Annotated in this window: 763 protein-coding genes, 4 tRNA genes, 2 other RNA genes, 2 pseudogenes and 5 riboswitches (1 of these 776 cut by a window edge); of the genes and pseudogenes, 426 read left to right on the forward strand and 345 right to left on the reverse strand. The window is 59.4% G+C overall.

The genetic code is table 11. The features are described from left to right. Positions 1–69, reverse strand: the beginning of a protein-coding gene (iolG, locus tag GDN47_RS02735; RefSeq protein ID WP_113389302.1) for an inositol 2-dehydrogenase. 924 nt of this gene lie to the left of the window's left edge; the window shows 69 of its 993 coding nt (coding positions 1–69); the start codon lies at positions 67–69; the stop codon falls past the left edge of the window. Between the two features lie 231 nt (positions 70–300). Here iolG and GDN47_RS02740 point away from each other — a divergent pair, with 231 nt between their 5' ends. After that, positions 301–561, forward strand: coding sequence for a hypothetical protein (locus GDN47_RS02740; RefSeq protein WP_113332145.1), 261 nt, complete (start codon positions 301–303; stop codon positions 559–561). Here the strand turns inward: GDN47_RS02740 and GDN47_RS02745 are convergent, their stop codons facing one another. After that, entirely contained in the window at positions 562–1,035 is a 474-nt protein-coding gene (locus GDN47_RS02745) for a hypothetical protein (RefSeq protein ID WP_113351777.1), read from the reverse strand. Between the two features lie 61 nt (positions 1,036–1,096). Then, complete coding sequence (locus tag GDN47_RS02750; protein ID WP_113332147.1) at positions 1,097–2,104, reverse strand: LysR family transcriptional regulator; 1,008 nt, start codon at positions 2,102–2,104, stop codon at positions 1,097–1,099. A 274-nt stretch (positions 2,105–2,378) separates the two neighbouring features. Between GDN47_RS02750 and chvE the strand changes: the two genes are divergently transcribed. From chvE to GDN47_RS02790, 8 genes are all read left to right on the forward strand, one after another. Next, on the forward strand, positions 2,379–3,443 hold the full coding sequence (chvE, locus tag GDN47_RS02755; RefSeq protein ID WP_069612777.1) for a multiple monosaccharide ABC transporter substrate-binding protein: 1,065 nt from the start codon (positions 2,379–2,381) through the stop codon (positions 3,441–3,443). Between the two features lie 105 nt (positions 3,444–3,548). Continuing rightward, positions 3,549–5,087, forward strand: a complete 1,539-nt coding sequence (gene mmsA, locus GDN47_RS02760) for a multiple monosaccharide ABC transporter ATP-binding protein (protein WP_113332148.1) — start codon at positions 3,549–3,551, stop codon at positions 5,085–5,087. Next, complete coding sequence (gene mmsB, locus GDN47_RS02765) at positions 5,084–6,292, forward strand: multiple monosaccharide ABC transporter permease (RefSeq protein ID WP_113332149.1); 1,209 nt, start codon at positions 5,084–5,086, stop codon at positions 6,290–6,292. The genes mmsA and mmsB overlap by 4 nt, the downstream gene beginning before the upstream one ends. Positions 6,293–6,408: 116 nt before the next feature. Then, a complete protein-coding gene (gene araD1, locus GDN47_RS02770) occupies positions 6,409–7,407 on the forward strand; it encodes an AraD1 family protein (RefSeq protein ID WP_145632806.1) in 999 nt (332 codons plus the stop codon). Positions 7,408–7,473: 66 nt separating this feature from the next. After that, a complete protein-coding gene (locus tag GDN47_RS02775; RefSeq protein ID WP_145632261.1) occupies positions 7,474–8,907 on the forward strand; it encodes an aldehyde dehydrogenase family protein in 1,434 nt (477 codons plus the stop codon). Positions 8,908–8,969: 62 nt separating this feature from the next. Further along, a complete protein-coding gene (araD, locus tag GDN47_RS02780; RefSeq protein WP_112340591.1) occupies positions 8,970–10,715 on the forward strand; it encodes an L-arabinonate dehydratase in 1,746 nt (581 codons plus the stop codon). Between the two features lie 137 nt (positions 10,716–10,852). After that, positions 10,853–11,098: a type II toxin-antitoxin system Phd/YefM family antitoxin gene (locus GDN47_RS02785; protein ID WP_113332151.1), complete on the forward strand. Its 246-nt coding sequence runs from the start codon at positions 10,853–10,855 to the stop codon at positions 11,096–11,098. Then, positions 11,095–11,505, forward strand: a complete 411-nt coding sequence (locus tag GDN47_RS02790; protein ID WP_145632264.1) for a type II toxin-antitoxin system VapC family toxin — start codon at positions 11,095–11,097, stop codon at positions 11,503–11,505. The genes GDN47_RS02785 and GDN47_RS02790 overlap by 4 nt, the downstream gene beginning before the upstream one ends. A gap of 9 nt (positions 11,506–11,514) precedes the next feature. Here GDN47_RS02790 and GDN47_RS02795 read toward each other — a convergent pair whose 3' ends face one another. Genes GDN47_RS02795 through GDN47_RS02805 form a run of 3 tightly spaced genes read right to left on the reverse strand, consistent with a single transcriptional unit; the run spans position 11,515 to position 14,709 of the window. After that, positions 11,515–12,339, reverse strand: a complete 825-nt coding sequence (locus GDN47_RS02795) for a transglutaminase family protein (RefSeq protein ID WP_145632267.1) — start codon at positions 12,337–12,339, stop codon at positions 11,515–11,517. Between the two features lie 12 nt (positions 12,340–12,351). Further along, positions 12,352–13,293 carry an alpha-E domain-containing protein gene (locus GDN47_RS02800; protein WP_113389007.1) on the reverse strand — a complete coding sequence of 314 codons (942 nt, stop codon included), beginning with the start codon at positions 13,291–13,293 and terminating at the stop codon, positions 12,352–12,354. A gap of 6 nt (positions 13,294–13,299) precedes the next feature. After that, positions 13,300–14,709, reverse strand: coding sequence for a circularly permuted type 2 ATP-grasp protein (locus tag GDN47_RS02805; RefSeq protein WP_113332154.1), 1,410 nt, complete (start codon positions 14,707–14,709; stop codon positions 13,300–13,302). A 397-nt stretch (positions 14,710–15,106) separates the two neighbouring features. On the opposite strand from GDN47_RS02805, the gene GDN47_RS02810 reads away from it, so the two are divergent. Beyond that, positions 15,107–16,000: a DMT family transporter gene (locus GDN47_RS02810; protein ID WP_113351784.1), complete on the forward strand. Its 894-nt coding sequence runs from the start codon at positions 15,107–15,109 to the stop codon at positions 15,998–16,000. Between the two features lie 3 nt (positions 16,001–16,003). On the opposite strand, the gene GDN47_RS02815 is transcribed toward GDN47_RS02810, so the two are convergent. Then, on the reverse strand, positions 16,004–16,912 hold the full coding sequence (locus GDN47_RS02815; protein WP_113351785.1) for a DMT family transporter: 909 nt from the start codon (positions 16,910–16,912) through the stop codon (positions 16,004–16,006). A 209-nt stretch (positions 16,913–17,121) separates the two neighbouring features. On the opposite strand from GDN47_RS02815, the gene GDN47_RS02820 reads away from it, so the two are divergent. After that, positions 17,122–17,664, forward strand: coding sequence for a GNAT family N-acetyltransferase (locus tag GDN47_RS02820; protein WP_113351786.1), 543 nt, complete (start codon positions 17,122–17,124; stop codon positions 17,662–17,664). Positions 17,665–17,701: 37 nt separating this feature from the next. Here the strand turns inward: GDN47_RS02820 and GDN47_RS02825 are convergent, their stop codons facing one another. The 3 genes from GDN47_RS02825 to GDN47_RS02835 form a co-directional block, all read right to left on the reverse strand. After that, on the reverse strand, positions 17,702–19,366 hold the full coding sequence (locus tag GDN47_RS02825) for a DEAD/DEAH box helicase (RefSeq protein ID WP_113351787.1): 1,665 nt from the start codon (positions 19,364–19,366) through the stop codon (positions 17,702–17,704). 375 nt (positions 19,367–19,741) lie between these two features. Next, on the reverse strand, positions 19,742–20,056 hold the full coding sequence (locus tag GDN47_RS02830; protein ID WP_113351788.1) for a hypothetical protein: 315 nt from the start codon (positions 20,054–20,056) through the stop codon (positions 19,742–19,744). A 145-nt stretch (positions 20,057–20,201) separates the two neighbouring features. Continuing rightward, positions 20,202–21,788 carry a trimethylamine methyltransferase family protein gene (locus GDN47_RS02835; protein WP_113351789.1) on the reverse strand — a complete coding sequence of 529 codons (1,587 nt, stop codon included), beginning with the start codon at positions 21,786–21,788 and terminating at the stop codon, positions 20,202–20,204. A 216-nt stretch (positions 21,789–22,004) separates the two neighbouring features. Here GDN47_RS02835 and GDN47_RS02840 point away from each other — a divergent pair, with 216 nt between their 5' ends. Continuing rightward, entirely contained in the window at positions 22,005–24,818 is a 2,814-nt protein-coding gene (locus tag GDN47_RS02840; protein WP_113351790.1) for a response regulator, read from the forward strand. A 66-nt stretch (positions 24,819–24,884) separates the two neighbouring features. Here GDN47_RS02840 and GDN47_RS02845 read toward each other — a convergent pair whose 3' ends face one another. Continuing rightward, on the reverse strand, positions 24,885–25,712 hold the full coding sequence (locus tag GDN47_RS02845; RefSeq protein ID WP_113351791.1) for an oxidoreductase: 828 nt from the start codon (positions 25,710–25,712) through the stop codon (positions 24,885–24,887). Positions 25,713–25,795: 83 nt separating this feature from the next. Here GDN47_RS02845 and GDN47_RS02850 point away from each other — a divergent pair, with 83 nt between their 5' ends. Continuing rightward, the gene (locus tag GDN47_RS02850) at positions 25,796–26,725 is read left to right on the forward strand and encodes an AraC family transcriptional regulator (RefSeq protein ID WP_113352028.1); all 930 of its coding nucleotides are present in this window, start codon (positions 25,796–25,798) and stop codon (positions 26,723–26,725) included. 43 nt (positions 26,726–26,768) lie between these two features. Here GDN47_RS02850 and mnmC2 read toward each other — a convergent pair whose 3' ends face one another. Continuing rightward, positions 26,769–27,503, reverse strand: coding sequence for a tRNA (5-methylaminomethyl-2-thiouridine)(34)-methyltransferase MnmC2 (gene mnmC2 / locus GDN47_RS02855; protein ID WP_113351792.1), 735 nt, complete (start codon positions 27,501–27,503; stop codon positions 26,769–26,771). Here mnmC2 and GDN47_RS02860 point away from each other — a divergent pair. From GDN47_RS02860 to GDN47_RS02895, 8 genes are all read left to right on the forward strand, one after another. Then, positions 27,502–28,686, forward strand: coding sequence for an NAD(P)/FAD-dependent oxidoreductase (locus tag GDN47_RS02860; RefSeq protein WP_113351793.1), 1,185 nt, complete (start codon positions 27,502–27,504; stop codon positions 28,684–28,686). The genes mnmC2 and GDN47_RS02860 overlap by 2 nt on opposite strands. Positions 28,687–28,789: 103 nt before the next feature. After that, positions 28,790–29,497, forward strand: coding sequence for a DUF1045 domain-containing protein (locus GDN47_RS02865; RefSeq protein ID WP_113351794.1), 708 nt, complete (start codon positions 28,790–28,792; stop codon positions 29,495–29,497). A 115-nt stretch (positions 29,498–29,612) separates the two neighbouring features. After that, complete coding sequence (gene puuE, locus GDN47_RS02870; RefSeq protein WP_113351795.1) at positions 29,613–30,536, forward strand: allantoinase PuuE; 924 nt, start codon at positions 29,613–29,615, stop codon at positions 30,534–30,536. Position 30,537: 1 nt separating this feature from the next. After that, complete coding sequence (gene uraD, locus GDN47_RS02875) at positions 30,538–31,035, forward strand: 2-oxo-4-hydroxy-4-carboxy-5-ureidoimidazoline decarboxylase (protein WP_113351796.1); 498 nt, start codon at positions 30,538–30,540, stop codon at positions 31,033–31,035. A 264-nt stretch (positions 31,036–31,299) separates the two neighbouring features. Next, positions 31,300–31,626 (forward strand): HepT-like ribonuclease domain-containing protein, encoded by a 327-nt coding sequence (locus GDN47_RS02880; protein ID WP_233789746.1) that lies wholly within the window; start codon positions 31,300–31,302, stop codon positions 31,624–31,626. Positions 31,627–31,633: 7 nt separating this feature from the next. Continuing rightward, complete coding sequence (locus GDN47_RS02885) at positions 31,634–32,134, forward strand: ureidoglycolate lyase (RefSeq protein ID WP_113332168.1); 501 nt, start codon at positions 31,634–31,636, stop codon at positions 32,132–32,134. Continuing rightward, positions 32,131–32,487, forward strand: a complete 357-nt coding sequence (gene uraH / locus GDN47_RS02890) for a hydroxyisourate hydrolase (protein WP_113351798.1) — start codon at positions 32,131–32,133, stop codon at positions 32,485–32,487. Before GDN47_RS02885 ends, uraH begins: the two co-directional genes overlap by 4 nt. A 2-nt stretch (positions 32,488–32,489) precedes the next feature. Then, positions 32,490–33,230 carry a metallophosphoesterase family protein gene (locus GDN47_RS02895; RefSeq protein WP_113351799.1) on the forward strand — a complete coding sequence of 247 codons (741 nt, stop codon included), beginning with the start codon at positions 32,490–32,492 and terminating at the stop codon, positions 33,228–33,230. 50 nt (positions 33,231–33,280) lie between these two features. On the opposite strand, the gene GDN47_RS02900 is transcribed toward GDN47_RS02895, so the two are convergent. Genes GDN47_RS02900 through GDN47_RS02910 form a run of 3 tightly spaced genes read right to left on the reverse strand, consistent with a single transcriptional unit; the run spans position 33,281 to position 37,010 of the window. Then, on the reverse strand, positions 33,281–34,420 hold the full coding sequence (locus tag GDN47_RS02900) for an alpha-hydroxy acid oxidase (protein WP_152092600.1): 1,140 nt from the start codon (positions 34,418–34,420) through the stop codon (positions 33,281–33,283). 47 nt (positions 34,421–34,467) lie between these two features. Further along, positions 34,468–35,775 (reverse strand): guanine deaminase, encoded by a 1,308-nt coding sequence (gene guaD, locus GDN47_RS02905; RefSeq protein WP_113351801.1) that lies wholly within the window; start codon positions 35,773–35,775, stop codon positions 34,468–34,470. Further along, the gene (locus GDN47_RS02910) at positions 35,772–37,010 is read right to left on the reverse strand and encodes a urate hydroxylase PuuD (protein WP_113332173.1); all 1,239 of its coding nucleotides are present in this window, start codon (positions 37,008–37,010) and stop codon (positions 35,772–35,774) included. Before GDN47_RS02910 ends, guaD begins: the two co-directional genes overlap by 4 nt. Positions 37,011–37,226: 216 nt before the next feature. On the opposite strand from GDN47_RS02910, the gene GDN47_RS02915 reads away from it, so the two are divergent. Continuing rightward, complete coding sequence (locus tag GDN47_RS02915) at positions 37,227–37,562, forward strand: hypothetical protein (RefSeq protein ID WP_113352029.1); 336 nt, start codon at positions 37,227–37,229, stop codon at positions 37,560–37,562. Positions 37,563–37,565: 3 nt separating this feature from the next. Here the strand turns inward: GDN47_RS02915 and GDN47_RS02920 are convergent, their stop codons facing one another. Beyond that, a complete protein-coding gene (locus GDN47_RS02920) occupies positions 37,566–38,462 on the reverse strand; it encodes a LysR substrate-binding domain-containing protein (protein ID WP_113332174.1) in 897 nt (298 codons plus the stop codon). Positions 38,463–38,564: 102 nt separating this feature from the next. Here GDN47_RS02920 and GDN47_RS02925 point away from each other — a divergent pair, with 102 nt between their 5' ends. After that, positions 38,565–38,768 carry a hypothetical protein gene (locus GDN47_RS02925; protein WP_069612746.1) on the forward strand — a complete coding sequence of 68 codons (204 nt, stop codon included), beginning with the start codon at positions 38,565–38,567 and terminating at the stop codon, positions 38,766–38,768. 286 nt (positions 38,769–39,054) lie between these two features. Here GDN47_RS02925 and xdhB read toward each other — a convergent pair whose 3' ends face one another. The 3 genes from xdhB to GDN47_RS02940 form a co-directional block, all read right to left on the reverse strand. Beyond that, entirely contained in the window at positions 39,055–41,394 is a 2,340-nt protein-coding gene (xdhB, locus tag GDN47_RS02930; protein ID WP_152092601.1) for a xanthine dehydrogenase molybdopterin binding subunit, read from the reverse strand. A 3-nt stretch (positions 41,395–41,397) separates the two neighbouring features. Next, on the reverse strand, positions 41,398–42,867 hold the full coding sequence (xdhA, locus tag GDN47_RS02935; protein ID WP_113351803.1) for a xanthine dehydrogenase small subunit: 1,470 nt from the start codon (positions 42,865–42,867) through the stop codon (positions 41,398–41,400). A 69-nt stretch (positions 42,868–42,936) separates the two neighbouring features. Next, positions 42,937–43,713, reverse strand: coding sequence for a 3-hydroxybutyrate dehydrogenase (locus tag GDN47_RS02940; protein ID WP_113351804.1), 777 nt, complete (start codon positions 43,711–43,713; stop codon positions 42,937–42,939). A 222-nt stretch (positions 43,714–43,935) separates the two neighbouring features. On the opposite strand from GDN47_RS02940, the gene glpK reads away from it, so the two are divergent. The 10 genes from glpK to map all read left to right on the forward strand — a co-directional run bounded on the left by glpK (position 43,936) and on the right by map (position 51,625). Further along, positions 43,936–45,438, forward strand: coding sequence for a glycerol kinase GlpK (gene glpK, locus GDN47_RS02945; RefSeq protein ID WP_113395406.1), 1,503 nt, complete (start codon positions 43,936–43,938; stop codon positions 45,436–45,438). Positions 45,439–45,616: 178 nt separating this feature from the next. Beyond that, on the forward strand, positions 45,617–46,420 hold the full coding sequence (locus GDN47_RS02950; RefSeq protein ID WP_113395405.1) for a membrane-anchored protein: 804 nt from the start codon (positions 45,617–45,619) through the stop codon (positions 46,418–46,420). Positions 46,421–46,486: 66 nt separating this feature from the next. Next, entirely contained in the window at positions 46,487–47,434 is a 948-nt protein-coding gene (locus GDN47_RS02955) for a S66 peptidase family protein (protein WP_233789747.1), read from the forward strand. Positions 47,435–47,513: 79 nt separating this feature from the next. Beyond that, positions 47,514–47,888, forward strand: coding sequence for a YciI family protein (locus tag GDN47_RS02960; protein ID WP_015340707.1), 375 nt, complete (start codon positions 47,514–47,516; stop codon positions 47,886–47,888). Continuing rightward, the gene (locus GDN47_RS02965; protein ID WP_113395404.1) at positions 47,885–49,141 is read left to right on the forward strand and encodes an RNA polymerase sigma factor; all 1,257 of its coding nucleotides are present in this window, start codon (positions 47,885–47,887) and stop codon (positions 49,139–49,141) included. The genes GDN47_RS02960 and GDN47_RS02965 overlap by 4 nt, the downstream gene beginning before the upstream one ends. A 99-nt stretch (positions 49,142–49,240) precedes the next feature. Continuing rightward, complete coding sequence (locus GDN47_RS02970; protein ID WP_113389297.1) at positions 49,241–49,711, forward strand: SRPBCC family protein; 471 nt, start codon at positions 49,241–49,243, stop codon at positions 49,709–49,711. A 30-nt stretch (positions 49,712–49,741) separates the two neighbouring features. Next, on the forward strand, positions 49,742–50,170 hold the full coding sequence (locus GDN47_RS02975; protein ID WP_113332180.1) for a DoxX family protein: 429 nt from the start codon (positions 49,742–49,744) through the stop codon (positions 50,168–50,170). Between the two features lie 51 nt (positions 50,171–50,221). Continuing rightward, positions 50,222–50,518 (forward strand): hypothetical protein, encoded by a 297-nt coding sequence (locus GDN47_RS32260; RefSeq protein WP_233789748.1) that lies wholly within the window; start codon positions 50,222–50,224, stop codon positions 50,516–50,518. After that, positions 50,515–50,733 carry a GNAT family N-acetyltransferase gene (locus tag GDN47_RS32265; RefSeq protein WP_233789749.1) on the forward strand — a complete coding sequence of 73 codons (219 nt, stop codon included), beginning with the start codon at positions 50,515–50,517 and terminating at the stop codon, positions 50,731–50,733. Before GDN47_RS32260 ends, GDN47_RS32265 begins: the two co-directional genes overlap by 4 nt. A 139-nt stretch (positions 50,734–50,872) precedes the next feature. After that, the gene (map, locus tag GDN47_RS02985) at positions 50,873–51,625 is read left to right on the forward strand and encodes a type I methionyl aminopeptidase (protein WP_112720880.1); all 753 of its coding nucleotides are present in this window, start codon (positions 50,873–50,875) and stop codon (positions 51,623–51,625) included. A 52-nt stretch (positions 51,626–51,677) separates the two neighbouring features. On the opposite strand, the gene GDN47_RS02990 is transcribed toward map, so the two are convergent. Beyond that, positions 51,678–52,262 (reverse strand): PadR family transcriptional regulator, encoded by a 585-nt coding sequence (locus GDN47_RS02990; protein WP_113388982.1) that lies wholly within the window; start codon positions 52,260–52,262, stop codon positions 51,678–51,680. A 432-nt stretch (positions 52,263–52,694) separates the two neighbouring features. Between GDN47_RS02990 and sbmA the strand changes: the two genes are divergently transcribed. Continuing rightward, positions 52,695–53,960, forward strand: coding sequence for a peptide antibiotic transporter SbmA (gene sbmA, locus GDN47_RS02995; protein WP_113388981.1), 1,266 nt, complete (start codon positions 52,695–52,697; stop codon positions 53,958–53,960). Between the two features lie 190 nt (positions 53,961–54,150). Here sbmA and GDN47_RS03000 read toward each other — a convergent pair whose 3' ends face one another. Continuing rightward, complete coding sequence (locus GDN47_RS03000) at positions 54,151–55,131, reverse strand: polysaccharide deacetylase family protein (protein WP_152092602.1); 981 nt, start codon at positions 55,129–55,131, stop codon at positions 54,151–54,153. Positions 55,132–55,310: 179 nt separating this feature from the next. On the opposite strand from GDN47_RS03000, the gene GDN47_RS03005 reads away from it, so the two are divergent. The 3 genes from GDN47_RS03005 to der all read left to right on the forward strand — a co-directional run bounded on the left by GDN47_RS03005 (position 55,311) and on the right by der (position 58,112). Continuing rightward, positions 55,311–55,892: an NnrU family protein gene (locus GDN47_RS03005; protein ID WP_152092603.1), complete on the forward strand. Its 582-nt coding sequence runs from the start codon at positions 55,311–55,313 to the stop codon at positions 55,890–55,892. Positions 55,893–55,989: 97 nt separating this feature from the next. Further along, the gene (locus tag GDN47_RS03010) at positions 55,990–56,673 is read left to right on the forward strand and encodes a tetratricopeptide repeat protein (protein ID WP_095435471.1); all 684 of its coding nucleotides are present in this window, start codon (positions 55,990–55,992) and stop codon (positions 56,671–56,673) included. Between the two features lie 11 nt (positions 56,674–56,684). Further along, positions 56,685–58,112: a ribosome biogenesis GTPase Der gene (gene der, locus GDN47_RS03015; RefSeq protein WP_113332185.1), complete on the forward strand. Its 1,428-nt coding sequence runs from the start codon at positions 56,685–56,687 to the stop codon at positions 58,110–58,112. A 39-nt stretch (positions 58,113–58,151) separates the two neighbouring features. Here the strand turns inward: der and GDN47_RS03020 are convergent, their stop codons facing one another. From GDN47_RS03020 to GDN47_RS03060, 8 genes are all read right to left on the reverse strand, one after another. Continuing rightward, positions 58,152–58,592, reverse strand: a complete 441-nt coding sequence (locus GDN47_RS03020) for a MarR family winged helix-turn-helix transcriptional regulator (RefSeq protein ID WP_152092604.1) — start codon at positions 58,590–58,592, stop codon at positions 58,152–58,154. Positions 58,593–58,955: 363 nt separating this feature from the next. Next, the gene (locus GDN47_RS03030; protein ID WP_152092605.1) at positions 58,956–60,065 is read right to left on the reverse strand and encodes a glycosyltransferase family 4 protein; all 1,110 of its coding nucleotides are present in this window, start codon (positions 60,063–60,065) and stop codon (positions 58,956–58,958) included. Between the two features lie 123 nt (positions 60,066–60,188). After that, positions 60,189–61,106 carry a sugar kinase gene (locus tag GDN47_RS03035; protein WP_152092606.1) on the reverse strand — a complete coding sequence of 306 codons (918 nt, stop codon included), beginning with the start codon at positions 61,104–61,106 and terminating at the stop codon, positions 60,189–60,191. A gap of 99 nt (positions 61,107–61,205) precedes the next feature. Beyond that, entirely contained in the window at positions 61,206–62,192 is a 987-nt protein-coding gene (locus GDN47_RS03040) for an ABC transporter ATP-binding protein (RefSeq protein ID WP_113332187.1), read from the reverse strand. Continuing rightward, entirely contained in the window at positions 62,185–63,180 is a 996-nt protein-coding gene (locus GDN47_RS03045; RefSeq protein WP_113351813.1) for an ABC transporter ATP-binding protein, read from the reverse strand. Before GDN47_RS03045 ends, GDN47_RS03040 begins: the two co-directional genes overlap by 8 nt. A 1-nt stretch (position 63,181) precedes the next feature. Next, on the reverse strand, positions 63,182–64,099 hold the full coding sequence (locus tag GDN47_RS03050) for an ABC transporter permease subunit (protein ID WP_069612725.1): 918 nt from the start codon (positions 64,097–64,099) through the stop codon (positions 63,182–63,184). After that, positions 64,096–65,019, reverse strand: coding sequence for an ABC transporter permease subunit (locus GDN47_RS03055; RefSeq protein WP_113332189.1), 924 nt, complete (start codon positions 65,017–65,019; stop codon positions 64,096–64,098). The genes GDN47_RS03050 and GDN47_RS03055 overlap by 4 nt, the downstream gene beginning before the upstream one ends. A 51-nt stretch (positions 65,020–65,070) precedes the next feature. Next, on the reverse strand, positions 65,071–66,651 hold the full coding sequence (locus GDN47_RS03060) for a peptide ABC transporter substrate-binding protein (protein ID WP_113395400.1): 1,581 nt from the start codon (positions 66,649–66,651) through the stop codon (positions 65,071–65,073). Between the two features lie 293 nt (positions 66,652–66,944). Between GDN47_RS03060 and bglA the strand changes: the two genes are divergently transcribed. Further along, positions 66,945–68,591 (forward strand): beta-galactosidase BglA, encoded by a 1,647-nt coding sequence (gene bglA / locus GDN47_RS03065; RefSeq protein WP_113395399.1) that lies wholly within the window; start codon positions 66,945–66,947, stop codon positions 68,589–68,591. Here bglA and ade read toward each other — a convergent pair whose 3' ends face one another. From ade to GDN47_RS03105, 8 genes are all read right to left on the reverse strand, one after another. Next, positions 68,592–70,289, reverse strand: coding sequence for an adenine deaminase (gene ade / locus GDN47_RS03070; RefSeq protein ID WP_152092607.1), 1,698 nt, complete (start codon positions 70,287–70,289; stop codon positions 68,592–68,594). A gap of 165 nt (positions 70,290–70,454) precedes the next feature. Beyond that, positions 70,455–70,859 carry an endonuclease domain-containing protein gene (locus GDN47_RS03075; RefSeq protein WP_113395398.1) on the reverse strand — a complete coding sequence of 135 codons (405 nt, stop codon included), beginning with the start codon at positions 70,857–70,859 and terminating at the stop codon, positions 70,455–70,457. Between the two features lie 104 nt (positions 70,860–70,963). Continuing rightward, entirely contained in the window at positions 70,964–72,292 is a 1,329-nt protein-coding gene (aptA, locus tag GDN47_RS03080; protein WP_113332192.1) for an omega-aminotransferase AptA, read from the reverse strand. A 354-nt stretch (positions 72,293–72,646) separates the two neighbouring features. Then, positions 72,647–72,964 (reverse strand): ArsR/SmtB family transcription factor, encoded by a 318-nt coding sequence (locus tag GDN47_RS03085; RefSeq protein WP_015340680.1) that lies wholly within the window; start codon positions 72,962–72,964, stop codon positions 72,647–72,649. Between the two features lie 367 nt (positions 72,965–73,331). Continuing rightward, positions 73,332–73,823, reverse strand: a complete 492-nt coding sequence (locus GDN47_RS03090; RefSeq protein WP_113395397.1) for a HugZ family pyridoxamine 5'-phosphate oxidase — start codon at positions 73,821–73,823, stop codon at positions 73,332–73,334. A gap of 36 nt (positions 73,824–73,859) precedes the next feature. Next, positions 73,860–74,909 (reverse strand): choline ABC transporter ATP-binding protein, encoded by a 1,050-nt coding sequence (gene choV / locus GDN47_RS03095; protein ID WP_113395396.1) that lies wholly within the window; start codon positions 74,907–74,909, stop codon positions 73,860–73,862. Next, positions 74,906–75,763: a choline ABC transporter permease subunit gene (gene choW, locus GDN47_RS03100; RefSeq protein ID WP_069612714.1), complete on the reverse strand. Its 858-nt coding sequence runs from the start codon at positions 75,761–75,763 to the stop codon at positions 74,906–74,908. The genes choV and choW overlap by 4 nt, the downstream gene beginning before the upstream one ends. A gap of 170 nt (positions 75,764–75,933) precedes the next feature. Then, the gene (locus GDN47_RS03105) at positions 75,934–76,890 is read right to left on the reverse strand and encodes a choline ABC transporter substrate-binding protein (RefSeq protein WP_095435457.1); all 957 of its coding nucleotides are present in this window, start codon (positions 76,888–76,890) and stop codon (positions 75,934–75,936) included. A gap of 234 nt (positions 76,891–77,124) precedes the next feature. On the opposite strand from GDN47_RS03105, the gene GDN47_RS03110 reads away from it, so the two are divergent. The 4 genes from GDN47_RS03110 (at position 77,125) to GDN47_RS03125 (ending at position 80,608) form a co-directional block, all read left to right on the forward strand. Then, on the forward strand, positions 77,125–77,706 hold the full coding sequence (locus GDN47_RS03110) for a thymidine kinase (RefSeq protein ID WP_075851140.1): 582 nt from the start codon (positions 77,125–77,127) through the stop codon (positions 77,704–77,706). 85 nt (positions 77,707–77,791) lie between these two features. Next, positions 77,792–78,178: a c-type cytochrome gene (locus tag GDN47_RS03115; RefSeq protein WP_113395395.1), complete on the forward strand. Its 387-nt coding sequence runs from the start codon at positions 77,792–77,794 to the stop codon at positions 78,176–78,178. A gap of 69 nt (positions 78,179–78,247) precedes the next feature. Next, on the forward strand, positions 78,248–79,270 hold the full coding sequence (locus tag GDN47_RS03120; RefSeq protein ID WP_113395394.1) for a hypothetical protein: 1,023 nt from the start codon (positions 78,248–78,250) through the stop codon (positions 79,268–79,270). 198 nt (positions 79,271–79,468) lie between these two features. Further along, entirely contained in the window at positions 79,469–80,608 is a 1,140-nt protein-coding gene (locus tag GDN47_RS03125) for a DUF2333 family protein (RefSeq protein ID WP_152092608.1), read from the forward strand. 97 nt (positions 80,609–80,705) lie between these two features. Here GDN47_RS03125 and GDN47_RS03130 read toward each other — a convergent pair whose 3' ends face one another. Further along, complete coding sequence (locus GDN47_RS03130; RefSeq protein WP_152092609.1) at positions 80,706–81,437, reverse strand: helix-turn-helix transcriptional regulator; 732 nt, start codon at positions 81,435–81,437, stop codon at positions 80,706–80,708. Positions 81,438–82,003: 566 nt separating this feature from the next. Here GDN47_RS03130 and GDN47_RS03135 point away from each other — a divergent pair. Further along, positions 82,004–82,969, forward strand: a complete 966-nt coding sequence (locus GDN47_RS03135) for a COG3904 family protein (RefSeq protein WP_152092610.1) — start codon at positions 82,004–82,006, stop codon at positions 82,967–82,969. A 12-nt stretch (positions 82,970–82,981) separates the two neighbouring features. Here GDN47_RS03135 and GDN47_RS03140 read toward each other — a convergent pair whose 3' ends face one another. After that, complete coding sequence (locus tag GDN47_RS03140; protein ID WP_113332201.1) at positions 82,982–83,491, reverse strand: TIGR00645 family protein; 510 nt, start codon at positions 83,489–83,491, stop codon at positions 82,982–82,984. A 166-nt stretch (positions 83,492–83,657) separates the two neighbouring features. Here GDN47_RS03140 and GDN47_RS03145 point away from each other — a divergent pair, with 166 nt between their 5' ends. Together GDN47_RS03145 and GDN47_RS03150 are read left to right on the forward strand one after the other, a co-directional pair. Next, positions 83,658–85,340: a formate--tetrahydrofolate ligase gene (locus tag GDN47_RS03145; RefSeq protein WP_113332202.1), complete on the forward strand. Its 1,683-nt coding sequence runs from the start codon at positions 83,658–83,660 to the stop codon at positions 85,338–85,340. Between the two features lie 177 nt (positions 85,341–85,517). Next, positions 85,518–86,363: a protein-L-isoaspartate O-methyltransferase family protein gene (locus GDN47_RS03150; RefSeq protein ID WP_113395540.1), complete on the forward strand. Its 846-nt coding sequence runs from the start codon at positions 85,518–85,520 to the stop codon at positions 86,361–86,363. A gap of 43 nt (positions 86,364–86,406) precedes the next feature. Here the strand turns inward: GDN47_RS03150 and GDN47_RS03155 are convergent, their stop codons facing one another. Next, positions 86,407–87,207: an extensin-like domain-containing protein gene (locus GDN47_RS03155; RefSeq protein WP_152092611.1), complete on the reverse strand. Its 801-nt coding sequence runs from the start codon at positions 87,205–87,207 to the stop codon at positions 86,407–86,409. A gap of 319 nt (positions 87,208–87,526) precedes the next feature. Between GDN47_RS03155 and GDN47_RS03160 the strand changes: the two genes are divergently transcribed. Both GDN47_RS03160 and GDN47_RS03165 read left to right on the forward strand, forming a co-directional pair. Further along, a complete protein-coding gene (locus tag GDN47_RS03160; RefSeq protein ID WP_152092612.1) occupies positions 87,527–89,758 on the forward strand; it encodes a TonB-dependent hemoglobin/transferrin/lactoferrin family receptor in 2,232 nt (743 codons plus the stop codon). Between the two features lie 421 nt (positions 89,759–90,179). Next, positions 90,180–91,703: an ABC-F family ATP-binding cassette domain-containing protein gene (locus GDN47_RS03165; protein ID WP_152092613.1), complete on the forward strand. Its 1,524-nt coding sequence runs from the start codon at positions 90,180–90,182 to the stop codon at positions 91,701–91,703. Positions 91,704–91,717: 14 nt separating this feature from the next. Here GDN47_RS03165 and GDN47_RS03170 read toward each other — a convergent pair whose 3' ends face one another. Continuing rightward, positions 91,718–92,617: a LysR family transcriptional regulator gene (locus tag GDN47_RS03170; protein WP_152092614.1), complete on the reverse strand. Its 900-nt coding sequence runs from the start codon at positions 92,615–92,617 to the stop codon at positions 91,718–91,720. A 125-nt stretch (positions 92,618–92,742) separates the two neighbouring features. Between GDN47_RS03170 and GDN47_RS03175 the strand changes: the two genes are divergently transcribed. The 4 genes from GDN47_RS03175 (at position 92,743) to GDN47_RS03190 (ending at position 97,158) form a co-directional block, all read left to right on the forward strand. Beyond that, entirely contained in the window at positions 92,743–93,108 is a 366-nt protein-coding gene (locus GDN47_RS03175; protein WP_113351826.1) for an antibiotic biosynthesis monooxygenase, read from the forward strand. A gap of 267 nt (positions 93,109–93,375) precedes the next feature. After that, complete coding sequence (locus GDN47_RS03180; protein ID WP_152092615.1) at positions 93,376–95,565, forward strand: anthranilate synthase; 2,190 nt, start codon at positions 93,376–93,378, stop codon at positions 95,563–95,565. Between the two features lie 129 nt (positions 95,566–95,694). Further along, entirely contained in the window at positions 95,695–96,405 is a 711-nt protein-coding gene (locus tag GDN47_RS03185; protein WP_308936542.1) for a TIGR02117 family protein, read from the forward strand. 117 nt (positions 96,406–96,522) lie between these two features. Further along, entirely contained in the window at positions 96,523–97,158 is a 636-nt protein-coding gene (locus tag GDN47_RS03190; protein WP_152092616.1) for a glyoxalase superfamily protein, read from the forward strand. 39 nt (positions 97,159–97,197) lie between these two features. Here the strand turns inward: GDN47_RS03190 and bluB are convergent, their stop codons facing one another. Continuing rightward, positions 97,198–97,938 carry a 5,6-dimethylbenzimidazole synthase gene (gene bluB / locus GDN47_RS03195; protein ID WP_233788716.1) on the reverse strand — a complete coding sequence of 247 codons (741 nt, stop codon included), beginning with the start codon at positions 97,936–97,938 and terminating at the stop codon, positions 97,198–97,200. 194 nt (positions 97,939–98,132) lie between these two features. Continuing rightward, positions 98,133–98,450: a hypothetical protein gene (locus GDN47_RS03205; protein ID WP_095435442.1), complete on the reverse strand. Its 318-nt coding sequence runs from the start codon at positions 98,448–98,450 to the stop codon at positions 98,133–98,135. Positions 98,451–98,794: 344 nt separating this feature from the next. Here GDN47_RS03205 and GDN47_RS03210 point away from each other — a divergent pair, with 344 nt between their 5' ends. Beyond that, positions 98,795–99,709 carry a cation diffusion facilitator family transporter gene (locus GDN47_RS03210; RefSeq protein ID WP_095435441.1) on the forward strand — a complete coding sequence of 305 codons (915 nt, stop codon included), beginning with the start codon at positions 98,795–98,797 and terminating at the stop codon, positions 99,707–99,709. A gap of 1 nt (position 99,710) precedes the next feature. Next, positions 99,711–100,175 (forward strand): preQ(1) synthase, encoded by a 465-nt coding sequence (gene queF, locus GDN47_RS03215; protein WP_015340658.1) that lies wholly within the window; start codon positions 99,711–99,713, stop codon positions 100,173–100,175. Positions 100,176–100,235: 60 nt separating this feature from the next. On the opposite strand, the gene GDN47_RS03220 is transcribed toward queF, so the two are convergent. Then, positions 100,236–101,042, reverse strand: a complete 807-nt coding sequence (locus GDN47_RS03220; protein WP_152092617.1) for a DUF2076 domain-containing protein — start codon at positions 101,040–101,042, stop codon at positions 100,236–100,238. Between the two features lie 231 nt (positions 101,043–101,273). On the opposite strand from GDN47_RS03220, the gene GDN47_RS03225 reads away from it, so the two are divergent. Then, a complete protein-coding gene (locus GDN47_RS03225) occupies positions 101,274–101,861 on the forward strand; it encodes an ATP-dependent Clp protease proteolytic subunit (RefSeq protein ID WP_152092618.1) in 588 nt (195 codons plus the stop codon). A gap of 196 nt (positions 101,862–102,057) precedes the next feature. Here the strand turns inward: GDN47_RS03225 and GDN47_RS03230 are convergent, their stop codons facing one another. From GDN47_RS03230 to GDN47_RS03240, 3 genes are read right to left on the reverse strand one after another with little or no spacing between them, the layout of a single operon-like run. After that, the gene (locus GDN47_RS03230; protein ID WP_113395382.1) at positions 102,058–102,441 is read right to left on the reverse strand and encodes a VOC family protein; all 384 of its coding nucleotides are present in this window, start codon (positions 102,439–102,441) and stop codon (positions 102,058–102,060) included. Continuing rightward, positions 102,407–103,597, reverse strand: coding sequence for an MFS transporter (locus GDN47_RS03235; protein WP_113395535.1), 1,191 nt, complete (start codon positions 103,595–103,597; stop codon positions 102,407–102,409). The genes GDN47_RS03230 and GDN47_RS03235 overlap by 35 nt, the downstream gene beginning before the upstream one ends. Before the next feature lie 22 nt (positions 103,598–103,619). Further along, positions 103,620–104,405, reverse strand: coding sequence for a DeoR/GlpR family DNA-binding transcription regulator (locus GDN47_RS03240; protein WP_113351831.1), 786 nt, complete (start codon positions 104,403–104,405; stop codon positions 103,620–103,622). Between the two features lie 197 nt (positions 104,406–104,602). Here GDN47_RS03240 and GDN47_RS03245 point away from each other — a divergent pair, with 197 nt between their 5' ends. Both GDN47_RS03245 and leuA read left to right on the forward strand, forming a co-directional pair. Next, a complete protein-coding gene (locus GDN47_RS03245) occupies positions 104,603–105,787 on the forward strand; it encodes a benzoate/H(+) symporter BenE family transporter (protein WP_113395381.1) in 1,185 nt (394 codons plus the stop codon). Positions 105,788–106,115: 328 nt separating this feature from the next. Then, on the forward strand, positions 106,116–107,822 hold the full coding sequence (gene leuA / locus GDN47_RS03250) for a 2-isopropylmalate synthase (protein WP_113420494.1): 1,707 nt from the start codon (positions 106,116–106,118) through the stop codon (positions 107,820–107,822). A gap of 70 nt (positions 107,823–107,892) precedes the next feature. Here leuA and GDN47_RS03255 read toward each other — a convergent pair whose 3' ends face one another. The 5 genes from GDN47_RS03255 to GDN47_RS03275 form a co-directional block, all read right to left on the reverse strand. Continuing rightward, a complete protein-coding gene (locus GDN47_RS03255; RefSeq protein WP_113420495.1) occupies positions 107,893–109,737 on the reverse strand; it encodes an ABC transporter ATP-binding protein in 1,845 nt (614 codons plus the stop codon). Between the two features lie 270 nt (positions 109,738–110,007). Further along, positions 110,008–110,211: a hypothetical protein gene (locus GDN47_RS03260; RefSeq protein ID WP_113332216.1), complete on the reverse strand. Its 204-nt coding sequence runs from the start codon at positions 110,209–110,211 to the stop codon at positions 110,008–110,010. A gap of 100 nt (positions 110,212–110,311) precedes the next feature. Then, positions 110,312–111,151: an anti-sigma factor gene (locus GDN47_RS03265; protein WP_173002435.1), complete on the reverse strand. Its 840-nt coding sequence runs from the start codon at positions 111,149–111,151 to the stop codon at positions 110,312–110,314. Between the two features lie 3 nt (positions 111,152–111,154). Further along, the gene (locus tag GDN47_RS03270) at positions 111,155–111,667 is read right to left on the reverse strand and encodes an RNA polymerase sigma factor (protein ID WP_112720912.1); all 513 of its coding nucleotides are present in this window, start codon (positions 111,665–111,667) and stop codon (positions 111,155–111,157) included. A gap of 395 nt (positions 111,668–112,062) precedes the next feature. Beyond that, positions 112,063–113,004 carry a metallophosphoesterase family protein gene (locus GDN47_RS03275; protein ID WP_113395378.1) on the reverse strand — a complete coding sequence of 314 codons (942 nt, stop codon included), beginning with the start codon at positions 113,002–113,004 and terminating at the stop codon, positions 112,063–112,065. 50 nt (positions 113,005–113,054) lie between these two features. Between GDN47_RS03275 and GDN47_RS03280 the strand changes: the two genes are divergently transcribed. Continuing rightward, a complete protein-coding gene (locus GDN47_RS03280; protein ID WP_113395377.1) occupies positions 113,055–113,546 on the forward strand; it encodes an NUDIX domain-containing protein in 492 nt (163 codons plus the stop codon). 15 nt (positions 113,547–113,561) lie between these two features. Here the strand turns inward: GDN47_RS03280 and GDN47_RS03285 are convergent, their stop codons facing one another. Continuing rightward, positions 113,562–114,551, reverse strand: a complete 990-nt coding sequence (locus tag GDN47_RS03285; protein ID WP_152092619.1) for a glutathione S-transferase family protein — start codon at positions 114,549–114,551, stop codon at positions 113,562–113,564. Positions 114,552–114,900: 349 nt separating this feature from the next. Between GDN47_RS03285 and GDN47_RS03290 the strand changes: the two genes are divergently transcribed. After that, positions 114,901–115,476, forward strand: coding sequence for a GNAT family N-acetyltransferase (locus GDN47_RS03290; protein WP_152092620.1), 576 nt, complete (start codon positions 114,901–114,903; stop codon positions 115,474–115,476). Between the two features lie 33 nt (positions 115,477–115,509). Here the strand turns inward: GDN47_RS03290 and GDN47_RS03295 are convergent, their stop codons facing one another. Genes GDN47_RS03295 through GDN47_RS03315 form a run of 5 tightly spaced genes read right to left on the reverse strand, consistent with a single transcriptional unit; the run spans position 115,510 to position 122,791 of the window. Continuing rightward, positions 115,510–115,932, reverse strand: a complete 423-nt coding sequence (locus tag GDN47_RS03295) for a GNAT family N-acetyltransferase (protein ID WP_371864924.1) — start codon at positions 115,930–115,932, stop codon at positions 115,510–115,512. Positions 115,933–115,937: 5 nt separating this feature from the next. Next, on the reverse strand, positions 115,938–118,010 hold the full coding sequence (locus GDN47_RS03300; protein WP_152092621.1) for a hypothetical protein: 2,073 nt from the start codon (positions 118,008–118,010) through the stop codon (positions 115,938–115,940). A 1-nt stretch (position 118,011) separates the two neighbouring features. Then, positions 118,012–120,834: a DUF4159 domain-containing protein gene (locus tag GDN47_RS03305; protein WP_152092622.1), complete on the reverse strand. Its 2,823-nt coding sequence runs from the start codon at positions 120,832–120,834 to the stop codon at positions 118,012–118,014. Then, entirely contained in the window at positions 120,831–121,751 is a 921-nt protein-coding gene (locus tag GDN47_RS03310) for a DUF58 domain-containing protein (RefSeq protein WP_152092623.1), read from the reverse strand. The genes GDN47_RS03305 and GDN47_RS03310 overlap by 4 nt, the downstream gene beginning before the upstream one ends. A 26-nt stretch (positions 121,752–121,777) precedes the next feature. Continuing rightward, entirely contained in the window at positions 121,778–122,791 is a 1,014-nt protein-coding gene (locus tag GDN47_RS03315) for an AAA family ATPase (RefSeq protein ID WP_113420497.1), read from the reverse strand. A 167-nt stretch (positions 122,792–122,958) separates the two neighbouring features. Between GDN47_RS03315 and GDN47_RS03320 the strand changes: the two genes are divergently transcribed. Genes GDN47_RS03320 through GDN47_RS03330 form a run of 3 tightly spaced genes read left to right on the forward strand, consistent with a single transcriptional unit; the run spans position 122,959 to position 125,467 of the window. Continuing rightward, complete coding sequence (locus GDN47_RS03320) at positions 122,959–123,582, forward strand: DUF1285 domain-containing protein (RefSeq protein WP_069612680.1); 624 nt, start codon at positions 122,959–122,961, stop codon at positions 123,580–123,582. Beyond that, entirely contained in the window at positions 123,579–124,214 is a 636-nt protein-coding gene (locus GDN47_RS03325) for a CoA pyrophosphatase (protein ID WP_113332228.1), read from the forward strand. Before GDN47_RS03320 ends, GDN47_RS03325 begins: the two co-directional genes overlap by 4 nt. Beyond that, entirely contained in the window at positions 124,211–125,467 is a 1,257-nt protein-coding gene (locus tag GDN47_RS03330; protein WP_152092624.1) for a CCA tRNA nucleotidyltransferase, read from the forward strand. Before GDN47_RS03325 ends, GDN47_RS03330 begins: the two co-directional genes overlap by 4 nt. A gap of 42 nt (positions 125,468–125,509) precedes the next feature. On the opposite strand, the gene GDN47_RS03335 is transcribed toward GDN47_RS03330, so the two are convergent. From GDN47_RS03335 to hemF, 3 genes are all read right to left on the reverse strand, one after another. Further along, on the reverse strand, positions 125,510–125,695 hold the full coding sequence (locus GDN47_RS03335) for a DUF1059 domain-containing protein (RefSeq protein WP_075851104.1): 186 nt from the start codon (positions 125,693–125,695) through the stop codon (positions 125,510–125,512). Positions 125,696–125,818: 123 nt separating this feature from the next. Beyond that, positions 125,819–126,097 (reverse strand): hypothetical protein, encoded by a 279-nt coding sequence (locus GDN47_RS03340; RefSeq protein ID WP_113332230.1) that lies wholly within the window; start codon positions 126,095–126,097, stop codon positions 125,819–125,821. Positions 126,098–126,291: 194 nt separating this feature from the next. Continuing rightward, on the reverse strand, positions 126,292–127,203 hold the full coding sequence (gene hemF / locus GDN47_RS03345) for an oxygen-dependent coproporphyrinogen oxidase (protein ID WP_113351843.1): 912 nt from the start codon (positions 127,201–127,203) through the stop codon (positions 126,292–126,294). Between the two features lie 171 nt (positions 127,204–127,374). Here hemF and GDN47_RS03350 point away from each other — a divergent pair, with 171 nt between their 5' ends. Next, positions 127,375–127,635 (forward strand): hypothetical protein, encoded by a 261-nt coding sequence (locus tag GDN47_RS03350; protein ID WP_041677939.1) that lies wholly within the window; start codon positions 127,375–127,377, stop codon positions 127,633–127,635. An 89-nt stretch (positions 127,636–127,724) separates the two neighbouring features. On the opposite strand, the gene GDN47_RS03355 is transcribed toward GDN47_RS03350, so the two are convergent. Together GDN47_RS03355 and GDN47_RS03360 are read right to left on the reverse strand one after the other, a co-directional pair. Then, positions 127,725–128,876: a hypothetical protein gene (locus tag GDN47_RS03355; protein ID WP_113395371.1), complete on the reverse strand. Its 1,152-nt coding sequence runs from the start codon at positions 128,874–128,876 to the stop codon at positions 127,725–127,727. 94 nt (positions 128,877–128,970) lie between these two features. Further along, positions 128,971–129,462 carry a tRNA (cytidine(34)-2'-O)-methyltransferase gene (locus GDN47_RS03360; RefSeq protein ID WP_113395370.1) on the reverse strand — a complete coding sequence of 164 codons (492 nt, stop codon included), beginning with the start codon at positions 129,460–129,462 and terminating at the stop codon, positions 128,971–128,973. A 393-nt stretch (positions 129,463–129,855) separates the two neighbouring features. Here GDN47_RS03360 and GDN47_RS03365 point away from each other — a divergent pair, with 393 nt between their 5' ends. Further along, complete coding sequence (locus GDN47_RS03365) at positions 129,856–131,709, forward strand: ABC transporter ATP-binding protein (RefSeq protein ID WP_113395369.1); 1,854 nt, start codon at positions 129,856–129,858, stop codon at positions 131,707–131,709. 40 nt (positions 131,710–131,749) lie between these two features. Here the strand turns inward: GDN47_RS03365 and GDN47_RS03370 are convergent, their stop codons facing one another. Then, positions 131,750–132,025 carry a type II toxin-antitoxin system RelE/ParE family toxin gene (locus GDN47_RS03370; RefSeq protein ID WP_112721478.1) on the reverse strand — a complete coding sequence of 92 codons (276 nt, stop codon included), beginning with the start codon at positions 132,023–132,025 and terminating at the stop codon, positions 131,750–131,752. Beyond that, positions 132,025–132,300 (reverse strand): CopG family ribbon-helix-helix protein, encoded by a 276-nt coding sequence (locus GDN47_RS03375; RefSeq protein WP_113332235.1) that lies wholly within the window; start codon positions 132,298–132,300, stop codon positions 132,025–132,027. The genes GDN47_RS03370 and GDN47_RS03375 overlap by 1 nt, the downstream gene beginning before the upstream one ends. Before the next feature lie 206 nt (positions 132,301–132,506). Between GDN47_RS03375 and GDN47_RS03380 the strand changes: the two genes are divergently transcribed. Next, complete coding sequence (locus tag GDN47_RS03380) at positions 132,507–134,369, forward strand: ABC transporter ATP-binding protein (RefSeq protein WP_113332236.1); 1,863 nt, start codon at positions 132,507–132,509, stop codon at positions 134,367–134,369. Between the two features lie 21 nt (positions 134,370–134,390). On the opposite strand, the gene GDN47_RS03385 is transcribed toward GDN47_RS03380, so the two are convergent. Beyond that, positions 134,391–135,338 carry an endonuclease/exonuclease/phosphatase family protein gene (locus tag GDN47_RS03385; RefSeq protein ID WP_113332237.1) on the reverse strand — a complete coding sequence of 316 codons (948 nt, stop codon included), beginning with the start codon at positions 135,336–135,338 and terminating at the stop codon, positions 134,391–134,393. A 468-nt stretch (positions 135,339–135,806) separates the two neighbouring features. Between GDN47_RS03385 and petA the strand changes: the two genes are divergently transcribed. The 4 genes from petA to GDN47_RS03405 all read left to right on the forward strand — a co-directional run bounded on the left by petA (position 135,807) and on the right by GDN47_RS03405 (position 139,223). After that, a complete protein-coding gene (gene petA, locus GDN47_RS03390) occupies positions 135,807–136,385 on the forward strand; it encodes a ubiquinol-cytochrome c reductase iron-sulfur subunit (RefSeq protein ID WP_113351847.1) in 579 nt (192 codons plus the stop codon). 14 nt (positions 136,386–136,399) lie between these two features. Continuing rightward, a complete protein-coding gene (locus GDN47_RS03395) occupies positions 136,400–137,674 on the forward strand; it encodes a cytochrome b (RefSeq protein WP_112413580.1) in 1,275 nt (424 codons plus the stop codon). A gap of 22 nt (positions 137,675–137,696) precedes the next feature. Beyond that, positions 137,697–138,563 (forward strand): cytochrome c1, encoded by an 867-nt coding sequence (locus GDN47_RS03400; RefSeq protein WP_069612669.1) that lies wholly within the window; start codon positions 137,697–137,699, stop codon positions 138,561–138,563. 117 nt (positions 138,564–138,680) lie between these two features. Beyond that, positions 138,681–139,223, forward strand: a complete 543-nt coding sequence (locus tag GDN47_RS03405; protein ID WP_152092625.1) for an adenine phosphoribosyltransferase — start codon at positions 138,681–138,683, stop codon at positions 139,221–139,223. A 49-nt stretch (positions 139,224–139,272) separates the two neighbouring features. Here the strand turns inward: GDN47_RS03405 and GDN47_RS03410 are convergent, their stop codons facing one another. Together GDN47_RS03410 and GDN47_RS03415 are read right to left on the reverse strand one after the other, a co-directional pair. Further along, positions 139,273–139,740, reverse strand: a complete 468-nt coding sequence (locus GDN47_RS03410; protein ID WP_113351849.1) for a MaoC family dehydratase — start codon at positions 139,738–139,740, stop codon at positions 139,273–139,275. Next, a complete protein-coding gene (locus GDN47_RS03415) occupies positions 139,737–140,201 on the reverse strand; it encodes a MaoC family dehydratase (protein WP_113332239.1) in 465 nt (154 codons plus the stop codon). The genes GDN47_RS03410 and GDN47_RS03415 overlap by 4 nt, the downstream gene beginning before the upstream one ends. 184 nt (positions 140,202–140,385) lie before the next feature. Here GDN47_RS03415 and GDN47_RS03420 point away from each other — a divergent pair, with 184 nt between their 5' ends. After that, on the forward strand, positions 140,386–141,510 hold the full coding sequence (locus tag GDN47_RS03420; protein ID WP_113351850.1) for a hypothetical protein: 1,125 nt from the start codon (positions 140,386–140,388) through the stop codon (positions 141,508–141,510). A 236-nt stretch (positions 141,511–141,746) separates the two neighbouring features. On the opposite strand, the gene ychF is transcribed toward GDN47_RS03420, so the two are convergent. After that, entirely contained in the window at positions 141,747–142,850 is a 1,104-nt protein-coding gene (ychF, locus tag GDN47_RS03425; protein WP_069612665.1) for a redox-regulated ATPase YchF, read from the reverse strand. A gap of 233 nt (positions 142,851–143,083) precedes the next feature. On the opposite strand from ychF, the gene clpS reads away from it, so the two are divergent. After that, positions 143,084–143,395, forward strand: a complete 312-nt coding sequence (gene clpS / locus GDN47_RS03430) for an ATP-dependent Clp protease adapter ClpS (protein ID WP_069612856.1) — start codon at positions 143,084–143,086, stop codon at positions 143,393–143,395. A gap of 16 nt (positions 143,396–143,411) precedes the next feature. On the opposite strand, the gene GDN47_RS03435 is transcribed toward clpS, so the two are convergent. From GDN47_RS03435 to GDN47_RS03455, 5 genes are all read right to left on the reverse strand, one after another. Continuing rightward, a complete protein-coding gene (locus tag GDN47_RS03435) occupies positions 143,412–143,891 on the reverse strand; it encodes a GNAT family N-acetyltransferase (protein ID WP_113388934.1) in 480 nt (159 codons plus the stop codon). 1 nt (position 143,892) lies between these two features. After that, positions 143,893–144,609 (reverse strand): aminoacyl-tRNA hydrolase, encoded by a 717-nt coding sequence (pth, locus tag GDN47_RS03440; protein WP_152092626.1) that lies wholly within the window; start codon positions 144,607–144,609, stop codon positions 143,893–143,895. Between the two features lie 73 nt (positions 144,610–144,682). Beyond that, positions 144,683–145,414 carry a substrate-binding periplasmic protein gene (locus tag GDN47_RS03445; protein ID WP_152092627.1) on the reverse strand — a complete coding sequence of 244 codons (732 nt, stop codon included), beginning with the start codon at positions 145,412–145,414 and terminating at the stop codon, positions 144,683–144,685. Between the two features lie 14 nt (positions 145,415–145,428). Next, positions 145,429–147,795 (reverse strand): EAL domain-containing protein, encoded by a 2,367-nt coding sequence (locus GDN47_RS03450; protein ID WP_113351853.1) that lies wholly within the window; start codon positions 147,793–147,795, stop codon positions 145,429–145,431. A 245-nt stretch (positions 147,796–148,040) separates the two neighbouring features. Continuing rightward, a complete protein-coding gene (locus GDN47_RS03455) occupies positions 148,041–148,658 on the reverse strand; it encodes a 50S ribosomal protein L25/general stress protein Ctc (protein WP_113332245.1) in 618 nt (205 codons plus the stop codon). A gap of 301 nt (positions 148,659–148,959) precedes the next feature. On the opposite strand from GDN47_RS03455, the gene GDN47_RS03460 reads away from it, so the two are divergent. The 3 genes from GDN47_RS03460 (at position 148,960) to GDN47_RS03470 (ending at position 153,234) form a co-directional block, all read left to right on the forward strand. Next, a complete protein-coding gene (locus tag GDN47_RS03460) occupies positions 148,960–150,402 on the forward strand; it encodes a hypothetical protein (RefSeq protein ID WP_152092628.1) in 1,443 nt (480 codons plus the stop codon). 110 nt (positions 150,403–150,512) lie between these two features. Next, positions 150,513–151,973: a hypothetical protein gene (locus tag GDN47_RS03465; RefSeq protein WP_152092629.1), complete on the forward strand. Its 1,461-nt coding sequence runs from the start codon at positions 150,513–150,515 to the stop codon at positions 151,971–151,973. A gap of 25 nt (positions 151,974–151,998) precedes the next feature. After that, the gene (locus GDN47_RS03470; RefSeq protein WP_152092630.1) at positions 151,999–153,234 is read left to right on the forward strand and encodes an MFS transporter; all 1,236 of its coding nucleotides are present in this window, start codon (positions 151,999–152,001) and stop codon (positions 153,232–153,234) included. A 14-nt stretch (positions 153,235–153,248) separates the two neighbouring features. On the opposite strand, the gene GDN47_RS03475 is transcribed toward GDN47_RS03470, so the two are convergent. The 6 genes from GDN47_RS03475 to lgt all read right to left on the reverse strand — a co-directional run bounded on the left by GDN47_RS03475 (position 153,249) and on the right by lgt (position 159,354). Next, the gene (locus GDN47_RS03475; protein ID WP_069612657.1) at positions 153,249–154,181 is read right to left on the reverse strand and encodes a ribose-phosphate pyrophosphokinase; all 933 of its coding nucleotides are present in this window, start codon (positions 154,179–154,181) and stop codon (positions 153,249–153,251) included. Between the two features lie 104 nt (positions 154,182–154,285). Further along, entirely contained in the window at positions 154,286–155,164 is an 879-nt protein-coding gene (locus tag GDN47_RS03480; protein WP_113351857.1) for a hypothetical protein, read from the reverse strand. A gap of 55 nt (positions 155,165–155,219) precedes the next feature. After that, positions 155,220–156,371 carry a M24 family metallopeptidase gene (locus GDN47_RS03485; protein ID WP_113351858.1) on the reverse strand — a complete coding sequence of 384 codons (1,152 nt, stop codon included), beginning with the start codon at positions 156,369–156,371 and terminating at the stop codon, positions 155,220–155,222. Position 156,372: 1 nt separating this feature from the next. Further along, positions 156,373–157,155, reverse strand: coding sequence for a peptidoglycan editing factor PgeF (pgeF, locus tag GDN47_RS03490; protein ID WP_113351859.1), 783 nt, complete (start codon positions 157,153–157,155; stop codon positions 156,373–156,375). Between the two features lie 136 nt (positions 157,156–157,291). Continuing rightward, entirely contained in the window at positions 157,292–158,389 is a 1,098-nt protein-coding gene (locus tag GDN47_RS03495; protein ID WP_113332252.1) for a class I SAM-dependent methyltransferase, read from the reverse strand. 77 nt (positions 158,390–158,466) lie between these two features. Then, a complete protein-coding gene (gene lgt, locus GDN47_RS03500) occupies positions 158,467–159,354 on the reverse strand; it encodes a prolipoprotein diacylglyceryl transferase (protein ID WP_113352040.1) in 888 nt (295 codons plus the stop codon). A gap of 264 nt (positions 159,355–159,618) precedes the next feature. Between lgt and GDN47_RS03505 the strand changes: the two genes are divergently transcribed. From GDN47_RS03505 to GDN47_RS03520, 4 genes are all read left to right on the forward strand, one after another. Continuing rightward, positions 159,619–159,879: an accessory factor UbiK family protein gene (locus GDN47_RS03505; protein WP_069612652.1), complete on the forward strand. Its 261-nt coding sequence runs from the start codon at positions 159,619–159,621 to the stop codon at positions 159,877–159,879. 390 nt (positions 159,880–160,269) lie between these two features. Further along, positions 160,270–160,770 (forward strand): type III secretion system chaperone family protein, encoded by a 501-nt coding sequence (locus GDN47_RS03510; protein ID WP_069612651.1) that lies wholly within the window; start codon positions 160,270–160,272, stop codon positions 160,768–160,770. Position 160,771: 1 nt separating this feature from the next. Next, entirely contained in the window at positions 160,772–161,611 is an 840-nt protein-coding gene (gene proC / locus GDN47_RS03515) for a pyrroline-5-carboxylate reductase (protein WP_113351860.1), read from the forward strand. A gap of 15 nt (positions 161,612–161,626) precedes the next feature. After that, positions 161,627–161,968 carry a tRNA-binding protein gene (locus GDN47_RS03520; protein WP_069612649.1) on the forward strand — a complete coding sequence of 114 codons (342 nt, stop codon included), beginning with the start codon at positions 161,627–161,629 and terminating at the stop codon, positions 161,966–161,968. A gap of 34 nt (positions 161,969–162,002) precedes the next feature. Here GDN47_RS03520 and GDN47_RS03525 read toward each other — a convergent pair whose 3' ends face one another. The 6 genes from GDN47_RS03525 to GDN47_RS03550 all read right to left on the reverse strand — a co-directional run bounded on the left by GDN47_RS03525 (position 162,003) and on the right by GDN47_RS03550 (position 166,859). Continuing rightward, positions 162,003–162,584: a DUF1349 domain-containing protein gene (locus GDN47_RS03525; RefSeq protein ID WP_113351861.1), complete on the reverse strand. Its 582-nt coding sequence runs from the start codon at positions 162,582–162,584 to the stop codon at positions 162,003–162,005. Between the two features lie 11 nt (positions 162,585–162,595). Next, a complete protein-coding gene (locus GDN47_RS03530) occupies positions 162,596–163,978 on the reverse strand; it encodes an ATP-binding protein (RefSeq protein ID WP_069612647.1) in 1,383 nt (460 codons plus the stop codon). Positions 163,979–164,001: 23 nt separating this feature from the next. Beyond that, positions 164,002–164,703: a response regulator gene (locus GDN47_RS03535; RefSeq protein ID WP_069612646.1), complete on the reverse strand. Its 702-nt coding sequence runs from the start codon at positions 164,701–164,703 to the stop codon at positions 164,002–164,004. Between the two features lie 76 nt (positions 164,704–164,779). Continuing rightward, positions 164,780–165,250, reverse strand: coding sequence for a MarR family winged helix-turn-helix transcriptional regulator (locus GDN47_RS03540; protein WP_173002452.1), 471 nt, complete (start codon positions 165,248–165,250; stop codon positions 164,780–164,782). Positions 165,251–165,709: 459 nt separating this feature from the next. Then, a complete protein-coding gene (locus GDN47_RS03545; protein WP_092711633.1) occupies positions 165,710–165,973 on the reverse strand; it encodes a hypothetical protein in 264 nt (87 codons plus the stop codon). Positions 165,974–166,220: 247 nt separating this feature from the next. Then, on the reverse strand, positions 166,221–166,859 hold the full coding sequence (locus GDN47_RS03550) for a DUF1236 domain-containing protein (protein WP_113332255.1): 639 nt from the start codon (positions 166,857–166,859) through the stop codon (positions 166,221–166,223). 244 nt (positions 166,860–167,103) lie between these two features. On the opposite strand from GDN47_RS03550, the gene GDN47_RS03555 reads away from it, so the two are divergent. Then, positions 167,104–167,748 carry an MBL fold metallo-hydrolase gene (locus tag GDN47_RS03555; RefSeq protein WP_113332256.1) on the forward strand — a complete coding sequence of 215 codons (645 nt, stop codon included), beginning with the start codon at positions 167,104–167,106 and terminating at the stop codon, positions 167,746–167,748. Positions 167,749–167,759: 11 nt separating this feature from the next. Here the strand turns inward: GDN47_RS03555 and GDN47_RS03560 are convergent, their stop codons facing one another. The 5 genes from GDN47_RS03560 to GDN47_RS03580 all read right to left on the reverse strand — a co-directional run bounded on the left by GDN47_RS03560 (position 167,760) and on the right by GDN47_RS03580 (position 172,076). Continuing rightward, entirely contained in the window at positions 167,760–168,305 is a 546-nt protein-coding gene (locus GDN47_RS03560) for a DEAD/DEAH box helicase family protein (RefSeq protein ID WP_152092632.1), read from the reverse strand. Between the two features lie 321 nt (positions 168,306–168,626). Continuing rightward, positions 168,627–169,064 (reverse strand): BA14K family protein, encoded by a 438-nt coding sequence (locus tag GDN47_RS03565; protein WP_152092633.1) that lies wholly within the window; start codon positions 169,062–169,064, stop codon positions 168,627–168,629. 148 nt (positions 169,065–169,212) lie between these two features. Then, entirely contained in the window at positions 169,213–169,428 is a 216-nt protein-coding gene (locus GDN47_RS03570) for a cold-shock protein (RefSeq protein WP_004116423.1), read from the reverse strand. A 498-nt stretch (positions 169,429–169,926) separates the two neighbouring features. Then, a complete protein-coding gene (locus tag GDN47_RS03575) occupies positions 169,927–170,817 on the reverse strand; it encodes a DMT family transporter (RefSeq protein ID WP_152092634.1) in 891 nt (296 codons plus the stop codon). A 98-nt stretch (positions 170,818–170,915) separates the two neighbouring features. Next, positions 170,916–172,076 carry a PQQ-dependent sugar dehydrogenase gene (locus tag GDN47_RS03580; RefSeq protein WP_152092635.1) on the reverse strand — a complete coding sequence of 387 codons (1,161 nt, stop codon included), beginning with the start codon at positions 172,074–172,076 and terminating at the stop codon, positions 170,916–170,918. A 517-nt stretch (positions 172,077–172,593) separates the two neighbouring features. Here GDN47_RS03580 and GDN47_RS03585 point away from each other — a divergent pair. Further along, a complete protein-coding gene (locus tag GDN47_RS03585; protein ID WP_152092636.1) occupies positions 172,594–173,796 on the forward strand; it encodes a pyridoxal phosphate-dependent aminotransferase in 1,203 nt (400 codons plus the stop codon). A 141-nt stretch (positions 173,797–173,937) separates the two neighbouring features. Here GDN47_RS03585 and GDN47_RS03590 read toward each other — a convergent pair whose 3' ends face one another. Continuing rightward, on the reverse strand, positions 173,938–175,041 hold the full coding sequence (locus GDN47_RS03590) for a calcium:cation antiporter (protein WP_113351866.1): 1,104 nt from the start codon (positions 175,039–175,041) through the stop codon (positions 173,938–173,940). A 229-nt stretch (positions 175,042–175,270) separates the two neighbouring features. On the opposite strand from GDN47_RS03590, the gene GDN47_RS03595 reads away from it, so the two are divergent. Then, positions 175,271–175,552, forward strand: a complete 282-nt coding sequence (locus tag GDN47_RS03595) for a DUF2188 domain-containing protein (RefSeq protein WP_092711617.1) — start codon at positions 175,271–175,273, stop codon at positions 175,550–175,552. Here GDN47_RS03595 and GDN47_RS03600 read toward each other — a convergent pair. Continuing rightward, on the reverse strand, positions 175,549–176,064 hold the full coding sequence (locus tag GDN47_RS03600) for a GrpB family protein (RefSeq protein WP_113351867.1): 516 nt from the start codon (positions 176,062–176,064) through the stop codon (positions 175,549–175,551). The genes GDN47_RS03595 and GDN47_RS03600 overlap by 4 nt on opposite strands. Before the next feature lie 2 nt (positions 176,065–176,066). Next, entirely contained in the window at positions 176,067–176,981 is a 915-nt protein-coding gene (locus tag GDN47_RS03605; RefSeq protein WP_113351868.1) for a LysR family transcriptional regulator, read from the reverse strand. A 92-nt stretch (positions 176,982–177,073) separates the two neighbouring features. Here GDN47_RS03605 and GDN47_RS03610 point away from each other — a divergent pair, with 92 nt between their 5' ends. Next, the gene (locus GDN47_RS03610) at positions 177,074–178,051 is read left to right on the forward strand and encodes an SDR family oxidoreductase (RefSeq protein ID WP_233789750.1); all 978 of its coding nucleotides are present in this window, start codon (positions 177,074–177,076) and stop codon (positions 178,049–178,051) included. A gap of 137 nt (positions 178,052–178,188) precedes the next feature. Here the strand turns inward: GDN47_RS03610 and GDN47_RS03615 are convergent, their stop codons facing one another. From GDN47_RS03615 to trxB, 4 genes are all read right to left on the reverse strand, one after another. Continuing rightward, positions 178,189–179,301 carry an alkene reductase gene (locus GDN47_RS03615; protein ID WP_152092637.1) on the reverse strand — a complete coding sequence of 371 codons (1,113 nt, stop codon included), beginning with the start codon at positions 179,299–179,301 and terminating at the stop codon, positions 178,189–178,191. Positions 179,302–179,451: 150 nt separating this feature from the next. Next, complete coding sequence (locus GDN47_RS03620) at positions 179,452–179,745, reverse strand: ArsR/SmtB family transcription factor (protein WP_069612851.1); 294 nt, start codon at positions 179,743–179,745, stop codon at positions 179,452–179,454. 564 nt (positions 179,746–180,309) lie between these two features. Then, on the reverse strand, positions 180,310–181,206 hold the full coding sequence (locus GDN47_RS03625) for a LysR family transcriptional regulator VtlR (RefSeq protein ID WP_092711607.1): 897 nt from the start codon (positions 181,204–181,206) through the stop codon (positions 180,310–180,312). A gap of 23 nt (positions 181,207–181,229) precedes the next feature. Beyond that, entirely contained in the window at positions 181,230–182,204 is a 975-nt protein-coding gene (gene trxB / locus GDN47_RS03630; RefSeq protein WP_095435379.1) for a thioredoxin-disulfide reductase, read from the reverse strand. A 238-nt stretch (positions 182,205–182,442) separates the two neighbouring features. Here trxB and GDN47_RS03635 point away from each other — a divergent pair, with 238 nt between their 5' ends. From GDN47_RS03635 to GDN47_RS03645, 3 genes are read left to right on the forward strand one after another with little or no spacing between them, the layout of a single operon-like run. After that, positions 182,443–182,910 carry an Lrp/AsnC family transcriptional regulator gene (locus GDN47_RS03635; protein ID WP_015340578.1) on the forward strand — a complete coding sequence of 156 codons (468 nt, stop codon included), beginning with the start codon at positions 182,443–182,445 and terminating at the stop codon, positions 182,908–182,910. A 4-nt stretch (positions 182,911–182,914) separates the two neighbouring features. Continuing rightward, on the forward strand, positions 182,915–183,823 hold the full coding sequence (locus GDN47_RS03640; RefSeq protein WP_113351870.1) for a glycosyl transferase: 909 nt from the start codon (positions 182,915–182,917) through the stop codon (positions 183,821–183,823). A 55-nt stretch (positions 183,824–183,878) separates the two neighbouring features. Beyond that, positions 183,879–184,793 carry a glycosyltransferase family 92 protein gene (locus GDN47_RS03645; protein ID WP_113352041.1) on the forward strand — a complete coding sequence of 305 codons (915 nt, stop codon included), beginning with the start codon at positions 183,879–183,881 and terminating at the stop codon, positions 184,791–184,793. A 9-nt stretch (positions 184,794–184,802) separates the two neighbouring features. On the opposite strand, the gene GDN47_RS03650 is transcribed toward GDN47_RS03645, so the two are convergent. The 6 genes from GDN47_RS03650 to GDN47_RS03675 form a co-directional block, all read right to left on the reverse strand. Next, entirely contained in the window at positions 184,803–185,882 is a 1,080-nt protein-coding gene (locus tag GDN47_RS03650; RefSeq protein WP_113351871.1) for a glycosyltransferase family 4 protein, read from the reverse strand. Between the two features lie 6 nt (positions 185,883–185,888). Next, positions 185,889–186,365: a transcription elongation factor GreA gene (gene greA / locus GDN47_RS03655; RefSeq protein ID WP_069612629.1), complete on the reverse strand. Its 477-nt coding sequence runs from the start codon at positions 186,363–186,365 to the stop codon at positions 185,889–185,891. 254 nt (positions 186,366–186,619) lie between these two features. Then, positions 186,620–190,105: a carbamoyl-phosphate synthase large subunit gene (carB, locus tag GDN47_RS03660; protein ID WP_113351872.1), complete on the reverse strand. Its 3,486-nt coding sequence runs from the start codon at positions 190,103–190,105 to the stop codon at positions 186,620–186,622. Positions 190,106–190,327: 222 nt separating this feature from the next. Next, entirely contained in the window at positions 190,328–191,497 is a 1,170-nt protein-coding gene (locus GDN47_RS03665) for a glutathionylspermidine synthase family protein (RefSeq protein ID WP_113351873.1), read from the reverse strand. An 11-nt stretch (positions 191,498–191,508) separates the two neighbouring features. After that, a complete protein-coding gene (locus GDN47_RS03670; protein WP_162748790.1) occupies positions 191,509–192,096 on the reverse strand; it encodes a DUF1190 domain-containing protein in 588 nt (195 codons plus the stop codon). A gap of 356 nt (positions 192,097–192,452) precedes the next feature. Beyond that, positions 192,453–193,271 carry a LytTR family DNA-binding domain-containing protein gene (locus tag GDN47_RS03675; RefSeq protein ID WP_113351875.1) on the reverse strand — a complete coding sequence of 273 codons (819 nt, stop codon included), beginning with the start codon at positions 193,269–193,271 and terminating at the stop codon, positions 192,453–192,455. An 86-nt stretch (positions 193,272–193,357) separates the two neighbouring features. On the opposite strand from GDN47_RS03675, the gene GDN47_RS03680 reads away from it, so the two are divergent. Together GDN47_RS03680 and ypfJ are read left to right on the forward strand one after the other, a co-directional pair. After that, the gene (locus GDN47_RS03680; protein ID WP_113352042.1) at positions 193,358–193,849 is read left to right on the forward strand and encodes a DUF2306 domain-containing protein; all 492 of its coding nucleotides are present in this window, start codon (positions 193,358–193,360) and stop codon (positions 193,847–193,849) included. 94 nt (positions 193,850–193,943) lie between these two features. Next, a complete protein-coding gene (ypfJ, locus tag GDN47_RS03685; RefSeq protein WP_113332271.1) occupies positions 193,944–194,867 on the forward strand; it encodes a KPN_02809 family neutral zinc metallopeptidase in 924 nt (307 codons plus the stop codon). Between the two features lie 51 nt (positions 194,868–194,918). On the opposite strand, the gene GDN47_RS03690 is transcribed toward ypfJ, so the two are convergent. Further along, positions 194,919–195,911, reverse strand: a complete 993-nt coding sequence (locus GDN47_RS03690; protein ID WP_113351876.1) for an aldo/keto reductase — start codon at positions 195,909–195,911, stop codon at positions 194,919–194,921. 121 nt (positions 195,912–196,032) lie between these two features. On the opposite strand from GDN47_RS03690, the gene GDN47_RS03695 reads away from it, so the two are divergent. The 4 genes from GDN47_RS03695 (at position 196,033) to GDN47_RS03710 (ending at position 200,570) form a co-directional block, all read left to right on the forward strand. Then, a complete protein-coding gene (locus GDN47_RS03695) occupies positions 196,033–196,944 on the forward strand; it encodes a LysR family transcriptional regulator (protein ID WP_113332273.1) in 912 nt (303 codons plus the stop codon). Positions 196,945–197,102: 158 nt separating this feature from the next. Continuing rightward, entirely contained in the window at positions 197,103–198,359 is a 1,257-nt protein-coding gene (locus GDN47_RS03700; RefSeq protein WP_113351877.1) for a TCR/Tet family MFS transporter, read from the forward strand. A gap of 148 nt (positions 198,360–198,507) precedes the next feature. Then, positions 198,508–199,905 (forward strand): MATE family efflux transporter, encoded by a 1,398-nt coding sequence (locus GDN47_RS03705; RefSeq protein WP_113332274.1) that lies wholly within the window; start codon positions 198,508–198,510, stop codon positions 199,903–199,905. A gap of 92 nt (positions 199,906–199,997) precedes the next feature. After that, entirely contained in the window at positions 199,998–200,570 is a 573-nt protein-coding gene (locus tag GDN47_RS03710; RefSeq protein WP_113351878.1) for an EVE domain-containing protein, read from the forward strand. A 115-nt stretch (positions 200,571–200,685) separates the two neighbouring features. On the opposite strand, the gene carA is transcribed toward GDN47_RS03710, so the two are convergent. Next, positions 200,686–201,894 (reverse strand): glutamine-hydrolyzing carbamoyl-phosphate synthase small subunit, encoded by a 1,209-nt coding sequence (gene carA, locus GDN47_RS03715; RefSeq protein ID WP_113351879.1) that lies wholly within the window; start codon positions 201,892–201,894, stop codon positions 200,686–200,688. 299 nt (positions 201,895–202,193) lie between these two features. Here carA and GDN47_RS03720 point away from each other — a divergent pair, with 299 nt between their 5' ends. After that, positions 202,194–202,646 (forward strand): GatB/YqeY domain-containing protein, encoded by a 453-nt coding sequence (locus GDN47_RS03720; protein ID WP_095435367.1) that lies wholly within the window; start codon positions 202,194–202,196, stop codon positions 202,644–202,646. Here the strand turns inward: GDN47_RS03720 and GDN47_RS32270 are convergent. Further along, positions 202,627–203,169 carry a hypothetical protein gene (locus GDN47_RS32270; RefSeq protein ID WP_233788718.1) on the reverse strand — a complete coding sequence of 181 codons (543 nt, stop codon included), beginning with the start codon at positions 203,167–203,169 and terminating at the stop codon, positions 202,627–202,629. The genes GDN47_RS03720 and GDN47_RS32270 overlap by 20 nt on opposite strands. Between GDN47_RS32270 and GDN47_RS32275 the strand changes: the two genes are divergently transcribed. Beyond that, on the forward strand, positions 203,140–203,523 hold the full coding sequence (locus tag GDN47_RS32275) for a hypothetical protein (RefSeq protein WP_233789751.1): 384 nt from the start codon (positions 203,140–203,142) through the stop codon (positions 203,521–203,523). The genes GDN47_RS32270 and GDN47_RS32275 overlap by 30 nt on opposite strands. A 355-nt stretch (positions 203,524–203,878) precedes the next feature. Here the strand turns inward: GDN47_RS32275 and GDN47_RS03730 are convergent, their stop codons facing one another. After that, positions 203,879–204,112 (reverse strand): hypothetical protein, encoded by a 234-nt coding sequence (locus GDN47_RS03730; RefSeq protein WP_092711581.1) that lies wholly within the window; start codon positions 204,110–204,112, stop codon positions 203,879–203,881. 569 nt (positions 204,113–204,681) lie between these two features. On the opposite strand from GDN47_RS03730, the gene dnaG reads away from it, so the two are divergent. Further along, entirely contained in the window at positions 204,682–206,667 is a 1,986-nt protein-coding gene (gene dnaG / locus GDN47_RS03735) for a DNA primase (RefSeq protein ID WP_113351880.1), read from the forward strand. Positions 206,668–206,674: 7 nt separating this feature from the next. Further along, on the forward strand, positions 206,675–208,555 hold the full coding sequence (gene recQ / locus GDN47_RS03740; RefSeq protein WP_113351881.1) for a DNA helicase RecQ: 1,881 nt from the start codon (positions 206,675–206,677) through the stop codon (positions 208,553–208,555). A 39-nt stretch (positions 208,556–208,594) separates the two neighbouring features. Here recQ and GDN47_RS03745 read toward each other — a convergent pair whose 3' ends face one another. Then, positions 208,595–209,365: an SDR family oxidoreductase gene (locus GDN47_RS03745; protein WP_113332280.1), complete on the reverse strand. Its 771-nt coding sequence runs from the start codon at positions 209,363–209,365 to the stop codon at positions 208,595–208,597. Between the two features lie 262 nt (positions 209,366–209,627). Between GDN47_RS03745 and GDN47_RS03750 the strand changes: the two genes are divergently transcribed. The 10 genes from GDN47_RS03750 to GDN47_RS03795 all read left to right on the forward strand — a co-directional run bounded on the left by GDN47_RS03750 (position 209,628) and on the right by GDN47_RS03795 (position 222,338). Further along, positions 209,628–210,815 carry a glycine C-acetyltransferase gene (locus tag GDN47_RS03750; protein WP_113332281.1) on the forward strand — a complete coding sequence of 396 codons (1,188 nt, stop codon included), beginning with the start codon at positions 209,628–209,630 and terminating at the stop codon, positions 210,813–210,815. Positions 210,816–210,836: 21 nt separating this feature from the next. Beyond that, entirely contained in the window at positions 210,837–211,874 is a 1,038-nt protein-coding gene (gene tdh, locus GDN47_RS03755; RefSeq protein WP_113395366.1) for an L-threonine 3-dehydrogenase, read from the forward strand. Between the two features lie 450 nt (positions 211,875–212,324). Then, a complete protein-coding gene (gene rpoD / locus GDN47_RS03760; protein WP_113332283.1) occupies positions 212,325–214,385 on the forward strand; it encodes an RNA polymerase sigma factor RpoD in 2,061 nt (686 codons plus the stop codon). Positions 214,386–214,486: 101 nt separating this feature from the next. Beyond that, positions 214,487–215,287 carry an APH(3')-II family aminoglycoside O-phosphotransferase gene (locus tag GDN47_RS03765; protein ID WP_173002436.1) on the forward strand — a complete coding sequence of 267 codons (801 nt, stop codon included), beginning with the start codon at positions 214,487–214,489 and terminating at the stop codon, positions 215,285–215,287. A 235-nt stretch (positions 215,288–215,522) separates the two neighbouring features. Further along, the gene (locus GDN47_RS03770; RefSeq protein WP_152092638.1) at positions 215,523–216,971 is read left to right on the forward strand and encodes a DUF930 domain-containing protein; all 1,449 of its coding nucleotides are present in this window, start codon (positions 215,523–215,525) and stop codon (positions 216,969–216,971) included. Between the two features lie 138 nt (positions 216,972–217,109). Further along, positions 217,110–218,087 (forward strand): DMT family transporter, encoded by a 978-nt coding sequence (locus GDN47_RS03775; protein ID WP_113352044.1) that lies wholly within the window; start codon positions 217,110–217,112, stop codon positions 218,085–218,087. A gap of 92 nt (positions 218,088–218,179) precedes the next feature. Then, entirely contained in the window at positions 218,180–218,986 is an 807-nt protein-coding gene (locus GDN47_RS03780) for an AraC family transcriptional regulator (protein WP_113351885.1), read from the forward strand. Positions 218,987–219,067: 81 nt separating this feature from the next. Then, on the forward strand, positions 219,068–219,799 hold the full coding sequence (locus GDN47_RS03785) for a B3/B4 domain-containing protein (protein WP_113351886.1): 732 nt from the start codon (positions 219,068–219,070) through the stop codon (positions 219,797–219,799). 94 nt (positions 219,800–219,893) lie between these two features. Further along, complete coding sequence (locus GDN47_RS03790) at positions 219,894–221,123, forward strand: MFS transporter (protein WP_113351887.1); 1,230 nt, start codon at positions 219,894–219,896, stop codon at positions 221,121–221,123. Positions 221,124–221,411: 288 nt separating this feature from the next. After that, on the forward strand, positions 221,412–222,338 hold the full coding sequence (locus GDN47_RS03795) for a LysR substrate-binding domain-containing protein (protein ID WP_113351888.1): 927 nt from the start codon (positions 221,412–221,414) through the stop codon (positions 222,336–222,338). 14 nt (positions 222,339–222,352) lie between these two features. Here the strand turns inward: GDN47_RS03795 and GDN47_RS03800 are convergent, their stop codons facing one another. Then, positions 222,353–222,745: a GNAT family N-acetyltransferase gene (locus GDN47_RS03800; RefSeq protein ID WP_113352045.1), complete on the reverse strand. Its 393-nt coding sequence runs from the start codon at positions 222,743–222,745 to the stop codon at positions 222,353–222,355. Positions 222,746–222,889: 144 nt separating this feature from the next. Between GDN47_RS03800 and GDN47_RS03805 the strand changes: the two genes are divergently transcribed. The 4 genes from GDN47_RS03805 (at position 222,890) to GDN47_RS03820 (ending at position 224,824) form a co-directional block, all read left to right on the forward strand. After that, complete coding sequence (locus GDN47_RS03805; protein ID WP_113351889.1) at positions 222,890–223,243, forward strand: DUF1428 domain-containing protein; 354 nt, start codon at positions 222,890–222,892, stop codon at positions 223,241–223,243. An 82-nt stretch (positions 223,244–223,325) separates the two neighbouring features. Further along, positions 223,326–223,751, forward strand: a complete 426-nt coding sequence (locus GDN47_RS03810) for a secondary thiamine-phosphate synthase enzyme YjbQ (RefSeq protein ID WP_113351890.1) — start codon at positions 223,326–223,328, stop codon at positions 223,749–223,751. Between the two features lie 178 nt (positions 223,752–223,929). After that, entirely contained in the window at positions 223,930–224,235 is a 306-nt protein-coding gene (locus GDN47_RS03815; protein ID WP_069612602.1) for a hypothetical protein, read from the forward strand. 247 nt (positions 224,236–224,482) lie between these two features. Beyond that, positions 224,483–224,824, forward strand: coding sequence for a hypothetical protein (locus GDN47_RS03820; protein ID WP_095435347.1), 342 nt, complete (start codon positions 224,483–224,485; stop codon positions 224,822–224,824). A gap of 125 nt (positions 224,825–224,949) precedes the next feature. On the opposite strand, the gene GDN47_RS03825 is transcribed toward GDN47_RS03820, so the two are convergent. Continuing rightward, on the reverse strand, positions 224,950–225,693 hold the full coding sequence (locus GDN47_RS03825; RefSeq protein ID WP_113351891.1) for an SIMPL domain-containing protein: 744 nt from the start codon (positions 225,691–225,693) through the stop codon (positions 224,950–224,952). Between the two features lie 163 nt (positions 225,694–225,856). Between GDN47_RS03825 and GDN47_RS03830 the strand changes: the two genes are divergently transcribed. Next, positions 225,857–225,932 (forward strand) — tRNA-Ile (locus tag GDN47_RS03830). A 194-nt stretch (positions 225,933–226,126) separates the two neighbouring features. Here GDN47_RS03830 and GDN47_RS03835 read toward each other — a convergent pair. Next, on the reverse strand, positions 226,127–226,639 hold the full coding sequence (locus GDN47_RS03835) for a GNAT family N-acetyltransferase (RefSeq protein ID WP_113351910.1): 513 nt from the start codon (positions 226,637–226,639) through the stop codon (positions 226,127–226,129). Further along, entirely contained in the window at positions 226,640–227,602 is a 963-nt protein-coding gene (locus GDN47_RS03840) for a hypothetical protein (protein WP_152092639.1), read from the reverse strand. It abuts the gene before it with no gap. A gap of 135 nt (positions 227,603–227,737) precedes the next feature. Between GDN47_RS03840 and GDN47_RS03845 the strand changes: the two genes are divergently transcribed. The 7 genes from GDN47_RS03845 to GDN47_RS03875 all read left to right on the forward strand — a co-directional run bounded on the left by GDN47_RS03845 (position 227,738) and on the right by GDN47_RS03875 (position 234,692). Then, positions 227,738–228,073, forward strand: coding sequence for a hypothetical protein (locus GDN47_RS03845; RefSeq protein ID WP_145316615.1), 336 nt, complete (start codon positions 227,738–227,740; stop codon positions 228,071–228,073). A gap of 709 nt (positions 228,074–228,782) precedes the next feature. After that, positions 228,783–229,013 carry a hypothetical protein gene (locus GDN47_RS03850; RefSeq protein ID WP_113332296.1) on the forward strand — a complete coding sequence of 77 codons (231 nt, stop codon included), beginning with the start codon at positions 228,783–228,785 and terminating at the stop codon, positions 229,011–229,013. Between the two features lie 97 nt (positions 229,014–229,110). Then, positions 229,111–230,871, forward strand: a complete 1,761-nt coding sequence (locus GDN47_RS03855; protein ID WP_152092640.1) for an ABC transporter permease — start codon at positions 229,111–229,113, stop codon at positions 230,869–230,871. Between the two features lie 21 nt (positions 230,872–230,892). After that, complete coding sequence (locus tag GDN47_RS03860; protein ID WP_113351913.1) at positions 230,893–232,224, forward strand: ABC transporter ATP-binding protein; 1,332 nt, start codon at positions 230,893–230,895, stop codon at positions 232,222–232,224. Positions 232,225–232,399: 175 nt separating this feature from the next. Continuing rightward, positions 232,400–232,765, forward strand: coding sequence for a hypothetical protein (locus GDN47_RS03865; RefSeq protein WP_113351914.1), 366 nt, complete (start codon positions 232,400–232,402; stop codon positions 232,763–232,765). 208 nt (positions 232,766–232,973) lie between these two features. Then, the gene (locus GDN47_RS03870; RefSeq protein ID WP_113351915.1) at positions 232,974–234,038 is read left to right on the forward strand and encodes a sensor histidine kinase; all 1,065 of its coding nucleotides are present in this window, start codon (positions 232,974–232,976) and stop codon (positions 234,036–234,038) included. A gap of 3 nt (positions 234,039–234,041) precedes the next feature. After that, positions 234,042–234,692: a response regulator transcription factor gene (locus tag GDN47_RS03875; protein ID WP_113351916.1), complete on the forward strand. Its 651-nt coding sequence runs from the start codon at positions 234,042–234,044 to the stop codon at positions 234,690–234,692. 68 nt (positions 234,693–234,760) lie between these two features. Here the strand turns inward: GDN47_RS03875 and GDN47_RS03880 are convergent, their stop codons facing one another. The 3 genes from GDN47_RS03880 to GDN47_RS03890 form a co-directional block, all read right to left on the reverse strand. Then, the gene (locus GDN47_RS03880; protein WP_162748793.1) at positions 234,761–235,156 is read right to left on the reverse strand and encodes a nuclear transport factor 2 family protein; all 396 of its coding nucleotides are present in this window, start codon (positions 235,154–235,156) and stop codon (positions 234,761–234,763) included. Between the two features lie 47 nt (positions 235,157–235,203). Further along, on the reverse strand, positions 235,204–235,797 hold the full coding sequence (locus GDN47_RS03885) for a hypothetical protein (protein WP_233788720.1): 594 nt from the start codon (positions 235,795–235,797) through the stop codon (positions 235,204–235,206). Between the two features lie 115 nt (positions 235,798–235,912). Beyond that, complete coding sequence (locus GDN47_RS03890) at positions 235,913–236,701, reverse strand: LexA family transcriptional regulator (protein ID WP_113351919.1); 789 nt, start codon at positions 236,699–236,701, stop codon at positions 235,913–235,915. 361 nt (positions 236,702–237,062) lie between these two features. Between GDN47_RS03890 and GDN47_RS03900 the strand changes: the two genes are divergently transcribed. The 4 genes from GDN47_RS03900 (at position 237,063) to GDN47_RS03915 (ending at position 238,759) form a co-directional block, all read left to right on the forward strand. Further along, the gene (locus GDN47_RS03900) at positions 237,063–237,287 is read left to right on the forward strand and encodes a hypothetical protein (protein ID WP_113351920.1); all 225 of its coding nucleotides are present in this window, start codon (positions 237,063–237,065) and stop codon (positions 237,285–237,287) included. 75 nt (positions 237,288–237,362) lie between these two features. Then, positions 237,363–237,647: a hypothetical protein gene (locus GDN47_RS03905; RefSeq protein WP_152092641.1), complete on the forward strand. Its 285-nt coding sequence runs from the start codon at positions 237,363–237,365 to the stop codon at positions 237,645–237,647. 55 nt (positions 237,648–237,702) lie between these two features. Further along, entirely contained in the window at positions 237,703–238,119 is a 417-nt protein-coding gene (locus tag GDN47_RS03910) for a hypothetical protein (RefSeq protein WP_069612591.1), read from the forward strand. Beyond that, positions 238,094–238,759 carry a DUF6362 family protein gene (locus GDN47_RS03915; RefSeq protein WP_113351922.1) on the forward strand — a complete coding sequence of 222 codons (666 nt, stop codon included), beginning with the start codon at positions 238,094–238,096 and terminating at the stop codon, positions 238,757–238,759. The genes GDN47_RS03910 and GDN47_RS03915 overlap by 26 nt, the downstream gene beginning before the upstream one ends. Before the next feature lie 31 nt (positions 238,760–238,790). On the opposite strand, the gene GDN47_RS03920 is transcribed toward GDN47_RS03915, so the two are convergent. Continuing rightward, entirely contained in the window at positions 238,791–239,468 is a 678-nt protein-coding gene (locus tag GDN47_RS03920) for a class I SAM-dependent methyltransferase (protein WP_233789752.1), read from the reverse strand. Positions 239,469–239,606: 138 nt separating this feature from the next. Further along, the gene (locus GDN47_RS03925; protein WP_113351923.1) at positions 239,607–239,822 is read right to left on the reverse strand and encodes a hypothetical protein; all 216 of its coding nucleotides are present in this window, start codon (positions 239,820–239,822) and stop codon (positions 239,607–239,609) included. On the opposite strand from GDN47_RS03925, the gene GDN47_RS03930 reads away from it, so the two are divergent. The 4 genes from GDN47_RS03930 to GDN47_RS32720 are packed head-to-tail and all read left to right on the forward strand — an operon-like array spanning position 239,821 to position 242,981. Then, complete coding sequence (locus GDN47_RS03930; protein WP_113351924.1) at positions 239,821–240,168, forward strand: hypothetical protein; 348 nt, start codon at positions 239,821–239,823, stop codon at positions 240,166–240,168. The genes GDN47_RS03925 and GDN47_RS03930 overlap by 2 nt on opposite strands. Continuing rightward, positions 240,125–241,609 carry a phage terminase large subunit gene (terL, locus tag GDN47_RS03935; protein WP_173002437.1) on the forward strand — a complete coding sequence of 495 codons (1,485 nt, stop codon included), beginning with the start codon at positions 240,125–240,127 and terminating at the stop codon, positions 241,607–241,609. Before GDN47_RS03930 ends, terL begins: the two co-directional genes overlap by 44 nt. Positions 241,610–241,656: 47 nt before the next feature. Continuing rightward, positions 241,657–242,769 carry a DUF1073 domain-containing protein gene (locus GDN47_RS03940; protein WP_371865484.1) on the forward strand — a complete coding sequence of 371 codons (1,113 nt, stop codon included), beginning with the start codon at positions 241,657–241,659 and terminating at the stop codon, positions 242,767–242,769. Then, the gene (locus GDN47_RS32720; RefSeq protein WP_371865485.1) at positions 242,766–242,981 is read left to right on the forward strand and encodes a hypothetical protein; all 216 of its coding nucleotides are present in this window, start codon (positions 242,766–242,768) and stop codon (positions 242,979–242,981) included. The genes GDN47_RS03940 and GDN47_RS32720 overlap by 4 nt, the downstream gene beginning before the upstream one ends. 92 nt (positions 242,982–243,073) lie before the next feature. Here GDN47_RS32720 and GDN47_RS03950 read toward each other — a convergent pair whose 3' ends face one another. The 3 genes from GDN47_RS03950 to GDN47_RS03960 form a co-directional block, all read right to left on the reverse strand. Beyond that, positions 243,074–243,280 (reverse strand): hypothetical protein, encoded by a 207-nt coding sequence (locus tag GDN47_RS03950; RefSeq protein ID WP_069612588.1) that lies wholly within the window; start codon positions 243,278–243,280, stop codon positions 243,074–243,076. Positions 243,281–243,588: 308 nt separating this feature from the next. After that, a complete protein-coding gene (locus GDN47_RS03955) occupies positions 243,589–243,885 on the reverse strand; it encodes a hypothetical protein (RefSeq protein ID WP_069612587.1) in 297 nt (98 codons plus the stop codon). Between the two features lie 131 nt (positions 243,886–244,016). Then, positions 244,017–244,985, reverse strand: coding sequence for a polysaccharide lyase family 20 protein (locus tag GDN47_RS03960; protein WP_113351925.1), 969 nt, complete (start codon positions 244,983–244,985; stop codon positions 244,017–244,019). A gap of 334 nt (positions 244,986–245,319) precedes the next feature. On the opposite strand from GDN47_RS03960, the gene GDN47_RS03965 reads away from it, so the two are divergent. Next, complete coding sequence (locus tag GDN47_RS03965; protein ID WP_186450296.1) at positions 245,320–246,480, forward strand: GumK N-terminal domain-containing glycosyltransferase; 1,161 nt, start codon at positions 245,320–245,322, stop codon at positions 246,478–246,480. Positions 246,481–246,484: 4 nt separating this feature from the next. Here the strand turns inward: GDN47_RS03965 and GDN47_RS03970 are convergent, their stop codons facing one another. Beyond that, positions 246,485–247,993 (reverse strand): oligosaccharide flippase family protein, encoded by a 1,509-nt coding sequence (locus GDN47_RS03970; protein WP_113332858.1) that lies wholly within the window; start codon positions 247,991–247,993, stop codon positions 246,485–246,487. Positions 247,994–248,065: 72 nt separating this feature from the next. Here GDN47_RS03970 and GDN47_RS03975 point away from each other — a divergent pair, with 72 nt between their 5' ends. Together GDN47_RS03975 and GDN47_RS03980 are read left to right on the forward strand one after the other, a co-directional pair. Then, positions 248,066–249,025 carry an ATP-grasp fold amidoligase family protein gene (locus GDN47_RS03975; RefSeq protein ID WP_233789753.1) on the forward strand — a complete coding sequence of 320 codons (960 nt, stop codon included), beginning with the start codon at positions 248,066–248,068 and terminating at the stop codon, positions 249,023–249,025. Between the two features lie 59 nt (positions 249,026–249,084). Beyond that, positions 249,085–249,573 (forward strand): heme-degrading domain-containing protein, encoded by a 489-nt coding sequence (locus GDN47_RS03980; RefSeq protein ID WP_113332860.1) that lies wholly within the window; start codon positions 249,085–249,087, stop codon positions 249,571–249,573. Positions 249,574–249,615: 42 nt separating this feature from the next. On the opposite strand, the gene GDN47_RS03985 is transcribed toward GDN47_RS03980, so the two are convergent. Then, complete coding sequence (locus GDN47_RS03985; protein ID WP_113352051.1) at positions 249,616–250,872, reverse strand: AGE family epimerase/isomerase; 1,257 nt, start codon at positions 250,870–250,872, stop codon at positions 249,616–249,618. Between the two features lie 268 nt (positions 250,873–251,140). Here GDN47_RS03985 and metH point away from each other — a divergent pair, with 268 nt between their 5' ends. Beyond that, positions 251,141–254,917 carry a methionine synthase gene (metH, locus tag GDN47_RS03990; RefSeq protein ID WP_113351927.1) on the forward strand — a complete coding sequence of 1,259 codons (3,777 nt, stop codon included), beginning with the start codon at positions 251,141–251,143 and terminating at the stop codon, positions 254,915–254,917. Positions 254,918–255,047: 130 nt separating this feature from the next. On the opposite strand, the gene GDN47_RS03995 is transcribed toward metH, so the two are convergent. Further along, on the reverse strand, positions 255,048–255,812 hold the full coding sequence (locus GDN47_RS03995; protein ID WP_145632591.1) for a GntR family transcriptional regulator: 765 nt from the start codon (positions 255,810–255,812) through the stop codon (positions 255,048–255,050). After that, on the reverse strand, positions 255,809–256,693 hold the full coding sequence (locus GDN47_RS04000; RefSeq protein WP_113351929.1) for a glucosamine kinase nucleotide-binding domain-containing protein: 885 nt from the start codon (positions 256,691–256,693) through the stop codon (positions 255,809–255,811). The genes GDN47_RS03995 and GDN47_RS04000 overlap by 4 nt, the downstream gene beginning before the upstream one ends. A gap of 545 nt (positions 256,694–257,238) precedes the next feature. Here GDN47_RS04000 and GDN47_RS04005 point away from each other — a divergent pair. The 5 genes from GDN47_RS04005 (at position 257,239) to GDN47_RS04025 (ending at position 262,578) form a co-directional block, all read left to right on the forward strand. Next, the gene (locus GDN47_RS04005; protein ID WP_152092642.1) at positions 257,239–258,498 is read left to right on the forward strand and encodes an ABC transporter substrate-binding protein; all 1,260 of its coding nucleotides are present in this window, start codon (positions 257,239–257,241) and stop codon (positions 258,496–258,498) included. Positions 258,499–258,694: 196 nt separating this feature from the next. After that, positions 258,695–259,648, forward strand: a complete 954-nt coding sequence (locus GDN47_RS04010; protein ID WP_113351931.1) for a carbohydrate ABC transporter permease — start codon at positions 258,695–258,697, stop codon at positions 259,646–259,648. 12 nt (positions 259,649–259,660) lie between these two features. Next, positions 259,661–260,500 (forward strand): carbohydrate ABC transporter permease, encoded by an 840-nt coding sequence (locus GDN47_RS04015; protein WP_113332865.1) that lies wholly within the window; start codon positions 259,661–259,663, stop codon positions 260,498–260,500. Then, on the forward strand, positions 260,497–261,561 hold the full coding sequence (locus GDN47_RS04020; RefSeq protein ID WP_113351932.1) for a Gfo/Idh/MocA family protein: 1,065 nt from the start codon (positions 260,497–260,499) through the stop codon (positions 261,559–261,561). The genes GDN47_RS04015 and GDN47_RS04020 overlap by 4 nt, the downstream gene beginning before the upstream one ends. A 12-nt stretch (positions 261,562–261,573) precedes the next feature. Continuing rightward, positions 261,574–262,578, forward strand: a complete 1,005-nt coding sequence (locus GDN47_RS04025; protein ID WP_113351933.1) for an ABC transporter ATP-binding protein — start codon at positions 261,574–261,576, stop codon at positions 262,576–262,578. Between the two features lie 66 nt (positions 262,579–262,644). Here the strand turns inward: GDN47_RS04025 and GDN47_RS04030 are convergent, their stop codons facing one another. Then, on the reverse strand, positions 262,645–263,250 hold the full coding sequence (locus tag GDN47_RS04030) for a TetR/AcrR family transcriptional regulator (RefSeq protein WP_113351934.1): 606 nt from the start codon (positions 263,248–263,250) through the stop codon (positions 262,645–262,647). Positions 263,251–263,370: 120 nt separating this feature from the next. On the opposite strand from GDN47_RS04030, the gene GDN47_RS04035 reads away from it, so the two are divergent. The 4 genes from GDN47_RS04035 to phnF all read left to right on the forward strand — a co-directional run bounded on the left by GDN47_RS04035 (position 263,371) and on the right by phnF (position 265,818). Beyond that, the gene (locus tag GDN47_RS04035) at positions 263,371–263,817 is read left to right on the forward strand and encodes a tautomerase family protein (protein WP_113332869.1); all 447 of its coding nucleotides are present in this window, start codon (positions 263,371–263,373) and stop codon (positions 263,815–263,817) included. 69 nt (positions 263,818–263,886) lie between these two features. Continuing rightward, entirely contained in the window at positions 263,887–264,282 is a 396-nt protein-coding gene (locus GDN47_RS04040; RefSeq protein WP_113351935.1) for a VOC family protein, read from the forward strand. Positions 264,283–264,401: 119 nt separating this feature from the next. Then, the gene (locus GDN47_RS04045) at positions 264,402–265,088 is read left to right on the forward strand and encodes a class I SAM-dependent methyltransferase (protein WP_113351936.1); all 687 of its coding nucleotides are present in this window, start codon (positions 264,402–264,404) and stop codon (positions 265,086–265,088) included. A gap of 1 nt (position 265,089) precedes the next feature. After that, entirely contained in the window at positions 265,090–265,818 is a 729-nt protein-coding gene (gene phnF / locus GDN47_RS04050) for a phosphonate metabolism transcriptional regulator PhnF (protein WP_113351937.1), read from the forward strand. A 39-nt stretch (positions 265,819–265,857) separates the two neighbouring features. Here phnF and GDN47_RS04055 read toward each other — a convergent pair whose 3' ends face one another. The 7 genes from GDN47_RS04055 to GDN47_RS04085 all read right to left on the reverse strand — a co-directional run bounded on the left by GDN47_RS04055 (position 265,858) and on the right by GDN47_RS04085 (position 272,074). After that, the gene (locus GDN47_RS04055; RefSeq protein ID WP_152092643.1) at positions 265,858–266,208 is read right to left on the reverse strand and encodes a VOC family protein; all 351 of its coding nucleotides are present in this window, start codon (positions 266,206–266,208) and stop codon (positions 265,858–265,860) included. Between the two features lie 58 nt (positions 266,209–266,266). Continuing rightward, positions 266,267–266,743, reverse strand: coding sequence for a 6,7-dimethyl-8-ribityllumazine synthase (locus tag GDN47_RS04060; protein WP_113332874.1), 477 nt, complete (start codon positions 266,741–266,743; stop codon positions 266,267–266,269). Between the two features lie 89 nt (positions 266,744–266,832). Beyond that, a riboswitch (FMN riboswitch) is annotated at positions 266,833–266,979 on the reverse strand. A 106-nt stretch (positions 266,980–267,085) separates the two neighbouring features. After that, positions 267,086–268,147 (reverse strand): ABC transporter ATP-binding protein, encoded by a 1,062-nt coding sequence (locus tag GDN47_RS04065; RefSeq protein ID WP_069612572.1) that lies wholly within the window; start codon positions 268,145–268,147, stop codon positions 267,086–267,088. Between the two features lie 11 nt (positions 268,148–268,158). Further along, on the reverse strand, positions 268,159–268,947 hold the full coding sequence (locus GDN47_RS04070) for an ABC transporter permease (RefSeq protein WP_152092644.1): 789 nt from the start codon (positions 268,945–268,947) through the stop codon (positions 268,159–268,161). Beyond that, positions 268,944–269,837: an ABC transporter permease gene (locus GDN47_RS04075; RefSeq protein WP_113351939.1), complete on the reverse strand. Its 894-nt coding sequence runs from the start codon at positions 269,835–269,837 to the stop codon at positions 268,944–268,946. The genes GDN47_RS04070 and GDN47_RS04075 overlap by 4 nt, the downstream gene beginning before the upstream one ends. 72 nt (positions 269,838–269,909) lie before the next feature. Continuing rightward, positions 269,910–271,013, reverse strand: a complete 1,104-nt coding sequence (locus GDN47_RS04080) for an ABC transporter substrate-binding protein (RefSeq protein ID WP_113332877.1) — start codon at positions 271,011–271,013, stop codon at positions 269,910–269,912. Between the two features lie 188 nt (positions 271,014–271,201). Further along, the gene (locus GDN47_RS04085) at positions 271,202–272,074 is read right to left on the reverse strand and encodes a MurR/RpiR family transcriptional regulator (RefSeq protein WP_095435308.1); all 873 of its coding nucleotides are present in this window, start codon (positions 272,072–272,074) and stop codon (positions 271,202–271,204) included. A 180-nt stretch (positions 272,075–272,254) separates the two neighbouring features. Between GDN47_RS04085 and GDN47_RS04090 the strand changes: the two genes are divergently transcribed. The 5 genes from GDN47_RS04090 to GDN47_RS04110 all read left to right on the forward strand — a co-directional run bounded on the left by GDN47_RS04090 (position 272,255) and on the right by GDN47_RS04110 (position 278,923). Continuing rightward, positions 272,255–273,022: an N-formylglutamate amidohydrolase gene (locus GDN47_RS04090; RefSeq protein WP_095435307.1), complete on the forward strand. Its 768-nt coding sequence runs from the start codon at positions 272,255–272,257 to the stop codon at positions 273,020–273,022. A 126-nt stretch (positions 273,023–273,148) separates the two neighbouring features. Then, complete coding sequence (locus tag GDN47_RS04095) at positions 273,149–274,720, forward strand: amino acid permease (RefSeq protein WP_113351940.1); 1,572 nt, start codon at positions 273,149–273,151, stop codon at positions 274,718–274,720. Between the two features lie 148 nt (positions 274,721–274,868). After that, on the forward strand, positions 274,869–276,239 hold the full coding sequence (locus tag GDN47_RS04100; RefSeq protein WP_113332879.1) for a glutamine synthetase family protein: 1,371 nt from the start codon (positions 274,869–274,871) through the stop codon (positions 276,237–276,239). Between the two features lie 153 nt (positions 276,240–276,392). After that, positions 276,393–277,778 (forward strand): aldehyde dehydrogenase family protein, encoded by a 1,386-nt coding sequence (locus GDN47_RS04105; RefSeq protein WP_113351941.1) that lies wholly within the window; start codon positions 276,393–276,395, stop codon positions 277,776–277,778. Beyond that, positions 277,775–278,923: an iron-containing alcohol dehydrogenase gene (locus GDN47_RS04110; protein ID WP_152092645.1), complete on the forward strand. Its 1,149-nt coding sequence runs from the start codon at positions 277,775–277,777 to the stop codon at positions 278,921–278,923. Before GDN47_RS04105 ends, GDN47_RS04110 begins: the two co-directional genes overlap by 4 nt. Positions 278,924–279,041: 118 nt before the next feature. On the opposite strand, the gene GDN47_RS04115 is transcribed toward GDN47_RS04110, so the two are convergent. Beyond that, on the reverse strand, positions 279,042–280,502 hold the full coding sequence (locus tag GDN47_RS04115) for a L,D-transpeptidase (protein ID WP_113351942.1): 1,461 nt from the start codon (positions 280,500–280,502) through the stop codon (positions 279,042–279,044). A gap of 216 nt (positions 280,503–280,718) precedes the next feature. Between GDN47_RS04115 and GDN47_RS04120 the strand changes: the two genes are divergently transcribed. The 3 genes from GDN47_RS04120 to GDN47_RS04130 all read left to right on the forward strand — a co-directional run bounded on the left by GDN47_RS04120 (position 280,719) and on the right by GDN47_RS04130 (position 282,398). After that, entirely contained in the window at positions 280,719–281,558 is an 840-nt protein-coding gene (locus GDN47_RS04120; RefSeq protein WP_113351943.1) for a DUF4432 family protein, read from the forward strand. A gap of 72 nt (positions 281,559–281,630) precedes the next feature. Beyond that, a complete protein-coding gene (locus GDN47_RS04125) occupies positions 281,631–281,969 on the forward strand; it encodes a protein tyrosine phosphatase family protein (RefSeq protein WP_113351944.1) in 339 nt (112 codons plus the stop codon). Positions 281,970–282,053: 84 nt separating this feature from the next. Beyond that, positions 282,054–282,398 (forward strand): RidA family protein, encoded by a 345-nt coding sequence (locus GDN47_RS04130; protein ID WP_113332882.1) that lies wholly within the window; start codon positions 282,054–282,056, stop codon positions 282,396–282,398. A gap of 40 nt (positions 282,399–282,438) precedes the next feature. On the opposite strand, the gene GDN47_RS04135 is transcribed toward GDN47_RS04130, so the two are convergent. The 4 genes from GDN47_RS04135 to GDN47_RS04150 are packed head-to-tail and all read right to left on the reverse strand — an operon-like array spanning position 282,439 to position 287,226. Then, positions 282,439–284,097, reverse strand: a complete 1,659-nt coding sequence (locus tag GDN47_RS04135; RefSeq protein WP_113351945.1) for a thiamine pyrophosphate-binding protein — start codon at positions 284,095–284,097, stop codon at positions 282,439–282,441. After that, positions 284,094–285,296 (reverse strand): succinate--glutarate CoA-transferase, encoded by a 1,203-nt coding sequence (gene caiB / locus GDN47_RS04140; protein ID WP_113351946.1) that lies wholly within the window; start codon positions 285,294–285,296, stop codon positions 284,094–284,096. The genes GDN47_RS04135 and caiB overlap by 4 nt, the downstream gene beginning before the upstream one ends. 18 nt (positions 285,297–285,314) lie before the next feature. After that, a complete protein-coding gene (locus tag GDN47_RS04145) occupies positions 285,315–286,274 on the reverse strand; it encodes a DMT family transporter (protein WP_113351947.1) in 960 nt (319 codons plus the stop codon). A 19-nt stretch (positions 286,275–286,293) separates the two neighbouring features. Then, a complete protein-coding gene (locus GDN47_RS04150) occupies positions 286,294–287,226 on the reverse strand; it encodes an alpha/beta hydrolase (protein ID WP_113351948.1) in 933 nt (310 codons plus the stop codon). 165 nt (positions 287,227–287,391) lie between these two features. On the opposite strand from GDN47_RS04150, the gene GDN47_RS04155 reads away from it, so the two are divergent. The 4 genes from GDN47_RS04155 to metF all read left to right on the forward strand — a co-directional run bounded on the left by GDN47_RS04155 (position 287,392) and on the right by metF (position 292,036). Continuing rightward, entirely contained in the window at positions 287,392–288,138 is a 747-nt protein-coding gene (locus GDN47_RS04155; RefSeq protein ID WP_113351949.1) for a ribonuclease T2 family protein, read from the forward strand. 125 nt (positions 288,139–288,263) lie between these two features. Beyond that, complete coding sequence (gene ettA, locus GDN47_RS04160; RefSeq protein WP_069612556.1) at positions 288,264–289,913, forward strand: energy-dependent translational throttle protein EttA; 1,650 nt, start codon at positions 288,264–288,266, stop codon at positions 289,911–289,913. A 193-nt stretch (positions 289,914–290,106) separates the two neighbouring features. Beyond that, a complete protein-coding gene (locus tag GDN47_RS04165; RefSeq protein WP_113351950.1) occupies positions 290,107–291,132 on the forward strand; it encodes an ArsR/SmtB family transcription factor in 1,026 nt (341 codons plus the stop codon). A gap of 1 nt (position 291,133) precedes the next feature. Next, positions 291,134–292,036, forward strand: a complete 903-nt coding sequence (gene metF, locus GDN47_RS04170) for a methylenetetrahydrofolate reductase [NAD(P)H] (protein WP_113351951.1) — start codon at positions 291,134–291,136, stop codon at positions 292,034–292,036. A 413-nt stretch (positions 292,037–292,449) separates the two neighbouring features. Here metF and GDN47_RS04175 read toward each other — a convergent pair whose 3' ends face one another. The 5 genes from GDN47_RS04175 to GDN47_RS04195 form a co-directional block, all read right to left on the reverse strand. Next, a complete protein-coding gene (locus GDN47_RS04175; RefSeq protein ID WP_113351952.1) occupies positions 292,450–293,376 on the reverse strand; it encodes a DMT family transporter in 927 nt (308 codons plus the stop codon). 143 nt (positions 293,377–293,519) lie between these two features. Then, positions 293,520–294,764, reverse strand: a complete 1,245-nt coding sequence (locus GDN47_RS04180) for a lytic murein transglycosylase (protein ID WP_069612552.1) — start codon at positions 294,762–294,764, stop codon at positions 293,520–293,522. Between the two features lie 79 nt (positions 294,765–294,843). Continuing rightward, the gene (locus GDN47_RS04185; RefSeq protein WP_113230490.1) at positions 294,844–295,635 is read right to left on the reverse strand and encodes a glycoside hydrolase family 25 protein; all 792 of its coding nucleotides are present in this window, start codon (positions 295,633–295,635) and stop codon (positions 294,844–294,846) included. 214 nt (positions 295,636–295,849) lie between these two features. Beyond that, positions 295,850–296,524, reverse strand: coding sequence for a class I SAM-dependent methyltransferase (locus GDN47_RS04190; protein WP_113351953.1), 675 nt, complete (start codon positions 296,522–296,524; stop codon positions 295,850–295,852). Then, entirely contained in the window at positions 296,521–297,768 is a 1,248-nt protein-coding gene (locus GDN47_RS04195) for a BtaA family protein (RefSeq protein ID WP_113351954.1), read from the reverse strand. The genes GDN47_RS04190 and GDN47_RS04195 overlap by 4 nt, the downstream gene beginning before the upstream one ends. A gap of 194 nt (positions 297,769–297,962) precedes the next feature. Between GDN47_RS04195 and GDN47_RS04200 the strand changes: the two genes are divergently transcribed. Further along, entirely contained in the window at positions 297,963–299,351 is a 1,389-nt protein-coding gene (locus GDN47_RS04200) for a serine hydrolase domain-containing protein (protein WP_113351955.1), read from the forward strand. A 28-nt stretch (positions 299,352–299,379) separates the two neighbouring features. On the opposite strand, the gene GDN47_RS04205 is transcribed toward GDN47_RS04200, so the two are convergent. From GDN47_RS04205 to GDN47_RS04215, 3 genes are all read right to left on the reverse strand, one after another. Next, positions 299,380–300,543 (reverse strand): lytic transglycosylase domain-containing protein, encoded by a 1,164-nt coding sequence (locus GDN47_RS04205; RefSeq protein WP_113351956.1) that lies wholly within the window; start codon positions 300,541–300,543, stop codon positions 299,380–299,382. 134 nt (positions 300,544–300,677) lie between these two features. Then, positions 300,678–301,313: a LysE family translocator gene (locus GDN47_RS04210; RefSeq protein ID WP_069612548.1), complete on the reverse strand. Its 636-nt coding sequence runs from the start codon at positions 301,311–301,313 to the stop codon at positions 300,678–300,680. A gap of 120 nt (positions 301,314–301,433) precedes the next feature. Beyond that, positions 301,434–302,645, reverse strand: coding sequence for a pyrophosphate--fructose-6-phosphate 1-phosphotransferase (locus GDN47_RS04215; protein ID WP_152092646.1), 1,212 nt, complete (start codon positions 302,643–302,645; stop codon positions 301,434–301,436). Between the two features lie 273 nt (positions 302,646–302,918). On the opposite strand from GDN47_RS04215, the gene GDN47_RS04220 reads away from it, so the two are divergent. From GDN47_RS04220 to murB, 17 genes are all read left to right on the forward strand, one after another. After that, entirely contained in the window at positions 302,919–303,629 is a 711-nt protein-coding gene (locus tag GDN47_RS04220; RefSeq protein ID WP_113332898.1) for a J domain-containing protein, read from the forward strand. After that, a complete protein-coding gene (locus tag GDN47_RS04225) occupies positions 303,626–304,387 on the forward strand; it encodes an N-acetylmuramoyl-L-alanine amidase (RefSeq protein WP_113351957.1) in 762 nt (253 codons plus the stop codon). The genes GDN47_RS04220 and GDN47_RS04225 overlap by 4 nt, the downstream gene beginning before the upstream one ends. A 267-nt stretch (positions 304,388–304,654) precedes the next feature. Further along, positions 304,655–305,212: a lytic transglycosylase domain-containing protein gene (locus tag GDN47_RS04230; RefSeq protein WP_069612544.1), complete on the forward strand. Its 558-nt coding sequence runs from the start codon at positions 304,655–304,657 to the stop codon at positions 305,210–305,212. Positions 305,213–305,290: 78 nt separating this feature from the next. Next, entirely contained in the window at positions 305,291–306,484 is a 1,194-nt protein-coding gene (locus GDN47_RS04235) for an NAD(P)/FAD-dependent oxidoreductase (RefSeq protein WP_113352052.1), read from the forward strand. Positions 306,485–306,551: 67 nt separating this feature from the next. Continuing rightward, positions 306,552–306,951: RNase P RNA component class A (rnpB, locus tag GDN47_RS04240), an RNA gene on the forward strand. Positions 306,952–307,381: 430 nt separating this feature from the next. After that, complete coding sequence (mraZ, locus tag GDN47_RS04245; protein ID WP_233789754.1) at positions 307,382–307,822, forward strand: division/cell wall cluster transcriptional repressor MraZ; 441 nt, start codon at positions 307,382–307,384, stop codon at positions 307,820–307,822. Positions 307,823–307,836: 14 nt separating this feature from the next. Further along, on the forward strand, positions 307,837–308,862 hold the full coding sequence (rsmH, locus tag GDN47_RS04250; RefSeq protein WP_113351959.1) for a 16S rRNA (cytosine(1402)-N(4))-methyltransferase RsmH: 1,026 nt from the start codon (positions 307,837–307,839) through the stop codon (positions 308,860–308,862). Position 308,863: 1 nt separating this feature from the next. Beyond that, the gene (gene ftsL / locus GDN47_RS04255) at positions 308,864–309,385 is read left to right on the forward strand and encodes a cell division protein FtsL (protein ID WP_113332903.1); all 522 of its coding nucleotides are present in this window, start codon (positions 308,864–308,866) and stop codon (positions 309,383–309,385) included. Beyond that, positions 309,385–311,139: a peptidoglycan D,D-transpeptidase FtsI family protein gene (locus GDN47_RS04260; RefSeq protein WP_113351960.1), complete on the forward strand. Its 1,755-nt coding sequence runs from the start codon at positions 309,385–309,387 to the stop codon at positions 311,137–311,139. The genes ftsL and GDN47_RS04260 overlap by 1 nt, the downstream gene beginning before the upstream one ends. Before the next feature lie 66 nt (positions 311,140–311,205). Continuing rightward, complete coding sequence (locus GDN47_RS04265) at positions 311,206–312,669, forward strand: UDP-N-acetylmuramoyl-L-alanyl-D-glutamate--2,6-diaminopimelate ligase (RefSeq protein WP_113351961.1); 1,464 nt, start codon at positions 311,206–311,208, stop codon at positions 312,667–312,669. Next, entirely contained in the window at positions 312,666–314,126 is a 1,461-nt protein-coding gene (locus tag GDN47_RS04270; RefSeq protein WP_113351962.1) for a UDP-N-acetylmuramoylalanyl-D-glutamyl-2,6-diaminopimelate--D-alanyl-D-alanine ligase, read from the forward strand. The genes GDN47_RS04265 and GDN47_RS04270 overlap by 4 nt, the downstream gene beginning before the upstream one ends. An 11-nt stretch (positions 314,127–314,137) precedes the next feature. Next, on the forward strand, positions 314,138–315,259 hold the full coding sequence (gene mraY / locus GDN47_RS04275) for a phospho-N-acetylmuramoyl-pentapeptide-transferase (protein ID WP_113351963.1): 1,122 nt from the start codon (positions 314,138–314,140) through the stop codon (positions 315,257–315,259). Between the two features lie 7 nt (positions 315,260–315,266). After that, complete coding sequence (gene murD / locus GDN47_RS04280) at positions 315,267–316,679, forward strand: UDP-N-acetylmuramoyl-L-alanine--D-glutamate ligase (protein ID WP_113351964.1); 1,413 nt, start codon at positions 315,267–315,269, stop codon at positions 316,677–316,679. Between the two features lies 1 nt (position 316,680). Next, a complete protein-coding gene (gene ftsW, locus GDN47_RS04285) occupies positions 316,681–317,835 on the forward strand; it encodes a putative lipid II flippase FtsW (RefSeq protein ID WP_069612536.1) in 1,155 nt (384 codons plus the stop codon). Positions 317,836–318,016: 181 nt separating this feature from the next. After that, positions 318,017–319,138 (forward strand): undecaprenyldiphospho-muramoylpentapeptide beta-N-acetylglucosaminyltransferase, encoded by a 1,122-nt coding sequence (gene murG / locus GDN47_RS04290; RefSeq protein ID WP_113351965.1) that lies wholly within the window; start codon positions 318,017–318,019, stop codon positions 319,136–319,138. After that, positions 319,135–320,550 carry a UDP-N-acetylmuramate--L-alanine ligase gene (murC, locus tag GDN47_RS04295; protein WP_113351966.1) on the forward strand — a complete coding sequence of 472 codons (1,416 nt, stop codon included), beginning with the start codon at positions 319,135–319,137 and terminating at the stop codon, positions 320,548–320,550. The genes murG and murC overlap by 4 nt, the downstream gene beginning before the upstream one ends. Then, on the forward strand, positions 320,547–321,521 hold the full coding sequence (gene murB, locus GDN47_RS04300) for a UDP-N-acetylmuramate dehydrogenase (protein ID WP_113332909.1): 975 nt from the start codon (positions 320,547–320,549) through the stop codon (positions 321,519–321,521). The genes murC and murB overlap by 4 nt, the downstream gene beginning before the upstream one ends. Before the next feature lie 92 nt (positions 321,522–321,613). Here murB and GDN47_RS04305 read toward each other — a convergent pair whose 3' ends face one another. After that, the gene (locus tag GDN47_RS04305) at positions 321,614–322,945 is read right to left on the reverse strand and encodes an MFS transporter (RefSeq protein ID WP_106998269.1); all 1,332 of its coding nucleotides are present in this window, start codon (positions 322,943–322,945) and stop codon (positions 321,614–321,616) included. Positions 322,946–323,200: 255 nt separating this feature from the next. Between GDN47_RS04305 and aqpZ the strand changes: the two genes are divergently transcribed. The 9 genes from aqpZ (at position 323,201) to GDN47_RS04350 (ending at position 334,162) form a co-directional block, all read left to right on the forward strand. Beyond that, positions 323,201–323,887 (forward strand): aquaporin Z, encoded by a 687-nt coding sequence (gene aqpZ, locus GDN47_RS04310; RefSeq protein WP_113332911.1) that lies wholly within the window; start codon positions 323,201–323,203, stop codon positions 323,885–323,887. A 300-nt stretch (positions 323,888–324,187) separates the two neighbouring features. Then, positions 324,188–325,114 carry a D-alanine--D-alanine ligase gene (locus GDN47_RS04315; RefSeq protein ID WP_113332912.1) on the forward strand — a complete coding sequence of 309 codons (927 nt, stop codon included), beginning with the start codon at positions 324,188–324,190 and terminating at the stop codon, positions 325,112–325,114. Beyond that, on the forward strand, positions 325,102–326,034 hold the full coding sequence (locus GDN47_RS04320; protein WP_152092648.1) for a cell division protein FtsQ/DivIB: 933 nt from the start codon (positions 325,102–325,104) through the stop codon (positions 326,032–326,034). Before GDN47_RS04315 ends, GDN47_RS04320 begins: the two co-directional genes overlap by 13 nt. Further along, positions 326,031–327,362 carry a cell division protein FtsA gene (gene ftsA / locus GDN47_RS04325; protein WP_152092649.1) on the forward strand — a complete coding sequence of 444 codons (1,332 nt, stop codon included), beginning with the start codon at positions 326,031–326,033 and terminating at the stop codon, positions 327,360–327,362. Before GDN47_RS04320 ends, ftsA begins: the two co-directional genes overlap by 4 nt. A 102-nt stretch (positions 327,363–327,464) precedes the next feature. After that, entirely contained in the window at positions 327,465–329,201 is a 1,737-nt protein-coding gene (ftsZ, locus tag GDN47_RS04330; protein WP_152092650.1) for a cell division protein FtsZ, read from the forward strand. Between the two features lie 329 nt (positions 329,202–329,530). Further along, positions 329,531–330,487, forward strand: coding sequence for a UDP-3-O-acyl-N-acetylglucosamine deacetylase (lpxC, locus tag GDN47_RS04335; protein WP_152092651.1), 957 nt, complete (start codon positions 329,531–329,533; stop codon positions 330,485–330,487). 285 nt (positions 330,488–330,772) lie between these two features. After that, positions 330,773–331,642: an outer membrane protein assembly factor BamD gene (locus GDN47_RS04340; protein ID WP_173002438.1), complete on the forward strand. Its 870-nt coding sequence runs from the start codon at positions 330,773–330,775 to the stop codon at positions 331,640–331,642. A 12-nt stretch (positions 331,643–331,654) separates the two neighbouring features. Beyond that, positions 331,655–333,328 carry a DNA repair protein RecN gene (recN, locus tag GDN47_RS04345; protein ID WP_113332916.1) on the forward strand — a complete coding sequence of 558 codons (1,674 nt, stop codon included), beginning with the start codon at positions 331,655–331,657 and terminating at the stop codon, positions 333,326–333,328. Between the two features lie 201 nt (positions 333,329–333,529). After that, the gene (locus GDN47_RS04350; RefSeq protein ID WP_152092847.1) at positions 333,530–334,162 is read left to right on the forward strand and encodes an LbetaH domain-containing protein; all 633 of its coding nucleotides are present in this window, start codon (positions 333,530–333,532) and stop codon (positions 334,160–334,162) included. 21 nt (positions 334,163–334,183) lie between these two features. Here GDN47_RS04350 and GDN47_RS04355 read toward each other — a convergent pair whose 3' ends face one another. After that, entirely contained in the window at positions 334,184–334,843 is a 660-nt protein-coding gene (locus tag GDN47_RS04355; RefSeq protein ID WP_233789755.1) for a CDP-diacylglycerol diphosphatase, read from the reverse strand. A gap of 427 nt (positions 334,844–335,270) precedes the next feature. On the opposite strand from GDN47_RS04355, the gene ligA reads away from it, so the two are divergent. Further along, positions 335,271–337,421 carry an NAD-dependent DNA ligase LigA gene (ligA, locus tag GDN47_RS04360; RefSeq protein ID WP_152092653.1) on the forward strand — a complete coding sequence of 717 codons (2,151 nt, stop codon included), beginning with the start codon at positions 335,271–335,273 and terminating at the stop codon, positions 337,419–337,421. Positions 337,422–337,463: 42 nt separating this feature from the next. Here the strand turns inward: ligA and GDN47_RS04365 are convergent, their stop codons facing one another. Further along, positions 337,464–338,000 (reverse strand): GNAT family N-acetyltransferase, encoded by a 537-nt coding sequence (locus tag GDN47_RS04365; RefSeq protein WP_113332920.1) that lies wholly within the window; start codon positions 337,998–338,000, stop codon positions 337,464–337,466. Between the two features lie 331 nt (positions 338,001–338,331). On the opposite strand from GDN47_RS04365, the gene GDN47_RS04370 reads away from it, so the two are divergent. Then, entirely contained in the window at positions 338,332–338,661 is a 330-nt protein-coding gene (locus GDN47_RS04370) for an ArsR/SmtB family transcription factor (RefSeq protein ID WP_210296560.1), read from the forward strand. 38 nt (positions 338,662–338,699) lie between these two features. Next, the gene (locus GDN47_RS04375; protein WP_113332921.1) at positions 338,700–339,143 is read left to right on the forward strand and encodes an SRPBCC family protein; all 444 of its coding nucleotides are present in this window, start codon (positions 338,700–338,702) and stop codon (positions 339,141–339,143) included. On the opposite strand, the gene GDN47_RS31895 is transcribed toward GDN47_RS04375, so the two are convergent. After that, positions 339,130–339,270, reverse strand: a complete 141-nt coding sequence (locus GDN47_RS31895) for a hypothetical protein (RefSeq protein ID WP_173002439.1) — start codon at positions 339,268–339,270, stop codon at positions 339,130–339,132. The genes GDN47_RS04375 and GDN47_RS31895 overlap by 14 nt on opposite strands. A gap of 61 nt (positions 339,271–339,331) precedes the next feature. Here GDN47_RS31895 and GDN47_RS04380 point away from each other — a divergent pair, with 61 nt between their 5' ends. Further along, a complete protein-coding gene (locus GDN47_RS04380; RefSeq protein ID WP_113332922.1) occupies positions 339,332–339,826 on the forward strand; it encodes a CreA family protein in 495 nt (164 codons plus the stop codon). A 269-nt stretch (positions 339,827–340,095) separates the two neighbouring features. Here the strand turns inward: GDN47_RS04380 and GDN47_RS04385 are convergent, their stop codons facing one another. Continuing rightward, positions 340,096–340,560: a chemotaxis protein CheW gene (locus GDN47_RS04385; protein ID WP_069612836.1), complete on the reverse strand. Its 465-nt coding sequence runs from the start codon at positions 340,558–340,560 to the stop codon at positions 340,096–340,098. 454 nt (positions 340,561–341,014) lie between these two features. Between GDN47_RS04385 and GDN47_RS04390 the strand changes: the two genes are divergently transcribed. The 3 genes from GDN47_RS04390 to GDN47_RS04400 are packed head-to-tail and all read left to right on the forward strand — an operon-like array spanning position 341,015 to position 343,672. Next, entirely contained in the window at positions 341,015–341,617 is a 603-nt protein-coding gene (locus GDN47_RS04390) for an SCO family protein (RefSeq protein ID WP_113332923.1), read from the forward strand. A gap of 7 nt (positions 341,618–341,624) precedes the next feature. Beyond that, complete coding sequence (locus GDN47_RS04395) at positions 341,625–342,773, forward strand: FAD-dependent oxidoreductase (protein ID WP_152092654.1); 1,149 nt, start codon at positions 341,625–341,627, stop codon at positions 342,771–342,773. 20 nt (positions 342,774–342,793) lie between these two features. Next, positions 342,794–343,672 carry a 50S ribosomal protein L11 methyltransferase gene (locus GDN47_RS04400; RefSeq protein ID WP_152092655.1) on the forward strand — a complete coding sequence of 293 codons (879 nt, stop codon included), beginning with the start codon at positions 342,794–342,796 and terminating at the stop codon, positions 343,670–343,672. Positions 343,673–343,872: 200 nt separating this feature from the next. On the opposite strand, the gene GDN47_RS31900 is transcribed toward GDN47_RS04400, so the two are convergent. Next, a complete protein-coding gene (locus tag GDN47_RS31900) occupies positions 343,873–344,013 on the reverse strand; it encodes a hypothetical protein (protein ID WP_162711788.1) in 141 nt (46 codons plus the stop codon). Positions 344,014–344,356: 343 nt separating this feature from the next. Here GDN47_RS31900 and GDN47_RS04405 point away from each other — a divergent pair, with 343 nt between their 5' ends. Beyond that, positions 344,357–346,192, forward strand: a complete 1,836-nt coding sequence (locus GDN47_RS04405) for an aminopeptidase P family protein (protein WP_152092656.1) — start codon at positions 344,357–344,359, stop codon at positions 346,190–346,192. 60 nt (positions 346,193–346,252) lie between these two features. On the opposite strand, the gene GDN47_RS04410 is transcribed toward GDN47_RS04405, so the two are convergent. Beyond that, positions 346,253–346,564 (reverse strand): AzlD family protein, encoded by a 312-nt coding sequence (locus tag GDN47_RS04410; RefSeq protein ID WP_113390616.1) that lies wholly within the window; start codon positions 346,562–346,564, stop codon positions 346,253–346,255. 2 nt (positions 346,565–346,566) lie between these two features. Continuing rightward, positions 346,567–347,289: an AzlC family ABC transporter permease gene (locus GDN47_RS04415; RefSeq protein WP_152092657.1), complete on the reverse strand. Its 723-nt coding sequence runs from the start codon at positions 347,287–347,289 to the stop codon at positions 346,567–346,569. A 234-nt stretch (positions 347,290–347,523) separates the two neighbouring features. Here GDN47_RS04415 and GDN47_RS04420 point away from each other — a divergent pair, with 234 nt between their 5' ends. Further along, positions 347,524–347,775, forward strand: a complete 252-nt coding sequence (locus GDN47_RS04420; RefSeq protein ID WP_145316753.1) for a DUF2164 domain-containing protein — start codon at positions 347,524–347,526, stop codon at positions 347,773–347,775. 7 nt (positions 347,776–347,782) lie between these two features. Here GDN47_RS04420 and panB read toward each other — a convergent pair whose 3' ends face one another. The 3 genes from panB to GDN47_RS04435 form a co-directional block, all read right to left on the reverse strand. Further along, on the reverse strand, positions 347,783–348,604 hold the full coding sequence (gene panB, locus GDN47_RS04425) for a 3-methyl-2-oxobutanoate hydroxymethyltransferase (protein ID WP_152092658.1): 822 nt from the start codon (positions 348,602–348,604) through the stop codon (positions 347,783–347,785). A 1-nt stretch (position 348,605) separates the two neighbouring features. Then, positions 348,606–349,481 carry a pantoate--beta-alanine ligase gene (panC, locus tag GDN47_RS04430; protein WP_113332930.1) on the reverse strand — a complete coding sequence of 292 codons (876 nt, stop codon included), beginning with the start codon at positions 349,479–349,481 and terminating at the stop codon, positions 348,606–348,608. A 211-nt stretch (positions 349,482–349,692) separates the two neighbouring features. Continuing rightward, positions 349,693–350,397 carry an SDR family oxidoreductase gene (locus tag GDN47_RS04435; RefSeq protein WP_152092659.1) on the reverse strand — a complete coding sequence of 235 codons (705 nt, stop codon included), beginning with the start codon at positions 350,395–350,397 and terminating at the stop codon, positions 349,693–349,695. Between the two features lie 124 nt (positions 350,398–350,521). Between GDN47_RS04435 and gcvA the strand changes: the two genes are divergently transcribed. Both gcvA and GDN47_RS04445 read left to right on the forward strand, forming a co-directional pair. Beyond that, positions 350,522–351,409 (forward strand): transcriptional regulator GcvA, encoded by an 888-nt coding sequence (gene gcvA / locus GDN47_RS04440; RefSeq protein ID WP_145632619.1) that lies wholly within the window; start codon positions 350,522–350,524, stop codon positions 351,407–351,409. 156 nt (positions 351,410–351,565) lie between these two features. Beyond that, positions 351,566–352,963 (forward strand): hypothetical protein, encoded by a 1,398-nt coding sequence (locus GDN47_RS04445; protein ID WP_152092660.1) that lies wholly within the window; start codon positions 351,566–351,568, stop codon positions 352,961–352,963. Positions 352,964–352,969: 6 nt separating this feature from the next. On the opposite strand, the gene GDN47_RS04450 is transcribed toward GDN47_RS04445, so the two are convergent. The 4 genes from GDN47_RS04450 to GDN47_RS04465 form a co-directional block, all read right to left on the reverse strand. Next, positions 352,970–354,055 (reverse strand): glycosyltransferase family 4 protein, encoded by a 1,086-nt coding sequence (locus GDN47_RS04450; RefSeq protein WP_145632625.1) that lies wholly within the window; start codon positions 354,053–354,055, stop codon positions 352,970–352,972. 81 nt (positions 354,056–354,136) lie between these two features. Continuing rightward, positions 354,137–354,760: a bifunctional nicotinamidase/pyrazinamidase gene (pncA, locus tag GDN47_RS04455; RefSeq protein ID WP_152092661.1), complete on the reverse strand. Its 624-nt coding sequence runs from the start codon at positions 354,758–354,760 to the stop codon at positions 354,137–354,139. Positions 354,761–354,871: 111 nt separating this feature from the next. After that, positions 354,872–356,155 (reverse strand): sugar MFS transporter, encoded by a 1,284-nt coding sequence (locus tag GDN47_RS04460; protein WP_152092662.1) that lies wholly within the window; start codon positions 356,153–356,155, stop codon positions 354,872–354,874. Positions 356,156–356,388: 233 nt separating this feature from the next. Beyond that, positions 356,389–356,919: a TetR/AcrR family transcriptional regulator gene (locus GDN47_RS04465; protein WP_233789756.1), complete on the reverse strand. Its 531-nt coding sequence runs from the start codon at positions 356,917–356,919 to the stop codon at positions 356,389–356,391. Between the two features lie 229 nt (positions 356,920–357,148). On the opposite strand from GDN47_RS04465, the gene GDN47_RS04470 reads away from it, so the two are divergent. Further along, the gene (locus GDN47_RS04470) at positions 357,149–357,886 is read left to right on the forward strand and encodes an SDR family oxidoreductase (protein ID WP_113332937.1); all 738 of its coding nucleotides are present in this window, start codon (positions 357,149–357,151) and stop codon (positions 357,884–357,886) included. Between the two features lie 132 nt (positions 357,887–358,018). On the opposite strand, the gene GDN47_RS04475 is transcribed toward GDN47_RS04470, so the two are convergent. After that, positions 358,019–358,654, reverse strand: a complete 636-nt coding sequence (locus GDN47_RS04475) for a glutathione binding-like protein (RefSeq protein ID WP_113333134.1) — start codon at positions 358,652–358,654, stop codon at positions 358,019–358,021. Between the two features lie 148 nt (positions 358,655–358,802). Between GDN47_RS04475 and GDN47_RS04480 the strand changes: the two genes are divergently transcribed. After that, positions 358,803–359,165: a winged helix-turn-helix transcriptional regulator gene (locus GDN47_RS04480; RefSeq protein WP_113332938.1), complete on the forward strand. Its 363-nt coding sequence runs from the start codon at positions 358,803–358,805 to the stop codon at positions 359,163–359,165. On the opposite strand, the gene GDN47_RS04485 is transcribed toward GDN47_RS04480, so the two are convergent. Together GDN47_RS04485 and GDN47_RS04490 are read right to left on the reverse strand one after the other, a co-directional pair. Then, positions 359,145–359,429: a GIY-YIG nuclease family protein gene (locus GDN47_RS04485; protein WP_113332939.1), complete on the reverse strand. Its 285-nt coding sequence runs from the start codon at positions 359,427–359,429 to the stop codon at positions 359,145–359,147. The two genes, GDN47_RS04480 and GDN47_RS04485, sit on opposite strands and share 21 nt — an antisense overlap. A 360-nt stretch (positions 359,430–359,789) precedes the next feature. After that, positions 359,790–362,255, reverse strand: coding sequence for an ATP-dependent helicase (locus GDN47_RS04490; protein ID WP_152092663.1), 2,466 nt, complete (start codon positions 362,253–362,255; stop codon positions 359,790–359,792). A gap of 363 nt (positions 362,256–362,618) precedes the next feature. Between GDN47_RS04490 and GDN47_RS04495 the strand changes: the two genes are divergently transcribed. From GDN47_RS04495 to GDN47_RS04510, 4 genes are all read left to right on the forward strand, one after another. Then, complete coding sequence (locus GDN47_RS04495; RefSeq protein ID WP_113332940.1) at positions 362,619–363,785, forward strand: efflux RND transporter periplasmic adaptor subunit; 1,167 nt, start codon at positions 362,619–362,621, stop codon at positions 363,783–363,785. Beyond that, complete coding sequence (locus tag GDN47_RS04500) at positions 363,782–366,937, forward strand: efflux RND transporter permease subunit (protein WP_371865486.1); 3,156 nt, start codon at positions 363,782–363,784, stop codon at positions 366,935–366,937. Before GDN47_RS04495 ends, GDN47_RS04500 begins: the two co-directional genes overlap by 4 nt. A 245-nt stretch (positions 366,938–367,182) precedes the next feature. Beyond that, positions 367,183–368,196, forward strand: coding sequence for a flagellin N-terminal helical domain-containing protein (locus tag GDN47_RS04505; protein WP_113351992.1), 1,014 nt, complete (start codon positions 367,183–367,185; stop codon positions 368,194–368,196). Positions 368,197–368,386: 190 nt separating this feature from the next. After that, entirely contained in the window at positions 368,387–369,055 is a 669-nt protein-coding gene (locus GDN47_RS04510; RefSeq protein WP_152092664.1) for a YiaD family glycine zipper/OmpA-like lipoprotein, read from the forward strand. Between the two features lie 58 nt (positions 369,056–369,113). On the opposite strand, the gene GDN47_RS04515 is transcribed toward GDN47_RS04510, so the two are convergent. Continuing rightward, positions 369,114–369,521, reverse strand: coding sequence for a DUF2000 family protein (locus GDN47_RS04515; protein ID WP_113390625.1), 408 nt, complete (start codon positions 369,519–369,521; stop codon positions 369,114–369,116). 14 nt (positions 369,522–369,535) lie between these two features. Here GDN47_RS04515 and GDN47_RS04520 point away from each other — a divergent pair, with 14 nt between their 5' ends. After that, the gene (locus GDN47_RS04520; RefSeq protein WP_371865487.1) at positions 369,536–370,423 is read left to right on the forward strand and encodes an AraC family transcriptional regulator; all 888 of its coding nucleotides are present in this window, start codon (positions 369,536–369,538) and stop codon (positions 370,421–370,423) included. Positions 370,424–370,439: 16 nt separating this feature from the next. On the opposite strand, the gene GDN47_RS04525 is transcribed toward GDN47_RS04520, so the two are convergent. From GDN47_RS04525 to GDN47_RS04540, 4 genes are all read right to left on the reverse strand, one after another. Next, positions 370,440–371,165: an amino acid ABC transporter ATP-binding protein gene (locus tag GDN47_RS04525; RefSeq protein WP_113230542.1), complete on the reverse strand. Its 726-nt coding sequence runs from the start codon at positions 371,163–371,165 to the stop codon at positions 370,440–370,442. Continuing rightward, positions 371,143–371,802 (reverse strand): amino acid ABC transporter permease, encoded by a 660-nt coding sequence (locus GDN47_RS04530; RefSeq protein ID WP_152092666.1) that lies wholly within the window; start codon positions 371,800–371,802, stop codon positions 371,143–371,145. Before GDN47_RS04530 ends, GDN47_RS04525 begins: the two co-directional genes overlap by 23 nt. Continuing rightward, entirely contained in the window at positions 371,799–372,470 is a 672-nt protein-coding gene (locus GDN47_RS04535; protein ID WP_152092667.1) for an amino acid ABC transporter permease, read from the reverse strand. The genes GDN47_RS04530 and GDN47_RS04535 overlap by 4 nt, the downstream gene beginning before the upstream one ends. Before the next feature lie 63 nt (positions 372,471–372,533). Beyond that, positions 372,534–373,313 (reverse strand): transporter substrate-binding domain-containing protein, encoded by a 780-nt coding sequence (locus GDN47_RS04540; protein ID WP_233789766.1) that lies wholly within the window; start codon positions 373,311–373,313, stop codon positions 372,534–372,536. Positions 373,314–373,658: 345 nt separating this feature from the next. Between GDN47_RS04540 and GDN47_RS04545 the strand changes: the two genes are divergently transcribed. Then, positions 373,659–375,071, forward strand: coding sequence for an FAD-binding oxidoreductase (locus GDN47_RS04545; RefSeq protein ID WP_113332948.1), 1,413 nt, complete (start codon positions 373,659–373,661; stop codon positions 375,069–375,071). A gap of 226 nt (positions 375,072–375,297) precedes the next feature. Then, on the forward strand, positions 375,298–379,008 hold the full coding sequence (locus GDN47_RS04550; RefSeq protein ID WP_152092669.1) for an AsmA family protein: 3,711 nt from the start codon (positions 375,298–375,300) through the stop codon (positions 379,006–379,008). Between the two features lie 81 nt (positions 379,009–379,089). Here the strand turns inward: GDN47_RS04550 and GDN47_RS04555 are convergent, their stop codons facing one another. The 4 genes from GDN47_RS04555 to ssrA all read right to left on the reverse strand — a co-directional run bounded on the left by GDN47_RS04555 (position 379,090) and on the right by ssrA (position 380,658). Beyond that, entirely contained in the window at positions 379,090–379,302 is a 213-nt protein-coding gene (locus GDN47_RS04555; protein ID WP_069612828.1) for a ribbon-helix-helix domain-containing protein, read from the reverse strand. A gap of 104 nt (positions 379,303–379,406) precedes the next feature. Then, the gene (locus tag GDN47_RS04560) at positions 379,407–379,601 is read right to left on the reverse strand and encodes a DUF4169 family protein (protein WP_113332950.1); all 195 of its coding nucleotides are present in this window, start codon (positions 379,599–379,601) and stop codon (positions 379,407–379,409) included. Between the two features lie 55 nt (positions 379,602–379,656). Next, complete coding sequence (locus GDN47_RS04565) at positions 379,657–380,169, reverse strand: SspB family protein (protein ID WP_113333137.1); 513 nt, start codon at positions 380,167–380,169, stop codon at positions 379,657–379,659. 118 nt (positions 380,170–380,287) lie between these two features. After that, positions 380,288–380,658, reverse strand: a transfer-messenger RNA (tmRNA) gene (gene ssrA, locus GDN47_RS04570). Positions 380,659–380,841: 183 nt separating this feature from the next. On the opposite strand from ssrA, the gene GDN47_RS04575 reads away from it, so the two are divergent. Continuing rightward, positions 380,842–381,762, forward strand: a complete 921-nt coding sequence (locus GDN47_RS04575; protein ID WP_069612493.1) for a thymidylate synthase — start codon at positions 380,842–380,844, stop codon at positions 381,760–381,762. 71 nt (positions 381,763–381,833) lie between these two features. On the opposite strand, the gene GDN47_RS04580 is transcribed toward GDN47_RS04575, so the two are convergent. Further along, a complete protein-coding gene (locus GDN47_RS04580; protein ID WP_152092670.1) occupies positions 381,834–382,355 on the reverse strand; it encodes a GNAT family N-acetyltransferase in 522 nt (173 codons plus the stop codon). Positions 382,356–382,632: 277 nt separating this feature from the next. Between GDN47_RS04580 and GDN47_RS04585 the strand changes: the two genes are divergently transcribed. From GDN47_RS04585 to GDN47_RS04610, 6 genes are all read left to right on the forward strand, one after another. Beyond that, entirely contained in the window at positions 382,633–383,199 is a 567-nt protein-coding gene (locus GDN47_RS04585) for a helix-turn-helix domain-containing protein (protein WP_152092671.1), read from the forward strand. A gap of 101 nt (positions 383,200–383,300) precedes the next feature. Then, positions 383,301–384,137 (forward strand): NAD(P)-dependent oxidoreductase, encoded by an 837-nt coding sequence (locus GDN47_RS04590; RefSeq protein ID WP_152092672.1) that lies wholly within the window; start codon positions 383,301–383,303, stop codon positions 384,135–384,137. A 105-nt stretch (positions 384,138–384,242) separates the two neighbouring features. Then, entirely contained in the window at positions 384,243–384,761 is a 519-nt protein-coding gene (locus GDN47_RS04595) for a dihydrofolate reductase (RefSeq protein WP_152092673.1), read from the forward strand. A gap of 163 nt (positions 384,762–384,924) precedes the next feature. Next, positions 384,925–386,049, forward strand: coding sequence for an FtsH protease activity modulator HflK (gene hflK, locus GDN47_RS04600; protein ID WP_113332954.1), 1,125 nt, complete (start codon positions 384,925–384,927; stop codon positions 386,047–386,049). Then, positions 386,049–386,987: a protease modulator HflC gene (gene hflC / locus GDN47_RS04605; RefSeq protein WP_069612488.1), complete on the forward strand. Its 939-nt coding sequence runs from the start codon at positions 386,049–386,051 to the stop codon at positions 386,985–386,987. Before hflK ends, hflC begins: the two co-directional genes overlap by 1 nt. 193 nt (positions 386,988–387,180) lie before the next feature. Beyond that, the gene (locus GDN47_RS04610) at positions 387,181–388,893 is read left to right on the forward strand and encodes a DegQ family serine endoprotease (RefSeq protein ID WP_152092674.1); all 1,713 of its coding nucleotides are present in this window, start codon (positions 387,181–387,183) and stop codon (positions 388,891–388,893) included. A gap of 3 nt (positions 388,894–388,896) precedes the next feature. Here GDN47_RS04610 and GDN47_RS04615 read toward each other — a convergent pair whose 3' ends face one another. From GDN47_RS04615 to serB, 3 genes are read right to left on the reverse strand one after another with little or no spacing between them, the layout of a single operon-like run. Further along, complete coding sequence (locus GDN47_RS04615; protein ID WP_152092675.1) at positions 388,897–389,475, reverse strand: GNAT family N-acetyltransferase; 579 nt, start codon at positions 389,473–389,475, stop codon at positions 388,897–388,899. Further along, on the reverse strand, positions 389,472–390,035 hold the full coding sequence (locus GDN47_RS04620; protein WP_113352006.1) for a GNAT family N-acetyltransferase: 564 nt from the start codon (positions 390,033–390,035) through the stop codon (positions 389,472–389,474). The genes GDN47_RS04615 and GDN47_RS04620 overlap by 4 nt, the downstream gene beginning before the upstream one ends. Positions 390,036–390,068: 33 nt before the next feature. Continuing rightward, positions 390,069–390,959, reverse strand: coding sequence for a phosphoserine phosphatase SerB (gene serB, locus GDN47_RS04625; RefSeq protein ID WP_113352007.1), 891 nt, complete (start codon positions 390,957–390,959; stop codon positions 390,069–390,071). Here serB and miaA point away from each other — a divergent pair. After that, the gene (miaA, locus tag GDN47_RS04630; RefSeq protein WP_152092676.1) at positions 390,958–391,854 is read left to right on the forward strand and encodes a tRNA (adenosine(37)-N6)-dimethylallyltransferase MiaA; all 897 of its coding nucleotides are present in this window, start codon (positions 390,958–390,960) and stop codon (positions 391,852–391,854) included. The genes serB and miaA overlap by 2 nt on opposite strands. An 8-nt stretch (positions 391,855–391,862) precedes the next feature. Here miaA and GDN47_RS04635 read toward each other — a convergent pair whose 3' ends face one another. Further along, on the reverse strand, positions 391,863–393,884 hold the full coding sequence (locus GDN47_RS04635) for an ATP-binding protein (RefSeq protein WP_152092677.1): 2,022 nt from the start codon (positions 393,882–393,884) through the stop codon (positions 391,863–391,865). A 328-nt stretch (positions 393,885–394,212) separates the two neighbouring features. Here GDN47_RS04635 and GDN47_RS04640 point away from each other — a divergent pair, with 328 nt between their 5' ends. From GDN47_RS04640 to GDN47_RS04650, 3 genes are all read left to right on the forward strand, one after another. Continuing rightward, complete coding sequence (locus GDN47_RS04640; protein WP_113332961.1) at positions 394,213–396,006, forward strand: acetolactate synthase 3 large subunit; 1,794 nt, start codon at positions 394,213–394,215, stop codon at positions 396,004–396,006. A gap of 85 nt (positions 396,007–396,091) precedes the next feature. Continuing rightward, complete coding sequence (ilvN, locus tag GDN47_RS04645; protein WP_113332962.1) at positions 396,092–396,664, forward strand: acetolactate synthase small subunit; 573 nt, start codon at positions 396,092–396,094, stop codon at positions 396,662–396,664. 205 nt (positions 396,665–396,869) lie between these two features. Continuing rightward, positions 396,870–397,877 carry a capsular polysaccharide export protein, LipB/KpsS family gene (locus GDN47_RS04650; protein ID WP_233789757.1) on the forward strand — a complete coding sequence of 336 codons (1,008 nt, stop codon included), beginning with the start codon at positions 396,870–396,872 and terminating at the stop codon, positions 397,875–397,877. Positions 397,878–397,879: 2 nt separating this feature from the next. Here GDN47_RS04650 and GDN47_RS04655 read toward each other — a convergent pair whose 3' ends face one another. Then, positions 397,880–398,725: an aldo/keto reductase gene (locus GDN47_RS04655; RefSeq protein ID WP_113352011.1), complete on the reverse strand. Its 846-nt coding sequence runs from the start codon at positions 398,723–398,725 to the stop codon at positions 397,880–397,882. A gap of 205 nt (positions 398,726–398,930) precedes the next feature. On the opposite strand from GDN47_RS04655, the gene GDN47_RS04660 reads away from it, so the two are divergent. The 6 genes from GDN47_RS04660 (at position 398,931) to GDN47_RS04685 (ending at position 403,324) form a co-directional block, all read left to right on the forward strand. Continuing rightward, positions 398,931–399,524, forward strand: coding sequence for a LysE family translocator (locus tag GDN47_RS04660; protein WP_152092678.1), 594 nt, complete (start codon positions 398,931–398,933; stop codon positions 399,522–399,524). Positions 399,525–399,547: 23 nt separating this feature from the next. Further along, positions 399,548–400,192, forward strand: coding sequence for a nitrile hydratase subunit alpha (gene nthA, locus GDN47_RS04665; protein WP_152092679.1), 645 nt, complete (start codon positions 399,548–399,550; stop codon positions 400,190–400,192). Further along, positions 400,189–400,848, forward strand: coding sequence for a nitrile hydratase subunit beta (gene nthB / locus GDN47_RS04670; protein ID WP_152092680.1), 660 nt, complete (start codon positions 400,189–400,191; stop codon positions 400,846–400,848). The genes nthA and nthB overlap by 4 nt, the downstream gene beginning before the upstream one ends. Next, positions 400,835–401,212: a nitrile hydratase accessory protein gene (locus GDN47_RS04675; protein WP_152092681.1), complete on the forward strand. Its 378-nt coding sequence runs from the start codon at positions 400,835–400,837 to the stop codon at positions 401,210–401,212. The genes nthB and GDN47_RS04675 overlap by 14 nt, the downstream gene beginning before the upstream one ends. 66 nt (positions 401,213–401,278) lie before the next feature. Further along, positions 401,279–402,406, forward strand: coding sequence for an ATP-dependent DNA helicase (locus GDN47_RS04680; RefSeq protein WP_095435208.1), 1,128 nt, complete (start codon positions 401,279–401,281; stop codon positions 402,404–402,406). Positions 402,407–402,571: 165 nt separating this feature from the next. Beyond that, the gene (locus GDN47_RS04685) at positions 402,572–403,324 is read left to right on the forward strand and encodes a pyridoxine 5'-phosphate synthase (RefSeq protein ID WP_113332969.1); all 753 of its coding nucleotides are present in this window, start codon (positions 402,572–402,574) and stop codon (positions 403,322–403,324) included. 62 nt (positions 403,325–403,386) lie between these two features. Here the strand turns inward: GDN47_RS04685 and GDN47_RS04690 are convergent, their stop codons facing one another. Beyond that, a complete protein-coding gene (locus GDN47_RS04690; RefSeq protein ID WP_152092682.1) occupies positions 403,387–403,899 on the reverse strand; it encodes a hypothetical protein in 513 nt (170 codons plus the stop codon). 141 nt (positions 403,900–404,040) lie between these two features. Between GDN47_RS04690 and GDN47_RS04695 the strand changes: the two genes are divergently transcribed. Beyond that, positions 404,041–404,493 (forward strand): hypothetical protein, encoded by a 453-nt coding sequence (locus GDN47_RS04695; protein ID WP_113332971.1) that lies wholly within the window; start codon positions 404,041–404,043, stop codon positions 404,491–404,493. 88 nt (positions 404,494–404,581) lie between these two features. Here the strand turns inward: GDN47_RS04695 and GDN47_RS04700 are convergent, their stop codons facing one another. Next, positions 404,582–405,469, reverse strand: coding sequence for an SDR family oxidoreductase (locus GDN47_RS04700; RefSeq protein ID WP_152092683.1), 888 nt, complete (start codon positions 405,467–405,469; stop codon positions 404,582–404,584). A 137-nt stretch (positions 405,470–405,606) separates the two neighbouring features. Here GDN47_RS04700 and GDN47_RS04705 point away from each other — a divergent pair, with 137 nt between their 5' ends. Together GDN47_RS04705 and GDN47_RS04710 are read left to right on the forward strand one after the other, a co-directional pair. Next, entirely contained in the window at positions 405,607–406,023 is a 417-nt protein-coding gene (locus tag GDN47_RS04705; protein WP_113354506.1) for a winged helix-turn-helix transcriptional regulator, read from the forward strand. Positions 406,024–406,033: 10 nt separating this feature from the next. Continuing rightward, a complete protein-coding gene (locus GDN47_RS04710) occupies positions 406,034–407,281 on the forward strand; it encodes an FAD-dependent oxidoreductase (protein WP_152092684.1) in 1,248 nt (415 codons plus the stop codon). Between the two features lie 90 nt (positions 407,282–407,371). Here GDN47_RS04710 and GDN47_RS04715 read toward each other — a convergent pair whose 3' ends face one another. The 5 genes and pseudogenes from GDN47_RS04715 to GDN47_RS04735 form a co-directional block, all read right to left on the reverse strand. Next, positions 407,372–408,598 (reverse strand): MFS transporter, encoded by a 1,227-nt coding sequence (locus tag GDN47_RS04715; RefSeq protein ID WP_113354509.1) that lies wholly within the window; start codon positions 408,596–408,598, stop codon positions 407,372–407,374. Between the two features lie 53 nt (positions 408,599–408,651). After that, entirely contained in the window at positions 408,652–409,269 is a 618-nt protein-coding gene (locus GDN47_RS04720) for a TetR/AcrR family transcriptional regulator (RefSeq protein WP_113354510.1), read from the reverse strand. Between the two features lie 88 nt (positions 409,270–409,357). Next, positions 409,358–409,863: pseudogene (locus tag GDN47_RS04725) on the reverse strand (GNAT family N-acetyltransferase). Positions 409,864–409,950: 87 nt separating this feature from the next. Further along, positions 409,951–410,880 carry a bifunctional helix-turn-helix transcriptional regulator/GNAT family N-acetyltransferase gene (locus GDN47_RS04730; protein WP_113332978.1) on the reverse strand — a complete coding sequence of 310 codons (930 nt, stop codon included), beginning with the start codon at positions 410,878–410,880 and terminating at the stop codon, positions 409,951–409,953. A gap of 71 nt (positions 410,881–410,951) precedes the next feature. Continuing rightward, the gene (locus GDN47_RS04735) at positions 410,952–411,671 is read right to left on the reverse strand and encodes an aspartate/glutamate racemase family protein (protein WP_113332979.1); all 720 of its coding nucleotides are present in this window, start codon (positions 411,669–411,671) and stop codon (positions 410,952–410,954) included. Between the two features lie 162 nt (positions 411,672–411,833). Here GDN47_RS04735 and GDN47_RS04740 point away from each other — a divergent pair, with 162 nt between their 5' ends. Both GDN47_RS04740 and GDN47_RS04745 read left to right on the forward strand, forming a co-directional pair. After that, on the forward strand, positions 411,834–412,298 hold the full coding sequence (locus GDN47_RS04740; RefSeq protein ID WP_112721097.1) for an Lrp/AsnC family transcriptional regulator: 465 nt from the start codon (positions 411,834–411,836) through the stop codon (positions 412,296–412,298). Between the two features lie 110 nt (positions 412,299–412,408). Further along, positions 412,409–413,671: an NAD(P)/FAD-dependent oxidoreductase gene (locus GDN47_RS04745; RefSeq protein WP_152092685.1), complete on the forward strand. Its 1,263-nt coding sequence runs from the start codon at positions 412,409–412,411 to the stop codon at positions 413,669–413,671. A 39-nt stretch (positions 413,672–413,710) separates the two neighbouring features. On the opposite strand, the gene GDN47_RS04750 is transcribed toward GDN47_RS04745, so the two are convergent. Beyond that, positions 413,711–414,754 (reverse strand): NAD(P)-dependent alcohol dehydrogenase, encoded by a 1,044-nt coding sequence (locus GDN47_RS04750; protein WP_152092686.1) that lies wholly within the window; start codon positions 414,752–414,754, stop codon positions 413,711–413,713. Between the two features lie 198 nt (positions 414,755–414,952). On the opposite strand from GDN47_RS04750, the gene GDN47_RS04755 reads away from it, so the two are divergent. The 3 genes from GDN47_RS04755 to ilvC all read left to right on the forward strand — a co-directional run bounded on the left by GDN47_RS04755 (position 414,953) and on the right by ilvC (position 417,776). Beyond that, positions 414,953–415,864: an AraC family transcriptional regulator gene (locus GDN47_RS04755; protein WP_145632666.1), complete on the forward strand. Its 912-nt coding sequence runs from the start codon at positions 414,953–414,955 to the stop codon at positions 415,862–415,864. 199 nt (positions 415,865–416,063) lie between these two features. Beyond that, the gene (locus tag GDN47_RS04760; RefSeq protein WP_069612824.1) at positions 416,064–416,714 is read left to right on the forward strand and encodes a TetR/AcrR family transcriptional regulator C-terminal domain-containing protein; all 651 of its coding nucleotides are present in this window, start codon (positions 416,064–416,066) and stop codon (positions 416,712–416,714) included. 42 nt (positions 416,715–416,756) lie between these two features. Further along, complete coding sequence (gene ilvC, locus GDN47_RS04765; RefSeq protein WP_069612460.1) at positions 416,757–417,776, forward strand: ketol-acid reductoisomerase; 1,020 nt, start codon at positions 416,757–416,759, stop codon at positions 417,774–417,776. A 49-nt stretch (positions 417,777–417,825) separates the two neighbouring features. On the opposite strand, the gene GDN47_RS04770 is transcribed toward ilvC, so the two are convergent. The 3 genes from GDN47_RS04770 to GDN47_RS04780 are packed head-to-tail and all read right to left on the reverse strand — an operon-like array spanning position 417,826 to position 419,056. Continuing rightward, a complete protein-coding gene (locus tag GDN47_RS04770; protein ID WP_152092687.1) occupies positions 417,826–418,413 on the reverse strand; it encodes a class I SAM-dependent methyltransferase in 588 nt (195 codons plus the stop codon). A gap of 56 nt (positions 418,414–418,469) precedes the next feature. Further along, positions 418,470–418,847, reverse strand: coding sequence for a type II toxin-antitoxin system VapC family toxin (locus GDN47_RS04775; RefSeq protein ID WP_113332984.1), 378 nt, complete (start codon positions 418,845–418,847; stop codon positions 418,470–418,472). After that, positions 418,847–419,056, reverse strand: coding sequence for an AbrB/MazE/SpoVT family DNA-binding domain-containing protein (locus tag GDN47_RS04780; RefSeq protein ID WP_112721102.1), 210 nt, complete (start codon positions 419,054–419,056; stop codon positions 418,847–418,849). Before GDN47_RS04780 ends, GDN47_RS04775 begins: the two co-directional genes overlap by 1 nt. 219 nt (positions 419,057–419,275) lie before the next feature. On the opposite strand from GDN47_RS04780, the gene GDN47_RS04785 reads away from it, so the two are divergent. Continuing rightward, positions 419,276–420,505: an aminotransferase-like domain-containing protein gene (locus tag GDN47_RS04785; protein ID WP_113332985.1), complete on the forward strand. Its 1,230-nt coding sequence runs from the start codon at positions 419,276–419,278 to the stop codon at positions 420,503–420,505. Between the two features lie 142 nt (positions 420,506–420,647). Here GDN47_RS04785 and GDN47_RS04790 read toward each other — a convergent pair whose 3' ends face one another. After that, the gene (locus GDN47_RS04790; RefSeq protein WP_152092688.1) at positions 420,648–421,706 is read right to left on the reverse strand and encodes an aldo/keto reductase; all 1,059 of its coding nucleotides are present in this window, start codon (positions 421,704–421,706) and stop codon (positions 420,648–420,650) included. Between the two features lie 172 nt (positions 421,707–421,878). Here GDN47_RS04790 and GDN47_RS04795 point away from each other — a divergent pair, with 172 nt between their 5' ends. The 8 genes from GDN47_RS04795 (at position 421,879) to GDN47_RS04830 (ending at position 429,746) form a co-directional block, all read left to right on the forward strand. Next, positions 421,879–422,859 (forward strand): ABC transporter substrate-binding protein, encoded by a 981-nt coding sequence (locus GDN47_RS04795; RefSeq protein WP_152092689.1) that lies wholly within the window; start codon positions 421,879–421,881, stop codon positions 422,857–422,859. Between the two features lie 17 nt (positions 422,860–422,876). Next, on the forward strand, positions 422,877–424,571 hold the full coding sequence (locus tag GDN47_RS04800) for an ABC transporter permease (RefSeq protein WP_152092690.1): 1,695 nt from the start codon (positions 422,877–422,879) through the stop codon (positions 424,569–424,571). Then, a complete protein-coding gene (locus GDN47_RS04805) occupies positions 424,559–425,590 on the forward strand; it encodes an ABC transporter ATP-binding protein (RefSeq protein ID WP_152092691.1) in 1,032 nt (343 codons plus the stop codon). The genes GDN47_RS04800 and GDN47_RS04805 overlap by 13 nt, the downstream gene beginning before the upstream one ends. A 77-nt stretch (positions 425,591–425,667) precedes the next feature. Next, positions 425,668–426,663, forward strand: coding sequence for an isopenicillin N synthase family dioxygenase (locus GDN47_RS04810; RefSeq protein WP_152092692.1), 996 nt, complete (start codon positions 425,668–425,670; stop codon positions 426,661–426,663). Positions 426,664–426,711: 48 nt separating this feature from the next. Beyond that, a complete protein-coding gene (locus tag GDN47_RS04815; protein WP_152092693.1) occupies positions 426,712–427,827 on the forward strand; it encodes an endonuclease/exonuclease/phosphatase family protein in 1,116 nt (371 codons plus the stop codon). After that, positions 427,824–428,561, forward strand: a complete 738-nt coding sequence (locus GDN47_RS04820; RefSeq protein ID WP_145632699.1) for an NUDIX hydrolase — start codon at positions 427,824–427,826, stop codon at positions 428,559–428,561. Before GDN47_RS04815 ends, GDN47_RS04820 begins: the two co-directional genes overlap by 4 nt. A 67-nt stretch (positions 428,562–428,628) precedes the next feature. After that, entirely contained in the window at positions 428,629–429,546 is a 918-nt protein-coding gene (locus GDN47_RS04825; RefSeq protein WP_173002440.1) for a PhzF family phenazine biosynthesis protein, read from the forward strand. A 124-nt stretch (positions 429,547–429,670) separates the two neighbouring features. After that, a tRNA-Lys gene (locus GDN47_RS04830) sits at positions 429,671–429,746 on the forward strand. Positions 429,747–429,811: 65 nt separating this feature from the next. Here the strand turns inward: GDN47_RS04830 and GDN47_RS04835 are convergent. Together GDN47_RS04835 and GDN47_RS32565 are read right to left on the reverse strand one after the other, a co-directional pair. Continuing rightward, entirely contained in the window at positions 429,812–430,108 is a 297-nt protein-coding gene (locus tag GDN47_RS04835; protein WP_069613187.1) for a hypothetical protein, read from the reverse strand. Between the two features lie 146 nt (positions 430,109–430,254). Next, complete coding sequence (locus tag GDN47_RS32565; protein ID WP_267904811.1) at positions 430,255–430,377, reverse strand: hypothetical protein; 123 nt, start codon at positions 430,375–430,377, stop codon at positions 430,255–430,257. 324 nt (positions 430,378–430,701) lie between these two features. Between GDN47_RS32565 and GDN47_RS04840 the strand changes: the two genes are divergently transcribed. The 3 genes from GDN47_RS04840 to GDN47_RS04850 all read left to right on the forward strand — a co-directional run bounded on the left by GDN47_RS04840 (position 430,702) and on the right by GDN47_RS04850 (position 434,151). Then, positions 430,702–431,484, forward strand: a complete 783-nt coding sequence (locus tag GDN47_RS04840; RefSeq protein WP_152092850.1) for an aminoglycoside adenylyltransferase family protein — start codon at positions 430,702–430,704, stop codon at positions 431,482–431,484. 532 nt (positions 431,485–432,016) lie between these two features. Next, entirely contained in the window at positions 432,017–433,477 is a 1,461-nt protein-coding gene (locus GDN47_RS04845; RefSeq protein ID WP_152092695.1) for an FAD/NAD(P)-binding protein, read from the forward strand. Positions 433,478–433,683: 206 nt separating this feature from the next. Further along, positions 433,684–434,151, forward strand: coding sequence for an RrF2 family transcriptional regulator (locus GDN47_RS04850; RefSeq protein WP_113390310.1), 468 nt, complete (start codon positions 433,684–433,686; stop codon positions 434,149–434,151). A 23-nt stretch (positions 434,152–434,174) separates the two neighbouring features. On the opposite strand, the gene GDN47_RS04855 is transcribed toward GDN47_RS04850, so the two are convergent. Together GDN47_RS04855 and GDN47_RS04860 are read right to left on the reverse strand one after the other, a co-directional pair. Then, positions 434,175–435,386 (reverse strand): SfnB family sulfur acquisition oxidoreductase, encoded by a 1,212-nt coding sequence (locus GDN47_RS04855; protein WP_152092696.1) that lies wholly within the window; start codon positions 435,384–435,386, stop codon positions 434,175–434,177. Between the two features lie 375 nt (positions 435,387–435,761). Next, positions 435,762–436,079 (reverse strand): hypothetical protein, encoded by a 318-nt coding sequence (locus GDN47_RS04860; RefSeq protein WP_152092697.1) that lies wholly within the window; start codon positions 436,077–436,079, stop codon positions 435,762–435,764. 20 nt (positions 436,080–436,099) lie between these two features. Between GDN47_RS04860 and GDN47_RS04865 the strand changes: the two genes are divergently transcribed. The 8 genes from GDN47_RS04865 to GDN47_RS04900 all read left to right on the forward strand — a co-directional run bounded on the left by GDN47_RS04865 (position 436,100) and on the right by GDN47_RS04900 (position 446,843). Continuing rightward, positions 436,100–437,515 carry an FAD/NAD(P)-binding protein gene (locus tag GDN47_RS04865; protein WP_113332998.1) on the forward strand — a complete coding sequence of 472 codons (1,416 nt, stop codon included), beginning with the start codon at positions 436,100–436,102 and terminating at the stop codon, positions 437,513–437,515. A 192-nt stretch (positions 437,516–437,707) separates the two neighbouring features. Beyond that, positions 437,708–437,924: riboswitch (cobalamin riboswitch) on the forward strand. Positions 437,925–438,032: 108 nt separating this feature from the next. After that, positions 438,033–438,446 carry a DUF1636 family protein gene (locus GDN47_RS04870; RefSeq protein WP_113332999.1) on the forward strand — a complete coding sequence of 138 codons (414 nt, stop codon included), beginning with the start codon at positions 438,033–438,035 and terminating at the stop codon, positions 438,444–438,446. Positions 438,447–438,456: 10 nt separating this feature from the next. Next, positions 438,457–439,236, forward strand: a complete 780-nt coding sequence (locus GDN47_RS04875) for an ABC transporter ATP-binding protein (protein ID WP_152092698.1) — start codon at positions 438,457–438,459, stop codon at positions 439,234–439,236. Between the two features lie 20 nt (positions 439,237–439,256). Next, positions 439,257–440,216 (forward strand): ABC transporter substrate-binding protein, encoded by a 960-nt coding sequence (locus tag GDN47_RS04880; RefSeq protein WP_152092699.1) that lies wholly within the window; start codon positions 439,257–439,259, stop codon positions 440,214–440,216. 62 nt (positions 440,217–440,278) lie between these two features. After that, positions 440,279–441,295: a FecCD family ABC transporter permease gene (locus GDN47_RS04885; RefSeq protein WP_152092700.1), complete on the forward strand. Its 1,017-nt coding sequence runs from the start codon at positions 440,279–440,281 to the stop codon at positions 441,293–441,295. Positions 441,296–441,578: 283 nt separating this feature from the next. Then, the gene (locus GDN47_RS04890; RefSeq protein ID WP_152092701.1) at positions 441,579–444,170 is read left to right on the forward strand and encodes a mechanosensitive ion channel family protein; all 2,592 of its coding nucleotides are present in this window, start codon (positions 441,579–441,581) and stop codon (positions 444,168–444,170) included. A 326-nt stretch (positions 444,171–444,496) separates the two neighbouring features. Next, entirely contained in the window at positions 444,497–445,336 is an 840-nt protein-coding gene (locus GDN47_RS04895; protein WP_152092702.1) for a response regulator, read from the forward strand. A 175-nt stretch (positions 445,337–445,511) separates the two neighbouring features. After that, positions 445,512–446,843, forward strand: a complete 1,332-nt coding sequence (locus GDN47_RS04900) for a diguanylate cyclase (RefSeq protein WP_113333004.1) — start codon at positions 445,512–445,514, stop codon at positions 446,841–446,843. Positions 446,844–446,881: 38 nt separating this feature from the next. Here the strand turns inward: GDN47_RS04900 and GDN47_RS04905 are convergent, their stop codons facing one another. From GDN47_RS04905 to GDN47_RS04915, 3 genes are all read right to left on the reverse strand, one after another. Continuing rightward, a complete protein-coding gene (locus tag GDN47_RS04905; protein WP_348627044.1) occupies positions 446,882–447,901 on the reverse strand; it encodes a GlxA family transcriptional regulator in 1,020 nt (339 codons plus the stop codon). Positions 447,902–448,202: 301 nt separating this feature from the next. Then, positions 448,203–448,406 (reverse strand): YjiS-like domain-containing protein, encoded by a 204-nt coding sequence (locus GDN47_RS32280; RefSeq protein WP_152092703.1) that lies wholly within the window; start codon positions 448,404–448,406, stop codon positions 448,203–448,205. Positions 448,407–448,472: 66 nt separating this feature from the next. Next, on the reverse strand, positions 448,473–448,649 hold the full coding sequence (locus GDN47_RS04915; protein ID WP_233788700.1) for a hypothetical protein: 177 nt from the start codon (positions 448,647–448,649) through the stop codon (positions 448,473–448,475). A gap of 192 nt (positions 448,650–448,841) precedes the next feature. Between GDN47_RS04915 and GDN47_RS04920 the strand changes: the two genes are divergently transcribed. Continuing rightward, positions 448,842–449,741: a LysR family transcriptional regulator gene (locus GDN47_RS04920; protein ID WP_113333007.1), complete on the forward strand. Its 900-nt coding sequence runs from the start codon at positions 448,842–448,844 to the stop codon at positions 449,739–449,741. 35 nt (positions 449,742–449,776) lie between these two features. On the opposite strand, the gene GDN47_RS04925 is transcribed toward GDN47_RS04920, so the two are convergent. The 7 genes from GDN47_RS04925 to GDN47_RS04955 all read right to left on the reverse strand — a co-directional run bounded on the left by GDN47_RS04925 (position 449,777) and on the right by GDN47_RS04955 (position 456,094). Then, a complete protein-coding gene (locus GDN47_RS04925) occupies positions 449,777–451,777 on the reverse strand; it encodes an ASKHA domain-containing protein (RefSeq protein ID WP_152092851.1) in 2,001 nt (666 codons plus the stop codon). Between the two features lie 54 nt (positions 451,778–451,831). Next, positions 451,832–452,161: a hypothetical protein gene (locus GDN47_RS04930; protein WP_113333009.1), complete on the reverse strand. Its 330-nt coding sequence runs from the start codon at positions 452,159–452,161 to the stop codon at positions 451,832–451,834. 1 nt (position 452,162) lies between these two features. After that, the gene (locus GDN47_RS04935; protein ID WP_113333010.1) at positions 452,163–453,131 is read right to left on the reverse strand and encodes a methyltetrahydrofolate cobalamin methyltransferase; all 969 of its coding nucleotides are present in this window, start codon (positions 453,129–453,131) and stop codon (positions 452,163–452,165) included. Positions 453,132–453,234: 103 nt separating this feature from the next. Further along, positions 453,235–454,341 carry a methylenetetrahydrofolate reductase gene (locus GDN47_RS04940; protein ID WP_152092704.1) on the reverse strand — a complete coding sequence of 369 codons (1,107 nt, stop codon included), beginning with the start codon at positions 454,339–454,341 and terminating at the stop codon, positions 453,235–453,237. Between the two features lie 3 nt (positions 454,342–454,344). Then, positions 454,345–454,923 (reverse strand): methylenetetrahydrofolate reductase C-terminal domain-containing protein, encoded by a 579-nt coding sequence (locus GDN47_RS04945; protein ID WP_113354542.1) that lies wholly within the window; start codon positions 454,921–454,923, stop codon positions 454,345–454,347. Then, positions 454,916–455,218: a virulence factor gene (locus tag GDN47_RS04950; protein ID WP_069613169.1), complete on the reverse strand. Its 303-nt coding sequence runs from the start codon at positions 455,216–455,218 to the stop codon at positions 454,916–454,918. Before GDN47_RS04950 ends, GDN47_RS04945 begins: the two co-directional genes overlap by 8 nt. A 237-nt stretch (positions 455,219–455,455) precedes the next feature. Further along, complete coding sequence (locus GDN47_RS04955) at positions 455,456–456,094, reverse strand: DUF1638 domain-containing protein (protein WP_162746399.1); 639 nt, start codon at positions 456,092–456,094, stop codon at positions 455,456–455,458. Positions 456,095–456,113: 19 nt separating this feature from the next. Here GDN47_RS04955 and GDN47_RS04960 point away from each other — a divergent pair, with 19 nt between their 5' ends. Then, a complete protein-coding gene (locus GDN47_RS04960; RefSeq protein ID WP_047632875.1) occupies positions 456,114–456,272 on the forward strand; it encodes an entericidin domain-containing protein in 159 nt (52 codons plus the stop codon). A 66-nt stretch (positions 456,273–456,338) separates the two neighbouring features. On the opposite strand, the gene GDN47_RS04965 is transcribed toward GDN47_RS04960, so the two are convergent. Beyond that, entirely contained in the window at positions 456,339–457,040 is a 702-nt protein-coding gene (locus tag GDN47_RS04965) for a cobalamin B12-binding domain-containing protein (protein ID WP_069613213.1), read from the reverse strand. A 257-nt stretch (positions 457,041–457,297) separates the two neighbouring features. On the opposite strand from GDN47_RS04965, the gene GDN47_RS04970 reads away from it, so the two are divergent. The 3 genes from GDN47_RS04970 to GDN47_RS04980 all read left to right on the forward strand — a co-directional run bounded on the left by GDN47_RS04970 (position 457,298) and on the right by GDN47_RS04980 (position 460,485). Next, entirely contained in the window at positions 457,298–458,878 is a 1,581-nt protein-coding gene (locus GDN47_RS04970) for a trimethylamine methyltransferase family protein (RefSeq protein WP_152092705.1), read from the forward strand. A 101-nt stretch (positions 458,879–458,979) separates the two neighbouring features. Beyond that, the gene (locus tag GDN47_RS04975) at positions 458,980–459,672 is read left to right on the forward strand and encodes a 4Fe-4S dicluster domain-containing protein (RefSeq protein WP_152092706.1); all 693 of its coding nucleotides are present in this window, start codon (positions 458,980–458,982) and stop codon (positions 459,670–459,672) included. Between the two features lie 66 nt (positions 459,673–459,738). Continuing rightward, complete coding sequence (locus tag GDN47_RS04980) at positions 459,739–460,485, forward strand: phosphodiester glycosidase family protein (RefSeq protein ID WP_371864912.1); 747 nt, start codon at positions 459,739–459,741, stop codon at positions 460,483–460,485. A 65-nt stretch (positions 460,486–460,550) separates the two neighbouring features. Here the strand turns inward: GDN47_RS04980 and GDN47_RS04985 are convergent, their stop codons facing one another. After that, on the reverse strand, positions 460,551–461,765 hold the full coding sequence (locus GDN47_RS04985; protein WP_113333015.1) for a glycosyltransferase family 2 protein: 1,215 nt from the start codon (positions 461,763–461,765) through the stop codon (positions 460,551–460,553). Between the two features lie 296 nt (positions 461,766–462,061). On the opposite strand from GDN47_RS04985, the gene GDN47_RS04990 reads away from it, so the two are divergent. Then, positions 462,062–463,051: a glycosyltransferase family 2 protein gene (locus GDN47_RS04990; protein WP_173002441.1), complete on the forward strand. Its 990-nt coding sequence runs from the start codon at positions 462,062–462,064 to the stop codon at positions 463,049–463,051. A 96-nt stretch (positions 463,052–463,147) separates the two neighbouring features. Here GDN47_RS04990 and GDN47_RS04995 read toward each other — a convergent pair whose 3' ends face one another. Further along, a complete protein-coding gene (locus GDN47_RS04995; protein WP_113390292.1) occupies positions 463,148–465,034 on the reverse strand; it encodes a glycosyltransferase in 1,887 nt (628 codons plus the stop codon). Positions 465,035–465,409: 375 nt separating this feature from the next. Here GDN47_RS04995 and GDN47_RS05000 point away from each other — a divergent pair, with 375 nt between their 5' ends. Together GDN47_RS05000 and glf are read left to right on the forward strand one after the other, a co-directional pair. Beyond that, positions 465,410–466,549, forward strand: coding sequence for a DUF707 domain-containing protein (locus tag GDN47_RS05000; protein WP_113390291.1), 1,140 nt, complete (start codon positions 465,410–465,412; stop codon positions 466,547–466,549). A gap of 126 nt (positions 466,550–466,675) precedes the next feature. After that, positions 466,676–467,851, forward strand: coding sequence for a UDP-galactopyranose mutase (glf, locus tag GDN47_RS05005; RefSeq protein WP_113333019.1), 1,176 nt, complete (start codon positions 466,676–466,678; stop codon positions 467,849–467,851). 115 nt (positions 467,852–467,966) lie between these two features. Here glf and bmt read toward each other — a convergent pair whose 3' ends face one another. From bmt to GDN47_RS31905, 5 genes are all read right to left on the reverse strand, one after another. After that, positions 467,967–468,980 carry a betaine--homocysteine S-methyltransferase gene (gene bmt, locus GDN47_RS05010; RefSeq protein WP_145632745.1) on the reverse strand — a complete coding sequence of 338 codons (1,014 nt, stop codon included), beginning with the start codon at positions 468,978–468,980 and terminating at the stop codon, positions 467,967–467,969. A gap of 165 nt (positions 468,981–469,145) precedes the next feature. Continuing rightward, positions 469,146–470,198: a quaternary amine ABC transporter ATP-binding protein gene (locus GDN47_RS05015; RefSeq protein ID WP_145632748.1), complete on the reverse strand. Its 1,053-nt coding sequence runs from the start codon at positions 470,196–470,198 to the stop codon at positions 469,146–469,148. Beyond that, on the reverse strand, positions 470,191–471,102 hold the full coding sequence (locus tag GDN47_RS05020; RefSeq protein ID WP_113390289.1) for an ABC transporter permease: 912 nt from the start codon (positions 471,100–471,102) through the stop codon (positions 470,191–470,193). Before GDN47_RS05020 ends, GDN47_RS05015 begins: the two co-directional genes overlap by 8 nt. A gap of 247 nt (positions 471,103–471,349) precedes the next feature. After that, entirely contained in the window at positions 471,350–472,348 is a 999-nt protein-coding gene (locus GDN47_RS05025) for an ABC transporter substrate-binding protein (protein ID WP_069613157.1), read from the reverse strand. Between the two features lie 811 nt (positions 472,349–473,159). Next, positions 473,160–473,303 carry a hypothetical protein gene (locus tag GDN47_RS31905; protein WP_173002442.1) on the reverse strand — a complete coding sequence of 48 codons (144 nt, stop codon included), beginning with the start codon at positions 473,301–473,303 and terminating at the stop codon, positions 473,160–473,162. 235 nt (positions 473,304–473,538) lie between these two features. Between GDN47_RS31905 and GDN47_RS05030 the strand changes: the two genes are divergently transcribed. Next, entirely contained in the window at positions 473,539–474,993 is a 1,455-nt protein-coding gene (locus tag GDN47_RS05030) for a cobyric acid synthase (RefSeq protein ID WP_152092708.1), read from the forward strand. Here GDN47_RS05030 and GDN47_RS05035 read toward each other — a convergent pair. Continuing rightward, on the reverse strand, positions 474,990–476,786 hold the full coding sequence (locus GDN47_RS05035) for a chloride channel protein (protein WP_113354551.1): 1,797 nt from the start codon (positions 476,784–476,786) through the stop codon (positions 474,990–474,992). The genes GDN47_RS05030 and GDN47_RS05035 overlap by 4 nt on opposite strands. Positions 476,787–476,965: 179 nt before the next feature. After that, a riboswitch (cobalamin riboswitch) is annotated at positions 476,966–477,365 on the forward strand. 141 nt (positions 477,366–477,506) lie between these two features. Here GDN47_RS05035 and cobU point away from each other — a divergent pair. Genes cobU through cobO form a run of 5 tightly spaced genes read left to right on the forward strand, consistent with a single transcriptional unit; the run spans position 477,507 to position 484,322 of the window. Continuing rightward, complete coding sequence (gene cobU, locus GDN47_RS05040; protein WP_113354552.1) at positions 477,507–478,031, forward strand: bifunctional adenosylcobinamide kinase/adenosylcobinamide-phosphate guanylyltransferase; 525 nt, start codon at positions 477,507–477,509, stop codon at positions 478,029–478,031. A 5-nt stretch (positions 478,032–478,036) separates the two neighbouring features. Beyond that, complete coding sequence (cobW, locus tag GDN47_RS05045) at positions 478,037–479,086, forward strand: cobalamin biosynthesis protein CobW (RefSeq protein WP_113354627.1); 1,050 nt, start codon at positions 478,037–478,039, stop codon at positions 479,084–479,086. Positions 479,087–479,095: 9 nt separating this feature from the next. Next, positions 479,096–483,085: a cobaltochelatase subunit CobN gene (gene cobN, locus GDN47_RS05050; protein WP_152092709.1), complete on the forward strand. Its 3,990-nt coding sequence runs from the start codon at positions 479,096–479,098 to the stop codon at positions 483,083–483,085. Next, positions 483,082–483,681 (forward strand): dimethylsulfonioproprionate lyase family protein, encoded by a 600-nt coding sequence (locus GDN47_RS05055; protein ID WP_152092710.1) that lies wholly within the window; start codon positions 483,082–483,084, stop codon positions 483,679–483,681. Before cobN ends, GDN47_RS05055 begins: the two co-directional genes overlap by 4 nt. Further along, positions 483,678–484,322 carry a cob(I)yrinic acid a,c-diamide adenosyltransferase gene (gene cobO, locus GDN47_RS05060; RefSeq protein ID WP_113333029.1) on the forward strand — a complete coding sequence of 215 codons (645 nt, stop codon included), beginning with the start codon at positions 483,678–483,680 and terminating at the stop codon, positions 484,320–484,322. The genes GDN47_RS05055 and cobO overlap by 4 nt, the downstream gene beginning before the upstream one ends. Positions 484,323–484,335: 13 nt before the next feature. Here cobO and GDN47_RS05065 read toward each other — a convergent pair whose 3' ends face one another. The 3 genes from GDN47_RS05065 to GDN47_RS05075 form a co-directional block, all read right to left on the reverse strand. Continuing rightward, positions 484,336–485,139 carry a helix-turn-helix domain-containing protein gene (locus GDN47_RS05065; RefSeq protein WP_152092711.1) on the reverse strand — a complete coding sequence of 268 codons (804 nt, stop codon included), beginning with the start codon at positions 485,137–485,139 and terminating at the stop codon, positions 484,336–484,338. Next, entirely contained in the window at positions 485,136–485,501 is a 366-nt protein-coding gene (locus tag GDN47_RS05070; RefSeq protein WP_152092712.1) for a nuclear transport factor 2 family protein, read from the reverse strand. The genes GDN47_RS05065 and GDN47_RS05070 overlap by 4 nt, the downstream gene beginning before the upstream one ends. Before the next feature lie 101 nt (positions 485,502–485,602). Beyond that, positions 485,603–486,388 (reverse strand): TSUP family transporter, encoded by a 786-nt coding sequence (locus GDN47_RS05075; RefSeq protein ID WP_145317059.1) that lies wholly within the window; start codon positions 486,386–486,388, stop codon positions 485,603–485,605. Between the two features lie 148 nt (positions 486,389–486,536). Between GDN47_RS05075 and GDN47_RS05080 the strand changes: the two genes are divergently transcribed. The 14 genes from GDN47_RS05080 (at position 486,537) to GDN47_RS05145 (ending at position 499,670) form a co-directional block, all read left to right on the forward strand. Beyond that, positions 486,537–486,941 carry a cobalamin biosynthesis protein gene (locus GDN47_RS05080; RefSeq protein WP_152092713.1) on the forward strand — a complete coding sequence of 135 codons (405 nt, stop codon included), beginning with the start codon at positions 486,537–486,539 and terminating at the stop codon, positions 486,939–486,941. A 163-nt stretch (positions 486,942–487,104) separates the two neighbouring features. Continuing rightward, positions 487,105–488,064 (forward strand): nucleoside hydrolase, encoded by a 960-nt coding sequence (locus tag GDN47_RS05085; RefSeq protein ID WP_113333034.1) that lies wholly within the window; start codon positions 487,105–487,107, stop codon positions 488,062–488,064. A gap of 285 nt (positions 488,065–488,349) precedes the next feature. Then, entirely contained in the window at positions 488,350–489,198 is an 849-nt protein-coding gene (gene cobA / locus GDN47_RS05090; RefSeq protein ID WP_152092714.1) for a uroporphyrinogen-III C-methyltransferase, read from the forward strand. Continuing rightward, on the forward strand, positions 489,195–490,502 hold the full coding sequence (locus GDN47_RS05095) for a cobyrinic acid a,c-diamide synthase CobB (protein ID WP_152092715.1): 1,308 nt from the start codon (positions 489,195–489,197) through the stop codon (positions 490,500–490,502). The genes cobA and GDN47_RS05095 overlap by 4 nt, the downstream gene beginning before the upstream one ends. Further along, positions 490,499–491,497, forward strand: coding sequence for a threonine-phosphate decarboxylase CobD (cobD, locus tag GDN47_RS05100; RefSeq protein ID WP_152092716.1), 999 nt, complete (start codon positions 490,499–490,501; stop codon positions 491,495–491,497). The genes GDN47_RS05095 and cobD overlap by 4 nt, the downstream gene beginning before the upstream one ends. Beyond that, positions 491,494–492,474 (forward strand): adenosylcobinamide-phosphate synthase CbiB, encoded by a 981-nt coding sequence (cbiB, locus tag GDN47_RS05105; RefSeq protein WP_113333038.1) that lies wholly within the window; start codon positions 491,494–491,496, stop codon positions 492,472–492,474. Before cobD ends, cbiB begins: the two co-directional genes overlap by 4 nt. A 118-nt stretch (positions 492,475–492,592) precedes the next feature. Beyond that, complete coding sequence (locus GDN47_RS05110) at positions 492,593–493,021, forward strand: L,D-transpeptidase (RefSeq protein ID WP_152092717.1); 429 nt, start codon at positions 492,593–492,595, stop codon at positions 493,019–493,021. A gap of 218 nt (positions 493,022–493,239) precedes the next feature. After that, positions 493,240–493,518, forward strand: coding sequence for an acyl carrier protein (locus tag GDN47_RS05115; protein ID WP_069613139.1), 279 nt, complete (start codon positions 493,240–493,242; stop codon positions 493,516–493,518). Positions 493,519–493,640: 122 nt separating this feature from the next. Then, positions 493,641–494,114, forward strand: a complete 474-nt coding sequence (locus tag GDN47_RS05120; protein ID WP_095435134.1) for a 3-hydroxyacyl-ACP dehydratase FabZ family protein — start codon at positions 493,641–493,643, stop codon at positions 494,112–494,114. 43 nt (positions 494,115–494,157) lie between these two features. Then, a complete protein-coding gene (locus tag GDN47_RS05125; RefSeq protein ID WP_152092718.1) occupies positions 494,158–495,363 on the forward strand; it encodes a beta-ketoacyl-ACP synthase in 1,206 nt (401 codons plus the stop codon). Between the two features lie 10 nt (positions 495,364–495,373). Then, a complete protein-coding gene (locus GDN47_RS05130; protein WP_113333042.1) occupies positions 495,374–496,654 on the forward strand; it encodes a beta-ketoacyl-ACP synthase in 1,281 nt (426 codons plus the stop codon). Between the two features lie 54 nt (positions 496,655–496,708). Continuing rightward, positions 496,709–497,737 carry a zinc-binding dehydrogenase gene (locus GDN47_RS05135; RefSeq protein WP_112721150.1) on the forward strand — a complete coding sequence of 343 codons (1,029 nt, stop codon included), beginning with the start codon at positions 496,709–496,711 and terminating at the stop codon, positions 497,735–497,737. 5 nt (positions 497,738–497,742) lie between these two features. Continuing rightward, the gene (locus tag GDN47_RS05140; protein WP_152092719.1) at positions 497,743–498,675 is read left to right on the forward strand and encodes a lipid A biosynthesis lauroyl acyltransferase; all 933 of its coding nucleotides are present in this window, start codon (positions 497,743–497,745) and stop codon (positions 498,673–498,675) included. A gap of 272 nt (positions 498,676–498,947) precedes the next feature. Beyond that, complete coding sequence (locus GDN47_RS05145; RefSeq protein WP_113333045.1) at positions 498,948–499,670, forward strand: PAS domain-containing protein; 723 nt, start codon at positions 498,948–498,950, stop codon at positions 499,668–499,670. Between the two features lie 8 nt (positions 499,671–499,678). Here GDN47_RS05145 and GDN47_RS05150 read toward each other — a convergent pair whose 3' ends face one another. From GDN47_RS05150 to GDN47_RS05160, 3 genes are all read right to left on the reverse strand, one after another. Continuing rightward, positions 499,679–499,861 (reverse strand): hypothetical protein, encoded by a 183-nt coding sequence (locus tag GDN47_RS05150; RefSeq protein ID WP_152092720.1) that lies wholly within the window; start codon positions 499,859–499,861, stop codon positions 499,679–499,681. Further along, positions 499,858–501,063, reverse strand: a complete 1,206-nt coding sequence (zigA, locus tag GDN47_RS05155; RefSeq protein ID WP_152092721.1) for a zinc metallochaperone GTPase ZigA — start codon at positions 501,061–501,063, stop codon at positions 499,858–499,860. The genes GDN47_RS05150 and zigA overlap by 4 nt, the downstream gene beginning before the upstream one ends. 82 nt (positions 501,064–501,145) lie before the next feature. After that, the gene (locus GDN47_RS05160) at positions 501,146–502,108 is read right to left on the reverse strand and encodes a zinc ABC transporter substrate-binding protein (protein ID WP_152092722.1); all 963 of its coding nucleotides are present in this window, start codon (positions 502,106–502,108) and stop codon (positions 501,146–501,148) included. Positions 502,109–502,208: 100 nt separating this feature from the next. Here GDN47_RS05160 and GDN47_RS05165 point away from each other — a divergent pair, with 100 nt between their 5' ends. Genes GDN47_RS05165 through GDN47_RS05175 form a run of 3 tightly spaced genes read left to right on the forward strand, consistent with a single transcriptional unit; the run spans position 502,209 to position 504,293 of the window. Further along, positions 502,209–503,078, forward strand: a complete 870-nt coding sequence (locus GDN47_RS05165) for an ATP-binding cassette domain-containing protein (protein WP_152092723.1) — start codon at positions 502,209–502,211, stop codon at positions 503,076–503,078. Then, the gene (gene znuB / locus GDN47_RS05170; RefSeq protein ID WP_112721157.1) at positions 503,071–503,898 is read left to right on the forward strand and encodes a zinc ABC transporter permease subunit ZnuB; all 828 of its coding nucleotides are present in this window, start codon (positions 503,071–503,073) and stop codon (positions 503,896–503,898) included. The genes GDN47_RS05165 and znuB overlap by 8 nt, the downstream gene beginning before the upstream one ends. Beyond that, a complete protein-coding gene (locus GDN47_RS05175; RefSeq protein WP_112334637.1) occupies positions 503,895–504,293 on the forward strand; it encodes a Fur family transcriptional regulator in 399 nt (132 codons plus the stop codon). Before znuB ends, GDN47_RS05175 begins: the two co-directional genes overlap by 4 nt. A gap of 51 nt (positions 504,294–504,344) precedes the next feature. Here GDN47_RS05175 and GDN47_RS05180 read toward each other — a convergent pair whose 3' ends face one another. After that, positions 504,345–504,875, reverse strand: a complete 531-nt coding sequence (locus GDN47_RS05180; protein WP_113333050.1) for a gamma carbonic anhydrase family protein — start codon at positions 504,873–504,875, stop codon at positions 504,345–504,347. Positions 504,876–504,891: 16 nt separating this feature from the next. Next, positions 504,892–505,587 (reverse strand): fumarylacetoacetate hydrolase family protein, encoded by a 696-nt coding sequence (locus tag GDN47_RS05185; RefSeq protein ID WP_113333051.1) that lies wholly within the window; start codon positions 505,585–505,587, stop codon positions 504,892–504,894. Between the two features lie 139 nt (positions 505,588–505,726). Here GDN47_RS05185 and dusA point away from each other — a divergent pair, with 139 nt between their 5' ends. Then, on the forward strand, positions 505,727–506,740 hold the full coding sequence (dusA, locus tag GDN47_RS05190) for a tRNA dihydrouridine(20/20a) synthase DusA (RefSeq protein WP_152092724.1): 1,014 nt from the start codon (positions 505,727–505,729) through the stop codon (positions 506,738–506,740). A 365-nt stretch (positions 506,741–507,105) separates the two neighbouring features. On the opposite strand, the gene GDN47_RS05195 is transcribed toward dusA, so the two are convergent. After that, the gene (locus GDN47_RS05195) at positions 507,106–507,318 is read right to left on the reverse strand and encodes a cold-shock protein (RefSeq protein ID WP_069613123.1); all 213 of its coding nucleotides are present in this window, start codon (positions 507,316–507,318) and stop codon (positions 507,106–507,108) included. Positions 507,319–507,773: 455 nt separating this feature from the next. Here GDN47_RS05195 and GDN47_RS05200 point away from each other — a divergent pair, with 455 nt between their 5' ends. After that, positions 507,774–508,952, forward strand: coding sequence for an AAA family ATPase (locus GDN47_RS05200; protein ID WP_152092725.1), 1,179 nt, complete (start codon positions 507,774–507,776; stop codon positions 508,950–508,952). 3 nt (positions 508,953–508,955) lie between these two features. Then, positions 508,956–509,567: a DUF4276 family protein gene (locus GDN47_RS05205; protein ID WP_152092726.1), complete on the forward strand. Its 612-nt coding sequence runs from the start codon at positions 508,956–508,958 to the stop codon at positions 509,565–509,567. A 61-nt stretch (positions 509,568–509,628) separates the two neighbouring features. Here GDN47_RS05205 and GDN47_RS05210 read toward each other — a convergent pair whose 3' ends face one another. The 3 genes from GDN47_RS05210 to uvrB all read right to left on the reverse strand — a co-directional run bounded on the left by GDN47_RS05210 (position 509,629) and on the right by uvrB (position 514,281). Beyond that, positions 509,629–510,681 (reverse strand): adenylate/guanylate cyclase domain-containing protein, encoded by a 1,053-nt coding sequence (locus GDN47_RS05210; RefSeq protein ID WP_152092727.1) that lies wholly within the window; start codon positions 510,679–510,681, stop codon positions 509,629–509,631. A 157-nt stretch (positions 510,682–510,838) separates the two neighbouring features. Then, positions 510,839–511,294, reverse strand: coding sequence for an SRPBCC family protein (locus tag GDN47_RS05215; protein ID WP_152092728.1), 456 nt, complete (start codon positions 511,292–511,294; stop codon positions 510,839–510,841). A gap of 200 nt (positions 511,295–511,494) precedes the next feature. Continuing rightward, on the reverse strand, positions 511,495–514,281 hold the full coding sequence (gene uvrB, locus GDN47_RS05220; protein WP_152092729.1) for an excinuclease ABC subunit UvrB: 2,787 nt from the start codon (positions 514,279–514,281) through the stop codon (positions 511,495–511,497). Between the two features lie 283 nt (positions 514,282–514,564). Between uvrB and GDN47_RS05225 the strand changes: the two genes are divergently transcribed. Continuing rightward, entirely contained in the window at positions 514,565–515,815 is a 1,251-nt protein-coding gene (locus tag GDN47_RS05225; RefSeq protein ID WP_152092730.1) for an MFS transporter, read from the forward strand. A gap of 53 nt (positions 515,816–515,868) precedes the next feature. Here GDN47_RS05225 and GDN47_RS05230 read toward each other — a convergent pair whose 3' ends face one another. The 6 genes from GDN47_RS05230 to GDN47_RS05255 all read right to left on the reverse strand — a co-directional run bounded on the left by GDN47_RS05230 (position 515,869) and on the right by GDN47_RS05255 (position 521,286). Next, entirely contained in the window at positions 515,869–516,384 is a 516-nt protein-coding gene (locus GDN47_RS05230) for a hypothetical protein (RefSeq protein ID WP_113333058.1), read from the reverse strand. A gap of 100 nt (positions 516,385–516,484) precedes the next feature. After that, entirely contained in the window at positions 516,485–517,321 is an 837-nt protein-coding gene (locus GDN47_RS05235) for an RDD family protein (protein WP_113333059.1), read from the reverse strand. Between the two features lie 151 nt (positions 517,322–517,472). Beyond that, on the reverse strand, positions 517,473–518,543 hold the full coding sequence (locus GDN47_RS05240; RefSeq protein WP_152092731.1) for an SEL1-like repeat protein: 1,071 nt from the start codon (positions 518,541–518,543) through the stop codon (positions 517,473–517,475). A 43-nt stretch (positions 518,544–518,586) separates the two neighbouring features. Beyond that, positions 518,587–520,179: an SEL1-like repeat protein gene (locus GDN47_RS05245; RefSeq protein ID WP_113395354.1), complete on the reverse strand. Its 1,593-nt coding sequence runs from the start codon at positions 520,177–520,179 to the stop codon at positions 518,587–518,589. Between the two features lie 122 nt (positions 520,180–520,301). Next, positions 520,302–520,892 carry a hypothetical protein gene (locus tag GDN47_RS05250; protein ID WP_113249267.1) on the reverse strand — a complete coding sequence of 197 codons (591 nt, stop codon included), beginning with the start codon at positions 520,890–520,892 and terminating at the stop codon, positions 520,302–520,304. 4 nt (positions 520,893–520,896) lie between these two features. Beyond that, positions 520,897–521,286: an acyl-CoA thioesterase gene (locus tag GDN47_RS05255; protein ID WP_069613114.1), complete on the reverse strand. Its 390-nt coding sequence runs from the start codon at positions 521,284–521,286 to the stop codon at positions 520,897–520,899. A 241-nt stretch (positions 521,287–521,527) separates the two neighbouring features. Between GDN47_RS05255 and GDN47_RS05260 the strand changes: the two genes are divergently transcribed. The 6 genes from GDN47_RS05260 (at position 521,528) to GDN47_RS05285 (ending at position 527,089) form a co-directional block, all read left to right on the forward strand. Further along, positions 521,528–522,721 (forward strand): extensin-like domain-containing protein, encoded by a 1,194-nt coding sequence (locus tag GDN47_RS05260; protein ID WP_113354581.1) that lies wholly within the window; start codon positions 521,528–521,530, stop codon positions 522,719–522,721. A gap of 106 nt (positions 522,722–522,827) precedes the next feature. Next, a complete protein-coding gene (locus tag GDN47_RS05265) occupies positions 522,828–523,082 on the forward strand; it encodes a hypothetical protein (protein ID WP_113333064.1) in 255 nt (84 codons plus the stop codon). Positions 523,083–523,468: 386 nt separating this feature from the next. Then, positions 523,469–524,395, forward strand: a complete 927-nt coding sequence (locus tag GDN47_RS05270) for an ABC transporter ATP-binding protein (protein WP_152092732.1) — start codon at positions 523,469–523,471, stop codon at positions 524,393–524,395. Further along, positions 524,392–525,153: an ABC transporter permease gene (locus tag GDN47_RS05275; protein WP_113333066.1), complete on the forward strand. Its 762-nt coding sequence runs from the start codon at positions 524,392–524,394 to the stop codon at positions 525,151–525,153. Before GDN47_RS05270 ends, GDN47_RS05275 begins: the two co-directional genes overlap by 4 nt. Positions 525,154–525,230: 77 nt before the next feature. Continuing rightward, complete coding sequence (locus GDN47_RS05280) at positions 525,231–526,562, forward strand: bifunctional folylpolyglutamate synthase/dihydrofolate synthase (RefSeq protein WP_173002443.1); 1,332 nt, start codon at positions 525,231–525,233, stop codon at positions 526,560–526,562. A gap of 2 nt (positions 526,563–526,564) precedes the next feature. Beyond that, a complete protein-coding gene (locus GDN47_RS05285; protein ID WP_113333068.1) occupies positions 526,565–527,089 on the forward strand; it encodes a GNAT family N-acetyltransferase in 525 nt (174 codons plus the stop codon). 30 nt (positions 527,090–527,119) lie between these two features. Here the strand turns inward: GDN47_RS05285 and GDN47_RS05290 are convergent, their stop codons facing one another. The 4 genes from GDN47_RS05290 to GDN47_RS05305 form a co-directional block, all read right to left on the reverse strand. Then, entirely contained in the window at positions 527,120–528,025 is a 906-nt protein-coding gene (locus tag GDN47_RS05290; RefSeq protein WP_152092733.1) for a DMT family transporter, read from the reverse strand. 94 nt (positions 528,026–528,119) lie between these two features. Then, the gene (locus GDN47_RS05295; protein ID WP_113333070.1) at positions 528,120–528,821 is read right to left on the reverse strand and encodes a retropepsin-like aspartic protease family protein; all 702 of its coding nucleotides are present in this window, start codon (positions 528,819–528,821) and stop codon (positions 528,120–528,122) included. Further along, on the reverse strand, positions 528,818–529,039 hold the full coding sequence (locus GDN47_RS05300) for a DUF1289 domain-containing protein (protein ID WP_113354587.1): 222 nt from the start codon (positions 529,037–529,039) through the stop codon (positions 528,818–528,820). The genes GDN47_RS05295 and GDN47_RS05300 overlap by 4 nt, the downstream gene beginning before the upstream one ends. A gap of 19 nt (positions 529,040–529,058) precedes the next feature. Next, complete coding sequence (locus GDN47_RS05305) at positions 529,059–529,835, reverse strand: adenosylcobinamide-GDP ribazoletransferase (protein ID WP_152092734.1); 777 nt, start codon at positions 529,833–529,835, stop codon at positions 529,059–529,061. 127 nt (positions 529,836–529,962) lie between these two features. Here GDN47_RS05305 and cobT point away from each other — a divergent pair, with 127 nt between their 5' ends. Both cobT and GDN47_RS05315 read left to right on the forward strand, forming a co-directional pair. Further along, on the forward strand, positions 529,963–530,979 hold the full coding sequence (gene cobT, locus GDN47_RS05310; RefSeq protein ID WP_152092735.1) for a nicotinate-nucleotide--dimethylbenzimidazole phosphoribosyltransferase: 1,017 nt from the start codon (positions 529,963–529,965) through the stop codon (positions 530,977–530,979). Positions 530,980–531,165: 186 nt separating this feature from the next. Beyond that, positions 531,166–531,558 carry a diacylglycerol kinase gene (locus tag GDN47_RS05315; protein WP_152092736.1) on the forward strand — a complete coding sequence of 131 codons (393 nt, stop codon included), beginning with the start codon at positions 531,166–531,168 and terminating at the stop codon, positions 531,556–531,558. A gap of 122 nt (positions 531,559–531,680) precedes the next feature. Here the strand turns inward: GDN47_RS05315 and GDN47_RS05320 are convergent, their stop codons facing one another. Beyond that, positions 531,681–533,210 carry a sensor histidine kinase gene (locus GDN47_RS05320; protein WP_152092737.1) on the reverse strand — a complete coding sequence of 510 codons (1,530 nt, stop codon included), beginning with the start codon at positions 533,208–533,210 and terminating at the stop codon, positions 531,681–531,683. A 123-nt stretch (positions 533,211–533,333) separates the two neighbouring features. On the opposite strand from GDN47_RS05320, the gene GDN47_RS05325 reads away from it, so the two are divergent. The 3 genes from GDN47_RS05325 to GDN47_RS05335 all read left to right on the forward strand — a co-directional run bounded on the left by GDN47_RS05325 (position 533,334) and on the right by GDN47_RS05335 (position 535,088). After that, positions 533,334–533,903 (forward strand): thermonuclease family protein, encoded by a 570-nt coding sequence (locus GDN47_RS05325; protein ID WP_152092738.1) that lies wholly within the window; start codon positions 533,334–533,336, stop codon positions 533,901–533,903. Continuing rightward, positions 533,900–534,532, forward strand: a complete 633-nt coding sequence (locus GDN47_RS05330) for a uracil-DNA glycosylase family protein (RefSeq protein ID WP_113354591.1) — start codon at positions 533,900–533,902, stop codon at positions 534,530–534,532. The genes GDN47_RS05325 and GDN47_RS05330 overlap by 4 nt, the downstream gene beginning before the upstream one ends. 67 nt (positions 534,533–534,599) lie before the next feature. Further along, the gene (locus GDN47_RS05335; protein WP_069613098.1) at positions 534,600–535,088 is read left to right on the forward strand and encodes an Lrp/AsnC family transcriptional regulator; all 489 of its coding nucleotides are present in this window, start codon (positions 534,600–534,602) and stop codon (positions 535,086–535,088) included. A gap of 62 nt (positions 535,089–535,150) precedes the next feature. On the opposite strand, the gene GDN47_RS05340 is transcribed toward GDN47_RS05335, so the two are convergent. Next, positions 535,151–536,149, reverse strand: a complete 999-nt coding sequence (locus tag GDN47_RS05340; RefSeq protein WP_308936543.1) for an NAD(P)-dependent oxidoreductase — start codon at positions 536,147–536,149, stop codon at positions 535,151–535,153. A 140-nt stretch (positions 536,150–536,289) separates the two neighbouring features. Here GDN47_RS05340 and GDN47_RS05345 point away from each other — a divergent pair, with 140 nt between their 5' ends. The 4 genes from GDN47_RS05345 (at position 536,290) to GDN47_RS05360 (ending at position 540,300) form a co-directional block, all read left to right on the forward strand. After that, a complete protein-coding gene (locus tag GDN47_RS05345; protein WP_113354593.1) occupies positions 536,290–537,258 on the forward strand; it encodes an aliphatic sulfonate ABC transporter substrate-binding protein in 969 nt (322 codons plus the stop codon). Positions 537,259–537,452: 194 nt separating this feature from the next. Then, positions 537,453–538,628: an FMNH2-dependent alkanesulfonate monooxygenase gene (gene ssuD / locus GDN47_RS05350; RefSeq protein WP_145630966.1), complete on the forward strand. Its 1,176-nt coding sequence runs from the start codon at positions 537,453–537,455 to the stop codon at positions 538,626–538,628. A 24-nt stretch (positions 538,629–538,652) separates the two neighbouring features. Beyond that, complete coding sequence (gene ssuC, locus GDN47_RS05355; protein WP_145317114.1) at positions 538,653–539,489, forward strand: aliphatic sulfonate ABC transporter permease SsuC; 837 nt, start codon at positions 538,653–538,655, stop codon at positions 539,487–539,489. Between the two features lie 10 nt (positions 539,490–539,499). After that, positions 539,500–540,300 (forward strand): ABC transporter ATP-binding protein, encoded by an 801-nt coding sequence (locus GDN47_RS05360; RefSeq protein WP_113354595.1) that lies wholly within the window; start codon positions 539,500–539,502, stop codon positions 540,298–540,300. Here the strand turns inward: GDN47_RS05360 and GDN47_RS05365 are convergent. The 4 genes from GDN47_RS05365 to GDN47_RS05380 all read right to left on the reverse strand — a co-directional run bounded on the left by GDN47_RS05365 (position 540,297) and on the right by GDN47_RS05380 (position 542,739). Next, complete coding sequence (locus GDN47_RS05365) at positions 540,297–540,773, reverse strand: SRPBCC family protein (RefSeq protein WP_113333081.1); 477 nt, start codon at positions 540,771–540,773, stop codon at positions 540,297–540,299. The genes GDN47_RS05360 and GDN47_RS05365 overlap by 4 nt on opposite strands. Then, positions 540,770–541,114, reverse strand: a complete 345-nt coding sequence (locus GDN47_RS05370) for an ArsR/SmtB family transcription factor (RefSeq protein ID WP_069613092.1) — start codon at positions 541,112–541,114, stop codon at positions 540,770–540,772. The genes GDN47_RS05365 and GDN47_RS05370 overlap by 4 nt, the downstream gene beginning before the upstream one ends. Further along, positions 541,107–541,799 (reverse strand): glutathione S-transferase family protein, encoded by a 693-nt coding sequence (locus GDN47_RS05375; RefSeq protein WP_113333082.1) that lies wholly within the window; start codon positions 541,797–541,799, stop codon positions 541,107–541,109. Before GDN47_RS05375 ends, GDN47_RS05370 begins: the two co-directional genes overlap by 8 nt. Positions 541,800–541,914: 115 nt before the next feature. Further along, the gene (locus GDN47_RS05380) at positions 541,915–542,739 is read right to left on the reverse strand and encodes a methyltransferase domain-containing protein (RefSeq protein ID WP_152092739.1); all 825 of its coding nucleotides are present in this window, start codon (positions 542,737–542,739) and stop codon (positions 541,915–541,917) included. A gap of 146 nt (positions 542,740–542,885) precedes the next feature. Between GDN47_RS05380 and GDN47_RS05385 the strand changes: the two genes are divergently transcribed. Continuing rightward, positions 542,886–543,611 carry a DUF2270 domain-containing protein gene (locus GDN47_RS05385; protein WP_113333084.1) on the forward strand — a complete coding sequence of 242 codons (726 nt, stop codon included), beginning with the start codon at positions 542,886–542,888 and terminating at the stop codon, positions 543,609–543,611. 44 nt (positions 543,612–543,655) lie between these two features. Here GDN47_RS05385 and GDN47_RS05390 read toward each other — a convergent pair whose 3' ends face one another. The 4 genes from GDN47_RS05390 to GDN47_RS05405 all read right to left on the reverse strand — a co-directional run bounded on the left by GDN47_RS05390 (position 543,656) and on the right by GDN47_RS05405 (position 546,646). Then, complete coding sequence (locus GDN47_RS05390; RefSeq protein WP_015340141.1) at positions 543,656–543,922, reverse strand: usg protein; 267 nt, start codon at positions 543,920–543,922, stop codon at positions 543,656–543,658. A 183-nt stretch (positions 543,923–544,105) separates the two neighbouring features. Then, the gene (locus tag GDN47_RS05395) at positions 544,106–544,936 is read right to left on the reverse strand and encodes an ABC transporter permease (RefSeq protein WP_113333085.1); all 831 of its coding nucleotides are present in this window, start codon (positions 544,934–544,936) and stop codon (positions 544,106–544,108) included. Continuing rightward, positions 544,933–545,745 (reverse strand): ABC transporter permease, encoded by an 813-nt coding sequence (locus GDN47_RS05400; protein ID WP_113333086.1) that lies wholly within the window; start codon positions 545,743–545,745, stop codon positions 544,933–544,935. The genes GDN47_RS05395 and GDN47_RS05400 overlap by 4 nt, the downstream gene beginning before the upstream one ends. Before the next feature lie 118 nt (positions 545,746–545,863). Continuing rightward, on the reverse strand, positions 545,864–546,646 hold the full coding sequence (locus GDN47_RS05405; RefSeq protein ID WP_113333087.1) for a lysine/arginine/ornithine ABC transporter substrate-binding protein: 783 nt from the start codon (positions 546,644–546,646) through the stop codon (positions 545,864–545,866). A gap of 368 nt (positions 546,647–547,014) precedes the next feature. Between GDN47_RS05405 and GDN47_RS05410 the strand changes: the two genes are divergently transcribed. After that, positions 547,015–549,546 carry an OmpA family protein gene (locus GDN47_RS05410; RefSeq protein ID WP_152092740.1) on the forward strand — a complete coding sequence of 844 codons (2,532 nt, stop codon included), beginning with the start codon at positions 547,015–547,017 and terminating at the stop codon, positions 549,544–549,546. A gap of 56 nt (positions 549,547–549,602) precedes the next feature. Here GDN47_RS05410 and mobB read toward each other — a convergent pair whose 3' ends face one another. From mobB to GDN47_RS05425, 3 genes are read right to left on the reverse strand one after another with little or no spacing between them, the layout of a single operon-like run. Next, complete coding sequence (gene mobB / locus GDN47_RS05415; RefSeq protein WP_145317130.1) at positions 549,603–550,133, reverse strand: molybdopterin-guanine dinucleotide biosynthesis protein B; 531 nt, start codon at positions 550,131–550,133, stop codon at positions 549,603–549,605. Further along, complete coding sequence (gene mobA, locus GDN47_RS05420; protein WP_113333090.1) at positions 550,130–550,780, reverse strand: molybdenum cofactor guanylyltransferase MobA; 651 nt, start codon at positions 550,778–550,780, stop codon at positions 550,130–550,132. Before mobA ends, mobB begins: the two co-directional genes overlap by 4 nt. Positions 550,781–550,790: 10 nt before the next feature. Further along, positions 550,791–551,702, reverse strand: coding sequence for a DMT family transporter (locus tag GDN47_RS05425; RefSeq protein WP_152092741.1), 912 nt, complete (start codon positions 551,700–551,702; stop codon positions 550,791–550,793). A 333-nt stretch (positions 551,703–552,035) separates the two neighbouring features. On the opposite strand from GDN47_RS05425, the gene GDN47_RS05430 reads away from it, so the two are divergent. Continuing rightward, positions 552,036–554,585, forward strand: coding sequence for a methyl-accepting chemotaxis protein (locus GDN47_RS05430; protein WP_152092742.1), 2,550 nt, complete (start codon positions 552,036–552,038; stop codon positions 554,583–554,585). Positions 554,586–554,688: 103 nt separating this feature from the next. On the opposite strand, the gene GDN47_RS05435 is transcribed toward GDN47_RS05430, so the two are convergent. Beyond that, positions 554,689–555,441, reverse strand: a complete 753-nt coding sequence (locus GDN47_RS05435; protein ID WP_152092743.1) for an MBL fold metallo-hydrolase — start codon at positions 555,439–555,441, stop codon at positions 554,689–554,691. Positions 555,442–555,461: 20 nt separating this feature from the next. Beyond that, complete coding sequence (moaA, locus tag GDN47_RS05440) at positions 555,462–556,511, reverse strand: GTP 3',8-cyclase MoaA (RefSeq protein WP_152092744.1); 1,050 nt, start codon at positions 556,509–556,511, stop codon at positions 555,462–555,464. A 133-nt stretch (positions 556,512–556,644) separates the two neighbouring features. Here moaA and GDN47_RS05445 point away from each other — a divergent pair, with 133 nt between their 5' ends. After that, positions 556,645–557,019, forward strand: coding sequence for a gamma-butyrobetaine hydroxylase family protein (locus GDN47_RS05445; protein WP_113354607.1), 375 nt, complete (start codon positions 556,645–556,647; stop codon positions 557,017–557,019). Positions 557,020–557,050: 31 nt separating this feature from the next. Further along, positions 557,051–558,250 carry a low temperature requirement protein A gene (locus GDN47_RS05450; RefSeq protein ID WP_152092745.1) on the forward strand — a complete coding sequence of 400 codons (1,200 nt, stop codon included), beginning with the start codon at positions 557,051–557,053 and terminating at the stop codon, positions 558,248–558,250. Here the strand turns inward: GDN47_RS05450 and GDN47_RS05455 are convergent. Further along, positions 558,244–558,729 (reverse strand): MarR family winged helix-turn-helix transcriptional regulator, encoded by a 486-nt coding sequence (locus GDN47_RS05455; RefSeq protein ID WP_113354609.1) that lies wholly within the window; start codon positions 558,727–558,729, stop codon positions 558,244–558,246. The two genes, GDN47_RS05450 and GDN47_RS05455, sit on opposite strands and share 7 nt — an antisense overlap. Before the next feature lie 45 nt (positions 558,730–558,774). Here GDN47_RS05455 and GDN47_RS05460 point away from each other — a divergent pair, with 45 nt between their 5' ends. Beyond that, positions 558,775–559,740: an alpha/beta hydrolase gene (locus tag GDN47_RS05460; RefSeq protein WP_145317144.1), complete on the forward strand. Its 966-nt coding sequence runs from the start codon at positions 558,775–558,777 to the stop codon at positions 559,738–559,740. A 56-nt stretch (positions 559,741–559,796) separates the two neighbouring features. Next, the gene (locus GDN47_RS05465; protein ID WP_113333098.1) at positions 559,797–560,405 is read left to right on the forward strand and encodes a pyridoxamine 5'-phosphate oxidase family protein; all 609 of its coding nucleotides are present in this window, start codon (positions 559,797–559,799) and stop codon (positions 560,403–560,405) included. A gap of 54 nt (positions 560,406–560,459) precedes the next feature. Here GDN47_RS05465 and GDN47_RS05470 read toward each other — a convergent pair whose 3' ends face one another. The 3 genes from GDN47_RS05470 to fumC form a co-directional block, all read right to left on the reverse strand. Then, positions 560,460–561,527, reverse strand: a complete 1,068-nt coding sequence (locus GDN47_RS05470; RefSeq protein ID WP_113333099.1) for a GGDEF domain-containing protein — start codon at positions 561,525–561,527, stop codon at positions 560,460–560,462. A gap of 197 nt (positions 561,528–561,724) precedes the next feature. Further along, positions 561,725–563,332: a fumarate hydratase gene (locus GDN47_RS05475; RefSeq protein WP_152092746.1), complete on the reverse strand. Its 1,608-nt coding sequence runs from the start codon at positions 563,330–563,332 to the stop codon at positions 561,725–561,727. A 349-nt stretch (positions 563,333–563,681) separates the two neighbouring features. Next, positions 563,682–565,073: a class II fumarate hydratase gene (fumC, locus tag GDN47_RS05480; RefSeq protein ID WP_152092747.1), complete on the reverse strand. Its 1,392-nt coding sequence runs from the start codon at positions 565,071–565,073 to the stop codon at positions 563,682–563,684. A gap of 406 nt (positions 565,074–565,479) precedes the next feature. Between fumC and GDN47_RS05485 the strand changes: the two genes are divergently transcribed. Beyond that, complete coding sequence (locus GDN47_RS05485; RefSeq protein WP_113333102.1) at positions 565,480–567,378, forward strand: L,D-transpeptidase family protein; 1,899 nt, start codon at positions 565,480–565,482, stop codon at positions 567,376–567,378. A 99-nt stretch (positions 567,379–567,477) separates the two neighbouring features. Here GDN47_RS05485 and GDN47_RS05490 read toward each other — a convergent pair whose 3' ends face one another. Together GDN47_RS05490 and GDN47_RS05495 are read right to left on the reverse strand one after the other, a co-directional pair. Further along, entirely contained in the window at positions 567,478–568,653 is a 1,176-nt protein-coding gene (locus GDN47_RS05490; RefSeq protein WP_162746402.1) for a TIGR02281 family clan AA aspartic protease, read from the reverse strand. Between the two features lie 177 nt (positions 568,654–568,830). Continuing rightward, positions 568,831–569,505, reverse strand: a complete 675-nt coding sequence (locus tag GDN47_RS05495) for an HAD family hydrolase (protein WP_113333104.1) — start codon at positions 569,503–569,505, stop codon at positions 568,831–568,833. Between the two features lie 195 nt (positions 569,506–569,700). Here GDN47_RS05495 and rpiA point away from each other — a divergent pair, with 195 nt between their 5' ends. From rpiA to GDN47_RS05520, 5 genes are all read left to right on the forward strand, one after another. Then, the gene (gene rpiA, locus GDN47_RS05500; RefSeq protein WP_152092748.1) at positions 569,701–570,402 is read left to right on the forward strand and encodes a ribose-5-phosphate isomerase RpiA; all 702 of its coding nucleotides are present in this window, start codon (positions 569,701–569,703) and stop codon (positions 570,400–570,402) included. A 13-nt stretch (positions 570,403–570,415) separates the two neighbouring features. After that, positions 570,416–570,970 (forward strand): DUF2059 domain-containing protein, encoded by a 555-nt coding sequence (locus tag GDN47_RS05505; RefSeq protein WP_069613069.1) that lies wholly within the window; start codon positions 570,416–570,418, stop codon positions 570,968–570,970. A 184-nt stretch (positions 570,971–571,154) separates the two neighbouring features. Next, complete coding sequence (gene gor / locus GDN47_RS05510) at positions 571,155–572,540, forward strand: glutathione-disulfide reductase (protein WP_152092749.1); 1,386 nt, start codon at positions 571,155–571,157, stop codon at positions 572,538–572,540. A 154-nt stretch (positions 572,541–572,694) separates the two neighbouring features. Beyond that, positions 572,695–574,068, forward strand: coding sequence for a class II 3-deoxy-7-phosphoheptulonate synthase (locus GDN47_RS05515; RefSeq protein ID WP_113355255.1), 1,374 nt, complete (start codon positions 572,695–572,697; stop codon positions 574,066–574,068). A 158-nt stretch (positions 574,069–574,226) separates the two neighbouring features. Beyond that, positions 574,227–574,652 carry a GFA family protein gene (locus tag GDN47_RS05520; protein WP_113333144.1) on the forward strand — a complete coding sequence of 142 codons (426 nt, stop codon included), beginning with the start codon at positions 574,227–574,229 and terminating at the stop codon, positions 574,650–574,652. Between the two features lie 3 nt (positions 574,653–574,655). Here GDN47_RS05520 and GDN47_RS05525 read toward each other — a convergent pair whose 3' ends face one another. Both GDN47_RS05525 and GDN47_RS05530 read right to left on the reverse strand, forming a co-directional pair. Continuing rightward, entirely contained in the window at positions 574,656–575,192 is a 537-nt protein-coding gene (locus GDN47_RS05525) for a DUF1003 domain-containing protein (protein WP_113355259.1), read from the reverse strand. Positions 575,193–575,349: 157 nt separating this feature from the next. Next, on the reverse strand, positions 575,350–577,224 hold the full coding sequence (locus GDN47_RS05530) for an LTA synthase family protein (RefSeq protein ID WP_233789768.1): 1,875 nt from the start codon (positions 577,222–577,224) through the stop codon (positions 575,350–575,352). A 246-nt stretch (positions 577,225–577,470) separates the two neighbouring features. Between GDN47_RS05530 and GDN47_RS05535 the strand changes: the two genes are divergently transcribed. From GDN47_RS05535 to GDN47_RS05545, 3 genes are all read left to right on the forward strand, one after another. Continuing rightward, positions 577,471–579,150, forward strand: a complete 1,680-nt coding sequence (locus GDN47_RS05535; protein WP_113355301.1) for an NAD+ synthase — start codon at positions 577,471–577,473, stop codon at positions 579,148–579,150. Positions 579,151–579,181: 31 nt separating this feature from the next. Further along, complete coding sequence (locus GDN47_RS05540; protein ID WP_152092751.1) at positions 579,182–580,006, forward strand: TolB family protein; 825 nt, start codon at positions 579,182–579,184, stop codon at positions 580,004–580,006. Between the two features lie 164 nt (positions 580,007–580,170). Then, positions 580,171–581,913, forward strand: a complete 1,743-nt coding sequence (locus tag GDN47_RS05545) for an ankyrin repeat domain-containing protein (protein ID WP_152092752.1) — start codon at positions 580,171–580,173, stop codon at positions 581,911–581,913. Between the two features lie 52 nt (positions 581,914–581,965). On the opposite strand, the gene GDN47_RS05550 is transcribed toward GDN47_RS05545, so the two are convergent. Further along, on the reverse strand, positions 581,966–582,721 hold the full coding sequence (locus tag GDN47_RS05550) for a hypothetical protein (protein WP_152092753.1): 756 nt from the start codon (positions 582,719–582,721) through the stop codon (positions 581,966–581,968). A 195-nt stretch (positions 582,722–582,916) separates the two neighbouring features. After that, entirely contained in the window at positions 582,917–585,193 is a 2,277-nt protein-coding gene (locus GDN47_RS05555; protein ID WP_113333146.1) for an NADP-dependent malic enzyme, read from the reverse strand. Positions 585,194–585,657: 464 nt separating this feature from the next. Here GDN47_RS05555 and GDN47_RS05560 point away from each other — a divergent pair, with 464 nt between their 5' ends. From GDN47_RS05560 to GDN47_RS05585, 6 genes are all read left to right on the forward strand, one after another. Then, positions 585,658–586,464, forward strand: a complete 807-nt coding sequence (locus GDN47_RS05560) for a UDP-2,3-diacylglucosamine diphosphatase (RefSeq protein WP_069613061.1) — start codon at positions 585,658–585,660, stop codon at positions 586,462–586,464. A 166-nt stretch (positions 586,465–586,630) separates the two neighbouring features. After that, a complete protein-coding gene (locus GDN47_RS05565) occupies positions 586,631–587,848 on the forward strand; it encodes an MFS transporter (protein ID WP_113355277.1) in 1,218 nt (405 codons plus the stop codon). 150 nt (positions 587,849–587,998) lie between these two features. Then, complete coding sequence (locus tag GDN47_RS05570; RefSeq protein WP_152092754.1) at positions 587,999–589,159, forward strand: ABC transporter permease; 1,161 nt, start codon at positions 587,999–588,001, stop codon at positions 589,157–589,159. Positions 589,160–589,171: 12 nt separating this feature from the next. Further along, positions 589,172–590,035: an ABC transporter ATP-binding protein gene (locus GDN47_RS05575; protein WP_113333113.1), complete on the forward strand. Its 864-nt coding sequence runs from the start codon at positions 589,172–589,174 to the stop codon at positions 590,033–590,035. A gap of 9 nt (positions 590,036–590,044) precedes the next feature. Further along, positions 590,045–591,415 (forward strand): MlaD family protein, encoded by a 1,371-nt coding sequence (locus GDN47_RS05580; protein WP_152092755.1) that lies wholly within the window; start codon positions 590,045–590,047, stop codon positions 591,413–591,415. A 38-nt stretch (positions 591,416–591,453) separates the two neighbouring features. Further along, entirely contained in the window at positions 591,454–592,068 is a 615-nt protein-coding gene (locus GDN47_RS05585) for an ABC-type transport auxiliary lipoprotein family protein (RefSeq protein ID WP_112721200.1), read from the forward strand. Between the two features lie 6 nt (positions 592,069–592,074). Here GDN47_RS05585 and GDN47_RS05590 read toward each other — a convergent pair whose 3' ends face one another. Continuing rightward, the gene (locus tag GDN47_RS05590) at positions 592,075–592,473 is read right to left on the reverse strand and encodes an SRPBCC family protein (RefSeq protein ID WP_152092756.1); all 399 of its coding nucleotides are present in this window, start codon (positions 592,471–592,473) and stop codon (positions 592,075–592,077) included. 294 nt (positions 592,474–592,767) lie between these two features. On the opposite strand from GDN47_RS05590, the gene gnd (GDN47_RS05595) reads away from it, so the two are divergent. Continuing rightward, entirely contained in the window at positions 592,768–594,195 is a 1,428-nt protein-coding gene (gnd, locus tag GDN47_RS05595) for an NADP-dependent phosphogluconate dehydrogenase (protein ID WP_152092757.1), read from the forward strand. Between the two features lie 61 nt (positions 594,196–594,256). On the opposite strand, the gene GDN47_RS05600 is transcribed toward gnd (GDN47_RS05595), so the two are convergent. Then, positions 594,257–595,288 carry a LacI family transcriptional regulator gene (locus GDN47_RS05600; protein WP_152092758.1) on the reverse strand — a complete coding sequence of 344 codons (1,032 nt, stop codon included), beginning with the start codon at positions 595,286–595,288 and terminating at the stop codon, positions 594,257–594,259. A gap of 460 nt (positions 595,289–595,748) precedes the next feature. Between GDN47_RS05600 and GDN47_RS05605 the strand changes: the two genes are divergently transcribed. The 10 genes from GDN47_RS05605 to GDN47_RS05650 all read left to right on the forward strand — a co-directional run bounded on the left by GDN47_RS05605 (position 595,749) and on the right by GDN47_RS05650 (position 607,753). Next, positions 595,749–596,987 carry an ABC transporter substrate-binding protein gene (locus tag GDN47_RS05605; protein WP_152092759.1) on the forward strand — a complete coding sequence of 413 codons (1,239 nt, stop codon included), beginning with the start codon at positions 595,749–595,751 and terminating at the stop codon, positions 596,985–596,987. A 91-nt stretch (positions 596,988–597,078) separates the two neighbouring features. Next, entirely contained in the window at positions 597,079–597,969 is an 891-nt protein-coding gene (locus GDN47_RS05610) for a carbohydrate ABC transporter permease (protein ID WP_113333117.1), read from the forward strand. Positions 597,970–597,980: 11 nt separating this feature from the next. After that, the gene (locus tag GDN47_RS05615; protein ID WP_069613050.1) at positions 597,981–598,877 is read left to right on the forward strand and encodes a carbohydrate ABC transporter permease; all 897 of its coding nucleotides are present in this window, start codon (positions 597,981–597,983) and stop codon (positions 598,875–598,877) included. A 3-nt stretch (positions 598,878–598,880) separates the two neighbouring features. Beyond that, entirely contained in the window at positions 598,881–599,972 is a 1,092-nt protein-coding gene (locus GDN47_RS05620) for an ABC transporter ATP-binding protein (RefSeq protein ID WP_113333118.1), read from the forward strand. 58 nt (positions 599,973–600,030) lie between these two features. Then, positions 600,031–602,496, forward strand: a complete 2,466-nt coding sequence (locus GDN47_RS05625) for a beta-mannosidase (RefSeq protein WP_152092760.1) — start codon at positions 600,031–600,033, stop codon at positions 602,494–602,496. Positions 602,497–602,600: 104 nt separating this feature from the next. After that, entirely contained in the window at positions 602,601–603,362 is a 762-nt protein-coding gene (locus GDN47_RS05630; RefSeq protein WP_152092761.1) for a sugar phosphate isomerase/epimerase family protein, read from the forward strand. Between the two features lie 11 nt (positions 603,363–603,373). After that, positions 603,374–604,507 carry a Gfo/Idh/MocA family protein gene (locus tag GDN47_RS05635; RefSeq protein WP_113390928.1) on the forward strand — a complete coding sequence of 378 codons (1,134 nt, stop codon included), beginning with the start codon at positions 603,374–603,376 and terminating at the stop codon, positions 604,505–604,507. 68 nt (positions 604,508–604,575) lie between these two features. Next, complete coding sequence (gene mgrA / locus GDN47_RS05640) at positions 604,576–605,607, forward strand: L-glyceraldehyde 3-phosphate reductase (protein ID WP_152092762.1); 1,032 nt, start codon at positions 604,576–604,578, stop codon at positions 605,605–605,607. 79 nt (positions 605,608–605,686) lie between these two features. Continuing rightward, on the forward strand, positions 605,687–607,297 hold the full coding sequence (locus GDN47_RS05645; protein WP_152092763.1) for a glycoside hydrolase family 43 protein: 1,611 nt from the start codon (positions 605,687–605,689) through the stop codon (positions 607,295–607,297). Between the two features lie 129 nt (positions 607,298–607,426). Beyond that, positions 607,427–607,753, forward strand: coding sequence for an RcnB family protein (locus tag GDN47_RS05650; protein ID WP_152092764.1), 327 nt, complete (start codon positions 607,427–607,429; stop codon positions 607,751–607,753). 137 nt (positions 607,754–607,890) lie between these two features. On the opposite strand, the gene GDN47_RS05655 is transcribed toward GDN47_RS05650, so the two are convergent. Continuing rightward, positions 607,891–614,772, reverse strand: coding sequence for an apolipoprotein A-IV repeat region-like domain-containing protein (locus tag GDN47_RS05655; protein ID WP_152092765.1), 6,882 nt, complete (start codon positions 614,770–614,772; stop codon positions 607,891–607,893). A 491-nt stretch (positions 614,773–615,263) separates the two neighbouring features. On the opposite strand from GDN47_RS05655, the gene GDN47_RS05660 reads away from it, so the two are divergent. Further along, positions 615,264–615,632 carry an Hpt domain-containing protein gene (locus GDN47_RS05660; RefSeq protein ID WP_113332610.1) on the forward strand — a complete coding sequence of 123 codons (369 nt, stop codon included), beginning with the start codon at positions 615,264–615,266 and terminating at the stop codon, positions 615,630–615,632. A 149-nt stretch (positions 615,633–615,781) separates the two neighbouring features. Next, the gene (locus GDN47_RS05665; RefSeq protein WP_015340086.1) at positions 615,782–616,102 is read left to right on the forward strand and encodes a 2Fe-2S iron-sulfur cluster-binding protein; all 321 of its coding nucleotides are present in this window, start codon (positions 615,782–615,784) and stop codon (positions 616,100–616,102) included. Positions 616,103–616,543: 441 nt separating this feature from the next. Here GDN47_RS05665 and GDN47_RS05670 read toward each other — a convergent pair whose 3' ends face one another. Continuing rightward, a complete protein-coding gene (locus GDN47_RS05670) occupies positions 616,544–617,167 on the reverse strand; it encodes a DUF922 domain-containing Zn-dependent protease (RefSeq protein ID WP_113332619.1) in 624 nt (207 codons plus the stop codon). Positions 617,168–617,270: 103 nt separating this feature from the next. Between GDN47_RS05670 and folP the strand changes: the two genes are divergently transcribed. From folP to folK, 3 genes are all read left to right on the forward strand, one after another. After that, positions 617,271–618,128: a dihydropteroate synthase gene (gene folP / locus GDN47_RS05675; RefSeq protein ID WP_152092766.1), complete on the forward strand. Its 858-nt coding sequence runs from the start codon at positions 617,271–617,273 to the stop codon at positions 618,126–618,128. Between the two features lie 61 nt (positions 618,129–618,189). Beyond that, positions 618,190–618,561 carry a dihydroneopterin aldolase gene (gene folB, locus GDN47_RS05680; RefSeq protein WP_069613040.1) on the forward strand — a complete coding sequence of 124 codons (372 nt, stop codon included), beginning with the start codon at positions 618,190–618,192 and terminating at the stop codon, positions 618,559–618,561. Next, positions 618,545–619,072 (forward strand): 2-amino-4-hydroxy-6-hydroxymethyldihydropteridine diphosphokinase, encoded by a 528-nt coding sequence (folK, locus tag GDN47_RS05685; RefSeq protein ID WP_371865489.1) that lies wholly within the window; start codon positions 618,545–618,547, stop codon positions 619,070–619,072. Before folB ends, folK begins: the two co-directional genes overlap by 17 nt. 75 nt (positions 619,073–619,147) lie before the next feature. Here folK and GDN47_RS05690 read toward each other — a convergent pair whose 3' ends face one another. From GDN47_RS05690 to GDN47_RS05705, 4 genes are all read right to left on the reverse strand, one after another. Continuing rightward, positions 619,148–619,699 carry a hypothetical protein gene (locus GDN47_RS05690; RefSeq protein ID WP_113332607.1) on the reverse strand — a complete coding sequence of 184 codons (552 nt, stop codon included), beginning with the start codon at positions 619,697–619,699 and terminating at the stop codon, positions 619,148–619,150. Positions 619,700–619,804: 105 nt separating this feature from the next. Next, a complete protein-coding gene (locus GDN47_RS05695; RefSeq protein WP_152092767.1) occupies positions 619,805–620,884 on the reverse strand; it encodes a YcjF family protein in 1,080 nt (359 codons plus the stop codon). Continuing rightward, a complete protein-coding gene (locus GDN47_RS05700) occupies positions 620,881–622,356 on the reverse strand; it encodes a YcjX family GTP-binding protein (protein WP_152092768.1) in 1,476 nt (491 codons plus the stop codon). The genes GDN47_RS05695 and GDN47_RS05700 overlap by 4 nt, the downstream gene beginning before the upstream one ends. Before the next feature lie 122 nt (positions 622,357–622,478). Further along, positions 622,479–622,970, reverse strand: coding sequence for a SixA phosphatase family protein (locus GDN47_RS05705; protein ID WP_069613203.1), 492 nt, complete (start codon positions 622,968–622,970; stop codon positions 622,479–622,481). A gap of 281 nt (positions 622,971–623,251) precedes the next feature. Between GDN47_RS05705 and dksA the strand changes: the two genes are divergently transcribed. Next, on the forward strand, positions 623,252–623,671 hold the full coding sequence (gene dksA / locus GDN47_RS05710; RefSeq protein WP_004109001.1) for an RNA polymerase-binding protein DksA: 420 nt from the start codon (positions 623,252–623,254) through the stop codon (positions 623,669–623,671). A gap of 93 nt (positions 623,672–623,764) precedes the next feature. Here the strand turns inward: dksA and GDN47_RS05715 are convergent, their stop codons facing one another. After that, on the reverse strand, positions 623,765–624,700 hold the full coding sequence (locus GDN47_RS05715) for a flagellar biosynthetic protein FliO (protein WP_113332605.1): 936 nt from the start codon (positions 624,698–624,700) through the stop codon (positions 623,765–623,767). A 391-nt stretch (positions 624,701–625,091) separates the two neighbouring features. Here GDN47_RS05715 and cckA point away from each other — a divergent pair, with 391 nt between their 5' ends. Beyond that, entirely contained in the window at positions 625,092–627,710 is a 2,619-nt protein-coding gene (gene cckA, locus GDN47_RS05720; RefSeq protein ID WP_113332604.1) for a cell cycle histidine kinase CckA, read from the forward strand. Between the two features lie 224 nt (positions 627,711–627,934). Further along, entirely contained in the window at positions 627,935–628,954 is a 1,020-nt protein-coding gene (trpS, locus tag GDN47_RS05725; protein WP_152092769.1) for a tryptophan--tRNA ligase, read from the forward strand. 57 nt (positions 628,955–629,011) lie between these two features. Here trpS and GDN47_RS05730 read toward each other — a convergent pair whose 3' ends face one another. Both GDN47_RS05730 and GDN47_RS05735 read right to left on the reverse strand, forming a co-directional pair. Then, a complete protein-coding gene (locus GDN47_RS05730) occupies positions 629,012–629,938 on the reverse strand; it encodes a pseudouridine-5'-phosphate glycosidase (protein WP_095435030.1) in 927 nt (308 codons plus the stop codon). 46 nt (positions 629,939–629,984) lie between these two features. Continuing rightward, entirely contained in the window at positions 629,985–630,929 is a 945-nt protein-coding gene (locus tag GDN47_RS05735) for a carbohydrate kinase family protein (RefSeq protein ID WP_152092770.1), read from the reverse strand. Between the two features lie 239 nt (positions 630,930–631,168). Here GDN47_RS05735 and recA point away from each other — a divergent pair, with 239 nt between their 5' ends. From recA to GDN47_RS05750, 3 genes are all read left to right on the forward strand, one after another. Then, a complete protein-coding gene (gene recA / locus GDN47_RS05740; RefSeq protein ID WP_069613031.1) occupies positions 631,169–632,254 on the forward strand; it encodes a recombinase RecA in 1,086 nt (361 codons plus the stop codon). Between the two features lie 173 nt (positions 632,255–632,427). Beyond that, entirely contained in the window at positions 632,428–635,088 is a 2,661-nt protein-coding gene (gene alaS, locus GDN47_RS05745; RefSeq protein WP_152092771.1) for an alanine--tRNA ligase, read from the forward strand. 138 nt (positions 635,089–635,226) lie between these two features. Beyond that, complete coding sequence (locus GDN47_RS05750; protein ID WP_152092772.1) at positions 635,227–636,078, forward strand: AraC family transcriptional regulator; 852 nt, start codon at positions 635,227–635,229, stop codon at positions 636,076–636,078. A gap of 46 nt (positions 636,079–636,124) precedes the next feature. On the opposite strand, the gene GDN47_RS05755 is transcribed toward GDN47_RS05750, so the two are convergent. Next, positions 636,125–636,751 carry a glutathione S-transferase family protein gene (locus tag GDN47_RS05755; RefSeq protein ID WP_113332599.1) on the reverse strand — a complete coding sequence of 209 codons (627 nt, stop codon included), beginning with the start codon at positions 636,749–636,751 and terminating at the stop codon, positions 636,125–636,127. A gap of 119 nt (positions 636,752–636,870) precedes the next feature. Beyond that, positions 636,871–638,085, reverse strand: coding sequence for an NADP-dependent isocitrate dehydrogenase (locus GDN47_RS05760; protein WP_113332598.1), 1,215 nt, complete (start codon positions 638,083–638,085; stop codon positions 636,871–636,873). 222 nt (positions 638,086–638,307) lie between these two features. Here GDN47_RS05760 and GDN47_RS05765 point away from each other — a divergent pair, with 222 nt between their 5' ends. The 7 genes from GDN47_RS05765 to GDN47_RS05795 all read left to right on the forward strand — a co-directional run bounded on the left by GDN47_RS05765 (position 638,308) and on the right by GDN47_RS05795 (position 644,576). Continuing rightward, the gene (locus tag GDN47_RS05765; RefSeq protein WP_173002444.1) at positions 638,308–638,913 is read left to right on the forward strand and encodes a hypothetical protein; all 606 of its coding nucleotides are present in this window, start codon (positions 638,308–638,310) and stop codon (positions 638,911–638,913) included. Between the two features lie 176 nt (positions 638,914–639,089). Beyond that, on the forward strand, positions 639,090–639,932 hold the full coding sequence (locus GDN47_RS05770; RefSeq protein WP_113332597.1) for an RNA methyltransferase: 843 nt from the start codon (positions 639,090–639,092) through the stop codon (positions 639,930–639,932). After that, positions 639,913–640,713, forward strand: a complete 801-nt coding sequence (murI, locus tag GDN47_RS05775) for a glutamate racemase (RefSeq protein WP_152092773.1) — start codon at positions 639,913–639,915, stop codon at positions 640,711–640,713. The genes GDN47_RS05770 and murI overlap by 20 nt, the downstream gene beginning before the upstream one ends. Positions 640,714–640,715: 2 nt before the next feature. Then, a complete protein-coding gene (locus GDN47_RS05780) occupies positions 640,716–641,183 on the forward strand; it encodes a GNAT family N-acetyltransferase (RefSeq protein ID WP_152092854.1) in 468 nt (155 codons plus the stop codon). Between the two features lie 85 nt (positions 641,184–641,268). Continuing rightward, complete coding sequence (locus tag GDN47_RS05785) at positions 641,269–642,414, forward strand: alpha-hydroxy acid oxidase (RefSeq protein ID WP_113332595.1); 1,146 nt, start codon at positions 641,269–641,271, stop codon at positions 642,412–642,414. A gap of 31 nt (positions 642,415–642,445) precedes the next feature. Continuing rightward, positions 642,446–642,913: a hypothetical protein gene (locus GDN47_RS05790; RefSeq protein WP_152092774.1), complete on the forward strand. Its 468-nt coding sequence runs from the start codon at positions 642,446–642,448 to the stop codon at positions 642,911–642,913. 145 nt (positions 642,914–643,058) lie between these two features. Continuing rightward, entirely contained in the window at positions 643,059–644,576 is a 1,518-nt protein-coding gene (locus tag GDN47_RS05795; protein WP_152092855.1) for a helicase HerA domain-containing protein, read from the forward strand. A gap of 8 nt (positions 644,577–644,584) precedes the next feature. Here the strand turns inward: GDN47_RS05795 and GDN47_RS05800 are convergent, their stop codons facing one another. Further along, positions 644,585–645,025, reverse strand: coding sequence for a TA system VapC family ribonuclease toxin (locus GDN47_RS05800; RefSeq protein ID WP_113355510.1), 441 nt, complete (start codon positions 645,023–645,025; stop codon positions 644,585–644,587). Further along, positions 645,022–645,249 carry a CopG family transcriptional regulator gene (locus tag GDN47_RS05805; protein WP_152092856.1) on the reverse strand — a complete coding sequence of 76 codons (228 nt, stop codon included), beginning with the start codon at positions 645,247–645,249 and terminating at the stop codon, positions 645,022–645,024. Before GDN47_RS05805 ends, GDN47_RS05800 begins: the two co-directional genes overlap by 4 nt. 282 nt (positions 645,250–645,531) lie before the next feature. Between GDN47_RS05805 and rpsD the strand changes: the two genes are divergently transcribed. The 6 genes from rpsD (at position 645,532) to GDN47_RS05835 (ending at position 650,884) form a co-directional block, all read left to right on the forward strand. After that, positions 645,532–646,149 carry a 30S ribosomal protein S4 gene (gene rpsD / locus GDN47_RS05810; protein ID WP_069613020.1) on the forward strand — a complete coding sequence of 206 codons (618 nt, stop codon included), beginning with the start codon at positions 645,532–645,534 and terminating at the stop codon, positions 646,147–646,149. A 71-nt stretch (positions 646,150–646,220) separates the two neighbouring features. Continuing rightward, entirely contained in the window at positions 646,221–647,150 is a 930-nt protein-coding gene (locus GDN47_RS05815) for a glutaminase (RefSeq protein ID WP_152092775.1), read from the forward strand. Between the two features lie 60 nt (positions 647,151–647,210). Then, the gene (gene ttcA / locus GDN47_RS05820) at positions 647,211–648,098 is read left to right on the forward strand and encodes a tRNA 2-thiocytidine(32) synthetase TtcA (protein WP_152092776.1); all 888 of its coding nucleotides are present in this window, start codon (positions 647,211–647,213) and stop codon (positions 648,096–648,098) included. Between the two features lie 73 nt (positions 648,099–648,171). Next, positions 648,172–648,999 (forward strand): inositol monophosphatase family protein, encoded by an 828-nt coding sequence (locus GDN47_RS05825; RefSeq protein WP_152092777.1) that lies wholly within the window; start codon positions 648,172–648,174, stop codon positions 648,997–648,999. 16 nt (positions 649,000–649,015) lie between these two features. Further along, the gene (locus tag GDN47_RS05830) at positions 649,016–649,840 is read left to right on the forward strand and encodes an inositol monophosphatase family protein (RefSeq protein ID WP_113332590.1); all 825 of its coding nucleotides are present in this window, start codon (positions 649,016–649,018) and stop codon (positions 649,838–649,840) included. A gap of 114 nt (positions 649,841–649,954) precedes the next feature. Next, the gene (locus GDN47_RS05835) at positions 649,955–650,884 is read left to right on the forward strand and encodes an adenylate/guanylate cyclase domain-containing protein (protein ID WP_152092778.1); all 930 of its coding nucleotides are present in this window, start codon (positions 649,955–649,957) and stop codon (positions 650,882–650,884) included. A gap of 18 nt (positions 650,885–650,902) precedes the next feature. Here GDN47_RS05835 and GDN47_RS05840 read toward each other — a convergent pair whose 3' ends face one another. From GDN47_RS05840 to grxD, 3 genes are all read right to left on the reverse strand, one after another. Further along, positions 650,903–652,186 (reverse strand): multidrug effflux MFS transporter, encoded by a 1,284-nt coding sequence (locus tag GDN47_RS05840; protein ID WP_152092779.1) that lies wholly within the window; start codon positions 652,184–652,186, stop codon positions 650,903–650,905. Between the two features lie 13 nt (positions 652,187–652,199). After that, positions 652,200–653,432 (reverse strand): multidrug effflux MFS transporter, encoded by a 1,233-nt coding sequence (locus tag GDN47_RS05845; protein ID WP_113332587.1) that lies wholly within the window; start codon positions 653,430–653,432, stop codon positions 652,200–652,202. Positions 653,433–653,572: 140 nt separating this feature from the next. Beyond that, positions 653,573–653,908, reverse strand: coding sequence for a Grx4 family monothiol glutaredoxin (gene grxD / locus GDN47_RS05850; protein ID WP_113332586.1), 336 nt, complete (start codon positions 653,906–653,908; stop codon positions 653,573–653,575). 386 nt (positions 653,909–654,294) lie between these two features. Between grxD and GDN47_RS05855 the strand changes: the two genes are divergently transcribed. Both GDN47_RS05855 and GDN47_RS05860 read left to right on the forward strand, forming a co-directional pair. Further along, positions 654,295–654,597 carry a hypothetical protein gene (locus GDN47_RS05855; protein WP_113332585.1) on the forward strand — a complete coding sequence of 101 codons (303 nt, stop codon included), beginning with the start codon at positions 654,295–654,297 and terminating at the stop codon, positions 654,595–654,597. A 219-nt stretch (positions 654,598–654,816) separates the two neighbouring features. Next, complete coding sequence (locus GDN47_RS05860; protein WP_152092780.1) at positions 654,817–656,016, forward strand: hypothetical protein; 1,200 nt, start codon at positions 654,817–654,819, stop codon at positions 656,014–656,016. Here GDN47_RS05860 and GDN47_RS05865 read toward each other — a convergent pair. The 4 genes from GDN47_RS05865 to GDN47_RS05880 all read right to left on the reverse strand — a co-directional run bounded on the left by GDN47_RS05865 (position 656,002) and on the right by GDN47_RS05880 (position 660,803). Next, complete coding sequence (locus tag GDN47_RS05865; RefSeq protein WP_004108912.1) at positions 656,002–656,235, reverse strand: BolA family protein; 234 nt, start codon at positions 656,233–656,235, stop codon at positions 656,002–656,004. The genes GDN47_RS05860 and GDN47_RS05865 overlap by 15 nt on opposite strands. A 15-nt stretch (positions 656,236–656,250) precedes the next feature. Further along, complete coding sequence (gene purL / locus GDN47_RS05870; protein ID WP_113332583.1) at positions 656,251–658,482, reverse strand: phosphoribosylformylglycinamidine synthase subunit PurL; 2,232 nt, start codon at positions 658,480–658,482, stop codon at positions 656,251–656,253. A gap of 170 nt (positions 658,483–658,652) precedes the next feature. Continuing rightward, positions 658,653–659,159: an acyloxyacyl hydrolase gene (locus GDN47_RS05875; RefSeq protein WP_233789759.1), complete on the reverse strand. Its 507-nt coding sequence runs from the start codon at positions 659,157–659,159 to the stop codon at positions 658,653–658,655. Between the two features lie 225 nt (positions 659,160–659,384). Beyond that, a complete protein-coding gene (locus tag GDN47_RS05880; RefSeq protein ID WP_113332582.1) occupies positions 659,385–660,803 on the reverse strand; it encodes an aminotransferase-like domain-containing protein in 1,419 nt (472 codons plus the stop codon). A gap of 105 nt (positions 660,804–660,908) precedes the next feature. Here GDN47_RS05880 and GDN47_RS05885 point away from each other — a divergent pair, with 105 nt between their 5' ends. Then, positions 660,909–661,154 (forward strand): DUF1127 domain-containing protein, encoded by a 246-nt coding sequence (locus GDN47_RS05885; RefSeq protein WP_152092781.1) that lies wholly within the window; start codon positions 660,909–660,911, stop codon positions 661,152–661,154. An 86-nt stretch (positions 661,155–661,240) separates the two neighbouring features. Further along, a riboswitch (ZMP/ZTP riboswitch) is annotated at positions 661,241–661,321 on the forward strand. 21 nt (positions 661,322–661,342) lie between these two features. Then, positions 661,343–662,302, forward strand: coding sequence for a threonine ammonia-lyase (locus tag GDN47_RS05890; protein ID WP_145631023.1), 960 nt, complete (start codon positions 661,343–661,345; stop codon positions 662,300–662,302). 66 nt (positions 662,303–662,368) lie between these two features. Here the strand turns inward: GDN47_RS05890 and GDN47_RS05895 are convergent, their stop codons facing one another. From GDN47_RS05895 to GDN47_RS05915, 5 genes are all read right to left on the reverse strand, one after another. After that, positions 662,369–662,776: a hypothetical protein gene (locus GDN47_RS05895; RefSeq protein ID WP_145631024.1), complete on the reverse strand. Its 408-nt coding sequence runs from the start codon at positions 662,774–662,776 to the stop codon at positions 662,369–662,371. Between the two features lie 122 nt (positions 662,777–662,898). Next, positions 662,899–663,570 carry a phosphoribosylformylglycinamidine synthase subunit PurQ gene (gene purQ, locus GDN47_RS05900; protein WP_145317230.1) on the reverse strand — a complete coding sequence of 224 codons (672 nt, stop codon included), beginning with the start codon at positions 663,568–663,570 and terminating at the stop codon, positions 662,899–662,901. Positions 663,571–663,673: 103 nt separating this feature from the next. After that, on the reverse strand, positions 663,674–663,916 hold the full coding sequence (gene purS / locus GDN47_RS05905; RefSeq protein WP_069613006.1) for a phosphoribosylformylglycinamidine synthase subunit PurS: 243 nt from the start codon (positions 663,914–663,916) through the stop codon (positions 663,674–663,676). 17 nt (positions 663,917–663,933) lie between these two features. Then, entirely contained in the window at positions 663,934–664,698 is a 765-nt protein-coding gene (gene purC, locus GDN47_RS05910) for a phosphoribosylaminoimidazolesuccinocarboxamide synthase (RefSeq protein ID WP_069613005.1), read from the reverse strand. Between the two features lie 266 nt (positions 664,699–664,964). Further along, complete coding sequence (locus GDN47_RS05915; RefSeq protein ID WP_069613004.1) at positions 664,965–665,519, reverse strand: RBBP9/YdeN family alpha/beta hydrolase; 555 nt, start codon at positions 665,517–665,519, stop codon at positions 664,965–664,967. Between the two features lie 168 nt (positions 665,520–665,687). Here GDN47_RS05915 and GDN47_RS05920 point away from each other — a divergent pair, with 168 nt between their 5' ends. After that, a complete protein-coding gene (locus GDN47_RS05920; protein WP_152092782.1) occupies positions 665,688–666,488 on the forward strand; it encodes a DUF2189 domain-containing protein in 801 nt (266 codons plus the stop codon). 86 nt (positions 666,489–666,574) lie between these two features. Next, the gene (locus GDN47_RS05925) at positions 666,575–667,090 is read left to right on the forward strand and encodes a low affinity iron permease family protein (protein ID WP_145631027.1); all 516 of its coding nucleotides are present in this window, start codon (positions 666,575–666,577) and stop codon (positions 667,088–667,090) included. Here GDN47_RS05925 and purB read toward each other — a convergent pair. The 4 genes from purB to GDN47_RS05945 all read right to left on the reverse strand — a co-directional run bounded on the left by purB (position 667,071) and on the right by GDN47_RS05945 (position 670,833). After that, positions 667,071–668,372 (reverse strand): adenylosuccinate lyase, encoded by a 1,302-nt coding sequence (purB, locus tag GDN47_RS05930; RefSeq protein ID WP_113332576.1) that lies wholly within the window; start codon positions 668,370–668,372, stop codon positions 667,071–667,073. The genes GDN47_RS05925 and purB overlap by 20 nt on opposite strands. A 105-nt stretch (positions 668,373–668,477) precedes the next feature. Beyond that, positions 668,478–668,969 (reverse strand): hypothetical protein, encoded by a 492-nt coding sequence (locus GDN47_RS05935; protein ID WP_152092857.1) that lies wholly within the window; start codon positions 668,967–668,969, stop codon positions 668,478–668,480. A gap of 16 nt (positions 668,970–668,985) precedes the next feature. Continuing rightward, positions 668,986–669,672, reverse strand: coding sequence for a ribulose-phosphate 3-epimerase (rpe, locus tag GDN47_RS05940; RefSeq protein ID WP_113355534.1), 687 nt, complete (start codon positions 669,670–669,672; stop codon positions 668,986–668,988). Positions 669,673–669,753: 81 nt separating this feature from the next. Continuing rightward, entirely contained in the window at positions 669,754–670,833 is a 1,080-nt protein-coding gene (locus tag GDN47_RS05945; protein ID WP_152092783.1) for an ABC transporter substrate-binding protein, read from the reverse strand. A gap of 168 nt (positions 670,834–671,001) precedes the next feature. On the opposite strand from GDN47_RS05945, the gene GDN47_RS05950 reads away from it, so the two are divergent. From GDN47_RS05950 to GDN47_RS05980, 7 genes are read left to right on the forward strand one after another with little or no spacing between them, the layout of a single operon-like run. Then, on the forward strand, positions 671,002–671,496 hold the full coding sequence (locus GDN47_RS05950; protein WP_152092784.1) for a flavin reductase: 495 nt from the start codon (positions 671,002–671,004) through the stop codon (positions 671,494–671,496). 19 nt (positions 671,497–671,515) lie between these two features. Continuing rightward, positions 671,516–672,445 (forward strand): AAA family ATPase, encoded by a 930-nt coding sequence (locus GDN47_RS05955; protein ID WP_152092785.1) that lies wholly within the window; start codon positions 671,516–671,518, stop codon positions 672,443–672,445. Between the two features lie 3 nt (positions 672,446–672,448). Continuing rightward, positions 672,449–673,696 carry a vWA domain-containing protein gene (locus GDN47_RS05960; RefSeq protein WP_152092786.1) on the forward strand — a complete coding sequence of 416 codons (1,248 nt, stop codon included), beginning with the start codon at positions 672,449–672,451 and terminating at the stop codon, positions 673,694–673,696. A gap of 7 nt (positions 673,697–673,703) precedes the next feature. Then, positions 673,704–674,033, forward strand: a complete 330-nt coding sequence (locus tag GDN47_RS05965) for an XdhC family protein (protein WP_069613195.1) — start codon at positions 673,704–673,706, stop codon at positions 674,031–674,033. Continuing rightward, positions 674,033–674,740, forward strand: a complete 708-nt coding sequence (locus GDN47_RS05970) for an XdhC family protein (RefSeq protein ID WP_152092787.1) — start codon at positions 674,033–674,035, stop codon at positions 674,738–674,740. Before GDN47_RS05965 ends, GDN47_RS05970 begins: the two co-directional genes overlap by 1 nt. Continuing rightward, positions 674,737–676,371, forward strand: coding sequence for an NTP transferase domain-containing protein (locus GDN47_RS05975; RefSeq protein ID WP_152092788.1), 1,635 nt, complete (start codon positions 674,737–674,739; stop codon positions 676,369–676,371). The genes GDN47_RS05970 and GDN47_RS05975 overlap by 4 nt, the downstream gene beginning before the upstream one ends. An 8-nt stretch (positions 676,372–676,379) precedes the next feature. After that, entirely contained in the window at positions 676,380–676,700 is a 321-nt protein-coding gene (locus GDN47_RS05980; RefSeq protein ID WP_069612994.1) for a TfoX/Sxy family protein, read from the forward strand. A 3-nt stretch (positions 676,701–676,703) separates the two neighbouring features. Here GDN47_RS05980 and GDN47_RS05985 read toward each other — a convergent pair whose 3' ends face one another. The 5 genes from GDN47_RS05985 to GDN47_RS06005 all read right to left on the reverse strand — a co-directional run bounded on the left by GDN47_RS05985 (position 676,704) and on the right by GDN47_RS06005 (position 681,662). Continuing rightward, positions 676,704–677,126, reverse strand: a complete 423-nt coding sequence (locus tag GDN47_RS05985) for an NUDIX domain-containing protein (RefSeq protein WP_152092789.1) — start codon at positions 677,124–677,126, stop codon at positions 676,704–676,706. A gap of 67 nt (positions 677,127–677,193) precedes the next feature. Further along, positions 677,194–678,714, reverse strand: a complete 1,521-nt coding sequence (locus GDN47_RS05990; protein WP_152092790.1) for a DEAD/DEAH box helicase — start codon at positions 678,712–678,714, stop codon at positions 677,194–677,196. Positions 678,715–678,911: 197 nt separating this feature from the next. Further along, positions 678,912–680,228, reverse strand: a complete 1,317-nt coding sequence (locus GDN47_RS05995; protein ID WP_152092791.1) for a M23 family metallopeptidase — start codon at positions 680,226–680,228, stop codon at positions 678,912–678,914. Positions 680,229–680,344: 116 nt separating this feature from the next. Next, complete coding sequence (locus GDN47_RS06000; protein ID WP_152092792.1) at positions 680,345–681,175, reverse strand: ferritin-like domain-containing protein; 831 nt, start codon at positions 681,173–681,175, stop codon at positions 680,345–680,347. A 4-nt stretch (positions 681,176–681,179) separates the two neighbouring features. Beyond that, on the reverse strand, positions 681,180–681,662 hold the full coding sequence (locus GDN47_RS06005; protein WP_145317266.1) for a peroxiredoxin: 483 nt from the start codon (positions 681,660–681,662) through the stop codon (positions 681,180–681,182). A 128-nt stretch (positions 681,663–681,790) separates the two neighbouring features. On the opposite strand from GDN47_RS06005, the gene GDN47_RS06010 reads away from it, so the two are divergent. Continuing rightward, positions 681,791–685,210, forward strand: a complete 3,420-nt coding sequence (locus GDN47_RS06010; protein ID WP_113355564.1) for a YhdP family protein — start codon at positions 681,791–681,793, stop codon at positions 685,208–685,210. A 49-nt stretch (positions 685,211–685,259) separates the two neighbouring features. On the opposite strand, the gene GDN47_RS06015 is transcribed toward GDN47_RS06010, so the two are convergent. Both GDN47_RS06015 and tyrS read right to left on the reverse strand, forming a co-directional pair. Next, the gene (locus tag GDN47_RS06015; RefSeq protein ID WP_113332561.1) at positions 685,260–685,586 is read right to left on the reverse strand and encodes a hypothetical protein; all 327 of its coding nucleotides are present in this window, start codon (positions 685,584–685,586) and stop codon (positions 685,260–685,262) included. Positions 685,587–685,760: 174 nt separating this feature from the next. Continuing rightward, positions 685,761–687,017: a tyrosine--tRNA ligase gene (gene tyrS, locus GDN47_RS06020; RefSeq protein ID WP_152092793.1), complete on the reverse strand. Its 1,257-nt coding sequence runs from the start codon at positions 687,015–687,017 to the stop codon at positions 685,761–685,763. A 284-nt stretch (positions 687,018–687,301) separates the two neighbouring features. Between tyrS and GDN47_RS06025 the strand changes: the two genes are divergently transcribed. Continuing rightward, entirely contained in the window at positions 687,302–689,776 is a 2,475-nt protein-coding gene (locus GDN47_RS06025) for a caspase family protein (protein WP_152092794.1), read from the forward strand. Positions 689,777–689,955: 179 nt separating this feature from the next. Next, positions 689,956–690,475: pseudogene (locus tag GDN47_RS06030) on the forward strand (GNAT family N-acetyltransferase). Positions 690,476–690,586: 111 nt separating this feature from the next. Here GDN47_RS06030 and GDN47_RS06035 read toward each other — a convergent pair. Next, a complete protein-coding gene (locus tag GDN47_RS06035; RefSeq protein WP_004108794.1) occupies positions 690,587–691,264 on the reverse strand; it encodes an alpha/beta hydrolase in 678 nt (225 codons plus the stop codon). 233 nt (positions 691,265–691,497) lie between these two features. On the opposite strand from GDN47_RS06035, the gene GDN47_RS06040 reads away from it, so the two are divergent. The 8 genes from GDN47_RS06040 (at position 691,498) to GDN47_RS06075 (ending at position 699,339) form a co-directional block, all read left to right on the forward strand. Then, the gene (locus GDN47_RS06040; RefSeq protein ID WP_152092795.1) at positions 691,498–692,664 is read left to right on the forward strand and encodes a cysteine desulfurase family protein; all 1,167 of its coding nucleotides are present in this window, start codon (positions 691,498–691,500) and stop codon (positions 692,662–692,664) included. A 146-nt stretch (positions 692,665–692,810) separates the two neighbouring features. Further along, positions 692,811–694,280, forward strand: coding sequence for a Fe-S cluster assembly protein SufB (sufB, locus tag GDN47_RS06045; RefSeq protein WP_152092796.1), 1,470 nt, complete (start codon positions 692,811–692,813; stop codon positions 694,278–694,280). 69 nt (positions 694,281–694,349) lie between these two features. Continuing rightward, the gene (sufC, locus tag GDN47_RS06050) at positions 694,350–695,105 is read left to right on the forward strand and encodes a Fe-S cluster assembly ATPase SufC (RefSeq protein ID WP_092716448.1); all 756 of its coding nucleotides are present in this window, start codon (positions 694,350–694,352) and stop codon (positions 695,103–695,105) included. Between the two features lie 22 nt (positions 695,106–695,127). Further along, a complete protein-coding gene (sufD, locus tag GDN47_RS06055; protein WP_152092797.1) occupies positions 695,128–696,402 on the forward strand; it encodes a Fe-S cluster assembly protein SufD in 1,275 nt (424 codons plus the stop codon). Positions 696,403–696,417: 15 nt separating this feature from the next. After that, on the forward strand, positions 696,418–697,659 hold the full coding sequence (locus GDN47_RS06060; RefSeq protein ID WP_113332611.1) for a cysteine desulfurase: 1,242 nt from the start codon (positions 696,418–696,420) through the stop codon (positions 697,657–697,659). Positions 697,660–697,670: 11 nt separating this feature from the next. Further along, entirely contained in the window at positions 697,671–698,051 is a 381-nt protein-coding gene (locus GDN47_RS06065) for an SUF system Fe-S cluster assembly protein (protein ID WP_069612273.1), read from the forward strand. 76 nt (positions 698,052–698,127) lie between these two features. Continuing rightward, a complete protein-coding gene (gene sufA, locus GDN47_RS06070; RefSeq protein WP_113332554.1) occupies positions 698,128–698,517 on the forward strand; it encodes a Fe-S cluster assembly scaffold SufA in 390 nt (129 codons plus the stop codon). Positions 698,518–698,646: 129 nt separating this feature from the next. Beyond that, positions 698,647–699,339: a ZIP family metal transporter gene (locus tag GDN47_RS06075; RefSeq protein WP_152092798.1), complete on the forward strand. Its 693-nt coding sequence runs from the start codon at positions 698,647–698,649 to the stop codon at positions 699,337–699,339. Positions 699,340–699,350: 11 nt separating this feature from the next. Here the strand turns inward: GDN47_RS06075 and GDN47_RS06080 are convergent, their stop codons facing one another. The 4 genes from GDN47_RS06080 to gcvT form a co-directional block, all read right to left on the reverse strand. Continuing rightward, on the reverse strand, positions 699,351–699,626 hold the full coding sequence (locus GDN47_RS06080) for an addiction module antidote protein (RefSeq protein ID WP_145317296.1): 276 nt from the start codon (positions 699,624–699,626) through the stop codon (positions 699,351–699,353). Positions 699,627–699,776: 150 nt separating this feature from the next. After that, positions 699,777–702,641, reverse strand: coding sequence for an aminomethyl-transferring glycine dehydrogenase (gene gcvP, locus GDN47_RS06085; protein ID WP_152092799.1), 2,865 nt, complete (start codon positions 702,639–702,641; stop codon positions 699,777–699,779). Next, positions 702,641–703,003 carry a glycine cleavage system protein GcvH gene (gene gcvH, locus GDN47_RS06090; protein WP_112334775.1) on the reverse strand — a complete coding sequence of 121 codons (363 nt, stop codon included), beginning with the start codon at positions 703,001–703,003 and terminating at the stop codon, positions 702,641–702,643. The genes gcvP and gcvH overlap by 1 nt, the downstream gene beginning before the upstream one ends. A gap of 25 nt (positions 703,004–703,028) precedes the next feature. Continuing rightward, positions 703,029–704,165: a glycine cleavage system aminomethyltransferase GcvT gene (gene gcvT, locus GDN47_RS06095; protein ID WP_152092800.1), complete on the reverse strand. Its 1,137-nt coding sequence runs from the start codon at positions 704,163–704,165 to the stop codon at positions 703,029–703,031. 148 nt (positions 704,166–704,313) lie between these two features. Next, positions 704,314–704,401: riboswitch (glycine riboswitch) on the reverse strand. A 167-nt stretch (positions 704,402–704,568) separates the two neighbouring features. On the opposite strand from gcvT, the gene GDN47_RS06100 reads away from it, so the two are divergent. The 8 genes from GDN47_RS06100 to GDN47_RS06135 all read left to right on the forward strand — a co-directional run bounded on the left by GDN47_RS06100 (position 704,569) and on the right by GDN47_RS06135 (position 710,904). Continuing rightward, positions 704,569–705,102: a copper chaperone PCu(A)C gene (locus GDN47_RS06100; RefSeq protein ID WP_152092801.1), complete on the forward strand. Its 534-nt coding sequence runs from the start codon at positions 704,569–704,571 to the stop codon at positions 705,100–705,102. 182 nt (positions 705,103–705,284) lie between these two features. Then, positions 705,285–706,283 (forward strand): RluA family pseudouridine synthase, encoded by a 999-nt coding sequence (locus GDN47_RS06105; protein WP_113332548.1) that lies wholly within the window; start codon positions 705,285–705,287, stop codon positions 706,281–706,283. Continuing rightward, positions 706,280–706,933: an HAD-IA family hydrolase gene (locus tag GDN47_RS06110; protein ID WP_095434971.1), complete on the forward strand. Its 654-nt coding sequence runs from the start codon at positions 706,280–706,282 to the stop codon at positions 706,931–706,933. Before GDN47_RS06105 ends, GDN47_RS06110 begins: the two co-directional genes overlap by 4 nt. 9 nt (positions 706,934–706,942) lie before the next feature. Continuing rightward, the gene (locus GDN47_RS06115; RefSeq protein ID WP_152092802.1) at positions 706,943–707,728 is read left to right on the forward strand and encodes an ATP12 family chaperone protein; all 786 of its coding nucleotides are present in this window, start codon (positions 706,943–706,945) and stop codon (positions 707,726–707,728) included. Between the two features lie 69 nt (positions 707,729–707,797). Then, positions 707,798–708,268, forward strand: coding sequence for a hypothetical protein (locus GDN47_RS06120; RefSeq protein ID WP_152092803.1), 471 nt, complete (start codon positions 707,798–707,800; stop codon positions 708,266–708,268). A 64-nt stretch (positions 708,269–708,332) separates the two neighbouring features. Continuing rightward, positions 708,333–709,865 (forward strand): acyl-CoA carboxylase subunit beta, encoded by a 1,533-nt coding sequence (locus GDN47_RS06125; protein WP_152092804.1) that lies wholly within the window; start codon positions 708,333–708,335, stop codon positions 709,863–709,865. Between the two features lie 122 nt (positions 709,866–709,987). Beyond that, positions 709,988–710,380 (forward strand): DoxX family protein, encoded by a 393-nt coding sequence (locus GDN47_RS06130; RefSeq protein ID WP_069612260.1) that lies wholly within the window; start codon positions 709,988–709,990, stop codon positions 710,378–710,380. A gap of 155 nt (positions 710,381–710,535) precedes the next feature. Further along, a complete protein-coding gene (locus GDN47_RS06135) occupies positions 710,536–710,904 on the forward strand; it encodes a DoxX family protein (RefSeq protein WP_233789761.1) in 369 nt (122 codons plus the stop codon). 11 nt (positions 710,905–710,915) lie between these two features. On the opposite strand, the gene sugE is transcribed toward GDN47_RS06135, so the two are convergent. From sugE to GDN47_RS06165, 6 genes are all read right to left on the reverse strand, one after another. Next, positions 710,916–711,230, reverse strand: a complete 315-nt coding sequence (sugE, locus tag GDN47_RS06140) for a quaternary ammonium compound efflux SMR transporter SugE (RefSeq protein ID WP_113355592.1) — start codon at positions 711,228–711,230, stop codon at positions 710,916–710,918. A 133-nt stretch (positions 711,231–711,363) separates the two neighbouring features. Next, complete coding sequence (fghA, locus tag GDN47_RS06145) at positions 711,364–712,200, reverse strand: S-formylglutathione hydrolase (RefSeq protein WP_113396156.1); 837 nt, start codon at positions 712,198–712,200, stop codon at positions 711,364–711,366. Beyond that, positions 712,197–712,664, reverse strand: coding sequence for a YaiI/YqxD family protein (locus GDN47_RS06150; protein WP_113332540.1), 468 nt, complete (start codon positions 712,662–712,664; stop codon positions 712,197–712,199). The genes fghA and GDN47_RS06150 overlap by 4 nt, the downstream gene beginning before the upstream one ends. Positions 712,665–712,738: 74 nt before the next feature. Further along, positions 712,739–713,866 (reverse strand): S-(hydroxymethyl)glutathione dehydrogenase/class III alcohol dehydrogenase, encoded by a 1,128-nt coding sequence (locus GDN47_RS06155; protein ID WP_145317324.1) that lies wholly within the window; start codon positions 713,864–713,866, stop codon positions 712,739–712,741. Positions 713,867–714,028: 162 nt separating this feature from the next. Continuing rightward, positions 714,029–716,038, reverse strand: coding sequence for an acetyl-CoA carboxylase biotin carboxylase subunit (locus GDN47_RS06160; RefSeq protein WP_152092805.1), 2,010 nt, complete (start codon positions 716,036–716,038; stop codon positions 714,029–714,031). Positions 716,039–716,119: 81 nt separating this feature from the next. Beyond that, positions 716,120–717,055: a DMT family transporter gene (locus tag GDN47_RS06165; RefSeq protein WP_152092806.1), complete on the reverse strand. Its 936-nt coding sequence runs from the start codon at positions 717,053–717,055 to the stop codon at positions 716,120–716,122. A gap of 218 nt (positions 717,056–717,273) precedes the next feature. Between GDN47_RS06165 and GDN47_RS06170 the strand changes: the two genes are divergently transcribed. Further along, positions 717,274–717,696, forward strand: a complete 423-nt coding sequence (locus GDN47_RS06170) for a helix-turn-helix domain-containing protein (RefSeq protein ID WP_113333832.1) — start codon at positions 717,274–717,276, stop codon at positions 717,694–717,696. 144 nt (positions 717,697–717,840) lie between these two features. Here GDN47_RS06170 and GDN47_RS06175 read toward each other — a convergent pair whose 3' ends face one another. From GDN47_RS06175 to GDN47_RS06185, 3 genes are all read right to left on the reverse strand, one after another. Continuing rightward, a complete protein-coding gene (locus GDN47_RS06175) occupies positions 717,841–718,035 on the reverse strand; it encodes a hypothetical protein (protein WP_113333833.1) in 195 nt (64 codons plus the stop codon). Between the two features lie 76 nt (positions 718,036–718,111). Then, on the reverse strand, positions 718,112–718,327 hold the full coding sequence (locus GDN47_RS06180; protein WP_015339986.1) for a hypothetical protein: 216 nt from the start codon (positions 718,325–718,327) through the stop codon (positions 718,112–718,114). A 292-nt stretch (positions 718,328–718,619) separates the two neighbouring features. Further along, positions 718,620–718,704 (reverse strand) — tRNA-Leu (locus tag GDN47_RS06185). A 239-nt stretch (positions 718,705–718,943) separates the two neighbouring features. Here GDN47_RS06185 and lipB point away from each other — a divergent pair. After that, positions 718,944–719,660, forward strand: a complete 717-nt coding sequence (gene lipB / locus GDN47_RS06190) for a lipoyl(octanoyl) transferase LipB (protein WP_113333849.1) — start codon at positions 718,944–718,946, stop codon at positions 719,658–719,660. Positions 719,661–719,770: 110 nt separating this feature from the next. On the opposite strand, the gene GDN47_RS31910 is transcribed toward lipB, so the two are convergent. Next, positions 719,771–719,932, reverse strand: a complete 162-nt coding sequence (locus GDN47_RS31910) for a hypothetical protein (protein WP_162746423.1) — start codon at positions 719,930–719,932, stop codon at positions 719,771–719,773. 583 nt (positions 719,933–720,515) lie between these two features. Here GDN47_RS31910 and GDN47_RS06195 point away from each other — a divergent pair. The 3 genes from GDN47_RS06195 (at position 720,516) to GDN47_RS06205 (ending at position 721,956) form a co-directional block, all read left to right on the forward strand. Further along, entirely contained in the window at positions 720,516–720,833 is a 318-nt protein-coding gene (locus GDN47_RS06195) for a hypothetical protein (RefSeq protein ID WP_113333835.1), read from the forward strand. 18 nt (positions 720,834–720,851) lie between these two features. Beyond that, positions 720,852–721,157, forward strand: coding sequence for a hypothetical protein (locus GDN47_RS06200; RefSeq protein WP_113333836.1), 306 nt, complete (start codon positions 720,852–720,854; stop codon positions 721,155–721,157). A gap of 262 nt (positions 721,158–721,419) precedes the next feature. Further along, positions 721,420–721,956: a hypothetical protein gene (locus tag GDN47_RS06205; RefSeq protein WP_083258154.1), complete on the forward strand. Its 537-nt coding sequence runs from the start codon at positions 721,420–721,422 to the stop codon at positions 721,954–721,956. Between the two features lie 61 nt (positions 721,957–722,017). Here the strand turns inward: GDN47_RS06205 and GDN47_RS06210 are convergent, their stop codons facing one another. After that, a complete protein-coding gene (locus GDN47_RS06210; protein ID WP_152092807.1) occupies positions 722,018–722,512 on the reverse strand; it encodes a peptide deformylase in 495 nt (164 codons plus the stop codon). Positions 722,513–722,956: 444 nt separating this feature from the next. On the opposite strand from GDN47_RS06210, the gene GDN47_RS06215 reads away from it, so the two are divergent. Further along, entirely contained in the window at positions 722,957–723,346 is a 390-nt protein-coding gene (locus tag GDN47_RS06215; protein ID WP_069612249.1) for a MerR family transcriptional regulator, read from the forward strand. Between the two features lie 22 nt (positions 723,347–723,368). Here the strand turns inward: GDN47_RS06215 and GDN47_RS06220 are convergent, their stop codons facing one another. From GDN47_RS06220 to GDN47_RS06230, 3 genes are all read right to left on the reverse strand, one after another. After that, positions 723,369–723,842: a methyltransferase family protein gene (locus GDN47_RS06220; protein ID WP_113333838.1), complete on the reverse strand. Its 474-nt coding sequence runs from the start codon at positions 723,840–723,842 to the stop codon at positions 723,369–723,371. 12 nt (positions 723,843–723,854) lie between these two features. Further along, on the reverse strand, positions 723,855–724,844 hold the full coding sequence (locus GDN47_RS06225; protein ID WP_113333839.1) for an acetyltransferase domain-containing protein: 990 nt from the start codon (positions 724,842–724,844) through the stop codon (positions 723,855–723,857). 61 nt (positions 724,845–724,905) lie between these two features. Continuing rightward, the gene (locus GDN47_RS06230; protein WP_113333840.1) at positions 724,906–725,598 is read right to left on the reverse strand and encodes a DUF599 domain-containing protein; all 693 of its coding nucleotides are present in this window, start codon (positions 725,596–725,598) and stop codon (positions 724,906–724,908) included. Between the two features lie 198 nt (positions 725,599–725,796). Between GDN47_RS06230 and GDN47_RS06235 the strand changes: the two genes are divergently transcribed. Beyond that, on the forward strand, positions 725,797–727,206 hold the full coding sequence (locus GDN47_RS06235; protein ID WP_069612245.1) for an L-serine ammonia-lyase: 1,410 nt from the start codon (positions 725,797–725,799) through the stop codon (positions 727,204–727,206). A gap of 36 nt (positions 727,207–727,242) precedes the next feature. On the opposite strand, the gene GDN47_RS06240 is transcribed toward GDN47_RS06235, so the two are convergent. Beyond that, positions 727,243–728,262, reverse strand: coding sequence for a serine hydrolase domain-containing protein (locus GDN47_RS06240; protein WP_145317347.1), 1,020 nt, complete (start codon positions 728,260–728,262; stop codon positions 727,243–727,245). Between the two features lie 108 nt (positions 728,263–728,370). On the opposite strand from GDN47_RS06240, the gene GDN47_RS06245 reads away from it, so the two are divergent. Further along, positions 728,371–728,805, forward strand: a complete 435-nt coding sequence (locus GDN47_RS06245; RefSeq protein ID WP_092715857.1) for a DUF1489 family protein — start codon at positions 728,371–728,373, stop codon at positions 728,803–728,805. Here GDN47_RS06245 and GDN47_RS06250 read toward each other — a convergent pair. The 7 genes from GDN47_RS06250 to GDN47_RS06280 all read right to left on the reverse strand — a co-directional run bounded on the left by GDN47_RS06250 (position 728,802) and on the right by GDN47_RS06280 (position 735,339). Next, a complete protein-coding gene (locus tag GDN47_RS06250) occupies positions 728,802–729,077 on the reverse strand; it encodes a hypothetical protein (protein ID WP_152092808.1) in 276 nt (91 codons plus the stop codon). The genes GDN47_RS06245 and GDN47_RS06250 overlap by 4 nt on opposite strands. Before the next feature lie 126 nt (positions 729,078–729,203). Continuing rightward, positions 729,204–730,709 carry a serine hydrolase gene (locus GDN47_RS06255; protein ID WP_152092809.1) on the reverse strand — a complete coding sequence of 502 codons (1,506 nt, stop codon included), beginning with the start codon at positions 730,707–730,709 and terminating at the stop codon, positions 729,204–729,206. A gap of 117 nt (positions 730,710–730,826) precedes the next feature. Beyond that, positions 730,827–731,597, reverse strand: a complete 771-nt coding sequence (locus GDN47_RS06260; RefSeq protein WP_152092810.1) for a hypothetical protein — start codon at positions 731,595–731,597, stop codon at positions 730,827–730,829. A 336-nt stretch (positions 731,598–731,933) separates the two neighbouring features. Beyond that, on the reverse strand, positions 731,934–732,539 hold the full coding sequence (locus tag GDN47_RS06265) for a transglutaminase-like cysteine peptidase (protein ID WP_113333845.1): 606 nt from the start codon (positions 732,537–732,539) through the stop codon (positions 731,934–731,936). A gap of 391 nt (positions 732,540–732,930) precedes the next feature. Then, a complete protein-coding gene (pip, locus tag GDN47_RS06270) occupies positions 732,931–733,893 on the reverse strand; it encodes a prolyl aminopeptidase (protein WP_152092811.1) in 963 nt (320 codons plus the stop codon). 71 nt (positions 733,894–733,964) lie between these two features. Beyond that, positions 733,965–734,594, reverse strand: coding sequence for a PilZ domain-containing protein (locus GDN47_RS06275; RefSeq protein WP_095434944.1), 630 nt, complete (start codon positions 734,592–734,594; stop codon positions 733,965–733,967). An 82-nt stretch (positions 734,595–734,676) separates the two neighbouring features. Next, a complete protein-coding gene (locus GDN47_RS06280) occupies positions 734,677–735,339 on the reverse strand; it encodes a PAS domain-containing protein (protein WP_233788708.1) in 663 nt (220 codons plus the stop codon). A gap of 317 nt (positions 735,340–735,656) precedes the next feature. Here GDN47_RS06280 and GDN47_RS06285 point away from each other — a divergent pair, with 317 nt between their 5' ends. Next, complete coding sequence (locus tag GDN47_RS06285; protein WP_152092812.1) at positions 735,657–736,427, forward strand: rhomboid family intramembrane serine protease; 771 nt, start codon at positions 735,657–735,659, stop codon at positions 736,425–736,427. 165 nt (positions 736,428–736,592) lie between these two features. Beyond that, positions 736,593–737,027, forward strand: a complete 435-nt coding sequence (locus GDN47_RS06290) for a CBS domain-containing protein (protein WP_015339966.1) — start codon at positions 736,593–736,595, stop codon at positions 737,025–737,027. 99 nt (positions 737,028–737,126) lie between these two features. On the opposite strand, the gene GDN47_RS06295 is transcribed toward GDN47_RS06290, so the two are convergent. From GDN47_RS06295 to folE, 3 genes are all read right to left on the reverse strand, one after another. Then, positions 737,127–738,086: a patatin-like phospholipase family protein gene (locus GDN47_RS06295; RefSeq protein ID WP_145317366.1), complete on the reverse strand. Its 960-nt coding sequence runs from the start codon at positions 738,084–738,086 to the stop codon at positions 737,127–737,129. A gap of 109 nt (positions 738,087–738,195) precedes the next feature. Further along, positions 738,196–738,645, reverse strand: a complete 450-nt coding sequence (hisI, locus tag GDN47_RS06300; protein ID WP_112721279.1) for a phosphoribosyl-AMP cyclohydrolase — start codon at positions 738,643–738,645, stop codon at positions 738,196–738,198. 25 nt (positions 738,646–738,670) lie between these two features. Continuing rightward, positions 738,671–739,282, reverse strand: coding sequence for a GTP cyclohydrolase I FolE (gene folE, locus GDN47_RS06305; protein WP_113330650.1), 612 nt, complete (start codon positions 739,280–739,282; stop codon positions 738,671–738,673). A 292-nt stretch (positions 739,283–739,574) separates the two neighbouring features. Here folE and GDN47_RS06310 point away from each other — a divergent pair, with 292 nt between their 5' ends. The 5 genes from GDN47_RS06310 to GDN47_RS06330 all read left to right on the forward strand — a co-directional run bounded on the left by GDN47_RS06310 (position 739,575) and on the right by GDN47_RS06330 (position 744,107). Then, entirely contained in the window at positions 739,575–740,036 is a 462-nt protein-coding gene (locus GDN47_RS06310; protein ID WP_173002446.1) for an iron-sulfur cluster assembly scaffold protein, read from the forward strand. 13 nt (positions 740,037–740,049) lie between these two features. Then, a complete protein-coding gene (gene yidD, locus GDN47_RS06315; protein WP_145631088.1) occupies positions 740,050–740,472 on the forward strand; it encodes a membrane protein insertion efficiency factor YidD in 423 nt (140 codons plus the stop codon). Positions 740,473–740,475: 3 nt separating this feature from the next. After that, a complete protein-coding gene (locus tag GDN47_RS06320) occupies positions 740,476–741,003 on the forward strand; it encodes a DUF1697 domain-containing protein (protein WP_113330653.1) in 528 nt (175 codons plus the stop codon). Between the two features lie 129 nt (positions 741,004–741,132). Further along, entirely contained in the window at positions 741,133–743,121 is a 1,989-nt protein-coding gene (gene thrS / locus GDN47_RS06325) for a threonine--tRNA ligase (RefSeq protein ID WP_145631092.1), read from the forward strand. Between the two features lie 146 nt (positions 743,122–743,267). After that, positions 743,268–744,107 carry a lysophospholipid acyltransferase family protein gene (locus GDN47_RS06330; protein ID WP_069612228.1) on the forward strand — a complete coding sequence of 280 codons (840 nt, stop codon included), beginning with the start codon at positions 743,268–743,270 and terminating at the stop codon, positions 744,105–744,107. A gap of 83 nt (positions 744,108–744,190) precedes the next feature. On the opposite strand, the gene GDN47_RS06335 is transcribed toward GDN47_RS06330, so the two are convergent. Next, positions 744,191–745,261 (reverse strand): RgsD C-terminal domain-containing protein, encoded by a 1,071-nt coding sequence (locus GDN47_RS06335; protein ID WP_233789763.1) that lies wholly within the window; start codon positions 745,259–745,261, stop codon positions 744,191–744,193. Positions 745,262–745,414: 153 nt separating this feature from the next. On the opposite strand from GDN47_RS06335, the gene GDN47_RS06340 reads away from it, so the two are divergent. The 4 genes from GDN47_RS06340 (at position 745,415) to GDN47_RS06355 (ending at position 748,378) form a co-directional block, all read left to right on the forward strand. Then, a complete protein-coding gene (locus tag GDN47_RS06340; RefSeq protein ID WP_152092815.1) occupies positions 745,415–746,002 on the forward strand; it encodes a nitroreductase family protein in 588 nt (195 codons plus the stop codon). Then, positions 746,002–746,607: a flavin reductase family protein gene (locus GDN47_RS06345; protein WP_152092816.1), complete on the forward strand. Its 606-nt coding sequence runs from the start codon at positions 746,002–746,004 to the stop codon at positions 746,605–746,607. Before GDN47_RS06340 ends, GDN47_RS06345 begins: the two co-directional genes overlap by 1 nt. 113 nt (positions 746,608–746,720) lie before the next feature. Continuing rightward, positions 746,721–747,875, forward strand: coding sequence for a DUF2336 domain-containing protein (locus tag GDN47_RS06350; RefSeq protein WP_152092858.1), 1,155 nt, complete (start codon positions 746,721–746,723; stop codon positions 747,873–747,875). Between the two features lie 35 nt (positions 747,876–747,910). After that, positions 747,911–748,378, forward strand: coding sequence for a GNAT family N-acetyltransferase (locus GDN47_RS06355; protein ID WP_173002447.1), 468 nt, complete (start codon positions 747,911–747,913; stop codon positions 748,376–748,378). Between the two features lie 4 nt (positions 748,379–748,382). On the opposite strand, the gene GDN47_RS06360 is transcribed toward GDN47_RS06355, so the two are convergent. Then, the gene (locus GDN47_RS06360; RefSeq protein ID WP_113330659.1) at positions 748,383–749,561 is read right to left on the reverse strand and encodes an AI-2E family transporter; all 1,179 of its coding nucleotides are present in this window, start codon (positions 749,559–749,561) and stop codon (positions 748,383–748,385) included. Between the two features lie 248 nt (positions 749,562–749,809). After that, positions 749,810–751,873 (reverse strand): DNA topoisomerase IV subunit B, encoded by a 2,064-nt coding sequence (parE, locus tag GDN47_RS06365; RefSeq protein WP_113352505.1) that lies wholly within the window; start codon positions 751,871–751,873, stop codon positions 749,810–749,812. A gap of 205 nt (positions 751,874–752,078) precedes the next feature. Here parE and GDN47_RS06370 point away from each other — a divergent pair, with 205 nt between their 5' ends. From GDN47_RS06370 to pyrG, 4 genes are all read left to right on the forward strand, one after another. Then, the gene (locus tag GDN47_RS06370) at positions 752,079–752,975 is read left to right on the forward strand and encodes an alpha/beta fold hydrolase (protein WP_113352506.1); all 897 of its coding nucleotides are present in this window, start codon (positions 752,079–752,081) and stop codon (positions 752,973–752,975) included. Positions 752,976–753,111: 136 nt separating this feature from the next. Then, complete coding sequence (gene tpiA / locus GDN47_RS06375) at positions 753,112–753,882, forward strand: triose-phosphate isomerase (protein ID WP_113330662.1); 771 nt, start codon at positions 753,112–753,114, stop codon at positions 753,880–753,882. A gap of 113 nt (positions 753,883–753,995) precedes the next feature. After that, positions 753,996–754,514 carry a preprotein translocase subunit SecG gene (gene secG, locus GDN47_RS06380; protein WP_113330663.1) on the forward strand — a complete coding sequence of 173 codons (519 nt, stop codon included), beginning with the start codon at positions 753,996–753,998 and terminating at the stop codon, positions 754,512–754,514. 143 nt (positions 754,515–754,657) lie between these two features. Continuing rightward, positions 754,658–756,286, forward strand: coding sequence for a CTP synthase (gene pyrG / locus GDN47_RS06385; RefSeq protein WP_162746325.1), 1,629 nt, complete (start codon positions 754,658–754,660; stop codon positions 756,284–756,286). On the opposite strand, the gene ftrA is transcribed toward pyrG, so the two are convergent. Continuing rightward, positions 756,249–757,286 (reverse strand): transcriptional regulator FtrA, encoded by a 1,038-nt coding sequence (gene ftrA / locus GDN47_RS06390; protein ID WP_152092817.1) that lies wholly within the window; start codon positions 757,284–757,286, stop codon positions 756,249–756,251. The genes pyrG and ftrA overlap by 38 nt on opposite strands. A gap of 65 nt (positions 757,287–757,351) precedes the next feature. Between ftrA and GDN47_RS06395 the strand changes: the two genes are divergently transcribed. The 4 genes from GDN47_RS06395 to GDN47_RS06410 all read left to right on the forward strand — a co-directional run bounded on the left by GDN47_RS06395 (position 757,352) and on the right by GDN47_RS06410 (position 761,424). After that, a complete protein-coding gene (locus GDN47_RS06395) occupies positions 757,352–757,744 on the forward strand; it encodes a rhodanese-like domain-containing protein (protein ID WP_152092818.1) in 393 nt (130 codons plus the stop codon). 139 nt (positions 757,745–757,883) lie between these two features. Further along, positions 757,884–758,933 (forward strand): HoxN/HupN/NixA family nickel/cobalt transporter, encoded by a 1,050-nt coding sequence (locus GDN47_RS06400; RefSeq protein WP_152092819.1) that lies wholly within the window; start codon positions 757,884–757,886, stop codon positions 758,931–758,933. Positions 758,934–759,018: 85 nt separating this feature from the next. Beyond that, on the forward strand, positions 759,019–759,552 hold the full coding sequence (locus tag GDN47_RS06405) for a FecR domain-containing protein (protein WP_145317411.1): 534 nt from the start codon (positions 759,019–759,021) through the stop codon (positions 759,550–759,552). Between the two features lie 12 nt (positions 759,553–759,564). Then, positions 759,565–761,424 (forward strand): CHASE2 domain-containing protein, encoded by a 1,860-nt coding sequence (locus tag GDN47_RS06410; protein WP_152092820.1) that lies wholly within the window; start codon positions 759,565–759,567, stop codon positions 761,422–761,424. Between the two features lie 26 nt (positions 761,425–761,450). Here the strand turns inward: GDN47_RS06410 and GDN47_RS06415 are convergent, their stop codons facing one another. Further along, the gene (locus GDN47_RS06415; RefSeq protein ID WP_152092821.1) at positions 761,451–762,050 is read right to left on the reverse strand and encodes a LysE family translocator; all 600 of its coding nucleotides are present in this window, start codon (positions 762,048–762,050) and stop codon (positions 761,451–761,453) included. Between the two features lie 97 nt (positions 762,051–762,147). Between GDN47_RS06415 and GDN47_RS06420 the strand changes: the two genes are divergently transcribed. Continuing rightward, on the forward strand, positions 762,148–763,023 hold the full coding sequence (locus GDN47_RS06420; protein ID WP_173002448.1) for a LysR family transcriptional regulator: 876 nt from the start codon (positions 762,148–762,150) through the stop codon (positions 763,021–763,023). A gap of 22 nt (positions 763,024–763,045) precedes the next feature. Here the strand turns inward: GDN47_RS06420 and GDN47_RS06425 are convergent, their stop codons facing one another. Both GDN47_RS06425 and GDN47_RS06430 read right to left on the reverse strand, forming a co-directional pair. Further along, positions 763,046–764,134 (reverse strand): citrate synthase/methylcitrate synthase, encoded by a 1,089-nt coding sequence (locus GDN47_RS06425; protein ID WP_152092823.1) that lies wholly within the window; start codon positions 764,132–764,134, stop codon positions 763,046–763,048. A gap of 269 nt (positions 764,135–764,403) precedes the next feature. Next, a complete protein-coding gene (locus GDN47_RS06430; RefSeq protein WP_152092824.1) occupies positions 764,404–765,471 on the reverse strand; it encodes an IS110 family RNA-guided transposase in 1,068 nt (355 codons plus the stop codon). Positions 765,472–765,683: 212 nt separating this feature from the next. On the opposite strand from GDN47_RS06430, the gene GDN47_RS06435 reads away from it, so the two are divergent. Further along, positions 765,684–766,817, forward strand: coding sequence for a citrate synthase (locus GDN47_RS06435; RefSeq protein ID WP_113330672.1), 1,134 nt, complete (start codon positions 765,684–765,686; stop codon positions 766,815–766,817). A gap of 33 nt (positions 766,818–766,850) precedes the next feature. Here GDN47_RS06435 and GDN47_RS06440 read toward each other — a convergent pair whose 3' ends face one another. Then, positions 766,851–767,222 carry a VOC family protein gene (locus GDN47_RS06440; RefSeq protein WP_113330673.1) on the reverse strand — a complete coding sequence of 124 codons (372 nt, stop codon included), beginning with the start codon at positions 767,220–767,222 and terminating at the stop codon, positions 766,851–766,853. A gap of 30 nt (positions 767,223–767,252) precedes the next feature. Next, positions 767,253–768,254, reverse strand: a complete 1,002-nt coding sequence (tehA, locus tag GDN47_RS06445; protein ID WP_152092825.1) for a dicarboxylate transporter/tellurite-resistance protein TehA — start codon at positions 768,252–768,254, stop codon at positions 767,253–767,255. A 304-nt stretch (positions 768,255–768,558) separates the two neighbouring features. Between tehA and gnd (GDN47_RS06450) the strand changes: the two genes are divergently transcribed. Further along, complete coding sequence (gene gnd, locus GDN47_RS06450; RefSeq protein ID WP_069612206.1) at positions 768,559–769,584, forward strand: phosphogluconate dehydrogenase (NAD(+)-dependent, decarboxylating); 1,026 nt, start codon at positions 768,559–768,561, stop codon at positions 769,582–769,584. 125 nt (positions 769,585–769,709) lie between these two features. On the opposite strand, the gene GDN47_RS06455 is transcribed toward gnd (GDN47_RS06450), so the two are convergent. Genes GDN47_RS06455 through GDN47_RS06475 form a run of 5 tightly spaced genes read right to left on the reverse strand, consistent with a single transcriptional unit; the run spans position 769,710 to position 775,198 of the window. Continuing rightward, positions 769,710–770,936 (reverse strand): molybdopterin molybdotransferase MoeA, encoded by a 1,227-nt coding sequence (locus GDN47_RS06455; RefSeq protein WP_152092826.1) that lies wholly within the window; start codon positions 770,934–770,936, stop codon positions 769,710–769,712. 3 nt (positions 770,937–770,939) lie between these two features. Next, positions 770,940–771,434, reverse strand: coding sequence for a cyclic pyranopterin monophosphate synthase MoaC (moaC, locus tag GDN47_RS06460; protein ID WP_152092827.1), 495 nt, complete (start codon positions 771,432–771,434; stop codon positions 770,940–770,942). A 1-nt stretch (position 771,435) separates the two neighbouring features. After that, complete coding sequence (gene trpC / locus GDN47_RS06465) at positions 771,436–772,251, reverse strand: indole-3-glycerol phosphate synthase TrpC (protein ID WP_145317437.1); 816 nt, start codon at positions 772,249–772,251, stop codon at positions 771,436–771,438. 6 nt (positions 772,252–772,257) lie between these two features. After that, positions 772,258–773,280 (reverse strand): anthranilate phosphoribosyltransferase, encoded by a 1,023-nt coding sequence (gene trpD / locus GDN47_RS06470; RefSeq protein WP_145317440.1) that lies wholly within the window; start codon positions 773,278–773,280, stop codon positions 772,258–772,260. Positions 773,281–773,305: 25 nt separating this feature from the next. After that, positions 773,306–775,198, reverse strand: a complete 1,893-nt coding sequence (locus tag GDN47_RS06475) for a peptidylprolyl isomerase (protein WP_152092828.1) — start codon at positions 775,196–775,198, stop codon at positions 773,306–773,308. 180 nt (positions 775,199–775,378) lie between these two features. Here GDN47_RS06475 and GDN47_RS06480 point away from each other — a divergent pair, with 180 nt between their 5' ends. The 4 genes from GDN47_RS06480 (at position 775,379) to GDN47_RS06495 (ending at position 779,185) form a co-directional block, all read left to right on the forward strand. Further along, a complete protein-coding gene (locus GDN47_RS06480; RefSeq protein ID WP_069612302.1) occupies positions 775,379–775,660 on the forward strand; it encodes a hypothetical protein in 282 nt (93 codons plus the stop codon). Between the two features lie 304 nt (positions 775,661–775,964). Beyond that, a complete protein-coding gene (locus GDN47_RS06485; RefSeq protein WP_069612200.1) occupies positions 775,965–776,429 on the forward strand; it encodes a MarR family winged helix-turn-helix transcriptional regulator in 465 nt (154 codons plus the stop codon). Further along, entirely contained in the window at positions 776,422–777,648 is a 1,227-nt protein-coding gene (locus GDN47_RS06490) for an HlyD family secretion protein (RefSeq protein ID WP_113330681.1), read from the forward strand. The genes GDN47_RS06485 and GDN47_RS06490 overlap by 8 nt, the downstream gene beginning before the upstream one ends. Further along, complete coding sequence (locus GDN47_RS06495) at positions 777,641–779,185, forward strand: DHA2 family efflux MFS transporter permease subunit (protein ID WP_113330682.1); 1,545 nt, start codon at positions 777,641–777,643, stop codon at positions 779,183–779,185. Before GDN47_RS06490 ends, GDN47_RS06495 begins: the two co-directional genes overlap by 8 nt. Positions 779,186–779,259: 74 nt before the next feature. Here the strand turns inward: GDN47_RS06495 and GDN47_RS06500 are convergent, their stop codons facing one another. After that, positions 779,260–779,856 carry a DNA-3-methyladenine glycosylase gene (locus tag GDN47_RS06500; protein WP_152092829.1) on the reverse strand — a complete coding sequence of 199 codons (597 nt, stop codon included), beginning with the start codon at positions 779,854–779,856 and terminating at the stop codon, positions 779,260–779,262. A gap of 414 nt (positions 779,857–780,270) precedes the next feature. Here GDN47_RS06500 and GDN47_RS06505 point away from each other — a divergent pair. The 7 genes from GDN47_RS06505 (at position 780,271) to GDN47_RS06535 (ending at position 786,724) form a co-directional block, all read left to right on the forward strand. Continuing rightward, positions 780,271–780,360: transfer RNA gene (locus GDN47_RS06505), tRNA-Ser, on the forward strand. Positions 780,361–780,540: 180 nt separating this feature from the next. After that, positions 780,541–781,164: a flavodoxin family protein gene (locus tag GDN47_RS06510; RefSeq protein WP_152092830.1), complete on the forward strand. Its 624-nt coding sequence runs from the start codon at positions 780,541–780,543 to the stop codon at positions 781,162–781,164. Then, on the forward strand, positions 781,157–782,053 hold the full coding sequence (locus GDN47_RS06515; RefSeq protein WP_113352521.1) for a sigma-70 family RNA polymerase sigma factor: 897 nt from the start codon (positions 781,157–781,159) through the stop codon (positions 782,051–782,053). Before GDN47_RS06510 ends, GDN47_RS06515 begins: the two co-directional genes overlap by 8 nt. A gap of 354 nt (positions 782,054–782,407) precedes the next feature. Next, positions 782,408–783,583, forward strand: coding sequence for a septal ring lytic transglycosylase RlpA family protein (locus GDN47_RS06520; RefSeq protein ID WP_233789764.1), 1,176 nt, complete (start codon positions 782,408–782,410; stop codon positions 783,581–783,583). Between the two features lie 70 nt (positions 783,584–783,653). Then, positions 783,654–784,865 (forward strand): D-alanyl-D-alanine carboxypeptidase family protein, encoded by a 1,212-nt coding sequence (locus GDN47_RS06525; protein ID WP_152092832.1) that lies wholly within the window; start codon positions 783,654–783,656, stop codon positions 784,863–784,865. A gap of 153 nt (positions 784,866–785,018) precedes the next feature. Beyond that, positions 785,019–785,696 (forward strand): dTMP kinase, encoded by a 678-nt coding sequence (gene tmk / locus GDN47_RS06530; protein WP_152092833.1) that lies wholly within the window; start codon positions 785,019–785,021, stop codon positions 785,694–785,696. Further along, positions 785,693–786,724: a DNA polymerase III subunit delta' gene (locus GDN47_RS06535; protein WP_152092834.1), complete on the forward strand. Its 1,032-nt coding sequence runs from the start codon at positions 785,693–785,695 to the stop codon at positions 786,722–786,724. Before tmk ends, GDN47_RS06535 begins: the two co-directional genes overlap by 4 nt. Positions 786,725–786,775: 51 nt before the next feature. On the opposite strand, the gene GDN47_RS06540 is transcribed toward GDN47_RS06535, so the two are convergent. Beyond that, the gene (locus GDN47_RS06540; RefSeq protein WP_371865491.1) at positions 786,776–787,519 is read right to left on the reverse strand and encodes a sulfite exporter TauE/SafE family protein; all 744 of its coding nucleotides are present in this window, start codon (positions 787,517–787,519) and stop codon (positions 786,776–786,778) included. A gap of 306 nt (positions 787,520–787,825) precedes the next feature. Between GDN47_RS06540 and metG the strand changes: the two genes are divergently transcribed. The 5 genes from metG to GDN47_RS06565 all read left to right on the forward strand — a co-directional run bounded on the left by metG (position 787,826) and on the right by GDN47_RS06565 (position 792,038). Continuing rightward, a complete protein-coding gene (gene metG / locus GDN47_RS06545; RefSeq protein WP_152092836.1) occupies positions 787,826–789,379 on the forward strand; it encodes a methionine--tRNA ligase in 1,554 nt (517 codons plus the stop codon). Positions 789,380–789,387: 8 nt separating this feature from the next. Continuing rightward, positions 789,388–790,170, forward strand: coding sequence for a TatD family hydrolase (locus GDN47_RS06550; protein ID WP_112340749.1), 783 nt, complete (start codon positions 789,388–789,390; stop codon positions 790,168–790,170). 4 nt (positions 790,171–790,174) lie between these two features. Further along, positions 790,175–791,002: an MBL fold metallo-hydrolase gene (locus GDN47_RS06555; RefSeq protein WP_113330691.1), complete on the forward strand. Its 828-nt coding sequence runs from the start codon at positions 790,175–790,177 to the stop codon at positions 791,000–791,002. Further along, entirely contained in the window at positions 790,999–791,490 is a 492-nt protein-coding gene (locus GDN47_RS06560) for a YbaK/EbsC family protein (protein WP_113330692.1), read from the forward strand. The genes GDN47_RS06555 and GDN47_RS06560 overlap by 4 nt, the downstream gene beginning before the upstream one ends. Before the next feature lie 68 nt (positions 791,491–791,558). Further along, the gene (locus GDN47_RS06565) at positions 791,559–792,038 is read left to right on the forward strand and encodes an SRPBCC family protein (RefSeq protein WP_152092837.1); all 480 of its coding nucleotides are present in this window, start codon (positions 791,559–791,561) and stop codon (positions 792,036–792,038) included. Positions 792,039–792,113 lie beyond the last annotated feature (75 nt).

A 792,113-nucleotide genomic window follows, 5' to 3' on the forward strand; every position in this document is an offset into this window, starting at 1 on the left:
GCCGCTGACGGCCTTCGCATGCACTTTGCCAATGCGTCCTGCACCGAGCAGACCAAATCTGACAGTCATTTCTACCTCCCTGAATTCGGAATAAATGGACCGAATATAAATCTCTATGGAATTTTCATTCCATTTTCCGATGGCGGCGTCAAGCCGCTTGAACTTCACAATTCTCAAAATCACCGTTCGATGCCGGCTTAGCCGAAATCCGCTCAAGGAGTCTTATTTTATCCGGACGGCTTCACAATTTTCCCGATGATGCGCTAAAGACATGTCTTCTTGAATAGGCAAAAGAGACCCATGCAACTGATCGATCCCAGCCATCCGCTCTACAAGCCGCTTTGGGTGCGCATCCTCATCGTGGCCGTCTGCTTTGGCTGGGCAGCCGTCGAAACGCTCGGCTCGCAGCCGTTTTGGGCGATGCTGTCGGGTGCGCTCGGCGCCTATTCGGCCTGGATGTTGCTTCTGAATTTCAAACCACAACCACCCGAAGCGACCAGTGCTGCGCCCACGCAAGACGAGCCCGCCGAGGATGACGAACCGGCAGACGACAAGAAATAATCACCGCCTGAGGCGGCGTATGGCTTCGTCGATCAGCTGATTGGCGAGTGTCATGCGGGTCGTCGCCTGTTCGCGGAAGAGGGTGGCGACGCTGTCTGGATGATTGGCCTTGGCGAAGTTACGGCGCTTTTCCTGCAGAGTTTCGCGTGTGAGGTCGGAGGTGATTGCGAGTTCGGCTGCAACCTCTTCCCGTGACGTTCGGCTGAGATGCTCGGGCATGACCGGCGGCTCCGGTTCTTGCGGCGCGGGTTCGGGCTTTGGTTCCAATTCAGGCAGGATGACGGGATCGCCAAGATTGTCGCGATAGGCTTCATCGGGCCGTTGCGCCCCGGGGGTCTCGCCGCCCAGAACCGTTGCTGCAAAGCTGACGTTCAGGCCGCGGACGCGATGCGCGGCCTCTTCCTTTTCTGAGCCGTCCTCTTCGCTATCGAGACGGTCGAGCACGGATTGAAACAATGATTGCTTGAACAGCATGTGTGATCTCCACGCCAAGCTTCATAGGAGTGGAAGTTGGCGCGGAGCTTATGGCTTGCACTTATGTCAGCGAGAGATGCCGGCTCTCTTCCAGGATCATGTCATGCAGCAGACGTGCGCTCGGTGGCATGGCGCGTTCGCGCGCGGTGATAAGGCTATAGGGCCTGACGTCGATATCGAAATCGATCGGCAGGATAGAGGATTCGCCGGCCTGAGATGTCTGCCCGCAGATGAATTGCGCCATGTCGAGCGCGATCGGCGCAATCGCATCCGTCTTGCAGACGACCGCAAGCGTCAGAAGCAGAGACGAAGTGTTGACGACGTTTTCCGGCAAGGGCACGCCTGCGGCAAGGAAGATGTCCTCCACCTTGCGGCGAAGCAACGTGCCCGGAGGCTGGAATACCCAATCGTAACCGGCCAGATCATGCAGGCCGGCAACGCCCTTCTCAAGCAGCGGATGCCCATTGCGGACCACCAGGCAGGCTTTCTCGACGCCGATCTCATGGGCGGTGAACAGACGCGGATCGAGATCATCCGGGATGCGGCTGATAATGAAGTCGTGGCGGGCGGCGAGCAGCTCGCGCGCGAGCACATTACTGTTCTCGACCTCGATATTGATCTCTATGCCAGGATAGGTGCGTGTCACGCGCTGGATCGCCGGGACGACAAGGCTGATCGCCGGCGCGGTCACAGCCCCCAGAAAGACCGAGCCGCCCTTGCCGGTCCGTAAGGCACCAAGCTCCCGGCCTGCCTCGCGCAGCTCCAGCAGGATCTTGCGCGCCCGCTTGGCGAGAGCGAGGCCGAAAGGGGTCAACACGACGCCTCTGGCGACACGCTCGTAAAGCGGGCTTTTGACAATCGACTCCATTTCTGAGAGCATGCGTGAAGCTGCAGGTTGTGACATATTCATGGACTCAGCGGCCGCAGAAATTTGCCCGTGATCCTCGATCGTGACGATCATGCGCAGGTGATTGAGCTTCAAACCGGCTTTCAACAACGCATCGTCGCGAAAATTGTCGGAATGAATCTCAATGCCATCGCTCACATAATCGTTATATATTTTCTCCATAACGGCCAATTTTCCCCTTCATCGGCAAAAAAGTACTATTTTTTAACATTATACCAAACTTGGTATATGTTTAGCCAGTTATTCTATTTGACAGTTATACGAAATCGTACGAGTTTGCCGATTGTGCGCTGGGTACAGCTCATAAACCGTGAGAGCGTGGAGGAGACCTACTTCGTTTCTCACAATTAGAAGTAAATCATTCCTTCTACGGAACCTGCCGCAGTTTCGGGCGGGCATTTTTTGTCCGCCGCATTTATCAACAAGGGAGAGAGTAATGAAATCCATTATCTCATTGATGGCCGGCGCTGCGTTCGGCGTCGCTACGCTGGTGGTACCTGCCTTCGCGGCGGACAAGGGCACGGTAGGCATCGCCATGCCGACCAAGGCTTCGGCTCGCTGGATCGATGACGGCAACAACATCGTCAAGCAGCTCCAGGCTGCCGGTTACGGCACCGACCTGCAGTATGGCGACGACGACATTCCGAACCAGCTCTCGCAGATCGAGAACATGGTCACCAAGGGCGACAAGGTCCTCGTCATCGCTTCGATCGACGGCACCACGCTGTCCGACGTTCTGCAGAAGGCTCACGATGCCGGCATCAAGGTCATCGCCTATGACCGTCTGATCCGCAACAGCCCGAATGTCGACTATTATGCGACCTTCGACAACTTCAAGGTCGGCGTCCTGCAGGCAAACTCGATCGTCGACGCTCTCGGCCTCAAGGATGGCAAGGGTCCGTTCAACATCGAGCTGTTCGGCGGTTCTCCGGACGACAACAACGCCTTCTTCTTCTATGACGGCGCTATGTCGGTCCTGAAGCCGTACATCGACAGCGGCAAGCTGGTCGTAAAGTCCGGCCAGATGGGTATGGACAAGGTCGGTACGCTGCGTTGGGACCCGGCAACGGCCCAGGCCCGTATGGACAACCTGCTGTCGGCTTACTACACCGACGCTCATGTCGATGCCGTCCTGTCTCCGTATGACGGTCTCTCGATCGGTATCCTCTCCGCGCTCAAGGGCGTCGGCTACGGTTCCGGCGGCGTGAAGCTGCCGATCGTTACCGGTCAGGACTCCGAAATCCCGTCGGTCAAGTCGATCATTGCCGGCGAACAGCATTCGACGATCTTCAAGGATACCCGTGACCTTGCCAAGGTTACCGTCAACATGGTCAACGCCCTGATGGAAGGCAAGACGCCTGAAGTCAACGACACCAAGACCTACGACAATGGTGTCAAGGTTGTTCCGTCCTACCTGCTGACCCCGGTCGCAGTCGACAAGACCAACTACGAGAAGGTCCTCGTTGAGGGCGGCTACTACAAGGCTGACCAGCTGAAGTAATTTTTCAATAGACCGGTCAGGGCTCGCTGAAAGGCGGGCCCTGGCTTTCATATTTAAGACGATCGCGCGGTCTGCTATGTTCAGTCGCGGCGTTGGATTTGGACAATGGACAATACCATTCTCGAAATGCGGAACATCACCAAGTCGTTCCCCGGTGTGAACGCCTTGGAAAATGTCAATCTGAAAGTCCGTCAGGGCGAGATCCATGCCTTAGTTGGCGAAAACGGAGCCGGCAAATCCACCCTGATGAAGGTGCTTTCAGGCGTTTATCCGGCCGGCACCTATGAAGGCGACATCTACTACGATGGCGGGGTCCGCCAATTCAAGACGATCAGGGATTCCGAAGACATCGGCATCATCATCATCCATCAGGAGCTGGCGCTCGTTCCGCTTCTGTCGATCGCCGAGAACATTTTCCTGGGCAATGAGGTCGTCGCCAATGGCATGATCAATTGGCAGGAGACTTTCAGCCGGACCAAACAGCTTCTTTCCAAAGTGGGCCTCAAGGAATCTCCGAACACGCTCGTGACCGACATCGGCGTCGGCAAGCAGCAGCTCGTCGAGATCGCCAAGGCCCTGTCGAAGAGCGTCAAGCTGCTCATTCTCGACGAGCCGACGGCATCGCTGAACGAAAACGATTCCGATGCGCTCCTCAATCTCCTCATGGAGTTCCGCAAGCAAGGCATCACCTCGATCATCATCACGCACAAGCTCAACGAAGTGCGCAAGGTGGCCGACCAGATCACTGTGTTGCGCGACGGCATGACGGTGAAGGCGCTGGACTGTCACGAAGAAGAGATCAGCGAAGACATCATCATTCGCAACATGGTGGGGCGCGAGCTTGCCGACCGCTATCCGCCGCGTTCGGTGCCGATCGGCGAAACGATCTTCGAAGTGAAGAACTGGAATGCCTTCCACCAGCAGCATCGCGATCGCCAGGTTCTGCACAATATCAACATCAATGTGCGCAAGGGCGAAGTGGTCGGCATTGCCGGCCTGATGGGCGCGGGCCGTACCGAATTCGCCATGAGCGTCTTCGGCAAGTCCTATGGCCACAAGATCAGCGGCGAAGTCTTCCTGGACGGCAAGCTGGTCGACACCAGCACGGTGCGCAAGGCGATCGATGCCGGTCTTGCCTATGTGACCGAAGACCGCAAGCAGCTCGGCCTGGTTCTGACCAACAGCATCCTGCACAACACGACGCTTGCCAATCTGCTTGGCGTTTCCAAGGCGACCGTCATTGACGACGTGCGCGAGCTGCAGGTGGCGACGAACTATCGCTCCAAGCTGCGTATCCGTTCGGCCGGCGTCTTCCAGGAAGCGGGCAACCTCTCCGGCGGCAACCAGCAGAAAGTGGTGCTGTCGAAATGGCTGTTCTCGGACCCGGACGTCCTGATCCTCGATGAGCCCACACGCGGCATCGACGTCGGCGCCAAATACGAAATCTATTCCATCATCAACCAGCTTGCCGCCGACGGAAAGGGTGTTCTGATGATTTCATCGGAAATGCCCGAGCTTCTCGGTACCTGCGACCGCATCTACGTCATGAACGAGGGTCGAATTGTTGCCGAACTGCCGAAGGCAGAGGCAAGCCAGGAGAGTATCATGCGCGCTATTATGCGCTCAGGGGAGAAGCATCAATGAGTTCGGCCAACCCAGCCACGGAAAGCAGCCACGTCGTTTCAATCGGCGACCATATCCGCAACAACATCCGCGAATACGGCATGTTGATCGCGCTCGTCGTCATCATGCTGCTGTTTCAGTACTTGACGAACGGCGTTCTCTTCAGGCCGCAGAACCTGACCAACATCGTCCTGCAGAATTCGTTCATCGTCATCATGGCGCTCGGCATGCTGTTGGTTATCGTGGCCGGCCATATCGACCTTTCGGTCGGTTCCGTCGTCGGCTTCGTCGGGGCGGTTGCGGGCGTTCTGGTCGTGCAGATGCATATGAATCTTGCGCTCGCGACGGTCATTTGTCTGCTGATGGGGGCTGCGGTCGGCGCCTGGCATGGGTATTTCATTGCCTACCACCGCATTCCATCATTCATCGTGACGCTGTCAGGCATGCTGGTTTTCCGTGGCCTGACCTACACGATCATCAACACAACCGGTAACGGCAGCAGCATCGGTCCGTTCCCGCCGGCATTCCAGATCGTTGCGACGGGCTTCATTCCGGATTTCGCCGATATGGGCGGTATCCACTCGACATCGATCTTACTGACCGTCGCCATCCCGATCGTCATGTTCCTGCTGTCATGGCGGCGCCGTACCGTTAACGAGAAGCACGGTATCGATGTCGAGCCGTTCAGCTTCTTCCTTGCCCAGAATCTGGTGGTTGCCGCTGCGACCATCTTCATCGGCTATCAGATCTCTTCCTACAGAGGCTTGCCGAACGTTCTGGTTCTCATGCTGCTTTTGATCGCGCTCTACAGCTTCGCAACACAGCGCACGACGATCGGCCGCCGCATCTATGCCATGGGCGGCAATGAAAAGGCGACGAAGCTCTCGGGTATCGATACCCGCCGCCTGACCTTCTACACCTTCATCAACATGGGCATCCTGGCGAGCATCGCCGGCATCATCATCGCGACACGTCTGAATTCGGCAACCGCAAAGGGCGGTGACGGTCTCGAGCTTGACGTCATCGCGGCCTGCTTCATCGGCGGCGCTTCGGCCTCCGGCGGCGTCGGCAAGGTAACGGGTGCGGTCATCGGTGCCTTGATCATGGGTGTCTTGAACCAGGGCATGTCGATCCTCGGCTACCAGACGGACTCGCAGAAGATGATCAAGGGTGCGGTCCTGCTCGCTGCCGTGTTCATCGACGTCTACAACAAGAACAAGGGTTGATCGTTTAGCGATCAACCCAGCTTTTAAAACCAAATCCATGACAGAGTCCGGCTCTCGCTGAGAGCCGGAACGGTAGAACGCATCCGATCTCTGTCTGTTAGGAAAGGATGAAAGACATGCTCATCTCGCAGATCAATGGTTCGAACGGCGAGATCGTCGTTGCGGTCCGCAATGGGCCGGGCGAAGCTGCCAAGGCCGTCGTCAATGGCGGCAGCGTCTACAAGCTTGCAATGGAGGCCGCCGATAGCGGCAAGTCGTTGGCATCGGTGATCGAGGCACATGGTCTCGGTGAGGCGATCGATCTCGAAAAAGCCTATGCAGAGGGCCGTTTCCTGCCGCCGATCACGCATCCGGATGCTGCTCATCTGCACCTGACCGGCACCGGTCTGACGCATCTCGGTTCTGCCGCGACACGTGATTCCATGCACAAGAAGACGACGGAAGCCGCTGAGGAGACGCTGACCGACTCCATGAAGATGTTCAAGATGGGCATCGAGGGCGGCAAGCCGAAGGCAGGCGAGAAGGGCGTGCAGCCCGAGTGGTTCTACAAGGGCAATGGCTATGGCGCTGCGGCCCCGGGTGCGGCACTTGTATCTCCATCCTTCGCGCTCGATGGTGGCGAGGAGCCGGAAATGGCCGGCGTCTATGTCATCTCCAAGGACGGCACGCCGTTCCGCATCGGATTTGCCCTGTCGAACGAATTTTCCGATCACGTCACCGAGCGGATCAACTATCTCTATCTCGCCCATTCCAAGCTGCGTCCGGCAAGTTTCGGCCCGGAAATCCGCATCGGAGTGGCGCCGGAAGATATTCGCGGCACGTCCCGCATCAAGCGCGGCGACAAGGTGATTTTCGAGAAGCCTTTCCTCTCCGGCGAGGCGAACATGTCGCATACCTTCGCGAACCTTGAATATCACCACTTCAAATACGGCATTTTCCGCGTTCCGGGCGACGTGCATGTGCACATGTTCGGCACGGCTACGCTTTCCTTTGCGGAAGGCATCAAGCCGGAAGTCGGCGATGTCTTCGAAATCGAAGTTGGCGAGTTCGGCCTGCCGCTGCGCAATCCGCTGGCGATCGATGCCGAGGAGAATGTGGCTGTTCGCCAGTTGTAATGCATCGAGCCCGGCTGCAAGGGATCGGCCGGGCGTCTTCAATACGATCCAGGAAGGCATGACGCCATGACCATTCATCAGAACTTGATCGCCGGGGAGTGGACGGGGACGAACGGCACCGAGAACATCAACCCGTCGGATACGAACGAGATCGTCGGCCTCTATGCGAGCGCAAGCGCGCAGGACGTCACGGATGCGATCGCTGCTGCGAAGGCTGCTTTTCCGGCCTGGTCGCGCTCCGGCATTCTAGAGCGCCACACGATCCTGAAGAAGGCCGGCGAGGAGATCCTGGCGCGCAAGGACGAACTCGGCGCGCTGCTTGCTCGCGAAGAAGGCAAGACGTTGCCCGAGGCGATCGGCGAAACGATCCGCGCCGCCCAGATCTTCGAATTCTTTGCCGGCGAGGCGTTGCGCCTGGCAGGCGAGGTGCTTCCTTCGGTGCGTCCGAACATCGGCGTCGAGATCACGCGCGAGCCGCTCGGCGTCATCGGCGTCATCACGCCCTGGAACTTCCCGATCGCTATTCCCGCCTGGAAGATCGCGCCGGCGCTCTGCTACGGCAACACCATCGTCTTCAAGCCAGCCGATCTGGTGCCCGGCTGCTCCTGGGCGATCGTTGATATCCTGAACCGCGCCGGTCTGCCGAAGGGTGTGCTGAACCTCGTTATGGGCAAGGGTTCGGTCGTCGGCCAGGCGATGCTCGACAGCCCGCTTCTTTCGGGCATCACCTTCACCGGCTCGGTCGGCACCGGCAAGCGCGTGGCATTGTCTTCTGTCGAGCATGGCCGCAAGTATCAGCTCGAAATGGGCGGCAAGAACCCGATGGTGGTGCTTGACGATGCCGATCTGACGGTTGCCGTCGAGGCGGCCGCCAATTCTGCCTTCTTCTCGACCGGCCAGCGCTGCACGGCTTCGTCGCGTCTCATCGTCACCGAAGGCATTCACGACAGGTTCGTGGCGGCGCTGACGGAGAAGCTGAAGACGCTCAACGTCGACAATGCCATGAAGTCGGGCACGCATATCGGCCCGGTCGTCGATGCCAAGCAGCTGAAGACGGATACGGACTATATTGAGATCGGTAAACAGGAAGGCGCCAAGCTTGCCTTCGGCGGCGAGCTCGTCAGCCGCGACACGCCCGGCTTCTATCTGCAGCCGACGCTCTTCACGGAAGCGACGAACCAGATGCGCATCAGCCGCGAAGAGATTTTCGGGCCGGTCGCTTCCGTCATCCGGGTGAAGGATTACGAAGAGGCGCTGGCCACGGCCAACGACACGCCGTTCGGCCTGTCCTCGGGCATTGCCACGACAAGCCTGAAGCATGCGACGCATTTCAAGCGCAATGCGGAAGCGGGCATGGTGATGGTCAACCTGCCGACGGCGGGCGTCGATTTCCACGTGCCGTTCGGAGGCCGCAAGGGCTCGTCCTTCGGCCCGCGCGAGCAGGGAAAATATGCCGCCGAATTCTTCACCACCGTCAAGACGGCTTACACGCTCGCCTGATCATCGATTTTAAAGCCCAGGCGCGAACGAGGCTGTCTGGGCGACGCAAAGGGTACTGAGACATGAAAAAGAAAGCTGAATGGCCGCGCAAGCTGCGCTCTTACGACTGGTTTGGCGGCACCGGCAAAAATGCGATCATGCATCGCTCCTGGATGAAGAACCAGGGCCTGCCGGCCGATACATTCGACGGTCGTCCGATCATCGGCATCTGTAACACCTGGTCGGAGCTGACGCCCTGCAACGCACATCTGCGCGATCTCGCAGAGCGCGTGAAGCGTGGCGTCTACGAAGCGGGCGGCTTCCCCGTCGAATTCCCGGTTTTCTCCGTTGGCGAAAGCACGCTGCGCCCGACGGCGATGATGTTCCGCAACCTGGCGGCCATGGACGTGGAAGAAGCGATCCGTGGTAATCCGGTCGATGGTGTGGTGCTGCTCGGCGGCTGCGACAAGACCACGCCGAGCCTGTTGATGGGGGCTGCCTCCGTCGACATCCCGGTGATCCTCGTTTCCGGTGGCCCGATGCTGAACGGCAAGTGGCGCGGCAAGGATGTCGGTTCCGGCACGGCGATCTGGCAATTCTCCGAAATGGTGAAATCCGGCGAGATGTCGCTGGATGAATTCATGGATGCGGAGCAGGGCATGGCCCGTTCGGCCGGTAGCTGCATGACCATGGGTACGGCCTCGACCATGGCATCGATGGCCGAAGCGCTCGGCATGACGCTGCCCGGCAATGCCGCCATCCCTGCGGTCGATGCGCGTCGCCGCGTCATCTCGCAGCTTTCTGGTCGTCGTATCGTCGACATGGTCAAGGAAGACCTGAAACCATCAGACATTCTGACCAAGGAAGCTTTCGAAAACGCCATCCGTGTCAATGGCGCCGTCGGCGGTTCGACCAATGCCGTTCTGCATCTTTTGGCGCTTGCCGGCCGCGTTGGCGTCGATCTGTCGCTGGATGATTGGGATCGTCTCGGCCGCGAAGTGCCGACGATCGTCAACCTGCAGCCGTCGGGCAAGCACCTGATGGAAGAGTTCTACTATGCCGGCGGTCTGCCCGTCGTCATCAAGGCGGTTGGCGAGATGGGCCTGCTTCACAAGGATGCCATCACGGTCACGGGCGATACGATCTGGGCCGGCGTCAAGGATGTGGTCAACTACAATGACGACGTCATCGTCCCGAAGGAAAAGGCGCTGACGCAGTCGGGCGGTATCGCCGTTCTGCGCGGCAATCTTGCGCCGAAGGGTGCTGTCCTGAAGCCGTCGGCTGCATCGCCGCATCTGATGCAGCACAAGGGTCGCGCTGTCGTCTTCGAAAGCATCGAGGACTATCACGCCCGTATCAACCGCGATGATCTCGATATCGACGAGAACTGTATCATGGTGCTGAAGTATTGCGGCCCGAAGGGTTATCCGGGCATGGCCGAAGTCGGTAACATGGGCCTGCCGCCGAAAGTGCTGAAGAAGGGCATCACCGACATGATCCGCATTTCCGATGCGCGCATGTCCGGTACGGCCTACGGCACCGTCATCCTGCACACCGCGCCGGAAGCTGCCGACGGCGGCCCGCTGGCGCTGGTGCAGAACGGCGACATCATCGCCGTTGACGTTCCCGCCCGCACCATCCAGCTCGAAGTATCGGATGAGGAGCTGGCCAAGCGCCGCGCTGCATGGGTTTCTCCGGTCAAGCCGCTCACCGGCGGTTACGGCGGTCTCTATGTCAAGTCGGTCATGCAGGCAGACACCGGCGCCGACCTCGACTTCCTCGTAGGCCCGCGCGGCTCGGAAATCCCGAACAATCGCGATAGCCATTAAAGGCTTATCTTCTGGAATTGGAAAAAGGGGCGGGACGAGGGTTCGGCCCCTTTTTCGTTACTGGGACTTCGAGGCGGCATTGACTATTTTGCAAGAAATGACCATGTTTTATGTACATCTGTACGGGAATAGTGTCCATGTCTGTCAAATCTGTCGGTGCAGCCGAATTCAAGGCAAAATGTCTTCATCTGATCGATCAAATGGGCGATGATGGAGAGCCTATTATCATTACGAAGCGTGGAAAGCCGGTCGCTCTGCTGACTCCTGCGTCGGAGAAAACAGATCGCCCCAGCATTATCGGCGCGATGAAGGGTACTGTTCTCCACTATGACGATCCGTTCCTGCCCGCTATCGATGCTGAAGAATGGGACGCGACGCGTTGATCGTCATCGATACGCATATTCTGATCTGGGCTATGCACGACGATTCTAGGCTGAGTGCTCGGGCTCGTAAGCTTATCGATGAAACGACGGCGCGCAGTCGCATTTTGGTCTCCGCGATCACTCCTTGGGAAGTCGCCATGCTTGCAGAGAAAGGGCGCATCGCACTTGGTGATGACGTTGGCCGTTGGCTCGCCACGGCACTGGCTTTGCCTGGTTTGGAGCTAGCTCCCATAGAGCCACAGATCGCGGTGGACAGCGTTCGGCTGCCGGGTGAATTCCATGCCGATCCGGCAGACCGAATTATCGTGGCGACAGCACGCTTTCACCGTATTCCGCTGCTGACAGCCGATGATGCAATCCTTCGCTATGGCGGCAAAGGCCATGTCGAGGTTTTTTCGGCAGGATGAATTTGCCTATCAGTTCTGGCTTTGGCTCTGACTTTGCCCCTGGCTCGCGACCGTCACCTTGACCATAAGGGTTTCGCCCGGCGTGCCGATGCGCATGCCCGAGACAGGTGCCGCATCCCGATAGCATAGGCCGGTCGCGATGCGGACATAACGGGCATCGGGGCAGACGTTGTTGGCCGGGTCGAAGCCGACCCAGCCGAGGCCGGGAACGTGTGCTTCGGCCCAGGCATGCGTCGCAGCCTGCTCGTTCTTGCCTTCCATCATCAGATAGCCGGAGACGTAACGGGCAGGGATCTGCAACGCACGGGCGCCAGCCAGGAAGATATGGGCGTGGTCCTGGCAGACGCCGCTCTTTGCCTCCAGTGCCTGCTCCGCCGTTGTCTCCGTATTGCTGGTGCCCGGCTTGTATTCCACGGTCTCGTGGATCGCTTTCATCAGCGCATGCATCTTACCGAGCTCGTTGTCGCCTGAAACGCTACGCAACAGCTCCCTCGTCAGCTTGCCTGCCTTGGTGCGTGGTGATTCCCGCAGAAAGAGCCAGAGGGGGCTGAAGCCCACATGTGGGCCAATCACGCCGTTCAGATCCTGTGTCTCGACTTCGCCTGAGGCAATGATCTTCGTTGCGTCCTGCTGCCCATCGAGCGACACCAGCGTGGCGCGATTGCCGAACTGGTCGTCGTATTCCACCTCGGGCTTGGCGCCCTCAACCGAGAGCTTCCAGTCGATGACCGTCTGTCCCACGCCGGTCAGTGGCGTCAAGTGCAGCCGCTGCAGCGAGAATTGCGCCGGCTCGTCGTAGCGATATTCCGTGATATGGCTGATCGTCAGTCTCATGATACCGCCCGCCTATTCGTAGAACCGGTAGCCGTCGGAGATTTCGGCGCCCAACTGATTGTTGCGTGCGACGAAATCCTCGAGGAACTCATGCAGGCCCTGATCCATGATGCGCTTGATCGTCAGCTTTTGCAGCGACTTGCGGATGGCTTCCGCGGTATCGTGCGCCGGCAGCTTTTTTTCATATTCGGCGCTGAGATAGCCGATATTGCTGACGATCTTCTCATAGCAATAGGCGAGCGAACGCGGCATCTGCCCATTGAGGATCAGGAAGTCGGCAATGTTCGCCGGCTTGTATTCCGGATCATAGGCCCATTTATAGGCCCGGTGCGCGGAGACTGATCTCAGGATCGATTCCCATTGCGCGTTGTCGAGCGAGGAGCCGACATGCGAGACCGACGGCAGCAGGACGTAATATTTAACGTCGAGAATACGAGCCGTATTGTCCGCCCGCTCGATGAAAGTGCCAATGCGGGCGAAGTTATAAAGCTCGTTGCGCAGCATCGAGCCGTGGAAGGCGCCGCGGATGAGGCCCGCTCGCTGCTTGATGACGTCGATCGTCTCAGGCAGCTCGGCCGTCTTCAGCTTCTTGCCGAGCAGCGACTTCAGCTCGATCCAGCATTCGTTGGTCGCCTCCCACGTGTCGCGGGTCAGCGCCGTGCGCACCATGCGGGCATTGTTGCGGCCATATTCGATGCAGGACATGACGCTCGACGGATTGGAGCGGTCGCGCATCAGATAATCGATCGCGTCGGCGCCGGTCAGTTTGTTATGCACCTCATCGTAGGCTTCGCGCACGCCGGCGCTTTGCAGGACTCCGTCCCAGTCGTCATCGACGGCGTCGCTGCGGGTCAGCGACATGCGCTGGCCGGCGTCGACAAGGCGGGCTATGTTTTCGGCGCGCTCGATGTAACGGAACATCCAGTAGAGGCCATTCGCGGTTCTTCCCAGCATGTCCGATCAGTCCTCCAGAACCCAGGTATCTTTGGTGCCGCCGCCCTGGCTGGAATTGACCACCAGCGAGCCTTCCTTCAGCGCCACGCGGGTCAGCCCGCCGGGGATGATCCGCACCTTGTCGGAGACGAGGACGTAGGGCCGCAGATCGACGTGCCGCGGCGCAATACCCTTGTTGACGAGGATAGGCACGGTCGAGAGCGAAAGGGTTGGCTGCGCGATGTAGTTGTTCGGCTTGCTCTTGAGCTTTTCGGCAAAGGCCGCCCGCTCCTTTTTCGTGGCCGTCGGCCCCACAAGCATGCCGTAGCCGCCAGAACCGTGGACTTCCTTGACTACGAGATCGGCGAGGTTATCGAGCACATATTGCAAGCTGCTGGGTTCCGAACAGCGCCAGGTCGGCACGTTTTCGAGGATCGGCTTGCGGCCGGTATAGAATTCGACGATCTCAGGCATGTAGGAATAGATCGCCTTGTCGTCGGATATGCCGGTGCCGGGTGCGTTGGCGATGGTGATGTTGCCGGCGCGGTAGACATCCATGATGCCGGGAATGCCGAGTGCGGAATCCGGGCGGAAGGTGAGGGGATCGAGGAAATCGTCGTCGACGCGGCGGTAGAGCACGTCGATCGCCTCATAGCCGCGCGTCGTACGCATCTTCACCTTGCCGTCGATGACGCGCAGATCCGAGCCTTCCACCAGTTCCACGCCCATCATGTCGGCCAGGAAAGAATGTTCGTAATAGGCCGAGTTGTAGATGCCGGGCGTGAGCACTGCGACGCGCGGCTTGCCAGTGCAGCCGGGAGGCGCGAGCGATGCCAGGCTCTGGCGCAGCAGCAGTGGATAGTCCTCGACGCGCTGCACCTTGTTCTGGTGAAACAGCTCGGGGAACATCTGCATCATCGTTTCGCGGTTTTCCAGCATGTAGCTGACGCCGGAAGGGGTGCGGGCATTATCCTCGAGCACATAGAACTGGTCTTCGCCGGTGCGCACGATATCGGTGCCGACGATATGGGTGTAGACGCCGCCCGGCGGGCGGAAGCCGATCATTTCAGGCAGGAAGGCGTCGTTCTTCTCGATCAGTTCGCGCGGGATGCGGCCGGCGCGGATGATTTCCTGCTTGTGGTAGATGTCGTCGAGGAAGGCGTTGAGGGCGACGACCCGTTGTTCGATGCCCTGGGCGAGCTTGCGCCATTCGCGGCCTGATATGATGCGGGGGATGATGTCGAACGGGATGAGCTTTTCGGAGGAGTCTGCGTGTCCGTAGACCGCGAAGGTAATGCCCGTCTTTCGGAAGATGGTTTCCGCATCGCGGGATTTGGCAATGAGGTGGCCTCTGTCCTGGCCTGAGTACCACTCGAAGTATTTCTCGTAAGGCGCGCGCGGACTTTCATCCGCAGTAATCATTTCATCAAATGCCAAAGGTGCGGTCCCCGTGTTTTTACCCATTTGAATACAACGGTTTTTACAATGCAAGAACTATGCGCAGTTGCCATCGCGAATTTCTGAATGTCGGAAAATGCCGGATTTACAGGCATTTAAGAGTAACAGGGTTGTTACCTGCCAGCTCTTGTCGCAATCTGCGGATCAAAATTTGAGCATCTGCTTCTTTTGCGGACTGAGTGCCTGGGTGATGGCTGAGATTTCTGAAACCATGGCGGTGGTTGGCCGGACGTGAAGAAAAATTGATCGCTGTTTTCAGCAGATCGATTTTGACCGCACAGCCGCTATCGGCTATCAGCCTTCAACCCCTCCGCGCGACACCCCGAGTCGACCAGGATTCCGGATCCCAAGCGCCACATATATCGGTCCGATTCCCATGTCCCTCGATAGGCTTGCGCCCGCGATTTTTGTCCTTCTCTGGTCCACCGGCTGGATCGTCGCCAAATATGCTTCGCTGCATGCGGGTCCCTTTACCTTCCTGATGATTCGCTACAGCCTTTCGGCGCTTGCTTTCGTGCTGCTCTGTTCGATCGTCCGCGCCCGATGGCCACGCGACTGGACGAGCGTGTTTCGGGCTGTCTATTCAGGGATTTTCCTGCACGGCATCTATCTCGCGGGCCTTTGGTGGGCGATTGCCGAGGGCGTGCCGGCCGGCATTTCCGGCATCATTGCGGCACTGCAGCCGCTGATGACCGCCATGGCCGCACCGCTTCTTGTCGGCGAGCGGCTGCGGCCGATCCAGAAGGTCGGTCTGCTTCTCGGTTTCCTCGGCATTGCAATCGCGATCTCGCCCAAACTCCTGGCGACGGATACGGCCAACCTCTGGCAATCGGCGGTGCCGCTTGTTGTCAATCTGCTGGCTATGGTCTCGGTGACTTATGGCACGCTCTATCAGAAGCGGCACCTTCAGACAGGCGACCTCAGAACCATTGCGACCTTGCAATATGTCGGCGCGCTGATCGTGACCGTTCCCTTGACCTTCATCTTCGAAGATTTGCACTTTGACGGCACGCAGACAGCGATTTTGTCGCTGCTCTGGTCGGTCTTCGGCCTGTCCATGGGCGCCGTCGGCCTGCTGCTCTATCTCATCCGCCGCGGGCAGGTGTCGCGCGCCGCATCGCTGATCTACCTGATGCCGCCGGCCGTCGCCATCGAGGCCGCTATCGCATTCGGCGAGCCGCTGACGCTGCCGATTATCGTCGGCACGGTGATTGTGGTGATCGGTGTCTACCTCACCAATCGGCGTCAGGCGGAAGTCGTGCCGGAATAGGCTCTACGACTTCTTCAGGGCATCGCTCCGTTGCCGCCATCGTAAGAGCCTGCCATCGACAACTACCAGGCTGGAGACGATCAGAGCCAATCCGAGGAATTCGTAAGGTTCCAGACGTTCTCCAAGGAATGCGGCGCTCAAGATGATCGCGCTCGCCGGCACGAGCAGCGTCACCAGCGACGCATTTGTCGCCCCGGCGGAGGCGATGAGATTGAAATAGAGAATGAAGGCGAAGGCAGTCGTTACGATTGCAAGAGTCCCAATGGCCAGCCAGATCGAGATATTCGTACTTATGATTTCGCCCGGATCGTAGAGAAGAAGGACGATCGGTATCATAACGATGGTGGAGGCGGTCAACTGGCCGGCGGCAACAACGACCGGCTTGATATCCCGAAATCGCTTCGCGAAAACGGCCGCGAATGCATAGGAAATTGCCGCTCCGATGACCGCAAGCTTTGCCCATGTCGGTCCGCCCAAATTGGCGAAGAGCCCTGGACCGATCATAATGGCAGCGCCGCCAATCCCCAGAGCCACGCCGGCGAGCTTGCTGGCGGAGAGCTTTTCGTCAGCCGTCAGCAGATTTGCGACCAGGACTGTCCAGAGGGGCGTTGTCGCGTAGAGCACCGAGGCAAGGCCTGCTCCGATCTCCGTTTGGCCGCTGAATATCAGAGAAAACGGGATGACGTTGTTGAGCAGTGCGAGACCCAGGAACGAAGCTGATCTGGCAATAGCGGGAGCAAAGGAAATGTTACGCAGGCGCAACCAGACATGCAGAACAAGCGCGGCAATCGAAACCCGATAGAGCACCAGCGCCAGCGGCGGGATTTCTGCCACCGCTATACGGGCAAAGAAAAATGATCCGCCCCACAACGCGCCGAGAAGCAGGAGCTGCCCCCAGTCGTTTGCCGACATCGGCCGCGTTGCCGTCTTTCGCAATGCACCGCCTCCCAATCCTCCAAACATGCTCTAGACTATGCCGGGAAGCGTCTGCAGGCAGGAAACAGTCATCCAAACATTGTTCGCCAAGAGAAATGAGAAAGCCGGGTTGCTTCGAAGTTTCGAATTTACTCTCATGACTGCGTCCGAAGTCTTCATGCAGGCCGTCAACGGAGGAACTATTGATGGCGATTGAGATTCGGCCTGCTGTCGACGGCGATTTGTCGGGCATTGCCCGTGTCGTGGTCGATGTCTGGAGGGCGACTTTTGCCGGGCTGTTGCCGGAGGATTTCCTAAAGGGCATGTCCTATAGACATCAGGAGCAGCGCCATCGCCGCTATCTTGGTCATGCCGGCATTGCTTATTACGTGGCGGAAGACGAGAAAGGCGAGGTTGTCGGATTTGCGAGCGGAGGGTCAAGCCGGCATTCGGGCTTCCCGCAGGAAGCTGAAGTTTACGCGCTTTATCTTCTGCCTCGCTATCAGCGCCGCAAGATCGGTTCGGCTCTCTTTACTAAAGTGGCGCGAGCTCTCAAAGATATGGAACATAAAGGATTGCTGGCGTTGGCATTGGAGAACAATCCAAACAGGGGTTTCTACGAGCGCCTGCGCGGTCGATCAGTGGCGACGGGGTCGCTTACATTCGGCGAAACTGCAATCGGTCAGATCGCATATGTTTGGGATGATCTCCCGGCTTTAATCGAAAGCCTGCAAAGCCAGGCGGAATAACCAAAGAAAAAGGGGCCAATCGGCCCCCTTAACTCCATCAGGCACGCTCGCGGCGCTGGCCGCTATTGCCGCGGCGGCGCATGCGGCCGTTGCCGCCATTGCGTTGTTCGCCCTGGGCGCCACGCTCTTCGTTGTGGCGACCTGCGGGGCGGCCGTGGGAATGGCGCTGGCCGCGATGGGCGCCGCCCTCATGCGCGGCACCGTTGCCATTGGACTGGCCATTGTGCTGCTGCTTGCGAGCGGGACGGAAATCCGAGGTGGAGGCGAGGTCGTTGTCGGGTTCCGGGCGTGGCGTCGGTTCGTTGCGGCGCTGGCCACGGAAATCGGCGTTGCGATTGTTTTCGCGATGCGGGCGATCGTCGCGCGGGCGGCGTTCCTGGCGCTCGCCAGCCTCACCACGAGCCTCGCCGTTTTCCTTGTCGAAGAACGGACGGCGGGCCGGACGTTGCGGGCGGCCTTCGCCGCGCTCGCGTCCCTGGCCATTCTGGCCTCTGCCCTGGCCGCCATTGCCGTGATTACCATTACCCTGGCCGCCACGGCCCTTGCCGCGAACGGGACGGCCGCGATCGGCCGGAGCTTCGCCGCTCGCAACGGCGATCTCGATACCCATCAGGCGCTCGATGTCACGCAACAGGCGGATTTCGTCGGGCGAGCAGAAGGCGATAGCGATGCCATCGCGGCCGGCGCGCGCGGTGCGGCCGATGCGGTGGACGTAAGCATCCGGCACTTCCGGCAGGTCGTAATTATAGACATGCGAAACGCCGGGAATGTCGATACCGCGTGCGGCGACGTCAGTTGCGACGAGAACGCGGACGTCGCCATCACGGAAGCCCTTCAGAGCGCGCTCGCGCTGGCCCTGGCTCTTGTTGCCATGAATGGAGGCGGCGGCATAGCCGACATGGTCGAGATGCTTCGTCAGTTTCTCGGCACCGTGCTTGGTACGCAGGAAGACGATCGAACGGCCATCCGGGTTGGCGTTCAGCGTTTCCTTGAGGATTTCGGTCTTGTGGTTCTGGCCGGCGACGAAATGCACATACTGTTCCACCTTGTCGGCAGCCTTACCGGGCGGGGTGACTTCCACCTTGACCGGATTGGTCAGGTAATCGGAAGCGAGGTCGGCAATCGCCTTCGGCATGGTCGCCGAGAAGAGCAGGGTCTGGCGCTTGGCCGGGACGAGCTTGGCGATCTTGCGGAGATCGTGGATGAAGCCGAGATCGAGCATCTGGTCGGCTTCGTCGAGGACGAGGTGCGTGACGTGGCCGAGCGAGATGGCACGGCGGTTGATGAGGTCGAGCAGGCGGCCTGGCGTCGCGACGAGAATGTCGGTGCCGCGCTCCAGCTGAAGCTGCTGCTTGTTGATCGAAACACCGCCGACGACGATGTTGATGCGCAGCGGCGTCTTGCGCACGAAGAGCTTCAGATTGTCGGCGATCTGGTTCACCAGCTCGCGGGTGGGGGCAAGGATCAGGGTGCGCGTCGTGCGGTTATCCGGGCGCTTGCCTTCCTTGGTCAGCATTTCGATGATCGGCAGGCCGAATGCGGCCGTCTTGCCGGTGCCGGTCTGGGCGAGGCCGATAAGATCGCGGCCCTGGAGAACGAGTGGGATCGCCTGTGCCTGGATCGGCGTCGGCGTAGCGAAGTTGTTCTGCGACAGCGTATCTACGATCTGCTTGGAGAGACCAAGCGAGTGAAAATCGGTCAATTCAATACCTTTCGGGGCGCCACAGAAAATAGGCCGGGTCGCACCATGCGGTCCGGTCTGTCTCTGGCGTCAAGAACCCCGCGTGAAGTGGGAACTTGTAAGTTGGAAATAGCTTTCCCAGCGCATTGGCCGCAGCGCTTGGCGCGGCCTCATTCATAAAAGCGCTTTTATCCTTCTCTTGCGTACAGATTGTCCCGCAGGGCACGCTCACGCGGCGGCCGGAAGGTGAAAGCTGAGGCGCATTTGGTCTTAAACGCGCGGAATGTCAAGAGGTGTAGGCGAAAGCTTTTCATCGCGCATACAAAAATGCCGCCGAAATCCGGCGGCATCCCAAATCTGACAAGGGCGCATGCGCTCAATCAGCGATTGCTGATCCTAGCGGCAGACCTCGACACGATAGGGCCGACCCCACCCGTCGTGGCGCCACGCCCAATAGCAGCTGGGATAGGGGCGCACATAGACGCGCTCGTAGACCGGGCCGTCATAGTAGGCCGGATAGGCCGGATAATAAGTCGGATAGGCGGGTCGCGCAGCCCCGGCTACCAAGGCGCCGCCGACGACACCCGCGGCAAGACCGCCGAAGAAGGCGCCGCGGTCGGAGGCGCTGGCTGTGGTGGTGGTTACGGCGGCGGCGCTACCAAGCGTCAGCGCGATCAAACCGGCCGTCGTTAATGTGCGAAGCACAGACATTGACATCCCTTTCCAAAAACAAAGGCCTCCCAGCCGAAGCCGAGCTTGAAGTTGCTTGGAAAAGGGGGCGAAGTCGCGGCCAAAAAGGGGGTCGCGGCATTAAATTTCGTTCATGATTTGAGGCGTAAAAGCCCTTTGTTTTCAGCTAGAAATCGGTGGGAACACCACCTTCTTGCTTGCGTCTCGCAACAAAGGCGTCGAGCTCTTCCTCGATTGCCGGATCGAGTGGCGGCCGTTCGTAGCGTGCGAGGGTTTCCTTATAGATACGGTTGGCGTGATCGTAAGTCGTGGGCCTCCCGGCTTCCGTCCAGGTTTCATTGTTTCGCCAGTCGGACAGGATCGGCGAATAGAAGGCGGTTTCGTAGCGGGCGAGCGTGTGCGCCGTGCCGAAATAATGGCCGCCAGGGCCAACGTCGCGTACGGCATCCAGCGCCAGGGCATCGGCGCTGACATCAAGCGGCTTGAGGAATTCCGCGACCATCTGCAGCATGTCGACATCCAGGATGAATTTCTCGAAGGAGGCGGTTAGCCCGCCTTCGCTCCAGCCGGCTGCATGCAGGACGAAATTGCCGCCGCCCTGGGTCAGCGCCCAGAGCGACAGCGCTGATTCGTAGGCTGCCTGCGCATCGAGCGTATTGGAAGCGTTCGTGTTGGAGGTGCGGTAGGGGATGCCGTATCGGCGAGCGAGTTGGCCGCCCGCGATGACCGCCTTCATATATTCCGGCGTGCCGAAGGCGGGGGCACCCGTCTTCATGTCGACATTCGAGGTGAAACCGCCATACATGACCGGCGCGCCCTTGCGCACCATCTGGGTAAAGGCGAGGCCGCAGAGCGCTTCCGCATTTTGCTGCACCAGCGCGCCGGCGATCGTCACCGGCGCCATGGCACCTGCCAGCGTGAACGGTGTGACCACGACTACCTGGCCGCGCGAGGACATTTCGATGATCCCCTGCAGCATCGGTCCGTCGAGGCGCAGCGGCGAGGAGGAGTTGATGATGGTGAAGAGTGAGGGCTCGCGCTCCATCTGCTCCATGCTGATGCCGCGGCCGATACGGGCGATTTCGATCGCGTCGAGATTGCGCTGCTTGCCGAGCGAATAGCAATGGAAGGCTTTGTCGGTGAGCTTCACGATGTCGGAAAGGCAATCGAGATGGCGCACCGAGGCATGGATGTCGATGGGTTCGACCGGATAGCCGCCGGTCATATGGATGACGTCGAATGACTGCGCAAGCTTGATAAGCTTGCGGAAGTCCTCCTGGTTGCCGGCTCTCCTGCCGCCATCGCGGTCGGCGACGAAGGGGGCGGAGGCAACCTGTGCGAAGACAAGATTGCGGCCGCCGATCTCGACGTTTCTAAGGGGATTGCGGGCATGCAGCGTGAAGTTCGAGGGGATCGAAGCGATCAGCTCCATGATCATGTTGCGATCGAAGCGGACGCGTTCCTTGCCCGGCGTGACGTCCGCGCCGGCAGCCTTCATGCGCTCGCGCGCTTCCGGCAGGATGATATCCATGCCGATCTCTTCGAGGATGGTCAGCGATGCCTCATGAATATCGTCAAGCGCTTCAGGCGACAGGAGTTCCGTGTGCGCGAGATTGTTGACGAGGTTGAGATATTTCGTGCCGCTCGGCTTGCGGCTGCGTTCGGCGCCACGCCCTCCGGCCCGCCGCCGCCGTTCGCCCGTCGCCGTTGCGATCTGCGCTTCGTTCAAGGTCAGGCTTTCTTCATCGCTCATGGCGCTCGCTCCCAATGATCCGTTGACGGATTCTTGGCAGAGTTTCCCTCGATGTGCCGCCGTCGTTTGCGACCAAGGCATGACCGTTATAGAACAGTGCATGGTCTGAACGCGACGTCGGCGCGATGGTTAAACATGGTTAACGCCTTGTTAAAGGCATTCATGTTAGAGCGTCGTTTCATGAACTATCATGCGCGGTGAAAAGAGAGGCTCCGTTTGACCTTGGACGGTGAACTGCTCGACATAGCGTGCCGTCGGATCGCCAGTCTGGACCGGCCCGCCTACATCAAGAACAGCGAGCTTCGTTACGTCGCCGTCAATGATGCCTATGCGCGGTTTTTCGGGCGCGATATTTCCGATTTCATAAGCAATCGCAGTCACGATCTTCTCGATGCGAGCGAGAGCGCCGACAGAGAAGACAGGGAGCGCCGTGCGCTGGTCTTCGGCTCCGAAGAAGTGGCGCTGTGCTTCGATGGATCGGGTCGTGAGCGCTCGCGCATCCAGATCGAAAGTTTTTCCCCTGCGGAAGACCGCCTCTATATTTTCGGTGTATTTCTGGAAGCGCCTGCCAGGGGACTGCATCAGGATCTCGACAATATTCTTCGCTCGATGCCGATCGGTGTCTTGATCCACGACAGCGACTACGTCGTCGAATACGTGAATGATGCCTTCTACGACATTTTCGAATTCTCGAAGGATGAGCGCTTCGAAGGCCGCCCCTATCGGGATCTCATCGCCAAACATTACGAACTCGCGCGCTTCGACACCGACGGCCGCAGTATCGACGACATTTATCAGGCGCGCCTGGCAGCACTGCGCAAGGCAGGCGAGCATCTGCAGACGGAAGTGAATTTTGCCGACGGCAAATCCGTTATCATCGATGCGCGCCGCATTGCCAACGGGCGGACGCTGATGTCCTACACGGATATTTCCGCCGTCAAGCAGCAATTCCGCGAGATCACCGAGGCCCGGCTGGCGCTGGAACGCCTCGGCGAGCTGATGGCCGATGCTATGCAAGCCATGTCCCAAGGCCTGCTGATCGTTCAAGACGGTACGATCATGCTGGCCAACGACCGGCTGAAGGATATGCTGAAGCTGCCGCCCGAACTCCTCGAGGTCGGTAAAAACTGGTCTGCGGCGTTCGATTATTGTGCGCAACGCGGAGACTTCGGCGAGGACGCCGAGGCTATGCGGGCATCTTGGGGAGAAAACGTCGCTGCCGGCAAGCCGATCTCTTGTGTGTTCCAGATTGAAGGCGATCGCTGGATGCAGCTCGAAGCCGCGCTCGGCGAGCATCGCCGCTGGACGGTGGTGCTGACCGACGTTACCGAGATGAAGGAGCGCGAGGCGGATTTGCAGCTGCTCCTGGCGCGCAGCAATGCCGCGGATCGGGCGAAATCCGAATTTCTCACTCATATGAGCCATGAAATCCGCACGCCGATGAATGGCGTTCTAGGTATGGCGGAACTGCTTGGCAAGACCGATCTCGATGCGCGCCAGAAGACCTTCGTCGACATCATCGTCAAATCGGGCAACGCGCTGCTGACCATCATCAACGACATCCTCGATTTTTCCCGCATCGATACCGGCGAGATGCATCTGCGCAAGATGGCATTCGATCCCGCCGAGGCCGTCGAGGATATCGCGACCCTGTTGGCTGCCGCCGCATCGGAAAAGAATATCGAGCTGATGGTGCGTATCGCTCCCGGCGTGCCGGCGGCGATCCTCGGCGATGCCGGTCGTTTTCGGCAGATCGTGACCAATCTCGTCGGCAATGCGATCAAGTTCACCGAGCGTGGTCATGTGCTGGTCGAACTGGATAGCCAGCCGGCACCGGGCGACGCCATATTGCTTGTCCTCCGTATCGAAGATACAGGCATCGGCATTCCCGAAGAAAAGCTCGATACGATCTTCGACAAATTCTCGCTGGCGGATTCGTCCTTTGCGCGGCGGCTCGAGGGATCGGGCCTTGGTCTTACGATTACTGCCGGTCTTGTCGATCTTTTCGGCGGTTCGCTGTCGGTGGAGAGCGAATGGGGCAAGGGATCGGTCTTCACGGTCCATCTGCCGATGCCGCTGGTTGCCGCTCGGGGCAAAATCGCGGAGCTGCCGGCCAATGTCAGGGATGCCCGCGTCCTGATCGTGGAAGACGACGCGATCCATCGGCGCATCTTGACCGAACAGCTGGCGCAATGGGGTTTTGACGGGCATGTCGCCGAGGATGGCAGGACCGCGCTCACTATTCTGGATGCTGCCTTCGATATGGGCGTATCGGTCGATGCTGTTATCGTCGATTACAGCATGCCCGGCATGAATGGCTATCAGGTTGCGACCGCCGTGCGCGCCGATCCGCGTTTCGACACGCTGCCGATCGTGTTCCTGACGTCGATGGGTGTCGCCGGTTGCGACAGGGAATTCGCCGCCGTCAACGGCCAGGCGCATCTGATGAAGCCTGTGCGCGCCAATGTGCTGCGCAGTACGATCATCGATGTCGTGCGTGCATCGCGGCGGAAAAAGCTGGGTGAGCGATTGGCCTCCGTTGAACGTCGGCTGCCGATAGAGATGGAAGCCGCAGCCGCGATCGAGGCCACGGACGGGATGACGTCGGCCAAATCAGGCAATGCCATCGACGTCCTCGTGGCGGAGGACAACGAGGTGAACCAGATCGTCTTCACGCAGATCCTGCAGGCGACCGGCCTGCGGTTTCTCGTCGTGGAGAACGGCCAGGCTGCCGTGGACGCATGGCGCCAGCTGCGGCCGTCGTTGATTCTCATGGATGTGTCCATGCCGGTCATGAATGGTCATCAGGCGACCCGCATGATCCGGCAGTTCGAGACACAGGCCGGGCATGGATGGCATGTGCCCATCGTCGGGGTGACGGCGCAGGCACTGGATGTCGATCGCATCATGTGCATGCAGTCTGGCATGGATGATTGCATGTCCAAGCCGATCAGCCCCGAACTTCTCGAGACGAAGATCCGGCGCTATCTTGGCGATACCGCTCTCATGGCCGATCGCTCGAACAACTAGGGTTCGGATCCAGACTTGCTCGCAGGGCTGGATGGCGGCTTCCCGCCATCGCAACCGTCGCGGCCATCAGCCATCGGTGGAAACGGTAACGGCTTTCCAGGCTTCGATCTCCTGTTTGAGGCGCTCAATCCTATCCGACACAAGTGCAAGGGCATCGCTGCCGAGCAGGAGCTGCGGCGGAGGGGCGTCGGATTCGATCAGGTCCAGGACGGCTGTGGCGAGCTTGTCGGGATCGCCGAGCTGCTTGCCGCTTTTGGATTGCCGCGCCTGCCGGATCGGATCGAACAGCGTGTCATAATCCGCGATTGATCGTTCGGTCCGGACCATCGAGCGTCCGGCCCAGTCTGTCCGGAAGGAGCCGGGGCAGAGGGCAGTGACCCGAACGCCGAAAGGCGCCATCTCTGCTCGCATAACTTCCGAGATGCCCTGAAGCGCAAATTTGCTTCCGCAATAATAGGCGATGCCGGGCATGGTGATCATGCCGCCCATGGAGGTGACGTTGACGATGAAGCCGCGGCGCCTTTCGCGGAAGCGCGGCAGGAAGGCCTTGGCGACCGCAACTGCGCCGAAGACATTCACGTCGAACTGGCGGCGCATTTCTTCAAGAGGCGACTCTTCAAGAATTCCCTCGTGACCGTAGCCGGCATTGTTGATCAGCACGTCGATTGGTCCATGGTCTTCTTCCGCCTGTCGAACAACGTCGCCTATGCGGTCAAATTCCGTCACGTCGCATAGGATGGGCTGCACTGCCGGCAAGCGTTCTGTCAGGGCCGTCCGCGATTGTTCCGAGCGGATGGTGCCGATAACCTTGTGGCCGTTCCGGATCGCGGCGGCTGCGATTGCGAAACCGAAGCCGGAATTCGCTCCGGTGATAAAGAAGGTCTTCTGTGACATGATGGATGTTCTCTTCTTGATTGGTCGATGCTCATGACTGATAATCTTCCAAACTGTTGTCTGCGATCGCGAAAACTATGAACATCTTGCCAAATCCTATGAATACGAAGAGCCAATGGTCGAAGCGTCGGGAATTGGTGGAGCTGGCAGGTCTTCTTGCTCCCAGCCCGGGATACAATCCAACCGCACTTGCCGGTGTTCGGATTCTCAGGACTGAGGCGGTCCTTCACGATGTCCCGGTGCTCTACAAGCCGGGTGCGGTATTCGTCCTGCAAGGCCGAAAGCAGGGTGTGCTGGAAGGCGAGGTCTACCTCTACGATGAGGAGCATTATCTGGCTGTGTCGGTGCCCGTTCCGTTTCGGATGGAGTCGTCAGCCAGCGCAGAACGCCCCTTGCTTGCTGTCTATGTCGAGTTCGACATGCTTCTGGCTGCTGAGATCGCCTCGGACCTAGGGACGAGGCGATCCGTAACAACGATGGGCAAAGTGAGAAGCCTGATATCGAGCAGGATGGAGCCGATGATCGAGGATGTCGTGCTGCGCCTGCTGCGGGCATTGCGTGATCCCATCGAGCTTGCGGTTCTGGGAGCAGGCATACTGCGCGAGCTGCACTACCGAGTTCTCGTCGGCCCGCAGGGCGGAGCGATGATCTCGGCGCTTCAGCAGCAGGGTATTTCCGGTAAGATCGTGCGAAGCCTGGCCCGATTGCGTGAAACCTACAATTCCGAGATTTCGGTTGCCGCGCTGGCGCGTGAGGTGGGGATGAGCGTTCCCTCCTATCACGTCCATTTCAAAGCCCTGACGGGAAGCAGTCCGATACAATATGTGAAGGCAATGCGGCTCCACGAGGCGCGGTTGATGATCGCGCGTCAAAGTGGGACGATTGCGGAGGTGGCGGCATCGGTCGGCTATGCCAGTGCTGCGCAGTTCAGCCGGGATTTCAAACGGCACTTCCGGCGGACGGCCTCCGAAGAGGCCAAGTGGGTTCGCCAGCATCTTGGCGAACTCATCTGAGCCCTCGATATGGTTGCTGCCTGACTCGGCATCGGCCCCGGCCTCAGGCGGGCTTGATGCCGCAGAGCATTTCGCGCTTGCCGGCGAAGCCCTTGCGCCGTTCCACGATAAATCCGGCCGCCTGTAGGTTTCGCCTCACGAAGCCGGCAGCCGCATAGGTGGCGAAGGTGCCGTTCGGAACCGTCTTGTCATGAAGCGCCTGCATCAATTCCGGCGACCACATGTCGGCATTGCGCGAGGGTGCGAAACCGTCGAGATACCAGGCATCAAAACCCGGTTCGGCACGGCTGACGCCTTCGAGAGCTGGGGCGCAGACGACGCTGAGGCGCGTATTTGCATCTAGCCGCAGCGACACGACCTCCTGTGGGTGGTCCGGCCACGCTGCGGCAAGCGCCTGGCGCTCCCCATCGATTTCCGGCCAGTGCGAAAGCGCGCGGTCGATCTCCTCCGCTCTCATGGGATAGAGTTCGAAGGATATGAAGTGCAGGTTCGAACCGGGGATGGCCTGCTGCCGCCATTGGCGCCAGGTCTCACAGAAGTTCAAGCCAGTGCCGAAGCCGAGTTCGCCGACGCGGAAGTCCTGTCGTCCCTGCCAGCGGTCGGGAAGGCCATTGCCGGCCAGGAAGACATGGCCACATTCCAATCTGCCGTCGGTCTGGCAATAAAAATGGTCGCCAAATGCGGTCGAATAGGGCATATCGCCGTCGCGCCATTCGAGCTCCGGGCTTGCCGCATTGGTTTCGGACGCCTTGGTCCGATCGGAAACGGGATCTGTCATGGAAAAAGCCGATAATCCTCCAAGACCTGCCGGTCAATCGTCCGTCGATCTGCTGATCGTCGGTGGCGGGATCATGGGGTTATGGGCCGCCGTTCATGCCGAGCGTCTTGGTATCCGGACATTGCTTGTCGAAGCTGGCCGTTTAGGGCAGGGGGCAAGCGGCGGTCTGCTTGGCGCGCTGATGCCGCACATGCCGGACAAATGGTCCGAGAAGAAACAGTTTCAGTTCGATGCGCTTGTCGTGCTGGAAGAGGAAATTGCAACCCTGGAAGCGGAGACCGGCCTTTCAGCCGGTTATCGCCGCGCCGGTCGCTTGATCCCGCTGCCGAAGCCGCATTTGAGGCAGATCGCGCTGGGTCATTCCCAGGATGCGGAGGTGCATTGGCACCATGGGGAGCGCCGGTTTCACTGGAATGTGCTGGATGACGCACCCGTCGAAGACTGGATCGAACCTTCAGCCGGCGAAAGCGGCTTTGTCCACGATACACTGGCGGCCCGCGTCGCGCCGCGCGCGTTTCTGGAGGTCCTGCGGAGGTTCCTTACAGCTGCACGACATGTTCGGCTTTGCGAGGGCGTTACCGTCGAGAGTATCGATCCAGGGCGGGGCCTTGCGCGTTCAAGCGATGGCGACATTCGCTTCGGTCGCTGTATCCTTTCTGCCGGTTACTGCTCGTTTCCGATCCTTGATGAATTGACGGAAGGACGCAAAGCCTCACTCGGTCAACCGGTCAAGGGACAGGCGGCCATGCTGAAAGCCGATGTTGACGGCGGCTTGCCCGTCATCTTCCGCGACGGGCTCTATATCGTTCCGCATGAGAATGGATTGGTCGCGGTCGGCAGCACGAGCGAGAACCGATTTGACGATCCTTTATCGACGGATGGGCAGCTCGACGATCTGCTTGCAGCGGCGCGTGCCATGGCGCCGGTGCTCGCCGCCGCGCAAGTCGTCGAGCGTTGGGCGGGCTTGCGCCCGAAGGCCGTGGATCGTGATCCGATGGTGGGTGCCCATCCAGATCACCCTGCGTTGATTGCGCTCACAGGCGGCTTTAAGGTGAGCTTCGGGCTGGCGCATAGGCTGGCGGAGGCGGCGGTACGTGAGGCGGTGGGCGCGCCCGGTCGCTTCAACTTGCCGCAGAGTTTCACTTTAGCGAGTCATATTTCAGTCATATCACATAAAACGTGAATTCACGCCTCTTTCGGGTCGTCAATCTGTCACGCAAATCACCTATCTCCTTGGCCATCGGTGCCGGTTCGGTCTGCCTGACGTTACGCCCTGGAGGAATTTTATGCGGTATGCCATTTGCTTCACACCGTCTGCGAGCGATCCGCTGACGCTTGTGGCGGCGAATTGGCTCGGCCGCAATGTCTACTCCGGCGAGATGGTTGATCCGCCCGCAGTCCGTGGCCTGGGCATTCATGAGATCGCTTTCTACACCGCAGTCCCGCGCCGCTATGGTTTCATGGGAATTTTGAAGGCGCCGTTCCGGTTGGCCGAAGACATGTCCGAAGCCGGGCTGCTGCGTGATCTGATGCGGTTCTCCGGCACCGTGGCACCCTTCGAAATCCCGAGGCTCGAGGTCGCGCGGCTCGGCGGCGCGCTGGGCCTCGTTCCCTCCGCACCAAGCCAGCAGATGCATTTCCTCGCAGCATCGCTGGTGCAGACCTTCGATCAATATCGGGCTCCTTTGAGCGAAGCCGAGATCGAGCGGATCGATCCGGATGGGCTTTCTGCGACCCAGTTTGCCAACCTGCATCGCTGGGGGCATCCGCACGTCATGGACGAGTTTCGCTTCCAGATGATGCTGACGGGCACCGTGAGCCCTGCCGATATGGCGCGCATCGAGCGTGCGCTGCGCGATTTCTTTGAGCCTGCCTTGGCTGCGCCTATCCCCGTTTCCAATGTTGCGCTCATGATGGAAGAAGGCGCTGGCGGCCCCTTCCGGGTGCACTCGTTGCATCCGATGGGAAAGGTCAGCGCCCGCAAGATCGCCTAGATTAGCGACTGGCGCGCGCCAATACCTCGCTTTGAAGCGAAAGTGATTTTCCCACTTTCCGTCTCGACTTTCCCGGCGTGGATGCTACCGTTCCGCGATCAGAGAAGGTGCTTCAATGTCGGAAATCTATCCCCGTAATCTCATCGGCTACGGCCGCAACACACCGGATCCGAAATGGCCCGGCGATGCCCGCATCGCGGTGCAGTTCGTGATCAACTACGAAGAGGGCGGAGAAAGCTGCATTCTCGACGGTGATCCGGGGTCGGAAAACCTGCTTTCGGAGATCGTTGGCGCAGCTTCCTGGCCGAATCAGCGCAACCTCAACATGGAATCGATCTACGAATATGGTTCACGCGCCGGCTTCTGGCGGCTGTGGCGCATGTTCACCGAACTCAAGGTTCAAGCGACGGTCTATGGGGTGACGCTTGCCATGGCGCGCAACCCGGAAGCGGTTGCCGCCATGAAGGAAGCGGGCTGGGAAATCGCCAGCCACGGCTACCGCTGGCTGGAATACAAGGATTTCTCCGAGGATCTGGAGCGCAAGCACATTCTCGAAGCCGTTCGGCTGCATACCGAACTCACCGGCGAGCGGCCCTACGGCATGTATCAGGGCAAGCCGTCGGACAATACGCTGCGGCTCGTCATGGAGGAGGGCGGTTTCCTCTATTCCTCCGACTCCTATGCCGACGATCTGCCCTTCTGGGTCGATGGTCTGAACGGCAAGCCGTTCCTGATCATTCCCTACACGCTCGAAACCAACGACATGCGCTTTGCGACACCACAGGGCTTCAATTCCGGCGACCAGTTCTTCACCTACCTCAAGGATGCTTTCGACACGCTCTATGAAGAGGGCAAGGACGGCAGTCCGAAGATGATGTCTGTCGGTCTGCATTGCCGCCTCGTCGGCCGCCCGGGCCGCGCCGCCGCGCTGCGGCGGTTCATCGAATATGTGCAGAAGCACGACAAGGTCTGGATCCCAAAGCGCATCGAGATTGCCAACCACTGGTATGAAAATCACCTTCCCGGGGGCGCGCGCTGATATGATCTCGCGGGATGATTTTGTCGGCCGCTTCGGCGGTGTTTTCGAACATTCGCCCTTCGTTGCCGAGCGCGCCTACGATCAGGGCGCCATTGCCGAGCCATTGACCTCCGGCGGCGTGCATGCCGCGCTGGTGCGGGTCTTCCGCGCTGCCAGCGAGGCGGAGCGACTTGGCGTGCTGCGGGCACACCCCGATCTCGCCGGCCGGCTGGCGATTGCCGGCCAGCTGACCGAGGATAGCCGTAAGGAGCAGGCCGGTGCAGGGCTCGATCGGTTAAGCCCCGAGGAGCATGCTCGGTTTACCGAGCTCAATGCCGCCTATGTGACGAAATTTGGCTTTCCTTTTATTATCGCGGTGAAGGGGCTCGGCAAGGACGATATCCTTGCCGCCTTCGAAACCCGGATTGGCAACGGCCGGGACACGGAATTTGCGACGGCTGCCGCTCAGGTCGAGAAGATCGCGCTACTGCGTCTGCAATCCATGCTGCCTGAAGCCTGAGGTTTGGCCTCAGGGCCGCGATCCTCCAACCCATGTCCCTGGGCGGATTTCTCGTTGAGGTACGCGCTATTTTTCGGTCTACTCATGACTTAGTATCCGCTTGGCAGGATACTGAGTCATGGGACCACGGAAAGCATTGGGCAGAGATAGAAGCGGACGGATGATTGGTGACGCCAAGAGGCGCGTCATCGCACCGGAATCGGGCGTTGCCGGCGGAGGAAAGCCGGCATGAGCCTGGATCGACTGATTACCTACCTCGAACGCATGCAGCAGGCTGCATCCGAAATCGGTCAATTCCTCCGGGACGTCGATCAAGCCGCCTTTTTCAAGAGTGTCGAGAAACAGCGCGCCGTCGGCATGAACCTTCTGCTGATCGGCGAGGCTACCATACGCATTGCCGAGGAATATCCGGAGTTTGTCGTTGACCATCCGGAGCTGCCTTGGCATGTGATGCAGGACTTTCGGAATCGTATTGCGCAAGGATATGTCAACATCGAGTTGGCGGCCCTGTGGGACATCGCGCGCAAATCTCTTCCGGAGTTGCTCCTGCAACTGGACTCCATTCGCCATTGGCGAGCGGAAGGCGAATAATCAGTCAATGACACAGCATCTAGACATCAATCCTTTGACAAAGGCCGCGTTTGAGCCATTCGGCGATGTGATCGAGGCCGATCCTGCGACTATGCGGTACATCAACGGTGGCACAACCGAACGTTTCCACGCGTTGTCGAATGCCGAAGCTCTCGGTGACGGGGCGCGGGTTATCCTGAACCTCTTTCGCGGCCAGCCGCGTGCCTTTCCCTTCTCGATCGACATGATGGAGCGCCACCCCTTCGGCAGCCAGTGTTTCGTGCCGCTGAATGGTCGGCCGTTCCTCGTCGTCGTTGCAGAAGATGAGGGCGGCAAGCCGGGCCGGCCGCAAGTCTTCCTTGCGCGCGGCGACCAGGGCGTGAACTATCGGATCAATGTCTGGCATTATCCCCTGATGGCCCTCGACGAACAGAGTGATTTCCTTATCGTGGATCGTGACGGGTCGGAGAACAACCTCGAGGAATATTTCTTCGACACGCCCTTCATCATCGGAGCACCGACGCTATGACCGGATTGACGACCCATGTGCTCGATACCGCCCTCGGCAAGCCAGCCGAAGGGCTGGTGATCGATCTCTTCAGAATCGAGGGCGATGCCCGCAGGCATGTGAAGACGGTAACGACCAATGCCGACGGACGCGTGGATGGCGGTCCCATCCTGATCGGCGACAGCTTCGTTGCCGGCACCTATGAATTGCTGTTTCGCGCCGGAGACTATCTGCGTGCCAGCGGTATCAAGCTGCCGGAGCCGGCTTTCCTCGATCTGGTGCCGATCCGTTTCGGCATTGCCGATAGCACGGCGCATTATCATGTGCCGCTGCTGATCTCACCCTACGGCTATTCCACCTATCGCGGGAGCTGAGATTGCGTTTTGCAGCCATAGCGGACATCCACGGCAATCATCTGGCGCTTGAAGCCGTGCTTGCGGATATCCGCAGGCAGGGCATTAGCGACATCATCAATCTCGGCGATTGCTTCAGCGGGCCACTGACGGCGGGAAAGACAGCCGACCTGCTGCTGGAACTGAATGCGCCGACGGTGCGCGGTAATCACGACCGCTATCTGATCGAACAGGCGCCCGAGACGATGCATGTTTCAGATCGGGCCGCGCATTCTGAACTGACGGAACGCCATCTCGAATGGCTGCACACCTTGCCGGTCAGTGCGGTCCATCTGGATGAGGCCTATCTCTGCCACGCGACGCCAGCCGATGATAATGTCTATTGGCTCGAATCCGTCTCGCCCGAGGGTCATGTCTATCTAAAGCCGCTGGAAGAGATCGAGGCGCTGGCTGCCGGCATCGATTTTCCGCTGATCCTGTGCGGGCATAGCCATATTCCGCGCGCCGTTCGCCTTTCCGACGGGCGCCTGATCGTCAATCCCGGGAGCGTCGGCTGCCCCGCCTACGACGATGACCTGCCCTACTATCACAAGGTGGAGGCGGGCCATCCCTTTGCTTCTTACGCCATTCTGGAAAAGATCGGCGATACCTGGCTGCCAGTCTTCCGGCAGGTGGCCTATGACCACATGGCGATGGCGACGCTCGCGGCGCAGAACGGCCGCGAGGAGTGGGCGAGCGGTCTGGCGACAGGCTGGCTGCGCTAGAGCATGCCGCGCAAATGTGTGCAGCGGTTTTGCGGTAACGACATGCGCTATTAAAGGTCAGCGAGTATCGACCGATCCACCGCCTTGATATCGCGCTTGCCGCAGAGTGCCATGGAAATATCCAGCTCCTTGCGGATGATTTCGAGTGCCAGCGTGACGCCTTCCTTACCCATGGCGCCGAGACCATAGAGGAAGGGGCGGCCGATGAAGGTGCCCTTGGCGCCGAGGGCTATGGCTTTCAGTACGTCCTGGCCGGAGCGGATGCCTCCGTCCATATGCACCTCGATCCTGTCGCCGACGGCATCGACGATTCTCGGTAGCATGCTGATGGAAGAATGGGCGCCGTCGAGCTGCCGGCCGCCGTGATTGGAGACGATGATGGCGTCGGCGCCGACATCGACGGCCGCTTTTGCATCCTCGACGTCGAGAATGCCTTTGATGATCAACGGGCCGCCCCATTGCTCCTTGATCCAGGCGACATCGCGCCAGGAGAGTTTGGGGTCGAACTGTGAATGCGTCCAGTGTGACAGCGTCGTCATGTCGGAAATATCCTTGGCATGACCGATGATATTGCCGAAGGAGCGGCGCTTGGTCTTCAGCATACCCATGCACCAGCCTGGCCGCGTCGCCATCTGCCAGAGATTTTTCGCCGTCATTTTCGGCGGTGCCGACAATCCGTTGCGGATATCGTTGTGGCGCTGCCCGAGGATCTGCAGGTCAGCTGTCAGCACCAGCGCCGAGCATTTTGCTGCCTTGGCGCGCTGGATCAGATTCAGGACGAAATCGCGGTCCTTCATCACATAGAGCTGAAACCAGAAGGGCTGCTTCGTCACCGAGGCGATGTCCTCGATCGAGCAGATGCTCATGGTCGAGAGTGTGAAGGGGATACCGAATTCTTCCGCCGCCCGCGCCGCCAGCATCTCGCCATCGGCGTGCTGCATGCCGGTGAGGCCCGTGGGTGCCAGCGCCACCGGCATCGAGGCTTTCTGACCGACCATGGTGGTTGCCAGCGACCGGTCGGACATGTCGACGAGCACGCGCTGACGCAGCTTGATCTTGGCGAAATCAGCCTCGTTTGCGCGGTAGGTCGACTCCGTCCACGATCCGGAATCGGCATATTGGAAGAACATTTTCGGCACGCGCCGCTGCGCAAGCGTTTTCAGTTCGGCGATGGTCAGCGGCGCGGTCATGGCTCTTTGCCTTCTGGATGGTTACATGGAGGTGGGCTGGGATTGCCTCATTGCAGGATCGATTTCATCGGCTTTCCAGCAACATAGGTTTCGACGACCGCCCGGTCGTCGCCCATGGTCTGAAGCAGGAACAGCTCTTCGGTAAGGCTCTTCGTCACTTCCATCTTCAGTGCCATGGCTGGCGTTGCCGCTGCATTCAGCACGATGAGGTCGGCTTCCGTGCCAGCATCGAGCGTGCCGATCTTATCGACGAGGGAGAGCGCCTCGGCATTGCCGCGTGTCATGTAGTAATAGCTTTCCAGCGGGTTCAGGCGTTCGCCGAGCAGCTGCTGGATCTTGTAAGCCTCGTCCATCGTGCGCAGCATGGAATAGCTGGAGCCGCCGCCGATATCGGTGGCGACACCGATGCGAACGGGTTTCTCGCGGCGGGCCAGCGCCTTCAGCGGGAAGAGGCCGGAGCCGAGGAACAGGTTGGAAGTCGGGCAATGCACCGCAACCGCGCCGGCCTCGCTCATGGCGTCGGCTTCGCGGTCGGAAAGATGGATCGCATGGCCGAACAGGCTCTTGGGGCCGAGCAGTCCGTAGTGAGCATAGATATCGGTATAATCGATCGCTTCCGGATAAAGTGCGCAGGTGAACTTGATCTCGTCGTGGTTCTCGGACAGATGCGTCTGAATATGCAGATCCGGGAATTCGCGGGCAAGCGCGGCCGTTGCCTCCATCTGCGCCGGTGTGGAGGTGATGGCGAAGCGTGGGGTGATCGCGACATGGTTGCGGCCCTTGCCGTGCCAGTCTGCGATCACCTGGCGCGTCTCGTCATAGCCCATTTCGGGCGTATCGAGCAGACCCTGTGGGGCGTGGCGATCCATCATCACCTTGCCGCCGACCATGCGCATGTTGCGACGCATGGCTTCGGCAAAATAGGCGTCGGCGGAGGTCTTGTGCACAGAACAGTAGGCGACGGCCGTCGTTGTGCCGTGGCGGATCATCTCGTCGTAGAAATGCGTGGCGATGCGCTCGGCATGCGTGCTTTCGACGAAGCGGCATTCCTCGGGAAAGGTATAGGTGTTCAGCCATTCCAAGAGGTTGGCGGCATAGGAGGCGATCACCTGCATCTGCGGAAAATGCAGGTGCATGTCGATGAAACCCGGCAGGATCAGATGCGGGCGGTGGTCGACTTCGGCGACACCTTCCGGCGCCTGCGCCTTGATATCGGCATAAGGCCCGGTCGCGACGATCATGCCGTTCTCGACCAGCAGGCCGCCGTCGCTTTCGTAAGCGTAGCTGCCCGTATCATCGAGGCTTTGCGGCAGGTGCTTGAAGGAAAGCAGTCGGCCGCGCAGAAGGGTGGTCATTGGCTTTTTTCTCCGATGGAGCTTTCGAACCAGGCGACCAGCAATTTGCGTTCCTCTGGCGTCACTTCGGTAACATTGCCCGGAGGCATGGCATGGCTGCGGCCGGCCTGAATATAGATCTCCCGGGCATGCATAGCGATTTGCTCGTCATTTTCCAGCATTACGCCCTTTGGCGGTCGAACAATCCCCTCATAGACGGGTTCGGCCGAATGGCACATGGTGCAGCGCGTCGAAACTATCTCTTTGACGGACGAGAAATGTATATCCGAGGCATATTGCTGGAAGGCGGGAGGAATCGCATTGGCCTCCTTCTCCTCGGTCAGCACCTTCGGAACGGTCGAAAGCCACATGATGATAATGAAGAGGACGACGGTAACGATCCAGGTCCAGGTTGGATGACCTTTGCGGGCATGTGTCGTGTTGAACCAGTGACGGATGGTGACCCCCATGAGGAAAACCAGCGCCGCGATCACCCAATTATAGGCCGTGCCGAAAGCCAGCGGATAGTGGTTGGACAGCATGAAGAAGATGACAGGCAGCGTCAGGTAGTTGTTGTGCAGCGAGCGCTGCTTGGCGATACGGCCATATTTAGGGTCGGGCGTGCGGCCGGCAATGAGGTCTGCGACAACGATCTTTTGATTGGGAATGATGATCATGAAGACGTTCGCCGACATGATCGTCGCGGTGAAGGCGCCGAGATGCAGGAAGGCGGCGCGGCCGGTGAAGAGATGCGTGTAGCCCCAGGCCATGAAAACCAGGACGGCATAAAGCACGATCATCAGGCCCCAGGTGTTGTTGCCGAGCGGGGACTTGCAAAGCAGGTCGTAGACGATCCAGCCGCCGGCAAGCGAAGCGAGTGAAATCAGGATCGCGACCGGGACGCTGACATCGAGCACATGCCGGTCGATGAGGAAGAGGTTGGCGCCGCCGTAATAGACGATGCACAGCATCAGGAAGCCGGAAATCCAGGTGAAATAGCTTTCGTATTTGAACCAGGTCAGATGCTCCGGCATCTGCGCGGGAGCCACGAGATATTTCTGGATATGATAAAAGCCGCCACCATGGACTTGCCATTCTTCGCCATAGGCGCCGGGCGGAAGATGCGGGCGCTTCACCAGCCCGAGATCGAGCGCGATGAAGTAGAAAGACGAACCGATCCAGGCAATGGCGGTTATGACGTGGAACCAGCGGGCGGCAAAGGCCAGCCATTCCCACGCTATGGCGTATTCATACATTCAGTTCCCCTTTTTCTTCCTCCGACTCCGCACCTTGCAAAATGTTGGCGACGGAGGGAAGGGGAGAGTTTGCCGCGTCAGCAAAAAGCCACGCTCTTGTCTGGCGCCCAGGGCGCATTAGATCAGATTATGGCAGTTTTTTAATAAAATGCCCTTGGCTGCTTGGAGCGGGTCGTGTCCGCGGCAGCCGTCTATTTTTTCGACGGAGAATTGCCCATGCGAGGTATTCTGGCGTTCGTATTTTTTCTTCTCTCCACAGCCTTCGCCTTGGGGCATGAGGCGCCCTCCGGTTGGTCCTACGACCCCTATTGCTGCAATGGTGACAGCAAGACGGGCGATTGCGAGATGATCCCCTCGCGTACCGTCACCATTGTACCCGGTGGCTATCGGGTGACGCTCAATCCGGGCGATCATCGCTATATAACCCACGCGCATATCTTCAATCTGCCGCAGCAGAAAACGATGCGTTCTCCCGACGGAGCCTATCATCTCTGTCTGTTTCCGGACGAGAATACGCCGCGCTGTTTTTATGCGCCCGACATGGATTATTGAAGGCTATTCCAGCGGCATGCCGAATTCGCGGAGGAGCCAATCCCTGAAGGCGCGGATGCGCGGCGTATGACGTCTGTTTTCGGGATAAGCGATCCAGTAGTCCGTATTGTCGGACGAAAGAATATCAAAGGGCTGGATCAGCCGGCCGGAAGCCAGATCGTCCGCATAGAACTCCGGGGTCAGGATGGCGACGCCCTGGCCGGCCAATGCTGCGCTCGCCTCGAAGGACTGGGCACCGAGCCTGCTTCGCGGCCGGCCCTGAAGGCCGGGATCGGGAACGCCGGCCTCTTTGAACCATTGCGCCCACCACGGGTCGCCTGCGTCGATGATACGGAGCTTCAGGAGATCGGCCGGTTCATGTATGCCGCCGATAGATTCGGCAAGCGCCGGGCTCAGCATCGGCGTGAAATAGACCTTCATCAAAAGATGGGCGCGCAGTCCCGGCCATTGGCCACGCCCGGCGCGGATGGCGATATCGGAGGGCTCCCGGGCGAAGTCGATGATCGAGCCGGAGGTATCCAGCCGGACCGCGATATTGGGATGCTTGAGCTGAAACGACCCGACATGACGAGCCAGCCATTGCGAGGCGAAGGTGGGCGTCGAATGAATGCGCAGCGTCGTTTCGGCATCGCCACTGATCGAGGCCATGGCCTCCTGCAGCAGGGCAAAGGCTTCAGCCACTTTCGGCGCGAGCTGTTCTCCGGCTTCCGTCAATAGGATCTGCCGCGGACGACGCAGGAATAGCGGCTCCCCCACCGTCTCCTCCAGTAGCTTGATCTGATAGCTGACCGCCGTCTGCGTCATGCCAAGCTCTTCGCCGGCGCGGGTGAAACTGCCGAGCCGGGCGGCGGCTTCGAAAACGCGCAAGGCATTCAGCGGGAAGCGCTTGGACTGCTTCATGGATAAGTTCTCTTTATGTATGCAGACGATAGTTCGATTGGAATTCCAGCATTTTTCGCGCCAGACTGCAATTCATATCGTTGATTGAATTGAGGTGTTGTCATGGACTGTTATGTGATCGAGCCGGTGGAGGCAGCCAAGCCCGCGCTTGTGGCGCGTCTTCTGGAGCCGCTGATGCAGGTCTTCCTGAAGCACGGCGAACCGTCACCGCATCTAGACCTCGATGAGATGCCGGACCGGCTGAAGCGCGACCTTGGATTTCTGGATGGGCGTGAGCCGCGTTATGACGATAGGTCGCTGCTGTAGGTGGTGAGGACCGTCGAGGGGTTGGGTCATGAATTGAGACCCTTCATGTATGTGGAGCGTGAGTGCCCCCTCTGTCCTTGTCGGGACATCTCCCTCACAAGGGAGAGATGGGTAACCCGCAGCTTTCTTCGGATATCAAACGAAGATAGTATCTGTGGAAACGACAGTGGCATGTTCTGTTAGGTGGAGCGACACCCCCAACAATCTCCCCCCTTGTGGGAGAGATGTCAGCGAAGCTGACAGGGGGCTGCGTCAAATGCAGTCCTCTCGTTTGGCAGGACGACAATCACATCCCCTTCAGCCGCTCCACCGCCATCAGCACGCGCTCCGGTGTCGCCGGGGCGTCGAGGCGGGGGCAGACGCGGTAATCCGCGACGCTGGCGACCGCCATCGATAGGGCCTCGAGCACGGATATGCTCAGCATGAAGGGCGGCTCGCCCACGGCCTTCGAGCGGCCGATGGTCGCCTCCGTGTTTTCCGACCATTCCGCAAGGCGGACGTTGAAGATTTTCGGGCGGTCGGAGGCGAGGGGGATCTTGTAGGTGGAGGGCGCATGGGTGCGCAGTCGGCCCTTGGCATCCCACCAGAGCTCCTCGGTCGTCAGCCAGCCCATGCCCTGCACGAAGGCACCTTCGACCTGGCCGATGTCGATCGCCGGATTAAGCGAGCGACCGACGTCGTGAAGGATGTCGGTGCGGTCGATCAGATATTCGCCCGTCAGCGTATCGATCGACACTTCCGAGCAGGCGGCGCCATAGGAAAAGTAGTAGAATGGCGTGCCGCGGCCGGCCTTGCGGTCCCAATGGATCTTTGGCGTCTTGTAGAAGCCGGCGGCCGAGAGCTGGACGCGGGCGAAATAGGCCTGCTTGACGAAATCGGGGAAGGGGATTTCCACCTCGCCGACGCGTACGCGGTTGGGAAGGAACTGCACTTCTTCCGCGCCCACGCTCCATTTCTCGGCTGCGAAGGTGATGAGCCTTTCCTTGATTTGGCGAGCAGCGTCATAGGCTGCCATGCCGTTCAGGTCGGAGCCGGATGAGGCCGCCGTCGCCGATGTATTCGGCACCTTGCCTGTTGTTGTCGCTGTGATCTTCACCCGATCGATATCGACCTGGAAGCTATCGGCCAGAACCTGCGCCACCTTCGTATAGAGGCCCTGGCCCATCTCGGTACCGCCATGGTTCAGGTGAATGGAGCCATCCTGATAGATGTGCACCAGCGCGCCGGCCTGATTGAAGGCGGTCATGGTAAAGGAGATGCCGAATTTCACCGGCGTCAGCGCGATGCCCTTGCGGATGAACCGGCTGGAGCGGTTGAATTCGATGATGGCCTTGCGCCGCGCCTGGTAGTCGGAACTCTGTTCGAGCTCGTCGACGACGCGGTTGATGATGTTGTCTGTGACCTCCTGATGATAAGGGGTCAGTGTCCGGCCGGAGCCCGGCTGGCCGTAGAAATTGGCACGGCGGATTTCGAGTGGATCCTTGCCGAGCGCATAGGCGATCTCTTCGATCATGCGCTCGCCACCAACCATGCCCTGCGGGCCTCCAAAGCCACGGAAGGCGGTGTTGGAGACTGTATGCGTCTTCAGCGGCTTCGAGACCAGATGCACATGCGCGTAGAAATAGCTGGAATCCGCATGGAACAACGCGCGGTCGGTCACCGGGCCGGAAAGATCGGAGGAGAAGCCGCAGCGTGCGGCATAGGTGGCGTCGACGGCGTGGATGCGGCCTTCGTCGTCGAAGCCGACCTCGTAATCCACGAGGAAGTCGTGCCGCTTGCCCGTGGCGCTCATGTCTTCGTCGCGGTCGGGACGGAATTTAACGGCGCGGCCGAGCTTCTTGGCGGCGACGGCGGCAAGCGCCGCAAACTGGTTGCCCTGCGTTTCCTTGCCGCCGAAGCCGCCGCCCATGCGGCGTACGTTGACCGTCACGGCGTTGGATGGAATGCCGAGGACGTGGCCGACGATATGCTGGATTTCGCTCGGATGCTGCGTCGAAGACCAGACAGCGACTTCGTCGTCCTCGCCGGGGATCGCCATAGCGATGTGGCTTTCGAGATAGAAGTGCTCCTGTCCGCCGATGCCCATCTGCGCCTTGATGCGGTGCTTGGCGTTGGCCATTTCGGTTTCCGGCTCGCCGCGCTTCAGCGTCATCGGTTCGTAGACGAGCGGTGCGCCATTGGCGAGCGCGCCGTCGATATCGCTCCAATGCGGCAGGTCGCGATAGTCGATCTTGGCAAGGCGGGCAGCACGGCGGGCGGCATCGCGGGTTTCGGCGATGACGGCGAAGATCGGCTGCCCGTGGAATTCGACTTTCGTCTCGGCAAGCAGCGGTTCGTCATGCATGCCGTTGGAGCTGGTGTCGTTGACGCCGGGGATATCCGAGCCAGTGAAGACCCAGACGACACCTGGATATGCTTTGACGGCCGAGAGATCGATGCCGGTGATCTCGGCATGCGCGCGATCGGAAAGGCCCAGCGCGCCATGCAGCAGCCCGGCCGGTTCGGGAATGTCATCAATATAATCGGCGGCTCCGGTGACGTGCTTATGTGCGGAATCATGGCGTAACGAGCCGTGCATCGAGCCGTTGATGAGGACCTTGGCTTCTTCGAACGTAGACTTGTCCATAGCTCAGACCTCCGCCGTCGCGAAACGCTTCAATTCCTGCGGTGCGCCTGATGTCTCAAGATAGAAGCGGATGAGAAGATTCTTGGCGGTCAGCTGGCGGTATTCGGCGGAGGCACGCCAATCGGTGAGCGGCGTGTAGTCGCTGTCGAAGGCATCGCGTGCGGCCATGACGGTTGCCTCCGTCCACGGCTTGCCGATCAATTCTGCCTCGACAGTGCGGGCGCGCTTTGGTGTGCCGGCCATGCCGCCGAAGGCGATGCGGATATCTTCGACATTGCCGGTGGCGTCCAGTGACAGATGGAAGGCGCCGCACGCGGCGGAAATATCCTCGTCGCGGCGCTTGGAGATCTTGTAGACGGCGAAATGCGTACCCTTGGCGGGATAGGGTACGAAGATGCTCTCGACGAACTCACCGGGATGCCGGTCCTGCTTGCCGTAGTCTATGAAGAAATCTTCGAGCGGCAAGCTGCGCGTGCCCGCCGTCGAGCGGAGTTTCAGCGTTGCGCCGAGCGCGATCAGCGGCGGCGGCGTGTCGCCGATCGGCGAGCCGTTGGCGATATTGCCGCCGATGGTGCCCATGTTGCGCACCTGCTCGCCGCCGATGCGGTTGATGAGGTTGGCAAAGGCCGGGATCTTTTCGCCGATCACAGCAAAAGCGCGGCTGTAGGTGACGCCGGCGCCGATACCAAGCCCATCGTCTTCGACGACGATTTTCTGCAGATCGGTCAGATGATTGATAAAAACGACCGGGTTCAGCCGGCGCATCTGCTTGGTGACCCAGAGGCCGACATCGGTCGAGCCGGCAACGACGGTCGCCGTCGGCTCGTCGGCAAGCACCTGTGCCAGCGCCGAGACAGAGCCGGGCACGATGAGGCGATCCTCACCCTCGGCAATCTCGATGGTATCGCCACCCTGCATCGCCCAGAGGCGGGCGATGATATCGGCCCTGGTCTTTTCGAGTGGATCGAAGAGAGCGCTCGGCCGCTTCTGGCTGACCTGTTCGGCCGCCTTGACGATCGGCTCGTAGCCCGTGCACCGACAGAGGTTGCCCTGCAGCGATTTTTCGATCTGCTCCCGGCTCGGTTTTTCCGTCGTCAGCCAGAGACCATAGAGCGACATGACGAAACCCGGCGTGCAGAAGCCGCATTGCGAGCCGTGGCAATCGACCATGGCCTGCTGGACCGGGTGAAGCGTGCCGTTCTGGGCGGCGAGATGTTCGACGGTGACGACGTGGGTCGCATGCAGCGAGCCGACGAAGCGGATGCAGGCGTTGACGGATTCATAGTGCAGCCCACCATCGATCAAACGTCCCACAAGCACCGTGCAGGCGCCGCAGTCGCCTTCCGCACATCCTTCCTTCGTGCCCGTCAGTCTCCGGTTGAGACGCAGGAAGTCGAGCAGCGTCTCGGTAGGGCGCAGGCTGGATAGAATGATATCCTCGCCGTTGAGGATAAAGCGGATGCTGTCGCTCATGTCGTTCCCGTTTATGATGTCTTGGCCGGGGCCGGATGCGCGAACGAATCCGGCCCTAACCGCAAATGGTTATTCCGCGGTCCAGCCACCGTCAATCGAGACGTGTGTGCCGGTGACCTGACGTGCCTCGTCGCTGGCAAGGTAGAGCGACAGGGCGCCGATCTCCTCGGCCTTGACGAATTCGTGCGTCGGCTGGGCCTTGAGGATGACTTCGTTCTTGACCTGCTCCTCGGTCATGCCGCGGGCCTTGGCGGTGTCCGGGATCTGCTTCTCGACAAGCGGGGTCAGGACGTAGCCGGGGCAAATGGCGTTCACCGTCACGCCGAACTCGGCAAGCTCGAGCGCTGCCGTCTTGGTCAAGCCCAATATACCATGTTTTGCCGCGACATAGGCGGATTTGAAGGGTGAGGCGACAAGGCCGTGCGCCGAGGCGATGTTGATGATGCGCCCGTATTTCCTAGCCTTCATCAGCGGAATGGCGGCGCGGATGGTGTGGAAAGAGCTGGAGAGATTGATCGCGATGATCTGATCCCATTTCTCGATCGGGAAATCCTCGATCTTCTCGACATGCTGGATGCCGGCATTATTGACGAGAACATCGACGCTGCCGAAGGTGGAGTTGGCAGTCGCGATCAAATCGGCGATCTCGGCAGGCTTCGTCATATCGGCCGGATGATAGATCACCTTGCCGCCGCCGGAGGCTTCGAGCTTCGTCTTGATCGCATCGATTTCCTCGGGCTTTCCGAAGCCGTTGATGACGACGTTATCGCCCTTGGCGGCGAAGGCGGCCGCGATGGCGAGGCCGATACCGCTTGTGGAACCGGTGACGACAACTGTTCTTGCCATGATCATCTCCTTGGACAGCGCAGCTTCCTGCTGCAGTGCAAAACGATCTCAGCCTAGTCCCAAACCTCCGGATATGGCAATCGCAATGCTGGTGGCCCTTCGGCCATGATGCTGTGAATCGAAAAGTATATCCTTTAGCGAAAAAATTTCGTTTTGCTTTCTTTTCACATTCGTTTTGCTCGCGTATCTGTTGTTTCGGGACGCAACAGGCGGGAGGAGTGCATGAGCGGTTATGTCTTGGCGATCGATCAGGGAACGACGTCGACACGGGCTATCGTTTTCGACGGCAAGATGAAGGTTGCCGGTGTCGGGCAGAAGGAATTCACTCAGCATTATCCGAAGCCGGGCTGGGTAGAGCACGATCCGGAGGAAATCTGGTCCTCTGTCCTCGTCACCGTCCGCAAGGCGATCGAGGCTGCCGGCATCACCGCCAAGGATATTGCAGCCCTCGGCATCACAAATCAGCGCGAGACGGTCGTCGTGTGGGATCGCGAGACCGGCAAGCCGATCCACAATGCCATCGTTTGGCAGGACCGCCGCACGGCGAGCTATTGCGAGAAACTGAAGCGTCAGGACCTGGAAAAGCTCTTCACGCGCCGCACCGGCCTGCTGCTCGATCCCTATTTTTCAGGCACCAAACTGTCCTGGCTGCTCGCCAACGTAAAAGGTGCGCGCGCTCGCGCAGCCAAGGGCAAGCTGTGCTTCGGCACCATCGATACCTTCCTGATCTGGCGTCTGACAGGGGGCAAGAGCTTCGTCACCGATGCCACCAATGCCTCGCGGACGCTGATGTACAATATCGGTGCGAATAAATGGGATGAGGAACTGCTGGAAATCCTGCGCGTTCCCGCTGCCATGCTGCCCGAGGTGAAGGATTGTGCGGCGGATTTCGGCGTCACCGATCCCACGCATTTCGGCGCGGAGATCCCGATCCTCGGCGTTGCCGGCGACCAGCAGGCGGCGACGATCGGCCAGGCCTGCTTCGAACGCGGCATGATGAAATCCACCTATGGCACCGGCTGCTTCGCACTGCTCAACACCGGCGCTGATATGGTGCGGTCGAAAAACCGCCTGCTGACCACCATCGCCTATCGGCTGAATGGCGAGACGACCTATGCGCTCGAAGGCTCGATCTTCATCGCGGGCGCTGCGGTACAATGGCTGCGCGATGGTCTGAAGGCCATCCAGCGCGCTTCGGATTCCGGCGAGCTGGCGGCCAAGGCCGATCCCCTGCAGGAGGTTTATCTGGTGCCGGCCTTCACCGGCCTCGGGGCACCGCATTGGGATCCGGATGCACGTGGCGCGATTTTCGGGCTGACGCGCAATACCGGACCTGAGGAGATCGTCCGGGCGGCACTGGAGGCGGTCTGCTACCAGTCTCGCGATCTCCTGGATGCCATGCATAGAGATTGGCGCAACGGCAACGGGCAGGGGACAGTGCTGCGCGTCGACGGCGGCATGGTCGCTTCCGACTGGACGATGCAGCGGCTTGCCGATCTCCTGAATGCACCGGTCGACCGCCCGACGATCCTTGAAACGACCGCGCTGGGTGCCGCCTGGCTTGCTGGCAGCCGCGCCGGCGTCTGGCCGGATCGCGCCGGTTTTGCCAAAGCCTGGGCGCGAGACAAGCGGTTCGAGCCCGGCATGGATGACAAGACCCGAAACGCGAAGCTCAAAGGCTGGAAGAACGCGGTCTCGCGCACCTTGAGTACACGGCAGGGGTGATCGGCCGTCATCGGCTGCTCACCCCAGGTTATGTCGTGTAAGATTTCTTTATTTTGCTTATATAAGTGCGCGCAGCGATACTCGCCTTGTTCGTGGCGCGGGGAGGATTCCGGGCCGCATTTCGCCGGACCGCGCCTTTTGAGGGCGGACGCCTTCTCAAGAGACGATAAAGCGAATAATGGCTGCTCAATTTTCTGAACTGAAAAAACATTACTACCGGCAGATCAAATATCATCTGACCCGGCCGAAGCCACCGATGCTGGCCGAGCGGTTCGATGGGCCTGTTCTCGTCGTCGGCTCGGCGCCGATTTCGAACAGGCCGGTGGATTTCGATGAGAGCTTCAAGGTCATCACCATCAACGGTTCGCAGACTGTGACGAAGGGCTGGGGGATCGAGGCGCCCGATGTGACGCTCGTCCAGTTCAACCAGATCGAAGGCACCAACACCAATGCCGTCGAGGTGCGACGGGTTCTGAACGGCGAACGGACCAAGATGCTCTACGTTCTGCTCTGGCGGAAAGAGCGCGAGCGGCTGGAAGAGGGTCTGCGGAGGTTCAACTATAGCTACGACAAGCTGGAGATCGTCGATCGCTACAAGCGCATGGCACTGCTCGACCGGGTCGGCGGGGTGAAGTGCAGCGAACTCGGCGCCGACGACAAATGCTCGAACGGCATCAATGCCGTGCTCTTCGCGATCTATAACGGCGCCACCGAAGTGATCATCACCGGCATCAATCCCGATTCCGGCGGGCACGTCTACAATCAGGAAAATCTCGCCCGGCTGCATGTGCGCAAGGATCGCGAGGTTCTCGAACGGCTTTTGGAACGCGGCTATCCGGTGTTCACAAGCGATCCGGCCGTGTCGCAATCCATCGGCCTGCCGTTATGGGCAGGCAAGGCGAAGGCCGGCTGGACAGTTGAAGCCGATGCCAAGGGCAAGCGACCGGCACCGATAACGGCTGAGGCCGTCATCAATTCTTGAGCTAAGGATCCGCCAACGGTCAATCTGCGGCTGACGCTGGTCGTGATTCCGTGCCAAGATCGCTCCATGGAATCACGCAGCCATTCAGACGCCGATCTGATATCGATGCCGCCGCCCTTGCGGCCGGGCGACAAGGTGCGCTTTGTATCCCCAGCAAGCCCGCCCGACAGGGATATGGTTCTGAGGCATGCTGAAATATTGAAAAACTGGGGATTGAACGTCGATTTCGGTGAACACGCTTTTTGCAAACGAGACTATCTTGCCGGGACTGACGAGGAGCGGCTGGCCGATCTCAATACTGCTCTTCGCGATCCAGAGGTACGGGCGATCTTTACGACCCGCGGCGGCAAGGGATCATATCGGATTGCCGACAAACTGGATTTTGCCGCTGTGCGGCGCGACCCGAAATTCGTCATCGGCTTCAGCGACATCACCGCATTGCATCTCAGCCTCCTGAGGAATGGCCATCAGATCGGCATTCATGGAGCCTTCTTTCGCGGGCCGAATGACGATGATGTCAGTCCTTACACGCGCGCAGCATTATGTCGCGCGATGATGACGACCGAAGATATCGTCATCGAAGCTCGTCCCGATGAACCGACCTTCCGTCTGACGACAGGCGGGACGGCCAGAGGGCCGCTGATCGGTGGCAATCTGGATATGGTTGCGACCTCGGCTGGTTGGGCGCTGCCGGATCTGAATGGCGCGGTTCTTTTGCTCGAAGCCGTTAATATGTATCGCGGTCAGGTGGACCGCCAGATGACCATGCTGCGCAAGGCCGGGCATTTGGATGGTTTGGCAGGGGTCGCTGTTGGCCAGTTTACTGACTTCGAGTTCGACCGCCCTTATTCGGTGATCGACATCCTGCGTGAACATCTGACCGAACTGAAAGTGCCGATCCTCGGCGGCCTGCCGCTCGGGCATGGCGATAGCCCGGCAAGCGTTTTTATCGGCGCTATGGCGGAGCTTGATGCGAAGGCCGGTATGCTGGCGATCCGGCGTGGTAACATCTGAGATCCTCTTCGATATTTTTTGACGCAGCCTGTCGGTACGGGTGATATTCCTTCGTCTTTAAAGGGTGAAGGGAATCTCAATGCTTTACGCGATCCTATGCTACAACGACGAAGACACCGTGTTTGCCTGGTCCAAGGAGCAGGAAGACGCGACGATGGCACGGTTGATTGCCGTGCAGGAGCCGCTGGCAAAGGCTGGCAAGCTAGGGCCCGTGGCACGGCTGATGCCGACGACGGCGGCAACGACCCTGCGCAAGGGCAAAAACGAACCGATCGTGATCGACGGTCCCTTCGCGGAAACGAAGGAGCAGTTGCTCGGTTTCTACGTCGTCGATTTCGAAACTTTAGACGAAGCCATCGGTTTTTCGAAGGAGCTTGCCGCGGCCAATCCCGGCGTCGGCTCCTATGAAATCCGGCCGCTTTATGTCTTCCGGCCAGGAGCCGTTGCAACATGACCGACATTGCCTGGATCGACATTGCGCTTACCAACGCCCGACCCCAGGTGATGGGCGCGCTTTTGCGCTATTTCCGCAATCTCGACACCGCCGAGGAGGCCTTTCAGGAGGCCTGCCTCAGGGCCTTGAAGACCTGGCCCGACAAAGGGCCACCGCGCGACCCTGTCGCCTGGCTGATCTTCGTCGGCCGCAACAGCGGCATCGATACGGTGCGCAAGCAGGCCAAATTGCAGAGCCTGCCGGATGAAGAGGCGATCTCCGATACGAGTGATGTGGAGAGTGATCTGGCCGAACGGCTTGATGGCTCCGGATATCGCGACGATATTCTCCGGCTGCTGTTCATCTGCTGCCATCCGGATCTGCCGGCGACGCAGCAGATTGCACTCGCATTGCGCATCGTTTCCGGCCTCTCGGTGCAGCAGATCGCTCGTGCCTTCCTCGTCAGCGAAAGCGCGATGGAGCAGCGCATTACAAGAGCCAAGGCGCGTGTCGCTGCGGCTGGCGTTCCCTTCGAAACACCGGGTGCGGTCGAGCGGAGCGAAAGGCTGGCGCTTGTCAGCGCCATGATCTACCTGATCTACAACGAAGGCTATTCGGCCGGCGGAACCCATCGTGAGGCGGCCGCTTTCGCCGACGAGGCGATCCGGCTTGGCCGGTTGCTGTTGCGAATCTTTCCCTCCGAGCCGGAAACCATGGCGCTGCTGGCACTGATGCTTCTGCAGCAATCGCGCAAAGACGCCAGGTTCGATGCCAATCGACAGATCATCCTTCTGGAAGATCAGGATCGTTCGCTCTGGGATCGGACATTGATCGACGAGGCACTGGCGCTGCTCGACAAGGCGATCCGTCACCGCAAGCCTGGTCCCTATCAGGTGCAGGCGGCGATTGCGGCGCTGCATTCAAGGGCGAAGCGCGCCGCCGATACGGATTGGGAAGAGATCGATCTTCTCTACCAGATGCTGGAGCGGCTGACGCCGTCACCGGTCGTCACACTCAACCGCTCGGTCGCGCTCTCGAAGCTCAAGGGGCCGGAGGCGGCTCTGGCGTTGATTGCGCCGCTGGAAGCGCAGCTCGACAGCTATTTCTATTTTCATGGGGTGAGGGGCGGCCTGCTTGCACAGCTCGGCCGCGCTCAGGAAGCGCGCGTCGCCTTCGACAGAGCGATCGCGCTCGCCCGTTCGCCTGCCGAGGCAGCCCATATCCGTTATCAGCTCGATCGTCTGAGCGCGGATGCTGTTGCCGCGGCAAAATAATCGAAAAATCTGCGTCTTCGCTGTCGGGAAATGACCGTCTCGAACGTCATTCGTGTATGGACCGAGCAGGCCGCGTCAAACAATAAAGAGGAGCAAGATATGACTGAACAGAGCCAACGCCACGAGCTTTCCCTGACCCGCGTCATCGACGCACCACGAGACAAGATCTTCCGTTGCTGGACCGAAGTGGAGCTCTTGAAACAATGGTTCGCACCGCTGCCATGGACGATATCGGCAGCCAGCGTCGACGCTCGATCCGGAGGCTCAAGCTCGATCACCATGCGCAGCCCAGAAGGCGAGGATTATCCGGGCAACGGCGTCTATCTGGAAGTAGTGCCGAATGAGCGGATCGTCTTCACCGATGCCTTCACCAGCGCCTGGGTGCCGTCGGCCAAGCCCTTCATGGTGGTGACGATCCAGCTCGACGAGCTCGACAGTGGCAAGACCCGTTATACCGCCACGGTGCTGCATTGGTCCGCGGAGGATCGCGAGGCGCATGAGAAGATGGGCTTTCATCAGGGATGGGGTCAGTGCGCCGAGCAGCTCGCAGCACTGGCAGCCAAGATCTGAATTTCTGATTCAATTCCGGGGGATGTGACAATGTCTTATGCTGCTGATTCATCTTTGCCTTCGGTCACGCGCGCGCAGCGCGTGACCGGTATGATCCTGAGCGGACTGGTCATCGCCTTCCTGCTGTTCGATGGCGCGATCAAGCTTGTTCCACTTTCGGTCGTCACCGAGACGATGGCGGGGCTTGGTTATTCTGCCGATCCGGCACTTGCGCGGCTGCTCGGCATCATCACGCTCGGCTGCGCCATTCTCTATGCGATCCCGAGAACGTCGGTTCTCGGCGCCATCCTGCTGACGGGCCTGCTCGGTGGGGCGATTGCGACACACTTACGGGTCGGCAGCCCGATCTTCTCGCATCTGCTGTTCGGCGTTTATCTCGGGGTGATCGCCTGGGGCGGACTTTATCTTCGTTATGAAGCGGTTCGGAAAATGATTCCGTTCTTTCAGCGAAGCTTTTGATTTTGGATTCGATTTGGTAAGGCTCGCTCCTTAATAAGGACGGAGCGAGCCATGCCGCAAGTGATCATCGCGCCGGTCAGGCAATCGGATGCGGACGAGCTGATCGCCGCCAATATTGCCAGTCGCGCCTATCATGTGCCCTGGGCCTATCCTTTTCTCGATCGTGACGGTTTCGACGCGTGGTTCGGTCAGACGGTGACGGGGCCGAACATCGGGCTGGTGGCGCGCGACCCCGGTTCGGGCGGCATTGTCGGCGTCGTCAATATCAGTCAGATGGTCTGGGGAGGCTTTCGCAGCGCCTTTCTCGGCTATCACGGCATGGTGGGTTTCGCCGGTCAGGGTTCATGACTGAAGCGGTTCGTCTGGCCGTCGCGCACGCCTTCGATGCGGTGGGCCTGCATCGCGTGGAGGCCAATATCCAGCCGGGCAACCATGCGTCCATTGCGCTGGTCAAACGGCTCGGCTTCCGCAAGGAAGGGTTCTCGCCCAAATATTTGAAAATCGGCGGCGTCTGGTGCGATCATGAACGCTGGGCATTGCTCGCGGACGATCCTCGTTCCTGACCCCTTTCGGATTTCGAAAGCTGCGCTATCTGGCGGAAAACCTCACAAAGACATTGACTGTGCGGAGGGAAGGGGCGAAAGCGACCTTGAGCCTCTCGCCGCACGTTGCCGAGAGTGCGAGGGGTGCCGGAAGCCGTAGATGATCGTTTCGACCGAAGAAGAACTGACCAAACTAAAAGATATCGGCCGCATCTGCGCCAACGCGCTGCAGGCCATGGCCGCGGCACTGGAGCCGGGTATTACGACGCTGGAACTCGACGCGATCGGCCGCAAGGTGCTGGAAGATGCCGGCGCGCAATCGGCGCCGGAACTGGTCTACAAGTTCCCCGGCGCGACCTGCATCAGCGTCAACGAGGAAGTGGCTCATGGCATTCCAGGCCCACGTGTTATCAAGGCGGGCGATCTGGTCAATCTCGATGTATCGGCCGAGAAGGATGGCTTCTTCTCCGATACCGGCGCGTCCTTTACCGTGCCGCCGGTCAAGCCGAAGATCGAGCGCCTTTGCCGCGACGGTAAGAGGGCGCTCTGGGTCGGCCTCAATCAGGTGAAGAGCGGTGCGCCGCTTGCGAAGATCGGGCAGGCGGTCGGCGCCTTCGCGCAGAAGAACCGCTATACTTTGATTGCCAATCTCGCCAGTCATGGCATCGGTCGCTCGCTGCACGAAGAGCCCGCCGAGGTTTCCACCTGGGCGGACCCTTCCGAGACCCGGATCATGGAGGATGGCCTGGTTTTTACGGTCGAGCCATTTCTGTCGCTCGGTGCAACCTGGGCAGAGGGCGGCGACGACGCCTGGACGCTCTATGCCGATCCCCAGGCTCCCACCGTCCAGTACGAACACACGATCATCGCTACCCGCAACGGGCCGGTCATCCTGACATTGCCGGACGCATGAAGCATGTCGTTATCGCAAAACCGCTACGCAGTTTTGCGCGACATGCCGTAGCTCAATCGCCAGCCTTTGGGCTGTCCTCGTCCTTCGTTTCGCCGCGGATGATATCGGCGGCGGCGCGCTCGAGGATTGCCGCGATGCGTGCGCCTTCGGCCTTGCTCCATGGGAACTTCGAGCGAAGCGCGGAACGCAGTAGGTGGCGGGCGCGATGCACATCGCCGCTGCCATGGCGGTCGAACGGATTGTCACGGCCATCCTCGTCTTCACCGCCGAAAACCTCGCGGACGCGGGCCATTTTCTCGCCGATGGACGTGAGCTTGGCGAGCGTCACTTCGACCAGATCACGGTTGTCGTCGACGCGCTTCTGGCCGCTTTCGGTGATGCGGTAGAGCTTTTTCGTGCCGCTCACCTCGACTTCGGCCTGGCCGGTCTCTTCGAGATAAGTCAGCGCCGGGTAGATGACGCCCGGGCTCGGTACATAAAAGCCTCCGGAGCGCTCCTCGAAGGTCTTGATCAGCTCATAGCCGTGACGCGGCTGCTCGGAGAGCAAAGCGAGGATGATGAGCTGCAGGTCGGCCGCATCGAACTTGCGGCCGGTGCGAAACCCGCCGCCGAACATGCCGCCCTTGAAGCCTCTCATGAAGTCTCTCCTGTGCTCGCCGCGCGATTCACGGCCTCGACCGTGTCGTAGGATATATGCCTCGACGATGTCAAAGCCATCTCCGAACATGTGACGATCTCTAAAACCTCTCATATCGTTTCTCCTTGAAGGGTGAGAGTTTATATCGTTAGTCATGTCGTAAGATATATATCGTAAGATAGTTTTCTGCAAGAGGCGAGCTGCGAGATGGGACGATCGCTTGCTGGTTATCATTCAAAAGCGGGAGAGAGTTCATCCAATGGGTGAAAATCCGTTGCTGAACAACTGCATCACGATCGTGGGATAAGCGATTACATCTATGTAAGAATATGTCTTGGCCGGTTGCCGCTCTTGGCGAACTGTCCTAGGCTCGCCACAAATTAACGTCATTTGCGGTTCCAGTCTGAACCCGATCAAGGAAGCCTATCCACCGTGTTCCACTCCTTCTTTCCGCAGCCGAAACCTTTCTTCACGTCAATGGTGGTCTGGACGCTTGCCTGCATTGCGGCCTGGTATCTGTTCTTTTCGGACCTGGGGACACGGCTAGGTTTCGTGTTGCCTGGTGAAGGAAAGGAGCCATACGATCTCAGCTATTTTCTGCTGTGGGGAAATCTCTGGTTTTACGGATTCTTTCTTGCCTGCATCGTTATCTTCTGTGGTGCTTGGCACATTCGCGCCTGGAGCCACCCCTGGAAGATTTGGTCGCTTTGGGGTTCTGCGCTCATCATCCTGGTTACCTATTTCGGTGTTCAGGTCACCGTAGTTATCAACAATTTTCGCCGCCCCTTCGGCGATCTGCTACAGGCTGCACTCACGAAGCAGCCGGGTGTGACGACTGACAGTTTCTATTCGTTGATGATCATCTTTGCGCAGATCGCGTTCCTCAGCATGTTCGTCTCGATTCTGACGGATTTCTTTACGAGCCACTACATCTTCCGCTGGCGGACGGCGATGAACGACTTCTACATGTCGAAGTGGGAGAAGCTTCGCCATATCGAGGGTGCCTCGCAGCGTGTGCAGGAAGACACAATGCGCTTTTCCAGTGTGCTGGAAGGCCTCGGCATCAGTCTCATCAATTCCGTTATGACGCTGATTGTGTTCCTGCCAATTCTGCTTGCGCTTTCGACCTACGTAACGGAGCTGCCGATTATTGGCAAAATTCCGCATTCACTTTTCTGGCTGGCGCTTTTCTGGTCGATCTTTGGCACCGTTCTACTGGCGGTCGCTGGCATCAAGCTTCCTGGGCTGAATTTCAAGAACCAGCGCGTAGAGGCGGCTTATCGCAAGGAGCTTGTCTATGGTGAGGATCACGAAGAGCGGGCACAGCCCACGACGGTGAAGGAGCTTTTCGCCAACGTTCGGCGCAATTATTTCCGCATCTACTTCCACTACGTTTATTTCAACGTCGCGCGCTATTTCTATCTGCAGGCCGATACGATGTTCGTATTGTTCATGCTGGTGCCGACCTTCGTTGCCGGTGCGATCACATACGGTATATATCAGCAGATCGCGACTGCCTTCGGTCAGGTCAGCAATTCCTTCCAATACCTCGTCAATTCTTGGACGACGATCATCGAGCTTCTGTCGATTCACAAGCGTCTGAAGGCTTTCGAGGCAGCGATCGACGATGAGCCGTTACCGAAGATCGATCAAACCTATCTGGAACGCGAAGCGGGCGTCATCCACGCCGACGGCTGATGAGAAGGCTCCGTAGACTTTTCGTTGGTTAGAATATTCGGGCCATCCTCGCCTTCGACAAGCTCAGGGTGAGGATGGAGCGCGTTATTGCGTGAAGCCAATTCAATATTCAGCCTTCTGCAGGAGGCGTCCTCATGGTGAGGCCGCCTGAAAGGCCGTCTCGAACCACGAGGGCTTCGTCCGATTGCCCTCACCCCTGCTGCGGCTTGCCTCTTGCCGCAATCAATGGAATCGCTTCAGAATAGCTGACGCAGGCGACATCCTGCTTGTGGCAGACATCGCTGACGAAGCGGTCGAGGGCGCGCCAATAGGCGCCGTCATTCATTTCGACGAAATGGAAACCGAGCTGCAGCGGAATGCGCTCGCCGTCATACTGCTTGTTGAAGGCGGCTTCGAAGGCATCGAAGGTGCGGTCTTCATAGGTCTTGGCATTGGCCTTGTCTTCTACGCCCCTGGAGTGGCGGACATAGAGATTGTAGTCCATGCCGATGACCTGGCGATGTTCGGGACCTTCGGGGATCAGTGGCAGACCGAAGCGATAGATGCCGTCGACGACCTGCGGCAGTGCAGGGCCTTTGGTGACCAGGCTTGCATCATACTGGAAACCCATCTCCTTTTCCGCTGGCACGAGGCCATCGCTGGTGGAGAGATAGGGCGCGCGAAATCCCTTGACGTCGTTCGTCGCGAAATCTTCCCAACCCTGGGGCTCCTTGTCGGCAAGGCCAACATTCTTCCAGGCGTCGCGAAGCGCGATCCGCGCATTCATGAATTCCTGTTTCCAGTCAGCAGCACTCCAGCCCTTGCCGTCAAAATGGCCGCAGGCATGGCTTGAGATGTCGTGGCCTTCCTGATGCGCGCCCCAGATATTGGCGATGCGCGTGCGCACATCATCCTCGCTCTTGGCGAAGCCGACATTCGATTTGCCCGGCCGCTGCTTCGGCCCCTGGTAGGCCTTGGCCTGCGTCTTGTTCATCAGGAAAGTGCAGGACAGAAAGTAAGTGAAATGCGCGCCATTGCGCGAAGCGATCTCGCGGCTCTTGGTCCAGAGCGCATTGTCATGAGCACCATCGAAGGAGATCATGACGAGTTGCTTGGGCTTGTCATCGGCCTGGGCGGCGACGGGAAGCCCTAAGGAAATGGCGACGGAGAGACAGGTAGCAAAGCGAAACATGGGTACCGAATATTGATTGCGTCGAGCAAGGCTTGCCAGGAATCGTCCAGCGATATCGGATAGCGCGCTCAGGATCGCTTCCTTCCTTTCGCGCAATTGCGGCGAAGCTGCGGTGATGCTGGCATTTTTTTGCGGCAGCCGATAAGGATGTGACTACAAGACCATAAAGGATTTCATCCATGGCATTGCTCGTTCTCGGCATTGTTCTCTTTCTCGGCCTCCATCTGGTCCGTGTTGTTGCCCCCGGCCTCAGACGCTCGATGATCGCGCGTTTGGGTGAGGGCGGTTGGAAGGGTGCCTATTCGATTGCCAGCATCGTGGCGCTGGTCATTCTGATCTACGGTTTCGGTCAGGCGCGCGACATGACCCCGATCTGGACGCCGCCGTTCTGGATGAGCCACATCACCATCCTGCTGATGCTCTTCGCCCTGATCTGTCTTGTCGCCTCGCTGCTGCCGGCGGGGCATATCGCGGTCAGGACCAAGCATCCGATGGTGCTGTCGGTGAAGATCTGGGCGTTGGCGCATCTCCTGTCGAATGGTGATGGAGCGGCGATATTGCTCTTTGCCGCCTTCCTCTGCTGGGGCGTAATTCTGCGCATTTCGCTGAAACGGCGCGAGCGGGCCGGCGAAATTACCCCGCGTCCGTTCGTTTCGGCGAAATATGATCTTTATGCGATCGTCATCGGCGTTATTGTCTGGGCCTTGATCATTTGGAAGCTTCATGCGTGGATTATCGGGGTTTCGCCGCTCGTTATGTGACGATTTCTGCCATTCCCCCTTACATCAGCCGCAAAATGGAGTAGAAGGCCCCACTAAACCTAAGCTTTGAACTATTTGGCCTGGGCCGGAGACAAGAATGGCATTCAATGACGATAGCTTCATCCGCGAGGTGAACGAGGAACTGCGCTCGGACCAGCTGCGGTTCATATGGCGTCGTTTCGGCAAGCTCATCATCGGTGCTGCCGTGCTCGTCGTCCTTGGCACCGCAGCCTATAGCGGCTATCGCTATTGGGCCGGCAATCAGGCCGGCAGCGGTGGCGATCAGTTCATTGCCGCGCTGACGCTGGCCGATCAGAACAAGACGGATGAAGCGCTGGCCGCATTCGCCGCCATCGAAAAGAGCGGCCCCGGCTCCTATCCGGTGCTGGCCCGCCTGCGCGCCGCGACGCTGCAGGCACAGAAGGGGGACAAGGCCGCTGCCATCGCCACCTTCTCGGCGGTCGGCAAGCAGACGGACCTTCCGGTCGTTATCCGTAATGCGGCCCGCCTGCGTGCTGCCTACCTTCTCGTCGATACCGGCACCTACGATCAGGTCGCCGCCGAAGCCCAGGAACTGGCCGTCCCCGCCGACGCCTTCCGCCATTCGGCGCGCGACGTTCTCGGCCTTGCCGCTTACAAGGCCGGCGATTTCGCCAAGGCCCGGCAGTGGTTCCAGGCGATCGTCGACGATCCGCAGAGCCCGCGCAATGTTGCCAACCGTGCCCAGATGCTGCTCGATCTCATCACTGCATCCGGCAAGGCTCCGGTCGCAAAAGGCTGAAGGATCGCTCAATGAGTTTTACGGTCGCGATCGTCGGTCGCCCGAATGTCGGCAAGTCCACGCTGTTCAACCGGCTGGTTGGCAAGAAGCTGGCGCTCGTCGACGATACGCCGGGCGTCACGCGTGACCGTCGTCCCGGCGATGCCAAGCTGATCGATCTCCGTTTTCGCATCGTCGACACCGCCGGTCTTGAAGAGGCTCAGGATGAATCGCTTCAGGGCCGTATGCGCGCCCAGACGGAGGCGGCGATCGACGAAGCCGACCTGACGCTGTTCGTCGTCGATGCCAAGATGGGCCTGACGCATGTCGACAAGACGCTTGCCGAAATGCTGCGCAAGCGCGGCCGGCCCGTGGTGCTGGTTGCCAACAAATCCGAAGCGCGTGGTTCCGACAGCGGATTCTACGATGCCTATACGCTCGGTCTCGGCGAACCTTGCCCGATCTCGGCCGAACACGGCCAGGGCATGATGGATCTGCGCGACGCGATCGTCGAGGCGATCGGGCCTGAGCGCGCCTTCGGGGAAGAGGAAGATGAGGCGGAGACGAATGTCAGCATTCCACGTCCTGCCGTCGGCGAAGATGGCGAAGAGATCGACGAAGAGCCCGCCTATGACGAGACGCGCCCGTTGCGCGTGGCGATTGTTGGCCGTCCGAATGCCGGTAAGTCGACGCTCATCAACCGCTTCCTTGGCGAAGACAGGCTGCTGACCGGCCCGGAAGCTGGCATCACCCGCGATTCCATCTCCGTCGACTGGAGCTGGCGGGGCCGTACCGTCAAAATGTTCGATACCGCCGGAATGCGCCGCAAGGCGAAGGTCACGGAGAAGCTGGAGAAGCTCTCGGTTGCCGACACGCTGCGCGCCATCCGTTTCGCCGAAACCGTCGTTATCGTCTTTGATGCGACCATTCCCTTCGAGAAGCAGGATCTGCAGATCGTCGATCTCGTGATCCGCGAGGGGCGTGCCGCCGTGCTTGCCTTCAACAAGTGGGACATGATCGAGGATCGCCAAGCCGTGCTCGCCGATCTGCGCGAAAAGACCGACCGGTTATTGCCGCAGGCGCGGGGCATTCGCGCCATACCGATTGCCGGCCAGACGGGCGAGGGGCTTGATCGCCTGATGCAGGCGATCGTCGATACGGACAAGGTCTGGAACAAGCGCGTCTCGACCGCGCGCCTCAACCGCTGGCTCGAGACGCAGCAGGTTCAGCATCCGCCACCGGCCGTTTCCGGCCGCCGCATCAAGCTGAAATACATGACGCAGGTAAAGGCGCGGCCGCCGGCCTTCATGATTTCCTGCACCCGTTCGGATGCGCTGCCGGAATCCTATGTGCGCTATCTGATCAATGGCCTTCGTCAGGACTTCTCCATGCCGGGCGTGCCCATCCGCATTCATTTCCGCTCGTCGGAAAATCCCTACGAAAACAAAAAGAAGCGGTAACTCGCCGAAGCGCCCCATCGAGAGATGGGCGCGCTTCAATCAGGCGGCATTCCTGCTGAGCGCCTCGCGCAACGTCGTGATTTCCGCCTTCAGCCGTGCGAGTTCGTCCACTGTTTGCTCGGTGGCGTCGAGAATGCAAGGGGGAACGGTTGCGGCCTTCTTCTTCAGGGCCTTGCCTTCACTGGTCAGTTGAATCAGCACTTGGCGCTCATCTTCCTTGCTGCGGATGCGCTTGATGAAGCCGGCTGCTTCCAGGCGCTTCAAGAGCGGTGTCAGCGTGCTTGATTCCAGAAACAGCTTTTCACCGATGCCGCCAACGGTCTGGCTGTCTTCCTCCCATAGTGTCACCATGACGAGATATTGCGGATAGGTAAGATTGAGCGCGTCCAGCATCGGCTTATAGAGACGATTCATCGCATGGTTCGCCGAATAGAGCGCGAAGCAGATGAAGTTATCCAGCTTTAACGGGTCGTCGGTCATCTCAAGTACTCCCTGAGAGGTCTAATGTAGATCGTGCGATAAATAATTGTACACCCAAATTTATGCCTGAGCTACGGGTTTCTTCCGTTTTTGGAAAGGCAGCTGCTGAGGCTCTGGCGAGGCACGGTCTTTTCGGGTCGATCAATGCCGTGGTGATCGAGTGCCATAAATGGTGGTCCAAAGATAAGAATCAAATGACATTCTTCGCGCCATTGCTCGATGTGGGCTTCATCGTGCTGGATAAGACGCAGCTATCCGATTCTCATGCAGGGCTATGCTATGCCGTCAGGGCAGCGCGGTGATCGTTGACGGCATGTAAGGCCGGAGCTGCAACTTCACTGATGGTGCCGATCGTTTGGGGACTCAATGCCTGTTGTGGACGTGCAGCCGGCCTCGGTGATTGGCAATTCTGACATTGCCGATAAATTGCGCCGTCGCCGCCTCCCAGGAATAGTTGAGTGCCAGCGTGTGTGCGGCATCGCGGGAGCAAGAGAGTGCGGCGAGGCAGGCCGTTGCTAGATCGGCATCTACAACGCCGGCAGCCCTGTTTCCTCCCAGAATATCCGCGGGGCCGGTGACGGGGTAGGCGGCGACCGGAACGCCGCTTGCGAGCGCTTCCAGAATGGCGTTGCCAAAGGTGTCGGTCTTGGACGGGAAGACGAAGACGTCGGCCTGCGAATAGGCATGCGCCAGTTCCTCGCCGAATTTCGCACCAAGAAAATGGACATCAGGGTAGAGCTTCTGCAGTTCGGCCCGGGCGGGGCCATCGCCCACCACCACTTTCGATCCGGGCAGGTCGAGATCGAGGAAGGCGGGCAGGTTCTTCTCCAGCGCGACGCGGCCGACAGTCATGAAGATGGGACGGGGCAGGCCGAAGGGGGCGTCGTCCTGAGGCTGCGGTCGAAACAGCGAGGAGTCGATGCCGCGGCTCCAGGGCAGCAGGTTGCGGATGCCACGCTGCTTGAGTTCGGTTGCCAGACTTGGCGTTGCTACCATGCAGCCATAGCCCGCATTGTGAAACCATTTGACGAAGGCATAGAGCCAACTCTCCGGTATCGGCAAGCGAGCAGCGACATATTCAGGAAAGCGGGTGTGGTAGCTGGTCGAAAACGGCATGCCGTTTCTCAGGCACCAGCGCCTGGCCGTAAGCCCGAGGGGACCCTCCGTAGCGATGTGGACATAAGTTGGCCGGAGTGCTTCTATTCTTGCGGCGATCTTGCGGTAGCTGGCGATCGAAAGCCGGATTTCCGGGTAGGTCGGGCAGGGGATATTACGAAAGCCGTCCGGCGTGATCATCGAGACCTCGACGCCCATGCGCGTCAGTTCCCGATTGGTGTTCTCGATGGAGCGGACGACGCCGTTGACCTGTGGATGCCAGGCATCGCTGACGATGAGCAGCCGTTCGGGTACTGCGACAGGTGTCGCCGCCTGCGTCCAGGTGGTTTGATCGATGTCTGACAAGCGTTGCAACATGCCCAAAACAGTCCATCCGCACCGCATCCTCATGATGACGGTGCCAGCGATTGCGGTGTTTCAAACATGATTCCCGCGCCCACTCTATTGTGGGGGGTGTCCATGATGGAAATATTACAGCGTTTAGCGGATGGACTTCAGCTTCTCGGGCGAGACGAGCGCACCGTATTCCTGAATGACCTTTGCCGCGATCTTGGCTGCGAAGCCGGCGGCAGCGACCGCATCCTGATGCTGCAGATAGTGAGCCAGAAATGCGCCATTGAAGCTGTCGCCGGCGCTGGTGGTGTCGACGACCTTGGCGACCTTGACCGCCGGGACGAGGGTCTCATCGGTACCATCGCCGATGGTCGCGCCCTCGGCGCCGTTCTTGACGACGATCATCTGGGCTCCGTACTGCCGGTAACGGCGGATGGTGGCGGGAATCGAATCGTCGCCGAAATGCACGGCTTCATCATCGAAGCTCGGCATGACGAGCGTTGCGGCGCGCGCGCCTTCCGAAATCATGGTGTGCATGGCGTCGAGGCTGGACCACAGGCGAGGGCGCAGGTTCGGATCGAAGGCAACCAGCTTGCCGGCAGCCTTGGCGCGACGCAGTTCTGCGAGCAGCGTGAAGGCATCTTCGCGCGGCAGGATCGCCAGCGTGATGCCTGAGAAATAAAGGACGTCGGAGGCTTCGATTGCAGCGCGCAGGGCATCGCCATCGGCCGCAAGCTGGCGGGCGGCTGAGCTATCGCGCCAGTAACTGAAGGAGCGTTCGCCATCCTTCAAATTGATCATGTAGAGGCCGGGAGTCTTGCCGCGCAGGCGGCGGATGCTCGCCGTGCCGATGCCGGCGCCGCCCATGAAGGCGATCATTTCGTCGGACATGGCATCGTCGCCGAGGGCGGTGAAATAATCGATCGACCAGTCGGCCGGCAAGCAGGCGCGGGCATACCAGGCGGTGTTGAAGGTGTCGCCGGCAAAGCCCTTGCGCAGGTGCCCGTCATCGGCTTGCGACAATTCCACCATGCATTCGCCGATCGATAGAAAACGCCCGCCCAAGACTGCCTCCTGCATTTTGTCTTGGTGCTGCATACGCGCAAGCGGCGGCTGGGGCAAGGTGGACGGCGGCTGCCGCCGTCCACTTTCGCTGGATCTGCTTTACGGCCGATCCATGTGATAGCAGGCCGCCGTCTGACCCGGACGGACGTGCTCGGTTGGCGGCATTTTCGTGCGGCAGATATCTGTCGCCTTCCAGCAGCGGGGCGAGAAGACGCAGCCCGGCGGCGGATTAAGCGGCGAGGGCGGATCGCCCTGCAGGCGGATACGCTCGCGGCCACGAGCGAGCTTCGGATCGGGGATTGGCGCGGCGGAGAACAGCGCCTGCGTGTACGGATGAGCCGGATGATCGAAGACTGTCGCGGCTTCGCCTGCTTCCACCACCTTGCCGAGGTAGAGCACCAGCACGTCGTCCGAGATCAGGCGCACGACAGAAAGATCGTGGCTGATGAAGATCAAGGTGAGGCCGAACTCCTTGCGCAGGCGACGCAGAAGCGTGATGACCTGTCCCTGGATCGAAACGTCGAGCGCCGAGACCGGCTCGTCGCAGATGATGAGCTTCGGCCGGGTGATAACGGCGCGGGCGATGCCGATGCGCTGCGCTTGGCCGCCCGAGAATTCGTGCGGGTAACGGTTGATCATCTCCGGAACGAGGCCGACGGCAGCCATGATCTCGCGAACGCGATCTTGCCGCTGCGCCCGAGTCAGTTTCGGTTCGAAGACCGTGAGCGGCTCGGCGATGATGTCGCCGACGGTCATGCGCGGATCGAGCGAGGCGATCGGATCCTGGAAGATGATCTGCATGTCGCGGCGGGCGGCACGCATTTCCTCTTCGGTGAGATCGAGCAGATTGCCGCCTTGCCAGAGAATGCGGCCTTTCTGCGCCTTGATCAGCCGCAGGATGGAGCGGCCAAGCGTGGACTTGCCGCAGCCGGATTCGCCGACGATGCCCAGGGTGCGGCCGGTTTTCAGTTCGAAGCTGACATCGTTAACAGCCGTGAGGATCATCGGCGGCTTGAAAAAGGATTTCGACGGCAGTTCAAATTCGGTCGTCAGATGCTCGACCTTCAGAAGCGTTTGCTCAGCCATGGACGAGGCTCCGTTCCTGATTAGCCGAAAGGGGATGGAAGCAGGCCGCACAGCGTCGCGATGAAAGCTGGTCGAGCGGAGGCGCGGCGTCGAGGCAGTCGTCCTGCACATGGGCGCAGCGCGGCGAGAAGGCACAGCCGCGCGGCAGGTGCATCAGGTTCGGCGGCCGTCCAGGGATGACGGTGAGGTCGTCGACATCCTGGTCCGGCCTCGGGATCGCCGAGTGAAGCGCCGCCGTATAGGGATGGGCCGGGCTTTCGAACAGCTCCTCGACCGGCGCTTCCTCGACGATGCGGCCGGCATACATGACGGCAACGCGGTCGGCGAGACCGGCAACGACGCCGAGGTCATGGGTGATCATGATGAGCGCCGTTTGCATTTCCGCGGTCAACTCATTGAAAAGATCAAGAATCTGCGCCTGGATCGTTACGTCGAGCGCCGTCGTCGGCTCGTCGGCGATCAAGAGCTTCGGCTTGGTCAGCAGCGCCATGGCGATGACGATGCGCTGGCGCATGCCGCCCGAAAGCTCGTGCGGGTAGAGGTTGAAGCGGCGGGTCGGGTCAGGGATGCCGACACGCTTCAGCATATCGAGCGCCGCTGCCGAGGCGGCACGCGCCGAAAGCCCGCCATGAACTTCGAGCTGTTCCGTCAACTGCCGCGAGATGCGAAGCGACGGATTGAGGGCGGTCATCGGGTCCTGGAAGACCATGGCCATGTCCTTGCCGCGCACATGGTCGAGTTCGCGCGGTTTCAGCGTCAGTAGATCCTTGCCGTCGAGCAGCGCCTGGCCGCTGGTGCGGCCGTTCTTGGCGAGCAGGCCCATCAAGCCGAGAAAAGTCTGGCTCTTGCCGGAGCCGGACTCACCGACGATAGCGATGCGTTCGCCGCGGCCGATTTTGAGGTTCATCTTGGAGACTGCCGCCACTTCGCCCTCGGGCGTGCGGAAGGTGATCGAGTAGTCTTTGAGTTCGAGAAGTGTGTCTGTCATGTCAGCGATCCTTCGGATCGAATGCGTCGCGCAGACCGTCGCCGATGAAGAGCAGGCTCATCAGCAGCGCGACCAGGAAACCGGCAGGGAAGAACAGCAGCCAGGGCGTCGTCTCCATGCCCGCCGAGCCTTCGGCTATCAGCGTGCCGAGAGACGTCAGCGGCTCCTGGACACCGAAGCCCAGATAGGAGAGGAAGCTCTCCGTCGCGATGATTTCCGGGATGGTCAGCGTCGCGTAGATGACGACCGGGCCGACGAGGTTCGGCACGATATGTTTCAGGATGATCTTGAACGATCGCTGCCCCGAGGCGCGGGCGGCCTCGATGAATTCCCGCTGCTTGATCGACAAGGTCTGGCCACGCACGATACGCGCCATGGTGAGCCATTCCAGCGCACCGATCGCCGCAAACAGCAGGTAGACGTTACGGCCGAAGATCACCATCAGCAGGATGACGAAGAGGACGTAGGGCAGGGCGTACATGATATCGACGAAGCGCATCATGATCGCATCGACGCGACCGCCGAAATAACCGGCAACGGCGCCATAGAGCACGCCGATGACGACCGAGACGAGGGTCGCAACAAGTGCGACCGTCAGCGAGACGCGGGTGCCGTAGAGCGTGCGCGCCAGCAGGTCGCGGCCATTGCCGTCGGTACCGAAATAGTGGCCGGCGGCGAAGTCTGGAGCGCCGCGGAACGACGTCCAGTCCGGATCCTCATAGTTGAAGGGCAGGAAATACGGGCCGAATATGGCGACCAGAACCAGCACGGCCAGTATGACCAGCGAAAGTGCCGCCGCCTTGTTGCGCAGGAGACGACGCATCGCGTCGCCTGTGAGGGAACGCCCCTTGGGTGCGAGCCCTTCTGCCGAAAGCAATTCCGCTTCCAGCAATTCTCTTTTGGCGGAATTGAGGATCATCGCATTCTCACTTTCGGGTCGAGCCAGGCATAGGCGATGTCGACCAGCAGGTTGAGGACCACGATCAGGACCATGTAGAAAATGACCGTGCCGAGGACCATGCCGTAATCGCGGTTCAGCGCCGCGCCGACGAAGTAGCGGCCGACGCCGGGGAGGCCGAAAATGCTTTCGACGACCAGCGAGCCGGTGAGCAGATAGCTTGCCGCCGGTCCAAGATAGGAAACGACAGGCATCATGGCCGGCTTCAGCGCGTGGCGCATGATCGTCAGTCGCGGACCGATGCCTTTGGCCTTGGCGGTCCGGATGAAGTTCTGGCCCATCACCTCGATCATCGAGCCGCGCATCAGGCGTGAGATGCGTGCCGCGTGCGGCAGCGTCAGGACGATGATGGGCAGGATGAGGAATTTGACGGAGCCGTCACCCCAGCCACCGACCGGCAGCCAGCCGAGCGTGTTGCCGAAGATGAGCTGCAGGATCGGCGCGATGAGGAAGCTCGGCATGACCAGGCCGATGAGGAGACCGCCGCCCAGCCAGTAATCGGCCGCGCGGTTTTGATAAAGCGCCCCGAGACAGCCTATGAAGATGCCGACGACAGTTGCAAGCACGAAAGCGGCGCCACCAATGGTCAGCGTGTAGGGGAAGCCGGACATGATCTGCTGGGTGACGGTGAAGTCCTGATTGGCGAAGGAGGGGCCTAGGTCGCCCTTCATGACGTCGCCGACATAGATCAGGTATTGCTCAACCAGGGGCTTGTCGAGGTTGTAGTGAGCCGCGAGGTTGGCTTTGACTTCCGGCGGCAATGGCCTTTCGCCATCGAAGGGGCCGCCGGGAGCGAGGCGCAGAATGAAAAAACACACTGTCACGGCAATCCACAGAACCGGGATTGTCGACAGCAAACGACGGAGAGCGTAGCCAAACATGGTCTTAGACGGCTCCCTCCCGATCGTGTCCGGGAGGGAGCCTGTTCCCAATTATTCTTTGATCGACAGCCAGCGCGTGCGGTGGATGTCCTGGATGTTGTCAACGTAACCCTGCACCTTCGGGGCGACGATGCTTCTGGAAACGTAGTAGTAGATCGGGATCGCGGCGCTGTCGTCGAGGGCGAGCTGCTCGGCCTTCTTGTAGATCTCGGCGCGCTTCTTGAGATCGGTTTCTTCATTGCCCTGCTTGATCAGAGCATCGTAGTCCTTGTTGCTCCAGCGGCCGTAGTTCATGTCGACGCCGGTGGAGAGCAGGTTCAGGAAGTTGATCGGGTCGTTATAGTCGGCGAGCCAGCCGGCGCGGCCGATCTGCACCTCACCGCGCTGCATTTCATCGTAATGCACCTTGGTTTCGGTGTTGTAGAGCTCGATATCGACGCCAAGCGGCTTCCACATGGCCGCGATCGCAACGGCAATGCGCTTGTGGTTGTCGTTGGTGTTGTAGCGCAGCTGTGCCTTCAGCGGGTGGTCAGGGCCGAAGCCGGCGTCCTTCAGCAGCTTCTTGGCCTCTTCGACCTTCTGCTTGTAAGGCTCGTCCTTCCAGCTGACATAGGCCGGCTCGCCGTAATTGGCCGTGCCCGGCGGCACCCAGGAATACATCGGCAATTCGCCGGTGCCTAGGATCTTCGGGCCGATGACTTCGCGATTCACGGCCATGGAGAGGGCCTGGCGAACGCGCTTGTCGTTAAATGGCGGCTTGGTGGCGTTCAGGACGTAGTAGTAGGTGCCAAGGAAGGGCACCACATGTGCCTGGCCGGGCAGGTTCTTCTGGATCCAGTCATATTGATCGGCCGGGAATTCCGTTAGAATATCAAATTCGCCGGCGCGATAGCGCTTCAGAGCAGCGGCCTGATCTTCCAGCGTGTAGAAGTTGACCTTGTCAATTTTGATATCGTTGGCGCCATAATATTGATCGTTCTTGACCGCGGTGACGTGCGAGCCAGGCACCCACTCCACTGGCTTGTAGGGACCGTTGGTGACGATGTTGCCAATCTTGACCCACTCATCACCCTTGGCTTCCACAACGTGCTTCGGCAGCGGATAGGCCGTATAGTGCATCAGAGCATTGAGGAAGTAAGGGGTGGGGTTCTCAAGCGTGATTTCGAGGGTCTTGTCGTCGATCGCCTTGACGCCGAGCTGGGTCGGATCCTTGATCTCCCCCTTGTTGATCTTTTCCGCGTTCAGGATCGTGTACTGCAGATAGGCGTATTGAGCAGCGGTCTTCGGGTCCATCAGGCGCTGGAAGGCGAAGACGAAGTCCTGAGCCGTCACCGGTTGTCCATCGGACCACTTGATGCCGTCACGCAGCTTGAAGGTATAGACCTTCTGGTCGGGCGAAATCGTCCAGCTTGCAGCCTGGCCTGGAATTGGGTTGTCCTTGGGGTCCTCGGTCACCAGCCCTTCGAAGATATCGCCGTCGATGCGGTTCTCCCAATCGCCGGAAATTTTTTGCGGATCGAGCGAAGTCGGGTCGCCGCCGTTGTGGATATTGAGGGTCGCGGCATGCGCCGAAACGCTCAATATCGTGCTGACGAAAGCCGCAGCGATAAATTTTCGGGTGATATGCGCCATATGTTTTCCCACCTTTCTGGAGTTATTGTCCTTGTTTTACAAGGGTATTCTTGATCCCGCAGGTAACCTTCACGTACAGGTCAATGCGCGAAATTATCGAAAGCGACGTCGCTTTCAAGTTAAAAAAAGTCGGGCATGCTTAGCATGTGAACTTTCATATTCACAAATCTCTAAAATTGATACAGCGAATTTATCCGCCCGATGGTTGAGTTTCTCAGGCAGCCGATTTGCAGCTTGCCGCCTGCGCCCGACTGTGCAAACTGGAAGGCCTTGTGCGATATCGAGGCGGTTTGATGAAATCGACGAATAAAGCGGCGGGAGCCGATTGGTGGCGCGGGGCAGTGATCTATCAGGTCTATCCGCGGTCGTTTCAGGACACGGATGCCAACGGGCTGGGAGATATCAAGGGGATCACCCGGCGCCTGCCTCACATTGCCGCACTCGGGGTCGACGCAATCTGGCTGGCGCCGTTCTTTACCTCGCCGATGGCCGATATGGGCTATGACGTCGCCGATTACTGCGATGTTGATCCGATCTTCGGCACGCTTGCCGATTTCGACGAGATGATGGCGGCAGCACATGAGCTCGGCCTCAAAGTCATCATCGACCAGGTCATCTCGCACACCTCCGACCGGCATCCCTGGTTTGTTGAAAGCCGCGCAAGCCGCGACAATCCCAAGGCGGATTGGTATGTCTGGGCCGATCCGAAACCGGATGGGACGGCGCCGAACAACTGGCTGTCGATCTTCGGCGGCCCCGGCTGGGAATGGGATGGCGTGCGCCGGCAATATTACCAGCACAATTTCCTGACATCGCAGCCGGATTTGAACTTCCACAATCCGGACGTTCAGGATGCGGTATTGGCGGCCGTCAAATTCTGGCTAGATCGCGGCGTCGATGGTTTCCGCCTGGATACGGTCAACTACTATTTCTGCGACAAGAAGCTTCGCGACAATCCGCCGGCGCTCGTCGCGACCGGCGGTCTCGACGCGCCCGAGACCAACCCCTACGGGATGCAGAACCATCTTTACGACAAGACGCAGCCTGAAAATATCGGCTTCCTGAAGCGATTGCGTGCATTGCTCGATCAATACGAAAACCGCACGACAGTCGGCGAAGTAGGAGACGGCGTGCGCTCGCTGGAGACGGTTGCGGCCTATACCAGCGGCGGCGACAAGCTGCACATGTGCTACACGTTCGATCTTTTGGGGCCCGATTTCACGCCGGCGCATTTCCGGCGCTGCGTCAGCGATTTCCAGGATAATGTCGTTGATGGCTGGGTCTGCTGGGCCTTTTCCAACCATGACGTTCAGCGACATGTCAGCCGCTTCGCCAAAACGGAAGAAGAGCAGCCGCGCGTTGCGAAGCTCGCGATCTCTTTGCTCTCGGCGTTACGCGGCTCCATTTGCCTGTATCAAGGGGAAGAGCTCGGCCTGCCTGAGGCAGAGCTTGCCTTCGAGGATCTGCGCGATCCCTACGGCATTCGCTTCTGGCCGGCCTTCAAGGGGCGTGACGGATGCCGTACGCCCATGCCCTGGGAAGCGAGCCGCGCCCATGCCGGCTTTACGACCGCCGACAAATCCTGGCTGCCGGTTCCCTATCAGCATGCGGCGCTTGCCGTCGACAAGCAGGAGACGGACGCGGATTCGGTGCTGCATCATTATCAGCGCACGCTGGCCTTCCGTGCAGAACATGCCGCCCTGCGTGACGGCGACATGATCTTTCTTGATACAAAAGAGGACGTTCTCGCCTTCACGCGCTCCAAGGGTGAGGAGACGCTGCTGTTTGTCTTCAATCTCTCCCGCAAGCCTGTGAAGGTTGCCTTGCCGGAGGATATCAAGCTTGGCAAGACGATCGCCATGCCGGGGTTTGACACGGCGGATGCCGGGGCAACGCTAACGCTTGCTGCTCTGGATGTTTATTGCGGCAAGCTCGCCTGATCAGCCGATCAGCATGAACTTGTCGACATCGACCAGGCCTTTATCCGATATCTTCAGATGCGGGATCACCGGCAGGGGCAGGAACGCAAGCTGCAGGAAGGGTTCTTCCAGGGTCGCGCCAAGGGCGTAGGCCGCCTGGCGCAGGTGGTGCAGCGTGTCGCGCACGCTTTCATAAGGCTCGAGGCTCATCAGGCCAGCGACAGGCAGGGCGATTTCACCGGTCACGACACCGTCCTCGACGACGACGAAACCGCCATTGATGTCGCTCAAGCGATTGGCGGCGAGCGCCATGTCATCCTCGCTGACGCCGACGACGCAGATATTGTGGCTGTCATGGCCGACGGTCGAGGCGATCGCGCCTTTCTTCAAGCCAAAGCCTTGGACGAAGCCGTTGGCATGGTTGCCGTTCTTGCCGTGCCGCTCGATGACGGCGACCTTGATGATATCGTTGCCGAGGTCGATATCGGTCTGGTTGCCCTTGGCCGGCAGGCGATAGCGGCGATGTTGGGTGATGATCTTGCCAGGCGTCACGCCAATGACGGAGCTTTCGCCCTCCGTCACCGGCACGCCAAAATCGGCTGCGTTGATCGGGCGGGCCTTGACGCTGTCGAGGCCGACCGGCTCGACCGAACCGCGGGTCGCGAAGAGTTCGGCGGTGACAGGGCGGCCTGCGGAGAAGACGATCTCGGCCTTGCAGCTTTCCAGGCTGTCGACGACGACGAGATCGGCGCGCCATCCGGGTGCCACGAGACCGCGATCACGCAGACCGAAGGCGCGGGCTGCCGAGATCGAGGCGGCGCGGTAGATCGCCAGGGGTTCGACGCCATGGGCGATCGCCGTGCGGATCATATAATCGAGGTGGCCCTGTTCGGCGATGTCGAGCGGGTTGCGGTCATCGGTGCAGAGCGCCAGATGAGGTGACAGGCGCTCGGTAATAATAGGCATCAGCGCGTGCAGATCCTTGGAGACGGAGCCCTCACGCACGAGGATATGCATGCCCTTGCGGATCTTCTCCAGCGCCTCTTCGGCGGTTGTCGATTCATGCTCTGTGCGAATGCCAGCCGCGAGATACCCGTTGAGGTCATTGCCGCGTAAAAGCGGCGCATGGCCATCGATATGGCCGCCCTGGAAGGCTTCGAGTTTCGCCATGCAGACGGGGTCCTTGTGGACCACGCCGGGGAAATTCATGAATTCGGCAAGGCCAATCACCTGCGAGTGATTGCGGAAGGGCAAGAGTTTTTCGATCGGCAGATCGGCGCCCGAGGTTTCCAGATGCGTTGCCGGCACGCAGGACGAGAGCTGGACGCGGATATCCATGATGGTTTCCAGCGAACACTCGAGGAAGTAACGTATGCCTTCGGTGCCGAGCACGTTGGCGATTTCATGCGGATCGCAGATGGCGGTGGTCACGCCATAAGGCAGCACGCAGCGATCGAATTCGAGCGGGGTTACCAGCGAGGATTCGATGTGAAGATGCGTGTCGATGAAGCCCGGTACGACGACGCGGCCGGCAATATCGATCTCTTCGCGCCCCTGATACTCGCCGCAGGTGCCGACGATGCGATCGCCGCAGATGGCGATATCCGAAGCGACCAGCTCGCCCGTCACCAGATCGAAGAACCGGCCGTTCTTCAACACGATATCGGCGGGTTCCCGGCCGACGCCCTGGTCGATGTAGCGTTCGAGTTTGGTGGTCATGGTGTTGTCCTGCATCTGCTGTGATTCCGTATAGCCCCTCAACCTAGCCCTCTCCCCGTTCTACGGGGAGAGGGGATCTATCCGAATATGTTGATAGAGCTGTGTTTCCGGCGATACCTAGAGACTCCTTCTCTCCGCCTGCGGGGAGAGGGCTGGGGTGAGGGGCTATTTCGCAGATCCCGCCGGAAGAAACTTGAAGTCACGAGCCACCACGGCGTCGGTCAACCTGCCTTCGCAGATTGCTACGATGGTTTCGAGAACTGCTGGCATGGCTGTGAGGACGTCAATGTTCCAGAAGCGAGCGACAGACCACCCTTCGGTGATCATGAATCCATCGCGAATAGTATCGTGCTTGCTGTCAGCATGTTGACTGCCATCGATTTCGATGACGAGGCTTCGCTCCCGACAGGCGAAATCAGCGAAATAAGGACCAATCGGAAACTGCCGAATGAATTTAAAGCCGTTCAGCTGACGGTTGCGAAGTTCCGACCAAAGTTTCGCCTCGGCATCGTTGTCTGCTTGCCGAAGGCTTTTTGCGCGATTTGTTGTTTTAGGTTCCGGACCACGCATCTGATCATCCTCGTGAACAGCCCCTCACCCTAACCCTCTCCCCGCAGGCGGGGAGAGGGAACTCTTCGAGTTTGCCGATCGTATCGCGATCTATGAAAAATGACCTAGATATTATTCTGCAAGATCTCGCGGAGCTTGCCGAACAGCTCGTCGATGTGATGCTTTTCGATGATCAGCGGCGGCGATAGCGCGATGATGTCGCCGGTGGTGCGGATGAGGAGGCCCTTTTCATAGGCCTTGAGGAAAGCGGTGAAGGCGCGCTTGGTGGGCTCGCCGGCGATCGGATCGAGCTCGATGGCGCCGATCAGGCCGGTGTTTCTGATATCGATGACGTTCGGGCAGTCCTTCAGGGAATGCAGGGCATCGGCCCAGTAGTCTGAAAGTTCTGCTGCGCGCGTGAGGAGGCCTTCTTCCTTATAGGTGTCGAGCGTTGCCAACGCCGCGGCAGAGGCGATCGGATTGCCGGAATAGGTATAGCCGTGGAAGAACTCGATCATATGCTCGGGTCCCTGCATGAAGGCGTCATGGATCTCCGAGGTGACGAAGACTGCACCCATTGGAATGACGCCGTTGGTCAGGCCTTTGGCGGTCGTGATGATATCCGGCTTCACATCGTAATATTGGGCGGCAAAGGGCGCACCAAGGCGACCGAAGCCGGTGATGACCTCGTCGAAGATCAGCAGGATGCCGTGCTTGGTGCAGATGTCGCGCAGCTTCTGCAGATAGCCCTTCGGCGGGATGAGCACGCCGGTGGAGCCGGCAATCGGCTCGACAATGACAGCAGCGATTGTCGAGGCGTCGTGCAGCGTGACGATGCGCTCAAGCTCGGTGGCGATATCGCCGCCATGCTCTGGCTCGCCGCGCGTGAAGGCGTTCTTACCGGGAATATGCGTGTGCGGCATATGATCGACGCCGGTCAGCAGCGTGCCGAACATCTTGCGGTTGGTGACGATGCCGCCGACGGAGATGCCGCCGAAATTGACGCCGTGATAGCCACGCTCGCGGCCGATGAGACGGAAGCGCGAGCCATTGCCCTTCACGCGATGATAGGCAAGCGCGACCTTGAGCGCGGTTTCGACCGATTCCGAACCGGAATTGGTATAAAGAACGTGGTCCATACCCTCGGGTGCAATATCGACCAGCCTGTTCGCCAGCTCGAAAGCCTTGGGGTGGCCGAGCTGGAAGGCCGGGGCATAGTCGAGCTCGCCTGCCTGCTGGCGGATCGCCTCGGTGATCTTGGGGCGGCAGTGTCCCGCGTTCACGCACCACAGACCCGCAGTTCCGTCCAGTACCTGCCGACCGTCATGGGTGGTGTAGTACATATCCTTGGCGCTGACGAAGAGGCGCGGTTCCTTCTTGAATTGGCGGTTGGCCGTAAACGGCATCCAGAAGGCGCGCAAATCGTTGGGGGTGGCATTCAAACGGTCCGACATGCTGTTCTCCAATGGCCATTCGGGGGCCTGTTACCCGACCGCGGCGCCGCGCCGCGCGATTATATTTACTGCTTGGTCAAATTATCAGCCGGCCTATTTGCGTCAAGGCAAAGATGGGGTCGGGAAAGGAGGCTGGTGTACGGCAGGAATTGGATCGCGGCAGGTCGGCGGTGCCGGGCGCGGAGTTGTCTGCAGGCGTGATGCGAGCTCGTCCAGACATGAAAAAACTGGCAAATCTGAAGATTTGCCAGTTAAAGCAGTAAAACACCTGGTGATGAAAGCAAGTCGATCTTTCAGGGTCTAAAGTGTTCCCCGGAGATCGTCTGTCGACAGGCCTTGAGCTATTGCAAGCTCTTAAGCAGCCGATCTACTTTTTTCCGGCTCGCAATAAATGTCTTCCAGCGTTTCAAGAACACGGATCACGGATTCTGATGTGCTGGAGTAGTAAATCGTTTGAGCATCGCGACGCGTCTTGACCAGCTTCTGAGCGCGAAGCTTCGAAAGATGCTGAGAAAGTGCTGATTGGCTCAGTCCAACCTGATTGGCAAGAACGCCAACAGGAACTTCACCCTTAACGAGACTGCAAAGGATCAAAAGACGCTTTGGGTTCGCCATTGCTGATAATAATGCTGCCGCAACATTAGAATGTTCGGCCAAATCTCTTGTCTTCATCTGTTAATCTTCCCAATGCGGAGCGTACATCAGAAACTGTGCTATTTCCAAGCCGGTCCTAACCGATATCTAACAATACCAAGAGGGGTCGAAGATTGTATATACCTAAATTTAAGGTATCGAGTATGCTGTTTTAGGTATGTACGTATGATGCCTCGGCGATAATGCTGAGGTCTCCAGCGTCCCATCCAGGGGCTAAATTAGACCAAAATAGGTCGATTCTTATCGTTTCGGAGCCGCAAACATGCCAATTTTGGTCACTGCGGATTTGCAACCTGAGAATATTGGCTGCTTCTACGTCAGGCTGTCCACCTACTAATTCTCGCACTATTGTATGATTTTATTGCCGCCGGATTTTGTTTTCGGTTTAAAGCATCATCAGGTCTTTTGAGGACAAGATGTAAGCCCTTCCAAAGCCGCCGTTCAGGCTGGCATCGAGCGGAACGAGGCGGAAGAAGCAGAAATCCGGAAAGTCGATATAGAGCTTGGATTTCGGGTGGCGGTCGAGAAAAAGCGCTCGGATGCGATCGTGCGCCTGGCTTTGCCGATCGATGCGCTCCGCGCTGCAGCGCAAGGTCAAGCGGGGATGAGCGAGAGGGTCGCCCTTGCCAGGCTCGCCAAAGAGCGCCGAAGCGCGGCTGTCCCTCATCAGAGCCTTGGTATGTGAGGAAAGGCCGGAAACTAGGATGACCGGAGCGCCATCGGCATCCATGGCGATCAGGACGCGGCTGACGAAGGGAAAGCCGGTTTCGGGGTCGATGACGGCCAAGGCCGCATGTGCGGCTTTGTGCATGAGGTCGCGCGCCTGAATGCGCGCATCCTCATCCGTTTCCCTGATCACCGATGGTTTGTCGTTCATTAACGGCTCCATGAATTGAGGAGCAGTCGCGAACGACTACTCCTTTCGCCGGTGGCTGGTGAGACCCGACACAACGTCTTGCGCCGAGATCGTTCCAATAATCGTGCCATTGTCAACAACGCCGATATTGCCCGGCTGGCGCGTCAGGGCGTCAAGGATATCGATGAGCGGTGTAGCGGCGGTTGCTGTGGCGGTGACGGAACCGGCATTGGCCGAATGTCCGACGCCCTGTTGCATGACGTCCCGTGCCGTCAGCATGCTGATCGGATTCATGTGCTGCACGAAGTCGGCCACATATTGATCGGCTGGGTTCTTGACGATCTCCTGTGGCGTTCCGCACTGGATGATATGGCCGCTTTCCATGATGGCGATGCGGTTGCCGATGCGGAATGCCTCGTCCAGATCGTGGCTGACGAAGAGGATCGTCCGCTTAAGGCGGCGCTGGAACTCCAAAAGCTCGTCCTGCAGGCGGGTGCGGATCAGCGGGTCCAGCGCCGAGAACGGCTCGTCCATCAGCAGGATCGGCGCGCCGGTTGCAAAGGCACGGGCGAGACCGACGCGCTGCTGCATGCCGCCGGACAGTTCGTTGACCTTGCGATTGGCCCATTGCGTCAGGTTGACGAGCTGGAGCTGTTCGTCGACGCGCTTCTTGCGTTCGGCGTCCGAAACGCCGGCAAGCTCAAGCCCGAAGCCGACATTGTCGGCCACCGTTCGCCAGGGCAGAAGCGCGAACTGCTGGAAGACCATGGAGACAGTGTGCATGCGCAGGTCGCGCAGGGCTTTTGGGCTGCAGGAGTAGGGGCTGACGGCGCCGTTCTTGGTGTTGACGGAGACCTCGCCGCGCACTACCGGCGCCAGGCCGTTGACGGCGCGCAGCAGCGTCGATTTGCCGGAGCCGGACAGACCCATGAGCACGAGGATTTCACCCTCTTCGATTTGCAGCGAGGCATTGGCGACTCCGAGCACCATGCCCGTCGACTTGCCGATGTCGTCGCGCGACTTGCCTTCATCGACAAGCTTCAGCGCGGCATCGGGACGATCGCCGAAGATGATGCTGACATTTTTGAAATCAACGGCGACGGTCATGAGCGGTCTCCTTCGCCGGGCGCGCGGAACATACGGTCGAGAATGATCGCCAGGATGACGATGCAGGCGCCGGAATCGAAGCTCTTGGCGACGTTGACGCTATTCAGCGCGCGCAGAACCGGCACGCCGAGACCGGGGGCGCCGACGAGGGCAGCGATCGAAACCATCGAGAGCGACAGCATGATAGTCTGTGTCAGGCCGGCCATGATCTGCGGCGTGGCAAAGGGAAGCTCGACCTTGCGCAGAACCTGGCGTGGCGTCGCGCCGAAGGATTCGGCCGCTTCCACCAGCGAAGGGGGAGTGGAAATGATGCCAAGGCGCGTCATGCGGATCGGTGCGGGAAGAGCAAAGACGACGGTGGCGACTAGACCGGGGACCATGCCGAGGCCGAGCAGGATCATTGCCGGCACCAGATACACGAAGGTCGGGATGGTCTGCATCAGATCGAGGATCGGCCGCATGATGGCGTAGAGCCAGGGACGTCGGGCAGCTGCGATACCGAGGGGGACGCCGACCAGCATACAGACGAAGGTAGAAGCCAGCACCAGCGCCAGCGTCTCGGTCGTCTCTTTCCAGTAGCCCTGGTTGATGGTGATCAGCAGGCCGATCAGGGTGAGGACCGTGATCGTGACGCTCCGGCGCATCCAGTAGGCGATTGCCGTGAAGACAACGACGACGATCAGCGGATGCGGTGCCTGCAAGACGAACAGCAGTCCGTTGATTCCATGCGCGACAACGAAGGAAAGGCCGTCGAAGAACCATGTGACATTGCTCGTCAGCCAGTCGACGACGGCTTTGGCCCATGGCCCGATGGGGATGCGGTAATCGGTTAACCAGTTCACGTCTTTGCCCATGATTGGGGGCGGCGTTTCCGATTGTTACGTATGAAGCCGGAGGTGCCGCCGAAGAATACGGTCTGTCACGCCAAGTGGACCATTGTCCGGGAATGGCGGGACGCGAAAGCAAGCAGTCCGTTCAAGGAAGAGAAAGGGGCGGTTTGGCCGCCCCTCCATCCATCCTCGTATTACAGGCCGAGCTTGGCCTTGACCGCCGCCAGGCCGTCACCGCCGTCCTTGGTGGTGACGCCGGCGAGCCACGGCGTGATTGCTGTGGGGTTGGCCTTCAGCCATTCCGTCGCTGCGACTTCCGGATCCTTGCCGTCATTCAAGATCTTGCCCATGATTTCGTTTTCCATCGGCAGCGAGAAGACGAGATTTTTAACAAAGGTGCCGACATTCGGGCATTCCTGCAAGTAGCCTGCCCGGACGTTGGTATAGACGGTCGCACCACCGAAGTTCGGTCCGAACACGTCGTCACCGCCGGTGAGATAGGTCATTTTGTAGGTGGTGTTCATCGGATGCGGGGCCCAGCCGAGGAAGATGATCGGCTTGCCTTCCTTGTCGGCGCGGGAGACCTGAGCGAGCATGCCCTGCTCGGAGGATTCGACCACTTCGAAGCCCTTGAGGCCGAAGGTGTTCTTGTCGACCATGTCGATCACCAGCCGGTTGCCGTCATTGCCCGGCTCGATGCCGTAGATCTTGCCGTCAAGCTCATCCTTGTGGGCGGCGATGTCTTTGAAGTCCTTGATGCCTAGATCCGCGCCCTTTTGATTGGTCGCCAGCGTGTACTTGGCGCCTTCCAGATTGGCGCGCACGGTTTCGACCGATTTGTCCGCAGCGAAGGGTTTGATGTTCTCGGCCATGGAGGGCATCCAGTTGCCGAGGAAGACATCGATGTCCTTGTTCTTCAGCGACTGGTAGGTCACCGGCACGGCGAGCACCTTGACGTCGGTGTCGTAGCCAAGAGCCTTCAGGAGGATGGAGGCGGTGGCCGTCGTGGAAGTGATGTCGGTCCAGCCTACATCGGCGAAATGTACGGTGCTACAGCTTGCCGGCTCGGCTGCGGAGGCCGCGGTGGCGCCCAATGTCAGTGCGGAGAGAGTTGAGGCGAAAGCGAATGCAGTAAGGGTCATTTTTATCATTGCGTGACTCCCAGTCTAACGTTCCCAAGCAACCATCAATAACTGACATTTTCAAGCGACCACAGTGTATTTGCGGCGGTTTGAGGGGGCTGAATGCGACGCCCGTCTTTTTCTGTCCGCCTGTGGCCAAGGCTTTTGCGCTCTAAGCGAAGCACGCCTGAATCCTGTGGTTTTCGCCGCGACCATCTTTCCTTATCGTCCTGCAGCACCCATGAAGCATTCAAGGAGAATGTCATGGCCAAGCTCTACTTCCATTATTCGACTATGAATGCCGGTAAATCGACGATGCTGCTGCAGGCTGCCTATAATTATCAGGAGCGCGGCATGCGCACCGCAGCCTTCATCGCAGCCCTCGACGATCGCGCCGGCCGCGGCACGATCGCCTCGCGCATCGGACTGACGATGGATGCTTTGCCGTTCGAAACGAGCGACGATCTCTATGCGATGGTCGATGAAATGCATGCAAGCGAGCCGCTTGCCTGCGTCTTCGTCGATGAGGCGCAATTTCTGACGCGCGAGCAGGTCTGGCAGCTTGCCCATATCGTCGACCGCCTCGGCCTTCCGGTCATGACTTACGGGCTGCGCACGGATTTCCACGGACGCTTGTTTCCGGGGTCACAGGAACTGCTGACCATCGCCGACGAATTGCGCGAGGTGCGCACCATTTGCCATTGTGGGCGCAAGGCGACGATGGTCGTGCGCCTGGATGCCGCCGGCAAGGTCGTTCACGAAGGGGCGCAGATCGAGATCGGCGGCAGCGACAAATATGTCTCGCTCTGTCGTCGTCATTGGGAAGAGGCGATCACCTGCGAGTGAAGCGCTGCCCGCGGGCTTTCAGTAGCGTTGCGGACTTTCCTCGGCATATGATCGTTGGTCGGGATTGAGCTGATCGGGAGGGATGATGAAACTGCTTTGTCTGCTGTCGGCCGTCATCGTGCTTGCCTCGACCTCTTGCGCGCTTGCAGACGGCGATGCGGTCGCCGGCGCCGTCGTTTTCAAGAAATGCGGTGCCTGTCACACTGCGACCGGGCCTGACAATCGGGTTGGCCCCTCGTTGATGGGGGTCGTCGGACGAGCCGTCGCAAGCAAGCCCGATTATGTCTACTCGCCGGCGATGCGGGCATTCGGCGCCGACGGCAAGGTCTGGGATGAAGCGTTGCTGCGGAAATATCTGCCGGCGCCGCAATTCCTCGTCAAAGGCACTCGGATGACGTTCCCGGGTCTGAAAAGCGACAAGGACCTCGACGACCTGATTGCCTATCTGAAGAATCCTGCCGCTGCCCAATAGTTTTCGAGCATTTCCTTCGCCTCAGGAAGCGGCTAGTCTCGCGCTAGAGGTAGGGGAGGGAATGCTTTCATGGTCAGGCCTCATTCCTTCGATGGCATGCTCGATAAGGCGCAAGCGACGCTCGATGACGCCATGAACGACGCGAATTCGGCCGTGGCGACGCTTGCCGGCCACGCCAGGGAGGGCGAGCGCGTCGAGGTCGTCAATTTTCCTGTCGAAGAAGCGTCTGTCCGCGAGGCGGTCGAACTGCTCGATCGGTGGAAATCAACCGCCCTGTCGCTGGTCAAAGAGCTGGATCATGCGACCGAGGAGGCGGACTTGCAGCATCGCAGATTGTTCAACGAGAAGGTTGGTCTTGAAAATGCAAGCCTGCTCAGCCGGACGCTGGCGCGTGGACCGATGAAGCCGGAGGCTATCATCGCCGATCTCGATACGATCCTTAACGTATCGGCCGAACTCGACCTCCTTTTCAAGCAGGCAAGACCCGTATTCTCCCGATGTTTTCATGACTGCGAACTACAGCTGGAAGGCGTGATCGAACGCCGGCGGAAGCTCGATTTCGATATAGAGGAGATGCAACGCAGGGCCAATGCCTTGGTAGAAAAGCTCATGTATCAGCGACGCAACCGCCCATCCTCGCGCCATGCCGATCTGCAGTCCGAACTCGAAGGGGACTATCGTGCTCTCTTGCTGGAGCAGGATGATATTCGGCGGCAAGAACAGGAGCTTCAATCCCGCCGGACCGTGCGACAGCGTCTTATAGACATTTATGAAGGGCTGGCGGCTGCTCTGAATAGGCAGATCGCCGCCATCGGCGCTATGGCCGCTAAGCTGACCATCGATATCGAGCAACGGATTGCCTTGCTCAAGGCATTGGCGGCAGAAGCGGCGCCGGCATCGACCACGGTTTCGCGAACGGCAGCGGTTGAGAGCCTGATCCAGGCGTTCGAGGCGAATGTGCTGGCGGGGCATGACCTCGCCGTGCGCAAGGCTCATGTCGATGCCGTCTTCAAAAGACGGCTGGAGCCGCATCTGCTCCCCGCATCCACTGACCCGAGCGGAGCGGCGGAAGAGGTGCAACCGGAGGGTTGATTGTCGTCCGTCATGGAAAATTCCAAGCGGACGGTTGTTGTTTTTCCCAAGAACACATATTTGCTGGAACGTGAATGGCGATAAGGACTTAATGATCCGAGGGCCGCGGGGATTTTCGCGACGTCCATTGCGCAGGTTTGGTGTGGTGCGTCCTTTGCGGGTCGGCGGGATGCGCGGTACGGTTTAGGAGGCGTGTCCATGCTTGACTCGATCACGGCGTTCTTCAAGCGGATTTGGGCCGCTATCGCACGCTGGCTAGGATTGGTTTTTGTCGGGCTTAGCTGGCCATTTCTTGCAGCGCATGGCTGGTATCGGCAGCGCAACTGGCTGATCAAGCTGCCGGTCGCCGCCTTCGTGACGCTGATGGCGCTGCTCTATATCTATTTCGTTTGGCAGACGCAGGTCTGGACAGGGTTCAATCCGGCCTATCCGGATGTCTATAAATTTTCCGAGCGCAAATATTCGGCCGGGCAAGAACTGCCTGCAACAGACAGCCAGCAGGCCGCGGCAACGGCGGCCAAGGCCTGCCAAACCTCGGCTGTCGTCGACGTTGCCACCGATCTGATCGATTTCAACGTCAACCAGAATGCCTGGATTTCCTCGATGCTGCTCTACAAGCTCGGCTTCTTCGGCATTTCGTGGGATGACACGCCCTTCCTCGACAACAAGGCTTCCTTCCAGCGGGGCATCAATTCTGTCGTTCGCCGTACCTCGGCGGAGCTGGTCGACACACTCGGCCGCGTGCGCGGAACCTCCGGCATCAACAGCGATCTGCAGAAGGCGCGCGGCAACCTGCAGTTCGATGAGTCGAGCTGGTATTTCGGCCTGCATCCCTTCGGGCCGAAGACGCCGAGCCCAAGCTATTATCGCGCCGCGATGAGCAATCTGCGCAGCTTCAATAGCGACCTCGGCAACTGCAAGGCAATTTTCGACGGGCGCGCAGACAATCTTCTGCAGTTCGTCGACCACATTGCCAACGATCTCGGCAGCACGGCGGATATATTGGCCAAGAGAGCAGGGGATCACAGCTACGGCTGGCTGGATACGCGGGCTGACGATCGTTTCTGGTTTGCTTACGGGCAGCTCTACGCAAGCTACGGTATCCTGATGGCGGCTCGTTCGGATTTCCAGCAGGTGATCGCCGAGCGTAATGTCAGCGCGCTTTGGGCCGACGTCACGACGCAATTGCAGACTGCTTTGCGCATTCAGCCCTTCATCATTTCCAATGGACCCGAAGATAGCTCCTTCATGCCGAGCCATCTCGCGACCATGGGCTTCCATATTCTGCGGGTGCGTTCGAGTCTCGTTGAAATCCGTACGGTTCTGGGCGGTCGCTAAAGAAGAAGTGGATTGCCGTCCGTTCCGGCGCGGCAGGCGCGCATACGCTTGGCCCGGTCGTCGGGCTCCGTACGGAGGTGCTTGAGTGAGGACTCGCCTAGCTGATCAGCTTCAGGCGGATGGCTTTTGCGACAAGCTGTGTGCGGTTGACGCAATCGAGCTTCTTGATCGCATTCATCATATAGGCGTTGACCGTATGGTCGGAGAGGGTGAGGATCTGGCCGATCTCCACCGAGGTCTTCCCCTGAGCCGTCCAGCGAACCACTTCCAGCTCACGTGCCGAAAGCGAGTGCGGCGCGGCACTGTCGTTGCGCTTGAGGCAATTATAAGCATCGAGCGCCTGCAGCATGATCAGGGTGAGTTCGTTGATCTCGCTCTGGCCGAGACTGTTGCGATTGCCCATGAACCAGAAGACAAGGCGTTGACCATCCGGGGCGTTGACCGGAATGATGACGCTCATCGGGCAATTGTAGTTGATCAGGAGCGCGCGAAGTTCGCGCGGCAAATCCGCGTCGGGTTCGGCGTCCTTTTCCAGCAGATGCCAGGAGCGCGGCATGACCGAATCGCGCGTGCGCAACAGCATTGGACAACGGCGAACGAGCTGATGGCGATCGAATTCACGTACGAATTGAGCCGGCATCGTGCCTTCGATGAGCAACGGCGTCATCATCGGGTCGTCGGGAACCGGGGCGTTCATGAGAGCCATATGGCTGAAGCCAAAAGCTGACCCGGTCCGTTCCAAGGCCAGTGCAAAGGCCGCTTGTGTCCGAGCAGCAGCCAACTCGGCAGAAAGCAGCAATTGTCTCTCGGCAGTAATGATATAGGACATATGAGTTGAAGCGCCCACAGCGTGTTATCGTTATCAAATACCGGATTTAGGAGTGAATGCTAGACGCAAAAATACCACAGGACCAGAAATAATTTCATTTTCATATATTTTAATATTCAGTCATGCAAAACTACGCAAATCTTCGCCCAAAATGGTCATTAAGCGTAAAAATAGCGTTTCCGTTAGCCTAATTTCGACGAAGCCATACAATTTGCGTCGACCTCGACAGCTAGGGAGCAACCCGACGAAGCGCATTTGCCCGGTCAAAATGAGGCCCGAATGTGCGTTTGGACAGGGGAGATCCCGAGCTGGCAAAGAGCCGCGGCTTGATCCAAAACTGTCCCATGCTTCATGTTAGGATTAACCGTTTGTCACAGCATCAGTTCGGTTCCATCTCTCGTTCCTGAGGTCCGCCGGTGCTCAATTTTCTCGTCGCCAGCTCTTGCATGGGTGCAAGCGGCCGGGAGTTTCATCAAATGATGCGTTGCCGCATCGGCGCGCCTTGCGAAGGCCCAAAGCGGTTGCTATCGGTCTTGCCAAGGTAATCGCTTGCAGGCGTATGACTCATGGATTTTCGCTTCTTCCCGCAGCTTGCGGCGCGCTGCTGTCAAACGCTGTTGTGGTTCGTCACCGGCGTTTCGCTTCTGCTTGTTTCGCCTGTGCTTGCCGAAGCGGCTGGCGTTGCCGGCGGCACGCCGATGCGGTTCTTGCTCGTTCACGGCGAGATGGGCCAGTGCCGTGCCGATAATACATGTCCGGACTGGATCTCCGCCGAAGGGCAGATCATGGCAGATACGCCGCGGAAGCTGCAGAAAATCCTGAAACAGGTCGGCGATCGCAAGTTGCCCATAATCGTCAGTTCGCCAGGCGGCGATGTCAAAGCAGCCATGGAGATGGCTCGTATCATTCGGAAGCAGAAGCTTTCGATCGCAGTCGGGCGTACTCGCTCGCGGGCATGCCCCTATGCCGAGCCGATCTGCTCGGCAGCTTTTGCCAAGGACGGCTCGATAACAGGACAGCCATTCTCGGATGGCGCAATCTGCTTTTCGGCCTGCCCGCTGTTTTTTGCAGGCGGTGTCCAGCGCGTTTCCAGCCCCTTCGCGCTGCTGGGCGTTCATCAGATCACAACGACCTACAGCGAGGTGCGTGTCCAGTACCGCACCGAATATGAGATGGTGGATGGCAAGCGCAAGGTCATCTCCAAGAGAGAGATCGGCCGTAAATTCGTCGGCAAGTACGATACGACCAAGCTCGACAAGGCGCAGAGGGCGAGGCTGGTCAGCTTCCTCGACAAGATGGGCGTGGACCGGGGACTTGTCGATCTGATGCTTGGAACCGACCCGAACGGCATTCATCTGATTTCGCAGATGGACGCGTTGAGGCTGAGGCTGACGACGGAGCTCGCCGATGCCGATGCGCTGGTCTCGGCGCGCAACTGTAGGGACAATCAATCGATTTCCGATTGTGCCGCGCCGGCACCGTCGGCAGCTCCTGCGCCGATGACCAGCGCATCGGCAATGGCCGGCAAGTAGTCACTCCCGGCCTTAGCTATCCTTGGCTTTGGCTTTCGCCATGATTTTTTCCAGGAAGCCCAGCAATAGCGCGGACACGACGAAGGCCAGATGGATGATGGTGAACCACATCAGCTTGGCGTTGTCGTATTGAGTGGCGTTCAGGAAGATCTGCAGCAGGTGGATCGAGGAAATGGCGACGATCGAGGATGCGACCTTGATCTTGAGGCTGCCTGAATCGAGCTTGCCGAGGAAGGAAACCTCACCCTCGGCCTCGTCGAAGCGGCTGACGAAATTCTCGTAGCCGGAAATCATCACCATGACGATCAGGCTCGCCACCAGGGCGGCATCGATTAGGCCGAGGATCGCAAGGATCATATCGGCCTCTTCATAGACCAGCACGTTGATCGCGACCTTGTAGAACTTGTAAGCGAACGAAACGGCGTAGACGGCGAGTGAGGCGGCAAGACCGAGATAGAAGATCACCAGAAGCCAGCGACTGGAGAGAATGATGCGCTCGACCAGCAATTCCAGGGACTTCATATCTTTTCCTTCTTCCGCGGTTTGATTGGACGCCGAAAATAGGCATGCCGGCATCGTGAGACAAGGCGGCGCGTTTCGATAGGGAGGGGCTTCGCCAACTATTCACACCCGAAACATATTGGTTTATCCCGACAGGGAAATGACCGTATGTTTGGGGGCGAGACTTATGGCGACGACAGTGGCATCCGATATCGAGATTGCGCGCGCGGCGAAGAAGCTGCCGATTATGGAGATCGGTGCCAAGCTCGGTATTCCGGCGGAAGATCTCGCACCTTACGGTTACGACAAGGCAAAGATCGGTGCAGCGTTCATTGCAGCACAGGCTGGCAAGAAGGACGGCAAACTGATCCTCGTCACGGCGATCAACCCGACGCCTGCGGGTGAGGGCAAGACCACCACGACGGTTGGCCTTGGCGACGGCCTGAACCGCATCGGTAAGAAGGCCGTGGTCTGCGTACGCGAGGCGTCGCTCGGCCCATGCTTCGGCGTGAAGGGCGGGGCGGCCGGCGGCGGCTATGCGCAGGTTATCCCGATGGAAGATATCAACCTCCATTTCACCGGCGATTTCCATGCGATCACCTCTGCCCATAATCTGCTTGCCGCGCTGATCGACAACCATATCTATTGGGGCAACGAGCAGAATATCGATATCAGGCGCATCACCTGGCGCCGCGCAATGGATATGAACGACCGCGCATTGCGCGATATCGTCTCCTCGCTCGGCGGCGTTGCGAACGGCTTTCCGCGCGAAGGTGGCTTCGATATCACCGTCGCCTCCGAGGTGATGGCCATCCTTTGTCTGGCATCCGATCTCAAGGATCTGGAAAAGCGGCTCGGCAACATCATCATCGGCTATCGCCGCGACCGTACGCCCGTTTATGCCCGCGACCTGAAGGCCGACGGCGCCATGGCCGTGCTCCTGAAGGACGCCATGCAGCCGAACCTTGTGCAGACGTTGGAGAACAATCCGGCACTGGTGCATGGCGGTCCCTTCGCCAATATCGCCCATGGCTGCAACTCGGTGATTGCGACGCGCACGGCACTGAAGCTTGCCGATTACGTCGTGACGGAAGCCGGCTTCGGCGCCGATCTGGGTGCGGAGAAATTCTTCGATATCAAATGCCGCAAGTCCGGGCTCTCGCCGGATGCCGCCGTCATCGTCGCGACCGTGCGGGCCTTGAAGATGAATGGCGGCGTCAAGAAGGACGATCTCGGCAGGGAGAATGTCGAGGCTTTGGTGAAGGGCTGCGCCAATCTCGGCCGGCATGTCGCCAATGTCCGCAAGTTCGGCGTGCCTGTCGTCGTCGCAATCAATCATTTCGTTTCGGACACGGAAGCCGAAATCGAGGCGCTGAAGAATTATGTCGCCCGTCTCGGCGCCGAGGCCATCCTTTGCCGGCACTGGGCCGAGGGCTCGGCGGGCATAACCGATCTCGCGCACAAAGTGGTCGAGCTTGCCGAATCCGGCCAGGCGAAATTCCAGCCGCTCTATCCCGATAATCTTCCCTTGCTGGAGAAGATCGAGATCGTGGCCTCCAAGATCTACCATGCCGGCGAGGTGACGGCTGACAAGGCCGTGCGAGATCAGCTCAGGTCCTGGGAGGATCAGGGTTACGGGCATCTGCCGGTCTGCATGGCGAAGACGCAATATTCCTTCTCGACCGATCCAAATGTTCGGGGAGCACCCGAAGGCCATATCGTACCCGTTCGCGAGGTACGCCTTTCAGCCGGGGCCGGCTTCGTCGTCGTCATCACCGGCGAGATCATGACCATGCCCGGCCTGCCGAAATCGCCGGCAGCCGAGAGGATTTTCCTTAATGATCAGGGCTACATCGAAGGACTATTTTAAGTTCAGAATCCGATTCAACCGAGGCCGTTTGAACTCAGAACCTCTGCCGATTCGGCTCCACCTGCAGCAGAGTGCGATGCGGTTCAAGGGAGAAAAACCGCCCGTTCGCTTGACGCCATCGGCAACAGGATCGACAACGGACACCGACATCATCGGATGGAAGAGTGGAGGCAGATCGTGACTGCAGACAGCCGTGCCAGCTTGGACGATATACGCGCCTTCCATGCGAAAATGATGGCTGCCGCCAGCAACTCGGTGGATGAAAGGCTAGAGCGGGCCTTCCGCCAGGTGCCGCGCGAAGCCTTCATGGGACCGGGGCCTTGGCAGATCGTGGTCAAGGGACGCTATCTCGAAACGCCGAGCAGCGATCCTGCCTTTCTCTATCAGAATGTTCTGGTCTCCCTGGACAGATCGAAGGGCATCAACAATGGCGAGCCGTTTCTCCATGCCGCTTTCCTGGGTGCCGTCGCGCCCAAGCCCGGCGAAACCGTCGTTCAGATCGGCACGGGGACGGGATACTACACCGCCATTCTCTCAACGCTGGTGACACCGGGTGGGCATGTCCATGCCATCGAGATCGATGAGGTATTGGCCGGCCGCACGCGAGACAACCTCGCCTCCTATAAAGACGTTTCCGTCATCTGTGCCGATGCGACTTCGTTCGAGCTTCCGGATGCCGATCTGATCTATGTGAGTGCCGGCGTGGTGGCGCCGCCGAAGTCATGGCTGCAGGCGTTGCGACCCGGAGGCCGGCTCATCGTGCCCTGGCAGGCGAATGAGAGGGTCGGGCTTGCCGTCATAATTACCCGCGAGGATACCGGATTCAGCGCTCGTGCTTTGATGCCCGCCTATTTCATCCCCTGCATCGGGGCATCCGATCCCATGCAATCCGCGAAAATTCCGAATGGCGGCGAGGCTCGCTCCATTCGGTCGGTTTGGCTCACTCAGGAGCGAGCGCCGGACGAAACGGCGGTGGCGATCTATAGAGACCTATGGTTCTCGAATGTAGGCCTCGGGATATGAAGAGATTCAAAGATCATCGTGGGACCAAGCCCACGACGCGTTTCTAGTGGCAGTAACGAAAGCCGCCATTCCTTTCGATGACGTCGAGATGAAAATGGGTCTCGTGGGCAGCGTCGCTTTCCGGGTCTAGAACCGTCGTGAAATAGAGGCAGGCAGACGCACTGGCCGCACGCTGGAATGCGCCTGTCAGCGTCGGATCTTCGCGGCGTGGCTCGATTGCGATGGTCTTGCCGTTTTCGAAGGTAAAACTCGCGACATCTATGGCGTTGCCGCGGGCATGCTCGGAGATCTTGCCGGTGGAAGCATTGTTGCGCAGCCGGCAGACATAGGTCGATGCCTGATTGATCGTGACGATCTTGCCATTGTCCAATGCCGTCGCTGATGGAATGACGCTTTCCTTCATCCATTGAGCCAAAGCGAGAGCGGCTTCGCAGCGCATTTTCCCTTCGGGCTTGAATTCTATGCCCGGCAGCGGAGAGCTAAGCGCGATCGGCTTGTCGATGCCGCAGCCATTGCCATCGTCGATGCGGGCGATCTCTTTGAAAGTCGCTCCGATGGCGGTCAGCGCCTTTAGGCAGGCCTGGTGCTGATCATCCGGTTCGGAAGCGATGGTCAGGGGCGGACGGGGAGGGCCTTGCATCTGTTGGCCGTTTGTCTGTTCCTCCGGCCGTGGCGCCGGCTTTTCTTCCGGTTGAGCCGTCGGCTTTTCCGCCGGAACGACAGGGCCGTCCGGTGATGCCGAGGGTTTTTCTGCCGGGATCGGCGCTTTGCCATCCGGCTGAACTTGTTCCTGATCCGGTTTTTGCTCGGGTATCGGGCCGGTCTGCGGGAGAGAGGCGGCCATGAAAAGGACGGCGGCGGAGACTAATGAAACAATTCTAAACAGCATCAAGTAATTCAGCCAATTCTAATGATGATGCCGATAGAACGCATGAGGCTGTCATTTCGTTGCAATTCAGCAACGTTCGCCTCTTGTCTTAAAAGGTGACAATTTTATTCATGATTAAGTGCGCCGAATATATTGACAATAATACTCATGTTTTTTATGCGGCAGAAAGAAGGCGGAATATTTCCGCCCGTTAACAAGATAACCTAGCCAGCCCCTTGCCTGCTTTCGACGCAGCAACCAGCCAGCCCGGTGAAGCAATTCGAAAGGAATGGTTATGGTTGTCCGGCGCTCACGCTCGGCCCTCTTGGCATGCACCGCGTTTCTCGCTCTCGGGCTGGCGACGACGTCTTTTGCGCAAACAGCCGCTCAAAATGAAGAGGCGACGGGCGAGGCCGCCAAGGGCGATCGAGTCACCAATCTGAAACCGATCGTCGTGAAGGGCAAAGGCAAGGCGAACAAGGATGTGCTTGCCGACTCTCCGACCACGAGCGAGACGACGGCCAAGGACATCGACGACCAGCAAATCACACGTATCGAGGATCTCGGCCGCAGCACCGAAGTCGGCGTCGGCTTCAACCGTACGACCGGCGGCGTCAATATTCGCGGCCTTGGCGACGACCGCGTTTTGACCACCGTCGACGGTATCCAAATTCCTTTCCTTCTTGATGCTTCACGCGAATCGGACGGTGGCATCAACAGCTTCGATTTCAACGCGCTTTCCAGTGTCGATGTCGTGCGCGGCGCTGATTCCAGCCGTGCCGGTTCGGGTGCTCTCGGCGGAGCTTTCGTGCTGCGCACGCTGGAGCCGGAAGATCTGATTGCGCCAGGCTCCACCTGGGGTGGCATCTTTAAGTTCGGTTATAATGGTGACGACCGGAGCATTGGCGGTTCGGCCGCTGTTGCCAAGCGCATCGACAATACCGCCGTTCTCTTCCAGGGCGGCTACACCCACGGTCACGAGCTTGAGAACAACGGCGATGTCGGCGGCTATTCGACCAAGCGTACAGAAGCGAATCCGGCTGACTACAATCAGAAAAGCGGCCTGTTCAAGATCCGCCAATATACCGACGTCGGCTCCCTCGGTATTACCGCCGAGCACTACAACAAGGATAAAGACACGGATTTGATGACCTTGCAGAGCCCGACCGGAAACTTCCGGCCCGGCAATTACAATGGTACAGACAATGTCGAGCGCAATCGCGTGTCGCTCGATTACAAATATGAAGCCGAGAATGCCGATTCACTGCTTGATACAGCCAATGCCGTTTTCTACTGGCAGAATCTCGTGCGTGAAACCGGTACCGCGGGTTACAGATACACGTCGGTTATTGGCGACTATTCTCGTCTTAACGAAATGGAAGACCGCAGTATCGGCTTCAGCGGCAACGCGTCGAAGTCTTTCGACACCGGCAACCTGCATCACCAGCTCACCTTCGGTCTCGACGTCGCCTTTGACAAGGTTCACCAGTACTCAGCCGGCAAGGATAGCTGCAGCAACCCACGCTGGCGCGCTACTTGTGCATTCCTCCATACCAACCAGTCCGACATGCCCGATGTCGATGGCAAGCGCGTCGGCGCCTTCATCGACGACAAGATCGAGTTGGGCTCCAGCAATTTCTATCTGACGCCGGGTCTGCGCTTCGACTGGTATGATTACTCGCCGAAGAACACGGCTGCCTATCGTGATAGCGCGAACTATGATGGCCTGCCCCCCGGACAATCCGACAGCCGCTTCTCGCCGAAGCTGCGCGCATCCTATCAGCCGCAGGACAATGTCGAACTTTATGCGCAGTGGGCGATGGCCTTCCGTGCACCTAACGTCAGCGAACTCTATGTGAACTACGGCGTACCTGGCGGCTACGTCAACATCGGCAATCCGAACCTGAAGCCCGAGACCAGCAACGGCATCGAAATCGGCACCAACCTCGGCGATGACGATTTCGGCGGCCATATCGGCGCCTTCTATAACAAGTACAAGAACTTCATCGACACGCTGAATTATCGCGATCCTACGGGCACCTATCCGCTCGGGATCACTGAATACTTCAACCGCGCCAATGTCCGCATGTTCGGTATCGAGGTCAACGCGCACAAGACGTTCGACAATGGCATCCACGTCAAGGGCTCGCTTGCCTATGTCAACGGCAAGGATTCCGATACTGGCCAGTGGATCGGCTCCGTCGCTCCGGCCAAGGCGGCCTTCACTGTCGGCTATGCGGCTGATGTCTGGGGAACGGACCTGACTTTCATCACCGCGGCGCGCGAGGCGAAGAAGACAGGCGATACGCTGCAAACCCCTGCCTACGGTATCTTCGATCTCACAGCCTGGTGGGAACCGGAGCAGGTGAAGGGCCTTAGCATTCGCGGCGGCGTCTACAACATCTTCAACAAGACCTATTACGACGCTCTCAACGCACCGTCCTATAGCGGCACGCTGACCCAGCCTGCTTCCTATTATTCCGAACCCGGTCGGACCTTCAAGCTGACGCTGACGCAACGGTTCTAAGCCGTTACATCGATGCAGCAAACTTGGGCGATGCTTCGGCATCGCCTCTTTTTTGCTCTCCCGCGTGGCATCGGGCGATCTGCGCAATTGTAAATGGCAGCGTTCGATGCTATTCGAACAACGCAGTCTTTAACCGTCGAGAAAAGAAGAGAGGAGGACCGTATGACCAAGATAGTCTGGCATATTCGCCAGTTCGGTCCGACTCGTGCCCTGCAGATGCGTTTGCAGGGCTGATCAGAGGCTGTTTTCTCACTCAATCCTTCTGGTCTGCCCTTTGGGCGACGCGAGCTCGCGCACCTACGTGGCCGCGTCATGACATGTTTTCGAGCATTGGCCTGCTTTGGCCATCGGCATAGGCGTAGCGCGGCAAAAGGAGCCGCCGGCGATGTCTTGAGATGCTCGATCGAGACCGGAAAAGACCATGACTCTGATCAATCTCCGCAATCTGGGCGTCACCATGGGTGCGCCGCTGTTTTCCAATCTCAATTTCACGGTGGATGCCGGTGACCGCGTCGGCATCGTCGCCGCGAATGGACGCGGGAAGACCACGCTGCTCAACTGCATCACGGGCAGGCAGGAGCCGACCACAGGTGAGATCACCCGCGCCCGGGGCTTGCGCGTCGGCTATGTCGAACAGAACGTGCCGGCGAACCTGCTGGACGTCTCCTTCTATGATGCCGTTATGCGCGCTTTGCCTCAGGAGCAAGTCGCGAGCGAGAGCTGGCGTGTCGACGTCACTCTCGATTCGCTTGATGTACCTGATGCGATGCGGGAGAGGACGTTGGCGCAGCTCAGCGGCGGCTGGCAGCGGCTTGCCGTGCTTGCCCGGGTCTGGGTGACGGAACCCGACGTGCTGCTGCTCGACGAGCCGACCAACCATCTCGATCTCGCCAAGATCGCACTGCTGGAGGATTGGCTGAATGCCTTGCCGCGCGATGTGCCCGTCATCATCGCCAGCCACGACCGCGCCTTCCTCGATGCCGTCTGCAATCGAACCCTGTTCCTGCGCCAGGATCAGTCGCAAACCTATGCGCTGCCGTATAGCAGGGCGCGTGCGGCGCTGGACGAGGTCGATGCCTCGGACGAGCGGCGATATCAGAAAGAGATGAAGACGGCGCAGCAGCTGCGCAAGCAGGCGGCCAAACTCCACAATATCGGCGTCAATTCCGGCAGCGATCTCCTGACGGTGAAGACGAAGCAATTGAAGGCGCGGGCCGAGAAGCTGGAGGACAGCGCGAGACCGGGCTACCGTGAGCGTTCCTCCGGCTCGATCAAGCTCGCCAATCGTGGCATCCACGCCAAGGTCCTGCTGACGCTGGAGGATGCCTCGGTGACGACGCCTGATGGTACGTTGTTATTCAAGACCGGCCAGCAGTGGATTTGTCAGGGCGACCGCATCGTGTTGCTCGGGCAGAATGGTGCCGGCAAGACGCGGTTTGTCGAGATGATCCGTAGGGCGATCGCCGATCCGTCTGCCGGCGGCCCAATCAAGCCGACGCCGTCTCTAGTGTTGGGTTACAGTGATCAGGCGCTCTCCCATCTCGGTGAAAAGGATACGCCGCTCGGCATGATCACGCGCTTGTTCGAGCTCGGCGAACAACGCGCCCGCACGCTGCTGGTCGGTGTTGGCATCGGTATCGACATGCAGGGGAAGGAGATCGGCCGTCTGTCTGGCGGGCAGAAGGCGCGGCTCGCCATGCTGGCGCTGCGGCTGACCAATCCAAACTTCTACCTGCTGGACGAGCCGACAAACCATCTGGATATCGACGGCCAGGAGGCGCTGGAGGGCGAACTGACGGCAAATGAGGCGAGCTGCCTTCTCGTCTCGCACGATCGCAGTTTCGTGCGATCGATCGGCAATCGCTTCTGGCTGATCGACCGGAAGCGATTGGTCGAAGTGGATGGGCCGGAGGAGTTCTTCGAGGCGGCGAGAGGGCAGGCGTGAGGAGGGCGGAATCCTCAGGCGGCCGACGGGTGCGAAAACAGATTGGCCGCCATAAAATCCACAAAGGCACGTATCTTCGGGGACAGGTAGCGGCTCGTGGGCCACAATACGCGAAAGATGCCTGTCTTCGCGATATGGTCTTCGAGCAGCGGCACAAGCTGGCCGTCCGCGATTTGCGTGCTGACGGCAAAGGGCGGCAGGCACGTGATGCCGAAGCCGTTTTCGGCTAGGTGGATGAGCGGTTCGATGGTGCTGGCGATCGTCGTCGTCGGCAAAGCGAGCCGCAACTCCTCCCCATTGCGCGCCAGAGGCCACGGCTCCAGCTTGCCCGTGCTGGGATAGCGATGATGCAAGCATTTGTGCTGAAGCAGGTCTTCAGGTGCAAGCGGGATTCCTTCCGCTTTCAGATAGTTGGGTGCGGCGACGATTTGAAAGCGGAATGTACCGAGCTTGCGGCTCATCAGCCTCGTATCCCTGACATCGCCGGTTCGGATGACCGCATCGAATCCCTCCTCGATCACATCGACCAGCCGATCGGTAAAATCCAGATCCAGCGTGATATCGGGATAGGTGCGCATGAAGGCCGATATCGCCGGCATCAACAGCATTCCGGCCAGGGGGAGGCTGACGCGAAGGTGGCCGCGAGGAGCCGCATGCGATTTCGAAAGCTCCGCCTGAGCCGTATCCAGCTCTGAGATGATGCGCCGGCAGGTGTCGAGGAAGAAGCTGCCTTCTTCGGTCAGCGTCATGCTGCGGGTCGAGCGGTGAAAGAGGCGAACGCCCATCTCCCGCTCCAGGCGGGCGATTGCCTTGCCGACGGCGGAGCTCGAAAGACCGAGCCGGCGCGCGCCCGCAACGAAGCTGCCGCCTTCCGCCGTCTGTACGAAGATCCCAAGCGTTCCAAGCCTATCCATCACGGCTCCCGATTGCGGAATATAATTCCGATCTTATGTGAATACCGGATCATTTATCCGCTATCTCACTCTCGATATCCAGTGCCGGTGCGGCACATGAAGCCGCTTTTTCGAAAGGAACCGCAATGGATACGATTTCCGCCCATTTCACCGCCCAGCCGCAGCCGACCACCTTCATCGTCAATGTCATCCACGTTCATCCCGGCAAGCAGGAAGAAGCCTTCCGCGTGATCCAGGATGTTGTTCACTATGTCGCCGAACGGAAAGAAGGATTCCTCTGGAGCAATCTTGCCAAGAGCACGGACGGCCTGACGGTTGTGAATATCGAAGCCATCAAGGGCGCCGGCAATGTCGACGAATTCTTCTCCGATCCAGTTTTTGTCGAGAAATTCCGCAGGCTCGATGACGTTTCGACAAGTGAATTCCACACCTACACTGTTGGCGATCTGGTTTTGCCGAAGCTCGGCGGCGGTGAAGGCGCCAGTGTCTAAGGCGTTGTAATCGATAGCAAGCAGATGCCGCCTCTTCGTTGCCGGAAACTTTCCTTCCATCTTCCGCTTGCGCATCGCGGCATCTCACGCTAACAATTCCCGCCATGAACACGTCCTTGAACAACATTGCAGTTTGGTGGTGGGCACGCTGAGGCGGCCTCGACCAATCGTGTTCAAAGACGACGAGTGAGCCGCCCGAGATTTCGAGGCGGCTTTTTTGTTATATTGGCCGCCTGTCATCCGGGCCCGACAACGGAGTGAGGAACAATGGTAACGATCCTTCGGGATGATGGTGCGGAAATCTACGAGACGAAGGGCGGTATCACTGTCACTCGGCAGCGCCGGCCGACGCCCTATGCGGATGCGGTTTCATCCTATATCGACAAGCTCGATGAGCGCCGCGGCGCCGTCTTCTCCTCCAACTACGAATATCCGGGCCGCTATACGCGTTGGGATACCGCCATCGTCGATCCGCCGCTCGGCCTGTCCTGCAACGGGCGCGATGTCTGGATCGAAGCCTATAACGAGCGCGGCGAAGTCATTCTCGGCTTCATCGCGGAGAAGCTGAAGACCGTTTCCGAGGTGGTGCTTGGCGCCTCGGCGCCGCGCCGGCTCGATCTCACGGTCAAGACGCCGGATCGTGTTTTCACCGAGGAAGAGCGCTCGAAGATGCCGACGGTCTTCACCGTGCTGCGCGCCGTGACCGATCTATTCTATTCCCAGGCCGATGCCAGCATCGGCTTCTACGGCGCCTTCGGCTACGATCTGGCGTTCCAGTTCGACGCAATCGATCTGAAGCTCAAGCGCCCGGACGACCAGCGCGACATGGTGCTCTACCTGCCGGACGAAATCCTTGTGGTGGACAACTATTCCGCCAAGGCCTGGATCGATCGCTACGATTTCGCCAAGGGCGAGGTATCGACGGAAGGCAAGTCCGGCGAGATCGCGCCCGAGCCGTTCCGGCACACCGATGCGATCCCGCCGAAGAGCGATCATCGCCCTGGCGAATATGCCGAACTGGTGGTCAAAGCGAAGGAGAGCTTCCGCAAGGGCGACCTCTTCGAAGTCGTGCCCGGCCAGAAGTTCATGGAGCGCTGCGAGAGCAAACCATCAGATATTTCCAAGCGCCTGAAGGCGATCAATCCGTCGCCCTATTCCTTCTTCATCAATCTCGGCAATCAGGAATATCTCGTCGGCGCTTCGCCTGAAATGTTCGTGCGCGTATCGGGCCGCCGCATTGAGACCTGCCCGATTTCGGGCACGATCAAGCGCGGGGACGATCCGATCGCCGACAGCGAGCAGATCCTGAAGCTCTTGAATTCCAAGAAGGACGAGTCGGAACTCACCATGTGCTCCGACGTCGACCGAAACGACAAGAGCCGCGTCTGCGAGCCGGGTTCGGTCAAGGTCATCGGCCGCCGGCAGATCGAGATGTATTCGCGCCTCATCCACACGGTCGACCATATCGAGGGCCGCCTGCGCGACGATATGGACGCCTTCGACGGCTTCCTGAGCCACGCCTGGGCCGTCACCGTCACCGGCGCGCCGAAGCTCTGGGCCATGCGCTTCATCGAGAGCCATGAAAAGAGCCCGCGGGCCTGGTATGGCGGCGCGATCGGCATGGTCGGCTTCAATGGCGACATGAACACCGGCCTGACGCTGCGCACCGTTCGCATCAAGGATGGCATTGCCGAGGTGCGGGCAGGCGCGACGCTGCTCAACGACTCGATCCCCGAGGAAGAAGAAGCCGAAACCGAACTGAAGGCCTCCGCCATGCTTTCCGCCATCCGTGACGCCAAAACCGGCAATTCCGGCAAACAGCAACGCGACGTTGCTTCCGTCGGCAAGGGCGTGAAGATCCTGCTCGTCGACCATGAGGACAGCTTCGTCCATACGCTTGCCAACTACTTCCGCCAGACGGGTGCAACGGTTTCGACCGTGCGCACGCCGGTGCCGGAAGAGGTCTTCGACCGGCTCGACCCGGATCTCGTCGTACTGTCGCCGGGTCCTGGCAATCCAAAGGATTTCGATTGCAAGGCGACGATCAAGAAGGCGAGGGCGCGCAACCTGCCGATCTTCGGCGTCTGCCTGGGCCTGCAGGCGCTGGCCGAAGCCTATGGCGGCGAGCTGCGCCATCTGGCGATCCCGATGCATGGCAAGCCCTCGCGCATCCGCGTGCTGGAGCCCGGTCTGGTCTTTTCCGGTCTTGGCCGTGAAGTGACCGTTGGCCGCTACCACTCGATCTTCGCCGATCCGTCGAGCCTGCCGCGCGACTTCATGATCACGGCCGAGAGCGAAGACGGCACGATCATGGGCATCGAGCATGTGAAGGAGCCGATCGCGGCCGTGCAGTTCCATCCGGAATCGATCATGACGCTCGGCGGCGATGCCGGCATGCGGATGATCGAGAATGTCGTGGCGCATCTGGCGCGGCGGGCGAAGACGAAGGCCGCCTGAGACGAGCGTTTAGAATTCGGAGGTTTGATAGCCCCATGCACTCGGAAAAAGTGCATGGGGCTATTTTTATGCCTTGAAAGAGCCAACAAACCGCTGAAAGAATTGAATGATGGCAGGGGCGTTCAGTCGGTGATCTCAAGAATATTCAAGGGCGTTTTCTTCGCCGTTCTTGCCGTCATGCTCCTCGTCGGCCTTGGCATCGTCGTACCGCGGCCGCTCTGGCATGACGAACCGACTGCACGCACCGCGCACTCGCGGCAAATCCTCATGCTCAGCAATCCCATCCATACGGACATTGCCATCCCCATCGATGATGACCTCCTGAACCGTTTCGCCTTCCTGCGAACGGCCGGGCTCGATCTCGACAATCCCAATTTGCGGTATCTTATCTTCGGCTGGGGCGGCCGAAGCTTTTATACGGAAACGCGAACTTGGGCCGATTTGAAGGCCGGTCCACTCCTTAAAAGCTTCACGCTGGATCGCTCCGTTATTCATACGGGGTTGACGGGCGATATTCCACTGGACGCTCCCGCCATCACTGCGATCAGAATTGATGCCGAAGGCCTGGAACGGCTCAAGCAATTCATTTTCGACAGCTTCGAACAGACGAACGACCAACCGAGCCGGTTGATCGGCAGCAATTACGGGCCGAACGATGCGTTCTTCGAGGCACGGGAACATTTCAATGCGCTGATGGGATGCAATACCTGGACTGCTGCAGGGCTGAGGCAGGCGGGATTGACCTCCGGCCTTTGGACGTCGCTGCCGTGGATGCTGCGAATGTCCTTGCGGCTGCATAATGACGATGAACGCTTCGCGGCAAGCCATAGCCTGCCTTGACGCGGTTTGACTTGCTTCAGGTTGTATCCTAATCTTTGCGTCGTTCCTGTGGGGCACATCGGCATCGGGCCGAAAGGGCTAGGCCTGCCCGCTGATATCATTCAGCAGGAGTCTGCCATGCCAACCCTCGATACCTACCGCAAGCAAGCCAAGCTACTGATGCGCTGGCACAAAGAGCGTGACTATTCCATCGGCGGAAGAGTCCGAATGCTCGATCGTTTCAAGGAGCTGACGGATCGCGAGATCCTGGCGATGAAGTTCCCCCTAACGCTAGCGCAGGAGATCGTTGCGGTCGAAGCGGGTCACAGGAGCTGGGCGGAATTGAAGTCCGTCGCAGCGGACGCGCCGAAGATGCCGGCCCCATTTGCAGAACCGCCGATTTTCAAGAGTGTCATTCCGATCCTTTTCGTGCGGGATGTTACTGCCAGCGCAGTCTTCTTCAGGGAGAAGCTTGGCTTTGCGGAGGAATTTCTGCACGGGTTGCCGCCATTCTACGGTGCTGTGTCGCGCGATGGCATCTGGATTCACTTGCGGCTCGTCTATGAACCCTATTTTGCAGCTGCTGCGGCGAAAGAGGGCGCGCTGATCCTGGCGTCGATTGAGGTTTCGAACGTCCAGGGATTGTTCGAGGAGTTCAAGGCGAAAGGCGTGGAGTTTGCGCAGCCGCTCACCAAGCAGGCTTGGGGAGGCACCGATTTTCATGTGCGCGATCCGGATGGAAACGTGATCTCGTTTGTGACATTCAGGTCGTAACACTTTGATCCGTCGAGGGTTGGCGCAGAGCGGCCATACTCACATATCCTCGCAAGCCTGCCAGCCTTCCTCGAAGACGAGCTTGTCGAGCGGCAGGCGCTCGCGCCATCCCTTCACGGCGAGTTCCGGCATGTCGTAGAGCTCGTCGACATAGCCGACACAGAGCCATGCGACGATCTTCACATGCTCGGGTATGCCGAGGATCGCCTTGATGGCATCTTCATGGAAGATGCTGACCCAGCCGACACCGACGCCCTCGGCTCGTGCGGCAAGCCAGAGATTCTGTACGGCGCAGACGGTCGAGTAGACATCGGTATCCGGATTGTGCGTCCGGCCGAGCACGACGGGACCGCCGCGCTTGGTGTCGCAGGTGATGCAGATGCTGAGCGGCGCCTTGCGAATGCCTTCCAGTTTCAACCGCTGATACTGCGCGCGACGATCACCTTCGAACATCGCGGAGGCTTCCTCATTGGCCTGATGGAAGGCCTGCCATACGCGTTCACGCGTTTCTGGCTGACGGATCAGGATGAAATTCCATGGCTGCATGAATCCGACCGACGGTGCCGAATGGGCAGCCTCGAGCAAGCGCCGGACGACATCGTCAGGAAGGGGATGGGGCCGGAATTGGTCGCGCACGTCGCGCCGGGTCTCGATGGCGCGATAGACGGCGCTGCGTTCCACCTCCGAAAATGCTCCGGCTGCGACCAGATGATCCGATACACCAGCGGGAGCGTCGGCAGCGTAAGGTGTAGCATCGGCAGTCTTTTCAGGAGCGGGCATGTTCAACCGTGATTTTCATTAGGAGGCGGCGGCGTATCGGCCGGTGTCGCCGACCCTTGCACATCAGGCTGAAGCACAGCTTAGCGCTGGATGGCAAGTCAAACTACCAGCGCGCTTTTCCACAGGCGAGCGACAATCGCGCCACCGGATGGCGAATACATGGCGATAATTTGGTGCTAAGAATGATGATTGACTTATAAACAGTCGACATGCCCAACTGCAGTGTAAGCGGCAAGATTGCATGTCACCAGTCCAAGCGTCAAAATCACCCCATGACACGCTGCCCAAAAGAGCGAATGGGCGCGCATGGTCGGCTGCGAAGCCGCTGCTGCCAGGACGGCAATGCTTGAGATGAAGATTGCGAAAAGCAAGATGCTTAGCGGCGGAAAGTAAAGCGGAATGATCTGCCAGCAACTTGCAAAACGGTAGGTGCCAGCCGTGTTGTATGCCAGCGCGGCAAGCGCTACCCAAACGAGAGCATGGAATAATATCTTGCGGGTTTCCACGCTCATTCTCAGTTGATCCGTCTATATTCTTTTATTACGAACTTACTGCATTAGATGGATATCAACTTCAAGTTTTAAAAAATGGTGTTTCTATCATCGTGTGCTTCAGTGGCCGGACGACGCCGACCGAAACTGAGTGGGCGATCCAGTCACGTTTTGCTTGTTCTGTTCAGCAACGGCCATTTTTGATGTGAGAGCGAAACTCGCCTTTGACAAACTTGGCATCGTGATCCATATGAGCCGTTAATGAACCGCCTGCGCGAAAATTCGCGCGGGCGGTTTTGCATTTCAACGGCGCCTTCTTTGCAATTCATTCGCATAAGCAGGCGTGAAGACATTTGGAGACGGGCATGAACAGTCAAGGAAACGATACGATCAGGCGGCTCGCCCTTTGGGGCATTCCGCTGTCGCTCGGCGTCATGGGGCTGAAGATGCTGGCCTGGTGGCTGACGGGTTCCGTGGCGCTTCTGTCCGATGGACTTGAATCGCTCGTCAATGTCGTTGCTGCCTTCATCGCCTTCTTCGTCATCCGTTACGCGCAGAAGCCGGCCGATCACGATCATCCCTTCGGTCATCACAAGGCGGAATATCTTTCCGCCGTCACCGAAGGCGTGATGATCGTCGTTGCAGCGCTGATGATCGTGCAGGAGGCGGTCGGCCATCTCGCAAATCCGCAGCCGATGCAGGCGCCGGTGCTCGGTCTCGCGATCAACTTTGTCGCCGGCGTCATCAACGGTATCTGGGCTCTGACGCTGATCCGGGCCGGCCGGACATATCGCTCGCCGGCATTGACGGCGGATGGCCAGCACATCATGTCGGATGTCTATACTTCGATCGGCGTGCTCATCGGCCTGTTGCTGGCGCTCGGCACCGGCCATCCGATCTTCGACCCCGTGCTTGCCATTCTCGTTGCCATCAACATTCTCTACCAGGGCTGGAAGGTCATCTCCGCTTCGATCGACGGGCTTATGGATAAGGCCGTTCTGCCGGAAGAGGAGAATGTCATCAAGGATGCGATTGCCAGAAACGCCGAGGGTTCGCTCGGCGTTCATGATCTGAAGACACGCAGGGCAGGGGCCGTGACCTTCGTCGATTTCCATATGGTCGTACCCGCCGCCATGCCGGTGCGAGAGGCACATCGAATCTGCGACCGCCTTGAAGATGCCATACGGGCGATCCATGCGGGCGCCGAAATAACCATTCATGTGGAGCCGGAGGGCGAAAAAGCCCATGGTATCCGCGTCAAAGTGATCAAGGAGACCTGAGATGCCTAAGACCGATGTGTCCGGCCTGTCGATGCTCGGCAACCAGACTGAGACCGCCAGCAATCCGGAAGAAGCCGTTCTGGAGAAGGTGCCATCCGGCCACGCCGGCACTGATTATGTCGTGCGCTTCACCGCGCCCGAATTCACCTCGCTTTGCCCGATGACGGGACAGCCGGATTTCGCCCATATCGTCATCGACTACATTCCCAATGAATGGCTGGTGGAATCGAAGTCGCTGAAGCTCTTCCTGCATTCCTTCCGCAATCATGGCGCATTCCACGAGGATTGCTCGATCTATATCGCCAAGCGCCTAGTGGATCTGCTGCAGCCGAAGTGGCTGCGCATCGGCGCTTATTGGTATCCGCGCGGCGGCATTCCGATCGATGTCTTCTGGCAGACCGGCAAGCCGCCGGAGGGTGTATGGCTGCCGGACCAGGGCGTGCAGCCCTATCGCGGCCGAGGCTGAATGAAAAAAGCCGCCATCAGGGGATGGCGGCTTTTCTGATGGATTCGATGAGATTGCGGCTCAGGCAAACGAGTTGTCGTCGCCATCGTCATAGGACGAGTCGTCATAATCATCGTCCTGAGCGTCTTGGGCAGCGTCCTGGGCATAATCGGCCGCCCTCTGATCATTCTGATCACTATTGTCGTCATTGCCGAAATAGTTGTTGTTGATGATCGTTTCCTGAACCGGCTGTTCGGCTGCGTTGGCCGCAGTACCCCCGAAGAGGCCACTGCCGGCATTTCCACCGAAGAGCCCGCCGCCAGTGCCGCCCAGATGCGGGCTGAAGAGGCTGGAGAGCGATTCCGCCAGCATCACGCCGCCGGCAACCCCGGCTGCCGTGCCAAGCGCACCGCGCAGGAAGCTGCCGCCAGCCGAAGGCGTTGCCGCCTGCTGGCTCCATGGGCCGGATGGCTGTGGCTGGCCAGCCCAGGGGCCGGACTGAGGCGCATTGCGGGCATAGTCGTCATAGAGACGACCCTGCTGCTGCGGGCTGGTCCCCTGCGGCGCTGGCACAGGCTGCTGCTGGCCGCCGCCGAAGAGCGAGCCGATTCCGCCGAGGAAACCGCCGCTCTGGCCCTGCGGGTGATTGTCGGCGCCCTGCTGCTCGAGTTCGTGCACGCGGGCTTCGAGCTGCTGGATGCGGTCAGCTGCAGCCTTCATGCCCTGTTCCTGCAAGATGACGGCCTGCGCCAGGAAATAAGGCGCATAAGGCTGGTCGCGGACTGCCTGGTTGATAAAGGCCTCCGCATCGGCGTCGCGCTGCGTGCTGGCGGCACCGCGCACGCGATCGAAGAGAGAGGCGAGCAATTGACGTTCTTCTGGCGACATGATGGCCTCCTTGGCTATCTGTGCTGCAAATTCGGGGCGCGGTTTCTAACCGCGCTGACCTGACGTAGGATCAAATCTCGGCTTTTCAAAGCCATTCAAGTTACATTTCGGTAATCCGCAACCATAACACCATGTTGTCAGTCGCTATTCCCGCCTTGTCTTTTTCCGGCATTGTTTTACGCATTGAGTCGCACTATGTGCGGTGAACGACGCATCATGCTGGAGAGTTGAATGAACGACGAAGACGAACAGGAAGACAAGAAGACCGAGCAGCCCTTGGGCAAGGACGCGGAGGCGAATCTTTTCAAATCGCGTTCGATCTTCATCTATGGCGGCATCACGCAGGAACTGGCGCAGAAGGTCTGCTCGCAGCTCGTGGCGCTTTCCGCTGCCAGCGACGACGATATCCGCATCTATGTGAATTCGCCCGGCGGCCACGTCGAATCAGGCGATTCCATCCACGACATGATCAAGTTCATCAAGCCGAAGGTCTGGATGATCGGTACAGGCTGGGTCGCTTCCGCCGGAGCGCTGATCTACGTTTCCGCTCCCAAGGAGCGCCGTATTTGCCTGCCGAACACGCGCTTCCTGTTGCACCAACCGTCTGGCGGCACGCGCGGCATGGCCTCCGATATCGAGATTCAAGCACGCGAAATCATCAAGATGAACGAGCGCCTGAACAAGATCTTCTCGGAAGCCACCGGCCAGCCGGTCGAGCGCATCGCCAAGGACACCGACCGCGACTATTGGCTCTCCGCCGAGGAAGCCAAGGCTTACGGCCTGGTCTCGCGCATCGTGACCTCGCAGGCGGATATCTGATCTGGCCGGTTTTTCCGATTGAATTGAGCGCCCTCGCTTGCCGGAAGGCTGGCGGGGGCGTTTTCGATGAAAAAGCTTTGATCAAAAGCCAAAAGCTGGCGGCAGAAATCTCTGCCGCCAGCCTTCACCGCTCGGGAGGTTGCAACGTTTCCGGGAGCGGCGAACTCGAAAGCGCAAACTACAGACCGAGCGTGTCCTATATGGTAATCTCCACCGGCGTTCCGTCCGGCATGGTGATGACAGCCTCATAGAAGCCGTCGCCGGTGGTGCGTGGTGCGGATTTCAGGCGATCATCCGCCTTGCATCGTTCAGCCAGCGCATCGACGGCAGCTTTGCTGCCGAGGGATATGGCAATATGGTCCCAGCCGATGCGTTCGCTGTGCGGGTCGGGAGAAAGCCAGGGGCCGGTCATCAGTTCGATCTGGTCGTCGCTTTCCGGCAAGGAAATGAAGCGGGAGACGAAGCCAGGCCGTCGCTGGCTTCGATAGAGTTCACCGACGGTTGCGCCGAAATAAGTCTCCCAGAAATTCGCGGCGGCATCGAGATCATGCGTCCATAGAGCGGTATGAGCGATCCGCATCTGTCTCTCCCTGTGCCTGTTCGTGATTGCGGGTAACGATGCTGGCGCAGAGAGGTGCGACGCAGAGGAGTGCGGCGAGCATCCAGAAGGCGCCGGGCAGGCCGAGATGATCCGCCGCGAAACCGACGCCGGCGGGGCCGACGAGCACGCCCGCATATCCGGTCATGGTGATGGCCGCGACGGCCAGGCCGGCCGGCATGACCTTCTGCGAACCGCCTTTGCGGAAGAGCACCGGGACGATGTTGGAGGCGCCAAGCCCGATCAGGAGGAAACCGCTCATGGCGAGGATCGCGATCGGGCTAAGAAGGAGGACGCCAAAGCCAACGACCGCAATCACGCCACCCCATAGCATGATTGCCCTGTCGCCGACTCTTGCGGTAATGGCATCGCCGCTCAGGCGGCCCACCGTCATCGCAATAGCAAAAAGCATGTAGCCGAGGCCGCCATGACTGGTATCGACCTGGCCCTGCGTGGTAAGCAGCAGAGCACTCCAATCGAGGATCGCGCCTTCGACGAGGAAGGTGATTGCTGCCAGCGCGGCCAGCAGCAGCACGACGCCGCGTGGCATGACGAAAAGCGGCGCGTCCTCCGCGGGGACGGTTCGCAGCAGACGGGGCCATGCGATGATCATGGCGATCACCATGACTGCCGAGCTGAGAAGCGTTGCGGCAAGGGGACCGGCCTTGGCGGAGAGGAGCAGGGTGACGAGCAGGGAGCCGATGAAGCCGCCGATGCTGAACAGCGCATGGAAGCCGGACATCAGCGGCCGGTCCGCACCTTTCTCCACTTCGACGGCATGAATGTTCATGGCCACATCGAGCGATCCAAGGCAGGCGCCGAACGCCGCCAGCGCAAGGCCGAGGGTGAATGGCGTGCTCGCTATGGCCAAGGCCGGCAGGAGAAGTGCGAGACCGAGACCGCCTGCGATGATGATCGGCTTGCTGCCATATCGCGCGCTCAACATGCCGGCTGCAAGCATCGCCGCGACCGAACCGAGGCCAAGGCAAAGCAATAGCATGCCCAGCACGCCATCATCGACGCCGAGGCGATCCTTGGCGAAGGGGACGAGGGGAGCCCAGCAGGCGAGGGCAAAACCTCCAACCAGAAAAGCAAGTCGTGTTGCCAGCCGGGTTTCCGGCCGATCCGTGGATTGCATGGTCATTTCTTATCTTTCGAAATCAGGAGGATGACGTGACGTCGCTTGCCTTCACCAGCGAGAAGCCGGCGTCGGCGGCCGCCTTTTCGTCAGCGACAGGCAGGTCATCCTCGACAACAAGCCAATCGATATCGTCGGCGCCGCCGATGCGGTGCGGCGCGCGTTCGTGAAACTTCTCCGAGGTAATCAACGCGATCCGTGCTGCGCTTTTCTTGAGCAGCGTCCGCTTGAAGATCGCATCTGCATGTTCGTACACGCTGATGCCGTTTCTTGCCGAAACGGCGCAGACGCCCAGGAAGCAGCGATCGATGTTCATGGCTTCGATGGCTGCAACGGCCGACGCATCGACGCTGCCGCCGACGACGGGATCGACCGCACCACCAATCAGGACGAGCGGAATATCGCCGCGCTTCATGACTGCACTGGCGATATCGATGGAGTTCGTTGCGATCGTCACGTCCATGTTCTTCTGCAGAAGATCGACCATTGCGAGATTGGTGCTGCCGCTGTCGAAAAACAGGAATTCGCCCGGTTCGATCATTGCGGCGGCCGCCTTGGCCAGGGCTCTCTTGCGACCGGATTCCTGGCCGACGCGTACGGCCATCGGCTGCGACGGCGTCAGGAGAGGGAGCGCGCCGCCGTAGACGCGGCGGCATTTGCCCTCTGCGGCAAGTGCCCGCAGATCGCGGCGCACGGCATCTTCGGACACGTTGAATTCGGCGGCCAGAGATGCGGCAACGATCTGCCTGCCCTCTGCAAGCCGCGCTTCGATGACGTCCCGACGGGATAATGGAAGTGAATTGCTCATCAATTTGCATTAACGTGCATAAGCAAGAGAGTCAATATGCACGTTTATACACGGTATGAGTCGACGACGATATATTCCGCGAGTGATTTGCTGAGCGACACTGCCATTCGCGCGAAAACAGCACTTGCACGCCTGATGCTTGTAATGCTCCATGCGCGTTCCATCGATCCTCACGCATTCTTCGAGTCTCCATCGCCATGCTCAAAGATTTTTCCGTTCAAAGCCTGTTCATGGGTTGCCTCACGGCCTTCGTCGGCTTTGCCAGTTCCTTCGCCGTCGTCTTTCATGGCCTGCAGGTGGTCGGCGCGTCGGATGCGCAGGCAGCATCCGGTCTGACGGCGCTTTCGGTTGCGATGGGTCTCTGCGCGATCGTGCTCAGCATGGTGACGAGACTGCCGATAAGCATTGCCTGGTCGACACCGGGAGCCGCGCTGCTGGCGAGCGCAGGAGCGATCGAAGGCGGCTTCCCGGTGGCTGTCGGTGCATTTTTCATTTGCGGCATATTGATCGTCATTGCCGGGCTTTTTCGGCCTTTTGGCCGGGCGGTCGCATCCATCCCGGCACCGCTCGCCAATGCCATGCTGGCCGGCGTGCTGCTCGGCCTCTGCTTTGCACCCGTCAAGGCGATCGCCTTCAATCCTGCCTTCGGTTTGCCAATCATCCTTGCCTGGATCGTCGTTGGGTCGTTCAAGCGGCTATGGGCGGTACCGGCGGCGCTTGCGGCCTTTGTCCTGGTGCTGGCCTTCGGCGTGAAGATACCGGATGGTGCCTTCGCCTCGCTCGAGCATTCGCTGCTGCCGACGGTCGAATTCGTGAAGCCAGTCTTTACGCTTGCCGGTATCGTGTCCATCGCGCTGCCGCTGTTCATCGTGACCATGGCATCGCAGAACATTCCCGGCATCGCCGTGCTCAAGGTGCATGATTACGAGCCGAAACCGGGTCCGCTGTTTGCCGTGACCGGCGTGTTCTCGCTGCTTGCTGTCCCGTTTGGCGGCCATGCCGTCAATCTTGCGGCAATCACCGCGGCGATGTGTGCCGGGCAGGACGCTCATGCTGATCCCGCGCGGCGCTACTGGGCCGCGATTGTCGCCGGGATCGGCTATGTGATCCTCGGATTGCTGGCGAGTGCCGTGACGGCTTTCGTGGCGCTGGCGCCGCCGATTCTGATCGAGGCGGTGGCCGGCCTGGCGCTGGTCGGCGCGCTCTCCAATTCCGCCTTGAACGCTTTCCAGCAGCCGGAATCGCGCGAGGCGGCCGCCATCACGTTTCTCGTGACGGCATCGGGTGTTTCCTTCGGCGGTATTTCTGGCGCCTTCTGGGGGCTCATCGCCGGCGGGCTGATGCTGGCGCTGTCGCGCGGCGTGCAAATGCTGAAGAAGTAGGCGAGGGGTTGCTTCTTTCTGATCCGGCAGCTATAAGCGCGGCCATGAAGCTGACTGGCGCAAAGATTTCCGAGCAGATTGCACGTGGGCGCGTTGCCCTGCGTGACAATACGCGCGCCCTTACTTCGCTTCTCCTCCTCGGCCTTACGCGCGGTTGCCGGGTCCTTTGAGGAGCGCCCGGCGGCCGAAAAGCCCGCTGGCCATCGCTCCTCGCGACTTACCCTAAAATCGACAGCTTACCCGCAAAGGGTCCGCATTTATCATCGCCAAGCCGCATCCGATCGGCTAAGACGCGGGATAAAATGACGGGAAAGGAAGAGACGAGACCATGGACGCGAACAGCCATTCCCCCAAAGGCATGCCCGAAGCAGCGGTGAAATACCGCGCCTATCCGCAAATCAATATTCCCGACCGGACCTGGCCGTCCAAGGTGATCACCAAGGCGCCGATCTGGTGTTCGGTCGATCTGCGCGACGGCAATCAGGCGCTTGTCGATCCGATGGGTCACGACCGCAAGGCACGCATGTTCCAGCTGTTGCTGGATATGGGTTTCAAGGAAATCGAGATCGGCTTCCCCTCGGCTTCGCAGACCGACTTCGACTTTGCCCGCTGGTGCATCGAACAGGGCAGTGTGCCTGCCGATGTATCGCTGCAGGTTCTCGTCCAGTGCCGCCCGGAATTGATTACCCGCACCTTCGAAGCGCTGGAAGGCGCCAACAAGCCGATCGTGCATTTCTACAATTCCACCAGCGAATTGCAGCGCCGCGTCGTATTTGCCAAGGACGTGCAGGGCATCAAGCAGATCGCCGTCGACGCGGCCAAGATGATCACCGACATGGCGGCGAAGGCCGGCGGCGGCTATCGCTTCGAATATTCGCCGGAAAGCTTCACCGGCACCGAGCTGGATGTGGCGCTGGAAATCTGCAACGCCGTCATCGACGTCGTGAAGCCGACGCCTGATAACAAGCTGATCATCAATCTGCCGTCGACCGTCGAAATGGCGACGCCGAACATCTATGCCGACCAGATCGAATGGATGTGCCGCAATCTCGATAACAGAGAAAACCTGATCATTTCGCTGCATCCGCACAATGACCGCGGGACGGGTATTGCCGCTGCCGAGCTGGCATTGATGGCCGGCGCCGATCGTGTGGAAGGCACGCTGTTCGGCAATGGCGAGCGCACCGGCAATGTTGACGTTGTCACCATGGCGTTGAACATGTTCACACAGGGCGTCGATCCGGAGCTGGATTGCTCCAACATCGAGCGCATGAAGGAAGTTTACGAATATTCCAACCAGATGGCGATCGGCGAGCGCCATCCCTATGTCGGCGAGCTGGTCTATACTGCCTTCTCCGGTTCGCACCAGGATGCGATCAACAAGGGCATGAAGGCCGCCAAAGTCGCCAACGATCCGGTTTGGGAAGTGCCCTATTTGCCGATCGATCCGCAGGATGTCGGTCGTACCTATGAGGCGATCATCCGCATCAACTCGCAGTCCGGCAAGGGCGGCATCGCCTATATCATGCAGCAGGATTACGGGCTGAATCTGCCGCGCAATCTGCAGGTGGAATATCGCGAGGAAATCCAGCGCATCACCGACGAGGAAGGCAAGGAATTGCCCTCCAAGCGCATCTACGAGCATTTTATCGAGCGCTATGTCACGCAGCCGGAGGCGCGGCTCCGCTTCGTCGACCACCACACCTTCGCCGACCCCGAGCATAAGGGGCAGCGCATCGTCGCGGCCGAGATTACCGACAAGGGCGAGGTGAAGCGCATCGAGGGCAGGGGTAACGGCCCGATCGATGGCTTCATCAACGCGCTCTCGATCTATCTCGGCATTCCGATGTCGGTCGAGGATTATTCCGAGCATTCACTCCAGCACGGCTCGAACGCCTCGGCGATCTCCTATGTCGAGGTCTCCTATCCAGGCGGCAAGCTTTTCGGTGCTGGCATCAACACCAATATCGTCGCTGCGTCCCTCGAGGCGATCGTCTCGGCGGCGAACCGCGTGCTCGCCATCAAGTCGGCATAAGGCTCAAGCCTGGTTGCAGCTCTGATTTGAAAGGCCCCCTCGTTTTCGAGGGGGCCACTTTTATTGCACATCAGTCGGCTGGCGGTTCGTCGCCTTCGATGAAGCCGCCGGATTGGTGCGACCACAGCGTTGCGTAGATGCCGTTCCGGGCGATCAGCTCCGCATGCGTGCCGTCCTCGACGATGCGGCCGTGGTCGAGCACGACGATGCGGTCCATACGCGCGATGGTCGACAGGCGATGGGCGATGGCGATCACGGTCTTGTCTTCCATGATGCCGTAGAGCGTATCCTGAATTTCGGCTTCGACTTCCGAATCGAGGGCAGATGTTGCCTCGTCGAGCACCAGAATCGGGGCATCCTTCAGAATAGCGCGCGCAATCGCGACGCGCTGCCGCTGACCGCCGGAAAGCTGGACGCCACGTTCGCCGGCATGCGCATCGAAACCGATTCTTCCTTCCTGATCCCTGAGGCCCGCGATGAAATCGCTGGCCGCAGCCTTCTCTGCCGCAGCGAGAACCGCATCCTCCGAAAAGCTGAGATTGCCATGCGCGATGTTATCACGGATGGAGCGGTGAAGGAGCGACGCTTCCTGACCGACCACCGCAATCTGCCGGCGCAAGCTATCTTGCGTCACCTGCCGAATATCCTGGCCATCGATTTCGATGATGCCGGCTTCCGGATCGAAGAAGCGCAGTAGCAGGTTGACCAAGGTCGATTTGCCAGTGCCGGAGCGGCCGACAAGGCCGACTTTCTGGCCTGCCTCAATTCGAAGCGAAATGCCGTCCAGCCCGCCATCTTCCTTGCCGTAGCGATGGGTGACCTCTCTGAAGGCGATCTCGCCATTGGTGACGGCAAGCGGCTTTGCGCAAGGCATATCGGTAATGGCAAGCGGCTGCGAGACGGTCAGCAGCGATTGCCGCATGGCGCCGAGATGGGCAAAAAGCGACGATACCGCGTCCAGCATCCATTCGGCCATGCCGGTTATACGGAAGCTCAGCGCTAGGGATGCCGCGATCAGCCCGAGCGGTGCCCCGCCGGACTGCCAGAGGACGACCGCATAGCCGACAAGTGTGACAATGAGGAAGCTGCCAAGGAACAGCATGCTCGAATTGACCAGCACTTCCAATCTCTGCACCCTGACAAATGTTTCGCGGGCTTGAGAGAAACGACGACGGGTCTCCTTATCCTCCGCCCTTGCATCGGCAAAAAGCTTGATGAGGTCGATATTGGCATAGCTGTCCACCAGCATGCCCGTCAGCTCGGCATAGGCTCCCTGGTATTGCGCGGAGGCCTTCTGCAGGCGAGGGATGACATAGGCCATCAGTGCGAGATAGCAGAACAGCCACACCGCCAGGGGCCAGATGAGGCGCGGGTCGATCGAGGCCATCAGCCAGAGCGAGCCGGCCACATAGATCGTGACAAAGGAGAGCGTATGCAGGACCTGATAGGCCGCGCCCGTTGCTGCCGTGCCAATGTCGCGCACCTGGCTGGCGATTCGACCGGAAAAGTCCTGACGGAACCAGCCGACCGATTGCCGAAGGACATGACGGTGAGCCCGCCAGCGGAACAGCGTCTCGGCATTCGGCCGAAACGCGATGTCATCCAGGCTTTCGCGGAGATAGCCGGCAAGAGGCCGTCCGATCAGGACGAGGGCGGCCGCGGCGAGCAAGCCGAATCCTTCGGATGCCCAGAAATCCTCGCGCCGGGCGGCGGCGAGATCGTCCACCAGCCGGCTCGAATAGCCGATGAGCCAGATCTCGATGATAGCGCCGATCACGGTCAGACTGAGGCTGATTGCCATGACCGTGCGAAACGGGCGAAGATTGGTTAGAAGATAGCGCCAGGCCTTGGGTGATGGCTGCAGCTCGTCATGATCCTGAAACGGATCGACAAGCTCTTCGAAGCGACGAAACATGAGTGCCCTCCACGGGCGAAAGATAGCAATCTGATGGTCGGGCCGATAAAGCAGCCCTTCACGGCACTGCCTTTCAGCGGTGGTTTCCTGTGCCGTGATTTTTCATCAGAGTGCTCTCCTCATTGGTCGCTGCAACCTCTATAGCGTGTATCCGCGCCGATGTCAGCAGAAATTGTATCGTGATCGTTCGACATAGAAGGCCGAGTGCCGTTCTTTCCACGCCTCGCGTCGAGCTCGTCCAGGCATATGTGCTTCAATGGTGAGTTTTGCTCAGGCCTTGCCTTTGGCAAGCTCATCGCGCTGCTTCGTCAGACGCTCGAGCTCTTCTTCCTGCTCGGCTATCCGCTCAGATGTCCGTTCTTCGTCGGCGGCGCCGGAAAAGGCTGCTGCCTGCTCGATCAGTTCGCGAAGGTTTTCCTTTATCGCCGCGATACGCCTGTCGATTTCAGGAATGGTCAGCAGAACGTCGGACATGTCGAAACTCCAGCAAGACTATCGGGCTCATGCGGTTGTCGCCGCCCATTATCCATCGGCCGGCCGGCAGCCGCAAGGCGCAAAACGGATGGGATATCAGTCAGATTTCCGAGGATACCCGATTGGCGATCTGATCGAGCATTGCATCCGAGGAGGGACCGACGACCGCATAGGTGGTGCCGTTGCGGTGCCAGGACACGATGCTGATATCGTCCTTGATGGTTTCGCTGAAATCGTCGTCGGCAACGCCGTCCGTCTTGGTAAAGCAGATGGCGACGACATCACCATCGAGGTTCTTGTAGATCAGCTGGCCGACTGGCTTGCCGGCTGCGATGGACATGCGCGCGCCTTGGAAGACGAGACCATCGGCAGCAAGGTCCGGAAAATTGAATTTGACGCCGACCGTGCTCGCCAGCCACTTGGCGATCTCGTCCAGCTGGCTTGCCTGCAGCTCGACCATACGCTGCGGCTGGCGCGAATAGATGCGGTGATAGGCGGCGATATCATCCAGCCAGTTGCGTGTCATAGCCTGTGTCGGGGTCGGCGGAGGACTCGCCGGGACGTCAGCGGGCTGCATGCCGAAAAGATAACCGATGCCGCCGCCGACGGCGAACAGGATGAGAGCCGCGGCCAGCGATTGCTTGCCCGTGGGCGCCAATTTCAATGATTGCCGGGTGAGACGGGGAGAGGGATCTCGGGTCTTCGGAGGCTGGGCGCTCTTGATGGAGCGAACGAGCGCCAGCGGTACAGGCTCCTTCAAAACCTCGTCAAAAGCCTTGCGGCCAACATCGGAGCCGTGCTTCAGCTCATCGAAAATACGTCGCGCGTTCGGATCCGAGGCGATGAGCTTTTCCAACTCTTCTTTTTCTTCGCGGCTCGTCTCGCCATCCATGAAGGCGGACAAGCGGATTTCGAGCGGCGTTTTCTTCATGTCCTGCAATGCTTAAAACCTTCGAGGCGAGCGACTATGACCCTGGGAGGCAAGGTAAAGGCGTGCGCTGGATAGCCTTGACATCACTGCCGACAAAGGGATGCCGAGGACGTCGGCAGCCTGCTTGTAGCTGTGCCCTTCGACGTCGACCAGCAGGAAGACACTGGCAAGTCCTTCTGGCAAAGATGTGACGAGACGATGCGCTTCGCCGGCTTCTACAAGATTTAAATGGGTGCCGGATATCGGCTCGCCCTGTTCTAGTGCACTGCCCTTTGCGGCGGGGCGTAGTTTGTGGCGTCGCGCTTCATCGACCCATTGATGCCGGGCCATCGTATAGAGCCAGCTTTCCAGCTTGCCGCCGCTGTTCCAGAGATGGAACTTGGCTATGCCGCGCTGACAGACGTTTTGAACAAGCTCGTCCGCCTCGGCGAGATCGCCGGTCAGCGTCACCGCAAAGCGGCGAAGCTTCGGAAGAAGGCCGACCAGATCGCGTCTGATATCAGTGGCTGCTACCGGCGTTGGCATGATCGTTCCAGGAAGGCGTTGGAGGTTGTTACATCGACAATCTGCTTCCGCGATGGACAGCCTTTCCCGTAAGAAAGGTGATGCGAGCGGAATAATTGTCCTGTGCTGGTATGAACCATTTCCGTGCCGTTTCGCAAGTCTTCAAAAGCACCCGCGCGTTTGACTGTCATTCTTACCGCAGTAATCCCACAATGTGTCAGCCGGTCTTGTCTCGGCGCTGCCCGAGCTCTCCAAGAAGCCGCAACCCACGGGATACAGGCTCCGAAAACCGGCATGCGGTGCTCCTTGTCACGACCTCAAAATCCATCCCGCATTTCAGGATTCCAATGCTTCGATTGTAGCTCCGTATCTTAGAAAACGCTACCGAAACGATGCGCACGATGACGCTAAAAGGCTCACCATGTCGCGAGAATATCGAAGCCTTCGGGGTCGACGCCGCTGCCGTTGTCGCTGAGGCTGTAACGCTCCGCCTTCAGTTCCCAGGCGCCCGGCCGCCCGGCGATGGTGAAGAGATTATAGGCCGCGCGCGGCTTCAATCCGCCGACTCCTTGCGATGCTGAGGCGATCCCGACGACCGGGACCGGGCCCATGTGGCCGCGCAGCCAATGCAAGGTGTTGAGATGTGTGTGGCCATGCAGGACAAGTTCGGCGCCGCCGGTCGAGATGACGGCGGCAAAACGGCGAATGCCGATCATCCGCTTGTAGAAACTGGTTGCACCGCGAATGGGCGGGTGATGGATCATGACGACGCGAAAGAGCCCGGCATCTCCGGCTGCGCGCAGGATATTGACCGTCTCGCGCGCCTGGCGCGAGGAGTAGAAGCCGCTCGCAGCAAAGGGCGGGGTGGCAACGGCTGTGGAGCAGCCCACAAGCGCGACCTGACCGCGGATACGCAGATAGGGGAAAATGCGCTGCTCTTCCTGCCATTCGGCAGGAGCATCGTCGCCGCGGACATAGGGATACCAGGAGCGCATGGCCTTTTCGTAGGCGCCGGGCACATAGGCATCGTGATTGCCGGGAACAACTGAGGTGTGGAGAGGATCGCCGACAGTCTTCAGCCACGCGGCTGCTGTCTGGATCTCCATGCCGCTCGCAAGGTTGACGAGATCGCCGGTTACGGCCAGGTGATCGGCCTGTTTCGCCTTGATGTCGTCAAGAAGGAGATCGAGCGTATCGCCAAAAAGATGCTTGCGCCGGTTCCGGTGCCAGTTCACAAATCCGGTAATGCGTTTGGAGGCGAGTTCTCTGATCGAAAGACGTGGCAGTGGACCAAGGTGAACATCGGAAATATGCGCGAGCTTGAACATGGGATGAGACATAGCCCACTCTATTGTCAAAACAAATACATCCCCAATCCAATTGTAGATCGCGACGCCGGGGTTCAGGCATGAGCGAAGACAATCGACGCGACGAAAGGCAGAGTTTGGCTGTGCGTCTGTTCGGCCGCGCGCTGCATGTCTATTTCGTGCTGACCCGCAGCATGACCATCGGCGTGCGCGCCGCTTGCTTCGATCGTGAAGGGCGGATTTTTCTGGTTCGGCATTCCTATATCGCCGGATGGCATATGCCCGGCGGCGGCGTCGAACGCCATGAGACTGTGGAGCAGGCGCTCGAAAAGGAGTTGCGCGAGGAAGGCAATCTGGCGATCTCAGGCAAGCCGCAGCTCTTCCACGTCTATTTCAACAATCACACCAGCAAACGCGACCACGTCGTCTTCTATCGCGTCGAGGTTACCCAGACCTCGCCGCGCAAGCCAGATCGGGAGATCGTCGAATGCGGCTTCTTTGCAGTCGATGCGCTGCCGCCAGGCACGACGAAGGCAACCTATCGCCGGCTGAAGGAATTGGAAGGAGCGGAAGCTCCCTCCAGCTATTGGTAGTCTCCGACGCTTGGATCAGGCAGCCTTTGCCAGCCGCTCACGCCCATGCGGGCGATCGAAATCCAGTTCCGGCCCGATCGGCACGATGCCTGTCGGGTTGATGGTCTTGTGGCTGCGATAATAGTGGTTCTTGATGTGCCCGATGTTCACCGTCTCGGCAACGCCGCCGATCTGATAGAGATCCCGGAGATAGGCCGAGAGGTTGGCATAGTCGGCAATGCGCCGGATATTGCATTTGAAATGTCCGACATAGACGGCGTCGAAACGAACCAATGTCGTGAACAGCCGCCAATCGGCCTCCGTCAAGCGATCACCGAATAGATAGCGCTGTGTCGCCAGCCGCTCATCGAGCATGTCGAGGGTTTCGAAAAGGCGGAGTGCGTTTTCCTGATAGGCTTCCTGCGTCGTCGCAAAGCCGGCCTTGTAGACGCCGTTGTTGACCGTATCGTAGACGCGCTCGTTCAATGCATCGATATCGGCCTGCAGATCGGTGGGATAGAAATCCGCCGTGGAGCCGGTCAGGCCATCGAAGGCCGTATTGAACATGCGGATGATTTCCGCGGACTCATTGTTGACGATCGTGCCGGTCTGCTTGTCCCAGAGAACGGGAACAGTCACGCGGCCGGAATAATGCGGATCGGCTTTGACATAGACCTCCCAGAGCTTCGTCGCGCCGAAGAGATGGTCGACAGTGCCGCCATCCTGTCCTTTGAATTCCCAGCCATTTTCCAGCATCAGCGGATCGACGATCGAGACGGAGATCTGCTCCTCCAGCTTTTTCAGCTTGCGGAAGACCAGGGTTCGATGCGCCCAGGGGCAGGCGAGCGAGACGTAGAGATGATAGCGTCCGGCCTCTGCCTTGAAGCCGCCGGTGCCAGTGGGGCCGGCGCTGCCATCCACGGTGATCCAGTTTCGAAACTGCGACGCGGCGCGCTTGAAATGGCCTTTCGTCTCCTTGGTATCGTACCAGACGTCATGCCAGACGCCGTCCACCAACATGCCCATTGCTTAATCCTTTCGGAAAACTGCCGAAACTATATATCTAGAGATACGGCATGCGCGCCGGATTTCGAGACGGCAAATGATGAACACTGCGTCATAGGTGCTGTCGGCGGGCTCATGTGGCGACGTGAAGCTTCAGAAAAGACACGATGCCGGCACGATCCTGCATGAATGAACGGCAGGATGCATTTTGCATTGGACGCGCCGAATATTTCCTGCTATCCGGCTTCTCACACTTTAAGGACCCCTTGTCATGAAAGTAACCAGAAGCCTGCGACGACGCCGATGATCTTGAACGCTCCATGAGCGCTTTCGGGAACAATATCGTCCGTCTATCTGGTTTTCTGGGCTAATGTACAAGCACGATCTGGTCTACCTCACTGAGGATGCGTCGCACGACGCTGCTATCGAACTCATCAACGAAGAAGCTTTCGGTCCGGGACGGTTTACACGCGCCGCTGCTCGCATTCGCGAGCAGGGACCGCATGACCGTTCGCTATCCTTCATCTGCGCCGACGATGGCGAGACGATCGCCTCGGTGCGGATGACGCCGGTGCTGGCCGGATCGGTCAAAGGACATCTGCTCGGCCCGCTTGCGGTGCGTCCGTCCCACAAGAACAAGGGGATCGGCCGCGAGCTCGTGCGGATTGCGGTGGCGGCCGCTCAGCGCAAGGGGTCGGAAGCCGTCATCCTGATCGGCGATCCGCCCTATTATTGCCCGCTCGGTTTCGAGAAGGTCGCCTACAACGCACTGACCTTCCCGGGGCCTGTCGATCCAAACCGGGTGCTCGTCGTGCCGATCGCCGCAGACACGCATGCGCGGCTGCATGGCACGATTGTCTGGCGCGATGATTCCATTCCGGCTATCGAAGCCGAAGACGAAGACGATCTGGATGATGTCGTGCAGTTCACGGCGATCGCTGTCTAAGGCGCCATCAACGAAAAATCGCCCTGCTTGATGTCAGCGGGGCGATAACGTCTTCTTCAGAAAGAATCGGCTGCGACCGGCCGGGAAATCTGGCAGTTCGCCGAAGATGGCATAGCCCTGCCGCTGATAGGCTTTCAGCGCCTGTGGATTGAAGGTATCGATCCATGCGCCGAAGCAACCGCGGGCGCTTGCCTCCGCTTCCGCCGCCTCCAGCAGCTTTCCGGCCATGCCCTGGCCGCGCAGGCTTTCCGGCACGAAGAGCCATTGCGTGAACAGCCATCCCCAGGCGGTATAGCCCGAGATGCCACCGATGGGCTTGCCGGCATCGTCGCGGATCAGAACGGCGAGGGATTGCCGGCCGGATGGCCCGACGTCGGTGGTGTTGAACGCTGTCAATCCCTCGCTGATGGCCGCAAGCTCGCCTTCGGATGGCGTATCGGTCACTTCGATCTTCATCACATTCATCGTCCTTCGCGCCACCATGTGGCGGAGAAAGCAAAAAGAAGGGCGGCGAGACCGGCAAAGCCTGCAAAGAGCGGCAGGGTATTGATCCCCTTCAGCACGGTTTCGTCAGTCATGCGGATGGTCAGGCGCTGACCGTCGGCGACGCGAACGGCGCCGCGCACCGGCAGAACTTGCGGCACCGTCACGCCACCATTTGCGCCGGCAACGCGAGTGACGAGACCCTTCGTTTTTTGTGCCAGCGGTTTCAGTGTCTCGGTGGTCGAGATCATCGCCTTGAATTCCGGAGCATCGATTGCGCCGATATGAACGAGTGTCGACAGATTGCCGTTGGCGATCTGGTAGAGCCCGATTTCGTTCATATGCTTCTCGGCTTGATAGAGACCCGGCTGGGTCTGCCTCAGCGGCAAGGTTTCCGTCTGGCCGGAAGGCAATTTGATCGTAGCGGGGCCGGGATCGTTGCCGATCGTCTGGCGTGTTACCTGCAGCGTGCGCCCGGCGGCATTGGCCGTCAGCGCTTCTTCTTCCAGCGCTGGCTCTTTCAGCAGCCAATGGGCGATGCGACGGTAGAGCGAGACATGTGGGCCGCCGCCTTCGAAGCCGCGTGCCCAGAGCCAGCCCTCGTCGGAGAGCAGCATGGCGACACGCCCCTGGCCGACGCGGTTCAGCACCAGCAAGGGACTATTGTCAGCGCCGACCATCACGGTCTGTCCTTGCGGCCTCTCCACATCGACGCTGCGGAACCAGCGGCCCCAATGCGGTGGCTCGGTTTCGGAGCCATCCAGCCCGCGCGTGACGGGGTGCTTTTTGCCCTGGTCCGACAGGCGCGGATAGAAGGCTTTTTCGATCATCTGGCCCGTCGGCTCGGCCGGCAGTACCGAGGCAAGCGGCGTCAGCGCGATCGAACTGCCGCCGGCATGTTCGGGGCCGGCCGCAACCAGCAATGCGCCGCCGTTTTCCACATATTGTGCCATGTAATCATAATAGATCGTCGGCAGGACGTTTTGGCGGTCCTGATAGCGGTCAAAGATGATCAGGTCGAAAGAGTTGATCTTGTCGACGAAAAGCTCGCGGGTCGGGAAGGCGATCAGCGACAACTCGTTGATCGGCGTGCCGTCCTGCTTGTCCGGCGGGCGCAGAATGGTGAAGTGCACGAGATCGACCGAGGCGTCCGATTTCAGAAGGTTGCGCCAGGCGCGCTCGCCGGCATGCGGCTCGCCCGAGACGAGCAGGACGCGCATGTTCTGGCGGATGCCTTCGATCAGCTGGACCGTCTGATTGTTGATGCCGGTGACTTCGCCAGGCACTTCGGCGACCGCGAATTCGAGGACATTGTTGCCGGCGCGGGGCACCTTGAAGCTGAAGGGCGTGTCCTGGCCGGGTGTCGCCTGCAGGGTGGCGATCTCGTCGCCATTCATCTTGACCGTCACTGCTGCCGTGCCGCCGGGGCTCTTGCCATCGTCGACGACACGGAAGACGAGCTGCTGCTCTTCGTTGACAAGACCGAAGCGAGGTGCTCGCACGATCTCGATGCGGCGATCGAATTCGTCCGGTTTGCCCGTGATCAGCCCGTGGACGGGTGCGTCAAAGCCGAGCTGCTGATTGACGCCGGGGATATCGTGGATCTGGCCATCCGTCAGGAAGATGGCACCGCCGATACGGGCGGGCGGGACGTCGGCGATTGCCGAGGAGAGGGCAGAGAAAAGCCGTGTCGACGGAGATTCCGACTCCGCCGGATCGCGGAATTCCACGATCCTGGGCTCGATGCGGGGGAATTGCGCCAGCCGATCCTTGAGCATCGCCAGGGCTTCGTCCGTCATCTTGGCACGTTCCGGCGTCTGCTGGCTCAGGCTGCGGTCGACGACGACGGGCACGATCGTCGTCAGCTGATCGCGATCCTCCTGCATCAGTACCGGGTTGGCGAGTGCCGCCAGCAAGGCAATACCTGCGAAACCACGAATCCAGCCGCCGCGCAGGCGCCTGTAGATGGCAAGCGCCCAGATGGCGAGCGTCAGCACCGCCAGAGCGGCAAGGATAGGCCAGGGGAGGAAGGGGGCAAAACCGATATTCATACTATTGCCCCAAGCGCTGCAGGATATCGGGAACGTGGACCTGATCGGACTTATAGTTTCCGGTCAGCATGTACATCATGATGTTGACGCCGGTGCGGTAGGCATATTCCCGCTGCGTTTCATCCGGGGGGACGGTCGGCAGCAGCGGCGAGCCATTGTCGCCGATAGCCCAAGCGCCGGCAAAATCATTGCCCGTAATCATGATCGGCGTCACCCCGTCGGAGGTCGCGACGGCGTTCGCATCGCGGCGCGCATCCTGACGCGCTTCCACCCAGAGCGGGCTGTCTGCATAGCGGCCGGGGAAGCTCGACAGCAGGTAGAAGGACTTGGTCAGCACATGGCCGGCGGGCACGGGCTCGAGGGGAGGAATATCGAGGTTGGCAAGGATCTGCTGCAGTCGCTGGCCGTTGGGGCTCGGTGACGAAGTGTCGCCCATCGTGTCGATGGCGTCACGCGTGTCGAAGAGCACGGTGCCGCCGTTGCGCATATAGGCGTCGATGCGGTTGATGGCGTCGTTGGACGGCATCGGCGCGGTTGCTGAAATCGGCCAGTAGATCAGCGGGTAAAAGGCGAGTTCATCCTTGGCAGGATCCACCCCTACCGGCGGGCCTGGTTCGAGCGTCGTACGATAGGTGAGATAGTCGGAGAGGCCGGCAAGCCCGCGCTCCGAAATGTGATCCACGTCCGTTTCGCCTGTCACGACATAGGCAAGATGCGTCTTGTCGAGCCGCGAGAAGATGGCGTCGTCGCCCGGTTTGGAATCGTCGGCCAGAGCGTTTGCCGGATGCAGGAATATGGCGAGCGATGCAGCCAGCAGCAGCATTGCCGTGCCGCCCGCAATCGTCTTGGCCGATCTGCCCAGGCGTGGAAAGGCACCGTTCATGAACAGTACGATGATGCTGTCGGCGAGCAGCAGGAGGAAGGCGAGGGTAAAGAGGATCGGCTTTGCCGACCAGGCCTCGCCCCCGATAAGGCCTTCGCGCGCGACAGCGCCGGCCGCCGAGGTATCCAGCGGCTTGAGCACTGCGCCGCTCGGCAGGGTGTTGAGCGCACTGAAGCCCTCTTCGGAACCGTAGAGGCCGGGCGGGTTGTCGAAACTTGCGACTGCGGCCCCCTTGTTTGGTTCCAGCGGGCGGGCGCTGCCGATCTCGCTGGTCAGCACGCCCTTGGCGGACAGGAGTCGATAGGGTGGCATTGCTTCACTTGCCTTGGAGGCAGCCACTTGCCCCGGAGCCACGCCACCGGCACGCGACAATTGTACGATGCGGCGCAGCATCTCGACGAAATCGCCTGATATCGGCAGATCCGACCATTGCGGCTCGGCGCTGACGTGGAAGAGCACGATACGGCCGGCCTGCATCTGCTTTTCGGTCACCAGCGGCGTGCCGTCGGCAAGGCTTGCCCAGGTGCGCTCGGCGAGATCCGGTGTCGGCTCGGCCAGAACCTGCCGTTTGATCAGGACATCATCCGGCTTCGGCATGCCGGCGAAGGGGCCGAAAGAGGGGAAATCGGCAAGCGGCTGCGGCTCGGCCCAGGAAAGAGCGCCGCCGAAGGTGCGCTCGCCCTGCCGCAATGTGACCGGGACCAACGGATCGTCGGCGGGAGCTGCGGCAAGGCGCGGTCCGGCGAAGCGGACGAGCGTGCCGCCATTCTCGATCCATTTTTGCAGCGGCGCATAGGTCTCCTGCGGCAGGCGGCCGACATCGGCCATGATGATAACGGAGGGATTGCCCGCAAGCAGTTGGGGGATCGACTTTGCCAGATCGGCGCTGTTCGGCTGAATGAGATCAGCAAAGGGCTGAAGTGCGCGCTGGATATAATAGAGTGGCGACAGGATCGGTTGGAATTCGTCAGCAGCCTGTCCGGAGAGGAGGGCCACGCGGCGGCGGCGAAAACCGTCGTCGAGCAGATAGACGCTGCCGGCGCTAGCCTGGCGGTCGATGCTGATGCGGGCGAAATCATTGCGCATTTCGAAGGGCGCGGCGATGGAGCCGGTCGCAACCGTCTGCCCGCCCGCGAAGTCAAGCGAACCGGCGGCGATTGGCCGTCCCTGATTGTCTTGCGCCGTCAGTCCGAGGCGCATCGGGCTACTGGCGTTCAGCCGTGTGGCCGTGACGGTCATGTTGCTGGCGGTATTGGCTGCGCCGGTGAGCGCGACGATATCGCGGCCGTCGCCTTCGATCAGCCGCAGCTCGCTCGGCTGCAGCACGGCAAGGCGGCTGACGATATCGTCCTTGTCCCTGCTCTCGATGCCATCGGAGATGAAGGCGATAGTACCGGGCTTCATGCCGTTGAGCGCCGCCTTGACGGCGTCGGCGGCGCGCCGGCGATCCGGCACCAACGGTTGCGGGTTCATGGCATGCAGCTTGTCTCGGGCCGATGTCGCCGCACCCGGTGTGGCATCGTTGCTCTGTTCGGCGGTGAAGGCGATCGAGACCGGAATGCCCTTGGCATCGGCATCGTCGATCAGCGCGTCCGCCGTGCGCACGCGGCGTTCCCAGTCGGAGACGCTTGCCCAGCTATTGTCGATCATCAGCGCCAGCGGGCCGCTGCTCGACAGCGTGTTGGTGCGCGGATTGAACATCGGATTGGCGATGGCAAGAATGATCAGGGCGGCAAGCAGCATGCGCAGCAGCGTCAGCCACCATGGGCTGCGCGCCGGGGTTTCCTCACGTTTGAGGATGCTCGCCAGAATGCGGAGCGGCGGGAACACTTCGGTGCGCGGCTGCGGCGGGGTCAGGCGCAGCAGCCACCAGATCGCAGGAAGCAGAATGAGCGCTGCCAAGATGGCCGGCGAAGCGAATGCAAAGGAGAGACCGCTCATGGCTGGCCTCCTGACGCGATCCTCGCGGGCATGCCTGAGAGATACATGTGCACGGCGACCAGCGCTTCGGAAGCCAGGCGGTCGGTGCGGTGGTTGACGAAGGTCCAGCCGAGATGGCGTAGCGATTGGCCGAGATTTTCGCGCCGCGCCAGATAGGCGCGCCGATAATCGTCACGCAGGTTTTCCGCGCGGCCGGCGATCAGCTTCGAGCCCGTTTCGGGATCGCTGAATTCGGTGCGCCCGCTATAGGGAAATAGTTCTTCGGCGGGGTCGGCAACCTCGATCACATGACCGCGTAAGCCACGGCGGGCCAGCGGTCCGATCCTGCCCATCACGCTATCGGCATCGTCGAGAAAATCGCCGATCAGCACGATATCGCTCCAGCCGCGGATCATTGATGTCTGCGGAAGGCCGCCTTCGAGCGGCGTATGCATCAGCGCTGCGGCCAGGCGTTCGGCAGCGTTGCGGGTCGAAACCGGCTCCATGATGCCGGGGCAGCCGATGCGCTCACCGGAGCGGGACAGGATTTCCGCCAGCGCCAGCATCAGGACGAGCGCGCGGCCTTCCTTGGACACATGGCCATAGGTCGATTTATACATCATGGATGGGGAGAGATCGGCCCAGAGCCAGATCGTGTGAGCGGCTTCCCATTCATGATCGCGGATATAGGTGTGATCGTCACGGGCCGAGCGTCGCCAGTCGATGCGCGACAGGCTTTCGCCTTCGGTATAGGGGCGGAACTGCCAGAAATTCTCGCCGATGCCGCGCTTGCGCCGGCCGTGCCATCCGGCGATGACGGTATTGGCGATGCGCTTGGCTTCGACAAGGCAGTCCGGCACGAGTGCGGCGCGACTACGGGCTCGGGAGAGGGCATCGTTGCCTGAGGTCGGTCTGACGGTCTGTCCGATGGATGCCACGCGCTATACTCTCCTCGACATCCGGGTCACGACTTCGACTGCTTGACCAGCCCTGAAATGACATCGCGTACGGACATGCCTTCGGCGCGGGCTGCGAAAGTCAGCGCCATGCGGTGTTCCAACACTGGCTCGGCGAGTGCATGAATGTCGTCGATCGACGGTGCAAGCCGGCCTTCGTAAAGGGCGCGGGCGCGGGCGCAGAGCATCATCGCTTGGCCGGCACGCGGACCTGGACCCCAGGCGACATGCTTGTCCGTCGAGGCATTGCCCTGGCCTGGGCGGGCCGAGCGCACGAGCGACAGGATCGCATCGACGACGCCGTCACTGACGGGCATCTGGCGGATGAGTTGCTGGATTTCCAGCAAGCGTTCGGCGTCGATGACCGCCTGTGGCGTCGCTTCGCTTAAGCCGGTGGTTTCGAGCAGGATGCGGCGTTCATCCGCAAGCTCGGGATAATCGACGTCGACCTGCAGCAGGAAACGGTCGAGCTGGGCTTCCGGCAGCGGATAAGTGCCTTCCTGCTCCAACGGATTCTGTGTTGCGAGAACGTGGAAGGGAGCAGGAAGGTCATAACGTTGGCCGGCGATGGTGACGTGATATTCCTGCATGGACTGCAGCAGGGCGGACTGCGTGCGCGGCGAGGCGCGGTTGATTTCGTCGGCCATCAGCAATTGCGCGAAGACCGGACCCTTGACGAAACGGAAGGAACGGCGGCCGGTTTCGTCCTGGTCCATGACCTCGGAACCGAGAATATCCGAGGGCATGAGGTCCGGCGTGAACTGCACGCGGTTGGAGGCAAGGCCGAGAACGGCGCCGAGTGTCGTCACCAGCTTCGTCTTGGCGAGACCCGGTACGCCCACCAGCAAGGCATGACCGCCGGCGAGCACGGCCAGAAGCGTGTTTTCCACGACGCTTTCCTGACCGAAAATGACCTTCGACACCTCCTGGCGAACGGCGGCGATATCGCCCAGTGCCTTTTCGGCTGAGGCAATGATGGCCTGCTCGTCGAGGCTCGTTTCGGTCGATTTGATCATGCCCATTTGCGTCTCCAATGGCAGAAAAACGGTGCGCGTGATTCGCAGACGTTACACATTTGCCTCATAATCAATACAACTTATCGCCAGCAAGACCGCTGACAAGCACGTTTCAAATGACTATCTCGTGAGAACTGTCATATTCCTGACTAACGACCAACCGGGACAGAAGAATGGCAACCGAGGAAATCAGGACAACGGGCGATGCCGCAAGCCTCGCGGCGCTGATTTCGCGCGCGGCTGGCGATAGCGGTGGCTCCAAGAAGGGTTTGCCGCCCGTCGATCGCTGGAATCCGCCCTTCTGCGGCGATATCGACATGGAGATCCGCGCCGACGGCACCTGGTTCTATCTCGGCACGCCGATCGGTCGCGCGCCGCTGGTGCGGCTGTTTTCCACAGTTCTGCGCAAAGACGAGGATGGGAAGACCTATCTCGTGACGCCTGTGGAAAAGGTGGGTATTCGCGTGGTCGACGCGCCGTTCGTGGCCGTCGAGATGAGCGTGACGGAGCGTGAGGGCAGACGGGTGCTGACCTTCCGCACCAATGTCGGCGATGTCGTCGAGGCAGGCAGGGATCATCCAATCCGCTTCGTCATCAGCGGTGAGAACGATGAATTGAAGCCTTATCTGCATGTCCGCGGGCGGCTTGAGGCTCTGGTGACGCGTGCGGTCATGTACGATCTCATCGAGCTTGGTGAGCCCGTCGTGATTGCCGGGCGAGAGATCTTCTGCGTGCGTTCCGGCAGCTCCATATTTCCCGTCATGCCGGTTGCCGAACTGGATGCACTGACTCGATGAATGAATTTCCCCTTTATTCCGCGGATGAATTCCGCCGTCGCGCCCTCCATCAGAGTGGCGGACCGGTGGAGCTTGCCTGGCGCGATCACGGCGATCATCTTCTCAATCCCGAGACCATTTCACAGGTCGCGGACCTGAAGCTCAAGGATGCCGCCGTGCTTGTGCCCGTCGTTGACAGCGGCGACGATGCCAAGGTGATCTTCACGCTTAGAACTTCGACGCTGCGCAAGCATTCGGGCCAGATCGCCTTTCCGGGTGGTGCCATCGATCCAGAGGACGCGTCGCCGGAAATGGCGGCGGTGCGCGAAGCGGGCGAGGAAATCGGGCTTGCCGATATCTTCATCGAGCCCGTCGCGCGGCTGCCGCATTATCTGGCAGCGACCGGCTTTCGCATCACGCCCATTCTCGCCGTGGTGAAGCCGGGCTTTCACCTGGCTCTCAATCCGACCGAAGTGGAGGATGTCTTCGAGGTGCCGCTCTCTTTCCTGATGGACCCCGGCCACCACGTGACCGACACGATGCTTTGGCAGGGGACGGAACGCCATTTCTACCGCATGCCCTATGGGCAGCGCATGATCTGGGGCATTACCGCGGGCATCGTCCGCACGCTTTATGAAAGGCTTTATACATGACGTCCGTTGCCGATGAGGCCTGGTTTCGCGATGAGGCATTGCAGCGGGTGCTGGCGCTGCTCGATGCCGATGGCGGCGAGGGGCGCGTGGTCGGTGGTGCCGTCCGCAACAGCCTGATGGGGCTGCCCGTCGCCGATATCGATATAGCCACAACTCTTTTGCCGGAAACGGTTGTGGAACGAGCAGAGGCGGCCGGAATCAGGGCGGTACCAACAGGCATTGCGCATGGTACGGTCACTCTGGTCATCGACGGAAAGCCGTTCGAAATCACCACCTTGCGACGCGATGTGGAGACGGATGGGCGGCGCGCCGTAGTGGCCTTCAGCCAGGATTGGCAGGCCGATGCCGAGCGGCGGGACCTGACGATCAATGCGCTCTATGCATCCGCCGACGGCGAGGTCGCGGATCTCGTCGGCGGGCTTGCCGATCTGGAACGCCGCAATATTCGGTTCATCGGCGATGCTGCGACGCGGATTGCCGAGGATCACTTGCGCATCCTGCGCTTCTTCCGCTTCTTCGCCTATTATGGCAGCGGCCGTCCCGATGCCGATGGCTTGCGCGCCTGTGCCGCCGCAAAGTCGAAGATATCAACACTCTCGGCCGAGCGTGTCTGGTCCGAGATGAAGAAGCTGCTGGCAGCCCCGGACCCGGGCAGGGCGCTGCTCTGGATGCGCCAGATCGGCATTTTGACTGAAGTGCTGCCGGAAACCGAGAAATGGGGCATCGACGCCATTCCTGGGCTGATCGCCGCCGAAGAGGCTCTCGGCTGGCCGTCGGAGGCTCTACTTCGTCTTGCAGCCATTGTGCCGCCCGATGCGGCAAGGCTTGCCAAGCTTGCCGAGCGACTGCGCCTCTCGAAAGCGGAAGGCTCCTATCTGCAGGCCTGGGCGAATGCGCCCATCGTCAAGGACGATATTTCAGAGGCGGCCTTCGATCGCCTGCTTTATCGCCATGATCCGACCGGCGTCGCGGTTCGCCTTAAGTTGGCGCTGGCCGTTGCGCGGAGCAAGGCGGAAGGCGATTTCGAGGAAATGGCCCGCGTGGCGCGGCTCGGGAAATTGTTGGAACGGACGGCAAAATGGAAGAAGCCGGCTTTTCCGCTCAATGGCGCTGATGCGCTTGCCGCGGGCGTCAATGCGGGTCCGCGCGTGGGCGAGCTTCTTGGCAAGATCGAGCAGGAATGGCTCGATGGGAATTTTGCGATGAACCGGGCGAGCCTTCTCGCCCGACTCAAGGACTTAGCCAACGCCTGATAATGAGACCTGCATAGCGGGACTGACTGGCCAGCCTGCCGATCAGGCTGCGTTTGCCTCGTCGCGAATTCGGGCCTTGATATTGTCGACCATGTTTTCGCGGATGATGGTTTCGCCATGCGCTTCGCGCATGTGCTCGACCGCGCGACGAACCACCTCGGCGTCATCCTTGGCGCGAGTATGCCAGGCGCAACCGGGCACGAGCGTACCACATTCGAACAGTCGCATATCTTCCTCCTCATCTTTCAGCGGATTCTCGCCCTACAAAGGACCTGAAGACCTAAACGCAACGAACGAGAAAAGGTTTCTGCCGTCCGGCAAGTCTCCAGCTTGCCGGCGGCTTTCCGGACATTAATCCGGCATCGCCCAGGATTTGAAGCAATCCGACGATTGATAGCGAGTGATAGGCACTTGCTTGGCCGAACGATCGGCCGCGAAGCGGGCGATATCGCTCGGTGATTTGCCCGCCAGCTGCATCCTCACCTGCTCTATGAAGCAGGAAAGGGGCAGATCGGATCCACTGCGGATCCGCATATCCTCCGCCAGTCGGATGATGAACTCCGGACTATCGACTGTGCGCGAAAGTTTCCGTTCTTTCGAAGCTTCCGTGACTTGTTTCTCTGCTGCCATTACAACCTCCTCCGATTGAAACGAGCATTAGATCACTTAGGCACTCCTCCCGCCGATTTCAGGACACCGTCCGATCATTTCATGTTGAACGTCTCAGCGCATCGCGATCTTTCGGATTCGTTCGCTGCGCTTGAAGTTCGAAGCTTTCCCTGCGTCGTTATCGCAAATCGCCGCCTGCTTTTGCGCGACGTGTCTTAGGGCCAGCGCACCACCGGCGGCAGAGACGATAGGATCGACTCCACGTTGCCGCCTGTCTTCAGTCCGAATATTGTACCCCTATCGTACAGCAAATTGAACTCCACATAACGTCCGCGACGAATTAATTGCTCGTCGCGATCCTCTTCCGTCCATGTTTCGTTGAAATTCGAGCGGACAATGCGCGGGTAAACCATCGCGAAGGCGCGGCCGACGTCGCGGGTGAAGGCGAAATCGGCATTCCAGCCGCCGGCGTCTTCCGAAGAATGCAGCCAATCGAAGAAGATGCCGCCGATGCCACGCGGCTCGTTGCGGTGCTTTAGGAAGAAATATTCGTCGCACCAACTCTTGTAGCGTTGGTAGTCGGCGACGGCATGGCGGTCGCAGACGATCTGCATGGCGCGGTGGAAGAGGGCGCTGTCGGGATCTTCCTGGGTGCGTCGGCGATCGAGTACCGGCGTCAGGTCGGCGCCGCCGCCGAACCACTGGCTCGTCGTCACCACCATGCGCGTGTTCATATGCACGGCCGGCACGTTAGGATTGACGGGGTGGGCGATCAGCGAGAGCCCCGAGGCCCAGAAGCGGGGATCTTCCTCGGCGCCCGGAATCTGGCTGCGGAAATCGGGAGAGAATTCGCCATAGACGGTCGAGGTGTGGACGCCGACCTTCTCGAAGACGCGCCCCTCCATCATCGACATGCGGCCGCCGCCGCCCTGGCCCTTGTCCCTCTGCCAGTCCTTGGCGACGAAGCGGCCTGGTTCCTGGTCGGAAAGGGGGCCGGTCAGCTCGTTCTCCAGCTGCTCGAACTCAGCGCAGATCGTGTCGCGCAGGCCCTCGAACCAGTGTCGCGCTGCCTCTTTCTTTTCTTCAATATCCTCGGGTAATCCCTTGGGAAGATTGGGTCGTTCCATTCATGCTCTCCGACGGTGCGAGCAGCCGGCGGCCCGCGATTCGCACCGTATGTATCGTGAGTTGGAATATCAGCAAGATTGCGGCGCAGCCAGTGCAGCAACGTCGCAGGAGAATCGACTCGCAAATTTCACAATGCGGTATTATGTTCCCTCTCTCAAAGGCGAGGTTTTATCATGAAGATACCCGGACCGCCGCCCCTGGATGGGTTGAGAAACAGAATATTCCGTTATCGGCAGGACCATCCCGCCGGTGGAAAGAGTGAATTCGTTCGCGAGACCTTTTGTCTCAGTCGCCCCGAAGCGCGCGAAAAGGCGCGTGAATGGTTCAACGAGTTCCCGAAAGCCGCCTATTGGACCGAGGTCGAAAGCTGGCGTCAGGTCGACGGCGATCGCATCGAATTCACCATGCGGCGCTTGCCGTCGGCGGACTGAACTGAACGATACGGCGCTCGCATCGACGGGTGATGGCTCTCGAAGTGTGTTCCCGTTCCTCCGAGGCTGGCTGGCGATTGGTCGTCAGCTCAATGCGGCATGGTCGGTGACGGATCATCCGACGGGCCGAACGCGGCCGGCTGAGCGCTTGGCATAGGCCTCGCGGAGAAAGCTTTCTTGACCTTCTCGATCGCAGTCGTATTACCGCCGGCCGAAGGCGGCGGAGACTTTGTCTCCTGTATTGCCGCCGGTTCGGCCGCGGCACCGAGCTTTGCAGCTTGGTGTTCTTCAGCTTTCTGATCTTCGGCAATGGGTGATGCCGCGAGAATCTCCATCAGCGTGATGGTCACCGGCAGGTGGCCGCCCAAATCGGTGTTCGTGTGATGCCATGCATGCGCGACGCGCTGATCGGCGTGGATGAACCGTCGGGAATTGATCTCTCCAAACCAGTCCCACTCGCCCATGACATCGATGACATCGTTGAATACCGGAGGCATTGCGATGCGCGCGCCGATCGTCACGATCTTCGTATGCCGCGCCAGCTCAGCAACTCGTCCTTCATCCTGCTTCGAGAGGTTATGCAGGGCGGCAGAAAGGACGAGATTGCCTTTGGAGTGTCCCGCCAGTAGAGGGAAGGAGAGTCGGGGATCGGCGAGAAGCGCCTGTACCGTTCTGGTGTCCAGGCTGGTGCGGGCAGCCGTTTCATTGCGCTGCGCTCCAACCTTGGGCCGGCCGGCAAGATCATCCAGCCTTTCAAGCAACGGCCGCAGCCCCCTCAAATGACCGAAGAAAAACGATCCGCCAAAGGCTTCAGTGATGGCGTCGGCGATGCCGTAGCCTGAGACGACAACGGCGACTGGTGCGTCGATCGCATCGGCCACGTTGCGGGCAAAGGCGGCGGCACCGAGCGCGGAACCGCCGATGCCGGCGACTGCGAGCGCCCGGGCATTGCCGCCGCCGCGCAAGACAAATTCATCGATGGTTTCGCAGAGGGTGAGCGCCCCAAGGCCGCTCGGCGGCACGATCAGGATCGCGCCTTCGGCGGCGAGCGAGTCACTGATGTAGAAAGCTTCCTCGGGTGTAATGACCTTGACGTCGTAGAACAGCGCATCGAGAGCGAGGTTGCGCTGGCGAAGGCCCTCAAGCGCAAGGTTGCGCAAAGGGGAGTGCTGGAGCCGTTCGGGGAGGCTCAATGTACGTGCGAACTGCGTCAGGGAAAGCGTGAATGCCGTCTGGAACATGGGTCACCTCGCCAAGGCTGCCTGAGTTAGAGCATTCCAGAGCGAAGCTTCTCACACTTTATCCGGCGTGCCAACGCCTATTCGGGTGCGACATTCAGGCCCGGTGCAGCCCCAGTGCGGTAAGCGGCGGCCATTGCGTTTGCCGCAAGGCTTCCCCCGATATCATGGCGGCCGACATCGCAACATTGATGGAGCGTTGGCCCTCCACCATGGGGATCAGGACGCGGCCATCGGCCTTTTCATGCACATGCTCCGGCACGCCGGCGCTTTCGCGGCCGAAGAGGAGGATATCGTCGTCGCGATAAGCAAAATCCGTGTAGCGCTGGGCCGCCTTCGTTGAAGCCAGCACCAGCCGCCGCCCGCTTTCCTGCCTCCACGTCTCGAAGCGCTCCCAATTGACGTGCCTGGTCAGGGTGACGGCGGCAAGATAATCCATGCCGGCGCGCTTCAGATTGCGGTCCGATATGTCGAAGCCGGCCGGCTCGATAATGTCGACGCCGAGGCCGAGGCAGGCGGCGAGCCGCAGGATCGTGCCGGTGTTGCCGGGAATGTCGGGTTGGTAAAGGGCGATGCGCAGTTTTGTCATATGCTGCAACTAGCGAAATCGCCTGGATTTGTCTCAGATTTTTCGCGCGCCCTTCATTTCCGTGATGTCTCCTATAAAGAGAATTGAAGGATTCAGCCCATTTTTCAGGCATATTTCGCTTTTCAAACAGAAAAAGTCGCGCTAAAAGACGAGCGCTCTACAACTTGCGAAAGAAGGAGGCACAGATGGATATCTTGTTTGTGATAATGCGCCTCCAGGCCGTGAACTCACGGATTTGACTGGCGCTACAAGGCGCGTATTCGCAAGTACCCCCCTTCTTTAAGTCATTGCGCGGCCGGCATGGCCTCGTTGTTTTATCACCCGGCCACCATATGAGTCTGCGATCTTTCAGCGCAGTGGGTGGTCGAAGGGTCGAGTCTTTGGAGCATTTCAATGTTTAGCTGGTTCGAACGCCGACTAAATCCATTTCCGAGCGAGGTGCCGGACACTCCGCCGCGCGGCCTTTTCGCCTTCTGTTGGCATTATTCCAAGCCGGCTCTGCCATGGCTGATCGCTATGAGCATCCTCACCATGTCGATCGCGATCGGTGAGGTGGCGCTGTTCCAGTTCCTCGGCGATATCGTCGACTGGCTGACACATGCGGATAAGGCGACCTTCCTGCAGACGGAATGGCACAAGCTGTTCTGGATGGGCGCGATGGTGCTGATCGGCTTGCCGGCTGCGGCGATCCTCGACAGCTTCATCATGCACCAGGTGCTGCTCGGCAACTATCCGATGATCGCGCGCTGGCAGATGCACCGCTTCCTGCTGCGCCACAGCATGACCTTTTTCGCCAATGAGTTCGCCGGCCGCGTCGCCACCAAGGTGATGCAGACCTCGCTTGCCGTGCGCGAGACGGTCATGAAGATCCTCGACGTCTTCGTCTACGTGTTCACGTACTTCCTGTCGATGATCCTTGTCATCGCGGCGGCTGACTGGCGGCTGATGATTCCGATCCTGGCCTGGCTTGGCGTCTATGTCGCCATTGTCGCCTATTTCGTGCCGGTGCTACGCAAGATCGCTGCGCAGCAGGCCGATGCGCGTTCGATGATGACGGGCCGTGTGGTCGACAGCTATACCAACATCGCCACGGTGAAGCTGTTCTCGCACGCTGGCCGCGAAGAGAAGTATGCGAGGGCCGGCATGGAGGAATTCCTCGATACCGTGCACAAGCAGATGCGCAAGGTGACGCTGTTCCACGCATCGGTCTATTTCAACAACTGCGCGGCGCTGTTCATCGTCTCGTCTCTGTCGATCTGGTTCTGGCTCAGCGGCTCGATCTCCGTCGGCTCCATCGCCATTGCCATCGGCCTTGCCATGCGTGTCAACGGCATGTCGCAATGGGTGATGTGGGAAGTCTCGGCGCTCTTCGAAAATATCGGCACCGTCTATGACGGCATGGAGATGATGACGAAGCCGCACGATATCGTCGACAAGCCGGCAGCATCGCCGATCGTGGCCAAGCAAGGTGCGATCCGCTTCGACCACATTCGCTTCCATTACGGCAAGGCGAAGGGTGTCATGGAGGATCTGACCCTCGATATCCGCGCCGGCGAAAAGGTCGGCCTTGTCGGCCGCTCCGGTGCCGGCAAGACGACACTGATGAACCTGCTGCTGCGCTTCTACGATCTGGAGGGCGGCCGCATCACCATCGACGGCCACGATATCGCGGGCGTCACGCAGGACAGCCTTCGCTCGATGATCGGTGTGGTGACGCAGGACACGTCGCTGCTGCACCGATCCATCCGCGACAACATCGCCTACGGCCGTCCGGACGCGACCGACGAGGAAATCATCCAGGCGGCCAAGCGCGCCAATGCCTGGGACTTCATCGAGGGGCTGGTGGATATGCATGGCCGCACCGGGCTCGACGCGCAGGTCGGCGAGCGGGGTGTCAAACTGTCAGGCGGCCAGCGCCAGCGTATTGCGATCGCCCGCGTCTTCCTGAAGGACGCGCCGATCCTGGTGCTCGACGAGGCAACCTCGGCGCTCGATTCCGAAGTGGAAGCAGCGATCCAGGAAAACCTCTTCGCGCTGATGCACGGCAAGACGGTGATTGCCATTGCCCATCGCCTGTCGACGCTGACCGAGATGGACCGCCTCGTCGTTCTCGACAAGGGTCGGATCATCGAGATGGGCACACATCAGGAACTGGTCGAGGAGGGCGGCATCTATGCCGAACTCTGGAGCCGGCAATCGGGTGGGTTTTTGGCGGATCACGAGGAGGCCGAGGCGGCGGCGGAGTGATGAAGGGAAAATTGGGGTGCTTCGGCACCCCATCATTGTTTCAGCGATCTTCTCGTCCGTGCCATATGCGCAGAATGAAAACAGTCGAGCCTGCAATTTCGTAGCGCATTTCATAAGCGCCTACCAGGATGCGCCTGACGTCGCGAGGCTCGAATTCTTCAAGTCTTTCCCCGATGCGCGGATGCTGAAGGAGCTGCAGCGGAGCGGATGAAAGAGTTTGTGCGGCTCTGATTGCCGCAGGCCTGTTGACCGGTGCCAGAAAGTCGTAGACGCGGATCAAATCGGATTGTGCTTTCGCAGTCCACTTGATTTCGATCAACGGGATTGAGCCTCGTCTTCCGACGTGCCCAAGTCGCGCACCCAATCCCAAATAAGCTGATGGTCGACAACATTCCCGGCATCCACATCGGCCAGTGCTTCAAGTGTCAGCCTGTGACGCTCTTCCTGCAGAGCGACCCAATCATTGAGTGCTTGCTTCACGATCCATCCCCGGGAGCGCTCCAGCCGAGCGGCTATCTGGTCAACTTTTTCCGCCAACGACAGCGGAACATGTGTCGTCAGAACTTTCGTGTCGGCCGTCTTGTTGTTCATTTCGATCGCGTCCTATTCCTTGCTATAAAATAGGCGAATGATGGATTTTGTATAGATTTATCGGATTCAATCTTTCTGATTAAGTTTGATTAAATCACCGATGAAGAACGGAACTTCAAGTGCGCGGCTGAACATGAAGAAAATATAACCTTTTCTGCGGCACGCCGTGAGTTTGCGCGTGTCTCAAAATTCCCTATATCGCTGGCATGTTCATCCGTTCCGTGTTCCGTCTGTTCGAGACCTGGATTGATCCTTACTATCGCAGCGGCGATCTTCGGCCGCCGCGGTCGCTCGGTGCCTTCATCTGGTACTATGTCGGTCAGGCCAAGGGGCCTTTCCTGGCGATGGCGGCACTCGGCGGTGCCGTCGCGATGCTCGAGGCGGCGCTGTTCTGGTTCGTCGGGCATCTCGTCGATATCCTTGACAAGGTGAAGCCGGGCGAGGGGTGGTCGGGGCTGCTTGCCGGCCATGGCGCGGCGCTGCTCGGCATGGTTTTCGTCGTGCTCGTGGTGCGCTTCGTTGTCGTCAGCCTCGGCGCATTGGTCGAGGAACAGGTGGTCGTGCCAGGGTTTCTCAATCTCGTGCGCTGGCAGGCTTATCGCCATGTGGCGAGGCAGTCCGTCGAATTCTTCCAGAACGATTTCTCCGGCCGTGTCGTCACCAAGGTCTGGTCGGCGGGGCAGGCGACGGGCGATCTCGTTGTGTCGCTGCTGCAGGTCGTTTGGTTCATCATCATCTATGCCGCATCGACCATCGCGCTGGTCGGCGGGCTGGACTGGCGGCTGGCGCTGGTCATCGCGGTCTGGATCGGCGTCTTCTCCCTGCTTGCGCGATATTTCGTGCCACGCATCCGCCGGCATGCGCGCAACGCGGCCGAAGCGTCCTCGATGCTGAACGGCCGCATGGTCGATGCCTACGCCAATATTCAGACGTTGAAGCTCTTTGGCCGGGAGGAGCAGAACGACCACTACATCCGCAATGGTTTCGACCGCTTCCAGGCCGCCGTCATGCCGTTCACACGATTGTTGACCGGCGTGCGCTCATCGCTGGCGCTGCTGTCAGGCGTCATGATCACCATGATCGGCGCGCTCGCCGTCCATCTCTGGCTGGCGGGTGAAATCTCGACCGGAGGCGTCGCCTTCACGCTCAGCATGGTGCTGCGCCTGAACATGCTCTTCGGCCGGATGATGTCGCAGTTCAATGCCATCATGCGCAATCTCGGCACCATTCAGAATTCGGCCGAGATGATCTCCGAGCCCGTCGGTCTGGTCGATCGGCCTGATGCCAAGGATCTGGTCGTCACCGGGCCGGAAATTCGTTTCGACGATGTGACGTTTCACTATGGGCGCGGCGGCGGCATCATCGACAATTTCTCTCTCAACGTACGCGCGGGCGAAAAGGTCGGCATCGTCGGCCGCTCGGGAGCGGGCAAGACGACGCTCGTCAATCTGCTGTTGCGTTTCTACGATCTTGAGGGTGGGCGTATCCTGATCGACGGACAGGATATTGCCGCCGTCAGGCAGGAGTCGCTGCGTAGCGCGATCGGCATGGTGACGCAGGACACCGCTCTCCTCAATCGCTCCATCCGCGATAATATCCTCTTCGGTCGGCCTGACGCTACCGACGAGCAGATGGTGGAGGCGGCCCAGCGGGCGGAGGCGGATCGCTTTATCACCGCCCTCGAAGATCAGAAGGGGCGCACCGCTTATGCCGCCCATGTCGGCGAGCGCGGTGTCAAGCTTTCAGGCGGCCAACGCCAGCGCATTGCGATCGCGCGCGTCATGCTGAAGGACGCGCCCATTCTCGTGCTCGACGAGGCGACGTCCGCGCTGGATTCGGAAGCCGAAGCCGTACTGCAGTCCAATCTGGATGGGCTGATGCAGGGCAAGACCGTGCTTGTGATCGCGCATCGGCTGTCGACCATCGCTAAGCTCGACCGGTTGATCGTCATCGACAAGGGCGAGGTCATCGAAGAGGGGACGCATGACGAGCTGATCGCTCGGGGTGGCCTTTATTCCGAACTCTGGGCACGTCAGTCCGGCGGTTTCATTGCGGCGGATGCAGATTGAGCCACTCTGAAACTCGCCGGATCATTTCTGCCGAGGCACGCTGAACTCCGTCATCAGGCCGAAATGGTTCGAGCCCATGGCGTCGCGGATCTGCTTTACGGATATCAGCCGCAACGGCGCGCGAGCGAAGACGTGATCGATGGTGATGCCATAGGCGCCCGCAGCAATCGGCCATGTGGCGGGCTCGGGAAAGGCATGGCGAAGGCCGGTTGCCGCCAGGAAGTCGCGCATATCGGGCGTGATGACCGAGGCGTTGAAATCTCCTGCGAGAATCAACGGCCCTTTCACGTCATTAAGGACCGGAGCGAGGAGGCCAAGCTCGATCTGGTGGAACGCATCGAAATAAGGCTTGCTCAGATGAACGGAGGCGAAGTTCACGGGCTGGCCGTCCATGTCGATGGTGGCGAGAATGAAGCGATTGTCCCAGAGGCTGCCGAGGCTGCGCATGAGTTGGGTTTGGAACGGTCTCTTCGACAGCAGCAGGGAATCGCAATCGGTGGTCATCACGCCGCAGCCGATGCGGTTGGGATAGACTTTCAAGATGCGGTCCATCTCGGAAAAGATCGGTCCTGCCTCGAAGATTTCGACGACGTCGGCTTTCGAGGCGATGATGAGATCGGCGATGCGAGGGCCGTTTTCGAAATTGCTGTCCTCTATGTTGAAGGAGAGCAACCTGAAATGCTCGCCGCTCGCCTCAGCCGAAGCGACGAGCGAAGACGTGGTGTATTGCTGCAGCATGAGGACGGAGTGAACCAGCAGGATGATCCCTGCGGCAGTCAGGAAGAGCGCATACCAGTGACGCTTGAAGGCGAATGCGATCAAGGCGAGCAGGATCGCGAACAGGCTTATATGGGTCTGCAGACTTTCGAAAAAGGCCAGCAGCCAGGAATCGGCGACGTAACGCGCGGCTAGGATGCCGACCGCCAGTGTGGCGAGAACGCATAGGACGCAATAAATCGTGTGTCTCATGAGAAGTTCTCGTGCTTCGTTTTTGCTGCTTCGTATGCGCAAGATAGCAAGTGCAATCCTCCATAAATCCCGGGGGAAATCCATTTGGATTTAAGTGGTAAAGCGCAGGTCACACTGAGTGGCGAAAGTGGTGATACCGCAGTGCCTTCCGCAATGCAGCATTGAAATCATTGTCTATTTTGCCTTGCAATATAAGAAGATACTACAGAAATCCCCAGATTTTTCATGGGTTTAACTTTTCGCATCGGTACAGAAAGAGTTCAGGCTCCAGCCTTGCGACGCAATAGCGCAGTTTTGCCGCGACATTGTGCCCTGACCCCTTGCCAAGACTGGACATAATTTGCGATCAAGCTTAGAACGCAGCGGGTTACGGAGGAATCTATGGCGGAATTATGGTCGCATTGATTCGCCGTTAGTGAGAGGGGTACCGCGGTTTTGCCGTGGTTTGCGGGAAGAGGATGTGCAGCTTTGAGCGAGCATAGTACGACAGTTGAGTCCAGCGGCGAGCCGACTCGTCGCGATTTCCTTTATTTGACGACAGGTATGGCCGGTGCGGTGGGTGCAGTTGCCGTCGCATGGCCGTTTATCGACCAGATGCGTCCGGACGCATCGACACTTGCTCTTGCATCCATCGAAGTCGATGTGTCGAGCCTTGAGCCCGGCATGTCGTTGACGGTGAAGTGGCGCGGTAAACCCGTCTTCATCCGTAACCGCACGCAGAAAGAAATCGACGATGCCAAGGGTGCGCAGCTTTCGGACTTGAAGGATCCAATCGCCCGCAACGCCAATCTTCCGTCCGATGCACAAGCAACCGACGTTGCCCGTTCGGCCGGGGAGGGCAAGGAAAACTGGCTCGTCATGATCGGCGTCTGCACCCATCTGGGTTGCATTCCACTCGGCCAGGCAGGTGAATATGGCGGGTGGTTCTGTCCCTGCCATGGTTCGGTCTACGATACCGCCGGTCGCATCCGTCACGGGCCTGCGCCGCAGAACCTCTTCATCCCGCAATATGCGTTTACGTCGGAAAAGAAGATCAAGGTCGGTTGAGGGGGAGCTGAATCATGAGTGGTCATTCGTCCTACGAGCCATCGACAGGGCTCGAAAAATGGGTAGACGCGCGGCTTCCGCTGCCGCGTATGGTCTACGATAGTTTCATCGCCTATCCGGTTCCCCGCAACTTGAACTATGCCTATACGTTCGGCGCCATGCTGGCGGTCATGCTGGTCCTGCAGATCCTGACCGGCGTCGTGCTGGCGATGCATTACGCGGCCAACACGGCGATTGCGTTCAACTCGGTCGAAAAGATCGTCCGCGACGTCAATCACGGCTGGCTGTTGCGGTACATGCACGCCAATGGCGCATCTTTCTTCTTCGTGGCCGTCTACCTGCACATTGCCCGCGGCCTCTACTACGGCTCCTACAAGGCGCCGCGCGAAATCCTCTGGATTCTCGGCGTGATCATCTACCTCCTGATGATGGCGACCGCCTTCATGGGCTACGTTCTGCCCTGGGGTCAGATGTCTTTCTGGGGTGCGACCGTTATCACCGGTTTCTTCTCGGCCTTCCCATGGGTCGGCGACTGGATCCAGACCTTCCTGCTCGGCGGCTTCGCCGTCGATGATCCGACGCTCAACCGCTTCTTCTCGTTGCACTATCTGCTGCCGTTCATGATTGCAGGTGTCGTCATCCTGCATATCTGGGCGCTGCATGTGACCGGCCAGACGAACCCGACCGGCGTCGAAGTGAAGCTGAAGACCGACACTGTCGCCTTCACGCCCTATGCGACGCTGAAGGATGCGCTTGGTGTCTCCATCTTCCTGCTGGTCTTCGCCTATTTCGTCTTCTACCTGCCGAACTTCCTCGGTCATGCCGATAACTACATCCCGGCCAACCCGCTGAAGACGCCGGCTCATATCGTTCCGGAATGGTACTTCCTGCCGTTCTACGCGATGCTGCGCTCGATCACCTTCAACATCGGCCCGATCGACTCCAAGCTCGGTGGCGTTCTGACGATGTTCGGCGCGATCATCGTGCTGTTCTTCCTGCCCTGGCTCGATACGTCGAAGATCCGCTCGGCCGTCTATCGTCCCTGGTACAAGCTGTTCTTCTGGCTGTTCATCGCCGATGCCATCCTGCTCGGCTGGCTGGGCTCGCAGCCCGCGGAAGGCATCTACACCACGGCTGCGCAGTTTGCGACGCTGTTCTACTTCCTCTTCTTCCTCGTCATCATGCCTGTGCTCGGCATTGTCGAGACACCGAGGCGCATTCCAAATTCGATTACGGAAGCGGTTCTTGAGAAACAGGGCGGTAAAGTTGCCGCTTCGGTTCAAGCATAACCGGCGATAGAGGAAGAAAACGATGAAAAAACTTGTTGTCGGCCTTCTATCCTTGACGCTCATCGGCGGCCTCTCGACCGCTGCCGTGATCGCTGCGGAAACGAAGCCTGCCGCGGAAGCAGAGACGCCGCACTATCCGCTGAAGGAGCCGCGCGAGCAGCATTGGACCTTCTCCGGCCCGTTCGGCTATTATGACAAGGCGCAGCTGCAGCGTGGCCTGAAGGTCTACACGGAAGTCTGTTCCGCCTGCCATTCGATGAAGCTGGTGGCTTACCGCACGCTGGAAGACCTCGGCTATACGGAAGCACAGGTGAAGGCCTTCGCTGCCAATTACGAAGTGCAGGACGGCCCGAACCCTCAGGGTGAAATGTTCAGCCGCAAGGCGCTTCCGTCTGACCATTTCAACTCGCCGTTCCCGAATGACGAGGCTGCTGCGGCCTCCAACAACGGGGCCGTGCCGCCCGATATGTCGCTGCTTGCCAAGGCACGCGAAATCGAGCGCGGCTTCCCGCAGTTCATCTTCGACATCTTCACGCAGTATCAGGAAGGTGGGCCGGACTATATCTACTCGCTGCTGACCGGCTACGAAGAGCCGCCGGCCGGGTTCAAGGTGCCGCAGAACTCGCACTATAATCCGTATTTCGATGCGGCTGCGACCTTTGCGATGCCGAAGCCGCTTTCCGACGGCCAAGTGACCTATGACGATGGCTCGCCGCAGACTGTGGACCAGTATGCGCGCGACGTGGCGGCGTTTCTGATGTGGACCTCCGAACCGCATCTGGAAGATCGCAAGCACCTTGGCTTCATGGTCATGGTATTCCTGCTGATCTTCTCAATCTTGATCTATCTCACCAAGCGTTCCGTCTATGCAAAGGCCGGCGCTCACTGAGCATCGCGACAATGATCGAGAAAAGGCGGCCCGGCGAGGTCGCCTTTTTTGTTGGTATAGCGCCCTGGTATTGATAGGGTGCAACCGGCCCTATCACAGCCTGAGAGACTATATTTGATGAACACTATTGCTTCGGAGCTTGCCGCCAGCATCCGCTCCATTCCGGATTACCCCAAGCCCGGCATCATCTTTCGCGATATCACGACGATGCTTGGCGACGCCAGGGCATTCCGCCGTGCTGTCGATGCGCTGGTGCAGCCTTACGCCGGCACGAAGATCGACAAAGTCGCCGGAATGGAAGCACGCGGCTTCATTCTCGGAGGGGCGGTGGCCCACCAGCTTTCGTCCGGCTTCGTGCCGATCCGCAAGAAGGGCAAGCTGCCGCACGACATCGTCCGCATCGCCTACAGCCTGGAATATGGTGTCGACGAAATGGAGATGCACCGTGATGCGGTCAATCCGGGTGAGAGGGTCATCCTCGTCGACGACCTGATCGCGACGGGCGGAACCGCCGTCGGCGCGACGAAGCTTCTACGCCAGATCGGCGCCGAAGTGGTTGCCGCCTGCTTCGTCGTCGACCTGCCTGAACTTGGTGGCCGCAGGAAGCTCGAGGAGCTTGACGTGCCGGTTCACACACTGGTGGAATTTTCCGGTCACTGACCGCGTTCGGAAGATTGGCGAGGGCCGTTATGAACGGCCCCGCAGCTCGCTATTCAGAGGCAAGCACCGTGCTTTCGAACCGTAGGGCCGGCAAGCCGTCCTGGTTTATTCCGTCACAAGCGAGTGTGTAGAGCGTCCAGCCCAGGCGCGAGGCCAAAGCGCGGCTACCAAGGATCGCAACGCCATAACTGATGGTATCGCCGGCAAAGACGGGCCGCAGCCATTGCAGCTTCGTAAAGCCGGGCGAGGGGCCGAGAACGGGCGGCGTCTTGCCCTCGGCGGTCAGTCTTGCCGTTTCGGATTTCCAGTAATCGACGAAGCTGCGCATCCACATGGAGCAGCTATGCCATCCCGAGGCACAGAGGCCGCCGAACAAGGAATGCTTGGCTGCTTCCGCATCCATATGGAAGATTTGCGGGTCGAAGCGCGAGGCAAAATGGACGATGCCCTCAGGCGTGAAGGTATGGCTGCCGATGTCGATGCGTTCGCCGACAGCGTAGAGGTCGCTCATCTTCATGCCGAAACCTCCGCGACGCTGCGCATGCGGATCATGACCGCATTCTCTCCGAGGCAGACCAGTTCGCCGCGTTGATTTTCGACCTCGTGGCGAAACTTGACGATGCCGATGCCGGGGCGAGAACGCATGGCGCGTATCTCCACGACGATGGACCGGCCAGAGAGTGTATCTCCGGCCAGAACGGGCTTTTTCCACTCCATGAAATCGATGCCGGGCGCGCCTTCGGCATCGGTGGCAAGGAGATAGGAGTCGCACATCATGCGCATGAACATGGACGATGTATGCCAGCCGGAAGCGGCAAGGCCGCCGAGAATGCTGGCACGGCCGGCTTCCTCGTCCAGATGCATCGGTTGTGGGTCGAATTCGCTAGCGAACTCGATGATCTCCGCCGCCGTTACATGCTTTGGGCCGAGCGGAAATTCTCGTCCCGGCAGGAAGTCTTCGTAGACGAATTTCGTCATATCTTCTGTCGTCCTCCACGTCTCGTTTATCGGCAATCGCATGGCCCGCGGTGCTGGCGCAAGCATTTTCACGGTCAATACAAAGAAGGGACGACGATGACTGTCTATTGGCCGCCGACAGCCCTTGATTGTATGCCGGCGATATGTTGAGGCTTGGTCGTGGCAAGATGATGTGAGAGCTGGAATGAGCGAACTCAAAGTCGCATTGGAAGAGGCAGCCGGCGCGGGGATCATTTCCTCCAGTCAGGCCGAGAGATTGCTGCCCTATCTGGCGGACAAGAACATCGGTGCGTTGCCGACCGGACAGGGTCTCTCTGCACCGCGTTTTCCAGATGATCCCAACCCTCTGGAGGATACGGAAGCGCCGCGTTTCGTGCGGGGCTTTCACGATGTGCTCATCACTATCGGTCTCGTCGTTTTGCTCATCGGGCTATGGGGGCTGGCGAACCGTTATGCGCCCTTGCTGGCAATCGTCGTCCTGGCCGAGATCCTGGTGCGCCGACAGCGGTTGGCGCTTCCGGCCGTGGTCTTGACCGTCGCGCTCGTTGTCTGGATTTTTTACATGGTGGTCAGCTATGTGAGTTCCACACCGACGCTGAGCGATAATTTCACGGTCGGCGCAATCGTGCTGGTGGCGCCATTTCCGCTGTCGCTGGCCTTGTTTTACTGGCGCTACCGCGTCCCGCTGTCGCTGGCCTTGTTCCTGTTTTCGCTGTTTGGCCTGTTTCTCGCCGCAGTTTTCTATGTCGCCGGCACGGTAACTGGCTCTTCGAATGTGCCAGCGGATTACCCCATCCAGACGATGATGATCCTGCTGGTGACCGCGCTTGGCAGCTTTGCATTGGCAATGCGCTATGATCTCAGCGATCCGCAGAGAGTTACGCGCCGGTCCGACGTTGCCTTCTGGCTGCATCTCGCAACGGCGCCGGCTCTGCTTTATTCGACGATCCTCTTGGCCTTGCGCCTCGAGCTCGCCAGTAGCGGCATGGTCTTCACCAATCTCACCGATGCCCTCTTCGGGGGCTATCTGCAGGCGGTGACCGTCCTCGTTGCGGTGCTGGTGATGATGCTGATCGGGCTCGTCATCGATCGCCGCGCCTTTGTGACTGCCGGCCTCGTGTCGCTGGGCTTGGCGACGGCAGCCATCCTCAGGCACAATAATGCCGAGCTCGACAAAGTCGGATTCCTGGTGCTGATGATTGTCGGTCTGGTCGTGCTCGTTATCGGCATCGGCTGGGCCGATCTGCGGCGCATCGTCGTGCGACGCCTGCCTGCCGGTCTGCAGGCGAGATTGCCGGCGCTGAGATAGAGCTTTTCCGCTTTTCTTCGAATCGCGAAAACGCTCTATCCTTTTGTTTTAGAGCGGGATGCCGAAAAGTGTGCGCGGTTTTCGGACGACATCCCCCTCTAACTTTTTAATTTAGAGACGGATTCAGATTTCAGGTCGAACAGACCTGAAATCATCCGGCTCTAATGCATTTCCGGACGGAAAACCGCTTCGCACTTTTCCTGAAATTGCTTAGGCGCCGGCAAGAAAAAAGGCGATCAGGTGTTGAAGCGGAAGTGGATGACGTCGCCGTCTTGGACGACGTATTCTTTGCCTTCGTCGCGTGCCTTGCCGGCTTCCTTGGCACCGGTTTCGCCGTTGTAGGCGATGTAATCGTCATAGGCGATCGTGTTGGCGCGAATGAAGCCGCGCTCGAAATCCGAGTGGATAACGCCGGCGGCCTGCGGAGCCTTCGTGCCCTGTTCGATGGTCCAGGCGCGTGTTTCCTTCGGGCCTACCGTGAAATAGGTGATGAGGTGCAGGAGCTTATAGCCTGCGCGGATCAGGCGATCGAGGCCAGCTTCGTCGAGGCCGAGCGCGGAAAGGAATTCCTTTGCCTCTTCGTCGGGCAACTGCGCCACTTCCGCCTCGATGGCTGCGGAGATGATGACGACCTCCGAATTCTGCTCCTTGGCCATGGCAGCCACGGCCGCCGTATGCTCATTGCCGGTCGCGGCATCGCCTTCGGCGACGTTGCAGACGTAGAGCACCGGATGCGAGGTCAGCAGGTTCAAGCTCTTGAGGATGCGGATCTCTTCGGCATCGAGCTTCGAGAGCAGCGTGCGAACCGGCTTGCCTTCCTGCAGCAGCTTCAGCGAGGCTTCCATGATTGGCAGCATGGCCATGGATTCCTTGTCCTTGCCGGTGGCGCGCTTGCGCGTCTGCTCGGTGCGGCGCTCAAGGCTCTCGAGATCGGCGAGCATCAGCTCGGTCTCGATCGTTTCGGCATCGGCGACGGGATTGATGCGGCCTTCGACATGGGTGATGTCGCTATCTTCGAAGCAGCGCAGTACATGCACGATGGCATCGACTTCGCGGATGTTGGCGAGGAACTGGTTACCGAGACCTTCACCCTTCGATGCACCGCGCACGAGGCCGGCAATATCGACAAAGGAGATGCGCGTCGGGATTAGTTCCTTCGACTTGGCGATGTCGGCAAGCTTGCGCATGCGCGGATCGGGAACGGCCACTTCACCCGTGTTCGGCTCGATCGTGCAGAACGGATAGTTGGCCGCCTGTGCCGCCGCCGTCTTGGTCAGCGCATTGAACAGAGTGGACTTGCCGACATTCGGCAGCCCGACGATACCGCATTTGAAACCCATGGCACCTTGTCCATATCTTGAAAATCTTTGCTGTGCCTATGGGGGAAGGGCCGTTGCGGGTCAAGTCTTGTGCGGGCAAGGAGGCTTTTTTCTGCCGAAAGAGAGGCAGAAGTCGCGCGAATACTCCTTTGTATTACCTGAGAGGCGCTGTCGTCCTTGAACCGTGTAGTGCGCTGCACTATAATTTCCGTATTAGCCCAAAGCCTCTTTCCCTGTCGTCAACGGTGATGCCGATGAGTGACAATGATGTCGTCCTGAAACCGAAGACTAAAACGAAGCCGAAGGTCGAACGGCCGAAGCTCTACAAGATTATTCTCGTGAACGATGATTATACGCCGCGGGAATTCGTCATCATGGTGTTGAAGGCCGTCTTCCGCATGAGCGAGGAGACCGGCTATCGGGTGATGATGACTGCACATAAGCTCGGCACTTGCGTGGTCATGGTCTGCGCGCGCGATATTGCCGAGACGAAGGCGCAGGAGGCGGTCGATCTTGCCAAGAGCGCCGGTTTTCCGCTGATGTTCACGACCGAGCCTGAGGAATAGGAACGGTTGCGGCCTGTTAGGTGGCTGCGGGTCGGCGGATATGGAAGCCGGTCTTGTCCTGCTTGAAGCCGCAATTGGCGTAGAAACGCAGCGTTGCTGGGTTCTTCGAACCGGTCAGCAGCATGACCTTGTAGCAGTTCCTCTCCCAGGCGCTTGCGAACGCCTTATGGATGAGCGTGCCGGCAAGACCGCGCCGACGGTAGTCGGCATGGGTCACCACATTCTCGATCAGGGCATAGGGCGCGCCGCCCCGCGTGAGATTCGGGATGACGGTCAGCGTCACCGAGGAGACGGCCTTGTCGCCGTCAAAGGCGGCCAAGATCGTCATGCCGGAATGCGCGAGGATTTCCGCAAGGCGGCTCTCCGCGAGGCTTAGGTCCAGTATCGGATCTTCCGTGTGCAGGTGCCGGTAAAGTGCAAGCAGCGTCGGGAGGTCCGCCATCGCGACCGACCGGATGACGATATCCGCCGCGCTTTCCACCGCTATTTCCGACATCTCAATCGTCCTTCTTGCCGAACATCCTCTTCAGCATTTCTGCCATAGGCCCGGTTTCCGGAACCTTCGGCTTGATCTGATTGCGCGCCTGATGAATGTGGGACTTGGCTGGCGCCTTCTTTTCCGGCTTGGGCGCGTCGTCTTCCGCCTTGCCGCCAAGGGCAAGCGCGATCTTGTTCATTAACTGCGAATCTTCACCGCGCACCAGCATGTCGGCATTATCGGCAAGCGCGTCGAACAGCGGCTCCAGCCAGCTTTGATCCGCTTTGGCGAAATCGCCGAGAACGTGATTGTGCACCAGTTCCTTGGCGCCGGGATGACCGATGCCGAGCCGCAGACGGCGGTATTCCTTGCCGCAATGGGCGTCGATGGATTTGATGCCGTTATGGCCGCCATGGCCGCCGCCGGTCTTCAGTCGCGCCTTGCCGGCTGGCAGATCGAGTTCGTCATAGATGACAACGAGATCGGACGGCTGCAGCTTATAGAAGCGCATGGCTTCGCCGACGGCTTCGCCCGAGAGGTTCATGAAGGTCTGCGGCTTGATGAGCAGCACCTTCTGGCCGCCGAGTTCGCCTTCGGCAATCTCCGCCTTGAATTTCCTCGACCAGGGCGAAAAGCTATGGCGGCGGTGGATCGCATCCACGGCCATGAAGCCGATATTGTGGCGGTTGCCCTGATATTTAGCGCCCGGATTGCCGAGGCCCGCGATGAGAAGCATACGCTTCATCCCTTCGAAAATGCCGATGTCCTTCACCACAGCGATTTGACGGCAAAGTCAAGGCGGGATGCGGTCAGTCGCCGAGGTGCAGGCCGTACTTCAGGAAAATCCGCTTTTGCGTTCCGTCGGCAATCAGCGCATTCAGCGCTACCTGCATCCTGTTCAGGAGATCGGTCGGGAAATCCTTGTGGCAGGCGATCCCCATGGGCTGTTGCGAGAGAAGGGTCACCTTTTCCACGGCGTTGCCGTCTTTCTGCAACTTGTCGAAGTAGAATTCCGAGATCGGCATCAGGTCGATACGGTCGCTCATCAGCTTCTTGAGCGCGGCCTTGAAGTCGCTGCCGACGTCGATGCGCGGGAAGTCGTTCCGGCGCAGGAGCGCTTCCGTATAATCTTCTCGCCAGGTGCCGACGAGATATTTCCTGGCTTCGGCGATGTTGCCGGCGGTAACACCGGAGCCGCTATGCTTGATCAAAACATTACGGTCGATCAGCACCGGCTGCACCCATTTGAAGAGCTTGTCGCGTTCTTCGTTGTGAGCTGCGACGAATACGCAGGTCATGGGTTCCATCAGCGCCTGATTGTAGGCTCGCGCCCAAGGCATGATGTCGATCGTATAGTTGACGCCGACATCGGTCATCACCTTCCGCACCTGGTCGGTGGTCGCTCCGACTACGGTCTTACCCTCACGATAGTTGAAGGGCGGATATTCCTCAGTGGTGAAATGGATCGTCTCGGCGTGGACTGAGGAGAAGAGTGTGAGCGAAAACAGGCTGGTAGCAATCATAAGCAGCGGTTTTCGCATGCGGTTCCTCATCGCTATGACGCTTGTGCTACGGGGGAAGGGTGATGTTGGTGCGAGCCGACCAGCGTCCTTACCAGATTGTCCGGATGCAGCGGCCGGTAGAATAGATAGCCCTGGCCATAGTCGATACCCATGGCACGCAGGGTTGCACATTCCTCCTCGGTCTCCACGCCCTCGGCAATGACCGTGCAGTTCATCTTGTGCGACAGCGTGGTGATGCTTTCGACCAGCATGCGGCTCTTGGCGCTGACATCGGACGCAGTATCGTTGATCGCCCGGATGAAGGATTGATCAATCTTGATGATGTCGACGGGGAAGCGATTGATATAGCTCAGCGAGGAATAGCCCGTGCCGAAATCGTCGAGCGCGATGCGGCAGCCGTAGCGGCAGATTTCGTTGATGACCATGCGCGTCTCCGGATTGTCATCCATGAGGACGGCCTCGGTGATTTCCACGACGATGCGCTGGGGCGCGATTTCGTAGCGCGCCAGCAGGGCCGCAATGCGCAGCGGCAATTCCTGCTCGAATTGCAGCGGCGAGAAGTTGATGGCGAGATAGGTGTCCTGCATGCCCTCGATCCGAGAGAGGCGAGCAAAATCGGCGATAGCCTTCTCCATGATGCGGTTGCCGATGCGAATGATGGAACCCGTCTCCTCCGCGACCTCGATGATGCGGCCAGGCGGCAGGATGCCTTTCTGCGGGTGATGCAGACGCATCAGCGCCTCGAAACCGGCGATCGAGCGGTCGTCTATATTCACGACGGGCTGCAGATAAGCTTCGAACCAGTCTTCGCTGAGGCCGGTTTCGATATGGTTCTCCAGTTCGGCCCGGCGGCGGGAATCGTCCAGCATGCCGTTGTCGAAAATTTGTGCGCCGTTCTTGCCATCGCGTTTCTTGGCATACATGGCGATATCGGATTTCAGCAGCAGTTCGGCCGCGTTGGCGGCCTGACGCGGGTAGATCGCAATACCGATGCTGGCGCTAAGGCGCGCATCGCCGATGAAGGGTGCCTCGAAGGCCTCGGCGATAAGGGCCGCCATGTCGATCGCTCTTGCTTCCGCATTCTCGGCCAGCAGCAGCATGGCAAATTCGTCGCCGCCGAGGCGCGCGGCGATATCGCCCGGCGCCAGGCATTTCTGGAGGCGCGATACCAGTTCGCGCAGTGCCGCATCACCGGCGGCATGGCCCATATTGTCGTTGATCCACTTGAAGCGATCGAGATCGATGAAGAGGCAGGCGAGCTCACGTCTGCGCAGATCGGCTTCATTGATCTTTGCGTCCAGCGCGCTCTCGAAGCCCTGGCGGTTGAGAAGGCCGGTCAGATGGTCGGTAATCGCCTGCCGCAGATTACGGTCTTCCGACTGCTTGAGTTCGGTGACGTCGGTCATGACGGAGAGCGACAGACCGTCCTGGATCGCAGTTGTTTCGAGGATCAGGACATCCATGATCCGCCCATCCTGGCAAAGGAATTTCACCGTCACAGCGAGGCGGGCGGCACTGTCGGGGTTGCCGCGTTTGCGCTCGATATATTGCATGCGCGAATCCGGCAGGATCAGGCTTGCAAACTCGCGGCCGATCACCTCGGCGCGATCATAGCCTGTCGCCGCGAGCCAGTAGTCGCTGACGGCAGCGATGCAATCATTCTTGTCGAGCGAGAAAAGCATGGCGGGCGTCAGATTATAGGTGTCCGTCGCCCGGCGATGGGCCAGCTTCAGTTCGTTTTCCTCGCGCTGGAGTTTGCTCTGCATATCGTTGAAGCTGCTGGCAAGCCGGCCCATTTCGTCGTTCGACTGCCAGTCGACATGATGACGCGAGCCGAGCCGCCGTGTGGCCTCGATGGCATGCGTCAGCCGCATCAGGGGCTGGATGACAAAGATACGATTGCCGATCAGCGCCGCGCCGAAGACCGTCAACACAGCGAAGATGAAGATGGAGATGAAGACGATCTCTTCGCTCTTCAGACCGTCGAATAGGCCGAGCTGAGGATAATAGACCGTGATGGTGCCAAGCCGCTTCGCACCGTCGACGCCGTTGTAGATGATTGGCCGGTCAACGGACTCCAGATTGCCCTTGTAAGATTTCGGGATGGTCGATTGCGTGACGTCGAGCTGGCCGGAAAGATCGCGGACGTTGACACGGACGATCGCGCCTTCGGCAACGGTGGTCGCGCTGATCTGGGTGACGCTGTCTTCGTCGAGGTCCCATAGCGGCTTTGCGAGGGCCTGGGCATTAGCGACGAGGAGAACCGTTATGTGATCCTTGATTTCCTTTTCGGCGCGTTCGGACGACAGAAAAAGGAAAAGGACGAAGAGCGGCGCTACGAAAACCAGCAGCGCACCGCAAACGATCGCGAAAAACCTGTTTTCGACCGAATGGCTCATAGTTCCGTTAGCTCCCCGGTCATAGACCAGCGGATTTTGGGCGCGCCGCTTTCTACAACTCTTTCGCGTAGATTTTCATGAATCCGTTAAATGTTGCTGAAACTGTGGGGTTAATGGAAATCAACGATAGTATAGATCCAAGACGTTCTTATTTTTACTTTCTCTAATATTTATTCCCGGGCATGAAAAAACCCGCCGTCCCAAAAGGGAGGCGGGTCTCAAATGCTTCAGGTCGAAGATGCCAATCAGGCGCTGGCTTCTTCGCCGCCTTCTGCTTCGTCTTCAGCAAGGCCGGCTGCCGGAGCAACGATCGTTGCGATCGTGAAGTCGCGGTCAGCGATGACCGGGGTCACGTTCTTCGGCAGCTTGACAGCCGAGATGTGGATGCTGTCGCCGCTCTTCAGACCGGAGAGGTCAACGGTGAAGAATTCCGGGATCGCATCGGCCGGGCAATGAACTTCGACTTCGTGGCGAACGATGTTCAGCACGCCGCCAGCCTTGAGGCCCGGGGACTTCTCGTGGTTTTCGAAATGAACCGGGATTTCGACGGTGACCGCCGTGTTGCCGGAAACGCGCAGGAAGTCGACGTGAACCGTGAAGTCACGGACCGGATCGAGCTGGTAGTCCTTCGGCAGAACCTTGATCTTCTTGCCGTCGACGTCGATCGTTGCGATCGTCGTGAGGAAGCCGCCGGCGTGGATGCGCTTCGTCACCTCATTGGTGTTGAGAGCGATAGAAATGGGGGCCTGCTTGTCACCATAGATGACAGCGGGAATGAGACCATTGCGGCGAAGTTCACGGGCGGACCCCTTACCAACCCGTTCGCGCGCCTCGGCCTTGAGCTCGTAGCTTTCGTGGCTCATAGCTATTCCTTTCGAGGTTATTTGGAGAGTTCATTCGCTCGGTCATGCGCCGTATCGATTGAACTGGAGGAGGGCGTACCCTGCCTCATCCGCGTTGCCTCCAAGGGTGTCTACGCGGACGCGTGGCGTATAATACAAAGCGGCCAAAGGTGCAAGCACCCCCGGAATGCGAAGCCTTGTGGTGACATTGCAACTGCCGCGAACAAGCCTGAGGTGGCATGTCTATCAACGCCTTGACATATACCCTCGGCCCCATCAACAGTCGAATCCAATCGATTGGCGTCAGAAGGAGAGGTCGGGCATGCGTTCCAGAGCAATCGCCGCCGCGGTTTTTTCCATGGGTCTTGCTGGCGCATCACAGGCTGCCGACGTCAATGAGCAAGGCGCCAAGGAACTCCGCAACATCCTGACCCATTCGCTTTCGCAGGACCTTGCCCGCAGCGATTTCGTGACCGTCAAGCCGGCCGGCGATCAATATGAGATTACCTACGATCTCGCGAAATTCTTCGACAAGATCAATTCGAATGCGTTTTCGGTCACGGGTTTCAAGCCGCTCTCCCTCTTCGCGCAGCCGGTCGAACAGGGACGGTGGCATCTGACGGGCGACAACAGCCTCGATGTCGCCCTGCATTCGCCGACCTCGGACATTGCCTATTCGATCGCCTCCAGTTCTTTCGACGGCATTTTCGATCCTGGCATCGAAATGATGCGGTCGATGGGCATCAAGAGCAGTGGCATGAAATTTTCGAGCGCCGGCAGCGGCCCAAAAAACGGGCGCAAGATCGATGCGACCATCGACAGCGCCTCCTTTGCCCATACGGTCACCGACAGCAGCGAAGCCGGCAAGGTCGACCTGCAATTGCAAGGAACGCTGCAGCGCTTGCGTGAGCAGTTCACCGTGCGTCCGGACGCTTCGCCCATCATTTTTAGCGCCGATAGCGTCGATACCAATGTCACAGCGACAAGCCTGCCGGTGAAGGATCTGCGCGCGCTCATCCGTTTCTTCGTTCAGCACGTAAAGGCTAAGCAGCTGTCGCAAAGCGGCAGCGAGAAGTTCGAGCAGCTGGTCCATCAGGCCCTGCCGGTTTTCGGTTCGCTCGGCAAGACCGTGACCGTGAACAACGCGCTGGTGGCAACGGAGAGGGGCAAGGTCGGCGTCAAGCGCATCGACTATAGTTTCAAGATGGACGGCCTAACCAAGGCTTCGAACGTCAATCTCGAGCTTAGGGCCGAGCAGTTCACCCCCGATGCCGATCTCGTGCCGGCTGCCTTTACGCCCTTCCTGCCTGCGGCGCTGGACGTTCAGCTCGGCGTGCCCAATATCAACTTTGCCGGTCTCATCGATGCCGGGCTCGATTCGATTGCAACACGGGCGACGCCGGTTTCCGGCGAGGCTCTGAAACGCACGATGTTCCCGAGCGGCTATGGAACGCTGGAGTTCCCGAAGATCAGCGCAAAGTCTGACGTCTATGACGTCGAGGTTTCCGGCGCGCTGAAGGGCTCCACCAAGCCGCATTCCGGCATTTCGCTGCAGGCGACGATCCTGGCGCGCGACTTCGACAAGACGGTTGCAGCACTTCAGGAGGCCGCCAAGGCTCAGCCTCGTTTGAATAGCGTTTCTTTCAGCCTGCTCGCCGCCAAGGGTTTTGCCAAGACCGACCCGGACGGCCGTCTCCGCTGGGACATCACCATGGATGAAGACCGGACGGTGACGGTCAACGGACAGGTGATGAAGAAGCCTTGAGGTTTGAGGACAAGCCCATGTATCAGGGCGATGATAAAGTTCCATGCGAAAGGCCACTCGGCTCTTTCCAGATTTCCACGTTTCTTTTCCATCATATTTGGGGGTGAATTATGCGTTTCAAAGCGGTTGCCACGGCGGCTGTTCTCGCTGCCGGCGTGGCTGGCCTTGTGCAGGCGGCTGACGTCAGCGAGCAAGGTGCCAAGGATCTCTACGGCAATCTGACCTATTTCCTGCCTGATGATATCGCCAAGAGCGGTGCGATTTCGGTCAAGCCGGTCAGCACGCACTATGAAGTCACCTATGATGTGCAGAAGCTGCTCGACAAGTTGAACGTGAGCGATTTCGCCATCAGCGGCCTCAAGCCTTTGATGATGCTGGCGACGCCGCTCGATAGCGGCCTCTGGAACATCGAAGGCAACAATGCCTTCGATATCACGGCGAAGTCCAAGCCCGGCAGCGGTCCCGACACCGAATTTCGCTATGCCCTGGCGTCATCGACCTTCCAGGGCGTGTTCGACCCTGCGCTTCACTATCTGCGTTCCATGGATATGAAGGGCAACGGCATCACCATCGCGACAAAGACCACCGACGCAGATAAGAGCGTCCAGAAGAATGACGCGACGGCCGACCGTATCGTCTATACCCTGTCATCGGCAGACAGCGGTGAGCCGGGCAGGCTCGATCTCAAGATGAACGGCAGCCTGCAATCGCTCTACGACAAGATTTCGGCCGACGATGCAACGCTCGGAGAAATCAAGATCGCGGCGATCGACTTCAACGCTGGCGCGACCAGGCTGCCGCTGAAGGCGGTGAATTCCCTGTTGCAGTTCGTCTCCGAACACAAGGATGAGAAGACGCTTTCCGATGCCGACAGCAAGGCGGTCAAGGCCCTGCTGATGGATGCGATGCCGATTGTCGGCTCCTTCGAGGAGTCCGTCGCGATCAAGGACATTGCGGTCACGACGCCATTCGGCAATGGCGGCGTGCAGAAGATAGGCTATTTCTTCAAGGTAGCCGGGCCAGCCAATGCCATGAACGCCGATTTCGGCCTGAATGCCGAGAAGCTTGCCCTGGAAACGGGCCTGATCCCTGAAGACTATGTCGCCTTCATTCCCGATACGGCCGATATACAGGTACAGGTGCCGAACCTGAATTTCTCCGCTCTGGCGGATGTGTTCCAGCAAGCCGATTTGAAGAACCCGGAGAGCGATAAAGCCCTGGACGAGAAGCTGCAGAAGGCCATGTTCCCCGACGGGACGATGACCATCAACTTCCCGAAGATCAGCGCCGTCTCGGGTCTTTATGATGTCGAGGCTTCGGGCAGTATGCGCGGTTGGCTGACCGAAAAGGACCGCGTCGCCATGAAGATGACGGTTCTTGCCCGAGATCTCGATAAGACGATCGCCGCCATCCAGGAGGCCGCAAAGACCAAGGAGGATCTGTCTCAGCTCTCCTTCGGCCTGATGATGGCCAAGGGCTTTGCCAAGACGGATGCCGATGGACGCTCGCGCTGGGATATCGATCTTTCCGACGACGGTCACGTGACGGTCAACGGGCAGGTCATGAAGTAAGCCATTCCGAAATCAGAATGCGATCATGTTCGTCCTGAAGCCGCTGAGCCAGCGCTCGATCTCTCTCCTATGGGCAGGCCAGGTGCTGGCGGCTACAGGCTCCGAATTCTACATGGTCGCAGTCGTCTGGATTGCGGCCGACTTCATCGGCCGCGATGCGGGATATGTCTCCGCATTGCAGTCCGGTGCGCTGCTGTTCGGCAGCCTGTTCGGCGGCATCGTCACGGATCGCTGGCGGCACAGCACGACGATGATTACTGCCGATCTGCTGCGTGCGGCTCTATTGCTGATGCTGTCCCTGGCAGGTCTTCTGCATCTGATGAGCCTGCCGCTGTTGATCGTGCTTGCCGGAAGCATCGCGTTGTTGACGTCGACGTTCGATCCGTCGCTGCAGGCGACTCTGCCGGTGATTGCCGTCGATGCCGAAGTCCGGCATGCGACCAACGGCTTGTTCGATGCCACCCGCCGCATGGCGCGTATTCTCGGCCCGAGCCTGATCGCGCTTGTGAATGGGCTCCTGCCGAAATCTCAGTTCTTCACGGTCACGGCTGCTACCTTCATATTGTCGGCGCTTGCCGTGTGGCTGGCGGTGGCGAAACTTCCAACGCCGCCGCGGCGCCGGGATTTCTCCGGAATGGCGGCTGTGGTGGACGGCGTTCTCGGTGGCTGGCGCGCAGCGCGGGGCCATGCGGCAATCCTCTATGGCCTCTTCACCAACCTGATGGGAAACGTTGCCTGGGCGATGGGCATCCTGCTCGGCATGATCCTGCATTTGCGCGAAACCAGCGCCAACCCGTTGACCGACTATAGCCTGATGATGACGGCCTACGGCGTCGGCAACCTGACCACCAACCTGATCCTCGGCAGCGTCAAGCCGCGCCGGCCGGTGGTCTGGATCATCGTGGCGAAGCTCATTTTCGGATCTGGCGTTTTCCTGCTGCCGCTGATGCATGATCGGATCGGGTTGATGATCGTTGCCTGCTTTGCGGCGATCAACGGTCCCTTCGAGAACCTTGCCACGCTGCACCTGATGCAGACGCGCTGCGAGCCGCATCGTCTGGCGCAGGTCTATCGTCTATTGATGTGCGCGATATTCACCGGCCTGCTTCTGGCCTACCTGATGTCGCCAACCCTGTTTGCGTGGTTCGGCATCGGGCCTTCGATTATGGGATCGGGCGCGGCCGTCTTCATCTCGGGGCTGTTGGGCATTGGTCTGCTCGCATGGAAACAGGCGCATCCTGCGGGAGCAAAGGCCACCTGAGGCGGGCCTCAGGCTCAGTCGAACAGGCTTGAAACCGATTCTTCCTGGCTGGTGCGGTTGATGGCTTCGCCGATGAGGGTCGCCGTCGTGATGACGCGGATATTCGGCGCCGAAAGTACGGCGGTCGTCGGCTGGATGGAATCGGTAATTACCAGTTCCTTCAATTTCGAATTTGCCACGCGGGTCACCGCGCCGCCGGAGAGAACGCCATGAGTGATATAGGCGGTAACGCTTGCCGCACCTTGTGCGAGCAGTGCTTCGGCAGCATTGCAAAGCGTGCCGCCGGAATCGACGATATCGTCGATCAGGATGCAATCCTTCCCGGCCACTTCGCCGATGATGTTCATCACTTCGGACTCACCCGGGCGGTCGCGGCGCTTGTCCACGATCGCCAACAGACAGTCGAGACGTTTTGCCAGGGCGCGGGCGCGCACGACACCGCCGACATCGGGCGAGACAACCATCACGTTGCCAATATCGTAATTCGCCTTGATATCGCGCGTCAGGATCGGAACCGCATAGAGATTGTCCGTGGGAATATCGAAGAAACCCTGGATCTGGCCGGCGTGCAGGTCGAGGGTCAGCACGCGGTCAGCGCCGGCCTCGGTGATCAGATTGGCCACCAGCTTGGCCGAGATCGGGGTGCGCCCCGAGGCGCGACGATCCTGGCGGGCATAGCCGAAATAGGGGATAACCGCGGTTATGCGCCGCGCCGACGAGCGGCGCATCGCATCGATCATGATCAGCAGTTCCATAAGATGATCGTTGGTCGGAAACGACGTCGGCTGCACGAGGAACACATCCTCGCCGCGTACATTTTCCTGGATCTCTACGAAAATCTCTTGGTCGGCGAACCGACGGACGCTAGCTCTTCCCAAGGGAACGTTGAGATAATTGCAGATCGCTTCGGCAAGATGCCGGTTCGAATTGCCTGCGAAAACCTTCATTGTGGCCCGCCTATTACCAACCTGATAGCCGCGCTTTTAACCGCCTTGCTCTCGAATGCAAGAGGGAGAGACACGTTAGCTTCATATTTCTGAAAAGCTTTTAGCTATCCACCGTTGGATTCGCGCCAGGAATTGAATTCCGACATGGTTTTGGTGGCAATTTTCTGCATGACCGTTGGAGGAACGGCCGACCAAGGGTCGCCACGCTTCAGAGGCGCGCTTTCTGAACCCTGGATGCGGTGGACACGGTTGCCGTTGCTATCAAGCACATCCCAAACGTAGGTCACGGAAATCTGCGGCCCGTCTTCAAAGGCGGAAAGATAGCCTTTGAGAATATAGGCGGCACTGGAATCGCTTGAGCTCTTGATCGTCAGGCCAAGCGAACGGGCGTCGGCACCAAGCTGGCGCGACAGCGGAGTGACGGCTTCCACGGGAGCGCCGATGATCGGCAGGAAGCGGACGCTGTTGCCGCCGGCCGCGGCCGTGGGCGGCAGCGACGCCTGTTGATCCGGCTGCTGCTGTTCCGGTTGAGGATCGTCTGCACTCTGTTGCTGCTGCTGTGACGGTGGGTCGTCCGACAGGCGCCGGTCGGCCTCGCGCTGCTCGTCGGCCTCCGAAAACTGATTGTTAGACGGAGCGATGGAGGCGGTCCGGGAGCCGTCGAGCGGGCGGGAGGCATATGGATTGCTGCCGCTCGACCTCAGCGCCGAGGCCTGCTCGTCGAGCGTGCCGCTCCCGCCGTAACTTTGCGGCTGATAGGCTTGCTGGGAGGTCTGCTGCCGATAACCGTAACTGTCCTGCGTGTCCTGATAGACCTGGCGGCGCTGGGGCGCTGAAGCCATGCGCTCGACGTCGCGCTGCGTGACCGGGCTGGAGCTGACATCACCGATGGCTTCGGGCGGCGTCAGGGCGTCCGTGGTATTGCAGGCGGAGAGCGCGAGGCAAAAGCCGGCGACAGTCAACGTTATCCTGACCAGTCCCATAGACGCGATCCTTTCTCCCGACGGTCTTACCGTCCAGGATCGCTATCTTACGCCCCTAACGGTTAAGAAATTCGAGAGGGTGGCGAGAAAGGGCTTTTGGCGCCTGTGAGGTCGTCAAATAGGTTTGTCCGAGGGTCATGGCGGTGCCGCTGTCGGAATCCATGATGATCATATGGACGAAGAGCGACATGTTCTCCTGGATCTCCAAGGGATTGCCCATATGGAACATTTCGTGCTCCATCCATGACGGCGAGAAGCGGGCGCCGAGAGAGTAGCCGCAGGCGTTCAGCCGGTGGCGGGCAAGGCCGCGCTCGTCCATGATCTTCGCATGAATGTCGAAGATGTCGCCGAAAGTATGCCCCGGCATCAGGATCGTTTCGATCGCCTGCAGGGTTTCCAGGCAGGCGCTGTAGAGCTCACGATGGCGATGGCTGGGAGTGCCGATGACGACCGTGCGCATCATGGCAGCGTGATAATGCGCATCCACACCGGCCCATTCGAGCGTCAACTGGTCATTGGCGTCGAGCTTGCGGCGGCCGGACTTATAGCGGCAGAGCAGGGCTTCCGCACCCGAGCCGATGATGAATGCGTTGGCGGGATAATCGCCTCCACCCGAAAAGACGGCGCCCTGCATGGCCGCGAGAATATCCGACTCGTCCGCGCCGGCCTTGACCACAGACAGGGCTGCGTCGAGGGCATCGTCGGCCAGTGCGGCGGCCCGTTCGACATGGGCGATTTCCGCCGGGCTCTTCGTCAGACGCAGACGACTGATAAGATAAGAGGCATCGATGATCTGTCCAAAGCTTGCAAGCTGATGATCGAGCAGGCGAGCGATGCGACCCGTCATGCCGTGAGTGTCGTATTCGACGCCGATACGGGCACCGAGCAGATCGAGATCGGACAAGAGCTCCTTGAGATCGAGCGTCGGATCGGCGTTGACGCGGTCGACCCATATGCGGATGTCGCTGATGACGGAGGTCAGCTGCGCCTGACGCAGATCGGCCGAGCGCGTCAGGAGCGTCAGCGACCCATCCGCCTTGACAACCAGCGTCTGGAAAAAGCAAAAGCCGAACGTGTCGTAGCCCGTCAGCCAATACATGCTCTCCTGTGCGAAGAGCAGCATGGCATCGAGCTTTTCTTCCTGCATTCTCGCCAGCAACCGTGCCAGACGAGCATCGAATTCGCTGCGTTCGAAATGCACGGCCATATCAAGCTGCCTTTCCGATGGCGATGGCGGAAATCTGCCGTCCGTAATCCGGCTCCTTCGCATGCGTCGTGCGCCGATAGGAGAAGAAGCGCTCAGGATCCGGATAGGTGCACAGGTTCAGGCTTTCGGCGGTGACGCCCGCCTTGCGCAGCCGATCGACCGTGAGGGACGGCAGATCGAACATGGCATGACCGTCGCGTTCCGAAGGGGCGAAATATTTGGCATAATCGGGATCATGAGTGATGAAGCGCTCGACGAATTCGGGACCTACCTCATAGCTCGCCTGGCTGATCGACGGGCCGAGGCAGGCAAGGATCGCTTCACGTCGCGCGCCAAGCGCTTCCATCGCATCGATGGTATTTTCCAGCACGCCGGTCAGCGCGCCCTTCCACCCCGCATGAGCGGCGCCAATCACCCGATTTTCCGGATCGGCAAAAAGGATGGGGCCACAATCGGCGGCGAGGACGCCGATTGCGATGCCCGGTGTCGCCGTGACCATCGCATCGGCCTGCGGCCGGCTGCCATCGTAAGATGTGCCGATTGTCACGACATCGGGTGAATGGATCTGATGCACGGTAGCGAGCCGTTCGACGGGCAGACCGAACCAGCCGGCCACGCGGCGGCGGTTTTCCTGCACGTGCTCGCGATCGTCATGCGAACCCAAGCCCACGTTCAGCCCGCGATAAAGGCCTTCGGAAACGCCGCCGGCGCGGGTGAAATAGCCATGGCGAATGCCGGCAGCCTCGGCGGCGCTCAGCAGCGTGCTTGCAAGTGGTGTCGGCAACTGCAGTGTCCCTTGATGTCTTGGTTCAGCCTGTCGTGCGATGAATAACGCAGCCGCGGCGAAGCAGTTCGATTTGACTGGGATGTTGGCCCAGTCCGGCGCGCACTGTCAATGCGTAGGGATCGATGGTCACGTTTCAGCCGACGGGACGAAAGGGCAGGAGATCGATCGCCGGGCTGGAGACCGCCAGCACCTTGAAGAGCTCTCCCATCTTGCCTTCGCCGGCGCCTGCCAGCCTTTCCACGGCGACACGGATATTCTCCTGGGTCGCCGCATCCTGGTCTCTGCCAAGGGCTGCCGCCCGCTCCAGCAGGCCGAGACCGACGAGGAAATCGCCCTGATGACAGCAGCCGTTGATGTGCATGCCGGAGGCGAGGGCGGTTTGCGCCAGATGCTGGAAATCGACATGGCTGGTGAGATCCGCTTCGCCCGGATGTTCCAGCGGCGGATCGTATTCGTGCATGCGCACGGCCTGCAGCGTATCGCCGAAGCCTGTCGCCATGTGGCCGTAGTCGATGGCAAGCGCCGTGCCGCCATGAGCGGCAAGCCTATCGCAGATCGTCGTCATAACGGCCTGACGGGCGGGTGCGATTTCGAAAATCGTACCGATCGGCGGCAGTCCGCCCTCTGGAAGAAGTGCAGGATCGAGCGTGGCGACGCCCGCCGTGAAGCTCAGCTCGTCGTTGGCGTCGAGGCCGACCGTGCGCTCGCGGAAGCCGTTGGCGGTGCGAACAAACTGGCGGATGGGAATGGCGTCGAAGAGTTCGTTGGCAGCGAGCAGGGTGAAACCTTCAGGCACCTCGCCGAAATCCGTATGCCAGGAGATTTTTGCGCCGTAGGCATCAAGGGTCTGGCGCTGGAAGCCCTGCAGGCGCTCGCTGGTTTCGACGAGATGGACCGTCATGGCATCATAGAGCGGCGGGGCCAGCTTGCCGATGACGCGCAGCATGTCGGACATCATCGTGCCACGGCCCGGACCGATTTCGACAAGACGCACCTCGGCAGGAGTTCCATGTCGCTGCCAAGCATGCACCATGAAGACGCCGATCATCTCACCGAATAGCTGACTGACTTCGGGCGCGGTGACAAAGTCGCCGGATTGCCCGAAAGGTTCGCGCGTCTTGTAGTAACCATGCACCGGATCGGCGAGACACAGCGAAAAATAATCGGTGATGCTCAATGGTCCGTTGGTGCGGATGATGGCTTTGATTTTTTCCCCGAGCGCCGTCGTCATTCTATGCTTTCGCTAATGCGTGGCCCAGACAGACTGGGAGTGTCTTTCAAGAAGACCACGCGATATTGAACTCCACCTCAAGCTATCTGCCTTGCCGCTGCCTGACGGGCGCGGATAACGGCCCAAAGGCCTATCGCCACCATCGGAAGCGAAAGCACCATCCCCATCGTCAGCCAGTTCGTGCCGAGCAGATAACCGAGCTGCTCGTCAGGCTGACGGAAGAATTCGACAAAAATGCGCGAGAAAGCGTAGCCGATGACAAAAATGCCGCTGGCCGTGCCCGGTTTCTTCAGCGTCAGCGCCCAGCGCGTAAGCACAAAGAGAATAAGGAAGAGGATGATGCCTTCGATGCCGGCTTCATAAAGCTGACTCGGGTGCCGCGGGTCTGGGCCTGCAGGGCACACGCCGTTATGGGCGGCGATCACATGTGGGCTGCAGAAGACCATCGCCCAGGGAACATCTGTGACGCGACCCCAGAGCTCGCCATTGATGAAATTGGCGATACGGCCGAAGAAAAGCCCGATCGGGGCGACGGCGGCGACGATATCGAACAGGCTCCAGACGGGAATCTTGTTTCGCCTTGCGAACAAAATCATAGCGATGGTGGTGCCTATTAATCCGCCGTGGAAAGACATGCCGCCGTTCCAGACTTCGATGGCACGGATCGGATTGGCCAGGACCGGATCGAGATCGTAGAAAAGGATATAGCCGATGCGGCCGCCGAGAACGATGCCGAAGGCTACCCAGAGAATGAAGTCATCCAGATGCTGGCGCGTCATCGGTGCTGTATCGTTCAGCCAGAGCCTGCCGTTATCGACCAGCCGCCTGGCATAGAACCAGCCGAGCAGAATGCCAGCGACATAGGCAAGTCCGTACCAATGGACTGAAACCGGGCCGAGAGAAACGGCGACCGGATCGATATCCGGAAAAGGCAGGATGGCGGCGAGATTGGCGGATGTCAGCAAGATCGTCAGGCCCGTTGCAGCATGTTCCCGAAAGCACCGTGCCATTTCGGGGCAGGATCATGCTAAATATCCAAAATGTGCGCGGAACATGGCGTTCGCTGTCGAAACGGTCAAGTCGATTGTTGATCTCGCCGAGATGGCAGCTCCGGTTGTCCAGTCCTATCTCAATTTGCTTGCATCGGCCCCTTGGAAATCCTACCTCAGCACTATCTGGCCCATATCGATGCCTGACCGTTGAGGGCCGACGGCTGCAAGGAGATTGCCATGAGCACTGGACCGAACCGAATCTTGGATGAATTCGCCAAGCTGATGACCGATGCCGCCGGTGCTGCCCAGGGCGTGCGCCGCGAAATCGAGACCGCCTTCAATGCCCATGCCGAGCGCTGGCTGAACAGCATGGATATCGTCAAGCGCGAGGAATTCGAGGCCGTTCGAGAAATGGCGATCAAGGCGCGCGACGAAAACGAGGCACTGCTGGCGAGAATCGAAGCGCTCGAAGCCAAGCTCGCTTCAAAGGGCAAATAAGCCTGGACTTCTGTTTGCTGATCGGCGCGGCACCCGTTTGCCGTGCCTTTTTCCTCTGAAAATTTCCGTCAGTTTTTCCACCTGTGGACATAGGCAAAAAAGCCAATCGCCAGAGTCGGTTATGACTCCCTTCTGAATAGGCGTCCGAAGAGCTTTCCACAGTGCCGTTTCCAAAATCACCGTTCAGGGGCTGGCATGCCGGGCATGCCACTATACACTGATTTTAAATGATGATTCGAAACGGACTTGGTAAGCCCCGGGCATGGTGGAAGCGTTAGTCTGGCAGCCGTTCAACATCATCCCGAGGATGTTTCCGGAGTAAAATTGTTTGCGTTCTTTCAGTGTCGAGCCACGGGAAAACTGCAACCGATCCGGTCAAGAAGGTGCTGCATGAGCCTTATGGAAATGGAAGCCGAACGACAATCGAATCCGGTCGACATGATCGAATTCGTTGCTGCCAACAACGACTGGTCGTTCGAACGGTCGGGCGAAGACGAAATCGCCATGACCGTCGAAGGACGATGGACCGACTATCACGTCTCGTTCTCCTGGATGGAGGAATTCGAGGCGCTGCACATAGCCTGCGCATTCGATGTCAAGGTTCCGGACCCGCGCGTCAACGAGGTGATCAAGCTCTTGTCCTGCATCAACGGGCAGGTGCTGATGGGCCACTTCGATCTGTGGCGTCAGGAAGACATCGTCATCTTCCGTCAATCGCTGCTCTTGTCGGGTGGGGCGGAGCCCACGAACAGGCAGGTGGAAGTGCTGCTTTCCAACGCGCTTGACACATGCGAGGCTTACTATCAGGCTTTCCAATTTGTCGTATGGTCCGGGCTCGATGCAAACCGCGCCATGGAAGCCGTACTCTTTGAAACGGTAGGCGAAGCGTGATATGACAGGTGAACAATCCGCCAATGCATTTGCGTCCTCCGGGCCGATCGTTCTGATCGGCGCGGGTAATATGGGTGGCGCATTGCTGACGGGGTGGCTGAAAAACGGCGTGCCGGGCTCTTCGGTCGTTGTCGTTGATCCCAATCCGGCCGAAGCGATGCGGAAAATGATTGCGGATGCGGGCGCAAGCCATGTCACCGAAGTTCCGAAAGGCTTGACGGCGGGCGTTCTCTTCATCGCCGTCAAGCCGCAACTCATGGACGCGGTTCTGCCGCCGTTCAAACCGCTCGTCGGAGAGACGACCGTCGTCGTCTCCATCGCGGCCGGTAAGACGCTCTCTGCGCTTGAGAGGCATCTGGGAGACGCGGCCATGGTGCGCGCCATGCCGAATACGCCCGCCATGGTCGGGCGCGGCGTGACCGGCGCTTTTGCCAATGCGCGCGTAAGCGATCGCCAGCGACAGCTGGTCCAGAACCTGTTGAAGGTATCCGGTCCGGTCGAATGGGTGCCTGGCGAAGCCGATATCGATTCGGTGACTGCGGTTTCGGGCAGCGGGCCTGCCTATGTTTTTTATCTCGTGGAATGCATGGCGGAGGCGGGCCGAAAGCTTGGCCTGCAGGCGGACCTCGCCATGCGGCTCGCACGGGAAACCGTCGCGGGGGCTGGTGAATTGTTGCACCAGTCTCCCGACGACGCTTCGCGCCTGCGCCAGAATGTGACATCTCCCGGCGGGACGACCGCGGCGGCACTCGGCGTTCTGATGGCAGAGGACGGCATGCAGCCCCTGTTCGATGCGGCCCTCGAAGCGGCGCGCAAGCGGGCGCAGGAACTGGCCGGCTGAATTTAAAGGTAAGAGATGACGGAAGAGATCACTTATGGCGATTTCGAGCGGGTGGATATCCGCGTCGGAACGATCATCGAAGCGGAGACTTTTCCGGAAGCACGCAAGCCTGCTTATAAGCTCAGAATCGATTTCGGGCCGGAGATCGGCATCAAGCGCTCCTCCGCACAGATCACCGTACATTATACGCCGGAAACTCTTATCGGCCGGCAGGTGTTGGCGGTGGTCAATTTCCCGCCACGCCAGATCGGACCGGTGCGTTCCGAAGTGCTAACGCTCGGTTTCGAGGATGAGTCCGGCGCGATCGTTCTCGCTGCGGTGACCCAGCCGGTGCCGAACGGCAAGAAGATGATGTGAGCGGTACCCCTTTCGCAATCGAAGGGAAGTGCCCTCAGTGAATGTCCTTCGATAGCGGATCGCTCAGGCTGAAATCGAGAAATTCCGCTTCGAAGCCTTCGCGTTGCGGCGAACAGAAGGCGGGACCGACCGACACTTCCTCCAGCATTGGATCGAACCAGGCGAGCCTCGCCATGCGCCACTCGCTCATGCGGTCGGTGCGATACTGGATGAAGAGGGCATCGCCGTTGCGCGTGACCCGTGCCGACATGGCATCGAATTCATGATCGAGCCGGAAGGCCGACCAATCGGAATTGCCATTGGTGACGACGACGCTGAAATGCCTGGCGCCGTCGGTATATTCGATCCCGCATTTCATCCAGCGCCTGGCATCGTGGCGGATCATCAGGCCGGCCTGATCGTAAAGCTCGCGATAGTGGCCGACAAAGGTGACTGCTGCGGTGAAATCGCCACGGCGCGGCGTGCCGAGAAAATGACCGTTGTCGCGATGGAAGCCGTAATAGGTCTCCTGCCAGAAATCGGTCTTGTCGCCGGAACGGACAAACAATCGTCCTTGGTTCACCTCCCACATCGGCGGCGCATTCAGCCAGTGCATGCCATCGATATCGATCGCCATGTGACGCCTCCTCAGGCAGGAATGCGGATAGTGGCGCGCAGGCCGCCGAGCGGGCTGTCGCCAAGCGTGACGTTGCCGCCATGGCTGCGGGCGATGTCGCGCGCGATGGCAAGGCCGAGGCCTGTGCCCGACTTGTCGAGATTGCGGGCCGAATCCAGCCGGAAGAACGGTTTGAAGACGTCATCGCGCGCCGCGGCTGGAATGCCGGGGCCATCATCATCGAAGATGATCGTCAGCCATTTAGCACTGTGCCTTGCCTCGATACGTAGGCTGTTGGCATAGCGCCGGGCGTTCGTGGCAAGGTTCGTCACCAGGCGGGTAAAGGCATTCGGCCGGACGGAGATTTGATCGTCACCGTCGATGGAGAAGCTCATGGATTTACCGTGCAGCGTGAAGTCCTGCTGGATCTTCTCGAAGATATCGCTGAGCTTGAACTGACCGACATCTTCTTCTGCCTCGCCGCGTGCGAAGGCCATATAGCCCTCTAGCATGCTTTGCATGTCCTCCACATCTTCGCTAAGGCCGGCAAGATCCGGATTTTCCCCGACAAGGGCAAGCTGCAGCTTGAAGCGGGTCAAAACGGTTCGCAGGTCATGGCTGACGCCGGAGAGCATCGCCGTGCGCTGCTCGATCTGCCGTTCGATGCGCTCGCGCATCAGAATGAAGGCGAGACCGGCGCGGCGTATTTCGTCGGCGCCCCGAGGGGAATAGTTTTCCAGTCGCTGTCCTTTGCCGAAGCTTTCCGCCGCCTGGGCGAGAGCCAGGATCGGACGGATCTGGCCGCGCAGGAACAGGACGGCGATACCGATCAGGACCAGAGACGTGCCGACCATCCACAGAATGAAGATATGGGTATTGGACGCATAAGTCTGGCTGCGCTTGGCGAAGACGCGCAGCACCTTGTCGGGCAGTTTGATGCGGATTTCGACCAGGCTGGAGTTGCCGACGGTATCGATCCAGAAGGGCAGGTTGATCTGATCGCGGATCTCGTCGCTCAGAATGCCGTCGAGGATCGAAAAGAACGGTTTTTCGGCGGGCGGCGGCAGCTCGCCACCCGGTTCGATCGAAATGGCGAGATCGAGCTTCTGGCGTGCCATTTGGGTGATGGCGGAATAGTCGGCATCCTGCGGATAGGTCTGGATGATGGTGATGATGGCGGCGATGTCGCGCGTTGTCGCCATCGACAGGCGCTGAGTCACCATCTGCCAGTGGCGCTCCATGAAGACGACGGTAACCACCGCCTGCAGGATGATCATCGGCAGAATGAAAATCAGCAATGAGCGGGCATAGAGGCCGGTCGGCAGGATATAGCGACGCATCCAGCGCGAAAGCCACCGCAATCCGTTGGACGGCGTGTGATCCTGGTCGCGTCTGATCGAATCGAATGTCACCATCACCTGGTCCCGCGGAGCCGATCTCAGTCTATGCTAAGGCGGTAGCCGATGCCACGCACCGTCTGCAGCCAGATAGGGTTGGCCGGGTCGTCTTCAATCTTTCGGCGCAGCCGGTTGATCTGCACATCGATCGTTCGTTCGCCCACCTCCGCGTCATTGCCGATGAGCTCGTGACGCGGGATGGTCTCGCCGGCGCGCTTGGCAAACAACAGCATGATTTCCTGCTCGCGGTCGGTAAGCCGGATGAGTTCCGCCGCCTTCTTCAGCTCCTTGCGGGTGAGCGAAAACGTGTAAGGTCCGAACATCACAAGCTCGATCTTCGGGGAATCGGCGGGCGCATTGCGGCGAAGGATATTGTTGACGCGCAATACCAGCTCACGCGGGTCGAAGGGCTTTGGCAGATAGTCGTCCGCGCCGGCCTCAAGGCCCGCTATACGGGAGTCGGCTTCAGCCAGTGCCGTCAACATGATGATCGGAATGTTCTTGATCGCCCGCAGGCTCGACGTCAGCGCGATGCCGGATTCGCCGGGCATCATCACATCCATGATGATGAGGTCGAAGTCGAGCCCTTCCAGCTTGCGGCGGGCTTCGGCGCCATCGGCAGCAGACGTGACGCGAAAACCTTTCTCCATGAGGTAACGATTGAGGAGGGCACGGATACGTGTGTCGTCGTCCACCACCAAAAGATGTGCTGCGTCATCCGAGATTGCTGCTTTTGTCGTCATTCGGTCCGTCTCGATCCTGTCCTACCCATCGATTGCATTGAGGCACTCCGCACCGGCACAGCGGGCTGAATCGCCGTCATTTCCCCGTCTGCATTCCCCTCAGGAAACGCTTCACGCTTTCGCGCGTCGCTTCCGACGCGCCTTCGAATGCCCTTTCAATGCGGCGCGATTGCGGCTCGGCCAGCGCCAGCGCCAGATCGCGGCCGGCTTGCGTCGGAAACAGCTTGCGCTGCCGCCGGTCCTCCGGACCTGCGACCTGGCGAATATAACCCGAATCGATCAATTGTTTGAGAACCCGCGCCAAACTCTGTTTGGTGATCTGCAATGTTTCCAGAAGGTCCGCAACCGTCATGCCTGGTTCGCGGTTAACGAAATGGACGACACGATGATGGGCCCGGCCGAAACCGCTCTTGACGAGGATCTGGTCCGGATCGGAGACAAAATCACGGTAGGCGAAGAAAAGCAGCTCGATAATCTCGAAATCGATGCTTCCCGCGTTCTGCATCGGTGTGCCCAGCAGCTCCGTTTTTGCCGCATTCTGGCTCATCTGTCGTGGCACCGTGACATTTCCTTTCCTATTATGGAGCATCCGGGAAACTTCCGCAAAAATATGTCAGCTCTGTTGACGCATTTCTACGTCGTTGCCCGCTTTTGCACAATGCCGTGCGGCCCGAACGGGCTGCCCTATCGGGAAATTAAGCGCGGTCCCGCAAAAACTCCAACATATCCTGTATATTAATCTGTCGCCACAGGGGCAGAATATGGCCGATAGCAATCGTGCCTTGAGGTGGCGAGATTGTTCGAGAGCAATGGGGCGAGAGGCAGGCGCCCTTGCTGAAGGTCTCGCGCATGCCCGGCCGTCGAGCGGCAACCATCGCGAAAGCGGGTATCTTTTCCGCGCCATCCGCTTCAAGGCAGGGGCGAGATGCGCCTGTTGCCAAACGGAATTGATGTTGATCCGCACAAGCCGGGTGTTTGTCGGCCCGGCTTGTGCGATCCGATCTAGTTACGACTTACGGCCGAGAACGGCACCGACGATCGCGGAGAGCACGCCGCCGGCGACCAATGAGGATATGCCTTGCGCGATGAGGCCGGTGAGAGCTTCGCTGCCGATCAGGTTCAGGATCAGGCCGCCGCCAAGGCCACCCACGGCACCGGCGATCGTTCTCGCAATGAGATTGATCCCATCCTGCTTCAAAACGGCGCTCGCGGCGTTGCCACCGATCGCACCGGCAATCAATTGCGTAATGATAGGCCCTAGACTTTCCATGACTGCCCTTCTCCCATAGTTCCGGAGACGCTTCCGGATGCCCTCTCGCGGCGTCCCGGATCGATGCCAGGGAGCGGCGATAATCCTTCATCGATATTAGGATTACATCATGCACGGATCGCTGGAAATAGAAGAGCAACTCAAACGGGAGAATTCCCTAATAATTTCAGGGGAAATCCTCGGTTTGGACATGCGGCCGACCCGCCGCATGTCAATTTCGCCATCTTATGTGGTCCTGCGAGGCGAATCAGCGGTAGACGTAGACGATGCGGCGTGTACCCGGATCGACCAATACGGGTTGGTGGTTTACCTCGACGTAGCTGTATTGGTAGTCTGGAATACGGTGTACTTCCACGCTTTGCGGAATGGTGGCGCCAACCACCAGATCTCCACGCAACTGAACGGTATCGACTGGATTGTCGTCGATATAGGTGCGGACTTCCTCAGGCGGGGTGATTGCGACTACATCGCCACCGCTCTGATCGACGGGCCCCAGCAATTCGTCGCTCGGATCGGGCTGAACGCGCTGGACGCTGCCGGTCTGGATCGGATCAGTCTGTTCATAGGTGATGGTGGGAATGCCCAGATCATCCCGGTGGTCCTGAACGACGACCGAGGTGCCATTCTGTTCGACGCTCAGATATTGCGCATAGACCCAGCCGCGCATGCCATTGACGTCGACCCGGCACCAGCGGCTACCTTCGACGCAGCCGTCGAGTGTTGCTTCGGACCCGCGAGTGGCGACACCAACGGTCGGGAATTCCGCACCGGGCCCGGAACGAACTTCTATATCCGTGGCGGTGGTTGCGGCCATCTCGGCCTGGGCGAGACCCGCACTGCCGAGAAGGACAAAGCCGGTCAGCAACAGATTTCTCTTCAAGGACATTGGTTTTCTCCTTCTGTCTTGAAAGACCTACCTTCAACGTTTCGAGTGCCTGAGTGTTCCGGTTTGCCGGGCACCAATAGGTCATCGTTCGATGGGAGGATCAAATAAACATTTGAAAACATGGGTATTATCGAATCTTGAGGTTCGGTTGCCGCGTTTGGACCACTTTGAAGCTTCGGGGGCTGCTTTGTCTGATGTTTGTCGTTATACCGGCAGTACGACGATCAAACAGACGAGGCGCTCCATGGGCATGCTCCAGGCCGGCATCATTCCGGTGACCCCTTTCGAACAGAACTGCACTATCCTGTTCGATCCGGAGACCAAGGAAGGCGTGGTGGTCGACCCGGGCGGCGATGTCGATATCATCCTGCAGACGGTGCGCGAGAACGGCATTACCCTTAAGGCCGTCTGGCTGACACACGGCCATATCGATCATGCCGGCGGTGCCGACGAGGTGCGTGAGGCACTCGGCATCGAGGTGATCGGCCCGCATGAGGACGATCGCTTCCTGCTGGAGGATATCGAAGCCAAAGGCAAGATGTTCAACATCAGCGGCGTGCGCAACGTCACGCCGGACCGCTTCCTGAAGGAGGGCGACAAGGTTTCCTTCGGCGAGCATGAATTCGAGGTTTTCCATTGCCCCGGCCATGCGCCCGGCCATGTCATCTATGTCAACAGGAAGCAGGGCTTTGCACATCTCGGCGACGTGCTGTTCAACGGCTCGATCGGCAGAACCGATCTGCCCGGCGGCAATCATCAGCAGCTTTTGGAATCGATCCGCGACAAGGTTTTCCCGCTTGGCGATGAAGTCGGCTTCATCTGTGGTCACGGGCCGGGGAGCAAGATCGGCGACGAGCGCCGCACCAATCCCTTCCTGCGTGGGCTGTAGGCAAAGCGTTATCAGCGGGCCTTTTGCCCCGCATTCCCGTGGCATCTGGAAAGAATATCGTCGACAACATTGGCGAGCGGCACTGTTGCGTCGCTGCTTATCGCGTTCTTCGGAATGTCCTCCTGCGTCGCGTGTAATCGCACGATGATGTCTCGCTCGGCGGGCTTGCCGCCAAACTCATCTTCCGGTCTGGCGGCAAGCCGGCGGTTTAGTGTGTCCAGATCGACGTTGACCACGAAGACCTCATCGAACAGATCGATAAAGCAATGAAAATTCCTTGAGCCGCCGCAGAAGAAGGTGGTCGGATTGCTTCGATCGGCGACGAGGGATTTGACCTTGCCGACATCCCAAAGGTGATGTCTGTGCCCGAAGGCCACATCGCCAATGTGCTCCCGAAGGACAGAGGCATCCAGCGGTTCACCCGTTTCCGGATCGCCCTTATAGGCCAACTCCCGATCGCCATGGATGACATGGTAGCCGCGCCGCTGCAGTTCGGTGGCGACAGAGGTCTTGCCAGCTCCAGAAACGCCGTCGATCAAGTAATTCCTGACGCCCATTCTCCAACCTCTGAAAAGCTTCTTCGCGCAGCCAGAAATGATGGCAACACGCATAAAATGCCAGTGTGACCATGGCAGGACATTATCACAGAGTGTCTGGATGAGAGTTTTGGGCGCAATGGGGCCGGCGTTCTTATCAGAGACGTTGTTTCAGAGAAGGCGTGGAGCGTTCAGTGTGCGAGAGACGGCAATGCGGGGACGCTGCCGCAAATCCAGGCGGAAAGACGAACGCTTCCCGATAGGAGCTATTCCGCATCAATCAGGCGCCGCTCGGAAGCGGCGCCTTGGTTCCTCGCATTGTCATTAGGGGCACGTCTGAAATCAGTCGGCCGTGCAGAAATGGCGCATGCCGTCAAAGCCGACATAGGTACCGGTGCGGCCATCGAAGCTTCTGTAGCGGTCGTAGCAATAGCGCATCCATGCGGACGACCAGGGACGCAGACCGTATGCCGGCGCTGGCGCATAATAGCTGACGTCGCGTTCGACATAGACGCGGCGCGGTGCTGGGCGATAGTAGTAGCCAGGGGGAGGAGCGTCGTAGCCTGGGTCGACATAGGCCGGGGCCGGTTCGACGTAGCGCGGCTGGCTGGCAATGGCGGAGCCGACGATCAGGCCGGTTGCGAGCCCGGCGGCCCCGAATGCCCAGCCATCTCGGTTATGATGGCGCCAGTATTCGTCGGCGGAAGCGGCACTCACGGAAGTGATCGTCAATGCCGCCGCGACGGCGGACATGACAAGCGTTTTGCCGAGTATGGTCATTGGCCTATCCTCTAACGGAAGCGGGACAAAAGTCATTCCCGCCCTTTCATGGGAGGCAAATTATACGTGGCAAACTGAATGCAGACTGAATGACAAAACCCGGCATTGCTGCCGGGCCTCAACTCGAATTTGAAAGCCGTAAGGTGTCTTAGCCAGCAATCTGCAGATTGACGGCCTTCGGTCCCTTGCCGCGGCGATCCGGTTCCGTGTCGAAGCTTACCTTCTGGTTTTCCGACAATCCTGCCAGACCAGAAGCCTGAACTGCAGAAATGTGTACAAAGATGTCCGCGCCACCCTTGTCCGGTTTGATGAAACCGAAGCCCTTATCGGTATTGAAAAACTTTACAGTGCCAGTCTCGGCCATGCCTCAGGTCCTTTTCTCTCTGCCCACCATCCACACGGGCAGCATTACTTCAGTTGCCCTTGCGGGCGCTTGCAGGCAGTTCTCGAAATTTGAAGGAAAAGGTCCCCGTAACTCGGCATGATCTCGATGCGATGTTTGCCACCCCGCTTCTCGACCAAGCTGACCGGAATATTAGCGTTTCCGGCTCGCAATTCTATTAGGACTTCCCATGCTCTAAAAATGCCCGAACACTGTTGAGAGTGCTGTGTTTATGGGAAATTGGCAAGCAAAAGTTTTTTAACGTGGCACAACAGGCACAATACCGTAACGCGAATATGTTAAGGCGATTCGCAAATTTTCCCACTTTGAAACAACTTTCTAAGGGTTTTACATCGCTCGCGATATAGTTTTGACGAAATTTCCCCAAATCCGCTGGTGTGAACAGCCGTTTTCGATTGTTCGAAAAATTTTGGCGTGCCATGCCGTCAAGCGCCTAAAAGTGCGCATTTCCGGCGTTTTTTATGCTGTGGCGTCGCGCCGCCGAGTCAATTCCGGCACCAATTCCACGGCCAGCATCGCCGTAAACATCAAGGCGCAGCCGGCATAGCCGAGAGGGCCGATGGTTTCGCCGAGCAGCAAGGCTCCCAGCGAAGCCCCGAACAGTGCCTCCGAAGACAGGAAGATCGCGGCTTGGGGAGCAGTCGTATAACGCTGCCCGATGATCTGCAGCGCGAAAGCCAGGCCCGAGGAAAAGATGCCGACATAGAGGATCTCGCCGAGTGCGGCGCTAATATCGGCGATGCTGATTGGTTCGATGGCGGCGGCAACCGCGAGGGCGAGAACGGCGGTGACGGCAAACTGGGTGGCGGAAATACCGAGCGGCCGGCCGGTGTCGTTAACGGCGGAGCCGGCGAGCGTGATTTGCGCTGCCCAGAAGAGTGCGCAGATCACGGTCAGGAAGTCGCCGACGGTGAGGCGCGAGAAGGAGCTACCCGACAGCAGGTAGATGCCGCAAAGCGCCATCAATGCCGCGGGCCAGATGACCCAATGCGGCGAGCGGCGCAGAAAGATAACGGCGATCAGCGGCACGAAGACCACGTAGAGACCGGTGATGAAGCTGGAATTCGTGACCGTCGTTGTCAGTAGGCCGAGCTGCTGCGTTGCCGCTCCGCCGAAGAGAGCGAGGCCAATCAGCAGAAAGAAGAGCCAGTTGCGAGGCGTCAGCGGCTTGGCGGCCTTCCTGTTTTCCATCCACACGAAAGGCAGGACGACCATGGTGGCCACGGCGAATCTGAGGCCGATGAACCAGAAGGGCCCGATCGCCTTCATCGCTGTCGATTGCGCAACGAAACCGCCGCCCCAGATCGCGGCGGCAAGCAACAACAACAAATTCGCCTGTATGCGAGACATCTGCATCCTGCGGGAAGGGGAGGAAAGAATGAGGCCGACCGTTAGCAGCTGCTTTTGCTTGCGGCAAGGCCGAAAGATGCCCAAGCGGCGCGTTGAGCCTAGCTTGCTGCTCTCGAAATCCTCAGAAGCGCACCGTCGCTTTCATCCGTCGTGATCAGCAGCGCACCGTCGGGCGCGACCGTTATGTCGCGTAAGCGGCCGAATTTTCCCCCAAACATGCGTTCCCGCTCGGTGATTTTGCCTTTGCCGTCCTGGCTTAGCCGTGAGAGCAGTTCGAACTTCAGCGCCGTGACGAGGAAATCGCCGTTCCATTCGGGAAACATCTTGCCGCGATAGACTGCAATGGCGCCGGGGGCGATCGAAGGATCCCAATAGAAGCGCGGCTGCTCCATACCTGCCTTTGCGGTGCCGATGCCGATTTTCGTGCCGTTATAATTGACGCCATAGGAGATGACCGGCCAGCCGTAGTTCTTGCCGGCTTCGGGCGTGTTGATCTCATCGCCGCCCCGGGCGCCGTGCTCTGCCGTATAGAGTTTGTTCGTCTGGCTGTCGAAGGTGATGCCCTGAGGATTGCGATGGCCCTTCGTCCAGATTTCGGGAAGGGCACGCTTTCCGTCTCTGAACGGATTATAGGCAGGAATGCTGCCATCGGCGCCGATATGGATGATGGAGCCGGCATCGTCGTGAAAATCCTGTGCGCGATCCTGTTGGAAGCGATCGCCAAGGCTGACGAAAAGGCTACCATCGCGGGCGATCGCGATGCGCGAGCCGTATTGGAGATTTCCGCGCGACAGCTTGTTCATCACGAAAATGCGCTTCACATCGGTCAGCTGCTTTTCGTCAGGAGATAGTGTGGCGCGGAATACGGCCGTACCGCTTCCGCCGTCGCCTGCCACCGAGGCGGTGAAATAAAGGGTGCGGTTGCTGGAGAATTTCGGATCGAGTTCCACATCCAGCAAGCCCCCCTGACCATGGGCATAAACCTTGGGGACGCCTGAGATTGGAGCGGAAATCTTGCCATCACGGATGAGCCGCATGCGGCCTGGCCGTTCGGTCACGAGATAGGCACCATCGGGCAGTACGGCAACCGCCCAGGGATGTTCCAGCCCGGCCGCGATCGTCTCGACCTTGACGTCGACCTTTTGCGTCTGGATGGTCTGTATAGGTTCGGCAAACACCGATGTTGCCGTCAGCAGGGCACAGACCATCAAGGCGATCGCAAATCGGTTTCCGCCTGAATCCGCTTTTGCCTCACGCATCTGTCTGACCTCCCAATAGCCTCGCTTTTGCAAGGTGGGGCCGTTCAGTTGCCATTCAAGGCTGGTTGCGGAGCCGATAACGTCTTTGTGTTCTCGCTTTTGACTGATGGATGCTTTTCGGCTCATTCACGCCTGCTTGCGAGGGAGGCGTTTTGCACGCGAGAGGCATCCGGCCGGCCTCGTGGGAAGCTGATACCGAGGGAAGTATTTGATCTCTATTAGAAATTCCCAGCGTCCTCAGAATCCGATTCAGGCGCTTCGCGTAATGATTCAAGTTTGGATCGAGCGGCGATGCCTGGCTACGATCCATGCGGTCGGGGCAAAACCGGCAAGCGCGCTCGCGGCCTGGCTTCTAGCCGGGTAAGGAAAGCTTATGCACATGGCCCGGAAACCCATGAAATAAAGCCACTGTGACGCCTTTGTGCTTGAAACGTCGGCCCATATTCGACATAGAGCTTAGCGCAGAAATCTGGTCCACAGGCTTTCTGCCATTTTCAACCGAATAGGACCGATCACCATGGCCTTTCTTGCCGACGCTCTTTCCCGTGTAAAGCCTTCTGCCACCATCGCCGTTTCCCAGAAAGCGCGCGAGCTGAAAGCAAAAGGACGCGACGTGATCGGCCTCGGCGCCGGTGAGCCGGATTTCGATACGCCCGATAATATCAAGACGGCGGCCATCGACGCGATCAATCGCGGCGAGACGAAGTACACGCCGGTCGCCGGCATTCCGGAACTGCGCAAGGCGATCGCCGCCAAGTTCAAGCGCGAGAACAATCTGGAATACGCTCCCGAGCAGACCATCGTCGGCACGGGCGGCAAGCAGATCCTGTTCAACGCCTTCATGGCGACGCTGAACCCCGGCGATGAAGTCATCATCCCGACGCCGTACTGGGTTTCCTACCCGGAAATGGTGTCGCTGTGCGGTGGCACGCCGGTTTTCGTTGCCACGACACAGGCCAACAACTTCAAGCTTCAGCCGGCCGATCTTGAGAAGGCGATCACGCCGAAGACCAAGTGGTTCATGTTCAACTCGCCGTCCAACCCGTCGGGCGCGGCCTATTCGCATGCTGAGCTGAAGGCGTTGACGGACGTGCTGGTCAAGCATCCGCATGTCTGGATCCTGACCGACGACATGTACGAGCACCTGACCTATGGCGAGTTCAAGTTTGCCACTCCGGTCGAGGTCGAGCCGAGCCTCTACGACCGCACGCTGACGATGAACGGCGTGTCGAAGGCCTATGCGATGACCGGCTGGCGTATCGGCTATGCTGCCGGCCCGCTGCAGCTCATCAAGGCGATGGACATGATCCAGGGTCAGCAGACCTCGGGTGCGACCTCGATCGCCCAGTGGGCTGCCGTCGAAGCGCTGAACGGTCCGCAGGACTTCATTCCGCGCAACAAGAAGATCTTCGAAGGTCGCCGCGATCTCGTAGTCTCGATGCTGAACCAGGCGAAGGGCATTTCCTGCCCGGTTCCGGAAGGTGCCTTCTACGTCTATCCGTCCTGCGCCGGCCTGATCGGCAAGACGGCTCCGACCGGCAAGGTCATTGAGACGGACGAGGATTTCGTCTCCGAACTGCTGGAATCGGAAGGTGTGGCGGTCGTCCACGGTTCCGCTTTCGGCCTCGGCCCGAACTTCCGCATCTCCTACGCGACTTCGGAGGAGCTGCTCGAGGAAGCTTGCCGCCGCATCCAGCGCTTCTGCGCCGCCTGCAAGTAAGCGACCCATAATCGTTCAATTGAAAAGCCCGCCAGAGATGGTGGGCTTTTTGCATTCAGGTTGATGGTTTCATCTTCATCAACTGATCCAAGCGTTTCGCAATTTGAATCCGCCAGTCGGCGCAAGTCTTTGAAATCGGAATCAAAGACCGAGCGCTGTCAGCATGATGAAAGTGGCGAAGAGAATGAAATGGGTCATACCCTCAATGGCGTTGGTTTCGCCGTCGTTGAGGTTGATGGCGGCGACGATCAGGGTGATCATTACCATGACCGTCTGCACTGGCGACATGGCCATCATGAAGGGCTGGCCGGTATAGAGCGCAATCGCCTCCATGACCGGCACCGTCAGGATGACGGTCGAAAGAGAGGCGCCTAAAGCGATATTCACTGTCGCCTGCATGCGATTTCTGAGCGCCGCCCGCAGAGCAGTCAGAATTTCCGGTGCGGCGGAGATGGCGGCAACGACGATCGCGGCGATGGCGGGCGGAGCGCCCGTGCCCTTGAGGCCGGTATCCATGAAGGCCGACATGAATTCCGCCAGCACGCCGATCAGCACGACGCCGATCAAGATCGTGACGATCGAAGTTGTCGTGGATTCTTCTTCATGATGCTCTTCAGCCTCTCCGGCAGCGAGTTTCTTCTCCGAGCGCGGATAGCTGTAGCTGAAGAAATAGCTGTGCCGGCCGACCTGCATGCGCAGGAACAGCGCATAGAGGGCGATCATCGCGACGATGGTGAAGGCCGAATAGTAGTGCCATTTCGCATCCGGGATGAACTCGGGCACGATCATCGAAATGCCCATAGCGGTCAAGATCATAACGCCATAGGTCCGGCTGGAATCGTCATTATAGGGCTGTTCGCCATGTTTCAGACCGCCGAGAAGAGCAGCAAGACCGAGGATGCCGTTGATATCGAGCATGACGGCGGCATAGATGGTATCGCGCACCAGCGTCGGCGAACTCTCGCCGCTCATCATGATGGCGAGGATGATGACTTCGACCGCAACGGCCGAAAGAGTGAGGATCATCGTGCCGTAGGGATCGCCGACCTTGACGGCGAGGGTCTCTGCGTGGTGGGCGACGCGCATGGATGCTAATACAATCGTCGCGATCAATGCCACGGCGGCGACCATCGCAGTGCCTTGGCCCATTTCCAGTATGGAATGCTCGCCGACATAGGCGACGACAGCAATCGCCAGTGCCACTAGCAGGTTTTTCTCCTGCTTAAACCATTTCGTTATGATCACTTTCCCCACCTTTGCGCCGATTCACGGTTGCACTCTAAAGCAAGGATTTCGCACATCAAGCTTGCGGGGAGGAGGGCGAAATTTGCAGTTAACGCGGTTTAATGGAATACTATGCGGACAGGTCTGCCCAATCACAATGTCGCGGCATCCTCGAACCCGTCTCAGATGCACGCGATTCTGCCGGCAACGTCCGGTTCGAAGGTCTTGGCAGATGAGAAGGAGGGTCTGAATGGTCAAGGTCGTTTACGAAATCGTGCCGCATGACGGTGGGTGGGCTTATCGCTTCCGCGACGTTTATTCGGAAGCGTTTCCAACACATTCCGAGGCGGTGGAGGCCGCGAGGATCGTGGCGGCGGAACAGCAAATCGGGGGAGATTCAGCCGAAATCAGCTGGCAGGACGAGAGCGGCAAATGGCATGAGGAATATGCCGATGGCGGTGACCGACCGGAAACGGAAGTCATCGACGGCCAGATGCATTTTCCGCCGGTGGATACCGCTCCAGGCGCCTAGATCTGCCGCTGGCCGACTGCCTTTTCGATAACCGCGTCGACGAAATGACGTTTCTCGGCAGTGTAGCGATCGCCATCATGTCGATGCATTCCGGCGAGCTCCAATTTCAGCGCGGCATAGGCTGCCGCTTCTGCAGGATGCGCTCGAAGATAATCGCGAAAGATCACCCGGCGCTCGTGGGTCCGGTTGTTCGGCGGGCAGAGATAGACGCGCTCCGGCGGCCTGCCGTCGCGCCGCATGAAGGCCCAGACATCGTCGTCGTAGCGATTGCCACGCGGTTCGTAATTCTCCTGCAGAAGAATCTGGGTCGCCGCAGGCACATCGGCTGAGCTGCGGAAGATGATATCGATGTCGATAAGCGGTTTTGCGGCGATCCCGGGAATGGATGTGCTGCCGATATGTTCGATCGTCACGACATAGGGCGCCAGCAATCGTTCGAGCTTTTCGCGGATGCGTTCGAAATCCCCTGGCCAGCATGGGTCGTACGGCACAAGTTCCACCGCTGTTCCCATGGTCAAAATCCATTCTCCACGTTGTTTTCCTTGATGTAATCAAGCAAACCCGCAACGAGGGCATCGAACGTCACGCGGCAGCGTGGCGACGTCTTCAGATTTTCATGCATGACGATCCAGGTGTCGATCTCCACCTTTATCTCGGACAATATCTGCACGAGGTTCGGATCGCGGCTTGCCAAGGGGATCTGATAGAAACCGATGCCGATGCCGGCGCGCAGCGCATTGTGGAGCGCGATGCTGTGATCGGAACGAAAGCTGAAGGAAGCGCCTTCGAGCATCGGATAACGCTTCAGCATCATGCGTATATAGGCAGTCTGGCGATCGAAGCCGATGAGCTTGTGCCGACGCAGTTCCTCGAGGGTTTCGGGCTTGCCGTACCGCTCGATATAATCGCGATGGGCGAAGAGGCCGAGAGAGATGATGCCGATATGCCGGGCGAGCAGTGCTTCTTGCGCCGGCGCGACCATGCGCACGGCGATATCGGCCTCACGTTGCAGCAGATCTTCCACCGTATCGGAGGCTGAAAGCTCGACGATCAGGTCGGGATAGATTGCCTGCAACTTGGCAAGGATCGGCGGCAGCACTTCCGTGCCGATGACTTCGCTCGCGCTGACGCGCACTGTTCCGCTGACTTTGTCCTTCGAGCCGGAGGCTGCGCGCAACAGTGCGGCGGTCGTGCTCGCCAAAGTCTCGGCATAAGGTCTCAGAACGAGGGCGGTGTCGGTCGGCAACAGCCCTTGTTGCGAACGCGTGAACAGCTCTGCACCGACCGATTGCTCCAATGCGAGGATATGACGCCCCACAGTCGGCTGTGTCAGGCCGAGTTCGCGGGCAGCGGCCGACAGCGAGCCGTGCTCCAGCACGGCAAGAAAGGTGCGATAGAAATCCCAGCTTGGTTCAGATAGCGACGCCATACATTTATATATATCATCTGCAGATTTTTCAGCAATTTCGTTTATCGCCGATACCAAGCATAGTCAGCCCATCGAAACCGATGGAGATGACGATGAGCAACAATAAGGAAAGCACGAAGACGGCCCTGATACTCGGCGCGACCGGCGGCATTGGCGGTGCTGTCGCGCAAGGGCTTACCCTTCGCGGCTGGCGCATTCGGGCGCTGAACCGCAATGCGGCCGAGGCGGCCCGCCGCCAGCCGGAGTTCGACTGGTTCCAGGGCGATGCCATGCAGGCGGATGATGTTCTGAAGGCGGCGCAGGGTGTCGATGTCATCGTGCATGCCGTCAACCCGCCCGGTTATCGCAATTGGGGTAAGGTCGTCCTGCCGATGCTCGATAATACGATTGCCGCCGCGAAGGTGGTCGGTGCGCGGATCGTGCTGCCCGGTACGGTTTACAATTTCGGTCCCGATGTTTTCCCGAATGTCACGGAAGATAGCGCGCAACGGCCGAAGACCCGCAAAGGCGCTATCCGCGTGCAGATGGAACGGCGCCTGCGGGCGGCGGCAGAGCAGGGCGGTACGCCTGTTATCATCGTTCGCGCCGGAGACTTCTTCGGTGGTGCGCGCGCCAACAGCTGGTTCTCGCAGGCGATGGTGACGCCGGGCAAGGCGATTACTTCAATGACCTATCCAGGCAAGCGCGGTGTCGGCCATCAATGGGCCTATCTGCCCGATGTTGCCGAGACCATGATCCGGCTGATCGAGAAGGGCGACGAGCTGCCGGCTTTCGCCGTCTATCATATGCGCGGTCATTGGGATGGAGACGGCAGACAGATGATTGAAGCCGTGCAGCGCGTCGTTGGACACAAGGTGAAGGTGAAATCGTTTCCCTGGTGGATAGTACCGCTGGCTTCTCCCTTCGTGACATTCATGCGGGAACTGCGCGAGATGAGCTATCTCTGGGATGTGCCGCTGCAGATGCGAAACGACAGGCTGGTGGCTGTTCTTGGCGAGGAACCGCATACGCCGATCGATGAGGCGGTGAGGGCAAGTCTTGCATCGATCGGCTGTCTTCCGGCAGCTTGAGCCGCCGGTCAGGCATTCTGTCCAAGGGCACTGGTTACAACAGCGAGTGGAAAAGCCCCGCAACATCTTGGTGCGGGGCTCATCGTTAGCTTTATGCCGGCCTTGCCACTGGGGAAGAGGCCGGTCCGTCAGAGATGTTATGCCGCTTCGTCCAGGGTCGGATAGTCGTCGTAGCCCTTCGCGCCGCCGCCGTAGAGCGTTGCCTGGTCCCATTGGGCGAGCGGTGCGTTTTCCTTCAGGCGGCGGACGAGATCCGGATTGGAGATGAACGGCTTGCCGAAGGCAACGACATCGGCCTTGCCGCTGTCGACGGCTTCGATCGCCATCTCGCGGGTATAGGCATTGTTGACCATCCAGCCGGCCTTGCCGCCTGCAGCCTTGTAGGCCGAGTGGAGAGCGTCATAGTCGAAGGGCAGGAAGTCGCGCTTACCGCCGGTCTGGCCTTCGATGACGTGGATATAGGCGAGGTCATATTTTGCCAGACCTTCGACGACGTAGGTGAAGAGCTGTTGCGGCGCCGGATCGCTGGCATCGCCGGATGGCGTGACAGGCGAGATGCGGATCGCCGTGCGGCCGGCACCGACTTCCTTGGTGACGGCATCGACCACTTCGAACAGGAAACGCGCGCGGTTCTCGATTGCGCCGCCATACTGGTCGGTGCGGTCGTTGACGTTGCCGCGCAGGAACTGGTCGATCAGGTAGCCGTTGGCGCCATGAATCTCGACACCGTCAAAGCCGGCATTGATCGCAGCGCGGGCCGCCTTGCGGTAATCCTCGATGATGCCCGGGATTTCCGAGGTTTCTAGCGCACGCGGTTCGGAAACATCGGCAAAGCCGCCGGTGCCGTCGCTGTTGACCAGATAGGTCTTCGAATTCTCAGCGCGCTTGGAGGTCGACGAGACCGGCTTGCCACCATTCGGCTGCAGGGTCGTATGGGAGATACGACCGACATGCCACATCTGCACGACGATCTTGCCGCCGTTGGCATGCACGGCATCCGTCACCTTCTTCCAGCCATCGAGCGCTTCCTTGCTGTAGAGGCCGGGAACGTTGGCGTAGCCCTGACCCTGATGGGTAATCGCCGTTGCTTCGGTGATGATCAGGCCGGCAGTGGCGCGCTGGGCGTAGTATTTTACGTTCAGTTCATTCGGCACTGCATTCGGCGAGCGATTGCGCGTCAGAGGTGCCATGACGATGCGGTTGGCGATGGAAATATCACCCAGCTTCGTCGGTTCGAATAATTTGGTCATGGATCGTCCTTTCTATAGGGGGCGGGGAAATCAGGACGAGGCGATCGCCAGGTCCGAAGAACTATGGTGGTTAAGGCAGCAGCTTCTCGGGGAAGATTGCGTCGGTGACGGGGGGCATGGGCGCAAATACAGGGAGCGCAGCAGACATTTTCAGAGTTCCTTCTGCATGGCCGCGAGGAATTCGGCGATCGTTTCCTCGTTGCGCTTGTAGAAAATCCACTGGCCAAGGCGCCGCGTCGTCACCAGGCCGGCGCGATGCAGCGTGCCGAGATGCGCTGAGACGGTCGATTGCGACAGGCCACAGCGCTCGAACTGGCTAGCGCAGACGCCGAGCTCCAACGGGTGCTCCTGGGTCGGGAAATGGGTGTGCGGATCTTTGAGGTGATTGAGGATTTCGAGCCGGGCCGGGTGGGCCAGAGCCTTCAATATCTCGTTCTTGTCCATGGCGTTCACCATATGAATATCGAATAATTGCGATTTATGTATCGACGATTTTCGATATATCAAGGGCGACGCTGAAGATTATTTTCGGCAAGGCCGTCGACGTGCGTGCTTAGAAATTAGGCAAAAAAAGAGGGCCACCGGAATGAACCAGGGCCCTTATAGGTGTGAAGGTCAAAACCTCCAGAGGGGAACAGCCAATGCGGTGGAACTGGGAGGAAAAGCCACCGTGTGCATCAGCTGAGTGCGTTATGATGCTAATTTGTGCAGTGCGCAATGCTTTTTTGTGCATGGCAGTTATGCGTTTGCTACGTCGGCGGCAAAAGGGCAAAAAAAAGGGCCTCCGGAGTGAACCAGGGCCCTATAGGTATGAAGGTCAAAAACCTCCAGAGGGGAACAGCCAATGCGGTGGAACTGGGAGGAAAAGCCACCGTGTGCATCAGCTATGTGCGATATGGTAGTTAAATGGGCAGGCTTCAACTCTCATTTGTGCATATCAGCTATGCATCATATGCGTGGCTGATATACTAGCCGTAAAAAGAGTTCGTTATCAGTGACTTACCTTCGTCAGAAGTTCCAGTTACGAGCCTTCGCGACAATAAAATCACGAAAAACCTTGAGCTTGGCCGCGTTCTTCATCTCGTCGGGATAGCAGAAATAAGTGTCGAAGGACGGCACGTCGGCATTGATGGCAAGCTGAATGAGGCCGGGGTCGCGGCCGACGATATAGTCAGGCAATACCGCGATGCCGATACCAAGCAGGCAGGCGCGCTTGATCGACGTCTGGCTGTTGATCTGCAGGTGCGGCACGCGCTTGTTGTCGGAAGACCGGCCGGCGATCTCCAGCCAGTTGACGTCGAGCAGGTAGTTTGGTGCCGGCTCGCCGAAGCTGATGATGCGATGTTCGTCTAGATCCTCCACCGACTGCGGCTCGCCGTAGCGGTTGATATAGGAGGGGGCCGCATAGACGTGCATGTGCACGGTAAAGAGCTTGCGCTGGATGAGATCCGATTGCTGCGGCTGGCGCAGACGGATGGCGCAGTCCGCATGGCGCATGTTCACATCCAGCTCCTCGTTGTCGAGGATCAGCTGAATCTGCATGTCCGGATAGAGCTGCAGGAATTCCTGGATCTTGTCTGTGAGCCAGCCCTGGCCGAGACCGACTGTGGTCGTCACGCGCAGCTTGCCGCTCGGCTTGTCGGTCGTTTCGGTCAATTGCATCTTGACCGTTTCGAGCTTCAGCAAAACGTCATGGGCCGTGCGATAGAGCAGCTCACCCTGTTCGGTCAGGATGAGGCCGCGCGCATGGCGGTGGAAAAGCTTAATGCCAACGTCTTGCTCGAGAGCGCTGACCTGCCGGCTAATGGCGGATTGAGACAAGTGCAACTTGTCGGCCGCATGCGTGAATGAACCCGCTTCGGCAGCCGCGTGAAAGATACGCAGCTTATCCCAATCCAATGGCATGCCGTTTCCCCTCATCGGCTGCATCACTCCGCAGCCACGGCGACGGGCATGTGCCCGGTCAAATAGCGTTCCGCCTCAAGCGCGGCCATGCAGCCCATCCCGGCTGCCGTGATCGCCTGGCGGAATGTATCATCGGTCACATCACCCGCGGCATAGATGCCTTCGACGCTGGTCGCGGTCGAATCAGGAGCGGTCCAGAGATAGCCATTGTCCTTGAGTTTCAATTTGCCCTTGAAGAGCTCGGTCGCCGGCGCATGGCCGATGGCAACGAAGACACCGTCGATCGGCATTTCCGTGATGGCGCCGGTACGCGCATCGCGCAGGCGTGCGCCCGTGACCGATGGCGGCATCGGCGGCTTGGCGGGCGTGCCGGTGATTTCGGCAACCTCAGTATTCCAGAGGATCTTGACGTTTGCCTTGGCGAACAGGCGCTCCTGCAGGATCTTTTCCGAACGGAAAGTATCGCGGCGATGCACCACGGTCACCGATTTGGCGATGTTGGAGAGATAGAGCGCCTCTTCAACGGCGCTGTTACCGCCGCCGACCACGATCACGTCCTTGTTGCGGTAGAAGAAGCCATCGCAGGTGGCGCAGGCGGAGACGCCGAAGCCCTGGAAATGCTGTTCGCTCTCGATACCCAGCCATTTCGCCTTGGCGCCGGTGGCAATGATGAGCGTGTCGGCGGTCCAGACCTGGCCGCTATCTGTATGGGCAACGAAAGGACGCTTGCTGGTATCGACTTCGGTCACGAGGTCGTTGACGATTTCGGCGCCGACATGCTGTGCCTGCTGAAGCATCTGCTCCATCAGCCATGGTCCCTGGATAGGATCGGCAAAGCCCGGATAGTTCTCGACATCGGTCGTGATCATCAGCTGGCCGCCCTGTTCGAGACCAGCGATCAGAACCGGCTGCAGCATCGCGCGCGCGGCGTAAACCGCGGCGGTGTAGCCGGCTGGGCCGGAACCGATGATGAGCACCTTTGTGTGGCGGGCAGGCATAGTCAGTCCTTTCAATTTCGGCGATTGGGAAACCGCGGCTTCAAGCGCGCAAAGCAGGCGATTTCGCGATCCGCGGCTTCATTTATGATTGCCTTATGCATTTATTCAAGGGCAGCCTTGCATTACACACAGAGCAAATCTGCTTTGTGTAAGAATCAACTACGCGAGAGAAACTTTCTTGCGTATTTTCCTGCCTTATATAGAAGCTGGCGAGGGGGAATTAAAGAAAGGCAAGAAAGTGCTTCGCGCTGAGCTCGATGCCATCGATATCAAGATTCTGCGGGAACTCCAGCGGGACGGACGCATGACCAACGTCGAGCTCGCAGACAGGGTCGGCATTTCGGCGCCGCCATGTCTGCGCCGCGTGCGCAAATTGGAAGAAGCCGGCGTTATCGAAGGCTATCACGCCATGTTGAACAGCCCGAAATTGGGCTTCGATCTCGTGGCTTTTTGCATGGTCGGCCTCAAGCATCAGTCGGAAGCGAACCTCAAGGCTTTTGCCAGCGCAACCTCGGCATGGCCGCTGGTTCGGCAGGCATGGATGGTGTCCGGCGACAGTGATTTCCTGCTGCACTGCGTTGCGGAAAATCTCACTCGTTTCCAGGATTTCGTCATCGAAGTTCTGACGGCGAATGAACATGTCGACACCGTGCGCACCATGTTGACCATTCGGCAAGTCAAAAAGCTCGGCCTGGTGGAGCTCTAGGCGAATGGCGGATCGCCCCTGGCATCGGTCGGTGATTAAGTCTGGCGTGCGCCTCTTTCTAGGCGGCTCCCGGGCTCATGTGCAGGACTGGTTCCCGGGGCTCACCATCGTTCGCAGCCAGAATGTCAGCGAGGTGCTTTACCGCGGCGCCAAGGTTGCAAGCCTTGCCGGCATGGATCGTCTGCGCGAACGTTGCGGCGATGCGGTCTACATCGTCGGCTCGGGTCCATCAATTCGCGATTGCGATCTGAGTGGTCTGGAATTCCGCAGTGCCATTCTTTTGAACGGTGCCATCGGCTTGTCTGGCGACCGGATCGGCGAGCCTTTAGCAATTGCCGTCGAGGATGAGCGTTTTGTCTGGCGACATCTCGACATGCTCCGCGAGAAGGTGGCTCCCGGTTCTCTTTGCCTGTTTTCCGTGGCGGTGCTGCGTGCGCTGTGCGAAATCGACAAAAGCTGGCTGGCGGACAAGACCATCATCTTGATCGACGATATCCGCAAGCCCTATGGTGCGCGCCGCCGTTCGGTCGACGACCTCAAGAAACTGCAATATGTGCGATTGAATACCGAGGGGTCGGCGGGTTTTTCGCTCTCACCGGACCGCGGGGTGTTTCTGGGGGGATCCGTCGCGGTATCGGCCCTCCAATTTGCCCTTTACTGTGCAAAGCAGCAGGTCGGCTTTCTGGGGATCGATATATCCAATGCCGGCGAGCCGCGCTTTTATGAGACTCCCAGCGACATGGCGTTCTCCGGCATTGCGCGGGCAGAGAGTCGCATCATCGAGCATCTGGTGCTTGCGCGGCAGATCGCAGCCGAGCGCGGCGTCTCTTTCGTCAACTACTCCCGCATTTCGGCATTGCTCAAATATGATTTTGGTTACGACGACAGGTTTGCATTGAAGCCGCGGGCGTGATGTTCGCCGGCGTTGGCGAGGCTGCTGTGAAATTAGGGTCGATGGAATGAAGCTTATGCGCTGGCTGAAACCCAAGGCGTCCGACGCCAAGAAGCTGTGCATCGAACCGCCTGAGCCGAGGGCAGGGCGCCACGGCATTGCCATTGCCGCCTGCGTGAAGAACGAGGCCCGTTATATCGAAGAATGGGTGCGCTTCCATCAGGCAGTCGGCATTCGCCACTTCTATATCTATGATAATGACTCGACGGACGAGACCTGCTTGCTTCTTCGAAGCCTGCTCTCTGAAGATGCTTTGACGATTATTCCCTGGGCTGGGCGCATGCGCGATGCGGCCACATCGGCAGTACTGAACGGCCAGGTCATCACCTTCGCGCATGCCATTTTGAATTTCGGTGGCGATTACCGCTGGATGGCGTTCATCGATGTCGACGAATTCCTCCTGCCGAAGGAGGCTGCGACGGTCGAGCAGGCGCTGGAGGCCGTCGGCGATTTCCCGAATGTCTCGCTGCCCTGGCATATGTTTGCGACCAGCGGCCATGAGACGCCGCCGGACGGACCTTTGACGTTGAATTATACGATGCGCGGCGCCGATCCGATGACGACGAAGGAAAATGTCAGCAATTTCAAATGCATCGTTGATCCATGCGAAGTCACCGAAGTCAGTGTGCACCAGTTCCAGACGCGTGCCTATGGCGATCTGACAGCCAATGACGCCGGCAAGCGGTTTACTCGGCGCGCACGCAAATCCCCTGAGTTTTATTCAAACCAGTTCCTGCAGCTGAACCACTACTATACGAAATCCCGGCAGGAGCTGATGGAGAAGCTGGCGCGGGGTTGGACCTATGACAGCAGTGCGACCAAATATCGGGACAAGGTCTTGTCCATCGTCAAAAGCATCGAGGAAGACATGATGGAGGATCGTTCGATGATCGAATTCATCGAGCGCAACCATATTGATCTTAGCCGCTGATCGGTCCGTTCACTTGTTGGCGCCAAGCAGCCGCTTGTAGACCTCGCCGATAGCGGTCGCTTCCTTTTCCAAAGCGAACTCGCTGCGCACATGGCGCACGGCATTTTCGCCCTGGCGAAGGGTTTCCTCTGGATTGGCAAGATAGAAGGCGATCGCTCTAGTCAGGGCCTCGCCATCGCCCGCCGGCACCACGGCGCCTGTTTCGCCCGGTACGATCATTTCGGCATAGGCGCCGGCATCAGAGGCGACGACAGCGGTGCGGGAGGCCATGGCTTCCAACGGTGTCAGGCCAAAACCCTCGTTGCGGGAAGGGGCGACATAGAGGGTGGCGCGGCGATACCAGGGTTTGATATCGTCGACTTCGCCCATGAAGCGGATACGATCGGTGAGACCTGCATCGGCCACCATCTTTTCCAGCTGCTCGCCAAAACTGCGGTGCTCAGCTGTCACGCGGCCGCAGACGACGGCGGTCCAGTCCGGATGGCGCGGCAACAGCTCGATCATCGCCTTGACGAAGAGATCCGTGCCCTTCTGATGGCGGACGCGGCCGAAGCAGCCGATCAGATAGGTGCCGGGCAGGCCGGTTGCGGCCATGCGGTCGTCAGGCTTTTCCGGCGGATGGAAGCTGTTGAGGTCGACGCCGTGCTGGATGACGGTGTGCGGCACTTCGAGAAAGCTGCCCGAGCGCGTGCTGGTGGCGATCACGGCATCCATGCGGCGGATCAACCAGCGTGTGTAGCCAGTGTGGCGGCGCTGGGCTGCGGAGGTGAAGACAAGTTTCAGGCGCATGCGCAGAACGGAGCGCAGCAGCAAACCCACAAGCATTTCGTTGTTGCGGCGGGCATGCCAAACGCGGAGGCGATAGCGGCGCGGCTTCATCCAGAGACCGGGCAGGCGGAGCCAACCGAGCCTTGGCAGGTTTTCCGGCAGGCCAGGGCCGAGTGTGGCGATATGATAGCCGAGCTCGACCTGCTTGGGGATGAGCTGCACGATCGTAGACGTAACGCCGGAAAGCCGGCGTTTGAAATTCGTTGCTATGATTTCGATCTCACGGAGATCGCTCGCATGCGCTGTCTCGCGATCGCGCACGGGCGATCAGCCCCAGGAGACGGAGAGGATTTCGTAAGCCTTGGCGCCACCGGGTGCATTGACCTCGATGGAATCGCCGACTTCCTTACCGATCAGGGCGCGGGCGATCGGGGAGGAGATGGAGATGCGGCCGGCCTTCACATCGGCTTCCTGATCGCCGACGATCTGGTAGATCTTTTCTTCCTCGGTGTCTTCGTCGACGAGCTTGACCTTGGCGCCGAACTTGATCTTCGAGCCGGACATCTTGGTGAGATCGATGACTTCGGCACGCGCCGTGAGATCTTCCAGCTCTGTGATGCGGCCTTCATTGTGGCTTTGAGCTTCCTTGGCGGCATGGTACTCGGCATTTTCAGAGAGATCGCCGTGGGCGCGCGCTTCTGCAATTGCCTCGATGATTCGCGGGCGCTCTTCCTGCTGACGCCAGCGCAGCTCTTCCTGCAGCTTGACGAACCCGTTCTGTGTCATCGGTACCTTTTCAACCATTTTTCTTGTCCTTCACTCCCTGTGTTGCTCTGCTGCAGACACAAAAGAAAACAGGTCCCGAAGGGGTACTTCGGAACCATCCAGAGCCGTTATTCTGTCATCTATAGCAGATTGCGACAGACGAATGCCAGAAAATTCGAAGGTTTAAGGAAAAGCTCCTGTTGAAGCTCCCTCACCATTCGATCGGCTGTCGGGGCCGCAACGAACGTGAGCCGGCTATCTTGCTCACGCTCCCCACGGTCGAATTAGCTGCGTCAGAAATAGCTCTGCAGCGGCTGTACCTCGAGGTTTCCGGCCTTCAGCGCCTTGATTGCCATGGCGGCTGCTTCGGCGCCGGCCATGGTCGTGTAGTAGGGCACCTTCTGCATCAGCGTCGCCCGGCGCAGCGACTTCGAATCCGAGATCGCCTTGTTGCTGTCGGTCGTATTGATGACAAGCTGGACCTGGCGGTTGCGGATCGCGTCCTCGATATGCGGCCGTCCCTCAAGGACCTTGTTGATCTTGGTCGCTTCGATGCCGTTTTCAGCAAGGAAACGCTGCGTTCCGCCGGTTGCGAGCACCTTGAAGCCCTGTTCGGCCAGCATGCGGATGGCCGGCAGCACGCGCGGTTTGTCGTCGTCGCGAACCGAGACGAAAACCGTTCCGTCACGCGGCAGTTCCACGCCGGCGCCGAGCTGGGACTTGGCGAAGGCGAGCGCGAAATCCGTATCGAGGCCGATGACTTCGCCGGTCGAGCGCATTTCCGGCCCGAGGAGAGTGTCGACGCCGGGGAAACGCGCGAAGGGGAAGACGGCTTCCTTGACGGCGATATGCTTCAGCTTGCGCGGATCGGGCTTTTCGCCATAGGCGGCAAAGGTCGCATCCAGCTTCTCGCCGGCCATGACGCGCGCGGCGATCTTGGCGATCGGCGCGCCGATGGTCTTGGCGACGAAGGGCACCGTGCGCGAGGCGCGCGGGTTGACTTCGAGCACGTAGACCGTGTCGTCCTTGATGGCGAACTGAACGTTCATCAAGCCGCCGACATTGAGAGCCTTGGCCATTGCTTTCGCCTGGCGCTCGAGTTCGTCGATCATGGCTGCGGAGAGCGTGCGAGGGGGCAGCGAGCAGGCGGAGTCGCCCGAATGGATGCCGGCCTCTTCGATATGTTCCATGATGCCGGCGACATAGACGTCGGTACCGTCGGAGAGGCAGTCGACGTCGACTTCGATGGCGTTGGTCAGATAGCTGTCGAAGAGCAGCGGGTTCTTGCCGAGCAGCGTGTTGATCTGGCCGGTCTTGTCATTTGGGTAGCGCTGCTTGATGTCTTCCGGCACCAGTTCCGGAACGGTATCGAGCAGGTAACCCTGTAGCTGGCCTTCCGAATGGATGATCTGCATAGCGCGGCCGCCGAGAACGTAGGACGGGCGCACGACCAGCGGGAAGCCGATTTCGGAGGCAATGAGGCGTGCCTGCTCGACGGAGTAGGCAATGCCGTTGTTCGGCTGGTTGAGATCGAGCTTCATCAGGAGCTTTTGGAAGCGGTCGCGGTCTTCGGCAAGGTCGATCGCGTCAGGAGCGGTGCCGAGGATCGGGATACCATTCTTTTCCAGGGCTTCGGCGAGCTTCAGCGGGGTCTGGCCGCCGAACTGGACGATGACGCCGACGACTTCGCCCTTTTCCTGCTCCGCGCGCAAGATTTCGATAACATCTTCCGCGGTCAGCGGCTCGAAATAGAGACGGTCCGACGTATCGTAATCGGTCGAAACCGTTTCCGGGTTGCAGTTGATCATGATCGCTTCATAGCCGGCATCCTTCAGCGCGAAGGCGGCATGGCAGCAGCAATAATCGAACTCGATACCCTGTCCGATACGGTTCGGGCCGCCGCCGAGGATGACGACCTTCTTGCGGTCGGAAACCTGCGCTTCGGAACGAGCGGCGCCGACGAAGGGCGTCTCATAGGTCGAGTACATATAGGCCGTCGGTGAGGCGAATTCGGCGGCGCAGGTATCGATGCGCTTGAAGACCGGGCGGACGTTCAGCGAATTGCGGAGTTCGGCTACTTCCTTCGGGCGCTTGCCGGTCAGCGTCGCAAGACGTGCGTCGGAGAAGCCCATGGCCTTCAGCATGCGCAGATTGGCGGCATCCTGCGGCAGGCCGTGCTCGCGGATGCGCTCTTCCATATCGACGATGTTCTTCAGCTGCTCGAGGAACCATGGGTCGATCTTGCAACCTTCATGCACCTCTTCGATGCTCATGCCCTGGCGCAGCGCCTGGGCGACCATACGCAGACGGTCCGGCGTCGGCGTGCCGATGGCGGCGCGAATGGCGTTCTGGCTGCCTTCGCCTTCCTCGATGCCGGGGATCTCGATCTCGTCCAGACCGGTCAGGCCGGTTTCGAGGCCGCGTAGCGCCTTCTGCAGCGATTCCGCGAAGGTACGGCCGATTGCCATGACTTCGCCGACCGACTTCATCGCCGTGGTCAGAACCGGGGAGGCGCCGGGGAATTTTTCAAAGGCGAAGCGCGGGATCTTGGTGACAACGTAGTCGATCGACGGCTCGAAGGATGCCGGGGTTGCACCGCCGGTGATATCGTTTTCGAGTTCGTCCAGCGTGTAGCCGACAGCGAGCTTGGCGGCGACCTTGGCGATCGGGAAGCCGGTTGCCTTCGAGGCAAGCGCAGAGGAGCGCGACACGCGCGGATTCATTTCGATGACGACGAGGCGACCGTCCTTCGGATTGACCGCGAACTGTACGTTCGAGCCGCCGGTTTCGACGCCGATCTCGCGCAGAACCGCGATCGAGGCGTTGCGCATGATCTGGTATTCTTTGTCCGTCAGCGTCAGCGCGGGAGCGACCGTGATCGAGTCGCCGGTGTGAACGCCCATCGGGTCGATGTTTTCGATCGAGCAGATGATGATGCAGTTGTCCGCCTTGTCGCGGACGACTTCCATCTCATACTCTTTCCAGCCGAGGACCGATTCTTCGATCAGCACCTCCGTAGTCGGCGAGGCGTCGAGGCCACCGCCGACGATCTCGAAGAATTCCGAGCGGTTGTATGCAATACCGCCGCCGGTGCCGCCGAGTGTGAAGGACGGACGGATAATGGCGGGCAAGCCGACATGATCGAGCGCCTGCGCGGCAATTGCCATTGCGTGGCTCATATAGCGCTGCTTGCGATCGCTTTCGCCGAGGTTCCACTGGTTTTCCAGTTCGTCGAGCGCCTTGTCGAGCTCAGGACCAGAAAGAGATGCCTTCAGCTTGCTCCGCTCGGCCTCATGCGTCTTGCGGTCGGCGTCCTTGATATCGGTGGCATTTGCCAACATGGAACGCGGCGTTTCGAGGCCGATGCGGGCCATGGCTTCGCGGAAGAGAGCGCGGTCTTCGGCCATGTCGATGGCGGCTGGCTTGGCGCCGATCATCTCGACATTGTAGCGGTCGAGTACGCCCATGCGCTTCAGCGAAAGCGCGGTATTGAGTGCAGTCTGGCCGCCCATGGTCGGCAACAGCGCGTCCGGACGCTCCTTGGCAATGATCTTGGCGACGACCTCGGGCGTGATGGGTTCGACATAGGTCGCATCCGCCAGACCCGGATCGGTCATGATCGTTGCCGGGTTGGAGTTGACGAGGATGACGCGGTAGCCCTCCTCCCGGAGTGCCTTGCAGGCCTGCGTGCCCGAATAGTCGAATTCGCAAGCCTGTCCGATAACAATCGGTCCTGCACCGATAATGAGGATCGATTTGATATCTTGGCGCTTCGGCATGGGCTCACATCCGTTTTTTTCGTTGCGCCAAAAACCGGCCAGGGTGGGAGGTCACCGGCCGGGGGCGCTATGGGCAATATTTTCAGGCTAGAAGCGGCTTATAGGCAAATGTATTTGCAAACGGAACCCCATAAATGGCGGAATCGACATGAATTCTGCCGAGATCGTCATGGAGCGGCCAAACGCCGGGTAAGGGCAACCCATACTGATGCTATCGATCAACTAGCTCTCGATATAATGGGGTACGAAGCGTGAGGTGTCGCGCGTGACGGGAGTATCGTCCTCGCGGATGCCGATACCCGCCGGCTGACCGGCAACGATCCAGGATCCGATGACGGTCCAATCATCGCCAAAGCGGGGAAGAAGGTGTAATGCCTGTCTGATATATCCTTCTTCACCATAGGGTCCCTCGACGTGATATGTACCAACGCCGGCTTCGTGATTGACGAGCGTCACATTCGCGCCTTCGCGCGAAAGCAACGGTTTACGGACATAACGATCGCCGAGATTGCCGATACGCGGATCGTCCTCGAAATAGGCAGGCAATAGATTTTCATGGCCGGGAAACATTGCCCACAATACCGGCAGCAATCCTTTGTTGGACAGTGTCAGTTTCCATAGCGGTTCGATGACCCGCGTGGGAGTTGAGGGCAGATGGCGGCCGAAGGGCTCGCGCACCATATCTTCGAGCGGATAGAGCTTGAACAGGCAGTCGATGGGCTCATCTTGAAGATCGATCAGCCGGTGGCCGTCGTCGACGCCGATATCGGGCATGGCGATCAGCTTCGTCTCGCAGCCGGCCTGTGCGGCGCAATCGACAAGATAGTTCAGCGTCACAAGGTCTTCTTCCGATTCCAGCATACCGGCAAAGTGCATGCGACCCGACGGCGCAGCGAGAAGGCGCAGCGCGTCGATCAGGCGTTCATGAATGGAATTGAACTGGTCTGCCGAGGAGGGGAGTTCGCCGCGCCGCTTCATGTCTTCCAGCCATCGCCACTGGAAAACAGCGCTTTCGAACAGGCTGGTCGGCGTGTCGGCATTGAACTCAAGAAGCTTTGCCGGACCGTTCCCATCATAGGCGAGGTCGAAACGGCCGTAGAGGTCACGTTCCCGATTGCGCCAGGAACGCAGTACGGCGTCATGATAGGCCGGCGGAATGGCCAGCCGGCGCATCAATTCATCGTCCGAAGCGATCCGTTCGACCGCCGCATAGCACATGTCCAGCAACTCGGCGGAGGGTTCTTCGAGTTTCGCCTCTACTTCCTCGAGGGTAAACGCGTAGGCGTGTCTCTCATCCCAATAGCGTTGACCGTACATGGAATGGATGGTGAAGCCACAGGCTTCGGCGTCGGCCTTCCAATCCGGCCGCTCATTCATGATAATACGTTTCATCCGTTCACCCGTCAGCTCGAAAGGTGGAAGCCGCGAGAGCCCCAGCCGCCGCGTTCCACCGTGCTGGCTGAGGGCGTCGATCGTTCGGAAGACTTCCCCCAGGAACCACCGCCACCACCGCCGCCGCCACTGGAGGAAGACGATTGCGTATTGTCGTCCTTTCTTTCCGCATAGACTGTTTTTCCAAGCAACATGCCATTCGCAAGGCTTCGTCCGGCGGCCGTTCGGAAGTCGCTGCTCCCACGCGGTTGGTAAAGTGCTTTGGCGTCAAACGATCTGGCGGCGCTGCCGACGAGATAGCCGGCCAACAAGGGAATAAAGTGACCCGTTCCGGCCTGATGAGCGCTGGTTGCCGGCTGACATCTGCCAACGCCGTAATCCTTTTCGCAATTAGCCGCTGTTTCGTAGGCGGGCGCATTTCGCTGGCGCTCCTCCTCGGCTGCGGCAAATTGGGTTCGGCATTCGTCGGCGGAAAAGACATCCCCCGCGATGCACGCGTCGACGTCCTTGTATATCTGGACGGTGTCTTGCTTTTGCCCGCAGCCCGCCAATGCCGCTGTTCCCATGAGCAGCAGAGACACACTCATCGATCGCTTCATAAAACCCCCTGCGCATTGCGCGTTCATGCGCCCGCATATTCAAGGATACCACCCGGTCTAGGTCGATCAGCCGCAAACACGCAGGCGCGGTATCGCGGTTGTCCACATATGTAAGGGATACAACGTAAAGAATATAGGCGCGAAGAAAGAGTTAGGTGCCGATCGGCCGCATTTAAAGAACGTAGACGTGCGCTCGGTTGATTTTTTTAAGACCAACGGTTGTGATCGTAAAGAATAGCTTTACGGCTTTCATAAGCCGTGGGAGCATTTGAAAAAAAAGCGTCTCTCTTCCTGGGCCTGAATTGCCGGGAGGCGCACTATGGGTTGGAATGGGCCTGTCGGCCGCGGTGCCGTCGTCAGCCGAAACGGTGCCGGACGGCTTCGGCATAAGAGCGGCTGACAGGCACTTCCACGCCGTCGCGCGTGATGACGAAAAGCTTGCCGTTGTCGCGTTTCAGCCGGTCGACGTGGTCCGTCGCGATCCAATGGGATCGGTGGAGGCGTATGCCCTCCGTATTGCCGAGTTCCGTAAGCGCATCGCCAAAGCGCAGCAGGATGAGCTCCCGGCCACGTGTTGTTACGACCTCGGTATAGTGATCGCGAATGGTGAGCCTTATCAAGGCGCCCCGGTTTTCCGGCTTCAAGCGCGACAGAATCGGCGGCGGAGAAGCCGAGGTTCGGATGCCCGCTGCCGACGCGGTTTCCGTCTCCGCGGCATCCGATCCCTCGGCTGCCATTGCCATCTGCTGATGCATGGTCAGAGTGGACAAGATACTGAAGAGAGCACAAAGCGGTATGGCGCCGAGCGACTGACGGAGGCTGCCGATCACCGTGAACGTCGTTCGGAAAAACGCCAGGTCGACGAGCGTAATGCCGAAGCCTATCGGCAGCGCGGCAATGATAGATCCGATCATCATCCGGAGGAGCATATTCGATATATGCTTGCGTAGGAGGATTTCGGCGGCCACGGAGAAGACGATGGCGATGAACCAAGCCATGGCGTGAAGGACAAGCCAATAACCGAGGCGGGCTCCCGGCGTTAAGCGATAAATGGTGCCGTACGGCCCGGTCCACGCAAAGATCAGGACGATAGCGACAAAGGTCGCCCAGAAACGCGGTGAACGCTGGATGACCCGCAATTCGCGAAGCGTGGATTGCAGAAAGGTGTGATCCACGAAGATGTTCCGTTCTTTCGCGCAGATTGGGTTGAGAGAACAACAGTATCACGGAAAGATTTGTCAAACTCAACCGGATACAGATGATGACTCTCGAGCCGCTTCTCAGTGCCCCGATCGCAATCCGAATCCATGTCGCGGCGGTCATTCCCGCCGCCGTGCTCGGCACCTATCTTCTCGTCAGGCCGAAGGGGACGCCGAGTCACCGTCTGCTTGGCAAGATATGGCTGGCCTTGATGGTGATTACGGCGCTGTCGAGCTTCTTTATTCACCAGATCAACGTCTTCTATGGCTTCAGCCCGATCCATCTGCTCTCGATATTTGTTCTCGTCGCCAGTTGGCGAGCGATCGAAAATGCCCGCAGACATAATATAGCGGCACATAAGCGTAACGTCAGAAGCCTTTACTTCGGCGGTATTGTCGGCGCGGGCATGTTTAGTTTCATACCGGACCGCATCATGGGCAAGGTGGCCTTCGATGGAAATGAAACAGCGCCATTTCTGGTCGCGGCAGGTATAGCCATCGCGCTTTTATGGCTGATGTCCAAAGAAATAAGGCAGCGGCGGCGTTTAAGCTGATGTTCTGTCGATAGCCAACTGGCTTTGTTGCACATCCTGGATATATAAATGCCTCAAGGGACTTTGAATTTTAGGCATCGCCAGGAGGTGCACTATGGATTGGAAGGGGCGTCGGCAATCCGACAATATCGAAGACGAACGCGGCTCATCGCCGATGGGCGGCGGGATAGGTGGCGGCGGCTTCCGGTTTCCGGGCGGAGGGATCGGTGGCGGTGGCTTGAGCTTCCGCACCATTATCGTGCTTATCGTGATCTTCCTGATCCTGAGGGCCATGGGCGTCGATGTCATCGGCCTGCTGCAGCAGAGCGGCATGCTGGAAGGTGGCGGCTCCGGATATCAGCAGAGCACCTCCAACAGCGGTGGAGGCGGGCAGCCGGCCAACGACGAGATGAAGCAGTTCGTCGCGACCGTTCTTGCCGATACGGAAGACACCTGGACCGGCATCTTCAAATCAATGGGTCAGACCTATACCGATCCGAAGCTCGTGCTGTTTTCCGGCAGTTTCCCTTCGGCCTGCGGTCAGGCTTCCGCGGCTACCGGTCCGTTCTACTGCCCGAGCGATCAGAAGGTCTATCTCGACATGGCTTTCTTTCAGCAGATGAAGGATCAGTTCGGCGCGTCCGGCGATTTCGCGCAGGCCTATGTGATCGCACATGAGGTCGGCCACCATGTGCAGGACCTGCTCGGAATCCTGCCGAAATTCAATCAGGCCCGCCGCAACATGAGCGAAGTGGACGCCAACAAGATGTCGGTGCGCATCGAGCTGCAGGCCGACTGCTTCGCCGGCATCTGGGGCAAGTTCACCCAGCAGAAGGGCATCCTGCAAGCCGGCGATCTCGAAGAGGCGCTGAATGCGGCGCAGCAGATCGGCGATGACACACTGCAGAAGCGCACGCAAGGCTATGTCGTTCCCGACAGTTTCAACCACGGCACGTCGGCGCAACGCGTAAAGTGGTTCAAGCAGGGCTTTGAATCCGGCAAGCTCTCGGATTGCGATACGCTGAATAATCCGGTCTGATCTTGCTTGCCCGCTCCCGTGATACCGGCGAGCGGGCAAGCCTTTGGCGCATTATTTCTCGCTGTCGAGATGCGTCAGCTGTGCTTCCGGATAACGGCCGCCGGCTGCAGCGTCTTTCGGGATCGCGCGTTCGATTGCGGCCATATCGGCTTGTGACAATTCAACCGAGAGCGCTCCCAGGGCTTCCGTCAGGCGATCGCGACGGCGGGCGCCTATGACCGGGACGATGTCTTTGCCCTGAGCTGCGACCCAGGCGATTGCGATCTGTGCAACGCTGGCGCCTTTCGCCTCGGCGATCCCGCGCAAAGCTTCGACCAGTTCCAGGTTCTTTTCGACGTTTCCGGCCTGAAAGCGCGGACTTATCGTGCGGAAATCGCCCTTTTGGACATTATCTTTCTGCCAGTGGCCACTGATGAGACCGCGCGACAGCACGCCGTAAGCGGTGATGCCGATCCCTAATTCACGGCAGGTCGGCAGGATCTTGTCTTCTATGCCGCGCGATATCAGCGAGTATTCGATCTGCAGGTCAACAATCGGATGGATGGCAGCGGCGCGGCGGATGGTGTCAGCGCCGACTTCCGACAGGCCGATATGCCTGATGTAGCCTGCCTTGATGAGATCCGATATCGCGCCGATCTGATCTTCGATTGGCACGTTCGGGTCGAGACGGGCAGGGCGGTAGATATCGATGTGATCGACGCCGAGCCTTTGCAGCGAATAGGCGACGAAATTCCGGATCGCCGCCGGCCGGGCATCGTAACCGAGCCATGCGCCGGAGGGATCGCGGAGTGCGCCGAACTTGACGCTGAGCAGGAAATCATCCCGCTTCAATCCCTTGATGGCTTCGCCGATCAACATCTCATTGTGGCCCATGCCGTAGAAATCACCCGTATCCAGCAGGTTGATCCCGGCATCGAGGGCGGCGTGGATGGTGGCGATGCTCTCAGTGCGATCGGACGGGCCATACATGCCGGACATGCCCATGCAGCCGAGGCCCAGAGCCGATACCTGCAGGCCTGTCCTACCCAGTTGAGTTTTTTCCATCCTGCTTCTCCTTGGCTAAGGCGTGCGCCATCTCACGATGGCTTCTATTGTCATATTTACTCCATCAATCCCTGTGCGATAATCCAGGTAAATCGAAACGGGTTGTTTGGAATTTCGTACAATGGATGATTTGCCCCTGGCCGATCTGGTCGCCTTTACCGCCGTCGCCCGCGAGCGCAGCTTTCGTGAGGCAGCGCGCAGGCGCGGCGTTTCCGCCTCCTCGTTGAGCGAAGCGGTTCGCCGGCTGGAGGAGCGGCTGGCGGTGCGCCTGCTCAATCGCACGACGAGAAGCGTCACGCCGACGGAGGCGGGAGAGCGGCTGATGGAGCGCCTGACGCCGGCCATGAGCGAGATCGCCGTCGCGCTCGATGACATCAACAGCTTTCGCGACAGCGTCGGCGGAACGTTGCGGCTGAATGTGCCGACGGTTGCCGCCATGGTCGTCATGCCCGATATCATCAGCCGTTTCCTGAGGGAATATCCGGCGATCTCGGTCGAAATCGTTGCCGAGGATAGTTTCATCGACGTCGTGGCGGCTGGCTATGATGCCGGTATTCGCTATGATGAGCGGCTGGAAAAGGACATGATCGCCGTGCCGATCGGGCCGCGGCAACAGTATTATGTTACGGCTGCGGCACCGGCCTACCTCGCGGCAAATGGCACGCCGAGGCATCCGCGCGATATATTGGAGCATCGCTGCATCCGTCATCGCTTCCTGAGCGGATCCGTCGTTCCCTGGGAGTTCGAAAGAAACGGCGAGACGATCTTCATCGCCCCGCCGATGGTCGTTGCGACGAATTCGATCGATATCGAACGCAGTGCGGCCGCGGCCGGCTTGGGTATCATCCGAACATTCAAGGAATTTCTTGAGCCGCAAATTGCCCGCGGAGAGCTGGTGCCGATCCTCGAAGAATGGGACACCGTCTTTTCCGGTCCGTTTCTCTATTACGCCAGCAGGCGGCACATGCCGGCGCCACTCAGAGCCTTCGTCGATTTCCTGAATCGCGAGCAGAAACGCAGTCGCGACAGATAGTCGCTTTGCGCCGAAGATCAAAAAAACCGGTCAATAAATCAATAAGATTGAAGCGTTCACGGATTGTTTCCGCCAAAATCTTTATGTATGGGGGAGCTCCGGTTTTTCGTTCACGTTCTGTCTCTTTCATCGAGACGGAGCCGCCAGAAGGCACCTCCATGATCGATCAGAAATTCGCCCGTCGGGGCCTGTTCCTCGTCTTCCTTATTCTCTTCCTCGACGTCATCGGCATCGCGATCATCATGCCGGTCATGCCGAAATATCTTGAGGAATTGACGGGTGCCTCGGTCAGCACGGCGGCGACCGAGGGTGGCTGGCTGCTGCTGGCCTATGCCGCCATGCAGTTCCTGTTTTCGCCGTTGATCGGCAATCTGAGCGATCGTTTCGGCCGCCGCCCGCTTCTGCTTGCTTCGGTACTGACATTCGCCATCGACAATTTCATCTGCGCGATTGCCGGCTCTTACTGGATGCTGTTCGTTGGCCGCATTCTTGCCGGCATCAGCGGCGCAAGCTTCTCGACCTGCTCGGCCTATATCGCCGATATCAGCAATGACGAAAACCGCGCGAAGAATTTCGGCCTGATCGGCATGGCTTTCGGCGTCGGCTTCGTGCTCGGGCCTGTTATCGGCGGCTTCCTCGGCGAGTTCGGGCCGCGCGTGCCTTTCTACGGCGCGGCGGCTCTGGCCTTCCTGAATTTCGTCGGCGCCTATTTCCTCTTGCCGGAAACGCTGGATGCCAAGCATCGCCGGCCTTTCGAGATCACGCGCGCCAATCCGTTCGGCGCGCTCAGACAAATGCGCCGCTACCAGGGCATCGGCTGGGTCTGCGTCGTGATGTTCCTGAACTGGCTGGCGCACGGCGTCTATCCGGCCGTATGGGCTTTCGTCACCTCCTATCGCTATGACTGGAGCGAAGGGCAGATCGGCTTCTCGCTCGCCGTCTATGGGATCGGTGCCGCCATCGCCATGGGTCTGGTACTGCCGCGGCTCGTGCCTGTGCTCGGTGAGTGGAAGACCGCAGTGCTCGGAATGGTGTTTTCCTGTCTCGGTCTGATCGGTTACGCCTTTTCATGGCAAGGATGGATGGTTTACGCGGTTATCGTCCTGACTGTCATCGAAAACGTGGCGGATGCGCCTTTGCGATCGATTGCAGCCAGCAAGGTTCCGCCTTCCGCACAGGGTGAATTGCAGGGGGCGCTCGGTAGCCTGACGAGTATTACTGCCATCATCGGGCCGGTGCTGTTTCCCTATCTGTTTCAGTATTATACCGCGCCGGCCGCACCCGTCGTTTTTGCCGGTGCACCCTTCATCATGAGCGCAATTCTGGTGGTCGGCGGGCTTGTCGTGCTTGTGATGAAGGTTCGCAAGACGGAACCGAAGGCGGTCGCACAATCACAGGCGGGCGAGGCAGCCTAAAAAATCATCAGATATTTTGATGCTCCGATGAATTCTTTAGCATCATGGGCTTGTCTGCTGGCTTTTTAAGCTAAGTTGCGTTAATGCGGCAGGCTCGCGCACGCATGGGTAGGGCGGTCCGCGCGATTCTAAAGATCGAGTCTTCGCTATGGATATGCCGGTACCTGCGCGCCCGCACGCGCATGACAATGATAATTCGTGGTCCGCACATGTTCGCGCAACGCTTGCGCTGGGCATTCCGTTGATCGGCGCGCAATTGGCGCAGCTCGGCATCAATACCACTGACGTGATGATCGTCGGCCGGCTCGGCGCCGAGCAGCTGGCTGCAATGGTGCTTTCCGCGCAGTTCCTGTTCACGATCCTGGTTTTCGGTTCGGGCTTTTCCATCGCGGTCATGCCGCTGGTGGCACAGGCCTATGGCAGAGGCGACGTTACCTCGGTGCGCCGTGCGCTGCGTATGGGCCTGTGGGTCGTAACGGCCTATTGGCTGTTGGTGCAGCCGGCATTTTTCTATTCCGAACAGATTCTGCTGGCGGCCGGACAAAAGCCTGACGTCGCGAAATTGGCGAGCGGCTATATCGATATCGGCCACTTCGCCGTGTTGCCGGGGCTGCTCTACAATGTCATCCGGGCGTTGGTCAGCGCCATCGGCCGTGCCGGCATCATCCTCAAGGTCACCATCGCCATGCTGGTCATGAATGCCGTGCTGGCCTATATCCTGGTGCTCGGACATTTCGGCTTGCCGGCGATGGGGCTGCATGGCGCGGCCATTGTCTCCGTCGCCGTGCAGACGGCCGGATTTCTCTTCATCGTCGGTTACGTGCAGGCCCACCAGGAAACGCGGCGCTACGAGATCTTCGCTCGATTCTGGCGGCCCGACTGGCATGCTTTGTGGGATGTCATCCGGCTTGGTTTTCCGATCGGTGTGACGGTTCTGGCTGAGGTCAGCCTGTTCACCGCGGCATCGCTGCTGATGGGGCAGATCGGCACGATCGAGCTTGCTGCCCACGGTATCGCGCTGCAGTGGGCTTCGATCGCCTTCATGATCCCGCTCGGCCTCAGCCAGGCTGCGACCGTGCGCGTCGGCGTCGCGCACGGCCAGGGCGATCATTTCGGCCTGAAGCGCGCGGCCATCGTGGTGCTCATCGTTTCGAGCTGCATTGCGGTTTGCGGCAGCATCCTGTTTGCAACCGTGCCATCCTGGCTGGCAAGCTGGTTCCTGGACGTCCATTCGGCCGAGGCCTCGCAGGTGCTTGCCTTTGCCGCGCCGCTGATTGTCGTCGCCGGCTTCTTCCAGCTCGTCGATGGGCTGCAGGCGATTGCGAGCGGCCTGCTGCGTGGTCTGAAGGATGCGCGCGTGCCTATGATCCTGGCGCTGATCGCCTATTGGCCGATCGGCTTCTTCCTCGCCTGGCTGCTGGCGTTTCCGCTCGGCTTCGGCGGCATCGGCATCTGGTTCGGCTTCCTGCTCGGCCTTGCTTCGGCGGCGGCGATGCTTTGTGCCCGGTTCTACATCCTCGTGCGGGCTGAGAAGGCTGCCGCCTGATAGCGACGGTCTTCGTTGCGTTGCGAGACTACTGACAAAACTTGACAGCATGGTCGTCTATATTGGTGACATACCAAAGACGGGAGACGACCATGTTATTCAAGGCAAGTAATCGTAACGATGTCGCGCTTTTCCCGCGGGACGACCAGATCAATCGGGGGGCAGCTGTACGCCTCCTGCCGCACGCCAACACTTCGTCCCGGCGACCGGAGCCGGAGCAGAAGTCCTATTGGTTGGCTGTGGCCAGTGCTGAGCATGTACGCATTGGGCGCGAACATGGCTTCATGCAAGTGAATCATGGCAAGCGGGCCCCCTTGAAGCGCATCAAGCCGGGCGACGGCATCGTCTACTACTCCCCATCCGTCAAGATGGGCGAGAGGGACGGCTTTCAGAGTTTCACTGCTATCGGCTTTGTCCGTGAGGGTGAGCCTTATCTCGCCGAGATGGGTTGCGGAAAAGCTTATCGCAAGGATGTGGATTGGCTTGATGCGCCCGAACAGCCGCTCCGTCCTCTCCTGGGCTGGCTTGATTTCACCCAGGACAAGAATTGGGGTTACAAGCTGAGATTCGGCTTCGTTGAATTCGGACAATCGGATTTCGAGTTCCTCGAAGAAATCCTGATGAGCGAGCTCGAAGTGGTCAAGCAGCGCCGCCTGCAAGCCTGAGCTCGGGCAAGCATGAACATATGCGACGAAAGACCTCCCAAGTTGACGCACAAAAAGAAAGCCTCGGATTGGTACCAATCCGAGGCTTTCTCATGCGATTGGATGGTCGGCTTTATCAGGCGCGTTCGGCCAGGGCTTCTTCGCCCTTCTTGTCGCGCACCAGGTTGATGAAGCGGCGGAAAAGATAGTGGCTATCCTGCGGGCCGGGTGACGCTTCAGGGTGATGCTGCACCGAGAAGACCGGCTTGCCCGATACGCGCAGGCCGCAATTGCTGCCGTCGAAGAGCGAAATATGAGTCTCCTCAACACCTTCCGGCAGCGAGTTGGAGTCGACTGCGAAGCCGTGGTTCATCGAAACGATTTCGACCTTGCCCGTCGTGTGGTCCTTCACCGGATGGTTGGCGCCGTGATGGCCCTGATGCATCTTCGCCGTCTTGGCGCCGAGCGCCAGACCGAGCATCTGGTGGCCGAGGCAGATGCCGAAGAGCGGGATTTCGGTCTTCAGCAGGTCCTTGATGACGGGCACGGCATATTCGCCCGTCGCAGCCGGGTCGCCGGGACCGTTGGACAGGAAGATGCCGTCCGGCTTGAGACCAAGCACGTCATCCGTCGAAGCCGTCGCCGGCAGGACGGTGACCTTGCAATCGAGGCCGGCAAACAGGCGCAGAATGTTACGCTTGACGCCGTAGTCGAGGCAGACGACATGGTACTTGGCGTCGTCGGCGCCGAGTTCACCATAGCCTTCGTTCCAGACCCAGGGCGTCTGCGACCATTGCGAGGACTGACCCGAGGAAGCGACCTTGGCGAGATCGAGACCTTCGAGACCGCTCCACGCCTTGGCGTCCGCCTTCAGCTGCTCGATGTCGAAGACGCCGTTCGGATCGTGAGCGATCACGCCATTCGGCATGCCGTTCTCGCGGATCCAGGCGGTCAGCGCACGGGTGTCGATGCCGCAGAGACCGATGATACCGCGCGCCTTCAGCCACTGGTCGAGGTGCTTGGCGGCACGGTAGTTCGAGGGATCGGTGATATCAGCCTTGAAGATGACGCCGACAGCGCCGTGACGGGCGGCTGGTGTCAAGTCTTCGATATCTTCATCGTTGGTGCCGACATTGCCGATATGAGGGAAGGTGAAGGTGACGATCTGGCCGAGATAGGAGGGGTCGGTGAGGATCTCTTCATAACCCGTCAGCGCCGTGTTGAAGCAGACTTCGGCCTGGACCTTGCCGGTCGCGCCGATACCCTTGCCTTCGATCACGGTGCCATCCGCGAGAACGAGGAGGGCGGTCGGCTTTTCAGTGGTCCATGGGGCTGTGGCGGTCATAGTCATCCCGTTTCCGGCGTCGGGCGCGGCCTTGAAGAGACCGGCGGTTCCGCCATGTTTGTAGCAAGGTGCAGCCGTCGACCGAGGTCGCGGCTTGAGATCTTCCTATCGATCTAATGTGCAGGTGATGGACATAGCTAAACAAGGCGAGCCGGTCAATGCGCGCTTTCGCTTTCCTGATAGGGAATTCGGGCTTCCGGGCGCAATTGCGTTGATCGGCACTGTTGGTTTAAGAGACAGCAACATGACATAAGTGGCCGGGGCGATCGTCGCCGGCCTGCTTCAAGGAGTTTAGAGACATGATCCGCGAAACCCTTTCCAATGCCCAGAAGGACGCCATGAAGGCAAAGGATACGGCGAGGCTTTCGACCGTCCGTCTCATCCTTGCTGCGATCAAGGACAAGGACATTGCCAATCGCGGTCTCGGCAAGGAACAGGCGAGCGAGGATGAGATCCTGCAGTTGCTCGCCAAGATGATCAAGCAGCGCGAGGAATCGGTGAAGATCTACATCGACGGCGGCCGCCCGGAGCTCGCCGACAAGGAGCGCGAAGAGATCGCCGTCATCCAGGGCTTCATGCCCGAGCAGCTTTCCGAAGAAAAGGTGCGTGAGATCTGCGTTGCGATTGTCGCAGAACTCGGCGCGCAGAGCCTGAAGGATATGGGCAAGTGTGTGGCCGCCCTGCGCGAGCGCTATGCCGGCCAGATGGATTTCGCAAAAGCCTCGGCCATCCTTAAGGAACTGCTGAAGTAAAACTCTGTTTCACCCTCGGCATGCGGACCGGCCGCGTGCCGAGGACAGTTTGCCAGGCGGCGTCTATGATGGCGAGCTTCCCCGCCTGATAATTCCGATATTCCTCAATGAAAGCGGTGGAGAGCCAAAGCTGGCTCCGCCCCGGCGATCCCGTCCATCCGACGCTTTGCATCTTTATGGCCTTGTTCATGAGTCGCTTTGCATTGGTCCTGGAGATGAGAAACCGGTTGCAGATATCCGTAAAGGCCACCGGCCCGATGACCGCTTTCTGAGTCGTCGTGTTGATCGTGACGATGCGAGAGATCAGATAATCCATGATGATGCCGCCTGAATTTGCCCAGGTGAACAGATCGAACGTTTCTCCCGGATTGCGCAGGTCGTCATTTTCTATGATGCCGACCGAGATCGGGGGCTGTAGCAGACCAATGAGCTCCGGTTTTTTGCTGAACAGGGCGTTGCGCTTGCCGCCATCCAATCGATCCAGCACGGAAAGATGGATGCTCATCCATTTCGCAAGCTGCATTGCTGCCTCTTCCGTGGGCTGCATCGGCCGCGCGCGCCTGTCGCTCGTGACCGGCAGATAGCGCAGAAAACCGAGAGCCAGCATCTCCTGAATGAAGCTGAGCGCGGTGTTGTGGCTGGCGATTTCATGTTCGACGATATAGTTGGCGAAGCGATTGGCATGAATGCCGGGCGGTTCTCCATCGATGCCGCCGCAATAAAGGGCGAAGCCGGCGAGCGCCATCAGCCAGCGTTGCTGCGAAGCAAAGACAGAGCATACGCGCTGATTCTCATCATAAGTGGATATAATCTCTCGTGTATAATCGAGGATTTCCGTGAAAAATTTGGGGTCTTGAACAAGTTCCTTCGCGGATAAAGACATGCAACCGTCTCCGATCAGCTGAACAAAGTTTCAAATTGTCTGACGAGATAATTACTAAGATCGCATATACGTAGATAATAAAAGATATCGATCGAGGTCGTTGCGTCAAGATACTTGCGCCGACGAACCAAAGATGGTCCGCAGCCTATGTTCAATGCTCGTGTTGTCGCGAAATTGAGATGGCCCAAAATTAGAGAAGGCAGGAGCTGGGGGAGCTCCTGCCTTCTTGCGCTTTGCTGACGTTCGATGACGCAGGGTGGGGCCCAAAAATCAAACGTCTTTTGCAAAGGCACTCAGGTGGGGCGGCGCCGGGGGTAGGGATGGTGCCCCACCTGAGTATCTGCTGAACTTATCTGAAGATCCTAATCTGCTGGGGCAAAGCCAATGCCTGCGGCGGCAGTTCGGACATTTGAACCTTTACGCCTGCCGTAAGGGCAGGAACTTTCATATTCGCCGGCAACTGATATCCCGCACCGGCATAGAGCACATTCTTTTCGCTGGCGCCGCTGTCCATCGTGGCCGAGCTGTAGGTCGCTGTGGCGAAGATGGCCGCTGCTGCCAAGGGTACGATCAGAATGCGCATTTCCCTCTCCTAAACTGAAAGCCCGTACCTGGTGGCTTCCGGTTCGTCAGGGCGTCTCGGCATGTCGCGTCGCAAAGAAGTTTCTTCGCCGGCTTGTCTCGCCCTGTGAGAAGAACGCTATTGCGGCGCACACGAACAATCAAATTACAAAAAAATAATGTTTGGCTTACAAACCTTGCCGCAAATGCGCCGTCAGAGAGTGTCCCACGGGCGTCATTGCTTTGCACCCATTGATTGTCCATTGCAGTGCTCTTGTTCGCGTTTGTCTGCAATAGGCTGCGCAAGCCTTTGCTTTTTGGCGGATTTTCGCGGACGAAATAGTTACTCCTATGGACATAACCTACCAGTTTCGGTCACGCCGAGGCGATTTTTGAGCGTTTCAGGCCTGTCGAACGCAGCCGTGGATTTCGACACGAATGCGGATAAATGTGTCGCCGTGTTCACGGAGTTGTGATCGAATGGCGACGATGCAATCGCCGACAAAGGGCTGTGAATAGCGTGGGAGGCGGTCGGGGTCATCGTGGCAATGCCTGGTATTCCTGTTTATATGGGATGAGCCAGAGGTAGCCATGCGATTTTCCAATACGTTTCTCGACGAGATTCGCGACCGCGTCTTGATTTCGGACGTGATCGGTCGTCGTGTGACCTGGGACAGGCGCAAGACGAATGTGCCGCGCGGCGATTACTGGGCTTGCTGCCCCTTCCACGGCGAGAAGTCGCCGAGCTTCCACTGCGAGGACCGCAAGGGGCGTTATCATTGCTTCGGCTGCGGCGTAACGGGCGATCATTTTCGCTTTCTCACCGAATTGGAAGGCTTGAGCTTTCCGGAAGCGGTGCAGCAGATCGCCGATATGGCCGGCGTTCCCATGCCTGTTGCGGATCCGATGGAGGCGAAGCGCGAGAAGGAACGCACGTCGCTACTCGATGTTATGGAGATGGCGACTCAGTTTTTCCAAGATCAGCTGCAGACCGCCAATGGTGCACGGGCGAGGGCTTATCTGCGTGATCGCGGCCTCAGCGGCCGCACCATCGAAACCTTCCGCCTAGGATATTCGCCCGATAGCCGCAACGCGCTGAAAGAGCATCTTGCCAGCAAGGGTGTGCTGAAGGAACAGATGGAGGCCTGTGGCCTTGTCGTGCACGAGAATGTGCCGGTTTCCTATGACCGGTTTCGTGACCGCATCATGTTTCCGATTCTCTCTTCCAGGGAAAAGGTGATTGCCTTTGGCGGCCGCGCCATGTCGCCGGATGCACCAGCGAAATATCTGAATTCCAACGAGACAGAGCTCTTTCACAAGGGCAACGTGCTCTACAATTTCACGCGTGCGCGCCGCGCTGCTCAGGGTGCCGACGGCGCTGGCACGATTATAGCAGTCGAAGGTTATATGGATGTCATCGCGCTGCATCAGGCCGGCGTCGAGAATGCGGTTGCGCCGCTCGGCACGGCACTGACGGAGAGCCAGCTCGATCTCCTGTGGAAGATGACGCCGGAGCCGGTGCTCTGCTTCGATGGCGATGGTGCCGGCATCCGTGCCGCCAATCGTGCTGCCGATCTGGCGCTGCCGCACATCAAACCGAACCGCACCGTGCGCTTTGCGCTATTGCCCGATGGCAAGGACCCTGACGATCTCGTGCGGCAGGATGGGCGTGCGCCGTTCGACAAGGTGCTGGCGCAGGCAAAGCCGCTTGCTGAGCTCATCTGGACGAGGGAAGCCGGCAGCGGCACCTTCGAGACGCCGGAGGCGCGTGCGGAGCTGGAAGCGCGATTGCGGCGCATTGTTTCGGTCATCGGCGATGAAGATGTGCGCCGTCATTATCAGCAGAATATGCGCGAGCGGCTGAACGGGCTGTTCCAGCCGCAGTTCCAGCGGGGCGGCCAGCGGGGACGTGGTTTTTCCCGTGACGGCAATGGCCGCAACTTCGCAGGTCGAGGCGGGCAGGCACGTGTTGGGGCCGCAATGATAACGACGGCATCCGACCGCCTGCAGCGCTCGGCCATGATTAAGGGACATCAGGATATCCCGAGCCTTCGCGAAAGCGTGCTCGCTTTGACCATCGTCAACCATCCGGCACTCCTGCAGGACGAATATGACGAGATTGCCGCGATCGATTATGACAGTCGTGAGTTGCAGCGGCTCTGGTCCGCGGTTCTCGGGGCAGCCGCAACTCTGGTCGGGCCTCAGCTCGTCCGCGAGCGGCTGGTCGAGCAATTGGAAGAACAGGATTTCGGCGCCTTGCTGAAGGGTCTGGAGCAGCAGATTCGCAATGCCCGTCTGTGGACGGCGACCGAGGAGGCCGCCATGGAGGATGCGCGCGAGGGGTATCGCCAGGCGCTCGCGCTCCACAAGCGTTCGAAAGCATTGCGCTGGCATAAGATCGAGCTGGAGGGTGCTATTGCCGAGGCGACGGAAGAAGGCGACGGTGAAGCGATCGAGCCATTGATTCGCGCCTTGCAGGAAGTGCAGCTCGAGGCGCTGCGGCTGGAAAACCAGGAAGCGATCATCGATGGCTTCGGCGTGCTCTCCGGTCGCGTCAAAGGTGCCGCTGGAAAATAGGGAATAGATGCCTCAGCCTGAAAGACAAGAGCCGCGATTTTCCGCAGACGACGCGTTGTTCGCCGAGCATACCGGTGCGCCAGCGCCGCTCGATGTCCTGAAGCGCGTTTATGGCTATTCCGCCTTTCGCGGCAAGCAGCAGCAAGTGGTCGAGCATGTCGTTTCCGGCGGCGATGCGGTCGTGCTGTTTCCGACCGGTGCCGGCAAATCGCTGTGTTTCCAGATTCCCGCGCTCTGCCGCAATGGTATCGGCATCGTCGTCTCGCCGCTGATTGCGCTGATGCGGGATCAGGTGGAGGCGATGAAGCAGCTCGGCATTCGGGCGGTCGCCTTGAATTCGTCACTGTCGCGCGAGGAGGCCAGTGATGTTTATCGCGCTATTTCCGCCGGCAAGCTCGATCTGCTCTATGTGACGCCGGAACGCATCGCGACGGAAGGCTTCTGCCAGATGCTCGGCAGAGCGAAGATCGCGCTTTTCGCCATCGACGAGGCGCATTGCGTCTCGCAATGGGGGCATGATTTCAGGCCGGAATATCGCGATCTCGGCAGGCTTGCCGAGCTCTTTCCCGGCGTCCCGCGCATCGCCCTGACGGCAACGGCCGATCCGCACACGCGCGACGACATTATCGAGCGGCTGGCTCTCGACAATGCCAAGGTTTTCACCACCAGCTTCGATCGTCCGAATATCACTTACGAGATTGTCGAGCGCGATCAGCCGCGTCAGCAATTGCTGCGTTTTCTCGAAAGGCACCGTGGCGATAGCGGCATTGTTTATTGCCTCTCGCGTGCCAAGGTCGAGGATACGGCAGAATGGCTGAACGGGCAGGGCATCCGCGCACTTCCCTATCATGCCGGCATGGATCGAGCGCTTCGCGATGCCAATCAGGATGCTTTCTTGAAAGAGGAAGACCTGTGCCTCGTGGCGACGGTTGCCTTCGGCATGGGCATCGACAAGCCGAATGTGCGCTATGTCGCCCATCTCGATCTGCCGGGTTCAGTGGAAGCCTATTATCAGGAGACGGGACGAGCCGGGCGTGATGGCCTCTCCTCGAATGTCTGGATGGCCTATGGCATGGCCGACGTCATCCAGCGTCGGCGGATGATCGATGAAGGCGGGGCATCCGAGGAGATCAAGCGTGTCGAGCGGGCAAAGCTCAATGCGCTGCTCGCCATTTGTGAAACGGCAGGATGCCGGCGGCAGTCGATCCTCGCGCATTTCGGTGAGGCGCACGGCGGCGGCTGCGGCAATTGCGATACCTGCCTCAAGCCTGTCGAGACTTGGGACGGGACGGAAGCGGCGATCAAGGCGCTCGCCGCCGTCTATCGCACCGGCGAGCGTTTCGGCACCGGCCATGTCATCGATGTGCTGATGGGCACCGTCAACGAGAAGACCGAGCGCTTCGGCCATGTCGACATGCCGGTTTTCGGCGCGGGAAAGGATATTCCCGCCCGCACCTGGCAATCGATCTTCCGGCAGTTGCTGGCGAGCGGTTTCATCAGCATCGACCACACGGCCTTCGGTGCCATGAAGCTCGAGGAGCAGGCAAGGGCTGTCTTCAAGCGCGAACGGCAGATCTTCTTCCGCAAGGATCGGCCCGAAACGGGCCGTCGCGGCAAGAAGGCGGGACGACCGGAGAAGCAGGCTCACGGCCTTACCGGCGAAGACCAGCTTCTCTTCGATGCGCTGCGCGCCGAGCGCACCAGGATCGCCAAGGAATTGGGCGTGCCGCCTTATGTCGTTTTTCCGGATACGACCCTTATCGCCTTTGCGACGGAGCGACCGAAAAATCATAAGACGCTTCTGGGGATTTCCGGCGTCGGTCAGTCAAAACTCGAACGCTACGGAGATGCGTTCCTTGCTGTCATCTCGGATTTCGTCAGTCGTTGATCTCTGGCGGCGGAGCGTGCTGGCCAGGCGGTTTGGCAGCTACATGCGCACCGTCATGCCCCCATCCACGGTCAGGACATGGCCGTTGACGAAGGATGCGGCGTCGCTGGCGAGGAACAGTGCGGCGCCCGCAATCTCGTCCGGACATCCCCAGCGCTGAACGGGTATGCGCTGGCGCACGATGGGGATCAGGTCTTCGTTCGCGACCATGGCCGCGTTGGTTTCCGTTGCGAACCAGCCAGGTGCGATGGCATTGCTTGTGATGCCGTGAGGGCCAAATTCAACAGCCATGCTGCGCATGAGGCCCGTCAGGCCCTGCTTGGCGGCGGGATAGACACAGTCACCCGGCATGACGACCTGACCGCTGATCGAAGTGACCGAGATCAGCCGCCCATGATTGTTTCGTTTCATCAAGCGCGCGGCATCGCGGGAAAGCATGATCGAGGCGGCGAGATCCGTGTTGAGCAAGGCGAGAATCGCCTCGTCGTCGAAGTCGGCCAGCGGGCGCCTGTCGCGCGCACCGACGTTGTTGATCAATATGTCGAGCCGGCCATGATTTTTCTCGATGTCACTTATTGCTGCGTGCTGAGCGTCGCGATCGGAAATATCGAAGGCGGCGGTTTCTGCGGAGCCGCCTCTCGCCTGGATGATCCCGACGGCCGTATTCAATGTCGCTGCGGTCCGCCCATTGACGATGACGTGAGCGCCGGCATCGGCAAGAGCCTTCGCCATTTCGAATCCGAGCCCGCGTCCGCCTCCGGTGATGAGGGCAACCCGTCCTGCGAGGGAGAATCTATGGAATATGCTCATGGCTCTCCCTTATTTTCAGAGTAACGCTAATCTGCTGTGAAATATTGGACTGAGTCAAGTAATTTTTGGGATAGTGAGCAATGAGGGCTGGCTGGAAAGTTGCGTGTATTAAGTCCGCTTTGACAGATAATATCGAAACTGCCGCCTATCGCGCAGACGTCACGGCGTTGCGCATTTTTGCCGCTGTCGGATGCAGCAACGGGCCGGATCCTATGTTATTCCTTCATGAATTGGGCCCTTTGACCAGCATCGGAATGCGACCATGACTTCAGCGTTCATATCCCATTTGCGCAACGAGCTTCTCGGCCTGAAAGAAGCCGGCCTCTATAAGGCCGAGCGCGTCATCACATCCAAGCAGGCCGGCGAAATCGCCGTGCTTGGGGGTGCGCGCGTCCTTAATTTCTGCGCGAACAACTATCTTGGACTTGCCGATAATGAGGAGCTCGCGGAAGCAGCGAAGAAGGCGCTAGATCGCTATGGCTACGGCATGGCCTCGGTACGTTTTATCTGCGGCACGCAGGAGGAGCACAAGCAGCTCGAGGCACGGATCTCAGCCTTTCTCGGCATGGAGGCGACGATCCTCTATTCCTCCTGCTTCGATGCCAATGGCGGGTTGTTCGAGACGCTGCTATCGGAAGAAGATGCCATCATCTCGGATGCCCTTAATCATGCCTCCATTATTGATGGCGTCCGGCTCTCCAAAGCCAAACGCTTCCGTTACGCCAACAACGACATGGCAGCGCTTGAGGAGGAACTGAAGAAGGCCGAAGGCAGCCGCTTCAAGCTGATCGCGACCGACGGCGTCTTTTCGATGGACGGCATCATTGCCAATCTCGGCGGCGTCTGCGACCTGGCGGAGAAATATGGCGCGATGGTCATGGTCGATGACAGCCATGCGGTCGGCTTTGTCGGCGAGCATGGTCGGGGCTCGGCGGAATATTGCGGCGTCGAAGGCCGGATCGACATCATCACCGGCACACTCGGCAAAGCGCTTGGCGGGGCGTCCGGGGGCTATACGTCGGCCAGAGGTGAAATCGTCGAGTGGCTGCGGCAGCGCTCGCGTCCCTATCTTTTCTCGAACACCTTGGCGCCTGTCATCGCCGCAGCCTCGTTGAAGGTGTTCGATCTTATCGAAAACGGCTCCGACCTGCGTGCACGGCTTCAAGGCAATGCCGAACTCTTTCGCCGTGAAATGACCAAGCTCGGCTTCACGCTGGCGGGGGCGGATCACCCGATCATCCCAGTCATGCTCGGCGATGCGAAGCTCGCGCAGGACATGGCGGCGCTCATGCTGCAGAAGGGCGTCTATGTCATCGGCTTTTCCTTCCCCGTGGTGCCGAAGGGTCAGGCGCGCATCCGCACGCAGATGTCGGCCGCTCACTCGAAGGCCGATGTCGAAAAGGCGATCGCAGCCTTTGCCGAAGCCGGAAAAGAACTTGGAATCATTTGAATTGGTTGGAGAGAACCGATCATGTCGAACATGATGAAAGCGTTGGTCAAATCCAAGCCGGAGGTCGGGCTGTGGATGGAGCATGTGCCGGTTCCCGAAGTCGGGCCGAACGATGTCCTGATCCGGGTCAAGAAGTCGGCGATCTGCGGGACCGATGTCCATATTTGGAACTGGGATCAATGGGCGCAAAAGACCATTCCCGTTCCGATGGTGGTCGGCCACGAATTCTGCGGTGAGATTGCCGAGATCGGTTCCGCCGTGACGAAATATCATGTCGGTGAGCGCGTCTCGGGTGAAGGTCATATCGTTTGCGGCAAATGTCGCAACTGCCGGGCGGGCAGGGGCCATCTCTGCCGCAACACGCTCGGTGTCGGCGTCAACCGTCCCGGCTCCTTTGGTGAGTTCGTCTGTATTCCCGAATCCAATGTCGTGCCGATCCCCGACGATATCCCGGATGAAATTGCCGCGATTTTCGATCCCTTCGGCAATGCAGTTCACACTGCGCTCTCCTTCGATCTGGTCGGCGAGGACGTGCTGGTGACCGGCGCGGGGCCGATCGGCATCATGGGGGCCATGGTCGCCAAGCGCTCCGGTGCGCGCAAGGTCGTCATTACCGATATCAATCCCATCCGACTGGCGCTTGCCCGCAAGGTCGGCATCGATCATGTCGTCGACGCTTCCAAGGAAAACCTCGCTGATGTGATGAAGTCCATCGGCATGACCGAGGGGTTTGACGTCGGTCTGGAAATGTCGGGCGCGGCTCCCGCCTTCCGCGACATGATCGACAAGATGAACAATGGCGGCAAGATCGCCATTCTCGGCATTGCGCCGGCAGGCTTCGAGATCGACTGGAACAAGGTCATCTTCAAGATGCTGAACCTCAAGGGCATTTACGGCCGCGAGATGTTCGAGACCTGGTACAAGATGATTGCCTTCGTGCAAGGCGGTCTCGATGTATCGCCCGTCATCACGCATCGTATCGGCATCGATGATTTCCGCGATGGTTTCGAAGCAATGCGCTCGGGCAATTCCGGCAAGGTCGTCATGGACTGGAATTGATGCCATTCGGACACACTTCCGGCCTCGGTAATACCTGCCGATGCTGGAAATGTGAGGCTTTGCTCAGAATGCTCTTGTCATCGCGTGGGGACTTCCTAAATACGGGAAACATTAAATCGCTGCGTGCGGAGCCTGTGGATAAGGCTTTTTCGCGCATTTAACGGGCTTTTTTGCTGGAAAAGCTTGACGAGAACTAAAATTCTGGGAATCACCGTTTGACTTCGGAAAGAACGGTAAAACTGGATCAAGCGGATCACCTGATATCATGGCCGGAAATCCAAACGCAATCCAGCTTTGCACTCCGGTGGCGGTGATCGTGGTTAATTGGGCATTAAAGGTCATTCCGTTAGGTGTTCGTCGGTGAGTCGCGGCTGGTGCAGGGCGCGCCAGTCAGTGTGATTGTTTCACCGCGTGTAAGTTTGCAGCGTCAGGGAAAGCGACGATATAAAGATGGCAACAAAGGTCAAAGAGAACGAAGAAGCTGAAGTCGAGCGCGACGGCACCTCCGACGGCCCACTTCTCGATCTTTCCGACGACGCGGTCAAGAAGATGATCAAGGCCGCGAAGAAGCGCGGCTATGTGACGATGGACGAGCTCAACGCCGTTCTTCCGTCCGAGGAAGTGACGTCCGAACAGATCGAAGATACGATGGCCATGCTTTCGGACATGGGCATCAACGTCATTGAGGACGAAGACGTTGAAGAGGCTGGCGCTGCGGCCAGCGACGACGACGATGCCGGCGGCGATGACGATAGCGAGGGCGGCGAACTAGCTCCTTCGACAGGTTCTGCTCTGGCGACGGCCAAGAAGAAAGAGCCGACCGACCGCACGGACGATCCAGTGCGCATGTATCTGCGCGAAATGGGTTCCGTCGAGCTTCTGTCGCGCGAAGGCGAAATCGCGATTGCCAAGCGCATCGAGGCCGGCCGCGAAACCATGATCGGCGGCCTCTGTGAGAGCCCGTTGACGTTCCAGGCGCTGATTATCTGGCGCGACGAACTCAACGAAGGCACCACGCTGCTGCGCGAGATCATCGACCTCGAAACCACCTATTCCGGTCCCGAGGCCAAGGCTGCCCCGCAGTTCCAGAGCCCGGAGAAGATCGAGGCTGACCGCAAGGCGGCCGAAGAGAAGGAAAAGGCACGTCGCGGCCGTGCTCCTTCCGGCGACGACGACATCACCAATGTTGGCGGTGAAGGTCTACCGATCGAGGAGGAGGAAGAGGACGAGGACGAGTCCAACCTCTCCCTCGCTGCGATGGAAGCCGAGCTTCGTCCGCAGGTCATGACGACGCTCGACATCATCGCCGAAACATACAAGAAGCTGCGCAAGCTGCAGGACCAGCAGGTCGAGCAGCGCCTGTCGGCCTCCGGCACACTGTCCTCCGCACAGGAGCGCCGCTACAAGGAACTCAAGGATGAGCTGGTCAAGTCGGTCAAGTCTCTGTCGCTGAACCAGAACCGCATCGACGCGCTCGTCGAGCAGCTCTACGACATCAACAAGCGCCTCGTTCAGAACGAAGGCCGCCTGCTGCGTCTGGCTGAATCCTATGGTGTCAAGCGCGACAGCTTCCTGGAGCAGTATCAGGGCGCCGAGCTCGATCCGAACTGGATGAAGTCGATCGGCAATCTGGCTGCGCGCGGCTGGAAGGAATTCGCCAAGAGCGAAAACACGACGATCCGCGACATTCGCCAGGAAATCCAGAATCTTGCGACCGAAACCGGTATTTCGATCTCGGAATTCCGCCGTATCGTTCACATGGTTCAGAAGGGCGAGCGCGAAGCCCGCATCGCCAAGAAGGAAATGGTCGAAGCCAACCTGCGCCTCGTCATCTCCATCGCCAAGAAGTACACGAATCGCGGCCTGCAGTTCCTCGACCTCATTCAGGAAGGCAATATCGGCCTGATGAAGGCGGTCGACAAGTTCGAATATCGCCGCGGTTACAAATTCTCGACCTACGCCACCTGGTGGATTCGTCAGGCGATCACCCGTTCGATCGCCGACCAGGCGCGCACCATCCGTATTCCGGTGCACATGATCGAAACGATCAACAAGATCGTCCGCACGTCGCGCCAGATGCTGCACGAAATCGGCCGTGAGCCGACGCCGGAAGAACTGGCCGAAAAGCTCGCCATGCCGCTCGAAAAGGTGCGCAAGGTTCTGAAGATCGCCAAGGAGCCGATCTCGCTCGAAACCCCGGTGGGTGACGAAGAAGATTCGCATCTCGGCGATTTCATCGAGGACAAGAACGCGCTTCTGCCGATTGACGCCGCCATCCAGGCGAACCTGCGCGAAACGACGACCCGCGTTCTGGCATCGCTGACCCCACGCGAAGAGCGTGTGCTGCGCATGCGTTTCGGCATCGGCATGAACACCGACCATACGCTCGAAGAAGTCGGCCAGCAGTTCTCGGTGACGCGCGAGCGTATTCGTCAGATCGAAGCCAAGGCGCTGCGCAAGCTCAAGCACCCGAGCCGCAGCCGCAAGCTCAGAAGCTTCCTCGACAGCTGAGGTCTGGCGCAAGTCGGCATCGGCAGGTTACAAAACAAGGCCCGGTTCGCGAAAGCGAGCCGGGCTTTTCATTGAGGATATCAGGATCAAAGAGGGTGATCATGGCGAGCAAGCCGCAATTCACGGAGATATCCCTTCCTGTCCGCCTGCGCGATCTGCTGGCGGGGTATGAATGGCGGCAGGATGCGCTCGGGCGCTCTTCGGCCCATGTTTTCCGACTTGAGGCTGATGGACGCGTGCCTGTTTATCTCAAGAGCGAGCTGGTCGATCCGTTGGGTGAATTGGCAGGCGAGGTTGCGAGGCTGCGATGGCTCGCCTCGCAGGGCCTTGCGTGCCCTGATATCATTGCCCATGAGAAGGACGGCGAACGCGAATGGCTTTTGATGAGCGCTCTTCCCGGCAGCGATTTCGTCAACGCCGAGTGGTTACAGCCGCTTGAGCGGGTGCGGCTTTTCGCGGGTGCTTTGCGGCGATTGCACTCAGTCGATATCGCTGCCTGCCCTTTCGATCATCGACTGGAGAGCAGAATGGGCACGGCAAGGGCACACTTGCTTGCCGGCCGCGTCGATGAGGACGACTTTGATGAGGCCCGCCTCGGAAAGTCGGCGGCGGATCTTTTCCGCGAACTTCAGGCCACGAGACCGCCGACGGAGGATCTTGTCGTCACTCATGGCGATGCCTGCCTTCCGAATTTCGTAGTCGATGGCGATAGATTCAGCGGTTATATCGATTGCGGCCGCCTCGGCGTGGCTGATCGTCATCAGGATATCGCGCTGGCCTGCGGTAGCGTCGAGCACAATTTCGGACAGGAATTGGTTGGCGAGTTTTTGAAAGCCTATGGCGATTTTGAACCGCAGGCCGAAAAGATGGCCTATTATCGGCTACTGGATGAGTTCTTCTAGCGGGAGATGCGGCTATCCCGCGCTGCGCGATCACGCAGGTTTGTTTTTGCGCCATTGCGGATCGCGCAGATGCCTGACAAGTTCGATTTCGGCCGATACCTCTTTCCCGGCGTGTGGTCGGGTACCATATGTCAGCGACCGAAAAGTCTTCTGATCTGTTTGCCAGCAAGGATCGAATGAATCGATGCGCAATTTCCTCTTGATTGCTTTCTCTGCGCGAGTCCCCGGCTGAACGATGGAAAAGGGTGCGGAAAAACGGGATAGGGAGATAAGGCCGGGCTTTGTCCTGTCGATCCTTCTGCACGTCCTGTTTGTCGCGCTTTTTTTGCTGCCGCTATTTCCCGCGCCGCCAGAGGCGAAACCCGAGCAGAGCGTCAATGTCGAGCTGGTGCCGCAGCAGGAGGAAAAACAGGAACTGGCGACGAAGGTGAATGAGAAGCCCGACCAGCCTCCCAAACCGACGCCAAGACCTGACGAGAAGCCGGCAGAACAGACGGCGGACGCTCAACAGGAGCCGCAGCAGCCGGAGGGAAAAAAAGCAGACGAACAGCCACCGAAGCAATCCGATCCCAACGGTAAGAAGCAGGCAGAGAAACCTGCATCTCAGCCTGACGAGACCAAGGCCGATAAGTCGGAGCAGGCGAAATCTGAGCCCAAACCTGATGATCCCGGCGCTGACAAGCCTGTTGAGAAAGCGGAACAGCAGCCCTCTGCGACCGAAACGCCGCTTCCGGACATGAAGGGCGATCAGAAGGACGCAAATACCACGCAGGAGGCAGACGCGGCGGAACAGTCGAAGGACGATACCCCTCCAACGCCTCCGAACGATGCTGCGGCTGAACAACAAGCGGATGCTCAGGCGGCTGCGCAAGCCGAGGCTCAGTCACAGGCGGCAGAGCAGACGCAGGAAGCGCAACAGCAAGCTGACGCTAAGGATCCGCAGACAAATGCGGCCCAACCGCCGGCAAGCGATTCGTCCGCGAAAGTCTCGTCGACCGCACCAGACGTCCTGGCGACCAACGAGCCTTCGGATTCGCAAGTGCAGCCACCGCAGACCCCAGCGGTAGATCAGAATGATCCGCAAGCACAAGCTCCCGCCCCACCATCATCCGATCCGCAGCAGCAGTCTCCTGCCGAGCAGGCCACGGACGAAGCGAAAGACCCGCCGCAGATTGTTGTTCCGGCGGTGAAGCCATCTCCTTCACAGCAGAGTGCTCAAAGCCAGTCTGCTTCGGGAGGCCAAAGTAACCCGGCTGAAGGCGCCACTGCATTGGTTACCGAGCCGCAAGCTCCCAAATCGGTTGCGCCGAAGCGAGCTATTCAGGCCAAGAAGCTTTATTCAAGTGCCGAGATAGCGCGTCTGTCCAAAAGCGAATACGACGCTTGGAAGAAGCTGCCACGGCGCCAACGCGTGGCCTATCTCTGCAATTCGGAGGAAAAACTTCAATACCGCCACGATTTGCAGGCTATTGGCTATGTGAATTCCGCGCTATCGCAGGCGATGGTTTCCGATGCTGCTCTGTTTGGAGACGGCGTCGCCGTGCAGACTCCCAATGGCTGGCAGAGAGTAGCATTCACCTGCGAAGTCGATAGTGATGCATTGAAGGTTACCGCTTTTTCCTACACCGTCAGGGGGCGCGTTTCTCCTAGCCAACTCGACAAGCTGGGCTTTCTTGGAAATTGATTTGGCTGGGTCGCCTCAAGCGTCTGGTTGAAACAATAGTTTATTCCCAACCCGATCGAAATTCAGTCCATTTCATCATACAATTGCCTGCATCTCACTGATTCAGTGTTCTTCCATCGCCCTTTTCTCAAGATTCCGATGTCCTCGATTACAGCCGATTCCAGTTCTGCGGCAGCGGGCCGCTCCGCCCTGCGTGGTGTCCTCGTGGCATTCGCGTCCTATGCAGTCTTCGCCTTCAGCGATGCGTCGATCAAGATCCTTCACGGGACGATCCCTTCCTATCAGGTCGCGTTCATCGGTGCGCTGTTCGGCTTTGCCGCGATACCTTTCCTGAAGAAGCGGGAGGACGCGTGGCTCGATATGGTGAGGACGTCGAACCGTCCCTTGTGGCTGCTGCGCTTCGTCTGCGGCGCGGCGGGCGCCATCTGCTCCGTCGTTGCCTTCACCAAACTGCCAATGGCGGAAGCCTTTGCGCTGCTGTTTCTGCTGCCGTCCTTTGTCACCATTCTCTCTGTGATTTTTCTCAAGGAGGATGTGCGATGGCAGCGCTGGACGGCGGTTATTCTCGGTTTCGTCGGCGTGTTGATCGTCCTGCGTCCGGGTTTTCGCGAGCTCTCGGTCGGGCACCTTTGCGCGGCGATCGGTGGCCTTGCGGCGGCCATCTCCATCGTCATCAACCGCGCGCTCGGCTCGAAGGAGAAGCGCATCTCGCTCTATGGGGCAGGCCTTTTCGGAACGCTTATCGTCAGCGGCCTCCTCATGCTCTCCGAAGTCATCATGCCCACGCCGACGCAGTGGATATTCCTCGCGAGCTATGGCCTGCTTGGCGCGTGCGGCAGTGTCCTGCTCTTGACGGCCGCGCAAATGGCGCCTGCCAATCTGGTTGCGCCGCCGCAATATAGTCAGATGCTCTGGGCGATCGCCTTTGGCTACCTGTTGTTCAACGACAGCATCGATATGCCGATGGCCGTCGGCATCGTCCTCATCATCTTTTCCGGCCTGCTGACATTGGCGCGGGAGCGCAAGCGCGGCACGCCGCTGCCGACGGCGGTTGCCGGCAATACGCAGGCCGCATTGGTGACGGCGGAGGAAGACAAGGCTGCAGGCGGCGTTTAATTCTTGTGTCCCGATTGCGGGTAGGCAACATTATCGCTCGTGTTGGATGCTATAGCTGATACAGCGAATAGACGGGATGAGAGGTATCAGCGATGAAGTCCGGTCAATTCAGGATATACCGCTCTCGCCTTGCCGGCATCGAGGCAGTCCGGGCCGAAACAGGCCACAGCTTCCCCAAGCACACGCATGACCAGTTCGGCATCGGAGTCATCGAAACCGGCGCGCAGAGATCGCTTAGCGGGCGAGGGATGGTGCAGGCAGAGGCCGGAGACGTCATCAGCGTCAATCCAAATGAGGTGCATGACGGCATGCCCGTCGGCGAGAGCCGCGCATGGTCCATGCTCTATTTCGATCCCAGTCTGATCGGTGATCTGTTTCGCGATATCGGTGAGGGCAGGTTCGGTGTGATGGAATTTCCGTCGCCTGTCATCCGCGACGGGGAGATGGCTGGGCATTTCAGAAGCCTGTTTTCGCTTCTGGTCAAGGATGCGGCTGAAAATGTTCTCCTGCGGGATGGCCTGCTGCTGTCGCTCATCGCCGCTATGATGCGTGAGGGATCCGGTGCCTTGCGTGAAGATGCCATTTCCACTGATATCAAAAGGGCGCGCGAGCTGATCGATGACGATCCAGCCGCTCCCCTGACCCTTGCCGAGCTTGCGGAGTTGTGCGGTCTAAGCCAATTTCGTTTCCTGCGGGCCTTCACCAAGGCGACGGGGCTGACGCCGCATGCTTACCTCATGCAGCGCCGGATTCATAAAGCGCGCCGACTGATTGCGGTGGGCACGTCCTTAGCCGAAGCGGCCTTTGCCGGCGGCTTTTCCGATCAGAGCCATATGACGCGCCTCTTCGTCCGCAATTTCGGCGTCTCGCCGGGCGCCTATGCGGCGGCGATCGGCTGAAGTTTCTGCAATTTTATTCAAGACCGGAGGACGGCGACCAGGTTTTCTGCTGCGCCAAGCAGATGCCTATCAGGAGGTGCCATGTTTTTCCGCCATTCGAATGAGATATGGAGCGAGTTTCCCGAGCTGGTTCCCGGCGTGTTGTTTGCTGAAGGGATCACCTCGACTGTCGATGTCGAAGATCGGATTGCCAAATATCATGCGATTGCTGCAGACCGGCTAAAGCAAGCTCCAGAGGGCGAGATGGCTGAAATCCAGGTGTGGCGTCGTGCTTTCTCCAAAATGGGCTTGAAGCCGACACAATATCGGTGCGCATCCGAAGCGCTGCTGCGCCGATTTCGCCAGGAAGGGTCGTTGCCGCGGCTGCACCCGCTCGTCGATCTTTGCAATGCCATCTCGATCGCTTTCGCAATTCCCGTTGCTGTGTTTGATCTTGCGAAAATCTCTGGCGATCTCGAAGTGCGGCATGCGAGCGGCAGCGAAACCTATTTGACCTTTTCCGGCGAAATAGAGCATCCGGCAGTCAGAGAAGTGATCTTTGCCGATGGAGCAGGACGGGCGCATGCCCGGCGCTGGACCAATCGCCAGAGTGGTTTGTCCGCCGTGCGCAATGATACAGGTTCGGTGCTGATCGTCGCGGAGGCGCTGCACGAATCGGCAGGCAGCGATGTTCCGAAGCTGATCGATGCGATTGCGTCGGAGTTGACCGCCATCTGGTCGATCGAGGCCACGCAGGGCCTCCTCAGCCTGTCATCACCGCGATTTGATCTGTCGGCCGCAATGAATTTGCAACTGCAGCAAAAACGAGATTGACAGAAGGCGCGTTCAGGCAGAGCAGGGACTGTAGAATTTCCGACTGTCGAGAAGCATGTCTGCAAGCGTCCGTGGCGGCAGACTAAGAAGGCTCATGGATACCCTGCAGACTCAAGACCGGCCAAGCGTGCTCGGTCACCCCGGCTATCGTTCATTCGCTGCGTCGCGTGTCTTTTCCTCGATAGGCTTTCAGTCTGTCACGGTCGCCATGGGCTGGATGATCTACGATCAGACCCATAGCGCTTTTTTCCTCGGCCTCGTCGGCTTCTGCCAGTTTCTGCCGATGGTCATCCTGACCTTCGTCGTCGGGCATGTCGCCGATCGGTTCGACCGCCGCCGCATCGGCCTTGCCTGCCAGATCATCGAGGCGCTGACCGCAATGGTTCTTGCCATAGCTGTCTGGTTTCATTGGATAGGACCTGCCGGTATTCTAGCCGCCGTTGCCATCATGGGTGCGGCGACGGCCTTCGAACGTCCGACCATGGCGGCGCTTTTGCCCAATATTGTGCCGTCGTCGCTGCTGCAGGTTGCCATCGCGACCTCCACCTCGATGATGCAGACCGCCTTTATCATCGGGCCGTCGCTCGGCGGTCTGCTTTATGGCGTCAGCCCCGTTGCGCCGTTTGCCGTTTCGGCTGCGCTGTATGTCATCGCCAGCATCAACGTTATCTCGATCCGGGTCGAACGCGAGCAGCCGTCGTCGCGCGAGCCGGTGACGCTGAGCTCCGTCTTTGCCGGCGTCTCCTTCATCAAGAGCCGGCCGGTCATGCTGGGGACGATCTCGCTCGATCTCTTCGCGGTGCTGCTTGGGGGCGCGACGGCGCTGCTGCCGATGTTTGCGCGGGATATTCTGCATGCCGGGCCATGGGGACTTGGCCTGCTGCGCGCCGCGCCGGCCATCGGTGCGCTCATTATGTCGATCTGGCTGGCACGCCGGCCGCTGCAGAGCGATGTCGGCAAGAAGATGCTGTTTGCCGTGCTCGTCTTTGGGGTCGCCACCATCGTCTTTTCGCTGTCGAGCAATATCATCCTTTCGGTCGCAGCGCTCTTCGTCGTCGGCGCTTCGGATACGGTCAGCGTCGTCGTGCGCAGCTCGCTCGTGCAGCTCCTGACGCCGGATGCCATGCGCGGCCGCGTCAATGCCGTGAATTCGCTTTTTATCGGCACCTCCAATCAGCTCGGTGAATTCGAGTCCGGCATGCTTGCCACTGCGCTTGGGCCTGTCCTCACCGGCATCGTCGGTGGCGTCGGGACCATTGTGGTGGTTGTGCTCTGGATGCGCCTCTTTCCGGACCTGACCAGAGTGAAGACGCTCAAAGGCTAGCGACGTCCATCATTGGATTGCTTTTCCGCAAGGTCGCTTAGCCCGATATCCCGCAATAGATGTTGGTTTGCCTGAGGTAGCATATCTCGCTTCCGGGCATTTTCCTTATACGATCGCCATTCCATGCCCCCTCGTCGGGTCAGGAGTTGGACGGCGCATACTCTCCAGCTTATAATATGAAGAATGTTCATATATCTACGACCTCGAAGTGCCTAGCCAATAGATAGATGCGCTTAGAATATAGTGATGTATAATGAATCCTCAGGCTGTAAAGCATGAGGAATTTTCATGGGAAAGAGGCCGCTGCCACCGCTGTCGGTACTCCAGACATTCTGTGCCATTGCCGAGACCGGCGGCTTCGGCCGAGCCGCGGAGCGTATAGGGCAGACACAGACCGCCGTCAGCCATCAGCTTGCACAGCTGGAAGGATGGATCGGCGGGCGCCTGTTCGACCGAGGCCGAAATGGGGCGCGGCTGACGCCGTTGGGTGCGCGCCTGCACGCCGCAATTTCAAGCGTGATCGTCGAGCTGGAAACCGCCTTGTACCAGGCGCGCGCAAGTATTTCGGTTCGCAGCGTCGCGATATCCGTCTCGCCGGAGTTTTCCAGCCAGTGGCTGGCGGCGCGGCTGCCGGATTTCTGCCAGCGCTATCCGGACATCGAGGTGAAGCTGGCCGTCGGCTACCAGCGCCCGGATTTTCAGCCTGATGGCACCGATCTTGCCGTCTGGCTCGGCCGTGCCGATGCCGGTCTTACGCATGAAGAACTGTTGACTGACGAGGAGTTCGTCGTCAGTTCGCCGGAACTGTCCAAACGACTGCCGCCGCGCTGGGCTATAAGGGCCGCTCCGCTTTTGCGTTACTCCGGCATGCGGCACACAATTCTGGATTGGCAGCGTTGGCACGAGCAAATTACCAGCGGGTTGGATGATGAGGCAAAACCGCATTTCGACATCGCTCGGGCGGTCGAGGAGGCTCTCCTGTTCGATTCTTTCGCCGAAATGCTGGAGGCCTGCCGGCGGGGCCGCGGCTTCGCCCTGGTGCGAAGCTCGCTGGTGGCACGCGACCTCGCCGAAAAAAAGCTAGTCAGATGCTTCGTCGAGGTGCAGCCGGCTGCTGTCAGCTATAGTCTGGTCTATCCGCCGAATGCCCTGGTGAATCCGGCTGCGGCCCTGTTTCGCAACTGGCTGCTCTCGCAAGCTCATTCGCCGGGCTAGCGGGTGATGGTCTGTTAATCGCGCAGCCGAATGAGGCCGGCCTCAGTGGGAACAAAACCGAGCCCTCGATAAAAGCCGGTGAGATGCGGTTCGAAATCGACATGCAGCCATTCCGCGCCACGTTCGCCGGCCAGGGTTTTCGCCCGCTCGACCAGAGCGCTTGCGATACCTCTTCGCCGAAATTCCGGATCGACGCAGGTGTCGAGAATGAAGGCATGAATGCCGCCATCCCACGCGACATTGACGAAGCCCACCAGTCTTGCAGCCGCGAATGCGCCTACATGCGCGAGGTTTCTGGCGAGAATGGGCTGGAAATCCCGAGGGGAGGAGCTGCCCCATGCGGTTGCCCATAGGGCATTGAGCACCTCATTTTTGAGCTTGGGATCATTCTGGTATTCTATCGTCATAGGCGTCCCTCCGCGGGATCGTTCAGCGAATTCGCGGCCGTTTCCGACCAACCGGCAGGCGTGCGAAAAATATCTGCCGCCAATGTCGGATCTGATTGCCGTCAACCGTCTTTCAAAGGTGAACATAGAACAGAGGAGGCAGAAATGTCCTATGTCGATGGCTTCATCCTTGCCGTGCCGAAAGACAAGATTGAAGCATACAAGGCGCAGGCGGGCAGGGCCGGCGATGTCTGGCGGGAGCATGGCGCGCTCAGCTATGTCGAGGCCATAGGCGACGACGTACCGTATGGCGAACTTACTTCTTTCCCGCGTGCCGTGCAGGCGAAGGAAGACGAGGTCGTTGTGTTCTCATGGATCACCTACGAATCGCGAGAGAGCCGCGACACAGTATTGGCGAAGGTCATGGCCGACCCGCGTTTGAAGGATGACATGCAAAACATGCCCTTTGACGGCAAACGCCTGATCTATGGTGGTTTCAACATCATCATCTCGCTATAGGCTCAACGCGGTGGCCGGGCTTGACATTCCGGCCACTCGCCCGACCTGATGCGGATCGCTATCGCCATGCCCGGAGGATGCCATGCCGCAAACAGTGATCACGCTTTCGACTCATGGCCAGGGGCTCTATGAATTTACCGATCAGGTGGCGGAATTCGTCCGCACCGCTGCAGGCGGCGGTGAGGGGCTTCTGACCGTCTTCGTCCGCCACACCTCCTGTTCCCTCCTGATCCAGGAAAATGCCGATCCCGATGTGAAGACCGATCTCAAGGCCTTCTTCAGCCGGCTCGTGCCGCCATCCTCGGATCCTTCGATGCGCTGGATCGTGCACACGATGGAGGGGCCGGACGATATGCCGGCGCATATCAAAGCCGCACTGATGCAGGTCTCGATCGGCATTCCGGTGACGCACGGTCGGCTGGCGCTCGGCACCTGGCAGGGCATCTACCTTTTCGAGCATCGCGACCGGCCGCATCGGCGCGAAATCGTGCTGCATTTTTCCGCCTGAGCCGCGCTCCTTATTGCGTCAATAGATTGTTAACCGTCGTGAATACAATCTGAACGGCCAATTCGTGTTCGGTTCAGCTTGGCTGACCTAACGTGGCCCCAATCCCGAGGCATTGCCGATGGCGAGGCCAATAATGGGATTGCAACGATCCGCAGCAAGGATTTGAAGGAGAAACACCATGACCAATCTTTTCGCCAAGGCAGGTATTGCAGCTCTCATCGCGCTCGGCGCCATGTCCGCAACGGTCGTCACGGCCTCCGCCAACGACTTCCATCCCGGTATTCAGCAGGCTCGCTATGACCACCCGCGCGGTCGCATGTGCTCGCCGCGCCTCGCCGTCGAGAAAGCACGGGACATGGGTCTGCGCCGCGCCCGCATCGACAATGTCACGCCGCGCCGCGTCGTTGTTGAAGGTTTCGGCCGCCGTGGTCCGGATCGGGTTGTCTTCGCCAACGCACCGGGTTGCCCGCTGATCCGTCGCTAATCGCAGCGCTCTCAAGTTTTCCACATCTATTCGATGGATTCGAAGTCGCCTCCGAAGGGGAGGCGGCTTTATTTTTTATGTTGTGCTATTATCGGCCATCTGGTTTCCCTTTAGCGTTCAATGTAGCTGAATAATGGATGAATGGCTGATTCTGAGCTCATTCAGCATAGCGCCGTTACCTCTTGGGCACTCGCTCAGCAAATATTGCAGGCGTGAGAAAGAAGCCCTCTGCTTCATGGAGAATATAATGAAACAAATGCTGGCAAAATTGGGAGTCGCCGCCTGCGTCGCAGTGACCGCCCTGTCGGGCACGGCGGATTTTGCCTCCGCACAGGGTGTGGATATCTATGTCAATCCGGGCCGTCATCGCCCGCCACCGCCGGATTATGACCGTCCGCCGCCGCCGCGTTTTGACCGCCGTGGCTGCGATCCTCGCCAGGCCGTGGACGTTGCCCGCAGCTATGGCCTGCGTCGCGCCCGTGTCGTGGATGTGACGCCGCGTCGCGTCGTCGTCGACGGTTTCGGCCGCCGCGGTCCGGATACGATGATGTTTGCCAATGTTCGCGGCTGCCCGCTCCTGGGCCGCTGACAAGCAAAACGGGCGCACGAGGCGCTCGTTTTCACTCTCTAACCTTTTCGCCTTTTTGGCGGGGGCCGCGGAACCGCCCTTTGCTCGCTCCGATCGGATCTGAGCGAAGGGCGGTTTTGTTTTGATTACTGCTGGATCGCGTAGGTGATGCTCACCGATGCGTTGTATTCGTTTTCTCCGGTGGCGACGGGAACTGCCTTGTCCATCGGAGCCGCCGCGGCCATGCTGCGCATATAGGGCTGCGGCGGGGCTGCAATGTCGCCTTCGTGGATCGCGATAACGCGGCCGAGCTTGACACCGGCGGCATCCGTCAAGGTCTTTGCTTTGGCGGCAGCGTCGGCGACTGCCTTCTTGCGGGCCTCTTCGATCGTGGCGTCGGGCTTGTCGTTGGTGAACTGGATATCGCCGCCCTGATTGATGCCGAGCTTGACCGCCTGGTCGAGCAGCCCGCCGAGCTTGGAGAGATCGCGCACGCGAACGGTCAAGCCGTTCGTCACCTGATAGCCGTTCAGAACCGGCGGCTGGTTGTGGCCGTCCTTGTCGTTCGGATAGGTATATTGCGGCTGAATGGAAAAGCCGGAGGTCTGCAGATCACGCTCTGCAATGCCGCTTTCCTTCAGCGTTGCCAGCACGGCGCCCATGGCCTTGTTGTTCTGATCGAGTGCATCCTGGGCCGCCTTGGCCTGCTGAACGACTGCGAGCGTTACGACAGCCATATCCGGCGCGACGGAAGCATGTCCCTCACCGGTGACGGTGATGACAGCCTCGCGCGGCTTGGCATCTTCGGCAAAGGCTGCAGCCGCAGGCACGAAGAAAGTGGCGCTGACAAGAGCGGCAAGAGCAAAATCTCTGGTTTTCGTCAGAAGCATGATTCGTTCCTTGGTTGATGATCCCTCGAGATCCGCTTTTGCGGATTGATTGTGAAGGTATTACGGCAGTCCCTTGTCGGAAAACAGAAATTGGGTTAGAGCCAAGTCGTCTTCGGGGAACCATTGCTCCGGAGTCGCGAGCGCGGAGTCTCAATCTTGCGCTGGGCCTGTAGCTCAATGGTTAGAGCCGGCGGCTCATAACCGCTTGGTTGGGGGTTCGAGTCCCTCCGGGCCCACCATTTGTTCCAGCTTGCAAAACTACGATGATCTCTCCGATGCGACTGTCCAAGCGATGCAAGATCGCTTCAACAACCTGTCAACACTATTCCGGCTAGTCCCTGGTCGCGTTAGGTCTTCCCCGCTTCCGTGCCTGCGGCGGTTGCCAATAGACTGCCGAATCCGGAGCCGCATCTCTTCTGAAGGCTCGGTTCTCCTACGCTACGTCGAAGCCCGCGTGGAACACAACCGTCCCTTTTGGGGTTGGTCCCTTGAACATGATCCGCTGAAAATACTCGACCGGTACGTCAGCGTAATGAAGGGTTCCGTCGCTCGTGAAGCCGAAACGGCTGTAGTAGCGGGGATTACCCAGAACCACGCAGCCATTGGCGCCGCGCTCTCTCAGCCGCGCCAGTCCGTTTTCAATCAGAGCCTTTCCGATGCCTTTGCCCTGTCGGTCGGGGCGGACGGATACCGGGCCAAGGCCGAACCACTCTTCGGCTCCGGATTCGATTGTCACGGGCGAGAAGGCCACGTGACCGACGATCTCATCGTTCTCCACGGCGACGATGGAAAGGGTCAGCGCACCGGCCGTTCGCAGCGCATCGATGATTGCCGCCTCGGTGCCGGAACTATAGTTCTTTCCTTCAAAGGCAGCAGAGGTGATTGCATGAATAGTGTCGATATCTTTGGCTTCTTCTGCGCGAATGTGGGTCAACGATATTGCCATTCAAACCCCCGACTTTTTCAGACCTTCGCGATATGGATCCCTGTGTCGTTGCTCTTTGCTCGGGATGAGTGACGGCCATCTATCTACATCGAAATTGGGATTGGCCTCGCGCACGCATTGTGCGAGCGTGCGCGCCTCGTCCTGATGTCTCAGCATCGCCAAGCTTGCCGCGGCGAGCCTGTCTGCGAGGCTGGGATCGATCATCCGGCTGATATAGTCGAGCGCACCGACGAGATATTGATGGTCGGCGTCGGGGTTGTCCTCAAAATAGGCACGCGCCGTCTCGTGCCGCTCGACTTCCGCGGCGGCGGCGAGCACGATCTGCCTTGAGATTTCGCGCTTATTGCGCGCAAGATCAAGCGTGCCGAAATTGAAGCGCTCTGCCCACAGGATCTCGCTACCCGGCAGGGAGACGAGTTGTGTGAGGAGCGAAAGGTCGTCATCCGGCCCGCTCAATCGGGTTTCCAGGACATAGTTGATGTCATATCGCTCGAAAAGCGCGCCTTTATCCTCGGCTTGGCGGCCGATCTGGATAGCGGAGTAGGGGGCAACCACTCGCAGGCTGTGCAAGGCGCAAAAGCCGAGAGTGATGTCTTCTATGAGCGAGGAGGCGATCATGGTCGCGATACCATCGGAGCCGTCGTTGTCTGGCGGCAGCAAGGCGAGGCGAGGGATGGGCAAGACAGGCTGCGTGGCAGTATCCTGCTCGGATATGGCCGGCGAATGCGCCGGAGCAACTGGTGTCGGAGAGCGGGGCGATGCCGCCAGGGTTGCCAGCCAAGGCGAGACAAGATCCTTGCGACGCGCGAATATGCGCTTTAGCTGGTCGACGCCGCCTTCGGCGTCAAACGCCTTCAGCAATATACGGCGTGTGGTCTCGTCTTGCGGTTCGGCTTCAAAAAGAAGGAGGGCGGCCTCCTTGATAAGCGCGATATCGCCGGACGACGCGATTGAAGTCGTCACCGCAGCATCCAGCGCTTCCTTTAACATGGCGAGGTGTCGCCTTCTTTCGCTCTCTCGCCAATCGATGAACGCTCGGGTTTGGCAGTTGGCTCTCTCCAGGAATTTTAACTGCGAGCGCTCCATCAAGGTGCGGAGATGCTCGGCTGGATTCCCAGTCGTGCTTACCCGCGTCAAGACAATATCGCTCGTGAACGAGCCATTTGCGATGTGAATGTCGGTATCATCAAAGGTCAGAAGTTCGACGTTCAAGTCCCATTGCCGGCTCTTGATACGGGAAACGAGCTTGCGAAGGTTTGTCAGCGAATTCGCCAAGTCACCTTCACCCCAAAGAAATCGCGCCATGTTTGTTCTGCTGACGGACTTGCTGTCACTCGCGAGCAAATAGGCAATAATCAGAAGCGCCTTCTTCGGAAACGCTATTTGGTGTTCGTCGCTATCCAGAAGAGCGATTTCACCAAAAGTTCTGAGTAAAAATTTCATCGCGCCTTCTATATTGTCTCAGATATATAATGGCCGTCGTCCTTCGGCGACCCGACCGGATAAACGCCGAAACGACAGTGGAGTCGCTTATATATTTCTGATGCAAGGCATGAATATTTGCAAATTAACTATTCTCTTGCCTCTATTTTGAAAGTTATTGTTGCACAAAAGCTTGGTTTTCGGCTCCATTTCCGTGGAGCGCCGTAAGGCCGTTTCACATCGGGCCTGCGGAGAGACGCTTCAGCTCGGTTGAGCGATATCTTCCTCGGTGAGGGCTGGGCGATCGGAGAATGGATCGCTGCTGCAAGGCTCGGAGATTTGCGGATTTTCACGTGCTCGCTCGCGGCAGGACCGTTGAATACAGGCTTGCATTGTTGCCGCCGTGCTGTCCGTCATCGAGATCGTGCGCCATATACTTTGGTATAATGGCGGTGCACCATCGCCTGATTGACCGCTCTCGGTGGCTGTGACAATACGGCCATGTCTTCGCAACGCAATGCGAAGGCTAACGAAACCAACAGATCAAGAAACCAATGGACAGCTACCCTAGTCGCTGTCCGGTTGCGGCGTCATGCTGCACCCGGACGGTCATCGCAACAACCTGGACCGCTGCCGGCATTCGCCGGGCGAGCGTCGGTCGGGCCTAGCCTGTCCGGCTCGCCCTTCGGATCTGCCGTCAGGTGGGCCGAAGAGGTAAGCCATGAACAACATCGTTCTTTTCCGCGAACGCAGGTTCGCAGCCAAGTTTTCCGCCCCGAACACTTTCGCGATTTCGGCCGGCAGCCGTCCGGCTGAGCGCTCCGTGCCGCCGCAGCGTCCGCGCCTGATTGCCATCTGGCACATCAATTCCCTTACGGGAAAGCTCGAGTGCTTCTGGACGACAGAAGGCGAGCCGGTCCTCGACGAGGATGGCAGCCGTCACGCGGCCTAAGTGTCCTTTCTTAAACAAGCGCACCGGTGGCGTCGCGAATGCGGCGCCATACCGACCGCGCCCTGGCCGATGACATCCTGTTTCAAAGGGTTATGACATGGTTTTTCTTGCAAACGACCGACGCGAGCGTAGCGCCGTTGCTGCGTTGGCCGGTTCGCGTATTCTGCCGAATGGCTATGATCTCGCCGCATTCGCCTTCATTGCCGCTGCCGCCTATCTCACACTTCACGGTGTAGCCGAGATGCGCGCACCGCTGGCGAGCCTGTCCACGGCACCGCTGTCGCTCGACCCGGCCTATCTGCCTGAATATGCGTTGCGGACGACCTTGCGGATGATGGCGGCAATCGTTGCCTCCCTCATCTTCACCTTCGTCGTCGCAACGCTAGCCGCAAAGAGCCGCCGCGCCGAGAAGATCATCATTCCGGCTCTCGACATTCTGCAATCCGTCCCAGTGCTCGGCTTTCTGACCTTCACCGTCACCTTCTTCATGGGACTTTTCCCCGGAAGCCAGCTTGGTGCGGAATGTGCTTCGATCTTTGCGATCTTTACCAGCCAGGCGTGGAACATGGCCTTCTCCTTTTATCAGTCGCTGCGGACGGTTCCGCGCGATCTCGATGAGGTCAGCCGCGGTTTCGGCCTGTCGAGCTGGCAGCGCTTCTGGCGGCTGGAGGCTCCCTTTGCTGCGCCCGGCCTCGTCTGGAACACGATGATGTCGATGTCCGGCGGCTGGTTCTTCGTGGTTGCTTCCGAAGCGATCACGGTCGGCGATACTACCGTGCAGCTTCCCGGGCTCGGCTCATGGCTGGCGGTTGCCATCGACAAGCAGGATTTCGCCGCCGTAAGCTGGGCTGTATTTGCCATGGCGGTCGTCATCCTTCTTTACGATCAGCTGCTTTTCCGCCCGATCGTCGCCTGGGCAGACAAGTTTCGCTTCGAGCAGACAGCCGGGCAGCAGAAGCCGCGCTCCTGGGTCTATTCGCTGATCCGCCGCACGCGTCTCCTGAAGTACGTGATCACACCTTTGGCCGCTGCATGGGGTAGGCTGATGCTCGTGCGGCTGCTGCCGACGTCGCGTACGGTTGCAAAAGAGCGAGGCGGGCAGCAAGCCGTCGGCTGGGCCATCGATATCGCCTGGTATGCGCTGATCGCCGTCGTCGGTGCCTGGAGTATCTGGGATGCGGTTTCCTATCTCAGCCAGACGCTCTCCTGGGGCGATGTCTGGATTGCTTTTGCCGGCGGGTTTGTAACGCTCGTTCGCGTTGTCGTTCTTATTGCGGTCGCCAGTGTCATCTGGGTTCCGATCGGAGTCTGGATCGGCCTGCGGCCTGCGGTTGCTGAGCGTGTTCAGCCTCTGGCACAGTTCCTGGCGGCGTTTCCGGCAAATGTGCTCTTTCCTGTGGCGGTGGTTGCGATCGTTGCGACGGGTGCTAGCCCGAACGTCTGGCTGTCGCCGCTGATGGTCCTCGGCACACAATGGTACATCCTATTCAACGTGATTGCCGGCGCGAGTGCATTTCCCACCGATCTGCGGGAGGCATCCTCGGTCTATCGGCTGCGCTCATGGACATGGTGGCGGCGCGTGATGCTGCCGGGAATATTCCCTTACTACGTAACGGGAGCGCTGACGGCGTCCGGCGGTTCATGGAACGCCAGCATCGTCGCTGAACTAGCAAGCTGGGGCAACACGAAACTCGAAGCCTTCGGACTTGGATCATACATCGCGAAGGCGACAGAAGCAGGCGATTTTCCGCGGGTCATCCTCGGCATCGTTGTCATGTCGATCTTTGTGACACTCTTCAACAGAACGCTCTGGCGGCCGCTCTACGTTTTCGCCGAACGCCGCATGCGCCTCGATTAATTCAAGATCGGAGAACCGAATATGGAAAACGCTGTCATCTCCAGGAAGACCGATATTGCAAGGAATGCGCCGTTGGTTTTCGCCAAGCAGGTGTGCCAGGCCTACGACAAGGGAGCGTCCGGCTCGCTCGTCGTACTCGAAAATGTCGATCTTCAGCTTTATCCCAATGAAATCGTTGGATTGCTCGGCCGTTCCGGCTCCGGCAAGTCCACGCTGCTGCGTGCGATTGCCGGCCTGATCCGCCCGAGCAGAGGGGACATTACCTTCGAAGGCCGGCCGGTCGTCGGCCCCAACTCCGATGTTGCCGTGGTCTTCCAGAGCTTCGCGCTCTTTCCCTGGCTGACCGTGCTGCAAAACGTTGAGCTAGGTCTGGAAGCGCAAGGTGTTGCGTCGTCCGAGCGGCGCAAGCGAGCGCTCGCTGCCATCGATCTCATCGGCCTCGACGGTTTCGAAAGCGCCTATCCGAAGGAGCTGTCGGGCGGCATGCGCCAGCGTGTCGGTCTTGCGCGGGCACTCGTCGTCCGGCCAAAGGTTCTGCTGATGGACGAACCCTTTTCGGCGCTCGACGTGCTGACGGCGGAAACGCTTCGCACGGATCTGCTCGATCTGTGGTGCGAGGGTCGGATGCCGATCGAGTCGGTTCTGATGGTGACCCACAATATCGAAGAAGCGGTGCTGATGTGCGACCGCATCCTGATCTTCGGATCGAATCCCGGCCGTGTGATTGCGGAGATCCATGTCGATCTGCCGCAGCCGCGCAACCGTCTCGATCCTGCCTTCCGCATGCTGGTCGAAGACATTTATGCGCGGATGACGGTGAAGACCGGTGCACCGACGCGCGAGGGCCTTTTTCCCGGCACCGGCATTGCCATGGCTCTGCCGCGCGTGTCGACCAACCTTATGTCCGGTCTGATCGAAACGGTCGCCGCTGAGCCCTATCGAGGGCAGGCCGATCTGCCGCCGCTGGCCACCCATCTGCATCTCGGCATCGATGACCTCTTTCCGGTCGCGGAAACGCTTCAACTGCTGCGTTTTGCCGATCTGGAAGGGGGCGACATCAAGCTGACGGCGCCGGGCTTACGCTTCTCCGATAGCGATGTCGACGAACGCAAGAAGCTTTTCGAGCAGCATCTGGCGACCTATGTGCCGCTGGCTGCTCACATTCGCCGCGTGCTCGACGAGCGGCCGACCCACCGCGCGCCTGCCCGGCGCTTCCGCGATGAGCTGGAGGATTACATGTCCGAGGATTATGCCGACACCACCCTCAAGGCTGTTACGAACTGGGCCCGCTATGCGGAATATTTCGCCTATGACGAAAATGCCGATCTGTTCACGCTGGAAAACCCAAGTTGAAACCTTCAGCCGAAGCGAATGTGAAAGGGTTGCCGCCGGCTGAGGCGGTGGCCGGTCCCCTTATATTTCTGGATTTGATAGGCCGCCACGGCAGAGCTTAGCGCATGAGATCCGGCAGATCGCCGCTTTGGCGGTCTGAGGTCGCGCGGCCTGTCTGGCTGCGGGACGGATTGACGTGCGCAGAGACAACGAAGAACTCGGCCGTTTCCTGGAAGCGCTCAACAGGAACAAGCCAAATAGGCCGGGCAAGGAAAAGCGCCGCCTATCCCACATTGTCAAGCGCTTCGGCGGGCGGGTAGCACGGCTGAAGGATTTTATCGGTCTCCTATATATGATGGCGCTTCTCTGGGGTGCGCATTGGCTTATGCGGATGGCTACACGCTTGTTCTTCAATGGATTTTTGTCTGCCAGCAGGACGCGCACGCTTCTCCGCTGGGCAGCGGGTCTCAACAGGGCGAGCCTTGTCGTTCTTCGGCGCAGCCAGCGCCGGCGTCTCGTCAGCCGCTATGCCGGAAACGATAACAATGACCGCCGCGCTTGATCAGGCCGCCGTCTCCTCGAGTGCGGCACCGGTATCTGACGCTGTTTGCAACGGGCGAACATGTGCGGGCCCAAGCTCTCGTCAGCTGCGGGGAATGTCATGCGAGACGAAAGTCAAAGAGTGCGGCTGTTGTCTTGGCGCTTCGGGTCAGGCAGTTTGCAGCTTCCGCACGCAATGCTGCGGAAATGGTGATGCAGGGATGCAAGGGATGAGGCGCGAATTTCTGAAATACCTCTTCGAAATGCCCTTTCTTTGGCTCGGCATTATGATCCTCGCCGGTCTCATTTTCATCGGCGATACCATCACGGATCTGGAGATCGCCTTTGCCGTTCTTTATGTCTCGGTAATCTTGCTGGCGGTCTATTCCGGTCGACCCGGAGCTATCGCGATGGTCGGGATTGCATGTGCCGCCCTGACCGTCATCAGCTATTTTTTGACGAGCCATGGCGCCTCTCAGGCCGGCCTGATCAACAGTACGCTTAGTCTGGTCGCGATCGGTGCGACCACTTACCTGGCAATCAGGATCGAAATGCTCGATGCCAGGGCGAGGCAGGCACAATCGGAGCTCGCGCGCATGTCGCGTCTCATGATCGTCGGTGAGTTGGGTACGTCGGTAGCCCATGAGGTCAGCCAGCCGATCACTGCAATTGCCGCCAACGGCAATGCCGCGCTTCGATGGCTTTCTGCAACACCGGCCGATCACGACGAAGCCCGCCGCGCCATCGAGCGAATTGTCGCGGATGCCGGGCGAGCAGGCGATGTCATTGGCCGTGTCCGTGGACTGGTGGCGCGCTCGTCGCCGTCTAGCGACACGATCGATCTGGCCGAAGCCATCAATGATGTGCTGGAACTCGTCCGCAGCGAAATCCGTCGGAATCAGATCCTGTTCCGTTCGGAATTGGCGGGCGATCTGCCGTTGATGGTTGGCGATCGTGTCCAGCTTCAACAGGTGCTTCTCAATCTCGTCATGAATGCGATCGAAGCTCTGGCTGAGGTCGATGCAGGAACGCGCGAGTTGCTCGTCAGCGCCGCCGCGGATGAACGGAAGGTGACCGTCAGCGTACGCGATACCGGTGGCGGCATGCCGGCCGAAATGCTCGACAGGATATTCGAAGCCTTCTACACGACGAAGCCGAAAGGCATGGGGATGGGGCTTGCTATCAGCCGGTCCATCATCGAGGCGCATGGCGGGGCCATTTATGCGGCGCCGAATTTTCCGCACGGAGCCGTCTTCGGTTTCACCTTGCCGCTCGGCGGAAAGGCAAAGGGATAGGGAATGCAGGGACGGCAGCCGACCGTTTACGTCATCGACGATGATCCATCCGTACGCGATGGACTCGACAGTCTATTGCGCTCCGTCGGCTATGATACGCATGGCTTTGCGTCGCCGCGGGATTTCTTGGCGTCTCCTCGGTCTGAAGGGCCAGCTTGCATCGTCCTGGACGTCAGGATGCCGGATGCGAGCGGGCTTGACTTTCAGGATGAACTTGCCCGGGCGGGTTATACGATCCCGATCATTTTCCTCACCGGACACGGCGATGTGCCGATGTCCGTCAGGGCGATGAAAGCCGGCGCGGTTGAGTTTCTTCTAAAGCCGTTCCGGGAACAGGATCTGCTCGACGCCATCAGGCAGGCGCTCGAAATTGATCGCGCCCGCCTGCGCAAGCAGGCGGCGGAGGTTGATCTTCACGAGCGGTTTTCAACGCTCACGTCGCGCGAACGTGAGGTGATGGCGCTCGTTGCGCGAGGCCTCCTGAACAAGCAGATCGCCGCCGAGATCGGCCTCAGCGAAATCACCGTAAAGGTCCATCGCGGTCAGGCCATGCGCAAGATGCGGGCCGACTCCGTTGCCGATCTCATTCGGATGGCAGATAACCTCGGCCTCACAGACGGTAAAGCCAACGATACAGCGCCTGGGCTCCGCTAAACTTAGCGCATTTACCCCAGTCGCAAGGATTTCATGGCTTGCAAATGCGGTGGCACCGGGTTGTGGATTCAATCCTGCGAAACCGTGGGCGTTCCCTGGTGAAAGATCATCTGCCATCGCCCATCGATGCGCTGCCAGATCGAGCTCCGTAAAGTATGCCGCTCCTGGCCATTCTCTCGAGCCTCTCGGATGCTTCGATAAGTGACGAGGACGGCATCCGGTGAGATCGATCGAAAGACATAGTCGCGGGAAATAATGGGCGGAGCGGCTTCTTCCGATTTTTCTGCGGCCAGACAGGCGATTAGTTCATCTCTATCGTCATAGACCGTTCCGGAGCTGCCGAATTCAACGAAGCCTTCCGCCAATAGTTCCGCCACGATCGCCGGCGATTGCCGGATTTGAGGGAGATGCAGCTTCTGCTCCAGTAGGCGGATCTCTTCAAGCTCGTGTTGGGAGACGTCCATGGTCTCGGCAACCTCCATTGGGTGTTGATGCTCGGCTGCAATGGGCCTCAATGTGTTGGTGCAAGCATCTGCAGGTTTCTTTCCCGTCTGATCTTATGGTTTTGATCATAGTCGGTTTGCCGGGATTGCTCCAATTCGATGGCAAAAAGTTCGGCGGCGTGACGGCCTGCCTGTGTTCTGTCGTCTTCGATGACGGCAGCTATCCGCCGAAACAATTCGGACTCGAAGCCGCCTGCATTGTTCAAGGCATTCGGCCGCGCAAGCCTTGCACCGCCATCCAATCTGATTGCCGAAACGTAGAACTCATCCTCGTAATCGGCACCTGCCGACGTCAATTCAGCGCACCCATATAATAGCAATCCGGTTTCCCAGCGATCGCATAGGCGGATGTTGAGCTCATCAAACGAATATTCGCAGGAAAATTCCCGAGCGTACACCGTCATTCTCCCGTCTTGGCGATCGGCGATATCCCGGCAATACCGGTTCCCCTCAACGCATCGGTCGGTGCGATGATGAAAGCATTCGGCTTTTTCGGCATGAATGGCACTCTCCTTCGATGGCCTTGTAGCCTTTTCAATCGTAGCGCCTGGTGCATCCGGTTTCGCTGACTTCGGGCTAGATCCTACGCTGCCCGGGCTCATTCCATTCAGGACCAATGGCTCTTATCGGTGAAGTTGCCATTCAACATGATATATGTCAACATATTTTATGTTTATTGTGTAGCTCAAACAAAAAATGGCTGTAGCTAAATTGATTTTATTTGCGTGCGATATGACCGCAGATGCGGCCGATGATCGTCAAGCGGTCCAATTCGACGGTGAAAGTTTCCAGTGCCGGATTGTCGGAAATGATCTTGACTTCGCTTGGCCGGCTAAAGGGAACTCGCTGGAGGCGCTTGATCTGGGGTTCCGTATAGCCGTCGCTGATCGCGTAGACCGTATCGGTGGTCATTTGGTTCTGCGAGAGATCGACGATCACGCGATCGCCAGGCATATAGGTCGGCTGCATGGAATCGCCGACAACTTCCATGATAATTGTGTGGTTCGGTGAGGCCTTTGCCTCGTTTCGCAGATATCCGGTGGGGATAAGCCATTCCGCGACGATCTTATGCCCGGCAACATTGCCCGAACCGACGGGAAGGTTGATGACTTCGCCGACGATGCCGCTGCCGGCGCCGAGCTTGACGTCCACCTCCGGTGTTGCGCCTTCGATCTGTGGCTTCCAGTGTTCCCGGCTGTAGCTGAGTTCGTCGCCACTCTCGGCAAATCCGTCCTGATCCTGCTCGTCCGGGTCGAATGACATGACGATGTTCGGCGACGGTCGTGCGGCTTTGCGCAGGCCTTCGCCAGTCAGCAGGTAGGCCGCCGTCGTGCCGAATTTCTTCGCATATCGATTGGCGACTTCGGCACTGAATTCGTTCTGGCCGTTTTCATGCGCGCGATAGGTGGACAGGCTGACGCCCAGCGCTTCCGCCGCCTTCGTGGCTGATGGATAATTTGCGGCTTCGCGGGCCGCTCTCAGTCGTTCGCCCATGGATTTCTGCATCTTTCGACCCTTGCAAAATTTCCGACATAAATAATGTTGACATCGCCATTATTATCAACATAATTTGTGTTTATCAAGATGCCCGTGGCGCAAAACGCTAATTGGCACGTGAGCAGCCTGGCGCGGTAGGCGGCAGATAATGTTTTAGAGGTGAGGTGATGATCATGGGCAGTGGGAGCAGAAGGGCAGCGCCGCGGGCTGGATATTTCGATCGCTTTTGGGGGTGCCCCGGATGCCTTCGAATTTTGTCGATTGCGGAGATCGTCGAGCAGCATTGTGAGAATTGTGATGCAGCTGTCCAGCCTGCTGAAATGACGGAGGCCAAGTCTTTTTCTGAGGCAGCGGGCCAGGAGGTGCTGCCATGATCGAAATGCTTCAGGGCCTTCTCGCTTGCATCGCCGCGGCGTTGTTTTTCGTCGCTATGGTGATTGCGATGAAGTCGGCCATTTGGAATTCGCCAATGCCATCCCTCAAGGATGAAGACTCCGGTGCCCCGGAAGGAGACCAAATTCACTTCCGCATTGTCGAAGACTCCACGCTTGAGCCCAGAAAGCCGGCGCAGGCAGCAAAGCTGCGCAGGCGGTAGACGGGCACCAGAACGTTAAAACTCAATCGGAAACCCTAGAGATAGACCTGGCCAAGCGAGCCGGGGGAGGTTGCTATGAACGAATTTCAAATCGGAACAGAGGCCGTTGCCGGTGGCCACCTCGGCTGGATTCGCAAGGTTCACCGAGCCACAAATGAGATTCTTCGAGATAGTCGGGGCGAACCGATCGTCTTCGAAACGCAGGATGCCGCCAAGGCTGCAGCCCGCGAGGCGATGGTCGCTTATCTCAACACGCCTATGCTGCGTGATGGGGCGAGGGTGGAGGCAATTTCCAAGGCGGAGGCCTTCTTCAAACCCAAATCGCACAGCCCTATCGCCGTCGCTGGAAGCGCTTCATGAGCGGTCCATGGATAAAAAAAGGATCAAATTCACCGACGAAAGGAGTTGAACTGTCATGACCAAAGGCAGGCTGGATCTTCTTCTCGATGGACTCGGCATCAAGCTGGTTCCTGTCCATCGGCGCCGTGCGCCTGCGGAGAGCCATGCGCGCGGTACGATGCAGGAAATCCGAGGCCGCTACGGCGATGGCCATCTGGTCTTCGTTCTACGATGCATCCGGCAAACCGGGAGCAATCGCGATGAACTCTGGTCGGACACGATCGGCGCCGTATCCGATGTTCTAGCGCAACGGCAGGATTGGGCGCTGCAGCGACCCGGCGATCTTCTGGGCGCCTTTGATGATATCGCGCTTGCCACATTGCGCACGGATGCGGTGGCGCGGCGGCCCTGGCCCGTTCGGGCGACGTTGCGAACGCTGATTTATCAGGAATTGGAGAAACGACTTGATGCACCGGTCCGCCTCGCAGTTTGATGACCTGTCCCTTCGCGCGGCCGAGATCGCCGATCTCAGCCTGATCATCCGTGCACGTTTCGTCGAAGCTGCCGATACGATGGTTCATCTCGATGTACGCGGCGTCCGGCCGGACAGGATGCGGACGCTCTGGCCGGAGGTTTTGCCCGAGCCGATGGATCATGCCGATAGCCGCATTCGCTATCGTCCGAGCGCTGCGGCAATCAGCCGGGCAGAAGAGGTCTTGCAGGAATGGCTGCGCGTTCATGTCGGGGACGAGGAGCGGCGCATCCTGCTTTCGCGATGGTCCATTTGCCTTGCCGCCCCCTATATCGCCGGTTCATTTCGGGATTTTTGTGCGCGGACAGGGCGCGTACGGCGCACGGCCGAACGACGTATTCAAAGCGAATTTCAGAGTCTTGCAGGTGCGCTCCTTGTCATCTCTCCGATCTTGCAAGAGCCTGATTGGTCGCGCATTGCACCGATGATGCCCAACTCGCCGGGCGGCATCGAACGAGTGAAACCAGTGGCGCCCAGGCATAAGACGCACTGGTTGCCGGATGATGCGCGGCCTGTCTTCGATGCGGCAAGTCCCGAACTTGCCGAACTGGCCAAGCGATTGGAGCGGGAAAACCGCAGGCGTGCCAAGATGAAAGCCTGAGCCGTCGTAATGACGCGGTCCGAACCCGCCATCATTGTGATGTGCCAATATCTCCGTTTGGTGACCTTGCTCTCCCAAGCGCAAAAACGCCGGCTGGGCGGGTCTTTGTGGTGACCTCGCCGAAGTCTGGGACAGCGTATTCTGCGAGAAGTCGAAGCCGTGCTGTCGGCAGATGAGTGCGCCATGGATCGCCGATCAGAATCATGATTTCCCGAGCCAGGCAGCGGTCCAGAAAAGCAATGACGCTCTCCGCGAGCGCTGCATCATAGAAAAGATCTCCGACGCATATGACGTCGACCTCAGGCGGCTCGCTCTTCGTCAGATCTGCGAGTAGGCGATCGATCATCACCTCATTGAGGGCAGCATTGAGTTCGATAGCTGCAATTGCATAGGGATCGACATCGGCGGCATAGACTTTTGCTGCGCCTGCCTTTGCAGCGGCAATCCCGACAATTCCCGAGCCGGCGCCGAGATCTAGTACGCGGCGACCAGTCACACTTTCGGGCCTGTCGAGAAGATGACGAGCCAGAACCAGGCCTCCTCCCCAATAATGCGCCCAGTAAGGTGAGCCGAATTGCGGATCGTGCTCGGCGAGGCGCCGCAGTCCGCTTCGTGGGCCTGCTTTATGCAGGCGAATTTCGGGGATTCCGGGAACAGGCAGGACCGGGAGATTAGTAGCGATGAACTGTCGAACCGAATCCAGGCTCACGGAACCATCCGGCTGGTCATCTGGTGCAGATCTGCTCAAGAGCCTTCCCTCGACTGAATTTGATCGCTCATCCCAGATATTCGAAGCCAGCGGGTAAGGAATGAAGCGTATATCGTTCAATTTGTCGGACCGCAAAATTTAATATTTATCTGCAATTTCAATAGCTTGTTTTCTATCTCCGTCAAAGTCCCCATTCCTTGCGCGGCGATCGGCCTTCAAGGGTGTCGCCAACTGCGCCGAAATGCGGTATCTATTTTGGCATGATGAGAACAGTTGCAGCGACGCACTGTCGATCGCAAGCGTTGTTTTGAACCGCTTGTTTTCTTTCAAAATCCCATCGGAAATCTGAAGCATGACCAATGCCGACAAGCCGGTCGCGCCGCGCAAACCGCGTGCGCGCCGTCGCAAGGCCGTTTCCGCCGACGACACGCCGCTTGATTACATGCTGAAAGTAATGCGCGACGACGAGGCGGATCAGAAGCGGCGCGATGAAATGGCAAAGATAGCAGCCTCCTATGTTCATCAGAAGCCTAGCGAGCGCTCTGGCGCCGGGACCAAAGGAGGCCGCGGCGTCACCATCGACCTAACCAATGCCACGGATGAGCAGCTTGCGATACTCGAATCCCTCTTCGGTCCGCTTGCCGGATCCGGCGACGATGATGGCAGCGATCGAGGAGGAGAGGGCAAAACGGAGAACTGAGCGCGAACAGGCCGAGGTCGCCGCCCGGCTTGCCTTGGATGCTGAACGAATTCGAGCCAACTGCCAATCGCTGACGGGGTTCGTTCGGGAGGCCTGGCACGTCGTCGAGCCCTCGGTTGACTATGTTTATGGCTGGCATATCGATGCCATCTGCCAACATCTCGAAGCAGTAACTTCGGGCGAGATTACCCGACTGCTGATCAACGTGCCGCCAGGTACGATGAAGTCGCTTCTTTGCGGCGTGTTCTGGCCGGCTTGGGAATGGGGGCCGAAAGGCAAGCCGCAGCTGCGCTATCTCGGCGCCTCCTATTCGGAACATTACGCCAAGCGCGACAACAGGCGCATGCGCGACTTCGTTGCCTCCGAATGGTATCAGGCGCTTTGGGGTGATGTCGTCAAGCTGACGAGAACGGGCGAGATGGCTTTCGCCAACACCCGTATTGGTTCGCGCCAGGGGGTGCCGTTTTCGAGGCTGACCGGTGGTCGCGGCGATCGTGTCATCATCGACGATCCGCATTCCGTCGATGGGGCGGAATCGGAGGCCGAGCGCCTGTCCACGGTCCGTACCTTTCGTGAATCCGTCCCGACGCGGCTCAACGATCCTCAGCGCTCGGCGATCGTCGTCGTGATGCAGCGACTGCACGAGGCGGATGTCTCCGGTACGATCCTCGCGCTTGGGCTTGGTTACGAGCACCTGATGCTGCCAATGGAATTCGAGCCGGAGCGCCGATGCCGGACCTCGATCGGATTTGTCGATCCCAGGACTGAGGAGGGCGGACTGCTTTTTCCGCAGCGCTTTCCTCGTTCGGTGGTCGAGCGGGACAAGGTCCCGCTTGGCTCCTATGCGGTGGCAGGCCAGTTTCAGCAGCGGCCTGCGCCTCGCTCGGGCGGTTTATTTCAGCGCAACGATTTCGAGATCGTCGAAGCGCTGCCTGCAGGCGCAAAGCGTTGCCGCGCCTGGGATTTCGCGGCTTCGAAAGCGCGTCCCGGTCGCAAGCCGGACTGGACAGTCGGTCTGCGCATGGCTTTGATCGGCGGTGTTTTCTATGTCGAAACCATCGCGCGCGGACGCTGGTCACCCGCCGGGGTGGAGCGCAATCTCAAGAATACTGCATCGCAGGACGGGCCGACGGTGACGATCCGCATGCCGCAAGATCCCGGTGCGGCCGGCAAGGCCGATGCGGAAACCAAGATCAAGCTGCTCGCCGGCTTTCCTGTAAAAACCATGTCGCCAACCGGTGACAAGGCGACGCGCGCCAAGCCGGCCTCGGCGCAGGCTGAAGCAGGAAATGTCAAGCTTTTGCGCGGGGACTGGAACGAAGCATTTCTGGATGAGGTCTGCGCCTTTCCGAATGGGCAGTTTGACGATCAGGTCGATGCCTTCGCCGACGCTTTGAACGAACTCGCGCTGAGTTCGTCCTTCAGCTTCAGCAACTTCTAGGCTCGCCTCGTGCGTGCCTCTTCATCCATCATATCAAAGGACAATCCATGGGGCAGGTATTCTCGATGGTTCGCGACGGATTGGTGAGCCTTGCATCCCGCATGGGCACCGAACGCGACAAGGCGGCATCTGTTTTCTATACGCAGCCGATCCTGACGGACGAGCAGATCATTGCTGCCTATCGCGGCTCCTGGCTGCCGCGCAAGATCGTCGACATTCCGGCGCTGGATAGCTGCCGGAAATGGCGAAACTGGCAGGCGGCGAGCGATCAGATCGGCTTGCTCGATGCGGAGGAACGCCGTCTCAATCTACGCGGCAAAGTGCTGGAAGCAGCGACGAAAGCACGGCTTTTCGGTGGCGCTGCCCTGTTCATTGGCGCGGAAGATGCCGATCCTGCGTTGCCGCTTGAGGCGGAGCGAATCGGGAAGGGCGGCCTTAAACACCTGACGGTGCTGACGCGCCGTCAGGTGGCTGCCGGGGACATCGAGAGCGATCCGACCTCGGAATGGTATGGCACGCCGAAATTCTACACGCTGACCGGTGCTAACGGCATTCAGGTGACCATCCATCCGTCTCGGCTCGTCATCTTCAAGGGGGTGATGGCGACCAATGAGGATTTTGGTGGCATGGGTAATCATGCTTGGGGCGAAAGCGTGCTGGCCGCGACCTTCGACGTGATCAAGAATGCCGACAGTACGGCGGCCAACATCGCGAGCCTCGTCTTCGAGGCGAAGATCGACATCATCAAGGTTCCGCAGTTCTCGGCGAATATCGGCAATCAGGCCTATGAGGATGCGGTGCTGCGTCGCTACGCGCTCGCCAACACCATCAAGGGGGTCAACGGCACCCTGATTCTCGACGCCGAGGAGGAATACGACAGCAAGAGCGCACCGCTCTCTGGTCTTACGGATATTCTGATGGCCTTCCTGCAGATCGTTGCCGGCGCGGCCGATATTCCGGTCACCCGATTGCTCGGCCAATCGCCTGCCGGCATGAATGCTACGGGCATGGCCGACATGAAGAAAACTGGTTCAACCTGTTACCCGGACCGACGGAGGTCAATCGGATTCTCGATGCTTTGCACGGCAAAGTCGGCCTCAACGGTGATTTCGGCAACTGGGAGCGGGACGGCAAATACGAGGATCTCGCAAAGATCATGAGCCGGGCCGAACTTTGTCATGCAAAGGGGCGTTATTCAGCAACGGGTCTTGATGCAGAGGATTATGTCCGCTGCATTAGGCTTTCCAACGCGGCTGGCTATCAAGGTCCTTTCACGCTGATCTACGACTCTACATATTATCAGGATGAATGGTCCGGAATTCTCGAAGAGCGAGACTGTATCGCTAATGCCTTCAAAGAGAATGCGGCATAAAACAGCGGTCACTACCGCCGCATTTTTCGATACGTTCCCTAAAGAAATCGTGCTCAGGTTTTAGATGCAAAGCTGGATGTCCGGGCGAGGCATCAATGAAAATCGTAGTCATGCAATGCGCCAAGCAACTGATCTTGTGTTTGATAGCCGGCATTATAGAGATCTATGGCCAGATTGGCTGCCGACAGACCTTCCTGACTTTGTAATTTAATACTGCGTTCGGCACACCATGCAAAAAGTGCGCCTGCGAGAACATCGATGTCATCGGGGTAAAGCGGCGCATTGACCATCATAGACATTCGCTACACCATTCATTGCTGGAGCTTGGCATCGGGTGAGTGAAGCGAACACTGCTTGGGTTTTGGAAATTTGCAAACGAGTTCATCGCGCGACGTTAACGGCAGCCTGATATGGGACAGGCTGCGTGTGTCTTAACGTGACACAGGTCTATTCTCGGGCACATTATTGCCGATTTTGATGTCCGCCGAGCGGCGCAACGGGAGGGACAATCTTCACCGCTGTATCGTGGGTGCAACAAACAAGAGGACGCCGAGCGTAATCGCCAGCGCCACTAAGAGGGACAAAACCAGCCTTGGCCGAGAAGGCATCATTGATGGATTGGGTGCGACGCCTTAACCGCGGCCTCAATCAATTCCTCGGCGTATAAAAGTGCCGATGCCGTATCGTCGCCGTCAAGTTTCAAGTCCTTGCATTTGCGATGCATCGCTCTGCGGATCTGGGCCAGCAAGGCCGCATCGATATCGACTTCACCTTCGTCGAACACATGTGTCAGCGCAGACTGGGCGACAATTTCCAGGACCGCAACTCGCCCTTCAATTTCACCTAGTGAGGGTATTGCATTCCTCTTCACATGCTGTTTGCAATCGCGATGGGTAGTAAGCATTTCGGTCACCTCCTTCACGAAGGAAGATAACTATCGAGAAAGGAAAAAGTTCGGCCATTTCTCAAAAAAAGCGCACGCTCGGGATGTGGGTCGCTCAATTGATCTAGAGGCACGCATCCTTGGCAACCTTGTCACTTGATAGGGCAAAGGCTGGGATCCGATAATACATCGGCGCAGTGGGGTGAGCGGCGAAAATCATCATAGTAAAGCGTCCATACTGTTGTATCGGCGGCGCGATAAGGGCCGAATTTGAAGTATTGATTCTTTCCTAATCCGTGATCGGCATGTCCTATGTGACCTGTAACTGTAACGATCCATTTGTTGTTAGCGAATATCTCAATATGGCCAGAACCATCGGGGCCGGGTTTGCTGTAAATGGCAAAATCGATCCAGCCTGATGTCGGCGCTGGTAGCTTGTTTCCACGATTTATTACTTTTATGGCATCTGTGCAGCCTGTAAATTCTTGTCCGTCGGATACGCCCCAGTTGTCGTCGGTGGCCACCAATGCGCGCATTTGATTGGTGTCGGGACGGAACCAGACCGGCGCTTCGTCATCGCTGCAGGCTTTGCCGTTGCTTTCGGGCTTGTGTTTCTTGATGGGAGCAACGTAGTTGGTTTCAACGGTTGCGAAGAGTTTGCCATTATTGAGCCGCAGTGCGAGGAAGGGGCTGAAATCCCCTTTGGCGTTCGGCCCGATTTCTCGCTTCCATTGCGCGATAAGGTAGCGATGGTCGCCTGAGGGTACGGGATCGGCGAATTTTACGGCAAAACCGTACCAAACCCCCTGGTCGTATGGAACGCGATACTTTGTGCGCTCCCATATTTCGGCTCTCTCGCTGCAGTTCGCCTTACCCGGCGGGCAGAATGGTCTGACGCTCAATTTCAATGCGCCGGTTCCAGAATGCTTGACTTCCGATTGAAATTCGATCGTTCCGGCCCTTTGCTCGAAGTTGTCGCGATAATAAAGATGGCCAGAGGGGGCGAAATCTGTGCCGTCGAAACCATCACGCAGCACCATTTGTGAGGGGCTATCGGCCAGAACCGGTGTTGCGGCGCAGGTGCAGGCCAGTATGGCGGGCAGTGCGTACTTTGCATTCATGCTGGGCTATTCCTGTGGCGAGACATTCGTAAAGCTTTATCAATGACCTGTTCGCTTCCCACAGGCAAGCGAGAGCCGTGTTACTTTAAAAGGCCGGGTTGATGACCCACTGTTCAATTCTGATCAATTCCAGGCGAGCTGCAGCCTATGAATGTGATGATTGATGATACAACTTTAACCGCATGTTAGGCGCTTGCGGTTCATATCCCGCGGAATTGGGCTTTGGTTGCGGCTATCAATGCCCCGGACATGACTGTTCGTCGCTGCGACCTCATCGATGTTTGAATGTCGGTCATGACATAAACCGGCTGAGGGTCGCTGTTGGGGACCGCCTTTGGCAAATGGTGAACTAGAGCTGGGCAGCCGAGAGGCGCAGCTACGACGAAAAATCGTGATCTTGACGTCGCATGCGTTTTTGCGCGGCTACCGCAAGGCGTCAATTCACTTCATTGCATCCCGCTGGGCCGAGCAGGGGCATGAAGTCCATTTTCTCACTATCGGCCACAGCTGGCTCACTTTGCTTAAGGATCGCCGGCGCTTTCGTGCTTTGTCCCAAGATCAGGCAAACCGGTTTCAGACCATCGCTGCTAATTTGAGAGCCGGCGCATGTCTCCCTCCACTACATGCTTTCAGTTCCGGTAACCGTTTTATCAATGCAGTTAGCCCCGCGCTATTTTGGCTCTATGGCAGCTTTTTCCCTCCCTTTGCGCGCCGTGCTATAGCCGACGCAGATCTAGTGCTGATTGAGAGCGGTTCCGCTCTGGCTTTCTTGTCCAAGGTCAAGAAAATAAATCCAAGGGCGCGGATTTTGTATTTTTGTCGCGATCTACTGAGAACCATCGGGGCTGCCTCGGCGCTACAGGATATCGAAGTTCGGCAGATCGCCCACTTTGATGCGATTTGCGTTCCTTCACAGCGGCTGGGTGCCATGCTCCCCCCTGGCGGGCGTGTGCGTACTATCCCGCAAGGCGTTGATGCGACTCTGTTCGATCGCGAACTGCCATCCCCCTATACCCCCGGTAGCCGCAATGCAATTTCCATCGGCAATATGCTTTTTGACCAAACTTCCGTCGCCGCGATGGCTGCTGCCGCGCCGGATGTGAATTTTCATGTTTTTGGTGCCACATGGAATGGCTGGGCCCGACCGAATGTCACCATCTACGGCGAAAGGGACTTTGAGAGCATCATCCCTTACGTGCAACATGCTGATTTCGGTATTGCTCCCTATCGCTTGACCGCGGATGAGGTCTATCTCGCGGAATCGAGCCTGAAACTCGCCCAATACAGCTATTGTGGTCTGCCGATCCTGTTACCTGACCTCGTACCCTTTACCCGCACCAACGGGATTGCCTATCGATTGGATGGCGAGGTCGCCTGGCGAGAAAAGATCGACGCAGCGCTGGCGATGCAGCGTTCGGCGGCTTTCCGCGATGGAATAATGACCTGGGACGAGGTTGCGCGGCAAACTCTGGCTGCCGCATACGAAGCCCAATAATCGCTCAGCCGGGTACAAGGAAGCTTAGCAATCTGCCAGCGAAAAGACGTGATACGCTCGGCAATCTTCCACCAGCCGTCGTCATCAGAATTTGTACGTCTTCGGTCGTAATCAAGCGTAAGAAACGAATAGCCAACAGATAGGTAATTGCTCCAGCGGGAATGGCGCTTAAAAGTGCCGGTAGCCCATCGAGACTGTAAATGCCGAGGCTTGCTGCACCCGCACAGAGAGCTGCCGCAAGAACCGTTTTCGCCAACGCAGTCAAAGGGACTGTGACGCCGACATATTTCCGGGCCATCCAGCAAAGCAACACAAACGTCAATGTCACGGTCATCGCGCGAGCTAGAGCCGCGCCTTCCAGGCCGAGGGATGGCACGAAAGCGATTAGCAAGAGTATCGTTGCTACAGCGCTTGTAATCTGCACGCGTAGCACAATGGCGCTTCGTCCAGCTGCACTGATGATACCCCAGGGGACCACGGACATGCCGGCAAGCCATACGAAGGCTAGCAGTGTGGTTGCAGCCGGCACGGCGGGCTCGAAAACATCGCCGAAGATCGTCGGCAAAAGCTCAGGCATGATGGCTGCGCCACCCATGCTGATCGGCAGCATGACCAGGGCGACTATGCGGATGACGCGCCTGTAAGCTGCATTGAGAGACTGCGGATCGCTTCTTGCGTGAGCTTCGGTGAAGTTGACGATTAATGCCGGCGATATCTGGAGCATGATCTGTTCGATGAGACCGGCCAGACCGAGTCCGGCAGCGAAGTAGCCGATACTGGTGGGAGAAAGAAAGATGCCGAGAAAAAGGAATTCAATGCGGGAGAGGATGAGGATCTCGATGAGATCGCTGAACCAGATGTACCGGCCATAGCGCAACAGTTCCGGCGATAGATTTTTCCGCGAGTGTCTTGCGGTGGGGTGGACATAGTCGCGCAATTTCAAGGCTTGCGGTAGGTAGCGGGCGATATAGCCGATTAAAGCTCCCGTCGGGCCTAGCAACCAGGCTCCGATGAATACAAGTGGGACCTGCATAGCCCCACCGAGCAGGGTAGTGCGGGCGGTCTGCCCGAACCGGTTTCTTCCGCGTGCCACGGCTGTGGAAAATGCGTAGAACGCATAACTAAGAAAGAGGAGCCCGGTGACCAGCCAGAAGCACGCATGCCATGCATCGCGATAAGCATAGGTGATCGCGGCAAAGAGAAGAATCCCTATACTGACCATGCTGACCGATATAAGGAAACTGCGGAGCGCAGTGACGACCAACGCCTTCCATGCATCACCATCGTCCGCGTGACCGCCCGCATTGCGCAGCAGGGTCTGAGGCAGGCCCATGTCGGCCAATGCTGCAGCTGACGTTGCAATCCATAATGCGTAGGCGACGTTGCCAGACCCCGCAGGACCGAGCAGGCGGGCTGCGATGATGCTGCTCGCAAAGCCCGCGGCAAGCGAGATGAGCGTCGCCGCCAAGCTAATCAACGAGCTTTTTAGGAGATTGGGTACGAACGCGCTCATGGCTATCTATCTTGAAGGCTTACGCATAACCTTGTGTTAAAGGGCGGCTGATAGTTTTCACTTGCTTTCTAGTTGAAATTCGAGACCGTCACCATGATAGATCGAGCCGCCGATCAAGATGGATTTCTCATCCCGGGATATCTGCAGAAGGGATTGCGCGAGCGCGCGCATAACCTTCTCTGGCGGCTCATGTCGCCTTTGCCCGATAAGACCTATTGTGCGCTTAAGTATCGCGCCATTCGCGGCAAATTCCCTAATTTGTCATCCCCTCAAACCTTTACTGAGAAGGTACAGGCGCGCAAATTATACGATCGCAACCCTCTCTTTCCGCGCCTCGTAGACAAGGCCGATGCGAAAGGGTTGATTGGAGAAAGGGTTGGCAGCCAATATGTTATCCCGACGCTTTGGGTTGGGAACGATCTAGCCTCCGTGGATTGGTCAGGGATTTCATTGCCGGCAGTTGTGAAGCCAACCCATGCGAGCGGTGTGGGGCGATTTCTCTACGGTGAAGCCGACGTCGATCGTCTCCTTAAGAACGATCCGTCCGGCGAGTGGCTGGCAATCAATCATTCCCGTTACAACAGAGAGTGGGCTTACAGCCAATTAAAGCCTCGCATTCTTATTGAAAGCATGCTGCTCATCGATGGGCGAGTTCCGTGGGACTACCGGTTCTTCACATTTGGCGGGAAGGTCTCGCATATCGAGATCGACATGCGCGAAAATGGTCGAGGCTATTCGTGCAACTACACTCCCGACTGGCAGAAGCTGCCGTTCTATGACCGGGATTATCTCGGTCTCTATCCAGGCGAAGTAGCCCGCCCGTCGCGGCTCGAGGAGATGATTCACGTCGCTGAAACGGTCGCTCGCGATATCGACTTCGTTCGTGTCGATCTCTATGCGTCGGCAGAGTGGGTCCGCGTTGGGGAGCTGACCTTCTATCCAGGCGGAGGTTTCGAGGCATTCGAGCCGGATGAATATGACTTCTCAATCGGTCAGAAGTGGCAGCTTGGCTTCGAAATACCGAAGAGATAGGTGGACAAATCATTCTCTGCGCGTTTGATAGGCCGATCTATTTTTAAAGAAGGTTTTCCATGACGATCGACCAGGACCTTGCTCGAATCGAATTGCAAGAGGAAACGCTGCGTTTCGATGCTTTTGACCTTTCGACCGCTTGGGTGCTCGGCAAGCTGTTGCGTGACCTCGCCAGCGAGCGCAACATGGGTGTTGCTATTGATATCACGCTTCATTCCATGCCGGTTTTCTACATAGCTTTGCCCGGTTCGACGCCCGACAATTCCAACTGGATCCGTCGGAAGCGCAACATGGTGCTGCGTTACTTCCGAAGCAGCTACGCCAGCACGTTGCGGCTGCAGCAGCAGGGCAAAACGATCGAAGACAACGGGCTTTCCAGCACCGAATATGCCGCGTCTGGTGGCAGCTTTCCGATCTTCGTCAACGGCACGGGCTGCATCGGCGCCGTCACCGTTTCTGGGCTGCCGCAGCGGGAAGACCATAATCTCGTTGTCGAAGCCTTGGCTCTCACTCTCGGCCACGAGCTTCACAATCTCAGCCTCGCATAGAGCGGCGAGGCGGCGCACGTCGATCGGGCGCCGCCGCCGATTTCAGATCTTGCCGCCAGCCTCGGCGATGACTTTGGTCAAGCTTCCCGTTGCCGGGAAGAGGGGGATAAGGCACGCCTGCAGGGCGTGATAGATGTCGCCCTTGCCCGGGAACAGCGTGTGAGCAGGAACGAGATCTTCCGTCAGTTCCTCATGCCAGCCGCCATTGGCACGATCGATAAAGGCCTGGCCGATTACGCTCCAGATCTTGCGGTAGCTTTCTTCGTGGAAATCGCTCGGGACGTGTTCATTCAGATAGTGAGCCGCACCGGCACCCTCGCATGCAGGCCACCAAAGCTTGTTGCGCTTTGCCGGAACATCTTCCCAGTCGAGCGTATAGAAGAATCCATTCTTCTTATTGTCCCAGCCGAGTGACATGGATTGGGAGAAGAGACCCTTGGCTGCTTCCGGCATCCAGTCATGACGCTTTTCCCCAAGCGCCCAGAGTTGCAGGATGAGACGCGCCCATTCCAGCCAATGCCCCGGCGTCGTTCCCGATGGACGGAACATCTCGTTGCCGCGGTAATTCTTGTCGAGCACCCAATCGGCGTTGAAGTGTTCGGCAACGCGCCAGCCGACGGATCCAGCCGAACGGCGAATGACGAGATCGGCAATGCTTTCTGCTTTTTCGAGATATGTCTTGTCGCCGGTCGCTTCGAATGCGGCCATCAGGGCTTCCGTCAGGTGCATGTTGGAGTTCTGGCCGCGATAGGTGCCTCCGTCGATCAACGACCAATCTCGATTGAATTCCTCGGCAATCGCTCCGTGCTTCGCTTCCCAGAACTTAGTATTCAGAATTTCCGTGACATCTGCCAACATGCCATCGGCCAGTGGATGGCCGATCGTCTTTGCGGATGAGGCAGCAAGCAGCACAAAAGCGTGGCCGTAGCCCTGCTTGCTGGAATCGACGGGGCCGTCATTGTTCAGCAACCAAAAGTAGCCACCATGCTCCGTGTCGCGATGATGATTCCATAGATAGTTCATGCCGTGGTCGACAATTTCGTTTGCGCCGGGACGACCGAGCAACGACCCGATCGAGAAGCAGTGCACCATGCGGGCGGTCGAATGAATGCCGCGCACGGGATTTGCCTTATCCAACGGCTTGCCGGCATCGTCCATGTCGTAGAAGCCGCCTTTGGGATTGACGGCGCGGTATTGGAAGAAATCGAAAAGCGCGTCCGCTTGATCAAGCAGCCAACGCCGATGGTAGGCGCGCGTGCTCCAGTTTCCGAGCGCTGCGGGTTCAACCTGTATGTTCATGCCGTCCTCCATGGATTCTTTTCCCGACGCCGTATAGCGCCGCCCGAAAGCGCTGTCATGGCGTTATGGACGAAACTGTGTCGTCGGCACTGCGTTGTCCATGGTCGGATCGGCAATTAACCCATGGTGCGGTTATTTTCCTGAAACGGCCGGAAGGATGGACGCATCGTTCTTGCTATCAAGTGGTTAAAAGCATAGATATGTTGACATAAAGATATCTTTATGTGATCTGATTGTGAAGTCGCAATCAGGCCAGAGGAGTTCGCTTATGTTTGACAATCTTTTTGGTTCGGGAACGGCGAAGCGCGACGGCAGCGAGGTGTTTGAGGCCTTGCGAAAGGCTGCGAGCGAGCGAATCCTCGTGCTTGATGGCGCCATGGGCACACAGATTCAAAGCCTTGGCTTTGACGAAGATCAGTTTCGCGGTCATCGTTTCGTCGGCTGTGCCTGCCACCAGAAGGGCAACAACGACCTTCTCATTTTGACCCAGCCCGGTGCGATTGAAGAGATACATTATCGCTACGCCAAGGCGGGCGCCGATATTCTGGAGACCAACACCTTCTCATCCACCAGCATCGCGCAGGCGGACTACCAGATGGAAGGTGCAGTCTACGACCTCAACAAGGAGGGCGCGGAAATTGTGCGCCGAGCGGCGATCCGCGCCGAGCGTGAGGATGGCAAGCGCCGCTTCGTTGCGGGCGCCATCGGTCCGACCAATCGGACCGCCTCCATCTCTCCCGATGTCAACAATCCTGGCTATCGTGCGGTTACCTTTGATGATTTGCGTCTTGCCTATGGCGAGCAGATCGATGGCCTGATCGATGGTGGTGCCGATATCATTCTGATCGAGACGATTTTCGATACGCTGAACGCAAAAGCGGCGATCTTTGCCTGCGAAGAGCGTTTCGAGGCCAAGGGCATCCGTTTGCCCGTCATGATTTCAGGCACCATCACCGATCTTTCCGGGCGCACGCTGTCCGGTCAAACGCCGTCGGCCTTCTGGAATTCCGTGCGCCACGCCAGCCCCTTCACGATCGGTCTCAATTGTGCGCTTGGAGCCAATGCCATGCGGCCGCATCTGCAGGAGCTTTCCGCAGCCGCGGACACCTTCATTTGCGCCTATCCTAATGCCGGATTGCCGAACGAATTCGGTCAGTATGACGAGACGCCCGAGATGATGGCCGCTCAGGTCGAGGAATTCGCCCGCGAAGGTCTGGTCAATATCGTTGGTGGCTGCTGTGGCTCCACGCCCGAGCATATTGCGGCGATCGCTCAGGCGGTTTCGAAATATCCGCCGCGCCAGCTTACCGAACATCGGCCGTTCATGTCGCTCTCCGGTCTCGAGCCGTTCGAGTTGACCAAGGACATCCCGTTCGTCAACGTCGGCGAGCGCACGAATGTCACCGGTTCGGCGAAATTCCGCAAGCTGATCACCAATGCCGATTATACGGCGGCGCTTGCCGTTGCTCGCGACCAGGTCGAGAATGGTGCGCAGGTCATTGACATCAACATGGACGAGGGCCTGATCGATTCTGAAAAGGCGATGGTAGAGTTTCTCAACCTCATCGCCGCCGAACCGGATATTGCCCGCGTTCCGGTCATGATCGACAGTTCGAAGTTCTCGATTATCGAGGCCGGCCTGAAATGCGTTCAAGGCAAGCCGATCGTCAACTCCATTTCGCTGAAGGAAGGCGAGGAGAATTTTCTCAAGCAGGCTCGATTGATGCGCATGTACGGCGCAGCGGTCGTCGTCATGGCCTTCGATGAGACAGGTCAAGCTGATAGCTACGAGCGCAAGGTCGAGATCTGCTCGCGTGCCTATAAACTGTTGACGGAAGTGGCGGGCCTGTCGCCGGAAGACATCATCTTCGATCCGAATATCTTCGCCGTTGCGACGGGTATCGAAGAGCACAACAACTACGGTGTCGACTTCATCGAAGCGACGAGGACGATCCGCCAGACGATGCCGCTCGTTCATATTTCCGGCGGTGTCTCAAACCTGTCCTTCTCGTTCCGCGGCAACGAACCCGTTCGCGAGGCGATGCATGCCGTGTTCCTCTATCACGCCATTCAAGCGGGTATGGACATGGGCATCGTCAATGCCGGGCAGCTTGCCGTCTATGACAATATCGATCCGGAACTGCGGGAAGCCTGCGAGGACGTCGTGCTCAACCGCCGTCCGGACAGCACAGAGCGTCTGCTTGAGATTGCCGAACGCTTCCGCGGTTCCGGCAGTAAGGAGGCCAAGGCACAGGATCTTTCCTGGCGCGAATGGCCGGTGGAGAAGCGGCTCGAACATGCATTGGTCAACGGCATTACCGAATATATCGAGGCCGATACAGAGGAAGCGCGCCAGGCTGCTGAACGGCCGTTGCATGTCATCGAAGGCCCGCTGATGGCCGGCATGAATGTCGTTGGCGATCTCTTCGGTTCGGGCAAGATGTTCCTGCCGCAGGTGGTGAAGTCCGCCCGTGTGATGAAGCAAGCAGTTGCCGTGCTGCTTCCCTACATGGAGGCCGAGAAGCTCGCCAATGGCGGCGACGGAGAGAGGAAGTCGGCTGGGAAGGTGCTGATGGCGACCGTCAAGGGTGATGTCCACGACATCGGCAAGAATATCGTCGGGGTCGTGCTCGCCTGCAACAATTATGAGATCATCGATCTTGGCGTCATGGTGCCGGCGACGAAGATTCTCGAAACTGCGATCGCAGAGAAGGTCGATATTATCGGCCTGTCGGGGCTCATCACGCCGTCTCTGGACGAAATGGTGCATGTCGCTTCCGAGATGGAGCGGCAGGGCTTCGATATACCGTTGTTGATCGGTGGCGCTACGACGAGCCGCGTCCACACCGCGGTGAAGATCCATCCCGGTTATCACCGGGGGCAAACCGTCTATGTTACGGATGCGAGCCGTGCCGTTGGCGTCGTATCCGCTCTGCTATCGCAGGATGCGCGGCAGGGCTATATCGATACCGTTCGGGCTGAGTATTCCAAGGTCGCGGCCGCCCACGCGCGCAGCGAGGCGGAGAAGGTGCGCCTGTCGATCGCAAGGGCGCGCGAGAATGCCGAGAAGGTGGAGTGGTCTGATTACAAGCCGGTCAGACCGCAGTTCTTCGGAACCAAGGTGTTCGAGAGCTACGATCTTGCCGAATTGGCGAAATATATCGACTGGACCCCATTCTTCCAGACCTGGGAGCTCAAGGGACGTTTTCCGGCAATTCTCGAAGACGAGAAGCAAGGCGAGGCCGCACGCCAGCTTTACAGCGATGCGCAGGCGATGCTGGAAAAGATCATCGCGGAAAACTGGTTCCGCCCACGCGCCGTCATCGGTTTCTGGCCGGCGGGCGCGGTCGGCGACGATATCAGGCTGTTCACCGACGAAAGCCGCAACGAGGAGCTTGCAACCTTCTATACGCTGCGGCAGCAGCTGTCGAAGCGGGACGGTCGTCCGAATGTCGCGTTGTCGGATTTTGTGGCGCCGGTTTCCAGTGGTGTCGGCGATTACGTCGGCGGTTTCGTTGTTACGGCCGGTATCGAGGAGGTGGCCATTGCCGAACGCTTCGAGCGCGCCAATGACGATTATTCGTCGATCCTCGTCAAGGCACTGGCCGACCGCTTTGCCGAAGCGTTCGCCGAGCGGATGCATGAGCGGGTGCGTCGAGAGTTCTGGGGCTATGCCGCGGATGAGAATTTTACGAGCGAGGAGCTCGTTCAAGAAGCCTATGCGGGCATCCGTCCAGCACCGGGCTATCCGGCGCAGCCCGACCATACCGAGAAGGATACACTTTTCCGCCTGCTGGACGCCGAAGCGGCAACGGGCGTAAAGCTCACGGAAAGCTATGCGATGTGGCCGGGTTCTTCCGTTTCGGGCATTTATATCGCTCACCCGTCTTCCTACTATTTCGGTGTCGCCAAGATCGAGCGCGATCAGGTCGAGGACTACGCTGCCCGCAAGGGCATGCCCGTGGGCGAGGTGGAGCGCTGGTTGGGTCCGGTTCTCAATTATGTGCCGGAGAAGCGCGAGGCCGCGGTCGACGACGCAGCCTGACCGCGAGTCATGTCAAAGACTTGCCGAGTTTAGCTTAGAATTTGATTCTATATAAAAGCGCCACCTCAGCCATTCGGTTGGGGTGGCGCTTTTTTTGATTCTGGGATTTTTACGGTCTTGCAGACGTAAGCTAATTTGCGCCAATCGTCAGTTCCGCGACGAAATCATAGGCGTCGCCGCGATAGAGCGACCGGGTGAATTCCACTGCGCGGCCGGAACCGAGATAGGAGATGCGCTCGATCGAAAGGCCGGCAGCGCCGACGGGAACGCCGAGCAAGCCCGCATCGGCCTCCTTCATGTTGGTCGCGGATATGCGCTGCACCGCGCGAACAGGGCGCACCTGACGCTTTTCCAGCTCTGCGTAGAGCGATGTGGTCACGACAGACGGATCCGGCAGGAATTCGCCGGAGACGCTGGCATGCTCGATCGCCAGTGGCTGGTCGTCGGCAATGCGGAGACGGCTCAGCCGCGATACCTTCGTGTCGGCGGCAAGGCCGAGGATCATCATCTCATCCGGGGAGGGCGTGTGGATGCCCTTATGCAGCCATTCGGAGCGAGCTGTCATCCCGCGCCGCGCCATGTCCTCGGTAAAGGATGTCAGCTGCGACAGCCGCTGCTCCACCTTTGAAACGGGTTTTGCGACGAATGTGCCCGAGCCGTGGCGGCGGACGAGTACGCCTTCGGCGACGAGGTCGTCGATTGCCTTGCGGACAGTGACGCGGCTGACCGCAGCAAATTCGGCAATGTCACGTTCCGGCGGCAGTGCATCCCCATGCTTCAGCCTCCCGACCTTCACTGCCTCCTCAAGCGTGCGGCGCAGCTTGACGTAGAGCGGGCCTGTGCCGCCCACGGAAAGGCGCTCCGGCGAGAAGATTGCACTCAAATCTTCGGTCATGCCCTGTTTTCCTCTCCGCCCCGCAGCAGTTTTGCTGCCAGTTCCACGGCGCCGCGCAAGACATCGCCCTTGGGTTCGGCGAGAATCGCCTTGTGACGTTCGTCGAGCCAGGGACGATAAGCCTGAGCGACGCCGCCGAGAAGGCAGATCGAAGGGCATTCCGGCCAAAGCAGCGCATCCAGGCTTTCGGTTATCGATTTCGCTGCAGTTCTCACGATGTCGATGGCGACTGCATCCTCCATGCCGGCATATTCGAAGATAACAGGCGCATAGCGGGCAAAATCCTTGGGCTTGGAGGCGTGCGCAAATTCGACGATCCGTTCGGGATCATTGCCGTATTCCGCCATGATCGATGCCGTCAGCGCTGAGCCGGGTGTCACCCGGTCATGAGCCAGAAGCGCTTTTTCGAGCAGATCGCGACCAAGGCGTGCGCCGCTTGCCTGATCGCCGACGACAAACCCCCAGCCGCCGATGCCCCAGCTTTTGCCGCCGCGGCGGGCATTGTAGACAGAGCCGGTGCCAAAGGCGCCGATAACGCCATCGGCGTCGCCAAGCGCGCCTTGAAGGGCAATGGTTGCATCGGTGACAACACGCGTGCTCGCAAAGGGCAGGGCGCCTTCGACCTGCTTACCATAATTGCCGACATTGGCCCCGGCGGTTCCGATAATGGCAGGCAATTCCCGCAGCAGTTCAGGGGCGAGGTTCGCATCGATCAAGGCCTGCTTTGCCGAGGCGACGATATGTATCAGCGAGTTTTCCAGATCGGAGAGGATGTTCGCCGCGCCGGCTTTGCCGGTGCCGAGCACCTTTCCCGCAGCGTCTATGACAGCCGCCCTGCAACTCGTGCCACCGCCATCGATACCAATTGCAAACTGCCCCATCACGCCTCCGGATGCCGCCTGTTCCCCGTTTTTCCATACAATACCAAAAAAATACCATTTACCAATAGGCAAGGCAGGCATTTTTGATTGTTTTTATCCCATTGAATTGCCTTGTTAAATTAATGAGCTCCAATCTTTTTGTATCCGAAAGTCAAATTCGGCTGGACAATTGGTATTTTTTTGGACTTAATTCGGTCCAAGGGAACAGTGCGAACGGACATCGGCAAAGCCGGCAGAAAAACAACAGCCGGTAAGTGAGGCGGAAGGGCGCGCATCTCGTCGTTGCGCCAGGCCGTTAGGGATCAGGAGGATCCCGTTTTGACGTTCGTCATAATTTTCCCGCGTGGTTCTTGCTGTGTCTCCGTCTAGTGGCGGCGACGGCAATTGATTGGGCTGATCAGGCGCAAAGCCTCTGAAGCCTTTTGCATGGAGGGGTCGGCAATATTGGCGGTCCCTATGGAGCGCTGACCGTCTCCTCGGACAGGCCAGCGGATTTTCAGATCGAGAACAGCGCCTTGCTATGGCGCGGAAAACAGGAGAGGGAAATGAAAACCAATGTTCTGAAAGGCTTGCTTCTCGCATCGAGCCTGCTGACTTCTGTCAGCCTGGCGCATGCGGCCGATGTGACGCTGACGGTTGAAAGCTGGCGTAACGACGACCTGCAGATCTGGCAGGAAAAGATCATCCCGGCTTTCGAGGCGAAGAACCCGGGGATCAAGATTGTCTTCTCGCCGACGGCTCCAACCGAATACAACGCATCGCTGAACGCCAAGCTCGATGCCGGTTCCGCGGGCGATATCATCACCTGCCGTCCGTTCGACGCCTCGCTTGACCTCTTCAACAAGAAGCATCTTGTCGATCTGACCAAGCTGAAGGGCATGGAAAACTTCTCGGCTGTTGCCAAGGCTGCCTGGTCGACCGATGATGGCAAGTCGACCTTCTGCGTGCCGATGGCTTCGGTCATCCACGGGTTCATCTACAACAAGGACGCTTTCGACAAGCTCGGCCTGAAGGTACCGACGACGCGTGACGAGTTCTTCGCCGTTCTCGACAAGATCAAGGCTGATCGCACCTACATTCCGATGGCGATGGGCACGAAGGACCTCTGGGAGGCCGCTACCATGGGCTACCAGAACATCGGCCCGAACTACTGGAAGGGTGAGGAAGGCCGCAAGGCCCTGATCGCGGGCAAGGAAAAGCTGACGGATGCTCCGTGGGTCGATCCCTACAAGGAACTGGCCAAGTGGAAGCCCTATCTCGGCGACGGCTTCGAAGCGCAGGGCTATGCCGACAGCCAGAACCTCTTCACGCTCGGCAAGGCTGCGATCTATCCGGCCGGCTCCTGGGAAATTGCTCTCTTCAACACCCAGGCGCAATTCAAGATGGGCGCCTTCCCGCCGCCGGTCGCAAAGGCTGGCGACACCGCCTACATCTCCGACCATCCGGATATCGGTGTCGGCCTGAATACGAAGAGCAAGCACCAGGAAGAAGCCAAGAAGTTCCTCGACTGGGTCGCTTCCGACGAGTTTGCAACCATCTATGCCAACTCGCTGCCGGGCTTCTTCAGCCTGAACTCGCATCCGGTGAAGATGAGCGATGCGCTCGCCCAGGAATTCGTTTCCTGGCGTGACAATCACAAGTCGACGGTTCGTTCCACCTATCAGATCCTGTCGCGCGGCACGCCGAACCTGGAAAATGAGACCTGGACCGAATCTGCAAACGTGATCAACGGCACGGACACTCCGGAACAGGCTGCCGAGAAGCTCCAAAAGGGCCTCGACAGCTGGTACAAACCAGGCAAGTAAGCATCGCATGATGTGGGCGAGGGGCCTTTCAGGCGCCTCGCCCTTTTCATTATCTTGAGTAATTGGCGATTATTTCGCCGTTACATTCGACACGCCTGATGTCGCTTCCATCCGGCCAGAGAGCCGGGGCAACGGGCGGATTTGAACCTTTGCACTGCCGTCTCATCAGGCAGCCAAGAAAAACAGGCAGAAAGCCATGAGCGACGCCGCGACATCAGACGCCCTTGACGTAACGCCGATCAGGCGCTCCAAGCGCTGGCACATCCTCGTTTTCCTTTTCCCGGCCTTTGTCGTCTATACGGCGGTCATGATCCTGCCGCTGATCGAGACCTTGCGGCTGTCGCTTTACAATGTCGTCGACAATCAATCCGTCTTCGTCGGCCTGAACAATTTCAAGGTCCTGTTCGGCGACGATCGCTGGTCGCATGATTTCTGGAGTGCGCTGCGCAACAACCTGATCTTCTTCGCCATTCATATGTGCGTGCAGAATCCGATCGGTATTGCGCTGGCGGCACTCCTGTCGCTACCGAAGCTGCGCTTCGTCGCCTTCTATCGCACGGCCATCTTTCTGCCGACGCTGCTGTCTTTCGTCGTCGTCGGCTTTATTTGGAAACTGATCCTTTCGCCGCTTTGGGGCGTAGCGCCCGAGCTGCTGAATGTGATCGGCCTGAAGTCATTTTTCGCGCCTTGGCTCGGCAGGCCGAGCACTGCCCTGATTACCGTGGCTCTTATTTCGGTCTGGCAATATGTCGGCATTCCGATGATGCTGATCTATGCCGCGCTGCTGAATATTCCCGAAGAGGTTATCGAGGCGGCCGAATGCGACGGCGTCACCGGCTGGAGCCAGTTCTGGAAGATCAAGCTGCCGCTGGTGTTGCCGGCGATCGGCATCATCTCGATCCTCACCTTTGTCGGCAATTTCAATGCGTTCGACCTGGTTTATACCGTACAAGGCGCCCTGGCGGGGCCGGATGGCTCGACCGATATCCTGGGTACGCTGCTTTATCGCGTTTTCTTCGGCTTCCAGCTGCAGCTCGGTGACCGCTCGATGGGCGCGACGATCGCGACGGTGATGTTCCTCATCATCCTGGCCGGCGTTTCCTTCTATCTTTTCATCGTACAGCGGCGCATCCGTCGCTACCAGTTCTGAGGAGCGCGACCCATGTCCAAGGCACGCACTTCCACCCTTCGCACCGGCCTCGTGCATCTGGCGCTCATCGCCTATACGCTCGTAGCCATCTTTCCGGTGTTCCTGACCGTCATCAATTCGTTCAAGGATCGCGCCTCGATTTTTCGCGCGCCCTTGAGCGTCCCGACGCCATCCTCCTTCAGCATGATCGGCTATGACACCGTTCTGAAGCAGGGGGACTTCCTCACCTATTTCCAGAACAGCTTTATTGTCACGATCGTCTCGATCATCCTGACGCTGCTGTTCGGCGCGATGGCCGCCTTCGCGCTGTCGGAGTACCGCTTCCGTGGCAATACGGTCATGGGCCTTTATCTGGCGATCGGCATCATGATCCCGATCCGCCTCGGCACCGTTGCGATCCTGCAGGGCATGGTGGCCGCCGGCCTCGTCAACACGCTGACGGCGCTGATCCTTGTCTATACGGCACAGGGTCTGCCTCTCGCGATCTTCATCCTGTCCGAGTTCATGCGGACGGTTTCTGACGACCTGAAGAATGCCGGCCGCATCGACGGCCTCAGCGAATATGCGATCTTCTTCCGCCTCGTCCTGCCGCTGGTTCGCCCGGCGATGGCGACGGTTGCCGTCTTCACCATGATCCCGATCTGGAACGATCTTTGGTTCCCGTTGATCCTGGCGCCGAGCGAGGCGACAAAGACGGTGACGCTCGGATCGCAAATCTTCATCGGCCAGTTCGTCACCAACTGGAATGCGGTGCTGGCGGCGCTGACGCTCGCTATCCTGCCGATCCTCATCCTATACGTCATCTTTTCGCGTCAACTCATTCGCGGCATTACCTCCGGAGCAGTCAAGTGAGCCTATCTGAAAAGCCGATCCGCGTTCTCGTTGCCGGCCTTGGCAATATGGGCCGCAGCCATGCGCTGGCCTATCACAACAATCCGGGCTTCGAGATCGTCGGCCTCGTCAACCGCTCCAAGCGGGAGCTGCCCGAGGAGTTGCGGGGATATACGGTCCATCCGGATTTCGAGACGGCGTTGAAGGAGCTGAAGCCGGACCTCTGCTCTATCAATACCTATTCCGACAGCCATGCCGATTTCGCCGTCATGGCCTTCGAAGCCGGCTGCCACGTCTTCGTCGAGAAGCCGCTGGCCACGACGGTCGAAGATGCCGAGCGTGTGGTCGCGGCGGCAAAGAAAGCCGGCAAGAAGCTGACGATCGGCTATATCCTGCGCCATCATCCCTCGTGGATGCGGTTGATTGCCGAAGCGCGCAAGCTCGGCGGCCCCTATGTCTTCCGCATGAATCTCAATCAGCAATCGAGCGGTCCGACCTGGGCGACGCACAAGGCGCTGATGCAGATGACGTCGCCGATCGTCGATTGCGGCGTGCATTATGTCGACGTCATGTGTCAGATCACCGATGCCAAGCCCGTCGAGGTGCGCGGCATGGGCCTGCGGCTGACGCAGGAGATCAAGCCGGACATGTATAATTACGGCCATCTGCAGGTGATCTTCGAAGACGGTTCCGTCGGCTGGTACGAGGCCGCCTGGGGTCCCATGATCTCGGAGACGGCCTTCTTCGTGAAGGATGTCATGTCGCCGAACGGCTCGGTTTCGATCGCCATGGATCAGAACGCCAAGTCCGACGATATCGACATGCATACGAAGACATCCGTCATCCGGCTGCATAGCGCTGAAACGGGACCCGACGGCCAGTTCATCCGGCCGGATCAGGACTTGCATATGGACGGCGAACCGGGTCACCAGGAACTGTGCAACTTCGAGCAGGCCTTCATGCTGAAGGCCATCCGCGAGGATCTCGACCTCAATCGTCATATGACTGATGCCGTTCAATCTCTGCGCATATGCCTCGCCGCCGATGAGAGCGTGCGCACCGGCAAGCCCGTTTATCTATAAGGACAAAAGACTGTGGGATCGCTTCAACTGAAATCCATCCGCAAGGCCTATGGTACGCATGACGTGCTGAAGGGCATCGACCTCGAGGTGAAGGATGGTGAGTTCGTCATCTTCGTCGGTCCTTCCGGCTGCGGCAAGTCGACCTTGCTGCGCAGCATCGCAGGTCTCGAAGACGTGACCTCCGGTGCCGTGCTGATCAACGGCCAGGATGTGACTGTGACGCCGCCCGCCAAGCGTGGCATCTCGATGGTCTTCCAGTCCTATGCGCTCTATCCGCATCTGACCGTCAAGGACAATATGGGCCTGGGCCTCAAGCAGGCCGGCACGCCGAAGGCCGAGATCGACAGCCGCGTCGAAAAGGCCTCTGGCATGCTCTCACTTGCGCCCTATCTCGCCCGCCGGCCATCGGAGCTTTCCGGTGGCCAGCGCCAGCGCGTCGCCATCGGCCGCGCCATCGTGCGCGAACCGGAGCTTTTCCTCTTCGACGAGCCGCTGTCGAATCTCGATGCGGCGCTGCGTGTGCAGACGCGCCTCGAAATCGCCCGGCTGCATCGCAGCCTGCAGGCAACGATGATCTACGTGACCCACGATCAGGTCGAAGCGATGACGCTTGCCGATAAGATCGTCGTGCTCAATGCCGGTGCGATCGAGCAGATTGGCTCGCCGATGGAGCTTTATAACCGCCCGGCCAATACTTTCGTTGCCGGCTTCATCGGCTCGCCGCAGATGAATTTCATCGAGGCCGAGCGCCTCGGCGAAAGCGGCGCCAAGACCGTCGGCATCCGCCCCGAGCATATCACGCTATCACGCGATCGGGGTGCATGGGCCGCCAAAGTCATCCACGTCGAGCATCTCGGCGCGGACACCATCATCTATCTGGAGTCGGAGACCACCGGTCTTCTCACGGCGCGTCTCTTCGGTGAACACAAATACGAGCCGGACGAAATGGTTTATGCGACGCCGGATGCGAACCAGATGCATCGTTTCGATGTGAACGACAAGGCGATCCGGGCGTGAATGGCCCCACCGAGAGGAGGCAATAGGCTCCGTCTCGGCTGCATCTCGTCCGCTTGAGTTGCATCGTCATTCGCTTTGCGGCCGCGGAGGATCGCCCGCTGTCAGAGCAGCCCGCTCAATGACTTCGGCTATGTGGACGGAAAGGGCGGGGTCGGAGACGGCGCGGGCAAGCGTCAGACCACCGCTCAGCGTAGCGAGAAGAACGATGGCACGATCCTCTGCCGTCGTTTCACCAGAGCTTGTGCTCCCCGGCAGGCCGGCGGCGACATCGGCGATGAGTTTTTTCAATTCCACCGTATAGGCGCGGCGCGTTTCCTCATCGGCACGCATGACATCGGGGGAAAGGCTTGGCAGTGTGCAGCTGTCACCGAGATCGCAAGTCCGCTTGTAGCCGAGGTAAAAGCTGGCGAGCGCCTTCAACCAGTCTTTCGACTGGTTTTGCCTGAGCGTTAGGATCGCTTGGCGCAGCTCTTCCAATCCTTCCACGACGGCGGTGCGAAACGCTTCGCTCTTGGACTTGAAGTGTCCGTAGAAGGCGCCGTTGGTAACGCCGGCCGCTTTCGTCAGTGCATCAATGCCTGCGCCGCCGTAGCCTTCCCTGCGAAAGACTTGCCCTGCAGCAGCGACTACCCGCGTCCGGGTCTCTTCCTTATGTTCGGCGCTGTAGCGCATTGCTATCTCCATAGAGAGCGATCTCTCTTTATTGCTTGCATAGAGAGCGATCGGTATGTATCGTTAAAGAGTGATCGGTATATATCAATTGCCGTCATAGGTCCAACAAGGAGATACCCCATGCCCATTACACTTACCGTGTCCGAAGGACTGCTTTCATCCGAAGCGCAGGCAAAAGCTTTTGCCGGACTTACGGGTGCAGTCCTCGATGTTGCCGGCCTGACCGGGAATGAATTTATGACGGCCAATGTCATCGGCTCGATCAATGTGCTTCCGGCCGCACATGTGCTGGCAGCCGGAAAGCCCGTCGCTGCAGCCTTCATCGAACTCAAGTTGCCCGAAATCGCGCTTGCGACCACCGAAGCCAAGCGCGCTTTCATTGCAAGGGCGACTGATGTCGTCGAGCAGGCGGCCGAAGGGCGGATCAAGCGTGAGCATATCTGGTCGAACATCGTCTATGCGCCTGAGGGTGCTTGGGGCATTGCGGGACAAAGCTACAGCAATGCCGATCTGGTTGGCGCTATTGCGAGCGCCGCAGCGCCTGAGGTTGAAGCTCATCGCGCGTGAGATGAGATAATTGGCATTGATACCGGGCGGCTGCGTGGGCCGCTCGTCCGACAACAAGGGAGGCAGGAGATGCAACTCGCCAATTATCTGTTTTTCACGACGCATTGCGAGGAAGCGCTTGCCTTCTATACAGTCTGCGGGCTCGGCGAAGTGACGCTGTTGGTTCGTCATGGTGCTGATGGGGTGCCGCTTGCCAACGAAGCGATGCGGGACAGGGTTATGCACGCTCGCTTTGAGGGGCCAGGCGTCTCGTTCTTCGCTTCCGACAATCACGATGCCGAGCCGATGAGAGGTTCCGCTCATATGCTCATAATGGATGACCGAGAGAGCACCGAGAGGATTTTTGCTCGATTGGCTGAGGGCGGCGCGGTGACGACGCCACTCGCCGTTCAGCCTTGGGGCAGCTACTACGGCAAGCTGACGGACCGGTTCGGCGTGCAATGGATGGTAGACTGCCTGCAATAGGAGCTAACTGATCACGCGCGAAAGATTATCATTATTAGTCCAGTCGTCCGGACGAATTTATGTGACTGTCATGAGGTGGAGTTATAAAGGGTTCAGTTCACTCCAACAGCGAGAGCATGATGACAAGCGCAGCAACGACTTACGCGACATGGCACAAGGAACCGCAGGGCGACGCCGCCATGGCAGAATCGCATAGCCCTTATTGGCGTCACTTCATTGAGACGGTGCCGGAGCGGGATTTCTCCTCGAAGACCGTCCTGGATTTCGGCTGCAACCGTGGCGGCTTTCTACGGCTGCTTTACGCCATGCGGCCGTTCCGACGCGGTGTCGGCATCGATATCGCTTCGGAATCGGTGGCTGCCGCTGTCGAAGCCGCAGGCAACATGCCGCTCCAGTTTCATGTCACGACCGACCTGGCGCCCTTTGCCGACAGCTTCGACGTGGCTTTCAGCTATGAGGTGATCTATCTGCTGCCGCAGTTGCGAGAGCATGCCGAGGGAATGTTCCAGGCCATGCGCAATGGGGGCGTCTATTACGCGGTGACCGGGTGCCACAATGAAATGCCGCTTTGGCCGAAGTGGCTCGAGCTGATCGGCAACAACAGCAACGCGCCCATGCAGGATCGTTCGCCACAGGATTATATCGAAGCCTTCACGGCGGCCGGCTTCGATGTTTCGGTCAGGCGTTTCGGCTATGATGGTTTTGTGCGTGCCACCAAGGATCGGAAATATTATCCGAGCATTCTCGATGCGTTGAGCTATCCAGCCGAATACAAGCTGCTGTTCCGGCTGGAGAAGCGTATCTGATATGGAGACGATCGACCGAAAGGGCGGCAGCGCGCTCTGGCATCAGATCGGCGAGATCCTGGCGGCCGATATTGCCGCCGGGACTTTCGCGCCCGGAGAGAAATTGCCGACCGAGCCCGAGCTGATGCGGCGGTTCGGCGTCAGCCGTTTCACCGTGCGGCAGGCGCTGGGGCACTTGGAGCAGCGTGGATTGGTCCGCGCCGAACAGGGGCGGGGAACCTTCGTTCATAGGGGCGTGCTCGACTATACGCTGTCGAAACGCACCCGCTTCCACAAAAATCTGATCGAGCAAGGTTTCGAACCGGGCGGCGAGCTGCTCGTTCACGAGATCGTGCCGGCGACCGAACGCGTCGCGGCCCATTTAAAGATCGCAATCGGCGCGTCGGTCATCCATCGTCGCGGTGTCATGACGGCCGACGGTATTCCAGTGGAATTGGGGGATTCCTATTATCCGGCCGAACGTTTTCCCGATTTCGATCAGGCTAGATTGAGGCATCCGACAATCTCGGCAGCGCTCGCCAGCTATGGCGTCACCGACTATGAGCGCTTGTCGACGGAGATCGAGGCGCGCATGCCGACGGCCGACGAGGCGCGGATCCTGCGCCAGCCGAAATCCGCGCCGTTGCTGGTGACGCGCAAGGTGGATGCGGATACCGACGGAGTGCCGATCACCTATTCGGAATCGGTCTGGCCGGCCGAGCGCACTACATTCAATCTCGATCTGCGGTGAGAGCGCCGGAGAGCCCTTGAGGCTCTTCGCGAGCTTGAACTAGCGGTGGGAGAGGATATTGACCACCTTGCCGAAGGGGTCGCGGACGTAGAAGCGGCGGACACCCCACGGCTCGTCCGTCAGGTCATACAATATGCCGAAGCCCATGGAGGTGGCGCGCTGATAAAGCGTATCGACATCGTCGACTTCGATGGAAACGTCGGGGACGAGCGTTCCCGAACCGCCCTCGCTGGCGACGCTGATCTGCGGCACTGTTGCCGCTTCAGAGGCGAAGGTCAGGATCCAGCCGTGATCCATGACGATGTCGAGGCCGAGCAGGTCGTGGTAGAAAAGACGGGCCGTGGCGGGATCGGCGGCGGACAGGTTCGGGATGATGCGTAGGACGGTCACTGACGTTTCTCCCTTGTGATGTGGAGGCGAGCTCTAGCCGCGCCTCCACGATGCTGGTTCAGACCGTGACGGCCGGCAGCAACTTGGCGCGCTCCGCCAGGATGTGGCGGCAGGCGCTGGCGACTTCCCGGCCCTTGATGATGAAATGTTCCTTGAAGAACTGGATGTGGGCTTCCGACTCCTGGAAGTGATGCGGGGTCAGGACTGCCGACAGGATCGGCACGCCGGTGTCCAGCTGGACGCGCATCATAGCATCAAGAACCGTATTGGCGACAAATTCATGGCGATAGATGCCACCGTCGACAACGAAAGCGGTGGCAACGATTGCGGAATAACGGCCGTTGCGGGCGAGCGTCTGAGCATGCAGCGGAATTTCCAAGGCGCCGGGCACGTCGAAGATATCGATCGGCGATGCACCTTCCGTCGTCTGCCATTCGGCAACGAAGGAGTCGACCGAGCGATCGACGATATCGGCATGCCAGCGAGCCCGAATGATCGCGACGCGGCTCGGCTGGGTAGAAATCGAAATGGTCATGAATTTTGCCTTTCAAGGGTTGTTGTCAAATATCCCTTGGGCGAACACGCAACATCGCGGCATCCCTCGCGCGGAGGAGGTGCGATCCTGCTTGCTCTCTTCCATCCGGACTATACCGTCGGCTCCGGCATCTCACCGGATCTGCTGACCCTTCCGAAAGCTCGGAAGGCGCTCGCGGGCTCGAGGAAACTCCCCATACCGCCGGTGGGGAATTGCACCCCGCCCTGAGAACGTCCGGACTATAAATGCTTTCTCTCATGAAAATCAAAGAAAAACGCCGGGCTTCTGACCCGGCGTCCGCGAATAATTTTCCAAAATGACCCTGCGACGCAGGGTGCTTTCTCAATCCTGAATCACGAGCAGATCGGAGGAGGCGAAGCGCAGCGTCACCTTCTCGCCGACGCTCGGAGGCATCATCCCGGGGCTGTTGAACATGTCGAAGGAAATCGTGTTGCCAGCAACGTTCATGCGGGTGCGAATGACCGAACCCAGGAAGTGTGCCGAAGAGACTTCGCCCGTGAGAGCGGTATCGCCTTTGGCTGATTCCGCCAGCGAACCGGCTTCCGGACGCAGGGCAAGCGATACGGTATCGCCTGGCTTGTAGGCCGTCACCGACTGCTTCAGGGTCACGCCCTGATCGCCGATCATGATGCGGTTGCTATCGGGATCGACGACCTTGCCTTCGATCAGGTTCAGCGTACCGACGAAGGAAGCGACGAAGCGGGTTGCCGGCGTGTTGTAAATCTCGAAAGGCGTGCCGATCTGATCGGCGCGACCGGCATTCATGACGACGATGCGATCCGAGATCGACAGGGCTTCTTCCTGGTCGTGGGTCACGAAAACGGTGGTGATGCCGAGCTGCTGCTGGATGGCGCGGATTTCTTCGCGCAGCGAGATGCGGATCTTCGCGTCGAGCGCCGAAAGCGGCTCGTCGAGCAGCAGCACCTGCGGCTTGACGGCGATAGCGCGGGCGAGCGCCACGCGCTGCTGCTGGCCGCCGGACATCTGATAGGGATAGCGGCCGGCGAGATGATCGAGCTTGATGAGAGCCAGCATCTCCTTGACGCGCTTATCGATGTCGGGCTTTGCCATGCCGGCCACCTTGAGGCCGAAAGCGACGTTGTCGTGCACCGTCATGTTCGGGAACAGCGCGTAGGCCTGGAACACCATGCCGATATTCCGCTGGTTCGGTTTTAACGCCCGCTGATCCTTGCCGTTGATCGACAGGGTGCCGGCGGTCGGCGTTTCGAAACCGGCGATCATGCGCAGCACGGTCGTCTTGCCGCAGCCCGATGGTCCAAGGAAGGAGATGAATTCTCCCTTCTCGATTTGCATATTGAAATCGTGAACGACCTGAACTTCGCCGAATGATTTCTTGATGTGGGTGAGTTCGAGAAAAGCCATGGTGAGAAGCCTTACGCCTTAACCGGAGCCAGTTTTGAGAAGCGGGAAACGAGCTGCAGCAGACCCATGCTAAGCCAGGTGACAGCAAGCGCAATGATGGCGAGCGCCGAGGATTGATAAGCCTGGTTGGCGCCGACGAGCTGCATGTAAGGGCCGAAAGCCGGACGATTGAGCAGCGAGGCCATCGTGAATTCGCCCATGACGATCGCCAGCGTGATGAATGCGCCGGAGAGGACGCCGCTCATGACATTGGGGAAAATGCAGCGGAGCATGATGGTTGTCCACTTCGCGCCAAGGCTTTCTGCGGCTTCCGTCAGGGTGCCGACATCGATCGTGCGCATCGCCGTGTCGACTGAACGATACATATAGGGGAGCGCCAAGACAATATAGGAGCAGACAAGAAGGAAGTTCGTCGTCTGCTCGAAGCCTGTCAAAGGCAGGATCGATGACGAATTGTAGAGGCGCAGATAGCCGAAGACGATGACGATGGCGGGGATGACCAGCGGCATCAGCGTGATGAACTCGACGATCGGGCGTATTTGGGGCAAACGGAGGCGCACCCAATAAGCCGTAGGCACCACGATCAACATGCCGAAGATGATGGTCAGCAAGGCCATGAGCATCGAATAGCCGAACGCATACAGGAAGTGAGCGTCCGAAACGACTGATGCATAGGCGTCAAAACTATAGGCGTCGCGACGCATGCGCAGTGAGAATTCCAGCGTACCGATGAGCGGAACGATGAAATAGATAGCGCCGATGACAACAGCGATCCAGGCAAAGAATTTTTGCAGCTTCATTTCTGCCACCGTTCCGCGCGAATACGCATGATGATGTAGATCACATTGGAAATGCCAGTGATGACGATCATGCCGAGCGCCATTGCATAGCCGAGATTGGCGTTGTGCAGCACGTCGCCGCGGATTTGCGCGTAGAGCTGGATCGGGATGATGTTCAGCGAGCTGCCCGTCAGCGCGATGGCCGTTGCGATGGCGCCGAAGGCGTTGGCAAACAGCAGCAGCGTCGTGCCAAGCAGGCTCGGCCAGAGAATGGGGAGCGCCACCATGAGCCAATATTGTCTCGTGGTCGCCCCGAGGATGGATGCGGCTTCACGCCATTCCTTTTTCATGCCGTCCAGCGCCGGCGTGATAATCAGCACCATCAGCGGAATCTGGAAGTACATATAGGTGATGGTCAAGCCGACGAAGCTGTAGAGATTGAAGCCTGTGGAATAGAGATTGAAACCCAACCAATCCCTCATCAGCAGCGTGACGAGGCCCAGGCGACCGATCGTGGCGATGAACGCAAAAGCCAGTGGTACGCCGGCGAAATTTGAGGCGACACCGGAAAAGGTAAGGAAGGCATGGCGCACCCAGGCCGGAAGTCCGCCCATGACCAGCGCCCAGGCCAGATAAAAGCCGATCAACGCGCCGCCGAGCGCCGAGGCGACCGAAACCCTGATGCTGATCCAATAGGAGTCCAAGATGGATTTCGTGAACAGATCGCCGATGTTCTTCAGCGTCAGGCCGCCGTCCGGCGTCAGAAAAGCGCCAGCGATCAGATAGATTGTCGGCAAAATCAGAAACAGCAGCGCGAAGATCAGGAAGGGCGCTATGCCCAGCCAGTCAACGACCACGCGTTTGTTGATCAAGGGCGTGGTGCTGATGGTCGATGTTGTCACGGTGCTCATGATTGGCCCAATCCGCGGCGTCAAAAAACGGAAAACCTCCCCGCCGAAGCGGGGAGGCCAAGTCAGTTGTGATTACTGCACGTTCGAACCGACGACGGAATCCCACTTCGTGGTGATGGCGGTCTTGCCGGCATCCTGTTCTTCTAGCGTCGGGAAGACGGCCTTTTCATAGGCGGCAGCCGGCGGCAGCTTGTCGAGAAGTTCCTGCGGAACCTTCTTATTCTTCGCCAGGTCGTTGAAGCGGATCGGGTGGCAATAGCCCTTCAGCCAGCCGATCTGGCCTTCGTCGGAATAGAGGAATTCCATCCAGAGCTTGGCAGCGTTCGGATGCGGAGCGAAAGCCGAGATCGCCTGGACGTAGACACCAGCGATAACGCCGGAAGCCGGAACAGTGACGTCGACCGGCGGGTTGCCGTTCAGGCTGTCGCGCCAGGAGAGACCGTTGTAGTCCCAGGCGACGACGATCGGGGTTGCACCCTGAGCCAGCGAGGCGGACTTGCCGATGACCGGAACGAAGTTGCCGGCCTTGTTGAGCTTCGCGAAGTAATCGAGACCGGCGGCGCCGATCTTGGCGGCGTCCTTTTCGCCGGCTGCGAGGCCGGCGGCGTAGACGGCCTGAACTGCCTGGTTCGACGTGCGCGGGTCACCAGCGAGCGAAACGGTGTTGGCATATTCCGGCTTCAGGAGGTCAGCCCAGTCCTTCGGCGGGTTCTTCACGACGTCCTTATTGGTGACGAAAGAGAGAACACCGTAGTAGTCGCCGTACCAGTAGCCTTCGGCATCCTTGGCGCTGTCCGGAATGGAATCCCAGGTGGAAACCTTGTACGGCTGCAGCAGGCCTTCCTTCTTGGCCGTCGGGCCGAAAGAGAGACCGACGTCGATCACGTCGGGAGCCTGCGGGCCGGTGTTGCCCTTGTTGGCGCGGATTGCCTCGACTTCATCGCCCGAACCGGCATCCGGATTCAGTTCGTTGACTTCGATGCCGTATTTCGCCTTGAACGCAGCGATCAGGTCGCCATAACCGCACCAGTTGTGGGGCAGGGCGATCGTGGTCAGCGTGCCTTCCTTCTTAGCGGCAGCGATGAGATCGGCGCTCGGTTCTGCGGCCGCGATAGCCGTCGAAGCGACGAGCATCGCCGTAGAAATTGTCAGAAGACGATGAATTTTCGAGATCACTGCATTTCCTCCTTTTGGGTTTTCAGTGTCTGGCGTTGCTGTTAATGACGTTACATGAAGGTTGTGTGACGACTTCAAAGTGTTGCGTTTGCTGAAAACGCAGTCGATTTTTGCTTCTAATCGACAAGTATGACAGTCGCTGTATTTCACACCCTTCACGGACCGTTATTTTCTGTTTTCATTCCCCTTCAACTTAGCTTGCGAAACAGCTTGGTTTGCTCGAAAAGACCTTCCAGTGTCTTCATACGCTCGCTTGTCTCGTCCCATGTCGAGCTTTGTACAGCTTCGATCAGGGCTTCGACGATGAAGAGGGTGACAACCGATGAATCCCAGGCGGACGGCGCCTCGATCTGCACGCGGAACGTGTATTTCGCATGCTTGGCGGCGGGCGTTGCCCACTGGTCGGTGAAGACGATGATTTCCGCGCCACGCCGGCGGGCGGCGGCGGCCAGATTGACCATTTCCTGCTCGTAACGCCTGATATCGAATATGACGAGCAGATCGCCCGGATTCATGTTCAGGACATATTGCGGCCAGGTGCTGGAATTGGAGGAGAGCAGCGTCGTGTTGGGGCGGATGACCTGCATATGGGTGAAGAAATACTCGGCAAGCGCCCCTGTAATGCGCCCGCCCACGAAATAAAGGCCGCGTTTTCTTTCCGACAGCAGCGCGGCAACGCCATCGAAGGTCGCCACGTCGATATCCGACAGGGTCTGTCGCAGGTTGCCCATGATGGCGTCGGCGAAACGATTGAGGATATGCGTGCCTGGCGCGTTGGATGCCCAGCGATCGTGCTTCGTCAGGGGGTTGGAGATCGTTGCCTCGACTTCTTGATGAAGATGGGCCTGGAAGTCCGGATAGCCTTTGTATCCGAGTTTCTGCACCATGCGTGCGACTGTCGGGGTCGAAACCCGCGCATTCTCGGCGACGGTGGTAATGCTGCCCAACCCGGAAACGGGATAATTGTCGAGCAGGCTCTTGGCGAGCTGCTTTTCGGCGCGCGTCAGCGTGTCAAAGCGCGCATTGATTACGTCTGAAACTGTTTTCGACGCATTGTTCACTCGATTTTAGCTCCCCGGAACGGTCTGATGCCGCTTTCCTTGCAGGATATAACAACGCTGTCACATTTCGAGTCAATGTCACAAATGAAGAAATAATTTCAGTTTCCAGTTGACAGCGGCGAAAACCTGAAGAATTCTTTTCTTATAAACATTTTGTTAATCGGCAATGGGGCGTCTCCGATGCTCGCGCAGCAAGGTATTTTGACGAAGGCAGACGGCGATTGCGTTGCGGTCGAAAGACCGGACGGAAGCAGTGCGGTTTTGCTCGTCTGTGAGCATGCCTCCCGCGCGCTTCCAGAACGGTTCGGCGACCTCGGGCTTTCCGTTGAGGCGCTTTCCAGCCATATCGCGTGGGATCCGGGCGCACTCGCGGTTGCAAGGGGAATTTCCGCCGGCTTGAATGCCACCTTGGTTTTTCAGCGCTTCTCCCGGCTGATCTATGATTGCAACAGGCCCCCCGAAAGCGCCGGTGCCATGCCGGAGACGAGCGAGATCTATACGATCCCTGGAAATCAGCACTTGGGCGAGGCGGATAGAAAAGCGCGTACGGAAGGGCTCTACATCCCGTTTCACGATCGCATTCGGGCGCTCTTGAAGGAGCGGGCGGCGCGCGGACAAAAAACCGTGATCGTGACAATCCATAGCTTCACGCCGGTCTATAATGGCAAGCCGCGGGCAGTGGAGCTTGGCATTCTGCATGATGAAGACCGTTGGCTGGCCGATCGCATGCTTGATGCAGCAGCTGAGGCACCGCTCTATCAGACAGAGCGCAATCAGCCTTACGGTCCTCAAGACGGTGTCACCCATACGTTGAAGCTGCATGGGCTCGCCAATGGTCTGCATAACGTAATGATCGAGGTCCGCAACGACCTCATTCGAGATGACGTCGGTCAAGGGGTCATGGCCGATTATCTGACGGGGCTTCTCCAGAGCAGTCTGGAAGCCTGAGCATAAAAGAAAAAGACCCCGGGGAGCAGTTCAACTGCGATCGGGCCGCATGGCGAAATGTCAGCGGTCAATGTGACACATGGTTCTCCGCAATCCCGCGGACGACCGGGCTTTAGGGGGAATGGCATGGCTGATTATACAGAGTCAGACAAGAAGCAGGATGTCCAGATCCTGCACTCCATGGGCTACGCTCAGGAGTTGGAACGGCGGATGAGTTCATTCTCGAATTTCGCCGTGTCCTTCTCGATCATCTGCATTCTATCCGGCGGCATCAATTCGCTGGCTCAAGCGACATCGGGTGCGGGCGGTGCCGCTATTGGTATCGGCTGGCCTGTCGGCTGCTTCATATCGCTCGTCTTCGCTGTGGCGATGGCCCAGATCAGTTCGGCCTATCCGACGGCCGGCGGTCTCTACCACTGGGGCTCGATCCTCGGCAATCGCTTCACCGGCTGGCTGACGGCCTGGTTCAACCTGCTCGGCCTCGTCACCGTCCTCGGCGCCATCAATGTCGGCACCTATTACTTCTTCGTCGGCGCATTCGGCGGCTACTTCAACATGACCGACACCACGCTGGTGCGCATCGTGTTCCTGGTGGTCATCACAGGTCTGCAGGCGCTGGTCAATCACATGGGTATCGGCTTGACGGCGAAGCTGACCGACTTCTCCGGTTATCTGATCTTCGCAACCTCGATCCTTCTGGCGGCTGTTTGCCTGATCGCTGCGCCGTCCTATGATTTTGCGCGGCTTTTCACCTTCACCAACTATTCCGGTCTGGCGACGATTGCTGCCGACGGCTCGGCAACCGGTGCCCCGGTCTGGCCGCAGGTTTCGACTTTCTGGGTCTTCGCGCTCGGCCTTCTGCTGCCGATCTACACGATCACCGGTTATGATGCCTCGGCCCATACGTCGGAAGAGACAGTGAAAGCCGCCCATTCCGTTCCGCGCGGCATGGTGTCGTCGGTTCTGTGGTCGGCGCTCTTCGGCTACATCATGCTTTGCTCGTTTGTGCTGATGCTGCCGAATATGGACGATGCCGCCAAGCAGGGCTGGAACGTGTTCTTCTGGGCAATGGACGCACAGGTCAATCCCATCGTGAAGGACATTCTCTATCTGCTGATCTTCATCAGCCAGTGGCTGTGCGGTCTCGCAACGGTAACCTCGGTTTCGCGCATGATCTTCGCCTTCTCGCGTGACGGCGGTCTGCCGGGATCCAAGGCTCTGTCTCGGGTCAGCCCGAAATACCGCACGCCGGTTTCGGCGATCTGGACTGGGTCGATCCTTTCCGTCCTGTTCGTCTGGGGGTCGTCGCTGGTATCGATCGGCGATACGCCGGTTTACACCATCGTCGTCTCGTGCACCGTCATCTTCCTGTTCTTCTCCTTTGCGATCCCGATCACGCTCGGCCTTTTCGCATGGGGTACGACGAAGTGGGACAAGATGGGCCCTTGGAACCTCGGGGAAGGTCTGTTCAAGCTATTTGCCGTGCTGTCGATCATCGCGATGATCATCATCTTCGTTCTCGGCATTCAGCCGCCGAACGACTGGGCGGGCATTATCACCGTCGGCTTCCTGGTTCTGACGGCCATCGTCTGGTTCGGCTTCGAGCGCCGTCGCTTCAAGGGCCCGCCGATCGGCGATGCCATTGCCAAGCGCAAGGCTGAGATCGCGGCAGCGGAAGCCGCCGTCGGCGAGACGTAAGCGAAGTCTAATCTTTGCGAGCAATGGGGTCGCAGACCTGCGACCCTTTTCACCGGTAGCGACACGGCGGCACGCGCGCGGATTATCCCGCAAGGCGGTATCGTTCGGCAGGCCGACGTTTCAATTCATTGTTCAGGCGGACCAAATTATGAGCAGCAGCTATACGTTCGACGACCTCAAGCGAGATGTGGCCGAAGGGCTCATCGATACGGTTCTGGCATGTCAGGTCGACATGCAGGGCCGGTTGATGGGCAAACGCTTCCAGGCGGAATTCTTCATCGAGAGCGCCTGGAAGGAAACGCATAGCTGCAATTATCTGCAGGCGACCGACATCGAGATGGAGACCGTCTCCGGCTACAAGTCGACGAGCTGGGAGAAGGGTTATGGCGACTATACCATGAAGCCAGACCTTGCCACGCTGCGCCGCATTCCTTGGCTGGAAGGCACGGCGCTCGTCCTTTGCGATGTGCTTGACCATCATACACATGAGGAAGTTGCGCATTCTCCGCGCGCCATTCTGAAGAAGCAGGTGAAGCGATTGGAAGCCATGGGGCTCAAGGCCTACATGGCTTCGGAGCTCGAATTCTTCCTGTTCGACCAGAGCTATGACAGCGCGCGCGAAGCTGGCTATCGCAACATGAAGCTCGCCAGCGGCTATAACGAGGACTACCACATCTTCCAGACCACCAAGGAGGAAGAAGTGATGCGGGCGATCCGCACCGGCCTTCAGGGCGCGGGCATCCCAGTGGAGAATTCGAAGGGCGAGGCTTCGGCGGGGCAAGAGGAAATCAACGTCCGTTACGCCGACGCGCTTGATATGGCCGACCGCCATGCCATCATCAAGAACGGCTGCAAGGAGATCGCCTGGTCGAAGGGCAAGGCAATCACCTTCCTCGCGAAGTGGAATTACGGTGCCGCCGGAAGCTCCTCGCACATCCATCAATCCCTCTGGAGCCTCGACGGAAAGAGCCCGAAGTTCTTCGAAGAAGGCGGCAAATACGGCATGTCGCCGATGATGAAGCACTATGTCGCCGGGCTTCTGACCCATGCCAGCGAGATCACCTATTTCCTGGCGCCCTATATCAATTCCTACAAGCGCTTCATGGCCGGCACCTTCGCGCCGACCAAGGCGATCTGGAGCAAGGATAACCGTACCGCCGGTTACCGCCTGTGCGGCGAGGATACGAAATCGATCCGCATCGAATGCCGTGTCGGGGGCTCGGACCTCAATCCTTACCTGGCTTTTGCGGCTCTGATCGCAGCCGGTATCGATGGTATCGAAAACAAGCTTGAACTCGAGGCGCCGTTTGTCGGCGACGCCTATGGCGCGCGCGAAGTTCGCGAGATACCGCGCACGCTGCGCGATGCCACGACTGCCTTGACGACGTCGAAGATGCTGCGTGCCGCCTTCGGGGATGATGTCATCGATCACTACACCCGCGCTGCCGAATGGGAGCAGGAGGAATACGATCGTCGTGTGACCGATTGGGAAGTGGCGCGCGGATTCGAAAGAGCGTAAGGCTTTTGCGATCTGCCTCCTGCCCGATTTTCATTTTATGATCGGGCAGGGCGCTGGGATGTTTTGTCTGTCCGCCGTTTCTCTTTTGAATGCGGCCCTGCTTGCACAACATCCGGGCAATCAACGGATGACCAAGAAAACAGGAATTCGATCATGACCATGATCACATGCGTCTCTCCGGTGAACGGAGAGGTTTATGCCGAGCGTCCGGCACTGTCGCTGGAAGCTGGCAAGGACGTCGTGGCACGCGCCCGCAAGGCGCAGAAGGATTGGGCGCGTAGTCCGCTGGAGGATCGTGTCCAGCTCGTGCTGAAGGGTGTGGCTCGGCTCAATGAGATGGCCGATGTCGTCGTGCCGGAGCTTGCCTGGCAGATGGGCCGTCCGATCAAGTATGGCGGCGAATATCGCGGCTTCAACGAGCGCTCGAACTATGTAGCCTCGATCGCCGCCGACGCACTGGCACCCTTGGTCGTCGAGGATAGTGCCAATTTCGCCCGCCGCATCGAGCGCGAACCGCATGGCGTGGTCTTTGTCATCGCGCCCTGGAATTATCCCTACATGACGGCCATCAACACGGTCGCCCCGGCGCTAATGGCCGGCAATACCGTCATTCTCAAGCACGCAAGCCAGACACTGCTCGTTGGCGAGCGGCTGGTGCAGGCTTTCGTCGAGGCCGGCGTTCCCACCGATGTCTTCCAGAATGTCTTCCTGGATCATGAAACCACCTCGGCGCTGATTGCCGCCGGCAGCTTCAACTTCGTCAATTTCACCGGCTCCGTCGAAGGCGGCCGGTCGATCGAGCGTGCGGCCGCCGGCACCTTTACCAGCCTTGGCCTCGAGCTTGGCGGCAAGGATCCGGGCTATGTCATGGAAGACGCCGATCTGGACGCCGCCGTCGACACGCTGATGGATGGCGCGACCTATAATTCCGGCCAGTGCTGCTGCGGCATCGAGCGCATCTACGTGCATGAATCGCTCTACGACAATTTTGTCGAGAAGTCGGTTGCCTGGGTTTCGAACTATAAGCTCGGCAATCCGCTGGATCCTGAGACGTCGCTCGGGCCGATGGCGCATAAGCGCTTTGCCAAGGTCGTGCGTGAGCAGATCGCCGATGCGGTTGCCAAGGGCGCCGAGGCGCTGGTCGATCCGAAGCTGTTCCCGGCCGATGACGGCGGCGCCTATCTTGCGCCGCAGGTCCTCGTCAATGTCGATCATTCCATGGCCTTCATGCGCGAAGAAACCTTCGGTCCAGCGGTCGGCATCATGAAGGTGAAGAGCGATGCGGAAGCGCTGGAACTGATGAACGACAGTCCCTACGGTCTGACGGCTTCGCTCTGGACCAAGGATGTCGAGCGCGCCTCACGTATCGGCCGCGAAATCGAAACCGGCACCGTCTTCATGAACCGCGCCGATTATCTCGATCCGGCTCTGTGCTGGACCGGCGTCAAGGAAACCGGCCGCGGCGGCTCGCTGTCGATCATCGGCTTCCACAATCTGACGCGCCCGAAATCCTATCATCTGAAGAAAGTAACAGCATGAGCACTATCTCAGCCAATTGGAGCTATCCGAACGCCTTCAAGCTCGGTCGTGGCCGTATCAAGGAGCTCGCGGACGCCTGCAAGAGCCTGGGCATGAAGAAGCCTCTCCTGATCACCGACCGGGGACTTGCCTCGATGGCGATCACGGCGACGGCCTTGGATATTCTGGAGGATGCAGGTCTCGGTCGCGCCATCTTCGCTGACGTCGATCCGAATCCGAACGAGAAAAATCTCGAAGCTGGCGTGAAAGCGTTTAAGGACGGCGGCCATGATGGCGTCGTCGCCTTCGGCGGCGGCTCCGGCCTCGATCTCGGCAAGTGCGTCGCCTTCATGGTCGGCCAGAGCCGGCCGGTCTGGGATTTCGAAGATATCGGCGACTGGTGGACCCGCGCCAGCGTCGAAGGTATCGCGCCGATCGTCGCCGTACCGACGACCGCCGGCACCGGTTCGGAAGTCGGCCGCGCCAGCGTCATCACCAATTCCGCGACGCATGTGAAGAAGATCATCTTCCATCCGAAATTCCTGCCCGGCGTCGTCATTGCCGATCCGGAGCTGACCGTCGGCATGCCGAGGATCATCACCGCCGGTACTGGCATGGATGCCTTTGCGCATTGCCTGGAAGCCTATTCCTCACCCTTCTACCATCCGATGTCGGCCGGCATCGCGCTGGAAGGCATGCGCCTGGTCAAGGAATTCCTGCCGCGCGCCTATCGTGAGGGAACAGATCTCGAAGCCCGGGCCAACATGATGAGTGCTGCCGCCATGGGCGCCGTCGCCTTCCAGAAGGGGCTCGGCGCCATCCACGCGTTGTCGCATCCGATTGGCGCCGTCTACAACACGCATCACGGCATGACCAATGCTGTCGTCATGCCAGCTGTCCTGCGCTTCAACCGCAAAGCCATCGAAGAAAAGATTGCGCGCGCCGCCGCCTATCTTGGCATTTCGGGTGGTTTCGACGGCTTCTATGATTATGTGCTGAAGCTACGCTCGGAACTCGGCGTGCCGGAAAGCCTCTCGGCTATGGGCATTGCACCTGACCGGATCGACGAACTCTCCGCCATGGCAATCGAAGATCCGAGTGCCGGCGGCAATCCGGTGCCGATGACGCTCGAAAACACGAAGGCTTTGTTCCGCGACTGCTTCTGATACGCCGCCGAACTACCTGACGCGCCGGATGAAAAATAGCGGTGCGTTTGATATTTCAAGACAAAGAAAAAGCCGCCGAGTTTTCCCGGCGGCTTTTTTGTGTAAGCATGTCTGGCAATCAGTCTACGAATTCGACGACGACGCCGGGCTTGACCATTTTCGCGAGCTCAGTCGCATCCCAATTGGTGAGACGGACACAGCCGTGGCTCTGCGACTTGCCGATCCGCGAGGGATCCGGCGTGCCGTGGATGCCATAGGTCGGTTTCGACAGGGCCATCCAGACCGTACCGACCGGGCCGTTCGGGCCAGGCGGAATGTTCAGAACCTTGTCGTTGGCGCCCTGCTGGAAGTTGATCTTTGGATTGTAGGTATAGCCAGGATTGAAGGCGACGCGCTCGACTGTGACAGTGCCTGACGGCGAGGGCGTGTCTGCGGAACCAATGCTGGCCGGGTAGGCTGCGATCAGCGTGCCGTTGGCATCATAGGCGAAAACCTGCTTGCGGCCCTTATCAGCCAGGATCTTGGCAACTGTGCCGGTCTTGCCGGGGCCTGTATTGACGACCTTGATGATGCTGCCGGGCACGGTGAAATCGACGCCGGGGTTGAGCGCCTTCAGGTAGCCTTCATCCATATGAAAGCGCTCCGCCAGCATTTCGGTCGTCGACGTGTAGCCGAGGGAAGGCATCTGGGACTTCGCGGCATAGTCCTCAGGGATCGAAGCGACGTAGGGGCCTGCGGCGTCGGCAGCGGTGATCGTATAGTTGACGATCGGCATGCCGCCGGACATGCGCAGCTGTTCGAGGATCGCGTCGGTATTGTTGGGGTCGAGCGTTTGCCCGGTCATCTGCTGATAGGCATAGATCGCCTTGGTGACGTTTGCGCCCATGCGGCCGTCGATCGCACCAGGCGAAATACCCTGCCGCGCGAGGAAGACCTCCAGCGCGGTAATCTCCATCTTCGACTTGCCCTTGAGCGTGATGACGGGTTCGGCCGGTGGTGGCTTGTTGACGATATCAGGTGCGCCCTGTTGCGGATCGATTGACGCGTAATCACTGCCGTTCTGGTTCGCCTGGCCCCGGTTCTGGCCTGGTAAGGGCTGATTGTCGAGCGGCTGGCGCTGGATATCGCTGTCACGCGGAATGCCGCCGGTGATCACGCTACGATCCTGCTGACCGTAACCATTATCGGGAGCGCCGTCGTAATTTCCGTAGCTGTCGGTACGATACTGACGATAGTCCTGGTAGTTGCCGTTGTTGGAAAGCTGCGTATCGCCATAGCGGCTGCCGTTATCAGCGTAGCTGTCGCGAGCGGGCGCGCGGGGATAATAGGTGCTGGCCTTCATCTCCGTGGCGACGATATTGCCATAGGCATCGATCAGAACCCGGCGGCCGCGTCCGTCGCGCGCCATGGAATATCCACCACCATAAGGATACTGATCAAGAATCCGACCGTCGGGAGTGACGAGAACCGTGTTGCCGTTGCTGCTGCGATAATATTGCGCCTGCGCATCGGTGAGGGCGAGCGCAGATACAGCGGCAGTCGTTGCCAGGGCAAAACTCAATTTTACGAACCGGTTCACGTCTGTCGAATCCTCGGGATAGTCGTTCGGCTGACACACACATGGCAATTTTGACGCCAGTATGGAGATTTAGATTATCATGCTGAATAAAATATAAAAATTTATGTGATCAAGGCTTCAAGTTAAGATTTGGTAAGCCAAATAACCGTTTATTTCAGTCGCGCGCCACCTTGGGACAGCACCTGCGCTCGGCGCCGATCAGGGAGGATTTTAGGGATGATGGATTTTTCTGCGGCCAAGGGGCCGAAATTGACGCTGGACGAGGGTTCTGTGCTGGATATCGGCGCCTGCATCGTCGAGGGCAACAATCTCGCGCCCGGAAGTGCCGTTCCCGACGATGGCGATCCGCGTATCAGTCATTCCGTGGAAGGCTTCCTCTTCACCTGCGGGCCGGATCATATCCGCCATCCAGAGCCGATGTCCGGCGCCTATGAAGGCAAGCGCTATCCGCTGCATGGTTCCTTCTCGTCTCATCCAGCCAAAATTCTCTGGACCAAATTCGAGAATGGTAACGCGGAATGCCGCGCCGATATCGATGTCATCACAGCCGAACGCCGCACCGCAAGGCTGGAACGTCTTTGGCGGATCGATGGCGCAACCGGCGAAGTCTCGCTTGCCGACCGCATCGTCAATACGAGTACCGAGGCGATGCCGGTCTTTTTGATGTACCATATGAATATCGGCGGCAAATGGTTCGATAGCGGCACGCGCCTTGCCGGACAGATGCTGGAGAATGGCGGCTTTCCCTGGACCTTCGGCGAAGAGGGCGGTGATATCTTCTGCGTGCCGGCGCAGGAAAAGGGCGAGGATTGGGCAGAGATCAGCCTCGGACCCATCGCGGCCATTGGTGGGAAGACTCTGAGGGTGCGGTTCGGAACGGACACGCTGCCGTTTCTGCAGGTCTGGCGCAATCAGCGCGCGCCTGCCCATGTGCTTGGCATCGAGCCGGTTTCGCATCGGTGGGTCTCTCGCGAGGAGCTCGAGGAAGCAGGCGAATTCAATATTCTCCAGCCCGGCGAAGCCCGCAATTTCATGCTCAATTTTGCCTTCGTTTGAGAGCGCCCCGCGGTTGACGCTTGGCCTGTGGCGGCGTAGATCAAGGCCACAGTTTTAGAGAGGACATGAACCATGGATATCCGCCCGATCGACGATGAATACTCGGTATCCGGCCAGATTACCGTTGAGGATCTCGACCAGATCAAGGCTCTGGGGTTCAAGTCCATCGTTTGCCATCGCCCCGATGGCGAAAGCCCGGATCAGACGTCGTTCGGCGTCATCGAGGCCCGTGCCAAGGAACTCGGCCTGGAGATTACCCATGTACCCGTCGGCCCGATGGGCGTGACCGAAGAGGCCGTGCAGGGCATGGTCGATGCGCTGGACGAGTTTCCGCGCCCGATGCTTGGCTACTGCCGCTCGGGCGCACGCTCGACGGCGATCTATCAGAAGACGCATCACATTCGCGGCTGAACGGGTCCTTCCCCGGCCTTTTGATTGAGGGCAGACCCTGGGTCATGCCTTTTACCTATCGAAGAACAACACCAGGAGAAAACCATGAGCATCAAGCGCATCGACGTTGGCGCCCGCATGAGCGGCGCTGTCATCCATGGCAACACCGTCTATCTCGCCGGTCAGGTTGGTGAAGGCGAAAGCGTCACCGATCAGTGCAAGTCGGCACTCGCCGAAGTCGACCGCCTGCTGGGTGCTGCCGGCACCAACAAGTCGAAGATCCTGCAGACGCTCATCTACCTCTCCGACATTTCCTACTTCGCCGAAATGAACGCCGCCTGGGAAGCATGGGTCGATCCGGCCAACACGCCGGCCCGTGCGACCAGCGAAGCTAAGCTCGCAGCGCCGAAGTACAAGGTCGAATTCATCGTAACGGCAGCACTCGACTAAGTCGGGCCGGCGTATTTTTGAAAGGCCGGTGGGCTCGCGCTCATCGGCCTTTTGTTTGCGCAATTTCCGTCAGGGTGCGGGAGGGCGTGATCGCTTCCGGGTCGAGCGCGATCTCGATGATGGCCGGTTTGCCGCTGGCGCGCGCCCGCTCGAAGGCCGGGCCAAACTCTTCCGTCGCTTTCACCGTCTCGCCGTGGCCGCCATAGGCGCGGGCAAGGGCCGCGAAATCAGGATTGTCGAGTGTCGTGGCGCTGACACGGCCGGGATATTCCCGCTCTTGATGCATGCGGATGGTGCCGTACATGCCATTATTGATGACCAGGGCGATCAGTGGGAGGCCGTATTGAACGGCGGTCGCAAATTCCTGGCCATGCATCATGAAACAGCCGTCGCCGGCAAAGCAGATCACTTCGCGCTCGGGAAAGAGCTGTTTCGCGGCAACCGCAGCCGGCAGGCCATAGCCCATCGAGCCGGAGGTAGGCGCTGCCTGCGTGTTGAAACGGCGGAAGCGATGGAAGCGGTGCAGCCAGGTCGCGTAGTTGCCGGCACCGTTGGTGAAGATCGCATCATCGGCCGTATTTGCTTCGATCCAGTCCATGATGCGGCCCATATGGACGGCGCCGGGGCACTGTTGCGGTGTCTTTGACCAGGCAAGATAGGCCGCGTGCATGTGTTCCGTACGCTCGGCCCATGGTGTCGCGGTTGGCGCATCGAGCTCCGCGAGAGCCTCAACGAAATCCGCCGGGCTGGCACAGATCGCCAGGTCCGGACGATAGACGCGGCCAAGTTCCGAGGGATCGGCATGGACGTGGACAAGCTGCTGGCGCGGGTAGGGGATATCGACCAGTGTGTAGCCGGAGGACGGCATTTCGGAGAGGCGGCCGCCGAGAAGAATCAGTAGGTCCGCTTCCTTGATTTCCCTTGCCAGCGCTGGATTGATGCCGATGCCGACATCCCCGGCATAATTGGGATGCAGATGATCGAACAGCATCTGCCGCCGGAAGGAGCAACCGACCGGCAGTTTGAAACGCTCCGCGAATTGCTTGATGCCGGCAACCGCTTCCTCGTTCCAGCGCGTGCCGCCGAGAATGACCATCGGTCGCTGCGCAGTCGCAAGGCGCTGGCGGAGATCGGCAAGCTGGTGGCGGCCCGGATGAGCGGCAACAGGGGCATAGGGCAGCGCTTGCGGCGCGTCGACCTCATCGCGCAGCATGTCCTCGGGCAGGGTCAGCACCACGGGACCGGGGCGACCCGATGTTGCTACAGCGAAGGCGCGGGTGACGAATTCCGGGATGCGGGCGGCATCGTCGATCTCTCCGACCCATTTGGCGAATTCGGTAAAGGCCCTGCGAAACTCCACCTCCTGAAAGGCTTCGCGTTCGCGGGCATCACGCTGGACCTGACCGATGAACAGGATCATCGGGATCGAATCCTGCCGTGCAATATGAAGGCCGGCGGAGGCGTTTGTGGCACCTGGGCCGCGGGTGACCATGCAGATGCCGGGTTCGCCGGTCAATTGGCCCCAAGTATCCGCCATCATTGCCGCGCCGCCCTCCTGGCGGCAAACGAGCACCTTGATATCGCTGTCATGCAGGGCATCGAGCACGGCGAGAAAGCTCTCGCCCGGTACGCAGGAAATGCGCTGCACGCCATTGGCCTTCAAAGCCTCGACGATGAGTTGCCCGCCCGTTCGCTTCATGTCCCCGCCTTTCCCTCCAGTTCGGCCAATTCAGCCAGAACTTCCTCCTGATGTTCGCCGAGGCGCGGGCTTGGCCGCGTATAGACCAACGGCGTTTCCGACAGCACGATCGGCGTGCGCACGCTCGGAATGACGGTGCCGGCGCTATCCTCCAGATCGATCCTCAGGCCGCGTGCCACAATCTGCGGATCGGCGAACATGTCCTCGATCGTATTGATGGCACCGGCCGGAACGGCGTTGGCCGCGCAGGCTTTCAGCAGCTCCGCCTTGTTCCACTTCAGCGTCTCCGCCGAGATGAAAACCCGAACCTCGTTGCGGTTGGCAACGCGGGCCTTGTTCGTCGCATAGCGCTCGTCGTTGGCATGGGTTTCCACTCCGAGAATGGCGCACAGGCGCCGGAACTGTCCATCATTGCCGACAGCAAGGATGAGATAGCCATCGGCGGTGGGCACGACTTCATAGGGTGAGATATTCGGATGAGCGTTGCCGAGCCGTACGGGCGGCTTGCCGGAGATCAGATAGTTCATGTTCTGGTTGGCGAGCACGGCCGATTGCACATCGAGCAGCGCCATGTCGATGAGTTGTCCTTCCCCTGTCTTCAGAGCGTGGATCAGGGCGGCTTCGATTGCCGAGACGGCATAGATGCCGGTAAAGATATCCGCGATCGCAACACCGGCTTTCATCGGCTGTCCGTCCGGTTCGCCTGTGATCGACATGAAGCCGGACATGCCCTGGACGATATAGTCATAGCCGGCGAGACTGGCATAGGGTCCGGTCTGGCCGAAGCCGGTAATCGAACAATAGACGATCCGGGGATTGATCTTCTTCAGGCTTTCATAATCCAGCCCGTACTTTACCAAGCCGCCGAGCTTGAAATTCTCGATCACCACATCCGCCGTCTTCACCAGCCGGCGTACCAGCTCTTGGCCTTCCTGGGTCTTGAGATCGGCGATTACCGAGCGCTTGCCGCGATTGGCGGAGTGATAATAGGCAGCGGAGAGATTTTCGCCATCCTTGCCCTCGACGAAGGGCGGCCCCCATTGGCGGGTGTCGTCGCCGCCGTCGGGATTTTCCACCTTGATGACATCGGCGCCGAGATCGGCCAGCATCTGCCCCGCCCAGGGACCGGCAAGCACGCGGGCAAGCTCAATGACACGAATACCGGAAAGGGGAGGTTTCTTGGTTTTCTGGTCTGTCATGTCTGTCCGCTCTCCCGCTTAGGGCGTGAATGCTGTTTCAGATGTATCGGATACGGGTTTGGAAGCAAAGCGCCGCTCGCGCCAGAGAATATAAAGCCCCGAGCCGATGATGATGAGGATGCCGAGCCATTTGATCGCATCCGGGAAATTGTCGAAGACGAGCCAGCCGAAGATCGTTGCCGAAACGATCTCGAAATACTGCAGCGGCGCGAGCGTCGAAGCTTGTACTGCGCGATAGGCATAGACTGTTAGGATGCCGGAGGCGGCCGCAGTCGCGCCGACGCCGAGCAAATAGAGCATTGCTGTCAGATCTGGAATAACCGGATAAAGGATTACAGATCCCGTCGCCTTGCCGATGCCAAGCAAGATCAGACTGAAGCCTATACCCCATAGTCCCGTTTGGAACTGCAGCGGCCACGCATCTTCGGTGTGGGAGACGACGCGCGTGATCATCACATAAACCGCAACGCAGAGTGCCGTGACGACGGGCAGCAGGGCAACGAAACCGACTTCCTGAAAGCTCGGCTGGATGATCAGCATGGCACCAAGAAAGCCGACTGCGCAGGCCGTGTAACGACGCCAGCCAATGGTTTCCTTGAGGAATATACTGCTGAGGATGGTGAGCATCATCGGCTCGACGAAAAAGATGGCAATGGCATCGGCCACTTCCATGACTTGCAGCGCGGTCACGAACGAGACCATGGACAGCGTTAAAAGGGCGGCGCGGATCGCGTGCACGCCGCTATGGCGCCACGACCATACGCCCCACTGTCCGCGCAAGGCCATCATGGGCAGGGCAAAGAGCGACTGAAAGATGAAGCGTGCAGCGGTGACTTCCGCCGGCGGAATGGTGGTTGCCGCGAGTTTGGAGAAGATATCCATGACCGGCGAGAGGACGACGGATAAAAACATCATCGACAGGCCGAAGGTCAGCTCAGATTGCTGCAATCGGACCGAGGAGCCGCTGGGGGTGTTCATTGCAGAATTTCCTTGAGAATCAGGTCTTTGCTACCGCCGTTCTGCACCAGTCGGCAAAGCGGGAGATAGCTTCCTCGGCACCGATTTCGTTAAGCGTCTCGTGCCGCATGTCGGGATAGATCTCGGTGGTGATACGAGAGAAGCCGGCTTTTTTCAAATGCTTTGCCAGCCAGGAAATCGCTTTCGCATTGTCGGTTGCCGGATCCTTGCCGCCGCCGACGAGATGAATCGGCATATCGCGGCGGAGACGATCGAGATGCGCCTTCTGTGGTGCGCGGAAGGTAAGTTCGAACAGGTCGAGCCAGAGCGAGACCGAGGCATCGAAGCCGCAAAGCGGATCAGCGATATATTTGTCCACCTGCCCAGGAATACGCGAGAGCCAGTCGAAATCCGTGCGACGGTTGCTGATCGATTTACCCCAGGTGCCGAAGGTCAGTTTCGGCAGCGGCCCGCTCGGGACGTCCGATCCCTTGAACATGCGCTCCGTTTTCAAGATGAGCTGGGCGGCGCGGCCGGCGAGTCCCGGATTAAAATTGGAATTCCAGACGGTGACCGCATCGAACTTGTCCGAATGCGTGACGACGGTGTTCAGGCTGATCAATCCACCCATGGAATGCCCGAAAAGGATGATCGGCAGGCCGGGATGGGTACTTGCGGCAAGCTCGCGCATGGCGAGCACATCGGTGATCACCTGTTCGACACCATTTCTCCGGGCAAAGCGGCCGATCGGCGCGTCAGGGGCGGTGGTCTCGCCATGGCCGCGATGATCGTGGGCATAGACATGGAAGCCTTGGCCCGCCATCGCATCGGCAAAGGCCCCGTATCGGCGGGAATGCTCGGCAAGACCGTGCGATATCAGCAGGACGCCGCGAGCATCGGTTGCCGCCGGCAAATGATGGTAGGCAAGGGTAGCGCCCGTCGGACTTTTCAGGCGCTTCGTCTCGGCGAACATATATTCGTTCCTCCCCAGTTGGACGAAAGGTTATCATCCGCCCGATTGCAATGGATAGGTAGTAAAGCTCACAGAAATAAATCTTTCCGAGCGCTGCGATTCAGGATTGCGCCCGCTCGCTCAAACTGCTTATTTGTTCCTATAATGTTCTAGTTGGAGGTACGCATGAAGCAGTGGCTTCGGGTATTTACGGTTGTGCTCGTTTCGGTCGGGGCGGCGGCAAGCGCTATGGCGCAGGAGCATAGCCGTGGACGGACGCGCTTTATCCTGGCGGCAAGCTGGGAGCCGGCATTTTGTCAGACGAACCAGAAGAAGGCGGAATGCCGAAACCAGTCGTCGAACAATCATGACGCGACGAATTTCTCCCTGCATGGTCTCTGGCCGATGCGGCAGGAATATTGCGATGTTTCCGAGGATCTGAAACAGGCGGATCGTGGCCGTGACTGGAAGGACCTGCCGGCGGTACAGCTTTCCCAAGACGTGAAGGTAAAGCTTGACAAGGTAATGCCGGGCACACAGTCGGGCCTGGAAAGGCATGAATGGATCAAGCACGGCACCTGCACGAAGCTGAGTGCGGATCAATATTTCTCCATCGCCGCTGGCCTGATCGCCGAGCTCAATACATCTGCTGTGCGCGATCTCTTCGCGCAAAATATCGGCAAGGAGCTGGATGCCGAGAGCATCAAGGCTGCTTTTGACCAGAGTTTCGGCGAGGGCGCCAATGCCCGCATCAAGATGAGCTGCCGCCGTGTTGGCGATGTCAGGATGATTTCAGAGCTGACCATCGGCCTCTCGGAGGATGCGATCGATCCGCAACAAGGCAGTGAGCTGCGGCTCGCCAAACTGATCCAAGGTGCCGGCAGCACCTCCTTCGGCTGCGACCGGGGCGTGGTGGACGCGGCCGGCTTCTGAGAAAATACGGCTTTTCTGACGCGGATAATGCCCTCGGACGAGGTTTCGCCGTTGCCCGAGGGCAGGGTTTCCCCTACATAGCGGCACAACTCGCAACGCTATTCGTCCGTGGAGCAACCCAAGCTATGGCACGTCAGTTCATTTATCATATGGCCGGTCTGAATAAGTCCTATGGCGCCAAGAAAATTCTCGAGAATATCCATCTCTCCTTCTACCCCGATGCCAAGATCGGTATTCTCGGTCCGAACGGTGCAGGTAAGTCGACCGTGCTACGCATCATGGCCGGCCTCGACAAGGAATATACCGGCGAAGCCTGGCTCGCGGAAGGCGCCACCATCGGCTATCTGCCGCAGGAGCCGCAGCTCGATCCCAACAAGACGGTTTTCGAAAACGTCATGGAAGGCGTTGCCAAGAAAACCGAAATCCTCAATCGCTACAACGAATTGATGATGAACTATTCCGACGAGACGGCGGAAGAGGGCGCTAAGCTCCAGGACATCATCGACAGCCAGAACCTCTGGGATCTGGAAAGCCAGGTGGAAATGGCGATGGACGCATTGCGCTGCCCGCCGCGCGATGCCGAAGTCACCAGCCTTTCCGGCGGTGAGCGCCGCCGTATCGCACTTTGCCGCCTGCTTCTCTCGCAGCCGGACCTGCTGCTGCTCGACGAACCGACCAACCATCTCGACGCTGAGACCATTGCCTGGCTGGAAAAGCACCTGCGCGACTATCCGGGTGCAGTGATGATGATCACCCACGACCGCTACTTCCTCGACAATGTTACCGGCTGGATTCTCGAACTCGACCGCGGCCGCGGCATTCCATACGAAGGCAACTACTCCGCCTATCTGCAGGCCAAGGCCAAGCGCATGCTGCAGGAAGCCCGCGAAGAAGCTGGCCGCCAGAAGGCGATCAGCCGCGAACAGGAATGGATCGCCTCCAGCCCCAAGGCCCGTCAGGCCAAGTCCAAGGCGCGTATCAACGCTTACGAACAGCTGGTCGATGCTGCTGAAAATCAGCGTCCCGGTGATGCGCAGATCATCATTCCGGTCAGCGAGCGTCTCGGCCAGGTGGTGATCGAGATGGAGGGCATCACCAAGGGCTTCGAAGGCCGTACGCTGATCAACGATCTGTCGATCAAGCTGCCGCCCGGCGGCATCGTCGGCATCATCGGCCCGAACGGCGCCGGCAAGACGACCCTGTTCAAGATGATCACCGGCCAGGAAAAGCCGGATTCCGGCTCGATCCGCATCGGCGAGACGGTGCATCTCAGCTATGTCGACCAGAGCCGCGACGCGCTTGATGGCAATAAGACGGTATGGGAGGAAATCTCCGGCGGCGCCGAAATCATCAAGCTCGGCAAGTTCGACATGAACTCGCGCGCCTATTGCGGCGCCTTTAACTTCAAGGGCGGCGACCAGCAGCAGAAGGTCGGCAGTCTCTCTGGCGGCCAGCGCAACCGCGTGCACCTGGCCAAGATGCTGAAGTCCGGCGGCAACGTGCTTCTGCTCGACGAACCGACCAACGACCTCGATACGGAAACGCTGGGGGCGCTGGAAAGCGCGCTCGAAAACTTCGCCGGCTGCGCGATCATCATCAGCCACGATCGCATGTTCCTCGACCGCCTGGCCACGCATATCCTAGCCTTTGAAGGTGACGGCCATGTCGAATGGTTCGAAGGCAATTTCGAAGATTACGAACAGGACAAGGTCCGCCGCCTCGGTCCCGATGCTCTCAATCCGGGCAGCCAAGCACACAAGCGCCTGACACGATAAGTTTGCTGTCTTTCCGTCATGGGGAACCCCGGCACGTCCGGGGTTTTTCTTTGCCTTGGGATAGGGCGCAGATATTCCCCAGCCGACAAAAACTAACAGATTTCCGACGCCCGGCCGGCGTCTTCGGTGATTAGCCCTTGCAGAGTTCATTCAAATCACATAAAGATATCTTTATATCTTGATTGGGTGCGAAATGACGGATCTGGTTAAACTCGGCTTGGATGACGTAGTAGACGTGCTGAAGGCGGTCGGCGAGCCGACTAGGCTGCGTCTTCTGGCGCTTCTCGCTGCCGGCGATCTCACGGTGACTGATCTTACCGAAATACTTGGCCAGTCGCAGCCGCGCATTTCCCGGCATTTGAAGCTGCTCGGTGAAGCCGGTCTGATTGATCGTTATCAGGAAGGCGCCTGGGCTTACTTCCGGCTGAAGCAGGAGGGCAAGGCCGTGACGCTGGCCCGCAGCCTGCTGCGCCATACCGCCGAAAAGGATACGGTGCTGCTGCGTGACGGGGAACGTCTCGCCTCCGTAAAGCGTGTTCGCGCCGAGCGCGCCCAGGCCTATTTCAGCCGGAATGCCGCCGAGTGGGATGAGTTGCGTCGCCTCCATGTCGCCGACGAGGATGTCGACAAGGCGCTGATCGATCTCATCGGTCCGCAGCCGATCGACTCCTTCCTCGATCTCGGCACGGGTACGGGCCGGATGCTGCAGCTCCTGGCCGGCCACTATCGCCGCGCCGTCGGCATCGATGCCAGCCGGGACATGCTGGCCGTTGCCCGCGCCAATCTCGACCGGGCCAATATCACCGCCGCCTCGGTGCGGCATGGCGATATTTTCAACCTGCCGCTCGAGCAGCAGGATTTCGATCTCATTACCATCCATCAGGTGCTGCACTTCCTTGATCAGCCGGAGGTTGCCATTAATGAGGCGGCGCGAATGCTGCGGCCCGGCGGCCGGCTTGTCATCATCGACCTCGCGCCGCACGGGCTTGAATATCTGCGTGACGAGCATGCGCATCTGCGTCTCGGCTTCTCGCATCAGACCATGTCGGATTGGCTGAAACTGGCGGGGCTGGATGTGGAGCGCGTGCAGGATCTTCATTCGGGGAGGGAAGGCGGTCAAGCGCTGACCGTGACCATCTGGCTGGCGCGCGACCCGCGGTTGCTGATTGCGTCCGACCAGGGCCACCAGTCATCCCCCATCTTTGCCGGGAGAGTATGATATGTCTTCGAGCTCAGAAAGCCATAACGCGGGTATCCGCATCTCCTTTGAGTTCTTTCCTCCGAAGTCGGAGGAGGCCGAGCAGCAGCTGTGGAACACCGTCGAGGAGCTCAGCGATTGGGACGTTGAGTTTGTTTCGGTTACGTATGGGGCAGGCGGTTCGACCAAAGCGCCGACGCTTTCTGCCGTGCGTAAGATGATCCATGAGACGCCGTTCACGACCGCATCGCATCTGACCTGCGTCGGTGCCACGCGTGAGGACACGCATCGGGTGATCGACGAGTTTCTGGCTACCGGCGTTCGCCGTTTCGTCGCGCTGCGCGGCGATCCGCCGGGTGGTGTCGGCGCGGCCTATCAGCCTCATCCGGGCGGCTATGCCAATGCTGCGGAACTGGTGCAGGCTTTGCGCGAGCGCGGCGATTTTGATATTTCCGTCTCTGCCTATCCTGAAAAGCATCCGGAAAGCCGCGATACGGCAGCCGATATCGATATGCTGAAGCGCAAGGCGGACAATGGTGCCGACCGGGCCCTGACGCAGTTCTTCTTCGATAATGATGCCTTCGAGCGTTATCACGATCGCGTTCGCGCCGCCGGCATCAAGATTCCCGTTGTGCCGGGCATCATGCCGATCCAGAACCTGACGCAACTCAAGCGCTTCGCCGGCGCCTGCGGCACGAATATTCCGACCTGGCTGGACGAGCGTTTTGATGGTTTGGACGAGGATGTCGAGGAGCGCGCCAAGGTCGCAGCTGATGTCGCCGCCGAGCAGATCCAGGATCTGGTGCGCCGTGGTATTCACGAGTTTCATCTTTATACAATGAACCGTTCGGCACTGGTTTCCGCCGTGCTTGAACGGCTGGGCCTTGAGCGCAAGGTGGATGCGCGGGCCGGGGCGGCCGCCTAAAGTACGTCGCGCGAACTCATGAAAAAGCGCATGTCCGGCGGGGCATGCGCTTTTCTAATGAAACAGAGGTTTTGTTAGCTTTTCGGAGTTTGGTCGTTTGCGTATTTCGCCGAAGCCGTCAGATGAAGAGCATCGTCACGACGAAAGCGAAGGCCGCACCGACCACTAGGACGTTGATGGATCGCGTTAATCCCATGTCTTCCTCCTCAGTCAGCCGTTAAATTTTATGTCGAAAATGTGTTGCTTGGAAAGAACATTCGATGCTGCGACGCGGTATCGAATTCGCGGTGTGATTCACGAGCTTTCGGCAACATTTTGATATTGCGTCATAAATGTCGATTGCTGGCTCGATGACGGGCTGTGAATAAATATTAATATGTTGTGACTGCGGACCATCTGAATGGAGCAGGAGATCATATTTCCCGCGTTTTGACGCCGCGTTTCATCCACATGAAAAGCCGCCCATCGAGGACGAGCAGACCTGCGGCGATGAGCAGCATGCCAGCGATTTCGGTCGGCCCCATTCGCTCGCCGAGAAAGAGGAAGCCGAGCAATAACGCGCTCGGCGGCACGAGCAGAGTGACGAGGGAGGTGTTGGTGGCGCCTGCAAGTTCGATGATGCGAAAATAGAGGATGTAGGCGAAAGCAGTCGACAGCAGCGCCAGGCCGAGAATGGCTGCAATTGCCGTCATCGGCGGGGTGGCGAGCGCCCAAGGCTGGTCGATCATCAGCGCAACCGGCAGCATGATGAGCGAGGAACCTGTCAACTGGCCCGCTGCCACAACCGGCGGCGCGATGCCCTTGAAGCGTTTGGCATAAATCGCTGCGAATCCGTAGGAGATTGCTGCCAAGATCGGCAATATGAGTGCCCAGAAGGGTACCGAGCCGCCGCTGGTAACGCTCGGTCCGAGCAACACGATCGTTCCGAGAAGGCCGGTGAGGCAGCCGACTAGCTTGGCCGATGTCAGGCGCTCATCCGTTGTCAGTTGATTGCCGATCAACACGGTCCACATCGGCGTCGTCGCGTTCATGATGGATGCGAGCCCGGCACCCATTTGCGTCTGGCCGCAGAAGATCAGCGTATGCGGTATCGCATTGTTGATTAAGCCCAGCAGCAAAAATTGCGGCCAATAGCGGCGCAGGGACTGATAGATGTTGAGGCGACCAGCCAGATAGAGATGCAATGCCACGGCTGCCAGCGAAAGGCGCAGAAAGACGAGCGTGAAGGGCGGCACATGATGAACGGCGATACGAGCGAAGAAGAACGAACCACCCCAGATCAATCCGAGCAATAGCAGCAGGCCCCAGGTCGAGGCGTTCATTCGATGTTGGCCGTTCATGGCATTCTCCTCTTTCGATGCATCTAAACCGGAAGAGTGCGGGTTCTCCACCCGTTTCTTGCTATTTTGCTCATGGGCGTGAGGGGAGCAGATACAAAAAAGGCGGCCTGGAGCCGCCTTTTTCGATCGATATATGGAGGAAATCAGAGTGCGTTGAGCAGTGCTGTCGTTGCCCAGCCATCGGCCGGCATACCCAGGCGGAACTGTTCCTTCTGGATCGCGACACGCGTGCCGGAGCCGAGGATGCCATCAATCTTGCCGACGTCGTAGCCGCGGGCCACGAGCTTAGTCTGAAGCGCCTTCATGTCTACATCGTTCAGGCCCGGCTCGGGATTGCCCTTGTTATAGGGCGGGGCGCCGGCAAAGCGCGTCGCGAAATAGGCGGCCGAGGTCGTGTAGATAAACGACTGGTTCCAGCCGAGATAGGTATTGTAGTTCGGATAGGTCAGGAAGGCAGGCCCCTTGCGACCCTGTGGCAGGATGAGAGCAGCCGGCAGGGAGCCGAAGCTCGTATTGCCGTCGCGGGGGGTGACGCCGAGCTTGAACCAATCGCCCGCGGTCAGCGGGCCGCCGATGCCGGATTTTTCCCAGGGAAGATTGTCCGGAACCGTCACCTCCTGCAGCCAGGGCTGACCGCGCTGGAAGCCGAGATGCTGGAGGAATCGCGCTGTCGTCAGAATGACGTCAGGTGCGCTGGTCTTGAGGTTGACATGGCCGTCGCCATCGCCATCCGTGCCATAAGCGATGATATCGGGCGGCAGCATTTGTGTCTGGCCGATTTCGCCGGCCCACGCACCCGTCGTCGTTGCCGGGTCGACATCGCCGCGCTGGACGAGCTCGATCAGCGCGATCAGGCGCGGGCGGAAGAAGTCCGGCCGGCGGCAATCATGCGAGAGAGTGACCAGCGCGTTGCGGGTGTTGAAATTGCCCTGGACGGCGCCGAAATCGGTTTCCATCGCCCAGAAGGCGGTGATGACGCCGGGAGGCACGCCATAGTCCTGTTCGGCCTTGGCGAAGACGTCGGCATATTGCTTCATCTTCTGGCGGCCGATGTCGAGGCGACCCTGGCTGACGGTGCGCTGGGAGAATTCGAGGAAGGTTTGACGGAAGACGCCCTGGCTGCGGTCCATTGCAAGAACCTTCTGGTCGATCTGGGCGCCGGCGAGCGTCTTGTCGGCGGCTGCAGCATCCGCGCCATCCGCAATCGCTTCGGCCTTTACGCCGGCCAGAAATGTCGTGAGATCGCCGCCGCAGGCTACTTTTGGAGTGGCATCGCTACTCGCGGGCGGCACTGTTGCAGGAGCCGCGCTTTGAGCCAATGCCGTACCGGTCATGGCTGAGGCGAAGAGCAACGCGAGAGCGCCGCGTCGAATGGTGTGACGATCCATGAGCGATCCTTCCTAGTGATAGAATAGGGTCGCTTTCACAGAAGATTGTGACATAAGCAAGAGTGAAATGGGCTCAGTATTAAGAATTTCCCTGCTTCTCTACTGCGGCCACCCAGTTTTGCCAGTTCTGCTCAGAACCGCCGAAAACATTGATGTCTGTCGGGCCTTTGATCCCCGGAATGACCCCCGTAGATGTGTATTGCCAGAAAGCCCAGTTGCGACCTGCGTAAGTCTCTTTCGGATGCTTGGCGACGGATCGGACCCAGAAATGATAGTCCTGGAAATAGCCGACTAGATTTTCACGATGGAAGTCGACCGAAGTATAGATGATCGGGCGCTTGCCGTAATAGGCCTGCAGGCGATCCATAAAGCGCTTGATCTCGCTACGTACCGTCTCGGGAGCTGGTCTGGTCTTGCAGGTGGGGGAGCCAGGATTCCATTCGACGTCGACGACGGGCGGAAGCGCCATGGCATCCTTCGGCACGTTGCGGATGAACCAATCGGCCTGCTCATCGGCCGTCGAGCAGAAATAGAAGAAATGATAGGGTGCATGCAGAAGTCCCGCGGCGCTCGCTTCATTCCAATATTCGGTGAAGCGAGGGTCGATCCGGTCCTTGCCCTCCGTCGCCTTGATGAAGACGAAGGCGACACCGGAGCCCTTAACCGCTTTCCAATCGATATCGCCCTGCCACTTGGAAATATCGATGCCATGGATGGGATGGCGCTGCGGGTGATCGCGGCCGAAATCCTGTGGCTTCGTATCGGCGAACCTGGTCTTGGGGAGAGCCGCCGTCGACAGGGCGTCGTAGCCCGTCGTGCAGCCGGTCAAGGCAAGAGCGAGCGGCAGTAGGCATGCCAGAAGCCGGCGCATAGATATCCTGTTATGGCGCGAGTGATCTTGCTGCCCCAAGACTTGGCTTCCGTAATATGGTCCCCGAGAATCCGAAAGAGCGGCAGACCATACCGTTGCCAGCTGGTCTTGCCACTTTATTCACCATATCAACGTAAAAAATGCGTTATCTTCAAGCAAATTCTTATGCTTGGTGTCTTACGAGGCCGGATTTTGCGCTGGAATCCATCGGCACTTAGGCGGCGTGCCGTGCCGCCACGGCTCGCCAGGCGTAACCGCGGCCGATTCTTTCGGTTTTCACCGACATGCCTCGCGCTGCAGCCTTCTCTTCGAGCACCGTCAGAAGATCGGCGCGCGGAGTGACGTGGAATTTCTTCAGCCAGCCTTTGAGCATGGCGCGGAACCAGCCCGGCAATCCCTCCTGCTGGCCGAAATCGACGATGTGAAGCTCGCCGCCCTGCGCGACTGCGTCGAGCGACGCGTCGATAGCCCTTGTCCAGTCGGGGATCATCGAGAGCGCGTAGGAGATCATCACACGGTCGAAGCCATCGGTGCCGAAATCGGCGGGTGAAAAGGCTGTAGCGTCGGCGACGCGAAAATCCGGCATCTGTTTCAGGCCACGGAAGTTACTGCGTGCCGAGATCAGCATTTCCTGCGAGATATCGAGGCCATAGAGGTGAGCGGACGGGAAGCGCCGATAGGCGAGCAGCATATTGCGGCCTGTGCCGCAGCCCACTTCCAGGAGGGAGCCACCGACGGGCACATTCAGCTGTTCGATGGTCCGATCGCGGCCGAACAGGTAATATTTGCGGGTCAGATCATAGATGTGACGCTGATAGCGGTACATGCCGTCCATCAGCTTGGCGTGGTTGTTCGCGCTGGTTTCTATGCCTGTATCCGCCTGGCTCACGCTTTTTTTCCGTAGATATGGAAGCCGCCGTAGATGGCCGAACGGTCACGGGTGTTGAGTTCCTGTGAGCGTTCTTCGAAATAGACCCACTGATCGCGGATCGCTGGAGAGAGGCGGCCCTCAATGATGCTCTTTTCGGCGGCGGTGCGGAAGATGACGCGGGCGTCTTCGCGCGCCGTGCGGGTAATCTCCGCCCAGAGGCCATTGAGCTGCTCATCGGTCATCCAGTCCTGCGCATCGAGCAGGACATAGCGATCGCGCGAGGCTGCCGGCTTCGAAGCGAGAAGCTCGGTGAAATTGGCGTGATGGACGCTCACACGATCGGCATTGGCGCGAATCGCCGCATAGTGCTCCGGCTTGAGATAGGTGGGCAGGGGGCCTTGGTGCTGGGCAGCGTAGCGTCGCGAGAATGCCTGCCAGGCGAAGTAGTTGTCACGCATCGGGAAGTGACAGGCTAGCTTTTCCAGGCGGTGTTTCAGCACGGCGGAAATGGAATCGTCACCGGCCAGGCTTGCAAGTTCGTCATATTGCTGTGGCGGGATGCCGAGGCCGAAGAGCGAGCTCTTGCGGCCGAGCAGCCAGCGGACCGCTCGCTTGTCAAAGATCGGAGCGATCTCCTCTTCAAAGAACTGACGCTGCTCGCGCATCGTGCGGGCTTCCGTCATCTTGTCGAGGCGGACGCCGTGCAGGCGTGCCAGTATATGGGCGGCGCCAATGAACCGGCCGAGAAGACCGGTCTTGTAGATATTGCGATTGAAGACCGTGATGCGGCGGCGGCCATAGAGATCGCGACCATTCCAGTAGTCCGCCGTTGCCGCGTCGAGGCGAGGCGCGATGAACTTATCGTAGGCCTGGCTATTGGCCGCAATGCCGGGCGTTCCGAAGAAGCGCACCAGGTCCGCATGGCCGGGAAGCAGGCGGAAGGCTGCAAGCTTCAGCTTGTTCAGGGCAATGTGGTGGCGATTGAGATCGACGACATCGATGGATGCGGGATTTTGCGAGAGGTAGGCGAGCATGTTGCAGCCGCCCGAACCGATGGTGACGATGCGATGATGCGCCTGCAGCTCCATCGCCTCCATATCGATATCCGGATCCTCCCAGATCTGCGGATAGACAAGGCCAGAAAACAGCATTCCGAACAAGCGCTCGGAGAGACCCGCTTTGGACAATGCCTTGTGCTGCAGCAGAGCGTCCTTGAGTTTCCGGTTCTTTTGGAGACCGGCATCCGGGGCGAATTCCGTCATCTGAGTCTTGTCACCGATTTGTGAAGATCAGGGCGTTTAACCCGGCAATGCTACAGTCTGATGACGCGGACTGTTGGCAGATCCGGCGGAAAAGCATCCTTGCACATATTTAAGGAGCCCTGACACCATCATAGGTCTTTCATCTTGCTGCGTTTCCTGATTGTCTCCGCCTACCTTTCTGGAGGGTATGTAATATGCGTTTGATATCGAGAGTGATCGCGGCTCTGGTTGTTCTGCTGCTGATCATTGTCGCCGGCGGGGCCGTCTGGCTCTCTCTTTACCCGCCGGAATTACTGAAGGTTGGCGATGGCTACGCGGCAAAGATCGTCTGCTCCAATACATTCGTGGCCAAACGGGACCCGGACAAGGTGATGGAGGAGGATGTGCAGGCTCCCGGCAATCCGGCATTGAAGCTCATTCGCGTCTATGTCGACCGGGACGAGGGCGTGGTCACGGCCCGCTTCCTTGGACTGTTTGCGCCGAACCGTGCGCTCTATCGGGGGGCGCTCGGCTGCGCGCTGGTGCCGGACGGTGATCTGCAGGCGGCCCGCAGCGCCGTCTTCCTCAACAAGGTCAAGGCGCCGAAGAGCGACGCTGAGTGGCCGGATGGGGATACGGTAAACCTCGGTCAGGGCGATGTCGGGAAGAAGCTCGCCGATATCGTATCGAATCTGGATCTCGCCGGGCCTGCCATGCGCGCGATCGTTGTCGTCAAGGACGGGCGCATTGTCGCCGAGTCCTATGGCGATGGCTTCAGCAAGGCAACGCCGCTGATCGGCTGGTCGATGACCAAGACGGTCAATGCCGCCATCATCGGCCGGCTCATGCTGGCCGGGCGTATGTCCTTCGACGATCAGAATCTTCTGCCGCAATGGAGCGTGGACCCACGCAAGGATATCAAGCTCAGCGATCTTCTTGCCATGGAGAGCGGCCTTGCCTTCAACGAATCCTATGGCACTGTATCAGACGTTACACGCATGCTCTATCTCGATCCGGACGTGACCAGTATCGCAGCCAACGCGCATCAGTTGGCTGCGCCCGGCGAGCGTTTCAGCTATTCCAGCGGTACGGCAGCGCTGCTTTCGCGCCTCTGGATGAACCGGCTGCCCAATCTGAGCGCTGCCATCTCCTATCCGCGCGAGGCGCTTTTCGGGCCGCTCGGCATGTACAGCGCCGTTTTCGAGGCCGATGAGCGCGGCACCTTCGTCGGCAGCTCCTATCTCTATGCCAATGCCCGGGACTGGGCGCGCTTTGGTCTCTTTCTGCTGCAGGATGGGGTCTGGAATGGGCATCGCCTGCTGCCGGAAGGCTTTGTCGGCGCCATGCGCACGCCGACAAAGGCTTCCGAGGGCGTTTACTCGCAGGTTCAGGCCTGGCTTGCAGGCCCCGGCGGCTCCAATGCGCAATTTGGCCTGCCTGCGGATACCTTCTGGATGACCGGTCACGACGGCCAAACGATCGCAATCGTCCCGTCGGCCAATCTCGTTGTCGTGCGGATGGGGTTGACGCCGACCTGGGCGTATTATCGACCGCAAATCCTGGTGAAGCGGATCATGGATATAATAAAGCCGGCCACGAACTAGGCCGGCTTCTCATAAGGTTTTGGTAAAATCAGTAATTGCCGTTGGCGACGTCCGTCAGGCCCTTGCGCTTGGCGTCGTAATAATAGCCACGGGCATAGAGCTGCACGGCATTGGCTTCCTTGTTCTGAGCCTTGCTGTCCGCCGTCATCCAGGCACCGCGCAGATATTTGGCGGCGTATTTGATGTTGGTTTCGGCGTCGAGGAGACCGGACGGCGGGCCTTCGTAGCCCATGGACTTGGCCGTATTGTACTTGATCTGCATCAGGCCGAAATATCCGGCGCGATTATAGGCTTTCGGATTGTAACGGCTTTCGCGGTGAACGACGCGATGGATCAGGGATTCCGGAATTTCGTAAAGCTTGGCGTATTTCTGAATGAGCTTCGAAACGTAGCCCTTCTCCGCCGCCGGGACATCGGAATCGTAATTGGGAGTGTTGGTGGTGGTCATGACAGCAGGAACGACCGTCGGGCCGCTGCTGTCGAAATTGAAGTCATAATGCATGCGGTTGTCCGCATAGCGCGGAATGCCCATCTGGGCGGGCGTGGCGAAGGCGACCTCTGCCTGTGCCATCGAATCCGGACGCGGCGTCGGCACGGCAACCTGAATGGCTGCCACATCCGATGTCATCGGAATGGTCGGCTCGCTCTGAGCCACGGAGGCGGAAACTGGCGTGAGGGCAGCATCGCCGGGACGTGCCGGATTGGGCATGGGGATCGCGACCACGGAAGGCACCAGCGGCACGTCGGATGCTGCATAGGCCGCTGCGGCTGACGTGCTGCCGGCGGGCGCGCCCGTTGCTGCAGCAATTGCGGCGGTTCCCTGATTGGCAGCGTTCGCCACAGGCGCGCCGAAGCGTCCCTGTGCGGCATCCATCTGCTGCTGGCTTACCGTTGCTGCTGCCACGTTTGCAGTGCCCGGAACAAAGCGGCCGGACTTTGCCATTGCCATTTGTTGCGGTTGCTGCGGGCCGATGAAGCCCGGTGCTGCTGCGACCATTGCGGCGCCTGCAGGTGCTGCTGCGCCAGTTGCGGTCAGGGTCGTATTCGGATGCGGCACGTTGGCGTGTGCCGACGGGAGTTCTGCCTGAGACGTCTGCTGCTGCTGAGTGCTTGCGCACCCGGCGAGAGCGCCGCACATCATTGCCGATAAGGCAACGCTGCGCTTCAGGCTGGGAAATCCGATCGTTACCATTCTGTCACTTTCGAAAAAACCAAACCTAATTTCGATGCAATTCGGCCACAGGACCGCCAAATTCGGTCGCAGGATCGATAAAATTATGAATCCCCATTAACCTATCCGTGATCGCCTCGCAACCCTGCACCGGCTCAGGCGGCCATCCGGCGGTATCCGGCGGTCACTGCGCCGGCTGCAATCAACAGGGTTCCGCCCGTTCTGTTAACGGCGCGCTGCACGCTTGCCTTGCGAATGAAGCCGCGCGCCAGGTCGGCGACGAACACGTAAATGAGTGAGTTCAGCGCCGCCAAAGTGAGGAAAGTTGCCTCCAGAATAAGCGTTTGCTGAAGAAATGGCTTCGACATGTCGAGAAATTGCGGAACGAATGCAATGAAAAAGACGATGCTCTTCGGGTTGAGAGCCGTTACAACATATGCGTGTAAGAGAATTTTTAACGGTTTTTCCTCTGGGAGATTGTCATTGTCGCCCAGAGGACCCGTCACGATCGGGGCTCTCCAGAGCTTAATTCCGAGGAAAACGAGGTAGGCTGCGCCGATCAGCTTAAGAATCGTGAATAGTGTCGCTGAAGTGGCGAGGAGGGCGCCGAGACCGGCTAGCGATGCGGTCATCGCGGTGAAATCGCCAAGCGTCACGCCCGTCACCGTTGCCAGGGCCGTCTTGCGGCCGTGGCCGAGCGCATAGGATATGACAAGAAGAATGGTCGGACCCGGTATGGCCAGCATGATGCAGGATGCGGCGGCGAAAGCGAGCCAGGTTTCGATGGACATAGAATCCTCCTCTATTCCTCTTCCGCCGTCAGCAAAGACATTGGATTTGCGATCCGTCAATCCGCCTGATTGCCAATCAGGCGGATTGACCACCGATTAAGCCGATTGATCGCCGATCGGTCAGGCTTGTGAATACTTCTGCCCGATATGGTCCATGACTTCGGCGAACCAGGGAGTGGCGATATCGAAGGCCTTGCCGCCCTTGATGCGCGGGAATTCGATGACGCGCAGCTTACCGCCCTGACCTTCATCATGTCCCGTGACGCCGGACACCTTGTTGAGGGCACTTTCCACCGCGAGGTCGACCATGCCCTGAATCAGGCGCAGGTCCTCGCCGTTTGCGGGGGCGGAGCGTGCGAAATAGCCCGACTTCTGTACCATGGAGCGTTCGGCGCCGATGATCGCTGCGAACTGTTTCTGGAACCAGCCGCCGACATTGATCGTGTCGATCTTTACGTGGCCGAAGGCATCGCGCTTGACGGTTTCGCCGGAGGCTTCCCGTTCGGCAACGATGGCGTCGAGGCCGGCACCTTCCGATACGAAGAGCGTCACCTGGCCGGTCTTCTCCATGATATTGCGCAGGCGTTCGCCTTCCACCTCGATATCGAATGCCATTTCCGGCAGATAGAGGCCGTCGATGCCCTTCATCTCGGCGTTCATCATGAAGCCTTCGACATATTCGTTCGCGCTGCTCTTCTGGATATAGGCGCGCGCGGTTGCCGCCGTCAGCCAGCCACAGTGGCGGCCCATCACTTCATGAATAACGAGCGTTTTCGGCGCTGCGGTCTGTTCGTTGCTGACATTGTCGAAGAAGTGAGCGCCGACTTCGGCGGCCGTCCAGGCCCCGAGGGACTGACGGATCGGCACGATGTCGTTATCAACAGTCTTCGGCAGGCCGACGACGGTCAGATCATAGCCGTTGGCGCCAAGATAGGCAGCAAGATCGGCCGCCGTCGTATTGGTGTCGTCGCCGCCGATCGTGTGAAGGATGGTCACACCGTCGGACGCCAGTCGCTCGGCTGCGACGCGCAGCGGGTTTTCGCCTTCCTTGACCAGGCCGCGCTTGACGCAGTCTGCGATGTTGGTGAGCTTGACGCGGCTGTTGCCGATCGGCGAGCCGCCATAGCGATGCAGCAGATAGGCGTGCTCGCGCATGGCCTGCGTCACCTCGATGCTGTCACCCAGCAGAACCCCTTGATAGCCGGAACGATAGGCGATGATGTCGAGATCGGGCGCCACATCGCTATAGCGCTGGATCAGCCCGCCAACGGCAGACGAAAGGCAGGGCGCCAATCCACCGGCAGTGAGCATTGCGACTTTCTGTTTGGCCATGGGATCCTCCTTGCAGACAAGCTGCTTCATTTCAATGGTTGCGGTGGAATGGATGCGACAGGCAGGCAAGGGTGTAAAGTAAAGAATTTAAGAAAGCGGCGGTTTGTTTCGTCTTCAAAAGCGGGGCGGGGCGATTGGACGATAGTTCGCATTTGCAGCATCATTACCAAATTGTGAAAAGTGTTTTCGGGCTTGCGACGAATGGACTGCTTGCAATGGCAACCATTATTTGATCAAGGTGTTCTACTGTTTCAGTAGGATATAGAGACCGGCATGTCGTTCTGGGAAAAATTGCTGAATGCTATCGGTAGCACTGCCGGCAATGCCCTGTCGGCGGTGGTCGAGGCTATTCGCACCGTCTTTGAAGGCGATCCGGAAACGCGCCGCAAGGTGGCATTTTCCGTCGCCATAATCGCTCTTTCCGCCAAAATGGCGAAAGCAGACGGTGTGGTGACGGAAAACGAGGTCAACGCGTTCCGCGAGATCTTCGAATTTCCGCCCGATCAGGCGAAAAACGTCGCCCGTCTCTATAATCTGGCGCGCCAGGACGTGGCCGGTTACGAAGCCTATGCGGAGCGGCTGTCCTCCCTTTGCGCGACCTGCACGAAGAATTGCCCCGTGCTGGAAGATGTACTCGACGGTCTCTTCCATATCGCCAAGGCAGATGGCCTGATCCATGAGAAGGAAATGGATTTCCTTCAGCATGTGGCCGAAATCTTCCATATGAGCGAAGAGCGGTTCGAGCAGATCATGGCGCGCCATGTGAATGTTGGCGGCCGCGATCCCTACAAGGTGCTCGGCGTCTCGCGCCAGGACGATTTCCCGACGATCCGCCGCCGCTACCATGGCCTCGTCTACGAGAACCATCCGGATCGCCTCGTGTCGCGTGGGGTGCCGGAAGAGTTCCATGCCATCGCAAACGAACGCATGGCGGCTCTGAATGCGGCTTATGCCGAGATCGAGAAAGAACGCCGCGCAGCATGAGTGCATTCCAGGCCGATTTCGCTCGCGCCCATGTGCAGCCTTCGCCGAACCATGGCGAGAGGCGGGATGGACGTCGGCCTGATATCATCCTTCTGCACTATACTGGTATGGGCACGGCTGAGGGCGCTCTCGATTGGCTCTGTCGTCCGGAGAGCCAAGTGTCGAGCCATTATTTCGTCTTCGAGGACGGGCGGATCATGCAGCTTGTTCCCGAAGAGCGCCGAGCGTGGCATGCGGGCAAGAGTTCGTGGCATGGCGAGACCGATATCAATTCATCGTCGATCGGCATCGAGATCGCCAATGCCGGCCATCCCGGCGGACTGCCTGAATTCCCCGATGCGCAGATCGAAGCGGTGATCGAACTGTGTCGCGATTGCGGCCAACGCTGGGCAATCGCGCCTGAACGGGTGCTTGGACACTCCGATGTTGCCCCTGTGCGTAAGGTCGATCCGGGCGAGAAATTCCCCTGGGCGCGGCTGGCTGCGGCCGGTGTCGGGCACTGGGTTGAGCCGGCTTCGATCACCGGCGGTCGCTTCTTCCAGAAGGGCGATGTCGGTCAGCCGATCGAGGCCTTGCAGTCGATGCTCTCGCTCTATGGCTACAGCACTGAAATAAATGGCGAATTCTCGGAAAAACTGAAGGGCGACGTTGAAGCCTTCCAGCGCCATTTCCGGCAGGAGCGAGTGGACGGCATTGCCGATTTTTCGACGATCGATACGCTGCATCGCCTGCTGGCCGCGCTGCCGCGCTATTCCTGAATTCGTTCCGTTCTGTCATCGGTGTTTATAGCCGGCTATAGATGCGAAAACGCGTAACGCCCTGCTGCGCCACAGCTTTTCCCTATTATCTCCGCATTGCATTGGTCTAACGACGCTCGCTGAACGGCGGTCGCGCCGTCTGGGTTTGTGTGTCGCGCGACCGTAGACGACTAATGGGGACTGTGCATTCCGGCGGCTCTTTTTGCCTCCAGCCGGACGTGATGGCTTGCGCTATCCGCGGTCCCGCCCCTGGAGACAAAAGACTACATGAAAAATTTGATTGTTGCGGCTGTGGCATGCGTGGGCGTGCTGCTGGCGGGATATGATTCTGCCTCTGCAGGCGAGCGCCATGCGAAGCAGAAAACGGTTCCTCTTAAGATCGTCAGCCGCACCACCGGCTTTCCGGTTCCCAATGTTCCCGCCGAATTGCGCGACGCCGAGACCTCCTTCGCACGGCAAAATCGCTATTCCGCACTGATTGCCAAATATGCCAAGCAGAACGGCGTTGCAGTTGAACTCGCCACTGCTGTCATTCAGATCGAAAGCAATTTCAATCCGAAAACTCGTGGAAGTGCAGGCGAAATCGGCCTGATGCAGATCAAGCCGGCGACCGCCAAGCTGATGGGCTATACCGGCCGCACCAAGGGTCTCTACGATCCCGAAACGAACATCAAGTTCGGCATGAAATATCTTGCCATGGCGCAGGACCTTGGCGGCGGACCGACCTGCAACACCATCCTCAAATACAATGCCGGCCACGGCGCCACGCGCATGAACCCGATCTCGAAGCGTTATTGCGGCAAGGTGCTTGCCCTTCTGGACTGACATTCATGCCAGGATTTCGGATAGGGCGGAATCGTTTTCCGTGCTATCGAAATCGCGACTATGGATGAGGGTTACAGCATGGCAGCGGATTTCAGGTTCATCGTCGTTGGCCGGGGCATGATGGGGGCAGCCGCTGCCCGTCACCTGGCAAACCAAACGGACGGCGTTGCCGTCATCGGGCCGGATGAACCTGAAGATCGCGCCAGCCATCAGGGTGTTTTCGGCAGTCATTACGACGAGGGCCGCATCACCCGCACGATCGATCCGGACACGAACTGGGCCCGTCTCGCAAACCGTTCGATCAGCCGCTATGCGGATATCGAACGGGATAGCGGCATTCAATTCTATGCTCCGGTCGGCTGCCTTGTTGTCGGGCCGGAGCGGGGCGGTGAAATAGCTTATGTCGGCGATGTCGTGGAAGCGGCCAGGCGGCTCGGCGTGCAAACCGATATCCTCGATGATGCCGAGCTCAAGGTGAAGTTCCCCTTCTTCTCCTTCGCATCGGGAAGCGAAGGGGTCTTCGAACCGCATGGGGCCGGCCATATCAGCCCGCGCCGGCTGGTCAAGGCACAATCCCTGCTGGCGGAAAAGGCAGGCGCGCGTGTCATCAAGCAGACGGCGGTGTCGATCCGCGATGAGGGTGGCCTTGCTGTCGTCACGACGGCGGAAGGCGATACATTCAGCGCCGAAAAGATATTGCTCGCCGCCGGCGGTTTCTCCATTGCCGAGAATCTCTTGCCGCGACCTGTTGAGATGAAGGTTTATGGCCGCACGATCACTTTCTTCGAGGTGAGCGAGGCGGAAGCCCAAGCCCTCTCCGGCATGCCATCGCTGATATCGAAGGCGGCTGATGATTTGGACAGCATCTATATGCTGCCGCCGATCCGCTATCCGGACGGCAAATATTACATGAAGATCGGTGGCGATCCCGATGATTTGCAATTCACGACCGAGGCGGAGCTACGTGCCTGGTTCCGCACCGCCGGCCGCGACAAGGCTCGCGAGCATCTGGTGCGGATATTCCATGGGCTCGTTCCCGGCCTGAGGCGGCCACCGGCTTTCACCAATTCCTGTGCCGTCTCCTATTCGCCAACGGGCTATCCCATGATCGGCTATACCTCTTCGCTGCGTGTTGCGGTTCTGACGGGTGGCTGCGGTACGGCCGCCAAGAGTTCCGATGAAATCGGACGGCTTGGGGCGGAACTGCTGCTTACAGGCCGAATCAACGACGAAGGCTACAGCACGGATTTCTCAGCGCATTTCCGCAACTGACATCCGCTCTTCACAAACCAGCATATTTCGGTGGCAATTGCGGGCGGTCTCGGTTAATGAGCCTGTGCCAGTTGGCCGGGCAGCCGCGCTTCATCAATGCCGAAAGGCGATGGGGTGAGGAAAGTCCGGGCTCCACGGAAACACGGTGCCGGATAACGTCCGGCGGGGGCAACCTCAGGGAAAGTGCCACAGAAAGCAAACCGCCCGATCTCCGGATCGGGTAAGGGTGAAAGGGTGGGGTAAGAGCCCACCGCGTCTCTGGCAACAGCGACGGCACGGAAAACCCCACCGGGAGCAAAACCGAATAGGGATGACACGGAGTGCGCAAGCGCTCCAGCCTGTTTCCGGGCCGGTCATCCGGGTGGGTTGCACGAGGCGTCGCGCAAGCGGCGTCCCAGATGAATGGCTGCCACGTTCCGGTCTTGGCCGGAGCCATACAGAACCCGGCTTACAGGCCAACTGGCAAATCATCGCGCTACTTCGGGCGGTGCGTTCAACGCTTCCGCCAAATAATTTTTGAAGCTGCCGAATGCCCTGCATTTCAAGGCTTTCAGCCCTCGATAGACGAGGGTTTTAACCTGTGAAAACAATCCGTTTCGGGACGTATCCTGAAGCCGATCCTAACCTTTCGTTAAACTTAACGTCTTATGAATATTCAGGCTGCGGCCACGTCTGACGTGGCTTCATCCCATTGACGCCCATATGGTCCCATGGTATCCCAAAAGAACACTGCACAAGGGCAAATCAGAGCCCAATTATCGCAAAGCCATGATTGCTCCCGTTCTGGGAGTGTCGAAGGGGTGTCGGCTCTTTCGGCTTGCGAAGCTGTGTCCGATTTTGGCTGTGCCTGTAAGCGAGTAGCGGTTTGCGGGTCATGGGGGACGGGTGTTTCGCGTCATGAACCGCTTCCTGTCAAATGCGACCAACCGGATCGATTCCAAGGGGCGGGTTTCCGTGCCGGCGGCGTTTCGTTCTGTGTTGGTCGAGCGCAATATCCAGGAGCTGTACTGCTTTCAGGATTTTGTGTTTCCGGCGATCAGCGTCGGTGGTCTCGATCTGCTCGATCGCTTCGAGCGGCAGATTGCGGCGGACGATCCGTTTTCGTCGACGGCAAACCAGATGTCGCTCCTCATTCACGGGGGCGGGGTCTTCATGAAGCTCGATGCGGAAGGGCGGCTGATGGTCACGGATTTCATTCGCGACTTCACCGGGATCGCAAGCGAAGTAACCTTCGTCGGTCGGGCGGATCATTTTCAATTGTGGCGACCGGAGGCCTTCTTGGCCTTGCAGTCGCAGGCACGAGAGGAGCGCAGGCTGGCGGGCGGGCGCTCGGAATAAAGCGGGGAAACGGAATGGCGGCGAATTCAGGCGGAGGTTCTTCTGATGCCGGTGGCGGACCGGTTCGTCACATTCCGGTTCTTCTTCGCGAGGTGTTGGAGGCGCTGGCTCCGGCGCCTGGCAAGGTCATCCTCGATGGAACGTTCGGGGCTGGCGGCTATACCTCAGCCATCCTCAAGGCTGGCGCCAATGTGATCGCGCTCGATCGCGATCCGACAGCGATTGCTGCAGGGCAGGCGCTGGTTTCTGCTCATGACGGCCATCTCAAGCTCATTCAATCGCAGTTTTCTCAGCTGGCTGAGCACGCTCCTGAAGGCGGTCTCGATGGCGTCGTGCTCGATATCGGCGTCTCCTCCATGCAGCTTGACGAGGCCGAGCGCGGTTTTTCCTTCAGCAAGAACGGCCCGCTTGACATGCGTATGTCGGCGAGCGGTGTCTCGGCCGCCGATGTCGTCAATCGCGCCAAGCTTGCTGATCTCATTCGCATCTTCGTGTTTCTGGGCGAGGAAAAGCAGGCGCCGCGCATCGCTCACGCGATCGAGAAACGGCGCGCGGAAGCGCCTTTCGTGACGACGCGCGATCTGGCCGGGTTGATCGAGGTCGTGACACCGAGAAAGGCGAAGGACAAGATTCATCCGGCGACGCGGGTCTTTCAGGCCCTGCGGATTTTCGTCAATGACGAGCTCGGTGAGCTGGCTCAGGCATTGTTTGCAGCCGAGCGCGCGCTCAAGCCGGGCGGGCGCCTCGTTGTCGTGACCTTCCATTCGCTGGAGGATCGCATCGTCAAGAAGTTCTTCGCCGACCGTTCGGGTCGTGCTGCCGGATCGCGTCACATGCCGATCGTGAATGAGCGGCCCGCCACTTTCGAGCCGGTCGGCAAATCGATGATTTCTGCGAGCGATGCCGAAGCGGAAGCCAATCCGCGCGCTCGTTCGGCCAAGTTGCGTGCGGGGGTTCGCACCTTGGCTCCGGCAGGGGCGACAGATCTTTCGATCTTCGATCTGCCCAGTCTCGCCAGTCTTGGAAAGCTTGGGGGCTAAAATGCTGAAGACTTTTGACATTGTGCTGATCGGCGTCATGACGGCCATGGCCAGCGTGACCTATACGATCAAGCATCGTGCCGAGCTGAAGCTGGAAGAGGTTCGCCGCCTCGAATCCGAAATCAAGCTAGAGAGGGATACGATCGATCTCCTCAAGGCGGACTGGGCACTGGTTTCTCAGCCGAACCGGCTCGAACGCCTCGTCAACACCTACAACAGCGAACTTCAGCTGCAGCCGACGCTCTCGACGGCGATCGTTCAGCCGAGCGAATTGCCGATGTTGCGCTCGCAGCTTCCGCCGCCGACGGTAACGGCCTCCAACGATCCGAAGAGCGGCAAGGCAGGCGGTGCCAAGAGCGGCGCATCGGTGGCCTCGAGCAACGGCGATACGACGGATGCTCAGATCAGGAAGGCCATCGCCGATGTCGCAGCCGCTCCGGCGCCGCGACCGAAACCGCCTGCTCTTGCCAAGCGCAAGAAGCCGGATGTCGACAACATGGCAACGGGATCGGTGAGGGACTGATGTCTTTTCTTTCGCGCATCATGGTCCTGAAGAGCAAGGCCCATTTCTCCACTGACGGCAATAACCGCCCAAGCGACGGCTTTTCTCGTTCGAGCTTTGAGGGTGCGCGCAAGCGCAAGTCCAGTCAGGCAAAGAGCCGCGTCGTCCTTTTGGTCGCAAGCTTCGTCGCCGTCTATTGCGTGATCGGCGGCCGGCTTGTCCAATTCGCCATGACATTGCCTGAGATGACGTCAAGCATTCTGCCTCCGGATCGTCTGATGGCCTCGCGTCCTGATATCGTCGACCGTAATGGCGCCCTGCTGGCAACCGACATCCGCACGGTCTCGCTGTTTGCCGAGCCGAACAAGATCATCGACGCGGACGAAGCCGTCGAGGAATTGCGCAAGGTTCTGCCGGATCTCGATACCAAATCCACCTACAAAAAGCTTTCGGCGAAATCCTCGCACTTTGCCTGGCTCCGTCGGCAGCTGACGCCGAAGCAGCAGAACCAGATTTTGGCGCTCGGCATTCCGGGCATCGGCTTTCGTCCGGAGAAGCGCCGCTTTTATCCGGGCGGTACGACTGCCCCCCATATTCTCGGCTATGTCAACATCGACAATCGCGGCGTTGCGGGCATGGAGAAATATATCGACGACCAGGGGCTCGCCGACCTCGCTGCTGCGGGAATGACCAACGATCAGCCGCTGCAGCCGGTGAAGCTTTCGATCGATCTGCGCGTACAAGGCATCGTTCGCGATGCGGTCGTTAATGCCGTCAAGAATTTCCAGGCCAAGGGCGCAGGTGCCGCAGTCCTCGACGTCCACACCGGCGAGGTTCTCGGTATGGCCTCGGCTCCGGACTTCGATCCGAACTATCCGAACGAGGGCGCCACGGAAGGCTGGCTCAATCGCATGACGAATGGCACGTTCGAAATGGGGTCGACCTTCAAGACCTTCACTATGGCCATGGCGCTGGATGATGGCAAGGTGACGTTGCGTGATGCCTTCGATGCCACCAATCCGATTCGCATCGGTGGCTTTACCATCAAGGATTTCCACGGTCAGCGGCGCGTTTTGACGGTTCCCGAAATTTTCCAGTACTCCTCGAACATCGGCACGGCCAAGATCGCCGATCTTGTCGGGATCGAGGGGCATAAGGAGTTCCTTACCCGTATCGGCCTGCTCACGAAGATGCAGACCGAGTTGCCCGAAGTGAAGATGCCGTCGCAGCCACGGGTCTGGAAGAAGATCAATTCTATAACAATCTCTTTCGGCCACGGCGTCTCGACGACGCCCTTGCAGACAGCCGTTGCGGGAGCAGCGCTCGTCAATGGCGGCAAGCTGATAGAACCGACCTTCCTGCCGCGCACGCGCGACCAGGCCGATGCCATCGCCAAGATGGTCGTCAAGAAGAGTACCAGTGATGACGTGCGCTTCCTGCTCGAGTTCAACGGCACCAGGGGCTCGGGTCGCAACGCCCGCGTTCCCGGCTACAATGTCGGCAGCAAGACCGGCACGGCCGATAAGGTGGTCAACGGCCGGTATTCCAATACGCTGAACTTCAATACCTTCATGGCCGTGTTTCCGATCGACAATCCGCAATATATCGTCATGACGTTCATCGATGAGCCGAAGAGCGGCGAGCGCGGCGGTGGGACGATTTCGGCCTTCACGGCATTGCCGATCGCGCGTGACATCGTCGCTCGCGCGGCGCCAATTCTCGGGGTACAGCCCAGTTTTGGAAAAGATGACTCGGCCTTGCTGGCGTCTTATTAAGCGTGAAAGAATACACACGTCGATTCGCGAGGGGCGGACTGATCGAGAAGGCGAAAAGTACATTCGATGAACTTGCGGGATATTGCCGGAAATGAGTTTCCGGAACTCAACACACATATTGGCGGAGCGCTTGGCGATCTTGAGATAAGCGGGATCTCCGCCGACAGCCGTAAAGTGGCGCCAGGCATGGCCTTTGTTGCCGTTGCCGGCACGAAGGCGGATGGAGCAAGTTTCATTGCCGATGCCGTTTCGCGCGGTGCTTCCGTTATCGTTGCGGGTCACTTGGCTGATGCCGGTAATGTGCCGCTGCTGCAGGTTGACGAGCCGCGCCGGTTCCTCGCTGTCGCCGCTTCCCGTTTTTACGGGCGCCAGCCGGAAACCATGGTGGCGGTGACGGGAACTGCGGGCAAGACCTCCGTTGCTTCTTTCACGCGCCAGATCTGGGCATATGCCGGCCATCCGGCCGCCATGATCGGCACGACGGGCGTCGTTTCACCGACCCGCAACGAATATGGCGCGCTGACGACGCCCGATCCGGTGTCGTTGCACAAGTTGCTGGCCGAACTGGCGGACGAGGGCGTTACCCATGCGGCGATGGAAGCATCCAGCCACGGCCTCGACCAGTTCCGGCTCGACGGCGTGAAGCTTGCTGCTGCTGCCTTCACCAATCTCGGCCGCGATCACATGGATTACCATCCGACGGTCGAGGACTATATGGCGGCCAAGATGCGGCTGTTCCGCGATTTGCTGCCGAAGGGTTCGCCAGCTGTTATCTTTGCCGATGACGCCTGGTCTGCGCAGGCGATTGCCGCCGCCAGAGACGCTGGGCATGATGTCCGCACCGTCGGGCGCAAGGGCGATTTCCTGACGCTGAAGCGCGTCGAGCATTTTCGCCACAAGCAGATCGCCGAGGTCCATGTTGGCGACGATATCTTCGAAGTTCATATCCCGCTTGCCGGAGATTTCCAGATCGCCAATGCGCTGGTCGCGGCCGGCCTCGCCATTTCGACGGGTGTTGCCGCACCGGTTGCCATGGCAGCGCTCGAAAAGCTCGTCGGTGCGTCCGGCCGCCTGGAGCTGGTCGGTCATACGCATGACGGCGCGCTCGCCTATGTCGACTATGCTCACAAGCCGGATGCGCTGGAAAACGTCCTGAATTCGGTGCGGCCGTTTACGACGGGCCGGGTCATCGTCCTCTTCGGCTGTGGCGGCGACCGCGATCGCGGCAAGCGTCCGATCATGGGTGAGATCGCCTGCCGTCTGGCCGATGTCGTCATTGTCACCGACGACAACCCGCGCTCTGAGGATCCGGCGGCGATCCGCTCGGAGATCATGGCGGCTGCCGCTTGCGCGACGGAGATCGGCGATCGCGCCGAAGCGATCCGCAAGGCTGTCGGCCTACTGAAATCCGGCGACACGCTGATCGTTGCCGGCAAGGGGCATGAGGAAGGTCAGACGATCGGCAGTGTAACGCTGCCGTTCTCCGATCATGCCGAATTGCGCAAAGCATTGGAGGATTTGAAGTCTTGAGCTGGCTATGGACAACTGAGGATCTGATCGCTGCAATCTCCGGCCGCTCTTTCGGAGTGCTGCCTGAGGGCATTACGGGCATTTCCATAGACAGTCGTTCCATCAAGCCGGGCGAAGCCTTTTTCGCCATCAAGGGCGATCGCGTCGATGGTCATGACTATGCCAATATCGCTATGGCGAACGGCGCCGCTTTCATCGTGATCAGTGAGGCACGCTTGCCTGCGATGGGCGGCCTGGCCGTGCCGAAGGTGGTCGTCGATGACGTCTTGGCGGCGCTTGCGCGGCTCGGTGTTGCCGCCCGCAAGCGCACGCAGGCGAAGATTATCGCCGTCACCGGTTCGGTCGGCAAGACGACGACTAAAGAGATGCTGCGCCGCGCGCTGACGCCTTCGGGCAAGGTGCATGCCTCCGTTGCTTCCTTCAACAATCATTGGGGCGTGCCGCTGACATTGGCTCGCATGCCTGAGGATACCGATTTCGGCGTTTTCGAGATCGGTATGAACCATCCCGAAGAGATTAGGCCGCTGGTCAAGATGGTGCAGCCGCATGTCGCGATCATCACCACAATTGCGCCGGCCCATCTCGGCAATTTCAACAGCATCACCGAGATTGCTGCCGCAAAGGCGGAGATATTCGACGGTGTCGTGCCGGGCGGTCATGCCATTCTCAATCACGACAACGATCAGTTCGAGATGCTGGAGAAGGCTGCCATGGCGGCCGGCATCGAGCACATCCATAGCTTCGGCCAGCATGCGAAGGCCGATGTGCGCCTCGCCGAATTCAATGCTTCGGAAGAGAATTCGACGCTTTGGCTGACGATCGGCGGCGAGACCATGGAAGTGGCGCTTGGCGCCCCTGGTCGTCATATCGCGGAAAACGCGCTTGCCGTGCTGGGCGCCGTCATGCTCGTGGAGGCCGATCTCGATCAAGCGGTCGATGCGCTGGCCGACCTGCAGCCGGAAAAGGGCAGGGGCCAACGCCACAAGCGCGCGATCGGCAACGGCTACTTCACGCTGATCGACGAAAGCTACAACGCCAATCCTGCCTCCATGCGCGCGGCCATCGCGTTGCTGGCGACGACATCGCCGCATGCCGGACCAGGCGGACGGGTGGGCAGGCGGATCGCTATGCTCGGCGACATGTTGGAAATGGGGGATTATGCCCAGCGCGTGCATGCCAACCTTGCCGGGCCGCTGCTTGCGGCTGGCATCGAGCATGTCTGGCTGGCTGGTCCGGAGATGGCGGCTTTGCGGGATGAGCTGCCGGAAAGTGTTCATGTCGAATATCACGAGACGACTGAGGAGCTCTCGGAATTCGCGCTCAATTCTGTCGCCCCCGGCGATGTCTTGATGGTGAAATCGTCGCTTGGAATGGGGTTCGGAAAGATCGTCGCGGGCTTGCTTGACAAATTTCCCGCATTTTCCGACACGGGCCCCCACACCCATCAGGGGCTTTAGAAAGGGCTCTTATGCTGATCTGGCTTGCCGAACTGTCGGACCATATTCATTTTTTCAGTACCCACTTCAGATTCCTCAATCTGTTCAGATACATCACGTTCCGTACCGGCGGTGCCCTGTTCACGTCAGCGTTGATCGTTTTTCTCTTCGGGCCGCGAATCATCTCCTCCCTGCGCGTGCGTCAAGGCAAAGGGCAGCCGATCCGCGCTGATGGTCCGCAGACCCATTTCAAGAAGGCCGGCACCCCGACCATGGGCGGCCTGATGATCCTGGCGGGTATCGTAGTCTCGTCGCTGCTGTGGGCTGATCTTGCCAATGTCTACGTCGTCGCCACCTTGCTTGTGACGCTCGGTTTCGGTGCCATTGGCTTCTACGACGATTATCTCAAGGTCACGAAGCAGAGCGACAAGGGCTTTTCCGGCCGCGCACGACTCGGCATCGAATTCGTGATTGCCGCGATTGCCGTCTATTTCATGATGACGACGGCGCTGTCCTCCGGTCCTGCCGGCTCCACCTTCGGCTCGTCGGTCGCCTTCCCCTTCTTCAAGAACTTGCTGCTGAATCTCGGCATGTTCTTTGTATTTTTTGGCGCTTTCGTCATTGTTGCCGCCGGTAACGCCGTCAACCTGACGGACGGCCTGGATGGGCTGGCGATCGTGCCTGTGATGATTGCCGCGGCCTCCTTCGGCATCATCGCCTACCTCGCCGGCAACTTCGTCTTTGCCGACTATCTCGCGATCAATTTCGTGCCTGGAACGGGCGAACTGGCTGTCGTCCTTGGTGCTGTCATCGGCGCCGGCCTCGGTTTCCTCTGGTTCAACGCGCCGCCAGCCGCAATCTTCATGGGCGATACTGGTTCGCTGGCTCTCGGCGGCATGATCGGCTCCGTTGCCGTCGCCACCAAACACGAGATCGTCATGGCGATCATCGGCGGTCTCTTCGTGCTTGAGGCGCTTTCCGTCATCATTCAAGTCGGCTTCTTCAAGATGACGAAGCGTCGCGTCTTCCTGATGGCGCCGATCCACCATCACTTCGAAAAGAAGGGCTGGACGGAGAGCCAGGTCGTCGTGCGTTTCTGGATCGTCGCCGTCATTCTCGCGATGATCGGCCTTTCCACCCTGAAGCTGCGGTGAGGCGTCGATGATTCCGGTCTCCACGCTGAACGGAAAGAAGGTCGCTCTCTTCGGCCTTGGCGGCTCCGGTTTTGCCACGGCACACGCGCTCGTTGCCGGCGGCGCCGATGTCACGGCCTGGGACGACAATCCGGACAGCGTGGCTAAGGCGGCTGCCGAGGGAATAGCGGTTGCCGATCTCAGGACGATCGACTGGAACAGCCTGTCGGTTTTCGTGCTGTCGCCCGGCGTGCCACTGACGCACCCGAAGCCGCACTGGACCGTCGATCTTGCCCATGCCGCCAGTGTTGAGATTATCGGCGATGTCGAGCTTTTCGTCAGGGAGCGGCGGGCACATGCCCCGGATTGCCCTTTCATCGCGATCACCGGCACGAATGGCAAATCGACGACGACGGCGCTGATCGCCCATATCCTGCAATCGAGCGGGCGGGACACGCAGCTCGGCGGCAATATCGGTACGGCGGTGCTGACGCTCGATCCGCCGAAATCCGGACGTTTCTACGTCGTCGAATGCTCCTCCTATCAGATCGATCTGGCGCCGACGCTCAACCCGTCCGCCGGCATCCTGCTAAACCTGACGCCCGATCATCTCGATCGCCATGGCACGATGCAACATTACGCTGACATCAAGGAGCGGCTTGTCGCGGGCAGCGATGTCGCCGTCGTCGGCGTCGATGACAGCTATTCCTCCCTGATCGCCGACCGTATCGAGCGAGCCGGCGGCAAGGTCACGCGAATTTCGCGCCGGCATGCCCTAGCGGATGGCCTCTATGCCGAGGGCAGCCGTATCCTGCAGGCATCGAACGGTGCGGCAAGCGAGATCACCGATCTCGATGGTATCCAGACCTTGCGCGGCGGCCATAACGCACAGAACGCAGCCGCGGCGATTGCCGCCTGCCTCGCCGTCGGCATTTCTGCCGAGGAGATCCGGGCCGGACTGAAATCCTTCCCCGGCCTCAAGCATCGCATGCAGCCGGTGGGAAGGCGCGGCCGGATCGTCTTCGTCAACGATTCCAAGGCGACCAATGCGGATGCGGCAGCCCCCGCGCTTTCGAGCTACGAAAATATCTACTGGATCGCGGGCGGTCTGCCGAAGGAGGGTGGCATCACCAGTCTGGCGCCGCTCTTTCCGCGTATCGCCAAGGCCTATCTGATCGGTGAGGCGGCACCCGCCTTTGCGGCAACACTTGGCGATCAGGTTCCTTATGAGATTTCCGGCACGCTGGAACGCGCCGTGGCACATGCTGCCGCGGACGCGGACAGGGATGAACGGGAGTCCGCAGCGGTGATGCTGTCACCGGCTTGCGCAAGCTTCGATCAGTACAAGAATTTCGAGGTCAGAGGCGACGCCTTCGTCAGCCATGTCGCGGCGATCGACGGCGTCACCATGCTGATCGGTTCAGCAACTGGAGGCAAGTGATATGGTAAGCCGCGTTGAACGTGGGGCCTTGGCCGAATGGTTCTGGACCATCGACCGCGTGTTTCTCGCCCTTTTCATCCTCTTGATCGGCATCGGCTTCATGCTGTCCTTCGCGGCTTCACCGGCGGTGGCGGAGCGTATCGGGCTTGAGCCGTTCCATTTCGTCAAGCGCCACGCCCTGTTCCTCATACCGGCGATCGCGGCGATGATCGGCATTTCCTTCATGACGCCCCGACAGGTGCGACGGACCGCCGTCATCCTGCTGATCGTATCGCTGGCGATGATGCTTTTCGCGCTTTTCTTCGGCATCGAGGTCAAGGGCTCGCGGCGCTGGGTGAATATCGCGGCCTTGTCGATCCAGCCTTCGGAATTCATGAAGCCGGCTTTCGTCGTCGTCTGCGCCTGGCTGTTTTCCGAACATGCACGTCAGCCGGAAATTCCGGGTAATCTCTTCGCCATCATCCTCTTTGGCATCGTCGTCGCTTTGCTCGTCGCGCAGCCTGACCTTGGCCAGACGATCCTGACGACCGCCGTCTGGGGCGGCATGTTCTTCATGGCCGGCATGCCCTGGCTGTGGATCATCGTGCTCGGCGGCCTCGGCGCGGGCGGTTTCGTCACGGCCTATTATGTCTTCGATCACGTGGCGCAACGCGTGAACAAGTTTCTGACGGGCGAGGGCGATACGTTCCAGGTCGACACCGCCAAGGAAGCGATCGTCCATGGCAACTGGTTCGGCGTCGGTCCTGGCGAGGGCATCGTCAAGCGTATCATTCCGGACGCCCATACCGACTTCATCTTCTCGGTGGCGGCCGAAGAGTTCGGTGCCATCTTCTGCATCGTGCTCGTGCTGATCTTCGCCTTCCTCGTGTTGCGCGGCCTGTCGCATGCCTACAAGGAGAAGAACGACTTCAACCGTTTTGCCGTCGCCGGTCTGGTGCTGCAGATCGGCATCCAATCGATCATCAACATCGGCGTGAACCTGCAGCTGCTGCCGGCCAAGGGCATGACGCTGCCGCTGATTTCCTACGGCGGTTCGTCGATGACCGCGATCTGCGTGACGGCAGGCTTCATTCTGGCGCTGACGCGTCACAGGCCGGAAAAGCGTGCGCAGGACCGGACCATGTTCCGCGTGACGCACGGATTGCCGGCGGAGTGATCGTCTTGGGACTACCGGCCATCCGCTCCTCATATCTCCTGCCCGCTGTTCATTCTCTGGTCGCTTTTCCCGAAACGCCGGTCTATGAGGGGGGCTTGGCCCGCGCCGATGACGCGGTCGGGGCGGCTTCCTATATCAGGGAGATGCCCCGAGTAGTGGGGTATTCGCGGGAGCGAAAATCATGAGTAAAGGCATTGTCCTTCTTGCCGCCGGCGGTACCGGCGGTCACGTATTTCCGGCCGAAGCACTGGCCTACAAGCTGAAGGAGCGCGGCTATTCCGTGCACCTCGTCACCGACAGCCGTGCCGAACGCTATGCCGGCAAATTTCCGGCAGACGATATCCATGTCGTGCCCTCGGCAACGATCGGCTCGAAGAACCCGTTAAAGGTTGCGCAGGCCCTCTGGACGCTATGGACCGGCATGCGTGCAGCGCGCAAGCTGATCCAGCGCATCAAGCCCGTCTGTGTCGTCGGCTTCGGTGGCTATCCGACGGTTCCGCCGCTTCTGGCCGCGACGCGCATGGGCGTGCCGTCCATGCTGCACGAGCAGAACGCGGTCATGGGCCGCGCCAACAAGATGCTGGCGACGCGCGTTCGCGCTATTGCCGGCGGTTTCCTCACCGAAAACGGCGCGTTTGCCGAGAAGACGGTGACCACGGGCAATCCCGTGCGCCCGGCCGTCATCGAAGCGGCAAAACGCCCTTATGTGCCATCTGGTCCGGAAGATCCGTTCAATCTTGTCGTCTTCGGCGGCAGCCAGGGGGCGCAATATTTCTCCAAGGCCGTTCCTACGGCGATCAGCCTGCTTGAGGAACCGCTGCGAAAGCGGCTGCGGATCACGCAGCAGGTGCGTCCTGAGGATATGGAGACGGTCAACAGCTGCACGAGAAAGCTTGACATGGGCGCCGATGTCGCGCCGTTCTTCAACGATATGGCGGAGCGCATCGGCGCTGCGCATCTGGTTCTCTGCCGCTCCGGCGCCTCCACGGTCTCCGAGCTTGCGGTTATTGGGCGCCCCGCGATCCTGGTTCCCTATCCGCATGCGCTCGATCACGATCAGGCGGCCAATGCGGCTGCACTGGCGGCAACCGGCGGCGTCAAGGTCATCGTGCAGTCGGAACTGACGCCGGAGAAACTTTCCACCATTCTGCGCGGCGCCATGACCATGCCGGAAAAGCTCGCAAAGATGGCTGCATCAGCCAAGCAGGCGGGCAAACCGGATGCGGCAAACTTGCTTGCCGACATGGTTGAGGCTATTGCCGCGGGACGTTCAATTCAGCAATTCAAGGGGGCAGGCGCATGAAGCTGCCGAAGGCAATCGGCCTTGTGCATTTTATCGGTATCGGTGGCATCGGGATGAGCGGCATTGCCGAGGTTCTGCATAACCTCGGCCATCGCGTGCAGGGTTCCGATCAATCGGAAAGTGCCAATGTGCAGCGGCTGCGCGACAAGGGTATTCCGGTCCATATCGGTCACAAGGCTGAAAACCTCGGCGATGCCGAAGTCGTCGTTGTCTCCACCGCCATCAAGAAGAGCAATCCGGAGCTGGTCGCGGCGCGTGAAAAGCTGCTGCCGGTCGTGCGCCGTGCCGAAATGCTTGCCGAATTGATGCGCTTCCGCAATGCGATTGCCATCGGCGGTACGCATGGCAAGACGACGACGACCTCGCTCGTCGCGACGCTGCTAGAAGCCGGCGGCCTTGATCCCACGGTCATCAATGGCGGTATCATCAATGCCTATGGCACCAATGCGCGCATGGGTGAAGGCGAGTGGATGGTGGTCGAGGCAGACGAGTCGGATGGCACCTTCCTGAAACTGCCGGCGGATGTTGCCGTCGTCACCAATATCGATCCGGAACATCTCGATCATTACGGCAATTTCGATGCCGTGCGCGCCGCTTTCCGGCAGTTCGTGGAGAATGTGCCGTTCTACGGCTTCGGCGTCATGTGCATCGACCATCCGGAAGTGCAGTCACTGGTTAGCCGCATCGAGGACCGCAAGGTCATCACCTATGGCGAGAACCCGCAGGCCGACGTGCGTTTCTCGAATGTGCGGATCGATGGCACGCGTTCGCTGTTCGATATCGAAATCCGCAGACGCCGCACCGGCAAGGTGATCCAGATCAAGGATCTCATCATGCCAATGCCGGGCCGCCACAATATTTCCAATGCGACCGCCGCCGTTGCGGTTGCCAACCGGCTGGGGATTTCCAATGAGGCGATCGCCAAGGGCCTTGCATCCTTCGGCGGCGTCAAGCGCCGCTTCACGCTGACCGGCGAATGGAACGGGGTCAAAGTCTTCGACGACTACGGCCATCATCCCGTCGAAATCAAGGCGGTGCTGAAGGCAGCACGCGAAGCCTGCAAGGGCCGCATCATCGCCGTTCATCAACCACATCGCTACACGCGCCTTTCGAGCCTCTTCGAGGAATTCGCGGCTTGCTTCAACGATGCCGACAGTATCTTCCTGGCGCCCGTCTATGCCGCCGGGGAAGATCCGATCGAGGGCGTTGATTCGCAGACGCTGGTTTCGCGCATCAAGGCAGGCGGTCATCGCGATGCACGCTATCTGCCTTCACAGGAAGATCTTGCCGCCATGGTTGCAGAGATTGCGCGACCTGGTGATTTTGTGGTTCTGTTGGGGGCTGGTAGCATCACATATTGGGCAGCATCATTGCCAAAGGAATTGGAAGGCCTCTCGGGTAAGTCCGCATGAAACAAGTAGATGGGGAAAAGCTTCTGGCGTCGCTCGGCGACGGTGTAAAGGACATCAGGGGACGGCTGACGCCGGATGCCCCGATGGATCGTGTGACGTGGTTCCGCGCCGGCGGGCTGGCGGAACTGATGTTCCAGCCGCACGATACGGACGATCTCATCACGTTCCTGAAGATCCTGCCGGAAGAGGTGCCGCTGACGGTCGTCGGCGTGGGTTCGAACATATTGGTGCGGGATGGCGGCATTCCGGGCGTTGTCCTCAGGCTTTCGGCCAAGGGTTTCGGTTCTGTCGAGCTTGCCGGTGAAAACCGCATCCTGGCCGGCGCGATCTGCCCGGACAAGCATGTCGCAGCCATGGCAATGGACAATAGCATCGGCGGTTTCCATTTCTATTACGGCATTCCCGGGAGCATCGGTGGTGCCGCGCGGATGAATGCAGGCGCCAATGGTGCCGAAACCCGTGAGCGCGTCATTGAGGTGCATGCCGTCGACCGCAAGGGCGACAAGCACGTGCTGACCAATGCCGAAATGGGATACAGCTACCGCCATTCCGATGCGTCTGAAGATCTGATCTTCACGCATGTCCTTTTCGAGGGATATCCGGAGGATCGCGCCAAGATCCGCACCGAGATGGATGCCGTGCGCGCTCATCGCGAAACGGTGCAGCCGGTACGCGAGAAGACGGGTGGCTCAACCTTCAAGAACCCGGATGGTTTCTCCGCCTGGAAGCTGATCGACGAGGCGGGTTGCCGCGGTCTGGTTATCGGTGGCGCGCAGATGTCATCGCTGCATTGCAACTTCATGATCAACATGGAGCAGGCGACGGGCTACGATCTGGAATATCTCGGCGAGCAGGTCCGTCGCGAGGTTTTCGAAAAGTCCGGCATCAAGCTGGAGTGGGAAATCAAGCGCCTCGGAAACTTCATGCCGGGCCGTGAAGTCCGCCCGTTCCAGGGTGTGACCACGGAGTAGGTCCCGACTGCAATCGGTGTCATCTTCATAAAATGATTCAACAAAAAGGCCGGGTTTTCACCCGGCCTTTTCAATTGCTTATGCTTGTTTTCTCAGACTTCGTCGTTGCCCGAGAGCAGGATGCCGATCAGCGAGAGCACTGCTGCGCCGGCGAGGTAATAGCCGACATAGACCAGACCGTAATTGGTCGCGAGCGATGTGGCGATGTAGGGTGCCAGGGACGCGCCGACGATGCCGCCGAGATTGAACGTCATGGACGCCCCGGTATAGCGCACGCTGGTCGGGAAGGGGGCGGCCAGAGCCGCGCCGATCGGGCCATAGGTAAAGCCCATCAGGGCAAGACCGATGATCGAGCAGGCGAAGGCACCGGCAAGGCCAGCCGTCAGCAGCGACGAGTAGAACAGGCCGAAGATCAGGATGCCGATCGTCGTCAGGATAAGAACCAGACGGCGCGAATAGCGGTCGGACAAGAGGCCGGAGACCGGGATCATCAGGCCGAAGAAGACGACGCCGACGAGCTGAACGACGAGGAACTGGCCCTGGGAGTAGCCGAGGCCGGCCGGAAGCGGCCCGTTGCCCGGGGGGCGAGTGCCCCAGCTCAGTGTGAATGCCGTCATCAGATAGAACAGCACGAAGGTCGCGACCGCGATAATGGTGCCGAGGATCAGGCTGCGGAAATGCGAGCGGAAGATGACGGCGATCGGAACGGAAACGCGTTCTTCCTTCTCGATGGCCCGCTGGAATTCCGGGGTTTCGGTGATCTTCAGGCGGACATACAGACCGACGGCGACCAGCACGATGCTGATCAGGAACGGAACGCGCCAGCCGTAGTTGAGGAAATCCGCATCCGCCATGCTCTCGCGCAGAATCAGGAACAGACCCGCCGAAAGGATGAAGCCGATCGGTGCGCCGAGCTGCGGGAACATGGCATACCAGCTGCGCTTGCCTTCCGGTGCATTTTCCGTCGCAAGCAAGACAGCGCCGCCCCATTCCCCGCCGAGGCCAAGACCCTGGCCGAGACGGCAAAGTGCCAGCAGAATCGGTGCGAGAACGCCGATCGACTCATAGGTCGGCAGCATGCCGATCACCACCGTCGAGAGACCCATGGTCATCAGGGCCGCCACAAGCGTCGCCTTACGGCCGATCCGGTCACCGAAATGGCCGAAGATCATCGCGCCGATCGGGCGCGCGAAGAAGGCAATGGAGAAGGTCGCGAAGGACTGCAGAGTTGCCGAAGTCGGATCGCTTGCCGGGAAGAACAGCTTCGGGAAGACGATAACCGCCGCCGTTGCATAAACATAGAAATCGAAAAATTCGATCGTTGTGCCGATGAGGCTCGCGATCAGAACACGTGCCGGGGAATTCGCAACAGCATTGTTCGATGACGAGGGGGTCGGCGATAAAGGAGATATCGCGTCAGTCATGTTCCCACCAATTCAGAGGATGCTAAGGCGCGCTTAGCGGATAAAAATTGTCCTTAGCGTAATTTTTGTTCAACGCAAACGTTAACTGCGCAAGAAATCAGCGGTTGCGTGCTATTATTTTGCCGTAATTGTTGATTCGTGAGCAATCAGGCGGGTGTTTGTTGTTGGAGAGGCGTGCTCCGGCGAGTCCTTACCGGAATCTTTTTCACCAATGGCCGATTCTCGCTTGGATTGCGGGCTGAGGAGAAAGGTTTCATGCAGAAAAAACTCATCGCTGAGTTTCTTGGGACGTTTTGGCTCGTATTCGGCGGCTGCGGCAGTGCGATCTTCGCAGCAGCCTTTCCGAGCCTCGGTATCGGTTTTCTAGGCGTTGCTTTTGCGTTCGGTCTGACTGTGCTGACTATGGCTTTTGCCGTCGGCGGCATATCAGGAGGGCACTTCAATCCGGCCGTCTCGGTCGGCCTGACGGTGGCTGGCCGCTTTCCCGGCGGGCAGCTCATTCCCTATATTATCGCACAGGTCATCGGCGCCGTTGTCGCCGCGGCCGTGCTCTATCTGATCGCAAGCGGCAAGGCTGATTTCCAGCTCGGTGGCTTTGCGGCGAACGGTTATGGGGAACATTCTCCCGGCGGCTATTCCATGGTGTCGGCACTGGTGGCCGAGATCGTGCTGACGCTGTTCTTCCTGGTCGTGATTCTGGGCTCGACGAGCAGCAAGGTGCCGGCCGGCTTCGCGCCGATCGCCATTGGCTTGGCGCTGACGCTGATCCATCTGATCTCGATCCCGATCACCAACACGTCGGTCAATCCGGCTCGTTCGACAGGGCAGGCTCTCTTCGTCGGCGGCTGGGCTCTGCAGCAGCTTTGGCTGTTCTGGGTCGCGCCCATCGTCGGCGGAGCGTTGGGCGGACTCGTCTGGAAACTGGTCGACGACAGCGAGTGATTTCGGCCTCAATTTAATGCCTGCGGCCCCGCATCGAGCGCTCGATGCGGGGCTTATTGTTTAAAAAAATCTAAATGTAGTGATTTCAAAAGTAGCAACTCCATGATTCCAATGGCAGAATTCTTTAAGTCGGTTTGATTCGAAGCATGCGGCCCTCGCCAGGTCGGCGGAAAGTTAACGAAAGTAAACGCTTCATTAACCTTAATGTCGTTCTAATCGGCCTATTGAAAGCGGGGCGAGAATCGCGGTTAGGCGAGGCCCTGCAAACACAAAGTAGAGACCGTGAAGTCGGGGGTATTGATGGGTGGCAAGCATGTGGCTGTCCTTTTGGGCGGATTTTCCTCGGAGAGGCCCGTCAGCCTTTCTTCGGGAAAGGCATGCGCCGATGCCCTCGAAGCAGAAGGCTTCCGGGTTACCCGTGTTGATGTCGATCATGACGTCGCCAGCCGCTTGGCTGAATTGAAGCCCGATGTCGTCTTCAATGCGCTGCATGGTCCATTCGGCGAAGACGGCACAATCCAGGGCATTCTGGAATATCTGCAAATTCCCTATACGCATTCCGGCGTGCTTGCTTCGGCTCTTGCGATGGATAAGTCCCGCGCGAAGACGGTCGCTGCTGCCGCGGGTATCCCGGTTGCCAGCTCGATCGTGATGGATCGTTTCGCCATTGTTGGCGAGCATCCGATGAAACCGCCCTATGTCGTCAAGCCGGTACGCGAGGGCTCGAGCTTCGGTGTCGTGATCGTCAAGGAAGATCAGGCGCATCCGCCGCAGATCGTTACCTCTGCCGAATGGCGCTATGGTGATGAGGTTCTGGTCGAGCGTTATATCTACGGGCGCGAGCTGACCTGTGGCGTCATGAACGGCAAAGTCCTCGGCGTGACTGAGATCGTGCCGCTCGGTCACAGCTTCTATGATTATGACGCCAAGTACGCCAAGGGTGGTTCAAAACATGTCTTGCCGGCGGAAATTTCACCGAATCTTTACCAAAAGATACAAACATTATCGTTAAGGGCGCATGAAGCTATCGGCTGCCGCGGTGTTAGTCGATCTGACTTCCGTTTTGACGATCGCTTTTCCGAAGAGGGCGAACTTGTCTGGTTGGAGATCAATACCCAGCCGGGCATGACTCCTACCTCCCTGGTGCCTGAAATGGCCGCTCATGCCGGCTACTCTTTTGGTGAATTTCTCCGGTGGATGGTGGAGGACGCGTCTTGTTTGCGCTGACGGTCAAAAATATGAGGCGGTCCCGTCATCGCGTCCCGCTCGCCATCGACGAGGTTGAGGACACATTCGTTCTGCCGCGTCCGCTGCGCCGCACTGTTCGTTTCCTGGTCAGCCTCGGTTCGGGTCGCATCAATATTCCGGCTCATACGGGTACTGTTTCGACCCTCGTTCTTCTTGCTGCGACCGGCCTTTATGGCATGTCGGTTGGCGGTCATACCCAGGCGGTCGCGGAAGCGACGACTTCTGCCGCTGGTTTTGCGATCGAGGATGTAAAGGTCTCCGGCAATGACGAGACCTCGGAAATCGAGATCCTGCAGCTGCTCGGCCTCGACGGTACGACGTCGCTCGTTGCCCTTAATGCCGATGCCGCCCGCCAGAAGATTGCCAACTTGCCCTGGGTTCAGAATGTCGAGGTTCGTAAGGTCTATCCGCGGACTGTCGAGGTGAAGCTCAAGGAGCGTAAGGCCTATGCGATCTGGCAGCACGGTTCCGAGCTTTCTCTAATCCAGAAGGACGGCAGCGTGATTGCACCGCTGCGCGACAACAAGTTTGCAAAGCTACCGCTCTTCGTCGGTCGTGATGCCGAAACCGCAGCCGCCTCCATCGACGACCAGTTTGCCAAGTGGCCCGATGTTCGCAGCCATGTGAAGGCTTTCGTGCGTGTCGCCGGTCGTCGCTGGGATCTCTATCTGGACAACGGCGTGATCATCAAATTGCCGGAAGACAATATCGATGATGCGCTCGCGCGGCTGACCAAGCTCGACAAGGAGCAAAATCTTTTGCAGCGCGATATCGCTGCCGTCGATCTCCGTATCGATGATCGTACCGCCATTGAGTTAACTCCGGATGCCGCAATTCGTCGCCAGGCCGCAGTCGATGCAAGAAACAAGGCTTTGAAGAAAGCAGGTCAGGATACATGAGCTTATTTGGTTCGTCCCATTTCGGCCTGCCTCGGTTGAAGCCTTTGTCTTCGAAGCGGTCGCATATCGTGTCGGTCCTTGACATCGGCTCGACGAAGGTCGTCTGCATGATCGGTCGTCTGACGCCGCGCGAGGAGAGCCAAGTTCTCCCGAACCGCACCCACAACATCGAGATCATCGGTATCGGTCATCAGCGTTCCCGCGGCATCAAGACTGGCGTGATCGCCGATCTCGACGCGCTGGAAGGGGTTGTCCGGCTTGCGGTCGATGCCGCCGAGCGTATGGCGGGCCTGACCGTCGACAGCCTAATCGTCAACGTTTCGGCCGGTCGTCTCGGCAGCGATATTTACACCGCGACCATCGATCTCGGTGGTCAGGAAGTCGAGGCCAACGATCTCAAGAAGGTTCTGGCCGCAGCCTGCCAGCAGTCGATCCGTCAGGAGCGTGCCGTGCTGCACTCGCTGGCGACGGGCTACTCCCTTGATGGCGAGCGCGGCATTCGCGATCCGCTGGCCATGTTCGGCGACGCTCTTGGTGTCGACATGCATGTGGTGACGGCCGAGCGGTCGGCGCTTCGCAACCTCGAGCTCTGCATCAACCGTGCGCATCTCTCGGTCGAAGGCATGGTGGCGACACCTTATGCCAGCGGTCTTGCAGCCCTCGTTGACGATGAAGTCGAGCTTGGCTGCGCTGCGATCGACATGGGCGGCGGCACGACGACGATTTCGGTCTTTGCCGAGGGCAAGCTGGTGCACACCGACGCCGTCAGCCTCGGCGGGCATCATGTCACCACCGATCTTGCACGCGGCCTTTCCACCCGCATCGAGGATGCGGAGCGGCTGAAGGTCGTTCATGCTTCCGCTCTCGCGAATTCTTCGGAAGAGCGCGAACTGATTTCCATCCCGCCGATCGGCGAAGACGAGCGTGACCAGCCGACACAGGTGCCGAAGGCGCTCGTGTCGCGCATCGTCAAGGCTCGCATCGAGGAAACTCTCGAGCTCATTCGCGATCGCATCCAGCGTTCGGGCTTCAGCCCGATCGTCGGCAAGCGCGTCGTCCTGACCGGCGGTGCCAGCCAGCTGACCGGTCTGCCCGATGTGGCGCGCCGGGTACTTGCCCGCAATGTCCGCATCGGTCGTCCGATGGGCGTGTCTGGTTTGCCGACGGCAGCCAAGGGGCCGGCTTTTTCGACCGCTGTGGGACTGATGATCTATCCGCAGGTCGCAGACATGGAAACACATGCGCCGAGCAGCGGTCTGCTCTCGTCGTTTGGAGGTAACAACAGCCGGATCGGCCGCGTTGGCCAATGGCTGAAAGAGAGTTTTTGAGTGCCTGATCCCGGAAATCAGTCCGGGGCAAGCGTCAGGCAAGTGAAATCGAGTGAATTGGCCGGCGTGGCGATGCGGCCATAAAGAGAAGGAACGGGTACAATGACTATCAAGCTGCATAAGCCAGATATCACCGAGCTTAAGCCGCGAATCACCGTGTTCGGTGTTGGTGGCGGTGGCGGCAATGCCGTCAACAACATGATCACGGCAGGCCTGCAGGGCGTCGATTTCGTCGTCGCCAACACGGATGCCCAGGCGCTGACCATGACGAAGGCAGAGCGGATCATCCAGCTCGGCGTCAACGTCACGGAAGGTCTCGGCGCCGGCTCGCAGCCGGAAGTTGGCCGTGCAGCTGCCGAAGAGTGCATCGATGAAATCATCGATCATCTGAACGGTACACATATGTGCTTCGTCACCGCCGGTATGGGTGGTGGTACGGGTACGGGTGCCGCTCCGGTCGTCGCACAGGCCGCTCGCAACAAGGGCATCCTGACCGTTGGCGTCGTTACCAAGCCGTTCCACTTCGAAGGCGGCCGCCGTATGCGTCTCGCAGAGATGGGCATTCAGGAACTGCAGAAGTCGGTCGACACCCTGATCGTCATTCCGAACCAGAATCTGTTCCGCATCGCCAACGACAAGACGACTTTCGCTGACGCGTTCTCGATGGCCGACCAGGTTCTCTATTCGGGCGTTGCCTGCATCACCGACTTGATGGTGAAGGAAGGTCTCATCAACCTCGACTTCGCCGACGTCCGTTCGGTCATGCGCGAAATGGGCCGCGCGATGATGGGTACCGGCGAGGCTTCCGGCCAGGGCCGTGCAATGCAGGCTGCTGAAGCTGCCATTGCCAACCCGCTGCTCGACGAAACCTCGATGAAGGGTGCACAGGGCTTGCTGATCTCGATCACCGGCGGCCGTGACCTGACCCTGTTCGAAGTCGACGAAGCTGCAACCCGCATCCGCGAAGAAGTCGATCCTGACGCCAATATCATCCTCGGCGCCACCTTCGACGAATCGCTTGAGGGCATCATTCGCGTTTCCGTCGTCGCAACGGGCATCGACCGCGCGATGAACGAGGCTTCCGACAGAGGCATGGAATTCCGCCCCGCCGCAAAGCCTGCTATGCGTCCTTCCGCGGCCGCCGCTCCGGCAGCGGCCGCAGTTCAGCCTGCCCACGTCTCGCAGGCCCAAACCGCACAGGCTGCCGCTCCGGCTCCTCGTACCGTGGATCCGGTCGCCCAGACCATTCGTGCAGCAGAGGCCGATCTGGAGCGCGAACTGGAATTCCAGATGAGCCGGCAGACTCAGGTGCCGCAGCAGCCGGTTATGCAGCAGGCCGCTGCGCCGGAAGATAACTTCCGTCCGCAGAGCCGCATCTTCGCAGCAGCCCCGGAAGCCCAGCCGGTCCGTCAGGCTCCGGTTCAGCCTCAGCAGCAGGCGCCGGTCATGCATCAGCAGCCGGTCATCCGTCAGGCTCCCGAGCAGGTCCGCATGCCGAAGGTCGAGGATTTCCCACCGGTCGTTAAGGCCGAGATGGAACACCGCGCCCAGCCGGCAGCCGCCCAGGCGACCGAAGAGCGTGGCCCCATGGGTCTTCTGAAGCGAATCACCAATTCGCTCGGCCGCCGCGAAGAAGATCCGGCTTTCGACGACATGATGGCTCCAACGAGCAACGCCGCTCCGCAGCAGCGTCGTGCGCCGTCGCCGGAAGCAAGCCTCTATGCTCCGCGCCGTGGCAATCTCGACGATCACGGCCGCCAGGCTCCGCAGGCACGCATGGCAAGCCATGAGGACGATCAGCTCGAGATTCCGGCCTTCCTGCGCCGCCAGTCGAACTGACCCGCAACAGGCAGCCCTTTAATAGGTTGCTAACCATATTGGAGAAATCCGGGGCCGAAAGGCTCCGGATTTTCTTATTTTATAACCATTGTCTTATTTAAAATTATCCAACGAATTCAATTGGCTGCTTTCGTAACAAAACGAAAGAAACAGTGATTTGGAATGCGATGCCCTGGCGCGTATGTAGATATCAAGCAAGCCCGCTGAATCACATTCGGAGACGAATGTATGTGAGGTGCGTGGCATAGTTAACAGACTGAACCGGCGATAAGGGTAAGCGTCCGAAGATGACCGCCCGGCCTGGATCAGATAGACGAAGGCAGAATTACATGGCAATTGGATTGCTTGGTTTTCAGACCACCATTGCAAACCCTGTGACACTTTCCGGTATTGGCGTTCATTCCGGTGCCAATGTGTCGATCACCTTCTACCCCGCCGAAGCCGGCACCGGTGTCGTTTTCCAGCGTCTGCACGATAATGGCGATGTGACCGAACTGCGTGCCGTTTCCTCGCAGGTCGGCAACACGGATCTCTGCACGGTTCTCGGCTTTTCTCCGGCGCGCTCTGTCGCGACGGTCGAGCACGTCATGGCTGCGATCTACGCGATCGGCCTCGATAACGTCGTCGTCGAGGTGTCTGGTGCGGAAATGCCGATCATGGACGGCAGCTCCTATCCCTTCATCGAGGCGATCGAGCAGGCGGGTGTCGTTTCGCTCGGTGTCAAGCGCCGCTATATCCGCGTCATCAAGCCGGTGCGGATCGAAGCTGGCGGTTCCTGGTGCGAGTTCCGCCCCTATGACGGCACGCGCTTCGAAGTCGAGATCGATTTCGAATGCCCGCTGATCGGCCGCCAGAAATGGGAAGGCGATCTGACCGCCGAGACCTTCAAGACGGAACTGTCGCGCGCGCGTACCTTCGGCTTCATGCGCGATGTCGAGCCCCTCTGGGCTTCGGGCCATGCGCTGGGTTCGTCGCTGGAAAATTCGGTCGTCATTTCGGACGACAATACCGTCATCAACGTCGAAGGCCTGCGTTATCCCAAGGACGAGTTCGTCCGACACAAGACGCTCGATGCCGTTGGCGATCTGGCTCTCGCCGGTGCACAATTCATTGGCTGCTACCGCTCCTATCGCGGCGGCCATCGCATGAATGCGAATGCCCTGAAGGCATTGCTCAGCGATCCGACCGCTTACGAGGTCGTCGAAACCTCGGCACCTCGCCAGCGCGGTCATGGCCGCGAGTTCATTGCGGTCAACGCGCCTGAATTCGCTCCTTGGTCGGCGTGATTTTTTCGAGATCGAAATGAGACAAAGCTGCCGCTCTGATGAAGGGCGGCTCTTTTTTTGACGGACGACTCATCGGGTTTGTCTTCGGTCGCGAAGCGGCGGGATGGTGCGGGCCGATATGAGAAATCCCTGTCAAAACAGTGATTAAAGGCTGCGGATATGCGGTCTTTGCCACAAAAATGCGTTAATGCACCATCAATGCGTTGCCCTGATGGTGTTTTTGCGGCTAGAAACGCCAGCGAGAGAACGCCGTCTCCGCAACGACGGCTATGGGACAGTCATCCGATGGGTTTTGCAAGGTCTGAACGCATGAATATCACAGCACGGGCTTTGCTCGTATCGCTCCTTCTGGCCGGTACCGGTGCGGTGGTGACGGGGTGTAATACGAAAAAGGATATCGACATCACCAAGCTCGGTGTCGAGACCGATCCACCGGAGATGCTCTACAATCAAGGCCTTGCCAACATCAAGGCCGGCAACATGACGGAAGCCGGCAAGAAGTTCGATGCCATCAACCAGCAGCAGCCCTTCTCCGAATGGGCGCGCAAGGCATTGGTGATGAGCACCTTCGTGAAGTATCGCACGGGCCGTTATGATGAGGCGGTACAGACCGGCAATACCTATCTCAAGCAATATCCGGGCTCGGAAGATGCCGACTATGTGCAATATCTGGTCGGTTCGTCCTATGCCAAACAGATCGTCGACGTGACGCAGGACCAGCGTGCAGCACAGCAGACGATCGAGGCGATGACCAAGCTCGTCAATACCTATCCGAAGTCGCAATATGTCAGCGACGCTCAGGAAAAGATCCGCTTTGCCCGCGACCAGCTCGCCGGCAAGGAAATGCAGATCGGCCGTTATTATCTGGAGCGCAAGGATTATCTGGCTGCCATCTCCCGCTTCCGCGTGGTGGTGGAGCAGTATCCGACGACGAACCAGATCGAGGAAGCCCTGGCGCGACTCGTCGAAGCTTATTATGCGATGGGTATCGTACCCGAAGCGCAAACGGCAGCTGCCGTTCTCGGCCACAACTATCCGGACAGCCGCTGGTACAAGGATTCCTATCAGCTGCTGCAGAAGGGCGGCGTGGAGCCGAGCGAAAATTCGGGCTCCTGGATTTCCAGAGCGGGCAAGAAACTTCTTCTTGGGACGTGAGATTGAGCGCAGATGCTGATCCAGCTTTCGATCCGCGATATCGTATTGATCGAGCGGCTGGATCTTGCCTTCGAGTCCGGACTTTCGGTGCTGACCGGCGAGACGGGTGCGGGCAAATCCATCCTGCTTGACAGTCTGTCGCTGGCCCTTGGCGGGCGCGGCGATGGCGGGCTCGTGCGCCATGGCGAGGATCGCGGCCAGGTGACTGCGGTTTTCGATGTCGGTACACAGCATCCGGCCCGCAAGCTCCTGCGCGAAAATGGCATCGACGATGACGGCGATCTGATTTTCCGCCGTGTGCAGTCCGCCGATGGCCGCACCAAGGCCTTTGTCAACGACCAGGCGCTCAGCGTGCAGCTCATGCGCCAGATCGGCCAGCTTCTCGTCGAAATTCACGGTCAGCATGATGACCGAGCGCTCATCGATACCGACGCGCACCGCACCTTGCTGGATGCCTTTGCCGGCCTCGCCGAAGAGGCGCAGGAGGTCGGCAGGCTGCACAAAATCTGGCGCGATACCGAGCGCACCTTGAAGAAGCATCGCGAGCAGGTCGAGAAGGCAGCGCGTGAAGCGGACTATCTTCGCGCCTCCGTCGAGGAGCTGGAGAAGCTCTCGCCGCAGGATGGTGAGGAGGATGAGCTGGCTGAGAAGCGCTCGCGGATGATGAAAGCCGAGCGCATTGCGGGGGATATCGCCGAGGCTTCCGAATTCCTCAATGGCAACGCATCGCCCGTGCCGCATATCGCATCGTTGGTGCGCCGACTGGAGCGAAAAAGCCATGAGGCGCCCGGTCTTCTAGAGGATACAGTGGCGCTGCTGGATGCTGCTCTCGATCAGCTGTCCAACGCGCAGATGGAAGTGGAGGCAGCACTCCGCAAAACGGAATATGATCCGCGCGAACTTGAGCGTGTCGAAGAGCGCCTCTTCGCGTTGCGGGGTGCCTCGCGCAAATATTCCGTGCCGGTAACGGAACTGCCAGCCCTGGCCGCACGCATGATTTCGGATCTAGCCGATCTCGACGCCGGCGAAGAGCGACTGGCGCGCCTTGCTGCCGAGCTTTCCGCCGCCAAGGCGGATTATGATGTCGCCGCACGCAATCTGTCGGAGAAACGTCACCATGCCGGCGAGGCTCTGGCCGCAGCCGTCATGGCCGAACTGCCGGCCTTGAAGCTCGAGCGTGCGCGTTTCATGGTGGAGATATCAAGCGATCCAGAAGCTGGGACAGCCGAGGGTATCGACGTTGTCGAATTTCATGTGCAGACCAACCCTGGCACGCGGCCGGGACCGATCACCAAGGTCGCCTCTGGCGGCGAGCTGTCGCGCTTCCTTCTGGCATTGAAGGTTGCGCTTGCCGATCGCGGCTCTGCGCCGACCCTCGTGTTCGACGAAATCGACACTGGTGTCGGCGGCGCGGTCGCGGATGCGATCGGCCAGCGGCTGAAGCGCCTGTCTGATCGCGTGCAGGTGCTGTCGGTCACCCATGCACCGCAGGTCGCTGCCCGCGCTGCAACCCATCTCCTGATCTCCAAGGGACCCGTCGCGGACGGCTCGGAAAAAATTTCCACACGCGTCGCCACCATGGAGCCGAAGGATCGCACCGAGGAAATCGCCCGCATGCTCGCGGGTGCTTCGGTAACCGAAGAGGCGAGGGCGGCTGCCAAGCGCTTGCTGGCCGGTAACGGGTGATCTCTCCTGTGATGTTGTCGGAGCAGATGCCGGTGGCGACTTGCCCGAAGCGGGCATAGCAGCAAGCTCAGCGACTATAGCGCTGAAACGCACCTGAACCCGTCATCTGCCGTCGGCATCTTGCTTCGGTTTTTCGACGGTCTTGCGTCATATATCCTTCATCGTCCCCGGCTAGGCAGGCCCGGAATCCGGAGACCGTCAATGCACTCAACCACACAACCCAATCGCCCAAAAATCGCAGAAACCGTCATCCACCCGACGGCGAACATAAGGGATTCGAGCATCGGCAGATGCTGTGAGATTTTGGCGGACACATCTCTGCACACTGCCGAACTCGGAGATTTCTCTTACTTGGGGCCGCGCTGCATTGTCGGTGACGCAACGATTGGAAAGTTCTGCGCCATTGCGGCAGAGGTCAGAATTGGCGCTCCCAATCATCCGATGGACCGACCATCCATGCATCGTTTCACCTATTGTCCGGAATATTACGCGGCGGGCGCCGTGCGGGACCACGCCTTTTTCGATCGGCGAAAGGAAGACCGCGCTGTCATCGGCAACGATGTCTGGATTGGTCATGGCGTGATTGTTTTGCCGGGCGTAAAGGCTGGAAACGGCGCCGTGCTTGCAGCGGGCGCGGTCGTCAGCAAAGATGTCCAACCATATACTGTCGTCGGTGGTATTCCCGCCAAGTTCATTCGAGAGCGCTTCACGCGAACCATTGCAGAAAGACTGACGTCCATCGCCTGGTGGGATTGGCCTTTCGAAACCATCATGGAGCGGCTTGCCGATTTTCAGTCAAGCGACATCGAGGCCTTCTGCGAGCGCTGGTCTTGATCCGCGTCTGAGCGACATGCATCAGAGCCGGCATTTGGGATCGATCATATCCTCTGCGGAGCCACGGGATTTGTAAGCCTCGTTTATTCTTGCCAGAATATAGAAGCCATGCTGCCCGTCGGGCAATGCAGCGCCAAAGACGCCGACCACGACGTTTTCCATATTTGAACGAGCGCCATCGACACCATCTGCGACGAGCTGCAGCGGGTTCAAATTCGAAAGGTCATCGGCCGTATGGAAAGTTGCCCACCAACCAGCTCGGGTCTTCAAGTCCGTAAACCGGCCGCTTTCAATTTCCGTCGCATGGGCCTTCAAGAGCGCGCGAAAGCGAGGTGTCTCGCACCCCATGTGGATATGAAGCCGATCTTGTGTGCGCCAACTGGCGGCGTTTATCGCCAAAGCAAAATTCTGTCTCGAAGCCTTCGTTGAGCGCGGATCGATTGCTGATAGCTCTTTCCACGCTTCCTCAAAATAGTTCGGCGCTCCCGTGACCAGAAGGCGTGGGTCTTCGATGCCGGGTACATCGGCGAGCGGTGCAAGGACGGTGCGCTCCTTGTCAGCCGGCTCGCGAAGAATAACGTATGAAGACAATGGATCCTGCGACTGGACTATCTTGAGGCACGGATATGGTGAGCCTGTGAGGGTGGAGTTGATTTCACAGGCTCTGACGACCAGCCCCAAAGCGGAGCGGCTGACGAATGAGCTCATGATCAAGACTGCAACGACGAGGAAAATAGAGAGAACGGTAAGACGGTGCTTCATGCGTGATTTCGAATTTCTGCCAATGATCCAATCACTTCCAGAGATGTGCTTCTCATAATATAGCCTACCTTAAATCCTCTGCGATAGACGCGGAAGAGCCGCTGCCCCAGGAATTGGATAGGGAATTCCACCTGGGCTAACTGGACGCTGATGCTTCCCGCATCTGTAACACCAAGGACGACAGATCACGGCGTAAAGTTGTCGTGAGCAGCGCCGCCACCTTTATCGGTCCGGCAATTGAATTGCAGATTTTTCCCTTTGTTTTTACGTGCCCCGAGCTGAAAACCGCTTCGCACTTTTCGCGGAAGTGCTCTAAAACATCTTCGAAATCGGGGAGTGTAGATTCATGAGCACCGAACAGAAGCCCGTCGAGGATTTGACCGAGGAGGAAGCGGCCGCGGCGCTTGCCTACCTGGCTGCGGAGATCGCGCGCAACGACGCGCTTTATCATGGCAGGGATGCGCCGGAGATTTCGGATGCCGAATATGATGCGCTGAAGCGGCGCAACGACGAGATCGAGGCGCGGTTTCCCGCATTGATTCGCGCGGACAGCCCGTCGCGGCGGGTCGGCGCCGCGCCATCTGAGACGTTTGCTCCCGTTGTCCATGCAAGGCCGATGCTCTCGCTCGACAACACGTTCTCACAGGAGGATGTCGAGGATTTCGTCGCCAGCGTCTATCGTTTCCTCGGTCGCTTGCCGGATAATTCGATCGCCTTTACTGCCGAGCCGAAGATCGACGGACTTTCCATGTCGATCCGTTACGAGAATGGCCGCATGGTCAGCGCGGCGACGCGCGGCGACGGCACGACAGGCGAGAATGTTACGGCCAATATCAGGACCATCAAGGAAATCCCTCAGACTTTGCCAGCAGGCGCTCCCTCCGTCGTCGAAGTGCGGGGTGAGGTCTATATGGCCAAGAGCGATTTCCTGGCGCTCAATGCACAGATGGAGGCCGAGGGCAAGCAGACCTATGTCAATCCCCGCAATACGGCCGCCGGATCGCTGCGTCAGCTCGACGCGAAGGTGACGGCGAGCCGCAAGCTGAAGTTCTTCGCCTATGCCTGGGGCGAGATGTCCGACATGCCGGCCGACACACAATACGGCATGGTGCAGACCTTCAAATCCTGGGGTTTTCCCGTTAATCCGCTGATGGAGCGGCTAAGTTCGGTCGCCGACATTCTCGGCCACTACGAGGAGATCGGCCTGCAGCGGCCGGATCTCGATTATGATATCGACGGCGTCGTCTATAAGGTCGATAGCCTGGAATTGCAGGCTCGCCTTGGTTTCCGCTCGCGCTCGCCGCGCTGGGCGACTGCGCATAAATTCCCGGCGGAACAGGCCTTCACACGCCTGGTCGGCATCGACATCCAGGTCGGCCGCACTGGTGCGCTGACACCGGTTGCGCGACTGGAGCCGATCACGGTTGGCGGTGTTGTCGTAACCAATGCGACTCTGCACAATGCCGATTACATCAAGGGCATCGGCAACAAGGGCGAGCCGATCCGCGATGGCCGGGATATCCGGGTCGGCGATATGGTGATCGTGCAGCGGGCGGGCGACGTCATTCCGCAGATCGTCGATGTTGTGCTCGAGAAGAGGGAGGCGTCGAGCGCGCCTTACGAGTTCCCCAAAGTCTGTCCGGTCTGCGGCAGCCACGCGGTACGCGATATCAATGAGAAGACGGGCAAGGTCGATGCGGTCACCCGCTGCACCGGCGGCTTTATCTGCCGCGCGCAGGCGACCGAACATCTCAAGCATTTCGTCTCGCGCAATGCCTTCGATATCGAGGGTCTCGGCTCCAAGCAGATCGATTTCTTTTTCGAGAGCGAGGATCCGGCGCTGCAGATAAAGACCGCGCCTGACATCTTCACCCTGGAAAAGCGTCAGCAGGCGTCAGTGACGAAGCTTGAGAATATCGAAGGTTTCGGCAAGGTCAGTGTCGGCAAACTTTATGCCGCGATCGACGAGCGGCGCCAGATCGCCCTGCATCGCTTTATCTTCGCGCTTGGCATCCGCCACGTCGGCGAGACGACGGCCAAGCTTCTGGCACGCTCCTACGGCACCTACGAAGCCTTCGAAACAGCGATGAAGGAAGCCGCGCCGCTTGCCGGCGACGCGTGGAACGATCTTAACAATATCGAGGGCATCGGCGAGGTGGTGGCGCGAGCCATCGTTGAATTCTACAAGGAACCGCGCAATACGCAGGTAATCGCGAAGCTTTTGGAGGAGGTTCAGCCTCAAGAAGCGGAGCAGCCGGTGACCTCAGGCAGTCCAGTGGCAGGCAAGACCGTCGTCTTTACCGGCTCTCTGGAAAAATTCACCCGCGACGAGGCCAAGGCGAAGGCTGAGAGCCTGGGAGCTAAGGTTTCCGGCTCTGTGTCGAAGAAGACCGATATTGTCGTAGCGGGGCCGGGGGCCGGCTCGAAGCTGGACAAGGCGCGGGAGTTCAATGTCCAGGTCATGACCGAGGACGAGTGGCTGGATTTGATCGGCTGATGATGGTCGGCGGCGGAATCATATCCGCCGCCGTGTGATTGCTTAGAATCTCAGCCGCGCCATCGTGAACGCATCCACGTATTCGCCATTGCGGAAACCGAAGGCACGTAGACGCCCCTCGGTTTCGAATCCGAATTTCTCGTAGAGGCCGATCGCCCGCGCATTGTCGACATAGACGGTCAATTCCAGACGCTTGATGGCGAGCCAGTTATCGGCGGTATCGATGAGAGCGCCCAACAGCGCGGAGCCGACGCCGCAGCCGGTGAAATCGTCGTGCACGCCCATGCCAATGCTAGCGCTGTGAGCCCGCCGGCCGGCAAGGCGGTTCATGCCGGCATTGCCGACGACCTTTCCGTCCACCTCCGCCACGAGGCGGGTGGCACTGGGGTCGTGCTTGTCCAGCCATCGCTGCGTGTCTTCGACGCTTTGAAACGGCAGGCGAAGCGTGCCGGCGCGGAAACCCGGAAGATTGGCGATGATTGCGATTGCCTCGGCATCGGATGGGCGGGTTGCACGGACCGTTACCGGGCCGACCTTGCCTGATCGTCGTTTGGCGGGTTCTTGCTCTTCGAAAGACATGGGCTCTCCTTGATATTGATGAGGAGAGCAAGGAGGCTTCAACCCTGCTCGCCTCGGCAGGGTTGAGATGGATCGCGGTCAGCTCAGCGCAACACGGCTTCCACTCGCCCTGCAAGGGGAGAGGTGGTGTGAAGGTGCATCACGATGGTGCGGTTTGCGATCATGGGCGGATGATCTGACGCGATGCAGACGTTGTCAATCACTCCCTGGATAAATCCCTAGATGAAACCGCGGTCTCCCCGCGGCGCGATGGGGTTATTTCGCTTCAAATATTACTTGACAGGCAACCATTTGGTTGCCTATAAACAAAGAAAGGCAACCAAATGGTTTCATGTCCGTGGATGATGATGCAGTCTTCAAGGCGTTGGCGGATGCCAGCCGGCGGCAATTGCTCGACAGGCTCCATGAGCGCAATGGACAGACTCTGAACGCGCTCTGCGAGGATCTGGACATGAGCCGCCAGGCGGTTGCCAAGCATCTTGCCATTCTGGAGGAGGCCAATCTGATCTCCACGGAGAAGCATGGACGCGAGAAGCTGCATTTCATCAACGCCGTCCCGATCAACGGCATCGCCGAACGCTGGATCAACAAGTTCGAACAGCGGCATCTGAATACGCTTTCGGCCTTGAAAAAGGCGCTGGAAGGCGAGGGTGGGCCCTGAGCTCAAGAAGCAATAAAATTCAAACAAGGAGAAATGGCATGGCTGGAAGCAAATTCGTCTACGTCACCTTCATCCGCACCACGCCGGAAAAGCTCTGGTCGGCGCTGACCACGCCGGAATTCATCAAGCAATATTGGTTCGATATGGTCCACGACACCGAGTGGAAGGTTGGATCGCCGTGGAAAATGCTCTTTCCGGATGGCCGGGTTGCCGATGCGGGAGAGATTGCCGAGTTCGATCCGCCTCGGCGGCTCGCGATCAACTGGCGCAATGAGTGGCGTCCGGATCTGAAGGCCGAAGGCTGGTCGCGCTGCGTGATGGAGCTGGAGCCGTCGGACGGTGTGGTGAAGCTGACCGTTGCCCACACGATCGAGGTTGAAAACTCCAAGTTTATCGAGGCGGTCTCCGGTGGCTGGCCGAAGATCCTGTCCAACCTCAAGTCGCTGCTGGAAACCGGAACGGTCGCAATCAGCCAGAAGTGAGATGACGCACTGCCTGCATGTGTTCGGACGCCGTTGCTTTGGCGGCGGCGTCCATTGTGTGGATCGCCGCAGCATCGATCGCGAAGCGTTGCACGCGGATATAGGCGTCCCATCTTGCATCGCTCATGGACCATCTTACCTTAGCCATGCCGCTCTTGCTCCCGGCGCCTGTTGTTAGAGGATGATCGATGCGTTCCCCCAAACTCTTTGCCGCCATTGCCGCGTCATTTCTGGCCGTAACCCCAATTTCCGCTTCCGCCGAAATTGTCGGCAAGGTCGGGGTGGACTGGACGGGCAATGATATTCTGGTCGATGCCGTGCCGGACCCTGAAGTCTCGGGCATCACTTGCCATGTGACCTATTTCGATCGCAGCGTGATCGACCGGTTGCGCAAGGGCAACTGGTTCGAAGATCCTTCCAATAATTCCATCGCTTGCCGTCAAACCGGTCCGATCGAGATCGGTGATATCAACCTGTCTCAGAGCGGTGAGGAGGTATTTCGTGCCGGGCTTTCGCTCATCTGGAAGAAGCTGGTTGTCACCCGCATTTACGATAAGAAGAATGACACGCTCGTCTATCTTATCCATTCGCGCCAGCTGACGGATGGCTCTGCCAAGATGGCCATTTCGACGATCCCCTTGTTCGGCCAGCAGGTTACGTGGAAGAATGGCAAGCCGAAATAACGGTATCGACGTACCTCAAAAATAACCCGTAGAAAGATAATACCAAAAAAAGTCATACTCTTGGGTTGTCGAATTCCTTCTAGTTGCTTTCGGTTTGCACCTTTTTGATGCAATTTCGAAGGCGAACAGGGAGGCGACTCTCGCCCCTGTTCACGGCCTGCAAGACCGTGTGATTGGCTACACCCCTGCCAAAACCGGTTGTATAAAAAGCGATCGCCCTGGAGCTTGGCTCCAGGGCGATCTTCTTTGGGTAAGCTAACTTATTGAAATCAGGCTGCCTGTGCCAACTGATCCGCAATGACCGTATCGAGGTTGAGGAAGCAGACCATGGTCTTTTCTAATGCCACGATACCGCGGCAAAAGGCGCGCTGTGCTTCGGGGATGATTTCCGGAGCTGGCTGCAGATCTTCACTTTTGATCGACATCATATCCGAGACCTGTTCGACCAGCAGGCCGACCAGCTTGCCGGCAATATCCGTGACGATGATTGCGGAACGCTCCGAAGGTTCCGTCATCTTCATGCCGAGGCGGCAGGCCATGTCGATGACCGGGATCACGGCGCCGCGCAGGTTGATGAGGCCGAGCACGTAAGGCGGCGTATGCGGCATCGGCGTCACAGGAGCCCAGCCACGGATTTCGCGGATGGCCATGATGTCGATGCAGAACTCCTGATCGCCAAGGTGAAAGGAGACGATTTCCAGATAGGTGCCCGATTGCTTGATGGCGTTCGTCATATTCGAGAACTTCCCGTTTGGCATCGCCGCGCAAGCGACGCTCGCGATTGAAGAGAGAGATCGGCTGGAGCGGCTTGGGCAGCGGCAGCGTCCGGTGCTTCGGCGAAAGATACGCCTGGCGTTCCGGCGGGCGTCATGCCCTTCTGGAATAAAGAGGTTTGCCGCGCTTTCGGGCGGCGAGTGAGGTCGAATTCGGCCTTTGCTGCAGATGTTGGCGCGGACTGGTTAGGATTGGTTTAACATGAAAACAGATTTTGTTTCTCCGGCCCAAGAAGAGCGGCGAAATGGAGCGATCAAGGCTTGGAAAACCCCGGAACCACATACTGCGACGATTTCGGCCTCCTCTGAACATCTTCTTGAATTGCGTCCTCCACTTCGAGCCGTTACATCGGCTAGCAGGTCGATTGCACCGTGCTTTCGGCGCAATTGTCCGTATCGGTGAGGAATAGCATTCATGAGAAGCGTGCGGATTGCAGTTTGGGTGGCCGTATTGATCGTGGCCGGACTATTGGGCTGGTTTAGCTTTGGCGGCGGCAAGTCGCCGGAAGTCACGTCATCTGGGCCTTATGGCGTGCCCTTTACCCTCGTTTCGCAGAGCGGCCAGCCGATCAGCGAGCAGGCGTTCCGCGGCAAGCCGTCAGCTGTTTTCTTCGGCTATACCCATTGCCCCGATGTCTGCCCGACGACGCTGTTCGAGCTGAATGCCTGGCTGCAGAAAGTGGATCCCGACGGGAGCAAACTCAATGCCTATTTCGTGACTGTTGATCCCGAGCGCGATACGCCCGCCATCATGGACCAATATGTCTCCAACGTATCGAAGCGCATCACCGGAATTTCTGGAGACCCCGCCAAGGTGATGGATATGGTCAAGGGCTTCCGTGTCTATGCCAAGAAAGTGCCGGTCGACGATAAGCAACCGAATGGCGACTATACGATGGATCACACCGCTTCCGTCTTCCTGCTGGATTCGCAGGGCCGCTTTGCCGGAACCATCGCTTATGAGGAGGATCCGGACGTGGCGGTGAAGAAGCTGGAGAACCTGGTCAAGAAGGGATAGGACCTGCATGGGCGAGGGGACTGGTGGACAGGGAAAATCCAGATCCATCCTGATCGCAGGAGCTGGGCCGGTCGGCCTTGCCGCCGCCCTTGAGCTCGCCAGTCGCGGCTTCTCGCCGCGTATCGTCGATGACGGCACAGGTCCGACGCCGCTGCAGGAAAGCCGGGCGCTCGGCGTCAACGCCCGCACGCTGACGCTGCTATCTCCTTCCGGTGTTGCGGAGCGCATCATCGCCGCCGCACAGCCGATCGAGCAGTTTCGGGTCCGCTCGAATAGGAAGATTCTGATCCGGCTAGATACACGAGAGGTGAAAGGTCGCTTCAGCGCTGTTTGTGCCTTGCCGCAGGGAAGTACGGAGCGTGAGCTGATGGAGGCGCTTTCGGCCTACGGCATCGCGCCTGAATGGCAGACGACAGTGATTGCGGAGGTCATATCGGACCCTCAAAAGCCGGAGCTCACGCTGCGGAGTGCAGATGGCACGTCGGAAACGGTGCGGCCTGACATATTGATCGGCGCCGACGGCGCCCATTCGGCAGTGCGCAAGGCATTAGGTGCCGGCTTCCCGGGCGAGGCGCTGGAGGCTTATTTCTATCTTGCCGATTTTCGCTATGCGGAGCCGGTCGACACGCATTTTGCCGAGATATCGCTCTTCGATCCTGGCATGGTCGGGCGCCTGCCTGTTACGACCGACATCATTCGCTATATCTCGACGCTGGAGGATTTCGAAAGCCGCATCGCTCATCCGGCCGCCATTGCCGAAAAGACATGGGCCTCGCAGTTTCGCATCCACTTTCGGCATGTCGAGCCGATGGCCAAGGGCAATGTCTTTCTTGCCGGCGACGCCGCGCATATCCATTCGCCGGCCGGCGCTCGCGGTATGAATCTCGGCATCGAAGATGCCTGCTGGCTTGCCTGGCTCATTGCGGAAGGCCGCGAACAGGAGTATTCGGCCTTGAGAGTTCCCGCCGTGAAGCAGGTTTTGAAACAGACCTATGGCTTGACGCGATTGGTGACGATGCAAAGCCCGCTGGCAGTTGCGGCGCGTAATTTCCTTGCGCCGCTATTGCTGCGCTTTGGCCCGGTCCGCCGGCAATTGCTTTGGGGTGTGGCCGGCTATGACACGCCGAAACCGCCCTGGATCGACTGGGCTGAATAAGAACGAGAAAGAGCGACGAGTTGAGTGAAATCCGCCTTTATGTGACGACGACCGAGAAGAAGGCCGGTCAGGTTCTGGACCTGATGACGCCGGTGTTCGAAGACGAAGAATTGCCGATCGCAACGACGGAGATCGATGAAAAGAACGATGTCTGGGAAGCGTCGATCTATCTCTATGCCGCAGATGAGGATGGGGTCCGCGGACGTTTCGAAGCGCTCCTGAAGCCTGCCTTTGCTGATCTCGTCATTCAAAAGGAAGTGCTTCCCGATATCGATTGGATCGCCAAGTCGCTGGAAGGATTGAAGCCGGTGCGTGCAGGCCGTTTCCTCGTGCACGGTTCGCATGATCGCGACAAGGTCGGGCCTAGTGACATCGCCATCGAAATCGAAGCCGGGCAGGCCTTCGGCACCGGTCACCATGGGACGACTGCGGGCTGCCTGGAGACGATCGGAAAGGTTGTTGCGAGCCGCCGCGTGCGCAATGCGCTCGATCTCGGTACGGGCAGCGGGGTGCTGGCGATCGCCGTGCGCAAGCTGCGCAACATTCCGGTTCTGGCAACTGATATCGACCCGATCGCCGTCCGCGTCGCGAAGGAAAATGTCCGCAGCAACGGCATCGCCTCGGGTGTCACGCTGGAGACGGCGCCGGGATTCCATTCCACGGCCTTTTCCCGCCATGGGCCGTTCGACCTGATCATCGCCAATATTCTGGCGCGCCCGCTCATCAAGATGGCGCCGCAGCTCGTGGCGCATCTGGCACCGGGCGGTTCGGTCATCCTGTCGGGTATCCTTGCCGAGCAGCGGTGGAAGGTTCTCGCCGCCTATAACGGCGCCCACCTGCGCCATGTGCGCACGATCTGGCGCAACGGCTGGGTCACCATCCATCTCGACCGGCCCTAAGCCGGTCACTTCCCGCATCAACAATCGCAAATAAAAAAGGCGGTGCCGAGGCACCGCCTTCAGATCGGTTTTCACCGATCTTGCCCGCGAGCGTGTGGAGGAGGAGTGCTCAAGCGGGCTCTAAGCGTTCTGATCACAATCCGAGAGGGAGGAGGAGAACCGGATTGCGATCGACTTCGAACGCGTAGATCGTAAACTTCTTAACGGCGACCGCCGCGGCTGGCGCCGATTGCCTTTGCGGTTTCGACTTCGAGCTGACGAAGCGAGCCGACGGAGTGGCGTACGGTGCGACGCTCGCCAGCCAGCGCCGGGCTAACATATGCGGAGCGAGAGATAGGCATTGTCATAAGTCCTTGGTTTTGAGCTGGTTCTTCGTGAACCCGTTTGATGCGGCGGATATAGCGACTCGCCCGCCGACGTGGCAGGGGGGAAGCTTCATGGGAGCTATGCATGATATGCATGTTTCGTGCCGTGAAGTTGTCATATTCGAACTGGCATGCTCACGAAATGGGCGGATTCGTTAACGGCCGCAGTTGGGATAGACTGCTCTTATGTGGTGAGATGTGCCTGTAATCACGCATATCGTCCCAGGGATCGAAAATCACGTCGCACTTCCGATTGTGATGCTCTAACATACTGGCAATATTCAGTTTCACGGAATCTCCACCAGTCTCGGATCAGCTCATGTTTCAGTCTTTCGACGTCACTTCCACCCCGCAATTCGGTCGCGAGCGTGTCGCCGGTTTGCGCGCTGCCTTTGGCGATCTCGGCATTGACGGCTTCCTGGTGCCGCGGGCCGACGAGTATCAAGGCGAGTATGTGCCTAAATGCTCAGAGCGTCTCGCATGGCTTACGGGCTTCACAGGATCGGCGGGTGTTGCGCTTATCACACACTCCCAGGCCGTGGTCTTTGTGGATGGCCGGTATGTGACGCAGCTTGCCGAACAGGTGGACCGCAGCGTTTTCACCGGTGGCGATCTGGTGAATGAGCCGCCGCATGTCTGGCTGCCGCGTCATGCGAAGAAGGGCTTCCGGCTCGGTATCGATCCATGGCTGCATACGGGTGCGGAAGTGCGCCGGCTGGAAAAGGCGCTGGCTGAGATCGACGGCAAGCTCGTCTTCCTGCCCCATAATCCGCTCGACAGGCTCTGGACGGACCGGCCGGCCGAGCCGCTGGGCAATGTGATCATTCAGGACATCGCTCAGGCCGGCATCCTCGCCAAGGACAAGCTTGCAACGATTGCAAGCGGCCTGAAGGAAAAGAATCTCAAGGCGGCGCTGATTACCGACCCGTCTTCCGTCGCATGGATCTTCAATATCCGCGGCAGCGACGTGCCGCATACGCCGCATCCTCTGGCTCGCGCCATCATCTATGCCGAAGGAGAAGCGGCGCTCTTCCTCGACAAGCGCAAGACCAAGGTCGAGGCCGAAGCCTATCTCACGCAGATCTGCAAGCAGCTGCCGCCTTCCGAACTTACCAAGCGCCTGGCCGCTGCGGCTGCGAATGGCGGGCGCATACTGGTGGACCCGGATCTCGCTTCCTATGCCTTGACCGATATCATTCGTCGTGAAGGTGGAGAGGTCGTCGAGGGCAGTGATCCCGCCAAGCTGCCACGTGCCTGCAAGAATGCCGCCGAAATCAACGGATCGGCCGCGGCGCACCTGCAGGATGGGGCTGCGATGGTCGAATTCCTTTATTGGCTGGAGACGAGCAAGCCGGGAACGGTAACCGAAATCGCCGCGGCAGAAAGGCTGGAAGCCTGCCGTACCCGCGTCGGCGAAAGCATGCAGAACCCGCTCAAGGACATCTCCTTCGATACGATCTCCGGTGCCGGCGAGCACGCGGCCATCATGCATTACCGCGTGACGACGGCGAGTGACCGGCTGATCCAGGCAGGCGAGTTGTTCCTCATCGATTCAGGCGCGCAATATATCAACGGCACCACCGACATCACCCGCACCGTTGGCATCGGTGCCGTGTCGGAAGAGCACAAGCGTCTCTTCACGCTGGTCCTGAAGGGAATGATCGCCATCAGCACGGCGCGTTTCCCGAAGGGTACGCGCGGCTGCGATCTCGATCCGCTGGCGCGGATCGCGCTCTGGAAGGCGGGCGTCGATTTCGCGCATGGCACGGGTCACGGTGTCGGTTCCTATCTCTCCGTCCATGAAGGCCCGCAGCGCATTGCGCGCCTTGCCGTGCAGGAGTTGCTTCCTGGCATGATCCTGTCCAATGAACCCGGCTATTATCGTCCTGGTCACTTCGGCATTCGCATCGAAAACCTGATCTATATTCGTGAGCCGGAGGAGATCGAGGGTGGTGACATGCCGATGCTCGGCTTTGAGACTTTGACCTTTTGCCCGATCGACCGCAGTCTGGTTCTCGTCGAGCTGCTGACACACGAGGAGCTGCATTGGCTGAACGAGTATCACGCCCGGACGCGCGAAGCGCTGATGCCGCTGATCCATGATCATGATGTACGGGCGTGGCTGGAAAATGCCACGCTCGCGCTCAGCCATTGAGAAAGCTCAGCCATTGAGAAATATGGACCTCATCCGATCTCGAAAGGGATGGGGTCCGTCTCAAGCGCCTATGGAATGGCGCCATGCCATGACAACGATCCATCCGGCGACCAGCATATAGGTCGATGGATAGCGCAGGCCGACGAGAAGGGCGGCAAACATTGCCACCTTCGTGTCCCAGCCACCGATGAAGAAGGCGGGTGCGACGAGGGTCGTGAGTACGGCGGCGGGCACGGCATTCAGCGCGGCTTCGACACGCGGTGGAATGCGGGTCATTTTGACGATCAGGATATAGCCGCCGATGCGCGTCAGGAAGGTCACCACCGCTGCAGCCGCAATCAGCAGAACCATATGCGAATTGAAATCGAACATGGTCAGACCTCGTGACTTTCGTGCGCGAGATCGGGTTTGCGGTTCGCTTTCACCGGCGGCAGCAAGGCCGCAAGCGTGACGCCTGCCAATGCGCCGATGCTGACATGCCAGGGCGAGCCGACATAGCGATGGGCGATGGCTGATGCTACGGCACTGACCGCCACGACAGGCAGGAAGTTGTCGCGCGTACGGAAGCCCATGACGATGCCGAGGAAATAGACCGGCAGCAGAATGTCGAGGCCGATGGCCTTGGGATCGCCGATGAAACTGCCGAGAAGGCCGCCGATCAGGCTCACCACCACCCAGGGAATATAGATTACCGCCGCAAAGCCAATGTACCAGGCGAAGGTTACGGGCTTGCCGCTTTCATGGCGCTTGATCGTCTCGGCAAATTGCGGATCGACCAGCAGGAAGAAGGTGAAGAATTTCTCCACTGCGGAAAAGTGCCTGATGTAGCGAGCGATCGCCGCCGAATAGAGCACATGGCGGAAGTTCACGGCGAGGATCGACAGCACGATGAGCCAAGCCTGAACATTGTGGCCGAAGAGGTCGATGCCCACCATTTGGCTGGCGCCGGCATAGACGGTACTGCTCATCAGGGTTAGTTCGCCAAGGGACATGCCCTGATCGCGCGCCAGCGCGCCGAAAAGGGCGCCAAAGGGTGCAGCAGCGAGGCCGACGGGAATGCCGCCCTTCAAGCCTTCAAGAAATTCCGCGCGACTCATGGTCCGCTTTGTCCTTTGTGGGAAATCCGGCGCTCTCGCCAAGATGTCGTGTCGAGGGCGGGCATTCCGCATGGAAGCAACGATGGTTGCACCCTTGCGCATTTGCTGCCGCGCTGTTCAATGGCCGGAGGTGTAAGCCGTGCCTTTAGAGCCAGCAATTGAATTTCCTTGATGGATCAATTGATTTCCTTGATCCAGCACTTGGAGCCGCTCGCAAAAATGGGAGATGGAAAGATGAAGAAGATCACTTTTGCGAAGGAGGAGAAGGCAGCCATGGTCGCCCGCCTTCAGCGCTATTTCGCCGACGAGCTGGATCAGACGCTCGGCTCGTTGCCAGCCGAATTCCTGCTCGATTTCTTCACCGCAGAGATCGGGCCTTACTACTACAATCAGGGCTTGCGGGATGCCCATGCGGCATTGATGAGCAAAATGGAGGATTTCGGCGAAGCGATCTATCTTTTGGAGAAGGAGCCGGCCAAGAGCTGAGGGCGGTTCACTTTTTTGGCTGAAACGTATGCTCAATAGCCGGGAAAGTGCGGGCCTTCACTTCCTCGGCATATGCTTCAGCCGCTTTCGAGATCATGGGCGCCAGCTCTGCGAAATGCTTGACGAAGCGCGGCTTGAAATCGTTGAACAGGCCGAGCATGTCGTCGGAAACGAGGATCTGGCCATCGCAGGCGGCAGATGCGCCAATGCCGATAGTGGGAATGGCAACGGCGGCGGTAATCTCGCGGGCGAGCGGCTCGATCGTGCCTTCTATCACCATTGCGAAGGCGCCGGCGTCCGAGATCGCCTTGGCGTCACGCCGGATCTTGTCTGCTTCCTTGTCCGAGCGTCCAAGCGAGCGATAACCGCCGGTCGTATTCACCTGCTGCGGCATCAGGCCGACATGGCCGAAGACCGGAATACCGCGAGAGGTCAGGAAGGCCACGGTTTCAGCCATTTCCTCGCCACCCTCCAGCTTCACGCCATCGCAGCCGGTTTCCTTCAGGATGCGCGCGGCACTGCGGAATGCCTGCTCCTTCGATTCCTGATAGGAGCCGAAAGGCAGGTCGACGGTAACGCAGGCATGATTGGCGCCACGCATGACGGCCTTGCCGTGGGCGATCATCATCTCCAGCGTGACGCCGACGGTCGTTTCCATGCCGTAGAGTACCATGCCGAGGGAATCGCCCACGAGAAGCAGGTCGCAATGCGGATCGAGCAGGCGGGCGATCGGTGTCGTATAGGCCGTCAGGCTGACGATCGGGCGCGTGCCCTTCATCGCCTCGATGGCGGCGGGCGTTATGCGCTTGGCATGTCCGACAGTGCTCATCTCAGGCGGCCTTTTCGTTGTTTGATGGCTTGCGGCCGATGACCCGGTTGTCTAGCAGACGAGTGGTACCGATGCGGACGAACAAGGCAATGAGGATTGGCTGCCCCTGCAGTTTGCTCAATGGTTCCAGCGTTTCAGGATGGCGAACGGCGGCGACTTCCACGGTCGCGAGCGGCTCCTTTTCGATGAAAGCGCGCAGCGCCTCTTCGAGTGCGGCGGGGTCATTCACCCCGAGATCATATAGTCGCTCGGCTTCCGCCAATGCCTTGGGAACGATAACCGCGGCGGCACGCTCTTCCTTCGACAGGTAGACATTGCGCGAGGAGAGGGCCAGGCCATCCGCATCGCGAACGGTCGGCACCGGTACGACCCGGACGGGCTGGGCCAGATCCTCGACCATGCGGCGGATGATCGTTACTTGCTGATAATCCTTCTCGCCGAAATAGGCGCTGTCGGGCAGGACGATATTGAAGAGCTTGGTGACGACGGTGGCAACCCCGGCGAAATGGCCCGGGCGAACCGCGCCTTCCAGCTCCGCGCCAAGTTTCGGCACATCGACCACTGTTTGCATTGGACGCGGATACATATCCGTGACGCCAGGTGCGAAGAGATAGTCAACGCCGGCATCGCGCAACATGGCGCTGTCGCGTTCGAGATCGCGCGGATATTTCGCCAGATCCTCATTGGCGCCGAACTGCAGCGGATTGACGAAAATGGAGGTGACGACGACGTCGTTCTCGGCCTTGGCGCGGGAGACGAGTTCCATGTGGCCGGCATGCAGGTAGCCCATGGTAGGCACCAGGCCGATGCGCCTGCCGGCTTTGCGGTGTTCGCCAAGCCGTTCGCGTAGAGCGGCTATCGTGTGAACGATCTCCATCGTGGCACTCCTCCCCAAGCAATTCGTTTCCGCATTGCCCGTTTCCATCCCTAAAAATTGCCGGGACTTCTAACGTGTGCAGTGCAGAAAGGCAATTCGCTCGCGGCCGGCCAACCAAGGCGATATAATCTCCGCTATCCCGCTCCAAACAAAATCGCTCTCCCAAGTGGTGCCTGCGAGAGCGAAAGCGAGATAATGCTGTCTTGCGTAGCTAGACCGAGCGCATCAGGCCGCCGTCGACCTTGAGATTCTGACCGGTGATGTAGCCGGCGCCGTCTGAGGCGAGGAAGGCGACGGTGGCGGCGATCTCTGCGCTGGTGCCGTAGCGCCGCATCGGCACGCTGTCGCGGCGTTCTTCGGTCGCCGGCAGGCTGTCGATCCAGCCGGGTAGGACGTTATTCATCCGCACATTGTCGGCGGCGTAGGTGTCGGCGAAAATCTTCGTATAGGAGGCAAGGCCAGCCCGGAATACCCCCGAGGTCGGGAACATTGGCGATGGCTCGAATGCCCATGCCGTGGAGATGTTGATGATCGCGCCGGTTTTCTGCTTCTGCATGATGGGGGCGATGAGGCGTGTCGGACGGATGACGTTCATGAGATAGACATCGAGGCCGGTGTGCCATTGTTCGTCGGTAATCTCGAGGAGCGGGGCGCGCGGGCCGTGGCCGGCGCTGTTGACGAGCACATCGATGCGCGCCCATTTTTCCATCGTCGCATCGACCAGGCGCTTGAGATCGTCGTTAGATTGGTTGGAGCCGGTAACGCCAATACCGCCAAGCTCCTGAGCCAGCGCCTCACCCTTTCCGGAGGAGGAGAGGATGGCGACATGGAAGCCATCGGCCGCAAGGCGCCTAGCGCTTGCAGCGCCCATGCCGCTGCCGCCGGCAGTGATCACAGCCACTTTTTCTATCGACATGGGTCCTTCCTCCTTCATCTCGTTCCACTGGAACCGATTGCTTCGAAACTACCGATGAAATATCATTACCCTCGCGCGAGAGCGAAGCAGATAAATTCCCGTTTGCCAGTAGAAAAACTATCGCATGAATGGTTCGCCCGGTAAACTTCCCTCTCTGAATGGCCTAAAGGCATTCGAAGTGGCTGCACGCCATCACAGCTTCAAGCTGGCGGCCGAGGAGCTGGGGGTTACGCAAGGAGCGGTGGCTCAACAGGTGAGAGGGCTGGAGGCGGAGCTAGGCGTAAAGCTGTTCGAGCGGATGCCGCGGTCTTTGGTGCTAACGGGCGAGGGGCGGGGCTATATCGCCGATATCAGGCGCGCTTTCGAAATCATCGCTCAAGCGACCAGCGACCTCGAGCCGCAACCCGTAAGGCTCACCATCAGCACCACGCCGACATTCGCATCGAAATGGCTGATCCCGCGCCTGCCGGATTTTACGGCTCGTCATCCCGATCTCGATCTTCATATCCTCGCCACGGACCGTATGTCGGGCTTTCAAGCGGATGGAGTGGATCTTGCCGTTCGATATGGGCGACCGCCTTTCGGGCCGGGGTTGGCGACCGAACTGCTTTTCGAGCAAGAGATCATCGCCGTTTGCAGCCCGACGCTGCTGCATCACCGAAAGTCACCGAAGACGGCGGAAGAACTCGCCGACTACGCGCTTCTCCATGACGCCCATAATTCCTGGCCAGAATTTATCGACAAGCATTTCGGGCGGGCAGTCCACGCCTCCTATAAAGGGATCAGCTTCAACCAGACATCGCATGCGATCGAAGCGGCCATTGCGGGGCAGGGAATCGTCCTCGCCAACCGCGATTTCGTGGCGCGAGATATGGTGGAAGGCCGTCTGACGCAGGTTATCCAGGGGTCGCTAAGCGGTCCATCCGACTTCTATCTCGTCTGGCCGCGCTATCGCAAATCCGCAGCGCTTGAGACGGTGATCGACTGGATGAGGGGAGAAGCGAGCAGGTAATAGTGGATACTGCTCGGTGGTGCGACCGTGGAAGTTTTCATCGCTGGAAGGCCGCCGGCTGGCAACGTGGCGCATCAAGCGCGATCGCGCTGCCGAATGCTGCAATTGCCTTCCGGGGTTAGTGCTTTCCTCAATCTTTTGCTGTTAGCTGCCGCCATGGCAAAGATCGTGGCGTTGGCGGCATATTTCTATCAGGCGGCGGTGGCTTTCGGGCTGCTGATCGCGGTGGCACATCTGCTGGCTCCGGCGGACTATGCGGCCTATTCGCTGTTCATCTCGATCAGCCAGTTTGCAGCGATCCTCTGCTTCGAGTGGGTTCGCTTTGCCTGCAGTCGCTTCTATCCGGGGCAAGGGCCAGGGAGCGAGGCACTGGAGCGCAAGGCGCTGACGGTAGAATTCGCGGCATGCTCGGCAATCTGCCTGATCGCCGCTTCCGTCTCGATCCTCTTTTCGGTCTCGGCAGAGATTGCCGTGCTTGGCGGCCTGGTTGCGATCTTCCAGGGCGGGAGCGACCTGCATCTCACCATGCTGCGCTTCCGTCAGGAATTTCGCGTCTTCTCGCGGCTGCAGGGGTCGCGCGCGACGATTCTGACAATCGGCACGCTTGCGGGCGCTGCCGTTGCTCCGACTTTCACATGCACCGTCATCGGTCTGATGGCCGGCTATCTTGCCTATGGGCTCCTTGCCGCTTTTCTGAGCCGCAACAGTCTTCACGAGGCGGCTTCGTTCGAGAAGGTGCTGGTACGCAAGCATTTCGTCTATGGCAGCGTTGCCGCGAGCGCCTCCATTATCGGCATGTTGACGCCGTTGGGATTGAAATCGATTCTCACGGCCACGCTGGGAGCGGGTGGCGCTGCCGGCGCACTTCTGGCGCTTGATCTGCTGCAGAGACCCTTCGTCCTGATCGTCTCTGCGCTGCAGGCCATTCAATATCCCGATGTCGTCACGACCTATGATCGCGATGGGCGGACCCCTGCCTTTGCCAAGCAGCTTGGGGAATATTACTCGTTGCTGACCGGTTTGACGCTGATGACCGCCGCCGGCATTTTCGCGCTGCTGCAGCCGGTCGGGCAATTGGTCATTGCCGCCGGTTTGCGCAAGGAGTTTCTTGCCGTCGCCCCCTTTGTCATCGGCCTTGCGACATGCCGCGCGCTGACGGCCAACATGATGCCCACCCCGGCGCATCTGCAGCATCGGCTATTGACGATCTTCCTGCTCGCGGCGCTGGATTGCGCGCTGCTGAATGCGGGCACGCTCATCGGCGGTTATCTCGGTTCCTTCGGCGATGCTGCCCTCATGGCCGGCGGCATGATTGGCGCGCTTTGTGCCATGACGATCGGCGTCAAGGTGATGATGTCTCTTGCCTTCGATTTCGTCTGGCCGCCCGTCGTTCTGTCGGGTATTGGGCTGGCCCTGCCGGTGCTGGCAACTGCCGGTTTTGGCTATTCGCTCTGGATATCTGTGGCTATCGGCGTTGTCGGGGGCGCGCTCTTCTGCCTGCTCAGCCTCTACAGCTACTTCGTCACCATGTTCCGGCCGCAGTCCCGGTCCTGAAATCTCTTAGAGATCTTCCAAAATGGACAGGACGCGATCTGCGCTGCCATCCCAGGAGAAGCGCGTAACGTTCTCATGGCCGCGTCGACGCAGATCCTGGCGCAATGTCTCGTCCGTCGCGATCCGCCGCATGGCGGAGACAAGTTCGTCCTGTCGGAAGGGATCGAAGTAGAGCGCGGCATCGCCCGACGCCTCACGCACGGCGGGAATATCGGCCGCGAGCACCGGGCAGCCCTGGGTCATCGCCTCCAGCGGCGGGATACCGAACCCTTCGTAAAGGCTCGGGAAAACGAAAGCTGTGGCATGGCGCTCCAGGGCGGCGATTTCTGCATCGGCGAGCCTGCCGGGGAAGAGCATGCTGTCGCTCGATTGCTGGTTGTCCGATTTGAACACGGTCGGTGCGGAGCCGCCGACGACCACGAGCTTCTGATTGATATCCTTGAGCGCCTCGAAAGCGCGAATGGCGAAATCGAGGTTCTTGTTCGGCTTCATCGTGCCGACGAGTAGGAAGAAGCCGTTGGTTTTCAGACCAAGCCGCTGCATGACGGCCTCATCCGGTTCGATGGCGGCGTAATGATCGACGGCATTGTAGACGACGTCGATACCGGTTGATGGCACCCGGAATACCGAGGCGAGCTCCTGCCGCGAGAATTCGGAGACGGTGCCGATCTTGGCGGTGCGCGTCAGCACGGTTCCAAGGGCGCCATGCAGCAGGCGGTAGCTGCGCTTGAAGGACTGCGGATGGCGGAAGATCGTCACGTCATGGATGACGACGGCCTGGCGGCGATGCAGAAGTGGGCCGCTGCCGCCAAAGCCGATGAGCCGACTGCCGCGCGAGTGTGAAAGCAGCGCTGTTTGCTCCCAGAGATGGCCGGGGCCGGAACCGAAACTATCGATTTCTATCGCCGAAAGCCTCATATCGACAGGCGTATTGCGCGGCACCGCCAAACGCCAGCGCACCCCTTTCAGGGAGGCAGGCAGCGCGCCTGAGGAGATCTTGCGATCGAGCGCGAGGGTCAATTCGCGCGCAAAGCGCTGTACACCGGACAGAGGCTGGCCGAGAAAACGCCCGTTGATGACAATCGACTGCACGCTAAAGATCCCGATATCTTATTGATGGGACATAGCTTGCACCATTTTATTTAGAGAAGGTTTAGCTTGCTTCGCGCGATTTTACGCAAGCGCGTCCTTGCTGCGGGCAATGGTGACGCCGCGGGCTCGCATCTCGTCAATGGCCGATTTGACGCCGGCGGGATCGATGCCTCGGCTGGCATCTTCGATGAAGCGGACTGTGACGCCGGGCAGCATTTCAACGGCATCGAGCGCCGAGAACTTGACGCAATAATCGGTTGCCAGCCCGCAAAGGTCGAGTTCGGTGACGCCTTTGTTGCGTAGATAGGCGGCCAGTCCGGTGAGGGCAGCCTGATCGTTGTCGCGGAAGGCGGAGTAGCTGTCGACGGCGGGATTCTGGCCTTTTTGCTGAATGAAATCGACGGCGGCCATATGGAGGTCGGGATGGAAGGCTGCGTCTTCCGTATTCTGAACGCAGTGGTCGGGCCACATCATTTGCGGCTTGCCTGACAGTGTGCCGATCTCAAAAGGTTTTTTGCCTGGATGAGTGGAAGCGAAGCTGCCGTGACCGGCCGGATGCCAGTCCTGCGAGGCGACGATGAGATCGTATTGGCCGCTGTCGATGAGCTTATTGGCGACGGGCACCACCTGGTGTCCCTCTGGAACTGGAAGGTTGCCGCCAGGGCAGAAGCCGTTCTGGATGTCGATGAGCAGCAGTGCTTTCATGAGACCTGTCCTTCCGTTTTGTTGCGCTGCACGATGTCAAGTGGCGCGCTTCGGATCAAGCCCTTTGCGCCCCGCCGATGAAGGCGGCGAGGCGCGATGGTTTGTGAAGGCTTATGCCGGCTTGTGGCCCTTGAGCCCATAGAAGGCAATGTAGACGTAGCAGATGATCGGCATCAGGAAGGCCAGGTGGATGCCGATCGTATCGGCAAGGCCGCCCTGGATAACAGGCAGGATCGCGCCGCCGACAATGGCAAGGCACAGAATGCCCGAGCCCTGGCTCGTATATTTGCCGAGACCGTGCAGCGCCAGGCTGAAGATCGTCGGGAACATGATCGAGTTGAAGAGGCCGATCGCCAGCACGGCCCACATGGCGACATGGCCTGTCGTCAGCACCGTCACCAGCAGGAGGATGATCGCGGCGACAGCATTGAAGGCAAGCGCCTTGCCGTCATCGATGTGGCGCATGATTGCCGAGCCGACGAAGCGTCCGACCATGGCGCCGCCCCAGAAATAGGAGACGTAATGGGCGGCATCGGCCTCGGAGAGATGAGCGATATCCGGCTGACTCAGGAAGTTGACCAGGAAGCTGCCGACGCTGACTTCCGCACCGACATAAACAAAGATGCCGACAGCGCCGAGCACGAGATGGCGGTATTGCCAGGCAGAGCCGCCGCCGCGCATTGGCTCGATGGTCTCCTCATCCTCGACTTGCGGGAGTTTAAGCGCCGCAAAGACGGCCGCGAGTACCAGGAAAGCGGCGGCAAGGAGCAGATAGGGGAATTTGACCGCGCCGGCTTCCGCAAGCCGCATGGCGTCGAGCTGTTCCGGTGTCGCGTTGGTCGCTGCAACAGTCGCGGCAGACAGGATCAACATCGCGCCGAAGTAGGGGGCAATCGTCGTGCCGAGCGAGTTGAAGGCCTGCGTCAGGTTCAGGCGGCTGGCGGCCGTATCCGGAGGTCCCAATACGGTGACATAGGGGTTTGCGGCAACCTGCAGGATCGTGATGCCGGTGGCGAGCACGAAAAGTGCGCCCAAGAAAAGGGCGTAGACGCGATACGTGGCGGCAGGAATGAACAGGGCGCAGCCGACAGCCGCGATCGCAAGGCCGACGACGATGCCCCATTTATAGGTGATGCGCTTCACGAGCGTGCCGGCAGGCAGCGATATGATGGAGTATGCGCCGAAAAAGCAAAGCTGGATGAGCATTGCCTGCGTGTAATTGAGCTGAAAGACGCTTTTCAGGTGCGGGACCAGAATATCGTTCAGGCAAGTAATGAAGCCCCACATGAAAAAGAGTGAGGTGAGTGCGATAAGCGCGAATTGGTAATTGCCCTGGCCTTGGTGTGCGGATGCACGCGCGCTGGTGGGCGCAGAGCTTGTTGCTGAGCCAGCCACTTTTTTATCCTCGGTTTTTGTTGTTGCCAGGCTTCGAGATTCGAGCCGGACGAAAGCCCGAACGGGCCGAAAGAAGAGCTGGCGGCGGCTTACCGAGATACCGCGGGAAACGCAGAATCCCGAAGCCGCTTCAATCGATATAATCGATTGGTCCGCTATTGGTAGCTTGCTAGGCATGCGGATTTTGCAATGCTGCAATGCAATCACTTGCAAGAGCGGAATGTCTGCGGACGTCAGTCGAGCCTGTGCAAATAGCCGAGAACGGCGCGTTTCACGCGCAGAGCCAGCTGGTATCTATCCTGGTCGCCATGCTCCCCGGCGGCATCCACCATTCCCTTGATGATGGCGACCACGTCGCGACTCGCCACATCGATATCGGCCTGCGGCGGCAGATCCGGCCGCAGCAGGGTTGCGCGGGTAAGCTCGAAGAAGCGCCTTTTGACCGCTTCGGTGGCGGCATCGAGCGGCAGGCGCGCTTCCTCGAAATCGAGCAAGCGGGCTAGCGCCGGCCGGCGAAGCTGCTGCTCGACGCAAGGGAGGATGAGCGCCGACAAGGCCTCGCTGCCCGTGGGCTTGTCGGCGGCAATTTCCGCCTCTGCGACGAGACGCGAAGTCTCGCGCAGGATCAAGGCTCCGATCAACGCATCCTTGCGCGGAAAATATTGATAGAGCGAGCCGACACTGACGCCGGCCTTTTCCGCAACGGCATTGGTGGAGAAGGCCTCATGGCCGTGCTCCTCCAAAATGCGAGCTGCAGCCTCCACGATCGCCTCGACTGTTGCGAGCGAGCGGGCTTGTCTTGGCGCTTTTCTCGGCGCGGCACGGCTATGGAGAGGGCCTTCGGACATGTTCCTGGAATGCGAGTAGCAAAAAGCGAATTATCGCTCATATTACAGTCCGCGACCCAACGAAACAAGCGTTTCAGCGACATGCCGGGATTGAGTTCCCAGGCATGGTCGAGAGCGCGTGTGCGAACGACAAGGAGATTGACGCATGTCCAACGAAATTAGAACGGCGATCGTAACCGGCGCATCCAAAGGGATTGGGGCAGCCATTGCGAGGCAACTTGCCGAAGACGGCTTTCAGACCGTCGTCAATTACGCATCGAGTTTCGGAGAGGCCTCCGATGTTGTTGCCGGCATTACGGCGGCAGGCGGTCGCGCGATTGCAATCCGTGCCGATGTTAGCGACGCTGCGGCAATAACGGCATTGTTCGATCGCACCGAAGCAGAGTTCGGCAGGGTCGATGTGCTCGTCAACAATGCAGGTATCAGCAAATTTTCGCCGCTGGCTGAGGTCTCGGATGAGGATTTTCAGCAGCAAATCGCCGTCAATCTGACAGGCACTTTCAACGGGATGCGAGAAGGGGCGAAGCGGGTGCGCGATGGTGGCCGCATCATCAATCTTTCCACGAGCATCATCGGTCACTATTCCCCCGGCAATGGCGTCTATGCGGCGACCAAAGCGGCGGTGGAGGCGATGACGCATATTCTTGCTAAGGAACTCGGCCCGCGCGGCGTCACCGTCAATGCGGTCGCGCCAGGGCCGATCGCTACCGAATTGCTGTTCAAGGGGCGGTCCGAGGCGCTGATCCAGCGGCTGATAAACGACATTCCGCTCGGGCGTCTCGGGCTGCCTGAGGATATCGCTCAGATCGTATCGTTTCTGGCCGGGCCGCAGAGCGGCTGGATCAACGGCCAGATCATCAGGGCAAATGGCGGACGCAACTGAGATAGAGCAGCGCGAGGTGTAGAAGCCTTTGCGGCAGAAGGATCGTTTCTTGCCACAAATCGCGACACCGAATGATGCCGCTGCGAGACCGGGACTGTCTCGCAGTGGCTTTCCCGTCGCTCCGTTGCGGGCTCAGTCGAATGCTAATCCTTCCTCGGCGATGGACTTCCGGACGGCGTCCCGTTGTCTCACGCGGCCATACCAAGCCTCGAGATTATGCAGCGCGTCGAAATGGATGCCGGCTTTGTAATAGGATTTCAACCACGGAGCCTGACCCCATCCTGTCAATGCAAACAGATAAGCGTCGGCAGCCGTGAATCTGTCGCCCATCAGGAAGGGACGATCGGCGAGATGCGCGTCGATCCATTGATATCGCTTTTCAAGCTTCGGCCTAGCGGTCTCGACGTAGTTTCCCGCAAGCCGCGCATAGAGAAGCGGAATGAACCCCTTGTGGATTTCCGTGGACAAGAAACCGAGCATTTCCTGCAGCTTGTAGCGCTCCATCGTGCCGGCGGCTGGTGCCAATCCAGCCTCAGGTTTCAGGTCGGCCAAATATTGCACGATCGCCGGTCCCTCCCGCAGAAGATTGCCGCCGCCGAGATCGAGCAGGGGGACATAGCCGTGCGGGTTGATGTCGTAGAAATCGAGGCCCGTTTCGGTCTTGTGGCTGGCGTGGTCGACTTTGATCAGATCCACGTCCAGGCCAAGTTCGTTGATGACGATATGGGGCGAGAGTGAGCAGCTTGCGGGCAGATAGTAGAGCTTCACGAGGGTCTCCATGGTGTTTCCGGTGCCAGCTTTCGCTCGGAAAGACTGGCGCGGAACCATGTAATCCCTGTAGTATAGAATAGTAAGAACGGAAAAGTTTGACATCTAGGTACAAAAATTATACCGCCATGCGCATGAGGTATGTGCGATGAAAAAGACTGTAACTGGCTGCTCCGTCGAGGAAGCGATGCATTTGCTGGGCGGCCGCTGGCGGCTGCTGATTGTGTCTTATCTGGTCGATGGACCCCAGCGTTTCAACGAGCTGAGGCGGCTGATGCCTGGCATTTCGCAGAGGATGCTGACGCTTGATCTGCGCGCGCTGGAGGAGGCGGGCCTGATCCGGCGGACGGTCTATCCGACGATTCCCGTGAAGGTGGAATATTCGCTGACGGAGGATGGGCGGCGGCTGGAGAAGGTGGTGGCTGTGGTGAAGGAATTTGGGCTTTGGTTAAAGGACCGGGATGCGCAGGGAATTGAAGAGCGTACGGCTTCACCAGAGCTCGTAGTATAAATCGCGCCAATCCGGATTTGTCTTTTCAACCAGATCGATTTTCCACTGGCGATACCAGCGTTTCAGCGATTTTTCGCGTTGTATGGCTGAAACGATGTCGGCGTGGTCTTCATACCAGACGAGCCGTGTGCATCCGTATTTCCAAGCAAAGCCCGGTGTTAGGCCTTCACGATGCTCGTAGATGCGGCGCTCGAGATCGGCGGTGACGCCGATGTATAAAGTGCCGCGTTTGTGGTTGGTGATGATATAAGTATATCCACCCATGCGTGTATGATGCTAGCTGAGAGGATGGGCGTCAAGAGGCTATTGGCGGGAGGTGAGCTGCTTCGCAAAGAATGCGCTTGCGTTTGCCACCCTATTATACCCCACGCTCCGTCATCCTCGGGCTTGACCCGAGGATCCAAGTACAAGCCTTGATGTTTATGCAAATTAGATCGCTGTGCGTGCCGGCAGCGACATCTACATTGCATGCTTGCTTGTGAGTGATGCATTCGATGGGAGCGCTTGTGCGTGGATCCTCGGGTCAAGCCCGAGGATGACGGAGTGTGTGGGTGGGAAGGATATCCACAATCAGCCTAACCGTTGATGGCCACCCTCTGGTCCCAAACCAGATAGCCTTGCCGATTAAACCCTCTCCACAAACCCATCCAGCACGCGCTTCTGCCCGGCGCGGTCGAATTCGATCGTTAGCTTATTGCCCTCGATCTCCGACACATTGCCGTTGCCGAATTTGATGTGGAAGACGCGGTCGCCGATGGCGAATTTGGAAGGTTCGGAGGAGGTGGATTTGGCCACCAGCTCGCCGTCGATGGTGCGCACTTTCGGACCGCTTTCGCCGTAACCGATGCGTTCGACGGCGTGGCCGGAGCGGCTGCCCCAGTTGTCGCGGGTCGCATCGTTGCGGTTGGCCTGGGCGCGCTTCCAGCCGGGGGTGGAATAGGTGTTGGCGAAGGGATCGGCCTTGTCGAAGCGGGATTGGCCGTAGCCGCCGCGGCCATATCCGCCATAGGACTGCTCTACTTCGGCGACCTGAACATGCGTTTCCGGCAGTTCGTCAAGGAAGCGGGAGGGGATCGTCGATTGCCATAGGCCGTGGATGCGGCGGTTGGAGACGAACCAGATGTGGCAGCGGCGCTTGGCGCGGGTGATGCCGACATAGGCGAGGCGGCGCTCTTCCTCGAGGCCGGCGCGCCCGCTTTCGTCGAGTGAGCGCTGATGCGGAAACAGGCCTTCCTCCCAACCGGGCAGAAACACGGTGTCGAATTCCAGACCCTTGGCGGAGTGCAGCGTCATGATGGAGACGGCGTCGAGATTTTCGTTCTGCTCGGCATCCATAACAAGGGCGACGTGTTCAAGGAAGCCGCGCATGGATTCGAAGCTGTCCATGGAGCGGATGAGTTCCTTGAGGTTTTCCAGACGTCCCGGCGCTTCTGCCGATTTGTCGTTCTTCCACATGTCCGTATAGCCAGACTCTTCGAGAATCTGCTCGGCAAGCTCAGTATGCGGCGTGTTTTCGAGCAGGCCCTGCCAGCGGCGGAAGGATTGCACGACGTCGAACAGCGCCTTGCGCGCCTTCGGCTTCATCTCATCCGTCTCGATGATGTCAGCCGCTGCCGCCAGCATCGGGATATCGCGCACGCGGGCGTAATCATGCAACGCACGGACAGTAGTGTCGCCGAGACCGCGTTTTGGCGTATTGATAATGCGTTCGAAGGCGAGATCGTCGGCCGGCTGGCAGACGAGGCGGAAATAGGCCATGGCATCGCGGATTTCGAGGCGCTCGTAGAAGCGCGGGCCGCCGACGACGCGATAGTTCAGGCCGAGCGTCACGAAACGATCTTCGAACTCGCGCATCTGGAAGGAGGCGCGCACGAGAATGGCGATGTCGTTGAGATTGTGCTTGTTGCGCTGGAGCTGCTCGATCTCTTCGCCGATGGCGCGCGCTTCCTCCTCGGAATCCCAGGAGGCGTGCACTTGCACCTTGATGTCGTCCGGATCGGAGCGGTCGGTGAACAGTGTCTTGCCGAGCCGGCCTTCATTATGGGCGATCAGATGCGCGGCGGCACCGAGAATATGCTCTGTGGAGCGATAGTTCCGCTCGAGCTTGATGACCTTGGCGCCCGGAAAATCCTTCTCGAAGCGGAGGATATTGTCCACCTCCGCGCCGCGCCAGCCATAGATCGACTGGTCGTCGTCACCGACGCAGCAGACATTCTGCGGCTCGCCTTTCTGCCGCTGCGCCAGCAGGCGCAGCCACATATATTGCGCCGTGTTAGTGTCCTGATACTCATCGACCAGGATGTAGCGGAAGCGCTGGTGATAATCCTTGAGGATATCAGGATTCTGCCGGAACATATTGATCGGATGCAGCAAAAGGTCGCCGAAGTCGCAGGCGTTCAGCGTCTTCAGGCGGTTCTGGTAGGCGGCATAGAGCTCGCGGCCCTTGCCATTGGCAAAGGCGCGGGCGTCACCCTCCGGAATATCGGCGGGGCTCAGACCCTTGTTCTTCCATGTGTCGATCATGCTGGCAAATTGCTTGGCCGGCCAGCGCTTGTCGTCGAGCCCTTCGGCCTGGATCAGTTGCTTGATCAGCCGGACGACATCGTCGGTATCGAGAATGGTGAAGCTGGAGGTGAGGCCGACCAGCTCGGCATGGCGGCGCAACAGCTTGACTCCGATCGAGTGGAAGGTGCCGAGCCAGGGCATGCCTTCGACTGCACCGCCGACCAGCAGCGCGATGCGCTCCTTCATCTCGCGGGCTGCCTTGTTGGTGAAGGTCACGGCGAGGATCTGGCTGGGGAAGGCGCGGTTGGTGGACAGGATATGCGCGATGCGCGTCGTGAGCACTCGCGTCTTGCCTGTGCCGGCGCCGGCAAGCACCAGAACGGGGCCGTCGAGCGTTTCCACGGCTTCCGCCTGTTCTGCATTGAGGCCTGAGAGATAATCGGGCCGGCGGCCGCTGTCGCGTGCTGCCATGGCGCGGGCCGCAATGCCGCCACCAATGCTGCCGGCAGCCGGCGCGGAACGGCGCGGCGCCACGTGCTCCGGCTCCTCGTCAAAGAAGGGAATATCGTCATGTCCAATGGTCATGCCGCCCAATGTAATGATTCTACCCCGAAAGGCAAAAGAAACGGGCCGAAACTAGAACAAAAAGTGCACATTCACAGGGCATAAGACTCGATCGACGGCTGTTTTCATGTGGAAACAGGTCGGCCCATTCACCGCGTAAAACGTCTCGTTGTCCGCACCAAGATTACAACTTTGTCATAATCTGTGGCGAAACTTGCGGCATATGCTCAAAAACACGATATTGCAGCAAATCGGGCACAATCTTGCTTTATAGAGCCGTCCGAGCCGAAATTGACCCCCGGTTAAGTGCGCTGGGTGGATGAGGGGTCACAAAAATCAACGACGCGATTTCATCGCCTCTGACACAACGAGCCGGAGACGTGCATGACCGCCTGGAAGCAGCTTTCCTTGTCTTTTTTCTTGCTGGCAGCTGGCATCGCCGCTGTCGTGGCCTTCATGCCCAGTGCGGTGGGCCTGCTGCAGAAGGTCGGCGTTCCCGAGACTGTCGTGGCCTGGATTGCTCCGCGCGATGGCGCGGCGGACGGAAAGGCGGAGACGCAGGCAAGTTCCGGTGGACGGCGCGGTCAGAACATACCGCTTGTCGTCACCGAGCCTGTGATCAGTGGTGTCGTCAACGATCGCCTGAGCGCGATCGGTACCGGCGACGCCATCCGTTCGGTCGTCGTCATGCCGCAAGCGGCGGGTACGATCCGGGAAATTCTCATCAAGTCAGGCGACAAGGTGAAGCAGGGGCAGGTGCTGGCGCGTCTCGATGACGACGAGCAGATCATCGCTCGCGGCCAGGCGGAAGTGGCGCTGAAGAGCGCTGTCGAAAAATCCCAGCTCTACCGCAATATCAAATCCACAGTCTCGCGTATGGATGTTTTCGATGCCGAGATCGTGGAGCAGGGCGCAAAGCTGGCGCTGCAATCGGCCGAGCTGGCGCTGAAGCGCCGCGATGTGGTCGCACCGATCGACGGGATTGTCGGTATCGTGCCTGTGGTCGTCGGCGACAATGTGACGACAATGACCAATATCGTGATGCTGGACGACCGCTCGGAAATCCTGGTGGATTACTGGGTGCCGGAGCGCTTCGCCAATACCGTCAAGGTCGACCAGCCGGTGGAAGCGACGTCGGTGGCATTGCCGGGGCGCGTATTTTCGGGCGTTGTCGAGGCAGTCGACAATCGTGTTGACGGCGCGAGCCGGACGCTGCGCGTGCGCGCCCGCATCGATAACGCCTCCGATGTTCTGCGCGCCGGCATGTCCTTCAATGTCGGCATGCGCTTTGCCGGCGAATCCTATCCCTCCGTCGATCCGCTCGCCGTCCAATGGGATGGGGCGGGTGCGCATGTCTGGCGCGTCGTTGACGGCAAGTCCTCGAAGGTGCGCGTCAGCATCGTGCAGCGCAATCCGGATGCGGTGCTGGTCCGCGGCGATCTCCGCAATGGCGATCTCATCGTCATCGAAGGATTGCAGCGCGTGACCGAAGGTGGCGAGGTTCGCTTTGCCCGCGATGTCGCCCAGGCCAAGGAGGTCATCACGCAATGATGACCGATGGCAACGATGTGGTGGATGCCGGCTCGGCAGCGGCCAAGCAATCCTTTACCGCACTCTTCGTGCGCCGGCCGATCCTGGCGCTGGTCTTCAACACGCTGATGGTCGTCGCTGGTCTTGCCGCCTATTTCGGCGTCGAAGTGCGAGAACTGCCCGATGTCGACCGTCCGGTCGTGACCGTCAGGACGGTATTCGATGGCGCATCGCCGCAGACGGTGGATCAGGAGCTGACGAAGATCATCGAAGGGGCGGTTGCCCGCGTCAGCGGCCTGAAGTCGGTTTCCTCCAGTTCCTCCTTCGGTCAGAGCCGGGTAACGCTCGAATTTTCCGACGCGACCGATCTTTCGGTTGCCGCCAATGATGTCCGCGACGCCATCGGTCGCATCACCGAACAATTGCCCGATCAGGCGGATGCGCCTCAGATCGTCAAGGCGGATTCGGATTCGCAGCCGATCATGCGGCTTGCCGTCACCTCGACCACGTTGACGATGGATGACCTGACACAGCTCGTCGACAAGGAGATCACCGACCGGCTGGCTTCGGTCGAGGGCGTCGCCGATGTCGAGCTTTACGGCGATCAGGAGAAGATCTTCCGCATCGATGTCGATCAGGCCGCCCTTGCGAGCCGAGGTCTCACCATCGGCGACCTGACGACGGCGCTTGCGACCGCAGCACTCGATGTACCGGCCGGATCGCTGAAGAGTGCGCGGCAGGATATCGTCGTGCGCGCCACGGCGGCACTACAGACGCCGGAGGATTTCTCCCGGCTGATCATCAAGAACCGCGTGCGGCTTTCCGATGTCGCCACCGTGACGCTCGGACCGAGGGACGGCACGACCGCGCTGCGTTCGAACGGCGTGCAGGGCGTTGGCCTCGGCATCATCCGTCAGGCGCAGTCGAATACCTTGAATATTTCCGAAGGCGTGAAGGCCGTCGTCGCGCAGCTGTCTAAATCGCTGCCCGAGGGTACGCGCATCGTTATCACCAGCGACGATGCCCTGTTCATTCAGGGGGCGATCCACGAGGTCGTGCTAGCGCTCGTCCTGTCGGCGTTGATCGTCACCGCAGTCATCTATCTTTTCCTGCGGGACTGGCGGGCGACGCTGATACCGGTCGTCACCATGCCGGTGGCGCTGATCGGCACGCTTGCCGCGCTCTACATGGTCGGTTTCTCGGTCAATATCCTGACGCTGCTGGCAATCGTGCTTGCGACCGGCCTCGTGGTCGATGACGCCATCGTCGTGCTCGAGAATATCGTGCGGCGCAGGGCGGAGAAGATCGGGCCTCGCGCTGCCGCTGTGCTTGGCACGCGCGAAGTTTTCTTCGCCGTCATTGCGACGACGGCCACGCTTGCTGCCGTGTTCATTCCGCTCTCCTTCCTGCCGGGGCAGGTGGGCGGCCTGTTCCGCGAATTCGGCTTCGTGCTTGCCTTCTCCGTCGGCCTGTCGTCGATCGTGGCGCTGACGCTCTGCCCCATGCTTGCCTCGCGCATGCTGACCAAGGAGATGCGCGAGGAGCATGGCGCGCTCGGGCGTTTCGGCGAGCTTTTCTCCGGTGTCTATCGTCGTACCCTCAAGGCTTGTCTCAATGCGCCTTTCGTCGTCATCGTCTTCTGCGCCGTGTTTTCGGCTGCAGCCGTCCTGGCGTTCATAAACGTCAAGAGCGAGCTGACGCCGAGCGAGGATAGGGCGATGGTCATGCTGCGTCTCACCACGCCGCAAGGCGCAGGCCTCGATTATACCAAGGATCAATTACAGCGCGTCGAAGAGCGGCTGCAGCCGCTGATGGACAGCGGCGACATACGAAATATCTACGCTATTTCAGGCATGAACAGCCAGAAGAACAGCGGCTTCATGGTACTGACGCTGGCCCCCTGGAGTGAGCGTCATCGTACGCAGCAGGATATTGTCACCGATATCAACAAGGCCATGGCAGGCGTGCCGGCTCTTCGCGGCAATGTCATCCAGGCCAACAGCCTGCGCATTCGTGGCGCCGGCAGCGGCGTGCAGATGGCGCTCATCGGTAACAATCACGAAGCGCTGACCGATGCAGCGCTGAAACTCGTGCAGAAACTCGACAAAACCGGCCAATTCGATACGCCGCGGCTGAACAACGAGCCGACACAGGCTCAGGTCTCCGTCACCATCGATCGTGAGCGCGCTTCCGATCTCGGGGTCGACATTTCAGGCCTTTCAGTGGCCTTGCAGTCGCTACTTGAGGGCCGCTCCGTCGTCGACGTATTCGTCGCCGGCGAATCCTATCCGGTGCTTCTGACGTCGACGATGCGGCCGATCGATGATCCCACGGATCTTGAAAACGTCTTCCTGAAGACCGGCGACGGCAAGATCGTGCCGATGTCTGTCATCGCGTCGCTGAAGGAGAATGCGGTTGCGCCGCAGCTGACCCGCGAGCAGCAGCTGGCTTCGGTTGCGATCACCGCCGGGCTCAAGAACGGCATGTCGCTCGGGCAGGCGGTCGAGGAGATCACACGGATCGCGACGCCACTCCTGCCGCCTGGTTCGCGGTTGATGCCGCTCGCCGAAGCGGCGACACTGGAGGAAAATTCCAGCGGCATGGCCCTGACCTTCGGTTTTGCCATCGTCATCATCTTCCTGGTGCTTGCCGCGCAGTTCGAAAGCGTGCTGTCGTCGGTCATCATCATGTCGACCGTGCCGCTCGGCCTTGCCTGTGCCGTCTTTGCGCTCGTCATCACCGGATCGAGCCTCAACATCTACAGCCAGATCGGCCTGGTGCTGCTTGTCGGTGTCATGGCCAAGAACGGCATCCTGATCGTCGAGTTCGCCAATCAGCTTCGCGACAAGGGCGAAAGCGTGCGCGAGGCGATCGAAAAGGCCTGCGCACTGCGTCTGCGCCCGGTCATGATGACGATGATCGCGACCATCCTTGGCGGCGTACCGCTTGTCTTTGCCGAGGGGGCCGGCGCAGAAGCGCGCGTTGCTCTCGGCTGGGTCATTGTGGGCGGCCTTGGGTTTGCGACCCTGATCACGCTTTACATCACACCCGTCGCCTATCTTTTGATCGCCCGCTTTGCCAAGCCACAGACGCATGAAGAGCAGCGCCTGCATGACGAGATGTCGGATGCGGCGCTGCGCGCGAAGCTCGCCAATCTTCGCGCGGCGGAGTAGATCGGCACCGGCAGGTTGGTCCGTTGCAGGCGTTGCGCTTATTTATGGTAAATCAGGGGTATCGTTTAGCGCTTTTTTAAGCATGTTTGCTAATCATGTCGGTATGTAACCGCTGGAGCGCAGGTGTTGTTTTGCCTCGCTCCCCGTTCGCCGACACGCTCGGCCCGCGCGCATGAGCGCCCGCGGCAAGGTTCCGATGTCTCCTTGTATTTGTTGCGTATTGTTGCGTCCGGAGTTCATGTGCCGTGAGTATTTTTTCGACCTTCATCAGGGTCAGTCCCTCTGTGAATACAGCACTGGAAGTGCTGAGGGACACCCAGACCAAACTGGGTAATGCCGAGCGACAGATGTCGTCAGGCCTGCGGGTTCAGTCGGCCAGAGACAATGCCACCTACTGGAAAATCTCGACTTTGACGCATACCGACATCGGCGCGATTTCGTCGGTTCAGGATGCGCTCGGTCTCGCCGCCTCGACCGTCAGCACCGCTTCCACGGGTGTCGGTAGCGCGATCGATGTCGTGACCGAGATCAGGACGAAGCTCGTCAGCGCCTATGAGACCAGCGTCGACAAAACGACACTCAACGACGAGATCACCGAGCTCAAGCAGCAGTTGCGCAGCGTTGGGGAGTCGGCGACCTTCAACGGCGTCAACTGGACCGTGCTGCAAGATGGCGCGGACCCGACTGACCCCCATGAGATTCCAGGCTCCCTTATCCGGGGTACCAACGGCACCGTAACGATCGGCATGCTGAGCTATGCGGGCGTCAGCTCGACGACGGGGCCAATCACCTCGGCCGATGCGCGTTATCTGATCGACGATCAGTCAAGCGGCACCGGCGGATATGGCGTGCTGACGTCGACATCTTTCGCCACCGAAGCCGGAGCGGCTAAGAATTATGTGCTCATCAGCAGCAAAAACGGCAATACGAGCGGCCAGGTGGAGATTTCGCTCGATGCGAATACGAGTCGGGGCGCTATTGTCGACATGGTCAACACCGTGACGGGAATGCTGAACCAGCTCAAGACGATCGGATCCGCCTTCGGCTCCCTCGAGGCGCGTATCAATCTTCAGACCGAGTTTGCCAGGAATCTCAATGATTCGCTGACCAGCGGGGTCGGCAAACTCGTGGATGCCGATATGGAACAGCAGTCGAGCAAGGTTCTGGCGCTGCAGGCTCAGCAACAACTCGGGCTGCAATCTCTGTCGATTGCCAATGCGAGCTACAATACGGTTCTGCAACTCTTCCAGAACCATTGATTGCAGCGAACGGCTGAAATTGACGGGCTGGCGGGTGGATGGCGCCGCACGTCCGCATGCGCCGGCTTCTGCAAAAGCTCTGCTGACGCTCTATGCACAGGGGACAAGGGTCTGGATAAGATTTCTCTTCATGATATTGCCGCAATGCTTCATATCTGCTGCGGCCATCGAACCGGAGAGCGACGATTCTATGATCAAGAAAATTGCCATTCTTGCCCTTGCGGCAACCTTTTTGAACGCATGCACCACCACCGACCCCTATACGGGTGAGCAGAAGGTATCGAATACCGCAGGCGGTGCGGCGATCGGTGCCGGCGTCGGTGCCGTTGCCGGTCTTCTGATCGGTCATTCGCCGGCCTCGCGCCGCAATGCCGCGCTGATCGGCGCCGGCGTCGGTGCGCTCGCGGGTGCCGGTATCGGCAACTACATGGACCAGCAGGAGTCCGAACTGCGTGCACAGCTGCAGGGCACTGGCGTTTCGGTTACCCGCGTCGGCGACCGCATCATCCTGAACATGCCTTCGGCGATCACCTTCGATATCGACCAGGATGCGATCAAGCCGGAATTCTTCCCGACGCTCAATTCCGTCGCGATCGTTCTGCGCAAGTTCAACCGCACGCTGATCGACGTCAACGGCCATACGGATTCGACCGGCAGCCTGCAGCATAACCAGGATCTGTCCGAACGCCGCGCCGGATCGGTCGCGTCCTACCTCGGCAGCCAGGGCATCGACCAGCGTCGCATGTCGGCCATCGGCTTCGGTCCATCGCAGCCGGTCGCATCCAATGCCACCGAGGCTGGCCGCGCCCAGAACCGCCGCGTCGAGATCCAGATCGCACCGATCACGCAGAACGGCTAAGCCTTTTCAACAAAAACGGCCGGGTCTCGCGATCCGGCCGTTTTCTTTGCGCGTCCGATCACGCATGCATGCTTGCGCCCTTGGTTATCTTGTCGACGATTTTCTTGTCCGCGCGCATGGCGATACCGACGACCTTGGCATCTTCCGGCGCGAATTCGGAAAAGACGGCGCGGTTGGCCGCGTCATGGCCGGTTGAAAACATTTCCTCTATGAAGATGGAAGAGGTAACGCCTCGCTCCAGCGAGCGGCGGTGGATGGCGGCAATGCTCTCCTTGTCGGCCGAGAGCACGATGATGGGCTGGATCGACAAAGCGTTGTAGACGTTGCCGGTGCGATCGCGATAGGCTTCGCCGATGATATCGGGATGTTGTCCGGCTATGCCTGTGGATAGGAAGGCCGTTACATTCAGCTTTTGCCAGGATTGAAGGTCGTTTCGCAGAACGATCGCGATTTTGGTATCGAACATCGATGGTCACTTTCATGCAGTCTGGAAATGGGACATTGCACGAGGATGTAGCCGGACAGATCTTCGAGGGTCTTGAACGTTTGTGCGTGACACCGGAGGCCAACCGCATCCTGTCTGCACCTGCCTATCCGGGCATCGAACGCATCCAGGCGCAGTTTCGTGGCGATGCCTTCGAACTGCATCGTCACGACACCTATGCGCTTGGCGTCACCATGCGCGGCGTGCAGACATTCCGTTATCGTGGCGAACAGCGCTACAGCTTGCCCGGCCGGGTGATCATTCTTCATCCGGACGAACTGCATGATGGCGGGGCAGCGACCGAGGACGGCCTCGTGTACCGGATGCTGTATCTGGAACCATCGGTGCTGTTTCAATGCCTTGAGGCGGCGCGTGTCGGCCTGCCTTTCGTCGATGACCCCGTGGTGGAAGACAATCGTCTCGCCGGCCTGTTGCTGGCGGCGCTTGGCGAGCTCGATCGCGAGCTGGATGAGCTCTTCGTCGACGATTTCGTTTCGCGACTCACCGACGGACTTGTCCAGCACGCCCGTTTGCCGCAACGGCGCTTGGGCAGCATTGCGTGGGGGCAGGTGAAGACTGCGCGAGACTATCTCGAGGCGCATGTCACACGAGGTGTGCGCTCGCAGGAATTGGAGCGCATCACCGGTCTCGATCGCTTTGCGCTGGCGCGGCATTTCCGTGCCGCCTTTGCAACAAGCCCGCATCGGTTCCTGCTGATGCGGCGGCTGCAGCAGGCAAAGGCGATGATCGGCGCGGGAGAGCCGATCGCGGAGGTGGCCGCGGCAACCGGCTTTGCCGATCAGAGCCATCTGACCCGGCATTTCAAGAAGGCGTTCGGCATTGCTCCGGGTGCCTGGAACAGTATGGTTCAGAGAGCCGGTTAGCGGAGCCTGCCGGCTCTCAATGGATGCCGAGGAACTGCTTGAGCTCCGGCGTTTGCGGATTGGCAAAGACTTCGCCGGGCGGTCCGATTTCGTGCACGCGGCCCTGGTGCATGAAGACGACGCGCGAGCAGACGTCGCGGGCGAATTTCATCTCATGGGTCACCATCAGCAGCGTCATGCCTTCGCTTGCCAGCTCGCGCACGACGGCGAGAACTTCCGCGACCAGTTCCGGGTCCAGTGCGGAGGTGATTTCATCGCAGAGCAGCGCGATCGGCTGCATGGCAAGTGCCCTGGCGATGGCGACGCGCTGCTGCTGGCCGCCGGAGAGCTCATCCGGATAGGCGTCGAACTTGTGCCCGAGGCCGACACGGTCGAGCATGCGCCGCGCCATGGCCTCGGCTTCGGCCTTGGCGGTCTTCTTGACGACCATCTGGGACAGCATGACATTGCGTCCCGCGCTCAGGTGCGGGAAAAGATTGAATTGCTGGAAGATCATGCCGACCTTCAGTCGGAGGGCCTTCAAATGCAGATCGTCGGGCAGGAGCTGTGCGCCCGCGACGGAGATCGAGCCGTCATTGATCGTTTCCAGGCCGTTGATGCAGCGCAGCAGCGTTGACTTTCCCGAACCGCTCTTGCCGATGATGGCGATGACTTCGCCGGGCTCGACATCGAGGTTGATGCCCTTCAGGACTTCGTTGGTGCCGAAGCTCTTGCGGACTTCAGTGATTTCGATGAGCGACATTGAGCTTCCTCTCCAGGATCTGGCTGCTTTTTGACAGCGGCCAGCACAGGGCGAAATAGATGAGCGCGACAAAGCCGTAGACGGTGAACGGCTGGAAGGTCGCATTGGTGATGACGGTGCCGGCCTTCGATAGCTCGACGAAGCCGATGATGGAGGTCAGGGCCGTGCCCTTGACGACCTGCACGGAGAAGCCGACCGTCGGCGGCACGGCGATGCGCAGCGCCTGGGGCAGGATGACGTAGCACATCTGCTGCAGATAGCCCATCCCCAGACTGGCCGAAGCCTCCCATTGCCCCTTGGCAACAGCCTCGACGCAGCCGCGCCAGATTTCGGTCAGGAAGGCTGATGACCAGAGGGTGAGCGCGACGCCGGCAGCCAGCCAGGCCGGCACGTCGATCCCGAAAAGCCCGAGACCGAAGAAGGCCAGGAAGAGCTGCATCAGCAGCGGCGTGCCCTGGAACAGCTCGACAAAATATCTGACCGCGATGCGGCCTACCTTTGCCTTGCCGATCCGCAGGAACAGCAGGATCGCGCCGACGATGGCACCGCCGGCGAAGGAGACGAGCGACAGCAATATCGTCCAGCGCGCGGCCAGAAGCAGGCCCCGCAGTATATCCCATGTGGTGAATTGGATCATTGGCGGACCCTGCGTGGAAAGATCATCTTGCCCACGACCGCGAGTACCTGTCGAAGCAGGATCGCCAGCCCGAGGTAGATCGCCGTGGAGACGAAATAGGCTTCGAAGGCGCGGAAAGAACGTGACTGAATGAAGTTTGCTGCGAAGGTCAGATCTTCGGCGGCGATCTGCGAGACGACAGAGGAGCCGAGCATGACGATGACGACTTGCGACGACAGTGCCGGCCAGATGCGCTGCAGGGACGGAACGAGGACGACATGCCGAAAGGTTTCGAACCGGGTCATGGCAAGGCTGGCGCCGGCTTCGAATTGCCCGCGCGGCGTTGCCTGTATGCCGGCGCGGATGATCTCGCAGCTATAGGCGCCGAGATTGATGATCATCGCGAGATTGGCAGCCGTCATCTCGTTCATCTGCACGCCGATGCCGGGCAGGCCAAAGAAGATAAAGAAGAGCTGAATCAGAAACGGCGTATTGCGGATGAGCTCGACATAGGCAGCCACCAAGGGTTTGAGCCACCCTGGACCGAGTGCACGCGCCCAGGCGCAGGCAATTCCGAGGAGAATGCCAAGCGCAGCGCCGATAAGGGTCAGCTCCACAGTGACGAGAACGCCCTTGATCAGCGTGGGATAGTATTCGGCAAGCCAGCCGAAATCGAAATGATAGCGCATGGGAGAAAGCCCCGCTCGGACCGATCACGCCGCCGAATGACGGCACGATCGGTCCTGCGTTGATCAGAAGCCGGCCGGCAGGTCGGCGCCCAGCCATTTCTGCGACATCTTGTTCAGCGTCCCGTCCGCCTTGGCGGCGGCAACGATGTCGTTGACCTTCTTCTGCAGCGCCGGCTCGTTCTTGTTCAGGCCGATGAAGCAGGGGGAGTTGGTGATGAGGAATTTCATCTCGGGCTTCTTCGGAGGGTTCTTGGCGAGAATGGCCGCCGCGACAACGTTGCCGGTCGCAACCAGCTGGACCTGTCCGGACAAGAAGGCGGAGATGGTGCCGTTATTGTCCTCGTAGCGCTTGATCGTCGCGTCCTGCGGCGCGATCTTGGTCAATGCCAGATCCTCGATCGCGCCGCGGGTGACGCCGATCGTCTTGCCGGAAAGGTCTTCCGCCTTTGTTGCCGCGACATCGCCGGGGCCGAAGACGCCGTTGAAGAAGGGCGCGTAGGCTTCAGAGAAATCGATGACCTTTTCACGATCCGGATTCTTGCCGAGGCTTGAGATCACCAGATCGACCTTGTTCGTCTGCAGATAGGGAATGCGGTTGGCGCTGGTGACCGGAACGAGCTCCGTTTTCACGCCGAGTTTTTCGCCGATCAGATTGGCCATGTCGATGTCGTAGCCCATGGGCGCCATGTCCGTGCCGACGCTGCCGAAGGGCGGGAAGTCCTGCGGGACGGCGACGCGGAGTGTGCCGCGGGAGGCTATGTCGCTCAGAGCATCCGCCCGAGCTGCGTCAGGGGCGGAAACCGACCCCATTGCGAGCATCGCAATTCCGAGTGCCATGAGCATTTGTCTGCGCTTCATCGAATGTCCTTCCAATCGTGGCTATGTGAAAGCTGAAAGGCGATAGGCAAGACATATGCCAGTCGACGGGAGACTGCTTCGGGGTGCTACGGTAGGGATGAAAGTGAGTGCTCGATGATCGTTGAGGCGATGCTCTGATTAAAATATAGGCAAAACTCTGCCGCGATGATTTTTCCAGCCGACCGATCGCCACGCCTTTGATCAATCGCACAAAACTTGAACTTATACGCGATAGCAGCTCGCTTTCATCACTGGACAGCGCCGCCCCAATTGCCCCATAGAACCGGAAGGGGTTAACGTCCTTGATGATCGCGATGGGAGATTCAGATTATGGTTTTGGCTGATGCAAAGGCGGGAACACGCAACGAGGCCGGCATATCCGCCGTTCTCGGTATTCTGAAGCAGGCCTTTGGCGAGCGTTTCCAGACCGGCGAAAGTTTTCGCGCCCAGCACGCCCACACGACCACCTATATCCCATCGCAGCTACCGGATGGCGTGGTCTTTGCCGAAACGAGCGAGGATGTGCGGACTGTTGTCAAGGCATGTGCCGAACATAAGGTTCCGGTCATTCCTTTTGGCACTGGATCTTCGCTGGAGGGACAGGTGAATGCGCCGCAGGGCGGCATTTCCATCGATTTCAGCCGCATGAACCGCATTCTCGAAGTCAATGCCGAGGATCTGGATTGCACGGTCGAGCCCGGCGTCACCCGCGAGCAGCTTAATACCTACTTGCGCGACACCGGCTTATTCTTTCCGATCGATCCCGGCGCCAATGCCTCGATCGGCGGCATGGCATCGACGCGCGCGTCGGGCACCAATGCCGTGCGCTATGGTACGATGAAGGACAATGTTCTGTCCGTGACCGTAGTGACCGCCAATGGCGAGGAAATCCGCACCGCCCGACGCGCCAAGAAATCATCCGCCGGTTACGATCTGACGCGGCTTTTCGTCGGCGCCGAAGGCACGCTCGGCGTGCTGACCTCGATCACGCTGCGCCTTCAGGGCATTCCGCAGAAGATCGCCGGCGGCGCCTGCGCTTTTCCGGATATCAAGGCTGCGTGCGATGCGGTCATCATGACCATCCAGATGGGTGTTCCGGTCGCGCGCATCGAACTGCTCGATGCCATGCAGATGCGGGCCTGCAATCGCTATTCTGGTCTGACCTATGACGAGAAGCCGACGCTCTTCCTCGAATTTCATGGCACCGACGAAACTGTTGCGCTGCAGTCGGCGCAATTTGCCGAGATCGCGGCTGAATGCGGTGGCGGCGAATTCCTTTGGACAAGCAACGCCGAGGAGCGCAACAAGCTCTGGAAGGCTCGCCATGACGCCTATTGGGCTTGCCGCGCGCTGGCGCCGGAACTGGCTGCGCTATCGACAGATGTCTGCGTGCCGATCTCGCGGCTTGCCGAATGCGTCGCAGAAACCCAGGCCGATATCGAGGCGCACGGCCTGCTGGCACCGATCGTCGGCCATGCCGGCGACGGCAATTTCCATGTGCTCGTCTTGTTCGACGACAAGACGCCGGAGGGTATCGCCGTTGTCGAGGAATTCGTCGCACGCCTCAACGCGCGTGCGCTTGCCATGGATGGCACCTGCACGGGCGAGCACGGCATAGGGCAGGGGAAGATGGCGTTTCTGGAGCAGGAACTCGGCGATGCGGTCGATCTGATGCGTCAGATCAAGGAGTCGCTCGATCCGGATGCCATTTTCAATCCAGGGAAGATATTCCGCAGGCACTGAAAGATGGAATATTTTCATGATCTTGGCTTGCTACGGCCGCGAATGGCGCTAGGCTGCATCCGCACTTTTCCGGTTTTTGCCATGAAAAGCCACCGATATGCGCTAGATGGGGCATATCTCCCGAAAAGAGCTGCTGTAACAGGCGGAGATCGGGTAGAACCATGCATATGCGCTCTGACAAGCGACGCCTGCATGTGTTGGGAATGAAGATTGGAGACGATACGCGTTGTTAGGTAGGGTCCTGGTTTTTCTGGGTGGATTGCTCGTGGTGGTGCTGTTCGTGGCGCTGCTCGCTCCGCTCTTCATAGACTGGACCGATTTTCGCAAGAACTTCGAGGATCAGGCGAGCCGCATCATCGGCAAGAAGGTGACCGTTCACGGCACGGTCGATGCCCGCCTTCTGCCGTTTCCGTCGGTAACGCTGCACGATGTCCGTGTCGGCCAGGAGGCTGATGGCACACCGCTGGTGCAGGTGGCTGAATTCTCAATGGATGCGGAACTTGCGCCTTTCCTTTCCGGTGAAGCGTTGATCTTTGATATGCGGGTGTCCAAGCCCAAGGTACGGCTGCGGCTGCTGAAGGATGGTACGCTTGACTGGATGCGCGGCAGCCAGCCGGAAATTCCCGCAAAGTCCGTCGTGCTCGAAAGCGTTCATGTCGAAGACGGCGATATTCTCTTCATTGACGAGCAGACGGGCAGGACCCGGCATGTCACCGGCCTGAACGCCCAGATGTCGGCCAGATCGCTTGCCGGCCCCTGGCGTATCGAGGGCGATGCGGCACTTGACAACGAGCATGGCAATTTCACGGTTTCCAGCAGCCAGCCTGATGACAACGGCGTCCTGCGTGTCCGCACCCGGCTGATGCCGGATCGCCATCCGCTGAACGTCGATCTCGACGGCGAATTGAAACTCGTCAACAGCAAACCCGATTACATGGGCTCCTTCACCGCCGGGATCAACGATAAGCAGACGCGCGATTCCGCCGACCAGAAGGCGCAGCCCCGCATCAAGGGCCGTTTCGAGCTGACGAATGACCGCATTCGCGTTCCCGAATACCGTCTCGAAGTCGGCGCCGATGACGATCCCTATGTCGTCACCGGCGAGGCGACGCTGGATACGGGGTCCAAGCCGGAATTCCTGCTGACGGCCGACGGCCAGCAGATCGACGTCAATCGTCTCGGCAACAATAAGGGCACCAACGGCAAGACCAATCGCAACCCTGCAATCTCGGCGCGTCAGCGCCTCAACACTCTGATTGCGATCGCGGCTGAAATCCCGGTGCCGCAGGTCCCCGGCAAGGCGACCTTCCGCCTGCCGGCGATCGTCGCGGGCGACACGACCATACGCGACGTGCAGCTCGATCTCGAACCGGCGGGAACGGGATGGAAGATCGATCATGCGATCGGCACGATGCCCGGTCGCACGCAGGTCGAAGCGCGCGGCAATCTGATGCTGATGGGCGAGCCGAATTTCATCGGCAATCTGGTCGTTGCGTCCAACCAGCCGTCGGGATTGGCCTCGTGGCTTGTAGGGTCCGTCGACCCGGCGATACGCCAGCTGCGTCAGGCCGGCTTCTCCGCCGATGTCAGCCTGAAGCATGACGAACAGCGCTTCGAAAATCTTGAGATTGCAATCGGTTCGGCCACGCTGAAAGGCCGGATCGATCGTCAGAGCGGGACAGACAAGGCCCCGCCAAAGCTTGCGGTCGACCTGATCGGCGATGCCCTCGACCTAGACGCACTGAGGGCGCTGACGGGGCTCTTCACAGGTCAGGATACGGGGGAATCCCTCTTCGATCATCGGATCACGGCGCATCTCCAGGCCGGAAAATTCATGGCATTCGGCGTGCCGGCGGAGAATGTTGATACGTCCTTCTCCATTGCCAACGGCGCTCTGACGATCGATAAGCTCTCGGTGCACAATGTCGCCGGCGCCGAAATTACCGCAACCGGCCGCGCCGACGGCTCGCCTTCCGACTACAAGGGATCGGGCGAGATCACCTTCAAGGCTGCCGATCCCGGGCCGTTCTTTGAAATGCTGCGCCAGCATTTGCCGCATCATCCCGTCATGGACCGGTTGGTGCGCAATGCCGCATGGTATGGAAACACTGCTCTTCGCGGGGCGGTGACGCTCGGCGGGGATCAGGACAATGCGCTGACGGTGACGCTTGCCGGCGTTTCCAACGGTAGCCGCGTCAATTTCGATTATCGCATGTCCGATCTTTCGGCGTTCACGGGCAAGGGCACCACGACGCTCGAGGGAACGCTCGAAAATTCGGTGACGTCGATCCTGTTCGGCCAGGCGGGTCTCGATCCATTGCCTGTCGAAGCCGATGCCAACGGTCGTCTGACGCTGAAAGTGTCCGCAAGCGGCACCGATCCGGCGGATGCCGCACTCACCTTTGCGACCGACAAGACATCGTTTACCGCAAACGGCAAGGTGGATGTCCGTCCCGCCACCTTCCTCAATGGCAACATAACGCTGTCGCTCGAAAGTGCTGATATCGATCCTTATTTCGTGATGAACGGCATCGGTGTTCCACAGATGGGTGCCGGCTTGCCGGTGAAGTTCCAGGCCAATGCCGCACTGAACCCGGACAAGATCGTGTTTTCGGACATGAAAGGGTTGTTCGCCGACAACAACATGTCCGGCACGCTGACCGTTGATCGGAAGGCGCCGAATCTCAAGGCGTCGGGCGAATTGTCGCTCGACAAGGCGGATCTCGACTGGCTGGCGGAAGCCATCTACGGGCCGATAAGCGATCCGAAAACAGGCACTCTGAACCAGGATAAACTTGGGCTGCCTGCCTTCACCGGAATGGATATCGGCGTCAAGCTTTCCGCAAAGCAGGTATGGCCCGGCATATTCGGTCCCATTTCGAATTTCGCCGCCAATGCGACCTACAAGGGCGAAGAATTGCGGCTTAACGATCTGACGGGTGGCTGGAACGGCGGCACGCTGACCGGCAGCGCAATGTTCGCCAATTCCGACGGTACTGGCCTGCTGCAGACGAAGCTTAGCCTGGCCAACGGCGATCTCGCCGCTGTCGTCTGGCAGCGTGATGGTGCGCCGCTTGCCACCGGTCGCTTCGGCCTTGCGATGAATGCCGAAGCGAGCGGCAAGAGCATTGCCGACCTTGCGGCCAATGCCAGCGGTTCGGGTGAAATGAAGCTCGGCGAGACGCATGTGCGTGGCCTCAATCTCTCCGTCATGCCGCCGCTCCTCTCGGCGACGGATCAGATTCAGGGTGATATCACTGCCGCCAAGGTGCTGCCGATCGTGCAGACGCTGCTCAATAATGGCGAAGCGGTCCTTCCGGCGACGAGCATTCCTTTCAACGTTTCCGCCGGTGTGATGCGGGCGACCAATATTGCCGCCGGCAACGATCTGGCAAAGCTTTCGGGCAATGCCGAAATCAGTCTGCCGGATGAGCGTATGCGCGGCTCTCTCGGCATCGATTTCAACGCCGGCTCAGAAGCCCAGAGCGGGGCGGAACCGGCCTTGCGCCTCGATTTCGCCGGCCCACTGGCCTCGCCGGGCCGGACAATGGACGTGACGGATGTGACCAGCTTCCTGTCGGTTCGGGCATTCGAGCGCGAACGCCGGCGTGTCGAGCGCCTGCAGGCCAATGTGCTTGAAAAGCAGAGGCTGCGGCGTGAGGTGGCGCTGTACAAGTATGTTGCAGGCGTGCGCGAGGCTCAGCGCCAGCGCGATGCCGCTATCGAGCAGCAGCGTCGTGCAGAAGAAGAACGGTTACGCAATTTAGCCCAGCAAGCGGCCACCCAGAAGCAGGCGGAGGAAGAGGCGCGCGCCAGGCAGGCGGCGGAGGAAGCGGCCAAGGCCAAGGCGGCGGCCGAAGCGCGAGCGAAGGCCGAAGCGCAGCATGCGCCGGCGGGACCTCTGAATTTCAATGAACTGCCGGGAGTTGCCCAGTAAACAGGGCGGTTGTGGATCGATCCACATCTGGTAGGCGAGGCGCAGTGCTCACGATATCGTCGTGAACTCCTCTGCAGCCATTCAGTTGCGATCCTTCAGCCATCTGAGGACATAGAGGCGAAGTGCCGAGGAGAGATTGCTGCCGGCTTCGCGCCCGTCGTCGATCTCGGAGATCAGTGCTGCGAGCGACATGCCGCGCGCGCTGGCGATAGCCTTCAGTTCTGTCCAGAAGGCATCTTCAAGGGAAAAGCTTGTGCGATGGCCATGCAGCGTCGCGGAATGTTTGCGGATCATCGGCGGATCGATCAAAAATCGGAAATGGCGGGATATTTCTGAAAGTGATTCAAAATGCGGAAGTAAGCAACTGATTTCTGAAGTTTTTTATCTCGGGGTCTAAACTAGTCTTCGGTCTTCTTGGTTTCGATTCGCCCGGCCTCGTGCGTCTTCTCGGCCTTTTCGTTAAGCGCCGACGTCAGCTTCTTCTCGGCCTTGGTTCGCCCGAAGGCGATGCGGTTCTGCTCCGCTTGCTTTTCCTTGTCCGAGCGGGCCTGCTTTTTGCGAAACTGGCGCAGATTGACGATTTCGGCGCTCATCGATCTCTTCCGTTACCGATACGAAAAAGGGAAGCGAATGCTTCCCCTCCAATGCCTACTGCTTCTTGCGGAATGCGTCGAGGGAGACGACCGATCCCGGCTTCTTTTCTTCGCCTTCCTTGGCTGCCGCCGCCGGCGCTTCCTCGCCTTCGGCCGGTACCGGATAGGCCGTAATCTCGCTGGAGGAGGTTTCCTCTTCCTCGTCAGCCAGCGGCACGTCGAACTCCAGCTCGAAATTCACCGATGGGTCATAGAAGCCGCGGATTGCGTTGAAGGGGACGACCAGTTTTTCCGGAACGTCAGAGAAGGAAAGGCCGATCTCGAATTGGCTTTCGCTGATCTTCAGGTCCCAGAACTGGTGCTGGATGACGATGGTCATCTGCTCGGGATACTTCGCCTTCAGGTGCTGCGAAATGCGCACACCCGGAGCGCCGGTCAGAAAAGTGATGAAGAAGTGGTGATCACCGGGCAGGCGGCCTGTAGCGGCGACCTCGGTCAGCACCTTGCGGATCACTCCACGCAGGGCGTCCTGTGCCAAAATGTCGTAGCGGATATGATCCTGCCCCATGCTTTCCTGTCTTTCGTTGGCCATGTTTTTTATAGGCTTATGCCACGCTGAACGCCGCCGGAAAAGCCCTATGCGCGAGTCACCGCCTGTCGATCTATAATATAGCACTGGAGAAGAAGGTGAAGGCTTCTGTTGCCAGGTGCCTTCGAACCCCGCCTAAGAGTGCGACCCCTTAGGACTTTATTTGAAGTGTCACACCGCGATTAAGCAGCGAGACGAGCTTCCGCATAGTTGTCGTTTGCAACTACAATTTTAGCCCGATAACGGCGGTACAATGCCGAGCGAAAAGTCGATCTTTACACCCTTGTCGATCCTGTTTCGCCCCCATCAAAAGCCGGTCTGACGCCAGTCTTGCCGGCCGGTTTTTGGTGGAGGCGCCGGGTACCGCCCCCGGGTCCAATAGGTTTATTACACCGCTCATTTATCGCCATAGCCGGCCCGAAGACCGGCAAAGCTGATATAGTGTTTTCCGCCGGCGAAGGGAAGGGCAATTGTCATAATTACGTCGCGGAAACATCGGTTTGTCCGCGAAGCTCAGAGATTTACCTGAATTACGTTTCCCTGCGGTTGGTTTCACAGCGGCTTGTCATTAAAATTGCGAAAAAGGAATCGGCGGGCTGCCGTTCGGGCAAGCCTTACGGCTGGAAATTTCAAGCGATTTCGGAGCAGAAGATGGCTCGTCACCCAGAGTATCAATATCTCGACCTGATGGCGCACCTGCTCGAGCACGGCGATCGCCGGATCGATCGCACCGGCGTCGGCACCTTGAGCGGCCTCGGCGCGATGATGCGATTCGATCTTTCGAAAGGGCAGATCCCGATCTTCACGACGAAACGCGTCTACTGGAAGCTCGCCGTCAAGGAGATGCTCTGGTTCCTGACCGGCGACACCAATATCCGCAATCTGCTGAAGGAAAATGTGCGGATCTGGACCGACTGGCCGCTCGCCAAATATCGCAAGGCCACGGGCGAAGAGATCGATCAGGTTGCTTTTGAAAAGCGTATCCTTGAGGACGAGGCCTTTGCTCTGCAATGGGGCGATCTCGGCCCGGTCTATGGTAAGCAGTGGCGGCAATGGCGCGATGCCGAAGGCCGGGTGCATGACCAGCTCGCCGCTGTTATCAAGGATCTCAAGACCAATCCCAGCAGCCGCCGCATGATCTTCCACGCCTGGAATGTCGGCGAACTTGCCGATATGGCGCTGCATCCTTGCCACATGGTCTATCAGTTCCACGTATCAAACATCTCGGCTGAAGGGGGCAAGCGCCCGCGTCTCAGCCTGATGGTCTTCCAGCGTTCGTGCGATTTGTTCCTCGGCAATCCCTTCAACATCTGCCAGCAGGCGGTTTTGCTCGCCATGGTCGCGCAGCAGGTCGATATGGACATGGGCGAGCTGGTCTGGTCAGGTGGCGATGTTCACCTCTATCTCAATCATCTGGATGCGATCCGCGAGCAGCTCAGCCGTGAGCCGAAGCCATTCCCGACCTTGCGCCTGCTGCGCCATCCGGACAGCATCGATGATTATCGTATTGAGGATTTCGAGGTTCTCGGATATGAGCCGCACGCGGCGATCGCGGCTGAAGTCGCGGTTTAGGCGTTTCGGCCGGCAACGCCGGCGCGAATGAGTTTTGCCACCGTGATCGGCATGATCCCCATGCTCTCAGCTTATGGTTTGGGATCGGGATCGACGCGTTCGTCCAGCAAGAGCTGCAGGAAGGCGAGATCCAACCACCGCCCGAACTTCGTGCCGACCTGCGGGAGGAGGCCGACCTGCTGGAAGCCGAGTTTTTCGTGCAGCCGAATGGAGGCGACGTTGCCGGCCTCGATGCCTGCGACCATCGCATGTTTGCCGATCGCCCGGGCACGCTCGATCAGCTCCATCATCAGCGCCTTGCCGATGCCGCCGCGATATTGATCGTTGCGCACGTAGACTGAATGCTCGACGGTGTGCCGATAGCCGTCAAAGGCGCGCCAGTCGCCGAAGGAGGCATAGCCGACTACTTCCCCATGCTCATCGATCGCCACCAGCACGGGGTAACCGAGTTTATGCCGATCCTGCAGCCATTGTTTGCGATTGGCGATATCAACCTGCGTCTCGTTCCAGATCGCGGCGGTATTGACGACGGCGTCGTTATAGATTGCGGTTATTCCCGCGAGATCTTCGTCTCTCGCATCGCGAATTTGCATCGGCGGCTCCGTAGGGCATCCATTAAATCGGATAGATGTCTTTGTTACTCTATCCTGTCATACATCGATTTCCATATCTGTCTATTATATTATTACAAATATCAGGCGGATAAAAAGCGCCGGGTCGGCTCGCGATGAATGCCGGAATTCTCAAGGTTACGCGGCTTTGAGGAATGTTCGACTGTTCTTCCGTGCTATGAAGGCTCGTATGAGGTCAGGTTTCGGATGTGCAGGGCGCTAATTGTCAGCTCTGTGGAAGTCCACTATATTAAAACGCATGCCTCACCTTGATGATATCGACAGGCGCATAGGCGCACGCATTCGCATCGAACGGGAAAGCCGCGGCTGGTCGCTGACGGAGCTGGCGGACCGCTCTACCGTATCCCGTGCTATGATCCATAAGATCGAGCGCGGCGAAAGCAGCCCGACGGCGACGTTGCTCGGCAAGCTTTCCGGTGCCTTCAGCCTGAGCATGTCGACCCTGATGGCGCGTGCGGAGATGCAGCAAGGCCGGTTTCTCCGGAAGGAAGAGCAGCCCGTCTGGGTCGATCCGCAGACGGGTTATGAGCGCCGGCACGTTTCCCCGAAGTCGAACCTGCCGCTCGATCTCGTCCGCATCGAATTACCCGCAGGCGCGGAGGTTCCGATGCCCGCATCGGCTTATGCCTTCATGCGGCAGCTTATCTGGGTGCTGGAGGGACAGCTGATCTTTCTCGAAGGAGATGCGAAGCACTCGATGTCGGTGGGCGATTGCCTTGAGCTCGGTCCGCCGACGGACTGCATCTTCAAAAATGAAAGCGGAGAGCCCTGCATCTATGCCGTCCTCGTGCTTCGTAACGCCTAAGGGGCAGCGCTAAACTTAGCGTTACCACAAGGCATTATGCTCGTCCGGCCGGACGATAGGCGATATGCTGCCGTCTTCCTCGATCGGAGAAGGAGTTGGCCGTGGAGATCGCAGTCATCGGAGCTGGCGCAATGGGAAGTGCCATTGGCCGGCGTTTGGTCGAAAACGGGGCGAGGGTGCTCACCTATCTCGAAGGACGTTCGGCTTCGACCATCGAGCGGGCGAAAGCAGCCGGCATGCAACCGGTCGATCTGGCCGAGGTTGCCGCGTCGCGTCTCATTCTTTCTATCGTTCCGCCTGCTGAAGCAGTGGCCGTCGCCAGACACATTGCCGGCGAGCTTCGGCGGAGCGGAAGCAAGACCACGTACATGGACTGCAACGCCATCTCGCCGAAGACCATGGCGGAGGTTGCGGCGATCTTTGGCGGCGATTGTGGCGTAGTTCTCGACGGCTCCATCATCGGCGGTCCGCCGAAACCGGGCCAGAAGGGACCGAAACTCTATGTAAGTGGCGATACAGCGAACGACAGCGGCGTGCTTGCGGATCATGGGCTTCAGGTCCGCCGCATCGATGGGGCAATCGGCGCGGCCTCGGCATTGAAGATGTGCTACGCCGGCATCAACAAGGGTGTGACGGGCCTTGGCACGGCCATGCTGCTTGCGGCGATCCGTTCGGGTGCCGATGCCGCCCTGAAACGCGAACTTCAGGAAAGCTTGCCAGATCTCGATGCGAAATTCGTCCACGGCATTCCGGATATGTATCCGAAAGCCTATCGCTGGGTCGCGGAGATGGAGGAGATTTCCGAATTCCTCGGCGAGGACGATCCAGCTGCGTTGATATTCAAAGGTATGGCCGGGCTCTATCGGAGGATGGCCAATGATCGAGAAGGCGGGGGCGTTTTGGCCGACCAACTCGATAAATTGAATAGTGGCGCCTGATACCGGGCCGTGGCAGGTGCGTTCCATCTGCCGTTGCGGCCATGATGATATAAAGTCGTCGGACCGACTCGCATTGGCGTCGGTGAGGCAGACTGAGGGAGACGCATGACCCAGCCGATCAAAACCATCGTCGTTGCCGTATCGCGCAACGGCATCATCGGGCGCGAAGGCGATATGCCCTGGCGGCTGTCATCCGATCTCAAGCGCTTCAAGGCGATGACGCTCGGCAAACCCGTAATCATGGGTCGCAAGACGTTCCAGTCGATCGGCAAGCCGCTGCCGGGCCGGCCGAATGTCGTCATTACCCGGGATACCGATTTTGTGGTCGAGGGAATAATGGTGGCGCACTCGCTCGATGAAGCGATCTCGGTTGCGTCGCATCTGGCGAATGAGAGCAATGTCGACGAAATCTGTATCCTCGGCGGTGGCGAAATCTATCGGCAGGCGATCGGTCTGGCAGACCGGCTGCTGATCACCCATGTCGAGGCGGACATAGAGGGCGACACCTCCTTTCCAAAGATCGATCCCGGCATCTGGCAGGCGGACAGCGAGCTTGCCGTTCCGGCTGGAGAAAAGGACACTTATCCGACGCGTTTCGTTCGCTATTTCAGACGAAAAGCATAAGAGCTGCCCCCAAAAAGCAAATATTTTCCAATGAATCCGACGAACTTCCTGAAGTCGCGTTGAAAGCAGGTGCTTCGATACCTATAACGGGAAACAATCGCTGCCACCCGCGAATTTCGTGGGCGTGGCGCGATATCGGGAGTCAACAAACAAAGAGGTTTTGATGCCTTGGAGCAATCAGAATGGCGGCGGCGGTGGCCCATGGGGCGGCGGTGGCGGCGGAAATAATCAGGGACCTTGGGGGCAGGGACCGAACCGGCCGCGAGGCAGCGGCAGCGGCGGGCCACCGGACCTTGAGGATATTATTCGCCGCGGCCAGGACCGATTGAAAGGTTTCGTACCTGGTGGCTTCAATGCAGGCGTCGTTCTCATCATCATTGCAGTGATTGCCGTTTTCTGGCTGATCCAGTGCATCTATACCGTGCAGCCGGACGAACGTGGCGTTGAGCTGCGCTTCGGCAAGCCGCGCGAGGAAGTCTCCATGCCCGGCCTGCATTTCCATTTCTGGCCGATGGACCGCATCGAATTCGTGAAGGTCACCGAACAGCAGCGCAATATCGGCGGCCGCTCCTCGGCCGGTTCGAATGCTGGTCTGATGCTGACGGGCGATCAGAACATCGTCAACGTGCAGTTCTCGATCCTCTATACTGTGACCAACCCGCAATCCTACCTGTTCAATCTCGAGACCCCCGACGAGACTTTGCAGCAGGTTGCGGAGAGCGCTATGCGTGAGGTCGTTGGCCGCCGTCCGGCTCAGGACATCTATCGCGACAAGCGTCAGGAAATCGCGACCGAGGTCAGAAGCATCATCCAGGATACAATGGATCGCTACGGCTCCGGTATCTCCATCAACGCTGTTCCGATCGAGGATGTCTCGCCGCCGCGCGAAGTAGCCGATGCATTCGAAGAAGTGCAGCGTGCGGAGCAGAACGAAGACCAGCAGGTGGAAGAGGCCAATCAATACGCCAACCAGAAGCTCGGTCAGGCCCGCGGTCGCGCGGCTCAGATCCGCGAAGAAGCGGCTGCCTACAAGGACCGTATCGTGAAGGAAGCGCAGGGCGAGGCGCAGCGCTTCATCTCGATCTACGACGAATACGTCAAGGCGCCCGAAGTCACGCGCAAGCGTCTGTTCCTGGAAACCATGGAGTCCGTCATCGGCAATTCCAACAGCATCATCATCGACGACAAGCAGGGCGTCGTGCCTTACCTGCCGCTGAACGAAGTCGGCAAGCAGTCCACGACGCCGGCGGGCAAGCCCGCTGCTGCAACTCAGCCGGAGGCCAAATAATGACATCCAGCCGTTTGCCAGCCATTCTTATCGCGCTCGCGGTAGTGCTGCTGCTTATTTATTCGTCGGTGTTCGTGGTCAACGCGCGTGAACAGGCGATCGTCCTGCGCTTCGGCCAGATTCGTGACGTGAAGACGGAGCCCGGCATCTACTTCAAGCTGCCTTTCGCCTTCATGGATGCCGATCGCGTCCAGTATGTGCAACTGCAGGAACTCCGCTTCGATCTGGACAACATCCGTGTCCAGGTCTCCGGCGGCAAGTTCTACGAAGTCGATGCCTTCGTGGTCTACAAGATCATGGATGCGCGCAAGTTCCGCGAGACCGTCTCGGGTGATCGCGATGCGGCTGAATCGCGCCTCAGGACCCGCCTCGACGCTGCTCTGCGCCGTGTCTATGGTCTGCGCGGTTTCGAGGCGGCGCTTTCCAATGAACGAGCCGCGATGATGACGGAAGTGCGCAACGATCTGCATCGCGATGCGGAATCACTCGGCCTCAACATCGAGGACGTCCGTATTCGTCGCACGGACCTGTCTCAGGAAGTGTCGCAGAACACTTACGACCGTATGAAGGCCGAGCGTCTGGCGGAAGCCGAGTTGATCCGCGCGCGCGGTAACGAAGAGGGCCAGCGCCGCCGGGCGGTTGCTGACCGTCAGGTCGTCGAGATCGTTGCCGATGCGCAGAAGGATTCGGAAGTGCTGCGTGGTGAAGGCGAAGCTGAGCGCAACGCCATCTTCGCGGATGCCTCGAAGCGCGATCCGAACTTCTACGAGTTCTATCGCTCGATGGCTGCCTACAACAAGGCGCTTGCCTCCGGCGGCAAGACGCTCGTGCTGCCGCCGAACCAGTCGGACTTCTTCAAATATTTCGACAGTCCTGCCGGTTCCGCGCCTAATTCGGGCGCGCCGGCACTCGCCAATCCGACGCCGCCTGCGAACTGAGGCGTCATACACTGAAACGAAAGGGCTGCCTCAGGGCGGCCCTTTTCTTTATGACGGATTGCATCACCTTTCGCCTACAAGCATCGGCGGCGAGGAGCTTCGGGGATTTCTCAAAAAGGTGATTTCACGCTTCATCATTCCGCCTTATGTTGATGCTTATACAAGTTTTCCCCTATCTTGATGAGGATGCCTGATGGCTTCGACCAATCGCCTGCCTTTCAGCCGTTCGTTTGCCTTGCTCGCAAGCATCGCATTGATTGCCGGCCCCGTTGCGGGCGTCACCGAACAGGCTTATGCGCAGACGCAGAACAGCGGTGCAGCCGCAGGTGCCCAGCCGCCGGCCGCGACCAACAATCAGACGCCGCCGGCAGCATCTCCAACGGTCACGACGAACCCGGCCATGACTGCCGGTCCGGCATCGGTTGCGGATCTGGCTTCCGGATTGCTCGATGCGGTCGTCAATATTTCCACGTCGCAGAAGGTCAAGGATGAGGGGAATGGGCCGGCGACCCCGAAGGTGCCGGACAATTCGCCCTATCAGGATGAGTTCAACGATTTCTTCAATAACAAGAAAGACGACGACAGCAACCGCAAGGTGAGCTCACTCGGCTCCGGCTTCGTCATCGATCCCTCAGGCTATATCGTCACCAACAATCACGTCATCGAAGGGGCCGACGATATCGAGGCGATCTTTCCGAACGGCACGAAGCTGAAGGCCAAGCTGATCGGAACGGATACGAAGACTGACCTTTCGGTCCTCAAGGTCGAGCCGAAGCACCCGCTCACGGCGGTCAAATTCGGCGATTCCTCCAAGATGCGGATCGGCGACTGGGTGATGGCAATCGGCAATCCCTTCGGCCTCGGCGGCTCGGTGACCGTCGGCATCGTCTCGGCGCGTGGCCGCAACATCAACGCCGGCCCCTACGACAATTTCATTCAGACGGATGCGGCGATCAACAAAGGCAATTCCGGCGGTCCGCTCTTCAACATGAAGGGCGAGGTGATCGGCATCAACACCGCCATCATCTCCCCGAGCGGCGGCTCGATCGGTATCGGCTTTGCCGTCCCGTCCGAACTGGCTGAGGGCGTCGTCAATCAGCTCCGTGACTTCGGCGAGACGCGCCGCGGCTGGCTCGGCGTGCGCATCCAACCGGTCACGGACGATGTCGCCAATAGTCTCGGTCTTTCAGAAGCCAAGGGAGCCCTTGTGGCTGGTGTCATCAAGGGCGGCCCTGTCGATAACGGCTCGATCAAGGCGGGCGATGTCATCCTGAAGTTCGACGGCAAGGATGTGGACGAGATGCGCGATTTGCCGCGTGTTGTCGCCGAAAGCCCCGTCGGTAAGGAAGTCGATGTCGTCGTCTATCGCGATGGCAAGCAGCAAACCATCAAGGTGACGCTCGGTCGGCTGGAGGACAGCGATCAGGCGGCAGCGGCAAGCGCTGACAAGAACAAGAAGCCGCAGCTTGCGCCTGACGATAAGGGCAACAGTGACGGCGTCATCAATCCCGACCAGGGAGACGATGGTGACGACGACGGTATGGATGGACAGGATCAGGGCGGCGACCCGCAGCAATCACCGCAGGCTCAGCCGCCAGTTCAGGCGACCTCGAATATTCTCGGAATGAAGCTCTCGACGCTGACTGCCGAAAACCGCAAGAGCTTCGGCATCGCCGACAGTGTCGATGGCGTCGTCATCACCGAAGTGGCGCCAGGTTCGGCAGCCGCGGAGAAGGGGCTGAAGCCCGGCGATGTCGTCGTCGAGGTCGCGCAGGAATTCGTCCAGACTCCGAGTGCCGCCTCGGAGAAAGTGGCCTCACTGAAGCGGGAAGGCCGCCGCAATGCGCAGATGATGATTGCGTCTCCGAACGGTGACTTGCGCTTTATCGCCGTCGCGCTGGAGTAGAATTCAGCTCCCGGTCTGCATCGCCTGTTGCGCCCGCCACTTTGCGGCGCTCAGGCGGTAGACAGCATGACGCTTCAGGTGCGGATGCGTCTCCGGAATTTGCGGATGGTCGAAATCGCAGGCCGGATCTGGATGCATGCCGATCTTGCGCATTACCGCGAGGACGCGGCTGTTGTCATGGACGGCAACCGACAGGATCTCGCGGAGATTCAGGACGGTGAAAGCATGACGCACAAGAGCTATACCGGCCTCGGTTGCGTAGCTCTTTCCCCAATGGCGCGCTGATATCCGCCAGCCGATTTCCACGGCATCCCTCGGTAAATGCGGTTCAAGCTGCACTCTCGACAGGCTGCAGAAACCGACTGCCGTGCCATCACCCTTCAAGACCGTGGTGAGAAGCTCGAAGCCGGGTTCCGGCGTTACGTTCCGGATCATGGAAAAGATGGTGTCGGCATCTTCGCGGCTGCGGGCAAAGGGGAAGAATTCGAGGACGGCTGGGTCCGAGCTGAGTTCATAAAACAACCCGCGATCCTCTTCCGCGCAGGGGCGCAGGATCAGCCGAGCCGTTTCGATCGGGGTCATTGCCGGGAGCGCCACTGAGCTGCCGTCAGTCGGTAGAGGACGTGGCGCTGCAGATGTGGATGGGTATCGGGCACATTGGGATGGTTGAAATCGCCGCCCTCGACGCGATGCATGCCGATCCGCTCCATGACAGCCGTCGACCTGACATTGTTATGCACGGCGAAGGAAACGATCTCGTCGAGGCCGCGCGTTTCGAAGCCGTGGGCAAGAAGCGCCCGCGCCGCCTCGCTGACCAATCCCTTGCCCCAGTGCCGCGCCACCAGCCGCCAGCCGATCTCGACGGTTCCGATCGCGACGAACGGTTCCAGATGATCGGTGCGCACCAGTCCGCAATAACCGATTGCCTCGCCGCTGGCTTTGAGCTCCAGCACATAGAGACCGAGCCCGGTTTCCGCGATCATCGACTGGACGCGATCGAAGAAGGCGTCCGCTTCCGCGCGATTGCGGCGAAACGGGAAGAATTCCATGACCGCCTCGTCGGAATTGATCTCCAAGGCCAGGTCGCGATCCCCTTCGCGCCAATTGCGAATGATGAGGCGTTCGGTTTCGGTAATGATCATCTGCGGTCCCCGAGCTCGGCGATTTGCGCTGCTCTATGGTTTGACGAAGTCCGTCTTGCGGTAGCCCTGGATATAGAGCAGGGCAGTCAGGTCACCGTGGTCGATGCGCATCCTGGCCTGCGCCGAAACAGTTGGCTTGGCATGGAGCGCGACGCCGGAACCGGCAAGCTGCAGCATACCGAGGTCATTGGCGCCGTCGCCGACGGCCATGGCGTCATCGGTGGATATACCGAGCTTTTCGGCGATATCGTTCAGCGCGTCCACCTTGGCCTGCTTACCGAGGATGGGCTCTTCGACGAGGCCGGTCAGGATACCCTTTTCTTCCAGCAGGACATTTGCCCGATTCTCGTCGAAGCCGAGGGTGGCGCCGATCCTGCTGGTGAAGACGGTGAAGCCGCCGGAAACAAGGGCGGCGTAATAACCCTTCGCCTTCATGGTGGCGATGAGTTCGGGGCCGCCTGGCGTCAGAGTGATGCGCTTGGCGATGACATCGTCGACAACGGAGAGCGGCAGTCCCTTCAAGAGAGCGACGCGCTCGCGTAGCGCCGGCTCGAAGGCGATTTCCCCATTCATGGCGCGGGCGGTGATATCAGCTACTTTATCCTTGAGGCCGACTTCGGCGGCGAGTTCGTCGATGCATTCCTGGCCGATCATCGTGGAATCCATGTCGGCAATCAGCAATTTCTTGCGGCGGGTCTCGGCTTGCTGGATGACGAGATCGATAGGTTCGCTGCCGATCACCGCCAGTATATTGGCCTCTGCTGCCTCGATATCGGTGTCGTCGCGAAGCGCGATATCGCAGGCAATGCCGTCGGCAAGCCAATAGAGCCCGGACGCTTTGACAGCATCAGCCGCCTGTTCGGCGATAGCCGGAACGAGAACGGGGTTTGACGGATTGGCAATAAGCGTGGCAACGAAGGCCATGAGCAGAAACCCTATAAGCAATATCGACGCGATCCTGATAACCGGGCCAACCGCCAGCGGCAAGTCCGCACTGGCGGTAGAATTGGCCCGTTCGCATGATGGTGTCGTCATCAATGCCGACAGCATGCAGGTCTATGATACCCTGCGCGTGCTGACCGCACGGCCCTCCGAGGCCGATATGGAGGGCATTCCACACCATCTTTACGGCCACGTCCCGGCGGGACAGGCGTATTCGACTGGCGTCTGGCTGCGCGAGGCAGACGCTTTGGTCGAGCGCCTGCGCGTCGAGGGCAGAATGCCTGTCTTCGTCGGCGGTACGGGTCTTTATTTCAAGGCGCTGACGGGCGGACTGTCCGACATGCCGGAAATTCCGCCTGGTATCCGCAATCGTCTCCGCAGCCGGCTGGTGGCGGAAGGGGCGGAAGCGCTGCATCGTGAGCTTGCGGAGCGCGACGCCGCCGTCGCGGAAACGCTGAACTCGCAGGACGGGCAGCGTATCGTTCGCGCCCTGGAGGTGATCGAAGCAACGGGCCGGTCCATCGCCGCTTTTCAGGGGAAGAACGGGCCAATGGTCATCGATCCCGATCGTGCACGAAAGATCGTGGTTCTGCCTGAGCGCGCTATTCTGCACGAACGCATCAACAGCCGTTTCGAGAAAATGCTGGCGATGGGAGCGGAAGACGAGGTGCGGGCTCTTCTGGCACTGGATCTTCCGCCGGAAATGCCCGTCATGAAAGCTATCGGGGTCGCGCAGATTGCCGGGATGCTGAAGGGGGAGATGACACGTGCCGAGGTCATCGAAACCGGATCTGCGGCGACGCGGCAATATGCCAAGCGGCAGATGACCTGGTTCCGCAATCAGATGGACGAGAGTTGGGAGCGTTTGAGCCCGTAGTTCGGGAGTCAGTCCTTGTCGTAAAGGCTGCTGAGTGGCTTTTTCAGAATGCTGTCCCGCAAGGACAAGCCGGATTCTCGCCGCAGAGATGGCGCGGCCTCTCTTGGCACCGAGCGCGTGCCTCCTTCATCACTGCGGAATTCGCGGCGCAGTTCCGCAAGCTTGCTGTCGATCGATGTTTGCGAGGCGGCCGCGGGTTGCGGTGTGGCGGTGCGCGGCAGCATGTCCGGACGATAGGGTTCGATCGGTTGCTGGCTCGTATCCGCTTGGGGCCGCATTGGCTGCTCGACTAACACTTCGTCGAAGTCATCCGTGATATGCGACATGGGCATAGCATTGTAGCTCTGCTGCAGAGGACTGATATCGGGACCTGTAATCGAGCGCATGCGGCCGATGATCGTGCGCAAATCGACCGTATCCGGCGAATCCTCACTGGTTTTTGCGACGCTGCCGCTGGCTTTTGGCAGCAAATGCCGTTCGACCTGGGAAAAGCGCATCCGCATCGGCACTGCGATGGCCTCGCCGAAGGCGATGGCTTCGCCATTGCCGATCGACGACAGGAAGCTTGTCGTCGAGATCGAGGAGTTCGGGATGGCCGAACGGATGATTTCCTGGTCGCGATCATTGGCAAGGCGCATGGCAAAGAGCGTCGAGCACTGCGACAGGATCGTCTGATCCAGTTCGCCCGGTCGCTGCGTGATGATGCCAAGCGATACGCCGTATTTGCGGCCTTCCTTGGCGATGCGGGCAATGGCTTGTCGTGTCGGGAAGAAGCCGAGCGTTGGGTCGGCGGGAATATAGCGGTGGGCTTCCTCGCAGACGACGAGCATGTGGATTGCGCCCTCGCTCCAGAGCGCCAGTTCGAAGGCCATGCGGCAAAGCACTGAAGCGACAGAATTGATGACTTCCGAAGGGATGCCGGCGAGCTGGAAGGTGCAGATCGGCTTGCCGTCACCGGGAATGCGGAAGATCTTGGCGATGGTCTCCATGATCGTATCGGTGATCGTGTTGTTGGAGAACATGAAGTGATAACGGGGATCGTTGATCGCCGAGATGATGCGCATCTTTAGGGAGCGCAGATGCGGCTTTTCCTGACGGCCTTCGAGGCGGCCAATGCGCTCGTCTATTAATGCCAGCAGATCGGCCATGCGGTAGGGAACCGGCGTGTCCGCTGTCACCGAGGCCTTTTCCGTCTGGCGTCGCATCAGAGTGGAATCGCTGCCGCGGAAGGCGCGTCTCGCTTCGGGGATAAGGTCACGCAGCGCATCGAGCTCTTCCGGCACTGCAGGACGGCCGCGGAAAACGACTTCGCTGAACTCCTCCAGCCGCATCAGCCAGAAGGGCAGGTCTAGGGTATCGGTGTCGATGACGACGGCGTGCCTCGGGAAGGCGGCGGCGAATTCATTGTGCGGATCGAGGATCAGCACGCGCAATTTTGGATCGGCTGCGATCGCTTTGTGCAGCAGCAGCGAGACCGCAGTGGATTTGCCGACGCCTGTGGAGCCGACGACAGCGAAGTGTTTCGAGAGCATGGAGGGAATATGAATGGCAGCATCGATGCTTTCGTCTTGCGTCAGCTTGCCGATGACGCAGCTGCTGCCCTTGCCGGCATCGAAAATGCGCATAAGGTCGGCCGCACGGATACGGTGCGCGATTGCACCGAGATAGGGATAGGCCGATATGCCGCTCGAAAACTCCTCGCGGCCGTCCGGTCCGACACGGACTTCGCCGAGCAGTTCCACCTCGATGCGGAAGAGATTGTCCTGCCCTTCTCCCCAGCCGACGCTTTGCGTATTCATCGAATAGACAAGGGCTGCGACGCGGTTCTTCCCGACGCTGATGGAGATCAGTCGGCCGACCGACCAGAGTTCGGTTAGGTCCGTGCCGCCGGCCTCGGCCACAGCGGCGATCGTCGCTCTGGAACCGTTGCACGCGACAACGCGGCCAAGGAAGCGATTTCCCGGCTTCAGCTTGTCGCGGCGATCAAAATCTCCAGCGTTGCCTGATGTCTGCAGGTCTTTATTCAGCAAACAGTTACCCCAACTAATAGATGCCGGAGCATAGAGACGTGGGCTTAACAAAACCCTGTCTGTTACCCGTGCTTTTTATAGGGTTATGATGCTGTCGCGATTTTTTATTGCTTCACGCGTTGACGCTTCGAAATTTTCTGTCTATCACTTCGGCCCATGAAAAACTCGATCGTTCTTATCGTGGTGGGAAGGCGCATGGGCAGGATGGTGTAACCATCCGGCGACAGCCACCCATGCGCTAGATGACAGGCTCCCTAAGGGGCCTTTTTTTATGCCCGAAATCGAGATTTCATCTTTCCAAACCTCCAGCAGACAGCGGAACAAACGTATGACCGGCACAGATAATCAGGCGAGCGGCAATCGAATGACAGGCGCGGAGATCGTGCTGCGGGCGCTCAAGGACAACGGCGTCGAGCACATCTTCGGTTATCCGGGCGGCGCTGTGCTTCCGATCTATGACGAAATCTTCCAGCAGGACGACATCAAGCACATTCTCGTCCGCCACGAGCAGGGCGCCGGTCATGCGGCCGAAGGCTATGCCCGCTCCACCGGCAAGGTCGGCGTCATGCTGGTCACCTCCGGCCCTGGCGCGACCAATGCGGTTACGCCGCTGCAGGATGCCTTGATGGATTCCATACCGCTCGTTTGTCTCAGCGGTCAGGTCCCGACCACGCTGATCGGCTCTGACGCCTTCCAGGAATGCGATACGGTCGGAATCACGCGGCCTTGCACCAAGCACAACTGGCTGGTCAAGGACGTCAATGAGCTGGCAGCGGTCATTCATGAAGCCTTCCGCATCGCCCAGTCGGGTCGTCCAGGTCCCGTCGTCGTCGACATTCCGAAGGACATCCAATTCGCAACCGGCACCTACACGCCGCCGGAAGCGCATCACGTCCAGAAGAGCTATCAGCCGAAGATGCAGGGCGATCTCAACAAGATCACGCAGGCGATCGAGCTGATGAAAAATGCTCGTCGTCCGGTCATCTATTCCGGTGGCGGCGTCGTCAATTCCGGTCCGGAAGCCTGCAAGCTGCTGCGCGAGCTGGTCGAGCTGACCGATTTCCCGATCACTTCGACGCTGATGGGCCTCGGCGCTTATCCGGCTTCCGGCAAGAACTGGCTCGGCATGCTCGGCATGCATGGTTCCTACGAGGCCAACATGGCGATGCATGATTGCGACGTCATGGTCTGCATCGGTGCACGCTTCGACGACCGCATTACCGGCCGCCTGAATGCTTTTTCGCCGAATTCGAAGAAGATCCATATCGATATCGATCCGTCCTCGATCAACAAGAATGTCCGCGTCGATGTCGGCATTCTCGGCGATGTCGGCAATGTTCTGGAAGATATGGTTCGCCTGTGGCGTGCACTGCCGCAGAAGCCTGCCGCAGAGCGTTTGGGCGATTGGTGGGCTGATGTTGCCCGCTGGCGCGCGCGCAACTCGTTCGCCTACAAGCCAAGCGACGATGTCATCATGCCGCAATATGCGATCCAGCGTCTCTATGAGCTGACCAAACATCGCGATACCTACATCACGACGGAAGTCGGTCAGCATCAGATGTGGGCGGCGCAGTTCTACGGTTTCGAACAGCCGAACCGCTGGATGACTTCGGGCGGTCTCGGAACCATGGGCTATGGTTTGCCGGCAGCGCTCGGCGTGCAGATCGCACATCCGGAGAGCCTTGTTATCGACATTGCCGGCGATGCCTCGATCCAGATGTGCATTCAGGAAATGTCGGCTGCGATCCAGCACAATGCGCCGATCAAGATCTTCATCCTGAACAATCAGTACATGGGCATGGTTCGCCAGTGGCAGCAGCTGCTGCATGGCAATCGTCTCTCCAATTCCTATACGGAGGCGATGCCCGATTTCGTCAAGCTGGCGGAAGCCTATGGCGCCGTCGGCCTGCGTTGCGAAAAGCCGGGTGATCTCGATGCCTCCATTCAGGAGATGATCGACGTCAAGAAGCCGGTCATCTTCGATTGCCGCGTCGCCAATCTCGCCAACTGCTTCCCGATGATCCCCTCGGGCAAGGCGCATAATGAAATGCTGCTGCCTGATGAGGCGACCGACGAGGCCGTCGCCAACGCCATCGACGCCAAGGGTCGTCAGCTGGTTTGATCGATAGCTGGGGCGCAGCAGGAGCCGCGCCCCAACGGATCTCGCTGGCATACCGAACAAGAACCGAGGAAACGGAACAAGGATTATGAACGCACACCTTCAACCCACGGGCTCCGCCTATTTCATCTCGCCGGAAACCGCGGCGGCCGAGAGCCATACGCTTTCGGTGCTCGTCGATAACGAGCCGGGCGTTCTCGCCCGCGTCATCGGCCTCTTTTCCGGCCGAGGCTACAACATCGAGAGCCTCACGGTTTCCGAGACGGAACATCAGGCGCATCTGTCGCGTATCACCATCGTGACGCGCGGCACGCCGCAGGTGCTGGAGCAGATCAAGGCGCAGCTTGAGCGCATCGTTCCCGTTCACCGCGTCGTCGATCTGACGGTGCGCGCCCGCGAACTCGGCCAGGAGCGGCCGATCGAGCGCGAAGTGGCGCTGCTGAAGGTGACCGGAAGCGGCGAGACTCGTGCCGAGACGCTGCGGCTGGCCGACGCCTTCCACGCCAAGGTCGTGGATGCGACCGTCGAGCACTTCATTTTCGAGATCACCGGCAAGTCCTCGAAAATCGATCAGTTCATCGCCATCGTCAAGCCGCTCGGCCTCATCGAAGTCTGCCGCACCGGCATCGCTGCGATGAACCGTGGCTCGCAGGGAATGTAAGAGCCTGCAGTGTTGAGGGGGTACTCGCATATGAGGCAAATCGGCGCTGCAAATTCCTTCTCCCTTCGGGGAGAAAGTGGCCCGAAGGGTCGGATGAGGGGGGCTTTCCGATTTGAATTCGCGGGTTTTCGCACTCCTGGCAGGCACCCCCTCATCCGCCTGACGGCACCTTCTCCCCGAGGGGAGAAGAGGAAACACGGCAACAATGGCTGAGATCGGCGACAAGCCGTGGCATCCGCCAGTCGGCATGTGTCTCGGCGCGGCGCCCTTCGTGCGCGGTGACTTTCCTTGGCTTGGGCATTATTTCGGCTCGCAGAAACTGGCATCGATCCTTTCTCCCGGAATCGGCGGCATTGTTTCCTGGGGTGGCCGTGCGCCGGCCAAGGTGGCCGCCGAGATCGCGCGGTTTCGTCGGTTGCCACATTGGCATCTCGAGGACGGTTTCCTGCGGTCGATGGGGCTCGGCAAGTCCGGCGCCATTCCGCTGTCCATCGTTATCGACGATCTCGGTCTGCCCGTCGATGCAAGCAGGCCATCCCGGCTTGAGCGGCTAATAGAAGGTGCCGGGGAGGCGGGAGAGCTCGGCCGCGCAATTCGCGAGCAGATCGTTCTCAACAAGCTCTCGAAATATAATCATCTCCCTCATCGATCGCCTCACATCGAGCGGACGAGCAAGCGGCGCATTCTGCTGGTAGATCAGGTCGTTGGCGACGTTTCCGTCGACAGGGCGCTCGGCTCCAATGCCTCCTTCGAGAAGATGCTTGCCGATGCGCTGGCAACCGATGCGCAATGCCTCATTCGCACCCATCCGGATGTCATGGCCGGGCTTCGTAAGGGATATCTTACCGGATCGACTTCTAAGGGTGATGTGGTCATGATTGGCGATGCCGTGTCGGTGGCCTCGATCCTCGAAGTCGTGGACGAGGTCTGGACTGTTTCCAGCCAGTTTGGCTTTGATGCGCTTCTGCGCGGCATTCCGGTTCGCTGCTATGCCGCACCCTTTTATGCGGGCTGGGGAGTGACCGAGGATCATTTTGGCGTTTACACCAAGGCCGCGCTTGCCGGGCGTCGAACGAAGCGGAGGACGGTCGATCAGATCGCCGCCGCCGCATTTTCACTTTATCCGACCTACCGCGATCCGGCCGACTGGCGAGAGATCGATGTCTTTCGGGCGATCGAGCTGATCGTCGCGCAGCAGAAGGCGGCTGCCTGAACCTACAGCATGTCCAATGACTTCTTTCGCGACGGCGGCGGGAAGGCGGCGTCGAGCACGGCCCAATCCTCGTCGGTGATATCAATATCGACAGAATCACGGTTTTCCTCGATGCGCTGAGGGTTCGAGGACTTCGGGATTGCTATCACGCCGTCGCGTTCCAGCAGAAAGGCAAGCGCGACCTGCGCCGGTGTCGCCTGATAGGTCTTGGCGACGCGGATCAACTCGGGATGGTGGAGCAGGCGGCCTTGCTCGATCGGAGAATAGGCCATGATCGGAATGCTGCGCTCCTGGCACCAGGGCAAGAGGTCGTATTCGATGCCGCGTCGGGAGAGATTGTAGAGTACCTGGTTGGCGGCGACATTGCCGCCGTTCGGCACGGAAAGCAGCTCGTCCATATCCGCGACATCGAAGTTCGACACGCCCCAAGCCTCGATCTTGCCCGCCGCCTTGAGGCCTTCGAAGGCTTCCACTGTTTCTTCCAGCGGATAGTTACCGCGCCAATGCAGCAGATAGAGATCGATGCGATCGGTATTCAGGCGCTTCAGGCTGCGTTCGCAGGCCGCAACCGCGCCCTTGCGGCTCGCATTGGCGGGATAGACCTTGCTGACGAGGAAAACCTCGTCGCGGCGGCCTTCGATCGCCTTGGCGACGATCTCCTCCGAGCCGCCATCGGCATACATCTCAGCCGTATCGATCAGCGTCATGCCGAGATCGAGACCGGTTTTCAAGCTGGCGATTTCATCCCTGGCGGTTGCTGCATTCTCGCCCATATTCCAGGTGCCCTGGCCAAGCGCCGGAACCTGAATGCCGGAGGGAAGGGCGACAGTTGGAATGGGCTCGCGCATGGTTTTTCCTCGCTACAGAAAACCGAAGGATAGGGGCATTCGACCGGATTTCAATCGGCATCCGTCCTGTCACGGTGACAATCATCCTATGGCTTTCGTATGGCCGGCGAACTAATGTCGCACCGTCATGCGCCGTCGCATTTTTGCGCGCGCGAAAAGAATTTTGGATGCCGCCTTGTCACAATACGGTGTCCTGGGAGGCATCATGGCGCTGGATACATTTCTGGCTCTTCTACTTTTTGCATTCACGACCTCGATCACGCCAGGACCGAACAACATGATGTTGTTTACCTCCGGTGTGAACTTCGGTTTCCGGCGCACCATTCCACACATGCTCGGCATCGGCGTCGGCTTTTTTGTGCTGCTGATTGCAGTGGGATTGGGGTTGGGTGCGCTTCTGCACACGGTGCCCGTGCTTTACACCACGCTGAAATTTGCCGGCGGGGCCTATCTCCTCTGGATTGCCTGGAAGATCGGCACCTCGCGCAGCCTGAGCGAGGCGGAAAGCGATGCAAAGCCGATGAGTTTCATCAGCGCTGCTGCGTTCCAATGGGTCAATCCCAAGGCGTGGGTGATGGCTGTCACCGCCATGGCCACTTACACCAACGAACAGCTCTATCTCTTCACGGTCCTTGTCGTCGGATTCGCATTTGCCGCTGTGAACGTCCCGAGCGTATCGACCTGGGCCGGCTTCGGCTCCGTCCTGCGCGATTGGCTCTCCGATCCTGTCCGGCTGAAATGGTTCAATATAACCATGGCCGTTCTGCTGGTGCTCAGTCTCTGGCCGATGTTAAAGTAGGTGCAAAGAGACAGGAGACGGCCATGTCCCGCGATCACCCGCATGATGATGACGATCATCATCACCATCACCACGACAACCACTATTCGGATATGCAGGCGCGCGTGAAGGCGCTGGAGACGCTGCTGACGGAAAAGGGGCTGATCGACCCGGCGGCGATCGACCGCATCGTCGAGACCTACGAGACGAAGGTCGGGCCGCGCAATGGGGCGCAGGTGGTGGCGAAAGCCTGGAGCGATCCCGACTTCGCCGATTGGCTGCGGCGTGACGCGACGGCGGCGATTGCGAGCCTCGGTTTTACAGGCCGCCAGGGCGAGCATATGCGTGCGGTGTTCAATACGCCGGAAACGCATAACCTGATCGTCTGCACGCTTTGCTCCTGCTATCCGTGGGCCGTACTCGGGCTGCCGCCGGTCTGGTACAAGGCGCCGGCCTATCGCTCCCGCGCGGTGATCGATCCGCGTGGCGTGCTCGCCGAATTCGGCCTGACATTGCCGCAGGAGACGAAGATCCGCGTCTGGGATTCGACGGCCGAACTTCGCTACCTGGTAATCCCCGAGCGGCCGGCCGGTTCCGAAGGCATGGACGAGGCGGCGCTTGCGGATCTCGTCAGCCGCGACGCCATGATCGGAACCGCGCTCGCAAAGGCGCCGGAGGCAACGCTATGAATGGTCCACACGATCTCGGCGGTCAGATGGGGTTCGGCCCGGTCGCCCCGGAGCCGAATGAGCCCTATTTCCATGCCGAATGGGAAAAGCGGGCGCTCGGTATCACGCTTTCCTGCGGCGCCTTCGGTGCCTGGACGATCGATGAAAGCCGGCATGCGCGCGAAAACATTCCGCCGGCGAGCTATCTCGGCGCCAGCTATTATGAGATCTGGACTCGTGCCGTCGATATGCTCCTGGAGCGGCATGGTTTTGCGACGGCCGAGGAGTTGCGCAGCGGTCACTCGCTCGAACAGGGCAGGGTGCCGAAGCGGGTTCTGACGGCTGACATGGTCGACGGTGTGCTGGCCAAGGGCGGCCCTTGCGATCGACCGGTCGATACTGCACCGCTCTTTGCCGTCGGCGATCATGTCCGCACCAAGAACTTCAACCCGACCGGCCACACAAGGTTACCGCGCTATGCCCGCGCAAAGACGGGTGTCATCGAAGCGGTGCAGGGCTCCTTCGTCTTCCCTGACGACAATGCCCATGGCCGCGGCGAAAATCCGCAATGGGTTTATACGGTCGTCTTCGACGGTGCCGAGATCTGGGGCGAGGGCGCCGATCCCTCGTTGACCGTCTCGATCGACGCTTGGGAGAGCTATCTTGAGCGCGTGTGAGGTGACGTCGCCTCTGGCACAATCCCCCGGATTGCCGAAGTCTGTCGATGGAGAGCCGATCTTTCCGGAACCTTGGGCGGCAGAGGCTTTCGCCATGACAGTTCATTTGCATGAGCAGGGCCTGTTTGACTGGAGCGAATGGGCGGAACGGCTGTCCGGCGAGTTGCACAAGCCCGGCCGCGCGATTGACGGCAGCGACTATTTCGATTGCTGGGTGGCGGCTCTGTCCGGCTTGCTGGTGTCAAAGGGTATCGCGGATGCCAACGCGATCTTGGCCCTGCAACAAAGCTGGCAGCGTGCGGCGGAGGCCACGCCGCATGGTAAGCCGATTGTGCTTGAAAACGATCCTCAATACACGACATAAGCGCGTGGTGGCGGCGACGGCTTTTTACCGCTTGCTTCCATCAACCGAATCCTGCCAAGTCGAACCATGCAATTCGCGCCGCAACAAGATGAAGCGCTCAAGGCCGTCGCAAACTGGCTGAAAGAGGGGCGCTCGCCGTTGTTCCGTCTGTTCGGCTATGCCGGCACGGGCAAGACGACGCTTGCGCGGCATTTCGCCGAGCATGTGGATGGCGAAGTGCTGTTCGCTGCCTTTACCGGCAAGGCGGCGCAGGTGCTGCGCTCACGCGGCGCCTCGAATGCCAAGACCATCCATTCGCTGATCTACCGGCCGCGCGGCGAGGAAGCTGTTGAGGACGAAGAGACAGGCAAGACATCGATTGCCCCGATGTTCACGATCAACCGTCAGAGCCCGGTTGCCAAGGCCGCGCTGATCATCGTCGATGAGTGCTCGATGGTGGACGAGGCGCTTGGCAAGGATCTGATGAGTTTTGGTACGCCCATTCTCGTGCTCGGCGATCCCGGCCAGCTCCCGCCCGTTTCCGGCGGTGGTTTCTTCACGAATGAGGAACCGGATTATCTTCTGACGGACATTCACCGCCAGGCACGCGACAATCCGATCATCCAGCTCGCCATGCAGGTGCGTGAGGGCAAGGAAATCATGCATGGGGACTATGGCACCGCACAGGTGATCTCGAAGAACGAGGTCACGCAGCCGCTGGTGCTGGAGGCCGATCAGGTGCTCGTCGGTACCAACAGGACGCGCCGGCGCTACAATCAGCGTCTGCGTGAGCTCAAGGGTTTTACAGCCGATTATCCGCAATCCGGCGATAAGCTGGTCTGCCTGCGCAACGACCCCGCCAAGGGGCTGCTCAACGGCTCCCTCTGGCAGGTGATGACCTCTTCCAGGGAAACGACGAAGCCGGGCATCAATCTGCTGGTGCGTCCGGAAGATGACGACATGGATCGCGGGGCAGCGAAGATCAAGCTCTTGAAGCAGGCCTTCGAGGATGTCGAGGGCGAGATCCCGTGGTCGACGCGCAAGCGCTACGACGAATTCGATTACGGCTATGCGCTGACCGTACATAAGGCTCAGGGTTCGCAGTGGAACAATGTCGTGCTGTTCGATGAGAGCTGGGCATTTCGCGATACGCGGGAGCGTTGGCTCTACACGGCGATCACCCGTGCCGCTGAGACGCTGACGATTGTCCGTTAACAGGACATCCTGAGTCTTGGCTCAGTGATGTCGCGCCCCGGTGACTTGGTTCGATCTTCTCCATCAAAGTTTTGCATGGATTGATGTCGGAATCTCGTTGGTTTTGCTGCGCATAATGGCATAAAACGACACTGCCATCCGCTTTGAAAATCAGGGATTTTGACTATGCCCGCCAAGCTTTCCGTGAACCTCAACGCTATCGCGATGCTGCGCAACCGGCGTGATCTTCCCTGGCCGAGCGTCACAGGTTTGGGCCGTATCGCGCTTGCCGCCGGCGCCAGCGGTCTGACCGTTCATCCGCGTCCCGATCAGCGGCATGTCCGCTTTTCCGACCTGCCCGATATCCGCGCGCTGATCGATGACGAGTTTCCGGAAGCGGAATTCAATATCGAGGGCTATCCGAGCGACGAATTCTTCGATCTCTGTGCTTCGGCGGAGCCCGAACAGGTGACGCTCGTGCCCGACGACCCCGCGCAGGCGACGTCGGATCACGGCTGGGATTTTCGCAAGAACCGCGACTTGCTGGTCGAAGTCGTCGCCAAGTACAAGACGATCGGCTGCCGCGTGTCCCTCTTTGCCGACGGCGACGGCGATGCCGAGGCGGTGAAGATCGCCAGGGAAGTGGGCGCCGACCGCATCGAACTTTATACCGGCCCTTACGGTGGCTGCTACGACGATCCGCAGAAGGCTGCCGTCATTCTCGAAGCGCTGGGGAAGACCGCCGATGCAGCCTTCGCCAATGGCCTTGACGTCAATGCCGGTCACGACCTGACAGTCGCCAACCTGCCGGCGCTGTTGAAGCGCATTCCGAAACTTGCGGAGACTTCGATTGGTCATGGGCTGACTGCCGACGCGCTGGAATATGGCATGGCCGAAACGGTGCGGCGCTTCCGCCGGGCTTGCGGGCAGGTGGTTTGATCGGCGGGATCTGCCGTTGGTGAGATAGCGGCGTGCACGCGTGATAAGCGGATGCGCTGTCACTATCGGGCTGATTTTGTCTGCCGCTGACCTAACAGCCAGCCGTAGAATGCACCCCATGCCGCGCCAGGAATCAGGCTTAAAGTACCGAGAACGGCAATGTTTTGGCCATTCGTGATATCGGACCCATTGAACGCCATCATAGCGCCGAAAAACTGCGCGGCGGTTACGCATCCGCCAATGATGACAAGAAGGGGTAAAAGCCGTCCTAGTGTCAGTTGGCGCAGAACCGTCACATGGAGAAGGAAAGTGATCGGTACTGATAGTGCCATGGTAATTGGCATCCCTGCCAACGGCACCAACCACCAACGCACATTATAGAAAAATACAGACGGCTCACCGTAGTACCAAAGCGACTGAGTAATCCTTGGAACAGCATAAACCAGCCAGAGAAGGCCCCAAGCCATCAGAAAAGCGAGGAGAGCCTTGCCAATGCTGGGCGAAGTATCGCTTCGTTCCATTTCTTTAATTGCCGCTCCTCCTGCTCCATCTTTGTGCATTTTAGCACGGTTCATTATAACGAACGTATCACTTCCGTTGTGCTTGTTATCAGATGATCTACGTTAAGATGCCTTTCGGCTGCACTACGGAGCCGACCGTCAAGTCATTATCGTATCTTCCTCGTAATCCGATAGGATCATGAAAGATGGAGTTCCATGACTGAAATTCCCGAAAGCATGAAATTGGAACTGGGCCAATGGAATAATGGTCGTGGTATCGATATTGAAAGCTGGACGGGATGCGTCGGCAACTTTTCACTTGCCGTCGGATACTCTTCTATATTCTGGCCGAGCTTTGTTGCGCATCGGCAATATATCTTGGTACAGGGTTTCTCCGAAGAAGTGCTGCGATCCTTCGAAAATGACCCAACCTCGACGCGGCAGTCTGTTGAACGGGTCATGAACCATCTCCACGTCGCGGATATCCAGCATTCGGGATGTACAGATATATCCAGAGATAAGCTCATCTTTCTCGGCGAGCGACTAGCTGAAATTTTCACGGCAAAGCTCCAGTGGCAATTTCCGGATCGGGAATTTGTCGTGGAATTCGCTAGGCCCGATGATCCAGAGGAGCTTATGGATTATCAGGTAAGTTTTTTTCAGAGATAAATTTGGAAGATTGTGTCTCCCCGCGGCACGGAGAGACGATGGCATTCAGCAAGAGCAAGCATACGAGCCGGCTCGACTTTTCCATAACTCAGCCAGCCAACGCTGCCTTGTGCTCTTCGAAGAAGCTGCGCAGCGTCTGCGGTTCTTTGCCTGTGAGCTTGTTGAAGTCGTTGGTGAGGATGTCGAATTTGCCGGCGCGAGTGTTGGCATCGGCAGAGACGAGCATGTCGACGACGAATTTCGGCAGGCCGGCGCCGGCAAGACCGGCGGCGAACTGTTCGTCCGTGACTTGCACAACCTCAAGCGGACGGCCGGTGATCCGGCTGACGACGCTTGCGACGTCCTCAATGGTGACGGCGGTCGAGCCCGTCAGCGTATAGGTGGCGCTTTCTGTCTTGTCGGAAGCCAGGGCGGCGGCGATGGCGAGTGCGCAATCTTCGCGGCTGATGTTGCTGATACGGCCGCCGCCGGTTGCTGTATACCATTTGCCGGTTTCGAGGCTGTGCGGCAGGCCCATCAGGTAGTTGTCGAAGTACCAGGCGTCGCGCAGGATCGTGTAGCCGATGCCGCTTGCCTTGATGGCGTTTTCAGTGCCGAGGTGGTCAGGTGCGAAGGTGACGAGGGAACCGTCCGGGGCTGGCATTGAGGTATAGAGAACATGCTTCACGCCCGCCTTCTTCGCGGCTTCGACGGCAGCCGTGTGTTGCTTCAGGCGCAGGCCGGGTACGGCGAGTGCATCGGTGCTGATGATCAGCAGGCGATCAACGCCCGCGAAGGCGGCGGGCAGGCCGGCGGTATCATCGAAATCGGCCTTGCGGGTGATGACGCCCTTGGCGGCGAGATCGGCAAGCTTTTCGGGGCTGCGCGTTGCGGCGACGATGCGGCCGGGAGCGACCTTGTATGTCTCCAGCAGGTGATGAATGACGCGCTGGCCAAGCTTACCGGCGGCGCCGGTGACGAGAAGAGTGCTGCTCATATGTTTTCCCTTGTTGGACCGCCGCACATTAACAGCGGTTTGTTGCTCTCAAAAAGAGACTAGCACTAGAATAGGAATTGACTTCATGGTGTAAAGGAGGCAGTTTTTGGGCTCCAAGTTACCAAAAGGGAACCGGCATGGCAGCCAGCGCCGTCGTCAATCTGCGCAGCAAAAATCCGCCGCTGCGCGACTTCGATCTCAGCAATCTTGATTTCGGCAATTGCCCCGTCCGGGACCTGATCTCGCAGATCGGCGGAAAATGGTCGGTGCTATTGCTGGAAACACTGGCCAAGCGACCGTATCGTTTCGGCGAACTGCGTCGGCTGGTGCCCGATATTTCCCAGCGCATGCTGACGCAGACGCTGCGTGACCTGCAGCGCGACGGCTATATCGACCGGGAGGTATTTCCCACCAAGCCGCCGAGCGTCGAATATCGGATGACAGAACTCGGCCATTCGCTGTACGAGCCGCTGGCTCATCTCCTGAATTGGGCAGAAGCCAATCACGAGGCCGTCAAGGCCGCCCGCGCCCGTTTCGATCAATCGCCGGACTGAGCCGCCCATCGTGAAGCCTTTGAAGATTGCTATCGTCGGCGCCGGACCTGCCGGCCTTGCCGCCTCTCTCTTTCTCACTCGCGCTGGTCATACCACCGATATCATCGAACGGTTCGATAGCCCGGCTCCCGTCGGTTCGGCGCTAATGCTGCAGCCGACCGGATTGACGGTGCTTGAGTCGCTTGGGCTTGGTCCGGCGATCCATGCGGCCGGCAATCGCATCGATCGATTGTTCGGCACGGAGACCACTCGCGGCCGCATCGTCCTCGATGTGCGCTACAACGCGCTGCCGGGCGGGCGCTACGGGCTTGGCGTTCATCGTGCGGCGCTGTTCGATACGCTTTACGATGAAGTCTCTGCACGGCGACATCCGATCCATACGGGACAGCGTGTTATCGGTGTGACGGAGGAGGGTGGTGAATGCTTTCTCTCCGTCGAAGGGGATGGGCGCCTCGGGCCTTACGATCTCGTCATCGACGCCAGCGGGGCGCGCTCGGAACTGGTCGCGGCCTCGCCCGTCGCGCCGCGTGCCCGCAACCTTATTTACGGCGCTTTCTGGGCGACGCTCGATTGCCCCGAAGGGTTGGTGGATCGAGCGGCGCTGACGCAGCGTTATGACAAGGCCAGCGTGATGATCGGCGTCTTACCGATCGGCAGTAGAAGGCCGGATTTGCCGAAGCAGGCGGCTCTGTTCTGGAGCTTGAAAGTCGCTGACGCCGATGAGGTACGCAAGCGTGGGCTTGAGCGCTGGAAGCAGACGATCCGCGGCTACTGGCCGGAATGCGAGCCCTTACTGGAGCAGATCATCGATTGGGACCAACTGACGCTGGCGCGCTATGCCCATCGCACTGTGATGACGCCCTATAGCGGACGGACTGTCTTCGTCGGCGATGCGGCCCATTCCACCAGCCCGCAGCTCGGGCAGGGTGCCAACATGGCGTTGCTCGATGTCGCGGCTCTGGCGCATGCTCTGGCAGGACATGAAACCATCGAAGCCGCTCTTGCTGCCTATGCCAAGGCGCGGTGGGTGCATGTGCGGCTTTTTCAGCTGCTCTCTGCTGCCTTTACGCCCTTCTACCAATCGGATTCGGCAGCATTGGCCTGGATCCGAGACCGGCTGGTCGCGACCATTTCCAAAGTGCCTCCCGCGCCCCAGATCCTGGCGGGTATCGTTTCAGGCACGCTGGTCGACCCGTTCCATGGCGCCGGTTTGCGGGAATGTGACTGGCTGCGGCCGGCTCTACCGCAGCCATCGTAATCATTTCTCTCGCTCGAGCCTTTCCGCTTTTCTCCGCATAGCGGAAAGGCTCTACCCCTTTATTTCCAAGTAATTCCAGACGGAAAACCGCTATGCACTTTTCCTGGAATTGCTCTCGGTCAGGAAGGCAAGCAGCGCAATGACCGGGAAGGCGACGCCGATCCAGGAAGCCAGGTTCCAGCCGCCGGTCGCATAGGCCCAGCCGCCAAGCGCCGAGCCGAGGGCGCCGCCGGCGAAGAAGGTCGCCATGTAGAGGCCGTTGAGGCGGCTGCGATGTTCGGCGCTGAGCGCAAAAATGGCGCGTTGGCCGAGCACGAGGTTCGTCTGGACGCCGAAGTCCAGCATGATCCCTGACAGCGTCAAGGTGATGAGTGCCAGCAACGAGCCGCTGCCGGAAAAATGGCCGATCAGGAAGGCGACGATGGCGATCGTCAGAGCGAAGGCGGTGGCAAGCTTCGTCCAGCCGCGATCGGCAACACGTCCGGCAATCGGCGAGGCGACTGCCCCCGCCGCGCCGGCAAGCGCGAAAAGGGCGATACCATTTTGCGTCAGACCGAAGGCCGGGCTCGCCAGCAAGAGCGGTGTCGTCGTCCAGAACAGGCTGAAGGCGCCGAACATGCAGGCCTGGTACAGCGCACGACGCTGCAGGACCGGTGTGCGAAGCGCGAGGTGGCCCATGGAGGACAGCAGCTGCCCATAATGCAGCCTCGTATGGGGCACGCGGGTCGGCAGAACAAGGCGCAGGATGACGATCAGGCCGACCATGACGCCGGCCGAGATGATATAAACGGCGTGCCAGGAGAGAAGCTCAGACAGGAAGCTCGCAGCCGGGCGGGCGAGCATGATGCCGACGAGCAGGCCGCTCATGACATTGCCGACCACAGCGCCGCGGCTGGCGTCCGGCGCCATATGCGCGGCGAAAGGGACAAGGACCTGCACCGCGACGGAAGCCAGGCCGATGCAGAGCGAGGCGAGCAGGAACAGCGACGGCGAGGAGGCAAAAGCTGCGCCTATGAGCGCGATAGCAGATAGCGCTACCAGCGTCAGTACCAGTTTCCGGTTCTCAAGAAGGTCGCCGAGTGGGACGATCAGCAACAAGCCGAGGCCGTAGCCGATCTGCGTCAGGGTGACGATAAGGCCGGTCGCCGCCGGGCTGAAGCCGAGCGACTGGCTGATGGGACCGGCGAGCGGCTGACCATAATAGAGATTGGCGGCTACCAACCCACAGGCGGCGGCGAACATGAATGTGAGAAGCGGCGAAATGGTCTTTTCGGGGAGCGGCGTGCTCTCCCGTCGGGCAGCGGCAGTTGCGGGCATGTTTCGTCCTCGATGCGGGCAGGGAAGCGTGTTCCCCGAAATTTCGATGGAAATCAGTTCAGCAGTTTCATGGCCGTTTCGGCGACGGCGAGCATATGTTCGGCCTTGCGGCCGGTCTTGCCAATCACGCGCATACCCTTGGTCAGGGCAAGCAGAGCGCAAGCGGTACTTTCGGGATCGACATGCTTCGGTATGGAGCCATCCTCATGTCCGAGGCGGATCAGATTGAGGATGCGCCTTTCGTCGAAATCGAAGGCGACGCCGACACGACCGGCGACTTCTTCGTCGAAAAGGGCGAGTTCTGTCGCGCTTCCAACCACGAGGCAGCCGCGGCGGCCGATCTCGCCGCACGAGGCCTCCGCGAAGAACCTCACCAAAGTCCGTAGCTTTTCATGAGCATTCGGCGCCTCGGCAAGCGCGTCGTCGATAAGCTGCTGACGGACTTGGCGATACCTGTTGAATGCGGCGAGGAAGACGCCGCGCTTGTCGCCGAAAGCCTTGTAGACGCTGCCTGCGGTCAGCCCCATGGCTTCGGTCAATTCGCTGATCGAGGCTGCATAATAGCCGCGCTCGGAAAAGACGCGCAGTGCTTCATCGAGCGCGGAATCCATGTCGAATTCACGCGGGCGTCCACGAAGCTTCGGTGCAGTATCGAGAGTGTCTATCGTCATGCCACTCTTTTAGGAAATGATCGTTTCCAAATCAAGCGATTTTTTGCGCCGCAGCAAGACATTGCGAGAATGGCGGTGGCTGGTTTCGTTATTCGTGGAAAAACGCCATATGGATCGCGTCTTTATAACGTCCGTCTATGCGGACGGAATTGCGTGCGAGGCCCTCGCGGACGAAGCCGACTTTTTCTAGAGCGCGATGGCTCTGTCATTGTCCGCATGGACGCTGAGTTCGATGCGTTCTATTTCTGCATCACGCGCGGCGCGCAGCGTTGCTTCGATCAAGCGACGACCTAGGCCCTTGCCGCGATAGGCGGGGATGATGCCCATGCCGAGTTTGCCGGCGTGGGCGTGAGAGGGAAACATATGGCGGCTGATATCGCACCAGCCGACCACTTTCCCATCGGCCAAGGCAACGAACTGCGGATTGCGGTTCTCGATCATGCGGAGGACGAAGGCGCGCATCTCTTCCAATGGAAAAGCTTCGAGCAGCGACAGATATTCCCGCTCGCGCGCGACCGTATCAAGCGCCTTGTGAAAGCCTTCGATATGATCGGCTGATATGGGCTGTATCTGGATTTCGCTACTTGCGGTCATCACTGGTATCTCAATGCAAATCAGGGAAGCATCGAAGATAAGGGCGAAGCCACAGTGTGTCTATCCGTGCAGACGGTCAGCGATGTCTTACAGATCGAGCACCCAAGTCTGGCCGTTCAATTCCGGGCCGAACATCCGATGCCGTTCCTCCGCCACAAGCCTGAAGCCCGCCTTAATGTAGATCGCCCGCGCCGTGTCGAGGATATCATTGGTCCAGAGCGAGAGTGTTCTGTAGCCGGCGTCGCGCGAGAAGCGGATGCACTCGTCGACCAGTATCTTACCGAGACCGAGGCCGCGTGCGGTCTTGTCGACATAGAGCAGCCGAAGCTTCGCCATGTCGTCACCGCCATCGGTAATCATGACGGAGCCCACGTTCAGGCCGCTTCGCTCGGCAATCCAGCATCGGTCCTTCTGCGGATTGAAATTGGACAGGAATTTACCGGCGACTTCGGCCACCAATCCCTCGAAGCGGTCGTCCCAGCCGAATTCTTCGGTGTAAAAATGTGCTTGGCTTTGTACGATCCAGCCGATGTCCCCCGCTCGATGGTTGCGGATGATGGCGGGGGGCGCTGCGGTTCGATCAGGGCCCAGCGTGTCCTGGATCGTCCGCATTGCCGCCACGATACGCTCTGGTTCTCCGATCGCGAGCTTTTCGAAATATCCGGCGATCTGCGCGCGTGAGCGGCGGACGAATTCCTCGAATTGCGCCTGTCCCTTATCGGTGACCTTTATGACCTGGCTGCGCGCATCGGTCGGATCGGGCGTCGTCTCGACCAACCCATCCTCGCGGAAGCGCTTGACGATACGGCTGAGATAGGCGGGGTCGAGATGGAGATCGCGCGTCAGCGCCGAGGCGGCGACGCCGCCGCGGAAGCCGACTTCGAATAGCACGCGCACATCCGTGAGGGTATAGGGGCTGTCGAGATAGGCCTTGTTCAGGACGCCGAGAAAATTCGTATAGAAACGGTTGAAGTCGCGAACGGCATCGATGGTCGCGAATTCGGCAGCAGGACTCATGGCATCGTCTCCTCAGATACAGGAGACGATGTTGGCTATTTATTAGACTCAGTCAAGTAAATTGATTGGACTCAGGCCGCGCAGCTGCTGCGAGCTTTTTCATTCGCTAGAGCAAAATCCACAGCCGCTTCCGCATGGATCGTCGTCGTATCGAAGCCCGGCAGGATCAGCGCCTTCGGATCGAGGATGAGGCAGATCTCGGTGCAGCCGAGAATAACGCTGTCGGCGCCTTCGGCCTTGGCGCGCTCGATAATGACGTTCAGCTTCCGGCGCGACTCGTCCTTGATGATGCCGGCGCAGAGTTCGTTGAAGATAATATCGTGCGTGACGGTGCGATCCTCGGAACCGGGGACCATGATGGAGACGCCGTTTTCAGCCATGCGCTCGGCATAGAAGCCGTGTTCCATCGTGTAGCGCGTGGCGAGCAGCAGCGGCTTCACGCGGCCTGCTGTTTTCAACGCTGTGGCGGTTTCGTCGATGATGTGGATGAGTGGTGCGGAAACGCGCTCGGCAACCTGAGGCGCGATCAGATGCATGGTGTTGGTGCAGATGAGCACACATTCGGCGCCGGCCGACTGCAGGCGTTGCGCGGCATCGGCGAGACGATCGGCAGCATCGTTCCAGCGACCGGCCTTCTGCAGCGCGACGATTTCTTCGAAATTGACGGAGTACATCACCAGTTCAGCCGAGGAGAGGCCGCCCAGGCGCTCGCGGACCATTTCGTTGATCAGGCGATAATAGACTGCAGAACTCTCGAAACTCATACCGCCGATCAGGCCAATGGTGCGCATAATGCTGTTCTCCGCTCGTGGATTTTGAATGGAGGAATAGTGCGGTGATTCATCCGCCGTATGTTTGCGTTTTTTGAAGCTTATCAGGATCTCTCTGCAAAAGTTTGCGCATTTTTCGATTTACGTGCAAAATAACGGCGCATATATAGGGAATTACCGCACATGCTGGACGAACGTGACCGAAAGATTCTCGAATTTCTGCAGGCGGATGCCGGCATCTCCGTCACCGAACTTGCCGATCGTGTGGCCTTATCGGTCTCGGCCTGCTCGCGGCGCATACAGCGGCTCGAGGAGAGCGGGCATATAGCCCGGCGCATCGTTGTGCTCGACCGCGAAAAAATGGGGGTGCCGACTACGGTCTATGCGATGATCAAGACGGCGCATCACGCCGACGAGTGGATCGAATCCTTCCGCAGGGTTATCGGTGACATCCCCGAAATCGTCGAGGCGCATCGGCTTACCGGCAATTATGATTATATCCTGAAGATCGTATTGCCGCGTGTCGAGCATTACGATGTCATCTACAAGCAGCTCGTGCGTAAGGTCGAGCTCTTCGACGTCTCCGCATCGATCTCGATGGAGGAACTTAAAAGCGGCGCCTCCGTTCCTGTCGGGTATGCGCAATAGGCGCCTTGCCGTATCGTAGCCGTGCAGAGGTGCCATGCATAAAAGACGGTTGCTGCATATCCTTCTCAACCCTACGTTTTCGAGCGGACTTAATCGCGAGGTGTTGCCATATGCAGGATCATCATGTCGTCGTGGTCGGAGGTGGCTTTGGCGGGGTACAGCTCGCCAACGATCTGAAGGGTGCCCCCGTCCGGATCACCATGATCGATCGGCGCAATCATCACCTCTTTCAGCCACTCCTCTATCAGGTCGCGACCACTCTGCTTGCGACTTCCGAGATCGCCTGGCCGATCCGCAACTTTTTCCGCGATCGGCCTGAAGTGACGACGCTGCTTGCCGAGGTCGTCGGCGTCGATAGCGCGGCGCATGAGGTGCTCCTGAAGAATGGCCAAAAGGTCCATTACGACACGCTGGTGCTGGCAACCGGCGCTACTCATGCCTATTTCGGCCATGACGAGTGGGAGCCGGTGGCGCCGGGATTGAAGACGCTGGAGGATGCGACCACCATCCGCCGGCGCCTGTTGCTGGCCTTCGAGCAGGCGGAAATGGAAAGCGACCCAGCTGCCCGCGAGGCGCTGTTGACCTTCGTGATCGTCGGCGCGGGTCCTACCGGCGTCGAGCTCGCCGGCATCATCTCCGAGCTGGCAAGGACGACACTGCCGAAGGAGTTCCGCAATATCGATACCCGCAAGGCGAAGATCATCCTTGTCGAGGCCGGCCCACGGGTGTTGCCCGCTTTCGCACAAGAGCTCTCCGACTATGCGCACAAGGAACTGGAACTGCTGGGTGTCGATGTTCGCTTCGGCAGACCCGTCACCTCATGCACCGCGGAGGGCGTGACGATCGGCGACGCATTCGTGCCATGCCGCACCATCGTCTGGGCGGCGGGCGTCGAGGCATCGCCGGCGGCAAAATGGCTTGGCATTCCAGCCGATCGTGCCGGCCGAGCCATTGTCGATAAGGATCTGAGGGCGCCAGGCAAAGACGATGTTTTCGTCATCGGCGATACGGCGGCCGTCATGCGGGACGATGGCAGTCCGGTGCCCGGGATCGCTCCAGCGGCAAAACAGCAAGGCGCTTATGTCGCCAAGGTCATCAAGGCAAAGCTTGCGGGCCGGCCAGCGCCGGGGCCATTTCACTATCGCCATCAAGGCAGCCTGGCGACGATCGGTAAAAGTGCCGCGATCATCGATTTCGGCTGGATCAAGCTTAAGGGCTGGCTCGCCTGGTGGGTCTGGGGCCTCGCCCATATCTATTTCCTGATCGGCGTGCGCTGGCGCATCGCTGTCGCCTGGAGCTGGCTGTGGATCTATATCAGCCGACAGCACAGTGCCCGGCTGATCACGCAGCGGGAAAGCATGCGCGAAGAATAAGGGAGGGCGGCGTCCGGATCGGACGCCGCCCTTTTCGGCTTATGCCAGCGAGGCGATGTCGATCACGAAGCGATAGCGGACATCGCTCTTCAGCACGCGCTCGTAAGCTTCGTTGATGTCCTGGATGCTGATCTTCTCGATTTCCGAAACGATATTGTGCTCGCCGCAGAAGTCGAGCATTTCCTGAGTTTCCTTGATCGAGCCGATCATGGAGCCGGAAAGGCTGCGGCGGCCCGGAATGAGCGAGAAGGCATGAACCGGAACGGCATGTTCGGGAACGCCGAGCAACACCATGCTGCCGTCATACTTCAACAGGTTGAGATATGCGTTCCAGTCGATGGCGGTTCCGACCGTATTGAGGATAAGGTCGAAGCTGCCGGCGAGCTTGGTGAAGGTCTCGGCATCGCTGGTCGCATAATAATGGTCGGCGCCGAGCTTGAGGCCATCTTCCTTCTTCGACAGCGTCTGGCTCAAGACGGTCACGTCGGCGCCCATGGCGTGCGCCAGCTTGACGCCCATATGGCCGAGGCCGCCCATGCCGACGATAGCGACCTTCTTGCCCGGTCCGGCTTTCCAGTGGCGCAGCGGCGAATAGAGCGTAATGCCGGCGCACAGCAGCGGAGCACCTGCGTCGAGCGGAATGTTGTCGGGGAAGGAGAGGACATAGCCTTCCTTGACGACGATCGAGTCGGAATAGCCGCCGTAAGTCGGTGTCTCGCCGTCCGCTTCGACGTCGTTGTAGGTCTGAACGAGGCCCGGCATGTAATGCTCGTAGTCCGGGTCGCGCGTGGCGCAGGTCGTGCAGGAATCGACGAAGCAGCCGACGCCGACGCGATCGCCGACCTTGAACTTCGTTACCTTGGAGCCGACGGCGGTCACGATGCCGGCGACTTCATGGCCGGGAACCATCGGATATTTCGAGAAACCCCATTCGTTGCGGGCCTGGTGGATGTCGGAGTGGCAGACACCGCAATATCGAACGGAGATGACGACGTCGTCCTCGTTCGGATCGCGGCGTTCGAAGGTGAAGGGGGTGAGCGGTTTGGACGCGTCGGTCGCGGCATAACCCTTTGCGATAGGCATGGGGAGTTCCTTGATTTTGGAGAGGGTGGGAGTGGAATTGAGATGCTGGACTATGCACCGAGATCGGGCATCGGCGTTAGAGCGATCCTGCAAGCTTTATGTACGATCCTGCGAATCTAAATGCGCGGTGCATCTTTCGCGATCGAACGGTGTTACCTAGATAGGTATCGATATCTGCTCGAAAACAGTTGGTTGCGCATGACATTGCCTTTCAATCCCAATCAGGAACTCGCATCGATCGTTGCACGTTTCGCTCCGGGGGACGGCGAACACCGCACGCCGATAGGCAGTCTTAATCTCTATCGGCAGTCGGCCGCGACCGTGTGGCAGCATGGGGCTTACCGGCCCTGTTTTGCAATCGTGGTCCAGGGACGCAAGCATCTGACAATCGGCGCCGAGACCTACAGTTACGGAGTCGGCGAGTATATTTTGACTGCGCTCGACCTGCCTGTATCGACGCAGGTCACCAATGTCGGCAGCGATACGCCTTATCTTTGCTTCGGCATGGCGCTCGACAGCGAACGCTTGAAGGAGCTGCTGTCGCGCGTCAGCATTCCGCGTCAGGCACTGACTGCCGAGCCTGTGCGCGGAATTGCGGTCAATGCCGCCTCGCCGGAACTGCTCGATGCCTCGCTGCGCCTGCTTCGATTGCTTGATCGGCCCGAAGATATTCCGGCCATGGCGCCTTTGATCGAGCAGGAAATCCTCTATCGCCTGCTGATCGGCCCGAACGGACCTCGTTTGCTGCAGATAGCCATGGCAGAAAGCCAGACCAACCGAGTGGCGCGTGCCGTCGCGTGGCTCCGCAACAACTATACACAGCCGTTGCGCATCGAAGAGCTCGCCGAGCGTGTCGGCATGAGCGTTTCCTCGCTGCATCACCATTTCAAGACCGTTACGGCCCTCTCGCCGATGCAGTATCAAAAGCAGCTTCGGCTGCATGAGGCGCGGCGGCTGATGATCGTCGAACAGCTCGACGTCGGATCGGCCGGCCACCGCGTCGGCTATCAGAGTCCCTCGCAGTTCAGCCGGGAATATAGCCGCCTTTACGGCCTGCCGCCGCTGAAGGATGTCGAGGCCATGCGCAATAGCGTTGTCGCGGCCGAGTAGGTGATGTTTCCGACCAATCATTTGCGTCAAGTTCTCTTGATCGACTGGCCGGCTCGTGGCAACCGCTACCGTTTAGCAACCTGACAAGCACTCTCTTTTTAACGCAGTGCAGCAACGAATTCCGCTTGACGATTGCATCGGTGTCCTGCATAAAGCGCCACGAACCGTACCGTACGGTACGCATTTGGGAGTGGCCATCGTGCTGAGCGAAGTAGGACAGTCGAGCGAGTTTTCGCCGCGCCAGAACGCGGTTCTGGAACAGGCGCTGCGTCTGCTCGTCGACGGCGGCGAGAAGGCGCTGACGACCTCGGGTGTCGCGCGCGCCGCCAATTGCTCCAAGGAAAGTTTGTATAAGTGGTTTGGTGACCGCGACGGCCTGCTGTCTGCGATGATCACCTACCAGGCCAGCAAGGTTCGCACCTTCGAGCGCAATGGCGAACGGCTGAATACGGCAAGTCTGCATGACCATCTCGTCATTTTCGCCCGCGATCTGCTCGAGGTTCTGGCCGGCGACGTTTCACTTGCGTTGAACCGTCTGGCGATCGGCCAGTCGAACCGCGATGGCTCGAAGCTCGGCAAGCTGCTCCTGGAGCGCGGACGCCGGCAGATCGACCGCCGCGCCATCGGTCTCATCGATGCCGGCAAGCGGGCAGGGCTGCTACGCTTTACCGATGCAGACGAGGCATATCATACGCTTTATGGGCTCATCGTCTCCGATTTGCATGTGCGCATGCTGCTCGGTGAGCCCGGTTTGAAGGATACGAGCCGTCAGGCTGAGAAAGCGGTCACCGCTTTCCTCCGGCTTTACGGCACGGAAAAGGTATTGGCGGAAGCGGCAGCGACCGTCTGAGACTTAGAAGTTTACCCAGACAAGCAAAGGGAAGGACAAACAATGCGCGTCTATTACGATCGTGATGCCGATCTCAACCTCATCAAGTCGAAGAAGGTCGCCGTCATCGGCTATGGTTCTCAGGGCCGCGCGCACGCGCTGAACCTGAAGGACAGCGGCGCACAGAACGTTGTGATCGCGCTCAAGGCCGGTTCCCCGACCGTCAAGAAGGCCGAGGCCGACGGCTTCAAGGTCATGACCGTTGCCGAAGCTGCCGCCTGGGCCGACCTGATGATGATGGCGACCCCGGACGAGCTGCAGGCCGACATCTACAAGTCCGAAATCGCTCCGAACATCCGTGACGGCGCTGCGATCGCTTTCGCCCATGGTCTCAACGTTCACTTCGGCCTCATTGAGCCGAAGGCTTCGGTCGACGTCGTCATGATCGCTCCGAAGGGCCCGGGCCACACGGTTCGCGGCGAATACCAGAAGGGCGGCGGCGTTCCCTGCCTCGTTGCCGTTCACCAGAACGCTTCCGGCAACGCCCTTGAACTCGCGCTTTCCTACGCCTGCGGCGTCGGTGGCGGCCGTTCGGGCATCATCGAAACCAACTTCCGCGAAGAGTGCGAAACCGACCTCTTCGGCGAACAGGTCGTTCTCTGCGGCGGTCTCGTCGAGCTCATCCGCGCCGGCTTCGAAACGCTGGTTGAAGCTGGCTACGCTCCGGAAATGGCCTATTTCGAGTGCCTGCACGAAGTGAAGCTGATCGTCGACCTGATCTATGAAGGCGGCATCGCCAACATGAACTACTCGATCTCGAACACGGCCGAGTGGGGCGAATACGTCACCGGTCCGCGCATTATCACCGAAGAGACCAAGGCTGAGATGAAGCGCGTCCTCAAGGACATCCAGACCGGCAAGTTCACCTCCGAGTGGATGCAGGAATACCGCTCGGGCGCTGCCCGCTTCAAGGGTATCCGCCGCAACAACGACAGCCACCAGATCGAGGAAGTCGGCGCCAAGCTGCGCGGCATGATGCCCTGGATCGGCAAGAACAAGCTGGTCGACAAGTCGGTCAACTAAGCTTTCGGCATTGCCGGAATGGAGGGCCGGGGCGAAAGTTCCGGCCTTTCTACTTATGGGCTGCGACGTAGAGCCATCTTGTCGGCTTGCCGTCGAAGCCGCCACCATCGGCTTCGGTCATGGTGATGTCCTTCCATCCTCCGACGCTCAGCATATCCCGAAGCCATGAGGCCGACGGATAGTTGTAATAGCGTCCGAACTTGTCGTGCCCCTCTGTTTCACCCAGCTTGAAGCTGGCGTGGAAGATGCCGCTCGTTTTCAGGGCGCACAAAATGCGATCGAAGATATCCGGCAGGGCGGATCGAGGAACATGCAAAAGGCTGGCCTCCGCCCATATGCCGTCGAAGATTTCTGTGGCATCCAAGTCTTCGAAACGCATGACTCGAACGGGCCTGCGAAGACGCTTTTCCGCCTCTCTCGCAAGCTCTGCTGAACCGTCTGTGGGCGTAACATCGAAGCCGCGCGAGAGCATATAGGCGGCATCCTGGCCAGCGCCGCAACCCAGTTCGAGAATGGCTGCGCCCGTCGGCAGGGCGGCCAGAAAGGCATCCAGCCTCTGGCGCGGCAGCCTGCGTTCACGCGCTGCGTAGACGGCGGCGTTGTCGGTATAGAAGGACGATGTCGGATCGGTGCTCATGCCTGGTTGGCGCCTTTTTCGAGATGTATCGCGTTTAAGCGGAAAAGGACAAATATCTATTGTGCTTTGCCAAAATAGACCACGCGATCCAGGTCCTTGAAATGGGCGTCCAGCGTCAGAATGTCGGCGTCGTGCAGTTCGGCCGTGGCGTAGATGATTGCGTCGGCGAGTGCGAGTTTGTGTTTCGCCGAGACTTCGGCAGCGCGACGGGCGAGGGCGGTATCGAGGGGAGCTATGATGCAGGTGGCGGTATAGGCGAAAAAGGAATCGACTGCGTCCTCGCCGCGCTCGCGCTCCAGCCATTTGGTGAGTTCGAGCTGGACGATGGTGGGGACGATGCATTCGGTTCGCGCAGGTATTTCGCCCTGGAGCCGATCTGCAGCCGGACCTTGGGTTAGCCATTCGATCCACGCCGAGCTATCAACGACGCGCATTAGAACCGGTCTTTCCGGTCGCGGTAATTGCCGGGGTTGGCACCCTTCGCCATGCCCTTAAGGTCGGCAAGTTCGGGTACGGGGATAAGCAGCACGCCCTTGCCCTTGGGAATGAAGATGAACTCCTGACCCGCAGTCCAGTGCTGCTGGTCGCGAACTTCTTTCGGGATCGATATCTGAAATTTCGAGGAGAGGGTTGCTGTGGCCATTCTTACGTTTTTCCGATCGATGGATTGAGCGTAAGAATAGCACCTAGAGAGAGAAATGTGTAGGTCATTTCAGACGCGATCTAGCATCGATGACCGGCAAGGCTGCGATCGTTTCGAGAGTTGTTTGTCACCGTCACAAACAAAATAGGTCAGCATTATTGACTTATCTTTTGTTGCGTGATCTTGTGTCAGAAAGATCAAAAATTACGAGGAAGCCCCATGTTGAATTGGGAAAATATCTTTGCGACGCGCTCGAGCCGTATGCGCGCCTCCGAAATCCGCGAGCTGCTGAAACTCTTGGAGCGGCCGGATATCATCTCTTTTGCCGGCGGCATTCCCGATCCAGCATTGTTTCCGGATGCCGAATTCAAGCAGGCCTATGCCGATATCTTTTCCGGCCCGACTGTGAATGCAGCGCTGCAATATTCGGTCAGCGAAGGCTACAAGCCGCTGCGCGAATGGCTTGTCGGCCAGATGGGCGCGCTCGGCATTCCCTGCGAGCTCGAAAACGTCTTCATCGTTTCCGGCTCGCAGCAGGGTCTCGATTATCTCGGCAAGCTCTTCCTGTCGCCGAAGGATACGGCGCTGGTGACAGCGCCGACCTATCTCGGCGCGCTGCAGGCCTTCAATGCCTATGAGCCGACCTACGACCAGCTGACGCCGAATGGCAATCGCACGCCGGATTCCTATCGCGCCGCGGCTTCCCAGGCCGGCGGTAGGGTGAAGTTCGCCTATCTCTCGGCCGATTTTGCCAACCCGACGGGCGAGACGGTCGATCTCTCCGGTCGCGAGAAGCTGCTCGATCTCGCCGAAGAACTCGATATCGCCGTCATCGAAGACGCTGCCTATCAGTCGCTGCGCTATGACGGCGAGCCGGTTGCGCCGATCCTGGCCCTGGAAATCGCGCGCAAGGGCAGCATCAACGACACGCGCACGATCTATTGCGGCAGCTTCTCGAAGACGCTGGCGCCCGGCCTTCGCGTCGGCTTCATCGTCGCCAATGCGCCCGTCATCCGCAAGCTGGTGCTGATGAAGCAGGCGGCAGACCTTCATTCATCGACCATCAACCAGATCGCCATCCACCAGGTCGCCGAGCGTGGGTTCGAAGCGCAGGTCGCCAAGATCCGCAAGGCCTATAGCCATCGCCGCGACTGCATGTTGGCCGCGCTTGCGAAATACATGCCTGATGGTACGAGCTGGACGAAGCCGCAAGGCGGCATGTTCGTCTGGATCACCCTGCCGAAGGGTATGGACGGCGCCAAGCTGCTTGCACGGTCTCTCGAAACGGCGAAGGTCGCCTTCGTGCCCGGTCAGGCCTTCTTTGCCGACGGTAGCGGCGCGAATACCTTCCGCGTCAGCTTCTCCTGCGCCAATGACGAGATGATCGAAGAGGGCATCTCGCGGCTTGGCAAGCTGATTGCGGGCGAGATCGGAGCAATGGCGGCGTAGTTTTACCTTCTCCCCTCGGGGAGAAGGTGGCCCAAAGGGTCGGATGAGGGGGCCAATTGCCGTGCCCCCTGAGTCTTCGTAACCTCGGTATCCCCCTCATCCGCCTGTCGGCACCTTCTTCCCCGAGGGGAGAAGGGGTTCGTCACTTCGCCAGATGCGGGCCGATCAGAGCCAGATCGGCCTCGCTCAGCCGATCGCTGGCGGTATTGCGCTGGTGCCAATAGGGATACATCAGCGGCTGCAGACTGACGTCGTCGAGCCGCTTGCGTTCCTCGTCCGTCAGCTTCAGCTCGGCACTCGCAAGATTGTCCTTGAACTGGGCTTTGGTGCGGCCGCCGATGATGACCGAGGTCACGCCCTTGCGGCCGATGAGCCAGGCAAGCGCCACCTGAGCGGCCGAAACGCCGCGACTGTCAGCTATCTCGACAAGCGTATCGACGATATTCCACAGGCGGTTTTCATCGCGGATCGGTGGTTCCGTCCAACCGGCGAACTGGCGCGTGCCTTCCGGCGTTGCCTGGTTGCGGCGATGCTTGCCCGAGAGCAGGCCGCCGGCAATCGGGCTCCAGACGAGAATGCCGAGGCCCTGGTCGATACTGATGGGCACCAGCTCGTTTTCCGCGTCGCGTGCTTCGAGCGTGTAATGGATCTGCTGGCTGACGAAGCGTTCGCGCTTGTCGCGCTCGCTGACGCCGAGTGCCTTCATGATGTGCCAGCCGGAAAAGTTCGAGCAGCCGGTGTAGCGGACCTTCCCCTGGCGAATCAGGGTGTCGAGCGCTTCCATCGTCTCTTCCAGCGGCGTCTGTCCGTCCCACTCATGCAGCTGGTAGAGATCGATCACATCGGTCTTCATGCGCTTCAGGCTTGCCTCGCAAGCCTGGATAAGATGCTGGCGGGATGAGCCGACATCGTTGACGCCCGGCCCCATTGGGAAGCGCGCCTTGGTGGCGATGAGCACGCCGTTTTTGCGCGGGGCGCCGATGATCTCGCCGAGAATTTCTTCCGATGCGCCTTGCGAGTAGACGTCGGCCGTATCGAGCAGATTGACGCCGGCATCCACACACATGTCGACGAGCTTCTTTGCTTCCTTGACGCCAAGATCGCCAACAGTTTTCGCCCAGCCGACGCCGCCGAAAGTCATGGTGCCCATGGTGATGGTGGAAACTTTAAGGCCGGAGCGGCCAAGCAGGCGATATTCCATAGATCTGTCCTCCTCGATCCCGTCTGAAATACGTACGTCAAGAAATAGCGCCGGATGCCGATGGTCAAGATTCAATCATCATACGAACGGCAATCTATTCAAATTCAACTGTCACAATCATGTTAAGCCCTGCGTCTAGACAACCTCCTAGAACCTAGTCGAGGACGTTTTCATGAAGACCTTTGTTTCCGCCTTTGCCGGCCTGTTGGCCATTGCCCTTTTCTCCGGCACCGCAAACGCTGCCGATCTCGTCCTCTATACCAGCCAGCCGAATGCCGATGCGCAGGCGACCGTCGATGGCTTCATGGCCGCCAATCCTGGCATCAAGGTCGATTGGGTGCGCGACGGCACGCCGCAGATCATCGCCAAACTGCAGGCCGAAATGCAGGCCGGCGCTCCGGTTGCCGATGTTCTGCTGATCGCCGATACGGTGACCCTGGAGCGCCTGAAGGAAGCCGGCACACTGCTCGCCTACAAGTCACCGGAAGCCAAGAACTACGATGCCTCGCTCTATGACGCCGATGGTTATTACTACTCCACCAAGCTGATCACGACCGGCATCGTCTATAACACCGCGGCCGCAATGAAGCCGGCAAGCTGGCAGGATCTGGTGAAGCCCGAAGCAAAAGGCTTGGTCGCCATGCCGAGCCCGCTTGCCTCGGGCGCCGCTCTCATCCACGCACAGACGCTTGCCGGCGTCAGCAGCCTCGGTTGGGATTACTACAAGAACCTGGCCGATAACGGTGCGATCGCCTCGGGCGGCAATGGTGCCGTGCTCAAGTCAGTTGCTTCTGGCGAGAAGGCCTATGGCATGATCGTCGACTACATGCCGATCCGTGAAAAGGCCAAGGGCGCTCCGCTGGAGTTCGTTTTCCCGAAGGAAGGCGTTTCGGCCGTCACCGAGCCGGTCGGCATTCTTGCCAGCACGCAGCACGCCGATGCCGCCAAGAAGTTCGTCGATTACGTCCTTTCCGAAAAGGGCCAGGAAGGCTTCCTGAAGCTCGGCTACATCCCGGCCCGCAATGGCACGCCGCTGCCGGAAGGTTTTCCGGCACGTGACAGCATCAAGGTTTTGCCGTTGAATGCAGCCGATGCTCTCAAGAACACGGATCAGGACCTGAAGACCTTCTCCACCTACTTCAAGTCGAAGTAATCCGGCCCGGATCTGGAATGTACTCATATGTGCGTCGAGGAAACAGCCAGCCGGCCTGGCTGTTTCCTTTTGTTGTTGCCGTCGTGCTTTTGCTCAGCGTCCTGCCGCTGGCGCGGCTGGCGTTCGTCGGCATCGAGGCGCTGCTCAAAGGCGGCACCTATGAGCTCATCACCGATCCAGCTCTTTGGCGCTCGGTCTGGTACACGATCGAAACGGCCGTGCTCGGCACCATCGTTTCCGTAGTCCTTGGGTGCCTCTTCGCATTCCTGCTGACATTGACCGATCTTTCGGGTCGGGAACTGCTCGGCTTCCTCTTCGTTCTGCCGATGATGATACCGCCGCAGGTGACGGCGCTTGCCTGGGTGCAGATGTCCGGGCCGTCGAGCCCCTTGTTGAAGGCGCTACACATCGCGCCGCCGCTCGGCTCGCCGCAGCCGCTCTATTCCGTTAGCGGTATTGCGCTTCTCTACGGCGTTCAGCATGCGCCGCTCGTCTATCTCGCCCTGCGCGCCGGCCTGATGGCGCTGCCGCGCGATGGCGTCGAGGCTGCAAGGATTTCTGGGGCCTCCGGTCTGCGCGTCTTCCGCGATATCATTCTGCCCTTGTCTCTGCCCGGCGTCATTGCCGGAGCTGCGATCGCCTTCGTCTCCTCGATCGGCAATTTCGGCATTCCCGCGATTCTCGGCATTCCTGCCTCGATCTATACGCTCTCGACGCTGATCTTCACCAAATTTTCCAGTTTCGGGCCGAGGACATTCGGCGATATCGCCGTGCTGTCGACGATGATCGCCGTCATCGCCGTTGCCGGGCTTGCCGTGCAGGGCAGGGCCTTGAAGGGGCGTGATTACCGCATCATCGGCATTTCCGGTGCGACGGCTGCCTTTTCGCTTGGCCGCTGGCGCTATCTTGCCTTGCCGGTGCTCTGCGCCATTCTGTTCGTCATGCTCGTTGCACCCTTCCTGGCGCTGGTCGCAGGCGCGCTGGTGCCGGCCTATGGCGTGCCGCTTACCTTCAAGACGGCATCGCTCAACGCCTTCACGGAAATTCTGTTTCGGCAGAGCATAACGCGGACTGCCTTTTCCAATTCGCTGTTCCTCGCGGGCATGACAGCTTTTGGTCTCCTGCTGGTGACAGTGCTCACCGCCTATACACTGACGCGGCGCAAGGACGTGCTCAGCCGCATCGTTGGCGGCATGATCGAGATCCCCTATGCGCTTCCAGGCATCATCATCGCGGTCTGCTTTATTCTGGTGTTTGCCGCCCCTCTGCCGATCCTCAACATCACGCTTTATGGGACGATCTGGATCATCCTGCTTGCCTACTTCTCCGCCTATTTCGCCGTCAGCCTGAAGCCGGTCATGAGCGCCTTCCTGCAGCTCGATCCGGCGTTGGAAGAGGCAGCGCGGCTTTCAGGGGCGGGATTCTTCCGACGTTTGACCGATATCATCGTGCCGCTGATCGCGCCGGCGGCGGGTGCCTCGGTGATCCTCGTCTTCCTCATTGCCTGCAACGAGCTGACCGTTTCGGCGCTCTTGTGGTCCGCCGGCACGCAGACGCTCGGTGTCGTCATCTACAATCTCGACGACGGCGGCAGCGCTGATCTTGCCTCGGCCATGTCGGTCATCGTCATCGCCATGGTCGTCGTCATGATGGTGCTTCTCGAAATCATGGCCAAGCGCCTGCCGAAGGGAGTGGTGCCTTGGCGAAGCTGATCCTCAATCACGTCAGCAAGGATTTCGGCACGGGCGGGCGCGCTGCCGTCAATGCCTTGTCGCTCGATGTTCGCGAAGGCGGTTTCCTGGCGCTGCTCGGCCCTTCCGGCTGCGGCAAGACGACCGTACTCAGGATGATCGCCGGCTTCGAGCAGCCGACCGATGGCTCCATCCATCTCGGGGAGTGGCTGCTGGCGGATGCGGCGAGTATGCTGCCGCCAGAGCGGCGCAACATGGCGATGGTGTTCCAGTCCTACGCGCTCTGGCCGCATATGAACGTATCAGACAATGTTGGTTATCCGCTGAAGGTGCGCGGCATTTCCGGCAAGCGCTACCGTGAGAAGGTGGGCGAGGCCTTGGCGACGGTGCGTCTTGGCGATTATGCCGAACGTCGTCCCGCCGATCTTTCCGGTGGTCAGCGCCAGCGCGTGGCGCTTGCTCGCTGCCTGGTGACATCGCCCGATGTTGTGCTGCTCGACGAGCCGCTTGCCAATCTCGACCGTCACCTGAAGAAGGAGATGGAGGAGACCTTTCGCGAGTTTCACCAGCGCTCCGGTGCCACCATGGTCTATGTCACGCACGACCAGAGCGAAGCGATGGCGCTTGCGACCGATGTCGCCGTCATGTCCGAAGGGCGCCTCCTGCAGGTGGCGCCGCCGGCGGAGATCTATGCATGCCCCGAAGGCAAGATGGTCGGCGGATTGGTCGGGCAGGGCGCCATTCTGTCGCTCGCGTTTCCCGATGGCGGTCTGCGCCGTATCGATTGGCCGTCCTTCCGAGGCCTGTGGGAGAATCGGGCAGGCGACTCGGCCAGTGCGGATATTCTCGTGCGGCCTGAAGACGTGGTTGTCGACGGGGAGGGCATTTCATGCCGAGTCGTTTCCGTTCTCTATGAGGGCGAGCGTTATGCGCTAAGATTGTCTATGCCGGATGGACAGGTGCTGCGTGCCTATAGCCGCGAGCCTGTCACCGCTGGCGACGACTACCGGGTTGCCATCCGCTCGGCTTGGCGGCTTTGATCGGGCAAGGGACAAGATGGTTGTTCCCTGCCTCCTCCTATGCTTGATTTGCTCGACGTCACGAAAGGGAGTCGCGCATGTCCGATCATAGCTTTCCGATTTTCGACCTCGGCGCTTTCGAAGCAGCCGGTCACGACGAGAAAAAGCGGCTCGGCGCGGAGGTGGATCGGATATGCCGCTCGACCGGCTTTCTGGCAATTGCCAATCACGGCGTTGCGGATGCCGTCATCGCAGAGGTCTGGAAGAAAACGCAGTCCTTCTTCGATCTGCCGCCCGAAACGAAGCAGCGCGCCAAGACGCTCTATCCCGGCTACCCTTACGGCTATCTCGGGCCGGGCACCGAAGCGCTGGCAAAATCGCGTAATGTCGACACACCGCCGGACCTGAAGGAGAGCTTTAATGGAGGTCCGCTTTCCATTCCCGCAGGCATGACCGATCCGGAAGCGCTCGGCTTCTGCTATGCCGCTACCATCTGGCCGGAGGCGCCAGAAGGGTTCGTGGAGGCTTGGAAGGCTTATTATCGGGCGATGGAGGATCTGGCGGCGCGCATCATGCGCGTGTTCGCGACGGCGCTCGGCCTCGATGAACACTTCTTCGATCCGCACGTCGATGCGCCGATCAGTGCGCTGAGGGCGTTGAACTATCCCGAGCAGGATGTGCCGCCGCAGCCGGGCCAGCTTCGCGCCGGCGCGCATACCGATTACGGCAGCCTGACGATCCTCCTGCCGCAACCCGGCTCGAAAGGGCTCGAGATCATCGCTCCTGATGGCAACTGGACGCCGGTGCCGCCGGTGGAGGGTGCTTTCGTCATCAACATCGGCGACCTGATGGCGCTCTGGACCAACGATCGCTGGGTCTCGACCGTGCATCGCGTCGTCAATCCGCCGCCGGAGGAGGGCGGCATGCAGCGGCGGCAATCCCTTGCCTTCTTTCATCAGCCGAACTGGTTTGCCGAGATCGCCTGCCTGCCGTCATGCCTCAAGGAAGGCGAGGAGCCGAAATATGCGCCTGTTCTGTCCGGACCGTATCTGATGGGTAAGTTCAAATCGACTGTAACAGCCAAAGCTGGATGATGTGAGTATAATAAGCCGGCTCATATTCTTCTTAAATCGGAATGCTTCATGTCCCTTCGCCTTGCGACCTTCAATGTCGAAAACCTTCTGACCCGTTTTGATTACACTGGTTTTCGCAACCAGTTGCGCCAGGATCGCGTGTTGCAGCTCTTCGATGTTCGCAATGAAGAGGTCTATCAGCAGCTGGAGGCAGCCCGGGTGGTTGCCGCCACCGATGACACAAGGCAGATGACGGCGCTTGCGATCGCGGATGCTGATGCCGACATCATCTGCCTGCAGGAGGTCGACAACATGGCGGCGCTGCAGGCTTTCGAATATGGTTATCTCTACCGCATGGTCGGCAACGGCTATCGTCAGAAATTCCTGATCGAAGGCAACGACAGTCGCGGCATCGATGTTGCCGTCATGATGCGCGAGGAGACGCACGACGGCCAGCCGATCGTCCTGAATGATATCAAGAGTCACGCCATGGTGACCTATGGCAATTTCGGCCTTTTCAATGACGAGCTTGCGGAGCTCGGCCTTCATTCGGAGGACAAGATCTTCAAGCGCGATTGCCTGGAGCTGCATCTCCATATCGGTGGCGTACCGTTCTCGCTCTACGTCATCCATCTGAAATCGATGGGACCGGCGCGTGAAGGCCTGGATGGACGTCATGCGACCATGCCGATCCGCCGGGCGGAGACCATGGCGGTTCGCCGCATCATCGAAGATCGTTTCGGGGTCGGCAACACGGCGACGAAGACTTTCGCCATCTGCGGCGATATGAACGACTATCAGGAATGGGTTGATGTCATCGGCACGCGCCGCACCGGCTATCGCTTCGAACCGCGCGGCGAGGAGAAGGGGAGCGCACTCGATGTCTTCAGCCATGATGGTTTCGCCGAAAACGTCATGCAGCGGCGCGACGAACTTGACCGCTGGACGCTTTACCACGCCCGCGGACCACAGGAGCAGCGCCTTTGCCAGCTCGATTATATCTGGCTCTCTCCGGCTCTGGCGCGGGCCAATGCGACGCGCATGCCCGATATCATCCGTTCGGGCCAGCCTTTCCGTACGATTTTTCCACCGGGGCAGGAGGTGGAGCGCTATCCGCGCGTCGGCTGGGACAGGCCGAAGGCCTCCGACCATTGCCCCGTCGTCATGACATTGGATTTGATATGACCCTCTCAGAACAGAAGGACATGGCCGGCTGGCCGCCGGAAAGCACCGTGTTCCCCGTCTCCAGCATCGACCTTACGGTGTTTCGCGGCGAACATCCGTTTCACATGCACGCGCAAGAGGCGGCGCGGGAAAATTGGGCAAGGGAAATTGCCGCCAATCCATCACTCTATGACGGTCGCATGATCTTGCAGCACAGGCTGTCGCTTACAGGCGGTGCAGTGAAGGGGGAGGCCTATGTAGCACCCTTCTCGACATTTCTCTTTTGGCGAAAGCAGCGGCAGCCGGGAGCGTTTCACCTTTTTGCCTTTCCCGTCATCGTATCGTCGGATGGAGCGATCATCGCGATACGCATGGCCGCCCATACCGCAAATCCCGGTCAGGTCTATTGTGCCTCCGGATCGATGGATGAGAACGATATCGTCGACGGGCGTGCCGATGTCGAAGGCAATATGCGGCGCGAGGTGTTGGAGGAGACTGGTCTCGATCTAAATGATGCCGCGCCGGTATCCGGATATCACGCAATGCATATAAGGCGTTCGATCACGCTTCTTCGAGTCTTCCGTTTTCCATGGACGGCCGAGGACATGCTTCGGCGGATCGAGGCGCATATGCTCGTTTCCGAAGAGGACGAGGTCGATGGCGTGGTCGCTATTCGATCGGCCGACCCAACGGCGCATCCCTACAATATTGCGATGCTTCCTATTCTCGCCTGGTTCTTCGGCAGCGACAAATAGCTTGGGCTTGCACTGGAGTCGCTTGCAGTTATGAATATTCAAGTCTGGAAGCATGATGGAGGCCGGATTGGCGCGCAGCTACAGTGTCTATGATGTGTTCACCGACAGCAAACTGGCGGGCAATCCACTTGCGATCATCTTCGATGCCGAAGGGTTGAGCGACGAGGCGATGCAGGCGATCGCCAGGGAAATGAACCTTTCAGAGACCGTATTCGTGCTGCCGCCGCAAAATCCCGCCCATACGGCAAACCTGCGGATATTCACGCCTGGTCGCGAACTGCCTTTTGCCGGGCATCCGACCGTCGGCACGGCGATCGCCTTGGCGGAGAAGGCCCATGCCAATCATGGCGGAGATCTCGATCTCGTTTCCGTTCTCGACGAGCGCGTCGGGCCGGTGCGCTGCGCCATCAAGCTGCGACAGAACAAGGCGAGCTTTGCAGAGTTCGACCTGCCGAAAAAGTCGCAGGAGATCCTGCTGCCGCTCGACAGGGCCGATATCGCCAATGCACTCAGCCTGAAGATCACCGAAATCGGCTTCGAGAATCATGTGCCCTCGATCTGGAGTGCCGGAGTACCGTTTCTTCTGGTGCCGGTTCACGACGTCGGCGCGGCGGAAAGGCTGGAATTCGATCAGCAGCTCTGGGAAAAGACGGTGCCGTTCGTCGACGGCGCGCTTGCCTCGGCTTTCATCTATTGTCGCGGCGGCGTCAATCACGTTGCCAAATTCCATGCGCGCATGTTCCCTGTAGGAATGGGTATCGTCGAGGACCCGGCGACAGGTGCTGCGGTGGCGGCGCTATCCGGTGCGATCAATCAGTTCGACGCCCTGCCGGATGGACATCATCCGGTCATCATAGAGCAGGGCGTCGAGATGGGGCGGCCGTCGCTGATTCATCTTCACCTCGACATCGATGGCGGCCTGATCGCCAATGCACGTATCGGCGGCCAGGCGGTGCGTGTTGCATCAGGAATTCTTGAGCTTTGATTTTATTGAGTTTTCGGCGACCTCTGAAATTTTTTTGACAAAAAAACAAAGAAAATTCGTCTGGCCGCTGGACAATCAAACCGATCCTATTTATATGCCCGATCACGCCGCCAGCAAGCGGTACGGGTGATTAGCTCAGTTGGTAGAGCAGCTGACTCTTAATCAGCGGGTCGTAGGTTCGAGCCCTACATCACCCACCAAAAACTCCTTGAAATCGTTAGGCAATTTGCAACGCGTTAGGGTTTTCGGCTGTTGGGGCTGTCGGTCAATCGGAGAGCCTGCCCAGTAGAAGGCCGGTAAATAGACCGAGTAGCGCTGTCACGATCAGGACCGAGCTCGTGGCTGTCGGATTTTCCCTTGCGGCCTGCACCACATTCCTGCCCTCGGAGCGGGCATGGTCCGCGATGCTTGCAACTTTTCCCCTTGTCGAAGAAAGAGCCTCGTCGGCGCGATCCGAGGCGCTGTCGATGCGCCTTGCCAATTCGGTGGAGAGCTTATCGATCTGGCTGCGAAGCTCGTTGATCTGAGTGTTGATATCCTTGTCCAGCGAGACGTCGGCCATGATGTTCTCCTTGATAGGGGGAAGTGCCCTTAGGAACGAACGGAGGCTTGCTTTGGTTCCCGTCCGCCATGGATTGATGTCTGGATGCTGAAGTCTGTTAAACGGGAATGGAATTGATGATCCGCTGCCGGAAGAGAAGGCCCGGTTCAGCGCAGATGCAGCAGAAATGCCGTTGGCGCGGTTAGCGACATCGTGAAGAGAAATAGGGACAGCCCGTATTTCAACCTTCTCATGCGGCGTGTCTTTACGCCCTCCCAGTCGTAACTCATAAGTATATCCTCTCTGATTCATGTCTTATCGACGTCGAGAAATATCCCAGGAATTGTTTGCGCGAAGCTTGCGGAACATTTTTCTTAGATCGATGAATAGACGTGCCGGATTATACAATCCAGCGCTGCATATTTGCCTTGATTTTTGCAAGTATAAGCATAAAGCCTCACCCTCAAAGCAAACGGACTTTGATCCGGTTCTTTTGGGATGTCTTGTTAGATCAATGCTCTTTGGTTTGACGATTACGAAGATGAAGAGCTTGAGTTGGGCTGCAAAAGCGGCTCTTCGATCGCTATATCCGGATGATCGCGATCGGAGATTGCATGCGGACTGCAACATCGGAAATTCCGGCAGAAGCCCGAGCGGCTTTGGCAATTGCCAAGGAAGTTTTCGGCGATCACCTTCAAGCCGTCTATCTGCACGGATCGGCGGTCGCGGGTGGACTGCGTCCGCAAAGCGATGTGGATGTTTTGGCAATCATCGATCTCCCGATGACCGATTCCATGCGCAAACGCCTGCTTGCTCGTCTACTGGCGGCTTCGGGTCGTCACCCAGCCCGGCCCGGTGCTTCACGCTGCATCGAGCTCATGGTGTTTCTGAAGGATCATCTTTCCGCACCACCTTTTCCGGCATGTAGTGAGTTTGTCTATGGTGAATGGTTGCGCGACGGCTTCGAGGCCGGCGGAATCCCTGAGCCTCTTTGTGATCCGGACATCACGCTCGTCCTGGCTCAGGCGCGGCAGCAGACCCTAACGCTATTTGGCCCGGCCCTTGATGATCTTCTTGTTGAAATTCCGCCTGGAGATATAGGGCGCGCTATACGGGAGGCGCTGCCGGCCTTGCTTGCCAATCTATATGGAGACGAGCGGAATGTTCTGCTGACACTGGCCCGTATGTGGAGAACGGCGGCGACTGGGGAATTCGTCAGCAAGGACATCGCCGCCGAATGGGTCATGCCGCGCTTGTCCGAACACGTAGCCCGAACGACCATGCAGCTCGCTCGCGATGCCTATTTGGGGGAAATACAGGATGATTGGATGCTTCGACAGGAGGAGGCTCGCCACGCGGCGACCTGTCTGCATCGGCAGATCCTGTCGCTGCTATAGGCGGCTGCCCATATGAGCCGACCACGTCGGATTGATGGCTTTGCCAGCTGGTTCAGCTGCCCGCTTTAAGCCACGTCAGACATGTCCGCCTGACGGCAACAGCCATCGCTTTCGACCGTATGCGGTCAGTGCTTCTTATGCACGCCTTCCATGACGCTGAACACAAAGATCGCAGCCAGAATCAGCATCAACGTATAGTCGAATGCGGTGAGCAGACGAAGTAGTTCCATGATGTTTCTCCTCCCACAGAGAACACGAACCAGAACAACCATTAGTATGTTCCTCGAACAGGTGTATGCCAAGTTTTTTACATCTTGCGATGCAAAAACAATGTTGTGCGCGGCACAAATAACCGTTTGTTTGTAAAGGCATATCAGCACTGTATTGACTGCCGTTGGTTGCAGAGAGGGCAGGCACGCGCTGCAATCGTATTGTCAACAAATTTTATAGAGTATATCACTGCCTCACTGATAATTGCCGTTGCCGGCGGATGTAGAATTCGTGTGGCGATCGATCTGGAGGAAGTTGGCTATTGACCATCGGCTCGGACCACCAGGCGCCTGATCTGCCTGTTATCGTCATAGTTGGCGGCGGCGTTTCGGGGACGGCGGTTGCCTTCCATTTGCTACAGAATCAGTCGGGGCGGGGCTGTCAGCTTTTTATATTCGAGCCAAGGGAGCGTTTGGGGGCAGGGCTTGCCTACGACACGCAAGATCCTGCCCACCGCATCAATGTGCCGGCAGCGAAAATGAGCCTGTTGCCCGACGACATCGAGCATTTTCAGCGCTGGCTGCTGGAGAATGACGCGCTTGCCAATGATGATGCGGCGGTCGCCGTGAATGGCGGTTTTTTTCCGCGACGCTCCGTTTTTGGAAACTATATCAATAGCATGATCCGTCCTTTCGTCGAGAATGGGCGGCTCCTCCATGTCAGGCAAAGTGTCGAGCGTATTCAAAGGACGGGCAACCGCTGGACGGTCACCGGTACTGATGGACAGCGCGTGGATGCTGACATTCTCGTCATCGCCACCAGTCATCCGTCGCCCTTGCCGCCGCAAGTGCTGCAGGATGCGCTTGCCGATCACCCGCGCTTCATTCCCGATCCGACACGACCGGATGCGCTTGCGGCCATTCGCTCCGAGGATCGCGTTCTGATCGTCGGCAATGGTTTGACCTCGGCCGACGTCATTGCCTCGCTCGGGCTCAGAGGCCATAAGGGGCCGATTACTGCCATATCCCGACGCGGCCTGCGCTCGCGCGGCCATGCGGCAGTCAGGCAGGAGCCATTCGGCGATTTCGCCACTCAGCCGTCAAAGACGGCAGTCGAGCTGCTGCGCAACGTACGTACCGCCATCCGCAAGGCGCAGGACGAAGGCCGCAGCTGGCATGCTGTCATCGACCAGGTGAGGGCGCAAGGCCGGCATGTCTGGCACGCGCTGCCGATCGCGGAACGGCGACGTCTCGTCCGGCATTTGAGGCCATTCTGGGATGTGCATCGGTTTCGCGTTGCGCCGCAGGTGGAGGCTATCAGCGAAGGGGCGCTTGCAAGCGGCCGGCTGGAAATACTGGCGGCTTCGGTCGCGGCGGTCGGCGTTGCAGATGACGTGGTCGACTGCACCCTACGCCTCAGCCGTTCGGAGCGATCCGTTGAAAGGCAATTCGATGCGGTCGTGGTCACCACCGGACCAGGGCACCGCGGGATCCTGCAATCGCAGGGCTGGATCGACGAGCTATCGAAGGCCGGATATCTCGCAATGGATCCCGCACGGCTGGGGTTTTCCTGCGACATGCGATCACGGGCGCTTGCCGGCGATGGAACGGTGGTTCCATCCTTGTTTATCTCCGGACCGCTTGCGCGCGGAACCTTCGGCGAATTGATGGGATTGCCCGAGGTGGTCGAGCATGCCGTTCTGGTGGCTGACCAGGTGGCGGGTGCGGTTGCCGACTTCAGGCGTGGGCAAGAGAAGGCATATTTGGACAGTAGCGCCGCCTAAATCCAAGAAAAGCCGCAAATTCGTTGCTTAGGCGATACAATTGCCTAAATTTACTCATATAAACTATACAATTTGTGAGTTACTGTCTTGTTCGTAAGGGGCTGCGGGGTTACTTCCGCAATCTGTGCTGACAGGACCGGCCCGTTGAGTCTCTTTTGAGACACGCCGGGTTTTCAACAATCGACTTTGCAGTAAAGCGGACGGCGATGCTTACGAAAAAAGGAAAATACGGACTGAAGGCGCTGGTGGATCTCGCACGCCTTGGTCCGGGTGAAACCGCGTTCATCAACGATATCGCGTTACGCAACAATATTCCGAAGAAGTTTCTCGATACCATTCTCCTCGAATTGCGAAATGCCGGCGTATTGCGTTCGAAGAAAGGCCCAGGCGGCGGTTATTCGCTGTCGCGCCCCGCATCGGAAATCCGTATCGGCCATGTCATTCGTACCCTGGACGGCCCGTTGGCGCCTATCCGTTGCGCCAGCCGTACGGCTTACGAAGCCTGCGACGACTGTTCCGATCCGGAACGCTGTCAGGTTCGGCGCTCGATGACCGAGGTGCGTGACGCGATTGCCGAGATTCTCGACAACATGTCGCTGGAGGAATTCGTTGCCGGTGGCGTTGACGCCGATATCCCGGAACGGGAAAACCACCGGGCCTCACATATCGGCTGACCTTGTCGATTCTCCTGCGCCCATCAAGGCAATGAGGTCTTCGATGGCTTTACGCCGTTGAGATGGTAGTTGCCGACGATGTGGTATTTCCGGCGGGCCGGTTCATGCAGGGTGTGAATGCGGGCGTTGCGCCAGTGGCGGTCAAGGTTGAGTCCGATGCGCGCAGACTCCGTGCCCGCAAGCTCAAACAGCGCGTCGGCTGCTTCCATCGCGATATCGGCAGTAATCGTCTGGGCCGCCGCAACGGAGAGTGCGGCGTCGATAACATGATCTTCGGTGAGATTGATCTGTGCGGCATCGATCCTGCCGCCGGCGCGCTCCACCATCGCCGTCGCCGCCTCAATGCGGATGGCAATCTCGCCGATCCTTGTCACGACCAGCGGATCGTTGACGGCTCGCTCATCCCCGTTGCCTGAGTGAGAGCGGGTCCGCACGAATTCCATCGTCGCCGTCAGCGTGGAGCGGGCAATGCCGAGATTGATGCCGGCACCGGTGAGTTGGTTCACACTATCGATCACTGTAGGCTCAGCCAGCTTTTCTCGGTGCAGAAGAAGGGCGTCGGCATTGAGATAGACATTATGCAATATGATCGTGCCGTTTCCGGAGGTGCGCTGACCAAAGCCATCCCAGTCGTCGATGATCTGGATGCCCTCCATATCTCTGGACAGGACAGCGGCGATCAGCCCCTTGCGTTTGTCGGTCGTGAATAGCGCAATCCAGTCCGAAAACAGAATGCTGGCGGAAGGCTGGCTCCGCCCGCTGAGGCGGAAGCCGAGCCCGTCCGCTGTCAGATGCCAGGGATGCTGGTCGGTGCCGCTTGCACCGGATTGGGAAAAGATGCCGCCGAAACGATCGCCGATAATGGCGCGGTCGAAAAGGGATGCCCGTTGGTCTTCGCCGCCTCCAATTCTCACCGCTTCCAGCACATGAAAATGCGTTTGCAATATCTGTGCTATGGAAGGATCGGCCTCGGCGAGGATCGCAACGACCTCGGCGAGAACGCAGTTCGAAATGTCGATACCGCCATGTTCCGAAGGAACGGAAATCCCCAGCAGGCCTGACTGCGACAGGGCTTCGACCTCGTCATAGGGCAGGATGCGATTGATATCGCGATCGCTTGCATGCTGAGCAAAACCGGCGGCGAGCGAACGTGCGATGTCGAGCGCTTCCTCTTCGCTCTGGACGCGATGGGCGGGCGGCCTGACACGTTCGTGCAACTGCGAAACAGTCCCCATTCACCACTCCTCGGCCAGCGCCAAGTCGGTTTCTCAGGCGCAGCAAATCCCTGCGATCTTAATTTCGATAGCTGGAGTGTACAACGGATTTTCCTGGCGCATTCATGTTGCGCCCTCGGGCACGATAGGCGCCGACCACGAAAATTGTAAGCGAGCGGCCCGATATAATGCGTTGAGGATGGCGAGTTGCGAACCCTCTTCTCTGGGACCAACGAATAGCGAAAGCTGCTTCATAAGCTGGTCCTAGGGCTTGGAATTGCTTTCCCTTTTTGCCGGTCGACGCAGGTGCCGGATACGAAGGGGGTGTCCGGTCGCCCGCCGTTTTCTGTACCGCAGCTTCGTCGACCCTATTCCGCCCGGACAAGAAAGCACTTGCTAGCGGAGCGTTTTCGCGCTTTCATATACGACTAAATAAGTAGACAATGGCAATAATTCTGCTGCCTGATGGCTTTTGACGAAGTAATCATATGGCGGCTGATTGCAGGCATCTGGTGTTGGATCAGAGTTGGACCTGCCTGTCGCATCTTTCATTTTGGAAGGGTCCTGATTGAAGAAGCGCGACGCGTATTGAGAACGGAAGCGGCTTTCGTGCGTTCTGTCGGCCGCAGTCCCAAGGTTGCCGAGGCCCGGATGTCGGCTCTGTGTTTCCGGACCTGTGAAGTCAGCAAGCCCAAGAAAGGCATGATCGACCACCTCTCGCCCCAGGAGTTGATATGACGGTTCAGGGATTCTTTTCCGCCAGGACGAACGCGACAGCGCGGCCTTATGCGATGCCTCGCATTGCCGTGATCGGGCGCGGTTTTTCCGGCATGATGATGGCGATCGCCCTGATGAAGACGGTTCGCTTTCCCTTCCATCTGCAGCTTTTCGATCCTAATTCCACCGTCAGCGGCGGACAGGCGCTCGCCTCCGGACATAGCAGTGAAATTCTCAACAGCCGTGTTCGCGATCTTTCCGTTTCCGCGGGAGATCCCGACGATTTCAATCAATGGCTTTGCGGTAATGCGCCTTTCCGCAGCGCCGTCCCCGCCGCCATACCCGGTTTTTTGCAGATCTTCGTACCGAAGAGCATTTTCAGCGACTACGTCTATCAGCGCTTTTCGGAAGCCTTCTCGTCACGGCGGGATGTGGCGGTGCAGGTCAGCAGCGAGACGGTCTTCGGGCTTCGGCGTGTTCGGGGCGGCCGTTTCGTAGTGGAAAGCGATGGCGCCGCCAATGCGCCTTTCGACATGGTGGTGCTGGCGACAGGCTATGGCATTAGCGATCACGAATTCCAGGCCAGCGATCTCGTGACCGTGCCGACGACGGTGCGGGCGCGCCGTCTCGTGTCGCGACCGCATACGATCCTGCTCGGAAGCGGCCTGCGCGTCGTCGATCGGCTGCTGCAGATGCGTGAGAATGGCTATACGGGGCAGATCACCATCGTTTCGCGGCGAGGCTTTCTGCCGCAGAGCCACACGCGCAACAATGCCGATCCGGTTTTCCCTGCCGACGAGATGCCCGGCAAACTCAGCGAGATCGTCCGCTTCGTCCGCAAGGCTTGCGTCGAGGCGGAGGCGAACGGCCAGAGCTGGCAATCCGTCATGAACGGCTTGCGCAAGCATGCGCGCTCGCTTTGGCGATCTCTGCCGGCGGGGCAGAAGCAGCAGTTCAACCGCCATTTGCGGGCGCTTTATGACAGCCATCGCAATCGGCTTCCCGAGGCGCTGCATGTACGCCTCAATCAGGAGCTTGCCGAGGGCAATACGCTGCTGCGGCGCGGTCATTTTATCCGCCGCACGCCGACCGGGCTGGTTTTGAAGCCGGCTGGCCGGCAGGAGACCGAGCAGCTCTATGCCGACGACGTAATCGATTGTCGGTGCCAGGCGCCGGATCTGAATGCACCCTTGCTGCGTAGCCTCATCGATGCCGGCCTCGCGGTGCCGGACGAGCTTGGCCTCGGTCTCGCCGTGGACGCGACAGGCTCGCTTGAGGTCAACGGGCGTACGACAGACGGGCTTTTTGCGATTGGTCCCCTGGGACTTGGAAGTCTCCCCGACATCGATCTGGTGCCTGAGATCGTGACGCAGGCCTATGCGGCGGCAGAGAGCGTCGCGGAGCGTTTTCATCCTCAGTGCAAGGCGGTCTGACAACCCTGCGGTTTCTTTCATTCTGGATCGCGATTGAGCGCTTCCGCACATGCATATCGCAGTCGCGGCCTCGAGCGGAGGTAATGGCTTGCCATTTGTTATGTAATAACGTAACAAATGGCAATTCAGGCCGAAGCTCCAGGACAAATGAAAGCGCATATGACATCGCCGTTGCCCGCATCCGCTTTCTATGACATGAATACCGCCGATGGTGCTGCTTTCGGATCGATCCGGATGGCGGCTGAAAAGGGAACACGGTGCGGATTACCCATCAGGGGCCAAGACCGTGGCTGCCCCCGCAACTGTAAGCGGAGAGCGCGTTCGCAATATGCCACTGGCGTCAAGCCGGGAAGGCGCGAACGAGTTGTGACCCGCGAGCCAGGAGACCTGCCATCGATGATATCAACCGCAACGGACGGGGTGTTCCGATGGAAAATCAGTGGTTGGGCGAGGGCGCCGCTGCGTCCGCTGGCCCTATCTTGACTGTGCCTCCGGCGAAATCTCCGGGAGGCATCTCATGGATAATACAAAAGAGGCGACGCACCGGATCACCGTGTGCACCAACTGCCGTCATGTCGGCAAACCGTGCCGGCCGGGTCTCGAACTCCTGAAACATCTGCAGATGGCGATCTCCCAGGCTGACGCCGCACTCGCAGATGATTTCAGCCTGGAGGGAAGCGTCTGCATGGCGGGCTGCGAACGGCCGTGCACGGTCGCTTTCCAGGCCACGGCAAAGTCGACGTACCTCTTCGGTGACATCGAGGATGCGAGCGATATCGGTGCGCTCGTCTCCTTCGCGAAGCTTTATCGGGATCGCCCCGATGGGCTGACCCGCGAAAGCGAACGCCCGAGAGCGCTGGCAGGCAAGACCCTCGCGCGCATTCCCGCTGCAATCGTATCAGCCGAACGCCAGCTGGTCGTATTGCAATAGGAGCCGGGTCATGTCCGAACGAAGCGCACGACTGGAAGCAGACGGCATCAGCTGGGGTCCCCAGAAGGGAATGCCGATCATCAATGGCATCACGCTATCAGTCGAGGCCGGCGCCCGGCTTGCGATCATCGGTCCGAATGGAGCCGGCAAGTCGACCTTGCTGCGCTGCCTCTATCGCGGCCTCAAGCCGCAGCGAGGTTCGGTGCGTCTTGACGGCATCGATCTTTGGTCCATAGGTCCGCGAGAGGCGGCGCAGCGCATCGCCGTCGTGCCGCAGGAGACGCCAGGTGATTTTCCCTTCAGCGTGCGGGACGTGGTGTTGATGGGCCGCATCCCGCACCGCAAGGGCATGGCACGCTGGAGCGATCGCGACCATGAGGTCACGACCAAGGCGCTTGCCCGTCTGGAACTGGAGTCTTTGGCACAGCGGCAATTCGCGTCGCTGTCGGGTGGTGAGAAGCAACGGACGCTGATCGCCCGCGCCTTGGCACAGGAGCCGGAACTCATCATCCTCGACGAGCCGACCAATCACCTCGACATCCGCCATCAGCTCGAGATTCTTGAGCTACTCAAGAGACTCGGCCCGACGATCATCACGACGCTGCACGATATCAATCTCGCTGCTGATTTTGCGACGCAGATCGCCGTCATGGATTGCGGGCGGCTCATGGGCCACGGCGAACCTGCCGAAGTCCTGACTGTGGAGCATGTCTCGAACGCTTTCAGGGTTGGTGCGCGGCTGCATCGCACCGACGGCGGCCCGCAGCGCTTTTCCTTTTCCCTTCGATAATACGATCATTGGAGTTATTCATGTTTTCTCGCATATCCCTGTCTGCCGCGGCCTTGCTTATCGGAAGCCTGTTTGCGGGCACGACACTCGCCGAGCCTGTCACCGTGCGCAGCTGCAATCGCGATGTGACCTTCGACAAAGCGCCGGAGCGGGCCGTTTCCAACGACGTCAACCTGACCGAGATGATGTTGGCGCTGAAGCTGCAGGACCGCATGGTCGGCTATACCGGCATTTCCGGTTGGAAGACGCTGGATGAGAAGCTGCGTGACGGCGTGAGGGAACTGCCGGAGCTGTCGCCGAAATATCCGAGCAAGGAGGTGCTGCTCGGCGCCAATGCGGATTTCTTCTTTGCCGGCTGGAACTACGGCATGAAGGTCGGCGGCGAGGTAACTCCGGAAACGCTCGCCCCCTTCGGCATCAAGGCCTATGAGCTGACCGAATCCTGCATCTTCGTCATGCAGAAGAGCAAGCCGACCATGGACGATATGTTCGTGGATCTCCTCAATCTCGGCAGGATCTTCCGCGTCGAGGACAGGGCGGAAGCGCTCGTCGCCGGCTATCGTAAGCAGCTTGGCGAGATCCAGGCGAGGATCGGTCATGTCGCCAAGCCGACCAGCGTTTTCGTCTATGACTCTGGTGAGGAAAAGCCGTTCACATCGGGGCGCTATGGCATTCCGACTGCCTTGATCGAGGCTGCCGGCGGCGTCAATGTGATGGACGACGTCGAGAAGAGCTGGACTGAAGTGTCCTGGGAGCCGGTCATCGAGAAGAACCCCGAAGTGATCGTCATCGTCGATTACGGCCAGGTCACTGCCGCCCAGAAGATCGCCTTTCTCAAGGGCAATCCGGCCTTCAGGAATATCGATGCCGTGAAGAATGACCGCTTCGTCGTGCTGCCCTATGTGGAGGCGACGCCGGGGCCGCGCAACATCGAGGCCATCGCCACGCTGGCCAAGGCCTTTCACCCGAGCGCCATGTAATCGTCTGCAATGCCGATCCGTCCAGTCGATCATGGGGCGGATCCCTTCCTCAAGTTTCAAGCATGCGCCTCAATCTCTCTATCCTCATCCCCTTGCTCGCCATAGGCTTCATTCTGTCGATCACCGCCGGTGTGTCGCTCGGTTCGGCATCCATTCCGTTCTCCACCGTCTGGTCGATTGTCGGCAACAGACTGCATGTTGGTGCCTTTCCGGTCACCTGGTCCAGCGGGCAGGAAAGCATCGTCTGGGACGTCCGTTTCCCGCGCGTCGTTCTGGCGGCGCTCGTCGGGGCGGGGCTTGCCATCACCGGCGCCGTCCTGCAGGCGCTGACGCGAAATCCATTGGCGGACCCGCATCTCCTCGGCGTCTCCTCCGGGGCGGCATTCGGCGCCATTCTGGCGCTATTGCATACCGGGCTGATCCTCGGCCTGTTGACGGTGCCGTTGTTCGCTTTTGCCGGCGCCTTGCTCGCAACCGCGGCCGTCGGGCTGACGACGCGGCTGACGCGCTCGCATTCGGCCGATCGGCTCGTCCTGTCGGGCGTGGCGGTAGCCTTCGTGTTCACGGCGCTTGGCAACCTCCTGATCTTTCTGGGCGATCCGAGAGCCGCCAACACCGTTGTCTTCTGGATGCTGGGCGGGTTAGGACTGGCGCAATGGCAACATCTTATCTATCCCGCCGGCATCCTGCTGTTCTGCCTCGTTTCACTTCTTCCGAAGACGAGGGAGCTCAATGCACTTGCGATGGGCGATGAAACGGCCGTCACGCTTGGCATTGCCGTTGCACGATTTCGCTTGCTACTCTTCGTCATCACGGCGCTGCTGACCGGCGTGATGGTCGCCTTTTCAGGCGCAATCGGTTTCGTCGGGTTGATGGTGCCGCATTTCGTGCGGCTGATCGTGGGCGGCGACAATGTGCGCGTGGTGCCGCTGAGCGCCGCTTTCGGCGCACTGACGTTGATCTGGGCTGATGTCATCGCGCGCCTGGTGATGGCTCCGGAGGACATGCCGATCGGCGTGGTCACCGGGCTTGCTGGAGGCGTCGCCTTCATCTTGATATTGCGGAGCGGGCGCGCATAGATCGACCCATTGCCAAGGTGTTTTCCTGGCCTATTTCCGGGCGGGCGATGATCGGCGCGGCAGGTCGTCGTCAAGATGAGAGCGGCCGATATCCGGTTTTGAAGGAGAGTCCGGACGGGATAACGGCATGGAATGCCTTCGTGTCGCCTTTCTTTGTCTTACAAGGCGTACGCGTAAAGACTATGGAATTCGCAATCCTACTATAGGACGACTCAGGTCTCCATTTTTGCGGCGATTTCGGTCATCCACTGCCTGCGACTTCATGTGCAACGAGGAGCTCTGCTTGCGCCCGCTGAAATCTCGTCTTTTTCTATTGTCCCTTTTGTTGCTGGGATTGGGTGTGTTTACCGCCATCATCCCGCTGGCGGGGGCTGCCCTTGCGCAGGATCAGCAGCCGGCCCAAGCGTCGCAGCAAACGGACCAACAGCCCGGGCAGCTCGCCAATGGGCTGCTGGACGCAGCTGTTACCGATCTTGGCAAAGCGAAGAAGACTTATGCATCGCTTCAGGACGCGGCGAAACAGGCAACATCGGATGACGAGACGCTCGTGGCGCTGTCCAGCCAGGTCGACGAACTCAACCGCACCACAGCTGCTATTTCCGCACGCCTGAAACCCCGTACCGCCGAAATCGATGCACGCCTGACCCAACTCGGTGCTGCGCCCAAGGAAGGCCAGCCGCCTGAGGCTCCGATCGTCGCGCAGGAGCGCGATCGGCTCAATGCCGAACGCTCCCAGATCAGCGCCGCGATTCTCGATGCCGACAATCTGACCGCAGAGACCAATCGGCTTGCGATGCAGTTCATGGAGATGCGCCGAAGGCTGTTTGCCGAGACGCTATTCAAGCGGACGGAGATTTCCACGGCGACATTCGACGATGCAGGGGCGGCTCTGGTCGACGAGGGCGTCAAGTTCAGTACCGCCGTGACGAGCTGGATCGGCTTCGTGCTTAAGGCAAAGCTTGCTTCATTCCTGGCCGCTGTCTGCCTGTCGATTGGCGCTGCTCTGATCTTTCTTTTCGGTGGTTATCGGCTATTCCGCCGCTATTACGTGCAGGACGAGGCCGTCGAGAATCCGCCCTATATCAGCCGACTCTCCGTCGCCTTCTGGTCGACCTTGATCCGCACGCTGTCGCTGGCTGCCTTTCTCGTTACATCTTTCTTCTTCCTCTCGAATTTCAATGTGCTGCGGCCTGACATCGCGCCGATACTGGCTGCGGTTTTCGCTTTTATCGGACTCGTCTATTTTGTCGGTCGCCTGAGCAATGCTGTCTTCGCGCCCTTCCGGCCGCATTGGCGGCTGGTCAAGCTGTCGAACAAGGGGGCACATTCGCTGACCTGGTGCCTGCAGGCCATGGCTGTGGTCAACGGGCTGGATTACGTCTTCGACCGCATCAGCGAGTCCATGGGGTCGCCGGTCGTCGTTACCGTGGCCAAGAGCTTTCTGGCGGCACTGCTGATCGGCCTCATTCTGATTGCAGCCTCCTTCGGTTCGCCGATGCTTGCCAAAAATGGCGACCCGGATGCGCCAGGCCGCCATTGGCCGCATGGCATGGCCATCATTCTTCGCGTTCTCGGCATATTGGTGATCTTCACCTCGTTCATCGGCTATGTCGGGTTGGCCCGCTTCATGGCAACGCAGATGATCGTGACGAGCGCCGTCATCGCGACCATGTATCTTGGTTTCCAGCTCGGCAAGGCCGTATCCAAGCAGGGCGTCTTTGCCGAAACGATCATCGGACGCTTTCTGGAAAATCGCCTGAAGCTGCGTGAAGTGGCGCTCGATCAGGCCGGTCTTGCAGCTGGGCTTGCGACCTACGCCGTCGCGCTGCTGACCGGCATTCCGCTGATCCTGCTCTCTTGGGGCTTTCACATTCAGGATCTGGAAACATTTGCCTACAGGCTCTTTACCGAGATCAAGATCGGCAACATGTCGATCTCGCTGCTCGGCATTTTCGTCGGCATCCTGCTGTTTGCGGGCGGCTATCTGGTCACGCGCTGGTTCCAGCGCTGGCTTGACAGCAATGTCATGGCGCGCGGGCAGGTGGATCTGGGTGTCCGCAACTCGGTGAGAACCGGTATCGGCTATCTGGGCATAGCGTTGGCGGCGATCTTTGCCATTTCCGCTGCCGGCATCGATTTATCCAGCCTGGCCCTCGTCGCCAGTGCCCTCTCGGTCGGTATCGGTTTCGGCCTGCAAAACATCGTGTCGAACTTCGTGTCCGGCCTGATCCTGCTGGTCGAGCGGCCTTTCAAGGTCGGCGACTGGATCGTCTCGGGCACTTCGGAAGGCATCGTCAAGCGCATCTCGGTGCGTGCGACAGAGATCGAGACCTTTCGCAAGCAGTCGATCATCGTGCCGAATTCCGAACTTATCAATGCGTCCGTCGGCAACTGGACGCATCGCAACAGGCTCGCCCGCTCCGAAATCCCGGTATCCGTCAGCTATGATGCCGATCCGCGCAAGGTGATGGATATCCTGCTGGAGCTGGTACGCTCGATCCCAAAGGTGCTGAGGAATCCGGAGCCGCATGTAGAGTTCCTGCGTTTTGGTCCGTCATCGCTCGATTTCGAGATGCGCTTTTATCTGTCCGATCTTTCCGACGGCATGGAGATCCGCAACAATCTGCGCATCGAAATCCTGAGGCGCTTCAAGGAGGAGGGGATTTCCATTCCCTATCCGCATCAGGAGTTGCATATCGTTCGCGAGGGCAGACGAGGCAGGCAGTCGGATATCGCAGCCGATGCCTTGACGGATTTTGCAGACGGGCCTGAAGCTGAGGATGACGTAAAAGAAGATTCCGCTTTGTCGGCCGAAGGCAAGGTATCGGAAGCGAAGAGCACTGGCCGGCGCCGTGGCAGGACCGCGGCGGAGTGATCCGATTACCGGCAGAGCCCGCTGAAACAGAGCCATGTTGTCGCCGGTGGGAATGATGCGGTCATCGTTTCCGCCGGTTCTGCTCGGAAGTTCGCGGTTTGCGTTCCTCGAGGGGAGCGTGTCGCGCTCTTTAGGATTGTTTCTCTCGGTCTGGTTAGGGATCTCGCGCATGTCGTTGCCGCGAGAACTCTGGCGATAGCATGCCTGGAAAGCCGCGAATGGGGCAATTTTCTTCACCTCCGGGAAACCAGTCGGCTTAACAAATCCGCAAAGGCTTTGTTCTAAAAAAATACAGAGGGGATCATTTTCAAAAACAGGTTTTCATTATGCCATTTCTGGGTGTTTCGGGGATGCAATATTCCGGCGCGTCTCTTGCCGGCTCGCGCATTCTTCTCGTCGAGGACTCCAATCTCTTTACATCGATGGTCAGGGGCAAGCTGAAGGAGCTTCTGGATATCGACGTCGAAATCTGTCGCAATTTCGAGGAGCTTCAGCTTGCCTACGACAAGTCGTCGGAGCCGATCAAGCTGGCGATCTCCAATATGAATCTCCCAGGCGCCGAGAAGGGGGAGGCCCTGGCCTATCTTCTCGATCTCAGCATTCCGACGATCGCCTTCACGGGTACTTTTCTCGAAGGCACGCGCGACGAGCTGATCGCCAAAGATGTGGTGGATTACATTCTCAAGGACAATGTCTTCGCAGTGGACATGCTGGCGGAATCGATCTGCCGTTTTCTGACCAACCATCGTCACCATGTTCTCATCGTCGATGACAGCGCGACGGCGCGCGCTTTGCTGTCCAGCCGGCTGAAGCGCTATAATTTCCGCGTCAGCGTTGCTGAGAATGGCGCCAAGGCGCTCCAAATCCTCAGGGCCAGCCCGGATATCGGCCTTATGGTCACGGACTATAATATGCCCGACATGGACGGATTCGAGTTGACACGGCGCATCCGTGCGACGACCGGCTCCCATGAGCTGCGCATCATCGGTGTTTCCTCATCCAACAACCGGCTGCTTTCAGCCCGCTTTCTCAAGGCGGGGGGCAATGATTTCATTCTGCGGCCATTCATCGATGAGGAGTTCTACTGCCGCGTGAATCAGAATCTCGACACGCTGTTGCAGATTCAGTCGGCTCAGCCGCCCGCCAGGGAGATACGGGCTGGATAAATCGCCTGAAATAATCCCAAGAAAAGTGAGGAAAAATCACTTTTATGTAAATCTCCGCAATCAGCAGTTCCAAATTTTTCACGAATCCTGTTCAGGATACGTGCAACACGGTTTGGCAGACCTGCAATTGACTGACTATTCATACACCTGACGGTGTGGGAGGAATTGACGGGAAATGGTACTGCATGCGGGAAACATTGGCGGCGGCATCGGTCACCGCGATGGCAGCCAGAAAATACTTCTGGTTGAGGATTCGCGCATGTTTTCCGCGGTGCTGTCGCATCGGTTCGAAACCGAACTCGGTCTTGCTGTCATCCATTGCTCTTCATTGAAAGTGCTGAACGAGGTGCTGGCAGAGGCGGATCGCAGCTTCACGATGGCGGTGATCGACCTGAACCTTCCGGATGCTGCTCATGGAGAAGCCCTGGATGTTGCCGTCGCCCATGACATTCCCACCATCGTCTTCACGGCGTCTTTTGACATGGCGACGCGCAATCGGATCATGGAACGCAATGTCGTCGACTATGTGCTCAAGGATGGCGAGTTCGCCCTCGACAATCTCGTCTCCTCCGTCCGGCGCGCCATCGCCAATCGGTCTGTCCGCGTTATGGTTGTCGACGATGTGCCTTCGGCACGGAAGATGCTGACGGATTTGCTGCACGCTCAGCAATTCAAGGTCGCAGAAGCCGGCACGGGTGTCGAAGCCCTGGCAATGCTTGAGACATTCGACGACATCGAAATCGTCGTCACCGACTACAATATGCCCGACATGAACGGCCATGAACTGACCCGCCGCATCCGCCACCGCTATGGCTCGGATCGGATGCGGATCATCGGCATTTCGTCTTCGAACGATCGTTTGCTGTCTGCGACATTCCTGAAGGCGGGCGCCAGCGATTTCATCTACCGCCCCTTCGTTCAGGAGGAGCTGCAATGCCGTATCGCGTTGAATGTCGAGACACTGTCGCAGCTGAAGCAATTGCGAGCGGCAGCGGCGAGCGATTATCTGACCGGACTCTATAACAGGCGCTATTTTTATGATCATGGCCCGCGTCTGGTCAATGAATGCCTGCGGCGCCAACGTCCAAGCTCCGTCGCCATTCTCGACATTGATCACTTCAAGAATCTGAACGACACCTATGGTCACGAGATCGGCGATCAGGTGCTGAAGGCCGTTGCCGCGAGGCTTCACGGGTTGCTGGAAGGCACCGACAATCTGCTCTCCCGCCTTGGCGGGGAAGAGTTTGCCATTCTGTTTGCGGAAATGAACTCGCGCGCGGCGACCGCGCTATGCGACGAGGTCCGCCTCAGCCTTGCCAGCCTGAAGGTTCATGCCGACGACGAAGAGCTTTCGGTGACTGTTTCCATCGGCGTAGCAGAGATTGCCGGCTACGAGTCTTTCGACAACTATCTCAACGCCGCGGACCAGTTTCTCTATATGGCGAAGCACAATGGCCGAAACCAGGTCTATTCCGATTTCAAGATGGCCCAAGAGGCGGCCCAGTAGGCCGCCTGCCTGATCGCTTGCTTTGATTTCCACCGCCCTCAGACGACGATGCCGGTCCGGTTCGTCGACATGGTCAGCTTGCGCTCGGCGCGCTCCTGCTGTGGCGAGCGATTGTAGAGTTCGCGATAACACTTGGAGAAGTGCGAGGCGGAGACGAAGCCGCAGGCGACCGCCACTTCTACCACCGGCATGGAGGACTGCACCAGCAGATGCCGGGCGCGATCCAGGCGGATCTCGAGATAGTAGCGGGCCGGCGAGCGGCCCATTTCCTGGCGGAACAGGCGCTCGATCTGGCGGCGCGACAAGCCGGCATCGTCGGCGATTTCCAGAAGCGACAACGGCTCGGCGAGGTTGCTCTCCATCAGCTCGATGATCGATAGGACCTTGGAGTTCTGCACGCCGAGACGCGCACGCAGCGGCAGGCGCTGCCGGTCGTGCGGGCTGCGCACCCGATCAGTCAGCTGCTGCTCGCAGACGCGGTTGACGAGGTTCTCGCCGAAATCCTGGCCGATGAGGTTCAGCATCATGTCGAGCGAGGCGGTGCCGCCGGCGCAGGTGTAAAGATTGCTGTCGACCTCATAGAGATCGGCATAGACTTCCGCCTGCGGGAAAGTTTCCGAAAAGCCCGGCAGGTTCTCCCAGTGGATCGCGCAGCGCTTGCCGTTCAACAGGCCCGCCTGGGCAAGCACATGGGCGCCCGTACAGAGGCTGCCGACGGCGACGCCGCGATTGTACGTCTCGCGCAGCCAGGCATTGACCGACTTGTTGTGGAATTCCTCGACATAGATGCCGGAACAGACCAGCACCATGTTCGGGCGGTTCTCTCCGCCAAGATAGCGACGCTCGTCGGTAAGGGAGGAATTGACCTCCAGCCCGATGCCGCTGGAGGAATAGACTTTCTGCCCGTCCGTCGAGGCAAGCCGCCATGTGTAAGCGGGATAGCCCAGCATGCGATTGGCAATCCGCAGCGTCTCGATCGCAGCGGAAAACGGCAGCATGGTGAAATGCGGAACAAGGAAGAAAACCAGGGAACGCGTCTTGATCGGGGTCTTGCTCATGTCGTGAAAATCCATGCTCCAGGGCCGTTACGTATTCCTTGCGTCAAATATGTCGGCCCGATGGTCTATAAGCGACATTGGCATGGATAATCGCGGCCGCAAAGGGATATTTGCGTCTACCATGAAAAATAGGGGGCTGCAGGAGGGAAGCGAAGCGGAGCCGAGCGATATGCTCAAGGGGTAAAATATATTTGCGGGTAATTCTCAAGATTAAAGCGCGGTTCGCATCTGGATGCGCAAATGTTCAAAAGGCGACGCGTTCGGGTTAAGCGTCGCCTTTAGTTGTTATGCTCTTTCATTATCATCGGGTGGCTTTCGGCTTCTTGATTTCGTTTGCGGCCGGCCAGCCTAAGTCCTTGCGCATGTCATCGGATAGAGATTCGAGCTCGCGAAGGGAGCGCCACTGCTGCCAGCGATTAGCAAGGCGAGAAAAGAAAGGCATGTAACTTCCGCCTGACGGAAACGGGCTCCGTGCGCCGGTCTGTCTATAGCTGATGGTCGTCATTTTCAGGGTCCTTTCAGTGTCAACCGCTCAAAATGTCACGGGTTTAATATGGGCTCGGCAGATCCATCAATCAAACGAATAGATCTTATAGCTGCCATTAGTATTCTTGAACGAACGCAGCTTGCCGGGTTTGCGCTCCAGCACGGACAACGTACGATCCGGCGGGAGGCCGCGCGCATTGACGTCATCGATCAGATGAGCGGGAAAGCGGGCGGCAATCTCGTCGAGTGTGTGCTGTGCCATCCGCTGAATTTTGCGGAGGCGTAGAAGAGAGAAAAGCCGTGAGGCTTCGTTTGATACCGTGCCAGCCATGATTTTGCTCCTTCGAGGCTGTCTGCGATGAATTTCCATTAGGTCTAATATGGTGCTTCGTTGACATTCAGACAAATGAAATGATATGGTGTTTAGGATCAGAAAAATTGAAAGGTAATCGATATGACCGTACCGTTCCGCCGGCCCATACCGTTGCTTGACAATGAAGTTCTGCGTACCTTTGTCGCGATTGCCGAAACGGGTAATTTTTCGACTGCGGCCGATGCTGTCTTTCGCACGCCGTCAGCTGTTTCGATGCAGATCAAGAAGCTGGAAGAGCAGCTCGGCGTGACGCTGTTCCTGCGCGATGCGCGGTCTGTGAGCCTGACACAGCATGGGGAGATGCTGCTTTCCTATGCGCGCAATATTCTCGCTCTCTCCAACGAGGCGGTTTCGCGCTTCATCATGCCCGAGCTCAGCGGTGTGGTGCGGCTTGGCGCACCTGACGATATTGGCGAGCGCTTGCTGCCGACTATCCTTAAGAGCTTTTCCGAGACTTATCCGGGCATCATGGTCGATGTCGTTGTCGATATGAGCATCCAGCTAAAGAAGCGCATCGAGGAGCAGCGGCTGGATCTCGCCCTGATCAATTGCGCCACGCGGCCTTTCCCAACGGAAGGGGAGGTTATCTTTACGGAGCGCCTCGTCTGGGCCGGCGCCAAGTGCGGCACGGCCTACCGCCGCGATCCGCTGCCGATTTCCATCTGGGAGGAAGGCTGCATCTGGCGTTCGGAAGCCATGGCGCAGCTGGAGCGGCAGAAACGCGCCTATCGCGTTTCCTATCTCAGTGCCCATACGATGGCGCAGCGCGCCGCAATCGTCTCCGATCTTGCCGTCGCGCCATTCCCGCGCTCCTACATCACGGATGATATGGAAATCCTCGGGCCGAATGAAGGACTGCCGGAACTGACGTCCTTCGACATTCGTCTGCTGACTGCTTCACAGATGACCGGGCCCATGAAGGCGGTGGCAGACAGCATTCGCCAGGCCTTTGTCGAGATCGGACGCAAAATGGCCGCGTAGCGCGCGGCCAATCATCTCTTGGACAAATTGCTTTCTTACTCGCGGCTGCGGCGACGCCTGCGGCCGCCGCCTTCTCCGCCATCGTCGGAGATCTGCTTGCGCTCCGGCAAGGTCACGACCTTCGAGAGTTCCGGGAAGCTATCGACCTTGTTCGGCAGCGCCATGGCGTAGACGAAGTGCTCCTGAAATTTTGATTCAAGCGCCGTCTCTATCTTCTCGATTTTCCTGACAGTTTCCTCGATCTCACGGCGATGGCCGCGGTTGAGCAGAGCCATGCGCGCGCCCGTGCCGGCGGCGTTGCCGACGGCCTTGACCTTGTCGAGTTCACAATCGGGAATAAGCCCCAGCACCATCGCATATTTCGGATCGATAAAAGTGCCGAAGGCGCCGGCAAGGCCGATGCGATCGACATGATCGATGCCTTGCTTGTCCATCAACAGCTTGACGCCGGCATAAAGCGCTGCCTTGGCAAGCTGGATAGCGCGAATATCGTTTTGGGTGACCGTGATGCGCGGTTCGCCGTCCCGCAGCAGGTAGGAGTAGGTGCGGCCGTTCTGCAGGATGCGCGGCGAGCGTGCAGCCATGGCGCCGTCGACGACGCCATCTTCCGAGATGATGCCGGTGAGGAACATTTCAGCGACAACCTCGATGATCGCGGAGCCGCAGATGCCGGTGACCCCGACCTTGGCGGCGGCTTCTTCGAAGCCTGGCTCGTCCGACCAAGGTTCAATGCCGATGACGCGGTAGCGCGGCTCCAGCGTGACGGGATCGATGCGCACGCGTTCGATGGCGCCGGGTGCGGCGCGCTGACCGCTGGAAATTTCGGCGCCTTCGAAGGCCGGGCCGGTTGGCGAGGAGGCGGCGACGACGCGGTGACGGTTGCCGAGCACGATTTCAGCATTGGTGCCGATGTCGACCAGCAGCATCATCTCATCCTGGCGATGCGGCCCTTCGGCAAGTGTCGCGGCGGCCGCATCGGCGCCGACATGGCCGGCGATGCAGGGCAGCATGTAGATGCGCGTGCCGGCATTCATCGGCAGGCCGATCTCGGCCGATTTCAGATGCACGGCCCCGGATACGGCAAGCGCAAAGGGCGCGCCACCAAGCTCTGTCGGATCGATGCCGAGGAAAAGGTGATGCATGATCGGGTTGCCGACGAAGACGGCGTTCAGAATATCCTGTCGCGACACGCCGCCATCGGCGCAGACCTTGTCGATCAAGCCGTTCAAGGCTTCGCGAACGGCATTGGTCATGGCCTCGCGGCCGTCAGGATTCATCATCACATAAGAGACGCGGCTCATCAGATCCTCGCCGAAGCGGATCTGCGGGTTGGAGGCGCCGGCTGATGCCACGGTTCTGCCCGACAGCAGCGAGGACAGATGCATGGCGATCGTCGTCGAGCCGATATCACAGGCAATGCCGTAGGCTTCGTTCTTCAGGCCGGGATAGAGCGCGATAAGGCGAGGGCGCTCGCTGTCCTGATCGCGATGAATGGCGGCCGTCACCTTCCATTCGCCCTTGCGCAGGATCGACTGCACTTGCGGGATGAGGTGAAAATCCACTTCGAGATTGTCGTATTTCCAATCCGCCGTGATTGCCGCCTTCAGGCGATCCAGATCGCCAAGCGGCTTGTGCATGTCGGGTTCCTCGACCTCGACGTAGCACATATGCACGGCCGCGTCGCGAGCAATGACGCGTTCGTCGGCCGCCTTGCGCACCACCTGCGCGTTGATGACGGTATCCTGCGGTACGTCGATGACCAGATCGCCCTGGATCAAAGCGGAGCAGGAAAGCCGGCGGCCTTCAGGCAATTCGCGCACCTCTGCATAGCGCTTTTCCTTCGGCCCGATCGGCGAAAGATGGTCGTTGGACGAGACGATCTTGTGCTTGGCGAAATTGCCTTCCTGCACGGAGACCTGGCAACGCCCGCAGGTCGCACGGCCACCACAGACGCTCTCGACATAGACGCCGAGCTGACGGGCTGCCTCCAGCACGGGCGTTCCCACGGGGAAGTGGCCGCGCTTGCCGGATGGCATGAAAAGGACAAGAGGTTTGGCGCTGTCGCTGGCTTCGGCCACGGATCAGCCTTTCTATTTGCTAAGGCGGCGCACGTTCGAGCGAACACGCCTGCTATAGGGTTTTATCGCGGCGTGAGCGACCGCATCGGCGATGCTGCGCTGGCTTGTCGCGCCTGCGGCCGTCAGAGCGGCGAGGCCCTGTTGCACCATTGCTGCGTTTACGGCAACGGCGCTTTCCGCCGCTGCCATCATCTTCTCCGAGATCATCCGGTTCATTTCGGCCGCGTTCACGCTGCCGGCCAGCGCGTCCATCCACATCTGCTGCAGCCGTATGGCGATCACGACGGGCGCCTGCAGCCAGAGCGTGGCAAGATCATTGGAGAGGCCGCGACCGGATGCCATCTTATTCCCTCGCTGCTCCTGCACCGGCGCGCGCAGCACGGCCACCGCGACGTCCGCCGCCGGCGGCTGGGGCAGCCGTTGCTGCGGCGGCTGCGACGCCACCTTCGGCCGGCTTGTAGTCACGATAGGTCATGATCCAGTTGGTGCAATTGGCATCCGTGCCGTTCAGCACGTTGGCGGCGCGCACGGCTTCCATTTCCTGCGGGCGGCAGGGGTTCATGATGGCGGAGGTCATGCCTGCACCGATGACCATCGGGATGAAGCCGGCATTGATGCCATGGCGATGCGGCAGGCCGAAGGAGATATTGGAGAGGCCGCAGGTGGTGTTGACCTTCAGCTCGTTGCGCAGCCGGTGCAGCAGCGCGAAAACCTGACGGCCAGCATCGCCAAGCGCGCCGATCGGCATGACGAGCGGGTCGACGACGATGTCCTCAGGCTTGATGCCGTGATCCATGGCGCGCTCGACGATCTTCTTGGCGACGGCGAAACGAACGTCAGGGTCCATGGAAATCCCGGTCTCGTCGTTCGAGATGGCGACGACGGGCACGTCGTATTTCTTGACCAGCGGCAGGATGGCTTCGAGCTTTTCCTCTTCGCCCGTCACCGAATTGACCAGCGGCCGGCCCTTGGCAACCTTGAGGGCCGCTTCGATTGCCGCCGTGACCGAGCTGTCGATCGAAAGCGGTACGTCGACCAGACCCTGCACGATTTCAAGCGTCTGCACCAGCAGGCCCGGTTCGGTCTCGTTTGGGTTGACCGAAGTAACGCCTGCGTTGACGTCGAGCATGGTCGCACCGGCGGCGACCTGTTCCAGCGCATCCTTGATGACGGTGTCGAAATTGCCTTCGATCATCTCTGCAGCGAGCTTCTTGCGCCCCGTCGGGTTGATGCGTTCGCCGATCACGCAGAAGGGCTGGTCGAAGCCTATGATGATCTCGCGGGTGGCGGAGGCAACGATGGTACGCGTCATGTCTGATCCTCTGGTCAGTTGGCCCGATAGCTGGTCTATCGTGCGGTGATCTGGGTTACAAGCCGACCGGTTCCTCTCCCGGCCTGCTGCTATCGTCTCGAATTCAATGTGCCTGCGGCGGCGTATGGTGGGCTGCAATCTCCGCCATCGCCTGCTGGTTTTCTTCCCTGCCTTCGCTGATCTGGTGCAGCCGCTCGGCGACAAGCGCATCGGTGCGGCTTGCCTCGCGTTTCCATGGCTGACGGCCCTTCAGCACGCCGGAGTCATGCACCATTTCCGCGACATATTCCTCCTGGCGGTAGGCCATGACGTGAATACCGGAAACGCCCTCGATCTCCTTCACCTCGTTGATGATGTCGATGCAGAGCTGCTTGCCTTCCTTCTTCTGATCCTGTGCGCCTTCGATGCGCTTGATCACTGGGTCGGGAATATGAACGCCCGGTACGTTGGAGCGCATCCAGCGGGCGGTCTTTGCCGACGCAAGGGGGCCGACGCCGACGAGAATGAAGCATTTTTCGGTCAGGCCGAGATCGCGCACCTTCTTCATATATTCCCGGAACATCGGCACGTCGTAGCAATACTGGCTCTGGACGAACTGCGCTCCGGCTTCGATCTTCTTCGCCAGCCGGTAGGGGCGGAAGTCGTAGGGCGGCGCGAAGGGATTGATGGCGGCGCCGAGAAAGACTTTCGGCGGCGAGGTCAGCTTGCGGCCGGACAGGAATTTCGCGTTGTCGCGCATGATGCGCACGGTTTCGAGCAGCGACATGCAATCGAGATCGAAGACTGGTTTGGCGCCCGGCTGATCGCCCGCCTGCACGCCGTCACCGGTTAGGCACATGATGTTGCACACGCCCATGGCGGCAGCACCCAGCACGTCGCCCTGGATGGCGATGCGGTTCTTGTCGCGGCAGGCGATTTGCATGATCGGCGCATAGCCCATGCGCGTCAGCAGCGCGCAGATCCCGACCGAGGACATGTGGCAATTGGCGCCGGAGGCGTCGACGGCGTTGATGCCGTCTACCCAGCCCTCGAAAATGGCGGCGCGCTCGTAGACATCCTCGGCATTGGCGCTGTCGGGCGGGTTCAGCTCGGCGGTGACGGCGAATTCGCCACGGCGAAGCACCCGCTCCAGCCGCCCGAGCGAAGAATGGCCGGGCAGGGGATCGAGCGGCAGATGCGCGCCAAGCGGATTTTCATCGATGTGCGACATCGCTCAGGCTTCCTTTTTCGCCGCTTCTCGGGCTGCGGCCGCCTCTGCCGTGACGCGAAGCCACGATGACGTCTCGCGCAGCGACTGATTGACGGGCTTCTGCACCTTCAAGATTGCATCGCCCTGGATCATGTTCCGCGAGCCGTTCCAGGCCTGCACCCAGACGCAGGGCATGTCGGGCTCGACTTCGCAATTGCCGTTGGCGCGAACGCCGCCGCAGGGGCCGTTGCGCAGCTGCTTGGGACAGTTCATCGGGCAGGACATGCCCGTCGACGACAGCGCGCACTGGCCGCACATGCGGCAATCGAACAGGAAGCCCTTCACATTGCGTTCGATGAAGGTAATCGGCCGCTCCACGCGCTCATAGCCGAACGCTTTCCACAGCGGATGAAGCAGCAGGAAAGTGTCGGCGAAACGACGGTAGAACCATTCGAGAAAACGCGAATGACGCACGGCCCAGAGACGGACCGTATATTTGCGTCGGGCGCGGCGGTTAGGGGAGACGCCGGCCGGCGTGTAGGCGCCGCTGGCCGCCTTTGCGCCCGCGGCGGCATTGCCAGGCTTCTGGACGGCATCAGCCATTGTCGCGGCCTCCGGCCTTCACCAGCGCCACCAGCCGCTCGCGATCATAGGCAGCCTCGAGCTCGCCGGCTGCCTTGTCTGCTTCGGCCTCGAGATCGTCGGAGACCGGTACGGGATCCGCCTTGCGCCATTCAGCCAGATAGTCGTCGGTTTCGGCCGCGCCGGTGCGCATGGCGCACATGTCGATCGCTTCGGTAAAGCGCAGCGAAAGCTCGCGTTTTGCCGTCTGCCTGCCCTTCTTGATGATGACCTGGGCCGGAATGTCCCGCCAGTAAACGACAATGCGATCTGCCATGCGCAAAATCTCCTCTTCACGCCAGAATGCACGCCGGCAGACCTCGGGACTGCGCTCGCCACGACGCGGCACATGCCGAAAAGCGACGCGATATCGAAACCTCGCCTGCAAGCATCCCCAAAGCTTATTATCCTTTGAAACGGACGGGTTCGAACTGTGATTGAATGTCTTTGACTCGTCCAGCATGTCGGTCTCGGCAAAGAAGAGGAAGATCGAAAACCGACGCAGATGTCGTAATCAGACGGCCAATAATTCGCGGGCAAGATCGCCGTAGCCGGTATAGCGATATTCGTATTCCAGGCCGAGAAAGGCGGCAGCGTCCCTTGCCTTTGCCTGTAGCGCCGGATCTTCTTCCTGCGAGAGATAGACGACCTTGCGGTAGTTGCCGAAATACATGTCCCGCAGCTCCGGATGGCGGTCGAGGCCGAGCGGAACCACGACAAAGGCTTCGAACTGGCGGGCGAGAAAATCTGTCAGGAAAAACGATGTGATGTCATCGTCGCGCGCGGCGAAAGCCTCGTTGCCGGTGAAGAAGGAATAACAGTGCGGACCGGAAAGGCGCTCTATTCCTTCAAGCTGGCAGATCCTGTCGATATCGCCGCCTGTGCCGCAATCGGCATAGCCGATAAAGATCTTTTCGAAGCCGCGCGCGCGCGCATCGGCAATAGCCTCTTCCAGGGCTGGTGCGATCTTCTGCGGATAGGAATGATAGATTGCGGGAAGACAGTGAAGGTCGATGTGATCGAGCCCGTTTATTCTGGTGACCGCTAGTATTTCGCGCGCGATTGCCCCGCACGCAATCACATGAACTTTTTGGGTTTGTGCGCGTTTATCGCGCGGAGGGTTCTTCTCCGCATTTTTTTGATCGATATCCACTCAGAGGGGGTTCCCAATCATGACTGCACCGACACTCACGAAAATTGCCACCGCCTGCGTCGTTCTCATGGTGCTTGCCTCTTGCGCCAATACTATACGTGGCATGGGCAGAGATACCGCAAATGCGGTGAACGCAACCGAGGACGCCGGTCATACCGTCAAGAAGGCGGCTCAATAGCTAATTTGGGATACCAATGTGCCGGCGGCAACCCGTTGATTGTCGCCGGCACTCAGTTTCTTGCAATCAGGCGCCCGCAGCCAGGCTGTTGTGCTTGCGCTTCATGAATTCCTTGGCAGTCTCCACCGCCACGGCAGCGTCACGGCAATAGGCGTCAGCACCCACGGCCTTGCCGAATTCCTCGTTCAGTGGCGCGCCGCCGACCAGTACGACATAGTCGTCACGCAGGCCCTTTTCCTTCAGCGTATCGATAACGACCTTCATGTAGGGCATGGTCGTGGTCAGCAGTGCCGACATGCCAAGAATATCGGGCTGCTCGCGCTCGATGGCGTCGAGGTAGTTTTCGACCGGATTGTTGATCCCGAGGTCGATGACGTCGAAACCGGCGCCCTCCATCATCATGCCGACGAGGTTCTTGCCGATGTCGTGAATGTCGCCCTTGACGGTGCCGATCACCATCTTGCCGAGCTTGGGTGCACCGGTCTGTGCCAGCAGCGGCCGCAGGATCGCCATGCCGGCCTTCATCGCATTGGCCGAAAGCAGCACCTCCGGAACGAAGAGAATGCCGTCGCGGAAGTCGATGCCGACAATACGCATGCCCTCGACCAGCGCCTGGGTCAGAACATCGTAAGGAGCCCAGCCGCGCTCCAAGAGGATATTGGTCGCTTCCTCGATTTCTTCCTTCAAGCCGTCATACAGGTCGTCATGCATCTGCTGCACGAGCTCTTCATCAGAAAGTTCCGAGAGAATGATTTCGTCGTCAGACATGCGCTCCATCCCATTTTCGTGCAGCATCAGAGACTTGTATAAAACACTGCCGCCATTACGGATAGACCGGAAGGCCGCCAAAACTCTTTTTGAATGCGACGTCGCACGGAACAATCGCGACGGACGAAGAACAGTTGATATTGTCAGCCGATGTCTGTCCTATGCTAATTGCTGGCGCATTAAGGAACGTCCGCTTGTCGGAATCAGGTAGCATGGGGCCTGATAGACGCATCCATGCGCAGGAGTGAGGAAACATCATGGACGATATGATTGAGCAACCGGCTGCAGGCAATGATGGCGGCGGACGGCGTTCGCGCAGTGAGGGCAGGGGTGCGGCAGCGCGGCGCGCTTCGCGCAGCGGCGGCGGGCCGGGTCCTTCGCTCCCCTATATCACCCGTAAGATCGGCGTCTATGAAGTGCTTGACGAAGAGGGCCTGCAGCTCATCGAACGCAATGCCGATACGGTTTTGGAGGAAATCGGCATCGAATTTCGCGACGATGCGGAAGCTCTGGCGCTCTGGAAGGAAGCCGGTGCCGACGTACGCGGCCAGCGCGTGCATTTTCCGAAGGGGCTTTGCCGCGAGCTTCTGAAGACCGCGCCGAAAGAATTTACCTGGCATGCGCGCAACAGCGCCCGCAATGCCCATGTCGGCGGCAAGGCGACGATTTTCGCGCCGGTCTACGGCCCGCCTTTCGTGCGTGATCTTGAGGGCAACCGCCGCTATGCGACGATCGAGGATTTCCGTAATTTCGTGAAGCTCGCCTATATGGCACCGTCGATGCATTCGTCCGGCGGCACGGTCTGCGAGCCTGTCGATATCCCGGTCAACAAGCGCCATCTCGATATGGTCTATAGCCATATCAAATATTCCGATAAGCCGTTCATGGGCTCAGTCACCGCGCCGGAGCGTGCAGAAGATACGATCGCTATGGCAAAGATCGTGTTCGGCGACGATTTCGTTGAAAACAATTGTGTAACGCTGAACCTCATCAATGCCAATTCGCCGATGGTGTTCGACGAAACGATGCTCGGCGCCTTGAAGGTCTATGCGCGGCACAATCAGGCTTCGGTGGTTTCTCCCTTCATTCTCTCGGGCGCGATGAGCCCCGTGACGGTCGCAGGCACGCTGACGCAGATTCTGGCCGAGGTGCTGGCTGGCGCTTCCTTCACGCAGCTGATCCGCAAGGGCTCGCCTGTTCTGTTCGGCACCTTCGCCGCATCCATTTCGATGCAGTCGGGCGCGCCGACCTTCGGCACGCCGGAGCCATCGCTTGTCTCCTATGGCGCAGCACAGCTCGCGCGTCGCCTCGGTCTGCCGTTCCGTACCGGCGGCTCGCTCTGCGCCTCGAAGGTGCCGGACGCACAGGCGGCGCATGAATCCGCCAATACGCTCAACATGACGCTACTGGCCGGCACGAATTTCGTGCTGCATGCGGCGGGATGGCTCGAGGGTGGTCTCGTCTCCTCCTACGAAAAGTTCATGATCGATCAGGACCAGCTCGGCATGATGCAGAAGATGGCCGTAGGCGTGGATCTCTCCGAAAATGGCCAGGCGCTGGATGCCGTCCGCGAAGTCGGGCCGGGTAGCCATTATCTCGGCTGCGGCCATACGCAGGCGAATTTCCAGTCTGCCTTCTATCGCTCGCCGCTCGCCGACAACAACTCCTTCGAGCAGTGGGAGATCGAAGGTCAGAAGCGGATCGAGCAGCGCGCCAACGCGCTTTGCCGCTCCTGGCTCGATCACTACGAAGCGCCGCCGCTTGATCCGGCTATCGACGAGGCCCTGCTCGCCTATATCCAGAAGCGCAAGGACTCGATGCCGGACGCCTTCACCTGAAGAGAGCCCGAGGCCGCCAGGGAGCAAGGCGGTGCGACACGTGTTGCCGATCTCATCCAGAAGGAAGTCTGGCGGCCGCACTATGAATATAAGGGGCCACGGTGAGCCGCGGCCCTGCCATCTTCGAACAGCTCCGTGCGGCGCTCGGCGTCCACGGAGTTTTCGTTCGTGGCAGCTTGTCCTTCCATGAAGGCGAGGGGCCGTTGCTGACGGATGGCACGCCTGCACGCGGTGTCGTGCTGCTGGGCAATATCGGCGGCTCGATCTGGCCGGCGTTTTCGAAATGGCTGGATATGCCCGTCAACAGGACGCGCAAAAATCCCCTTGATGACTGGTCGAAGGCGATTATCCGGCCGGTCGCAAGCGGGCTAGCGGCCACTGCCTATTTTCCTTCGGATCCTCCCTGGCAACCGTTCCAGCGATGGGCCATGCAGGCCGAGCGCTTGAAAGCGTCGCCGCTCGGCATCTTGATCCATCCGGACTATGGTTTGTGGCACGGATATCGCGGCGCATTGGGATTTGCCGATGCGCTGGAAGGAATGGAGGTGTCGCCGTTTTCTCCGCATCCATGCGATCTATGCGTTGAGAAACCTTGTCTTGCCGCCTGTCCCGTTGGGGCGATAGCGGCAGCCGGCTTTGATCTTTCAGGCTGCCGGTCGCACTTGCGCACACCGCAAGAGCAGGTCGGCTGCATGGCCGGCGGCTGCCTTGCACGCAATGCCTGCCCGGTCGGAGCCAACTATCGTTATCCGGCCGAACAGCTTGCATTCCATATGGCTGCACTCCAGCTCTAGGTCTCACGCCTTCCTTGTTTCGCCGCATTGCGATGCGTTCTGAAGCCTGTTTATTGATACGGGGCTATGCGCTTGATTCGATTGATGGTCATTCTTGCCGTTCTTGCCTTTGCCGCCACCGCGTCGGCCGGCGAAGCCTGCCGCAAGGTCCAGCATCTCGGGGACGGCTATACGGTCTGCACTTTCGATGCGGTCAGCGACGACATTCAGATTTTTCAGAACGATCGCAACGGCAAACCTTATGGCTCTTTCCGTGCCCTGGAAAATGATCTGCGTCAGGATCGCATCTATGTGCGCTTCGCCATGAATGGCGGCATGTATCTCGATGACCAGTCTCCCGTGGGTCTCTTCGTCGAGAATGGACGTGAGGTGAAGGCGATCAACACCAACAAGGGCTGGGGTAACTTTCATCTCCTGCCGAACGGGGTCTTCTATCTCGGGGCGGGCAAGGCCGGGATCATGGAAAGCAAGGCCTTCGCAGCTTCCGGCATCAAACCTTTTTATGCGACGCAGTCCGGCCCGATGCTGGTCATCAGCGGCAGGCTTCATCCGTCATTTCTGGCGGATAGTCCGAGCTTGAAGACACGAAACGGCGTGGGTGTTACCTCAGACGGCAAGGTCGTCTTCGCCATTTCCGATGGCGCGGTGCGTTTCCACGACTTTGCGACGCTATTTCGCGACGAGTTGAAATGTCCGAATGCGCTGTTTCTCGATGGCAGCATCTCCAGCCTCGATATCCCGGAATGGCAAAGGCGCGACAGCCTGTTTCCGCTCGGGCCGATCATTGCAGTGACGGAAATGCTGCCGGGCTAAGGCGCGCCGGAAATGTGAAGAGCTCCGCAGTGCGTCGCGGAGCCCTTGGCTGTAGCTATCAAATCTCAGACGAACTGATCGATATAGGTCATGATGCTGAACAGGCCGTCCTTCGGACCCGGATTGGCCGGGAAATCCTCGGTGAAGCGGAGATAGGCCCTTGGCTTACCGCCATAGCTGCCGGTCTGCGGCGCTTCCCTCGAGAGATGCTGCCGGATCGACTGCGGGAGAAGGTTGATCGTGGCGTCGTCGATGATCGGTTCGATGATGACGGGTTCTCCATTGAAAGCGATCGCTTCCGTCGCGGCGGTGGAGATGCCTGCCAGCTTGCGGATCTGATCATAGGATTCCGGCGGCAATGGCGTCGGCAGGTAGGCCGCCATGCGGTGATACATGATATAGGCTTCGACCCAGTTCTGCGCGTTGACATGCAGGCGCATGGCGACCGCCTGACGCTGCAGCATGAATTCGGTGATGCGAGGCATCAGCGAGCCGCGATAATCAGGCGGATAGCGGTTATCGCGCAGCGCCTGCGAGGCGAGGTATTCGAGGCCGCCTCTGTAGGTATCCCACTGGAACATGCATTCCTTGTTGCCCTGCTGCAGGCGCGGATCGTCTGAAACGGCGGTCACGCGCGCGAAAGGCTCCGGCATAAACAGCACGTCGGCCTTGTCCAATGCGCGGGTCGTATAGAGGAATGCCCAAAAGATGAACGGCGTCGGGCTGGAAATTGATTTCAACAGAACATCGCGCCGGATGATCATGAATTCGGGGAAGATATGACGGTCGAGAATGAATTCCAGCATCGAGCGGAAATCACCCTTGGCGTGACGCGTCGGATAGGAGAGGTGATAGAAGGGTTCCATATCGCCGCCGCCAGGCCGGCCATCGACGAGGAGCCACGGCGCCTGGATCATGCCGATATTCTTGTCGTCCACCATGATACGAAGATATTCGACGACTTTTTCCGGGATCAGCAAATCGTCGTCGCCGAGGAAAACCGCGTAATGGCCGCGGGCTCTCTGCATCGCAAAAGCGTAGTTGCTGATGAAACCGGAATTGCGAGCCCGGCGATAAGCGCTGATTTCCGGATGATGCGAGATCGACTGAATGTAGGCTGCGGTCTCATCCGTCGAACAATCGTCGACAATGACGATTTCGAAAGGGAGGCCCAGTCGGCGAAACTCTTCCAGGTGGAAATTGACGTTCCGCTCGAGCATGAACTGACGGTTATAGGTCGGAACGCAGACCGAAAGGACGGGGACTTGGGCAGAAGACATCGATATTCTCCACGAGGCATCAGCGCGATTCTATGCACGGACTTTGATCCATGAATAAGCGGGATTGCTTTCGCGGGGCTGGAGAGTTTTGAGCGATCCGATTGTGGGAATTGCCTATGCTCCAGTTCAGTGCAAGTTCCGCTCTTTATGCTCCTGCCAGCGCATCCTGCAATCCCGGCAGGAAGCGATTGCCGTTTTCGAGGTTGCCTCTTCCTCGAAAATGGCCGGATAGCCCGAGGCACATGGATCGCCGATACCTCCAGGGTTTGGCGTCCATGTCAGTATCAGGAGACCCTGTGAGCAAAGTCAGTGTCATCATTCCCGCCTATAAGGCGCAGGAATCCATCGGTGAAACGATTGCCGCGGTTCTGGAAAATCGTGACGTTCTGGAGGTGATCGTCGTCGACGACATGTCTCCCGATGCCACCGCGATGATTGTCGAGCGACATGCTCAGCGCGATCAGCGGGTGCGCTTGCTGCGCAATCCGCAAAATGGCGGGGCGGGATACAGCCGGAATGCCGGCATGGCCGCCGCCCGCGGCGGCTATTATTACTTTCTCGACGCCGACGACATGGTAGCGCATCGCTCGATCGATGAAGTCGTGTATCACATGGAAGCCAATGCCTGCGATGTGATGGTGTTTCGCTATCGCTACGTCACCGAGAGGAACGGTCGTCTCGATCCGATGCTGCCGATCGACAATGATGCCTGGCGGGAGCTGGTCGGCGATACCGACATAGGCGTTTTTACGCTCGACCAGTGCGGGCGATTGCTGTTCACCGTGAATTTCCCCTGGAACAAGATCGTGAGCGCCAGGCTATGCCGGGAAACGGATCTCCGCTTCTCGGAGACCCGTGTCCATAACGATATCTATGCTCACTGGCATATCTATCTGCACGCCCGGAAGATCGGCATGATGAATCGTTATCTCATCGGCCACCGCGTCTATCAGGACAGGGCGCAGCTGACCAATGTCTTCACCGAAAAGCGGTTCGAGGTCTTCAAGGCTTTTGCGGAGGTGGAAGCGCTGTTTGCGCGCCTGCCGCGGATGAAAGAGGCCTATTACCAGTGGTTCCTTCGCAGCAAGTTCGATTTGCTCGATTGGATCTACCCGCAATTGCCGTTCGATCTCAGGGAGCGTTTCTTCGCGCTGGTTCGGCAATGCTATGAAGACTATGGCCAGGCTGACTATGAGAACGTGCGCAGGCAGTCGTTCGAGACTGCGGATATCGCGCTCAGGCTGAAACAGGCCCCTCATTTGATACTCGGCAAGACGCCGAGATAGCCGGCTAAGATAACTTTCTTCACCTGCTGTATTCGCAATAAAAAGAGAGAGGCGCCGCGATATGACCACGGCGCCTCTCTTCCATTTCAGGCTGGTTCATCTGATGGCGTCGAGTTCGTTCAGATCCAACGCGTTCTCGAATTCGTCGCGACTGTAGATCGCAAAATCCGCTTCAGTTGATTCCTTGAACTTGTATGGGTTCTCCACCAGCTTCAGCAGGCTCCATTGCGGGAACCGGTTTGCGATGTCCGTCGTGAATTTGCGGTGCCGGACATGCGACGCGCCGCGAATATCCGGGCCGTCGAAATTGGAGGCGTAGATGATCACATAGCGCTGCGGCAGGGAGAAAAGCTGGTCGAGGTAATTGACGTAAATATTGTCGTCAACCAAATGGTAGAGGACGTCGAGCGACAAGGCGCAGTCATAGGCGTCCTCGTGCATTTCCCAGTCAAGCGACTGATCGCCCAGCCAGACGAAATTGTAGTTCGGCTTATCCCTGTACATCATCATCGTGCGTTCGATGACCGTCTTGGAGACATCGAAGCCGGTATAGCGGTCGAACGAGAAGTATTTCAGCTGATTGCCGTCGCCGGAGCCCATCTCCGCGAAGGATTTCAGCCCTTTCTTCCGGGCGAAGCTATTTAGAAACTGCCCCTTGTATTTGGCGAGCACATCATAAGAGCCGGCACCCGAATTGCCGCCACTGCGGTAACGGCCTTCCCAATAGCCGGTGGAGTCAAAGGAAGGCGCAGCTTCCGATCGACGTATCGGCTGTTCCAGCGGTGTAACGGGAGCAAGTCGCTCCACAGATGGCGCCGGGATGGGCCGCGGCTGTGCCGGATAGGGCTGCTGCATCGGCTGCATCGCCACCTCGGCAACCGGCATGGCTTCGCGAACCTGCTGCACCGATATGGCCTGCGGAATAGGTGCAGGTTGCTGGGCCTGATGTGTGGCAGCCGGCCGCTGCGCCAGCCAGAGTGGAACGGGCCGCTTCATAGGCGAGCCGGCCTGCTGTTCCAGAGATGCCCAATTCAAGGTTTTGGGTGCTTCGGCTACCCGGTCGCCCATGACGATATCGAGTTCGCGCAGCTGCTTGGCGAGCGGGAATTTGTCGTGGACATATTGCGTCCATTGATGGGTCTGACCGGCAATGATCTTTTCGACGGCCTCATCCACCGATGAGAAGCGGATTTCGTCGGGCCAGAATTCTTCCGCACCGGGATAGTCATGGATCACCGGCAGGGCGCCGACAGCCATGGCTTCGGCGATGTTATAACCAAAGCTCTCGTGCACCGAGGTCGACAGTATCACGCCCTTGTCGGCGAGGAACGCCGGCATGTTGCGCTGCCAGCCATGGAAGAAGACGTTGCGGGTAAGGCCGAGCTTTTCCGTCGTGCGCTTCAGGTACGGCATCATGACGTACTCTTCCTGTTCGCCGGCCACATGCAGCGTGTAGGAAGGATCGCGCTTCACCAGCGAGTGCATGATTTGCAGGAACAGCGGCTGGTTCTTGCGCATGAAGGGCTTGGCGGCCCAGGCGATCTTCTTCTTATCGAGCGAAGGGATCGGCTTGAACTTGTCGAGATTGAGGCCGTTCCACACGACGTGGGTGCGGGTTTTCTGGGTGACCTGAGGTGCCCTGAGTTTCAGGACACGCAGCATGTCATGGGACACCAGAATCAGATCATCGATGGCGCCGAAATCGATACGATCGGGAAAATTCGATTCGACGATCTCGAAGCGATGCCAGCGCGCGATGACACGCTTGCCGCGCCGCTTGATGTTCTGGTTGATCGCGTGGACGAAGAGCTCGTTGCAGAATTCGAACCAGACGATGTCGGCCCATTCCACAGCCGTCTCGATCTCCTTGAAAGTCTTCGGCTGTATGGCCATGACTTCGTAGGTCTTCGACAGATGTTGGAATATGTCGCCGATGAAGCTATCGACTTCGATGATTATGGCCAGCTTTTTCTTCTGATGCATCTTCTGCTACCGTAAAAGAGACGAGTGGTTCTTAGTCTCGACCTGACGGACGACACGACCGACCTTCGTGTCCGCCGAGCACCGACGTTCTTGGCAATATTCTGAACGCGCGATTGTCCCCCGCACAGAAATCCCAGCCCCGAGATTATGCCGACCAACTTTCGCGAGGCTGGATTGCTCGAAATGCGTTCTGGGCGACGGTGTTCCGGGCGGCAGGCGGCCTTTGATTTCCTGCACAAGCTTCGCAAAAGGAATGGTGGCCAAAGTGCCGATCAAACGAGCTCGATCGCGAGCGAATCTCCGGGAGCCATGTCGTCTGACTACTTTCCTCGGATCGGGCCGTTACTTGGGGTTCGGAATTAGGGAACAGTCCACATGTCATTGGCAGCGAACAGCTTGCATAAGCCCGCCTACGAAGTGCATCCGGCGAGCCAGATACAATGGTCCGATGCGCCGCCGCTGACCCAGGACATGTTGAACGGCACATTTTGGAGCCTTGGCGACGTCAACCGCGGGATGTTCTCTCGCTTCATGGTTTTGGCGCCTGAGGGCATGATCGGCAATTATTTCGATCCCGCCGTCGATTTCTGGCATGTGATGGCCGGCCGGCTTTGCCTGATCGACAGAGATGGGCTGCCGTCGGTCATTTTCGATTCTGCCCATATCGAGGACGGCAATCTCATGGCATTGGCGGGCCGGGGCGTTATTGGAGGTGTCGATAGCACCTATCTGCTGGTGCCGGCCGATCACCCACCGCATCCGCTGTTTTCAACGCCCGTAGGTGTCGAGCGCAAGGCCAAGTTTCTCGTGCAGCCGCAGGAAGGGCTAAGGCGTCCCAATCTCGTTGTCGTGCCCGCCGGTTCGAAGTCGCTTCATCCGCGCTGGTTCGAGAAGATCGATGATGCCTCGCGCAACTGGGATCTCTGCATCGGCTATTATGGTGCCGAGACTCCGGAAGTTTCCAATAGCCCCTACGAATATCTGGCGCATCTGCCGAAGACCAAGAAGTTCAAGATCATCTACGACCTCTTCCATCAAGGCAGCCCGCTTTGGAATTATGAGCGAATCTGGCTGCCGGATGACGATCTGCTGTGCGATGGCGAGGACATCAACAGGATGTTCCACCTGTCGCACAAGCATGGTCTGGATCTCGCCCAGCCGTCCCTCAAAAAAGGACCAGGCTCTTATCCCAATCATCCTTTGACGGTTCAGCGACCCAACAGCGTCGTGCGTTTCGAGGGTTTCGTCGAAATCATGTGCCCGGTCTTCTCGCGGCGTGCGCTGCAAATCTGCATCGAGTCCATGAAGGATGTCGAATCTGGATACGGTCTCGATCATCTTTGGCCGTCATTCCTCGGCCGGCCGGCGGCGCGCATGGCGATTATCGATGCCATTTCCGTCGCTCACACGCGGCCGCTGGGCGCGACCTACAACGTCAATGCAGCGGTGGAAGAACAGGCTGCACTCTTCAGGACGTATCAATATACGCCGCTGAAATATGCTGGCGTCTGGTAGCGTGCCTGGATTTTTCCAAGCGCCGCCGACAGATCCGCGCCGCCGTCACCCGCATATATCCCATTCCGTTTAGCACCTTCGATTGCAGCCGCGACCGAGATTTGGTGGTAGCGAGAGTTTTAGAGCATGATCGATTTTTCCAAGGTAGATTTATTGATCGTCGGTGCCGGCTTCTACGGCGCGACGATCGCGGAGCGGGTCGCGAACGAGCTCCAGAAGAACGTGCTTCTGATCGACCGGCGCAGCCATATCGGTGGCAATGCCTATAGCGAGTTCGATGGCGAGACCGGGATCGAGGTTCACCGCTATGGTGCGCATCTCTTCCATACACCGAACGAAGTGGTCTGGACCTATCTCAACAGATTTACCGCTTTCACCGACTATAAGCATCGCGTCTATTCGACCTACCGCGATCAGGTCTATTCAATGCCGATCAATCTCGGAACGATCTCGCAGTTCTTCAACCGGCGCCTTTCGCCCGACCAGGCGAAGGCCCTGATTGCGGATCAGGCGGCAGAAATGGCCGGCCGTCATCCGGCCAATCTGGAAGAGAAGGCGATTTCGCTGATCGGCCGGCCCTTGTACGAGGCGTTCATTCGTGGCTATACGGCCAAGCAGTGGCAGACGGATCCGCGCGACCTGCCCGAACATATCATCACGCGCCTGCCGGTCCGCTACACGTTCGACAACCGCTACTTCAACGACAAATATGAAGGCCTGCCGGTCGACGGCTATACCGCGATCTTCGAGAGGATGCTGAAGCATCCGAAAATCCAGATCGCCCTCGATGTCGATTTCTTTTCGTTGAAATCCTCGTTGCCGGCCGATCTGCCGATCGTCTATACCGGCCCGATCGATCGCTACTTCGACTATTCCGAGGGTGAGTTGGGCTGGCGTACCATCGACTTCGAAAAGGAGACGCTGAATACTGGCGATTTCCAGGGGATGGCGGTCATGAATTATGCCGACGAGACGATCCCCTACACCCGTATCCTGGAGTTTCGCCACTTCAATCCGGAGCGCAGCTATCAGAATGAGAAGACGGTCGTGGTGCGGGAATATTCGCGCTCGGCCAAGCGCGCCGACGAGCCTTACTATCCGATCGATACACGTCAGGACAAGGAGGTCTTCCTGCGCTATCGCGACCGCGCCGAGGCAGAGACCAATGTCCATTTCGGCGGGCGGCTCGGCACCTACCGTTATCTAGACATGCACCAGGCGATTGGCGCGGCCTTGAAGGCGTTCGAAAGCCGCATCGTCCCGCATTTCACCGAGGGGCGTGCTATCGGTGGTGAGAAATAGCGGGCTGCAGGCGCCGGCTCACTTTCGGCATGTTTTGAAGACGCGGCCGAGGGAAGATCCCTGTGGAAGCACTTGAATGATAAAAGAAAGCCCGGCAACCGGGCTTTCTTTTTCCTTAGGATCGTCTGCGACGTTCGCGAGCCGGGGCCGCGCCGCCTTCGTTGGCGGTCTTGTTGCGCAGGGGACCGATCCGTTCGATGATCGTCTCCAGCGTCGGGCGAGGCCCGGCTACGTAGCTGTCCAGCGCCTCCCGCATGGCGGCGAGATGGCCGCAGGAGGTGCCGCAGCAGCCGCCGATGATCTTGGCGCCGGCATCGCGGGCAAGGCGGGCATAATCGGCCATCAGCGGCGGCGTGCCGGAATAATGGATTTCGGCGCCGCGATATTCGGGAATGCCGCAATTGCCCTTGACGATGACGATCGCGGAAGCATCCGCTTCGGTCATGTCGAGAAGGCTGGAGAGGATATCAGAAGCGCCGACGCCGCAATTGGCGCCGACCGCGAGCGGGCCTGCGCCGATATCGGTGGCGACGGCATGAATGTCCTTCGGATGCAGGCCCATCATGGTCTTGCCGGCCGTGTCGAACGAGCCGGTATAGGTATAGGGCAGGCCGACTTTGGCGGCGGCTTCTGCTGCAGCTCGGATTTCTTCCGGCGATGACATGGTTTCGATCCAGGCGACATCTGCACCACCCGCCTGTAGGCCTTCCATCTGCTCGACGAAAGCGGCGACGGCATCTTCATAGGTCAAGGCGCCGAGCGGCATGAGCAACTCGCCGGTCGGCCCGACGGATCCGCCGACGATGACCTTGCGGTCGGCCTTGTCGGCAACGGCGCGGGCGATCTCGGCGGCCGTCTTGTTGAGGCTATGCACGCGATCCTGCGCATGATGGAGCTTCAAGCGATGACGGGTGCCACCGAAGGTATTGGTGAGGATGATGTCAGCGCCGGCATCGACGAAATCCTGATGCAGCTTCGTGATCCGGTCGGGATGCTGTTCGTTCCAGAGCTCGGGCGCTTCACCCGCCTCAAGGCCCATGGCGAAGAGGTTGGTGCCGGTTGCGCCGTCGGCAAGCAGTACGCCCTTTTCGGCGAGAAGATCGGTCAGCGGATTGGTGGCGACGGTCATAGTGCGTCCTCGGATACGTCGGATGTTCGGATATCAAATGCAGATATAAACATTTCTTTATGTGAACACAACGACAAGATGGCTACCCATATGTCGACACGGCCATGGCGGCAGAAAAAAGCGCCCCGGTGAGGGCGCTCTATCGTTTGGGATGAAGATCAGCCGCTAGGCTGCCGCCATCTCTGCCGTCTCGTGCGATGTCGGCGTGACCATGGCGGCGATGATGCTTTGCAGATCGATCGTGCCGATAGGCTTGCCGCCCGCATCCATGACGATGGCTCCGGTTTGGCCCGCCTCGGTGATCTGCTTGGCGGCGACTTCCAGTGTCATGTCGCCGGGCACACGTGCACCGCCCGGCTCGCCGGCAAGCGGCTTCATGATGGTCTGGGCTTGGATGACGCGACCGCGGTTCACCTCCTTCACGAAGGCTGTGATATAGTCGTCGGCCGGCTGCAGCACGATCTCCTGACCAGTGCCCTGCTGCACGACCTTGCCGTCGCGCAGGATCGCGATCTTGTCGCCAAGGCGCAGCGCCTCGTCGAGATCGTGGGTAATGAAGACGACGGTCTTTTTCAGCTCCTTCTGCAGATCGAGGAGGACGGTCTGCATGTCGACGCGGATCAACGGATCGAGCGCCGAATAAGCTTCGTCCATCAGAAGGATATCGGCATCGTTCGTCAGTGCGCGGGCAAGTCCGACGCGCTGCTGCATGCCGCCGGAAAGCTGGTTCGGAAAGTGCCTTTCGAAGCCCTTGAGCCCGACGCGCTCGATCCAGTACTGGCCCTTCTTCTCGCTCTCGGAGCGCGGTACGCCCTGGATATCCAGGCCGTAGATCGTGTTCTCGATGACGGTGCGGTGCGGCAGCAGCGCGAATTTCTGGAACACCATAGCCGTTTTGTGGCGGCGGAATTCGCGCAGGTCGTTTTCGCTCATCTTGCAGACATCCACGCCGTCATAGAGCACTTCGCCGACCGTCGGCTCGATCAGGCGGTTGATATGGCGGATCAGCGTCGACTTGCCCGAGCCGGACAGGCCCATGACGACGGTGATGGCGCCGGCGGGCATATCGATGTTGATATCCTGCAGGCCGAGCACATGGCCATGCGTTTCATTGAGCTCGGCCTTGCCCAAGCCGTTCTTGACCTGATCGATATAATCGCGTCCGCGAGGACCGAAAATCTTATAGAGGCTTTTGATCTGGATCGCGTGACTAGCCATGGATGACCTCCGAGTGCTTCTGGAGCCTTCTGCCATAGGCCTGGCTCGTACGGTCGAAAATGATGGCAATGGCGACCAGCGCGAAACCGTTGAGGAAGCCGACGGTGAAGAACTGATTGTTGATCGCCTGCAGCGTGTTCTTGCCGAGACCGCCGACCCCAACCATGGAGGCGACGACGACCATGGCCAGCGACATCATGATGGTCTGGTTGATGCCGGCCATGATGGTGGGCAGCGCGAGTGGGATCTGCACGTTGAACAGCTTCTGGCGATGCGACGACCCGAAGGCGTCGGCGGCTTCCAGCACCTCCTTGTCTACGAGGCGGATGCCGAGATTGGTCAGACGGATCATTGGCGGAACGGCGTAGATGACGACGGCGATGAGGCCCGGCACCTTGCCGATGCCGAAGATGACGACGACCGGAATGAGATAGACGAAGCTCGGCATGGTCTGCATGACGTCGAGGATCGGATTGACAATCGACTGCAGGCGGTCCGAACGCGCCATCAGGATGCCGATCGGCAGGCCGATGACGATGGCAATGAGCGTACAGACCGTGACCATGGCAAGCGTGACCATCGTGTCGGTCCAGAGGCCGAAGACGCCGATGAGGATCATGGAAATCGCAGTGCCGGCAACGATCTTCAGGTTACGGCTTGCGGCATAGACGACGAGCATCATGACGAGGAGCACGATGAACCAAGGCGTATTGGTGAAAGCCCATTCGAGATAGTTCAGAAACCATTGCAGCGGCTGCACGATGGCGTCGATGAGAGTGCCGTAGGCGCGTACGGACGCCCTGAAGCCGTCATCGATATTCTTGCGTGCGAGGCGGATGATTGACTCGTCTATTGCCGGAAAGTTGCAGAGCACATTCGGCAGGATCGTACACTGGATAGCCATGTATTTCCCCTTCTTAGTCCGGTTTTGTCCCGCTCCACGCGTGTGGCCTTCACGCGTGGATGGCTTGCAGCGCTGCGACCGGTTCTTCAGGCTGCCCCTGCATTCTTACTATATTCGTCACCATCAATCTGCACTCGTTGCGACCTTGCGCCATGTCACTCTGTCGGTATGAGGGTCATTCGGGTTGCACTGTGCGAATGTAAAATCGGCGGCAGGCACAAGGCCGCCGCCGATTCCGCAGCATGGATTAGAGCGAAGCCTTGATCTTGGTGGCAACGTCCGGGGCAACCCACTTGGTCCACATGTCGGGGTAGGTCTTGAGGAAGTACTTGGCGCCGTCCTCGTTCGTGCCCTGATTGTCGGTCATCCAGGCGAGAACCTTGCCAACCGTGGCATTATCCCATTTGCGGGTCTTCATATAGTCCATGGCAATGCCGGCCTTGGCCGCAAAGTCCTTGGTGACGACGGTATAGACATCCGAAACCGGATAGGAGTTCACTTTCGGATTGGCGCAGTCCTGTTGCGACGTGCAGGCATCCCATTCCTTCTTGTCATGCGGCACGTTAAAGCTCAGACGAACCATGTCGTACTTGCCGAGGATCGCGGTCGGGGCCCAGTAGTAGCCGAGCCAGCCAGTCTTCTTTTCGAAGGCGTTGGCGATCGAACCGTCCAAACCTGCGGCCGAGCCGGTGTCGACGAGAGTAAAGCCGAGCTTGTCGGCGCCGAGAGCCTTGTAAAGGTTGGTCGTGGAGATCTGGCAGTTCCAGCCTGCCGGGCAGTCATAGACGGCGCCCTTGGATGGATCTTCCGGGGCCGGGAAAAGTTCAGGATGCTTCAGCGCGTCCTGAACGGTCTTGATGTCGGGATGCGCGTCGGCGACGAACTTCGGAATCCACCAGCCTTCGACGCCGCCATCGCTCAAAAGCGGTGCAGCCACGATCAGACGGCCTTCCGATACGGCCTTGTCGAGCGCGGTGCGCACGGCATTGACCCAAAGCTCGGGTGCGACGTCAGGCTGACCTTTTTCGTTCATGGAGGTAAAGGTCGGCTGTGTATCGCCGGTTACCAGGGTGACATTGCAGCCGTAACCGTTCTGCAGGATGATCTTGTCGACCTGCGCGGCAACGCCTGCGGATGCCCAGTTCATTTCAGCGATGGATACGCTGCCGCAATCTGCGGCCTGCGCCGAGCCAGCCAAAGCATAGGCGCCGAATGCAAAAATGGCTGAAGCGAGAAGCTTCTTCATTGATATCGTCTCCCAATTTTTCGTTACGTTGCGGAAATCGACTCCAACGCGTTCGATTTCTGTCGATCCCCTGTCAGCGCGGTCTGATTGCAACCGTTCATACGCCGCTGACGACGCCCGTACGGTCCCCTTTGCTGCTGTCGTGCATTTGGTCTTTTTGCGACCGCCGAATTCTGTCGCGGTCGGGCATTCTTTGCATCGACATCAATCAGCGTAAGGATTTGGATGAAGAAATCAACAGCCCATCGGGTAATGGACGTTATCGTGCCTCTTGGAGAAGCTTAAATAAGCGCCTGAATTAGCCTGTTTTCTGCCATTCGTGGCTGCAAAACGTCCATTACATCGCTTCCTCAAAGCTCTGTTGCTCAGACGGATTTGAATGGCGCTTAAATCTCGCGTCCCTGGAAGACGTTTTATATCTTATTTGCGCCGTTTACGCTTTCTCAACGCAAAGAGGAAAATTTTCAAAAAATTTTCAGATTCACTCTAATTTAAGCACTTAATAACCCTCCAGTAACGATGTCCGTTTATCAATCGATGCGTGGCGGGGGACATACCGCTGCTTCCCTGGATCAGGTATTGCGTACCGGGGAAAGCGAACCTTGCGGTGTATGTGCAGGGAAGCCGGCGTTTTTGGCAAACCGCGTCGATCTCCGGATCGCGCGGTTTTCGCGCTTGAGAGGGTGCCTTTACGAGGCAGTTTGATCTGCCCGAAGCGGCACCCGTTCCATCTCGATAACGATCAAAAATAAAGCCGCCGATGCTATCGCATGGCGGCTTCTCATGTGTCGGCTAGCGGCTTGACGCGCTATTAGCCAACATTATAGGTGCGGATGAAGCCAACCGTGCCGAAGCGCGTATCGAGCTGTTGCAGGCGGCTCTCCGGGCGGCGAACCGGAAGCTTGCCATTCCAGGCGATCTGAATGGAATTCTGTCTGTTGAAGATGAAGAGCATTGGGGTATCCTCCGACCCGGACCGGCCGGTTTCGTTGTTTGTTTTCGCGATGGAGATAATCCTCTTCCGCGTAACTCACAATGGATGAAATCGTCATCCAATGTCGCAAACAGAGCATGTTTGAGGGTGGTGCATTTTTGTATCGTGCTCGCTCTTTCCGGAGGCCCGGGATCACGGCAGAATCAAGGCGGAATCTAGCGTTTTCAGTGGCTGTGGCGCATCGAGGTGGTGGGGAATGACAAGAGCGATCATGCTGCAGGGAACCGGCTCCGATGTCGGAAAAACGGTATTAGTCGCAGGTCTGTGTCGGCTGTTCGCAAACAGAGGCGTGAGGGTGCGCCCGTTCAAGCCGCAGAATATGTCCAACAATGCCGCCGTTGCGGAGGATGGCGGCGAGATCGGGCGCGCCCAATGGCTGCAGTCGCTTGCGGCGCGGGTGCCATCATCGGTTCACATGAATCCGGTGCTGTTGAAGCCGCAATCGGAAACCGGCAGCCAGATCATCGTACAGGGCAAGGTCTGGGGCCATGCCAAGGGCAGGGACTATCAGGCGCTGAAGCCGCAGCTGCTTGGTGCCGTACTCGAAAGCTTCGCCACGATGCGGGCAGGAACCGATCTCGTTGTCGTCGAGGGAGCTGGTTCGCCTGCCGAGATCAATCTTCGACGCGGCGATATCGCCAATATGGGCTTTGCGACACGCGCCAATGTCCCCGTCGTGCTGGTCGGTGACATAGACCGCGGCGGCGTAATCGCGTCACTGGTCGGCACGTATCATATATTGCCGGAGGAAGACCGGCGAATGATCCGTGGCTATCTGATCAACAAGTTCCGTGGCGATGTCTCCTTGTTCGGTGAGGGCATAGAGGCCATCGGCGGCTTCACTGGCTGGCAATGCCATGGCGTCGTGCCGTGGCTGAAGGCGGCGGCGCGTCTGCCGGCGGAGGATTCCGTTGTGCTGGAGCGGCTTGCTCGTGGCTCGTCCGGCGCGCTCAAGGTCGCCGTGCCGGTGCTGTCGCGGATTGCCAATTTCGACGATCTTGACCCGCTGCGAGCCGAGCCCGATGTCGATCTGGTTTTCGTTCGCGCTGGAGAGCGTTTGCCCGCCGATGCAGGGCTTGTGGTGCTACCTGGCTCGAAGTCTACGATCGGTGACCTTCTCGATCTGCGTGAGCATGGGTGGGATCGCGATATTGCTGCCCATGTGCGCCGCGGCGGTCGCGTCATCGGCATTTGCGGCGGCTATCAGATGCTCGGCCATACCGTTTACGATCCGCTCGGTATCGAGGGATCGGTGACCGAGACGCCCGGATTGGGTCTTTTGGATATCGAGACGGAAATGGCTCCAGAAAAGACGGTACGGAATAGCACTGCCGTTTCCAAGGAATATGATGTGCCGCTATCGGGCTATGAAATCCATCTTGGCGTCACGCGGGGTCCGGACTGCGAGCGGCCATCGACCATGATCGACGGGCGGCCCGATGGAGCCATATCGCCGGATGGCCGTGTTATGGGCACATACCTGCATGGTCTTTTCAGCAGCGATGCTTACCGGGCGAAGCTGCTGGCAAGCTTCGGCCTTTCCGGCGAGCGCATGAACTATCGTGCCAGCGTCGATGCGGCTCTGGACGAGGTTGCGGCAGAGCTGGAAAGTGTACTCGATCCCGCCTGGCTCGACGGTCTGGTCGCCTAAAGTTCCCCCGACACTTCCCGCCGCCGGCGGTCGAGTTCTTCGCTGTAGCGGCGCAGCGTATAGCTCTCCGTCAGCAGACCGATGACCTTGCGCTCGATCAGGTCGTTGACCACGACGAGCGCTTCGCTCTTCGTCTGCTCGAACATGGCGGCTGCCTGCTTGGCGTTCATCTGCGGCTGCAGGAATTCGTTACGCAGCCGGATGAAATCGGAAAGGCCGTGCTCCTCGTCGTCTTTTTCGATCGGGCTCGCATAGACGTCGGGCACGAGAACCATTCCGGAATATTTCTCGTTCTTGTCGATCAGGATGACGCGCTGCGCCGAGCCGATCGGAAAATTCTTGCGGAATTCCTCGATGCTCATGTCGATGCTGCCCGTGTGCACGTCGGGGCGCATCATGCGGGCGACCGTCAGATTGCGGATCCAGCCGACATCGTGGGCGCTGCGGATGCTCTCGCCGCGCAAATGGAAGCGCCATGTGGCGAAGGAGTAGCCGAAGGTCGTGCGCACCACCAGCGACGAGGTGATGACGGCGGCCAGCACCAGGGCAGTGATCGGAAAGTCCCCGGTGATTTCAAGCGCCAGGAAGGTCATGGTCAGCGGGCCGCCGATGATGGCAACGGCCAGCGAGCTCATGCCGACGACGGCATAGACGACCGGCGTCAGCGTGGCATGATCGAAATAGGGTGCACAATAAGCGAAGATCTTGCCGAGCAGCGCGCCCATGAACAGCGAAGCGAAGAAGAGGCCGCCTCTGAAGCCGGAGCCGATCGATATTGCGGAGGCGAGCGATTTCAGTAGGAATAGACCCAGCAAGGCGCCCAGCGTCACGTCCGTAGACAGATTGAGATGCAGCGCGCCATGCCCGGCAGACAGGACCTGCGGCGAAATCAGCGCCAGTGTTCCGACGACGAGCCCGCCGAGCGCGGGCCGGAAAGGCGGCGCGATGGAACTCTTGCGTGCCAATTCTTCGACCCAGGCGACGCCCTGCATGATCAGGATGCCGATACCGGCGCAGAAGGCACCAAGCAGGATGGCTGGAAGATAATCCGCCGGAACGATCGCCCCGAAATGATCGATATCGATGGCGAAGTCATCGCCGGCAAGCAGTCTTGCAATCATCGTCGATATCAGTGCCGAGACGACGACAGGGGTTAGCGTCAGGATCGAATAGCTGCCGATGATGAGCTCAAAGGCATAGAAGGCACCGGTGAGCGGCGCATTGAATGCTGCGGCAATAGCACCCGCAGCACCGCAGCCGACGAGCATGCGCAGGTCTGCGCGGCGCATCTGCATCTTATAGCCGAATTTGGAGGCAATGCCGGCCGCGAGCTGCGTGTAACCCGCTTCAAGCCCGACGGACGCGCCGAATCCATTCGAGATCAGGTTCTGCACGGCGACGATGATGCTGTCGGTAAGCGACATCCGGCCGCCATGCAGCGCATTGGCTTCGATCGGGTCGACCATCGGCTTCTTGCGCGTGCGCGACAATATGTAGAGCAATATGCCGAGAATGATGCCGCCTGCGATCGGTGCGATGAACAACACCGATTTGTCGGGAATCGCCATTGCTGCCGAACTCAAGCGTTCGTAGTCGGTTATACCGTAGATGACGCTGTGAAGCTTGCGCGAGATATAGCTCATCGCGGTGACGGCACAGCCGGACGCTATTCCCACCAGCGCGCCGGCAAAAACAAGTCCCAGCTCGCCACGGCGCAGCAATGCCCTGAAGCGACCGAGATCGAATAGGACCGAGAAGACGCCGAGACGTCGCGGTTGGAATTTCTGCAGCATTGGAAGCGGACGATACGTTTTGCTCGAATGTGAGGGCTTACCTTCTATAAACTCCTAACATCAAAGAAATACGGCAAAAAAGCCGCTGGTTTTATGGGAATTTTCAACCGAATTCGCAATCAGGATGGCGCAGGTCGCATCCATGCCCTTGATTGACTTGAACTCAGTGAAAGCCTAATCATTGCGGCATAACGAATGGTTCCTGAGCGGCGATCTGCCGCATGGGATGAAAAGGGAATGTGAAGGGGCGGACCCAATCCGGGCGTTCTCATCACAGCCGACCCCGCGACTGTAGAGCGGTCAGGGTCTTTCGTTCGGTTTGAAGTCTATTTCGTCGATGGTTCGCATGGGGCGAACGGGGGCGAGGCAGGCGCAAATCGAAAAAGCCACTGGTGTGGCATCATGATTAACCGGGGCTGGACGCCTCTTATTCTACGAATCGTCCGCCTTTTCATGATGCATTGCCGGGAAGGTGAGAAAGATCCGCTGGCGCACGATCGGGGGCGACCGGTTTCGGTCCGCCCCCGTCGCGTCGCCTCATCCGCGAGCCAGGAGACCTGCCATGCGTGCCGGGCGCAGAGCCTGTTTTGGGACGCGAGTTCCGCTGCCAGCACGGAGGTTGTCATGGCGCAAGACGAGTTTTCGGCGTGTAGGCGCCTGTTTCCCGGTTCCAGCGACGTGCTGCCGACCCTCGCTTTTGCTCGAGAGCGGGCATAACGCATGTCGTCTTCGATTTCCCAAGCGGTCTTCGTTCTTGGCGGCGCGCGCTCCGGCAAATCCAGGTTTGCAGAATCGCTGGTGTCGGATACCGGCCTCGAATGTCACTATGTGGCGACAGGGCGGGCGTGGGATGACGAGATGCGCGAGCGCATCGCCAAGCATCGTGCCGATCGCGGCGATCTATGGCAGACGCATGAGGAGCCTATGGATCTCGTCGGGCAGCTTGCCGCTATCGACGCGGAGGGGCGGGCGGTGCTTATCGACTGCCTGACGCTCTGGGTGACCAATCTGATGATGGCCGAGCGGGATATGGCGGCAGAATTTGCCGCTCTCACTGCATTTCTGCCGACTGCGCGATCAAGGCTCGTTCTCGTCTCCAACGAGGTGGGCTTGGGAATCGTACCAGAAAATCGCATGGCGCGCGAATTTCGCGATCATGCCGGCCGCCTGCACCAGATGGTCGCGGCGGCGAGTGCCGAAGTTTATTTTATCGCAGCGGGCTTGCCGCTGAAAATGAAGGGCTGATCCATATGAACCAGGAAAAGATTCCCGCCACCGTCATCACTGGCTTCCTGGGAGCCGGCAAGACGACGATGATCCGCAACCTCCTGCAGAATGCCGGCGGCAAGAAGATCGCGCTGATCATCAACGAGTTCGGCGACCTCGGCGTTGATGGCGACGTGCTGAAGGGCTGCGGTGCGGAGAACTGCACGGAAGATGACATCATCGAGCTGACCAATGGCTGCATCTGCTGCACCGTCGCCGACGACTTCATCCCGACGATGACGAAGCTTCTGGAGCGCGATGCGCGCCCGGATCATATCGTCATCGAAACATCAGGCCTTGCCCTGCCGCAGCCGCTGGTTGCCGCCTTCAACTGGCCTGACATTCGCACCCATGTCACCGTCGACGGCGTCATCACGGTGGTCGACAGCGCGGCTGTTGCCGCCGGCCGTTTCGCCGACGATCACGACGCCGTAGAGGCTGCTCGCGTCGAGGACGACTCGCTTGATCACGAAAGCCCGATCGAGGAACTGTTCGAGGATCAGCTGACCTGCGCCGATCTGATCGTGCTCAACAAGACCGATCTGATCGACACTGATGGTCTCGGCCGCGTCCGCGCCGAAGTAGCCTCGCGCACCGCCCGCAAGCCGACAATCATCGAGGCCAAGAACGGCGATGTGCCCGCCACTGTCCTGCTCGGCCTCGGGATCGGCACGGAAGACGATATCGTCAACCGCAAATCTCACCACGAGTTGGAGCACGAGGATGGCACGCCGCATGACCACGACGAGTTCGACAGCTTCGTCGTCGAACTCGGCCCGATTGCCGATCCGGCCGCCTTCGTCGATGCGCTGAAGGGCGTGATTGCGGAGCATGATGTGCTGCGCCTCAAGGGCTTCGTCGATGTCCCCGGCAAGCCCATGCGCCTGCAGCTTCAGGCCGTCGGCAGCCGCATCGACACCTATTTCGATCGCGCCTGGACGCCGGGTGAAGCCCGCGCGACCCGGCTTGTCGTGATCGGCCTGCATGAGATGGACGAGACGATCGTTCGCAAGGCGATCGAAGCATTGGTCTAAGGGAAATCCATGCACCTTCTCCTGGCTCAAAAGGGAACCATCAGCGACGGAGAGGAGGCGATCGATCTCGGGCAGTCGCCCGGCGATATCCTCTTTCTGTCGGCTGCCGATACCGAGCTTGCGGCTATTGCCGCAGCCCACGGAGAGGGCGGCCGTTCCCTTCGGCTTGCAAGCCTGATGAGCCTCAAGCATCCGATGTCCGTCGATACCTATATCGAGAGAACGGCGCGGCATGCGAAGCTCATCATCGTGCGGGCGCTCGGAGGAGCAAGCTACTTCCACTATGCGCTGGAAGCGCTGCATGCCTGTGCAGCGCGCCAGGGTGCCTTGATCGCGGTGCTGCCGGGAGATTCGAAACCCGATCCCGGGCTAACGCCATTTTCCAACGTCGCACTCGATGATCTCAATGCGCTCTGGTCCTATCTGATCGAGGGCGGCGAGGCGAATTCGCGGGCGTTTCTCGCCTATGCCGAGGCGATGCTCTCAGGCGCCGAGAAGCCGATGCCCGCCGTACCCTTGATGAAGGCCGGGATCTGGTGGCCGGGGCGGGGCGTGATCGGCGTCGAAGAGTGGCGGAGAGTCTCCAAAGCGGAGATGGTGATCCCTGCAGGATTCGAACCTCCGACCGTCGCGATTTCCTTCTATCGGGCGTTGGTTCAGAGCGGTGAAACCAGACCTGTCGAAGCCATGATAGAGGCGCTTATCGCTGAGGGCATGCGGCCGTTGCCGGTCTTTGCCTATAGCCTCAAGGACGCCGTGTCGGTCGGTATTCTCGAAAGTGTCTTTACCGAGCTGAAACCGGGCGTGGTCATCAATGCCACGGGCTTTGCCGTTTCGGCACCCGGTGCAGATCGTCAGGCGACGGTGCTGGAAACGGGCGATGCCGTCGTTCTGCAAGCCATCTTCTCGGCGTCGCCGAAGGAGGCGTGGGAGGAATCTTCGCAGGGGCTTTCGGCGCGCGATCTCGGCATGAACGTGGCGCTCCCCGAGGTCGACGGGCGCGTTCTCGCCCGCGCCGTGTCCTTCAAGGCTGCGGCCCGCTATGATGAAAGGGTCGAGGCCAATATCGTTGCCAGCGAGCCACTTCAGGATCGCATGCGCTATACGGCGCGGCTTGCGGCCAATTGGGCGCGGCTGCGCAATACGCCGCCCGGCGATCGCCGTGTTGCGCTTGTCATGGCGAACTATCCCAATCGCGATGGTCGCCTGGGCAATGGCGTCGGGCTCGATACGCCGGCCGGCACGATCGAAGTGCTGAAGGCGATGCGGGCGGCCGGTTACGGCGTTGCCGATCTGCCTGCCGATGGCGACGCGCTGATGCGGCACCTAGCGGAAGGGCCGACAAATTCGGGGCATGACGGCCGCATGGTCCGCGAGAGGCTTTCCTTCAGCGATTACGAGGATTTCTTCTCGTCGCTTCCTAAACAGATTCAGGATGAGATTACGGCGCGCTGGGGCGGGCCGGCGGCGGATCCTTACGCGATTGGTGACGGCTTTGCTCTGCCGTTCGCCCGCTTCGGCGACGTGCTTATCGGTATCCAGCCGGCGCGCGGCTACAATATCGATCCGAAGGAGAGCTACCATTCTCCCGATCTCGTGCCGCCGCACGGCTATCTTGCCTTCTATGCCTTCCTGCGCCGCTCTTTCGATGCGCATGCGGTCATTCACATGGGCAAGCACGGCAATCTCGAATGGCTGCCGGGCAAGGCGTTGGCGCTGTCGGAAAATTGCTATCCGGAAGCAATCCTCGGACCACTGCCGAACCTCTATCCCTTCATCGTCAACGATCCCGGCGAGGGCACGCAGGCCAAGCGCCGCACGAGCGCCGTCATCATCGATCACCTGACGCCGCCGCTGACGCGTGCCGAAAGCTATGGCCCGCTGAAGGATCTGGAAGCGCTGGTCGACGAATATTACGAGGCTTCCGGCGGCGATCCCCGCCGCATCCGTCTGCTGCGTAAACAGATCCTCGATCTCGTCGCCGATATCGGGCTAGATCAGGATGCCGGCATCGCCAAGGGCGAGGGCGAAGACGAGGCCTTGCGCAAGCTCGATGCCTATCTCTGCGACCTCAAGGAAATGCAGATCCGCGATGGGTTGCACATTTTCGGCGTCTCGCCCGCTGGGCGGTTGTTGACGGATTTGACGGTGGCGCTGGCAAGGGTGCCGCGCGGGCTGGGCGAGGGTGGCGATCAGAGTCTGCAGCGGGCGATTGCTCGAGATGCGTTCGTGGGTGCAGAGCATAGGGAGGGTGCGGCACCCCCCTCTGTCGCTTTCGCGACATCTCCCCCACAAGGGGGGAGATCGGTGGTCCGCGGAGCTTCCTCGGATCAAACCAAGATCGAATCCGCTGATGTTGTCGATAAAGGGGCAGGAGAGACGGGCGGCATACTCCCACCAATCTCCCCCCTTGTGGGGGAGATGTCAGCGAAGCTGACAGAGGGGGGTATCCCTCCGAACAAGCCATTCGACCCCTTGGATTGCGACATGGCCGCCGAATGGACCGGCTCGCGTCCCACAATCCTCCAAGATGTCTCGGGTGCCTCCTGGCGTACCCAAGGCGATACCGTCGAACGCATCGAACTCCTGGCCGCAAAGCTCGTGAATGGCGAAACGGCCTGCCCGGAGAACTGGCCCAACACTCGCATGGTTCTCGGCGAGATTGGCTCGAAGCTCCAGCCTTCCATCCTCGCTTGCGGCGACGCGGAAATCGCAGCTCTGCTCAAAGGCCTCGACGGTCGTTTCGTACCTCCCGGCCCATCCGGCGCACCGACCCGTGGCCGGCCGGATGTTCTGCCGACGGGGCGCAATTTCTATTCGGTCGACAGCCGTGCGGTTCCGACGCCGGCTGCCTACGAGCTCGGCAGGAAATCGGCCGAATTGCTCATCCGCCGCTATGTTCAGGATCATGGCGAATGGCCCGTTTCCTTCGGCATGACAGCCTGGGGCACATCGAACATGCGCACGGGTGGCGACGATATCGCGCAGGCGCTGGCGTTGATTGGTGTCAAGCCGGTCTGGGACATGACCTCACGCCGCGTCACCGGCTATGAGATCATCCCGCCTGCCATGCTCCGGCGGCCGCGAGTCGATGTCACACTGCGCATCTCCGGCTTTTTCCGTGATGCGTTTCCCGAGCAGATCGCCTTGTTCGATAGGGCAGTCCGCGCGGTCGGCATGCTCGATGAGGATGCAACGGATAATCCGATTGCGGCGCGTATGCGCGGCGAGATCGCGCGGCTTGAGGTCGCCGGGTTGGACACCGCGTCTGCCAGTCGTCGTGCGGGCTATCGCATCTTCGGGTCGAAACCCGGCGCTTATGGAGCTGGTCTGCAGGCGCTGATCGATGAGAAAGGCTGGGAGCGGCGCGCGGATCTGGCGGAGGCCTATCTCGTCTGGGGCAGCTATGCCTATGGCGCCGGCGAGGAGGGCAGGGCGGAGCGGGGCGTCTTCGAAGAGCGTTTGCGTTCGATCCAGGCGGTCGTGCAGAACCAGGACAATCGCGAGCACGATCTGCTCGACAGCGACGATTATTATCAGTTCGAGGGCGGCATGGCAGCCGCGGCCGAGCAGCTTGGCGGCGCGCGTCCCTCGATCTATCATAACGACCATTCGAGGCCGGAAAAGCCTGTAATCCGCTCGCTTGAAGAGGAGATCGGTCGGGTGGTGCGCGGGCGCGTCGTCAACTCCAAGTGGATCGAGGGCATCATGCGCCATGGCTACAAGGGCGCCTTCGAAATTGCGGCAACGGTAGATTATCTCTTTGCCTTCGCAGCGACGACCGGTGCGGTCCGCAATCATCATTTCGAGGCCGTCTATCAGGCCTTCGTTATCGATCAGCGCGTGCGTGATTTCATGGCAGAGAAGAATCCGGCTGCACTCAGGGAGATGCGGGAACGTCTGCTCGAGGCGATCGATCGCCAGCTTTGGACACCGAGAAGCAATTCGGCGCGGTTCGATTTGGAAAGCCTGAAGGAGGGCCGGGAGGCGGCGGTATGAGTACGGTCGACGAGCTTCTGACCGCCTTTCGGGATTATCTGCAATCGCGCAGTGATCCAGTGCTACGGCATTTCATTGAAGGCTTCGACTGGTCGATGAAGAAGCGCTTGCTCGTGCCGCAGGACTTGCCCGTCGTCGATTATCTTCGAAAACATGATCGGTCTCGCGATGGGGCGGAAGGCGTGCTGCTTGGCAGGCTCTTTCAAGCCGCGGACGAATTGCATTGGGCACAGACCTACAGCATCACCGATTTCGGCGCGGATTTCCTCGAGAGATACGGCTGGGTCGAGCTTTTTGGCACGCGCGGGCATTTCACAAACAAAGAAATGGCCGGCGGTTTTCTCTTGCTTGGTCCCGGCGTGCACTATCCGGATCATCATCACGAGGCGGAGGAAATCTATATTCCTCTGACCGACGGCTCGCTGTGGAGCAAGGATGCCCAACCGTTCCTGCCGCGCTGGTCGGGTGAGATCATCCATCACCCCTCGAATATCCGCCACGCGATGCGCACGGAAGATCAGCCGCTTGTCGCGCTCTACATCTGGCGTGGCGGGCCGCTGGCACAGAAATCGATAATATCAGGGAGAATGCAATGAGCGACGAATTGGCCGAAACCGGTGCGGGCGTGCCGAAGAACGACGATGCCCGTCACGCCGACAAGATGGCCAAGAAGAAGGCCGCGCGCGACAAAATCATGGCGACCAAGACCGACGAGAAGGGCTTGATCATTGTCCATACAGGTAAGGGCAAGGGAAAATCCTCCTCCGCCTTCGGTATGATCTTCCGCCACATCGCCCATGGAAAGCCGAGCGCGGTGGTGCAATTCATCAAGGGCGCCATGTGGACCGGCGAGCGCGACCTGATCGAAAAGCATTTCTCCGACCTCTGCCAGTTCCATACGATGGGTGAAGGCTTTACCTGGGAGACGCAGGATCGCGCCCGCGACGTTGCGGCGGCCACGGCTGCCTGGGAAAAGGCCAAGGAACTGATCCGCGATGAGCGCAACTCCATGGTGCTGCTGGATGAGATCAATATCGCGCTTCGTTACGATTACCTCGACATCAACGAGGTGCTGGAGTTCCTCAAGAACGAAAAGCCTTACATGACCCATGTCGTCTTGACGGGCCGCAACGCCAAGGAAGAGCTGATCGAGATTGCCGATCTCGTGACCGAGATGGAATTGATCAAGCATCCTTTCCGCTCGGGTATCAAAGGGCAGCCGGGCGTCGAGTTCTGATCGCGGGCGGCTGTCAACCGCCCGGCAGCATCGTCTTCAGTTTTTCCGCCGTCTGCGGGTTTGCGGGAAAGAAGGATTCGATCGCCAGCTCCGACAGGGTGACATCGACAGGCGTTCCGAAGACGGTCGTTGTGGATAGAAACGAGAGATGTCCCGTATCGGTGACAAGCTCCAGCGGCACGGCAATGCCGGCGAAATCCCGTTCCGGAGCCGTCGATTTTGGCGCAGCCGGTGCGGGATAGGCGGATAATTCCGCCAGCAGTTTTGTCAACACGGGATCGCCGGTTGCCGATATCTGCTGGCGCAGGCGCTCCAGCAGATGCGCACGCCATTCGGAGAGATTGGCGATCCGCGGCGCCAAGCCATGTGGATGCAGGCTCAGCCGCAGGACATTGATCGGCCCTTCGGTCAGCGAGGCATCCGTCACGCCGGCAAGCAATGGTGCCACGGCGGCATTGGCAGCGATCAGCGTCCAATGCCGGTCGATGGCCAGAGCTGGGAAGGGCTCGTGCCCCTTCAGCAGCATGTCGATGGCATGGCGTGCCGGAGCAAGCGCCGGGTCGTCCAGTTTGCGCTCCGGAAAGACCGGCGCAAATCCAGCCGCCAGGAGCATCGGATTGCGTTCGCGCAAGGGAACGCCGAGCCGTTCGGCGAGATGCATCAGCATCTCGCGGCTTGGAAGCGCCCGCCCGCTCTCGATGAAGCTCAGATGCCGTTGCGATATATCGGCTTCAAGGGCGAATTCGAGCTGGCTCAGGCGGCGGCGCTGCCGCCATTCGCGCAGGTGGTCGCCGAGAGAGCGGGCCGGGTTCATCATGCGGCGGCCGGCAGCTGGTCGATGAAGCCGTGAACGGACTTCAGCTGTTCGCCTTCTAGAATTGCGAAATCCGTGCCCTTGATCAGCGGCTCGGCATCGGCCGGGCCGAAACCCCACGAGAAGCGGAGATGGTCGCCGTAGCGATCGCCGTTCGTGAGGAGGGTGAAGCGAAAGCCCGGGAAGCGCTCGTGCGCCGCCGTGACCAGCGCGTGAATCTCTTCGCGATTGCGCGCGCGCATCATCGGGTCGACATAGCTGCAGTCTTCCGTCCATACCTCGGCGATGAGCGCACGCCGGCGGTCGGTATCGGCCTCGTTCCAGACGGCGATATAGCGGTCTGCGATGGTGTTCGCATCAGTCATCGGTCAACTCCTTTGGATCGCCTGAACCGTTCAGGCAGGGCGATCATCGGCTCGTACCGAAGCACTATCAATTACGTCGGAGGTAATCAAAGGTGCGTTTCTTACAGCCCCAGCCAGATCCTGACGGGATGGGTGGGATCCGCCAGCAGCTTGATCGCAAAGGCTATGCAGACGATCACGAGCAGCGGCTTGATCAGTTTCGCACCGATGCGCATGGCGAGTCGCGAACCAAGCTGGGCGCCGAGGAATTGGCCGAGCCCCATCGTCAGACCGACTTTCCAGAGGATGGCGCCGGAGGAGATGAAGACGATCAGGCCACCGAGATTGGAGCCGAAATTGAGCAGCTTCGTATGCGCCGTCGCCTTCAAGAGGCCGAAGCCGGCGAGAGTCACGAAGGCGAGCATCAGGAACGAGCCGGTTCCAGGGCCGAAGGCGCCGTCATAGAAGCCGATCAGCGGCACGAACGTTACGCCGAAGAGTCCGGCGCTCATGCGCCGATGCTTTTCGATATCGCCGAGATTGGGTTTCAGGGCGAAATAGAGCGCAATTGCGATCAGCAGGAAGGGCAGGATGATGCGCAGAACCTGGCTCGGCATGATGGTCGCCAGCAATGCACCGAGCATGCCTCCGATCACAGCCATCGCCGCCATCGGAAGCTGTTCGCGAAGTTGCACGTGTCCTTGCCGGGCATAGGCGATCGTTGCGGAGGCTGCGCCGCAGATGGACTGCACCTTGTTCGTGCCGAGGGTCTGCAGCGGCGGAATACCGGCCAGCAGCATGGCAGGCACGGTAATCAGCCCACCGCCGCCGGCGATCGAATCGACGAAACCAGCGAAGAACGCGGCGGCAAAGAGCAAAAGCAGCAGTTGAAATGTGATGTCTGGCAAGGTGGGGAACTCTGAGGCGGGAATTAAACGGCCTTCTGGCACTTCGATCGCCGCAAGGCAATTGCTATCAGGGCATATCAGGCGAAATTGACGCGTCGAAACGTGCCCGCTACAGCTGTCATCTCGGTCGATGCTGTTGGGAGCGACTATGACGATCTACGCCAATTCCACCCGCCGCTATCTTCTGGGTCTTGGCTGCGAGCGCGGCACGGACTGGAATGAGGTGCGGATGCTTGCGGAAAGAGCCTTTCAGGAGGCTGGGATCGTAAGCGAGCAGGTTCTGGCCGTCGTGTCGATCGACACGCGCATGGATGAACCGGCGATCCTGGAGACCGCCACGCATTTTCGCCTCCCGGCGCGCTTCTTCAAGGCAGCTGCACTGGAGCGGGAGACACCCAGGCTGAAGAACCCGTCCGAGATTGTTTTTGCGCATGTCGGTTGCCACGGTGTTGCCGAGGCTGCTGCGCTTGCGGCCGCCGGCTCGGATTCGGAGCTGGTGCTGCCCAAGATCAAGTCCAGCTTCGCCACGGCAGCGATCGCCAGGATCGCTTGAAGAGCGAATTCGCCACGCAAATCTCACAAATGCTCCATAGGGACATCGTCATGGCATTCCGCCACCGGCGGTTCTCGTGTATGCCGATGGGTCAAGCATGATCCGCGACGGGAGGAAATTTCCGGAAGATCAAGCTTATTCAGTATGTTGATAAGGAAAAATCATGCAAAAGGTCATTTATGATACGGATCCGGGCGTTGACGACGCCATGGCGCTTCTCTTCCTGCATCGTCACCCGAATATCGACCTTCTTGGCGTGACGACGGTTTTCGGCAATGCTTCGGTCGACACGACGACCCGCAACGCGCTGTTCCTGAAGCGCGAGTGGAATATTCCGTGCCCGGTTGCGCGCGGCGCCAGCGTCACTTTCGATCCTTCGCGGCATGAGCGGCCATGGCCGACAATGGTTCACGGTCATAACGGTCTCGGCGACATCGACGTGCCTGACACGATCGATCTGCCGACCGATCCCCGGCCAGCCTATCAGTTTATCATCGACACGGTTCGCGCGCATCCGGGGGAGGTTACCCTAGTTGCCGTCGGCCGCATGACCAATCTGGCTCTGGCGCTGAAGCATGATCCAGATATCGCCAAGCTCGTGAAAGGTGTCGTCATCATGGGCGGCAATTTTTACGTACCAGGCAATGTCTCTCCGGTCGCGGAGGCCAATATTCACGGCGATCCGGAAGCGGCCGATTTCGTCATGACAGCAGCCTGGAAAGTCGTCGTGGTCGGTCTGGACGTGACCTCGGTGACGACCATGAGCCGCGGCTATCTGGCAGATATGGCCAAGGCAGGCGGCCCTTCGGTGCAGCTTTTAGCCGACCTCTCGCAGTCCTACATCGATTTCTACAAGCATGCGGTCGAAGACGGCATGATGGTCCATGATAGCTGCGCTTGCGTCTACGTCGTGGCACCAGAGCTGTTCGACACGATCGAGGGATCGATCCGCGTCGTCTGCGGCGGTATTGCCGACGGCCAGACGATTATCAAGCAGGACGGCCGCCGCTTCCCGCCCGGCGATTGGGACAATCTGCCGAGCCAGATCGCCTGCACCGGCATCCGCTCGCAGCAGGTTCTCGACCTGATCCGCGACGTGATTCTGGGCAAGGTGAAGCATTAAACCCCGTGAAGGGGGGCATGGCGCCCCCTTCACAATTCGCTGAAGACCATTCTCCAGTTCTATTAAGAGCCTATCTGAGTGTCCGGATATATCGAGTCCGGGACGCAGTGATCGATCGACGTGTTTTCCGTGTCCTGTCGCCGTTGGAAAAGCTCATAGCGTGCTGTCGCTCATGTCGAAGAGATGCATGACGTAATGTCCGCAATGGGAGCGATGTCGAACGGAGATCGCCTTATCCCGTTCTCAACATTGCAATTTCGCCCATCCGGGCATAGGACACATGGGATGAACGATACCGCCTTTTCCAATCTGCCGGCCCTGGAGCCGGGGTCCGTCTGGCTCGTCGGTGCCGGGCCGGGCGATCCGGGGCTTTTGACCCTGCTGGCCGCCAAGGGATTGGCCGAGGCGGATGTCATTGTGCACGATGCGCTTGTCAATGAAGATTGCTTTAAACTCGCCCGCTCTGGCGCGGTGCTGGAATATGCCGGCAAGCGCGGCGGCAAGCCTTCCGCCAAGCAGCGGGATATCTCGCTGCGCCTGGTGGAACTGGCGCGGGCCGGCAAGCGCGTTCTGCGTTTGAAGGGCGGCGATCCCTTCGTTTTCGGGCGCGGCGGCGAGGAAGCGCTGACGCTTGTCCAGCACGGCATTCCCTTCCGCATCGTGCCCGGCATCACGGCTGGGATCGGTGGTCTGGCCTATGCCGGCATTCCCGTTACCCATCGCGACGTCAACCATGCCGTCACCTTCCTGACTGGTCATGACTCCTCCGGCGTCGTACCGGACGCGATCGATTGGGACGCGATCGGCAAGGGATCGCCCGTTATCGTCATGTATATGGCGATGAAGCACATTGCCCAGATCAGCGCGAATCTTATTGCCGCCGGCCGATCGGCGGACGAACCTGTTGCCTTCGTCTGCAATGCCGCGACATCCTCGCAGCACGTTTTGGAGACGACGCTCGGGCGCGCGCCCGACGATGTCGAAGCCTCGGGCCTCGAGCCGCCCGCCATAGTCGTCGTCGGCGAGGTGGTGAAATTGCGGCCGTCGCTCGATTGGCTGGGCGCGCTTTCCGGCCGCATATTGCTGCCAGCAACTGAAAGCCCGGGGGAAAGCGGACGCAAGGTGTCAGCATGAGCGGGCTTCTGATCGCGGCACCCTCATCAGGCTCCGGCAAGACCACATTCACGCTCGGTCTGCTGCGGGCACTGCGAAACAGGGATGTTGCGGTCGCGTCCGGCAAGGCCGGGCCGGATTATATCGATCCTGCCTTTCACGCAGCAGCGCTCGGATCCTCCTGTCTCAACTTCGATCCCTGGGCCATGCGCGCCGAACTGATTTCCGCCAATGCCGCGCTTCATCGTGCCGGCGGACGGATGCTCGTGATCGAGGGGATGATGGGCCTGTTCGACGGTGCTGCCGATGGCACTGGAACTCCGGCCGATCTTGCCGCCCTGCTTGGCCTTTCCGTCGTGCTCGTCGTCGACTGCTCGCGTATGTCGCAATCGGTTGCAGCGGTCGTCAGCGGCTTTGCTAATTTCCGGGCCGATATCCGCATTGCCGGCGTCGTGCTCAATCGCGTCGCCAGCGACAGGCATGAGAAAATGCTGCGCCAGGCGTTGGACGCAGTGCGCATGCCTGTTGTCGCCGTTATCCGCAGTGATACCAGCCTGGCATTGCCGGAGAGGCATCTCGGTCTTGTGCAGGCGGGAGAGCACGGTGCACTCGAGCAGTTTATCGAGGCGGCTGCCGAGGTCGTCTCGAAAGCCTGCGATTTCGATCTGCTCTTGCGCGCAGCACACCAGCATCTCGTTCGCACGTCAGCGGCCAATATCGCGCGGCTTATGCCGTTCGGCCAGCGCATTGCCGTGGCGCGGGATATTGCCTTCGCCTTCTGCTACGAACATATGCTGCTTGGCTGGAAGCGGCGCGGCGCCGAAATCTCCTTCTTCTCCCCACTTGCGGACGAGGCGCCGTCGGTCGATGCCGACGCCGTCTATCTGCCGGGCGGCTATCCGGAATTACACGCCGGAAAGCTTGCCGCTGCCCAGCGGTTCCAAGAGGGCGTAAAGACTGCCGCGGCGCGCGGGGTGCGCATCTATGGCGAGTGCGGCGGCTATATGGTGCTCGGTGAGGGGCTTGTCGATGCGGCAGGTGCGCGCCATGAAATGCTAGGCCTCTTGCCCGTTGTTACCAGCTACGAGAAACGACAGCGCCATCTTGGCTATCGGCGTGTGGTGCCGCTTGCCGGCTCCTTCTTCGACAAGCCGATGACGGCGCACGAGTTTCATTATTCGACCATCGTATCGGAAGGTGAGGCGGACCGTCTGTTTGCCGTGAGGGATGCGCTCAATAACGATCTTGGTGCCGCTGGCTTGCAGCGTGGCAATGTTGCCGGCTCCTACATGCATTTGATCGATCTCGCCGGTGACGCCGCATGACCAGCAGGATTGTCCATGGAGGCGGCATCACGGCTGCGGCACGCCAATATGGCGGGCGTCCGGAGGAATGGCTGGATCTGTCGACCGGCATCAATCCCAATCCGGTGACGCTGCCGGAAATCCCCGTTGCGGCATGGCATAGGCTGCCTGACCAGCATTTGCAGGAGCGGGCGCGGGAAGCGGCGAGGAACTATTACCGGAGCGGCGATATTCTGCCGTTGCCGGTTCCCGGCACGCAGTCCGTCATTCAATTGCTTCCGAGGCTGGTGCCCGGTGGCAGCGCCGCAATCCTCTCGCCGACCTATGGCGAATATGCAAGAGCCTTCACACTGGCGGGGCTGCAGGTCCGCCAGGTTTCGACGCCTGCCGAACTTACCGCCGACGACAGGCTCGTGGTTGCCGTCAATCCCAACAATCCTGATGGGCGGAGGTTACCCATTGAGCAGTTGCGGGACTTGCACGACAGGTTACGGAGCCAAGGTGGGATCCTTCTTGTCGACGAGGCCTTTGGCGATATGGAGCCGGCAGCGAGCGTGGCGCCCTTTGCCGCCTCGATGCCCAACCTCGTCATCTTCCGTTCGTTCGGAAAGTTTTTCGGACTGGCCGGCCTTCGGCTTGGGTTCGTGATTGCTGAGGCCGCGATCCTAACCCGTTTCGAGGATTGGCTCGGTCCATGGGCGGTTTCCGGACCGGCTCTCTCGATTGCCGCGTCGCTCATGGAAGGCGACACAAGCGCCATCCGAAACCGCATTCTTCAACGACATTCGGCGCTGCAGACGGTTCTTCGCCGCTCGAGCCTGCATATTGCGGGAGGCACGGCCCTGTTTGCACTGGTTGCGGACGACCGCGCCGAGGGCATATATACGCATCTCTGCCGTCATCATATTCTGGTCCGCAAGTTCGATTACGCCCGCAATTGGCTGCGCTTCGGGCTCGCTCCAGATGAAGAAGCGGATCAAAGACTCGCCGGGGTATTAGAGGATTATTCGACATGACCGCCGACGAACATTTGCTCATTCTGGTCCTGGCCTTGTTGCTTGACCGCCTCGTCGGCGATCCCGACTGGCTGTGGCAGCGCTTTCCGCATCCGGTCGTGCTGTTCGGCAAGGCGATTTCATCCTTCGACCAGCGGTTCAATGCAAAGCATCTGCCCGGCGTGCTTCGCCGCCGCAACGGACTGATGTCGATCGTCGCACTGCTCATGGGCGCCGTTATCGCCGGCTGGGCCATTCATGGATTTCTCGCCTTCTTCGGCTGGCTCGGCATCCTAGTCGAGGCGGGGCTTGTGGCGGTTTTCATGGCGCAGAAGAGCCTGGCCGATCATGTCGAGCAAGTTTCGCGGGCATTGCGTGCCGATGGTCTGGAAGGCGGGCGTCTCGCCGTGTCGCGCATCGTCGGTCGGGATCCCGAGACGCTGGATGAGCCGGGTATCTGCCGTGCGGCCATCGAAAGCCTTGCCGAGAATTTTTCCGACGGTGTCGTCGCACCGGCGCTGTGGTACGGCGTTTTCGGCCTGCCGGGCCTCTTCTTCTACAAGATGCTCAACACTGCCGATTCGATGATCGGCCACAAATCCGAGACCTATGTCGATTTTGGCCGCGCTGCCGCGCGCCTCGACGATATCGCCAATTGGCCGGCGGCAAGACTCTCCATCCTGTTGATTGCTGCCGGCGCTCTGATCAAACGTGGCATCTCCGCGCTTGGAAATGCGATCCGCATCGCCGTCCGCGATGGCGGGCTGCACCGCTCGCCCAACTCCGGCCGGCCCGAGGCGGCTATGGCCGGCGCGCTCGACATCCAGCTCGCAGGTCCGCGAATCTATGGCGGTGAGCTCGTACGCGAGCCGATGATCAACGGCTCCGGCCGCGACACTGCTACGGTCAACGACATCGAAGCCGGCATTTCCATATTTTATTCCGCCTGTACTATGCTGACGCTTCTCGCTTTCTTGGGTTTCCTGCTGCTCTTGTGAGCGTCCCTAAATTAAGCAATCGCTCACTATATGTATTAATTTGGTATAATCAGCATAGCGATAGACTCTCCCATCGTCTGAATTGCTTCATAAGGAAGCAAACAGTCGGAGGGGCAAGATGAGGCGTATCGCGTTCGCAGTAACGGCATGCCTGTGCATGCAATTCCACACCGTTTCGGCCCATGCCGGGACTGTTCTTGCAGTGGTCGATCTTCGATCGCAAACAATGACCGTTTCGGAGGATGGGGCTCTGAAGTATCGCTGGCGAGTGTCGACGGCGCGCCGGGGGTATGTGACGCCGACCGGCTCCTACACGGCCAAATGGCTGTCCAGGGATCACCGCTCGAAGAAATATGACGATGCGCCGATGCCTTACGCCGTGTTCTTCAGCGGCGGCTATGCCATTCACGGCACCTATGAGGTGCGGCGGCTCGGCCGGCCGGCGTCGCATGGCTGCGTGCGGCTCGATACCCGCAATGCCGCCACTTTCTTTGCGATGACATCGGATGCCGGGCTCCACAACACCCGCATCGTGATCAGCGAGTGATCTTTCGCCAACAAGCGCTTTGTCATGCGGTTCGGCCGCAATGCTGCCGCATCTCGCGTCCATGTCGCGCGTGATTTCACAGGTATGACGCGGCAGTCATTTTGCTGTTTGCGCAACACTGTCTTGCCAAATTGCCGGGGTTTCTGGTGGAAACCATTGGCTTTTGGAATGGATTTCCCTATGAGGGGGATGAATTATTATTTCAAGAGGTATGGGCAGTGACTGCTACATTTGACAAAGTTGCCGACATCATCGCTGAAACCAGCGAAATCGACCGTGACACCATCACCCCGGATAGCCACACGATCGACGACCTCGGCATCGACAGCCTGGACTTCCTGGATATCGTTTTCGCGATCGACAAGGAATTCGGCATCAAGATCCCGCTCGAGCAGTGGACGCAGGAAGTCAACGAAGGCAAGGTCTCGACCGAAGAATACTTCGTCCTGAAGAATCTCTGTGCCAAGATCGATGAGTTGCGCGCTGCCAAGGGCTGAGCGACATCCTTGCATTTTTTGACGCCCAGCCGCCTTTGAATATGGCGGCCGGGCGGTTTCATTCTTAAATAGCGTATCCCGCCCGGCGCGTCCTGCATTGCCGGGTTGGATCGGAGGCGTTGATGCTGCTGGAATATTTCCAGATGATCGACAGGGTCGAGTCCGTCGATCTGTCCAAGGGCCAGTTGAAGGCTCATTCCGTCGTTCCGGCGAAAAGCCCTGTTTTCGAAGGCCATTTCCCGGGCATGCCGCTGGTTCCTGGCGTTCTTCTTATCGAAACGATGGCGCAGGCCTCGGGCATGCTGGTGCTTGCTGCGACGAATTTTGCCTACATGCCGTTCCTGATGTCGGTCGATGGCGCGAAGATGCGAACCTTCGTCGAGCCGGAAGCTGAACTCGATATCGAAGCAGATTTGGAACATGAGGGTTCGGGCTTCGCCGTCACCAAGGCGCGTATTACCATTGCCGGAAAGAAGGTTTGCGATGCGCAGTTGAAGCTGCGCACCATGCCGTTTAATGAGGTGCCGCTCGGCGATATCGTGCGCAAGCGGGCAGGCGAAGTCGGGCTTCTCGACGCCATCGCCGCCAACGGTTGATGCTGCCGGCTTGTTCGGCGCCGCATTCGAAGAGGATTGATGAATGAGCAAGGCTCAGAATGATGTGGTGATCACAGGTATCGGCATCGTTACCTGCCAGGGCGTTGGCAAGGACGCGCATGTCGCCTTGCTGACCGCGGACAAGGCGCCGGCGACCATCGTCGAAACCGAGAAGTTCAAGCCCTATCCCGTGCATCCACTGCCCGAAATAGACTGGTCGCAACAGATCCCGAAGCGTGGTGATCAGCGCCAGATGGAAAACTGGCAGCGCATCGGCGTGTTCACCGCCGGTTTGGCGCTCGACGATGCCGGCTTCAAGGATGATCTGGAAGCCTGCGGCACCATGGACATGATCGTGGCGGCCGGCGGCGGCGAGCGCGACATCAATGTCGATACGCTGATTGTCAATGAGGGCCTGAAGCGCAACGACCGCGAGCTGCTGCTGAACGAGAAGCTGACGATCGAATTGCGGCCGACGCTGTTCCTGGCGCAGCTTTCGAACCTACTCGCCGGCAACATCTCGATCGTGCACAAGGTGACGGGTTCGTCGCGCACGTTCATGGGCGAAGAGGCCTCCGGTATTTCGGCAGTGGAGACCGCGTTCCACCGTATCAAGTCCGGTGAATCGAGCCATGCTCTCGTAGGCGGCGCATTTTCCGCCGAGCGGCTCGACATGATCCTGCTGATCGAATCGATCAACGCGCATGCCACTGGTGACTGGCATCCCATCTGGTCGCGCAAGTCGGAAGATGGCGGCGGCATGATCATGGGTTCGCTCAGCGCCTTCCTCATTCTTGAATCGCGTGCGCATGCCGAAGGTCGCGGCGCCCGCATCTATGCGACCATCGATGCCGTCGAGGGCGATCGCGGCCGGCGCGACGAGGGCAAGTTCGAGACGCGACTGGAGCGCATGCTCGCGCCAGCCAAGCAGATGTCCGGCGATGCGACCGTCGTCTTTTCCGGCACGACAGCGATCCCCGATCTTGCCCAGCGCGAAAAGGCAGTGCTCGATGCGCAGCTTCCGGGCTCGGCCATTCGCGCCTATCCCGGCGTTTCCGGCCATGGGCTGGAAAGCCAATTCCCGCTCGGGCTCGCCTTCGCGGCGTTGGCCGTCGCCAGCCAGGCCAAGGTGCCGCCTTTCGATGCTGCGCATGAAAAGCCAATGACTACGGGTGCCCGCAAAGCCGTGGTTACGACCGTCGGCCATGTGCGCGGCGAAGGCATTGCCGTATTGTCAGCTGAAGCCTGAGGAACAGGATATGACCGCTTACAAGGATCATCTCGGACGCCCGATCGTTGCCGTTACCGGCATGGGGATCATCACGTCGCTGGGGCAGGGCCTGCAGGACAATTGGAATGCATTGTCGTCTGGCACTTCCGGCATTCACGGCATTACCCGCTTCCCGACGGACGGCCTTTCGACGCGCATTGCCGGCACCGTGGATTTCATCGATATTCCCGCTCCGAACGCGGTCGAGCGCTCCTATGCTTTCGCCCGCGAAACAACTATTGAAGCTCTGGCTCAAGCCGGGATTTCTGGCGATTTCGACGCGCCGCTGTTCCTGGCTGCGCCGCCGATCGAACCCGAATGGAGCGCCCGTTTCGAACTGGCCGACCGCTCTCCTCCGGCAGATCATGAGGGCGATGCATATGAACGCTTTCTCGCCGCCATGCGCCAGCGTCCCGATCCGGCCTTCCATGAAGCGGCTCTTTTCGGCGCCATTTCCGAGCGCCTTGCCGACCGTTTCGGTACGCGCGGCCTGCCGGTAACGCTGTCGACGGCCTGTGCATCGGGCGTGACGGCAATACAGCTCGGTATTGAGGCGATCCGTCAGGGACGCACCACGCGAGCACTGACTGTTGCTACCGACGGTTCGCTTAGCGCCGAGGCGCTGATCCGCTTCTCGCTGTTGTCAGCGCTGTCGACACAGAACGATCCGCCGACCAAGGCTTCCAAGCCCTTCAGCAAGGACCGTGACGGCTTCGTCATCGCAGAAGGCGCTGCGACGCTGGTGCTGGAATCGCTGGAGGCAGCGGTCGCACGCGGCGCCAAGATCCTCGGCATCATGAAGGGTGCGGGGGACAAGGCCGATTCCTTCCATCGCACCCGGTCTTCACCGGACGGCGGCCCGGCGATCGCGACGATCCGCGCGGCACTGGCCGATGCCGGCATGGCCGAAACCGATATCGGCTATATCAATGCGCACGGCACCTCGACGCCGGAAAACGACAAGATGGAATATGGCGCGATGTCGGCCGTCTTCGGCGAGCGGCTTCCGACCATTCCGGTTTCCTCGAACAAGTCGATGATCGGCCATACGCTGACGGCTGCGGGTGCGGTCGAAGCGGTGTTCTCGCTGCAGACGATGCTGACCGGCACGCTGCCGCCGACCATCAACTACAACAATCCCGATCCGTCGATCATCCTCGACGTGGTGCCGAACAAGAAGCGTGAAAAGCAGGTAAGTGCCGTTCTTTCGAACTCTTTCGGGTTTGGCGGCCAGAATGCCAGCCTTGTCATGGCGCTTGAACCGGCTTAATCGGACTTCTGAAAAACAGGATACAACTGCGCCCGAGAGGCGAGGGACTTTGCCATGCGTGCTTTGCAACTGATCGACGACCGCAAACTTGAGATCACCGATCTGCCGGAGCCGGATGCGCCGGGCGCGGGTGAGGTGACCTTGCGCGTCAAGGCCGTCGCTCTCAATCACATCGATGTGTGGGGCTGGCGCGGCATGGCCTTTGCCAAGCGCAAGATGCCGCTGGTCATCGGCGCGGAGGCTGCCGGCGTGGTCGAAGCGATCGGCCCAGGTGTTGCCAATGTCCTGCCGGGTCAGCTCGTATCGATCTACGGCGCGCGCACCTGCGGTCTTTGCCGCCATTGCCGCGAAGGACGTGACAATCTGTGCGAACATGTCGGTGGCGTCCACGGTTTCCATCTCGATGGTTTCGCGCAGGAGAAGGTCAATCTTCCGGCTCGCCTGCTCGTTCCGGCGCCTCCCGGCGTCGATGCGGTGGGTGCCGCGCTTGCTCCGGTGACTTTCGGTACCGTCGAGCACATGCTGTTCGACAATGCCAAGCTTGAACCGGGCGAAACGATCCTCGTTCACGCGGGCGGCTCGGGTATCGGTACCGCCGCGATCCAGCTTGCCAAGAAGATCGGCTGCACCGTGATCACGACGGTCGGTTCCGACGACAAGATCGAGAAGGCGAAGGCGCTCGGCGCCGATCACGTCATCAATTATCGCACCGACCGCTTCGAGGGCGTTGTGCGCAAGCTGACGAAGAAAAAGGGTGTCGACGTGGTTTTCGAGCATGTCGGCAAGGACACCTGGGCCGGCTCCATGCTCTGCATGAAGCGCGGCGGCCGTCTCGTCACCTGCGGTTCGACTTCGGGCGTTTCGACCGAAATGAACCTGATGATGCTGTTCCAGCAGCAGTTGAAGCTGCTTGGCTCCTTCGGCTGCCGCATGGAGAACATGGCCAATGCGATGCAGAAGATGGCGCGCGGACTGGTTCATCCCGTGATCGATACCGAAGTCGGCTTCAATGACATCGACCGGGCGCTGGAGCGGATGGAATCGCGCCAGATCTTCGGCAAGATCATCCTGAAGATGGACTGAGCAGCGTGAAGCTCTTCATCACCCGGATCGTCCTTGCGCTCAGAAATTTCCGGCAGTGGCTGGTGGCGCAGGTCATTTTCGGCTTCCTGAATTTCCTGAAGCTGTTTCCGGCGGATGCAGGCATCAACTTCGCCGATTGGCTAACCCGCAAGATCGGTCCGCGCATGCGCCGGCATCAATTGATGCTGGCCAATCTGCGCAATGCCTTTCCCGAAAAGAGCGAGGCGGAGATCGAGGAAATTGCGCGTGCAAGCTGGGGCAATATGGGGCGCCTGGCAGCAGAATATGTGTTTCTCGACCGGCTTTTCGATTTCGATCCCTTCAGCGACAAGCCTGGCCGCATCGAAGTTTCCGGTATTCCGATCTTTCTCGATCTGAGGGACAATCCGCGCCCGTTCATCGTTTTTACCGGACATACCGGCAATTTCGAACTACTGCCGGTCGCGGGGGCGGCCTTTGGCCTGACCGTGACCGTACTCTTCCGACCGCCGAACAATCCCTATGTCGCTCAGAAGGTTTTCGACTTCCGGGCTAAACGTATGGGCAACCTCGTTCCCTCCCACGCCGGCTCCTCGTTCAGCCTTGCGCGGGAGCTGGAAGCGGGTCGCGGCGTCGGCGTGCTGGTCGACCAGAAATTCCGCAAGGGTTTGAAGACGTTGTTCTTCGGCAGGGACGTAAAGACGAATCCGCTGCTGCCGAAGCTGGTGCGTCAGTTCAATTGCGAGGTCTATCCGGCCCGCTGCATCCGCCTGCCCGGCAATCGCTACCGGCTGGAGATCGAGCCGAAGCTCGAGATGCCGCGCAACGAAGCCGGCGGTCTCGATCTGACCGCAACGGCGCAGATGCTGAACGACAAGGTTGAGAGCTGGGTGCGGGAAAATCCTGAGCAATGGCTCTGGTATCATGATCGCTGGAATATCAAGAAGAGCGTTTTCTAGGCATCCATTCCGGCCCGTTAGCGACAGTTTTGCATTGTATATTTGATCCGGTCTTCATGCAGTCATTACGCCAGGTAAGCCTTGCATTTCAGAAAGTTCTCCTTTCCCGAGAACTTCCGCTCATCCGGATTGAAAGTAGGGATAAGTCATGTTAATTCACAATGCAGAAAGTTTGGTGAGAATGCGGACACCAAGCTGAATATCCTTGGGCATGGTAACGCCGGGAAACGAGGCCCCTGCGTCCTGCTGTGTGCGGGGACAGGAGGGCAATTTTGCTGGCACTCTTTCATGCCTTCTCCACGAAATGTAACCAGATTCAGCGTGCGATAAAACTTGGCGATGATGAGCTTGTAGCGTCACTCGATCGCGAATTGGAGCCACTTATCGCGGCTATCCTGGCCTATAAGGCTACGAGCCTGCTTGAAATTTACATGCAGCTCCAGTTTATGAACAATCTCATCCGAGAAGAATCGGACGATCGCTCGCGCGTCATGCGCAACTCCGCATCGCTGTCGGTATTGATCGATCGCTACTTCGGCGGTGCAAGCGAAGCAGCAGGCGAAGTTCTTCGGGCATTTTCAAGCGAGAAGATCGATCGGGACGATGCGTTCGGCTTCGAAGAAAGCAGCGTTCTCAATGATGTCATTCTGGACAGCCTGCCGGATCGCGTTGCCGTCGTGACGCGGGACTATCGCTACCTCTACAGCAACGCCGCCAATTCGGAGTTTCTGAAGTCGAAGCCGATGGAACTCGTGGGACGTCATATCTCGGAATTTGTCGGTGCGGAAGATTTCGAAAACAGCCTCAAGGCGAAGCTTGATGCCTGCTTTACCGGGGAGAAGGTGGAGTGCCTTTATCCCTCCTATCGCCAGATCGAACCTGGCAAGGTATTCCACTGCACGATGACGCCGTTGCGGGCAAAGGCGGAAGTGATCGGCGCATTGCTCGTCATGCACGAGATCATCGCCGTTCCCGCAGGCATGCTGGTGGCCTGAACTCGCGTTCAGGCCTCAAACAGCAGTTTTCCAATCACGTCCGGTATCAGGCGAAGATTGTGTTCGCTTGATTTAGTGCTGTCTCGATCCGCTTCGACCGTATCGGACCGCGATCGATCGCTCGTCTCTTCGTTATCGCCGCTGCATTCGAAGCAGTAGCAGCGGAACCGGATCACTTTCGGCTGTTTCATGCCGGTAACCTGTTCCAGCTTGCAAAGGGATCGGGCAGATTGCGCCAACGTTCGGGCGTGAAGCGGTCCGCCTTGACGAGGCAGGCATTCAGTTCGGCGGTAATCTGTTTTTCGCTCATGGGGTCGGCGCCGATGAACACCAGCTCCTGGCGGCGGTCCCCCCAGATCGGATCGAGATAGGGTGCCAGCGCTCGCTGGAAGCCGGGATCGCGCGGCCATTGGTCCTGCGGCACGGCAGCCCACCAGAGGCCCATCTTGCCCGTGCGGACGAGCGCACCCGCCTGGCTCATTTCGCCGACATAATAGGGCCGCGTCGCCAGCCAGAAGAAGCCCTTGGCTCTGACAACGCCCGGCCACGAGCGATTGAGGAAGGCTTGGAATTTCGCGGGGTCGAACGGTTTCTTCGCGCGGTAGACGAAGGAGCGAATGCCATATTCTTCCGTTTCGGGAACATGATCCTTGAAACCGTGCAATTCCTTGTACCAGAGCGGATGCGTTTCGGCGCGATCGATATCGAAGCGTCCGGTGCCGAGAACCTCCACCGGTTCGACTGCACCGAAATCCGCTTCGATGAGACGCGCATCGGGGTTGAGGCCGACGATGATCTTGCGGGCGGCGTCGCGTTGTTCAACCGTTGCCGAACCGACCTTGTTGAGAATGACGACATCGGCAAATTCGATCTGCTCGACCAGCAGGTCGACAATGGTCCGGTTATCGCCTTCACCTGTGGTTTCACCGCGATCGGCCAGGAAATCCGTCGATCCGTAGTCGGCAAGAAGATTGGCCGCATCGACGACCGTCACCATCGTATCTAGCCGGGCAACGTCGGAAAGACTGCGTCCGTCTTCGTCACGGAATTCAAAGGTGGTTGCAACGGGCAGGGGCTCGGCAATGCCTGTGGATTCGATTAGGAGGTAATCGAAGCGATCCTGCTCCGCGAGCTGACGGACTTCCTTCAGCAGGTCGTCGCGCAGCGTGCAACAGATGCAGCCATTGGTCATCTCGACGAGCTGTTCCTCTGTGCGGGAGAGATTAGCGCCGCCATCGCGCACCAGAGCCGCATCGATATTCACCTCGCTCATGTCGTTGACGATGACAGCGACCCGCAGGCCCTCGCGATTGTTGAGGATATGATTGAGCAGCGTCGTCTTGCCGGCGCCGAGAAAACCGGAGAGGACGGTAACCGGGAGCTTCTTGTTCATGACAACCTCTTTTGTAATGTAATATCATTACATTTACTGTGGTGAAAAAAGCGAGCCATGCGCTCGCTTCCTTCGGCGATGTTCAGCCTTGTGCTGAAAGGCAGGTTTTCAGGGAGCTTGCGATGCCGCGCATCAGGTCGAAATAGAGATCCGGTCCTTGCGGCAGCGTTGCGGCTTCCGGGTCCAGAACACCAGATTTTGCCGCCGTGCCTTCCAGGACCACATTGACCAGCTTCGGTTCGAATTGCGGCTCGGCGAAGACGCAGGTCGCGCCGAGATCGGCGACCTTGCTATGGATCTCGGCGACGCGCTGCGCGCCCGGGATGGTTTCCGGGCTGACCGTGATCGAGCCTGAGACACGCACGCCATAGCGATGCTCAAAATACTGGTAGGCATCATGAAAGACGATGAAAGGCTTGTCCTTCACGGGGGCGAGCGTCGAAGCGATTTCCGCATCAAGCGCATCGAGTTTGTCGTCCAAGGTCTTCTGATTTGCCTCGTAGGTGAGGGCGTTGGCGGGATCGGCCGCGACCAGTGACGTCGTGATTTCGGCGACCATCGCCTTGGCATTGTGCGGATCGAGCCAAAGGTGAGTGTCGAACTCGCCATGATCGTGTGCATGATCATCGCTGGCTTCGTGTTCGTCGCCATCGTCATGCGGTTCGAAAGCGCCGCCTTCGCGGAACTTCAGTTTGGCGATGCCGGGTGCGTCGTCAAGCTCAACGACGGTGGCATTGGTACCAAGTGCGGCAAGCGGCTTCTGCAGAAAAGCTTCCATGCCCGGCCCAACCCAGAAGACTACTTTCGCCTCCTGAAGGCTGCGCGCATTCGACGGCTTGAGCGCATAGGTATGCGGCGAAGCAGCACCATCGACGATCAGATCCGGGGTGCCGACGCCCTGCATGACAGCTGCGACCAGCGAGTGGATCGGCTTGATGGAGACGACGACTTTCGGCGCATCGGCAGCCGTGGCGGTTGTGCTGACGAGCAGGCCGGAAAGGAGAAGGGAGGCGGCGAGGGGAAGAAGAGTTTTTGCTGCGTTCATGCCAGAAATGCCCTTGAATGGGTCTGTTATGTTATTACATCAATTGCGTTATGCTATAACGTGTGCGATAGCATGGCGCAATAGTGCAATTGGAAATTTCATGCTTTCTTCCATCGACAGCAAGAGCCGGCCGCTGGTGTCGCTTCATGATGTCGGCGTCCGCCGCGACGGACGCTGGCTGGTGCGTGGCGTCGATTTCTCCGTCAGTCGCGGCGAGATCGTCACCCTGATCGGCCCGAACGGTTCCGGTAAATCGACCAGCGCCAAGACGGCGATCGGCGTGCTGAAGCCGGACGAAGGACGTGTCGACCGCATAGCCAATCTGAAGGTCGGCTACGTGCCGCAGAAGCTTGCCATCGACTGGACCTTGCCGCTTAGCGTGCAGCGGTTGATGACGCTGACCGGGCCTTTGCCGGAGCGCGAGCTGGTTGCTGCTCTTGAAGCCGTCGGCATCGCGCATCTCGCGAAAGCCGAGGTGCAGCATCTTTCCGGCGGCGAATTCCAGCGGGCGCTGCTGGCGCGCTCCATCGCCCGCAAGCCCGATCTGCTTGTGCTGGACGAGCCCGTGCAGGGGGTCGATTTCAGCGGTGAGATCGCGCTTTACGATCTCATCAAGTCGATCCGCAATTCGCAGGGCTGCGGTATCCTGCTGATCTCGCATGATCTGCATGTCGTGATGGCGGCGACGGATACTGTGGTCTGCCTGAATGGCCACGTCTGCTGCCGCGGCACGCCACAGACCGTCAGCCAGAGCCCGGAATATGTGAAGCTGTTCGGTACGCGGGCGGCACAATCCCTGGCGATCTACAGCCACCATCACGATCATACGCATCTGCCTGACGGTCGCGTGCAGCATGCGGACGGTTCGATTACGGACCATTGCCATGCCGATGATGGCCATCATCATCGCCACGATCACGATGATCATCATCACGGCCATGACCATGCCGAGGGGGAGCGCCATGTTTGACGATTTCTTCCTGCGCGCCGTCGTCGCCGGCGTCGGGCTGGCGCTGACGACCGGGCCGCTCGGCTGCTTCATCATCTGGCGACGTATGGCCTATTTCGGCGACACGATCTCGCATTCGGCATTGCTCGGCGTGGCCCTCTCGCTACTTTTTCAGCTCAATCTAACACTCTCTGTCTTCGCGGTTGCGGCTCTCGTATCGATCCTGCTTCTGTTCCTGCAGCGGCGGCAGGCGCTGTCGGCGGATGCGCTGCTCGGCATTCTCTCGCATGCGACACTGGCCATCGGCCTTGTCATCGTCGCCTTCATGAGCTGGGTGCGGATCGATCTCATCGCCTTCCTCTTCGGCGACATTTTGGCCGTCAGCCAGTCCGATATCGCGGTGATCTGGGGCGGCGGCATCCTCGTTCTGGCGGCGATTGCCTGGCTCTGGCGGCCGCTTTTGGCCTCGACAGTCAATCCCGAGCTTGCCGAGGCAGAAGGATTGCGGCCGGAGCGCGCGCGGCTTCTCTTCATGCTGCTGATGGCTGTGGTGATCGCGATCGCTATGAAAATCGTCGGTATCCTGCTTATCACCGCGTTGCTGATCATTCCCGCGGCCACCGCACGCCGCTTTGCCTCGACACCGGAAACAATGGCGATCTTTGCTTCGCTGCTTGGCGCCATCGCCGTTGTCGGCGGGCTTTTCGGATCGCTGCGCTATGATACGCCGTCCGGCCCGTCGATCGTGGTTGCGGCGCTCGTTCTATTTATCATCAGTCTGCTGCCCCTCGTTCGCAGGAGCGGCACGCCAGCGGCGCAACAGAGAGGACAGTCATCATGACCACTCCGATGCTCACCAAGAACCAGTCCCTCGTTTTCGATATCCTGACCAAGGCGGAGGCGCCGCTCAGCGCTTATACCATCCTGGACAAGCTGCGCGATCAGGGTTTTCGGGCGCCGCTGCAGGTTTACCGGGCGCTCGACAAGCTGCTGGAATATGGCGTCGTGCATAGGCTCGAGAGCATCAACTCCTTCGTCGCCTGCGCGCATCCGCACGAAGATTGCCATAGCCATGGCCTCGTTGCCTTTGCCATCTGCGAAAGCTGCGGCCAGGTGATCGAGTTTCATGATCACGAAGTGGATCATCGGCTGATGGACTGGCTGAAATCGCAGAAGTTCAAGGCGGAGAAGTCGACCATCGAAATTCGCGGTCATTGCGCCAATTGCGCGGCTTGAGCTACGGGCCGCAACGTATTCAGCGTTCCATCAATTGCTTATAAGAAAATTCTAATCCAATCTTTTAAGGTCACGCGCGAAGCGCTGCCAGTTGGCGACGTAATGCTGAGCTGAGCGGCGCAGGCCTTCGATCGTAGCTTCGTCCAGGGTGCGGATGGCTCTTGCCGGTGCGCCGACGATCAGCGAGCCATCCTGAAATTCCTTGCCTTCCGTGACGAGCGCATTGGCGCCGACGAGGCAATTATTGCCGATCTTCGCGCCGTTCAGCACGGTGGCACCCATGCCGATTAGCGAATTGTTGCCGATAGTGCAGCCATGGATGATGGCGTGATGGCCAATGGTGCAGCCTTCGCCGATTGAAACCGGAAAGGCCGGATCGGTGTGGATCATCGTGCCTTCTTGAATATTCGTCGCCTTGCCTATGGCGATCAGCTCATTGTCGCCGCGCAGGACCGAGCCGAACCAGATGCCGACATCCTCGCCGATCTCGACCTTGCCGATCACGCTTGCGTCTGGCGCAATCCAGTATCGGTCGGGGCCTGGCGTTTTCGGTGTGAGGCCGGCAAGGGCGTAGAGCGGCATGGTCGATCCTCCTCGATCAGACGACGTTCAGTACCAGGTTTGCGACGCCATCGACGGCGCAGCTGATCCGGTCGCCGCGGACAACGGGGCCGACGCCGGCGGGCGTACCTGTCATGATGATATCGCCCGGGGCCAGCGTGAACAGCTTAGAGAGTTCGGCGATGATTTCCGGCACCTTCCAGATCATCTGAGAGAGATCGCCTCTCTGGGCGGACTCGCCATTGCGCATCAGCCAGATGCCGCCCTTGTCGGGATGGCCGACGCGGGTGGCTGGAACCAATGCGGAAACCGGAGCCGAGTGATCGAAGGCCTTGCCGATTTCCCAAGGGCGGCCGAGCTTCTTGGCTTCACCCTGCAGGTCACGGCGGGTGAAATCGATGCCGACGCCGTAACCATAGACGCAATCCAGTGCCTGTTCGACCGGGATGTCCGCGCCGCCGCCGCGCAGCGCCACGACTAGCTCCACTTCGTGATGCACGTCCGCTGACAGCGAAGGATAGGGGAAATCGCTCGAGACAAGCAGATTGTCCGGGTTCTTCTGGAAGAAGAAAGGCGGTTCGCGGGTGGGGTCATGACCCATCTCTATGGCGTGGTCGGCATAGTTGCGGCCGACGCAATAGACGCGACGCACGGGGAAAAACTCGGTCTCACCTTCGATCGGCAGAAGGACAGGGGCAGGTGGCGGAATGACTGTCGTTAGTGGGGCGTTCATATGCGCTTTCGAAACTCTCATCTTTTTCAGAGGGCTGCTGCCGTCCGACTCCTTCGGGCAAGCTAGCATTATTGTTACAGCCGCGAAAACTGGCGTTTTTGAGGGATTTGGTGTAGAGCGCGGATCAGAAAGGTTTCCCATGTATAGCGACGCACTGAAAACTGGCCGCAAGATCTTTGCGGTTGCCCCCATGATCGACTGGACGGATCGCCATTGCAGATACCTGCATCGGCAGATCAGCCGGCATGCGCTTCTCTATACCGAGATGGTGGTGGCGGATGCGATCATTCACGGGCCGCGCGACCGGCTGCTGGGGCATGATGCTGCCGAACATCCCGTCGCGCTGCAGCTTGGCGGCTCCGATCCGGCCAAGCTTGCCGAGGCGCTGCGGATTGCCGAAGCGTATCATTATGACGAGATCAACCTGAATGTCGGCTGCCCATCCGACCGCGTGCAATCCGGCACCTTCGGCGCCTGCCTGATGCTGACGCCGGAGACGGTCGCATCCTGCATTGCGGCGATGAAGGCGATCTCGAAGGCACCCGTCACAGTGAAATGCCGGATCGGCGTCGATGAGCAGGAACCCGAAGTGGCGCTGCCCGAACTGATGACGCGCGTGCTCGATGCCGGCGCCGATGCGATCTGGATTCATGCCCGCAAGGCCTGGCTGAAGGGCCTGTCGCCGAAGGAAAACCGCGAAATACCGCCGCTGGACTACGATATCGTCTACCGCATGAAGCAGCGCTGGCCTGAGGTTTTCATCGGCATCAATGGCGGCATTCAGACGCTGGATCAGGCTGAGGCGCATTTGGCCCACGTCGATGGCGTGATGCTCGGTCGCGCCGCCTATCAGAATGCCGCCATTCTCGCCGACGTTGACCATCGCTTCTTTGGCGAACCGGCCGCCGAGGCTGACTGGAACGGGCTGCGCGACCGCATGATGGATTATGTGGAGCGCCATATCGAAAATGGCGGCCGTCTGCAGCATGTCGCGCGCCACATGGTCGGCCTCTTCACCGGCTTGCCGGGCTCGCGCCGCTACCGCCAGATCCTTTCCACCGACGCCAACAAACCGGAGGCGGGGCCGGAGGTGATTGCCGCCGCCTTCGCGGCGGTGGACTTTGCGGGTGAACGTGAGCGGGTGAGTGCTTGAGGGGATACTGATCCCCACTACCTTCTTCCTTCGAGCGCAGCTTTCGCTACCACCTCACACCCGTCATCCTCGGGCTTGACCCGAGGATCCACGCCCAAGCACATTGGTGCGTTTAAATCGACAAGAGTGCTGGTTTCGCTTTGGCAGCGTATCCCTTTTCGCCAGAGGAGGCGATGGGGCCTGTGCCTGGATCCTCGGGTCAAGCCCGAGGATGACGGAATGTTAGGATGTTCCGGGGCAGACAACGGACTTGCGGTGAGGGGCATAGCCAAGCTTGCTTCAGGACGAGGGTGCTCTCCTCACAAAAAAAACGGCGCGGTTTTCACCGCGCCGTTCGAAACCTTGTTCAGGCAGTCACAATAGGCTTAGGCAGCCTGGATGTTGACAGCCTTCGGGCCCTTGCCCATGCGATCCGGCTCGGTGTCGAAGGTGACCTGCTGGCCTTCGCGCAGCGACTGGATGCCGGAAGCCTGAAGAGCGGAGATGTGGACGAAAACGTCCTTTGCACCGCCGTCAGGAGTGATGAAACCAAAACCCTTGTCCTGGTTGAAGAATTTTACGGTGCCCTTGGTGGCCATGGGGGATAGTCCTTTACCCATCAGTCTTAGTTTATCCGGATAGACCGGACGGTTTTGCTTCCGCAGCATGCGAAAGCCAGTCGAGAAGTCACGTACGGGGAAAGAACGTCTGCGCGGGTCAAAAGACCCAACCACTGCCTGTCGCAAGCGGATCACCAAATCAGTCCAGTCACCGGCATGCAAATGCCCGAGCATGCATATGGGTGACAGGGTTTGTGGAAAAAGGCAAGGGGCAATATCAGGGCAGGGTGGGAAACGGGTGGGATTGGGTGGAGATTTCAAGGGGTTGGATTAGTTTATAAGCGCGTGTAGCAACGTTGTGGGCGATATCGGATTGGGTAACCGGAAATTCTGATCGAGGGCGTTATGATATACACTGCGGGTTTGTTGCGGTGTTATATAGTGCGTTGAGGTCGCGATTCTTAATTAGAAACGCACTCTGCTGGAGTATTTTGATGAGGCTGATCAATCAAGTAACTTTGCGATACTATAAGAGTATTGGCTCCTGTATGGTCGATCTATCTGATTTAACAGTACTTGTCGGCCCTAACGGGAGTGGAAAAAGTAATTTTGTCGATTCATTGAATTTCGTTTCTGATGCACTTAACTCAACCTTAGATTTTGCAATTAGGCAACGATCGGGACTTTCTGCTGTCAGAAAGCGCTCAGGAGGTCATCCTACTAATTTTGCAATAAAGCTGAGATTAACTCTGCCCTCTGGAAGAAACGCGATATATTCATTTCAGGTCGGTGCCGCCCCCGATGGTTCTCATAAAGTTCAAAAAGAGCATTTGGCTATTTCTGAAGATGGGCTTGAGGTCACAGAATTAAAATACGAGAACGGAAAAAGAATTTTCAGTACAGAAAAACTTTCTCCGGATAGTATATCTGAAGATAGATTGGCTATTCAGCTTCTATCTAGTATACACTCGGTTCGGGAGGTTTTTGATGTTCTTTCAATGATGCATTTCTATAACATCTATCCTGAAGATTTTCGCCTTCCTCAAGCTCACGATAATGGTGAATATTTATTGCGCACGGGTAAGAATATAGCTTCGGTATTGCGGAACTTAGAAACGCATAATAGCTATGAGTTCAACCGCATTTGTGAATATCTAAAGCAAATCGTTGAGCAGCTTGAGGGCATCTCTCACAAGAATTTGGGACCTTCTGAAACAATCGAGTTTCTTCAAAGGGTTGCCGGTCAAAAGAATGCTTGGCGTTTCTTCTCGTCTCAAATGTCCGACGGCACTCTGCGATCCCTCGGTATTTTAGTGGCTCTTTTTCAGAAAACTCAAAATGCAAATGGAAACATAATCTTGGGGATTGAGGAGCCAGAAGCCACCATCCATCCCGCTGCTTGCTCAGTGATCACTGACGCCATTATTGAGGCTTCGCGGCAGAAGCAAATCATCATCACTACGCATAGCCCAGAACTAATAGATCATCCTTCTGTCGGTATTGAGAACATACGAATTGTGAAATCCGTAGACGGAGACACTACAATTAGGCCTGCCGATAAAGCAAGTAAGGAAGTAGTTAGAAAAAATCTTATGACGCCGGGAGATTTACTTCGGAAAAATCAATTGGAGCCAGAGGTATCTAAGCCTATTCAGTTTAATTTCTGGAACTAAACTATGCTTTATGTTTTTCCCATTGTTGAAGGACATGGAGATGAGCGAGCGCTACCTGTTCTCATTAGGCATGTCCTAAATGTCCGCTTTAATTATTTCGAATGCTGTGTTCTTCATCCATACCGGTTGCCAAAAGGAAAGGTTCGACAGAAAGACATATGGGACGCGATTATTAGCTTGGCATCAGAACGATTGTTGGGAATGGCGGAATCGGACGAAGATTTGCTGCTCGTTTTGGCGACATGCGACGCGGATAATGACTGCCCAGTAGAACTTAAGCAGGCTATTGATGATTTCTCGGCTATAAGAGATGAGCGAATACGTTTCGAGTTTGTGGCTCCCCAACCGGAATACGAAACATGGTTTTTGGCCGCAGCTACCTCCTTTGCGGGGCATAAGGACTGCGTAGATGTTATCCAACCGATTCAAAACCTTGATGCGATCATAGATGCCAAAGGTTATTTTGAGCGTCACATATTAAAAGAAAATCGATATTATTCGGAAACAGTCGATCAAGCGAAATTCAGTTCTATTATAGATCTAACAAATAACCCTGAAGCGAACTGCAGATCACTTCGGCGTTTTATAGATGTATTTTCCCGAATTATAGCGTGATATTTTATGAAAAAGTCTATGCGGCAACTCTGATTGTTTAGATTCATGAAAATCGAAATGCTTATTCAAAGCTAAACACCGCACAAGCCTCCGCAATCCCCCGCAGTTCGTGACTCCCCAAGGCCAGAAGCGGCATTGTTGTCTCGGCTGCGACTGATCCCGAAACGAGGATATTGTGTCCGAGCGGCTTGCAGAGGCCCTCCAGCCGGCTGACGAGGTTGACGGCGGGGCCGATCGCGGTGAAGTCCAGCCGGTCGGCGGCGCCGATGTTGCCCCAGAGCATGTCGCCGAAATGCAGCGCGACACCAAACGGAAGTGGCGGCAGGCCCTGGCTCGCCCGCGTCGCGTCGAGATGGGCCATGCCGGCGCGTATGGCGGTGGCGGCGCGCAAGGCCGCTTCGCAGGCTTCCTTCGGGGTCCCGCTCACGGGGAAGATCGCCAGTACGCCATCGCCCATGAATTTCAGCACTTCGCCGCCGAAGGCATGGACGGCGCCGGCGACGCGGTCGAACCAGGCATCGAGTGCCGCGATCATGACGGTCGGTTCCGTCGCTTCGGAAAGGGCGGTGAAATCCCGCAGATCGGCGCAGAGCAGGGCGGCGCGGATGGTCTCGCCGCTATTGCGGCTGAGTGCACCGGCCTGGACGCGCGCCGCACTTCGGCGGCCGAGATAGGCTTCGAGCAGCGTCGATAAAGTGGCGCGAGCGGCCAATCCCGCCAAGGGCGCAGCGGCAAATCGGGCGATCTCGCGCAGGGTTTCCGCTTCGAAGGCGGTGAAGGACCGGGTGCCGGCCCAGGCAAGGACGGAATTGCCGGGCGCAATCCCGATCGTTTCCTCGCATATCGGACCGAGATCGCCCAGCCAATCGCGGCCTGCCTGTCCTAGCGTCGTGCCAGCGAAGCCGAGAGCTTCGGTCACCGCGCCGGTTTCGGCGCGCCAGAGCCATGTATGCTGCGTGATGATCGGATGCGGTGCGGCAAGCGTCAGGGCACTGCCGGCAAGCGGGAGACCGGCAGTCAGCAAGTGTCCGCCCAGATCGGCCAGGAAGCGTTCGGGGCTGGGCGAGGTGCCGGCTTCGTCGACCAGCCAGGCAAGGGGGGCGGGCAAATCCATGCGCCGATCATGCCATGGCGCTTGCCGGCTGTCATCCGTGCCGGTGCGGCCATGCCGACCGCATTGGAAAACAAATGACAGAGGCAAGCGCTGTCACCGGTCGGCGATATCGCTGCCATCGAGCATCTAGTCCGATGACGCCGCGTCCAAAGTCTCGTCAGCTTCTGCCGTCGTGGCCGCGCATGACATCAGGGCCGGGATCGCGTCCGGCGGCCACTGCGGCCATGCGGTCGAGATAATGCGCCCAACCCTTTGCGTGTGCTTCGCATTGCTCAACGGTCGGCAGACCGGTATGGGTGAGGCGCACCAGCGTTCCATCCGGCTGCTCTATCAGGTCGATCTCCACGAGGGTCGATTCGGGAGGCACTTCCTCGCTGCCTTCCCAGCCGAAGCTATAGGCGAGGCGGTGCACCGGCACGACCTCGCGGAAGGAGCCGCGCGCGACGCGGGCGCCGGTGACGTTGACGAGATAGATGCCGCCGGGCTGCGGCTCCGTCCGCGCTTCCGTGCCCATCCAGCGCAGGATCTTTTCGGGATCGGTCAGCAATGCGAATATGGCCGCGGGCGGCGCCGAGACATGGGTCTCGCGACGGACGATCAAAGGCTCGGACATCAGTCTTTCTCCCCAGGTTTGCTATCGCTTCCCACCGGCCCGATATGCGCTCAAGCGCCTTCCGTCTCCCCCGTGGGCCTCTTCAGATGATGGCATGTAGCGGCCGCGGCCTCGTCAGCAAGGCATTGCCATGTTCGCAGGCCTCTCAGCCTTCGCAAATCGGCAGCGTCGGGCGCAGATATCCGATAATCTCGGTCGCTTTATCGCCCCGGTCGCCCCGTCTTGCCTTTTGTCCGTCCTTTGCGCTGCTTCTCGTCCACCGGGTCCTCATAGGAGCCGACCCCCGGCTTTGCCCGGGTGATCGGCTTGTCTGGCACCTTGCCCGTGACAGGCTTTTCGGTGCGGCCGACGGTCATCTCATCCAGCGTATTCTTGCGGAAGAGCGGCGTGCCGGCATCGCCGCCCGGACCCATTTCGTCAAGGCTGGGCTTGGCGAAATAGGATCGGGAATCCGGCGCTGGCGGCGCACGCTTGCCCGTTGCGGAGCCGCGGCTTTCCATGCTCCTGGCTTCCTCGCGGGCCAAGGGATCGTCCATGGCGGCGAGCTCGACAGCTTTGAGGCGCTTGATCTCGTCGCGCAACCGTGCCGCCTTTTCGAAGTCCAGGTCGGCGGCAGCATCGCGCATGGATTTTTCCAGCGCGTTGAGATGGGCCTTCAGATTGTTGCCGACAAGATGGCCGCCATCGGCAAAGCCTTTGCCGGAGGCGCCGCCGATATCGGCGCGAACGTGGTCCTTCTCGTAGACGCTGTCGAGAATGTCGGAAATCTTCGCCTTGACCGATTCCGGCGTGATGCCGTGTTCCTTGTTGTAAGCCATCTGCTTTTCGCGCCGGCGATTGGTTTCGTCCATGGCGCGCTGCATCGAGCCGGTAATGGTATCGGCGTAAAGGATGACTTTGCCGTCGACGTTACGCGCGGCGCGGCCGATCGTCTGGATCAGCGAGGTTTCCGAGCGCAGGAAGCCTTCCTTGTCGGCATCGAGGATGGCGACGAAGCCGCATTCGGGAATGTCCAGACCCTCGCGCAGCAGGTTGATGCCGACGAGCACGTCGAAGGCGCCGAGGCGAAGATCGCGGATGATCTCGATGCGCTCCAGCGTGTCGATGTCGGAGTGCATGTAGCGCACACGCACGCCCTGTTCGTGCAGATATTCTGTCAAATCCTCGGCCATGCGCTTGGTCAGCACGGTGCAGAGCGTGCGGTAGCCCTTGGCGGCGGTTTCGCGGATTTCGCCAAGCACGTCGTCAACCTGCGTGCGGGCCGAACGGACCTCCACCGGAGGATCGATGAGGCCGGTCGGGCGGATGACCTGTTCGGCGAAGACACCGCCGGATTGCTCCATCTCCCACCCGCCAGGTGTTGCCGATACCGCGATCGTGTCCGGGCGCATGGCGTCCCATTCCTCGAAGCGCAGCGGACGGTTATCCATGCAAGAGGGCAGGCGGAAGCCGTATTCGGCCAGCGTCGCCTTGCGGCGGAAGTCGCCTCGGTACATGCCGCCGATCTGCGGCACGGTGACGTGGCTTTCATCGATGAAGATGATGGCGTTGTCGGGAATGTATTCGAACAGCGTCGGCGGCGGCTCGCCGGGATTGCGACCGGTCAGATAGCGCGAATAGTTTTCGATGCCCTGGCAGGAGCCGGTGGCCTCCAGCATCTCGACGTCATAGCGGGTACGCTGCTCCAGGCGCTGTGCTTCCAGCAGGCGGCCAGCCTTTTCCAGCTCGGCAAGGCGCAGCTTCAACTCTTCCTTGATCGCCTTGATGGCGCCGTTCAGCGTCGGGCGTGGTGTGACATAGTGCGAGTTGGCGTAGATCTTCACCGATTTCAGGTCGCCGGTCTTCTGGCCGGTGAGCGGATCGAATTCGGTGATGGCGTCGATCTCGTCGCCGAACATGGAAATGCGCCAGGCGGCATCCTCCAGGTGGGCAGGAAAGATTTCGATCGTGTCGCCGCGTACACGGAAGGAGCCGCGCGTGAAGTCGATATCGCGGCGCTTGTACTGCTGCGCCACCAGATCGGCCAGCAATTGCCGCTGATCGAGGCGATCGCCGACATTCATCTGGAAGGTCATGGCCGTATAGGTTTCGACCGAGCCGATACCGTAGATGCACGAGACCGAGGCGACGATGATACAGTCGTCACGTTCCAGCAGCGAACGCGTCGCCGAGTGGCGCATGCGGTCGATCTGCTCGTTGATCGAGCTCTCCTTCTCGATATAGGTGTCCGAGCGCGGCACATAGGCTTCCGGCTGGTAGTAATCGTAGTAGGAGACGAAATACTCGACCGCGTTATCCGGGAAGAAGTTCTTGAATTCGGAATAGAGCTGGGCCGCCAGCGTCTTGTTCGGCGCGAGGATGACGGCCGGGCGCTGCGTCGCCTCGATCACTTTGGCCATGGTGAAGGTCTTGCCGGAACCGGTGACGCCGAGCAGCACCTGGTTGCGGTCACCGTTTTGCAGCCCTTCGACGAGATCGCGGATCGCCGTCGGCTGGTCGCCAGCCGGCTGGTATTCCGAGGCCATGCAGATCTCGATGCCGCCTTCGGATTTTTCCGGGCGGGCAGGGCGGTGCGGAGTCCAGATCTTGCCGTTCTTATGCAGCGGATTACCGCTCTCGATCAGCTTCGACAGGGCTTCCACCGTCGCCGTTACGCCGCTCGTCGAAATCTTGTCGGCATCTTCAAGCGCGATATCGAGGCCGGAGACTGGATTGAGGCCTGCGGCGGCGCGCGTTTTGGGGTCGGTCGACCCACCCATGGAGACGCCACGCGCGGTCTTGCCGGCGGTGATCTCCACCTTCTTGCGGTGCTTGCCGGCTTTCGAGGCAATCTCGCGCTGGGTTTCGACGCTCGATGCTTCCGCATCGGCTTCGAGCTGCTTCACCCAGTCGGCAACGCTGCCGCTGAGCGGCGCGCCTTCAAACGGTGCCTGCGGCGCCTCTTCGAAACCGTTCGGGGCGGAGGATTTTTTCGATGATTTGGCCATGGGGCGAATATGGCGACAGATCGTGCAGATGTGAAGGGGTAAAGAGTACAAAAGGGAAACAAAATGGCGGATTTTTCCATTCGCCGGCGATGTCAAATATGTTACAACCCAAGGGCGGCCGATGCGTTATCGCTGATCCAAAGTCCGCATAGCGCGATCCTCGCAGGCGCCAAGGGAGGAGCCAGCCGCAACGTCGACATGCCCGGCCAGTGCCGGGTTCCCCTAGCTTCGACGGCATCCGGTATTGCCCGCCTCGCCGCCGCCATCCGGTCGGAGGATCATGATGACCGCATTGGATAGCTTACGTTCCCTGTCCCCCCAGCAACGAAACACCGTGATCGCAGCCTATCTGGGCTGGACGTTGGACGCTTTCGATTTCTTCATTTTGGTTTTCGTTCTCAAGCATATAGCCGAGGAATTTCACACGGATGTCCCCGCGGTTGCCGTGGCGATCTTCCTCACCCTTGCCATGCGGCCGGTGGGCGCCCTGATCTTCGGGCTCGCGGCGGACCGCTTCGGGCGGCGCGCGACCCTGATGGTCGACGTGCTGCTTTATTCCGTCTTCGAATTCCTGACCGGCTTTTCGACCGGCTTGACGATGTTTCTCGTGCTGCGCGCGCTCTTCGGCGTCGCCATGGGCGGGGAGTGGGGTGTCGGCGCGTCGCTCGTGATGGAAACCATACCCGAGGACTCGCGCGGCCTTGTGTCCGGTATCCTGCAGGCTGGTTATCCCTCGGGCTATCTGCTCGCCTCGATCGTCTTCTTTCTGCTGTTCCCGATCATCGGCTGGCGCGGCATGTTCTTCGTCGGCGCGGTGCCGGCGCTGCTGGTGCTCTATATCAGGCGCAATGTGGAGGAATCTCCGGCTTTCCTTCAGCGGCAGGCCAAGCCGCAACGGCCGTTCCTCACTGTGCTGCGTGAGAATATTCCGCTGTTCATCTGGGCAGTGCTTTTGATGACTGCGTTCAATTTCTTTAGTCACGGCACCCAGGACCTCTATCCGACCTTCCTGGAAACCCAGCGGCAATATGATTCCTATACGGTCGGCGCCATTGCCATCGTCTACAATATCGGCGCGATTGTCGGCGGCCTGACCTTCGGTTCCCTGTCGCAGCGTTGGGGCAGGCGGCGGACGATCGTCATCGCCGCACTGCTGGCCATTCCCGTCGCCCCGCTCTGGGTCTGGGGCCAGGGGCCTGTCATGCTCGCGATCGGCGCCTTCCTGATGCAGCTGTTCGTGCAAGGCGCCTGGGGCATCATTCCGGTGCATCTCAACGAATTGTCGCCGGACGAGGTGCGCGGCACCTTTCCCGGCTTTGCCTATCAGCTCGGCAATCTGCTTGCTTCGGGCAATGCCTCGATCCAGGCGGGATTGGCAAAACAGTGGAACGGCGACTATGCGCTGGCGCTGTTGATCGTGGCCTGCATCGTGGCTGTGGTCGTTGCTGTTTTCGCCGGCTTTGGCTTCGAGAAGAAGGGTATTCGGTTCGGCGGGAAGGATGAAGGCCAAGCGGATAGCGCCATAAGGGCCTGAACAGACTCGCCATCAAGGTCGCGAGGGCCGGCTGATATCGCCGGCCCTTTCGTTTATTTTCCGCAAATTTCCGAGATCTTGGCCTGGGCGAAGCCGCGGGCGAGCTCCTGCAGCCCGCCGACCGAGGATATCAGTTCGCCGATCGGGCCGTTGATGCCGAGATGCAGGTCGGTGATGTGGCATGCGCCGACATCGACCGTCATGGAGGCATCGAGTTCACCCTTGATCGTCGTCTTCAATACGCCATGCGATTTGCAGGCCATCTCGGCATGAGCATTGATCTGCACGCCACCGTTCGGGCCGTCGCAGACATCGAGCGACTTCACCTCGAACTTGTCCTTGTGATCGACGCCGGGCAGTTTCTTGCAGGGATCGGCCTCGTTCACCGACTTCTCGATCTGCGGCCCAAATTTGCTCTGCAGCAGCGACCAGCACGAGCCTGGCGCGGCCTCTGCCGGTGTCGCCGCTATCGGAAGCGGAGAGAGCGGCAACACGACCGCCGAGGCCAGCAAAACCATGCGAAGCGGCGGCAGAAGCGAGAAGGGGGGCATGAGATATTTCAGGTTCACGGCGATCTATCCTCTGAAAAGAAGAAGCAGCAAATCAGGCCTGGCGCGGCGACAGTCTTCCATCTCTTCGTCCGTCAAGGCAATCCCCCGTTTTTCATGGTTACGCCTTGATGACGATGGTGTCGCAGAAGCGGTCGTAGAAAGTCTGACCGCGCCACACGATGAATGGAAAGGCCCACCAGATGAGCGCGAATACGAACAGAAGCGGTGCCAACGCTCCCGTCAAGGCGAAGAAGCCGATGGCACTGAGAAGGTTGGTATCGCGCGCCTGCTGAATTAGCTGATCGATCGGAGGCTGATATGAGGGCAGCAGAAACAGGCCGACCAGATTGACTGTGGCGAGCAGCATCAATGGCAGAAACTTGAATATTTCCCGTTTGGCGGCAAGCCCGAAGGGCAGGGTGCCGCCTTCCACCGTTGTCACGCGCAGCGAGGTCAATCGCTTGCCTGGCGTCCGCTTGCCGCCGATGGAGCAAAGGGCGAAGGCGAAGGGAAGGAACAGCAGAACGACGCTCGAGGTCGGCCTTGCGGCGATATTCGGATCGACCGGATTGCCGTCGCCGTCGACGGGTATGGAAAAGGCGCGCTTCAATGTGGCCGATCCCTGCTGCGATGCGACGATTGAAAGGAAGACCGTGTATCCATTGCTGCCCAGCCAGGATATGCGACAAAGCTGGTTGCTCCTCACTTCGCCTGGCTGCAGCGGCCATTCGGCCTCCACTTTTGCAACGAGAGGCGCCGAAGTTGCTTCTTCGCATTGTTGCTTCTGAAGAAGCGGCAAGGTCAAGTCCCACGGCGTGGCCGCCGACAGCACGAGAAACAGCAGGGTAAAAGCGACTTGGAAAATGACGATATCGACCGTGTAGGCGCCGAGCCGCCGCCAAAAATGGCGACGCGGCAGAGAGCTCATTTGATGATCGGAAGCAGCAAAACTCATGGTTCCCCCCGGCTTAGCGTGTGTCACGACGCCCACCACGTCGCATCACTCACTTCAAGTTGAGCGCATTAGCATGTTTTGCTGCGATTCGCTGGGAGCGAAGGCAGGCGACGGATGGGCCCCAGCGATACCGATCGTCCATCGCATTCATTCATATCGGAATGGTTTGCTCGCCGGATGGCTCATCCTGTTCGCCGTCCGCGTTGCCGTCATAGCCCAGGCGCTTTGCCTTGCGGAACCATTCGGCCGCCTTGCCCGCATCCGCAGCGACGCCATCGCCGTCACGGTACATCATGGCTAGATTGTAGGCGGCATCGGCATAGCGATGTTCGGCTGCCCGCTCGAACCAGTAGAGCGCCTTCGGACCGTTCTTGGTGACGCCTTCACCATCGCGGAACATGACGCCGAGATTGTATTCGGCTTCGACATCATTCTGCGCCGCCGCTTTCAGGAACCATACGATTGCCTGGGCATCATCCTGCCTGATCCCGTCGCCATCGGCATACATTGCACCGATATTGAACTGCGCGCTCGCATCGCCCTGTTCGGCGGCCTTCTTGAACCAGGAGAAGGCCGCAGCGCCATCCTTGGCGACGCCTTCGCCGTCGCGATACATGATGCCCAGATTGTATTGCGCCTCGACTTTTCCCTGCTCGGCCGCCTTGCGATACCAGGTGACGGCCTTGCTCTTGTCCTTGTCCGTACCTTCGCCCTGGTCGTACATGGTGCCGACATTGAACTGCGCATCGGCATCGCCCTGTTCGGCGGCCTTGCTGTACCAGGCAAAGGCCTGCGGCTTGTCCTGCGCTACGCCTTGGCCCGTGTCGTAGACGACACCGAGATTATATTGTGCATTAAGGTATCCCTGTGCCGCAGCCTTCTTGTACCAGACAATGGCTTGGCTCTTGTCGGCGGTGACGCCTTCGCCCTGGTCGTACATGGTGCCGACGTTGAACTGCGCTTCGGCATTGCCCTGATCGGCGGCCTTCTTGTACCAGCTGAGGGCGAGCGTAAGATTCTTTTCGACGCCGTTGCCGTCCTCGTACATTTGTCCGAGCTTCAGCTGTGCGGCAACGTTGCCCTTGTTTGCCAGGGGGCGCCAGTAATCCAAGCCCGATTTGATATCGCCGCGATCGTAGCTGTTTCGTCCGACATCGGCTTGTGCCGTTCCCATGGACGCCAGCGCGAAGAGCAAACCTGCTGCCCCCTTCTTCCAATTCACGATTTACCCCTCAATCGAAATTCGTTGAATAAGATGCCGAGCTCTAAGGCACGAGCACCATCAGCAAATGAAACAAGAGCCAACCCGTGCTGACGCCCGAGCCCTTTTTGCCGGCGGCCCCTTGTCCAAGCGGTCCAAGATCCTTGATCGGACCGTCGCCATTGGCTTCCATGTAGCTGAGTCCATGCTGCGCTTCCGGCAATCCCTTAGCCGCCGCCTTGTTGAACCAGTCCGCACCAATCTTAGAGTCCTTAGGCACGCCATAGCCTTTATAATACAGATATCCAAGACCGTATTCTGCCCGGGCGTCGCCGTGATCGGCTGCTTTGCGAAAGAGAGCGGCCGTTTGGCCATAGTCCTTGGGAACGCCGGCGCCCTGATAATAGAGGTAGGCGAGGGCATATTCGCCCTGTGAATTGTTCTGGTCGGCCGCCTTGCGGTACCAGCTTGCGGCGGCCGATTTGTCAGCTGTCGTCCCCTGACCGTTTTCATACATGTAGCCAAGTGCGTATTGGGCGTCAGCATGACCCTGGCTGGCGGCTTTCTGGAACCAGTCAAAGGCCTTGCCATAGTCCCTGCCAATGCCGCGGCCGGCCGCATACATGTAGGCGAGGGCATATTGACCCTGTGCGTCGCCTTGTTCGGCGGCCTTGCGATACCATCTCGCCGCGCTGTCATCGTCGGTCTTCACGCCCTGGCCGTTGGCATAGAGGTAGCCGAGGGCATATTGGGCGTCGGGGCGGCCCTGATCGGCAGCTTTGCGATACCATTGCAGTGCCTGCCTGTAGTCCCGGGCGACGCCTATCCCGTTTGCAAGACTGTAGCCGACGGCGTATTGCGCGTCAGCGCGTCCTTTTATCGCTGCCTTCATATACCAGGAATAGGCTTCGGCATCATTCCGTTCGACACCCTTGCCATTGGCATAGGCATAGCCGACCGCATACAGGCCTTGCGCGCTTCCTTGGTCGCCGGCCTTTTTATACCAGGCGACGGCCTGCTCCTGGTTTTCCTCCGTGCCTTGGCCGTTATCGTACATATAGCCGATGGCGTACTGGGCATCGGGCCGGCCTTGGTCGGCCGCTTTGCGATACCAGCCGAGTGCGATCGCCTCGTCCTGACGCACGCCGAGGCCATTGGCATACATGTAGCCGAGCGCATATTGCGCCTGCGCCTGTCCCTGAGCGGCGGATTTCTGGTACCAGGTGACGGCGTTTTCATTACTGACAGCCATACCGCGGCCATTGGCATAGGAATAGCCGATGGCATATTGAGCATCGGCATTGCCGTTTTGCGCCGCCTTCAAATACCAGTCATTTGCCTGTTTCAGATCGGTGTCGACGCCCCGGCCGCTGGCATACATGTAGGCCAATGCATATTGGGCCTGCGCATTGCCTTGGTCCGCCGATTTTCGATACCAATCGACGGCCTCAGCATCATCCTGCTCTACGCCCTCACCATTGGCGTAGCGATAGCCGAGACCATATTGGGCCGCCGCGTTGCCCTGTTTTGCGAATTCCACCCAGTATTTCAGGTCGATCTTCGTATTGGCGGGGCCAGGGGCGGGATCCTCGGCGTGAGCAAGCCAGGGTAGCGAAAGAGCGAGCGCCAACCCCAATGCGTAGCTCTTTGTCTTCAAGGCTTCAGTCTCCCACCTGCGTCCCAGACCGTAATCGATCTGAACAATATGGCGATGTATTGGTCAAGGGATCGCAGGAACCCAAATAGCAGTGGATTTAATGCCCCCGGACGATGGGATCGCTATACCGGAAGCACGTCGTAGAGGCGGAAGATCCATGTGATCTGATAGATCAGCCCGACGATCACGAATGCCGCCTGGAAGCGCCGGTTGGCGGTGATCGAGGCAATGATGCACAGGATGACATAAACGACATTGCGTATTGGATATTCCCAGCCGAGAGAACGAAAATAGGCCTCTCCCTTCAGCAATGTGTCGATGAGATCGACGGCGTAGGTGACGGCGAGCAGGCCGAAGAACCAATGGCGGCGGGAGATGAAATATTCCTCGAAGCCGCCATAGTCCTCGACCGAGGGCGGATTGAGCAATACGCAGAGGAAATAGAAGAGGCAGCAGAAGCAGATGAGAAAGAGGTAGACGCCGAAATTGATCTGCGCGACGGATTGCAGCCGATACTCCCACCACCAGAAATGGATGATGAAAAGGAACATGGACAATACCCAGCCGATATGGACGAGATAAATCTTGTTCTTGCCCGGCGCCTGCACGAATCCGGCAAGCCGGGTCAGAAGCTGGGCGAGCGAAAGGCCGATCACCATGCTCATGACCGTCCTGATATAGACGTAGACTTCCGGTGTGTGCGCGGAATCCATCGCGTCAGCTCTCCTCTGGTACAGCCTTCGGCAAGCCGCTTTCATCGAGCGCGACCATGATGAAGGTCGCAGCCGTGACTTTCTCCAGGCTGTTATAACGGGCGCGGTGTGCCCATGCTTCGACGCTCAGCGTGATCGAGGTACGGCCGACGCGTTCGATATCGGTGAAGACGCTCAACGTATCGCCGATCTTGACCGGCAGTTCGAAGGCCATCTCCTTGACCGCTGCCGTGACCACGCGTCCACGCGCCCGCTCGGCTGCGCGGATGCCGCTTGCCAAGTCCATCTGCGCCATGACCCAGCCGCCGAAAATATCGCCGGCAGGATTGGCGTCGGCGGGCATGGCGAGCGTGCGCAATGTCAGCTCGCCTCTCGGTTTGACGCTGTCATTCATTCTTCTGCTCCTGTTCACGGTCGATTCCGGCAATCAGCCTATGCAATCCTGCCGCGATGGAAAAGCCATGCTGGCATTTCCATGGAGGACTCATGTGGGTCACGCGCTTTGCTTCAGGCGATTCCATGCTCACGCGGTACCGTTGTAAAACAGCGGGACCCCTGCGGTAAGCTTTCGTTCACCCTTCCCATTTAGGATTTGTAATCGTTACCGACCGTGGCTGGGGCAGCGGATCAGGACTATGGCCATTTTACCCATTCTACGGCGGGTCGCGCTGCCATTGCTGTTGTCGTCGGCGCTGGTCGCCTGTACGGCAGATAGCCTCGTGCCGCCTTCTGGCATCGACAGCTCCTCGCGCGTCGGCTCGATCAAGCCGCATCGCAGCGTGCCGCAAAGGCAATTCGCCTACCAAGGGGTACAGGATCCCGTCGTTTCCGCGTCGAGCAATTACAAAAGCGGCGGTCCCGTTCGTTCCAGCGGAACGGGTGAGGCGGTGACCACGACGGATGTCGAAGCCGGCTTAGCGCAGCAGTCGGATATTCCCTCCCAGGGCGTCAACATGGACGCCGAGCTTGGCGTCGGTCCAAGTGAGGAGGCGCAATCCGCCTCGGTGGTCGGATTGGCGCAGGAGGAGCAGCAGAACATTGCCGAAGGTCAGTCCGACCAGCCCGTGGTCGACGGCATCGGCACCGATGCGCCGGTACAGACCAACCGTTCGGTCGTGCAGCGCCCGGCCGCGCAGGCCGAGCTCAATCAGTCGCGGATACCGAGGCAGTTGCCGGGAACGCAGGTTGCGATGCTGCCCCGTGTCGAAAATCCGATACCGCGCCTCGATCAGCAGTTCGAAGCGCCGCAATCAACACCTGGGATGATGCCGCCTTCGGAAATCGCCTGCCGCCAGGAATTGCAGCGCATGGGCGTCGTCTATACCGACAAGCCGGCGATCTCGAACGGTCCTGCATGTCAGGTTCCCTATCCGGTTTCGCTGAGCGGCCTTTCCGGCAATATCGCCGTCCGACCGGCGGTGACTTTGAATTGCCAGGTGACGCTTGCCTTCGCCAAATGGGTGAAGAACGAACTCGCTCCAGCCGCACGCACGCGCTACTGGACCGGCATCGGCACGATCGTACCGCTCGGCGGCTATTCCTGCCGGCGGATGAACAATAGCCGGCAACGCTATAATCCGATGTCGGAACATGCGCATGGCAATGCGATCGATGTCGGCACCTTCATCCTGAAGAATGGCCATGTGATCGACGTGCGGAAGAAGGGTTTGTTTTCCTTCCGGGAAGGGCGGTTGCTCAAGGCGGTACGCAGCGACAGCTGCCGCTATTTCGATACCGTGCTTGGTCCGGGCAGCAATCCGGAGCACTGGAACCACTTTCATTTCGACCTCAGGGACCGAAAGGGCGGCCGGCGCTATTGCAGCCTTTGATTGGCCCTTTGCCGGAACAGCATCTACACTTGTCAAACGGGAAAGCTGATTTACCTTTCGACGGAATCGCGCTCAACTGCGCGCATTGGGTGCCAGAGAGGGGTTCATGGAAGACGTACCAAGACGAAAGAAAAGCCTGGGAAGGGCGCTCCTTGCTGCACTGATTGCCATCATTATCGTCATCGGCGGCCGCTGGTACGTTTATGTCGCCTATGCCGACGATCCGTTCGATGAAGTCGGCATCGGTCTCAACTCCATGATGCCCGGACCCATTCGCGACAAGGGTTGTGCGATGCTGAAGGCACGCTTCGAGCACAAGACGCTGCCGCCGGCGGGCTGCGGCGTCAATGGCAACTGGTAGCGGTCGTTTTCCAGATCGTAAGCTGGCAAAAAGAAAAAAGCCGGCTGAGCCGGCTTGAGCGGAGCATGGCAACGACGGGGAATCCTCGCCGGCTCCAGAAAAGAACTTCATGTTGCAATGATGATGCACGCAATATGAATGCGAAGGCAATAAATCGGCCAATACAACAGGCGCTGACGGTGTCGCCAAGAGGCGTTGGGCGGAGTTGCGACAAACGTTGCTCACCTAAGGAGCTATATGCCCGACGAAGGTCACGATTTGATGACAGCTTATTCCGCTTAGACGAACGCTGTGTTTCACTACCGTGGGGTGGTAAAAGCCCAAGACCGGCTATATAGCGGGCAAACGCCGCGAAATTCATCACAAAAGCCGGACTTTGCCTGACTATGGCTGCGATCATTTCCATACGCAATCTTACGAAAACCTATGCCAACGGATTCCAGGCGCTGAAGGGCATTGATCTCGATATCGAGCGGGGCGAAATCCTGGCGCTGCTGGGGCCGAATGGCGCGGGCAAGACGACGCTGATTTCCATCGTCTGCGGGATTGCCAATCCAAGCGGTGGGTCCGTGACCGTGGGCGGTTATGACGTCGTGCGCGATTTCCGCGCCACGCGCAGCCTCATCGGTCTCGTGCCGCAGGAGTTGACCACCGATCAGTTCGAAACCGTCTGGAATACGGTAAGTTTCTCGCGCGGGCTTCACGGCAAGAAGCCGAACCCCCAATATATCGAGAGGATCTTGCGCGATCTCTCGCTCTGGGAGAAGAAAGACAACATGCTTCGCCAGCTTTCCGGCGGCATGAAGCGGCGCGTGCTCATCGCCAAGGCGCTGTCGCATGAGCCGGAGATCCTCTTCCTCGACGAGCCGACGGCCGGTGTTGACGTGACGTTGCGCAAGGACATGTGGCATGTGGTCGAGCGCCTGCGCGCATCCGGCGTGACCATCATTTTGACGACGCATTACATCGAAGAGGCCGAGGAGGCTGCCGATCGCGTCGGCGTCATCAATGGCGGCGAGCTGCTGCTTGTGGAGGAGAAGAAGGCGCTGATGGCCAAGCTGGGCCGCAAGCAGCTCATTCTCGATCTGAACGAGCCGCTCCACGCCGTACCGCAGTCCCTCGACGGCAACGGGCTTTCGCTGGGGCCGAACGGCCTGACGCTCATTTATGATTTCGATGCACAGCACGAGCAGTCGAGCATTGCGGCTCTGCTGTCGAAACTCGCTGCCGAGGGAATTCATTTCAAAGATCTTTCGACGCGCCAGAGTTCGCTCGAGGATATTTTCGTATCGCTGGTGGAGGCAGGCAAATGAACTTCGAAGCGATCAAGTCTATCTATTCGTTCGAAATGGCCCGCACGCGCCGCACTCTGCTGCAGAGCGTCGTCTCACCAGTCATTTCCACATCGCTCTATTTCATCGTCTTCGGTGCCGCGATCGGTTCGCGCATCAACCTGGTCGAGGGCGTTTCCTATGGGGCGTTCATCACGCCCGGCCTGATCATGCTGACCTTGCTCGGCCAGTGCATCAGCAACGGCTCCTTCGGCATCTACTTCCCGAAGTTCACCGGTACCATCTACGAGGTGCTATCGGCGCCTGTCGCCATGACCGAGATCGTGCTCGGTTATGTGGGCGCGGCGGCGACCAAGGGGATGCTGATTGGCCTGATCATTCTCGCCACGGCAAGTTTCTTCGTCGAGATCAGGATTGAGCATCCGTTCATGATGATCCTGTTCTTCGTGCTGACGGCAGTCACCTTCAGCCTGTTCGGCTTCATGATCGGCATCTGGGCCGGAAATTTCGAGCAGCTGAACCTCATCCCGATGCTGGTCGTGCCGCCGCTGACCTTCCTCGGCGGCAGCTTCTATTCGATCAACATGCTGCCGCCCTTCTGGCAGGCGGTCAGCCATCTCAATCCGGTCCTATATCTGGTCAGTGGTTTCCGCTGGAGCTTCTACGGCATCGCAGATGTCAATCCTGGCTTGAGCCTTGCCATGATCACGCTTTTCCTCGTCGTCTGTCTGGTCATCCTGGGATGGATTTTCCGCACAGGATATCGTTTGAGAAATTGATGGCGGTGCTAGCCTGGCGAGCTTAAGAAGGCCCGTGGCTTTTGCAGCCGCAACAAAATGGTCCAGGAAAGCATCCAATGTCGCAGGCTCATCTCAATCCCTCGCTGCCCCAAGCACTCTCCCGGCTCGATCAGCTGACCAACTGGGAGCGCAAGCCGCGCGGGGAGATGCGGGTCGGTCTTGAGCCGATGCTCGACCTCATGCAGCGCCTGGGCAATCCGCATCGCAGCTTTCGCGCCATCCACGTTGCCGGCACCAAGGGCAAGGGATCGGTTTCAGCACTCCTCGAAGCGGGATTACTGCGGGCCGGCTGGCGCGTCGGTCGCTACGCATCGCCGCATGTCGACCGGGTGAACGAGCGTGTCAGTATTCTTGGCCAGGAAGTCGAGGATGATGCGCTGGCGACGGCGATCATGCAGGTTCTGGATGGCTACGAGGGCGCAAAGCAGGCCGCGACGGCGGGTGAAGATGCGACCTGGTTCGATGTGATTACGGCCGCTGCATTCCTCGTGTTCAAAGAGGTCGGCTTGGACTGGGCCGTCATCGAGGTCGGCCTTGGCGGCAGGTTGGATTCCACCAATGTCGCCTTCGGCGAAGTTGCCATCGTCACGAATATCGGGCTGGAGCACACGGAAATTCTTGGGGTCACGCGCGAGGCGATCGCGGGTGAGAAGGTCGGCATATTGAAGTCCGGCGCCACGCTTGCCACCACGCTTGCTATCGACGATGCCGCGGGAAAGGTCTTGCAGCAGCGTGCCGATGAGCTTGGCTGCCAGGTCCTGCGAACCGATCTTCCCGAAGACGCGACGATTGCGGAGACGAATATCTCGCTGGTCGGCCTTGTGTTCGATCATCTGGGACGACAAGGCGAGAGCGTGCAGACGGCGGGCAAAAAGGGGCAGCCGGTCGGCGCGTGGCTGCTCGAACCGGCCGTCATCGACAAGGCGCGGCTGCCGGGACGGATGGAGCGCTTCGACCTTGCCCTACCACCCACGCTTCGAAGCGGGCGACAGAGCTTGCCCGTCATCATGGATGGCGCGCATGTGCCATTCAATATCGAAGCAGTCCTGCGCGATATCACGCGCTCGTCCAGCGTCAGCGGCGATTGCATCGCGGTTGTCGCACTTGCATCCGACAAGGATGCTCCCGGCTTCTTGAACGTGCTCTCGCGATACGTGGCCCATGCGGTCTTTACAGAAGCGTCCGGATCGGGGCGCGCCCATGCGGCGAGCGAGCTGGAGGCATTGGCGATCTCGATGGGTATGGCCTGCGAAGCCGAGCCCAACCCGCAGAAAGCGCTTCATCATGCCGTCGCGAAAGCTGCGGAGGCGGGCGGCTGGATTCTGGTGACGGGCTCGCTCTATCTTGTCGGCGCTCTGCGCGGCACTGTCCGGGGGAGTGCAGGGTGACGATGGAAATTACGATCAGGCCTGCTCTTGCCAATGATGTCGCCGAGATGGCGAGGCTGCATCGCGCGATCTGGTGCGACACCTATCGCGACCTAGTGTCTGCTGAGATTTATCAGGCTCTCGACGAGGATTTCCGCCGTGTGCGGTGGGCGGATATACTCGCAAATCCCCGTAGGGATCAGCGCGTGCTTTTGGCCGAGCAGGGCGGGCGACTTGTCGGTATCGGTGCGATCAACGCGCCGTCCGATGCCATATTCGAGGGGCGAGGCGAGATTAAGTCGCTCTATATCGATGCTTCCATCAAACGCCAGGGACTTGGCCGTCGTCTGATGCGAGAATTGGCGCGGGAACTTTTATCCATGGGCTATTCGGGTGCGGCGCTAGGTGTGGTCGTCGGCAATGAATCGGCGATTGCCTTTTATCGTGCGCTCGGAGGGCAATTGATCGGTCGGTACACGGATCCGGGTCCGGTCTGGCGTTCCGACAATTTCATTTTTGCATGGGACGACTTGTCCGTTCTGATCTGATTGTCCCATGCAAGCCGATGAACGGGGATTTCACCCGGCTGCGATCCACTTGCGTGGGGCGATGGTCATGGCCATGACGCCAGCCACGACACAGACAAGACCTATGGCTGCGGTCGGAGACAGAGGTTCGCCAAGGAAGACGACGCCGATGGTGACGCCGATCGGGACGCGCAGATAGGCTTGTGCCGTCGTGCCGACCGAGCCGAGGGTCTGGATAAGCCGGAAATAGATGCTGAAGGCAAGCGCGGTGGAGACGACCGACAGGCCGAGCAGGGCCAGGATTGAGGCTGTCGACGGCGCAATCTGCCAGGGATGTTCGACAATCAGGCTCGCCGGGATCAGGAGAGCGGCACCGCAAAGCAGAGAGCCGGCTGCCGGCATCATCGGGTCCAGCCCCTTGAAATTTCGGCCGAACAGTGCGGCACAGGCATAGCAGATCGATGCCGCGACGACGGCAAGCTGTGGCAGCAGCTGGCGGCCCATTCCATGCAGCGCATCGAGGCCGATGATCAGGCAGATACCGGCCATGCCAGTAATCACGCCGAAAAGCTTGCGGCCCGTCAACGGTTCGCTGCGCAACAGGAAGGCGGCAATCAGAAAGGCGAAAATCGGCGTCGTGGAATTCAATATGGTCGCAAGGCCGGCATCGACAGTCTGTTCCGCCCAGGCGATCAGCGTGAAAGGGATGGCGCTGTTGAGGCAGGATTGAATGAGGAAGCGCTTCCAGGTGGCGGCGTCGCGCGGCAGGTTCAGACCACGCCAGCGAATGATCGCAAGCAGAACAAGGCCGGCGATCAAGGTGCGGGCGGCGATCAGCGTGACCGGCGGGATGGTTGCTACGCCGATGCGGATGAAGGTGTAGGAGGCACCCCAGCAGGTGGCGAGGGCGAGGAGGAGAAGCAGTTCGGTCGTCAGGTTAGGTCTTGCCGGCGTCATAGGGGGCACTCTTGTAAGATTTGGACATGCCGTCTTATAGAGCGAAGAGATCGGCGAATGCTTCGCTCCCAATCGAACTATCGCGTTCGGTTCATCAATCACGCAGCCGAAGCTCGTCGGTTTGCATCTGCATCGACCCCAGGGTTTCGAGAAAGCTCATCCCGAGCAGGCTCTGATCGAGCTTGCCCGCTTCCGCCACGCTCGCCTCGACATCCCTGCGCTTGATCGGGCCGATTGCCACGGAGCCAAGTTCCACGGGAGCCGCCCTGGCGCGGCCGTTGGCGGTCAACACTGTCTGCGAATAGGTGAGGTTTTCCGGAATGATGCCGACGCGCTCGGCGTCCTCTTGCGATAAGGCGATGGTGCTGGCGCCGGTGTCGATCAGCATGTCGATCGGCTGGCCATTGATCGTGACCCGTGCTTCGAAATGCCCGTTCGAGCGCTTGTGAAGGATGACTTCCTGACCGCCTTCGCTCGTCGTGACGACAACGGCATGGCCGGGCATAAGGCCGGCGAAGACGCGATTGCCGACCTGTTGGGCATCGTAGCGATAGATATAAGCGGTCGCGAGCGCCATGATGATGACGAACCAGATCAGCAGATTGCGGATCGACTGGCTGACCGTATGCCGGCTCGCCCACACTGCGGCGCTCATCATCAGAGCGATCGGCAGGAGATAGACGACACGCGCGAAGTCGTCGTTGCGCATGCCGAAGGTGGAGCCGGTGTTATTGTTGAAGATGAGCAGTGCGAGGCCGATGCCGAGAATGGCGAGAACGATGTTCAGGCGGTTCATACGGCGCTGCGCTCCCGTGCCATCCTTTGGCGGCGCGTCTCCCGGCGCGGCTTGCGCTCGACTTTGGTCAGGCGCTCCGGAAGCACTTCCATGATCTGACGGCGCTCGTCGTCGCTATAGCTCATCCACGCGCCGATTTCGGCCGATGTGCGGCCGCAGCCGAAGCAATAGCCGGTATTCTGGTCGATGGAACAGACGAGGATGCAAGGTGTCAGCATGGGATCATATATCGATGCTTCAAATGCACATGGCAAGGGTACAGAGGGAAGCGATCTCGCAAATCTGCTGAGTCGCGCCGATCGTATCGCCCGTATGGCCGGTCACTTTCTGACGGACATATCTTGTGGCAAGAAATGTCGCGACGCTCGTCGTGAGAAGGCAGCCAACTAACGCCGGAACGCCCATGGCGGGACCGACGAGCAGTATCGCGAGGCCCAATGTCGCAATCAGCGCCAGCTGCATGGCATCGCCATCCGGCTTGCCTGCCGATGCCGCGATCCCATCCGGTTTCGCGGATGGCAGGGCGTACCAATGCCAGACCATGGCACCGCGGCTCAAGGTGGCCGCGGCGAGAATTGCGACAGCGGCGTCCTCAGGCGGCAGATGCCGGGCGATGGCTGCAAGTGCCGCCGCCCGCAATCCGAACGACAGTATCAACGCTGCCGCCCCATAAGTGCCGATGCGGCTATCCTTCATGATTTCGAGCGCGCGCTCGCGATCCTTGCCGCCGCCCAATCCGTCCGCCGTGTCGCTGAGCCCGTCTTCATGGAGGGCGCCGGTCAGGATCGTCTGCACGGCAAGCGCCAGCAATGCGGCCATCAACGGATCGGCGCTGAGGGCGAGTAGCACGCTGAACGTCAGCGCCGAGGGCAGGGCGATCAGCAGGCCAGCAACGGGAAAAGCGCGTGAAACGCGCGAGAGCTTGCCGTCATGGCCTTCGAAGAAGGACGACGGCACGGGAACGCGGCTCAAGAAAGCGACGGCGCGCGCGATGTCACGCATATATTCCCGCATTTCTTCCTCTCCCCGCCATACGCGCGACAGCATCGGGCGCTTTTGGAGTTGTTCGCACCGATTCCCAGGACTAATAGAGTCGCACGCAAAGAACCCGATTTGAGACCAAAAGACAAGGAACGCATTCATGAGCGTCAGCGGCCTCCCATTCGACGATTTCCGCGCATTGCTGCGCGACCTTCCAGGCCCGGATGCCCGGGCGCTCGTGGCCGCGCGCGAACGTGATGCGCAGCTCACCAAGCCGCCCGGCGCGCTTGGAAGACTGGAAGAAATCGCTTTCTGGCTGGCCGCCTGGACCGGTCGTGCGCCGGCCGTGACCCGGCCGCTGGTGGCGATCTTTGCCGGCAATCACGGCGTCACCAAGCAGGGAATTACGCCGTTTCCGCCTTCCGTAACCCAGCAGATGGTGGAAAACTTCGCAGCCGGCGGAGCCGCGATCAACCAGATCTGCGTTGCCTACGATCTCGGCCTCAAGGTCTTCGACCTCGCCCTCGATTTCCCGACGGGCGATATCACCGAAGAACCGGCATTGAGCGAGCGCGACTGTGCCGCGACCATGGCCTTTGGCATGGAGGCGATCGCCGGCGGTACCGACCTGCTCTGCATCGGCGAAATGGGCATCGGCAACACCACGATCGCCGCGGCCATTCATTACGCGCTCTATGGCGGCAAGGCCGAAGACTGGGTTGGCCCAGGCACCGGCTCGGAAGGTGAGATGCTGAAGCGCAAGATCGCTGCCGTCGAGAAGGCGGTGGCGCTGCATCGCGATCATCTCAACGATCCGCTGGAAATCCTGCGCCGCCTCGGCGGCCGCGAGATCGCGGCGATGGCCGGCGCCATTCTCGCCGCACGCATGGAACGGATCCCTGTTATCATTGACGGTTATGTCGCGACGGCTGCCGCTTCCATTCTCAAGGCCGCCAATCCCTCTGCGCTCGACCATTGCCTGATCGGGCACGTCTCGGTCGAGCCGGGTCATCTCCGCTCCATCGAGAAGCTTGGAAAGACACCGCTTCTGGCGCTCGGCATGCGGCTTGGCGAAGGTACGGGGGCTGCACTGGCGGCCGGCATCGTCAAGGCTGCGGCAGCCTGCCATTCGGGCATGGCGACGTTCGAAAGCGCCGGGGTTACGAACAAGCACTGAAAACTTGGCGGCGAGACGTTGAAATAAGCGTTTCGCCGCCTCAATTTCCTGTAGATGATCGGTTTCTCGTCATAAATCTGCAATGAATTTTGAAGGCGGCGAGCGGCGTCGCCTTGCTTCGCCCACGGCGAGGCGGTATTCGCAAGGCATCCAGATTGCAACCGGGACACTACGGGCGGAGCGCGAATGGCTGAGTTTTCAAAATCTGCGGTCAACAAGGAGACTGGAATTCGGCATTTTTTCGCCGCTGCAGGCTACTCCTGGGGCGGATTTCAGCGGCTGTTGCAGGAATCGGCCTTTCGCCAGGAACTGCTTTTTGCCGGGGTGGGACTGATCCTGTTGATTGCGGTCGGTGCGACCATCGGCGAGATCGTCATCGCGATGGTGCTGTTCCTCGCCGTCTTCGCAGTTGAGGCCATGAATACGGCGGTGGAAGAGGTGATCGACCGGATCTCGCCGGAGATTTCCAACGTCGGCAAACATGCCAAGGACCTCGGCTCGTTTGCCGTTCTCTGCATGCTGGTCGCCTCCGGCATCTACTTTCTTTATGTTATCGGCAGCCATCTGCTGTTTCGCTAAAGCAATTCCAGGAAAAGTGCGTAGCGGTCTTCCGTCCGGAATTGCGAGACAACAAAGAGATAGTGCGGTTCAGAGATTCCGTGAAAAGCTGGCGCGTCTAGCGATCAGCACCCGAGCTGCGTTTAAGCGAAGCTCTTCTTGCGCCGTTCGGCGAGCGGCGCGTCCTCGACCGCCGGCAGACTTTGCAGCACGCGCTTGGGCGGCAATATGGCAATGACCTCCGTGCCTTCCCGTAGCTTTGATTTCAGCATGAACTGACCGTCATGCTTGGCAAGAATGGCCTGTACGATCGGCAGACCAAGGCCAGTGCCCTGTTCGGCGCTCTTGATGGCGATGGAGCCCTGACCAAAGGCGGACAGGACAATCGGGATCTCCTCTTCGGGAATGCCCGGACCGTTATCCTTGATCGCGACATATTCGCCGCCGCCGGCCGTCCAGCCAACCTTGACGCTGATCTCGCCGCCTTGCGGCGTGAATTTCACCGCATTCGACAGGAGATTAAGGATCACCTGGCGCATCGATTTCTCATCGGCCCAGACGGAAGGCAGCTGCGCTTCGAATTGCGATGAGATCGAAATGTTTTTGGCGCGGGCGCGCAACTGCACCATGCCGATGCAATCCTCAGCAATATCGAGGAGGGAAATCGCTTCCTCGTTCAGCTCGTATTTGCCGGCCTCGATGCGCGAGAGATCGAGGATTTCGTTGATCAGGTTGAGCAGGTGCTGGCCGGATCGATGAATATCACTGGTGTATTCGCGATAGGTCGGATTGTTGAGCGGCCCCATGACCTCCGCCGACATGACCTCGGAAAAGCCGAGGATCGCATTCAGCGGCGTTCTAAGCTCATGCGACATGGAAGCAAGAAAGCGCGATTTGGCAAGGTTTGCTTCCTCGGCACGCCGGCGCGCTTCATCCGACATCGACTTCGCGACTTCCAGCTCTGCAATCAGATCGTCCTTCTCCGATTGGAAGGAGAGGATCTTCAGGTTCGACTGATACATGCGGTTGGTGATGAAGCTGAAGAATATCACGGCAACCGAAATGGCTGCAGTGAGGGCGATATCGGAGGGTCTTCGCGTGAGGATCGCGGCCACGGCCAGTGCGACGGTCGCCGGTGCGAAGGAAAATGGAACAGCCCGCGGCAACATGAAGCTGGACATGGCCGTGATGCAGATCGCCGCAAGCAGCGTCGTCCCTTTGTAGAAGGCGAAACTGTCGCCACCGCAGGTCGCACAATTTTGCATCGTGAAGAGCGCCCAGCAGCAGCCGACGAGCAATTGCCCCAGCAAGAGCAGCTGTCGCCACTTTCTGGCGCTTTCAGCCGACATTTCCTGCTTCTTGGCGCGCCGTCCGATCAGCATGTTGATGGCATGGGCCGTCAGGATCGGAATGGTCCAGAAGAGAATGCCGGCATCATGTGTGAGGTAGACGCCGAGAACGGCGACCACGATAACGAAGATCGGCACGACGGCAGCACTCTGCCGCAAGGTGTCGATGTGCATCATCATCAGTTCGCGATCGAAATTGCGGCTATGGCCGCTTTGCAGGCGTTCGCGCGTTTGCCGCACGGCCTTCGACACAGCCCGGTTACGGTGACTGCGCGATCGGTCGACAATGTTTTTATCTGTCGATGTGCTGACGCCGGTGCTCATGGTTACATTGAAACTTGGCCTGCCTGAGGCTACACACTAGCCTTCAAATCTTAAGAAGATGCTGCGCCGAAATGATTTGTTTGCCATCTTCGCCAAGGATTTGTTCTTAAAGGAGGCAACAACGTGGTGCGGTCGGGCCGCCTGTTTCGTGACGGCGTGGTCACTTTCGCGCTGCTTGCCATTCTCGCATTATTCGCGTTGAAGATGAACAATCGACCGGAAATCGTTCAAAACGGCAAGTTTTATGTCATTGACGGCGACACGCTTTTCGCCAACGGCGAACGCTTGAGGCTGAAAGGCATCGATGCTCCCGAATATCGGCAGCGCTGCCAACGCAATGGCGCGGATTGGGCCTGTGGCGAAGAAGCGCGCAAGGCGCTTGCCACAATTATTAAGACGGGAGCGCCCCAATGCCGGGGGCGGGAGAGGGATCGTTATGGTCGCCTGCTGGTGACATGCGTCGCCGGCGATCTCGATATCAACGCCGCGATGGTGCGCAATGGCATGGCGGTTTCCTATGGTGCCTATGCAAGCGAGGAGCGCATTGCGCGGCAAGCGAAAGCCGGGCTTTGGGCCAGTGATTTCGAGAAGCCTAGCGACTATAGGCGCGAGGAGCGTATGGCTGATGGCAATGATGCGATTGCCGGATTGTTCGGCTATTTGCGCCAGCTTGTCGGATGGAGCGCCCCATGAAGCAGGAGAGCGAATTGCAGATCCTGCGTTCCGCGATTGCGGCCTGCCGTCTCTGTCGGGACGCACCGGCCAAGGGCGAGGCGGATCGCCTGCCACATGAGCCGCGTCCGGTTGCGACACTATCGTCGACTGCGCGGATACTCATCGCAGGGCAGGCGCCGGGATTGCGCGTTCACGAGAGCGGCCTGCCATTCAACGATGCCTCGGGTGACCGTTTGCGTCAGTGGCTCGCCGTGGATCGCGAGAGTTTCTACAATCCGGACCACTTCGCCATAATGGGCATGGGCTTCTGCTTTCCGGGCTATGACAAGGCGGGAAGCGATCTGCCGCCGCGCAAGGAGTGTGCGCCGTTGTGGCGGCAGCGGGCGATGGATGCGATGCCGCAGATCGAATTGATCCTGACGATCGGTCAATATGCTCAGGCTTGGCATCTTGGGGCGGAGCGCATGGGGTCGATGACCGAGACGGTCGCGCAGTGGCGGCGTTACCTTCTAACCAACCGGTCGCCGTCCGTCCTGCCATTGCCGCATCCAAGTTGGCGCAACAGCGGCTGGCTGAAACGAAACCCCTGGTTCGAGGCCGAGTTGCTTCCCGTTTTGCAACAACGTGTGAAAAGCCTGCTTCCTTGAGAAAAAGTTTCTTTTCTATCGCTAAAAATAAGCTATAGAGAGAATATAATTCGAAGGGATGCTTTAAATGGACCGTCTTGACCGCAAAATCCTGCGCCTGCTGCAGGAGGATTCCACTCTGGCCGTAGCCGATCTTGCCAAGAAGGTCGGTCTCTCGACGACGCCCTGCTGGCGCCGCATCCAGAAGATGGAAGAGGATGGCGTCATTCGCCGTCGCGTGGCCTTGCTCGATCCGGAAAAGGTCAACACGAAGGTCACGGTTTTCGTGTCCATCCGCACCAACAGCCACTCCATCGAATGGCTGAAGCGCTTTTCGGAAGTGATCGCTGATTTCCCGGAAGTGGTGGAATTCTATCGCATGAGCGGCGATGTCGACTATCTTCTGCGCGTCGTCGTTCCGGATATCGCTGCCTATGACGCTTTCTACAAGCGCATGATCGCCAAGATCGAAATCCGAGACGTCTCCTCGGCTTTCGCGATGGAGCAGATCAAGTACTCGACGGAACTGCCGCTCGATTACATGCTGCTGGAAAATGCCAAGTCCAACGAGGACTGACATGAACTGAGCGCCGTTTTGAAGAGGCGCTCAGAAGAAGCCGCTGATTTCGCTGCGGCCCTTTACTTCTTGTCCAGGCGCGCGAGCAGCGAGGAGGTATCCCAGCGATTGCCTCCCATCGCCTGGACGTCGCCGTAGAATTGATCGACGAGGGCGGTGAGCGGCAGCTTGGCTTTGTTGCGGCGGGCTTCCTCGAGCACGATGCTGAGATCCTTGCGCATCCAGTCCACTGCGAAGCCGAAATCATATTTGCCCGAAATCATGGTCTTGTGGCGGTTCTCCATCTGCCAGGAGCCGGCGGCACCCTTGGAAATGACCTCAACGACCTTTTCGATATCGAGCCCTGCCTGCTTGCCGAAATGAATGCCTTCGGCCAGGCCTTGGACGATACCGGCAATGCAGATCTGGTTAATCATCTTGGTCAGTTGTCCCGCGCCGACAGGCCCCATCAGGCCGACCATGCGGGCATAGGCGTCGATGACAGGGTGAGCCTTCTCGAAGACGACTTCGTCACCGCCGCACATGACGGTCAGCACGCCGTTTTCCGCGCCCGCCTGTCCGCCGGAAACCGGGGCGTCGATGAAGTCGACGCCTTTTTCCTTTGCGGCGGCGTAGAGTTCGCGGGCGACTTCAGCGCTCGCCGTCGTGTTGTCGATGAGCACGGAGCCCGCCTTCATGGTTGAAAGGACGCCGTTCTCGCCTGTCGTCACCGAGCGCAGGTCGTCGTCATTGCCGACGCAGGTGAAGACGAAATCGGCACCTTCAGCGGCCTCAGCTGGGGTAGGGGCAAACATGCCGTCATATTGTTTGGCCCATGCCTCGGCCTTGGCGGTGGTGCGGTTATAGACGGTGACGTCATGCCCACCCTTGACCTTCAAATGTCCGGCCATGGGATAGCCCATGACGCCCATGCCGATGAATGAGACCTTTGCCATTTCATAACTCCGTGATCGAATTTGTTTCGAAGGCTTAGCCGAAAGGCCAGAGAGACGAAAGACCGATTTGTCGGGCAACTTGTCACCATGGCATATGATTTGAAATCTCATTTCCAATTTTTTCATTTATTGGAATGAAATTTCGCTCTCATTGCGAATTTTCATAATTTCCTTTGTCGATATAATCTATGGATTTGCGATCTTAAGCCATCGACAACGAGCCGATGGCCGCGGAAGCGCCGAGGCCTCATGAAAAGGGATCTTCGATGATTTCGCGCAGACAGACACTCGGCCTTCTGGGTGCGACGGCGGCAGCTTTCGCTTTACCTTCCGTTCGACAGTCACGTGCGGCCGCAGCCACGACGCTTCGGATTGGCTGGCAGAAGAACAGCGTATTGGCATTGGCGAAGCGCGAAGGGGCGCTGGAAAAGCGCCTTTCCGATCGCGGCATATCCGTGGAATGGTCGGAATTCACATCCGGTCCGCCGCTACTTGAAGCTCTCGGCGCCGGTGCTCTCGATTTCGGTGCCACGGGCGATGTGCCGCCGCTGTTTGCCCAGGCTGCCAATGGTAATCTGCTCTATGTCGGCATTTACACCGGCAGCCCCGAAAGCTCCGCCATTCTCGTGCGCAAGGATTCGCCGATCCAGACGCTTGCCGATCTCAAGGGAAAGAAGCTTGCCTTCAAGCGCGGCTCCAGCGCCCACAACGTCGCCGTTAAGGCGCTTCGCAAAGGTGGGCTTGGTATCAACGATGTCCAGCCGCTCGATCTCGCGCCGCCGGATGCGTCCGCCGCGTTCAAGACGGGCGCGATCGACGCCTGGTCGATCTGGGATCCCTATCTCGCCATTGCAGAGGCTGATCCGGATACACGCATCCTGGCGACTGCGCGGGGCATCGTCGATTCCTTTAGCTATTTCCTGGCGAACGGCGATTTCACCAAGGATAATCCGCAGGTGATTATCGACGTCATCGACGAACTGGCCAAGGTGGGGGCGGCGGCGCAATCGGATTTGGACAACACCGTTAAGGCCATGTCCGAAATCACCGGCGTGCCGGCCGAGGTGACGCGGGTGGTGCTGACGCGTCCGGGTGCGAATCTTGGCGGCGTCTCAACCATTACAGATGCGGCGATCGCCTATCAGCAGGGGCTGGCTGACGAGTTCTACAATCTTGGCATCGTTCCGAAGAAGCTCAACGTCACGGACATCGTCTGGCGGCCGAAGGCGAGCTGAGGCTGACAAGATACGCGGATATCGCCTGCGCCCCAAACACTACGGGCGTAGGCTTTATCAGCAAAAATATTTCGCCAGATACAGGCGATTAGAAAATCCATATTGTCGATATAATCCCTGGTCTATGCCACTATCCGGATCGAACATCGGGAGGTGGCTCCCGACCACGCGCATCCAGAAAGCAGGAAAGCTTCATGACCGCGACCGCAAAACCCATCGATTTCCTCTGGTTCATTCCGACCTCCGGTGACGGCACCTATCTGGGCACGGCCGATCTCAACCGCGGCCCGGAGATCGGCTATCTCCAGCAGATCGCGCAGGCAGTCGACCGGCTGGGCTATACGGGCGTGCTTTTGCCGACTGGTGTTTCCTGCGAAGAATCTTTCGTTACCGCTGCAGCTCTTTCGGCACATACGCAAAAGCTGAAGTTTCTGGTGGCGATCCGCCCGGGTACGGCGTCGCCTGCCTATTATGCCCGTCTCGCCTCGACGCTCGATCGTGTCTCGAATGGCCGCGTGCTGCTCAACATCGTCGTCGGTGGCAGCCCGGCGGAGCTGGCCGGTGACGGCATTCATCTGGAACACGATGAGCGCTACGCCCATGCCGATGAATTCTTCCATGTCTGGGAAGAGCTTCTGGAGACGGGCTCGTCCACTTTCGAGGGCAAGTATATCAAGGCCACCAATGCAAGGCTCGGCCTACCGCCGGTGCAGACGCCGCGCCCGCCGCTCTATTTCGGCGGTTCTTCCGATGCCGGCATCGAATTCTCAGTCGGTCGCGTCGACAAGTATCTGACCTGGGGCGAGCCGCCGGCACAGGTCGCCGAGAAAATTGCAAAGGTGCGGGCGGCCGCTGCCAAACGGGGACGCGAAGTCAGCTTCGGCATCCGTCTGCATTTCATCGTTCGCGAGACGGACGAAGAAGCATGGGCTGCGGCCGACAAGCTGATTTCCAAGCTTGACGACGAGACGATCCGCGAAGCGCAGGAGCAATTCGTCAACCAGTCCGATTCCGTTGGCCAGAAGCGCATGGCCGCGCTGCACGGCGGCCGTCGCGATAAGCTCGAAGTGTCGCCCAACCTCTGGGCTGGCGTCGGTCTGGTGCGCGCCGGTGCGGGTACGGCGCTTGTCGGCTCGCCGAAGACGGTTGCCGCGAGGCTGCGGGAATATCAGGAGCTCGGTATCGAAACCGTGATCGGTTCCGGCTATCCGCATCTGGAGGAAGCCTATCGTGTTGCAGAGCTTCTCTTCCCTGAACTGGGGTTGAAGCGTGACGAGCAGCGTGCCGGGTTTCGCAACGAATTCGGCGCCAAGCAGATTTTCGCCGGCGGCAGCCATGGCGGCAATCTCAAGGTCGTTTCCGGCTCGTAACGCCAGCTCAAAAGGGAGATTCCCATGTCGGCATTCGACACGTCCTTCGTCCGCGTGGCCTCGGAACGGCGCGCGCGCCAGGCCAGGGTCGCGCGGCAAGGCATCTCGTTCCAGAGATTTCTGCCGTTCCTGCTGCCGATCGTCGTCATCGCGGGATGGCAGCTGGGCTCGTCGCTTGGATGGATCTCCACCCGTATCATGCCGTCGCCGGCGGCGGTTGTGATCGCCTTCTGGCAAACCACGATCTCCGGGCAGCTGCCAAACAATATCCTCGTCAGCGCCGGCCGCGCTTTCGCCGGCCTGCTGGTCGGCGGCTCGATAGGCTTTCTGCTCGGTATCGCCAATGGTGTCTCGCGGCTGTCTGAACAGCTGACGGATACGACGCTGCAGATGCTGCGCACCATTCCGCACCTTGCCATGGTGCCGCTCGTCATCCTCTGGTTCGGGATCGGCGAAGAATCCAAGCTCTTCCTGACGGCGCTCGGCGTGCTGTTCCCGATCTACCTCAACACCTATCACGGCGTGCGCAATGTCGATCGCGGGCTGATCGAGATGGGACGGGTCTATGGCATGAGCAGCTGGACGCTGTTCCGGAAGGTCATCTTTCCCGGCGCGCTTCCGTCCATCCTTGTCGGTTTGCGTTTTGCCCTCGGCATCATGTGGCTGACGCTGATTGTGGCTGAATCGATCGCGGCATCGTCGGGCATCGGCTACATGGCCAACAATGCCCGCGAGTTCGGCATGACGGATGTCGTGGTGCTGACGCTGGTCATCTACGCCATCCTCGGCAAGCTCGCTGATGTCGTCGCCCGGACGATCGAGCGCAGGGCCTTGCGCTGGAACCCGGCCTACCAGAATTGAGGAGCTTCCCATGAGCGTCAACACACTCGATCGCCCACGGGCGGAAGCCAAAAATGTTGGCTCCCAGGCTACGGGCGCCGCAGCCATCCATATTAAGGGTCTGGAGAAGAGCTTCGGCAACAACCGCGTTCTGCGCGGCATCGATCTCGATATTCCCGCCGGCCAGTTCGTCGCCGTCATCGGCAAGAGCGGCTGCGGCAAGAGCACGCTGCTGCGCATCCTTATGGGGCTGGAAGAGCCGAGTGCGGGCCATTTGCGCTTTGAGGCAGCCGACCGCAGTGACGCGCAACCGAATACGCGCATCGTGTTTCAGGAGCCGCGTTTGCTGCCTTGGCTTTCTGTCGCCGACAATGTTGCGGTAGGTCTGGGCGAGGGCGTCCCGCAGGATATTTCACGCAAGGAAACGGCCGCCGTTCTTTCCGAGGTGCAGCTGGCCGAGAAGGCCGGCGAATGGCCGTCCAGCCTTTCCGGCGGACAGAAGCAGCGCGTGGCGCTTGCCCGTGCGCTTGTCAGCAAGCCCGGTATCCTCGCGCTCGATGAACCGCTCGGTGCGCTGGATGCTTTGACCCGCATCAGCATGCAGGAATTGCTGAACCGCGTCTGGCGTGAATTGGGCTTTACCGCCGTGCTTGTTACCCACGACGTCAGCGAAGCCGTGCATCTGGCCGATCGCGTCGTGGTGCTGGACGAGGGCAGGATCGTGCTCGATCTTGCCATTCCCTATCCGCATCCGCGCCGCCATGGCAATCCGGCGCTGGCAGAGCTCGAAGGGCAGCTGCTGGCGGCAATCCTCGGTGACGCACGGGGTTAATTTGGCCTGCTATCGTTCCCCTCGACGTAGAGCCTGAGATTGTCAAAGCCGATTTCCGTGCCCATGAGGCGCGAGCCATTGTCGCTATAGCCGTCGAGGAAAACGACCTGCTCGACGAAGGTCATTTTCGTGCCGCCGGGTTCTGAGGCAAAATTGACCGTTGCGAGCGACACGGAAATCCTGACGTCGTCGAGCATCATGTCAAAGGCATAGATGAAGCGCTCGTTCTGGACGACGTCGATATAGCGCGCCTGATAGGCATGCACGACGCCATCCGTGGAGGCAGTACGGTTGCTTTCGCTGCCGCCAGTGCGGAAATCGAGCTGGAAATCCAGCTGCTTCCATTCGCCGTGACAGGCAAACCATCGCTGCTTCTGTTCGGGGATTGCCCAGGCATTGAAAACCTTCGGCAGGGGCGCCTTGAAATAACGCTCTATGGTGATGGTCGTATGGTCTGTCGATCTGATGCTCATTCGTCCGTTGTCTCCGTCGATGTATCAGCGAGAAAGAGGTCGAGCCGGTCGAAGGTCCTGTTCCAGGATGCCTTGCGTTCGGCAATCCAGCGCTCGACGGCTGCCAGCGCTTCCTTGCGCAGGTGATAGGTGCGCACCCGACCGGTCTTTTCAGATAGTACCAGTCCGCTCGTCTCCAGCACCTGCAGATGTTTCATCACGGTCGGCAGCGCCATGTCGAGCGGCTGTGCCAGTTCCGTGACCGAGGCCGGTCCACGTCCGAGCCTGTCGATCATGCCGCGCCGGCTCTGGTCGGACAGGGCTTGGAACATCCGGTCGAGTGCCTGTGTTTCCTCAAGCATTCGGCTTTTCCGGCCGGAACTGCGCCGGCAGCTTGTCACTATAAGGGTACATATGGAAATAAGGCATTGCTTCCTGCAATACGCGCGCGAAGGACGGGCGCTCGATAAGGCGTTGATAATAAGCTCTCAGCCGACCATGCTCTTTGGCGAAGGGGACAAGGGTTTCAGCGTAGAACAGAGCTGGCGCGGCGGCGCAATCCGCCATGGTCAGGCTGTCGCCGGTGATCCAAATCTTTCCGTCCAGCTGCTTTTCGATCATGCCGTAGGCGGTGCGCAGTAAGGTCTCGGCGTCGGCGACGCTTTGCGGGCTGCGATTCTCGTCTGTGCGGCGGACGTCCGCGACGATCGCTTGCATCGGCTCCTGCACATAGAGATCGAAGAAGCGATCCCAGAGCCTGACGCACAGGGCATCCGAAAGTTCGGTCGGCAACAGCTGCGTTGCGCCGGGATAATGTCGGTCGAGATATTCGATGATGATACTGGTCTCCGGAACGGTGCTGTCGAGTGCTTCATCGCGCAGGACTGGAAACTTGGCGAGAGGCCAGAGGCGCACCAGCGAGGCACGCGATTCCGCATTGCCGAGATCGATGATGCGGCTTTCGAAGGGTGTTCCGTTCTCATAAAGCGCCATCAAGACCTTGTGGCAGAACGAGGCGAGCGGATGCTGATAGAGAATAAGGGACATGCGACAACCTTCCGAGCTGATACTTATCTGAATGGCTAAGTATCAGGTTGCTGGTTGCCGCGCAAGGAAATAGTTATCCAAATGGATAACTATTTTCGGCGTGATGTATTTCGCTTCAATCGGCGAGACGACGGGCAATGACCAGATGGCCGGGCGTTGGCTGGCCATCTTCCATGCGGACGTTGATGTCGGTGATTTCGACGAGTTCGAAACCCGTCGCAGTCAGCCGTTCGCGTACATAGGCTTCCGAATGGGCGAAGCGCTGATGCGGGCCGACCATATAGGGACGTCCAGCCATGGTCGCCTCAGGCAGGGTCTCCGAAGAGAAGATGAAGAGGCCGCCCGGCGTCATGTTTTCGGCTGCGCCAAAAAAGAGCGGTTCCAGGGCGCCGACATAGGGGAGGACATCCGTCGCGGTGATGAGATCGAAGGCATCCTCATCGTTGTCGTCAAGGAAATCCTCGACCTCAGCGACGAAGAGCGTCTCGTAGATGTCCTTCTCATGGGCGACTTCGACCATGTTCTCGGAAATATCGATGCCGGTGATATCCTCGACGATATCGCGCAACGTGCCACCCGTCAGGCCCGTGCCGCAGCCGAGATCGAGCATGCGCTTGAAGGGGCCGAGACCAAGCGCCTGCAGGCGCTGGCGCACGAGAACCGGGACGTGGTAGCCGAGCTGCTCCACCAGCACATCCTCGAAAACCTCGGCATGCTGATCGAAGAGCGTCTCGACATAGGCATCAGGCGCCTTGACCGGCGCTTCGCCGCGTCCCATCGAGGCGATGCGCACGGCTGCGCCGCCATGATCCTCCGGGTCGAGAGCCAGAACATGCTCGTAGGCCTGCACCGCAGCGTCGATATCGCCGGCCTTCTCCAGCGCCAATGCCCGGTTATAGGCTTCCGCCAGAGCGTCTTCGTCGATCTTCTTCTTTGCCATGGTTACAGGCCCTTCCTTTTGTCACGCAGGCATTAAGATGCCTGATCGGCTTTTGCAATGCTTGCCGTGCAGGCGCAGAATATGACCTTCGGCATAGGCGGCTTGGGGAGGGCGCTATCCGGACAAAAAATAAGGGAGGAACCACCATGGACAATGAACTCACCGCACCGAACCCGACAAGCGGCCCGGCGGAGCGCGGCCGCCCCTCCTTGCCGTCGACGTCTGCTGAAGTCACCAATACGCTGACCCATTATTATCGGGGTGAATTGGGGAGGATGACGAGTTGGCGCGATCGCATCGACCGGACATCGAACTGGGCGATCACGGTGGTTGCGGCTCTACTGTCCGTGTCGCTGTCGACACCGACATCGCATCACGGTGTTTTGCTATTCGGCATGATGCTGATCACCCTGCTGCTGATGATCGAGGCGCGGCGATATCGCTTCTTCGATGTCTACCGCTCGCGGGTGCGGCAATTGGAGCGACACTATTTCGCCCAGATCCTGGCGCCGCAGGCCGAACTCAGTTCCGATTGGGCGCTGCCGATCGCGGCCAGCCTTCGGTCTCCGCGGCTTTTACTCAGCTATGCAGAGGCGGCGCAGCGGCGGTTAAGGCGCAATTACTGCTGGATGTATGGAATCCTGCTCCTTGCTTGGATATTGAAGATTTCAACACCGAGACTCCAGACGAATGGTAGCGTGCAAGAGATGCCGCACTCGTGGAGCTATATTATCGAGAATGCGGCACTCGGACCGATGCCCGGCGAAGCGGTCATCATCCTCGTCGCGGTATTCTATGCCTTCGTCCTCTACGGTGCGGTCCGTCGCGGGCCGGACGACGGGGATTTCATCCATGGCGAGGCGCATGTCTGACGGCGGCACAGCCGATCGCTACGTCGTCCAGGCGATCCGGCTGCTTAGTGCAGGATGAATTCTCCTTTTAGCGCCCGCCATTCGGTTGCTGAAATCAGCTTGCGATGGACATAGCGCACGGAATGCAGCGGGCCATCCAGCGTTTCCTGCCAGAATTTCAGGAAGCCGCGCATTTCCGGGAAGTTCGGGGCGAGATCATAGTCCTGCCAGATATAGGTCTGCAGGAATTGCGGATGATCGGGCAGGCGGTAGAAGATCTGCGCCGTGGTCAACCCATAACCCTGCAACTGCTTTTGCATGTCGTTATGCATGAGCTTTCTCTTTCCGTTCCCATTTTTTCGTGACTCATGGTCACTCAAATATGGAAACAGCAGATGGTAAACTCAAGCTTTACAAAAATGTCATGAACCAAATTTATTCACAGAAATCAATGTGTTAGCAGCATCTATGTGGGAGTGCTGCCAAGGTTGCGCCTGGGCGCAGCCTTGGCGAGATCAGCGCTTGAGATGCCGCGTCAGCCGGCCTTCCATCCGTGCCCAGCCATTCCGCATGAGTTCGACGATCACGAGGTAGAAAATCGCTGCCCAGAGATAGATCTGGTAATCATAGGTGCGTGAGAAGGCATAGCGGGTCTCGCCCATCAGGTCGTAAACGGTGATGATGGAAACGGTGGCCGAGCTCTTGATCAGCAGGATGATCTCATTGCCGTAAGGGCGGAGCGCCACGATGAGCGCCTGGGGAATGATAATCTTGCGGAAGGCGATCCAGGTATGGATACCAAGCGCGCTGGCGGCTTCCCGCTGGCCCCTCGGCACGCTCTGAATGGCGCCTCGGACGATTTCCGTCTGATAGGCGGCCGTGTTCAGTGTCATGGCGAAGACGCCGCAATAGAAGGGATCCTTGAAGAACCACCAGAGACCCATGTCTTCGAGCAACCAGCGGAAGCTCGGGAAACCGTAATAGACCATGAAAATCTGGGCCAGCAGCGGCGTGCCGCGAAACAGATAGACATAGCAATAGGTCAGCGTGCTCAGAAATTTATTGCTCGACATACGGGCGAAAGCGAGCGGTATCGAGAGGATGGCGCCGAGGATGAAGGATGTGGCGACCAGTTTGATCGTGATGCCCAGGCCATGCAGAAGCCTCGGGCCGTAGGTTTCGAGCTTGTCGACGTCCCAGCCGAAGACGATCATCGCCAGCAGCGAAATACCGAGAATGGCCCAGAGGGTCAGAAAGAAATAACCGGCAATGCGCGCCTTGGACAATTTCCTGACCGTCTCCGGCGGTGCCGGTCGCGCTGCGATCAGAACTTCGGCATGGCTCATCGATGGACCTCCGCGCGTTTAGCCCATCGATCGAGATAGAAGAGGCCGACGGAAGAGATGACGGCCAGTGTCAGATAAAACAGGCAAGCGATGGAATAGAAGGTGAAGGGTGCCTTGGTGGCACGAACGGCAATCCCCGTCTGCCTGATGATGTCGGCAAGGCCGATGATGGACACGTAGGACGTATCCTTCAGCAGGTTCATCCAGAGGTTCCCGAGATTTGGCAAGGAAATACGTACGAGTTGCGGCACGATGATAAGCCGCATGGTTCGCGCCCGATGAAATCCAAGGGCATCACCCGCCTCATACTGACCTTTGGGAATGGCTTTGAAGGCAGAGAGAAGGACTTCCGAGCAATAGGCGGAAAAGACGATCGCCAGTGCTACCATGCCGGCCGCGAATGCATTGATCTCGACGGGGCCATTGTAGCCGAACTTGGCGAGTAGCGATTGCAGAAGGATCTGCATGCCGTAGTAGATGATGAAAAGCGTCAACAGTTCCGGCAGGCCGCGGAAAATCGTCGTGAAGACACCTGCCGCAAGCCGCAGCGGCCTTTCCTCGGATTGTTGCGCGAGCGCCACGAAGAAGCCGATGACGATGCCGAGCGGCAGCGTCAGCACCGAGACGGCGATGGTTATCTTCAAACCGCCGGCCAGTTCGTCGCCCCAGCCCGTGTCGCCGCAAGCAAGCATGGTGTCCGGGCGGAACATGCTGAACACGGTGAACAGTCCCGCAGGACCGCACAATGGGTCAAAAATCGTAGTCAACCAGGTCCACAAGGAACCAAGGGCGGAAAACAATCCGCTCATGCTATATTTCCCCTAGCGGCTTTTGCCGCGTTTCTGCTTATATTCTTCTCGTTGTCAAACAAAAACGGCGGAAGAGCAAGCTTCCGCCGTCGTCTTTTCCCAGGGAATCGACGGGCGATCAGTCGCCGTAGACGTCGAAATCGAAATACTTGTCCTGGATCTTCTTGTAGGTGCCGTCAGCGCGGATCGCAGCGATCGCGGCGTTCAGCTTGTCCTTGAGGGCCGCATCACCCTTGCGGATGGCGATGCCCGCGCCGACGCCGTTGATGACCGGGTCGCTTTTCAGCGTGCCGAGCATCTTGCAGCAATTGCCTGCATCCGACTTCACCCATTCGGACAGCACGACGACGTCGTCGATGGCTGCATCGATGCGGCCATTGCTGAGGTCGAGCTTATATTCGTCAGCCGACGGATAGAGCTTGAGCTCGGCATCCTTCAGGTGCGCAGAGGCATAGTTTGCATGCGTCGTGGACGACTGCGCACCAATCGTCTTGCCCTTCAGGGCCTCATCGGTCGCTTCCTTGAGAGCGGAGTCCTTCGGAACGGCGATTGCCGGCGGCGTGTTGTAGATCTTGTTGGTGAAGTCGACGATCTTCTCGCGCTCGGGCGTGATCGACATGGACGAGATGATCGCGTCGAACTTCTTGGCCTGCAGGGCCGGAATGATACCGTCGAAATCCTGGTTCACGAAGGTGCACTTAACCTTCATGTGATCGCAAAGCGCATTGGTTATATCGATGTCGAAGCCGACGAACTTGCCGCCGGCGTCAAGCGATTCGAAAGGCGGGTAGGTCGCGTCCGTGCCGAAGACGATCGTGTCGCCGTCGGCAAGCGCCGCACCGGCGACGAGCGACATTGCGGCGAAGGACGCGGCGGCAAGAAGACGAGTGGAGATGCGCATATTGACCCTCTCTGTTGGTGGCCGGCAGCCCATTATTGTTTTTGGCAGACGGCTCGAGTGGAGCGGACCGGTGGCCCGCCTTGTGGCGATATTCGTACTTTTTTTCTGGAAAATGCAACTGGAATTACGAAGGCAACCTGCCTTTGCGCAATGCCGCCGCAATGCAAGCCCGTCACAGGGAAATCTGAACGAAACCCATCCGCTGCGTTCAGCCAGGGTTAATTGCGGCAACCTAATAGTGCGGGAACTTATAGCGGCTTGCCGCGATTCAGCCTCACGAGAACCGAAAATTGGCCGGGATCTTGAGGCAATCGCCTTGCCGCTGAGATTCGCAATTCGGCGGACAAAGATCATAAGAGGAGACCCCTATGGGAAAGCGATCCAGACTATTTGCCAGCGCCGCGTTTCCGCTGCTTTCGCTATCGCTCGCCTTCGAGCCGGCAGCAGCGGCGGCACTTCGTGAACAGCCCATCGCACCGCTGAACAATGGCATCGGTGATGTGGCCGCGATGGCCCCCGACACCAGTTTCGAGGTGGCGCAGCAGGAAGCGCCGGCAGCTCAGCCCGATGAGGAGCAGCTCAAGCACAAGAAGCCTGCCGAAGGCGGAGAGGGTCAGAAGCATCAGGGTGGCGGCGAGCAGCAGCACCAGATGAAGCAGGCCGAGCCTGAAGGCGAGCCGCAGCAGAAGGCGCCGAAGCAGCAGCAGCCGGAAGCCCAGCCGCCGAAGGCCGAACATCAGCAGCCCGCGGAGCAGGAGCGGCCGAAGCCGCAGAAGCAGCAGCCGGCCGCGGAGGCTCCACCCGAGCCGAAGAAGCAGCGCCAGCAGCCGGCTGAAGAGCAGCCTCAGGCACAGCCCGAAGCCAAACCGCAGCCCAAGGCTGTCGCTCCCGAGGCAGAGCCACAAGCCCCGCAGCCGAAGCAGAAGGCCAAGCAGCCGGAAGCAAAACAGCCTGCGGAGCAAGAGCAACCGAAGCCGCAAAAGCAGCAGCCGGCCGAAGCACCGCAGCCGAAGATAGAGCAGCAGCCTGCTACGGAAGCGCAGCCGGAAGCCCAGCCGCCGAAGGCCAAGCCTGGTGCGAAGGCACAGCAGCCAGCGCCGGCGGAGAAGCAGGCTCCCGCCGCCAGCGAACAGCCGAATCAGGAGGCTCAGCCAGGAAAGCAGGCGCAGCCCGAACAGAACGCCCATCCCAAGCCGCAAGGTCAGACCGAGGCTCCGGCAAAGCAGCCTGCCGAGCAGCAGCCGGCACCGGCCGGTGAGCCTGCCCAGGGACATAAGGCACAGCCGGGAACGCAGGCTCAGCCCCAGACGCAGGCGCAGCCCGAGGCCCAGCCCGGGACACCAGCGACACCTGGCGCCCAGCAGGGCCAGAAGCAGGGTAGCGATAAAACTCACGGCAAGCAGCCGCAGAACCAGCAGCAGGGCGAGCAGCCCGCAGCCAATCCGCAGCAGCCGGCCCAGCAGGGCACGCCGCAAGGACAACCCGCTCAGGCTGGCAACCCGGCGGCGCAGCAGCCCGGCAAGCAGCAGCCCGCCAATGGCGCCGCGACGCCGGCCCAAGGTAGTGCAACGGCTCCCGCCGCAAACGGCAATGGCCAGCAGGCTGGTGAAATCCAGGTGCCTCCGGCCGAGCAGGTCTCGCCGCAGGAACTGGAGCGCCGCAAGAAGATCGCGGAGAACCCAGCCTCTGCCAATGGTCCCGTCATCCTGCCGGTCGAAAACGGAAGCGCGGTTCTGGACAGCCAGAAGGATGCGGTTCGTCGAGGCGAGCATCGGAACAACGGACAGAACCCCGCTGCTCCGGGCGCCCAGGGTGGTGGTGGACAGGCGGGTCAGGCTCAGCAGAGCGGACAGGCTCAGAATGCTCCGGCCCAGCAGCCGCCACCGGCCTACACCAAGCCGCCGACCTCCGATGCCGAGGCGCAGCGCGCGGCAGCCGGCGCCCAGCCGCAACCGCCGGTCAAGATGGAAGCCGTGACCAGCGAGCAGGGCCGCCGCATCGATCGCCGGCCGGACTTTGCCCCACCGCAGGGAACGACGGTCCAGACCATCATCAATCAGGACAACCGGACCATCGTGAATGTCGACAACACCTATGTCGTTCGTCACGACGACAGCGAGCGCTTCATCCGAGGCGGCGAGCGGCCGGTCTACGAACAATTGCCGCGCGACCGCTATCGCGAAACGATCGATCAGCCCGATGGTGATCGCGTCGTGACGATCCGCAACCGGTATGGCGACATCATCCAGCGCTCGCGCATCGACGCCAGCGGCCGTGAATATGTGCTGTTCTATTCGCCGGAACTGGAAGATCGTCCGGACAATGACGACTACTTCCGCGATCCGGGCGACAGCCTGCCGCCGATGCGACTGCTCATTCCGCTGAGCCAGTACATCATCGACACGGCATCGAACCGCAACGCCGACTATTACGACTTCCTGCGTGAGCCTCCGGTCGAGCCGGTCGAGCGCATCTATTCGGTCAACGAAGTCCGCTATTCGGCTCGTATCCGAGACAAGATCCGCCGCATCGACCTCGACACGATCACCTTCGCAACGGGCAGCGCCGAGATTCCGATGTCGCAGGCGAGCACCCTTCGCGGTGTCGCCGATGGCATGTTGAAGATCATCAAGCGCGATCCGACAGAAACCTTCCTGATCGAGGGCCATACGGATGCGGTGGGTTCGGCCCAGAGCAATCTGATCCTGTCGGACCAACGTGCGGAATCGGTTGCCAACGTACTGACGGATGTCTACGGCATTCCTGCCGAAAACCTGGTTACTCAGGGCTATGGCGAGCAGTATCTCAAGGTGAATACGCTCGGTCCGTCGCAGGAAAACCGCCGCGTCACGATCCGCCGTATCACGCCGCTGGTGCGCCCGGTTGCGTCGAACCGGTAAGGATCAGCTTACAGCCTGATAGATGGCAGGGGCCGCCGGGAAACCGGCGGCCTTTCTCATTTCGGCTGGTTGCCGAGGCCCACTTTTGCAGCGATGAAATCGGCGATTGCGATCGTGTCGTCGAGGTCGAAAACGACGAGCGAACCGGCGTCTTCAACCGGGTGGTCCGCGGCGATGGCCACGATGTGAGGGTCTTGCGGGGCGAGCGGTTCGCGCTTTGCCGCTTCCAGCCGGCGCGCCTCGATCTTCGGAATCGGTTCGCGCTTGTAACCTTCGATCAAAACGAGGTCGCAGGGGGCGAGACGCGCCAGTATTTCTTCGAAGCTCGGTTCGGGCGCGCCACGCAATTCGTGCATGATGGCATAGCGCGTGCCTGAAACGATGGTGACTTCATGCGCGCCCGCCTCGCGATGACGAAAACTGTCGGCGCCGACCTTGTCGATATCGAAATCATGATGCGCATGCTTGATGGTCGAGATGTGATAGCCACGCCGGGTGAATTCGGTGACCAGCCGTACGGCAAGCCCCGTCTTGCCGGAATTCTTCCAGCCGGCGATGCCGAAGATTTTGGGCCGAGATTTCGTCATGACGTGCGTTCCAAAGCTGCCAGCCATGCCTCCGCTTCGGCGAGATCGGCTGGTGTATTGATGTTGAAGAAGGGGTCGAGAGGCCCGATTGCCGTTTGGATAGCGGGAAACTCCACCCGCCGCACTTTATGCCGGGCGAGGAAATCTCTCACGCGCCGCTTTGCGTCCGTGGCGATCCATCGCTCCAGATCGTCGGCTGCGGAGACGGGCCAGAGACCGAAAACAGGATGATCCTGACCAAGAGATGCGGCAATGGCAATCTCGTCAGGGCCGTGAATGACCTCGGCGAGGCGGGCGATAAGATCGGCTGGAAAAAAGGGGCTGTCTATGGGGAGAGTGGCGATATGCGAGACTTCAGAGTAACGCGACCGCGCGTCCTGCAACGCAGCGAGCACACCTGTGAGCGGCCCCAATTTACCGGGAATTGTGTCCGGTATGAGCAGCATCCCCATAGCGTCTGGCCAATCGGCATCCGCATTCAGTGCGATTGGCTTGCTTTGCCGTTGCTCAATCTTGGAGACGATGCGGGCGAGCAGGCTTTCGCCGGCGAGCGGTGCGAAGGCCTTGTTTGCGCCCATGCGGCTGGAACGGCCGCCCGCAAGCAGAACGACGGGAATATCTTCGGGATTGGCGATGAAGTCGGACATGGTTGCGACCTCAGGCGGGAACGCCGGGTTCTGTTTCCTGCGCGATGGGCTCGGCCGCCCGCCGTTTGCTTTCGCGATAGAAAGTATAGATGCCGGAGGCGATGACAACGGCAGCGCCGAAAACAGACCATCCGTCAGGCACTTCGCCAAAGGCGATCAGGCCGAGCAGGGCCGACCAGATGAGACTGAGATAACGGAACGGCGCGACGAAAGAGATTTCGCCCGTGCGCATGGCCAAGATGACGCTCTGGTAGCCGATCAGCACCAGCACGGAGGCCAGCAGGATCTGCAGGAGCGATGTCGTGCTCACTGGCTGCCAGCCGCCGAAGGGGACGATGCACAATGCTCCGAAGATCGATATGGAAATTGCAGTGCAGAGCGTGACCATCAGCGACGGCACGGACTTGTCGATGCAGCGTGTCGCCAGATCGCGGGCGGCGGTCGCAAACATGCAGGCGATTGCAAGGAGGGCCGCCATCGTGAACCCGTCCCGGCCCGGCCTGATGATGATCAGCACGCCGACGAAGCCGACGGCAATGGCCGTCCATCGCCTCCATCCCACAGGCTCCTTCAGGAAAATCATCGCGCCGAGCGTCACGGCAAGCGGGACGGCCTGCTGGATAGCGGAGGCATTGGCGATGGGCATCATTCCAAGAGCGGTGATGTAGGTTGCTGCCGCTAGAGCTTCGCAGGCGATGCGCAGCGCAATCATCGGCTGCAGGATGACGCGCCAATTGCGCAGAGCGCCCATTCTGCGGGCGAGCAGATAGACGAAAAAACTCGTGAATAGCCCGCGGATGAAGATGATTTCGCCTGCATTCATCGTGGCGATGACCGTCTTGGACAAAGCATCGCTGCAGGAGAAGCCGGCCATGGCAGCCGCCATGAAGAGCGCACCCTGCGTATTCTTGGTCAGTCGCATAAGAGATGAGTCCCCGATATACCCATCTGGATTAGCGCCGTTTTCGGCAAATTGGAATCGGCTGTGCTTTGGGTGTAGTTGAATTCGATTGTGCAGTGCGGCGAAATTGCTGCGAAAGAAAGGTTGGTTTTTCGCGTAATGGTCGCGAAATGATACGGCGGTTGTAATTTTTTTGCCAATGCGAAGAGTTTCGGGCAGGCGATTAATCCTTATTCAATCTTATTTCCCGAGGCTCACAGCGGTTTTGCATGAGGCAGAAGCACCTACCGCAGCGCAGCAGGAATGACGATCCCGCCTTCGCTGGAGATTTTTATAATCCAGTTGAGGCGCCGCATGTTTTTCATTGATCGTCTTTTGCAAGGCCGCAGGATTGTCACCAAGGTTCTAATTTTTGTGGTACCGCTGGTGGTTCTCATCGCCGGTGTCGGCCTCGTCGGTTATCACACCGCCAATATTCTGAACGGTCACATGACCGTGACGCGCGCCACGATCGAAAATATCAGCGATTTCGAGAACCTGCAGGCCGCCCTCCAGGAATTCAACGGATCGCCTTCGGAAGAGACGCGCCAGGCACTGGCCGACAAGATCGATGCGCAGGAACAGGGTGTCCGTCGATTGAGCGGGCTGCTCAGCGACGATCAGCGCGCCAAAATCGTTCCGGTCACCGAGCTCGCCGCCAAGATGCGCACGCAGGAAGCCACGCTCTGGTCTATCAAACAGAAGCAGGACAGCGACGTCGAAGCCATCCGGAAGGCGGTGCAAAATGTCGAGGCGACCGCCAAGGCGGCCGGCAAGCAAATCGACATCATCCGCAAGGATTTCAGCGACAAGGAGACCTTTGCCAAGGAACTGCTTTACGATGCTGCGGCCTATAAGGGCCTTTCGGAGAAGATGAGCAATCTGCGCATTCAAGTCCAAATGGCAGCCGACTCCACGGAAGAAATTTCCGATGCACGCACCTACGCCGATGCCATCTTGAAGCAGGTGACGGTTTCAAAGGCGCTGGTTTCAAAGCGCGGTGCGGGCCTGGTCGCGAATGCCTCCGATGCTGCCGACAAGCTCGACGCGGTACTGAAGGGTTCCGGCACGCCCGATCAGAAGGTCGAGGCCATGGGGCCGATCCTGCAGAGCTTCGTGAAGATCGAAGGCGAGATGACGCTGCAATCGGCCAAGAACAGCGATACCGCCGCCGATCGTTTCGTCAGCCTCGACAAGATCATCGATGGCCAGAAGGAGCTTCTGGATCACGTGGATCAGGCACTCGGTCTCGTCGATCGCCTGACCCTGCATGCCTCGCGTATGGAAAATGTCCGCGATGCTGCATCGCGCGAGCCAGTACTTGCGGACCTGAAGGATTTGCAAAGCGTTGCTGCCAGGATTTCGGAACTTGGCCAGACCAACGCCACCATGCGTGATTTTTCCACTCACATGAAGCCGCTGATCGACGGCCTGACCAGTGGATCGGCCGATCTGCTTCAGACGGCTGCCGACTGGAAGACGACGCGCGTTCAGTCCAATACCCTACTGGCCGATGCGATGACCTCGCTGCGTGGCTTTGTCGCCCAGGCGCAGGAACTCGGCAAGGAAGACAGCGAGCGCTCGGCCAATGTCTCGGTCATCGCCATGATCGTCGGCACGCTGCTTGCCATCATCGGCGGCCTCATGCTGGTGGAAACCCTGCGCGGTCCGCTGAAGCGTGTCACCGATGTCATGACGCGCCTTGCCAGCGGCGACTTGGAAGTCGCGATCGACGGCCGCAATCGCGGAGACGAGATCGGCGACATGGTGCGCTCCGTCAGCGTCTTCCGCGATGCCGCGCTCGAAAATGTCCGGCTGGAGCGGGAGGCTGAAAGCGCCCGTGCGCTCTCCGCCGAAGAGGCTGCCCGCCGCGCCGCCGAGCGCGCCCGCATCGAAGCCGAGCAGAAGCAGGCGCTCAATGCGCTGGCCGATGTTCTCGCCAAGCTTGCCGACGGCAATCTGGAGGAGAGCATGCGTGAGGATCTTTCCGCCGATTTCGTGGAAATGGCCTTCACCTATAATCATGCGGTCGAAGCTCTGCGCGAAACCCTGACGGACGTTCGCTATACGGCCGAGGAAATCAAGGGCGGCACCGGCAACCTTGCGATGTCGGCTGACGATCTGGCGCGGCGCACCGAACAGCAGGCAGCGGCCCTCGAAGAAAGCTCGCGGGCGCTGCATCGCCTCAGCGACGTCGTGCGTTCGACTGCCGATCGTGCACGGCAGACCGCAAGCTCCGTCAACGAGACGCAGGCTTATGCGACGCAATCGGGCGAAGTGGTTGCCAAGGCTGTGGGCGCCATGAGCGAGATCAATCGTTCCTCCGAGAAGATCGCCACGATCATCGGCGTCATCGACGAGATCGCCTTCCAGACCAACCTCTTGGCGCTAAATGCAGGGGTCGAGGCAGCCCGTGCCGGCGAAGCGGGCCGCGGCTTTGCCGTCGTCGCCCAGGAGGTGCGCGAACTGGCGCAGCGCTGTGCCAATGCGGCGAAGGAGATCAAGGGCCTGATTTCGGCAAGTTCTGCCCAAGTGCAGAATGGCGTACATCTGGTCGAGCAGACCGGCGCGGCGCTGGCTGAGATCATCAACCATGTCACCGGCGTCCAGCGGCTCGTTGCCGATATTTCGTCTGCCACTACCGAGCAGTCGACCGGTATTGAGGAAGTGACCCGCGCCGTCTCTGAAGTCGAGCTGATCACGCAGCGCAACGCGGCCATGGTTGAGGAGAACAATGCGGAGATCCACGGCCTTCGCCAACGGGTCGACATGCTGTCGGAAAAGATTGATCGCTTCCGCACCGGCGATAGCGAGGTGGAATATGCGAGCCACAGCAGTACGGATGCGCGGTATCGCGCCGCATAAAGCGGTGCTTTAGATAAGGCTAATAACCGATTGATGCGCCGGGCTAATGGTTCGGCGCATTTTGATTGAAGCTTACTGTCGCGATCACGGCGCCGTGGACGAATTACCGGCCGAGATTCAGCGTTTCACCATCGGCGGGGATTAACAGGTGCGACGGATCGAGGCCGCTGGCCTCTGCGGTTTGGCGAAGATCCTGGCGTGTGACGGTCGCGTGATCGAGTGCTTCCATATGGGTTGCGACGATAGTCGCTTGCAGGGCGAGGCGGCTGACTTCGAGCGTCTGTTTGTCGTCCATGACGATCAGGTCGCCGTCCCAACGGGCGCCGCAGGAATGGGTGACGATAATATCGGGCGAGAATTCACGGATCGTTTCGGCGACTGGAGGGTAAAGCACGGTATCGCCAGCCCAATAGACGGTGGGTTCGCCATCGGCCTCCAGCGTGAATCCGATGACCGGACCCATTTTTTCCACTACTGGCCCGACACCGTGGCTGCCCTGCCGGGGCGTGATTGTCAGCCCTTGCCAAGTGACCGATTGCGCGAGCGGAATGACATTTGTGAAGCCGGCGTCGCGGATACGTCCTTCGTCACCGGGTTGGCAAAGGATCGGCAATGTTTTCGGCACGCGCTCCTTGGCCACAGCATCGAAATGATCGGTATGCAGATGCGATACAATCACCAGCTCGACGCCCTGGAGAATGTCGTCGATCGAACGTGGCAGTTCCGTCATCGGATTGGGAGAGCGGCCAGTGAAGGACGGAAGACTATGGCGCGGTGCAAAGTAAGGGTCGATCAGCAGCACATGGCCGCCATAGCTGATCTTCAGCGTCGCGTTGCGAATAAGCTCAAGCTGCATGTAGATTGTCTCGATTTAATTTAGCCGCCGGTAACGCTCATGTGGCGAGCAACCGCCGGGCGGTTGTGCGTGCGGTCGATGATGAAGTCATGACCTTTGGGCTTGCGGGTAATGGCTTCATCGATTGCGGCGTGGAGCAGGGCGTCATCCTCGCTTGCGCGCAGCGCTGTGCGCAGGTCGGCCGCATCGTTCTGCCCCAGGCACATGTAAAGCGTGCCCGTGCAGGTGAGCCGCACGCGATTGCAGCTCTCGCAGAAATTATGGGTCATCGGCGTGATGAAGCCGAGGCGGCCGCCGGTCTCTGCGACTTCGACATAGCGGGCAGGGCCGCCCGTCTGGTAAGGGATGTCCGTCAGCGTGAACTGATCTTCGAGATCGGCGCGCAACTGGGAGAGCGGCAGATACTGGTCGGTGCGGTCTTCGTCGATCTCGCCCATGGGCATGGTCTCGATGACGGTCAGGTCCATGCCGCGACCATGCGCGAACCGCAGCAGGTCGGGAATTTCGGTATCGTTGAAGCCTTTGAGCGCGACGGCATTCAGCTTGATCTTCAGGCCGGCCTTCTGCGCCGCGTCGATGCCTTCCATCACCTTGGAGAAATCTCCCCAGCGGGTGATCGTACGGAATTTATCAGGATCCAAAGTATCGAGCGACACGTTGATGCGCCGGACGCCGCTATCGTAAAGTTCTTCGGCATGGCGGGCGAGCTGAGAACCGTTGGTCGTCAGGGTCAATTCGTCGAGTGCCCCATTTTTCACGCTCTCGCCGAGTTTGCGGACCAGAAACATGATATTCTTGCGCACCAGAGGTTCGCCGCCGGTAAGCCTGATCTTGCGCACGCCCTTGGTGATGAAGGCGGAACAGAGCCGGTCGAGTTCTTCCAGCGTCAGCAGATCCTTCTTGGGCAGGAAGGTCATGTGTTCGGCCATGCAGTAGGTGCAGCGGAAATCGCAGCGATCGGTGACGGAAACGCGCAAATAGGTGACCGTGCGCCCGAAAGGGTCAATCATCGGGCTTCTATCCGCTGCCAGCGGCGAGGCGCCGCCTATCGTACCGACAATGCTGTTCACTCAAATCTCCATCACGCTGCTAATGTGTGCATAGGCGATTGTTGCGTCAAGGAAAATGACTTTCAATTATACTTGCGTGTGGAGCTGTGGCGGCATAATTCTCGAAAACACACTGAAAGGCATGGGAAAATCGATGAGTGACGTTTGGCCGACCGAATTGCGGGTCTCGAAGGATCGCCGTCACCTCATCGTGACGTTCGATAACGGCGCGAGCTTTAACTTGCCGGCCGAGATGCTGCGGGTGCTGTCCCCCTCCGCCGAGGTCCAGGGACATGGGCCGGGACAAAAGGTTACCGTGCCGGGCAAGCGCAATGTCGGCATCATGTCCATGACGCCGACCGGCAACTATGCCGTTCGCATCGGGTTCGACGACATGCACGATACCGGCATTTTCACATGGTCCTATCTGCGCGAGCTTGGAGAAAGGGGCCAGGAGCTTTTCGCGGCCTATGAGGCTGAGCTGAAAGAAAAGGGTCTCAGCCGCGACCCGGCTGGAAGGTCGCACTAGCAAACTCCGATAACGGATAGGGGGCGTAAGCATGATCCTTGGGGGTAGGGAAAACTGGCTTCGCGCCAAGGGCAGCAAGAACGAGAGCAAGGTTTCCTTCGTCGAGCTGTTTTTCGATCTGGTTTTCGTTTTCTCGATCTCGCAGCTTGCGCATGCGCTGGCCGAGCATTTCACCCCATTGGGAGCGCTCGAAGCCATCATGCTGATCTTTGCAGTGTGGTGGGTCTGGATTTTCACGGCGTGGGTCACGAACTGGCTCGATCCCGACCGCATGCCGGTGCGTATCATGCTGTTTACGCTGATGTTTGCGGGACTTATCCTCTCCGCCGCTATTCCCGAGGCTTTTGGCGAGAAAGCGATTTTCTTTGCCGGCGCCTACGTCTTCATGCAGGTCGGGCGCTCGCTGTTCACAGTCTACGCTCTCAAGAATGCCAGCGCGGCCAACCATCGCAATTTCCTGCGGATCACCTGCTGGCTCGTCCTGTCCGGCATTTTCTGGATTTCAGGCGCGCTGATCGAAGGCGATGCTCTTATTGTGCTTTGGCTGATCGCTCTCGTCATCGAATATTCGGCCCCTGCGCTCGGCTTCCGGGTGCCTGGGCTTGGCAAATCGACGCCGGCGGACTGGAATGTGTCGGGCGCGCATCTGGCCGAACGTTGCGCGCTCTTCGTTATCATTTGCCTCGGCGAAGCAGTGCTGCAGGCTGGCAAAACCTTTGCCGAGCAGCCGGTTACGCCGTTGATCGTGGCGGTGTTTATCACCGCCTTCGTCGGCACGGTTGCGCTGTGGTGGATTTATTTTCAGTTTGGGCATGAAAGGGCGGCTCATCGCATCGAGCATGACGACATGCCGGGTAGTCTCGCGCGGCAGGCGTTTACCTATGCGCATATTCCCATCCTCGCCGGCATTATCCTGAGCGTCGTCGGAGATGAATTTCTCTTTGCTCATCCACATGATGCCGCCGACATGCACGCTGCAGCCGCGCTACTCGGCGGACCGGCGGTCTTTCTCCTTGGAAATCTCTGGTTCAAAGGGGTAACCACCGGCCGGCCGCCGCTATCGCATATGGCGGGGCTTGTTGGGCTGGCGCTGTTGCTGCTTACCTTGCCGATGGTTGTGGTCTATCAGCTCGGCATCCTCGCCACGGCCGTACTCGTCGTCGTTGCGATCTGGGAATTCGCCTCGCTGAACCGGGTCGTTCCTTCGGCGCGCTCAGCCGGCGATCATTGATCGCCAGCAAGCTCCAGCGGTTCACGTTCTTCCTGTAGCAGGAGACTGACGACGCGTTCCATATGCACGGTGATCGCTTCACACTCTTCGATCGGCGCATCCGAGAGCATCCGGTCGATGAGCGCAGTCTGGATGATCATGGCTTCCTCGGTTACACGGCGCCCTTCCTCCGTCAGGTAGAGGCGGAGCACGCGTTTGTCCTGCTTGTCGCCGCGCCGTTCGATCAGCCCCCGCTTTTCCATCTGCGGCAGCAACATGCTCATGTTGGAGCGGCCGACCAATAGCTTGCGGGCGAGTTCCTGCTGGGAAATGCCTTCAAAGCGAAACAGGTTGACGAGAATGTCGAGGTGCGGCGGCTTGATGTCGAGATGCGCCAATGCCCGTCCGAGTGATTGTTGCATCAGCTGGCAGGCGCGCGCCACGGCGATCCAGCTTCGAAAACGCGGATGGTCCCAGGGAAGGGGTTGATTTTTGTTCATCGTTGTACTTTATTGTTCATAGTTGAACATTATCGGATTCCCACTATGCCATCCTTTGCGCTCAAGGTCACCCGGTCGAGTCTCGCCGGTCTCGAAAGGCTGTCTCCGCGGCTCGCCGGCAAGGCGGCTTTCCGGCTTTTCTGTCTGACGCCTTCGCGTCGCCCACGCGGCTCGAAGGCCAAGGCGGCGCATATGGAAGGCAGGCAGCGTCTTCTCGCAGCAGAGCAGGTGATGCTGCCGCTTCCGGGCGGCCGTGCCATGGCCTACCGCTTCAACGGCGGAGCCAAGGGAACGCGCAAGCGCTATCTCGTGGTCCATGGCTGGGGTTCCAGCAGTGAATACATGTCCGAACTGGCCGCATTCCTTGCCGACGATGGAGCGGAGGTGATCTCGCTCGATCTTCCCGGGCATGGTCGCTCAGGCGGGCGGTTCTTGAATGTGCGTTTGGCCGTCTCCGCCATTGCCGCGGCGTCGGCCCGTTTCGGAGCCTTCGATGCCGCGATCGGACATTCTTTCGGCGGCGCATCGCTGACGCTGGCATCTGCAGGCTTTCTGCCTGGCATCGAACCGATTCGGCCAGGCAAACTGGTGTTGATCGGCGCGCCGAGCGCCATGGGCTGGCTGTTTAAGGATTTCGGCCGCCTGATGCGACTTGGACCAGCGACGCAGGCGGCCCTGGAAGACGAGGTTCGCCTGGTAACGGGCAGGACGCTCGCTTCCTATGACCAGAAGCGCGACCGGCTCGATCCGAGCCGGCCAGTTCTTGTCATCCACGCCGAGGATGATAAGGAAGTGAGCGCCGATCACGCGCGCGGCTATGCCGCCGAGGGCGCGCATGTCCGTATCTTCTGGGCCAACGGTTTCGGGCACCGGCGCATTGTGAGTGCTGCACCCGTGCTTGACGCCATCCAGAGCTTCCTTGCCGAAGATATCGAGGAGGAAAATCCGCTCGAAAATCATGACGGGACGGTGCTATCGTTCTACCGAACTCCGCTGCGTCGCTCGTCATAACGATGTCTGCGCTGCCTCGGATCTGAGTGGATTGCCATAGAGAAGCGTGAGGCCGCATGCACATCGTCACATCCGTCGAGGAACTGAAGCAGCTCTATGGCGACGCCGGCGAAGCGTCGATCACGAAGGTAACGAGTGTCCTGACACCACTTTATCGCCGGATGATCGAAGTATCGCCCTTCATGGCTCTGGCAACGGTCGGGCCTGAGGGGCTTGATTGTTCACCGCGCGGCGACTTGGGTGGAGTCGTTCGCGTGGAGGATGAGAAGACCCTGCATCTGCCGGATTGGCGCGGCAACAATCGCGTCGACTCTCTTGCGAATATCGTGCGCGATCCGCGCATAGCGCTGATGTTTCTCATCCCGGGATCGAATACGACGATGCGGCTCAACGGTCGGGCTGTCGTCTCGATCGAGCCAGCATTGCTCGACAGTTTCGAGATGGATGGGAAGCATCCGCGCTGCGTTGTCGTCATCACGATTGAGGAAGTCTATTTCCAGTGCGCGCGAGCGGTGATGCGGGCCGAGCTGTGGAATGCGGAACGGTTCGTCGATCCGGCAAGTCTGCCGAGTCCAGGCATGATGCTCAAGGCTGCAAAGGCCGATTTCGATCAGGAAACCTATGACCGCGAGGCGCCGGCGCGGGCCGCCAAGACGCTTTGGTAAACAAGCCGCCGGCATGCCTGGGAAAGCAGCGCCGGCGGTTGGTTGGCTTCGCTTCTAATTCTTGTAGATGAGCCAACTTTTGGTGAAATCCTTCTGCATGCCGTCCTGATAGACGCTGCTGCAATTGCGGCCGGCATTCTTGGCGCAGTAGAGCGCCAGATCGGCCTTGTTATACAGCTCTCCCGAATCGGCTGCTTCCGAAGCCATGCAGATGCCGAGGGAGAGGGTGATCGGACCATAATCGACCCTGGTGCGCGAATTCTTGAACGGCGTCGCTTCCAAGGTGCGACGTACCCGTTCGCAGACCGTCGTAACGTCTTCGATGCTGGTGGCTTCCAGAATGAGAGCGAATTCCTCGCCGCCGACGCGGGCGACAAAAACATCGCGCCGGACATTGGTGCGGATGATGGAGGCGACGGTGGCGAGAATCTTGTCGCCGACCGGATGGCCGAAAGTGTCGTTGATCCGCTTGAAATGATCGATATCGGCAAGCACCAGAGCTGTCGTCGGCCTGGTCAGCTGATTGTCGAAGATCGAGACCAGCCGGTCCTCGAAGGCGCGACGATTGGAAAGCCGGGTCAGTGCGTCGGTATTGGCGATGCGCTTATATTCGTCCAGTTCCTTGCGAACCAGCTCCATTTCCTGGCTCCGCTGGACGACGTTCTCGACCGTCTTTTCACCATGAGCCATGGTGTCGCCTGTCGCTGCGGCGAGCATGTCGATGGCGCCGCGCAGCAGTTCGGCGCTGTTGTGGCTCCTCGAACTTATGCTCTCACAGGTCTCGCCAAGCAGGCGATTGTAGCTTTGGAGCGTCGTTTGTTCCTGGCGCAGGGCGCGCAGGACGGCATCGAGTTCGGTGGTCAGACGGGTATGCGCATCGTCGAAGACACGACCCGCGTGATGCGGAAAATATTTGGCTCCGATGTCGTCCAGCTCTTCCTGGGTGGCGCTCTTGCCGAGGGCTGCCAGTTCACGGGTGAGAGCGAGATTGGAGCCTATATAAGCTTCATAGAAAAGTTCGTAATTGCGCGGAATAGGTGCGATCCCCATGGATCGCATGGCGTATGTAATCTGCCCTGCCACGTCGGGAATTTGCGCCTTGGGCGCAATCGCCGTACTCATCGTGAGCTCCGTAACATGTATTGGTTAAATCCCTTCTTTATCTATGCAAAGATTCTTTGAGAAAATATTAAGGACGTGATTGTGAAAAATCCTCTGTGATTACGGTTTTATTCGGAAATAATTACAATTGAAGGATGGTTTTACAGAAGGGGCACTGATGCGCCCCTTTCGATATGTTCGATCGCAAGTGGTTTTTTCTATCCGAGATTGAGTTCCTGGAAGAAATCGTTGCCCTTGTCGTCAATGACGATGAAGGCGGGAAAATCCTCTACTTCGATCTTCCAGACGGCTTCCATGCCGAGTTCCGGATATTCGAGAACCTCTACCTTCTTGATGCAATCTTGAGCAAGGCGCGCTGCCGGACCGCCGATGGAGCCCAAGTAGAAGCCGCCGTATGTCTTGCAGGCTTCGCGCACGGCGCGTGAACGATTGCCCTTGGCAAGCATGATCATGGAGCCGCCGAATGACTGGAACTGGTCGACATAGCTGTCCATGCGGCCCGCGGTTGTCGGGCCGAAGGAACCGGAAGCATAGCCGGCCGGTGTCTTTGCCGGGCCGGCGTAATAAACCGGATGGTTTTTCAGGTATTCCGGCATGCCTTCGCCTTTTTCCAGGCGTTCGCGGATTTTGGCATGCGCCAGGTCGCGTGCCACGATGATCGTGCCGGTGAGCGACAGCCGTGTCTTGACGGGATGTGCGGATAGTTCTGCCAGGATATCCGCCATCGGCCGGTTGAGATCGATGCGGACCATGGATTCCGAGAGCTTGGCTTCATCGATCTCGGGCATGTACTTGGACGGATCGGTCTCGAGCTGCTCGATGAAGATGCCGTCGCGCGTGATCTTGCCCTTGGCCTGGCGATCGGCAGAACAGGAGACGCCCAGGCCGATCGGCAGCGATGCGCCATGACGGGGCAGGCGGATGACGCGGACATCATGGCAGAAATACTTGCCGCCGAACTGGGCACCGACGCCGAGGCTCTGCGTGAGCTTGTGGATTTCCTTCTCCATTTCGATATCCCGGAAGGCATGTCCGCTTTCGGAGCCTTCCGTGGGAAGACAGTCGAGATACCGTGTCGAGGCGAGCTTGACCGTCTTTAAGTTCATCTCGGCAGACGTGCCGCCGATGACGATGGCGAGATGATAAGGCGGGCAGGCTGCCGTACCGAGCGTCAGGATCTTCTCTTTCAGGAAGTCCAGCATGCGGTCATGCGTCAGAAGCGACGGGGTGCCCTGATAGAGGAAGGTCTTGTTGGCCGAGCCGCCGCCTTTGGCGACGAAGAGGAATTCGTAGGCGTCGGTGCCTTCCTCATAGATATCGATCTGCGCTGGCAGATTGTTTTTGGTGTTCTTTTCCTCGAACATCTTGATCGGCGCGAGCTGCGAGTAGCGCAGGTTCTTCTTTTCATAAGCGTCGAGTACGCCCCGGGCCAGAGCGCCGCTATCACCGCCTTCGGTCCAGACGCGGCGACCTTTCTTGGCCATGATGATGGCCGTGCCGGTGTCCTGGCACATGGGAAGCACGCCGCCGGCGGCGATATTGGCATTCTTCAGCAGATCGTAGGCGACGAAGCGGTCGTTATCGGTGGCCTCGGGATCTTCGAGGATCGAGGCGAGCTGCTTCAGATGACCGGGGCGTAGCAGGTGGTTGATGTCGGCAAAGGCTGTCTCGGCGAGCAGGCGGATGCCCTCGGGTTCGACGGTCAGGATTTCCTGGCCCTTGAAGGTGTCAACGGAGACGTAATCGCTGGAAATCTTGCGATAGGGAGTGGCGTCATCGCCGAGAGGAAAGAGATCGTCAGCCATTTAGGAAACCTTTCAAGCCGGATGGCGGGGAAGATGTTTGGAAACGATCTAAATCCGGCTTGAGGCAAAAGCAATTGTTTGGCTGTCGGTCGACATTTCAAAATGGGAGATTGTCGACGGGTATGCGCAGGACGGGGTGAGTCTTTTTTGATGCTGAGGCCCTGTGCCCGGCCCCTCACCCTAACCCTCTCCCGCTTGCGAGGAGAGGGACTTGTTCCGCATTTGCAGCACCGACTGAAGCTGCTGATCTTGCACGATAAACTCGCTCTCCCCGCAGGAGCGGGGAGAGGAGCCATGCACACGGCTTTGGCATTGGAGGACTATGCCTGGCAATCGCTGAAGGAGGAACTTACTTCGGACCGATCATCGTTTCCGGCCGGACGATGGCATCGTATTCCTCCGATGATACCAATCCACTCGCCAGAGCTTCTTCCTTCAGGGTCGTGCCGTTCTTGTGAGCGGTCTTAGCGATCTTGGCGGCATTGTCGTAGCCGATCTTCGGCGCGAGTGCCGTCACCAGCATCAGCGAACGTTCGAGACCGGCCTTGATATTGTCCTCGCGGGCTTCGATGCCGACGATGCAGTTGTCGGTGAAGGAGACGGCGGCGTCGCCGAGCAACTGCACCGACTGCAGGAAGTTGTAGGCCATCATCGGATTGTAGACGTTGAGCTCGAAATGGCCCTGGCTGCCGGCAAAGGTGAGGGCTGCATTGTTGCCGAAGATGTGAACGCAGACCTGCGTCAGCGCTTCGCATTGTGTCGGATTGACCTTGCCCGGCATGATCGACGAGCCCGGTTCGTTTTCCGGCAGCGCCAGTTCGCCGAGACCGGAGCGCGGGCCGGAGCCGAGCAGGCGGATGTCGTTGGCGATCTTGAAGAGTGCGGCTGCCGCGGCATTAATGGCGCCATGGCTGAAGACCATCGAATCATGGGCGGCCAGCGCCTCGAACTTGTTCGGGGCGGTAACGAAGGGCAGGCCGGTGATTTTGGCGATCTCGTCAGCGACCTTCTCTGCAAAGCCGATCGGCGCATTGAGGCCGGTTCCGACCGCGGTGCCACCCTGGGCGAGTTCGCAAAGGCCCGGCAGGGTCAGCTCGATGCGTTTGATCGACGAGGCGACCTGGGCGGCATAGCCTGAGAATTCCTGGCCGAGCGTCAGTGGCGTTGCATCCTGCGTGTGAGTGCGGCCGATCTTGATGATATGGGCGAAGTCGGCGACCTTCTTTTCTAGGGCTGCATGCAGGTGCCTGAGCGCCGGCAGCAAGTGATGGACGATCTGCTCGGCGCAGGCGATGTGCATGGCAGTCGGATAGGTATCGTTCGACGACTGGCTCATGTTGACGTGGTCGTTCGGATGCACGGGCTTTTTCGAACCCATAACGCCGCCGAGCATCTCGATTGCGCGATTGGAGATCACTTCGTTGGCATTCATGTTCGACTGCGTGCCCGAGCCGGTCTGCCAGACGACAAGCGGGAAATGATCGTTAAGCTTGCCATCTATGACTTCCTGTGACGCATCGACGATTGCCTTGCCGAGCGCCGGATCCAACTGGCCGAGCTCCATATTGGCGTGCGCAGCCGCCTGTTTGACGATGCCGAGGGCGCGGACGACCGAGAGCGGCTGCTTTTCCCAGCCGATCTTGAAATTGCCGAGCGAGCGCTGCGCCTGCGCGCCCCAATAGCGGTCGCTGGCGACTTCGATCGGGCCGAAGGTATCGGTTTCGGTGCGGGTGGACGTCATCTTCGTGGTCCTGCTTTCCATTGAGACAGATAGCAGCCATATAGGTGCGAACCGTGCTCATGAAAACATCAAAGCGCCATTCATGATTATAAAAATCATGTTTTCAATGCGGTCGTCGGGCGTGCCCTTTTTAACACGCCTGGCATATATTCGCGGAGGCGCATTTTACGCCCCTCAAAAAGCCAGGGAAATTTCAATAAAAGATTAACCAATAATTTCATAATTCGGTGTGGACTAAGCGCGGAAGACGCCACTGCTTCGTCACGTGAAGTTGAGGCATTGAACGAAAGGCGGGGTCTCGTCGTTTTCAGTGTAGTGGGTGTATGATGTCTGAGACATCGCGGCCGAGTTGAAAACAGCACCGTCGAGCTCGAAGTTACCGTACGATACAGGGACTGATTAGAGAATGAAACTTGCCATCAAAGCCACAGCATCCGTCCTGGCTCTTTCCTGCTGCCTTTCCTCGATTGGCGCAACCTCCGCAAGTGCTATGACCCTCATGGATTTTATCCGTGGCGGTCAGGGCCGTCAGCAGAGCACGCAGGTTTCGGCTCCGGTTCCCGTCAACCCGGCGCAGACGCTGAACTCCGTTGAGCCTCCGCGGGCAAAGCAGCCGCTGCCGACCGTCGATGCGCCGAAATACTATACTTACAAGGCCGACCAGATGCGGCTGGTGTCGACAGTGCATTTCGCCGATCCGGTTGTGACCGGCGCCGTTGCAGATGCCTCTCCCACGCCGGTTGCTATTGATGCCGAAGTCTCGCAGCGCCGCTATCTGGCGGATGCCCGTGTCATGGCGACCAACGATATCGCCAAGGCGATCGAAACCTATTATGCCGATCAGAGCAAGCCGCTTCTCTGGGTTGCAGATCATGCCGTCAGCGACAAGGCGAAGGCCGCGATGGCGGTCCTTGCCGATGCTGGTTCCGTCGGCCTCGATCCTGCCGACTATGCGGTAACACTGCCCGGCGACAATGCCGCAAATGCCGACCCGGTGCTGCGTGATCGGGCTCTCATGCAATTTGAGCTCACGCTCTCCAGCAAGGTGCTGATGTTCGTCCAGGATACGGTTCGCGGTCGTCTCGACCCGAACAAGATCTCCGGCTATCACGACTTCAAGCGCAAGGACGTCAATCTGACGGCTATGCTCGATGTATTGCGCGCCAGCCCCGATGCTGCCGCCTATCTCAACAGCCGCAGCCCGTCCAACCCGCAATTCATGGAATTGAAGGCGGAGCTTGCGAAGCTGCGTTCCGAGGCCGGAACGGACGGCAGTCACATTTCCATTTCGCTCGCCGGTACGCTGAAGCCGGGTGATAGCTCGCCGGAAATGGCCAATATCGTCAAGGCGATAGAGCATCGCGGCTCGAATGCACTGAAAACGGCTCACGCCGATCTTTTCTCCGCTTATCTGGGCACGCCGAGCTACACGCCCGAGCTCGTGTCGCTGGTCGAGGACTTTCAGCGCGAAAAGGGTCTGACGGCCGACGGCGTGATCGGCCCGTCCTCCGTTCGCGCGATGGTCGGCGAGAACAACGATGTGAAGATCCAGAAGCTGGTCATCGCCATGGAGCAGCTGCGCTGGCTGCCGGACGAACTAGGCCCGCGTTACGTCTTCATCAATCAGCCGGCCTTCATGGTCTATTACTACAATAACAATCAGGAGCAGCTGTCGATGCGCGTCGTCGTCGGCAGCAAGCAGCACCAGACCTTCTTCTTCGAAAATCAGGTGCAGACGGTCGAATTCAACCCATTCTGGGGCGTTCCGCAGTCGATCATCATCAACGAGATGCTGCCGAAGCTGCGTTCCGATCCGAACTATCTCGATCGCATGGGCTATCAGGTCGAAGTGGGCGGCCGCGCCGTCGCTTCGTCCAGCGTCGACTGGTATGGCTCGACGAAGAGCATTTCGGTTCGCCAGCCGCCGAGCAGCGACAACGCACTCGGTGAACTGAAGATCCTCTTCCCGAACTCGCACGCCATCTACATGCACGACACGCCGCAGAAGAGCTTCTTCAAGAAGGATATGCGCGCACTCAGCCACGGCTGTGTCCGTCTTGCCGATCCGCGCGCGATGGCCGCTGCCGTACTGAACACCACGGTTGATGACGTCGCCAAGCAGATCGCTACCGGCCAGAACAAGGCTGTGGCCGTGCCGCAGAAGTTCCCGATCTACATCGCCTATTTCACCGCCTGGCCGAACAAGGACGGCGTAATCCAGTATTTCAACGATGTCTACGATCGCGATGCTGCCACACAGAAGGCGCTCGATGCGACCTCAAAGGCGCGGACTGCTCAGATCTAAAGTCTGTTCAGTGGCGAAAACAAAAATGGCGGCCATGTGCCGCCGTTTTTTGTTGCCTGTCGTATGAGAATATCACGCAGCGTCAGCGGGCGTTTCAGTTCAATTCTTCGCCTCGATCCGCCATTCCCTGCTGCCGAAGGTAACGTCGAAGCGGGAGAGGAAGGAACGACCGAGTAGTCCGTCGACTTCGGCGCCAAGTGCCGCGGTGTCGTCGAGAACCACGGCCGTGATATCGCTAGCTTGGACATGACCGACCTTCACGGTGGTCGCCGTTGTGCGTGTGGCTTGAGAAACGCCGTTTGCCGTTTGAAGAGATATTCCGTTGTTGCCGTCGACCGGCAGCTTGGCTCGTGCGGCGAAAGCTTTGCTCACCGCGACGAAGCTTGCACCGGTGTCGACGATGAACACGCCGTCTGTGCCATTGATCGAGACCTTGGCAAGGATGACGTTCTTGCCCTGCGTCGGAAATCGATCGCTGCCTGTCGCGTAAGTCGAGGCGCATTTGCCCATTGTTTCATAGAGTTTAATGATCCCACGCACGACCGCTGTGTCGTTTCTATCGGGGTTAGTTGAAACCCAGAGTTGCAGCGGTCCGATCGCCTCGCAATATTCACCAAGCTCGCGGTAGCTGGCGGAGATTCCCTCAAATACGGCACTATTCAGTATCGCGATATTGTCGGTAAGGCCGATGACCGAATAGTAGTCGTCAATGGCGTCCCGATATTTCTTGGCATTTTGGCGAATTCGCGCTCGCTGGAAATAGAAATCGGGCATCCCCGGGGACATTGCTATCACTTGGTTAGAGACTTTCAGCGCTTCGTCGAAGTCGCTGAGATCGTCAAGAATTTGTGCCGCTGAGCTCAAGGCGATGTTCGACGGCTTGCACTTGTCGGAGAAGGCAATGAAGACTTTGGCCGCTTCGCGGCGATAGCCCTGCTTCGTTAGCTCATCTGCGAATTTATAGACCGCGTTCCAATCACAATGCTCTCGCCGTAACATATCGAGATCGGCTGCCATCGCGGGTCTGCCTGCAACAATATTCGGCAAAGGTGCGATGTCGAAATGCTTATAGACCGCGGTCAGAGCGGCATCGGGTTTGGCTCCAGCTCCGGTTTCCGTCTCGACGTACCCTATAATGCGGTCGCCGTAGATGTAGAACCAAATACCTGCGCATAGTGCGCCACAGATAATCAATGTTCGGACAATAGGAGCAAACCACCCCCTGCGGCTTGGCAATCTACCGGCGTTACGGTCTTCAGGATCTGCTACGAGCAAGGGGGAGCGCTCCGCTATCGAGTGATCGTCCCACCTCGGCAACATCGCGCAGCGGGCCTTTCGCTTGCGCGGTTATGACGCTGATAGCAGAACGTCGATAAGTTGTGGCTGAAGCGCGTGAATCGCGCAAGACCCGTTACAACCGCGCCGTTCGAGCCAACAGGGATTTTAGTATTCTCAGGCCGCCAGCAGTCCCTCGACCAGTTCAGGCGTCAGCTCGTCATAGTGATAGATGATGCGGTTCGGTCCAAGCGTTTCGATGCCGACATCGGAGTAGCCGAAGGGGACCGCGATGGAGGGGACGCCGGCATTGCGGGCGACAAGGATGTCGTTGATGCTGTCACCGATCATGATCGTCCGGGCGATGTCGCCGCCCGCGCGCTCGATGGTGCCGATCAGGTGTTCGGCATTCGGCTTGCGGACAGTGAAGGTGTCGCCGCCGGTAATGGCCTCGAAATATTGGGTCAGTTCGAGCCGGTCGAGAAGTGTGCGCGCAAGCGATTCCATCTTGTTGGTGCAGACGGCCAGCTTGTAGCCTTTGTTCCGCAGTGTTGTAAGCGCGGCCAGGAGCCCGGGGTAGGGCTGCGTGACGCCGGGCATCGTCTCGGAATAATGGGTTATGAAGCGCTGTAGCAGCGCCGGTAATTCTTCCGATGTCAGCGTATAGCCATGCAGCTTGCAGGCCCGCTCGATCATCACCTGCGCGCCGTTGCCAACGAGATGCGTCACGTCGTCGTAAGTGACCGGCGGAAGCTTGAGTGCGGCGATCGTATGGTTCAGGCTGACGATCAGGTCCGCATGCGTGTCCAGCAGCGTGCCGTCGAGATCGAATACGACAAGGGGAGATTTCACGAGGAATCGGCCTTTGCATAGAAAAGAGTGCGTCTTCCGGAGTTAAAAGATCGCGCGGGCAATTGCAACCGAAGCGCCGGAAAGCCTAGGCGGGAAGGCCTCGGGGATTTCTATATCATGCCGTTATTTTGGCTTTCGTTTGGCTGGAGAGCCGTGTAAACAGCAGACCAACGTAACAATGGGAGCAGGTGGCGCATGGACGCCCGCCAGATGAAAATCGAGGCTGCGAGAGCCGCGCTCGCTCACGTCGAAAGCGGCATGCGGCTCGGGATCGGCACCGGCAGCACGGCGGAGGAATTCGTTCGCCTGCTCGCCGAAAAGGTCGCCGCCGGCCTCTCGATTGAGGGCGTTCCCACATCTGAAAGAACGGCCAAGCTCTGCAACGAACTCGGCGTGCCGTTGAAGTCGCTCGACGATCTTCCGGAACTTGACCTGACCATCGACGGAGCCGACGAGCTGGATGGTGCGCTGACGTTGATCAAGGGCGGCGGCGGCGCGCTGCTGCGCGAGAAGATCGTTGCTGCTTCCTCAGCCCGCATGATCGTGATCGCGGATCAGAGCAAGGTCGTTGAGACCCTCGGAGCCTTTCCGCTACCGATCGAGGTCAATCCCTTCGGTCTCGTTTCCACTCGCATCCTCATCGAGAAGGCGGCCTCGCGTCTTGGGCTTTCCGGCGCGCTCAACATGCGCCGCGCGAGCGACAGCCTCTTTGTCACCGATGGGGGGCATTACATCGTCGATGCATCTTTCGGCCGTATTCCTGATGCAGAGGCGCTGTCGAGCGAGCTCTATTCGATTCCCGGCGTTGTCGAACACGGGCTCTTTATCCATATGGCGACACAAGCGATCATTGCCGGCCCCGCCGGTGCGCGCACGTTGCAGGCGAACAATACATAGGAGCACTCATCTCATGATCAAATTTGCGGGTCTTGGCCGTCTTGCCGCTGCAACCATCCTTCTTTCCGGCATTGCTTTCGGTTCCGTAAGCGCTCAAGAGGTTTCCGAGGATCAGATCAAGGCTGCCCGCGCCGCGATCAATGCTCTCGGCATCACCAACCAGTTCGACAACATCTTGCCGAACCTCGCCGAGCAGCTGAAGAGCACGATGATCCAGGCAAACCCGAATTTCGGCGATGCGATCAACTCGACCGTCGACGCCACCGCGCTCGCGCTCGCACCGCGCCGTGCCGATCTGGAGCGTGAAGCGGCCATCACCTATGCCAAGGCCTTCTCTGCCGACGAACTGAAGGCGATTGCAGATTTCTACAATTCGGCGGCAGGCAAGAAGCTTCTCAAGGACGGTCCGCTCGCCACCCGCGAACTCTACAAGGCGGCCGATATCTGGAGCCAGGGCATTTCGCGCGATCTCGCAAAGCAGAGCAACGATGCCCTGCAGAAGGTCGTCAAGCAGCCGGTCGTTACGCCGGATGCCGGTGCGGCCGCTCAGCCGGCGCCGAAGCAGTAATCAACGGCTCGCCGCCGCAGCGGTTTCGAAAGCTAGGTTTGTAGTTTTCGGTATCTGCGGCAAGCAGTTACAAATTCGAAGCCCGGATCGATTCCGGGCTTTTCTTTTTGGGTCTCGGCTCCCTATATGAGTGCCGACCCCCAATGGCGCTTCGCGCGCAACTTGATGTCTACAGGAGCGATCCATGCCTTCGTTTGATTTCGACCTTTTCGTGATTGGCGGCGGCTCGGGCGGTGTGCGCAGCGCGCGCGTGGCCGCATCGCTTGGCAAGAAGGTCGGGATCGCCGAGGAATATCGCTATGGCGGCACCTGCGTCATTCGCGGCTGCGTGCCGAAAAAATTGTTCGTCTACGCTTCGCAATATAGCGAGCATTTCGAGGATGCGGCCGGTTTCGGCTGGACGGTTGGCGAAAGCAGCTTCGACTGGAAGAAACTGATCGAGGCGAAAGACAAGGAAATCGCCCGGTTGGAGGGCCTCTATCGCAAGGGGCTCGACAATGCCAAGGCAGAGATCTTCGATACCCGCGCCGAGCTGGTCGATGCCCACACGATCAAGCTGCTGAAGACCGGCCAGATCGTGACCGCCGAGACCATCGTCGTTGCGACTGGCGGTCGGCCGAATCTGCACACGGCACTGCCGGGTCACGAGCTTTGCATCTCCTCGAACGAAGCGTTCCATCTGAAGGAACTGCCGAAATCGATCCTCATTGCCGGCGGCGGCTACATCGCCGTCGAGTTCGCCAACATCTTTCATGGTCTGGGCGTCGAGACGACGCTGATCTATCGCGGCGCCGAGATACTCTCGCGCTTCGATCAGGACCTGCGCAAAGGCCTTCACGAGGCCATGGAGGAGAAGGGCATCCGTATTCTCTGCCATGACATCATTGAGAATGTCGAGAAGGTAGAGGGCAGGCTCAGTGCTCGGACGAAGAATGATAAGCTCCTGACGGTCGATACCGTCATGCTGGCGCTCGGCCGTACGCCGAATACCGAAAATCTCGGGCTTGAGGCTGCCGGCGTCGCAATCAACGAGCAGGGCGCTATTATCGTCGACGAATATTCGCGCACTTCCGTTGCGAACATCTACGCACTCGGCGACGTCACCGACCGGGTACAACTGACGCCCGTGGCGATCCACGAGGCCATGTGTTTCATCGAGACGGTCTACAAGGACAATCCGACCCGGCCGGATCACGAACTCATCCCGACGGCCGTTTTCTCGCAGCCGGAGATCGGTACGGTCGGCCTGACCGAGGAAGACGCTGCCAAGCGTTATCCGGAGCTCGAAGTTTACCGGGCGCAGTTCCGGCCGATGAAGGCGACGCTTTCGGGTCGAGCCGAGAAGATGATCATGAAGCTGATCGTCAACGCCGCGGACCGCAAGGTCATCGGCGCGCATATTCTCGGCCACGATGCCGGCGAGATGGCGCAGCTTCTCGGCATCACACTGAAGGCCGGTTGCACCAAGGACGATTTCGACCGCACCATGGCGGTGCATCCGACGGCGGCGGAAGAATTGGTAACGATGTATTCGCCGAGCTATCGCATTCGCAACGGCGAGCGCGTGTAACGCGCTCGTTTTGGCTCTGAGATCGACTGCACCATAAAAGATTCGCACAGTAGTTTGCCCGCCTTTGCAAGCGGGCGGCAAAGGTTTATAAGCGCGCGTTATTTACGACGACGGGCCGCCCGACCGAGATCGGGCGTACAAGCAGGTGAGTGAGATGGCACAGAATTGGACCCCGAGCAGTTGGCGGCAGAAACCGATCCAACAGGTGCCGGATTTTCCGGACAAGGTAGCGCTGGCAGAGACCGAAGCGCAGCTTGCAAGCTATCCGCCACTCGTTTTTGCCGGTGAAGCCCGTCGCCTGAAGGCGCATCTCGCCAATGTCGCAGAGGGCAACGGTTTCCTGCTTCAGGGCGGCGATTGCGCCGAAAGCTTTGCAGAACACGGTGCCGATACGATCCGTGACTTCTTCCGCGCCTTCCTGCAGATGGCGGTCGTGCTGACCTTCGGTGCGCAGCTGCCGGTCGTCAAGGTTGGCCGCATTGCTGGTCAGTTCGCCAAGCCGCGCTCGTCGAACATCGAAACGCAGAATGGCATCTCGCTGCCGAGCTATCGCGGCGACATCATCAACGGTATCGAGTTTACCGAGGAAGCACGCATTCCCAATCCCGACCGTCAGATGATGGCCTACCGTCAGTCTGCCGCGACGCTGAACCTGCTGCGCGCCTTCGCCATGGGCGGCTATGCCAACCTGGAAAACGTCCAGAAGTGGATGCTCGGCTTCGTCAAGGACAGCCCGCAGGGCGAGCGCTACCGCAAGCTTGCCGATCGTATCGGCGAGACCATGGATTTCATGCGTGCGATCGGCATCACCGCCGAGAGCAACGCAAGCCTGCGCGAAACCGATTTCTTCACCAGCCACGAAGCGCTGCTGCTTGGCTATGAAGAAGCCTTTACCCGCGTCGATTCCACGACCGGCGACTGGTACGCCACCTCCGGCCACATGCTCTGGATCGGCGACCGTACGCGCCAGGCCGACCACGCCCATGTCGAATATTTCCGCGGCATCAAGAACCCGATTGGTCTGAAATGCGGTCCTTCGCTGCAGGCGGACGATCTGCTTAATCTGATCGACATCCTGAACCCGCAGAACGAAGCTGGCCGCCTGACGCTGATCTGCCGTTTCGGTCACGACAAGGTTGCCGACAACCTGCCGCGCCTCATTCGCGCCGTTGAGAAGGAAGGCCGCAAGGTCGTCTGGTCTTGCGACCCGATGCACGGCAATACGATCACGCTCAACAACTACAAGACGCGTCCGTTCGAACGCATCCTGTCGGAAGTGGAAAGCTTCTTCCAGATCCATCGCGCCGAGGGCACGCATCCGGGCGGCATCCATATCGAGATGACCGGCAAGGATGTGACCGAATGCACGGGCGGCGCCCGCGCGGTCGGCGCCGAGGATCTCCAGGATCGCTATCACACACATTGCGACCCGCGTCTCAATGCCGACCAGGCGCTGGAACTTGCCTTCCTGCTCGCTGAGCGGATGAAGGGCGGTCGGGACGAGAAGCGTATGCGCGCACACGGCTGAGCGAAGCCGCATTCATGATCTCTCGAACGGGCCGGCGAAAACCGGCCCGTTCGCTTTTGGGCTAGGAGCGATCAGCTTGGCTGAAAGACGCTTCAGTTCTTTGAAATTGACCCAACTTCCGTTCTCGGCAAGGCTGCCTCAAAATAAGGGGAGCGATGATGAGCCACGAACACACGGGAGCCTGCCTCTGCGGCAGTGTAAGTTTCAGGACGCACGGAAAACTGCGCGAAGTGGTCGCCTGCCATTGTTCGCAGTGCCGCAAACAGACCGGGCTCTATTATGCCGCGACCAATGTCGCACGCGAAAATCTTGTCATCGAGGGAGAAGAGGCGATCACCTGGTATCGTGCCAGCACATTCGCTCACCGCGGCTTTTGCAGGATCTGCGGCTCGGCTCTGTTTTGGGTGGCCGATGGCGCCGATGAAATATCGATCATGGCCGGTCTGTTCGATCAGCCGAGCGGCCTTGAGATGGGCTATCATATCTATTGCGCCGACAAGGGCGATTATTACGAGATCAGCGACGGACTGCCGCAATATCGGCAGGGGCGACCGGGGCTGTTGACGGCAGGCCCCTCCGATTGACCTTTAGATGGTGCCTTTTTCGGCAACGAGCTTGCTCAGTTTGGCGAGTTCTTCACGCACCACCGCAAGCTCGGTCAACACCTGCATGTCGATCTTCTGATGCAGGGACAGCACTTCCAGCTCGGACTTGAGATTGACTTCATAATCCTTGGCCGCCTCGAAACGATCCCGCTCGGCCTGCCGGTTCTGTGACATCATGATGATCGGCGCCTGAATCGCGGCGAGCATGGAGAGAACGAGATTCAGGAAGATGAAGGGGTAGGGGTCGAAGGCGTTCGTGGTGAGGAGGATCGTGTTGATGACGCACCAGAAGGCCAGAAACAGCAGGAAGGCGATAATGAAGGACCATGAGCCGCCGACACGGGCGATGCTGTCTGCGAGACGCTGCCCCCGGGAGGATTCCGCCGAGATGGCGGCGTTGATATCGGTGGAGATGATTTTCCGCTCGTGCGCCTTTTTAAGAACGCGCTTTTCGATATCGCCGAGCTGATCGGCTGTCTTGTCAAAATGCAGATGAACGAAGTTGGGAAGATTATGCATTGGGAGGGCTCCAAGGTCCTTGTGGCATTGAATGCAACTATTCGACCAATGGGGAAAAATGCAACGAGGGAAGGGTTTCAAACTCGATTGCGCATGGAGCTGCTGCGCGTACTGTTATCGCAAAAAAACACCCGCACTAACTCATGTTTATAATGGGCTAGCTGTCTTCCTGGCCCATTAGCTCCGCATGAGACGGGAAGAAGCGCTCCAAACCATATTGGTGGCCGAACATCATGTCGTGCTGCAGATAGCGATAGTCGCGCACGGTCGGGTCAAGCTCCGGCTCCTTGCGGCCCCAATCGGGGAAGGTCTGGCTGTCGCGGGTTGCCAGCTGATAGCGGTCGACGATGTTGTATTTCTTCTGCACGCGGCCGAGAAAGCCCGTATAGAAAGGATGCTCATAGCCTGCCGTTTTCAGCAGGTGATAAGGCAGCTGCGAGGGGCTGATGGTACCGATGTCCTTGCGAACGCCCTTCTTGCTCGACCAGACGACGAGCGGCGTTTCGTGCTCCTTCTTCATGACGTCGAGCGGCGCCTTGCGGGTTGCCACCTGCTGCGGCATGTAGCCGGTGTTTGGATAGACGCTGCCGAGCGGCGGCAGATGATCGCCCCAGAGGACGATAATGGTTTCCCGGTCGCGCTTTTCGGCCCAATCCATCAGCATCTTCAGGCTGTCATCGGCTTCGCGAACGCCCTGTGCATAGGTAGCGAGCGCCGCACGGTCATCGTCGTTCAAATTGCCCGCGATATCGACGGTATTCTCAGAATAGCGGTCGGCTTCGTAAGGCCCATGTCCCTGAAGAGTGACCGCGAAGAAGAAGAAGGGACGCTCGGCGGCGTCTCCTTCGCTCATGATTTCCTTCATAAGGGAGTCGTCGGCTGCGAACATGCCGCGTTTATCCATGGGCGGCAAAGTCTCCTGGGTATGAAATTCTTCGAAGCCGAAAGCCCTGTAGACCTCGTTACGGTTCCAGAACCAGCCGCTGAAGGGATGCAGTGCGCGCGCCGTATAGCCTTCGCCGCGGAAGAAAGTGGCAAGCGACGGCAGCGGGCGGCGCACATATTGCTGATAGGGAATGCTGCCATAAGGGAGAAAGGCGTTGGAAAAGCCCGTCAGTGCCTCGAACTCGACATTGGCGGTCATGCCGCCGAATTCCGGCGAGAAGACATTGCCCGATTGTCTGGCGCGGATCGTCGGCATCGGATCCGGTGTGAAGGCGATGCCGGAAAGCCGCGTCGGATCCCAGAGGGATTCGCTCATCAGCATGATAATGTCGGGCTTTTGGCGCGGACCGGAGAGATAGCCATAATTTCTTGCGGGCATGGCGTCGATGGCGCCAGGGCCGTATCCGGCCGGTGACTTGATGTCGGCCATGGGCAGGTTCAGCGCGAAGGCGACGATGAAGCCGTTGTGGTTGTAATTTTCCGTCTGGTCCCAGACGATCGGTATGATCCCCAGCTTCTCGCGAACATAGGAATATTGTGTGGGGTCCATCTGTGAGGCGAAAAGTGCTGCCAGCGGCAGGCAGATCGAAAGCCGGGCAAGGCGCTCGTTTCGCGAAAGTGCGACCGTGTGGCTCCGGATATAGCGCCAGAACAGGATCATGGCGCCGGTGCCGGCGATGATGCCGATTGCCAGGGCAATCGCCGTCCAAGGGCGATCACGTACCATGACCGGCATCAGCTCCATGATCTGCCGCCCAAACAGGAAGTCCGAAGGGTAGAGCGGATCGGAGAGAAAATTCTGCTTCTGGCTGGAAATGAAGGCCGATATGAGCAGCACTGGAGCGACGATCAAAGCGGATAGATGCGCGCGACCGATCAAGGCATCCAGCGTCAGCATGGTCAGCATGACAACGCCGATGGTGGCAAGGCCCGGACGGGACGGGGAAAGGAGATAGGTCCAAGCGGAGGCGAATTCGCCGCGTGCAACCCATTCGACCGTCATAACGATGGACAGGGAGAAAAGGAGGGTCAGCGTGAGGCTCAGAAGCAGGCGCAGAGCGGCAGACTTCTGTTTTGCCGCGCCGATCTTCTGGAAAAGGGCAAGCTTGCCCGCCAAGGCGGACTCGATGACCGATGCGACCAATGCTTTCTCCAAAAGCTACAAATTATTCATATAAGTGTCACGCTTCTGTCATGAATGCTTCATGAACCGCAAGGCTGGCCTGGTATTTTTTGGGGCAAAAATACCTCCTCTGCGTGTAGTGCGATCTTTGATGCGTGTGCGGGAAGGAAGGCGGTTGCGGAAGAAAGATGGCATCGCTAAATGTATGGCATGACAGAGCAAAGCCAGATTACCCACACCATCCGCATCGCCGTCGCGCAGCTCAATCCGACGGTCGGCGACGTCTCCGGCAATCTCGCCAAGGCGCGCGAGGCCCGGGCCGAAGCGGCGCGCGAAGGCGCGCAGATCGTCCTGCTGACGGAGTTGTTCATTTCCGGCTATCCGCCGGAAGATCTCGTGCTGAAGCCGGCATTCATCCGCGCCTGCTGGAAAGCGGTCGAGGCTCTGGCTGCCGATACGGCCGATGGCGGCCCTGGCGTGATCATCGGCTTTCCCCGGCAGGACGAGACGGGCCGCTACAATTCGATTGCCGTTCTCGATGGCGGCAAGGTGATTGCGATCCGTGACAAGGTAGACCTACCGAACTACGGCGAGTTTGACGAGAAGCGCGTGTTCGATCAGGGCGCCATGCCCGGTCCGGTCAATTTCCGCGGCGTGCGGCTGGGTATCCCGATCTGCGAGGACATCTGGGGCGAGCTCGGCGTCTGCGAGACGCTGGCTGAAAGCGGTGCGGAAATCCTTCTGTCGCCGAACGGTTCGCCCTATTATCGCGGCAAGGTCGACGTGCGCCATCAGGTCGTGCTGAAGCAGGTCATCGAGACAGGGCTGCCGATGATCTATGCCGCCCAGCTCGGCGGCCAGGACGAACTGGTTTTCGATGGCGCCAGCTTCGGTTTCAATGCAGACAAGACCCTGGCCTTCCAGATGAGCCAGTTCGAGACCGCGCTTGCAGTGACGACCTGGAAGAAGAACGGCGACGGCTGGCACTGCGCTGAAGGTCCGATGGCTCACATTCCGGAAGGCGAGGAGGCAGATTATCGCGCCTGCCTGCTGGGCTTCCGCGACTATGTCAACAAGAATGGTTTCAAGTCGGTCGTGCTTGGCCTGTCCGGCGGTATCGACTCTGCGATCTGCGCGGCGATTGCCGTCGATGCGCTTGGCGAAGAGCGTGTGCGCACCGTCATGCTGCCCTATCGCTATACCTCGCAGGATTCGCTGAAGGATGCGGCCGATTGCGCCAAGGCGCTCGGATGCCGCTACGATATCGTGCCGATTGAGGATCCCGTTACCGGCTTCAGTTCGGCTCTGTCCGATCTTTTCGAAGGCACGGAAAGCGGCATCACCGAGGAAAACCTGCAGAGCCGCGCCCGCGGCACCATCCTGATGGCGATCTCCAACAAATTCGGCTCGATGGTGGTGACGACGGGCAACAAGTCGGAAATGTCTGTCGGATACGCCACGCTCTATGGCGACATGAACGGCGGCTTCAACCCGATCAAGGATCTCTACAAGATGCAGGTCTATGCGCTGTCGCGCTGGCGCAACCTGCACGTGCCGCCGGGCGCGCTCGGCCCTTCGGGGGAGGTCATCCCCCATAATATCATCGACAAGGCGCCTTCGGCGGAACTAAGGCCGAACCAGACGGACCAGGATTCGCTGCCGCCCTATCCGGTACTTGACGATATCCTCGAATGCCTAGTGGAAAAGGAAATGTCGGTCGAGGAGATCGTGGCCCGAGGCCATGATGTTGCGACCGTGCATCGCGTTGAACATCTGCTCTATCTTGCCGAGTACAAGCGCCGCCAGTCGGCGCCGGGTGTGAAGATCACTAAGAAGAATTTCGGTCGCGATCGCCGCTATCCGATCACCAACCGGTTCCGCGATCGTTGATCGCGGCATTCAACGGCAAGGGAGAGGAAGAATGCGCAGCTCGGTCGAGATCTATAATATCCGCACGGGTGCAAACCGGATCGTCTGGCAAACGGACCAGCTGATCGAGGCGCCGAACTATTCGCCTGACGGCCGCTATCTGCTGCTGAATGGCGATGGGCTGCTCTATCGGTTGCCGCTGGATGGCAGTGGGATCGTCCAGGTCGATACCGGCTTTGCGACCCTGTGCAACAACGATCACGGCATCTCGCCGGACGGTTCACTGATTGCCATTTCCGACAAGACGCAGCATGGCAAATCCTGCATCTATGTTCTGCCGTCAGAGGGCGGCACGCCAAGGCAGGTGACGACCAATCTGCCCTCCTACTGGCATGGCTGGTCGCCGGACGGAAAGCGCTTCTCCTATTGCGGCATCCGCAACGACGTTTTCGATATCTATACGATCTCGATCGATGGCGGCGAAGAGACCCGCCTGACGCATGGCGAGGGCCGCAATGACGGACCTGATTATTCGGCCGACGGGCAATGGATCTATTTCAATTCGAGCCGCACCGGCCTGATGCAGATCTGGCGCATCCATCCTGACGGCACTGGCCTCGAGCAACTGACCGACGACAATTACGGCAATTGGTTCGCGCATCCATCTCCGAAGAACGACAAGGTGGTCCTGATCTCCTATGATCCTGACGTCTTTGATCATCCGCGCGATCTCAATGTGCGGATGCGGCTGATGGATATGGATGGCGGCAACCTGACGACGCTGTTCGAGCTCTTTGGCGGGCAGGGATCGATCAATGTGCCGAACTGGTCACCGGATGGGGACGAGTTCGCCTATGTCCGCTATGAGCCGGCCTAAGCTCTGGACAGAGCGCAACCGGCGCGATAGATCTGGATGCGTTCTCAGGGCGCATCCGATCCGCGGGAAGGGCTAGGCCCACCTGATGCATATAAAGTGAGACTGCCACACCTCTTTTCAGTCTGTGGGCGCGGATACCGGACGTAAATGGAAGGAGGTCTACCGTGACCACGCGCTCTTTGGCTGTCGACGCCACTCTCGATTCCCTTAAAAAGCAGGCCAAGTCTTTCCTCAAGGCCGTTCAAGCCGGCGATACTTCGGCGCGCAGCCGCGTTATGCCCTATTTTGCGGATATAGCCAGCGTTGGACTGCAGGACATTCAGCTCGTTCTTGCCCGCGAATTCGGCTTTTCGAGTTGGGCGAAGCTCAAGGCACATCTGGAAAGCAGCGATCGCAAGCATATCCCACGGGATCAGCTCGCCAACCGTTTCCTGTCGCTGGCGACCGTTTCGTATTTTGCCAATATTCCCGCCGATCCCGCGCGCTTCGATGAGGCGCTAGTGCTGCTGGAGTCCCATCCGGAGATTGCCGACGAAAGCATCCATGTCGCCGCCGTGCTTGGCGACGCCGACCGGGTAGGTCGCTGGCTTGATCGACAGCCACAGCTTCTCGATCGCAGGGGCGGGCCGCATGATCTAACTCCGCTGATGTACGCAGCCTATGCTCGCGTGCCGGGTCGTTCCAGCCTGCCGGCAGCCCGTGAGCTGGTTCGGCGCGGGGCCGATGTCAACGCCTTCTTTCTCGATGCCGGTCAGTATCGCTTCACCGTTTTGACCGGCGTCTTCGGCGAAGGCGAGGCGGGAAAGGATCGTCAGCCGCCGCATCCGGAATGCGAGGCATTCGCGCGGCTGCTGCTCGATGCGGGCGCTGAAGCCAATGATAGTCAGGCGCTCTACAACCGCATGTTCGAACGGGACGATACATGCCTGAAATTGCTGATCGAATATGGCTTGTCCGCTAGGGATAAGAACAATTGGCTCGTGCGCGAAGACGGGAAGTTTGTCGAGAACACGCAGACTGTGTTCGACTATCAGCTTGCCTGGGCGCTGGAACATCGCATGGGCGAGCGAGTGCGCCTGCTGGTGGAGCATGGGGCGGATGTTCACAAGGTCGTCAATGGCAGAACGCCGTATGAGTGGGCGCGGTTAGGGAACGACAAGGATCTGGCGTTGTATCTCGTTCAGCAGGGAGCAGTGGCGGTTCGCCTTAAGCCCGAGGATTCGGTCTATATCCAGATTCAGCAAGGGGCCAGGAATGAGGCAGCGGGTCCGGCAATAGTCGTCGAACACATAAAGAGAATTGCGAGGGAATTCGATATTCCTGGGGCGATGCGCCAGGCTCATCCCGACATGCTGCACGAGGCTGCTGGCGAAAATGATCTGCGCGCCGTTGGTCTCATGTTGGCACTGGATTTTGACGTCAATGCCATGACCAGCCGAACACCGCTGCATGAAGCCGCGCTGCATGGCCATATGGAGATGGCGAAGCTGCTGATCGAGCATGGAGCGGACACCACCGTTCGCGATCCCAATTTTCATGCGCCGCCAATCGGTTGGGCTGACTATAACGGCAAGGATGAGATGGTGGCGTTTCTGAAGGCCTATCCGCTCGATATTTTCGCGGCGGCCACTTTCGGTCAGGTCGATCAGCTGGCTGCTATTCTCGATAGGCATCCGGAACAGGTGAATATCCGCTTCGGAGACTTCTGCCCTCATGGGCAGGCCACCGATCGCGACTGGATGACGCCGCTTGGCTTTGCCATTGTCAATCGCCGCGGCGAGGCGGTGCGCCTCCTGCTGGCGAAGGGTGCGGATCGCTCGGTCAGGGATGTTTCCGGACAGTCCTATCGCGATCTCGCGAGAGAGACAGGCGATGAGGCCATCATCTCCTTGTTGCGCCAGCCTTGAACGACATGAAATCAACGCAGTCGGGCGGAGATGGGCAACATCCGCCCACGCATTATTGTGCCGGCTGCGGCCCGGCCTCTTTCGGATGTTTGAGGTCGATGCTGCCCTGGTCGGTCGCGAGAAATTGCGGGCCGACCTGGCGCACCTTATGGGCCGAGGGATCGTAGGGACGATCCGGCGGAAACTGCTGCGGCTGCGTCTGTGTTACCTTGGGCGCCGCCGTCGGTGGTGCCTGCTTTTGTTCGAGGCTGGAATTCTTCTGGAGCCTTGGCGTCTCGATGACGGTAATGGAGCTTTCGGGCTTGGCCAGGGACTGCTCCTGCGGCGCATAGGCATCCATCTTCGTATGGGTATCGATCACGATATCCGGGGTTGCCGAAGCCGGCAGGCTGCAGCCGTTGCGCTGCATCGTATCCAGCAACTGCCGGCGCTGCATGGCAACGGCATCGACGCGGCCAACGCTCTGCTCGCGCTGATCCATCAGCAGGGAGAGATCGTGCCGCATCTGATCGATCGATTGCCTGATGTCATCGCAGACGCCTTGATTGTCCTGCCCGCTAAATACGCCATCGTCGCCTTCGACGCAGCCCTGGTTGCGCAGATCGCTCATCGTCCGGCGGATCATCAGGTTCTGCTGCACGATGGCGCGCGAGAGCTGGCGTGTTTCCTGGCTGGCGCCGATCACTTCGCTGATGTCGACATAGCGGCCGCGCAGTTCGTCGCAGAGATCGACCTGTGCGAGGGCCGCCGATGTGGCCGTCAGCAGGGAAAAGAAGGCAATGGAAGCTTGTTTTATGCCGCGGTTCACGGTTCTGCTCTCGAAAGCGGTTTTAAGTCGCTGCAGATTACACGCTGCAGCTTAACAACGTATCCATGAAAAAGCACGGATTTCGAGAGGATTTTCGTGAAATTGCAGGTCGCAGCCGCCGATAGCCAGGGGATAGGCGACACCGCGAATGCATGAAACGCGGTGTCATTCTGGCTGTGGCTGCTAGACGTGATATCAGGCGATCTGCGAGGCTTCGACGACGGCGAGCGCCGCCATGTTGACCACGCCACGGGAAGTGACCGACGGCGAGAGAATGTGGGCCGGGAGCGCCGTCCCGAGCAGGATCGGGCCGACATGCAGCCCATCGGTCATGGTCTTGACCACGCCGAGCGTGATATTGGCCGCATCGAGATTGGGGAAGACGAGTAGATTGGCTTCGCCGGAGAGCGCGCTGTCCGGCATTACATGCCGGCGTAGGCTCTCGGAAATGGCACTGTCGCCATGCATTTCGCCGTCGACCTCCAGATCCGGCGCTGCCTCGCGAATGAGAGCCAGCGCTTCGCGCATCTTGGTAGCGCTTTCCGACTCCCGGGAGCCGAAGTTGGAGTGCGAGACGAGGGCGGCGCGGGGCTCGATGCCGAAGCGCTTGATCTCCTCGGCTGCCAGCCAGGTGGATTCCGCGATTTCCTCGGCGGACGGATTAAACGTCACATAGGTATCCGTGTAGAAGGTGGCGCCGCGTTGCGAAATGAGCAGGCTCAATGCCGAGAAATCCCGAACATCAGGCCGCTTGCCGATGACCTGGCGGACGATGCGCAAATGACGCTCATAACGGCCTTCGAGACCGCAAATGAGTGCATCAGCTTCGCCGCGCTTGAGGGCAAGCGCGCCGATAACGGTTGTGTTGGTGCGGACGATCGTGCGGGCCGCTTCCGGGATAACGCCCGCGCGGCCGACCAGCGAGAAATAAAGTTCGACATACTCGCGGAAGCGCGGATCGTCTTCGGGATTGATGACAGCGAAATCCGTATGAGGGCGAATCTTCAGGCCGTAACGCTTGAGGCGCGTCTCGATGACGGAAGGACGACCGATTAGGATCGGGACGGCGGTGCCTTCCTCGAGCAGGACCTGGGCGGCGCGCAGCACGCGCTCATCTTCGCCTTCGGAGAAGACTACGCGCTTGCGCTCGGCAATCTTCGCTGCCGCAAAGATCGGCTTCATCACGAAGCCCGAGCGGAAGACGAAGCGGTTAAGCTCGTCCATATAGGCATCGAAATCCTTGATCGGGCGCAGAGCGACGCCGCTTTCCGCAGCTGCCTTCGCCACAGCCGGCGCAATACGCAGGATCAGGCGCGGGTCGAAGGGCGAGGGGATCAGGTAATTGGGTCCGAAGACCGGCGTTTCGCCTGTATAGGCGCGGGCGGCGACGTCGGAAGGTTCCTCGCGGGCAAGCGCGGCAATGGCGCGCACCGCAGCCATCTTCATCTCTTCGTTGATCGTCTTGGCGCCGCAATCGAGCGCTCCGCGGAAAATATAGGGGAAGCAGAGGACGTTGTTGACCTGGTTCGGGAAGTCCGAGCGGCCAGTGCAGATCATTGCATCGGGACGGGCGGCACGGGCGAGATCCGGCATGATTTCCGGCGTCGGGTTGGCGAGCGCCATGATCAGCGGCTTTTCGGCCATCTGCGCCAGCAATTCGGGTTTCAGCACGCCGGCAGCCGACAGGCCGAGGAAGACGTCGGCGCCCGGAATGGATTCGGCGAGCGCGCGCTTGTCGCTATCTTGAGCGTAGACGGATTTCCACTCGTCCATGAGGACGTTGCGATCCTTGTAGACCAGACCCTCGATATCGTGGACCCAGATGTTCTCGCGCCTGGCGCCGAGGATGACGAGCAGGTTAAGGCAGGCGAGCGCCGCCGCCCCCGCGCCGGAAGCGACGATCTTGACGTCTTCGATCTTTTTGCCGGCCAGTTCCAGCCCATTGAGGATGGCGGCGGCGACGATGATGGCGGTGCCGTGCTGATCGTCGTGAAAGACCGGAATTTCCATTTTCTCGCGCAGGCGGCGCTCGACGTCAAAGCATTCCGGCGCCTTGATGTCTTCGAGATTGATACCGCCGAAGGTCGGCTCGAGCGCGGAGACGGTGTTGACCATCTCATCGACCGTCGGTGCTGCGATTTCGATGTCGAAGACGTCGATGCCGGCGAATTTCTTGAAGAGAACGGCCTTGCCTTCCATGACGGGTTTCGAGGCCAGCGGGCCGATATTGCCGAGCCCGAGCACGGCGGAACCGTTGGAAATCACCGCTACGAGATTGGCGCGGGACGTATAGTCGGCTGCCGTTTCCGGGTTGTCGCGGATGGCGATGCAGGGGGCAGCGACGCCGGGGGAATAGGCAAGTGCCAGATCGCGCTGATTGCCCAGCGGTTTGGTCGCTTGAATTTCGAGCTTGCCGGGACGGGGATAACGATGGAAATAAAGCGCCTGCTCGTCGAAATTTCCGCTCGCCATGTTCTTGGCTGCTTTCGAAGTGTCGTTCGTATCCAACTTGCGTCTCCATTCCTGCCTGCGCTTTGAGTCTTCTGCATACATCAATCGCTTCGCCTTCACAGTATGGAATTGAGGTCACAAGGCGTTTTTGTCGTGGCAAAACTGAATTGCCTTTTCCGCAATGATCGCAGATCGCGCGATGTCCTTTCCGCAAGTCGAAGGCTGCGATCGCGTCATCTTGGAAAGAATGGCGTGAAAGTGCACAGATGGGCGGCTTATCCAAGCGAGGCGGCGCGGGCCATGTTTCGCCTTTGTATCGCCAGCTTTACAAGCGATCGTCCTGACCTCGCCGTTGCCGCGAAACTTGGTTGAACGCCGCCGCTGGGCCGCCAAGCACAGGGTTTGTCATCTTCCTGAAACACGAGTCTGGTTTTGGAATAGCCAACGTAGGATAGGGCACGGACATAAAGTTCGTGAATGAAAACATGGACCCCCGGCATTTCCGAACGCTATTCATTTCTGACGTGCATCTCGGCTCGAAGGCCGCCAAGGCGGATTACCTGCTCGATTTTCTCCGTTATCACGAGGCCGATACCATCTTCCTGGTTGGCGACATCGTTGATGGCTGGAGACTGAAGCGAAACTGGTACTGGCCCCAGGATTGCAACGACGTCGTACAGAAGCTCCTGCGCAAGGCGCGCAAGGGCACGCGCATCGTTTATATCCCCGGCAATCACGACGAATTCCTGCGTGACTTCCCCGGAATGCACTTCGGCGGCATCGAGGTGGCGCAGCGCGCCATGCATGAAACGGCCGACGGGAAGAAATATCTCATCCTGCACGGCGACGAATTCGATGTCGTCGTCCGCAATGCCCGTCTGCTCGCTTATCTCGGCGATTGGGCCTATGACATGGCCATCTTGATCAATATCGGGCTTGCGGCGGTGCGCCGACGCCTGAACATGCCCTATTGGTCCTTTTCGGCCTGGGCAAAGCTGCAGGTGAAGCACGCCGTCAATTTCATCGGCGAGTTTCAGCGTGTCGTGGCCGAAGAGGCCAAGCGCAATGATGCCGATGGCGTCATCTGCGGTCATATCCACCATGCCGTGATCGAGGATCTCGATGGGATCCGTTACATCAACACGGGCGACTGGGTGGAAAGCTGCACGGCGATTGCCGAACACGAAGACGGCACGTTCGAGCTGATCACGTGGCAGAATATTCTCGAAACGCAGCCAGTCGGCTCGCAGGTCGGAGAAATACCGCAGGCCCTTGGCGCACAGGCGGCCTGATTTCTGGCTCTTCACAGGCTTGATAATGGCTTGTCATAATTATTGATCGCTGCAAGACAGCCCTGGCTTCGGATTTTTCCGAAACGTTACGGTTTTGGCCATTTCTCGCCATAGTCGTATTCTCGATAGCATGATAGGGACAAGTACGTTCCCCTTCAGGTCTGTCATGATTCCCGCGATCAAGTCCTTCCAGGGCGAGGGTGCGCCTCCTTATTTCCGCTTGCGCGCCGCCTTGTCCTATTGCGCTCCGTTGTTCGTCAACGGCATTGCCGTACCCTTCTTTCCCGTCTGGTTGGCGGGGCTGAATTTCAACGATCACGAGATTGGCCTGGTGATCGCCATTCCCATGGTCGTGCGCGTCCTCGTGACACCCATCATCGCGGTACTCGCCGATCACATGAGAGAGCGGGCCGATGTATTGTTATGGTCGGGTGCCTTGTCGCTGCTGACGGCAATCGCGCTTTACTGGACCAGCGATTTCTGGCCGGTGCTTCTGGTCTACGGCATTCAGGGCGCTACTTACGCGCCTTACGTACCGGTGGTCGAATCGATTGCCATGTCGGGTGTGCGCCGCTGGGGTTTCGACTACGGTTCCATGCGGGTCTGGGGATCGATCACCTTTATCCTGTCGACCCTTCTCGGCGGCCAGCTGATCGGCATGTGGGGCGGCACGACAGTATTGCCCGTGATGGTGGCGGGGTTCATTCTGACGACGATGATGGGCTTTTTCGCGCCACGTATCGGGCCGACGCGCCGGCGCAACCAACCGATCAATCTGCAATCGCCGACCGGAAATCTGCGCTCGCCGCAATTGCTTATAACCATGATCGGCGTATCGATACAGCAATCGAGCCATGCGATGCTCTATACATTTGCGTCGATCTACTGGCATAAGCTCGGCTTTTCCGGCGCCGAGATAGCCGTGCTGTGGAGCATTGGCGTCACGGCCGAGGTGATGGTGTTTTTCCTGTCGAGAAAACTGAGCAGGAGGTTCAGCGCCTGGACGCTCATCTTCTTCGGTTCGACCATGTGCATTCTGCGCTGGGTCCTGTTTCCGAGCAATTTCGGCTTCATCGGCTATTTTGTGCTGCAATGTTTTCATTCATGCACCTATGCCTGCGTCCATACCGGCGTTCAGCGTCGTATCGTGGCGTCCGTCCATGAGACGCAGGAATCATCGGCTCAAGGCGCCTATTATTTCTACAATGGCATGTTCCTGGGATTGATGACGCTTGCATCCGGCTATCTCTACGCCTGGCTCGACCTGACGAGTTACTATGTCATGGCCGGCATCGCCGCCTTTGGGCTCGCCATGGTCGTTTTTGCCTATGGGCTGCAGGCGAGAAAGCCGGCAATCGGCGGAGGCGCTCACGGCGTATCCTGACGCGGTGCAACAAATTCATTTGGATATCAAAAAGCCGTGACATATGTTGGCGCCGGCGCGAGATGGAAATTCCATGCATAGTCGGTGTATTAAGCACTGACCATGCGGACTCACCGAGTCGGCGTATGTTGTGCCAGATTTGAAAGATGCATGAGTTTGAAAGCAGCCGAGCAAAGGTCCGATGCACCGAAGATCGATGATGCGCCCGAGGGCGCAGGCCATCGCTATCGGCTGGAGGGCAATTGGCGCAGCGCCAATGTGCACGGCGTGCTGCGCCAGATCGAGCAGCTGTCCAAGCGCAGTTCCGGCGGCGACGTCGTGATCGATCTTTCCGGTCTTTCCGATGTCGATACGGCGGGCGCGCTGCTGATCCGCCGGCTGAAGGAAAGTCAGGAAGCGCACAAGGCCCATGTCACGATCGAGGGTTCCAATCCGCATATCGATGAATTGCTGACCGCGTTCGATGCGCATCCGGACGATGAGGCGGCGGCTGCAAAGCCGAGGACATCATTGGCGGAGCGCATATTGGCGCCCATCGGCAAAACCGTCTACGAGATCTGGGGCAATCTCGTTGCCGCCATGTACATTCTGGGTTCCGCCGTGCGCGGCGCGCAGCTCAAATTCGGCCGCGGCAGTGGCGTTTCGCCGGCCTCGATCATCAATCAGATCGACCACATGGCAGTGCGCGCCGTTCCAATCATCCTGCTGATGTCGTCGCTGATCGGTGCGATCATCGCTCAGCAGGGCGCTTTCCAGCTGCGCTATTTCGGCGCGGAAATCTTTGTGGTCGATCTCGTCGGAATCCTGCAATTGCGCGAAATCGGCGTGCTTCTGACCGCGATCATGATCGCCGGCCGTTCCGGCAGCGCAATTACGGCCGAAATCGGCTCCATGAAAATGCGCGAGGAAGTGGATGCGCTGAAGGTCATGGGTCTCAATCCCATTGGTGTTTTGATTTTCCCACGGCTGGTGGCGCTGACGGTTGCTCTGCCGCTGCTGACCGTCATTGCCAACTTCGCTGCGCTTTTTGGTGCCGCCCTGGTGTCCTGGGCATATTCCGGCATCACGTTTGCAACCTTCATCTCGCGACTGCATGAGGCCGTCAGCCTTTCGACGGTCATTTCGGGCATGATCAAGGCACCGTTCATGGCGCTGGTTATCGGCATCGTCGCGGCGGTTGAGGGATTGAAGGTGGGAGGCAGTGCCGAGTCTCTCGGTCAGCACGTGACTTCATCGGTGGTGAAGTCGATCTTCGTTGTTATCCTCATGGACGGGCTCTTCGCCATGTTCTATGCAGCAATCGATTTCTGAGGGACGATAACGATGAGCGCGCTTCACTCGGAAATCCCGTTGGAAAAGGATGAGCAGGGCAGGGACATCGTGCTGTCGGCACGGGATGTCACCGTTGGCTTCGGATCGAAAATCGTCCTCGACAAACTGAACCTCAACATCTATCGCGGCGAGATTCTCGGTTTCGTCGGCGCTTCCGGGGCGGGTAAGTCCGTGCTGCTGCGAACGGTGCTGCGGCTATTGCCGCGCCGCTCGGGCAAGATTGAGATTCTCGGCGAAGATTACGACAAGCTCGACGAGCAGGACCGCAACCGCCTCGACATGCGGCTCGGCGTTCTCTTCCAGCAAGGCGCACTGTTTTCCTCACTGACGGTCAAGGAAAACATCCAGGTGCCGATGCGGGAATATCTGGACCTTCCCAAGGAGATGATGGACGAGTTGGCGCTGATGAAGATCCGCATGGTGGGTCTGGCCGCTGATGCCGCCGACAAATATCCTTCCGAACTTTCCGGCGGCATGATCAAGCGCGCGGCGCTTGCCAGAGCCCTGGCGCTCGACCCTGATCTCGTTTTCCTCGATGAGCCGACATCGGGTCTCGATCCGATCGGTGCGTCGGAATTCGATGAACTGATCGCCAAGCTGCGCGACACGCTCGGCCTGACCGTTTATATGGTGACTCACGACCTCGACAGCCTGTTTTCCGTCTGTGACCGTATTGCTGTCCTCGGACAGAAGCGGGTATTGGTGGAAGGTACGGTTGAGGACATGCTCGCCTGTGATGATCCCTGGGTGCAATCCTACTTCAGGGGCAAACGCGCACGTTCGATCGTGCCGCGCGAGGACATCAAGGGGCACAACGACGACAAAGGCGCAAGCGCCCACAGCCGCGAGAAGTGACTGGAGACTATGGAAACCAAAGCCAATTATACGATCGTTGGGTTCTTCACGCTGCTCGTCATCGCGGCTGCCTTCGGTTTCGTCTACTGGATGGCCGAGTATGGCCGCGGCGGCCCGATGGTTGAGCTCGTCGTGCGCATTCCCGGTTCGGCAAATGGTTTGAGCGTCGGCTCGCCGGTTCGCTTCAACGGTATTCAGGTGGGCTCGGTGCAGGGACTGTCGATCGATGCCGACGATCCGAACTATTCGCTTGCCTTCACGCAGGTGCGTGCAGATGCGCCCGTCTATACCTCGACCAAGGCCATTCTTGAGATCCAGGGTCTGACGGGCGCCGCCTATATCGAGCTTTCGGGCGGACGCAATGGCGACGAGAATATTTTGAAGCGTTCGATCGATACGGGTAAGCGGGCGGTGTTGCTTGCGGATCAATCGAGCGTCACCAATCTCTTGACGACGGCCGATAAGATCCTGAACCGCGCCAATGATACGATTGGCGACATTCAGGGCTTCGTCTCGGATTCGCGTGGGCCGTTGACGGATACCGTGCGCAATGCGCAGAAATTCTCGAAGGCCATCGCCGACAATTCCGACAATATCGACAAGTTCCTGGCAAGCGTCGGGCAGCTTTCCGATACCTTCAAGACGGTTTCGGTCCGCGTGGATTCGACATTGGATGCGATCGAGAAGCTGGTGCGTGCGGTCGATGCCCAGAAGGTCAACGACGTCATCGCCAATGCCGACAAGATCACGGCCAATGTTGCCGACGCGACGACCGACCTGAAGGCGACGATTGCGAGCTTCAAGCAGACGGCCGACACCTATACGACGTTCGGTCAGAATGCACAAAAGACGCTGGACCGCGTCGATGCGATCGTCGCGCAGATCGATCCGGCCAAGATCAAGGGATCGGTTGACGATATTGCCGACGTGACGAAACAGGCGCGCACGGCGGTCGCATCGATCCGCGACGTCGCCAATTCCGTTGCCGCGCATCGGCAGGATATCGACCAGACGATCGCCAATGCCCGCGACATCTCCACCAAACTCAACGCGGCTTCCGGCAAGGTCGACGGCATCCTCACCAAGGTCAATTCCCTGCTCGGCGACGACAGTACGAAATCGCTGTTCGCAGAAGCCAAGGACACGCTCGAATCCTTCAAGAAGATGGCGGACAATCTCAATTCCCGCATCGGCCCGATCGCCGACAATCTGCAGAAATTTTCGAGCGGCGGCTTGCGCGATGCCCAGACCCTCATCAACGACATGCGGGGCACGGTTGACAACCTGAATAGTACAATCACTAATTTCGACCGCAATCCGCAGCGACTGATTTTCGGCGGGGATACGGTCAAGACTTATGACGGCCGCGCGCGGCATTGATGAAGAGCGATATCTGGTCTCCAGGGGATAAGCGAAATATGGTCGGTTGCGTGTCGAGTGAGCGTCATCAGGTGTGGAAAGCTGTGATCGCGTTGCCGTTGCTTGCAGCTTTGCTGGGGGGCTGTGGAACCTCCTCCAACAACGATACCTACGATCTTTCCGCGTCGGCGAAGGCGAATGGACCTTCGGTCAAAAGCCGCCAGATCCTCATCCCGCCGCCAACCGCGCTGCAGGCGCTGGACAGCAATCAGATCGTCATTCGCGTCTCGCCCTCGGAAATTCAATACCTCGGCAAATCGCAATGGAGCGACAAGCTGAGCAAGATGGTGCAATCGAAACTGGTCGAGGCCTTCGAAAACACCGGCAAGCTCGGCGGCGTCGGCGTGCCAGGGCAGGGGCTTGCGATTGACTATCAGATCGTCACCGATATCCGCTCCTTCGAAATCAATGCGTCTGGCGGCCAGAAGACGGCAATCGTCGAGATCTCCGAAAAGATCCTGAACGATCGCACCGGCACGGTGAAGGCCCAGAACGTGTTCCGGAAGGTCGTGCCGGTCAGTGGTGGCAGCAATCCCGATTTCGTCCGCGCGCTCGACGCTGCATTTGCTGGCGTGACCGGCGAACTCGTCGACTGGACATTGCGCTCGCTGTAAGGGCGATCAGCGCTCCATCAACTCTTTGAGTGTCTTCAGATCGCGCATGACATGCGCGGCATCGGCTGCGAATTTTGCTTCATCCATGCCTGGTAGCTGGAGCACATTGAACATGACCTCGCAACCGTCGCCGTTCGGTACGACGCGCAAGGCATTGTAGACCTGCAAATCCGATTCCAGTGTTACCCAATGATCGATGACGCCGAAGTCATTGGGAGGCGCGAAGCGCACGCGTGCAGTCCCGAGCGTGCCTTCGGCGATCCAGTCGTCCCCATCCTGCGTCAGTCCCGATGCCAGGCCAGAGGCCCAGAAAGGCATGTTTTCCGGGCGGCTGGCGTAGTCGTAGACCTCCCTCCAGTCGCGAGCGATGGAGACATGTACGATCTGCGCGCTCATGGTCGACATGATGGTTTCCTCCCCTATATCACCCTCATAGGACTGCGATCGGCAGAAAAAACGTTAGTTCGGAAACGGATGAATCGCGAATTCCGCAACATTGTTGCACAGTCCTGCAAAGAGAACGATTCACGGCTTTCGAAGACTTGCCGTTTTCCGTCCGGAGTGCAACAACAGCCCCAACGCAGGGCTGTCGCCGGTCGCGTCGAGCGTCGGTGGCATTGCGTCATATCGGATGTTGCTGTGTCTTCCGGGTCTTCAGGGTAGGGCCGGGCGCAGTCAACGGCTCATTGGAGGATTGTCGTGGAAAAGGCAGAAATCGGGCTGATCGGTCTTGCTGTGATGGGATCGAATCTGGCGCTCAACATCGCCGAGAAAGGCAACAAGATCGCGGTGTTCAACCGTACACCTCAGGTAACGGATGAATTCTATGCGAATGCGGGCGCACTCAAGGACAAGATCATTCCCTGCAAGACGATCGAGGAATTCGTCGAGGCGATCCGCCCGCCACGGCCGATCATCATCATGATCAAGGCTGGTGAGCCGGTCGACCAGCAGATGGCGGCGCTGCAGCCCTATCTCGACAAGGGCGACATCATGATCGATGCCGGCAATGCCAATTTCCGCGATACGATCGCTCGCTTCGATCGTCTGAAAGATACCGGCCTGACCTTCATCGGCATGGGCGTATCCGGTGGCGAGGAAGGGGCGCGTCATGGTCCGTCGATCATGGTCGGCGGCACGGAAGAGTCCTACAAGCGCGTCGAGAAGGTGCTGACCTCGATCGCTGCGAAATACAACAACGATCCATGCGTTGCCTGGCTCGGCAATGATGGCGCCGGTCACTTCGTCAAGACCATCCACAACGGCATCGAATATGCCGATATGCAGATGATCGCCGAAATCTACGGCATCCTGCGTGACGGTCTCGGCAAGAGCGCGGCCGAGATCAGCTCGATCTTCGGCGACTGGAACAAGGGTCGCCTCAACTCCTACCTCATCGAGATCACCGAGAAGGTTCTGGCTGCAAAGGACCCGGCAACCGGCAGTGCCATGCCCGATGTCATCCTCGACAAGGCCGGCCAAAAGGGTACCGGCAAGTGGTCTGCCATCGAAGCCCAGAACATGGGCATTCCCGCGACGGCGATCGAGGCTGCCGTTGCCGCCCGCAGCCTCTCGGCGATCAAGAGCCAGCGCGAAGCAGCCGAGAAGATTTTTGGCACGCCCGACTACAAGTTCCCGATCGCCTTCGGTCCCGATTTGCTGAAGGATCTGGAGCTTGCGCTCTTCGCCGCCAAGATCGGCGCCTATGCCCAGGGCTTTGCCGTCATGGCCGAGGCCTCGAAGGAGTTCAACTGGTCGCTGCCGATGCCTGTCATCGCCAAGATCTGGCGTGCCGGCTGCATCATCCGTTCGCAGTTCCTCGACGAGATCACCAGCGCTTTCACTAAGGCCCCGGATGCGGCGAACCTGATCGTCACCCCGGCCTTTGCCGAGATGGTCAAGGAATCGATCCCGTCGCTGCGTCGCATTGTTTCGGCGGCAACAGCGTCCGGTCTGCCGGTTCCAGCCCTTGCTTCGGCGCTGACCTATTTCGATGCCTATCGCCAGGCGCGCGGCACCGCCAACCTGATCCAGGCCCAGCGTGACTTTTTCGGCGCACACGGCTTCGACCGCGTCGACGGCAAGGACATTCACCACGGCCCATGGGGCAGCGGGGCTCAGGGCTGAGAAAACAGTCGGATGGGATTATGAAAGAGCCCGCCGGAGGAATCCGGCGGGCTTTTCGCTGTCAGCTCGTCGGCCAGACGGGTGGGCTGATGCTTTGCAGCAGTTCCGGTTCTACACCGTCAATACGGGCGATGACCGCCTTGGCGAGTTCGCGGCCGGCATGGCGGAAATCCTCCGATACCGTAATGATCTCGGGCCTGATCCAGCTCAGCACGTCTGTCGATTGTTTGGCGACCATGTCGATATCGCGGCCCAGGCGGAAGCCGGCCGCCTCGATGCCGGCATTGACGGCAATCGCACCACCGCTGCTGGAGCAGACGATCCCGTCAGGCGCATGCGGTGAGCGCATCAGCGCCTCGACCGTGTCCTTGATATCGGCCAGCGCGTTGTCGGTCGTAATCCTCAAGGGGATTTCTTCGGCGCCATATTGATGCAAGCCCGTCTGGAAGCCGATGCGGGTGTGCGAATAATAGGTCAGCTTGCTAGAAGGCTGCAGCAAGGCCAGGCGGCGCCGACCTCTTGCGACCAGTGCCCGCACGGCCTCATGCGCGAAGGCCTCGTTGTCGAAGTCATGGAAGGGGTGGATGATGCCCATATCCGTCCGCCCATGCGTCGAGAAAGGCATGCCGCGCTCATGCATGAGCTCGACGCGCGGATCATCCGGCTCCGTACGCGATATGATGACGCCATCGGCCGAGCCGGTGTCTAGAATGTAGCGCACCGGCACCAGTGGATCCTTGCTGTGCGAATGCGGCGTGATGACCAGGTGATATTGCGTGCCGGCGAGAACTTCGGAAATGCCGAAGACGATGTGGCTGGTGAAGCCCATGATTTCTTCATCGATGCTCAGCACCAGGGCAATCACATTGGTCTTGCCGGTTCTCAGGCGCACGCCCGCGCGGTTCGGTTGATAACCCAATTGTCGGGCGACCATGCGCACCCGCTCCTTGGTCTCGGCTCCGATATCAGAGGCATCCTTCAATGCGCGAGAAACGGTGGTGATCCCTAACCCCGTCATGAAGGCGATTGTTTTCAATGTCGGCCGTTCGGGAGTGGCTGGCGCGCCGCTCCCTGACATTTTTTTATTGTCCATTTCGCTCACGCTTGCCTCCCGGCCGCCTCCCGCAGCCAATCCGCTTATATTGCCTACATGGCCACCGCAAGCATAGACGCCATGCGGCTTCGCCAATGCAATGAGAAAAACTGTAACGATACAGTTGAAAAGTCGAGCCTTATTTTTATGCCGATTTTCATGCCTATTCTCATGGTTGTATTCGTGACTCCTGTCTCGAAAATTGGCCGGGCCGAGATTATGCAAGAGGGCCGCATGAGTGCATCCCTGAAATAAAACATTCAATATCAGCTATTTGTAGAGAGTTTGCAGATTTTTTGACGACCGTTATCACGATGGAATGAAGTTATCTTCCACAGGTAAAATGTAATCAATGATTGTATATTCACGCAGTCATGAAAAATTTATGGTCAGGCGGTTGCGCGTTGAAAATGATTCGAATACGTTTTTCCGGCAACGTTTCAGTGAGGGAGGAGAACTCATGAATATTCGTTTGATGGCTGCCGGTTTGCTTGCATCTGTCGCGATTCCCGCTTTCTCAGCAAATGCGACCGATCTTGAGGTAACGCATTGGTGGACATCGGGCGGCGAAGCAGCTGCCGTGAAGGTTCTGGCTGAGCAATACAACGCCTTGGGCGACAATCACTGGGTCGACGGCGCGATCGCCGGATCCGGTTCGACCGCAACGCCCCTCATCGTCAGCCGTATCCTGGGCGGCAATCCCATGGGTGCAACGCAGCTCAACACGGGCCGCGACGCCGAAGAGTTGGTCAAGGCCGGCCTGATGACCGATCTGACCGACCTCGCCGAGAAGGAACACTGGAAGGACATCATTCGTCCGGCCAGCCTGCTCAATTCCTGCACCTATGAGGGCCGGGTCTATTGCGTGCCGCTCAACATTCACTCCTGGCAGTGGATGTGGGTCAATCGTCACGTCTTCGAAGACAACGGCATGAAGGTCCCGGCCAACTGGGATGAATTCGTTGCCGACGCGCCGAAGCTGCGCGAGAAGGGCATCACCCCGCTTGCGACCGGCGCCCCGTGGCAGGTTGACGGCATGCGCAGCGTCATGCAGATCGGCATCGGCGGCAAGGAGACCTATCTGGCGATCTACCAGAAGAAAGACGCAGACGCTGTGAAGAGCCCCGAAAACCGCAAGGTCTGGGATGCTTTCGCGCAGGCGCGCGATCTGGTTGATGAGAGCTATTCCGGCCGCGACTGGAATGTCGCCACCAACATGGTCATCACAGGCAAGGCCGCCGCACAGATCATGGGCGACTGGGCGCAGGGCGAGTTTGGCGTTGCCAAGCAGGTTGCCGGCAAGGACTATGATTGCCTTCCGGGTCTAGGCTTCCATGGCCTGCTCGATACCGGCGGTGATAGCTTCTACTTCCCGAAGAACAGCAATCCTGACATTACCAAGGCGCAGCTCGAGCTTGCCAGCATGCTGGTTTCCAAGGAAACCCAGGTCAAGTTCAACCTCGCCAAGGGCTCCCTGCCGGTGCGTGGCGATATCGATCTGAGCGCGGCCAGCAGCTGCATGAAGAAGGGTCTGGAAATCCTCAAGAATCCGGACAACGTGGTGCCGGGTGTCACTCAGCTGATCGACCCGGATACGCGCGGTCAGATGACCGATCTCGGACTGCAATTCTTCTCGTCGAAGATGACCGTGGACGAGGCGATCGAAAAGCAGGCCGCCATCTTCAAGCAGGCGCAATAAGCAAGACGACCATCTATCAATCGCGATGGCCGGCATCGGGGCGGGCGAGGGATCTCGCCTGTCCTGAGGCAGGTCACCAACGGAGGTATCGATGGCTAACGCTGTCCGGCCACTGGGTCTGTTCCGTAACCTGAATGCGAAGATCGCCGCCATTCCTATGGTGCTGACGGTGATCGTCGTCTTCGTCGGTTGCACGCTCTGGACCGTCATCTATTCGTTCACAGATTCAAGGCTGCTGCCGAGCTCCAATTTTGTCGGTCTGGCGCAGTATCAGCGTCTATGGGGTACCGATCGCTGGAACATCTCGATCGGCAATCTTGCGACATACGGCATTCTCAGCCTGGTTTTCGCTTTCGTCGTCGGCTTCTTTCTGGCCGTGCTGATGGATCAGAAAATCCGCTTCGAGAATACGTTCCGAACCATTTTCCTTTATCCTTTCGCTCTGTCCTTCATTGTGACCGGCCTCGTCTGGCAGTGGATCCTCGATCCTGCGCTCGGGCTGCCGAAGCTGATGCAGGATATGGGCTTTACAAGTTTCAACTTCGCTCTGCTCGGCAATCAGAAGACCGTGCTTTATGCGCTCGTCATTGCCGGTCTCTGGCAGGGCACCGGCCTTGTCATGGTGCTGATGCTGGCGGGCCTGAGGGGGATTGACGGCGAGATCTGGAAGGCGTCGCGCGTTGACGGCATTCCAGCCTGGCGGACCTATATCTTCGTCGTCATTCCAATGATGCGAGGCGTCTTCGTCACCACGCTCGTCATCGTCGCTTCAGGCATCGTGCGTGTCTATGATCTCGTCGTCGCCATGACATCAGGCGGGCCGGGCTTCGCGTCCGAAATGCCGGCTAAATATGTCTACGACTTCATGTTCCAGCGCTCCAATCTCGGTCAGGCGCTTTCCGCCTCCACCGTCATGCTGGTGACCGTGTTCATCTTCGTCGTGCCGTGGGCTCTCATCGAGTTCCGCCAGAAGCGCCGGTAAGGGAGGAAACCATGGCACTTGCCGCTACCATCGAACCTTCGGGCACCAAGCCCAGGCGCCGCTTTGCCCCGCGCACGATCATGCTCTATGGCATACTTGGGCTGGCCGCGCTCTACTATCTCCTGCCGCTCTATGTGATGGTCGTCACTTCGCTCAAGGGCATGCCGGAAATCCGCATGGGCAATATCTTTGCTCCGCCCATGGAGATTACTTTCGAGCCCTGGGTGAAAGCCTGGTCGCAAGCCTGCACCGGCCTTTACTGCCACGGCATCCAGGTCGGCTTTTGGAATTCGGTGAAGATCCTCGTTCCGAGCGTCATCGTCTCGATCGCCATTGCGTCGGTCAACGGCTATGCGCTCGCCAACTGGCGATTCAAGGGATCGGAAATCTTCTTCACCATCCTGCTGTTCGGCGCCTTCATTCCCTATCAGGTCATGCTTTATCCGCTCGTCATGGTGCTGCGCGAACTTGGGCTGTTTTCGACGCTCGGCGGCATCGTCCTCGTGCACACCATCTTCGGCATGCCGATCAACACGCTGTTGTTCCGCAACTACTTCGCCTCGCTTCCGCCTGAACTCTTCAAGGCGGCACGCGTCGACGGTGCGGGCTTCTGGCAGATCTTCCTGCGCATCATGCTGCCCATGTCGCTGCCGATCTTCGTCGTCGGCATGATCATCCAGATCACCGGCATCTGGAACGACTTCCTGTTCGGCGTCATTTTCGCCGGCACGCAAAACTATCCGATGACCGTGCAGCTGAACAACGTCGTCAACGCCGTGCAGGGTGTCAAGGAATACAACGTTAACATGGCCGCAACGCTGCTGACGGGCGCGGTGCCGCTTATCGTCTATTTCGTGTCCGGGCGGCTCTTCGTCCGCGGCATCGCCGCCGGCGCAGTGAAGGGGTAATTCATGAACAGTAGCGTTTCCATCAAAGACCTTTCGCTGAATTTCGGTGCGGTCAACGTTCTGAAAAATCTCAATCTCGAGATCAATGACGGCGAGTTCCTGGTGCTTCTCGGCTCATCGGGATGCGGCAAGTCGACCTTGCTCAACTGCATCGCCGGCCTGCTCGATATCAGCGAGGGACAGATCTTCATCAAGGGCAAGAATGTCACCTGGGAAGAGCCCAAGGATCGCGGCATCGGCATGGTGTTCCAGTCCTATGCGCTCTATCCGCAGATGTCGGTCGAGAAGAACCTCTCCTTCGGCCTGCGCGTTGCCAAGGTGCCGCAGGACGAGATCAACAAGCGCATTGCGCGCGCTGCCGAAATCCTGCAGATCGAGCCGCTGCTGAAGCGCAAGCCGGCCGAGCTTTCGGGCGGTCAGCGCCAGCGCGTCGCGATCGGCCGTGCCCTGGTGCGTGATGTCGACGTTTTCCTTTTCGATGAGCCGCTATCGAACCTCGACGCCAAGCTGCGTTCGGAGCTGCGCGTGGAAATCAAGCGGCTGCACCAGTCGCTGAAGAACACGATGATCTACGTCACCCACGATCAGATCGAGGCGCTGACGCTCGCCGACCGCATCGCGATCATGAAGAACGGCGTCATCATGCAGCTCGATGACCCGACGACGATCTATAACGCGCCGCGCAATCTCTTCGTCGCCGGTTTCATCGGATCGCCCTCGATGAACTTCCTCAAGGGCGAGCTGGTCAACCGCGAAGGCAAGGTCGTGTTCGCGACCAACGACGTGCTGTTTTCGCTCGATGGCTACAAGGCTGGCGAGGCTCTTCAAGGGGGGCGCAAGGTCGTGCTCGGTGTTCGCCCGGAGCACATCAAGGTCAATGAAGCGACCGCTCCCGGTGCGGAGGTTCACGATGCCACGGTGGATATCGAGGAGCCGATGGGTGCCGATAACTTGCTGTGGCTGAAGCATGCCGGACATACGATGTCGGTTCGCGTCAACGGTGCCCGGCGCTTTGGCCCCGGTTCAGCCGTAAAGCTTAGCTTTGATATGTCGCTCGCATCGCTCTTTGATGCGCAGACAGAACTCAGAATATAATCCCATGCCCGGAGGCGGTCTGACCGCCTCCTTCTCTACAGCGGTCCGGGGAGGTCCGATGTCGTCTTCGATCAATGATAATCTTGCCATCGATCTCGTCGGTTCGTGGAGGCTGACCTCTCCCGACAGCGATCATTCCCTCTCCATGTCGCTGCCCGGTGATATTCATTCCGCGCTACATGCGGAAGGGCTTATTCCCGATCCCTATTTCGCGCGCAACGAAGAAGTCGTGCAGTGGGTTGCCCAGCAGGATTGGGAGCTGACGCGCAGCTTCACGCTCGATGATGCCGGCGGCGACTGGTATCTCGATATCGACTATCTCGACACCGTCGCCAGCGTCTATGTCAACGATACGCTCGTGCTGGAGGCCAACAACTGCTTCCAGCGGTATCGCCCCGATGTCTCGAAGGCGCTGAAGGCGGGCGAAAATACCATTCGCATCGTCCTGCATTCGAGCATTTCCGCTGGTGCTGCCCTTCAGGCGAAACAGCCTTTCTATATCCCCTACAGCACTGGCAATTCGCCGATCCCGAATGGCAACATGCTGCGCAAGCCGCAATGCCATTTCGGTTGGGATTGGAACATTGCGATCGCGCCGCTCGGTCTCTATGGCACCATCGCGCTGAAGAAGCTCGAGATCGCCCGTATCGAGAATGTCGTCACCCAGCAGGTTCACAATGATGACGGTTCGGTCGACCTCAAGGTGACGGTGGCGCTGTTTGCCAAGGGAACGGGGATTGCGCAGCTCTATTTCTCGCTCGACGACGAGCACGTGCGCCTCGATGTCGGCGTCAATGCCGGCGAGACATCGATCACTCACTTCTTCCATATCGACAAGCCCAGGCTCTGGTGGCCGGCCGGCAATGGCGAGCAGGCGCTCTATGCGCTTTCAGTGGAAACCAATTTCGAAACCGTCACGCGGCAGATCGGCTTGCGCACGGTCGAGTTGATCACCACCGAGGATGAAGCTGGCAGCCGTTTTGCCTTGAAGGTCAATGGCCGCGAGATCTTTGCCCGTGGCGCGAACTGGATTCCGGCCGACGCGCTGTTTTCACGTTCCAATCCGGCCGCGACCGAGGATCTGCTGCAATCGGCCGTCGATGCCAATATGAATGCGATCCGCGTCTGGGGCGGTGGCTTTTACGAGCATGACTGGTTCTATGACACTTGCGACCGCATGGGGTTGATGGTGTGGCAGGACTTCATGTTCGCCTGCAATCTCTATCCCTCGACGGGTGATTTCCTCGAGAATGTCGAGGAGGAGGTTGGCTATCAGGTTCGCCGGCTTGCGACGCATCCCTCCATCGTTCTCTGGTGTGGTGATAATGAGCTGGTGGGCGCGCTTACCTGGTTCGAGGAGTCCCGCAAAGATCGGGATCGCTATCTCGTCTCCTACGATCGCCTGAACAGGACGATCGAGACGGCGATGAAGAAGGCTCTGCCGGATGCGATCTGGTGGCCGTCGAGCCCGGCTTCGGGCTATCTCAACTTCGGCGACGCTTGGCATGCCGATGGTTCCGGCGACATGCATTACTGGTCGGTCTGGCACGAGAACAAGTCCTTCGATAACTATCGGACCGTGCGTCCGCGCTTTTGCTCGGAGTTCGGCTTCCAGTCCTATACCTCGCTACCCGTCATCAAGACCTATGCCGAGGCGAAGGATATGAATATCGCCTCTCCGGTCATGGAGCTGCACCAGAAGAATGCAGGCGGCAACGAGCGGATTGCCGGCACGATGTTCCGCTATTTTCGCTTCCCGAAGGATTTCTCGAATTTCGTCTATCTGAGCCAGGTCCAGCAGGGTCTCGCCATCAAGACGGCGGTGGAATACTGGCGGTCGCTGAAGCCGCATTGCATGGGTACGATCTACTGGCAGCTCAACGACACCTGGCCGGTGGCCTCGTGGTCGAGCCTGGATTACGGCGGCCGGTGGAAAGTGATGCATTATCTGGTGCGGCGCTTCTTCCAGCCCGTATCGGTTGCGGCCATTCCCTCCGAAGACAACAAGACGATCCGCTTCTCCCTGGTCAACGATACGAACGCCGACATCATGGCCGATATTTCGGTATCGCTGCTGAAGCTCGACGGTGAGCGCGTGCCGCTGACGACGGCGCACGCCGTCTGCACGCCGGATGCGGCTGTGACGGCATTGTCGATCGACGCGGATCAGGTGCCGGCCGATTGCCTGCTGGCGTGGCGCTTCACCGCATCGAACGGCATGGGCGGCGAGGGGCATTATGTTCACGGCACCTACAAGGCGCTCGAGCTTCAGCCCGCCGGCCTGACGGTGTTGAGGGAGGAGAAAGAGGAAGATGGGACGATCGAACTCGTCGTCACCGCAAAGGGACTTGCGCTGTTCGTGATGATCGAGAGCGAGACGGACGGACGCTATTCCGACAACGCCTTCGATCTCGCTGCCGGTGAGAGCCGCCGCATCGTCTTCACGCCGGCCAAGCCGCTCACAAGCGGCGTGCCCGAATTCCGCATCTATGATCTGCAATCCAGCCAGTCGGTGGACAGCTAGCCGGTGGCCAGCAACCGACGGATTGAGCTATCGCGCCGTTAAGGCGGCGCTTTCGGGGCCACAAGCCCAAGACAGACGGCCGGGAGGCCATTGGAGGACTATCGATGACGAAACTTGGATTTCAGCTTTATAGCGCCCGCAATTTCCAGCCCTATTCAGAGATCTTCGTCAAGCTCGGCAAGGCCGGCTATGCCGAAGTCGAGGGCTTTGGCGGTATCTATGCCGATCTCGACGAGACCGGCCTCAAGAACCTGCGCGCCGAACTCGACAAGAACGGCCTGCGGATGGCAAGCGGCCATTTCAGCCCGGATTTCCTCGATGGCGAAGTGCAGAAGTCGCTCACCATTGCCAAGACCCTCGGCATGGATTCGATCTATGCGCCGCATATCGGCGCCGACCAGCGCCCGAAGGATGCGGCCGGCTGGCGCGCCTTCGGCAAGCGCCTGCAGGAGATGAGCAAACCCTACAAGGATGCGGGCTTCGAATTCGGCTGGCACAACCACGACTTCGAATTCGTCAAGCAGGCCGACGGCTCGCTGCCGATCGAGCAGATCTTCGAAGGCGCTCCGGATATTTCCTGGGAAGCCGATATCGCCTGGGTCATCCGCGGGGGCGGCGATCCCTTTGCCTGGATCGAAAAGCTCGGTCCGCGCATCACGGCCGTTCACGTCAAGGACATTGCGCCGGCTGGCGAGAACAAGAATGAAGACGGCTGGGCCGATGTCGGTCATGGCACGGTTCCGTGGGCAAAGCTGCTCGAGGCGCTCGCCGGCACCAAGGCCAAGCACTTCGTCGTCGAACACGACAATCCGAGCGATGTCGATCGTCTGATCACCCGCTCCATCGCATCCTTCAAGAGCTTTTGAGGCATTTCCACATGGCTAAGGAACTTGGCGTCGGCATCATCGGATGCGGCAACATCTCAACCACCTATTTCTCGCTCGCGCCGCTCTTCAAGGGCCTGAAGGTGCTGGCCTGCGCAGATATCAACATGGAAGCGGCGCGGGCGCGCGCCGAAGAATACAAGGTCAAGGCCCAGACCATCGACGAACTGCTCGCCAATGACGAGCTCGATGTCATCGTCAACCTGACCATCCCGGACGCGCATTTCCCGGTTTCGAAGCGCATCCTCGAAGCCGGCAAGCACGTCTATTCCGAAAAGCCGCTGGTATTGACGCTGGAGCAGGGCGAAGAGCTGCGTCGCATCGCCAAGGAAAAGGGGTTGGCCGTCGGCTGCGCCCCGGACACCTTCCTCGGCGGCGCCCACCAGCTTGCCCGCAAATTCATCGATGACGGCGGTATCGGCCGCGTCACTTCGGGCGCATGCTATGTCATGAGCCCGGGCATGGAAATGTGGCATCCGAACCCGGACTTCTTCTTCCTGCCCGGCGGCGGCCCGATCCTCGATCTCGGCCCCTATTATGTCGCCAACCTCATCAACCTGATCGGTCCCGTGAAGCGTGTCGGTGCGATGACCTCGATGGCATCGCCGACCCGCACGATCACCAGCCAGCCGCGCAACGGCGAGATCATCCCGGTGAAGACGCCGACGACCATCCAGGCGCTGCTCGAATTCGTCAGCGGCGCGCGGATCACGCTGACGGCAAGCTGGGATGTCTGGTCACACCGCCATGCCAATATGGAGCTTTACGGCACCGAGGGCTCCCTCTATGTGCCCGACCCGAACTTCTTCGGCGGCACCGTCGAGGCGAGTGGCCGCGACAAGGACATCAAGCCGCTGGAAAACTGGGCGCATCCTTTCGGTATCGTCAATCAGGAAAGCCCGAACGGCTCCCGGGCTAACTATCGCACGGCCGGGCTTGCCGACATGGCCGCCTCGCTGATCGATGGCCGCGATGCGCGTTGCTCGCTCGACCGCACGCTGCATGGCGTCGACGTCATGACTTCGATCCTGAAGTCTGGCGAGGAAGGCCGCTTCATCGATCTGACGACAACCTGCACGCAGCCGGCAGCCCTCGGCATCGAAGAGGCACAAGCGCTCTTGAAGTAAGCGCCGGAAGAGCTAGTTTGCGCGCGGGTGACCAACCCGCGCGCTTTTCATCTCGAAGGAATTCCATCATGGCCTGGCAACCGGCATCCGATCGTTATTCAAAAATGAAATACAACAGGACCGGCCGTTCCGGTCTCAAGCTGCCGGCGGTCTCGCTGGGGCTCTGGCACAATTTCGGCGGCGACACACCGCATGACCGCAAGGTCGACATGTGCCGCACGGCCTTCGACCTCGGCATTACCCATTTCGATCTCGCCAACAATTACGGACCGCCTCCCGGCAGCGCAGAAACCGCATTCGGCGAGATCCTACGCACCGATTTTGCCGGCTTGCGCGACGAGCTCATCATCTCCTCCAAGGCAGGCTATGACATGTGGCCGGGTCCCTATGGTGAGTGGGGCAGCCGCAAGTATCTGATCGCCTCCTGCGACCAGAGCCTGAAGCGCATGGGCCTCGACTATGTCGACATCTTCTATTCGCACCGCTTCGACCCGGACACGCCGCTCGAGGAGACCTGCGGCGCGCTCGACCATATCGTCCGCTCGGGCAGGGCGCTCTATGTCGGCATTTCCTCCTACAACTCGCAGCGCACGCGCGAGGCTGCGGCCATCCTTAGGGAACTCGGCACGCCATGCCTGATCCATCAGCCGAGCTACTCCATGCTCAACCGCTGGATTGAGGACGACGGTCTGGTGGATACGCTCGAAGATCTCGGCATCGGCTCGATCGTCTTCTCGCCGTTGGCTCAGGGCATGCTCTCGACCAAGTATCTCGGCGGTATTCCGGAAGACAGCCGTGCCGCGCAAAACCACTTCCTGAAGCGCGACTTCATCCGTCCGTCGATCATCGACAATATCAGAAAGCTCAACGAGATCGCCGAGAAGCGCGGCCAGACGCTGGCGCAGATGGCGATCGCCTGGGTTCTGCGCGGCGGCCGTGTCACCTCTGCCCTGATCGGCGCGAGCCGTTCGTCGCAGATCGTCGATTGTGTCAAGGCGCTCGATAATCTCGACTTCGCCGCCGAAGAGCTGAAGCAGATCGATGTCTATGCCAAGGAAGCTGACATCAATCTCTGGGCCAAATCGGCCGAACGCGATTGAACATTCTGAAACGCCCGGAACTGGTTTCCGGGCGTTTTACCTTATTGCCGCTTGCCATGGTCTCCGGAGGAGAGAGTTCATGATCCGCAATCCGATCCTGCCGGGGTTCAATCCGGATCCGTCCATCTGCCGCGTCGGCGAGGACTACTACATCGCGACCTCGACATTCGAATGGTATCCGGGCGTGCAGATCCATCATTCGCGCGACCTCGTGAACTGGACCCTGGTGAGGCGGCCGTTGGAGCGTGCGTCGCAGCTCGACATGCGCGGCGAACCCGACAGCTGCGGCATCTGGGCACCTTGCCTCTCCTATGCGGATGGTCTGTTCTGGCTCGTCTATACCGACGTCAAGCGCTATGACGGCAACTTCAAGGATGCCCATAACTACATCGTGACCTCGCCGACGATTGAAGGCGAATGGTCCGAGCCGGTCTATGTCAACTCCTCCGGTTTCGATCCGTCTCTGTTCCATGACGATGACGGACGCAAGTGGTTCGTCAACATGCAATGGAACCACCGCACGGAGAGCTATGGCGGCTCGCCGAAGACGCCGGCCTTCGACGGTATTCTGCTGCAGGAATGGGATCCAGCGACGAAATCCTTGAAAGGGCCGATCAGGAACATCTTTGCCGGCACGGAGCTGGGACTGGTCGAGGGGCCGCATCTCTTCAAGCGCAACGGCTGGTATTATCTGACCACGGCAGAAGGCGGCACTGGTTACGATCATGCCGTGACCATGGCGCGCTCCCGCGACATTGCCGGGCCGTACGAACTACATCCCAACAAATACCTGATCACCTCGAAGGATCATCCGGAAGCGGCATTACAGCGCGCCGGCCACGGACAATATGTCGAGACGCATGACGGACAGTTCTATCATACGCATCTTTGCGGGCGGCCTCTGCCGCCGCATCGCCGCTGCACGCTCGGCCGCGAGACCGCTCTGCAGAAATGCGTCTGGAAAGAGGATGGCTGGCTCTATCTCGAAAACGGCACCAGCGTTCCCGATGTCAATGTGGCCGGCCTGAACGGTGCGGTGCCGATCGAGAGGCCGCGCCGTAGCGGTTACAATTTCGATCAGGCCAGACTGCCAACGGATTTTCAGTGGCTGCGCACGCCGCAGCCGGAACGCATTTTCAGCCTGACGGACCGCCCCAACCATTTGCGGCTTTTCGCACGCGAAAGCATCGGTTCCTGGCTCGAGCAGGCGCTCGTCGCCCGTCGCCAGGAGCATCACAGTTTCCGCGCCGAAACGGTTGTCGATTTCCAACCCGACACCTACCAGCAGGTTGCCGGCCTGACCCATTACTACAATCGCTTCAAACTGCATGCCATCGCCGTGACCTTGCATGAGAAGCTCGGCCGCTGCGTCACCATCATGACCTGCCCGGGCGATTATCCGAACGGCCGCCTGAGTTTTCCGATCGAGGGTGGCGTCGCAGTGCCCGATGGGCGGATCCAGCTTGCCATGGAGGTGCGGGACAACGATCTGCAGTTCTTCTGGCAGGACGAGGGCATGGGCGCATGGCAGGCGGTCGGGCCTGTGCTGGATGCTGGCGTCATCTCGGATGAGGGCGGGCGCGGCGAGCATGGTTCCTTCACCGGTGCTTTCGTCGGCATGTTTGCTTTCGACACGTCCGGCCGGGCAAAGACGGCGGATTTCGACTGGTTCAACTATGATGAGTTATAAGACTTCCAGTGGAGCAGGCGCCTGGCCGAACCAATCGCATCCATTACGGAATTGTAATTCGACTGTCAGACTCGTTTCATGTCTGTCACGATAAATTCGCGTGCAGATTCTGAAATGAGGAAACAACCAATGAGAAAAATCTTCACTGTTCTTCTTGCGGCGTCCATTATCGGAATGCCGCTGGCTGCAACTGCGCAAGTCAAGGCTGCGCCCGCTGGCAAGCAGGCTGTCGTCCAGAAGGAAGTGGTGAAGAAGAAGGTCGTCATCCGTAAGGGCGGTTGGGTCAAGGGACGCCGCCTGTCGGCCTCCGACCGGCGGCGTGCAACGGAAATCGACTACCGCGCCTATCAGTTGTCCGCACCCCCGCGCGGCTATCACTGGGTTCGCCTGAAGAACAACTTTCTCCTCGTCGGCATTACCAGCGGTTTGATTTCGAAGGTGCACGAGGCCCGGTAAACCCGGATGGGGCTACTGCCAAGCAAAGTAAGGGCGGCCGAGAACCGCCCTTTTTCGTGCCCGAAAACTATGGAGCAGCCTGAAACAGAAATCCCCGGCATCTCTGCCGGGGATCGCTCATTCGTTCTTTGTCTATCTCAGCTTAAGCGACCCGCTGCGTGCGCTAGCATGGTGTAGACCTTGCCGGTATCTGATGTGAGATAGGATTGCGTGACCGTCTTGTCGCGATCGGTGCGAGCAACGTCGGTGAGCAGCTTTTCGAAATCGGCGATGTAGCGATCGACTGCGGTGCGGAATTCCGGCTCGCGGTCGTATTTGCGCTTGATCTCATCGAAGGTCTGCTGGCCCTTGAGCGTATAGAGGCGGCGTGTGAACACGTCGCGTTCGCCGCGCTGGTAACGGCGCCACAGATCGACCGAGGCGTCATGATCGATCGCGCGGGCGATATCGACCGAAAGCGAGTTCAGCGATTCCACGACATGGCGCGGGTTGCGTGCAGCAGGAGCAGGAGGCTGTTCAGCCGGCGCTTTCGGTGCCGGTTGACGGGCTGGCTGGAGACCAGCATTTTCATCACGCGATGCGCCACGCAGCAGATCGCTGATCCAGCCGCCGCCGGCTGCTTCCTGACGGGCAGGAGCTGCTGTTTCCGCCGGACGCTGCGGCTGTGCCGCCGGGCGCTCGGCCGGGATCGACCCGCGCAAGCCGAGGGACTCGATCGAGGGCGGCTGCGGTGCCGGGCGCTGTGCGGGCTGCTGGACGACCGGCGGCTGTTGCACCGGTTGCTGCGGAGCAGGTTGTTGCTGCCGCGGAGCTGCAGCTGCCGGGGCAGGTGCGGCGGGTCGTGGCGCAGGCTGCGCATCCGCCAGGGCACGGGCTGCAGGCTCGGAAATCTCCAGCTGCTGCGTCGAGCGGCCGACGATCTGCGAGATATCCTGCAGGGCCTTGATCTGTTCAGCAACGGCGCGACGCATGGCTGCGGCGCTTTCCTTTGCCTCTTCCGGAAGGTCGAAGGCACCCCGCTTCAGTTCGCTGCGGGTGAGGTCAAGCTCGCGGCGAATATCACCGGCCGAGCGGCGGATCTCATCCGTCGCACCGGCGAAGCGGCCGATTGCGTCATCGACCGCAACGCGCAGGGTTTCGCGCAGTTGCTGGGCTGCCGTCTCGGAGGTCTTGCCGGCGTCGGCGAGCATTTGCTCGACCTCTGACAGCGAGGCCGTGAGACCGCCACGCAGGCGATTGGTGAGATCGCTGGAGCGGCGCTCGGCATTGGCGAATGTGTTTTCGACAGCCTGGTTCGCTTCCTCGCCGGCCTTCTGCAAGGCGGCGCGCATGTTTTCTGCCGCATCTTCGGCGCGTTTCTCGGCGTCGGAAAGAACGCGGCCGATATCGCCGAAGGAGGACTGCACGCTTTGGCGAAGGTTGCCGGTCACCTGGTTCGACCGCTGCTCCGCCCGATCGAAGGCTGTTTCCACCATCGAGCCGAGGGCGCGCATGGTGTTTTCGATCTCCTCCGAGCGCTGAACGAGGCCGACGGCCAGATTCTGCAGTGCCGTTTCGCGCTCTTCCAGCGTCGATACGAGGTTTGACTGGGCGGCGCCCAGGAGCTGGGATGCCTGCGTCAGCACCTTGGAGTGATCGTCGAAACGACCGACGATGCTGCCGACCTGCGACAGGGTCTGGCCGGTTATCTCCGACAGCTTGTCGACCTTGCCTTCGAGGAGGCGGCTCGACGCCGAGACCATCTCGCCGGCTTTCGCGGCAGATTCGGCGAAGCGCGACGAGGTTGCGGTGAGGCGATCGTCGACGTTTGCGAATTCGGTGGCCGCATTGGACAACAGGCCGGCAATCGCCGAGTTGTTGTCCGCCAAGCGCGCAATGATGCCGTTGACGCTTGCAAGCAGGTTGTTTTCGAGCGCGCTGACCGTGTTGACCGCATGCTCTGTGCGCGATGAGATCGCGTTGATGAGAGCGGCGTTTTCAGCGCGCAGGCGCTCCGTGCTTTCCTGAGCTGCTGCAGAGATAAGAGCTGCAGCTTCCTGACCCGTTGCCGCGTAGCGATCAACGATCGGGCGAGCCTTTTCGTCGATGAGGCGCGACAGCTCGGTAGAACGTCCGGCAAGCATCGAATTCAGCTCGCGGGTACGCTCGTCAAGCGAGGTGCGGATGGATGTGCCACGGGCTTCCAGCGCCTTGTCGACATCGGCAAGCGTCGAGCCGATTTCACGGGCTCGCTCTTCCAGAGAGCTGCGGATCGCGGTGCTGCGCTCGTCGAGTGCGCGCTCGACCTGGGCCATGGAGGCAGCAATCTGCTCGCTGCCGCCGGCAAGCGTGTTGCGAATAGCTGCGCCGCGGGCTTCCAGCGATTGTTCCGCGGAAGACAGGGCCTGGGAGATCGTATTGACCTGATTGCTGACGAGCCCCTCGGCTTCGGCGACCTTGTTGACGATCGCATTACCGGCTTCCGAGAAGGTCTGGGCGACGGCCGCAGCCTGGCTTGCCAACCGGTTCTGCGTTTCCGAGACACGGTTGACGAGGTCGTTGGAGCGCTCGGTCATGGCGCGGGCGAAGGCATCACTGTGGTTGCCGAGGTTTTCGGCGAATTGCTGGCCGGTGTTGGCGAGCAGCTCGGCCGTGCGCGTCGCCTCCGTGTCCATGCCTTGCGCGGCGTCGGCGACGGCCGTGCGCAGCGTGGTGGCCAGATTGGCGGCCTTGCCTTCGATCGTGCGATTGACGGCTTCGAGGCCGACATTGAGGGCACGGTCCATGGTTGAGAGCCGCTCTTCGATGCGGGCGGATGCCTGGCTGCCGCTGTCGTCGATCTTCGCCGCGCCACTCGCCAGCGTATCGGAGAGGCGGTTGCCGGCAGCGTCGACCTGAGCGGCAACGCCTGTAACACCTTCATTGATGCGGTTTTCAAGAGCTGACAGGCTAGCCTCGACCCGCGAGCCGGTCTCGGCAAAGCGGTTCGTCATGCCGTCGATCGACTGGTTGAGGTTGGACGAGAAGGTTTCGGCCGAGCGCGCGATGTCGCCTGCGGCCTGCTGGATACGGCCGGCAATGTCGCCCGCGCCGCTATTCAGCCGCTCTTCCAACATCCTTGCGCTCGCGTCGATGGTCTGACGCAGAGAAGCCTCGCGATCTTCCAGCGACATTTCCAGCATGCTGGCGCTGGTAGCGATCGAGGTGCCGATAGCAGTCGTCTGCTCCATCAGCGTATTGTCGATCTGCGCATGGGCGTCACGCAGGGCGAGATTGATCGCATTGCTGCGATCTTCCAGCGTGGAGCGCATACGCTCGTAGGCCGAGGCCAGGTTCTGATCCATCTGCGACAGACCGGCACCGAGGGTGTTTTCGAGCTGACGGGTGGTGGTGCCGAGAACGGTCTCGACGCGATCGCTGTTGCTGCCAAGCATTTCGGAGAGGGCGCTCGTATGGGCAGCGAGCGAGCGGTCCAGGCGATCCTGGTTTTCGCTATAGGCGGCACGAATGGCATCCGCCTTGTCGCCAAAGGCGCCGGCGACGCGGGACTCTGCGCCGGAGACGCTGTCCAGGAGTGCGTTGGCGCGGTCTTCCAGGGCGCTTTCGAAACGGTTCTGGTTTTCGGCGAGCGAGATCGCGAAGGCCATGCTCTTGTCATCGAGCGTGTTGGTCAGTGCCTCATGACCGCTGGTGACGGTATGGGCAATGGCCTTGGCGCTGTTGGAAAGAGTGTCTTCGAGCTTCGCGTGGCCTTCCGAAAGGGCGATAGCCAGGGCCATCGTCCGGTCGTCGAGGCTGTTGACGATCCTGTCGTGAGTGCCGGCAACCGTTTCGGAAAGGGCGTCGAGACGGCTCGATACCGCATCCTCGAGGCGTGACTGGGTGTCGGAGAGCGAAATGGCAAGCGCCATCGCCTTGTCGTCCAGTGCGTCGGCCAGCGCGTTGTGGTTGCTGCTGAATGCGTTGGTGATCGCCTCGGCGCGGTTGGCAAGCGTTGCTTCAAGGCGCGACTGGCCGGAGGTCAGCGCATCGGAGAGTGCCCGTGTCTTGCCTTCGAGCGTATCGGCAACGCGTTCGGCGTGGCCTGAGACGGTATCTTCGAGACGGGCCTGGGCCTCCGACAGCGTGATGGCGAGTGCCATCGTCTTGTCGTCCAGTGTGGCGCCGACGCTTTCCGCATGGCCGGAAACGGCGTTTTCAAGGCGGGCCTGGCTTTCGGAGAGGGCAACGGCCAATGCCATCGTCTTGTCATCCAAAGTGCTTGCAACGCTTTCCGCGTGTCCGGCTATGGTGCTTTCCAGGCGGGATTGGCTTTCACTCAGCGCGATGGCGAGCGCCATCGTTCTGTCGTCCAGCGCCTCGGTCAAAGCATTGTGGTTGCCTGCAAATGCCTTGATGATCGCCTCGGCGCGGTTGGCGAGGGTTTCTTCGAGACGAGATTGGCCGGAGGTCAGAGCGGCCGCGAGCGCACTGGTCTTGCCTTCGAACGTGTCGGCGACGCGATCGGCGTGACCGGCAACGGTTTCCTCCAGCCGGGCCTGGCTCTCGGAAAGCGCGATAGCGAGCGCCATCGTCCTGTCGTCGAGGGCATTGGTGACGCTTTCGGCGTGACCGGAGACCGTGCTTTCGAGACGAGCCTGACCCTCGGCGAGCGCACGCGCAAGGTCCTTGGTCTTCGCATCCAGGGTACCGGCAACGTGTTCCGCATGACCGGAAACGGTGTCTTCCAGGCGGGATTGGCCCTCGGAAAGCGCAATAGCAAGCGCCATCGTCTTGTCGTCGAGCGTGTCGGCCAGCTTGCTATGGGTGTCGGCCATGGCACTGTTGATGGCATCGGCGCGGCTCGCCAGCGTGTTTTCGAGGCGCAACTGGCTTTCGGCCAGTGAAATGGCCAGCATCGAGGTGCGTTCGTCGAGCGCGGCGGTCAGATGCTCGTGAGAACCGCTGACGGCATTGGTGATCGCTTCCGAACGTTCGGCAAGCGTCTGCTCGAAACGAGACTGGTTGTCTGCCAGGGCGCCGAAAAGCGCGTTGCTGCGAGCGGCCATCACGGCATCGACGCGCTCATGGGCGGAACTCAAAGCCTGCGTGATCTCGCTGGTGCGGGCAGAGAGGGTATTGTTGATGTCATTGGCGCGACCGGTGAAGGCCGAGGTCAGTTCTTCCGTGCCACTTTGCAGGGCGGCGGAGACGTCGCGCGTAACACCCTGCACGGCGGAGGTGAAGGCGCCGGCATGCGACGCGAGCGTGGTGTTGAGTTCGCTCGTGCCCGAGGTGAGGGCCGAGGAAATGCCAGTCGTGGCGTTCTGCAACGCCGACGTGATCTCGTTCGCCTTGGAACCGATGGCGCTTTCGAGCACTTCCTGTCCGGTTGCCAGCGTCGTTGCCAGTGCGAGGGACTGATCGGTGAGATGCGAACCCAGGCGCTCGATGCTGGAGGTCAGGATGCCTTCCAGCGCATCGGAATTGCTGCCGAGCGACTGATTGATGCGGGCGAGGCTTTCCGTGAGCTTGGTATCCAGGGTGCCGGCGCGCTTATCGAAGGCCGAGGTGAATTCCGATACGCGCTCGTCGAACGCCGTCGAAAGCTGTGCGATGGTCGACTGGAAGCGCTCGTCGAAGAAGCCGGAGCGCAGATCGATGTCCATGATGGCATCATCTGCGGTCGACTGCAGGCTTTGACGGAAGCTCGCGCCCTTTTCGTCGAGGGCCGTGTTGAGGCGGGACAGAACAGTGTCGAGCGTGCCGGTAATGGAACGTTCGCCACCGGTGAGGCTCTCGCTGATTTCCCGGGTGCGGGCAACCAGCGTCTCGTTGAGCTGGCGCGCACGTTCGTTCAGTGCAGAGTTCAGCTTTTCGGTGTTGGCATCGAGCGTCGACGCGCGCGTTTCGAACTGGCCGAGCAGCGCGTTGCCGCGTTCGGCAAGGGTCGAGGACAGAGATTCCAGGCGGGTGTCGAATTCGTGGCTGAGGGCGAGGCCCGAAGCGTTGAGGTTCTGAAGCAGGCTGTCTGTCTTGGCGGCAAGGAGGGTACCGAGGGCCTGGACGGCGGAATCCGATTTCTCCATCAGCGCGGCGGCGCGCGTATCGATCATCGATGCGAAGGCTTCGCCCGAGGTCGAGAGGCGCACGGCGATTTCCTCGGTCGCCAGCGACAGGTCTTCCTTGATCTGATCGTGCACGCCGGAGATTGACGAGCGGATCCGCTCGGCGTGATTGACGATGGCGTCACGCTCGGTACCCAGCTCGTGGACCAGGCTGCGCACGCGCAATTCGTTGTCGGCGTAGCTGCGCTCCAGCGCATTGACCTCGGTATGGACGAGGGTTTCGAGCTCCGTGGCGCGCGCAATGGTGCGTTCGATGCCTTCGTTCATGGCCGAGACTTCGCGGCGCACGGCCTGACCGACCGTCATGATACGCTCGGATGCAACGGTTTCCGGCTCGACGAGACGCAGAGCGACTTCCGCCATGGAGCGGGCGGCATTGCGCATGTCGTGCGCACGCGAAATCATCATGCCGAAAGCATAGAAGAGCAGCACCGGAACGATGATGCCGACTATGCAGGCGATGACGCCTGGAAGGGCTGCGAGATCCGCGATCGAATGGATGTTTCGGATCTGCGTGCCATAGAGCATGAAGGCGAGGCCGGCGCCGCCGATGATCCAGAACAGCGAGAAGATCGTGGCGTTTCGCACCGCGTGGCTCTGCGAGGCTCCGTCGAGCGCTCTCAATATGCTAGCGGAACTCGCCCGGCTGCCGTCATTGGCGGCTGCAAGGTTCGGGTTCTTCGGCGCCTCGGCGGGGCGGGGCGGGGTAGCAGGGGCGGCGGTGCTGCGTGCGCCGCCATTCTTGCGGGCGGCATCATCCCTGGTCTGCTTTATCGGCTGTTTCGGCGGCTCAGACACATTTCGCTCCGGGACATCGGGCGTAGTGCCGCTGCGGGACTCCAAGCTCTCGTCACTGAAATCGATCTGCAGCGCTTCGTCCAATGCCTGAAAGGCCTTGTCCTCGACCGACTCGATGTACTTTTTGTTCGCCATGCGGTTACGCCTCGTTACAACTCACTCGGGCTTGCCGTGTCTTTTCCGGTAATTCCGCCGCGTCCGGAAAAGACGAACCCTGCCTCCCGCGGGTCTTCCGCCTTCGATCAACATCGAATTTGGATTTCCCATTACATTCAGAGTGGATAACTGGTTTTTCAAACGGATGTTATGAAAACATTACCATCATCCACTTCCGGGGCAAAGGCATGTGCCATCTACCCAATTTACTAGTATCGTAGTGACACATTCCCCCAGTCATGACAATTAATTCCACCTTAAAGCCAGTGGATCGTTAAGGTGACATTAACCTTGTTTATCTGTTCAACGCCATGAAAACCCAAGATTTTGAGCATGTTTAACGCACGTTAACCATGTCTGGAGTTTTCGGCCCTCAATGTGCCAAAATTTAACTGGATGGCCATGCCCGAGCCGCAACTATGCGGCAGGTCCCTAAAACAGTCATAGATAAATGACGGGAGCATTGGCACATGGCAGCTTTGAACATCGCATTTGAATCTCCTGATAATTCGCGTGGCGCGGCTCCGTCGCGGGAGCGGGCGATCGATCTCGTCCATCTCGGCAAGCAAACGATGGGCGACAAGGCACTTGAGGTCGAGGTGCTGCAGATGTTCGCAAGGCAGGCCCGTTCCTGTCTGCAGGAGATCGGCAGCGGCGATCCCAAGCGAGTGGAGGCCGCATCGCACAAGCTGAGGGGCGCTGCCAGCGCCGTTGGTGCCTTCCGCGTGGCGGATGCGGCTGGAGCGCTCGAAAGCAATGTCGGCGACGCCGCTCACATGGCAGCGGTCACAACCAGCGTCATCGAGGCCGAAAACTTCATTTTGAAGCTTTCGCGCTGAGCCGATCCGCTCGACGATCAATGATGTGCACCCTTGCGCCGCCGGACGGGACAAACCGTTTCGGCGGCGCAAATGTTGACTGCCCCATCGATTTGTTGGAAGTAAAATTCCGATCACCCTTCATTCACGAAATATCGGAATTCACCCACATGACCAAATTGACCATCGTCGCCTTCGACGGGACGCGCTTTGACCTCAATGTCGACGAGGGCTCCACCGTGATGGAAAATGCCGTACGCAACTCCGTTCCAGGCATCGAAGCGGAATGCGGCGGTGCGTGCGCCTGTGCCACCTGTCATGTCTATGTCGATGAGGAATGGACCGAGAAGGTCGGCGGCCCGGAAGCCATGGAAGAAGACATGCTCGACTTCGCCTTCGACGTTCGTCCAAACTCGCGGCTCTCCTGTCAGATCAAGATGAAGAGTGCGCTGGACGGCCTTGTCGTCCACGTGCCGGAGCGGCAGGCCTAACACCGGACCTCTGGCACGTCCCGCTCGATCCGTTGCGATAATCCCGCTGAGGGTCGAATGCCCAAAAAAGATGCCCCGCTCAGCTGGTGCAGCGAGCGAGGCGAGGCGGGCGCATCACCGCAGGCAAGGGAGGAAACACCTGCGGCTTCAGGACGCGCCAGGAGAACACTTAGCGCATGCTTTAAGAAACAAACCCGACTGCGCCGAAAAGCGAAGAAACCCGCCAACGCAGGTACTCAAAATCGATCCTTTTGCGACATCCGCCTGGTCTTCTTCGAATCAACCAGTGCGTTTGTCTCTGTAATTGATAGGAAAAACCTATTTCAGATTCTCGTAAAGTTCAAAGAGCGACGAGATCAGACGATTCACAGGATATAGTGACTGATTTCCCACAGTTGGCGCTTCTGATCGCCTTTTGCACCGAAGGTAGTTTTTGAAAGGCTACTGCCGGGCACCTTGGCGGCTGCGATAGTGGAGCAGCCTCTGCATCCGGCTCGTGAAATTGATCGCTTCGATGCGGTCGAAGCGCGCCTGATCGGCATCGTGCCGGTCGGTTTCCCGCGACGTCACCTCATTTGCCCTTTCCTGAAGCGCATCGCAATTGCCGGCTGACGGCAGAGACAGGATCTGCCTTTCCATCTGCCGCGCGTGCTGGCGGGCGATTTCGACATGCCGGTCTTCATGGCGCCGGATATCGGCGGCCAATGTATCCCAGATCATGGAAAGCTGCTTGCTGGCATGCCGCCGGTCACGCCAGCGCGGCAGAATGATTTCCGTATCGACCGTAACCTTGACGCCGGAAATATAGCAGCGGCCGTTTGCTTCGCTGTAGGTCGCATTGCCGCCGAAGCGGATTCTCGTCGCACCGGGATGGTGACTGCTGGAGCCGATCGCCAGCGGTCCGCGCTGGTTCAGGGCGGCATCGAGCTCGTCGGCGGTGCTGCCCTTGATGTCGAAATAGGAAATGGATTTGCGGGCGATGACTTCCGCGCCGGCTACATTGGGTATGCAGAACGCGAGCAGCAATGCACACGAAAGACTGAACTTATGGGATGCAAGCGGCATTCGTGTCGCTACCATGTTGAACTTCTGCGAACCTTGCGGCATAGCCACTGTGAGCGCAATATCAAGCGCGAGGTTTTTTCCTTTTCAATGGGATGGACGGTTCGTGACGGAGCTTCGCAGCCAAACCTGGCATGTCGCGCATGGCCGCAGTATCGATGTCGGCGGACAAAGCGTCATCATGGCTATCGTCAATGTGACGCCGGATTCCTTTTCCGACGGCGGGCATTATGAGGCCGTCGATGCGGCCGTTGCCCATGCGCTGGCCTGTGTCGAGGACGGGGCCGGCATCATCGATATCGGCGGCGAATCGACCAAACCGGGTGCCGCCGCCGTCAATGCCAGCGAGGAGCAGGGGCGGGTACTGCCCGTCATCGAAGCCTTGCGCGGCAGGACCGATGCGCTGATTTCCGTCGATACGTATCGCGCCGATACGGCGCGGCTGGCGATCGGCGCCGGCGCGCATATCGTCAACGATGTGTTCGGTCTGCAGCGCGAGCCAGAAATTGCCACCGTGGCGGCGCAAACGGGTGCTGGTCTCTGCATTATGCATACCGGGCGTGAGCGGCAGAAGCTGCCTGACGTGATCGATGACCAGCTTTTCTTTCTCAATCGCTCGCTGGAGATTGCCGCTGCGGCCGGCGTCGACAGGCAGACGATCGTGCTCGATCCGGGCTTTGGCTTCGCCAAGGAGAATGCCGAGGAAAATCTCGAGCTGATGACGCGTTTCAATGCTCTGCTGCGCTTCGAGCTGCCCCTGTTGGTCGGCACCTCGCGCAAGCGGTTCGTCGGCACTATAACGGGTCGCGACGCAGCCGATCGGGACGTCGGCACTGCCGCAACCAGCGCGATCCTGCGGTTGCAGGGGGCTGCGATATTCCGCGTACACAATGTCGCAATCAACAGGGACGCGCTGGCGGTTGCGGATGCTATTCTCAGGACGCGCGCGAGACTTAAAGCATAATGCTCGAATGCAGGGAGCGGTTTTCGGACCCGATCGCGCCTGTTCGAAACGGAGAGACGCCATGAGCGCTGTGACATACACCATTACTTTGCAGAATTGCGCCTTCTTTGCCCGGCACGGCGTCCATGATGAGGAGGAATTCCTTGGCCAGCGCTTCTTCGTCGATGCCGAACTCGATGTCGAAGCCGGCGATGCGCTGGAGCGTGATTCGATCGACGACACCGTCAATTACGGCATCGCATTCAGCGTCATCGAGGAAATCGTGACCGGGCGCCGACGCTATCTGATCGAGGCGCTGGCGCTCGATGTGGCGAAGGAACTATGCCGTCGTTTTCCGGGTATCCGCCGCGCCAAAATCACGGTACGCAAGCCCAATGCCCCGGTTCCGGGCGTTCTCGATTATGTGCAGGTGAGCATTGAGCATTTTGCCTGAAGGTGTAGCCGTGCGGACGACGCTCGGTTTGGGTGGCAATCTGGACAACCCGGTCCGCGCCATGGCGCTCGCCTTGCGCACTCTGGATGCCCGTGCCGATTGTCAGGTGATTTCGGTGTCTCGGCTTTATCGTACGCCGCCCTGGGGCAAGACGGACCAATCCTTCTTCTACAATTCCTGTGCTGCGGTCGATACGACCCTCACGCCGGAAGCCTTGCTGGACGTGTGCCTCGACATAGAGCGGCAGATGAAGCGGGTGCGGATCGAGCGCTGGGGGCCGCGAACGATCGATATCGATGTGCTGACCTATGGAGATCTGGAACAGGTCGAGCCGCTGCTCACCATTCCGCATCCGCGAATGGTCGAGCGTGGTTTCGTGCTGATGCCGCTTGCCGATTTCGCCGCGGATCTCGTGGTCAAGGGTAGGGCAGTCGCCGATTGGCTGCGGGATGTTGATGTCGAAGGTATCGAGGTCGCGGACGAAAACCGTGACTGGTGGCGAACCGCCTGAACTGGACCATATGACTATAAAGAGAGAGGCCGGCAAAATTGCCGGCCTCTCTCTTTGTGAGTTGCTGTCGGACGCTTACTGGATCGATCCAACCGCCATCTGGTCGACGTCGGCGCGCTTCAGCGTGACGCCGATGACTGGCACCATCTGTTCGCCGACCTTCACCGAAATGGTGACGTTCATCGACTTGCTGTCCGGAACGCGGGCAATCATGGCACCGTTCAGCTTCTGACGGTTCAGTCCAAGAACGACCGTATTGTCGTTGACTGTGCCGGAGGTGACATCGAGGCCCTTGCCGGCCGCACCATCCAGGAATTTTCCGCTATAGGAGCCGCCGCTCTGCGTGATCTCGGCCGACATCGGCTGCTGGAAGACGCCGACGCGGCAGGTGCCGTCGAGCTTGACGCCGGCGCTGCTGCCATCGGATGGCTTGCCCGTGAGATTGCAGGTGAACTTCGTGCCTTTGTACTTGCCGGCAACGATCTCGCCGGGGCCGCTCCATGTGCCCGAGATCGACTGGAAGAACGCCTTGTCGCGGGGAGCCGCTTCGGCTGATTGCGTCCAGGCGCCGGTGGAGATGGCTGCGGCGGCAAGGCTGCTTACAAGAAGAAATCGACGCGAAAACATGGACATTCCCTAGCGAGGCGAAACCGTGAAACTGGTTGTCACTTTTGCCCGAGAATGGTTAATGCTTGGTTTCCGAAGGTGCTGAAGTCCCTAATTTGCAGGTCATCACGCCGGGTTGCGGCCGGTGACATTCGGCGTGAGGTCGCCGGCGAAATCGGTAATGCCCGGACGTTTGAGCGCCTTGAAGGGAAGCGGTCGGCAAAGGTCCATGGCGGCGATGCCGATTCTCGCGGTCATCATGCCATTGACGACGCCCTCGCCGAGGCGTGCGGAGAGTTTCGACGCCAAGCCATGACCGATCAGTTGCTGGACAATGCTGTCGCCGACTGCGATGGAGCCGGTGACGGCGAGGTGGGCAATCACATCGCGCATCAGCCTGGCCATGCCGAGCGTGCCGGGTCTGCCGCCGTAGAGTTCGGCCATGGCGCGGACCAGTTTGGCCGCTTCATAGAGAACGTAGAGAATATCGACGAGGGCACGCGGGCTGACGGCTGTTACCACCGACACGCGTTTCGACGCGCCGAGAATCAGCGCCCGGGCGCGGCGGTCGAGTGGGCCGAGCAGCTCGCGTTCGGCAAGATCAATGAGCTGAGGCGCATCGATGATGTCGTCTTCTGCAGCCTTCAGGGTCGCGCGGCCTCTCGCCGTGTCTGGATTGGCTTCGAGTAGAGTGCAGAGTCGCTTGACCAATGCTTTGGCGCGCGCCGGTCGGGTTTCGACGATGGCAGCTTCCGCCTCCGCCTTGATGGTCTGCACGGCGGCGAGCCGCATCATTCCTGCGGTCTCGCGGATGACTATGGCAAGGACGGCCAGAATGCCGATGGCGACGACCGCAAGGGCGGTATAGCCAAGCCAGTCGGCCCGGCTGAACAGGTCGCGGATGAGCTGATCCGTCCAGAGGCCGAAGGCGAGGGACACGAGAATGCCAAGCGCACCGAGCGCCACCTTGCCGAAGGAGAATTTCTTGCGGCGGGGCTTGGCGATGGCAGTTGCATCCGAATCGGCGCCGAGGGCCGGATTGATGAACGGATCTTCCGCGTCGGGCGTCAGCACGATGTCGGTATCGAAGCTTTGCGGCTTGCGAACCGCTGGTGGTGTCGCTTCTTTTCTGGAGGTTTCAGGTTCCACCGTGAAAGCGCCGGGACGACGATTGCCGTTCGGCTCGTTTTCGGTCGATTTCGTCATGCGAGACGGTCTCCGAACAGGAACTGCATGGCGCGGTCGAGGCGGATATGCGGCACGGAAAGCTTGATGCCTTCACCGGTTTCATCGAGCTCCGGCGGACGAAACCGGACAACGTTCACCTCGGGCAGATGGACCTTCGCCCCATCCGATTCAAGGGCTTCGAACAGCCAGCGCGGATTTTCCGGCAGATCGCCGGGGAAGATCGCCGTCTTGCGGTTGCCGTCGAAAGCCTCGCCGGCGATAGTTTCCTTGTCCATCGGCGTGCCGACGATGACGGGAAGCGTCTGGCCGTCGCGGGTCACGGTTGCCTCGCGGGTTGCGCGCACCGAGGCTATGGCCATGACCTCTATGCCGGCACCCGCCATGCCGATGCGCTCGATCGCACGCTCGACGAGCCGGCGGGTGAGAGCCTCCAGGCGGTCGTGGCTTTCATGATGGAGGTGGTCGGCTTTGGTCGCGGCCACTAGCACACGGTCAATTCTACGGCCGAGCAGCGAGGAAATGAGCGAATTCGTGCCGGGTCGGAAGCAGGCCAGCACGTCCGTCAGCGCCCGTTCCAGATCCTGCACGGCTTCCGGGCCGCGATTGATGGCCTGCAGGGCATCGACAAGGACGATCTGCCGGTCGAGGCGTGCGAAATGTTCGCGAAAGAAGGGTTTGACGACAACGGACTTATAAGCCTCGTAGCGGCGTTCCATCATCGCCCAGAGTGAGCCCTTCGGCGCGCTACCTTCGGGGGGCAGTTTCAGCGGCGCGAAGGTGAGGGCCGGCGAGCCGTCAAGATCGCCAGGCAGCAGGAAACGGCCGGGCGGCAATGTCGAGAGTGAGCGCTCATCGGATTTGCAGGCTTTGAGATAGTTCGCAAAGGCGGTGGCGAGGTCGCGTGCTTTCATTTCATCCGCCGATGCTGCGATGTCTGCCGCCTCCGTCATGGCAAGCCAATGACGTGAAAGCTCGGCGCGAATGCCGGTGTTTGCCAGAGCCAGCGTTTCCTCGCTGAAGGTACGGAAATCCTTGGCGAGCAGCGGCAGGTCGAGCAACCATTCGCCGGGATAGTCGACAATATCGATGGAGAGGCGGCCGGGGGAGAACAGGCGGTTCCAGCCGCTGGCGCTTTGATAATCCAGCGTGATACGCAGCTCGGAGATGGCACGCGTCGAATCCGGCCAGATCCGGTCTTTGACCAGGGCACGGATGTGGTCCTCATATTGAAAGCGCGGCACGGCATCGTCCGGCTGCGGCTCGAGGCGGACGGCGGAGACGCGACCGGATTGCACCGGCTCGAACAGCGGCAGACGTCCGCCATTCAGGAGATTATGCACCAATGAGGAGATGAAAACGGTCTTGCCCGAACGGGAGAGGCCTGTAACACCCAGACGGATCGTCGGATTGACGAGGCCGGCGGCGCGATCTGCCAGATTGTCAAAGGCAATGAGGGCGTCGTCGGTAAAAGAGGTCAGGCTTGGGGGCAAGGCGGGATCCCTGGATGACAGTGTGGCCGTGAATATAGGGATCGAAACTCGCGCCGAAAAGGTGAGCAGATATGGCTCTGCAATCACTCGCGAGCGGGATTGCGGCTCATATTGGTAAGTCCCTACTCGGTGACAAAATCCGTCAGAGTCCAGCCTGACGATGTCGCATCGATTACAGCAAGGCCGGCTGTCGGAAAACCACGTGGGAGGGCATCGGCGAAAGCCTCATGTCCGATCAGCGCGGCGAGCGTCAGCTCGATGATCGGATTGTGCGCGACCAGCATGACGGACTCCTGGTCGGTCTGCGCCGAGATGAGCGACAGATAAATATCCGGCGTGCCGTTATAGAGCGCATCGACAAAGCGGAATTCCGTTGAGGGCGTGACGGCGCGGCGCATGGCAGCGGCCGTCTGGCGACAGCGCAGGGCGGTGGAGGAAATGACGAGGTCCGGCTTATAGCCTTTGCCGACCGCTTTCTCCGCGACGATCTCGGCCGCCGCATAGCCATTGTCGCTCAAGGGGCGATCGAAATCCTTCTGTCCGGGCGTAGCCTGCCGCGCCTCGGCATGGCGTAGAAGATAGATCCTGGACGGCGGCGGCGAAATTCTGGTCATGGCGAAATTCCGGGGCTCGATTTCCCCAATGAGGTAGCGTCTGTTCGCATGCGCCGTCAACTGCGAGGCGATCCGCGAGAGGGCGAAATGCCTCGCCTTCACGGGAAGGTTACGAGCGCGGAGAATCGGGGCTGGCGAGAAGAAGTGATGAAAAAATAGACCCTTAGCCGAATTTTATGACAAATTTAAAAATCAGTTGACAGCATCTATTTGGCTTGAATCGGTACTATTGGTTGGGATATACAGCCCAGCCATATGAGATGTTCTTCAGGAGAATCGCGTTGAGTGAGAAGATCGATCTTAGCAACTATGTGCCCTCGGAAGACGAGGAATTCATGAATCTGAACCAGCGAGCTTATTTTCGAGCGAAGCTGATAGCATGGAAAAACGACATCCTTAGAGAAGCGCGCGAAACCCTGGATCATCTAGCAGAAGAAAGCGCAAATCATCCCGATCTTGCTGATCGGGCTTCCTCGGAAACCGACAGGGCCATCGAACTTCGGGCTCGCGACCGCCAGCGCAAACTCATTTCCAAGATCGATGCCGCCTTGCAGCGTATTGAAGATGGCACTTACGGCTATTGCGAAGAAACCGGCGAGCCGATCGGCTTGAAGCGTCTGGACGCTCGTCCCATTGCCACCTTGTCGATCGAAGCACAGGAACGCCACGAGCGCCGCGAAAAGGTTTATCGCGACGAGTGAATGACGCTTCGGTTTCGACCGGGCTTATGGAAAAAGGCACGACGCGGATATCCGTCGTGCCTTTTTCCATTCCGGCGGTTGAGAGGACGCGGCCTATTTGTCGCGGCTGACGCTCATTTCCCCGAAGATGCGAGCGACTTCTTTCTGAAGGGCGCTGTCGGCTCCGGTCAGCGGTGCAAGTTCGGGTTCGACGCGTTTTGCGGGGCTTGAGACGGGGGATGGCGCGGCATTTGGCTGCTGCTGCACCTGCCGTGGTGCCGGCGCGTTCGGAATGATCCGTTCGGCGGTCAAGTTCTTCGACATTTCCGCTTCGAGGATGCGCTGGAAATCGTTGCCAGGCTCGGCAGCAGGCGTCGGCGCCGATCCGACGGTGGGTTCGACTGCCGCCTGGCGCGCGGGAGCAGGCTGCTGCTGCGGCAGGACAACGTGGCGAGCGGCATCCAGTATGTCGGCTGCCTCAGCCTCGCTGATTGCCGGAGCGGGTTGTTGGGCGGGTTGCGGCGGCTTGACAGGGGCGGCTTGTGGGTGCTCGGCAACCTGCGGCACTGAAGCGGGTTCCGTTGCAGGCGCAAGGCGGGGTTCGTTGCGCAAATAGGCTTCGATCTTGTCTTCGGCGGATTGCTGGCGCTGCGGAAGCGCTGCGGGAGGAGCTTCCACCGCAGTCGCTTTCTGCAGCTGCGACTGCCTCTCTTCAAATGCCATGGGGATATCGACCGGCGTCGTCGCGGCTCCAGCCCGGGTGGCATCGGAAATGCCCGATTCGATGACGATGTCCGTTGGGCCGCCGATCATGATCAGATGTTCGATCCCATCGCGTCGCACGAGCACGAGACGGCGGCGGGCATCGACGGCGGCGGCATCCAGCACCTGCAGGCGAGGCTGACGGTTCTTGCCGCCGCGCACGAAGGGAGAAGGCGCTCGGTTGCGCATGATCCACAGAATGCCAATGAGTACGAGCAGGGCAATGCCAACTCCACCGGCTGCGAGAAAGAAGCGGCTACCATAGGCTCCGGCGATATCGTCCAACATATCGAGATACTCCGTAATTGTCCCCGATGTCGCGGTTTACAGCGCCGCGCGCCGGATGTGACGCGCAAAGGTCGCTGTAGTACTTTAAATCCACTGCATAATTTTACCCTTAAATCGAATCCTATTTAAGGAATTATGCGGTAGGCGCAACTGTTGCGGGTAATGCTTTGACCGTGACCCTTCTATATCGCGATCATATGAACAGGATTGCGCCGGAGACAAGATGCGATTGCAGGCTGTTGTATTCTATTGCTTGTGAATTCAAGTCTTTCTGGTCCGGCAAAGCTTTTTGCGGATGACGCAAATTGATAAAGAAGATTCGAAAGGTCCGGCTCCGGCGACCCCAAGGTGTATGACATGTCGCGAGGAGAACGGCCGGTACGAGGGGTTTATGACGAAGCAGCGTCCGTCCGACGAGTATAGCGTGCCGCTGGTGGATCGCGGAGTTCGTTCTGGAACCGTGCTGCGCATCATCCTGCTCGCGCTCGTTCTCGTGGCCGCGGCGGCGGCCTTTGTCGTCTTCAAGAACCAGCTCGACAATGAAGCGGTTCTCGGCGGCCTTGGCATTCTCGCCATGGTCGGCATCTTTTTCCTGGTCTCTTCGATCATCGGTTTCGTCGAGGTCATGCCGCAGCCGCAGTCCGACAGTCTGGCGCGGTCCTTCCTCAACAGCCATCCCGACGGAACGCTGATTACGGACGAGAAGGGGCGCATCGTTTATGCGAATGCCGCGTACGGCCGCCTGACCGGTGCGACGAAAGCGACGGAAGTGCAGTCGCTGGAAATGCTGCTGTCGCGAAATCGCGAATCCAACGAGGCTCTCTATCGTCTTGCTAATGGCCTGCGCGATGGCAATGAGGGATCGGAAGAGTTTCGCCTGCTGAAGCCGCTCGGCCCGGTTGACGGAAGCGGCAATAGTGCACATTGGTACCGGCTGAAAGCGCGGGTGCTGCCGCCGGAGCAGGGCAGCAGCAAGGTACTGCATATCTGGCAGGTCACCGACATCACTTCCGAGCGTGACGATCAGGAACGTTTCTTCAAGGAATTGCAGAACGCGATCGATTATCTCGACCACGCGCCAGCCGGCTTTTTTTCCGCCGGACGCAAGGGCGAGATCTTCTATCTCAATGCAACGCTTGCCGAATGGCTGGGCTTCGATCTGACCAAGTTCGTACCGGGCTCGATGACCATAGGCGATCTCGTCGCCGGCGAGGGGCTGGCGCTGATCCAATCGGTGCAGGCGGAACCGGGTCTCAAGAAGACGGTGACGCTCGATCTCGATCTGCGCCGGTCCAATGGCCAGAGCCTGCCCGTACAGATCGTCCACAGTGTCACGTCGATGCGCGACGGCGCGCCCGGTGAGAGCCGCACCATCGTCCTGACCCGGCAGAACGGCGGGGATACCGAGCAATCGGCCTCCGCCGCCGCGATGCGTTTCAGCCGCTTCTTCAACAATACGCCGATGGCGATCGCGTCCGTCGATGGCAACGGCCGCATTCTGCGGACGAATGCGCCTTTCCTGAAGCTCTTCTCGGATCTCGTCTCGCGCGATGATATCGAGCGCGGTGCCGCCCTTGAGAACGTCGTCAACGAAAGTGATCGGCCGCAGCTGCAGCAGGCGCTGGCGGCCGCCAAAGACCGGCAGGGCGATATTCCGCCGATCGACTCTCGCAATCCGAAAGACGAAACGCGGCATTTCCGCTTCTACGTGAATGCCGTCATCGACCAGACCGATGAGGCGCCCGAAGAGGCTGCCATCGTCTATGCGGTCGAGGTGACCGAGCAGAAGGCGCTCGAAACACAGATGGCGCAGACGCAAAAGCTCAATGCCGTCGGCACGCTTGCAGGCGGCATCGCGCATGACTTCAACAACGTTCTAACGGCGATCCTGCTTTCATCAGACCATCTGCTGCTTCAGGCGCGACCCTCCGATGCCAGCTTTGCGGATCTGATGGAAATCAAGCGCAATGCCAATCGCGCGGCCGTGCTGGTTCGGCAGCTGCTCGCCTTCTCGCGCAAGCAGACGATGCGGCCAACGGTTCTCAATCTGACCGATGTGATCGGCGATCTCCGCATGCTGGTGGACCGGCTGCTGTCGGGTACGCATGTCAAGCTCGACGTGGATTACGGCCGCGATCTCTGGCCCGTCAAAACCGACCTGTCGCAGTTCGAACAGGTGCTCATCAATTTGTGCGTCAATGCCCGCGATGCCATGCCGGGCGGCGGAACGCTGACGCTGCGCACCCGCAATCTGCTTGCGGCCGATGTCAGCGCCTTCAACTATCCCTATCTTCCGCATGAGGACATGGTGCTCGTCGAGGTCAGCGATACCGGCACCGGCATCGCGCCCGAAATCATGGACAAGATCTTCGAGCCCTTCTTCACGACCAAGGAAGTCGGCAAGGGCACCGGCCTCGGCCTTGCGATGGTCTATGGCATCATCAAGCAGTCCGGCGGCTATATCCAGCCGGAATCGGAAGTGGGCAAGGGAACGACCTTCCGCATCTTCCTGCCGCGGCACATCGTCGAAATGCCCGCGGTGACCGAGACGAAAGTGTCGGAAAGCCGCGATGTCGCGGCCATGGACCAGAGTGTCGGTATAGCCGCCTCTGCAGAAGAACCGGCCGATCTCACCGGCAAGTCCGCAGTCGTTCTGCTTGTGGAGGACGAAGAGGCGGTACGCCGCGGCGGCAAGCGCATGCTCGAGACGCGCGGCTACACCGTCTACGAGGCCGGGTCCGGCGTCGAGGCGCTGGATATCATGGACGAGCTCGACGGCCAAGTCGATGTCGTCGTCTCCGATGTCGTCATGCCCGAGATGGATGGTCCGTCGCTGCTACGCGAATTGCGCAAGAAATATCCGGATCTGAAATTCATCTTCGTTTCGGGCTATGCCGAGGATGCTTTCGCGCGCAATTTGCCGGCGGATGCGCAATTCGGCTTCCTGCCAAAGCCGTTCTCGCTGAAGCAGCTTGCCGTCGTCGTGCGCGAGACGCTGGACAAGAACTAACTGAGGGGCGTTTCGCGCCTCTCCATGTTGCCGATTGCGGAGCAACAGTGTAATCAACCGCCCATGATCGACCTTGCCAAGCCCATTTGCCAAATGTGGTGGCGCTCCTTCTAGGAGCGGCAGTCGTCATGTCTTGAAATCGACCCTGCCGCCGTGATCCGGCAGGCATGGTCCATTCCGTTTTTCCTTCCCGATTGCGGCGGCTCCTTTTGCGGAGCAACGAAATGCAATCTCTTATCAATACCCGTCCCGTCATTCTGACAGGCGACCGAACAACAGGTCCACTCCATCTCGGCCATTATGTCGGGTCGCTGAAGAGCCGCGTTGCGCTTCAGCAAAGCCACGAGCAATTCCTGCTGCTGGCGGATACGCAGGCGTTGACAGACAATGCCCATGATCCCGAAAAGGTCCGGCGCAACGTTCTCGAGGTCGCAACCGATTATCTTGCCATCGGCATCGATCCGGCGCTGACGACGATCTGCGTGCAATCCGCCTTGCCGGCGCTGGCGGAGCTGACACTGCTCTATCTGAATTTCGTCACGGTCAGCCGCCTGGAGAGAAATCCGACGATCAAGACGGAGATCCAGCTGCGCGGTTTCGAACGCGATGTCCCGGCCGGCTTTCTCTGCTATCCGGTCGCCCAAGCCGCCGATATCACGGCCTTCAAGGCGACGGTCGTTCCCGTCGGCGAAGATCAGGCGCCATTGATCGAGCAGACAAACGAGATCGTTCGCCGTCTCAATCGGCAGATCGGGCGAGACATTCTCGTCGAGGCTGCAGCCATGGTGCCAAAAGTCGGGCGCCTTCCGGGTGTCGACGGCAGGGCGAAGATGAGCAAATCGCAGGGCAATGCGATCCCGCTCTCGGCATCGCCGGATGAAATAAGCGATGCGGTGCGACGCATGTACACCGATCCGGATCACCTGCGTGTCAGCGATCCCGGCAAGATCGAAGGAAATGTCGTCTTCACCTATCTCGATGCCTTCTGCGAGGATCGGCAACTGGTCGAAGAGCTGAAGGTGCATTATCGCCGCGGCGGGCTTGGCGACATCACCTTGAAGAGACATCTTGAGGGTGTCCTGCAAGCGCTGCTCGCGCCGATCCGCGAACGGCGCGCGCGTTTTGCCGCCGAGCCGGGCTATGTCCTTGATATAGTGCGCGAGGGAACGCGAAAGGCGAGGGAGAGGACGGAGGCGACGCTTGCCGAATTGCGCGACGCCTTGGGCCTGTTCACGCTTACCTGAAACAAAGGGCCGGGCGATCTTCTGACGCGCCCGGCCGCTCTCGTAGCTGCTGTCTGATTATTCTGCGAGCGCGACGGCGATCTCGGCGGCCAGGCGCGCATTGTTTTCGACAAGCGCGATGTTGGTCTTGAGGCTGCGGCCTTCGGTAATGTCGAAGATCGTGCTCAGCAGATAGGGCGTAACCGCCTTGCCGCTGATCTCATCCCGTTCCGCGCTGTCGAGGGCGCGCTCGATGTAGATTTCCATCTCCTCACGCGGGATCTCGTCGGCTTCCGGAACCGGATTGGCGATCAGCATGCCGCCATCGATACCGAGCTGTTCGCGTGTCGTCTGGAAGTTGGCGATCGCAGCAGGGCTATTCAGCGTCAGCGGGCTCGTCAGGCCAGACGAGCGCGACCAGAAGGCCGGAAATTCCGTGCTGTCGTAGGTGACGACCGGAACACCGCGGGTTTCCAGCACTTCGAGCGTTTTCGGAATATCGAGGATCGCCTTGGCGCCGGCGCAAACGACGATGACGCCGGTGCGGGAAAGCTCTTCAAGATCGGCCGAAATATCGAAGCTCTCTTCCGCACCGCGATGCACGCCGCCGATACCGCCGGTGGCGAAAACCTTGATGCCGGCGCGGGCGGCGGCGATCATCGTGGCGGCAACAGTGGTCGCGCCGGTGCGGCGCTCAGCGATCGCAAAGGCGATGTCGGCGCGCGAAACCTTCATCGCACCTTCCGTCTTCGCCAATGCTTCCAGCTCTTCCGGCTCGAGGCCGATATGCAGCGTGCCGTGAATGACGGCGATGGTTGCCGGTACGGCGCCTTCTTGCCGGATGATCGCTTCGACGCTGCGGGCCATCTCGATATTACCCGGATAGGGCATGCCATGGGTGATGATCGTCGATTCCAGGGCGACGATCGGCGCACCGCGCAGCTTGGCGGCAGCGACTTCCTTCGAATAGGAGATCGGAAGCAGGGGCGAGATAGGCTGGGTCATTGTCGTTTCCAATTCACTGAAACAATATACGCGTCTTGAGCAGGCTTCATGACAGAATTTCGGCCTCGGGAACAAGGGCCAAAGCCGCCTTTAGCAGCTCGGGCGAGAGATTTTCTGCCGTCGCATACGGAGACTGGACGGTGATTGTCGCCGCCGCTGCCCCATGACGGACGGCTTCTGCGAGATCGTGGCCGGCCAGCAATGCCGAAAGAACGCCTGACGCCAGCGAATCTCCCGCTCCCGTGACATCGGCAACATCCTCGACAATGGGCGGCTGCAGGCTGACGATGGCATCACGCGAGAATGCGATCAGGGGGCGTTTCCCGCGGGTGACCACGCCATTGCGCAGGCCGAGCGCACGCAAAGCATTTACCCATTCGCGCGGATCCTCCGGACGGATTTCGGTCAGCGCCGCGGCTTCGGCCTCGTTGAGGAACAGGTGATCGATGCCGGCAAGGCTCGGTTTCAGCCGCACGACTTTGGCCGGCGAGATGGCGATAGCAGCGACCGGCTTGCCGCAAAAGACGGCCCTTGCCGCAATTGCGCCTAAGGTTTCCTCAGGCAGATTGGCATCGCAGAGAATAAGGTCGGTTTCTTCGAAGGCGTCTCGAACGGCGCGAATCGCCAGGCGTCTTGGCACGAAGAGCTTGTAGAGCTCCATGTCGGCAAGCGCGATGACGAGATTGCCATCATTCTCAAGGATCGCCGTATAGCTCGGCGTCTTGCGATCGAGGAAAACGAAGGGCTTGTCATCGATGCCGGCATGGCTTGCGGCTTCCGCCACCATTTCACCGGAGGGATCGCCGCCGCGCGGCGAGATCAGCTTTACGTCGAAGCCGAGGCGGGCAAGATTTCGCGCCGCATTGAAGCCGCCGCCGCCGGGCTCCTCGAACCATGCGCCGGGATTGCTGGCGCCGGGCGCCGTCTCCCCGAAGATGCGGCCGCGCCGGTCGATATGGGCACCGCCAAGAACGAGAATCTTTTTCGCCATAGGGTTATCCTCAGCAGTCGAAAAGGCGAATCGAGCGAGCCGCAAACATCTCGCAATTCACCGTTTCTGGCATGTAAGTGCCTGGGAAGAAAGAAGAAAACAAAAATAGAACGAAATTCATTTTACCTTTTTCTTTCAATCGCTTGTTGTGCCCTTGCGATATGAGAACAAATCGAGTACACAATTCTCATCGGCGGCGACATTGCTAGAGCGGCTTCAATAACCTAAAGGTGGATCGAATGTCTCAGAATTCTTTGCGGCTTGTAGAGGACAAATCGGTGGATAAAAGCAAGGCACTTGAAGCGGCACTCTCTCAAATTGAGCGGTCGTTCGGCAAGGGCTCGATCATGAAACTCGGCTCGAACGAGAACGCGGTCGAAATCGAAACGGTTTCCACCGGCTCTCTGAGCCTCGATATCGCTCTCGGCATTGGCGGCTTGCCGAAGGGGCGCATCATCGAAATCTATGGGCCGGAAAGCTCGGGTAAGACGACGCTGGCGCTGCAGACCATCGCAGAGGCCCAGAAGAAGGGCGGCATTTGCGCCTTTGTGGACGCGGAACATGCGCTCGATCCGGTCTATGCCCGCAAGCTCGGCGTCGACCTGCAAAACCTTCTGATTTCGCAGCCCGATACCGGCGAACAGGCGCTTGAAATCACCGATACGCTGGTGCGCTCCGGGGCCATCGACGTTCTCGTCGTCGACTCCGTTGCGGCATTGACGCCGCGCGCCGAAATCGAAGGCGAGATGGGCGACAGCCTGCCGGGCCTGCAGGCTCGTCTGATGAGCCAGGCGCTGCGCAAGCTCACGGCTTCGATCTCCAAGTCCAACTGCATGGTGATCTTCATCAACCAGATCCGTATGAAGATCGGCGTCATGTTCGGTTCGCCGGAAACGACGACGGGCGGCAACGCGCTGAAGTTCTACGCCTCGGTTCGCCTCGATATTCGCCGTATCGGTGCCGTCAAGGAGCGCGAAGAGGTGATCGGCAACCAGACCCGAGTCAAGGTCGTCAAGAACAAGATGGCGCCGCCCTTCAAGCAGGTCGAGTTCGACATCATGTATGGCGAAGGTGTTTCCAAGACCGGCGAACTGGTCGATCTCGGCGTCAAGGCCGGTATCGTCGAAAAGTCCGGCGCCTGGTTCTCCTATAATAGCCAGCGCCTCGGCCAGGGCCGCGAAAACGCGAAACTCTTCCTGCGCGACAACCCGGATCTCGCCCGTGAAATCGAGTTGTCGCTCCGCCAGAATGCCGGTCTCATCGCCGATCGCTTCCTGCAGAATGGCGGTCCCGATGCCGATGATGGCGACGCCTCCGGCGAATAAGGATTTTCGGGAGCAGTTCCCGACCAGAGACCGAGATTAAGAATTGGAACCGGCCGCATTGTCCAAGGGATGTGCGGCCGGTTTTGTTCGTGCGGCTGGACAGCGCCCGGAGCGGACGATAAAAGCCACTGACTTTGATGCAAGTTGCTGAGCGCAGGACTGAAGGGCCCCATATGAGCGGTGTGAATGAAATCCGGTCGACCTTCCTCGACTATTTTAAGAAAAACGGCCACGAGATCGTGCCGTCGAGCCCGCTGGTGCCGCGCAACGATCCGACATTGATGTTTACCAATGCCGGCATGGTGCAGTTCAAGAACGTGTTCACCGGTCTGGAGCAGCGTCTCTATACGACGGCTTCGACGGCGCAGAAATGCGTTCGCGCCGGCGGCAAGCACAACGACCTCGATAATGTCGGCTATACCGCGCGCCATCACACCTTCTTCGAGATGCTCGGCAACTTCTCCTTTGGCGACTATTTCAAGGAACGCGCCATCGAGCTTGCCTGGAACCTGATCACCAAGGAATTCGGCCTCGATGCCAAGCGCTTGCTTGTCACGGTCTATCATACCGATGACGACGCCTTTAACCTGTGGAAGAAGATCGCCGGCCTTTCCGACGACCGGATCATCCGCATCGCCACCAGCGACAATTTCTGGGCAATGGGCGATACCGGTCCTTGCGGTCCCTGTTCGGAAATCTTCTACGATCATGGCGATCATATCTGGGGCGGCCCTCCTGGCTCTCCGGAAGAAGACGGCGACCGCTTCATCGAGATCTGGAACCTCGTCTTCATGCAGTTCGAGCAGATCACAAAGGAGCAACGCGTCGACCTGCCGCGTCCGTCGATCGATACCGGCATGGGCCTCGAGCGCGTTGCCGCCGTGCTGCAAGGCAAGCATGACAACTACGATATCGATCTCTTCCGCGCGCTGATCGAAGCCTCGGAAGAGGCAACGGGCGTCAAGGCTGAAGGCGAGCATCGCGCCAGCCATCGCGTCATCGCCGATCATCTGCGTTCCTCCGCCTTCCTGATTGCCGATGGCGTGCTGCCGTCGAACGAAGGCCGCGGCTACGTGCTTCGCCGCATCATGCGCCGCGCCATGCGCCACGCGCAGCTGCTGGGTGCCAAGGAGCCGCTGATGTGGAAGCTGCTGCCGGCGCTGATCCAACAGATGGGCCGCGCCTATCCCGAGCTGGTTCGCGCCGAGGCGCTCACCTCCGAGACGCTGAAGCTCGAAGAAACCCGTTTCCGCAAGACGCTGGAACGTGGCCTGTCGCTGCTCAACGATGCCACTTCGGACCTGCATAAGGGCGACAGCCTGGACGGCGAGACTGCCTTCAAGCTCTACGACACCTATGGCTTCCCGCTCGACCTGACGCAGGACGCGCTGCGTGCCCGCGGCATCGGCGTCGATATTTCCAGCTTCACGGATGCGATGGAGCGCCAGAAGGCTGAAGCGCGCTCGCATTGGGCAGGCTCCGGCGACAAGGCGACCGAGACCATCTGGTTCGAGCTCAAGGAAAAGAATGGTGCCACTGAATTCCTGGGTTACGATACGGAATCTGCTGAAGGCGTGATCCAGGCGATCGTCAAGGGCGGTGTTGCAGTCGATAGCGCCTCTGCCGGCGACAAGGTGCAGATCATCGTCAACCAGACGCCATTCTATGGCGAATCCGGCGGCCAGATGGGCGATACCGGCGTGATATCAAGCGACCACGGCAAGCTCGCCGTCAACGACACCCAGAAGAAGGGCGAAGGCCTTTTCGTTCACAGCTCCGAGGTTTCCGAAGGCAAGATCAAGGTCGGCGATGCCGTCGTCCTGACGGTCGATCATAACAGGCGCTCGCGCCTGCGCGCCAATCACTCCGCCACCCATTTGCTGCACGAAGCACTTCGCGAAGTGCTCGGCACCCACGTGGCGCAGAAGGGCTCGCTGGTCGCGCCAGAGCGTCTGCGTTTCGACGTTTCGCATCCCAAGCCGATGTCGGCTGAGGAGTTGAAGGTCGTCGAGGATATGGCCAACGAGATCGTCCTGCAGAACTCGCCGGTTACGACCCGCCTGATGAGCGTCGACGATGCGATCGCGGAAGGTGCGATGGCATTGTTCGGCGAGAAGTATGGCGACGAGGTGCGCGTCGTATCGATGGGGCAGGGCGTGCGTGGGGCCAAGGCCGGCAAGCCCTACTCGGTCGAGCTTTGCGGCGGTACGCATGTCTCGGCCACCGGCCAGATCGGTCTCGTGCGTATTCTCGGCGAAAGCGCAGTTGGTGCCGGCGTACGCCGCATTGAAGCCGTCACCGGTGAATCCGCGCGCGATTATCTCGCCGAACAGGACGATCGCGTGAAGAGCCTCGCCTCGGCGCTGAAGGTCCAGCCGGCCGACGTCGTCTCGCGCGTCGAAGCCTTGATGGACGAGCGCCGCAAGCTGGAACGCGAACTGGCTGACGCCAAGCGCAAGCTTGCCATGGGCGGCGGCCAGAGCGGTTCGGCCGATGCGGTACGGGACGTCAACGGTGTCAAGTTCCTGGGCAAGCCGGTTTCCGGCGTCGACCCCAAGGATCTCAAGGGCATGGCGGATGAAGCCAAGGCAGGTCTCGGTTCTGGCATCGTTGCGCTGATCGGCGTTTCGGATGATGGCAAGGCAAGCGCCGTCGTCGCTGTCACTGAAGATCTAGTCGGCCGCTTCAGCGCCGTCGACCTCGTACGCGTCGCTTCGGCTGCGCTCGGCGGCAAGGGCGGCGGCGGCCGTCCCGACATGGCCCAGGCCGGCGGCCCAGATGGCGCCAAAGCTGATGAAGCCGTTGAGGCGATTGCGGCGGCGCTTGCCGGCTAAGACGCTAATCTCCGATGGATAAACAAGGATGGCGGATGCTTAGGTGTCCGCCATTTTTCTTTGTCCGGACAACTCCGCAGGATTTGTCAAATCGGGTTATGCTCTTGTCGGGCCGATCGAATTTGCAAGAGGTTTGATATGAGTGGCGGAACGGCGTGGACGCTTTACGAGACCCGGCTGCGGCGGGTTTCGGCCTATATCCATGAGCATCTGGATGATGAGCTCGATATGGAAAAGCTCGCCGAGATCGCCTGCATGTCCAGCTATCACTGGCACAGGATCTATCGGGCGATCTATGGCGAGACGGCAGCGGCGAGCGTCAAGCGGCTGCGGCTGCACCGTGCTGCCGGCGATCTCGTCAACACCCGTCTATCCGTCAGCGATATTGCAAAGCGGTCGGGCTATCCCAACCTCCAGTCGTTCAACCGCATCTTCAGATCCGTCTACGGCATGCCGCCGGCGCGATATCGGAATGAGGGAAGCCATACGATCTTCGAACCCAGTACCCAAGGAAGGATCACGGTTATGTTCGACGTTACGCTTCGCACGATTTCCCGGATGTCACTGATCGGTGTCGCCCATCGCGGCTCCTATATGCAGATCGGTCAGGCATTCGAAACACTCTTCGGCACCATCTTTGCTCGCGGCCTTGCCGCGCCTGACATGCGCATGGTCGGCATCTATCTCGATGATCCCGATGCCGTGGAGGCAGAGAAGCTGCGGTCGTACGCCTGTGTCACCGCCGGTGAAAGCGTAACAGTCGAGGCGCCGCTGGAGCGCCGCTCTCTCGATGGTGGCGAATATGCCGTGCTGCGCCACAAAGGGCCTTACGCAAACATGCATAGGGCATATCAGTGGCTCTATGCACAATGGCTGCCGGCCTCCGGGCGACAGCTGCGCGATACCGTCATGTTTGAAGAATATATCAACAATCCGCGCGACGTGCCGCCGACGGAGCTTCTGACCGATATCTATATGCCGCTACAATAGCGGCATATGACTTCGATCGAGGATTTCCTCTTAATGCCTTGTATTGTCAGGCATTGGCCGGCTTCGGCATAGCAGCATTGTCGATATCGTTGCCTCGGCGGTAGGCGTCGCGATCGCTGACCCTGGCCCAATAATCGATGAAGGCCTGGCGCTTCTCAATGGTGCCGAAATTGAGACCCCAGCCGACATGCGAACCGACATAGACGTCGGCGGCCGTAAAGCGGTCGCCGGCTATGAAGGGCGAGGCTGTGACCGCCTGTTCCAATGTATCGAAAACATGGTCCAGACTGCCGCAGCCCGCCATGCGCAGGCGTTCCGTCGGAATTTCAAAGCCGAGGGCGCGGTTGGTCACCGCCATCTCCATCGGGCCGGCGGCAAAGAACATCCAGCGGAAGTAGCGGCCGCGCTCGGCTGCTGTCGGGGCAAGACCTGCCTGCGGGAAGGTTTCCGCCAGATAGGCACAGATGGCCGCACCCTCGGTGACGACCGTATCGCCATGCTTGATGGCGGGAACCTTTCCCATGGGATTTACCGCCAGATATTCAGGGGCCTTCATCGTCGTGCCAAAGTCGAGATATTCGGTGCGATAGGGCTGGCCGATCTCCTCGAGCATCCAGCGGGCGATGCGTCCGCGCGACATCGGGTTGGTATAGAAAACGAGTTCTTCGGCCATCTGCCTCTCCCTTTTGCTGCAAGCATTTTTGTCACCGGTTCGCCCGGGCGGCAAGGTTCAGGGCAAAAGAAAACCCGGCGTTGAGGCCGGGTTCCCGTATCTGCTTATGCCGGCAAGGCTTAGGCAGCCATGGCCTTCTTGAGGTTCTCGTCGATCTTGTCGAGGAAAGCGGTGGTGGAGAGCCACGGCTGGTCGGGACCGATCAGCAGTGCCAGGTCCTTGGTCATGTAGCCGGCTTCAACCGTGTCGACGCAAACCTTTTCGAGCGTGGAAGCGAACTTCGCGAGTTCGGCATTGTCGTCGAGCTTGGCGCGATGAGCGAGGCCGCGGGTCCAGGCGAAGATCGAGGCGATGGAGTTCGTCGAGGTTTCCTGACCCTTCTGGTGCTGGCGGTAGTGACGTGTCACCGTGCCGTGTGCGGCTTCGGCTTCGACCGTCTTGCCGTCCGGCGTGAGCAGAACGGAGGTCATCAGGCCAAGCGAGCCGAAGCCCTGGGCAACGGTGTCGGACTGGACGTCGCCGTCATAGTTCTTGCAGGCCCAGACGTAACCGCCGGACCATTTCAGGGCGGAGGCCACCATGTCGTCGATCAGGCGGTGTTCGTAGGTGATGCCGGCTTCATCGAACTGAGCCTTGAACTCGTTCTGGTAGACTTCTTCGAAGATGTCCTTGAAGCGGCCGTCATAGGCCTTGAGAATAGTGTTCTTGGTCGAGAGGTAGACCGGCCACTTGCGCATCAGGCCGTACATCATCGAGGCGCGGGCGAATTCGCGGATCGACTCGTCGAGGTTGTACATGGCCATGGCAACGCCGGCGCCCGGAGCGTTGAAGACTTCCTTCTCGATGATCGTGCCGTCTTCGCCAACGAACTTGATGGTCAGCTTGCCCTTGCCGGGGAACTTGAAGTCGGTGGCGCGGTACTGGTCGCCGAAAGCGTGACGGCCAACGACGATCGGCTGCGTCCAGCCCGGAACCAGGCGCGGAACGTTCTTGCAGATGATCGGCTCGCGGAAGATGACGCCGCCGAGAATGTTGCGGATCGTGCCGTTCGGGCTCTTCCACATTTCCTTGAGGTTGAATTCCTTCACGCGGGCTTCGTCCGGCGTGATCGTGGCGCACTTGATGCCGACGCCGTACTTCTTGATGGCGTTGGCGGCGTCAACGGTCACCTGGTCGTTGGTGGCGTCGCGGTTTTCGACCGAGAGGTCATAGTAGTCGATATCGATGTCGAGGTAGGGGAAGATCAGTTTTTCTTTGATGAGCTGCCAGATGATGCGAGTCATTTCGTCGCCATCGAGATCGGCAACGGGATTTGCGACCTTGATCTTCTTCATGCTTCTGCCTCGTTTAAGCTGATGGGACCCGATGGTCCTGTGGGTAATATGAAGTCCCGAGGGCTATAGCACCGCAAGTGCGGAACGCAAAGCCGATAGAGCCTTCGGCATCGCGTTTTTGATCATTCGTGACATCACCCGCTTTTTGCAGTCCGGCCATTGCCAAAGCGATCCATGGGTCTAATGTCGCGCATGTTTTGCCTGCTGCCACGGAATCAAATCATGCAGAAATTTGCCGCCTCCGCACTCGCCTTCACGCTTTTTCAGTTCTCGCTTGGCGCGCATATGGCGCTTGCGGCCGATGCGACGACGCCGGTCAAGGCCATCATGGACGCGACCGTCTCCAACTGGGCGGGCGGCGACAGCGATTGGCAGGATATTTTCGGCGAGGACAAACTCAAGGATATCTATAGCAAGGATTTTGGAGCGAAATACCAGGCGGCGGCGCAATTTCCCGCCGCCGACGAGGATGGTATCTCGCCATTCGACTACGATGTCATCGTCAATGCGCAGGATGCGTGCCCGCTGGAGGACGTGAAGATTGCCGCGCAGCCGCCGAAGAACAATGTGACGGAGGTGCTGGCGACCTTCAAGAAATCGACCTGTATGGGCTCCGACGCCGATTATCAGAAGGTGACCACGGTTCGTTTCGAGGTCATCGAAGAGGGTGGCAGGCCCGTGGTGGACGATATCGTCACCAACGACGACAACGGCAATCCGAGCTCACTCAAGAGCGTGATGGTGGATCTCGTCAAACAGCAGCAGCAACAGCCGGCAGACCAGACGCAGCAGCCGTCGGATCAGAAGAAGCCCGCCAATCCGGAATAATCGGGCGGGATTCGTTCTGCCATTCAAGCGCAAAAACCTTGCCGATCGGCTGGCGTCTCGCTATTGCGACACCGGAATCAGGATATTGAGCATGATGTTCTCCGAAAACCGCTAACACTTTTCGGCATCATGCTCGAATTAGCGCGATTGGTTTCGCGTGCGGAGATTTAGGCATCATGGCAGGCACGAACAGCGAGCGTCAACTTCTGGCCGAAGGGCCGGCCATCATTCTGGTCGAGCCGCAGATGGGCGAAAATATCGGTATGGTGGCGCGCGCCATGGCGAATTTCGGCCTTGCCGAATTGCGCCTCGTCAATCCTCGCGACGGGTGGCCGAACGAGAGGGCACAGGCGACTGCCTCCAAGGCGGATCATATTATCGAGGCGACCAAGGTCTACGAGACGCTGGAGCAGGCGATCGCTGATCTCAATTTCGTCTATGCGACAACCGCGCGGGAGCGGGATGGCTATAAGCCGGTGCGCTCGCCTGTCATCGCCGCCGAAACGCTCCGTACCAAATTCAAGGCGGGCGAGGGTACGGGCATTCTCTTCGGCAGGGAGCGCTGGGGCCTGACGAATGAGGAAGTGGCGCTGGCCGACGAGATCGTGACCTTTCCCGTCAATCCCGCCTTCGCCTCGCTGAACATCGCGCAGGCCGTGCTGTTGATGTCCTACGAATGGATGAAGTCGGGCATGGAGGATCTCGGCGATGTGCCTTTCCAGGCGATCGAGCAGCGGCCTTCGACGAAGGAGCAGCTTTTCGGTCTGTTCGACCAGCTCGAGGAAGCGCTGGATGCGCGCAATTATTTCCATCCTGCCGGGAAAAAGCCGAAAATGGTCGACAATCTCCGGGCCGTCCTCTCGCGTCGGGCCTTCACTGAACAGGAAATCAGCGTCTTGCGCGGGGTGATCTCGTCTCTCGACCGCTTCTCGCGGAAGTCTCCGCGCGGCAGCGGCTCGCATCCCCGATCCTCGAAAGCACCGAAGGAAGCTCCAAGCGATGACAGCAGCGGCGAATGAGCTGAAACCAATACTCGTTTTCGATTCAGGGATCGGCGGTTTGACGGTGTTGCGCGAAGCACGCGTGCTGATGCCGGAGCGGGGTTTCATCTATATCGCCGACGATGCCGCATTTCCCTATGGCAGTTGGGAAGAAGCGGCGCTGAAGGAGCGCATCGTCGATCTCTTCGCACAGCTGCTCGTGCAATATGATCCGGAACTCTGCATCATCGCCTGCAACACGGCGTTCACGCTGGTCGGCGCCGCTCTTCGTGCCGCCTTTCCGCAGATGACCTTCGTCGGTACCGTGCCGGCGATCAAGCCAGCTGCGGAGCGCACACGTTCAGGCCTCGTTTCGGTGCTGGCGACACCGGGCACCGTCAAGCGTGCCTACACGCGCGACCTGATCCAGTCCTTCGCCACGCAATGTCATGTCCGGCTTGTCGGATCGGAAAATCTGGCACGTCTGGCGGAGAGCTATATTCGCGGCGATGCAATTACAGACGAGGCCGTCATGACCGAGATCGATCAGTGCTTCGTCGAGATGGATGGCCGCAAGACCGATATCGTCGTGCTTGCCTGCACGCATTATCCCTTCATGGCCAATATCTTCCGCAGGCTTGCGCCCTGGCCGGTCGATTGGCTCGATCCGGCTGAAGCCATCGCAAGACGCGCTCGCAGCCTTGTGCCGGAGGTGGCCGATGCTGTGCATCCCGACAATTTCGACTTTGCGGTGTTTACCTCCGGGGCACCGGATTTTCCCACGCGCCGGCTGATGCAGGGTTTTGGACTCAAGGCTTGATGATGAAAGACAAGGTTTCGCTGCGAAAACTCGATCTCGCGGATATGCCGGCCGCGGCCGCTGTCCATCGCTCTTCCTTCAACGAGCGGCTGCCGACGCTTGCCGGGCTCCATACGCCGGAAGAAGATGTTGGCTTCTGGAGTGCTGTCGTTTTCAAAGATTGCGAAATTTGGGGTGCGGAAGAGGAGGGCGGTCGTCTCGTCGGCGTCATCGCCTTCCTCGAGGATTGGATCGACCAACTTTACGTGTTGCCTGAGGCGCAAGGGCGCGGCATCGGCAGCCGGCTTCTCGATATCGCCAAGTCAGCCTATCCGCAGCTCTCGCTCTGGACGTTCCAGAGAAATGAGCCGGCGCGCCGCTTTTACTTAAAGCACGGCTTCTTCGTGGTTGACGAGTCGGATGGGGCAGGCAATGAGGAAAAGGAGCCGGATGTGCTTTACAAGTGGGAGGCACGCTTGCACCGGTTGTAATGCAGGATTGGGCTGAGCGGCGGAATATTGGGAGGACGATATTTGATGTCTTTTGAGATTGATTGCAGTGTTGTCGGGGCAAGCCATGCGTCTGCGTGAGTGCCACAATTTCCATGATTTTCGCCTTCTCGCGAAGAAGCGTCTTCCCGGTCCGATCTTCAACTATATCGACGGCGCTGCCGACGATGAGGTGACGCTGCGGCGGAACACGACGAGCTTCGAAAGCTGCGATCTCGTTCCCAACGTCCTGCGTGGGGTCAGCGAGATTGACATGTCTGTCACTGTCATGGGGCAAAAGCTCGCGACACCCTTCTATTGCTCGCCGACGGCGCTGCAGCGGCTCTTCCATCATCAGGGCGAGAATGCGGTTGCAGCCGCCGCCTCTTCGCTCGGCACCATGTTCGGCGTCTCCTCGCTCGGCACCGTCAGTCTTGAGGAAATCCGCAAGAAGCATGCGGGACCGCAGGTCTACCAGTTCTATTTCCACAGGGATCGTGGCCTGAATCGGGCAATGATGGAGCGGGCGAAGGAAGCCGGCGTCAACGTCATGATGCTGACGGTCGACAGCATTACCGGCGGCAATCGCGAGCGCGATCTTCGCACGGGGTTTTCCATTCCTTTCAAGCTCAATCTGGCCGGGATCACCCAATTCGCCATCAAGCCCGCTTGGGCGCTGAACTACGTGACCCACGAGAAGTTCCGCCTGCCGCAGCTCGATGAGCATGTCGACATGAGCGGTGGTGCGATGTCGATCGGAAAGTATTTCACCGAAATGCTCGATCCGTCCATGAACTGGAATGACGTCGCCGAAATGGTGAAGCACTGGAACGGGCAGTTCTGCCTGAAGGGCATCATGTCGGTCGAGGATGCCAAGCGTGCTGTCGATATCGGATGCACCGGCATCGTGCTGTCGAACCATGGCGGCCGGCAATTGGATGGCTCGCGCTCGGCATTCGATCAACTGGCGGAGATCGTCGATGCCGTCGGCCATCGCATCGATGTGATGATGGATGGTGGCGTCCAGCGCGGCACGCATGTGCTGAAGGCTCTGTCGCTCGGCGCCAAGGCCGTTGGCCTCGGCCGCTTCTATCTCTATCCGCTGGCCGCTGCCGGTCAGGCGGGCGTGGAGCGGGCGCTCAGGCATTTGCGTACCGAAGTCGAACGCGACATGAAGCTGATGGGCTGCACATCGGTCAGCCAGCTGTCGCGGGCCAATCTGCGCTTCAGATAGACTGGTAAGTGCCGACGGTCAGGGGAGCTTCATGAAAATCAACCGCCGTAAGCTTGCACTAGTTTCTGCAATGCCGATCTTTGCGGCGGCGTCGATCTGGTTGGATGCTTGGAACGATATCGATCTGGGGCGCGAATACGACCAGGGCGCTATCGCCTATACCGAATATGCCTATGCTGCGGCCAAGGGAACCACAGTCGCAGCTATTCGTGCTGAAGAAAAGTCGGCATCTGATCGGAACTTTAAGAAATGTCGCGCCGACCACGGGCTGTCACAGAGCCCATACATCGTGACGACATTCGACCCGTGCGGTTATTATCCGTCCATTCTTGCAATGCCTAGGAACGATACGCCCACTTTCCTTGTGGGCATTGCCTATAGCCTTCTATCTCTTTTGCCGTTGCTGGCAATTTTGGTCGGCTCTATCACGATTTCATTCGCATCGGTGTTCGGTATGCCCGCCGGAATAGGATGGTTCATTCGGTGGATTCAAACGTAAATCAATAACGAGTTGATTTCGCAATCGCCTGTGGGTTTTTTCAATCCACGGGCGCGAAGCTTGGAAATCTTTGCTAGACGGAGGCGCGTCCTTTCAGAAAGATGGGATGCATCCACATTTGATTCTTGCTCATAGGGGAAGTGCATTGCAGGTCGGCATCGACATGGGAACGGCGTCCGGCGGGACCAGCGCCCAGCTCGATATCGAGGAGCTGCTGGCGACGCGTCTCCTGGTGCAGGGCAATTCCGGCTCCGGAAAATCGCACCTCCTGCGGCGGCTGCTGGAACAGTCGGCGCAATGGGTGCAGCAGGTCATCATCGATCCCGAAGGCGATTTCGTAACGCTGGTCGACAAGTTTGGTCATGTGGTCGTCGACGGCGAGCGTACGGAAGCCGAGCTTGCCGGTATCGCCAACCGCATCCGCCAGCATCGCGTTTCTTGCGTGCTGACACTGGAGGGGCTCGATATCGAGCAGCAGATGCGCGCTGCCGCAGCCTTCCTGAATGGCATGTTCGATGCCGATCGCGAATTTTGGTATCCGGTTCTGGTTGTGGTCGACGAGGCGCAGATGTTTGCGCCCTCGGTCGGCGGCGACGTTTCGGAAGATGCGCGCAAGATGTCGCTCGGGGCCATGACCAATCTGATGTGCCGTGGCCGAAAGCGCGGCCTTGCCGGCGTCATCGCGACGCAGCGGCTTGCGAAGCTTGCCAAGAACGTTGCAGCGGAAGCCTCCAACTTCCTGATGGGCCGTACTTTCCTCGATATCGACATGGCTCGCGCGGCCGACCTTCTCGGCATGGATCGCAGGCAGGCGGAAATGTTCCGCGACCTGAAGCGCGGCAATTTCGTAGCCCTCGGGCCGGCACTCTCGCGCCGGCCGCTGCCGATCACCATCGGCGCGGTGGAAACCTCGGCGCGCTCCTCCAGTCCGAAGCTGATGCCGTTGCCGGATGCACCGCAGGATGTCGAAGATCTGATCTTCACGCCGGATCCGGAAGAGTTCACACGGCCCGTTGTCCGCCGTGCCACGCCCGCGCCACGCCCGACGACCGATATTCTGGCAGAGCTTTCCCGCTCCGCGCCGGCGGCAAGCCCGGCATCTTCGGAGCCGAAGGTCAGCCAGCCGGAACTATCGAGCGAGGATCGCGAGGCGAGAGTGAGCGCCGTGCTCTCCGAAATCCTTGACGACCCGGCCTCCGGCTTCCGCACGGATTCGGTGCTCTATCAGGAGTTTCTCGTTCGTTTGCGCATGCGCCGCGTTCCCGGCGCGCCGATGAGCCTGTCGGAGTTCCGTCGGCGCGTGGCGATCGTCCGTTCCGGTGCGGACGAAGAGGTCATGGCGACGGACCAATGGGCGACCGCGCTCTCGCTCTCCTCCAGCGTCACCGATGACTTGCAGGGCGTGTTCCTGATGCTAGCGAAAGCCGCCATCAGCGGCGAGCCATGCCCGTCCGACGCCCGCATCGCCCGCGCCTACGGCACCCATTCTGCACGGCGTGCACGGCGTCTCCTCAGCTATTTCGAGGAACAGGGCAGCGTCGTCGTCCATACGGATTTCTCGGGCAAGCGTATCGTCGCCTTTCCGGACATGGGCTCGCAGACCGCGCCGGGCGATGCCAATGCGCCCGATCTGGACAGTGGCGAGCAGGCGGCGGCGGAATAGCTACCGGGTTACGCGTTGCTGCTGATGATATGGAGTGCGGCTTTGCCGTCTTTAACGGCTGAAGTCGATAGGCGCCGGTCGAGCGTTGCCAGTTGGCCTCCATGGAATTTCGCCAATGCCAACAGATAGGTGTCGGTGATCTGTCCAGGAGTCAGAATGCGTGTCGAATCCACCAAAGTATCGTCCAGCAGACTGATATCGTCGGCCCAGAACTGGTGACCGGGCAAACGGCGAAGCTGGGCAACAAGAAGCGCGGCCGTCGACGGTGGACCGGGCGAGTTGGGATAGCTCGGCTGACTGAGAATTCGGACAACGCCATTTTCCGTTAACGGGCACGTTGCCCAACTGTCGCCGCCTAGGGAGTGAAACCACTCATGGGCGATATCATGCGATACATGGCTCGGATCGAATAAAGCGATCAGAACATTGACGTCCAACAGAAATGTCACGGAAGCTCGTCACGAAGTTTGTTGACAAGATCGAGCGTAACAGGGGGACTGCCCGTCTTAGGCGTGAGCAACGGAATACCATTCCGCTCCTTTGCCGGCTGTGAGCGGTTTAGCGATCGGCGAGCAAGGTCGGAAATGACATCACCGATGCTGCGGTGCTGCTGCTCTGCCATCGCCTTTGCCGCGGCAAGTACGTCGTCATCAATTGCAAGGGTTGTTCGCATCATTGCACCTTGATCGAGCATCAGTCATCACGCATCAAATATAGCATTTGCTGCTTCATTCTCAACAGCAACCGCGCGGGCTGTTGACATTTTCATGACGACCCCTTACAGACCGCGCCAACGCCGGGCAGAAATGTCCGGTGTTTCATTTGACATGTCCCGTGGCTTCGTCCGTTCGCTAACGTGAGAAGCCTGTCAGAGCTCGAAAACGGAGTTCAGAGGAGGGCGTGTTTCCTTCGCGGTTCGGCAACGGGCCGCCATAACACTTTGAAAGGAAATGCGATGAGCAAGCGCGAATCGTCCAAGTATAAAATTGACCGCCGTATGGGCGAAAACATCTGGGGCCGTCCGAAGTCCCCGGTAAACCGCCGCGAATACGGCCCGGGCCAGCACGGCCAGCGCCGCAAGGGCAAGCTTTCGGACTTCGGCGTGCAGCTGCGCGCCAAGCAGAAGCTGAAGGGCTACTATGGCGACCTGCGTGAAAAGCAGTTCCGCGCCATCTTCGACGAAGCCAATCGCCGCAAGGGCGACACTTCGGAAAACCTGATCGGTCTGCTCGAATCGCGCCTCGACGCGATCGTCTACCGCGCCAAGTTCGTTCCGACGGTCTTTGCTGCCCGTCAGTTCGTCAACCACGGACACGTCACCGTTAACGGGGTTCGCGTCAACATCGGTTCGTACCGCTGCAAGGCCGGCGACGTTATCGAAGTTCGCGAGAAGTCCAAGCAGCTCGTAACCGTTCTCGAATCGGTTGCTCTGGCTGAGCGCGACGTTCCGGACTACATCGAAGTCGATCACAACAAGATGGTTGCGACCTTTGCTCGCGTTCCGGCTCTCGGCGACGTACCGTACGCCGTCGTCATGGAACCGCATCTGGTCGTCGAATTCTATTCGCGTTAATAAGCGGATAACTTTCTTGATGAATGAAAAGCCGCTCGGTTCGAGCGGCTTTTTTGTCTTTGGAGCGCCTCATGACGGATTTGCAGGCCATTCTCGACGGCATTCATGCGGAGCTTTCGCCGCGCATCGGCGAAGGCAAGGTCGCCGATTACATTCCCGAGCTGGCAAAGGTCGACCCGAAGCAGTTCGGGATGGCAATCGCGACGGTCGACGGCAAAGTCTACAGCATCGGTGATGCCGGCGTTCCTTTCTCCATCCAGAGTATCTCCAAGGTCTTTATGCTGACCCTGGGGCTGGGCAAGGTCGGCGAGAGCTTGTGGAATCGGGTAGGGCGCGAACCGTCCGGCACGGCTTTCAACTCTATCGTCCAGCTGGAGCGGGAAGAGGGAATACCGCGCAATCCCTTCGTCAATGCGGGGGCCATCGCCGTCAGCGATGTCGTGCTGGCCGGCCACGAACCGCGCGAGGCCATCGGCGAGCTGCTGCGCTTCGTCCGCTATGTGGCCGACGATGAGACGATCAGCATCGATGACAAGGTCGCGCGTTCGGAAACCCAGACTGGGTATCGCAATTTTGCTCTTGCCAATTTCATGCGGGCCTATGGCAATATCCACCATCCGGTCGAGCATGTGCTCGGCGTGTATTTCCATCAATGCGCGCTGTCGATGAGCTGCCAGCAGCTTGCCAAGGCGGGGCTCTATCTCGCTGCGCGCGGCAGCAATCCGATCACCGGGCATTCCGTCGTTTCGCCGAAGCGGGCGCGGCGTATCAATGCGCTGATGCTGACCTGCGGCCATTATGATGGCTCTGGAGATTTTGCCTATCATGTCGGCCTGCCGGGCAAGAGCGGCGTCGGCGGCGGCATTCTGGCCGTAGCGCCGGGCATCGGCTCGATCGCCGTCTGGTCGCCCGGCCTGAACAAGGTCGGCAATTCTCAGCTCGGTGCCGTGGCACTGGAAATGCTGGCGGCGCGCACCGGCTGGTCGGTATTCGGCGATTGATACGGTGTCTTCTCGTCCCGCTTTCTGCTATCAGCGTGGCGAGATGCAAGGAATGGCGGCATGAATATCGCGACCATGGTGAAAGACGACATCGATATCGAGGTTGACGATGGCGGTTCTGCCGTCCATCCGATGTTTTTCGATGCGCCGCGTTCGGTCTCCTTCAACAAGCTTCGCAAGCGCCTGTTGCGGCAGGTGCGCCAGGCAATGGAAGACTTCCAGATGCTGAAGGGCCAGAAGCGCTGGCTGGTCGGCCTTTCCGGCGGCAAGGATTCCTACGGTTTGCTGGCGCTGCTCCTTGATCTGAAATGGCGAGGCTTGCTGCCGGTGGAGCTGATCGCCTGTAATCTCGATCAGGGGCAGCCGAATTTCCCGAAGCATATCTTGCCCGAATACCTCACGAAAATCGGCGTCACGCATCGCATCGAGTATCGCGACACCTATTCGATCGTGAAGGAGAAGGTGCCGGAGGGGGCAACCTATTGCTCGCTCTGTTCCCGCCTGCGCCGCGGCAATCTTTATCGCATCGCCCGCGAGGAAGGTTGCGATGCGCTGGTGCTTGGCCATCACCGCGAGGATATTCTCGAGACCTTCTTCATGAACTTCTTCCATGGCGGTCGCTTGGCTTCGATGCCGGCAAAGCTGCTCAACGACGAAGGCGACCTCATGCTGCTGCGCCCGCTCGCCTATGCGGCAGAGGACGATCTCGCCAAGTTTGCTGCGGCCATGCAATTTCCGATCATTCCCTGCGATCTCTGCGGCTCGCAGGACGGGCTGCAGCGCAATGCCATGAAGGACATGCTCGCGGATATCGAACGGCGGATGCCGGGCCGCAAGGACACGATGCTGCGCGCTCTGGCCCATGTGAACACGTCGCACCTGCTCGATCCCAAGCTATTCGATTTTGCAGGGTTGATGACGCAGGGCTCTTCGAGCGATCCGGCGTAAATTCGGCGCTTTTGCCACACCGATGTCATCGAATCGGGCATAAGAGGAAGCCCTTTCAAAACAGAGGCTTCCGATGACCTTCTCCGATACGGATTTCGACTATGTGATGACGACCGTTGCCGCAGCGGCGGCAAAGGAGATCATGCCGCGCTTCCGCAATCTAGATGCCGGCGACATATCGGAGAAAACCTCGGCTATCGATCTTGTAACCGAGGCCGACCTTCTGGCCGAACGCCATATTATCACGGCGCTGAAGGCACGGTTTCCAAGCGCTTTGATCGTTGGCGAAGAGGCCTATGAGGCGGATAAGTCCGTCGTGCCGGCGCTGGCGCATGCGGAATTGGCTTTTACAATCGATCCGGTGGATGGCACCTTCAATTTCGCGGCCGGACTGCCGGTCTTCGGAACGATCGTCGCCGTCATTGCCAATGGCGAGACGATCGGCAGCATTATCCACGATCCCGTGCTGGGTGACACCGTGACTGCCATGAAGGGCGGCGGCACTTTCCTGCGCCGGCAAACCGGGGAGGCGAGGCGGCTCACCGTTGCCGCACCTGCCCCTTTGAGTGCTATGACCGGCGCTATATCCTGGGGGCATATGGATGAGCCCGACCGGTCGCGGATCAGCGCCAATCTATCGAAGACCCGCATGGCTTTCTCAGTGAATTGCTCAGCTTACGAATATTGGATGGTGGCGTCTGGCAAGTGGCATTTCATCGGCCATTCCAAATTGATGCCCTGGGATCATCTGGCCGGCGTGCTGGCGCATCAGGAGGCGGGCGGCTATACCGCCAAATTCGATGGTACGCCCTACAGGCCCGGCGAAACGATCGGCGGCATCATTTCTGCGCCTGACGAGGAAAGCTGGCGGATGATCCGCCGCGAGATCATCGGCGCCTGACGCGAAAGGAAAAAGCATGACATCGCTCGTTGACGTTACCACGCTCGCTCATGTGCTGCGCCGCGCGGCGCAGACGGAGATACTGCCGCGCTTTCGCAGGCTCGGCAGCGATGATGTCCGCGCCAAGAGCGAGGCGACGGATCTGGTGACGGAAGCCGACGAACGGGCTGAGCGCATGATCAAGGCAGAAGTTGCCCGGCTCTGGCCCGAAGCTTTGTTCATCGGCGAGGAATCGGTTGCGGCCGACCCGTCGCTACTGAAGAAGCTGCAGGATGCCGATCTCGCCATCATTGTCGATCCCGTCGATGGCACGTTCAATTTTGCCGCCGGCATTCCGGCTTTCGGCGTCATGGCCTCGGTCGTGTCGAAGGGCGAGACCGTTGCCGGTATCATCTTCGATCCGATGGGTGATGACTGGGTGCTTGCGGAGCGCGGCAGCGGCGCATGGCTACGCCGTCCGGATGGCGAGACGCTGCGTCTCAACGTTGCTCCTTCCGTCCCGCTGGAAGAGCTGGTCGGCATGGCGGCTACCGGCTTCCTGCCGAAGGAAAAGCGCGCCGAAATCATGGGCAATCTTGCCAAGGTGCGCTACACGACCTGCTATCGCTGTGCTGCGCATGAGTACCGCACGCTCGCTGGCGGCTATGTGCACTATCTCATGTACAACAAGCTGATGCCTTGGGATCATCTGGCGGGATCGCTGATCTCGGCCGAATCCGGCGCATATGTCCGTCGTTTCGATGGTTCGCCCTATCTGCCGCATCATCTCGATGGCGGGCTGCTGGTTGCGGCGGACAAGGATACCTGGGAGCTGCTGCGGCGTGAGGTCTTCACTCTTTAAGGTGAGTCACGCGCGAGGATAGTCCGCGAGGCCCTTGGAAAGTCACTGCGGCGGGGCTATCTTTGCTTCAACAGGCAAGAGCCTTGGTCGGCGCTTGCCGCGGGGATGAGACAGATGTCCGAGACGAGCCGCAAGCTGACCACCATTTTCTGCGCCGACGTGCAGGATTATACGCGCCTCATGGGGAAGGACGAGGAGGGGACGTTATCCACTCTTCGTCGTTACCGCGATGCGATGAAACGGCTGATCGAAGCGCATGGCGGCCGGGTCATCAATACCTGGGGCGATGGCGTCTTTGCTGAGTTTCCAAGTGTCGTCGAAGCCGTGCGGGCTGCGATCGATACGCAAAACGAACTTGCCGGTTACAATGCCGTAACTGACCCCGACAAGCAGATGCTGTTCCGCATCGGGCTCAATCTCGGCGATGTGATCGCGGATGGTGATGACCTTTATGGCGACGGCGTCAATATTGCCGCCCGGCTACAGTCGCGCGCCGCTCCGGGTGGAATTGTCATTTCCAACACGGTTTACGATCAGGTCCGCAACAAGGTGGCGGTCGGTTTCGATTTTCTCGGGCAGCTCGAGGTCAAGAACATCGAAGGCGGCGTACCGAGCTATGCTGTGCGCATCGGCAGCGTGCGGGTCGTCGATACCACGTCCGATTATCAATCGGTTCCGGAGCCCACTCCCGCGCGGGCGCCCGAGCCGGTGATGCGGGAACCTTTTCCGCAAGACTGGCGGCGGAGTTATGGTGGCGTTGTCATCATCTGCGTCGCTCTCGCCGTCATCAATGGGCTGACGTGGCAGGGCGAATTCTGGGCGAAATGGCCCATACTCGCGATTCTATGGGGTGCGGCGTTCCGCTACGTCCGCAGCAACAGACAGATCGATATGGCGATTGCCAGCCTTGTGATTACCGGCATCGGAATCGTTGCCATCAACCTTTTCACCTGGCATGGAACACCTTGGGCGATGTGGCCGCTCTTCGGGCTTGCGATCGCCGCTGCGTTGCGCTGGGTCAGTCGGCCGCGCAGCGGCGCCTAGGGAAGGGAGGCACGTCGCTCAAACGTGCCCCATGCCCGGTTCCAGCGCCGGCGCATCGCCGGGATGGGTGAAGAGCTTGCCGCGTTCCGCCCATAGCGTCGCGACGATCGACAGCGCGCCAAACACCGTGAAGCCGGCAAGCAGCGGCTGTGCCGTGCCGTCGAACATCTGGCCGACGATGCCGCCGAGCAGGACGCCGACCGTCGTGGAGATCGAGCTGGTGATGGCGGCTGCCGTACCCGCCAAGTGTCCCATCGGCTCGAGGCTTATCGCCATGCAATTGGTGGTGATCACTGCAAACATCATCAGCATCACCGAGATCAGTACATAGATGAAGGTGAAGCTCGGCTGGCCGAACATACCGACGATGTAGCCGATGGCGCCTAAAACGGTGAAAAGGATCATGGCAGCGTGGGAAATGCGGCGCATGCCGAAGCTGCGGACGAAATAGCCATTAGCGAACTGTGCGACGGCGGTGCCGGCTGCCGTTGCCGCAAAGGCGATTGGAAACGTGTCTCCAAGCCCGTAAACTTCGCCGAAGACCTGCTGCACCGAAACGACGTAGGCGCAGATGATGCCGGTGTAGAGCGTCAGGCCGATCATGTAGCCGCAGGTGATGCGGTTGGTCAGCACTGTCTTGAAACCGGACAGCACGGAAGTGACCGAGAGCGGCAGGCGCTCTTCAACGGGCAGCGTCTCCTTCATGCGGAAGAAGGCAACCAAGAAAAGGCCGGCGCTGACGATGCCGAGCAGAATGAAAATCCACTGCCAGTTCGAATAGGCGACAATCATCTGGCCGACGAAGGGCGCAACCATCGGCATAATCATGAAGACGATCATGATATAGGACATCACGCGGGCCATTTCGCGGCCGCCGAAGCAATCGCGGACGATGGCAAGCGTGGTGATGCGCACGGCCGCGGCGCCGACGCCCTGCGCAAAACGCATTGCCAGCAAGGCAAACAGGCTGCCACTCCAGGCTGCGGCAAACAGGGTCACCGTATAGAAGGCCAGACCGCCGAGCAGGATGTACCGCCGGCCATAGGTGTCCGACAGGCTGCCGAAGAAAAGCTGACAGATGCCGAAACCGAGGAAATAGACGCCGATAACGAGCTGGGTGTCATTCGGGTTGGCGACATGAAGCGACTGGCCGATATTCGGCAGTGCCGGCAGCATGCTGTCGATGCCCATCGAAATGCTGGCCGTCATCAGGGCGATCGTGAGGATGAATTCCACGATGCCGAGGCCGATGCGGCTGGAGCCGGACTGGGCCGGCTGCTGAGACTGAGGCGGGGTTGTCATTCGAATATGCCTGTCAATGTAAAGCGAGAGACTGGTCGGCCGGAGGCGGCGCATTGTGCGGGCGGAACAGCTTTCCCTTTTCGGCAATCAGCACGAAGACGACGCCGATGAGGGAAACGGTGAAATAGCCAATGACCATCGGTGTCGCCGTGCCGTTATAGAACTGCCCGATGCAGGCGCCGATCGATGCGCCGCCGACCGTGCTCATAAAGCCGAGAACGGAGGATGCCGTGCCGGCGACGTGGCCGAGGGGTTCCATCGCCAGAGAGTTGAAGTTGGAACCGATCCAGCCGAATTGGAACATGGCCAGTGCGAAAAAGACCATGAACAGAGGGAACGGCATCGGTGATGGCCCGTAAAGCTGCACCAGCAGCCAACAGAAGGTGATGGCGACAAAGCCGAGCAAGGCCGTGTGCGACAGCCGGCGCATGCCGAACCGGCCGACGAACTGGGAGTTGACGAAAGACGACAGGGCCATGAACGCCGCCACGCCGCCGAATGCCAGCGGCGTATAGACGCCAAGGCCGTAGATGTTGTTGTAGATCTGCTGGGCGGAATTGATGAAGCCGAACAGCGCGCCGAACAGGAACGTGCTCGCCAAGGTGTAACAGAGTGCTACCCGGTCCGTCAGAACGATCTTGAAGCCGGCGGCAACCGATCTGACGGTCAGGGGGCGGATATTTTCAGGCTTAAGCGTCTCCGGAAGCCGGAAATACATCCAGAGACCGACGAGGGTTGCCATGGCGCCGATGAAGACGAAGATCATGTGCCAGGTGCTGACCAGCAGGATGATCTGGCCGCTTCCCGGCGCGATGACCGGAACGATCATGAAAACCATCATGATGAGCGACATCACCTCGGCCATCAGGCGGCCGCCGAACACGTCGCGGACGATGGAGACGGTGATGACGCGGGTGGCTGCCGAGCCGAGGCCCTGAATGAAGCGGAGCGCCAGCAGACCGGCGAAAGACGGGATGAGGGCGATGCCGAACGCCGAAATCACGTAGATGGTGATGCCGATCAAGAGTGGCATGCGGCGGCCGAAGCGATCCGACAAGGGGCCATAGATAAGCTGGGCCGAGCCGAAGCCGATCAAATAGGCTGTTACCACATATTGCCGATGGTTTTCGTTCATCACGCCGAGGCTGGAACCGATCTGCTGCAGCGCGGGAAGCATGATGTCGATTGCGAGTGAGTTAATCGCCATCAGGAAGGCCGCGAGTGCGATGAACTCACGTTTGCCCATGGGCAGTTGCCCATGGGACATGGCCTGGGATGAAGTCGTCACGGTTTTATTCCCATAAACATATCAAGGGCGCCGCCCGGCGGCAGCGCCTTATCGATCAAATTGAACTATGGAAACCGGACGGGGAGCCCGGTGCCCGGTCAGGCGGCGCCGCGAACGCTGATGCCGTGTTCCTGAAGGTGGTGCTGCAATTCGCCCGCCTGGAACATTTCGCGCACGATGTCACAACCGCCGATGAATTCGCCCTTTACGTAAAGCTGCGGAATGGTTGGCCAGTTGGAATAGTCCTTGATGCCCTGACGGATTTCAGCGTCGGCTAGGACATTGATGCCCTTATAATCGACGCCGATATAGTCGAGAATCTGGACCACCTGGCCGGAGAAACCACACTGCGGGAACTGGGGGGTGCCTTTCATGAAGAGAACGACGTCGTTGTTCTTAACTTCGTTGGCGATGAATTCCTGAATGCCGCTCATTGTCCAGTTCCTTTCACATGCGGGGTCAAGGTCCGCAGCGTTACATCTGTCCCTTAAATAGCAAGCGCCCGGCTTGATTTCCAGCGGCAAAACGTAGGTGCCGTCTTTTTCATCGCATGAATAGATTTCCGGCATCAGTCGTTAACAGGAACGTTCAAAAGGTGTCGATTGACTGCCTTTTTTGAACAGTGCGTTTTGAAATCACCCCTTCAACTCCAGCCCTGAACAACACACATGAATTTGAAATCAAGGGACGATGAATATTAGTATGCTACCTAATTTACAAACCATCGGTATGTTTGTTAGAGTTTGCCGATTGATGCGATTTGGCGCGTATCGGTCCCTGTCGGCATTGCATTCGCATATTTCTTGAGGGAGCGGACTCCATGAGCCACCATCACTATTCCGAAGGGCAGGTTGGTGAAGAGCGAGAATTTTATAGCTCTGAAGATACGAGCGAAGGCGAGCGGGAATATTACGAGCATGTGCGCACACCACGAGCATCGATTCTGAACAGTACCGTGACCGTCAGTGCCATCGTGCTCATTCTGAGCATCGCTTTCGGTTACCGGGCCTCGACCGCACCGACGCCGCAATCGACCACGCCGCCGGTCGCCGAGAAAGTAATAACTGCGCCGTCGCTGGACTCCTGTGCCGATATCTCTCCATATCCGCGCCGGGAATGCTGATATGCCGGAATTCGGATTTTACCCTCGGCATGGCGAAAAAGCCGGCTGAGGACGATTGTGCATCCGTCATGCGGGCTGACGCGATTATAAGCGTTTGACCCTATCTTTTTGTTTTTGGACGATTTGTTGCGGTCTGCCATGAAAAAGCCAGCAGGCCATGGTCTTGGCTGATTTTCAGATTTCATCAGTGCTACTGGCGCCCCGGGGACAGACTACAATATGAATTCTATCAGGAAGAGGGTGGTTCTCCACTTCCCTGGCTTCGAGCCGCTGAATGCTGCCGCACATCGGGCTCGTTATGAGCGTTCCGCCCGGCAGAGCGCCGCCACCTGGGATTTTTCCGCCTCGGTGGGAGAATTGAAGAATTTTGGCAGGGCACCGTATTTTGATGTCACGGCGACGGCTGCGGATTGGCATACCCAAAGCCGCATTCATATCGTCGATCATAACGATCTGGTTGCCGTCCTGAACGGCAGGCCGTTCTTTACGCGGCTCATCCAGGGCTATCTCGCTGCCGCAAGGGTTGCCATTTCGGGCGGCATGGCCGGCTATTTCCGTCATGCATGGCGCTTCGGCCTGTTCTTCATCTTTCCCTTTCTGCTGATGCTCGCAGGCCTTGTTCTCAGCCTGTCGATTGCGTTTACGCCAATCCTGTTCGGACTGCCGGCCTGGAGCCATATCGGCAGTATCGCGCTCGCGGTCGCCTTCTTCGTCTATGTCTTCCTGCCGCAGGCCGAGAAGTTGCATACTCTGCATCTTTTCTCCGACTGGGAAATGGCAGTCGCGATGGCGGGGCTGAACGGCATAGGCGCAGAACAATGGCTGGAAGCGAGCGCCGTCAGCGTCCGGCAAGCCTTGGATGAGCCCGACGTCGAAGAATTCGTCATCTCCTCGCATAGCATGGGCTCGTCCGTGGCAGCTCACGTGGTCGGCCTGTTGCTTGAGCGCGAGCCGGAGCTGCTGCTGGGCAAGCGCGTGGTATTTACGACGCTTGGCAGTGCCATCCTGCAATGCGCCCTCATGCGGCCGGCAAAGGTGCTGCGCTCACGCGTGGGATTGATCGCACGCTGCAAGGACATCTTCTGGCTCGACGTTCACTGTCTGACCGATGCGATCCATTTTTATAAGACAAAGGTTGCCGCCGTTTGCGGGCACGAGGATGCCCGGCAGGCTTCGATCCTGTTCATACGTTTCAAGCAGATGCTGTCGGAGACGCATTACAAGAAGATCAAGCGCGATTTCCTGCGGGTTCACCGGCAATATGTGCTCGGCCCCGATGTGAGGGCGTTTTTCGATTTCACGCTGATGACGGCCGGTCCGTTGCCGGCTGCGGATTTCGCTGAATTCTCAGTGAAGAGATTGCCGGAGCTAAGCTTCAACTCCGGCGAAGAGGCGCAGGCGCTCTCAGTCGGGCGCTGACGTCTGCAGCGCAAGGGCGTGCAGCACGCCGCCCATATTGCCCTTCAGGGCATCATAGACCATCTGGTGCTGCTGCACGCGGCTCTTGCCGCGGAAGGCTTCCGCGACAACTTCCGCAGCATAGTGATCGCCATCCCCGGCCAGGTCGCGAATCGTCACCTTGGCGCCGGGAATGCCGGCCTTGATCATGTCTTCGATATCGCCGGGGTTCATGGGCATGAGTGGTACCTCGATTTATTCCGCGGCAGCGAGCGCGCTGCCGTCCATGAAAGCAGGAAACCACGATTCATGCGCCTCGCGCAACTGTTCAACCGGAAGCGTTAACAGGCCATCGACGACGAGTGCGTCACCGCCAACCGTACCAAGGCGACGGAAGGGTACGCCGGCGCTTTCCGCGTTGATGCAGACGAAATCGGCGACATCGGCCGGAACGGCGATGACGTAACGGGCCTGATCTTCCCCAAAAAGTGCTGCATGCGGCAGCGTCCGGACTTCGCCGAGATCGATCCGCAGGCCCTTGCCGGATGCCATCGCCATTTCCGCCAGAGCGAGCGCCAGACCGCCGGACGAGATGTCGTGACAGGCGGTGACCTGACCGTTGCGGATGGCGGAGCGCACAAAATCGCCGTTGCGGCGTTCGGCAAAGAGATCGACTTCCGGAGCAGGGCCATCCGTCGAGCCGACGATATCGCGAAGATAGATCGACGAGCCGAGATGGCTGCCGTCGAGGCCGATCATCAGCACGCGGTCGCCTTCGGAGGCTGAGCCGATGCGGGCCATCGCTTTCCAGTCCGGAAGGAGACCGACGCCGGCGATGGTCGGGGTCGGCAGGATCGCGACGCCATTGGTTTCGTTGTAGAGCGAGACATTGCCGGAGACGATCGGGAAATCCAGCGCGCGGCAGGCTTCGCCGATGCCTTTGATGGCGCCGACGAACTGGCCCATGATCTCAGGCTTTTCCGGATTGCCGAAGTTCAGGTTGTCGGTCGCAGCCAGCGGCTCGGCGCCGGTTGCCGTAATGTTGCGCCAGCATTCGGCGACGGCCTGCTTGCCGCCTTCGAACGGATCGGCTTCGACATAACGCGGTGTGACGTCGGACGAGAAAGCGAGAGCCTTGGTCGGATGGCCTTCGACGCGGACGACGCCGGCGTCGCCGCCGGGAAGCTGCAGAGAGTTACCCTGGATCAGCGTATCGTACTGCTCGTAGACCCAGCGGCGGCTGGACTGGTTGGCGGAGCCAACGAGTTTCAGCAGAGCCTGCGCGTAGTCTTCCGGCGCGGCAACGAGGTCGGCCGGCAGGGCGGCGCGCTTGTCTGACTCGCGCCACGGCCGATCATATTCCGGGGCCTGGTCGCCGAGATCCTTGATCGGCAGGTTGGCGACTTCCTCGCCCTGATGGATGACCCGGAAGCGCAGGTCGTCCGTCGTCTTGCCGACGATCGCGAAATCCAGGCCCCACTTGACGAAGATCGCCTTGGCGATGGCTTCCTTTTCCGGCTGCAGCACCATGAGCATGCGCTCCTGGCTTTCCGACAGCATCATTTCATAGGCCGTCATCCGCTCTTCGCGCACCGGCACCTTGTCGAGATCGAGCTCGATGCCAAGGTCGCCCTTGGCGCCCATTTCGACGGCGGAGCAGGTGAGGCCGGCGGCACCCATGTCCTGGATGGCGATGACGGCGCCCGTCTGCATCAGTTCCAGGCAGGCTTCCAGCAGGCACTTTTCGGTGAAGGGATCGCCGACCTGAACGGTCGGACGCTTTTCTTCGATCGATTCGTCGAATTCAGCCGACGCCATGGTCGCGCCGCCGACGCCATCGCGACCGGTCTTGGCGCCGAGATAGACGACCGGCAGGCCGACGCCCTTGGCTTCAGACAGGAAGATGGCATTCGACTTGGCGAGGCCCGCCGCGAAGGCGTTGACCAGGATATTGCCGTTATAGCGCGCATCGAACTCGACTTCGCCGCCGACAGTGGGAACACCAAAGGAATTACCGTAGCCGCCAACGCCGGCAACGACGCCGGAGACGAGGTGGCGGGTCTTCGGATGATCCGGCTCGCCGAAGCGCAGGGCGTTCATGGCAGCAACCGGCCGGGCGCCCATGGTGAAGACGTCGCGCAGAATGCCGCCGACGCCGGTCGCAGCGCCCTGATACGGCTCGATGTAGGAGGGGTGATTGTGGCTCTCCATCTTGAAGACGACGCAATCGCCATCGTCGATGTCGACCACGCCGGCATTCTCGCCCGGGCCCTGGATGACGCGCGGTCCCTTGGTCGGCAGGGTACGGAGCCACTTCTTGGAGGATTTGTACGAGCAGTGCTCGTTCCACATGGCCGAAAAAATGCCGAGCTCGGTGAACGTGGGCTCGCGGCCGATCAGATCCAGAATGCGCTGATATTCATCCGGCTTGAGGCCGTGGGCGGCAATCAGTTCGGGGGTGATCTGGATCGAATTGGAAATGGTCATGGGCGCTCGAGTGTCCTTGCCTGTAAAGGATTTGAAGACCGGTCAGGGATCGGGGTCTCTTTAGCGCAAGTCTCCCTGTCGTGCGACAGGAAAATCACCGGCGTTCACAACACGCCGGCGTAGATGCAACGAAAATCAAGCGCGCGGCCATAGGAGACCGCCTCGCGCGGTTAGAATTTATAGCCAACCATGATACCGGCGCGCGTCATGCCGCCATTAGGCCCATCGCAAAGATTGGCATGCGAGGAGTGCGCGATCTGCGCCATTACGTTCCAATGGCTGTCGAAATTATAACCGAGGCCGGCATATTCGTGGAAGAGCAGACGGCAGCCGAGCATCGGACCATGCTCTCGCCAGTCGTCCAGGTTACCCGTGTGCACCGTGCCGCCGAAGCCGAGTTCGGTGAAGATGCCGTTGCTATGGGTTAGCGTCCAGGAAAGGCCACCATAGACCTGCGTCGCGGAGCCTGACGTGCCGATCGATGTGCCTACGTGGATACGCGGATGCGTCAGCTGATCCTTCCAATCTGCTGTCGGATTATAGCCGAACGGATTGAAAAGTACCTGGACATCCGGGAAGACACCGCTTTCATGCTCGTTGCCGTTCTGGATGGAGCCGCTCGCGCCGAAACGCAATTCGTCGAAAATCTTGACTGGAGCGGCGGGAGTAGCTGCCACCGTATCTGCAGCGGTTGCGGCCGATTGACCTGCAACAAATACCGAACTGATTACCAGAAAACTCGAAACTAAACGCTTGCTGAAAAAGCTTGCAATAGCCATGCACTCCCCCTGGTGTGGCGGGCGAATCCTCATTTTTCATTGATAGAATGGTAGCGTGCTAAGAGTCGAGACGGCGAAATCGCATTTGCGCAAGATGTACGTCGATAAATTGATAAGGCTTGCTTAAATGTGACTATCGTATCCCGATGAGCCGTTTTCCAACAACCTGCGTAATGTCATGAAGCCGGCCGCAACATCTTCTCGCTGTGGGGGCGACGAAAAGGCGACACGGACCCTGTGGAAAACCCGTTCGATTCGCGCCGCCTTGAACTCGTCTTCGTCATCTATCAACACACCCTCGGTCAGGGCGGCGTTCTTGAAGGTGCCTGACAGCCAGGGTTCGGGCAGCTTCAGCCACAGGAAGGGCAGATGCGGATGCGAATTGAATTCAAAGCCCGCCAATGCCACGCGCGCCAGCTGTTCGCGGGCCTTGATTTCTTCGACCGCCTTGCGACGCAATTCCAATGCGTGACCACCAAGGACGAGCCGCGCGCAGGTTTCGGCAAGAATGAAGGGCAGGCCGCCGGTCGTCATCTTATGGGTGACTTTGATGCGTTGGGCGAAATGCGGCGGGCAGGCGACCCAGCCACCGCGCACGCCAGCGGTCACCGATTTCGAAAGGCTGCTGACGACAAAAGTTCGCTCCGGCGCAATGGTGGCCATAAGCGGGTTCTGGTCGCCGGTCATGCCGCCATAGAGATCGTCCTCGATCAGCCAGACACTATGTCGGCGCGCAATGGCGGCAATCGCGCGGCGTCTTGCCTCGGGCATTGTCACCAGGGTGGGATTATGGGCTGTCGGCATCAGGAAGGCGAGGCGAGGATGCTGCTGCTGACACAGGCGCTCGAAATCCTCGGGGATCATGCCATGCTCGTCCGAATCCACCAGGATCGTGCGGCGTCCGAGCAGGCGTGCGGCGCGGCTGATCTGCGTATAGGTGAGATTCTCGAAGACGATCTTGTCCCCCGGGGAGGTAACGGCCGAAATGACGGCAATGGCGCCGGCATGGGCGCCGAGCGTCGGCACGATTGTCTCGATTGCCGGCTGCCAGCCGTTGCGGGCAAGCCAGATCTGTCCTGCCTCAAACCAGCTCGCCGGGAAGTTCCTTGAATAGGAGGAGATCTCCGTCTGGTGCTCACTGCTGATGTCGGCGAAGAGCTTGCCGATGATCACACCCTGGCCGATATCGGGAGCGGCGGTCGTATCGAAGCGGATCTTGGCATCCGGCGTGTTCAGACCGCGCGTGCCGGCAAGCGCCTGCGTGATCGGATCCACGAGTTCGATCTGCTTGCCGTTCGAGCGCTCCAGCACATAGGTGCCGCGGCCGACTTCGCCGGCGACCAGACCGCGTTCATGCACAAGGGCATAGGCCCTGCTCACAGTGCCGATGGTCACGCCGATATCATAGGCGAGATTGCGCTGCGGCGGCAGCTTGGTGCCGGGCGGCAAGACGCCATGGGTAATCGCGTGTTCGATGGCGTCGGCGACGCGGATATAGACCGGGCCGGTTCCGCTGGAAATGTCAGGAAGCCAATTTGTCATAATGACAATTTCTTAGATTGTCCCTGCCGTCGAGTCAAGAGTATGAGTCAATTTGCATCGTTTGGCTCGATGCATCGAAATTGTCACCATCATGTGGAAATGAAGATGAGTACAATGGCTACAATCTGTTCGACCGAAGCGGGAGCCCCCTGCGCGGCGGGCGTGGGAATTAGAGCGGCGCAGCCAAGGCCGCATATGTTGTGCCGGCTCTGGACGTCCTATTGGGATTGGCTGGAGAAGCGCGAGGGACGGCGTGTTCTAAGAGATCTGACCGATGATCAGTTATACGACATCGGCCTGACGCGTCGCGAGGCGGCAAAGGAAGTCAGTAAGTCATTCTTCTGGGATTGAGTGGGCTGAGCCGCATATCAGGCCAATGTGCCTGTTATTCGGCCCATTTCCAATCCTTGACATCGACTAGCTTGTGAACGAGTTTGCAGTGGCTGCGCGACTGGCGGATTGTGATGGAGAACCATCGTGGAACGCAGCCCTGAATGCCGACCGCCTGGGCCCTATAAGGAAACGCAATGGGGGCTCATATGCGCTTGGATATCGATCGAATCGAAACTGCTGCCACAACCATACACTGGGTCTTTCGGCATACACCGCAATACGTCTGCGAAAGTTTGAGCCGGGCGCTGGGCTGCCGGATTGTCCTCAAGGTCGAAACGATGAATCCTGTGCGCTGCTTCAAGGGGCGTGGCACCGAGATGGTTTTGGCTAGGCTCCAGTCACAAGGCGATACGAAATCGGTCGTCTGCGCTAGCGCGGGCAATCTGGGCCAGGCACTCGCCTATGGCGGCCGACTGAGAAGCTTTGACGTCACGGTAACGGCGTCCGTCGCCGCCAATGCCCTCAAAGTGGAAAAGATGCGGCTATTCGGAGCAAATGTGGTGTTGGTCGAAGGGGAGATCGAAGCCGCGCTCCAAGCAGCCTCCGATCTCGCCGAGGAAACGGGTGCCTTCCTCGTGGAGGACAGCAAGAACCTCGATACTTGTGAAGGTGCCGCGACCATCGGGCTCGAGCTTTCCGAATTTCCTCAAGCGCTGGATGCCGTCTTGGTTTCTCTGGGCGCCGGGGCGATGGCTACCGGTATCGGCTATGTCCTGAAGTGCCGACAGCCAAGTGTGGAGATCATCACAGTCCAGCCCCGAAATGCACCGGCTATGACTCTTTCCTTCAAGGCCAAGCGGATCGTGGACGCGGGCGCCCCGAACACCATCGCCGATGGCGTGGCCGGGCGCTATGTGATCCCGGAAGTTCTCGATGATCTATTGGCCGTCGCTGACGACGCTCTTTTGGTCAGCGAGGACAGCATCAAGGAGGGAATGCGACTCCTATACCTGCATTCCGGACTTATCGTGGAGCCCGCCGCCGCGCTGGGTGTTGCCGCCATTCTTGAGAATCCACAGCGTTTCGCCAGAAAGACCGTGGCAACCGTTCTCTGCGGCGGCAATGTGGAACCCAAAGCGTTCGAAGCGTGGATTGGAAAGCCGTAAAGGTGAGCTTGTTTCGCGCCGAGCGCTACCCTATTCGCTGGCAACAGAAAGGCGGCGGCGGAACCGTTATTGGCAGCCCTTCGCGCCCCCAGCCCAACGGTTGACGTCGCCCGTGATGCGGCCGCCTGACGCACCTGACATCATCGGACCGAAGGCCTGCAATTGCGCGGGATTGCCTTCCGCTTGCACAACGAGCGATGGCCGGCCGGTCGGATGCTTCTTGTCGACCACGAGGATGCGTGGGCGACCGGTGAAGGAGTTGAGCTCCGGAGCGAGCTGATAACTCGCGAAAGCCGGGTCCGAAGACTTGAACCAGCAGGTATTGGCATTGAGCATGATGCGCTCCATCGTCGACAGGGCGCTGTGATCGGTCGCAGTGATGCTCGGCGGACGCGGGCCGCAAGAGGTGACCAACAGCCCAAGCATCGCAATGGCAGCGGCGGAATAAAGTCCTGTCAGGAGGCGAGGGCGCATCAATCTCTTTCCAATGAAGCGGTTAGGGCTGGTCTGCTAATGTGTACCGGGCCGCTTTCCGGCGCCCTGCTGTTCTATGCAAAGACGCCGATTTTATGGTTCCGATAGTGGATCGGCCGTTATCAGGCTGCGACCACCCCAAGCGCGGAGGCGAAGAGGCCGCGGCCATCGCTGCCGCCATGGGCTGCCTCGATCAGGTTCTCCGGATGTGGCATCATACCGAGCACATTGCCCTTGGCGTTCATGACGCCGGCAATGTCATTGACGGAGCCGTTGGGGTTCGTGCCTTCGGCGTAGCGGAAGACCACCTGGCCGTTGTCCTCGATCGCCTTCAGCGTCTCAGCATCGGCGAAATAATTGCCGTCGTGATGTGCGACCGGGCTGCGGATGACCTGGCCCTTGGCATAGGCGGCGGTGAAGTCCGTCTCGGCATTGACGACTTCCAGCTTTACTTCGCGGCAGACGAATTTCAGCGAAGCGTTGCGCATCAGCGCGCCCGGCAGCATGCCGGCTTCGAGCAGGATCTGGAAACCATTGCAAACGCCCAAAACCTTGACGCCCTTGTCGGCCTTGTCCTTGATCGCCTGCATGATCGGCATGCGGGCCGCAATCGCGCCGCAGCGCAGATAATCGCCGTAAGAGAAGCCGCCGGGAATGACGATCAGGTCGACATCCGGAATCTCGGTCTCCGTCTGCCAGACCGTTACGGGCGCCTGGCCGGAAATCTTGGTCAGCGCCGCGATCATGTCGCGATCGCGATTGAGGCCTGGAAGTTGGACGACTGCTGATTTCATGATGCTGGTCCCGCAATAGGCAAAGGGATAATCGCTGGAAGTGCTTCGTGAGCCATACTCCATTGCCTCAGACAAAGGAAGAATGGCTCGCGAAAGAGGACAATCAGTCGATCGAAATGCTGAAGTTCTCGATGACCGTATTGGCGAGAAGCTTTTCGCACATGGCCTTGAGATCGGCTTCAGCCTTGTTCTTGTCGGTGCCTTCAAGCTCGAGATCGAAGACCTTGCCCTGGCGGACCTGATGGACGCCGTCAAAGCCGAGTGCGCCGAGCGCGCCCTCGATTGCCTTGCCCTGCGGATCGAGAACGCCGTTCTTCAGCGTGACGGTTACACGAGCCTTGATCACGATTGTCCTTTCTGAACTTACTTGACGAGAACCGGGCCTGTGCCGCGCACGGGTTCGTTTTCATTGATGATGCCGAGGCGGCGAGCCACTTCGGAATAGGCTTCGAGCAGGCCGCCCATGTCGCGACGGAAGCGGTCCTTGTCCATCTTTTCCCGGGTTTCGATATCCCAGAGACGGCAAGAGTCCGGCGAGATTTCGTCGGCGAGGATGATGCGCATCATGTCGCCTTCGAACAGGCGGCCGCATTCGATCTTGAAGTCGACGAGCTGGATGCCGACGCCGAGGAAAAGACCGGTCATGAAGTCGTTGACGCGGATGGCGAGCGCCATGATGTCATCCAGTTCGGCCGGATTGGCCCAGCCGAAGGCGGTGATGTGCTCTTCGGAAACCATAGGGTCTTCGAGCGCGTCGGACTTGTAGTAGAACTCGATGATCGAACGCGGCAGAACCACGCCTTCCTCGATGCCGAGGCGCTTGGCGAGCGAGCCGGCGGCAACGTTGCGCACGACGATCTCGAGCGGAATCATCTCCACTTCCTTGATCAGCTGCTCGCGCATGTTGAGGCGGCGGATGAAATGGGTGGGAATGCCGATCTTGTTCAGATGGCTGAAGATATACTCGCAGATGCGATTGTTCAGTACGCCCTTGCCATCGATGACTTCATGCTTCTTTTTGTTGAAGGCGGTGGCGTCGTCCTTGAAGAACTGGATCAGCGTGCCCGGCTCAGGCCCCTCGTAAAGGATCTTGGCCTTGCCCTCGTAAATACGGCGGCGACGGTTCATTGGTATTGTTCTCTGTCTTTGGCGCTCATGGGACAGCGCAAGTGGATCGTATGTGGGCGTCCCCATAACGGATAAGAAGCGAATTCACAATCCGCCTGCGCCTCCTTCCTCGGAATTCCGGCCTTGGCGGGGTGCCAACGCAAGATTCGGGGTCCAGTCATGGCCTGTTTTACAGGCTTTTATCTGTCGATGGAATGAAAGTGCCAGGTACTTCACAGGCTAGTGAGGCGAGGCACGCCTCCATCCATCATCGTTTATGAATAATACTACGGCTTCAGCTGGCTGAGAAACTTCGAAAAGACCATAGTGCCCTCCGGCCAGGGCCCATGACCGGATTCGGTATTGATATGGCCGGATTCGCCGGCATCGATCAGCAGCGAGCCCCAGCTGTTGGCAATATCATCCGCATGTTCGTAGCTGCCGAAGGGATCATTGCGGCTTGCGATCGTGATCGACGGAAATGGTAGGGGGTCTCGCGGATAGGGGCCGAACGTCATCAGATGTTTCGGCCGGATGGCCGGATTGGCGACATCGGGCGGCGCGACGAAGAAGGCGCCAGCGACCTTGTTGCGGAAATGCGGGATCGCATGGATCACCGAGGGAACACCGAGCGAATGCGCGACGAGGACGACGGGCTTGTCCGAGGCATTCACTTCCTCGGCAATGCGGGCCACCCAATCGTCGCGCACGGGCTTCGACCATTCCGCCTGTTCCACGCGCCGTGCGGTCGAGAGCTTCTGCTCCCAGCGCGTCTGCCAGTGGTCGGGGCCGGAGTTCGTATAGCCGGGGATGATGAGGATGTTTGCGTCGGAAGCTTTCATGATTTCGCCGATGTGGAAAAGGGGAGCCCAACTGTCAAGGGAAAAAGGCGACAATTGCGGCAAAATTTGATAGGATTGCTGCTGCCGGTAGCGAATGACGATGTCGGCACCCCGTTTGCCGCCATCTTGCACCGCTAGCCGAGCACCACGGTTGAGGAGGAGAGCATTATGACGGCCTTTCACGTCATGGCTGGAGCAGACCACACTTTTACGCGCCCCGCCATCCGTAAGATCGGTATCGCCGATCTCGTCGACGCCCTGAAGATGGGGCTGGACGATTTCAGCGAAAAGCCATCGCATTATGTGTTTCTGTGCCTGATGTATCCGATTGCCGGCATTGCGCTGGCGATCTGGAGCACCGACCAGAATCTGCTGCCATTGCTGTTTCCGCTGATGTCCGGTTTCGCTCTGCTCGGGCCGCTGGCCGCAATCGGCCTCTACGAGATCAGCAGGCGACGGGAAAAGGGGCTGGATACGTCATGGAGCCATGCGTTCGACGTGCGCTTCTCATCGGCCTTGCCGTCGATTATCGTTGCCGGCCTCATGCTGTTCGGTCTGTTCATCGTCTGGCTCTTCGTGGCGCAGAGCATCTACTTCACCTACTTCGGCGACGGTGTTCCTCCGACGCTTTCATCTTTCGTGTCGAGCGTGCTGACGACGCGCGAGGGCATGGCGATGATGCTTTGGGGCGATCTAATCGGCTTCCTCTTCGCTCTCGTCGCGCTGGTGACAACGGTCGTTACGTTCCAGCTGCTGCTGGATCGCGACGTCGGTGTCGTCGCCGCGGTCGATGCGAGCATCCGGGCGACGTTGACCAATCCGGTACCGATCGCGGTCTGGGGCCTGATCGTGACGGCGCTGCTCGTCATCGGCACTATCCCGATCTTTGCCGGACTGGCGGTCGTCATGCCTATTCTCGGTCACGCGTCCTGGCATCTCTATCGCAAGCTGATTGTGACCGAGAGCTAGACGAAATCGGCATAGGCCGAAGCCGTCATCATTGGAACCGCGGGGCGGTTTCTTACGTTGATCCGCATCATCAGGAGATGCGGATCATGACGCGACTTACGCATATTTTCACTCGGTTCGCGGTTGTCGTTTCGGAATGGACCGGCAAACCGGCCATCTTCGTGCTTGCCCTGTTCTCCGTCGTTCTCTGGGGCGCGACCGGGCCGATCTTCGGCTACTCGGACACATGGCAGCTGGTCATCAATACCAGCACAACGATCGTCACCTTCCTGATGGTTTTCCTGCTCCAGAATGCGCAGACGCGCGATACGCGGGCCATCCAGGCCAAGCTCAACGAACTCATCCTGACGAGCGCGGCCGAGAACCGCTTTGTCGGGATCGAGAATCTTGACGAAGAGGATCTGAAGCACCTCGACCGGCTGGTCGAAAAGGCGGCAAAGCGCGAACCTGGACAAAGTCAGGGCAAGGCTGGCGAGAGTATCGAGTATGACCGCGCTATCGCGGCCAAATCCGCCGACAAAGGAAAGAGGCGGCGCGTCAGCCGCACCGCCTCAAGCAAAGCGCAATCGAAAGCGGGAAATTCTAGCCGAAAACCCGCTTGAAGATCGTGTCGACATGCTTGGTGTGATAGCCGAGGTCGAACTTTTCGCGGATATCTGCTTCCGAAAGGGCGGCGCGCACTTCCTGGTCGGCCAGCAGTTCCTCGAGGAAGTCCTTGCCTTCTTCCCAGACCTTCATGGCATTGCGCTGGACGAGGCGATAGGAATCCTCGCGGGATACGCCGGCCTGGGTCAGCGCCAGCAGCACGCGCTGCGAATGAACAAGCCCGCGGAACTTGTTCAAGTTCTTCATCATATTGTCCGGGTAGACCAGAAGCTTGTCGACGACGCTGGTGATGCGGGCCAGCGCGAAATCGAGCGTGACGGTCGCGTCAGGGCCGATCATGCGTTCGACGGAGGAGTGCGAGATATCGCGCTCGTGCCATAGAGCGACGTTCTCCATGGCCGGGATGGAATAGGAGCGGACCATGCGGGCGAGGCCCGTCAGGTTTTCCGTCAGCACCGGATTGCGCTTATGCGGCATAGCGGAAGAACCCTTCTGGCCCGGCGAGAAATATTCCTCGGCTTCCAGAACTTCGGTGCGCTGCAGATGGCGGATTTCGGTGGCGAGACGCTCGATCGAGGAGGCGACGACACCAAGCGTGGCGAAGAACATCGCATGGCGGTCGCGCGGGATGACCTGTGTGGAGACCGGCTCCGGCTTCAGGCCGAGGGCGGCGGCGACATGTTCCTCGACGCGCGGATCGATGTTGGCAAAGGTGCCGACGGCGCCGGAGATGGCGCAGGTGGCGACTTCCTCGCGCGCGGCGATCAGGCGCTGCTTGCAGCGCTCGAATTCGGCATAGGCGAGCGCCAGTTTCACGCCGAAGGTGGTGGGCTCGGCATGGATGCCATGCGAACGGCCGATGGTGACGGTGTCCTTGTGCTCGAAAGCGCGACGCTTCAGGGCCTCCAGCAGCTTGTCGATATCGGCGATGAGCAGGTCGCTGGCGCGCACGAGCTGGACATTGAAGCAGGTGTCGAGCACGTCCGAGGAGGTCATGCCCTGATGCACGAAGCGGGCGTCCGGTCCGACGATTTCGGCCAGATGCGTCAGGAAGGCGATGACGTCGTGCTTGGTGACGGCCTCGATCTCGTCGATGCGTGCGACGTCGAAAGTGGCCTTGCCGCCTTTTTCCCAGATCGTATCCGCCGCCGATTTCGGAATGACGCCGAGCGCGGCCAGCGCGTCACAGGCATGGGCCTCGATCTCGAACCAGATACGGAACTTCGTTTCGGGAGACCAGATGGCGACCATTTCCGGTCGGGAGTAGCGCGGGATCATAGGCTCAAAGCTTTCTTGGCTAACGGGACAAGGAGAACTCGGCGCCCCCATAACAAAGACGGGCGGCAATCACAATGTTTCATGGGCACAATGTTTAGCGGGGCTTCAACGCGCCCGTCGCGCAAGATAGGCCGAAACGGCTGTCAGGCATAGCAGGCCGAATGGCAGAAACAGGGTGAGGCCGAGGACGGCGAACTGGTAGACGGCGCTGGCGCCGGTGAACAGGAACTGGAAGATCCAGATAAGCGAGCCGAATGGCGCGTGCCAGCGCGAATAGAACCAGCGATAGTCCATGGCAAAGAGGAGGGCCGTCATGGCAGCGGTGCCGATGGAGAGGGCCAGAAAGAAGGCGGCAAAACGCGCGCTGGTCGGTCGCTGGCGGGCAAAACGCTGGGTGAGCGGCACGAGGACTGGCCAGGAGAGGGCGCCGCCGAAGAAGTAGACGAGGGTAAGCGCGCCAAGATGGCTGGTCAGAAGACCGTTCCGCACGTAAAGGGCGGCAAGTGCGGATACGGCCATGACAGAGCCCCAGCCGATTGCACCGCAGGCGATTTCAAGACAATGCGAGGCGACGGTCCGTACTCGGCCCGTCGCGATAAAGACATCGGTCGGATTAATTTGATCCAACGCGGCCTCGTTCGGCGGCAGCCCGGAGATCGCCGACCGTCTGACGATAGGCGTCGACCGATTCGCCCTTGAAGATCGCCGAACCGGCAACGAGGACATTGGCGCCGGAAGCGGTGATCAGAGGGGCTGTTTCAACGGAGACGCCGCCATCAACTTCCAGTTCGATCGGACGGTCACCGATCAGGGACTTGGCATTGCGGATTTTATCAGCCATGGCCGGAATGAACTTCTGGCCACCGAAGCCCGGATTGACCGACATGATCAAAATCAGGTCGATATCATCGAGCACGTTTTCCAGCACAGAAAGTGGCGTTGCCGGGTTGAGGGTGACGCCGACCTTCTTGCCGAGATGGCGGATCGTCTGCAGCGAACGATGCAGATGCACGCCGGCTTCGGCATGAACCGTGATGCGGTCGCAGCCGGCCTTGGCGAAGGCTTCCAGATAGGGGTCGGCCGGCGAAATCATCAGGTGGCAGTCGAAGGTCGCGGTCGTATAGGGGCGTAGTGCCTTGATGACATCGGCGCCGAAGGAGATGTTCGGCACGAAATGGCCGTCCATGACGTCGAGATGGATCCAGTCGGCACCGGCTTCGGTCACATCCTTGACTTCCTGCCCGAGCTTGGCGAAGTCGGCGGCGAGAATGGAAGGGGCAATACGGATCGGCAAGGTCATGGGTAGCTGAGCTCCAACTGATTATTTCGCGCCTGGATTAGCACCGCTATCGCGGGCAAACAACCGCCAGAACGGCTTACCTCAGTTCGATGGCGTCACCGGCACGAAGCTATTGCCCCGCCACTCCAGCAGGCGATAGGGATTTTCGGTCAATTCGTGGTTCTGTCCGAACGAGATCGGGCCGATCGCTGTTTGGAAAACTGTCCCCACGAGCTTTTCTGCGACGGGTTTATTGTCCGCCTTGGCGCTGTCGGCTGCCTGGCTGGCAATCTGAGCCGCTGCCGCGGCCGGCAGAGTATAGCCGTCAGGTTCGGTACCGGCCGCACGCATTGCCTGTACCGTGGGCTGAGCTGCCGGCAGGCTGGCATAGTCGGGCAGAGCGATTGCCTGCACACCCTCCAGCAAGGGAAGAGGCTGATCTGCGGCACGCATGGCATCGCCGCCCATCAGGGCCAGCGGAATATTCTCGCTCTTAACGTCGCGCGCGATCACGGCAACATCGCTGCGGTCGCCGCCGATGAAGACGCGTGTCGCACCCGCCTTTTTCAGTCGTCGCACGAGGGCGATCTGTTGATCCTGACCGGGGCGATAGGTATCGGTGAAGACCGGTTTTAGCCCCTTTTCCTCGAGCGCGTTGCGGATCGCGCCGACCAGTTCGCGACCGTGTATCGTACCGTCATCGATCAGCGCCATCGGTTCCGCGGCCCAATTTTTCAAAATGGTGTCGATCGCCACGGCCGCCTCGGCGCTATCGACCGGCGCGAGGCGAAAGAGCGGCCAGCCATTCTTCAGCGCGTCTTCCATGAGAATGCGCGAGCGTACGGAAACGGTGATGACAGGAATGCCGGCATCCTTGAGGCGCGGCAGTGCGCCTTCCAGGGTCTCCGTGCAGAGAAAGCCGATCGCGACTTGTGCTTTGGCGGCTACCAGCGCTTCAGCTGCGGCTCGGCCGCCATCCTCCGTGCAGGGCTCGTTGACCACGGTCGCCGTATCCTTTTGGGCCTGGATCGCGAAATTTGCGCCAGCGGTTATCTCTGCCCCGAGCGTCGCGAAATTACCGTCCTGCGGTGCGACCACGCCGACGTGAATTCCTGCGGCATAGCTGCTGCCGGCTGCCGAAAGCAGCGCAAGCAGGAGCGGAAGGCGACGCAGAACGTTCATCGATGGAGTATCCCGGACAATTTTCCTGCCCTATTTATCCGTCTGCGGGGCATCGTCAAAGAAAAAGCAGCAAAATCGCTCTGTTTTCAATAATGCTATTGTAGAAAAGCTAACACCTGACCGTCATATTGAATGTTAGGCAAGCACGACTCAACAAAGGAGACGGTGGTGCTAGACAGGCAACGTATGGACCCGGCGCTTTATCGCGATGCCATGAGCCGCTATGCGGGGCATGTGCAACTGGTGACGACGGCGCTCGGTGCTGAGCGGCGCGGCGTGACGATCACGGCGGCCTGCTCGGTATCGGACAGCCCTGCAACGGTTCTAATCTGCCTCAACAACAGCAACATTAAGAACGAGATCTTCTTCAAAAGCGGCATTTTCGCTCTAAATTCGCTCGGTGCGGATCATCAGGCCCTGGCCGATGCCTTTTCCGGCAAGACGCAGCTGACCGTCGATGAACGTTTCGCTACCGGCAAGTTCGAGACGCTGGTGACGGGTGCGCCAGTGCTTGCCGATGCTCTTGCCGCCTTCGATTGCCGTGTGATTGAGATCAAGCAGGCCTCTACGCACAACATCATCTTTGGCGAGGTGATGGCTCTACGCTATAGCGAGCCGAAGCCGGCACTCCTCTATATGAACCGGGGCTATCACGCGCTATAACCCCTGCAAGGGAGTTATCATGGCGGATCAGATTTTACCTTCGTTGCCGGGTTCGATCGATGAGACGATGGCGTTGCTCGGCGCTCATGACTATCTGGCCGGACGCACGCTCGGCACCGTTTTGTTTCTTGCATTGAAAATGAAGCGGCCGCTTTTCCTGGAGGGCGAGGCTGGTGTCGGCAAGACAGAAATTGCCAAGGTCTTGGCGAAGGCGCTCGACCGGCCGCTGATCCGCCTCCAATGCTATGAAGGTCTGGATGTTTCCTCGGCCGTCTACGAATGGAACTATCCGGCGCAGATGCTGGAAATCCGCCTCGCGGAAGCATCCGGCCTCACCGACCGCGACCGTATCGAAGCCGATATCTTTTCCGAGCGCTATCTGATCCGCCGGCCGGTATTGCAGGCACTGTCCGGTGTCGGCGGGCGTGCACCTGTTTTCCTGATCGACGAGCTTGATCGCACCGACGAGGCTTTCGAGGCATTCCTGCTGGAAGTGCTGTCGGATTTTCAGGTGACTGTGCCGGAACTCGGGACGATCCGGGCAGCAGAGCCGCCTGTCGTCATCATCACCACCAACCGGACGCGCGAAGTGCATGACGCCTTGAAACGACGCTGTCTCTATCATTGGGTCGATTATCCTGAGGCCGAACAGGAGCTTGAGATCATCCGCCGCAAGGTGCCTGGCTGCAATGAAGTGCTCTCGCGCCAGATCGTCGCTTACGTCCAGAAGCTGCGTACGCTCGATCTCTTCAAGAATCCGGGAGTCGCCGAGACGATCGACTGGGCGACCGCTTTAACGGAGCTCAATCGGCTGGCGCTGGATCCGGAGACCGTTTCGGATACGCTCGGCACCTTGCTGAAATATCAGGACGATATCGCCCGCATTCAGGGCGCCGAAGGCAAGCGTGTGTTGGACGAAGTCAAATCCGAACTGCTTGCGGCGGGATGAGCCATGGAGCCGAGTGCAGACGATGGCATCATCGTTGCGCCATCACCGCCCGGTGACGGGCGCCTCGCTGACAATATCGTGCTATTTGGCCGGGTGCTCCGCAGGGCCGGCCTGAAGATCGGTCCTGGGGCGATTGCCGACGCCATAGAAGCGGTCGAGGCCATCGGCATCGGTTCCCGCGAGGAGTTTCATGCTGCCCTCTGTTCCGTTTTCGTCAAGCGGCATGAAGATCTGGTCGTCTTCGACGAGGCGTTCCGGCTGTTCTGGCGCTCGCGCGATCTCGTTGCGAAAATGATCGCGATGATGTCGCCGGTCGCACCTGACCATCGCGAGAGGGAGAAGCCGAAACCGGGCGAGAGTCGGGCAAGCGATGCATTATTGAGCGATCGGAGCGACCGGAGCCCGCAGCGCGAGACGCCCGATATCGAGATAGATGCGCGATTTACAAGCTCCGGCAGCGAGGTACTGCGCCATCTGGATTTCGCGCAGATGTCAGCGGCAGAGATTGTTGTTGCCAAGAAGGAGCTGGAGAAGCTGCAGCTGCCGCTGGATCGTGTGCGCACGCGCCGTTTCGCACCATCTCGCACAGCGGCCAAGGTCGATCCGCGCGCGACAATGCGGTCCGCGCTGCGCACCGGAGGAGCGCTGATCCTGCCGCGCTTCCGGAAGCCGAAGGAAATCCAGCCGCCACTTGTGGTACTTGCGGATATCTCAGGCTCGATGAGCCAATACACGCGCATCTTCCTGCATTTCCTGCACGTGCTGACCGAGCGCCGCCGGCGTGTGCATACGTTTCTGTTTGGAACGCGCCTGACCAATGTCACCAGAGCGATGCGCCACAAGGACCCGGATCAGGCGCTGGACGAATGCGCGGCAGCTGTGCGCGACTGGTCGGGCGGAACGCGGATCGGCGAGACGCTAAAAGAGTTCAACAGATTATGGGCGCGCCGCGTGCTGGGGCAGGGCGCAATCGTGCTCTTGATCACCGACGGGCTGGAGCGCGAGGGCGTGGAATTGCTTAGCGCGGAAATGGATCGGCTGCATCGCTCCTGCCGGCGGCTCATCTGGCTCAATCCGCTCTTGCGCTTCGCGGGTTTCGAGGCCCGAGCGCGCGGTGTAAAAGCAATGCTGCCGCATGTTGACGAATTCCGTCCCGTTCACAATCTATTATCTCTAGCCGATCTCGTATCGGCGCTCACCGCCGGCCGCGCGGATATCTATGATCCGCGACGGTTTCTCGGCAAGCAATGAGGCTCCGATGTCAGATATATCCGAAAGTCTGGATCCGCTCGTGATTGCGGAGGAATGGGTGTCGGCGGGACGCAGCGTGGCCATGGCGACCGTTGTCGATACCTGGGGTTCTGCGCCGCGCCCGTCGGGCAGTCATCTCGTGATCGATGGCGAGGGTAATTTTCACGGATCGGTTTCCGGCGGCTGCGTCGAAGGTGCTGTCATCACCGAGGCACTGGACGTCATCGAAACGGGCAAGTCGCGCATGCTGGAATTCGGTGTCGCCGATGAAACGGCCTGGCGCGTGGGTCTTTCCTGCGGCGGCCGCATCCGCGTCTATGTGGAAAGGCTCGCCTGATGGATCGGCAGATACTGGCGCGGCTGAATGAGATGCGGCGCAGGCGGCAGGCGGCGATCCTTGTCACCGATCTCTCCGGAGGCCCGGATCGGCTCATCGTTGAAGGCGATGTGCTGGAAGGCTCACTCGCCGACGCCGCGGCATCGGCATTCCGTTCGGGCAAGTCAACAGCTCTCGAGGTGGACGGACAGAGCCTGTTCTTCAACGTGCATCTGCCGCCGCCGCGCATCGTTATCATCGGTGCCGTGCACATCAGCCAGGTTCTCGCGCGAATGGCGGCCCTAGCGGATTTCGATGTGACGATCATCGATCCGCGCACCGCCTTTGCAACGCCGGAGCGCTTCGAAGGCATAGACCTAATTGCCGACTGGCCCGTGGATACGCTGAAAGAGCGGCCGCTGGACAGCTATATGGCGCTGGTCGCCGTGACCCATGATCCCAAGATCGACGACGAGCCGATCATTCAGGCGTTGAAGACGGGCTGTTTCTATGTCGGCGCGCTCGGCAGCCGCAAGACGCATGCCAGCCGCCTGGAACGCCTGAAGCGGGAAGGCGTGAGCGAAGCTGAGCTTGGCCGCATCCATGCGCCGATCGGGCTCCCTATCGGTGCTGCAAGTCCGGCCGAGATCGCCGTCGCCATCCTGGCTGAAATCATCGGCTCGCTTCGCGGGCGGGATGTCTCGTCGCCAAAAGGCGGCTATCCATGATCTTCGGCGAATTTTTGACAATGGAGGCGGAGGGCGCTGTTCTCGCGCATTCCGTTCGACTGTCTGACGGCGGCTTTTCCAAGGGGCATAAGCTCACCGGCGGAGACATCGAGCGGCTCGCTGCGGCTGGAATTGACCGCGTTATCGCCGCGCGTATCGAACCGGGCGACCTCATGGAAGACGAGGCGGCCGAGCAGCTGGCGCGGGCAGTCGCCCCCGATCATCTGACTTTTTCTGAAGCCGCGACGGGACGGGTGAATGTCCATAGCACCGTCGACGGCCTGTTTGTTGCAAATCGTATAGCGGTCGATCGCGTCAACAATCTCGATCCGGCGATCACCCTTGCCTGTCTTGCAGACCATGTACCTGTTCGAGCAGGCGACATGGTGGCGACCTTCAAGATCATTCCGCTCGCCGTTTCCGGAGTCAAAATCGCTTCAGGTGTCGAAATTTTGCGGCGGATGCCGGTTTTCGAGGTCAAGCCCTTCATGCCGCACGCCATATCGCTTGTCGCCACGGAGCTGCCGTCGCTGAAGGCTTCGGTGATGGACAAGACGGCGCGGATATTATCGCAGCGACTGCAGCCTTCGGGCAGTGTGTTGCAGCGGGAAGAGCGGGTTGCCCATAGAGCAGCCGATGTTGCCGGCGCGATCCGTCGCGCTCTTGCTGCGCAGGACCGGCTGGCGAAACTGGTGATCGTTTTCGGAGCGTCGGCTGTCATCGATGCCGGTGATGTCATTCCGGAGGCGATCCGGCTTGCCGGCGGCGAGGTCATTCAGGTCGGCATGCCAGTCGATCCGGGTAATCTGCTGGTGCTTGGCAGGGTGGGCGACATTTATGTCGTCGGGGCGCCGGGATGCGCGCGCAGTCCGAAGGAGAATGGCTTCGACTGGGTGCTGGATCGCATATTAGCCGGCGAACAACCGACGCGGCGGGATATCAGTGCCATGGGCGTTGGAGGGCTGCTCATGGAAATTCAATCACGCCCGCGGCCGCGCGACATCGTCAACAAACCGCCGTCGGAGATCTCGGTTGCCATCGTCCTGCTGGCTGCGGGAAAGGCGAGCCGCATGGGTGAGGGGGGCTCGCACAAGCTTTTGGCGGAATTCGACGGCGTGCCGCTAGTTCGTCGTTCGGCATCCGTGGCTATAGCAAGCGGCGCATCTCATGTCGTTGCAGTCACTGGACATCGCCGCGAAGAGATCGAAGACGCGCTAAACGGCCTTACCATTGAGGTCGTATTCAATCCCGATTATGCCTCAGGCATGGCCAGCTCCCTCGTTGCCGGTGTGGGTACGCGGGCAGCTCAAAAGGCCGATGGTGTTCTTGTCATGCTGGCCGATATGCCCGGCGTCACCAGCGATGATCTGAAAGCCCTGATGGCGGCCTTCTGGGAGGCGAACGGCCAGGCGATCGTGCGGGCGGTATCGGGCGGCAAGCGTGGCAATCCCGTCATCCTGCCGCGGTCGGTCTTGAACGCCGTGATGCGGCTGGAAGGCGATGTGGGCGCCCGGCATATCATCGAAACATCGGGGCTTCCGGTCATTGATGTCGAGATTGGCGAGGCGGCACATCTCGATGTAGATACGCCTGAGGCCGTTGTTGAGGCCGGTGGGATTTTGAAGGGGTAGAGTGGGGAATGGACAATATCGATATCGAGGAGATGTTTCAGTCGCTCGGGCCGATCACCATCAAACGGATGTTCGGCGGCAAGGGGATCTACCATATGGGCCGCATCCTGGCGCTCGAAGTGGACGACGAGATTCTCCTGAAAGCGGACGATGCCAGTGCCTCCCAATTTGAGGCCGCCGGCGCGCGACGCTGGGCCTACGAAGGCAAGAAAGGCAAGGCCGTCAACATGCCCTATTGGTCGATACCCGACGACGCGTTCGACGATCCGGATGAAATGGCGCGTTGGGTGCGGCTGGCCTATGAGGCTGCGCTTCGCTCGGATAAATAGGCGTCAGCGGAAATCCGCTTCGCTCAAATGGGCGATCGTTGTCTTGGCGAATTCTGAAAGCTGAGCCGGTAGCTCGCCGCGGCCGAACCAGCCGAAATCGGAGAGCTTGTCCGGTTCCATCAGTCGGGGTTCGCCGGAGAAGTCCCTGCATACGTAGATCAGCGAGATCCAGTGCTGTCGCTCGGCCTCGATGATGACTTCTTGCGTGCAAAGATAATCGATCCTGTCGATGGAGAGGCCGCTTTCCTCTTCCGCTTCGCGAATCGCGGCCTTGGCGGCAGGCTCCATATGATCGACCTTGCCGCCGACGATGCTCCAGCATCCGGCTTCCGGTGCCTTGAGGCGGCGATAGAGCAAAAGCTTGCCGTCCCGCAAGATTGCGAGACCGGTTCCTAGTCCTGGGAAATCGATGCCGGGCTTGCCCAATATTCAAATCCCGAGATTGGACGCAACATCCGGCAAGCCGATCTGCTGCGTGTCTGAGCGGGATCTATCAGCCCTTGGCGTTTGCCACGATGAGCATGAAAGCCGGGATATCATCGCCGAAGCCGACCGGCGTCGGACCGTCATCCTGATCGCGATAGCGGTTGCGGCGCTCGCGGTGATCGTCATTGGCAGCAGGAAAGGGCCGGTGGCTGTTGCGAGAACCGTTATGGGATCTGTTATTGTTGTTCTCAGACTTGCGCTCGTTCTTCACGCTTTCGGCCTTTGCTGGTGCTGCTTCGATCGCTATGACGTCATTATCCTCGACGTCGATATCAGATTTATGACTCGAGGCGTTGCGGCCTCCACGGCTGCGATCCCGATCGCGGCCCTTACCCTTCTGGTCGCGGCGGCGGGACGAACGGTTATCGTCGCTGCTCTCGTCTGCTGGTGGCAGAGCCGAAAGATCGCCGTTCAGCCACTGAACGTCTTCACCAATGAGCTTCTCGATGGCGTCGACGTGCTTGGTGTCGCGCTTCGTCACGATGGTGAAGGCGGCGCCGGAGCGGCCGGCGCGACCGGTGCGGCCGATACGGTGAACATAGTCTTCCGAATGGATCGGAACATCGAAATTGAAGACGTGGCTGACATCGGGAATGTCGAGGCCGCGTGCTGCGACGTCGGAGGCAACGAGCAGCTGCAGGTTTCCATCCTTGAAGTTCTGCAGCATGGTCATGCGCGAGCGCTGATCCATGTCACCATGCAGCGCGCCGGCGGAAAAGCCGTGGCGATCCAGCGAGCGGAAGAGGTCGGACACGTCCTTCTTGCGATTGCAGAAGATGATAGCGTTCTTCAAATCCGTCTGGGCGCGGATGAGATCGCGCAGCGTGGCGCGTTTCTCGTAATCCTTGCCGTGGGAGGCAACGAAACGCTGCGTCACGGTCTTGGCCGTCGATGCCGGCTTGGCGACTTCAACGCGTTCCGGGTTCTGCAGGAAACGATCGGCTAGCTTCTGGATTTCCGGCGGCATCGTTGCCGAGAAGAACAGGGTCTGACGCGTGAAGGGGATGAGCTTGGCAATGCGCTCGATATCCGGGATGAAGCCCATGTCGAGCATACGGTCGGCTTCGTCAATTACGAAGATCTCGACGGCGCTCATCAGCAGCTTGCCGCGTTCGAAATGATCCAGCAGACGGCCGGGCGTGCAGATCAGCACATCGGCGCCACGCTCCAGCTTACGATCCTGCTCTTCGAAGGAAACGCCGCCGATCAGAAGGGCAATGTTCAGTCGATGGTTCTTGCCGTACTTCTCGAAGTTTTCGGCGACCTGCGCTGCGAGTTCGCGCGTCGGCTCCAGAATAAGCGTCCGCGGCATGCGAGCGCGGGCGCGACCCTTTTCCAGCAGCGTCAGCATCGGCAGCACGAAGGAGGCCGTCTTGCCGGTTCCGGTCTGGGCAATGCCGCAGATGTCACGGCGCTGAAGCGCAAAGGGGATTGCACCGGCCTGGATCGGAGTCGGTGTGGTGTAGCCCGCGTCAGTCACCGCGGAAAGGACTTTTTGGCTCAGGCCAAGGTCAGCAAATGTTGTCAAAGGGAAATCTAATTCCGTCTTGGTTCAGTCGAACACCATGAGTCGACACGCAGGAGCGTGCCGCAATGCAGCGCGACATAGAACCAAATACCCGGGAAGTCAAGGAAAGCAGGCGCTTCAACAGCCTCGAAGTTCATTGATAACGCAATTTTTGGATTAGTGCCATCTTTGTTGCGCGTTTGTCACAATTCCGGCAGCTAAATTGCGCCCAATCCGCTGATGTAACTTGCGAGTTTCGTGCCGGCACCGATGAAATACATCGGGTCTATGGGATGTCCGTTCTCGCGCACTTCATAATGCAGATGTGTTCCTGTCGAGCGCCCGGTACTGCCGGCCAGACCGATCGCATCGCCGGCGCCGACCTTGTCGCCGACTTTGACGAGCACCTGTTCCATATGCCCATAGCGAGTGGAGATGCCGTCGCCGTGGTCGATCTCCACCATGTTGCCGTAGCCGCCGGTCCATCCAGCCGAAACCACCTTGCCGGGAGCGGTAGCCTTGATCTTCTCACCGGGACTGAAATGGAAATCCGTGCCGGTGTGAAGTGCCAGCGTGCCGAAGAATGGATCCTTGCGATTGCCAAAAGGACTGGTGACGAGCTTGCCCGGCGCCGGGTTGCGGAAGGGTAGGCTTTCGGCCGCCCCCCGAACTGTTTCCAGATGTGTCAGGGCGGTATCGAGTTCCGCCATGGATCGTTCGAACTGGTCGACATTTTCGGGAGGTGCGTAGGGACCGCCCATACCGTCATCCGCATCGTCACGCGCAATGCCGGCGACCTCGTTCGGCACTTTGATCCCGACATTCTGCATGATCGATTGGATTGAGGTGGCAGTTTCCGACGCATCGGCGGTGAGATTGTGGATGCGGGACAACTGATCCTGTTCGATATGCTTCAGCGACAGCGTCACCTTCGAGAAGACCCGATCGGCACGGTCGGCAACGGTTTCGGGGGCAGGGACGTAGGCAAGCGTGGAGTTGTCGGGTGTCGCGTCAGCCGGCTTGCCGCTCATGAGAAGCTTTTCGATTGCCTTGGGTGACGTCAGCTGCGCATGTTCATTCTTTGGCGCGGCAGCGTCGGCATCGGAATGCGCGCCCTTGCCGGTCAGGCCGGAGTTCTCTGCCCGGTCGAGCAGGGTGCTGAGCTTACCGTTGCGTGATGAGAGTTGCTGCTGCTGTTCGATCAGCTTGTCGACCTTTTCCTCCACCACCTGCTGATCCAGAAGCTGGCGAGAGGTGACGCGATCGACCTGGGCGCGCAGGGCGGCGATACGGTCTTCATAGTCATATTGCATGCGCGCCTGGCGGGCCATCGTCGCGCCGATCAGATCGTCACGCAGAACAAGATAGGACGTAGCAAGGAGATAGCCGATCGAAAAAATTCCGACCATGCAGACGGCAATAGCCGCCATCCATGGGCGCACGGTCATGTGGCGCACCGTATCGCCGCTGGCGAGGATGATAGTGTGATGTCGCCTTTGCTTGCCGAAAACCCGGTTCTGAGGCTTTGCTGTCACCGAGACTCTCCCAATCGGTGCCCTTTGGCACCCGATGGAAGTACACGGCATTATGGTTAATGAATGCTTTCTATAGCAGTATTAAATACCGGAAAAAGCCATTTTACGTTAGTATATCAAGCATTGCTTGTAGATGTCAGTGAACGGTAGAAAGAGGGCGTCAGTCCGGCTTCCGCCCGGGCGATATCGTTGAACGGTGCCTTCAGCGAGCCGCGAAAATTAGCGCGCACCAGCTCCTGGAAGGTTCGGGCCGGATCGCGCTTTTCCCGCGCGCACAGGAAGCGAAACCATTTCGCACCGACGGCAACATGGCCCTTCTCGTCATTATAGATGACGTCGAGTATGGCGGCGCTTTCGAGATCGCCGGTTTCGCGCATCTTTGCTTGAAGGGCCGGCGTCACGTCCAAACCTCTCGCTTCGAGGATCAGAGGCACGACCGCTAGGCGCGCGGTCAGATCGGTGCGGGTCGCATGGGCCGCCTGCCACAGACCGTCGTGGGCCGGCAGATCGCCATAATCGGCACCCAACTCGCGCAGGCGCGCCCGCACCATGCGAAAATGCTTGGCTTCCTCGAAGGCAACCTGCATCCAGCCATCAAAGAAGGAATTGGGGACCGGTCCCGTCGCAAAACGCGCGACAATGTCCAATGCGAGATCGACGGCATTCAGCTCAATATGGGCGATGGCATGCAGGAGCGCGATGCGGCCTTTCAGCGTATGCAGCGAGCGCTTCTCCATGTTTTTCGGTGGCACAAGCTCCGGCTTTTCGGGCCGACCGGGCCGATCGGCGAGCGGCGGGTCGAGCGGCGAACGCAGCGACAGGGTGCGGGCAAACCAACGTGTCGCCGATTCCTGGGCGAGCTCGGTCTTTATATCGAGATCGGCCGAACGGATGGCGGCGATGGCGCCGCCGCGCAGCGACGTGAAGGTTTCGGGACTGCCGGACATGCCTTCAAAGTTCCTTGGCCGCAGCGAGAACGGCTTCGGCGTGTCCGGCGACCTTGACCTTGTCCCATATTGCAGCGATGCGCCCATCGGCGTCGATCAGGAAGGTCGAGCGCACCACACCCATATAGGTGCGGCCATACATGCTTTTTTCCCGCCAGACGCCATAGGCCATCGCCATGGTCTTTTCCTCGTCGGAGGCGAGCGGCACGGAAAGCGCATGCTTCTTGACGAATTTATCATGGCTTTTCACAGAATCGGGAGAGACGCCAAGGAGGGCAACGCCGAGTTTTGCGAAATCGGCTGACAGTGCCGTGAAGGTAATCGATTCCGTCGTGCAGGCGGTGGTGTCATCCTTGGGATAGAAATAGATCACCAACGGCTTGCCGGCAAAATCGGCAAGGTGAACGCGATCGCCGCCGTCGCGCGGAAGATCGAAATCCGGTGCCTTATCGCCGATGTTCAGTTGAATCGGAAAAACTTCCGCCACGGGAAAACCTTTCTTTTGCCGGTTTTTTAGATGACACTTGAGGTAAGGCATATATACTGCTCGCGTGTGCCGTCCAATGGGACGCAGCGTCACCAACAAAATTGTATAAGTGAAAGGCACGCGCAGGAGTGATCCGAGGCGAAAAGGTAACATTCCGCAAAAAGGATCTCGTGTCGCTCGACCATCTGCCGTCCGCTCAGGTCGAAGATCCGTTGATCGTGCACGTGCCGGAGCGCCGTCGACGCAGGCGATCGCATGTTTGGCATGTCTGCCGCATAACGCTGGTTTTCTTTGCGTTTCTCGCCATCATTCTCGGTGCCGTCATCGCGACCATCGAAGGTGGTATCTTCGATGCGCCGCTGTCACAGAAAGCGCAGACGGCTCTCGATCAGGCCATCGGCCCGCGTTACAAGGCAGAGGTCGGCGCGACCGTGATCCGATTTACCTCCGACCTGCGCCTGGCACTGGAGGCACGCGACGTCAATGTCGTCGATCAGGAGAGCGGCAAGCATCTGTCGACGATGTCAGCCGTCAATATGGAGCTGGACCCCTTGGCCCTCATCGAGGGCAGGGTGGAAGTGGCAAGTGTAGCGGCAGAGGGGATCGCGCTCGATACCTCACTGCTGCCGCAAGGCGACCCGGTGGATTTGACCGCCTTGCGCGTCGATGCTTTACCCAAGGCCTTGAATGCGGCCTTCGACAATCTCGATTTTCTCGAACACTTCGTCCAGCGCGGCGGCACGAATTCCGTGCGCATTTCCGGCTTCTCGATGAAGCTGGCGCGACAGGAGGGGGATCCGATCTCCCTCGTCGTCGACAACCTCACATTTGAGCGGGCGGCACCGAATTCTTTGCATTTATATGGCCAAGTCGCGCTCAACGGGTCCGTGGCGCTTCTGGATGTGAGGGCGGATCAAAACGAGACCGGTCACAGCTCGTCGCTGACGGCGAGGATATCGAATCTCGATCTCAAGCCACTCACGATGACCTATGACCCGAACGGGACGCCGCGACAGGGTCTGATGACCTTCGGGGACATCACGCTTTCGGCCGTCAAGGGCGAGGCAGGCATCGATCCGAAGCTGAGCGCCACCATCAATGTCCAGCCCGGCGTCCTCTATATGGACCATGATATGCAGGAGTTGACGCAGGCCAATATCAACCTCGCCTACAACTTCGATCACCAGACTTTGGAGATTGCGCCGTCAAAAGCGCAGTTCCTTCGGACGATCGCGCCCTTTTCCGGCGCGGTCATCGATCTCGATCGTGTCGACGCCAGTGCAGGCAAGGGTTTCGGCATCGATTTCGTGATCAAGGACGGTGTTGCCGCTTCGTCTCTCTCGGGGGAAAAGCCTGTCAGCTTTGATGGCCGCGCCACAGGGCGGTTTTTTTCCGCAACGAAGGAATTCCAGTTCGACAATCTCGGCATATCGACGCCGCAAGGCGCCCTTTTCGGCTCTCTGCATATGAAACTCGGCGACAGCTCGCCGGAAATCAGTTTCGGCGGCCGGGCGGACAAACTCGACACAACTGTTGTCAAGCAGCTTTGGCCTTTCTGGATGGCTTCGAAACCCCGGGTCTGGGTCGAGGGCAATCTTTTCGGTGGCTCGGTGACCAATGCTGCCATATCGGTCTTCATTCCGGCCGGACGACTGCGAGAGGCATCGCAGACCGGCAAGCTGCAGCTTGGCAAAAACGAGCTGCATATCGCCTTCGACATAGATGGCGCACGGATGAACGTTCCCGGCGAAATTCCGCCGTTGCGCGATACCAAGGCCCATTTCGATCTGACCGGTCCGAATATGGTCGTCGATATCGCCACGGCCACGTCTTATTTCCCGACGGGCCGCACGATCACGCTGAGTGACAGCAGCTTCTCGATCCCGGCGACCTACGACAAGCCGCTGATGGCCGATCTTGATTTGACGATTTCAGGCTCCGGCGATGCGATCGGCGAACTTCTGACCTACAAACCTCTGGAGGTGCTGCAGCGGACCGAGTTCAAGCCGGAGGATTTCAACGGCAAGATCGTCGCCAAGGTCGATGCCAGGATAGGGCTCATCAAGGATCAGCAGCCGCCCCCGCCGGAGTGGCAGGCGAAGCTCAATCTCGACAATGTCGACCTGCTGAAGCCGATGAACAATCGCAAGATCGACAATCTGACCGGCGTGATCTCGGCCGATCCGCAATCCGTGCATCTGCAAGCCCAGGCCCAGATCGACAGTATTCCGGCCCAGATCGACATGGTGGAGCCGACCGACAGCAAATCGCCGGTCAAGCGCGCCCGCGTGATCACAGCAACGCTGACCGATGCGCAGCGCAACACCGTTCTACCCGGACTTCGGGATATAATTGATGGGCCCGTCAAAGTGGAGTTGACGCGCATCGACGACGACCGCCAGGGTGTCAAGGTCGATCTCGGCAAAGCGGCTCTGACCGTGCCGTGGGTGGGCTGGTCGAAGGGCAGCGGCATTGCGGCGACCGCGCAGTTCGAGGCTTCCGGTCCGGACAGCCAGACGACGCTCAAGAATTTCACGCTCAAGGGCGATGGGTTCGGCGCCAGCGGCGATCTTCTGATCAGCAAGGGGAGCCTTACCTCGGCAAGCTTCGACAGCGTGAAGCTCTCGGCGCTCGATGATTTTGCCCTCTCGCTGAAGCGGGGCAAGGGTGGGGGCTACGACGTGGCGATATCGGGCAGTTCCGCCGACATACGTCCGATCCTCGCGCGCCTGAAGGCGTCCACATCGGGCGGCCAGCAGAGTTCGGACGGAGACGCTTCGGCGAGCGCGACCGTTCGTGCCAATCTCGACAAGGTCATCGGCTTCAACGATGAGACCATCGGCAATGTCAAGGGCGTCTATTCGATCGCCGGCGGCAAGACGACGGCTGCGGACTTTTCCGGTGTGACCCGTAGCGGCGAAGCGCTCGTTACCCAGATGAGCAAAGGCGCCAACGGCGTCATCCGTATCACGAGCGGCGATGCCGGTGCCGTTGCGCGTTTCACCGATCTCTACAGGCATCTGCAAGGTGGATTGCTCAATCTGTCGCTGCGCTCGATCGGGCAGGATGATTGGGACGGTTCGCTCGACATCCGCAACTTCTCCATCATCGACGACAAGAAACTCTCGACCATCGTATCGACGCCGAGCGGAAAGAACGGCAAGAGCCTGAATTCGGCCGTGAAGCAGAATATCGATACGCGTTCGCAGAATTTCGAGCGCGGCTTTGCGCGGCTGGTGATGCGCGATGGAGTGCTCTCCGTCGAAAATGGCGTGGTGCGGGGCGTACAGGTCGGAGCGACGTTCCAGGGCGTGCTGAAGGACGCCGATGGCAAGATGGACATGACGGGGACCTTCATGCCCGCCTATGGCCTGAACCGGCTGTTCGCGGAAGTTCCGATCGTCGGCTTCATCCTGGGCAATGGCAGCGATCGCGGCCTGATCGGCATTACCTTCAGATTGACCGGTACGATCGAGAAATCGAACCTGCAGATCAATCCTCTCTCGATCATCGCGCCAGGTGTTTTCAGGCAGATATTTGAGTATTGAAGCGGCGCGAAGCTTAGGCTCCGCCTTTCGATAGCAGAGGCAGGGCAGATTATTTCTCTTCCGCCAGTCGCTCTCGTATGCGTTCCGGCCCGCCGTTCATGCGCCGTGCGAATGGTCGATCGGGGTCCACGATGCGCCAAAACGGAGCCGTGCCGTTTTGACTGATCTGCACCAAATGTCGCTGAACGGTGACAGGGCAGCAGGCATCGGCACCATATTGCCTGGCAAGCGCCTGTCTTACTCCCGCAATATCGGACAACCGACCCGGTGGCGCTGCCCAGAGGGCGCGGGCGAGCATCTGCTCGCTGGGAATCAACATGCTTTGCGTAAGGTTTCGGCCTTTGCGCCTCGTTTTGATCACCGGCAATTCATCCATAAGTCACCTCCGAGCATGCGATCTGGACTGAGGACGAATAGGCGGGCCGTAATCCGACATCGGGATGAAAAAATCATCCGGCCAGCGGTGATAATGTTCTGCATCTGCACCGGCACAAATGATAAAGCCGGCGCGAGGGCGCCGGCTCTCTTTGTTCTCTTTCTATTCAGACGCTCAAGCGGCCGGACGGATCAGGATGTGCTTCTTCTTGCCGAGAGAGAGCTTGATGACACCATCGGCTGTGACTTCGCCGGTACCAATCACCTTGCGCTCGTCGCTGATGGCCTGATCGTTGATGCGTACTGCGCCGCCCTGAACATGGCGGCGAGCTTCGCCATTCGAACCGGCAAGACCGGCGCGCACGATCAGAGCCAGCAGGCCGATGCCAGCTTCGAGTTCGGAGGAGGGAACATCGATCGACGGAAGGTTTTCGGACAGGCCACCTTCCTCGAAGGTCTTGCGTGCCGTTTCGGCTGCCTGTTCGGCTGCCGCGCGGCCGTGAAGGATCGCCGTGACTTCGGTCGCGAGGATCTTCTTGACCTCGTTGAGTTCGGAGCCTGCGATGGCTGAAAGCCGTGCGATTTCATCTATCGGCAACGTCGTGAACAGCTTGAGGAACCGCGGAACATCGGCATCCTCGGTGTTGCGCCAATACTGCCAGAAATCGTAGACCGGCAGCAGGTCGGCATTCAGCCAGACAGCGCCGGAAGCCGATTTGCCCATCTTGGCACCCGAAGAAGTGGTCAGCAGCGGCGAGGTCAGAGCAAAAAGCTGCTTCGTCCCCATGCGGTGACCGAGATCGATGCCGTTGACGATATTGCCCCACTGATCCGAGCCACCCATCTGCAGGCGGCAATCATAACGCTTGGCCAGTTCGACGAAGTCGTAGGCCTGCAGGATCATGTAGTTGAATTCGAGGAACGACAGCGACTGTTCGCGGTCAAGTCTCGTCTTCACGCTGTCGAAGGACAGCATGCGGTTGACCGAGAAATGACGGCCGACATCGCGCAGGAATTCAAGATAGTTCAGCGAGCGCAGCCATTCGGCATTGTTGATCATCAAGGCTGCGTTACTCGGCTTGTTGTAGTCGAGGTAGTTCGAGAAGCAGCGCTTGATCGAAGCGATATTGTCTTCGATCATGTCGATGGTCATCAATTTGCGGGCTTCCTCCTTGAAGGAGGGATCACCGACCATGCCGGTGCCGCCGCCCATCAAGGAGATCGGCCGATGGCCGGTCGCCTGCAGCCAGTGCAGCATCATGATCTGGGTGAGGTGGCCGACATGCAGGCTCGATGCCGTCGGATCATAGCCGATATAGGCCGTCACGGTTTCCTTGGCGAAGAGGTCGTCGAGGCCGGCTTCATCGGAAATCTGATGAATGAAGCCGCGCTCTTGCAGGGTTCGCAGGAAATCGGATTTGAACTCAGCCATGATCTTGGTCTCTCGATGCCGCAACTCTGGAAGGCGCGGCGAAGTCGCTATTGTTTGATGTCGCGGGGCGCGTTTATCACCGATTTACCGGCGCGTCACCATTTTGGTGGGGAGGACGACAAGTTTCGGCGCCAGCGGGATGTGTAAACGAGCGTTTCTGAACGTCAATAGATCGTAACATCGCCGCGAAGCCGCCGGGAATAAGTCGCGCATTCGCCCGAATCAAATCCTAATGATTTCCTGTTGATCCCGTACGCACCTCATGTTTCGTGAAAGAAACCGGTATGTCGCCTCTGCTTTCGAAGATGGGATTGTCATCCAAAAAGACGATCTGGGCTTTTTTTGCCATGATGTTGGTTTTGGCCGGTATCGCTGCTGCGAATCCGGCCGAAGCTCAAGGTTCCCCTGAAAAGAGAATAGCGCTTGTCGTGGGTAACGCCGCCTACACGGTGGGTGCGCTTCCGACGCCGGCCAATGATGCCGGCCTGATCGCGCAGACGCTGCAGGCTGCGGGCTTCGATGTGATCGGCGCGCGCGACCTCGACCAGAACGGGTTGCGCGACGCGATGCGCGACTTTCTGACGAAAGCCAACGCGTCAGGTCCCAATACCGTCGTCTTCGTCTATCTGGCGGGCTATGGTGTGCAATATCAGGGCGACAATTATTTCGTGCCTGTCGATGCACAGATCGCCAATGCCACGGATGTCCCCGTCCAGGCAGTCCGCGTGAGCGACTTCACCAAATCGCTGTCCGCCATTAACAATCGTGGCAGCATCGTCGTGCTGGATGGGGCGAGGGCCAATCCGTTTGTGCAGTCCAATCAGCCGCTGGCCGGCGGTCTGGCGCTGGTCGATCCCGACGTCAACCAGCTGATTGCCTTCAATGCGGCGCCTGGCACGGTCGCACCGCAGGAGGCCGGTCCGTATGGTTCCTATGCGCATGCGCTGGCGGAGATGATCCGTGTTGGCGGCCTTTCGCTTGATGACGTCTTCGATCGCACACGGTTGCGGGTCGGCGACTTGACCAAGGGCGCCGAGATTTCCTGGGACGCCTCCAAGTTCAAGAACGCCTTTACTTTCTTCGATCGCGGTCCGAATGCACCGGCTGCTGTGGTGTCGAGCACCGAGGATGTGGCAAACCGGACGAAGCCCATTCGCGATTTCGACGAGCGTGATGCCTATTTCGCCGCGCTCGATCGCGACACGCTGCAGGGCTATGAGGATTTTCTGGCCGCCTATCCGAACGACTCCATGGCAAGGCGTGTCCGAGCCATTGTCGCCGCCCGCCGCGAGGCTATCACCTGGCGCGAGACCTGGATTGCCGATACGCCTGAGGCCTATTGGTCTTATCTGAGGCGTTATCCGCGCGGTCCCCATGTGTGGGATGCCCGCCGCCGTCTCGAGCATTTCGAGGCAGCCCTTGAGCCGCCGCCATCCTTCACCGTCATCGAGTATGATGTGCCGCCACCGCCACCGCCGGAAGTGGTCTATGTCGACCGTCCCGTGCTTTATTTTGATGATGCCGATTTCGGTTATGCCCCGCCGCCGCCCGTCGTTTTCCTTGCGCCACCGCCGCCGGATTTCGTCGTGCTGCCGCCGCCGCCGCCCGCGGTCGATCTCTACGTGTTGCCGGCGCCGGTCTTCGTTCCGGTCCCTGCATGGGTCGAGCCGCCACGCGATATCGCGCCGCCGGAAAACAACATCATCTTCAACAACATCCACAATACGGTCGTGAACAATACGACGGTCATCAACAACAATACCACCGTTAACGAGAATGGTGCGGCACCTGCCACATCGGGGCTGACGACGGGACAGAAACTCGCCGGTGCGGCTGTCATCGCCGGAGCAGGGGCTGCAGCACTGCATGTTGCTTTGCCGCCATCGGTACAGAAGAAGGCGGCAGTTCTGCAAAAGCAGAATCCTGCCGCGGCTGCCAAGACGGTGCCTGGAGCCGCTCCGGCGGTCACGCCTTCAGCCCAGCCACAAGGCGGAAATGCTGCTGCCCATGTGCTTCCCGGCGCCAATGGCCAGCCCCTGCCGGCTGGTGGCAAGCTGCCTGTCAATCCGGGAGCCGCTCAGACGAAGCCGGGGCAATCGCCACAAGCTACGCCGAATGCGGTGCATAATCCGGCTGTTGCGACTCAACCTGCCCAGCAAGGCACAAATGCCAATGCGCACGCGCTTCCCGGCGCGAATGGTCAGCCTTTGCCAGCCACGGGCAAGCCAGCCAACCCTGGCGCGGCTCAGACGAAACAGGCTCAACAGCCTCAGACCACGCCGAACGCCAAAGCCCATGCGCTTCCCGGCGCGAAGGGACAACCGCTGCCGGCGGTTGGCAATGCACCTACCGTGAAGGGGCAAAACCAGATTGCCAAGACCCCGGCACCCCAAGCAGCGCCGAGCGGCAAACCAAATCCGGTTGCCGCTGTACCGAAGCCCAATGCGCATGCCCCAGCAGCGCCGGCCGTCGCCGCCAGAACGCCGGCGAAGCCCAAGGCGGTCCCCAGCAACCAAGCTCGGGTCAACAGTCAGCCTCATGTCGCTGCCGCCCCGCCCCGGCAAGCCAATCCGGCTCCTGCACAGCCCAAACCCGCGCCCCATGTGGTGGCACAGGCACCCAAGCCACAGGCTCAACCGAAGCCGCAACCGCAGCCGAAGGTCGTGCAGCAGCAGGTGAAGAGACCACCTCCGCCTCCGCCGCAGAAGCCTCCGGAAAAGAAGAAGTGCGGCGCACCCGGCCTGCCGGCATGTCACTGACCGATAATACCAAGCGGTAATCTGGAGGCCCGCTTCGGCAGGCCTTCGCATTCAATATCGTCGCTTGATCGGCTTGTTGAAATCAGGCCGAGCGGTTAGCACTGAGCCGCCGGTTGTCAATCGACGCTGGCATGCACGTTATGGCAGGCTGCAGATCCATCACGAAAACAGGCAGGCAGATGAGTGACACCATCATACTCGAAACCCCGCGCCTCGTTCTGACGATGTGGGACAAGGGGGATGCCGAAGTGATTCGGCAATTGCATTCGACCATCGAGACCACGCGCTATCTCTCGGGTGCGGCGCCTTGGACGCTGGAAAAGGCCGAGGAACGGCTGAAAAGCTGGTTCGATGAACAAGCGCGAGATAGATGGCACGACCAAATACAAGATGCTGCGGCGTGAAGACGGCCGCTTTATTGGCCGCGCCGGCTTTTCGCGCTTCCAGGAGAGAGGGCGAGGCGAGTTCGAACTCGGCTATTCGCTTCGGCAGGACGCGTGGGGCAATGGCTATGCCACCGAAATCGCCGGCGCACTCGCGCAGTGGTTTTTCCGCCGCGGCTTTGCCGATCGGTTCATCGCATTCACACATCCCGAAAACGTTGCTTCGCAGCGAGTTCTCCAGAAAATCGGCATGCAGTACGAAGCGCCGATCGTTGTCAGCGGCACTCCAGGCCTTTGTTTCAGGATGTCACACTAGGAGCAGTTCCGGCAAAAAATGCGCGGCGGATTTTCGACCGGAATGCGTAAAAGAGCGAAATTGAGCGCTTCCGTGTTTCAAAAAACGCGGAAACGCTCTGAGAGGGGCTTCTTAGCGGATGCGCTTGGCGGCCGGTTCCGGCACCAGTTCGCCATTCAGGCGACGATCGAGATAGTCCTCGCATTCGCCGAGCAGCGTTTCGACCTGGCCGTTGAAGAAGTGGTTGGCGCCCGGCACGACCTTGTGCGTGATCAGGATGCCCTTCTGTGTCTTCAGCTTCTCGACGAGGCCGTTGACGTCCTTTTCCGGGGCAACCTTGTCCGCATCGCCGTTGATGATCAGGCCGGACGACGGGCAGGGTGCGAGGAAGGAGAAATCGTAGATATTCGGCTGCGGCGCGATCGACATGAAACCTTCTATCTCGGGGCGACGCATCAGCAACTGCATGCCGATCCACGCACCGAATGAGTAACCGGCAACCCAACAGCTCTTCGAATCGGGATGGAGGCTCTGTACCCAGTCGAGTGCAGAGGCAGCATCGGAAAGCTCGCCGGCGCCGTGGTCAAATTCGCCCTGGCTGCGGCCGATGCCGCGGAAATTGAAGCGGAGCGTGGTGAAGCCGCGCTTCTGGAACATATAGAAGAGCTGGTAGACCACCTGATTGTTCATCGTGCCGCCGAACTGCGGATGGGGATGAAGGATAATCGCGATCGGGGCGCTCTTTTCCTTGGAGGGCTGATAGCGGCCTTCAAGGCGACCAGCGGGGCCGTTGAAAATTACTTCGGGCATCGATACTCCGGCTCTTCTTTTTCTGCGTTCAAACCTTACGGCACGCAGCAAGTTGACTTGACGAATGCGCTCATCTTTTCTAGAACGCAGTTTAGAACAATTCGAAACTTGATGCGGTGGTCCGCGCGTTGTTTGCGCAACGGTTTGTGGAACGTGTCATAAGGCATGCCCGGCTGAAATTTCAAGGAAAATGAACCGGGCGCAGCAAAGCGAAGTCGCGCAGGAAGAAGATTATGGCGGCAACACGCCTCTATCTCGACTGGAATGCTACCGCACCGCTCCATCCGGCGGCGCGCGATGCGATGTTGCGTGCGATGGATATTCAAGGCAACCCCAATTCCGTTCACGGTGAAGGTAGGGCAGCTCGTGCAGCTGTCGAGACTGCACGTCGCCAGGTTGCAAGATTGACCGGCGCCGAATCCGCCCATGTCGTTTTTACGAGCGGCGCCACCGAGGCGGCCAATATGGTGCTGACGCCGGAATTCCGCATGGGGCGCACGCCGCTTCTCGTCAGCCATCTCTATATATCGGCCGTCGAGCATCCGGCCGTGCGCGAAGGTGGGCGATTTGCCAGGGATAATGTCAGCGAAATACCGGTAACGTCGGACGGTACGGTCGATCTTTTCGCGCTGGAGGCCATGCTCGCTGCCCACGACAAGGCCAGCGGCTTGCCGATGGTTGCCATCATGATCGCGAATAACGAGACCGGGATTCTCCAGCCTGTCGGCGAAGCGGCCAAGCTCGTTCAGGCCGCGGGCGGCCTCTTCGTGGTGGATGCTGTCCAGGCAGCCGGCCGGGTGCCGCTCGATATCAATGCGATCGGCGCGGATTTCCTGATCGTCTCCTCGCACAAGATCGGCGGCCCCAAGGGTGCCGGCGCGCTCGTCTCTCGCGGCGAGGTGCTGATGCCGAAGCCGTTGATCCATGGCGGCGGACAGGAAAAGGGCCATCGCTCGGGTACGGAAAACACGCTTGCCATCATCGGCTTCGGTGCCGCTGCCGAGGCTGCTGCTGCAGACTTCGAGGTTCGCAATGCCGCGATCGGTTCCTTGCGCAACCGGCTGGAAGCGGGCATGGAACTGGCGGCACCCGATGTCATCATTCATGGCAAAGGCGGTGCGCGCGTTCCGAACACCAGCTTCTTCACACTGCCCGGACTGAAATCCGAAACCGGCCAGATCGCCTTCGACCTCGAAGGTGTGGCGATTTCTGCCGGGTCCGCTTGTTCGTCCGGCAAGGTCGGAGAGAGCCATGTGCTCGTGGCGATGGGATGCGATCCCAGGCTCGGCGCGCTCCGTATTTCGCTGGGTCCGACCACGACCGAAGCGGATATCGATCGCGCTATCGCCGCGTTTGCCCGCATCGCGGGAAGGCGGAAGCTGGCGGGTGCGGCGGCCTAACGGCCACAATTTTGCGGAAACCGAAATTTCCGCTTGCCAAGCGGGGTGAAAAGTCCCTTTTGGCCGACTACATAGAGGGCAGACATAAGTCTGCCGCAACGTTGACAAGCTGCCGGACCTTGGATCCGGCGAGATTGGAGAACGAAATGCCTGCAGTCCAGGAAACGGTCGATCAGGTTCGCCAGATCGACGTGGACCAGTATAAGTATGGTTTCGAGACCACGATCGAGGTGGAAAAGGCTCCCAAGGGTCTTTCCGAGGATATTATCCGCTTCATCTCCGCCAAGAAGCAGGAGCCGGATTGGATGCTCGAATGGCGCCTCGAGGCTTATCGCCGCTGGTTGACGCTTGAAGAACCCAAATGGGCGCGCGTCGACTACCCGAAGATCGACTTCAACGACATTCATTATTATGCCGCCCCGAAGAAATTCGCCGGTCCGAAGTCGCTCGATGATGTCGACCCGGAACTGTTGAAGACCTATGAGAAGCTCGGCATTCCGCTGCGCGAGCAGGAGATCCTTGCCGGCGTGGAGAAGTCGAAGATTGCCGTTGACGCGGTGTTCGATTCCGTCTCGGTCGTCACCACCTTCAAGGAAGAGCTGAAGAAGGCCGGCGTGATCTTCATGTCGATTTCGGAAGCTATCCGAGAGCATCCGGATCTGGTGCGCAAGTACCTTGGCTCCGTCGTGCCGACCTCGGACAATTTCTATGCGACGTTGAATTCCGCGGTCTTTACTGACGGCTCGTTCGTCTTCGTGCCGAAGGGCGTTCGTTGCCCGATGGAACTGTCGACCTACTTCCGCATCAACGAGAAGAACACCGGCCAGTTCGAGCGCACGCTGATCATCGCCGAAGAGGGAGCCTATGTCTCCTATCTCGAAGGCTGCACGGCGCCGCAGCGCGATGAAAACCAGCTGCACGCTGCCGTCGTCGAACTGGTTGCGCTCGATGACGCTGAAATCAAATATTCGACGGTGCAGAACTGGTATCCGGGCGACAAGCACGGCAAGGGCGGCATCTACAATTTCGTCACCAAGCGTGGAGATTGCCGCGGCCATCGCTCCAAGATCTCCTGGACGCAGGTCGAAACCGGCTCCGCGATCACCTGGAAATATCCGTCCTGCATCCTGCGCGGCGACGACAGCCGTGGCGAGTTCTATTCGATCGCTGTTTCGAACGGCCATCAGCAGGTCGACAGCGGCACCAAGATGATCCATCTCGGCAAGAACACGTCGAGCCGCATCATCTCGAAGGGTATTGCCGCCGGCGTCTCGCAGAACACCTATCGCGGCCAGGTCTCGGCGCATCGCCGCGCGACCAATGCCCGCAACTTCACGCAGTGCGACTCGCTGCTGATCGGCGACAAGTGCGGCGCGCACACTGTGCCCTACATCGAGGCGAAGAACTCGTCCGCGCAGTTCGAACATGAAGCCACAACCTCGAAGATTTCCGAAGATCAGCTGTTCTACTGCCTGCAGCGCGGCATTCCCGAGGAAGCGGCGATCGCACTGATCGTCAACGGCTTCGTCAAGGAAGTGCTGCAGGAGCTGCCGATGGAATTCGCCGTCGAAGCGCAGAAGCTGATCGGCATTTCGCTTGAGGGCAGCGTCGGCTGACGTCTACGAACCAGAATTAGCTTTGGCGCGCTGCGCGCCGCACCTTCATTCCTGCGATAGGATACTCAAATGCTTGAAATCAAGAACCTGCACGCCCGTATCGCCGAAGACGGCACCGAGATCATCCGTGGCCTGAACCTGACCGTGAAGGCCGGTGAAGTTGCCGCCATCATGGGCCCGAACGGCTCCGGCAAGTCGACTCTCTCCTATATCCTCGCCGGCCGTGAGGACTATGAAGTCACCGAGGGTGACATCCTTTATAACGGCGAGAGCATTCTGGAACTCGACGCCGCCGAGCGTGCCGCCAAGGGCATCTTCCTGGCATTCCAGTATCCGGTCGAAATTCCCGGCGTTGCCACCATGCAGTTCCTCAAGGTTGCCCTGAACGAACAGCGCAAGGCACGCGGCGAAGACGAGCTGACGACGCCGGATTTCCTGCGCCGCGTCAAGGATGCTGCCGCCAAGCTGCAGATCAACATGGACATGCTGAAGCGGCCGCTGAACGTCGGCTTTTCCGGCGGTGAAAAGAAGCGCGCCGAAATCCTGCAGATGGCGCTCTTGGAGCCGCAGCTTTGCGTGCTCGACGAAACCGATTCCGGCCTCGACATCGACGCACTGAAGATCGTCGCCGACGGCGTCAATGCACTGCGCTCTCCCGACCGCGCCGTGATCGTCATCACCCACTACCAGCGCCTGCTCGACTATATCGTTCCGGACACCGTTCACGTCCTCTACAAGGGCCAGGTGATCAAGTCCGGCGACAAGACGCTGGCGCATGAGCTGGAAGCCAACGGCTACGCCGACATCATCGGAGCTGCAGCCTGATCGAGGCGGAAAGGACACGTCGATGAACATTCAGACGACGAACCGCCTCACCGCCGCGGAGACGGCGCTGATCGAGGCGTATAACGACCAGATGGGCGATCTGCCTGGCGATGGCGAAGTTTTCGCCGTTCGCGATCGCCTTCTGGACGAGCTGAAGACCGCCGGTCTGCCGACGCGCCGGATCGAGGCATGGCACTATACCGATTTCAAGAACCTGCTGCGCCTGGTTCCGAGCGATATCGGCAAGGGCCTCGTCGAGGCGCTGCCGCCGACGGTCGAAGGATCGCCTGTCATTGCCGTCCTTCAGGGCAAGGCAAGCGAGAAGGCATCGGTCAAGAACCTGACCGTTGCGCGCTACGCCGATAGCCTGATCAACGGCACGGCTGCTGCCGGTCTCGAAGCGCTCGGCAGGGATGACGCTATCGGGCGTATTAATGCGAGCTTCGTGCGCGATGGCTATGTCATCGATTTCCCCGATGGCGCAGAACTCGATGCGCCGCTCGAAGTGCAGTTCATCCATGCCGGCGGCCAGATCCACAGCCGTCTGCCGGTTACTTTCGGTGCTGACGTCAAGGCGACCTTTATCGAGCGTCATCAGGCGGTCGAAGGCGCTGCCGCGCTAGTTTCCTCGGTCAGCGAAGTCAAGATCGGCAAGGGATCTGAGATCACCTGGATCATCCTGCAGGAGCAGGGTAGCGAAGATACCCATCTTGGCCAGCTCCGCATCGAACTCGGAGAAGATGCCAAGCTGAAGCTGTTTGTCATCAACGCTGGCGGCAAGCTGGTGCGTCAGGAACTGTATATCAAGGTCGTGGGCGAGGGCGCCGATCTGACGCTGCGCGGCATCAACCTGCTCGGCGGCGATACGCATACCGATGTAACGATGGTGCTCGGCCATGACGTTCCGAACACAGGTTCCACAGAAGTTATCCGCAACGTCGTGTTCGACCGCGCTCGTGGCGTCTTTCAGGGTATGATCCGGGTCGCACCGGATGCGCAGAAGACCGACGCCAAGATGGCCTGCAACACGCTGCTGATGTCCGACGACGCCGAGTTCTCGGTGAAACCGGAGCTTGAAATCTTCGCCGATGACGTACAGTGCGGCCATGGTGCCACTGTTGCCGATATCGACGGCAACCATCTCTATTACCTGATGGCGCGCGGCATCCCGGAGAAGAAGGCACGGGCCATGCTGGTCAACGCCTTCGTGGCCGAGATCGTCGAAGAACTGGAAGACGAAGCCCTGGTCGAGGCGCTGGAAGGCGTTATCTCCGGCTGGCTGGAAAAGCACGCCTGATTGGAGGCAAAGCTCGTGGACAAGATCGTGCCGGCAACGGCCTATGACGTCGAAGCCATTCGCCGGGATTTCCCGATCCTGACGAAGACGGTGCATGGCAAGCCGCTCGTCTATCTCGACAACGGTGCTTCCGCGCAGAAGCCGCAGGTCGTCATCGATGCCATCTCGCACGCCTATTCCAGCGAATATGCGAATGTGCATCGCGGCCTGCACTTCCTGTCCAATGCCGCCACGGAAGCCTATGAAGCGGCTCGCGAAAAGGTGCGCCGCTTCCTGAATGCGCCATCGGTCGATGACATCGTCTTCACCAAGAACTCGACGGAGGCGATCAACACGGTCGCTTACGGCTGGGGCATGCCCAAGATCGGTGAGGGCGACGAGATCGTCGTTTCCATCATGGAGCATCACTCCAATATCGTCCCCTGGCATTTCATTCGCGAGCGCCAGGGCGCCAAACTCGTTTGGGTGCCTGTCGATGACGAGGGCGCGTTCCATGTCGAGGATTTCGAAAAGAGCCTCACGGAGCGCACGAAGCTCGTCGCCATCACCCATATGTCGAATGCGCTCGGAACCGTCGTTCCGGTGAAGGAAGTGTGCCGCATCGCGCATGAGCGCGGCATTCCGGTTCTCATCGACGGCTCGCAGGGTGCTGTGCATATGCCTGTCGACGTGCAGGATATCGATTGCGACTGGTATGTCATGACCGGTCACAAGCTTTACGGTCCCTCGGGCATCGGCGTTCTCTACGGCAAGAAGGAGCGGCTCGCCGAGATGCAGCCGTTCCAGGGCGGCGGCGAGATGATTTTCGATGTCACCGAGGAAAACGTCACCTACAACGATCCGCCGCATCGTTTCGAAGCGGGAACGCCGCCGATCGTGCAGGCGATCGGCCTTGGCTATGCGCTCGACTATATGGACAGCATCGGCCGGGAAGCGATTGCGCGCCACGAAGCCGATCTTGCCGCCTATGCGGCGGAAAGGCTGCGCGATATCAATTCGCTGCGTGTCATCGGTACGGCGCCGGGCAAGGGCGGCATCTTCTCCTTCGAGCTGGCGGGAATCCATTCGCACGACGTCTCGATGGTGATCGACCGGCAGGGTGTTGCCGTTCGTGCCGGCACGCATTGCGCCCAGCCGCTCTTGAAACGCTTCGGCGTCACCTCCACATGCCGTGCATCGTTCGGCATGTACAATACGTGCGCCGAGGTGGACGCCTTGGCCGATGCACTGGAATATGCACGGAAATTCTTTGCCTGAGGAGGCAAGCGATGTCACTCGACGAAAGCGAACAGAAGATCGACGCACGCGAAGGGATCGTGCATTCCAGCATTCCCGCAGATGAGCTGGCGCGCCTCAGCGACGATATCATCTCTGCGCTGAAAACGGTCTACGATCCTGAAATTCCCGCCGATATCTTCGAGCTTGGTCTGGTCTACAAGATCGACATCGAAGACGATCGCATGGTGAAGATCGTCATGACGCTGACGGCGCCTGGTTGTCCGGTTGCCGGTGAAATGCCGGGCTGGGTGGAAAATGCCGTCGGCGCCGTTGAGGGCGTTTCCGGCGTCGACGTCTCGATGACGTTCGATCCCCCTTGGACGCCGGATCGCATGTCCGAAGAAGCGCAGGTTGCTGTGGGCTGGTATTGAAGCTTTAAGCCGCCGGCTTTACATTAAGACTCGAAGCACCGGATCTTGACCCCGGATGTGGAAGGAGAATGAGCCCATGGGCTTTGCAGTCATGAGCATGACGGATGCGGCAGCAGCTCGCGTCAAGGCGATCGTCGAGAATTCCGGCCCTGATGCCAAGGGCGTTCGCGTCGGCATCAAAAAGGGCGGCTGCGCCGGCATGGAATATACTATCGACCTAGTAACCGAGCCGAACGCGAAGGACGATCTGATCGAGCGCGATGGCGCCAAGGTCTGGGTCGAGCCGTCGGCCGTGCTTTATCTGCTCGGTACGGAAATGGGCTTCGAGACGACAACATTGCGCTCAGGCTTCATTTTCACCAATCCGAACCAGACGTCGGCTTGCGGCTGCGGCGAGTCCGTCGAATTGAAGCCCGCCGATCTTGCGGCCCTTGCTGCTCAGCGACAGGCCGCGCAACCCGCTTAAAGCGCATCTCACCACATTTCGCCTCGCTGCGTTTCATGCTTTGATCGACGGAGGCCGAAGGTTTTTCCGTTGCCCCTTGGCTGACCGGCTGAGCCCGATAAAGTCGACATGGCGTGCGAGGGGGAACATATGGTGGCTGCGGCATGGGTTTACACATTGATCCCGGCAGGCGCTGCGATCGCGGGCGCCACGGTTGCCGTGAATACGCGGCCAGGCCCCAATCTTGTCAGCGCTATCCAGCACTTTGCCGCCGGCGTGGTGTTTGCGGCCGCCGCCGGCGAAATTCTGCCTGATGTCATGCATCGCGGCTATCCCTTTGCAACAGTCATTGGCGGCGCGATTGGTGTCGGCGTAATGCTGCTGGTCAAGCAGTTGGAAAACTGGGCCAAAGGACCGGTCGGCCTTCTGGCCGCCATCGGCATCGACATCCTGATCGATGGCCTCGTGCTTGGCATTGGGTTTGCCGCCGGCCCGAAAGTTGGCTTGCTGCTGACGATTGCCCTGACGATCGAGGTACTATTTCTTGGCTTGACGGTTGCGAACGAGCTTGGCGAGAGCGTCCGCTCCCGCGCGAGGATCGTCGCGGTCACGGCGGCGCTTGCACTCCTTCTGCCAATCGGCGCTTTGCTGGGGACGCCAATCGCTTTGTTGCCCAACCCAATCCTGACCGGATTCTTTGCGTTCGGTTTGATCGCACTTCTCTATCTCGTCACCGAAGAGCTTTTGGTCGAAGCTCACGAAAGACCTGACCGTCCTTGGGTCACGGCCATGTTCTTTGCGGGCTTTCAGGTCCTGCTTCTGCTCGAAGAAGCGATCGGCTAGCGACGCTCGGCCTAGAATTGGCAATCTTTGGTAAGCGCCGGAACCGGCGTCAACTTGAGGCCGAGTGCCCTGACAACCTTCAGGATCGTCGCGAATTCCGGATTTCCGTCTCCGCTCAGCGCGCGGTAGAGGGCCGAGCGGTTCATGCCGACATCCTTGGCCAGCTTGCTCATGTTGCGCGTGCGGGCGACTTCGCCCAAAGCCTTGGCGATCGAAGCAGGATCGTCCGTGGCGAATGCGGCGGCGATGTAGTTGTCGGGATTGTCCACGTCGAATCGTTCCGGCATAAATCTGAATTCCAAGGCCCCACTGTGGCGTCATCAAAAACGCCGCGCATCCTTTCGGACACGCGGCGTTTTCATAGACAAGTTTCACGATAGATTTATGTCTGTTTCAAGCGAAGCGACTGAACCGCTTCGCTTTTTTGCAAAAAAATCCTATTCTGCGGCCTCGGCGTAGGATTCCAGCGGCGGGCAGGTGCAGATCAGGTTGCGGTCGCCATAGACGTTGTCGATGCGATTGACCGGAGACCAGTATTTGTCCACGCGGAAGGTACCGGGCGGGAAGCAGGCCTGTTCGCGGGAATAGGGGCGATCCCACTCGCCGACCAAGTCTTCCACCGTGTGCGGTGCGTTCTTCAGCGGATTGTTGGTCTTGTCCATCCGGCCGTCCTCGATGGCGCGGGCTTCCTCGCGGATTGCCAACATCGCCTCGCAGAATCGGTCGAGCTCGGCCTTCGTTTCCGATTCGGTCGGCTCGATCATCAGCGTGCCGGCCACCGGCCAGCTCATGGTCGGCGCATGGAAGCCGCAATCGATCAGACGCTTGGCGACATCATCGACCGTCACGCCGGCGCTTGCGGCCAGCGGGCGGGTGTCGATGATGCATTCGTGTGCCACGCGTCCGGCCTTGGACTTGTAGAGCACGTCATAGGCACCCTTGAGGCGGGCAGCGATGTAGTTGGCGTTGAGGATCGCCACCTTGGTCGCCTGGGTCAGGCCTTCGCCGCCCATCATCAGGCAATAGCTCCAGGAGATCGGCAGGATCGAGGCCGAACCGAAGGCTGCTGCCGAAACCGCACCGCTGCGGCCATCTGTTTCCGGATGGCCGGGCAGGTGAGGCGCCAGATGCGCCTTTACGCCGATCGGGCCCATGCCGGGACCGCCGCCGCCATGCGGGATGCAGAAGGTCTTGTGCAGGTTCAAGTGGCTGACATCGGAGCCGATATCGCCGGGACGCGAGAGGCCGACCATGGCGTTCATATTGGCGCCATCGAGATAGACCTGACCGCCATGCTTGTGCACGAGATCGCAGATCTCCTTCACCGTCTCCTCGAAGACGCCATGCGTCGAAGGGTAGGTGATCATGCAGCAGGAGAGGTTGTCGGCATATTGCTCGGTCTTGGCGCGGAAATCGGCCATGTCGATATCGCCATCGTCGCTGACCTTGACAACCACGACCTTCATGCCCGCCATCTGCGCCGAGGCGGGGTTGGTGCCGTGGGCGGAGGTCGGGATGAGGCAGATGTCGCGATGACCCTGACCATTGGCAATGTGGTAGTTGCGGATGGTCAGTAGGCCGGCATATTCGCCCTGCGCGCCGGAATTCGGCTGCATGGAGAAGGCGTCATAGCCTGTTACGGCGCAGAGCTTTTCCGTCAGGTCGTCGATCATCTCGCGGTAGCCGAGTGCCTGATCGGCCGGGACGAACGGATGGATATCCGAAAATTCCGGCCAGGTGATCGGCAGCATTTCCGCAGTCGCGTTCAGCTTCATGGTGCAGGAGCCGAGCGGAATCATCGAACGGTCGAGCGCCAGGTCGCGGTCGGAGAGACGGCGGATGTAGCGCGTCATCTCGCTTTCGGCGCGGTTCATGTGGAAGATCGGATGCGAGAGGTATTCGCTGGTGCGCAGCAGGGTCTTCGGCAGACGATAGGACGGCTCGAAATCGGCGATGCGGAAATCGCCGCCGAATGCGCGCCAGACGGCTTCCACCGTTGCCGGACGCGTACGCTCGTCCAGGCTGATGCCAATCTTGGTTTCACCGACCTTGCGCAGGTTGACGCCCTCGGCGACGGCTGCGCGCAGGATGAGGCCTTGCATGTGGCCGACTTCGACAGTGATCGTATCGAAGAAGGTCTCCGGCTCGACTGAGTAGCCTAGCTTTTCCAGCCCCTTGGCCATCAGCACGGCCTTCTGGTGGACCTGTTGTGCAATCGCTTTCAGGCCCTGCGGACCGTGGAAGACCGCATACATGGAGGCCATGACGGCGAGCAGCACCTGCGCGGTGCAGATGTTCGACGTCGCTTTTTCGCGGCGAATGTGCTGTTCGCGGGTCTGCAGCGACAGGCGATAGGCGCGATTGCCGCGCGCATCGATGGAAACGCCGACGAGACGGCCCGGCATAGAGCGCTTGTAATCGTCCTTCACGGCCATAAATGCGGCGTGCGGCCCGCCATAGCCGACGGGAACGCCGAAGCGCTGCGAAGAGCCGATGGCGATATCTGCGCCCATTTCACCCGGGGATTTCAGCAGGGTCAATGCCAGAAGATCGGTCGCCATGATAGCGATAGCGCCGGTCTGATGCAGGCGAGCAATCAGGCCGGAGAAATCGTTGATGTGGCCGTGCGTGCCCGGATACTGGAAAATCGCGCCGAAAACATCGACCGGATCGAGGTCGGTGAAGGGATTACCGACGATAACGGTCCAGCCGAGTGGCTCGGCGCGCGTCCTGATCAGCGCGATGGTCTGGGGATGGCATTCGGCATCGACGAAGAAGGCTTTTGCCTTCGATTTTGCGACGCGTTCCGCCATCGCCATGCCTTCGGCCGCGGCCGTCGCTTCATCGAGCAGCGAGGCGTTGGCGACATCAAGACCGGTGAGATCGCTGATCATCGTCTGGTAGTTCAGCAGCGCCTCAAGGCGGCCCTGGCTAATCTCGGGCTGATAGGGCGTGTAGGCCGTGTACCAGGCAGGGTTTTCCAGAATGTTGCGCTGGATGACCGGTGGCGTGATCGTGCCGTAATAGCCCTGACCGATAAGCGAGACGAGAACCTTGTTCTTGTTGGCGGTCTCGCGCAGCCTGTCGAGCGCCTCGCGCTCCGTCATGGCCGCACCCCAGGCGAGCGGCGCCTTCTGGCGGATGGTCGGTGGCAACGTCGCGTCGATCAGACCGTCGAGGCTCTTATAGCCGATCACCTTGAGCATATCGGCCATCTCAGAGGGAGACGGGCCGATATGGCGGCGATTGGCGAAATCATATGGCTGGTAATCGGTGAAGGTGAACTCAGTCGGCGTCGTCATTATCCGATCAGCTCCTTGTAACCGGATTCATCAAGAAGACCATCGAGATCGCCGACGTTCTTCAGCTTCAGCTTGAAGAACCAGCCGGCACCCATCGGATCGGAGTTGACGAGGGCCGGATCGGCAGTGATGGCTTCGTTGATTTCGGTGATTTCTCCGTCGAGCGGACAATAGACTTCGGAAGCCGCCTTGACGGATTCGACGGTTGCCGCGTCGGCTCCCTTCGAGAAGCTGGCGCCGACCTCGGGCAACTCAACGAAAACGAGATCGCCGAGCTGCTCGGCGGCATGGGCCGTAATGCCCACGATTGCGACATCGCCTTCGACCTTCAGCCACTCATGTTCTTCGGTGAATTTCAGCATGGATAATCCTCTCTGGAAAAGACGTTCAACGTTTGTAGGTAGGTTTGATGAAAGGCAGTGTGCTGACGGCAACTGGCAGATATTTGCCGCGCACTTCAGCGTATATGGTGGTGCCGGGAGCGGTGAATTCTGTCGGCACATAACCCATGGCAACCGGGGATTCGACGCTCGGACCAAAACCACCCGAGGTGACTTCGCCGATCTCCGTCTTGCCCTCGGCGTCGGCGTAAAGTTTGGAGTGGCCGCGTACCGGCGCCTTGCCCTCCGGCTTCAGGCCGACGCGGCGGCGCGAGGTGCCGTGATCGAGTTCACCGAGAATGCGGGATGCTCCCGGAAAGCCGCCGGTGCGGGCGCCGCCGGTCTTGCGGGCCTTCTGGATAGCCCATTCGAGTGCGCCTTCAACCGGCGTTGTCGTCTGGTCGATATCGTTGCCGTAGAGGCAGAGGCCCGCCTCGAGACGCAGGGAGTCACGGGCGCCAAGGCCGATCGGCTGGACGTCCGGATGCTCCAGCAGCCGCTTGGCGATATCCTCGGCCTTGTCGGCCGGAACCGAGATTTCGAAACCGTCTTCGCCGCTATACCCGGAGCGCGATACGAGGCAGGAGACATCGTGGAGGCGACAATGGCGCACATCCATGAATTTCATATGGGCGATGTCGGCCCAGAGCTCGGCAAGCACGTCGACCGCGCGCGGTCCCTGCAGAGCAATGAGGGCGCGATCGAGTAATGTAACTTCGCAGCTATCGCCGATATGATCTTGAAGATGCTTGAAATCTTTCTCTTTGCAGGCAGCGTTGACGACGACGAAAAGATAGTCGTCCATATGGGCGATCATCAGATCATCGAGGATGCCGCCCTTGTCGTCGGTGAAGAAACCATAGCGCTGGCGATTTTCAGCAAGGCCGAGAATATCGACCGGCACCAGGCTTTCCAATGCCAATGCCGCATCCTCATATTTGCCGGAACGGGCGCGGATCGTCACCTGACCCATATGCGACACATCGAACAGGCCAGCGGAGGATCGAGTCCAAAGATGTTCCTTCAGCACGCCGGGCGCATATTGTACGGGCATATCGTAGCCTGCAAATGGCACCATGCGGGCACCGAGGGACACATGCAGGGCATGAAGTGGGGTGGTCTTGAGGGCAGCGGTCTCGTCCAAATGACGCCTCCGGGTTTTGCGCTCGTTTAGAAGCGCAGAGCTCACACTTTCGGCGCGGTAGCGCCTGACGATGAGCCCCCTCTGTCTGTTTGCCTGAGATTGTTATCCCTTCGGCGAACGCTTGCGCGCTTCTCTCCAGAGTTCCGTCTGCCCCTTGCTGGTCCTTTGGCCTGAGAGTTTCCGGGGCGGTTGCTCCTTCGGCACCGGCTTGCGCCGGATTCTCCCAACAGGGTTGAAAGCCATTATCCGGTACCGGACAGAGATGGCAAGGGGCAAATGTCGCCGCTGAACAAATTTTTGTCGCGCCGATCAATCCTGCGTTTCGCAATGATTACGGGCCTTTGCAACAGGGATGGGAGAGGCTATCCCTTTTAACGATTGAGGAGCCGGGCAGGAGACAGAGATGAATCGCAACCACGCCGCCGCATTGCTGATTTCGATTGGCACATTTTCGCTTCCCCTCGGTGGAGCGATGGCCGAGGATAGCGGTGCGATGAAATCCATGGCCGGGATGCACATGGATGCAGGTGCAGCGCCTTCCGGCTCGGCGACTGCCAAGCTTGGCGATCTCGATATCAGTGGCGGTTATGTTCGCGCCATGCTTCCCGGCCAGCCGGTCGGTGGCGGCTATATTACCATCCACAACACCGGCATGACCGACGACAAGCTCACTTCCGTCACTTCATCATCTGCCGACAAAGTAGAATTGCACGAGATGAAGATGGAAGGCGAGATCATGAAGATGCGCGAAATCAAGGGCGGCATCGCTATTCCCGCCGGCGCGACCGTGACGCTCGCGCCGAATACGATGCACATGATGTTCAAGCAGGTAAAGACGCCGTTCAAGCAGGGCGGCACGGTGCCCGTGATGCTGATGTTCGACAAAGCAGGCATGGTCAACATCAATCTGCCGGTCGTCTCGGCTAAGGGAAGCTGAGCCAGAAATTATCCTGCCATATAATTCCGGTTTCCACTTTTCCTCGAAATGCTCTAAAGCCACGTCAAAAGGCCGGAAATCTCCGGCTGCGGGGCTGATCGTTCCGTTGTTTGAATTTGCATGATCCCGCCGAACGCGGTTTGGCAATGTCCGGAACATGCTGCGTTTTTGAAAGAAGAAGAATGGCCGGGATTGAGCATATTAAAGTCGAGCCTGACGAGGCCGGCATGCGCCTCGACCGCTGGTTCAAGGTGCATTTTCCAGGGCTCGGCTTCGGGCAATTGCAGAAACTGATGCGCTCCGGCCAGGTGCGCGTCGATGGCGGCCGCGTCAAGACAGATGCCCGCGTGCAGCCGGGGCAGATGGTGCGGGTGCCGCCGCTCGACGTCGATGCCAAGGCTACGAAGAGCGGCCCGATCGCCGGCAAGGAATTGAAGCATTCCGGCGATGCCGAGCTCTTGGCACGCATGCTGTTGCACGAAGACGACAAGGTCTATGTGTTGAACAAGCCGGCGGGTCTGGCTGTGCAGGGTGGCTCCGGCGTCAGCCGCCACATAGACAAGATGCTGGAGGCGTGGACGAACCAGAAGGGCGAAAAACCGCGCCTGGTGCACCGCCTCGATCGCGATACCTCAGGCGTTCTCGTCATCGCCCGCACGCGCGGCGCGGCGCAGAAGCTGACGGCAGCCTTCCGCGAGCGCGACACCAAGAAGACCTATTGGTCGCTGGTGAAAGGCGTGCCACGTAAGCATGAAGACAAGATCTCCACCTGGCTGGTGAAGGAAGCGACGCCGGATGGCGATCGCATGCGCATCGCCAAGCATGGAGAGGAAGGCGCCGATCACGCCGTGTCCTACTACCGCGTCGTCGAAACGGCGGCCCAGCGGCTCGCTTGGCTTGAAATGGAACCCTACACCGGGCGTACTCACCAGCTGCGCGTCCATGCGCTGCATATCGGCCATCCGATCATCGGCGATCCCAAATATTTCGAGGACGATCCGAACTGGGATTTTCCGGGGGGTGTCCAGAAGCGCCTGCATCTGCACGCGCGCCACATCGATATCCCGCATCCGAGCGGCGGACGCCTGCGCATCACCGCCCCTCTGCCGCCGCATATGGTGCAGACATGGAATCTCCTCGGTTTCGACGAGGCATCGGCAGGGGAGCCGGACGACGAATGAAGCTGGTACTTTTCGATTGCGACGGCACGCTGGTCGACAGCGCGCGGCTGATCCATGAGGTCATGGCGCGCACCTTCGTGGCCTTCGGCTATAAGCGGCCCGATGTTTCCGCGACGAAATCGATCATCGGTCTGACGCTCGATATCGCCATCGCCCGCCTGCAGGGCAAGCCCCATGTCGACGACGAAGCGATTGCCATGACGGCGCATTATAAGTCGATCTTTCCGGAGGTGCGAGACGAGGCGGACATGCAGACACCGCTTTTCGACGGCATCAAGCCGCTCATCGAGACGCTTGCCGCCCGCGACGAACTGCTGATCGGCGCGGTGACGGGTAAATCCCGCCGCGGTTTGACCCATATTCTTGAGGTCAACGAGTTCACGCCCTATTTCATTGTCTCGCGCACTGCTGATGATTGCCCGTCGAAGCCGCATCCGGCGATGGTGACGGAGTGCTGCGATGAGACTGGCATGGATCCCCACGACACGATCGTGATCGGCGATGCCATCTACGACATGCAGATGGCGAAGGCGGCAGGTGCGACCGCCATCGGCGTTGCATGGGGCTACGCCTCCGTCGAGGAATTGCTGGCGGCTGGGGCAGATGCCATAGCCCACCATCCGAACGACTTGTTGAGCCATATTCTCTGAGGTGACGCCATGCGCGACCTGTTGAACGATCTTTCCGAAGGTCTCAGCCATCCCGATCCGATCCGCCGTGCGCAGATCCAGATGAAGAAGCCTCTGCCGAAACGCTTCTACAAGGATGTGACAATCAGCAAGGATGAGAGCGGTCATGCCATCGCCCTCGATGGCAAGGTGGTGAAAACGCCGGCGCGGCACTCCCTGGCCCTGCCGACGGAAGCGCTTGCCAGACTGGTGGCTGCCGAATGGGCACGCCAGGTCGATGTGATCGATCCCGCCACCATGCCGGTAACGCGTCTCGTCAACACGGCCATCGATGGCGTTGCGACGGAAAGCAAGGCTGTATTCGACGAAATTGTCCGTTTCTCGGGCAGCGATCTGCTCTGCTATCGCGCCGAGGGGCCGGAACGGCTCGTCGAGCGCCAGTCGGAACGCTGGAATCCGGTGATCGAATGGGCAGCGCGCGATCTCGGCGCCCGGTTCATTCTGGCGGAAGGCGTCATGCATCAGGAGCAGCCTGTCGAAGCCATCGCAGCCTTCTCCGCCGCTTTGCGCAAGTTCGATACACCGATGGAGCTTGCGAGTCTGCACACGATCACGACGCTGACCGGTTCGGCAATCCTTGCGCTGGCCTTCGCCAAAGGATTCCTGCCGCTGGCCGACGTCTGGTCGCTCGCACATCTCGACGAGGATTGGACAATCGAGCATTGGGGCAGTGACGAAGAGGCCGAACAGCGTCGTGCACAACGTTTTGAAGAGTTTCAGGCCGCAACTGACGTTTTTTCTGCGCTGCGCAGTTGAATATTGTTGATTTCCAGTCCTTTATATCGATCTGCATATCTTGCAAATTCGAAGGTCGGGGCAGGGATCATGTTGTTGTTGAGGACGAGAGCCGTACCGGCGCTCGTGGGATGTCTGGCACTGGCCGCATGTTCGAGCTGGTCCGTCGATCCTCCGCCTCCAACCTACGCCGTGCGCAGCGCAACCGTTATAGCCGATCAGGCTTTGCCACCGGTGTCGCCAGCGCTGGTTGCAGCCGTCAATGATCGCGTCAACGCCGCGATTGCTGCAACAAGCTTCAGCTCGCAATTGCCACAGGTTGCCATCACCGTCCGACTGAGCGACGTCCGCAAGGCGCGCGGCTTCAATCGGGACCGCAGCAGCGCCAAGATCAATATCGATGCCGCGGCGACCGATGGTGGCTCTGTGGTTGCCATGGCATCGTTCGAGATCAGAACAGTCGCACCTGATCCTGCCACCGCAGATGAGCTGATGGCGGAAGATATTGCCGCGCGGGTTCGTTCCATCTTTTCGCTGAACACGCCACGGCTCGCAAACTGAGCCAACCAGCTTCAAACAAGGCTCGCGCCATGCTAAGCCCGAGCGATGAGGGAGAGAGGGCCGCATGAAGGAAATCCTGCAGGAGCTGGAACGCCGTCGTGAGATCGCGAGGCTTGGCGGTGGGCAGGTGCGCATCGACGCGCAGCATGCCCGCGGCAAGCTGACGGCGCGTGAGCGTATCGATATCTTCCTTGACGAGGGCTCCTTCGAAGAGTTCGACATGTTCGTCGAGCATCGCTCGACCGATTTCGGCATGGACAAGAGCAAGATTGCCGGCGATGGCGTGGTGACCGGCTGGGGCACGGTCAACGGCCGCACCGTCTTCATTTTTGCCAAGGATTTCACAGTCTTCGGTGGGTCTCTTTCAGAAGCACATGCAGAAAAGATCACCAAGGTACAGGATATGGCGCTGAAGAACCGGGCGCCGATCATCGGGATCTATGACGCCGGCGGCGCCCGCATTCAGGAAGGCGTAGCCGCGCTTGGCGGTTATGCCGAGGTATTCCAGCGCAATGTGCTGGCCTCCGGCGTCATCCCGCAAATCTCGATTATCATGGGGCCTTGTGCCGGCGGCGATGTCTATTCTCCGGCCATGACCGATTTCATCTTCATGGTGCGGGACACCTCCTACATGTTCGTCACCGGGCCGGATGTGGTGAAGACCGTCACCAACGAGACGGTGACCTCGGAACAGCTCGGCGGCGCTTCGGTGCACACGACGAAATCCTCGATCGCCGACGCAGCCTACGACAATGATGTCGATACGCTCTTGCAGGTGCGCCGTCTCATCGATTTCCTGCCGCAGTCTAATACCGCTGACGTGCCCGAGATCGAGTGCTATCAGTCGGTGACCGAGCCGGATAACTCGCTCGATACGCTGATTCCGGCCAATGCCAACAAGCCCTACGACATCAAGGAGCTGATCCTGAAGGTAGCGGACGAGGGCGACTTCTTCGAAATCCAGGAGAGCTTCGCCAAGAACATCGTCTGCGGTTTCGGCCGCATCGAGGGTGCCACCGTCGGCTTCGTCGCCAATCAGCCGATGGTACTTGCCGGCGTTCTCGATAGCGATGCGTCACGAAAGGCGGCGCGCTTCGTGCGCTTCTGCGATTGCTTCAATATCCCGATCGTCACCTTCGTCGACGTGCCGGGCTTTCTGCCGGGTACAGCCCAAGAATATGGCGGGCTGATCAAGCACGGCGCCAAGCTGCTCTTTGCTTATGCCGAAGCGACTGTGCCGAAACTGACGGTCATCACCCGCAAGGCTTTCGGCGGCGCCTATGACGTCATGGCCTCGAAACATCTGCGCGGCGATCTCAACTATGCCTGGCCGACGGCGCAAATCGCCGTCATGGGCGCCAAGGGCGCCGTCGAGATCATCTTCCGCAAGGATATTACCGATCCCGAGAAGATCGCGGCCCACACCAAAATGTATGAGGACCGCTTCCTGTCGCCCTTCGTTGCAGCAGAGCGCGGCTACATCGACGAAGTGATCATGCCGCGCTCGACGCGGCGCCGGCTGGCGCAGGGGCTTAGAATGTTGCGCAACAAGGACCTGACCAATCCCTGGAAGAAGCACGACAACATCCCGTTGTGAGCATGTGACAACAAGTCACGGATTTGACACGGAAAATTGATTGAGCGTCAGAATCCGTGTTTTCACGTTCGCGCCCGTGCGCTCTATTGCTTCCTCGTGGGGGATTAAAACTGGAGTTTAACATGGCGCTTTCCGATCGGCTGAATCAATATCAGCCCTACGCTCTTACCGTGCTGCGTATCGTTACCGGTGTATTGTTCATCGAACATGGTCTGCAGAAGCTCGTTGGCTTTCCGGCCGGCGGTCAATTTCCAAGCCCGCTGCCCACCCTGCTTCTGGTTCAGGGCATCATCGAAATCGTTGGCGGATTGGCGACGATCGTCGGCTTCTTTACCCGTCCAGTCGCGTTCATTCTCTGCGGCAACATGGCGGTCGCCTATTTCATGGCGCATTATCCGAAGAATTTCTTCCCGGCCAACAACGGCGGTGACGCAGCGATCCTCTACTGCTTCATCTTCCTGTTCCTGATCTTCGCAGGTCCGGGCCTGCTGGCCATCGACAACAGCAAGAAGTAACCAGCCTTTTCGTCGGACTCGGCTGATCGTCGGGTCCGGCGAATAAATTCGTCTCTCGCGTGTTCATTCCGTTGTCGGCGAAGCGAGAGCACTTTTGACGGGATCTCCTTCGCATCCCCTATCGAACGGAGATCCTCATGTAATTTCCCGAGCGCTTGTTGCGCTATCAGCCTGCTGCCCTTGCTATTTTGCGAATCGTGACCGCGTTGCTGTTCATCGAGCACGGCACGCAAAAGGTCTTCGGCTTTCCGCCGGCGCCTTACGAGATCACGACGCTGTTCTTCGTGGCTGGGATCATAGAGCTCATAGGCAGTGCCTTGATCCTGCTCGGGCTTTTCACCCGACCGATCGCCTTTCTCCTGAGCGGCGAAATGGCAATCGCCTATTTCATGGTCCACATGCCGATCGATTTCTTTCCGGCCAACAATCAGGGAGACGGAGCGATCCTGTTCTGCTTCATTTTCCTGTTTCTGGTGTTTGCCGGACCGGGAAGCTGGGCGCTGGACAATCGCCAGCGCCGATGACCGTCGCGATCTCAAGCAGCAAGCTTCAGGCCGGCTATACCAGCCACGATGAGGCCAATGCAGAATAGCCGAATCAAGGTCGCGGGATCACCGAGCAGCCATATGCCGAGCAGAACCGTACCGACGGTGCCGATGCCGGTCCAAACCGCATAGGCCGTACCCATCGGCAAGGTTTTTACAGCCAGACCAAGCAGCACGACGCTGATGACCATGGAGATGACGGTGAGAACTGTCGGCATCGGCCGCGTGAACCCATCGGTATATTTCAGCCCGACGGCCCAGCCAATTTCGAACAAGCCTGCGAGGAAAAGCAGGAACCAAGCCATTTTACGCTCCTTTGTTAAGAGCGAGGCCGTCCCCGCGATGTCTACGGCCGGTTTGGTTGCCGGCCGCCGCAGTCGTCTGCGCATTTCCTATATGCATTTGTCGGCTGCTTATTTCAAGGCGATGGTACTACCTTTACTTCTTCAGCCGTTCGGCATGCCACTTCAGGTGATCGTCCATGAAGGTTGAGATGAAGTAGTAGGAGTGATCGTAACGCTCGTGCATGCGTAGCGTCAGGCTGATATCGGTGCCTTTAATGGCTTCCTCGAACAGCCAGGGGCGCAGTCCGTTTTCGAGGAAGCTGTCGGCCTTGCCTTGATCAATCAGGAATTCGGGGAAGCGGGCGCCGTCTTCGACGAGCGCGCAGGCGTCATAGTGGCGCCATGCAGCCTTGTCCCTTCCCAAATATTTCTCCAACGCGGGTGCGGACCAATCGGCCGTCGACGGCTGCACGATCGGCGCGAAGGCGGAGCAGCTCTTGAAGCGCTCCGGATTCTTCAATGCGATCGTCATGGCGCCGTGGCCGCCCATGGAATGGCCGAAGATGCCCTGGCGGCTCATATCGGCGCGGAATTGCTTCGATATGATCGCAGGCAGTTCCTCGGTGATGTAGCTGTACATCTGATAGTTTTCGGCCCAGGGCGTCTCGGTGGCATCGAGATAGAAGCCGGCGCCTTTGCCCATCTGCCAATTGGTCAATTCGTCCGGCACGTCGTTGCCGCGCGGGCTGGTGTCCGGGCAGACGATGATCAGGCCGAGCTCGGCGGCCATGCGTCGATATTCACCCTTGTCCATGACGTTGGCATGGGTACAGGTGAGACCGGAAAGATACCAGAGGACCGGGCAGGGCTCCTTGATCGCCTGCGGCGGCACGAAGACGGCAAAGGTCATGTCGCATTTGCAGGCGTCCGACTCGTGCGAAAAGACACCCTGCATGCCGCCGAAGGCCGTGTTCTGGGAAATGATGTTCAAGACTGGTCTCCAGGCGATGATTGATGTGCTTTGGCACGCCGGCAAAGCCGGTCGAAGGTTTCGAGGAAGGCGGAGCGGTCGCGCGGCGAGAAGGCGGCATTATAGCCCTTGCTTTCCCCGGTTTCGCGAAGATGTGCCCCAAGATCGCGCATGGCTGTTGCCATGCCGATATTGGTCTTGTCGAAGATACGACCGGTTGGTCCCGTCACGAGTGCTCCGGTCGCAACGCAGCGGCCGGCAAGCGGTACATCCGCAGTGACGACGATATCGCCGGTGCCAGCATGCTCAGCGATCCAATTGTCGGCCGCGTCAAAGGCGTTGGAGACGATGACGTTGTGCACCATCGGGTCCCGCGACGGCCGCAATCCCGAATTGGCGACAAAGGTCACCTCCATGCCGTGGCGTTCGGCAACCTTCAGGATCTCCGGCTTGACCGGACAAGCGTCGGCATCGACATAAATCATGATATCAAATCTTTTCAACTCTATGCGGCGCTTTTCTCATGCGCCGCATACGTTCAGTCGAGTGGCTTTCTGCCTCAATACAGCACGACGCTGCGGATGCTTTCACCCGAATGCATGAGTTCAAAACCCTTGTTGATGTCGTCGAGCGGCATGGTGTGGGTGATCATCGGATCGATCTGGATTTTACCTTCCATGTACCAGTCGACGATCTTCGGCACATCGGTGCGGCCACGCGCGCCGCCGAAGGCCGTGCCCATCCAGGTGCGGCCCGTCACCAGCTGGAACGGACGCGTCGAGATCTCCTGGCCGGCGCCGGCCACGCCGATGACGACGGACTTGCCCCAGCCGCGATGGCTTGCTTCCAGCGCCTGGCGCATGACCTTGGTGTTGCCGGTGCAGTCGAAGGTATAGTCGGCGCCGCCGATCTGGTCGGCCCCGCGCTTCGTCATGTTGACGAGGTAGGGCACGATGTCGTCGCCGACCTCCTTCGGATTGACGAAATGCGTCATGCCGAAGCGCTCGCCCCAGGCCTTCTTGTCGTTGTTGAGATCGACGCCGATGATCATGTCGGCACCGGCAAGCCGCAGGCCCTGAATGACATTGAGGCCGATGCCGCCGAGACCGAAGACGATGGCCGTTGCGCCCATCTCCACCTTGGCGGTGTTGATGACTGCACCGATGCCGGTCGTCACACCGCAGCCGATATAGCAGATCTTGTCGAAGGGGGCGTCGGGATTGACCTTGGCGACGGCGATCTCCGGCAGCACGGTATAATTGGCGAAGGTCGAGCAGCCCATATAGTGATGGATCTTGTCCTTGCCGATCGAGAAGCGCGAGGTGCCGTCCGGCATCAGGCCCTGGCCCTGGGTCGAGCGGATCGCGGTGCAAAGATTGGTCTTGCGCGAGAGGCACGACGGGCATTCGCGGCATTCGGGCGTATAGAGCGGAATGACGTGATCGCCCTTCTTCACCGAGGTCACTCCCGGCCCGACATCGACGACGATGCCGGCACCCTCATGGCCGAGGATTGCCGGGAAGAGGCCTTCCGGATCGGCACCGGACAGGGTGAAATCATCGGTATGGCAGATGCCGGTCGCCTTGACCTCGATCAGCACTTCGCCGGCCTTCGGCCCCTCCAGCTGAACCGTCATCACCTCAAGCGGCTTGCCAGCCGCAACCGCGACCGCTGCTCTTACGTCCATGATCTCATCCCTTCTTGCTATGATTTGGTCCGCGCGACATTGGCATGGGCGCACGGGGCGGCTCAAGCCAAAATCAGACACTTGGCGTCGCAATTATCATGTTTTGGCCGAGCAATCGCCACGCAAGCTTTTCCATATGGCCGCGATGGCGAAGCTTCTCGATCAGGCGAATTCCATGATCACGGCGTCGACGGCGAGGCTTTCGCCCGGCTTGGCGTTGATCTTGCCGATGACCAGATCGCGTTCAGCGCGCAGGACATTTTCCATCTTCATTGCTTCGACGATGGCCAGCGTTTCGCCCGCCTTGACTTCCTGTCCCTCGGCAACGGCAATCGCCACGACTAGGCCCGGCATGGGGCAGAGCAGCAGCTTCGACGTATCCGGCGGCAATTTGACGGGCATCAGCTTGTCGAGCTCGGCCTGGCGCGGCGTGAACACCCAGGCTCGGACGGAAATGCCTTGCCAATCGATGCGCAGACCATTGAGGACGGTGCGGATCTGGGCCGTCAGCTTGCGGCCGTCGATGGTGCCGACCCATACCGAGTCGCCGGGACGCCAGTCGGTTGCGACAGTTACGGTTTGGGCGCCGATCTGCATGTCCATCTCGAAGGGAATGGTCACCACGCCTTCAAGCAATGTCACAGGCAGATAGTCGGCACCGAGCTTGACGACCCAGCTCTCCCGCAGCGGCGCGGCGGTCGGACGCAGCCGGTCGCCATAGCGTTCACGGCGGTTGGATTCGATGAGGCTGCAGGAAAGGGCGATTGTCGACAGCAAAGCGGTTTGGTCCTCGTCCGGCGTCGCCGGCGCGAAGCCATCGGGATATTCCTCGGCAATGAAGCCCGTGGAGAGGCGGCCTTCGCGCCAACGCGGATGTTTCATCAATGCGGATAGGAACGGCATATTGTGCTCGATGCCATCGACGACAAACCCATCCAGGGCTTCACCCATCGCTTCGATCGCCTCTAGCCGCGTTGGAGCCCAGGTGCAGAGCTTGGCGATCATCGGATCGTAATACATGGAGATTTCGGCGCCTTCGAAGACGCCGGTATCGTTGCGCACGATCGATTTCTTCGTGTTACCCTCGCGCGGAGGACGATAGCGCGTCAGACGGCCGATCGAGGGCAGGAAGTTGCGATAGGGATCCTCCGCATACAGGCGGCTTTCGATCGCCCAGCCGTTGAGCTTGATATCCGATTGCTTGAACGGCAGTTTTTCGCCCGCTGCAACGCGGATCATCTGCTCGACGAGATCGATGCCGGTCACGAGCTCCGTCACCGGATGTTCGACTTGCAGGCGGGTATTCATTTCGAGGAAATAGAAGTTCCTATCGCGATCGACGATGAATTCGACCGTGCCGGCGCTCTGATAATCGACGGCCTTGGCAAGCGCCACGGACTGCTCGCCCATGGCCTTGCGCGTCGCTTCATCCAGGAAAGGCGAGGGCGCTTCTTCGACGACCTTCTGGTTCCGGCGCTGGATGGAGCATTCGCGCTCGCCAAGATAAACGACGTTGCCATGGGCATCGGCCAGCACCTGGATCTCGATGTGCCTGGGATCGACGACGAATTTCTCGATGAAGACGCGGTCGTCGCCGAACGAGCTTTTCGCCTCCGAACGGGCGCGCTCGAAACCATCGCGCACTTCGTCCTTGCTCCAGGCGATGCGCATGCCCTTACCGCCGCCGCCAGCGGACGCCTTGATCATCACGGGATAGCCGATCTCGGCAGCGATCCTTTCTGCGTGATCGGCATCATCGATGATGCCGAGATAGCCCGGAACCGTGGAGACCTTGGCGGCATTGGCGAATTTCTTCGATTCGATCTTGTCGCCCATGGCTTCGATCGCCTTTGGCTTCGGGCCGATGAAGACGATGCCTTCCTTCTCCAGCGCCGCGCAGAAGGAGGCGCGCTCGGAGAGAAAACCGTAGCCTGGATGAACCGCTTCCGCGCCTGTCTGCTTGCAGGCAGCGATGATCTTGTCGGCGAGGAGATAGCTTTCGGCTGCGGGAGCTGGGCCGATATGTACGGATTCATCGGCCATTTCGACATGCAATGCGTCCCGATCGGCATCCGAATAGACGGCGACCGTGAGGATGCCCATTCGTCGCGCGGTCTTGATGACGCGGCAGGCGATCTCGCCACGATTGGCGATCAGGATTTTCTTGAACATGCAATCTCCGCCCAAATACCCTATTCAGTCAGTGTTTTAGCCATAAATTGCGTGCCCGGTCCATGCGCAAGATGTCTGCGCTCACGCGGTTTTTTCCAATCTCGATTGAACGCGTTCCCGCCAGATGATGAAAAGGCCGGAGCTGACGATGATTGATATGCCGATCCATTTGGAAAGATTGGGGAAATCGCCGAAGATCGCGTAGCCGAGGACGGTGGCGGAGATGATCTCGAAATATTGAAATGGAGCGAGTAGGGACAAGGGCGCCAGCCGGAAGGCTCTGACGACAAGCATATGCGCGTAGCCCGATATCGAACCGAGAATCAGCAGAAGCACCAGTCCGAGTGCCGAGGCGGGCAGGGACGGAGCAAAATCCGCAGTACCGGCTAACGAGCCGGCGAACAGAGCCAAGGCCATGAAGACGGTACCACCGAGACCCGCCATGATCTGCATCGTCAGCGGCGAATCCGCTTCACCGACGGCGCGGTTCATAAAGAGATACAGCGCATAGAGAAAAGCGCAGGCGACCGGCAGCAGCGCCTTCAGTCCAAAGATCGCAAAACTCGGCTGAATCACGATCATTGCGCCGCCGAAGCCGATAACGATCGCCAGCCATCGCCGCCAGCCGACCTTATCGCCAAGAAATAGAGCAGAAAGCGCCGTCAGCATGAAGGGTTCAACGAAATAGATGGCGAAGACATCGGCAAGCGGCATGTATTTGACCGCTGCGAAGAAGAGCAGGCTCGCAGCGCCATGAAGCGAGCCGCGCAGCAGATTCATCCAGGGGCGCTTTGCAGAAAAGGCTGACCGTCCGGTTGCGGTCGCGAGCAGCGGCAGCATGCAGACAAGCTGGAAGAAGAAGCGATAGAAGGTCACCTGGCCCGGCGACATGCCTTCGAAGCTCGCCATGTATTTGGCGATCGCATCCATCGTCGGCAGCAGGATCATGGCGCTTGCCATGATGGTCATGCCTCGAAGCGGGTTCTGCTGCGTGGAAACGGCGGGAGAGATGGACATGCACGAACATCAAACACAGGAAAAGCATGCAATCAAGGCGCGATCAGGAGCGAGCTGCAAGTCTCGCGGACAGCCAGCGAAAAGTATCAGACTTTTCCAATTGGGACAGATGGCCATGGCGAGATGACGCCCTTAGACCTATCTGGAGCTTTGGAAACAGCTAAAACATGAATGCGCGGCACAAAACTGCCGGCGCAACCAGGAAAGGGATCGCACCGATGTTCAAACCAGAACAAGAGACGACCGTTTTTTCGGATGAAGGCGGTGATACGCTTGGAGGGCGCTTGTCCATGGCGCGCGATGCAGCGGGAATCAGTCTCAAGACGCTCGCTGGACAGCTTGGCGTCAGCGAGGAGACGATGCTCGCCTGGGAATCCGATCGGGCTGAACCCAATCCCTCCGCTCTGGCGAAAATGTCGGCGCTTTTCGATGTTTCTCCGGCATGGTTGATGACGGGATCTGGTGATGGGCCGGGAGAAGACAGCGACGAACGCGCGCTGGAAGCTGTCAGGAACGAGCTTTCGCGGCTTCGGACGGCCTATCAGGAGATCGGCCGGCTGATCGAGGCGACGACAAACCAGCTTGAACGCCTCGACCATCAGATCAGGCTACGCAATCTCAGCAAGGATGTGGCGCATTGAGCGTGGCGACCTTTAACATTCATGGCGCTGCGCTGAACTTCTCTTGAGAGGCTCAGCTTTTCATGGAATCCCCGAACCGCTCTATCTTTTTGTTTTCTTTCAATTCGGGACGGAAAAACGCTACGCACTTTTCCTGGAATTGCTCTAACTGAGACGGGCAATCGTATCGTCGAGATTATCGATCGCGAGCTGTTCGCGGGCGATCATGCCGTCGAGATCGATATCCTGGCCAGCCCCTTTGGTATTTGCGCCCTGCATCTTCATCGCCAGCAGTTCGTTGCGATGGGCGATCTTTTCGCCTCTGATTTTGATAAGCTTCAAGCGAAAATCATCATTCATCTCCAATCCCTCCGTTGGAATGAGTTATCCGCTGTTTCGAGCTGTCATTCGTTTTCCGGGCTCGTATCCCTCAATCTCAGTCGTGTCCGCGGCCGCGATAAGTGGTTGGAACGCCGGCTTTCTCATGGCATTGCGCTAGAGTTTCCAGCCATTCCGCCAACCCTTCCGGGACTTTGGCATTTCCAGCTTCCAGCGCCTCCACCCATGACAGGTCGCATTGCAGAGCGCTCGCCAGATTGATGGGCGTCCAGCGTATATGCAAAAGGCATTCTGAAAAGCGTTCCGGCGTCATTCATCTTCCCCATATCTGAAGAAGTTCACGGTGCCAGAGAGGAGCGCGAAGTCAAGTGACCATGGAAATACGACGGCTGTTCCGGCCCATCAGGGTAGGTGAATTACCTCTTGGCATAAATTTCGTGAGCAACTTGTTTGGATAACGGGGCGGCACCGCAATATTCCCGACGCTTTGATCGGTTCGCGTGTCGTCCGCGGGTGGACGATAGCATGTCAGATAATGTCACGCTGAAACAAGAGCTGGCTAGGTATTGTTTCAAAAACAAAAAACCCGGCCAAAGCCGGGTTCTTGGTGCGGTCGAGAAGACTCGAACTTCCACGGGTTGCCCCACAGCGACCTCAACGCTGCGCGTCTACCAATTCCGCCACGACCGCATCGTGGTAGGCCAGATTGCTCCGGCGCGGCTGCATGTAGCAAAAGCATTCGGGGGGCACAAGAGCGATATGTCAGTTTTTTTAAATTCCTTCACAGCTCGCCCGATCGAGCTGGTCCGGATGCGGCGGAAACGCCTTACATGTTTGAATTCCCGCCCGAATAGCGCCATATGTGGACAACCCGTCGGCACGCAAGTTTTCCACATATGCGGCCGGCGCGGCGCGCAAAGGACTGCCATATGCTTCGCACCGAACTTTCTCACCAAATGTTTCCCGTTCAAGGCACGCCGCCCGTCCGCTGGCGGATCAGCGAGGGCCTCGTGCCATATGAAGAGGCCGTGGCCACGATGGAGGCGGAAGTGGCCGCGATTGCTGAGGGGCGGGCGCCGGAACTCGTCTGGCTGGTCGAGCATCCGCCACTCTATACGGCAGGCACCAGCGCCAATGCCGCCGATCTGATCGAGCCGGATCGATTCCCGGTCTTTGCGACCGGACGCGGCGGCGAATATACCTATCACGGGCCAGGTCAGCGCGTGGCCTATGTCATGCTGGACCTGAAGTGTCGGCGACAGGATATCCGCGCCTTCGTCGGCGCGCTCGAGGAGGTCATCATTCGCACGCTTGATTCGATGAATGTACGTGGCGAGCGGCGAGAAGATCGGGTCGGCGTATGGGTCAGGCGCCCGGAGAAGCCGATTCTTGCAGACGGTACCGTGGCGGAGGACAAAATTGCAGCCCTCGGTATCCGTGTGCGCAAATGGGTGACATTTCACGGCCTTTCGCTGAACGTCGACCCCGATCTCGGGCACTTCACCGGCATCATTCCTTGCGGAATCTCGGCTTATGGCGTCACCAGCCTCGTCGATCTTGGCCTGCCGGTCATGATGGCGGATGTCGATATCCGTCTCCGCGAGGCGTTCGAACAAGTCTTCGGCGAAACGATCAATGACGCTTGAAGCCAATCGGTGATCGCCGGAAGGCGATCCAGGATGCTGCGCGGAATTCCAGCGCTAAGCAGGACAGGTCAAACGACCTGTCCGATCTACTGCGAAAAAGCCGCCATCCCTCACAAGGAAAACTGTTCGGCATCCTCTGGCACGGGCACTTCCAATTCATCCAAAGCGCGCCGTTTCGATTTTTCCAAAAGATCTATTTTGTCTTCTGCCCTGAGAAGATCATGCAGTTTCTGATCGCTCAAGATATTGTCGTGATTATCATGCGAGGTCATGCGGGTAACTCCTTGACCTCTGCAGGCGAGAGCGCGTCGTCTCTCTCAGCCGATGGCGCCTACGGGTTCGGTAGCCAACGGTGAGGACAGCTTACGCCCATTTGGGAGCCGTTGCGAATCATTTGGTGCGATGGTCCGTTTTCACCGCATGCCCGGCTCGACAAGAAAAGTGCCACAAAAGAAAAATGCCCTGGAAGGGAGAGCGTCCAGGGCACAGATAGGGGAACTGCACTAATGAAATTAGGGCGATGCGTCTGCACTTCAAGGTCCAAGTTTCAGGATAGGTTGTATCCCTCCCACAATCGCTCCTATTCCTCGCGAAACCGTGATCGCCGTCGGCCTTTGATAGGGTCCTAACGACTTTTTCCCTCCGCGCGGTGGTGATATCGTCGGCAAGGGGGTTGGACGTAAGCCACAGGGGTTTTCCCAACCATTGTGCCGAGACGCGGCACCGGCGACGTTCCGTTCATCTCATGGCTGAAAATTGCGGACAGGAAAGGTTTAGCAACAGACGGAGAAACGGAAGAAACATTCCGAAATTAGAGTTCATTCCCAAGCAAAACTGCAGAATGGAGTAAGGACAATGAGAGCCGTTTTTGGCGTGACCCGTTATTGGAAGACAGGCTTCAAGGCGCTACTCCTCCTTACCGTGTCCGTCTTGCCGGTCATGGCTCAGACCGCCGGCGGCAACCAGAATGCCCAGAATTCGGCTTCAAGCTTCAGCTATCGGCGCGCGGATCTTGGCAGCGGCTATTCCACCTCGAGCATTCTGAAGATGCCGAACAATTCATCCTATTTCGTAACGTGCAATTGCGACGACCGGACATTGCAGGACATGACGTGCCCGACCCAATCTTACGCATGCACCTGCGTTCCGCACGCTTATCTGATGTGCCAGTAGGAAAGGTGGGCGCGAGATATGGCCAAATCGTCTTCCAGGCTATTGCTTGCCATCTTCGGTGTGCTCTGCCTTCCATTGATGGCGTGGGGTCAGCAGGATAACTCGCCGCCGCAAAGCGCAACTTCGACCTATTCCTTCAGCGTCGGGTCTCGTCCGGCCGATATCGGCACCGGCTTTTCGATCTACAGCGCGACATCCGCAACGGCAGATCAACAGTTTCACGTCCAATGCAATTGCCAGGATTTCAGCCTCGCGACCGCAACCTGCCCGGCTCCTCGTTATGAGTGCTATTGCAGCCCAAGCGCATCGCTGACCTGCGAATAGCAGAATCATGCCGATCAATATGCCAGATCGGGGTTGCGGTCTCTTTCTACCTCCGGCTGCACTCAGCGCGCCGGCGAACCGCCATCAAGGATTGTCAGCCCAGCCAAGCCACTCTTTTTGATGGCTATTTTTGTACAGTTTGCGTTCATGTTCGTCCGCATATGGTGTCTTCCGTCGCCCCCAGATCGCGCGTCGATTGACAATCGATATGGACGATACGATTAATAGTTTCGACATTCGTCATAGAGCGGAGGATATGCCAATGACAAGTCGTGCCATCCTGTTGATGTCTCTTGCGTCTCTCACAGTTGTAGGCTCGATGGGCCTCGCTTCTTCGGCTTCTGCGCTAACCATGAAAGAGTGCAGCGCCAAATACCAGGCGGCCAAGACCGCTGGTACCTTGAATGGCCAGAAGTGGAATGACTTCCGCGCAACGCAGTGCAGTGCGGACGCCAGCGCCACTACGACTACCGCTCCCGCAGCCACCGCACCAGCGGCTACGACGCCTGCCAAGCCGGCGAAGACCACTGCGGCTGCCAAGGTCGATGCCAGCGAGCCCGACGCGACGAAGCCGCCGGCAGCCGAACCGGCAAAGCCGACGACGGCTGCGCCAGCTGGCGTAACCTTCCCGGCAAAGGTCGACCCAAAATATGCTACCGAGACGCCCGGCAAAGCCCGCTTCCACACCTGCGTCGATGCATACAACGCCGCCAAGACCAGCAATTCGCTCGGCGGTCTGAAGTGGATTCAGAAGGGCGGCGGCTACTACAGCCTCTGCAATTCCAAGCTCAAGGGCTGATTGTCTATTTTAATTGACGACAGGACGGGCGCTTTCGGGCGCCCGTTTTGTTTTGCTTGCGTCAATACTGCATCTTCTCCCATTTCTTCACCAGTCGGTCGCGCTTGAGCTTAGAAAGCCGCTGCAGCCAGAAAATGCCGTCCAGCTGGTCGATCTCGTGCTGGATGCAGATGGCCAGAAAGTCATGCGCCTCAGCTTCATGGGCCTCGCCAGCGACATCCCGATAGCGAAAGCGGATCGATTTCGGTCTGACGATCTCTTCCGTCACTCCGGGCATGGAAACGCTGCCCTCCGTATGCCGCATGGTTTCCGGCGACGACCATAGGATTTCCGGATTGATATAGGTGCGCACGCCATCTTCGCGGCTGAGTTCAATCACGACGACTCGCTTGAGGACACCGATATGCGGGCCCGTGATGCCGACGCCGGGCGCAGCCAGTATCGTATCCAGCAGGTCGGCGACGAGCGCTTGCAGATCGTCGTCGAAGGCGGTGACAGCAGCGCAGGCGGTTCGTAGTAGCGGATCGGGAAAGCGGATGATGGGGCGAACCGGCATGGGACCCTCTACGGATGGAAGACATAGGCAAGAGGCTGCCAGAATAAGGGGAAGGTGGTTGCAATGCCACCGTCCCGATGGCTGCGCTTTCCCTATGAGCTTTTTCCATCATCCACTTGTTTTACATCGATTTCAATCGAGCCCAATAAGGGACGTCGGGCGAGCCGGAGGCCTTCTAGCCGAATGACGTCTGCCATCGTTGAAGATGCAATCACCGCATTCCGCCATTCGAACCTCCATCGCATGATTCGTGCATCGAATGGCTGAGGCGTCCTCTGCTTTTATGACCGTTCCCATCGAATTTACGAGGAATTTTGCCCTGTCGGGGCTTGCGAGCCTGTGGTTTTGGGCGGCACTGGCGGGTCGGGAACTGACTGCAACCCGCGAAAATTGACTATTACGTAAAAGTCAATATTATCATGGACAGCAGATAGGGGCGGATTCTTGGTCGACGGATACTATAGCATAACGGAGCTCACTCGGGAATTCGGGGTTTCGACCCGGACGTTGAGGTTCTATGAGGACGAGGGTCTTATCCATCCTGAGCGCAGAGGCCGTACGCGCCTGTTCCGTCCGGCGGACCGTCGTCTGATCATGGAAATCCTGCGGGGCCGCCGCATCGGTTTTACCATCGCCGAAATCCGCGAGATCATCCAGGTCTACAAGGAACCTCCAGGCGAGATCGGCCAGCTCAAACTGCTGATGAAGCGCGTCGATGAGAAGCGCGATGAGCTGCGCCAGAAGCGCAAGGATATCGACGATACGCTGAGCGAACTCGACAATGTCGAAGAAGCTTGCCTTGGACGTCTCGCCGAAATTGGCGTCGGGACGTGATCGCGACCAGGCCTTCAGCTTGTCAGAGCCAGCGGCGCGTCCGCTTGCAATAGAATTCGAATTCACAGCCGAATCGCGAGAGGAGATGCATCTCTTCGCAACGGATGACGAGCAATGTCGTCAAGGCAGCCGCCACGGCCGCCATCGCTAGGAACCAGAGATTGCCGATCAGCAGGCCGAGGCCCGCGGTCAGCAAGGTATAGCCGAGATAGGTCGGGTTGCGGGTGAAGCGAAAGGGGCCAGTCGTCACCAGATGCGCCGTACAGCGCTGCGTCAGAACGGTCGTGCGGCGCTCTAGGAGCGTCTTGACGGCCCAGACGTTCAGCGTCACGGCGAAGGCGGTCAGAAGCGCGCCAAACACCCAAGAAACAAGCGCCCAGACAAAGGGCAAAGGCAAGGGATACACCCGCTGCAGATACAGCGCCGCCATGACGGCGAGGCTATAGAGCAGCGGCGGCCACGGAAAACTCAGCGACTTCGAACGATAGGCATTCATAGAATAACCCTGTCATTGCGCTTCATCCGTACATTGTATCGCGATTCGGCTTACACGTTCATCGCTATCTGCTTTGATCGCCCCGGATTCCAATGGTTTGAAAAGATTCTGGGCTTGTAATTTATCGAGTGTGCATTGGCAGAAGCTGCGGCACATGGATTCGCTGCCCGACCGGGTGCAGGAGGCCACGCATTGCCTGATATAGCCGACGGTCGCGTCCTGAGGCGGAGCCGGTGCGACCAGTGACAAAAGGTAGACGAGGCCGAACAGCACCGGCTGGTGCAGCAGATAGAAGATCAGACTGTGCCGACCGGCCCGGGCAATGAGATTGCGGCCGGGGCCGAATTTTGCCAACCATTTAAGCCAGCCAAGAGATGTCGCCAATTGCGCAACGCCGACGCCGAACAGGAATGGCGTCAGCCATGGGAAAAGCGGCACATAGTCATTCGAGCGCCGGATGTTTTCCGAAAGCCCCACCCACCAGAGCCAGGGCACGTCGAAAAATGTCGAATGCAGCGATAGAGGCGCAATGACATTGTCGACGACAATACCGACGGCAAGCACGATTGCGACGAGAAGCGTGGCAAGTGCCGGCAGACGCAAGAATAGGAGCCCAATGAGACTTGCCGCCGCGATGCTGTGCAGGATGCCGAAGAATATCCACTCCTCGCGCATGCCGATGAAGGTGACGAGGGAAATGGCAGCGGCGGCTGCCACGATCATGCCCAGTCGTCGCCAGTAGGAGCGCCAGCGAATCTCCGACGTATTGGCAAGCACGAGGCTCAATCCTGCCAGAAACAGGAAGGTGCTGGCGATCGCGCGGGCGTAAAGCTTCAGCCAGCCTGTTTCCGCCGTGCCGGAATCGAGATAGCCGAAGAACTCGAAATCCCAGGTGCAGTGATAGCTTGCCATGGCCAGGAGTGCGACGCCGCGCGCCGTGTCCAGAATGCCGATGCGGGGCGTCTTTTGCGGTGCATCGGCGCTCTCGGCGATAGCGACCATTGGCGGGTCCTTCCAGGCATGAACTCAGATCACGAGCGCCGCTTGAGACGGCGCGAGCATGTCATGGCACATCGCTATCCATAATGGCCAGACGGGCATCGGAAAAAAACTGCCGGCGGACCAGCACGATGATGATGAACATGGTCGTGACCATGAAAACGTAAGGGCTCAGAAACCAGCCGAGATAGCCAATCGACAGGAAAATGGCTCGCAGGCCCGAGTTGAAATTCCGGGCCGCGATGATGTTCATGCGGATGACCCGCTCGGCGGCGCGTTCGGCATGCACGGGATCACGAATGGCATCTTCCAGCATCGGCAGGGAGCCGAAGAGAATGGTGCAGTAATTGAATAGGCGATAGGCCCAACCGAACTTGAAAAAGGCATAGCCAAAGAGACAGGCAAGCCCGGCCACCTTGATTTCGAAAGCTGTCCGGCCGCCGTTGAAGATGAAGGGCATGTCGGAGAAGAAGGCATTGATCTTGTCGGTGGCGCCGAGCAACGCAAAGCAGCTGCCGATGGCGAAGATCGAGGTGGAGGCGAAGAAGCCGGTGCCGTTCTGCAGGCCTGAGAGGATCTGTGTGTCGATCATCTTCAGGTCGCGGCGAAGGGAGTTGTAGATCCATTCGCGGCGACGCTCGTTCATTGCCAGCGTCAGGCTTGTACGATTGAAGAAGCTGGCGCTGCTGACGATCCAGTTCAGCGCGACCCAGAGAAGGATGAAGAGGGCGAGGGCGACATAGTCGGCAGTCGTCATAAAGGGAGATTCTCCAGATCAATCCGATGTGGACTGTAGCGCAGCGCGGGCTGCGTGCAATGGCCTTCTGTTTGCTTCCCCGAATGCCTATATGTAATGTCGCTGCCATGAAATCCGATGTCGGCCAATCGCCGTGCAAGCTTGCCCCGATAGCGTAGCCTTGCCGGAAATCGATTTGCCTGGAGGCACCAAAGGTCCATGTTTCTCTCAGTTTTCGATGTGTTCAAGATCGGTGTGGGACCGTCCAGCTCGCACACGATGGGGCCGATGTCGGCCGCGAATCGCTTCCTCGACCTCGTTCTTTCGAACGAATGGCCGCGTCCGTCTTCGAATGTGCATGTCGAGTCGATCAAGGTCAGCCTGCATGGCTCGCTCGCCCACACGGGCATTGGCCACGGCACGGGCAGGGCGGTTATTCTCGGCCTGATGGGCGAGAAGCCTGATAGCGTCGATCCCGATCATATGGATGCCATTATCGACGAAGTGGAGCGCAGCGGGCGCATCACGCCGCCAGGCCATCCGGCCTATCGATTCCAGCCCAAGACAGATCTCATCTTCGACAAGAAGGTGCCGCTGCCCGGTCATGCCAACGGCATGAGCTTCTCCGCCTTCGACAAGGACGAGCGCCTACTGGTCAAGCGCATCTATTATTCCGTCGGCGGCGGCTTCGTCGTCACCGATACAGAATTGGAGCAGATGAAGGCCGACCGGAAAAAGCCTGCCCCAGCCGGCGAGCGTGTTCCGTTCCCCTTCGCCAGCGCCAAGCAGATGCTCGAAATGTCCGAGCGTTCCGGCCTTTCGATTGCGCAAATGAAGCGCGCCAATGAAGAGACGCATATGAGCGCCGAAGAGCTGGATGCCGGCCTCGACCGCATCTGGGCGGCCATGAGCAGCTGCATCGATCGTGGCCTCAAGGTCGATGGCATCATGCCTGGTGGCCTGAAGGTGCGCCGGCGTGCGCGTGCCATCCATGATAAATTGCAGGAAGAATGGCGTAGCAACCGCATCAATCCGCTGCTCGCCAATGACTGGCTCAGCGTCTACGCCATGGCCGTCAATGAAGAGAATGCGGCCGGCGGCCGCGTGGTCACAGCGCCGACCAATGGAGCGGCAGGCGTCATTCCGGCAACGATCCGCTATTATCAGCATTTCCACGAGGATTGGGATCAGGACGGCATTCGCAACTATCTTCTGACCGCCGCCGCCGTCGGCGGCATCATCAAGCACAACGCCTCGATCTCAGGCGCCGAAGTCGGCTGTCAGGGCGAGGTGGGCTCGGCGGCCGCGATGGCGGCTGCGGGACTTGCCGCTGTCATGGGGGCGACGCCGGAGCAGATCGAGAATGCCGCGGAAATCGCGCTTGAACACCATCTCGGCATGACCTGCGACCCAATCGCCGGCCTGGTGCAGGTGCCTTGCATCGAGCGTAACGCACTTGGTGCAGTCAAGGCGGTCACTGCCGCTTCGCTTGCGATCAAGGGCGACGGCCAGCATTTCGTACCACTCGACGCCTGCATCGAAACCATGCGCCAGACGGGTCACGACATGAGCGAGAAATACAAGGAAACCTCGACTGGCGGCCTCGCCGTCAATGTCGTGGAATGCTGATGTGGCCCAAGGTCGAAACGCGATCTTGGGAGCAGATCATTTGCTTATAGGCGTGGTGAGGGGGATGCCGGCCACGCGGCTGCCCAAAAGCATGGCTTGCAATTGCTCGATTTGAGCGCTGCTCGGCCCATTATTGGTGTCGTTTACTCTGTGAACCAGGACCGTCGCTAAGTCCGGAAACACCATGAGATATTGGTTTCCCATGCCGGATGCCCAGTAGAATGGCTTGTCTTTGACAACTTCGCCGTCGAATGCGGTTAGCGGCTGCAATGTGTATCGCCCGATCCACCAGCTATAGCCGAAACCTGCACCTCGCCCGAGATCCGTATAAGGCGCGATGCTTCTGCTGATCCATTCCGCCGGAATGATTTGCGCATCGCGCCATCGGCCGTCATTCGCCAGAAGCACGCCCAGGCGTGCCAGGTCACGCGCGGACATTCTGATCTTATAGGCAGGATGTATCGATTGAGGAATCGTCTTGAAATAGAAGTGTTCCGGCCGGAAATCCTGCATCTGAAGCGGGATTGCAATGCGACGGAAAAAATCCTCGGCAATTGGAACGCCGCTCAGTTGCTGGAGGATGCCGCCCAGGACATTGAAGCTCCAATTGTTGTAAAACCATTGCTCTCCGGCAGCATGGATACCTCGTGGAGGCAAAAGGGCCGGGTCCTGGTCGGCGGCGGCATGATAAACACCCGACCTCGACATCAGAAGATCAGCGATCGTCGCCTGCTTCTCTTTCGGTGTCAGCGCTGGTTCGCAATCATCGATATCCAGTTCGGCCAGAGTCATTGCCAAATCGATCGTGCCCTCGATCTCATGCGTGCCAATCAATGCGCTCAACAGGCTTTTGCGCATGGAGGCGATGCCGGTCACGTCGGCAATCTTACCCCATGAGCTCATAATCAAGCCATCTTGCACGATCATGATCGCGGACGATCCGATCGACTGCGCATAACGGTAGGCGTTCGCGAGAGCAGTGCTGGACCAGCCGAACCGGCCGGGATCATCCACTGTTGTCCACTCATTGGCCGGGTAATCCGATGCACCGCTCATAATCGCCTCCGAGAATCACCTCTTGCGCTTTCAGGTGATGTTACCCACTCTGTGGATGTCCGCAGTGAAAGGCTTGACGCTGCTGGTCAAAAGGACTTCAACGGCATTATGGCTTTGCATCTCATTAAATTGTGCGTGGGCGCGGATTCGCTGGATGATCTGCGCGAATGGGTTTCCGAGCGGGCAATGAACGCCATTGCTGCTGGGCTCGAGCCGCATACAACCCACACGACGCGTATGGTGCCGAAACGGGTAGACGAGCTGTTGGACGGCGGTTCGCTTTATTGGGTGATCAAAGGGCAGGTGCAGGCGCGGCAGAAATTGCTTGGCATCGAGACCTTCACCGACGCGGACGGCATTCAGCGCTGCCGGCTTATTCTCGACCCGAGCGTTGTCGAGACGACAGGGCAGCCGAAGCGGCCATTTCAGGGCTGGCGGTACCTGCCGCAGGACGACGTGCCGCGCGATCTCGACAGTCTCGGCGCGGCAGCCGAATTGCCCGCCGATCTGCGGCGGGAACTTTCCGAACTCGGATTGCTTTAACGCAGTCGCATCATGATCGGCGCACGGCCGGTCGGGGCGGTGATGTGCAGATGAATATGCGCTTCCGGCTGCGAATAACGCCAGGCGCGTGCGCCATGGCAAAGCAGGATGCCGATCAGGTCTTTCGTCTTGCTGCGCGAACGCGAACGGCTGAGACCTAGGTCCGCTAGCCGCATCGCCGCCTCATGCAGCGGATGAAGAGCAAAGCCCTTCGGTTTCATCTTGCCCCCGCCGTCGAGCGAGAAACCGGGAAAGTTCTCGTTCATTGCCATTTCAAAACCCCGTACACGTTACAAACTCAGGGCCGGCCCGTTTGACATTCGGAACCGGAGGATCGGGCGCAACAGAAGGCCCGACCAATCTTCAAATCATGCGGCGCGAAAACACCGGCCACATTCCTATTCCGTGCTCGCCCAGCACTTGACGCCAGCTCGCTTGAGCGCCTTGCAGGCATTCACCGCTTCGCTCTGATCTTCGAAACCACCAAAACGGGCGCGGTAACCGCCATCGAAGGCGACTGTATAGGGCTTTGCCGAACGCAGCGCCTTGCCACCCTTGGTCTTAGCCGTATCAAGCAGGTCGGTTGCGCCATCCTTACTGGAGGAAATGCCAATCTGCACGACCCAGCCAGTCGGCTCGCGCTCGGCTTTGGCTGCTTTTGCAACCTTCTCTGTCTTTTCGGTCCGCTGCAGCTTCGCGAGATTCGTATTGCTCTTGGAGGTTGATGCGGTCGTTACGGTATCGATCTCATCCTCATCGGCATCGTCCGACGATCCGGCGGAGGCCGTTTCGTCATAGGCTGGCCGCTTCACGGACTCCGGTTTCGCCGAAAGCAGTGGATTGGAGGAGGAAGACTGCGGCGTTACCGCTGCGAAGGCCGCCGCACTGGAAGGGTTGGAATCCGCGACTTCGGTCGTTCCGCCATTCTTGATCTTCGCGCGGCTGATATCCGCCATGCGTGCGCTGGCTGCCTGCACATTGGGCGTTGCGGCCGGGGCCTGTGCGATCACATTGGAATCAATATGCTTTGTCGATGCTTTAGGCAGATAGTCAGCGATCAGCTTGCGCATCTGGTTGTCACGAGCCGGCGTCGAAGCGCCGCCAAGGACGACACCAACGATGGAGCGACCATCGACTTTCACGGAGGTTGCGAGATTATAGCCGGCGGCACGCGTGTAACCAGTCTTGATGCCGTCGACGCCGCGCACGGAGCCAACCAGGCGATTGTGACCGAGGATCGTGCGATTGCCGAGCCGGAAGCTCGTTTCGGAGAAGAAACCGTAATATTCCGGGAAATGCTCGCGCAGGGCGATGCCAAGGCGGGCCTGATCGCGCGCCGTCGTCATCTGCGCCGTGTTCGGCAGGCCGTTCGGGTTGCGATAGGTCGTGCGCGTCATGCCGAGCGCCCGCGCCTTATCGTTCATCATCCGGGCAAAGCCTTCCTCCGAACCGCCAAGCATTTCGCCAAGCGCCATTGCGGCATCATTGGCAGATTTGGTGACGATGCCGAGGATCGCCTCGCGAACAGTCACGGAGCGGCCGGCTCCAATACCGAGCTTGGTCGGAGCCTGTGCTGCAGCGTTCTTCGAAAACACGACGGGGGTGTCGAGGGTGATGCGGCCGGCTTCGAGCGCTTCGAAGGTTAGATAGACCGTCATCATCTTGGTCAGCGAGGCCGGGTAGTGCAGCGTGTCGGCGTTTTCACTGTAGAGAACGTTGCCGGTATTGGCATCGATGACGATACCGGCATATTTCGGACCGGCCGCGCTCGCGTCAATGACAGTCACCATGACTGTCGCCGTTGCGATCGAAAAACCAAGAAGCGCTCTCGCCAGAATCTTACCGGTTTGAGACGACGAAACGGAAAGAATGGATCTGGACACTAAATCACTCTCTGCTTGCATTTACATTCTCGATTATCCGGCCGCCGCCTCCATGAACGGCCATTCCGTTCGACAGTAGAGGCTTAGCGTTACCAATCGGTTTATGATGAACAGTTGGTTTCAGGTTTCTGCGCCGTTTTAGCGGCCGCCCACAGCTGTCGGCGCAGGTACGGCATTATCCACAAGACGCGTTTTGACGAAGTTCTGGACGGCGGCATCCATGGCGCGCCAGTCACCCAGCTGATTGCTGGAAAAGCGGTAGAGAACGCTCAAATCCTTACCGACCTTGATGTCTCTCTGGCAATCGCCGCTGGTTGCCAGCGTGGGCGAGGAGGGCAGGAGACAGCGCACGACATAATCGGTCTCGTCAGGCCGCGGCGCCGTCAGAAGGATTTCGTCGTTGTAGCCGGCATCCGCACGAAGCCGATGTGCGGTCAGGCCGAAGGGGCCGGCATAGGCCGCCCCATCCATCAGTTGCGAATAGATCGGACCGAGCCGGCCGGACATGTCATGGGACATCGTGCTCTGGCTGATTTGCAGGAAGATCAGTGAGGACGATTGCGAGATATCGTCGAAACGCATGCGATCGGCTTCGCTATAGCCCTGCATCTGCGGCCAGGTCAGATAGAGATCGACACGTTCGGCCATACCGTCCGAACGCTCGCTCGGAAAGCGAATGGTGTTTGCAGCCAGACGCATTGTGTCGTCGCCGATCGTGACAGAGATGGGCTTGGTATCCGTCGTATGCCCTGCCAGCGAAATTTTCTCACCAAGCCAGTGTCCACCAACGGATATGGCTACGGTCAAGGCTGCCAGAACGGCGACACCGGCCGTGAGCCCATAGACAAAGCCGCTCGATATCAGCGGTCTTTCTTCGATCATTGCGGCGGATGACAGAGGAGGAGCCATACTCTTGCCTTCATTTCCTTCCGCTCAGGTCGCCATCATCGACGGCAAAGCCTCGCGGCGCCTGACTTTTTTGAGTCTCGTTGGAAATGATGATTGGCGCCACGATGGTTAACCGACGGTTAAATATGTGTCGCAAGCCATGCTAATGGCGCACTTAAATTCTTCGGGTATTTTCAGCCTTAGCTTTAGGCCCACTCATTAAACGAAAAAGAGCCGTTCCCTGGGACAGTGGGAACGGCTCAGAGGCACCGGCCTGGACAGAAATCAGGGGACGAGACCGGGCCTCTGACTTTGACCATCGACGCTAGGTCGCCGATGATCCTGTGTGAAGAACGCTTATTTCAAGCTGCCGACTGCGACGGCGCGGCCATCCTGGATCTTGACCCAGCGAGCCGGGTGGTCGGCGGACTGGCGCTTGAGGAAGGTATACTCGGTTTCGGACCAGAGCTTCACCTTGTTGCGCATGTTATCGAGAATGAAATCGCCGCGATCCGTGCGGACGGTCAAAACGGCATGGCCTTCACCGTTCGGCTGCAGCACGACGGTCATGAGCAGATCGGAAGGCGAGAAGCCGGCATCGATGAGCTGCTTGCGCTTCAGGAGCGCGAAATCCTCGCAGTCACCGGCGGTGGTCGGGATCGCCCACTTTTCCTCAACGCCGTAAAGCTCCATATCGGTCATCGGCTTGATGGTGGTATTGACCGTGTAATTGACCTTCAGGATCGTCTTCCAGCTATCCTCATTGAGGATCATCGGCCCTGCATCGCCACCGGAATAGGCGCATTCCCGCGGATTTTCCTTGCAGAATTCGTAATGGCCGATCGGAGGAGCAGCGTCGCCTGTTATCGTCATGTTGGCGGGTGCCGCCTGGGCCGCACCGAAGAAGCCAAGAGCGGAAAGCGCCAGAGCGGCAAGGCCGCGAAGTGCGATTTGAAAGTTCATGTCCCTGTCCCTGTTTTATTGGGATCAGAATGACACGCGTGATTTTATCTGACGCAAAATTGCGCAGTTAAATTAATAGCTTAGTTGAATCAAATCTGGAGAAAATTCTCATAAAACACGCAGAAAACTTGATTCAAGTTTGCGGCAAATTCGATTAAAATTTGAGGAATTTTGGTATGAAGTGCAGCAAAGCGAGAGTTTGATATCCGGCTGTTTCGGAACGGTTTTCAACAATGAGGATCGTTAACGTCCGGGTGCAGATTTGGGCAGCAACCGTGTTGTATTGATACAGAGCCCACCTTGCGATAGGCCTGCCGAGTGCCGGAAATGACCGCAAGAACCTCGATCTGTCCCATTTTGGGAAAGCCGGCTCAAAAAATATTTTTGATTTTTATTGTCGGCCGTTGGGGCGAAGCCCGTCGGTTGTGCGAATGATCGCGGCAGCCATCTCCGCGACGGCCGGCGAGTGGGCCGCGTTCGCAACGATCACCAGTTCCGCCTCTGGCCATGCTTGCGACAATTCCCAGGCTGTTACCAGCGGCGCCTCGAGATCCATCCGCCCCTGGATCATCGTGCAGGGGATACCGGCGGGCCGATGGATGTCGCGCAGGATCTGCCGTTCCACGAGCCAGCCCAGATGGTGGGAGTAGTGGGTGATGATCCGGGCACGGGCCGTCAGATAGCGAGGATCGGACCACCGAGATGGGAGGGTCTCGCGCGGATCGATCAGGATCGAGGCGCCCTCCCATTCGTGCCAGTCTCTTGCAGCTCTCACGTGGATTGCGGGATCTGGGTTAAGCAGGAGGCGATAATAGGCAGCGACGAGATCACCGTCGCGATCCTCTTCATGCACGGCAGCGCGAAAGCGTGCCCATTGCTCCGGAAAGAACCGGCCAAGACCTTGATAGAGCCAATCGATTTCTGATTGTCTCGTCATGGTAATGCCGACGAGGAGCAAGCTTTCCACCCGTTGCGCATGGGTTTCGGCATAGACGAGCGCAAGCGTGCAGCCCCAGGAATTGCCGAAGACGATCCAGCTTTCAACGCCGAGACGCAACCGCAATTGCTCGATATCGGCAATCGTATGCCATGTGGTGTTGGCCGAGAGATCGATCGCCGGTTCCGACGCATGCGGAAGGCTGCCGCCGCAGCCGCGCTGGTCGAACTGAATGATTCGATAGTAATGCGGGTCAAAATAACGCCGCGTTCCGGCCGAACTTCCTGAACCCGGACCGCCGTGCAGGATAAGGACAGGCCTGCCTTGCCGGTTGCCTGATTGCGTGCAATGAATCCGCTGGCCGTCACCGACCTCAAGCAGGCCTTCGTCAAAAGGAATTGTATCCGGGTAAAGCATTTGCCGTCACGCGTTGAGAAGAAGACAGGCATCGCTGTTTCGCGACGCCGCGTGACAGGAGGATGACAATATCAGAGAAATTCGCGCAAGGTCTCGCGCGACTGCAGCGAAAGGAATTCGATCGCCACGCCTTCCATGAAATGGCGAACGACGCGGCCACGCATATTGCCGAGGCGTACCGGCGTCCCGATCGTGGGGCGTATTTCGACATCGACCGCGGCACCCGAGAGCGAGAGGTCCATGATGCGGCAGACATATTGCGTACCGTCGTCGAGCGTAAGCTCGCAGCGGGTGTTGCGCGGCGTCAGGCGATCATGGCGGCGATCTTCCGGCAGGCCAAGTTCGTGCTTGTTGGCAAGCCAGGTCAATTGGGCGGCAAGCTTTTCGCGTTTCCGCTCGGTCGCATTGATCGACATGGTGAAACCGCGGCCATCGACGGCAACGACATTGCCTTCAACGCGGCCAAGGTGATCGATATAGGCGACAACGCGCTCGTCGGCGCGCGGACGTCCCAGGCAGGTGACATGAAGGTCGCCTGGCGACATCTCGGTGACCAGGCACTCGAACTCCTCATAATTAGCCAGCATCAGGCGACCCTGCATATTGATCGGAACCCGTTGAAAGGTCCGCTGATCATTGCGAACAGCATTGCCTGTCATTTGGTTGGGCCGCGTCGCATGGGCCGGCTGGAATGAGTGCATGAAGCGTCTTGAACCCTATTGCGTCTCTTCCAACTATTAGCCGCAACTCCTTAAAGTAAGGTTGTCTTTCCCGAGGCATGGCTTAGAGATGATCGTCGATTTTGTTCCGAGCTGGGTCAATTCCAGCTCTCTCGCGCCCATTTTTTGCTTGAATTAACTTTCGGCGCATCCATTCGCCCAGGCTGGTGCTTCGCTGATGCGGCAGAAGATCTGTCGGATCGGGATGCGGCGGCGCATTCACGAGCCGGACGGGGCGGTCGCGAAGCAGGCGGCTGCGGTCCAGCGCCAGAAATTCCAGGCGCTCATTGCCGAGCCATGTCGTGTAAACGGTGGGCGTGAGGCAGCCGAGCAGTCTGTCGCAAGTGTCGCTCGATGTTCGAACCGGCAGCAATATCAGCTCGAAGGTCATGCTGCGGCCACTGATGCAATATCCCGTTGCATGGATCGATGCGGGAACCACGTGCCTCATCACGCCGGCGGCGATGTGCACCGGATCGTCCTGCTGGCTGCCAGCCCAGAGCGCCGCGAAATTCTCGCCGCGAATCTCGCGCCCCATGAGGTTGCAGATCGCCGTACCGGCCAGACGGAAGCGGGGATTGTCGTCGGCGGTGTTTTCCAGGATGAACAGCTCGGGAAGAATATGTCCGATCGCCGATGGCTGTATCAAATTGCGCAAGGGGGCATCAGCGTTGCCGCGTATATGCTCCCAATAGGTAAATATATCGATGCTCGTCTTCTGGCGCATAATGCGTCCGTGTCCCATTTCATTTCAAATACAAAGGCATTCATTGCCCTCGACTCCACCGTTGCGAATTCCATGCCAGAACCGGGCCATTAGGGTTAACAAGGGGTTTCGCTTGCTCCGCCCGATGGTCGGTGTAAGGCTTTGTTCATCACTTCACCAAGTGACCTTCAGCACGAATTTCCCGGGCGCCGGACGGACCAGCGTGGTCCAATCCGGAGAGGAGCATCCCGGCGCGCCGCCCCATACTGCGGGCGGCTTTTTTTTTGATTTTTGCTGCGGTATGTGTCGAAGACCTCTATTGATAAGCTGAGCAAGACATGGACGATGAACAGCTGCCGCGCCCAGAGCCGGAAAATCCGCGGCCGCAGCAGCATGTGCCCGCCTTCAATCTGCCTCCCGCGATTCTGGCGAGTCTTGCTGTTCTGATCGTCATCTTCGCGGTCATGAACCTGCCCTCGTGGTCGGACGATACGTTGAACTGGATTTATTTCACCTTCAGCTTCATCCCGGCCCGTTATGCCTTTCCCTTGTCGCAGCAGGGGCTGGAATGGCTTTGGACGCCGGTCACCTATTCGCTGCTGCATGGCGGGATCGAGCATATCGTCTTCAACAGTCTCTGGCTGATGGTCTTTGCTGCGCCCGTGGCGCGACGCATCGGCGCGCTGCGCTATGTGATTTTCTGGATTTTTTCGTCCGCCGCTTCCGCCTTCCTGCATGCAGCGCTTTATTGGGGAGACCAGACGCTTTTGATCGGTGCATCCGGAGTCGTCTCGGCGCTGATGGGGGCAGCTTGCCGCTTTGCGTTTCCGGCCATGGACGGTCGCAGAGTTTCCATGCGGCAGGCGCATCTCAATCCGCGCCTCAGCATCTTGGAGTCGCTTCGAAGCCGTACCGTCGTCGCCTATACCGTCATGTGGGTCGCCGGTAATGCACTCGTCGCCTTTGGCATCAATCTTGCGGGCGACAGTTCGCAGCCGGTGGCCTGGGATGCTCACATCGGCGGATTTCTGTTCGGATTCCTGCTTTTTGCACCCTTCGACCGGCAGCCGCCCGTGGAAGCTCAGGAAGCTTTACCACTCGATGAATGAGCTGTTGCTTTCTTACTGACACAGGCGCACCATTGCTATCCGTCGGTCGTGGGATGAGGAGATCGACCGACCGACGGGCGAGGCGCCGGTTTGAGCTCCGGGGGTAATTTCGGAACATATCGGACGCTTCAGGTGTTCATCATGCTTTCGAGATGGGAGGATCGAATGTCAGTTTCCGTAAAGGCCATACTTGAAGCCAAGGGCCGCGACGTCGTGACGACGGGCGGTAATACGACCGTTGCCGAGGCCGCGAAGATTCTCAATGAGAATCGCATCGGCGCCATCGTGGTCGTCGGACCGGGCGGCAAGATTTCCGGCATCTTCACCGAGCGGGATGTGGTCAATGCCGTTGCCAAGCAGGGGCAGGAATGCCTCGACAAGCCGATCGCATCGATGATGACGGCCAAGGTGCATCGCTGTAAGGAAGATACGACGACCGACGAATTGATGGAACTGATGACGATGCGCCGCTTCCGTCACGTTCCCGTTGAGGAGAAAGGCAAGCTTTCCGGCATCATCTCCATCGGCGACGTCGTCAAATGGCGCATCCGTGAGATCGAACTCGAGGCCGAGCAGATCAAGGCCTATATCGCCGGGTAAGAAGCGGTTCGGCGTGACCGAAGCAATCGGCGCGGTGGATCGCCTGCGGTAAGCAACGGCCTGAATTCCCAGCAAAGCGCCGATTGCGTTTTTCAAGGCTTAACGCGCGTAGGCTTCTTGCATGCGCCGGATCTCGGTCAATCTTGCCGATGCTTCCTCATAGCCGCGTTCTATTGCTTCGCCAGCACGATGAAATTCCGAAAGGCCGATATCGCTGAGGCGCGGATGCAACGCCAGATCGGGCGGGTCGCCGGCAAGGCGCGCACGCGCAATTCTGTCCTGTATTATGTTGAAAGCCTGCACCATGACACCCGTCATGCCAAGTTTCATGGCGGGCGCATCCTCGCGGCGCAGCAGATCGCCGTTGGGCGAGCCGACATTGTGCTTGACCACCGCGGACCGGCCATAGAGATCGTAGTGCAGGTTTACCGCAACCACCAACGTCTGTTCATAAGTTCGGCAGACCGAAACCGGCACCGGATTGACCAGGGCGCCATCGACCAGCGTACGGCCGTTGGAGCGCACCGGCTCGAAGATGCCAGGCAGGGCATATGATGCCCTGAGCGCAGTGATGAGAGAGCCGTTGGCAATCCAGACTTCATGGCCTGTGTTCAACTCCGACGCGACGGCGACGAAGGGACGGTCGAGATCTTCGATGGAAAATCCTTCCAGATGTTCCTGCATGCGCTTGGTGAGCCGCATGCCACCGAACAATCCGCTTCCGCCGATGGTGAGGTCGAGCAGGCTGGCGATGCGCCGCATGGTCAGCGAACGCGCGAAGGCCTCAAGTTCGTCAAGCTTGCCCGCAAGATAACAGCCACCGACGAGGGCGCCGATCGATGTGCCGGCAATCATGCCGACTGCAATGCCGGCTTCGTCGAGTGCACGCAAAACACCGATATGCGCCCAGCCACGCGCAGCACCACCGCCAAGCGCCAAGGCAATCTTTACTTTTTTTGGAGGGGCGGGAGGGAGAAGCGGGGTAGACGTATCCTGCGTAAGGCCTGAACCGGTCGAGCTCTGTCCGCCGATGTGACGATTCAACCCCCAATTCAGCATTTTTTACGCCTCCTCCGAGGCTCCGTGTGCCTCGGCTAAAATACTGTCCCTTTTTCGTTTCCAAATCGTATACTGGTTGTGGCTTGTTGAAACACCATCACCGATAGGTCTACTGCTTGTAGACTTCTTCCGGATTGAAATGCAGGTGATCGTCGACCACGCTCAGCACCGGCTTCCCATCTTCGAGCTCGACTGTTCGGTAGAAGCAGGAACGGCGGCCAGTATGGCACGTCGCATCATGTCCGGCGACCTCCACTTTCAGCCAGATTGCATCCTGATCGCAATCCGTTCGGATTTCCTTCACCGTCTGAAGGTTTCCGGAGGTTTCACCTTTTTTCCAGATCTTACCGCGCGAGCGGCTGAAATAATGCGCCGTGCCGGTCTTGATCGTCAGCGCGAGCGCCTCGGCATTCATGTGCGCGACCATCAGCAATTCGCCATCATGCGCATCCGTCACGATCGCGGTGATCAGGCCGCGATCGTCGAAACGGGGCGTGAAATCGCCTGCATCCTCCAACTCGGATTTATCTTCGGAAGGAGCATTGAAAATCAGGTTCATTTCCGGCTCTTTCGTTGAAGCCCGGTCAGCGACCCCGGACCAAGGACATGAAACGAGCCTGCTCGGCCGGATCGGCCTTGAAGGCACCCGTGAAGGTCATCGTCAGCGTCGAGGAACCCTGCTTCTTTATGCCGCGCATGGACATGCACATATGTTCGGCGTCGATCATCACGGCGACGCCGCGCGGACGCAGGGACTCGTCGATCGCATTGGCGATCTGGGCCGTCATGGCTTCCTGCGTCTGCAGTCGGCGCGCAAAAATATCGACGACACGGGCGATTTTCGACAGGCCGAGGACACGACCGCTCGGCAGATAGGCGACGTGCGCCTTGCCGATGATCGGCACCATATGATGTTCGCAATGCGAATAGAACGGGATGTCCCGCTCAAGAACGATATCGTCGTAGCCCGAGACTTCTTCAAAAGTGCGGCCGAGCACATCCTCGGGATTCAGCTCGTAGCCGCCGAACAGCTCGCGATAGGCCTTGGCAACGCGCGCAGGCGTATCGAGCAGGCCTTCGCGACGCGGATCATCGCCGGCCCAGCGAAGGAGAACGCGGATTGCGTCTTCAGCTTCCTGCTGCGACGGGCGTTCGAAATCAGTGACTTGCGGAAAGTTCTTTACAATGGCGTCCATTACCTATGGTTCTCCTGATCCGCTGTGCGGATATCATCTTGTCGGACTCGCCACTGGCATTCCCCGAGGTACGGAGATTTTGTACCTTTGGCGGGCTCCGGGGCGTTCTGGCTGGCGGACAAGCCTGCCGTCCTGCACGGTTTCCCATCAAACTTACAGAAGACCATTGCATTTCGATGGTCTTCGAACGACATACATATAGTATGGCATTGTCCCTGTGAAAGTGTCCTAAACGGACACGCTGTGTTTTTTGTTACGAAACACGAACAGGTGCATCGGAGCAAAATCTGTGATGGACGACATCTACAACAGCAAAATCCTAGAGTTTGCCGGCAATATCGGCCGCATCGGCAGTCTTCCTGACGCCGATGCCAGTGCCCAGGCCCATTCCAGATTGTGCGGTTCTCGCGTAAAAATCTGGCTGAAAATGGACGGCGATGTGGTGACCGATTTTGCCCATGACGTCAAGGCCTGTGCGCTCGGCCAGGCGTCATCTTCGATCATGGCGCGCCATGTGGTCGGCGCTACTGCAGACGAAGTACGCAAGGCCCGCGAGGATATGCTCGCCATGCTCAAGGCCGACGGCGAGGGGCCTGAGGGGCGTTTCGAAGACATGCGCTATCTAAAGCCGGTCAGGGATTACAAGGCCCGTCACGCTTCGACCATGCTGACATTCGATGCCGTTGTGGACGCGATCGGGCAGATCGAGGCGGCGCGTCAAGGCGGAAATGCCAAAACGGCTGAAGCCGTCTGAGCGGGCGCTGACCATGTGCCAATTCTGTCTCATGCAGGACGACGATGAAGACGAGGGCGGTGCTGCACCCTCCAAGCGCGCGCGGCGCGATGCATCACTAGGCGGCGAGATGGCGATGAAGTCGCGCAATTATGCCGGACCTTTCCGCAAAACACCGGACCGGCTCCTCGGCATGGGCCTCATTCGCCTTTATCAACTGACGCTTTCCGGCTTCATTGGCAACTCCTGCCGCCACATCCCGACCTGCTCGGAATATGGCTATGAGGCGGTAGCGCGCCACGGACTTTGGGCTGGCGGCTGGATGACGTTGTTTCGCGTCTCCCGCTGCGGACCGGGTGGGACGAGCGGGCTCGATCCGGTGCCCGGCGAGCTGGAGCGCCGCTATCATTGGTGGACGCCCTGGCGCTATTTCCGCCTTGGGCAAAAGGCTGCCTGACCGTTGGCAGTCTATGTCGCGCTGCTCTACAGCATAGTCCTTGGCCCAGGCCGCAGAGTTATCATGTCCGATCTCAAGGCCATGGCGGAGAGTTTGGGCTTTCGCAATGCCCGAACGCTTGTTGCGACCGGCAATCTTGTTTTCGAAGCCGAGCCGCAGCCAATCGCATCGGTCGAGGCACAGCTTGAGGCAGGTTTTGCTACGGCTTTCGGCAAGCATGTCGATATCATCGTCCGCGATGCCGATAGATGGCTGAGGCTCGCCGACGGCAATCCCTTTCTCGACGGGATCGGCAGCGAGGTCATCGTTCGGGTGATGCGGCAGCCACTCGAACCCGAAATTCTCGATGTGCTTGCGAAATACCGGCAGGACGAACGCATGGCCGTTGTCGATGGCGATTTATGGATCGATTTCGGCCTCAAGGCCAGCGAGACGAAAATGCTACCGGCTTTGACGACAAAACGGCTCGGCATCGGAACGATGCGAAACTGGAACACCGTGCGCGGTTTGGCCGAGATGATCCGGGCCTAGCGCCGCTTTTCCTTTACTAGATCGCGAAATACAGCTATCAGGCGCGCGGACTTAAGTTACGCATTTACTTGGTCCCTATCTTTCGAAACCACCCGCATTCGTTGGCGGGACTGGACAAGGAGAATATCGATGTCCCAATCCGTTTCCCTGACATTTCCCGATGGTTCCGTGCGCAGCTTCGCTGCCGGCACGACCGGTCGCGATGTCGCCGAATCTATTTCCAAGTCGCTTGCCAAGAAAGCTGTCGCCATCGCGCTTGACGGTACCGTCCGCGATCTTTCCGATCCGGTGACCGACGGCAAGATCGAGATCATCACCCGCTCGGATGATCGCGCGTTGGAGCTCATCCGCCACGACACCGCGCACGTGCTTGCCGAAGCCGTACAGGAGCTTTGGCCGGGAACGCAAGTGACCATCGGTCCGGTCATCGAAAACGGCTTTTACTACGATTTCGCCAAGAACGAGCCCTTCACACCCGATGATCTTCCTGTCATCGAGAAGCGGATGCGCGAGATCATCCAGCGCAACAAGCCGTTCACCAAGGAGATCTGGTCACGCGAGAAGGCGAGGGAAGTCTTTGCCGCCAAGGGCGAGCGCTACAAGGTGGAACTGGTCGATGCCATTCCGGAAGGTCAGGATCTGAAGATCTATTACCAGGGTGACTGGTTCGACCTGTGCCGCGGTCCGCACATGGCTTCGACGGGCCAGATCGGCAATGCCTTCAAGCTGATGAAGGTCGCCGGCGCCTATTGGCGTGGGGACAGCAACAACCCGATGCTGACCCGCATCTATGGCACGGCATTCGCTGAACAGGCGGATCTCGACAACTATCTGCACATCCTCGCCGAAGCCGAAAAACGCGATCACCGCCGTCTCGGCCGCGAAATGGACCTGTTCCATTTCCAGGAAGAAGGCCCCGGCGTCGTCTTCTGGCACGGCAAGGGCTGGCGCATGTTCCAGACGCTGGTGTCCTATATGCGCCGGCGGCTGCAGGGCGATTATCAGGAAGTCAACGCGCCGCAGGTGCTCGACAAGTCGCTTTGGGAGACCTCGGGTCACTGGGGCTGGTATCGCGACAACATGTTCAAGGTCACCGTTGCCGGCGACGACACCGATGATGACCGCGTCTTTGCGCTGAAGCCGATGAACTGCCCCGGCCACATCCAGATCTTCAAGCATGGCTTGAAGTCTTATCGCGAACTGCCGATCCGCCTTGCGGAATTCGGGGCCGTGCATCGCTACGAGCCTTCGGGCGCGCTCCATGGTTTGATGCGCGTGCGCGGCTTCACGCAGGACGATGCACACATCTTCTGCACCGACGAGCAGATGGCGGCTGAGTGCCTGAAGATCAACGATCTTATCCTGTCGGTCTATGAGGACTTCGGCTTCAAGGAGATCGTCGTCAAGCTTTCGACTCGCCCCGACAAGCGCGTCGGTTCGGACGAGCTCTGGGATCGCGCCGAAAGCGTGATGATGGACGTGCTGAAAACGATCGAGGCGCAGTCCGAAGGCCGCATCAAGACCGGCATTCTGCCGGGCGAGGGCGCTTTCTACGGCCCGAAGTTCGAATATACGCTCAAGGATGCCATCGGCCGTGAATGGCAATGCGGCACGACGCAGGTCGACTTCAACTTGCCTGAGCGCTTCGGTGCCTTCTACATCGACCAGCACTCCGAAAAGACGCAGCCGGTGATGATCCATCGCGCCATCTGCGGCTCGATGGAGCGTTTCCTCGGCATCCTGATCGAGAACTTCGCCGGTCATATGCCGCTCTGGGTCTCGCCGCTGCAGGTCGTCGTGGCGACGATCACCTCGGAAGCCGACGCTTATGGCGAAGAGGTAGCGGAAGCGCTGCGCGACGCCGGCCTCGATGTCGAGACCGACTTCCGCAACGAGAAGATCAACTACAAGATCCGCGAGCATTCGGTGACGAAGGTTCCGGTGATCATCGTCTGCGGCAAGAAGGAAGCCGAAGAGCGTTCGGTCAACATCCGCCGCCTCGGCAGCCAGTCGCAGACCTCGATGTCGCTGGACGAAGCGATCGCATCGCTTTCGCTGGAAGCAACGCCGCCGGACATTCTGCGCAAGCGCGAAGCAAGGCGGGCCAAGGCCGCCTGACGGCCGACCGATATCTGGCGGCACCTTCAGGGTGCCGTCAGAGAACTGACATACGACTTTCATATAATTGATGAATCAAAGCGTTGCTGTGGCTGCAACATGTGACGCAACTGAGACCATAGGAGCGGGGCAGCCCCGTCGCGCACTTGGAATTCAAGGAATTATCCTACGCAAACGAACGGGACACGCGGATCAAGCGCTGGTTCATCCGCTCCATCGAAGGCCTTTCCGGCCGAGACCGTTATGCCCGGCTCTACGATATCTGGCGCACCGATATCGTCGGCAAGAGCGAGCGGGTTTTCGGCAAGATGCTCGATCTCATCGATGTGCGCCTGCTCATCAAAGGCGAATGGCCGCCGAACCAGATCCCCGAGGCGCCGATCGTCATCGTCGCCAATCACCCCTACGGCATCGGCGACGGCATTGCGGTGCTGGCGCTTGCCGAGCAACTGGGGCGGCCCTTCAAGGTTCTGATCAATAACGAATTGCTGAAGGTGCCTGAGATGCACGACTATTCGCTGCCGGTCTCCTTCGAGGAGACCAAGGAAGCGATGGCGATCAATATGAAGACCCGGCATGAGGCTGTTCGCCTCTTAAAGGAAGGCACAACGATCATCGTCTTTCCTGCCGGTGGCGTTGCAACCGCCAAGAAGGGTTTCGGCCGGGCAGAGGATCTGCCTTGGAAGATATTCCCGGCAAAACTCATCCAGGCCGCGCGTGCGAGCGTCATTCCCATCTATTTCGAAGGACAGAACGGCAGGCTGTTCCATCTGGCGAGCCGCATCTCGATGACCTTGCGCATCTCGCTGCTGATCCGTGAATTCCGGCGTCTCTCCGGCAGCACCATAACAGCGCATATCGGTGCTCCCAGGAGCTGGGAGGCCCTCAGCGAGGGCAGTGACCGCAAGGACCTGCTGACGAAGCTTTATGGAGCGGTCTTCTCCATGGCACCCCCTAGAAAGATGCTGCGGCGTAAGGCCGGATGAGCGGAAAGGGTTTCGAGCTTCTCATCACCGAACGGTGACTGCACTGATAGCGCCAGCCGGCGATCAAACCCGGGGCTCCGCTGTCAATCCATGCTATCGCCGTCGTCGCCACCAGCGGCAGGCGCCAATTGTTCATAGGTGGGCAGCGGTTGCTGGTTGGTCGTGGCCGGCGGCGTCTGGCTCTGGCGCATCGGCGGCATCTGGATCGGCAGCTGTCGGGCCGACTGTTCGGTATCGGCATCCTGCGGCTGCTGCTGCTTCATCAGCACTTCCACATCCGTATTCATGCCGGCGGCGACCGTGAAATCGCGCTGATAGATCTTGTCCTTGTTGCGGGCGACTGCTGTATAGCGGCCTTCCGCAAGCACCATGGTCGGGAACGCACTGACGCTTTCCCCGACGATATCGCCCGCTGCTGTCAGGATCGACCAGGCCGTATCGGCGATCGCCTCGCCGCCGGCATCCGAAACCAGCTTGAACGTGAGCTTTGCCGCCCTGTGTTGAATGGTCGCCTCGGTCACCTTGCCGGCTTCCACCTGAATGTCGGCACGGATGACGGCATTGACCTCGCCATATTCGGAAACGACGTGATAGGTGCCGGCACTGAGGCCGACCAGCGTATTCGGCTTGACGTCGTCCATGACAAGACCGCGTTCGCCGTCTTCCTTGGTCTCGCTCGAATAGATCGAGAAACTCAGCTCGTTTGGAGGGATACGGACATCGGGGCCGGATACGGCATTCAAGACCATGCCGCCGGCGTCGAGAACCATCGTCTGCTTCTGGGTCTCGCCGCTTTCAGGCACGCTCAACCGCTTGGTGACACCGGCGCGGCCGAAAGAGACATTGACGAAGTAATCGCCCGGCAAAAGGTGAAAGGAGGCCGAGCCTCCGCGCGAGCTGGCAACCAGCGGCAGTTTGCCGTCTGCTCCCGCTATCGGGCTGAAGACGTACCAGGCAAGGCCCTGCTGCTGCGGGCCGCTCTGGGGCGTGAGTTTGGCTTCGAGGGAAACGTCGCGCAATGTGCGCGCAGACGAATTCTCGCCATTCGGGGCCACGAAAGCATTGAGCTTCGGCATCTTGACGCTGCCGTCGAGCTGCTTGAATTCCTTGAAGGCATCCTGTGCCGAGACGGCGGTACTTATGCTCGCAAGCATTGCGAAAGCCGCGCTCAATCGGCGAGCGGATGAAATGCCTGACATGGATACCAACCGATTGACTTCCGATAAAACACACGCCACTTCAAAACCAATGCGGTGGCAAATTCAAGACCTCATCATACCACAAGCCAAAATGAAGGCAGTTCCTCAATGAAAACCGATATCAAGCTGGTCGACTATCTCGCGGTGCGCCGATCCATCCCTGCGTTCCAAATGTCGGAGCCGGGACCGGACAAGGCTGAGATCGAGGAGATTCTCCGGTTGGCCTCGCGTGTGCCGGATCACGGCAAGCTCGCACCGTGGCGCTTTATCGTCTATCGCGGCGAGGAACGCGCTCGCATCGGTAAAGAGCTATTGAAGCTTGCACTGGAAGCTAAGCCTGACCTGTCTGAGGAAATGATTCAGGTCGAACGCACTCGTTTCACCCGTGCCCCTGTGGTCATCGCGGTCGTCAGCAAGGCGGCGCCGCATTTTAAGATCCCGGAATGGGAACAGCTGATGTCGGCGGGCGCGCTTTGCATGAACCTGCTGATTTCAGCCAATGCTCATGGTTGGGTCTCCAATTGGCTGACCGAATGGTTCGCCTTCGACGAGCGCGCCTATCCGTTGCTCGGCGTCCAGCCTGGCGAAAAGGTCGCCGGCTTCATCCATATCGGCTCGACAAGCTTTCCTCCGGTCGAACGCCCACGCCCGGAACTTGCCGAAACGGTAACATGGGTCGGCGGCGAGGACGCGTGATGTTTTATACGACGGATACCAATCGTCATGGGCTGGCGCATGATCCGTTCAAGGCGATCGTGGCGCCGCGGCCGATCGGCTGGATCGGCAGCAAGGGCAGGGATGGTTCGCTGAACCTCTCGCCCTATTCCTTCTTCAACGCCGTCAGCGATCGGCCGAAGTTGGTGATGTTTTCTTCCGCCGGTCGAAAGGACAGCGTGCGCAATGTCGAGGAAACCGGCGTCTTTACGGCCAACCTCGTCAGTCGCCATATCGTGGAGAAGATGAACCATTCTTCCGTTGCCGTTCCCTATGGCGTCAATGAATTCGAACTTGCCGGACTAACCGCAAATCCTGGCGAGCTGATCGATGCCCCCTATGTTGCCGAGGCCTTTGCCGTGCTCGAATGCCGGGTAACTGAAACCCTGCAGCCCAAGGGTCTCAATGGCGAGGTATCGGAAAATATCATGGTCATCGGCCAGGTCGTCGGTATCCATATCGACGAGACGATCATTCGCGACGGCAGGCTGGACATGGCGCTGGTGCGTCCCATCGCGCGCATGGGCTACATGGATTATAGCGAGGGCAGTGACGTCTTCGAGATGATCAGGCCAAAGGCGCCCTGATGGGCGCCACTCGTGCTGGTAGGCGAAAGGTTAATAAGCAAGGTAAACGTCCCGTAAACCTTTGCCCGATAACGTGAAGCATATGAATTTGCGGGGCAAGAATCGCCCCGTTGATATCGGGGCGTTACGTGATCATAGAAGCATTCCTTCGCTGGGCTGAGACCGCCAAGGCAGAAAGCAGGACGCGGGCGGCCAATGCACTCGGCAGGGCCTATCTGCAGTCGGAGATGCCGAAGGACGAGCGCGCGGCTGCCGAGATGGCAATGACCTATCTGCTCGACGACCCGTCTCCCCGCGTGCGGCTGGCGCTTGCTGAGGCGGTCGCGCATTCGGCCACCGCCCCGCGGAACGTCATCCTGTCTTTAGCCGAGGATCAGCCTGAAATCGCCGGGCAGATCATCCTATTTTCGCCCGTGTTCACCGATGCCGACCTCGTCGATCTCGCATTGCGGGGTAGCGATGTGACGCGGGTGTTGATCGCGTCTCGCGGCGAGGTGCCACGTGCGGTCTGCGCTGCACTTGCCGAGATCGGCGGCGAGGCTGAAATTCTGTGTCTGCTCGAGAATGATGGTGCCTTGCTTTCGCAGGCCTCGCTCAAACGCATCGCCGAGCGCATGGGTGACTGCGCCGACATACGCGGACTGCTGCTTTCACGAGACATCTTGTCCTCAGATATCAGGCACCTGCTGATGCGCCAGGTCAGCGACGCGCTTTCGGAATCGGCGCTCGTCCAGAGCTTCGTCGGCAGCTCCAGGCTGCAACAGGTAACGCGTGAAGCGACCGAATCCGCAACTGTCACGATCGCGGGAACGGCACAGCACGAGCAATTGCCCGATTTGGTCGAGCATCTCAGGCAGGGCGGCTGGCTGACGCCGGCGTTCCTGATGCATGCGCTATGTTCCGGCAAGGTCGATTTCTTTGCCTGCGCGATCACCAATCTTTCCGGATGCGATGAACGGCGCGTGCGCTCGATCGTTTCCAGGGGGCGCGCCCATGCCCTGCGGGCGCTTTACGAAAGCGCCGGACTGCCTCGGGATATCAGCACGATCTTCGTCGAAGCGACGATGATATGGCGCGAATCCTCCCGCAAGAACGGCAGTGCGATGCTGGAAGATGTGTCTTCGCGATTGATGCGCAAGTTCCACCTTGCGGAGCCAGCCCCCGCCGCGGCAACGCAGTTGCTCGACATGGTCGAGAAGCTTGCCAATGCCGAGAAACGGCAAACTGCGCGGAGCTTTGCCGCACTGGCGACGCTCGCCGCCGCGTGATATCCAGCGGGCATTCTATCTCTCAGAGGTTCATCTTGTCACTGACGATTGCTATCGAATCCCCGCGTCAGGAGGGGGTTATCCGCCTTCTCGACATGTCGAGCGCCTATGCGGAATCGCTCTATCCGGCGGAGAGCAACCATATGCTCGATCTGTCTTCGCTGGAGAAGGCCGAGGTGACCTTCTGGGTTGCCAGGGTAGAGGGCGCGATCGTCGGATGTTGCGCCTTGGTGGAAGCCGGCGACGGTACAGCGGAGATCAAGCGCATGTTCGTCGATCCGATCGCCAGAGGCCGCAGTGTCGCGCGCAAGCTCATGGAGACGCTCGAAGCGGCAGCGCTCGAAAAAGGCCTTTCCGCGGTGCGGCTTGAAACCGGCATATATCAGCCGGAAGCGATCGGCTTATACCGGAAATTCGGATATCTCGAAATTCCCGCATTCGGCAGCTATCAGCCCGACCCGCTCAGCCTGTTCATGGAAAAACGGCTGGAACAAACCAGCTGAGCAATCAGCCTTCGGCAGCGTCCCGAACATGCAGCTGCAGTTCGGGTTCCTGCGCGTGCTGTTCCTCGGTCAATTCGGCTTCGCGAATCCACTCGCGCCAGATGGCAACGATGATGGCCATCAGCACCGGACCGATGAAGAGCCCGAGGAAGCCCATGGTCTTTACGCCTCCCACCAGACCGAAGAAAGTGGGGAGGAACGGCAGCTTGATCGGACCGCCGACAAGCTTGGGACGAAGCGTTTTATCGACAATGAAAAGCTCGATCGTGCCCCAGAGAAAGAGGGCGATACCCGCCCAAAGCGAGCCGCTGGCGACGAGATAGATCGACACAAGCGACATGGAAAGCGGTGCGCCGCCCGGCACGAGAGCCATCACGCCCGTCAGTACGCCGAGCGTGATTGCGGACGGAGCGCCGGCGATCCAGTAGGCCACGCCGAGGACGATGCCTTCGCCGATGGCGATTAGCGTCATGCCCATGACGGTCGAACTGATCGTCGCGGGTACGACCCGCGAAATCCGTTCCCAGCGATTTGGGAGAATCTTCTCGCCGAGCAAGTCGACCTGGCGGACGAAGGTCGCGCCGTCGCGATAGATGAAGAACAGCGCAATTAGCATGAAGAGCAAGGTCAGCACGACGTGGAATGCACCACCACCGGCTGCAAGAACCGCTCTGTAGATATTGCCGATATGGGCACCGCTCACCAACTGCGCCAACTCACCGAGCGAGCCTGGGCTTCCGACATATTGCGTCCACTGCTCGCCGAGCCAGGAGCCGACGACCGGCAACGCGAGAATCCATTGCGGCGGCGGCGCACCCTCGCGATTCACATGGATCGCCCAGCTGAACCACTCGCGCACCTCACCAGCCATATAGATGGCGGATAGGACGATAGGCAGGACGAGGAAGGTGACGATGAATGCGATGGCGATAGTGGCGGCGAGTGTCGTATTGCCGCCGGTACGACGCACGATATCGCTATAGAGCGGCCAAGTGGCAAAGCCGATCACCGCTGCGGCAAGGACCGGTACGAGAAAGCCATAAAAGAAATAAATACCGGCAATGGCAATCAAAATCAGCAGCCAGCGCGCTGCGGAAATGGATGGGATCAAAGGCATGCGCGCATGCGCACTCGGTCCCAGCCACCGATGCTCCCTCGGCTTATGACGTTCAAATACACCCACCGGTCTTACTTCGCCCCTCTTTACTAGATCATCCGGTTATGGGGTATGATCTAGGCCGTTTCAAGAGCAACGGCTTTAAGCTTCTTATTCAGCCGTCATGACAATAGCACGACCGTCCTGCGCGCCGTAATTAAGTTATCGAGAGGCGACGAAGCATCTTGAACGCAGAAGACTGAGTTTTTGTGTCGAATTTGAAACTTTTATCAGCGAGGAGGATCAACAAATCCGTTTCGGCGGTTGGTCTGCTGTCAGATATCCAGATCCTCGGCAAAGGCGGCCCGCTCCTGAATGAAGCGGAAGCGAGCATCGGCCTTGGTGCCCATCAGATTGTCGACGGCGTCGCGCGTTCCCTCGAAATCGACTTCATCGATCTCGACGCGCAGCAGCGTGCGCTTAGCCGGATCCATCGTGGTCTCCTTGAGTTGGGCCGGCAACATTTCGCCCAGACCTTTGAAGCGGCTGATCTCAACCTTGCCTTTGCCCTTGAATTCCGTGGCCATCAGCTCCTGCCGGTGGGCGTCGTCGCGGGCATAGATGGATTTCGAGCCCTGGGTGATCTTGTAGAGCGGCGGGACGGCCAGGAAGAGGTGGCCCTGACGGATCAGCTCCGGCATCTCCTGATAGAAGAAGGTGATCAGCAGCGAAGCGATGTGGGCGCCATCGACGTCGGCATCGGTCATCACGACGATGCGCTGATAGCGCAGGTCTTCCTCGCGATATTTCGTGCGGGTGCCGCAGCCGAGCGCCTGGACGAGATCGGTGATCTGCTGGTTGGCCGACAGTTTCTCGCGACCGGCGCTGGCGACGTTCAGGATCTTGCCGCGTAGTGGCAGGATTGCCTGGTTGGTGCGGTTTCGTGCCTGCTTGGCCGAGCCGCCTGCCGAATCGCCCTCGACGAGGAAAAGTTCGGCACCTTCCGCTGCGCTCTGCGAGCAATCCGCCAGCTTGCCCGGCAGGCGCAGCTTGCGCACGGCGGTTTTACGGTTGACTTCCTTTTCCTTGCGCCGCCGCAGGCGCTCCTCGGAGCGCTCGATCACCCATTCCAGCAGCTTTTCAGCTTCAGCCGGATTGTCGGCAAGATAGTGATCGAAAGGGTCGCGCAGTGCGTTTTCGACGATGCGCTGGGCTTCGACCGTCGCGAGCTTATCCTTCGTCTGTCCGACGAATTCCGGCTCGCGGATGAAGATCGACAGCATGCCGACGCCCGAAATCATCACGTCATCCGTCGTGATATTGGCCGCACGCTTGTTTTGGGTGAGATCAGCGTAGCTCTTCAGGCCCTTGGTCAAGGCAATGCGGAGGCCTGCCTCATGGGTGCCGCCTTCAGGGGTCGGAATCGTATTGCAATAGGAATGGATCTGCGGGTCGCCGCCATACCATGTGATCGCCCATTCGAGCGAGCCGTGGCCGCTTTCCTTTTCCGATTTGCCGGCAAAGATCTCGCGGGTAACAGTGAACTCGCTGCCCATCGTCGCCTTGAGATAATCCTTAAGGCCGCCCGGGAAATGGAAGACCGCCTTTTCCGGAACATCGGCGCCTTCCGGCGCCAGCTCGGGATCGCAGCCCCAGCGGATTTCGACGCCGCCGAACAGATAGGCTTTGGAACGGGCCATGCGGAAAACGCGGGCCGGATCGAAGCGGGCGTGATCGCCGAAGATCTGCGGATCGGGATGGAAGCGGACGCGCGTGCCGCGGCGATTATGCACGTCACCTAGCTCTTCCAAACCGCCAATCGGCAGGCCGCGCGAGAAGCGCTGGCGATAGAGCTTGCGGTTGCGGGCAACCTCGACTTCCAGATCATCCGACAGCGCATTGACGACGGACACGCCGACGCCATGCAAACCGCCCGAGGTCTCATAGGCCTTGCCGTCGAATTTGCCGCCGGCATGCAGCTTGGTCATGATGACTTCGAGCGTCGACTTGCCAGGTACCTGCGGATGGTTTTCCACGGGGATACCACGCCCATTATCCGTGACGGTCAGATAACCTTCCCGATCGAGATAGACCTCGATGAAATTGGCGTGGCCGGCCACCGCCTCGTCCATGGAATTGTCGATGACTTCGGCGAAAAGGTGGTGCAATGCCTTCTCGTCCGTGCCGCCGATATACATGCCGGGACGCATGCGGACGGGCTCGAGTCCCTCGAGAACACGGATTGAGCTTGCGCCATATTCCTCTGACGACGAAGTCGTCGGAGCCGCGCGCTGTGCAGGCGCGGCGGCTGGCTTTTCCGGCTTTGCGGCCGGCTTTTCCGCTGCTTCCGGTTTCGGCGAGCGGGGGAGGCCGGAGAAGAGATCGTTGCTGTTATCCATAGAACTTCGAGCTACTAGATTTGTCCTAGAGGGGCCAAACCCCTTTAATATCGCATTTGTCGCCGCTATTCGCGAATCATCGTGATTCTGCCAGAAACGGCGCACAAGAGCGATGGCGCCCCGTGACGGGGAAGATTCATGAATGAGATTTGCGTTGCTGAGTGACGAATGGCAACCCCGATGGCTGATTTGAGGAAGTATCCGTATGCGAATGTCCACAGCTCATTTGCCTATCCTGCCCGCAATCTCGGCCATTTTGCTTCTGGCGACGGGGCAGACCGCCTCTGCAGATATGTTGAAGCCGTTCAAGGACGAGCTGTTTTCCAGTCAGACGGTCATCGAAAGCCACGACAACGGCGCGTTCCAGACGATCGACTACCAGGAAATGCGAGATATCAACGGCCGCGACCAGATTCCGGAAAAGCGCGTCAAGCCGGCCTATGTCGATACCGGCGTGCGCTGGAAAGCCCAGGAAGACGAAACGCTTGCGATCGGCGGCCGCAAGGTTGATGTCACCCGCATAGGTCCCGCATCGCAACAGGCATTTACCGTGATCTTTATCCATGGCCGCGGCGGCGACCGCCGGCTCGGCTCCAACGACTATACGTTCGGCGGCAATTTCAACCGGCTGAAGAACCTGGCCTATCGCAACGGCGGCACGTATTACGCACCGAGCGTCAGAGGTTTCGACAGCAACGGAGTTGCCGATATCGCCGAGCTCATCCGCTATTCCTACGAGCAATCCGCCGGCAAGCCCGTCATCCTCACCTGCGCTTCCATGGGCAGCTTCATTTGCTGGGGCATTACGCGCGATTCCGAAAGCGTCAAGCGCCTGAGGGGCATGGCGATCCTGAGCGGCGTCACCGATCCTGATTTCACCAAGAGCGCCTTCTACAAGGCAAAGCTGCCGCTCTGGTTCACGCATGGCAGCAAGGATCCGGTCTATGCGGCTGCGGACCAGCAGGCGCTGTTTGAAAAACTCTACAAAGCGCATTATCCGACACGCTTCACGCTTTTCGAGACCGGCAATCATGGGACGCCCGTCCGCATGACCGATTGGCGCAAAGTTCTCAACTGGATCGTTGATCCGCAAGCGTCATAAACGCTCGCGCAATCCGACTTATTTTCCGGGTAAGCATTTTTCAAACGATTTGAGCTGGTTCCGGCCGCATTCGATAACTTTCCTTTCTCTTTCCTTTTTGTTAGTCCGAAGCTGGATCAAGGGGGAGAATATCGGAATGACGAAGACCATACGGCCGCTCCTGGCCGGAAACTGGAAGATGAACGGCACACGCGCGAGCCTGGATCAGATCAAGGCGATCGCGGACGGCGTCAAGGCGCCGCTGTCGGAGAAGATCGATACGCTACTCTGCCCCCCGGCCACCTTGCTCTATGTCGCGACCGCGCTTTGCGACGACAGCCCGCTCGCCATCGGCGCTCAGGATTGCCATCAGCAGGTCAGTGGCGCCCATACGGGCGATATTTCGGCCGAAATGATCGCCGACTGCTTCGGGACCCACGTCATCGTCGGCCATTCAGAGCGCCGCAGGAATCATGCCGAAAGCGACATGCTGGTGCGCGCAAAGGCGCAGGCAGCGCATGATGCCGGGCTGATCGCCATCATCTGCATCGGCGAAACGGCTTACGAGCGCAATAGTGGCCAAACGCTCGAGGTGCTGAAGCGGGAGCTCGTGGGCTCCATTCCGGATGGCTCCACGGCACAGACGACCGTGATCGCTTACGAGCCAGTCTGGGCGATCGGCACCGGCGTGGTTCCAACCCAGGAAAACGTCGAGGAGGCACATGCCTTCATCCGCGCCGAACTCATCGAGCGCTTCGGCAAGGAGGGGGCGAATATGCGAATCCTCTATGGCGGATCGGTCAGCGGCGCCAATGCGCGCGACCTTCTGGATGTTCCGCATGTCAACGGTGTGCTTGTCGGCGGACAGAGCTTGAAAGCGGTCGACTTCCTCGCCATTTATGCCGCATTCGAACGGCAGTTCGCCTGAAGCAACCACTTGCCCGGAATTCCAGCCTTAAAAGGGCTTGGAATAGGCGAGAGCCTCATGTAAAGAGCCGCGAGCTTTTATTTTTGATGCCCGCACCGGGCAGGACTGGATCTATGCAAACCGTACTGCTTGTCATCTATCTCATGGTTGTCGTCGCCCTTATCGGCGTGGTGCTGATTCAGCGCTCCGAAGGTGGCGGCCTTGGCATCGGGGGCGGCTCGGGCTTCATGTCTGCGCGCGGTACGGCCAATGCGCTGACGCGCACAACGGCCATTCTGGCAACGCTGTTCTTCGCGCTTGCCCTCGGCATGAACGTGTTGTCCCGCTTCGAGGCTCGCCCGACCGACATTCTCAACCGCATTCCGAGCACGGCGGGTCAGGGCAACGGCATTCTCGATTCGCTTGGCGGCCAGAAGGGTGCTGCTCCGGCAAACACCCAGCCGAAGCCCGCCGATAATAGCGGTGTTCCGAACAGCGGTGCCGTCGCTCCGCAGTCGCAGGCAACACCGCCTGCCACGACGAATCAGGCAGCTCCTGCCCAGCAGGCTCCGGCCGCGACCGGTCAACAGACCGCGCCGGCGACGACCACTCCCGCGCCAGCCGACAACGGCGGCGTCCCGACCGGTAAGTAATTCCGGTCGCCGAAGATCATCCCCGGCAGGTCCTCGGATCTGCCGGTTTTGTTTTGTCCATATTCCGCGTTCTGTAGCCAAAATTCCGGAAACGAATTTTAGGGCTAGCGGAATCATTTGTGAAAAGGTATCCGGTGACTCCCATGGCGCGATATGTATTCATCACTGGCGGCGTGGTTTCTTCCCTCGGAAAAGGAATTGCGGCTGCGGCTCTCGGAGCGTTGTTGCAGGCTCGTGGTTATCGAGTCCGCCTGCGCAAACTCGACCCCTATCTGAACGTGGACCCGGGCACGATGAGCCCGACCCAGCACGGCGAGGTCTTCGTCACCGACGACGGTGCTGAAACCGACCTCGATCTCGGCCACTACGAGCGCTTCACCGGCCGCTCGGCCACCAAGACCGACAACATCACTACCGGTCGCATCTACAAGAACATCATCGACAAGGAACGCCGCGGCGACTATCTCGGCGCCACCGTTCAGGTCATCCCGCACGTTACCAACGAGATCAAGGATTTCGTCACCGAAGGCAACGACGACTATGATTTCGTCATCTGCGAAATCGGCGGCACGGTCGGCGATATCGAAGCCATGCCTTTCATGGAAGCGATCCGCCAGCTCGGCAACGATCTGCCGCGCGGTACGGCTGTTTACGTCCATCTGACGCTGATGCCCTATATACCCGCTGCCGGCGAGCTGAAGACCAAGCCGACGCAGCATTCGGTCAAGGAACTGCAGGCACTCGGCATTCATCCTGACATTCTGCTGGTTCGTGCGGATCGGGAAATCCCCGAAGCCGAGCGTCGCAAGCTTTCGCTGTTCTGCAACGTGCGGGAATCTGCTGTCATTCAGGCGCTCGATGTCGCCAACATCTATGACGTGCCGATGGCCTACCACAAGGAAGGCCTCGACAACGAAGTTCTGGCTGCTTTCGGCATCGAGCCGGCCCCGAAGCCGCGCCTGGAGCAGTGGGAAGAGGTCTGCAATCGCATCCGCACGCCGGAAGGCGAGGTGACGATTGCCATCGTCGGCAAATATACCGGGCTCAAGGATGCGTATAAGTCGCTGATCGAAGCACTGCATCACGGCGGCATCGCCAATCGGGTCAAGGTCAAGCTCGAATGGATCGAATCCGAGGTCTTTGAAAAGGAAGATCCGGCGCCGTATCTTGAGAAAGTTCACGGCATTCTCGTCCCCGGCGGCTTTGGCGAGCGCGGTTCGGAGGGCAAGATCCTGGCAGCCCGCTTCGCACGCGAACGCAAGGTGCCGTATTTCGGCATCTGCTTCGGCATGCAGATGGCCGTCATCGAAGCGGCCCGCAATCTGGCCGGTGTCGAACATGCCTCGTCGACCGAGTTCGGCCCGACCAAGGAACCTGTCGTTGGCCTGATGACCGAATGGTTGAAGGGCAATGAGCTGCAGAAGCGCACGGCATCCGGCGATCTCGGCGGCACGATGCGCCTTGGCGCTTACAAGGCGGCCCTGAAGAAGGGCACGAAGATTTCCGAGATCTACGGCTCCACAGATATTTCGGAGCGTCATCGCCATCGCTACGAGGTCAATGTCGACTACAAGGACAGGCTGGAAGAATGCGGCTTGACCTTCTCCGGCATGTCACCGGACGGCGTTCTGCCTGAAACGATCGAATATGCGGATCATCCGTGGTTTATCGGCGTTCAGTATCATCCGGAACTGAAGTCCCGTCCGCTGGAGCCGCATCCGCTGTTCTCGAGCTTCATCGAAGCGGCGACGGAACAGAGCCGGCTGGTTTAAGATTTGCAAATCGCTTGCGGTAGTCGCTCGGGCTCACCGCAAGCCTCTCCCGAAAATGATGGCGCATGGTGGCGAGCGATCCAAACCCGCTTGCCGCGGCTACATCGTCCAATGAAATGGCCGTTTGCTTTTCAAGTAGATCGCGGGCGCGCCTCAGCCGCTCGCTGAGCAGCCATTCCCCCGGTGCCATGCCGGTGGTCGCCTCGAAACGGCGCTGGAAGGTCCGCACACTCATGCCGGCCCGCGCTGCAAGTGCCGCAATGGGCTGATCTTCCTGCAAACGCTCGCGCATCCATTCAAGCAGCGGGCCTAAACGAGCTCCCTCACGCTGTCTCAAAACCGGCGTTTCGATATATTGCGCCTGGCCGCCCTCGCGATGGGGTGGAACCACAAGACGGCGGGCGACGCTGTTGGCAATATCCGGTCCGTAATCGCGGCGCACGACATGCAGACAGAGATCGATGGCGGCGGCACTGCCGGCGGCGGTCAGCACCTTGTCTTCATCGACATAGAGAACATCGGCATCGACTAATATATCCGGATAGCGCGTAGCAATGGAATCGACGTAGCGCCAATGTGTGGTCGCCTTGCGGCCGGCGAGTAGACCGGCCGCGGCAAGGACTGCGACGCCAGAGCAGAGGGACATGATGCGGACACCACGGCGGCTGGCCGCTTGGAGTTCGGCAATCAGCAGGGCAGGGACCGGCGTTCCGATACCGCGCCAGCCGGGCACGATGATGAGGTCGGCATCGGCAAGGACTTCAAGACCGTGGTCGACCTGTATCGTCAGCCCGCCTGCGGCGCGCAGAGGGCCATGCTCGATAGCGCAGGCGGAAAAGCGATACCAGTCCTCGCCCATTTCCGGACGCGACAGGCCAAAGATCTCATAGGCGACGCCGAATTCGAAGGTGCACAGCCCGTCATAGACAAGGGTGACGACATGGGGGCCGCGGAGATTGGGGTGATCTGAGTTTGGCATGATTTTGACGTTATATGGCATTTCGGCCAATTTCAATCATGGGATCGCTCAGGCATGAATGCACCGAACCAAATAAGGAGCGTTCCATGTCCTTCGTCAGTGAAATCCCCGTTGCAGACCCCAGTCTCGTCGCTGAGCACTATGCCAAGAGGCTTGGCTTCGAAACCGATTGCTCCGACGTCTACCAGTCCGCGACATCGGGCAATGTCGATTTCGTCCTGCTCGATGTCCGCGGCCCGGCCATGTTCCAGGAGAAGCATATCCCGGGTGCGATCAACCTGCCGCATGGCAAGATGACCGCGAGGAAGATGGCGGAATGGCCAGATGATACACTCTTCGTCGTCTATTGCGCCGGACCGCATTGTAACGGCACAGACAAGGCGGCCTGGCGTCTGGGCACACTCGGTAAGCGCGTGAAGGTCATGATCGGCGGCATGACCGGCTGGGCCGATGAGGGGTATCCGTTCGAGAAGGACTGAGCGCAAAGGGCAGAGCCGGCATAGACGGGTCTGCCCATTTTTGCGACACTGCGAAAAACTTCGGCATCTACGTCATTTGACTGTCGCGCTGCTTTCGTTTCCGTGACATTGTGCGAGTAAGCATAACGGGAACAAAAGTATGATTCTCAATCCATTTGATGATCGCGCGGAAAGGCCGCGGGCGAAGATCGCCTTCACCTTCGCGCTGCTGATCGTTTTCAATATTGCCGCCTGGATCTGGGCTTGGGTCGCTTTTGCAGACCGTCCGTCTTTGCTTGGTATTGCGCTTCTTGCCTATATGTTCGGCCTGCGCCACGCCTTCGATGCCGATCACATCGCCGCGATCGACAATGTCGTGCGCAAGCTCATTCAGGAAAACAAGCAGCCCTATGCTGTCGGCTTCTTCTTCTCGCTCGGTCATTCCTCGATCGTCGTGATCGCCTCGATCCTGATTGCCGCAACGGCGGCTGCCATGCAGAGCCAGCTCGATTCCTTCCACGATATCGGCGGCGTCATAGGTACGACGGTTTCGGCGGTCTTTCTGCTGCTGATCGGCGTCGCCAATCTCTTCGTCCTTAAAGGCGTCTGGTCCGCTTTCAGAAGGGCACAGAGGGGTGAGCGGATCGCAGAGGAAGATCTCGACACGCTGCTTGCCGGCGGCGGTTTTCTGGCACGCATCTTCCGTCCGATGTTCAAGGTAGTGACCCGCTCCTGGCACATGTATCCGATCGGCTTCCTTTTCGGCCTCGGCTTCGATACCGCAACTGAGATCGGGCTTCTCGGCATTTCGGCCGCTCAAGCCGCACAGGGCATGTCCTTCTGGACCATACTCGTCTTCCCGGCGCTGTTCACCGCCGGCATGTCGCTGATGGATACGTTGGATAGTACGCTGATGACGGGTGCCTATGGTTGGGCGTTCGTGAAACCCGTGCGCAAGCTCTGGTACAATCTGACCATCACTGCGGCTTCAGTCGTCGTCGCCGTCTTCATCGGTGGTATCGAGGCCTTGGGACTCATCGCCGACAAACTCGGCCTAGAAGGCAGCTTCTGGAGCTTCGTCGGTGAACTCAACGACAACCTTGCCAATTTCGGCTTCGCCGTCGTCGGCATCTTCTTGCTGAGCTGGCTGGTTTCGACCGTGCTCTACAAAGCCAGAGGCTACGACAACTTGCAGATCAATCGCTCATGACGCATCATCGCCCCAGGGATCGGGCATACCGTGACTGGAAATCGCCGTCCGCGGCTCCAGTCGCATGCGATGAGGGGCCACAATCATGATCCACGCAAGCAATGTTCGCAGCCTAGTGCTGGCAGCAGGCAGTCTATGCATCGTCAGCGCCGGCACGGCTTCTGCACAAGCCGTCGCAAATTGCCCATTGCAGCCTGCCGTCAGCACGACGCGCCAGGTCTTGAATTGCGAAGCTGGGCTTAGCGTCACCGTCGAGCGTGGCGCTCACTACCGGTTTGCAGACCGAAACCATGATGGTCGGGCGGATGCTCTCGTACTCGACAGCAAGGCAGCACTGGTTGATGTCGATCGCAACCGTGTTAAGGGCGGATTCGAAGTGGTGACGCCGCAGGCGATCGCCGCCGTGCGCGGCACGCGCTGGGCCGTCGACGTGAAACGGGGCAATACCTCCGTGCTTGTCCTGCGCGGCCGGGTCGCGGTCAATAAGGTATCGACCGGGCAGGGGGTTACGCTAGGCCAAGGACAAGGCGTCGACGCCGACCGGGGGCGCGCCGCATTGCGTGTCACCCAATGGGGACAGCCGCGCATAAATGCTTTGATGGCGCGCCTCGGCCAGTGAGATTCCGACATCATGCGCAGACCGCCGCTGCAGACGCTGATTGCGCTTTTCTTGACTGCCGTCTGGGGGATGGGCCTGGGCGTCGCGCATCTGCGCGGTGACATTCCCTTTGTCGACGGCGCCGAAGCGACGCTCACGAACCTCCGCAATACGCTCGGCGGCAGCTTCCAGCCACCCGATCTCGTCACGATCATTGCCATAGACGATGAGACGTCGCGTATGGCGGGACACTATCCTTTGCCGCGCGCCACGCTCGCCAAAGTGATCGATGCCATCGCCGCATTGGGGCCGAAAGCCGTCGCGCTCGATCTGCTTCTGGTCGATGCCGGCGACGAGGCCAACGATGCAGCATTGGAACAATCGCTCAAACGGACCAAGATTGTGCTGGCCGCAGCCGGCATCTTTCCCGAAAGCCGCCAGCGCGTCACAGAAGATAGCAAGGAACCTCTCGCTCGCGTGCCCAGTGCGCTGCAATTCCTCGAACCGCAGCAGCGGTTCGCCGACGTCGCAAGCTATGGCATCGTCAATGTGCAGACCGACAAGGCGGGCACGCCGCGTTTCGTGCCTTTGCTGTTTCGCAGCGGCGAGCGGATCGAACCATCCTTTTCGCTGCGTGTCGTTTCCACCGCAACCAACGAGCAGACAACCGTCATCTCCGATCATATCAAGATCGGTGACAGGTCCATCCAGACCGATACCGGCTATCTCATGCCGCTCTCGTTCTACGGTCCGCGCGGAACAATCCGCACCGTCAGCGCCAGTGCTGCGCTCAATGGGCACTTGCCGGAGGCTGCGATAAGGGATCATATCGTCGTTATCGGCGCGACCGTTACCGGCGGCGGCGATGTCTTTCCAACACCCTTCGATCCCGTTCTGCCTGGGGTCGAGGTTATCGCGACCTCGATCACGCATCTGATTGCCGGAGACGGGCTGGTACGCGACCGCAACGTCCGTTTTATCGACCTTTATTTCGCCGTCGGCCTGCCGCTGCTCGTCATTGCCCTTCTCTCCTGGCGGCGCAGTGCCATCGGCCCGATAACAGTACTCGGCGTCATGCTTGTCTGGTTCGCAGTCAATGTCAGCGCATTCAAGCATGGGATATGGCTGAGCGCAGCACTGCCGATTGCTGCGACCGTACCACCGATGCTGCTATATGGCGCTGCGCAGCTTTGGCTTGACCGCAGACGAGCGACGCGATTTGCCGAGCAAAGCGAGCTCCTGCAGCGCATCGAGGCGCCCGGTCTTGCCGAGCATCTTGCACGCGATCCCGATTTTCTCGCAAGCCCTGTGCAACAGGAAGCGGCCGTCGTCTTCATCGACATTAACGGCTTCACAGGTCTTAGCGAGGCCATTGGCCCAGCAGCTGTGCGGGAACTGCTGAACGGCTTCTACAATCTCGTCGATGAAGAGGTAACCGCATCCGGCGGTGCCATCACCAGCTTCATGGGTGATGGAGCGATGATCCTTTTCGGCCTGCCGCAGCCGAAGCCGAGCGACCCCGCCAATGCGGCGCGCTGCTGCATGCGTCTCGCCGCGCGGATGAAGGGCTGGCTCTCAGCACTGCCGGAGACGGTCGCTTCCCGCATCGGCTTCAAGATCGGTGCGCATTGCGGCACCATCGTCGCCTCCCGGCTGGGTGGTGGAGGACGACAGCAGATCACCGCAACCGGCGACACCGTTAACGTCGCAAGCCGGCTGATGGAGGTCGCCGCCAGCAATCGCGCCGAAATCGCCATCAGCCATGAGCTATTGCTTTCCGCCGGTCGGGACAGCGCGCCTTTCAATGAGGGCAGCCTCGATGGCCCGATCGAAACAGGCTTGCGTGGTCGCGCCGGGACCTTGACCATATGGCTTTGGCGCAGCCGGCCGTGATCAAACCAGCCTCCATCTGCCTGGTTTCATTCTCCCCACATCGGAATGATTGAAATCACCAGGAGGCACGCAAGAGAGATATTGACCGCGCGCCACTGCCATGCCGCTTTCAGCAGACGCCCGAGCATCTGCCCGAGAAGGCACCATACGGCGAGCGAGAAGGCTGCGATAAGGCAGAAAGTCACACCGAGCAATATACCAAGTCTAACGGGACTTTCTGCCAACGCAGCGAAAGAAGCAGCAGCCCCCATCGTCATGGCCCAGCCCTTGGGATTGTGCCAGAGCATCCATACGCCGGCGAGGAAGCCTGTCGGTCTCGCCATCTGCCCCACCTCGTGCGGCTGGCCGCTTCTGCCGATCCGAACGGCGAGCCAGAGCAGATAGAGGGACCCCAGCGTCTTCATGGCGATCTGCAGCATCGGCAGGGCCATCAACACGCTGCCGAGCCCCGCAGCCGCAGCGCAGGCCATGGAGCCCAAGCCGAAGGCAAAACCGCCCATGACGGGTATGGAGCGACGGAAGCCGAAATGCGCGCCGGACGCAGTCGCGAGCGTGGTCGCACCGCCCGGCGTTATGGTGGAAACCAATGCGAAGAGTATCAGCGGCAGCAGAGGTTCGATTGTCATATCCAGCCCTTCTCTAATCGAAAAAGGCATAGGCGCAGCTCCCGCATTATGAAATCGAATATTGAAGGATCAAGGCATTAGCAATTATAATGCCCAGATGATCCGAAACTTCGATATTACCCTCATCAGAACCTTCGCCACCGTTGCCGACCAGGGCAGCATGACAATTGCCGCCAATATGCTGCATATGACCCAGGGCGCCGTCAGCCAGCAGATCAAGCGGTTGGAGGATATGCTCAGCTGCGCTCTGTTCGAACGGGACAAGCGCGGATTGCGGCTGACGGAGGCCGGTGAACGCCTGCGCGGCAATGCTCGCCGCCTATTGGCGTTGAATGACGAGATCTGGGACGATATGACGGAAAGCACCGTTCGCGGCGGCGTCCGGCTCGGCGTTCCCTATGATCTTGTGGGCGCGACGCTAGCGCCCGTGCTGAAATCCTATGCCGAACGCCATCCGCAGGTGGAGATTTCGCTGGTCTGCGCATCGTCGCCGGAACTGCTGGAAGAGTTGGGGAAGGGAACCGTCGACCTCTGTGTGGTGGAGGAACCATACGGCACGTCGCAGGGCGAATGCCTTGCTGTGGAGCGGCTCGTCTGGGTCGGAGCGAAGGCAGGCAATGCCCATCGCAAGGTACCGCTGCCGATTTCGATGGTCGCCGATACCTGTGCCTTCCGATCGTCGGTCTTTGCCGCACTCAGCAAGGATGGGTTGCGCTGGCGGACGGTCTTTGAGAATGGCAATATCGAAGCGACCACGGCGACGGTGCGCACGGATCTGGCTATCACCGCCTGGCTCGCTTCGACCGTTCCAACCGATCTCGATATCCTCACCGGCGAGCAGGGTCTGCCCGAGCTGCCGGTCTTCTCAATCAACCTGCATTTGCCGAAGGGCGGCGCAACACCGCAGGCGCTGGAGCTTGCCCGCCATATCCGCGAGGGCATGATGCGGCCGCGCCAATCCGCGGCCGCCTAAATTCCGTCCTTGATAAAACCGCCTATGCCGCCTTCGGCAGCGGACCGACATAGCGCGACTGCGGACGGATCAGACGCCCATCGAGCGTCTGCTCGCGGGCATGGGCGATCCAGCCGACCGTGCGGCCGATCGCGAAGACGCCGGTAAACGAACTACGAGGAAAGCCGAGGGCGTCGAGCAGCAAGGCGGTGTAATATTCGACGTTGACGTCCAAGGACCGATCCGGCTTGCGCTCCTTCAGCAACGCCAGTGCCGCCGCCTCAATGGCTTCCGCCAGCGCGATACGTCCAGCATCCGCCTGGCCGCTCGCAAAGATCGGCTTTAATGCAGTCTTCAGCGCATCGGCGCGCGGATCGCGGACGCGATAGATGCGGTGACCGAAACCCATCAGCCGCTCGCCACGATCGAGCGCGTCAGACAACCATGCCCGGGCATTTTCCGGTTTGCCGACGCCGTCAAACATGTCGAGGACAGGGCCGGGGGCGCCGCCATGCAACGGACCTTTAAGGGCGCTGATTGCGGCGAGCACAGAGGAGGTCAGACCGGCATGAGTCGAGGCGATGACGCGGGAGGCGAATGTGGACGCATTCAAGCCGTGATCGGAAATCGTCACCAGATAGGCATCGAGGCCTGCGGTCTGCTCTGCGGTCGGGCTTCGACCCGTCAGCATGCGCAGGATATCACCGGATTGGGACAAGGATGCATCCGGCTTTATCGGTGCTTCGCCTTTCTGCAATCGCAAGATGGCCGGCAGGAAAACGGCCGGTGCCGCCATCAGGCGGATCGCGGTGGCGAAATCCTCACCGTCGGCCACGCGCGCCAGCAAGGCCCGCACGGCATCCACGGGTGGTAGCGCGAGCAGAGCGGCATCGGCGGCCTTCACATGCGGGAAAAGCGCAACACGAGCCGCGCCGAGTTGAGTTCGGATGGAAGCTGCGTCGATATGTTCGTCAAACAGGCCATCCAGCAGCAGCGCCGCAACATCCTCGAAGCGGCTGGTTGCCACCAGATCATCGAGCGACACGCCGCGGATGATCAGGCGACCGGCAGCGCCGTCGACATCGGACAGCTTGGTTTCTGCGGCAATGACATCTTCAAGACCACTTTTCATTACGGTTCTCCAATGAAAGAACACAAGGGGTAAAGCACCAGCATCTGCGGGCATTTCCTTGGGTTCAGTTGCTTTTTGACCGGCATTTTCGCCGATCGGCTCAATCTCTCGCTTCCGCGCGACAGGCATCTGCCGTTCGGTTCTCGAACCAATCTCCAATGCGTGATCCTGATGCCTTCGCGGCTTCGGTCACAGAGTGGCGTTCGGCTCCCGGTTTCCCATTCTCCTTGAGAGCGCGGCTCAGTCCTGCCGAGCCCGCTAAACTGCAATCAGGACAACCGGGATATCGTCGACGTGCCTTCCATAGGACCGGCGCCGCGCGGCTCGTAAGCACGCTGATCATGCAGGATCTGGAAAGCGATCGTCAAAAGCTTGCGCGCGATGGCAACACGCGCTTTATTAATGCCTCTGATCTTCAGGTGTTCGTATTGGGCGCGAAGCTGAGCATCGCTGGCGATGGCGGGCGTTACCGCCTCGACGAAAGCCCAGCGCAGCCACTTGTTGCCCTGCTTGATGATCTTGCCGTGAAAGGTCTTGCCGCCGCTCGAATAAGTCGACGGCACCAGGCCAGCATAGGCAGCAAGCTTCTTCGGGTTACGGAAGCGGCTGATGTCGTCGATCTCGGCATCGATCAGCCTCGCAAAGAACTCACCGATGCCGGGGATCGTCTTCAACAGCTTGACGTTGGCATTGGCCTTAGTCATTGCCCGGATTGTTGCTTCCGACTGTTTGATGCGCCCATCGATGTCGCCGATGAAGGCGAGGCCGCGGTCGATTTGGATGCGGTCGATCTCCGAGACGTTCACCTGCTTTAGCTGGGCACGGCCGGCCTTACCGAAAAGGTCGCCGAGCTTCTTCAACTGCGCCGTCTGCTCCGGGTAACGGTCGAACACCGTGACGATCCGGTTCTTCGTCATCGTGCGCAACCGCACGTAAAACATCCGCTCGCGCAGCGCGACGCGAAGGTCTCGCGACCTCTCGCTTGGTGCCCAGGCCTCCGGCACCAAATCGGCCCGGAGCAGATGCGCCAGCACCGTCGCATCGATCTTGTCCGTCTTGATCTTCGCGTCGGCGATCGCCTTGACCTTCAGCGGATGGGCGAGGACGACATCATCACAAATGTCGTCGAGCCAGTCGTACATCACCATCCAGTTGCGCGTCGCCTCGACAACCGCATGCGAGCTCTCACGGTATCGTTCCAGAAATCCACCCAGCGACTGACGATCGTTCTTCACCCGGCCAGAGCGCAGCGTCTTACCAGCCGAATTCTGCACCACAAGATGGCTGTAGGATTTGTGATAGTCGACGCCGATATGGTATTCATAAGAGGCAGTCATGCTTCCAACTCCCTTGTTGAGATCTACCAAACCCCAATAAGGTAAGCCGAAAGGCTGGAAGTGTGGCTGTCCCTCCATCATCACCTGCATCTCAGTGATCCGTTCTCTCAACGGGCGCGGCCTCTTTCATGCCACCTCCTTTGACTATCCGATTAGATCGGATCTATTCCTATTGACGTCAATCTTGACGCAATTGATCAATATGAGGACCGATGAGCTGGCTGACGGCAGAGCAGGCGCTGAACCTGCTGGGAACGAAATCACAGACGCTCTACGCCAATGTCAGCCGCGGGCGCATTCGTGCGAAAGCCGATCCCGCGGATACGCGGCGCAGCCTCTATTTTGCCGATGACGTCAAGCGATTGGCCACCCGCCACGCCGGACGGCGCAAGACCGAGACGGTGGCCGCCGAGGCCATTCAATGGGGCGATCCGGTATTGCCATCGGCACTGTCGACGGTTTCGAACGGAAGGCTTTTCTATCGCGGCAAGGACGTGGCGATGCTTGCCGAAAGCGCAAGCCTCGAAGATATCGCGCGGCTGCTTTGGGACATGAAGCGGCCGTTGCGATTCGATCCAAGCGAGGCGTGGCGGAAGCCGCCTTCCTTGGATAGTGCTTTCTCCGCGCTTGCCGAGCGCATAACAAGCGATCTGCCATCACTCGGGCGTTCGCTTCCGGCACTGCAAAATGAAGCCGAAAGCGTGTTTGGTACGGTGGCTGAGGCCCTGGCCCCGGGCGCGTGGGATCAACCACTGCATCGCCGTCTCGCGACTGCCTGGGACCGCCCTGATGCCGCCGATATGATCCGCCGCAGTTTCGTCTTGCTTGCCGATCACGAGCTGAACGCTTCGACCTTCACCGCAAGGATCACGGCATCCGCAGGCGCCACGCTATCCGCCGCCACTCTATCCGGCCTCTCCACACTGACAGGTCCGCTGCATGGCGGTGCATGGCAGAGCGTGCGTACGCTGATCGCGCGGGCAGCCACGACGGGGGTGGATGAGGCGGTCCGCAGCTATCTCGCGGAAGGACGGCCATTGCCGGCTTTTGGCCATCAGCTTTATCCTGATGCCGATATCCGGGGAGAGGCGTTGCTTGGCTGCTTCACGCTGCCGCCGCTCTTCGCCAGAGTTCGCGATGTCGGCGAGCAACTGGTCGGAGAACGCGTCAATGTTGACTTCGCCCTGACAGCGATGACCCACGCCTATCATCTCCCGGAGAATGCGCCGCTAATCATCTTCGCGCTGGCACGGACGGTCGGATGGCTCGCGCATGCCATGGAACAGGCGACCAGCGGCAGGCTCATTCGGCCGCGTGCGCGCTATGTAGGTCCGCCTGTACTATGATCTCATTCTTACCGGACATAGGGCGTTTTCTTCTCAACTCACCGGAAGGTGACAAACAGCTTCGATATTGTGGCCATCAGGATCGAGAATGAAAGCGCCATAGTAGTTCGGATGATAATGAGGGCGCAGACCTGGGGCACCGTTATCGGTGCCGCCGGCGATTATCCCGACCCGATGGAAGTCATCGACGAGCTCCCTGTTTCGGGCGGCAAAGGCGATATGGGTGCCTGTTTGCAAAGCATCGCGCTGACCGATCCAGAAGAAAGCCTTCTGGCCAATACCGTAACCCGCAAATCTTTCGCCTTCGGCATAAAGGCGTTCTATGCCTATGGAGCGCAGTAGTGTGTCGTAGAAGATCTTCGATCGCTCGATATCGCGAACCCCGATCGTCACATGATCCAGCACATCACCCTCCAAAAGTGAGATTGAACTCCATTAACGCTGACCAACGGCGCCAGCGTCGCGGTCGGCAAGCTCGACCCAACCAATGACAAGTTTGCGGTTGGCAATCAGCCAGATCGTTGCCAGCGCGACCAAACCGACGACGATATTGGCAGCGACGAAGAGAATGGGAGCAAGTTGCGTCACTGGACCAACATCGCCACGTTCGACAAGGCGCATGGGGGCGGTTGCCAGTGCGGTCGCGCCGAAGGTGAAGGCCCAATAAGCGGGGCTGAAGCCTTCTTTCATGATCCAGGGCAGGAGGCGCAACATGATCAGGGCCTGCAGCAAGCCGTAGCCGATCATTGCGTGGACGAGCATGTCGGGAGGGCTTTGTGTGGCGCTGATATAGGCTAACGCACCGACAGCCGGCGGAGCCAGTTGAATTCCGAGGGTTGGTCGCAGCGGCGCGGCCAACGCCGGCCCCGTCAGCAGGCGATGCAGCAGGGCGGATTCGATAGCAAGCCAGGCGAAGAAGCCGGCGCCGAAGAAAAGCTGCGCCCATTGCGGAAAGCCGAGTGCGGCGCCGACAATAGCAGTCACGAAACTGCCGGCGACGCTTGGCAGATAGAGCACGGCTGTCGTCGTGGCAATATCGCGTTCGCCCTGCCAGAGCCCTCCGGTTCGCCAGACGGAGAACGCCAGGGTATAGACGGCGCCGATCAGGAATATTGTTTCGGCGCCGATACGCGAATAGGGCAGCAGGCCACCGGCCACCAGCATGGTTGCGACACCGACAAGGCCGATAAAGCAGCATTGGACAGGGTGCGCCACTTCCTTGAATGCCTCCTCGCGCGCCACCATCCACTTCAAAGCGTAGAGCACGATCAGCACCAGCCAGACGGCCAGCGCAATAAAGGTCAGAAATTCACCGATCAGTACTGGCAGATGCCAGATGCGGGCACCCACGCGCCAGGCATTGGCGAGACCGGAAAGCCCAAGAACCATGCCGAAAAACGAAGCTGGAACCAGCGGTAGTTTCAAAGACGCAGCCATATGCCCCCTTTGACGCTCTATGTGAGCGCCACCCTAAAGAGAATGATGCAAAGAACCCGAGATCGATGCTAAATCCATCAACATGAATGAAGCGCAAAATACAGCTTTCCTCGAAACCGGCAAAGCGCGATCATGGCGAAAAGCGGGAGGTCAGACCAGGCGACATCACAGATGCGTGAACGGGCGAATTTTCCTTCGCTGACCGGCTTATGCATAGCTCGCCCGTCATTTGTTCATTGGAAAATGCTGCGAAATGTCTCTATTGAACATTCAAACGATTAAAACCGTCCTAGGAGACTGACATATGCAAATCGGAATGATTGGCCTTGGCCGTATGGGCAACAACATGGTGCAGCGCCTGATGAGAGGCGGTCACAGTGCGGTTGTTTTCGATGCGCGTCCGGAAAGCATCGCCGGGCTTGAGCAGCTCGGCGCCACCGGCAGCAAGTCTCTCGCGGATTTCGTATCGAAGCTCGCTAAGCCGCGCGTTGTCTGGCTGATGTTGCCGGCGGCAATCGTCGATCAGGAATTGGCGGCGATCGTCCCGCTGCTGGAAGAGGGCGACATCGTCATCGATGGCGGCAATTCCTATTATCACGACGATATCCGCCGTGCCGAAGAGCTGAAGCCGAAGGGCATCCATTACGTCGACGTCGGCACCAGCGGTGGCGTTTTCGGTCTGGAGCGCGGCTATTGCCTGATGATCGGCGGCGAAAAGGAAACCGTCCAGCATCTATCGCCGATCTTCGCGACACTTGCCCCCGGTGTCGGTGACGTCGCTCCGTCGGCAATGCGCTCGGAAGAGGCTGCCAAGAACAGCACGGCGGAGCAGGGCTATCTGCATTGCGGCCCATCCGGCGCCGGCCATTTCGTCAAGATGGTCCATAACGGCATCGAATATGGCCTGATGGCTGCCTATGCCGAAGGCTTCAACGTTCTGCGCCATGCCAATATCGGCAAGCAAGACGCGGAGAAGGACGCCGAAACCGCGCCGCTCTCCCACCCGCAGTATTACCAGTATGATCTCGACATCGCCGAAATCTCGGAAGTCTGGCGCCGCGGCAGCGTGATCACCTCTTGGCTGCTCGACCTCACGGCCGATGCCCTGCACGGCGATGCAGCGCTTTCGCAATATGCCGGCCGCGTTTCCGACTCCGGCGAAGGCCGCTGGACGATCTCGGCCGCGATCGACGAAGGCGTTCCAACGCCGGTGCTGAGCGCTGCGCTTTACGGCCGTTTCGCTTCGCGCGGCAATGACGACTACGCCAACAAGGTTCTCTCTGCCATGCGCGCCGGCTTCGGCGGCCACCATGAGAAGCCGGCGAAGTAATTGGTTGGTCTATCGATCTGATGATAGCGAGCCGGGTGGGTCAAACCTCCCGGCTTTTTCTTGTCCGCTTTTATTATCCCGATACGTCGAGCCGGAAACCGCCTTGCACTTTTCCTGGGGGACCTTCAGCCCAGCAGATCGGGCCGCAGGAATATGACCGGAGTGGGCGAACCGACTTCCAGCTGCGAGGCATGTGGCGGGCGGACGACCAGGCAATCGGCACGCGAAAAGACTTTCATCATCGACGAATCCTGCTTCGAGAAGGGCTCGGCGAGCCAGCCGCCGTCGGCAGCTTTCGTCAGCGTTGCGCGGACGTAATCCTGTCGCTGATCGTTCGCCGCAAAGGACATGGCGGCGCGTGCAAAGCCTTCGCGCTTTATCGGCGGCAGGGATGCGAGCTTTCTTATCAATGGCTCGAGAAAGAGCAGGCCGCAGACGAGGCTGGAGACGGGATTGCCGGGGAGGCCGAGGACATGCATGTCGCCGAGGCTGCCGACCATAAGCGGCTTGCCGGGGCGCATGGCGATACGCCAGAAATCCAGCTTCATTCCCGCAGCCACCATTGTCGCCTGCACCAGATCGTGGTCACCGACAGAAGCGCCGCCGAGCGTGACGATGATGTCGGCCTTGGCCACCTGCGCACGGCCTATGGCGGCGGTGATATCGTCGCTGTCGTCGGCGACGATGCCGAGATCAAGCACATGCGCGCCTGCATTGCGGGCCAGTGCAGCGATGCCGAACGTGTTGGACGCGATGATCTGCGAGGGACCCGGTTCATTGCCGGGAGCCACGAGTTCATCGCCGGTCGCGAGAATCGCCACCAGCGGCCTCCGGTAGACATCCAAGGCCGGATGGTTCATGGCCGCGGCGACGGTAAGCCTCGAAAAGTCCATCACCGTGCCGGCGGGAAGCACGGCTTCGCCTTCCAGGAAATCCTGTCCGCGCGGGCGAATATGCTGCCCCTTGCGCAAGGGATAGGTCGTGCGGATGCGATCGCCCTCCAAGCGCTCGGCGTCCTCCTGCAAAAGCACCGAATCGGCACCGGCCGGAACGGGCGCGCCGGTGAAAATGCGAACCGCTTTGCCCTTGCCGACGGTTCCTTCGAAGGCATGGCCGGCAGCCGAGGCGCCGATAACCTGCAGCTCAGAACCAGGCAGTGCCGCATCCTCGAAGCGCAGCGCGTAGCCATCCATCGCCGAGGCATCGAAAGGCGGCTGTGTCAGGCGCGCCGTCAAATCTTTGGCCAGAACCCGGCCTTCGGCCATATCAAGCGGAACGCTTTCAACACGGTGGATCGGCGCGGCACTGTCCAACAAGCGCGCTTGCGCTTCGACAACGGGTAGCAGGCTCATATATCAGGCCCTCGGATGGCGGAAATCCCCCGATTTGCCGCCGGATTTCTCCAATAGAGTGATTCCGCCGATTTCCATGCCGCGATCGGCGGCCTTGGCCATGTCGTAGATCGTCAGGCAGGCGACGGAAACCGCCGTCAGCGCTTCCATCTCGACGCCGGTGCGGCCGGTCAGCTTTGTCGTCGCGGTGACCCGGAGACCGGGCAGGGCGGCATCTTCTGCGATATCGACGGAAACCTTCGTCAACATGAGGGGATGGCAGAGCGGGATGAGATTGCTGGTCTGCTTGGCAGCCATGATGCCGGCAAGCCGCGCCGTGCCGATCACATCGCCCTTCTTAGCGTTGCCGTCGCGAATCAGCGCCAAAGTCTCGGGTTTCATCTTGACGTAACCGGCCGCGGTGGCGCTGCGCGCCGTCTCGGCCTTATCGCCGACGTCGACCATATAGGCTTCGCCCGAAGCGTCGATATGCGTAAGACCGGCCTTCTCGCTGCTCATCTCACTCGGCCGCCAGAATGCCGGTTTCACCGTTCAGCAGCAGTTTGGTTGCCGCCGTCACATCATCCTTGCGCATGAGGCTTTCGCCGACGAGGAAGGTGCTGATACCGACGGCCTCGAGACGCTTGCAGTCGGCGTGTGTGAAGACGCCGCTTTCGCCGACCAGCAGCCGATCCTTCGGTACCATGGGCGCCAGATTCTCGCTGACCGTCAAGCTTACTTCGAACGTGCGCAGATTGCGGTTGTTGATGCCGACCAGCGGCGAGGACAGTTTTAGTGCACGATCCATCTCTTCGGCGTCGTGGACCTCCACCAGCACATCCATGCCGAGGCCGAAGGCCTCGTCCTGAAGACGCTCGGCGTCATCGTCCGAAAGCGATGCCATGATCAGCAAGATGCAGTCTGCACCCCAGGCACGGGCTTCCTGGACCTGGTACGTGTCGAACATGAAATCCTTGCGCAGTGCCGGCAGCGAGCAGGCCGCGCGGGCAGCCGTCAGGAATTCCGGAGCACCCTGGAAACTCGGTGTATCCGTCAGCACCGAAAGGCAAGCCGCACCGCCGGCCTCGTAGGCCTTGGCGAGGGCAGGCGGGTCGAAATCGGGGCGTATCAGGCCCTTGGACGGGCTTGCCTTCTTGATTTCGGCAATCAGGCCGAAAACACTGGATTCCTGCCTGGCAAGCAGCGCCTTGTGAAAGCCGCGCGGCGCGGACTGGTCAGCCTGCATGGCCTTGAGATCGGCAAGGGAAAGCTTGGCCTTGGCAGCGGCGATTTCCTCGCGCTTGTAGGCCTCGATCTTTCTAAGGATATCGCTCATGATGTCCTAGTCCTGTCCTTCTTCATTGGAAACGGCAATGAGCTTTTCCAGTGCAACGGCGGTGGCGCCGCTATCGAGCGAATGAGCCGCGAGCTTCATGCCATCATGCAGCGTTTCCGCCTTGCCGGCAATGACCAGCGAGGCCGCCGCATTGGCAAGGGCGATGTCGCGATAGGCGTTCTTTTCGCCGGCGAGCACTGCGCGAAGGGCTGCGGCATTGGCAACGCCGTCACCACCCTTGAGATCGGCAAGGTCGGCATGTTGCAGGCCGAAATCGGCCGGTGTCAGTTCGAAGCTACGAATCCTGCCGTTTTCCAGGGCCGCGACGGAGGTCTTGCCGGTCGTGGTGATCTCGTCCAGGCCGTCGCCGTGCACGACCCAGACGCTCTCTGCGTTGAGATCCTTCAGCACCTCGGCCAGCGGCAATACCCATTGTGGCGCGAAGACGCCCAGCAGCTGGCGACGAGCGCCGGCAGGATTGGACAGCGGACCAAGGAGATTGAAAATCGTGCGCGTGCCGAGTTCGACACGCGAGGGGCCGACATGGCGCATGGAAGAATGATGCAGCTGCGCGAACATGAAGCCGATGCCGGCTTCCCGAATGCAGCGGGCAATCGTCTCTGGTCCGATATCGAGCTTGATACCCAATACGGACTGCGTGTCGGCGGTGCCGGCCTTGGAGCTTTGGGCACGATTGCCGTGCTTGGCGACGGGCACACCCGCGCCGGCGACGATGAATGCAGCCAGCGTCGAGATATTGTATGTGCCGAAGCCATCGCCGCCGGTGCCGACGATATCGATCGCATCGGCAGGCGCTTCCACCGGCAGCATCTTGGCGCGCATGGTCGTCACGGCGCCGACGATTTCATCCACCGTCTCGCCGCGAACGCGCAGCGCCATGAGAAATGCACCGATCTGCGACGGCGTGGCCTCGCCCGACATCAGGATTTCGAATGCCTGCCGGGCTTCGTCCCGCGTCAGCGCCTCACGATTGGCGACCTTGGCGAGGAAAGGCTTCAATTCTGTCATTGATGATCCATCCTCCCGTATGGGTCTAGCGGGACATCGCCTGTTCGGCGAGGCTCTGGTTGACCGTTACGGCGTATTTGGACTGCAGCTGGCCGACTATCTGGTCGAGGATGTCGTCGCCGGCAGCATTGGCGATCTGGGCCACCTGCTGATCGTCGTTGCTCAGCGCATCGGTCGTCGGATTGTCGTTGACATCGGTGACCTTGAGCAGGATCTGCGTCGTGTCATCGGCGCCGATGGCGTTGGCGGCCGTATCGACCGGACCGGAGAAGGCGGCAGCGATACCGCCGCGACCCAGAACCGGATCATCCGTCGAGCGCGTGATGCCGGCCTTGCTTTCAACAGCGATGCCAAGCGGCGCGGCGATATCGGCGAGCGACTTGCCTTTCTGCGCCTCCTGCTTCAGCTCGGCCGCCTTGGCGGCAAGCGCGACCTTCTGCTGCTCCGCGGTCCAGTCGGCAACTGCCTTTTCACGGACTTCGGAAAGCGGGCGATCATGATCAGGCGTGACGTTCATGACATCATACCAGATGTAGCCATCATTGCCGACCGTCAGGGGAGCAGGGTTGCCACCCTGATCGACCTTGAAGACCTCCGAGATCAGCTGCTGGCGGGCCGGCAGATCCTTGATCTCATTGCCGTTCTGATCGAGGCCGGTCTGGTCGATCGCATCGATGATAACGAGCTTCAGCTTGAGTTGCGATGCCGCATCCTGCAGCGATGCGCCGGAGCCGCGCAGGTCTTCGAACTTGTCGTGGACGCTGGTGATTTCATTGGCGGCAGTGCTGAGCGCAATCTGCTTGCGGATATCTTCCTTGACCTCGTCGAAATTCTTGGCAGTTTCGTTCTTCACATTGGTCACACGCAGGATGACCGGACCGAATGAACCGTCCACGACGGGCGTGGTGCCACCTTCCTTGGAGACGGCAAACGCCGCTTCGGCAACGGTCTTGTCCGGAACCTGATCCTTGGTGAAGGTGCCGAGCAGCACGTCGGACGGCTTCTTGCCCTGATCGGAGACGAGCTGATCGAAGGTGCTTCCCGTCTTCAGCGCATCGGCTGCGGCATTGGCGAGATCCTTGTTGGCGAAGGTCAGCTGCTCGATGGTGCGCGTTGCCGGCGTGGTGAAGCTGTCCTTGCGCTTGTCGAACTGCGCCCGCACTTCGTCATCCGTGACACTTGCCACATCGGCAATATCCTCGGCCTGCAACTTCACATAGGCGAACTTGCGGTATTCAGGCGCACGATATTTCGACTTCACGCCATCGAACCATTTCTGCAACACGTCGTCGGCCGGCGCCTTGACGGGATCGATATTGGCATTGGTCAGCAACAGATAATCGATGCTGCGGGTCTCATCGTGATACTGCTTGACCGCATCGGCAAGAACCGCCGGTGCGACAAAGCCATTCGACACAGCCTCGACGATTTGGCTGCGGATCGCGACTTTGCTGCGCTCCTTGATATAATCATCGGGCGATATGTTGCTGTTGCGCAGAAGCATATCGAACTTTTGGCGGTCAAAGGCACCGTTCGCAGCCTTGAAGGCCGGATCGTCGCCGATGAGCTTGGCAAGGCGGTCTTGCGAGAGGCCGAGGTTCATGTCAGCGGCGAGCTGATCGAGCGAAGCGCCGGCGACGAGCTGCGCCACCGTCTGTTGCCCGATGCCGAAGGCGCGAGCCTGCTCCGGTGTGATCTGCATGCGCAGCTGCTGGCTGATCGCCTGGATCTGGCGGCGATAGGCAAGGCGGAACTCATTGGTATCGATGTGCTGATCGCCGACTGTGACAACGGTATTGCTGCCACCGCCCGTGATAAGGGACCGCTCGACGCCCCACACGCCGAAGGCCGCCGCAAGAAGAAGCAACAAACCTTTGGCAACCCAGGTCTGGGCGATTTTTCTCAGCACGTCGAACATCGGAAAGCAAACCTCGTCATCATCAAGTCTTCGCCCGCAGGCGAAACAATCGGAGTTCCTTAGAACAATCCGAACCGGAATTGAAGAGCCAGTGGGGAAATCGCCTGATGAGGTGCAGCCATGCCGGAACCTTTGAGAAGCGACAGCGTTCTAGCAATGCGGAAACATAAGGAGCACACGATGGCAGAGACCAAATCAGCCTCTACTCAGTCGTCTTCGGCGCGAGCACAAACGGAAACGGCAATGGAGGATCTTGCCGCCCAGGTCGCAGCCTTACGCGAAGATCTGGCAAAGCTGTCACAAAGCGTGGCGGCTGTGGGGCAGGGAGCGAAATCTGTCGTCGCGGAGGAAGCCCAGGAGATCACGGAGCAGTTGCGCGAGAGAGTTCGAGAAGAGCCGATTTTCATGGTCGCTGCCGCAGCAGGCATCGGTTATCTGATCGGCCTTCTGAGCCGACGCTAGTCAGGACGAGCTCTCGACGGGTGGACCAGCCACTCCGAACGACCGCAGCTGCGAAACTGCCGAAAAAGGCGCGGACGATTCGTTCGCGCCTTTTCAATTGGTAACTGCAAGCGCCCCGTATGCAAGAATTGCAGAATATATGCATTGCACCACAACCGAAGCCTGCTGCGATATCTTTGTGACACTCCCTGCGACATGTTGACCATCGCCATTTGTTGAACGCGCACCCTCTTGTATCACGTGGGCGCTTACTATACGTAACAACAATTATAAGGTTGCTTATGAATAGCAGGCTCCCCATACAATGATTTCGACCCCCACCGTTGGTTTTCTCCTCCATGACGTTGCGCGACTCCTTCGGAAGAGATTCGAGCAGCGTGCGAAGGATTTGGGCCTGACGCGCTCGCAGTGGCAAACCCTTGCCTACCTTGCAAACAATGAAGGTATCCATCAGGCCGGACTGGCCGAAATTCTCGAAATCGAGCCGATCACGCTGGTGCGTATTCTGGACAAGCTCAGCGAACGGGGGCTGGTGGAGCGCCGGCAGCATCCGAATGATCGGCGCAGCTGGCTACTCTATATGCGCGAAGAGGCCCGGCCGTTGATGGACGCCATGCGCAGCATTGGCGAACAGTCGCGCAAGGAAGCGCTCGAGGGCGCCTCTCAGGAAGATCAAGAGCGCCTCTATGAATTGCTTACCCTTATGAAATCGAACCTGGTTAGCGCCTGCCGTTCAAAAGCAGTCGATAAAGAGTTACAACATGGCTGAAGCATCCTCCCCACTTCGCGTACCCGCGAACGCAAACTCCTCCGAACAAAATCAAGCTCCCGTCGCCGAGGCTCCATCCTCAAACCCGGCGCCCCAGCCTTCCACGACTGCGCCGGCCGCACCGGCAGCGCCCCCGGAGGCGCCGCGCAAGCGCCGTGGCATGACGCGACCAGTCCTGTTTGCGCTGCTTCCGGTCGCACTTGTCATCGGTGGCTACTACTACGTCACCGGCGGGCAGATCATGTCCACGGACAATGCCTACATTCAGGCCGATATGGTCGGTGTTTCCACCGACGTTTCCGGCACGGTAATCTCGGTCGACGTGCATGAAAATGAGGTGGTGAAGAAAGGACAGGTGCTTTTCCGCCTGAAGCCCGATTCGTTCCGGATCGCGCTTGAAGGTGCGAAAGCGCAACTCGGCAATGCCAGGAACCAGATCCTGAACCTGCAGGCGAGCTACAAGCAATCCCTGTCGGAAATTGCGCAGGCGCAGGCCGACATCCCGTACTATCAGACGGAATTCGACCGCCAGCAGAACCTGATCACCAATTCGGTCGCTTCCAAGGCGGCTCTCGACCAGGCCAGACACAATCTCGAAGCCGCGCAGCAGAAGGTATTGGTCGCAAAGGCCACAGCCGCCGCGACTCTCGCCCAGTTGGGCGGCGAAGGCACTGCCGATCTGCCTCCGGAGCAGAACCCGCTCTATCTGCAGGCAAAGGCTGCGGTTGACAATGCGCAACGCGAACTTGACGACACCGTCGTCAAAGCCCCCTTCGACGGCGTGACCGCAAACGTACCCTCGCTGCAGGTCGGCGCTTATCTGACGGCTTCCCAGCCAGGATTCTCGCTGGTTTCCACCACGCATCTATGGATCAACGCCAGCCCGAAGGAAACCGAACTCACCTATGTCCGGCCCGGCCAGAAGGTCGATATCTCGGTCGACGCCTATCCGGGTGTGACCTGGAAGGGCACGGTTGCCAGCATAGCGCCGGCATCCGGTTCCAGCTTCTCGCTTCTGCCGGCGCAGAACACGACCGGCAACTGGGTGAAGGTCGTCCAACGCATACCGATGATCATCAATATCGACGACACGGCGGGCAAGCCTCCGCTGCGCGTCGGAATGAGCGTCGTCGCCGATGTCGACACCGGCCATGCCCGCGGCCTGCCTGATTTCGTCACCAACCTGCTGGGTCATTCCCGCGGTCAGGATCATGAGTAATACCGCCACCGCTTCTCCCGCGGCGCCCGTTGCCAATCGTGGTGCGATCACCGCCTGCGTCATCCTGTCCGTCATCATGCAGGCGCTGGATACCACCATCGCCAATGTCGCCCTGCCGCATATCCAGGGCGACGTTTCCGCCAGCGCCGACCAGATCAACTGGGTCCTGACGTCCTATATCGTCGCTGCGGCGATCATGACGCCGCCCTCCGGCTTCCTCTCGGCAAAATTCGGCCGCAAGCGGGTCTTGCTGGTGGCAATCGCCGGCTTTGTCGTTGCCTCGGTGCTGTGCGGCCTGTCGGAATCGCTGATACAGATTGTGGGCTTCCGCCTGCTGCAGGGCCTGTTCGGCGCTTCGCTCGTACCGCTGTCACAGGGCATCCTGCTCGATATCTACAATGTCGAGGAGCGCGGCCGTGCCATGGCGCTGTTCGGGGTCTCGGTCATGGTCGGGCCGGTTCTGGGTCCCGTCATCGGCGGCTGGCTGACCGACAATATCAGCTGGCGCTGGGTATTCTACATCAACGTGCCGATCGGTGCGCTCGCCTTCTTCGGCATCGTCGTCTACGTGACGGAAACCAAGCTCGATGCACTCGCCAAGCTCGACTGGTTCGGCTTCGGCATGCTTTCGATCGCGATCGCCGGTTTGCAGCTGTTCCTCGATCGCGGCGAGCAGCTCGACTGGTTCTATTCGAGCGAGATCATCGTCGAGGCGCTCGTCTGCGTCAGCGCCTTCTATCTCTTTCTGGTGCACATGTTCACGGCCGAGCGAAGCTTCGTCAATCCGCGGCTCTTCATGGACCAGAACTTTGCCGTCAGCATCCTGTTCATCTTCATCGTCGGCGTAACCTATCTGGCTTCGCTGGCGCTGATGACGCCTTATCTGCAGACGCTGATGGGCTATCCGGTCGTCACTGCCGGTATCGTCATGGGGCCACGCGGCCTCGGCACCATGTTCTGCATGTTTCTGGTTGGGCGGCTGATCGGCAAGGTCGACACCCGCTGGCTATTGTTCATCGGCCTCGCGCTGACGGCCTGGGCCATGTACGACATGACGGGCTGGACACCGGATGTTTCGCAATGGACGCTGATTTCGGTCGGCTTCGTCCAGGGCGCCGGCCTCGGCTTCCTCTTCGTGCCGTTAACGACCATCGCCTTTGCGACACTGCCGGCGCAGATGCGAGGCGAGGGAACGGGGCTCTACAATCTCTCGCGTAATATCGGCTCCAGCGTCGGAATCTCGGTCGTCTCCATGCTGATTACCGAGAATACGCAGGTCAACCATGCCAATATCGCCGCCTATGTCACGCCATTCAATCGGTATTTCGGCCTCGCGGCCGCACAGGGCGTGAGCCCGATGACGGCAGTCGGTCGTGCGACGCTCGATGGGATGATCACGACGCAGGCGACCATCATCGCCTATATGGACGATTTCAAGCTGCTGATGCTGATGTCGATCTTCGCCATGCCGCTGCTGGTGCTCTTGCGCAAGCCGAAGGCACCGCCGGCGGTCGATCACAGCGTCGCGATGGAATAGCTACGCAGCCTTTCCAGTTTCACTGCGTGGCTCAACGGCTGCCGGGCACCACCCCGGCGGCCGTTTTTGTTCGATCATGGAAAACGGCGGCTGACAAAGCGTGAGCCGGCAGCACCGAAACGCCAAAGGGGATCGATGTTCTTCGTGATGCCGATGCGCTTGCCGGCCACGATCGGCACCGGTTCGGCAAGCGAAAGCGAAAACGGCGCCGCATCCAATGAACGGCCATTGAGATGGATATCGACGGCCAGGGCTTGCGAGAGCTTACCCGGCCCGTTGCAAAGCGAGACGATGTCGGCCAGCCCCCGCCGCTGGATCATGTGCGCGATGCCGTTTTCCGGCTCGATCGCCCGGATGAGCACGGCGCTCCCCTTGGTGCAAACGAAATTCAGACACCAGTGAATGCCGTAGGAGCGGTAGACATAGACATGGCCGGCCGGTCCGAACATGGCCGCATTGCGCGACGTCGGCCCGTTATAGGCGTGAGATGCCGCATCATCCGGTCGATAGGCCTCCGTTTCGACGATTCGACCGCCCACCTCTGCAACAGTGAAGCGCATCCCGATCAGATCGGATGCGACCACGACGGCGTCCCGACTGAAAAAAGCGGTAAGGGCAGGGCCGGCGAGGGGGCTGACACCAAGAGACAGGGAATGATCGTCAGAAGCCATGGAAGGAAATTATCCCGGATAGCCGAAGCCATCAACACGGCGCCGACCATCAAGTGCTTGGTCCGGCGTACTGATAATTGACAAAAGCTAAGTATCTCTTATTAATAGCTTGCTTCAGTCAGATTTGACCCCTGACCTGGCGAAGGTGGCCCGGCCCTTTCCAGCGGCCGGGCCACCTTATTTTTAGCGCGCTGACGACATGAAGTTCCCGCAGCGCCACCCGGCTCGATGAATATTCCTCAATCGCCGTTCTAGCCGATATCGAGAATGCGAAGGAGCTCGGCGGAACAAGTTGACGCGGCGACCAAAGCTGATAAAAAGCCAGCCGTCGAGTGATTGGCAAAAAACCGGTAACCACACCCGGTTTCGAAAAATCAACACTATATGGATTTTTCAGGCCTTTTCAGTTGCTTGGGAAGAGTGTCCGAGTGGTTTAAGGAACCGGTCTTGAAAACCGGCGTGCGGGAAACCGTACCGTGGGTTCGAATCCCACCTCTTCCGCCATATCCATATGAAATCATTAGATTTTATGGCCGATGGCCCTCCCATCCCATACACACCATATTAGCCATTCTTGATATTCTTAGTCACGCAGATTGCCATCGAAAATGAAGCGCGACGTGTCACATTAAGAATCCCTGCCTTGTCATGCCCTTCACAACACCAATTTCGAAGGAGATGACAATGATCCGGCAGAGCATCGCAATCGTGTATCATAGCGGCTACGGACATACCGGCCGACAAGCCGAGGCCGTCAGAGCGGGGGTCGAAGAGGTTGATGGCGCGGAGGCTATGCTGTTGACCGTAGATGCGGTGGAGCGCCACTGGAGTGATCTCAATGCGGCGCATGCGATCATCTTCGGCTCGCCGACTTACATGGGCGCAGTTTCTGCACCATTCAAAACATTCCAGGAGGCGACGTCGAAGACAGTTCTTGCGAAGGGCTATTTGTGGAGGGACAAGATCGCCGCCGGTTTCACCACCTCTGGGTCACGATCCGGCGACAAGCTTTCGACGCTGATGCAGATGGTGATCTTCGCAGCCCAGCACGGAATGCATTGGGTCGGTCTCGATCTGCCGCCGGCCAACTGCTCATCGACGGACTCGGAAGAGGATATGAACCGCCTCGGCTTCTGGCTTGGCGCGGCGGCGCAGGCCAATACGGACGAAGGCCCGGAGACGGCGCCACCGCCATCCGATCTCGCCACCGCCCGTCATCTTGGCCGGCGGGTAGCGCTGACGGCGCTGCAGTTTACTCGTGGCCGCGAGGTCAATCCATTTGCGCGCGAGTTCGCAGCCAATGAATGAGGCGCCGTCCGACCCAATCTTCGCTGAGCTGCGTCCGCGCCTTGTCAGGCTCGCCTACAGAATGCTCGGATCGGTCACGGATGCCGAGGATATCGTGCAGGATAGCTGGTTGCGCTGGCTGGCGACCGATCGCGCTTCCATTCGCGAACCGGCGGCATTCCTGCGGACAGTCGTCACCCGGCTTTGTCTGAACGAGCTGAAATCGGCCCGTCGTCGCCGGGAGTCCTATGTGGGTTCCTGGCTGCCCGAGCCGATTTTCGATCCGGAAGATGGCGATGCCGCTGACGATATAACCATGCCGCTGATGCTGGCCTTGGAGCGTCTTTCGCCGCTGGAGCGAGCCGCCTTTCTTCTGCATGACGTGTTCGGCATGAGTTTCGATGAGATCTCGTCGGCAATTGGTCGTGAGGCTGCCGCATGTCGCAAGCTTGCCAGCCGGGCGAGGGCACATGTCACCGAGGCCCGGCCGCGTTTTGCGGTCGGGAAGGAAGAAGGGCTCAAGCTTGCCGAGGCTTTCTTCACGGCGTCGAGAACGGGAGACATGGCCTCCCTTCAGGCTCTGCTTTCAGAGGATGTCGTTGTCTATGCCGACGGCGGCGGCAAGGTGCCGACATCGCAGCGACCACACATCGGGCTTTCTGCCACCATGCGGCTTCATGAGCGACTGGCGCGAATTTTCCGCGCGCATCCCTCGCAACTGATCCACTATGCCGTCATCGATGGCTTGCCGGGCTTCGTGACAATAGAAGGCGACAGTGTCGTACAGACCACCGCGCTGCAGGTCGAACGGGAAAAAATCGTCGCCATCTATTGCACCCGCAACCCGGACAAACTGCAGCACATTATCGGCGCGTTAGAATCGGCGACATCTATCACGACAAACTATTGATGCGTCTTGATACAGCAGCCTGAGAAAACTGCGCCAAATCTCTCCTTCGCAATCCCAGCCCAATGACAAACCGAGTGCATCTGTTGCAGTCCGGCACGACTGGTGGCGCTCAGAAAGCAGACCGTTACCGTCGCGGGATGGATGTGATCGACACGACTTGCGGCCGGTAGCGCTTTACTGAGCGTTAACCATGATCTTCGGAAATTCTTCGGTGCGCTCAATTTGCATCGCAAAATGGACAAAGTGCAATCATGATTAAAGCACCGTTAGGTGATTGGAGCGTAGCAGGATACCGGAGCGAGGGATTACCGGTAGCAGACCTCCGTCAAAGTAATGAGTAGCGGCTTGGGACAGATGACATTCGAAAATCGGGCGGTGACATACACAACGGCCATGCGTTGGTTTGCTCTCTCACTGATGTGCGCAACCATTACGGCCTGCGGGACGTCTCAGAAGGTTGCTTCGACACGCAAGCACGGCAAGGAATATTTCTCCGAGAAGGAATATGGCGTTAAGGCGAGCCCTCGCGTCGTCAATAACGGACCGGTGCCGAAGGGCGGCGGCCGCTTCATGGTCGGCAATCCCTATCAGGTGAAGGGCAAGTGGTATTACCCCAAGGAAGATTTCGGCTATAACAAGGTCGGCATCGCTTCATGGTACGGCTCGGCTTTTCACGGTCGTCTCACCGCCAACGGTGAAGTCTACGACCAGCAGTCGCTGACTGCCGCCCATCCGACCTTCCCGCTGCCAAGCTATGCCCGCGTCACCAATGTTGAGACCGGATCCTCCATCATCGTTCGCGTCAACGATCGCGGCCCATACCATCCCGGCCGCATCATCGACCTTTCGAACAAGACGGCACAACTGCTCGACCTTCAGCATAGCGGCACGGGCAATGTGCGCGTGCAATATGTCGGCCGCGCCCGCATGGACGGTCATGACGAACCCTATCTGATGGCCTCCTACATCCCGAAGGGTTCGCGTCTGCCCAGCATCAACCCGGGTGGCCAGATCGCAACCGGCGTGATGGTGGCCTCTGCCGGCCGGATGACTGCCGATCAGCTGCCGGATTCATATACCCCAACACCGACGCGCGCCAGCCGCGAGGTGCGCAGCTTTGATGCCGCGCCGGCGATTGCACCCGTCCCGCGCCAGTCGCCCTATTCAGCAACGGCCTTCGCCGACTCCACCCCGGATGGCGGTTACAACGCCACCAAGCGCAACGACCCGCCGCCGATGACGTGGAATGGCGGAGCGATGCCTGCGGCGGAAGCGGCGGACCCGACCATGATCGTGCTTCCGCGGATCGGCCCGATCCCCCGCGAGCGGCCGGATTTCTCTCCGCGTCTGGCAAGCCAGAAGGACCAGTCCCTTGGCTCCATGGCTGCCGGATATCAGGAAGCGCCGGTTAAAACAGTTTATGTCGACCTCGCTTTCGATGCCGTCATGGTTCGCAATGACGGCCTCACGCAGGAATCGATTCTCTCGTCCTATCGCCGCCAGCATCAGGGTACGACGCAGGTCGATTGATCGGCGTCATTGCCTGAATCTTAACCCGTCACTAAAATGATCGTGCCGGTGGTCGGATGAAGGGGACGATATGCCAAAGCGCTTGATTCTTTTGTTCCTTTTTCTCCTCGGGTTCGCGAATGTCACGGCCGTCGCGCAGCCGGCCGCACCGGGCGCTTTCGACACGAAAGCCGCGCAGGCGTTCATGATTGAAGCCTCGACCGGCACTATCCTGCTTGCCAAGAACGAGGATCAGCTGATTTCGCCGGCGTCGCTTGCGAAACTGATGACGCTGGATGTCGTTTTCGACGCGATCGGGCGAGGGGAGATCAACCTCGACACGGAATATCCCGTCTCGGAAAATGCCTGGCGCACCGGTGGCGCTCCCTCGCGTGCATCGACAATGTTCGCAGCCCTGAAATCGCGTATCCGCGTCGGCGATCTGATCCAGGGTATAGCCGTACAGCAGGCGAACGACGCCTGCATCGTTCTGGCCGAGGGTATGTCGATCAACGAACGCGAATTCGCGCGGCGCATGACGGCGCGTGCCCGCGAGATCGGCATGTCGCGGTCGACCTTTATCAATTCGACCGGACTGCCCGATGCCAACGACCCCAATGGCGGCGGCAGGGTTTCCGCGCGGGAGATGGTCATGCTGGCGCAGGACCTGCAGGAGAAGCACCCGGATCTTTACAAATATTTCGGGCAGGCCGACTTCACCTGGAATAAGATCTACCAGCGCAACAAGAACCCGATGCTTCTGCTCAATATCGGTGTAGATGGCCTGGGGCTGGGTTTTGCCGAGAGTGAGGGCTTTTCGATCGTCGCCTCCATTCAGCGCGATGGACGCAGGCTGTTCCTGGCACTCGGCGGGCTGAAGAGCGACAAGGAACGCATCGAGGAGACGCGACGCGTCCTCGAATGGGGACTCAGCAATTTCAAGAGCCAACGCATCTTCGCCGATGGCGAAGTGATCGGCAACGCCAGCGTCTATGGCGGCGCTGCTTCCACCGTCGGCCTGCAGGCGAAAATACCCGTCGACGTCTATGTGCCGATCGAGACACCGGATCGGCTTTCGGCGCGTATCGTCTATCGCTGGCCTCTGACAGCGCCGGTGGCCGCGGGTTACGAAGCCGGCACCCTTCGCGTGTTCCTGGGTGCGCGTTTGGTGCGGGAGCTGCCACTCTACACGAAAGAATCGGTCGGGCAGGGCACATTGGGTCGCCGCGCCTTCGATGCCCTCATGGAACTGACGGAATCACTGCTGTTCTCCTGGCTGTGGGACAAGCCTTTGCCGACCTGAGTGGGCCGCAAGGCTCGCGAAATCTCTGTTCACACCCCATATAGAGTGGCGGAGACCGGGACGTGCACGGTTCCACCTGGACATGTCTTGGGTTAAACAGGATGCGTATCGCACGCCGCACGAATGGCATGCGAAAAGTGCAGGACATGATCATTGGCTGATGCAAACGGATTATTCGTAAGCTTCGAAGGCGGCGAGGGGGCCGGCAAGTCCACCCAGATTCGCCGCCTGGCTGAACGGTTGCGCGAGCGTGGCCATGAGGTTCTGGTAACGCGCGAACCCGGGGGCTCGCCCGGAGCGGAAGCGGTGCGGCATGTGCTGCTTTCAGGTGCTGCGGAAATGTTCGGTACGCGCATGGAGGCGATTCTGTTCGCTGCTGCCCGCAACGATCATGTCGAGGACGTCATTCGCCCGGCACTTTCGCGCGGCACCATCGTCCTTTGCGATCGGTTCATGGATTCCTCGCGCGTCTATCAGGGCGTAACGGGCAATCTCGAGCCTGACTATATCGAGGCTCTGCAGAGGGTTGCCGTCAACGGCGTCATTCCGCATTGCACGCTGATTCTCGACATTCCCGCCGAAGTCGGTCTGGCGCGCGCACGCAAGCGCGCCTCCGCCGTAACCGCACCAGATCGCTTCGAGAAGGAGGAGATGCAGACCCACGAGAAGCGCCGCGAGGCGTTCCTCGATATCGCCTCCCGCGAGCCCGAGCGTTGTCACGTCATCGATGCTCAGAGGTCGGAAGATGAGATCGCTGCTGAAATCGCCGAGATCGTCGACAAGCGGCTCGGTGCAGCCAATATCGCCGTAGGATCGGAAGCGGCGCAATGAGCGATGAACGTCCGGGCGTCCTCGACGGCGCTATTCCTCCGCAAGACAATGCGAAGCTCTTCGGCCATGAAGAGGCGGAAACTTTCCTCGCGCAATCCTATCGCTCCGGCAAGGGCCACCACGCCATGCTGATCGAAGGGCCTGAGGGCATCGGCAAGGCGACGCTCGCCTTCCGTTTCGCCAATCATGTCCTCTCCCATCCCGATCCGGCGTCAGCGCCGGAGACGATCGGCGATCCCGATCCGGCATCCGTCGTCAGCCGGCAGATTTCCGGCGGAGCATCGCACAATCTCCTGCATTTGAGCCGGCCGGTCGACGACAAGACCGGCAAGGTAAAATCCGCGATCACCGTCGACGAAGTGCGCCGCGCCGGAAAGTTCTTTTCGCAAACCTCAGGCACCGGCAACTGGCGCATCGTCATCATCGATCCCGCCGACGATCTCAACCGCAGTGCGGCCAACGCCATCCTGAAAATCCTCGAGGAACCGCCGAAGCGCGCTTTGTTCCTCGTGCTTTCGCATGCACCGGGCCGGCTTCTGCCGACGATCCGCTCACGCTGCCTGCCTCTGAAGCTCGCACCGCTCGGCAATGATGCCTTGCGCAAGGCACTCGAAAATCTTGGCGTGCCGGCCGGGCAGGGGAGTGAATTGCTCTCCGCTGCCAAGGGCAGCGTCAGCGAGGCGCTCAAGCTCCTGAACTACGGCGGCGGCGAGATCATCGAGGCCTATCGGCAGGTGCTTTCGGCTGATGGGCCGGCGGCTCGCAAGGCGATGCACCGCCTCGCCGATGCGCTTTCCGGCAAGGACAGCGACACGATCTTTGGCTTCTTCCTCTCGCATATCGGCGATGACATCATCGATCGGGCTCGCGCTGCCGCGCTTGGCGGCTCCATTTCCACGGCCGAGAGGCTGGCTCGGCTGCACTCCGAGACCACTGAGCGATTGAACGTGTCCCAAGCGTACAATCTTGACCGCAAGCAGACGCTTATCACCATTCTCGGCGAACTCAAGCAGCAGCTTTCGGCATAGACAGATCGTAATTCCCTGCGAAAGCCACCGCGAAGTTTCCTGTGAATCGTGTCAGGGAAAGATCAGCTTCCAGGCGACAACCGCCAGCGTGACGGCAAGGATGATGCGCACGGACCGCTCATGCAGGCGCGGCGCCAGCAGACTGCCTGCGACGATGCCCGGGATCGACCCTATCAGAAGGGCGAACAGCATCGTCCAGTTGATCTCGCCGATAAGCCAATATCCCATGCCGCCGATCAGGGTCAGCGGCACTGCGTGGACGATATCGGAGCCGACGATTTCGCGCACGTCCGTCTGGGGATAGAGCACCAGCAGGACGGTGACGCCGAGCGCACCCGCGCCGACCGAGGTCATGGTGACGAGAATGCCAAGTATAAGGCCGAGTATGACGGTCAACAGAGCGATATTGCGTGGTGATATCGTTCCGCGTTCGCCGCGCCATTTACGGATGGCCTCAATGATCTGGCCACGAAAAATCAGCATCAGAGCCGTCAAAAGCAGCAGGCAGCCCAAGGACAGCGTGATGGTATGAGCAACGGCGGGGCTCTCGCGGTTGACGCCGGCCATGATCCAGAGCATGGCGAGCGCCGCGGGAACGCTGCCTGAGGCCAGAAGGCCGACAACCCGCCAATTAACCCGCCCGTGCATGCCGTGCACGGCCGTTCCCGCCGTCTTGGTGATTGCCGCGTAAAGGAGGTCGGTGCCGACCGCTGTTGCCGGATGAACGCCAAAGAGAAGCACGAGCAGGGGGGTCATCAGCGAACCGCCGCCGACCCCTGTAATGCCTACAAGCATGCCGACGAAAAAGCCGGAAAAGGAATAGAGCGGCTGAAAGGAATCAATCAAACTCAATATCACGGCCTCTTGAAGCCGTTAGGCAGACCAATACATAAAACGATGAAATCCACGGCCACTTCTGTCCTGCGCTCCACTCTTCGGAAGGGGTAAAGGCGAGGCGGAGTCGAGTCAAGCAAGGCGCCATCCCGAAGTTCCGAATGCTGCGGGCGCGAAACTTGGTGTTTCGCTCATGACAAACATGCGCTAAAGCGAGCGGAGCAAGAATAACAGCGACGTAACAGTAAAAGCGGGCCACTGCCTCACATGACCGAAAAAACTCCGTTCTACATCACCACCGCGATCGCCTATCCCAACGGCAAGCCGCATATCGGCCATGCCTATGAGCTGATCGCCACAGATGCGCTGGCACGATTCCAGCGCCTCGATGGCCGCGACGTCTTCTTCCTGACAGGTACGGACGAACATGGCCAGAAGATGCAGCAGACGGCGCGGGCCGAAGGCATGGACCCGCAGCAGCTCGCCAACCGCAATTCCGATGAATTCCAGGCGATGGGGAAGCTGCTGAACGCGTCGAACGACGACTTCATTCGCACGACGCAGCCGCGCCACCACGAGACATCGCAGAACATCTGGAACCTGATGGCCGATGCCGGCGACATCTACAAGGATTCCTATGCCGGCTGGTATTCGGTGCGCGACGAAGCCTATTACCAGGAAAACGAAACCGAACTGCGCGCCGACGGCGTGCGCTACGGACCGCAGGGCACGCCAGTCGAGTGGGTGGAGGAGGCAAGCTACTTCTTCAAGCTCTCCGAATACCAAGACCGGCTGCTGAAGCACTATGAGGAAAATCCGGATTTCATCGGCCCGGCCGAGCGCCGCAATGAAGTCATTTCCTTCGTCAAATCCGGCCTCAAGGATCTGTCGATCTCGCGCACGACCTTCGACTGGGGCATCAAGGTGCCAAACGACCCGTCGCATGTCATGTATGTCTGGGTCGACGCTCTGACGAACTACATCACGGCGACCGGCTATATCGAAGATCGGAGCAATCCGCGGGCGAAATACTGGCCGGCCGACCTGCATGTCATCGGCAAGGACATCATTCGCTTCCACGCGGTCTACTGGCCGGCCTTCCTGATGTCGGCGAAGCTGCCCCTGCCGAAGCGCGTCTATGCCCACGGCTTCCTGCTCAACAAGGGCGAGAAGATGTCGAAGTCGCTCGGTAACGTCGTCGATCCGGTCAATCTCGTGAACCATTTCGGCCTCGACCAGGTGCGCTACTTCTTCCTGCGCGAAGTCTCCTTCGGCCAGGACGGCAGCTACAGCGAAGAGGCGATCGGCACGCGCATCAATTCGGACCTTGCCAACGGCATCGGCAACCTCGCCAGCCGTTCTCTGTCGATGATCGTCAAGAACTGCGACGGCAAGATCCCGGAATGCGGACCGTTGACGGATGAAGACAAGGCACTGCTCGCACAGGCCGACGCCTTGCTCGCTTCGACCCGCGAAGACATGGGCAAGCAGCTCATTCATCGTGCCCTTGCGTCCATCATCGCTGTCGTTTCCGAGACGGACCGCTATTTCGCGAGCCAGGAGCCCTGGGCGCTGAAGAAGACCGATCCTGCCCGCATGGCGACCGTGCTCTACGTCACGGCCGACGTCGTGCGCCAGATCAGCATTCTGCTGCAACCCTTCATGCCGGAATCCTCGGGCAAGCTCCTGGATCTTATTGCCATCCCATCCGACAAGCGTGATTTCGCGGCGCTCGGCGAGGCGGGCCGCCTCGTTGCCGGAACGCCGCTGGAAGCCCCGAAGCCGGTCTTCCCGCGCTATGTCGCGCCGACCGTCGAATAAGGTTCTCCATGCTGATCGATACGCATTGCCATCTGGATTTTGCCGATTTCGAAGAGGAGCGCGACGCGATCGTTGCGCGTGCTCATGAGGTTGGCGTCAAGCAGATGGTCACCATTTCGACGAAGGTCAGGAAGCTCGACGGATTGCTTGCGCTCACCGAGCGTTATCCGTCGGTTTTCTGCTCTGTCGGCACTCATCCGAACAGCGCCGACCAGGAGTTGGATATCCAGACGGAAGACCTCGTGCGGCTAGCAAATCAGCACGAGAAGATCGTGGCGATCGGTGAGGCGGGTCTCGATTACTTCTACGATACCGTCAAGCCGGAAGACCAGAAGACCGGCTTCCTGCGCCATATCGCTGCCGCTCGCGAAACACAGCTGCCGCTCGTCATTCACAGCCGCAGCGCCGATGAGGACATGGCCGCGATCCTGACGGAGGAAACAGGGAAGGGGGCTTTCCCCTTTATCCTCCACTGCTTCTCCGCCGGCCCTGCCCTTGCCCAGACCGGCGTGGAGCTTGGCGGCTATATCTCCTTCTCCGGCATCCTGACCTTCCCGAAATCGGAAGAGTTGCGCGAGATTGCCAAAACGATCCCGCACGACCGGCTGCTGGTCGAGACCGACGCGCCTTATCTCGCGCCGAAGCGCTGGCGCGGCAAGCGTAATGAACCGTCCTATGTCGTCAACACGGCCGAGGTGCTGGCCGACACGATCGGCGTCAGCATGGCTGATATCGCCGAAATCACCACAGCGAACGCCTTCCGCTGCTTCTCCAAAATGACGAGGGTCTGACGTCGTGACATACCGGCGGCGCTTCACCATTTTGGGCTGTTCATCGTCGCCGGGCGTTCCGCGTATTACCGGCGACTGGGGTGCCTGCGATCCGAAAAATGCAAAGAATCGACGGACACGTGCCGCCTTTCTCATCGAGCAGATCGCGCCGGATGGCGGCATCACCACGGTCGTCATCGATACCGGTCCGGATTTCCGAGAGCAGATGATCCATGCCGGCGTCAGCTTCATCGACGCCGTGCTCTATACCCACGCCCATGCCGACCATATTCACGGCATCGACGATCTGCGCGGCTACTTCCATATTTCAAACGAGCGCATCCCGATCTATGCCGATCCGCCGACCATGGATCGCATTCGCGAAGGCTTTCGCTACTGCCTGGAAACACCACCCGGCAGCAGCTATCCGCCGATCGTGCGGCCGGTGCTGATCGAAAATCTCGAGAAAAGTTTCGTGATCGATGGGGCAGGCGGTCCGATCCGCTTCTGGCCGCACAAGCAGATACATGGTGATATCCATTCGCTGGGCTTCCGTATCGGTAAACTCGCTTATTGCAGCGATATCAGTGATTTCCCGCCGGAATCGATAGAAAAAGTTCAAAACCTAGACATCCTGATCATCGACGCGTTGCAGTATCGGCCTCATCCAAGTCATCTGTCGTTGGAACAGTCGCTCGAATGGATCGAACGCCTGGCGCCGAAACATGCCATCTTGACCCACATGCATACGCCGCTCGATTATGAAACCGTGCTGGCTGAAACGCCCGATCATGTCGAGCCGGCCTACGATCAAATGCAGATCGAACTCGACGTGGAGGATGATGAGCTATGAGCGAAGATATCAAGAAGCTTTCCAGCCTGGAGCGCGTCGAACTTGCGGCGCGCGCGCTGGGGCTCGACATCTCGATCAAGCGCATGGAGCAATCGACACGAACCGCCGAAGAGGCTGCCAAGGCTGCAGGATGCGCCGTTGGTCAGATCGTCAAATCGCTGGTCTTCGTCAATGCCGATACGCACGCGCTGACGCTGCTTCTGGTTTCAGGCGCCCATAACGCCGATACGGCATATATTGCAACAGCTTATGGAATTCGATTGAAGCGTGCCGATATCGATCGCGTGCGCGATGAGACCGGTTTCGCTATCGGCGGCGTTGCGCCAATCGGCCATCTGGTCGATCTGCCTGTTTTCATCGACGAAAGCCTTTTGGCCTACGATCAGGTCTGGTGCGCAGCCGGGCGCCCGGACAGCATTTTCTCCTGCAATCCAACGACGCTAGCCGAAAAGATTGCGGCCAAGGTGATCCGCATCAAGGCGAGCTAAGAATAGCGAATACAACCGGCGCCGGCAGAGATTCCATGGGATCCCCGCGGTGCGACAGGGAGGATGCGATGAGCAAGGCTTCAGACGGCAAAAGGACCGATACGGCTTCGCGGATAATTCGCTCGACGCCACACGCGATCTTCAAAGCATTCCTCGATCCCGAAGCATTGGCCTCATGGCTTCCGCCGAAAGGCATGACGTGCCGCATACACGTCTTCGAACCGCATAAAGGCGGCCGTTATCGAATGGCGCTATCCTATGACGCACTGGATCATTCAACGCCTGGAAAATCCTCCGAGCATACCGACATTGTTTCCGGTCGATTCCTCGAGATCATGGCGGATGAACGCATCGTTCAGGCGGTAGATTTCGAATCCGATGACGCCGCATTCGGCGGAACGATGACCATGACCTGGTCCTTGACAGAGGTTCCAACCGGCACAAGGGTCACCATAATTTGTGAGGACGTGCCGCACGGCATCCGCAGAGAAGATCATGACGAGGGACTGAAATCGACCCTCGAAAATCTGGCCAACCATCTGGAATAAAAGCCAAAAGCGTCTGCACCATCGCCATATCGATATCCGCTTTAGTTCCATAATCTATCTTATCTGATGTTTGCT

The organism is Martinezella dioscoreae (genome assembly GCF_009176305.1).
Taxonomy (GTDB): domain Bacteria; phylum Pseudomonadota; class Alphaproteobacteria; order Rhizobiales; family Rhizobiaceae; genus Rhizobium; species Rhizobium dioscoreae.

Excerpts from the sequence above, each read along its gene's own strand:
- GDN47_RS05880 (WP_113332582.1), bottom strand. The coding sequence starts at position 660,803 with ATGACAAATTGGCTTCCTGACATTTCCAGCGGAACCGGCCCGGTCTAT.
- GDN47_RS04375 (WP_113332921.1), top strand. The coding sequence starts at position 338,700 with ATGGCTGGAAGCAAATTCGTCTACGTCACCTTCATCCGCACCACGCCG.
- GDN47_RS05660 (WP_113332610.1), top strand. The coding sequence starts at position 615,264 with ATGGCAGCTTTGAACATCGCATTTGAATCTCCTGATAATTCGCGTGGC.
- GDN47_RS03230 (WP_113395382.1), bottom strand. The coding sequence starts at position 102,441 with ATGCGGATCGCTCATACCGCTCTATGGACGCATGATCTCGATGCCGCC.
- GDN47_RS05570 (WP_152092754.1), top strand. The coding sequence starts at position 587,999 with ATGAGTTTGAAAGCAGCCGAGCAAAGGTCCGATGCACCGAAGATCGAT.
- purB (WP_113332576.1), bottom strand. The coding sequence starts at position 668,372 with ATGATCCCGCGCTACTCCCGACCGGAAATGGTCGCCATCTGGTCTCCC.
- GDN47_RS04060 (WP_113332874.1), bottom strand. The coding sequence starts at position 266,743 with ATGACCATTTCGATTTCTACCCAGCCGAGCCGCGTCGCGATCATTCGG.
- GDN47_RS03485 (WP_113351858.1), bottom strand. The coding sequence starts at position 156,371 with ATGGCCGTGCATTTCGAACGCAGCGAATTCGATGCTCGTCTGGCACGG.
- GDN47_RS05765 (WP_173002444.1), top strand. The coding sequence starts at position 638,308 with ATGCAGAAATTTGCCGCCTCCGCACTCGCCTTCACGCTTTTTCAGTTC.
- GDN47_RS06400 (WP_152092819.1), top strand. The coding sequence starts at position 757,884 with ATGATTCTCAATCCATTTGATGATCGCGCGGAAAGGCCGCGGGCGAAG.
- GDN47_RS03885 (WP_233788720.1), bottom strand. The coding sequence starts at position 235,797 with ATGAGCCCGGGCAGCGTAGGATCTAGCCCGAAGTCAGCGAAACCGGAT.
- lpxC (WP_152092651.1), top strand. The coding sequence starts at position 329,531 with ATGGCAATTGGATTGCTTGGTTTTCAGACCACCATTGCAAACCCTGTG.
- GDN47_RS05200 (WP_152092725.1), top strand. The coding sequence starts at position 507,774 with ATGAGGCTGATCAATCAAGTAACTTTGCGATACTATAAGAGTATTGGC.
- GDN47_RS05620 (WP_113333118.1), top strand. The coding sequence starts at position 598,881 with ATGAACAGTAGCGTTTCCATCAAAGACCTTTCGCTGAATTTCGGTGCG.
- GDN47_RS05150 (WP_152092720.1), bottom strand. The coding sequence starts at position 499,861 with ATGAAACAGCCGAAAGTGATCCGGTTCCGCTGCTACTGCTTCGAATGC.
- GDN47_RS32260 (WP_233789748.1), top strand. The coding sequence starts at position 50,222 with ATGCCGCAAGTGATCATCGCGCCGGTCAGGCAATCGGATGCGGACGAG.
- phnF (WP_113351937.1), top strand. The coding sequence starts at position 265,090 with ATGGAGACGATCGACCGAAAGGGCGGCAGCGCGCTCTGGCATCAGATC.
- GDN47_RS05555 (WP_113333146.1), bottom strand. The coding sequence starts at position 585,193 with ATGGCGAGCGGAAATTTCGACGAGCAGGCGCTTTATTTCCATCGTTAT.
- GDN47_RS05430 (WP_152092742.1), top strand. The coding sequence starts at position 552,036 with ATGTTTTTCATTGATCGTCTTTTGCAAGGCCGCAGGATTGTCACCAAG.
- GDN47_RS04925 (WP_152092851.1), bottom strand. The coding sequence starts at position 451,777 with ATGCCATCCGGCAAGCGCGGCCACTTCCCCGTGGGAACGCCCGTGCTG.
- GDN47_RS05670 (WP_113332619.1), bottom strand. The coding sequence starts at position 617,167 with ATGCCGCTTGCATCCCATAAGTTCAGTCTTTCGTGTGCATTGCTGCTC.
- GDN47_RS06175 (WP_113333833.1), bottom strand. The coding sequence starts at position 718,035 with ATGAATGATGATTTTCGCTTGAAGCTTATCAAAATCAGAGGCGAAAAG.
- sufA (WP_113332554.1), top strand. The coding sequence starts at position 698,128 with ATGGGCTTTGCAGTCATGAGCATGACGGATGCGGCAGCAGCTCGCGTC.
- GDN47_RS04575 (WP_069612493.1), top strand. The coding sequence starts at position 380,842 with ATGGCTCGTCACCCAGAGTATCAATATCTCGACCTGATGGCGCACCTG.
- hflK (WP_113332954.1), top strand. The coding sequence starts at position 384,925 with ATGCCTTGGAGCAATCAGAATGGCGGCGGCGGTGGCCCATGGGGCGGC.
- GDN47_RS05055 (WP_152092710.1), top strand. The coding sequence starts at position 483,082 with ATGAGTACGGTCGACGAGCTTCTGACCGCCTTTCGGGATTATCTGCAA.
- GDN47_RS05395 (WP_113333085.1), bottom strand. The coding sequence starts at position 544,936 with ATGAGCCATGCCGAAGTTCTGATCGCAGCGCGACCGGCACCGCCGGAG.
- GDN47_RS04855 (WP_152092696.1), bottom strand. The coding sequence starts at position 435,386 with ATGGGGACTGTTTCGCAGTTGCACGAACGTGTCAGGCCGCCCGCCCAT.
- GDN47_RS03585 (WP_152092636.1), top strand. The coding sequence starts at position 172,594 with ATGGCCTTTCTTGCCGACGCTCTTTCCCGTGTAAAGCCTTCTGCCACC.
- GDN47_RS06040 (WP_152092795.1), top strand. The coding sequence starts at position 691,498 with ATGGCGGCAACACGCCTCTATCTCGACTGGAATGCTACCGCACCGCTC.
- GDN47_RS02920 (WP_113332174.1), bottom strand. The coding sequence starts at position 38,462 with ATGAAGCAGTCCAAGCGCTTCCCGCTGAATGCCTTGCGCGTTTTCGAA.
- murC (WP_113351966.1), top strand. The coding sequence starts at position 319,135 with ATGAAGCTGCCGAAGGCAATCGGCCTTGTGCATTTTATCGGTATCGGT.
- GDN47_RS03560 (WP_152092632.1), bottom strand. The coding sequence starts at position 168,305 with ATGGGCGTCAGGAATTACTTGATCGACGGCGTTTCTGGAGCTGGCAAG.
- GDN47_RS04985 (WP_113333015.1), bottom strand. The coding sequence starts at position 461,765 with ATGTCTTCTGCCCAAGTCCCCGTCCTTTCGGTCTGCGTTCCGACCTAT.
- GDN47_RS06210 (WP_152092807.1), bottom strand. The coding sequence starts at position 722,512 with ATGCCGGTTCGCCCCATCATCCGCTTTCCCGATCCGCTACTACGAACC.
- GDN47_RS02915 (WP_113352029.1), top strand. The coding sequence starts at position 37,227 with ATGCGAGGTATTCTGGCGTTCGTATTTTTTCTTCTCTCCACAGCCTTC.
- GDN47_RS04745 (WP_152092685.1), top strand. The coding sequence starts at position 412,409 with ATGCAGGATCATCATGTCGTCGTGGTCGGAGGTGGCTTTGGCGGGGTA.
- grxD (WP_113332586.1), bottom strand. The coding sequence starts at position 653,908 with ATGAGCGGCATTCAGGAATTCATCGCCAACGAAGTTAAGAACAACGAC.
- GDN47_RS03575 (WP_152092634.1), bottom strand. The coding sequence starts at position 170,817 with ATGTCTCGCATACAGGCGAATTTGTTGTTGTTGCTTGCCGCCGCGATC.
- GDN47_RS03940 (WP_371865484.1), top strand. The coding sequence starts at position 241,657 with ATGGGGCAGGTATTCTCGATGGTTCGCGACGGATTGGTGAGCCTTGCA.
- GDN47_RS03455 (WP_113332245.1), bottom strand. The coding sequence starts at position 148,658 with ATGAGCCACGAAAGCTACGAGCTCAAGGCCGAGGCGCGCGAACGGGTT.
- GDN47_RS04350 (WP_152092847.1), top strand. The coding sequence starts at position 333,530 with ATGCACTCAACCACACAACCCAATCGCCCAAAAATCGCAGAAACCGTC.
- GDN47_RS06535 (WP_152092834.1), top strand. The coding sequence starts at position 785,693 with ATGAGCGATGAACGTCCGGGCGTCCTCGACGGCGCTATTCCTCCGCAA.
- yidD (WP_145631088.1), top strand. The coding sequence starts at position 740,050 with ATGTGCCAATTCTGTCTCATGCAGGACGACGATGAAGACGAGGGCGGT.
- GDN47_RS03950 (WP_069612588.1), bottom strand. The coding sequence starts at position 243,280 with ATGTCTATGATGGTCAATGCGCCGCTTTACCCCGATGACATCGATGTT.
- GDN47_RS06110 (WP_095434971.1), top strand. The coding sequence starts at position 706,280 with ATGAAGCTGGTACTTTTCGATTGCGACGGCACGCTGGTCGACAGCGCG.
- GDN47_RS31910 (WP_162746423.1), bottom strand. The coding sequence starts at position 719,932 with ATGACCTCGCATGATAATCACGACAATATCTTGAGCGATCAGAAACTG.
- GDN47_RS04980 (WP_371864912.1), top strand. The coding sequence starts at position 459,739 with ATGCGCTTGATTCGATTGATGGTCATTCTTGCCGTTCTTGCCTTTGCC.
- GDN47_RS03930 (WP_113351924.1), top strand. The coding sequence starts at position 239,821 with ATGACCAATGCCGACAAGCCGGTCGCGCCGCGCAAACCGCGTGCGCGC.
- ftsA (WP_152092649.1), top strand. The coding sequence starts at position 326,031 with ATGAGCTTATTTGGTTCGTCCCATTTCGGCCTGCCTCGGTTGAAGCCT.
- GDN47_RS05370 (WP_069613092.1), bottom strand. The coding sequence starts at position 541,114 with ATGCTTGAGGAAACACAGGCACTCGACCGGATGTTCCAAGCCCTGTCC.
- GDN47_RS05695 (WP_152092767.1), bottom strand. The coding sequence starts at position 620,884 with ATGACGAAATCGACCGAAAACGAGCCGAACGGCAATCGTCGTCCCGGC.
- GDN47_RS05505 (WP_069613069.1), top strand. The coding sequence starts at position 570,416 with ATGATCAAATTTGCGGGTCTTGGCCGTCTTGCCGCTGCAACCATCCTT.
- glf (WP_113333019.1), top strand. The coding sequence starts at position 466,676 with ATGATCGATTTTTCCAAGGTAGATTTATTGATCGTCGGTGCCGGCTTC.
- GDN47_RS03745 (WP_113332280.1), bottom strand. The coding sequence starts at position 209,365 with ATGAGCATATTCCATAGATTCTCCCTCGCAGGACGGGTTGCCCTCATC.
- GDN47_RS05815 (WP_152092775.1), top strand. The coding sequence starts at position 646,221 with ATGACGGATTTGCAGGCCATTCTCGACGGCATTCATGCGGAGCTTTCG.
- GDN47_RS04135 (WP_113351945.1), bottom strand. The coding sequence starts at position 284,097 with ATGAAGCGAACGGGCGGGCAACTCATCGTCGAGGCTTTGAAGGCCAAT.
- GDN47_RS04225 (WP_113351957.1), top strand. The coding sequence starts at position 303,626 with ATGAGTGCATTCCAGGCCGATTTCGCTCGCGCCCATGTGCAGCCTTCG.
- GDN47_RS02750 (WP_113332147.1), bottom strand. The coding sequence starts at position 2,104 with ATGGAGAAAATATATAACGATTATGTGAGCGATGGCATTGAGATTCAT.
- GDN47_RS04095 (WP_113351940.1), top strand. The coding sequence starts at position 273,149 with ATGGCTGATTATACAGAGTCAGACAAGAAGCAGGATGTCCAGATCCTG.
- GDN47_RS06500 (WP_152092829.1), bottom strand. The coding sequence starts at position 779,856 with ATGGCTTCTGACGATCATTCCCTGTCTCTTGGTGTCAGCCCCCTCGCC.
- GDN47_RS04660 (WP_152092678.1), top strand. The coding sequence starts at position 398,931 with ATGGCGCTGGATACATTTCTGGCTCTTCTACTTTTTGCATTCACGACC.
- choW (WP_069612714.1), bottom strand. The coding sequence starts at position 75,763 with ATGGGCAAAGACGTGAACTGGTTAACCGATTACCGCATCCCCATCGGG.
- GDN47_RS05515 (WP_113355255.1), top strand. The coding sequence starts at position 572,695 with ATGGCACAGAATTGGACCCCGAGCAGTTGGCGGCAGAAACCGATCCAA.
- GDN47_RS03980 (WP_113332860.1), top strand. The coding sequence starts at position 249,085 with ATGACGATCGACCAGGACCTTGCTCGAATCGAATTGCAAGAGGAAACG.
- GDN47_RS06000 (WP_152092792.1), bottom strand. The coding sequence starts at position 681,175 with ATGTCCGGCAGTCCCGAAACCTTCACGTCGCTGCGCGGCGGCGCCATC.
- GDN47_RS03000 (WP_152092602.1), bottom strand. The coding sequence starts at position 55,131 with ATGTTTCGCTTTGCTACCTGTCTCTCCGTCGCCATTTCCTTAGGGCTT.
- rpiA (WP_152092748.1), top strand. The coding sequence starts at position 569,701 with ATGGACGCCCGCCAGATGAAAATCGAGGCTGCGAGAGCCGCGCTCGCT.
- ychF (WP_069612665.1), bottom strand. The coding sequence starts at position 142,850 with ATGGGTTTCAAATGCGGTATCGTCGGGCTGCCGAATGTCGGCAAGTCC.
- GDN47_RS04405 (WP_152092656.1), top strand. The coding sequence starts at position 344,357 with ATGTTTCAGTCTTTCGACGTCACTTCCACCCCGCAATTCGGTCGCGAG.
- GDN47_RS06065 (WP_069612273.1), top strand. The coding sequence starts at position 697,671 with ATGTCACTCGACGAAAGCGAACAGAAGATCGACGCACGCGAAGGGATC.
- GDN47_RS05065 (WP_152092711.1), bottom strand. The coding sequence starts at position 485,139 with ATGATGAACCCGGCCCGCTCTCTCGGCGACCACCTGCGCGAATGGCGG.
- GDN47_RS05410 (WP_152092740.1), top strand. The coding sequence starts at position 547,015 with ATGGGAAAGCGATCCAGACTATTTGCCAGCGCCGCGTTTCCGCTGCTT.
- GDN47_RS32565 (WP_267904811.1), bottom strand. The coding sequence starts at position 430,377 with ATGAGTTACGACTGGGAGGGCGTAAAGACACGCCGCATGAGAAGGTTG.
- GDN47_RS05585 (WP_112721200.1), top strand. The coding sequence starts at position 591,454 with ATGGTCGGTTGCGTGTCGAGTGAGCGTCATCAGGTGTGGAAAGCTGTG.
- proC (WP_113351860.1), top strand. The coding sequence starts at position 160,772 with ATGACAGGTGAACAATCCGCCAATGCATTTGCGTCCTCCGGGCCGATC.
- leuA (WP_113420494.1), top strand. The coding sequence starts at position 106,116 with ATGGACGCGAACAGCCATTCCCCCAAAGGCATGCCCGAAGCAGCGGTG.
- GDN47_RS04015 (WP_113332865.1), top strand. The coding sequence starts at position 259,661 with ATGTCCAAGGCACGCACTTCCACCCTTCGCACCGGCCTCGTGCATCTG.
- GDN47_RS04700 (WP_152092683.1), bottom strand. The coding sequence starts at position 405,469 with ATGAGCAGCACTCTTCTCGTCACCGGCGCCGCCGGTAAGCTTGGCCAG.
- gcvA (WP_145632619.1), top strand. The coding sequence starts at position 350,522 with ATGAATGGTTCGCCCGGTAAACTTCCCTCTCTGAATGGCCTAAAGGCA.
- purC (WP_069613005.1), bottom strand. The coding sequence starts at position 664,698 with ATGAACCGTCGCCGCCGTATTTACGAGGGCAAGGCCAAGATCCTTTAC.
- GDN47_RS04835 (WP_069613187.1), bottom strand. The coding sequence starts at position 430,108 with ATGGCCGACGTCTCGCTGGACAAGGATATCAACACTCAGATCAACGAG.
- GDN47_RS03705 (WP_113332274.1), top strand. The coding sequence starts at position 198,508 with ATGGATATGCCGGTACCTGCGCGCCCGCACGCGCATGACAATGATAAT.
- GDN47_RS04500 (WP_371865486.1), top strand. The coding sequence starts at position 363,782 with ATGATGACCGATGGCAACGATGTGGTGGATGCCGGCTCGGCAGCGGCC.
- trxB (WP_095435379.1), bottom strand. The coding sequence starts at position 182,204 with ATGCCTGCCCGCCACACAAAGGTGCTCATCATCGGTTCCGGCCCAGCC.
- GDN47_RS04875 (WP_152092698.1), top strand. The coding sequence starts at position 438,457 with ATGTCCGAACGAAGCGCACGACTGGAAGCAGACGGCATCAGCTGGGGT.
- GDN47_RS06480 (WP_069612302.1), top strand. The coding sequence starts at position 775,379 with ATGGCAGAGACCAAATCAGCCTCTACTCAGTCGTCTTCGGCGCGAGCA.
- GDN47_RS03010 (WP_095435471.1), top strand. The coding sequence starts at position 55,990 with ATGGCATTCAATGACGATAGCTTCATCCGCGAGGTGAACGAGGAACTG.
- GDN47_RS04365 (WP_113332920.1), bottom strand. The coding sequence starts at position 338,000 with ATGTCTTTCGAAGAGCAAGAACCCGCCAAACGACGATCAGGCAAGGTC.
- GDN47_RS05665 (WP_015340086.1), top strand. The coding sequence starts at position 615,782 with ATGACCAAATTGACCATCGTCGCCTTCGACGGGACGCGCTTTGACCTC.
- GDN47_RS32720 (WP_371865485.1), top strand. The coding sequence starts at position 242,766 with ATGAGCCGGGCCGAACTTTGTCATGCAAAGGGGCGTTATTCAGCAACG.
- GDN47_RS06425 (WP_152092823.1), bottom strand. The coding sequence starts at position 764,134 with ATGAAAAGTGGTCTTGAAGATGTCATTGCCGCAGAAACCAAGCTGTCC.
- GDN47_RS03325 (WP_113332228.1), top strand. The coding sequence starts at position 123,579 with ATGAATGAATTTCCCCTTTATTCCGCGGATGAATTCCGCCGTCGCGCC.
- GDN47_RS06335 (WP_233789763.1), bottom strand. The coding sequence starts at position 745,261 with ATGCTTGCGAGCATAAGTACCGCCGTCTCGGCACAGGATGCCTTCAAG.
- GDN47_RS04175 (WP_113351952.1), bottom strand. The coding sequence starts at position 293,376 with ATGAACGGCCAACATCGAATGAACGCCTCGACCTGGGGCCTGCTGCTA.
- sufB (WP_152092796.1), top strand. The coding sequence starts at position 692,811 with ATGCCTGCAGTCCAGGAAACGGTCGATCAGGTTCGCCAGATCGACGTG.
- GDN47_RS04740 (WP_112721097.1), top strand. The coding sequence starts at position 411,834 with ATGCTGGACGAACGTGACCGAAAGATTCTCGAATTTCTGCAGGCGGAT.
- GDN47_RS03050 (WP_069612725.1), bottom strand. The coding sequence starts at position 64,099 with ATGATCCTCAATTCCGCCAAAAGAGAATTGCTGGAAGCGGAATTGCTT.
- GDN47_RS03875 (WP_113351916.1), top strand. The coding sequence starts at position 234,042 with ATGCAGGGACGGCAGCCGACCGTTTACGTCATCGACGATGATCCATCC.
- GDN47_RS32275 (WP_233789751.1), top strand. The coding sequence starts at position 203,140 with ATGGATGCTCATCCATTTCGCAAGCTGCATTGCTGCCTCTTCCGTGGG.
- GDN47_RS03765 (WP_173002436.1), top strand. The coding sequence starts at position 214,487 with ATGGCGAGCAAGCCGCAATTCACGGAGATATCCCTTCCTGTCCGCCTG.
- GDN47_RS05340 (WP_308936543.1), bottom strand. The coding sequence starts at position 536,149 with ATGAAAAAATTGGAAATGAGATTTCAAATCATATGCCATGGTGACAAG.
- GDN47_RS06260 (WP_152092810.1), bottom strand. The coding sequence starts at position 731,597 with ATGGCTCCTCCTCTGTCATCCGCCGCAATGATCGAAGAAAGACCGCTG.
- GDN47_RS03160 (WP_152092612.1), top strand. The coding sequence starts at position 87,527 with ATGGTTGTCCGGCGCTCACGCTCGGCCCTCTTGGCATGCACCGCGTTT.
- GDN47_RS03060 (WP_113395400.1), bottom strand. The coding sequence starts at position 66,651 with ATGGCGCATATCACCCGAAAATTTATCGCTGCGGCTTTCGTCAGCACG.
- GDN47_RS04930 (WP_113333009.1), bottom strand. The coding sequence starts at position 452,161 with ATGGCATCCGGTCGCGGCCTCTCCAATGATCTTGCCACGCTCTGGCTG.
- ettA (WP_069612556.1), top strand. The coding sequence starts at position 288,264 with ATGGCACGTCAGTTCATTTATCATATGGCCGGTCTGAATAAGTCCTAT.
- aptA (WP_113332192.1), bottom strand. The coding sequence starts at position 72,292 with ATGTCGGACCGTTTGAATGCCACCCCCAACGATTTGCGCGCCTTCTGG.
- GDN47_RS03625 (WP_092711607.1), bottom strand. The coding sequence starts at position 181,206 with ATGCCATTGGATTGGGATAAGCTGCGTATCTTTCACGCGGCTGCCGAA.
- GDN47_RS04655 (WP_113352011.1), bottom strand. The coding sequence starts at position 398,725 with ATGCGCGAGCCCATTCCAACTGTCGCCCTTCCCTCCGGCATTCAGGTT.
- GDN47_RS05300 (WP_113354587.1), bottom strand. The coding sequence starts at position 529,039 with ATGCTGACACCTTGCATCCTCGTCTGTTCCATCGACCAGAATACCGGC.
- GDN47_RS03510 (WP_069612651.1), top strand. The coding sequence starts at position 160,270 with ATGAGCCTTATGGAAATGGAAGCCGAACGACAATCGAATCCGGTCGAC.
- GDN47_RS06475 (WP_152092828.1), bottom strand. The coding sequence starts at position 775,198 with ATGTTCGACGTGCTGAGAAAAATCGCCCAGACCTGGGTTGCCAAAGGT.
- GDN47_RS31900 (WP_162711788.1), bottom strand. The coding sequence starts at position 344,013 with ATGCCTATCTCTCGCTCCGCATATGTTAGCCCGGCGCTGGCTGGCGAG.
- GDN47_RS04165 (WP_113351950.1), top strand. The coding sequence starts at position 290,107 with ATGACGGATCTGGTTAAACTCGGCTTGGATGACGTAGTAGACGTGCTG.
- mmsB (WP_113332149.1), top strand. The coding sequence starts at position 5,084 with ATGAGTTCGGCCAACCCAGCCACGGAAAGCAGCCACGTCGTTTCAATC.
- rpsD (WP_069613020.1), top strand. The coding sequence starts at position 645,532 with ATGAGCAAGCGCGAATCGTCCAAGTATAAAATTGACCGCCGTATGGGC.
- GDN47_RS03365 (WP_113395369.1), top strand. The coding sequence starts at position 129,856 with ATGTTTAGCTGGTTCGAACGCCGACTAAATCCATTTCCGAGCGAGGTG.
- GDN47_RS04155 (WP_113351949.1), top strand. The coding sequence starts at position 287,392 with ATGAAGCAGTGGCTTCGGGTATTTACGGTTGTGCTCGTTTCGGTCGGG.
- GDN47_RS05730 (WP_095435030.1), bottom strand. The coding sequence starts at position 629,938 with ATGACCCAGCCTATCTCGCCCCTGCTTCCGATCTCCTATTCGAAGGAA.
- miaA (WP_152092676.1), top strand. The coding sequence starts at position 390,958 with ATGAGCAGAAACCCTATAAGCAATATCGACGCGATCCTGATAACCGGG.
- GDN47_RS05390 (WP_015340141.1), bottom strand. The coding sequence starts at position 543,922 with ATGCATAACGACATGCAAAAGCAGTTGCAGGGTTATGGGTTGACCACG.
- GDN47_RS02925 (WP_069612746.1), top strand. The coding sequence starts at position 38,565 with ATGGACTGTTATGTGATCGAGCCGGTGGAGGCAGCCAAGCCCGCGCTT.
- GDN47_RS05770 (WP_113332597.1), top strand. The coding sequence starts at position 639,090 with ATGGCAGGCACGAACAGCGAGCGTCAACTTCTGGCCGAAGGGCCGGCC.
- GDN47_RS04130 (WP_113332882.1), top strand. The coding sequence starts at position 282,054 with ATGAGCATCAAGCGCATCGACGTTGGCGCCCGCATGAGCGGCGCTGTC.
- GDN47_RS02955 (WP_233789747.1), top strand. The coding sequence starts at position 46,487 with ATGGAATCACGCAGCCATTCAGACGCCGATCTGATATCGATGCCGCCG.
- GDN47_RS06150 (WP_113332540.1), bottom strand. The coding sequence starts at position 712,664 with ATGATTTATGTCGATGCCGACGCTTGTCCGGTCAAGCCGGAGATCCTG.
- GDN47_RS03140 (WP_113332201.1), bottom strand. The coding sequence starts at position 83,491 with ATGAAGTCCCTGGAATTGCTGGTCGAGCGCATCATTCTCTCCAGTCGC.
- GDN47_RS04480 (WP_113332938.1), top strand. The coding sequence starts at position 358,803 with ATGAAAAAGACTGTAACTGGCTGCTCCGTCGAGGAAGCGATGCATTTG.
- GDN47_RS05260 (WP_113354581.1), top strand. The coding sequence starts at position 521,528 with ATGGCCATTTTACCCATTCTACGGCGGGTCGCGCTGCCATTGCTGTTG.
- GDN47_RS02990 (WP_113388982.1), bottom strand. The coding sequence starts at position 52,262 with ATGAGAGGCTTCAAGGGCGGCATGTTCGGCGGCGGGTTTCGCACCGGC.
- GDN47_RS06310 (WP_173002446.1), top strand. The coding sequence starts at position 739,575 with ATGGACGACATCTACAACAGCAAAATCCTAGAGTTTGCCGGCAATATC.
- GDN47_RS03690 (WP_113351876.1), bottom strand. The coding sequence starts at position 195,911 with ATGGAAAAAACTCAACTGGGTAGGACAGGCCTGCAGGTATCGGCTCTG.
- GDN47_RS05345 (WP_113354593.1), top strand. The coding sequence starts at position 536,290 with ATGATTTCGCGCAGACAGACACTCGGCCTTCTGGGTGCGACGGCGGCA.
- GDN47_RS06430 (WP_152092824.1), bottom strand. The coding sequence starts at position 765,471 with ATGACTGCCTCTTATGAATACCATATCGGCGTCGACTATCACAAATCC.
- GDN47_RS04030 (WP_113351934.1), bottom strand. The coding sequence starts at position 263,250 with ATGCGCTACAGCGCCGAACATAAGGAAGAGACCCGGACGCGGGTAGTC.
- murB (WP_113332909.1), top strand. The coding sequence starts at position 320,547 with ATGAAACAAGTAGATGGGGAAAAGCTTCTGGCGTCGCTCGGCGACGGT.
- GDN47_RS03670 (WP_162748790.1), bottom strand. The coding sequence starts at position 192,096 with ATGAAGCGATCGATGAGTGTGTCTCTGCTGCTCATGGGAACAGCGGCA.
- fumC (WP_152092747.1), bottom strand. The coding sequence starts at position 565,073 with ATGACGTCCACCCGCACCGAAACCGATACCTTCGGCCCGATCGAAGTC.
- GDN47_RS05860 (WP_152092780.1), top strand. The coding sequence starts at position 654,817 with ATGAATTCTATCAGGAAGAGGGTGGTTCTCCACTTCCCTGGCTTCGAG.
- trpC (WP_145317437.1), bottom strand. The coding sequence starts at position 772,251 with ATGAGCGATATCCTTAGAAAGATCGAGGCCTACAAGCGCGAGGAAATC.
- carA (WP_113351879.1), bottom strand. The coding sequence starts at position 201,894 with ATGACCGCCACAGCCCCATGGACCACTGAAAAGCCGACCGCCCTCCTC.
- rsmH (WP_113351959.1), top strand. The coding sequence starts at position 307,837 with ATGGCGGCGAATTCAGGCGGAGGTTCTTCTGATGCCGGTGGCGGACCG.
- gcvP (WP_152092799.1), bottom strand. The coding sequence starts at position 702,641 with ATGACGACGCCGACTGAGTTCACCTTCACCGATTACCAGCCATATGAT.
- GDN47_RS06435 (WP_113330672.1), top strand. The coding sequence starts at position 765,684 with ATGAGCTGGCTGACGGCAGAGCAGGCGCTGAACCTGCTGGGAACGAAA.
- GDN47_RS06195 (WP_113333835.1), top strand. The coding sequence starts at position 720,516 with ATGAGAGCCGTTTTTGGCGTGACCCGTTATTGGAAGACAGGCTTCAAG.
- GDN47_RS05690 (WP_113332607.1), bottom strand. The coding sequence starts at position 619,699 with ATGTTTTCGCGTCGATTTCTTCTTGTAAGCAGCCTTGCCGCCGCAGCC.
- GDN47_RS03145 (WP_113332202.1), top strand. The coding sequence starts at position 83,658 with ATGGCGACGACAGTGGCATCCGATATCGAGATTGCGCGCGCGGCGAAG.
- uraH (WP_113351798.1), top strand. The coding sequence starts at position 32,131 with ATGACCGGATTGACGACCCATGTGCTCGATACCGCCCTCGGCAAGCCA.
- GDN47_RS03445 (WP_152092627.1), bottom strand. The coding sequence starts at position 145,414 with ATGCGAAAACCGCTGCTTATGATTGCTACCAGCCTGTTTTCGCTCACA.
- GDN47_RS03790 (WP_113351887.1), top strand. The coding sequence starts at position 219,894 with ATGGATACCCTGCAGACTCAAGACCGGCCAAGCGTGCTCGGTCACCCC.
- GDN47_RS04215 (WP_152092646.1), bottom strand. The coding sequence starts at position 302,645 with ATGGCCAAACAGAAAGTCGCAATGCTCACTGCCGGTGGATTGGCGCCC.
- gor (WP_152092749.1), top strand. The coding sequence starts at position 571,155 with ATGCCTTCGTTTGATTTCGACCTTTTCGTGATTGGCGGCGGCTCGGGC.
- GDN47_RS03995 (WP_145632591.1), bottom strand. The coding sequence starts at position 255,812 with ATGACCGAAGATTTGAGTGCAATCTTCTCGCCGGAGCGCCTTTCCGTG.
- GDN47_RS03915 (WP_113351922.1), top strand. The coding sequence starts at position 238,094 with ATGCACCGGTCCGCCTCGCAGTTTGATGACCTGTCCCTTCGCGCGGCC.
- rpoD (WP_113332283.1), top strand. The coding sequence starts at position 212,325 with ATGGCAACAAAGGTCAAAGAGAACGAAGAAGCTGAAGTCGAGCGCGAC.
- GDN47_RS05135 (WP_112721150.1), top strand. The coding sequence starts at position 496,709 with ATGCGTGCTTTGCAACTGATCGACGACCGCAAACTTGAGATCACCGAT.
- GDN47_RS03155 (WP_152092611.1), bottom strand. The coding sequence starts at position 87,207 with ATGGCCGCCTCTCTCCCGCAGACCGGCCCGATACCCGAGCAAAAACCG.
- GDN47_RS04535 (WP_152092667.1), bottom strand. The coding sequence starts at position 372,470 with ATGCGCTATCATTTCGATTTCGGCTGGCTTGCCGAATACTATCCCACG.
- greA (WP_069612629.1), bottom strand. The coding sequence starts at position 186,365 with ATGGTTGAAAAGGTACCGATGACACAGAACGGGTTCGTCAAGCTGCAG.
- GDN47_RS05575 (WP_113333113.1), top strand. The coding sequence starts at position 589,172 with ATGAGCGCGCTTCACTCGGAAATCCCGTTGGAAAAGGATGAGCAGGGC.
- GDN47_RS05610 (WP_113333117.1), top strand. The coding sequence starts at position 597,079 with ATGGCTAACGCTGTCCGGCCACTGGGTCTGTTCCGTAACCTGAATGCG.
- moaC (WP_152092827.1), bottom strand. The coding sequence starts at position 771,434 with ATGAGCAGCGAGAAGGCCGGTCTTACGCATATCGACGCTTCGGGCGAA.
- GDN47_RS03880 (WP_162748793.1), bottom strand. The coding sequence starts at position 235,156 with ATGGACGTCTCCCAACACGAGCTTGAAGAGATCCGCCTACTGGAGCAG.
- GDN47_RS02885 (WP_113332168.1), top strand. The coding sequence starts at position 31,634 with ATGACACAGCATCTAGACATCAATCCTTTGACAAAGGCCGCGTTTGAG.
- GDN47_RS03800 (WP_113352045.1), bottom strand. The coding sequence starts at position 222,745 with ATGACGATAGAATACCAGAATGATCCCAAGCTCAAAAATGAGGTGCTC.
- GDN47_RS05625 (WP_152092760.1), top strand. The coding sequence starts at position 600,031 with ATGTCGTCTTCGATCAATGATAATCTTGCCATCGATCTCGTCGGTTCG.
- GDN47_RS03330 (WP_152092624.1), top strand. The coding sequence starts at position 124,211 with ATGACGTCCGTTGCCGATGAGGCCTGGTTTCGCGATGAGGCATTGCAG.
- GDN47_RS03225 (WP_152092618.1), top strand. The coding sequence starts at position 101,274 with ATGAACGACGAAGACGAACAGGAAGACAAGAAGACCGAGCAGCCCTTG.
- GDN47_RS05025 (WP_069613157.1), bottom strand. The coding sequence starts at position 472,348 with ATGAAGAAGCTTCTCGCTTCAGCCATTTTTGCATTCGGCGCCTATGCT.
- metH (WP_113351927.1), top strand. The coding sequence starts at position 251,141 with ATGTTTGACAATCTTTTTGGTTCGGGAACGGCGAAGCGCGACGGCAGC.
- serB (WP_113352007.1), bottom strand. The coding sequence starts at position 390,959 with ATGGCCTTCGTTGCCACGCTTATTGCCAATCCGTCAAACCCCGTTCTC.
- GDN47_RS06075 (WP_152092798.1), top strand. The coding sequence starts at position 698,647 with ATGGTGGCTGCGGCATGGGTTTACACATTGATCCCGGCAGGCGCTGCG.
- tpiA (WP_113330662.1), top strand. The coding sequence starts at position 753,112 with ATGACGAAGACCATACGGCCGCTCCTGGCCGGAAACTGGAAGATGAAC.
- recQ (WP_113351881.1), top strand. The coding sequence starts at position 206,675 with ATGCCTCAGCCTGAAAGACAAGAGCCGCGATTTTCCGCAGACGACGCG.
- GDN47_RS04265 (WP_113351961.1), top strand. The coding sequence starts at position 311,206 with ATGAACTTGCGGGATATTGCCGGAAATGAGTTTCCGGAACTCAACACA.
- GDN47_RS03860 (WP_113351913.1), top strand. The coding sequence starts at position 230,893 with ATGGAAAACGCTGTCATCTCCAGGAAGACCGATATTGCAAGGAATGCG.
- GDN47_RS06415 (WP_152092821.1), bottom strand. The coding sequence starts at position 762,050 with ATGACAATCGAACCTCTGCTGCCGCTGATACTCTTCGCATTGGTTTCC.
- GDN47_RS05030 (WP_152092708.1), top strand. The coding sequence starts at position 473,539 with ATGACAAGAGCGATCATGCTGCAGGGAACCGGCTCCGATGTCGGAAAA.
- GDN47_RS05205 (WP_152092726.1), top strand. The coding sequence starts at position 508,956 with ATGCTTTATGTTTTTCCCATTGTTGAAGGACATGGAGATGAGCGAGCG.
- GDN47_RS05605 (WP_152092759.1), top strand. The coding sequence starts at position 595,749 with ATGAATATTCGTTTGATGGCTGCCGGTTTGCTTGCATCTGTCGCGATT.
- caiB (WP_113351946.1), bottom strand. The coding sequence starts at position 285,296 with ATGACAGACCAGAAAACCAAGAAACCTCCCCTTTCCGGTATTCGTGTC.
- GDN47_RS05435 (WP_152092743.1), bottom strand. The coding sequence starts at position 555,441 with ATGCAGCTTGAGCTTATTCGCAACGCGACGCTGAAGATCAGCTATGGC.
- GDN47_RS03315 (WP_113420497.1), bottom strand. The coding sequence starts at position 122,791 with ATGGGCATGATCAAATCGACCGAAACGAGCCTCGACGAGCAGGCCATC.
- GDN47_RS03825 (WP_113351891.1), bottom strand. The coding sequence starts at position 225,693 with ATGCTTCTGACGAAAACCAGAGATTTTGCTCTTGCCGCTCTTGTCAGC.
- GDN47_RS04610 (WP_152092674.1), top strand. The coding sequence starts at position 387,181 with ATGGCTTCGACCAATCGCCTGCCTTTCAGCCGTTCGTTTGCCTTGCTC.
- panB (WP_152092658.1), bottom strand. The coding sequence starts at position 348,604 with ATGAGCACTGTCGGACATGCCAAGCGCATAACGCCCGCCGCCATCGAG.
- GDN47_RS06395 (WP_152092818.1), top strand. The coding sequence starts at position 757,352 with ATGTCCTTCGTCAGTGAAATCCCCGTTGCAGACCCCAGTCTCGTCGCT.
- GDN47_RS04695 (WP_113332971.1), top strand. The coding sequence starts at position 404,041 with ATGACTGAAATTCCCGAAAGCATGAAATTGGAACTGGGCCAATGGAAT.
- GDN47_RS05920 (WP_152092782.1), top strand. The coding sequence starts at position 665,688 with ATGACGGCCTTTCACGTCATGGCTGGAGCAGACCACACTTTTACGCGC.
- GDN47_RS03780 (WP_113351885.1), top strand. The coding sequence starts at position 218,180 with ATGAAGTCCGGTCAATTCAGGATATACCGCTCTCGCCTTGCCGGCATC.
- GDN47_RS05835 (WP_152092778.1), top strand. The coding sequence starts at position 649,955 with ATGTCCGAGACGAGCCGCAAGCTGACCACCATTTTCTGCGCCGACGTG.
- GDN47_RS05360 (WP_113354595.1), top strand. The coding sequence starts at position 539,500 with ATGAGCGTCAACACACTCGATCGCCCACGGGCGGAAGCCAAAAATGTT.
- ftsW (WP_069612536.1), top strand. The coding sequence starts at position 316,681 with ATGGTAAGCCGCGTTGAACGTGGGGCCTTGGCCGAATGGTTCTGGACC.
- GDN47_RS06170 (WP_113333832.1), top strand. The coding sequence starts at position 717,274 with ATGTTCAAACCAGAACAAGAGACGACCGTTTTTTCGGATGAAGGCGGT.
- GDN47_RS04775 (WP_113332984.1), bottom strand. The coding sequence starts at position 418,847 with ATGCGCGTCGTTGATAGCTCGGCGTGGATCGAATGGCTAACCCAAGGT.
- GDN47_RS04840 (WP_152092850.1), top strand. The coding sequence starts at position 430,702 with ATGCGGACTGCAACATCGGAAATTCCGGCAGAAGCCCGAGCGGCTTTG.
- GDN47_RS05315 (WP_152092736.1), top strand. The coding sequence starts at position 531,166 with ATGGCTGAGTTTTCAAAATCTGCGGTCAACAAGGAGACTGGAATTCGG.
- mraY (WP_113351963.1), top strand. The coding sequence starts at position 314,138 with ATGCTGATCTGGCTTGCCGAACTGTCGGACCATATTCATTTTTTCAGT.
- GDN47_RS05520 (WP_113333144.1), top strand. The coding sequence starts at position 574,227 with ATGAGCCACGAACACACGGGAGCCTGCCTCTGCGGCAGTGTAAGTTTC.
- ftsZ (WP_152092650.1), top strand. The coding sequence starts at position 327,465 with ATGACTATCAAGCTGCATAAGCCAGATATCACCGAGCTTAAGCCGCGA.
- GDN47_RS05485 (WP_113333102.1), top strand. The coding sequence starts at position 565,480 with ATGAAACTTGCCATCAAAGCCACAGCATCCGTCCTGGCTCTTTCCTGC.
- GDN47_RS04435 (WP_152092659.1), bottom strand. The coding sequence starts at position 350,397 with ATGTCGATAGAAAAAGTGGCTGTGATCACTGCCGGCGGCAGCGGCATG.
- GDN47_RS03415 (WP_113332239.1), bottom strand. The coding sequence starts at position 140,201 with ATGACGAAATTCGTCTACGAAGACTTCCTGCCGGGACGAGAATTTCCG.
- GDN47_RS05195 (WP_069613123.1), bottom strand. The coding sequence starts at position 507,318 with ATGGCCACCAAGGGCACCGTAAAATTCTTCAACCAGGACAAGGGTTTT.
- uvrB (WP_152092729.1), bottom strand. The coding sequence starts at position 514,281 with ATGGCCAAATCATCGAAAAAATCCTCCGCCCCGAACGGTTTCGAAGAG.
- GDN47_RS04580 (WP_152092670.1), bottom strand. The coding sequence starts at position 382,355 with ATGCAAATTCGCGATGCGAGAGACGAAGATCTCGCGGGAATAACCGCA.
- GDN47_RS03450 (WP_113351853.1), bottom strand. The coding sequence starts at position 147,795 with ATGAGCCATTCGGTCGAAAACAGGTTTTTCGCGATCGTTTGCGGTGCG.
- GDN47_RS03600 (WP_113351867.1), bottom strand. The coding sequence starts at position 176,064 with ATGGGAACAGCGGTGGAACTTGTGCCGTACGACCCATGCTGGCCAGGG.
- GDN47_RS06220 (WP_113333838.1), bottom strand. The coding sequence starts at position 723,842 with ATGAATGCCTATCGTTCGAAGTCGCTGAGTTTTCCGTGGCCGCCGCTG.
- GDN47_RS02835 (WP_113351789.1), bottom strand. The coding sequence starts at position 21,788 with ATGAGCGATGAAGAAAGCCTGACCTTGAACGAAGCGCAGATCGCAACG.
- clpS (WP_069612856.1), top strand. The coding sequence starts at position 143,084 with ATGAGTGACAATGATGTCGTCCTGAAACCGAAGACTAAAACGAAGCCG.
- GDN47_RS05975 (WP_152092788.1), top strand. The coding sequence starts at position 674,737 with ATGATCTTCGGCGAATTTTTGACAATGGAGGCGGAGGGCGCTGTTCTC.
- GDN47_RS05650 (WP_152092764.1), top strand. The coding sequence starts at position 607,427 with ATGAGAAAAATCTTCACTGTTCTTCTTGCGGCGTCCATTATCGGAATG.
- GDN47_RS03210 (WP_095435441.1), top strand. The coding sequence starts at position 98,795 with ATGAACAGTCAAGGAAACGATACGATCAGGCGGCTCGCCCTTTGGGGC.
- GDN47_RS05955 (WP_152092785.1), top strand. The coding sequence starts at position 671,516 with ATGGCGGATCAGATTTTACCTTCGTTGCCGGGTTCGATCGATGAGACG.
- ade (WP_152092607.1), bottom strand. The coding sequence starts at position 70,289 with ATGACCACCAAACTCGAACGCTACATCGACCAGGGCGTCGGCCGGGAA.
- GDN47_RS03205 (WP_095435442.1), bottom strand. The coding sequence starts at position 98,450 with ATGAGCGTGGAAACCCGCAAGATATTATTCCATGCTCTCGTTTGGGTA.
- GDN47_RS05225 (WP_152092730.1), top strand. The coding sequence starts at position 514,565 with ATGACCGCATTGGATAGCTTACGTTCCCTGTCCCCCCAGCAACGAAAC.
- GDN47_RS05825 (WP_152092777.1), top strand. The coding sequence starts at position 648,172 with ATGACCTTCTCCGATACGGATTTCGACTATGTGATGACGACCGTTGCC.
- hisI (WP_112721279.1), bottom strand. The coding sequence starts at position 738,645 with ATGAACCTGATTTTCAATGCTCCTTCCGAAGATAAATCCGAGTTGGAG.
- GDN47_RS04490 (WP_152092663.1), bottom strand. The coding sequence starts at position 362,255 with ATGACCATTGGACATGACGATATTCCCTTCTTTGACGAGGAGCCGGAG.
- GDN47_RS03240 (WP_113351831.1), bottom strand. The coding sequence starts at position 104,405 with ATGAGCAATTCACTTCCATTATCCCGTCGGGACGTCATCGAAGCGCGG.
- GDN47_RS04920 (WP_113333007.1), top strand. The coding sequence starts at position 448,842 with ATGACCGTACCGTTCCGCCGGCCCATACCGTTGCTTGACAATGAAGTT.
- ftsL (WP_113332903.1), top strand. The coding sequence starts at position 308,864 with ATGCTGAAGACTTTTGACATTGTGCTGATCGGCGTCATGACGGCCATG.
- GDN47_RS06420 (WP_173002448.1), top strand. The coding sequence starts at position 762,148 with ATGATCCGAAACTTCGATATTACCCTCATCAGAACCTTCGCCACCGTT.
- GDN47_RS03610 (WP_233789750.1), top strand. The coding sequence starts at position 177,074 with ATGAGCAACAATAAGGAAAGCACGAAGACGGCCCTGATACTCGGCGCG.
- GDN47_RS04090 (WP_095435307.1), top strand. The coding sequence starts at position 272,255 with ATGCTCGCGCAGCAAGGTATTTTGACGAAGGCAGACGGCGATTGCGTT.
- GDN47_RS03695 (WP_113332273.1), top strand. The coding sequence starts at position 196,033 with ATGGATGATTTGCCCCTGGCCGATCTGGTCGCCTTTACCGCCGTCGCC.
- GDN47_RS03395 (WP_112413580.1), top strand. The coding sequence starts at position 136,400 with ATGAGTGGTCATTCGTCCTACGAGCCATCGACAGGGCTCGAAAAATGG.
- GDN47_RS02785 (WP_113332151.1), top strand. The coding sequence starts at position 10,853 with ATGTCTGTCAAATCTGTCGGTGCAGCCGAATTCAAGGCAAAATGTCTT.
- GDN47_RS06275 (WP_095434944.1), bottom strand. The coding sequence starts at position 734,594 with ATGCACTCATTCCAGCCGGCCCATGCGACGCGGCCCAACCAAATGACA.
- GDN47_RS05110 (WP_152092717.1), top strand. The coding sequence starts at position 492,593 with ATGAGGCGTATCGCGTTCGCAGTAACGGCATGCCTGTGCATGCAATTC.
- secG (WP_113330663.1), top strand. The coding sequence starts at position 753,996 with ATGCAAACCGTACTGCTTGTCATCTATCTCATGGTTGTCGTCGCCCTT.
- guaD (WP_113351801.1), bottom strand. The coding sequence starts at position 35,775 with ATGACCACCCTTCTGCGCGGCCGACTGCTTTCCTTCAAGCACCTGCCG.
- GDN47_RS04040 (WP_113351935.1), top strand. The coding sequence starts at position 263,887 with ATGCAACTCGCCAATTATCTGTTTTTCACGACGCATTGCGAGGAAGCG.
- gcvH (WP_112334775.1), bottom strand. The coding sequence starts at position 703,003 with ATGCTGAAATTCACCGAAGAACATGAGTGGCTGAAGGTCGAAGGCGAT.
- GDN47_RS04615 (WP_152092675.1), bottom strand. The coding sequence starts at position 389,475 with ATGACCCCGATCGAAACGGCTCGGCTGATCCTGCGCCCCTGCGCGGAA.
- GDN47_RS03085 (WP_015340680.1), bottom strand. The coding sequence starts at position 72,964 with ATGAAGACAAGAGATTTGGCCGAACATTCTAATGTTGCGGCAGCATTA.
- GDN47_RS04720 (WP_113354510.1), bottom strand. The coding sequence starts at position 409,269 with ATGACGATAGACACTCTCGATACTGCACCGAAGCTTCGTGGACGCCCG.
- cobA (WP_152092714.1), top strand. The coding sequence starts at position 488,350 with ATGAACGATACCGCCTTTTCCAATCTGCCGGCCCTGGAGCCGGGGTCC.
- GDN47_RS03020 (WP_152092604.1), bottom strand. The coding sequence starts at position 58,592 with ATGACCGACGACCCGTTAAAGCTGGATAACTTCATCTGCTTCGCGCTC.
- GDN47_RS03985 (WP_113352051.1), bottom strand. The coding sequence starts at position 250,872 with ATGAACATACAGGTTGAACCCGCAGCGCTCGGAAACTGGAGCACGCGC.
- GDN47_RS05885 (WP_152092781.1), top strand. The coding sequence starts at position 660,909 with ATGAGTACAATGGCTACAATCTGTTCGACCGAAGCGGGAGCCCCCTGC.
- GDN47_RS05845 (WP_113332587.1), bottom strand. The coding sequence starts at position 653,432 with ATGGGCAAACGTGAGTTCATCGCACTCGCGGCCTTCCTGATGGCGATT.
- GDN47_RS06345 (WP_152092816.1), top strand. The coding sequence starts at position 746,002 with ATGTTTTATACGACGGATACCAATCGTCATGGGCTGGCGCATGATCCG.
- GDN47_RS03620 (WP_069612851.1), bottom strand. The coding sequence starts at position 179,745 with ATGGACAAGAACGAGATATTGAAGGCTCTGGCCCACCCGGCCCGGCTC.
- GDN47_RS05760 (WP_113332598.1), bottom strand. The coding sequence starts at position 638,085 with ATGAAGAAGATCAAGGTCGCAAATCCCGTTGCCGATCTCGATGGCGAC.
- GDN47_RS06410 (WP_152092820.1), top strand. The coding sequence starts at position 759,565 with ATGCGCAGACCGCCGCTGCAGACGCTGATTGCGCTTTTCTTGACTGCC.
- GDN47_RS06495 (WP_113330682.1), top strand. The coding sequence starts at position 777,641 with ATGAGTAATACCGCCACCGCTTCTCCCGCGGCGCCCGTTGCCAATCGT.
- GDN47_RS05565 (WP_113355277.1), top strand. The coding sequence starts at position 586,631 with ATGATTCCCGCGATCAAGTCCTTCCAGGGCGAGGGTGCGCCTCCTTAT.
- GDN47_RS04965 (WP_069613213.1), bottom strand. The coding sequence starts at position 457,040 with ATGTCTGACGACGAAATCATTCTCTCGGAACTTTCTGATGAAGAGCTC.
- GDN47_RS06230 (WP_113333840.1), bottom strand. The coding sequence starts at position 725,598 with ATGACGACTGCCGACTATGTCGCCCTCGCCCTCTTCATCCTTCTCTGG.
- gnd (WP_069612206.1), top strand. The coding sequence starts at position 768,559 with ATGCAAATCGGAATGATTGGCCTTGGCCGTATGGGCAACAACATGGTG.
- ssuC (WP_145317114.1), top strand. The coding sequence starts at position 538,653 with ATGTCGGCATTCGACACGTCCTTCGTCCGCGTGGCCTCGGAACGGCGC.
- GDN47_RS03495 (WP_113332252.1), bottom strand. The coding sequence starts at position 158,389 with ATGACGACGGCGCTCGGGGAAAAAATCAAAGCCATCATCCGCACCAAC.
- hflC (WP_069612488.1), top strand. The coding sequence starts at position 386,049 with ATGACATCCAGCCGTTTGCCAGCCATTCTTATCGCGCTCGCGGTAGTG.
- GDN47_RS02910 (WP_113332173.1), bottom strand. The coding sequence starts at position 37,010 with ATGTATGAATACGCCATAGCGTGGGAATGGCTGGCCTTTGCCGCCCGC.
- GDN47_RS05405 (WP_113333087.1), bottom strand. The coding sequence starts at position 546,646 with ATGCGCATCTCCACTCGTCTTCTTGCCGCCGCGTCCTTCGCCGCAATG.
- thrS (WP_145631092.1), top strand. The coding sequence starts at position 741,133 with ATGTCCCAATCCGTTTCCCTGACATTTCCCGATGGTTCCGTGCGCAGC.
- GDN47_RS03525 (WP_113351861.1), bottom strand. The coding sequence starts at position 162,584 with ATGGCGATCGATATCGATGGCATGCACTGGCTGAATGCGCCGCCGATG.
- GDN47_RS05540 (WP_152092751.1), top strand. The coding sequence starts at position 579,182 with ATGCGCAGCTCGGTCGAGATCTATAATATCCGCACGGGTGCAAACCGG.
- GDN47_RS04820 (WP_145632699.1), top strand. The coding sequence starts at position 427,824 with ATGACCCTCTCAGAACAGAAGGACATGGCCGGCTGGCCGCCGGAAAGC.
- GDN47_RS02830 (WP_113351788.1), bottom strand. The coding sequence starts at position 20,056 with ATGTCTGTGCTTCGCACATTAACGACGGCCGGTTTGATCGCGCTGACG.
- GDN47_RS02960 (WP_015340707.1), top strand. The coding sequence starts at position 47,514 with ATGCTTTACGCGATCCTATGCTACAACGACGAAGACACCGTGTTTGCC.
- GDN47_RS05080 (WP_152092713.1), top strand. The coding sequence starts at position 486,537 with ATGACGATCTACGCCAATTCCACCCGCCGCTATCTTCTGGGTCTTGGC.
- GDN47_RS04585 (WP_152092671.1), top strand. The coding sequence starts at position 382,633 with ATGCCTCACCTTGATGATATCGACAGGCGCATAGGCGCACGCATTCGC.
- GDN47_RS02970 (WP_113389297.1), top strand. The coding sequence starts at position 49,241 with ATGACTGAACAGAGCCAACGCCACGAGCTTTCCCTGACCCGCGTCATC.
- purQ (WP_145317230.1), bottom strand. The coding sequence starts at position 663,570 with ATGAAATCAGCAGTCGTCCAACTTCCAGGCCTCAATCGCGATCGCGAC.
- GDN47_RS05755 (WP_113332599.1), bottom strand. The coding sequence starts at position 636,751 with ATGGCCGAAGAACTCGTTTTCTATACCAACCCGATGTCGCGCGGACGC.
- GDN47_RS05460 (WP_145317144.1), top strand. The coding sequence starts at position 558,775 with ATGCCATCCTTTGCGCTCAAGGTCACCCGGTCGAGTCTCGCCGGTCTC.
- GDN47_RS05865 (WP_004108912.1), bottom strand. The coding sequence starts at position 656,235 with ATGCCCATGAACCCCGGCGATATCGAAGACATGATCAAGGCCGGCATT.
- GDN47_RS03820 (WP_095435347.1), top strand. The coding sequence starts at position 224,483 with ATGAAACAAATGCTGGCAAAATTGGGAGTCGCCGCCTGCGTCGCAGTG.
- GDN47_RS03720 (WP_095435367.1), top strand. The coding sequence starts at position 202,194 with ATGATCCGCGAAACCCTTTCCAATGCCCAGAAGGACGCCATGAAGGCA.
- GDN47_RS04205 (WP_113351956.1), bottom strand. The coding sequence starts at position 300,543 with ATGGTAACGATCGGATTTCCCAGCCTGAAGCGCAGCGTTGCCTTATCG.
- GDN47_RS05265 (WP_113333064.1), top strand. The coding sequence starts at position 522,828 with ATGGAAGACGTACCAAGACGAAAGAAAAGCCTGGGAAGGGCGCTCCTT.
- GDN47_RS03375 (WP_113332235.1), bottom strand. The coding sequence starts at position 132,300 with ATGAACAACAAGACGGCCGACACGAAAGTTCTGACGACACATGTTCCG.
- cobU (WP_113354552.1), top strand. The coding sequence starts at position 477,507 with ATGTCGTCTTCGATTTCCCAAGCGGTCTTCGTTCTTGGCGGCGCGCGC.
- GDN47_RS04105 (WP_113351941.1), top strand. The coding sequence starts at position 276,393 with ATGACCATGATCACATGCGTCTCTCCGGTGAACGGAGAGGTTTATGCC.
- GDN47_RS04595 (WP_152092673.1), top strand. The coding sequence starts at position 384,243 with ATGACCCAGCCGATCAAAACCATCGTCGTTGCCGTATCGCGCAACGGC.
- GDN47_RS03460 (WP_152092628.1), top strand. The coding sequence starts at position 148,960 with ATGCGTTCCAGAGCAATCGCCGCCGCGGTTTTTTCCATGGGTCTTGCT.
- GDN47_RS05525 (WP_113355259.1), bottom strand. The coding sequence starts at position 575,192 with ATGCATAATCTTCCCAACTTCGTTCATCTGCATTTTGACAAGACAGCC.
- GDN47_RS03280 (WP_113395377.1), top strand. The coding sequence starts at position 113,055 with ATGAGCGAAGACAATCGACGCGACGAAAGGCAGAGTTTGGCTGTGCGT.
- GDN47_RS03520 (WP_069612649.1), top strand. The coding sequence starts at position 161,627 with ATGACGGAAGAGATCACTTATGGCGATTTCGAGCGGGTGGATATCCGC.
- GDN47_RS02940 (WP_113351804.1), bottom strand. The coding sequence starts at position 43,713 with ATGGCAAGAACAGTTGTCGTCACCGGTTCCACAAGCGGTATCGGCCTC.
- GDN47_RS03295 (WP_371864924.1), bottom strand. The coding sequence starts at position 115,932 with ATGAAGATCGAAGTGACCGATACGCCATCCGAAGGCGAGCTTGCGGCC.
- GDN47_RS03570 (WP_004116423.1), bottom strand. The coding sequence starts at position 169,428 with ATGGCCGAGACTGGCACTGTAAAGTTTTTCAATACCGATAAGGGCTTC.
- GDN47_RS03190 (WP_152092616.1), top strand. The coding sequence starts at position 96,523 with ATGCCAACCCTCGATACCTACCGCAAGCAAGCCAAGCTACTGATGCGC.
- GDN47_RS04445 (WP_152092660.1), top strand. The coding sequence starts at position 351,566 with ATGGCAAAGATCGTGGCGTTGGCGGCATATTTCTATCAGGCGGCGGTG.
- xdhB (WP_152092601.1), bottom strand. The coding sequence starts at position 41,394 with ATGGACAAGTCTACGTTCGAAGAAGCCAAGGTCCTCATCAACGGCTCG.
- GDN47_RS02795 (WP_145632267.1), bottom strand. The coding sequence starts at position 12,339 with ATGAGACTGACGATCAGCCATATCACGGAATATCGCTACGACGAGCCG.
- pyrG (WP_162746325.1), top strand. The coding sequence starts at position 754,658 with ATGGCGCGATATGTATTCATCACTGGCGGCGTGGTTTCTTCCCTCGGA.
- GDN47_RS03235 (WP_113395535.1), bottom strand. The coding sequence starts at position 103,597 with ATGCAATCCACGGATCGGCCGGAAACCCGGCTGGCAACACGACTTGCT.
- murD (WP_113351964.1), top strand. The coding sequence starts at position 315,267 with ATGATTCCGGTCTCCACGCTGAACGGAAAGAAGGTCGCTCTCTTCGGC.
- GDN47_RS05275 (WP_113333066.1), top strand. The coding sequence starts at position 524,392 with ATGAACTTCGAAGCGATCAAGTCTATCTATTCGTTCGAAATGGCCCGC.
- GDN47_RS03615 (WP_152092637.1), bottom strand. The coding sequence starts at position 179,301 with ATGACCAAATTATTCGAACCGACGAAGCTGGGTGATATTTCCATCGCC.
- GDN47_RS03855 (WP_152092640.1), top strand. The coding sequence starts at position 229,111 with ATGGTTTTTCTTGCAAACGACCGACGCGAGCGTAGCGCCGTTGCTGCG.
- GDN47_RS04545 (WP_113332948.1), top strand. The coding sequence starts at position 373,659 with ATGGTTTTGGCTGATGCAAAGGCGGGAACACGCAACGAGGCCGGCATA.
- GDN47_RS05185 (WP_113333051.1), bottom strand. The coding sequence starts at position 505,587 with ATGAACGCCCCACTAACGACAGTCATTCCGCCACCTGCCCCTGTCCTT.
- GDN47_RS06160 (WP_152092805.1), bottom strand. The coding sequence starts at position 716,038 with ATGTTCAAGAAAATCCTGATCGCCAATCGTGGCGAGATCGCCTGCCGC.
- GDN47_RS05130 (WP_113333042.1), top strand. The coding sequence starts at position 495,374 with ATGACCGCTTACAAGGATCATCTCGGACGCCCGATCGTTGCCGTTACC.
- GDN47_RS06180 (WP_015339986.1), bottom strand. The coding sequence starts at position 718,327 with ATGACGCCGGAACGCTTTTCAGAATGCCTTTTGCATATACGCTGGACG.
- GDN47_RS03410 (WP_113351849.1), bottom strand. The coding sequence starts at position 139,740 with ATGAAGATGAGCGACCTCTACGCTGTCGGCGAACGCATCGACATCGGC.
- GDN47_RS03385 (WP_113332237.1), bottom strand. The coding sequence starts at position 135,338 with ATGAGACACACGATTTATTGCGTCCTATGCGTTCTCGCCACACTGGCG.
- GDN47_RS05125 (WP_152092718.1), top strand. The coding sequence starts at position 494,158 with ATGAGCAAGGCTCAGAATGATGTGGTGATCACAGGTATCGGCATCGTT.
- GDN47_RS03805 (WP_113351889.1), top strand. The coding sequence starts at position 222,890 with ATGTCCTATGTCGATGGCTTCATCCTTGCCGTGCCGAAAGACAAGATT.
- GDN47_RS05635 (WP_113390928.1), top strand. The coding sequence starts at position 603,374 with ATGGCTAAGGAACTTGGCGTCGGCATCATCGGATGCGGCAACATCTCA.
- ssuD (WP_145630966.1), top strand. The coding sequence starts at position 537,453 with ATGACCGCGACCGCAAAACCCATCGATTTCCTCTGGTTCATTCCGACC.
- cbiB (WP_113333038.1), top strand. The coding sequence starts at position 491,494 with ATGACCGCCGACGAACATTTGCTCATTCTGGTCCTGGCCTTGTTGCTT.
- GDN47_RS03245 (WP_113395381.1), top strand. The coding sequence starts at position 104,603 with ATGCTCAAAGATTTTTCCGTTCAAAGCCTGTTCATGGGTTGCCTCACG.
- araD1 (WP_145632806.1), top strand. The coding sequence starts at position 6,409 with ATGCTCATCTCGCAGATCAATGGTTCGAACGGCGAGATCGTCGTTGCG.
- ligA (WP_152092653.1), top strand. The coding sequence starts at position 335,271 with ATGAGCACCGAACAGAAGCCCGTCGAGGATTTGACCGAGGAGGAAGCG.
- GDN47_RS04905 (WP_348627044.1), bottom strand. The coding sequence starts at position 447,901 with ATGAGCAAGACCCCGATCAAGACGCGTTCCCTGGTTTTCTTCCTTGTT.
- trpD (WP_145317440.1), bottom strand. The coding sequence starts at position 773,280 with ATGACAGAATTGAAGCCTTTCCTCGCCAAGGTCGCCAATCGTGAGGCG.
- GDN47_RS03565 (WP_152092633.1), bottom strand. The coding sequence starts at position 169,064 with ATGACCATACTCGGCAAAACGCTTGTCATGTCCGCCGTCGCGGCGGCA.
- GDN47_RS03645 (WP_113352041.1), top strand. The coding sequence starts at position 183,879 with ATGCGCTGGCTGAAACCCAAGGCGTCCGACGCCAAGAAGCTGTGCATC.
- folB (WP_069613040.1), top strand. The coding sequence starts at position 618,190 with ATGAGCGCTGTGACATACACCATTACTTTGCAGAATTGCGCCTTCTTT.
- GDN47_RS03290 (WP_152092620.1), top strand. The coding sequence starts at position 114,901 with ATGTACAAGCACGATCTGGTCTACCTCACTGAGGATGCGTCGCACGAC.
- GDN47_RS03970 (WP_113332858.1), bottom strand. The coding sequence starts at position 247,993 with ATGAGCGCGTTCGTACCCAATCTCCTAAAAAGCTCGTTGATTAGCTTG.
- GDN47_RS05335 (WP_069613098.1), top strand. The coding sequence starts at position 534,600 with ATGGACCGTCTTGACCGCAAAATCCTGCGCCTGCTGCAGGAGGATTCC.
- xdhA (WP_113351803.1), bottom strand. The coding sequence starts at position 42,867 with ATGAGCGACAGCATCCGCTTTATCCTCAACGGCGAGGATATCATTCTA.
- GDN47_RS04525 (WP_113230542.1), bottom strand. The coding sequence starts at position 371,165 with ATGTCGCTCATCGAAATCACTGAAGTCCGCAAGAGCTTCGGCACCAAC.
- GDN47_RS05735 (WP_152092770.1), bottom strand. The coding sequence starts at position 630,929 with ATGGCGAAAAAGATTCTCGTTCTTGGCGGTGCCCATATCGACCGGCGC.
- GDN47_RS04385 (WP_069612836.1), bottom strand. The coding sequence starts at position 340,560 with ATGACGAACGCCATCAAGCAATCGGGCACCTATCTGGAAATCGTCTCC.
- pip (WP_152092811.1), bottom strand. The coding sequence starts at position 733,893 with ATGCTTTACCCGGATACAATTCCTTTTGACGAAGGCCTGCTTGAGGTC.
- GDN47_RS04560 (WP_113332950.1), bottom strand. The coding sequence starts at position 379,601 with ATGAGCGCCGAAATCGTCAATCTGCGCCAGTTTCGCAAAAAGCAGGCC.
- GDN47_RS06250 (WP_152092808.1), bottom strand. The coding sequence starts at position 729,077 with ATGGCAATGAACGAGAACTTTCCCGGTTTCTCGCTCGACGGCGGGGGC.
- GDN47_RS03115 (WP_113395395.1), top strand. The coding sequence starts at position 77,792 with ATGAAACTGCTTTGTCTGCTGTCGGCCGTCATCGTGCTTGCCTCGACC.
- GDN47_RS04620 (WP_113352006.1), bottom strand. The coding sequence starts at position 390,035 with ATGATCATTACCGAAACCGAACGCCTCATCATTCGCAATTGGCGCGAA.
- GDN47_RS04200 (WP_113351955.1), top strand. The coding sequence starts at position 297,963 with ATGCGTTTGATATCGAGAGTGATCGCGGCTCTGGTTGTTCTGCTGCTG.
- GDN47_RS04885 (WP_152092700.1), top strand. The coding sequence starts at position 440,279 with ATGCGCCTCAATCTCTCTATCCTCATCCCCTTGCTCGCCATAGGCTTC.
- GDN47_RS04795 (WP_152092689.1), top strand. The coding sequence starts at position 421,879 with ATGAAGACCTTTGTTTCCGCCTTTGCCGGCCTGTTGGCCATTGCCCTT.
- GDN47_RS05235 (WP_113333059.1), bottom strand. The coding sequence starts at position 517,321 with ATGAGTTTTGCTGCTTCCGATCATCAAATGAGCTCTCTGCCGCGTCGC.
- queF (WP_015340658.1), top strand. The coding sequence starts at position 99,711 with ATGCCTAAGACCGATGTGTCCGGCCTGTCGATGCTCGGCAACCAGACT.
- GDN47_RS05465 (WP_113333098.1), top strand. The coding sequence starts at position 559,797 with ATGCACATCGTCACATCCGTCGAGGAACTGAAGCAGCTCTATGGCGAC.
- GDN47_RS04120 (WP_113351943.1), top strand. The coding sequence starts at position 280,719 with ATGATGGATTTTTCTGCGGCCAAGGGGCCGAAATTGACGCTGGACGAG.
- sufD (WP_152092797.1), top strand. The coding sequence starts at position 695,128 with ATGAACATTCAGACGACGAACCGCCTCACCGCCGCGGAGACGGCGCTG.
- GDN47_RS06235 (WP_069612245.1), top strand. The coding sequence starts at position 725,797 with ATGTTTCTCTCAGTTTTCGATGTGTTCAAGATCGGTGTGGGACCGTCC.
- GDN47_RS05470 (WP_113333099.1), bottom strand. The coding sequence starts at position 561,527 with ATGAGTACGGCGATTGCGCCCAAGGCGCAAATTCCCGACGTGGCAGGG.
- GDN47_RS06100 (WP_152092801.1), top strand. The coding sequence starts at position 704,569 with ATGAATCGCAACCACGCCGCCGCATTGCTGATTTCGATTGGCACATTT.
- GDN47_RS03130 (WP_152092609.1), bottom strand. The coding sequence starts at position 81,437 with ATGTCCTATATCATTACTGCCGAGAGACAATTGCTGCTTTCTGCCGAG.
- GDN47_RS04785 (WP_113332985.1), top strand. The coding sequence starts at position 419,276 with ATGTTGAATTGGGAAAATATCTTTGCGACGCGCTCGAGCCGTATGCGC.
- zigA (WP_152092721.1), bottom strand. The coding sequence starts at position 501,063 with ATGAACAAGAAGCTCCCGGTTACCGTCCTCTCCGGTTTTCTCGGCGCC.
- znuB (WP_112721157.1), top strand. The coding sequence starts at position 503,071 with ATGTTTGACGATTTCTTCCTGCGCGCCGTCGTCGCCGGCGTCGGGCTG.
- GDN47_RS04145 (WP_113351947.1), bottom strand. The coding sequence starts at position 286,274 with ATGAACACCCCCAGCGGCTCCTCGGTCCGATTGCAGCAATCTGAGCTG.
- sufC (WP_092716448.1), top strand. The coding sequence starts at position 694,350 with ATGCTTGAAATCAAGAACCTGCACGCCCGTATCGCCGAAGACGGCACC.
- GDN47_RS04000 (WP_113351929.1), bottom strand. The coding sequence starts at position 256,693 with ATGGGGCAGTTTGCAATTGGTATCGATGGCGGTGGCACGAGTTGCAGG.
- GDN47_RS03470 (WP_152092630.1), top strand. The coding sequence starts at position 151,999 with ATGTTCGTCCTGAAGCCGCTGAGCCAGCGCTCGATCTCTCTCCTATGG.
- GDN47_RS05980 (WP_069612994.1), top strand. The coding sequence starts at position 676,380 with ATGGACAATATCGATATCGAGGAGATGTTTCAGTCGCTCGGGCCGATC.
- GDN47_RS04235 (WP_113352052.1), top strand. The coding sequence starts at position 305,291 with ATGGCAGCGGATTTCAGGTTCATCGTCGTTGGCCGGGGCATGATGGGG.
- GDN47_RS04685 (WP_113332969.1), top strand. The coding sequence starts at position 402,572 with ATGCCCGCCAAGCTTTCCGTGAACCTCAACGCTATCGCGATGCTGCGC.
- GDN47_RS04075 (WP_113351939.1), bottom strand. The coding sequence starts at position 269,837 with ATGAGCACCGTGACAACATCGACCATCAGCACCACGCCCTTGATCAAC.
- GDN47_RS04260 (WP_113351960.1), top strand. The coding sequence starts at position 309,385 with ATGTCTTTTCTTTCGCGCATCATGGTCCTGAAGAGCAAGGCCCATTTC.
- uraD (WP_113351796.1), top strand. The coding sequence starts at position 30,538 with ATGATCTCGCGGGATGATTTTGTCGGCCGCTTCGGCGGTGTTTTCGAA.
- cckA (WP_113332604.1), top strand. The coding sequence starts at position 625,092 with ATGACGAAGCAGCGTCCGTCCGACGAGTATAGCGTGCCGCTGGTGGAT.
- GDN47_RS03300 (WP_152092621.1), bottom strand. The coding sequence starts at position 118,010 with ATGAATATCGGTTTTGCCCCCTTCCTCCCCTGGCCTATCCTTGCCGCT.
- GDN47_RS06255 (WP_152092809.1), bottom strand. The coding sequence starts at position 730,709 with ATGCAAGCAGAGAGTGATTTAGTGTCCAGATCCATTCTTTCCGTTTCG.
- GDN47_RS03870 (WP_113351915.1), top strand. The coding sequence starts at position 232,974 with ATGAGGCGCGAATTTCTGAAATACCTCTTCGAAATGCCCTTTCTTTGG.
- GDN47_RS05715 (WP_113332605.1), bottom strand. The coding sequence starts at position 624,700 with ATGTTGGACGATATCGCCGGAGCCTATGGTAGCCGCTTCTTTCTCGCA.
- GDN47_RS03040 (WP_113332187.1), bottom strand. The coding sequence starts at position 62,192 with ATGGCTGAGCAAACGCTTCTGAAGGTCGAGCATCTGACGACCGAATTT.
- mraZ (WP_233789754.1), top strand. The coding sequence starts at position 307,382 with ATGAACCGCTTCCTGTCAAATGCGACCAACCGGATCGATTCCAAGGGG.
- GDN47_RS03890 (WP_113351919.1), bottom strand. The coding sequence starts at position 236,701 with ATGCAGAAATCCATGGGCGAACGACTGAGAGCGGCCCGCGAAGCCGCA.
- mnmC2 (WP_113351792.1), bottom strand. The coding sequence starts at position 27,503 with ATGACAGATCCCGTTTCCGATCGGACCAAGGCGTCCGAAACCAATGCG.
- GDN47_RS03540 (WP_173002452.1), bottom strand. The coding sequence starts at position 165,250 with ATGAGCCAGAATGCGGCAAAAACGGAGCTGCTGGGCACACCGATGCAG.
- GDN47_RS06080 (WP_145317296.1), bottom strand. The coding sequence starts at position 699,626 with ATGCCGGAACGATTCGACGTGGACAATCCCGACAACTACATCGCCGCC.
- GDN47_RS03465 (WP_152092629.1), top strand. The coding sequence starts at position 150,513 with ATGCGTTTCAAAGCGGTTGCCACGGCGGCTGTTCTCGCTGCCGGCGTG.
- GDN47_RS04520 (WP_371865487.1), top strand. The coding sequence starts at position 369,536 with ATGCAGTCTGGAAATGGGACATTGCACGAGGATGTAGCCGGACAGATC.
- GDN47_RS03595 (WP_092711617.1), top strand. The coding sequence starts at position 175,271 with ATGGTCAAGGTCGTTTACGAAATCGTGCCGCATGACGGTGGGTGGGCT.
- GDN47_RS05250 (WP_113249267.1), bottom strand. The coding sequence starts at position 520,892 with ATGGATTCCGCGCACACACCGGAAGTCTACGTCTATATCAGGACGGTC.
- GDN47_RS05320 (WP_152092737.1), bottom strand. The coding sequence starts at position 533,210 with ATGAGCACCGGCGTCAGCACATCGACAGATAAAAACATTGTCGACCGA.
- GDN47_RS04810 (WP_152092692.1), top strand. The coding sequence starts at position 425,668 with ATGTCCGATCATAGCTTTCCGATTTTCGACCTCGGCGCTTTCGAAGCA.
- GDN47_RS04495 (WP_113332940.1), top strand. The coding sequence starts at position 362,619 with ATGACCGCCTGGAAGCAGCTTTCCTTGTCTTTTTTCTTGCTGGCAGCT.
- GDN47_RS06125 (WP_152092804.1), top strand. The coding sequence starts at position 708,333 with ATGAAGGAAATCCTGCAGGAGCTGGAACGCCGTCGTGAGATCGCGAGG.
- GDN47_RS02845 (WP_113351791.1), bottom strand. The coding sequence starts at position 25,712 with ATGTCACAGAAGACCTTCTTTATCACCGGAGCGAATTCCGGCTTCGGT.
- GDN47_RS04880 (WP_152092699.1), top strand. The coding sequence starts at position 439,257 with ATGTTTTCTCGCATATCCCTGTCTGCCGCGGCCTTGCTTATCGGAAGC.
- cobD (WP_152092716.1), top strand. The coding sequence starts at position 490,499 with ATGACCAGCAGGATTGTCCATGGAGGCGGCATCACGGCTGCGGCACGC.
- panC (WP_113332930.1), bottom strand. The coding sequence starts at position 349,481 with ATGGAGATCGTTCACACGATAGCCGCTCTACGCGAACGGCTTGGCGAA.
- GDN47_RS04420 (WP_145316753.1), top strand. The coding sequence starts at position 347,524 with ATGAAGAAGATCACTTTTGCGAAGGAGGAGAAGGCAGCCATGGTCGCC.
- GDN47_RS06015 (WP_113332561.1), bottom strand. The coding sequence starts at position 685,586 with ATGGATGAATTGCCGGTGATCAAAACGAGGCGCAAAGGCCGAAACCTT.
- aqpZ (WP_113332911.1), top strand. The coding sequence starts at position 323,201 with ATGCAGAAAAAACTCATCGCTGAGTTTCTTGGGACGTTTTGGCTCGTA.
- GDN47_RS05085 (WP_113333034.1), top strand. The coding sequence starts at position 487,105 with ATGCAAAAGGTCATTTATGATACGGATCCGGGCGTTGACGACGCCATG.
- ttcA (WP_152092776.1), top strand. The coding sequence starts at position 647,211 with ATGAATATCGCGACCATGGTGAAAGACGACATCGATATCGAGGTTGAC.
- GDN47_RS04555 (WP_069612828.1), bottom strand. The coding sequence starts at position 379,302 with ATGATCCGCAAACATTCCGCGACGCTGCATGGCCATCGCACAAGCTTT.
- GDN47_RS03480 (WP_113351857.1), bottom strand. The coding sequence starts at position 155,164 with ATGGGACTGGTCAGGATAACGTTGACTGTCGCCGGCTTTTGCCTCGCG.
- GDN47_RS04680 (WP_095435208.1), top strand. The coding sequence starts at position 401,279 with ATGCAATTCGCGCCGCAACAAGATGAAGCGCTCAAGGCCGTCGCAAAC.
- dusA (WP_152092724.1), top strand. The coding sequence starts at position 505,727 with ATGTATAGCGACGCACTGAAAACTGGCCGCAAGATCTTTGCGGTTGCC.
- carB (WP_113351872.1), bottom strand. The coding sequence starts at position 190,105 with ATGCCGAAGCGCCAAGATATCAAATCGATCCTCATTATCGGTGCAGGA.
- GDN47_RS03770 (WP_152092638.1), top strand. The coding sequence starts at position 215,523 with ATGGAAAAGGGTGCGGAAAAACGGGATAGGGAGATAAGGCCGGGCTTT.
- GDN47_RS03335 (WP_075851104.1), bottom strand. The coding sequence starts at position 125,695 with ATGCGACTGTTCGAATGTGGTACGCTCGTGCCCGGTTGCGCCTGGCAT.
- GDN47_RS05210 (WP_152092727.1), bottom strand. The coding sequence starts at position 510,681 with ATGGATTTGCCCGCCCCCCTTGCCTGGCTGGTCGACGAAGCCGGCACC.
- GDN47_RS04735 (WP_113332979.1), bottom strand. The coding sequence starts at position 411,671 with ATGCGCACCATTGGCCTGATCGGCGGTATGAGTTTCGAGAGTTCTGCA.
- GDN47_RS03750 (WP_113332281.1), top strand. The coding sequence starts at position 209,628 with ATGACTTCAGCGTTCATATCCCATTTGCGCAACGAGCTTCTCGGCCTG.
- bglA (WP_113395399.1), top strand. The coding sequence starts at position 66,945 with ATGAAATCGACGAATAAAGCGGCGGGAGCCGATTGGTGGCGCGGGGCA.
- parE (WP_113352505.1), bottom strand. The coding sequence starts at position 751,873 with ATGGATAACAGCAACGATCTCTTCTCCGGCCTCCCCCGCTCGCCGAAA.
- GDN47_RS03835 (WP_113351910.1), bottom strand. The coding sequence starts at position 226,639 with ATGGCAATATCGTTGACCCACATTCGCGCAGAAGAAGCCAAAGATATC.
- GDN47_RS03075 (WP_113395398.1), bottom strand. The coding sequence starts at position 70,859 with ATGCGTGGTCCGGAACCTAAAACAACAAATCGCGCAAAAAGCCTTCGG.
- GDN47_RS04125 (WP_113351944.1), top strand. The coding sequence starts at position 281,631 with ATGGATATCCGCCCGATCGACGATGAATACTCGGTATCCGGCCAGATT.
- GDN47_RS06295 (WP_145317366.1), bottom strand. The coding sequence starts at position 738,086 with ATGCTGAATTGGGGGTTGAATCGTCACATCGGCGGACAGAGCTCGACC.
- trpS (WP_152092769.1), top strand. The coding sequence starts at position 627,935 with ATGCAATCTCTTATCAATACCCGTCCCGTCATTCTGACAGGCGACCGA.
- GDN47_RS04035 (WP_113332869.1), top strand. The coding sequence starts at position 263,371 with ATGCCCATTACACTTACCGTGTCCGAAGGACTGCTTTCATCCGAAGCG.
- GDN47_RS03090 (WP_113395397.1), bottom strand. The coding sequence starts at position 73,823 with ATGAACGACAAACCATCGGTGATCAGGGAAACGGATGAGGATGCGCGC.
- GDN47_RS04940 (WP_152092704.1), bottom strand. The coding sequence starts at position 454,341 with ATGTCGCACATCGATGAAAATCCGCTTGGCGCGCATCTGCCGCTCGAT.
- GDN47_RS06525 (WP_152092832.1), top strand. The coding sequence starts at position 783,654 with ATGCCAAAGCGCTTGATTCTTTTGTTCCTTTTTCTCCTCGGGTTCGCG.
- GDN47_RS04180 (WP_069612552.1), bottom strand. The coding sequence starts at position 294,764 with ATGGATCGTCACACCATTCGACGCGGCGCTCTCGCGTTGCTCTTCGCC.
- recN (WP_113332916.1), top strand. The coding sequence starts at position 331,655 with ATGCTGATCCAGCTTTCGATCCGCGATATCGTATTGATCGAGCGGCTG.
- rpe (WP_113355534.1), bottom strand. The coding sequence starts at position 669,672 with ATGACCTTGCCGATCCGTATTGCCCCTTCCATTCTCGCCGCCGACTTC.
- GDN47_RS04010 (WP_113351931.1), top strand. The coding sequence starts at position 258,695 with ATGAGCGACGCCGCGACATCAGACGCCCTTGACGTAACGCCGATCAGG.
- GDN47_RS06120 (WP_152092803.1), top strand. The coding sequence starts at position 707,798 with ATGTTGTTGTTGAGGACGAGAGCCGTACCGGCGCTCGTGGGATGTCTG.
- GDN47_RS04370 (WP_210296560.1), top strand. The coding sequence starts at position 338,332 with ATGTCCGTGGATGATGATGCAGTCTTCAAGGCGTTGGCGGATGCCAGC.
- GDN47_RS04100 (WP_113332879.1), top strand. The coding sequence starts at position 274,869 with ATGAGCAGCAGCTATACGTTCGACGACCTCAAGCGAGATGTGGCCGAA.
- GDN47_RS03355 (WP_113395371.1), bottom strand. The coding sequence starts at position 128,876 with ATGTTCCAGACGGCATTCACGCTTTCCCTGACGCAGTTCGCACGTACA.
- GDN47_RS03400 (WP_069612669.1), top strand. The coding sequence starts at position 137,697 with ATGAAAAAACTTGTTGTCGGCCTTCTATCCTTGACGCTCATCGGCGGC.
- GDN47_RS03360 (WP_113395370.1), bottom strand. The coding sequence starts at position 129,462 with ATGACAAAACTGCGCATCGCCCTTTACCAACCCGACATTCCCGGCAAC.
- tehA (WP_152092825.1), bottom strand. The coding sequence starts at position 768,254 with ATGGCTGCGTCTTTGAAACTACCGCTGGTTCCAGCTTCGTTTTTCGGC.
- tyrS (WP_152092793.1), bottom strand. The coding sequence starts at position 687,017 with ATGGCTGAGTTCAAATCCGATTTCCTGCGAACCCTGCAAGAGCGCGGC.
- ftrA (WP_152092817.1), bottom strand. The coding sequence starts at position 757,286 with ATGCCATATAACGTCAAAATCATGCCAAACTCAGATCACCCCAATCTC.
- GDN47_RS06285 (WP_152092812.1), top strand. The coding sequence starts at position 735,657 with ATGGACGATGAACAGCTGCCGCGCCCAGAGCCGGAAAATCCGCGGCCG.
- mobA (WP_113333090.1), bottom strand. The coding sequence starts at position 550,780 with ATGTCCGACTTCATCGCCAATCCCGAAGATATTCCCGTCGTTCTGCTT.
- GDN47_RS04995 (WP_113390292.1), bottom strand. The coding sequence starts at position 465,034 with ATGCATCAGAAGAAAAAGCTGGCCATAATCATCGAAGTCGATAGCTTC.
- GDN47_RS04305 (WP_106998269.1), bottom strand. The coding sequence starts at position 322,945 with ATGACTGACGCGATATCTCCTTTATCGCCGACCCCCTCGTCATCGAAC.
- bluB (WP_233788716.1), bottom strand. The coding sequence starts at position 97,938 with ATGCCCGCTCCTGAAAAGACTGCCGATGCTACACCTTACGCTGCCGAC.
- GDN47_RS05375 (WP_113333082.1), bottom strand. The coding sequence starts at position 541,799 with ATGTCCCTTATTCTCTATCAGCATCCGCTCGCCTCGTTCTGCCACAAG.
- sugE (WP_113355592.1), bottom strand. The coding sequence starts at position 711,230 with ATGGCTTGGTTCCTGCTTTTCCTCGCAGGCTTGTTCGAAATTGGCTGG.
- GDN47_RS03795 (WP_113351888.1), top strand. The coding sequence starts at position 221,412 with ATGGGAAAGAGGCCGCTGCCACCGCTGTCGGTACTCCAGACATTCTGT.
- GDN47_RS03105 (WP_095435457.1), bottom strand. The coding sequence starts at position 76,890 with ATGATAAAAATGACCCTTACTGCATTCGCTTTCGCCTCAACTCTCTCC.
- GDN47_RS05160 (WP_152092722.1), bottom strand. The coding sequence starts at position 502,108 with ATGAACGCAGCAAAAACTCTTCTTCCCCTCGCCGCCTCCCTTCTCCTT.
- GDN47_RS03640 (WP_113351870.1), top strand. The coding sequence starts at position 182,915 with ATGGCGGATCGCCCCTGGCATCGGTCGGTGATTAAGTCTGGCGTGCGC.
- GDN47_RS05070 (WP_152092712.1), bottom strand. The coding sequence starts at position 485,501 with ATGACTGATGCGAACACCATCGCAGACCGCTATATCGCCGTCTGGAAC.
- terL (WP_173002437.1), top strand. The coding sequence starts at position 240,125 with ATGATGGCAGCGATCGAGGAGGAGAGGGCAAAACGGAGAACTGAGCGC.
- GDN47_RS05295 (WP_113333070.1), bottom strand. The coding sequence starts at position 528,821 with ATGAACCGCCTGAACATCGTTCTCGCCATTCTCGGCATCGGCCTCGCA.
- GDN47_RS02740 (WP_113332145.1), top strand. The coding sequence starts at position 301 with ATGCAACTGATCGATCCCAGCCATCCGCTCTACAAGCCGCTTTGGGTG.
- GDN47_RS05750 (WP_152092772.1), top strand. The coding sequence starts at position 635,227 with ATGAGTGGCGGAACGGCGTGGACGCTTTACGAGACCCGGCTGCGGCGG.
- GDN47_RS03135 (WP_152092610.1), top strand. The coding sequence starts at position 82,004 with ATGGATTTTCGCTTCTTCCCGCAGCTTGCGGCGCGCTGCTGTCAAACG.
- GDN47_RS04815 (WP_152092693.1), top strand. The coding sequence starts at position 426,712 with ATGTCCCTTCGCCTTGCGACCTTCAATGTCGAAAACCTTCTGACCCGT.
- GDN47_RS04195 (WP_113351954.1), bottom strand. The coding sequence starts at position 297,768 with ATGACGGAATTCGCCCCGGATGCCGGTCTCCAAAAGAACCGGAAACTC.
- GDN47_RS03960 (WP_113351925.1), bottom strand. The coding sequence starts at position 244,985 with ATGAATGCAAAGTACGCACTGCCCGCCATACTGGCCTGCACCTGCGCC.
- GDN47_RS02975 (WP_113332180.1), top strand. The coding sequence starts at position 49,742 with ATGTCTTATGCTGCTGATTCATCTTTGCCTTCGGTCACGCGCGCGCAG.
- GDN47_RS04935 (WP_113333010.1), bottom strand. The coding sequence starts at position 453,131 with ATGACGCGTACCATCGTTGCCTCCGCCACCCGCGAGATCATCATAGGC.
- GDN47_RS04915 (WP_233788700.1), bottom strand. The coding sequence starts at position 448,649 with ATGGCACAGCACACACTCGACGAGATTGCCGCCCGCTTTCCCGCTCAT.
- mgrA (WP_152092762.1), top strand. The coding sequence starts at position 604,576 with ATGGCCTGGCAACCGGCATCCGATCGTTATTCAAAAATGAAATACAAC.
- GDN47_RS05000 (WP_113390291.1), top strand. The coding sequence starts at position 465,410 with ATGTCATTGGCAGCGAACAGCTTGCATAAGCCCGCCTACGAAGTGCAT.
- araD (WP_112340591.1), top strand. The coding sequence starts at position 8,970 with ATGAAAAAGAAAGCTGAATGGCCGCGCAAGCTGCGCTCTTACGACTGG.
- GDN47_RS04865 (WP_113332998.1), top strand. The coding sequence starts at position 436,100 with ATGACGGTTCAGGGATTCTTTTCCGCCAGGACGAACGCGACAGCGCGG.
- GDN47_RS04380 (WP_113332922.1), top strand. The coding sequence starts at position 339,332 with ATGCGTTCCCCCAAACTCTTTGCCGCCATTGCCGCGTCATTTCTGGCC.
- GDN47_RS05895 (WP_145631024.1), bottom strand. The coding sequence starts at position 662,776 with ATGCGCCCTCGCCTCCTGACAGGACTTTATTCCGCCGCTGCCATTGCG.
- GDN47_RS32265 (WP_233789749.1), top strand. The coding sequence starts at position 50,515 with ATGACTGAAGCGGTTCGTCTGGCCGTCGCGCACGCCTTCGATGCGGTG.
- GDN47_RS05280 (WP_173002443.1), top strand. The coding sequence starts at position 525,231 with ATGTCGCAGGCTCATCTCAATCCCTCGCTGCCCCAAGCACTCTCCCGG.
- GDN47_RS03285 (WP_152092619.1), bottom strand. The coding sequence starts at position 114,551 with ATGGGCATGTTGGTGGACGGCGTCTGGCATGACGTCTGGTACGATACC.
- GDN47_RS04220 (WP_113332898.1), top strand. The coding sequence starts at position 302,919 with ATGTCGTTCTGGGAAAAATTGCTGAATGCTATCGGTAGCACTGCCGGC.
- GDN47_RS02965 (WP_113395404.1), top strand. The coding sequence starts at position 47,885 with ATGACCGACATTGCCTGGATCGACATTGCGCTTACCAACGCCCGACCC.
- GDN47_RS02820 (WP_113351786.1), top strand. The coding sequence starts at position 17,122 with ATGGCGATTGAGATTCGGCCTGCTGTCGACGGCGATTTGTCGGGCATT.
- GDN47_RS03665 (WP_113351873.1), bottom strand. The coding sequence starts at position 191,497 with ATGAAACGTATTATCATGAATGAGCGGCCGGATTGGAAGGCCGACGCC.
- pncA (WP_152092661.1), bottom strand. The coding sequence starts at position 354,760 with ATGAAAGCACTGCTGCTCATCGACATCCAGAACGGCTTCTGCCCTGGC.
- GDN47_RS03605 (WP_113351868.1), bottom strand. The coding sequence starts at position 176,981 with ATGGCGTCGCTATCTGAACCAAGCTGGGATTTCTATCGCACCTTTCTT.
- GDN47_RS04715 (WP_113354509.1), bottom strand. The coding sequence starts at position 408,598 with ATGCCCGCAACTGCCGCTGCCCGACGGGAGAGCACGCCGCTCCCCGAA.
- GDN47_RS04110 (WP_152092645.1), top strand. The coding sequence starts at position 277,775 with ATGAGCACTATCTCAGCCAATTGGAGCTATCCGAACGCCTTCAAGCTC.
- GDN47_RS06105 (WP_113332548.1), top strand. The coding sequence starts at position 705,285 with ATGGCCGGGATTGAGCATATTAAAGTCGAGCCTGACGAGGCCGGCATG.
- GDN47_RS03700 (WP_113351877.1), top strand. The coding sequence starts at position 197,103 with ATGATCGATCAGAAATTCGCCCGTCGGGGCCTGTTCCTCGTCTTCCTT.
- GDN47_RS04315 (WP_113332912.1), top strand. The coding sequence starts at position 324,188 with ATGGGTGGCAAGCATGTGGCTGTCCTTTTGGGCGGATTTTCCTCGGAG.
- hemF (WP_113351843.1), bottom strand. The coding sequence starts at position 127,203 with ATGGAACGACCCAATCTTCCCAAGGGATTACCCGAGGATATTGAAGAA.
- GDN47_RS02810 (WP_113351784.1), top strand. The coding sequence starts at position 15,107 with ATGTCCCTCGATAGGCTTGCGCCCGCGATTTTTGTCCTTCTCTGGTCC.
- GDN47_RS03005 (WP_152092603.1), top strand. The coding sequence starts at position 55,311 with ATGGCATTGCTCGTTCTCGGCATTGTTCTCTTTCTCGGCCTCCATCTG.
- GDN47_RS03270 (WP_112720912.1), bottom strand. The coding sequence starts at position 111,667 with ATGCCAACGCCGGTAGCAGCCACTGATATCAGACGCGATCTGGTCGGC.
- GDN47_RS06340 (WP_152092815.1), top strand. The coding sequence starts at position 745,415 with ATGAAAACCGATATCAAGCTGGTCGACTATCTCGCGGTGCGCCGATCC.
- GDN47_RS06280 (WP_233788708.1), bottom strand. The coding sequence starts at position 735,339 with ATGCGCCAGAAGACGAGCATCGATATATTTACCTATTGGGAGCATATA.
- GDN47_RS03730 (WP_092711581.1), bottom strand. The coding sequence starts at position 204,112 with ATGCGCATTCTGATCGTACCCTTGGCAGCAGCGGCCATCTTCGCCACA.
- GDN47_RS03405 (WP_152092625.1), top strand. The coding sequence starts at position 138,681 with ATGAACACTATTGCTTCGGAGCTTGCCGCCAGCATCCGCTCCATTCCG.
- der (WP_113332185.1), top strand. The coding sequence starts at position 56,685 with ATGAGTTTTACGGTCGCGATCGTCGGTCGCCCGAATGTCGGCAAGTCC.
- GDN47_RS02775 (WP_145632261.1), top strand. The coding sequence starts at position 7,474 with ATGACCATTCATCAGAACTTGATCGCCGGGGAGTGGACGGGGACGAAC.
- GDN47_RS05365 (WP_113333081.1), bottom strand. The coding sequence starts at position 540,773 with ATGAGCATCAGATCGACAGACCATACGACCATCACCATAGAGCGTTAT.
- GDN47_RS06115 (WP_152092802.1), top strand. The coding sequence starts at position 706,943 with ATGCGCGACCTGTTGAACGATCTTTCCGAAGGTCTCAGCCATCCCGAT.
- GDN47_RS03220 (WP_152092617.1), bottom strand. The coding sequence starts at position 101,042 with ATGTCGCCAGAAGAACGTCAATTGCTCGCCTCTCTCTTCGATCGCGTG.
- metG (WP_152092836.1), top strand. The coding sequence starts at position 787,826 with ATGACCGAAAAAACTCCGTTCTACATCACCACCGCGATCGCCTATCCC.
- GDN47_RS05305 (WP_152092734.1), bottom strand. The coding sequence starts at position 529,835 with ATGCGGGAATATATGCGTGACATCGCGCGCGCCGTCGCTTTCTTGAGC.
- GDN47_RS02900 (WP_152092600.1), bottom strand. The coding sequence starts at position 34,420 with ATGACCGCGCCGCTGACCATCGCCGAACTGAAAACGCTTGCGCAGCGG.
- GDN47_RS05630 (WP_152092761.1), top strand. The coding sequence starts at position 602,601 with ATGACGAAACTTGGATTTCAGCTTTATAGCGCCCGCAATTTCCAGCCC.
- GDN47_RS05655 (WP_152092765.1), bottom strand. The coding sequence starts at position 614,772 with ATGGCGAACAAAAAGTACATCGAGTCGGTCGAGGACAAGGCCTTTCAG.
- GDN47_RS06205 (WP_083258154.1), top strand. The coding sequence starts at position 721,420 with ATGACAAGTCGTGCCATCCTGTTGATGTCTCTTGCGTCTCTCACAGTT.
- GDN47_RS02860 (WP_113351793.1), top strand. The coding sequence starts at position 27,502 with ATGGAAAAAGCCGATAATCCTCCAAGACCTGCCGGTCAATCGTCCGTC.
- GDN47_RS05600 (WP_152092758.1), bottom strand. The coding sequence starts at position 595,288 with ATGGACAATAAAAAAATGTCAGGGAGCGGCGCGCCAGCCACTCCCGAA.
- GDN47_RS05455 (WP_113354609.1), bottom strand. The coding sequence starts at position 558,729 with ATGAACAAAAATCAACCCCTTCCCTGGGACCATCCGCGTTTTCGAAGC.
- GDN47_RS04755 (WP_145632666.1), top strand. The coding sequence starts at position 414,953 with ATGACATTGCCTTTCAATCCCAATCAGGAACTCGCATCGATCGTTGCA.
- GDN47_RS06455 (WP_152092826.1), bottom strand. The coding sequence starts at position 770,936 with ATGAGCCTGCTACCCGTTGTCGAAGCGCAAGCGCGCTTGTTGGACAGT.
- cobO (WP_113333029.1), top strand. The coding sequence starts at position 483,678 with ATGAGCGACGAATTGGCCGAAACCGGTGCGGGCGTGCCGAAGAACGAC.
- GDN47_RS03710 (WP_113351878.1), top strand. The coding sequence starts at position 199,998 with ATGTTATTCAAGGCAAGTAATCGTAACGATGTCGCGCTTTTCCCGCGG.
- GDN47_RS05780 (WP_152092854.1), top strand. The coding sequence starts at position 640,716 with ATGAAAGACAAGGTTTCGCTGCGAAAACTCGATCTCGCGGATATGCCG.
- cobT (WP_152092735.1), top strand. The coding sequence starts at position 529,963 with ATGAGCGTCAGCGGCCTCCCATTCGACGATTTCCGCGCATTGCTGCGC.
- murI (WP_152092773.1), top strand. The coding sequence starts at position 639,913 with ATGACAGCAGCGGCGAATGAGCTGAAACCAATACTCGTTTTCGATTCA.
- GDN47_RS05475 (WP_152092746.1), bottom strand. The coding sequence starts at position 563,332 with ATGGCTGACGATCTCTTTCCTCTCGGCGATGACGCCACTCCCTATCGC.
- GDN47_RS05965 (WP_069613195.1), top strand. The coding sequence starts at position 673,704 with ATGTCAGATATATCCGAAAGTCTGGATCCGCTCGTGATTGCGGAGGAA.
- GDN47_RS04565 (WP_113333137.1), bottom strand. The coding sequence starts at position 380,169 with ATGGGGCAGGATCATATCCGCTACGACATTTTGGCACAGGACGCCCTG.
- metF (WP_113351951.1), top strand. The coding sequence starts at position 291,134 with ATGTCTTCGAGCTCAGAAAGCCATAACGCGGGTATCCGCATCTCCTTT.
- GDN47_RS03380 (WP_113332236.1), top strand. The coding sequence starts at position 132,507 with ATGTTCATCCGTTCCGTGTTCCGTCTGTTCGAGACCTGGATTGATCCT.
- GDN47_RS06130 (WP_069612260.1), top strand. The coding sequence starts at position 709,988 with ATGGCGCTTTCCGATCGGCTGAATCAATATCAGCCCTACGCTCTTACC.
- GDN47_RS06370 (WP_113352506.1), top strand. The coding sequence starts at position 752,079 with ATGCGAATGTCCACAGCTCATTTGCCTATCCTGCCCGCAATCTCGGCC.
- GDN47_RS04390 (WP_113332923.1), top strand. The coding sequence starts at position 341,015 with ATGAGAAGCGTGCGGATTGCAGTTTGGGTGGCCGTATTGATCGTGGCC.
- puuE (WP_113351795.1), top strand. The coding sequence starts at position 29,613 with ATGTCGGAAATCTATCCCCGTAATCTCATCGGCTACGGCCGCAACACA.
- GDN47_RS04850 (WP_113390310.1), top strand. The coding sequence starts at position 433,684 with ATGCTTACGAAAAAAGGAAAATACGGACTGAAGGCGCTGGTGGATCTC.
- ilvC (WP_069612460.1), top strand. The coding sequence starts at position 416,757 with ATGCGCGTCTATTACGATCGTGATGCCGATCTCAACCTCATCAAGTCG.
- GDN47_RS06560 (WP_113330692.1), top strand. The coding sequence starts at position 790,999 with ATGAGCGAAGATATCAAGAAGCTTTCCAGCCTGGAGCGCGTCGAACTT.
- GDN47_RS06155 (WP_145317324.1), bottom strand. The coding sequence starts at position 713,866 with ATGGACGTAAGAGCAGCGGTCGCGGTTGCGGCTGGCAAGCCGCTTGAG.
- GDN47_RS03055 (WP_113332189.1), bottom strand. The coding sequence starts at position 65,019 with ATGTTTGGCTACGCTCTCCGTCGTTTGCTGTCGACAATCCCGGTTCTG.
- GDN47_RS04485 (WP_113332939.1), bottom strand. The coding sequence starts at position 359,429 with ATGGGTGGATATACTTATATCATCACCAACCACAAACGCGGCACTTTA.
- GDN47_RS06225 (WP_113333839.1), bottom strand. The coding sequence starts at position 724,844 with ATGGTCGCTATCGCCGAGAGCGCCGATGCACCGCAAAAGACGCCCCGC.
- GDN47_RS04210 (WP_069612548.1), bottom strand. The coding sequence starts at position 301,313 with ATGTCCATCGAAACCTGGCTCGCTTTCGCCGCCGCATCCTGCATCATG.
- GDN47_RS03910 (WP_069612591.1), top strand. The coding sequence starts at position 237,703 with ATGACCAAAGGCAGGCTGGATCTTCTTCTCGATGGACTCGGCATCAAG.
- choV (WP_113395396.1), bottom strand. The coding sequence starts at position 74,909 with ATGACCGTCGCCGTTGATTTCAAAAATGTCAGCATCATCTTCGGCGAT.
- alaS (WP_152092771.1), top strand. The coding sequence starts at position 632,428 with ATGAGCGGTGTGAATGAAATCCGGTCGACCTTCCTCGACTATTTTAAG.
- ilvN (WP_113332962.1), top strand. The coding sequence starts at position 396,092 with ATGAACGCACACCTTCAACCCACGGGCTCCGCCTATTTCATCTCGCCG.
- GDN47_RS03815 (WP_069612602.1), top strand. The coding sequence starts at position 223,930 with ATGACCAATCTTTTCGCCAAGGCAGGTATTGCAGCTCTCATCGCGCTC.
- GDN47_RS06550 (WP_112340749.1), top strand. The coding sequence starts at position 789,388 with ATGCTGATCGATACGCATTGCCATCTGGATTTTGCCGATTTCGAAGAG.
- pth (WP_152092626.1), bottom strand. The coding sequence starts at position 144,609 with ATGCTTCTCATCGCGGGCCTCGGCAATCCGGGCGCTAAATATCAGGGC.
- GDN47_RS04395 (WP_152092654.1), top strand. The coding sequence starts at position 341,625 with ATGGGCGAGGGGACTGGTGGACAGGGAAAATCCAGATCCATCCTGATC.
- tdh (WP_113395366.1), top strand. The coding sequence starts at position 210,837 with ATGTCGAACATGATGAAAGCGTTGGTCAAATCCAAGCCGGAGGTCGGG.
- GDN47_RS05095 (WP_152092715.1), top strand. The coding sequence starts at position 489,195 with ATGAGCGGGCTTCTGATCGCGGCACCCTCATCAGGCTCCGGCAAGACC.
- GDN47_RS32280 (WP_152092703.1), bottom strand. The coding sequence starts at position 448,406 with ATGACGACCATCAGCTATAGACAGACCGGCGCACGGAGCCCGTTTCCG.
- GDN47_RS05290 (WP_152092733.1), bottom strand. The coding sequence starts at position 528,025 with ATGACGCCGGCAAGACCTAACCTGACGACCGAACTGCTTCTCCTCCTC.
- GDN47_RS06025 (WP_152092794.1), top strand. The coding sequence starts at position 687,302 with ATGTCGCCTCTGCTTTCGAAGATGGGATTGTCATCCAAAAAGACGATC.
- GDN47_RS06035 (WP_004108794.1), bottom strand. The coding sequence starts at position 691,264 with ATGCCCGAAGTAATTTTCAACGGCCCCGCTGGTCGCCTTGAAGGCCGC.
- GDN47_RS03305 (WP_152092622.1), bottom strand. The coding sequence starts at position 120,834 with ATGAGCGGTCTCTCCTTTGCATTCGCTTCGCCGGCCATCTTGGCAGCG.
- mobB (WP_145317130.1), bottom strand. The coding sequence starts at position 550,133 with ATGACGAAATCTCGGCCCAAAATCTTCGGCATCGCCGGCTGGAAGAAT.
- GDN47_RS03925 (WP_113351923.1), bottom strand. The coding sequence starts at position 239,822 with ATGCTTCAGATTTCCGATGGGATTTTGAAAGAAAACAAGCGGTTCAAA.
- GDN47_RS03900 (WP_113351920.1), top strand. The coding sequence starts at position 237,063 with ATGATCGAAATGCTTCAGGGCCTTCTCGCTTGCATCGCCGCGGCGTTG.
- GDN47_RS05385 (WP_113333084.1), top strand. The coding sequence starts at position 542,886 with ATGGACAATGAACTCACCGCACCGAACCCGACAAGCGGCCCGGCGGAG.
- chvE (WP_069612777.1), top strand. The coding sequence starts at position 2,379 with ATGAAATCCATTATCTCATTGATGGCCGGCGCTGCGTTCGGCGTCGCT.
- GDN47_RS04895 (WP_152092702.1), top strand. The coding sequence starts at position 444,497 with ATGCCATTTCTGGGTGTTTCGGGGATGCAATATTCCGGCGCGTCTCTT.
- GDN47_RS04150 (WP_113351948.1), bottom strand. The coding sequence starts at position 287,226 with ATGTTCGCCGAGACGAAGCGCCTGAAAAGTCCGACGGGCGCTACCCTT.
- GDN47_RS05445 (WP_113354607.1), top strand. The coding sequence starts at position 556,645 with ATGAGTGACGTTTGGCCGACCGAATTGCGGGTCTCGAAGGATCGCCGT.
- GDN47_RS06265 (WP_113333845.1), bottom strand. The coding sequence starts at position 732,539 with ATGAACTTTCAAATCGCACTTCGCGGCCTTGCCGCTCTGGCGCTTTCC.
- GDN47_RS03505 (WP_069612652.1), top strand. The coding sequence starts at position 159,619 with ATGAGCACTGGACCGAACCGAATCTTGGATGAATTCGCCAAGCTGATG.
- GDN47_RS05255 (WP_069613114.1), bottom strand. The coding sequence starts at position 521,286 with ATGAATGACAGCGTCAAACCGAGAGGCGAGCTGACATTGCGCACGCTC.
- GDN47_RS04530 (WP_152092666.1), bottom strand. The coding sequence starts at position 371,802 with ATGATCCAATTCACCACATGGGATATACTGCGGGGCCTGCTTCTGGCC.
- GDN47_RS32270 (WP_233788718.1), bottom strand. The coding sequence starts at position 203,169 with ATGCAGCTTGCGAAATGGATGAGCATCCATCTTTCCGTGCTGGATCGA.
- lipB (WP_113333849.1), top strand. The coding sequence starts at position 718,944 with ATGCTTCGCACCGAACTTTCTCACCAAATGTTTCCCGTTCAAGGCACG.
- GDN47_RS05805 (WP_152092856.1), bottom strand. The coding sequence starts at position 645,249 with ATGCGAACAACCCTTGCAATTGATGACGACGTACTTGCCGCGGCAAAG.
- GDN47_RS03180 (WP_152092615.1), top strand. The coding sequence starts at position 93,376 with ATGGTAACGATCCTTCGGGATGATGGTGCGGAAATCTACGAGACGAAG.
- GDN47_RS05215 (WP_152092728.1), bottom strand. The coding sequence starts at position 511,294 with ATGTCCGAGCCTTTGATCGTCCGTCGCGAGACCCATGTCTCGGCGCCG.
- nthB (WP_152092680.1), top strand. The coding sequence starts at position 400,189 with ATGAATGGTCCACACGATCTCGGCGGTCAGATGGGGTTCGGCCCGGTC.
- GDN47_RS02800 (WP_113389007.1), bottom strand. The coding sequence starts at position 13,293 with ATGCTGGGAAGAACCGCGAATGGCCTCTACTGGATGTTCCGTTACATC.
- GDN47_RS05425 (WP_152092741.1), bottom strand. The coding sequence starts at position 551,702 with ATGCGACTGACCAAGAATACGCAGGGTGCGCTCTTCATGGCGGCTGCC.
- GDN47_RS05400 (WP_113333086.1), bottom strand. The coding sequence starts at position 545,745 with ATGAGCGGATTGTTTTCCGCCCTTGGTTCCTTGTGGACCTGGTTGACT.
- GDN47_RS03175 (WP_113351826.1), top strand. The coding sequence starts at position 92,743 with ATGGATACGATTTCCGCCCATTTCACCGCCCAGCCGCAGCCGACCACC.
- GDN47_RS05450 (WP_152092745.1), top strand. The coding sequence starts at position 557,051 with ATGATCCTTGGGGGTAGGGAAAACTGGCTTCGCGCCAAGGGCAGCAAG.
- GDN47_RS05270 (WP_152092732.1), top strand. The coding sequence starts at position 523,469 with ATGGCTGCGATCATTTCCATACGCAATCTTACGAAAACCTATGCCAAC.
- ypfJ (WP_113332271.1), top strand. The coding sequence starts at position 193,944 with ATGGATTGGAAGGGGCGTCGGCAATCCGACAATATCGAAGACGAACGC.
- GDN47_RS05120 (WP_095435134.1), top strand. The coding sequence starts at position 493,641 with ATGCTGCTGGAATATTTCCAGATGATCGACAGGGTCGAGTCCGTCGAT.
- GDN47_RS04070 (WP_152092644.1), bottom strand. The coding sequence starts at position 268,947 with ATGAAGCTGCAAAAATTCTTTGCCTGGATCGCTGTTGTCATCGGCGCT.
- GDN47_RS04870 (WP_113332999.1), top strand. The coding sequence starts at position 438,033 with ATGGATAATACAAAAGAGGCGACGCACCGGATCACCGTGTGCACCAAC.
- GDN47_RS06165 (WP_152092806.1), bottom strand. The coding sequence starts at position 717,055 with ATGTCCATCTCTCCCGCCGTTTCCACGCAGCAGAACCCGCTTCGAGGC.
- purL (WP_113332583.1), bottom strand. The coding sequence starts at position 658,482 with ATGACCATTTCCAATTCGATCCAGATCACCCCCGAACTGATTGCCGCC.
- GDN47_RS05785 (WP_113332595.1), top strand. The coding sequence starts at position 641,269 with ATGCGTCTGCGTGAGTGCCACAATTTCCATGATTTTCGCCTTCTCGCG.
- GDN47_RS05790 (WP_152092774.1), top strand. The coding sequence starts at position 642,446 with ATGAAAATCAACCGCCGTAAGCTTGCACTAGTTTCTGCAATGCCGATC.
- GDN47_RS02865 (WP_113351794.1), top strand. The coding sequence starts at position 28,790 with ATGCGGTATGCCATTTGCTTCACACCGTCTGCGAGCGATCCGCTGACG.
- GDN47_RS04230 (WP_069612544.1), top strand. The coding sequence starts at position 304,655 with ATGAAAAATTTGATTGTTGCGGCTGTGGCATGCGTGGGCGTGCTGCTG.
- GDN47_RS06240 (WP_145317347.1), bottom strand. The coding sequence starts at position 728,262 with ATGAGCGGTGCATCGGATTACCCGGCCAATGAGTGGACAACAGTGGAT.
- GDN47_RS05960 (WP_152092786.1), top strand. The coding sequence starts at position 672,449 with ATGGAGCCGAGTGCAGACGATGGCATCATCGTTGCGCCATCACCGCCC.
- GDN47_RS04650 (WP_233789757.1), top strand. The coding sequence starts at position 396,870 with ATGGCTGAGATCGGCGACAAGCCGTGGCATCCGCCAGTCGGCATGTGT.
- GDN47_RS04790 (WP_152092688.1), bottom strand. The coding sequence starts at position 421,706 with ATGGAATATCGCCTGCTTGGCCGCTCCGGCCTTAAAGTTTCCACCATC.
- glpK (WP_113395406.1), top strand. The coding sequence starts at position 43,936 with ATGAGCGGTTATGTCTTGGCGATCGATCAGGGAACGACGTCGACACGG.
- GDN47_RS06540 (WP_371865491.1), bottom strand. The coding sequence starts at position 787,519 with ATGCTTGTAGGCATTACAGGGGTCGGCGGCGGTTCGCTGATGACCCCC.
- GDN47_RS05705 (WP_069613203.1), bottom strand. The coding sequence starts at position 622,970 with ATGACCAGAATTTCGCCGCCGCCGTCCAGGATCTATCTTCTACGCCAT.
- GDN47_RS04410 (WP_113390616.1), bottom strand. The coding sequence starts at position 346,564 with ATGTTCGATTTCAATTCGCATATGGTTCTGCTGATTGCGGCTGCAGCG.
- cobN (WP_152092709.1), top strand. The coding sequence starts at position 479,096 with ATGCACCTTCTCCTGGCTCAAAAGGGAACCATCAGCGACGGAGAGGAG.
- GDN47_RS03030 (WP_152092605.1), bottom strand. The coding sequence starts at position 60,065 with ATGTTGCAACGCTTGTCAGACATCGATCAAACCACCTGGACGCAGGCG.
- GDN47_RS04800 (WP_152092690.1), top strand. The coding sequence starts at position 422,877 with ATGTACTCATATGTGCGTCGAGGAAACAGCCAGCCGGCCTGGCTGTTT.
- GDN47_RS04185 (WP_113230490.1), bottom strand. The coding sequence starts at position 295,635 with ATGCGCCGGCTTCTGGCATGCCTACTGCCGCTCGCTCTTGCCTTGACC.
- GDN47_RS03545 (WP_092711633.1), bottom strand. The coding sequence starts at position 165,973 with ATGGAAAGTCTAGGGCCTATCATTACGCAATTGATTGCCGGTGCGATC.
- GDN47_RS05925 (WP_145631027.1), top strand. The coding sequence starts at position 666,575 with ATGACGCGACTTACGCATATTTTCACTCGGTTCGCGGTTGTCGTTTCG.
- GDN47_RS02815 (WP_113351785.1), bottom strand. The coding sequence starts at position 16,912 with ATGTCGGCAAACGACTGGGGGCAGCTCCTGCTTCTCGGCGCGTTGTGG.
- GDN47_RS31895 (WP_173002439.1), bottom strand. The coding sequence starts at position 339,270 with ATGAGCGATGCAAGATGGGACGCCTATATCCGCGTGCAACGCTTCGCG.
- GDN47_RS03420 (WP_113351850.1), top strand. The coding sequence starts at position 140,386 with ATGAGCGAACTCAAAGTCGCATTGGAAGAGGCAGCCGGCGCGGGGATC.
- GDN47_RS06485 (WP_069612200.1), top strand. The coding sequence starts at position 775,965 with ATGATTTCGACCCCCACCGTTGGTTTTCTCCTCCATGACGTTGCGCGA.
- GDN47_RS02950 (WP_113395405.1), top strand. The coding sequence starts at position 45,617 with ATGGCTGCTCAATTTTCTGAACTGAAAAAACATTACTACCGGCAGATC.
- GDN47_RS05285 (WP_113333068.1), top strand. The coding sequence starts at position 526,565 with ATGGAAATTACGATCAGGCCTGCTCTTGCCAATGATGTCGCCGAGATG.
- GDN47_RS05915 (WP_069613004.1), bottom strand. The coding sequence starts at position 665,519 with ATGAAAGCTTCCGACGCAAACATCCTCATCATCCCCGGCTATACGAAC.
- GDN47_RS04770 (WP_152092687.1), bottom strand. The coding sequence starts at position 418,413 with ATGAGCACCGATCCGACATCGTCCTTCTATACCGACAACGCCGCCGTC.
- GDN47_RS05890 (WP_145631023.1), top strand. The coding sequence starts at position 661,343 with ATGCGCTTGGATATCGATCGAATCGAAACTGCTGCCACAACCATACAC.
- GDN47_RS31905 (WP_173002442.1), bottom strand. The coding sequence starts at position 473,303 with ATGCTCTTCATCTTCAACAGACAGAATTCCATTCAGATCGCCTGGAAT.
- GDN47_RS04510 (WP_152092664.1), top strand. The coding sequence starts at position 368,387 with ATGATCAAGAAAATTGCCATTCTTGCCCTTGCGGCAACCTTTTTGAAC.
- GDN47_RS03475 (WP_069612657.1), bottom strand. The coding sequence starts at position 154,181 with ATGAAGGTTTTCGCAGGCAATTCGAACCGGCATCTTGCCGAAGCGATC.
- GDN47_RS06200 (WP_113333836.1), top strand. The coding sequence starts at position 720,852 with ATGGCCAAATCGTCTTCCAGGCTATTGCTTGCCATCTTCGGTGTGCTC.
- GDN47_RS03955 (WP_069612587.1), bottom strand. The coding sequence starts at position 243,885 with ATGCTTACTACCCATCGCGATTGCAAACAGCATGTGAAGAGGAATGCA.
- GDN47_RS03550 (WP_113332255.1), bottom strand. The coding sequence starts at position 166,859 with ATGTCCTTGAAGAGAAATCTGTTGCTGACCGGCTTTGTCCTTCTCGGC.
- GDN47_RS06405 (WP_145317411.1), top strand. The coding sequence starts at position 759,019 with ATGATCCACGCAAGCAATGTTCGCAGCCTAGTGCTGGCAGCAGGCAGT.
- GDN47_RS03580 (WP_152092635.1), bottom strand. The coding sequence starts at position 172,076 with ATGCGTGAGGCAAAAGCGGATTCAGGCGGAAACCGATTTGCGATCGCC.
- GDN47_RS05535 (WP_113355301.1), top strand. The coding sequence starts at position 577,471 with ATGACAGAGCAAAGCCAGATTACCCACACCATCCGCATCGCCGTCGCG.
- GDN47_RS04900 (WP_113333004.1), top strand. The coding sequence starts at position 445,512 with ATGGTACTGCATGCGGGAAACATTGGCGGCGGCATCGGTCACCGCGAT.
- cobW (WP_113354627.1), top strand. The coding sequence starts at position 478,037 with ATGAACCAGGAAAAGATTCCCGCCACCGTCATCACTGGCTTCCTGGGA.
- GDN47_RS03530 (WP_069612647.1), bottom strand. The coding sequence starts at position 163,978 with ATGGTGACATTCGATTCGATCAGACGCGACCAGGATCACACGCCGTCC.
- nthA (WP_152092679.1), top strand. The coding sequence starts at position 399,548 with ATGTCCCGCGATCACCCGCATGATGATGACGATCATCATCACCATCAC.
- GDN47_RS03905 (WP_152092641.1), top strand. The coding sequence starts at position 237,363 with ATGAACGAATTTCAAATCGGAACAGAGGCCGTTGCCGGTGGCCACCTC.
- GDN47_RS03165 (WP_152092613.1), top strand. The coding sequence starts at position 90,180 with ATGACTCTGATCAATCTCCGCAATCTGGGCGTCACCATGGGTGCGCCG.
- GDN47_RS03810 (WP_113351890.1), top strand. The coding sequence starts at position 223,326 with ATGCCGCAAACAGTGATCACGCTTTCGACTCATGGCCAGGGGCTCTAT.
- GDN47_RS05855 (WP_113332585.1), top strand. The coding sequence starts at position 654,295 with ATGAGCCACCATCACTATTCCGAAGGGCAGGTTGGTGAAGAGCGAGAA.
- GDN47_RS04780 (WP_112721102.1), bottom strand. The coding sequence starts at position 419,056 with ATGGCCACAGCAACCCTCTCCTCGAAATTTCAGATATCGATCCCGAAA.
- GDN47_RS03255 (WP_113420495.1), bottom strand. The coding sequence starts at position 109,737 with ATGTTTCGTCGCTTCGAAGAGCTTGTCGATCCGTTTCAGGATCATGAC.
- GDN47_RS05645 (WP_152092763.1), top strand. The coding sequence starts at position 605,687 with ATGATCCGCAATCCGATCCTGCCGGGGTTCAATCCGGATCCGTCCATC.
- GDN47_RS06565 (WP_152092837.1), top strand. The coding sequence starts at position 791,559 with ATGAGCAAGGCTTCAGACGGCAAAAGGACCGATACGGCTTCGCGGATA.
- GDN47_RS04690 (WP_152092682.1), bottom strand. The coding sequence starts at position 403,899 with ATGAACCGTGCTAAAATGCACAAAGATGGAGCAGGAGGAGCGGCAATT.
- GDN47_RS03535 (WP_069612646.1), bottom strand. The coding sequence starts at position 164,703 with ATGACGACAAAAGCAGCAATCTCGGATGACGCAGCACATCTTTTGGTG.
- folE (WP_113330650.1), bottom strand. The coding sequence starts at position 739,282 with ATGGACGCCATTGTAAAGAACTTTCCGCAAGTCACTGATTTCGAACGC.
- GDN47_RS03680 (WP_113352042.1), top strand. The coding sequence starts at position 193,358 with ATGACTCTCGAGCCGCTTCTCAGTGCCCCGATCGCAATCCGAATCCAT.
- GDN47_RS05945 (WP_152092783.1), bottom strand. The coding sequence starts at position 670,833 with ATGAACGTTCTGCGTCGCCTTCCGCTCCTGCTTGCGCTGCTTTCGGCA.
- GDN47_RS05615 (WP_069613050.1), top strand. The coding sequence starts at position 597,981 with ATGGCACTTGCCGCTACCATCGAACCTTCGGGCACCAAGCCCAGGCGC.
- GDN47_RS04705 (WP_113354506.1), top strand. The coding sequence starts at position 405,607 with ATGGCAGCCAGCGCCGTCGTCAATCTGCGCAGCAAAAATCCGCCGCTG.
- GDN47_RS05175 (WP_112334637.1), top strand. The coding sequence starts at position 503,895 with ATGACCACTCCGATGCTCACCAAGAACCAGTCCCTCGTTTTCGATATC.
- GDN47_RS04540 (WP_233789766.1), bottom strand. The coding sequence starts at position 373,313 with ATGCTCATGGCACTCGGAATTGCGATGCTCGCAATGGGGTCGGTTTCC.
- GDN47_RS03555 (WP_113332256.1), top strand. The coding sequence starts at position 167,104 with ATGGGCATGCTCCAGGCCGGCATCATTCCGGTGACCCCTTTCGAACAG.
- GDN47_RS03170 (WP_152092614.1), bottom strand. The coding sequence starts at position 92,617 with ATGGATAGGCTTGGAACGCTTGGGATCTTCGTACAGACGGCGGAAGGC.
- dnaG (WP_113351880.1), top strand. The coding sequence starts at position 204,682 with ATGCGATTTTCCAATACGTTTCTCGACGAGATTCGCGACCGCGTCTTG.
- GDN47_RS05590 (WP_152092756.1), bottom strand. The coding sequence starts at position 592,473 with ATGTCGACCATGAGCGCGCAGATCGTACATGTCTCCATCGCTCGCGAC.
- GDN47_RS02880 (WP_233789746.1), top strand. The coding sequence starts at position 31,300 with ATGCAGCAGGCTGCATCCGAAATCGGTCAATTCCTCCGGGACGTCGAT.
- GDN47_RS05840 (WP_152092779.1), bottom strand. The coding sequence starts at position 652,186 with ATGACAACCCCGCCTCAGTCTCAGCAGCCGGCCCAGTCCGGCTCCAGC.
- GDN47_RS06245 (WP_092715857.1), top strand. The coding sequence starts at position 728,371 with ATGGCTTTGCATCTCATTAAATTGTGCGTGGGCGCGGATTCGCTGGAT.
- GDN47_RS06510 (WP_152092830.1), top strand. The coding sequence starts at position 780,541 with ATGATCCGGCAGAGCATCGCAATCGTGTATCATAGCGGCTACGGACAT.
- GDN47_RS05020 (WP_113390289.1), bottom strand. The coding sequence starts at position 471,102 with ATGGCTATCCAGTGTACGATCCTGCCGAATGTGCTCTGCAACTTTCCG.
- GDN47_RS05015 (WP_145632748.1), bottom strand. The coding sequence starts at position 470,198 with ATGGCTAGTCACGCGATCCAGATCAAAAGCCTCTATAAGATTTTCGGT.
- GDN47_RS04950 (WP_069613169.1), bottom strand. The coding sequence starts at position 455,218 with ATGGCAGATCGCATTGTCGTTTACTGGCGGGACATTCCGGCCCAGGTC.
- GDN47_RS04045 (WP_113351936.1), top strand. The coding sequence starts at position 264,402 with ATGACAAGCGCAGCAACGACTTACGCGACATGGCACAAGGAACCGCAG.
- GDN47_RS03435 (WP_113388934.1), bottom strand. The coding sequence starts at position 143,891 with ATGTCGGAAATAGCGGTGGAAAGCGCGGCGGATATCGTCATCCGGTCG.
- GDN47_RS04970 (WP_152092705.1), top strand. The coding sequence starts at position 457,298 with ATGGACGATATGATTGAGCAACCGGCTGCAGGCAATGATGGCGGCGGA.
- GDN47_RS03340 (WP_113332230.1), bottom strand. The coding sequence starts at position 126,097 with ATGGCAGCAGAGAAACAAGTCACGGAAGCTTCGAAAGAACGGAAACTT.
- bmt (WP_145632745.1), bottom strand. The coding sequence starts at position 468,980 with ATGACCGTCGCCACCAATCCGCTGACCGATCTTCTCGCCGAAAAGGGC.
- GDN47_RS03845 (WP_145316615.1), top strand. The coding sequence starts at position 227,738 with ATGCTCGGCTGGATTCCCAGTCGTGCTTACCCGCGTCAAGACAATATC.
- GDN47_RS05180 (WP_113333050.1), bottom strand. The coding sequence starts at position 504,875 with ATGCCGCTCTACGCCCTTGCCGGCCTCACACCGAAAACGCCAGGCCCC.
- GDN47_RS05580 (WP_152092755.1), top strand. The coding sequence starts at position 590,045 with ATGGAAACCAAAGCCAATTATACGATCGTTGGGTTCTTCACGCTGCTC.
- GDN47_RS03110 (WP_075851140.1), top strand. The coding sequence starts at position 77,125 with ATGGCCAAGCTCTACTTCCATTATTCGACTATGAATGCCGGTAAATCG.
- GDN47_RS03120 (WP_113395394.1), top strand. The coding sequence starts at position 78,248 with ATGGTCAGGCCTCATTCCTTCGATGGCATGCTCGATAAGGCGCAAGCG.
- GDN47_RS06515 (WP_113352521.1), top strand. The coding sequence starts at position 781,157 with ATGAATGAGGCGCCGTCCGACCCAATCTTCGCTGAGCTGCGTCCGCGC.
- GDN47_RS04065 (WP_069612572.1), bottom strand. The coding sequence starts at position 268,147 with ATGGCTTTTCTCGAACTCACCCACATCAAGAAATCATTCGGCGAAGTT.
- GDN47_RS05035 (WP_113354551.1), bottom strand. The coding sequence starts at position 476,786 with ATGCTGCAGAAATTCCAACCGCGACGTCTCGGCGTCTTCTCGGTCCTA.
- GDN47_RS06490 (WP_113330681.1), top strand. The coding sequence starts at position 776,422 with ATGGCTGAAGCATCCTCCCCACTTCGCGTACCCGCGAACGCAAACTCC.
- GDN47_RS03850 (WP_113332296.1), top strand. The coding sequence starts at position 228,783 with ATGAACAACATCGTTCTTTTCCGCGAACGCAGGTTCGCAGCCAAGTTT.
- GDN47_RS04340 (WP_173002438.1), top strand. The coding sequence starts at position 330,773 with ATGGGTTTTGCAAGGTCTGAACGCATGAATATCACAGCACGGGCTTTG.
- murG (WP_113351965.1), top strand. The coding sequence starts at position 318,017 with ATGAGTAAAGGCATTGTCCTTCTTGCCGCCGGCGGTACCGGCGGTCAC.
- GDN47_RS04945 (WP_113354542.1), bottom strand. The coding sequence starts at position 454,923 with ATGGCTGATGCCGTCCAGAAGCCTGGCAATGCCGCCGCGGGCGCAAAG.
- GDN47_RS03045 (WP_113351813.1), bottom strand. The coding sequence starts at position 63,180 with ATGACAGACACACTTCTCGAACTCAAAGACTACTCGATCACCTTCCGC.
- GDN47_RS06290 (WP_015339966.1), top strand. The coding sequence starts at position 736,593 with ATGTCAGTTTCCGTAAAGGCCATACTTGAAGCCAAGGGCCGCGACGTC.
- recA (WP_069613031.1), top strand. The coding sequence starts at position 631,169 with ATGTCTCAGAATTCTTTGCGGCTTGTAGAGGACAAATCGGTGGATAAA.
- mmsA (WP_113332148.1), top strand. The coding sequence starts at position 3,549 with ATGGACAATACCATTCTCGAAATGCGGAACATCACCAAGTCGTTCCCC.
- GDN47_RS04470 (WP_113332937.1), top strand. The coding sequence starts at position 357,149 with ATGTCCAACGAAATTAGAACGGCGATCGTAACCGGCGCATCCAAAGGG.
- GDN47_RS05970 (WP_152092787.1), top strand. The coding sequence starts at position 674,033 with ATGGATCGGCAGATACTGGCGCGGCTGAATGAGATGCGGCGCAGGCGG.
- GDN47_RS06520 (WP_233789764.1), top strand. The coding sequence starts at position 782,408 with ATGACATTCGAAAATCGGGCGGTGACATACACAACGGCCATGCGTTGG.
- GDN47_RS04005 (WP_152092642.1), top strand. The coding sequence starts at position 257,239 with ATGAAAACCAATGTTCTGAAAGGCTTGCTTCTCGCATCGAGCCTGCTG.
- GDN47_RS05330 (WP_113354591.1), top strand. The coding sequence starts at position 533,900 with ATGAAGCAGGAGAGCGAATTGCAGATCCTGCGTTCCGCGATTGCGGCC.
- GDN47_RS04730 (WP_113332978.1), bottom strand. The coding sequence starts at position 410,880 with ATGAGTCCTGCTGCCGAATTCGCGACCATCGATGCCGTTCGCGACTTC.
- GDN47_RS04960 (WP_047632875.1), top strand. The coding sequence starts at position 456,114 with ATGACTGCACCGACACTCACGAAAATTGCCACCGCCTGCGTCGTTCTC.
- GDN47_RS05560 (WP_069613061.1), top strand. The coding sequence starts at position 585,658 with ATGGACCCCCGGCATTTCCGAACGCTATTCATTTCTGACGTGCATCTC.
- GDN47_RS04640 (WP_113332961.1), top strand. The coding sequence starts at position 394,213 with ATGACCGGCACAGATAATCAGGCGAGCGGCAATCGAATGACAGGCGCG.
- GDN47_RS03785 (WP_113351886.1), top strand. The coding sequence starts at position 219,068 with ATGTTTTTCCGCCATTCGAATGAGATATGGAGCGAGTTTCCCGAGCTG.
- GDN47_RS04515 (WP_113390625.1), bottom strand. The coding sequence starts at position 369,521 with ATGTTCGATACCAAAATCGCGATCGTTCTGCGAAACGACCTTCAATCC.
- GDN47_RS04415 (WP_152092657.1), bottom strand. The coding sequence starts at position 347,289 with ATGAGTCGCGCGGAATTTCTTGAAGGCTTGAAGGGCGGCATTCCCGTC.
- GDN47_RS05165 (WP_152092723.1), top strand. The coding sequence starts at position 502,209 with ATGCTTTCTTCCATCGACAGCAAGAGCCGGCCGCTGGTGTCGCTTCAT.
- map (WP_112720880.1), top strand. The coding sequence starts at position 50,873 with ATGATCGTTTCGACCGAAGAAGAACTGACCAAACTAAAAGATATCGGC.
- GDN47_RS04750 (WP_152092686.1), bottom strand. The coding sequence starts at position 414,754 with ATGCCTATCGCAAAGGGTTATGCCGCGACCGACGCGTCCAAACCGCTC.
- GDN47_RS05380 (WP_152092739.1), bottom strand. The coding sequence starts at position 542,739 with ATGGCAAAGAAGAAGATCGACGAAGACGCTCTGGCGGAAGCCTATAAC.
- GDN47_RS03320 (WP_069612680.1), top strand. The coding sequence starts at position 122,959 with ATGGCAACCGAGGAAATCAGGACAACGGGCGATGCCGCAAGCCTCGCG.
- GDN47_RS02745 (WP_113351777.1), bottom strand. The coding sequence starts at position 1,035 with ATGCTGTTCAAGCAATCATTGTTTCAATCCGTGCTCGACCGTCTCGAT.
- GDN47_RS05830 (WP_113332590.1), top strand. The coding sequence starts at position 649,016 with ATGACATCGCTCGTTGACGTTACCACGCTCGCTCATGTGCTGCGCCGC.
- GDN47_RS03775 (WP_113352044.1), top strand. The coding sequence starts at position 217,110 with ATGTCCTCGATTACAGCCGATTCCAGTTCTGCGGCAGCGGGCCGCTCC.
- GDN47_RS03260 (WP_113332216.1), bottom strand. The coding sequence starts at position 110,211 with ATGTCCGACGTTCTGCTGACCATTCCTGAAATCGACAGGCGTATCGCG.
- GDN47_RS03125 (WP_152092608.1), top strand. The coding sequence starts at position 79,469 with ATGCTTGACTCGATCACGGCGTTCTTCAAGCGGATTTGGGCCGCTATC.